This is a genomic window from Alphaproteobacteria bacterium SS10 (assembly GCA_019192455.1).
GTDB lineage: Bacteria > Pseudomonadota > Alphaproteobacteria > TMED2 > TMED2 > TMED2.
Genome location: JAHCML010000003.1, coordinates 519045 through 1441790, shown reverse-complemented (window position 1 = coordinate 1441790; position 922746 = coordinate 519045). Strand labels below are relative to the sequence as shown.

Sequence of the window (922746 nt, the reverse complement as noted above, 5' to 3'; positions counted from 1 at the left end):
GGTGATCCGCATCATCCGGGAAGAGGACGATGCCAAAGCGTCGTTGATCGCAACCTTCGATCTGACTGATGTGCAGGCTGAGGCCATCCTCAATATGCGCCTTCGTGCGTTGCGTAAGCTTGAGGAAATGGAGATCCGGAAAGAGCATGATGCGCTGAGTGAAGAGCAGGCGGACCTATCCGATCTCTTAGAAAAGCCGAATCGCCGCTGGACCGTTATCTCTAAACAAATCAAAGCGTTGCAGAAGGAGTTTGGCACGGATACCGAGCTGGGTGCGCGCCGGACGGTGATTGGTTCTGCCCCAGTATTTGATGAGGTACCTGTTGAAGCCATGGTGGAGCGGGAGCCGGTGACGGTGGTCTGTTCCAACAAGGGCTGGATCCGCGCGGTGAAGGGGCATATCGCAAATGCCAATGACCTCCGCTTTAAGGAGGGGGACCGTGCGCGCTTCGCAATTCATGCGGAGACGACGGACCGGCTTGTCATCTTTGGCACCAATGGCCGGTTCTACACGGTTGGCGTCGATAAGCTGCCACCCGGCCGCGGCTATGGTGAGCCGATCAGGCTGATTGTCGATCTGCCGAATGATGCCGATATCGTCGCCATGCGTCCCCATGATCCTGAGCGTCATTTGATTCTGGCCGCTTCAGACGGTCGTGGCTTCCGGGTTGCTGAGAAGGATGTGCTGGCCCAAACCAAGACCGGTAAGCAGGTCATGAATGTTTCGGGCGCAACCGAGGCTGCCATCTGTCTGCCGATTGATGAGGGCGCGGATCACGTCGCCGTGGTTGGCACCAACCGGAAGTTACTGATCTTCGCATTGGATGAGCTGCCAGAGCTTGCCAAGGGCAGGGGGGTAATCCTCCAGCGGTACAAGGATGGCCAGCTATCGGACATCGCGACAATGAAGGCTGAAGAGGGCCTGCAATGGAAGCGGGGCGATGGTATCCGCACCGAACCTGACTTCCGCACCTGGATTGGTAAGCGGGCACAGGCCGGGCGCATGGTGCCGACGGGCTTCCCGCGTTCTAACAAGTTTTCTTAAACCTGCTTCTGGGCTGCAAAGCCTGTTGCACATGATCGGCCCTGCGGTTACTCCAATGGGCCAACGAACAACTGGCGTTTAACGCCGATAGAAATGAGATTGAGGAATTAGGCCCATGAGCACCCCCATGAGCACGCTGGCCATCGCACCCGCAACCACCACCCTGATGGATCGTCTGATCCCGGTTGGTGATGATGTGAAGGGCCAGACCATCCGCGCTGTGCTGCTGACCATCGTTGGCGCCCAGCTGCTGTGGATCTCCGCTAAGGTGCAGGTGCCGATGTGGCCGGTTCCAATGACGATGCAGACCTATGCAATCCTCGCACTGGCTGGCCTGGCCGGTTGGCGTGTTGGGTTGTCTATGGTTGCCCTTTACCTGGCACAGGGTGCCGTTGGCATGCCGGTCTTCGCTGGCACGCCTGAGAAGGGTATCGGCCTCGCCTATATGATGGGCCCAACCGGTGGTTATCTGCTTGGCTTCCTGATGGCCGCTGCTGTTGCTGGTGCTGCCAGCCAGGTTCGCGGCGGTATGCGCCTTGTGTCCGTCGTGGTCGGCATGACCGTTGCCCATCTCCTGGTCTTTATCCCAGGCATCCTTTGGCTCGGCGGTGCAGGGTTCATGGATGGCGGTATCTCTGCCGCGTTGGCCTACAATGTGAGCAGCTTCTGGCTCGGTACCGTGCTTAAGACTCTGCTAGCAATTGCCACCATCTATGGTGTTTGGCAGCTAACCTCAGACCGTCCAACCAGCCCGCCTAGCGCCAGCTAATTGGCGGAACGCGCGGCATGACCGGGTTCCTCGCCTTACTCGTCAAATTCATCGATGGCATGAACGACCGTATTGGTCGTGGTGTGTCCTGGCTGATGCTGGGCATGGTCTTAATGACCTGCTTCGTCGTCGTCCTCCGCTACGCAATCCTAGCCAATATGGACCCGTGGTTGGAGGCGGAGTGGTTCGCCTTCCTCTTCGGTGGGCCGCTGATTTGGCTGCGTGAGAACTACGTGAAGCTGCAGGAAAGCTATGTTTGGATGCATGGCATTACCTTCATGGTGGGGGCGGGGTATACGCTGCTTCATGATGGCCATGTGCGGGTCGATATCTTCTATCGCGGCGCCTCTCCAAAGTATCAGGCCAAGGTGAACCTGTTTGGTTGCCTGTTCCTCCTGATCCCCGTGCTCTGCGTCATCGGCTACTACTCCTACCCTTACGTGGCTGATAGCTGGGAGAAGCTTGAGGAATCCCGTGAGGCTGGCGGCCTGCCAGGTCTCTTCCTGTTGAAATCCATGTTGCTGGTGTTTGTCGCCCTCACAATGATGCAGGCGATATCCATGATGGCGCGTTCAATTCTGGTGCTCACCAACCACCCGGAATTCGCCCCGCCCGCTGAAGAGCATGAGGGGATTTAGGCGCCATGGATCATATTCTGATTGGTGAAATCCTAGCCGTTGTTATGTTCCTCACCGCTTGCGGTGTGTTGATGGCTGGCTTCCCGGTTGCGTTCTCTCTGGCCGGTACCGCGCTTGCCTTTGCCTTCCTGGGCCATTTCATGCCGGACATCCTCGGTGTGTTTGGTGTTGAGGTGACGGGCACCGTATTCCGCCTCAGTATCTTCGGTGGTTTGCCCTCCCGCTATTACGGCGTGATGGTGAATGAGGTGCTGGTCGCCGTACCGCTGTTCGTCTTTATGGGCGTGATGCTGGAACGCTCGAAGATTGCTGAAAACCTGCTTCAGGTGATGGGGCAGTTGTTTGGTGAGATACGGGGCGGCCTGGGCCTCTCGGTTATCTTTGTCGGCATGCTGCTGGCGGCCTCCACCGGTATTGTGGGCGCCACCGTGGTCACCATGGGCCTGTTGAGCCTGCCTGCCATGCTGAAGGCTGGCTATGACCCAAAGATTGCCACGGGCACAATCTGCGCCTCCGGTACGCTGGGGCAGATCATTCCGCCGTCAATTGTCCTCGTACTCCTGGGCGATATCCTGCAGGGCGCCTGGACCCAGGCGCAGCTGGCGCAGGGTAACTTCGCGCCTGAGCCGATCAGCGTCGTCGACCTGTTCGTTGGGGCCTTCATCCCCGGCATGATGTTGGTCGGGCTTTATATGTGCTGGATAATCTTCCAAGCCGTGGTGAACCCAAAAGCGACACCAGCCCTCGTCATCTCACCGGAAGAGAAGAAGGCGCTGGGCGGTCGTGTGTTTAAGGTTTTGCTGCCGCCGGCACTGCTGATCACCGCCGTTTTGGGGTCAATCCTGGCCGGTGCCGCCACGCCGACAGAGGCTGCTGGCGTTGGCGCTGTTGGCTCCATGATCCTCGCTTATCTCTACAAGCAGTTGGATTTGAAGACCCTGCAGCATGTGATGCGGCAGACCTTGCAGATCTCAACCATGGTGTTCATCATCCTGCTGGGCGCATCGCTGTTCAGCCTGGTGTTCCGTGGCTTGCACGGCGAGGAGCTGGTCGCCGAGGCGCTGAAGAGCATGCCTGGTGGCGCGCTGGGCGCGATGCTCGTCGTGATGGCCATCATGTTTGTGATGGGCTTCTTCCTCGACTTTATTGAGATCGTCTTCGTCGTTGTGCCGATTGTTGGTCCGGTGCTCTTGCAGATGCCAGGGTTCGACCCGGTTTGGCTAGGCATCATGATCGCAATCAATTTGCAGACGTCGTTCCTGACGCCGCCCTTTGGATTTGCGCTGTTCTACCTACGTGGGGTGGCGCCGCCCAGTATCGCGACACTAGATATCTATAAGGGCGTGATCCCGTTCGTGCTGATCCAGTTGTTTATGCTGGTGTTGCTGGCGATCTTCCCAGAACTGGCGACATGGTTGCCGAGCGTATTGCTCTAACCCCATGCTGATACGAACTGACCGTTTGGTGATGCGTGCGCTTCGCCCGGCTGATGCTGGGCGGATGAAGGTGTTGCTGTCTGACCCGGATGTGACCGCGCAGCTAGCCATCTTCTCCCAACCCCCAACTGATGATGAATTGGCCGCCTGGGTTGGCGGTGCGGTGCCAGATGCCGCAGCGGGTGAGGATTATCGGCTGGGTATCTATCAGCCGGATACCGACCTGCTGATTGGCAATATCGGCCTGCATCCCAAATGGCCGGACGGTGATGCGGCGGATTTTGGCTATTGGCTGGGTGCTGAATTTTGGGGCAAGGGCTATGCCAGCGAGGCGGCAACCCGACTGATTGCCGATGCTGACATGTTGGTGCCCAGCTTGAAGAAGCTGACGGCCACCACAGCGCCCGAGAACGCCGCGTCAATCAAGCTTCTGGAACGCCTAGGTTTTGTATCGGCGGGCGAGATTACCCGGCCGCTCGCCAGCGGTGGTGAGCGTGTCTCAGCGTATTTTGAGCGGTCAGTTTAGCCCAAAAGAAAAGGGCGGCCACGGGGCCGCCCTTTCCTATAACTATCAATCTCAGCTTAGAGCGAGACGTATTTGAACGGCAGGGCCCGTGCAGCGGTGAAGGTCTGCTCAGACAGCTTGGTCCAAGCGAGCGCACCACGGCGGAAGTTGACGATGCTCTCGCCGACTTTCCGGGACAGTGGGTCCTGGTTCATGAATTCGGTCATCAGCTCACCCGAGATGCGACCCAGCTCTTCCAGTAGGCCGTTCGGATATGGGCGAACATCCACATTGTGCTCGTTCACCAGCTTCTGCAGGCTGTCGTTGTTACGCGCCATGTACTCGCTCAACACCATCTGGTTCGCAACGGTGTTAGCGGCCGTCACGATTGCCTTCAGGTCATCATCGAGGGCGTTGTAAGCCTCAAGGTTGACGAAGCAGTCGAGGGTGGTCGCTGGCTCGTGCCAACCTGGGTAGTAGTAGAACTTGGCGACCTTATAGATGCCGAAGGCGAGGTCATTATATGGACCGACCCATTCCATGGCATCGATGGCACCGGTCTGCATCGCGGCCAGTAGCTCACCACCAGGCAGGTTCACAACGGTGGCACCAGCGGCCTTGATGACCTCACCGCCGAGGCCAGGCATCCGCATCTTCAGACCTTTGAAGTCTTCAGCGCTGTTGATCTCTTTGTTGAACCAGCCGCCCATCTGAACGCCGGTGTTGCCTGATGGGAAGAACTTACAACCCATCTCAGCATAGATCTCATCACCCAGCTCCTGGCCGCCGCCATATTGGTACCAGGCGTTTTGCTCTTGTGCCGTCATACCGAATGGCATGGCAGCGAGGTATTGAGCCGCTGGAACCTTACCCTTCCAGTAGTAAGGGGCGCCGTGGCCCATCTCGACCGTGCCGGAAGCAACAGCGTCGATGCTCTCAAACGCTGGGACGATTTCACCAGCGCCATAGACCTTAACGGTCAGGCGACCATCGGACATGCGGGTGATGTAGTCGGCAACCAGCTCAGCACCGGTGCCAAGGCCTGGGAAATTCTTTGGCCAGGTGGTGACCATGCTCCACTCTTTCCGGCCCTGGCTGATCGCTGGGGCAGGGAAGCTGGAGGCTGCTGCGGCACCTGCCGCGACACCGGCGACGCCTGCGCCGGTAAGAAACTTACGCCGTTCCATGGATGACTTCTCCCTAATGGCCCGGTTTGAAGAAGGATGCCAAGGACGGCATTGCCGGGCGGTTGTCGGGTCGTGGTGACCCGCATTGACTTGGGCTGATATGCAGCGGTGATCGCCGCAGGTTCTGGCCCGAGATCGTTCGTTTAGACGGGAGGGATTATATCCGGATGGGGGCTTTGATCAATCAAAACCAAGCTGAAACCAGGGCGAAATGTGGTTTCAGATCAAGTGTTTAAGCAAAAAACAGATTGTGCGCCGCAGCATTAGTGATTGCTATTTGGCGGCGTCCTCATCCGTGACCGAAACCGCATCACCCTCGGTGTCGGGCTTGGCGCCATAATCGGGCGGGGTTGGCGGGCCCTTCATCTGGTACCAACCATTTGGGCCGAGGACCTCAAGCGGCTTGAAACGCGCCTTGTACGCCATCTTTGCGGAGTTCTCGATCCAATAGCCGAGATAGATGTAACCAAGGCCATCCTGCTGCGCTAATTCGATAAGGCAGAGTATTAGGAAGTTACCTAGGCTGCGCGGCTCATGATCGGGGTCGAAGAAGCTGTAAACAGCAGAGAAGCCATCGGGCAGCCGATCCAACAGCATCACACCGATTAATTGGCCGTCCGCGGTACGCACTTCCAATAGCTCAGTATTGGCGCGGCCCTCATCGATCATCGCCACATAGTCTGTCAGACCCATTCGCGCCATATCACTCTCGCCATGGCGGGCGTCCTGATAGGCGGTGAACAGCTCAAACTGTTCAACCGTCGCGGTGGCGGGAACAAGGCCCCAGCTCAAATCCTCATTCTTGCGGAGGATGCGCCGCATAGATTTGCCAGGTTGGAAATCGGCTGTGGGAATACGCACCGGCACGCAGGCACTGCATGAGGGGCAGACGGGCCGGTAGATGATGTCATGGGAGCGGCGGAACCCAGCCTCGGTCAGGACAGCATTGATCGCCGTTGCATTGCCCACATTCAGGCGGGCGAACAGCTTGCGCTCAACCCGACCTTCCAGATAGGGGCAGGGCAGGGCGCCGGACCTGAAGAACTGCAGGAGTGGCTGTCTCGGACGGTCAATAACCGACATTTGGTTCCGGGTTCTCCTCTATGACGCCGTTTTCGGCGCCTCCACATCGTTACCACACTATCAAAAAGGGTATGCGAGGGCGTCCAACTTGTCGAGCGCTGGGCTACTGGATTGGGCGCTCTATGAGCATCAATTGTGGGTTAGTGCCGAGGTTTAGCCAGAGGTATTGAGCGTTGGCTCTGCGATACGATCCTCAAGCGGGGTCGCGTTAACCGGCGAAACACCGCGGCTGCTGGGCAGGGGCACAATAGCCTCTGGCACCGGTACGATCCGACGATAGTTCGGGTCATTGGCGCGAAGTCCGCCTGGGCCATCATCGCTGGTCAGCTCTGGCTGATCCTCACGAAGTAGGACCAGGCTTATCCGACGATTCGACGGTGAGAGCGGTTGGTCAGGCAGCAATGGATCGGTATCGGCTTTACCCACGACACGCGATAAGCGCACATTCTCAAGGCCAACGCTGGTCATTACCCGACGGCTTGCATTGGCCCGATCAGCGGATAAATCCCAGTTATCATAGGGCTCACCCTCGCGGGTGGTGATCAGGGACGCATCGGTATGGCCGCTGATATCAACCTTGTTCGGGATATCGGCAATCGCCTCAACAATGCTGGAGAGGATCTCTTGAACGAAGGGCAGGGGCTCGATGTCACCTGGTGCAAACATTGGTCGACGTTCGGTATCGACGATCTGGATGCGGAGGCCTTCGGTAGTCTGTTCGATGATCAGGTTGTCGGCCACCTGATCAAGTAGGTCGCGGGCCGCCAGATTGGCGAAGAACTGCTGAGCGACCTCATTGTTCTGACGTACTTCCTCAACACTCAGCATCTCGCCACCATCGAGGTCGGAGAAGCCGCCATCGCGATTGATGTCACGGTCGATTGAGGCGTCATTGCCCTGGTTGTCACCTTTGTTGTTGGCGACGGGGAGGGCAGTCTCAAGCCCCGGTGCGGTGGTGTCAGATAGCGCAGCACCCGGTGCGACCATCGACTGGCCACCCAAGACACCACCACTACCGCTATTGGAGTTGGAGACGCTGAACGGATCAAAATAAAAGGCGATGGCCTGCTTCTGATCTGAGGTGGTCACATTGAGCAGCCAAAGCAGCAGGAAGAACGCCATCATAGCGGTCACGAAGTCAGCGTAAGCCACCTTCCAGGCGCCGCCATGGTGATCATGACCGCCTTTCTTGACCTTCTTGACGATAATGGGGGCGAGATCGTCGCTCACACTGGGTCCTGTCTGTTTCTAGCTAGCTGGATTGTTGATCAGGGTCTTCAAATTGCCATGCAGAACTTATGCCGGGGCGGCAACAGCTGCGGTTGCTTCCTCAACCTCAGCGAAGGATGGACGCACATCGCTGAACAGCGTCTTGCGGGCAAACTCAACGGAGAGGGCAGGCGCGTAACCTTGCAGGTTGGCGAGCAGGGCAATCTTCATGGCGGTGTAGTACTTGGACTCACCCTCATGACGAACCTTCAGGGAGCTAGCGAGCGGGCCAACAAAACCATAGGCCACCCAAACCCCAAGGAAGGTACCAACCAGCGCACCACCGATGAGCTTACCGAGAACCTCAGGTGGTTCAGTGATCGAGCCCATGGTCTTAATCACGCCAAGGACCGCCGCGACGATACCGAGGGCCGGGAGGCCATCTGCCATGGTTTGAACGGCGCTCGACACCTGATGCTGCTCTGCGTGGTGAACTTCCAACTCCTCATCCATCAACGCCTCAATCTCAAAGGCGTTGTCTGAGCCCATCGAGATGATGCGGAGGTAGTCACAGAGGAAGGTGACGGCATGGTGATCCGCGTAGAAGGTTGGGAACTGTTGGAACAGCTCACTCTCATGCGGGTTTTCAATATGCTGCTCTAGCGCTAGCCAGCCCTTGGTCTTGGCCGTGCGGAACACCGCGTAAAGCATGGACAGCAACTCCAGATAGGCATCCTTGTCGTATTTGTTGCCTTTGAAGTTGACCTTAATCTCGTGAATGGTCGCCTTGAGGATCGTCTTGTTGTTGGCGACGATGTACGCGCCAATGCCGGAACCGACGATGATGACAACCTCAAAGGGCTGCCACAAAACGGCGAGTTTACCGCCCAGCGCCGCATAGCCGCCGAGGGTGCAAACCGTCACCACAATCCATCCAATGATAACCAGCATAGCCCGTGTTCTCACTCTTAGCTGCTCACCGTCGCTGCCGCGCGACGATGCCACCCATCTAGGGGCGGTGGTGCGGTACCCCAATTAGCTCTCGGCCCGATACCTCCAAGCGTGCTGTGTTCGGCAGTTCTCCGCCGGTGGCCTGCCCGCCACGCATCATTCATCACGCCTTGGGTGAAAGATATACCACAAGGACTATCACCCGGTTAAGCGACAGCCTGTCCCGAGGGCAATTGCCGTGATTGTTTCGTTACAAACGCGCCACGCGTCGTGATGACGGTGTCGGCTTGGGGGCGCTACTCGGCGGTCTTCATCGCCTTGGAATATTGCTGTTCCACCGGGAAACCAGCCCCTTGCAGCGCGGCAACGATACTGTTGGCGTGATCCTTGTCCCGGGTCTCCATCACAATATCGATAGTGGTCGATTTGATAGAGGCAACGTTGAACATTCGCTGGTGCTGAACCTCAACGATATTGCCGCCTGCATCCGCAATAACCGTGGCAATGGCGGCCAGGGCGCCGGGCCTATCGGGAAGGGTAATCCGCAGTTGAATGATCTTCTGCTCACTCACCATCCCACGGAGCAAGAGGTTGGCAAACAACCGGTCGTCGATATTGCCACCGCAAATCACCACACCGACCCGCATGCCAGCGAAGCGTTCAGGATCATCCATGATCGCGGCGATGCCAGCGGCACCAGCCCCCTCAGCAACGATTTTTGAGTAGCCGGAGAGGTCGTAAATCGCCTGTTCAATCCGCTCATCGGAGACCAGTACAATGTCATCGACCATCTGACCGATGATTTGTCGGGTTAGCTGCCCTGGCTCTTTAACGGCAATACCCTCTGCCAGGGTGCCATCGGCGGTTTTGATCTCTTCGCCCCTCAGGCTTTGGCGCATGGCGGGGTAGGCCTCGCTCTGCACGCCGATCAACTCTGTCTCCGGGCTGCGGGCCCGCATGGCGGTCGCAATACCGGACATCAGGCCGCCACCGCCGATTGGCACGATTAGGGTGTCTAGCGGCTCATCCAGCGCGGCCAGCATCTCAAGCGCCACGGTGCCCTGTCCGGCGATCACCGAGGGATCATCATAGGGGTGCACGAAGATAAGGCCTTGCTGGGCCGCCAGGTTCTCCGCGAACTCACGGGCCTCTTGCAGGGTCTCGCCATGCAACTCCACCTTGGCGCCGAGGGATTGCGTGCGCTCGACCTTGGTGAAGGGCGTGTGCTTGGGCATGACGATGGTGGCGTTCACACCCAGGCGTCCGGCGTGATAGGCCACGCCTTGTGCGTGGTTGCCGGCCGACATCGCCACGACGCCCGCCCGTTGCTGATCCGGCGTTAGCAGGGATAGGCAGTTGAGCGCGCCACGCTCCTTGAACGAGGCCGTGTGCTGCAGGTTCTCAAGCTTCGCCATGATGGTGCAGCCGAGGGCCTCACCCAGCCGGTGCAGGTCAACGGTCGGTGTCCGTTCGATCTGGCCTTGAATGCGGCTTGCCGCAGCCTCGATGTCATGAACCGTCGGGGCGTTCTGAATGGCCGGGGTAAATGGCACTAGATTGTCATCCATCATTGGCTCCTGCGGCTGTATCCGCAGCTGGTTGGGTTGTTGGCTGTGCAATTGGTCGGAAGGTGATTTCGCCTAAGGCATCGCTCGGCGGATTGCCGCGTCTAAAGCTCTCAATTGTTATGAAGTCGCCGGCCTGCCAGGCATCAACAAAAGTGTCGAAATGGCGAGACAGCGGGCGACCAGATTGGCCGGTCGCGATCATGTAGCGGCTATTATCCAGATCAGCCAGATCATAAACCGCGCGATACCCGGCACCGTGGCTGACCGGGAAGCGGGTCGGGTCATCGCCACGGCCGCCGGCACGCAGCACGGTGTAGTTACTGCCATCCAATGCGGCATCCTGGCGGAACAACCCACCGAGTAAGGGCAATCGGCCAAGGATCTGATGACCCAAGGGCGCCTGATGGGCATCACCCCAACGCCATTGCCGCCAATCATGGCCATACGCATCGATGAGGAGGGAGAGGGCGCGGCTAAGTCCAGCCTGTGCCGCCGCCTGGCAATCCTCGGCTGTGTGATCGGTCTGGGTGTCATCGCACCATCCGAGATCGCCGCCTAGAATGCGGTTGACCAACCGTGGTCCGCCGCCAACCCATTGCTGGCTCTCGCCCAACTCATCCTCCAGCAGGATGGCGGGCATAACCCGTAGCCAGGTTGAGAAGATCAGGGGCGTTGCCAAATCCCGATCCATGCGACCATCCCAATCAGTAAGGGCAGCGATCACATCGCGTTGCAGCGGTGTTTCACCCTCAAGTGCCGTGAGATAGGGCAGTAGTTCATGCGCGGCTTTGGAAACCGGATCGACCATCAGGGCCATGTTGTCGGCAACCGTTAGTCCATTGCGCCCACCTAGTTCTTCGGCAATACGCTGGGCCCGGTAATCTGGCTCCCACTCATGGGTAATGAAGTAAGGATAATCGTTTCCAACCAATCGGTTATTGGCGTTTATGATTTGGCCGGAGCGTGGGTTTAGGATCTTGGGTAATCGATCAACCGGCACCGTGCCAGGCCAATTATCTGAAATCTCTTCACCAGCCATGGGCACGGTGCCATTGCCTAAGGCACGGACTGGTATTAGAGCCGGGGAATAAAGGCCAATATCGCCTTCTTTGTCAGCAAAAACAGAATTTTGCTGGCCGCTTTTGAAGCGTGCCATGGCGTCGGTGAACTGGTCCCAACTCTTCGCCCGGTTTAAGAAGAAGATCGACTCCCAACTGCTATCGCCGGGTGTCATGAGCGTGGTGCGTAGGGTCACCACCTTATCATCACCAGTGATCGGCCCTAGTCGGTCGTCAAGGTCGCTGATCACCAGCCCATGGTTGGTTGTGCGCACGGTTAGCTGCTCGGCCTCATCACCGGCGACACCAATCTCAATTGTCTTGGTTTCAAACTCGGCGAAACCGTCGCTGGTTAGGTACTGGTTGGGATCGTCCGGGTGCAGCCGCTCGATATACAGGTCCTGAACATCGCCACCAGTTGTGGTCAGGCCCCAGGCGGCCTCACCATTTTGGCCCATCAGGTGGAACGGGACACCGGGAACCGTGGCACCGGTGATGGTCAGTTCCGGCGTCACAATACGCACGAGGTACCAGAGGATTGGCGCAGAAAGGCCCAGATGCGGGTCATTGGCCAGGATCGGCCTGCCGGTTGCCGTTCGGTTACCGCTTAGGGCCCAGACGTTTGAAGCACGCTCTGGTCCCAGTTTGGGAATGGCTTGTTCGAGCCGGGCCCAATCGACACCGTTATCATCAAGCCCCCGCAAACTTCCGAGCGTGATCTCGGCATCCTGCTCTTCAAAGATCGTGAGTTCGGCGATTTGCTCTGGTGTCAGGGTGTCGGCCAGCATGGCGCGGCGGATTTCACCAAACATATTGCCCGATAGCTGCAGCCCTATAAGCTTGCCCCAAACCACACTATCCGCCGGTTTCCAGGGTTCTGGCTGATGCGGCGCGATGCTGGTGTTCCAGAGGCCGATCAGATGAAGCTCTGGCGGTGTTGGGTCCGGGTTTTGGGCGAGAAACAGGTTCACGCCATCGGCATAACGCTCAACCGCGTTCTTGGCCGCTGGGTCACCATTCTCAAAATCCTGGGTGGCAAGATCATAGAAACCCAGGCTGCGCATGATCCGATCTGCCGGAAGGGCAAGACGCCCGGCCAGTTCTGAGAGGCGGCCCTGACCGGCGCGGCGCTGGATCTCCATCTGCACCAACCGATCCTGGGCGTGCAGATAACCAAGCGCCACATAGGCATCATCCATATTGGCGGCAAAGATATGCGGGATGGCATAGCCGTCGCGGACCACGGTGACCGGTTCGCTGACTAACGGGCCTGCGAGTACATCGCCGTCATAGTCCGGTTGCGCGGTACTGAACCAGATATAGGCGGCTGGCAGGCCAATCACCACGATGGCCAGGATAAGCCCGATAAAGGCAGCGAGGATGCCGGTGATAATGCGCATAGCGGTTCTGGCCGGTGTGTGGCGGGTTGGCGAAATGCAACTTGAACTGGATAGGGCGTCTAAACGCGGCTGGCCAGCGTATAGTTCTGTGTCTATTGCTGCATTGCTTTGAACTGCCCTGACCGAGCGATCAACCATGGCAACATACCAGCGCGGCTCTGCTGAACTGCTGAGCCCTTCAGAAGCTTTCACCCTCGTTTTTCATGAATGGTTGCCGGATGATGGCGCCGTTCAGGGGGATCCGATTTTCTGTGTCCACGGTCTGACCCGGAACGGCCGTGACTTCGACCCGTTGGCCAAGGCGCTCGCAGATCGTGGGCGACGGGTCATCTGCCCCGATGTTGCCGGACGGGGGGAGAGTGATTGGCTCACCAACCATGATGAGTACAACAACCCAATCTATGGCCAGCATCTGATGGGGCTATTGGCCCATCTGGGGCTGGGGCAAGTGGATTGGATCGGGACCTCTATGGGCGGGCTGATCGGGATGGGCATTGCCTCACTCGGCCCCGTACCGATCAAGCGCTTGATTATCAATGATGTGGGGCCGGTGGTGACCGCCACATCGCTGAACCGAATTGGTGATTATGTGGGCCGGGACCTATCATTTGAAAGCGTCGGGGCGTTGGAGCAGCACCTCCGCGTAATCCACGCGCCATTTGGCGATTTGAGTGATGAGGAATGGGCCCATCTGGCCAAGTACAGCGCTCGCATCGATGGCGATCGATACCGCCTTGCCTATGACCCAGCGATTGCCAAGGCCTTCGAGGTGAAGATCGAGGATGATATGGCGCTTTGGCCGATATGGGATGCGATCCAATCACCAACCATGGTGATCCGTGGTGGTGTTAGCGACCTACTGACCAGCGATGTGGCCGAGCAAATGACTGTTCGGGGGCCAAGGGCAAAACTGTTCGAAGTTCCTGGTGTTGGCCATGCCCCAGCTTTGATGGATCCCGCGCAAATTAGCGCGATCATCGAATGGCTGAATGTTTAGAAAAACGCGCTAACTTATTGCCTATGTTCGATAATCTAGAGCGTCGACGCAGCAGAATTGGGTTTGAGCCGATCCAAGAGGCGTTTCCATGGGTCGGTGGCGATCTGCAAACCATGAAGAATGCCGCCGGTGAGAAACTAGGGCGACTGCCGCAGCCTGGTGCTGCTGAACGGGTCGAGTTTCCCACCGATGACGGCAGCGGCGATATCCTGATCGGGAAGCTGCATCGACCCTCTACGCCGACAGCCACCAAGCCGCTGATGGTCCTGGTTCATGGGCTGACGGGGTGTGAGGGCAGCCCGGACATCCTGCTGGCCACCGATTACTTCCTGGCTCGCGGTTATCCGGTGCTTCGCCTCAACCAGCGTGGGGCGGGCCCAAGTGGTACGCTTTGCAAAGGCTTCTACCATGCCGGGCGGAGTGCGGATCTGCGCCTGGTGATTGAGGCGATGGCCGAGCAGCATGGCTTGGCCGATGATGGTGTCGTGTTGATGGGGTCATCCCTTGGCGGCAATGCCTCACTGAAGCTGGCTGGCGAGTACGGCGATAAACGACCGGATTGGCTGAAGGCGGTGATCAGCGTTTCGGCGCCAATTGACCTGTTTGCTACCTCGTACCAGTTCCTGAAGCTTCGAAACCGTGCCTATCACCAGTGGTTGTTGAGGCGTATGAAGGCGCAATGCGCTGACCCAGACCGACCATTGGCGGATTGGGCGCGCCAGGCGGCGCGGTCAGCCCGTGATACCTATGATTTCGACGATAAGTTCACCGGCCCGATCAATGGGTGGAGTGGGGCGGATCAGTATTACGCGGTGAATTCCGCTAACCGGTATATCGATGATGCCCGGCTACCGGTCCTGCTGATCCATGCCGAAAACGACCCCTGGGTCCCGGTAGAGCCTTACCATGTGTTTGATTGGAGCCGTAACCGCAACCTCATGCCGCTAATCGCTAGCGGTGGTGGGCATTGCGGGTTTCACGGTACCGATGGCCCTTGGCATCTGGCCATGACCGAACGGTTCATCAATGAGCAGTTGGGCTAGCCAGCTTTAAGCAGCTTTGCCGCCTCAACCGCCGCATAGGTCAGCACGCCATCGGCGCCCGCCCGCTTAAAGCAAAGCAGGGATTCCAGCACGGCCTTATCATTGTCGAGCCAGCCATTTTGGATCGCGGCTTTGAGCATCGCGAACTCCCCACTGACTTGATAGGCGAAGGTTGGAACGGCGAACCGCTCTTTCACCCGCTGCACCACATCGAGGTAGGGCATGCCGGGCTTAACCATAACCATGTCAGCCCCTTCCTGCAGGTCGAGGGCAACCTCGCGCATCGCCTCATCTGTATTGGCCGGATCCATCTGATAGGTCTTCTTATCGCCCTTCAGGTAGCCATCAGACTGCAACGCGGCGCGGAATGGGCCGTAGAAGCAGGAGGCATATTTCGCGGCATAGGACATGATCCGCACATCCTCAAAACCGCCAGCATCCAGGGCATCGCGGATGGCACCAACGCGGCCATCCATCATGTCCGATGGGGCGATCACATCGACACCGGCGGCGGCCTGAACCAACGCCTGTTTGCATAAGATCTCAACGGTCTCGTCATTTAGGATGCGGGCCTGTTCATCCATCACGCCGTCATGACCGTGGCTGGTAAAGGGGTCGAGGGCCACGTCGCAGATAACGCCAATCTCTGGCACCTGGCGCTTAATCTCGCTGGCGGCGCGGCAGGCTAGGCTCTCTGGATTGTAGGCTTCCTTCCCATCTTCGCTGCGCAGTTCTGGCGGCGTTACGGGGAATAGGGCGATCGCTGGGATGCCAAGATCAGCGGCATTGGCGACCTGCTCAACCAGGCGGTCGATGCTGTAGCGAGAGATGCCGGGCATGGCGTCGATCGCCTCAACCCGGTCGGTGCCATCCAAGATAAAAACCGGCCAGATCAAATCATTCACTGACAGCGCGTTCTCGGCCACCAGGGAACGCTGCCATGGTACGGTTCGATTGCGGCGCATCCGGGTCCGTGGAAATGCAGGACCGGTGGTGCCGTCGCTGGTGCTGGTAAGGGGGCGGTTAGAAACGCTGTTCATTATCGTGGTCTACCGGCGGCAGTTATCGTTGCCGCAACCTATGACAAGCGACGCCATTCCAGCAATCCCGCATTTGCTGTAGGCTAGAGGCTCTGCAATTCATGGGTTGGGGCCATGATCGAGCATATGGGGCGGCAAACCAAAAGAGATCGGCGCATTTTCGGCGCTCTTATCGCGGCTGCCTGCTTGATGACCGCTACCCCGGCCGCTGCCTTCGATCGCATCACCGTTCAGATTCAAGCCATGGCCCATAGTGAGGGGCCCTCGGTTCTGCGTCCACTTGGCCGGATAACAGTTATGGATGCCGATGGTGGCACCGGCAGTGGGGGCGTAACCCTTGATCCTGTACTGAATGGTCTTCCGCCGGGCGAGATTACGGTGACTGTAAACGCGGCGCGGCATTGTGATCATGTCACCGCAATGGCAGCCCAGGGCACCGTTGCTGGTCACTTCAACCCAGTGACGCGCGGTGTTTATGACGCGCGGGACATCGAGGGGCGGATGCAGGCGATCAGCCGTGAAACGCGCCACCGTTTGGCCGCTGCCCATGCACTTTACCGCCAGCAACAGCAGCCCGCTGGTGAAACGCTCTATCCACCAACCGATCTATCCGGCATCGCCTATGAGGACATGCCTGAAACCCAGCTTGCGCTTGGCCATTTCCCGCCGCTGATGGTGGATGGCTTTGGCCAGGCGACCCAGATCGGCTTTGCGCCCATGATCTCGGTCAATCAACTCTATGGCCGTACCTTGGTTTTGGAGCGTGAGGATCGCGATGGTGTCAGCCTAATCGGTTGCGGCACCGTTGGCTTTCCAAGTCGCCAGTAAAGCTAGGCCAGCGACCTGAACTAATCGACCCGCATCAATTGACCCATGGCGGCTAGCGGTTAATCTGCCTGCCAACAAATCAAAACCATGATGGGTGGAAACAGATGTCGGCCGCACTCGACCTCACGGAAGATCAGCGACAATTCCAAGATATGGCGCGGGCTTTTGCCAATGACGCCATGGCGCCCCATGCCGCTGAATGGGATGAGCAAGAGCATTTCCCTGTCGACACGTTGCGCGCCGCCGCTGAGCTGGGCCTGGCCGGTATCTATTGCCAGGAAGAGTTCGGTGGCACGGGTCTCACCCGCCATGACGCTGCGGTTATCTTTGAGGAGCTATCGACCGGCTGCCCGTCCACGGCGGCCTATATCTCGATCCACAATATGGCGTCCTGGATGATCGATAACTTCGGCAATGGCCAGCAACGCAGTCGCTACCTGCCGAAACTGATGACCATGGAGCATTTCGCCAGCTACTGCCTTACCGAGCCAGGCGCAGGTTCTGATGCCGCGTCGCTTAAAACCAAGGCGGAACGTGATGGCGATTTCTATGTCTTAAATGGGTCGAAGGCCTTCATCTCCGGTGGCTCTACCTCCGATGTTTATGTGGTGATGGTACGCACCGGCGATGACGGGCCGAAGGGTATCTCTTGCCTCATCGTTGAGAAGGATACGCCCGGTCTCAGCTTTGGTCAGAAAGAGAAGAAGCTTGGCTGGAACTCCCAGCCGACCGCCGCCGTGATCTTTGAGGATTGCCGGGTACCCGTCGCCAACCGGTTGGGTGAAGAGGGGGATGGCTTCGCAATCGCCATGAAGGGACTTGATGGTGGCCGGTTGAACATCGCCGCCTGCTCGCTTGGTGGGGCCCAGCATTGCCTGGACCTCGCCATCAACTACGCCCAGGAACGAACGCAATTCGGCAAGAAGATTGCGGAGTTCCAATCGCTACAATTCAAGCTCGCCGATATGGCGACGGAGTTAGAGGCAGCGCGGCTTCTGCTGCATAAGGCGGCCCGGCTGCTCGACCAGAAGCATGCTGATGCGACGAAGTATTGCGCGATGGCCAAGCGGTTCGGCACTGATATCGCCTTCCGGGTGGTCAATGAGGCGCTGCAAATCCATGGCGGCTATGGCTACATCAAGGAATACGGTGTTGAGCGATATCTGCGTGATCTGCGTGTGCACCAAATCCTTGAGGGGACCAATGAGATCATGCGCCTGATCGTTGCCCGAAAAATTCTGGAAGCATCCTCAAGTTAGTGGGCTTGTCGCCTTGATCGCGGATCGATGGCGTGGCACTTCCTTTCAGCGATCACGCTTTGCTTTTGCCGTTGCCCGTTGGTGCTAGTCCATGTCCCCATCAGATGCCGTTGAGCCAGAAATCCTTTTCGATCGTAAGGGGCCGCTCGGCCTGATCACCCTGAACCGGCCACGGGCGCTTAACGCGCTTAACCTGCCGATGATCCGGGAAATGGCACCGCAGCTAGATGCCTGGGCCAAGGATGACAGCGTCGCCGCCGTGGTTATCACCGGTGCTGGTGAAAAAGCCTTCTGCGCTGGCGGTGATGTGAAATCCGTCTATCAGGATGGCCTCGCGGCGAAATCGGGTGAGGGGGATGGTGCCCTGACCCGCGACTTCTTCCGGGAAGAGTATCAGCTGAACCGCGCGATCTATCGATTCCCCAAACCATACATCGCACTGATCGACGGTATTACCATGGGTGGTGGTGTTGGCTTATCGGTTCATGGCTCACACCGGATCGCGACAGAGACCACCATGGTGGCGATGCCAGAGACCGCGATTGGTTTGTTCCCAGATGTTGGTGCGACCTATGTCCTGGCGCGGGCGCCGGGTGAGGCGGGCGCCTATCTGGCCCTTACTGGTGATCGCCTCAGTGCTGCCGATGCGCTCTATGCCAAGATTGCGACCCACCACGTGCCATCGGACAAGCTGGATGCCCTCGTGGATGCCTTGGCCTCCGCTGATTGGGGACAGGCCGAAACGGGTAAAGAGCGCCTGTTTGCCGATGGCATTATTGAGCCCTTTGTCACTGACGCAGGTGAGGCCAAGCTAGCCGCCCTTCAGGATGCCATTGATCAGGCCTTTGGTAGCGACACGGTGGAAGAGATCATCGCCGAGCTGACCTCAATGATCGGCGGTGCCGGTGCCGATGGTGAGTGGGCGAAAGAAACCGTCGAGACGATGGGTAAGCGCTCACCAACCAGTATGAAGATTGCGCGTGAGCAGTTGGATCGCGGCACAGCGCTGGATCTTGAGAGCTGCCTCGTCATGGAATACCGCCTAACCCAGGGCTGTATGGCCGGGCATGACTTCTACGAGGGCATTCGCGCAGTGCTGGTCGATAAGGACCACGATCCCAAATGGGAGCCTGCGCAGTTGACCGATGTTACCGACGCCATCGTTGAGAAGCATTTTGAGGCGCTGGGCGAGAACGATCTGAGCTTCACGGGCTAACCCATCTCACCCGCTGCGGGTTTAAGACGCTAAGTCACCAATCGAGGAAACGCATGACCAAGATCGCCTTTATCGGCCTCGGCAATATGGGCCTTCCTATGGCCAAGAACCTGCTTGCCGCCGGGCATGAACTGATCGGTTTTGACTTGTCCGCTGACAATCTTGCCGCGCTTGAGCAGGCAGGTGGACAGACGGCAAGCGACGCCGCAACGGCAGCCGGTGCCGCGGAGGTGGTGATCACCATGCTGCCTGCCGGTGATCATGTGACCGAGGTGTTTTTAGGCGACGGCAAGGCGATGAAGGCCTGTCAGCCGGGCACTCTCTTGATTGACTGCTCAACCATCGATGTTGCAACCGCCCGTGCCATTGCCGGTGCTGCGGAAACCGCCGGTTTGGCTATGATTGATGCCCCGGTTTCCGGCGGCGTTGGTGGGGCCGAGGCTGGCACCCTGACCTTTATGGTGGGTGGCAGTGATGAGGCGGTCGCCAAGGCCCAGCCACTGCTCGATGTAATGGGCGGGAAAACCGTCCACACTGGCGGTCCTGGTAATGGTCAGGCCGCGAAAATCTGCAACAACATGATGCTGGGTATTCAGATGCTCTCGGTGTGCGAGGCCTTTGCCCTTGCCGATAAGCTTGGACTCGACCCGCAAAAACTATTCGATGTGGCTTCAACCTCGTCGGGGCAATGCTGGTCACTGACCACCTATTGCCCGTTTCCTGGCCTGCTTGAGAACACACCATCCAGCCGTGAATACGCGCCTGGTTTCACCTCTGACATGATGCTTAAGGATTTGCGCCTGGCCCAACAGGCTGCGGCCGGTTCCGGTGCGGCAACCCCGCTGGGGGCGGAGACCACGGCGCTTTACGCCATGCATGTGAACGGTGGTAACGGCGCACTGGATTTCTCATCGATATTGAAGATGTTGCGCGGTGCTTGACCAAACCGGGCAAAACCGGTGATGTAGGGCGGACATTTGAGAATTTCGGTCGCTATTAAGGCCCCCGGTAAGGCGACAGCATTTAAACTGCTGGGCCTTGGCTTTTGGGCAATAATTGAGGCACGATAGCCAGATTAAGCGACAGACCTGGCCGCGATACCCTGATTGGGACGCGCTAGATTGGATAGGTTGGCCCAGCCAGCCTGCTTTAGGAGGATACTTTGCAGCACCCATACTTTGAGGCCATCACATTGGTTGAACGGCTGCACCGGCAATTTCTTGATGTGTTGAAGATTGAGCTGGAGCGCGCAGGCATCCAGGACATCAACAACGTCCAATCCCTGATCCTCTACAACATTGGTGAGGATGAGCTGACGGTGGGGGAGTTGACCGCCCGCGGTTATTATCTCGGCTCAAATGTCTCCTATAACCTGAAGAAGATGGTCGAGAATGGCTATCTGATCCAGGAGCGTTCAGTTCATGACCGTCGCTCGATTCGGGTGAAACTGTCCGACAAAGGCCATGAAATTCGCACGCTGATGAATGAGGTGTTTGAACGCCACATCGGCAATGTGGAGAATTCCGGCCTCGATCTTGAGCAGCTGAAGACCGTTAATGACGCGCTGAAAAACCTTGAGCGTTTCCTTACCGGTCAGGTCGGCTATTCACCCCTGAACCCAATCCCGGCTTAATCCGGCTTGGTAGGGGCGCCGGGCATCGGCCATGGCTGATAACGACCGGCCCCGCAGGCCCACCCCGGCACTTACTGGCAAACAACCAGCACCAAAGGCGTCCGCGGCCTATCAAGAGGCATCGCGGTTAACCGGTTTTGCGCCCGTGGTTAAGGGCGGCAATCCCGCCCAGAACCAGACATCCAGCGCCGGAAGCCGCCCAAGCCGAGGTCGCAAAAGCCGACATCACAGGCCTGAGGGCGACATCATTGGCCCCAATGATGAAATCATCTTTGAGTTCAGTAAGCGCGGTGAGTTTGTGCAGGTCTATGCCATGCACGGCCCGACCCTGACCGAGGTGGCGGTGATGGGGCCGGCCCAAGCAACCTCGAGGGAGCTTGAACAATTAGCGCTCTCTAAACTCCGGTTTGTAATGAAAAAGCAGCTGGAAGAGCGTTGAGCCCATTGCATGGCCGCCCCGCATTCAGGGGCGATGCGACCATGCTGCGGTTGCGCTTTCCTGCCACTTTCGGTACCCCCTGGCATCACAGTTTTGATGATCCCCAGCCGAGAGTTCGTCCATGCGTATTGCCGTTGCTTCCGACCATGCGGGTTTTGAGATGAAGCAGTCGCTCGCCGAGTATTTGGCAGAGTTGGGGCATGAGGTTGTGGACCTGGGCACCAACGGACCAGATTCGGTTGATTATCCTGACTTTGGTAAGGCGCTAGGTGAGGCAATTGCCGATGGCAGTGTTGAGCGTGGTTTGGCCGTTTGCGGCACCGGTATTGGTATCTCGATCGCCGTAAACCGCATTCCGGGCGCCCGGGCCGCCCTGTGCACCGATGGGCTGATGGCCAAGCTTACCCGCCTGCACAACAACGCCAATGTGTTAGCGTTAGGCGCGAGACTGATCGGGATTGAGACAGCCAAAGACTGCATCGATCAGTTCTTGAACACCGAATATGAAGGCGGGCGTCATGACCGCCGGGTTGAGAAACTAGGCTAGCGCTTTACTTAGCGAGCCAGCTGCATGAATGCAGCCAAACGAGATCAGGGGTGAACGGCGGCCCGAAAACGCCGAACAAGCATGCCCGGAAGGGCAACACCTGCTGTTGAGGAGCAAACAAATGTCTGAAGCACCGGTCACCCAAAACACCGTCCAACATGACGGCTTTTTCACCGAAAGTCTGGCCTCTCGTGAGCCAACAATCGCCAAAGCCATCAAGGATGAGCTTACCCGTCAACAAACTGAGATTGAGCTGATCGCCTCTGAAAACATCGTCTCTAAGGCGGTGATGGAGGCCCAAGGCTCGGTCATGACCAACAAATACGCCGAGGGCTACCCGTCCAAGCGCTATTACGCTGGTTGTGAGTTCGTGGACGTCGCCGAAGATTTGGCGATTGAGCGCGCTTGTAAGCTCTACGGTTGTGAGTTTGCCAATGTGCAGCCGCATTCCGGTGCCCAGGCTAACCAGGCCGTGATGATGGCCCTGCTGCAGCCCGGTGATACCATCCTCGGTATGTCACTCGCTTCCGGTGGTCACCTGACCCACGGTGCCGCTCCAAACCAATCTGGTAAGTGGTTCAATGCTGTCCAGTACGGCGTTCGCAAGGAAGACGGTCTCTTGGATTACGACGAGATCCAGGAGCTGGCGAATGAGCATAAGCCAAAGATGGTGATTGCCGGTGCGTCTGCTTACCCACGGGTTATCGATTGGGAGCGGATGCGTAAGATCGCTGACAGCGTCGGCGCTTACCTGCTGGTCGACATGGCGCACTATTCCGGCCTTATCGCCGCGGGTGTTTACCCATCCCCGATCAAGCACGCCCATGTGGTCACCACCACCACTCACAAGACCCTGCGCGGTCCACGCGGCGGCATGATCCTCTGTGATGACGCCGCACTGGGTAAGAAGATCAATTCAGCGGTTTTCCCTGGCCTCCAGGGTGGTCCGCTTATGCATGTCATTGCTGCTAAAGCCGTTGCCTTCGGTGAGGCGCTTGAGCCTGAGTACAAGACCTACGCCAAGCAGGTTTTGGAGAATGCGCGCATGCTGGCCGGCACATTGGAAGCTGGCGGTGTGAACATCGTCTCCAATGGGACAGACAGCCACATGGTGCTCGTCGACCTTCGCCCGAAGGGCCTTACCGGTAATATTGCCGAGGCATCGATGGAGCGGGCAGGGCTGACCTGTAATAAGAACGCCGTCCCATTCGACCCGGAGAAGCCGTTTGTGACCTCTGGTGTTCGCCTGGGCACCCCAGCCGGTACAACCCGTGGCTTTGGTACTGCCGAGTTCAAGCGCGTTGGTGAGCTGATCATCGAAGTGCTCGATGGCCTCAAGGCCAATGGCGCTGAGGGTAACACGGCGGTTGAGCAGAAGGTTGCGAAGGAAGTGGCGGAGCTTTGCGCCCGCTTCCCGATCTACCAATAAGCGCTAAATACCCGCTGTAATTCATAAATCTGGTATTGCAGAACGGGGATCGGCTATATATCTGGTGTGTTATCCCTGTTGATAACCCCTAAAGGTTGTGGCTGATGCGCTGCCCGTTCTGCAGTAACCAAGACACCCAGGTTAAAGACTCCCGCCCGACGGAGGATCATTCCGCGATCCGCCGCCGCCGGTTCTGCCCTGAGTGTGGCGCCCGCTTCACCACCTTTGAGCGGGTGCAGTTGCGTGAGCTGACCGTTGTTAAATCTGACGGTAAGCGTGAGCCCTTCGATCGTGACAAGATCATGCGCTCGATGCAGGTGGCTTTGCGTAAACGCCCCGTTGACCTTGAGCATATCGACCGCGTGGTGAACTCCCTGGTCCGTGAGCTGGAGTCCTCAGGCGATAGCGAAGTGAACGCCAACCAGATCGGTGAGGCGGTGATGGATAAGCTCGCCAATCTCGATCAGATCGCCTTCGTTCGCTATGCATCTGTTTACAAAGACTTCCGTGAAGTTGCTGATTTCGAAGAGCTTTTGGAATCGATTGGCGCTGACGTCGATAGCCTGACCGGTGGCTCAAAAGCCGGTAAGAAGAAAAAGTGACCTCCCATCAGCTTGCGAACCAGGCCGCTGACGCCCACCACATGGCGGCGGCCATCGCGCTTGGCCGTCGTGGTTTGGGGCAGTGCTGGCCCAACCCGGCGGTTGGCTGCGTGATCGTCAGAGATAGCGTCACGGTGGGCCGCGGCTGGACGCAACCGAGCGGCCGGCCCCATGCCGAGGTGGTGGCTTTGACGCAAGCTGGCGACGAGGCTCAGGGGGCGACTGCTTATGTCACCCTGGAGCCGTGCGCCCATTACGGGAAGACGCCGCCTTGCTGTGACGCGTTGATCGCCGCTGGCGTGAAACGGGTTGTGGTCGCCATTGAGGATCCAGACCCGCGCGTCAATGGCCGTGGCATCGCCACCCTTCGAGAAGCGGGTGTAGAGGTTGTTGTTGGCGTTGGTGCTGAGCAGGCCGGGATTGATCTGGCTGGGTTCCTAAACCGCGTCACCGCTAATCGCCCACTGTTTACCTGGAAAACGGCAACGAGCCTGGATGGGCGTATTGCCCTGGCCGACGGCACCAGCAAATGGATAACGGAGCCAGCGGCCCGTGCCGCTGGCCATGCTCTCCGCGCTAGTCATGACGCCATTCTGATCGGCCGCGGTACAGCCATGGCGGATAACCCGAAGCTGGATACGAGGCTGCCGGGCTTGAGCACCCGTTCACCTGTTCGCATCCTGCTGGATAGTCAGTTGACCACGCCGGCGGATAGCAAGCTGGGCCAAACTGCCAAGGAACAGCCGCTGTGGATTTTCCATCGCTCTGGCGCTGATGTTGGCGGCTGGCAAGAAACCGGGGCGGAACTAATCGCCGCGGATGACCTAACCCCGGCCGTGATCGCTGCAGAATTGGCGGCCAAGGGCCTAACCCGTGTGTTGATAGAAGGGGGCGGTGAGGTTGCCGCAAGCTTCCTAGCCGCTGATCTGATCGACCATATTGAGTGGTTTCGCGCGGCGAAGTTGATCGGCGGTGATGGGCGCGCGGGCCTCGGCTCTATCGACCTTGAAGAGCTAGCTGCAGCCCCGCGCTACAAGCGACACAGCGTCCACACCCTTGGCAGGGATTGCTGGGAGCGCTATCTGCGTAGTCGAGACGAGGCCTAACCGGCCCCGATAACCGAATTTGAGTACCCATGTTTACTGGCCTTATCACCGATCTCGGCACCGTGACCGAGGTTACCAATCCCGGCGATACCCATGTCACCATCCAAACTGGCTATGACATGGCGAGCGTTGAGGATGGCGCCTCCATTGCCTGTTCTGGCGTTTGCCTAACCGTGGTTGAGCGCGGCGATGACTGGTTCCGCGTGACGGCCTCTAAAGAGACGCTGGACCGCACTAATCTGGGTGATTGGCAGGTTGGTCGCCGCATCAATTTGGAGCGTTCGCTAACCCTTGGCCAAGAGCTTGGCGGCCATTTTGTGTTTGGCCATGTCGATGGCCTTGCGACCCTTAAGGATGTTCGGCAAGAGGGGGAGAGTTGGCGCCTAAAGATCCAGCCACCAGCCGATCTAATGCCCTATGTTGCCTCGAAGGGGTCCATCTCAATCGATGGCATCTCACTGACAGTAAATGAGGTGAGCGATGATAGCTTCGGCGTAAACATCATCCCCCACACTTGGACCGCAACTACCTTGCAGCATGCTGAGATTGGCCAGCGCTTGAACATTGAGATTGATATGCTGGCCCGCTATGTCGCGCGGCAACTGGAGTGCCGCACATGAATATGAGTGATGATTTGAAAGGCGAGATCGCCACCGCTGAAGAGCTTATCGAGGAAGCGCGCCAGGGCCGTATGGTTGTCCTGGTCGATGATGAGGATCGGGAGAACGAGGGTGACCTCGTCATCCCATCCGAATGCGCCGACGCCGATGCCATTAATTTCATGGCTAAGTATGGCCGTGGCTTGATCTGTTTAGCATTGACCAGTGACCGGGCCGACGAATTGGGTCTGGAGCTGATGGCTGCCCATAACTCCTCCCGGCATGAGACGGCCTTCACCATTTCGATTGAGGCGCGGGAAGGGGTTACCACGGGTATCTCAGCCGCGGATCGCGCCCACACAATTGCTGTTGCGATCAATCAGTCGACGACCCCATCGGATATCGCGACCCCGGGTCATGTCTTCCCCTTGCGGGCCCGCGATGGCGGTGTGCTGGTGCGCGCTGGTCATACCGAGGCCGCCGTTGATTTGGCGCGCCTGGCCGACCGTAAGGCCTCCGGTGTCATCTGCGAGATCATGAATGATGATGGCACCATGGCCCGGCTGCCGGATTTAGTCCAATTCGCTAAACGTCATGGCCTCAAGATTGGCACCATCGCCGATCTGATCGCCTATCGCCGCCGGACCGAGTTGATTATCCGCCGCGAACTGGAAGCGCCGTTTCCCAATAACTTCGACGCTGACTTCCGCATGATCGTCTACGCCAACGAGATTGAGTATGCGGAGCATGTGGCCCTCGTCCTAGGCGATGTCAGCGATGGTGAGCCGGCACTGGTGCGTATGCATGCGCTCGATGTGTTTGATGACTTGCTTGGTTATGGCGGCAGCCAGCGCGGTGCCGAGCTACAGGCTGCTATGAAGGCCGTTGCCGAGGCGGGCAGGGGTGCGATTGTCCTGCTTCGCGAACCGCAGGCAGACACGCTATCCCAACGCTTCCGCGCGCGGATTGATAAGGGTGCCGCCGGTGCGCCAGAATTGCGTGACTACGGCGTGGGGGCACAAATCCTCCACGACCTTGGCATTCGGCAAATGATCCTGCTATCTAACAGCCGCCGGAACGTGGTCGGTCTCGAGGGGTATGAACTTGAGATCACCGATTATCGTCCGATCCCTGTTTAGTGCCGAGATCTTGGCGCTGCCCCAACGATAAAAATGCCGATAGGACAGAGCCGTGATTGAAGCCCCGCATCTCATGATCATCGAGGCGCGTTACTATGAAGACGTGTCCGATAAGCTGCTTGCCGGCGCCACTGAGGCCATTGAACGGTTCGGTGCCAGCTATGAGGTGTACACGGTTCCAGGCGCCTTAGAGATCCCATCAGGCATTCGTTATGCCGTTCGCTCCATGGATTACTTCACCGCCCGTCGTCGCTTTGATGGTTATGTGGCGCTGGGGTGTGTCATCCGGGGTGAGACGAGCCATTACGATGTGGTTTGTAATGAGAGCGCGCGCGGCCTTTATCAGCTGGCGATGCAATACACCCTGGCAATCGGCAACGGCATCTTGACCGTTGAGAATGAAGAGCAAGCGATTGAGCGCGCTGATCCAGCGCGCAAGAACAAGGGCGGTGAGGCGGCTAATGCCTGTATCGACCTGATCAAGCTTAAGCATCAATTCCGTCTCTACCCGCGCTGATATGGCTGACGACAATCAATCCGGTGGCCAGACCGCCAGCAAAGGCAAGGCGAAGAAAGATCGCGGCCTGACCTTCCGCGCGCGCACAACCGCGCGCCTCGGCGCCGTGCAGGTCCTCTATCAATTGATGATGAACCCTGACCGGCAGGTTGAAGCCGCCGTCCGGGATTTCTTGGAGCAGCCACCACCAGTTGACCCGGATGCAGAGCAGGATGCCACCCTGGTACCGCCAGCGACCGAACTTCTGTCGAAGATTGTGCGCGGTGTTCACGCCGGTTCTGAAGACCTGGATTCCATGATCGATGGTCAGGTGACCGGCCCCTGGAACGCTGAACGGATTGAGCCACTGCTGCGCTGCCTTTTACGGGCAGGTGCCTATGAGCTGCTGAACCATAGCCAGTTCGATAGCTCGCTCCTGATCAAGGAGTATATGACCGTCACCGATGGCTTCTTCAGTGAGAAGGAGCCAAAGCTGGTGAATGCGGTGATGGACCGCCTGGCCAAGCAGCTGCGAGGCTAGGCGATGCCTTGGCGGCTTAGTGAGTTTGACCGCATCGACCGCTACTTCCGCCCCCTGGCCGAGGGGTATGACGGCAGCTTATCCCTAACCAATGACGGTGCCATCCTCCCATCTGGGGAAGGTGAGCGTGTCATCACCACCGATACGATGGTGGAGGGTACCCATTTCTTAAACGGTACCGATCCACACCTGCTGGCGCAGAAGCTGCTGCGGGTGAACCTGTCTGATCTTGGAGCCATGGGTGCTAAGCCTGAGGCCTACCTGCTGAACCTCACCTTGCCATCCTACGTTGATGAGGCGTGGTTGCAGGCCTTCAGCGATGGGCTCTACCGCGACCAGAGCACCTTTGGCCTTCATCTAGCCGGTGGCGACACCACCAGTACGGACAGCCAGCAGCTGGTTATGACCATCACCATGTTTGGCCAGGTCCCCGCAGGGCAAGCCATTCGCCGTGATGGGGCTAAGGTGGGGGACGCCGTACTGGTCAGTGGGACCGTGGGTGATGGCCTCCTGGGCCTGATGGCTGCGATGGGCGGGCTCGGGATGCTTCAGCCAGCCGAACGTGATGCCCTGATCAAGCGTTATAATCTACCCAATCCCCGGGTGCGCCTGGGCCAGCAGCTTTGGCAGCACGGCGTACGGGCAGCGGCAGATGTGTCTGATGGCTTGCTTGCCGATCTTGGCCATATCTGTGCCGCCTCTGGTGTCTTCGCCAAGGTTGATCTGGCGCGACTGCCATTCTCTGTTCCCGCCCGGGCAGCGATTGATGGTGGGTATATTGAGGCGAAGGCCCTGGCCGCCGGCGGCGATGATTATGAGCTGGTGTTCACGGCGCCAGAAGGGGCCGCAGAGGCGCTTATCGCTGAAGTTGGACAAGACCCAACGCTTGGCAAAATCTCGATCATTGGCAGAATTGTCGAGGTCGAAGGACAGGGCGGTAAGGCTTCTTTGGTAGGCGAGGATGGTGCGCCGATATCAATGGACGCGACAGGCTGGCAACACGGCCAAGAATAGCGAACCATTCGTCTAAAATTTGACATAAATTTAAAATTGTTTCGGCAAATCAATAGCTTATTAACGTTCGTCAAGACGATTTTTTTCGCATTTTGGGAATTTCTTTACTTGTGCAGGTGCACAATACCCTGCATCCTCCGGTGTGCGTGGGGGGTGATGGGTTCACGCGAAGGGTAGCTGTGCCATCCGGCTGGCTACTTCCTTAAACAAGTGGGGATGTTCCGATGCGCGCTGCGATTTTAGCGGTGGTTTTGGCTGTAATGTTGGCCGGTGGTGGTGTGGCGTTCTACGTCTCGCCTGTTATCGCGGCTTCTTCCGACGATGCGAAAGCAACGGAGGCCGAGGCTGTAGGTGAGGGGCTTCTCGGCCCGACTGGTCCTGCCTTTGTGCAACTGCCTCTAATGCGGGTGCCAGTGGTACATCGCCAGCGGACGGTTCAGTTTCTTGAGATCGATATGATGATCGAAGTTGAGGATACCTCCGTCGCGGCTGAGTACGAAGAGAATATGAAGTACCTCCAGCATGAGGTTATTCAGAGCCTTTATGGCCAGTTCGATCGTACCGTTGGTGCCGATGGTGCCGCCGTTCAAACCCTGCGCCTGAAGCGCAAAGTCGCTTCAGCTGTCGCGTCAGTGATGGGCCGTGAGACGGTGAAGGACGTGCTAATCCAGAATATCCGGCACCGCCGAATCTGATTACGGATTGAGCCTTGCTCGACGATTAATCCGGCTGGGATGACCTAGCCGGATTTTTTGTGCCTAGTTTCGGGCCCGGCGATCCGGAAAAACCCAGCAGAACTGCCCGAAATCCTGATCCCTGGTTGCTTTCTGCTGTCTGGTCGGGCATGTTCCTGCCGCTTTTGCGCGGGGTCACCTGTTGCGGGGTTATTGGGCTTGGGCCCAGGCCTTCAATCGGTGAAGCGGCGTAAATTCAATCATTTCAATGGCCTGGCAAATATTCTTGCCGACCTGGCCATGCTTCCCACGCCGACCGACGATTGCCCCGCACCCCGTGGGGTGAAAGCCAGCCCGGCATGATAAGCCGTGACCCCGCAGTTAAAGACGGGGCCCGGCATTCGCGATTGAGTTTTGAAAACGCGGACAACAGTAGAGAAGGACCCGTGAGACCATGGTACTGACACTCATCTTCGTCATCGCTTGTGGCGCGCTTGCGCTCGGCTATGGCGTCTTTGCCGGACGGCAGGTCTTGGCGGCCAGCGCCGGTAACGAGCGCATGCAAGAGATTGCTGGCGCCGTCCAAGAGGGCGCGCAGGCTTACTTGAACCGCCAATATCGTGCGATTGCTATCGCCGGTGCCGTGTTCACCGTGCCGCTGCTGTTCCTTGGTTTTGCCGTTGCCTTCGGCTTTGTCTTCGGTGCTGTGCTCTCGGGCGTTGCTGGCTATATCGGCATGAACGTCTCGGTCCGCGCCAATGTGCGTACCGCTGAGGCTGCCCGTACTGGTCTTGCCCCAGCGCTGGACATCGCGTTCAAGTCTGGTGCGATCACCGGCTTCCTCGTTGTTGGTCTTGGCCTTCTTGGCGTTGCGCTCTACTACGCGCTGCTGCTGATGATCGGCGTTGACCAGCGCCACATGCTTGAGGCGCTTGTCGCACTCAGCTTTGGTGCTTCTCTGATCTCGATCTTTGCCCGTCTCGGCGGCGGCATCTTCACCAAAGGTGCGGATGTTGGTGCTGACCTCGTCGGTAAGATCGAAGCTGGTATCCCAGAGGATGATCCACGCAACCCGGCTGTGATCGCCGATAACGTTGGTGACAATGTCGGCGATTGCGCCGGTATGGCCGCTGACCTTTTCGAGACCTATGCCGTGACCGTTGTGGCGACCATGCTGCTTGGTGCGATTGCCTTCACCGGTGCCAATCAAGGCATGCTGATGGTCTTCCCACTGGTCATTGGTGCGGTCTGCATCATCGGTTCGATCATCGGTACCTTCTTCGTGAAGCTTGGCGCTTCCAAGAACATCATGGGCGCGCTCTATAAGGGCCTGATCATGAGCGGTGTCGTGTCATTCGTTCTGATCCTGCTGGCTGTTGCCCTGATGTTTGGCTTCAGCACGGATCTGGGTGATGGCGTCACCGGCCGTAGCCTGATCGTTTGTGCGATTGTTGGTCTCGTTGTGACCGGCCTTCTGGTTGTGATCACCGAGTACTACACCTCGACCGAGTATCGCCCAGTTCGTGCGGTTGCTGAGTCCTCCGAGACTGGCCACGCTACCAACATCATTCAGGGTATCGCCGTCTCGCTAGAGTCGACCGCTGTTCCAGTGATCGTGATCTGCATTGGCATTATCGTCGCCTTCACCGCGGCTGGCATCTATGGCATCGCGATTGCCGCGACCACCATGCTGGCGCTTGCCGGTATGATCGTGGCACTCGATGCTTATGGCCCAGTGACTGACAATGCTGGCGGTATCGCTGAGATGTCAGAACTGCCAGAAGATGTGCGTGAGACCACTGACGCTCTCGACGCTGTCGGTAACACCACCAAGGCGGTCACCAAAGGTTATGCGATCGGTTCTGCCGGTCTTGCTGCCCTGGTGCTGTTTGCGGCTTACCTCGAAGATCTCGCCTACTACTTCCCGAACGTGAATGTGGACGGCATCTTCTCACTGCAAAATCCATATGTGGTGGTCGGCCTGTTCTTTGGTGGCATGCTTCCTTACCTCTTCGGTGCCATGGGCATGACGGCCGTTGGCCGTGCTGCTGGTGCGGTTGTGGTTGAGGTTCGCCGCCAGTTCAAAGAGATCCCAGGCATTATGGAAGGCACCGCCAAGCCAGAATATGGCAAGGCTGTCGACCTGCTGACCAAAGCAGCGATCAAAGAGATGGTTGTGCCATCCCTGCTGCCGGTTCTGGCCCCTGTGGTTCTGTATGTCGTGATCTCACTGATCGCTGGCCAGGTTGAGGCGTTTGCCGCAGTCGGTGCTATGCTGCTTGGTGTGATTGTGACTGGCCTGTTCGTCGCAATCTCCATGACCTCTGGTGGTGGTGCTTGGGATAACGCCAAGAAGTACATCGAAGAGGGTAATCACGGCGGTAAGGGCTCTGAGGCCCACCTGGCTGCGATCACCGGCGACACCGTCGGCGACCCCTACAAAGACACTGCTGGACCAGCGGTTAACCCAATGATCAAGATCACCAACATCGTGGCGATCCTGATGTTGGCGATCCTGGCCCAATTTGGTGGCTAATCCATAGCCATCGAGACAAACGAAAAGCCCCGGTCATTTGGCCGGGGCTTTTTCCTATCTGGGGTAGGGCGCCAGACTAAGTAGCTGGGCTTACTGTTCCGGGTTGAACCGGCCTAGGTTACCCAGCAACTGCTCCAGCACACCAAGCTGGCGGCCACGGGTTGGGGTCTCGCGGCTGACGGTGTCGATCTCTTGCGCATCTTCAAGGGAGAGTTCCTGCACATCGCGCAGCACCCCCTCACGGTCAAACTGCAGCTTCAAGATCCGACGATCCGTCACCTCTGGCTCGAAGAAGGCGGTTTGTTCCGTCGTCTGGCCGATATAGTACCAAGTGTCTTGGTCAAAGGTGGCGCGTGAGGTCGGCGTGCCAAACAGGTTTAGCACGTCGATGCGGTTCATCTCATCGACCTCAAGCTGGGCCAGGGTCTTGTCCTCAATCAGGTTGCCACGGGTAGCAACCACGGGGGAGCAACCGGCAACGGTCAGGCTGATGAGGGCTGTGGCTAGCAGGGTGTTTCGCAACATGCCGTGAATGATCCTAAGCTTTGGGCCAGGGTGATAGGTTTCATGCGGGTCTCGTGATAACCCGTAATAAGCTGTGGCGCAAAGGCGCTTGCCAGCGCCCGCATTAAAGACCATTTGCTTGGTCAGATGGGCATGTTTGGACGCGCCCGCCAAAGTTCAAGATTGCAGCGCTATGATATTGAGAAAGCTTCTAAATCTCGGTGTGAATCCACGGCCGCTCTATGCCGCCCTGGTCGAACAATCACGTCAGCCGATCTTCTACACCGATTTTGGGGTGCCAGATACGGTCTGGGGTCGGCTCGATCTGCTTTACCTTCACGCGTTCCTGGCGATCAATGCGCTGCCCGAGTCCGATGGCGAGAGCAAGCGCTTCATCGACACGTTTTTTCATCACATGTTCAAGACGGACCTAGATCGCAACCTGCGTGAAATGGGCGTCAGTGACCTAGCTGTCGGCCGCAAGGTCAAAAAGATGGCCGAGAATTACCACGGTCGTGTCACTGCCTATCAATCAGCACTCCAGGCCGGGGATGATCAGACCTTAGCGCTCGCTTTGGCAAAGAATATTCAGGGCCAACAAGGTGAAGGGGTATCACCCGCTGCGACAGCGCTAGCCGCCTATACCGTGGCTGCGAATAAGGCGCTTGAGGCGGTTGATGCCAAGCGCATTAAGGCCGGTGACATTGGTTGGCCAGACGCGACCGCGTTGGCGCCGACAGAGGATGCGGTGGCCAATGCCGCTGATGATGTGCTACCAGCCGCCGAATAACGGCGCTGAAGGCCGTTGGAACAGGTAACGGTATCTTATGGTTAAGCCTAGCCAAAACTATGAATTTGATCGTTCCATCCCGCTTGATCGGCTGGATGACGAGGATATGGCCATCGCTGAGACGGCCAGTGCCGATGAGTGTGCGGCAATTGCTGCGCGGTTCGATATCCCTGCGGTTCAGGCTCTATCGGTCGACGCCCAGGTGAAGCTTTTGAACAAAGGCCGCTATGTTTCCATGATTGGTACAGCGAAGGCTGATTTGACGCTGACTTGTGTTGTCACGCTAGAGCCGTTCGAGCAGAGTTTTGAAGAGGCAATTGAGTTGCGCCTAGCCGTTCCAGGCCGGTTGAAGAATGACCGGGAGGCAATCCCGCATGAGGAGCTGTCCCTGGAAGAGGCGGAAGAGGCGTTTCCTGAGTATTTGGACGACGGGAAGATCAATCTAGGCGAGATCGCGGTTGAGGCGATCAGCCTTGGTCTGCCAGATCATCCTCGCAAACCGGACGCGGAGTTGCCCGATGGCGTGGCCAAGGAAGGGGCGGAGGCTGCCGATGAGCCGCCACCTGGCACCCATCGTCCGTTTGAGAAATTGGCGGTCTTAAAGGACCACCGGAAAGACTAAGCCGAGCCGGTCGAAGGGCTTGCATAGCCGCTCTTTCAACCAGCGACTTGATGCCGTGGCGGTTTTTGGTTACAACCGCGCGTCCTGATCGGTCTGCGCCGCTATTGGCTTAATGGTTGTTTGCGCAGTGATCGGCCAAGTTATTGAGATTGTTGGCCTCGTTTAGTTGATCGGCCCGGTATGGTCGGCGGCTTGCGTAGTGCACCCGGCAGAAATGTCGGACGGGCGCCAATAAAGTGATCGAACGCCTTGATTTGAGAGAGAAAACCGATGGCTGTTCCTAAGGGTAAAGTCTCGCGCTCCCGTCGCAACATGCGCCGCGCGCACGATGCATTGAAATCACCGACCTATGTCGAAAACCCCGACACGGGCGAACCACACCGTCCACACCACATCGATCTGAAGACCGGTATGTATCGCGGTCGTCAGGTGATCGAAGGTAAAAACGACTTCTAATCAGCGATTTGCTGCTGATTAGTCGGTTTGCCGCTGGCCAAACTTGTGCTGGCATCGATTGGCCTCACCGATTGGATACCCCGTCGGTTGGACGATGAGTGACACCATCAGACAGATGCGTGAAACCACAACCGTGGTTGCTGTATACTGGTGGTGTTGGTGCCAAATGGGCCGGCAAGTGGGTCAGGTGAGTTTGTAATGGCAGACGGTTTTACGATCGCAGTCGATGCGATGGGCGGTGATAACGCCCCCGATGCGATCGTGGCTGGCACCGACCTGGCGCTTGAGCGCTACCCAGACCTCAAAATCATTCTCGTCGGCGATGAGAGCCGCATCAAGCCGCTGTTGGAGACCACCAGCCGGTTGAACGATGCGCTCGTCAGTATCGTTCACACTGAAGAAGCTGTGTCGGCGGATATGAAGCCGTCCCAGGCTATTCGTGGTGCCCGCGGGTCAAGCATGCGGCTCGCCATCGATCTGGTATCAAAGGGTGAGGCCGACGGCATTATCTCCGCCGGGAACACGGGCGCGCTTATGGCGCTGGCTAAGTTTGTCCTGAAGACCCAGCCCGGTATTGCGCGGCCGGCTATTGCCTCCTTCTTCCCGACCCAGCGTGGGGAGAGTGTGATGCTGGACCTTGGCGCCAATCTAGAATGCTCGGTCACCAACCTGGTTCAGTTCGCTGTTATGGGCGCTGTCTTTGCCAACACTGTGCTTGGCCGCATGACACCGAATATCGGCCTGCTGAATGTTGGGGCGGAAGAGCAGAAGGGTAATGACACCATTAAAGAGGCCGCCGCCACGCTTCGCGAGATGTCCCTACCCGGCAGCTTCCACGGGTTTATTGAAGGCAATGATATTGCCACCGGCACCACCGATGTTGTGGTGACCGACGGCTTCACCGGCAATGTGGCGCTTAAAACCGCAGAGGGTACGGCGCAGCTCTACTCCTCATTCCTGCGTAACACCTTCTCGGCGTCTTTGATGGCGCGGCTTGGCTATCTGATGGCGCGCCCTGCGTTCCTCAAGCTCAAGGCCCGCACCGACCCCCGTCGCTATAATGGCGGCGTCCTACTTGGTCTGCGTGCGATCTGCGTGAAAAGCCATGGGGGCACCGATGCGGTCGGCTTCAGCAATGCCATGGGTGTCGCCCATGACCTGCTTAAAGAGCAATGCATCGCAAAAATCGAAGCGGGGATTGGCGCCCTGCCAGCGGATTTGCTAAAGGGCAATGCACCAAGTAATAGCGACGATCAGTCGAGCTCGACCGCAACTGACAAGGTTGCAGCATCGGCCCCGACCGAACCGGCGCCCATCGCAGATCAATAGGTTCGCATCGCTCCTATGTCTTCGCCCCCAAACTGGCGCTCCCGCATCATTGGCTGCGGCTCGTACCTGCCAGAACAAATTCTGACCAATGACGATCTAGCTAAGCGCCTGGATACGTCGGATGAATGGATCCAACAGCGCACGGGCATTAAGGCCCGCCACGTTGCGGCAGATGGTGAGCTGACCTCAGACCTCGCGATCGCCGCAGCGCGCGATGCGCTTAAAGATGCTGGTATTGAGGCTGATGAGCTCGACGGTATCCTTCTAGCTACCAGCACGACCGATCAGACCTTCCCAGCGACAGCGGTTAAGGTGCAGGCCAGCCTCGGCATGACTGGCGGCTTTGCCTTTGACCTTCAGGCTGTTTGCAGTGGCTTCATCTACGGTTTGTCCGTTGCCGACAACTTCATCCGCTCCGGCCAGGCTAAAAAGCTTTTGGTGATTGGTGCGGAGACCTATTCCCGCATTCTGGATTGGGAAGATCGCACGACAGCGGTTCTATTTGGTGACGGGGCAGGGGCAGTTGTCTTGTCAGCTGAGCCCCTGGATCCAGCCGAGGCCGTGACCGCACCCGGTATCCTGTCCACCCACCTGCATTCCCAGGGCGAACATTGGAAACTGCTCTATGTCGACGGTGGTGTCTCCACCACTCAGACCTCTGGTCATCTCCGGATGAATGGGCGTGAGGTGTTCCGCCATGCGGTTCAGCGTTTGGCGGAAGTGGTCGATGAGGCGTTAGATGCCAATGGTCTGACCAAGAGCGATATCGATTGGCTGGTGCCGCACCAGGCCAACCGACGGATCATCGAAGGGACGGGGCGTAAGTTAGGCCTCGCCAATGATCGTGTGGTCCTGACCGTGGACCGTCACGCCAACACAGCATCGGCGTCAGTACCGCTGGCGCTCTGTGAGGCGGTACGCGATGGGCGGATCAAGCCGGGTGACCTTTTGCTGCTTGAGGCAATGGGCGGTGGCTTCACCTGGGGTGCCGCTTTAGTTCGCTGGTAGCTTATCCACAAACAGGGCTGACCGACCGGTCATGGTTGCAGAATTAAGGTTTTGCGCTAAAGCACTAGATTGACTTGCATACTGCCGAGTCGCTACCTTTGCTGGACTCGATTCTAGAGGGCCGCTAAAAGGCCCCGCCAGGACCATATTGGGTGGTCCCATTTGAGATAAGGGATTTCGAATGGCCGATTCTTCAACAACCGTTACCCGCGCTAGCTTGAGCGAGAGCGTCTATCACCAGGTCGGTCTCTCCCGAAATGAATCCTCCTCGCTCGTTGAGAGTGTGTTGGATGAAATCAGCGATGCGCTGGTTCGCGGCGAAACCGTGAAGATTTCATCCTTTGGCACCTTCTCGGTTCGTGAGAAGGGCGAGCGTATCGGCCGTAATCCAAAGACTGGTGAAGAAGTGCCGATCAGCCCACGCAAGGTTTTGGTGTTTCGCGCCAGCCACGTGTTGAAGGACCGCATCAACGGGATCGACGCTGACGATGAGTGAGTCGGAAGCGGCCGCAGAGAAGCCCAAAAAGTCTGCGGCCAAGAAGAACGCTAAGAACAAAACCAAAGATGCCTTCCGCACCATTTCTGAGGTGTCGGAGGAATTGGACGTGCCACAACATGTCCTGCGCTTCTGGGAAACCAAATTCACCCTTGTGAAACCGCTTAAGCGAGCCGGTGGTCGTCGCTACTACCGGCCACAGGATCTGGAGCTGCTGCGTGAGATCCAGCGCCTGCTTCACGATGAGGGTTACACGATTAAGGGCGTTCAGAAGGTTCTGAAATCAGCCCGTGGTGTTGCCAGCGGTATCGAGAAGGCCCGCGAGGTCGGCGTTCAGCAAGCGGCTGACGACGTGACCGAGGCCCTGACCGATGGCGCGCCAGAAGAGGCAGCAGCAGAGGTTAAGCCAGCCACTGAAGCGCCAGCGGAAGACGCTGCTAAGGCGGAGACGCCAGTTGTGCCGATCCGCCCCAAGGCTGTAACGCCACCGCCTGCACCTGCCGCATCACCAGCGCCAGCCACAAATGGTTCAGCAGCCCTGGCAGAGAAGGCCGATGAAAAAGCAGCGGCGTTTGAGGCGGCGGCCAAGCAAGCCCTTGATGAGTTGAAGGCCTTGCGCGGTGATATTGATAAGCTGCTGACCAAGCTGTCCTGATATTGGTTCTAAGCTGATCTTCATTGCCCTGGGCTTGCCCCCATCGCGGCAATGATTTACCAACCAAATCGCAATACGGGTTTCAGGCCATTTATGTCCGTATCTGCGTTGTGTCGGAGCGTAGCGTAGCCTGGTAGCGCGCTCGCCTGGGGGGCGAGAGGTCGTGGGTTCGAATCCCGCCGCTCCGACCATTTTTCCAAAATCATCTTGATGTCTGATTGGTTGCGCCGGTCGCCGCCGCGATCCGGTTTACACAATTAAAAACAGCCCCACTGATCTATCGATCTGTGAAGGCTGTTTGAACGCGTTTGTTTCGCGATCGCACGTTAAAACATGCTTTATGAAATTGGCATTTTCCGGCCCGCAATTAATGGTGCCGGATACCAAACCTGTCCCTAAACTCAGGTGCCGTGATTACGCTATAAGGGGGCAATTGAGTCAAGGGTTCGACTGTGCTGCAGCGCAGCAATTCTGCACCGCTTTGCACCTAAAAATGCTGCACCCAAATTGGTGACTGTTTGAAAAGGAAATGGCGATGGCGACGACTGCCAACATGCGACTGGTTTATGTCACGGCAGGATCTGTTGAGGCGGCGAAGGCTATTGGCGGGGCAATGGTCGAGCAACGTCTGGCCGCCTGTGCAAACATCCTGCCGGGTATGATCTCCGTCTACCGTTGGCAGGGAAAGATCGAGCATAGCGATGAGGTGGTGCTGTTGTTGAAGACGACGGCAGAGCGGGTGGATGCACTGCTCGACGCGATCAATGGCGCGCATGATTACGACACACCATGTGCTATTGCGCTATCGGTTGATCAGGGGCTACCCGACTTCATGAACTGGGTTGCCGAAGAGACTTCGGCGTAACGCTTAAGCTTGGTCAGTATGCTTAGTGTCGGTTGGTGATCCGGTCATGCATCTGACAGATCAGTTGGCTGGCTGTCTTCTCAAATAGGCAGGGGATGATTGCGTGGATCAACGCGGCACCGCCGGCAAGGAAGAGGCGGGAGGCAAACCAGCCTGCAAAGCGCATATGCTCAAAATACGTCTCGTCGACTGAGCCGGGATGCTCAAAGAAGATACGGTGCAGTGCGCTGCTCATGGGGCCTCCAAAATCGTGATTGAGTGGTTAGTATAGGCCGTGTCGCATCAAAATGTGTCCCAAACTGTGTATCATTTGGTCTTTATTTTGGGATATTATCCCAATCATGACTCAGGGAATCGATGATATTGATCGCGCTTTGCTTGGCCTTTTACAAAAGGATGCCTCGCTCAGCGTTGATGATTTGGCCGAGCGGGTGAAGCTCTCGCGTAATGCTTGTTGGCGTCGGGTTAAGCGACTTGAGGCCGATGGGGTGGTGCAAAAACGGGTGGCGATGATTGACCCTGCCGCCGTTGGGCTGGGGCTTCAGGTCTTCGTGCTTCTGCGCACCAATGATCATAGCGCCCGCTGGCTTGAGAAGTTCCGACGCGCGGTTCAGAGCATGCCCGAGATATTAGGCGCCCATCGTATGACCGGTGATCTCGATTACGTGCTGCGGGTACGGGTGGCCGATGTCGCTGCCTATGACAGCTTCTATCAACGGCTGATCGAGAAGGTGGAGATCGCAGACGTGTCCGCCAGCTTCGTCATGGAAGACGTTAAAGAGACGAATGTACTGCCAGTCTAAGGTCGACCTGCAGGACTAACAAAAATGGCGCGCCGGGTAGGGCACGCCATCTTCGTTATTGGTTTCAGTAGTCGCTTACTCAGCGGCAACCGGCGCCGCTTGGGCTGCAATATGCAGGGCGCGATCAAGGTCGGCGATGATGTCATCGGCCGTCTCAATACCGATTGAGAGGCGAACCACATCCGGGCCAGCACCAGCGGCGACCAGGCCTTCTTCTGAGAGCTGGCTGTGGGTCGTGGAGGCGGGGTGGATGACCAGCGAACGGGTATCGCCGATATTCGCCAAATGGCTGAACAGCTCGAGCGTTTCGCAAAGCTTCACACCAGCCTCATAACCACCTTTCAGGCCGAAGGTGAATACGGCACCCGCACCCTTCGGCAGGTACTTCTTGGCGAGGCCGTTGTACTTGCTGGATGGCAGGCCGGCATAGTTCACCCAAGACACGGTCTCGTGCCCTTCGAGGAACTCCGCAACCTTCATCGCATTCTCACAATGACGCTCCATACGCAGTGGCAGCGTCTCGATGCCGCTGATCGTCAGGAATGCGTTCATAGCCTGTTGGTTCGGGCCGAGATCGCGCAGGCCAACCGCATGGCCCCAGATCGTGAAGGCGAGGTTGCCAAAGGTCTCATAGAACTTCAGGCCGTGATAACCAGGCTCTGGCTCGGTGAGGTTTGGATACTTGCCGCCGGTGTTCCAATCGAATTTGCCGCTATCAACAACGACACCGCCCATGGCGTTGCCATGGCCGGACAGGAACTTGGTGGTGGAGTGGATGACCAGGGTCGCACCATGGTCAATCGGGCGGCAGAGATAGGGGCTCGCCATGGTGTTATCGACAACCAGTGGCAGGTTGTTCGCATCAGCGATTTCCGCGATGGCCGCGATGTCGGTGATCACACCGCCTGGGTTGGCCAAGCTCTCACAGAAGATGGCCTTATGCTCTGGCGTCACCGTGGCGCGCACAGCGTCGAGGTCATCGAAATCGACGAAATCACATTCCCAACCAAAGCTACGTGGGAACAGATTTTTGAACTGGTTGAGGGAGCCGCCATACAGCTTGTTGGAGGCAACGAAGCGATCGCCCGGACGCATCAGGGCGGCTAGGGTCATCATCTGTGCCGCGTGACCGGAGGCGGTACAGGTGGCGCCAACACCATTCTCAAGGCTGGCGATCCGCTCTTCCAAAACCGCGACCGTTGGGTTGGTCAGGCGGGAGTAGATGAAGCCAACCTTTTGTAGGCTGAACAGTGAGGCCGCATCTTCGCTGTCTTCAAAGACGAAGGCGGTGGATTGCACAATCGGGGTCACCCGGGCGCCGGTGGCTGGGTCTGGGGCAGAGCCAGCATGGATGGCGCGGGTTTCAAAACCAAAGCTTGGTTGATCGGTCATGGTTGATCCTCGGATCTCTCGTTGCAGGTGGCGATGTTATCGCCCGTGTTTCATCGGGTGGCTCTAAGCGGCCATCGCGATATGCGGCACCATAGGGCTTCACATTAGCTTTTTAAACGCTTTTACGCGGCCCGTGGTGGCGCCGCGTTTGGAGCTTATGATCTGGGAGTTAACACCCGCCTGACCAATCTCTCCAAACAGCCGCTGGTTCTCAATTTTCGGGCAGCGGTTCATGATCACCGTCAGCCCCGCATCCTCGGCAATGGCGCGTGCCTCATCACTGATCACGGTGATCTGCATCCAGAATACATCGGCGCCAATCTCGACCGCCTGACGGGCCAGTTCGGGCGCTTCCTTCGCATGCCGGAAAACATCAACCATATCGATCTTGAGCGGTGCGATGCCTTCTGTTGCTGCGGCAAGGGTGCCGTAACACGTCTCGCCAAGGATCTGGTTGCCCGCCTGGCCCGGATTAATCGGGATGACCCTAAAGCCCTTATTCTGGAGATACTTCATGACGAAGTAGCTGGGCCGGTTCCAATGGGCACTGGCGCCGACCATGGCGATGGTCTTCACCCGTTTCAGGATCTTGGTCAGATGCTCATCGCTATAGGTCTCGTGACCAGCGGGCAGGGGGATTGGTTCAGTGGTTGTCATTCGCCGGACCAGTTTGGTGTGCGTTTATCGAGGAAGGCGCCGATGCCTTCCTCAGCATCGCGGGCCATCATGTTGCGGGTCATCACCTCAGCCGTATGGGCATAGGCTTCGCTGACCCCCATCTCCAACTGCTCATAAAAGGCACGCTTACCAATCTCCAGCACGTAAGGGGATTTGGCAGCAATTTGTTTGGCCAGCGCCAGCGTGTCATCGGCCACCTTTTCGGGTTCGGTGATGCGATTAATCAGGCCGTAGCTTTGGGCAGCTTCGGCATCGATAGGCTCACCGGTCAGCAGCATATCCATCACCTGCTTACGCGGCATGTTGCGGCTGACCGCCACCATCGGGGTTGAGCAGAAGAGGCCGATATTTACGCCAGGGGTCGCAAAATGGGCAGTGCTGGCGGCAACCGCTAGATCGCATGTGGCCACCAGTTGGCAGCCCGCCGCCGTCGCCATGCCCTCAACTTGAGCGATGACCGGTTGGCGCATCCGCATGATGGTCAGCATCAGCTCACTGCACTGTTCAAACAGGCTCGAGAAGAATGCCTGGTCTGGACGGTTATCTGCTGTCCGGGCGGCGCGGAGTTCTTTGAGGTCATGGCCAGCGCAAAAGGCCGGACCGTTTGCGGCAATGATCACCACCGAGATATTGCGGTCCTCACTAACCTTCGTTAGGGCATCCTGCAGCGCCGCCATCATGGTGGTTGAGAGGGCGTTGCGCGCCGATGGCCGGTTTAGGGTGAGGCGCGCGACAGGACCGATATCTTCACGCAAGATTAGCGCGTTATCGGTGCCGGTACTCTCAGAGGGGGCGGTTGCCGTTTCAGCCATCGGTTTGTTCCGCTTGTTTCGATACTCATCGCACTTTATGGCAAGGCGGTAGGTGAGGCGAGTATCGACGCAAGTTTTGAGCAGGGGAGGTAGCAGCCATGCAATTCGGTCCAGATGACGGAACCCGGCAACCAGCCGCGATGTCGGCCGATGAGTTTTTGATGCTGGCCCGCAAAGGCTTGCCCCAGATGGAAGAGATCAGCGCCAGCATCGACGCGCTTGGCTATGGTTATTGTAAGATGCGGTTTCCGTCGAATGAGCGGTTTGTGCGTCCCGGCGGCACGGTTTCTGGTCCAACCATGTTTGCGCTGGCCGATGCCAGCTTATGGGGGGCTGTTCTGTCCGCGATTGGCCCTGTGCAATTGGCGGTTACCACCAATCTCAACCTCAACTTTTTGCGCAAGCCCGACCTTGGTAAAGACCTGATTGGTGAGACGCGGTTGATCAAACTTGGTAAGCGTCTGGCCTATGGTGAGTCATTCATCTTCTCAGATGGTGATGAGGAGCCAGTGGCCCATGCCACGGGAACCTATTCAATCCCGCCAAACAGATAGGCGGTAATTAATTACCACAAGCGAAGAATCCGAATATTTCTGCGGCTTTTCGCTTGACGCTCGCATCCCAAAACCGTAAATCACCGCGCAGTCGGGCGCCCGAGGTGGGCGCCTGTCGTGATTCTGAGATACGGGGTTACCCCAATGAGCACCTATTCCGCAAAACCGTCAGAGGTTGAGCGCAAGTGGTATGTGATCGACGCGGAAGGCGTCGTGCTTGGCCGTCTGGCTAGCATCATTGCCACCCGCCTGCGCGGCAAGCATAAGCCGATGTTCACGCCCAATATCGATTGCGGCGACCACATCGTTGTCATCAACGCTGAGAAGGTCGTGCTGACCGGCAACAAAGCCAAGGACAGCATCTTCTACTGGCACACCGGTTATCCGGGCGGCATCAAAGGCAAGTCCAAAGGCGAAATCCTTGAGGGCAAGCACCCACACCGCGTGGTTGAGAAAGCCGTTGAGCGCATGCTGCCAAAAGGCAATCTGGGCAAGCAGCAGATCAAGAAGCTGCGCGTCTATGCCGGCACCGAGCACCCACATGAAGCGCAACAGCCAGAAGTTCTGGATGTCGCCAATATGAACCCAAAGAACAAGCGAGCTTAATCAACCATGGCTAGCGATGTTGCAAACCCCACCGAAGAAGCCGCTGCTGAAACCGGTGAAACCCTAAACAGCCTGGAAGCGCTGGGCGGTACCGTTGAGGCCGATCAGCCCCTACCAGAGCCAGAGCTTGATGAGCTTGGCCGCGCTTACGCAACCGGTCGTCGCAAAGATGCGATCGCCCGCGTTTGGATTAAGCCAGGTAGCGGTAAGATCGTGGTGAATGGCCGCGAGGACACCGTTTACTTCGCGCGTCCGACCCTGCGTCTGATCATCAACCAACCTTTCGACGTGACTGAGCGTAAGGGCCAGTTCGACTGCTACATCACCGTTAAGGGTGGTGGCCTGTCTGGTCAGGCTGGTGCAGTGCGCCACGGTATTTCCCGTGCCCTGACCAAGTTCGAGCCAGCACTTCGTCCAAACCTTAAGCAAGCGGGCTTCCTTACCCGTGACGCTCGTAAGGTTGAGCGTAAGAAATACGGTCGCGCGAAAGCCCGTCGTAGCTTCCAGTTCTCGAAGCGTTAATCAGCCAAAGATCGATTGGTGGTGTCCGACATGGACGATCACCAAATCATCAGCTAACAAACCAGGGTCGCTTTCGCGGCCCTGGTTTTTGTTTGGGCCAAGGCCACCGTCACTCAAAGCTCTAAACACATGCTAGAACTTACATCTCCGCTCTTGATTTGCGACATCGGCGCTGCGTTGCACGGTGAAAAGGCCACTTGGCACCATATGGTCGAAAGCGGCTGTGCCACGGTTATTGGCTTTGAACCGGAGGAGAAGGCGTTTGCGGAGCTGCAGAAGCTGGGTGACGGTTATGAGATCCTGCCCTATGTGATCGCGGACGGTAAGCCCGGCACGTTTCACCTTAATCATTTTGCCGAGACGAGCTCGCTGCTGCCGACGAACCGCGATTTTGTGAAGCGGTATCAGGCGTTGCCCGACCTAATGACGACAAAGAGCCGGTCGCCATGCGAGACCAAGACGCTCGATGACGCGCTTGGCGACCGAAAGCTGGACCTGCTGAAGGTCGATGTACAGGGCATGACCCTGCCGCTTTTGGAGCACGCGCCAAAGGTCCTCGCCAGCTATCCACTCATCGAATGTGAGGTTGAGTTTCAGCCCCTTTATAAGGATCAGGCGCTGTTTGCTGAGGTTGATCAGTTTATGCGTTCACAGGGCTATATGCTGCTGAAGCTGCAGCCGCCTAAGCCCATCTACTTTGAGCCAAAGACCTTTGCCGACGGCAACAACCCACGGCTTGGGCAGACCGCCTGGAGTGATGCGATTTACGTCGCCGATCACGATAAGATTGACGAGCTGGACCAGCAGCAGCTGGAGCGGTTGGTTGTCCTCAGCCTGCTTTGGTACGGCTGCTACGACTTCGCTTGTTCCTTGATGTATCGAATTGATCGTCGCTTTGGCACTGACAAGCTACTGCGCTTTGGTGAGGCGATGAGGGACGGAACACCATTGTCTATTACGATTGGTGATGTAACCCTTACGCTGCCTAGCTTCTGGGAGAACATGGAAGTCCCAGGGTAATCGGGCCAAGAACGCGCAATTTTGCGCATCTACTTATCGATGATCGTGACGTTGGAATATGAACATCATCTCTAAGCCATCAGACGTGGATACGCTTCGCACAGCCATTTTGGGTGCCAGCGGTTATACCGGTGCTGAACTTCTGCGCCTGGCTAAGAACCATCCAGCGATTGATGTGAAGGCACTCACCGCGGATCGTCAGGCCGGTAAGGCGATGGCCGACATCTACCCGCATCTGGCGACCGAGGGCCTGCCAGACCTGGTGAAGATCGGGGAACTCGATTTCTCCGAACTCGATCTTGTCTTCTGCGCTCTGCCGCATGCCACCACGCAGGAAGTCATTAAGGACCTGCCTGAGCAGTTGAAAGTGATCGACCTTTCTGCCGATTTTCGGATCACCAATCCGACGGTCTATGAGAAATGGTATGGCAAGCCCCATGGGGCGCCGGAACTTCAAGGTCAGGCTGCCTATGGTCTGACCGAATGGCATCGCCCGGCGATTGGGATGAGCCGCCTAATCGCTGTGCCTGGTTGCTATCCAACCGTGTCTCTGCTGGCCCTACTACCACTGGTGCAGAACCGGATCATTGAGATCGATGACATCATCATCGATGCCAAATCTGGCGTGACCGGCGCTGGGCGAGGGGAGAAGCTTGCCAACCTATTCTCAGAGGTCGCGGAGGGCATGCACCCTTATGGTGTTGGTCATCATCGCCACATGCCCGAGATTGAGCAGGAGCTAAGTGGGGCCGCCGGTGCGCCGGTGACAATCTCGTTCACCCCGCATTTGGTACCGATGAATCGGGGCATGCTGGCGACGATCTATGTCCGCTTTGCCGATGGTGAGGATTACGCCAGTGCCCGGCAAAGTTACCTCGACGCCTACGATACTGAGGCATTTGTTCACCTTCTGCCTGAGGGGGCTGTGCCAGCCACGCGACATGTGCGCGGCACCAATCACTGTCTGATCAGTATTACCCCCGACCGCCGTCCCGGCTGTGCCATCATTACGGCCGTGATTGATAACCTGATGAAGGGAGCAAGCGGACAGGCGGTGCAGAACTTTAACGTGATGCAGGGATTGGACGAGACTACCGGTCTCGATATGGCCGCACTGTTCCCTTGATGATTTTGCGATGACTGAGCGCCTTGGCCTTACCCGTCGTCATTTCGCTGCCGGGCTCGCCAGCCTTGGATTTTCCGGCCTTGGCTTAGCCGGCCCAGCCTATGCGAGCGCTTTGGGCCCACGGCTTGGCGCACCTGTCGCACGGGTCGTTACTCGCCGCTCACCAATTAAGGCCGAGCATCCAGCCCTCGACAGGCGCTTACAGAAAGATGCGTCGATCTACCTTCGAGACCGGATCAGCACGGGCAAGGGTGGGTATTGCGAGCTTGAGCTTGTTGCCGGTGGTGTCGTTCGTATCGGGCCGAACACAACTGTCCTCATTGATAAATTCGTTGGCGATATCCGCTTCCCCAAGACGGTCCATCTAAAGGTTGAGGCTGCAGGCGGTGTCCGTTACCTGCCTGACCCAACGCCAAAGCTTCCACCCGGGTTTGAGCCGTTCCGACTTAGCCTTGAGACGCCGCTCGGTACCATTAACGGCCGTGCTTCTGATCTATGGGTTGGCCGCTTGGATGGCAGCTACACAGTCTATGTGAACAAGGGGGCGGCTGAGGTTGTGAACTTCGCGGGCAGCCAGACGATTGATCAGTCTGGCCTCGGCATCAAACTGCGCGACCAGGCGGCGGCACCACCCTTGCCAGTGCCATTCCGTGACCGGCAGTTAGAGCGTATTGCCGCCAGTGTCGCCGTGCCAACCGGGCTGGAGTTCTGATCGGTTATGCCGGCGACAATTCTGCCCTATCAGGGTGTCTGGCCTAAGATCAGCAAGGACGCCTTTATTGCCAGTACGGCGACCATCATCGGTGATGTTGAAATCGGCCCGGGCTCAAGCATTTGGTATGGCTGCGTGCTGCGCGGTGATGTGAATGTCATCCGGGTGGGGGAGAATACCAACATCCAGGACGGCACCGTGGTCCATGTCTCAAGCACGACCCAGGGCACTTATATTGGTGACAACATCACCATTGGGCATATGGCGCTCATCCATGCCTGCACGCTAGAGGATGGCTGCTTTATCGGGATGAAGGCCTGCGTCATGGATGACGCCAAGGTCTCAAGCGGCGCCATGATTGGTGCTGGTGCCCTGGTGACGCCTGGTAAGCAGGTACCAAGTGGCGAGCTATGGCTTGGCTCACCAGCTAAGAAGGCACGCGATCTCACCAAGGATGAGCGGGATTACTTGGTTGAGAGCCCGGCCCATTATGCCCGGCTGGCGGTTACCTATCTCGACCGGGAGTAGGGTGGCCTAAGAGGAGGCGCTGCGGGCTTTCCGCCAGGTATGGTTGAGTGTCGATGCCCCTGATCGATACCCCCACAGACCAATGGCCCGCAATTCTGATCATTCGCCTGGCGGTGAGAGCCGGAATCCCAATCTCGGCAACCCAGGTGATTTCAAAGATGTCGATACGATCATCCTAGATCTGGATGACACCATCGTCGCTGGCACCCCAGCATTGCTTGCCTATGTTGATACGATCTATCGGGGCTTAGCGCGAATGAGCCGATTGCCGCTCTCTGACGTGGCCGAGGGCTTCAAAGATATCCGAGCGGAGGAGATCTACGCCTTCGCCAGCGCGTTTAACGATCACGGCCCACTGAAAGAGAAGTTCCCGCATCGCGATTTGAATGCTGAGTTTGGTGTTATTCGTGAGCAAGCCGAGCAGGCGATGATTGCGGTGCTGGAACCTGATCCAGACTTTGTTCAGGCCATCAAGCAGTGGCGAGAGCAGGGCTACCGTCTCATTATGATGACCGAGGGGCCAGGCTCTGCAACGGCGGTGAAGCTCAATGCCATCGGCCTGGCGGACGATATGGATGAGCTGGCGGTCGTGTCTGAGACCACGCCGACAGGTATCGATGATCTTGAAGCTGAATACCCGAGCACGATTTGGCCGCGGGTCAAAAACCTACCGGCTGGGTTCAAAGCTAAACCAGAGGTTATCGCCGAAACCCTTAAAGATTGGGGCGTTGACCCAAACCGCTCGGTGATGATCGGCAATCGTGTTGATCGCGATCTGGCGCCAATGCAGTCTCTCGGTGCCCGCACCATTCTGGTGACCCAGTTTGATCGCCCGAATGAGGATGCACTAAAACAGCGATTTATGGATCTGATCTTTGCTGGCGGTGAGCGCCCGCCTGGTTCCGGCGGTGCGGTGTCAGAGGATAAGGGCGGCATTACTCCGGATGCTGAGTTACCGCATGCTGGACGGCTTACAGAGCTGTTACCTGGCCCGCCGGGATACCAGCCCGGCAAAGAACCGGGCCAAGCACCAGATGGACCAGATGTTCAATCCCGTCGCCGCCCGTAACCTATTGAAGTTATAGGGTTGGCATCGTTTTTGCTGAAACTTTTTTAAGGTTGGGTTTTCCAAGTGCCCGAATGGCGGAGTGCAGGCCGCTTAAGGGTTTAACCGGGGACCACTTATGGTTGACGCATTACGGATAGATGACGGCTCAGTTCTTGCCGTTCGGACAGTGGATCAAGGGCGGAAGCTCTTTCCCATCACCCCCATTCAGCGGGTAGAGGTCTCGCGCGGACGTGGGCTGGCACCATTGGTCCTGGCGGTGCACAGCACTTTTCCGGTTCGGGTTGGTCAATCACTGACGGTGGTTCGTGATCGGCAATCTGGGCTGCTGCTGGCCCTGTTTAATCAGCAATCCCATCGTCGTCTGATCTGTCATGACAACATCATGCGGGCCTATCGTTTCATCAGCCCGGCAGTGGCTGGCACCACCAGTGTGATGGCCGGGATGCTCGGCTTTATCGGCGGGTTTGTGGCTGCCTGCCTCTTACTACTGGTCGCTGTTTCCATTCTGGGCATCAGCAGCGCGGCATGGAGCCCGATGGCCAACCCGATGCCATTCATTGCCGCCATGGTTGCCGCTGGCTGGCTGACACAGGGTTGCTATCGCTGGCTATCCGGTAACCGGCTTACGCTGATTGAGCGGCTGGAAGATTTGATGGATCAACGCGCCGCAAAACCGCCAGTCTTTTCACAAGACCGGCGGCGTGCCTTTGATCCGAATGTGCTGCCAAGTACGGCCGCGATCTAAAGCTAGAGGCGTGGCTTAGAACGCTTGGACGGTCACGTAGCGACCGGGGGCATTCTCAATCGGCTTCAGCTTGCCCTTGGATGGGTCGCGTGCCGGCACTTTCTCACCAATATGCTGATTGGCCCATTGCTGCCAGTGCGGCCACCATGATCCGTCGTGCTGCTCGGCTGCTTCCAGCCAGTCTTCCGCAGATTTGCTGAGCTTATCATTGGTCCAGTAGCAGTATTTGTTCTTCGCTGGTGGGTTCACCACGCCGGCGATATGGCCGGAGGCAGCCAGAACAAAGGTGGTGTCGCCCTTATAGAACTCAGTCGCCCGATAGGTTGAGTTCCAAGGTGCGATGTGATCATCCCGGGTGGAGAGTAGATAGGTCGGTGTCTTCACCTGGTTCAGGTCAACCGGTGTGCCATCCAGGGTCAGCGCATCGGGTTCGATCAGCAAATTCTTCTGATACATATTGCGCAGGTAGAACAGGTGCATCGCTGCTGGCAGGCGCGTGCTGTCTGAATTCCAGTACAGCAGATCAAATGGGATTGGCTCTTTACCCAGCAGGTAGTTGTTCACGACAAATGACCAGATCAGGTCATTGGCCCGCAGCATATTGAAGATGCGGTGCATGTCGATGGCATCGAAATAGCCAGTATCGGCCATCCGATCTTCCAGATGTTCAAGCTGGGTCTCGTCAACGAAGACGGCGACCTCACCACTTTCCTCAAAGTCGGTGAGGGTGGTGAAGAAGGTGGCCGATGCAATCCGATCATCGGTTCCACGCCGCGCCATCACCGCAAGGGTTGAGGCCAGCAAGGTACCGCCCAGGCAATAGCCTGCCGCATTCACCTGGCGCTCACCGGTCTGTTTCTCAATCTGGTCGAGCATGTCGAACACGCCGAGGCGCATGTAATCCTCAAAGGACTTATCGGCCAGGCTCTCATCCGGGTTCACCCAGGACACAACAAAGACCGTGTGACCCTGATCGACCGCCCATTTGATGAACGAATTCTCAGGCTTCAGGTCGAGGATGTAGAACTTGTTGATCCATGGTGGCAGGACCAGCAGGGGCTTCTTGAAGACCTCTTTGGTGGTAGGCTCATACTGGATCAGCTGGGCTAGGGGGTTCTCATAGATCACTTTGCCCGGCGTCACGGCGATATTCTCACCGACCTTGAACGCTTCTTTATCGGTCATGGTGACGATCAGATCACCCTCACCACGCTCCATATCCCGGAGCAGGTTTTCCAGGCCGTCGATCAGGTTTTCGCCGCCACTCTCTAATGTCGCGCGAATAACCGCCGGGTTGGTGGTCGCGAAGTTTGATGGGGCAAGCGCGTCAACGAACTGACGGGTATAGAAGTCGAGCTTCTTACGCTGCTTGGCATCGATGCCATCGACCTTGTGAACAGTATCCTGCAGCCAGCGCGCAGTCAGCAGATAGGACTGCTTGATGTAATCAAAGACCGCGTTGTCTTCCCATTCCTGATCCTTGAAGCGCTTGTCGCCCTTGCTTGGCTCAACAACTGGCTTCGCCTGACCGCCCAGCATGCGTTGGGTGGTGTACTGCCAGAGGTCGACATAGCTTTGCATCAGCGACATCTGCGCCTTCATAAGATAGGCGGGGTCGGCCATCATGCGCTGGGTCAGCTCAAGGAATGCGCTACCGATATTGAGCGGATCTAGCGCACCATTCTCATCCGGTTGTTGGCCACGCTTTTCCATAAAGTCGAGGATCAGCTTTTGGCTGCGCTCGGCGATGTTAGCGACAGATTTGGACAGCTCTACCGGATCGGGGATTTTGACCTGCGGTGGCTCGGTCTTTGTTGATTTCGTTGAGCTGCTCTTCGCACCTGCCTGGGCTTTAGCCTTCGCGGCGCTCGGCTGTGATGCCTTAGTGGTGGTCGTTTTGGCAGTTGCCTTCTTGGCGGCGGCTGCCTTTGTCTGGGCAGGCTTCTTTGCTGCGGGCTTGCGAGTTGTTGCGTTCGCGGTGGTAGGCTTTTTCACGGCGGCTGGCTTTTTCGCAGCTGGCTTAGCAGCCGTTTTAGCAGCCGGTTTACGGGTGGTCTTCGCCGCCGGTTTTGCAGCCGCTTTTGCTGCAGGCTTCGCCGTGGTCTTGGGCGCTGCCTTAGCGCCAGCCTTAGCAGTCGTCTTCGCGCCAGTTTTGGCGGCCGTGGCCCGGGTTCGTTTTTGCGTCGCCTCGGTCATGCTGTACCCTTTTTGATGCTGAAAGCGCGTGGCTGCTAACAGTGTGCGGTCGGCTTATTGTGTTACTTGGCGCGCCGGTGCTACCACTCAAGTAGATTTAAGCCCTAACCCCCTGGGAATAATAAGCCTGGGGCATGCGGAATGTACACGGCGCACGAATCGCGCCGGTGATCGCATAGCCAATAGGATGCGTCCACCCTTGAGCTATTCGTTGTCATACGACCTGCGTCCCAGAATTCTGGCATCTCTGGTTACCGTCCTGCTGGTGACCGGCTGTTCTGCCGCGTCAACGGATGCCGAGGGCATTGATCAGGTACTGCCATATTGGTCCGCACCGCAGCCCAGTAGTGACAGCGTGTTACGAGCCGCGCGGGAGTTTGACCTATCTGCGCAGCCAGCGCCAAACCTGGCCAGTGTGCCGGCCCGCCCGAATGTATCGGCGGCTGAACGCATTGCGGCCCTGGATGCCGAACTCTCCGCCGACCTAACGCGGGCAGACGAGCTGCGCGAAAGCGGTGATCGCCCAGACCTACCACCACCAAGTGAGATTGATGGGTTGGAAGGGTTCCAGGTTGATCCGGCACCCGCGGCGCCGGATTTGGTGGACGCGCCAGCAATTGACCTCTCAGCACCGGCGGTTCAGTTGACCCGGCCAGAGCCGAAGCCAACGTCAATTGACCCCGACACCGGGTTGCCGCCAAGAACCGGCGCAGTACCGGAACCGCCACCACTGATTGAGGCACCACCAGAACCTGACTTGGCGGAACTTCCAACCCCAGAGCCCGTCCCGGTTCATCCGCCAGAATTCGGTGTTGAGGATATTGAGCCAGCCCCAATTGCGCCGCCACCCGCCGCGCCAGTTGCGATAGCGGCACCACCACCGCTGGACATTGCTGAGCCGCCAAGCCTGGAGCTGCCAAGCACCGGTGGCGTGGATCTGTCCCGTGGGGCCGATGCTGACCTTGCCACCGCCTCCCGCACGCCGGTTGCACCAATCCCGTCGATAAGTGAGCGGGCCGAACCGTTACTAGTCTTATCCCTGGATGGCACCGAAGTGCTGGGAAGCGATGCGCAGGCCTCGCTTGAGGCGTGGGCAGGGGACACCGCGCAATTGCCGAACCGGCTTCGGTTGGTGCCCTTTAGCGGTGCTGATGTCGCCGCCGATGATGCATTGGGCCGCGCCCGGACGGTTAGTCAGGCGCTGCAACAGCAGGGCATTGCCCGTGAGCGCCTGATTTTGGCACCGCCAGTGACGGCGCCTGACCCGGCGGCAGCGGGGCAGGTTGCGATTTTCGCAGCTCCCTAGGCTTTACGCCGATAGCCATATGGCTCGCAGTTTGACACACTGCACAATAATTCTCCCGACCTAGAGCACGAAGACGATGGACCTGACCGACTACCCAACCCCTCAACGCAGGGAATTTCACCGCGAGCGGCGGCTGCCGCCTTATGTCTTCGCGGAAGTAAATGCGATGAAGGCAAAGGCGCGCGCGGCGGGTGAGGACATCATCGATCTCGGCATGGGCAATCCGGATCAACCAACGCCACAGCACATTATCGATAAGCTGGCCGAGGTGGCCCAGGACCCAAAGGCTCACCGCTATTCCATGTCGCGCGGTATTCCTGGCCTCCGCCGGGCCCAGGCAGCGTATTACGAGCGCCGATTTAATGTCAGCCTGGACCCTGAGAAAGAGGTGATCGTCACCCTGGGGTCGAAAGAGGGCCTGGCGAACTTAGCCCAGGCGATCAGCTCACCGGGTGACATCATGCTGGTGCCAAACCCCAGCTATCCAATCCACCCCTTCGGCTTCATTATTGCCGGCGCTGCGCTTCGTCATATCCCGCGCACCTCAGCTAATCAGAGCGCTGAGGATTTTCTGCGCAGCCTGGACACGGCCGTGCGCCACTCCGTGCCGAAGCCAACGGCGCTGATCATCAATTTCCCATCCAACCCGACTGCCGAAGTTGTGGATTTGGATTTCTATAAGGCCGTCGTCGATTTCTGCCGGAAGGAGGAGATCTACATCCTCTCCGATCTCGCTTACGCTGAGATCTATTTCGACGATAACCCACCCCCCTCAATCTTAGAGGTACCGGGTGCCCGTGATCTGGCCGTTGAGTTCACCTCGATGAGCAAGACCTACTCAATGCCCGGTTGGCGCATTGGTTTTGCCGTGGGCAATGAGCGGCTGATCGAGGCACTGGCCCGGGTTAAGTCCTATCTCGATTACGGTGCCTTTACGCCTATTCAAGCGGCGGCTGCTGCCGCCCTGAACGGTCCACAGGATTGCATCGATGAAGTCCGAGAGCTTTATCGTAAGCGCCGTGATGTGCTGATCGAGAGCTTCAGCGCCGCCGGTTGGGATATTCCCAGCCCACCAGCCACCATGTTCGCCTGGGCACCAATCCCAGAAGCCTATGCCGAACTAGGCTCGCTCGAGTTCTCCAAGCTCCTGCTCGATAAGGCCAAGCTCGCTGTCGCGCCTGGTCTTGGCTTTGGTGAGTATGGTGAAGGGTATGTCCGGATCGCCCTGGTTGAGAACGAGCAACGAATTCGGCAAGCAGCGCGCAGTTTGAAGCAGCTCTTAGGTGGTGACGGCACCATTGAGGATGCTACAACCCCCGAACCAGTCGCAGCGCGCGGCTAAGCCCTATCTTCTAGCCCTAATTTCAAGGCTTCCATGAGCAAAACTCTATCAATCGGCGTGGCCGGTCTCGGCACCGTGGGCGCAGGCCTTTTGGAACTTCTCGCCGCTGAACAGTCGGTCATCTCCGCCCGGGCTGGTAGCAGCATCAATGTCGTCGCGGTTTCAGCCCGTGATAAGTCAAAGGATCGCGGTGTGCCGCTCGAGGGCTACACATGGTTTGATGACCCGGTTGAGATGGCCAAGTCTGCCGATATTGATGTGTTGGTTGAGCTAATCGGCGGTGAAGAGGGGGTTGCCAAGCAAGTCGTCGAAACTGCCCTGCAAGCTGGCTGCCATGTGGTGACAGCGAATAAGGCGCTGCTCGCTCACCATGGCACCGCGCTTGCGACCTTGGCCGAACAGAATGGCGTCGTTTTGGCCTATGAGGCCGCGGTTGCCGGCGGTATCCCCGCGATTAAGGGCCTACGTGAAGGCCTCGCGGCCAACGATATCACCGAGGTTTTTGGCATCCTGAACGGCACCTGCAATTACATGCTGACCGAGATGGCGGCCACCGGTGCACCCTTTGATGACATCCTCTCTGATGCGCAAGAGCTTGGCTATGCCGAGGCTGAGCCATCAACCGATGTCGATGGCTTTGATGCGGCCCATAAGCTGGCGCTCTTAGCCTCGCTCGCTTTTGCCCGGCCAGTTGATTTTGATCAGGTCAGCATCACCGGCATTCGGGCGATTGAGCCGATCGATATCGAGTATGCGCAAGAGCTTGGCTATCGGATCAAACTATTGGGTCAGGCGACCCGCAATGGTGATCAGATCACCCAGACGGTGCAGCCGTACCTAGTACCGAAGGAAGCGCCCATTGCCCGTGTCGATGGCGTTCTGAACGCGGTCATGCTGCGCGGCAGTTTCGTCGGTGATGTACTGTTGGTTGGGCGTGGCGCCGGTGGCGGGCCAACCGCGTCGGCTGTGGCTGCTGACTTAATCGATATTGCGCGTGGTATTCGCCCGGCCACCTTTGGTGTTGCGGTTGAGCAGTTGAAACAGGGTGCCACCGAATCGAAGCCTTCGAACGGCGCCAGCGATGGGTCCGAGGCCTATTATCTGCGGCTGTTGGTCACTGATAAACCAGGTGTGTTTGCGGATATCGCGGCGACGCTGCGGGACAACTCAATCTCGCTTGAGACGGTGGTCCAGCGGGCCCATAAGCCCGATGCAGCGGCCCCGGTTGTCATAACGACCCACAAAGCGTCCCCAGCTGCCATGCGTTCGGCCCTTGCCAGCATCGCAGCCATGGATACGGTGTTGGCACCACCACAGCTTTTGCCGATCATGGATGTGGATGCGGCCTAAACACTTCCTGGCTGCTTAACCATCCCATCGGTTTTTCATCCCGCCTTTAAGGGCAGAGGAGGCAGTTATGGCCAGCGCAGATAAAGCCACCCACGGCGCCGCTGATCCAGCCAATCAAGACAGTATGCATCTGGAAGACATTCCGGCTGCCGTTATGGATCGCAACCTGGCGCTTGAAGCCGTTCGGGTTACCGAAGCCGCAGCACTTAGCGCCTCGACCCTGATGGGCCGGGGTGATGAGAAAGCCGCTGACCAGGCTGCCGTTGACGCGATGCGCCGTGCTTTGAACGGGATGGCGATCCAAGGCCGTGTCGTGATCGGTGAGGGGGAGCGCGATGAAGCCCCCATGCTCTATATCGGTGAGGAAGTTGGCTTAGGGCAGGGACCCAAGCTTGATATCGCCCTCGACCCGCTCGAAGGTACCACCATTACCGCCAAGGGTGGTCAGAACGCCCTGGCCGTTGTTGCCATGGCCTATGAGGGCGGGTTCCTGAACGCGCCTGATGTCTACATGGACAAGATTGCTGTTGGTGGTGGTCTACCCGATGGCGTCATCAATATCGATGATACCCCGGTCACCAACCTTAAGCGTCTTGCGAAGGCTAAAGGTGGTGAGCTTGAGGATTTGACCGTCTGTATCCTGGACCGCCCCCGTCATGAGGAGCTTATCGCCCAGGTACGTGAGGCTGGTGCCCGCATCATGCTGATCCCAGATGGTGATGTGTCTGGCGTGATTGCGACGGCTGAAGCTGCCAGCGGTATTGATATCTATATGGGTTCCGGCGGTGCGCCTGAGGGCGTGTTGGCTGCTGCTGCGCTCCGTTGTATCGGCGGGCAAATGCAGGGGCGTCTGCTGTTCCGGAATGATGATGAGCGTGGTCGCGCCAAACGCTGGGGCATCGAAGACCTCAACGCTGTTTATCATCTCCATGATCTGGCTTCTGGAGATGTAATGTTTGCAGCGACCGGCGTTACCACTGGCGCCATGCTGCGCGGTGTCCGTCGCTTCCCTGGTGGGGCCCAGACCCACTCGGTGATCATGCGCTCAAAGTCCGGCACCGTTCGCTACATTGATGCGCACCACAACTGGCAGACCAAAAGCAGCCCAATGACCAGTGACGAGGCTGGTTGATGCTTGAGCTTTCAGAAGTAGAGAGCACCCCAGACGAAGACGCATCGGCAAGTGCTGGCGCCAATATGCCAACCGGCATTGGTGGTAGGCCCTGGCAGCTGCGTCCCTATTGCGAACAGACAGCCGCCAATATCGCCCGGGACCATGGTTTACCGCAGGCGTTAGCTAACGCCTTAGTTGCCCGTGGTGTCGATGATCAAGGTGTTGAGGGGTTCCTCACCCCGCGCCTGCGCACCAGCCTGCCTGACCCGGATACGCTCACCGATATGGATGCGGCGGCCAGCCTTGCCGCCGAGGCTATCAGTGCCGGTGCCAAGGTCGGCGTCTTTGGTGATTTTGACGTGGATGGCGCCAGTTCTTCGGCACTGCTCAACCGCTACTTCGACGCCATTGGATGTGAGCACCAGGTTTACATCCCGGACCGGTTGAATGAGGGCTATGGCCCCAACACCCCGGCGATGCTTGGCCTCGTCGAGGCGGGATGCGAGCTGATCATCACGGTTGATTGTGGGATATCCGCGCATGAGCCAATTGCCGCGGTGGCTGAGGCTGGATCCAGCACGATTGTCCTCGACCACCATCGGCCTGATGAAACCCTGCCCGCTGCCGATGCCATCGTGAACCCGAACCGGGTTGATGATGAAACCGATCTCGGTTACCTGGCCGGGGTTGGCGTGACCTACCTCTTCGTTATCGCCCTGAACCGGAAGCTTCGTGAGGCTGGGTTGTTCGAGGGTGACATTGAAGAGCCAAAGCTATTGCAATGGCTTGATCTGGTTGCCCTCGGCACCGTTTGCGATGTGGTGCCCCTTCGGGGCCTTAACCGGGCCATGGTGGCGCAGGGTATGCGCCTACTATCCGAACCCAGCACGCCAGGCATACAGGCGCTCTACACCGCCGGTAAGATCGATGGTGAGGTTTCAACCGATCACCTTGGTTTCCAGTTTGGCCCAAGGCTGAATGCCGCTGGTCGGATGGGGCAGAGCCGTTTGGCGTTTGAGTTGCTATCCGCGCCGTCAGATGATGAAGCCGCTTCGATCATTACCACCCTCGACATCCTGAACCGCCGCCGCCAGAGCATTGAGCAGGAGGTCACCAAATCAGCCGCTGCCGCTGTTCTGCCCCAGGTGGAGGGGAAGCCACTGCTGCTAGCTTATGAAAAGGGGTGGCATGGCGGTGTGCTCGGCATCGCGGCTGGCCGCCTTCGCGAGCGGTTTGGCCGACCATGTCTCGTCGGTGCGATTGAAGATGGCTTGGTTAAGGGCTCAGGCCGTTCAATACCCGGGGTGAACCTGGGCGAGGCGATGCATCTCGCCTTGGCCGAAGGGCTGGCACAGACCGGCGGTGGTCATGCCATGGCCGCCGGTTTTGGTGTGCCGGTTGAGAAGATCGATGAGTTCCATCGCTTCATGGTCGAGTTCACGGATAAGGCGCTGGCGGGTGAGCCACCAGTTGATCCGTTGATCATTGATGGCTGGGTATCACCAGGTGCGGTTAACACCGACCTTGCAACCCGGTTGGACCGTTTGGCCCCATTTGGCAGCGGCAATCCAGAGTCGGTATTTGGCCTTCGCAATATGGAGCTGACCCAAGCGGATATCGTTGGGCGCAACCATGTGCGCTGCCGCTTCACCTATAACGGTGCGTGGGTCCAGGGCATTGCCTTCAAGATCGCAGAGGAGCCCGCGGGACAGGCCCTGCTTGGCGGTGCGGGCAAGCGCTTCGACCTTGCCGGTACCCTACGCCTCAATGAGTGGAATGGCCGGGTGAAGGTCGATTTCGTCATCTCAGACGTTGCGCACTCTCACTGAGCCGCAGCTGGCTTGCTAGAACAGCCGTTACCTATTATTCGCCGCGAACCACGAACACCGATTGGGTGGCGTGCCGGACGACCCGTGCGGCGTTGGGGCCGAGTAGGAAGTCGGACAGCTCTGGTGTGTGTGAGGCCATGACAATCGCATCGACCCCAAGCCGGTTTGCCGCTTCGATGATCTGCTCATAAACCCGGCCATGTAAGACATGGGGGTGCGCTTCAACGCTGCTTGGCACGTTCTCAGCGACCCAGCTTGAGAGCTTCTCGCCGACCATGTGGAGGGCCTTGTCCTCAAACCCAGCCTCGAAAAAGCTGCCGACAACCGACATGCCAAAGTCAGGCACAACGGTGACCACATGGATACTGGCGCCATCTTCTGGTTCACACAGGCGGAGGGCGGCGGGTAGGGCCTTCTTCCAGCTGTGATCAGTTGAGAGATCAATTGGTAACAGAATGTTTTTAAACATCTTTTTCTCCTGAACCTTTTAGAAGGCAGGTTGGGTTTGGCGCCGACGCTGCAGCAAGATCACCACGCCCAACAGCAACAGGGCGGGGATGTAGAAGATCTGCTCAGGCATCCGCTCTTGTGTGATTTGAACCGAGGCAAGGATCACAGGCTCATCGGCATAGAAGTCGAAATCGACCAGCGCCTCACCACTCTCAGAACCGAAGGCTGGTTCATCAAGTTTGACCAAATCACCCTCTGGCAGAAGCAGTAGGCCCGAGTTGTTCAGCCTGGCTGCTGGGGTATCCCCGGTGGCCTCAACCACTAAGGTGGTCTCTGCCGTCTCGCCAGTGTTGAAGTCTGGCCCTTGGATCAGCAGGCGCAGCTTCTCGCCTTCAGCCACTTCGCCCAGCACTTGTTCGAACTGGGTCGCCTCAACCGTCTTGAACGGGTCCTGCACCATGTTGAGCCAGACATTCGGCACGAACAGGGTAAAGGCGACGAGGAGGAGGGCCAGGCTCTCATAGATGCGTGACTTCGCCAGGAAGTAGCCTTGGGTTGCCGCCGCGAAAAGCAGCATCGCAAAGGTTGCACTGATAAAGACGAAGATCGCCTGGAAGATGCCAGACCAGGTGCCCAAGTCGACACCGTATAGGATCAGCGTTGGGTTGAAGATGAACAGGAATGGCAGGGCCACGGTTCTCAGCGAGTAGAAGAATGCGGTGAAGCCGGTCTTAATCGGATCACCGCCCGATACGGCGGCCGCCGCAAAACTCGCTAGCCCCACGGGGGGCGTTACATCCGCCATAATCCCGAAATAAAACACGAAGAGGTGGGCCGCGATCAGCGGAACGATCAGGCCTTCCTGCGCGCCGAGTGACACGACAACCGACGCCATCAGGGATGACACGACGATGTAGTTCGCCGTGGTCGGCAGACCCATCCCCAGGATCAGGGAGAACAGGCCGATCAGGATCAGCATGATGAACAGAATGCCACCTGACAGTTGCTCAACCAGTGCTGCCAGTTCCGTACCGATTGGGGTACGGGTAACGGTGGCGACGATGATACCGGCTGCCGCAGTGGCAACGCCGATGCCGATCATGTTGCGCGCACCGGCAATAAGCCCCTCACGCAGGTCGACCAGGCCACTCTTAAACTCGGCGACCAGCTGTGCTGCCTGGCCACGGAAGAAGGCTTTGAGCGGGCGCTGGGTCGCGATGATCGCAATCATTAAGGAGGTGGCAAAGAAGGCGGAGCGGGCAGGGGACTGCCGCTCAACCATCAGGAACCAAACCAACACGACAATCGGCAGGATGTAATGCAGACCGGTGGAGTAAATCTCCTTAACCGTCGGTAGCTTGATCTCGGTCGCATTCGGATCATCGACCTCGAGATCGGGTTTACGCGCCGCGATGGAGACGAGCCAGACGTAAACGGCGGCCAAAAGCACCATCATGATCGGACCGGTCAAGCTGGGCGTGATTTCCCGAAGGAAGCCAACGCCATAGATCAGGGCGGTTAGGCCAACACCGGCGACGGCAAAGCCGAGGAAGAACTTAACCATCATGCCCAGGAAGCTTTTCGCCTCGCCGAGGGCCGGCATGTTCTTCTTCAGCGCCTCAAGGTGCACGATATAGACCAGCGCGATGTAGGAGATCACCGCCGGGATAAAGGCGTGTTTGATCACCTCGACATAGGAAATGCCGATGAACTCCACCATCAGGAAGGCGGCGGCGCCCATAACTGGCGGCATGATCTGACCGTTAACGGAGGAGGCAACCTCAACGGAGCCCGCCTGCTCACTGGTGAAGCCAACCCGCTTCATCAGGGGGATCGTAAAGGTACCGGTGGTCACCACATTCGCAATTGATGAGCCGGAGATCAGGCCGGTCATGGCAGAGCCAACAACCGCTGCCTTCGCAGGGCCACCGCGCAGGTGACCAAGGCCGGCGAAGGCCAGTTTGATGAAGTAGTTACCGGCACCCGCCTTATCGAGCAGCGAGCCAAACAGAACGAAGAGGAAGACGAAGGCGGTAGAGACACCGAGCGGGATGCCAAACACACCGCCAGTATCAAGCCACTGCGCATTGATCAGCGCGGTAAAGCTTAGGCCTTCATGCTCAATCAAATCGGGGATCAACCAGCCCGTGCCCATATAGGCGTAGAGCAGGAAGAGGGAGCCAACGATGGTTAGGGCCGGACCCAAGGCACGGCGGCTGGCCTCCAACAGGATTACGATACCAACGGCGCCGATATAGACCTGTGCATCGGTTGGCAGGCCGGACCGTGCGGTCAGCGCCAACGTGTCTGAGAACCAGAAGACATAGAAGGTACAGAAGCCACCCACGGCCATCAGGATCCAATCGGTGATTGGCACCCGGTCACGTGGCGAAGACTTGAGGGCTGGATAGGCCAGGAAGGCGAGAACGATCGCAAAGAACAGATGGATCGGACGGGTCTCGGTCGAGTTCATCACCGGCAGGTAGCTGGCGAACCAGAGCTGCGGTTGCGCGATCCAAAGCTGGAACAGGGACCAAGTAAGGGCGAGCCCGGCAATCAGAAGGGCGATCAGCCGATTGGTTGGGTTACGGGCACCAGAGTCCGTAGAGGCCACCAGATCTTGAAGTTCTTCGTCGGAATATTGACGCTCCTCGCGCCCAGCCTGGTCAGACACGACCCGTCTCCCATTAAATGAATTTTCTTATGATTGGTCCCGGGCGAACGGTGCCGCCCGGGACGATAATTTAAGTCAGCAATTAAGGCTGATTAGTCGATCAGGCCAGCTTCGCGGTAGTAACGCTCAGCACCAGGGTGCAGAGGCGCGGAGAGGCTGTCATTGGCCATTGCTTTTGGATCCAGATTGGCAAAAGCAGGGTGCAGGCCACGGAACTGATCGATGTTCTCAAACACAGCTGAGACAACGGTGTAGACAACTTCATCCGGCACATCAGCAGAGGTGACGAAGGTCGCACCAACACCGAAGGTTTGGACGTCGCCATCATTGCCGCGATACATGCCGCCAGGAATGGTGGCAGTGCGGTAGAAGCTGTTGTCTTCAACCAGTTTAGAAACAGCCGCGTTATCGACAGTCACAAGGGTGGAATCACACGCTGTGGTTGCTTCCTGGATCGAACCGGAAGGGTGACCAACGGTGTAGATCATCGCATCGATGTTGTTGTCGCAAAGCGCCTGGGACTGCTCAGCAGCCTGCAGCTCAGAGGCGACAGCGAAGTCATCCATGGACCAGCCCATGGCATCCATCAGAACTTCCATGGTGCCGCGTTGACCGGAACCTGGGTTACCGACATTCACGCGCTTACCTTTGAGGTCTTCAAAGCTGCTGATACCGGCATCGGCGCGGGCAACAACGGTGAAGGGCTCAGGGTGCACGGAGAAGACAGCGCGCAGCTCTTTAAACGGGCCCTGCTCCTCGAAGCGGGAAGAACCGTTAAAGGCGTGGTACTGCCAGTCAGATTGGGCAACGCCGAACTCGAGTTCGCCGCCACGAATAGCGTTGATGTTGAAGACGGAACCGCCGGTGGATTCAACACCGCAACGGATGCCATGCTCGGAACGCTCCCGGTTAACCAAACGGCAGATTGCGCCACCGGTTGGATAATAAACGCCAGTTACGCCGCCGGTGCCGATGGCAATGAAGGTCTGCTGCGCAGATGCGACGCCGGACCCCAGTGCCGTCGTAGCAGCCACCAAGGCCGCGATGACAAGCTTGTTCATGATTTTCTCCATTAGAGGATTGTTGATCAGGCGGGGACAATGAAGTGATTACGGGCCGATGGCAAGCAACTGAATTGATTGATTTGTGTAGCAACAATTAGCCATCCACAGGCCATGGCCATCCATCGGTAGGCGCAAGCCTTTCCCATCCATAAAAACGGTGTCGGAATAGCGGTTTATTGCGAGAAGAACCCCGCGGCCGAACAACCGCAAAAAGTAGCATCTTATGCCTGCGGCTAGGTCTAACGCGGTCCCATGGGGCGTCAGTAGGAGATGCCCAACTTCTTGTAGAGGAAGCTCATCAACCAGGCAGGGCCGATCATCAGGAACTGCACATCCTTAAAGAAGGATGGCTTCTTACCCTCAACCTTATGGCCCCAAAATTGGCCAATCCAGGCGAGCACGAACACGCCAAGCGCGGTCTGCCAGAGCGGGAAGCTGGTGATTGATTGGTAGGCAACAATGATGCCGATACAGGCAGCGGCGAAGATGGCAAAACCAACCGCCAGCGGTGGTGAGAGCTTCACATAATAGCCGAGCGATAACACCAATAGGATCGTGCCCCAGTTGAGGAGTGGAATACCGCCAAACGGATGGGGTAGGGCCCAAAGCAGGGCAATCACGGTCCAGACGATGACGGGCACGCAAACCCAGTGCACGGCCTTGTTGGTCTCGTTCTGATGGCTCTCACCATACTCATCGAGCAGACGATCAATCGCACGGCCAGCCTTGGGGGCTTGGTCTGGGCTCTCACTTTGGCCGGTATCGGTCATGGCCAGTCTCCCTAATGCTTATAGGCTTGTTCGTTATGAGTTGCTGACATCTTCGGTCAGCGTTAGCGCCATTAACAGCATACTATGCCCCTTAGCCTCCACCCAAACCGGACGCACCGGCTCAAAGCCCAAACGTTTGTATAGGCCGCCATCCATGCGCGCGGTTTGTAGCACCAGCTCAGGCAGACCAATCGCGCGGGCCTGATCGATGGCAAAGCGCACCATCTGGGCCGCAATGCCCTTACCGCGCTCAGCTTCGACGACATAGACCTCGCCAAGCCAGAACTCCCGCTCTGGCACCTCATCCATTTCATGCCGCTTAAGCTCAACAGTGCCGATTGGCTCAGCATCATTCCCCTGATGGAACACAATCCATCCCATGGGGAAGGGGTCGGGGGCCAAAACCCGTGCAACAAACCGCGCCTCACTCTCCTCAGGCATCCGCCCAGGCAGGGCCCAAGCATCATGATGCCAACGGGCAAGCCGAGGCCACAAATCCCGCCGGTCGGAATAGGGTGTCATGGTAAGGGTAGACATAGTTAAGCGTTCCGAGGGGCATGAAGAGTAACTCTTCATAAATGGCCCATTGCCAAACCGAAATAGAGAAGGGGCGCCGTCAAAACGAATGGCGCCCCTCCAGAAGTTCACTACGTCAGTGCCCAGTTCTAGGAGAACATGCTCGTCACCACGGCGGTCTCATCAATACCCAGGAGGGTAATCGTGCCGCCACCATGGGTAATCACCGCATCGCCATTGATGTCGTTTGCCGCGCTGGCCACCAAGTCAGCCGCGGTTTCACCGATGACGGAGATGGTGTCGGTGCCGATCACAAAGTCCTCGATGACATCATCGCCTTGAACTTTGGTGCTATCGAACAGGAATGCATCACCGCCATTGCCGCCCATAAGGATGTCGTCTGCGCCACCGCCATTGATGGTGTCATTGCCGTCACCACCATCGACGGTGTCTGCGCCGTTACCACTCCAGATCGTGTCATCACCCCCATTGCCATAGAGGATGTTGGCGTCGATGCTGCCGGTGATGTTGTCGGCGAACTCGGTGGCTTGGATATGCTCGAACCTGAGCATTGTATCAATGTTGCCAGCCTCATCAGTGGCGTTGCCATAGTGCAGATCAAAGACAAGGCCGATGCTATCGTCGTTTAGATCATTGATATCCTGAGCGAAGATCCAGTCTTCACCGGCACCGCCATCACGATAATCCGTATCGGCGCGGTCCATATAGAAGGTATCTGCACCGGCACCGCCCAATAGGGTGTCCGCGTAACCGCCGACGCCACCGAGCCTATCATCTTGATCGGAGCCAATCGCGACCTCCACGCTAGTGAAGCTGCCCGGTGGGTTTGCATTAGGATTGCTATCCCAAAGGAAGAGAGTGACGCCACCGGTTGCAGCGCTGGCATCAATAGTGTCAATGCCTGCACCGCCATCGATTACGTCATCGGCACCGGACCAGATGATCAGGTCATCGCCGCCGTTTCCATAAATGATGTTTGTATTGGCATTGCCGACAATTCGGTCGTCTGAGTCTGTCGCATCAACATTTTCGATGCCGACTATCGTATCCGCCAGCAGGGTGTCGCTTTCATAGAAACCGAGGCCGGCCTCAAGGTCGATATCGACACCTTGGAAGGTATCATTCGCTTCAATCCAGTCAGAGCCGCCCTGACCATACAAGTAGTCACCAGCGTCCCGGTTCAGGAAGAACGTATCATCGCCATCCCCGCCATAGATGGTTTCATGGAAGCTATTGTGCCCCGCGAGTTTGTCCGCAAAGTCTGAGCCAATGGCGACCTCTACGCCGCTAATGTCCCCGAAGCCAGATGCCCCGATTGCAATACCTTGCCAGAGGTAAATCCGGGCTGCCTCGGTCAAATCACTAGCATCAACGACATCAATACCGTTGCCGCCCTGGATGGTGTCCGGCGCGTCCGTGATGATGAAGACATCATCGCCGGCACCGCCAACAAGCGTGTCATCGCCGGCACCGCCATTGAGAGTGTCATGACCAGTTCCGCCGGTCAGGCTGTCATCTCCATCACCGCCGTCAATGACCCAGTATTCAGGTGGGGTCGCGGTGAACGTATCGGCGCCGCTTGTTCCGTCCCAAGTTGAGATGACCGGGTATTTAAGCGTGATCAGTGCATCGGTGCCATCCGCGGTCACCGTGTCGATCGCAAAGTCACCGGTGATGCTGATATCCGCCAGCAATCCCTGACCATCAATCGACAGCACAGTCTCAGATGTGCCCGGTGTCATGGACAGATCAGCCAGCTGAAGAGCAGAGCCGCCGATTACCCGGATAACATCAGTGATCTGGAAATCCGCGATCAGATCGCCATCAAGCTCGGCCGCCGTGCCGGCAAATTCATCAGACCACGAACCGCCATAAAGGGTATCTGCCCCAGCACCACCGTTGAGAGTGTCAGCAGCATAGCCGCCATAGAGTGCGTCTGCGTCAGCACCGCCCTGGATCAGGTCATTGCCATAGCCACCATAGAGGGTGTCATTGCCGGTAAGACCCTCCAGCGTGTCATCTCCTGACCCGCCGTCATATAGATCATTACCGCTGCCACCAACAAAGCTGTCGGCGCCGGAAGATCCAAGTGGGGTGATCGAGATGTCATTAATTAGGTCCAGCGTAGATCCATCAGCAAACTCCGCCCACTCAACTTTGTCATTGGCATTTGAGTTAAGCTGTCCAAGCAATACGATCGAGCTATTTGGCACCCCCCAGTCGATCAGGAGATCATCTCCTTGCTCGTAAAAACGCACTGAAGTTGATGAGATACCAGGGCCGAATTCAATGGTATCGTTGCCACTGCCTGCAGTCTTTTCATTGACGGTATCGTTACCGGAGCTGGCGATATAGCGGTCATCGCCGCCATTGCCCCGCAACAAATCATCGCCGTTACCGCCATCTAGGGTGTCATTGGAAGCGCCGCTTCGGGCGCCTTGAATAGTATCGTTACCGTCTCCACCTCTGACATCGACTTTGCTGCTTTGGGTCCAGGTTTGGAAGTTGTCATCACCACCCAACAAGTTAACGATGTCGTTGTTCAGGCGGAGAACAAGGGAAGTACCGAAGACGTCATCGCCCTCAGTTGCTGTGAGAACATAGTCGACATCTGCAACAGCCACGGATGATCCGTCATAGAACTTGAGGGTCTCAATCTGACCGCCATTCTGCGTGTCGAACTGTTCTTGCAGTAGAAGAGATGAGTTTTCATCACCCCAGGTGATCAGAAGGCCGCTTTCAGGCCCACCGTGAAGTCTATTGAATTCAAGGTCTTCGAAGCTGATGCCAAAGCCGAATTGGACAACGTCGATGCCACCACCATGATCGTCGAGAATGGTATCGTGCCCCAGTGACACCAGGTAGGTGTCGTCGTCGCCTCGTCCGCGTAAGAAGTCATCGCCATCGCCACCATCTAACGTGTCGGCAGCTTGGCCAGTGCCACTTATATCGGCACTTATGCGGTCGTTTCCAGCGCCTCCCTTAATGTAATCGGCAGTCGAACCACCCTCGATAGTGTCATCGCCTGCCAGTCCATCGATGTCGCCATTGCCAGATAGGTTGTCATCACCGGCGGTGCCAATCTGGCGAATTTCTTCATTAACTAGCCCGTAAACTTCACCATTGCTGAACTCTAGTTCCTCAATGACAAAGCTATTGGTTGGGTGATTGACCTGGTTATCCAAGCTGATCACATCGCCAGTGTTGAGCACCGTGATCTGCACTGACCCGGCAAGGTTCAATATGTCGATATCGGCCAGTGTTAATGTGCCGCCGAATACCAGCGTATCGTGGCCGCCGCCGTTGTCGCTGATGGTGTCGTCGCCGCTTTGGTAGACGTAACGATCATCACCACTAATGCCGCGGAGGAAGTCATTGCCGGCGCCGCCAAAGATGGTGTCGTCGCCCCAATCCCCATCAATCCGATCATTGCCATCACCGCCATAGATGATGTCGTCATCGCCATTGGCATCAATGGTATCGTCGCCAGCATCGCCATCAATGATGTCTTTGTTTGCACTCCCACCCAGGTTCTCAGAGGTCGCATCCCCCGTTCGGGTCACAAAGATATCGCGGAGGTCTAGCGTGGTGCCATCGGCAAACTCCAACTCCTCAACCAGTAGGAAGCCGTATTGGTACTGGTAATCGATATCAATGCTATCGCTACCGGTGCCAATCTGGATGTTCAGCCCGGCCGAAATGCCCGACGTCGTTGATGCGCTGAAGCTGAGGTCCGCAGCGGTGATCGAATCTCCAAAAGTAATCCGGTCGTAGCCCCCGGTGTCATAGATGGTGTCTTGGCCATCACCCAACTGGAAGACATAGCGGTCATCGCCGCCACCGCCATTTAGTTGGTCATTGCCTGCACCACCAAAAAGCACATTGATCGCATCATTATCATTAATCTCATCATCACCAGACGTCCAAGTACCGGCGCTGCCTAAAGCTAGTGCCTCAGTCACAGTCGCATCGGCGCTGCCCGACTGGTAAAGGGCATCGAGTTCGGTCTGATAATGATCGTCTTCAAGGTTCCGCTCAGTGATAATGGCTAATGTGGCCAGTTTAACGACGGCGAACAGACCTCTTTCTTCACCAGCATCGGTAGGGAGGTTCGCCATGATTTCATCAAAGTCGAGCTCCCCCCAGATTTGATCTGCTGAAGGCACGTAGACTAGCCCCGGCAGATGCTCAGCCAAATCTGTCTGTAGGATCAAACGTGTAGCAAAGCCGGGTAGTGCCTCATCCCAGGCATTGTTTAGCACCTTGCCAGCATCGCCAAGAGGGTCCGAGCCGCCAAGACTACGCTCCCAGTCTTCCCCCATGAGTTCTTCGAAGAACTCAAGGGCTGCTGCATCAACGGTTGATCCACGGGATCCAGCGGCTACGGTATCTGTTCCGGCCCAGTCATGCAGAATGTCGGCAGTCTCCTGAAGCACATTGGCGTTGCCCAGATCGGTTAGACTCCAGCTATTGATGGCTTGAAGCTTTGTCTTCAAGCTGGCGTCTGTGATCATCGAGACATGAAGATCAGGTAGATCGCCGTAACCCTCGAGACCAGGGAGCTCAAGTACATCCTGTGGTATGACTGGCTGGCTGCCGTCCTCATTGGGCAAGGTAACTTGCTCAGAGTTCAGTTGATCCGTTCGGAACCATACATCGACGATCTGGTGCTCGTTGCCTGTCGTGGTTGTATAAGTACTGACGTGACTGATCCAGTTCTCTTCGATGTAAGTGTCTGTTTCTTCGATGATATTCGATACGTCGAAGCTGGAGACACCGGCTTCTTGTAGGCTTAGCAGTTCTCCGGAATCCGTGATGCCGTTGCCATTCGCATCAACCCACACTTGAATGCCGTCGAGCTCTGTCCCCGCCACGGTTCCATTGCCATTCGTATCAAGGGCGATAAGCGGGATAAAGCCGTGATCCTTATCCGGGTCATTACTTGATGAATTACCAAAAAGCTCGGATTGGGAGGAGATAAGCCCATCACCATCTAGGTCACGGACAAGAAAGCCATCCCCACCGCCACCACCAGGTTCCAACACCCAGCCAACCCGCTCGGCAATACCATCATTATCAATATCAAACTGTGTTTCACTGTCTTTAAGATCAGTTAGCTCAATACCATCATCATCTAGGTCCAGGACCAATGGAGAGGCAAAGCGGATAGCGGCATTGAAAGCATCAGCGATTGTTGTTGTGGAGTTTCCGTGGGGAAGGACAGCGGCGCTTCCCGCATCAGCAACTGCATCAAGTATGCGATCCGGCGCATGCTCAGGGCAGGGCCAATTATCCGGTGAGTAGTACTCATCCGCAGCATCCACAATCTGTTCGAACTGCTTCTGCTGATATTCATCGTTTGGATCAAAGGGTATTAGTGGGCCACCATCCAGAGTAGAATAGTATATCTCGCCATCCGGACCGAAAACAAAGGCGGCTTCCGAGTTCTTATAAACGGTCCAGCCCCCAGCGTATTGATCAACAACAACGGGGCCAGGTACGCCATCAATAATACTCGTCGTAGAAATAAACGTTCCATCACCAGATTCAAAAACCATAGTACCGTCCGGATAGAACGTGGTTTTGTCATTACTTCCAGGGTTTGTATTGGTAACGGATCCGTCTGGATTTTCAGTGATGGTATTTAAGTATGGTGTACCATTTTGGTCTATTGAGAAAAAATCACTTAAGCCAGCTTGGCTGATCAAGCTATTGAGTTCAGCCGATGCAATTCCCTGAACAACGGAGTCTGTGAAATCTGCTTCACCAGTTCCCGCAGCCGGAACGAAATAGGATCCATCTTCATATTTTATCCGGAGGGTTGAATTACCATTTGAGTCAACTGTGGAAACATAGATATTGCCGTTAATATCGTATGTAATTTCTACGCCATTATTTTCAATGGTGGCTGTTATCCCATCTGTAGTAAAGCTTCCCGGGTCGGGGTTTGGCGTAAACGGATCATTAATCTGAAGGTTAAAAAGTATTGCTCCGAAGGATCCAAGTGCACCACCCAGTGCTGCTCCATATGTACCTGCAACAGCTGTTCCTAAGCCAGGAATTACGGAGCCGAAAGCTCCTCCGGCTGCACCAAAGATAAGCCCCCCCCATTATTGGAAAGATGGTATTGGCTCCGGCACCCAGGCCTGCCTGTGTAGCTGATATATTGCCCGAGGCGACATCTGCTCCGGCGCCCATGGCATAGATAGCAAGAGAACCTTGGGCAGATGCTGCTTCTTCGGCTAAGCCACTAGGCAAGGTAAGCCCTGTACCAGCGTCCCAAATTACGCCCAGGGCCCCTGCGCCTGCTTGAACAATTGGTGGTACATTTGAGATATTGCCTGGAAGGTCCGGGCCGTTGCCTAAGGGCGAACAAGTCATGGTAAGAACTCCTTAGCATTGGTGTGGTCTGTGTATCGGACATAAAGTCCAGGAAGTGCTGCCGACAGAAATAGTGGCACATAGAATCCGCCAAGATTGTTTCTGAAATAATCAGTAAATAACGGCTCAACAGAAATGAATGGGATTAGAAAAATTAGTAAAAAAGTCGAAATTGCCGTATTTATTAATGATAATTTTGTTTGGTTTTTGTCTGTCTTTTTTATTACTTTTTCATTTTCACAGAATTTTTCGAATTCTTTTATTATTGAGTGTTTAAATAAAAACTTATATATTGCGATTAATAATGTTAAGGTTATCGATGAGAATAAAATAATCAAAATATACTCAGTGTAGTAAAAATTATCTTTTTCAGCTTTTATTATGTTTATGGATGGTGAGTAGGTTTTTAAATTTGAAGAGGCTAAGAACCAATCGGATATTGCAAAAAGCCACAGAACAGCAGGAAGGCTATTAATAAGCTGTATGTGCAGGCCTGTTTCTTTTTTTATTATGGGTGTTATTGTTTTTATTATTATGCCAAATAGTAGCGCTATCGAAATTAGTGCACATAACTCTTCTAATTTTAAAGACCAAAAAATTAAAATTATTATTATACTTGTGGGGGCGATGATTGGATTTATTGCCCCTCTTACTTCCTCAGTGATTGCATCCATAAATCGCATGTTTAGGTATGGTGCCTTCTCGTCTCATTTACTGACAGTTGTCTGTCACTATTCCCTGGATTGAAGAAACATAAAACACCCCAAAATTAGGGGGTTTTCATATGCATGGCTATAAAACGGAAGGATTTCAGTTGTTTAGCGGCGGATATGATTTTCTGTACCATCGGGGTCTTGCAATCTGCGTCACTGCATATCACGATCTGCGCCGCTGTGGCGGCCTAGTGGTTTTGTGGGGAGCATGATCATGGTTTGGCGATGGGGAGAGCGGCTGGCGACTGCCGCCGATATTGATAGCCTGCAGGCCGGCTATAGCGACGCCGCTGCGTCGCTCGGTTTTGGTGCATATTCTTATGTTGATCTGCAACGTATTCCGGATGAGACCGGACCCTTGCCATTCTTTATCAGCACAGTGCGTGAAGACTTTATTCGCGACTACAATGCTGCGCGGTTCTTAAGCCACGACCCGGTCCTGCGCCGGGCCATCAACTCCAACACGCCATTCACCTGGTTTGACTGCGGGGAGTATCGGCAGGCGCGACGATACCGCAGTGGGCGCAAGACCAAGGCCCGCCAGATTTTAGAGCTGGCGCAATCTTATGAGTTTGAGGATGGGCTGATCATTCCGGCCCATAGTCTGGATGCGACAGGGCATCGCCGGTCCAGTTTCATTAATCTCTATTGGACTGAGAAGCCTCGCGCCGGGTTTGTGGGCAGCCAGGAGATGTTGGCGCTGCAATTCGGTAGCCTGCTTTATCACAATCGGTTGGTGGCGCTGCGTGATGCCACCGCCAATGATACGCTGGAAGAGCCCGCCAATGATCTTGATACCGGGCTGCTGCTGACCGACCGGGAAGGGGAGTGCCTCCTCTGGGCTGCGCAGGGGAAAACAACAGAGGAGACCGCCGTGATCATTGGTGTCTCGCCCCATTCGGTTCAGTCCTACCTGAACACGGCGATGGTGAAGCTGGGCGTTGAGAAGAAGATACAGGCCGTGGCCAAGGCAATCGCCAGGGGCCTAATCACGCCCTGATGCCAGCTAGATAATCCCAATTGTCAGAGAAAATGGCGTCCCCTACGGGATTCGAACCCGTGTTGCCGCCGTGAAAGGGCGGTGTCCTAGGCCTCTAGACGAAGGGGACCCTAGGCCAGCCGGATGGCGTTGCCATGCGGTGGAGGCAGTTATCTATCCTCACCCAACGCCGAAATCAAGGGGGATAAGAAAAGATGGTGGCCGCGGCCGGACTTGAACCGGCACGAGCAAAGCTCGAGCGATTTTAAGTCGCTTGCGTCTACCAATTTCGCCACGCGGCCACTCGGCCCCGCTGATAGCATCGTCAGCCGGGCCGCGCTAGTGCGTTCCGCTGCGATTAGCATGGTTCTTGGGGGTTAAGAGATGGCGAACTGCTCTTTTAAGATCCGCTCACTCAAATTCTGATCCGGATCGAAGAGGAGGTTCAGCTGGGTTTCGTGATCTTCGGTAATCTCAACCGACACGATATCCCGGATTTCCGTGCTGTCCGCCACGGCACTTACCGGGCGTTTGCTGGGTTCCAGCACCTCAATATTGATCTGCGCCGTATGGGGTAGGAGGGCACCGCGCCACCGCCGCGGCCTGAACGGGCTAAGCGGGGTGAGGGTCAGCAGCTCTGACTCCAAGGGTAGGATCGGGCCCTGGGCGGAGAGGTTATAGGCCGTGCTGCCCGCCGGTGTGGCGACCAGCGCGCCATCACAAACCAACTCATCCATCCGGGTGATGCCATCAACCGCGATACGGAGTTTTGCCGCCTGCCGTGTCTCACGGAGGAGGGAGACCTCGTTAATCGCATAGGCATGCTCAACCGCGCCGGTCTCGGTTTTCGCGACCATCCGTAGCGGGTGGAGGGTGATTTGCTGTGCCGCCTCAATTCGGGCCATCAACCCTTCAGGGTGGTAATCATTGAGGAGGAAGCCAACCGTGCCCCGGTTCATGCCAAAGACGGGAATGCCCTGGCCCATGGTGGCGTGCAGAACCTCCAGCATCGTGCCATCGCCGCCAAGGGCAATAACGATGTCAGCCTCGGCCACCGGCACCTCATGCGGGATTTGTGGCCGGATCAGGGTTGCCGCTTCCTGTGCCGCCTCATCCTGGCTGCAATAGAGCGCAATCGCCGGCGTGCCGGCAGAGCTGCCCGCCTTGGAGGTGGTTTGGCTGGTTGGTTGGCCCATATCGTCCGGCGCCATGGCTTTTCGCCCTAATTCGACCTGTCTTTGGGCAAATCGCCCCGTGACTTTGTCGGTGATATCTATAAGCAATGTAATGCCTTACGGCCTGTGGCGCCAAGTTATGGCGGTTCAAGCCTGCTAACCTTTTTTAACAAGGATACCCCGATGTCGCGTTTTGCCTGCCTGCTTGCTGCGCTCTTCCTGCTGTTGGCCATGCCGGTTATGGCCCAGGCGGATGACGACATTGAGGCCGATGATGCGCGCCATGCGGGCTATTACTACCCGGAGCCTGATGAGGTTGAGGCGTATAAGCCGCGCTCCCGCGTCATGCCCGACAGCTCCCGTGAGCGGCGGATTGGTTTCACCACGGTCTTGGCGACCCAGCTGCTAAAGGAAGGCCAGCCGCGCCTCGCCATCTTTGCCAAGGGCGCAGAGGCAGAGAAGCTGATCATTGTGGGGTTAGAGGATGGGTTCCTTTCCACGATCTACCGGGTTCGGGCCATGCTGGCGATGATGACGGCGGCGGCACGCTCAACGCCCATGCTGCAAGAGATGGCGGTGGCCGACATCTTCACCTTCCTCGATGTGTTGAACCTGCTCGGCTTTGATCAGATCACGATCTCAGATGGTGATGAGTTCGCCCATACGATCGTCTTCCAGCCGGATGATGACAGCTAATCGGGGCTAGTGACTGGCCTAACCGCCGGTCGTGCTCATATGCCGGTCAACGGCCTGATTGCGGCTGCGTCGGTCAATGATGAAATCATGACCCTTGGGCTTGCGCGTGATTGCCTCACGGATGGCATCGGCAACCAATTGATCATTCTCACTGCCGCGTAGGGCATTGCGCAGATCGGCGTGATCATCCTGGCCCAGGCACATATAGAGCTGACCCGTACAGGTCAGGCGGACCCGGTTGCAGCTCTCACAGAAGTTGTGGGTGAGGGGGGTGATAAAGCCCAAGCGCCCGCCGGTTTCCTCAACCCGCATGTAACGCGCCGGCCCCGCCGTTCGATCCGGCAGGTCGGTCAGTGTCCAGCGTTGGCGAAGCTTGGCCCGCACCATGGATAGCGGCATGTATTGATCGAGGCGTTGCCCCTCACCAAGCTCACCCATCGGCATCACCTCGATAAAGGTGAGGCCAAACCCCTCATCCCCGCACCAGGTGACCAAATCATCGAACTCGTCATCATTCTCACCGCGCAGGGCAACGGCGTTGATCTTAATCTTAAGTCCGGCCTTCTGAGCCGCTGCGATGCCAGCCTTAACACGGTCCAGATCGCCCCAGCGGGTGATCCGCTCAAACTTCTCAGCGTTCAGGGTGTCGAGGCTGACATTGACCCGGCGCACCCCGGCATCGGCCAGTTGATCGGCAAAGCGATGCAGCTGGGTGGCGTTGGTGGTCAGGGTTAGTTCATCCAATTGCCCACTCGCCAGATGGCGCGACAGGCTTTGGATCAGCGTCATGATGTTTCGGCGGACCAAAGGCTCGCCGCCGGTTAGGCGCAGCTTACGCACACCAAGGCCAATGAAGATGGAGCAGAGGCGATCCAGCTCTTCCAGGCTCAATACCTCCCGCTTAGGCAGGAAGGTCATATCCTCGGCCATACAGTAGACGCAGCGGAGGTCGCATCGATCAGTGACCGAAACACGCAGATAGCTGATCGCCCGTTGAAACGGGTCGATAAGCGGCGCGGTGGCCGGGTCCATCATGGTGCTAGGCTGATCGAGCATAGTCGCCAGATATTGGGATCAGATGTGGCCAATGCCACTGGGTACTTAGTTTAACGACCTCGCCCGGCAACACCAACCGGACCCGGCTAACCCGGTGATAAATTCTTTTTGGGCTTTCGTGATCGGGTCGTAGCGTAAGGGAATAAGATATCTGATGCGCAATATTAGTCGCTTGAAGGATACGACAAACGACGCGCAACAGATGCACCGGCGCCCTTGGCGCCTAAACGGTAAGGCCTTGGCTAGGAGGGTGTATGATGATTCAGCGCAAAGAACCGAACGCTGCCGATCTCCAGATCGCCCCAAGCGGTGAGCCCATTATCATCGTGCCTGAGGTTCCACCATCCAACGACATCATCGAGATCCACATCGCGGGCGATGATGCCGATATCATTGTTGATGGTGACGTTTTTGGCCGGTTTACCATCATGACCAACACGCTGAAGTCTTGGTTGGTGATGGCTGAAGAGGTTGGCATTCAAGCCGCCAATACGGATGGCCCGTTTGCCGCGCTGATCTATGCCCCGGTGTTTCAATGCCGAAAGCTGGTTCAGCCCGCCAATCTAGCTGAGTAACGCTGTTACGCGGCTTGCCTGCCGGTTACCCCAGCATCAATCTCTGCGGCCTTTTCGACCACGTCTGCCCAGCCAATCTCTGGGCTTTGCGGTATCGCGGAGAGGAAGCGACGCCAAGCCCGCGCGCCCGGGCGGCCATTCATCAGGCCCATAAGGTGGCGGGTAATGCTTTTCAGTGGTGTCCCAGCCGCGATCCGTTCAGCCACATAGCTGTCTAGGCCATTCAGGATTTTGCTGGGTGGCTCGGTGACGCTTGCGCCAAACAGCGCTTGCTCGGCCGCTGCCATGAAGAGTGGGTTCTGATAGGCCTCACGCCCGATCATCACGCCGTCCAGTGCCGGTAGATCACCTTTAGGCACGATGGCAGCCTCAATCTCACCAAGGCTACTCAGCCCGCCATTTAGAACGATTTCGATTTCCGGCAGCCGCGCTTTTAGGGCGCGAACCCGGTCATAGTCCAGTGGCGGAACATCACGATTTTCCTTTGGGCTCAGACCTTTAAGCCAGGCTTTTCGCGCATGAATGTATAGGCGATTAGCCCCCGCCTCGATAACCGCATCAACAAACCGGTCCAGGAATGGGCCGGTATCGCTGTCATCAATCCCAATGCGGCATTTGACGGTGACCGGTGTATCCGTGGCACCAGCCATGGCCTTGACCAGTTTTGCCACATGCTCTGGCTCTTCCATGAGGCAGGCACCAAACCGACCGGATTGAACGCGGTCAGATGGGCAACCACAGTTCAGATTGATCTCATCATAACCATAGCCATTGGCAATCTCGGTCGCCCGGGCCAGATCATCTGGCTCAGACCCGCCAAGTTGCAGGGCGATGGGGTGCTCCTCAGTTGAGTAAGCAAGATGCCGCTCTTGATCACCATGCAGGATCGCACCGCTGGTCACCATCTCGGTAAACAGCAGTGTGCGTGGGGCGATAGCCCGCATGAAACGTCGCTGATGGCGGTCGGTCCAATCCATCATTGGGGCGCAGCTTAAGTGTGCATTTTGGGATATATTGCCCATTACTTTCAGATGGTTATCCGTCGCATGATCTTCATCGGTAAAGATAACCTGTACCGCCGGGGAACTCAAACCGCGGCGCAGGTGGAAGCCATTGGTCTTACGACGCGCAGCGAGAGCCTGCTTCTAGCCCAAATGCACGAATGCTGCGATGCTGATTAGTAATCACGTTGCGGGAAGCAGGCCCGCTTTGCGCGGGCCTGCTATATCCTTCGGTTTCTAGCTCTTCACAAAGTCCAGAAGATCGGCATTCACGAGATCAGGATGGGTGGCAAAGAAGCCGTGCGATAAACCTGGATAGACCTTCAGTTTACCGTTTGGCAGAAGCTTGACCGCTTTTTCAGCTGAGTTCCCGATCGGAACAACCTGGTCGTCAGCGCCATGCATGACGAGCGTCGGTACATTCATTGCTTTCAGGTCGTCGGTTTGATCTGTTTCCGAAAATACGGCGACGCACTGATAGTGTGCTGAGGCGGATCCCATCATGCCCTGACGCCACCAGTTGTTGATCAAACCTTGGCTGACTTCGACACCCTCACGGTTGAAGCCATAGAATGGACCGGATGGCACATCGATGAAGAATTGAGCCCGGTTGGCGGCAAGCGCGGTACGTAAGCCGTCAAAGACCTCTAATGGGACCCCGTCGGGGTTCGTGTCGGTCGCCAGCATCAGTGGCGGAATAGCGCCCAGAAGGGCTGCTTTGGCGACGCGGCCTGGTTCCGCCTTGGCGACATAAGCGGCAACTTCACCGCCCCCTGTCGAGTGACCGACATGGATCGCGTTTTTCAAATTAAGCGCTGCGGCGAGGTCCACCACGTCGTTCGAGTAGGTCGCCATATCATGGCCAAGGTCAGTCTGATCAGATCGGCCATGCCCGCGTCGATCATGGGCGATCACCCGATATCCTTTGGCCAGGAAGAACAGCATCTGGTTATCCCAGTCGTCGCTGCTCAACGGCCAACCATGGTGAAAGACTATGGGCTGCGCGTCACGTGGGCCCCAATCCTTGTAAAAGATCTTTGTTCCGTCGCGGGCTTCGATTGTTGACATGGTTAGGTCTCCTTCTTCCTCCGATGTCGATGGCAGGAGTATTGCGATCGGGACTACATCTTGCGATTGTCAAAAAAGACAATTTGAGGTTCAAAAATGACAAATGAGGATTTTGCCGCGGAAATCGGCCTTCTGATCTATCCCGACTGCCAACTTTCGGCCGTCCACGGTTTGACCGACCTGTTTCGGATTGCGGGCGATTGGGCTGAAGGCGGTAGGCAAGTCGTGCGGGTCACGCATTGGCAAGGTCAGGACGAAGGGCTGCCAAACTGTATCTGGGATAGCCACCCCGGGTCGGCGCACAAACTTGACTATGTCATCACGCCGCCGAGCATCGTGATGCCAGAGCGGATGCAGCCCATGCCACAGGAAGCCGCATGGTTGAACGCTCAACATCAAAGTGGAAGTCGTGTCTGCTCAATCTGCGCTGGTGCCTTTGTATTGGCCGAAAGCGGCTTGCTGCAGGGGCGACGAGTGACAACACACTGGGCTTTTGCCAAAGAGTTGGCGGAACGTCATGGGGATATCGACGTCGCCGATCGTGACCTGGTTCTAGATGATGGCGATATTATCTCTGCAGGTGGCATTCTTGCCTGGACAGATCTGGGTCTAACGCTGGTTGAACGTTTCTTTGGCCGTAGCACGATGCTGTCAACAGCCCGGTTTCTGGTGATCCAGCCGCCGCGCGCAACGCAGTTGCCTTACACCGATTTCATTCCAAATTTCGATCACGGGGACGCGGCCATATTGCGCGTGCAGCACCATATCCACGCCGATCTACAAGTACCGCTGAAGTCGGATGCCCTTTCAGAAATTGCTGGCCTGGGATTGCGGACATTCATGCGTCGATTTGCAAAGGCCACGACGCTGAACCCAAATCTGTACGTTCAACAAGCGCGTATCGCGAAAGCTCGCAGTATTCTCGAGTTAACGGATCATCCGGTGGATCAGATCTCTTGGGAAGTGGGCTACAAGGACCCGTCCGCCTTCAGCAAAACCTTTCAGCGGCTTTCTGGAATGTCAGCTTCAGAGTACCGAAAGAACTTCGGCGCGATGCGTGGCTAACTGACAGATGTAGAGATCGTCGAGGGTGAGGCCGATGGCTGCTTTGTTCGTGTTACGGGCGAACATCGAACTCAATCAAGATTGCCAGCGATATTTCAAAGATCTAAGCGCGGCCCTCTTCAAGTCGATCAGCAATATACTCGGCAATTGGTATGGCCGACGTCGCGGCGGGTGAAGGGGCGTTGCCGACGTGCAGGCACCGCTCACTCTCAACAAACAGGAAGTCATCAATGATCTTGCCATCGGGCGCCACTGCCTGGGCCCGAACCCCGGCCGGGTAGTGGGTAAGGTCGGCCAGTTGGATGCGCGAGCAGTATTTGCGTACTTGTTTGAGGTAGAGCCGCCTAGAGGCCGATGCCGTGAGCTCTGAGATAGCGGAGGAGGCGTTCTGCGCCAACATGCGCCAGAACCCACCATAGCTCAGCGTGGACGCCATATCTCGGGCTGAGATATCGGCCAGACGATATCCCTCACGCTTAAACGCCAGAACTGCGTTAGGGCCGACGGTGAAACCACCATCCAGCTTACGCGTGATGTGTACACCAAGGAACGGACGCTCTGGATCCGGGACCGGGTAAATCAGGTGCCGGACCAAATCCTCTGGCTGGTTCTGGAGCCGGAAGTACTCGCCCCTAAACGGGATCACCCGATAACCGGGCTTATAGCCGAAGGCACGGATTAGCCGATCAGAGTGAAGGCCGGCACAGACAACAACGCGGTCCGCATCAATCAGCGCCTTATCAGTACCAACCAGCACAGCTGATTGGGTTTCCGTGCCGGTACGCACCTGCTCGCCATATCTCACCTCACCGCCACGGGCGGTAAACAGCTTGGCCATGACCTCGGTCATGCGCTTGTAATCAGCGATACCGGTGGAGGGGGAGTAGAGGGCCGCGAGGCCGTTGATATGCGGCTCTATCTGCCTGATGCCCGCCTCATCAACATCCTCAATCACGATACTATTTTGCCGCGCCCGCTCGCCCAGCTTCTTCATCCGGGCGACCTCGGCGTCATTGGTTGCGACGATGAGTTTGCCCAGGCGCTCGTGGGCAACGCCATGTTCGGCGCAGAAAGCTTCGGTTGCGGGAACGCCAGCACGGCAGAATTGCGCCTTCAGACTGCCGGGGGCGTAGTAGACACCGGCATGGATAACGCCAGAGTTGTGGCCGGATTGATGGGCGGCGGGGCCAGCCTCTTTCTCCAGCACGGTGATCTTTGTCTTGGGGTTACGGGCCTGCAGCTCAAGCGCTGTCGCCATCCCGATGATGCCAGCACCAATGATCAGTATGTCTGTCGTTTCATTCATATCCGGGTATCCGGCTCGATGACTGACGCCTAGCGTTGAACCTTAAGTGCCGGAAATGGAAAGGGAAATACCTGATACCCAAGAATGGGCAGGTTTCTGCGCCATTAGGCCAGTTTAGCGTTGTGTGTGCGCGGTTCTGGGCCTAGCGAATTGGGCTAAGGAGTGATGAGCCATGTCTGCACAGCCCAATCCGCCAGCCGGTGACGATGAATACCTCGATCTTGGGGGGGAGCGTGTCCGCCTGTTCTCAACCGATCACCTGACCATTCAGAACGTCTATGCGGCCCTGTCGGATGACAAATTGATTGAGCAGTTTGAGCGTTATGAAGAGCGGGTAGGCGAGAATACGCCAGGGGTTGTTAAGGCCATGCACCGGGCGCTGAAAACGGGTGAGTACCTTGAGGGTAAGCCGGTTGATGATGTCTTCCTCCGTGTCGCGGTGCGTGAGGGGACAGGCTATGGCCTTGGTGCGGCATGGGGTGTCTCGCCAGAGGCCCATCTGCTTTATGCTGGTGCTGCGCGCCTAATGACCCGTATGGGCTACAAGCATGATGAGCCGCTGCGTGGGATGATCGTTGCTAAGCCTGATCAGGCGCCGCCAGATGGACCGGCAAACGACCGTAAGGGCGAGCCGCCGCGCGGTATGAAGCCTTAATCTGATTATTCAGACGTCGCCTCGGCCTTGCCGAGTGCTTGGGTAACCGCATTGATACCTAGATCGACAATACCCTCCGCCTTCACGCCGGGCGGAGTGATAACTTTGAACATCATCGCGTCAATAATCCGGTGCACACTAGTCCGGGTGCCATCCTTCATGGCCGAGCAGCCAGCATTGATGAAGTAGGTGCCGGTTAGCATGCTGCAGACAAAGTCGAAGCGCACTTCGATCAGGTCACCGGGCTTGACCGTCAGTTTCTCTTCATCCGGGCCATGGGATGGGCTGCCGCCCAGATCGATGCCTCGTTTGGTCCGGATATACATGCCGAACTGCACGCCTTCATTCGCCTCATCAAAGTCCACACGGAACCGATAGGTATAGCGTTGACCGTGGATGAGGTGATTAACCCGTTTGCCGCCCGGTGTGGTGATGTGGGGATCGCTAATCCGCCCGCCATTGGGCACATACTCATTCATCGTCGATGAGATGAAGCCAGGATCGTAGTAGGGCTCTGGCGCGTTCGGATCGACCTGTTCAGGCTCTACGGCTGCCTGTTCAGGTTCTGGCTCCGGCTGTGGTGCCGCTGCTTCCCGGGCTGCCTGCGCGCGGATTTCCTCGATCAATGCCGCGTTATCGGTACCGCGATCATAGAGCAGGCGTTGGTAGTACTGAACGACCCGCCTTGGGCTGTCATCGAGCACTAGCTCGCCCTGATGCAGCAGTAGGGCACGGGAGCAAAGCTCAACCACGGACACGGCAGCATGGCTTACAAAAAGTAGGGTTGAGCCCTTTTCCAAGAGGCCGTGGAGGTAGGTGAAGCATTTCCGCTGAAACGCCTCATCACCAACCGATAGCGCCTCATCAACGATCAAAACCTCTGGCTCAACCGCGATCGCAACGGCGAAGGCGAGGCGCATATACATACCGGTTGAGTAGGTCTTTACTGGGCGATCCAGGAAGTCGCCAATCTCAGAAAACTCAACAATTTCAGCGTATTTTGCGTCGATCTCTTCCCGGCTCAAACCCAGCACTGCGGCGTTGAGGTAGATATTCTCCTCACCCGTGAAATCTGGGTTGAAGCCCGCGCCAAGCTCCAACAAGGCGGCGATCCGGCCATGAACCTGGCAAGTGCCGCCGGTCGGGGTGAGGGTGCCAGCCAGCAGCTGCAGCAGCGTGGATTTGCCGGAGCCATTGCGGCCCATAACACCGATGGCTTCACCGCGCTTAATCTCGAAATCAACGCCCTTGAGCGCCTCAAACTGGGTGAAGAGCTGTTTGCGCCGGAAGATGGCCTGCAGCAGCCGGTCCTCGGGGCGTTTGTAAATCCGATAGGCTTTTGCGAGGCCCTTTGCCTCGATCACCACATCGCTTCTGGGCTGAACCTCAGATGACATCGGAGAAGCCCCGCCGTGATTTGAGGAATAACCAATAGCCCGCCTGGGCAAAGGCAAGGGCGGCGATAGAGTAGATGCCGAGTGCCAGCCAATCTGGCTGCTGACCATACAGAACCACCTGGCGGAGGCTCTCAATAATCAGGGTTAATGGGTTGTAATATAATAGAAAACGGAGCTCTTCAGGAAACTGCTCGATGGGAAAAAAGATCGGTGAGACGAAGAGCAGGATTGTGGTCATGATCGCTGTCACCTCACCAATATCGCGCAGGAATACACCCAAGGCGGCGAGGGCCCAGCCCAGGCCTAAGAACAGCGGGATCAATGGTAAGAGAGCAATCGGTGCCAATAACGCTGTAAGCGGCGGCACGCCAATAAAGATCACATAGGCGCCGAGCAGTACCAGGAAGCTAACAGCCGTATGGAACAGGCTGGATATCAGCAGCACATAGCTCAAGCTATCGAGTGGGAAGACAACCTTCCGAACATAGTTGGCATTGGCCAGCACCAGCGTTGGGGCCCGGTTCAGGCAATCAGCCAGTAGGCCATGCACGATCAAACCAGCAAACAGCACGACCGCGAAGGTGAAGCGGTTATCGCCTATGCCCGGTTGGTTCCAGCGCACCTCGAACACCACGCTAAAGACGAAGGTATAGACTGCCAGCATCAAGAGGGGGCGCCCAATCGACCATAGGAGGCCAAGCACAGAGCCACGATAGCGCGCCGTCACGTCCCGCTTGGCAAGCTGCCAAATGAGAAATGGGTGCTGGATCAGCGGTTGAATAAACAGGCGCATCGCGATGGATTTAAAGGGCCAGGGTTGATCGGTGGCGCGCACCATAAGAAAAGCCGGGTGGATAATCCATCCCGGCTGAACGCTGAGGTCATTTGTTTTGCAAAGCTGATGGAAATCAGCATCCAGGCGGTCGTATCCGACTAATGCCCAATGACCCTAGATATGGAAGCTCTCACCGCAGCCGCAGCGACCCTTTTCATTGGGGTTGTTGAAGACAAAGCGGCTTTCAAACCGGTCCTCAACGTAATCCATCTCACTACCGATCAGGAACATGACAGCGGCCGGGTCGATGAAGACGCGGGCGCCCTGATCCTCGATGACCTCTTCAAACTTCTTCTGATCATGGGCGTATTCGATGTCATAGGACATGCCAGAGCAGCCCTTGGTCGAGATCGCAACCCGCAGGCCAAGCACAGGATCGTCCGAGCGATTCATGAGCTCACGAACCCGATTTGCCGCTGCCTCTGTCAGTTTGATCGGGGCGGGCAATGGCTTTCTGGCTGGCTTCTTAGCAGCTGTGGTTGTCTGTTCTGCGGTCATGATCAAAACATTCCCAATTCCATCTGCGCGAATTCACTCATCATATCAGGGGTCCAGGGTGGGTCCCAGATAATCTCGACCTCTGCTTTATCGATACCCTCAACTGAGACGGCGGCATCTTGCACCCAACCCGGCATCTCGCCAGCGACGGGGCAACCCGGGGCCGTGAGCGTCATCTTAATGTCCAAGGTTCGCTCAGTGTCGAACACAACATTGTAGATGAGGCCCAGCTCAAAGATATCAACCGGGATCTCGGGGTCGAAGACCTCCTTAAAAGCCTCAACTAGTTTTGGGTACAGCGGGTGATCAAATGGCGCCTTAAGGAAGGGTGGGGGCGGAAAATCCTCATCCTCTACAGGCGCGCTTGGCGCAGAACTGGCCGGCGCAGTTGCGGGCGCAGGGGCAGGTGATGCCTCTGACTTCAGCGGTGCGTCTGGAATATCATCCGGAATTGTGCGTGATGTGTCGTCCATCTCTGAACCCCTTACATCAGTAACATTTTGGCTTTCTCGATCCCTTCCGCAAGGAGGTCGATCTCAGCCTTCGTATTATACATGCCAAAGGAAGCGCGGGCAGTACCAGCCACACCAAGGCGGTCCATCAGTGGTTCGGCACAGTGCTTTCCGACACGCACGGCAATGCCGAGGCGGTCCAGGATTGTGCCCATATCATGGGAATGCAGGCCATCAACAGCGAATGACATGATGGCGGCCTTATTCTCCGCCTGGCCATAGAGCGTTAGGCCTTCAATGGCGGTCAGCCGCTCCGTCGCGTAGAGCATCAGGCTATGCTCGTGGGCGGAGATGGCATCCATGCCAATCGCAGCGACATAATCCAGCGCTGCCGCCATGCCGATCCCCTCAATAATCGGGGGGGTGCCAGCCTCAAACTTGTAGGGTGCGCCCTTAAACGTTGTCTCGGCGAAGGTGACCTGCTCGATCATATCGCCGCCGCCCTGGAAGGGCTCCATCTTGTCCAGGATCTCGGCCTTGCCATACATGATGCCAATACCGGTGGGGCCATAGAGTTTATGGCCGGTGAAAATAAACAGGTCGCAATCTAGGTCCTGCACATCAACCGGCATATGGACCGCCGACTGGCTACCATCAAACAGGACTGGAATGCCCCTGGCATGGGCACGCTCAACCACCTCTTTAGCCGGCACGATCGTCCCCAGCACGTTTGAGGCATGGCAGATTGAGACAAGCTTGGTCTTTGGTCCCAGTAGCGCCTCAAATTCGTCGATTAGGAAGTTACCCTGGTCATCAATCGGCGCGATTTTGAGCTCAATACCAATCTCTGTCCGCAGCATCTGCCAGGGGACAATATTGGCGTGATGCTCCATTTCCGTGATGATGATCTCGTCACCTGCTTTGAGATGGGCGCGGCCAAAGCCATGCATCACCAGGTTGAACGCCTCGGTGGCGTTGCGGGTGATAACGATGTTCTCCCGGCTTGGCGCGTTGATATGCAACGCTGCCTTGTCGCGGAGGGCTTCATACTGCTCAGTTGAGCGTTGGCTTAGGGTGTGAACACCACGATGGACGTTGGAGTAATCATGCTCCAACAACCGGGTCATGGTGTCGATCACCTGCCGGGGTTTTTGAGCGCTGGCGCCATTATCAAGATAGACGAGTGGTTTGCCATTGATCTGCTGGGCAAGGGCGGGGAAGTCCGCCCTTATCGCCTCAACATCATAGGCATTTGAGATCACTCGATTTTCCGCAATGGCAGATTGGCTCATCGGGCTAGGCTCACAGGTTTTTCAGGCGGTCCCGCATGATGTCGAGGAACAGCTCCTGAACGTCATCATGCTCAATCAACTCAATCGCTTCACCTAAGAAGCTCTCGATTAGCAGGGCGCGGGCCACTGCCTCTTCAATGCCGCGTGAGCGCATGTAGAACAGCGCTTGCTGGTCGAGTTGACCGGCGGTTGCGCCATGGCTGCACTTCACATCGTCAGCATAGATCTCAAGCTCTGGCTTGCTATCGATTTCGGCGGTTTCAGAGAGCAGGATTGCCTGGTTCAGTTGATAACCATCGGTTTTCTGCGCACCTGGATGCACAAAGATTTTGCCCTGGAACACCGCATGGCCCTTATCGGCAATCACACCCTTATAGGTCTGATTGGAATTGCCATGCTCAACCAAATGGTCGGTATGGGTTGTGGTATCGGTATGCTGCTCACCATCAAGCAGATAGACGCCGTTTAGGTTGGACGTAGCGCCGGTGCCGCGCAGGGCAACATGAACTTCATTCCGTGCCAGCTTGGCGCCGGTGGTCAGGGTGAAGTTGTCATATTTGGCGTCACGGCCAACAACCGGGGTGATGGTTGAGATGTGGGTGCCATCGGTGCTCTCCGCGTTAAAGCGGTAGTGGCCCAGATGGGCGTTATCACCCAACACAATCTCGGTCACCGTGTTGTTCAGATAGGTGCCGGTGCCGGACCAGTGTTCCATCACGCTGGCATCGGCGCTGCCCTCAACCACGATCAGGTTGCGTGGCTGGTAGGCCGGACGCTCACCATCAGCGGTGGTAATGACGCTCACCTCAATCACCGGCTCAACCTTGGTATTGCGCGGGACATAGAGGAACAGGCCATCATTCAGGAAGCTGGCGTTCAGGGCAGGGAAGAAGTGCTGATCTGCCGCTGCCAGGCGCCCCAGATGTGGCTCGACCAAGTCCTTATGATCGTTAACCGCGGCCGCCAAGCTGACGGCAATCACACCCTCTGGCAGCTTTGATAGATCAGAAGCTGCGGCATCAAACCGGCCATTCACCATGACGATGCGAACGGAGCCTTCCAACAGGCCGCCAGCAGGGTCATTGGCCGCCGCCTCATCCACCACGGGCAGGTAAGGGGCGTTATCCAGATCGCGAACAGAGGTGAACTTCCACTGTTCATTCTTAGGGCCTGGCAGACCACGCTCAGAGAACGCGCCAAGGGCAGATTCACGGATCGACTGAACCCAGTCTGGTCCGTCGAGATTATCGGCGAGCTTCTCAAAATGCGCTTTGTAAGCGTCCACCGAGTTATGGATATGATGGGCCGGTATCATGATGTCGTCCCTATAATTCCTACAAACAGATCAATGCGTTGTGCGGATGCTTACGCGGCGTCTTCAACGCCGAATTCGGCATAACCTTTGGCTTCCAGCTCCAGGGCGAGGTCTTTGTCGCCGGTCTTCTGGATCTTGCCATGGGCCAACACATGCACCTTGTCTGGCACGATGTAGTCGAGCAGACGCTGATAGTGGGTGATGACGAGGAAGGAGCGGTTTTCGGACCGCAGCGCGTTAACGCCATCGGCAACGATCTTCAGCGCATCAATGTCGAGGCCACTATCGGTCTCATCCAGCACCGCGAATTTCGGGTCTAGAACGGCCATCTGCAGGATTTCGTTCCGCTTCTTCTCACCACCGGAGAAGCCGACATTGACGGCACGCTTGAGCATTTCAGCAGACATGCCCAGCTCCTTAGCCTTCCCGCGAACCAGTTTCTGGAACGCCATGGCCTCAATCTCATCTTCACCCTTCTGCTTGCGGATAGAGTTCACCGCCTGACGCAAGAAGGTGGTGTTTGGCACACCGGGGATTTCAATCGGGTATTGGAAGGCGAGGAATAGGCCAGCGGCGGCACGCTCTTCTGGCTCAAGCTCCAAAATGTCTTCGCCATTGAAGAGGATTTCACCCTCGGTGACCTCATACTCTTCACGGCCGGCGAGGACATAAGAGAGGGTGCTCTTGCCAGAGCCGTTAGGGCCCATAATGGCATGAACTTCACCTTCGCCGATCGTCAGGTCTAGGCCCTTTAGGATTGGCTTGCCTTCGATTTCCGCATGTAGATTCTTGATCTCAATCACGGTTTTTCTCCATTTAATACAGGTGGTTACCTGCAGTCTCTCAGTTATGCGCTGTGCGCTTTGTTAAAGAAGAACCAGGCTAGGCCCAGCTCACTAAATCCCACTAAAACCAGAGCCCCGCCGACCGCCGGATGGTGGCTTGCACCGCCCATTGCACCGGTAAGGAAGATCGCGCCAAGGCCCAATAGGCCAATCCCGCTTGCCCCAAGGACGATTGAAAGAACGCGTAACCGCTTGGCTTGTCCTTCCTGCGTGAACTCTGGTTGGTCCATTGCTGGTTAACCCACAGAACCTTCAAGGCTGATGCCCACGAGCTTCTGTGCCTCAACAGCGAATTCCATCGGCAGGTGCTGCATGACCTCACGGCAGAAGCCGTTGACGATCAGCGTCACCGCTTCTTCCTCAGACAGGCCCCGCTGGCGGGCATAGAACAGTTGGTCTTCACCGATCTTCGCGGTGGTCGCCTCATGCTCTAGGGCAGCCGTTGGGTTTTGGTTTTCGATGTAAGGCACGGTGTGGGCGCCGCACTGATCACCGATCAGTAGGCTGTCACACTGGGTGTAGTTACGAGCACCGTCAGCTTTCCGGCCCATCCGGACCAGGCCGCGATAGGTGTTATCGGACTTACCAGCCGAGATACCCTTAGAGACGATCCGTGAACGGGTGTTCTTACCCAGATGGATCATCTTGGTGCCGGTGTCGGCCTGTTGTGCGTTGTTGGTGATGGCGACGGAGTAGAACTCGCCGACAGACTCATCGCCCTGCAGGATGCAGCTCGGGTACTTCCAAGTAACGGCAGAGCCGGTTTCAACCTGGGTCCAAGAGATCTTGGAGCGGGCACCACGGCAGGCGCCGCGCTTGGTGACGAAGTTGTAGATGCCACCTTCGCCATTCTCGTCGCCCGGGTACCAGTTCTGAACCGTGGAGTATTTGATCTCCGCGTCATCCATGGTGATCAGCTCAACCACCGCGGCGTGCAGCTGGTTCTCATCCCGTTGTGGGGCGGTACAGCCCTCAAGGTAAGAGACGTATGAACCTTCTTCAGCCACGATCAGCGTCCGCTCAAACTGGCCAGTATTCTCGGCGTTGATGCGGAAATAGGTGCTGAGCTCCATCGGGCAGCGAACGCCCTTTGGAATGTAGACAAAGGAACCGTCGGTAAAGACAGCGGAGTTCAGCGTGGCAAAGTAGTTATCCGTATAAGGCACGACGGTGCCGAGATACTTCTTCACCAGCTCAGGATACTCCTGCACCGCCTCAGAGATGGGCATGAAGATCACGCCGGCTTCTTTGAGCTTCTCTTTAAAGGTGGTGGCAACCGATACGCTGTCGAATACGTAATCGACGGCAACGCCAGCGAGCATTTCCTGCTCTTTAATCGGAATACCCAACTTGTCATAGGTCGCGCGGATCTCTGGATCGATATCGTCCAGGCTCTTCGGGCGCTCCTTTTGGACAGGGGAGGCATAGTAATAGGTGTCCTGGTAATCGATCGGTTTGTAATCGATCTTCGCCCAGTGGTGTGGCTCATCCATGGTCAGCCAATGGCGATAGGCCTTCAGGCGCCATTCAAGAAGCCATTCTGGCTCATTCTTTTTCGCCGATATGAAGCGGACGATATCTTCGGACAGGCCCTTTGGGGCGTGTTCCATCTCAATATCCGTCACGAAGCCATATTTGTACTTCTCGCGCCCAAGCGCTTCGACCTGCTTCACTGTTTCTGCTGTCGCTGCCATTTCAACAATCCTCGAAGTTGGCGATCAGTGTTCGTGTTAGTTCCAAAATGTGCCGTTGCCCGGTTTCTGCCAGCCTCATTCCGCCGCACTGACGAGCGGTTCGGTGGTTCTCTCTGACGGGTCTAGGAACATTTCGGGGATACCGGTCGGCATGGTGCCGATCGACATGTCTTTAAGAGTGACGGCGGAGAGGGCGCTACGGATCGCTTGGTTCACCGTGTCCCAGTTGTGCCGCATGGGGCAGAGGGTTTCGACGGCGCATGAATCGGTGCTGCCATCAACACAAGCGGTGAGGGCAATCGGGCCCTCAAACGCTTCAATAACCTCTGCGATAGAAATTTTGGCGGGGTCACGCACAAGGCGGTAGCCGCCGGCGGCACCACGTTGGCCAATAACCAAGCCAGCTTTAGAGGCCAGTTTTAAGGTTTTTGCGACGGTGGGTTCCGGCACGCCGGTCATACCAGCCAAATCGCCAGCACTGCGCAGGCCATCATCCCCATGGGACAGCTTGCCCAGGATTACGACGCCATAATCGGTCAGTTTGCTCAGCTTCAGCATTGGTAAGCGCTTTGCCCAAATCCCCATGCCCCAGATAAAGGGGGCAGTGCCACAAGTCTGATCCTGTTCACGGTTTCGAGAGCTAACCTATTGAGAACCCGAAACAATAAATCGGACCAAATTCGTCCTTAATAGATATAGGGCAGGCGCCAAAAAAGCAAATAAATGCCAGGCGAAATATCTCTAAACTGCTGAAATGCGACAAAAAAAGAGGCCGCAGGGCGAACCCTGACGGCCTGAGTTTAGGGAGGAAACGCCCAAGAGTGGCGTTGCAGCATCGCTGCTGCACTGCACAATATAAGCGATCTTAAAATCATGGCAAGTGCTAATGATCGCCCTCCCGTAAACGGCAGAGTTCTGGCTAACCCTCTGTCGTTAAAAGGTATTAGTGCGTGGGCAACAGGAAATCCGAGCTTTCTTGTATATCAGTATCCACAAAATTGCGGGGCTGGTGGGGCCCAGTTGCCACGGTAAAAGTGATTCGCGGCCCCTGCAGGCACCGCATGTAGATCGCACTTTCCCTGGCTCTTGGGTTTAGTTCCTTACCAGTTCGCGATTCGTTTATACTAGATGTTGTGGATGAGCGAAGTTTGTATCCACAACATATGCTAAAAAACTTTCAAACGAGCCTTGCGATTCTCGCGAGTCTGGCGATACTCAGCCTCGAAGCGAACACAACATCTAGTGGTTCGGGGCGCAGGGGCACCTATAAGAGGTAGGCCGGTCGTTCCCACCACAAATGGTATCAGCGGGAAGACCGGTTATGACCTGGACCGACGAACGTGTCGATGTGCTCCGTCAGCTATGGGACGAGGGCAAAACGGCAAGCCAGATAGCCTCTGTTTTGGGGATCACCCGAAACGCAGTGATTGGTAAGGCCCACCGTATCGGTGTGAGCCGTCGGCCATCGCCGATTAAGCGTCGGAAGCCCGGTGCAACCATCCTCGAGCTTACGGATCGCATGTGCAAATGGCCGATTGGCGATCCACGCGACCCAGATTTCCGGTTCTGCGGCAAGCAAACCTCAAATGGTCTGCCTTACTGCGAAACCCACTGCCAACAAGCTTATCAGCAGCCGTCCTCACGTCGACGCGCGCAGGCCGAGCAAAGCTCGACCGGTGCATCGGCAGGGCCCGCTGGTCGCTGATCCAAACCACGCCTTCCCCAAGACTTGGATCAAGCACAATTGCCGCTGTGTAGACCAGATAAGGTCCGTTGAGGAGCCTTCCCCGTGTCTCTAGCCAGGCTGTTGATAAAGGGGTGTCGCACGCTAGCCCCGTGCGGCACCCCACTTCTTTTTTAAACCTGACGTTTTTCTAAAGAACACCTTTGGCCAAACAAGAATATGCCGGTGGACGGCTATAAGCTGTTGAAACCACCCATCGGCCACCACCGCTTATGATTTCGACCATCGTCTCACTATGGCTTCCGCTGACCCTGTTCCTGGGCTCGATAATCTTTGAACAGTTTATTGATCCGCTTACTGGCTCTTGGTTGGTGAGTGAGGGCGGACCCTACGAACTTCTGCAGTTTGGCCTTATGAGCATCGGGTTTTGGATGGCGATCTACATCCTGATCAGGATGGATCATGCGAACCGCTGGTTGATGGCTTGGATCGGTATTGCTGCCCTAGGTTGTCTCTACGTGGCGGGGGAGGAGGTGAGCTGGGGCCAGCATTTCCTCAAATGGGAATCCTCAGAGTTCTGGTCTGGCGTGAATGACCAAAACGAAACCAACCTTCACAATATTTCATCCTGGCTCGATCAGAAGCCGCGAATTCTGCTGATTATTGGGGTTTATGTTGGTGGTCTGGTGATACCGCTTTTGCTGAAGTTTCGCCCGGGCGTGTTGCCTGACCGGTTTGCCATCATCTATCCGAACCAAAAATTCATTACCACGGCTGTGCTTTGCCTGGCGTTGAAGGTCTACGACTCTCTGGGTGACATCACCGGGGTCAATCTTCTCTACCGAAGTGCCGAGACGGAAGAGATATTCATCTACTATTTCGTGGTGTTGTATCTGCTGCTGATGATGAAGCGGCTCACCATGCAGTCTCGCAAGACAAGTTAGACTCGCCGTTTAGGCATCAGCATCCGCCAGCTTTGGGTTAGCACTGGCTCACCTGTATTGGCATCTATGGTTGTTCCGCGCATCTCTGCAAACCCACGATCTGGGCGATTGCCAGGGTCGAGTTTCAGTATCTCGACCTTCGCTTGCAGCAACATGCCCGGCCGGGCCGGCTGGGCAAACCGGATGTTGGATATCTCTGCCCCAATTAGCGGGGTGCTACCGACAAACTTACTATCCACAATCAGCCGCATCGTTAGGCAACAGATCTGCCAGCCACTGGCGCTCAGGCTGCCGAAGATTGTCCCTTCGGCACCCTCATCGGACAGATGCATTGGTTGCGGGTCGTACTGGGCCGCGAAGGCTTTAATGCTCTCCGCGGTCAGTTCGATTGTGCCCGTCTCGTAGGCTTGCCCAACCTCAAGATCTTCAAGGTAGACGGGTGATAGCGCGTCCATGCCGCCAGCCAGGATTAGCTCATCGCGGCTTTAAGGCGAGCATCAACGGCATCCATATAGTCTTTGGTGTTTAGCCATTTTTGCTCTGGCCCGATGAGGAGGGCGAGGTCTTTGGTCATTTGGCCATTCTCAACGGCCTCAATGGTCACACCCTCAAGCTTGTCTGCGAAATCGATCACATCCTGGGTGCCGTCGAATTTCCCGCGATAGCGCAGGCCCTGGGTCCAAGCAAAGATCGAAGCGATTGGGTTGGTTGAGGTCTCTTTGCCCGCCTGATACTGGCGATAGTGGCGGGTCACTGTGCCGTGCGCGGCTTCAGCTTCAACCGTCTTGCCATCTGGGGTCATCAGAACCGAGGTCATCAGGCCGAGGGAGCCAAAGCCCTGGGCAACGGTGTCTGACTGCACGTCACCATCATAGTTCTTACAGGCCCAGACGAAGCCACCTTCCCATTTCATGGCGCAGGCAACCATGTCATCGATCAACCGGTGCTCATAAGTGATGCCCTTGGCATCGAACTTCATTTTGAATTCGGTGTCGAAGACCTCTTGGAACAGATCCTTAAAGCGGCCGTCATAGGCCTTCATGATCGTGTTTTTGGTCGACAGATAGACCGGGTAGCCGCGCTCTAACCCATAGTTAAAGCAAGCGCGGGCGAAGCCCTTAATGCTGTCGTCCAGGTTGTACATGCCCATGGCAACGCCGCCGCCTGGGAAGTCAAAAATCTCATGGGTGATCGGCTCACCACCGTCAGCCGGGGTGTAGGTCATGGTTAGCGTACCGGCACCTGGGACCACCATGTCGGTTGCCCGGTATTGGTCACCAAAGGCGTGGCGGCCAATGATCATTGGCTCACTCCAGGTTGGCACAATGCGCGGCACATTCTTGATGATGATTGGCTCGCGGAAGACCGTGCCGCCGAGAATGTTGCGGATCGTGCCATTTGGCGACTTCCACATCTTCTTTAGGCCGAACTCTTCAACGCGGGCCTCATCGGGCGTAATGGTGGCGCATTTCACGCCGACGCCATGCTCTTGGATCGCCTTAGCGCAATCAATGGTGATCTGATCATCGGTGCGGTCACGCTCTTCGATGCCCAGGTCGAAATACTTCAGGTCAATATCGAGGTAAGGGAGGATCAGCTGGTCCTTGATCCAGGCCCAGATGATGCGGGTCATCTCATCGCCATCCAGTTCGACGACTGGGTTGGTCACCTTAATCTTGCTCATGGGCATCCTCATTGGATCGCAGGTTTGGCGATCTCTTCATCTTATGACGGGGCCGGGCATCGCAAGGCAGAAGGGTGCCGCGCCGGCCATAACAGGTAGGCGGGCATGCTTATATCACCGCCCGATCTGGTTGTCAGGCGGTCGGGTCGTCACAATGTTCGGAATGTCGCTTACGCGTCGGAGACGTCGGTCTCAAACGCTGGGTCAGCGGCCGCATCTAGGGCGGCCATGGCGGCCGGTACGTTATCAACAATGGTTAGGCCAGCGCGATGCTGTGGGCGGATGAACTTCTCATCAACCGCGTTATCGATGGCGGCGATAAGCTTGTCCCAGTAGCCCTGCCAGTTGATCATGATCACCGGCTTGTCGTGCAGCTCAAGCTGGCGCCAGGTCAGGATCTCGAACATCTCATCCAGCGTGCCAAGGCCACCGGGCAGAACAAAGAAGGCATCGGAGCGCTCGACCATCAGACGCTTACGCGTGTGCATGCTATCGGTGATGATGAGCTCGGTCAGGGTTTCATGCCGCTTCTCATGCCGCTGCAGGTGATCAGGGATAATCCCGACGACCTTGCCGCCTGCCGCCAGGGCCGAATCGGCCGTGATCCCCATCAGGCCAACATGCCCACCGCCATAGACGGTGGTGATCCCACGCTCGGCCAGGGTCTTGCCGGTGATCCGGGCAACTTCCTTCATCTCATCTGAGGCATTGTTGGAAGAGCCGCAATAGACGCAAACGCTGTTGATGTTCTGCATGATCGAAACGTTGGTTTTTCGGGGTTTATTGAATTCTAAGACCGCCCTTGGGCGGGACGGTGAGGCCAGGGAAAGCCCCCAGCGTCAAAATCGGGCGGACCCTAGACCGAAACGCGCAGGGGAACAATCTAGCAATTGCCTAGACGCAATCTTTGACAAACAGGCGCGCTTTCCGGCTCTCGCTTGACTCCCCGCCCGAACCCGCCATCGTGGGGCTATTCGTGAAAGTAGCGCTTGGTAATTAGCGCGCTAGTCACGCCGTCGCTTGTAGAGGGATTGAAGAACAATGGCTGATCCGATGCGATCGTCATCGGGCCTAAGGATGGAGCCGGCAGATACCCGGCGATCCTTCCTGTTGCCAGCGATTGTTCTCGTCGTGCTGGTCCTCGTTGGCGTTGGCATCTTTTTGAGTGTGATGCCCGTACGCGATGACCCGCTGCCGCAGCAACCGCGTGTGAGCGCCCCGATTGATGATGGGCAGACACCAACGCTGGAAACGCCATCGGATGTCGCCAGCCCGGCATCACTAGCGATTGAGCCCCCGGCGGCTGTGGCGCCTAGCTTTGATATTGTTCAGGTGGACCGTGATGGCCAAACGGTGGCCGCTGGTCGGGCAGAGCCTGGCGCGACGGTGATGATTTACCGCAATGGCAGCGTAGTCGCTGAGGTGCTCGCCGATAATCGCGGCGAGTGGGTTTGGACACCCGCCGACCCAATGCCGTCGGGCAATCAGGTGTTGCAGCTGCGCGTGAACCAAGAGAACGGCGATATCTTGGCGAGCCAGCCCATCGTGGTCTTAGGGGCACAAGATGCGGTTGAAGTTGCCGAGCTGAATGCGGGAGAGGAGCCGATCACCGGTGATGCTGAGCGAGCGATCATCGCACTCGGTGATGCTGAGGGGGAGACGCTGCCAAGCATCCTGCAATCCCCGAATGGCGGCGCAGCCGACACCAACACCGACACATCAGAGGTAACACCCCTGTCTCTTGGCACCGTGCGCTATGGCGCTGAACGGCCCGTTGAGATGACAGGGACTGGCCCGGCTGGATCGGCCCTGACAATTCGTCTGGATGATGAGTTGCTGGGCCAGGTTCTGGTCGACGGTGATGGCAGTTGGCAGTTTGAGAGCTCAGTTCTGATCGCGCCTGGTGATCATGAGGTGGTGCTTGAGTTGCCAAACCAGGCGCCGGAGGCATTCCCGTTCAATATCGGGGATGTGCCCGAGGCGCAGGCCGTTGCAGATGAGGCCGGCGGCGAGGTGGGTCGAAGCGGTGATCGCCTGGTCATTATTGAGCGCGGCAACAACCTCTGGCGGATTGCTGAGGCCACCTATGGCAGTGGCTTCCGCTACACGGTGATTTTTGAGGCGAACCGCGAGAAGATCACCAACCCCGACCTAATCTTTCCGGGGCAGGTCTTCATTTTGCCGGTGGTTCAGTAACCCGACACATCATGCTGGATAGGACGATCCCATGGCTCTGAAAACCAAACTGACCGAGCTGCTGGGTATTGAGCATCCGGTTATTGCGGCCCCCATGGCTTTAGTCTCCGGCGGAGCCTTGGCGCGTGCGGTTAGTGAGGCTGGCGGCCTTGGCCTAATCGGGGGTGGCTACTGTGATGGTGAGTGGATTGGCCAGGCCTGGCGCGATGCTGGCAACACAAAGGTTGGTATTGGCTTCATCACCTGGGCCCTGGAAGCCGCGCTTAAAGATCAGCCCTCATTGCTGGAGGATGCGCTGGCCCATGAGCCGGGGGCAATTTGGCTGTCATTTGGTGATGAGGGGCCATTTTCCGCTGAGATCAAAGCTGCCGGTGTGCCGCTGATCTGCCAGATCCAGACGTTAGAGGATGCCAAGCGAGCACTGGATGCGGGCGCCGATGTGCTGGTCGCCCAGGGAACCGAGGCGGGCGGACATGGGGCCAAGCGTGCGACCCTGCCATTGGTTCCAGCCGTAGTTGATATTGCTGGTGATGTGCCCGTTGTTGCGGCCGGTGGCATTGCCGATGGGCGCGGGGTGGCGGCCGCGCTGATGCTGGGTGCCTCGGGTGTTGCTATGGGGGCGGCGTTCTATGCCGCAACAGAGGCGTTGAGCCACCCGGCCGGGCGGGCCCGCCTGGTTGCCGCTGACGGGGATTCTACGGTTCGAACCAGTGTTATTGATGTGGCACGCGATCTGCCTTGGCCAGAGCAGTACAACATCCGCGTTCTGCGCAACGACCTAACGGAGAAGTGGCAGGGCAAAGAGGCCGCGCTGCGCCAGTCGTCCGATGATAAGGCGGCAATCGTCGATGCCTATACCAAAGCGGTGGGCGAGGGTGATTTTGATACTGCCGCCGTGGTGGTGGGCGAGGGGGCCGATCTGATTAAACGGGAAGCCCCAGCCGCAGACATATTGCACCAGCTCATAAAAGAAACCGAGCGGTGCTTATCAGCGCCGCCCGGTCTCAAACTCTAGAACCTGTAGCCTTTTCCGCTATCGCTACTCAGCGGCCACCATCAGCGGTGGGTCTGCACTCCCGGTATGTGAGCTGCCGGTACTGTGACGTGGCATTCTCTCTGGCCGAGATGGGTTCATGCTCTGCCAGCGACCGCAAACCGGGATATCCAGCTGGGTGTTGTCCATGCAGTCACCGAGCAGCGCCATGAAGGGCGACAGCTCGTGCACCATCTCAACCAGCACGGCGAACATGTCGACCAGTTGGAATGGGCGCGGAAACTTCCGCTGACCACGCAGGACAATGTGGCGATTATCAACCAGCTCAAACTTGCTGAATTGCAAGTCGGAGGCGGCCGCCATAACGGCCATAATCGCCCGGCGCTTATCTGAAGACTCAATCGAATATGGCAGGTAGCCAAGATCGCTGCTGATTGTCATGCGGGCGTTCTGACCATCGGTCCGAATGCCAACATGTACCGCCACACCGTGCAGTTCGAATTGGAAGCTGCAGCTGCGGGCCTCATCCAGCAGGATGAGTGAGCCATTGTCATTAACGATAAGCGTCGAGAGGTCGACGGTCTGGCCAACATCAAGTGCGGCCAAGATCGGCGTTAGACACCATTCAGACGTATCGGCCATACCGTCGCCAGGGCAGGCATCGTTGCTGGCCAGAATATCTGTCTCCGGGTCGTAAGCGCGGCCCGGCTTTTCCATGGCGGTATTAGACATAAACCCCCTCATCCCAGTCTCAGGCCCAACCCCTTGGGCCTCATTGAACCGGAAACCCACCGCCATCCCTGCGGTATCGGGTGTATCCCGGTTCGTGGCGACCCCCATCGCCACTTCAATTCGTGAATAATATCCCTAAAACACAATCTATGCACGCCACAAAATGATCTGAGCCCACATCCGGGTCAGATCAATGCGATATGCAATGGTTTGAGGTTTTATCGGCTTATTCAGCCGCAGGAACCGCACCGTCAGGCGTGCCTGAGTCGGCTTCCTTGGTCTTTGATTTGCGCCATAAACCCATGGAAAGTGGCTTGCCCAGCCGTTCCATAACCAAGCCACGGGCCATTAGGGCGGATGGCGTCACCAGCAGAGTTAGGAGGGTTGAGAAGGCTAGGCCAAAGGCGATCGATGTGGATAACTGCACCCACCATTGGGTCGATGGCGCACCGAACGACACATCACGGGCCAGGAAGTCGATATTCATCGACAGAACCATGGGCATAAGGCCGAGGATCGTCGTGACGGTGGTCAGGAGAACCGGACGCAGGCGCTGTCGGCAGGTCTCCATGATTGCGGCCTTCACATCGCCAAGTTCTTCAATCAATCGATCATAGGTGTCGATCAAGACGATGTTGTTGTTCACGACAATACCGGCGAGTGCGATCACACCCACCCCGCACATCACAATGCCAAAGGGCTGGTTGGTGACAAGCAGGCCGATCAAGACGCCAATGGTCGACATCACCACGGCACTCAAAATCATCACGGTGCTAGAGAAGCTGTTGAACTGGGTAACCAAGACAATGCCGATCAGGAAGAGGGCTGTAGTCAGCGCACCACTTAGGAAGCTACTGGCCGCTCGCTGATCTTCATCCTCACCACGGAACTCAATCTCAATCCGTGGGTCGATATTGGCTTCCTCAACCCAGCCACGCATAAGCTGGATCATGTCATTGGCGAGGAGGCCTTCCTCAACATCCGCTTTAAGGGTGATCACCCGCTGACCATCGCGGCGGTTTATGGTGCCGATTTGTGGTTGCGGTATCCGCTCAACGAAGTTGCTGATGGGCACCATCTGGCCATCGATACCGGAAGCGACGCGCACGCGGTCCAGCTGGCTGATGCCACGGTCACTCGCCGGGTAGCGGATTTGGATATCGATCTCATCATCCGCGTCATCGGGCCGGTATTCGCCAACCTTTAGCCCGTTGGTGACCAGGCGAACTGTGTCGCCCACACCCGTCACGTCGAGGCCAAACTTCGCCGCCTGTGACCGGTCGACGGCCAGGCGCCATTCAATGCCAGGGATTGGGCGGCTGTCTTCAATATCGACCAGGCCAGGCAGCTTATCCATCTCGGCGCGCAGCTGGGCAACGACAGGCTCAATCAAGTCGGGGAACAGGCTGCTGACCTCAATCTCAATGGCTTTACCGGCGCCGGGGCCCTGTTCCTGCTTGCGAAGTTCAACCTGAATACCCGCGAGATCGGCGGTTTTCTCCCGCAGCTGTTCAAGGATTTCGCTCGCACTGTCGCGGTAACGCCAATAGCCAAAGTTCAGATAGATCTGACCAATTGTATCTTCGCTAACGTCGCTACGGTTATCGCTACCGGTGACGGCATGGACGGTTTCGATGCCTGGATGGGCCAGCACGCGCTGCTCAACTTCCTGAACCAGGGCGTCCTGCTCCCAGATCGATAGGTTGCCACGGGCATGAACAAGAAGCACCGCGCTATCTGGTTCAACATCGGGGAAGAACTCAATGCCCCGACCATATTGCGCATAGGCCGCAACACTGCCGATCAGCATCGCCGCCGCAATGGTCAGCACCAAGCCAGGGCGCCGCAGCACCCGTTCCAACAAAACAAGATAGGCGCGGGTGAAGGGGCCATCGGCAACCCGGCGCAAGCCATCGGCATCAAGTTCACCATCCGCAGCAGCGCCGCCGCCCTCATTCTTGGCGCGGGTAAAGCGGCTGACCGTTGCCCCAATCGTGGGCAGGAAGATCAGCGCCATCGCCAGGGAAGCCGACAGAACAGCGATCAGCGTAATGGGTAGGAAGCGCATGAACTCCCCAACCATATCTGGCCAGAATAGTAGGGGCAGGAAGGCAGCCAGCGTCGTTAGGGTCGAGGAGAAGATGGGCCAAGCCATCCGTTCCGCAGCCTCACGATAGGCGGTTTTGCCATCGGCTCCTTCTTGCAGGCGCCTGGTCGCGTACTCCGCCACCACAATGGCGCCATCAACCAAGATACCCACCGACAGGATCAGCGCGAACAACACGACCACATTGATGGTCAGCCCCATCAACGAGAGCGCCAAGATGCCGGTCAGGAACGATCCGGGAATGGCAATACCGATCAGGAGGGCAGATCGAACCCCAAGTGCTGCGACACAGACAATCATGACCAATAGGATCGCGGAGATCACATTGTTCTCGAGATCGGTCAGCATCAGCTTGATGTCTTTGGATCGATCCTGCGCGTATTCGATTTGAACGCCCTCGGGCCAGCCCTGGCTTTCACGTTCGACGACCGCCTTAACCCACTCAATCGTGTCGATGATGTTCTCACCGGTACGCTTCACCACTTCGATGGACAGCGCGGGCTGCCCATTGATGCGTGAGAAACTGTCCGGATCCTTAAAGGTTCGGCGGATCTGGGCCACGTCGCGAACACGGATGACGGCATCATCCTGGACCTTGATCGGCATGTTCCAGACATCTTGCGCGGTCTCAAAGATGCTGGGGAGGGTAACGGCAAATCGACCGGAGCCAGTATCGATATTGCCGGCAGCAACCAAGCGGTTAGAGCGGGCAAATTGGGTCAGGATGTCATTACCGTTAAGCTGGTAGCTCTCCAGCAGCAGCGGGTCGATAATGACCTCAACCACCTCTTCACGGTCGCCCTGAATGCGGGCCTCTAGGACTGATGAGATCGACTCAATGGAGTCCTGTAGGTTGCGTGATAAGCGCAGGAGGGTGCGCTCTGGCACATTGCCGGCCAGGTGGATGGTGAGTACCGGAAACAGGCTTAGGTTAACCTCAGATACGTCCGGCTCGTCAGTTTCCTCAGGCAGGTCGACCTTCGCCTCATCAACGCGCTCGCGGACATCGCGCAGGGCGCGGTCAGGATTAAAGCCGGGTTGGAATTCCAGCGTGACATTGCCACCGTGTTGGTAAGCGGTTGAGGTGATCTGCTGAATGCCATCAATACCGGTTAGGTACTGCTCCATCGGGCGGAGCAGTAGCCGCTCTGAATCCTCGGGCGAAATGCCGTCATGGTGCAGCGAGACGTAGATGATCGGGATATTGATATCCGGATCACTCTCCTTAGGGATCGTCTCATACGCCGATAGGCCGGCGACCAAGAGCAATAACAGCGTCAGCAGGACAGTCCGCGAGCGCTGTAGGGCAAGACCTATAAGGTTCATTCAGCGCCCCCGACTGCCTCGGCAGCCTGGTTCGATGGTGCGGTCTGATCCGCTGATCCGTTATTCTGTTGGCCAGGGAAGGGCTGATTGGTCGGCTCAACCTGCTGGCCCTCGCGAACATACTCTTGGCCAACGGTAATCAGGCGCACCTTATCTTGAAGGCCGGCGACCCAGATGCCACTGGGGCTGTCATCGACCAGCTCAACCGGCATGAAGACCACGCGGTTCTGATCGTCTAGACCCTTAACACCCAGGCTGCCATTGCTATCCAGGCTTAAGATTGAGGCGGGAAGGCGATGCGTCTTCTGACCGCTGATTGGCAGAACAATCGCGGCGGTCAAGCCGGCACGAACCTCGCCCTCAGCATTGGGAACTTGGATTTCAATCTCGAAAGTACGGGTTTGCTCTGCTGCCTGGGGTGCGATGTAGCTGACCTCACCTTGAATTGGCTCCAGCCCCACCACTTCAAGAACGGCAGGCTGACCCAGCTTGATCGCGTTTACTTCAGCCTCTGGCACCGAACCCAGTACTTTGATGGGGTCTAGATCAACAATCTCCAGCATGTCATCGCCGCGTTGGGCAAAACTGCCGACCTCTGCCATGCGGCGCAGGACGATGCCGTCGATTGGTGCTTGAACGCTAGTACGGGAAAGCTCGATACCCGCTTGCTCAACTTCTGAGCGTGCGGCTTGCAGCTCGGCTTGCGATTGAGCGAGGCGAACCTGTGATTGGAAGCCGCTTTGGTTCAGCTTGTTTGCTGCATCAAACTCAAGCTGTCGCTGGGCCAACAATGCTTTGGCCTCTGCCAGGCGATCACGGCGATCTTCTTCATCAATACTGATAAGTAGTTGGCCAGCCTCTATCACGTCGCCACGATCAACGGTGATTTCGTTCAGTCGACCATCGGTTTCGGCGCTGATAACCACCATCTTGTCGGCTTGGGTCCGGCCTTGGATGCTTAATTGGCGAACAGCATCGTCAGCCTCGAACGTAGCAACCCGCACGCGAGGCAGCTTTTCCTCAACTTCCGCTGTCGCTTCCTCACCATCGGTAACGGCCGCAGAGCCCATCAGGCCAGATGCCATCCAAAGGCCAGCTAAGATCATGATTGTTAAGGCAATCAGCCAGGAGCGGGACATGGGTCTACAACGTTTGTTCGCGGGTGTTGGGTCGATGCGAGGCTTAATCTGATACCGCGCATTGATCATATCAGTGGATGTGCATTTACGCCCATCTCTTCCTCACTTCTACCCTATACGTAAAGCTGGGGTGAGTCGGATGATATGAATGCCGGTCAGCTTTGCGTGAGTAAGCAGCCTCATGCCCCAGCTTGGACGAGTTGCGTTATCCGCTGTACCGACTGCGTGAGCGGCGGCCAGCCTGGCTTGGGGGCGGGTCACTCTTGTCTGCCTTCGGGTTGTGGTCCCCAACCGGTTGACCGCCCCGTTCCTCAACAACGCGGATTTGGTCTTTCTGACGCAGTAACGGCATCAGGCTGTCTGGCAGCTCCAACAATCTTACTTGGCGTCCGTTGGTTCGAATCAGAACCAGATCGTCATCGACCATCTTGTAGCGCTCAATCGGCGTGACGGCGTTATCTGCTGGGAAAATAAAGAGGAAATCACCCGCTGGATTTCGGCGGATCTGGTAGACCGCTACATTCCGCGATTTTGGTGTTTGAGGTATAGCCATCACTATAAATTCCCGGAAATCCTGCGTATAACCAATATTGAACACGACAATTGATGCAATAATACAGCATCAAATTCGACCTCAAAATAGACTAGTCGGTTGATTAGTCATCAAATTTTCATAATGAAAACCGTTAGAAGTCATACAGCTTTCATAAACGTAATCTATATTGGAAATCAGCAAGAGAGAAGTGATCAGAGATTGATTAGATCGAGGATCTAACCAGGGCACTGACGCGATTTACTATAAGAATAAATGCGTTTGTGTTCGTTATAGTTTTTGCGCAAGGGCGCAAAGAAAGAATTATGGTTTTAAAGGCTGAGTTACACGTTCACATTAATGGCACGATTAGCAGCGACTTGCTGCCGGAATTGGCCGAACGCAACTCCGTACCCCTGACCGGTCCAAACTTTGATGCCGATGGCAACACACAGTGGACCGACTATCACGACTTCCACGAAGCTTACAGCGCCGGCTCTGCCGCGGTTCAGAACCCGCGTGATTTTGCCGATGTCGCCTATGACTACCTGCGCCGCTGCCATGAAGAGGGCGCCATTTACGTTGAGCTGATGGCCTCACCAGAGAAGAGCCATCGCGGTGGCTCAGACTTTGATGAGAACTTGCACGGCATTATTGATGGTATTGAGCGGGCAAAGCAGGATNTCGGCATTGAGAGCCGCATCATCCTGACTGCTAAACGCCACCGTGGGCCAGAGGATGGCTTCCGGATGCTACGCTCAGCAGAGAAATCGATGCAGGACCCGAAGGTTCGCCATTATGTCACCGGTTTCGGTATGGCCGGTGATGAGACTATGCACCGGGCGGCATCCTTCCGTGATCTGTTCCTCCGCGCCAAAGATATGGGCCTTCGCCTGACTGCCCATGCCGGTGAGGCGCTGGGTGCTGATGGTGTACAGGAAGTTATCGACATGCTGCCGGTTGAGCGGATTGGTCACGGTGTACGCGCCATCGAAGATCCAGAGCTGGTTAAAGAGCTGGCCGAGCGGGACATCCTGCTTGAGGTTTGCTTACGTAGTAATATCACCCTTGAGGTCTATCCAGACTTCCAATCGCATCCGTTTAATGCGCTTCGCGAAGCAGGGGTGAAGGTCTCAGTTAACTCTGATGACCCGGCTTTGTTCAGCGGTGGTATCGCTGATGAGTACAAGCTGGCCGAAGATGAGTTCGGCATGTCGCCGATGGATCAGCTTCAGATGACCCGCCAGGCGATTGAGCATGGCTTCATGGATGAGCTGACCCAGCGCCGCCTGCTTAAGCGCGTGGATCTAGCGATGGAAAACCTAGTCAAGGGTGTGCCCGTCGCAGATATCGATCCCGGTCCACAGGTCGCTAATGACAAGCTGCCACCTGAGCAGCCACGCCGTTCTATCGGTGATGGTCTGACCCCTGGCGGCGACCGCAAGCCATAACCAATCCCTTTAGATGATACGCTAACCTTGCCTTAGGCAGGGTGGACGTGGTCTCTGCGGTGCTGAGATTTGGATATCTTCAGCGGCTAGGTCTTCATGACGGCTATCGAACCTGTTCAACCTATTGCGGTGCTCGGCGCCGGTGCTTGGGGTACATCCCTGGCGGTGACCCTTGCTGGCAGTGGGCATGATGTGCGGCTTTGGACCCGTGAGGCCAGTCACGCTGACACCCTCCAGCAGGACGGTGTGAACAGCAAGTACCTACCCGATGTTGGCTTCCCTGCGGCCTTGTCCCTGTCATCTGCCGATCTTTCGGCGGTAACCGACGGTGCCGAGATGATCTTGCTCGCCGTGCCATCATCGGGCCTTGCCGATATCGCTGATCAGCTATCAGCCCTAGGGCATGATGGTGTGCCATTGGTGTTAGCGAGTAAGGGTGTTGATGACGAGACCGGCCAGCTACTCAGCGAACGGATTGGTAGTGCCTTACCAAAGTCGCCACTCGCCATTCTTTCGGGCCCAAGTTTTGCTGGCGAGCTAGCAGGCGGCAAACCCACAGCTATTACTCTGGGGTTGGCACCGGATACCGATGAGAAGCGTCTGTTGGGTCAGCGATTGGCGGCGACCCTGGCAGCCCCGCATTTCCGGATTTATCTGGCTGACGACCCAATCGGTGTTCAGATCGGCGGTGCGGTAAAGAATGTGATCGCCATTGCTTGTGGTGTGGCCGCTGGTTGTGGGTTCGGTGCCAATACCCAGGCCGCGCTGGTCACTCGCGGTCTAGCCGAGATTACGCGCTTAGCGCTAAGCCTAGGTGGGAAGGCGGAGACCATGATGGGTCTAGCCGGGCTGGGTGACTTGACCCTGACCTGCTCCAGCCGCCAATCCCGAAACTTCTCTTACGGCTTTGCCCGTGGGCAAGGTGATGACCATGAAATGGCCATGGCGAAAAGCGCCGGTGTGGTTGAGGGGGTAAGTAACGCTGCCACGGTTCAGAAGCTGGCGGCCAAGGCGGGCATTGAGATGCCAATCGTTGAGGCGATCAACGCAATCTTGAGCGGTAGCAGCATTGATGAGGCGATCCGCCAGCTGCTTGATCGCCCCCTTAAGGGCGAGGGGGGTGCCTGGCGCGATGTCAGTGTCACGCCAGGCTGACCCGGCTTACCAGCTGCCGGTGTTTTCCATTGAGGCCCAAGGCTCTGCCGGTGGCAGGCGGTCGCCCTTCTGAAGCAGCTCAATTGAGATGCCGTCTGGGGAGCGGACGAAGGCCATATGGCCGTCACGTGGTGGGCGATTGATCGTCACGCCACCATCCTGAAGCTTCTGGCAAAGCTCGTAGATGTTCTCGACGCGATAGGCGAGATGGCCAAAGTTACGGCCGCCATCATACTCTTCCGGGTCCCAATTATAGGTCAGCTCAACCTCGACGCCCTCTTGGCCAGGCGCGCTCAGGAAGATCAGGGTGAAGCGACCAGCCTCAACCTCTTTGCGGCGAACCTCTTCAAGGCCAAGGAGGTTGCAGTAAAAGTTCAAGCTCGCATCGATGTCTTTGATGCGAACCATGGTGTGTAGGTATTCCATTGTCTTAGATCCATTGCTGGCGATAAGCGGTATGGCCAGGGCCAGGCCCAGCGCATGTCAACGCACGGCATAGCAGGTGAGGGTGCCTGCCGTTAAGATCAACTATCGATTTAGTGAAACCGTGCGTGAGTTACGCAAACAGGTTCAATACTGCGCCGCGCTGCTGGTTCTGCTGGTTGAGTACCAGGAACTGAAGCTGACGCTGGGTTTGAAGCTGTTCATCCCGGGCATCAGCACGGGCCAAGTCGGTATCCTGTAAGGCGCCAAGACCAATCGTGATGGCATCACTGATCTCGGTGTTGAACTCAGCCTGACGCTCAGCAGCATTTAAGCCAGAGGCGATACGGCCGGTCTCAAGCGCTAAGTTCTGCTCAGCATCGTCAATTGCTGTGGTCACATCGCTGAGCTGGGTGGTCGGATCATTAAGGTCCAACGCATCAAGGCCAACGCCGCCGCCAGCGACTAACTCTTCATTTAGGCCGGTTGTGCTGAAATCTTCTGAATCAATATTCAGCTGCTCGCCATTGATGCCTGACACAACATTCAGGCCACCGGCTGGATCGTCGGCGGCAAGGTTAGCGCCGTTGAAAACAGCACTCTCAGAAATCTGGTTGATCTGGTTCAGCTGATCCTCAAAACCATTCGCCAAAATCTCACGCTGGGTACTGGAGTTGGCGGGGTTAAGCGCGAGGATCGCACTGGTGGTTGCCTGGCTCAGCAGGTTTGACGTGAAGTTGCTAGCGGCGAGGGCAGTTGTCGCGGGCCCATTGGCTGAGCCGATCGCGCCATTAACCGCATCAAACCCACGCAGGTCTGAACGGATGCCCTGGGCAACGCTGAAATTGGATGCCGCTTCAGGTCCAAACCGGTTGCCGGTTGAGATCTGGTTGCGGTTGGCTTGGAAGCGATCATTGGTGCCGTTGATTTGCTGCAGCAGAGTGAACAGCGGTGGCGACGTATTGATCGATGACATGGCTAACTAACCCCCGTGACTTCTTCCCCAGACATGCCGCTAGAAACATGTTCACCGATTTGAAAATCGGCGCCCCGGGGGTGCCCGATGCCGTCCAGTATTTCCCCTCAGAAACGCCGCTAGAATGGCACCACGCTTTTTGCGTACTGGATTATTTAGCACAAGCACACCTATGTGGCGAGCCCTGAGATCAAGAAAACCCGCAGAAATCTGCGGTTTTTCTGCGGGTTTCGATGACGTGTTGGTAACAAAGCCGTGACAACGGCGCTCAAGGCCGCAGTTTTGCTGCGCCCCAAGCATTTAGGCAAAACGCCCGGCAATTTTGCTTAAAATTCAATCTATTGCCGGGCGGTCATAAGGTTTAGTGCGATTTAGGATGTTCGGGCCTGTTCGCGGATGAAATTACCGGTCTGAAGGTCGCGCATCGCTTCCATCAATTCGGCCTGGGTGTTCATCACAATGGGCCCGTGCCATGCAACTGGCTCCCCCAAGGGTTGGCCAGAGACGAGAAGGAACCGCATGCCTTCAGGTCCGCTCTGCACCTCGACCTCATCACCGGTGCCGAAATGCACAATGGTTCGGTCACCGGTTAAGTCGCGCAGGGTCAGCTCTTGGCCGGCAAACTCCTTCTCAACCTTCACGCCGAGTGGGTTGCTCGCATCACGGAACTTACCGGAGCCTGCGAACACATAGGCGAAGGCATGGGCATAGGTATCCACCGGCAACACTTTCCGTGTGTTGGGGGGCAGTGAGACATCGAGATAAAGGGGATCAGCGGCGATACCGTCCACTGGACCCTTCTTGCCCCAGAAAGAGCCGATCACCACGCGCACAACGGTGCCGTCGTCATCGATGATCTCAGGAATATCCTGACCCTCAATATCCTGATAGCGGGGTGCCGTCATTTTGAGCGATGAGGGGAGATTGGCCCAGAGCTGGAACCCATGCATACGGCCAGCCGCATCACCGCGTGGCATTTCCTGGTGCATGATGCCAGACCCAGCGGTCATCCATTGAACCGAGCCGGGACCCAGCAAGCCCTTATTGCCAAGGCTATCCGCGTGCTCAACCTCACCAGCGAGGACGTAGGTGATGGTCTCAATCCCTCGGTGGGGGTGCCAGGGGAAGCCAGCCGCATAGCGCTCGGGATCATCGTTGCGGAAGTCGTCGAATAGCAGGAAGGGGTCAGTTTCCGTGGTCTGGCCGAAGCCGAAGCCACGATGCAGATGAACGCCTGCGCCTTCTAGGGTGGGTTGGGCTGTGACGGTTTTGGTCACTGGTCGGAACGACATGATTACTCTCCAAAAACAGCGTTTGAATGCTTGTTGATGGATATGGGCGACCCCGGGCAATCCCACAATTGCCGGGCCAGGCAACAGCTTGGTGCATGATTTGAAACAGTTATTCGGCGTTTTGACGGGATCAGTACTGGTAAATCACTCTGACAATCGCGATATTGAGGTGACCAGGGCAGCCGATACCTGCTGACCCCAGCGATATGACGAATGACCAGAACGATGAGCCAACCAACCGCAATAGCGGCCGGCGATGATAACTCAGCCGAGATGATCCCAGACGGGCCGTATTTTGCGGCCATTGATGTCGGGACGAACAACCTGCGTTTGCTGGTGGCCTCAATCGATGATCACGGTGAACCGACCGTGATTGACGCCTTCTCCCGTACTGTCCGCCTCGGCGCCCATCTGGATGCTGCCGGTGATATCGACCCTAAGGCGGTGGAGAAGGCCGCCAATGCACTTCGTATCTGTGCTGGTAAGATTAACCGCGCTGGCGTTGCCAGTTACCGCGCCGTGGCGACTGAGATTTGTCGCCGTGCCGGTAACCAGCTGCACTTCATCAACCGGGTACGCCAGCAAGCGCGCCTGAAGGTTGAGGTCATCTCCTGTGAGGAGGAGGCGCGCCTTGCCATGTTGGGCGTGTCACCGCTGATGGATGATCACATCACCGATTGCCTAGTCTTTGATATCGGTGGCGGCAGCTCAGAAATCGTATGGGGGCAAAGACAACCAAATGGCGAGCTAGCCTTGGTTGATCAGATATCGCTGCCCTTTGGTGTGGTGACCCTTATCGATCGCATCGATGAGGGCGAAGAGAAGCGGCGCCAGACCTATCAGATTCTAAAAACCGAATTGCAAGTCGCCTTGATGGAGGCGGAGCAGCGCTGGAAACTGCGCGACCGCGTTGCGGCCGGACAAGTGCAGGTGCTTGGTGCGTCCGGCACCGTTACCACTTTGGCCGGCATTCTACTGGGCCTAAATAAGTATCGCCGTGATCAGGTCGACGGTACCGATCTTGAGACCGGTAAGGCCGGTGCCATTATCGATAAGCTATTGGGGCAGGATCCCGAGACGCGGGCGAAGAATGGCTGTATTGGACGCCAACGATGTGAGTTGGTGCTTCCCGGCTGTGCTGTGTTTGAGGCCATCATCGCCATCTGGCCTGTCGATAAGGTGCGTGTCGCCGATCGCGGTGTGCGCGAGGGCATTTTGATCGACCTTGCTAAGCAACATGCGGATAAGGCGGCAATAGCCTCATGACATCATCAAAATCTGGGTCGGGCTCTGGTAAGAAGAGCTCAGGGCGCGGCAAGGATGCTGACCGCCGCCTTTCAAAACGGGTTAAGACAGCCCGGGGCCGTAAAACCTCTTCAACCCTTTGGCTGCAACGCCAGCTAAACGACCCTTACGTCGCTGAGGCTCGACGCCTTGGTTATCGAAGCCGGGCGGCGTTCAAGTTGATCGAGCTTGATGACAAGTTCCGCCTGTTAAAGCCGAACCAGACACCCAATCAGAAGATTGTTGATTTAGGGGCGGCACCCGGTGGTTGGACGCAGATTTGTGTCGAGCGCCTGCGCCTCGCGCGCGATACCGATCTGCATCCGGTGATCGGCATGGACCTTCAAGCGATTGAGAGCATGGCGGGGGCTGAGTTCCTGCAGCATGACTTTATGGATGATGATGCGCCGGACCTTTTGAAGAGTAAGCTCGGCGGCCCGGCTGACCTTGTATTGAGTGATATGTCACCAGCCACAACCGGGCACAAATCAACGGATCACTTACGCATCATGGCGCTGTCTGAGACGGCGGCCCATTTCGCCAGCGAGGTTCTGGCCCAGGGCGGCGCCTTCGTCGCGAAGGTGTTCCAGGGTGGGGCGGAGAATGATCTGCTCAACGCACTAAAGCGCGACTTCACCCAGGTGCGCCATTTTAAGCCGCCATCGAGCCGTTCAGAGTCCGCTGAGACTTATGTGGTTGCCCAGGGCTTTAGAGGAAAAGTCGGCGATTTGACTTAGGTTCTACCCAAGTAGCCGCTATGGGGGTCATTTTGAATAACGACGAAGAAGACTCGCGGTCCAAATGGGTGCCGATTGATAGAGCCCCAGCCAAGTGTGGTTTCGTTTTAGTTACTTGGGAAAGTAGGTACGACCGCCCACCAGAGGTTGCCGCACGTAAGAATTGGGATCGACCTTGGATGACCTTTGGCGGTGAAATCTTGCATGGTCCAAGCCATTTCTCACCTCTACCTGAAAACCCAAAATCTGAACTTGAATCTCCGTCTTGGATCAATGCAGAGAGGCTTGGCAGGCGAACAAAGCGAATAAATCGAGCTATTATTTGGGGAAGCTCTGTTCTGTGGCTGCTACTTCTCTCTGCGATGGTCTTTGGCGATAGCACCAAGGATCGCTCCCTTTCTGAGTTGCTCGTTCTTCCTACGCCTGCACCCTACGACACCCGTGTACTAGACTAGTTCTCAAGAGTGCTTTTTGGACCGTGGCGGCGGCCATGCGCATTTCGCCGCTTCACAAAGCGCTTCTAATCACTATAGTCCCGGCAACTCTTGCGAAGCCCGTTGCCTGGATTGATACCGACCATGATGCAGATCGAAGACGCCCTAACCTTTGACGATGTGCTGCTGGTGCCTGGCAAGTCAGAGGTGATGCCGAACCAGACCGAGACCTCTTGTCAGTTCTCTCGCGGTATTCGCCTCGGTATCCCGCTCGCATCCGCCGCCATGGACACGGTTACCGAGCACCGCCTAGCGATTGCCATGGCCCAGGCCGGTGGCATTGGTACCCTTCACCGCAACATGTCGATCGCCCAGCAGGCGAGCGAAGTGTCAGCCGTTAAGCGGTTTGAGAGCGGCATGGTGGTTAACCCAATCACCATCACCCCAGAAACCAAGTTAAGCGATGCCCTCAGCACGATGGAGATGCACCGCATCTCTGGCATCCCGGTCGTTGAGGCCTCTGGCAAGCTGGTTGGCATCCTGACCAACCGCGATGTTCGGTTTGCTGAGAATACTGATACGCCGGTCAGCGAATTGATGACCAAAGAAGGCCTCATCACCGTGCGTGAAGGCGTTGAGCGGGAAGAGGCAAAGCGCCTGCTGCACAAGCATCGGATTGAGAAGCTGTTGGTGGTCGACGACACATATTGCTGTATCGGCCTGATCACCGTGAAAGATATTGAGAAGGCGCAGAACCACCCCAACTCCGCCAAGGATGATAAGGGCCGCCTGCGCGTTGCTGCTGCAGTTGGTACCGGTGATGCAGGTGTAGCCCGGGCGCAAGCACTGATCGATGCCGAGGTTGATGCGGTTGTCGTTGATACGGCCCATGGCCACTCACAGGCGGTTTTGAACACCGTTAAGAAGGTCCGCGCCCTATCGAATGAGGTGCAGGTTGTAGCGGGCAACATCGCCACCCGTGACGGTGCGCAGGCACTGATGGATGTCGGTGCTGATGCCGTGAAGGTTGGCATTGGCCCCGGTTCCATTTGCACGACACGGATTGTGGCTGGTGTCGGTGTTCCACAGATGACCGCGATTTCTGAAGCTGTTGAAGCCTGCCATGACCAGAACGTGCCGGTGATCGCAGATGGCGGCATCAAAGTCTCTGGCGATCTGGCCAAGGCGATTGCCGCCGGTGCTAGCTGCGCCATGATGGGCTCACTGCTCGCCGGTACTGAGGAAAGCCCCGGTGAGGTGGTGTTCTATCAGGGCCGTTCTTACAAAACCTATCGCGGTATGGGCTCCATCGGGGCCATGGCTCGCGGTAGTGCCGACCGGTATTTCCAGGGCCAAATTAAAGAGAGCAATAAGCTGGTTCCTGAAGGGGTCGAGGGCCGGGTGCCTTACCGCGGTCTGCTCGATACCGTACTGCACCAGTTGGTTGGTGGTTTGAAGGCCGCCATGGGCTATACCGGCAATCGCACCATCGAAGAGATGCAGCAGAACTGCCGAATGGTTCGCATCACCAATGCAGGCCTGCGTGAGAGCCATGTCCACGATATTGAGATGGTTGCCGAAACGCCGAATTACCGGCTCGACTAGGCACACCCAATCTTATGCGTGATGGCCCCCGTTGGCAGACGATCATCGATCTGCTTGATCAGACTTTTAACGACCGTGTTCCGGCGGATCTGGCGATCCGGCGTTGGTCAAAATCTGCCCGCTTTGCCGGATCAAAAGACCGTCGTTTTATCGGCGATAATCTGTTCGATATCTTCCGTCAGCTCGGTGCGTTGAAGTTTCAGCTGGCTGAGGCTGGTGGTGACATCAACAGCGCCCGGCAGATCGCGCTACTGGCCGCTGGGGCAGGGGCTAAAGAACTGTTCGATGGCTCCCAACACGCACCAGCTGCTGTCAGTGATAATGAGGGAGCGCTGCTGGAAAAGGCACTGGCAGTTGAGGTGCCGGCAGAACAAGCCATGGCGCTGCCTGACTGGGCGCAGGCCCACTTCGCAGCCTCATTCGGTGGTGATGATGCTTGGCGGGCAGAGGCGACAGCACTCCTATCGCCAGCCTCGGTGGATCTGCGCCTACGCAGCGCGAAGGATGACCGGGACGATATGCTGAAGACATTGGGCGCCCGCGGCGTCGATGTTGATGCGACACCAATTTCGCCGCTGGGCCTGCGGATCAGTGGCCGGTTCGCCGCTGGTGATGTACCAGAGCTGAATGACGGCCAACTTGAAATCCAGGATGAGGCCTCCCAACTTTGCGCTCTGCTCGTTGATGCTCAGCCTAAGATGCAGGTGCTGGACCTCTGCGCTGGTGCTGGCGGCAAAACCCTCGCCATGGCCGGACAGATGGCGGGGCAGGGACGCCTGCTGGCCGTAGACGCTGATGATCATAAACTTGAGGAAGGGCGCCGTCGGGTTAAGCGGGCACGCTGGCCGCATATTGAGTTGCTGCATGCCGATGCCCTGACCGCACCAGAAGATGCGCTCGCCGGTGATTGGGACCGTGTGCTGGTTGATGCCCCCTGCAGTGGCAGTGGCACCTGGCGACGCGCACCCGATGCGCGTTGGCGGATGGATGCCGATGACCTGGATGCTCTGGTGGAATTACAGGGCAAACTACTCGACCGTGCTGCCAGCCTGGTAAAGCCGGGTGGTCTTCTTTGCTACGTCACTTGTTCAATGTTGAGTGTAGAGAATAATCAGCAAATACAGTCGTTTATGAATCGATCTTCTGATTTTTCCGTGGTTGATTTTGACGCAAGCTGGGCTGCGATTTTTGAAGATGGTGAAATCCCGGCAGTGCATCGCCAGGAAGCTGGTTGGATGATGACCCCAGCACTTAATGGCACGGACGGCTTCTACATGGCGGTTCTGAAGCGAGAGGCTTAGGCCCGCTGCGGCGAGAAAGGTCGCCGGTATTCCTTGTTCTTTGTTGCGGTTGACCCCAAACTCTTAGGCATGAGTTTGGTCATCCGTGAGGCAACCCGCATTGATTTGCCTGATCTGGTCTCGGTCTACCACCGGGCCTGGGTCGAGGCTTATGCGCGGCTTTTGCCGGTCAAACTCCTAAGTCCGAAGCTGCCGGTCTTCTCGCTGGAACGGTGGGAGAAAACGTTTCACCAACCACGCACCAGTACCTTCGTCTTGGAAGATATGGATGGCGCCATGGTTGGTTTTGGCCGGGCAGGCCCGCGGCGGGACGTGCCATCGCCGATGCAGCGTCCTGTGGGCGAGATACAGGCGATCTATCTCCTGCATCATGCACAGGGGCAGGGTGGTGGCCGCCAGCTGATGGAAGCGATGGGCAAGCGACTGATCGCCGATGGGTTTACCACTGGGATTTGCTGGGTTCTTGCCTCAAATGAAACCGCGCGCGAGTTTTATGAGCATATGGGTGGTGAACGGGCGGAACGCCGTCAAATCACCCTGGGCGGTAAGCGGTTGAATGAGGTTAGTTACCACTGGCCGCAGCTCGCCGAGATAGAGCGTTTTGAGACGCTTTAGCCTAACGCTTCATCGCGTCTTGGCAGGGCCCACCGTCTTGCGCTAAAACCCTAGCTCCGCCGCTCAAATCGAAGGTTTATCCCTATGTCCGAAGCCGTCCAGGACGTGGCCCGATCATCCAATCCAGATTCAGCCGATAATGGTGCGAAAGGCGCCATTGCCGAGGCTCATGATCGTATCCTGATCCTCGATTTCGGTTCCCAGGTTACCCAGCTAATCGCCCGTCGCCTGCGCGAGATTGGTGTCTATTGCGAGATCCATCCCTTCGCGATGAAGCCTGAAGCGATCAAAGCCTATGATCCAAAGGGCATCATCCTGTCGGGCGGCCCTGCCTTTGTGACCGATGAGAATGCACCCATGGCACCCGAAGTGGTGTTTGAGATGGGCGTGCCAATCCTTGGCATCTGCTACGGCCAGTATCTGCTTTGCCATCAGCTTGGCGGTAAGGTTGAGAGCCATGATCACCGTGAGTTCGGCCGCGCCTTCATCGATGTGACCGATGATTGTGATCTGTTTGAGGGCCATTGGTCCAAGGGTCAGACTGAAGAAGTTTGGATGAGCCATGGCGACCGCGTCACTGGCTTGCCCGAGGGCTTCCGCGCTGTTGCCAGCACCGATGGCGCCCCATGCGCCGTGATCGCCAATGATGCGAAGCACTATTACGGCGTGCAGTTCCACCCAGAGGTGGTGCACACGCCCCATGGTAAGGACCTGCTGCGTAACTTCGTGATGAAGGTTGTTGGCTGCACCGGTGATTGGACCATGGCCGCCTATAAGGATGAGGCGATTGCCAAAATCCAGGCGCAGGTTGGTGATCAGAAGGTGATCTGTGGCCTCTCTGGCGGGGTCGATAGTGCCGTTACAGCGGTCCTGCTGCATGAGGCGATTGGCGACCAGTTGACCTGTATCTTCGTCGATCACGGTCTGATGCGCGCCAATGAGGCGGATGAGGTCGTCACCCTGTTCCGTGAGACCTACAACATCCCGCTGGTACATGTGGAAGCGGCTGATCTGTTCCTTGGTGAGTTGGACGGTGTTTCCGACCCTGAGACCAAGCGGAAGATTATCGGCAAGCTGTTCATCGATGTCTTCGAGGCAGAAGCTGAGAAAATCGGCGGCGCTGACTTCCTGGCCCAGGGCACGCTCTATCCTGACGTGATTGAGAGTGTCTCTTTCACTGGCGGACCGAGCGTTACGATCAAGTCCCACCACAATGTGGGTGGCCTACCAGAGCGCATGAATATGAAGCTGGTTGAGCCGCTGCGTGAGCTATTCAAGGATGAGGTTCGGGCCCTCGGCCGTGAGCTGGGCCTGCCCGAGAGTTTTGTTGGCCGCCATCCATTCCCAGGTCCGGGCCTGGCAATCCGCTGCCCGGGTGAGATCACCATCGACAAGCTGGATATCCTCCGCAAGGCCGATGCGATCTATCTGGAAGAAATCCGCAACGCCGGTCTTTATGACGAGATCTGGCAGGCTTTTGCCGCCATTCTGCCGGTTCGTTCGGTCGGTGTGATGGGTGATGGCCGGACCTATGACTATCTCTGCTCACTCCGCGCGGTGACGTCGGTTGATGGCATGACGGCGGATTATTATCCGTTCAGCCACGACTTACTGTCCCGCGTCTCAACCCGTATCACCAATGAGGTGCGGGGCATCAATCGCGTCCTGTATGACGTCACGTCGAAGCCACCAGGCACGATTGAGTATGAGTGACCTGTTTGGGCGCATTGCCGCGCTGAAACAGCGTTGGGCCAATGGTGAGGCGGTTTACAACGCCTGGCTCGGTTTGCCTGATCCCTTAGTCGCCGAGATTATCTCCCGGAACGGTTGGGAAACCGTCACCATCGACATGCAGCATGGGCTGATTGAGCTCGCCAGCTTGCCGAAGATGCTGCAGGCCGTGGGCAATAGTGGTGCTGTGCCACTGGTCCGGGTGCCCTGGAATGAACCTGGTGTGATCATGAAGGCATTGGATGCGGGCGCTGCCGGCATCATCGCGCCGATGATCAATTCAGTAGATGAGGCGAAGGCATTTGCCGATGCTTGTCGCTATCCGCCAGCGGGTAGCCGCAGCTATGGCCCCATTCGGGCCGGTATGCAGGCTGAGGGCTATGCTGCCAAGGCCAATGACCACATTCTAGCCTTTGCCATGATCGAAACCCGGGAGGCTTATGAGGCGAGGGAAGAGATCATTGCTACCGATGGCATTGATGGGGTGCTAATCGGGCCCAGTGATTTGAGCTTATCCCTCGGCTTCCAACCCGGCCGCGACCCTGATGAGGCCGAGGTGGTTTCCGCCATTGCCGATATTCGGGAGGCTGCGGAAGCGGCGGGCAAACTATCGGCCATCTACACAATCACAACGCCAGCCGCGATCCGCGCGGCTAGTGAGGGCTTCTCACTTGTTATTGGGTGCAATGATGGTGCGATGGTGACCGAGGGGGCTAAGGCCCGCCTCAGTAAGCTTAAGCGCTAAGCTTCGTGGCCGGACTTAATTAGTGGCCGGACCAGCCCGGCGCGTAGCGTGAGCGTGGTGGCTTTGGCATCGCGGCGGTTGAGCCACCGCTAACACCTTGCTTGGACAACTCAATTTCTAGCTTCGCAAGATGGCGTCGCATGGCATGAAGCTGGGTGGCCAGGGTCATGGCGACCTGTTCTGGTTGGTCGCTGGCGCCGTCACTCTCGCGCCAATTGGCATAGGCCTTAATCAGCATCTCGGCCTGATCGCTCAAACCCCGAACAACTGGGTCTTTAAGCATTGGGCTCTCAGGTACCGCTTGTGCCTCCACGGGCCGAAGTTGGCTTGGGTTTTCAATTGAGCCAGTGGTGCGTCGAACCGGGGTCGGTAGATGCTCTACACCGGTCAGGTCGCCATAGATCGTCTCAGCTTTTTTGACGATGTATGAGATGGCGCTGGGCGTGCAATCAAAGTCGTCCGCGATCTTAGTAAGGGTCGCACCCCGTTGATATTGTTGCAAAATACCTGGCCAGGCAGTCTGCGGTATCCGGCGTCCCCGACGCTTAGTTGATTTGCGTTGGGCCTTCTTACTTGGCTTGGCGGGCGTTTGGCGCGTGGCATCCATGACGTATTGCAACGAACATCATATGCGGGTTGTGGAACACCACATGGCTATGCGACTGGCCCTGACACACACCAGCCGAAAAGCCTATTAAGACAAATGACTCGGTGATTCAGCGATTCGTCGGGATTTTTGGTGTATGGCGCAGAACGCAACACCGGATTCGTGGGCATGTAATGCTCACAAATAAGAGAGCGATTCCTGACCGTGCCGGCGTTTAGCGGCAGTGGGGCAGGAATTTGAGGATGCTCTCAATCACCAGCTCTGGGTACTCAGCATGGGGCGTGTGATTGCAGCGTTTCAGCCCCATCATCTCCGCATGACCCTGGATGCCATCCCGGATCGTGGTCAGCTGGGCAAAGCTGCCATACTGGTCTTCCTCACCTTGGATGCCGAGTACGGGGCATCGGATCATCGGCAAGCGGTTGATCATGTTCCAGGCTTTAAAGGCCGGGTGGGTCCAGGTCTTGTANCAACGCTGGAAGATCCCCTCAGGGTCAGCGTGATACTTAGATAGGCCATCACGAAGGTCACCGCTGGAGTAAGCCCGGGCGGCACGGCGAATACCTTTAATCGTCTCGTCTTCCACCATCACATGGGGCGCTTCAACGATGCAGCCTTGGACCTTGTCTGGATTGGTCGCGGCCATCATCAGAGCAATGGTGGCGCCATCGCTATGACCCATCAGGATGGCACGTTCGATACCACGCTCGGCCATCACGGCTGGCAATACCTCATCCGCCTCACGCTTCAGGTAGTCGGCATCTGGTGCCACCTCATCCTGATCATCTCGTGGGATCGGGGTCGATTGGCCATGGCCCTGACGGGAATAGGCGAGGCCACTACAACCGGTGGCCTTACAAAGGCGGTCGGGGAAATCACGCCATAGACCAGCGGAGCCCAACCCCTCATGCAGGAAGATGATCGTCGGCGCCCACCGCTCGCTGGCAGGTATCCAGCGATACTCCAGTTCGACCCCATTGAGGGTCAGCCGATCAAGATCGGTTGGTGGGGCCACCTTTTCCATTAAGCAGCTGCCGCGGCGGCCTCTTCAGCGGTCCACAGATTGGCAGCACCACGTACGCCGCTGCTGTCGCCGTGGACAGCCGGGCGGATTGGTACATCCACACCATCTGAGAAGCAGTATTTGTTCAAGAGACCGGGCAGGTTGTCATAGAGCCGGTCAAAGTTCGACATGCCGCCACCCAGAACGATCACATTCGGATCGAGGATATTGATGACATGGGATAGGGAGCGGGCGAGGCGATCCTCATACCGTTCAATAGAGGCAATTGCCTGCGGGTCACCGGTGCGGACCAAATTGTGAATGGCAGGGCCATCCAGTTCTTGGCCGGTGTGCTTGGCGTGATCGCGGGAGAAGCCGGGGCCAGACACCCAGGTCTCAATGCATCCATACTTACCGCAATAGCATTTGGGGCCCGGCAGTTCTTCAGCGCTCGGCCAAGGAAGTGGGTTATGGCCAAACTCACCAGCGATTGCATGGCGGCCGGTTACGGCGCGGCCGTTAATGGCGATGCCAGCACCGGTCCCGGTACCGATGATGACGGCAAAGACAACCTCAGCACCGGCGGCGGCACCGTCGGTAGCCTCGGATACGGCCAGACAGTTGGCGTCGTTTTGCGCGCGTACGGGGCGGCCCAGGGCGGCTGCCACATCCTTGTCGAATGGCTTGCCAATCAACCATGTGGAGTTGGCATTCTTCACCAGGCCACTAGCTGGGGAGATTGCCCCGGGCATACCAATGCCAACCGTCGATGTATCGCCCACCTGGCGCTCCACGGCCTTAATCAGATTGTCGATGGCAGCAATTGTGCCCTCGTAATCATCCTTAGGGGTCGCCACGCGCTGACGAAGCAGCTCGTTCCCGGTGTTATCAAGGGCAACCGCCTCAATCTTGGTGCCGCCCAAATCAATGCCAATACGGATCATCGGTCGTTCTTTTATGTCTTTATATCTAACGGTGATGCGCTGGTTTGCGAGCCGAGGGCCCTCTTGGTGGCCAACGGCAAACCGGCGCTCGTTAAAGCCGATGCGGGGCATGGTTGCAAGCACCGGTGTGCCAGATGCGGTTAAGATTTCCCCCCAGGGCATGCACAGCTGTTTTGAATAACCATGGTCATATTCGGTTGCCAAATTTGACGGCTTTGCGGCACACTCCGGGTCCAATTTAGGCGGGTGGGGGCACCATTCACGCCTAAACCGACGGCGATAGCTGCGGGACATTTTGGTTGTCTCGATCTGCAAGCGCGGTTGTTTCGATTGGCCTCAACAAACAGGAAGCCATCCATGTTTTCTGGACCAAGTTCTGTAAACCTGCCGCGACAGCTTCGTCGCCTTGCCTCTATTGCGATCACAACCATTGCCACCCTGGGCTTTGCCGGGCAGGCGCTTGCCACCTGTTACTCCGCGAAGGAAGCCGCAGCGGAACAGGCAATTCGCCTGCATTCGGAGTTGATGGTGGTTGGCTTAACCTGTGCCGCACAGTTTAACGACCCGGCGCTTTTCGTCCGGTATGCCAAGTTTACGAATCAACACCGTGCCGACATCGTGGCCCATGAAGAGGCGATGATCGGTTACTTCGCAAAGCATGCTGAGGGGAATGCCAAGCGTCGCTTTGACCATTGGCGGACATCCATCGCCAATGCTGTATCGACCCGTGCGGCCTACAGCTCTGCTGAGATCTATTGCAGCAATAAGGGCGAGATGTTGGAGGCCCTTGAGGGCGCCCCGCAATTTAACAGCAAACCGCTTAAAGCGATCCTGACCACCGCACCTGAAGCCGCGGTGACCAGTCGCCCGCTTTGCACCCAAGAGGCAGTGGCATCTAGCACCGCCGAGTAACCGATCGCCCATCGATTAAAGCGAATCGCGCAGCCCAGGTTGCGCGATTTTTTATTGTGCTTTGCTCCCTTCCTAGGCTGCTGCCGAGTCGTTTTCCGATTCGACAGCGGGGGCACAGGCAAAAAACCTGTAATCCCCAGCAAATGTTGCATTCACTTGGTTGCAGATTTGTCGCTCTGGTACCTTTTCCAGGCACAAATTGTGCAGTTGGTGGCGTTAGCTGCTGATCAACAGGAGAGGGACGATGCTGTGCGCTTGGTCTGGTAAGGCCGGGCGCTATCCGGTGTCGACATATATATGACCGAGACGATCAATACGCCGATGCGTGATGAAGCGTTGGCAGCAACCCACCCACGTGCGCGTGGTGGTGTCTCTTACCTTCCACAATCTGCCCCAGCCGTGATTGAGGTGAAGCGCCCGTTGCTGCCGCGTCTGTTTGGTTGGTTATCACTGTTGGTCAGCATTGGTTGGGTTGGTGGCCTCGGCTACCTCCTGGTTCAACAAGGTCTAGACCTTCAGACCACCCCGGTTTTGGAGATCATTAGCCAGTTCAGCGTCGGTATCGCACCGCTTGCCGTTCTATGGCTGATTGCCCTGTTCATTCAGCGCAATGCCGATCAGCGAACAGTTGCTGAAGCACTCCGCAAAACCTCCGCCCAGATCACCATGCCGGTTGATAAGGCTGAGGCCCGCCTGCAAGCGATTACGGAGGCAACGGACCGTCAGGTCAAAATGCTCGCCGATGCCACCAATCTAGCGATCAGCCGGATTGATCAGGCACGCCAATCCCTCCGCCATGAAACCGAAGCACTCACTGCTGTCTCCGCCCGTAGTGCGGGTGAGGTGGACCGGGTTGGCTCATTCCTTCGAGAGCAAAGTGCCGGGATTGATGAGGCGATTGGCCTGCTTCGTGATCAGGCCAATAATACTGAAGAGCAGACCGCCGCCATTCTGAACTCGCTTGAGGGCCGTACCGGTGACCTTAAGGTCCAGGTAAGCGGCATGGTCGATGAGCTTGGCACCGCAGCCGATACCTTCCAAGAGAAGTTGGAGCAGGCGCGGGAGTCCACCGCTGGTCAATTCAGCAAGGTGGAAGAGACGACCCAAACCATCACGGATCGTCTAACCGACGCCGAGGCTGCCCTGGGCCGCCGTGTCGACGACTACAAAATCCTGGCTGAGAACGCTTCAACACTGGCTGAGAGCCTCGCGGTTCCATTGGGCCGGAATGCGGACCTGTTGCGGACTGCCGCTATTCAGTCGGCTAAGGGCATGCGTGCCGCTAATGAAATGATGCGTCGTCAGTTGACCGCATTTGAAGCAGCACATGGCAATGCATCATCTGTCGTTGATGGCCTGGCCGCGAAGATTGAAGACCAGGTGGCCCGGGTTCAGAAGGCCATGGCCGATGCCAAGGTGAACGGCGACCAGGTCAATGAGCAGTCGAGCCAGACTATCGAGGCATTGCGTGAAGCCACGGTGGCCCTGACTGAGAAGTTCATCGCCATGCGTGGTGAGATTGGTGAGACGGCAACCACCCTGGCCAAAGCAGCGGGGGCAACCCAGCAACTTACCGGTGATCTGAACACCGCGACCGACGCCTTGAAGGACGCCAACAGCGATACGGAAAGTCAGACCGCCACGTTGCGTGGCATTGAAGAAGAGCTCAATGCCCGCCTCGGTGATCTGCGTAGTCTGGATGCAACCCTTGTGGCCCAGGCTGAGCGGGTTCGTGCTGCTGGTGAGAATGCTAAAGGGACCAGTGACCTCGTCGTCGATCAGCTGTCTGAGTCTATCGCGAAACTTCAAGAGGCCGGTGAACAGACCAAGGTCGAGGCCGAAAGCTTTGTCGCGACCCTGGATGGTCAGGAAGAGCGTGTCGATCAACTCTCCAAGCATCTGCTCGGCAGCAGCCAAGCCATGAACGACAATCTGGGCGAAGAGGTGAACAAGCTGACCGCCCTGACCAATGGTGCTCTGGAGCAGCTAACCTCCATGCGGGATAGCTTGTCCCGTGAGGCGCTGGCGCTTGGTGAGGCGGCTAACGATGCTGTTTCCCAGGTCAACCAAGCCTCTGCCGGTTTGGATAATCAAGCTGAGCAAATCAATCAGGTGGGTGAGACCGTCGCCGAGAACTTGGGCGTTGCCAGCAAGCGCGTCGCTGATGAGCTTGAGGTTCTGCGCTCCGGTGCCGCGGAGACCGAGGCGCGGGTTAACCGCATCGGTACGAAGATCAGCGAGCAAATTGGCGAGCTGAAATCCGGTATGCAGCGTGTCCAGTCCGATATGGACGACATCATCACTAACTTCTCCAAGCGTGGTGGCGATCTGGGCGAGCTGTCACGCATGACCCTCGACAACCTGAACGCCGTGTCCTCGCGTTTGACCGAGACGGTGACCGAGGCCGATGCCCTGGTTGGCAAATCGCTTAACCGCATTGGTGATATTGAGGGCGATCTGTCCGGCAAGCTCGCTGAACTGCAAGAATCTTCGGATCTCGCCGGTGAGCGTCTGGCATCTATTGCAGCAACCTTCGACCGTGAGATGGCCAACATCACCGGTAAGCCGGATGAGGTTCTTGAGAAGGTTCAGGCGTTGTCTGATCAGTTGGGTGAGAAGCTGGATGACGTTGATGCCCTGGTCGACCGTACGGGTCAGCGGGTTGATAACCTCAGCAAGGGTCTGCAAGGTCGCCTGAACTTCCTGAACGACACCTTGGGCGATGCGCTTGGTGAGTTTGGTTCGGTTGAGGAGCGTCTGCGCACCTATCTGGATCAACTCAGCGAAGGTGCCGAGGGCAATACCGAACGCCTACGTGGCCTAGGCCAAGCCTTGGTCGAGGAAGTCAGCCAGATCAACGATATGGCCGATGAGACGGTGAATAAGCTGAATGGCGCGCTTGGTGAGCTGCGCTCCGACCTCGACGGTGTGCTTAACCAGACAAATGATCAGGTTAGCCAGCTCGACAGTGTTCGCATGTCACTTAGCAACCAGTCGAACCAGTTCGTGACATCAACCGAGACGGTGTTCATCCGGATTGGCCAGATTGAGAACAAGATGATGGAGCAGCGGGCCAACTTCGCTGCTGCCTATGACGCCACGCTGAACCGCCTGGAAGACAGCACGATCAGCCTCGGTATCCGCCTACAAGAACTGGGTGATCGTACCGACCGGGTTGTGAAGTCACTTGAGGGTGCAAGCTCTAGCGTGTCCCGCCATTCTGAGAAGCTTATGGAGGCCGCCGACAGCGCGTCGACCAAGTCGAGCGATGTGTCCGATACCTTCCGTCGCCATGCCGAGGCTCTTGCCGAGGCGGCAGAGAAGGCAATGGAGCAGGCCAAGCTGATCAAGGATACGGACTCTGAGGCCCAGCGTGACGCCTTCCTGGCGGCCGCGAAATTCGTGATTGAGAGCCTACACTCAATCTCTGTCGACTTTGTTCGGATGCTCGATGATGAAGCGCCTGAGGCCCTCTGGAAGTCGTTTGCTTCTGGTGACACCAGCGTCTTTACCCGCCGCCTTGTGTCCAGCAAGGACAAGATTGCGGTTGGTAAGATCAAGATGCTGTTTGAAGAGAACAGCGAATTCCGCCTCTATGTTCAGCGCTATATCCGCCAGTTCGAGGAAGTGTTTGGCCGGGCAATCAGCACCGATCACGGTGATCTGCTGAGCTCAACCTTCATGACCTCAGATATCGGTAAGCTCTATCTAGCGCTTTGCCAGGGCATTGAGCGTCAACCGCTCTCCGATGAAGACATCGAAAAAATGCCAGCCCAGGGCCAGGCCTAACCAACAGGGTTAGACAGCTTGGTAGCGATAGGCGCCATCATCTGCCATCTGGCGGGTGAGGGCGCCACTCGCCATCAGACAGTGCAGATGGGCCAGGGCCTCACCCATGGCAAAGCCCCATTGATGGGGGTCCAACTGCCGGTCGAACAGGCGCAGCATCACCTCTTTACCGGTGGATGGATCCTTACAGGCCTCAAGGGTGAAACGCAGCCGCTCTTCATGGTGAGCTGCTAACCAGTCGATGCGGGCATGGAGCCCCCTAAACGGCCGACCATGGCTTGGCAGAACCAAGCACTCATCGGAAACTTGTGCGCGTACCTTGGCGAGGGAGTCGCGGAACTCATCAAGCGGGTTGGCTTCCTGCTCATCCGCCCAGACGCTAACATTCGGGCTGATCTCAGGCAGGATATGGTCGGCCGCGATGAAGATCTTCCGCTCAGCACTGTGAAAACAGGTCATCTCTGGCGCGTGGCCGGGTGTTGTGATGATTGACCAGTCACCGCCGCCCATCTTGATAACTGCACCATCAATCAGGCGGTTGTAGGTGCGGGGAATTGGACTGACCCGCCGGGCATAGAGATTACCCCGGCTACCGATCTCAAGCAGTGCCTCAGCCTCAACCCCGGCTTTGCGATAGAAGGCCGTGCCATTGGCAGCCAGCCGGTCGCTGTCGTCGAGGGATAGCCACCGCGCCTTCATCCAGTCGGTGCGCGGCATGAAAAGCGGGGCCCTAAACCGACCGCATAACCAACCGGCCAGGCCCACATGATCAGGATGGAAATGTGTGGCAATAATCCGGTTGATCCGAAACCCGGAGAGCGGCCCATCAAGCAGATCGTTCCAGACCTGGCGCAGGTGATCCGTATCAATGCCCGTATCGATCAGGGTCCAGCCATCACCATCATCCAGCAACCATAGATTTACATGGTTGAGGGCAAATGGCAGCGGCAGGCAAAGCCAGAGCAGGCCAGGTGCAATCTCTACCGGCTCTAGAGGATTTGGCCGTTCCGCCCATGGGAACTCTAGGCTGGGCGCTGAAATCGTATCGGGCAAGGCTTTATCCCCTGAAAAATCAGTGTCTTAGCGGGCGAGGCTGATTGTCTCTTTTCGCGCGCCATTACAGGGCTTAATTTCTAACCCAAGCATATGCCCCGATGCCACCATCTGCGGGCCAAGAACAATGAATGCGATCAGCTAAGCGCGGGTGTCCAAACCATGTCAGAAGCCATCAACAGCCAAACTGAAAGCCGGGCCAACCTAGCCGCCGATTTGGAGAAGGCGCGGTTGGCAATGCGTAAGAGCTATCGCCTCGGTGAGGAAGATCAGGTGCGCCGTATTCTGGCTGGCCTTGATCCGGTTCGATCCGCCCAGGCTGGCATCAACGCCCGGGCCCATGGCTTGGTGGAGGGGATGCGCGCCGCTGATGATGGTGGCGATCCGCTTGAAGACTTCATGAACACCTATGATCTCTCAACTCGTGAGGGGGTCGCCCTGATGTGCCTTGCGGAGGCGCTGTTGCGCATTCCGGATGCCGACACGGCGAATAAGCTGATCAAGGACAAGCTGGGCGAGGGGGAATGGCGTAAGGCAGCGGAGGAGGCTGATGGCCTGTTCGCCAATGCCTCAACCTGGGCGCTGATGCTGAGTGGTAAGGTCCTGCGTGCCGATACCGACGATAGTGATGCGGGCAGCATCTTTGATCGGATGGTCGCCCGCATGGGCCAGCCGGTTATTCGCCAGGCCATGCTTCAGGCGATGCGGATCATGGGGCGCCAGTTTGTTATGGGGCGCACACTTGAAGAGGCCCTTGACCGGGCCCAACCGGCGGAACGCATCGGCACCAGACACAGCTATGACATGTTGGGGGAAGCCGCGCGCACGGCCAAGGATGCTGAGCGCTACTTCGATGCCTATGAGCAGGCGCTGAACACCTTGGCACAGCATCGGACAGTGGCTGCAGCTGACGGGCAGTCGGTGTCGGTGGCACCCGGCATCTCGGTAAAGCTATCAGCCTTACATCCGCGATACTCAATTCTACAGGCAGACCGCGCTGTACCGGTCTTGGTTGAGCGGCTTAAGAAGCTGGCTCTTGCAGCGAAGGCAGCGAATATCGGCCTCTGTGTCGATGCGGAGGAGGCACGCCGCCTAGACGTCTCCCTCGATATCATTGAGCAGGTTTACAGCGATCCCGAGCTTGAAGGTTGGGAAGGCTTCGGCCTTGCGATCCAGGCTTACCAGAAGCGTGCGGTGGACCTTGTCGATTGGCTGATCGCGCTCGCCGAACAACATGGCCGGCGCATGATGGTTCGGCTGGTTAAGGGCGCCTATTGGGATAGTGAGATTAAATGGTCCCAAGAGGGCGGGTTTGACGAATACCCGGTCTTTACCCGCAAGCATCACACCGACCTGTCATACCTCGCCTGTGCGGCCAAGATGTTGGACCGGCGCGATGTGCTGTTCCCGCAATTCGCCACCCATAACGCCCATACGGTGGCAGCAATCTTAGAGCTTGCCGATCAGGCACCATTTGATGGGCAAGAGCGCTCCTTTGAGTTCCAGCGCCTCCATGGGATGGGGGAGGAACTGTATGCCGAATTGGCTCGAGCGAACCGCCCAATGCCAGCTTGCCGGGTTTATGCGCCGGTTGGCAGTCACGAGGATCTGCTCCCCTATCTAGTCCGTCGCCTGCTTGAGAATGGTGCTAACACATCGTTTGTGAACCGGCTTCAGGATGCCAAGCTGCCGATCAGTGATGTTATCCGGGATCCATTACCCCTGGCTGAACAGTCAGGCGGGGCACCACATGCAAAGATCCCGCTGCCACCCAATCTTTATGGTGATAACCGACCGAACGCCAAGGGGATGGAGCTTGATGATCCCCTGGTCAGTGCCCGCCTGCAACGCAACGCAAAGGCGGTGTTGGAACGGCAATGGCAGGTGAAACCCGTTGCCTTGGGCGTCAGCGGCGGCGGGGCAGAGGCACCAGTGGCCGAACCATCCGACCTACGCCGTACGATTGGTCAGAAGACATATGCCGATGAGGCGCAGGTTGAGAAAACCATCACGGCAGCGTTGGAGGCATTTCCCGATTGGCGGGATAAGCCGGTTACCGAGCGTGCGGATTGCCTGCGCCGGTTTGCCGATCTGCTTGAAGACAATATGGCGACATTGATCGGCCTTTGCTCTGCTGAGGCGGGCAAGACCTTTGACGATGGCATCGCCGAGGTTCGGGAAGCTGTCGATTTCTGCCGTTACTACGCGCTGCAAGCTGAGGCCCTCCAGGGCGAGCCAAGCACGATGCCGGGCCCAACGGGTGAGCAGAACCGCCTCCATATCGAAGGGCGAGGTGTGTTCGTCTGTATTAGCCCCTGGAACTTCCCATTGGCGATCTTCACGGGGCAGGTGGTTGCCGCCTTGGTGACCGGCAATTGCGTCATCGCCAAACCGGCTGAACAAACCTCGCTGATGGCCGGTGAAACCGTTCGGTTGATGCAAGAGGCAGGGATACCAGAGGGGGTAATCAATCTGTTGCCCGGCACGGGCGGTGAGATTGGGGTGCCCCTGGTTAATGATCCACGGATTGCGGGTGTTGCCTTTACTGGCTCCACTGAAACGGCCCGTGCGATCAATCTTTCCCTGGCCCAGCGTGAGGGGCCCATCGTGCCACTGATTGCCGAGACAGGCGGTCAGAATGCGATGATTGTCGATAGTACCGCGCTGACGGAACAGGTCGTTGACGATGTCATCATGGGGGCTTTCCGCTCCGCCGGGCAGCGCTGCTCGGCGACCCGTGTAATGTTTGTTCAATCCGATGTGGCTGATCACACGATTGAAATGCTGGTCGGCGCGATGCAAGAGCTGCGGGTTGGTGACCCCATGGAGCTGACCACCGATGTGGGCCCCGTGATCGATGCCGATGCCAAGCAGATGCTGGAGGCCCATATCGACCGGATGAAACGGGAGGGCACGTTGCTTGGCACCACGCCAATCAGTGAAGAGCTAACCGAACACGGTACCTATGTTGCCCCAACTGCGTTTGAGATTGACCGGCTTAGCCGCCTTAAGCGCGAGGTCTTCGGCCCCATTCTCCACGTGATCCGGTATGAGCGAGGGTCGCTGGGTAAGGTGGTCGAGGCGATCAACAGCACCGGTTACGGCCTGACCTTCGGGGTCCATAGCCGCATCGACAGTTTCGCTCGGTCGATTTGTCGGCGGATCAATGCCGGCAACGCCTATATCAACCGGAATACTATCGGTGCGATTGTCGGGGTTCAGCCCTTCGGTGGGATGGGGCTATCGGGTACGGGGCCCAAGGCGGGTGGCCCCCATTACCTGCATCGCTTTGTGACCGAACGTCATGTCAGCGTGAACACCACTGCTGCTGGCGGTAACACGAGCCTGGTGACCCTGACCGACGATGTCGAGTGAGGCACCGACGCCAAGCCCGGTTCCTGGCGTAAGGCGTCGCATCGGGCCGTTATCAAAGCTGCTGCTATTCCTCGGCCTGTTCGTGGCGGGCTTCCTGCTGTCCTGGCCTTGGTCTGGTCCGCATCTGATCCGGGCGGTTGCCCCGGGCTTTCTGCCAGATGGCTGGGTGTTGTCCTTGGGCGATATCCAGACCGATCTGGGGGCAACCAGGCTGCATGATGTCAGCTTGGAAACAAGTCTGGGTTGGTCCATCAAAGAGGCACGGATTGATATCCTGCACCCTATGTCCCTTAAGGCGCCGGAGCTTACAGATGTCAGGATACAGATTACCGGTGGGCGCGTTATGCAGGCCCCGGTCGATAGGGTGGAGCCGGCCGATCCGTTCGAGCCGACCGGGATAGATCTTACAAACCCGCTGCAGTTGCTGCCAGAGTTGCCCATCCCAACCCCGGGTATCTTGCCAATCGGCGGTCTTACCCTGCGTGACCTAAGCGTAGGTCTCGCCGATGCATCATCTGGTCGTTTGTCTGGTGAACTTGTTAGGGGGCAGGGCGGGGCGCTCGAGCTTAGCCTCGATAGCGTGTCCGGCACAGATGTCCCTGGCTCTGCCCAGATTGAGTGGCAGGGCAATGCCACCGTCAGTGTCACCGCGCTATTACCACGGTTGGAACATGCCGTTTCCCCCAGCTTCGCAGTCGACGCTGAGGGCGTTGAGATTGACCTCACCATTCCCCAGGGCGTCTGGCTGGACAGTCATGGCCAGGCTAAGGCGACTTCCGTTGCGCTAAAGTTGATCGGTGAAGACCAGCCCATTCTTGAAGATCTAGCAATCGCGCTCGACATGCGGGATGGGTTTGGGGCTGGCGCCCTGATGACGGTGTCACATCCTAATGATGCCGTGGCGCTCGATGCCTCCGCCTTGCTGAATGATGGCTTAACAGTCGAGTTCAACCTTGGGGCGCAGGGCGAGTGGCTATTCACGCTAGATCCCAGGCTGCTGCTAGAGCCCACGGCAAGCATCGGCGTTAGCGGTGCGGTGATCGGTAACGCGACTGACAACCTATCCGGCCGTTTTCAGGTAGAAGGTGACGGGCTTGGTTGGTCCGGAATGGTCCAGTCTGCCAGCATCGAGGCCGCGGGTCAGTTTGGTTATGCCAATCAGAAGTTGACGCTGGTGCTCGAAGATACGCTCAACCTCAGTGGGCGCATTCAGGCCTTAAATGGCGGTGAGTTCAACGGCCGTTTTGAGCACCTGCCAACGATAGAGTTTAGCGAGAACAATCTTAAAACCGGGCCCTTAGAGCAGCCAATTGTTATGGCGGTTAATGCCGCGATGCCCAGCTTCTTTACCAACATGGAAGCGCAGTTGCCCGAACTGGTGTGTTGTTCATCCCAATCCCTGAGCTTTACGGGTGCAGAGCTGAGCTCAAGCCTAAGCCTAACAGATGGTGCTGAACCCATAGTGACATCCGATGGCAATCTGACTGGCACCATCGGCTTTAATGGCGATGTCACCCTGGTGTCTGATCTCAACCATGTGTTGGGCGTTGGACCCATCCAACGGGTGTCCAGCAGCGGTGAGATCGCGGTTAAGTCGGGAGAGGTTGAGAGCGATTTGGCTGGTATCGCCGCCTTATCCCTAGTCCCTGTCACTCCCTTAAACATTGGCTATCAATGGCAGGGTGGGGGACCGCTAGCCGGTCCGTATGAGGCAGAGATTGAAGCGAGAGCCGTCGATTTGTTCGGTGCGCCCGCTTTAAGGGCAGCCGCGAAGATCAAGCCAGCACCGATCCAGATTGATGTGGAGATAGCAGAACAGCTGATCACCGTGGACCAGACGTGGTTCGGCCCTGGTTCTCCAATCATGCCACCTAGTTTAGCTGGCTGGGTCACATCCCTTACCGGGGCGGTAAATGTGACGGGCAATGGAAGCTATAACGCGGAGGAGGTTGCTGCCTCTGGCGCTTTGAGTGTTTCTCTTGGTGAGTTAGGGCTGGCGGGAACATCACTTGAACAGCTGGAGCTTAAGGCTCCTTTGACGCTCTCCGGCACGGTTGAGCGGCCGCTCTATGATCTGCCGATAACGGCGCGATTTGATCAATGGCAGCTGGGTGAAGGGATCGTTGCCTCTGATTTCTCACTGCAGGGAAAACTAGAACCAAGCCGCTTCCGGTTTGATGGCGCCGATTTCGATCTGTTCGGGGGGCGGATACTCATAGAGCCCTTGGACTACCGCTTGGATTTCAATGACCAGATTGAGACCACGCTTCGAGTGGACGGGCTTAACCTGGATAAGGCTGAACAGGTGCTGGGTACTGACTCGACATCGTTGCAAGGGCAATTAACCGGCGATGTGATCATCCAATCGGGTGAGAATGGCATCACCCTTAGAGAGGGCGCGTTCAATTCTTCGAATGGCATTCTCAGCTACAAGAGCGATGTGCCATTAGGCGCAACGGCTGAACAGGCAGCGCTTGCCTTCGATGTGCTGGAGAATTTCCACTATGACAGCCTGGATGTGGCCCTTGAGGGGGCACTTGGTGGCGAACAGATGGCAAATCTTCGGCTTGCCGGTCGTAATCCTGACATTTATGACGGGTATCCGATCAATCTGAACATTAATCTCAGTGGAACGCTCGATGCTATCGCCCGCCGCAGCCTGGATGCGCTTGCCATCCCCGACCGTTTGGTGGAACGTCTTCAACAGCGCTAGCCGATTGGGCCTTGGCCTGGTCTTGGTAGTAGTTGTTGCCGCGTGCCAACCAACCGTGAGGGTTGAGGCGCCAGACGAACCCATCGAAATCAATCTGAATGTGAAGATTGAGCAAGAGGTTCGTGTTAGAATCGAACGTGAAGTCGATGATTTGTTTGAACAAAACCCGGATATCTTCTGATGCTTAACCGTGTTTTTAGCCGCCGTGCTGCTTTCACCGCCATCGCTGCTGGTCTGATGGCCGCCACCGCTGTTTCTGGTCCCGCTTTGGCCCAACAGCTGAGCTTGGATGTGGCCCGGTCACAAGGTTTGGTTGGTGAGCTGCCAAATGGTTTGATTGGCGCGATTGTGAATGATCCGGCCGTTATTCAGCTGGTCCAGAAGATCAATGTTGATCGTCTCGCGGCATACCAAAACATCTCACGGGTTGAGCAGACGCCGCTATCCCAGGTTCAGGCTATCGCCGGTCGTAAGATTTACGAAAACGTGCCACGCGGCACCTTCGTCCAGGCGCAAGACGGCAGCTGGGTAAAGAAGTAAGCCCTCAGCTCTTGCTTCTTACGGAAACTCGCAGGACTGGTGGGTCGCGAGTAGGAAGCTGCGTGGCCCCTCGCTGAAGATGAAGCGATGCTCCCGATCGCCGATGACGATGCGGTCGTTGATTGGCAACGCGCCATCGGTCTCAACAATCCGGCCATCAACTAGCGTGAACTCCACGGTTACTCGCTCCGCTGGGTTGTACCAAGCGACTGGATTGCCCAATTCATCATCTGCTGGTTGACCCGTCGCCGTGATCTGAACCGCCCCCAGGGCAAAGCTAACGCGGTCATCCACGCCCTGCTGTGGGGTTAGGCGGGTTGTTGGGCGGAACCGCTTCACCTCAATCCGCTTACACCGATCGACGGCGGAGAGGTTTTCCAAGACAAAGGCCAGGCGATCAACCGCCATGCCATCATCAATACGGTCCTTCAATTGCCCGACGAGAGGCCGCAAGGCTGGTGGTGGCACGTCTTGGTTATAGAGCTCTTCGACCAAGCCTTTCTCAGCGGTGGTTCGGTCAATCTCCACCTGCATGATCCGCAGGCCTTCATTCAGGCCATCCCGAACGGACTCCAGCTCGGCGATCTGGGCGTAGAGATCGGCATCTTTTGAAATCACGCTTTCCCGGCCAAAATAGAAACCACCCGCTGCCGCACCACCAATTAGGGTCAGGGCGAGGGTGATATAGAACCGGCGCCGTTTCTGGCGGCGGGCCTGTTGGCGGCGAGTTTCAAAGAGGCCGGTCATCGTGGCGAGGCTTCAGTGGTTACGGTTGTCGATTACGGGGCCACTGCCGGGATCAGCATTGGCGTCATCATTGAATAAACCAACCAAAGCAGGACAACCAGCGGCGCCCCACCACGGGCGTAGTCGATGAAGCGATAGTTGCCTGGGCCCATCACTAAGAGGTTGGTCTGATAGCCTATCGGGCTGGCGAATGAGCAGTTGGCGGCCAAGACAACCGTGATGGCAAAGGTGATCGGTGGGATGCCAAGGCTCTGCGCCAGGCTAACGGCAATCGGGGTAAACAGAACCGCACAGGCGTTGTTGCTCAACAGATTGGTGGCAATGGCAACGATCAGGAACAGTAAGCTGGCCGTCATGGCCGGGCCTGGCTCACCCGATAGGATAAAGAACTTCCGGGCCAGAAACTCTGCCGCACCAGTGAACTGCATGGCTGCACCAAGGGCGAGGGAGGCCGCGACCAGCAGCACAATCTTCCGATCAATTGACCGAACGGCCTGACGAACGTTCAGGCAGCCCAGCGCAATCATCGCGGTCACGCCTACAATGGCCGCAACGGCAATAGGCAAGATCTCAAGTGCAGTCAGGGCAACTGTCGCGATAAAGACTGAGATGGCATGGGGTGCCCGGCCTGGGATCGGCATATCGCGAAGGGAGCGCGCCAGTACCAACAGGTCTGGGTTGGGTTCCAGCGACTTCATCAGCTCGCGATTGCCCATAATCAGCAGCACATCACCGGCCTGCAGGCGCGTTTCAGATAGGCGGCCACGGACCATGCGGGCACGTCGCTGAACACCCAGGACAACCCCGCCAAACCGCTCATTGGAGGTCAGCTGATCAATGGTGCGATCCGCCAGGCGCGACGCTGGGGCGATCATAACCTCGGCCAGGATACGCTCCGGCCCCATCCGCTTTAGCTTCTCGCTTGTATCACTGGCGGTTGCTTCATCATCGACGGCGTCTTCGGTGACCTGAACGCTGACTTCATCATGAACGGTAGCTGGGGATTCCGGCATTAGCAGGCCGCCCGCATTACCGGATAACAGCTCGGATAGTGCGGCGCGGGTTGCGGCCACGATAAGGATATCGCCAGCCTTAACCTCATAACTCTCAAACGGTGCACCAATCATCACCATGCCGCGGTGAACCTGGCGGAGGTTGATGTTGGGCAGCTTCTCGAGCTTGCCGCCGCTGACCTTGGTGCCGATTAGTGCGCTCTCTTCAGGCACGGTGAGCTCTGCGATGAATTGCTTACCAGACCCCGCAAACTCAGCGAGTAGGGTGCCACGGTCTGGCAAGAGACGCGGTAGGATCAGCAGAACGTAGACAAAGCCGACAGCCGCGAGGGTGATGCCCGGCCAAAAGAACTCAAAGAAGCCGAGCGGTTCAAAACCCAGATCAGTGAGGGCACTAGAGACAAGTAGGTTGGTGGATGATCCCACCACGGTCGTCATGCCGCCCAGAATGGCCGCATAGCTTAGTGGCATCATGACCTCGCCTAAGGGGCGGCGCGCCTCAACGGCCAGGGTCTGCATAATCGGAATAAAGATAATGACCAGGGGCGTGTTGTTCAGCATGCCACTGATGGTCAGGACAGCTAAAAGGGCGATGATGATCCCAAGGACGGGGGCATTCCTGGCCGTTCCCTCCATCAACCTGACTGCCGGTGTTAGGGCATTGGTCTGGACCAACCCCTGACCGATGATCAGGAGGGCAATCACCGCGACTAGCGACGGGTTGGCAAAGCCCGAGAGTAGGGTGGTGGCATCAAGCTGGTTCTGCCCATCTGGTCCAGGAACCGGAAAAACCTGATAGAGGACAAGCAACAGCGCGATCGTGGTCAGTGCCACAAGCTCAAGCGGATACTTCTCCCAGGCGAAGGCACCCATCACCAGAAGTAAGATCACCACCACCATGGCGATATGTATCGATTGATCGAGGATGATCACCGGCTGGTTTTGAATCCGTGTTGGGGCAAAGGGTGGGGCAAGCTATGCGGCTATCGCAATAGCGCCTGTGTCTGATCTGGCGAAGCCTAAGGATCGTCGCGCAGGAAGTCGAGACCGAAGCTTGGGGTTACGAACTCACCCAGGTTTTTCAGCGCAAAGCGGAAGAAGATCGTGTCGCCTTCCTCGATACCGTCACGTTGGGTGAAATCACGGCTCGCCTGAACAGAGAACAGGAAGCACTCATCCTGATAGGTGAGCTGGAAGCCGGTTTGCAGTGAACCAGACTCATCGCCCAAGTCACGGCGGTGGAACGCACCAGCGGACCAGTTGTCATTCATTCTGGATCGGGCGCTCAAGAACAGTTGCTGGCGATCATCTTCGGTATCCGTGCCCTCAATCCCCTCGGTGAAGAGATAGGAGCCCGCAACCCGCATGATGGGCTGGCCAGCAGCGAAGGTAACCTCATGACGTCCTGCGCCGAAGTCATTGTCATCAAAGCGGAATAGATAGTTCACATCGGCGTAGCCAGGCGCAGCAACACGGAGGCCACCGACGATGTCTGAGGTGCGATCCTCAAGCCCGGAATCCTCCGGCAGGATGCTCTCATTATTAAACCGGTGCGATTGGCCCAGGAATAGCTGGCCCTGGCCATTCTGGTTCTGGGCTGAGAACTTCGCGCCATAGATCACGCGGGTGCCGCTCTCTAACCGGTCATCACCGGGGAAGCGGTTATCCCGGAACAGGTTTGAGAAGTCGAACTCAACCGTCGTGCTGTCTTCATTCGGGATATCGGTTTGATCGTCATCGATATCGGGTGAGGCGATGACCGCTGCCATGGGCTCAATGGTTTGGGTGAAGCCCCAGGCCTCCCGCACCATCGGATAGCCGATCATCAGGCTCGCCTGCGGCAGGATACGGCCGTCAGTCTCGTTATCTTCATTCGCGGACGCGGTTGGGTCGCTCAACAGATCATTGCTGAAGAACATGTCTGAGCGCAGGCTTAAATCCAGATCAGCCACCAAACCGGTGTTTGAGATAAAGCGACGCTGCCAGCCAGCCTCGCCTGAGATGCGGGTGTTATCAGGCCCATCGGCGCGGGTAATTGTGCGAAGGCCAAAATCCATGGCCCAACGGCCACCCATCAAACCGTTTGGATCACCGATCAGGCTCCATTCGGCCTGCGGCGCCACAATTGGCTCATCCTCTGGGATGTTTTGGCGGATATCCTCGAAATAGAACGCCTCAATCGCCGCATAGTTTCGGCGATGGAAGTTCTCGGCATAGAGGCGGTTCTCCAGGATGTCCTCGCTGGAGATATTGAACTCACGCCGATAGCTGTCATCCGAGGTCAGCTGCAGGTCCATACCTGCGCGCCAATTCTCGGTTAGGTCAAAGCGGCTGGTACCGAACAAGTGGCCACGGAAATCATCGTCGATCTCCCGACGTGCCGCGCCGACACCTTCTTCCCGGTCAGAATCTGAGATGCTGCCATCGAGGTATAGGTCGCCAAAGCTCCAGCGCTTGCGGAACTCGGCACCGAGCAGGGCGCCCTGATCTGTTGTAATCGTTGTGTTCAGGGTGACATCGGTGCTGCGATCAATGGCAACGTAGTATTCGCCGCTGGCGAAGGTGCCGAGATCGCTGTCGCTACCACCGGTAATGCTCAACAGGCCAGTGCGCTGAAAAACCGTCGGATCCGCATGGGCGAAGTAGGGGGTGTAGAACACCGGCACGCCGAAGAACTCAACCGTCGCATCGCGGTAGATAACATCCTTCGCCGTCTCATCATGAACAACACGGTCGGCCTTGATCTGCCACAGCGGCGGCGCCTCTGGATCATCCTCACAAAGATGACAGGGTGAATAGACGGCGCGGTTTAGGACCGTGACGTTGCCTTCGACCCGCTCACCCGATACGGCGGCGAGGCGGCTATCATCATCCAGCAGAACCCGAAGACGTTCGGCAAAGCCCTCACGAAGATCCCCAGTCACCTCAAACTGATCCGCAAACAGGACATTCCCGTCCTCTTGGGTCAGGGTGACGTTGCCATTGGCAATCGCGAGGTTCTCATCCCGGTCAAAGCTAACCTCATCGGCCGTCAAAACCCGATCGTCGCGGATGATCTCAACATTGCCGCGGGCAATGACCAGGCGCTCATTGCGCTCAAAGATCAGCTCATCAGCGGTGAAGAAGATCGGCGTTTCCTGATCATCTGCCGACAGGCTGCGTTGTTGCTGCGCCGATGCGATGTTAGGGGCGGCAACAAGGGCAGTAAAAAGCAGTAAGCTGGCAAGCCGATTCCGCCCACCATTCGCGGCGTGGAATGGCGTTAAGGCTCTGAGAGAGCTCGATAAACGGTGCTGATTGGGTGTTTCACCCTGCAGACTAGCCATGTCGGTTTTGTCGCCACCCAGCGCCCAATGGTCAATTACAGCTCAGCCGTATGCGAATCACGGCGTGCTTCTGATGCCGTAAAACCACGTTAAATTCAATGATCTGAGGGCCCTAGCGCAGGATTTGAGTATCAACTTTACCTGAATAGCGGGGACAGAATGCGCCCAAAGCTGGGCTCATCACCGCATAAAGGCTGGCATGTGATCGCCAAAACCGACCTCATCCCGGCCGTCATCATCGCCTCGGTCGTTGTTACGGCGGCGCTTTGGCCGGTCATCACGAGAACGGTCATCACGAGAACGGTCATCACGGGAGCGATTATCATCGCGGGAACGGGAACGACGGCGGCGGTTATCCCGACCATCATTCTCCTGATCGCCATCATCACTGGAAGCGCCTTGCTTCTCATCCAGCATATCGTCAGTGGTCTTCCGGCCTTTTGACTTCTGCTTCGGCGCTGGCTTGTCGTTGGCTTCTTCGTCGGTCGCTTGCTTTGCCGGCTTGCCCGACGCTTTGCCCCCGATCTCCATCACCGGAATGGCGCCGCCAACCAGCTTCTCAATGGCATCGACGAACTTGTCGTCTTCTGAGCCAGCGAGTGTGAAGGCGCGACCTTTCATACCGGCACGGCCAGTGCGGCCGATGCGGTGTACATAGTCTTCTGCGTTAAACGGCACATCGACGTTAAACACATGACTTAAGCCTTTGATATCAAGGCCTCTTGCCGCCACATCTGAGCAGACAAGTAGGTTGATCTCATTATCTTTAAAACGCTGCAGCGTTTCGGTCCGGGCAGTCTGAACCATGTCGCCATGAAGCTGGCCTGCTTTATAGCCAGCCTTATCAAGGGCGCGCTTAACGCCATCGATGTCGCGTTTGCGGTTACAGAAGATGAAGGCGTTTTTGACTTCTTCCTGATCAAGCAAGGCAATCAGGGTCTTGTTCTTTTGCCGTGGCGCGACCTTCACAAGCGATTGGGTCACGGTTTTGGCTGGGCTAGCTGGCGGTGCCACCGAAATCTCTTTCGGGGTCATCATGAAGCTGTTGACCAGGCGGCGAATTTCCGGCGCCAACGTGGCCGAGAACATCAAGGTTTGTCGGCGCTTTGGCAGTAGGCCGACAATCCGCTCAATATCCGGGATGAAGCCCATATCCATCATCCGGTCGCATTCGTCGATCACGAGCAACTTGATGTCGGACAGCAGAATGCGGCCACGCTCGAACAGGTCGAGCAGGCGGCCGGGGGTGGCGATCAGCACATCAACACCGCGATCGAGCTTATCGATCTGCTCATTCATTGAGACGCCACCGACCAAGAGTGCCTTCGTCAGGGGGATGTACTTGCCGTATTTGTCGAAATTCTCTGCGACCTGTGCCGCCAGTTCGCGGGTCGGTGCAAGGATGAGGGAGCGGGGCATCCGGGCCCGCGCACGACCGGTTGATAGGATCTCGATCATCGGCAGTGTGAACGACGCGGTCTTACCGGTACCCGTTTGGGCGCAGCCGACCACATCCTGTCCCATCAAAATGGGCGGGATTGCCTTGGCCTGGATCGGGGTTGGCTCGTTATAGCCAGACTCCGTCACCGCCTGCATAATCTTGTCGTTCAGCCCGAGCTGATCAAAGCCCATAGATCACTATCCTAATCACTGGAGGTTACCCGGTGATGCTGGTTGTCAGACTGCTTTGCTGACACCAAAACGGGCGAGGCCCTTAGAAATCAAATCACCGAATGGGCCGGAAGATGGTTTTTTTGCGCTGCAAAGTCAAATTTCCTGCGCCATTTAGCGTGATCGGTAACAAGCGACGGCCCCAGAAGGGGCCGCCACATAATCGAAATTATTCAGTGTTTAGAACGCTCTGACATTTGCGCCTGCGTAAGGGCTGCATGTGCCAAGCCGCTCGCATGACAGGGTCCCATGGTAGCGAATGGTGTCAAAGCGGCGGTCATAGCGGCTTTGATCCCCGCCAGCATGGACGGACCGTGGGAAGGTGGCAGACAGCACATTGCTGACCGCTTTTGAGAAATCCTGGTCCCGGACATCGCCGACATTGAAACGCTCAGTCGTGGCACCAACCACATACTCGCCATAGCGGCAGAAGGCAGTCCGGATAACCAACCGCTTGTCGAAGGACGGAATGGTCGGCACCTGCGCACCGGCGCAAAGCTCCTGACCCGTCACCGAGGCGGTGGGGTTGAAGACAATAATGAAGTTGTACTGCTCGCGGGCGGCCTCACCAGGCAGGTTGCGGTTCCAAACCTTAGGCTGGAAGAACATCTTTGGGCCCGTCTGCCGTTCGGTCATCACCTGGGCGGCAACGAGGTCGAAGACTTCCTTATCCATATTGAATGGATTGCCGTGGATCTCCGTATTCACATTCCGGCGGGCCATCATGTAGTTGTTCCACTCACCGGCATAACCCTTCTCTTCAGGGTTATAGGTGACGGGATCAATAAAGGTCCGTGTGGAGCCGGTGCCGTAGTTGGCGCCAAGACAGCCGGAGAGTCCGACCGCTGCCAACAACAGCACGCCAAGAGCGCGCAGTCGCATGGTAATGCCTTCCCAATGTATCGCCGAACGCGGAGCCACCGCGACACGGCTGGTGTGTCTGACACCCATGGGACTGGTTGGCTGATCTATCCACAACCAAACTGTGGATAGAAAAATGCTTCCCACGCGCATGGTGGGACGCTGTTGCAACAGGCGGCAAAACCGACCACCCAATGCAAAAGCGCCCGGTCGGTCATCACCACGGGCGCTTAAGCCTTGGCCACAGCCAAGCGAAATTATTCAATGATTAGAATAGGGTATAGTCGCTATCTAGCGGGTCACTGCTGACCGGATTGCGATTTGGCAGCAGAACTGGCGTCATGTTTGAGACGAGCTGAGAGGCTGATTCAACGGTTACACCCGGACCACCGCCTAGATGAGCAAGAACCTCGGTCAGCAGTTTTCGACCATTACAAAAGGCCATTTTTACGGGAATCGAGCCACTCGATTCGGTGGTCACTGGTACCTGACCGACCGCCACTCGCTCGCAAATTCGGAAGCCTGTTTGTGGTGTTTCCTGAGAGAACAGCATAACGACCCGGTAGTTCGGTCGGGCACTGTCATCGGGTTTGGTGGTGAAGTTAATCGCCGGGCCAAAGTGCTTGCCGCGCATGGCCTCGGCCATCATTTCCGCAAACTCCGGATCAGGGATCCCTGGGCTGAACGGATTGCCGAAGACCTTCACCTCCATATCGCGACCAGCGCCAGCATAGGCGAGGTCCCGTGGTGAATAGGCTGGCTGCAGGCTGGCACTGCCAATCTGGGTGTGGTTGGTGCACGCCGCGAGGATCAGTAGCGCGGCACTGAGCAGGGCGGGCTTAAACATCCAGTTCCTCAACAAAGCGGGCATTGTCTTGGATAAAGCGGAACCGGGCATCGGCCTGTTTCCCCATAAGGTCATTAACAAGAGTGTTGGTCGCCGGATCGGCACCGATTGGCTTACCAGCCTCTGGAACACCATCATCGGTCTGCTGCGGGATGTAGACCCGCATCAGGGAACGCTTGTCCGGGTCCATGGTGGTCTCGCGCAGCTGGGCGGCGGGCATTTCGCCCAGGCCCTTAAAGCGGGATATCTCAATCTTACCCCGGCCACTGAACACGCCCGCCATCAACTCATCCTTGTGTTCATCGTCACGGGCGTAGTGAACAAGCCCACCTTTCGCCAGGCGATAGAGTGGTGGCAGCGCGATGAACAGGCGCCCAGTCTCAATCAGTCCAGGCATCTGTTTATAGAAGAAGGTCATGAGCAGGGACGCGATATGCGCACCGTCCACATCAGCATCGGTCATGATGATGATCCGCTCATACCGCAGATCATTGGGGTCAAAATCTTTGCCAAGTTTGGTGCCCAGGGCGAGCGCGAGGTCGCTTAACTCCTGATTGGCTTTAAGCTTGTCAGCCGATGCACTGGCAACATTCAGGATTTTACCACGCAGGGGTAGTACAGCCTGGCTTTCGCGCCGTCGGGCCTGTTTCGCTGAACCGCCCGCACTATCACCCTCAACGATGAAGAGCTCGGTGCCCTCAGATGTGTTGAGGGTGCAGTCCGCGAGCTTGCCGGGAAGGCGCAGCTTCTTCGTCGCGGTTTTACGTGATGTATCGCGAGCGGCGCGGGCGCGGAGGCGCTCTTCAGCACGCTCGATAATCGCCTCAAGCAGTGGCTTGGCCGCATTGGGATCATTTGAGAGCCAGATATCGAACCGGTCTTTGATTGCGTTATCGACCAGGCGGCTAGCCTCGGCACTGGCCAGCTTCTCCTTCGTTTGACCTTGGAAGTGTGGGTCTCGCAGGAAAAGTGACAGCAGAACCTTGGCACCACCCAGGACATCGTCACTGGTAATCTGCGCTGCCTTCTTATTGCCCACCAACTCACCGAAGCCCTTAAGGCTGCGGGTGAGAGCTGTGCGAAGGCCGCTCTCATGGGTGCCGCCTTGCGGTGTTGGGATCGTATTACAATAGGTGCTGGTGAAGCCTTCACCGCGCATTGGCCAGGCAACCGCCCACTCAACACGGCCTTTATCATCGGCGAGATCGGCCTGCCCATGAAACGGCTCGGCGGTTAGGATGGGGGTGTCGCCAAGGCCCGAGACGAGGAAGTCGAGCAGCCCGCCTGGGAAATGCAGCACAGCCTCGGCAGGCACTTCCGAATTGGCGGGCAGCATGTCGGCGTCGCATTGCCAGCGAATTTCAACACCGCGATAGAGATAGGCCTTAGACCTGGCCATCCGATAAATGCGCTCGGCCTTCAGCACTGCATTGGCGCCAAAGATCTCTGCATCTGGGTGGAAGGTCACCGTCGTGCCCCGGCGATTATGGACCGGGCCTACATTCTCAAGCTTGCCCTGGGGCTTGCCGCGGGAGAATTCTTGCCGCCAGAGTTGGCGATCCCGGGCGACCTCAACGCTCATCTTATCAGCGAGGGCGTTCACAACGGAGATACCAACACCGTGCAGGCCGCCAGATGTTGCGTAGGCCTTGCCCTCAAACTTACCGCCTGAGTGCAGGGTGGTCATGATGACCTCAAGTGCGGATTTATCCGGAAACTTCGGGTGCGGGTCGACCGGAATTCCCCGGCCATTATCTGAGACCGTAATTGTCCCGTCTTTAGTCAGTGACACCTCAATCCGATTGGCGTGGCCGGCGACGGCTTCATCCATTGAGTTGTCGAGCACTTCGGCAAAGAGGTGATGCAGCGCGCGCTCATCCGTGCCGCCGATATACATGCCCGGGCGCCGGCGTACCGGCTCCAAGCCTTCCAGGACCTCAATTTCCTGGGCGGTATAGCTATTCTCATCCGGGGTTTTGCTAGCGAAGAGATCGGACATGAAATGCAGAACTTTCGAAACGACTGGTCAATACGAGTAGCGATTTGCTTTATGGCTAAACCCTAGGCCAAAACTTGGCGCCACGGCTCGGGCTTGTCTAGTTGATAGGTGCCAGCCGCCGCCGCAAGCCATAACAGAGACTTTAGCCGATGAGCGACATTCAGCACGATTTTAAGGACGCGCCGGCGCTCCGCACCATTGCCATGCCGGCCGATGCCAACCCGAATGGCGACATCTTTGGCGGTTGGCTGCTGGCCCAAATGGATTTGGCCGGCAGTGTCCTCGCCATTGAAGAGGCCAAGGGCCGTGTCGCCACCGTCGGGGTCCAGGCCATGACCTTTCATAAGCCCGTGATGGTTGGCGATGATGTGCTTTGCTACGCCGACCTGGTCCGGGTTGGTAATACCTCCGTCACGGTGAAGGTCACCACCTATGCCCGCAATCGTATTAACGGCCATGCGGTCAAGGTGACCGAGGGTGACTTTACCTATGTTGCCTTGGGTGAGGACCGACGACCCCGACCGGTTAAACAGACGGACAACTGATCCTGAACGCTCTGCACTACGCACGCGCAACCTCTGACCAACCACCAACTGATGGGCCAAGCGGGGCGACACGCACATCCTGTTTAACCCGCGCCGTGGTGCGGGCACTGGCAGGGCGTCGTTGCTTCCGACGCTTTGGCTTTGCAGCCTTGGTTCGTTGGCGCAAGGATTGATGCAGTGCCTTGGATTCCAGGGATAGTTCATCCAACCGCTTGGCCAGGGCACCAAACACCTCATGCCCACTCTCATGCAGGCGGCCATCAGCGGCCATGGTCGCAAGCTCGCTAACCCGGCGATCATACTCCGCCATCCGGCTGTGCAGCATACGGGCCTGCAGGCCAATGGATCGGCTGATCCGGCCAATGCGGTCCCAGTTATCAGTAATGAGATTAAGTGGATCGACGCGCAGCGTCCTAAGATCACCGGCAGTGCGGCCCGATGGCTTGGCAGCTGCAAGCCGCGCAATGTCGGCACGCTCAGACAGGGCAAAGGATAGGTTTAGTGCCTCCCGGTCTAACTCTTGAGCCAGCACCAGGGCCTGGCGCTGACGCTCAGCCCAAACAGCTGCAGGTTCAGTGGTGACACGCTCCCAAGGCCAAAGGCCGGAATACCAACGATAGGCATAGGCAGCCGCGGCGCCGAAGGCACCGCTAGCACTCAGTAGTAGCAACCAACCAAAGAAGCTAATGCCACCATTGAGTGGTTCAGTTCGTGGCGATTGGCCAGGTGCGGTTGGCAGGTATAGCTGGCCATTATCCTTGGCCGCTTGATGACGGTTAATGACCTGATCCAGATGCCCGATCAGGCTAACGAGGCCATTGCCAACGCCAGCGGCTTGTTGCTCAAGCACCATCGGGGCAGGGCCATCGAGGCTGGCAACCTGTCGTGACATCTCACTGCCCGGCAGTTCTCTCAAGCCAAGGGTGTAAAGATCCAGCTGGGAGGCGGGCGGGGTGCCAGTTGGGCGTGCATTGGGCAGCGGCACATCGGGCGGAACGAAGCTGGCGCTTAGATCAGCCGCCATGGTTTCAGCCGGTGCTGCTGGTGTTGCTTGGGTAGCGGCGGCGACCAGGGTGTTAATTGGAACCTCAGTGCCATCCTGCAGGCGCAGGACAGGGCCAACACCTAGGCTGGCAACTAGGTTCTCCATACCAGGTTTACGGCCCGGAGGAGCCAAATCAGACGGGGTGGAGCGGGGAATGCCCGCCAGGTGGCGCGGCACTGGACCTGCCTCAGGTCCCCAAAGGCCGAGATCGGCACGACGTGCCTGACGCTCAGCATCAAGATAAAGGTCTGCAACCGGGGTGCCGGCGACCTGCTGACGATCCACCAGGGCACGGCCACTATCGATCATGGCCAGGGCAAGATTGGGGAAGGTATCGGTACCGCAAGCACCAAGCGCCAGGCCATCGGTGTCAGTGCCGACGATCGCACATTCAACAATCTGGTTGTTCGTAAGACGGATAAGGTCACCAGCCGCTCTGCTTTGTGCGGCGGTCTCCAATGGCACGATGATGCCAAGTAGCCGGATCGTGTTGCCCTCAACATTCAGAATGCCTGCCCGTTCAACCACGGCGCCGCCAGTAACAACATGGCCAGCCTGCAGCGGGTTAAACGCCGTCGTTGCCACCGGTGTGCGCGGGGCTGCTGGCAAATAGCCTGGTGCCTGGCCTGCAATGGTCTGTGCATTTGCTGGCAGCCCCAGGAGCGCGGTCAGGGCGAGAGCACCGAACGAATGGCGGTTTATGAATAGCGATGGAGCGCGCATGGGCGGGCCTTTGGGCAAACGAATCCAATGCGTCACGCTACAACATGTGGTGGGAAGCGCACCTTTAGGCCGCTAAATCCTGTGGAAAACTGAAGTTTCTGAAATGGTGATGGGGCACGAAAAAGGGGCCCGAACTGGCCGGACCCCTTGTTTCTTGCGCCGCTGACAGGGTTTGAAAAACTGTCAAAATCGGCAGAATTCTGCGCCTTAGGCGCTGTAGTACATTTGGAACTCGATGGGGTGTGGCATGGTCTCGAATGCCTCAACTTCTTCCATCTTCAGGTCAATGTAGCCATCGATCTGATCCTTGTTGAACACGTCCCCTTTGAGCAGGAATTCGTGATCTGCGGCCAGCGATTCGATTGCTTCACGCAGGCTACCGCAGACAGTCGGCACGGCTTCCAGCTCTTCAGCTGGCAGGTCGTACAGGTTTTTGTCCATGGCATCGCCAGGGTGGATCTTGTTCTGAATGCCGTCGAGGCCAGCCATCAGCATAGCTGCGAAGGCCAGATATGGGTTGGCGGTCGCATCTGGGAAGCGAACCTCAACGCGCTTGGCTTTCGGGCTGGTCACATATGGGATCCGGCAAGAAGCAGAACGGTTCCGTGAGGAGTAAGCCAGCAGAACTGGTGCTTCATAACCTGGGACCAGACGCTTGTAGCTGTTGGTCGATGGGTTGGTGAAGGCGTTCAGCGCGCGGGCGTGCTTAATGATACCGCCAATGTAGTAAAGGGCGGTTTCAGACAGATCGGCATAACCAGAGCCAGCAAAAGTTGGCTCATTGCCTTTCCAGATCGACTGGTGGCAGTGCATGCCGGAACCGTTATCGCCGAAGATTGGCTTCGGCATGAAGGTGGCCGACTTGCCGTAAGCATGGGCAACGTTGTGCACCACATACTTATAGAGCTGCATGTTGTCAGCACAGGTCACCAAGGTGTCGAACTTGATACCCAGCTCGTTTTGAGATGGGGCAACTTCGTGGTGGTGCTTCTCAACTGGAACGCCGATTTCGTCGAGGGTGCTAACCATCTCAGCGCGGAGATCGTTCATGCTGTCGACTGGTGCCACTGGGAAGTAACCGCCTTTAACGCCTGGGCGGTGACCCATGTTGCCCATTTCCATTTCGTCGCCGCTGGCGTAGGGGCCTTCTTCAGAGTCCAGCTTGATGCTGATCTCGTTCATGTCGACCTTCATGCGAACGTCGTCAAAGACGAAGAACTCAGCCTCTGGGCCGAAGAACGCGGTGTCACCGATGCCGGTGGACGCGAGGTAGGCTTCAGCAGCTTTAGCGGTTGAGCGTGGGTCACGGGCATACGGCTGGCCAGTGGATGGCTCGTAAACGTCGCAGAACAGGTTCAGCAGTGGCTGGGCTGAGAACGGGTCCATATGGGCGGTGGACAGGTCCGGCTTGAGGATCATGTCGGACTCATTAATCGCCTTCCAACCAGCGATCGAGGAGCCGTCGAACATCACGCCTTCAGTCAGCATCTCTTCGTCGATCGTGTTCACATGCTGGGCGGTGTGCTGCATCTTCCCGCGTGGATCGCTGAAGCGGAAATCCACGAATTTGATGTCGTGCTCTTTGATCATTTCCATGATCGTCTTCACGTCTGCCATGGTGGCGTCATCCTTCATTTAATGGTGAGATATGTGACCGCTAAGCGCGCGGCCTGGGAGGAGTGGGATCGTCTGGCTTTTGTGAGTGGCGTCCCCCGCGTTTCGCCGCTCGGGTGGCCTGGCCCATCTCTATTGGGCGTTCGGCCAGCCAGTCGAATTCTAAAAAGAGGGTGGGTTAGACGGCCTCGCTACCGCGCTCGCCGGTCCGAATGCGGATTACTTCTTCAATCGCTGAGACAAAGATCTTGCCGTCACCGATGCGGCTGGTTTGCGCGGCGGTTTGAATGGCTTCAATCGCACGTTCGACCAACTCATCATCCATAATGACCTCGACCTTCACCTTTGGCAGGAAGTCGACGACATACTCAGCACCCCGATACAGCTCGGTATGACCTTTCTGACGACCAAAGCCTTTTGCCTCCGTCACGGTCAGGCCCTTGATGCCAATCTCATGGAGGGCTTCTTTAACCTCATCGAGTTTGAACGGCTTGATGATCGCTTCGATCTTTTTCATGGGAAGGCTTTCTGTTGGGGAAGGTTCGGTCAGCAATAAAACACCCCGCGCGGATTGCAGGGTCTGTGCCAGCCTTAAGGCATCAGTAAGAAGTCAGGAAAACTGCGGTTCTTCGCCTTTTAGCGTCTAGTCGATGCACAGCTAATCCACGGGCCGCGGCTTGTGATTTAGGCAGTTGCCGCTTTTTTAGGCAGCAACGTGTTTGTTCCGCGTGCGCTTATGCGCTTGCTAGAGGCTTGATTTTATATCGCCGATGTTTCAAACGTACGCACCGCGCTCTGGCGAGGCCAGCTGGCCCAACCCAACGCGCGTGTGGCGACTGTAGCTCAGGGGTAGAGCACTCGGTTGTGATCCGAGCTGTCGCGGGTTCAAATCCCGTCAGTCGCCCCAGTTCCCCCCTTTAAGACATCTCTATATGCTTAAACCGGTTGAGTTTGTTTCGCCGGGACCGCTTCCATGGCCTTCCCAGATACCCAATGGTTGCTGACACCTGACCAGGCTGGTCGGGCCGATGCCCGCTATGTCGACATGGGTGGCGATAGCTGGGACCTTATGTTGGCCGCCAGTGGCGCCGTCGCCCAGCATCTAATGTTCGGCTATCCGAAGGGACCCGTGCTGGTTGTGTGCGGGCCTGGGAATAATGGTGCAGATGGGTTGGTTGCGGCTGCAAAGCTGCGGGAGGCTGGATGGCGGGTTGAGGTCGTGGCCTGGCCTGAAGCGATTGAACCAGGTGATCCATCTACTGATCCCAATAGTGATCGCGGCAAAGCGATCAGCGCCTGGGGGCACGCTGTGCCCTTGGCCACAAATGCACTGCCGGATGTCACCTATATAATAGATGGGTTGTTCGGTGCCGGGCTTAACAAGGATTTGGGCGGCGATGCCGCCAGCCTCGTGCAGTCAATAAACGACGCTAGTTCGACCGTGATCGCGATTGATATTCCGAGTGGCGTTGATGGCCGAACCGGTGCCGTTCGTGGCGCTGCCGTTAAGGCCGATGCGACCGTAACCTTCTTTAGGCCAAAACCCGGGCATTACTTGCAACCAGGTCGCCAGCTAGCGGGCCTATTGGAGGTCGCCGAGATAGGGTTGACCCCAGCCAATGTTGCTGAGCCGGATCAGCTCTATGGCCTCAACCACCCCGATTGCTGGGCTTCTGACATTCCTGACCGCAAGATGGCTGAACACAAGTATCAGCGTGGGCGCCTATGGATTCTGGGTGGCCCCTGGATGACAGGCGCTGCCGCTTTAGCCGGTGGGGCAGGGCTTCGAGCTGGTGCCGGGCTGGTTGGCATTGCAGCGCCATCCAGTGCCACGCCGTCACTTAGACAACGGGAACGCGCGCTATTGGTCGCTGAGATCGAAGGGGTGGAGAGCTGGGATGCCTGCCTCAAACGGTTTAGGCCCGATAGCGTTGTAATGGGCCCCGGTTTGGCCGATCTGCCGTCACCCAAAGAGTATGTAGAGCGTGGTCTTGCCTCTGTTGGCGCCACCGTTCTGGACGCGGATGCCTTAAATGCCTTTGCCGGTGAGGGGGATGCCCTCTTCAAACAGCTGCCCGGGCAAACGGTTCTTACACCCCATGAGGGTGAGTTCGCCCGCTTGTTCCCAGAGCTTCAGGGAACACGAATTGATCGGGTTCTCGCTGCGGCTGAGAAGTCGGGCGCGGTTCTGGTGCTGAAAGGGCCCGATACCGTGATTGCGGGGCCTGATGGGCGGGTTTTGATCAATACGAATGGCACCCCAGCCCTTGCCACTGCAGGCACCGGGGATGTGCTGGCGGGCATAATCGGTGCCTATCTGGCCCGCAGGGTGTCTGCTTTTTCCGCCGCTGCTGCTGGCGTTTACAACCATGCCGAGGCGGCGAGGGCGGCCGACGCTGGAACCGCAGGCGTCATTGCAGACGATTTATTACTCAATATTTCAAAAGCTTAGTTGGAGTTTTCGAACGCCACCGGGTGGCGTTGGCCAACCCATCGATTTCACACAAAAATAGCTACAATTTTTATCCAAACTCGCTTCGAAATTAGCTGAATTTAAAATTGTTGCACGCCTAGGAAAAACGAATAACCCTTTGATTAAGCGAGGTATTACAAGGTTGGGAAAAATGCATTTCCTACAAATTTTACGAAAGTCCAATTCACGGGAAGAAATACGAATTGGCTGCCACTATGAAAGGGCAATTCAAGCGGGCCTGACAGAGACGGCGGAGGTGATGAGCGTGTCTCAAGATGCCTTCGGTATCCCCCATGTACAATTCCGCTACAGCCTGCGCCGCTATGGTCGGATTGAGATGACCGATCGGCGGACCCTGGCCGTTGAAGCCTTCCGCGGTATGTTCCCCGCATTAGAGAGTGCTTGATAAGGGCCGAAAACCGCTCTCAACACCCCTTTGATGAGATTATTGTAGCGCTGCCTTGCGATAGGGCAGCGCAACTTCCTTTTGACCTCCCTGCAAACTGTGCTACCAACCGCACCCACCGGGCATTTTGGAACCTTTTTTGAGGGTCTGATTTGCGCTTGATCGCGGGCGTGGCGGAATTGGTAGACGCGCTGGTTTTAGGTACCAGTGGCCTTGGCCGTGGGGGTTCAAGTCCCTCCGCCCGCACCAAGCATCCCGAAATAAACAGAATTCTTTGACGACCAGCAGGGCCAATAGGGCAGAAATCGCATGCAAGTTACCGAAACCACCACCGAAGGTTTAAGCCGTTCTTACCGGGTGAAGATCCCTGCTGCTGATCTTGAGCAGCGCGTCACCGGTAAACTGGAAGAGCTTGGCAAAGAGGTGAAGATGCCAGGCTTCCGCCCAGGTAAGGTGCCGATTGCCATGCTGCGCCGGAAATACGGCCAAAGCGTCATGGGTGAGGTGGTTGAGCAAGCGGTGAACGACGCTGCTGCCAAAACCATTGAGGACAATGAGCTGCGCCCAGCGGCGAACCCACAGGTTGAGGACGTGAATTTCGAGGAAGGTACCGACCTCGAATACACCCTGAAGATCGACCTGCTGCCAGAGTTTGAGCTGATCGATTTCGGCAAGCTGAAGCTTGAGAAGCCAGTTGCTGAGGTCAGCGATAAAGAAATCAACGACGCGCTAGAGCGTATCGCCAGCAGCAATCAAACCCCGCAGGATTTGAAGCGTAAGCGTAAGTCCAAAATGAAGGACATGCTGACCATCGATTTTGATGGCTCAGTTGACGGCGAACGTCGCCCGGGCATGCAGGCTGAAGACTTCCAAATCGAGTTGGGTAGCGGCCGTTTCATCGATAACTTCGAAGAGCAGCTGGTCGGCAAGAGCATCGGCGACGACGTCACTGTGAACGTTACCTTCCCAGAGAACTACGGCGAAGAGAGCCTATCCGGCAAAGCCGCTGTGTTTGAGGTGAAGATCAAGAACATCCAAGAGCTGGCCACCCCAGAAATTGACGATGAGATGGCCAAGTCTTTCGGCAAAGACACCGTCGATGAGCTGAAAGAAGCCGTCAAAGAGCAGCTCGAGAATGAGTTCGGCCAGATGAGCCGGGGCCACATGAAGCGTGAGCTTCTCGACAAGCTGTCCGGTGAGTTCAGTTTTGATGTGCCACCAGCAATGCTGGAAAACGAGTTTGAGCAAATCTGGAAGCAGATCACCGCTGCTAAAGAAGCCGGTGAGCTGTCAGAGGAAGATGCAGCCAAATCCGACGAGGATCTGGAAAAAGAGTATCGCGACATCGCTGAGCGTCGTGTCCGCCTCGGCCTGGTCCTCTCAGAAGTTGGCCGTAAGAACGAGATTGAAGTCGATCAGCAATCTCTGACCCAAGCGATGTTCAATGAAGCGCGCCGCTTCCCAGGCCAAGAAGGCCAGGTGATCGAGTACTATCAAAAGAATCCTGAGGCTCTTGCCACGCTTCGCGCCCCAATCTTTGAAGAGAAGGTGGTGGATTTCATCGTTGAGATGGCAAAGGTCACCGAGAAGAAGGTTAGCGTTGAAGAGCTCACCGAGAGCCCAGAGGAAGAGTAAGCATCCCTCAACTCGCACTGGATGAAACATAGAGAAACGGCCACCTTGATCGAGTTCAGGTGGCCGTTTTTCGTTTAGGCTAGGGCGCCCGAAAATGGCGTTTGAGGGCTCTCATCCATCGTTGATCCCCAATTTGGGCGATAATTTTTGCTGATATACAAACCGCACGCTTGCACCCGCGTGGATCGACATTATTGTCCTGTTTATCAGTCTCTCCGTAACGTCCTATGGAATGGCTAGCTCTTAGCTACTGGGACACCCGAGGTAAGCAAATGGATACGCAAATGAACGCCCTCATCCCGATGGTGGTCGAACAAACCAACCGGGGCGAGCGCGCCTTCGACATCTACTCACGTCTGTTGAAGGAGCGGATCATCTTCCTGACCGGCCCGGTTCATGACCAGGTGGCCTCAGTGATTTGCGCGCAGCTGCTATTCCTTGAGTCAGAAAACCCGAAGAAGGACATCTCCTTCTACATTAACTCCCCAGGTGGCGTCGTTACTGCCGGCCTGGCGATGTATGACACCATGCAGTACATCAAGTGTGATGTGTCGACGGTTTGCATGGGCTTGGCGGCTTCCATGGGCTCACTGCTGCTAACCGCCGGTGCGCCGGGTAAGCGTTTTGCCCTGCCAAACTCAAAGATCATGATCCACCAGCCATCAGGCGGAGCGCAGGGGCAGGCCACGGATATTGAAATCCAGGCCAAAGAGATCTTGAAAACTCGTGAGCGGCTGAACCAAATTTATGTCGATCACACCGGCCAAGATATCGAGACCATCGAAAATGCGATGGAACGCGATAACTTTATGACGCCACAAGAATCTAAGGCGTTTGGCCTCATCGATGAGGTGGTCGAGAACCGACCCGAAGAAGATGATGAGGATGATAAGGATACCAAGGGCGGCAAATCAGGCGGCGACAAGAAGAATTGATCGTAAAAACGGTTAATGCGCAGGCCAATGGTTGATCGACGGTCCTGCCTTGGTATTGAATGAGAGTAAGGATGCATGGTGGCAGTTGCCACCGCCGCATCCACCCGTAGACAAGGGGGTGGCAACGTCCATCCTCGGAGCGTAAGGCAAATGTCAAAATCTTCCGGCGGCGATAGCAACGGTACCGATAACGGTGATGGCAACGGGAACGGCGACAGCAAGAACACGCTGTACTGTTCGTTCTGCGGCAAATCTCAGCATGAGGTGCGCAAGCTTATTGCTGGTCCAACCGTCTTCATCTGTGATGAATGCGTTGAGCTCTGCATGGATATCATCCGTGAAGAGAACAAGACCCAGCTGGTCAAAGCCAAAGATGGCGTGCCAACGCCGCGCGACATCAAAACCGTTCTTGATGATTATGTGATCGGCCAGGACCTCGCTAAGCGGGTTCTCTCGGTTGCGGTTCACAACCACTACAAGCGGCTGTCACACACCGCGAAGGGTGGTGAGGTCGAGCTGGCTAAGTCGAATATCATGCTTATCGGCCCAACCGGTTCCGGTAAGACCCTGCTCGCCCAGACGCTTGCCCGTATCCTTGATGTGCCGTTCACCATGGCTGATGCAACCACGCTGACGGAAGCTGGTTACGTCGGTGAAGACGTTGAGAACATCATTCTCAAGCTTCTCCAGGCCGCCGACTACAATGTTGAGCGTGCGCAGCGTGGCATCGTCTACATCGATGAGGTTGATAAGATCAGCCGCAAGTCTGACAACCCATCCATCACACGTGATGTCTCAGGTGAGGGTGTGCAGCAGGCACTTCTGAAGATCATGGAAGGCACGGTTGCATCCGTCCCACCACAAGGTGGCCGTAAGCACCCGCAGCAAGAATTCCTCCAGGTTGATACGACCAACATCCTGTTCATCTGTGGTGGCGCCTTCGCTGGCCTCGATAAGATTATTGGCCAGCGCCACAAAGGCAGTGCCATGGGCTTCGGTGCCGATGTGAAGGATGAGGAAGATGTCCGGATTGGTGAGGCACTGCGTGACCTTGAGCCAGAAGATCTGCTGAAGTTCGGTTTGATCCCAGAATTCGTTGGTCGCCTGCCTGTCATCGCGACGCTGGAAGATCTGGATGAGGATGCGCTGATCCAAATCCTGACCGAGCCAAAGAACGCACTGGTTAAGCAGTACCAGCGCCTGTTCGAGATGGAGAAGATCGACCTCGAGTTTAAAGAAGACGCCTTACGGGCAATCGCCGCTAAAGCGATTGAGCGTAAGACCGGTGCTCGTGGCCTTCGCTCGATCATGGAGGGCTTCCTGCTCGACCCAATGTTCGATCTGCCTGGCCTCGATGATGTGGAATCCATCGTCATTAATAAGGACGTGGTCCAAAATACCGGTCAGCCGCTCTACATTTACTCAGATCGGAAGGAAGAAGTTGCCGATAGCGCCTCTTAACCGATCAGCTGGATAATCAGTGTAAAATTGGCCCGATGCCTTGGCATTCCGGGCCTTTTTTACGCCCGGAATATGTGCATGATCAGGTTTAGACGAGTTGCCATGGCGCGCGCGTTGTCACACTTGCACCATATCCCCATGGGCAGTGGGGTGGGGTGCTTGAACTCGGGGCATCGGCCCGCCATTTCTGTGGTATCGCTGAATGGTTGGGTGATTGATCGCCTTCGGTAGCGACATAAGTTTTAGGAATTGGCCGCAACGCAAATCAGCGGCGGCATGTTGGAGTTAAATGAATGAGTGACGACCAAGCGAGCGCAGCCTCCTATCCCGTTCTCCCGCTGCGCGACATCGTGGTCTTTCCGCATATGATCGTTCCGCTATTCGTTGGGCGTGAAAAATCAGTGCGCGCGCTTGAAGATGTGATGGCAGACGATAAGCAGATTCTGCTGCTGACCCAGCGCGATGCCAGCCAGGATGATCCAGAGCCGAAGGATCTTTACGATATCGGCACGCTTGGCACGATTTTGCAGTTGCTGAAACTGCCCGATGGCACGGTGAAGGTGCTGGTTGAGGGCGCGCAACGTACCCGCGTCGCTGATTTCACTGACAATGACGATTTCTTCGAAGCGACCGTCGAGCCGCTCAGCGATGAAGACGATCAGGAACGTGAGCTTGAAGCGCTGTCGCGTGCCGTCGTGTCCCAGTTTGAGCAGTACATCAAACTGAATAAGAAGATCCCGCCGGAAGTTCTCGTCTCGATCAACCAGATCGAAGAGCCCAGCAAGCTGGCCGATACCGTCGCGTCCCACCTCTCGCTGAAGATTGGCGAGAAGCAGGAGCTGCTGGAAATTCAGTCAGTTTCCGAACGGCTCGAGCGGGTTTACGCCCTCATGGAGAATGAGATTGGCGTGCTTCAGGTTGAAAAGCGCATCCGCACCCGCGTGAAGCGGCAGATGGAGAAAACTCAGCGCGAGTACTATCTGAACGAGCAGATGAAGGCGATCCAGAAGGAGCTGGGAGAGGGCGAGGAAGTTCGCGACGACCTGGCTGAGCTGGAAGACAATATCAAAAAGGCGAAGATGCCGAAGGAAGCCCGGGAAAAATCCCTGGCTGAGTTGAAGAAACTCAAATCCATGAGCCCGATGTCGGCTGAGGCCACCGTCGTGCGCAACTACCTAGATTGGATGATCTCAATCCCATGGGCGAAGAAGTCCAAGGTGAAGAAGGACATCAAGCTGGCTCAAGAAGTTCTCGACCGTGACCACCATGGTCTGGAGAAGGTGAAAGAGCGCATCCTCGAATATCTCGCGGTTCAGCAGCGGATTGATAAGGTCAAAGGCCCGATCCTTTGCCTCGTTGGCCCCCCAGGTGTTGGTAAAACCTCCCTCGGTAAATCTATTGCTGAGGCGACCGGCCGTAACTTCGTCCGTATCTCCCTTGGTGGTGTGCGTGATGAAGCAGAAGTGCGTGGTCACCGCCGGACCTATATCGGGTCCATGCCTGGCAAAATTATCCAGGGCATGAAGAAGGCAAAGACCAATAACCCGCTCTTCCTATTTGATGAGATCGACAAGCTCGGCGCCGATTGGCGCGGTGATCCATCCTCCGCTTTGCTTGAGGTTTTGGATCCTGAGCAGAACTCAACCTTCAACGACCATTATCTTGAGGTTGATTACGATCTTTCCAATGTTCTGTTCCTTTGCACGGCGAACACGTTGCGGATGCCGCAACCTTTGCTGGACCGGATGGAGATCATTCGCATCCCTGGCTACACCGAGGATGAGAAGGTCGAGATCGCCAAGGGTCACCTGCTAAACAAGCAGATGCAGGCCAATGGTCTGAAAGAGGGTGAGTTCTCAATTTCAGATGAGGCGCTGCGCGAGTTGATCCGCCGGTATACCCGTGAGGCGGGCGTGCGGAACCTTGAGCGTGAGATCGCCAACCTTTGCCGTAAGTCGGTGAAGGAAATCCTGATGAAGCAGCTCGACAAGATGAGCATCACCAAACGCAATCTTGAGAAGCTGGCCGGTATTCCGCGCTATCGCTTCGGGATGGCGGAAGAGGATGATCTGGTCGGTGTTGTGACCGGTCTGGCTTGGACCGAGGTCGGCGGTGAGTTGCTGTCGATTGAATCCGTGACCCTGCCTGGTAAGGGCAAGGTCACCATGACCGGTAAGCTCGGTGATGTGATGCGTGAGTCTATTCAGGCGGCCGAGATGTTCGGTAAGTCACGTAGCCATGAGTTTGGCATTCCGCCAACCATGTTCCAGAAGCGCGACATCCACGTCCACGTGCCAGAGGGGGCGACTCCAAAAGACGGTCCATCGGCTGGTGTGGGTATGATCACGTCAATCGTGTCGGTTTTGACCCAGATTCCGGTACGCCGGGATATTGCAATGACCGGTGAGATTACGTTGCGTGGTCGCGTGCTGCCGATTGGTGGTTTAAAAGAAAAACTTCTGGCCGCACTCCGTGGTGGGCTCAAAACCGTACTAATTCCGGCTGATAATGAAAAAGACCTTCGGGATATCCCGGAAAACGTGAAGCGTGGTCTTGAGATTATCCCGGTGAGTACTGTGCAAGAGGTTTTGAAGCACGCTCTGATTCGCCCGGTAGAGCCCATTGATTGGGACGATACTGCGATTGAAGAGGACAGTGTGCCCCCATCTGGCGATGGTGATGACGCCTCAGAAGTGGTTCGACACTAAAAATCGCGGAAAACCTAGCGATTCGGTGGATAAAATTGGTCGGTTTGGTTTGACGACAGCCATTCGCCTAACTACACTCCGCGGCGGTTTTCCGGGCTTTTTCAATCAAGCCCAACCTATTAGATCCTGACCTCAAGAAGGGGGCCCCCTGTGAATAAGAATGAGTTGGTCGCAGAAGTTGCGGCACACGGTGATTTCAGCAAGGCTGACGCTACCAAAGCTGTTGAAGCTGTTTTCGAAGTTATTACCAGCGCTCTTAAAAAGGGCGACGAAGTTCGCCTCGTTGGCTTTGGTACCTTCCTGGTGACCAAGCGCGCTGCTTCTGAAGGCCGTAACCCACGGACCGGTGAGACCATCAAGATCCCGGCTTCCAATCAGCCTAAGTTCAAGGCTGGTAAAGGCCTTAAAGAAGCCGTCAACTAAGACGGTACGACACGCCTAGCGTGTTCGAGTTTTAGATCCGGTCGCCCTCGGTTTACGGGGTGCGACCGGATTTATTTTTTGCTATATGCCAAGAGAGACAGGGGCGATTGGCCCATGTTTCACGTACGGGCGGTTAGCTCAGTTGGGAGAGCATTCGGTTTACACCCGAAAGGTCACTGGTTCGAGCCCAGTACCGCCCACCATTTCCGGCATTTTGCAGTCGAGATACGGTCATACTGGCCGTGATATGTTTTTTTGCCTTTTCATCGATCATCGGTCGTTGACACCAACCCGGTGAGGCCGTAGGAAAGGCGCTCTCGATTATCCGCGATCAAACAGGTCGCGCCGATAATACGCGGGTGTAGCTCAGTTGGTTAGAGCGCCGGCCTGTCACGCCGGAGGCCGCGGGTTCAAGTCCCGTCACTCGCGCCATTTATCCTTAAAATCAAGAATCGCTTACCTACGCACGAGCTAGGATCGATTGCTGCTATCCGGCACATGCCGATAGCTTGGTAACCGCTTGTTCGGGTTCATCCATTATCGTGGACGACAAGTGGTTCGGATGGTTGTTGCAAGTGCTTCGCAAGTAGCCGAGCCTGAATGTTTGCCAATCGGGCAGGGATGCCAATTAATCGCGTCATATCGGCCTATCAGGCTTGGAATTCCTGTGATTGAAGCGTAAGTCATTTGGTCTGATTTTCATGTTGATGACCGGTGCAACTAGCCGTCAGCTAGCCGTCGGAAATCTTAGTCGAACTTGGTGCCAGATTATGGACCCAGAGCTAAACGCCCTACTGCGCGAATACTTGCCAATCTTGGTGTTCTTGGTGATCTCAATCATCATCGCCGGCGCGGCCTACGGGCTGTCCTTCCTGGTTGGTGTGAAGAACCCCGATCCTGAAAAGGTCTCGGCCTATGAATGTGGGTTCGATGCGTTTAACGACACCCGAACCCGGTTCGACGTTCGCTACTATCTGGTCGCGATCCTTTTCATCATCTTCGATCTTGAGGTGGCGTTCTTGTTCCCCTGGGCTATCTCCCTTGGGCAGATCGGTATGTTTGGATTCTGGTCGATGGTTGCCTTCCTCGGCATTCTGACCGTCGGCTTTATCTATGAATGGAAGAAGGGCGCGCTTGAGTGGGAGTAGGGGTGAACACCTATGTCCATATCCATGCGCCCGATTGTTGAGGCTACGCTATGAATAATCCGGCACCTTTGACGCCTGGAATTCCGCCTGGTCCGGCCCAGCCAATAAACCCTGACGCCCGCGGCTTGCCGCCAGGTGCCGCGCAGGATGCGTTGATCAGTGCGGCATCGGATGAGCTGCAGAATAAGGGCTTCGTCGTTGCCAATATGGAGAAGCTGGTCGATTGGGCACGGACAGGTTCCCTATGGCCCATGACCTTTGGCTTGGCCTGCTGTGCCGTGGAGATGATCCACGCCTATATGAGCCGGTACGATCTTGACCGGTTTGGTGTGATCCCGCGGCCAAGCCCGCGGCAATCCGATGTGATGATCGTTGCTGGCACCCTGACCAACAAAATGGCCCCGGCCTTGCGCAAGGTTTACGACCAGATGCCAGAGCCACGTTGGGTTATCTCCATGGGTTCTTGCGCCAATGGTGGTGGCTATTACCACTACTCCTACTCTGTGGTGCGTGGCTGTGATCGGATCGTGCCAGTCGATATCTACGTGCCGGGCTGTCCACCGACGGCTGAGGCATTGGTTTACGGCATTCTGCAGCTGCAGAAGAAAATCCGCCGTGACGAGACACCGCTATTCCGTTGAGATGATTGATGAGTGAAGAGACCACAACGGAAGAAGATGAGGTCGCAACCGCTGAGGTTGTTGAGCCATCACCGCTTGAAGAGCTTTCAAGCTACCTGACCGATGTGTTCGGGGAGCGGGTGCGCGAAATCCGCGTCGAAGCCGGTGAGTTGGTGATCTTGGTCGATCCAGCGCAGCTTTTCGGTGTGATCAGCTTCCTTCGTGATGATCAAAACTGCCTGTTTGATCAGCTGATCGATATCTGTGGCGTTGACTACCCTGCTGAAGATCCCCGGTTTGAGATTGTCTATAACCTGTTGGGCATGAAGCATAATCATCGGGTGCGCCTAAAGCTGCGTACCAATGATGATGAGCCGGTGCCAAGCATCGTCGGCATTCACCCCTCCGCCGGTTGGTTCGAGCGTGAGTGCTGGGACCTTTATGGCGTGTTCTTTGATGGCAATCCCGACCTGCGCCGTATCCTGACGGATTACGGTTTTGAGGGGCATCCACTTCGCAAAGACTTCCCGCTAACCGGCTTTGTTGAGCTTCGCTACGATGAAGAGCAGAAGCGGGTGGTGTATGAGCCGGTGAAGCTGACCCAAGATTTCCGCAGCTTTGACTTCCTCAGCCCATGGGAGGGTATGACCGATGTCATGCTGCCGGGTGATGAGAAGGCTGCGCATCCAAAGTTCAATCCAACGGAGAGTGGTTCCGGTTCTCGGCACCATGGCTCTGATGACGGCGCCCAGGGGGGTAAGTCATAATGAACATGCAATCTGGAGCCATCTCGCCGGCCGCATCTGGCATGGCAGATGAAACCCGCATTAAGCCCTATACGTTCAATTTCGGGCCCCAGCACCCGGCGGCACACGGCGTTCTGCGCCTGGTCCTGGAGATGGATGGTGAGATTGTCGAACGGGCCGACCCACATATCGGTCTACTGCACCGTGGTACGGAAAAGCTGATCGAGCATAAGACGTACATTCAGGCGGTGCCGTATTTCGACCGCCTCGATTACGTCTCGCCAATGTGCCAGGAGCATACCTTCGCCTTGGCGGTTGAGAAGCTGTTGGGCATTACCGCACCACGCCGTGCCCAGTACATTCGGGTGATGTTTGCGGAGATTACCCGCATCCTTAATCACCTATTGAATATCACCACGTTTGCCCTGGATATCGGCGCGCTAACCCCAGCACTTTGGGGCTTTGAAGAGCGCGAGAAGCTGATGAGCTTCTATGACCGGGTCTGCGGCGCGCGTCTGCACTCAAACTACTATCGTCCGGGTGGTGTGCACCAGGATCTGCCTGCCGGTCTGTTGGATGACATTGCGGAGTTCATGGAAGGCTATCCGGCCTTTATTGATGACCTCGATAACCTGCTAACCGAGAACCGTATCTTTAAGCAGCGTACGGTTGATATCGGCACCTGTACGCAGGAAGAGGCCATCGCTTGGGGCTTTACCGGCCCGATGATCCGTGGCGCCGGATTGCCTTGGGATCTACGAAAATCCCAGCCTTACGATGTATATGAAGAGCTGGATTTTGATATCCCGGTTGGTACNACCAATGACTGTTACGCCCGCTATTTGGTTCGGATGGCCGAGATGCGTGAATGTGTACGCATCGTAAAGCAGTGCATTGAGAAGATGCCTGATGGCCCGGTCAAAGTTGATGATCGGAAGGTTGCCCCACCACCACGTGGTGAGATGAAGCGGTCAATGGAAGCGCTGATCCACCATTTCAAACTTTACACTGAGGGCTACCACGTCCCAGCCGGAGAGACCTACACCGCCACTGAGGCGCCAAAAGGTGAGTTCGGTGTGTTCTTGGTTTCAGACGGCACCAACAAACCGTATCGCTGCAAAATCCGTGCGCCGGGTTTTGCCCATCTGCAGGCAATGGACCTGCTTTCCAAGGGGCATATGCTGGCCGATGTACCGGCCATTATTGGCTCGCTTGATGTTGTGTTCGGAGAGATCGATCGATGATTATGGCGACCCCACCAAAAGATGTGGAACAGCCGGCCGAGTTCGACTTCACGCCGGAAAATCACGAGCAGATCAAAAAGATCATTGCGCGTTATCCTGAGGGTAAGCAGCAGAGTGCCGTGATGCCCTTGCTGGACCTGGCGCAACGCCAGCATGGTGGCTGGATCCCAACTGCGGCCATGGTCTGCATTGCTAAGATCTTGGATATGCCGGAGATCCGGGTGTTTGAGGTCGCGACCTTCTACACGATGTTCAAGATCAAGCCAGTTGGTGAGAACCTAATCCAAGTCTGCACGACCACGCCCTGCATGTTGCGTGATGGCGATGAGATCCTCGCAACCTGTAAGCGCAAGCTGGGTGTCGGCCTTGATGAAGTGACGCCAGATGGCAAGTTCTCAATCGAAGAGGTTGAGTGCCTCGGCGCATGCGTGAACGCACCAATGGTGCAGATCAACGATGATTACTACGAAGACCTAACGCCTGAGACTATAGAGCGGATCATTGATCAGCTTGCGGCGGGTGAGAAGGTTGATATCGGCTCACAGCAGGGGCGGCAGGGCTCTATGGCTGAAACGGGGCCGACCTCCCTTAAAGAACTTCAACCGGCAGAGTGACGCTAGGAAGACGTGAATCATGCTGCAGGATAAAGATCGTATCTTCACCAATCTCTATGGCTGGCTAGGCGCGGGCTTAGACGACGCCAAGAAGCGTGGTGATTGGGATGACACCAAGGCGATCATCGCTAAAGGCCGTGATTGGATCATCGAAGAGATGAAGACCTCCGGCCTGCGCGGTCGTGGCGGTGCTGGTTTCCCAACGGGGATGAAGTGGTCCTTCATGCCCAAGGAAGTCACTGACCGCCCACATTATCTGGTAATCAATGCCGATGAGTCTGAGCCGGGCACCTGTAAAGACCGGGATATCATGCGCCATGAGCCACATAAGCTTATCGAAGGGGCTCTGATTGCAGGCTTCGCGCTGCAGGCGCATGCGGCTTACATCTATATCCGTGGCGAGTTCTACAATGAGGGCTCTTCCATCGTACGCGCGATTGAAGAGGCGTACGAGGCAGGTCTTCTCGGTAAGAATGCGGCGGGCTCTGGTTGGGACTTCGACCTTTATCTCCACCGCGGGGCGGGTGCCTATATCTGCGGCGAAGAAACAGCGCTTCTTGAAAGCCTTGAAGGTAAGAAGGGCCAGCCCCGGAATAAACCGCCATTTCCCGCGGGTGCTGGCCTTTATGCCTGCCCAACCACAGTAAACAATGTTGAGACCATCGCTGTCGTGCCGACGATTATGCGCCGTGGCGGTGAATGGTTTGGCGGGCTAGGCCGTGAGCGGAATACCGGTACCAAGCTGTTCTGTATTTCTGGCCATGTTGAACAGCCCTGTAATGTCGAGGAAGAGCTCGGCATTCCAATGAAAGAGCTGATTGAGAAGCATGCCGGCGGTGTTCGCGGCGGTTGGGATAACCTGCTTGCGGTTATTCCGGGTGGTTCCTCAACGCCGTGCTTACCGGGTGATATCTGCGACCACGTGCTGATGGATTTCGACAGCCTGCGTGAGCAGAAATCGGGCCTCGGCACCGCGGGTCTGATCGTCATGGATAAGTCGACGGATATCGTGAAGGCGATTGCACGACTCTCCCGCTTTTATATGCATGAGAGTTGTGGCCAGTGTACGCCTTGCCGGGAGGGTACCGGCTGGATGTACCGGGTAATGCAGCGCATGGCGAAGGGTGATGCCTCTGTTGAAGAGATCGACATGCTGCTCGATGTAACGACCGAGGTTGAGGGTCACACGATCTGCGCCCATGGCGATGCGGCGGCTTGGCCGATCCAGGGCTTGATCCGGCATTTCCGGCCGCAAATGGAAGAACGCATTCTCGACTACCGCGCCCGTTCAGTGGCTGCGGAATAGGATACGGATTAGGGGCAGGGCGATATGCCGAAACTTAAGGTCAACGATATCGAGGTTGAGGTCGAGAAGGGCGCCTCCATCCTTCAAGCCTGTGAGCAGGTTGGGGTTGAGGTGCCGCGCTTCTGCTATCACGACCGGCTTTCCGTGCCTGCCAATTGCCGGATGTGCCTGGTTGAGGTAAAGGGCGCGCCTAAGCCTGTGGCCAGCTGTGCCATGGCCGCTGGCGATGACATGGAGGTCTTCACCAGTTCTGAGAAGGTGAAGAAGGCCCGTAACGGCGTCATGGAGATGCTGTTGATTAACCACCCGCTTGATTGCCCGATTTGCGATCAGGGTGGTGAGTGTGACCTTCAGGATCAGGCCATGGGCTATGGCTTTGATCGCAGCCGCTTTGCTGAGAACAAGCGTGCCGTTTCAGACAAGTATCTTGGGCCCTTGGTCAAAACCATCATGACCCGGTGCATTCATTGTACGCGCTGCGTACGGTTTGCCGATGAGATTGCTGGTGTGCCGGAGATGGGTATGACTGGCCGTGGTGAGCACTCTGAAATCGGTCCGTATCTTGAGACGGCGATCTCCTCAGAGCTATCAGGCAATCTGGTTGATGTGTGCCCAGTTGGTGCTTTGACATCAAAGCCTTACGAATTCAACGCACGCCCTTGGGAACTGAAAAAGACCCATACAATCGATGTGATGGATGCGGTTGGCTCCAACATCCGTATGGATGCCCGTGGTTCAGAGGTGCTGCGCGTACAGCCGCGTCTGCATGAAGACGTGAATGAGGAGTGGATCTCCGACAAAACGCGCCATGCATGCCATGGGTTGAAAAAGCGCCGGTTGGATCGGCCCTATGTGCGGACCGATGGCAAGCTTCAGCCGGTTAGTTGGGAGGAGGCTTTTGAAGCTGTTGCAGCCGGCTTGAAAGGCATGTCCGGCGACCAGATTGCAGCCGTCGCCGGTGATCAGGCAGACGCTGAATCAATCTTCATGCTGAAAGAGCTGATGGCCGCATTGGGCAGTGAGCATCTTGAGTGCCGCCAGGATGGTGCGCGTTTCGATGCCCATGAGCCATCCGGTTACGTCTTCAACTCGACCATTGCGGGCATCGAGGATGCCGATTTGGTGCTGATGATCGGCGCCAACCCACGGCATGAGGCCACCATGGTCAATGCCCGCATTCGTAAGCGTTATCTGCAAGGTGGTCTGACCATTGGTGTGGTCGGTGAAAACACGGATCTGACCTACCCCTATGAGTATCTGGGGGCCGGGCCACAGACCGTTGCAGCACTCCTTGATGGCAGCGGTGAGTTTGCCGCCAAGCTAAAGGCCGCCGAGCGTCCCTTGGTTATCCTGGGCATGGGCGCGCTTCAGCGGGCAGATGGCATGGCGATGCAGGCTCAGCTAGCCAAACTTGCTGATACATACAATCTGGTCCGTGATGGCTGGAACGGCGTTAACCTGCTGCACACGGCAGCGGCCCGTGTTGGTGCGCTTCAGCTTGGTTTTGCCCCGAAAGATAAGGCCCGCGCCTTGAGTGAGCTGATGGGGGATGTATCGACCGGTAAGATCAAGGCGGTCTATCTCCTTGATGCCGATGAGTTGCCGCTTGAGCCGCTTGATAACGCCTTCGTTGTTTATCAGGGCCACCACGGCGACAAGGCGGCCGCCAAGGCTGACGTCATTCTGCCAGGCGCCGCATATTCAGAGAAACACGGCATCTATATGAATATGGAAGGCCGGGTGCAGAGCACGCGCCGCGCTGTTTTCCCGCCGGGTGAGGCAAGGGAAGACTGGTCGATCCTGCGGGCCTTATCGGCTGTTCTTGGCCAAACCCTGCCATATGACAGCCAGGGTGCGGTTCGTCAGGCGATGTTTGAGGCCTATCCAGCCTTCGCAAGCTTGGATCAACCGCTTGAGGTTGAGGCAAAGGCGTTCGGTGCTGATGGCAAGGTTGATGAGGCGCCGTTTGTCGGGGCTGTTCAGAACTACTATCAGACCTGTGCGATCTCACGCGCCTCTGAGGTGATGCAGGCCTGTGTCGACGAGATCGTAAACGGCCAATCGCCTGAAGATATGCGCGCCCAGGCCCAAAGGACCGGCACCGATGGATGATCTGCTAACAACCTATGTGATCCCGGGTGCCTGGATGCTGGGGCATATCGCGCTGATTGTCGGCGTGATCTTGCTTTCGGTTGCCTATCTTACCTATGCGGAGCGCAAAGTTCTCGGTGCGGCGCAGCTGCGTCAGGGCCCAAATACGGTTGGCCCCTTTGGTCTGTTGCAGCCGATCGCGGACGGTCTAAAACTGCTCTCAAAAGAGATCGTGATCCCAAGTGGCGCCAACCGCCTAATCTTTGTTTTGGCGCCAATGTTGACCTTTTTCCTCGCACTCGTCGCCTGGGCTGTGATCCCGGTGGATGAGGGGTGGGTGCTGGCCAACATCAATGTTGGCGTCCTGTACCTGTTCGCCATCTCATCGCTTGGTGTTTATGGGGTGATCATGGCTGGCTGGGCCTCGAACTCAGTCTATGCTTTCCTGGGGGCGATGCGTTCAGCGGCACAGATGGTGTCGTACGAGGTCTCTATTGGTTTGGTGATCGTCACGGTCCTGCTGTGTACCGGGTCGTTGAACCTGCAAGAGATTGTGTTGGCTGATCGGCCAGTGTGGATGTGGGGCCTGCTGTTCCCGATGCTGATCGTTTTCTTCATCTCTTGCCTGGCTGAAACCAACCGTGCGCCGTTCGACTTGCCTGAGGGTGAGTCTGAGATTGTCGCCGGTTTCCATGTCGAGTACTCGGCCATGGGTTTCGCCCTGTTCTTCCTCGGTGAATACGCCAACATGATCCTGATGAGCGGCATGACCGTTGTGCTGTTCTTAGGCGGTTGGTTGCCGCCATTTGGTTTTGATTTTGCGCCGTTTAACCTGGTGCCAGGCATTGTCTGGTTCGCGTTGAAGACCGCGCTTTGCTTGTTTGTCTTCCTCTGGGTGCGGGCAACGCTGCCACGCTATCGCTATGACCAGCTGATGCGCCTGGGTTGGAAGGTTTTTCTGCCGTTTTCACTGCTTTGGGTGTTGGTTGTCGCGGGCATTCTCGTCGCCACTGACAGCCTGCCAGCCTAATCGGCTGATCCCGCGTTAAGGAGCGCTTGTCCTCACATGGCTATGGTTGATCGCACAGCCCGAAGCTTCCTGTTGGCGGAGATCGTCAACGGTTTGGCGCTGACGCTTAAATACATGTTCAAGCCCAAGGTGACGCTGAACTACCCGTTCGAGAAGGGGCCGATCAGCCCACGCTTCCGTGGTGAGCATGCCTTGCGCCGTTATCCCAATGGGGAAGAGCGCTGCATCGCCTGTAAACTATGTGAGGCGGTCTGCCCGGCATTGGCGATTACGATTGAGGCTGAGCCACGAGATGATGGCTCGCGGCGCACGACTCGTTACGACATTGATATGACCAAATGCATCTATTGCGGCCTCTGTCAGGAGGCATGCCCGGTGGATGCGATTGTCGAGGGGCCGAACTTCGAATTCGCCACCGAGACCCGAGAAGAGCTCTACTACAATAAGGATAAGCTGCTAGCGAATGGTGATCGATGGGAAGCCCAGATCGCCGCCAATCTTGCGGCTGACGCCCCCTACCGTTAAACACCTGTTGTCTTCAGCCACGGCATAATCCGCCGTGATCAGACATTTTCAATCGGCGAGTACTCGTCGGCCGTAACCCCGCCTGGATCAGCGCGCCCAATGACCTTAAGCGCCCTCGCATTTTATCTGTTTGCCGGGATCACCTGCCTTTCCGGGCTGGCTGTGATCACGTCACGGAATCCCGTGCACTCAGTCTTTTTCCTGATCCTGGCATTCTTCAATGCGGCCGGGCTGTTTGTGCTGATGGGCGCTGAGTTTGTCGCCCTGATCCTGGTGATTGTTTATGTCGGCGCGGTTGCGGTGTTGTTCCTGTTTGTCGTCATGATGCTCGACATCAATTTCGAGGAACTGCGAACCGGTATGCGGCGCTATCTGATGATTGGTGGCGGTGTTGGGGTGATCTTCCTCGCGGAATTGATCTTTGTCTTTGGCGCAGATTTGTCCGGGGCCACGGTCAATCAGGCGACGCCTGATGGCGCGCGCTCAAACACCCATGCCTTGGGTGAGGTGCTGTACACCGATTATTTGATGATCTTCCAGGTGTCTGGCCTGATCCTGCTGGTCGCCATGATTGGCGCTATTGTCCTAACGCTTCGAAGCCGCCCAGGTGTGCGTAAGCAGAAGGTCGATGAGCAGGTGGCGCGGCGGCCTGATGATGTGGTGATGGTGCGTAAAGTGCCGTCCCGAACCGGTATTTGACGGGGAGGGTGAGGCATGGAAATCGGCTTGATGCACTATCTTACGGTTGGCGCGATCCTGTTCACCCTTGGGGTGGTCGGGATTTTTGCCAATCGCCGCAATGTTATTGTGATCCTGATGTCGATTGAGCTGATCTTGCTATCGGTCAACATCAACTTCGTCGCGTTCTCCGCCTATCTCGGTGATTTGAGTGGCCAGGCCTTTGCCATGTTCATTCTCACCGTCGCGGCGGCTGAGGCTGCTATCGGCCTTGCTATCCTTGTCGTCTACTTCCGTAACCGTGGGTCGATCGCGGTGGAAGACATCAACATGATGAAGGGGTAGGGGCCATGGAAGTTCTCGCCGTATTCCTCCCCGGTTTGGCTGCGCTGATTGTTGGCCTGTTTGGCCGTGCCCTGGGCGACCGTGGATCGCAGGCGATTACCTGTGGTGCCATGACAGTCGCGGCAGCACTGTCGATTGCGCTGCTGTTCAAATACTCACATGGCCATGATGCTGAGGTTATTCGCCTGCTTACCTGGATTAAATCCGGTGAGCTTGAGCTGTTTTGGGCGCTTCGCTTCGATACGCTGACCGCTGTCATGGTGTTTGTGGTGAACTTGGTGTCCTGCCTCGTGCACTACTACTCCGTCGGCTATATGAGCCATGACCCGTCTAAGCCACGGTTTATGGCGTATTTGAGCCTGTTCACCTTCGCCATGTTGATGCTGGTGACCGCCGATAACCTGATCCAGCTGTTCTTCGGTTGGGAGGGCGTGGGCCTGGCCTCATACCTGTTGATTGGCTTCTGGCATCACAAGGACAGCGCCAATCAGGCGTCGATCAAAGCCTTCGTCGTGAACCGTGTTGGCGATTTTGGCTTCATGCTCGGTATTCTGGCGATCTTTGTGATCTTCGGGACCGTTCAGTTCTCCGAACTGCTGGATCCGGTTGTGATTGCAGATAAGGCCGACGCGACCTTCACCTTCTTTGGCTATACCGGCCACGCGCTGACGATTGCCTGTTTGCTGCTGTTTGTTGGTGCCATGGGTAAGTCGGCGCAGTTGGGCCTCCATACCTGGCTGCCCGATGCGATGGAGGGGCCGACACCGGTTTCGGCCCTAATCCACGCGGCCACCATGGTCACCGCCGGCGTATTCCTGGTTACCCGCCTGTCACCAATTTTTGAGTTTGCACCCGATGCCCTCGCTGTCGTCACGGTTCTCGGCGCGGTGACGGCCTTTGTCGCGGCGACGATTGGCCTTACCCAGTTCGATATCAAGCGGGTGATCGCGTATTCGACGATGAGCCAGCTGGGCTACATGTTCTTCGCCCTTGGCGTATCGGCCTATCCGGCAGCGATCTTCCACCTAATGACACACGCCTTCTTTAAGGCGCTGCTGTTCCTTGGTGCTGGCTCTGTTATCCACGCCATGTCGGACGAGCAGGACATGCGAAATATGGGCGGCATCTGGAAGAAGATCCCGTTCACCTACGCCATGATGTGGATCGGATCCCTGGCGCTTGCCGGTATCCCACTCTTCGCTGGCTACTATTCCAAGGACATCGTGCTAGAGGCCGCCTGGGCGCAACACACGGGCATTGGTGAGTTTGCCTATTGGATGGGTATCGCCGCGGCCGTGATGACCGCCTTCTATTCCTGGCGCCTGATCATCATGACCTTCCACGGCTCCCCGCGCGCATCTGAGGATGTGATGAGCCATGTGCATGAGTCACCCTTGGTGATGACCGTGCCTTTGGCGATCCTCGCCGTCGGTGCTGTCTTTGCCGGTATCGTTGGCTATGAATGGTTTGTCGGCCATCACCGGTTTGAGTTCTGGGGGGCTGCCATCTTTATCGCCGAGGGCCGCGACACGGTTGAAGCGGCACACCATGTCCCAACCTGGGTGAAGAAGACGCCGCTTGTTGCCGCGATCATCGGCATTCTGGGTGCCTATCTCGCTTATATGTTTGTGCCGGGTCTGCCGCAGAAGGTGACCAGCGCGATTAAGCCGATCTATGTCTTCGTCTTCCGGAAGTGGATGTTTGACGAGCTCTATAACCGCGTCTTCGTTCGTGGCTCTATGGATGTGGGTCGCGGCCTTTGGAAGGGTGGTGATGGCGCGGTTATCGATGCCATGGGCCCTGACGGTATGGCGTCCTTGTCCAAACGTCTCGCGACCCGGTTCAGCCTGATGCAGACCGGGTTTGTCTATCACTACGCTTTTGCCATGCTGATCGGGGTTATCACCCTGGTGGCCTGGTATCTGAGCCAGCAATCAGGATAACCGATATGAGCTGGCCAATTCTTTCCATCGTCACCTTCCTGCCTTTGGTGGGTGTCGCCTTCATCATGATGATCAATGATGAGGATCAGCAGGCGGTTGCCCGCAATGCCCGTTGGGTTGCGCTGTTTACCTCCTTGGCGACCTTCATCATGTCGCTCTTCATCCTGGGCGCCTTCGATCCAGCTGAGGCTGGCTTCCAAATGGTGGAAGAGGTGGCCTGGCTGCCCGGCATGGGTGATAGCGGCATTAGCTACAAAATGGGTGTGGACGGCATCTCGGTTTGGTTCGTCCTGCTCTCAACCCTGCTAGTGCCGATTTGTATACTGGCAAGCTGGGAGGCGATCACCAATCGGGTGAAGGAATACATGATGGCCTTCTTGGTCCTTGAGACCTTGATGGTTGGCATGTTCTGCGCCCTCGACCTGATCCTGTTCTACATCCTGTTTGAGGGTGTGCTGATCCCGATGTTCCTAATCATCGGCATCTGGGGCGGCGCCCGCCGGGTTTATGCGGCGTTTAAATTCTTCCTCTACACCCTGCTTGGCTCGGTTTTGATGCTGATCGCCATGCTGGCGATGTATTTCCAGGCCGGTACCACTGATATCGTGGCGCTGCTGGATCACGGCTTCCCGTCAGAGATGCAGTATTGGCTGTGGCTCGCTTTCTTTGCCTCCTTCGCGGTCAAGGTGCCGATGTGGCCGGTCCACACCTGGCTACCAGACGCTCACGTTGAGGCGCCAACGGCTGGCTCTGTGATCCTGGCTGGTGTGTTGCTGAAGATGGGTGGCTATGGCTTCATCCGCTTCTCAATCCCCATGTTCCCAGAGGCGAGCGACTATTTCGCGCCGCTAGTCTTCACGCTTTCAGTCATCGCAGTGATCTACACCTCACTCGTCGCGCTAGCGCAGAGCGATATGAAGAAGCTGATCGCCTACTCATCGATTGCCCATATGGGTTTCGTGACCATGGGCCTGTTCTCAGTGAACCAGCAGGGGATCGAAGGTGCGGTCTTCCAGATGCTGTCCCACGGTATTGTCTCTGGTGCGCTCTTTCTTTGTGTTGGCGTGGTCTATGACCGCCTGCACACGCGGGAGATTGAGCGTTATGGCGGCCTGGTGAATAACATGCCGCGCTACGCCGTGATCTTCATGACCTTTACCATGGCGTCTATCGGGGTGCCTGGTACCAGCGGCTTCGTTGGCGAATTCCTGAGTCTCCTCGGTGCGTTCCAGGTGAATACAACCGTTGCGACCCTGGCCGCGACTGGCCTCATCCTCGGTGCTGCGTACATGCTGTATCTCTATCGTCGTGTGGTGTTCGGCACCGCGCCTAATGATGAGGTTTCCAGCCTGCCAGACGTCAGCCGCCGTGAGATCGCAATCTTCCTGCCGCTGATCGTGTTGGTCTTCTGGATGGGCATTTACCCATCAACCTTCCTTGATCTGATGTCGGCATCGGTTGAGAGCTTAATTACCGATTACCAGGTGGCGCTTGATGCCAGCCAGGTAACCCAATTTGCCGAGCTAGGGCAGGAGTAACGATTAGCCATGCCTGTACTCGGTCTTCTCACCACCGCCTTACCAGAGCTGATCCTGGCGATTGCCGGGATGGCATTCCTGATGATTGGCGTCTTCTATAAGGGCAACGCCACCACACTGCTCAGCGGTTTGGCGATTGGCACCTTTGTCGTGCTGGCCTTACTGATTGTCTTCGGTAGTGAGGGGACAGCGATTGCACTTGGTGGTCAGTTCATCACGGATGGTTTTGCCGTTTTTATGAAGGTGCTGGTGCTGGCGGGATCCGGCCTCGCGCTGTTGCTGTCGCTGACCTATCTGCAGCGGGAGCAGATGGACCGGTTTGAGTATCCGATCCTGGTGACCTTCGCGACGCTCGGCATGCTGATCATGGTCTCAGCCAATGATCTGATGTCGCTTTATGTCGGTTTAGAGCTGCAGAGCTTATCGCTCTATGTGCTCGCCGCGTTCCGCCGGGATGCGTTGAAGGCATCTGAGGCTGGGTTGAAATACTTCGTTCTGGGCGCCTTATCCTCCGGCATCCTGTTGTATGGCGCCTCACTGGTTTACGGCTTTAGCGGTACCACCAACTTTACTGAGTTGGCCGCATTCTTCGCATCAGAAGAGGCGCCAATCGGTGCCGTTGTCGGCCTGGTTTTTGTGTTGGCAGGCTTGGCGTTCAAGATCTCTGCTGTGCCGTTCCATATGTGGACGCCAGATGTTTATGAGGGGGCACCGACCCCGGTCACTGCCTTCTTTGCCCTGGCGCCTAAGATCGCCGCGTTCGGCCTGTTGACCCGCGTGTTGATCGGTCCGTTTGGCGACCTCACCAATGAATGGCAGCAGGTGGTGATTGTTCTGGCCGTTGCTTCCTTGACCCTTGGGGCCTTTGCCGCGATCGCCCAGACGAATATCAAGCGCCTGATGGCCTATTCCTCTATCGCGAATATGGGCTACGCGTTGGTCGGCTTGGCCGCCGGTTCCGCGGCCGGGGCGAGTGCTGTTGCCGCCTATCTGGCGATCTACCTGTTTATGACGGCCGGGGCATTTGCCGTGATCATCAATCTGCGGGTCAATGACCGCGCAGTTGAGAACTTGAGCGATTTGGCCGGTCTTGCCCAGGCGAAGCCGTTTATGGCTGCCTGCATGGCGATCTTTATGTTTTCCATGGCTGGCATCCCACCGCTGGCTGGCTTCTTCGGGAAGTTGGTCGTGTTCCAGGCGGCCGTTCAAGCTGAGCTTTATGTGCTAGCGATCATTGGGGTTTTAGCCAGTGTGGTTGGCGCCTTCTATTACCTGCGCATCATCAAGATCATGTATTTCGATGAGGCGACCGAGAACTTCGACCGGCCATTGGGTGGTGAGTTGAGCTTCGTCGTTGGCACGATGGCTGTAGTCACCCTGTTCCTGTTCATCCTGCCAGGTGTTGTCTTCGACAATGCCGGCGCTGCCGCAGCGACGCTGTTCGGTGGCTGATAGCAGTGGTCTGTCCAACGCGATGACCGAGCAAGGCACCACCACCAAGCATGGCGCATGGCGTTTGCAGGTGCTGGACTCCGTCGACAGTACGAACAACTGGTTATCCCGCCAGTATGATGCCGGGCTGGTTGGGCCCGGCCATGCCGTTCGGGCGATTAGTCAGAGTGCAGGCAAGGGCCGCCACGGCAACCAATGGCAGTCCAGTGCCGACGGCCTCTACCTTTCAATGCTTGTGAGGGATGAGGAAGAGTTCGGTACCCGCTGGGCCCTGGTTACGGGGTTAGCTGTGCGTGAAGCGATTGTTCGCCTGGCGCCAACCTTGGCCGATCAACTCCATCTCAAATGGCCAAATGACGTCATGTTGGGTGAGGCTAAACTCAGCGGTATTTTAATTGAGCGCGCCGGTGAGGGATCTCCCTGGGACCTGGTGATTGGTGTCGGTGTGAACCTGAACCAGCCAGATGGCTTCAGCGGTGCGGGTTCCGTCTCTGACAAGGTATCTGGCCTGACTGCTGATCGGTTGGCGATTGAAGTCCTAGCGCAGATCGAGAACCTGCGTGGTGTCTTACACCGAGGTGGGGCTATGGGCCTGCGCCAGGCCTGGCTGCAGCATGCCTGGCATCGCGGTGGGCAGGTGAGTTGCCATGTGGATGGCCAGCGTCTGGAAGGGCGGTTTGAAGACCTTGATCTGGACGGGGCCATGATCTTGGCCCTTCCAACCGGTGAAGAGCGACGCATTACGGGCGGTGAGGTCCACTTCCCAACCAATGCGCCCAGTCTGGAGACGGCGTGATGCTGCTCGCGATTGATGCCGGTAACACCAATGTCGGGTTTGCCCTATTTGATGGCGACGACAAGATTGGCGAGTGGCGCTGCGCCACTGATCCACGCCGTACGGCTGATGAATATGCGGTCTGGTTCTTTGAGCTTTTGCGGCTAGCTGAAATCGACCGCACGGCGATTGATAGCGCGGTCCTGGCCAGCGTGGTCCCAGACGCAACCTTCAACATCTCACGGTTCTGCAGCCAGCATTGCGGCACCGATCCGATCCTGGTCGGTGACCCATCGGTTGACCTTGATCTCGTTGTCGCGACAGAGCGGCCGGAAGAGGTTGGGGCGGATCGCCTGGTGAACACTATCGCCGCGCGTGAAAGCTATGACCTTCCTGCCGTGGTTTTGGACTTTGGTACTGCGACCACATTTGATGTCATTAACGCCAATGGCGCCTATATGGGCGGCATCATCGCGCCGGGGCCGAACCTATCGGTTGAGGCGCTGCACCAGGCCGCGGCCAAACTACCCCAGATTGATATCAAGCCGCCACCGGCTGTCATTGGCAAGAACACCATCAACGCCATGCAGTCGGGTGTGTTCTGGGGTTATGTCGGCCTCATTGAAGGGCTATTACGCCGCACTGCTGATGAGCTGAAGACGGATAATCTTACTGTTATTGCGACCGGTGGTTTAGGCAGCTTGTTTGCTGAACATATTCCGGCGATCCAACATCATGATCCTGATCTCACGCTACGTGGGTTGAAGATCATCCATGACCGAAACCGGGCGGCCTAAGCCCGACAGGAACGCATCATGCGAAATTCACAACAGGCGGTGTTTGAGCCCGCCGATGGCGAGCTCTATTTCGCAGCGCTCGGCGGTACCGAAGAGTTCGGTATCAACCTTAACCTCTACGCCTATGGTGATGATTGGTTGATGGTTGATCTCGGCATGGGCTTTGCCGATGAAAACCTGCCAGGCATCGATCTTCTGATGCCTGATCCTAGCTATATTGATGCACGGCGCGAGAAGCTGCGCGGCCTCGTCATCACCCATGGGCATGAGGATCATATTGGCGCCATCCCATACCTTTGGACGCGCCTGCAGTGCCCGATTTATGCGACCCCATTCACTGCAACGTTAATCCGTCGCAAACTGGCCGAGGCTGGCTTGCTGAACGATGTGGAGTTGCACGATATCGGCCCGGCCAAGGGTTTTGATGTTGGGCCATTTGCCTGTGAATTCGTGCCCGTCGCCCACTCAATTCCTGAGGCTTGCGCACTCGCCATTGGTACGCCGGTTGGCAAGGTACTGCACACCGGTGATTGGAAGATCGATCCGGATCCGGTCGCAAGTTACAAGACGGATGAGAAACGCCTGCGTGAACTGGGTGAGGAGGGGATCCTCGCCATGGTGTGTGACAGCACGAATGCAGGCAGTGACGGCTTCGTCGGGTCAGAGGGGGAGTTGGGCCCTAGCTTCACCAAACTATTCGCCGGGATTAAGGGCCGCATCGCCGTCACCTGCTTCTCCTCAAACGCCTCACGGATGATTGCAGTCGCTAAAGCGGCGCGGGCCAATGATCGTGAGGTGGCGCTTGTCGGTCGCTCACTTTGGCGGATTTATGAGGCGGCCCGCGACCTCGGCTACATGGATGAAATTGATCCCTTCATCGGTCCTGAAGAGGCGGCCTATCTACCGCCGGACAAGGTGGCGTTTCTGTGCACCGGGTCTCAGGGTGAGCCGCGCGCTGCTTTGAACCGGATGGCCAATGATGATCACCCGCATATTGTTCTGGAACGGGGTGATACCGTCATCTTTTCTTCCCGCGCTATCCCGGGGAATGAGAAGTCGATTGGCAAAATTAAGAACAAGCTGATCCAGATGGGGGTGCACATCATCACCCCCAACGATGCCATGGTGCATGTGTCGGGCCATGGTTCGCGTGGTGACTTAACCCAGATGTATCAATGGGTGCGCCCACAGATATCTGTGCCCGTGCATGGTGAGCATCGAAATCTGATCGCCCATGCCAGTCTTGCCAGTGAATGTCAGGTCGCCGATGTGGTGGTGCCAGAGAATGGTCAAGTGATCCGTTTAGGTCCGAAGGAGATCGGTCTCGCCGGGCATGTGCCCCATGGTGTGCTGGCGGTGGATGGTAACCGCGTCATTGAGATTGCCGACGGTCCAATCCGTGAACGTCAAAAGTTGATGCATAACGGCGTGGTGAACGTTGTGGTTGTGATTGATGATCGCGGCCATCTGGTTGCCGATCCCCAACTGAACCTAATCGGCCTGGTTGAGCCGATTGAAGAGGACGAGGTTGAGGATGAGTTGATGGCCGGTATCGAGATCGCGATCGCTGATCTCTCACGGGCACGACGTCAGAATGATGATGAGGTGGCTGAGGCTTGCCGCCTATCAATCCGTCGTGGTGTGAAGCGGTTGTTGGATAAGAAGCCGGTGATCACCACCAACGTGATCCGGGTTGAATAGGATAGGGACAGGATGGATTGGTTTTCTGGCCTGGTTGTTTTTCTGCTGATCTGGTGGACAGCTTTGTTCACCGTCCTGCCACTTTGGGTTCGGCGGAATGATGAGTCGGTGGAAGGGGTAGACCCCGGTGCACCGGAGCATCCCTATCTCTTGCGTAAGGCTATTGTGACGACGGCGCTGTCTGGTGTGCTGTGGTTGATCGTCTTTATCCTGGTGGAGGTTGAGATCATCTCATTCCACGAGATTGCCGATCGCATGTTCGCCGCCGATCAGGTGCGATAATCTAAGTTGCTGTTATCATTAGGCAATAAAAAAGGGCTCCGCATCGTTAGATGCTGGAGCCCATTTTTAAAACGAGCCTATTATTGATTGTTATTGGCACGTAAGTGCTGGCTCGCAACCTCCCTGAACCCAGGCCTGTTATTCTTATTGCTGCACACCAGTTACCTAGAGTGCTGGCATATCTGAATCAGGTGCCGGGAACCTAAAGTCGGCAAATTTATCTGTCACCAGCCTAACCCCGGCATTACGCATCATTTTGCAAAAAACATGTCGGCACGCATATGAAACGCTGTGTAAGTAAGTTGTTAAACCCAATAACAGGGCAGTTTGGCGTAAATTATGCAGTGGTTAGAGGCAGCAAAGAACGGCATTGTCGGACAAACTCATGCGCGAAGTTAGCTTTTCTAATGCAACAATAGGTTTTGCCACGCTCTGCTTGGTGGCGATTGGTCTTGGGGGGCTGGATGTGCAGCAAGCCGAGGCGCGTGACATCTTGAAGCCGGATCGAAAGCCGGTCTTTTGCCGCGAGCTGGAGCGCCACCAGCCAGGCGCCGATGTGGCCTTTCAACCTGGTGTTGATGCAACGGGCCGGGCTGTTGCACCAGCTGACCTGCCGAGTAACACACAGTTCCGACTGCCTGATGAATTCAGCTTCCCACTGACCGTCGATGTGATTGAATGGGCTGGTTTGGATGAGAGCTTCTCTGGCCTTGAGGGGGAGCTTGATCTGGGGGATGTGACGGTGTCCGGAAATGACGTGACGCTTAACGGTAAGACCGTTCCCAACCTAAGCCGCGCCGATATTGTCGCGCTCTGTGTTACCAAGCCTGGCATTCGCTAAATCAGCGCTTTCGGTTGGGCGGGCAATTGCCTAAAGTCCGGGCGCTTTACCTATTCCCGCGCAACCCATTCGAGGCCGTTCAGCCATGCGCCGTTCCGAGCTATTCCTGCCGACCCTGAAGGAAAACCCTTCAGAGGCTCAAATCGTTTCACACCGACTGATGCTGCGTGCCGGCATGATGCGCCAGACTTCGGCGGGCATTTATGCCTGGCTGCCGCTTGGCCACCGCGTGTTGAAGAAGATCGAGCAGATTGTCCGTGAAGAGCAGGATGCATCGGGCGCGCAAGAGGTGCTGATGCCGACCATTCAGCCTGCCGATCTGTGGCGGACCAGTGGTCGCTATGATGACTACGGTAAGGAGATGCTGCGGATTAAGGACCGGCATGACCGCGACATGCTCTACGGCCCAACGAATGAGGAGATGATCACCGACATCTTCCAGTTTGGGGTGAAGAGCTACAAAGACCTGCCGAAGAACATGTACCACATCCAATGGAAGTTCCGGGATGAGGTGCGGCCACGTTTTGGCGTCATGCGTGGGCGTGAGTTCCTGATGAAGGATGCCTATTCTTTCGATGTGGATAAGGAGCGGGCGATCCGCGCCTATCACAAGATGTTCCTATCCTACCTCCGCACCTTTGAGCGGATGGGGCTTAAAGCCATTCCAATGCGGGCGGATACTGGACCCATTGGCGGTGATCTGAGCCATGAATTCATCATCCTCGCTGAGACGGGTGAGAGCGAGGTGTTCTGCGATAAGCAGCTGCTTGAAGCGGATATCCTGCATGACAGCGTCTCCTACGATGATGACCTGACCCCCTTCTTTGAGAAGATGACCTCCCTCTACGCGGCAACTGATGAGATCCACGATCCGGCCAACTGTCCGATTACGGAGGATCAGATGGCAACCGCGCGCGGTATTGAGGTCGGCCACATCTTCTATTTCGGCACCAAATACTCCGAGCCCATGGGCGCCTATGTGGTCCTTGAGGATGGCAGCAAGGTGCCGGTCCATATGGGATCATACGGCATTGGCGTGTCACGTCTGGTCGGCGGTATTATTGAGGCCAGCCATGACGACAATGGCATCATCTGGCCGGAAGCCGTCGCACCCTTTGATGTCGGTCTGATCAGCCTGAAGGTTGGTGATGAAGAGACCGATGCGGCTTGCGCTGAACTCTACAAGGGCCTCAAAGCCGCCGGTTATGACGTTCTCTACGATGACCGCGGCGAGCGGCCAGGTGCCAAGTTTGCCGATATGGACCTAATCGGCCTGCCTTGGCAGGTGATCGTCGGTCCACGCGGTCTGGCCAATAACCAGATTGAGATCAAGCAACGGGCAACCGGCGAGCGTTTTGAAGTGCCGCGTGAAGGCGTTGCTGATTTCCTGTCATCAAAGCGCCAAGCTCTCGCGGCATAAGTCGTTTGAGTTAGCCGACAACCGTCAGGAATAGCCCCCGGTTATGTTCAATCGTTTTGAGCGTTTGATGGCGTTTCGCTACCTCCGCGCCCGTCGGCGGGAGGGGTTCATTTCGGTCATCGCTGTCTTCTCACTCTTGGGCATTGCCCTCGGTGTTGCCACGCTGATCGTGGTGATGAGCGTGATGAACGGCTTCCGCGATGAATTGCTGAGCCGGGTTTTGGGCCTTAACGGCCATGCCAATATTCGTGATGTGGCCGGGCAGATGGCCAATTACGACGACCTAATCGGCCTTGTGGGACCGGTTGAAGGTGTTGTGCGCGCCTTTCCGGTTATCGAGGGACAGGGACTGATCACCCAACGCGGCAACGCCACTGGTGTTGTTGTGCGGGGCATGCGGCCAGAAGACCTGATGAACAAGCCTGTGGTTGGTGAAGCGCTCTCCCGTGGCGACTATGCCGGTCTGGCCGATGGCGGCATTGCCATTGGCAGCCGGCTGGCACAACGCTTTGGCCTTGATGTTGGCTCAACCCTGTCGCTAATTAGTCCCAAGGGCAATCCCACACCCTTTGGCACCATGCCCAGAGCCCAGGGCTTTGAGGTGGTCGCCATCTTCGATGTGGGGATGTTCGAATATGATAGCGGCTTTGCCTTCATCTCTCTCGATGCGGCGCAAACCTTCTTAAGGCTCGGCGACACTGTCTCCGCGGTTGAGCTGTTTGTTGAGAACCCCGACCGTGTGAATGCCACGCTTCAAGATGTGTATGAGCAGGTTGGACCCGGCGTGCGTCTAGTCCCCTGGCAACAGATAAATGGCAGTTTTTTCAATGCGCTACAGGTTGAGCGCAATGTGATGTTCTTGATCCTGACCTTGATCATCATTGTGGCCGCGTTCAACATCATCTCTGGCCTAATTATGTTGGTGAAGGATAAGGGCAGGGATATCGCCATCCTCCGCACCATGGGAGCAAGTCGGGGGGCGGTCATGCGCATCTTCCTGCTAACTGGCTCTAGCCTTGGCATCATCGGCACCATTGTTGGTCTGATCCTGGCGATGCTGATCACCGAGAACCTGGCCGCGATCCAGGTCTGGCTCGAGAGCGTTAGTGGCAGCACGGTCTGGGACCCAACCATTCGTTTCCTAACCCGTATCCCCTCCAAAACCGATTGGGGTGAGGTGGTGGCCGTTGTCGCCATGTCATTGGTTCTGAGCTTCCTCGCCACTCTTTACCCATCCTGGCGGGCGGCTCGCCTCGATCCGGTTGAGGCGCTGCGTTATGAGTGAGGCAGCGCTACAGCTGAGCGGGATCACACGCGACTTTAAGGATGCTGGCGGGGTTCTGTCCGTCCTGCGCGGTGTTGATCTAAGCCTGAATGCGGGTGAGGCAGTTGCCCTGGTCGGTCCGTCAGGTGCCGGTAAGTCCACCTTGCTGCATGTCGCTGGCCTGTTAGAGAAGCCGACCGGCGGAACGATCCAGGTTGACGGTGAAGATGCCAGCAAGTTTGACGAGGCAAAGCGGACCGCGCGGCGCCTTCAGGCTATCGGCTTTGTCTATCAGTTCCATCACCTGCTGCCAGAGTTTACCGCGCTCGAAAACGTGGCGATGCCACAGATGATCGCTGGGGCCAGCAAGAGGGATGCGAAGGCCAGGGCCGAAACGCTCTTAACCCAGGTGGGTTTGGCCGAGCGGTTGGAGCATCAACCATCGCAACTATCCGGTGGTGAGCAGCAGCGTGTTGCCATCGCTCGCGCCCTAGCTAACTCGCCCAGTGTGCTGCTGGCCGATGAGCCAACCGGCAATCTGGATCAGGATACCGGCCAGCAGGTTTTTGAGATGCTGATCCGCCTGGTTCGGGAAGAGGGGCTAGCGGCCCTTATCGCCACCCATGATCGAGGCTTGGCGGCAAAGCTAGATCGTGTGGTCACACTTGAAGCTGGACAGCTTAAAGAACTATCCACAGCCGCTAGCTGAATAACCACGGTAAACAAGGGTTTTTTGCTCGATTTCTTGGCTGTTTTGTATGCGCGAGACCCGGTATCTAAAGGGCTCATTTTAGCTTGATGATCCAACCAGCGGGTCACCCAAAGATACGCATATGACCGAGCCAAGCGCCGAGGGCAAAACCCCAGGCTTCATTCATCTTCGGACCCATTCCGCATTCTCCCTGTCGGAAGGCGCAATCCACATTAAGGATTTGCCCAAGCTGGGTGTTGAGAATGAAATGCCAGCGCTGGCGCTGACCGACACCAACAACTTGTTTGGTGCGATGCAATTCTCAAAAGGGGCATCGGCTGCTGGTGTGCAGCCCATCATCGGGTGTCAGCTGGATATCTCTGTCGCGCCCGAAGCGGTTAAGGCGAGCCCTGGTCAGGTGGCCGCTGGTCCGACCCTGGCGCCCATTGTCCTGCTGGTGCAGAACGAGGACGGATATCGCAACCTGTCTTGGTTGCTAAGCCAGGCCTATGACGCCCGGATGGCTGGGCATGACCCGCACATCACGTTGGATCAGCTGACGGATCGCGCGGAAGGCCTTCTATGCTTAAGCGGCGGTGATAAGGGGCCGATTGGTCACCACCTGCTTGGTAAGCAAGGGAAGGCGGCTGAAGCGTTCACCGAACGCTTGGCTAAACTGTTCCCAGGCCGGGTCTATATCGAGGTTATGCGCCACGGCACACCGGAGCAGGCGGCGACGGAAGATGGATTTCTGGCCCTGGCCGACAAGTTTGATCTGCCCCTAGTGGCGACCAATGACTGCCAGTTCTCAACGCCGGAGATGTATGAGGCGCACGATGCTCTGATCTGTATCGCCAATGGTCGTTATGTTGATGAGAATGAGCGACCACGTTTAACCCGTGAGCATTACTTCAAATCTGCCGATCAGATGCGAGAGCTTTTCCGCGATCTGCCTGAGGCGATTGATAACACGGTCTTTATCGCCCAACGCTGCGCCTACTGGCTCGATTTTGTCCCACCGATCCTACCGCCGTTTGAGGGTGATCAGGGCCGGAATGAAGAGGATGAGCTGCGCGCCCAATCCGCTGATGGCTTGGAGGCGCGGCTCGTCAATCAGGTCTTCGCCGAGGGATTAAGCGAGACCGAGAAGGAAGAGGTCGCCAAACCCTACCGTGAGCGGCTGCAGTTTGAGCTCGACGTCATCGCGGGCATGGGTTTCCCCGGTTACTTCCTGATCGTTGCCGACTTCATCAAATGGGCAAAGGACAAGGCTATCCCGGTTGGACCGGGCAGGGGCTCGGGTGCTGGCTCCGTCGTCGCTTGGGCGCTCACCATTACCGATCTCGATCCCTTGGAACACGGGCTGCTGTTCGAGCGGTTCTTGAACCCCGAGCGGGTATCGATGCCGGATTTCGATATCGATTTCTGTCAGCATCGCCGGGATGAGGTGATCAACTATGTGCGTGAAAAATACGGTGAGAACCGGGTCGCGCAGATCATCACCTTCGGTAAGTTCCAGGCACGGATGGTGGTTCGAGATGTAGGCCGGGTGCTGCAGATGCCCTATGGCCAGGTAGACCGCATCTCTAAGCTAATCCCGAACAACCCGGCAAACCCAGTCACGCTACAAGAGGCGATTGATGGTGAGCCCGCATTGCGAGAGATGCGCAACGACGACCCAACGGTTGCACGGCTTCTGGATATCGCGCTGAAACTTGAGGGGCTGTATCGCCACGCCTCAACCCACGCGGCGGGTGTGGTGATTGGTGACCGCCCATTGGAAGAGCTGGTGCCACTCTATCGTGATCCGCGCTCTGATATGTGGGTCACCCAGTTCAACATGAAGGATGTGGAGACCGCCGGGCTGGTGAAGTTCGACTTTCTGGGTCTCACCACGCTTACCATCCTGCAAACCGCTAAGGACCTGATGAGCCAGCGGGCGATCGAGATCGATCTCGATGGCCTTAGCCTGGATGACAAAGCGACCTATGAGCTGATGTCCCGGGGCGATACCGCCGGCGTGTTCCAGCTTGAGAGCTCGGGCATGCGCGATGCCTTGAGGAAACTAAAGCCATCTCGGTTCGAAGACATCGTCGCTATGGTCTCGCTCTATCGGCCAGGCCCGATGGACAACATTCCCAAATACATCAGCGTGAAGAAGGGGGAGGAGCCGCCCGATTACCTCCACCCGAAACTGCAGCCGATCCTCGAAGAGACCTTCGGCATCATGATCTACCAGGAGCAGGTGATGCAGATCGCCCAGGTGCTCTCTGGTTACTCCCTCGGCGGCGCTGACCTACTACGTCGCGCGATGGGTAAGAAGATCCAGGCCGAGATGGATAAGCAGCGGGAGATCTTCGTCGATGGTGCAGTAGAGCGTGAGGTTGATAAGGCCCAGGCCTCCGGCATCTTTGATCAGGTTGCGAAGTTTGCGGGCTATGGCTTTAACAAAAGCCACGCGGCGGCCTATGCGCTGCTGGCCTATCAAACCGGCTATCTGAAGGCGAATTACCCGGTTGAGTTCATGGCGGCGATCATGACGCTGGCCTTTGAGAACACCGATAAGCTGGGCGCGGTTCGGCAAGAGCTCCAGCGCCTCGACATCACGCTACTGCCGCCGGACATCAATAAGTCAGAGGCCCTGTTTGCTGTTGAAGAGATTGAGGACGGCACCTACGGCATTCGTTACGCCCTGGCCGCGTTAAAGGGCGTCGGCCTGGTCGCTATGCAATCCATCGTCGAAGAGCGGGAGGCGAATGGGCCGTACAAAGACCTGTCTGACTTCGCTAACCGCATCGACCCAGGTGCTGTGAACCGGAAGCAGGTTGAGCAGCTGGCCAAGGCCGGTGCCTTTGATGCCCTGGAGCCGAACCGGAAGCGGATCACTGTTGGGGCTGAGAAGATCCTCCGCCATGCCGCCACTCGGCATGAGGAGAAGGCCAGCGATCAAGTGGCGCTCTTCGGTGGCGGTGATGACAGTCAGCTAAACACTCTCCATCTACCCGATAGCGATACCTGGCAAAGCACAGAGGCTTTGGCCGGTGAGTTCGAGGCCATTGGCTTCTACCTCTCTGCGCACCCATTGGATAACTACGCTGACGGCCTAAAGCGGCTAAAGGCTATCGATAGCCGTGCGGTTGTCTCGAAGCTGTCAACCCAGCCATCGACCTTGGTCACCTTGGGCGGTGTTGTACTTGGCCGGCAGGAACGGCGGGGTAAGCGGGGCGATAAGTTCGCCTTCGTTCAACTGTCAGATTCCACGGGTACCTATGAGGTGCAGGTGTTCTCAGACCTGCTTGCTACCTCTCGGCCTATCCTAGAAGTGGGCACGCTGCTGCTGTTAAAGGCGACGGCGTCCACCGATGGCGATCAGGTTCGATATCGTGGCCAAAGCTTTGAATTGCTAGATGATGCCATCGCCCGGGCGGCCAATGGGGTCGATATCTTCTTGAAGCAGGAAGAGGCGATCCAGAACATCAAGAGCCTCTTGAACCGGCAGGGCCCAGGCAAGACCGAGATCAGTCTCGTCGTGCGGGTGGATGATGGGGCCGACTGGAACTTGAAGCTCGACCGGAAGTACAAGGTCGATGCAGCAGGTCGCCAGGCGTTGAAATCATTCCCGGGGGTTGAGGATGTGGTTGGTCGTTAGCGCCAACAAACCTCTCTAAAACCCTTGCATTTCTGCGGCGTGGGCTGTATTCCCCGCCACATCAATCCACACGTCGGTCTTAAGGCTTGGGTGAAATGACCCGGGCCCCTCGACGGTGTCGTGTTCAGATTTTGACGTAAGTCATTGATTTGGAACGATGCTTGACCGGCGGAGGCAGAACCGTACGAGGAGTATAGAAATGGTCATGCCATCGTTTACGATGCGCCAGCTGCTGGAAGCTGGTGTTCACTTCGGTCACCACACCCGTCGCTGGAACCCAAAGATGAAGCCGTTCATCTTCGGTGTCCGCAATGGTGTCCACATTGTCGATCTCGAACAAACCGTCCCAATGCTGCACCGCTCGCTGGAAGCTGTCCGCGACGTGGTTAAAGGCGGCGGCCGTGTCCTGTTTGTTGGTACCAAGCGTCAGGCTCAATCAAAGATTGCCGAAGCTGCTAAGCGTTCCGGCCAGTACTTTGTGAACCACCGTTGGCTCGGCGGTATGCTGACCAACTGGAAGACGATCTCGGTCTCCATTAAGCGCCTGCGCGAGCTGGAAGAGATTGTTGCGCAAGGCCAGCAAGGTCGCACCAAGAAAGAGATGCTGCAGCTCACCCGTGAGCTTGATCGTCTTGATCGCGCCCTTGGCGGTATTAAGGAAATGGGCGGTCGCCCAGACCTGATCTTCGTGATCGACACCAACAAAGAGTCGATTGCCATTCAGGAAGCCAACAAGCTCGGCATTCCGGTTATCGCTGTGATCGATACCAATTCAGATCCAGAAGGCATCGCCTTCCCAATCCCAGGCAATGACGATGCACTGCGTGCCATCGACATGTATTGCGACCTGATCGCTGATGCTGTCCTCGACGGTATTCAAGCTGAGATGGAAGCCGCTGGTGTTGATCTTGGCGCCCTCGAAAAGCAAGCTCCAGAGCCAGCGCTTGAAGAGAAAGCTGAAGAGGCACCTGCCGAAGCCGCTGCTGAGGAAGCCCCAGCAGAAGAAGCTATAGCTGACGCATAACAGCTTTTCATCCGGGCGTGGTTGATCCCGCGCCCGGATCACTATCTATGTGCCATGCCCGCGGTACCGAAAATGGCGGGCCAGAATTTTACGCTGATATCCCAAGACAACCCGTTTCGACGAAAGAGGATCCCGATGGCTGCGATCACTGCCTCCCTGGTGAAAGAACTCCGTGAAAAATCCGGCGCCGGTATGATGGATTGCAAAAAGGCGCTGAGCGAAACCGATGGCGACCTTGAAGCTGCGATCGATTGGCTTCGTAAGAAGGGCCTCGCCGCCGCTGCTAAGAAGGCTGGCCGGACCGCAAGTGAAGGCCTCGTTGGCGCGGCTACCGGTGGCAACACTGGCGCGTTGATCGAGCTGAACTCCGAGACCGACTTCGTTGCCCGCAACGACCAGTTCCAAAAGCTCGTTTCTCAGCTGTCTGAGTTGGCACTTGAGCACACCGGCGATGTCGCTGAGCTGAACAAAGTCGACTTCCCAGGCACCGGCCGTAACGTCGAAGAAGAGCTGACCCAGCAGATCGCCACCATCGGTGAGAACATGCAGCTGCGCCGCGCCGCTCGCGTTTCTGTCGATAACGGTGTCGTTGCCGCTTACATCCACAACGCGCAAGCCGAGGGCATGGGCAAGATCGGCGTTCTGATCGGCCTGGAAAGCACCGGCGACGCTGTTAAGCTGAACGAGCTTGGCCGCCAGATCGCGATGCACGTGGCGGCTATCCGCCCCGAATCGATCAGCAAAGATGACCTTGACCAAGGTCTGATCGACCGTGAGCGTGACGTCCTGGTTGAGCAAGCCCGCGCGTCCGGTAAGCCAGAAGAGATCATCGGTAAGATGGTCGAAGGCCGCCTTCGTAAGTACTACGAGGAAGTGGTCCTGCTTGAGCAAGTCTTTGTCATCGATGGTGAGAACAAGGTCTCTAAGGTCCTTGAGAACGCCGGCAAAGAGCTTGGTGCACCGGTCGCAATCACCTCGATGGTTCGCTTCGCCCTCGGTGAGGGTGTGGAAAAGGAAGAGGCTGATTTCGCTTCTGAAGTCGCCGCGACCCTTAAAGGCTGATACAAGCTAGAACTGTCTTAAGGCTTTGCCCATTTAGTCATCCCGTTAGCCCAATAGAGTAGTCCTATGACTGGCCAATCCAGGTTCCGCCGTGTGCTGTTGAAAATCTCCGGCGAGGCTTTGATGGGCCAACGGGACTACGGGCTAGATCCGGAGATGGTCGACCGTGTCGCCAGCGAAATTGGCACTGTTGTTGAGATGGGCGTTCAAGTCTGCCTCGTCGTCGGCGGTGGCAACATCTTCCGCGGCGTTTCTGCCGCCGCGAAGGGGATGGAACGGGCGACCGCCGACTATATGGGCATGCTGGCCACCGTCATGAATGCGCTAGCGCTGCAAAACGCGCTTGAGCGGGCAGGGGTTGATACCCGGGTCCAATCCGCCATTCCTATGGATACGGTCTGTGAGCCGTATATCCGTCGACGTGCCGAACGGCACATGGAAAAAGGGCGGGCTGTGCTGTTCGCTGCTGGCACCGGCAACCCGTTCTTCACCACCGACACCGCTGCCGCACTCCGCGCTTCTGAAATGAACTGCGATGCCTTGATGAAGGGCACCAAGGTTGATGGTGTTTACACCGCCGATCCGGTCAAGAATCCAGATGCGGAACGGTATGAAGAACTGACCTACATGGATGTGCTAGCCAATGATCTGGGCGTCATGGATGCCTCAGCGATTGCGCTTGCCCGGGAAAACAAAATCCCGATTTTGGTGTTCTCCATTTACGAACCGGGCGAGTTGGCCCGTGTGCTGACCGGGTCGGGGCGCAGCACGATTGTCCGTGAACCTGTACAAGAGGCCGTTTAAGCCATGTCTATTGATAAGAAAGACCTGCAGCGCCGCATGGATGGCGCGATCGATAATTTCGGTAAAGAGCTGGCAGGTCTCCGCACCGGTCGCGCGAGCACTAGCTTGCTGGAGCCAGTTACGGTTGAGGCTTATGGCTCAAAGATGCCGTTGAACCAGGTCGGTACCGTTAGTGTGCCTGAACCACGCCTCCTGACCGTTCAGGTTTGGGATGGCGGGATGACCAAAGCGGTTGAGAAGGCGATCCGTGATGCTGGCCTGGGTCTAAACCCACAGGCTGAGGGCACCATGATCCGCGTGCCGATCCCCGATCTGAACGAAGAGCGTCGGCAGGAGCTTGTGAAGGTTGCTGGCAAATATGCAGAGCAGGCCCGGATTTCCGTCCGTAATGTCCGGCGTGATGGCATGGATGCTTTAAAGCGCCTCGAAAAGGACAGCGAGATTTCTCAGGATGAACGCAAATCTCTGTCAGATGATATCCAGTCACTGACCGACCAATTCATCAAAAAGATTGATGATGCGTTGGCCGAAAAAGAGAGCGAGATCACCACGGTATGACCCACATCCCACCTGAGGATGATGCAGCAGGGCTAGAGCTGGCCCGGCGCCCAGAGCACGTTGCCATTATCATGGATGGCAATGGCCGCTGGGCCCAGTCGCGTGGCCTGCCGCGAACGGTTGGCCACAAGCAGGGGGCCGATGCTGTGCGTCGCTGCCTGACCGCCTGCCGCGATCTAGATATTCGCTACCTAACCCTTTTCGGCTTCTCCTCAGAGAATTGGAGCAGGCCGGATGGTGAGGTGCGTGAGTTGATGCGCCTGATGCGGCATTACCTGCGCTCAGAGCTCGCCGAGCTGCATAAGAACGGCATTCGCCTACGCGTTATTGGTGACCGCACCCGTCTTGCCGACGACATCGTCGCGTTGATTGAGAAGGCGGAAGCGCTAACAGCAGAGAACGATGAGTTCCACCTGACCGTGGCAATCAGCTATGGCGGTCGGCAGGAAATCGTGACGGCGGCTCAACGCGTGGCTGAGGCGGTTAGGCGAGGGGATATGCACCCCAATGCCATTGATGAGACAGTGTTTTCCTCATTTTTGGACACCAGCGGCTTGCCAGATCCAGATCTGCTGATCCGTACCAGTGGCGAACAACGGATTAGTAATTTCCTGTTGTGGCAAATGGCCTATGCGGAATTGGTTTTCTGTCCTACGTTGTGGCCCGACTTTTCCGCCCAGGATTTGATCGATGCCATCCAAGAATTCAACCGACGAGACCGACGTTTCGGCGCGCTGGCAAGCGCTCATCGGTGATCGAAATCTAGGTATCCGTTTACTCTCAGCCCTCGTGCTGGTGCCTATTGTGCTGGTCGATATCTGGTTCGGCCAATGGTGGTTTGCTGGCCTGATCGTTGTGGGTGTTGCGCTTGCGACCCGTGAATGGGTTCGAATGATTGGTGGTGATCAGTCTAAACGCGCAGCACCATTCATTGTCGGCGCCATGGCCCTGGCGACACTGGGTTTCGCTTTTCTTTTAGTTCCCAATGACTTGGTGCCAGCACCTGATCGAGCGAAGGCGCTGCAGATCGATGTCACCTATATGCTGATCATCGTCCTGGCCGTCTGTGCGATGACTTTGGCGCTCGGCATTGTGGCAGAGGTTAAGCAGCGGGTGCCCATGGCACTTGGCGTTCCCTATCTCTTGCTGCCTGCCATTGCCTTAATCTGGATGCGGGAGCAACCAGAGGGCCTACGTCTGATCATCTATTTGATGTTTGTCGTCTGGGCGACAGATACGGGCGCTTATCTGGTTGGTCGGATCATTGGTGGGCCCAAGCTGGCGCCCAACATCAGTCCGAAGAAAACCTGGTCAGGGGCTATCGGCGGAACAATCATCGCGGGCCTGGTTGGCCTGATGATTGGTTCGTACTTTGGGACCGAGTTGCCGGTGGTGGCCTTCAGCCTCGCGCTGTTCCTCGCCATCATCAGCCAATTCGGTGACCTGCTGGAATCAGGTGTGAAACGCAACTTTGCGGTTAAGGATAGCGGCGGCTTCATCCCTGGCCATGGCGGTATCTTGGATCGTGTGGACGGGTTGCTGGCAGCATCAGTTGGATTGGCGCTATTCCACGGTTTGCTGCTGGCGCTAGGCTATGTCTGGTGGTAAGACCCGCAGCAATCATCGAACATTTATTCAGATAAGTGCCGCAACATGCTGCGGCCCCATTCCAATATCCAGCTGACGTGATGCTGCAAACCGCCAATACCAAAACGAAAAGCGTAACGATCCTCGGTGCCACCGGGTCTATCGGCTGCAGCACCCTGGATATCATTGGGCATCATGCGGATCACTTCCGTGTGGTTGCCATGACGGCCAATCGGAATGGCGCGCTGATCATTGAACAGGCACGTAAGTTCAACCCCCAGTTCCTGGCCATCGCTGATCCTGCGACCGGCGACAAGGTTCGCGAGGCACTTGCCGACACAAGGATCGAGGTCGCCACGGGGCCTGAGGCACTGGTGGAAGCGGCCAAGATCCATAGTGACATCGTCGTTGCTGGCATCGTCGGCGCTGCAGGGTTGCCTGCAACCATGGCAGCGGTGGATCGCGGAGCTGCTGTGGCCCTCGCCAATAAGGAAGCGCTCGTTTGTGCCGGTCCGTTGATGATCGATCTTGTCCGGCGGAGCGAGGCTCAGTTACTGCCGCTCGATAGTGAGCACAATGCAATCTTTCAGGTCTTTGACCCAGCCAACCGTGAGGGCATTCGCCGGTTGATCCTGACCGCATCTGGCGGCCCGTTCCGCACGGCCAGCCTGGAAGAAATGCGGGCTGTCACACCTGAGCAGGCGGTGGCCCACCCAAACTGGTCCATGGGCGCCAAGATCTCTGTCGATAGTGCCACCATGATGAATAAGGGCCTTGAGGTTATTGAGGCCCATTTCCTGTTCGATATGCCGCTTGAGCAGATCGACGTCGTGTTCCACCCGCAATCCGTTATTCATTCAATGGTTGAGTATGCCGATGGCTCCGTCTTGGCACAGATGGGAACGCCGGATATGCGCACGCCGATTGCGCATTGCTTGGCCTGGCCAGACCGTCTGGAGAAGCCAGGCGACCGGTTGGATTTCGCCACCATCGGTGCCCTGACATTCGAACAAGCGGATGAGTTGCGTTTTCCAGCCCTTCGTTTGGCGCGTCAGTCACTGGAAACCGGCGGGACTGCACCAACGGTGTTGAACGCCGCCAATGAGGTCGCGGTGGCTGCCTTCTTGGCTGGTGAGATTGGCTTCACCCGGATCGCAGAACATGTCGAGACAGTGCTGAATCTGGCGGATATCAAGCCGGTTAGCACCTTGGATGATGTCTTTGCCGCTGATGCCTGGGCGAGGGGGCAATCGATCTAATCCCCGGATTATCGCAAGCTTGTGAATAAGCTGGGTAAATCCGCGACACGAAACCGCCATGTCTGGACGTTCCAGCGGTTTCGATCTCCAGATTTCTTCTATATTGTCCGCTACGGTTTTGCAGCGCACAGGTTCGTCCCTAGATATAGCTGCAGCTATTGAGTTCTCTGATCTCACTCGCCTGAATTAAGGAAGGCTTCCAGTGGAACAGTTTTTTGGCGGCGCGTTGTCCGTTGTCGAATATGGCGTGGCCTTTGTCCTCGTCCTCAGCGTTCTGGTGTTTATCCATGAATGGGGCCACTACTTCGTGGCGCGCCGCTGTGGTGTGAAGATTGAGAGCTTCTCAATTGGCTTTGGTCCTGAGATCTTCGGCTTTACCGATAAGGCTGGCACCCGCTGGCGGTTCAGCATTATTCCGCTTGGTGGCTATGTGAAGATGTTCGGCGATGCCGACCCTGCCAGCATGCCGACCGAGGCTGCCGCCAAGATGACGGAAGAGGACCGGGAAGGGAGCTTCTTCCACAAAACCGTCGGCCAACGCTCTGCGATTGTATTCGCCGGTCCGGCTGCGAACTTCATCTTCGCCATTATCGTGTTCACCGGCATGTTCATGGTTGCCGGTGAAACCTTCACGCCAGCGCGCATCTCCGGCGTTGTCGATGACACCCCAGCGGCCGCTGCTGGCCTTCAGGCTGGTGATACCGTTGTGTCTGTTGATGGCCGTCGTATCGACCGGTTTGAGACCTTGCAGCAGGTTATCCGCATCAATGCGGGCCATGAGATCCAACTGGTTGTTGAGCGTAATGGTGAAGAGATCTCCATGCCGCTTACCCCGGCTGTTCGGGTCATCGATGATGGCTTTGGCGGTAAAGGGCAGATCGGCGTCATGGGCGTCTATGGCCCAACCGCACCTGCGCGCATTGGGGAGTTAGAACCAGACAGCCGTGCGGAGGCTGCTGGCCTCGAGCCTGGCGACATGATCGTCGAGGTTGATGGTCAGCTGGTTCAAAACGCCCGTGAGGTTATCAACCAGATCGAAGATAAAGCTGAGCAGACGGTCACGCTCACCGTATTGCGCGGCGTTGATTCCGCGATCATCGGGCCAAATGAAGCGCCGGCAGACTCCCTAACCCTGTCGATTGAGATTGCGCCAACCGCCTTTGACCTGAACGCGCCAGCGGAGGGTGAGGGCGAATCGAGTGACGATTCTGCGCCTGAACAGGGTGCCGATGTTGCTGAAAACAGCGAAAATATCGTTGGCAGCTTGCCCGGTATCAGCTGGACCCCACTGCCGAATACTACCCGTGTGTACAGCAACCCATTCCATGCCGTGTATCGGGCATCCGTCTCATCCTATGAGATGGGGGCCAATACCCTGACGGCACTCTGGCAGTTGGTGAGTGGTCAGCGGAGCGTTAAAGAGCTCGGCGGACCCTTGAAAATTGCCCGGATTTCCGGGGATGTTGCGCAGCAAAATGTGATGGCTTTGCTACACTTCATGGTGTTGTTATCGATCAATCTGGGGTTGATTAACCTGCTTCCCGTTCCAGTTTTGGACGGTGGACACCTTGTTTTCTATGCGATAGAGGCACTTCGAGGTAAGCCGGTGGGCCTTAAGGCGCAGGAATACTGCTTTCGTGTCGGTCTTGCCCTCATTCTTTGCCTTATGATATTCGCCACGTGGAACGACGTGATGCAAATGTTTGTAAACAACGCGTAATTTCGTTCCAGGCTACAGCGGTAATTCGGGCTCTCACGTGTTACATAATCACCTGTCGCGGCACCTGTTGCTGGCGATTCCCTTCGCTATAACCCTCCTGGCTGCGCCGCCCGTTGCTGCGCAGGACGGTTCTTTGCGTGGCAGCATTAATGTTGCCCAGGCCGAGGGGCGCACGATCAGTCGTATCGATGTTGAGGGTGTGCAGCGTATTCAGCCAACCACCGTCCTCTCCTATCTGGAGCTTGAGATCGGTGATGAGTTCGATGCGGTTAAGATTGAAGAGAGCCTGAAATCCCTTTTCGGCACCGGCCTGTTCGCCGATGTGGTGCTGCGCCGTGATGGCGATGTCCTGATCGTTCAGGTCGTTGAGAACCCAATCATCAACCGGATCGCTTTCGAGGGTAATAGCTCGATTGAGGATGATGAGCTTGAGATTGAGGTCCAGCTGCGCCCGCGGATCGTGTTCACCCGCACCAAGGTTCAAAACGATGTTTCGCGCCTGTTGGAGCTGTATCGCCGCTCTGGCCGCTTTGCCGCGACCATCGAGCCAAAGGTTATCCAGCTAGAGCAAAACCGTGTCGATCTGGTCTTTGAGATCAGTGAGGGGCCAACCACCCGCGTCACCCAGATCAACTTCATCGGTAATGAGGTCTTCTCAGACAGTGACCTGCGCGGTGAGCTCTCCACGCAAGAGTCTGCCTGGTGGCGTTTCCTGACCTCTGGTGACCAATACGATCCGGACCGGGTGGATTTCGATAAAGAGCTGCTGCGTCGCTTCTATCTGCGGAACGGCTACGTTGATTTCGCGACCATCTCGGCAGTTGCTGAGTTGAGCCCGAACCGGGAGGAATTCTTCATCACTTTCACGGTGGAAGAGGGGCCGCGCTACCGTGTTGGTGACATCATCATCGAGAGTGATGTCGATGAGCTTGATGTTGAGACCCTGCGCAGCAAGCTGACCTTCGAAACCGGTGAGTGGTACAACAGCCAAGAGGTCGATAACTCAATCGATCTGATGCTGGCAGAGCTGCGTGACCAACAATTCGCCTTCGCCGATATCTCACCGCGCACCTCGCGTAATGAGGAAGAGACGGTTGTCGACCTGACCTTCACCGTCGATGAGGGCCAGCGCGTCTTTGTTGAGCGGATTGACATCAGCGGCAACGTACGGACCCTGGATGAGGTTATTCGGCGTGAGATTGACCTCGCTGAGCAGGATCCATTCAACCAGACGCTGCTGCAGCGCTCTGAGCGTTCGATTAACAACCTCAACTACTTTGAGACCGTAAACATCCAGGCATTGCCAGGCAGTGCCCCGGATCAGACCGTCATCGATGTTGAGGTCGTTGAGCAATCCACCGGTGAGATCTCACTGGGTGCTGGTTTCTCGTCCTTTGATGGTCCTTTGGCTGACTTCGCCATTCGTGAGCGGAACTTCCTTGGTAAGGGCCAAGATGTTCGCCTGGCCGCACAGCTGTCCGGCCGCCGGCAGGAATTCGATCTGAGCTTTACCGAGCCATACTTCCTGGGCCGTGATTTGGCAGCGGGCGTCGATCTGTTCCACATCACCACCGACTTCCAGGATGAGTCCTCATTTGATGAGCGGACCACCGGTTTTGGCTTCCGTTTTGGCTACAACCTGGGGATCGATCTACGTCAGGGCCTGCGCTATCGGTTTGAAGATAGTGAGATCACCAATGTTGATGACGACGCCTCCCGCTTCATTCGTGAGCAAGAGGGCACCCGTGTCGTCTCCCTGATCGGTCAGGACCTGACCTATGACAAGCGGAACAGCCGCCTCAACCCAACTGATGGCTATGTCCTACGGTTGAGCACTGATTTGGCTGGTCTGGGCGGTGACACCCGGTTCATTCGTGGCCGCGCGAGTGCGTCCTACTACTACCCAATCGCCAATCAGATCGTATTCAGCGCAACCGGTGAGGTTGGGGCAATCTATGGTCTCGATGATGATGTCGGCATTCAGGATCGCTTCTTCATCGGCGGTGATAACCTGCGTGGCTTTGCAATCTCTGGTATTGGCCCGCGCGATATCGAGACTGATGATGCCCTGGGCGGTAATTTGTTTGCCCGTACGGCGCTCGAAGTCTCCTTGCCACTGGGGCTGCCAGAGGATCTGGGCTTCCTTGGTCACGTATTTACTGACATTGGAACGCTCACCGATATTGATGCGGAAGGCCCAGGTATTGTAGATGAAGCCTCACCCCGGGTTTCCGTGGGTGCCGGTATTTCTTGGCAGTCGCCATTCGGGCCGATCCGGCTTGATGCGGCATTCCCTGTGATGAAAGAAGACTTCGACGATACTGAGACCATTCGTTTCAGTTTCGGCACCAGCTTCTAATCGCCAAATCCACCGACACCAACGTGATGACCCGTCCCGTATTAGCGACGGCAGTCAGCCGCACGCGCCCGTAAAAGGAACGGCCAAACCATGTTAGCCCAACGCTCCCTGCTAACCCGTTTTCTTGCTGCCCTGATCGTCATGGCATTTGCCTTGACCGTTGCCCCTTCCATGGCTACCGCACAGGACGCCGAAGAGGACAACCGTGCGCCTAAAGACATCGTGCCGGTTATCCTGGTCGTTGATGTCCCAGCCATCCTGGCCCGTGCAAAGGCGGCGCAAGACATTAAGCGTCAGCTGGAAGAGCGCCGCGCTGAGTATCAAGAGCAGATTGCCGAGCGCGAGGAAGAGCTTCGCAACGCTCAACAAGAGCTTGAGAAGCAGCGCACGATCCTCTCAAACGAAGCGTTCCAAACCCGCGCCGAAGAATTCCGGACCCAACTCGCTGAGGTTCAGCGTGGTGTTCAGCAGCGTAAGGCCGTCCTAGAGACCGCCTTCGGTAAGTCGATGAACGAGCTGCGGAAGGCTGTCGTCGCTGTTGTCGCTGAGGTGGCAAAGGAAGAGGAAGCAAACCTCGTCCTCTCCAACCAACAGATCGTTCTGGTTGATACCGCCCTCGACGTGACTGAGAAGGTCCTGACACTGCTTGATGAGAAGGTGCCAAGCGCCACCATCAACATGCCGGACATTCCAGAGGAATAGGCGCTAGACCTTGCCTGACCAACGTTTCCATCACCGTGCTGGCCCGTTCACTCTTGGCGATCTCGCTGAGCTAACGGGGGCTGAGCTGAGCGACAGCAATGCCGCCAGCCTTAGTGTTGAGGATGTGGCACCGCTGAGTGATGCCGGTGAGGGTCAGATTACATTCCTCGACAACCGGAAGTATGTAGCGGCATTCCGCGCCACCAAGGCTGCTGCATGCCTAGTGCACCCAGACCTGGCAGATCAGGCACCGGACGGCGTTGTCTGCCTTGTCACCGATAAACCTTACCGTGCCTATGGCAAGGTGGCACAAGCCTTCTATCCAGAGCCGGCAATCAAACCCGGTGTGGGTGCAGGGGCGTTCGTGGACCCAAGCGCGACTGTCGATGCAGGTGCCGAGATTGGACCGAACGCCGTGATCGGGGCAGGCGCTTCGATTGGGGCTGGAACAGTTGTCGGTCCAAATGCCGTCATTGGTGAGAATGTTGAGATTGGTGAGCGGTCGCGGATCGGCGCCAATGCCAGCATCAGCCATGCGATCATCGGTAATGAGGTGAAGGTCTATCCTGGCGTGCGTATCGGTCAGGATGGCTTCGGCTTTGATATGAGCGCTGAGGGGCATTTGCGTATCCCACAGCTGGGCCGTGTCATCGTTGAGGATGATGTGGAGATCGGTGCCAACGCCACGATTGATCGCGGGGCAGGGCCCGACACGGTGATCGGACGCGGCGTGCGGATCGATAACTTGGTCCAGATTGGCCATAACGCCAAGATCGGCCCAGGCGTCGTCCTGGTGGCACAATGTGGGATTTCCGGCAGCAGTGAGATGGGCCCATTCTCAGTCCTGGCAGCGCAAGCCGGTATTGCTGGTCACCTTAAGATTGGTGCCGGTGCCCAAATTGGCGCCCAGGCCGGCGTGATGCGTGATGTTGAGGCGGGTGAAAAGGTAATCGGCAGCCCAGCGGTGCCGATCAAACAATTCTTCCGCCAGGTTTCCACTCTGAAAAAGATGGCCGAAGGCCGCGGTTAAGACGGATTAACGAGGCGAAAAGATGCCCGATTCAACCATGACAAACACTGATGAAGCACTTGATATCAATGCGTTAGAACCGCCATTTGATGTCAATCAGATCATGCAGATGATCCCACATCGCTTCCCGATGCTGATGCTGGACCGGATTACCGAGCTGGTGCCCGGCGAACGTGCGGTTGGCCTAAAGAATGTCTCGATTAACGAGCATTTCTTTGCCGGTCACTTCCCACAGCGGCCGGTTGTGCCCGGCGTCCTGCTGATTGAAGCCATGGCCCAAACTGCTGCCGTCTTCGTTGTTCGCTCATTGAGCAATGAGTCAGCGGGTAAGGTGGTCTATCTGATGTCAGTGGATGGCGCCCGCTTCCGTCGGCCGGTTGTGCCTGGTGATCAGGCCATGATCCATGTCGACCTGATCCAGGGTCGCCGTAACGTCTTTAAGTTCAAAGGGCAGGTGAAGGTGGATGACACCCTCTGCGCTGAGGCTGAATTCGCCGCTATGGTGATGGACAGCTAAGCCAGCCATTACTTGAACCCTTCGACCCTCCCGAAGCTCAGAAAGCCCGCCCATGAGCGCGCAAATCCACCCATCGGCCGTTGTCGATCCTAAAGCTGAACTGGCTGATGATGTGATCATTGGGCCGTTCTGTCATATCGGCCCCGATGTGACCTTGGCGTCCAAGGTGCATTTAAAGAGCCACGTTGTGGTCGATGGCATCACCGAGATTGGTGAAGAGACTGAGATCTATCCCTTCACCAGCATCGGTTCCCCTCCGCAGGATTTGAAATATGGTGGTGAGAAGTCGCGTCTCGTGATTGGTAAGCGGAACCGTATTCGCGAGCATGTGACCATCAATACAGGCACCGAGGGTGGGGGTATGGAAACCCGGCTCGGCGATGATTGCCTACTGATGGTTGGCGCCCATATGGCCCATGATTGCATCGTCGGTAATCAGGTGATCTTTGCCAATAATGCGACCCTGGCTGGCCATGTGGTGGTTGGTGATCACGCCATCCTTGGTGGATTGAGTGCCGTTCACCAGTTTGTGCGTATCGGTCCCCATGCCATGATTGGCGGCATGTCTGGTGTTGAGAATGATGTCATTCCCTACGGCCTCGTCCTTGGTGAGCGTGCGAACCTGGCCGGTCTGAACCTCGTTGGCCTAGACCGTCGTGGTTTTGAGCGTAGTGAGGTCAATCAACTGCGCCAGGCCTTCAAGCAGATCTTCATGGGCGAGGGGACCTTCGCCGACCGCGTGGCGGCTGCGAAAGCCGAATACGCTGATAGCGACCTCGTTCAGGACGTGATCAGCTTTGTCACTGCTGAAAGCTCACGATCCATCTGCCAGCCCAAGGCCGGCAATTGACGGAAGCGCCGCGAAAACTCGGCATCGTTGCAGGTGGCGGTTCGCTGCCGGGCTTGGTGGCCCGTGAGGCCATAGCCCAAGGCCGCAACGTCCATATCGTTGCGCTCGAAGGGTTCGCAGAACCCGATCTTCTTCCCGCTGATGTTCCGCAGACACCGATGCCTCTAGGCGCCGGTGGTCGGATGATTGATCTATTCCGTGCGGAGGCAGTGGCCGACATTGTCTTGGTCGGCCCGGTGAGGCGTCCCGGCCTTCGCGACCTAAAGCCAGATTGGAAGACCGTTAAGGTACTAACTAAGGCCAGCCTCAAGGGCCTCGGCGATGATGGCCTATTAGGAATGGTTCGCGATGGTATCGAGGCTGAGGGCTTTCGGCTACTTGGTATTGCGGACATCCTTCCTGACCTTTTGGCCCGACCCGGTTTGATTGCCGGCAATGCACCGGATGAACAGGCTGTTAGTGACATCGATCGGGGCATTGAGGTCGTAACGGCCTTAGGCGCCGCTGACATTGGACAGGCCGCCATCGTTCAGCAGGGCATTGTGTTGGCGGTAGAGGCGATTGAGGGCACCGATGCCATGTTAGCCCGCGCTGGCGATCTCCGCCGTGAGGGTGAGGGCGGGGTGCTGGTTAAGCTGGTTAAGCCAGGGCAAGATCGCCGCTTGGATTTGCCTACGATTGGACGGCAGACGGTTAAGGGCGCAATCGCCGCCGGTCTGCGCGGGATTGCCGTTAGTGCCGGTGCCTGCCAAATCGTTGAGGCCGAAGCGGTCAAAAGCGATGTTGAAGCAGCTGGCCTATTCCTGATCGGCGTTGAGGCGCCAGCCTAATGATCGATACGCCTGTTCAAAAGAGCCAGGCGGTATCTGATCGCCGCCCCATCATTTTTGTTGTGGCCGCTGAGCCATCCGGTGATGCGCTTGGCGCGCCGATCCTTGATGCCCTAAGTGACCTTGCCCCGGGCCGGTATCGTTATGTCGGCATTGGCGGGGAGCAGATGATTGAGGCGGGGCTTGAGCCTATCTTCCCTATGGCCGACATCACTGCCTTTGGCCTGGCAGAGGTCCTGCCGCGTATCCCCACCATCCTTCGCCGATTGAAGGAGACAGAGCAGGCAATCAGGTTGATGAAGCCGTCACTGCTCCTGACCATTGATGGACCGGATCATAGCTTCCGATTGGCGAAAAAGTTACGCAACCTTTCGATGCCGAAGATGCATCTGGTTGCCCCGACAGTTTGGGCCTGGCGGCCTAAACGAGCGGCTAAAGTCGCCAAACTCTATGACCATCTGCTTTGCCTGTTTCCGTTTGAGCCACCCTATTTTGAGGCTGAAGGGATGGCGGCCAGCTTTATCGGCCATCCATTGGTGACTGGACCCGCCATGTCGGCAGATGGCGACGAGTTTCGCCAACGTCACGGTATTCCAAGCGATCAACGCCTGATCACCGTCCTGCCCGGAAGCCGTAGGGGTGAGGTTGAAAAGCTGTCCGGCGTATTTGGGGAGGCGCTTGGTCTCCTCCGACAACGAATTGGGTCCTTCACCGCTGTTATCCCGACCGTTGGCCCTGTGGCCGATCTGGTGAGAGCCAATACTGAAGATTGGCCGGTTGATCATGTGGTCGTTCAGGGTATCGAGGACAAGTATGGGGCCATGGCCGCGTCTAAGGCCGGGCTCGCTGCATCCGGCACCGTGGCCCTAGAGTTGGCCCTGACTGGTTTGCCAGGCGTCATTGCTTACCGGGCCAATCCAATCTCAGCCGCTATCTTCCGGCGCCTAGCCCTGACGCAATATGTGTCCCTGCCGAACATCATTCTACAGCGGCCACTGATCCCTGAATGTCTGCAAGAAGACTGCACGCCCAATCGGTTAGCCGATGAGCTTGAGGCAATGTGCAAGTTTGAAAAGCGGCGGGATTCGGTCTTGGACGGCTACAAACAGGTCGCTGAGAAACTAGGTGCGGGTCAGTTGGACCCGGCGACCATGGCCGCTAAGACGCTGCTAAAGCTGGCAGCGTCAAAACCCGAGCCGGTTTGACATCCATTGAAGCAGTAAGAAGCGCCAGGGTGAGCGATTGTCGTTGATCGCCTTGCCCCGCATGCGTTGCTCAAAGCTGATCGGCCAAGCGATCAGCCGAGGGGGTTGAACGGCGGGGGCTTTTGTTGGCCCCCGCAGGTCAAGTCGTTCAGTCTTTGGGTTGATAAAGCCAGTCATTGGGTTGATAAAGCCAGTCATTGGCTGCGGGGCCTGCTTAGCCGCGCTTTTCAACCGGAACGTAATCCCGCTCACCATAGCCCGTATAGAGCTGGCGCGGGCGGCCAATGCGTTGGCCTGGATCTTCAATCATCTCTTTCCACTGGGCAACCCAGCCGACGGTGCGTGCAACGGCGAACAGCACAGTAAACATGCTGACCGGTATGCCCATGGCCTTGAGGATGATGCCGGAATAGAAATCGACGTTTGGATAGAGCTTCTTAGCGACGAAATACTCGTCCTCAAGGGCAATCCGCTCCAGCTCCATAGCAAGCTCAAGCAGCGGCTCATCACGGATGCCGAGTTCGTCCAGAACCTCGTGGCAGGACTCACGCATCACCTTGGCGCGTGGGTCGAAGTTCTTATAGACGCGGTGACCGAAGCCCATCAGGCGGAATGGATCATCCTTATCCTTCGCACGCTCGATAAACTCTGGAATGCGGTCTTTGCTGCCGATCTCTTGCAGCATCTTCAACACGGCCTCATTGGCGCCGCCATGGGCAGGCCCCCAGAGGGAAGCGATACCCGCTGCAATCACGGCAAATGGGTTGGCACCTGAGGAACCAGCCAAGCGCACCGTGGAGGTGGAGGCATTCTGCTCGTGATCTGCGTGAAGGATCAGGATCTTGTTCATGGCACGGGCCAGAACAGGGTTTACCTTGTACTCCTCAGCCGGGACCGAGAACATCATGTGGAGGAAGTTCTCCGAGTAATCCATGTCATTACGTGGATACACGAAGGGCTGACCCATGCTGTATTTGTAGGTCATCGCCGCCAGGGTCGGGATCTTTGCGATCAACCGGTGGGCTGAGATCATCCGTTGCTGTTCGTCACGGATATCCAGGCTGTCGTGATAGAAGGCGGAAAGGGCGCCGACGACACCGCACATAATGGCCATTGGGTGCGCATCACGGCGGAAACCACGGAAGAAGTAGCCAATCTGCTCATGCACCATCGTGTGATAGGTGATGTCATTGGTGAACTGCGCCTTCTGCTGCGCATTCGGCAGTTCACCTTCGAGCAATAGGTAGCAAACCTCTAAGAAGTCTGAGTTATCGGCCAGTTGCTCAATCGGGTAACCGGCATGAAGCAGGACGCCCTTATCACCATCGATGAAGGTGATTTTGGACTCACAGGAGGCTGTGGAGGTGAAACCCGGGTCAAAGGTGAACAGGTCCATGTCACCATAGAGCTTACGAATATCGACCACGCTCGGCCCCAGGGTGGGGTGGCGCATCGCGCAGTCGTAGTTTTGCCCGTTGTTACCGTTGATTATGCGGGTTGTGTCTTTGGCTGGTTGGCCGGCATCGGCGCTGCCATTTGCCTCGGGGTTGGCGGCGGCTTGGCTCATCGTTGGATCCTTCCAAAAGTCGGGGCGTCTCTCTCTTAAGGTATGGTTCGCCGTTGGTCTTTCCCAGGACCAGGCGCCCAGAAGGCTTCACGCCTCTTATTCCTTAATCGGTGTTGGTTCACCGAAATGTTGCTCTGCACCATAAAGCTCAAAACATCACAGCGCCAGCCTAAGCGTGTTTAAGTAACCGAGGCGGTAATTTGCTGCCTGGCATCCCCAATCCGAGCCAGACACTCATCCCGGCCTAGAACCCCTGCAATTGCAAAGATTGACGGGGCTTGCATGGTTCCACAGAGCGCCGCACGGAGCAGGGGGGCCACTTTACCCATCTTCAAACCGTGATCCGTTGCGAGCGTTTTGATGGCGCCTGAGACGCCCTCTTCGGTGAAATCTGACAAATCAGCCAGACTCCGCGCCATGGCGGCCACCAGCTCATCTTGCTCTGGCGTTAGCATGCCGCTCGTCTTCTCATCCCGGGTCACACTGCCATTGGCTTCCAAATAGGCAATGTTATCAGCAAGTTCATTGATATTGCTGTGCCGCTCGATCAGCATCGGCAAAAGCGTCTTCAACCAACCGCGTTGGGTGTTGGAGAGCTGAACACCCTCGGTTGCCCGGCGAGCGAGGATCAGATCGGTAATGCGGTCCGGGTCTGCATCACGCAGATAAACACTGTTCACATGGGCCAGCTTATCAGCATCGAGGCGGGAAGGCGCGCGGCCAACACCATTAAGATCAAACCATTCAATGGCTTGCTGGGTGTTAATGATCTCATCATCGCCATGGGACCAACCCAACCGCAGCAGATAGTTCTGCATCGCTTCCGGCAGGAAGCCCATCTCACGATAATCCTGCAGGCCAAGGGCACCATGGCGTTTAGACAGCTTGGCGCCGTCGGGGCCGTGGATCAACGGGATATGGGCGAAGGTTGGCACATCCCAACCCATTGCCTGGTAAAGCTGGTGCTGACGGAATGCGTTAGTCAGGTGGTCATCACCGCGAATAACATGGGTAATTCCCATATCATGGTCATCCACCACGACGGACAGCATGTAGGTCGGGCTACCGTCAGAGCGGAGGAGGACCATATCGTCCAGTTGGGCGTTGGCGATGGTTACTTTACCCTGAACCGCGTCATTGATCACCGTATCGCCATCCAGGGGTGCCTTCAGTCGGATGACAGGATCAACGCCGTCTGGCGCTTCCGAGGCATCACGATCGCGCCAGCGGCCATCATAGCGCATTGGCTTGCCAGCGGCCTTGGCGGCGGCGCGCATCTCATCGAGTTCTTCCTGGCTGGCGTAGCAGCGATAGGCGCCGCCCTTGGCCAACAGCTCTTCAACAACCTCAACATGGCGGTCACGGCGGGCATATTGGAAGATCGGGTCGCCATCAAAATCGAGGCCAAACCATTCTAATCCTTCAATAATCGCGCCAATCGCGGCCTTAGTGGACCGGGCACGGTCGGTGTCCTCAATCCGTAAGAGGCAAGTACCACCGTGATGCTTGGCGAACAGCCAGTTAAACAGCGCGGTACGGGCCCCACCAATATGGAGGAAACCGGTTGGGGAAGGGGCAAAGCGGGTAACGACACTCATAATCGGGGACTTAATAATGCGGCGGGAACGGAAACCGTGCGACAGCAAGAATTAGCATTTCTTAATGCAAGCCTCGCCGGGATTAGACCGGCGATGTAGCATGGCGATCCATTGCTGTCAGTCGCAAACCTCTGCGCGTCTGGACATCAGTCACCGGGGCGGGCTGTGCCACTAGATGAACCGCTATCAAGCGCATCGGAGCGCGGTTTAGGTCGAGTTGTTGATCGGCTGCGAAATCTGCGGCTCATGTATAGCGGGCGAACGTTATTCCGCTATGGCCATAGCCTTTGGAAATGGCTGAAACCTGGGCTTCTCACCAACACCAATGACATTGCAGGTCATTGGTACCTCTCCGTGCCAATCCTGATGATCGTCGGCATTGCCGCCTACTTCGCCCTGCCTATTGAGCTACCAGTCTGGGCAGGGTCCACGCTCGGCATCGCAACTCTCATCTGCATCACTGCCATAGGACAACCAGATGAAGCCTCATGGCTGGTGAAGTTGAGGCTTAGTTTAGTCGGTTTACTGATTGTTATTGCTGGATTTTCGGTGATCCAACTCAGAACCCATTCAGTTGCGGCACCAATGCTGCAGTTGATAGGCCCGGAAGAGGTGGGACCGGTTACAGTTCGGGCCGAACTGATATCGGCAGAGCCCCGTGATGGTCGGCACAGGCTGGTTCTCGAGATCACAGAGTTTCAAGGTTCAGCGCGGGATCTGGCCGAACTAGAGGGCATTAAACGAATACGGATCAGCATGCCGGGTAGCTACACCGTGCCAGAGGTCGGAAGTGGCCTTGAGATACGGGCCATCCTCCGCGCACCTCCCGGGCCCAGCTATCCCGGCGGCTATGCCTTCAGGCGCGATTTGTTCTTCCAGCAGATCGGCGCGGTTGGATTTGCCATCGGCGATCCAACCATCCTGGTTGAGGCGCCGTCAGGTCTCGGCTGGCACGAACAGGTCGCTAGCCTTCGGTTCAGTATCACCACCGAGATCTTCGACGTCCTGCCAGGTGAAACCGGGGCAGTTGCCGCCGCGCTGGTAACGGGGCAACGCGGGGGCATTGGTGAGGAAACGCTGCAGAACATCAGGGATGCCGGCATTTCGCATTTGCTCGCCATCTCTGGGCTTCATCTCGGGGTCGTCGCTGCCTGGTTGTTCTTCTGTATTCGGGCGCCCTTAGCTGCCATCCCGCCGATTGTTCTTCGCCTTCCACTCAAGAAAATCAGTACTTTAGCTGCCCTTCTTGGCGCAGGTGTTTATCTGGTCATTGCGGGTATGCCTACCCCAACGATCCGGGCGTTTCTCATGGTTGCCATGGGCATTGGGGCGATCTGGCTTGATCGTGACCCGTTTAGCCTGCGCCTGGTGGGGTTGGCCGCCATCATCATCATTCTGCTGCGTCCGGAGTTGGTCATGGGGCCCAGCTTTCAGATGTCATTCGCGGCCGTGGTTGGCTTGATCGCAACCTACCAGGCGTTGAAAAGGCGGGGGCTGTTCTCACCCACCGGTGCCGACCGTCGGCTCCGCACCAGAGTTTCCCGATTTCTATTGGGCTTGATGCTAACCACCATCATTGCGAGCGCAGCGACGGCACCCTTTGCTATCTGGCATTTCCAACATGCTGCTACCTTTGGTCTGATCGGGAATTTGGTCGGGGTGCCCTTGGCCTCGATGTGGATCATCCCGCTAGGCCTGGTTTCTCTGATCGCCATGCCATTTGGGGTGGCCGACTGGCCATTGCTGGCTATGGGCAGTGGCATTGACCTGATGTTGGTTATGGCCGCCGACATTGCCGCACTGCCTTACGCGGCATTGGACACCCCCGCGCTGACCCCGTGGTTGTTTGGGGTCATGGCAATTGGGGTAATCATGTGCCTTGCTAGGTTGTTGCCGTGGGTATGGCTGGCCGCTGGGGTGATCACGCTTACCATCGGATTTGGCGCCTGGGAGCCGCATCCGGTGCTATTGGCGCGGTCGGATGGTGATCTTATTGGGGTTCATGTGAACCAGGCTGGGGAGGGGCGTTATCTCCTCTTGTCCCGAACCAGACGGGATCGTTTCACCGCCGACCAGTGGCGTCGGCATTTGGCAGGGCCGGAAGTTCAAGCGTGGCGCGACAGCGAAGACATGGATGGCTTTCAGTGTGATGGGGATGGCTGTCTGGTCGCCCAGGGCTTGAGCGTTGCCCTAACGCCAGGCGGGTTGGCAGAGGATTGCGGTCGTGCTGAGGTCATCCTGTTGCCGTTCCACAGCCATAGATCAAGCTGTGCCGCCTCAACCGTCATAGACCGTTGGGATCTCCGCGACAGCGGCGGATTGGCTATCTTTCTGGATGAAAAGACAGGGCGTTATTCAATTGAAAACATTGCAGAAAAGCTAGGTAGCCGACCCTGGTCTGGCCATGGCCTGCAGCCACAGTAGCCCGCAATCAGTATTGGCGCATTAGGCCGATGAGGCGGCCCTGAACCTGCACCTGATCTGCATTGAACAACTGGATCTCATAGTCGCGATTGGCGGGCTCCAGGGCGACAGCGCTGCCATTTTTACGCAACCGCTTTAGGGTCACTTCTTCGCCATCGACGAGGGCGACAACGATCACGCCGTTGGAAGCCTGGTCGCAACGTTCGATGAGGACGGTATCTCCGTCGAGGATCCCGGCCTCAATCATGCTGTCACCGGCCACTTCCAGCGCGTAGATATCCGCTGCTTTGGCGCCAATAAGCGCCTCTGGCACTTGAACAAAGTTATCTGGCTGGCGGATCGCCTCAATCGGCGTCCCGGCGGCAATGCGGCCCATCATGGGAACATCGAGCGCATCACCCGCACCTTGGGGATGATCATTGGCTGGAGCCGTAGATGCGGCAATCGTGGGGACCGCTGGTGCGGGCTGGGCAGGCGTCGCCATGGTGTCCGGGCGACGTAAAATCTCAAGGGCACGGGCGCGGTGGGGCAGGCGGCGGATAAAGCCGCGCTCTTCCAACGCTGAAATGAGCCGGTGAATGCCAGATTTAGATTTCAGGCCGATGGCGACCTTCATTTCATCAAATGACGGCGCAACGCCATCCGCATCCATGCGTGTGCAGATAAACTTCAGCAATTCAGCTTGCTTGCGGGTCAACATGCTGCCAACTCATTGTCTTAAGAACAAACGACTAACATCATTCGTTCTACATTGGTTCTTATAAGCTGTCTAGCCGGGAGGGTCCCAAAATCTGCCTGGCTATCAACGCCGAAGGACTCGACGTCGCTTTGTTGCAAGATCGCCACTCTATCGTGAAGTACCTGGCTGGCCAAGGCTGTGATCCTGCCAAATTTTCCCGTTGAACGCGGTTGTCCGCGGCTAAAAACCAGGAAAATCTTTCAAGCGCAGGACCTTCACAGAACTACCTGCCTCAAGGGCTGAACTATGGGCGGGCTGGAAAATTAGGCCATCGGCGTTAGCGAGTACCGTCATCAACGAACTATCTTGGCTATCCGCGGCACGCGCATGAAGACCGCCGGCCTCATCAACCTCGATTGAGGCACGTTGATAATGATCTCTCGGCCCATTCTTTGAGAGGGGTGCATTGAGTATGGCGGGCAAGAACGGCATCGGTTCCGGCGTCATGCCGCGAAGTTTTTGAACAGCGGGCCAAACAAAGAGTAGGGCGCAGACGAGGCTGGAAACCGGGTTACCCGGCAAGCCCAGTACCGGTAGCTGACCCACATGGCCGAACATCAGTGGCTTGCCTGGCCGCATGGCGATGCGCCAGAAGGCAAGCTCACCATCGCCAGCACCTTCGAGCACATCGCGCACCAAATCATGGGCGCCAACACTGACACCGCCAGTGGTGAGAAGAAGATCGGCACCCAGGGCAGATTGGAACGCGGCGGTTAAGGCAGCCTGGTCGTCCCGGGCAACGCCGAGGTTGCGGACCTCGCAGCCCCAGCTTTCCAACATGGCCTGAAGGGCTGGGCCGCTTGAGCTCACAATATCACCCGGACCCAGATTGCTGCCCGGCAACTTCACCTCATCCCCGGTTGAGAGCACGGCGACAACCGGCTTCCGGTAGGCCGCTATGGTGGTAACGTTCATTGCGGCGACCAAACCAATGTGTCGGGCTGTCAATAAGCATCCAGGCTTAAGTGGTTGATCGCCTTCACTGAAATCAATGCCAGCCAACCGAATGTTTCGGCCGGCGGCTATGTTGGCGGTTGGCACTACCTCACCGTCTACACCAGGTTCCGTATCTTCCTGGATCAGGATGGCGTCGGCGCCCTTTGGAACCACGGCGCCAGTAAAGATGCGCACGGCGTGCCCGGGTTTAACCTCCCCATCAAATGGGTGTCCGGCACTGGCCTCGCCACCCAGTTTCAGGGGCGTACCGGGGATCACGTCGTCTGACCGTACCGCATAGCCATCCATCGCGGACATGGAGGCAGGTGGCTGGGTCAGTAAGGCCCTGGGACTTTCAGCCAGCACTCGCCCGGAAGCCTGGGCAAGTGAGACCGGCTCAATATCAACGGCGGTGAGTTTTGCGAGGATTTGTTCCCGGGCGGCATCAACGCTCAGCATCTCAGCCATGGTCTGGCTCACCCGGCGCGTTATAGGTGCCAGAGCGGCCACCGGATTTATGAACCAGGCGAATATTCTGGATTGTCATGGCCTTATCTATTGCCTTTGCCATGTCATAGATCGTCAGCGCGGCGACGGAGACGGCGGCTAGCGCTTCCATCTCAACACCCGTTGGCCCGGTTACACTGGCCGTGCCGGTAATTTGCAGGCCTGGAAGAGCGTGGTCGGCCACGATCTCAACATCGGCATGGTGGAGTGGGAGTGGGTGACATAGTGGGATCAGGTCGCCAGTTCGTTTGGCGGCCATAACCCCTGCCAATCGGGCGGTACCGATGACATCGCCCTTATTGAGTGCTGCCTGTTCAATCTTGGCTAAGGTGTCGGCGCTCATCACCACCTCGCCCCTGGCGATTGCTTTACGGGCGGTATGGGGTTTGTCACCGACATTGACCATGCGGGCGGCGCCATCGTGATCGAGATGGGTGAGGTTATCGTTGCCCATGGGTCAGTTGAGCGCTGCTTGCGGTTCGCGAAGCGCTTTTGTCGCCTGCTCAACATCGGCCTGGCGCATCAGTGACTCACCGATCAGGAAACCCTTTGCGCCCACATCAATCATGCGGTCCAAATCGGCGCGATCGCGTAATCCACTCTCACAGATCAGCATCCGGTCATCCGGCACGCGTGGTGCTAACTCTTCAGTGGTGGCAAGGCTAACCTCTAACGTCTTGAGGTTCCTGTTATTTATGCCGATGAGCGGGGTGTCCAAGGCAAGCGCGCGATCAAGCTCATCACCATCGTGAACCTCAACCAGAACATCCATGCCAAGCTCTATAGCTTTGTCATGGAGTGTTGATGCCTCCTCATCCGTCAATGCAGCCATGATCAGCAGGATACAATCTGCCCCAAGCGCTCTGGCCTCCAGTATCTGGTAAGGGTCCAGCATGAAATCCTTCCGGAGGGCCGGCAGGTCAACGGCACCGCGTGCGGCGACAAGGTCTGGATCTTGCCCTTGGAAGTACGGCGTATCGGTCAGGACCGAGAGACAGGATGCACCGCCGGCCTGATAAGCCTTTGCAAGGGTCGCAGGGTCAAAATCAGCGCGGATTAGGCCCTTGCTGGGTGAGGCCTTCTTCACCTCACAGATAAGGCCGAAGCCCTTATCAGCAGCGTCTTTGGCCAGGGCGGCGGCGAACCCCCGTGGCGCGCTAACACGATCCAAATCAGCGATCAGATCGGCCTCTGATCGGTGCGCCTTACAATCGGCGACATGTTCCCGCTTGCGGCGGCAGATTTCAGCGAGAACGCTAGACATTGCTTATAGGTCCAATCAGCTAGCGGCGGCGGCAAGTGGGGCCGCGCCGATCAGTTCTTCCAACTTAGCTTTGGCGAGGCCCTTGTCGATGGCCTCTTTAGCCTGGGCGGCACCGGTTTTAAGATCTGCGGCCTTGCCTGACACGAGCAGTGCGGCAGCCGCGTTCAATACAACAATGTCCCGATAGCCGGATTTCTTGCCATCAAGCAGAGCCAACAATGCGGCGGCGTTCTGCTCGGGTGTGCCGCCACGGATCGACTTCTCATCTGAAACGGAGAGACCAGCATCGCCCGGTTCAATGGTGAAGTGTTGGACAACACCATTGCGTAGCTCGGCGACCTCACTTGGGCCGGTGATGGTCAGTTCATCCAGGCCGTCATGGCCGTGGACGACCCAGGCGACCTCGCTGCCCAGCCTACCAAGCACGGTTGCCATTGGGTCCAGCCAGTCCGGGCTAAAGACGCCCAACAACTGTCGACGCACACCGGCAGGGTTAGCCAAGGGGCCCAGAAGGTTGAAGATGGTGCGAAGCCCCATTTCTTTACGGGCAGGGACCACGTGGCGCATGGCGGCATGATGCTTTGGTGCCATAAGGAAACAGACGCCATGCTGTTTCAGACTGCCTTCAACCTGCTCAATATCGGCCATGACATTGACGCCAAGCGCCTCGAGGACATCAGCCGCACCAGATTTGGAGGAGGCAGCACGGTTGCCATGCTTGGCCACCGGCACACCGCAGGCTGCAACCACAAAGGCGACAGCAGTTGAGACATTCAGGGTGCCCTTGCCGTCACCGCCGGTGCCGCAGGTATCAATGGCATCGGCTGGTGCCTGCACCATGGCGGCATTGCTGCGCAAGACCCTGGCGCCGCCTGTAATCTCATCAACCGTTTCACCACGTACCCGCATGCCCATCAGGAAGGCGCCCAGCTGGGCAGGGGTGGCAGAGCCTGACATGACGATGTCAAAGGCTTCAACGGCTTCGGCCTCGGTCAGGCTCGCGCCAGTGCCGAGTTTTGCCAGGAATGGCTTCATTGCCTGTTCGTCAGTGCTCACGGGATCTCGTCGGTCTGAAGTGTTTGGGCTAAACGGCGCTGAGGTGCTTAGGCTGGAACGGCCTGTTTCTGCTGCGCCTGTAGGGCCATGGTTTTGAAGTTTTGCAGCATCTGTGCACCGTGTTCGGTCGCGATGCTCTCTGGGTGGAACTGCACACCATATAGCGGCAGTTCGGCATGCTGATAACCCATGATTAGGTCATCATCGGTACTGCGGGCCGTAATCTCCAGCTGGTTGGGAGAGGTAGCACTATCAACCACGAGAGAGTGGTAGCGCGTCACGGAAAACGGGTTGGGTAGACCAGCGAAGATACCGTCATTGTTATGGCTGATTGGGCTGGTTTTGCCATGCATGGGGCGTCCGGCACGAACCACCTTGCCGCCAAAGGCCTGGCCGAGTGCCTGATGGCCTAAGCACACACCCAATAATGGCCGTTTGGCATCTGCTGCCGCCGCAATCAGGTCCAAGCAAATACCCGCACGATCGGGGTCGCAAGGGCCCGGTGAAATTACGATGGCTTCAGCCTCGATCGCCATGGCGTCAGCGACCGAAATCTTGTCGTTCCGATGTACGATTGATTCGAGCCCTACGGTCCCCATCACCTGAACCAGGTTGTAGGTGAAGCTGTCATAGTTATCGATGAGCAGGACGCGCATTTGGCTTCTCGGGCTTGGGCTTATTGGGGCGCTGGACCGCAGAAATCCGGCATATCAGAGCTATAACATAAAACCGCCATGGGACGACAAGGGAAGCTGTTGACCAAAAGCTGGGGCAGACATGCGAAATCGCGTTGGTGCCCCTGGATCGAGTCGTGGCGAGTCAGGCTTGACCGGCCTCTGATCCCGTAAGACCCTCACATATCTGTATGTATTTGGCTGAAGAGCCCGCTATGGCCCCCTTGCACCTGCCTGAGGCAACATCCATCAACCTGTCCTGGCGTCGTTTGACGTTGATGCTGATGGTTGGCGTTGCCGTTGTGGCAACCGGTGCATTGGTTATGGGCAACGGCAGTCAGGCACGGGATATCGCCAGCGACCGGGACGCTAAACGTGTCGTTGTACCGATCATCGACCTCCGCCCACTTTCTGTTACCGCAGCACCGGTTGAAACACCTAGCAGCTCACCCGAAGAGGTTGCGTTAGCAGTGGATCCCGAACCTCCGGCTGCTAAGCCAGAGCCATTGTCAGTGGCGACAGTTGAGGCACCATCGGTTCAACCGGTGATCCCGGCGCCGGTTGAGGCCAAGCCAGCAGCCGCTGTCCCTGCTGAGAAGCTAGATGTTGCGGTGATTACGCCGCCGGCGGTTGAGCTGACACCTGCCTGGCAGCGATATGCAGTGCCGGTCGCCCTTGATAGTAATCGCCCCAAAATTGCGATTGTCATCGATGATCTGGGCTTGAGTAGAACCAGGACCGAGCGGACCATGGAGCTGCCAGCGCCGATGACGCTCGCGTTCCTGCCATATGCCGGCAATCTGGAGCAGCAAACCAACCGGGCCCGACGCCTGGGCCATGAGCTGTTAGTCCATGTACCGATGCAGCCCCTGGATGCCAAACAGGATCCTGGCCCACGGGCCCTTACCGTTGATTTGCCTAAGGATGAGGTGCTTCGCCGGTTGCGCCAGGCGCTCGGCAAGTTCGACGGTTATGTCGGGATCAATAACCATATGGGTAGCCGCTTCACGAGTGATACCCAATCGATGATGACGGTGCTTACCGAGCTGAAGCGCCGGGGGCTGATGTTCCTCGATAGCCAAACCTCGCCCAAGAGTGTGGCTGGCGATCTTGCCGAAAGCCTCGGCATGCCAGCAGCGCGCCGCAGTGTATTTCTAGATCATGAGATCGAGCCCGCAGCCATCCGACGTAGCCTTCGCCAGTTAGAAGCGGTTGCCCGCCATGTGGGTACAGCGGTCGGTATTGGTCATCCGCACCGGGAAACCTTGGAAGCCCTGGATGAGTGGCTGCCGACACTGGAAGAGCGTGGTTTCCAATTGGTACCGATCTCAACAATCGCGGCGATGCGTTCAGCTAAGACTGAAGAACAGGTTGCGGCGCGGGCCGAATAGCTGACGCGTTAAGCGTTACGAGCGATGGAGAGCGCTTCATCAGCGGCCCGGAACAGGGCGCGGGCCTTGTTCACCGTCTCATCATACTCTTTCTGCGGATCGCTATCCGCAACCACACCAGCGCCAGCCTGGACGTGCATCATGCCATTCTTCAGCACAGCGGTGCGGAGGGCGATACAATTATCCATGCTGCCATCGGCACCGAAATAGCCAACGCATCCGGCATAGATACCGCGCCGGGCAACCTCAAGTTCGTCGATGATCTCCATCGCTCGAACCTTTGGGGCACCGCTAACCGTACCGGCTGGGAAGCCGGCCATTAGGGCATCGAACGGATCGAGGTCACTACGCAGCGTGCCCTCAACATTCGAGACGATGTGCATGACGTGAGAGTAGTACTCAATCACCATCTGCTCGGTGACCTGAACACTGCCGATTTCGGCAACCCTGCCAACGTCGTTGCGCCCAAGATCAAGCAGCATCAGATGCTCCGATAGCTCCTTCGGATCCGCCAGGAGGTCATCGGCCAGGGCCTTGTCCTCTTTCGGTGTCCCACCCCGTGGGCGTGTGCCTGCTAGTGGGCGGATCGTGACCTTGCCATCACGAACCCGAACCAAGATCTCAGGGCTTGATCCAACAATGCTTAGCTCACCCAACCGTACATAGAATAGAAACGGTGATGGGTTTAACCGGCGGAGTGCGCGGTACAGATCAAAGGGCGGGAGTGGGAAGGGGGCAGAGAACCGTTGAGATGGCACGATCTGGAAGGCATCACCGGCCAGGATGTATTCCTTCGCCTTATCAACGGCGGCCTTGTAAGCGTCCTGCCCGGTATTTGAGACAGGCTCCACTTCGCCGGTTTCGTTACCCATGATTGGGTTGGGCGCCGGTGGTGATCGGCGCAGCAGTTTCAGTGCTGTTTGCAGTCGCTCGGCAGCGGCATCATAGGCGGCGCGGGCGGGCACATCGGTGGATGGCCGCAAGGGTGTCGCGATAGTGATGGTGCGATCGATATTGTCGAACACAGCAATCAGCGTTGGCCGCATCATCACCGCGTCATCCAGGTTCAGCGGGTCGGGATTATCATTCGGAATATCCTCAACCACCCGCACCATGTCATAGCCAAGATAGCCAAACAGACCGCCAGCGGTCATCGGCGGCAGGCCTGGCGGTGGCTCAATCCGGCTTTCGGCCAGGATGACACGCAAGCTCTCAAGCGCGGGCCGTTCATCGGCGTCAAACTTCGTCTCACCGAGATGGGGGCCGCGATTGATCTCTGGCTTTAGATCCCGGGCACGCCAGATCAGATCGGGGCGCAGCGCAATGATTGAGTAGCGGCCAATATTGGCCCCGCCCTCAACAGACTCAAAGAGACAGCAATGGGGCTCGCCATCGGCCAGTTTCAGGAACGCAGATACCGGTGTCTCGAGATCGGCAATCATCCTGGTCCAGAGCAGCGTCGCAGGCCCATCAGGCTGATATTGCGAGGCGACGGTATCAAAGTCTGGTTGGATCGACACGAGATGGGGCTTCCAGCCTAAGGCAGAGAAAAATGACGGGTAGGCAGCATAGCCGCCAACCCAGCGCGCGTTGTTAAACGCCAATTCGGATCAGATTGCGATCAATAACCGCCATGGGCAGGGATCGAGCCACCGGACTCTGGCGTGTGGAAGCTGTTCAGCACATTGTAATTGATCCGTGCCGGATAGCGCTGATCCAAAACCCGCTGATATTGGGATAGCAGGTCAAGTGACAGGGTTTCTGCGAGATCAACCCGCATCTCCTGAATCTGCACTGGATCAACAGCCTCACTGGCCACGCCCTCGATGCGGATAACCACCCAGCGGTCACCAATTCGAAGACGGTCAGTGTCACCCGGTTCAGTCAGGTCAAAGATCCCACGCAAAATGGCCGGGGCAATAGCGGTGTTGCGGTCGGCTCGGCTCAACTGTTGGACCTGTTGCACGGTGACCTGCTCTGGGTCGAGGCCAAGCTCAGTCAGCGCATCATTCCATTCGGCGCCGTCACGCGCTGCTTCATCAAGTTTGGCGGCCAGATCAGCAGCCACACGGCGGCGCTCAATCAGCTCCCAAAGGCCGGTCAGTTGGGTCTGAACCTCTTCCTTTGGCTGTGTATTGGCCGGTGTAACGCTGTCGAGGCGAACGGCGAGGTAGCCACCATTACTGCTCTCAAACAGTGGGCTAACTTCCCCAGGCTCAAGGTAGAATGCTTCCTCAGCAACAATGGACAGGCCAAAGGCTGGGGTTGCGGTGCCCACCGGCAGGGTCGCGTCCTCGGCGAGGCCATCTAAAGTGATCAGATTGATCTTTAGGGTCTCCGCAATCTCTTCAAAGGGCTGCTCGTCAATGAGCGCCTGATCAACCTCAGCGGAGAAGTCGAAGAGGGCGTCTGCTGCATTGCGCCGCTGAACCTGCTCGGTCAACGCCTCACGAACATCATCCAGGGGGCGGGTGCCTGCTTCTTGACTGCCGGTAAGGCGAACAATGTGGAGGCCCAGATCCGTTTCGATCGGTTCTGAGATTTCACCAACCTGCATTTCAAAGATGACATCAGCCATCTCTGGCAGCAGCGTTTCGCGCTCTGCCCAATCGACATCGGAGACAAAGGGCGCATTCTCAGGGAAGGCGGCGGCGACAATATCGCTAAGGCTGCTGCCCTCAGTGGCGGCGGCTAGCAGAAGTTCAGCCTGTTCAGCACTGTCGAGCAGGGCTTGTTCAAACCGGCGCCGTTCATCGACGCGGAAGCTATCGATCTGGCGATTGTATTCGGCCTGCAACTGCTCATCCGTGACGGTCACACGGTCAGCAACATCAGCGGGACCAAAGTTGAGGATGCTGACGGTCCGACGCTCTGGCGTGCGGAACGCATCCAGGTTCTGTTCATACAGAACATTTAACTCTTCTTCGGTTGGCTCACCCTCGACCGGTACATCAGCCTCACCCAGGGTGACGTAGCTTACATCCCGGGTACGGCCCTGAAATTCGGTGAGCACGTCCAGCATCAGGTTGGGTGCTTGAACACCGCTGATGACAGCCTGGCTCATCTGGCCACGGGTCATGTTGGCCTTAACCTGCTGGGCATAGGCTTCGGGCGTTAGGCCCGCCTGGTAGACGATGAAGTTAAAACGCTCACGATCAAAGTTGCCTTCCTCATCCTGGAAACCGTCATTGTTACGGATGATGGTGGCCAAGGCCTCTTCAGTTATCAGCACTTCCGAGTCGGTGGCAGCCTGCTGCATTTGGCGGCGAAGAATGAGGCGGGCGAGGGTCTCTTCCAATCGGCCTTCAGTCAGCGCTTGAACCCGATTTACAAACTGACCGGTGTTCCGCTGCTCTTCCGCCAAATCGAAGTTGAAGGTCTGATCAAGCTCTGCTGCCGTGATCTTGTAATCGCCCACCAACGCCGCATTGCTGTTACCAACCATACTGAAATCGGTGACACCGAAGCTGAGCATGCTGAGACCCATAAGGCTGAACAGCACGATCACAAAGATTCGGCCGATCCGATTTTCCATCAACTTACGCATGGCGTCTTGGTCTCAAACTCTGGCTAAAAGTGGGCTCGATTGGGCTCGAAAAATCCGCCGCTCACTCGGCTCCCCCTGGACCCGATGCGGCTGACCTGATAATAGGGGCGCATATCCACGCTTGCAACGGCTCAGCCTGCCGGAATCAGCGAGTTTTCGACTTTTTTCATCCCGTGCCGATGCACGTTCGTTAGAGGTAGTTCAAATGGCGTCCGCCAACCCCGCTTTTCTTATCGCCGGTAACTGGAAGATGCATGGCACGATGGCCATGGCCGACCAGCTGACCCAGGCTATTCAGCATGGCTTTAATCACGATCAGGTGAAGGTCGTGCTGTGCCCAACCAGCCTGCATCTAACCACGGTCGTGAAGGCAGCCGCTGGCAGCGGTATCGGCGTTGGGTCCCAGACCTGCCATACGGCTGAAACGGGCGCGCACACCGGCGATGTTGCGGCGGCCATGATTGCGGATGCCGGTGCCAGCTACGCAATCGTTGGCCACTCAGAGCGCAGAACCGATCATGGCGAAACTGATGAAATGGTGTGCGCGCAGGCTGAGGCCGCATTGGCTGCTGGTCTAACCCCAATCATCTGCATTGGTGAGACAGAAGCGGAACGGGATGCCGGTGAGGCCGAGGCTGTTGTGAAGAAACAAATCGCGGGTTCGATGCCAACCGACCTGACATCGGCTGATGTGATCCTTGCTTATGAGCCGGTTTGGGCCATCGGCACCGGTCGCACGCCATCAAATGATGACATCGAAGCGATCCACACTGTGATTGCTCAGGCCGCTGCGGGTGCGACCAGCGATAAAGCTGCGCCACGCATTCTTTATGGTGGGTCGGTTAAGCCTGGGAATGCTTCTGAAATCCTGCCGCTAAATGGTGTTGGTGGTGCCTTGGTTGGTGGTGCCAGCCTGAAGGCAGAGGACTTTTTGGGCATCCTCACAGCGGCGGCTGGGGTTGCTTCCAGCTAGCTAATCGCGCGGTGTTTTTGAGCTGATTTGATGCAGGGCAAAAACATCGCTGGCGTCTGTCGACGAAATCACTATTTTGTCGGTTCAGCCTTACAAAGCGTCTCTATGTAAAACGGCCCACGAAGAAGGGCCCGTCAGGTGTTGTTATGGAAACCGTATTGCTTGTCGTTCATTTGCTGCTCGCCGTGGCCCTCATCGGGGTCATCCTGTTGCAGCGCTCAGAAGGTGGCGGCCTTGGTATCGGCGGCGGCGGTGGTAGCTCGGCCGGTGCAGGTTTTGGCGGCATGATGTCCGCACGCGGCACAGCCAACTTCCTGACCCGCACGACCGCAATTCTCGCGGCCTCCTTTATGGCAACCAGCCTACTGCTCGCGATCATCGCCTCTGATGGTCAGGACACCGACTTCCTGGACCAAATTGAAGGTGCGGAGGTGTTCAATGACATTCGCACCGATGACCCAGCAGCCATCGAGCCTCCAGAGGACACTGAACCAGCGGTCGATGCCGGCCCTGAAGTCCCACTCTCAGAGTAAGTACCAGATTTAAGCCCGAACGCCCCGTAGCTAGAGAAAGAGCGATACACCATGGCCAGGTTCATTTTTGTGACGGGTGGGGTGGTCTCTTCACTTGGTAAAGGTCTTGGTGCTGCGGCACTTGCTGCCTTGCTCCAGTCCCGTGGCTTTAAAGTCCGGATCCGCAAGCTGGATCCCTACCTGAACGTCGATCCAGGCACGATGAGCCCTTACCAGCATGGTGAGGTGTTCGTGACCGATGATGGTGCTGAAACCGATCTCGACCTTGGCCACTATGAGCGCTTCACCGGCGTGTCTGCTCGTCAGGGCGATAACATCACCACCGGTCGCATCTATTCAGAGGTGATCGCCAAGGAACGGCGCGGTGACTATCTGGGTGCCACCGTTCAGGTCATTCCACATGTGACCGACGCGATTAAGGCGTTTATCGGCTCCGGCACTTCGGATGAAGACTTCATCATCTGTGAGATTGGCGGCACCGTCGGCGATATTGAGGGCCTGCCGTTCCTGGAAGCCATTCGCCAGTTTGGTAACGAGATCGGGCCAGAGAATGCCTTGTTTATTCACGCGACCCTGGTCCCGTATCTGGCGGCCGCCGGTGAGCTGAAAACCAAACCTACACAGCACTCAGTGAAAGAACTGCTATCAGTTGGTATTCAGCCACAGATCCTGATCTGCCGTTGTGAGCAACCAATCCCTGAGAGCGAGCGCCGCAAGATCGCACTGTTCTGTAACATTCGCCGTGAGCGGGTGATTGAGGCGCGCGATGTCGACACCATCTACGCCGTACCGATGACCTATCACGAGCAGGGCCTCGATGATGAGGTGCTGAAGTATTTTGAGATCGATGCCCCGCCACCGGACCTTAGTCGTTGGGAACAGGTGGTTGAGCGGGTGCGCCAGCCAGAGGGCGAAGTGAAGATCGCCGTCGTCGGCAAATACACGTCACTGCTTGATGCCTATAAGTCCCTGAATGAGGCCCTCGACCATGGCGGCATTGCCAACAATGTGAAGGTCAAAGTTGAGTGGATGGACAGCCAGATCTTCGAGCGGGATGACGCCGTCCAACAGCTTGAAGGTGTGCATGGCATCTTGGCCCCCGGTGGCTTTGGTGAGCGTGGTGCCGAGGGTAAGATCGAGGCGGCGAAGTTCGCCCGGGAACACAATATTCCTTACTTCGGCATCTGCTTCGGTATGCAAATGGCCATCATTGAGGCCGCGCGTAACAAGGCGGGCATCAACAGTGCTGGCTCGTCCGAATTTGGTCCGCTTGAGAACCCGGTTGTCGGCCTGATGACCGAATGGGAACGGGCAGGGGCCGTTGAACGCCGCAACAGTGCCAGCCCAATGGGCGGTACCATGCGCCTTGGTGCCTATCCTTGCGATCTGCTGCCAGGCTCAAAGGTTCAGGAAATCTATGGTGACGAACGGATCGAAGAACGTCACCGCCACCGCTATGAAGTGAACATCCACTTCAAAGAACAGTTGGAAGATGTGGGCGTTCGCTTCTCGGGCCTGTCACCAGATGGTCAGCTGCCAGAAATCATCGAGCTGCCGGATCACCCTTGGTTTATTGGCGTACAGTTCCACCCAGAGCTAAAGTCCCGCCCGTTTGAGCCGCATCCGCTGTTCACCAGCTTCGTCGATGCCGCCATCCAGCAGAGCCGGTTGGTCTAATGCCCGTACAGCAACGCGTTGTTAAAGTCGGCGATATTGAGATCGCCAATGATCGTCCATTTACGCTTATTGCTGGCCCATGCCAGCTTGAGAGCCGGGATCATGCCTTCGACATGGCGGGCGCGCTGAAAGAGCTAACGGCGCGTCTCGGCATTCCGTTCATCTATAAGACGTCCTTCGATAAGGCGAACCGCACCTCGGTGTCGGGTAAGCGTGGTGTTGGCCTTGATAAAGGCCTACCGATCCTCGCAGAGCTTCGTAAAGAGCTTGAGGTGCCGGTGCTGACTGACATTCACGGGCCAGAGCAATGTGAGCCTGTCGCTGCTGTTGTTGATGTGATGCAAATCCCAGCCTTCCTGTGCCGGCAGACCGACCTGTTGCTCGCAGCTGGTGAGACCGGTGCCGTGATCAATGTGAAGAAGGGGCAGTTTCTGGCCCCTTGGGATATGGGCAATGTGGCTGCCAAAATCGCAGCCACCGGCAACCACAACATCCTGCTGACCGAGCGGGGCGCCAGCTTTGGCTACAATACCCTAGTCTCGGATATGCGCTCGCTCCCAACCATGGCTGAAACGGGCTACCCGGTTGTCTTTGACGCAACCCATTCGGTTCAGCAGCCAGGTGGTAAAGGCACGTCCTCTGGCGGCCAACGTGAGTTTGTACCGGTGCTGTCCCGTGCGGCGGTGGCTGTTGGTGTTGGTGCGCTGTTTGTTGAGACGCACCAGGATCCCGATAATGCACCATCCGATGGGCCTAATATGGTGCCATTGGATGAAATGGAGCCGTTGCTCTCAAAGCTTCAAGATTTGGATCGCGTCGTTAAAGCAGCGTAAGCTCAGGCAGCTGGTGCTGGCACCATTGCCGGTTCTGGTGCTTCCGGCTCAGCCTTGCTCCGCCACCGCTTCAGATCGACGCTTGAGTGCCTGACCGGCGCGAACTTTGACAGTAAGTCTGCGGCTTCCGTGCGGCTTTCAACATTCTGAAATCGCTCTAGCGCGTCGGGTGTGACGATCTCTTGAATGCGCATCTGCTCAGTCAGGCCGATGAGATACATAACCTGACCGGCCCGCTGCTCCGTTGTTGGGCCCGCATATTTCTCATCATTCAAAGTGAGTTGGCCTGGCAGGGTCAGGTGATTAACCCCGTCGGGCATATCACCTAGCATCGCCAACTCATCAACCGAATGTTCCCAACGACTTAGGGATCGAACCCGCATCCGATCACCCATATCGTCCTGCGGAATAAACTGTCGCTCAGCGATCCTAATCAGAGCCTCGGCTGTCATCTTGATCAGCTGATCATCGTATTGGCCGATATAGCCAGTAAGGTCGAAGAACGCGTCATGGGCAGCGCGTCGAGCCCGGCCGTCATGGGCCGCAGCGGGGTCGGCCATCACAGCCGCTTCGAAGGCGATCTTCTGATGCTGGTCACCGCCGGACCGTTCCATCGCCGACCACATCCGATCATCACCGGCTTGCTTATTATCAAACGCAATCTGGATCGCGACCGCATTGGCAGCAGCTTCCAAATGGCGATTGGCCAAAATGCGATGGTCCAATTGGATGGTTAGGTCATCAACACTGTCTGGAAGCTGACGCAGCTGTTCGCCCAGTTTGGCTAGCTGCTGGCAATGGGTCAGTTCATGCGCGGTAGAGTTTGCCGCGGCACCAATGAACACATCGGGGTCAGCGGGCAGGGGATCGCTGCTGTTAAATGATTGCCGTCGGATGCCGTGATCATAGCTAGCGATGGCATCGGCCTGCAGGCGGGCAAAGTCAAAGTCTACGCCGCCGCTGCGGGCCGTCTTCAAAAGCGCTCGACCCAGGGGGCGTTTGGCCACCACATCCTGAACCGCCACAATGGCCCGCGCTTGGGCCCGGGGCAGGTCGTGTAAATAGCTATCTTTGGCGCTCAGGGTGATGGGCTCGCCATTTGGATTGGTCCAGCTAGCATGGCTGATAACACCACGAAGCGACAGACCAGCAGGCGCACTCGCGACACTCGCAATCGTGGCGTCATGGGCGCTTTGCCCATAGCCATCACGGCGGAGTTCGCCCAGCAGGGCGGCAGTTTCCGATGTTCGGGGCGGCTGTGTCATAGCGGGTTGGGAGAAAAGCGAGCTGACGTGTAAGCGGTACCCTGCGCCCAACTTTTGAAAGCCCAAATGGGTGATTTCGACTACCTATCCTGTAGGCTGCCGACGGTATCCCGGATGGTCGTTGTGATGATCTCTAGGCCCAGCTGATCAGCGAAGATCACGATGCCACCGAATAGGGCACCAATGGTCAGACCCGCCACGAGAGTTTCTGCGATGCCGAGCGGCTTACGCTCCAGCCTTGGCTTCAGGTCATTCTTCTCAAGATAGTCGGAATACACATCGCAAAGCGCGATCAAATAGAACGGGCGGATGAATACCTGAACGATGCCCGCGGCAATGATCAACGGCACCCCGGCAATCACTAACGCATGCACAAATTCACTGACGTCATCCAATTCACCGGCAATCGGATCAGCGTAAAGAAAGATCACAAGCGCACCCCCATAGGCCAAAATGCCGACGATCCAACACAGAGCAGAGTATCCAGCGCGAAGGGCCATCACCTCATAACCATTGTCCCGGATGAGGCGGAGTGAGTGCTTAAAGCTAGCGAGTAGGGAGTTACCAAGAACCAGGCTCGGCATCATGCCAGCGGAGGCAACCTTCCAGGCATAGTAGGCTATTTCAGCAATCGCCCGCTGAGCAGGGGTGGTGTCATCATCACTTTTCGGCAAACGATCCAGGATCCGACCAGCGGTGATATAGCCATCGGCAAAACTGTAGAACCAGATCGCAAAGGGGCGACGCCAGACAAGGCCAAGGCATTGGGGGATTGTTGACCGCCCGGTATGTCGCCTTAAGAAGTGCACCGCCACCATGCAGCCAGTCAAAATCCCTAGTGGCAGCGTGGCAGCTAAGATGCAGAAGATGCACCAGAGGGTGAACAGGATCTCACCTGGTGAGGTTCCTTCCTTCGTTGCCTCCTCAAACATCTCTTGCGGCATGAAGCCGACGCCCAGAACCCAGATCAGGTAAAAGCCCGCAATCACCAGCCATTGCGCCAGCGCGAAGACGATAAGTTCCTTCTCGGTGAATAGAAGGCTAAAGGCATAGCCAAGACGCTTACCAAGCTCACGCAGACCGGCACCCATACTGGGTCGCTCAACGTCTTTGATGACGGTGGCGGCACGGTCCCTGAACTTTGAGAGATTTCTGAAGCTTGTACGATTGGCCAAAGGTCAAACCAACTGCATAGCAAACCAATAGTTTAGCATCGCCCCGGTGCTGCTTGATTGCCCGTGCGAAACCGCCTATCACCACCTCGCCAAATAGGCACACCAGATAACAACAAATCAACCGCAGCGAGAGCCAAAATGAGCGCCATTGTCGATATCCACGCCCGCGAGATTCTAGATAGCCGTGGTAATCCGACGGTTGAAGTCGATGTCACCTTGGAAACTGGTGCAATGGGCCGGGCCGCCGTGCCGTCCGGTGCCTCCACTGGCACGCATGAGGCGGTTGAGCTGCGAGATGCTGATAAGGGCCGTTATCTCGGTAAGGGCGTGCAAAATGCCGTTGAGGCAGTGAATGGTGAAATCCAAGACACGCTGCTTGGCATGGAAGCGGATGAGCAGATCCTGATCGATGGCATGATGATTGCCCTCGATGGTACGGATAACAAGGCACGCCTCGGCGCCAATGCCATCCTGGGCGTCAGCCTGGCGGTCGCAAAGGCCGCTGCTGAAGACGCAGGCCTGCCACTCTACAAGTATGTTGGCGGTGCGGGTGCACGCACCATGCCTGTGCCGATGATGAACATCATCAATGGCGGCGCTCATGCCGATAACCCTGTCGATGTGCAGGAATTCATGGTGATGCCAGTAAGCGCGCCGAACATCGCGGAAGCGGTGCGTATGGGTGCAGAGATTTTCCACCACCTGAAGAAGCTTCTGTCAGCTGACGGCCTCGCCACCAATGTTGGTGATGAAGGAGGCTTCGCCCCCAACGTTGCCTCCACTGAAGACGCGATTGGCTACGTGCTGAAGGCTGTTGAGCAGGCCGGTTACCGCCCGGAAGAAGATGTAGCGCTGGCGCTTGATGCTGCCTCCACCGAGTTCTTCAAAGACGGCAAGTATGAGTTGGCGGGTGAGGGCAAAACCCTGGACCCGGCCGGTATGGTTGATTACTGGGCCGCACTGGTTGGCAAGTTCCCCATCGTCTCCATTGAGGATGGCATGGCCGAGGATGATTGGGATGGTTGGAAGCTGCTGACCGACAGCATCGGCGATAAGTGCCAGCTGGTTGGTGATGATCTCTTTGTCACCAACCCCGCGCGCCTGTCTGACGGCATTGCCAAAGGTTCGGCCAATTCGATCCTGGTTAAGGTGAATCAAATCGGTAGCCTGACCGAGACGCTTGAGGCAGTTGAGATGGCTCACAAGGCTGGCTTCACCGCAGTGATGTCCCACCGCTCTGGTGAGACGGAGGACAGCACCATCGCCGACCTGGCTGTTGCCACCAATTGTGGTCAGATCAAAACCGGCTCGCTCTCACGCTCAGACCGGACGGCGAAGTACAATCAGCTGCTCCGCATCGAAGAGACGTTGGGTCCAGCGGCGATCTATCCCGGTAAAGCCGTGTTCGGCGGGTAACATTTCGATCCAAATGAAGCCGATTCGCATGCCTGATTCGCGCGCGCGTTGACGCCTGGCCGATGGCATGATTCCATGGGGTCATGAGCACGCATCCACACCATCACGACCCGGCACCGCCAACCCGTTGGCGGGGGCGTCTGCGTGTCATGCTGCAGACGATCATCGGATCCGCCTTGATTGGTTATTTCGGTTATCACGCCATCCAGGGTGACAGTGGTTTCAGCGCTATGGTGGACCTACAAACGGATGTCGCCGCGCTGGATATTGAGCGTGAGGAATTGCGCGCTGAACGCACCGCATTAGCCCATCGTGCTGCCCTGCTTAGGGATGAGAGTTTGGACCCTGACCTATTAGAAGAGCGCATTCGAAGCGTGCTTCATTATGCCGGGCCAAGCGACCGCGTTATCGTTGGCGCAGATTGATTGCATCCTTGCATCAAGCTTTTGCGCGGGCCGACGAAATTTCCTTACGCACTGTCTCAACATCATAGAACCAGTTGATTCACATCAATGTTTCTTACGTTCCAACATGCAATGTTGCAGCGCCTAAGGGGTGAAAACGGTTTGCCCTAAAACGGTATTTCACGTACCTCTACCGCCAATAATCTAAAGCCGAACCTCATCGGCATGTCTTCAAAATAGCCAGTCCGTTTCGGGAGGACTTCATGGCAACGCGTAGCAGCACCGCATCCGCGAAAAAGGCGAGCACGACCAAATCACGCTCGACCAAGACGACAGCGTCAAAATCAACCGCAGCAAAATCGACAGCCCGTAAGGCACCTGCGAAATCGGCAGCGGCGAAGCCTGCGGCCGCAAAGTCAGCAGCAGCGAGAAAGCCAGCAGCTAAGACAACGCGGCGTGCCAGCTCGACGCGCAAGAATGCAGCAGCGACCGCCAAGAAGGCACCATCACGTAGCCGTTCGACGACACGGAAGCGCAGCAATGATGAGCTGCTGAAGCTTTACAAGGACATGCTGCTTATTCGCCGCTTTGAAGAGAAGGCGGGACAGCTTTACGGCATGGGTTTGATTGGCGGTTTCTGCCACCTGTATATCGGTCAAGAAGCCGTCGTGGTTGGCATCCAGTCACAGCTGAATGATACCGACAGCGTGATCACCAGCTACCGTGACCACGGCCATATGCTGGCGTGCGACATGGACCCGAAAGGTGTGATGGCTGAACTGACCGGACGTGAGGGTGGCTACTCTCGCGGTAAGGGTGGCTCGATGCACATGTTCAGCCGTGAGAAGAAGTTCTATGGCGGTCACGGGATCGTTGGCGCTCAGGTGCCAATCGGTGCCGGTCTCGCCTTCGCGCACAAGTATCTCGAGGATGATGGCATCAACGTCTGCTACCTCGGTGATGGTGCGGTGAACCAGGGCCAGGTTTATGAGACCCTGAACATGGCCGCACTTTGGAAGCTGCCAGCACTGATCGTTATTGAGAATAACAAGTACGGCATGGGCACCAGCCAAGAGCGGGCCTCAGCCGGTGAGCTTTACCGTCGTGGTGAGGCTTATGGCATCCCGGGTATGCAGGCCGACGGGATGGATGTTCTCGCCATGCAGGATGCTGCGCGGAAATGTGTCGACCATGTCCGCTCAACCGGGCCGATGATCCTGGAGGCGCAGACCTATCGCTATCGTGGTCACTCGATGTCTGATCCGGCGAAGTACCGAACCAAGGAAGAGGTGAGCGAGTATCGCCAACAGCGCGATCCGATCGAGCGTCTGCGTGACTTGCTGCTGAAGCAAAAGGTCAAAGAGGACGACATCAAGGCGATCGATAAAGAGATCAAAGAGATCGTGAATGAGTCCGCCGACTTCGCACAAACCAGCCCTGAGCCGGACCCAGCTGAGCTGTGGACCGATGTGCTGGTTGAAGTCTAATCGCACGCACCAATCAAATCAGAACAACAACGTTTGTTATTAGGGACGAAGACCCATGCCGATACAGGTTCTAATGCCGGCCCTGTCACCCACCATGACCGAGGGCACACTGGCCAAATGGCTGGTTAAAGAGGGTGATGACGTCAGCGCCGGTGATGTGATCGCAGAGATCGAAACCGATAAGGCGACCATGGAGGTCGAGGCCATCGATGAAGGTAAGATCGGCAAGATCTTGATCGATGAGGGCGCCGAGGAAGTTGCTGTAAACACACCTATCGCTGTCCTGCTTGAGGATGGTGAGAGTGCAGCTGATATCGGTGATGGCGGTGCAAGCCCAGCACCAGCGCCTGCAGCAGCACCAGAGGCCGTAGCGCCAGCACCGGCCGAGGCTAAAGCACCGGCCGCAAATGATCAGCCAGCACTGTCAGCATCACCGCCCTCGGATGAAGATAAGTACTATGCTGAAGCCAAGACCCTGACGGTCCGTGAAGCACTCCGCGATGCCATGGCGGAAGAGATGCGCGCAGACAAAACCGTCTATGTCATGGGTGAGGAGGTTGCTGAGTATCAGGGCGCCTACAAGGTGACCCAAAACCTGCTGCAAGAGTTTGGCGATAAGCGGGTCATCGACACCCCGATTACCGAGCATGGTTTCACCGGTCTTGGTGTTGGTGCTGCCTTTGGTGGTTTGAAGCCAATTGTTGAGTTCATGACCTTCAACTTCGCCATGCAGGCGATTGATCAGATCATTAACTCTGCCGCTAAGACCCTATACATGTCCGGTGGTCAGATGGGTTGCCCGATTGTGTTCCGGGGGCCCAACGGTGCGGCGGCCCGCGTCGCAGCACAACACAGCCAATGCTACGCAAGCTGGTACGGCCACGTACCTGGTTTGAAGGTGGTCTCCCCATACTCAGCGGGTGATTGTAAGGGTCTGCTGAAATCAGCGATCCGTGATCCAAACCCAATCATCTTCCTGGAGAATGAGATCACCTACGGGATGAGTTTTGATGTGCCGGTGGATGAAGACTTCACCGTGCCAATCGGTAAGGCGAAGGTGCTGCGCCAGGGGAGTGATGTGACCATCACCGCGTTCTCCCTGATGGTGAAATATGCGCTTGAGGCTGCTGACCAGCTCGCCGCTGAGGGCATTGAGGCTGAGGTTATCGACCTTCGCACCATTCGCCCGCTGGATACCGCGACCATTGTCGACAGTGTGAAGAAGACCAATCGCATCGTCGCCGTGGAAGAGGGCTGGGCCTATTCCGGCATCAACTCTGAGATTGCGGCCCGGATGTTTGAGCATGCGTTCGATTATCTGGATGCCCCGGTTGCCCGGGTGAACTGTGCCGATGTGCCGTTGCCTTACGCCGCCAATCTGGAAGAGCTGGCGCTACCACGCGCTGCCGACATCGTTAAGGCGGCCAAGTCCGTCTGCTACCGATAACCAAAAGACTATAGAGAGTTGGGGAGCATCCCATGCCGATCAAAATTCTGATGCCGGCCCTGTCACCAACCATGACCGAGGGCACGCTTGCCAGCTGGTTGAAAAGCGAAGGCGACGATGTCAGCGCGGGTGACGTAATTGCTGAGATCGAGACCGACAAAGCCACCATGGAAGTGGAAGCGGTCGATGAAGGTAAGCTTGGCAAGATCCTCGTTGAGGCAGGTACCGAAGGTGTCGCCGTTAATGAGGTGATCGCCATGTTGCTGGAAGAGGGGGAGGATGCCTCCGCCCTTGATGGCGCCGATAGCTCGCCAGCCCCTGCACCCGCCGCGGCACCAGAACCCGCGGCAGCGCCAAAAGCTGAGGCACCTGCCGCCGCGCCGGCACCAGCTGCGCCAGCCCCAGCAGCTCCAAGCCAGGCTGGCAATCGCGTATTTGCAAGCCCGCTAGCACGCCGTATGGCCGCCCAAGCTGGTTTGGATCTCTCAGCGATCAAGGGCACTGGGCCGAATGGCCGTATCGTTAAGGCTGATGTTGAGGCCGCCTCTGCTGGTGGCACTGCAGCGGCACCGGCCCCAGCAGCTGCACCAAAGGCAACGGAGGCACCAGCGGCAGCGGCTTCTATGCCGACCGGCCCAGACGCCAAGGCACTCGCCGATGCTTACGGCATGACCTATACCGAGCAGCCCAATTCCGGCATGCGCAAAGTCATTGCGAAGCGTCTGACAGAGTCCAAGCAGACCGTGCCGCATTTCTACCTAACCGTGGAATGCGAGCTGGACGCCCTATTGGCAATGCGCAAGCAGTTGAATGCCAAATCACCAGAGGGTGAGGGGGCGTTTAAGCTGTCCGTAAACGATCTCATCATCAAAGCATGTGCAATTGCGTTGAAGCGGGTGCCGGCGGCAAACGCCTCTTACACCGACGCCGCCATGCTGATGTATGACCATGCGGATATCTCAGTCGCTGTGGCAACGCCAAGTGGCCTGATCACACCGATCATTAAGCGTGCGGAAGAGAAGGGCCTGTCCACCATTTCACGTGAGATGAAGGACCTGGCTGGTCGCGCCCGCGACGGCAAACTGAAGCCGGAAGAGTATCAGGGCGGCACCTTCTCCGTCTCCAATCTGGGTATGTTCGGCATCAAGGAATTTGCTGCCATCATTAACCCCCCACAGGGCTGCATCCTGGCCGTTGGGGCAGGGGAGCAACGACCAGTTGTTAAGGATGGGGCACTCGCCGTCGCGACGGTGATGAGCTGCACCCTATCCGTTGATCACCGGGTGGTTGATGGCGCGGTTGGTGCGGAATACTTGGCCGAGTTTAAGAAACTAATCGAAGACCCAATGGCGATGATGCTCTGAGCAAACCAAGCTCAAGCAGGAGAGAGACATGGCGGACACCAATTTTGATCTCGTTGTTATGGGCGGTGGCCCTGGCGGCTATGTGGCGGCCATTCGGGCTGCCCAACTGAAGATGAAGGTCGCGCTGGTTGAGCGTGAGCATCTGGGCGGTATCTGCTTGAACTGGGGCTGTATCCCAACAAAGGCCTTGCTGCGCTCAGCTGAGATCCATCATCTGCTGCACAACCTCGATGCCTATGGCTTTGCCGCGGACAATATTCGCTTTGACCTCGATAAGGTGGTGAAGCGTTCACGTGGTGTGGCTGGCCAGCTCTCTGGCGGTGTGAAGCACCTGCTGAAGAAGAACAAAGTCACCGTCTTTGACGGCACCGCGAAGCTTGCCGGTAAGGGTAAGGTCGCTGTTGATCTGCAGAAGGGCGGGAATGAAACCCTTTCCGCTAAGCACATCATCATTGCGACCGGCGCCCGCGCGCGAACCCTACCGACCATGAAGCCAGATGGTAAGTTCATCTGGACCTATAAGGAGGCCATGGTCCCCGACGCGATGCCGAAGAAGCTGCTGGTTATCGGCTCCGGCGCTATCGGGATTGAGTTTGCGAGCTTCTATCTCAACATGGGTGCCGATGTGACCGTGGTTGAAATGGTCGATCGCATCCTGCCTGCCGAGGATGAGGAGATCTCAGCCTTCGCGAAGAAGAGCTTTGAGAAGCAGGGGATGAAGATCCTCACCAATGCCAAGGTTGAGGGCACGAAGGCTAATGCCAGCCAGATCGAAGCGACGATCGATGTTGGCGGTAAAAAGCAGACTGAGAAGTTTGACCGCATCGTCCTCGCCATCGGTATCACCGGGAACATCGAAGATATCGGTCTGGAAGGCACCAAGGTTCAAACCGATCGCGGCCATATCGTGATTAATGAGTGGATGGAAACCGGTGAGCCTGGCGTCTACGCCATTGGCGATGTGGTTGGTCCTCCATGGTTAGCCCATAAGGCTAGCCACGAGGGTGTCATCTGCGTTGAGAAGATTGCCGGCATCAATGATGTCCACCCGCTCGACACCAGTGGCATTCCAGGTTGCACCTACTGCACACCACAGGTCGCCAGTGTTGGCCTGTCTGAGGCGAAAGCAAAAGCTGCTGGTCATGAGATCAAGGTTGGCCGCTTCCCCTATATCGGGAATGGCAAGGCAATCGCCCTGGGTGAGCCCGAGGGGCTGGTTAAAACCATCTTCGATGCCAAGACCGGCGAGCTACTCGGTGCCCATATGATCGGCGCTGAGGTGACAGAGCTGATCCAGGGTTATGGGATCGCCAAGACCCTGGAGACCACGGAAGCAGAGCTGATGCACACCGTATTCCCGCACCCGACCCTGTCAGAAATGATGCATGAGAGTGTGTTGGACGCCTATGACCGGGCGATCCACTACTAAGTCTGATGCTGCGCTGGCTGGCCGATAAGCTGACACGGGGATGGCATGTTCTGATCATCCTCGCCTGTGCCTTCGGCATTGCCATGTTCTTTCGGCTGGGTAAGGGCTTCTATGAACTTGCCAGCAACCCCGATGGGGATCAGAGCCCCTGGCTTTGGTGGTTACTGTTCGGCGGGGCGGTTGTTTTTGCGGTTGGCCTGTTTGTTGAGGCCGCCCGCCGGGTCCGGATTATCATGGCACCGCGGGATGCTGGCTGATGCGTCTCGCTCAATGCGGCAATACGGGACAGGTGCTCGTTCTTTAATCGATCATGCTGCCGCCCTATGTTAGCCATAGGTAAGCTTGGGCTTGCCGGATAAGAAGACAACGTTATGCCAGTAGATCCAAATCGCGTTCGCCACCCTGAGAAGGCGCACAAACCAGATAACCCGATCCAGCGGAAACCATCTTGGATCCGGGTGAAGGCACCTGTCTCGAAAGAGTATCAGGAGACCCGCAAGCTGATGCGGGGGCTAAGCCTTAATACGGTTTGCGAGGAGGCTGCTTGCCCAAACATTGGAGAGTGTTGGGCCAAGAAGCACGCGACCTTCATGATCCTCGGTTCGGTCTGCACCCGTGCCTGCGCGTTTTGTAACGTCGCAACCGGCATGCCGGACAAGCTTGATCCCCATGAGCCTGAGAATGTTGCCGAGGCAACCGCCCAACTAGGCTTAAATCACGTGGTCATCACCTCGGTTGATCGGGATGATCTGGATGATGGCGGTGCCATGCACTTTGCCCGGACCATCCGCGCCATTCGCGAGATGTCACCCGACACCACGATTGAAATCCTGACGCCAGATTTCAAACACAAGACCGATCTGGCCGTTGATATCCTGCTGGCTGATAAGCCGGATGTGTTTAACCACAATCTGGAAACCGTGCCGCGGCTTTATCCGCATATCCGACCCGGTGCGCGGTATTTCACCTCACTCGATCTGCTTCACCGGATTAAGCGTGGTGACCCAACCATCTTTACCAAGTCAGGCATGATGGTGGGCCTAGGTGAGGGGCGTGAGGAAGTCTTCCAAGTGATGGATGATATGCGCGCCGCCGATGTCGACTTCATCACCATTGGTCAGTACCTGCAGCCGACGCCGAAACATGCCGCCGTCGACCGCTTTGTTGAGCCCAAGGAGTTCCACTCCTACGTCAAGATGTCCCGGGCCAAGGGCTTCTTGATGGTTTCGGCATCGCCGTTAACCCGCTCTTCGCACCATGCAGGCGATGATTTTGTAAAGCTGCGTGAAGCGCGTGAGGCCAAACTGGCCAGCGCTAAGACCGGTAAGTCAAAAGCTGATGTGGTAGCCGCGGAGTAGGTTGGTCTAACGCCATGCCCACCCATTGCGAAAAGAAGATCGTCCCATACCGTTCGGACCAGATGTTCGAGCTGGTGGCCGATATCGCGAGCTATCCAAAGTTTCTACCTTGGTGCGTGGCGTCCCGCATACGCTCCCGCAAAGGGGATGTGGTTCTAGCCGATTTGATCATTGGCTTCCGCATGATCCGGGAACGCTTTACCTCTCGCGTTGTGCTCGAACCACCGAAGGGTGTCGGCGCACCAGCGGCGATCAAGGTTGAGTATCTGGACGGCCCCCTCAAGTCGCTCCGCAATGAATGGACGTTCACGCCAACCGGCAATGGTGATGCGTGCGAGGTCGATTTCTTTGTCGACTTTGAGTTCCGGTCAAAGATGCTGCAGAAGGTTGCCGCACTCTTCTTCTCAGAGGTGGTGAGTAGAATGGTCGGTGCGTTTGAGGACCAGGCCCAGGTGCTCTATGGCGATCTTGCCGAGGCGGAAGCCAGAACCGGCCAGAAGGCACGAACCATCGTGATTGAGAGTACGGCCTAGCTGTTCGTTAGCAGCGCCTCAATCAACTCAAATGCCTTAAGCACGGTCTGGTGGCGGACATTCGCCCGGTCACCATCGAACAGGCATTGCTCAACCTGCACCGGTGCGCCACGTCTGCCATAGCCGATATAGACAAGGCCCACAGGCTTCTCAGCTGTGCCGCCACCGGGGCCGGCCACGCCCGTTATAGATACCGCGACCCCTGCCATTTTTGTCTGCCCGAAAACCCCAGCAACCATTTCACTCGCGGTTTGCTGACTTACCGCGCCATGGTGTTCAAGGGTGGATAAGGACACACCCAACTGCTCGTGCTTGGCCTCATTAGTGTAGGTAACAAAGCCACGATCCACGGCGGAGGATGAGCCAGCAATGCTGGTTAGGGACGCCGTGATAAGCCCGCCGGTACAAGACTCAGCGGCAGCAATCATAACGCCGCTATCGGTGGCCAATTCGATAACGTGCTTGGCAGGGGCAATCAGCCCATCGGCGACATCACCAGCCATTAGGCGGCGCCAGATGACGGGCTGCGTGGCACCTCAACTGATGCAACCGCCTGGCAAGCAATACCTTCACCGCGCCCGGTGAAGCCCAGCCGTTCTGTCGTGGTGGCCTTAACCGAGACACGATCGAGGTCGAGGCCCACGATCTCGGCCAACCGCTCACGAAGGGCAGGGCGGTTAGGCCCGATCTTCGGCTTCTCACACATCAGGGTCACATCCACATGGACCAAACGACCACCCCGCTTGAGGAGGAGGCCCAGGGCGTGGTCGAGGAACTGAACACTCTCCGCACCCTTCCATTTCGGATCCGTGGGTGGGAAGTGCTCGCCAATATCACCGGCACTGATCGAGGCCAGAATGGCGTCGGTTAGGGCGTGCAAAGCTACATCTGCATCGGAATGACCATCCAGCTTCATGTCGCTGGGGATGGTGACGTTACAGAGGATGACGCCATCACCGGGCACCAGCCGGTGCACATCAAAACCAAAGCCGGTTCGGGCCTCCATAACAGGGGTTGTTTGGTCAGCTGCGCCAGCCATCAATGCTTGAGCCATGGTCAGATCATTTCGTCGGGTAATTTTGAAATTGGGGGAACTTGCCTCGATCAGTTTCACTGGTAAGCCGAGCGCTTCAGCAAGTGAGGCGTCATCAGTAAAATCGCCTTCTGTCAGGTCACGGTGTGCCTTTAAGATATCCCGGAACCGAAACCCTTGTGGGGTTTGGGCCTGCCACAGCTGATCGCGGGAAACAGTCTCGGTGATGCAATCGCCGTCATCTGCACGTTTAAGCGTGTCCGCAACGGGCACAGCCACGATTGCGCCCACCTGTTCGTCCAGTGCGTCGATAAGGCTGTTCAGGGTTTCCTCACCGATTAGTGGGCGTGCAGCGTCATGGATCAGGACCAGGTCTGGGTCGGCGGCATTTGCAAGGCTCTCAAGCCCACGGGCGACCGATTGCTGACGGGTGGCACCGCCGATGATCGGCTCAGGCAGGCCTAAATCCCCAACCGCTTGATCATACAACTCACGGTGGTCATCACCGATTACCACCTGCACATGACCAATCTGCGGGTGGTTAAGGAAAGCCAGGACGGCATGGCGAAGCACGGGGGCATCGCCCAGGGTCAAATACTGCTTTGGCCGATCGGACATAAAACGGATGCCCTGACCCGCAGCCACAAGCAGGGCTGCTATCGATTTCTGGGCATGGCTGCCGGGCTTGCTATCGGGCATCTTCAGAATTGTTCGTGTAGGAATGGCCAGGTGACATCACATGGCCAGCGGCTCGTTCACCGCAAGGCAGCCATCGCATGCAACAAGGCTATTGTTGCGTCAATGGCTCTCGCTTATCTTGCACAAAATTTAATCAGGTAAATTTTTAGCGAGCCTCATTTGGATACCGCACCGATCCTTAGACATCCTGGCGGCACACAAAAGGATAAACAGCGCGAGCCGAACTCGGCGAAGAGCACGGGCGACGCTATTTTTGAGGCCCTGCCTGATCCCGTGATCGTTGCTAACCAGCACGGCCAGATCACCCGCATTAATTTATCGGCTGAAGACTTCTTCAACCTGCCGAAGGCTGCGTTCCTGAAACAGGATCTAGGTGATGTGCTGCCCACAGCCTCGCCAATCTTTGCCCTGGTCGATTTGGCCTTTAAAACCGGCAACTCAGTTGCGGAATACGGCATCGAATTGGACACACCCCATACCGGCCAGCAAACCGTGATGGTTCAAGTGGCGCCAATTGGTGTGCCGGCTGAAGAGGTGCTGATCCAAATTGGTGAGCGCTCAATCGCTAAAAAGATCGATCAGCGGAACAACCACCGGCATGCGGTCCGTTCCATCTCCGGTATGGCTGCGATGCTGGCGCATGAATTACGCAACCCACTCTTAAGCATCCGTGGCGCGGCACAGCTGCTGGAGCAGCAGGCCAGTGATGAGGACCGCGAACTAACCCAGCTGATCCGCGAAGAGACGAGCCGGATTAAGAGCCTTGTCGATCGGGTGGAAGTCTTCACCGATACCGGTCCCTTGGATGCTGACCCCGTGAATATCCACGAAGTGCTGCAGCAGGTTCGCCGCTCAGCGCAGGCGGGGTTCTGTGAGGGGATCGAGATTGAAGAGGCGTATGATCCATCACTGCCGCCGATCCGGGGCAATCGCGAACAACTTATTCAGCTCTTCCTCAATCTGCTTAAAAATGCGGCAGAGGCGGCGCCAAGCCGTGATGGTGAGATTAAGATCGCAACCTCTTACAACCCGACTGTTCGCCTAACACTGGCAGGACAGGGCAGCCGAATTCACCTGCCTTTACAAGTGACTATCGAGGATAACGGCATTGGCATCCCCGAGGATGTACGTCCCCATTTGTTTGATCCGTTCGTGACAACAAAGAGTGGTGGAACTGGCCTGGGCCTTGCACTGGTCGCGAAGCTCGTCGCCGACCATGGCGGCATCATCACCTTTGAAAGCGAGCCGGGCCGCACCTTGTTCCGCGTATCGCTACCGATTTGGAAACCACGCGCCGCCGGTACCAACCGCGCGGCAGCAGAGCCAGAAGCCAGCTGATCTATGAGCGCTGCCACTATCCTTGTTGCCGATGATGATCGCTCGATCCGCACGGTGCTTACCCAAGCACTGGCCCGCGAAGGCTATGACGTCCGCACCACAAGCAATGCCTCTACGCTTTGGCGTTGGGTGTCTGATGGTGATGGGGATCTGGTCATCACTGATGTTGTCATGCCCGATGAGAACGGGTTGGAGCTGCTGCCACGGTTGAAGCGCCTCCGCCCAGATCTTCGCGTTGTGGTGATGAGTGCCCAGAACACACTGATTACGGCGGTTAAGGCCGCCGAGCGTGGTGCCTTCGAGTATCTGCCGAAGCCATTTGATCTGACTGAGCTGATCCAAGTTGTCGACCGGGCCCTAAAAGCGAGTGCTGAAGCTGAAACGGCCCCCCAGGCAGAGCAGGGGGCTGAACGCTTGCCCCTGATCGGCCGCTCACCGGCGATGCAGAACATCTACCGGATCATGGCGCGCCTAATGAATACGGACCTAACCGTCCTTATCAATGGTGAGTCAGGCACGGGTAAAGAATTGGTCGCCCGCGCCCTGCATGAGCTTGGCCAGCGTAAGAACGGCCCCTTTGTCGCCGTTAATATGGCTGCCATCCCGCGTGAGCTTATTGAAAGTGAGCTGTTCGGCCATGAGAAGGGCGCCTTCACCGGTGCCTTGAACCGGGCAACTGGCCGGTTTGAGCAAGCCCAGGGTGGCACGCTGTTCCTTGATGAAATTGGCGATATGCCGCCCGAGGCGCAGACCCGCCTGCTGCGCGTTCTGCAGGAGGGGGAGTTCACCACCGTTGGTGGCCGTACCGCCATGGCCGCCGATGTCCGGATCATTGCCGCAACGCACCGCGATTTGCGGGCGCTAATCCGCCAAGGTCTGTTCCGCGAGGATCTGTACTACCGCCTCAACGTCGTGCCTATGCGCCTCCCAAGCCTGCGTGAGCGTGTGAGCGATATTCCGGATCTGGTCAGCCACTTCTCAGGCCTCGACCTAATGCCTGATCAGCGGCCTAAACAGCTTACACCGGCAGCGATGAAGCGCCTCCAGGCCCATGAATGGCCTGGTAATGTGCGTGAGCTTGAGAACTTGGTCCGCCGCTTAGCCGCCCTCTATGTTGATGAGCAACTCGATATCGACGTCATTGAAACCGAGCTTAGCGAGGCACCAACACCGCAGGCGGCCAGCAACGGTGTCGCGCCAGCAGATGAGAGCCTGTCAGATGCCGTCGCTCGTCATTTGAGCACCTACTTCCAGGCGCATAGTGATGGCCTTCCAGCCAATGGCCTTTACGACCGCATCCTTCGGGAGGTTGAGCGGCCACTGATCGCCCAATGCCTGGAAGCGACCCGTGGCAACCAGATTAAGGCGGCAGAGTTGCTCGGTCTCAACCGCAATACCTTGCGTAAGAAGATCCGGCATTTAGACATTCCGGTTATCCGCGGGATAAAATAGAACCAAGAGGTTCAACACCGCTTGGAATTGCCTTGGCCGATTTGACCAATCAAGAGCTACCGAAAGAGCCCCCGACCGCTGATAAGCGCTCGGCAGAGGCCAGCATGCTTCGGCTAAGCCTGGGCTGGGTGGCGCGCGCCATTCGCGTCAATCGGATTGCGACCGCATTGATCCTCGCGATTGCCGTCTCGCTTGTGACGACCTTTATGATCGTCACCAACCGGGAGACGGGTGTTGCCGCCGAGGCTCACACGGTTCTTTGGCTGCTGATCCTTAATCTGGCGCTGTTCGGCGCGTTGGCGCTCGCGTTCCTCTATCGCCTTATTGATGTGTGGATCAGGCGACGGCGCGGGGTGGCAGGCTCACGCCTTTATATGCGCCTGATCGTCTTCTTCTCGGTCCTTGTGGCCGTGCCGTCGATCCTGGTTGCCAGCTTTGCCGCCATCTTCTTCTATTTCGGGGTTCAGGATTGGTTCAACGACCGGGTCCGTACTTCGGTTGAGGAGAGCCTGAACGTCGCCGAGGCGTATCTTGAGGAGCACCAGCAGGTGATCCGTGCAGATGCCCTCGCCATGGCCAATGATTTAAACCGTGAGGCGCCCGCCCTGATGGGCAATACCAGGCGGCTCGCCCAGGCACTTCAGACCCAGACACTGGTCCGCAACCTGACTGAAGCTGTCATCTTTGACAGTACTGGCCGGGTGATTGCTAAATCCGGTCTCACCTTTGCCATGGAGTTTGAGACGGTACCGGACGACGCACTGGCCCAAGCCAGGGCCGGTGAGGCACCAGTGGTCACCAGGAACACCGATGATCGTGTTCGGGCATTGGTTCGCCTGAACCAGTTCGTTGATGCCTATTTATATGTGGGCCGCTTCGTCGATCCGGCGGTGCTGGGCCATATGGATGCCGCCCGAGATGCGGTGGAGGGCTATGCCGCCCTTGAAGAGCGCCGGGGTAACCTGATCGCGGTGATGACCTTGATCTTCATTGGTGCCGCGCTGCTGTTATTGCTCGTCGCTATCGGTCTTGCGTTGAAGTTTGCCAGTTGGCTCGCCGTGCCGGTTGGACAGCTTATCCAAGCCTCTGACCGGGTCTCTGGTGGTGACTTTGGGGTTCGGGTGGCAGAACCCGCCCATATGGATGAACTCAGCATCCTCTCCCGTACCTTTAACCGTATGACCTCCCAGTTGGAGGAGCAGCGGGATGAGTTGGTAGAGGCCAACCGCAAAATGGATCGCAGGCGACGGTTTACTGAAACCGTCCTGTCAGGCGTCTCGGCCGGGATCATTTCCATTAATGGGGAAGGGCAGGTCCGCCTGGCTAACCGCCGCGCCACCGAGTTCCTAACCGGTGACGCGCAGCAAGCGGTCAGCGGCAACATCTTTGAGCAGTTGCCTGGCCTCTCAAGCCTTACAGATCGCGTGCGTCAGTTGCCGCAGCGGGATGTGGAGGAAGAGCTTAGTGTCCCACGCCCGCTTGGGCAGCCCGGTGATCGCGCAACGCTTCTGGTGCGTATTACGGCTGAGCTGCAAGAGAGCCAGATCACCGGCTTCATCATCACCTTTGATGACATCACGGATCTGGTGGCGGCCCAGCGGACGGCGGCCTGGGCCGATGTGGCGCGCCGCATTGCTCATGAGATCAAGAACCCGCTTACGCCCATTCAGCTGGCCGCAGAGCGCCTGCGTCGTCGCTATGGCGAATTGGTACCTGCCAATGACGGGACCTTTGATACCTGCATCGACACGATCATCAGGCAGGTGGGGGATATTGGCGGCATGGTCGACGAGTTTTCGTCCTTTGCCCGCATGCCGCAGCCACAAATGGCACAGTCAGACCTGGTTGAGCTGACCAAACAGGTGATGTTTTTGCAGCGTCAGGCATCACCAGAAATACGAATCGAATTGGGTGAGACTCCAACACGACTCGAGACGGTATGCGACCGACGCCAGATTGCCCAAGCACTGACAAATATTTTGAAGAATGCCGTTGAGTCTGTGGAACAAGCGGCCGCTCGAGTCGCCGATTCGGCTGACGACGAAAAGTATGGTGGCGAAATTATTATTTCAATTCATGAGGATAGTGACGATTGCCAGATCACTGTTCGCGATAATGGAATCGGCTTCCCCGATTTGGGGCGCGACAGATTGACGGAGCCATACGTCACAAGGCGCGCTGGCGGCACTGGTCTTGGGCTAGCGATCGTCAAGAAGATTATGGAAGATCACGGCGGATCGATAAGACTTGAAGACAACACCACTTGTGGCGCATATGTAACACTAGTGTTGTCAAAAAGTCTCACCGTATCCGCTGGCGATGCTGCGGATGGTGACGGGCAGGGAGGCCCGCTGCTCTCCGCTGGTTCACGCCGGCTTGGACAGGAAACTTAAAACACCCCTGGCGATCCGCCGGAGTGACTTGGCCATTTATTGCAGTGGCTGAGGGCCGGGTACGCCTTGGGGCAAGCGCAGGAACGTTGAATCGATATGGCCCATGACATTTTGATTGTGGATGATGAGGCGGACATCCGCGGCATGATCGCCGATGTCCTTACCGATTATGGCTATGAAACGCGCCAGGCGGCCGATGCCGACCAAGCGCTCGCAGCGGTTAAGAACCGTCAGCCAAACCTGGTGATATTGGATATCTGGCTTGAGGGTAGCCGCATGGATGGCCTCGGCATCCTCGAGGTTCTTCGCCAAGAGCACCCAACACTGCCGGTGCTGATGATCTCTGGCCACGGCACGGTTGAGACCGCCGTCGCTGCCATTAAGAAGGGTGCCTACGACTTCATCGAGAAGCCGTTTAAGACTGACCGCCTGATCCTCACCGTTGAGCGCGCTGTTGAAGCTGCCCGTCTGCGCCGGGAGAACAAAGAGCTTCGCGTTCGCGCCAATGCGGTTAACGAGTTGATCGGCAAGTCGTCCCAGGTGAACCAACTTCGCCAAGCGATTGAGCGGGTCGCTCCAACCAACAGCCGTGTGCTGATCACCGGTGCCCCAGGTGCCGGTAAAGAGGTCGTCGCCCGTGTCCTGCATGAGCAGTCACGCCGGAAGGACGGCCCCTTTGTCGTTCTGAACTGCGCCATTATGCGGCCAGAGAACTTTGAAGCTGAGCTGTTTGGTGCGGTCCAAACCGCCGATGGTCAGCAGCATAAGATTGGCCTGCTTGAGCAAGCCCATGGTGGCACGCTGCTCCTTGATGAGATTGCAGACCTGCCGCTTGAGACCCAGGGTAAGATTGTCCGCGTCCTTCAGGAGCAGACCTTCCATCGGGTTGGTGGCGCTGAGAAGATCGCCGTCGATGTCCGCGTGATTGCAGCCAGTAACCGCAATCTGCAGGAAGAAATGCAGGAAGGGCGGCTGCGCCAGGATCTCTACTACCGCCTAAACGTGGTGCCGCTGGAAGTTCCAGCCTTGATGGAGCGCCGTGATGACATCCCTGTGCTGCTTCGCCATTTCATGAGCGTTGCCTCCGAAACCACTGGCCTTGCGCCACGGGTGATTGGCGATGACGCAATGGCTGCACTTCAGGCCTATGACTGGCCAGGCAATGTCCGCCAGCTACGCAACGTCATTGACTGGCTGCTGATCATGGCAGCCGATGATCCGATCCGCGCCGATATGCTGCCAAGTGAGATCGGTGCCAAGGCACCAGACGTCGTGAAGTGGGAGCGTGGTGCCGAAATCATGAGCCTACCGCTGCGCGAGGCCCGTGAAGTGTTCGAACGTGAGTACCTCATGGCCCAGGTGAACCGCTTTGGTGGCAACATTTCCCGGACCGCATCCTATGTGGGCATGGAGCGTTCAGCGCTTCACCGGAAGCTCAAATCCCTTGGGGTTCAGAGCTCGGATCGCCTGCGCGCGAAAGCCGGTGCCGCCGGTACCTCGCTTAGCGGTGGCAGTGACGATATGGCGACCTCGCCAACCGTCAATTAAGCGACAAAGCAGCTAAAGACCGATTGCACTTGAGTTTTTTGCTTGAGAGGCATCAGATACGGGCGTCGGCCCCGCCGTTGATCGGTGGGGCGAACCCGCTTGCTGTAGCTTTATCGGCATGAAAGTCATTATCTGCGGGGCCGGCCAGGTCGGCTCCAACATTGCGCGCTATCTGGCTGCTGAAGGCAACGATGTAACGATTGTCGACAGCGACCCCAATATCGTACGCGAGTTAAGCCAAACGCTGGATGTGAAGGCCATTCAAGGGATGGCATCGCAGCCCAGCGTGCTGGAACGCGCCGGCGCACCCGATACTGACATGCTGATCGCCGTGACCTATGCGGACGAGGTGAACATGATCGCCTGCCAGGTCGCGCACTCCCTGTTCAATGTGACGACCAAGATCGCGCGGGTGAGGGCACAGGACTACCTCCGCCCGATTTGGCAGGACCTTTTCTCCCGCGATCATATGCCCATAGATGTGATCATCTCACCAGAGATTGAGGTGGCACGGGCAATCTCGCGACGCCTACAAGTGCCTGGCGCCTTCAATATGATCCCACTGGTCAATGGCAGGGTCCGGTTGATTGGCGTGCTGTGTGAAGAGAACTGCCCGATCGTCAACACCCCGTTGCGGCAGCTGACGTCATTGTTCCCGGATTTAGCGATTAAGATCGTCACGATCTCTCGTGACGACCGCTTTTTCCTGCCAACAGGCGATGATCAGCTGCTGGTTGGCGATCAGGTCTACTTTGTCGTGGATGAGGATCACATCACTCGCGCTATGGCCACCTTTGGCCATGAAGAGCCAGAGGCACGGCGTATTCTGGTGATTGGTGGCGGGAATATCGGTCTCGTCCTGGCTGAAGAGATTGAAGAGAACTACCCCGGTACCAGTGTTCGCATCATCGAACATGGCAAAGAGCGCGCCCGTTACATCGCGCAGAAGCTGCCCGGCACGACGGTTATCAATGGCGACGGCCTCGACCCGAATATTCTGGCGGAGGCAAATGTCGGCCAGACCGAGACTGTGGTCTGCGTGACCAATGATGATGAGGGTAATATCCTCGGCTCACTATTGGCTAAACGCTATGGCAGCCAACGGGCAATTACCCTAATTAACAAAAACACTTACGGACCTTTGCTTGCATCACTTGGCATTGATGCGGTGGTCAGCCCACGGGCTATTACGGCATCAACGATCCTGCAGCATGTGCGCAGAGGTCGCATCCGATCCGCGCACAGTATCTGTGACGGTTTCGCTGAAGTCATAGATGCTGAGGCACTAGAAACGTCGAGCATCGTGAACAAAGCGATCGGCGATCTTAATCTGCCACCGGGCTTGATCATCGGGGCGATTGTGCGCAAAGACACGGTGATTATGCCGACACCGGAAACCGTGATCATGCCACTGGATCGCGTTGTGATCCTATCGGTCGTTGCCCAAATCAAGCAGGTTGAGAAGATGTTCTCGGTCCGCTTGGAGTTCTTCTAAGTCAACCTTTTCAAGGTGTTACGCCATGAGTCGTATTGCTTATGTCAATGGTAGCTATTGCCCGCTGAAAGAGGCTGCGGTCCATGTTGAGGATCGCGGTTATCAGTTCGCCGATGGCGTTTATGAGGTGATTGGCTACCGCCATGGCCGGATGGTCGATGCCCAGGGGCATTACGACCGCCTATGGCGCTCCATGAGCGAACTACAGATTGCCCAGCCGATGTCTGAGACGGCCATGAAGCTGGTGATTGATGAGTTGATCCGCCGGAACCGCATGGCGAATGCCCTGATCTACATTCAGGTTACACGCGGTGTTGCGGCCCGGGACTTCAAGTTCCCAGGCGGTGCACCCAAGCCAGGGACCCATCAGGGCAGCTCAATCGTCATTACCGTCCGGCCAGCCAAGATGGATCATACGGCGCAGTTAGAACACGGCGTACGGGTTGTGACGGTTCCAGATATTCGCTGGAAACGTCGTGATATCAAATCAGTAGCACTGCTTCCTCAGGTTCTTGCCAAGCAAGCGGCGAGCGAAAAGGGCGCGTTTGAGGCCTGGATGGTCGATGATGACGGCTATATCACCGAGGGATCGTCCAGCAATGCATGGATTGTGACCCGCGAGGGTAAGCTCGTTACCCGGCAGGCGGCTGAGAACAAGATCCTTCGCGGTGTGACCCGTACCTCATTACTCCGGTTTGCCGAAGCAGAGGGGCTGGAGTTCGAGGAGCGCGCGTTTAAGCCGGAAGAGGCCTACCAAGCCGTGGAGGCCTTTGTCTCGTCGGCCACGACCTTCCTACTGCCGGTAGTGGAGATCGACGGCCATGCGGTTGGGAATGGCCGCCCTGGCAGCCTGGGCCAACGTCTGCGCTCTGCCTATATGCAATATGCCGATGGTGAGGCAGGCCCAGATAGCCGGTGGGTGGCGTGAGCGAGGCAAGCGCAACCAGTCAAACGGCAATTCGCGACATCACGGGCAAGGCAGGCAGGCCAAGCGCCCTGATCTTTGATTGGGATAATACCCTGGTCGATAGCTGGGGAATCATTCACCGAGCCCTGGTCGATACCTTCAAGGCCTTCGGGAAGGCGCCCTGGACCCTTGAAGAATCCAAGGCCAACGTCCGAAAGTCGGCGCGCGACAGCTTCCCCATCCTGTTTGGTGATGAATGGGAGGCCGCTAAGGACCACTACATCGCTGCGTTTGAAGCTGTTCACCTCGATGAGTTAACTCTGCTCGACGGGGCCCAGAACCTTGTTGAAGCCGCCGCTGCTGCGATGCCGTTGGCGATCGTTAGCAACAAAACCGGGCGGCTCTTGCGGGCTGAAATTGAGCATCTGGGGTGGGGGAGCCACTTTGTCGCAGCGCTTGGTGCCGGTGATGCCGAAGCTGACAAGCCAGACCCCACACCCGTAAGAATCGTTCGCAAAAAGCTCAGTGAAGCGCAGAACACGAACGTATGGTTCCTTGGCGATGCCGATGTGGATATGGCCTGCGCACAAAACAGCAATTGCGCAGGTGTCTTGATTCATGGGACATCCTTGGGGCAATTTTTCAATCGCGCGGTGCCACCTGGAACCGACCTGGCAGTTCTTGACTTGCCAACCCTCCAGGCCCATCTGCGTGATGGCGATGCGATGTAAGCGCTTAAGCGGCTAGCCCCAGACTAAATAAGGGGCGACGTGTTGTCAGGAGAGAGCGATTAAGAGTTGGGGCTAACCCTCCAAAAGCTCAGGAGTATTCCGATGTCAGACCGAAGCCAGAACGTGCAGGATGTATTTCTAAACAGCATCCGTAAGAGCAGAATGCCAGTGACGATCTTCCTCGTGAACGGGGTGAAGTTGCAGGGCATAGTGACCTGGTTCGATAACTTCTCGGTGCTACTCCGCCGCGATGCGCACTCTCAACTGGTCTACAAGCATGCGATATCAACCGTCATGCCATCCCAGCCAGTGCAGTTATTCGAGCCCTCGGATGATGAGGCAGAGGTTGAGCCGGCATAAGCTTGGCTGCTGACCTAAAGCAATAACGAGCCCGGATTGATACCAGGACCCGATACCCCAGATCAGGCAGGCGACGACCAAAAGCGTCGTGATGCCAGCATCGCCATCGTACTCATCCCCCTAATCGGTGGGGACACCAACGACCGCGAACCAGAGGCCAGGCAGGCCGAGGCTGTGGGCCTTGCAGCCGCAATTGGTCTCGACGTCGTCGCGGCTGAATTGGTGCGCGTCCGTGCGCCTAAGCCCGCGACCCTGTTTTCCAATCGTATTCTCGATGACATTGATGAGCTGGCCGATGAGACCGGCGCCGGCCTAGTCATCGTCGACGGGCCGCTTACGCCGGTTCAGCAGCGCAATCTCGAACGCCGCTGGTCCATGAAGGTTATCGACCGAACGGGCCTAATCCTGGAGATCTTTGGCGCCCGAGCGCAGACGGCGGAGGGCAAGCTGCAGGTTGAGCTAGCGGCATTGCAGTATCAACGCTCAAGACTAGTGCGGTCCTGGACCCACCTTGAACGACAGCGCGGGGGCCTTGGGTTTATCGGCGGTCCAGGTGAGAGCCAACTCGAGATCGACCGACGCCTGATCGATACCCGCATTGATCGCATCCGGAAGGATTTGGAGCAGGTGCGCCGAACCCGTGGCCTGCACCGCGATGCACGGGCGAGGGTGCCTTACCCCGTGATTGCTTTGGTTGGCTATACCAATGCCGGTAAATCCACATTGTTCAATCGCTTATCAGGCGCTGATGTGATGGCGGAGGATCTACTCTTCGCCACCCTTGATCCAACCATGCGCGCCATTGATCTGGCTCCAGACCTCAAGGTCATCATGTCTGACACGGTTGGTTTCGTATCCAACCTGCCGACCACGCTGGTCGCCGCCTTCCGTGCGACATTGGAGGAGGTCACCAATGCTGACTGGATCCTCCATGTCCGCGATGTCTCCCATATAGATACCGAGGCACAGCGGGCCGATGTTGAGGCCGTGCTAACCGATCTCGGCATCGATACCGCGAACGACCCGCGGTTGATTGAGGTTTTGAATAAGACTGATCAATTGGCAGCGGGGGATAGCCAAGCGGCGGCCTCAGCCGCTAAGCGGCGTCGTGCGACTGAGTATCGGGACCGTGTCGTTTCTGTTTCCGCCATGACCGGGGAGGGGTGTGATGATCTGATCCGCCTTCTTGCGACCCTGCAACGGCAGAAGCACCGCATCATGTCGTTTACCGTGCCGTTCGAGCGGGGTGAGGTTCAATCCTGGCTCTATGATCGTGGCCAGGTTTTGGAGCGGGATGACACCGATACTGGTTTGCAGATGGTGGTGGCACTGACGGATGCAGATTTCGACCGGTTTGTGGCCCGTTTCCCAGATATTGAGAATGCCCCGGCACCTGCTCTCGAAACGCTTGAAACAGCGGCTGAATAGCGGCCTAATGCCATTCCAGATTTCGCGGCAACCGTTCCCGGTGACGCATCATTAGCTTGAGCAAGCAGGCTCAACCATCAGAAAGTAAGAGGTTTTTCATGGGCGGAAAGAATGTCGCTTTCGTCGGCTTGGGCGTTATGGGCCATCCAATGGCCGGTTACCTGACCAAAGCCGGACACAATGTGGCGGTTTATAACCGCACGACTGCTAAAGCTGAGGCCTGGGCCAAGGAGTATGGTGGCCGTGCTGCCATGACGCCTAAAGAGGCCGCTGAAGGCGCTGAGATCGTGTTCACCTGTGTGGGTAATGACGATGACGTGCGATCCGTCGTTCATGGTGAGAACGGTGTCCTGGCCGGCTTAGCATCGGGCGGCTTGCTGGTTGATCACACCACCGCATCAGCAGGGCTCGCCCGCGAGTTGGACGAAGTCGCCAAGGGGCAGGGGGTTGGCTTCCTTGATGCGCCGGTTTCAGGTGGCCAAGCAGGCGCCGAAAACGGTGTCCTGACAGTCATGGTTGGCGGTACGGATGCTGACTTTGGCCGTGGAGAGCCGGTGATGGATGCCTATTCCCGCAACGTCACCCATATTGGCCCGGCCGGGCACGGCCAAATGGCTAAGATGTGCAACCAGATGTGTATCGCAGGCATCCTCCAAGGCCTGTCAGAGGCTATCAATTTCGGCCAGCGTGCCGGCATTGATATGAACAAGGTCATCGAGACGATCTCGAAAGGCGCAGCGCAGTCCTGGCAAATGGAAAACCGCGCGGAGACCATGATCCAGGGTGAGTTTGATTTCGGCTTCGCCGTTGACTGGATGCGCAAGGACCTTGCCATCTGCCTTGAAGAGGCCGATCGGGTTGGCGCCCGTGTGCCGGTGACGGCACTGGTGGACCAATTCTATGCCCATGTTCAGGCACGGCAGGGTGGTCGCTGGGACACCAGCAGCCTTATCCAGCTGCTCGCCAATGACTAAGCCAGCGGTTTAGCGCTTCTTCTTAGCCATTCTTCTCAGCCTGTTTGGCTACTTCCCAGGCAGCCTGCATGGCATTCATATCAGCCTGACCCAGCGGCTGGCCCTGATCGGCCAGCTGCTGTTCTATCGACCGGAACCGGCGCTCAAACTTCACTGTCGCGTTGCGGAGTGCGGTTTCAGCCTCGATATCCAGACGGCGGGCGAGGTTCACCATAACGAACAACATGTCGCCCAGCTCTTCCTCTAATGCCGCCTGATCCGCACCATCTTCGATTACCTCTTCCAGTTCCTGCTTTTCTTCCAACAGCTTATCGAAGATCTGTGAGACGTTGTCCCAATCAAACCCGGCTCGGGCGGCCCGCTTTGAAATCTTCTGGGCACGTAATAGAGCAGGAAGGTTCAAGGCAACGCCGTCGAGGACACTGGTGTCATTCTTAGCCGCCCGCTCACGTTCCTTCTCGGTCTCCCAGACATCTTTGACCGCAGACGGATTGTCCGCATCGACATTGCCAAAAACATGGGGATGGCGGCGCCGCATCTTTTCTGCAATATGCACTGCTACATCATTGAAATTAAAAGATGATTTCTCATCCGCTATTTGTGCGTGAAAGACTACCTGGAGAAGTAGGTCGCCCAGCTCATCCTGCAGGTCGCCCATATTGTCCCGCGCAATCGCGTCAGCGACCTCATAGGCTTCTTCGATCGTATAAGGGGCGATAGAGGCGAAATCCTGCTCCCGGTCCCATGGGCAACCGCCAGGCGCCCGTAGGCGACGCATAATCTCAAGTAGATCATCGATTGGCCGAAGCTGATCCGTATTTGCGGCCTTCATTTCCGAACCGTTCTGATGCGGCTGGGTCTCAGCAGTCATGGGAAAGCACTCCGAAACAAGGTGGGGATGATCTAGGCCCGAGTTCACATGCTAGCGTCTGAATGGCAAGAGATGATTGCGCCCCGGCAAAGCGGGCAGGGAACAGGCATATGGGGTTCAGGGCACCTTTTCAGGCTGGTTTGGTCGTTATGGCCGGTATCGCCCTTGCTGGATGCGCCCAGAAGCTCGCCATCCAGCAGGTTCATGAAGACCGTGGCCGTGCCATTTTCGCGTTTGATAAGCAGTTCGAAGGCCCAGCCTTTGGCTTTGTGCGGGGCGCTGCCAAACAGTACTGCCAGAGTATCGCGCTAACCCTTGAGCCTTATCTTTTGGGACAGGTCTACACACTGAACGGCATCGGCTATGCAGAGTTCCAGTGCGCCGGGGCCAACATCAACGGGGTTCAGCCGCCCACACTTCCCTTGCTAAGCCGCCCAGAAACCGAGCGCTTATTGGCAGAGCAGGGGGAGGCCTTACCAGAACCTGAACGGCTACCACCACTTCGGTAGGTGCTGAGAATGGCGTCTAATGATCAGATAACCACTCTTGTTGGCGGTGGGCCAGTTGACCCTGCTGTCCTCAAAGAGGCTGTATCCTTGTCTGGACAGATTGTTGGGGTAGATGGTGGCACCGCTCATCTTCATACAGCCGGCATCACGCCAAACACCATTCTTGGTGATATGGATTCCGTTCCCCCAGACCTTATGTGGCCTGGCACACCCCCTAAGGAAATCACCTTAACTGACCAGGACACAACAGATTTTGAGAAGGCGCTGAAACACTTTGGCGCTGGTATCTATCTGGCCGTTGGCTTCACCGGCGGGCGTTCAGATCACTATCTGGCGGTTCTTGATGTGATGCTTAGATATCCAGAACATCACGTCACATTAATGGATGAGTTCAGCATCAGCACGATTGTGCCCGTTGGAGATACCCAGATCGATCTGCCAACCGGTACGCAGATATCATTAATGCCTTTGGTGCCGACAGACTGTTTAACCTCAGCTGGTCTCAGATGGCCGATTAACGGATGGTCAATGGCCATGGGCAAGGCGGTAAGCATCTCAAACGAGGTTTCGCAAAGCCCTATAACCCTTAGTTTCTCAGACCGAGCTGTACTGGCTCAAGCACCGGCTAAGCTGGGGCCGTCCTGGTCGATGACATTGGCTAGAACAAACTAGGTTCAGGGGATTGAGATAACCGCTAGCCAGTAACTATCGATTTTTGAGGGCAGGTGTTATTACTGAGCATCCGACTGATCATAGTCGGGGTCCCTGAACCTCATCGGCAATGCTGATAATATATATTATGGAAAATACGATATATGACTTCAGGGCAATGACTTAGCTACAAGTATTCTCTTAAGATCGTCAAAAATCGATCCCCGAACCGATCCGCCTTGGCTTCCCCTACGCCAGATACTGCCGCTAACGCCTCTAGGCTATCCGGCCGTCGTTGAATGATCCTGGCGATCACGGCTTGGGTACATGTCATCGGCTTTCCAGTTCCGTCATCGCCGTATTGCAGCTCTCGCTGCGCATCCATCAACGCATCAAACAACGCACCCTCGCCAGCCGCTGCAGCCTTAATCCGTCTTGGATGTTCCTGAACCGCAATCTCATCGCCTTTAAGTGCGGCCAGAAACTCAGCGCCGTATCGCTCAAGCTTCTTAGCGCCCACGCCATGGCAGAGCGTCAGATCATCTAGCGTCTGTGGCTTGATACGAACCATGTCCAAGAGCGTTCGATCCGCAAAAATGACATAGGCTGGCACGTTCTGCGCTTCTGCTAACCGTCGGCGGACAACCTTTAAGGCGCTTAACAACGGTTCATCATCTTCATCCAACAGCGCTTTAGCGCTACCGCGGCCTGTGCTGCTGGTTTTGCGCTTCGCCATGGCATCTGCGCGAAACTGAACAGATTGCTCACCGCGCAAGACTGGGCGCGCTGCATCCTCAATCATCCAGCCACCTTGGCGTTCGCGGCTGATCCGTGCAAACCCCAGCGCTAATAACTGCCTGAACACCTGACGCCATTGGTCCTTGGTTAATTCAGTACCTAGGCCAAACACCTGTAATTCATCATGTTTATTGGAACGAATGCGTTCATCGGCATCGCCTAGCAAAATCTTGATCAGGTACTCAACACCGAAGCGTTGATCGGTCCGATACATGGCGGAAAGAGCCTTCTGCGCCACCTCTGTACCGTCAATCATCTGTGGTGGGTTAAGGCAGATATCGCAGTTGCCGCAAGGTTCGGGCAGAACCTCACCAAAGTATCGTAATAGCGCCTGACGGCGGCATGTCGGTGCCTCCGCTAACGCCATCAGGGCGTTAAACCGCTGATGCTCAAAGCGTTTATGCTCAGCACTGCCCGCGCCCTCATCAATTTGCATGCGGCGCAGCTTGATATCGTCGATGCCGTAGAGGGTCAGGGTGTCCGCTGGCGCACCATCACGGCCGGCACGCCCAATCTCTTGATAATAGCCCTCAATGGTCTTGGGCAGGTCGGCATGGACGACAAACCGAATATCAGGCTTATCGATGCCCATCCCAAAGGCAATGGTGCCGCAGGTCACCAACCCATCTTCTCGCTGAAACCGATCCTGCAGCTCCCGCCGCAGATGTGGATCTAGGCCCGCATGATAAGCAATCGCCGGAATTCCCTGATCATTCAGCGCCTTGGCTAGAACCTCTGTCTTGCTTCTAGTACCGGCATACACAATGCCGGATAAGCCCTTGCGTTCCTTAATGAACTTGAGAAGCTGATCACGGGGCTGGTTCTTTGGCTCAAAGGCTAAGGAAAGGTTTGGCCGATCAAAGCCCTGGATAAAGGTCTTCGGCTCACCTTTAAACAGACGATCAATGATCTCTTGTTGGGTTGCCGGGTCGGCGGTGGCGGTAAATGCCGCCATCTGGACTGGTTGATCACCGCCCTCGCCCAAGCTATCGCGAAGTTCACTGATGCGGAGGTAGTCAGGGCGGAAATCATGGCCCCATTGGCTAACACAATGGGCCTCATCAACCGCGATCATGGTGACACCGGCACGCCTTAGGAGACCAGACGCACTGCCCAAACGTTCTGGGGCTAGATAGATCAGCTTAAGCGCACCCTCTTCCAAGGCCTGACGCGCCTGCCAGTTCTCTTCATCCGTATTGCCCGACGACAGGGCTGCCGCCGCTACACCGGCGGACTGCAGGGCCGCCACCTGGTCTCGCATCAACGCAACTAGGGGGGAAATAACAACGGTGAGGCCTGGGCGGGCAATGGAGGGCAGCTGATAACAGAGTGACTTACCACCGCCCGTTGGCATGACAGCGAAAACATCGCCGCCAGACATCAGGGCTGAAACGATATCAGCCTGCCCAGGCCGAAAGCCGTCAAAGCCAAAAACCTCTTTAAGGGCTTGGGTTGCAGCGTCCATCTAAAGCGGCACATCAATGCTAAGGCCATCATAGGCTGGCTGCACATGGGCTGGTGTTTCCGCATCAATATCGGCGAAGTTCATGGTGAAGTTCATATGGGTCAGGATCGCCCGCTTAGGCTTCACCTGCTCAATCCACTCTAGGGTCTGGTCCATATGGGCGTGGGATGGGTGCGGTTCTCGCCGCGTGCAGTCCACAATCCAAGTATCAAGCCCCTCAAGCGCGGCAAAAGCAGCCTCATCTAGCCTGGCAACGTCGGTTGAATACGCAAAGCTACCGATCCGGAAGCCCATAGAGGTGCAGGTGTGGTGATCCTGCTCAAATGCTTGCACCTGAAGGCCACCGATTTGTTGGCTTGGTGCCAGTTCGTTCACGGTAACAAACGGCTTATAGAGCTTTCCAGCAGCGCCAGACTGCTCAGCAAAAATATAGGGAAAGCGCTTACCCATATCCTCAAGCGTCTCAGCCGAGGCATACATGGGCACCGGCCCTCGGTTCCGCCAGGAAACCGGCCTTAGATCGTCAAGACCATTGGTATGATCGGCGTGATGATGGGTAAACAGGATCGCATCAAACCGCCCGATCTCCTCTCTCAGAAGCTGGGTTCGGATGTCTGGCGAGGTATCAATGAGAATGCTAGTCCCGGCCCCCTCAATTAGGAGGGACGCACGGGTACGGGCATTTCGGGGATCATTGGGATCGCAATCACCCCAATCATTGCCAATGACCGGCACACCGGTTGAGCCACCACAGCCCAAAACGGTGACCCTAAGCATGCCGTCAGGCGGGCTGGCTCTCATGCTGCGGCCCCGTCCAGCCGGAACAGCCGTTTGAAGTTCTCAGTCGTCTGCCTTGCTAGATCTTCTGGCTCCATCGCCATGACGGTGGCCAAAACCTTTGCAGTTTCAACAACATAGGCGGGCTCATTACGTTTGCCGCGATAGGGTGTTGGCGCCAGGTAGGGTGCATCGGTTTCAACCAATAACCGATCCTTTGGGATGTCAGCCGCGAGATCGCGAAGCTCTTCAGAGCGTTTGAAGGTCAAGATGCCAGAGAATGAGATGTAAAAGCCGAGATCTAGTCCGGCCTCCGCCAGGCCACGCCCACTCGAGAAGCAATGAAGAATTCCGCGTAACTTGCCGCCCTGGCTCTCTTCTTTCAGGATTGTCGCCACATCCTCATCTGCGTCCCGGGCATGGACGACTAAGGGCAGATCAGCCTCCACGCAGGCTTTGCAATGGGCGCGGAAGCTTTCAGCCTGCTGATCTCTCGGGCTCTTATCGTAGTAATAGTCGAGACCACTCTCGCCGATACCGATGACGTCAGGGCCCTGGGCTAGCTCAACCAGCCGCTCAACCGTTGGTACCCCCTGCTCCGCGACATGATGGGGGTGAATGCCGATTGTCTGTGAGACATCGTCATGGGCGGCGGCTATGGCGGCCAGCTTCTCAACGGTCGTAAGACGGGTTGAGATGGTCAGGAAATGCCCAACCCCGGCCTCACGCGCACGATCTAGTACGGTGCCCAGCCCATCTGTCTCGAAATCGGGGAAGTCGAGATGGCAGTGACTATCGATCAACATCGGTGTTAGGCCCCTGCCGCCCCTTCTTCAGGCTGCTCCAGCCGTGGGAAGATTGGCTGCGGTTTATCGATTGGTGTGCCGGGCTTCAAACGACCCCCCTCACCCAAGGCATCAAACTCTACCGCGCCATCGCTATAACCCAGCTGCATCAATAGCTTCGCGGAAGAATCAGGCATGAAAGGCTGGCACATGATGAAGAGGCTTCGGATCGTCTCTGCCAGGGTGTAAAGCACCGTCTTCATCCGCTCAGGGTCGGTTTTCTTCAAGCCCCATGGGGCTTGATCATCAACATAGCGGTTGGCGTCACCAACCACCTGCCAAATCGCCTCCAGCGCTTTATGGAACGCCTGTGCGTCCAAATGATCCCGTACCGTACCAAGCATCGCATCAGCCGCACCCAGTAGGGTTTGGTCGGCGGCGTCGAAGGTACCAGGCTCAGGCACTTGCCCATCGCAGTTCTTATGGATCATGGACAGAACACGCTGCGCTAAGTTGCCTATGTCATTGGCTAATTCACCGTTAGCTCGGGCAAACATGGCACGACGTGAGAAATCGCCATCATTCCCAAATGGCACCTCACGCAGGAGGAAGTAGCGGGTCTGGTCCAGGCCATAGGTTTCAACCAACTCCGCTGGCGCAACCACATTGCCCAGGGATTTGGACATCTTCTGGCCTTCAATGGTCCACCAGCCATGGGCAAAAACCCGTTGGGGTGGCGCCAACTCGGCCGCCATCAGGAAGGCCGGCCAATAGACCGCGTGGAAGCGCAGAATGTCCTTGCCAACCATATGCAGGTTAGCAGGCCAAAGCTTTGAATAATCGTTGCTTTCCGTGTCCGGATAGCCGATGGCCGTGATGTAATTGGTCAGGGCATCCAGCCATACATACATGATGTGATCATCATCGCCGGGCACCGGCACACCCCAATCAAAGGTGGTGCGAGACACCGACAGGTCTTTGAGCCCCCCCTTAACGAAGCTCAGAACCTCGTTCCTGCGGGCGGTTGGCATGATGAAGTCAGGGTTGTCCTCGTAGAATTTGAGCAGCCGATCCTGCCAAGCGGACAGCTTGAAGAAGTAACTCGCCTCCTCAACCCATTCACAAGCCGCGCCTGAGGGCGCAATCTTGGTGCCGTCGGGCCCATCCGTCAGCTCATCTTCTTGATAGAACGCCTCATCCCGAACCGCGTACCACCCGGCATAGGAGCCAAGGTAGATATCCCCCTGCTCCACCAGCTTTTGCCACAGTGCCTGACACGCCTTGCGATGCCGCTCTTCGGTCGTGCGGATGAAGTCATCATTGGAGAAGTTCAGAAGCCCGGTTAGATCACGGAAGTTCTGGCTGACTTTATCGGTGAAGGCTTGCGGTGCGATACCGGCGGCCTCTGCAGATTTCTGCACCTTCTGACCGTGTTCATCGGTCCCGGTTAGGAACTTCACTTCATAACCATCGAGACGCTTAAACCGCGCCAGCACATCACAGGCCAGGGTCGTGTATGCGTGGCCAATATGCGGGCTATCATTCACATAGTAGATCGGCGTCGTGATGTAGTAATTTGGTTTCATTGCGAAAATGCCAGATAAGGTTGCTCGAGATTAACCGACGGAGGCGGCATGACCAGAGAGGGTCTCGAGCAGTACTAAAGCCGCCAAGCGGCGATCCAAGCTGCGGATCTCAGCGTTGCTCAAGGATTGGCCGGTCTTGTCCCATAAGGCAAAGAGCGGATCAAGCGCGCCATTGGCGCGAGCCTGGGTTTGGGCGGCATTGTGCAGCCAGCCTTTTGCAATCGCCTCGAAATAGGCCCATCGGGATGGGTCTTGGCCCAGATTGGTGGCCAGACGTTGTCGGATATCGCTGGCCTCGGGCGCCAATGCTGCCTCAAAGTCCTCCAGCATCGCCGGCACCTCTGCCTGCCATAGCTTGAGCACTTGGCCTGGGGCGTAACCCGCCAAGGATGCAAGACGCTCTGTCGTGCCGCTGTCGATCTCGCCGTTGCTGAGCTTTGAGACTGCGTCGGTTAGAGCGTCAGCCCCTAAGGGCTCCAGGGGCAGCTGGCGACAGCGGGAACGGATTGTGGCCAACAGCCGCTCTGGATGCGCAGAGATTAGCAATAACAGCGCTTTAGCGGGCGGTTCTTCCAAAACTTTCAGAAGTGCGTTCTGGGAAGAGCGGTTCATTGTGTCCGCATCGTCCAAGATGACAATCCGCCAGCCGCCCTCGGAAGCAGTAGACTGCAGAAACGGTGCGATCTTCCTTACCTGCTCAACCGGAAGCTCTGTCCGTGCCTTACCGGTCTTCTCGTTAAAGCCACGCTCAACCGTCAGCAAATCGCCGTGGCTACCAGCGATAACGCGCTGGACCGCCAGGTCTTCCATCGGAACCGCTAGGGTCTGGTCTTGCTCATCCCGCTGTCCGGCCAAGAGATACCGGGCAAAACGATATGCCAGCGTCGCCTTACCAACACCGGCAGGCCCAGTAATCATCCAGGCATGGTGCAGGCGTCCGGCACTAACCGCGCTGCTCAAGGCTGCAATCGCACTNTCATGACCATACAACTCTGGCTGTGCGGCTGGCGGCGCCCAGGGTAGTTCGTCATCAGCCATGGCTTACCGCTCCCGCACGGCTATCCATGAACTGTTTCACCAGCCCCTCAACCTCCTCCGCGATGGTCGCCTCTTCCCGGTCGGCATCCACCACCCGGCAGCGATTGGGATCACCGGCCGCTAGATCAAGAAAACCATTGCGCACCCGAGTTCTGAAATCATTGTCGGTGGTCTCGAAGACCGTCTTTGCCTCACCCCGGGATCCAACCCGACCGGCGGCGGCGGCGATATCAATATCGAGGATGATGGTCAGATCAGGCCTAGCGCCCTGCTCAGCCATATTGACCAGCTCGTGAAGGGTGGCAAGCGGCACGCCACGGCCATATCCCTGATAGGCCAGTGTGGAATCAGAATAGCGATCACAGATGACAACCTTACCCTCATTGAGGCTCGGTTGGATCAGCTTGCGCACATGTTCGGCGCGGGCCGCTGCGATCAGAAACGCCTCTGTTAGGGATGACCAGGGCTGTGTGGGGTTTGATAGCAACAGCTCACGCACCGCTTCCCCATTCGGCACACCGCCAGGCTCGCGGGTAACCACAACGGTCTTTCCCTGCCCCTCAAGGTAGGCTGCCAAATGTTTGATTTGAGTTGTTTTTCCGGCACCGTCGGCACCTTCAAACGTGATGAAGAGCCCCTCACCCATCATTGGGCGCTGCTCCCAAACAGGATGTGGGTCAATGCGGCCTCAACACGGCCAGAGAAACCCAGTTTTGGCACATCGGACTGCGCAAGCAATGGAATGGAGCGCGTGCCATCCGGAGCATCGATCAGCAAAGCGCCCACCTGCTGCCCGGCACTAACCGGCGCGGTAATTGGGGATTCCAACTCAAAGCGCATATTGAGGTTGCGACGTTCCTCACGGTTCAGCGCGAGGGTTACTGGTTCCGCCAGCTTTAGGCCAACAGTTGGGCTTTCACCCAGCCAGACCGGTAAGTCATGAACCGTTGCATCAGGATTGGCACCAAATAGGTCGTAAACGTCGTAATTGGCAAAAGCCCACTCAATCAGCTTAGCACTCTCATCCGCGCGGTCCTGAACACTCTCCAGGCCGTTGACGACCATGACAAGGCGGCGGTTATCCCGCTCGGCTGATGCGACCAGTCCGTAGCCCGCTTCGCTGGTATGGCCGGTCTTCAGACCATCGGCACCAATGTTTCGATACAGCAGCGGGTTGCGATTACCCTGCTTAATCCCACTGAAGGTGAAATCCCGCTCAGAGTAGATGGGGTAGAACTGGGGAAAGCGTTCGATCAGCTCGATCGCCAGTTTTGATAGATCACGGGCGGTTGAGTAATGCTCGGGGTCCGGCCAACCGCTGGCGTTTTGAAACTGGGTGTTTTCCAAACCAATCTCACGCAACCGTCGGGTCATGGCATCGGCGAAGGCATCCTCGGTACCAGCCAAGCCTTCCGCCAGCACGATGGTGGCGTCATTGCCCGATTGGATGATCACGCCGCGCATGAGGTCTTGGACTGCGACCATGCTGCCGACCTCAACAAACATCTTAGAACCACCCTTGCGCCAGGCCTTCTCACTCACCGGCAGGGTTTGCTCTAGTGACAGCCGCCCCTCATCAACAGCCTCAAAAACCATATACATGGTGCCGAGCTTGCTCATCGACGCCGTCGGCATGCGCTGATCAGCATTTTTGTCGAGCAGCACCCGACCAGAGCCTAAATCAACGATGATGGCTTCACGGGCTTTGGTCTCAATCGCCTGCGCTGACGCAGCGCTCAGTGAAACCAGGCTTAGAAGGACGGCAAGGAACCCATTGAGGACAATGGAAATCGGCATGGAAGTGGCCCTAAGAGCAGCGGATATTGATCGCCTAGTCAGCGATAATGCGTGCTCCGGGATACCCTGCTCTTAGCACCTGGGCAAGCAGTCGATCAGCCTGGTCGCGATCACTTAACGGGCCGAGACGCAGCCGATAGAAGGTGCCGAGTGATAGATCAGCGCGGTAAACCCCTGCAGGACCTAGATGACCGATGGATTGACGCGCAGCATCTGCCCGCACCGGGTCACGGAACGCCGCTAGCTGAATATAGAGCGCACCGCTATTTGCTTGATCCTGACCAGGCCAATTGGCGAGTAAAGCTCGCGCCGATGGCACAGGATTCGGCACCGGCTGGGCAACGGCCAAAACTGGCTCAAGGCTTGGCTTCGCCTTTGGCACCGGTGGGGCGTCCAAACCGGGTGCCGCCTTACTCAAAACCATACCGGTATAGCGTGGCACGGGCTTGCCTTGAGCAGCAGCAGCGAGAATTTTGCTTTCCTCAGCAAGGATTTGCACGCGGACCTTAGTGATGCCCTGTTGGTGGAACCCAAGCAGGCGCGCGCCCCGATCAGACATGTCGATAATGCGTCCGGGCGCAAATGGGCCCCGGTCATTAATTCGCACGACCACAGACCGACCATTCTCAAGATTAATCACCCGCGCCAGGCTGGGCATGGGCAGCGTCTTATGCGCGGCGGTTAGAAGATCCTGGTCGTAAATCTCACCATTGGCGGTGAGCTTGCCGTCGAAACCCGGGCCATACCAGGAGGCAATGCCCACCTCGTCATAGTCATAATCGACCTTGGGGCGATAAGTGATGCCCTTAATCGTATAGGGAAGACCAACCTTGTAATGGCCACCACGATGCGGATGAGCAAGATTGCCCAGCGCTTCTACCTCAGGGCCAAGATCAACCGGCATCTGCTTGGCCATATGGGTGACCAGCGTTGCCTCGGCACAGGCGGACAGCGTCACTAGACCCACCAAACCCAAACTAAGCCGCAACGCTTTGGTTTTTAGCGAAAAAACGTTAGCCAAACACGTCTTCAGATTGGTCATCCTGCCCTGCCATATCCCCTGTGAATAAACTGTGGATAACTAGGGCAGCAAGATAGCCTGTTTTGGGCGTCATTCGGCGCCGATAAGGATGCGATCCGACAGGATACCAACCGCTGTTGCAAAATAGTTGGAGCGGTTCCAACGCAGGATCACATCAAAGTTTCGATAGGCAAGGAACGCCGGACCTCCAGCCCCATCTGGCTGGATCAGACGCGCGGTGAAGTTCTCTAGCGCTGGCGGCAACTCGCTACCGTCGCGGAGGGTCACACCCAGATCGCGCCAAGCATTGATCGACCGCCTGGTATCACTGCCAACCAAGCTACGATCAAAACCTGATGGCAGGCTTACCGCCCTGCCCCAACGCTCACCTTCACGCCAACCAGACTGTTTCAGATAGTTGGCAGCGGAGGCGAAGACATCGCGCTGGGTGCCCCAGATATCTCGCTTACCATCCCCATCCCCATCGACGGCATAGGCAAGGAAGCTGGATGGCATGAACTGGCTCTGCCCCATAGCACCGGCCCAGGAGCCGAGCATCTCGCGGTAATCACGATCCTCTTGCTCAATGATCTTGAGCAGATTGACCAACTCAGCCTCAAAAAAGCTGCGCCGACGCCCCTCGAAGGCCAGCGTGGCCAACGCGTCCCTAACAACGAAACCGCCGGTGATGGCGCCATAACTGGTTTCAATGCCCCAAAGCGCCGTTACGATCTCCGCCGGTACGCCAAACTTCTCTTCCGCCGCCCGCAGGTCTTCGCGGTATCGCTTAAACCGGTCAATGCCCTGGTTGGTTCTCGTTTGGCTAACGACCCGGGTCAAATACTCAGCATGTGTCAGGGTTCGTTCGGGTTGCCGGCGATCAAGTTCAATTGCGCGCTGGATCAGCTTTAGATCGGCAAGCTGCTCATCAAGAAACTCAGCTGAAAACTCGCCCTTTGCCAGTAATCTGGATCGGAAATCCGCAGCCCAACGCTCATAGGGCCCAGATGGTGCCGCCGCTGGCGGAATATCGTCGGGCTTAACCTTTGGTGTTGGGATCGCCGCAAGTTCGCCATCTGGAGCAGCTTCTGCCACCGGCGCTTCAGGTTTGGTTCCTGGTGGCTTCGGCGCGATTGGTGGCTCTGCCACTGCAAGACCAACGGCCATAACTGACGCCATCATCAGGGATAATCCCGTTGTGCGGATAATGGCCGGATAGGTGATCATTCGGTGTCTTCTTCGGCTGGAGACGCTGGTGGCTCCGGTCGCTCACCCGGGGCCATGGGCTGATCATGCATATCGGGTCCGGGAAGCGGACTGTCGATACGATCGAGAAAAAAGTAGGCCAAGAGGGCCAGCCACTCACGACTTGCCGCATCGAGATTGGAGAGACCATCACCGACGCGCTGTATCCGCAACAGCGGTACTGGTGTGCTCCGGTAATCCACCGGGTAGGCCAGAAGGTCCAGCTCCAGCAGGCCCGCAGCAGCGGCGGCACGCCGGAAGCTGCCAATAGCCCGGGGCATGTGGGCCGCTGATGTGATGATCGCTAACCGCATGCGCTGATCGGATGGGATCGACTGCTTAAGGATGTCGATTGAGAAGTTTGCGTTCTCATAGGTGTTACGGGATTTATCATCTAAAATCAGCTGATTACCAGGCACTCCTTGCATGGATAGCCACTCTGCAATTAGCGGCGCTTCTGCGTCGCCGGACCAAAGGCTCCCGGCCCCACCGCTAACAATAATGGCGAGACCGGGCTCGCGCTTTGCCATTGCGGCGGTGGCCAGTAGCCGCTCCGCCGCCCCATTAACCGCAATCTTTTCAGCCCCATTGCTCAGAACTGGTTGGACAGCCCCACCTAGGACAACCGCGATATGCGGGCGCTGCCCAAGACCCCAACCACGATCGCCAGTATCCTCAATTGCAGGGAAGCGGGCTTCCAATGGCCGAATCAGAAAATCCCCAACCGGCAACAAACCCACCAACAGCAATAGCCCGGCTGCACCAAGAGCAAGCCGTTTTCCCCAGATTGGCCAGCGGGTCATAAGCGCCATGCCAAACAGGATTGCGCTTACCAGCCAAAGACTTGGGGCCAAGAGAATGTCTAGGATTTCGCTGACGTAGAACATCGATTGTCAGGATGATTTCGATACCTCACCGGGTGGTGAGAATGAACAACCGCATCATAGCCTCTCGCCAATCCGATTTGGACTTGTTATGAGAGCGCACAGAAACGGATGGGTGGCTGAGCGGTTGAAAGCACTGGTCTTGAAAACCAGCAAGGGTTCACGCCCTTCGTGGGTTCGAATCCCACCCCATCCGCCATACTTCCCGATAATCCATCGATGATCTTGATGACCTCACGAGGACGTTAGTTTCTCGTGATATTCGATCTGTTTGATACTCCCGGCATCATAATAGGACACCCAAGAGGAGCCCCAACCGATGTCGAAACCTACCCTACTTGCCTCATCTCTCGCTGCTGGCGCCCTACTCGCCGCCGCGGCAACCGCTGGCACGGCTGACGCTAAGCCGAATGGCCAACTATCATTGACCGGTGGTGCACCAGCCGCCGTGGCTGAGAAGTTTGAAGCCTGGGTCGATGGCAATTCGCTCTCTGGCCGGAAGGACAAGTGCTACGGCATCTCTCTGGCTGGTGAGAATGATTGTAAAGCTGGTGCTGGCACAAGCTGCCAAGGCACCTCCACCATCGATTTCCAAGGCAACGCCTGGACCTATGCACCGAAAGGGTCTTGCGAGTTTATTGAAACGCCACATGGACCGGCCTCATTGAAGCCGCTGGACCGCAACAACCCAGCCTAATCGGCTTTGCGCTTCTACGAAGGGGCTGGGTGCTATACTCAGCCCCTCTTTGTTTGCCCTGAAGACATAAGAAAAATGACCACGGCAACCCCACCTGACCCAGTCTTTGGCCTGCCAGCCCATGCGGGTATCGGCTTAAAGCCAGATCACTATCGCGATGTTCTAGATCATCAGGATGCATCGCTCTGGGTTGAGGTTCATCCCGAAAACTACATGGTTGATGGCGGTCCACGCCTGGATTGGCTCGATGCCATCCGCCAAAATCGCGCCCTAAGCCTCCATGGTGTTGGGGCATCACTGGGTAGTCTGGATCCCTACGATCAACAGCATATCAATGGCTTACGCAGCCTTATTGATCGTTATGAGCCAGAGCAGGTTTCCGAGCACGCGGCTTGGTGTAGCCATGACGGCAACTACTACGCCGATCTGCTGCCCTTGCCGAGAACGGATGAGGCACGCCAGCACCTCATCAATCGCGTCACCGAGTTTCAAGAGCTCATCGGCAGACAAATTCTTATTGAGAACCCGACGAACTATCTCGATTTCGCCCATGAGATCATTGAGCCGGATTTCCTGTGCGATGTGGCGAGATCCGCCGGGTGCGGCGTCCTGCTAGACGTGAACAATGTCTGGATCAGCGCCAACAATGTCGGCCTCGACCCCCATGGCTATATCAAGGCGCTACCGGCTGATTTGGTTGGCGAAATCCATATCGCTGGACATGAAGAAGACCCCAATTTAGGTGCGGCTATGCTGATCGACAGCCACAACGCACCGGTTGCCGAGGGTGTCTGGGACCTGCTGGAGGTTGCCCTGGAGCACTTGGGCCCCAAGCCTGTCCTTGTCGAACGGGATAGCAACATTCCAGCCTTTACCGAACTCCTCGCCGAGCGTGATCGGGCGGAACAAGCGATCAAAACCATCGATCCCAATAGGCCAGCCCATGCCCTCGCCTCTTAGTGCCCATTTTGAACAGATCAGTGCGTTCATTGATGGCAAAGCTGGATCTGAGAGTCTTAGTGACCTTATGGCTGGTGGTGTCGATCCCGGTCCTAAAGCCCTGATTTACCGGAACTCTAGCGTTATGGCCGGTGTGGACGCGCTGCGCTCCAACTATCCCGCCGTCGCCATGGTGATGGGCGATGCCTTCTTTCAGGCTATGGCCCGGGCCTATGTCGATAAGCATCGGAATGCCAGCCGTAGCCTTGTCGGGTTTGGCGATACGCTGCCGGATTTCATCACCGATGCCGAGGCTGAACACAAACTGCCATGGCTCAGCGATCTCGCTCGGCTAGATCGTGGCTGGCTTCTGGCCCATCTAGCACCAGAGCAGACACCATTAGATCCTCGAAAAGTCGCAGAAATGGGCGGCCGGGGGCTCGATGGCGCCTTGTTGGATCTGGCAGACCACGTTCACCTAATCGATATAGGCTATGGCCTTTACGATCTGTGGCTCCAACTGCGTGCTGGGCAAGCACCTGAGGCAACTCAAGAAGTAGCGACAGAGGCGATAACCGTCCTGGCCTGGCGATTTGATCAGGAAGTGCAGTCGCGACCGCTAACGCCGTCAGAAACGGCCTTTCTGCGTTGCTTAAAGCAAGAGCTGTCGATCAGTGCAGCGCTAGACCTAGCCTTGGCCGACGATCCTGCCCTCGAGCCACAGACACTATTCGCCGCCACGCTGTCAGCCGGCCTGTTCACCGATATCCGACTACCCACCGAACAATCATAAGAAGTCAAAGACCAGGAACCTCCCACATGATCAAAAAGCTAATCGGTTGGCATGCCACCCTCGCCCAATCCCTGAACCACCTTGAGCCATTCGCCCTGCTTGGTGCCAGGTTGGTTGTTGCCCGGGTGTTTCTGCTGTCTGGACTGGCCAAGTGGAACGGCTTGTTCTCATTTGAACCAGTTACCTATGACCTTTTTCTTTATGAGTTTTTCTGCCCTGAAGAGCTGCGTCCAGGTGCCCTGATCCTTTGTGAGGATGTGGTTGAAGGCACCTATAGCGAGAGTATGCTGTGGTGGATTGAGCGGTTCGCCGAGCTGGCAGGCGTGATGGAAATTGCCCTGCCCTTGCTGCTCATCGCCGGGCTGTTCAGCCGCGCCTCCGCCATTGGGCTACTGATCATGACCTTGGTCATTGAGTTCTTTGTCTTCCCCGACGCCGCCAGCTTCTGGGGCAGCCATGTTTGGTGGGGAATTGCCGCCCTTATCGTGATTGCGCGGGGGCCTGGCCTCCTGTCACTTGATGCCCTGTTTGGCCTAGACCGGCCAAAGGGCACCAGAATCGACCAAGAAGTCACTGATAAGACTGATGAAGCGGGCGCCTAATAGCCCTCAGCGGCGCGCTTCTTCTTATAGACATTGGCCAGCGCCATCATGGTCTGTGCCTGCTTGCCAGGATCGTGCTTCTTGGTTGGCAGATCGGCCAGACTTTTGGCGGCCGGGGCATTAGATGTGGCCGCCGGATTGCGTCCAATCTGGCCGATTACCTGATCCAGGATTTCAGGGTCTAACTCTTTAGCCGGCGGTGTTGCTTGCGGCTCTGGTCGTCGCGGCGAATGGGTCGTTGGTAGGCCAATCGACTTTGCGTAGTTGTCCAGGGCGTGGCTCACAATCCCATGCATGAAGGGTGCAGCCAGCTCACGGAAAAGGAGCTCATCGGTCTCAAGCTCCTTCATCAAGCGGCGCCGAGCCTCAGAGGCATTGCCCTTGGTACCAACCAAGGCGGCTTTAAGCCGCTCACGCTTATGATCGCCTATTGCCATGTCAGGCCCTTCCATACAAACCGATAGCCAAAGGATAACTGAGCTGCCAGCCCTCGCCTAGGCGGTTAAAGCGATTGGATCAGATGCCCACCATCGGCGGGGTAAATGCCGCCGGTCATGAAACGCCCACGGTCCCCATCAACCAACAGGAGCAATAGGCCGTCCAGATCACTGGCCTCGCCCAATTGTCGCTGCGGGATCCGATCGATAAGTTTCTGACCAGCCTCACCCTCGAAGAAGGCTTCATTCAACTCGGTCTTAATGTAGCCGGGCGCGATTGCGTTAACGCGAATACCGTGGCGGACCCACTCTAGGGCCAAGCACTTGGTCAGTTGAACAACGCCAGCCTTGGCAACGGCATAGGCCAGAACATGGCTAGCCGGGCGCAAACCAACGATTGAGGCGATGTTAACGATCGATGCTTCAGGCCGCTTACCATCCTTAACCGCCTGGCTGGCAGCGCTGGCGAAATGCTTCGCAACAAAGAACAGGCCCTTCAGATTGGTATCCATGACATGGTCCCAATCACCCTCTTCATGATTGATGGCCCTCTTGGTGACCGCGGTCCCGGCGTTATTGATCAGAATATCCGGGACGCCGAACTGATCGGTATGACGGCCTAGCCGCTCCCCGATGGCGTCAGTGTCCGTAACATCCAACTCGATAAGGTCTGCCTGACCACCAGCATCGATAATATCATCTCGTAAGGCTTCCAGCCGTTCTACACGCCGAGCGGCCAAGGTTACCCCCGCGCCGTGGTTCGCTAGAGTGCTGGCAAAGTGCCGGCCTAAACCCGATGACGCGCCAGTAACAATTGCATGGCGCCCTTCCAGATTCGGATAGTACTTGTCTGAATTCATTGTGCTTTTCCAGCTGACTAGAAAAAGGTGACGCCGATTCCCTTTGGGCGCGGATCATGGCATAGTGGGGCCATGTTGATCGAAATCTTCGCAGATGTGGTGTGCCCGTGGTGCTATATCGGGAAACGCCGATTGGACCGTGCCCTAGATGCACGGGGCAATAGTGCTGCCGATTTGCGTTGGTTGCCGTTTCAACTGAACCCAGACATGCCCGCGGAGGGTATGGACCGCTTTGCCTATCTAAGTCTGAAGTTCGGCAGCCGGGAACGTGCGCTCCAGGTTCTGACCATGCTGGAGCAAACGGCAGAGCGTGACGGCATTGGCCTTAATCTCGACCTTATCCGCCGAACCCCGAACACCGTCGATGCCCATCGCCTGGTCCGCTTCGCTGACCGTAATGGCAAGGCATCGGCCATGGTGGACAAACTATTCGATGGCTACTTTGTTGAGGGCCTGGACACTGGTGATTTAGGCGTCCTGGCTGGCCTGGCCGAGGAGTTGGGCATGGACCGCCCAGAGGTCGAAGCCTTTCTAGACAGCGATGATGAACGGGCTGCGGTGCGCAGCTCAGACATCAATGCCCGGCGTTTAGGCGTTCACGCGGTGCCCTGCTTCATTGTGGATCAGCAATATGCCATTGCCGGCGCGCATGACCCGGAGACCTTCGCACCCCTATTTGATCTCTCCTCATTGGATCAGATGGCGAGCCTCGAAACCGTTGGCGCGTCAATCGGCACCGGCCATAGCTCCGCTTAACCCACAGCCATATCAGCAAGTTCCTGCAGCACACGCTTCGTGCCAGCAAGGCGTTGCCCGCGATCTTCCCATGCCCGGATAAACACTAGACGTTGATCCGGCCGCATCTTCACCAGGCCACGCTGTTTATTTAGGTATTCCATCAGCTTATCGACCTTCTCGAACTTATCCTGATGGAAGGCGACAATGGCACCTTTTGGTCCGGCATCCACCTTGGCCACATTGGCAATCCGGCACAGGGCCTTGATACGAACCACGGCGAGCAGGTTCTCAACCTCGGTCGGTAGCTTGCCAAACCGGTCCACCATTTCAGCAGCAAAATTGTCGATATCCTCATCAGCCACAAGGTCACCAAGCCGCCGGTACAGAGATAGGCGGACATTCAAATCCTGAACGAATGCTTTAGGGATCAAGACCGGCATGCCCAGATTGATCTGCGGCGTCCATTTAGCGGCACCCTCCGCCCCAGCGCCACCATTGCGGGCCTCTTCAACCGCCTCGCGCAGCATCTGCTGGTAGAGTTCGATCCCCACCTCTTTGATGTGGCCTGACTGCGCCTCACCCAGCAGGTTACCGGCCCCACGAATATCCATGTCATAGCTGGCGAGGTTAAAGCCAGCACCCAATGTATCCAGGGTTTCAAGGACTTGCAGGCGTTTCTCAGCAATCGCGGTGAGCTTCCGATCAGCCGGATAGGTCATATAGGCATAGCCTCGGACCTTGGAACGGCCTACCCGTCCCCGGATCTGATACAGCTGCGCCAGGCCAAACATGTCGGCCCGGTGGACGATCAGCGTGTTGGCATTCGGAATGTCGAGCCCAGCCTCAATAATGTTGGTCGCCAAGAGCACGTCATATTCACCGCGATCATAGGCCTCCATCACATCCTCAAGGGCGGCAGGCGCCATCTGACCATGGGCCATAATCAACCGAAGCTCCGGCGCCATTTCCCGAATACGGCGGGCAACCCGGTCCAAATCCTCAATCCTTGGGCAGACATAGAAGGATTGACCTCCCCGGAAATGCTCTCGCATCAAAGCTTCCCGGATAATCACGCTATCAAACGGCAGGACGAAGGTCCGAACCGCCAAGCGATCCACCGGTGGCGTGGTAATCAAGCTGAGATCACGAACACCTGTGAGCGAGAGCTGGAGTGTTCTGGGGATCGGCGTCGCGGTCAGTGTCAGGACGTGAATGTCCTCACGCATCTGCTTAAGGCGTTCCTTCTGCCGGACACCAAAGCGCTGCTCTTCATCCACCACCAACATGCCTAGGCGATCAAAGCTGATTGATTTGGCTAGAAGCGCATGGGTGCCGATGACGATATCGACGGTGCCGTCAGCCAGCCCCTCCTTCACCTCTTTGGCTTCTTTGGCAGAAACCAGACGGGATAGCTGCGCCACCTTCAATGGCAAACCGGCAAAGCGATCTTTAAAGTTCTGATAGTGCTGACGGGCTAGAAGCGTGGTTGGCACCACGATGGCAACCTGTTGCCCGGCCATGGCCACGGTATAGGCGGCCCGCTGCGCAACCTCAGTTTTGCCAAAACCAACATCACCGCAGACCAACCGGTCCATGGGCTTGCCTTTTGAGAGGTCACCAAGCGTGTCCTCAATGGCCATCAACTGGTCATCGGTCTCATCATAGGGGAACCGGGCGGAGAACTCGTCATAAGCGCCAGCTGGTGGACTGATCGGTGGAGCCTGGCGAAGTTCGCGAGCGGCTGCGATGCGCACCAACTCCTCCGCCATATCCATCAGGCGCTTCTTGACCCGCGCCCGGCGTGCCTGCCAACCGGCACCACCAAGCTTATCAAGGGCGGATACCGCCTCATCGGAGCCAAAGCGACTTAGAACATCAATATTTTCAACGGGAACGAACAGTTTGTCGCCACCGTCATAGATCATGCGGAGGCAATCGTGTGGGGCACCACCAACATCCAGGGTCTCAAGCCCTTCAAACCGACCGATGCCATGCTCGGCGTGGACAAGCAGGTCTCCCTCACTAAGCCCACCAACCTCCAGCAGGAACTTGTCAGAACGGCGCCGGCGCTTCCGTCTACGGGTTAGCCGATCACCGAGCAGGTCTTGTTCGGTGACGACGGTGAGGTCTTCACTCTCAAAACCGGTCTCAAGGCCCAGAATGGCGGCCATCCATTGGTCTGGCTTCGCCTTCTCGGCTTCGGCCCAACTGTCCACGTTAAGCGGTTCTGGTAACTCATGATCGATCATGAGCGCGCGGAGGCGATCTAAGGAACCATGGCTATAGGCGGCCAATAGGAACCGTCGACCAGCCTTCAATTGAGCTTCAGCATGCTCAAGTAGGGCACTGAAAACATTACCATCTGGCAGGGCGCGAATGTCGCCAAAGTCACGTCCCTTGCGGCCGCCACTGCCGACGCCGTCAGCGCTGTGTTCAGCCTCGGCACTGGCCCCCGTTTTTGCCAGTTGGAAGGTGTCACGCCCTTCAAGGGCACGCTCAAAACCGCCATCGGTTAGGAATAGGCGCTCGGTCGGCACCGGCCGGTAGAGCACGCCCGGGGAACTATCACCCTTCCCCCTGCTTTCCATCATTGTTTGTCGGGCATCGAAGAAGTCTTCGATCTGCTCTAAGCGCGAGCGGTGCGCAGCCACGGCCTGGGCATCAAAGCTGATCCCAGCGCTAGGCACGTAGTCGAGAACCGTGTCCAGTCGCTCATAAAACAGCGGCAGCCAATGCTCCATGCCCGGATGTTTGCGGCCCTCGCTTATCGCCTCATAGAGCAGGTCATCATCGTTGACAGCACCGAACAGGGCGCGATAGCCGGTCCGGAAGCGCTCAATCGATGGTTCATCAAGAAACAGCTCAGTGATCGGGACCAGGACAGCCTCCTTCAGCTTATCCGTGGTCCGTTGAGTGACGGGATCGAAGAGGCGGATGCTCTCAACATCATCGCCGAACAGATCGATCCGGATCGGCCCATCAGCGGCAGGTGGGTACAGATCTACAATGCCGCCCCGAATGGCATACTCACCCGGCTCACGGACCGTATGGGCGCGGGCATAGCCGTTTCGGGCCAGAAACCGCTGTAAATGGTCGGGGTCAAGGCGGCCACCAACCTCAACGGTCAGGCTCGCCTCCTCAAACGCATCGCGTGGCGGAACCTTTTGGAGAATGGCGTTGACGGTTGTCAGAAGCAGCCGCGATTTGCCCTTTGGCACGTCGCGGTTCAGACGGTTAAGCGCGTCGATCCGTTGACCAACAATCTCCATCTTCGGGGAAACACGGTCATAGGGCAGACAGTCCCAAGCCGGAAAGGTGATGACCTCAACATCCGGTGCGAAGAAGGCCAATAGCTCTTCCAACAGCGCCGTTCGGGTATCATCAAGGGCAATATGGACCAGGCCACCAACCCGATCCCGGGCCAGATCGGCCAGAACACGCGCATCATGACCCGAAGGTGCCCCAAAAATCAGGGTACCAATCAGGTCAGAGCCATCATCATCGGCCAAATCATCTTCTTTGGCGGCATGAAGGGTTTGCGACATTACTTGTCATCCAGGCGCCGGATTGCGCGTCTTCGGTCATCTTGGTGCCGCTGCCAACCGGCGGCGGTTACCGGGGATCGGGCTTATAGTCGAAAGCGAGGAAGCGGGCGAGCATTGGATTCTCATAATCGGCAGGCGGCTGGGATACGCCCACGAACCAATTGTAGAGATCGGGATCATTCTCCCGCAGAAGCCATTCAAATTGATCGAGTTCTTCGTCACTGAACCCGTCTAGATAGGCATCAGCGAAGTTGCCCATGAGCAGGTCCATCTCCTTCGTTCCACGCTTCCAACTGCGATAGCGAAGTTGGCGGCGGCGGATATCACGGGCCTCGTCGGCGGAGACGGTCTCTGGTTGGGCATCGGTCATAATGATCATCAGCATATCTGCGGTGGCGTTGGCAGCGATATGGCATTCATGACGCCAGTCGGCAACCGCTTGTAGCTGCTGCTTGTACCAGGTGCCTCAGAGGTCTAAGCACAAGGGATCAAAATAGACCCGATGGTAAGCCCCCAAACCCATGCGGCCCCGCATCCTCTACCCCTTATTTGAGCAAGTTGAGCGCCTGCGTGGTATTGGCCCACGCCTGGCCAAGCTTGTCGGTAAGGCAGCGGGTGGAGAGCGGATCATCGACCTGCTGTTTCACCTGCCTACTGGCGTTATCGACCGCCGACGCGTCGTAACGATCCCAGAGGCGCCCGATGGTGAGATTGCGACCCTAATTCTGAGTATAGGACGCCATCATCGCAACCCACGAAGGGGCATTCCCTACCGTGTTGAGGCAAGCGATGAGGCAGGATTGATTACCCTGATCTTCTTCAACGCCCGAGGTGACTATCTAGAGCGGGAGCTGCCCGAGGGTGGCGGCAAGCGATTGGTATCCGGAAAGGTTGAGTGGCGCCACGGCAAGGCCCAGATGGTGCACCCTGATATCATCGCCGCACCAGAAGAGCTTGATAAGATTGCCACTCTTGAGCCCGTCTACGGCCTAACCGCCGGGCTAAGCAACAAAGTCATGGGCAAGGCCATGGCTGATGCTCTCTCTCGTGTGCCCAATTTTCCGGACTGGCTTCCTGCTGGCATTCAGGCACGGGAGAGCTGGCCAGAGACCAAGACAGCCCTTCTGCAACTGCATGGTGAGGATAGCGAGGGCCCGGTCACCAGTGACCAAGCACCAGCACGGCAGCGCCTCGCCTATGATGAACTACTGGCCGACCAACTGGCCCTCGCCCTCGTCAGGCATCAACAGAAGCGTGCCAGGGGCCGCTCATTGCCGCCAGCAGGCCCGCTGCGTGAAAAGGTCCTCGGCACCCTTCCCTTTGCCCTGACTGGCGCCCAGAGCCGCGCCATGGCCGAGATCGATAAGGATCTTGGTGAGGATGTTCGCATGCTGCGCCTGATCCAGGGGGATGTGGGCAGCGGCAAAACCATTGTCGGGTTCCTTACTGCCCTCCGCGCGATTGAGGCGGGTTATCAGGCCGCCATGATGGCACCAACCGAACTGCTAGCCCGGCAGCATCTTGAGACCATGGCCCCCTGGGCCGAGGCCGCTGGGATTACCCTTGCGCTGTTAACCGGCAAGATAGATCAGCGGGCCCGCAGAGCACGAGACGGTGCCCTGGCTGACGGCACTATTCAATTGGCCGTCGGCACCCATGCCCTGTTTCAGGATAAGGTTGAGTTCAACCGCTTAGGCCTTGTTATTGTTGATGAACAGCACCGTTTTGGTGTTGGTCAGCGACTGGCTTTGGGCGCCAAGGGACAGCAGGTGGATATGCTGGTCATGACGGCAACGCCGATCCCGCGCACCCTCTCCATGACCCAATATGGCGATATGGACGTCTCGATCCTGGATGAGAAGCCGCCAGGTCGACAGCCAATTACCACTCGGGCCGTTACCGATGATCGGCTGATGGATGTGGTTGGACGGCTGAAACAGGCCACAGCGCAGGGTGAACGGGCCTATTGGGTCTGTCCGCTGGTTGAGGATTCTGAGAAGTCGGACATGGTTGCTGCGGAGGCCCGCGCCGAAACCCTTCGCGACGCCATGCCGGGCCAGGTTGGTCTGGTCCATGGCCGCATGGATACCGAAGAGAAAGACCGGGTTGTTGCCGCCTTCGCCGCCGGCGAGATCAGCGTCTTAGTAGCCACCACGGTGATTGAGGTTGGCATCAATGTGCCGGAAGCGACAATCATGGTGATCGAAGATGCCAACCGCTTTGGCTTGGCCCAGCTACACCAATTGCGCGGTCGCGTTGGCCGCGGGGATAAACCGTCTAGCTGTCTGCTGCTTTATAAGCGTTCAGCGGGCAAAACCGCCCAGGAGCGGCTTAAAATCCTGCGCGATACGGATGATGGTTTTGAGATTGCCGAGGCGGATCTGCTGATCCGCGGGGCTGGTGAAATGCTGGGTACAAGACAGGCCGGCATGCCAGGGTTCCGCATTGCCGATCTGGAGCATCATAAAGAGCTGCTGCAGACGGCCCATCAAGATGCCCGCCTGATAGTCTCCCAAGACCCAGAACTGACCGGTGAGCGCGCAGAAGCCCTGCGCACCCTGCTCTACCTGTTTGAGCGAGATGCGGCGATCCGCTTCATGCGGTCAGGTTAGGCGTCGATATTCTGCCCCTTGGCGGCAATCTCTGGGCGCGCTGGCGGCGGGTTACTGGCGCGCAGATTTTCAGCGATTTCCTGATGCTGCCCGGCATTCTGATCTGGTGGCGTCACGATGCCGCCTGAGATCACCATCTTGATCCCCTCCTCAACAGTCATATCGAGCACGACCAGATCGCGCTTAGGCACGAAGAGCAGGAAGCCGGAGGTCGGGTTTGGTGTGGTGGGCAGGAAGATATTGATGACCGTATCGTCGGTTAGGTTCTGCACTTCACCTTGAGTTACACCCGTCACGAACCCAATCGCAAAGATGCCCCGACGCGGATATTCAAGCAGAACAACCTGGCGGAAGGCATTGGATTGTTGGGCCAAAACAGTTTCGAAAATCTGCTTTAGTGCGCCATAGACGCTGCGGATGATCGGCATCCGGGCGACGATGTTCTCACCGATCCGAACAAAGAAACGGCCAAAAACACCGGCGGCAAACCAACCAATAACGATCAGCGTGACAAGCGATAGGATTAAGCCAGAGCCGGGAATCTGAAACGGCAGATAAAGCACCGGATACTTGTCGACCGGCAACAGCGCCTCAACGCTGGTATCCACCAAATCAACCAATAGCCAGACGAGTGAAATCGTAATGGCAATCGGTGCGGTAACCAGGATACCGGTAATCAGGTAGTTACGCAGCCGGCCCAGGAAGGACGTGCCCCCTTTCCCCTCATCACTGCCGGGGGCTGGGCCGCCACCGCTGGCGTCTAGATCGGGCTTGCTCATCTGTCGCGGTACTTCATTGGGTCGCGGAAACTATGCTGCACTGCTTATATCGCTCTCAAAGGCCTTACCGGCAAGGGTTCTTGCGCTTGCCCCTGCTCCATTAGCCCTCAATATTCAGCTCACGGACAAATTCGATCAGGGCAGCGCGGGCCCGTTCAAGCTGGCGGTCAGCCTGCAAGCGCTCTTCTTGATGCGCCTCCATCATGTCTTCCTGACGGCCAAGATCGGCAAGATAGCGGCGATACAGGTCTGAATCTCGGGGCACGGAGCCCAATAGTCGCCGCACACGTTCCTGATCACGGGAACGGCGATCGATCTTGCCATCAACGCTTTCCAGCACTCGCCGACGATCCTCTACCCGCTGCTGATATTGGGCGAGTTCTGCCATTGCGGCCCGAACCTCTTTCGAGAGAGTGCGCGCGGCGGCAAAGGCAGCAATCTGAGATCCATCGAGATTGCTCATCTCATAACGTTGGACGATTGGGCGTTCTAGGGTGACAGCAAAGGGAATTGTCTCACCCCCATCAACCCGAACAGGCAGACGGTAGAAGCGATCTGTCTCCTCAGTCGCCTCGGCCGTATCCGCATCGACAATCAGATCCCAGCCCCCCTGTTTCGGGTGCTCGACCAGTATACCCCTTGCCGTTTTCGCCGTATTTTCAATGCTGTAGGTCGTGGTGCTCGATTGTTTAACCGTCAGACGGAAGATACCATCAACAATCGTCCCACCAGCTCTCGTCTCACTATATTCATTGGTTGGGACCACTTTGATCTTCTGATCGACGGCGAAGCTGAGCAGTCTACTATCGCCAGCTGGTAGCGGTGCCAGCTGCGCATCACCGGCGAAGCTAATTGGGCTTTGATCATCACCACGGGTATAGAGGGTCACGACACCTGGCGGCAGGCCGGTCTCGCCATCATTGGTTAGGCGCACGCTGGCCAATGGATGGGTACGGTGCGTTGACTGGTTATAAAGGGCCACCTGCTCCGCTGGCACATCCCGCGCCACAATTGGCAGCATGACCGACTGACCACTGGAAACCGTCACCGGCTCCGGATAGCGGAAAACAACCTGCGTGGCAGCTTCCTGGCTTTGCGCTGCTGCGATCTTGGCCTGTGGCGGCGGGGCGGCAGCGGCAACACTCTCATTCATCGCCATCATGCCCATGCTGTCCGCCATCTCCATCTCTGCCCGCGGGGCAAAGGCGGCGAGTGATTGCGGCGCGCTTCGGCCCGCACGCTGCCGAAGCAGGTCTTCCTCAGGTTGTTGGCTGGCCATCTGCTGGGCAAACCCAACCCCACCTTTATCGGTTGGTGGCAGTACGCGGCCCAAGACCTCGACGGGGATCGACGGGCGATCAACGAAATAACTCTCATAGAGGGCCTGACGGAACGTGACGGGATTGCCTGAGGTCACCACCAACTCAACATCATCCCAATCCTGGCCGGATAGGTTCTCAAGCACGGCCCAGCCGGCCATGGCACCCTCACCCTCCTGATCCGTCTCTGTCACGGTGAGGCGGTAAGCAGTCTTCCATAAGGGGGCGGAGACGACATAGCCGAACTCCACAGGGCGTTTACCCTCACCCGCCAGACGAAGATCTAGCTGTCGGCGGTCCTGGCGACGGTTGGTGGCAATGGCGACCAGGGCCTGATTGATCTGTTCCTGCAGTTCTGGATCAGTGAAGGTGACACGGGTGCTGCGCTCTAATACGGCCGTTTGCAGGCCCTGATCCGTCGATAGCGTAACCCGGTGCTGGTTGAACTGGGTGCCGTCGCTGCCCAGGCCGTTCTCAGCAACCACATTCACGATCCGGCCGGTAAGGTCACGATCACCGCCGACGGTCACCTCAGCGCCTGCAAGTGCATTCAGTAGGCTTGCCGTGCTGGTGAGCGCCTGCCGACTGAATGGCAGGTCACGGAAGGCAACCTCTAGCGGGGCCTTACCCGGCATCCGAACCAAGCCAATGGTGCCGGCACCGTCAAAGACCACCAGGCTCTTCAGCACGTCGTCCACTTGGTCTAAGCGGATGTCGATCGGTACCTGGGCCTCACCATCCACCTCCATGCGGTACTCAAAATACCCAACCCCGCCCGAGGACAAGACAACCCGTTTAAGCTCTGGATCGGTTGCGGCAAGGCCATCACCTGCAATGACCAGCATCGGCATGGCCAAGGCAGAGGCTAAGAGCAGAGTGCGGTACGTGGTTGGCTTATTGGTCGGCATTGGTCATCTCCCGCGGAGAACATTTGGCTGTTCTGGCATTGGTAGTTTGGCACACAGAGCGTCAGACGTTTTGATGTCTTATATTCTTGGTGGTGTACCAGCGCGTAACCTATGGCACACTCTGGCCGTGTTCTTAAGGCTGCAATGTTCGCCTTATGCCTAAGATTATTTTGCGTTCGATTTGGATTACAGGTGCCGTGCTGACAATCGGCGGCATCATCTTTGCCGCGGTGATGGCGCGCGGCGAAGAACGGTCCCTTTTGCACCTGCTGCCAGCCTTTGCTGGCGCCATGCTCCTGATGTGCATGGTGTTTGTCGGACTGATCCAGGATCTAGTTAGTGACTTGATTGGCCAGCTTCGCCAACTCGACACGGACAAGACTAAGCAGAACACATCCGACGCCGCTGAAAACGCATCCGCTCAGCCAGAAACCAAATCAGACGGATAAAAAAACCGCCGACCCTTAAAGCCGGCGGTTTTTATCAACCCAGTATCTGGCCTAGGCAAAGCTGGTTGTTAACAGCTCTGACTGTGCGACACCGATCAGGACAACAACCGTGCCCGGCGCCGACACAAAGGTCGCGGTATTTGTTTCCTGAAGGCCAAGCGCCTGAAGATCCGCCAGGAAGTTGTTATCGAACAAAGTCTCAACCGGCACCACGTTGTCGCCGGTAAGTGGCGTCCCTGTGATCGCCGAGAAGTCGAGTTCAATCTGTACCGCTGTGGCGATAATCGAACTTGGCGACTGCGCACCGAATGACAACCGATCACCTTCATCGGCATTGAAGTCAAAGATGACATCAAAGCCCCGGTTGCTGCCAAAGATGAAGAGGTCGGCCCCAGCATCACCGAAGAGAACATCGTTGCCGAGGTTACCGTTTATTCGGTCATCGCCATCACCACCGAAGAGGAGGTCATTATCCTGGCCGCCGAACAGGCTGTCTTCCCCAGCGCCGCCATAGAGGCGATCTTCCTGGAAGTTACCGTAAAGCGCATCGTCCAAGGCGCCGCCATCTAGAATATCGTTATCCTGGCCACCAAACAGCCGGTCAAATTGATCGCCACCATTGACGATGTCATCGCCCTTATTGCCGTAGAGGATGTCGTTTCCGACATCGCCTTCAAGGCTGTCAGCACCGGCGCCACCTAAGAGGGTGTCGTTGTCGCCACCACCAGACAGGGTGTCATTGTCTTTGTTGCCGTAAAGGATGTCGTTACCGAAACCACCAGCAAACAGGTCATTCTCACGACCACCAAAGACAATATCCTCGCCCGAGCCAAGATCACCGCTGTCATTACCGGTGTTGCCGTAGAGGATGTCATCACCATCACCACCATCCATGGCATCCGCACCGACGGACCCGAAGATCGTGTCGGCACCAATGCCACCAATGGCCACATCATCACCGTCACCTGCGATAAGCAGGTCGTCCTGAGTGCCACCATCAAGCGTATCGGCATTCTGGCCGCCATAAAGGACGTCATTGCCGTTGCCACCAGAGAATGAGTCTGCGCCTGTGTTGCCGTAGATGATGTCGTCATTATCACCCGCGTCGACTGTGTCGTCACCCGCGCCTGTCGTGATCGTATCGCTACCGTTGCCGCCACCAACAAAATCAGACGCGTCTTCGCTAAAGATCAGATCATTATCATCGCCGCCAGTGATGTTATCGCTACCGACACCACCATAGATGGTGTCATCGCCATCACCGCCATTGGCAATATCATTACCATCATCAGCCATGATCAAGTCGTTGGAGTCATTGCCGTCTAGCGAGTCATCACCATCGGCCCCAACCAAGATATCGGCACCGTCACCACCAAAGCCAACATCGTTACCAGCACCACCGTAGAGGGTGTCGGCTTCCGTATTACCGTAGAGGGTATCGTCACCCTGTCCGCCGAAGATCAGGTCATCATCAAATCCGCCTAGGACAACGTCATTACCATCATTGCCATACCCGACGTCATTGTCAGTACCGAGGTCGAGCGTATCGGCACCATCCTCGCCAAGGACAATATCAGCCCCCTCAAGACCAAGAATGGAGTCATCACCATCGCCGCCATAAAGGGAATCGTTGCCGGCATTCGAGACGCCACCATCGATCGGGTCGATACCAATAGTGTCGGCCCCTTCACCGCCATAGACGATGTTAGCGATACCGTTGGTAAGGATAATGTTGTTGCCCTGGTTCCCGAATAGAATGCCAACACCAGTGCCCATGATACCGTTCTCAACATTGGCAGAGATGGTTACGCTCGCAATGTTCGAGAAAATCTCAGTATCGGAAAGGCCACCTGCCTCCGCTTCGGTGACCACATCAAGGCCTAAGGCCCCATCGATGATGTAGACATCATCATCGTTGCCACCGAACAGGGTGTCGATCCCAGCCCCACCATTCAAAGTGTCAGCGCCATCAAGGCCAAACAGCTGGTTATTTGCCACACCACCGATGATCAAATTGTCAGCTTCATTACCGGTACCGGTAACGGCTATACCTATCAGCTCCAGCTCTTCAACATCCTCTCCCACACTACCGGTAGGATCAAAATTGAGGCTAAAGTCGATTGAAGACTGCACACGGTCACCGTCACCGGCACCGCCACTAACGATATCGCCAACGTTGTCCACGACCAGGGTATCATTACCATTGCCGCCGAACATACTGTCCGCTTCGGTACCGCCATCGATGCTATCATTGTCATCATCACCATAGATGATGTCACCATCTGCACCGCCGGTAATTATGTCACCGCCAGCACCACCATACAGCTGATCAACACCACCTAGACCGCTGATAACATTACCAAAAGTATTACCGATAATAATGTTAGCGAGATCGTGTCCGGTACCACTAATGGCATTGATATTGTCATCAAGAACAAGCGTCTCTACCGACAGATCAATGGTATAACTGACCGCTGACTGAACTGTATCCGCAGAACCACCATCACCAAAAGCAACGTCGAGCAGATTATCGACCAAGATAAGGTCATTACCGCCACCACCGTAGATCGTGTCGGCGCCAGCCTGACCATCGATAACATTATCAGATGAGTTGCCGACAATGATGTTGTCGAGACTATTACCGGTACCAGAAATAATATTACTGGCACCCAGAACGAGGTTCTCGACGTCATCAACAAGGCTGTTCAGCTGAACAAAAGTATTGATGGTATCGGAACCATCACCGCCAATTACGATATCGCCCTGTGCATCAACGAAGAAAGAGTCATTGCCAGGACCGCCGTCCATACGATCCACACCGATACCCCCATCAAGGGTATCGTTACCGCCGTTGCCAGTTAGATCATCGTTACCAGTCAGACCTTGGATAAGGTCATCAAGCGGGCCACCAACCAGAACGTCATCAGGCAGCAAAACTGGGTTAAGCGGATCCGTGTTATCAAAGTTCGTGTCACCGACAATTGTGCTGAGCGTGTGCGGGTATGATGCCAATGCTTTGGCTGAAATCGCTGGCGCTACTGGCAAAAGCGACGGATCATCATGTGTGCGGAACACATCAAAGACGTCAGGGCGTTGCTCAACACTGCCTAGCGGATGCTCAGACGCGGCAATCGTCAGACCAAGATCGGCCAAACCATCAAGCAACCCTGCGCGACGACCTATTTTACACGCGTAAAGGTGCAGCGTGGCTTGGCTCTCTGGGAGATCTTGCTCTGCCAGCCACTCCGCCGTGACCAAATCTTCGCCAAGTCGGAAACCAAGTTCCTCGCCATGGGCAAAAACACTGATGAGGTCTTCGGCTTTGGCCGTGGCGAAAACGCTCTTCAGCCAGGGCTGTGCTGGGTCCCGAAAATCGACATGGAAAATTTCGGTCCGGGTGCTCTCATCAACCGTAAAATTCTGGGCGAGCTGCTCGAAGTCTTTTACCCGGTCGTCCACTAGGACTAGGTGCCGTTTCGCTTGATAGCCGTTTGCCATGTCAAAAACCTTGAGTTCGCGCGATTGAGTTGCTTCCCGGGACACTTCTTGCCCGGGCCCGCAGGTATCTCAAAGGATGCCAAAACTCTGGCGGCAGTCCCACCGCGACCTCGTTAGTCCACATTTTATGGAGCTCATCATTGGCCTCGTACTCGAGATCACGAGAGAGGGACGAGAGATAGTGGACTAATATAAAACAGCTTTTTCGAATGGATAGAATTGACCAACCAGATCAGGCAGCGGATGTCAGGCGCGTCATAGCGATCGATCGTGCACATTTGGCCACAAGCATTCTTGGGCAAGCCCACTAAACAAGCTTAAGGCGGCTATCCGAGTCGGTTTGGCCCAGCGTCTGCGATGAGGGAAATCAGAGCCTCGGCTTGCCTATCCAATGCATCTGAGAGCTCCAACAATTCCTCAACGCTCTCCCAATCATCAAGCCCATCGATCCAGCCGGTTTCCCCACCTGCCTCATGGGTTTTGATGATGCCATGAACAACCTCATGTCGCTGGGCGACCAGCGGTCGGCAGGACACGAGCAGACGATCGACATCGTCTATCCACGAAGCTTTGTAATTCCCCCTAAGTCCTGGATCATTAAGGCGTCCGGCCATCATGGTGAGCCGCTCATCCAAGCTGCGCCGGCCCATCAAGCGCTCCGTATCGACCGCATCACCCTCGGCCCCCTGCCACAACAAGTCTGCAAGCTCAGCCAGCGCTGCCTCCATTGCATTATGGCTGATCACCACATGCCCGAGCGCATTGGCATAGTCTTCCAGGTAAAGCGGTGGATTGGTCATTGGGGTGGACTAGACTTGAAAATCGTCACTTAGAGGGGCTGTGCGATGGCTGATTTTGTCCCGGTGGACCGGCCACAGCCATATGGCAATCCTGCGCGTGATGGCATGGATCTTCGAGCCAGGTCAGCAGGTCACTATAGGCGCCCTGCATATCTTTTAGTGCCTCGCGACGCTGCTGGAACCCTTCATAGACCGCGGCAAGATAGACCGACGGTGCCAGCCTAATCGCTGGTTCTGGAGGGTTTAGCTGCCCTTCAATCAGATTTGCCTGGGTAACGGCCACGGTGCCATAGGTGGCTAACCGCTGCTCAACTGAGCCTAAGAGCTGGTTTAAGGCCAGGTCCAAACCATCATTCCGGCCACTAATCCGGCCTGCTGCCAACTCCATTTGCGCAAAGTGACCTCGGGCTTCACCGAACAGAGCGTTTGCGTCTTCTAGCTGCCGGTCAATCTCATCGGCTGATAGCTGGGCGAGATTGCTGGGGTGGCAAAGCTGATTATGCCGCCGAATGGCGATCATCATATTACTGGCCTCACGGGCCAAGGACAGTGCGGGTGTTTCCCGCTCGGCTTGCCGCTCTTCTGGCAGTAGCTGGTTTGAAACCCAATATGCCAAACCGAAAGAGGAACCGAACACGAGCGGGAAGATAACCAACCAAGCGATCGCTGCCCGTTTAGCCTTTAATGACTTTGATTTTCGCTTAGAGAGAACCAAGCGCTGCCCACCTACCCAGATTAGGTAAGTATGCTAACAGCTGCCGGGCAATTCAGCACGGGCGAAATACCCAGGCCGATGACGCCCTATCCGGATTGAAATGGATGTTATGAAAAGGAATGGTGAGCGCGCAGGGGTTCGAACCCTGGACCTGCTGATTAAAAGTCAGCTGCTCTACCAGCTGAGCTACACGCTCCCACCACCTTTGCGATCCGATTGCTCGGTCGCAGGACGCGGAAAATAGGGGCGAGTATCGACAGCGTCAACCGTTGAACTGCGTAACAGGGCGTCGCACCCCCATAAATTATGGTTTTAATCGTCCGCGATGCCGGTCGATTTCTCGAGATCACCGGTCTCAACATTGAACTTATGGGTCAGTCGCTCGCGCACATTGGGCGATACAAAACCGGAGATATCACCACCTAAACGCCCGATTTCCTTAACAAATCTGGAAGAGATGAATTGGTATCGCTCCGCCGCCATAAGGAAGATTGTGTCGATCTCTGGCTTAAGCCTGGCGTTCATACCTGTCATTTGAAATTCGTATTCAAAATCCGATATGGCACGAAGGCCACGGATCACCACGCTGGCTTCCAGCTCTTCAGCGAAGTGCATCAGCAGATTATTGAAGGTACGGACCTCGACCGACAGCCCCTGCTCCCGCAGCGGTGCCACCTCTTGCTCTACCAATTCTCGACGCTCGTCGGTTGAGAATAGTGGCCCCTTACCAGCGTTGCGGGCGACGGCCACAACCAGATGGTCAACGACCCTCGCCCCGCGGGTAATGATGTCCAGATGACCCAAGGTGATTGGGTCAAAGGTGCCGGGGTAAAGGCCAATGCGGCGAGACATTAGCTCTCATCCTCAGCCGCTGGCGCATCACCCTCGCCTGCTTCAGCATCGCCGGCCTCTGCATCCGGGGAAGCATCAGCAGTTTCGCCATCTGCCGCCTCTGCCGCCTCTGCCCCTTCCTCGAGTTCGCCCTCTTCCTCGTCATCCTCATCATCGATAACGGCGACGGAGACGACTTTCTCATCATCCGAGACCCGGAAGAGCATGACGCCCTTGGTACTACGACCGGCAATACGGATACCGCTGATCGGCATGCGGATAAGCTGACCGCCATCGGTAACCAGCATGATCTGCTGCTCGTCAACGACCGGGAAGCAGGCGGCAATGGCCTTGACCCGTTCGGTCATGGACATATTCCAAATGCCCTTACCGCCACGGCCGGTCACACGATACTCATAAGCTGAGCTGCGCTTACCAAGGCCAGTCTCACTGACCGTCAGCAAGAATTCCTCAGCCGCTGCCATCTCCTCGAACTTGGCGTCATCGATGTCGCCGGCGGCCTCAACCTCGGCATCACCTTCCTCGTCATCCGCCGCACGGCGCAAGGCATTGGCCCGCTTAAGATACGCGGCCCGCTCATCAGCAGAGGCTTCAACGTGGTCAAGGATGGACATGGAGATAACCTCATCCCCATCACCCAGTCGGATGCCACGGACACCGGTCGAGGTTCGGCCACTGAACACGCGAACATCTTCGACGGCAAACCGGATGCAGTAGCCATGGTTACTGGCCAAGAGCACATTCTGATCGGGGGTACAGGTCTGAACCGAGACCAGGCTTTCCCCCTCATCCAGCTTCATCGCGATCAGGCCATTGGCCCGGATGTTGGCGAAGTCAGAGAGCAGGTTGCGTCGGATGCCACCGCGAGACGTGGCAAACATCACGTGCCAATCGCCCCAGGTTTCCTCATCCTCTGGCAATGGCATCATGGCGGTAATCGTCTCGCCACCATGCAGCGGTAGGAGGTTTACTAGCGCTTTACCCCGCGACTGCGGCGTGCCCTGAGGCAGGCGATAGACCTTGAGCTTGTAGACCATCCCACGGGATGAGAAGAACAGCATCGGCGTGTGGGTAGAGGTGACAAAGAGCTGGGAAACGAAATCCTCATCCTTCGTCGACATGCCTGAGCGGCCCTTACCGCCCCGGCGCTGCGCCCGGTAGGTGGAGAGCGGCACACGTTTGATATAGCCACCATGGGAGACGGTCACGACCATCTCCTCACGCTGGATGAGATCCTCAATATCCGCCTCAAACTCGGCATCAACCAACTCAGTTCGGCGTGGGGTGCCAAACTTCTCACGGATCTCGGATAGCTCCTCGACCATGATCCCCATAACGCGTTCGCGATTGGCAAGGATGTCGAGGAAGTCCTTAATCTTATCGGTAACCTCACCCAGATCCTCGGCGATCTTATCCCGCTCAAGCCCGGTCAGACGGTGCAGGCGAAGGTCCAGGATAGCTTTTGCTTGGGCTTCCGACAGTTTGTAGGTGTCGAACTTGGCATCAACGCTCTCGCCGCCATCCGCCTCTACAAGCTTGATCAATGGCGCCACATCCGCGGTTGGCCAGTCCTTGGCAAGCATCCGCTCCCGCGCAATCTGTGGGTCTGACGCCTCACGGATCAGCTGGATCNTCTCATCCAGATTAGCGATGGCAACGGCCAAACCGATTAAGCTGTGCGCCCGTTCCCGTGCCTTGCCGAGCTCAAAAATCGTCCGGCGGGTGATCACCTGCTCACGGAAGTCAACGAACGCGCCGATGATGTCCCGCAGGGTCATCGTTTGCGGGCGGCCACCATGTAGCGCCAGGACATTACAGCCAAAGCTGGTCTGCAGCGGTGTGTACTTAAACAGCTGGGCGAGCACGACCTCAGCCACAGAATCCCGCTTCAACTCGATAACGATGCGGACACCGTCACGGTCACTCTCATCCCGGAGGTCAGAGATACCCTCGACCACCTTGTCATTAACGACCTCGGCAATCCGCTCGAGCAGACGGGATTTGTTCACCTGATAAGGGATCTCGGTAACGATGATCGCCTGGCGATCCTTGCCGAACTCCTCGATCTCCGTCCGGCTACGTACGGTTAGTGAGCCGTTACCCGTGCTGTAAGCGCGATAGATGCCGGATTTACCGAGGATCTGGCCGCCGGTTGGGAAGTCCGGACCCGGTACCAGTTCCATCAGATCCTCAACGCTAATCGTCGGATCTTCGATATAGGCGATGCAGGCCTCAATCACCTCACCCAGATTGTGGGTCGGGATGTTGGTGGCCATACCAACCGCAATACCCCCGGCACCATTAACCAAAAGGTTTGGATAGCGCGCAGGTAGGACAACCGGCTCTTCAGTCTGCTCGTCATAGTTGGGTTGGAAATCGACGGTATTCTTATCGATGTCGGTTAGCAGGCTCTCACCGGATTGGGCGAGCCGCGCCTCGGTGTAACGCATGGCCGCCGGTGGATCGCCATCCATGGAGCCAAAGTTACCCTGGCCGTCGACCAGTGGCAGGCGCATTGAGAAGTCTTGCGCCATCCGCACCATGGCATCATAGATCGCACCATCACCATGGGGGTGGTACTGACCCATAACATCACCAACGATACGCGCCGACTTACGGAATGGCTTGGTGCTGTCGTAGCCGCCCATCTTCATTGCGTAGAGGATACGACGGTGCACGGGTTTCAGACCGTCGCGCACGTCCGGCAGCGCACGGCTGACGATAACGCTCATCGCGTAATCGAGATAAGAGCGCCTTAGCTCGGTCTCAATTGAGACTGGCGCGATATCCGAGTCGGAACCTGAAGGATCAGACACGCTGGATTAACCCTTGATCTAACGAAGAAAAATACGGGTGAACATCACCCATGGATTTGATGCCGTCATTATAGCATAGGGGCCAAGATGCCCTCGCCTGCAGCGTGGAATGGATGCTTAGAATGGGATGTCATCATCGAGGTCACCAGCACCACCCGCATAAGCAGGCTCTGGTGCTGGTTGATCCATGCCACCACCCGCTGGTGCACCGGCATCATAGCCACCGCCACCATAGCCGCCGCCGGCACCGCCTTCATTGCGGCCGTCCAGCATGGTCAGCTCACCGCGATAAGGGCGCAGCACCACCTCGGTCGTGTACTTCTCTTGGCCGTTTTGGTCCTGCCATTTACGGGTCTCAAGCTGGCCTTCGATATAGACCTTGGAGCCTTTACGCAGGAAACGTTCAGCAACCCCCACCAGGGCATCATTAAACAGAACCACGCGGTGCCATTCCGTTTTCTCCCGACGCTCACCGGAGTTCTTGTCCTTCCAGTTCTCAGACGTCGCGATAGACAGGTTGCAAACCCGGCCGCCACTGGACATTGATCGAACCTCAGGATCACGGCCTAAGTTGCCGACAAGAATAACTTTATTGACGCTACCAGCCATGGTGAAACCTCGTTTCCATCTGAATTGCAGGCCGGGCGTTATGGGCCCGGAAAAATCTAGTGGCGGGATCGTAGACAGGCGGCCAAAGGCATGCAACGACAGCGGTCATCAAAACCCGCGAAATCGTCTCGATATCGCCGATTTTGGGGCATTTCTGGGGACTGGCTGGGGGTAACTCAGACATTCGCCGGTGGTTTATGCCTGGGATGTCCAAAATGGCCATCGACCAGCCACCCTTCGGGCCTATATCAGAACACTAGTTCGTTCATGATTCGGCCCCGTAGCGATCGCCACTGCTATGCTCAAAACAATCTCGGTTCGCGGTGCGCGCGAACACAACCTGAAAAGCGTTGATGTCGACCTGCCTCGCGACAGCCTGGTGGTGATCACTGGCCTGTCTGGATCGGGGAAATCATCCCTGGCCTTCGACACCATCTATGCCGAGGGTCAGCGCCGCTATGTGGAAAGCCTATCTGCCTATGCAAGGCAGTTTCTAGAGCTGATGCAGAAACCGGATATGGACAGCATTGAAGGGCTGTCCCCGGCAATTTCGATTGAGCAGAAAACCACCAGCCGAAACCCGCGCTCAACCGTCGGCACGGTTACCGAGATCTACGACTATATGCGCCTGCTTTGGGCGCGGATTGGGGTTCCCTACTCCCCAGCTACTGGCAAGCCGATTGAAAGCCAGACCGTAAGCCAGATGGTGGATCGAATGATCGCCATGGGTGATGGTCGGCGCCTCTATATCCTGGCGCCTCTGGTGCGCGGCCGTAAAGGCGAATACCGGAAAGAAATCAAAGAGCTACAGCAAAAAGGTTATCAGCGCGTTCGCATTGATGGCGAGATCTATGAGATCGATGAAACCCCTGAGCTGAATAAGAAGATCAAGCACGACATTGAGGTTGTGGTCGATCGCTTAGTGATCCGGGAGGATATGGGCAATCGGCTAGCCGATAGTGTTGAAACGGCGCTGGGTCTTTCTGATGGCCTAGTCTACGCCTTAGATGCTGATGATGGTGAGATCACTATCTTCTCAGCTAAGTTCGCCTGCCCCGTATCTGGCTTCACCATTGATGAGATTGAGCCACGGCTATTCTCGTTCAACAGCCCACATGGCGCCTGCCCAACCTGTGATGGCCTGGGTACCAAGCTCTATTTCGATCCGGAGCTGATTGTGCCTGATGACCGCCTGTCATTGCGTGAGGGTGCGATTGCGCCTTGGTCCGGATCATCATCCCAATACTACCAACAGACCCTGCAAAGCCTGGCCAAGCACTACAAGGTCAGCATGAACAAACCGTTCAGTGAGCTAAAAGACGCCGCTAAACAGGCAATCCTGTATGGCAGTGGCGAGGAAGAGATCACCTTCGAATATGACGACGGGCTACGCAGCTATAAGACGGCGAAGCCTTTTGAAGGCCTAATCCCGCATCTAGCCCGTCGCTACGCAGAAACCGATAGCAGCTGGACCCGGGATGATCTTGGCAAATACCAAAACACCTCGGCCTGTGAGGCCTGTAATGGCTACCGGCTGAAGCCAGAGGCCCTGGCGGTTAAAATTGACGGCGAGCATATCGGCCAGGTTACTGAGCGCTCAATCGCCCAGGCTGGTGAGTGGTTTGAGGCGCTGCCAGGAAAGCTGACGGATAAACAGAACAGCATCGCCGAGCGGATCCTAAAAGAGATCAATGAGCGGCTAGGCTTCCTGAATGCCGTTGGTCTTGGCTATCTGTCGCTGTCCCGTATGGCCGGCACCTTATCAGGTGGAGAGAGCCAACGGATCCGGCTTGCCAGCCAAATCGGCTCTGGCCTAACCGGTGTTCTCTATGTGCTGGATGAGCCGTCAATCGGCCTCCATCAGCGCGATAATGACCGGCTGTTAGCCACGCTCCGCCGCCTTCGCGACCTCGGCAATACGGTTATTGTGGTTGAGCATGATGAGGATGCCATCCGAACCGCCGATTACCTGGTCGATATGGGCCCGGGCGCGGGCGTCCATGGCGGCACAGTCGTCGCCGCCGGCAAGCCGCCTGTGATCATGCAGGCGCCAAACAGCCTCACCGGCCAATACCTAACGGGTAAGAAGGTGATCGAGGTGCCGCCCAAGCGCCGCAAGGCCAAGAAAGGCAAGGAACTTAAGGTTAAGAACGCCACCTCCAACAACCTGAAGGGTGTCGATGCCACAATCCCCTTAGGCACCCTCACCTGCGTCACTGGGGTATCCGGTGGCGGTAAATCCAGCCTCATCATCGACACGCTTTATAAGTCGCTTGCCCGCCGCTTAATGGGGGCCAAGGCACAGCCCGGCAAACATGACGAAATCCAGGGTGTGGAGCTGCTGGATAAGGTCATCGACATTGACCAATCACCCATTGGCCGAACCCCGCGTTCAAACCCGGCAACCTATACCGGGGCCTTCACCCCTATTCGGGACTGGTTCGCTGGCTTGCCAGAGGCCAAGGCCAGGGGCTATGGGCCAGGCCGCTTCTCCTTCAACGTGAAGGGCGGGCGTTGTGAGGCCTGCCAGGGCGACGGCGTCATCAAGATTGAGATGCACTTCCTGCCCGATGTCTATGTCACCTGCGACAGCTGTAACGGGCAACGCTACAACCGCGAAACCCTGGAAATTAAGTTTAAAGACAAGAACATAGCTGAAATCCTCGATATGACTGTCGAGGAAGGCGTTGAGTTCTTCAAGGCGGTTCCGGCGATTCGCGATAAGCTTGAGATGCTGGATCGGGTTGGATTGGGCTATGTGAAGATCGGTCAGCAGGCCATCACCCTCTCCGGTGGCGAGGCACAGCGCGTCAAACTAGCCAAAGAATTGGCCCGGCGGGCAACCGGCCGCACTCTCTATATTCTCGATGAGCCAACCACTGGCCTGCACTTCGAAGACGTGCGTAAGCTGTTGGAAGTTCTTCATACTTTGGTTGACCAAGGCAATACGGTACTGGTTATTGAGCACAATCTTGAGGTGATCAAAACCGCCGATTGGGTGATTGATTTGGGCCCAGAGGGTGGCGATGGCGGTGGCCAGATTGTGGCTAATGGGACCCCAGAAGATGTCGCGAAAACCGCTGGCAGCTACACGGGCGAGTATCTACGACCCTACCTAGAGCCAAAGGGCAAATCTGGCGGTGAGCAGAAGAAAACTGCGTAAGAATTGCCGCTGAACGCCCAGATTGCGTCTTTACCACCATAGTTGGCAGGTTTGGCGTTGCCAGGGCATGGTTTCGCTTCGACCGTAACAAGGCTGATGCAGTATCTTTGATGATACCTATTGGTTTCAGAGAATGCTGACCCATGGCCGAGGCCCAAAGCAACATTGCCGCCCAGCTTCCAGAGCTGTTGCGCGAACTTCGCTATTACAACGAAACCGTTGATTACGTTGTCTTCTTTGATGATGAGACCGCGGCCGCCAGTCTCGCGACTGAGCCTGAATGGATCGATGATCTTGTAGCGCTGCTTGAGCCAGAGGCCGAGGCCGGCGCGCTTGCCGAGACCAAGAAACAGATCAGCAACCTGCAACGCGCTGGCAAAAAGGCAATCAAAACCCGCTCTACCGAAGGCTATATGCCGGAAGAGGCTTACCGAGAGCTGATGGCCAAGCGGGAAGACCTGTTCGAGGCGATCACCGAAGCGAGCCCTGCCCGCGCCGGTGGCCTAGCCAACCAGGTTGTTCACGAGTACCGCGCCTTCTGTGAAGAGGTCATCATCAACTACTTCTTCGCGCCGAGCGATACCAAGCTCAGCACGGACCATGATCTGGCTCGCGATAAGCTAGTCCGTTGGCTGGATGAGTTGCCTATTTCGCTTAAAGAAAAGATCGGCGTCCAACAGATCATGGCGGCAGATGAAGATCTGTACCGCACAGCCCGGATGCGCATCCAAGAACGCACCGCTGGTCGCGTCCCGAATGACGCCACCTATGAGAACCTCGCGACCATTCGCGAACGGCTGCTTGATCGCCTGATCGAACTGCAGATCGTGGTCAGTGAGCACAGCGTGACCGCTGATAATCCGCTGGTCATTGGTGGCCGCCGACGATTGGAAGCTGACCTCCACTCAGAGATGGCTCGCTATGTTCGCCATGAAGATCAAATGTTTACGCTGGTTATCTGTGTCATCGACAAGATTAAAGCGATGCACGCAAAACTTGGCCAAGAGGTCACAGACAGCATTGTGCGGCAAGTGGCTGCTGGGTTGATTGAGACCCTGCGCCCCTATGACAAGGTGTACACGGCCGGTGGTGGTAAGCTCGCTATGCTACTGCCCAACTCTGCCGCTTCTGGCGGGTTTGAGGCAGCACGACGCTGTCAGAAAGCCCTATTAGAACATCGTTTCTCGCTTCCCTCCGGCCGGAACATCCAGGTTACCGCCACCTTTGGGGTTTCCGAAAGTAGACCCGGGGAGAATTGGCAGGGTCTGTATGACGCTGCCTATAAAGCGCTGACCGCCGCTAAGTCTCGCGGCAACAATCAATGCTGCGCTCGCATTGATGAAGATCTGGTCTTTGACGACGAAAAAGCTTGAGGAAGAAACTCATGGCTAACCGTAAGAAGTACGGGTTACTGGCTGATAAAAAATCACTTCTGGCACTCACAGCCTGCCTTGCTATCAGCCCTATAATGGCCAATGCCGCCGATGCACCGCCCCGCTCAAACAGCAATCAGCCGGTGGTGTCCGCCGGATCAGATGCTGGTGAGCCCGAGATGAATGGTGATCGTCCAGTTTTCTATCGGCCACTTCGCACGTCACCTGACTTCCGCCATCCTCCTGGCTATGGAAGCGTCCCACGGAAAGCGGTGGCTCCGACCCCATTGGCCAAACCACTTCCGCCAGAGTTCGGCTATGCGAATATCGTGACATTCGAGGATGTTACGCCGCTTGATGAATTGGATGCGATTGGTCTTCGCCTTGTTTCGGTTGCACTTGATGAACCAGTCTTGGCCGCTGAGTCCCTAAGGCAAATCGATCTCCGTGGTGAGATCGCACTGGTGCCACCACTTATCCATGCCATGCAGTTCTCACGCCTGCCGGAAGCTGAGATCGCGAGGGTTCTGCGCCGGTTGACCAATGAGAACCTTGGCCGGACTTGGTTTCAATGGGCCCAATGGCTTGAAGCCAACCCCGAGTTGATCCTAAGCCCTAGCTTGGCAGCCGCGGTTACCACGATGTGGTCGAGTGTGGACGGAAAGTACCGTGCTGTTTTGCCTGCAGAGCGTGCCGCAACCGTCTCTAAGGCTTCGATTTTTTGGGATGGAAGCCGTGTTGATGCCATCCCCTCCCAGAATACGCCGAGGGCCGTCCCGCCAAATGAGGCGTTTGGTTATGAGCCGAATGATTTGGTCATTGGCGTCACAGTGAATGGTCAACATCGGGCCTATTCCCATGCCCAGCTACTGCTGAATCCAATCATTAATGATGAATTGGGCGGTCACGCTATCACCGTCGCGTTCGAGCCCTATTGCGGCTTCCCCGTTGCATTCGACAGGGGCCTTGCCGGTCAGCCTGCAATCGGGCCTATGGAGTGGTCTGGCCTGGTCTACCGTTCATCACGCCTGCTGTATGATCCAAGCAATGATCATCGCCTTTGGGACACCTGTACAGGACGTGCAATCACCAAATGGGCTGCAACGTTGAGACAGGCACCCGCAACCGTTACCAGCTGGAGCGCGTGGCGCGGTGCGTACAAGACCACAACGGCAATGAGCACAGGCAATGCCCCTAAGGCTAGCCGTGAGAGCCTCGAAGCGCAGGATGAGTACATCGGATCAGGTGGTTTGATCTATCCAGTTCATCTCAACCATCCTGAGCTGCCTGCGAAAGAGCGTATGCTGCTGCTGCAGATGGGTGAGGAAGATCACGCAATCCGCCTCGGTGACTTCAAGAACAGGTCTGTGATAAATCACAGATTTAATGGCCAAGGCGTTGTGATCGTTGTTGAAAACCCGATTAACTGCACCATCCGTGTCTATGAGCGACCAGAGGGCCAACTATTTGGTCCCAGTGAGTTCGTGGATCGGGTCTATGGATCCGGTGGTGGTGTCTGGAGGGCAACTGAGGAGGCCCTGATCGGACCTGATGGTGAGCGCCTTGCCAGGATCCCGGGTCGTGGCCTGTTCTGGTTTACCGTCGATGGCTTTAACCCCATGACAGAAACCAAAGCAGATCAAAGCGCTAGCCTGCCTAACTAATCATCTGCGGCAATTGCGTTGGCCCATGGCTGGTCTCGGGAATAGACCAGCAAATTCGCCCATGCTAACCATCCCCCAACATTGCGGGACGGTTTGAATGGAAGGCGAACCATGAGCAAACAACCAATCCACATAATCGGCGGCGGCCTTGCAGGTTCTGAGGCTGCCTGGCAGCTGGCACAGGCTGGCGTGCCGGTCACCATCCATGAGATGCGCCCGGTTAGGAAAACCGACGCCCACCAGACTGAAGGCTTGGCCGAACTGGTTTGTTCAAACTCCTTCCGTTCTGATGATGCGGAGTTCAACGCGGTTGGCCTGCTGCATGAGGAAATGCGCCAACTGGGCTCGCTGATCATGCGCTGCGGCGATGAGCATAAGGTACCGGCTGGTGGCGCGCTTGCTGTAGACCGGGATGCTTTCTCAGACGCCGTTACCAAGGAACTTGAGGAACATCCCCTTATCTCAATTGAGCGGGAGGTTATTGATGGCCTGCCGCCAGAAGATTGGGAGAGTGTGATTATCGCGACTGGTCCCCTCACCGCCTCTGGTTTGGCCACGGCCATTCGTGAGCTAAGTGGTGAGGATGCCCTAGCATTCTTCGATGCCATTGCACCGATCATTCACACCGACACAATCGACTTCGATAAGGCCTGGTACCAATCCCGATATGACAAGCCAGGCCCTGGTGGCACCGGCAAAGACTACATCAACTGCGCGATGGATGAGGCCGAATATGCCCAATTCCTCAATGCGTTGATGGAGGCCCCTAAGACTGAGTTCAAAGAATGGGAAGCCAATACGCCGTACTTTGAGGCATGCCTGCCGATTGAAGTCATGGCCTCTCGCGGACCAGAAACCCTTCGCTTCGGCCCGATGAAGCCCGTTGGCCTGACCAACCCGCACAAGCCTGAGAAGTCCCACGCGGTTGTGCAGCTGCGCCAGGACAATAAGCTTGGCACGCTCTACAACATGGTCGGGTTCCAGACGAAACTGAAATACGGCGCCCAAAAGGATGTTTTCAGCCTGATCCCAGGGCTAGAGAACGCAGAATTCGCCCGACTTGGCGGCATTCACCGTAATACCTTCATCAATAGCCCCAAACTGCTGGATAGCCGCCTACGCATGAAAGCAATGCCACGGCTTCGCTTTGCCGGACAGATTACCGGCTGTGAAGGGTATGTGGAGAGTGCATCGGTTGGCCTGATGGCCGGCCGCATGGCCGCGGCTGAGTATCTGGAGCGGGATTTTGTCCTGCCGCCACAGACGACAGCCCTTGGCGCCCTGCTCCACCACATCACCGGTGGTGCTGAGGAAGAAACCTTCCAGCCGATGAACATCAATTTTGGCCTGTTCCCACCACCACCAAAGCCGGTGGCAGAGCCGGGCAAAAGGCCGAAGAAGCTGAAAGGCAAAGATCGGAAGAAGGCACTGACAGATCGAGCAAAACAAGATCTAGCTAGCTGGGCGTCCGAGCACTTAAGTGAGCCGTTAATCGCCGCCGAGTGATCACCAGAGACCGAAAGGTGCCCGCCAGGTAAGGCTTAACGCCTGGAGCGGATGGGAGCTCGCCATGCGTTGATCAAACGGATCGTAACCTGCTGCCCGCATTTGCTTGAGCTGAAGCCCAGCCAATGTGCCAATCATAAAGGCTGGCGCCAACTTCCTCGGGATGCTGGATCTATACCGCCTTGCCTTCGTCAGATGGCCCTCTGCGCAGTCCGCTACCTGCTTGATGATCGGCCTAATCCGCTCATCCTTTGGTCGATCAGCTACCCGCGCCGCCGTTAAGTCGGCCGCCTGCAGCAGATCATCGGGCAACATGACGTGGCGATCACCGAGTTGGAATAGGATCGCCCGCAACTGCCCCACCAAGGCGAAGGCAACGCTTACAGACCGGGCCGCGTCTTGGATCTCTGTTTGTTCAGCATCACCACCTAACACACTGATGACCAAAGACGTTAACGGTGTCGTTGTGGCATCGGCATAGTGCTCAAGTGCAGCCAAGTCCGATGGCGGTGCCGCCTCCAGATCCGTCTCTCGGGCATCAATCAACTGACTGAGCTTATCAATTGGCAAGCCATAGGCCTGCACCGCATCTGCTAGTGGTTCAACCACAGCATGACGCCGGGGCGTTCCCGCGGTGGCCTCAACAATCGCATCACGCCACCATTGCAGGCGTATGTGCCCAATGGTGGTTTCACTTACCACCTCCCGGGTTTTCGCAATCTCCTGGTTGAACGCCAGTAAGGCCCAGATCGCCTCACGGCGCTTTACCGGCGCAAAGAGGCTCGTGAGAAAGCGATCAGGGTCGTTTTCTCGCGCTTGGGCACCGCAATAGCTGAGATCAGGAGCGTTGGACATGGGATTGAGGATTTAGGGCGTTACCGGCAATCTGGCCATTAATTTCAAATTCCGGGGATTTTTGCCCGATAACCTCTTCAAATCGACCGCCCATGCTTTATGTCAACACATGACGAATACGGGGGTCCTCCCCGCACAACCAGACATCGGCAATCATATTGGGCAGCAAATGCCTGCTAGCCCACCTCACCTGCGCCGATAGGCTGCTTCAAACGATAAGCGAGGCACATTCTCATGAGCTATCAACTGCCCGACCTACCCTATGATTACGAGGCGCTTGCGCCATACATGTCCCGTGAGACCCTCGAGTTTCACCATGACAAGCACCACAACGCCTATGTCGTGAAGGGCAACGAGCTTGTTCAGGGCACCCCATGGGAAGGCAAGACCCTTGAAGAGGCCGTCGCCGGCTCTTACGGCAAGCCAGAGTTTCAGGGCCTATTCAACAATGTGGGCCAACACTGGAACCACATCCATTTCTGGAACTGGATGAAGCCAAATGGCGGCGGCGCCATTCCTGGCAATCTAGAAGCTAAGATCAACGAAGACTTCGGGTCTGTTGATGCCTTCCGTACTGCCTTTATCAATGGCGGTGTCGGCCAGTTCGGCAGCGGCTGGGTTTGGCTTGTCATGGATGGCGGCAAGCTATCGGTTATGGGCACGCCAAATGGCGAAAACCCACTGGCCCACGGCAAAACGGCCCTGCTCGGCTGTGATGTTTGGGAACACTCCTATTACATCGATTACCGCAACGCGCGGCCAAAATATCTGGAGGCGTTCTTCGACAATCTGGTGAACTGGGAATACGTCACCGAGATGTTTGAGAAAGCGGCGTAAGCCACTGTCTTTAAAATCAGACTTCATGAAGTGAGCCCGGTTTGATACCGGGCTTTCTTTTGCCCTATGCCTCGGCGGGGAAAAGAGCAGCCGCAACCTGACGGCCCTCGGCCAGCAACACGTTGAATGTGCGACACGCGGCACCGCTATCCATAATCTCAGGCACTGGCCCCAATTCTCGGATTGCGGCGCGGAGCTTAGGCGGCACGAAACGCATCTTAGAGCCCGTGCCGATCAACAGCACCTCAAGCCCGGTTTCAGCCCCTAAGAAACTGAAATCCTGCACCTCTAGGGCATCTGGCGATGCAGCAGTCCAAGGCTGAACGGCCGTTGGGGTAACAATCACCGCGCCCTCATGGACAGCATCATTAATCCGGAAGCCGGTCGCGCCATATCCAACGATCACCTTTCGGTCTGATGGGATAAGTGGCGTAACGTCCATGGGCTAGTTGCCAAAGCTCTAAGAGCGAACCGCAGCCTGGTCTGACTTATCTTCGCCGGAAACACGGTCCAGCTGTTCTGGGCGCAAATTCAGGAAGATAAGCAGCGGTGCTGCGATAAAGATCGAGGAGTACGTACCGATCACAATGCCCCAGATTAGGGCTACCGTGAAACCACGGATCACCTCACCCCCAAAGAACCACAGTGCAATCAGGGCCAACAAGGTCGTACCACTGGTTAGCAAGGTACGGGTCAGCGTCTCATTGAGGGAGCGATCGATGATCGTGATCAGGGACTCACGCTTGTACTTGCGCAAATTCTCACGCATCCGGTCGAAGACAACGACGGTATCGTTGATCGAGTAACCCGCGATGGTCAGAACCGCCGCAACCGTGGACAGGTTGAATTCCATCTGGGTCAGCGAGAACAGGGCAATCGTCGCAATCGTGTCGTGCAGAAGTGCGGCGACAGCGCCGACGGCAAACTGCCATTCAAACCGGAACCAGACATAAACGAGGATGCCGAGGAGTGAGAATACGATGGCCAGGATACCGGCTTGGATCAGTTCCTCACCGACCTGGGGGCCGACGAATTCCTGCCGTCGCAGCTCAAACTCACTGCCTAAAACCTCTTTGATCGACTCAATGGCCGCCGCCTGGGCCGTCTCATCGCCCTCCTGGCGCTGAACCCGGATCAGGGCCACATCATCGGCACCAAACTCTTGGAGGGTAACCTCACCTAAATTCAGTGCGTTCAAATCCTGGCGCATGGTGCCGATATCGGCTGGGCCTTCGGTTTGGACCTCAAGCAAGATACCGCCGCGGAAATCGATGCCGAAATTCAGGCCCTGGACGAACAAATCGCCAATCCCGAACACAATCAGAAGCGCGGACAGCACAAAACCGATCACACGTCGTTTCATAAACGGGATGCCGAGATTGCTCGGTGTGTAGCTAACAAAGCCCTTCATTTGGTCACCTAGCTCTTTCGGGTAAGCTTCTGATCTAAATCGCTTCTAAGGTTAAAGCGGCAGTGTTGACGGCTTAGTCTGACGCAGCCAAAGCACCACCATCAATCGGGTCACCATGATTGCGGTGAACATGGAAGTCAGGATGCCAACCGCCAAGGTCACGGCAAAACCACGGATTGGGCCCGCACCAAAGGCAAACAGGCAAGCGGCCGCGATCAAGGTCGTCAAACTCGCATCGATAATCGTGGTCAGGGCGCGGCCATAGCCACTATCAATCGCCGAAATTGGGGTCCGACCGTTGCGTAATTCCTCACGAATACGCTCAAAAATCAGAACGTTAGCGTCGACCGCAATACCGATAGTCAAAACGATACCGGCAATACCTGGCAGGGTTAGCGTCGCCCCCAGCGCCGACAACAGTGCAAAGATGGCCGCGATGTTAATGCTCAACGCAAACATGGCAAAGCCACCGAACAGCCCGTAAGCCGCGATCATGAACAGGGTCACAAAGCCGATGGCGATCAGTGACGCTGTTTGACCCGCAGCGACGGAGTCAGCACCAAGGCTCGGTCCAACCGTGCGTTCCTCAAGTGGCGTTAGCTCGGCTGGCAATGCACCAGAGCGCAGGATCAATGCCAGGTCGCTGGCATCCTGAACCGTGAAGTTGCCTGAAATTTGACCGGCGCCCCCCAGAATTGGCTCGCGAATAACCGGCGCGCTCAGCACCTCACCATCAAGCACAATCGCCATCTGGCGGCCGGTATGCTCGACGGTAGCATCGCCGAACTTACGGGCGCCCTCACCGTCAAAGCGGAAGTTTACAACGGGGTCACCGGCAATACCGACGCCCGTGCTGGCACCAACCAGGTTATCACCACGGACAATCGGATCGCGGCGGATCGAAACGGCACCTAGCGGGCTTTCAGCGTAAGGAACGATCTGTGAGCCCTCTGGCGCGTTGCCTTGGGCGATCTGGGTTTGGCTCGCGTTGATGTCGACCAGATGGATGCTCAACTGACCACGCGGGATTGGCGGGAAGCTGGTGGCACCAGGCAATTGGACCAGGATCCGGTCATCACCCTGCTGCTGAATAAGTGGTTCGGTGGTACCGAGGGCATCAACCCGCCGCCGGATAACCTCAATCGCCTGCTGCATGATACTGGCAGTCAGGTCATCCTGCGCAAACTGGCGGAAGTTGAGGCGAATACGCGTGGGCGGTGAGTTCTCATCCGCCCCTTCCTGGATCAGCTCAAAATCTGGGTTAAGATCGGCCAGCACAACTGCCAACTCATCGATTTGTTCCGCTCTCTGGGGGCGAACAACGACGCTTAGCCCTTCGGTTGCCAGACCGGAGATACGAATGCGGGCGCCACGGGCCGCATTGCGGACCTCGGTCCGAAGATCCCGAACGCGTTGTTGCAGCACATCCTGAAACTCAACGCGAAGCAGGCGATATGAACCGCCCTGCAGATCCAAACCAAGGTTTACGGTTTGCCCGGGAAGCCAGCTCGGCATTGAGCTTTGCCATTCCTCTAGCGCCTCATCACCGACCACATTCGGCACGGCGTAAAGCAGGCTCAGAACACACAGCAGGACAATGCTGAAGATTTTGAATTTCGAGAAATGGACCATTTGCCATCCCTGGCGGGTATGCGAATGCTCTTAGCCATAGGGCCAAGGGCGGATTGGTTATTTGTCAGCCTTATCGTCGGCCTTTTCCTTGGCGTCTTTGCCCTTCTCGCCCTTAGCAGGCTCAGACTTGCTCAACACCAACTGGATGGTCGTTTGAACGACCTTGATGCGGACATTCTCCGCAATCTCGACCTGAACCTCATCATCATCCAGAACCTTGGTCACGGTGCCGATGATGCCGCCCGCGGTGACGATCTTGTCACCACGGCGAATGGCCTCAACCATTGACTTGTGATCGGCCATTTTCTTTTGGCTTGGACGGATCACCAGAAGCCAGAAAATCAGGAACAGAACACCGATCAACAGCATCTGCATAAAGAAGGCGTCACCAGATCCTGGGGCACCGCCGGCACCAGCCGCGTAAGCCGTGGAAATCCACATGGGCGTCAAGCTCTCTTAAAACGTAAGGTGGGTCCGGGACGCGCCCGGCTTGAAAAGCGTCGCGGGACTATACTGACCCGGGCCAATGATGCAAACGTATCTGGCGATGAAGGTGCAGAACCGCAAGCGATTGAGATATGATCGTGCGCTCAATGACTATCTGCACCGCTCTCAACGACGCATACTCGACCAAACATTCTCGACCAAACCATGACCATTATCGATCCATCTGACCTGCAACGCCGCCTGGACCACATTGGATCAGCAATTGACCGCCTCACAGCTGCAATGGAGCGGCTGGCACCTGAGGCCAGGCAAGGCGCGGATGTCCACGACCCAGCAAACGGTGACGCCTTTATCTGGCAGGCAAAGAGTAATTGTTTTCAGAAGGTTGAGCGCGTTTCCCGGATTGATATCACCCTGCTTCAAGGGCTTGATCGCCAGCAACAGACCCTACTCGATAACACGCGGCGCTTTGCCCAGGGCCTACCCGCGAACAATGCCCTTCTTTGGGGGGCCCGCGGCATGGGTAAGAGCTCACTCGTTAAAGCGGCACATGCCAGCGTTAACGCAGAGCTGGGCGATAACACCCTAGTCTTAATAGAAATTCACCGGGAGGATCTCGCCACCCTTCCCGCACTACTTGAGCAAGTGCGGCAAGGCAATCGCCGCTGCTTAGTCTTCTGTGACGATCTCTCCTTTGATGAGTCTGAGAGCAGCTACAAATCCCTAAAGGCCATCCTAGAGGGTGGGATTGAGGGACGCCCGACAAACGCGGTGTTTTACGCAACCTCAAACCGGCGGCATCTGATGCCCCGCTCTATGATTGAGAATGAGGCAGCGACCGCCATCAACCCTGGGGAAGCCGTCGAGGAGAGTGTGTCGCTGTCCGACCGGTTTGGCCTGTGGATTGGTTTCCATAGCTGCGATCAATCCACCTATCTTGAGATGATCAATGGTTATGCCAGTCATTACGGACTGGAGGTTGCGCCAGAGGCCCTGCGCGCCCAGGCCTTGGAATGGTCCGTAACCCGTGGCGCCCGATCCGGTCGGGTTGCCTGGCAGTTCATTCAGGACTTAGCCGGACAGCTTGGCAAAACACTCGATTAATCAGCGCGTTAGTGAGCTGATTTCGCGCGGCAAATAGATCATTGGATCTAGGGCTTGCGAGCCTCTGCGGATCTCGAAATGCAGCTGTGGGCGATCGACTGAACCCGTTGAGCCAACGGTGCCAATCGTGGCGCCTTGTTCCACGCGTTCACCCCTGCCAATCAGCAGCCGGTCCAGATGGGCGTAAGCGGTCATCCAGCCATCCGCATGGCGGATCAGTAGAAGATTGCCGAAACCACGCAGCTCATTGCCCGCATAGGCCACAACTCCACGCTCAGCCGCCCGAACAGCAGTACCGGACGGTGCCGCGATATTGATGCCGTCGTTATGGCGTCCGCCTCCCTTGGGCCCAAAGCCAGAGATCATGCGCCCCGTTAAGGGCCAGGTGAACTTACCCGTTCTTGGCGGTAGTGCCGCAGTCTGGGCTGGTTGCGGTGGTGGCGCGGCCTGCCTTTGTGGTGCTGGCGCCGGTTGGGCAACCACTGGCGGCGGCGCGGGGGCTGGCGCTGGTGTCACCGCTACAACAGCTGGTGCGGCAGATGGCCGTGGGTCTGGCACGGGTATAGCAGGTGCAGCAATCACCGGCGCCGCCGCTGGCGGTGCAGGCGCCGTCACTACTCTTGACGGTGTAGCAGGTGCTGGACGCGTCACCGGAACGGCTGGGGCCGGCTGGGCAACAACGCTCGGCTGTGTTTGTGCCGCCTGATTGGCAATGGGTTTAGGGCCTGGCAATGGCGGCGGCACTTCACCTAAACGCTGAACAGAGCGCGTTGTCGGCGCCAAAACAGGCGCTGTCGGGGCCAAGCTCGGCGCCCCAGCGATTGCGTTGGACTGATTGGCCGCCGGTAATCGCAGCTGCTGACCGGGTCGAAGCTGATAAGGCGGTTGCATGGCGTTCAGCACCACTAGCTGGCTTTCTGAAACAGCAAAGGCGCCAGCCACACTGTAGACGGTATCACCACCCCGAACCGTGTAATCACGCGGCGGTGGAAGCCTTAATCGTGAGCCAACTGGCAACTCAAAGGGAGGCTGTAAGTTGTTGAATGTAATAATATCTGCCATGGGAAGACGATAGCGCTGGGAAATCCGATACACGGTATCCGTGGGACCAATATTGACCACCCCTGCCCCCGGGTTTTCGGTCAAACCAGCGCGTGAAACCGGTGCCGGTGCCTCGGCACGTTCAGTACAGCCAGCAAGTGCTAACAGGGCAACCGTCAGCACCATTGAGTGACGCAGTTTTATGCCCATTGACGATGCACCTGGGCGTCACTGTGATTGGTTGGCAGCGGGAGCAGCGGCACAAAACGTACGGGCCACAGCTGCTCACCCTCATAATCGGTCTCGGTTCGGCGCAGCTTGTATAGGAACTGGCTACCATCCGGGTCGGTAAGTGGCAGAATAAGAATGCCACCAACGGCAAGCTGGTCCAGCAACTCACGCGGTGGGTCAGATGCTGCCGCACAGGTCATGATAATCCGGTCAAACGGCGCCTGCTCTGGCCAGCCCAGGCCGCCATTACCGCATTGCGTGGTGATGTTGTAGAGCCGAAGCTCGTCAAACCGGCTCTCAGCCTCTGCTAAAAGCTCGCGATGCAGCTCAATTGAGTAAATGCGTCGACAAAGCCGGGCCAAAATCGCGGTCTGGTAGCCGGAACCAGTGCCGATCTCCAAAACCTTATGCCGATCATTCAGCTCAAGCTGCTGGGTCATATACCCCACCACACTTGGCTGGCTGATCGTCTGGCCTAGGCCAATTGGTAACGCCACATCGTCATAGGCCTGATCCAAGAACAAGGGCGGTAAGAAGACCTCACGTGGCACGCGCTCCAAGGCTGACAGCACACCGGTATCGGTAACACCAGCCCGGCGCAACCCCATGATCAAGCGTATTTTACGTGCTTCCTCAATCATTTACCGCCGAAACCTGCCTTCCCTACTCAGCCACCTGCGCGTGGGCGATATCCCCATCATCGAACCAACCCTGCATCTCAGACAAGGCCTGATAGTTGGTTAGGTCCAGATGGATTGGTGTGACCGTGACAAAGTTGTCGGCAATGGCTGACACGTCGGTATCCCGGGCAGGCTCTTCTGCATGGCTTCGGGCCGGACCGATCCAGGTATAAGACCGGCCGCGGGGATCCTTATGATGAATGATCTCATCACCAATCTTCCGCGTACCGTGGCGCAGCGCCTTAACGCCCCGAACCTCATGCGGCTCACAGGCTGGGAAATTGACATTAATCAGGGTGTCACGAGGCCAGTCGCGAGATAGCAGCTTGGCAATCACGGCCGGGCCATAGACCTCAGCCGTTTGCCAATTCGGCACCTCACCAGCCTCACGATCATAGACCAGGCTTAGCGCAACCGCCGGTATGCCCAGCAATGTGGCTTCCATCGCCGCCCCAATTGTCCCCGAATACGTCACATCGTCGCCAATGTTGGCGCCGTGATTAACGCCGCTCAACACCAGATCGGGTTTCCGCTCTGGCAGCAGGTCATTGATCGCCAAAAGGACACAATCCGTGGGGGTGCCATCGACGGTATAGACCTTCTCCCCCATCTCACGAATGCGCAGAGGGCGATGGAGGGTCATGGCATGACCAACACCGGAGGCTTCGCTTGCTGGCGCAAAGGTCCAAACATCATTGGCCAGCTGGCCCGCGATACGCGCCAGGCATGCAAGACCGGCCGCCTCGATCCCGTCATCATTGGTAATCAGAATGCGACGGTTGGGATCGGCGTATGACATCAATAAACCCTTTTACTTCAGTGGCTAGTCCGACTTGCCTAATGGCTCAATAACCTCAAGCCCGCCCATGTAAGGACGCAAGGCTTCCGGCACATTGATCGATCCATCGGCCTGCTGATGGTTTTCCATCACGCCGATCAGGGCACGGCCAACCGCGACACCAGACCCGTTCAAGGTATGTACATGACGGGTCCCCTTGCCTTCCTCAGGCCGGAACCGTGCCTTCATCCGCAGGGCTTGAAAGTCACCGCAGTTTGAGCAGCTGGAAATCTCACGATAGGCGTTCTGACCAGGCAGCCAGACCTCTAGATCGTAGGTTTTACGGGCCGCAAAGCCCAGATCACCGGTACAAAGCGTCACAACCCGATAGGGAAGCTCAAGCTTCTGTAACACTGCCTCGGCGCAGCCACGCATCCGCTCATGCTCGGCCTCGCTTTGATCTGGCGTTGTGATACTGACCAGCTCAACCTTGGTGAACTGGTGTTGGCGGATCATACCGCGCGTATCGCGGCCTGCTGCGCCAGCCTCTGAGCGGAAGCATGGGGTCAAAGCCGTGAACCGCAATGGCAGGTCAGCCTCATCAATGATCTTGTCGGCAACCAAATTGGTCAATGGCACTTCCGCTGTCGGGATCAGCCAATGATCGGTGTTGGTCTTAAACAGATCTTCCGCAAATTTCGGGAGCTGCCCCGTACCAAACACGGCCTCAGAGCGGACCAGATATGGCGGTGCGGTTTCCTGATACCCATGCTCCATGCTGTGTAGATCCAGCATGAACTGGCCTAAGGCACGCTCAAGCCGGGCAATCTGACCGCGCAGGAGGACAAAGCGGGAGCCTGAGAGTGCTGCGGCAGCGCCAAAATCAATCTGGCCAAGCCCCTCACCCAAATCCACGTGATCCTTCAATGAGTTTTCACGGCGAGGCTCACCCACACGGGCAATCTCGGCATTCTCACTTTCATCCGCGCCGCTTGGCACGTCATCGGCCGGGAGGTTTGGGAGTTCTTGCAGGATGATGTCGAGACGGGCGCCAGTGGCAGCCTCTTCATCGGTCAGCCGGGCCATATCATCCTTCAGCGCGGCGACAGCGGCCATCTCGTCAGCCGCATCCTCACCACGACGTTTGGCCTCGCCAATCGCCTTAGACGCCTCATTACGCTTCTGCTGGGATTCCTGCAGCTCGGTCTGAAGAGAGCGGCGCTCAGCATCCAGTTCCAAAATCTTAGCGCTAATGGGGTCAAGGCCGCGACGGGCCAAGGCGGCATCAACCGCCGCTGGTTCCTCGCGGATGCGTTTTAGGTCCAACATCGTTCATATACCGTGGTGTTCCGGGTCGGCGGTTCCGACCCTGGGCGGCCAAGGTTATAGGCGCCCGGGCAAGCTTGTGCCAGCGGTTAAGCGGCTGCCTTGGCTTGATTGCGTTCAAACATCGCGGCGATCCAGATCGACACCTCGTACAAGAGGATAATTGGAACGGCCAAGCCGACCTGGCTCAACGGGTCTGGCGGGGTCAGAACGGCCGCCGCAATGAAAGCAAAAACAATGGCATAGCGGCGTTTGCTCTTCAACCAGGCACAGTCAATAATCCCAACCCGGGCGAGCAAAGTCAGCAATACCGGCAGCTGAAACGCGAGGCCGAAAGCGAAGATTAATTGCATCACTAGGGAGAGGTACTCATTCACCTTGGGCTCAAGCTCGATGGCCAACTGACCATCGGTGCCCAGCTGCTCAAACCCGGCAAAGAACTGCCATGCGACCGGCATTACCCCGTAATAGACACTGGCGGCCCCAGCGGTGAACAACACAGGCGTCGCCAGCAGAAACGGCAGAAAAGCGGCCTTCTCGTTCTTGTAGAGACCGGGCGCGATGAACATCCAGATCTGGCTGGCAATCACGGGGAAGGCAACACAAGCAGCGGCGAAGAATGCCACCTTGATCTCGGTGAAGAACTTCTCATGCAGCGCGGTGAAAATCAGGCGACGATTGGGCTGATCGGCCCAGATATCGGCCAAGGGTGCGACCAAGAAATTGAAGATTTCACTGGCGAAAAAGAAGCAGCCGAAGAAGCAAACGACCAAGGCAATCACGGAATAGAGCAAGCGCTGCCGTAACTCGGTCAGGTGATCGAGTAAGGACATCTTATCGCCCAGCTCTGTCTCTCGATCCTCGCCGTCCACACCTGACATGGTGTCAGCATGCAAATCGGCCGGCCCGATGCTGTTCTCATCCTGATCAGTGATGGAGGCTTGGCTGTTCATGGATCAATCAGTGCAATCAAACGGGGCGATCAGCCGGCCTTGGCGGTGTCTGTGGTCGGCTCGACCGAGCTTGCCTCAGCTTGTTGAGGTCCAGTATCGCTGGTTGGTTCTGACGAGGTCTCAGGCGATGTTTCAGGCGCTGGTGGCTGATACTCGCTGGCGGCTTTATTGGCCGCTTCAGCAGCTGCTTTTCGGTCATCGGCGGCCTTTGCAGGATCAGAGTCTTCCAGTGCCCAGTAATCCTTATCTGGATCGGGGCTCATCATCTCATTCATCCGTGCATTAACATCAAGATCATCCTTTACCGTGTTGAATTCCTTCTTAATTTCGGCCAACTCGGTATCGCGAACCATGTCATCAAGGCTGGATTGAAACTCTCGCGCCATGCCCCGCATCTTGGCGAGGGTCTTGCTGATCATGCGGAGGACTTTGGGCAGCTCTTTAGGCCCGACCACGATTAACGTGGCCAGCCCAACGATAAAAAGCTCGGACCATCCGAGATCAAACACGGGCTAGAACCTTGTTCCCAGCGTAGCGCCAAGCGCGCTTAGCTAACGGTCTCGTTCTCGCGCTTCGGCGCGGCCTGCTCGGCAGGCTTCTCAGCGGCCACCGGCTCTGCCGTACCATCAATGGTCTTCGGCTCGGGCTGTTTCTCGTCCTCTTCCTTCAGGCCGGATTTGAACGAACGAATGCCCTTGGCGAGATCACCCATAACCCGTGGAATTTTACCACCACCACCAAACAGCAGCAGAACCACGGCCAGCACGATCACCCAGTGCCAAATGCTAAAGGTACCCATTTAAAATCGCTCTTCTTTGTCTCTGTTGCGCCCAATATCCGCTGGAAAACCTGATCCCAAAAGCCAGGCCCGGGTTATTGGTTAGCGTCTCATGTTCTCTATTTGGGCCAGCACTGCCGTTATGTCGAGATTTTAGGCCGTCGACGTTATCAGTACTCGCGACCGGGACTATGGCAGACAATGGCTTATGGGCACAACGTGCTTTAGCCAAAACGCTTCATTTCTAGATGGTTAGACCGCTTTAGACAGCGGTGCTTCGGGTGTGATTGCTGGCTCAGCATCAACCATGCCCACATCCCCGGCACTTTCCGCCCGAACAACCCAAACAGCTTCCGCTTCAATACCAACACTGATCGGGGCGCCAAGCTCCAATGGGAACTGCGGATTAGCGGCGGCGGTCACCGTAATGGGATCCCTATCTCCGCTACCGGCTTTAGGGCCAATCGCAACGCTAATGACGAAATGGGTGCCCATGGGCTGCACTGATTGAATGTGGCCATCGAAAACGCTCGACCCGACCGGTGCTTGGCCCGGTGATGTCAGATGCACCTGATCTGGCCGAATAAGCGCCGTTGCGGCCCCATTGGGCGCGTCGGCGGTCGTCTTAAGTTCATGCCCCCATGGAAGGCTGGCGCTACCATTGGAGACGGTAACCGGGACGGTGTTCACACTGCCGAACAGCCGGGCAACAAAGGCATTTGCCGGGCGACGATAGATGGTTTGCGGCGGTGCCACCTGAACCAGTTTTCCCTGATCCATCACGGCAACGCGGTCACCGCTGGCTAAAGCTTCCTGCGGATCATGGGTGACGAGGACGGCGGTCGTACCAGTGCGCCGAATGATCGAGAGCACTTCCTGGCGAAGGCTGACCCGGGTTTGCGCATCCAAGCTGGAAAACGGCTCATCCAACAGCAGGTATTGCGGCTCTGGTGCCAGTGCCCGCGCCAAGGCGATCCGCTGCTGCTGTCCACCCGATAACTCATGCGGGTAGCGAGCAGCCATATCACCGAGGCCAACCAGATCGAGATAGATCCGCGCCTTCTCTTTCCGCTGACTGCGCGGGAGGCGGTGCAGGCCGAACATCACATTGCGAAGCACACTCAGATGCGGAAACAGTGCGTAATCCTGGAAAACCAGGCCAACACTGCGCCGTTCCGCCGGCAGGAAGGTTGAGCCATCAACCAACGCCTGCTGTCCGAGTAGCAAAGAGCCCTCAGAGGGGCGCAGAAGACCGGCCAAAAGGCGGAGCAAAGTTGTTTTACCGCAACCCGACGGGCCGACCAGGCTCAACACCTCCCCATCATTGATGGTCAGGTCGATGCCACGCACCACGTTGTGACGGCCATCATAGGCATACGCCAACCCATCAAGATGCAAAGGCTTCGTGCCCTCAACGTCTTGCCGTACAGAATTTGACTGAACGAGTGTGGTCATATGGGTCGGGTAGAACCGCTCTAAAGGCCCGCTGACTTGGTGTTTCCGCTTCCTGCGGGAGCCCACCTGTCAGTATGCAGTCACCCATAGTGGTCTGGTTGCGAATGCTAATCAATAACTGAATAGCCGCACCGCACCATATATGGCTCAAGCGGAGGCCTTGAGATCCTCATCATCGGGATCGATATCGCCCTCTAACTCGGCATCTTCATCCAGCTCTTCGCCGAGGTCTTCATCGAGGTCTCCCGCCTCAAAGTCGTCCTCTAGCGCGTCTTCGAGAGCGGCTAACTCGTCTTCTGAGGTCTCATCGTCCTCATCATCCTCGTCGTCCTCATCATCACCGGACATCGCCGCCAACAGACCGCCCTCGCCCAACTGGTCAGCCAAAGCTGCCACGGCAGGCCTTGCATCGAGGAGGCCAGCTGCCTTCAGCTCATCGAGGCCAGGAAGGTCATTGATATTGGCGAGATCAAAATGATCGAGAAACGCTGGGGTAGACACCCAGGTCACCGGGCGACCCGGCGTTTCACGGCGACGCCCCGGTTTAATCCATCCCTGCTCTAGCAAGGTATCCAAGGCACCACGTGATACGGCCACGCCGCGAATGGTCTCAATCTCGCCGCGCGTTACGGGCTGATGGTAGGCGATGATCGCTAGCGTCTCGATCGCCGCGCGGGTCAGCTTCTTTGGCTGCTCAACATGTTGGGTCAGCGCCGGTGCCAAATCGGCCGCTGTCCGGAAGGTCCAGGCATCACCACGACGTTCAAGCGAGATACCCCGCCCGTTATAAAGCGTCTGCAAATCCTCAAGAATGGCCCCGAGGTCAGCGCCTTCAGGCAGCCGCTCGCGCAAAACAGTCATCGAGAGCGGTTCATCGGCTGCAAACAGCAGCGCCTCAACCAGACGGCGTTGCTCTGCCTGATCTAGCTTGGCGGCAATTTCTTCGGGCCCGCCCATATCACCGGCATCGCTGTTAGCCTCTGGCTCCAGCTCTGCATCGACCGCTTCTTCTTCAACGGGTTCGGCTACATCACTCATCGCTATCGCTCTTATTCTTGAGATGCGGTTTCTGCCGCCTGTTCATTGGTCCAGCGCAAATGGACCGGGGCAAATGGTGCCTCTTGCCGAATTTCGACATTGCCGTGCTTGGCCAACTCCAATGACGCCAGGAATGTCGAGGCAATGGCGGATCGACGGCTTAACCCACCGGTATTGGTTTCCGCCCCCAAGCTCGGCAATAGGCTTTGCAGCGTTACCCAACCAGGCGCTGCCCCCAGGGATTGCTTCAACCGGCTAAGGGCTTCCTCAACCGAGTAAAGCTTGGCCATCTTTGGCTTATAGACCTGATGCTGTTGGCGGCGCTGGATACCGCCATAGGCTGTCAGTAACTCGTGCAAGCTGAGGTCGTAACTCGCCGTGGTGACGATGTTCAGCCCCTCGGGTGCGCCGCGTGCCATACGGCCATAACCAAGGCGTGGCCGCTCATTAAGGGCTTGGGCCGCCTTCTGCATGGCTTCCAAACGCTTCAGCTGGAATGCCAGGGCCGCGGCCAGTTCCTCACCCGTTGGTTCCTCACCACCCTCCTCTTCCTCAGGTGGCAATAACAACCGGGATTTCAGGTAGGTCAGCCAGGCCGCCATGACGAGATAGTCAGCAGCCAGTTCGAGCCGTAGGGCTTGGGCTTCTTGAATAAAGTTTAGGTACTGGTCAGCCAGGGCGACCATCGACATCCGCGCGATATCGAGCTTCCGATCACGCGCCAGGGTCAGCATCAGATCGATGGGACCTTCGAACCCATCGAGGTCGAGCACCAGTTGCTCGCCCCGAGGGGCGGCACCACCAGGACCATCATTGGCCGGTGTTTCGGTTGGAATGTCAGCCTCGAAGGTGGCGCTCATGGGCGGTCAGTCTGGCCTTGCAGTGACTGGCGCCGCCCTTCAGATCATTCCTCAAGCTAAATGGGGTGATCAATAAGATGTCGGATCAGCGCCGGATGGTTGATTAGACAAGGCCAGCGTTGCGGGGGTCAACCAACGGCGATGGTGGGACATGAAGGTCTCGGCGTCCATTGGGGTAATGGCCGCCGCCGCCGTACGGGCCGCGACCTGCCAGCTGTCCCAACCACGCTTAGAAATTTCCCCAACGCGATCAGCAAGTTGCGTCCACATTTCAAGCTTTGGCGCACAAAAGAGAACGCTGTCACACCCTGCCTCAATCGCGGCAGAACCAAGCCCTGGAATGCTGCCGTTAGAAAAGCTGGTAAGCGCACCCATGCTCAAGTCATCGGCCATCAAATGGCCCTTAAACCCGATTTTTTCTCGAATCACTTCATTGATCAGCTTGGTCGAAATCGACACCGGAAGCTCGTCAACCTCTGGCAACAGCAGGTGCCCGGTCATGCCAAGGATCTGCTCGCGATAGAACAGGCTGGCCGAATTGAACGGCTTGAAATCCGTTGCCTCCAGCTCATCCAGGCTCGCCGAGATCACGGGCAACGCATGGTGGCTATCAACCGTTGCGCGTCCATGACCCGGCAAATGCTTGATCACGGGTACAATGCCAGCCTCACGGAACCCGCGGACAGCGTGCAATCCAACACCGCTAACCGCTTCCGGTTCATCGCTATAGCAGCGGTCACCAAGGACGACTGGATCACTATCCGGTGCAGGTACATCCAGAACCGGCGCACAGTTCACCGTTACATTCAGATTGCGTAGCACCTCGCCTGTCAGCCTTGCATGCCAATAGGCGGCCTCCTCAGGTGTTCCAATCCCGGCATCTGCGATCACGCCGAGCGAACCGGGGGCTGGAAACTTTGGCCAGGGCGGAGAGGCAAGGCGATTAACACGCCCACCTTCCTGATCAATCAGGATCGGCGGGTCATGCTTAACTGACGCCTTTAGCGCATTGCACAGGTCACGAACCTGTCTTGGTAACTGGCAATTTCGCTTGAAGAGTATGAAGCCAAACGGTTGTGTTTGCTCAATAATCCCATGTTCTTCATCGGTGAGCTGATGACCAGCCACACCGATAATCATCGCGCATGGGCGCGTCGTCATTTCTGCCTCTTGGCTCGCCATCGACGCCTCGTCAGTCACGCTTGATGAGGCAGTCGGTGCCGCGAGACTTCAACGTCTCACACAGGGCGCTCGCACCACCGCGATCCAAGACCCCGGCTTGCACCCGGTAGAAGACACCACGGTCGCCGAGATCAGCACGCTGAACCTTCAGATCGAGGTTGCCGAGCAGGTCGGTGTGGGCGCGTTGGTAGCGGCGCCATTCCCGAATGGCGGCATCCTGACTGCCGACGGAGGCAAGTTGAACCCGCCATCCCTCACCGGTTGGCGGTGCTGGCGGTGCCGCCGTGGCGGCTGCTGCCGTTGTTGTGGGTGCCGGTTCGGTTACCGGTGGTTGTGCTGGCCCAGGCGCAGAGGCGCGCTGGTTTACCACAGAGCCCCGGGTAATCCCCCGAGACACCGGTGCAGGCGCCCGTGCGGCTGGCGGCAACGTATTGATATTGGCGAGATCAGTGCTTGTCGTCGCGGTCGTTTCACGTGGCAGGCTAGCAACCTGACTTGGCCCAACGGCGCCCTGGGGCGGCCGTGGAATCAGGCCCGGGGTTGGTGGTGCCTCGGCGGCCTGCTCAGCCACATCTGGGGCGGAACGGATGGTGACAATATCGCGGTCGGGTGAGCGTATCTCGATTGTACCGTCGGCCTGCCGATCCACTTGCGCCGGGTTGACGGTAACCGCTGGCGCCTGACCGGCATTGCTCTCGGTCTGCAAGACGATCTCAACCTCGCCCTCGGGCGCGTTCACAACAGTTTGCGGCGCTACGCTGTTTTGGGAAACGCTGTTGCGATAGACCAGATTGCCCTGATCGTCGCTGTCACCCAAGGCGCCACCAAGCTGTAAGCCCTGTTGAACAGTGGCCAAGGGGATCTCTGGCGTGGCGATTGTTCCACGGCGGATCCGACGCGGCTCGCCGGGTGTCGCAACCTGGGGGGCAGCAATAAAGGAGTTTGCGATCTGCTGTGGGCTAGCACTGGCTGATGCCCGCTGTGGATGACGCACGGGTACCGGCACATATCGAGGGTCCCCGGCAGATACGGTAACGGCATCTGGTGTGGGCGCTGGTAAAGTTGCCTGAACAGCGGTCACCTGGGTAGCTTCTGCCAGCACTGCCGGCTGTGGTGCCGGCGCCAATTCAACCGGCTGGGTTTCGGGAGCTGGTGACACGGGTTCTGGGGTTGGTGCTGGCGTTGGCGCCGCGGCAAACAGGCTTTCGCCCTCACCGCCACTGGCAACTGTCGCTGCTGGTGCCTGTGTGGGCTGTGCAGTGGCAATAGGCTCGACAGGCTCAACCGGCTGGGTCAAAGCGGTCTGCGGCGCTTCCGCGGCTGGCATCAAGGTTGGATTAACCGGCTGTGGTTGGCCACTCAACCGGTCATAAAGCGCCATATCCTGAAATGGTATTTCCAAACCACCAGGCGATGCCGGGCGGATCTTAACTGGTGTGGTGTCTGCGGTGATGAGTGGCACGTCGCTGCCACCACCGCGGCCATAGCTGAACCAAACAACCGCACAGACGGCCAGGGTCGCGGCCGCAACACCAAACACCACGCGTGGCGATAGGATTGGCCCCTCACCACCTGACCCATCATCAAACGAGCCGCCATCGCCATCATCCTGCCCGTCAAGTTGGGCAAGCGCGGCCAGATCGCGATCCGAGATGTATTGAGCCATTACATTTCCTCTACCGGATTGACCCCCATCACCGCNAAACCGGAGCGGATGACCGCAGCGACACCGGACACGAGGGCCAAGCGAGCGCGCGACAAATCGGGGTTGTCCTCTACTAGAAAGCGTAGGGTGGCATCGTCTTTGCCCGCCGTCCACAAGCTGTGGAATGCCGCAGCCAAATCATAGAGGTAGAAGGCAACGCGATGCGGCTCCCGCGCCACGGCTGCCTGCTCAACCATACGTGGCCATGCTGCCAAATGCTTCAAAACCGCGATTTCGGCATCACTGTTGAGACCGGACAAATCGATTTTGGCCAACGATTCGGGTGTGATCTCCGCCGCATCGAAGGTTTCTGCCCCCATTCGAAGCACCGAATGACAACGCGCATGGGCGTAGTGAACATAGAAGACCGGGTTGTCCCGTGACTGCTCTTGGACCTTCGCATAGTCGAAGTCGAGCTGCTGATCGTGGCGGCGGGTCAACATGGCGAAGCGGACCACATCGGGGCCTAGAATCTCCAGAAGGTCCGCAAGGGTAACGAACGTTCCTGCCCGCTTCGACATCCGAACCGGTTGGCCGTTATCAAACATATGCACGATCTGGCAGAGGATAACGTCAAAGGTCACCGCATCATCGGTGATAGCCTTAATCGCCGCCTGCATCCGCTTGACGTAGCCACCGTGGTCAGCGCCCCAGACATCAATCTGCTGATCGCAACCACGCCGGTACTTGTCATAGTGATAGGCAATGTCAGCGGCGAAATAGGTCCAGCTGCCGTCAGACTTCTTCAAAGGCCGGTCAACATCGTCGCCAAAGGCCGTGGCCCGGAACAAGGTCTGTGGCCGTGGCTCCCAATCATCGGGCTTCTTGCCCTTCGGCGGCTCGAGCACGCCTTCATAGATATGTCCGGCGTCGGTCAACGCGTCGAACGCTCGTTCTACCGCGCCGTCTTGAACCAGCGCGCGCTCAGAGCTGAAGACTGATTGATCAACGCCTAGAACCTCCAGATCCCGCTTGATCTCAGCCATCAGCATGTCGATGGCGAAATCGCGCATCGCGGGCAGCCACTCGGCCTCGTCAGCCTCAAGCCACTTTTTGCCGTCGCGCTCAACCAGTGCGGCGCCAACTTCCTTCAGATACTCGCCGGGATACATGCCTGACGGGATTTCATCGATCACCTCACCACAGGCCTCGCGGTAGCGGAGGAAGGTTGAGCGACCAAGGATCTCAACCTGCTTGCCAGCATCATTGATGTAGTACTCGCGCGTAACCTCGGCGCCAGCCTTTGCCAGCAGTTTTGCCAGGGCATCACCAACAACCGCACCACGGGCATGGGCTGCATGCAGTGGGCCGGTTGGGTTCGCTGACACATACTCAACATTAATCCGCTGGCCGTTCAGCAGGTCGCTATCGCCAAAACCCTCACCTTGGGTCAGGACGGCGCGCAACTGATCGGCCCAGATAGTTGGGCTTAACCGCAAATTGACGAACCCGGGGCCCGCAAGCTCTGCCCCCTCAACGCTCGCCTGATCACTCATCCGTTCAGCGATGACGCCGGCGATATCGCGTGGGTTGCGTTTGGCCTGTTTGGCCAGAACCATGGCAGCATTGGTGGAAACATCACCATGGGTTGGGTCCCGTGGTGGCTCAACGGTTAGGCGGCCAAGTTCCAACCCCTCGGGCAGCACCCCCTCACTGGATAGGGTTTCCAGAACGCCTTTGAGTTGCGCCTCAATATCGCGAAAAATATTCGTCATAACAGTCAGTTATATGTTGTTTCGAAAGCTAAGATCGAACAGCCGCTCATACTCTCGCATGGCATATCGGTCGGTCATGCCGGCGATGTAGTCACAGATTGTTCGGGCCTTGCCCATATCCTCGTCCCCGCTGCTCTCTGCCGCCGCCCGAACCTTGTTCTGCCAATCGGTTGGCAGGGTTTCTGGCTCCGCAAAGAACAAATCGAAGAGCTGGCGGACAATCCGTCCCGCCTTCGAGGTCACGCGGTTGACCTTGTAATGGTGATACATCCGGCTTGCCAGGAATTCCCTCAAATCACGCTCATCCGCCAGCATCTGGTCACTAAACCGGATAATAGTTTCACCAGCATTGCGGACGTCGTCTGCGCTTTCGGGCTTTAGACGGCTCAGTGTCTCACGTGCTTGGGCCAGAACATCCTCAACCATCAGGGTGATCATCCGGCGCACCACCTCATGCACCAAACGGCTTTGCTCAAGCCCAGGATGCCGATCCAGCGTATCGCGCATGGTCTCCCCGACGATGGGGAGCTCCGCCACCTCATCGACTGAGAAGAAGCCAGCTCGCAGCCCGTCATCCAAATCATGGTTGTTATAGGCAATATCATCGGCCAAGGCGGCCACCTGCGCCTCCAATGAGGCATGGGAGGCCAGATCTAACGGGAAGGCCTTATCGAGTGCGGCGATGGTCGGCGGTACGGGCTTGCTACCCTCAGCGATCAAAGGCCCGTTGTGCTTCGCAACCCCTTCCAGCGTCTCCCAGGCCAGGTTTAGGCCGTCATAGTTGGCATAGCGCGCCTCTAACTGGGTCAGAACCCGGATCGCCTGATCATTGTGGTCAAACCCACCGTAATCAGCCATGGCCGCCGCCATGGCATCCTCACCCGCATGGCCAAATGGGGTGTGCCCCATATCGTGGGCCAGGGCGACAGCCTCGGTCAGATCCTCATCCAGGCTTAGCTGTCGACTAATTGACCGGGCAATCTGTGCCACCTCAAGGCTGTGGGTCAGCCGGGTCCGGTAGTAATCGCCCTCGTGATACACAAAGACTTGGGTTTTGTGCTTCAGCTTGCGGAATGCGCCAGCATGCACAATACGGTCGCGGTCACGCTGAAAGGGTGAGCGGGTTGGGCTTTCCGCCTCAGGCAGTACCCGTCCCCGGCTCGCCGTGGGATCACAGGCGTAATCCGCATGGGGGTAAAAGACCGGAACAAACGGGCTCGATTTTTTAGGGGCCGTATCGGGCATTGCGCAGGGTAGCCTCAAGGCAGCGGAAAAATGCGAAAATCGGCGTGGAGCCTACGCCGCCAGCCCTTTTGCGGCAAGGCTGACGCGGCCAATTGGCCAATCGGAAAAAACCGCGATATTTCGGTGACGAGTTTTTTTGACAGGCGATCCCTAGCAACCGATACTTTCACTAACCATTTCATAGGCTTCAACTGGCCAACCAGTGGACCCCTGTGAAACAGCAAGCAGGATCAGCGTTGAGGATTGAACATGTCTGACGTCGCAACAGAAACCGCCAGCACCAGCCCAGATTTAGCCGGCCGCAGTTTTGCCCTATCCGATAGCGCCGCTAAGCGCATCGCGAAGCTTCGTGACATTGAGGGTAAGCCGAGCCTGATGATGCGGGTCAGTGTCACCGGTGGTGGTTGCTCTGGTTTTCAGTACATCTTCGACTTTGATGAGACCATCAATGATGACGACCATGTCTTTGAAAATGGTGATGTTTCCGTGCTTGTCGATGATGTCTCACTCGACCTCGTAAACGGGGCAGAGTTGAACTTTAAAGAGGATTTGGTCGGCAGCTATTTTGAGGTGAATAACCCAAATGCCGATAGTGCCTGCGGTTGCGGCACCTCGTTCTCAATCAGCTAATCACGCATAAACCGCATTCGGCGGCCTTGCCCGCCCGATAGCTGGGGTCTAAGTCTTGCCGGTGTTTCCCCCGGTCCTTAAAGGCTGCCCCACCCCGTGACCATTATCGCTTCATGGAATGTGAATTCCGTCCGCGCCCGCCTCGATAACATCACCAGCTGGCTCAAAACCACTCAGCCTGACATCGCCCTGTTGCAAGAGATCAAGGTGCAAACCCCTGATTTTCCTAGGGAACCCTTTGAGGAGCTTGGCTACAACCTCGCCGTCCTCGGGCAGAAGTCTTACAACGGCGTGGCGATCCTCTCGAAATCACCAATCCATGATGTGCTCGAGGGCCTGCCCGGTGATGAGAGCGATGAACAGGCGCGCTACTTAGAGGCTGAGATTGATGGCCTCCGCCTGGCGACGATTTATCTGCCCAATGGCAACCCCCCGGGCGATATCGACAGCCCATCTGAGAAGTATCTGTATAAACTAGGTTGGATGGAGCGGCTAAAGCACCGCGCGCAAACACTTTTAGCGGATGAAACGCCATTTGTGCTCGGCGGTGACTATAACGTTATCCCGACGGCAAAAGATGCCGCCGATATCAGCGTCTGGCACAAAGATGCCCTGCATCTGCCCAAAACCCGGCAGGCATTTCATTCATTGCAAAATCTGGGCCTGACTGAGGCTTTCCGCGCCCTCAACAATGAGGCCGGGCAATACACCTTCTGGGATTACCAGGCGGGTGCCTGGCAACAGGATAAAGGCATCCGCATCGATCACTTCCTGCTATCCCCGGAAGCGGCGGATCGCCTATCACGCTGTTGGATTGATCGGGAGCCACGGGGCCAACAAAAAGCGTCAGACCACACGCCAATCCTGGTTGAGTTGAACGACTAACCAGCCACCCGGATACAATTAAGGCCCCAGCATAATACTGGGGCCTCAATCACTTAGCTATACTTACTTAGCTTAGATGTCAGCGTAGCAATGGGTTTCAGCATTGCCACCAGGATGGGTGACTGCGCCCTTCTCCGCACTACCGACTGTCTGGGCGTACTTCCAAATGGCGCCTGACTGATAATCAGTGGTCCGTGGCTTCCAGCTTTCCCGACGCTTGGCGAGTTCTTCATCGCTTAGATCAACCGACAGCTCGCCGGTCTCAGCGTTCAGGGTGATCATATCGCCATCTTTCAAGAGGCCGATAGGACCGCCAATGGCAGCCTCTGGCCCCACATGGCCAACACAGAAACCGCGTGTGGCACCAGAGAAGCGGCCATCGGTGATCAGCGCCACCTTGTCCCCTGCCCCTTGGCCATAAAGCGCGGCCGTGGTTGCCAGCATCTCCCGCATGCCTGGGCCGCCCTTTGGCCCCTCATAGCGGATGACCAGAACTTCGCCTTCCTCGTACTCACCGCGCTCAACGGCAGCGAAAGCATCTTCCTCACAGTCAAAGCAGCGGGCTGGGCCGGTGAACTTCAAGTTCTGCATGCCGGCAATCTTAACGATCGCCCCTTCTGGCGCGAGGTTACCTTTGAGGCCAACAACACCACCGGTGGTGGACAGCGGTGTCGCCACCCGGCGCACCACATCCTGATTATCCGGGAAGGTGATATCGGCCATGTTCTCGGCCAGGGTCTTACCGGTCACGGTCATGCAGTCGCCATGCAGGAAGCCCGCATCAAGCAGCTCGCGAATAACGATGGAAACACCGCCAACCTCATAGAGATCCTTCGCGACATAGCGGCCACCTGGCTTCAGATCCGCAATGTAAGGCGTCTTACGGAAGTGTTCCGCCACCTCATGCAGATCAAAATCAATCCCCGCCTCATGGGCGATTGCCGGCAGGTGGAGTGCCGCGTTGGTCGAACCGCCGGTTGCCGCCACAACCGCAGCCGCATTCTCAAGCGACTTACGGGTGACGATATCCCGTGGGCGGATGCCTGACTTGATGAGGTCCACAACCGCACGACCCGACGCCTCAGCATAGGCATCGCGGCTCTCATACGGTGCCGGGGCGCCCGATGAGTTTGGCAGGGCAAGGCCAATCGCTTCAGCGACGCAGGCCATGGTGTTGGCGGTGAATTGACCACCACAGGAGCCAGCCGATGGGCAGGCGACGCACTCAAGGGCGCGCAGCTCATCATCGCTCATATTGTTGGCGGAGTGCTGGCCAACGGCCTCGAACACGTCCTGAACCGTCACGTCTTTGCCCTTATGGCGGCCTGGAAGGATCGAACCGCCATAAAGGAACACACTCGGCACATTCAGGCGCACCATGGCCATCATCATACCCGGCAGTGACTTATCACAGCCGGCCAGGCCGACCATGGCATCGTAAGAGTGACCACGCATGGTCAGCTCGACGGAGTCCACAATCACATCACGGGAGACCAGTGACGCCTTCATTCCGGCATGGCCCATGGCGATACCGTCGGTCACGGTGATCGTGCAGAACTCGCGCGGCGTTGCGTGGGCTGCCTTAACGCCCAGCTTTACTGCCTGTGCTTGCCGTGACAGGGCAATGTTACAGGGTGCCGCCTCATTCCAACAGGTCGCGACACCGATGAAAGGTTGGCGGATCTCTTCATCCGTCATGCCCATGGCGTAATAGTAAGAGCGATGTGGTGCCCGCTCTGGCCCAACGGAGACATGGCGGCTTGGCAGATTAGACTTGTCCCATGATGGCTTTTCGCCGTGCTTATCGTCTAGCGGCATGGTTCAGAAACCCTTCCCTAAGATCTGAATTTACTAGGTTATTTGGCCTGGTCCTGCTCGGACTCTAGCTCTTCCTCGGTCATCTGCGCGTGATCGATGGCGCGGCGAAACTGCAGCGGTTCCTCCATCACGGGCAGGACAATCTCGCCAATACCGGTGCCGCGCACAACCACAATCCCATAACCGAGGATGCGTCCCCAGAAACTCTGGAAGACATTACAGCCCTCAATACGGTCGATATTCACCTCATCGGTACGACGAGCGACGAGGCCGCGCTTAAAGATCAGGCGGCGGTTGGTCACCACCATCTCTGTCGCGCGCTTCCGCAACATCATGACCAGGAAGTTCAGGAAGCCATAAAGTGTCAGCACGACAAAGAGGCCGCCGGCAACATACTTCGCCTCCATGCTGGCCGGGATGTACTGGCCAATCAGCGGCGGCAGATAAAAGAGACCCGCAAGCCCCGCCAGCGCCGGTAGCAGCAGATAGCTGTAGGCGGTGAAATCATAGATCCAATGGAACTTGCCCATATGGACCAGCTCTTCACCGGAGAACAGGGTCTCCTGCAGATAACTCATGGGGCCTGAATTGCTCATCTGGCTGCCTTATCAATTGGTTATTGGTTGTTACAGCCTTGAAAGGGCCTGTTTGATTTTATCCTGAACCTCAACGGCCGCCGCCCGGCGCCCCCGTTGCTCTTCGATAACGTCTTCCGGTGCTTTAGACAGGAACTGCTCGTTCCCCAGCTTCTTATCGATCTTACCGATCTCGCTGGTCACCTTATCCAATTCCTTGGCGAGGCGTTGGCGTTCGGCGGCCAGATCAATCACATCAGCAAGTGGCAGGGCGATGGTCAGACCACCGATCACCGCCTGGGCCACACCATCTGGGATTGGACCATCAGTGACATCGATATTATCCAATCGGGCCAAACGCTTAATCAATGTTTCTTGCCGCTCAAGCCGAGCCTTTGTTTCAGCATCGGCACCGATAGCCAGCCCCTTCAGCCAGGCACCTGGTGGGACATTCAAGTCCGAACGGGCACTGCGGATCGCGGAGATGACTGAGATGGTCCATTCCAGTTCAGCGATCGCATCTTGGTCGCCTTGCCCGGCTTCGAATTCCGGCCATTCACTAACGATCAAGCGTTGCTTGTCATCCAGGCGCACATGCTCAAACAGTTCCTCGGTCAGGAACGGCATCATTGGGTGTAGAAGATGCAAGCCACGGTCGAGGACATAGGCCGCTGTTGCCCGAACTTCCGCCTTCTCGGCGTCATCACCTTCTTGCAGCACCGGCTTGGTAAACTCGAGATACCAATCGCAGAACGTGCCCCATAGGAACTGGTAGATGGCCGCTGCGGCCTCATCAAATCGGAAGTTATCGAGTGCTTGCGAGACGGTTGCGCCAGTTTCTGCAACCTGACCAACAATCCAGCGATTAACCGGTAGGTTCAGGTTTTCAGGATTAAAATCAGGCACTTGGCGACATTCGTTTATCAAGCAGAAGCGCACTGCATTCCAGAGCTTGGTAGCGAAGTTGCGGTATCCCTGAACCCGCTGCTCAGACAGTTTGATGTCCCGGCCCGGTGCCGCCATCGATGTCAGGGTGAAGCGAAGGCCGTCAGCGCCATAGCTGTCGATCAACTCCAACGGGTCGATGATGTTCCCCTTGGACTTTGACATCTTCTGGCCCTTCTCATCCCGGACCAGGGCATGGATATAGACCGTTTTGAACGGCACCTCCCCCATGAAGTGGAGGCCCATCATCATCATTCGGGCAACCCAGAAGAAGATGATGTCAAACCCGGTGACCAGCACATCGCCGGGATAGTACTTACCCAGCTCTGGGGTCTTCTCCGGCCAACCGATGGTCGAAAACGGCCAAAGCGCCGAGGAAAACCAAGTGTCGAGCACATCCGGATCGCGGGTCAATGCGGTTGCCTCGCCAAAATGCTTCTCAGCGACCGCGAGCGCTAGTTCCTCTGTTTCCTCAACGAAAACAGTGCCATCCTCGGCATACCAGGCGGGGATTTGATGCCCCCACCAAAGCTGACGTGAGATACACCAGGGCTGAATGTTGCGCATCCAGTCGTAATAGGTGTTCTCCCAATTCTTTGGCACAAACTCGGTTTTGCCCTGCTCAACCGCCTTGATCGCCGGCTGGGCCAATGCCTTGGCATCGCAATACCATTGATCAGTTAGCCAAGGCTCAATCACAACGCCGGATCGGTCACCATGGGGCACGGTATGTTGGTGCGGCTCGATCTTGTCTAAAAGGCCGAGTTCTTCAAGATCGGCAACGACCTGCTTACGGGCCTCATACCGATCCATGCCGCGGTACTTCTCAGGCACCTCATCATTCAGCTTGGCGTCTTGATCAAAGATGTTGATCATCTCAAGCGAGTGGCGACGCCCAACCTCGAAATCGTTGAAGTCATGGGCGGGCGTGATCTTTACCGCGCCACTGCCGGTTTCCGGATCGGCGTAATCATCACCGACAATCTCAATCAGCCTGCCAACCAGTGGCAGCTCAACCTTCTTGCCGATCAGGTCTTTGTAGCGCTCATCCTCGGGGTTCACCGCAACGGCGGTATCACCAAGCATGGTTTCTGGCCGGGTGGTCGCAACAATCAGGAAGCGGGATTTGTCCTCAGCAAGTGGATATTTGAAATGCCAGAGATTGCCGTTGATATCCTTCTGCTCAACCTCAAGATCAGAGATCGCGGTGTGCAACTTCGGATCCCAGTTCACCAGGCGCTTATCTTTGTAGATCAGCCCCTCTTTATAGAGCTGGACGAACACTTCCCGCACGGCGACGGACAGGCCTTCATCCATGGTGAAGCGTTCACGCGGCCAATCTGGTGAGGCACCAAGGCGCCGAAGCTGACCGGTAATGGTATTGCCGGACTCTTCCTTCCACTCCCAAACCCGGTCGATGAATGCCTCACGGCCGAGGTCATGGCGGGTTTGGCCCTGCTCACCCAACTGTCGCTCAACAACCATTTGGGTTGCGATACCGGCATGGTCAGTACCTGGCTGCCACAGGGCATCGCGGCCCTGCATCCGGCGGTACCGGGTCAGGACATCCTGAAGCGTCATGTTCAGGGCGTGCCCCATATGCAAACTGCCGGTGACATTCGGCGGTGGCATCATGACCGTATGTGGTACCGCGTTGCTAGTCGGGTCGGCGGCAAACCGACCGGCCGCCTCATCCTGGGCGTAATGCTTCTGCTCAACAGCTGCGGGTTCGAAAGTCTTATCCAACATGGGTCTGATACTTGGTCTGTCTTGGGTTCAAGTGTCTGATTTTTATCGGTTTCAAAAGCTGAAGCGGCGCCTGCTAACGCCTAAAGCCTTTGAGATGCGCGACTTTACCTGATGTCGCTCAATTTGAAAGGGTCCTCTCTCAACCCGCCAAAAGAAAACGGCCCGGGTTACCGGGCCGTCGTCTCAATTCGTCAAATGGATGCGCCGTCCCTACAGATCGTGGGCCTTGCGTACAATCCGCTCGATTTCGTTCTGCACCTGACGCTCCACAATGCGCGGCAGGTTTTCATCCAGCCAAGCCTGCAGCATCGGACGCATCAGCTCGCGAGCCATTTCCTCAACAGTAATGCTACCGCCAAGCTGGCCACGCTCCTGCGCAATGATTGCCAAGCGGGCAAAGTATTCACTGGTCGACATCGCCGGTTGGTCGGAGACGATGGTCTGCGACTGCATGGGCGGGCGATTAAGATCGATATAGGGGTCGCCAGCTGGTTTCGGCGCCTCTTCAACCACATTCGTCAGCTCGAGCACATCCTCCTGCGGCGCCGACGGGGTCGGCGGCGGTGGTGGAGGTGGCGGCGGAGGCGGCGGTGGCGGTTCTGGCGCTGGCTCCGGCTCGGGTTCTACCTCTGGTGCGGAGTCCACTTCCGGCGCCGGCTCTGGATCTGGTTCAGGCGGCGGTGGCGGTGGTGGGGGCGCGGCGGCCTCCATCTCAGCATCGTCTTGTGGCGCTGCCTCAGCATCGCCACCTTCCTCACCGGGTTGATCGTCTTCAGAGATAATCCGGCGGATCGACGCAAGAATCTCCTCCATGGAGGGTTCTTGTTGGGAGTCTGCTTCCTGGTCGCTCATGGCTTCTGCAAAAGTCCCTTAAATAATTCCATTCGTCCAACAACCATAAGCCAGGGACAGTGGTTTGCCTGATGCCAACCCTAGCAGTTTATCCCGTGTCAAAATCACCCGACCAAAGTTAGTCAAGTGACGTGCCGATACCCCAAATCTTATCCTCAACCCGCTCATAATGTTCGGTCGGATCATAGATATTTGCGTCGATTTCTAACGCTTGTGGCGTCAAAGAACCGATCGCAGCCAACAATTGGAAGCTAGCCACAGCCTCGTCTCGAACGGCTGTAACCAAGCTAACCTGCGCGTCTAAGAGCTCTTGCTCGGCATCCAGAACGTCCAAAGTCGTCCGTGAACCGACTAATGCTTCTTGTCGAACACCCTCAAGAGCAATCTCTGCTGAATCGACCTCAGAGTTCCGAGAAACGATTTGTGCACGGCTCGATTCTAGTGCTTCCCACGCCGCAATCGTCGTGTCGGTAACGTTCCGAACCGCCTCATCGACCAAACGACGGGCACGAGCAGCGGTTTGTTTCGCCTCACGAACCTGGGAGCTTGCAACACCAGATTGATAGAGTGGAATGCGAACCGCCGCGGTCAGCGCAACACTATCAGTGCTGTCAGTAAACAGGCTGGGCTCTTCCGTGGTCTGGGCCGTTGCATCCAACGTGATGGTCGGCAGCAGGTCGCCAAACTCAATATCAATACCGTCGCGCGCCGCAGCTTCTGAGAATTCAGCGGCCAAAACGGTTGGGTTCGCATCAAGGGCGAGGTTAACCGCCTCTTCCATAGCTGATGGCAGTGGCAGGTTCAGATCTGGTTGAGACAGGATCTCAGGCATCTGACCAACAACGCGCGCAAACTCAGAGCGGCTGATGTTCAAGTTACCTTCAGCGGCAATCCGGTCCGAAACAGCGCGCGCCAGACGAGATTCTGACTGGCTAACATCGGTGCGGGTCACCTCACCCACGTCAAAACGGTCGCGAGAGGCCTGAAGCTGACGCTCCAGAACGCCTTCGTTGTTCTTGTTCAGCTCAACAACCGCCTGATCGAGCACAACGTCAAAGTAAGCAGTTGCCGCGGCAAGCAGGACATCCTGTTCGGTGTCGAACAAGCTGCCACGTTGGGCAAAAACAGTGTTCTTAGCTTGGCTGATCTCAGCGACAGTACGGCCGCCACGATAAACATTCTGGCTCAAGCTCAGTGATGCAGCCAACGGGTTGATGGTGCCATCAGAGCGGGTACCGGTGTCCTGCTCAATATCCTCAACCCCTGCGGAGAGGTCACCGATCAAGCTTGGCAGATAGCCGCCACGTGCCTGTGGCACCAATTCGTCGACACTACGTAGGTCAGCACGCGCCGCATCGATGGTTGGGTTTGTTTCATAAGCCAGGCGCAGCGCTTCGTCGAAGCTTTGAGCCTGTGCAGGTGCGCCGAGGCCAGCCGCCACAAGGAGGGCAGAACCGGCAGCCGCGCTCAACAGCATATGCCGGAGCTTTGCACCATGATTTTGTGATGTAACGGACATCTTCTCAGAACCTTTCGGGTCGATCGTCAAACTGGTTGTTTGGTTGATTAAGTCGGCCCGTACACAAAACAGCCATGCCGGTTAACGCCTCGAAGGTCAAATCGAACAGCAGGCCAACCTGTGTATGAGCGCAGATTTCTAGTCAGTAACTATCCATCTCTGGGTCGATTTGGGCGGCCCAACCATTGGTGCCACCCGCCAAGTTTATAACATTTTCAAAGCCTTGCTGGCGCAGCGCATTCGTAACTTGTGCGCTTCTGCCACCAACGCGGCATATTACGACAACCGGCTTATCTTTCGGCACTTCATCGACCCTTTGGGCAATTTCGCCCATCGGTATGTGAAAACTGTCGCGAATCATAGCGATATCCCGTTCCCACGCTTCCCGTACGTCGATCAGGTGTAGAGGCTCGCCGCTATCAAGGCGCGCCTTCACCCAATCTGGGCCCACTTCCATTGGCCAATCGGCATCTGTCATGTCGTCAGTTCTCTCAAAGCCCAGTCTAGATATCGCCTAGAACTCGAATGCAGCAGCGGGTTCAAACCCTGGCAACATTGGTGTCCCGGCATCATAAAGCTCAATCTCAGAGGTAACGCCGCGCACGCGCTGCATAAGGGTGATCCGGCCCATTGAGCGCTCATCCCGAACAACACAAACCAAACGGCCGTCCTCCGCCAACTGCGAGACAATGTTCTCAGGGCACTCAGCCACCGACCCGTTGATCAGGATCGCATCATAGGGTGCCTGATCGGCGTAACCTTGGGTGTAGTCCCGGTTCACCATGACCACATTATCGATATCCAACTCAGCGAGGGTTTCTTGTGCCCGGGCTGATAGGGCCTCATCGCTCTCAACCGCCACCACGGTTGCGGCCAGCTTGGAAAGGATCGCTGTTGTGTAGCCGGTCCCAGCTCCGATCTCCAAAACCACATCGCTGGGGGCAATCTTCAATGCCTGAACGAGGCGACCGGTAACCACCGGTTCTGGTAGGTAGCGATTGCTACCTAGGGGCAGATCCTCATCAATGTAAGCAACCGAGCGTCGATTAGCCGGGACGAAAAGTTCCCGTGGCACCTGCTCCATCACCTCGACGAGCTTTCCCTCAATGACACCGTTCGGGCGAACCTGACCATCGATCATGTTTTGCCGTGCGAGCGCAAAATCCATTGTCACTGCCATTTCTCAGCTCCGCCTTGCCGTCACTTAGACCCAATCGAGACGCCCTAAACGGTTGAGCGACCCGGATAATTCGCCGCTACGTATAAAAACTGTAGCGCCCAGACACAATAAGCGAAGCCTGGATCAACATCAGTTTAATGAGCGCAGGCAAATTGCCGCCATGCGAGAATGGATACCAGGATGGATTGACCAGCCGCCACCGACCCCGCTATACCGGCGTCCGGTCTTGAGATGGCTGTCCGTTCAAGACTCTAAGAGGCGCGGTGGCAGAGTGGTTATGCAGAGGCCTGCAAAGCCTTGTACGCCGGTTCGATTCCGGCCCGTGCCTCCAAATTCTCATAGATGCCAATTCTTGGCATTTAAGGGGTGATAAAGTCTGGCATGATCTGTCGGGCTTTGTTATAAGCCCCGCCACATCGCTGGGCGGCACCTTTAGCCGCATAGCACTGGTATTCCCCGGTAGCTCAGTTGGTAGAGCAGGTGGCTGTTAACCACCCTGTCGCTGGTTCGAGTCCGGCCCGGGGAGCCAACTTCCCTAAATTGGCTCATCACACTTGCTATTTGTTGCGCCGCACCAAATAGCGTTACGTGTTTTCTCCACGCCGTGATTGTTTGAATAGGAACAGTCATCCACGGTTTGCCGGAGCGCGCGCTAATGGACGGTGTCGCCTACAGCCACAGCTTGGTCTTTGAACCACGCAATGAGAGAAGCCCAATTACCGGCTTCTCTGTCAGCTATGACGGCGACCTGGATAACCCGCGCACCACCCTCTCCCTCAAAGGCAGCCGCCGCGATGTTCAAGCGGCCATCATGTCCTTACGCGAAGAGGGCCTAACCCGCGGTAAGATCACCGCGGCTGATGGCACCAATATCGACCTCACCTTTGATGAGAAACCGCGCGATGTGATCGCAGCGGCAAGCCAGGGCCTGCTCTTGGATGACACGCCCATGTGGCAGGCAAAGCGTGTGGCGAAGGCTGTTCAGACGGAAGTCGCCGAACGCCGGGCCGCAAAGGAACTGGTTGGCGATATTGATGCTTGGCGCAATGGCGGTGCCAAACCCGATGCGCCGCAGCCACAGGCTAATCGGCCAGCAGCGTAACAATCTCTGGCCGGTCCTCAGTCAGCACCCGGTGCACTGGGCACTTATTGGCAATCTCCATCATCCGTTCACGCTGATCCTGATCAAGGGCCCCATCTACTGTCAGTCGACGTTCGAAGACATGTGACTTCTCACCCGTCTCTTCATCCGTGCGTCGCTCATAGGTTAGGCCAACCCCCAGATTGCCCGCGGGCCACCCCTTATGGTCGGCATACATCCGCATCGTCATCACTGTGCAAGCACCAAGCGAGATCATCAGATAGCTAAACGGATCGGGGCCCAGGTCCTTACCCCCGACACTTGCAGGCTCGTCAGCCACCAAATCATGGCTGCCCGATTTAACCGCCAGCGCAAACTTACTGTCGCCGGTTTCAACCATGCTGACCTGATCTGCTGGATCATGGGCCTGTGTACCATCATCCGACGCGGCTGGGGCATCCAGATAACCATTGACCCATCCCGCGATCAAATCCGCCGCACGGCTAGAACCCACGCGCTTATTCAGCAGGTGATCAGCATCGTCTAGGGACATAATCGATTTTGGATGGCTGGCCGCCCCGAACAGCGCCTCGGCATGGCGATACTCAACGATCTCATCACCTGGTGCGTGCAGAAAGGCTGTGGGGATCGGAAGCGCCGCTACCGCACTCAACAGATCCTGGGATTTGATATCCTCCAGGAACTGCTTCCGGATTGTGAACTTGCGCCCAACCAGATCCACCTCGGCAACCCCATCCCGTTCGATAGTGTCGAGATCGGCTTTGAAGTTGTACTTCACATGATCCACATCCGATGGGGCGCCCATGGTCACCACACCTTTGAGCGAGGGTAGCTTCCCCGCCGCCATCAGGACAGCCGCCCCACCCAGGCTATGACCAATAAGCAGGGTTGGCGCCGATAACTGATCCTCAAGCGCGGCGGCTGCGGCCAACAGATCCTCAACGTTTGAAGAGAAGTTGGTGTTACTGAAATCGCCGGAGCTACTGCCCAGGCCGGTAAAATCGAAGCGGAGGACAGCAACCCCCTGCTCTGCCAATGCCCGGCTAACACGCGCGGCGGCATGGCTGTCTTTCGAGCAGGTGAAGCAATGGGCGAAGATGGCAACCCCACGCCGTTTACCCGAGGGAAGCTCGAGAAGTCCCGCCAAGGTATCGCCCAAGGCACCGGTGAATTCGAATTTTTGAGAGAGCCGCTTCATCTACTTGGTCTTTCCTGCCGCATTCATTCAGTGACGCTGGATCGCCCACCCTGTTTTCGGCAGTCTAGCCCTGACGCCGCCGCCGCGCTTATCAAATTGGGATTGTTTTCCGACGTTTAAGCCTGGCGAAGGCCCCTCCTTTGCTACCCCTTGCTACGTTCCCCACCATGACAATCGATAAAGACCGAAACACCCCTCTACCGGTTGAGGTGGTTGAGAAGGAAACCGCCTATCAGGGCTTCTTCCGCATCGATCGCTATCAGCTAAAGCATGGCAAGTTTGAGGGCGGCATGACCGAGCTCTTAAGCCGTGAGGTGTTTGAGCGCGGCCATGCTGTTGGCGCCCTCGCCTATGATCCCAAACGTGACCAAGTTGTCTTGATCAAACAGTTCCGGGCCGGGGCTTATGCCGCTGGCGCTCAGGACCCATGGCTGATGGAGGTGGTCGCCGGGATCATTGATGAGGGCGAAACACCAGAGGCTGTCGCCAAGCGAGAGATGCGTGAGGAAACCGGTCTCAAATCAACCCGGGTAAAACACATCTGCAGTTACTATGTATCCCCTGGGGGCGCGACGGAATCTGTCGAGCTCTACTGTCTTGAGGTGGATAGCAGCGAAGCCGACGCCATTGCCGGTCATGAGGCTGAGGGCGAAGACATTCAAACCCATGTGATGTCGACCGCTGATGCCTTGCGCCTGATGAATGAGAACAGGATCAATAACGCGGTATCAGTCATCGCCCTGCAATGGCTCGCCCTGCACCATGAAACCCTTCGCCAGGAATGGCAGGAAGGTTGAGGAATGAATACGTCACCTGGGCTGCTGCCCAATTTGCCCAGCACCGTGCGCGATGGCTTTAGCGCCAGCATTGGCAACACACCGCTGATCCGCCTGCACGGTCCGTCAGAGGCAACGGGATGCAACATCCTGGGCAAGGCAGAGTTCCTGAACCCAGGCGGATCGGTAAAGGACCGCGCTGCCCGCGCCATTGTCGAGGATGCGGAGCGGCAAGGCCTCCTGAAGCCCGGCGGTACAATTGTTGAGGGGACAGCCGGTAATACCGGCATTGGCCTGGCCTTGGTCGGCAATGCCAAGGGCTACCACACCGTTATTGTAATGCCGGAAACCCAGAGCCAGGAGAAGAAGGACACCATCAAGCTATGCGGCGCCGAACTACGGTTGGTTCCTGCCCTGCCCTACAAAGATCCCGGCAACTACATCCGCGTGTCTGAGCTGGTCGCGAATGAGTTGGCAAAGACCGAACCAAATGGCGCCGTCTGGGCCAATCAGTTCGACAACACTGCCAATATGCGCGGTCATTATGAAACGACCGGCCCAGAGATCTGGGAGCAGACCGGTGGTGAGATTGATGCCTTCACCTGCGCCATCGGAACCGGCGGCACGATCGCCGGTGTGGGCCGGGCGCTGAAGGAACGCCGGGAGGACATCCAGATCGTGTTGAGCGACCCCGACGGGTCGGCCATTCATAACTGGGTCAAGCATGGCGAGTTGAAGGCTGAAGGCGACAGCATCACCGAAGGGATTGGCCAAGGCCGGATCACCAAGAATATCGAGCAGGCAAAGATCGATGATACTGAAAAGATCCCCGATACTGAGGCCATGCAGGTTGTCTTCGACCTAATCCGCACCGATGGCCTGATCATGGGCGGGTCGAGTGGTATCAATGTTGCCGGTGCAATCCGTATCGCCAAACGCCTCGGCCCCGGGCATACCATTGTCACCATCCTCTGCGATCTGGGCCAACGCTATCAAAGCAAGATTTTCAATCCTGAGTTCCTGCGATCAAAGGGGCTCCCCGTTCCCGATTTCCTGACCGCCGAACCAAAGCGCGGATAAGCCATATGACCGACCTTCTGTTTCATACCGATCCCTACAGCAAAGGGATCGACGCCACAGTGACCGCCATCCACCCAGACGGCAGCATCGAGCTAGACCGCACCATCTTCTTTGCCGCTGGTGGTGGACAACCAGGGGACATGGGCACACTGACCCATGCCGGCGGGGAGATTGCGATTACCGATACCCGCAAGGGTGACAGCCTCGACAACATTTTCCACCAGGCCGCCGAGGGCTCGACGCTCCCGGAGGTCGGGGCAAGCGTTACGCTGGCACTGGATTGGGAGCGGCGGTATCGGCACATGCGGATGCACACCTTACTGCACCTGCTCTGCGCCTCGGTTGTGGGCGACGTTACCGGCGGATCAATCGGCCTTGAGAAATCCCGGCTGGATTTCAACCTGCCCGACGGCCCACCCGATAAGGCTGAGCTTGAGGACAAGCTGAATTCTTTGGTCCAAGCTAACCATCCTGTTGCCCAGAGTTACATCACCGAGGCAGAGCTGGCCGCGAACCCGGATATGGTTCGCACTATGGCCGTTGCCCCACCGAGCCATAACGGCCAGATCCGGCTGGTAACAATTGGCGATCCCGCAAGCCCAGTTGATCAACAGCCCTGTGGCGGCACCCATCTGGCCAGCACCGGTGAGATTGGTGAGGTTATCGTTGGCAAGATTGAGAATAAGGGTCGGCAAAACCGGCGCATCAACCTAAAGCTCGCCGATTGATGGATCACCCCACCCCGTGACCTTAGCCCTGCCCTGGTGGCTTTACGCCATTGGATTCACCTTTGGCTTTGCCGCCTTTGTGCTGATCAATCAGCAGATGAAGATGCGCGCCGATCTCATGATCGCCTGGCGCGGCATTATGCTGGCGATCGCCATGGCACCGGTGATGCTGTTCATCGACTTCCCAACCTCAACGGGCTTTATCATCAGTGTGCTCGCCGTCGGGGTCGTGGCCAGCTTAACTGACATGAAGGTGCTGTCCCTGTCTGCTGAGATTGGTGGCGGCCCCCTCTCCCGCTTATTACCCATCGGGGTTTGGTTAAGTTTTGCGCTCTGGACCACGGTGGATGCCAGCTACCGTGAAGCGCTATTTAGTGATCCTGGCCAGGCCTTGGGGATATTGGCTTGCCTGGTCCTATGCGTGTTGGCGGCTGCCATGCTGCGACGGGACCCGGTTAGCCGTGCCGCCCTGCCCATGGTCATCCCAGTCATCATTGGCGGTGCCCTGATCGACTTCCTCAACAAATCCGCCATGGGCTTTGCCGAGCCCGGCAAAATCCTCGATGCGGGTCTCGCCTATATCTGGCTCCAAAACCTTGTCATCTCGGTTCTGATGATGGGGCGGCTGACCATGCTGAGGGGTGACAATTGGCGGGTGGAGATGTTGGATCGTCGTCTGGTCATCACGGCGGCCGTGTTCTCCCTCCTCGTCGCCTTCGTCACCCTGATCAGGAATTTCGCCATGGCGGGGACACCAAACCCCGGCTACGTCGGCGCGATTGGGCTGGGGGCGACGGTGCTGATCATTCTTTTCAATCGCTGGCGGGACGTGCCGGATAAGAGCAACATCATGGCCGGCCTTGCATTCGTCGCCAGTGCCGCCATGCTGGTCCTTATCACCAGCTGACAACCTCAACAGCGGTCAAAGAACATGAGCGATACGCCCCTACTCGTCGAAACTGATTGGCTAGCAGCGCATCTGGGTGACCCTGATGTCAGGGTTATTGATGCAAGCTTCCACCTGCCCAATGCCGGGCGCAGCGTAACAGCGGAGTTCGTTGCCGGGCATATCCCGGGCGCCGTCCTGTTCGATATTGAGGCTGTGCGCGATGTCACGAGTGACCTGCCCCATATGCTGCCATCAGCAGAGGATTTTGGCGGGATGGTTGGCGCGCTCGGTCTGGGCAATCAACGTCACATCATTGCCTATGACACGGTTGGTATCTTCAGCGCGCCCAGGGCCTGGTGGATGTTCCGCGCCATGGGCCATGAGAACGTCTCGGTTCTAAATGGTGGCCTGCCAGCTTGGACGGCGGCCGGGCACGATCTGGCGACCGGCAATGCTGCAATCACCAAGACCAGTTTCAGCGCTAAGCTTCAACGGGACATGGTGGCTGGCTTTACCGATATGCAGACCAAGCTGGCGGACGGCGAACAGGTGCTTGATGCCCGCGGTGCCGCACGCTTCACCGGCGAGGTTGAAGAGCCACGCGCGGGCCTCCGCTCTGGCCACATGCCGGGGGCAAAGAACCTGCCCTTTGATCAACTTCTGGCCGATGGCCGGTTTAAGGATGGGGCCGCGCTTAAGGCCGCCTTTGATCAGCTTGGCATCAAGCTGGACCAGCCGATTGCAACCACCTGCGGCTCTGGCGTGACGGCGGCGGTTCTGACCTTCGCTCTCGCCTTACTCGGAAAGCATGATGTGCAGCTTTATGACGGGTCGTGGTCCGAATGGGGTCAGACAGGTGCACATGAGGTGGTGACCGGCCCATGACCATTGTTCCCTTTGACCCGAACAAGCCGGGCAGCAACAGGCCACCAGAGCATCCGGCAATCGCTGGCGCCCCGCGCGGCTCCCTAAACGTCACCATCACCTATCTTGAGATGGATGAGCGCCCCTCCGGTGCCCCTATCCCCGCCCCACATAAGAGCCAGGTCGCCCTTATGCGGGCGATTGAGCCGACCATCAGCTTCTACCGCTATCTCTACGATACCGTTGGTGGCCCCTGGCTTTGGTATGAGCGAAGACGCATGGCGACGGCCGTCTTGCGCGAGACCATTACGGATTATCGGGTTGAAATTCTGGTGCTCTATGTCGCCGGGGTACCTGCCGGGTTTGCCGAGTTGGATCGGCGGAAGCCAAATGTCACCGACCTCGCTTATTTCGGCCTGATCCCAGACTTCATCGGCCGACGACTAGGGCCGTTCCTTTTGGATGCCGCCATTCGCCGGGCCTGGGATGGTGATATCGGTAAGCTGACCGTGAACACCTGCACCCTCGACCATGCAAGCGCCCTACCGATGTATCAGCGCTCAGGTTTTGAGCCTGTGCGGCAGGAGCTGAAGGTCATTAAGGACCCACGTGTGATCGGCGATATGCCAACCGATTGCGGCTCACAGATACCGCTCCGCGACTAATAAAGCTCGGGCGGCTAGGCCTGACGCATCGGTGTGCCCTCAACCGGCACGCCCATGCCTGTGGTGATCACATGCTGTCGGCGGCTCTGCGGCTCAAACTCAAAGGCCACGATGCTGTCATGGAACGCGATGGTGCTGATCCGCTTAGTGATTGCAGTTACCGGCACCTGCCCCTTAGTGTAGCCGGCATTAAGCTCATCAATCCGCTCCTTGGCATATTCGATGAAGGTACCGGGTGTACGAACGCCGCCGCCATAGTCGGGCCAGTATGAGCAGTGCATATCCTCAATCAGATAGATGCTCTGCGCCTTCATATGCCCGATCAGCGCTTCAAAAGTTGCGATGACATGGGCGCTTACATGGCTGCCGTCATCAAGCAGGATATCGAAGGGGCCGTACTTCGCGGCCAGTTCATCCAGGAATGCTTTATCTGACTGATCACCGATATGGACATGGACATTATCGCCCGCATGCTGGGCACAGTCCGGATTGATATCGATGCCGACAATCGTGCTTTCAGGGTGGAAGTAATCCTTCCACATCTGCAGCGAGCCACCACCATGAACACCAATCTCAAGCATGGTGATTGGCTGACTACGAAACCGCTCAAAATAGCGCTCATAGATCTCAAAATAGTGCAGCCATTTGTGCAGACGCTTCCCGCCATTGTTCAGGAAATAGCGATGCAAATCACCCTGGGGCATTGTCTTCTTCCGGTTCGGCAAATGAAAACGCGGCTGGAGCGATAGCACTCGACAGCCGCGTTTCAAAGCGTGGTTTTTAGTAAGGCTTAGTGCGCCAGGATCTGGCTGAGGAACTTCTGGGTCCGCTCGCTCTTCGGATTGCTGAAGAACTCGTTCGGCTCATTCATCTCAACGATCTGGCCGGCATCCATGAAGATGACGCGGTCGGCGACCGAACGGGCAAAGCCCATCTCGTGGGTCACACAGATCATGGTCATGCCCTCCTCGGCGAGCACGATCATGGTGTCCAACACCTCCTTCACCATCTCAGGATCAAGGGCAGAGGTTGGCTCATCAAACAGCATGATTTTGGGGTTCATGCAGAGTGAGCGGGCAATCGCCACACGCTGCTGCTGACCGCCGGAGAGCTGGCCTGGATATTTCTGTGCCTGCTCAGGGATCTTCACGCGCTCGAGGTAATACATCGCGCGCTCTTCCGCTTCCTTCTTTGGCACCTTCTTCACCCAGATCGGCGCCAAGGTCAGGTTCTGCATGATGGTTAGATGCGGGAACAGGTTGAAGTGTTGGAACACCATGCCGACTTCCCGGCGCACTTCATCGATGTTCTTCACATTGCTGGTCAGCTCAATGCCATCAACGACGATGTCGCCTTCCTGGTGCTCTTCCAGGCGGTTGATGCATCGGATCATCGTGGACTTACCAGAACCGGAAGGACCACAGACAACGATCCGCTCGCCCCGCATCACATCCAGATTGATGTCACGCAGGACATGGAAGTCCCCGTACCATTTGTTGACGCCCTTAAGCTGGATTGTGACATCACCCAGCTCGCGTGGTGCTGCGGTTTGTGGTTCGTCTTGGGTTTCGGCGGCTTCACTCATTTTCCGCAAACTCCGTTCTTAAAAACTTATTCGTTGATTAGCGCTTGGTCGCGCGTGCGAGACGTTCTTCAAGCCATTGGCTGTATTTCGACATGAAGAAGCAGAAGCCGAAATAGATCAGCGCGGCGAACAGATAGCCTTCCAGATAGAAGGTCCGCCATTCCGCATCCTGGATTGCATTCTTGGTCGCCGTCATCATGTCAAACAGGCCGATGATCAGGACCAGTGAGGTGTCCTTAAACACCGCGATGAAGCTATTCACGATCGGTGGGATCGAAATCTTCAACGCCTGCGGCAGGATGATGAACCGGATCTTCTGCCAATAGCTGAGGCCCAGTGCATCAGCGGCTTCATACTGCCCCTTTGGAATGGCCTGTAGGCCACCCCGGATCACCTCTGCCAGATACACGCCGGTAAACAGCGTCATACCGACCATGGCCCGCAGCACGGCGTCCAGGGTCACGCCTTCCGGTAGGAAGAGCGGGATCATGAACGATGCCATGAACAGGATGGTAATCAGCGGCACACCCCGCACCACCTCAATCAAGGTGACACAGAAGGTTTTAATCGCCGGCAGGTTCGAACGCCGGCCAAGGGCCAACAAGATCGCAATTGGGAAAGAGAAGACGCAAGCCACCCCGGCCAGCATCAAGGTCAGTGACAGACCACCCCACTTGTTAGTTGGCACCGGCTCAAGACCAAAGCCCCCAGCCATCAGCCACCACATGACAACAAGCGCAACGCCCCACATATAGGCGAGGCTCTTACGCCAGGACCCTGGCCAGCAAGAGAAGCCAATCATGGCAATGGCGAGCGCCAGGAATAGTGCCGGACGCCATTGATCATCATAGGGGTAGAGGCCAAACAGAATGAACCGCCACCAGTTATGAACAAAGGACCAGCAGGCCCCGCTGACGGAGGCACGGCACTCATCCGGTGGNACATCACTGAAGCTGGCGGAAACCAACGCCCAGTCGACAATGCCAATGCCCAGATCAATCACCACATAGCCAACGATCAACGTCAGCAGTGAGTTGTACCAAGTGTTGAACAGCTTGATACGCAGCCAGGCAATCGGGCCCGAGGTTGAGAGTGGCGGTGGCCGCTCATCAAGATGGACTTCCTGGACATAGCTTTTGGTGTTCACGGTATCGCTCATGGGTCTCTCCTACCGTTCCACCAGCGCGATGCGCTTGTTGTACCAGTTCATAAACGCCGAGATGCTGAGGCTTACCGTCAGGTAGGCAGCCATGATCAGCGCGATACTCTCAATCGCCTGCCCGGTTTGGTTCATGGTGGTGTTCGCCACCGAGACCAGATCCGGATAGCCGATCGCGACGGCGAGAGAGCTGTTCTTGGTCAGGTTGAGATACTGGTTGGTGGTCGGCGGCACGATAACCCGCAGCGCCTGTGGCAGCACGATGAGGTTCAAGATCCGGCGACGGCTTAACCCGAGCGCCTCCCCTGCTTCCCACTGCCCCTTGCTAACCGCCAGGATACCGGAGCGGACAACCTCTGCGATAAAGCCAGCGGTGTAGAACACAAGGCCGAACAGCAGAGCGACGAGCTCAGGTGTAATGGTCAAACCACCACGAATATTAAAGCGGCCGAGTGCGGGTGCATCCACGTCCCATGGCGCACCACCGGCAGCCCAGGCCAGAACCGGCAAGGCAATCAGTAAGCCAAAGCCAATTAGGTGACTGGCAGGCCGCTTACCAGTGGCTGCCTGCACCTTCTTCGCCCGTTGGACCAGAAAGACCCAGGCAATGATGGCCACAACAACCGCGATAGCGCCCATTGTGAAGGGATCGGCCCATTCAACGACCGGAATATGGAAACCACGGTTCGAGACATACATCGACCCAACCGGGTTCCACGCTTCACGCACAGGCGGGAATGCGGTTGTGAACACGCCGTACCACATGAACAACTGCAGCAAGAGCGGGATGTTTCGCACAACCTCAACATAGGTCGATGCAATCTTCGCAATCAGCCAGTTTGTCGAAAGCCTCGAGACACCAACAATCGTGCCGATGATCGTGGCAAAGAAGATGCCCAGAACGGCAACGATCAGCGTGTTGATCAAACCAACGACGAGCGCCGTGCCATAGGTACTGGCGGGCGAATACTCGATGATGTTCTGGTTAATATCGAAACCGGATTCCTGGTCGACAAATTCAAAACCAGTTTTGATGTTCCGGGTCTCTAGATTGTAGAGCGTATTGTTCACCAGGTAGAAGCCGGCAAAGATCACTGCTGCGATCATGATCACCTGGAAGGCGATATTCCGGAAACCCTCATCGTAAATGAAGCTGGTGGACGGGGCTTTCTTCGCGGAGGTCTGCCGTGGATCAGGCACCGCCTCCGGCTTCTGATTTGTAATATCCGTCATATTGTCCCGAGCGCTGTTTTTGCGGCCGATTTTTCGAAGGCGCCAGTAGGACAGTCTTCTAATCGCATCGCAAGATTTAATTATGCGCAAAAAACATAGGGGGATTGACGGGATGGCATAACGCCAGTCGTCAATCCCCCATTGTTCGATGGTCCCTAACGGGCTGAAACCCGCATGAAACCTAACACCAAGCTTAGCGCATTGGTGGTGCGTACATCAGACCACCTTCGGTCCACAGCGCGTTAACACCGCGCTCCAGGCCGATTGGGGTGTCTGGGCCAACATGGCGATCGAAGATCTCACCGTAGTTGCCAACGGCCATGATGGCGCGCTTAGCGAACTCAGCGTCGAGACCGACTTTCTCACCCATGTCACCGGTCGCACCCAGCATACGCTGAACGGTTGGATCGGTGCTGTTAGCCTTCATATCAGCGGCATTCGCAGCGGTGACGCCTTTTTCTTCAGCTTCAACCAGAGCGAACAGAACCCACTTAGCGATGGCGAAGAACTCGTCATCACCACGACGAACCACTGGGCCGAGAGGCTCTTTCGAGATCAGCTCAGGCAGGATCACGTGATCAGCTGGATTCGGTGCTTCGTTGGCACGGGTAGCCGCCAGGCCAGATGCATCCGTGGTGAAGACGTCGCAACGACCGGAGAAGTAAGCAGCAACAACTTCAGACTGCGCTTCAATCACAACTGGCTCGAAGTCCATGTTGTTGGCGCGGAAGAAGTCAGCGAGGTTCAGCTCAGTGGTGGTACCTGGCTGCACGCAGACAGAAGCACCGTCCAGATCCATAGCGCTGGTCACACCGAGTGACTTAGGCACCATGAAACCTTGGCCGTCATAGAACCAGACACCAGCGAACGCGAGGCCCAGTGACGCATCACGGGTCAGGGTCCAGGTGGTGTTACGGCTGAGGACATCGACCTCACCGGACTGCAGAGCGGTGAAACGCTGCTGAGCGGAAAGTGGGACATACTCAACTTTGTCAGCGTCGCCAAGGATGGCAGCAGCCATACCTTTACAATAGTCGACATCAAGACCGGTCCAGCGGCCTTGCTCATCGGCGATGCCGAAGCCGGCGAGGCCGGTGTTGACGCCACAACGCAGCGTGTCGTTTTGCCGGATGGCGTCAAGGGTTGCACCAGCTTGGGCGACTGGGCCCATGCCAAAGACAGTAACCGCTGCAAACGCGGCAGCAGCGAGTGTCAAACGCTTCATGTTTTAAATCCTTCCCCGATGGTTATCGGTTTGGTGGTGGTTGCTTAAAAACCCACCAGCGATAAGGCCGAGAACCAGCCAAATTGCGGGTGTGTAAGCCTTGCGCCCATCGCATTTCAGGGATGCTCGGAACGCAAATAACGTCGGCTCAATTACACGAAACCCTAACGGGACACAAGGAAGACCGCACTGCGACATGCCTAAAGCGGGGGAAATAAAGGCATTTTGCAATAAAAAGCGGGGGAGCACCCGAAAGCACTCCCCCTCATGGCCGCAGAGCCCCCACACTGCGGAACCAAACTCTATTGTCGCTTAACTCTTGCCGCCGAGACCTGGCATGCTTGGTTTCATGCCACCGGCTAGACCGGCTTGAGGATTGGTGACGGTCGCACCAACATCGGAAACCTGACGAGCACCACGATAGGCCTGCATCTTAGTTTGCGGGTCGCCGCCCATAAGTTTCTCGGCAATCTGAATGCCTGGCTGCTTGCGCGCAACCTCGCCCAGCTTCTCCTTCACGGAGTCTGGAACAACTTTATCAATAACGACAGCTGCGGCCGCAACCGGTTGGCCGCCAGGTACGACGGCAGCCATCTTTGCAACGTTAATCGCGGTCTGCCCGGCTTCTTTATTGATATCTTTTTCGATGTTACCGGCAGCGCGACCCTCATGCTGGGTCATATCAATCATGCTGCCCTGGTGCCCCATCATCGCACGGGATTTGCCACTGTCGAGGCGTGCCTTGGTTTCATCACCAAGGCCGAGGCTATCGCCCATCGACATAATTCGATCACGGAGCCGAGTACCGGTCGACCCCTCTGAGCCCATATTTAATTCCATGAAATCCCCCTCATCTGAAAGAACGTTACCATGGTCTGCAAAATTTACAAAAAATTTTAGCGTTTTGGGTATGGCTGACGCGAAACGCTAGGAAAACCGGCTCAAAATAGGCCACGTCGCAGAAGATTCAGCCCCGCAACACACAAGACCACCAAGACCAATCGCTTAAACGCGACCGGATTCAACCGATCCTGCAGCATCGTGCCCAACACCATGCCAACTGCCGCCGGTGCCAGCATTAGGAATGACAGGGGTAAGGTCGCTTCATTCAAGACACCGCTGGTTAGGTGCCCACCGACCAACATCATCGACCCGATGAAATAGGTTAGGCCTTGGGCCCTAATCATCTGCTGCTTTTCGGTGCCGAGGGCGATTAGGTACATCACCGTTGCTGGTCCCCAGAAGCCCCCTAGCCCGCCCATAGCACCGGCGAAGAAACCCATCACAACCTCAAAAACGGTTCGCTGCCCTTTGCCCTTGGGCGTTGGCAAAACCAACCCCATCAGCTGGATGATGGCGACGGCACTAACGATCACGCCAAGCAGGATGAAGAAGATCTTCGTTGGCATGTAGGGTACGGCCTGGGCCACGATGGCGATTGTGATCGCCAGGACCAGGTTGAGTTTCCAATGCTCTTTTGCGGTCTGTAATGCAGGGCCTAGGCCTTGGCGACCCGCCTGCCAGATATTGGCGAAGAAGGCTGGAATGATAATCGCGGCAATCGCATCCTGGGGCGAGGCAATGCTGCTAATCCCGCTTACCGCCACCATGGGCAGGGCAAAGCCAACGGCCCCCTTCACAAACCCGCCTGCCATCATAAACAGGGCCATCCCCAGGATGGTCAGCGGGGCAAAGGCATCAAGAAAAGCGGCGAAAGACATGCGGGTTCAGATTATCCGCGAGAGGAAATGGCGACCCCGGCAGGACTCGAACCTGCAACCGTCGGATTAGAAGTCCGGTGCTCTATCCAGTTGAGCTACGGGGCCGTAACCGAATTCGTGTGGAGAGTGCCTGAGCGTGTCAGGGCAATCAATCGGGCCTAAGGCGAATGCTCATCTTGCTGGCCGATCCGTGCGGAAATTGTCGCCGTAGTTCTTTGGCGTCACCCGGCGTTGGCGCGGTGCCTCAAGGGTGTAGGTCCAGCCCTTTGCCTCAGCAAAGGCGACCGCCTCTTCTGAGGTGCCGAACTTCAAGCGTACTTGGTTCAGCGTATCACCAGACATGGTCCAGCCCATCAGTGGCTCCGGCCGTCTTGCGGTCTCAACCTCATACTCAAGCAACCATTGCTTTAGCTTGGCGCGACCGGACTGCATGGTCGTCTTGGCTGGCTGATAGATACGAACGGCTGAGATGGCGTCGGTGGGCAGCATCTGGTTTGAACCTTTAAGCGGCGGGCATCCGAATTGGGATGGTTTGGGTCGCAGTCTAACCGCGATACCGCTGATTATAGGTGAAGATTGCCTGGAAGAAAGATCATCATCTCACCACCAGATTAAGTCGCGATGAGAGAGAATGGTCGGGGCGCCCAGATTCGAACTGGGGACCTCATGTACCCAAAACATGCGCGCTACCAGGCTGCGCCACGCCCCGACGGAGGGGATCGATACACCAGCAGATCGCACGGGTAAACCCGCCTATCGCACCTGCGACGAGATTTTCTTACGAATTTCCGGTTCTAGTTCACAAACCGGTGCCGAAAAACGGGTGTTCGACCAGGTCACCAGTGCGAATATCGCGGCGATCTGCCTCGCCACCGGCAAGCTCAAGCACCGCGATCACAGGCACGCCCGATGACATTGGTTCGAGCGATTGGGGTTGGGCCCGGCGATGAATGGTGGCAATCCGCCCGCCTTGCTCGATGAACAAAAGATCGAGGGAGACGAGCGTGTTTTTCATCCAGAAGGAGGCGACCCGCGGCTTCTCAAACGGGAACAGCATGCCGCGATCTCTAGGCGCCTTGCGGCGAAACATCATGCCGATGGCCTGTTGACGCGGGGTTTCTGCCACCTCCACGGTGAACTCATGCCGCTCGCCGGTAAGCGTCCTGATGGAGAGTGGTGCCTCAGCCAACCCGGTCTGCGGCTGCGGATTATAGAGTGACTGAGCTGGCGCTGATAATGGCGCCAACAGCAGCATCGCAAAGCCGAGCGCAACGGCGCGCCGGCTATGCCAGAACCGCATCGGCCACATATTTGATCTCATCTCGGATTGTCTGCTCTTGCTCATCTACCGGATCAGCCAGGGTCGTAAACCATCGCTCCGGTGGGTTATCGGCGAGGCGATGGCGCCAGTGAATTGAGCGAAGGATACTCTCAGCCGGTGCTGGAAGTCGATCCGGCATCGGCAGATCGTTCAACAAGCGCCAGACCCCAGACCAGGCCCGACCAACGGTCCAAGGGTTGTACCCACCACCGCCCAGCATCAACAGCCGTGGCGCCAATCCTCGCAGACAGTCAATCGCGCCCCAGTAGCCACGGTTGCTAAGGCTCAGCCCACTTAAAGGATCTTCGGCAAGGCTGTCACAACCTCCTTGGATCACGATGGCCTCTGGCTCAAATGCCTGAACCAGCGGCACCACGGCCTGGTCTATCAGGTGCAGCATCTCAGCATTGTTTAGGCCCTTGGGCACCGGCAAGTTGCGGGCCATGCCCCCTGCCCGATCGTCAAGCTGACCAGTCTGCGGCCAGCGCCCACCCTCATGAATTGAGATCGTGAACACCCGATCATCATCATGGAAAGCATCCTGAACCCCGTCACCGTGATGGGCATCAATATCGACATAAGCGATGCGGGTCAGGCCCATCCTCAACATCGCCATAAGCCCGAGCACAGGGTCGTTCAGGTAGCAAAAGCCACTAGCCCGTCCTGGCTTACCGTGATGGGTGCCACCGGCCACATTATAGACGACCCCACCGTCACGCAGCAGCTCTGCCGCCATGATTGATGAACCGCTGGCCATGGCCGGACGGTCAAACATCTCGGCAAAGATCGGGTTCTCCATCCGCCCCAGATTGTAGCGCTCTCGTGTTTCGGCATCGGCCTTCTGGCTTTGCTGGGTGCGCTTCAACGCGGCAATGTAGTCAGGTTCATGAAACCAGGCGAGTTGCGCTTCTGTCGCTGGTCGCCCCTCAACATACTGATCCTGGCCAACCCACCCCATCGCATTGATTAGGTCGAGCGCTGTCGACACCCGGGGAATGGACAACGGGTGCTTGGTGCCATAGCGGCTGTTCCTATAGATCTCATGACCGATCAGGATCGGGCGGCCCAAGGCAGACGCGCTCTTTACCTGGGGCCTGGCTAGTGTGTTGGTATCACTCATATCACCAAGATGTCGGTCGCCTGGGCCCAATCGTCAATCTCTCCCATCTGCGCATCGATAAGGCTTGCCAGCCAACCGCCACTGCCCTACCCCTTACCCCCAACTGGGGGGAGCCGCTTACCAATGCCGCTGAGAGGTTGTGATGGACACAACGACCCCTTGAACCTGATCCGGCGACGGCGCCCCTTTAAGGCCACCCGCATTCCGGCGTAGGGACAGTGATCCATGACTGACCGCCCAGCCTCGCCGGGCCCGCAAATTGAGCTCGCAACCAAACCGCCCGGACTGTTGTTCGAGCGGCTGGTCCTGCAATTCGATAATGAACCCTTGGTTCAAATAGACGGCGACAGCTTTCCAGCTGGTGAGATTACCTGCCTACTGGGCACGAGCGGCGTTGGTAAATCCACGCTCCTCCGCGCAATTGCCGGACTGGTGCAGCCAGAGGCTGGCACGATCAAGGCAACAGATAATGCGGCGCTAAGCGGCCGCGTCGGCTTTATGACCCAGCAGGATGGCCTGCTGCCCTGGTTATCGGTATGGCGCAATGTGGCCCTGGGCGACCGCCTCCGCGGCATGGCGCCGAACCGGGACCGGGCGATTGAACTTCTTGATAGCTTGGGTTTAGCGGATGTCGTGGACCACCTGCCCTACACCTTATCCGGTGGCATGCGCCAACGGGTGGCCCTGGCCCGTGTGTTGTATGAGGACCGACCCATCATCCTTATGGATGAGCCGTTCTCCGCGCTTGATGCCGTTACCCGCGACCGCCTGCAATCCATGACGGTTGAACGCCTGGCTGGCCGGACGGTTGTGCTGGTCACTCACGATCCCCTTGAGGCCCTCAGGGTTGGTCACAGTATCCGTGTGTTGGGCGGCAAGCCGGCGACGCTGTCGGACCCAATCACACCGGATACCGCACCACCGCGCAGCCTGACCGATGCGACCCTCACCTCACGCCATGGATCACTCATGGCACAGCTTCAGGGGGCCGCCGTATGATCAAAACTACGGCCTGGCGTCCCCTTATCATCCTCATCGGTCTAATCGCCCTTTGGCAGGGAGTAGTGTGGATCGGTGAGTTACCGCGCTTCATGCTGCCCGGCCCTTCCCTAGTTGGTGAACGCATTATTGAGCGGTGGGATATCCTCGCCCACCATGCTGGCATCACCCTTTTAGAGATCGTGTTAGGCCTGTTGCTTGGTGTGGCAATTGGCACCTGCGCCGCGATCAGCTTGGCCCTGCTGCCCCCAATTCGGCCCTGGTTGTTGCCAATCCTGGTGATCAGCCAGGCGATCCCAATCTTCGCCTTAGCACCCTTGCTCGTGCTGTGGTTCGGCTATGGCTTAGCACCCAAGGTCATCACCGCCGCGCTGATCATCTTCTTTCCGGTGACAACGACACTTTATGACGGGATACGCCGGACGCCGCCCGAATGGCTGGAACAAGCCACGGTGATGGGCGCCAGTAAATGGCGGATGCTGCTCTATATACGGTTGCCAGCCGCCTTACCCGCCTTTGGCTCCGGCCTTCGTGTCGCGGCCGCCGTGGCACCGATTGGTGCGGTGATCGGTGAATGGGTGGGTGCGTCTGCCGGGCTTGGCCATCTGATGCTGCAGGCGAATGGCCGGATGCAGATCGACCTCATGTTTGCCGCCTTGGTCGTGCTCTCGGTGATGGCGGTCACCCTCTACCTCACCATCGATTTCCTGATCCGACGCGCCACCGCCTGGCGGCGTGAGGAAGCCACCTTTTGATCCACTTCACCCCTTCCAGAAAATGAGAGACCAATGATCCGATTTCTAATGCTTGGCCTAGTGGCCATCGCCATCACCGTCCCCGGCATGGCGCGGGCTGAGAAGATGAACGTGCTGCTCGACTGGTTCGTAAATCCAGTTCACGCCCCCTTGGTGATTGCCGATGCTAAAGGCTATTTCGCTGAGGCTGAGCTTGAAATTGAGATCATCCCCCCCGCCGACCCAAGCGATCCACCAAAGCTTGTCGCGGCGAAGCGGGCGGATGTGGCGATCTCCTATCAACCGCAGCTGCATATGCAGATTGATCAAGGCCTGCCGCTGGTCCGGATTGGCACCCTTGTTGGCACCCCGCTCAACATCATGGTGACCCTCGCCGATAGCGGGATTGAAAGCATCGCCGATCTCAAGGGTAAGCGCATTGGCTACTCCGTTGGCGGGGTTGAGGAAGCATTGGTTCAAGCGATGCTTGAGCATGCAGGCCTGACGCTCAGCGATGTGGAGATGATCAATGTGAATTTCTCCCTTAGCCCATCACTGCTCGCCGGGCAGGTTGATGCCGTCACCGGTGCCTTCCGGAACTTTGAGCTGAACCAGATGGACCTTGAGGGACATCCAGGCCGCGCCTTCTTCATCGAGGAGTCTGGCGTTCCGGTTTATGACGAGCTGATCTTTGTCGCTCATCAGGAGCGGCGCGATGACCCACAGCTCGCAACCTTTATCCAAGCCGTGGAGCGGGGCATTCATTACATGATCAACCACCCCGCTGAGAGTTGGGAGATATTCACCGCTGCGTACCCCGCGTTGGATGATGAACTAAACCGCCGCGCATGGCGGGATACCCTGCCACGCTTTGACCTGCGCCCGGCCGCACTTGATGCTGATCGCTATCGTCGCTTTGCACAGTTCATGGCGGACAAAGCGCTGATCGAGGCGGTGGTGCCGGTTGAGCAATACGCCGTGGTACCAGGCGCACCCGCGGCGACTGAGTAGGGCCAAACACCGACAGCGGTTGCCAGAGCTGCGCCCCGCGCCTACCCTGCGACCGCTGATTTCGGTCCTAACCAGATGCCGACGGAAACCGTTCCATGCCGATTAAAAATATCCTCCTGCATATGGCGAATGATGATCGCCACAGTGAACGGCTCGACCTCGCGGTATCCCTGGCACGGCGTCATAACGCGCATCTGCACATCTGCTATTTCACCCTGCCGCAATCCATGCCGGCGGCGGTGACCGGACGTGGAGCGTCATACGCCTACATTGCCGAGGCAACCGCCATCGCGCGGGAAAAGGCAGAGGCCCTGCGCCATGAGGTTGAGACCAAATGTACCAAGCTGGATTGGTCCTTAGAAACACTTGAAGAGGATCATGTGGATGCCATGGCACGGCGAACCTATCTCGCCGACCTCGCCATAGTCAGTCAAAGCAACAATGCCGCCCATTCCGACCGCATCACACTGCACCTGCCGGATGAGCTGTCGCTTGCTACCGCTTGCGGCGTGCTGGTGCTGCCTCATGATCCGTCGGTGCAGTTTGAAGACAAGCACATCATCGTTGCCTGGAAGCCGACGCGGGAGAGTAGCCGCGGCCTACGTGACAGCATCGGCCTCATGCGTGATGCAGAGCGGGTAACCGTTGTCTCCCTGTTCGCGCCAGATGATCGGGTGGTGGCAGAGGATGAGACCGGCCAAGTTGTTAGCTTCCTCAAGAACCATGGCATTGAGGCCCAGCCCCATCTGGTAGAGCCTAAGCGCGGCCAACCCTATGGTGAGATGCTGTTACAGACGGCGGCAGAGCTGAGCGCAGATGGCATCGTCATGGGGGCCTATAGCCACTCCCGCTTCCGTGAGCGGGTGCTGGGCGGTATGACACGCTACATGCTGCAGCACACCACCATCCCTCTGATCATGTCGCACTGATCCGCCCGTTCGGTTCAGGCTGATTCAGAGCAAAAGAAAAGGCCGCCAACGCGGTTCAATGCGCTGGTCGGCCTAATCCGTGAAAGGGCCTGGTCGGTCGGCCCTGTGAGCATTAGCCCTGGCGCAGGCGCCGAGCGGGCTAATCAATCACGCAACATTGGCGCGATAAGGTGATCAGAGGTTGCTCTTACACCCCGCTCCAACATCAAAACCGACCAAACCAAAACACTTAACACTCGACATCGGATCACCTCCTTCCGCTGTTGCAGCAAATAACGGCAAAAGGGTACGTGCGATTGGCTGTTTGGCCAAGCATCAATTGCCCCAAAGCAAAGGTGTCGCAGCCACGGCTAGCGAGCAGGATGTCAGAGGAAGAAGACGAGGGTCACGAGCCCGAATAGCGGCATCAGGAAGATCACTGACCAAACCATGTAGCCAAAGAAGCTAGGCATCTTTACCCCCCGCTCCTCAGCGATGGCACGTACCATGAAGTTCGGCGCATTACCGATATAGGTGACCGCCCCCATGAACACCGCACCGGCGGAGATCGCGAGTAGCGTCGCGGACTGTTCTGTCATCAGGTTTTGGGCATCACCACCGGCGGTGTTGAAAAACACCAAATAGGTCGGCGCATTATCGAGGAAGCTGGACAGAATCCCGGTAAGCCAGAAATAGGCGATGTTATTTGGCTGCCCATCCTGACTGACGGCAGAGACGATCACGCCGAGTGGCCCACTCTCCCCAGCCTTCAACATCGCAATCGCTGGAATAATAGTGATGAAGATACCGGCAAACAGCTTGCCAACCTCAACAATCGGGAACCAAGTGAAGGCGTTGTCTTTCCGGGTTTGCTTTGACGTCAGAACCAGAGACAGCAGCGCGATACCGATCAGCAGAACATCACGGGCCAAGTTCTGTAGCGGGACATCGGTGTAAAAAATCTCAAAGCTGATGCCGGGCTTCCAAATACCGCTCATCAGCACCGCGCCCACGATGGCGCCGATCAACAAGATATTTACCTTACCCTCAAGCCGCAGTTTCGGCAGCTTACCGCCTGGCTCATCCGGCTCTGGCGGGCCATTCGGTTCCCGCTTCACCATGATGGTGTCAAAGATGAAGAAGATCACCAGCAACAGGCTGGAGACCATCAGCATCGGCAAAAACATATGGGTGGTGGGCCAGAAGAATGAGACGCCCTTCAAAAACCCTAGGAACAGCGGTGGATCACCAAGTGGGGTTAGCGAGCCACCGATATTGGCAACCAGGAAGATGAAGAAGACGACCACATGGGCCTTATTCTCTCGCCACTCATTCGCCTTGATCAGCGGCCGGATCAGCAGCATCGCCGCACCGGTGGTTCCCATCCAACTGGCAATCGCGGTGCCGATAAACAGCATGCCGGTATTCACCAGCGGCGTGCCCCGCAAGGTGCCGACAACCCGGACACCACCGGCCACAACGAATAGCGCCCCCAGCAGGCATATAAACGGGATGTATTCCAGGCTCATCGTGTGGATCAGCTCATACAGCGCGAGCTCCCACCCAAACACGACGGCAAAGGGACCAAGGAATGCGATGGCCCAGAAGGCCGAGAGTTTGCCGAAATGGTGATGCCAGAAATTAGGCGCAACCAATGGGCAAATCGCAATCGACAATAGAATGCCAACAAACGGGATCGCCCAAAGCAATCCCAGATCACCACCATCTAGATGCGGGCCATGGCCACCAGCCTCAGCCGCCAGTGCGGGCCCCGTCATCATCAAGACGATCAAGAAACCTGGCACAGCCCATAGCAGCGCCAACAACCGGCCATGATCAAAGATGGATAAAGCAGTCCGCAAAACGGTTAAGCCCTAAAATCGCTTAGCTATGATGTGATCAATAATCTCAACGCCGAATGAATGGCGTTACCTGAAAATGCCCTTAAAGGAATAACCAAGGGGCCAAACCACGTCTAGCGAACAGGCCGGATACGGTTGAATATCCAGCAGATAGGCCGCAAAACAGCACGGCACTGATCGCATACAACCAATCACGGCGGCCATGGACCTCACCGGCCAATACGATATTCCAGCAGATCGCCAGACGGTTTGGCAGGCGCTGAATGATCCAGATATCCTGATGCAATGCATTCCCGGCTGTGAGCGCCTGGAATGGGTTGATGAGACAAGACTGGATGGCACAATCGCCGCCAAAATCGGCCCCCTGACCACCCGGTTTGAAGGACGCCTTACCCTCACCGACCTAAACCCTCCCGGGACTTACACACTAATCGCTGAAGGCCAAGGTGGCCTCGCTGGATTGGCCAAGGGATCGGTTGCCGTGACCCTAAATGAGGCAGGCAGCGGTACCCAGCTGTGCTACGCGGGCGGCGCCACTGTCGATGGAAAATTGGCCCAGCTGGGTGCGCGCCTATTGCAAGGTACGGCGGGCAAATATGCCGATCAGTTCTTCCAAACCTTTTCTGACCTAGTGGTGGCAAAGGCAGCTGAGGCTGAAGCGGCAGCGATGGAACCCGTTAAGCCAGATGCAAGTGATCAGTTGGTCCAACAGATCAAAGACCTAACCGATCGCGTTGATCGCTTAGAGAGCGCACTCGCAACACAGCCAAGGGGCCTCAACCCCTGGATTTGGTCTGGGACCCTGATCATCCTGGTTGCACTTCTAACCATGCTGTTTGGCATATTGTATTGAGCGGGCGGCCAGTTACCGGCAGACTTGTTCATTAGCAAGGGGTGCTAAATGGCCAGCTCAGATATCGACGATGTTCTTCTGACCGCCGACCAATGGGTCGCTAAGGGCCGCCAGGTTGCCTTAGTGACCATCATTGAGGCCTGGGACCAAGCCCCCCACCCCGCCGGCAGCCTGCTTGCCGTTGACGGTGATGGTGATGGTGAAACCATCGGCTCAATCAGTGAGGGGCTGATCGAAGAGCCGGTATTAGCCGAGGCATTGAAAACCATCGGGGATCAAGAGCCACGCCTGCTCAGCTTCCAAATCTCTGATGAGATGGCGGCCGAAAAGGGCTGCGAAACAGGCGGTGATATCCGCCTGTTTGTTGAACCGATTGAGGTGGAGGGATAGGCGAGATGAGACGTTCTCTGCTCAAAAATCTCCTTCAAGCCCGGCAGGCAAGCTTGCCAGTCGCCTTGGTGACCGACCTTAAAACCGGTCAGCAATCACTGGTTTATCCCATGCCCGACAAGCCGCCCCTCGCGGATGGTGAGTTGGGCTTTGAAGAGAATGTCTTGGTAAAGATTGGCGAGCTTATCAGCGGCAACACCGTCGACATTATCGAAGCGGCAGATACCGAGCTTTTTGTTCAGCCACACATCACGGCTGGATAGTTAGGTGACTAACCCTCGAGCCGCTCACAACGCGCAATCGCATCGTTAATGCCGGCAACGACAGAGCTCAAATCCAACCCCTTGGTATCAATCTGCGACCACTGATTTGGATCGTAACTGCTATAGGCGGATAGGCTGTCGCTGTTCTGGGCCTGCTCAGCAAGGCAGGCGACAATACGTTGTTGGGTGATCGGATCACGGGATGCGCCGCTTTCGAAGCTGCGGAACGCATCGAAAAGCATGGATTTGGTATCGGTCTGGTTCATGCCCAAATCACCAGCCAGTGCTGATTGATTAGGCTGACCAACCGCTGCAATGAACCCAGCAGCCACCAAAACCATCACACATGATCTAATCATCAAACTCCCCCTCACATAACGTCAGGTGACTGTACCAGAATTCAGCCCACCAGTTTGATGATGTTTTGATGTCAATCGGTTACCGCTTCCTGAATCTGCGGCGGATTAACGGGGGCATTGGCCTGGTTGAACTGGATCAGGAACTTCCGAAACTCCAGGCCCAATCTACCCCGCCCATCCATAATATGGTTCTCCCCCTCAAGAGAGATGAAGGTCTTGGGCTCAACCGCTGCATCAAACAGCTTACGGCCAAAGCGCTGCGGAATAATGCCATCCCTTGTGCCATGAAGGATCAGAAGCGGTGCACCAATATCGGCGATGAAAACCGTACTCTTGAACGTATCGCGCATCACCAGGCCGACCGGAAATACTGGAAACCGCCACTGTGCGATCTCGAGGGTGCTGGAATACGGCGCCTCCAGAATGACGGCGGCAACTGGCTTGCCATCCTTCGCCCTCTGGGCTGCAACCTGAACGGCCACACCTGAGCCCAAGGAAAGGCCGTGCAGTACAACTCGATCTGGTGAGATGCCCTTTGCTTCTAGAGCCTCAAGGGCGGATAGCCCGTCGACCACCAAATCCCGCTCGGTTGGTGAGCCCGGCGCGCCGCCATAACCCCGATACTCAGCCATGTACAACCCAGCACCATCGGCGGTGTTGGGCCGTACCTTATCGACGAAATAACTGAGATTGCCGGCATTGCCGTGGAAGAACAGAATAACCGGCATCGCATCGTTCTGCGGCGCGCGATACCAGGCCGGAATGGTTAGGCCATCATGGGATTGATAGCTGGTCGCCGTGAAATCAGACGGTGGCGCGGGCAGGTCCTGATCCGGAAAGTACATCAGGCTGCGCTGCGCCAGGGCCAAGAAACCCAGCAGCACCACATAGCTGATGGCGATAAGCCAAAGATATTCCATTAGTGTTTTCTTCTTTACCATTGGCTCAGTCTGCAGCGGCGTGGGATACGACCTTATCAATCAAGCCTGATGATGGCTGATCGGGCCAGACCAATCTGTGAAGCGTCACTCATTCCCAACTTAACGTGATGGGCGCCCCCTCACATCTTTCAATGCGTTTATGACCCCAACACGCCTATTCACCGACCCAAGCTATAAGCCGTGGCATGCCCGGATCTGGCAGCTATCCGCGCCGATCATGCTGTCGAACACTTCGACGCCGCTTTTAGGGATGGTCGATACAGCTGTGGTTGGCCATTTGGACAGCCCACATTACCTGGGTGCGGTTGCCCTTGGGGCGATGATCTTTTCCATGCTGTTTTGGGGCTTTGGCTTCTTACGCATGGGAACAACGGGCCTTGCCGCCCAGTCCCGTGGCGCCGGTGACCATGACGAGGTCCGGGCCCATCTTGCCAGGGCTTTAATGCTGGCAATGGTGATCGGCATCAGCCTGATCCTCCTTCAAACGCCACTCTCTTGGGTTGCCTTCACACTCACCGACAGTAGCGATGCCGTCACGGCAGAGGGCCGCGCGTATTTCGCGGCTCGCATCTGGGGGGCACCGGCCACGTTGGCCAATTACTGCCTTATGGGTTGGTTCCTAGCTGTTAATCGAACCAGCTACATCCTGGCGCTACAGCTAACCCTGAACGGCCTTAACATCATCTTTGACCTAGTATTCGTTGTTGGCCTCGGCATGACAGCAGACGGTGTGGGGTATGCCAGTGTAATTGCGGAATGCTGCGCCCTGGCGATAGGCATCATCCTGGTACTGCGGCTGCTTAAGCAAGAACCCGGCAAGCTAGATCGCTTCGCAATTTTTGATCGCCTTGCCTTACGGCGTCTTTTCGTGGTGAACGCCGACTTGATGATCAGGACGCTGTGCCTGCAAATCGGGTTTCTCTGGTTTATGTCCCAGGGCGGTCGGATTGATGACACCACACTGGCCGGCAATGCCGTGTTGCTGCAGTTTCAAAGCTTCACGGCCTTTGTTTTAGATAGCTTCGCCCACACCGCAGAGAGCTTAGCCGGTCAAGCCAAGGGGGAGCGGGATCGACGGCGATTTGATGCTGCCACGGTTGTCTCGAGCTTCTGGGCTCTCGTGAGCAGCATTGCGTTTGCACTCGCCTACCTTTTCACTGGAGAGGGCATCATTTACCTGCTGACAGATATCGAAGATGTGCGCAGCTTCGCTCACAGCTTCATGATCTATGCCATTGTTTTGCCATTGATTTCCGTGGCCAGCTTCCAATTAGACGGTATCTTCATTGGCGTTACCGAAACGAGGATACTCCGGAACGCCATGATCGTATCTTTGCTAGTCTTTTTAGCGGCTGGATACGCCTTGGTGCCAACGCTAGGCAATCACGGATTGTGGATCGCGTTCACGATCTTCATGTCCATGCGCGGGATAACGCTCGCCATCGCGTTCCCGAAACTACGGCAGAGTATTCCGGAAGCTGTTTAGCCTGGCCAGACTGGCTAGTTCAGCGTTGGGTCTGGCGTCGGTTGCTCTGGCGGTGCGGTCCAGACCACACCCGGCATATTCTCATTCACCGCAACCAGCTCGACATCCGCGCCGAACTCTTCACCGAAAACATCATCGATGTCATTGCCGCGGGTGATCTCAGCGGCACCGAGATAGACGAAGTCTAGAACATCGGGCAGCAAGGCATGGCCCAATGGCTGCAGATGTGGCTCGAGATACTTCACCAAATGCCCGTCACGCATCCAGTCGAGCAGGCGGACAATCTGACGTCCGAACCAGACCTGATCAGGCGTGTCAGTATTGGTATTTCCCAACTGATCCGCGAAATCACCAGGACCAGCATTTACAACGCCGATCCCCTCTTCTGCATTCAATTGGCGAACCCGCACCACAAACTCACCCACCGCAATGGTCAGGCACCGCAGGGCGTCAACCACCTGGGCGTCACCATCAGTGGCGCCAGGTTCAATCAGATCGGGTTGTTCAAGCGGATCAATATCGAGCGGGATGTGGCTCGGCGTGTTCCATGTACGGGCGAAGAAGCCCATCAACTCGTCAAAGGCAGCCTCAGCCCGGGCAGACCAGCATGGGCCGGTTTCAGCCACATGCTCCTCGTTCAGCACGATCTCCTCGCGCCGCCAGACATTCTCAGGGACCGCGATTACCCGCTTATCATCTGGGGTATTCTCATCCATCGCGCATACACCTCCTACCAATCACGGGCAGCAATAACGGTGCTCCATTTAAGTGGAACACATCGCAACCGTGCGGGTCCAATCCTTAACGCTCAAAGAAAATTTGCCAATTAACCGGCTGCTTGGCCGCCCTGTTGCGCCAAACCAAGGTCCGTTTCAGCGGATTCGTTTGCAGAATTCTGCGCTTCACGACCGTAAAGGCGTTGATAGATGCCGGGCAGGGCCAGCAATTCGCCATGGGTGCCCTTCTCGGCAATTTGCCCCTTCTCGACCACGTAAATGACATCCGAGTCGATAATTGTGGAGAGACGATGGGCGATCACAAGCGAGGTTCGTCCCTTCTGCAAACGCTCCAAAGCGGCCTGTACCAGCCGCTCTGAATCTGCGTCGAGGGAGGATGTGGCCTCATCCAAAAGTAGGATGGGTGCATTACGCAGCATGGCGCGTGCGATGGCGATCCGTTGGCGCTGGCCGCCAGAAAGCTTCAGGCCATGTTCGCCGACCCGGGTGTTGTAACCTTCAGGAAGGGCCATGATGAAGTCATGGGCCGCTGCATCTTTGGCTGCCGCCTCAATTTCTTCCTGGCTCGCCGACCATTTGCCATAGGCGNTGTTAGCGCGGATCGTATCGTCGAAGATTGAGATCTCTTGACTGACCAGGGCGATATTGGCGCGCAAGCTCTTAAGAGAGACGTCGCGGATATCCTCGCCATCCACCAGAACCCGCCCAACGGTGACGTCATAAAACCGCGGGATCAGGTTCAGGATGGTCGATTTACCAGCACCAGATGGGCCAACCAGGGCCGCTCGCTGCCCTGCGCCAACGGTTAGTGAGATACCGTTCAGCGCTGGCGCCTCCTCATCCCCATAATGGAAATGCACGCTGTCGAATTCGATGGTTGGCTTCTCAACCGCCAGCTGGCTCACCGTCTGGCCATCAACAACAGCCGGGCGGATGGCCAAGACCTCCAACACACGCTCAGCGGCACCAAGGCCCATTTGCAGCGTACCGTTCAGCTTGGCCAGCTTCTTCATCGGCTCATAAGCCATCAGGAATGCCGTGATGAAGGAGAATACCTCACCGGCCGTGCTGGCCCCATCAATCACCCGCATACCGCCATAGATGATGACGGTGACAATGGCGATGCCGCTCAAAATCTCACTAATCGGCGTGGCGAAGGCCGCCACCCGGAACCCGCGATGGGCGAGATCATAAAGGCGCGCAATCACCTGATTAAGCCGCGTCTCTTCATGCCCCTCCATCCCATAGGCCTTAACCTGGCGGATTGATTGGAAGGTTTGGTTCAACTGGGCAGAGAACTCACCCAACTCACTCTGGGTTTTGATCGAAACACTGCGCAGCCGCTTGCCCAGTTTGGCGACGAGGATGGCGCCCGCAGGCAGCACAACAAAACATACGGATGCCAAGTGCCAATCCTGCCAGAACATGACACCGACCAAGATGCCGAGGGTCAGGCTACCGCGAACAAAGCCGAGCAGACACTCAGCCATCGCGGTGCGCATGACGTTCACATCGGAAATCATGTTTGAGATTAGTTGCCCGGAACTGCGTGTCTGCAGATAGGCAAGATCGGCACGGATCAGGTGGCTCGCCAATTGCCGCTGAATATCGGCAACCACCCCCTGTCCCACACGGTTCATCAGAACGTTGTGGCAGTAGGTTGAGAGACCACGGATTACGAAGGCCGCCAGAACCGCCCCGGCCACCGGGTACAGCATGCTGCGATCACCGGCGGAGAACACATCATCGACGATGGGCTCCATCAGCTTCGCCATGGCGCCGGTCATAATGGCCGCCATGACCATAAACACCGCCGCCAAGCCCAAGGTTGGGAAATACGGCCGCATGTAAAGGTCCACCAGCCGTTTGACCAACGGCCAGCTGCGCCGCGACATCTCTTTGGAGTCGTCGGTTTTTGCGTCGGTCTGCGCTTCCGATGCCGGTTCGGCGTCGGGTTTCAGATCGGTGTTGGCTGGTTGGTCTGCTTGGCTCATGGGCGCTGGTCTAGCACGGGCATCATAGGTTTTCACCAGATCAATCTAACAAGCCTGCCACTCGGCAATCACTGGGCCATCACAGCAAGCTCATCTGCCGTTAAGCCTGTTTGTGATAAGCTTTCTCTTAAGTTCGAGAATAACGAACAGACTATTGGGACCGGAAACACCATAGAGGGAGGCCATCATATGGATGGCAGCAGTCACCAAAGCGGTATGCACCCGACCGAGAACGGCGGATATACCAGACCAAGGATTGGCCTAGCACTCGGCGCCGGTGTGGCCCGTGGTTGGTCGCATATAGGGGTTCTTCGCGCCCTCGCAAGACATGGCATTAAACCAGATGTAATCGCTGGCACCTCAATCGGTGCGGTGGTTGGCGGTGCCTATGCTGGCGGTAAGCTGGACCAGCTAGCCGACTGGGCCACAAGCGTTAACCGCCTGAAGATCCTTTCACATCTTGATCTACGTCTGGCCGGTGGCGGCCTCATCGGTGGCGATAAGCTGGCGACCGCCATGCGTGAAGAGCTGGGTGAGTTCATTATCGAAGAACTACCCATCCCCTTCTCTACCATTGCCGCCGATCTTGTCACAGGTCATGAGGTTTGGCTGCGGCGCGGTGATTTGGTCGAGGCAATTCGCGCCTCCATGTCGCTGCCCGGCATCTTCCATCCTGTTCTGCATCAGGGCCGCTGGTTGGTTGACGGCGCCATCGTGAACCCTGTTCCCGTTTCGGCATGTCGGGCATTGGGGGCGCAACTGGTCATCGCGGTTAATTTGAGTGGCGATCTGATTGGCCAGATCCGTTCAAATAACGGCCCGGTACCCCGGGTTGCCGGTTTTGACATGATCCCAGAACTTGAGCAATCAGCACCTAAGGCAAGCCTTGCAAGGTTACGGGATAAGCTTTGGAGCCCAATTACCCAGGCCCTGTTCAACCGGGCAAACCGCGATACGCCGAGCCTGTTTGGCTCAATGGTTGCTACCTTAAACGTGGTTCAGGATCGGATTACCCGATCTCGCCTGGCCGGTGACCCACCGGATGTCCAGATCTCGCCCAAGGTTGGCCATATTGGAATGATGGAATTCGACCGTGCGGAAGAGCTTATCCGATTAGGCGAGGCAGCGGTGGACACAGCCCTGTCGGACCTTGATGATGTGATGGCAGTTCATGGCATTCCAGGCGGCCTCGGCGGTCGCAGCTGGTTCTAAGAACAACGGACCAATACGTTGATTTTCAATCGCTTTCTGGCGACCACTCTGGGCGCCTTTAGTTTGCTTCTGTCCATACCGGCGCTAGCAGAGCAACCACCGAAACTGATCTTCCCTGTTGATTGCACTCTCAACGAGGATTGCTGGTTCATACAGCATCCCGATGTCGATCCCGGTGATGGTTTCAGGGATTACGGTGGTTTTACCCGCAGCTATAACGGCCATAATGGTGTTGATATCGGCATCAGCGATATCGCCGCCATCGATGAGGGGTTCCTGGTCCTGGCCCCAGCGGATGGTCGGGTACTGCGGGCCCGCGACGGTATGGTCGATGAGGCTGTGCGCACTAAGGAAGCACGAGATGCCATCTATGACCGGGCCTGTGGCAACGCGGTCGTTCTATCCCATGCCGGTGGTTTAGAGACCCAGATATGCCATATGCGCCAGGGCTCAGTGCTCGTGCAACCCGGCCAGATCGTGGAGGCTGGTGATCCAATCGGTGAGATTGGTATGTCCGGTCTCGCCGAGTTCCCGCATATTCAGCTCTCAACGCGGCTGAATGGGGTCCATGTCGATGCTGCGACGGGCAAGCCGCTTAAGCCTGAAGATGCAGATAAGGTTCCAAACCCAACGCCGCTATGGGGTGACGCTGAACTGACGGCATACGATCCCCTAGATATCGTGCAGATTGGTTTTGGTACCGCGGCCCTGACAGCGGATAAGGCATTGGATGGCCGCGCCCATGTGCGGGCTGCAGCCACTGACCCACCAGCGCTGGTTGTTTGGACCGTGATCTATGGCACCCAACCAGGTGACCGGCTGACCATGACCATACTAGACCCCGTGGGTGACAAGTTCTTCGACAATGAAATCGAGCTTGAGGAACAGAAGGTTCGTATCTTCCGCTTCTCCGGTCGACGTGTTCGTCAGCCACTGGACCCAGGCGTTTACACGGGCCGGATCACGATTGAGCGTGGCGAGGGCGAGACCGCGTTTCGTGAGACCAAGCAAACCACGATACGGATTGAGCCTGCTGGCTAAACCACCAGCCTTTGCATTCTGTGGGTTGGAACTGCCCCCACCTTGTTATAGAGCGCCTGCAATGCTGCCCCTGGATCTGGTTCGTTAAGTGCGCTCGCATGAATGCCGCCGGTGATGAAGAGGGTATCGAGCCCTGCCCTGCTGCCACCGGCAATGTCGTGATAGAGGGAGTCGCCAATCATAAGGGCCGGACCATCAACGCCCAGCATCTCTCGTGCTGCGGTGAAAGCATCTGGCTCTGGCTTTCCAAAGCGGATGACCTTGCCGCCAGCCTGCTCATACCAAGCGGCCAAGCGACCTGGCCCGACATTGTTCTTCGTACCTAGCAACGCATCGAAATCTGGGTTGGCGCATAAGACGGTCAGCTGCCGCTCCAAAGCTTGGGCCAGGACAGGCTCATACTCTTCCTGTGTCGCCTCCGCGGTCAGGCCAGCAATCAGTACCGCATCGGCATCGCCGACCGTATCCACCTGCTCCCATTCGGTATCTCGGATCAGCCTATTCTCACCTGGCTGGATGATCAGATAGAGACGTCGGCCAGCGATAGCAGGTAATGCCTCGGCTGGGTTACTGAGCGCCCGCCAGGTCAGTTCACCAGAGGTTAGAAGCTGCTTTCCCACCCAATCGGGAAAACCTAGCCGCGCCATACGTTCCGCGTTCAGCACCGCCCGCTTGCCAGAGTTAGACAGGATAACGAAGGGCTTACCGGCTGCCTGCAGATGCTCGAGCGCCTGTAACGCGCCTGGATATGGCGTCTGACCGTCATGCAGGACGCCCCATTGATCGATAACAAAACCATCGTAGCGATCAATAAGCGACGCTAGGCCATTGATTTTTGACATTTTTATCGTTTTTCAGCTTGGTTCAGCGAGTTTGTCGATCACTCATCAAAGATCGAGGCTTGCTGTACTGAGTCCTCAGGCGGGAATAACCCGACCAACATGCCGGGAAGCAGGATTTGCGGCAAGACCTCAGGCTCACGACTGCCACCCTGATAGGTGATGTAGAGCGGGAGGCCCAAGCGGCCAAACTGCTCAAGCAGTGCCGTTATCTCTGGATCGCGATTGGTCCAATCCGCTTTTAGGAACAGCACATCGGCATCAGCGAATGCCTTGCCAACATCCGGATGGCTTAGGGCGACCTGCTCATTCACCAGGCAGGTAATGCACCAGGCGGCAGTTACATCGATAAACACTGCCCGCCCACGATCCAGCGCTCGCTCTAGCCGCGCTGGGCTATACTTCTCGTAAGGCAGACCAGCATAGCTGCCGGAGGCTTCCGCACTGACATCCGGCAATTGATTGAGGCCAGCCAAACCGCCCAGTGGCAAAGCGATGGCCAGAACAGCCGCCGATGCCAGCCCTGCGAGACGATGCTGACCCGATAACTGTCGGGCCAACCAAACACCAAAGCCAATCGACAGCAGCGCGCCCAGCACCACGGCAACGCCGACAGCGCCACGTTGCTGTGCCACCACAAAGACCAGCCAGATGCTGGTGGCGAACAGCGGAAACGCCATGAACTGCTGTAACGTCCCCATCCAAGGGCCCGGACGAGGCAGCACCCGTAAGTGTGAGGATAGATGGCTCAACAACAGCAGTGGCAACGCCATCCCGAAGCCTAAGGCCGCAAAGATCGCGAGTGATGCCCCCATCGGCAACAGGAGTGCTGCACCAATCGCAGTGGCCATAAATGGTGCCGTGCAGGGTGATGCTGCGATAACGGCCAACACACCCGTCGTGAAGGATCCAACGCCGTCCTGACGGCGGGCAATGCCATCACCCACACCAACCAGAAGCTGCGGCATGTGAAAGACGCCGAGCATGGCGAGCGCTAGCGCGAAGAACACACAAGCCAAGGCGCCGATCAGCAACGGGCTTTGCAGTTGGAAGCCCCAACCAATGGCGGCACCGCTGGCCCGCAGGCCCAACATTGCCCCAGCCAGTAACAACATCGCCGCCATGACACCGGCACTATAGAGCCAAGCCTGCCGCCGCTGCTCTGACTTGATAGCGTCGGCATCATCGCTACCCGCGCCTTCCATCCGGCGGACCATGGCCATCAGCTTCAGCGACAGCACCGGAAACACACAGGGCATTAGGTTTAGAAGCAACCCACCGATAAGAGCCAGGCCGAGCAGTGCTATCAGCGAATGGTCTGGCAATGCGGGGCCACTGCCCTGATCAACCTCACCACCCAAAGCCTGCCAACGATCCAGCAACGCGTTGGCCGCAGTGCCATCGACGGTCACATCGGTTGCAAAGCTAAAGCCAAGGGTGATCGGCTCGCCCCCGGTCTCATCACGGGCGGTGACCAATGCCTCCAACCGGGTCGGCACCTCATCCCGAAGGACCTGGCGCGGCAGCTTGATCAAAAGCTCATTCGCATCCGGATCGAACACCACTGGCTGCGCCATGCTGTGATCAACCAAATCATCAGCCTTGGCGAAGACATACCAATCTTCTAGCCTCTCAAACCCATCAACAAAGGATGGAATGGCGACAATCAGATCGGCCTCAGAGGTGGGCTCAACCAGTGCGGCACTAGCGGTGGTTGGCAGTGCTTGCGGTAGCCGGGCCCGCGCCTCGGCAAAGATTGGCGCTGTGGCTGGGTTGTTACCAACCGCCCCAGCCTTCCCGACGATGGCCAGCGAAAGATCCGCAATAGCTGGAATGCAAATCTCAGCGCAGACGAGATACTCAGCCTGCCCAGCGATGTAGTAGAGCCCACCATCCTCAACGTTTTCCGGCACCGACGTAGGCATCAGGAAGCTGACCTGGTCCTCAAACCCGTAATTGATGATCGGGCCGAACGTTTGGCGGTCGGGGATAGGATAAACCGGCTCCCCAATCTCAAAACCGGGGGGCAGCACCCAATTGAATTTCAATGGCAGGCCGGAATCGCCTGGGTTCTCCCAATAGGTATGCCAGCCTGGGGCAAGTTCGACGGTAAAGGCCAGCCAGGTGGTGCTACCCGGCTCAAGCCCGCTGGTTTCAGCGACCAAATCGGTCACCGCCGGGACTTCATCAATATAGCCGGTGCTTGGTGCCTGAGCCGTGGCCGAGGCTGGCATCAGGACGGCGAGCATCAGCAGCGTGCCGATGGCAAGGCCCACACCACGCATTGATCTAGCTATCTGATTGATACTTCCCGACAATCTCATCAATCCGTTCCAGCAGGGCGGCCACACCGCCAGCTGATAAAATCGCACCGAAATCAGCCCGGCGCCTAGACAGCTCACTATACTGATCATCGATGATCACATCGACGATGCGCCAACCTGTCTCCGCCTGCCTCATGACGTAAGAGAATTTCACGTCATCTTGTTGTTTTAATTCAAGAAAGCTTGATACCAGCTTGGTTCTGCGCGGGCCATCTGCAACCTCGCTCACGGAAAAGTGCAGATCCTGCCCCCCTGGCTCACCGCCAAAGCGGGCGGCATAGGCGGCAATACTCATCCGCTCAAACCCGTCGATCAGCGCCGCCTGATCATCCTCGGAAAGATCTGACCAAGCACCGCTGCCAACAACCAGGCGGGTCATGAGTGGGAGGTTATAAGCCTCAGTTACCACCGGCTCCAACTGGTCGAACCGCTGCTCATAGGTGAGATCGAGGCCAGCAGCCGCGATCTCAGCCAGTGTAGCATTCAACAAATCAACCGGTGCTGCTGGATCCACATCAACGGTCTGCTCCTCCGCCGACCCGGTGAAGGGAACCAGCAGGGCAAAAAACACCCCGATGCAGGCAAGCGCCCGACGAAGGCGGATCATAAGCGGTCCCAGTTGGTCAGAATCAAAAGTTGTCACAGAGTTGCCTCGTCCCACCATATGCGGTGGCGTCCCAACGCTTGCAAGTTGCCAGCCACAGCGCCAGGGCCTATCACCGCCCTACTCTAACGGGTTCGGGCGCGACCTGCCCGCCAATCGCATCGTCAGTCTACCCCCATGTTGACACCATTGGATGACCAATCACCAGACGGAGCGGGCCTCGGCCTGGTTGATCGTTGTGGGGCGTTGATCGGGCGCATCACGGCGATGGCGGTTCACCATGCCTGGCTAACCTTGGCAATTGGCATACTGCTCACCCTCGCCGCTGGATACCTAGCCGCAACAAGGCTTGCGGTTGATACCGACACCAGCGCCATGATCGATGAGCGGGAAACCTTTAGGCAGCACTACAACCGCTATATCGCTGAATTTGAGGACCTACGCGGTGCCATCCTTATCGTGGTCTCCGCAGAAACCGCCGAGGTGGCGGATTTCCAGGCAAAGCGGCTCTCTGAACGCCTGACCAGCAGGCCAACCAGTTTTCGGGATGTGGCCTACCTGCCCGGTCTCAACTATTTCCGAGACAACGCGCTGCTGTTCATCCCGCCGGAACTGCGGGAACAGGTGATCACAGAACTCGCATCCGCCCAGCCCCTGATTGCGAGTTTGGCGCGCCAACCAGTGCCTACAGCCCTTGCCGAACTAACCAAAGATACCTTGGACGCGATCCAGCGTGGCGACGCCACTATGGCTGATCTGGCCAAGCTCGACCCGATCTTTGAGGCCCTAGCCGCAACAATTGAGGGACACACAACCGGCACGCCGCAATATCTGTCCTGGCGGTCAATTCTAAGCGCTGGACACATGACCGCCGCTCGCGAGGAGCACCTCGCTGTCATCAGCCTTTTCCCAGTTTTGGAGCCGGGCGCCTTGCTGCCGGCTGAACGGGCGGTGACTGAAATCCGCCAGATTGTAGAGGAGCTAGAGATTGGGCCAGGTGCCGGTGCCTTAGCGGCGACGGTTAGCCTGACCGGTGAGCCCGTCCTGGCGCTGGAAGAGATGGAAACCGTGGTGATCGGCGCCGGCCGGGCGGGCGTCATCTCCCTTGTCCTCGTCGCCTTGATCCTGGGCTTTGGCCTTCGGTCCCTGACCCTGATCGCATCGGTACTGTTCACGCTGGTGACCGGTCTGGTCATGACGGCAGGTCTGGCGGCAGTTGTGGTCGGTAGCCTCAACCTCATCTCTGTCGCCTTTGCGGTTCTATTTGTTGGGCTGGCCGTCGATTTCGGCATCCATTACAGCCTTCGATATCGTGAGGCTTTGGCCCATGCGGAGTATCAGGAAGACGCGCTGATCCATGCTGGCGGTCGATTGGGTGTCGGCATACCGCTTAGCCTTTGCATGCTTTGCACAATCATTGGTTTCCTCTCATTCCTGCCCACCAGCTATCGCGGCCTTGCTGAGTTAGGACAGATCGCGGCGCTTGGCATGGGTGTCGCGTTCATAGGAACAATCACCCTACTGCCCGCCCTACTCAGCCTCTTCCCAGCCCCATCGGCGATTGAGATTGGGAGTACGAGCAGCAATCAAGGGGAGCCGTGGTTTGAGAAACAGGCCGGCAAGATTGTAGCCGCCTGTCTGGTGCTAACACTGGTGGCCTTACCCGTAGCTGTGCTGATCAGCTTTGATGTAAACCCGCTTAACCTCCGTGACCCCGAGAGCCAGTCGGTTGAGACATTCAACCGCTTGGCGGCCGATCCGCTGCTTACCCCCTACCGTGCACAGCTGATTGCTGAGAGCCCAGAGGCGATTGGCGAGTTTGCCGATGATGCTGCACAATCTGATGAAATCGGTATTGTTATCAGCGCCTTAAGCTTCATTCCTGAACAGCAAGATACCGCCCTAGATGCGCTATTTGATCTGGGCTTCCTGTTGGGGCCCAGCTTGGATGGGATCAGCGAGGCTGGCCCGCTCATCACCACCACTTCGATGCGTGAGGGTCTGCTGGCGTTATCAAGCAACCTCAACGCGATCCCACGGCCAATGCCCGGGATTGATCGCTTAATGGCCGCATTGGAGGCAGCAAGACCAGCATCCATTGGTAGCGATGAGCTGCTGGCCTTACATGACCTAATGGCTCGCTTCCTCTACCCGCAGCTAACGGCGATTGGCGCCTCACTGGATGCAAATCCGATAACCCTAGACGATCTACCAGCTGAGATTTTGAGAGATTGGCGCGGTAAAGAAGGCGGTTACCGGGTGGATGTTCTGCCAGCGACGCCAATCGCCTCAAACACCGATATCCGCGCCTTTGCTGAGGCTGTCGCCGCGATTGAGCCAGAGGCGACCGGCACCCCCGCAATCATTACAGCAGCCTCCGATGCCATTGCTGGCGCCTTTGTTCAGGCAACCCTAATCACCCTTGCGCTCATAACGCTCGTGCTGGTTGTTGTGCTACGCAGCCTGACCTCAGTGACGCTGGCACTGTTGCCCTTGGTGCAGGCGGCGGTTCTGGCCATTGCGGTTGCAGCCCTGGCTGGTCAGGCCCTCAACTTCGCCAACATCATCGCCCTGCCCCTGCTCTTCGCCCTTGGTGTTTGCAGCTGCATCCACATGGTCTGGCGGCAAAAGCAGGCCCAGGATGATCTGAGTTTCACGTCAGTTCAGCAAACCACAACTCCCCGGGCGATTACGCTGAGTGCCATCACAACGGTCGCCTCCTTCGGCACGTTGGCAACATCACCCCATCCGGGCACCGCCAGCATGGGATTGCTACTGACCCTGTCGATTGCGGCGACCCTGTTCACGACGCTGATCTTCTTACCCGCCGCCATGGCCTGGCTGGCCAAGCGTAAGCAACAGCAAAGCATTGATGCGGCCCTGGCCCGGCATATTGGCAAGCAGAGAAAGGGCACTGCAAAGAACGAGGATCCACAGCCATGACAACATTGGTCACCGGTGCCACTGGTTTCGTTGGCGCGGCTGTGCTTCGGGCCCTCATTGCCCGTGGCGACCAGGTTCGGGTCCTGCGGCGCGCTGAGAGCCCATCAGCCAATCTGGCTGGGCTGGAAGTTGAGACGGCGATTGGCGATCTCAATGACCCTGATAGCCTGAAGCAGGCGATCACAGGATGCTCTGACTTATTCCATGTCGCCGCAGACTATCGGTTATGGGCCCGCAACCCCTCGACCTTGTACCGAACCAATGTGGATGGGACCGAGGCCCTAATGCGCGCCGCCATGGCCGTCGGCGTCGGCCGCATCGTCTATACCAGCAGCGTTGCAACCCTTGGCAATCCTGGCGATGGCCGCCCCGGTGATGAAGAGACACCGGTTACTGAGGCGGATATGACCGGCGACTACAAACGCTCAAAGTTTCTGGCGGAACAGGTTGTCCGCGCCATGGTGGCAGAGGATGGCCTGCCAGCCGTCATCGTTAACCCCTCCACCCCCATTGGGCCGCGAGACATCAAACCAACACCAACGGGTAAGATGGTGCTGGATGCGGCTGCTGGACGGATGCCAGCCTATGTCGATACCGGGTTGAACGTCGTTCATGTTGAGGATGTGGCTGCTGGTCACCTTCTCGCCCATGAGAAGGGAGAGATTGGTCGACACTATGTGCTGGGCGGCACCGATATGGGCTTGGGCGATATCTTCGCTGCCATTGCCGAACTGACAGGACGGCCCGCACCGAAGTTCTGCCTGCCCATCGGACCTTTGATGCCGGTTGCGGCGATGATGGAAATGATCGCCAAGCTACCCGGCGGGCCAGAACCGATGATGACCCGCGACAGCCTGAAAATGGCACGAAAGAAGATGTTCTTCTCAAGCGCGCGCGCAGCGCGTGAGCTGGGCTATCAGCCCCGCCCGGCCATTGATGCATTTAAGGATGCGATTGCCTGGTTTCAGGAAACCGGGCGTCTTAGCGCCTGATTAGCTGCGGCGCTCAACGACGAAGCGGGCAATCTCGCGCATCATATCGGCGCTGCCCTCAAACCGGCCCAGGTGCTGGATCGCCTGCTCGCTCAACAGTGTTGCTTGCGACCGGGCACGTTCAGCCCCCAGGATTGAGACGAAGGTTGCCTTACCGGCATCCTCATCACGACCGGTTGGCTTACCAACCGTTTCCGCATCACCCTCAATATCCAGCAGATCATCGGCAATCTGGAACGCCAACCCAAGATCATGGGCATAGGCATGGAGCGCATGACGATCCTGCGCCGAGGCACGACCGAGGATGGCACCAGCCTGACAGGCAAAGGCAATCAGATCGCCGGTTTTCATCCGCTGCAGACGGGTGATTTGGCCCAGATCGAGTTCCTGGGTTTCTGCGATCAGGTCGAGCATTTGGCCGCCGACCATGCCACGGGCACCGGAGGCCTTCGCCAACTCGCTGACCAACGTACAACGCACATTTGGATCGGCATGGGTGGCCGGATCGGACAATACCTCAAAGGCTAGGGTCAGCAGCGCATCACCGGCGAGGATCGCGGTCGCATCGTCAAACGCCTTGTGCACCGCTGGCTTACCACGGCGGGTGTCGGCGTCATCCATGGCCGGTAGGTCATCATGGACCAATGAGTAGCTGTGGATCATCTCAACTGCGCAGGCGACGCGAAGCGCACATTCGCGGTCAACGGCAAACAGCTCGGCGCTGCTCATCACCAAAAACGGGCGTAGGCGCTTACCGCCTTCGAGTGTGCCGTGATTGATGGCGGCCATCAGCCGCTGCTCGGGCGCATCGGTTGCGGGCAGCAAGTCGCCCAGACGCTCTTCCACCTGCTCAGCGGCGACGGTCATCGCCTGATGGAGGTCTTTGAACCCTGAGATGGAGACGAGATTCGGCGCCATGGAAGCCCCATTACCTGTTGATGTTATTGACTAAATGACAGATATCGCCAACCAGAACTGCGGATATCCTCCGCTTGCGGCTGGAATATGTGGCGCCCCCAGGAAACCGAGGGCTCGGCGGTGTATGAGGGGTAGCTGTTTCCCTGTCAACTGAACCGGGCCTTGGACATCACCGATCAACGCCCGGGTCATACTGTGGACACACCCGTTCAAATCGCGGCTGAACCGGCTCGAAACGCTTGAATTTCTTAGCCCTTCGTTTAACTGTACGCACTTGCGAGATAAATGATGCGCGGGCCTTGCAAAGGCTGGGTGAACCGCGCCGGATGGATGAGTTCATGACCGATCAAGCTATTGGATCTGGCCAGAAATCGCCCCAGGCTGGTTTGCCCGTTGAAATCATCCTGGCCCAACCCCGTGGCTTCTGCGCCGGGGTTGAGCGCGCCATTGAGATTGTTGAGCGGGCCCTGATCAAGCATGGACCACCGGTCTATGTGCGCCATGAGATTGTGCACAACAAACGGGTGGTCGACACCCTTCGCGCCAAGGGTGCGGTCTTCGTTGAAGAGGTTGATGAGGTGCCACCGGGCGCCGTCACCATCTTCTCCGCCCACGGTGTGGCTGAGCAGGTTGAGAGTGATGCCGCCGAGCGAGAGCTCGATGTACTGGACGCCACCTGCCCGCTGGTTAGCAAGGTGCATAAGGAAGGCCAGCGCTACGCCGATGATGGGTATGAGGTTGTTCTGGTCGGCCATGCCGGTCACCCTGAGGTTGAGGGCACCATGGGCCGCATTGATGGCACGGTCCATTTGGTTGAGACCGAAGAGGATGTTGCCAAGCTGAGCCCGAGTGACCCAGAGCGCCTCGCCTATGTTACCCAAACGACGTTGAGCGTTGATGACACCCGCGGGATCATTGAGGCGCTCAAGAGCAAGTTTCCAGCCGTGACCGGCCCCGATGTTCGGGACATCTGCTACGCGACCCAAAACCGGCAAACCGCCGTTCGTGAATTGGCGCGGCAGGTTGACCTGATCCTGGTCGTGGGTGCCAGCAACAGCTCCAACTCAAACCGCCTTGTAGAGCTGGGTCGTGACTCCGGCGTCGACAGCTATTTGGTTCAAGATGCCAATGATGTTGAGGCCGGTTGGCTAGATGGGGTCGAGACCATTGGCCTCACCGCTGGCGCATCCGCACCAGAGACCGTGGTACAAGAAGTCGTCACGCGCATCTCTGAACTACGCACCACCAATATCCGCACCCTCGACGGGGTGATTGAGAATATCCGTTTCAAGCTGCCTAAAGCCCTGGCCGATGTGTCAGCGCCGGCCGCCGAATAACTCACCGATAGGTTAGACAGTCCCATGGGCATTCCGTTCCGACAGCAAGCAAGCATCGCGCTCTACCTGATGAAGCAAAAGCTCAAGGGCAATAAGCGCTACCCGCTTGTCCTCATGCTTGAGCCATTGTTCCGCTGCAACCTGGCCTGCGCCGGCTGCGGTAAGATCGACTATCCTGAGCCGATCCTGAACCAACGGTTGAGCGTTGAGGAATGCCTTGAGGCCGTCGATGAGTGTGATGCACCGGTGGTTTCCATCCCTGGTGGCGAGCCACTGATCCATAAGGACATCGTTGAGATCGTCAACGGCATCACCGCGCGGAAGAAGTTCGTCTATCTCTGCACCAATGCGCTGTTGATGGAGAAGAAGCTCAAGCAGTTTAAGCCAAGCCCTTACTTCAGCTGGTCTGTCCACCTGGATGGTCTGAAAGATCACCACGATAAGGCCGTGTCCCAGAAGGGTGTGTTTGATCGTGCCATCTCAGCGATTAAGGCCGCTAAGGAAGCGGGTTTCCGGGTTAGTGTCAACGCGACCATCTTTGATGGGCATGGTGCGGAAGATGTCGCCGACTATCTCGATTACCTGATCGAGCTCGGCGTTGAAGGCGCCACGATCAGCCCCGGCTATGCCTATGAACGGGCACCGGATCAGGAGCACTTCCTGATGCGCAGCCGGACCAAGCAATTGTTCCGCGATATCTTCAAGCGCGGTGAAGGCAAGAAATGGCCGCTCAGCCACTCTTCCCTCTATCTGGATTTCCTGGCTGGCAATCAGCAGTACCAGTGCACCCCATGGGGCAACCCAACCCGGAATATCTTTGGCTGGCAGCGCCCCTGCTATCTGCTGAATGAGGGTTATGCCAAAAGCTTTAAAGAGCTGATGGATGAGACCGAGTGGGAGCAGTACGGCACCGGCAACTACGAAAAATGTGCCGATTGCATGGCCCATTGTGGCTATGAAGCTACCGCGGTTGAAGATGCGTTCAAGAACCCGTTGAAGGCACTCTGGGTCAGCATGCGCGGGCCAAAGGTGACCGGTGAAATGGCGCCCGAGATCGACCTGAGCAATCAGCGCCCCGCCGAATTCGTCTTTGAGAAGGTGGTTGAGGAAGCGTCCGAAACCCTGCCAGAGGCCCCGGTTAAGAAGAAGCGTGAAGCAGCGGCCGCCGCTGGCCGCTAAGCTCTTGCTGCCTAGTCCAAGAAACCGAACATACCGCCGTCTAGCGACCCGATCTTCGCTAGGCTGCTGATCGCTGTCTTGGTGTCACCAGCCAGCTGGATAAGTGCTGGCAGGTTATGCGGGCGTCTCAAAAGGCCGAGCAGAACGGGTCCTACCCGCTCATCACCGTAGGGTGTGAGGGCATTCCAGGCAGCAGGTGGGATCACCCGGTTATGGGGATCGGCAATGGCCCGGACCACGATAAACGGTAGGCCGGCACGCATCGCCTCATAGGCTATGATATGGCTCTCCATATCCGCTGCAATTGCTGCTGTCGCTGCATTTAAGCGCATCTTGCCCTGGGGGTCGTCAACGATATGCTCAACCCCAACGATTGGGCCTTGGATTAGCTTGATCTCAGCCTCTTTGGCTTTGTTCCAAAGACGCTTGCGCCAGGCGCTGTTGGTTTTGATTAGGTCCCCGGTTGGCAGCTGTACCGTGCCCGCCGCGATAAGGTCGCCGGGTTCAAGCCCCCGATCCAACCCAGCCGCGATACCAAAGCTAACGAGGCCGCCACAACCCAAGGCAACCAATTGCTGGATCACGGTTTTGATGCGCTTTGCATCCCCGCCAACCGACGCGACAATCACACCATCCTCGGCCAGATGCTCATCCTCCGCCAGGCGCCCCGGCGATGGATTGCTTAGGCAGTCCGCCTCGCGCAACAGACCAGTGATGACGCCAATCCGTGGCATCCGGCAATATCCTTAAAAGGAGAAACAGATGGGCCTACATGCCCCAATCGGTTCGGTCACGATTGCCGGCCGATAGGTTGCGATACCGGGACAGTGCCCAGAGTGGGAAGTAAGCGGCATAGCCGTGATACTTCAGATAGAAGACCCGCGGGAAACCGCCACCGGTATAGAAGGTCTCCTCCCAACAGGCACCATCACGCTGCGCCTTCTGAAGATAGGCAACACCCTTGGTCACGGCTGGGTCATACACCTCACCGACCGCCATCAGGCCAAGCAAAGCCCAAGCGGTCTGTGATGGCACGCTTTCCTTCACCAAGCCCCGATGTTCAGACCAGTAGGTCGCGCAATCCTCGCCCCAGCCACCATCGGGCTGCTGCATAGACTTCAGCCAATTCACCGCCTGCTGAATGTATGGCGAGCGGGAATCCTCACCCATCACATTGAGAGCGCAAAGCACCGACCAGGTGCCATAGACGTAGTTCACGCCCCAACGGCCAAACCATGAGCCATCGGGCTCTTGCTCACGCTTAAGGTAGTCAAGGCCACGTTGCATAACGGGGTGGCGGCTGGAAAAACCAATCTGCGCCAAGGCTGAAAGACAGCGGGCGGTTACGTCAGCGGTCGGCGGGTCAAGCAAGGCACCGTGATCAGCAAATGGGATGCTGTTCAGATACTCATAGGTGTTGTCGACGTCGAAAGCACCCCAACCGCCGTTCCGGCTTTGCATGCCGATGATCCACTCCACCGCACGGCGGATTGGGTGCGCATAGCGATCCGGATCGTGACGATGCATCGCCATGACAACCACCGCTGTATCATCAACGTCGGGGTAGTAGTCATTGCGGTATTGGAAGGCCCAGCCACCGGGACGCAGATTTGGCGCGCGGTTCGCCCAATCACCACGGCAATCGAGGATCTGCCGCTCTACCAGCCAATCAAGTGAGGCCTGAACCGAGGCACGGCTATCAGGGGTTGCCGCCTCAAGCATCGAATGGGCCGCGAGGCAGGTATCCCAAATCGGCGACAGGCAAGGCTGGCAATAGGCCATGTCCTTTGCCTCATCGATGATCAAAAGCTTCTCAATGCTCTTCAGTGCGATTTGGAAGTCAGGATGGTCACGTTTGTAGCCCAGGGCATCAAAGGCCATCACGGCATTGGCCATGGCTGGGAAGATACCGCCCAGACCGTCCTCACCATTCAGGCGCTCTAGAATAAAGCGCTCAGCCTTGGCGATCGCCTCATCCCGTCGGTTGCCCTTAAATAGCAGCGGCTCGGCTTTCTGCAGGACCTTGTCGAGGGTGATGAACACCTCACCCAAAGAAGAGCCAGTTGGGTTTGAGTTGAAGCGCTTGATCTTCGCCGGGTCGCGTAAGAACAGCTCTTTGATATCGATGCCACGCGGGTTCTTCGCCTGGGGCTTTAGCGCCATGATGATCAGCAGTGGCGCGATCACGGTCCGGGACCAGTAGCTCACCTTCGACATATGGAAGGGGAACCAGTCCGGCAGCAGCATGATTTCAACCGGCATCACCGGCACGGCACGCCAGGGCAGCTGACCAAACAGGCATAGCGCGATACGGGTAAAGACATTGGCGGATTCAGCGCCGCCAGCCTTATGGATCGCTTCCCGGGCCTTCACCATATGCGGGGCATCAGGGTCATCGCCGATAATCTTCAGCGCGAAATAGGCCTTAACCGACGCGCTGATATCCATCTCACCATCATGGAACAGCGGCCAACCACCGCCTTCTAACTGGCGGGAGCGCAGATATCGGCCAATCTTCGGCTCCAGCGCGTCGTCGGGCTGGCCCAGAAAATGGCGTAGGAAGATGTACTCCGACGGGATGGTTGCATCGGCCTCAAGCTCAAAGACCCAGTGACCGTCATCACGTTGCAAGCCTTGAAGCGCGGTGCCCGCCTCTTCGATAAGGGCGTTGAGGGCATCAGCATCAATCGGCGTATCGTCATTGACGGCACGCCCATCGGTCACCTGATTATCTGCTGAGGGATCGAGCGGATTAAGGGCCGGATCAACCGCCGCACTCGATCGCATGCCACCATCCATCACAAGTACCGCAACCCATTACGCTTGGCGCTTTATTACGCCTTAACGTTCACTTGAAAAACCGACTGCCGCCGACCATCCGGCGGTCTTAAAACAACATCACCATTATGCGGCACTGATTAGACAGTGTGCAGCGCAACAGAATGGCCATGTGTGATCTGGCCGGGAGCAAGCCACAACTGTTGCAAAGATGCAATGATACACTGGCTAGGCCGCATATTTCACAACCGCTTCAGCGGCCAAACGTCCCGATCTGGCCGCCCCTTCAATCGTGGCTGGCAGACCGGTATTGGTCCAATCACCGGCGATAAACAGATTGCGCCAGCCCGTGACCGCCCGGGGCCGCTTTGCCACGTTGTCTGGGGTCTGGGTAAAGGTCGCCCGCTTCTCCCTAATCACACGGTAGGCTGGCAGTGCCTGACTAGCCAAATCGAGTACTGGCGCAATCTCCGCCCAAATCGATGCCGCTAAGGTTTCATCATCACCCGGCGGCAGATGGCGTGCAGCGCTGACCGTCACACTGATCAAGCCGTCGCGCAGGAAAACCCATTGCGCAGTCGTACCAACCAAGCCAACAACTGGAACCGTGTCGTCTTTCGGCGCCTGATAATCCGGTAGGCGGAAATGTAAGTTGAAGATCGGCTCCCCCTCCTCCGGCACCGGCAAGTCGGGGACTAGGCGGCTTGCAGCAATGGGCGGGATGGCAAGCACAACGGCGTCCCTATCGCCCAAGGTAATCTCAATGCCATCGCCACGCTCAACGGCGGTAACGCAGTGATGGTTCTTGGTGAGCTGGCGGATATCGCCACGGAAATCGATCTGGGCGCCCTCATACTCTAGCCAGGCGGCCATGGGCTCAACAATGTCCGGGCCCAACCCGTCCTTAGCGATGACCGGCCGGGCGTAGCGACCGCCACGCAGCACCGTCTCCTTCAAAACCTGGCGCATCAGACCGGCATCGGCCTCAGCCACAGGGAGATTGAGAACCGCGAGGATCAAGGGTTCCCAGAACCGGTCCATCATCGATCCATCGGGCAACAAATCGCCAAGCCGTGCGGACTTACCGGCCAACATGATCTTAAGCAGGCCCAGATAGTCCATCGGCCTACTGTCAGGCACACGGCGATCGGGATCGAATAGCCAGCCGGGCCATCTACCGTCATCCATGGCGAGTGCCCAGCTTTTGCCTGTGGCCGGTTCAGCAAATCGATAGGTTGCGTCAGCCCCCACCAACAACCGGTCGCTAGCCCCCGCCAACTCAACCAGGGAGAGAATGTCGGCATTGCCCGACATCATGAGGTGATTGCCGTTATCGATCAGGCAGCCAAGCTGGGCATCCTCAAACGATCGGCACCGACCACCCAGCATGTTGCTGCGTTCATGCAAATGGACGTGATAGCCCGCCTTGGTCAGATGCATACCGGCAGACAGGCCAGCAATCCCGGCACCGATGATGTGCGCGGTTGGCCTGTCTCGCTGTGCTGATTTGGTTGCTTGATCACCCATGGTGATCGCTGCCTAGCGCAGCAGGCCCTGCATGGCCAGCCAAAGCTTACGTGCCTTGGAGTATCGCAAGGTTGCGAGCGGATCGCGCCACCCCCGCCTACCCATATCCTGGAGATAGCGGCCATAGACGCTCCACATCACCAGGGCCGGACGAATGGCGCGCTTATCAAGGGTCGGTAGCATCGCCTCGCAGCCCTCAAACAGCTTGCCAGCCTGCTGGGCCAATTCCTCACAAACCTTACCCAGGTTCGGATGCTCAAGCGTCTCGAGCAGCGCCTCTTCATTGTCAGGCACCGGCACATCATGGGCCGCCAGCATCTCACGCGGCAGGTACAGTCGCCCGCGCGATCCATCCTCTGCAATGTCCCGCAGGATATTAGTCAGCTGGAAGGCATCGGCGAGGTCGAGGGCGAATTGGTCATGCGCCTCATCCGGCGAACCGTCATTCGGGCTGAACACCCGCATCGACAGCAGCCCAACGGTCCCTGCCACCCGACGGGTGTATAGTGATAGGTCTTTGTGACTTGGCGCCATCATTTGATTGGTGGCATCCATTACCATGCCATCAATCATGCCGATGAACTCTGCCTGGGGCAGTTCAAAGCTGTAGATTGGCTCGAGCAATGCGAGGGTGGTCAGCCAATTGGGCCCATCCTCATAAAGCTTATCAATCTCCTCCCGCCAAAGGCGCAGGCGCTCCTGCCGGTCCTCTGCGGTGGCATCAAAATCATCGGCAATATCATCAACTTCCCGGCAGAAGGCATAGATCGCGTGCATCGCATCACGCTGCCCACCGGATAGGATGGCCATGCCTGGCCCAAAGGAAGTGCCGGACTGCGCCACCACGGCGCGGACATGCTCAAGCGCCCGCTCCTGGCAGAACCAATCATCAGTGCAGCTGGCGATAATGGCCTCGGGATCATCCTCGACCAATTGATCGGCAACCTCTGATGTCATTGCACCCATGAATACCCGCCTTACGCTGCCCGGCGGCGACCGAAGAAGGCGCCCTTTAAAGCCGTGGTCAGCATTTGGATTTTATCTAGCTTAACCCGTTCCGCCAATGGGTCACGACGCCTTAGCTCACCGCTAAGCCGTTCTGCCAGCGCCTGAATGGCCGCCGTCTCCATCGCCAAACGCCGGTCAGCCATGGCCCCCGCCAGGCTTGAGGAGGTGGTCAGAAGCTCATCAACACCGTCCAACAACTGATCAACAATCTGTCGCAAAGCCGGTGGCATTGCCTCCCCAGCTAGATCCTCAACCTTTAACCCAGCCTCTTCCAGCATCGGCTCAGGCACATAAACCCGATCGATCTCGAGGAGGTCTTCTTTCAGATCCTGAAGGTGGTTGATGATCTGCAGCGCATTACACAGCGCGTCAGATGCGGGGTAGAGCGATACATCCTCACCATGAAGGTCGAGCAAGAAGCGCCCAACCGGCGCTGCTGACCGCAGGCAGTAATCGATCAACTCATCCCAATCCGCATATCGACCCTTCACCGAATCCTGCCGGAAAGCATCGATCAAATCCTGGCAATGCTTGGGCGTAACGCCGGTTCTCTCAAGCATGATCCGACAGCGATGCCCGGCGGCATAGGCCTGGTCATGCGTGGACTGTCCGGTGACGGCAGCCTCAAAACCATGGAGCCGCTCAATCTTCTCATCCGGCTTCAGATCAGGGCTATCGGCCACATCATCGATGGTTCTAGCAAAGGCATAGAAGGCCATGACATGAGGCCGATGCTTTGCCGCAATTAGGTGGGAGCCTACCGGAAAGTTCTCGGTATTCGACCATTTTCCAGATGGTGTCGCGGCATCGCCAAGGGTGTCCGCCGACGCCATGTTCGACGTCGGTACTGCGTTTGTCATGCCTGATTACGTCCCTTCCATTGGCCGCCGCGGCCCTGCCAATACTGCCGCGCGCTATCCAAGGTCATCGCAGTATAAAAAGAGGCTGCTAATGGAAGCAAGACGGCCTCTAACGGGTTGCGCCCAAACCACCGAAGCATTGGCAGATAGGCAATGGCGATCATCCCCCAAACAACAAGGGATACAGCGATCATCATCGGATTCCCGAGGCTTAGCCCAAACAGCAAACTAATCGGTGCCATCAAGAAGACGAGGATCATCCCAACCACAGTGCCGATGAGGCGTAAGCTGGAATACTCAAGCTGCGTAAAGGCCGTGCGGGAAACCATCTGCCAGATATCAGCGAGGCCGTCATAGGGACGAATTGAGTACTGGCTCTTACTAAGCCCCAGCCAAATCGGCTTATCACCAGAGCCCTTAACCCTGGCTGCCAGGGTGCAGTCATCGATTAGCGCGTTGCGCAGACCCGGGAACCCGCCAATCCGGTCGAGTGCCTCACGCCGCAGCAAGACACAGCCACCAGCCGCACCGGCCATCGACTTCTGCCGGTCATTAATCCAACGGAATGGGTAGAGCATCTGGAAGAACAAGATGAAGGCCGGGATCAACAGCCCTGGCCATCCCCCCTCATCCTTCAGGCGTACCATGGTGGAGACCAAATCATGCCCGCCGCCTATGGCTTGGGTCACAAGACGGGTCAGTGCAGCGGTGTCATGGGCAATATCCGCATCTGTCAGCCACCAATACTCGGGCGCCTCTAGCTCTTGCTGTGCGTGTCCATGGGCCTGATGAAGCGCATACATCTTGCCGGACCAACCCTCGGCTGGGCCGGTGCCATCAACAGCAATCAATCGTCGCTGACCCGACCCACGGGTGCTTGCAAGGGCCTGGATCAATGCGCCGGTGTTATCTTCACTGGCGTCATTGGTGACAACGATATCGAGTGGGCCGGGATAATCCTGCTCCAGGATAGAACCTAAGCTGGCTTCAATAACATCATCCTCATTCCGCGCCGGCACCAAGGTAACCACACGCGGCCATACCGTCGGTGGATTGGCGGATGGTGGGTGTTCAGCATCCAACCTTTGATCACACCGCCAAAATCCACCATGGAACAGCAGTAGATAAAGCCAGATAACAGCTGACAGGCCGAGCAGCAGCCAGATGAAGGTCATTAATGGTTCTCAAACCGCCGCATCTGCTGGGCAATCATCGGCAGGTGGCTTTCGGTATACTGAACGCCGATATCGATTAGCTCATCCGCTTTCTGGAAGTCTAGGGCACCATAGGGTCCGAGCGGCGGCTCAAGCAGGATATCTGGCGGATCAGCGGCAAGCCGTGCCCGCGCCATACGGTCTTGGAAGATATCGAGTGAGCCAACCAGTATCTCAACCGGGTTTGGTCGGGGCGCGCGCTTGCTGGTTAGGCTATCCAGCCAGGCCTTACCGCGATCACCAAACATGTTGGTAAAGCTTCCTTGCAGCCAGTTCTTCGCTTCTGGAGACGGTGCTGGTGCCGTGCCCTCATCCATCCCTTCCGTGCTCTCCAATCGTGGCAGGCTAGAAAGGTCGGCGTTCAGATTAATCGCGATCACGATATCGGCCCCCATTGCGCGGCAAACCGATACCGGCACAGGGTTCACCAGGGCGCCATCAACCAACCAGCGACCATCACGACCAACCGGCGGCATCAGCCCGGGCATGGCAGCCGAGGCCCATATAGCTGACTTTAGTGACCCCTTGTTCAACCAAACCTCCCGACCACTGGCGAGGTTGGTGGCAACACAAGCGAACGGCGTCGACAGATCCTCAATCACCGTATCGGCGATATTGGCCTGCATCTCCTTTGCGATCCGCTCAGGTGCCACGAGGCCACCATTGGAGAGGCTGATGTCCAGCATGGTGACCATGTCGAACAGCTTCATGCTGCGGGCGTAGCTGGTTAGCTCATCAAACTGATCCGTTAGCAAAGCCGCCCCGGTAATCGCACCAATGGAGGTTCCAGCGACCATGTCCGGCTTAAGCCCAGCCTCTCGCAGCACCTTCAGCACCCCGATTAGCGCCCAGCCCCTGGCGGCGCCGCTGCCTAATGCTAGGCCAATCTTGGTCTTGGATGGATCGTGGTTCAAAAGCATGGCGTGACTGCCCCGGGGCGTAATTGTTTCCCGGGCTCTATAGCCCAGGCGTTTACCTCAATTGGGGTTTACGCTAAGCCGCCAAGACGTGCCACCATGGTTGCGTTAGTGGCACTCACCGCCCGTCCAAAATCGATAGCGAACCGTTCATGAGCGACCGCGTCAAAATTGAGCCAAGCACAGCGCCGCACGATCCGTGGCAATGGATGCTGGATACCTGCTTACCATTCTGGGCAGAGCGCGGCGTACACCCAACCCATGGCGGTTTTATTGAGTTTCTGGATGCAAGCCTGACCCCCGCTATCGACGCTGAATCAAGGCTGCGCGTACAGGCAAGACAGGTATATGCATTTTCCCACGCATACGGACTGTCAGCAGACCCTAGATGGCGAGAGGTCGCCGAACGCGGCTTCCAATACCTGACAAAGCACGGCTGGGATCAAAAGCTAGGCGGCTGGATGCATAAGCATGAGGCAGACGGAACGATCACGGATCGCCGCCGTGATGCCTATGACCATGCCTTTGTTCTGTTCGCCCTCGCCCATTACGCCCATTGGGTTGATGCAGATGCCGCAGCCCCATTGATCACCAAGACGCTGACCTTTCTTGATCAAGAGATGGCGGATCCCATCAATGGCGGCTTTGTTGAGGAGCGGCTTGAGGACAATGGCAGCCTGTTGCCGGCAGCAACACTGCCACGGCGCCAAAACCCCCATATGCATCTGTTTGAAGCGTTCTTAGCGCTCTATGAAGCCACAGGAGATGATAGCCACCTGCAACGAGCCGATGCGATCCATGATCTCTTCACCAAGCACTTCAGCAGCAAAACCGATGGATCGCTGATCGAATACTTTAACGAGGATTGGTCTATCGCATCCGGCGATGCAGGTACGTTGCGTGAGCCGGGGCATCAGTTTGAATGGGTTTGGCTGCTGCACCGTTATGCCCAGCATCAACCTAACAGGCGCGAGCAGGCTCTTAAACAAGCCACGGCCCTGTACCAGTTCGCCAAAGCCAAGGGCGTCTTCAACCTGCCCGACGGCTACAAGATTGCGCTGGATGAGGTTGATCCGAATGGAGCTCAATTAAGCGACACCGCCCGGCTCTGGCCCCAGACGGAGGCCATTAAAGCAGGCCTGGTTATGGCCGATTTGGGCGAATCGTCGGATGGTTTAGCCGACGCTGTATTATCCAGTATGTATCAACACTACCTGGACGCCAGGACCGGCCATTGGTGTGATCAGATTACCGACAAGGCTGAGCCCGTTAGCGAAACCGTGCCTACGAGCAGCCTTTACCACCTGATGATGGCGCTAACAGAGTGGCAAGCCCACCGTGGCCAGGGATGATTTTTTGTGACGCATAATGCGAGGGAACCAGCCGTGCTGCATCGGTTCTCGTCTGTTCCTTAGGAACATGGTACCAATCAGTTATGAGTGATTCTGAGACGACGACACCAGATCAAGCCAAAGGCGCGGGCGCAAAGCCCCCCGTTGGCGCTGCTCGCCCCGCACGCGCATCCCGGGTTTTGGCAGGCGATAAGAATGATCGTCGTCGTGGCGCACTGCTGAAGTCTTCGGGTGAAAAGCCTGCTAAAGCAGATAGCAATGGCAGCTCAAAGCGCCCGACGCTCAAGATTAACAAAGACGATAACGGCAAGCCTGAGCAGCGGAATTCAGCTGCCGCCAGCCCGATTGATCTGGGCGCCAATCAGCGCAGCATTAAGTCCTTACCCTTCGTCGATCTTTATCTTCGGTTAGATTCCGAGGGTGAGGCGCGGTTCTGTCCCATGGCACGTAAGGGCATGCGCCAAGGTAATCTGCTGGTCCCTGGTGCCTACAAAACCGACCTAGAGCGCCTACGCCAACAGATCGTCAATATCGAGAAGGATGACTACAGCGTCATACATGACGGTATGCGCCTGCGTGGTGCCCGCCGCCGTATCTCAAATGGCCAGATTTGGACCGCGTTACGCCGCGTGTCAGATGATGTGCCGACCTTGGAAGAGCTGCGCTTTAACCCACAGCTGATCCCACACCTCAAAGGTGTTGGTAAGCGCACGGGTCTCGTCATCATCTCCGGTGCAACCGGCCATGGTAAGACCACGTCTTGCACCGCCCTGCTCAGCTATTTTCTGAAGACATACGGGCACTTAGCTTACACCCTTGAAGATCCTGTTGAGTACCAATTACAGGGTGAGCATGGCGAAGGCGGCTATTGCTTCCAAACCGAAGTAGACAAGGATGCGGATTGGGCCATCGGCCTGAAATCAGCATTGCGTTGGCACCCACGCTACCTATTGGTTGGTGAGATCCGCTCATCGGATGCGGCCAATCAGGTGCTACGTGCGGCAACCTCGGGTCACCTCGTGTTAACTACGATGCACGCTGGGTCGATTGAGGAGACACTCAACGCCATTGTCCAGGTCGCTGAGCTAGCGCTTGGCAACCGAGCGACGCAGCTGCTTGCTGACGGCTTGGTCTGTGTTCTGCACCAAACCTTGCGCTCATGGGGACCGTTTGTCCGGTTCCTGTTCACCGAGCCCGATAACCCAGGCGACCCGGTTCGGGCCTGTATCCGGGACAATAAGATTGAGCAGCTAGGCACCTATATCGCCCAGCAAGAGACCATTGTCTTTGGTCCAGACGCTTACGATCAGCGCCAGCGCGATAAAACCCGCGCCTGACGCATCCCGATATTCATTCTTAGAAGCTGTTATCGCCGTCCAGAAGGCCACCGATATTGCCGAGGACGGAGCCCTCACCCTTATCGCGGTTCCCACCTTGCGGTGCGGCAGCGAACATACGACGCGCTAAGCGGCTGAATGGCAGGCTTTGCAGCCAAACCGTGCCAGGTCCACTAAGCTTGGCGAAGAACAAGCCCTCACCACCAAACAGCATGGTCTTCACGCCGCCTGTCTGCATGATTTCAAAGTTGCAGCTACCGGTGTAGCCGACCACACAGCCGGTATCGATGTGCAGCTCTTCACCCGCCTTAAGGTCCTTACGGATCACCGACCCGCCGGCATGGAGGAAGGCCCAGCCATTACCGGTCAGCTTCTGCATGATGAAGCCTTCACCGCCGAACAGGGCGGTTAGGACTTTCCGCTGGAAGTGAAGATCGACCGAAACACCTTTGGATGCGGCGAGGAAGCTATCCTTCTGTGCGATCAGCTCTTCGCCCAATTCCTCAAGGTTCACCGCCACGATGTTCCCCGGATATGGGGCACCGAAGGCAACATGGGCCTTACCCGCACCGCCCTCATGGGTGAACACGGTCATGAACAGGCTCTCACCGGTCAGCACGCGTTTTGCAGCACCGAAGGCCTTGCTCATAAAGCCCTCATCCTGATTGCTGCCATCACCAAAGATGGTCTGCATCTCAATCGTCGGTGTCTTGAACATCATGCCCCCCGCCTCCGCGATGGCACTCTCACCGGGGTCGAGTTCAATCTCAACAAACTGCATCTCATTCCCGACGATCCGGAAATCAATGCCCTCGGTCACGCCCGCACCACCAAACCCAGCAGATGCCGTCTCAACCTCCAAGTCCCGGTCACCGCGAGAGATGCCAGCATCAAAGCCCGGCGGTAGATCAGCACCAGGTGGCGGCGCATCAGGGCGCGGCGCCATCTTTGATGTGTCCGTAACCGGGATCGCCACACCATTACCGTCAACCGCCTGAACGGCACGGATCTTTTGTGACGGGCGCCAGACGGTCTTACCGTTCAACCAAACCCAAGAGAATGGATCAGCCTGGATCAACTCCTTCACGGTTTGGGTATCATGGGGGCCGGTTACACCAGCGTTGGTCGCAAGCCACCACTCAGCCATGGCCTAGCTCCTTACTCTTAGAAATTGTTTCTGAGCCCACGCGCCTATGGTGACAACGCGGCATTGGAAATGTCGGACGAAGCTTACCAGATCAGAAGAGTTGATACAGGCGGCTGATTAAGGCTTCACAACACAGACATGACAGCGCATCTCTGTGCTCTACGTTGACAATTGATGGCCCGGATAGCAGAAGTCGCGACAGCTTCGCATCTATGATGGCTGCTGGATGCGGGTGGTACGCAAGGCAGCGGGTTAGAACTGGACTAGATTGATGAACAAGATGACGACATCTGCGGATTTACCTGCCGGTGAGGCCCTATCAACCGATGTGGTGATCATTGGTGCGGGCCCCGTCGGCCTATTCGCCGTTTTTGAGCTCGGCCTACTCGACCTCAAATGCCATCTGATCGACATTTTGGACAAGCCTGGCGGCCAGTGTGCTGAGCTTTATCCCGAGAAGCCAATCTACGACATCCCCGCCCTCCCCATCGTGACCGGCCAGGAACTGACCGACCGGCTGATGGAGCAGGCCGCACCGTTTAATCCGCAATTCCACCTTAATGAGATGGTGGTGGAGCTGCAGAAGACCGAAGACGGCGCCAAATGGCGGGTTGCGACCGACCAAGGCACGGTGATCGAGGCCCCGGTCGTTATGATCGCCGCTGGCGGCGGCAGCTTTATGCCGAAGAAGCCACCACTCGCCGATATTGAGGCGTTTGAGGGCACCTCGGTCTTCTATGCCGTTCGTAAGATGGAGCAGTTCCGGGGCAAAAACCTGCTGATCGCCGGCGGTGGCGACAGTGCCCTAGATTGGACCCTGAACCTGGAGCCAATCGCCGAGAGCCTAACCCTTGTCCACCACCGCGATGGCTTCCGTGGCCACCCGGACAGCGTGAACAAGATGCGTGCCCTGGTTGATGAAGGCCGCATCAAGCTCGAAATCGCGAAGATGAAGCAGCTGAATGGCGAGAATGGCCAACTGACCTCAGTCGGTGTCGAGAGCAAGGACAAGGGTGCTTACGACATCCCTTGCGATACACTGCTGCCATTCTTTGGCCTGACCATGAAACTCGGCCCCGTTGCCGATTTCGGCCTGAACCTCCACGAGAACCTGATCCCCGTGGATACCGAGAAGTTTGAGACCAGCCAGCCCGGCATCTTCGCCATCGGCGACATCAACTGGTATCCGGGCAAGCTGAAGCTGATCCTCTCAGGCTTCCATGAGGCCGCCTTGGCAGCACAGCAAGTGTTCCGCTATGTGCGCCCGAATGAGAAGCTGCGCTTCCAGTACACCACCTCAAGCTCTGACCTGCACAAGAAGCTCGGGGTCTAAAAGCTGATGAAAATCAAAGTTGTAGACCGCGACGGCAAAGAGCACGAGCTGGATGCCATTGAAGGCTGGCGGGTGATGGAAATCATCCGTGATCACGGCCTGCCGATTAAGGCTGAGTGTGGCGGCGCCTGTGCTTGCGCCACTTGCCATGTCTATGTGGATGCCGAATGGGAAGATCGCCTGCCCGAGCCGACCGATGAAGAGGTTGATATGCTCGACAGCGCATTAGAGGTCGAGGACAACTCCCGACTCTCCTGTCAGCTGATCTTCAATCCTGACTATGACGGCCTGAAGGTAACGCTAGCGCCCGAAGATATGTAGGCGCAGGCAATCGCCTGTTAGACGAGCATCCGTGACTGGATTAACCGGCGATACTCACCCGGCGTAAGACCCACATGCTTACGGAACACGGTGGTAAAGCGGCTTTGGCTGCTAAAACCGGCCTGCTTGCCCACCTCTGCCAGCTTCATCTCGAAATCCGAAAGCATTCGCTTTGCATGGCGCATCCGACGCTCTGTCACATACTGGTGCGGCGTCATACCGGTGCTGTGCTTGAACGAGCGGGCGAAGTGGAATGGGCTCAAGGTCGCTTGCTGGGCTAACTGATCGACCGAGAGTGCCTCAGTCAGATTGCCCTCAACGAACTCCATAACCCGGCGTAGATTGAACGGCGCTAGGCCACCACGCTGGTTGGCTTGCTGGCCGGGGCCAAATGGCACAACGGTGGCGCCGGTATCGATGTGTTGGGGTGCCCGTGGGTCACGCCCCGGGGTAATCGCTTGCCCCTCCATACCGTCCAGCTTCTCCAACAAGGTCTGGCATCGAACGGTGGCGTTGATCACATGACCACGATGTAACTCCCGCACTAGGCTTAGCCCGATGCGTTCAATATCGCTGTGATGACCACCTTGCAGGCCACGTCGACGCTGTGGTGCCTCGCCAATGCTGGTAAAGCCGTCGGAAGGCTGCCCATCTGTACCGGTCGCGGTAGCGTCATCAGTACCATCGGAATCAAACCAAACGAGTAACAGCGGACCACCGGCATTGGTCTGGACAGAGTCGACAGTGCCTGGCTCAACGAGTGTCCAATCGCCTGGCTGGACGTCAAAGCAACCAACGAATTGCTGATTGCGCCGCATTGAGAAGCGACGCGGCAAACCCCAGTGCAGCATCAGTAGGCGCCGTCCCTCATCCGCCACAGAAAACTCAGTTGAAGGCTGCCAATTTGCATGAACCGCAGTAACCGGGCCATGGCTATCTGCTTCCGGCAGGTCAAAGACCATACCGAGATGGTCGCCATATCCGCGGTGACCGGCCTCAATTGGCGCGGAGGCTGGTCCCGTGTGGCGGTAGCTAGCCATTAAATTACCCGTAAGGTTGAGGGCTCAGAGTTTTTGAGGCTCAGGGCGCGTAAATTATTCGTATTCAACTAGTTTCTAATATTAGCATTTTGGAACATAAGAACTCAAGGCTCCCCCTTGCCGCACCAAATTGAAGCCGCCGACGCCCCTCTAAAGAAAGGACGTCGTCTTTTCATCATCTAGGCGTAACAAAGCGTTCACGTTTCTGGGGTATTCCCTTGAACTATGGAACTCGACGTTCTAAGCCGCTGGTCTTAGAGACCCAGTTATTGGAAGTAGGACGTGGCAACGCCGCGGGGCAAACCATGACAAAACAGCAATCAACAGCAATGCGGAACCAGACCCAACAGGCGGTTCTGCTCGAAATCGACGATGACGCCGTTGGCCTATTGCTCGCAGAGCGATCTGGCTTCGTTTACGACGCATCAGATTCTCGCCTGCAAAGCTGGCACGGGCACAAGTTCAGCAGCGTCGCAGAGGCGCAGACAATCTTGGCAGCCGCACTAAAACGTGCCAATGACCGCTAGATAACCCGCTGGCCATTCTGTCAGCAACGCCTAGCCTGCCAAGGTCGATATGACCGACGTTAAACCAATTGATCTGAATGCCGTTGTGACGGGTGATGGCCCGCCGCTGGTGATCCTGCATGGGCTGTTCGGCCAGGCCAAAAACTGGGGTGGGCTGACCAAAAGACTCGGCCAGCAATTTACCGTCCATGCCTTGGATTTACGCAGCCATGGCGCGTCAGAGGCAGCGAGCCCGATGACCTATCCGGCCATGGCGGTCGATTTACTCGCTTACATCGATGGCAATGACCTCGACCAACCGGCGGTGATTGGCCACTCGATGGGCGGCAAGGTTTCGATGTGTGCTGCCCTCACCCAGCCCAGCAAGATCGGCAAGCTCTTGGTGGCCGACATCGCACCCGTCTCTTACGACCACCGGTTCGATGTGTTTTTTGAGGCGCTAAGAGCCATCGACCTTGAGAACCTGAAAGGCCGACAGGCAGCTGATCAGGTTTTAACCGATTACATCGCGGAAAAGCCGGTTCGTGACTTCCTGTTGTCCAATCTTAGCCGCAACACTGATGGCGGCTGGTTTTGGGATATCGACCTCCCCTCGATTGAGGCTGATATCGATGCCATCACCGGGTGGCCAGAGGGTGTGACGGGTCCATTTGAGGGCCAGACCCTGTTTCTGAATGGCGGGGCATCAGACTACGTTACCGATGACATGCATCCGGCGATCAGTGCCTTATTCCCAAAAGCCAGTTTTGCGACGATGGACGGGGTTGGCCATTGGGTCCATGCCGAAGCACCGGCGGTATTTCTTGAGCATGTGACCGGCTTCCTCGGCTAACAGCTTAGGACAGCTTGAATCACTGGATCACCATGGGCATCTTTAAGCCATGGATCCGATGACCATGCATATCATCCACGCGGTTTTGCTACTGGCGTTGATCGGCCCGGCGGCATGGGCTTACAGCCGGGGTAATCGCCTACAATACGTTGTTGCTTGGCTGGTCATTTTTACGGCGCTGAGTTGGGGCTATCAGATGTTTGCCCCAGCTGAAGGCACCCGTTTCGATCGAATGGTTGAGGCGCGCAAGAACTACTACAATCGGGACAGTAACCGCGGCGGTGAGCGCGAAAGCGACCGCGCCGTCATGGAAGATCGACGGCCCGATAGTGCCGAGGATTATGGCAGCCGCGCATTGCAGCCCAGCAGATCAGGTGAAGATATCTAGGCTGGCTGCTTCTCACCGGCCGCGAGATAGGTGGGCGTACCGCCCTTCCCTTTAATCCCGTCAAAGACCGCCTCGGCGGCGATATCCAGTTTGGCCTGTTCTGTTCCGCGCAGGACAACACTAACGCCCGGCTTACCCATCTTTAGATTGAAGTATGGATAGGATCCAATCTCGACCCCTGGATTGGCAGCCTCAACCTCGCCGAGAAGCTCGGCAACCTCACTCTCTGGCAGGTTGCTCGCCACGGTCTTACTAAGCACGGTGGCGCCGCCAACAAGGCTTGGCAGGATGCCCTCAACCATCGCCTGGAATATCTTCGGCACGCCCGCCAGCACATGGACATTGCCGATCTTGAACCCAGGCGCCGCGCTAACCGGGTTATCGATAAGGCTGGCCCCCACCGGGATATCCGCCATCTTCAGCCGCGCATCGGTTAGGGCCGCAGGGTCGCCATAGTGTTCAGCGAGGCGGTTTCGCGCCTCCGGGTGCCGTTCCAGTTTCGTATCAAACGCAACGGCGATTGAGGCAGCGGTGATGTCATCATGGGTTGGGCCAATGCCGCCGGAGGTAAAGACATAATCGTAGCGTTCGCTGAGTGCGCGCACGGCACTCACAATCTCAGCCTCGATATCGCTGATGATCCGCGCCTCAACCAGAACCACCCCGGCATCATTCAGCTTGGTTGCCAGCCAGGACAGATTGGCGTCCTGGGTTCGGCCACTCAGGATCTCATTACCAATGATCAGAAATGCTGCCTCGACACGCTCGCCCACTTTCGCGTACCCCTCACTCGCCCAGGAGATAACTACGTCCTAACGCCACAAACTAGACCATCGCCATGGCCGAACAAGATCACCGCGTATGTTTTGACCGCCCGCTGGAGCGCGGCCGCTTGATCAAACGATACAAGCGCTTCCTTGCCGATATCGAAATGGATGATGGGCGAGAGATGACGGTGCACTGCCCCAACCCGGGTGCCATGATGGGCCTTAAGGAACCCGGCTTAACCGCCTGGGTCCTGGATAGCGGCAATCCAAAACGGAAGCTGTCCCATACCCTTGAGTTGATTGAGTATGACGGTCAGCCGGTCGGCATTAACACCAATCGCCCGAACAAGATCGCTGAGAAGGCCATCCTGGCTGGTCTGGTGCCAGAACTTACTATTCCAGCCGGACACACGCTTCGTCGGGAAGTGCCCTACGGTAAGAACAGCCGCATCGACCTTTTGATCGAGCCAGAGGACGGTGTTGAGGGTCAGCGCTGCTTTATCGAGATCAAGAATGTCCATCTACGCCGTGAAGATGTGGGCAACCGCCGGATTGCCGAGTTCCCAGATTCGGTCACCAGCCGCGGGGCTAAACACCTGGATGAGTTGATCGAGCAGCACAAAGCCGGTCACAGGGCGGTGATGCTCTATGTCATTCAACGTATGGATTGTGATCAATTCGGTATCGCCGGTGATATTGATGCGGCCTATGCCGAGGCTTTTGACCGTGCCCGAATGGCGGGTGTTGAAATGATTGCCTATGGCTGCCAAATCGATACATCGGGAATTCAGTTGGCAGGGCCAATTCCGGTGCTATAGCTACTGCCATCCAAGCCAGGACATACGATGCTGCGCAAACCATCGTCGCCCCCCTGGATATCTATAGAAGCCTCCCGTAGGATTGCGGGCAGAAGTCACCGAACAGGCGGCAACCATCATGGAACAAGCGACCGAACAACCACGGCTGAATGAGATCACGCTGCATGGCCCTGAGGGTTATGAGGGCATGCGTCGTGCTGGCCGCCTCGCAGCGGAAGCCCTGGATATGATCACGCCCCATGTGAAACCAGGGGTGACGACCGGTGAGCTTGATAAGCTGCTGCACGACTTCACCGTTGATAACGGGGCCGTTCCAGCAACGCTGAACTACAAGGGCTACACCAAGTCGAGCTGTATCTCGGTGAACCACGTGGTCTGCCACGGTATCCCAGGTGATAAACGGATCGCCAATGGCGACATCCTGAATATTGATGTCACTGTGATCCTCGATGGGTGGTTTGGTGACACCAGCCGGATGTACTTCGCCGGCGATAAGGTCAGTGTGAAAGCAAAGCGCCTCGTCGCTGTGACCTATGAATCCATGATGCGCGGTATTCAGGCGGTTAAGCCCGGCGCCACCCTCGGCGATGTTGGCCACGCCATTCAGCAATATGTTGAGGCGGAGCGCTTCTCAGTCGTCCGTGACTTCTGTGGCCACGGCCTGGGCCAAGTGTTCCACGCCCCGCCATCCGTCCTGCACTTCGGGAAGCCTGGTGAGGGTGTGAAGCTGAAGCCAGGTATGTTCTTCACCATTGAGCCGATGGTGAATGCCGGTGACTACCGGGTCAAAATCCTCTCCGATGGCTGGACCGCCGTCACTCGAGATCGTTCCCTCTCCGCCCAGTTTGAGCATTCCATTGCCGTGACTGAGGATGGCTACGAGATCTTCACCCTGTCGCCGGCCGGGCATACCGCCCCGCCCTACGCAAGCGAGAGCAACTAACCAGCGTGACTGACCGCAAGAAGGGCAAGGCGAGCGAGACAGATAACCAGGCCTCGCCGGGCTTCGCCTTTGATATGGGCCAGGATCGGATGTTGCGCCGATCCCCAGCTGATACCGACATAACCGAGACACCCGCACTTCAAGATGCCGCGCTTCCCGGCGATAGCGCGCCTAGTCTTGATGATGCTGACGCAAGCGCGAGCCCCGTCGCGAAAGATAAGCCGCATTATCACGGCCATCGGGAGAGGCTGCGGGAGCGGTTTGTTCAGAACCAAGACGGGCTGCCCGATTACGAGGTGCTTGAGCTGCTGCTGTTCTCGGCGATCCCGCGTAAGGATGTTAAGCCACTGGCCAAAGATCTGATCGCGCAGTTCGGCTCCCTCGGCGCGGTTCTGTCAGCGCCAATTGATCAGCTGACACGGCAGAACGGGGTCAGCCAGAACACGGCTGTCTTCCTGCGCGCGGTTCGGACAGCAGGCCTCCACCTCACCCGTGAAGAAGTCCTGGACCGTCCGGTGATCACCGCGTGGCGCCAATTGCTGGACTATTGCCATGCCCTCATGGCGCGGGAACCGCGGGAGCAGTTCCGCATTCTGTTTCTAGATAAAAAGAACCGGCTGATTGCTGATGAGGTTCAGCAGGAGGGCACAGTAGACCATACGCCCGCCTACCCGCGCGAGATTGTGAAACGGGCACTGGAAATTGGCTCAACAGCCCTGATTCTGGTCCACAACCACCCCTCAGGCGATCCAGAGCCAAGCCAGGCGGACAAGGACATGACCCGCCAAATCGTCGACGCGGCCCGCCCCCTAGGCATTGTTGTCCATGACCACGTGATCATCTCACGCGCCGGTCACTCCAGCTTCCGGTCACTTGGTCTCCTCTGACCAAGCTTCAAAACGCGTTTGGTCGGAGATGGCGCCGGTAATAATGCCAGAGCAGTAGTGAGGCCGCGCTGCGGTCACCGGCGAAGCGTTCACCATAGGCGTCCATCTGCTTGATATTCGGGCGTCGGTCCATGCCCGCCAGATGCTCAACCGCCAAGACTAGAGCCAGATCGCCGGCGGGCCAGATATCCATCCATCCTAGGCAGCTGAGCAGATAAACCTCCGCCGTCCAGCGGCCAATCCCCTTCAAGGCTGTTAGCTGCTTCATTGCCTCAGCCTCGGCGAGGTCAGCGAGCCCGGGCAAATCGAGCTCACCGTTCAAGATGGCTTCTGCCGCTCCACGGGCGTATCTGACCTTCTGCCGACTGAAGCCGCAGGTCTTTAGCGTGTCATCATCGAGCTTAAGGAAGGGTTCAGGCCCAAATTCTGGGCAGATGGCATGCAGCTTGGCCCACATAGCTTGGCCAGCCCGCACTGACACTTGCTGCTCCAAGATAATTTGGATCAGGCCCGCAAAACCTGGCTCCCGGGCCGCGAACATGTCGTCGACGCCCCCCTCACCAGGCTGCAATTGAAGCGCAGGTTCTATGGCGCAGACACGCGACACCGAAGCCGCAAGCGCAGCCGAATCATGCAATGATGTCATTGGGTTAGATCGGCTTCTTATTCAGAAAGCTCGATCTGGTAATCTTCAATAACCGGGTTGGCGAGCAGCTTCTCGCACATCGCCTTCACGCTTGCCTCGGCGGAGGCAGCATCGCTGGCGCTTGGCAAATCCACCTCAATGAATTTGCCCTGACGGACATCACCAACGTCATCAAAGCCAAGGCCGTGCAGCGCTTGGGCAATAGCCTTGCCCTGCGGGTCGAGAACACCGTTTTTCAGGGTAACGTGGACCTTAGCTTTCATTGTTTGTGCCGTCCTTCTTAGGCGTTGGGAATGGAACCATCTTGGCCTCGGCTGGGCCACCGCCCTCACCGGCTGCACCTTCTGGCATAATGCCGAGGCGTTGCGCCACTTCTTGATAGGCCTCAATCACCCCGCCCATATCGCGGCGGAACCGATCCTTATCAAGCTTCTCATCTGTTTTGACATCCCAGAGGCGGCAGTTATCCGGGCTAATCTCATCAGCCAGGACAATCCGCATGTCGTCAGCGCCGTATAGGCGACCAAACTCAATCTTGAAGTCCACGAGCTTCAGGCCAACGCCAAGGAACAGACCACTCAGGTAGTCATTCACCCGCAGGGTCAGCGACAGCATGTCGTCCAGCTCTTGCGGTGACGCCCAACCAAAGGCGGTGATGTGCTCTTCTGAGACCATTGGATCGTTGAGCTGATCACTCTTGTAGAAGTGCTCAATGATCGAGCGCGGCAGTACCGTGCCCTCTGGTACCGAGAATCGCTCAGCAAAGCTGCCGGCCGCCACGTTACGGACCACCACCTCAACCGGAATGATCTCAACTTCCCGGATCAGCTGCTCGCGCATGTTAAGCGGGCGAACGAAGTGGTTTGGCACCCCGATCTCGCTCAACCGGGTCATCAGATAGGCGCTGATGCGGTTGTTCAGCACGCCCTTGCCGTTCAACACCTCAAGCTTCTTGGCGTTAAACGCGGTGGCGTCGTCCTTGAAGTACTGGATCAGCAGCCCTGGCTCTGGCCCTTCGAAAAGAACCTTGGCCTTGCCTTCATAAATAACGCGGCGTCTGCTCATAAAACGTGCCCCATGGCATTCTTTGGACCGGTGAACCTGGATGGATGGGCCATCCATGGCCTTAACAGCCCTTGCCTCAACATAGCGGAATCACCAATTGCCCCCAAAATCGAGCACCGGTCCCCTGATGGTGCATCGGCGGGTGGAAACCCCGGGATAATCCCTCTGGCGCTCCCTATAGCAATGTCCTCGATTTCAAACAATCACTCGCTAGCGATAACCTGCTGCAACGCAGCGTCTTTTGCCGAGCGAAGATCGCCCACAGCGCTGAACTCTACCTCATCCGGGCGCCCAGGGGAAAACCGGAATACCGGCAATACATCAAGCTGATCCATGGCTGGCAGGGCAAGTAGGACGCTAGAGCTCGTACCAAAGCCGATATCGGTGCCGATATTCATTGCCGCCCTAGGATCATCGGCCACGCCACCCACCCGCCGGTCAGCCAGCAGATTGGACCAGGCGGACCAATCATCCGCCGATGGGTCAGGCAGAGGCGCCCCCTCAAACAACGGCAGATAATGGCCAATCCGGCTCGAATCCGTGTCGTTGCGATCGGCATGGGTAATCATGGACAAACCCTCAGGCACGGGCGCGATCCGCACCACGGGCTGATCCAACCCGGTCACGATATACGCATCCCGGTTATCGGCGATTAGCAGGTTAAACGGGCGATAGGCCTCGCCATTCAGCTCTGACAATGCCTCTGCTGCCGCATTGGCATCTGGATGATCCAGCGCCTCCAAGACCAATTCACCACGTGAGCGTTTGCCATCTGCAGGGCCCAGCGTGTGCTTGCGGTTAAGAATCGTTGCGACAACACCGCTGTCATTCAGACCAAGCCAGGTACCGCCGCCCAGTTCATCAAGGCCGCCAATCACCTCTTCCCGATCCGACCAATGCCGGGCCGGTGGCAACCAGGGACGATCAATCATCTCATCCCGATTGGCGGCCAGCATGACGGGCCATTTATCATCCATATTTCGGGCAATGATGACGCTGCACATGGCGTTTGGGTTTTCCCTCTGACGGATGCCGCAAAATCAAACACTGTTACCGGTCGGTTCAGCTTGGCAGCGTTAAACCGATACCGTACAAACAGTGGCGACCACGGTCCATTAATGCCCTTCGGCATCTAGGCTTTACGCCCAAAGCGACCATATAAGGTGCTCACGGCGCCAGCCCTATTCAGCAATATGAGGAACAAATGAGCGGTTTCGATCGTAAAAACCCAAATGACGACGCTAAATACGCCCATGACGAGCAGACGAACTTCAAGATCAATGCACGTCGCGGCAAGCTGTTCGGCCTTTGGGCTGCTGAAGAGCTGGGCCTAAGCGGCGCCGATGCTGAGGCTTATGCGAAAGAGGTCGTGCTGGCCGATATGGATGAGCCTGGTTACGAGGACATCCTCCGTAAGGTTCAGGCTGACTTCGATGCCAAGGGTGTTGAGGTGAGCGATCACCGCCAACGCACCAAGATCGAAGAGCTTTGGGCCGTTGCCCGCGATCAGGTGATGGACGAAGCCAACTAAGCGGCACGCCCAAATCCCTACAGCTGTTCCCGCCTGTGAAACACAGCCAACGCTTGGTGTTTGGCTGCGTTAAACCTATGATCGTGGAAATCGATCAGGGGACTTTATGAGCCAGATTGCCAAATTCGATCGGCAAGCCATGAACCAGCAGCTGAAACGCTGCGGTCAGCTGCTGAAAGAACTGCAGTTCATCGACATGTATATCCGCCTCGACCAAAAGGATGAGGCACGGGTAAACATGACCAATCCGGCTAATGGACGCCTGGAAAACTTGGCTGTGCCAGAGTGTTTTGGCGAGGAGGTTGAGATCCTCCGCGAAATGCTGCGGGAAACGACCAAGGATGATTACAGCCTAACCTTTGAAGAAATGCGCCTAAGGGTCGCCCGTCGGCGTATGGCGAATGGTGAACAATGGGCCGCCATGCGCCGGGTCGCGGATTCCGACCTCAGCATGGAATCGCTGAAGTTTGATCCTAATCTGATCCCCTACTTCTCGAAGATGGGCGCGAGAGATGGGCTGATCCTTATCGCTGGTGCAACCGGCCACGGTAAGACAACAACCGCAAACTGCCTGTTGAGCCACTACCTCAAGCAATACGGCAAGGTCGCCTACACGGTTGAAGACCCGGCTGAATACAACCTCCACGGTAAGCATGGCGATAATGGCTACTGCTTCCAGACTGAGGTTGATGACGAGCATGGCTGGGCCGACGCCCTGAAAAGCGCACTGCGCTGGCACCCCAAATACATTCTGGTGGGTGAGATCCGGTCACCAGATGCCGCCGCACAGGTTTTGCGGGCAGCCACGTCTGGCCACTTGGTCATTACGACCGTCCATGCCGGCTCTGTTGAGAAGACACTGCACGGCATGATCCAGATCTCCTCACAAGCGCTTGGTGATCGGGCTGCCCAACTGCTGGGCGATGGCCTGTCCTGCGTCATTCACCAGACCCTTGGCGCAACCGGCCCCCAGATGAAGACGCTGTTCACCAACCCACGGCGAAGTGGCGATGGCATCCGCTCCCATATCCGGGAGCAGAAGATCCACATGCTGTCGACGGAGATGGACCAGCAGGCCGCTCGATTGGCCCAAGGCGTGCCACTGTTCAGCGCGCCACCGCGCCGCGTCAGCTAACAAAAGCCCAACCCGCCACAACTTATAACAAGTGCGACACGAACCGGGCTTGTGTTGCGACGCGTCACCGCTTAATTTCCCGCGCAAATGAACGGCCTAGCAATGGCTAGAGCCGCCCTCGCCGCCCCATCGGCCATCGCATAGAAGGACCGCACCTTATGCAATCCGCCATCGTGGTATTCCCCGGCTCCAACCGGGAGCGAGATGTGGCTCTCGCGCTCGAGCGCGCCAACGGTAAAAAACCAATCATGCTTTGGCACCGGGACACCGAATTGCCAGCTTGCGACCTGGTGGTTCTGCCAGGTGGCTTCTCCTACGGCGACTATCTCCGCTGCGGCTCCATGGCCTCGCAATCACCGATCATGCAGGCGGTTAAGGCCTTCGCCGCAAAGGGCGGTGCCGTTCTGGGCATTTGTAACGGCTTCCAAATCCTAACCGAAAGCGGCCTGCTACCTGGTGTCATGCTCCAGAATGGCAGCCTGAAATTTATCGCGAAGAAGGTGCGGCTGCGGATCGATCAACCAGACAGCCCCTTCACCAATCACTTCCAGGGCCATCAAGTCATTCAGGTCCCGGTTGCCCATAATGAGGGCGCCTATTTCGCGGATGATAAAACCCTTGATGAGCTTGAGGGCGAAGGGCGCGTTGCCTTCCGCTATGTGGATGCCGATGGCGCCGCGACCGCTGCTGGCAACCCAAATGGTGCGGCCCGGAATATCGCTGGCATCTTGAGCCCCAATCGCCGGGTTCTGGGCATGATGCCCCACCCTGAGAATGCAACCGACCTCCTCCATGGCGGCATTGATGGCCTGCCGATGTTCACCTCAATCGCAGAAAGCCTGGCCGCATGAGTACCGAGATTGTTGGCAACCTTGCTGAAGCAAAAGACGGCGCCCCGGCCCAAGCGAAACCGCGACCCGGCGAACCAGAAATCACGCTGGAGCTGGCCAAGGAACACGGCCTGACCCAGATGGAGTACACCATGATGCTCTCCATCATGGGTCGTCAGCCAACCCTGACCGAGCTGGGCATCTTCTCAGCCATGTGGTCTGAGCACTGCTCTTACAAATCATCCCGCGCGTTCCTCGCCCGCCTCCCAACCGAGGCGCCTTGGGTTATTCAGGGACCAGGTGAGAATGCCGGCGTTATCGATGTGGGTGATAACCAGGCCATCGTCTTCAAGATGGAGAGCCACAACCACCCCTCTTTCATCGAGCCCTATCAGGGTGCGGCAACCGGCGTTGGTGGCATCATGCGTGATGTCTTCACCATGGGCGCCCGGCCAATTGCTAATCTGAACGCACTGCGCTTCGGTGATCCGGACCACCCCAAGACCCGCCACCTTGTTAGTGGTGTCGTTGCGGGCATTGGTGGCTATGGCAACTGTGTGGGCATTCCCACGGTGGCTGGTGAGACCAATTTCCACAGCGCCTATAACGGCAACATCCTGGTCAACGCCATGACCGTTGGCTTGGCGCCTGCTGATCGGATCTTCTATTCCAAGGCTTCAGGCGTCGGTAACCCGGTCGTCTATGTTGGCTCCAAAACCGGGCGCGACGGCATCCACGGTGCCACCATGTCATCGGCAGAGTTCGATGATGAGAGTGAAGCCAAGCGCCCAACCGTTCAGGTCGGCGACCCCTTCACCGAGAAGCTGGTGATGGAAGCCTGCCTCGAGCTGATGGCCACCGACACGATTATCGCGATCCAAGATATGGGCGCGGCCGGTCTTACCTCCTCCTCCGTTGAGATGGCGGATAAGGGCGATCTCGGCATGTTGCTGCACCTGGATAAGGTGCCGCTGCGCGAAGAGGCGATGGTCCCTTATGAGATCATGCTCTCAGAGAGCCAGGAACGGATGCTGATCGTCCTGAAACCCGGCGCTGAGGAGCAAGCCAAGGCTATCTTCGACAAGTGGGAGCTGGACTTCGCTGTTGTCGGTGAGCTTACCGACACCGGACGGCTTGAGTTGTTCATGCATGGCGATTGCTATGCCGACATCCCGGTTAAGCCATTGGTTGAAAAGTCGCCAAAGTATGAGCGGCCACACACACCGACCCCGCCACAACCAGCCCTCGCTGCTGACCTGACCAAGGATGCACCCTCGGTTCCCGATTCCATCCAGCAACTGGTTGCGTCGCCCGATCTCGCCTCACGGCGTTGGATCTGGGAGCAATATGACAGCTTCATCGGTGGTGACACGCTACAGGGCCCCGGCGGTGATGCCGCTGTTGTCCGCCTCCCTGATACGGAAAAGGCCATTGCCGTCACCACGGATTGTACGCCGCGTTACTGCCTTGCCGACCCGGTCGAGGGTGGCAAGCAAGCGGTCGCCGAGGCATACCGGAACCTGTCCGCGGTTGGCGCCAAGCCGCTGGCCATCACCGACAACATGAATTTCGGCAACCCCGAAAAGCCAGAGATCATGGGCCAGTTTGTTGGCTGTGTTGATGGCATGGCTGAGGCCTGTAAGATCCTCGAGTTCCCGGTCGTGTCCGGTAATGTCAGCCTTTATAACGAGACCAATGGCATCGGCATCATGCCGACCCCCGCCATTGGCGGCGTCGGCGTTCTGCCATCGGTTAAGAAGACCGTGGGCCTCGCCCCAATCGCTGGCGACGAACTTTACCTTCTGGGCGATACCCAAGGGCATCTGGGCCAATCCGTGTATCTGCGCGAGATTGCAGGCCATGAGGCAGGACCACCACCACCAGTTGATCTAGCCACCGAGCGCAAGCATGGCGAGATTGTTCGCAAGCTTATCGCCGATAGCGTGGTTGATGCCGCTCACGACCTGTCCGATGGCGGTCTGGGCATTGCTTTGATTGAGATGCTGATGGCCGGTGAGATCGGCTGCCAGGTCGATACCGCGCTTACTGGCAAGGATGTCGGCTTCTGGTTTGGTGAAGATCAGGGGCGCTACCTGCTGGCCACCCGCGATCCAGCAGCCCTCCGAAAGATCGTTGGCGATGCGCCACTGACCCCGGTTGGTAAGATCGGTGGGGATAGCTTTGTCTTTGGTGAGACGGAAATCGCGATTTCTAGTCTGGTAGAGCGCCATCAGGGCTGGATGCCCAACTGGATGTCGCATAAATAAGTCAAAGACGCGCGCTTAGCGCACAACCTAGAAGCGAGACGCCTGCCATGCCAATGGACGCCGCCACCATCGAAGCCATGATCAAAGAGGCTTTCCCAGACGCGACGATCAAGATTGATGATCTGCGTGGTGATGGGGACCACTATGCCGCCCATGTGACGAGCGCGGCCTTTGAGGGTAAGTCCCGGGTTCAGCAGCATCAGATGGTCTACAAGGCCCTTAAAGGCCGTATGGGCAACGAACTACACGCCCTGGCACTGCAGACCAGCGTGCCGGAATAGACCAGCCCGATCAGAATAAAGCCGGTGCTAACCGCTTTATTTTCAAGGCAAAGCTTGATTGCGGACCTAACCGGTCCCAATTCTTCACTAACCCGTTCAACGAGCAATTGGTGAGACCAGATGGAAAACCCTGTCCAAGAGCAGATTAAGCGCGAAGTGACCGACAATGATGTGGTGCTGTTTATGAAGGGCACCCCAACCTTCCCACAATGCGGTTTCTCCGCGACCGTGGTGCAGGTGATGAACCATCTCGGCCTCGATTATCACGCTATCAATGTGTTGGAAGACCCTGGCGTCCGCGAGGGCATTAAAGAGTTCAGCGACTGGCCAACCATCCCACAGCTTTATGTGAAGGGTGAGTTCGTCGGCGGCTGCGATATCGTCCGCGAGATGTTTGAGACCGGCGAGCTGATGGAGATGTTCAACACCCACGGCATCAACGTTCAGGTACCGAGCGCGTAACCAAGCGCCACCTAGCGAAGCCTTTTCAAGGCCGGTGCCATTCGCACCGGCCTTTGTTTTCTGCCCCTACTACACCCAAAGCACACCCCCATGACGACCGGAACCGAAGACCGCAGCCTGCGTGGCTTGATGAATGCCCTGGGTGCGTTCTTGATCTGGGGGCTATCGCCAATCTTCTTCAAACTGCTGACAGCCGTCGACCCGATTGAGGTTGTCGCCTACCGGATTGTTTGGACGGTTGTTCTGCTGGGCATGCTGTTCCACCTATGGCGCCTGTGGCCCAAGGTGCGGGCCGAAATTAGGGGCATCCGTAAGATCATCGCCTACAGCGTCACAACGGTCCTAATCGCCACCAATTGGGGCGTGTTCATCTGGGCTATCAATGCAGAGAGGATCGTTGAGGTCAGCTTAGGCTACTACATCAACCCGCTGGTGGTTGTGGCCCTCGCCATGATTGTCCTCGGCGAACGACTAAGGCGCCTACAAGCGATAGCCGTCGGCTTGGCGGTTATCGGGGTTGGGTACAGCGTTTGGCAGGCTGGCAGCGTGCCAATGGTTACGATTGCCCTGGCCCTAAGCTTCTCAACCTATGCGGTGATCCGGAAGAAGGAGGGCATGGACCCATTCATCGGCCTGTTCGTTGAGACGCTGATGATCCTGCCGGTAGCCCTTATCTATATCGGGTTTATGGAAGCCACCACCGGGGGTGCCCTAACCCAACAGGATTGGACCATCCACTTATTGCTGGCCGCCGCCGGTGTGGTCACGGCCGTCCCCCTCATCTGTTACATGGAGGGGGCCAAGTACCTGCCGCTTAAGACCACGGGGCTGCTGTCCTACCTGGCGCCTAGCCTTCAGCTGGTAATCGGTGTGATGCTTTATGGCGAGCCATTCAGCACCGACACCCAGATCACCTTTGCCCTGATCTGGATGGCGCTTGGCCTTTATAGCTTTGACGCCTTCAGAGCCCGGAAGCAGGCACCAGCGCAAAGTTAACAAGACAACGACAAAGCAAAGAAAAAGGCCGGGGCATTTGCCACCGGCCTTCTTGCGTATCTCAATGAAGAGCCTGGATTAACGTGAGTAGTACTCAATGACCAGGTTTGGTTCCATTTGAACTGGGTATGGAACGTCAGCCATTTGTGGGCCGCGAACGAAGGTGCCTTTGACACCCTTGCTGTCCATTTCCAGATACTCAGGAACGTCACGCTCTTGCAGGGCCTGGGCATCGAGCACCAGCGGCAGCTCACGTGACTTTTCTTTGATCTCAATCACATCGCCGTCTTTAACCATGTAGGACGGGATGTTGACCTTTTGACCGTTCACACGGATGTGGCCGTGGTTCACGAACTGGCGTGCAGCGAAGATGGTCGGCACGAATTTCATGCGATAAACGACCATGTCGAGGCGACGCTCTAGGATCTCAATCAGGTTCTCAGCGGTATCACCGCGGCGGCGGGTCGCGTCCTGATAGTATTTGCGGAATTGCTTCTCACCAACATTGCCGTAGTAGCCCTTCAGCTTCTGCTTGGCCATCAGCTGAATGCCGAAGTCCGAAGGCTTCTTACGACGTTGGCCGTGTTGGCCAGGACCGTATTCGCGGCGGTTTACTGGGCTCTTCGGGCGACCCCAGAGGTTCACGCCAAGGCGGCGGTCAATCTTATGCTTAGGTGTCTGACGACGGTTCATTTCATGTACTCTCGATAACAGGCTAGAGTTTCAAACTATCCAGCCTTTGGTGGTCCCGATTAGTCCGACCCGCTCCGAAACAACTCGGCCCGGCGGCGTGACATGGCGAGCCGGACCGTCAAGCACCGGTGATAACCACATCCACATTCTCAGGAATGCCGCGGAATATAGCCATTGCGGCCATAAAGTCAATTATCAGACGCGCTGGTTTCTTCTGCCGAAATCGGCGGGCGTGACAGCCCGACGATGAAACCGTGCAAACTACTGATATCCTGCTCGGTTGGCTCCATCCGCTGGATCATGTTTCGGATGCTGATAACCAGGGTTTCCCGCATGTCTGGGCTCCGGAAATAGCCACGATCATCGAGCAAGGCGATAAGCTTATCGAACAGCATATCCAGGCTTTCGCGACGCGGCGGATTATCTTGCTCGTCCCGCTTGCGCTGAATGTAACGGGATGGGGTTTCCGCCGTGGCCTGGAACCATTCATAGCACATGATTAAGACGGCCTGAGCCAGGTTCAGTGAGCTAAAATCCGGGTTTAACGGCACATTCACCAGCGCATCTGCCAGTGCCACATCCTCATTATCGAGGCCTGAGTTCTCTGGTCCGAACAGAATGCCCACCAACTCCCCCCGACCGGAGGACGCTGCACTCTCTAGAGCGGCGCGGCGTGGCGTCACCACTGGCTTCGTCATGTGCCGAATACGGGCCGTGGTGGCGTAGACCCGCTGCAAATCAGCAAGCGCCTCTCTCGTCGAGCTGAACACCTTTGCCTTCTTGAGAATATCGTCGGCACCAGCCGAGATGGCATCCGCCGCGGGGTTGGGCCAGCCATCGCGTGGGTTCACCAGCCGAAGCTCACGCACGGCGCAGTTCTTCATCGCGCGGGCGCAGGCGCCGATATTCTCGCCCATCTGTGGGCCAACCAGAATGATAACAGGGGCAATTAGTGGCGGTTGGGAGGGGCCCGCCTGTTCGTCGGTCATATAGCCTCGGTCTTCGCCGGGTTTTGTTGGTTCTTGGATTGTTGGTCCCGGCGGAACATATAGTAGCAGAGGCCATCGTAAAGGGCATTGTAGGAGGCATCGATGATATTGCCTGACACCCCAACGGTCCGCCATTTGTGGCCGTGATTATCCGCACTCTCAATCAACACGCGGGTGACCGCATCGGTACCGCTTTTGGCGCCATGATCGGTTGGGTCGATGATCCGCACGCGGTAATCAATCAGCTCAACACCCTCAAGCACAGGATAATCATGGATCAGCGCCTTGCGCAGTGCCTGATCCAACGCGTTTACCGGACCATTACCCTCGGCCACCACGGCATGGTCTTCATCATTGACCACAACCTTAATGGTCGCCTCTGACATGGTGACCAGCTCACCCTTCGCGTTATAGCGCCGCTCATCAATCACCCGGAAAGAGCTGAGGGCGAAATACTCTGGCACCTCACCCAAGGCACGGCGGGCGAGCAATTCAAAGCTCGCCTCAGCGGTGTCATAAGCGTAGCCGCTGAACTCATTTTCCTTAACTTGATCCACCAGCTTGGCAATGGCGGGGTCTTTGCGATCAACCTCAATGCCTAAACGCGCGAGGCGTTCCAGCACATTGGCGCGGCCAGCCTGGTCGGACATGACCACGGTGCGCGCGTTACCGACCAACGCTGGGTCAATGTGCTCGTAAGATGATGGGTCCTTCGCAATGGCGGAGACGTGCAAGCCACCCTTATGGGCAAAGGCGCTCTCCCCGACATAGGCAGCGTTGCGTTGGGATGCGCGGTTGAGCCGTTCATCCAGCATGCGGCTGACCTTAACCAGTTCGCCCATCTGCTCAGCCTCAACCCCGCAGCGATAGCCCATCTTCATCGTCAGGGTTGGTATCAATGAGATCAGATTGGCATTACCGCAGCGCTCACCCAGGCCATTCAGGGTTCCCTGGATCATCCGGGCGCCGGCACGCACCGCAGCTAGCGAGTTGGCAACTGCATTGTCAGTATCATCATGGGCATGAATCCCGAGCTTGGCATCCGGCAGCGCCTCGCGCACCTCACCAACGATCCGCTCAACCTCATCCGGCAATGTGCCGCCATTGGTGTCACAGAGGACAAGCCATTCGGCCCCGCCATCAGCGGCCGCCTGCAAACACGCCAAGGCATAATCCCGATTGGCCTTATAGCCATCGAAGAAATGCTCGGCGTCGAAGATACCTGCAAGCCCCCTGCCCTTGATCTCTTCAAAGCTCTCACGGATCAGGCGGAGGTTGTCATCCCGTTCAATCCCCAGCGCCACATCGACGTGGAAATCCCAGGTCTTGCCGACCAGACACGCCGCCTTACCCGCCGCATCCAGCACGGCGTTCAGGCCAGGGTCGTTGGAAGCGGAGCGACCATCCCGCCGGGTCATCCCAAACGGTAGGAAGGTTGCGTGCTTTAACGCTGGCGGGTTAGCGAAGAAGGCATCGTCAGTGGGGTTGGCGCCGGGCCAACCGCCTTCAACGTAATCGATGCGCAAGCTGTCCAACGCCTCCGCGATGGCCTGCTTATCGGCCACGCTGAAATCAACGCCCTGCGTCTGCGCACCATCGCGCAGCGTGGTGTCATACAGCGTGATGTAATCGCCGGTACTCATCAAAACCGCTTACCTTTAGCCGGCACGCTTCCAGCGGGTACCTTCAGGGCCATCCTCCAGAACGATGCCTTGATTGGTTAGGCTGTCGCGAATTTCATCAGCCTTGGCAAAATCACGGGCATCGCGTGCCGCCAGACGGTCCGCAATCATCTGCTCAATCGCCTGATCGTCCAGACCACCAGTCCGAGTTCTTGGCTGCCATTTCGCCCAGGCTTCTGCATCGCTCTGCAGGAGGCCCATGACATCCGCTGCTGCCAACAACTCGCCCTTCGCCTTCAGCTTAGCCGCATCATCTTCCGCCTTGTTCAAGGTCGCAGCCAATGCGTGCAAACGACTTATTGCCAAGGGCGTGTTCAGATCATCGGCTAGTGCTTCCATCACATCCGATGGCGGTGCTGGCAGCTCGTCAACGGCCACATCGCTAGCATCGCGCAGAGCGCTGTACAGGCGATCAAGCGCGGCACGAGACTGACGCAAACCATCCTTGGTGAAGTCGAGCGGTGAGCGATAATGGGTTGAGAGCAGCGTGAAGCGGATCTCCTCACCCCGGAAATCATCCAGCAGCTCACGAACGGTGTAGAAGTTGCCAAGCGACTTGGACATCTTCTCGCCATTCACCTGCAGATAGCCATTGTGCATCCAGTAGCGCGCCATAGTGTCGATCTTTGCCGAGCAGGTGGTCTGCGCAATCTCGTTCTCATGGTGCGGGAAGATCAGGTCCTGCCCGCCGGCATGGATATCAAATGGCAGGCCGAGCAAGGCCTCCGACATGGCAGAGCACTCAATATGCCAACCGGGGCGACCACGGCCATAGGGGCTATCCCAGCCGGGCTGCTCGTCGGTTGATGGCTTCCACATCACGAAGTCAGCCGGGTCGCGCTTGTAAGGGGCGACCTCAACCCGTGCACCAGCAATCTGGCCATCGCGATCCAGCTTCGATAGGCGGCCATAATTCGGCATGGACGGCACGTGGAACAGCACGTGACCCTCTGCTTCATAGGCATGCCCATCCTTCATCAGCTGATCGATGATGGTGAGCATCTTATCAACATACTCGGTCGCCCGCGGTTCATGGGATGGCAGTAAGGTGCCGAGTGCCGCCATATCTTCATGGAACTGGTCAGCCGTCCGGGTGGTCAGCTCATCAATGCTCTCACCCGTGGTTTTGGCCGCATCCATGATTTTGTCATCGATGTCGGTAATGTTCCGAACATAGGTAACGCCGGAGAACACCTGCTGAAGCAGGCGGAACACCACGTCAAACACGACCACCGGCCGCGCATTGCCAATATGAGCGAAGTCATAGACCGTCGGCCCACACACATACATCCGCACATTCTTAGGGTCGAACGGCTCAAACCGTTCTTTCTGGCGGGTCATTGTGTTGTGGAACTGAATATCCATCATCTTCACTCGTTTTAGCTCGCTTCACCTTTCAATCGGGCCAACGCACGGTCGCGTCCGATCAAGGGTAACAAGACTTGCAGTTCTGGGCCATGTTCCATGCCCGTCAATGCCTTACGCAGCGGCATAAAGAGCGCCTTGCCCTTTCGGCCGCTTGCCTCTTTGACCTTGCCGATCCATTCCGGCCAGGTTGCCTCAGACCATGGGCCATCGGGTGCTAAATCTGCCGCTTGCTTGGCAAACTCGGCATCTTCAATCACCGGCTCAACCGGGCCATTAGCAACCCGGTGCCATTCGGTGATGTCGTCCAAGCTTTCCAAGTTCGGGCGCACAGCCTCCCAGAACCCTTGGTCAAACTCAGGGAACCCATCACGACCGGCCAACTTCTCCTTCACCGCCTCAAACGGCATATCCTGGATCAGCTTAATGGTTAGCCGTTTGACTTCCTCTGGATCAAAACGTGGGGTCGCTTTTGAGAATTTCGAGATGTCGAACTCCTCAATTAGCTGGTCCATGGTCGCCCGCGCCTCAATTGGGTCAGAGGTGCCAAGCTTGGCCAGCAGGCTTAGGACCGCCATCGGCTCAATACCAGCATCGGCACGCATATCGGCGACACTGAGGGCACCGGTACGTTTCGATAGCTTCTCACCATTGGCTGCAACCAAGAGCGGCAGATGCGCAAACTCCGGCACCGCCCCACCACAATGGGGGATCAGCGCTTCCATCAGTTGCTTCTGCACAGCCGTGTTAGCGATGTGGTCATCGCCACGGATCACATGGGTGACCTCTAGCTCCAGATCATCAACGACCGAGCTGATGGTATAGATTGGGCGGCCATCCTCACGGAAAAGCACGGGATCGGTCAGATCCTCGCCTTTAAAGCGCAGATCGCCATGACCGAGGTCATGCCACTCAATCGGCGCATGCTCTAGCTTGAAGCGCCAATGCGGCTTACGGCCCTCAGCTTCATACGCTGCCTTATCCTCATCGGTTAGGCGTAGCGCAGCACGGTCGTAGATTGGCGGCTTGCCACGGGACAGCAAGCTCTTCCGCTTAAGCGAGAGCTCATCCGGTGTTTCGTAACAGGGATATAGGCGTCCAGCTTCGATCAGATACTGCTTTGCCAGCTCGTACCGATCCATGCGGTCGCTTTGTTTGGCAAAGCTGTCCCAGGTCAGGCCCAGCCATTCCAGGTCGCGGGCGATGTTGTCGGCATATTCCTGCTTGGACCGCTCGTCATCGGTGTCGTCCAAACGGAATAGGAATTCGCCACCGGCTTTCCGGGCGAAGAGCCAATTGATTAGGGCTGGCCGCACATTCCCCACATGGATGTTACCCGTGGGGCTGGGGGCGAAGCGCACACGCACATTGCTGGACATGAACCGCGTCCTTCAAAACAGCAGAAAACTTGAATTATGGATAGGCCGCGCAGACTACGCCGATAGCCAAATTTCGCAAGGGAAAGATGGGGTAAAGGTAGGCATTGCTGCCCCTACTCCGCTGCAGTCTCCTGCCCACGCTTGGCGAGCATGTCGGCACGGTAGCCATTGGTGATCGGATACCGCCGCTCACGACCAAAGGCACGGGGCGATACCTTCACCCCAGGTGCAGATTGTCGGCGCTTGTATTCTGAGCGTTCAAGCAGCTGCCAAACCCGGATAACCGTCTCCCGGTCATGACCGGCGGCAGTGAGTTCCTCGATGGTCTGCTGCCCCTCAATGATGCCCATCAGGATGGCATCCAGGACGTCGTAATCCGGGAGGCTGTCCTGATCAGTTTGATCCGGGCGCAGCTCTGCACTCGGAGGCTTTTCAATGGTGGCGACCGGTATAACGATCCCTTCAGGCCCCATGGCATCGGCGGGTTTAGCCGCATTACGCCAACGCGCCATTTCGTAAACTCGGGTCTTATAGACATCCTTTAAGGCATTGAAACCACCGGACATATCACCGTAGAGCGTGGCATACCCTACCGCCATTTCTGACTTATTCCCGGTGGTCAGCACCATGGCGCCGAACTTGTTTGATATGGCCATCAGGGTCAGGCCACGCAGGCGGGATTGGATGTTCTCTTCCGTTACCCCGGCCTCGGTCCCGGCAAATAACTCACCCAGCATGGTATCAACCGCATCCATGCCTGGGCCGATGGCGACCATGTCATGGCGAATGCCCAGGGCCTCAGCCAATGATTTGGAATCATCGATGCTACCATCGGAGGAATATGGCGATGGCATGAGGATACCGTGCACCCGCTCCGCGCCCAGCGCGTCGACTGCGATGGCCGCACTTAACGCACTGTCGATCCCGCCGGACAGGCCAAGCACCACACCGGGGAAGCCATTTTTAGTGATGTAATCACGTAAGCCTAAGGTCACGGCCTGATAGGTCGCTGCCACCCCTTCTGGCGGTTTCACAATCTCGCCAGGGCTGCATTGCCATTTGCCCGCATCATCGCGACGCCACTCGGTTACCCGGAAGCTCGTCTCAAACGATGGTAATTGGTGAACCGGGCGACAATCAGCGTTCAGGACGAATGAAGCTCCGTCATAGACAACCTCATCCTGACCACCCACTTGGTTCACATAAACCAGTGGCAAGCCGCTTTCGGACACCCGTGGCACGGCAACCCGCTCAATCCGGTGGCCGGTTCGGCCATCCTCATAGGGGCTGCCATTGGTGGCGATTATGATCTCGGCGCCGCTCTCTTCCAGCGTCTCGACGAGATCTTCAAACCAGATATCCTCACAGACGGTGAGACCCAGCGGCACGCCGCGGAAGTTAACTGGTCCCTGCATGTCGCCGGGCACGAAGTTCCGCTGATCATCAAAGACGCCATAATTTGGCAGGTGGTGCTTAAACCGCTTCCCGGCAATTCGTCCCGCATCCAATAGCAGCACGGCATTATAGGTCTGATCCCCCTCATGCCAGGGGCTGCCAACGACAATCGCCGGGCCACCATCGGCGGTTTCACCCGCTAATTCTTCAACCGCGGCCATACAGTCAGCGGTAAAGCCGGGGCGATCGATAAGGTCTTCTGGGAAATAGCCCGCGACGGAGAGCTCAGGCGTGATCACCAGATCAGCATCACGCAGGGCGGATCGAGCCTCCCGCAACAGGGTCAGGTTACCCGGCAGATCCCCAACGGTGGGGTTTATCTGGGCCAAGCCAATGCGAAGCTGATCAACCGCCGCCATTATCCCTCTCAACCCTGGCGTGGGAACAAGAACTCACGGCCCGTCTTAACCCGCCGCTCGCCATCATATTCGATGATATCGGCGGTGGCGTAGGTCTCAGACCATTTCGACGGTAGGAAGGAACCGGTCCCAATCACATCAATCGGCGCGTTGGCTTCCTTCATAATCCGGCATTTCTCCGGGCTGAAGCCTGAGGAGGCAACGATCTTCACCTGATCAAACCCGGCCTCATTCAAGCGCTCACGCATATGCCAGATGGCAGCGGCGCTAACGCCAGTACCAATCAGATGCTTAATCTCACTCTCCGGGTGATAACCACGGAGTGCGGCCGGCGCATTGCGCTCCAACACGGCATAGGATGCCGGCGGGTCAAGCCCCTCAACAAAGCGGCCACCTAAGGTATCGAGGCGAAGGCCCAGCTTGCCCTCAGCAGCCAGCTCTGGGAACCGACGACAAACCTCGAGGCCGTCTGTCACCTCTTGGCCGAAGTAATCGACCAGCACGGTAAGCGGCTGCTCTGGGTGGGTTTCGTGGAACATTTCAGCGGCACGCACGGTGGAACCGGCATAGCCAATCAGGGCGTGCGGCATGGTGCCGAGCCCATGCTCCTGACCGAAGTAATGCGCGGTGGCGTCTGATGCATTGCCGATAAAGCCCTTGGCGCCAGCCTTCCGCTTCGCCCGGGCTGAGCCAACACTGGCGGCATAGGCCATCAACTCAGCCATCTCAGTTCCTGCGCAGTGGCGGGCATCCATGGCCAGGAAGGCAACCTCTGGCAGGTCGGCACACATGGTGAAGGCGTTGGCCGCCGCCACACAAGGTGGGCCAAGCTGCATCAGGAACTGGGTTTCGCAATCGACCAGATGCTTGAATGAACCGGTGAGATAAAGGATCGGGTCACCGGCACCGACCCAACGCCCCTCTTCATAGCGAAGTTGAACGTCCACCTTGGCGCCGCGGGCTTGCATTGCCGCCTCAAGCCAATTGATGGCCAAGCGGGGTGCACACACAACCGGACGGCGCATGAACACGGCATAGGTGACCTGTTGGTCGCCAAACTTCTCAATCACCGCGCGGGTGCGACGGAAATAGGTATCCGCCCATTGGCCGATACCATCCTCGTCATGGTGGCCGAGGCCAGCGCTCAAATTGGCAACTGCCTCGGGCTTTACTGCACCATCATCGGCCATGGGCCTCTCCCAATGGATGCCTACCCCTTTTTACCGGGTGGCTTATTGCGCAGCGACCTCAGGCGTGGCTTGCGGACGACGTACCTGCACCAGCTCTTCAGCCACCTGGAACGCAATCTCCAATGCTTGATTGGCATTCAGGCGCGGATCGCAATGGGTGCGATAGCGGCTGGCCAGTGCGGCATCGGTGATTTCCTCAGCACCGCCGGTGCACTCGGTCACATCTTGGCCAGTCAGCTCAATATGGATACCGCCCGGATGGGTACCAAGCTCACGGTGCACGGCAAAGAAAGCCTTAATCTCAGTCATAATCCGCTCAAACGGGCGGGTTTTGTAACCAGACTCAGCCTTAATCGTGTTGCCATGCATCGGGTCACAGGACCAGACAACCAGGCGGCCATCATCACGCACACGCTCAACCAGTTTCGGCAGCTCATCAGCCAGCTTCTCATGGCCCATACGGGTGATGAGGGTTAGGCGGCCAGGCTCATTGTCCGGGTTCAGCACATGGATCATGCGCATTAGATCATCCGGTGTCATGGTAGGGCCGACCTTCAGGCCGATTGGGTTCTTCACCCCGCGCAGGAACTCAACATGGGCACCGTCGAGCTGACGGGTCCGCTCACCAATCCAGAGGAAGTGTGAGGAGACATCGTACCAATCGCCGGTGGTGCTATCGACACGGGTCAGCGCTTCCTCATAAGGCAGCAGCAGCGCTTCATGGGAGGTGTAGAAGTCAGTCTCACGGATCGACTGGGTTGTCTTTGAGGTAATCCCGCAGGCTTCCATGAAGCGAAGGGTCTCATCCAGACGGTTGGCGAGATCACGATAACGATCACCGGCAGGGCTGTCAGAGACGAATCCCAGGTTCCATTGGTGAACCTTATGTAGGTCGGCGAAACCACCCTGAGCAAAGGCACGCAGCAGGTTCAGCGTGGCGGATGCCTGGTGGTAGGCCTTTACCATCCGGTTTGGATCGGGAACGCGGGATGCCTCATCAAACGGCAGTGCATTGATGATGTCGCCGCGATAGCTGGGCAGCGTCTCATCACCGATGGTCTCATTGTCAGACGAACGCGGCTTTGCAAACTGACCCGCAAGGCGCCCAACCTTCACAACCGGCATGGAACCGGCAAAGGTCAGCACAACCGCCATCTGCAGCAGCACCTTAAAGGTGTCGCGGATGTTGTCGGCGCTGAACTCAGCAAAGCTCTCAGCACAATCACCGCCCTGAAGCAGGAACGCCTCCCCCATCGCCACGCGGGCAAGGTCACGCTTCAGGCTTCGGGCCTCACCGGCAAAGACCAGTGGCGGCTGCTGGGCCAGGGTGTCGGTAGCAGCTTGCAAGGCGGCTGGATCCGGATAGTCCGGCATCTGCATCGCCTTATGGTTGCGCCAGGTTTTTGGGTTCCAGTTTTCAACGGTCATGTTCGGTTCGCTCAACTTGGCTGGCCCGGCCTATCCGGGTCGCGCGTTCTTAGATGTTTTCTCAAAGCTCGGTGCCATGGTTGTTCAGCATTTGGTGATTTGTTCACGCGATAACCACCAACAACCCCGCATACCCCCCATGGCGAAAGGCGCGGCAGTTTAAGCATCGGCGGCCCTGAGTCCACCAGGAAGGTGGCCAAAATCCGGGATACTTCGCCCTTACCCTATCGGCTCTGTTGCTCGAATGCCATGGCGATGTGGATAAGTTTTCCATGTCGATTCGCCAAGGCTATCCCCGATTCGCCGTTTGATTCATAGTCTTACGCAGGTACTTGGAGAGAGGCTTTGAGGCGGGCCGAATAAGCACGCTATTTCAACAGCTTAATTGGTGTTATTCTGACTTCGCCGTAAAACTTGCGGCGAAGTCAGTGATTCCAGGGCTAAGAAATAGCGCTGATTCGACCGGTCTCAATTGGGGATAAGTTTGTTGGAAACAGAACGTTTAGGGAGCGGCTAACCCCATGTACGGCAACCATTTTAGTGAATTAGAGCAAGCCCTCGTCGAGGGTGACCTGACCAAAGCATCACGCGTCCTCGTCGATCTCGACGAACGTAAGGAGCGGATGAACCGAATTGAGCAGCACAGATTGCGTCAGCTCGAGACTGCTTACCTCGGCATTGTCAACGTGCTCCACAATCCGGGCGTGATTCATTAATCACCCCCGCTGCGCTATCGCATCAGTAAATCCAGATCGTTATTCGGCTGCCTGGCGGCGTTCTTTCAAGGTGGACGCCGCGGGCTCACGCATGGTGACGAACTCCTCCGCCACCGTCGGATGCAGGGCCACCGTCGCATCAAACTGCGCCTTGGTGGCGCCTAGGGTAACGGCAACCGCCAGACCCTGAATAATTTCAGCGGCATTCTCGCCCAACATATGAACGCCCAGCACACGATCGCTATCCCGGTCCACGACCAGCTTCATCATGGACCAAGGCTGGTTGCCACCAAGGGTGTAGCGCATGGCACGGAACCGTGTGCGGAACACCTCTACATCAAAGCCAGCATCAACAGCTTCCTGCTCGCTCAAGCCAACCGAGGCTAACTCAGGCGTGGTAAAGACGGCGGTCGTGACCATGGCATAGTCGATTTTGTTTCGACCCTCTGGTCCAAACAGCTGATCGGCAAGCCAGTGCCCTTCCCTAATCGCCACCGGCGTTAGGTTTACACGGTCCGTCACATCCCCAACCGCATAGATTGACGGGATATTGGTTCGGTAATGCTCATCAACCTTAATGGCGCCAGCCTCATTGGTCTCAATTCCAACCTCATCGAGGCCAAGGCCTGCGATACGTGGGCGGCGGCCAATGGCAAACAGCATCTGATCAGCATCTAACACATCACCATCGGTGAGATGGACTTTCAGCGTGTCGCCTTCCTTCTCAATCTTCGGGATGGTGGTGTTGAAGTGGATTTTGATGCCACTGGCGAGGAAGTCCTCAGTCAGCTGCTGGCGCAGGTCATGGTCGAAATTTTTCAGGATCTCAGGACCCCGATAAATCACTGTCACGTCGCTGCCTAATGCATTGAATATGCTGGCGAACTCTAGGGCAATATAACCACCACCAGCAACCACAAGCCGCTTCGGAAACTCCGGTAAGTGGAAGATCTCATCAGAGCTGATGGCATACTCAACACCCGGCATATCCGGCATGGAGGGGACGCCACCAGTAGCAATCAGGATATGCTCAGCCGTGACGGTTTGATTGCCGACTGTCACTTCGTTAGGGCCAGTGACCCGGGCATGGGCATTGAAGGTTGTCGCCTTCACACCGTCCAAGCCGGATTGATACTTACCGCTGATAACATCGGTCGTACCGTTTACGGCATCGCGCAGCTTTGGCCAGTTGAACGCTGGTTTACCGCCCTCATGCTCCCAGCCGTAATCAACGGCGTCTTGGAACGCGCGGGCGTGCTGACCAGCGAAAACCATGTACTTCTTTGGTACGCAGCCGCGATTGACGCAGGTACCGCCCATATCGCGGTCCTCTGCCACCACGACTTTGGCGCCATGCTGGGCAGCGATGCGGGCGGAGCGGACACCGCCAGAGCCACCACCGATGACAAAGTAGTCGAAATCAAACTTGCGGGCGTTATCAGCCATCTCCGGCACTCCCCACCCTTGTTGGGTGCTTTGTTTTGGATCGTCAGCGCAGAGATCAGATCAGAGGCCGGCAATCAGCGTGTACTTAATCTCTAGATATTCATCGATGCCGTGATGTGAACCCTCACGACCGATGCCGGATTGTTTAACACCGCCAAATGGCGCCACCTCGGTGGACAGAATGCCGGTATTCACCGCCACCATGCCATACTCCAAAGCCTCAGAAACCTTGGTGATCCGACCGATATCGCGGGCGTAGAAATACGCGGCCAGCCCAAACTCGGTATCATTTGCATAGCTGATCACCTCATCCTCGGTCTTGAACCGGAACATCGGCGCCAGCGGGCCAAAGGTCTCCTCACGGGCAACCTTCATCTCCTGGGTCACACCGGACAGCAGGGTTGGCTGGAAGAATAACTCTCCATGCTCATCCCGCGCGCCACCGGCCATGATCTCAGCGCCCTTGGAAGTGGCATCAGCTAGGTGATCCTCAACCTTCTCAACCGCCGCCATCTCAATCAGCGGGCCAACATCAACGCCCTCGGTAAAGCCATCACCGACTTTGAGGCCCTTAACCGCCTCGGCAAACTTGGCCGCGAAGGCATCATAGACACCGTCCTGAACATAGATGCGATTGGCACAGACACAGGTCTGACCGGCATTCCGGTACTTACAGACCAGCGCCCCCTCAACCGCCGCATCAAGATCGGCGTCATCAAAGACGATGAAGGGTGCATTGCCGCCCAGCTCAAACGACACCTTCTTCACCGTATCCGAACATTGGCGCATCAGAATGCGACCAACCTCGGTGGAACCGGTGAAGGAAAGCTTGCGGACGATCGGGTTATCGCAGAGCGCCTTACCAATCTCAATCGAGCCGCTCGCGCTGCCGGTAACAATCGATAACAGGCCCTTCGGCAGACCGGCCCGCTCGGCCAGAACCGCCATGGCAAGCGCAGAGTATGGCGTCGCCTCAGCCGGTTTCACCACCATCGGACAACCAGCGGCCAGTGCTGGCGCTGCCTTACGGGTGATCATCGCGGTTGGGAAATTCCAGGGCGTGATGGCGGCGGTGACGCCAATTGGTTCCTTCGTCACCATGATCCGACGATCAGCCATATGGGTCGGGATCACCTCGCCATAGGTACGCTTCGCCTCTTCTGCAAACCACTCAACAAAGCTGGCGGCATAGGCAATCTCACCCTTGGCCTCAGCCAGTGGCTTACCCTGCTCCAGCGTCATGAGGCGGGCCAGGTCCTCCTGATGCTCCATCAGTAGGCCCAGCCAGTTTTTCAGGATGGCACCGCGCTCTTTTGCTGGCTTCGCCTTCCAGGCAGGCCAGGCGGCATTGGCCGCGGCAATGGCACGATCAGTCTCGGCCTTACCCAGATTGGGTACCGTGCCGATGACCTCACCGGTTGAGGGGTTGGTCACCTCAAAGGTTGCGCCGCTATCGGCATCAATCCACGCGCCGTCGACATAGGCTTGGCTGCGGAACAGCTCTGGATCGTTGAGCTTCAAACGCAGGCTAGTGGTGTCGATGGTATCCATGGGGCGGCCCTCCGTAATTCGTTGCCGTACAGATAGGTAGACCGGCGGGCAAAAGCAAAGGGAGAGGTTGCCCCCTACTCCACTGTTACCGCCTTGGCGAGGTTACGTGGTTGGTCAACATCGGTGCCTTTCAGGACGGCTGCATGATAGGCGAGCAGCTGGACCGGCACGGTGTAGAGGATCGGCGCCATATAAGATGCAGCCTCTGACGGTATGCTTGGCATTGGGATTGACCAGGTCGTGACGTCCTCTAACGCCTTCACCGATGTCTCATCGCCAATTAGCAGCAGGCGCGCGCCACGGGCGGTTGCCTCACGAACATTGGATAGCGTCTTCTCAAGCCAACGGTCCGATGGCGCTACCACCACGACGGGCATGGTTTCATCGATTAGGGCGATTGGCCCGTGCTTCATCTCCCCCGCCGCATAACCCTCAGCATGGATGTAAGAGATTTCCTTCAGCTTTAGCGCGCCCTCCATCGCAATTGGATAGGAACGGCCACGACCGAGATAGAGCACCGAATGGGCACTGGTGATATCGGCCGCGATCTCCTTGATCGCCTCATCATGGTTTAGAACCTCAGCAATCCGGGCTGGCACCTCACGAAGGGCGGCAGACAACGCGCGTTCCTTCACCTCATCAACATGGCCACGCTTACGTGCGGCATACATGGCAAGACAGGCTAGGGTTGAGAGCTGGGTGGTAAACGCCTTGGTTGAGGCAACGCCAATCTCAGGGCCGGCAAGGGTGTAGACGGTTTGGTCTGCCTCCCGCGCCATGGTGCTCTCCGGCACATTGACCACGGCCAGGGTCTTCTGTCCCTGGTTCTTGGCAAAGCGCAATGCCTCCAACGTATCCAGCGTCTCACCAGATTGGGAGATCACGAGGGTTGCTGAACCTTCCGAGGCTGGCAGGTTGCGATAGCGATACTCCGACGCGATATCGACCTCAGTTGGCAGTCCGGCAATTTCCTCAAACCAATAGCGCGCGACCAGGCCAGCATAGAATGCCGTACCGCAGGCCGTGATGTGCAGTCGGTTCAGATTGGCGAAGTCGAAATCAAAACTCTCAAACGCGGCCTCGCCCGTTGCCGGATGCAGGTGCGCATTCACAGTGTTACCGATCACCTCTGGCTGCTCGTGGATCTCTTTGAGCATAAAGTGACGGTAGTCACCCTTGCCGGTCATGGCGCCGGTGACTGAGCTTTGACGGATTGGGCGCTCAACTGTGCTGCCATCACGGCGGAAGATCTCTGCCTTACCGCGCCGAATGACGGTCCAATCACCATCCTCAAGATAGCAAACACGGTTGGTGTAAGCGGCCAGCGCCACGGCATCGGAGGCGAGGAACATCTGCCCCTCGCGGTCCCTCTCACCATACCCAATGGTCATCGGTGTCCCCTGGCGGGCACCGACCATCAGGTCATGCTCTCCCGCAAAGATCAGCACCAGGGCGTAGGCCCCTTCCAACCGGGCAAAGCTGGCCTTGGCAGCCTCAACCGGCTCCAAACCCTGCTGCAGGTAATCGGTCACCAGATGGGCGACGATCTCGGTATCCGTCTCGGTCTCAAAGCGGTGCTGCTTCTCCTTCAGCTCCGCCTTCAGCTCCTGGTAGTTTTCGATGATGCCGTTATGGACAATGGCCACCCGCTCTGTGGCATGGGGGTGGGCATTGTTCTCGGTCGGCGCGCCATGGGTCGCCCAGCGGGTATGGCCAATACCAACATCACCCTCCAAAGGCATCTCGTCCAGCTTGCCAGCCAGGTTGACGATCTTGCCCTCGGCCCGGCAGCGCTGAATATGGCCGTTGGAGAGGGTGGCAATACCGGCACTGTCATAACCCCGATACTCTAGGCGCTTCAGCCCCTCAAGCACAGCTGGGGCCACATCACCATCGCCCAGAATCCCGATAATACCGCACATGGTTAGCTATCCTTCTTAGCGGCCTTCTTGGCCTTCTCCGCCGCACGCATCTCGCGGAACGTGGCGGCACGGCCCGGGTTATCAACCTGGATTCCGCGCGCTACCGCAATAGCGTCGGCGTCTACGTCGTTTGTGATGGTGCTGCCCGCACCGATGATGGCGCCGTCACCCACCTTGACCGGGGCGACCAGCGCTGAGTTGGAGCCTATGAAGGCATTGCGGCCAATCTCAGTCCGTGATTTGGAAAATCCGTCATAGTTGCAGGTAATTGTGCCCGCACCAACATTGGCATCTGGCCCAATTGTGGCATCGCCCAGATAGGTTAGGTGATTGGCCTTCGCCCCCTCACCCATCTCAACATTCTTGGTCTCAACAAAGTTGCCGACCCGCGCCTGGGCACCAATGCTACTGCCTGGTCGGATACGCGCATAGGGGCCGATGGTGGCGCCAGCGCCGATCTCACAGCCCTCGAGATGCGAAAAGGCGCGGATGGTGGCAGCACCCGTCACATTAACGCCAGGGCCGAACACCACATGCGGCTCAACGATTGTATCGGGCGCAAGCGATGTATCCGTCGCCAGAAACACCGTCTCTGGCGCTGTTATGGTGACACCATTGACCAAATGCCGGGCCCGCAGGCGGTCCTGCATCACCGCCTCAACCTTGGCGAGGTCAGCACGGTCGTTGACCCCCATGGCATCGGTGGGATGTCCCTCAACCGCCATGGCCCCATGGCCAGCGTCCCGGGCAATCTCCACCAGATCGGTCAGGTAGTACTCGCCCTTGGTGTTCTGATTATCGATCTGCGCAACCAATGCCCGGCCCTTGGCGAGATCGAAAGCGCAGAACCCGCCATTGCAGAGATCAATTGCCAGAGTCTCGGCATCAGCCTCCTTCGCCTCAACAATACGCAGCAGTTCACCGGCACCATTAGTCACCATCCGGCCATATGCACCCGGCTCTGCCACCCGCATGGCGAAGAAGGTAACGGCTGCATTCCCCTCACGAATGGGGGCGACCAGCGCTTCGATTGTTTCTTGCCGGACCAAGGGCGTGTCGGCGTAGACCACCACGGCAATGCCTGTTGCATCGGCGGGAATTGCTGACAATGCGGCCTTAACGGCATCACCCGTTCCCTGAGCCACTTGTTGGACCGCGATGCTATGGCCAGTAAAAGCAGTTTCAAGCGCTGGCATGTTTGGGCTGACCACCCCGGTGACAGAGGCCGCGCCACAATCACTGGCAACAGCCAACACATGGGCCAGCATTGGCTGATGGGCGACGTGGTGCAGCACCTTCGGCGTGGCGGACTTCATCCGCGTACCCTGCCCGGCGGCGAGCACAATGATATGAAGATCGGTCATGGGTTACGGGCGCGCCATCCTGGGCGCAGCTGCGGGGGCATGGACGGGCCTTGGCCTCGTCAATCAACAGGACTGTTTCCTGCCACAGCATTGTGCGGTGCGAAAATCAAAAACTGTTGCAGCGCTTTACAGGGCAAACGACTGCGGCCTGATTACCCTTCAAAGCCAGGGACTTGGCTAGCGCTTAAGAGCCTTTGGCTCCGGGCCTGTTGTTGGGCCTTTGGGGGCTCGATCGGCTCGCCAACTCCCCAGTCGGGAAGCAGCCTCAGTGTTCAGCTGACTGTCATTTGCCGCGACAATGCTGGGCCCAAACCGTTCATGGATGTCAGCAACCATGCTGTCCACCATCTCTTCCGTGGGACCAACCTTACCCGAGCCATCAATCGATCCGATAACAATTGGAGATGGCGCAGGCTTATCCCCCTCAATCACCAATGCGGTGGTCGAAATGTTGTCGGTGTTTCTCCGCGCGGCGGCTTCTGCCCTCTCGATGATGTCATCAACCAGCCGGTCAGCCATGGGCGAAGAGGGATCAGCTAACCCACGGTCAATAGATTCACCGATCAACTCGCGTATCGCTCGATTAGCATCCTCCACTTCCATGCCCTGATCGATAAACTTACAGGCATCGCAATAGCCATCCCAATAGCCATCGCTCGCCGTAATCACCGTCGCGGTATCACCAGGCTGCAAATCAAACTTGACCGTCTGCGACATTGTCTCCGGCAAAACATCGAGACCGATGCCATTTACTAGTTTGCGGAGAGCTGGCGTTTCCCGGCCAAACTCTGCAGGGAAACACTCATCATCGAACAGACGTTGCACGCGGGTTGGTCCACCATCGCCGGGTGTGACAGCAACAAAAACATCGCAATCGCCAATTGATGATGCTTCCAACTTCAGGGACCGACCGTTCGGTCCATCTTCTGTCGAAACCCGAACTAAAGACGCGGCCGCTGATGAATCAGCGTCCGCATGCTTTTCACCCAACTGATCCAGCATGTTGGTGAGTTGGTCGACAGGCTTATCCCCGTCAGGCATCTCAGATGCCGCGAACGCAACATGACGGTCTTGCTGGTGCGATCCGAACTCTGGGTGGCCCAGATAGCGCCGCGTCCCGTTCTTAATTCCGGCATGTGCGCTGGCACTCACAGCACCGGTTAATGCATTCGCTTCTACAGCCAAACCATCCCCATAGACCCCGATCGATGCTGCCATAGGCAAGCACCTTCACCACTACTATAGCGTAAATTGTCATTCGCTGATACACGCGTCCGGACATTGCGTTTGTGGGCGTTTGAGCGGATCGCTGATATGGTGCCTGGCAACGGTTCGTGACTTGCAACTTAGACCCGCCTGTGACCCAAGCATTCTCAACACCGATCAATTCAGAGATCGAGCGGCTGGCCCGCAATTACATCAATCCAGTTCTAAGCCTCTCTGAAAGTGAGTTTGCCCTGCGCCTTCAGGTGGCTGGTGGCGCCGAGGGGATTGCGGCTGGCTTTAAGTTGAAGACCCCAGAGATTGATGAAGGCAGCATTGTTGGCACCAAGAAGAGCACGGCCCAGAAGGTAGAGGAGTACAAGCAATCCTCGACCAAAAGCGTCACCCATCTCTCCATAACGATTAAGGCTTCAGGCGATGTTGGTTTACTGGCTTGCCGACCAACCAGCGGGCGCCGGCCACCAATTGAGATCATTAAGGAAGGGCCCGATCTGTTGTTTGTCATTGGCTATCACGAGCAAACCAATGACCAGGCCTGGGAAGTCGTCAACACGGTGAAGGATATCCTGAGCGATATTGAGGATGATCTTGAGACTCTAATCCCACCGATCCAGGAAGAGATGGTGCGCAAGGTTGAAGCCAAGGTCCGGGATATTGAACGTGATAAAGCGATTGAGGCCTCCATCACCTTCCCGGTAAAAGACGGTTAAGCAACACGCGACCAGGCCCATTAGAGAAGAAGTTCAGCCCAATGATCCATAAGGCCAAAAAGGTGGTGATCATCACCGAAAAGATTATCGCCGAGCAGGTTTCCAAACTGATCGAAGAATGCGGCGGCAGTGGTCATACCGTTGTGGCCGCTGGCGGTAAGGGCAGCCGTGGCATTCGTCGCGCCGACCGCGCCAACGTCATTGGCGACTTTGCCAATGTGAAGTTCGAGGTAATCACCGATAGCCAGGAAGTGGCAGAGGCCATTGCCACCAAGACGGCTGACACATTCTTTGAGAACTATTCAGGCATCACCTACATTGAGAATGTAGAGATCCTGCGCCCACACAAATTTCAGCCAGAAGCTGAAGGCGAAGAATAGGCCCCCATCACCTACTTAAAGATGGCATCAGCCATCGCGATGAAGAGTGGGATGCAAATCGCCACGGCCACCGGCGTACCAACACTAGTAGACGCACCGATATAGGATGACGGGTTGGCCGTCGGGATCGCGCCACGCAGCGTCGGCGGGCCCGAAATATCCGAACTTGAGGCCGCCAATACGGCCAGGATCACCACACCGCCTGGGCTAAACCCAACAGCGACATGGGCGATGTAGCCGAGGCCAAAGGCAATCAGGCCGTGAACAATCGGCGCCAGGGCAGCGTAAACCGCGTACCAATGGGCAACCCGGCGCAGTTCAGCCAGGCGGGTCCAGGCCTCCATGCCCATAATCAGCATCAGGATTGAGAGCAGGCCGCGGAATAGCGGGTCATAGAAGCTGTCGAACACCCGCTCTGGGTTTGTTACCAGCCCCAGGATCAGGCCCAGGATCAACGCCGACAGGGCAGAGCCACGCAGGCTGTCGCGGATGATTGGCCAAACGGCAACCCGCTTGCCCTCACCCTCACCGTCTTCGCCCGCTTCACCCTTGGCGAGATAGATCTTGGCCAGGACAATCGCGAGGATCAGCGCGGGAATATCCATGAACGGATAGAGCGCCGGCGCCCAAGCTTCATAGGTCAGGCTCTCCTGCTCCATCACCACCATTGCGGCAGCGAGGGTTGACGCAGAGACGGCGCCAAACAACCCGGCGGTGGCAATGCCATCCTCAACCTTCACGCCAGGCAGTCTTGCGAGCGTAAAGCGGCCGAGGAAGACGATGATTAAGCCGACCAGCACCGCCATGAAGGCCGGTAGCGCCATGGTGCTTAAATCGGCCTCACGGATTTCCATGCCGCCGTTCAGACCAACCCGCATCAGCAGCATAAAGACAGCAAACTGATAGATTGCGTCAGGCACCTGCAGCTTACTGCCGGAAGCACCCAGCAGAATGCCCCCAATCAGAAAGCCCAATGTCGGGCTCTGCAGTTGGGTCAGGAAGCGCAGGAAAAAATCAGCCAGCAAATCCATTGCGGCGCTCAACCTATGATTGTTCGAGGTGGCCCTGATGTATCGGGACCCGCCGCGATACTCAAGCCAATCCGGCGGTATTCCTGATGCTTTACTGCTAAGAGTTGGGGGATAGGCCACGGCTTGACACCGTGCATCCGGCGACTTACACCCACGCCCAAGTAATCCGCATATGCATGCCGGTTACGGGCGCGTAGCTCAGCGGGAGAGCACTGCCTTCACACGGCAGGGGTCACTGGTTCAATCCCAGTCGCGCCCACCATCGAATAGAAAACACCGTGAATCCTCAAAACGCCATAACGGAAGAAGCCCTGGTCGAGCAGGCCAAAACTTCTTCGCACCCCACCCTTGGCTATTATTTCATGCTGCTGATGGCAGCGGCGATTGCGTCGATTGGGTTAATCCAAGACAGCGCGCCCGCGATTATCGGCGCGATGATCGTTGCCCCACTGATGGCCCCGATCATTGGCCTCGCCATCGGTACCTTAGCGGGCAACAGGCAACTCGCCCTGACCTCACTACTCGCGGTCTGCACTGGCGCCGTTTTTGTCGTCGCGATTGCCTTCGGAATTGCAGAGATTTTCGGCTTGCGGGTCGTCGGGCCTGAGATATCGGCACGAACCCTGCCCTCCACCTTAGATCTCGTTATCGCGATCTGTGCCGGCGGGGCCGCCGCCTTTGCCCATGCGCGGCTGAACATTGTGAACTCAATCGCTGGGGTGGCCATTGCCGTTGCCTTGGTCCCACCCCTGGCGGTCTGTGGCATTGGCCTTGCCGTGGGTGAAGCGGCCGTGACCGATGAGGGGCTTGAGTTCGCCGACCTTAATCTTGGATTTGGCGGTCATGGCAATCTGATGGCAGCGGGTGCGTTCCTGCTCTTCATCACCAATATGATCGCCATTGTGGCGGCCGCACTCGCCGTGTTTGCCGCGCTTGGGTATGGCCATTGGCGGCGTGCGATCGGTGTCTCCCTCGCCCTGCTATTTTCAATCGGCTTTATCACCGGACAGCTGGATAAGCAGCTTGAGCTGATCTATGCCGAGGATCGGGTTAAGCGCCTTTACGCCAAGGCGGTTGAGAACAGTGAGAACTTCGCCACCAAAGAGCTTTATGTCCGCCGAGTTGGGGCGCGGCGGGTCAATGACCAAATTGAAATCTCAATGCTGTTCATCAGCCAAGGTAAACATTTGGACGATATCGAGGTGCTGGCAGAGAAGTTTCGTCAGCTGATTTCAAATGATCTGGGTGAAGAGATTGTGCTGAAGCTGACGGTCATGCCGCTCAACATCGTCAGCCACACCGCCTCCCCCTCGGACTAGGTGTCGCCCAAAAGAAATGGCCCGGCATCTAGGACACCGGGCCACCCAAAGAACAGACGCAACAGGCCTTAGTTCTCATACCGCTTGATGATGTTCTGCTTGGCCGTCTCATACTCTTCGTCGGTCAGCAAACCCTGATCAAACGCAGCCTTAAGGTCGGTCAGCTCCTGGCCCATGGTGGTGCTTGGGCTCACCGTTGCGCTGGCACTAGCGGTTGGTTCGGCCTTGTCTTCACCACCGCCGCAGGCAGCCAGAAACACGGTTAAACAAAGAACGGGAATAAGCTTGATTAGGGATCGCACGGTTCGCCTCCTGAAAAATCACGATGTTTGGCTGCTTACAGCATCCCCAAGGTTGAGAGAAGCTCAATGTTTCAACAGTTTTAATCGCTTAGTGGATATGTATGACCTTGCGTTGGATCACCAATACCGCTTCCATGCGCGCCAACTTCCCGCCGATTTGGAGCGCATTTCCCCATGATCCCACGTTTCCTCCTGGCCACCCTGATGGCCGCTATCCTCGCCACGACTAGCCCTTTATCCGCCTTCGCTGATCCAGCCAAAGAACTGGGTGATAAGGCCCTCGCCGCGCTGGAGGAGCTGTATCAAAGCGAGCCAGACACCAAAGCGCTCGGTGAGAAGTCGGTTGCGATCCTGGTCTTCCCAGAGATCGTTAAGGGCGGCGTCATCATTGGTGGACAGTTTGGCGAAGGCGCGCTGATTGTCGATGGCAAACCAACCGAGTTTTACAACATCGCTTCAGCTTCAATTGGCCTACAGCTTGGCGGTCAGACCTTTAGCTATGCAATGTTCTTCCTAACCGACAACGGGCTGCAATACCTGCGCGACAGCAGCGGTTGGGAACTTGGCGTTGGCCCTACCCTCGTCGGTGGTGATGAGGGTTGGTCCAAGTCACTTGGCACCAACAACCTGCAAGGCGACATCGCACCCGTCTTCTTTGGACAGAGCGGCCTGATGGGTGGCGGCAGCATTCAGGGCTCAAAAATTACCGAGATTGATCCCTGATCCCAGCAATTGACCAGAAGTAGGCAACATCCACTGATTATTCCTGGTTAACGAGCCCCGGTAATTTGCCGGGGCTCTTTTTCTTGCAGTGCAACAATTCCCAGAACGGCATATCTGCCATGCCGTTAAAACACTGATCTCATTCGGATAATTGATGCACATCAACACGCCGAACGGGCAGCCGGTGTTTTATCCGACCGCCACCTTACTGCGATATGACTAGATTTTTGGGAAGCAACCATTATGGCCCCCGCCCGCATTTTGACCCTGCTCGGCATCACCAATGTGATCACCGTGCCCTTGGACGCCACCGTCGAACAGGCGTTGCACATTCTGGATGATAATGGCCTGCGCGCAGCGCCTGTCGTCGATAAAGAGAATGTCTTTCACGGCATGTTCTCAACCCATGAGGTGATCCGCAGCCTGGTGCCGTCTTACATGACCGATGGCATGGCCTCCCTCGATTTCGCCGCTGGCGCCAGCACCGTGTTGGCCAGCCGGTTGCGTCACCAATTCCCGTCCAAGGTTGGCGATCACGTCTCCGCCGAGGACAGCATCAAGATCACGACCCACACCCGAACCTGGGAAGCACTTCGCATGTTGGTGAAGTACGGCTCCCCACTTCCGGTGGTGGACCGCCATGATGGCAAACTTATGGGCCTCATCTCAGAGCAATCGGCGATTGATGCCCTGCTGAAGATGGAAGCCGACGACGCTGAGCTCGACCAAGAGTAAGCGCCCCCTCTCCCGACATTTGAGTAATTCGATATGAGCACGCTCAACACCCACGGCGCTGGCCATCACGGCCATGGCGCACTCGATGCTGCCTCAACCGTTGTTTTCGGTTGGGACCCAATGATCACCGCAACGATCGTTCTTTGCATCGCCTATATCTTCATTATCTCCGAACGCATCCACCGCACGGTGATCTCCCTCATCGGTGCCGGTGTGATGATCATGCTGGGCGTGATGAACCAACACACGGCGGTCGAGGGTATCGACTTCAACACCATCTTCCTGCTGGTTGGGATGATGGCGATTGTCGGTATCACCAAGAGATCCGGTGTTTTTCAGTATGTAGCGATCCTGACCGCCAAGCAGGTGAAAGGTAATCCCGCCTCGTTGCTCGCCGGTCTGGCGATTATCACGGCGGTGTTCTCCGCCCTGCTCGACAACGTCACGACCGTGATGCTGATCGTGCCGGTTACGCTGCTGCTTACCGACCAACTAAAGCTACCCGCCTACCCGTTTCTGTTCTCGCAGATCTTTGCCTCGAACATTGGCGGCATGGCGACCCTAATCGGTGATCCACCAAACATCCTGATCGGCTCTGCCCTCGGCCTGTCCTTCATGGACTTCATCTACAATACCGGCCCAGCCTCGGTGATCATCCTGATCGTCATGATGGTGCTGTTCCACCTGATCTGGGGTCGGAACTTCAATGTGAGCATGCGCCTGCGTGCCCGCCTTATGCACTTTGAACCGAGCGAGGCGCTCACCGACAAGAAGCTATTGGTGCAGTCACTTGGTGTTATGGCCCTGGTCATCTTCGGCTTCGTCTATGGCCACGGCCATGGAATTGAGCCAGGCACGGTCGCCCTAACCGGTGCTGCGCTACTGATGATGATCGACACCTTTGGCCTGAAGCCGGAGGCACAATCTGAGAAGGTTCACGCTGCCCTCAGCACTGTTGAGTGGGACACGATCTTCTTCTTCATCGGCCTATTCATGCTGGTCTATGGCGTCGAGGAAGCGGGCCTGCTGTCACTTCTCGGTCAGAAGCTTCTTGCCGCCACCGGTGGTGACATCGCGATTACCGCGCTGCTGATCCTTTGGGTCTCGGCTGTCTTCTCAGCCATTGTCGACAACATTCCGTTCGTTGCCACCATGATCCCGCTGATCGCGTCGGTTGAGGCTGATATGGGTGGTCGTGAGGCCGTGATGCCAATCTGGTGGGCCCTGTCCCTTGGTGCTTGCCTGGGCGGCAATGGCTCTCTCGTTGGGGCGTCGGCCAATGTGATGGTTGCCAGCTTCGCTGAGCGTGCCAATCAGCGGATTTCGTTCCTGAAATTCCTGAAAACCGGCTTCCCGCTCATGATGCTGACGATCGCCATGGCTCATGTCTACATGGTGCTGTATTACGGCCTCTAAGCGATCAGCTTAGGCCCCAACCAGTACCGGACTACATGACCAACACCACTTGCCCAGCCTGCAACCATTCCGGCCAAAGGCTGGGCTATGCGGTGTCGCAAATTCCGGTCAACTCCGTTCGTCTACACCATGATGAGGCATCGGCGCGTGCGGCCGCCAGAGGCGATCTATCGCTTTATGGCTGCGTGCGCTGTGGCTTCGTCTGGAACGCTGAGTTCGATGCAGGGCTGATCGACTATTCATCAGGGTATGAGAGCACCCAAAGCTACTCTGGCACCTATCGTAAGTTCCTGGACCAGCAAGCAGTCGAGTTGGTTGAGGCTTACAATCTCAAAGGCAAAACAGTGATTGAGATTGGGTGCGGCCATGGCGAGTTCCTGGCCGCCCTCTGTAACGCCGGTGTTGGCCATGGCATCGGCTACGACCCCGCAGCCCTGGTTGAGCGACGGCCACAAATCGCCCAGGGTGAGCTCACCATAATCCAGGAGGCCGTAGGGCCCGAGACCACGCTTCAACAAGCCGCGCTGATCATCTGCCGCAATACGCTAGAGCATGTACCCGATGTCGCCGTGTTCGTCGCCGGCATCCGCCAAGCCCTAGAAAACCAGCCAGAGACGCCGGTGTTCATTCAAATCCCCTCCTGGGACCGCGTTGGGGCCGAGGGTGCGTTCTGGGACATCTATTACGAGCATTGCTCCTATTTCTCACAACAGAGCCTCAGCGGGCTGTTTGAGGGCTGTGGCTTCACGGTAGACCAGTGCAGCATGACCTTCGGCGGCCAGTATCTAGACCTTCGTGCGCGCGCCTCTAGCGCCAAGGCAGTAGACCGGGCCGTCTCTGAGATCGATATGACGGCGATCTTGAGCCAGCGGCAGGCCTGGCAAACCTACTTCCAGACCCTGCGTGACCAAGATCGAAAGGTTGTGCTGTGGGGTGGCGGTTCTAAAGCCGTGGCGCTTCTAACCAGCATCGATAGCCAGGACCGGGTGCTCGCCGCCGTTGATATCAACCCCCACAAACAGGGCTGCTACCTACCCGTCACCGGACATCCCGTTATCGGGCCAGAGCAGCTTAAAGAACTCGAGTTCGACGAGGTCTTATTGATGAACGGCATCTACCGGGATGAGGTGGCAGCGGACCTCAAACGCCTCGGCGTGACGGCTACGCTCAAGACCTTCGACTAAAGGTCAGGCGATCCGAAACTCTGGGATCGGAATGATGAAGCGTCCCCCTGCCCGATGAAACTCGGCTTCTTGCGCCATGATCTCGTCAGCAAAGTTCCAGGCTAACAGCAACAGGTAATCTGGCCGGTCATCAGCTAAGGCCTCGACCGGTTGGATTGGAATACGGGTCCCTGGCATATACCAACCATGCTTCACCGGGTTCTTATCCACGATATAAGCCAGGTCAGAGGAGCCCAGACCAAAATGGGCGAGCAGCGTTACCGCCTTGGCCGCCGCACCATATCCAACCACCCGCTCCTCGCGCTGCTTACAACCCGCCAGGGTTTGCAACAGCTGGTCCTTAAGACCCTCAATCCGCTGATTGAACCCAGCGTAGTAAGCGGGCGTTAGAATTTCAGCAGTGGCCTCTTCCTCAACCAAGGCCAAAACCCGATCACTCTCTGCACCTTGCCTGCTGATGAATAGGCGGAGTGAGCCACCATGAACGTCCAAACGCTCACAATCATTGATGGCCAACCCATGCCGCCCAAACAGATGGCGTAGTGCCGTCATGGAGTAATGGAAGACATGCTGATGATAGATGGTATCGAAGGCGAGGTTCTGAATTAGATCAGCCAAGTACGGCGTCTCAATTACCGCGCGCCCATCCGGCTTTAGACACTTGGCGATACCGCCGGCGAAGCCATTAATGTCGGGCACATGGGCTAGGACGTTATTGGCAAGGAACAGGTCAGCCTCAAGCTGGTGCTGCTCCACGAGCTCGTCGCTAAAGAAGCCATCAATCGTCTCGATACCCACTTGCCTCGCGGCATCGGCTGGCCCTTGGGCTGGATCGACGCCCTGCACGCTCATCCCCGCCGCTTTGAAATGCTTCAGCAGATAGCCATCATTGCTCGCTGCCTCCAAAACCTTAGTCGACGGCCCTTTCGGCAGCTCTGAGATCAAGCGGTCAGCGCTGGCCTTGAAATGTGCTGCCAGTGTCGTGGAAACGGATGAATAGTAAGGGTAATCATGCCGGAACAAGGTGTCCGGCGGGACGGTCACACTGAGTTGCGCCAGCCCGCAATCAGCGCATGCCACCAGGGCAAGCGGTGCGACCGGGTCGGCTTCACCCTGCTGTGCTTCTGGAACCAAACGATCAGCAAGCGGCGTCATGCCGAAGTCGAGAACCGCGAACAGGTTACGGGACTGGCAGGACCGACAGCAGGTGATCGTTGGCAGATCTAGCGGGTAAACTGATGGCGCCATGCGCGTCAGGTGCTTGTCCAATTCAAAGCGGCGTCGAGCTCGCCAGCGGCGATCAGGGCGCGAATTTTAGCCACTCGGCTATAGCGTGGTCCCTCAAACTCATCAACGGAGGCCGCATGGTTGGACAGACGATCAAACAAATCGCCAATACCCCGCTCAACAGTCCATTCGGGTTCGAACCCGGGAAGGCCACTCGCTGCCTTATCAAAGGTGACGCGGTAGGATCGTCGATCGGCACTCGCACGATCTGAGAACACCACATTCGCACCGGGCACGGCCGCCGCAATGCGTTCCGCAATCTCAACCACACGGAAATTCTGGTCCGTTCGGCCGATGTTGAACACCTGTCCGGTCACATCCATGGCAGGTGCGGCAGCGGCGGCAATAATGCTCTGTGCAACATCCGCCACATGAACCAATGGCCGCCAGGACTGCCCATCGCTTTTCAGGAACACCTGCTTATTGGCCACGGTGTAGGCCATCAGATTGTTCACCACTAAATCAAAGCGCAGCATTGGTGATGCGCCGTAGACGGTGGCGAACCTCAAAAACACAGGGCAGAAATCATCATCGGCCAGCGGGGCAATATCTCGCTCTGAGAGTATCTTGGACTGGCCATAGGGGGTGACCGGGTTAAGTGCGCTCCCCTCATCAATCCATTCCTCACCAGCGGCACCATAGACGCTGCAGCTCGAGGCGAAGACGAACCGTGAAACACCAGCCGTCTTGGCCAGTTCAGCTAGGCGAACACTGGCTTTGTGATTGATGTCCAGCGTGGTGTGGGCATCGAGGTCGCCTAATGGATCATTGGATAGGCCAGCCAGATGAATGACAGTATCTATGCCCTCCAGATCGCCGGCCTCAACGGTTCGGATATCTTTCGCAAGGCTGATGTCTGCCGATAGTGGATCACCAAAGCTACAATCTTGGTAGTAGCCCTGATCCAGGCCAACAATGCTGCACCCGTTGCTGCGCAGCATGGGTAGCAGAACCTGGCCGATATAGCCCTTCTCACCGGTAACAAGAACGCGCTTCACGGTATCACCAACCAAGGCGCGGCGCCTGACCTGGCCAGCTGATCTAACCGCTCAGCCTCCGCCGGTGTATCCATGCACTGCCAGAAGCTATTATGGCGATAGGCCCGCAACTGATCATCGGCGATCAAGGCCTGCATTGGCGCATCTTCAAGCATGGTCTGATCATCGGCGATGTAATCGAGAGCTTTCGGATCCATAACAAAGAAGGCGCCATTGATCCGCCCCTCAGATTTGGTGGGTTTCTCGGCAAAGCTGGTAACCCGGTCGCCATCGAGTGACAAATGGCCAAAGCGTGGCGGCGGATAAACGGCAGTCACGGTAACAAGCTTCCCATGATCCTGGTGAAACTGATACAGCGCCCTCAAGTCAATATCGGCCAACCCATCGGTCCAGGTCAGGAAAAATGGCGTGGAGCCGAGCTGATCGCGCAACCGCAGGAGCCGGCCACCGGTCGCCGTCTCTGCCCCGGTATCAACACCCCTCACCCGCCAATCATCTTGGCGCAGGCTGCGCTCAACTGCCCCGTCGGCAAGATACTCATCAATGGCCGCCGCATTGTGCCCCGTGGCGATGGTGAAGTCGGTCACGCCCTGACGCCCAAAGATTGCCATGACGTGCTCAATGATCGGTCGCCCATCGATAGGGGTCAGTGGCTTTGGCACCGGGGCATTACCAAGTCGTGCGCCCTTACCACCGGCGAGAATGACGGCCTTCACCTGCTCAATCATTGATCCGGCCGCTTCGCGTATAGATCAGCATAGGCCGAGCGCAGTTCCATCAGCGCCTCTGGCTGTTCTAGCAGTAGGCACTCATCAATCTTGCGCAGCGTCTGTCCTATGAATAGGCGATGGAAGAAGCTCTCCCCCGATAGCTTTGGCAGGTTCTCACCGGCCACATTAATCACCCGCTGCACATTCTTAGAAACGTCTTCGCCGCGCCGTTTCATGAAGGCGGCACTACCACGTTCAATCAAATCCATGCGTAGCTTGGCCGGTACCTTGGCCAGGCGGAACATGTTGATATGGGCATGGTACATATCGACGATTGGGCACAGCTGCTCTAACGCCGCCAGGGATGAATGCACGTCAAGCCCGCGCTCATGATCCATGGAGAACATACGCATTAAGTGCTGCATGCGTTCGTTCATGGTCGTCAGACCCGGCGACACGCTCTGGTACACCAGCGCATCTTGAACACAGTGAATCTTGCCATAGGTTGCCGCCTCACAAACGAAGACGTTATCGCCGCCAAACCGAAATGGCTGCGGCATCATCTGATCGAGAATGCTGCGCCGGTAAAGGGCAAAGAAATTTGAGGGTTGGCGATACTCGGCAATGACAGCACAGGCACGCTCAACTGGGTCATCATGATCCGCTGAGTAGAACGTCCATTTAACCGGCTGGTCGGCGATTGGTTGGTAGTCCTGATCAACCCGCAAGGCCTTGGCGTAAGCCATGGACGCATCCGGGTCGCCATCAAGGGCATGCGCCAGCTTCTCAAGATAATCAGGCGCCAGCACGTCATTGGCGCTACAGATCGCAACATAGTCGCCGCGCGCGTTCAGGAAGCTGCGGTTGATATTGGCGTTCTGGCCAATATTCAGCGCCTTCTGATGAACGGTGATATCGAGCCGGTCGCGATAGCCATCACAGATAGCCATTGAGCCATCAGTTGAGGCGTTATCGTAGATTGAGACGGTGAAGTCCTGAAAACTTTGCGCCACCAAACCGTCAAGCACACGGCCGATCCGCTTCTCCTCATTCCACATCGGAATGCAGACATCGATTTTGGGGGTGGCGGGCATTGTAAGGACAAAAGACTGACAGGATTACCGGCCTGCAAGAGAGGCCTGGAAACAAGTTAATGGTCACCTGCCATCTAGAGACAGGTGATTGCAAGCCTTGTGCGTGCCAGCAACGTCCTCACCGCCAAAACCGTTACCCGGTTAAGTCGAGCCCATAACAATGAATTTTGATGCCGCAAAAAGAAATAAAAGCCAGCAAGATCAAGAAAATCATTAGCACTTTACTCTGAACAAATATGTATGCTCTTAGCAGGACACATAGAGGCAAATAAAAACACCCCGCAAGGATGAAAAACATCGCAATTTGCATGCTGCAATTTGGGATAACTATGCAAAGCTTCCAAGTCTTCGGGGGTACTGCCAAACACCTAAAAATACCATCACCAGATCCTGGTGCTCGATAACAATTCAGTGTCGGCAAACTCTCCCCCCGACAGCATGACCACCAGCAGAATGCCCGCTGGTGTCCGACCGTTTATCCGGGGAGTGTTGCTGCGTGACACAACTATTCGATCCTAGCGCTGCTGGCCTGAATGAGGCTTTAACCACCTGCGACCGGGAGCCGATACACAAGCTGGGTTTGGCGCAAAGCTTCGGCGCAGTTATCGCCGCCTCAATAGATTGGCGCATTACCCACCACTCAGAAAATCTTCTTGATATCATTGACTTAGAGGACCACCCCAAGCTCGGCTCACCGCTTCAGGAGCTGTTTTCAGCAGAGGTTATGGCCCAGCTAAAATCCGCTGCCAGCCGCCTAACGGAGCCAGATCAAATTGAGCGTCTGTTTGGCATCAAGCTGGCCCAAACCGCCCCCTATCCATTCGCCTTAAGCCTGCATCGCAGCGGCGAGCATATCTTAATCGATATTGAGCCCGATCCATCCCCGGACGCAGAGGCGTTCGACTCTCTACTGATGCTTCAAACCAGTTTGGACGACCTTCGCCGTGAGCCAGATTTGGTGCAGAGAGCCAACAACACAGCAAACCTGGTTCAGAGGCTGACCAGCTTTGATCGGGTGATGATCTATAAGTTCGTAGAGGGTGATGATGGGCAAGTAATTGCCGAGGTTAAGCAACCGGATATGGAGCCATATCTGGGTCTGCGCTACCCGGCCTCTGATATCCCAAAGCAGGCGCGAGAACTCTATAAGCGCAGCCTTATTCGGGTCATTGCAGATGTCCATGACGCTGGGCATCCAATTGTGCCGCAGAGAAGCGTAGAGGGATCGATACTCGACTTAAGTCTATCCAGTGTTCGATCAGTCTCCCCAATTCACCTAATCTATCTGCAGAACATGGGCGTCGCCGCCTCGATGTCGATTTCAATCATCGTCCAGGGACGCCTATGGGGTCTAATCGCCTGTCACCACAACTCACCGCACCTACCCCACCCCAAACTGCGCGCCGCGGCTGAGGTGGTAGGCCATTTCTTCGCCCTTGCCATCGATGAGCTGGAGACCAAGGAAGATCAAGAGGCGCGAGACAAAGCCAAACTGGTGCATGACAGTGTCGCCATCCAGTTCAGCCAAGACTCAGATATCGCCGATCACTTTGAAACGCTAGTCTCAGCCAGCCAGGATGCTATCGAGTTTGATGGGGCCATGATGTGGGCCAATGGCAAGTTCAAAGCCACAGGCTCAGTGCTTACGGAGGCAGAGTTCGATGATCTTCTACCACTCCTCAACCAAGCAGCCAACGGACGGCACTTTGTCACCAATAACCTATCCGGCCTTCACGCCAGTGCGGCTGCCTATGCCGATAGAGTTGCAGGGATTGTCGCCATCCCGGTCTCAAGGCAGCCACGCGACTATCTGGTGTTCTGCCGGCGGGAAGAAGTTACAGACCTCTACTGGGGCGGCAATCCATCGAAGCCAGTTCAATCAAATCCCGGTACCTCTGCCTTAACACCCCGCGCAAGTTTTGCCGCCTGGCAGGAGACCAGACGCCTGTATTCCAAACCTTGGTCACGGGCGGAGGAAGGCTTGGCTGCGGGCCTTAGGGCCACGTGGATAGAGATCGTCTTGCGCATGTCGGATGTAAACCTGGCCGAGCGGCAGAAGGCACAGGCGCAGCAAGAGGTATTAATCGCCGAACTTAACCACCGGGTTCGCAACATCCTAAACTTGATCCGCAATCTGATCTCACAAAGCCAAACCGGGGCAGACAGCATCCATGACTTCACCGAGATTGTCGGCGGCCGGATCCATGCGCTGGCCCATGCCCATGACTTGATCACCAAGCGGAACTGGAATGCGGCAAGCCTACAGGAGCTGATACAGGTTGAAACCCGTGCCTATCTCGGCACCAAAGCCGACCGGGTAAGCATCGAGGGCGTTGATGTGATGATCAGCCCTAAGGCCTTCACCACCATCGCCCTGGTTCTGCATGAGCTAATCACCAATGCCAGTAAGTATGGCGCGCTCTGTGACAAGCGTGGGCATGTCCTAATCAGAAGCGAGGTTGAGCCCAATGGCGCCCTGCGCCTGAATTGGCGGGAAAGCGGCGGACCAAAGGTCAAGGCGCCTGAGCTGCTAAGCTTTGGAACCACCATCATCGAACGCTCGATCCCCTTTGAATTAAAAGGTGAGGCTGAGATTCAGTTCCCGCCATCCGGCGTTAGAGCCAGGTTCCTTATCCCCGCCGACTATATCGAGGTTAACGGCGGCAGCGAGCAGACAGGCAAGGCAGAAGCTAAGACATCACAAAGCAAAAGCACGGACATCAAACAGGAACGCCAGAAGCTGTTTGAGCGTGTTCTACTGGTCGAAGACACGATGTTGATCGCGATGGGAACGGAGAAGCACCTCCAAAAGCTGGGCGCTCAACAAGTCTTCTTGGCCGCGAATTGTAAGGATGCCATTCGCCTCGTGGAGAAGGAGGCGCCCACCCTATGCATCCTGGATATCAACCTGGATGGCGAGATCAGCACCCCGATTTCCGATGCGTTGATAGCGGCGGATATCCCCTTCGTTCTCGCAACCGGATATGGTTCCGCCGATGCGTTTAATGACGAGTTTCCAGACGTACCGGTCATCACCAAGCCCTACGGCATGGAGGAGCTGGTGGATGGGATTAATGAGTTGATACTCGACTTTCGGTCAAAGAACCTGGCCGCACAATAGCGGCGCGGTTAAGCGCCTAAATCTCAACCACCGGGCCACCGGCCGCATCGGCATCAGTGCGATCATGGGTGACCATAAGGGTCGGCAGCCCCTGCTCTCTCGCTTGGGTGAAGACAAAGTCACGGAACAGGCCTCGGGTTTCGCTGTCCAGCTTAGAGAAAGGCTCATCAAGCAGCAGAATTTGAGGCGCCGAGAGCAGCACGCGCATCACGGCCACCCGCGCCCGCTGACCACCGGACAGGGTCGCCGGGTCACGGTTTGCCATACCGGCAAGGCCAGCCGCTTCCAAAGCATCCTCAATACGTTGCCGACGGGCCTGCCGCCCCCGGACCCCAGTGGGTAAAGCAAAGGCCAGATTGCCGCCAACGGACATATGCGGGAACAGCAAATCATCCTGAAACAGGATGCCAACCTGCCGGCGCTGCGGTGGCAATGGGCACAGATGGCGACCGTTCAGATAGACCCGACCATCAAACCGGAATGGCGCCCCCAGCGTGCCGCAAATTAGATGCAGCAAGGTGGATTTACCCGCCCCACTCGGCCCCATCACCGTGGTTACCTCCCCCGCCGGTACGGTCAGGGATAAGTCGACGATTGCCTTGTCCTGCAGCCAGATTTTAACCGCATCCAATACCAGCCCGTCTTCTGTTGTTACCTTAACCATCGACTGCCCCACCTAGATCCGATTGACCGTCATGCCGAGGCGACGGCGGAACAATACAGCCGGGATCAACATGGCCAGGATGAAGCCAATCGTGGGCAAGATCATCTGCAACAATGTGACGGCACCAATGACGCGCCGATCACCACCAGCGGCCAGCGTCACGGCCTCTGTCGTAAGGGTTGCGAAGCGCCCACCACCAACCAGAAATGTCGGCAGGTACTGACCGATACTGACAGCGAAGCCAACCGCCATCGCGATCAGGATGGGTGGCAGCAACATCGGCACCTTTACCCGCAGCCAGATTGCAAAGGCGGATTTGCCCAGGCACAGGCCGGTACGCGCATAGCGTTCGTCCCAGCTGCGGTAGGCATCGCCAAGCGAGAGAAACAGATAGGGCAAGACAAACACCAGATGGGCCCAAACCAGGGCGATCCATAACTGATCCAGCCCAATGGAAATCAGCAGTACCTGTAGCCCGAACAGAAATGCAATCTGTGGCACGAGAAGCGGCAGATAGATCAACCACATCACCTTAGCCTGGGCTCTTGCATCTGTACCCCGTGGCTGCTGTCCCTTGCCTGCCCCTTCCCGCTCCAAGCAACCCATCACCATAACCACCGCAATTAGCGTTGCCGCGATGGCCAGGATTGCCGTGTCGAGGGTGAGTTCAAACAGGCCGTCGCTCTGCCGCATCCAAATTCGAAGGCTCCAGCTATCGGGCAGAAAATCGGGAAAACGCCAGAGCCCAGCAAAGGACCAAACGGCCATGCCAACCAAGCCAAAGATCACGGCCCCCGAGACAACAACCATGGTGCCACCAATGAACAGGCGCATAGGCATATCACCAAGCCCCCTGGCGCCACAGCTAAGCCAATACTGACCAAGCCAAGCGACCAGACGCTCACCCAACACCCAAAGGGCAAGCCCAGCCGCTACCAATGCTAGCTGTAAAATGGCGCCCGCCGAGGCCAGGAACCGCATCTCTAAATCGGCATCATTCATCCAGCGCAGCAACTGGACCGACAGTGTCGGCGGCGTTGTTGGTCCCAGAACCAAGGCGACATCAACCACGGACATTGAAAAGGCCAGAACCGCCAGCACCGGCAGCCTTATCTGGGCATAGATGCGCGGGAAGGTTCCCTTTAGCCAACCGGTCATTCGGCCATAGCCGAAGGTGGCGGTTACTAGTCTGGTTTGATCGGCCTGCACCTGGCCTAAGGCAGCAATGGTCATCAGCAGGAGAAACGGCACCTCCTTCACCACCAGGCCCAGCATCAAGGATAGGCCATAGGGGTCATTGATGATGGTGATATCCGGTGGCCTGGTTAGGCCCGTCAGTTCTGGCGAGATGGCCCGCATCAACCAACCGCTGGGTGCGATCAGAAACGCAATACCAAAGGCGACAGAAACATGTGGCACCGATAGTAACGGTGACAGCAGCCGCTGCATGCGGCTGAACCAATGCGTGCCGTGCCAGGCGGCACAGAACAATGTGACGATGGTCAGCGAGATAACAGTCGCGCCGAACCCGGTGCTGACCGATAACCAGACCGATCGACCGATACCAGGGCTGCCCAACAACTCCCGCCAGGGCGCCAGAGAGACACTGTCACCACCCAAGGCCGGGAGATAGCCAAAGGCTGGCAAAACGGTACCAATTAGACCGGCCACCAGCGGCCCGATCATCAGGATCAGGGTCAGTACGGGAAACAGTCTTAGACACTGCCTAGAAGCGCTGGCGGTGATTGTGGGCACGGGGCGTTACCGCCTACTGGCCAGTTCCATAGCGGCGGACCCATTCATCCTCAATCCGCTCCATCCAGCTTGGATGTGGCTCAAGTAATGGGGTGCCGAGCTCGGCTGGGCCAAGGGTCGCAATGCCAAGCTCAAGCGCATCGAAACCGGCGCGTTGCTCAACGCTGATTGCGTCCATGTTCAGGACCGTGCCATCGCCCCAAACCTCCGGGTCCTGCTTACGCAGTTGGGCCTCTGGCGACATCAGGAAGTTGGCAACAACCATGGCGCCGGCCTTATGGGCAGCGTTGTATGGAATCGCAACAAAGTGGGTGTTACCAATCGTGCCCCGGTCAAAAACGAAAGTCCGCACCGTGTCGGGCAGTTCGAAATTGGCGATGGCCGTGCTGGCTTCAGAGGGGCTGAAGGACACCGCCACATCAATCTCCCCATCGGCCATAAGCTGGCGTTGCGCCGGGCCACCCTGTGGGAAGACCTTACCCTCACGCCACATCACCGGGTGCAGCTTGTTCAGGTATTGCCACATACCCTCAAGATCAGCGTCGAGGCGTGCCTCATCCACCGGTTGAAGCAACCGATCCGTGTCATCAATGGTGGCGTAGAGCACTTGCTTCAAGAAGGTTGAGCCCAGGAAATCCGGTGGCTGTGGATAGGTGAAGCGACCGGGATTCTGAGCTGCAAATGTGAGCAGCGCATCAACCGTGGTTGGCGGCTCTGGCAGGCGCTCGGTATCGTAGTAGAAGACGATCTGGGCCATACCCCAGGGCGCCTCCAACCCATCAACCGGCACGGTGAAATCGGTGCGGGTTGTTGGTTTCCCCTCGGTATCAACCAGGGTGTAGTTTGGCATCTCTTCCGACCATGGGCCGAACAGCAGATCCTGGCGCTTCATCGCAGCAAAGTTCTCGCCATTGATCCAGATAAGGTCGACGGCACCGCCGGTATCGCGACCGGCCTGCTTCTCTGCCAGGACACGGCTTACCGCCTCTGCGGTGTCAGACAGCTTCACATGCTCAAGGGTGACGCCATAACGCGCCTTAACCTGCTCACCAACCCAGGCGATGTAGTCATTGATGCGCCCCTCACCGCCCCATGCATTCCAGTAAACCGTCTGACCTTCCGCAGCCGCCTCTACAGCTGGCCAGTCACTGGGCTGGGGTTCATCAGCCAGGGCTGGAGCAGAAAACGACGTAACAAAGAACAGCGGGAGTGCCGCAAGCAGGTGCGAAAGGCGCATAGGGGCTTCCTTAAGGCAAGCAGTAGCAAACGAGCGTTCCGTGATATGGCCTCATGTCCGCCGGGGCAAGTATGGCCATGGTCACGGCTCATCACATCTTTCCAACTGATCCACAGGTCCACGGGGCAAGCGAGGGGCCAAAACGAAAAAAAGCCGGCCCATAAGGACCGGCTTTCACCGTAAATCTTTAAGTGGCGCTTACGCGGCCTCATCCAAATCATCACCGGACATTTTCGGTGACAGCAGCATCTGCCTCATGGCGGTGCCGAGGTAGCCATCCTCATCGAACAGCTCAATCATCTGCTCAGCCGTGAGGTTGTCACGGTTGAGGACTTCTTCGGCAGCCTTATCAAAATCGCGCTCAGCCATTTGGCGGCGGCGATCGTCGAGGTTGCTGACCCCGGTCAAAGCACTAAAGTTCATCGTCGTCTCGCTTCGTCATCAATGGCGGTGCGTCTCAGCACTGCCTACTTGGTGGTGTTTTTCCACTGAACAGATGAAAGCAACAAATTCAGCGGGTTTTATCGGTCCGGCAGGCCAATCATTATTGGACCGCCCGTCAGCACTCTTTCTTCCACTACGTTGTTGGCGGTGCTTTTGATCCAAAACGCCGCAACAATCAAGTGTGGCAAGGGAAACACAGAATTTAGGCAGCAATAAGATGCCGCCTAGAAGCCAGGAAAACTGCGCTTCTTGAAGAATTTCCAGACTTGGACAAATGGCTGCTTGAGCCGACCGGGCGAATGCGCGAGGGTGCCGCCAATTCAACACCGCCCTAACCCCGGCAAATCACCATGACAACCCAACCCATCGCGCCGATTGGCCTTCCCCCGCTTGATGACATGCTCTCCCCAATCCGGGAGATCGCCAAACAGGCGGGCGAGGTGATCATGGAATATTACCAACCGGACGGCATGGATGAGGTGATCGCTAAGGGTGATGGTAGTCCGGTCACCATTGCGGATCGGGAAGCCGAAGCGCTGATCACCCCCCTGCTTCGCCAACTGACGCCGGATGTGCCAGTGATTGGCGAGGAAGCGAGCGATGGTGGCAGCCTGCCAGACATCAGTGGCGGCCAGTTCTGGCTGGTTGACCCGCTGGATGGCACCAAGGATTTCATCAAAGGGCTGGGTGAGTTCACCGTGAACATCGCCCTTGTGCTTGATGGCCGTCCGGTGATGGGCGTCATTTATGCCCCGGCGATTGATGAAGAATATGGAGCCTGCGGTGTTGGTACGGCGTTTGAGCGTCGGGGCAATGGCGCTGACACACCGATTGAGGTGGTGACGCCAGATCTCGGCAAACTCCGCATCCTGGGCAGTCGAAATCACGGGAATCCAGAAGCGCTGGAGAAGTTCATGAATGGCCGTGAGGTTGGCAGCTTTGTCGCCCGCAGTTCGTCGCTGAAATTCTGTGAAGTGGCCGCCGGGCGCGCCGATATCTATCCACGCTTCGGCAATACCTGCGAATGGGATACCGCTGCTGGTCAAGCGATCCTTGAGGGCGCTGGCGGTGTCGTAACCAGCACCGATGGCGGCCTATTCCCCTATGCCAAGGCGGATCGCAAGTTCCTGAACGATGGCTTCATCGCTTGGGGCGGTGTTGGCCCAGCCGAATGGCTAGGCGGCTGATGGCAGCCTACGAAACACTTTGCGATGCGGCCATGGCGGCGCTTAACGCAGCCGATCCAATGGACAAGATCGCGATTAGCCAGGCAGCCGCCACCGCCTGGCGGGATGGTGAGATTACCCTGATTGGAGAGGCCGCGCCACCGGATCGGCCAGCGCGGCTAGTTAAACCAGAGCTGCGCGCCCCATCAGCGATGCCAAAGCGTAGTAAGGCGAACAGCGTCGCTGGCCGCGCCGCTCTGCTTCACGCCCTCGCCCATATTGAGCTGAACGCCATCGACCTTGCGTGGGATGTAATCGCCCGTTTTTCCCCGCACCGCGATGTACCAGGCCAAGAGCGGGGCGAGGCCGCCGATGAACTCCCCCTCACCCGCGCCTTCTTTAATGATTGGGTGATGGTCGCGGCGGATGAAGCGCGGCACCACCGCCTACTGCAAACCAGGTTAAAGGATCTGGGAACTGCTTACGGTGATTTGCCTGCCCATGACGGCTTGTGGGAAAGCAGCATGGATACGGCCCACGATATCGCCGCACGGCTCGCCATCGTGCCAATGGTGCTGGAGGCACGCGGCCTAGACGTCACGCCAAGCATGATCGATAGCCTGCACCGCCATGATGACGCTGATAGCGCGCGGCTGCTGCAGATCGTCCATGATGATGAGATCAATCATGTGGCGATTGGCTGGCGTTGGTTTGATTACGTCTGCGCACAACGGGGGGACGAGACGATCCCTACCTGGCAAACCCTGGTGCGGAAGTATTTCCGAGGCCAGATCAAGCGGCCATTCAATACGCTCTCGCGGTTAAAGGCTGGCATGGCCCCTGAAATGTACGAGCCCCTGGCCGACGAGCCGAAGAAGACAAATGTCGCCTAACCTCAAGCTTAAGCGGTCAGGCTGCGCGGGCGGTAGCCTTGATCGTTGGATGCGGTGGTAGTCCGGTCCACCCCCTGCGGCTCAACCCGTGCCTCACGCTCAATCACGGCATCCGGGCCTGACTGCCAACGAATTGGCACACCCGCTGGCACGCCCTGAACACGTGGTCCAAACTGTGCTTCCAAATTGGCAAGCTGGGCACGCGCATTGCGGGCCAGGTTCAACTCTGTATCGCCCTGCTGACCGCGCTGCATGATCGCCTGCATCTCTTCTGGCGGAACAATTTCCTGCAAGCGAGACGGATCAACGCCCTCAGCTGCCGCAACGATACGATCAAAGTACTCACGGGTTAGGCGACTAGCCTCTGAGAGATCAGATCCAAAGCCTTCAGCTTCCAAACGCTCAACACCAGCGGCAACGTCGGGCTGCCCAACACCCTCAGCAACCCGTCGGGCTAACGACGCCATGTCGCGGCCAAACTGTTCCGCGCGCGCTTCAACACCAGCTAGGAAATCATCAATGGTTTCACATTCAAGTTCGCCCGCTAGCACGTCACCTTCAGTAACGGGGTGCTGGCCTGGGCTCTCCACATTGCGAAGGCCATGTGCACTCATACCGACATTGGCAACGATGATGCCGCCAACCGGATGAATACTGGATGCATAGGTTGCGCAAACATAGCCGCGCTCACCCGGGGTCTTTGGCGCCGGCTCTGTCACTTGCGCCAAGGTTAGAGGTGCCTGAACACTGGCATCAAACACGGCGTTCTGGGCGGCCCATACACCAGGCTTATCATCAACATCCATGTTGAAATTGATCGGGATGCCCTGCGGTTGTGGTGCTGGCAGGCCTGGGAATGGATTGGCCTCTGGGTCGACAAAATGCGCTTCCAGAACAGGCAGCAGGTTTTCGGTGCTCTCAATAATGAAGGCAGCCTTCTTGCTGGCGATGCCGCGATCCTTGATCGTCTGACCGACTGGATCCTGCCAAATCGCCGGATGGGCCCGTGCTGCGCGCAGGAACATGGATTCCGCCGTATTGGTCAGGGGGAACAAGTTTCTGGCAAAGTCTTGATCCTCAAGGATCTCAACACCTTGGGCGAGTTCTGGCTTGCCAGTCGCCTCGGCAGCTTGCCGAACCAGCTGGGCGATATCGCGGCCTAGCTCGATTGAGCGTTGCTCAGCATCGGCGCGGAAGTTCTGGATCGTGTCGCAATACCGCTCCTGCCCCATGGATGGCAGCAGACCGATCTCGGTCAGCATCATTGGAACGATTTCAGGACGATTGGGACCGCTATTCACGTCGAACATGATCAGCGCGCCACGTGGCACCTCTGGTGAGGCATAGGTCACGCAGGCCTTACCAGCCGAGCCAATGTCCAAATCTGCGCGCGGAATGGTTGCCTGGGCCAGGGTCACAACCGGGGCGACCGGTTGGCGGACTTCATTAAGCACAGCCTCTTGCCCGACCGCAGGCAGCGGCACTGCCATTGCGGAAGCTAACAGTGCACTCTGGCGAAGGCGACTAAAGCGGCTCTGTCCGGTTTGGGCTGGTGCTTGGGTTGCTTTGTTATTGTCAGCCATGGCGACGGTCCTTTTCCGCTCACGCTCCTCAGCAGCCATGCTCAATGACTGTGGAAGATATTCTTGATACGAGCGCTTGCTCGCTCAATCCGGTCTATGAATCTTTTATGAAAGCGCCGATCCGAAACCCCAATGCCCTGGGCATTCGCAAGATCGTTACGCCTTTGCGTTAGATAATTTCAGGGGGACTTTCGGATTAAACCCGTGCCCCTGGCCAGGCTGGTCGGCGCTCATCCAAGGCCGCGGCGGGCTGACGCCGGTCATCGACCGCAGCGTTGGCAGCAGCGGTCTCTGCCACCGGCTGACGTGCATCTGGGCCAGATTCGAAGCGTACCCGATCACCTGGGTTTGGAACCTCAACTCCCGGGCCGGTGAACAGAGGGACCATACTGCCATCATCTAGCCCCTGTTGAACCCGTGGCAGCGCCGCTTCCATTGTGCCGAGGACCTTCAACTCTGCATCGAGGTTCAGATAGCGCTGGATCAGCGCATCGCTCTCTTGATCATCAACGATGAAGGAGAACATGACCTGGCCGGCGCTTCGCTGAACCGCACCCATGACGCGGTTAAACACCTGACCAACGAATTCATGTGCGCCCACAAGGCCCTGCTGCTCCATAAAGGCAGGCGTCTTCATGGGCTCGAGGCTGGAGCTGTCCCAACCAACCTTTTTCGTGACATCGATCAGAAAATCAGTGGTGTCTTGAACAAACTGGTTGGTCCGCTCATCAACCGCCATGCGGAACTCATCCGCGGTCATGCAATTCTCATCGTCATTCCCCTCAGGCAACACACCCGGGGCTGAGGTTTCGACGACGCGGGTAAAGCTCTGACGCAGGGTGACGGTCATGATGCCGCCAACGGCGTTTTCGCTGCTGGGCACGGTAATGCAGACGCCGCGTTGTTCACCCGGTGTTGGTATGCTGGTTACTGCCTCGGCTTCTGCACCGCTGGCATCCACAACTGGCACGACAGCATCAGGACCAGTTGAACCCGTCGCACCATCAGCCTGCGCAATATGGGTTTGTGGGCCCGTGAATACCTGAAACGCAGCCTCTTGCGCGCTGACGGAACCAGCGGCTGGCATTGCCGCGACGGCCGCCATGATTGCGCGGGCGCCTTGGCTCATCCGGCGCTGTTTTGCGTCGTCATGGGCGGCTGGGGAATGGGTAGAAACCATAATGAAATCCTCTTGAGCGTTCAGGCCCATTGAAAGGCTAAGAGTTACGCGGCCATTGTCCGTCGGTGGGTTGCAACCGGGGCTGGGGCAGCTGGCTCTTCCCGCAGTGATGCCTCTCGAACCTGCGTCGCATGCTCACTCTCTGGACCGGATTCAAGGCGGATTGGATCGCCCTCAGGCTGAGGCGCTGGCATGCGGCCTTCCGGGACCAGCATCCCGGCGTCCAGCTGGAACTGAAGTTGGTGAATGCCGCCGCGCAGGACGCCCAGCATCTGTAGCTCAACACCAATCTCTTCCTGCATCTGCTGAATAGCTTGAAGCTGTGAGGCATCCACCGACGCTGCAAACGCCTCCGCTTCCAGGCCGCGCTCGGCATTGATCATGGTCTGTTCAAACCAACGTCGCGCGGTCCCAAAATCAGCGATGGAGTTCTCACCGAACTTATCCCGCTCAAGCAGTGCAGACGGCCCCTCAGTCTGGCCGAGTGCTGCCTCGATCGGGCGCATGAACGCGGCCGTCATTTGCCCCAGCTCAGCGACCCGGGCTTGAACGTGTTGAACGTATCCAAGCGGGGTGAAGCACTGGGCATCATCTGGGCATTCTGGCAGAGCGCCAGGACGCGGCACATCGACGGCAACGGCATGGGCATCATCGGGCAGCAGCACCATAACTGCGCCAACCAGCTCTTCATCATTCGACATGCTGCCCGTGTTGTTGCGGGCGATGGTAATATAGGCCGATCCGGTTGCACCAACGGACGGACGTTCAACCTCTTCAGGCTCCTCGGCCGCGGCCACCGCACCCGGCCCCGTGGTTTGGGCCTGAACCAGGATTGGCTCAAACTGGGCCGCGGTAGCTTGCGGACCAGTGAAAATCTCGAATGCTGCTTCTTCTGCCGATACGGCACCGCCGACTGGTGCTGCCGCCACCGCGGCCATGATTCCCTGTGCGCCTTGGCGCATACGTCGGCTGCGCTGATCGTCAGACCCCCCCGGCAGCGGTTCGATCTTTGCGTGGGCTGGGGTGTTGCTGACCATCATGAAATCCTTGAGGGCTAATCGACTGAATGATTTGACTGACTAAATTTGAAAAACGGCGGTGCGGTCGCGCTCTGGGCGCGGTGCCTCAACCCGAAGCGATGCATCACGGGCGGCTTTCACCCGGGCGCTGTCGGGACCGGACTCGAACCGAATTGGAATAGCGTTGGCATCGGGGATGATGACCGGTCGGCGCCCGTCATTGGCGTCCAGGGTGCCACTATCCAGCTGTTCCTGAAGCTGGGGCATGGCGCCACGAAGCTGCTGTAGCATCAGCAGCTCGTTGCCAGTTTCTACATGGCGAGCAGCAAGGGCCTCATGGGCGCTCCGGCTGACCACAGAATTGAAATTCTGCTCACCAACCCGCTGCATCACATAGCTCAGCACATACCGAAACACGGCCGTTGTTTGGACGTAGGCATTCTCAGGATCGGCAACAAAGTTTGGGTCACGCATCGGCGCGGTCGGCCCACTTGGCAGACCAAGCTGCCGCTCAATCCCTTCAATGAAGTCGGCGGTATCATTAACGAAGGAGGTCAGCCGCCCATGGGCTGCGGTTTCGAATTCTTCAAAGCTTGTGCAGTTAAGTCCCTCTGGCGCCTCTGGTGCTACACCGGGACCAGCGGTGATCATCGGACGAACCGTGATGCTGTCGCGGGTCACACCGACAAAGGCACCAATCGCATGGCTGGGGCTGGTCATGCTGATGCAGGCAATACCCGCCTGCCCTGGTGTTTGTGCTTCGCCCGGTACAGTGGCTGCTGGGGGTGTTGCGCCGTCAGTCGATTGAACCTGAATCACCCGCGCCTGGGGGGCATTTAACGCTTCGACCACATCAGCGGGCGATGCAGCGGCCGGGCTTGCGGCTAGACCTGCCGCTAATGCCTGAACCAATCGGCGGGCACGGCGGCTATTTGAATTGGCGGCACGCGTCCCAGTTGCGTCCTGATGAGCAGGTGCAAGTTTGCTAACCATGGCGATACGTCCTCTCTACTCGTGTGAGAATGGTTCGACGAAGGTCATGCAGCCGGGGGCTTAGACTGCCTGGGCCAACTGGCCCGATCGATTGTTGTTAATGGGTTGGCCCGGTGAGCTTTCCCAAACTCCCCGGGCCAACGATTTGATCAGCCTTAGATCTTCATGCCGCGTTCTGGGCCGTCATTGACGGGCCGGACATTGCGACCGCGCCACTCTTGAATAGAGCCAGGATCGAAGTTGATATCTTGACCCTCAACTGGGGCATCACCCTGCGGCGCTGGGGCGCTAGCAGCATCGAGCTGACGCTGAACACGGTTCACCAGGCCGGAAGCACCAGCCAGGATCTGATTTTCGACCCCAACTTTCTGATACTCACGGATCAAGGCGCCGGTCCGCTCTGGCGAGATGTGGCTATCAACGTCTTCACCATAAACGCCGCGGGCAGCATCCATGGTCAGGTTGAAGGCGGTTGCCGTATTCTGATGCGCGCTTGGAAGACTGGCGGTGAAGCCATCGCTCTCAAGGTGATCTGCGAGCTGCTGCAGCTGAGGCATGTTCAGCTGGTCAGAAGTTTCGCGGATAAATGCAGCAACATCAGCAACAAATGCTTCGGTGTTGGTACGAACTTGCGCTTCGAAAGCCTCGATTGGGCCGCAATCAAGTTGCGCTGGCCCGGTGGGATGGGTACCGGGGGCTTCAGTTGGAACAAGTGCCATCTGCGCGCCCTGAGGGGCTGCGAAGAGAATGGCGCCGCGTGGGGCAGTTTCACTGGCAACGGTGATGCAGGCAAAACCACGATCAGCGGCACGCGCTGGTGCGGTGGCCTGTGGGGCTGCATCATTTGGACCAGCTTGCACTAGGTGAACCGCAGCACGGTTACCGGAGGTGAACTCCTGGAACGCGGCTTCATGGGCACTGGCAGCGCCAGCAACTGCAACAGGGGCTGTTGCAAGGCTAGCCATCAGGGCCCTAGCAGGACCTGAAAGGCGGCGGCGTTGGCGGGGATCGGGACGACGTTCTGCGGTCGGCTCGACACTGCGAGCCGCGGGGGTATTGGCGACCATTGGAAGTTACTCCTTATTTCTCAGAACGGTTTTCCCGTCTGATCTGCCTTCCGGTTGCGGAGCTTTTGGGGAGAGCAACCGGCGAAATATGCATGGCACCCATGCTTAACGTTGGCCGGTTTATGACTCTTCCGTGAAATAGACCAGCCCTAAATGCGCATTTTTTTAGCAATATCGATTTTTCTTAAAATTTGACGGTTTTTTGGGCAGCACTGTTGACCTATTTCTAGTGTTTGCTGTCGCTCTGGCGCAAAAACCCTGCTATTTCTGCTGCATCGCACCATTCGATTTAAGAGAAAGAAGCACCAATGCCGGACGATTTGAGCCGTGCGAACAGCACCAATCTGCCCAAACCCCGCCTTCAAGCCTTGTCACGCGCCATGCGCGATGTTGCCCGGGATGCAGGCCTATTAGTTGAGCAGATGAAGGCCACCGGGATTGAGGTGTTTGAAAAATCCGACGGCTCGGTCGTGACCTCTGCCGATAGGGCATCCGAGGTGCTTATCCGTGAGCGGTTGGAGACCGTGATGGAAGAATTTAAGGACATACTCCCCGCCGATACTGGCTTTGTCGGTGAAGAGAGTGTGGAGGCTGGCAATGTGCCAGACACTAGCTCTGGCAATTTTTTCATCACCGACCCAATCGATGGCACTAAGAACTTCGTCGAGGGCAAGCGCGGTGTGAATTGGTACACCGTGAATATCGCCCTGGTCTTAGATGGGGAGCCTGTTCTGGGTGTGGTTCATGAACCTGTGAATGGCGATGATTTTGCCAATACAGATATGGAGACGCCGGTCCTGTCACTGGCAGGCGGCCCCGATATTATTCTGAGGCCCGGCTTGGAAACGGCACCCGATGGCAGCGACCTGCCCCAGTACAAAACTGGCTGCATGTCCTATGTCGATGTGATCCGGGGCGTTAAAGGCGATTATCGCCACCGCCTCTCATATGAATGGGACACTGCAGCCCAGGATGCGATCCTGCGCACCCTTGGCGGCGGCTTCTATGTTGAGGAAACGGGCGAACGACTGCGCAATAACAAGGCAGCCGATAAGTTCTTCAACCCATCGGTTATCGGCACGATGAAGCCCGAAGGGCCGGGCCCGAAAGCCCAATAAACATCAGGCGCTTGACGCTGATTCTTCGCCTTTGTCGCCGTGAATGCGAGAGGCTAATGCCGCCTGCAGATAATCATCGATGTCGCCATCGAGCACTGCCTGGGCATTCCCCTTCTCCACCCCGGTCCGCAGATCCTTGATCAGCTGATAAGGCTGCAAGACATAAGAGCGGATTTGGTGGCCCCAACCGATATCGCTCTTCTCGGCGTTCTCGGCAGCGGCGGCATCCTCCCGGCGCTGCAGCTCTTGCTCATACATTTTCGCGCGCAGCATCTTCATCGCCTTATCGCGGTTCTTATGCTGGGAGCGTTCCTGCTGGCAGGCCACTACGGTGTTGGTCGGCACGTGGGTGATGCGAACAGCACTATCTGTGGTGTTAACGTGCTGACCACCGGCGCCGGAGGCACGGTAGGTATCGATCTTCAAATCACTCTCGGCGATCTCAATCTCGATCGTGTCGTCAATCACCGGCGATATCTGAACGGCGGCAAAGCTGGTGTGTCGGCGGGCGTTACTGTCGAAGGGCGAGATGCGGACCAGGCGGTGCACGCCGCTCTCGGTCTTCATCCAGCCATAGGCATTATGCCCCTTGATCTGGACGGTGACGGATTTGAGGCCGGCTTCCTCGCCCGCACTCTCATCCAGCACATCGGTCTTGAACCCCCGGCTATCCGCCCAACGCAGATACATGCGCAGCATAATCTGCACCCAATCCTGCGCCTCGGTGCCACCGGCGCCGGAATTGATCTCCAGATAGCAGTCATTGCTGTCAGCCTCACCGGACAGTAGGCTCTCAAGCTCGAGTTTGCGCGCCCGCTCTTCTAGGCCCAGCAGGGCCTTCTCAGCCTCATCGACCACATCTTGATCGCCTTCAGCCTCGGCGAGCTCCAAGATGTCGCGATTGTCGTTGAGATCACTCTCAAGCGAGCGGAAGGTGTTGATGCGGTCCTCTAGGCTGGTCCGCTCACGCATGATTTTCTGCGCGTTGTCGGGATTATTCCAAAGCTCTGGGTCTTCGGCGAGGGCGTTTAGCTCCTCAAGGCGTTTGACGGCGACATCCCAGTCAAAGATGCCTCCTCAGCAGTGCCATGGACGCTTCAACAGCCTCCACCACCGCTTGAATTTCGGCGCGCATAGTCGTTTTCCCTTAACGCGATTATGGATTGCCCAGCAATCGATCTGGCCTTGGGTTTAAGCACCCAACCGACCGTTGCCAAGCCTCAAGATTGATCAGTATAGCCCGCCGGTCCCGCTGCCGATTGTGGCCGGGTCGCCCACCGGTGCTGGTGCGGACGGATCAGTGACAACAGTGCCCGGCACGCCGCCAGTACCGCCACCGCTGCTGGTCAGCGCACGCTTTACCAGCTTGTTGTCATTACCCAGGATGATCGGCACAACATCGGGTTCAGTGCCGGGAATAAACGCCTCCCACAGCGTGCCTGCGCCAGCGCCACTAGCACGGGTGCCCGTGCTCGCATCAATGCGGGTGAGGCGAACACCGTCCGGGGCACGGAATGGAATGGCAGGCAGCTGCCCGGCCTCTTTCATCCGCTCAAAGAAGTCTTTGAAGATCGGGGCGGCAACGCTACTGCCGGTTTCACGGCGGCCCAGTGGCTTAGGCTCATCAAAGCCAACAAACACGCCGACAACCAAGTCAGGGGTAAAGCCCATAAACCAGGTATCCCGCCCCTCATTCGTGGTGCCGGTCTTGCCAGCAATTGGTGCACCTAGGCTGCGAAGGCGCCGGGCTGTCCCGCGCTCAATCGTGCCCTCCATCACATGGACCATTTGATAAACGCGGCGGGTATCGGCGACCTGGCGACGGCCGTCCGGTAGGGTCGGAACACCCAGGCCATCTTCCCAAAGTAACCCATCGCAATCATCGCAAGCGCGCGGGTCATGACGCCAAATCGTTGCGCCCTCGCGGTCCTGTACTTGGTCGATCAGGCTTGGCTCAATCCACTTGCCGCCATTGGCCAGCATGCCATAGGCGGTGGCCAGTTCGATCAAGGTCACCTCACCAGCACCCAGGGATAGGGACAAGGTTGGCTGAATGCCCAGATCGATGCCAAAACGTTTAGCCGTCTCATCGATCTGCTCAGGCCCCACATATTGGGCAATCCGGACCGTCATCACATTGCGTGACTTCTCAATTCCCACCCGCAATGGCGTTGGGCCATAGAACTCACGGCTGTAATTCTGTGGCTTCCACAGTCCCAAGCCCGGGCCCTGGTCAAACACGATCGGGGCATCATTAATCAGCGTGGCCGGGGTTAGCCCCCGCTCTAGCGCTGAGAGATAGACAAAGGGCTTAAACGCGGAGCCTGGCTGCCGATTGGCCTGGGTCACCCGGTTAAACTGGCTATCGTCGAAGTTGAAGCCGCCCTCAAGGGCCAGGACCCGACCGGTATGGGGGTCAAGGGCAACGAGCCCACCTTCAATATCCGGAATCTGTTTCAAGGCAAATTGGCCAGCGATTGGCTTTTCAGCCTCCTCCGGCACAAACGGCGCGACCAGTACAACGTCGCCAACGCTCAGCACCTGATCCACCCGTGTTGGCCGGTCACCAAAGCGTTGATCGGGTAACCAAGGACGCGCCCAGCTCATGCCGTCGAATGGGATAACGGCACGCTGGCCACCGGTCATACCGATCTCGGCCTGCTGCTCACCGCTGGTCAGCACAACGGCATAGCGCCATTCGGGCCGCCCCAGATGCGGCTCCAACTCATCAAGCTGTTTGGCCCAATCGGCCATATCCTCAAACTGGGTTAATGCCCCCCGCCAACCATGGCGACGATCATAAGCTTCCAACCCATCGCGCAAGGCCGCAGTTGCCATGCGCTGCATAGCGGGCTCGAGCGTCGTGCGAACGGACAGGCCACCATCATAGAGGGCATCTTCGCCAAACCGTTCGAACAAGCGACGCCGAACTTCCTCAGTGAAGTGCCCAGCCTCGACATATTCCTCACCCCGGCGTGGCACCACATCCAGTGACTGGTTTTTTGCACCGATGGCATCCGCCACCTTCACGTAACCATCCTCTTCCATCCGCGTGATGACGTAGTTCCGTCGGGCGATTGCCGCCTCAGTCTTCCGGGTTGGGTGATAGTTATTAGGTGCCTTGGGCAGGGCCGCGAGATACGCAATCTCAGCGAGGTTCAACTCATCTAACGCTTTATCGAAATAGTTAAGCGCGGCGGCGGCGACACCATAGGAGCCACGGCCCAGATAGATTTCGTTTAGATACAGCTCAAGGATCTGATCCTTTGAGAACACCCGCTCAATCCGGATTGCGAGGATGGCCTCTTTTGCCTTCCGCTCAATGCTAACCTCATTGGTCAGAAGGAAGTTTTTCGCCACCTGCTGGGTGATCGTCGAGGCACCCTCTGGCCGGCGGCCAGTGCCGATTGATTTTGCGTTGTTCATGGCGGCGCGCAGGATGCCGCGGAAATCGATGCCGATATGATTGAAGAAGTCCTGGTCTTCGGCGGCAACGAAGGCGTTGACCAACTGCGGCGGCATCGCCTCAACAGGCACAAACACACGCTTTTGCCGGGCGAACTCTTCCAACAACTGGCCATCACCGGCGTGGACCCGGGTCACCACTGGCGGCTCATAACTGGCGAGCTGGCTGAAGTCTGGCAGACCGGCGCCAAAGCGGTACAAGGCAAACAGCAAGATGCCACCCGCAACAATGACGCCGAGAACGCCAAGGGCAAAAAAGGTCAGCAGCAGTTTACCAAGAAGTTTCATCGCTCTTTGCGGGCGTTGTTCAATCTACGCGGCATTAAACCGGAAAGCGGATGCCAATACCCCGTCTTAATGCGCATATCGAGCATGAATGTGGCAGTGGGCATTTGGTCCATTATGACGGATCGCCAATGGCCTGACGCTTCAATTCTCCGCCACCTGGGGCAAGGTTTCGAAGTAACGATCGATCCCCGCCACCAATGCATCGGTGATCCGATCGCGATAATCCCGGGTTTGCAGCAACTGCACATCCTTAGAGTTGGACATATAACCAAGTTCAATAAGAACTGACGGCATGTCGGCGGCCTTAAGCACGGCAAAACCGGCAAATCGGTGGGTTCGGCGGAGGACGCGGATATCCCGGTCCCGCATTTCCTTCACCATGATATTGGCGATGCCACGGCTATCATTCACCGTCTCACGCATGGCGAGATCAATCAGGATGCTCGCCACATCATCGCTTTGCTGGTTCAGGTCAACGCCAGAGATTGCATCTGACCGGTTCTCTTCCCGCGCCAATCTGGCGGCCTCTTTATCCGATGCCCGCTCAGACAGGGTGTAGACGGAGGCGCCGCGCACGCTCTGATCCGTGTTTGCATCAGCGTGGAGGGAGACGAAGAAGGTGCCGCCCGCCTGCCGCGCCCTTGAGACACGCTCACGCAGGGCAATGAACTCATCCTGATCACGGGTCAGTTTCACCCGGTACTCACCAGTTGCCCGCAGCTTCTCGGCTAGAAGCTTGGAAACCTCGAGCACCACATTCTTCTCAAGCAGGCCATTGGCGGCCACGGCGCCCGGGTCCACACCGCCATGACCAGGGTCTAATACGACCATCGGCAGCGCCCTTGGCGGCATTGGCACAGGTGGCGCCACAAATGGCTTCACCTGGGGTACCGGTGGCAGACTTGCCTCGACTATCGGAGCGGCAGGTTCCGTTGGCGCAGCGTCGTGAACGGGTGCCAAATCAAGGACAAAGCGTGGCGGATTGTTTGTATCAGCCGGGATCGTGAATACGGTCGCAACGCGCATGGGACGCACCGCCTGCAGTGTCATCTGCCACGTGCCGTCAGGCAGGCGTCGCCAAACATATTGGTCAATCGCCCCCTGCCCTGGACCGGATAACCGGCCGGGCTCGCCAATACCGTCGCTGAATTCGATCAACACAGCACGGCGATCATCCGCCATGTCGACGCTGTATCTGGGCTCACTCGGCAAATCCAAAACCAGGCGAAGTTGGCCATCCCGCTCACCAAATCTGGGGGCACCGATTCCCAAAGCCTCGGTGGCCAGGGCGATGGAGGCGCTGGCCGCCAACCACAGGCCAAGCATCATCGCCAGCAGGGCGTAAAGCACTGCAGAGCTTTGAAAAGCCGGTTGATGAGGGGCCCCAGCGGCCATAACTGATTTCGTTGTCCTGTGTCAGCGCCTGAAAACAGGCTGTTTCGCTGCCGTTATGATGCCGGTTGTGGCTTGTTGATCAAGCTTTCGTGCGGAATATCATCAAGGCGATTGTTAAGCAGTGACCGACCCGCTATTGTGCCGCTGCGACACTTTGATTGCTGTAGGTTGCCAGGTGTGTAGCCGAGGTAAGGTTTGTCGCTATCGAATTTGGCACTGACCCGCCCGATTTGGCGCCCTGAATGGCCGCCTTGGGTGCGATGGTCAGGCAGATGTCTCGGAAACGGCCCTCATTTTTGGGGCTGACCACTCAAGAGAACGTCTGATTGAGTAGAGGTTGTTGATCGCGGTTGAGACTTTTTGGGGTGTTTGAGGCAACACCACCGCCACCGTTAGAGAGCAACCAGATAAGATTGGGCCCATGCCCCAACGGCGCCTGAACCAGGCACCCAGGTAGCAGGCCTGACACGGCTGATAGGTGCGATACTGCGCTGAGAGCCTGACAATTGATCGATAGCGACTGGCCCAATGCCAGCCGGTTATTGAAGCGAAGGTTAGATTGGCCGCGAATAAAGCGACCCCTACCGCATAGCTTCAGACCAACACACCAGAAGACCTGCATAACTTATTCGATGCCACGCGCGTTGTTATGATGGTTTTCAGGCCCATGCTGCCGACACCACATCGCCAAACACATAAACTGAATGCTCGCGCATTCGGCTCTGTGCTGCGCGTGGCCCATCCAGCTTTACTCCCACGCAACCCCTTTATCGGATCCGCCGCCGCCCAACGTCGCGAAGGGCTGGCCGCCGCGCCGCAGGAATACACGCATGACCAAACGCATGCTGATCGACGCCACCCAGGAAGAAGAAACCCGGGTAGCACTGGTCGATGGAAACAAGCTTGTTGAGTACGATTTCGAGGCCCAGTCTCGGCAACAGCTAAAAGGTAATATCTACCTCGCCCGGATTACCCGGGTTGAGCCATCGCTACAGGCCGCCTTCGTTGAATATGGCGGCAACCGCCATGGCTTTCTCGCCTTCTCTGAGATCCATCCGGATTACTACCGCATCCCAATCGCCGACCGCGAGGCTCTGCTCGATGATGAGGAGCTTGATGATGAGCTAGACGGCGAACCAGCCGAAATCATCATTGATGAGAGCGCGGAAGACAGCGATGCCGATGAAGCAGAGGCCGCTGACGACACCGCCGCAGAAGAAGCCGCGCCAGAAGAGGCTGAAGGCGATGATACCGTTGAGGCCAAAGCCCTCGACGTTGATACCGACGCCAATGACGTTGTTAGCGAAGAGGTCGACGCAGCAGAAACAGAGGAAGCTTCGGAAGACGACAGCGCCGGTGACGATGACGACGCTGAGGAAGACACCAGCGACGATGATCCTGAGATTAAAGATCGTGAGCAAAAGCGTCGCCGTACCCAGCGCCTCCTGAAGAAGTACAAGATCCAAGAGGTCGTTAAGCGTCGCCAGATCATGCTGGTTCAGGTTGCGAAGGAAGAGCGCGGCTCAAAGGGTGCCGCCTTGACCACCTACCTCTCCCTGGCTGGTCGCTATTGTGTCCTGATGCCAAACAGCCCGCGCGGCGGTGGCGTCAGCCGCAAGATCACCAACCATAAAGACCGCAAGCGGATGAAGGAGCTGATCAGCTCCCTCGACGTGCCAGAGGGCATGTCTGTCATCCTCCGCACCGCCGGTGTTGAGCGCACCAAGGCCGAGATCAAGCGTGACCTCGATTACCTGCTGCGCCAGTGGGATAACATCCGTGCCCTCACCCTTAAATCACAGGCCCCTGCCCTGATTTATGAGGAAGGCGATCTGATCAAACGCACCATGCGCGACATGTACACCCGCGACGTGGATGAGGTGCTGATCGCTGGCGAAGAAGGCCATAAGAGCGCGAAAGAGTTCATGAAGATGCTGATGCCGAGCCATGCGCGCCGCATCAAGCAATACAAAGAAGACGATCTGCCGATCTTCTCCCGCTATCAGGTGGAGAGCCAGATCAACGACATTCATGAGCCCGTTGTTCAGCTGAAGTCGGGTGGCTATCTGGTCATCAACCCGACCGAGGCACTGGTCTCCATCGATATCAACTCGGGCCGCGCCACCAAGGAACGGCATATCGAGGAAACGGCGCTTCGCACCAATCNGGAAGCGGCCGCCGAGATCGCCCGCCAGGTACGCCTGCGTGACCTCGCCGGGCTGGTCGTCATCGATTTCATCGACATGGAAGAGAACCGCAACAACAACGCGGTCGAGCGACGCCTCAAAGACTCCATGCGCGGTGATAGGGCGCGAATTCAACTGGGTCGGATTTCGAATTTCGGCCTGCTTGAGTTCTCACGCCAGCGTCTGCGCCCAAGCTTGATCGAAACCAGCTTTGAGCCCTGCATCTATAGCCAGGGTACCGGGTATCAACGGACGGTTGAGTCCTCTGCCCTGCAGGCGCTTCGCATGCTTCAGGAAGAGGCCATCCGCAATAAGGGTGAGACGCTTGAGGTAACGGTTGAGACCAAAGTGGCTCTCTACCTCCTCAACAACAAACGCCGTCAGCTGATCGATATTGAAGATCGCTATGGCATCACCGTTGTTGTTCTGGCCGACGACGCGCTGATCCGCCCTGAGTGCAAGATCGAGCGCGCGAAGAACACCGATGAAGGTCGGCGCCGCCATCAACCGGTATCGGCCTCCCGCTCAAACGCTGCCTTTGATGATGAGGCAGAGGATGATGATGGCGAAGACACCGGCCGCCGGGGTCGTGGCCGCCGCCGTGGCCGTGGCCGCGACAGAGATAGAGACCGTGATCGCGATGAAGATCGTCGCGAGACCAGTGATGAGGATGGTGAAGACGGTGGCCGTCGCCGCCGTCGCCGTCGTCGTCGCCGTGGCCGCCGCGATGATGCGGATACGGGTGATGTGGCGAATGAGAACACACGCCCAGATGGCGATGATGACGATGAGGATCGCAGCGACGCTGATGGCAATACCGGCGATAGCGATGCCCGTGACGATGAAACTCGTGATGATGACGACCGAGGCGGTCGACGCCGCCGTCGGGGTCGCCGTGGCGGCCGTCGTCGTGGTGGTCGTGGCCAATCAGATCGCGATGATGACGCCGTAGAGGGCGATGACGCTGCCGATGATGCGGTGGCGGCTGAAGCCGACGCCCCAGCCGAGCCTCAAGAAGCAGCAGAGGCTGTGAATGAGGACGCCGGCGAGGCCGTTGCGGAAGAGAAGCCAAAGCGCAGCCGCTCACGTCGCAAGCCAAAAGCTGAAAAGGCAGAGGCAGCCGCCGACGCACCAGCAGAAGAGGCTGTCAGCGAAGCTGCACCAGAGCCAGCGCCCGCCCCAGAAAAAGCGGAAGAGAAGCCAAAGCCAAAGCGCGCACCTAAAAAGCGTGAGCCAGGCCCAGGTGAGAACCTTGTTCTGGTCGGTGATGGTGGCGGTGAAGAAGCCAGCAAGGACGAAAAGCCACGTCGTGGCGGTTGGTGGCAGCGCATGATGTCGAACGAAGAGACCTAAGACATCACGTCAATGGGATTAGACAAAGGGCCAGGGGTAATCCTCTGGCCCTTTTGTTTTAGCGCTTTAGCCAGCCTTCAAGCCGATCACAGGCAGCGATCATATCGCTCTCCGGCCCCGCAAAGGATAGGCGAACATAGCGGTTGCCACGATCTGGATCGAAATCAACGCCGGGCGTCATGGCGACGCCAATCTCATTCAACATGGCAGAGCAGAAGGCCTGGCTGTCATTGGTGAAGCGGCTGACATCTAGATAGAAATAGAAGGCCCCTTCTGGCACCACAAACTGGTCGAGGCCAAGCTTTGGCAAACGCTCTAGCAGTAGGCGACGATTGGCCGAATAGGCGGCAACCCGGCCATCCAACTCGTCAAAATGCTCAAACACCTCCGTCGCGGCGTATTGCGACATCGCGGGCGCTGAAATGTAGAAAGATTGGGCGAGCTTCTCAATCGCAGGCGCCAAATCCTCCGGCATGATCATCCAACCGAGGCGCCATCCGCTCAACGCGAAGTATTTTGAGAAGCTGTTGATCACCACGGCGTTCTTGGTCGTCTCAAGAGCTGAGCTCGCAACACCGCCAAAGGTGATGCCGTGATAGATCTCGTCGGACACCAGCCGCACATGGTTCTGATCGCACCAGTTGATCAGTGCCTCAAACTCATGGGGCTTCAGCATGCCGCCGGTTGGGTTGGCGGGGCTGGCCAAGATCAGCCCAGCAACTGGGTTCTCGGCATGGGCCTTGGTCAGCATCTCAGGCGTTGGCTGGAACTGTGTTTCAGCTGTGCAAGGCAGCTCAACCGGCACCAACCCCAGGGCCAACAGGATGTTCCGATAGGCCGGGTAACATGGGGTTGCCAACGCCACCCGGTCACCGGCCTCAAAGGCCGCAAGGAATGACAGGATAAAAGCGGTTGAGGACCCAACGGTGATGGCAATACGCTCAACCGGCACATCAACGCCGTAACGCTCAGCATAGAGGCCGGCCACCCGCTCACGCAGGGGGCGAATGCCGAGCGCTTCGGTATAAGCGATGGGTTTCTCGCAGACCTGTTCGGCAAGCTTCTCCAACACTGCAGCAGGCGCGCCATCAAAGGGCTGACCAATCTCCAGGTGCAGCACATCCTTGCCGTCAGCCTCTAATGCTGTCGCTTCACGCAGGGTTTCCAGCGCAAGAAACATTGGCACATCGCCGCGATTAGCCACTTTCAGGGCCATGGGTCGCTCCGTCGGTCGGGTGTTGGAATGGGTGAAGGACTACCCCATCAGGGCGTAATCGCCAAGCCGCGCACCTGCGGGTCAATCGCCGCAGAGCAGCGCCGGTCACCATCATCATTGGCCCGGCCACAGCTGACCAGCGAGCGGCGCACACCGCCGCCCGCAGGCTGAGCAATGATCCGGCGTGCGTCACCAGCGGCGACGGCCTGCCCCTCAAACAGCTGCTGGGCGCCGGTCAGCATTGGCGTAGGCACGTCATCGGAGCCCGAGACCACACCAGCAAGGCGCAGCTCGCCAACATTCTCATTGGCGATCAAAACAGGGCCGATGAAACCATCACTTAGTGGTAGGTCCATTGCGACCGCGCGGGCGGGCCAGAGGGCGAAGGCACCTGTTGGCTCACCAATCCCGAAGGCCATGCCCTGGGTCAGGCCACAAGCCACGACGAAATCGCCACTGCCCTTCACGACCAGGCTGGTTGCCGGCGGTGCATCGCCATCGACAGCTGGCACGGGCTGGTTGCGGCCAATATTGGCCAGTGCCGCCACAACATCACTCTCAGCAATGCCCGGCGGCAAATACAACCGGTCTGTCCCGTTCAGGACGGCTAGATCACCCTGCCCGTCGATCTCAAGGATCTGCGGCGTGGTGCTGGCCCATGCCTCGGCATCCAGGCCAAGCTCACTGGCAACTTCACGCCCGGCGCGACCGCTGTAGAACACGCCGATACCATCCTGACGTAGCAGTGCCAGTGCACCGGCAGTTACGTCCCATGGAATGGCGCTACCAACTGGTAGATCACTCGAAACACCGGACCAAACCGGGTGTAGCGTGCTGTCTAGCCGGTCACTGAATGCTTCAAGATCATTGGCCAAACTACGGCTGATCTGGCCGTCAAAGCGGGCCAGCCGTTCAGCCGGGATAATCAGCTGTTCAAATCGCAGATTGCCGAACCGTGCATGCATGGCGAACAGGCCGCGCAGCATACCGGGGGAACCATACTCACTGCGGCTACCATCGGCGCGGGGCACTGGCAGCGGGCGGAAATCAATGCTGGTGACCTGACTATCATTGCCGTCATCGTCACCCGTGCTCGGGTCATGGACCAGGCATGAACCACCGCCCAGCAATCCAATCCGGCTTGGTAGCGTAACACTTAGGGTAAGCGCCATGGCGACGGCCGCATCAACTGGGTTGCCGCCCTGGGCCAGGATGTCCCGGCCAACCAAGGCTGCTTGTGGTTCGTCGGCGATGACGGCGGCTTGCGCGCTGGTGGTAAACTGGCTGATCTCTTCTTGGCTTGATCCACCACCGCAGGCGGCCAGTGAGATGGTGACCAACACGCTCGTGAAGACACGCCAGGCGACACCCTTGCCCTGGGGTGTTACAGCTTCTGGTGTTTGATCGGGGCGGTGATTAGTGTCGGTCGAAATCATAGAAGGTCGATTGGTCCACATGGCGCAAATGCCGTTTTCAGCTTCCAGAGTGCTGGCGCATGCCCTTGCCGCCCGGATAGCCCGGACCGCATTGGCGGCGTTGTTGATCCTCGCCTTGTCGATAATTGCGCCAATGGGTCAACGTCAAGCCAGCGCCCAGGGTTTGCAACTCCTTCGTGATAGTGAGGCCGAAACAGTTCTGCGCGATATGGCGGCGCCAATCTTCGTTGTTGCAGGCATTGGCCCCAATGCTGTCCGCATCTCCATCGTTGATGATGCGACCCTCAACGCCTTTGTTACCCAGGGCCTCAACATGTTCTTCCATAGTGGCCTGCTGCTTGAGGCAGGCGATGCGGAGGAAGTGGTCGGCGTCATGGCGCACGAAATTGGCCACATTGCGGGCGGGCACCTGATTAGACTTCGCGGCTCTGTTCGGAATGCTTCCCGGCTCGCGATTCTCACCCAAATTCTCGGCATCGCAGCGGCTGTTGGCACCGGGCGCGGCGATGTTGGCGCGGCGGTTATCACCGGGGGCCAACAACTGGCGACCAGATCAATTCTAAGCTTCAGCCGGGCGCAGGAATCATCCGCCGATGCGGCCGCCCTCACCTTCCTCAATCAGGCTGGCATGACGGCCCATGGCTTCCTCCGCTTTATGGAGACATTGGGTGAGCAAGACCTCCTGCCTGCCAACCGGCAGGTCCAGTATGCCCGGACCCACCCGCTGACCCGGGATCGCGTCTCCGCCATTCGCGCCGCGGTTGAGCAGGATGGCCGGGCCGAAATCGGCGTCTCCGGTGAGGTCCAAGAGCGTTTCCGGCGGGTCCAGGGCAAGCTTCTCGGCTATGTGCAGCCACGGGTGGCATTTCAGCGGCACCCGGCCAATGACCCCACAATCGCCGGGCAGTATGCGCGCAGCATCGCCCTCTGGCGCACCGGGGATATCGTTGGTGCCCTCTCAACCATCGAAGCTTTGATCGAGCAAGAGCCAGAGAATCCCTACTTCCACGAGCAGCACGGCCAAATCCTGTTTGAGAGTGGCCGGATCGATGAGGCGGTCGCTGCCTACCGCGTAGCAGCCGAGGCGCTGCCAAGCGCGCCACTAATCCAAACCGCCTACGCCCATAGCCTGATTGAGAGCCGGACAGAGGCCAATTTGATGCTGGCCGTCGATCGCCTACAGCTATCCTTGAGGCAGGAGGGCAATAGCCCGTTTGCACACCGGCTTATGGCCATCGCTTATGGTCGGTTGGGCCAGGACGGCCCTGCTCGCCTTCACCTGGCAGAGGAAGCCATGCTGCGCAGAGAGATACCTACCGCCAAGGGTCATTTGGAACGTGCCAAACAGACGATCCCAGCGGATGATGAACAGAATTTGATTCGTGCTCGTGATCTAGAAAATGCGATCACAGCACTGGAGGCGGAAAATGATGAATAACTACAAACATATATTTGCAGCCATAGCAGTGCTGGCTGTCATGGGCCTAGGCTGGTCGCTATTGCCGAAAACCAACCTGGCATCGGCACAAGACAGTGACGGCGCAGAGGCACTACCCGCCCTGACGGAAGAGCAGGTTGAGGGGATCGTTCGCGACTATCTACTCGAGAACCCAGAGATCATCGAACGGGCCATGGCCAACCTTCAGGCCAAGCGTGAGCGTGAAGCCGCCTTGCGCGCGCAGCAGGCCATCGTCGAACAGAGAGAGCTGTTATTTAACAATGCACTAGACCCCGTCGTTGGTAACCCCGAGGGCGATGTCGAGATGGTGCACTTCTTCGATTACCAATGCGGCTTCTGCAAAGGAATGGCCCAAGACTTGGCCAACACGCTGGAAGAGAGTGGCCGAGTTCGGGCCAAGTTTAAGGAATTCCCAATCCTTGGGCCCGAATCAGTGATCGCCTCTCGTGTTGCCATGGCCGCTGATCGGCAGGGCAAATACTGGGAAGTGCACCAAGCGCTGATGAATAATCGCGGCCGCCTCAGCGAACCATTGATCATGGCACTGGCACAGAACGCCGGTGTGGATATGGAGAAGCTGCGCGTTGATATGAACGACCCGATCATCCTGATCCATCTGCAGGAAAACCGCCGAATGGCAGAGCGTCTGGGCATTACCGGAACGCCAGGTTTCGTGATCGGCCAACAAATCTATCGCGGCTCAATGTCCCCAACCCGCCTGAATGAAGCGATTGATCTAGCGGCACCATCAGATCAAACCGACGATCAGCGCGGTTGATCGCCCCAAAAGCGTGCACAGCTTGCCCCGCTGATGGTTTGCGTGAGGCCTTAGGCTCGTGTATGCATCGCTGGTTGCGCTGTCGCCGTCGGGCGGCGTGCAAAACCAACCGTTCAAAACCGCGCTTCTATTCCCGTGACTTCCAATAAGACCGTTCTGATCCTGAACGGCCCCAACCTCAATTTGCTCGGCACTCGCGAACCAGAGATCTATGGCCGCGAGACACTTGCCGATGTGGAGAAGCGGTGCGAAGCCCAGGCGACCAGCCTTGGCCTAGCGATCGACTTCCGGCAAAGCAATGATGAGGGCGCGTTGGTTGACGCCATTCAGGAAGCGCGCGGTAAGCATGCTGGCATCATTCTTAATGCTGGCGCCTACACCCACACCTCCGTTGCCATTCACGACGCTTTGAAAGCCGTCGAGATCCCGGTCATCGAGGTGCATTTGAGCAATCCGTATACCCGTGAAGCTTTCCGCCACACATCCTATGTGGCACCGGCAGCAACGGGCAGTATTTGTGGCCTTGGTGCCCAAGGCTATGAGCTGGCGCTTACCGCGCTGGTCCAACTGATCTGAACAACACGTCTGATCAAGGGAGACGACGACAGATGAAGGGTTTCGAGCTGGATGAAGCGCTGCTTCGCCAACTGGCCGATGTCATGGAAGACACGGGCCTGACCGAGATCGAGATGGCTGACGGCGATCGCAGCCTACGCGTTGCCAAGCAAGCCGTGGCCGTAGCCGCTGCCCCAGTTGCGGCCGCCGCACCAGCGCCAGCCGCTGCTGCTGCACCTGCCGCACCAACTGGCGGTGATGCAGGCGGTGGTTATGATGGCGATGTCCAAAACTCACCCATGGTCGGCACCGCCTATCTGGCACCAGAGCCAGGCGCCCCGGCCTTTGTGAAGGTTGGCGATCAGGTTACCCCAGATAAGACCATCATGATCATCGAAGCGATGAAGGTGATGAACCCAATCCGCGCTGAAAAGGCCGGCACCGTGACTGAGATCATGGTGACCGACGGCCAGCCGGTTGAGTTCGGTGAGCCCCTATTGGTGATCAAGTAACGGATCGGCGGGCCAAAGCCTCATGTTCGATAAGATTCTCATAGCCAATCGCGGTGATATCGCCCTACGCGTCAATCGGGCGTGTAAAGAGATGGGCATCTCCACCGTTGCCGTGCACTCCACCGCTGACACCGACGCCATGCATGTGCGCCTGGCTGATGAGAGTGTGTGTATCGGCCCCCCTGCCCCTAAAGACAGCTATCTAAACGCCGCCGCGCTGATTTCAGCCGCCACGGTAACCGGTGCGGATGCAATTCACCCGGGCATTGGCTTTCTGTCTGAGAATGCTGACTTCGCCTCCATGGTTGAAGCGCATGGCATGACCTTTATCGGCCCAACGCCAGAGCACATCGCCAAGATGGGCGATAAGGCGGTCGCCAAATCCACCATGCAGGATTTAGGCGTACCGGTTGTCCCTGGGTCTGATGGCCCGGTTAAGGACGGGGCTGAGGCTCTCTCGGTCGCGAAGGAAATCGGCTTCCCGGTTCTAATTAAGGCGAAGGCCGGTGGCGGTGGTCGCGGCATGCAGGTCGCCAATAGCGCCGATGAGGTCGTAAACGCCTATAACCTCGCCAGTAAGGAGGCCGAAATGGCCTTCGGCAATGGTGAGTGTTACCTGGAGCGTTACCTGGGCCAACCTCGTCATATTGAGGTTCAGGTCTTTGGCGATGGCCAAGGCAACGCAGTGCATTTCGGTGAGCGGGATTGCTCTATCCAACGTCGCCACCAAAAGCTGATTGAAGAGACCCCCTCACCAGCCCTGAACGACCAGCAGCGCGCCCATATCGGCAAGGTGTCCACCGAAGCCGTGGCGCAGATGAACTACCGCGGCGCTGGCACGATTGAGTACCTGTTTGAGGATGGTGAGTTCTTCTTCATTGAGATGAACACCCGTCTGCAGGTTGAGCACACGATCAGCGAAATGGTGACCGGGATCGATCTGGTGCGCGAACAGATCCGCATCGCGGCTGGTGGTAAGCTTGGCTACACCCAAGACGAGGTTGTGTTCAACGGCCATTCAATCGAGTGCCGTATCAACGCCGAGAACCCCAAGACGTTCACACCCTCACCGGGCAAGATCGATGGCTTCCATCCACCTGGCGGCCTGGGTGTTCGGGTCGATAGCTCACTCTATGATGGCTATGTGATCCCACCGCATTACGACAGCCTGATCGCAAAGCTGATCGTCCATGGCTCCAGCCGGAACGAGTGCATGATGCGTATGCGCCGTGCCCTGGGTGAGTTTGTGATTGGCGGTGTTGAAACCACCATCCCACTGCATGCCTGGCTGGCTGATCAAACCGACTTCATCAACGGTGCCTATGACATTCGTTGGTTGGAGAAAAATCTCTAACCCTGTAGGCAAGTCAGCATGATTGAGCTGACCCCAGAAATCCTGCTTCGCGCCTATACCATCGGTATCTTCCCGATGGCTGAGAGCGCTGGCAGTGATGAGCTGTTTTGGCTCGACCCGGATATCCGGGGCATCCTGCCGCTTGATACGTTTTACATCCCCAGGCGGCTTCGCCGCACGGCCCGCCGCTCGCCGTTTAAGGTCACCATCGATCAGGCCTTTGGCGAGGTGCTAATCGGCTGCGCCAAACCCACCCCATCGCGCCCTAAGACCTGGATCAATGAGGGGATCCTCGATGCCTATACGGCGTTGTTTAATCGAGGTTTCGCCCATAGTGTTGAGGTCTGGGATGGCGAGAGGCTAGTTGGCGGCCTCTACGGTGTCTCAATCGGCGGGGCATTCTTTGGTGAGAGTATGTTCCAGACCGAAACCGATGCCAGCAAGATCGCCCTAATCCATCTGGTTGGTCGCTTAGTCTCCGCCGGATACCGGCTGCTGGACACCCAGTTTGTAACAGAGCATCTCAGCCAGTTTGGGGCGATTGAGATACCGCGATCCCAGTACAAAGCGCTATTGGCCTCCGCCCTGGATATCGATGCGGATTTCTATTCGCCTTCGGCCGAGGACGCCTTGGGCGCCATCTTACAATCGACGACCCAGACATCGTAGATCGGATGCTCCAAGGCCGACAGGCCTGGGCTTGAGGCGAACATCCAGCCGGAGAACATGGGCCGTGGCTCTCGCTCTGGCGGGGTGTCAATAATCTCGATAAAGGCAGCGGCCTCTGGGCGTTCGGTTGGCGGCGTCTTCTGACAAGTGCGCACCGTCACGGAAAGGGTACCAACCGACAGGATGTCATTAACCGGCACCTCAAGCGTTGAGGTGCGTGCGGTTACCTTATCGAGGGTCCTAAGCACCGCATGCTCATAAGCTTCAAAATTTGGTGCCTTTAGGTTCGGCGCGCTGGGCGCCAAAGGCTGGACAACATCAGCCGCGGATACCGCAGCCAATGGCATGCCTATCAAAGGGATTGCAGCGATAGCGGAATAGAAGCGGCGCACGGCCTTAAAACATCCGATCAGCCGCCATCACCGCCGGAGAACACAACCTGACCCAAAAGATCGGACAGGCTGGGCGATGACTGGGTGAAGGCGATTTTATCGCCATCGGTGAGCAGGTCTTCCTCAGCACCAGGTTCAAGCGCCACATACTGACCACCCAGCAGGCTCTCACTCTCGATCTTGGCGAGGGTGTCACTCGGCAGGGCAACCGACTCATCGATGCTGAGCGTGATGTCGGCCAGATAGGTTTGTTGGTTCAGCTCAAGCGACGCGACAGAGCCAATCTTAACCCCAGCGATCCGAACATCGCTGCCAACGGAAATGCCATCAATGCGGCTGAACTCCGCTGTCACGGCATAGCCTTCAACAGCACCGACGTTGGTGCGGCCAACGGCATAGTAGAGGAAGCCAACGGCGACGATGACGACCGCTAGGCCGACCAGGGTTTCAAAAACTTGGTTACGCATGGGTTCTTCTCAAAACGTCGCGGGTTACTCTGGGGTCCAGGCTTCGTAGTCGCCGGTCGCCTTATCACGCTTGCCGCCACTTAGTACATGGCCCGGTGGGCGATAAGCCTCATCCGACAGAGTTGGGTTTGGCCGGTGCGGTTGCTGCCAGTTTTTGGCAAATGGCTTGATCGACTCTTCCGGCGGGTCCTGCACCTGCCGATGCAGCCACGCATGCCAGCCCGGTGGTACTGAGGAGGCCTCCGGCTCGCCCTTATACATCACCCAGCGTCGCTCCATCCCATGGGCGCCATTGGTTTTTGAGCGGTAATAGCGATTGCCGAACTCATCCTCGCCAACCTTCTGACCACCACGCCAGGTCATCAGCAACATGCTGGCAGTTGAGAGCACACCTGCAAGGGACAGCAATTTCATCGATAGAAGCTCGCCAAAACTGGGGTGTAAATCGGCGATCGCGAACGATCACCATGCATCATTAAGCGGCGCGGAATATGGCATTTTTTCGGATTGCCGGTCTAGCGCCGATCACGGGATTGTCCCAAACTATCAAGAGTTTTCCCTTAACAACCGCGACTTCTGGCGCTGCCAATCACGCTCTTTGATCGTCTCACGCTTATCGTGCTGCTTCTTACCGCGGGCAACGCCGATCTCTAGCTTCGCCATACCGCGTGGATTGAAGTAGAGCGAAATCGGGACGAGGGTTACCCCCCGCTCTCGTGTTCGGCCGATTAGGTTGTTCAGCTGCTTCTTCGATACCAACAGCTTTCGCGGCCGGGTCGACTCATGGTTCTGGGATTTATGCGCGTGAGTATATTCAGGGATATAGCCGTTGATTAGGTACAGCTCCCCCTCCTCCACCGAGGCATAGCTCTCATTAATCGAGGCCCGACCAAAGCGAAGCGACTTCACCTCAGTGCCGGTCAGCATTATGCCGGCCTCTAAGGTCTCATCGATAAAGTAATCAAAGCGGGCACGGCGGTTTTGCGCCACCACCTTGCGCTTCAACGCACTGCTTTCCTTCGCCATAACCCGATCGGCAAGCCGCCCTAGTTAATCAGCTGCGCGTGGCGCATGGCGTCTTCCACCTTGGCCTTGGTTTCATCGCTGATTGGCGCCAATGGCAGACGGCAGAAGTCGCTGCACTTACCCAGAAGCTTCGCAGCGTATTTGACCGGGCCAGGGCTCGTTTCGGTGAACAGCGCCTCATGCAGCGGTGCCAGGCGGTCACGGATGTCCACCATGGTCGAAATATTGCCAGCAGCCCAGGCAGCATGCATCTCAGCACAGGCCCGAGGCGCCACATTGGCGGTCACCGAAATGCAGCCATGGCCACCCTGGGCCAAAAATGCTGTCGCCGTCGCATCTTCACCGGACAACTGGTTGAAAAAGCGATCAATTTTCAGGCGTGTCTCAAGTGGGCGAGCCAGATCATTGGTCGCATCCTTCACCCCCTGAATGCGTGGCAGCTCAGCCAGCCGGGCCATGGTGTCGACGGTCATATCGATCACTGAACGGCCAGGGATATTGTAGATGATGATCGGCAAACCACAGGCGTCGTGGATCGCCTTGAAATGCGCAAAAAGCCCAGCCTGGGTGGGCTTGTTGTAGTATGGTGTCACGATCAGCAGAGCGTCCGCACCGGCCTGCTCAGCATGTTTCGAAAAACGAATGGCTTCAGCCGTGGAATTCGACCCCGCACCGGCAATAACAGGCACCCGACCATTGGCTGCCTCAACGCACAACTCAACGACCCGCTCGTGCTCTTCATGGCCAAGCGTGGGTGATTCACCCGTGGTGCCGCATGGCACAACACCATTTGACCCTTCTTTGATTTGCCAATCGACAAAAGATTGGAAACCATCAGCGTCCAACTCGTTCTCTTCGGTGAACGGGGTAATCAATGCGGGGATGGAACCGGTAAACATGGCGGCGATCCTTAAGGCCTCTTTCGCGAACAACGCCTGGCTATCGATGGCCAAGCGCTGCGTGGCGCGCACCTTAGTGCCGTCCCCCCTATTCAGCAAGCCGATCAGCGCTGCAGTTAGTGCATTTGCCTTAACACTGTTTATCAGCGCCCCAGCATTGGCCAATGTTCCTGTGCCTGGCGAGAAGCCAAGTTTCGGTACCAGTGCGCTCAGCACCCCCTCGGCTAAACCACCCCATGCCCGCTGGGTCGGCCCACCGCTGCCGCTACCAAAGCCAGGGGCCTCATCGGGTCGTGCCACCATCACGGGCCAGGCGGATACCCTGCTTGGCTTGATGCTGCCGAAATTGAGCTCTGAGGATCGACGGGTCTATCGGGCCGCCTTCAAAGCCTTAGACCGGGAACGCTGGGATGAGGCGTATCGTTTGGCGCAGCAGGCCAATAATGGCGATGTGGCCAAGCTGATTAACTGGCTGCGCCTAACCAAGGCCGATAGCCGTTCCAAACGCTTTGCAGATATTGAACGGTTCTTAGATCAGCATCGCGACTGGCCGGGCCAGCGCAGCCTACGCCGCGCCGCTGAAACAACCCTGCCCGATGGCTTCAGCAATGATCAGATCATCGCGTGGTTCCGGGCAAACCCGCCGCAGACTCTAGATGGCACCCGCCGCTATGCCGATGCGCTGCTGGACAAGAACCTCAAAGACGAGGCGCGCACAACCATCCGCCAGCGCTGGATTGATGGGCCCGTGCCAACCAGCCAGCAACGTAGCTACCTCAAAAGCTATGGCGCCCATTTGACCAAGGCTGATCATACGGCCCGTGGTGACCGCCTAATCTGGGCCGGGCATTACGAAGCTGCATCGGCCATGCTTCGCTACCTGCCGCGGGAAGAGCAGCTGTTACAAACGGCCCGCCTGCGTCTGGCAGAACAGAGCCCAGGTGTCGATGCCGCCATAAACCGGGTGCCAAGCCACCTGCGCAATGACCCCGGCCTGATGTTTGAACGGGCACGCTGGCGACGTAAGCGTGATTTGAACGACGGCGCGGCTGAGCTTCTGACCCTTGCTGCTGAAAGCGTTCCTGGTCGGGATGATAAGCCCCAGGTCGTTTGGTGGGCCGAACGGGATATTATGGCGCGCCGCATGCTCGACGCTGGCGTTCCGGGCATGGCTTACAAGATCGCTGCCGATCATGAGTTTGAGCCAGGGTTGGAGTTTGCCAATCTTGAGTGGCTATCCGGTTGGATTGCCCTCCGCCTGCTTGAAAAGCCATCTTTGGCCGCCGCGCATTTCAAGCGCCTCTATGACAATGTTCAAACACCGATCAGCAAAGCCCGTGGCAGCTATTGGGCCGGCCGGGCTGCTGAGGCCTCCCTCGACGCCAATGGTGCGTTTGAGTGGTATGCGATTGCCTCTGGCTTCAACACGACCTTCTACGGCCAACTGGCCGCGAACCGGCTGCAGCGATTGAATGGTCAGACGACGCCAGCGGTCCTAGATCTCCGTGAGGAGCCACAGGTTGATCGTGAGCGGCGTCAGGCTTTTAGCCGGAATGAATTTGTCCGCCTCGTCAGCGCACTCGACCAGATTGGCGATAATGCGTCGAGCCAGGTGCCGATCTTCATGTCGATGCTGCGCAAGACGGCTGCCGATGAATCCGATTACCGGATGATCGGTGAGCTTGCCATGGCGCTGAAGCGGCCAAGCGAGGCCATCAAAACCGCCAAAGAAGCAGCGAAGGATGGCTATCAGCTGGCTGAACTTGGCTATCCAACCCTGGACTTCCGCACCGAGCCAATTGTGGAAACGCCACTAATCCACGCCATCATCCGGCAGGAGAGTGGATTTAACCCCCTCGCCCGCAGCCGCGTTGGCGCCCTGGGGCTGATGCAGTTGATGCCAGCCACCGCACAGCAAGTGGCCCGTGAGTCTGGCCGCCCGCATAACACCACTTGGCTGCTGACCCGCCCCGACCACAACGTGCTGATGGGCATGATCTATCTGAACGGTCTGATCGAGCGGTTTGACGGATCCTACGTCCTCGCCGTTGCCGCCTATAACGCTGGCCCCACTCGGGTTGATGAGTGGATTGAGAGCTATGGCGATCCACGGCTTCGCGCGGTCGATGTCCTCGATTGGATTGAGCGCCTGCCCTATCGCGAGACACGCAACTACGTGCAGCGCGTGTTAGAGGCGACCCAGGTTTACCGGGCCCGGATGGGCGGCGGTAAAGGCTACGTTACCATCGACAACGATCTGTTGCGTTAGTCGGTCGGGGACGTATGGGGAACCAACCAATCATCAGCGGTATCCGTGCCTGCGTGTTCGACGCCTATGGCACGATCTTCGACCTCGTCTCGGCAACCGATCGCTTAAGCGCATCACTAGGTGATAAGGCCGGTCCGCTCGGTGATATCTGGCGCGCTAAGCAGTTGCAGTACACTTGGCTGCGCTCCCTCACCGATGAATACACACCGTTCTGGCAAGTGACGGCCGAGGCGCTGGATTACGCGATGGCGCAGCTGGGCATCGATGATGACGAGCTACGGTCGAGCCTGATGGAGGGCTATCGTGGCCTAGACGCCTATGCGGATGTGGCACCGGTATTGGAACGCCTTCGTGCGGCTGGACACGGCACCGCAATCCTCTCCAATGGTTCCAAAAACATGCTGGCGAGCGGCGTTGAGAATGCCAATCTCCAGCACCTGTTGGATCATGTTCTATCGGTCGATGATGTGGGCATCTTCAAGCCTGACCATCGGACCTATCAGATGGCCTGCGATGCGTTTGGCGTTGGTCCGTCAGAGATTTGTTTCCTCTCCTCCAATGGCTGGGATGCCGCTGGGGCGGCCGGTTTTGGCTTCCAAGTTGCCTGGATTAACCGGGCGGGACTACCGGTTGAGCGGCTACCCGCCCGCCCTAAGGCCATCATAAATTCAATGGATGGGTTGCCCGCAGTTTTGGGTCTGGAGGCAGTATGACCAGCAAGCTGGACCCAACACCGCAAACAGGATTTGAGCAGCGGTACATCACCGTTGGTGATGGCTTGCGCCTTGCCTTCCGTGACTATGGCAGCGCCCAAGCCCCCGGCCCGACCATTCTATGCCTTGGCGGGTTGAGCCGAAATTCTAGGGACTTCCATGATTTGGCCCTCTGGTTGAAACCAAATCACCGGGTGATCTGCCCCGACTATATTGGGCGTGGAGACTCTGATCGGGCTGAGGATGCGGAGCGCTATCAACCACCGCGCATGTTGGGCGATGTTCTGGCCCTAACCACCGCCTTAAACCTGCACAACCTGATCGTGGTTGGCACCTCACTCGGTGGGTTTCTGACGATGGGATTGGCGGTGTTAAGCCCAACCCTGGTTAGGGCTGCCGTGATCAATGATGCCGGCCCAGATTTCGGTAATACCGCGCTAGAACGGATTGTCGATTACCTAGGACAGGATCACCCCAAGCCGGATTGGGAAACGGCGATCCACGACCTTAAGACCCAGTTTGCCCATCTTGGCTTCGAAGAAGACCAGGATTGGCGTGACCTAGCCGAGGGCAGCTTTACCGCCGGTGATGATGGCCTCCTGCATGTGAGCTGGGACACAAGGCTGGTTGAGACAATTACCAACCGGGAAGATGGTTTTGACCTCTGGGCCCTGTTTAAAGCCCTTGGCGATCGTGAGGTTTTGGCCCTGCGCGGCGCCAATTCAGACGCGCTGCTGCCCGAGACCTTCAAAGAAATGGCGGAAAACCTGCCAAACATCACCGCGATCACGGTGGATAACAGGGCGCATACTCCCTCTTTGCGTGAACCCATCGTCCGTGAGAATATTGCGGCTTTCTTGGAACGGGTAGATCACCGATTAATGGATAACGAACAGCAAAATATGGAAACACCCGCGACATCAGCCAGCCAATCGGCACATGGCACGTAAGCGGAGGTCAGCACTATGCTAACCAATCCAGAGACTATCGAAACAATCCCGTTTAAGGCGACGGCAGGCCTGTCGATTGCCGCGATCCGTGCGGCCGCGCACCGTCTTGAAGGCGTGGCAGAGCGTACGCCGCTCTTGAACGTGCCCATGCTGGATAAGATCCTTGGCGGGCGCCTGTTCATTAAAGCCGAATGCCTACAGAAGACCGGCAGCTTTAAGTTCCGTGGTGCCTACAACTCAATCGCGCAGTTGAGCCCAGCCGACCGCCCACGCGGTGTCATCGCCTACTCTTCCGGCAACCATGCCCAGGGTATGGCAGCAGCGGCCAATATGCTGAACACCGAAGCCACCATCATCATGCCGGTTGATGTGCCGCAGCTTAAGCTGCGCAACACCGTTGCCTGGGGTGCTGAGGTCCTGACCTATGACCGCCCGAATGGTGAGCAGCGCGAGGAAGTCGCCCAGCGCATTATTGATAAGACCAACCCGGTTCTAATCCGTCCCTATGATGATTGGCATGTCATGGCAGGCCAAGGGACCATGGGCCTGGAAATTACCGACCAGCTGAACCAACAGGGCCTTGAGGCCGATGCCGTGATCGCCCCAATGGGCGGCGGCGGTATGCTGGCCGGTATTGCGACCGCCATGGCGGCGACCAGCCCGGACACCGAAATATATGGTGCCGAACCGCATGAGTTTAACGATCTTCAGCGCTCACTCGGCTCTGGAGAGCGGCTTACCAATGACAAGCTGATTGGTTCTATCTGCGACAGCATCATGACAGCGGCACCGGGTGAACTGACCTGGACCGTACTCCGCCGCCTCGCCAAGGGCAGCCTTACCGTCTCAGATGCTGAGGTTCTGCACGCCATGGCGACCGCCTTCCACTTCTTCCGGATTGTGGTTGAACCAGGTGGCGCCGCGGCGCTTGCCGCCGTCTTAAGTGGCCGGATCGATATCAAGGATAAGGTTGTCGTCGCCGTCTGTTCCGGCGGCAATGTTGACCCAGGCATCTTTGGTCAGGCGCTCGACATGATGAAGCCAGGCACCGATTTTGGTGGCTGCCCAGCCGCTGGCATCCTGGCACGGTAACACCCTCCAATGACTGAAACCGCGACGAGTAGATGGCGGCCGCCAGCCTGGCTGGTTTTCGGCCTGAAAGTCGTGGTCTCGGTCGGCCTGATCATCCTTTTGTTCAATCAGGCTGATCTTGGCTGGATGGCTAGCATCCTTAGCTTTGACCTAATCCCCGCCCTGCTGCTAGCCGGTACGGTGCTGCTAGTGCAGAGTTTCGGCATGGGCTACCGCTGGCATGCACTGCTTAGTGCCCTGGGCCTGATCAAAGACCTTCGTTGGGCGTTAAAGCAGGCCTTCATCGCCACCTTCTTCAATCAATGCCTACCCTCCTCTATCGGTGGTGATGGCTACCGCGTGGTGGTGGCCAAGCGTGCCGGACTGGATTGGCAACCCGCCGTCTCCAGCGTATTGGTGGAGCGCTACACCGCCGTTGTCTGCTTGATCATTGTGGCGGCGATCGGCCTGATCCCCCTAACCCTTGCCCTGACTGAGAGCAGCTTGATCTGGCTGTTTGTCACCTTCGTTGTCGGTGGGTTTGCCGGTGCCCTGCTGATTGCCTGGCTGGCAGAGATCGCGGCGTTTCAGAAACTGCCCGGCCTGTTATCGCGATTGCTCAATGCATGGATTGTTGGCCGAGTATTTGCCGATATGCGCCGGGTCATCCGCTCGCGACGGCTGGTTGTTATCTTGGGCAGCGCTGGCCTGATCAATAACGCCGCCAATGGCGTCGCGGTTTGGATCGTCGGGCAAGCGCTTGGGGTTGAGCTCGGGCTCCTGCCCTATATGACGATTATGGCCATGGCGACCCTGATTACCATCATACCAATCTCCCTCGCTGGATGGGGGCTGCGGGATGGTGTTGCGGTGCTTTTGCTTACCGCCGTTGGTGTTGCCGAAACCGAGGCGTTGATCATCTCGATCNCCTACGGCTTGGCCCTGCTGCTCTCATCGATCCCTGGCGGCGTGCTGTTATGGCGGGCCGTGAAGGTTGAACCGAAGGCAGGTGAGAACAACACGGTTGAGAAAGCCTAGCCGTGGCGCTGTCCCTTACTCCTGTTGCCGGTGATCAGCTCGACAGCTGGGATGCGATGTATGCCAGCGCCCACCGTCCCGCCGTCTCGCAATCGCGCTACTATGCTGAGGCTCTCGCCAGCGCCCGTGGATGGCTGTCGGATTTCTACCTTGTCCAAGATGGGGACGAAGTTCTGGGCGGCTGTGTCGTCCAGACTAAGCATCAACCAATTGGCAAGGCCATGCGGATTGAGCGCGGACCAATCTGGACCAAGCAACCCACAGACGGCCAGCAACTGGATGTGCTGACCCAGTTAGCAGACATGACCAAACCGCGCTGGTTTGAGCGTCGACGCTTCTATCCGGACTTGCCCAATAACGGTGCTGTTGCTGGCGCCCTGCCCTCACTCGGCTTTAAGCGCGTCGACATTGGCTATCGCACCATCTGGCTTAAGCTTGAGCAACCACAGGCAGTGCGACGCACAGCATTACGGCAGAACTGGCGTCATGCCCTGGCAAAGGCCGAACGGCCCGGCCTAACGATCCAGATAGATGACCGTGGCGAGCATCTATCGTGGCTTACCGCACATCATGAGCATGCCATGCGCCGCCAACATTTCATCGGCCCCACCAGCCTGTTCCTGGGCGCCTTAAAGTCACAAGCTGCCAATACTGGCGACTTCCTGATCTTCCGCGCCCATTACCTGGGCAAGCCGATTGCCGGCGCCCTGATGCTTCGGCACGGGCCAGCGGCAACCTATCTGGTCGGGTGGAGCGGGAAAATCGGTCGGAAATACAATGCACAACACCTATTGCTTTGGCAGGCGATCAGTCACCTGCAAGACAAGGGCGTGCAATATCTCGACCTTGGCGGCGTTAACCCGGAGGGCGCTAAGGGCGTTACCTACTTCAAGCGTGGATTGCTAACCCCGGCTGATGAGGAAGCAACCGGGGCGCCAATCTATCGCTGACGCAGGCCGCCTACTCAGCCGGCGGCTTGTGGTCGAGTGCGACTGAATTCATGCAGTAGCGTTTGCCGGTTGGCGGCGGACCATCGGGGAAGACATGACCTAGATGGGCATCGCAGCGGGCACATAGAACCTCAACCCGCACCATGCCGTGGGAGTTGTCCGTTTTCTCGGTCAGTCGCTCGGGCGTGATGGGTTGATTGAAGCTTGGCCAGCCGGTGCCGCTATCATATTTGGTATTGCTGTCGAACAGCTCCAAACCACAGCAAATACAGGCATAGATTCCCGGCTGTTTTGCCATGCAATACTCGCCTGAGAAGGGCCTTTCGGTACCATGTTGGCGCGTTACGGCAAATTGTTCTGGCGTTAATTGCGCACGCCACTCAGCTTCGGTTTTTTCTATTTTTTCAATAACTTCTGACATCAACCTAACCTTATGAGCTGCCTCGTATTGGGTATGAAGAACTAGTTAGGCCATCACCCGCTCAACGGCAAGTCACGACCCCGTTTCCGCTTTCGTAACAGAACCGTAACCTTTCGCTCGACCGCCCCGATCCGCCGGCGAAAACCCGGCCAATATTGGCCCAGCGGTCCACCATATAGCAACCAACCGACGGACACTCTCCCCCTGTCAGGACGGTTGCGCATCACGCCCTCGTCTCTCCCCCGCGGGTGTTGATCGAACCGCCCATCCGCCAACCCGGATGGTGCTGAGCAATACTTTTAGGGGAGAGCCACATGGCCGCCGAAAACATCCGTATTACCCGTCTCGATAACGGGCTCACCATCGTGACCGATAGCGTGCCCCATGTTGAGACCATGTCCGCTGGCGTCTATGTCGGCGTTGGTGCCAAGCATGAGGTGCCTGAGAATAACGGCATCAGCCACTTCCTTGAGCACCTGATGTTTAAGGGCACGAACAAGCGCACCGCTGATGAGTTGATCGAAGAGATCGAGATGGAAGGTCTGGGTGTGAATGCCTACACGGCCAAGGACCTCACCGCCTATCACCTCACCGGCCTGAAAGAGAGCCTGGGCAAATCCATCGGCGTTCTGGCCGATATGGTTCAGAACAGCCAAATCCCAGAGGATGAGCTGAACAAAGAACGCGGCGTCGTGCAGCAGGAGATCTCCCGCAGCCAGGATAACGCCATGGCCCAGATGTATAACGGGATGATGGCAGAGGCCTACCCAGACCAGCCTTATGGCCGCACGGTTCTAGGCCCAGCTGAGAATATCCAAGACCTGCCGCGTCAGGCGTTCCTCGACTACATCAAAGAGCACTACACCGGTGAGAATATGGTCCTCGCCGTCTCAGGCAATGTGGATCATGACGAGGTCGTCGCCCACGCGAAGGAGCATTTCACCAACCTGCCCAAAGGCATGCCAGAGCCCGCCGATCCAATTGAGTATGTTGGCGGCTATCACAAGCAAGAAGGCCAAATTCAACAGGCCCACTTCGCCATTGGCATGAAGAGCGTTGGCCGCAACCACCCGGACTATTACGCCCATGTACTGGCTTCCCAAATCCTGGGCGGTGGCATGTCCTCCCGCCTATTTGAGGAAGTGCGGAAAAAGCGCAGCCTGGTTTACACAACCTCCGCGGCCCTGACCGGCAATGAAGATACCGGCATCATGTACGCCTATGGTGGCACGACGAAGGATGAGCTGGCCGAGATGGTGCCTGTCATGGCCCGTGAGATTGTACGGCTATCCGAAGATGCCAGCCAGGGAGAGCTGGACAAGGTGCGGCGGCGCCTGATGACCGGCCTTGCTGGTCAGCAAGAGGCCATGGAAGACCGCCGCGACAGCCTGGGCCGTGAGGTCCTGCGTGATGGCAAGGTGACCCCGATGGCTGAGCTAAAAGAGAAGCTTGAAGCGGTCACGATTGAAGACATCCGCCGAGTTGCCGCCGATTGGCGCCGCAGCCCACCAACCGTGTCCGGCTATGGGCAGGTTGAGAAGATGCCATCCTATGAAGAGATCAAAGGCATGCTGCCGCCACCGCTGGCACCAGACCGCATGTACAATCTGCAGAACCTGGCGGGTCTACGCCCAGGTGCCGGGGCTGAGGATCAAGACATCAGTCATCTGATCCGGCCTAAGCGTCAGCCAAGCAACGATCCAAAGCCAGAAGAGCGGCGCAAGCTGGGCATGTAAGCCCGGCAAGCCGCCTAGCCTTTCAGGCGTTCTAAGAAGCCCTGGGCCTCATCCTTCGTTTCAAAGATGTGCGGTGCTACATCGCGCTTAAGGGTGTGGCCCAGCTTCAGCTTCATAAAGGCAGACGTCGTGTAGCGACTAACATGGGTGTAGAAGCGATCTTCCATCGACTTCACCATGGCGCCATAGGCATCTGCGATATCACTATCGATCTGGAAGCCTGAATAGTTGGCCACCACCTCGACGCGGAAGCCAAGCGGCTCACATTTGCGGATCACCTCATTCCCGATCTCATCCACATCGGCGATGTTGCGCACGCGCATGCCCTGGAAGTTGAGGTAAAGTCGCTTCGCCGCAATATCGAGGGCCACCCGGTCATCGAGGCTTAGATCCAAGAGACGATTATCCAGGCCGATTAGTGCCTGGTCAAAGATGGCAGGATCCATCTCTTTGGGCTCCCCCACCAAGGGCGCAAAGCCCATCTGACGGACGATATCCCGCTCAATATCGATGCCTGGTGCCACCTCAGTCAGGGCCAGCCCCTGCTCGGTCAACTCAAACACCGCGCGCTCGGTGACATAGATCACTGGCTTGCCATCAGCGATCGCTTGGCGGCCACTAAAGGTCACCTGCTCAACCTTCTCGATGAACTTTGCCGACCGTCCCTCATTCAGGATTTCGAGGCGGCCATCATCAACCTTCAAGTTCATGCCACCAGCCCGGAAGGTGCCGGCAAACACCACCTTGCGGGCGTTTTGCGAGATATTGATAAAGCCACCAGCCCCAGCCAACCGGCCACCGAAGCGGCTGACATTCACATTGCCCTCAGCATCTACCTGGGCCATGCCAAGGCAGGCCATATCAAGGCCGCCACCATCATAGAAATCGAACTGCGCGTTCTGGGCGATGACCGCATCAGTATTGGTGGCAGCACCAAAATCGAGACCACTGGCCGGGCGACCACCAATTACGCCTGGCTCTGCCGTTAGGGTCACATGTTCGAGCATCCGCTCTTCCGCGGCGATGGCGGCAACCCCCTCCGGCATCCCAATACCTAGATTGACCACACCATTAACTGGCAGCTCCAACGCACAACGCCGCGCGATGACCTTACGGTCGCCAAGCTCCATCGGCTCCTGCCCTCGCGATGGGGCGCGGGCCTCGCCAGAGAAGTAGGGTGAGTAATCAGTGGCAAAGGTCTGGGCATGGTTCTCAGGTTCGGCCACGACAACCGCGTCAACTAACGCCGCCGGTACCACGACATCGCGGGGGTTGAGTGAACCCTTTGCCACGACCCGCTCAACCTGCGCGATCACAACACCGCCAGAGTTCCGGGCCGCCATGGCCATGGCCAGATTGTCGAGGATTAGCGCCTCACGCTCTAGGGTCAGGTTACCCGCCTCATCCGCGGTGGTGCCGCGCAATAGCGCCACCTGGATCGGATGGCAGGGGTAGAACAGCCGCTCTTCCCCATTAATCTCCATCAGCTGAACGAGATCCTCAGTGGAGACAGAATTGATTTTACCGCCCTCAAGACGTGGATCGACAAAGGTACCGAGGCCAACCTTCGTGATCACACCGGGCTTACCAGCAGCGATATCGCGAAACATATGGGAGATGACGCCCTGGGGCAGGTTATAGCCCTCAATCTGTTCATCGAGCGCCAGCTGACCAACCTTGGGGATCAGCCCCCAATGGCCGCCAATAACACGCTTGAGCAGGCCATCATGACCGAGGCGGTTTAACCCCCGCTCTTTCCCATCACCCTGCCCAGCGGCGAAGATCAGGGTTAGGTCGCGCGGTTCCTTGGTCTCAACGAACCGATCCTCAACCGCCTTGAGAAGCTCCTCAGGCACACCGATGCCAACGAAGCCAGAGGTACAAATGGTGTCACCGGAACGGATCAGTGCCGCTGCACCGGCGGGGGATACGATTTTATCGATCATGGCAAACAAGCCTCCCAAGTCGCGCGGCATCGTTTAAAGGCGCCGCATGCCTTGGGCGGTTGTTTACGGTCAGATCATGAAAAAATCGAGAGCTTAAGCGCGTATGGCCGCCATGGATTAAGGCAGGCTAATCCGCCGAAACACGCCATCCCTCTTCACAAAGCGATGCATCAGGGCGGCCCCGACATGCATGGCGATCAGCACGGTGATCAGCAGGCCGCCATACCAATGCAGAGTGAACAGCAGCTCCGACAACTCTTTATCCTTACCGATAAGGCCCGGCAGATTGATGCTGAAGAACTGCACCGGAAAGCCACCAGAGGCCGTGCCCAGCCACCCTAAAACTGGCATCGCAAACAATAGGACGTAGAGGCCGATATGAACCGCACCGGCAATCATATGCTGGGCCTTTGAGAGCTCGGTCAGCGGTGCCGGTTTCGGGCGCGCGGCCTTGATGATTAGACGCAGAACGAACAGCCCCAGAATGATGACGCCAAAGGTCTTATGGTAGGTGTAGATGAAGTTGGTCCACTCACCACCGACCAGATTGCGGATGCCGCTGAAGCCATAGATGCCGAGGGCAATACCGCTCAACACCATCCAGGCCATGATGAAGGCTGTTACCCAATGGACGAGACGCAGGGCCATGGGGTGCCTATCTGTCTTACCGCCCGCAATATCAGCGGCGTTCTCGGTCACTTCCTCAACCGCCATTGCGTCGGGCGCTTCGGTGTTGGTTGGTTCCACACTCATAACTGTTCCTATTCCTGCCGATTGATGCCGTTCTTAACGACGACACTGACCACCAAATGGAGCCACCGGCCAATCCCTCTGTAGGTCGACCAATTCGACCTTATTCTCCCAAACCCCGGTGTCATCAACCGCGAGAACACCGAGATAGCTAAGCTCACCCTCATAGCCGACGACCCAAAAGCCGTTTGAGGTATCGAACTCAAGCAGCTCAATCTCTCGCCAGCCATTGTCATCGGCAATCTGGATTAGGAAGGCCTGAAGCCTGTCCTTATAGCCATCCATAGGCTCAACAATGGCGCGCCCGGGTTCAAGCATGACGTTGAAATCCTCAAATCGCGCCTCTGGGGTGAAACCCGTTAGCCGCGCTGGAATGTCGAGAACACGCTCTAAATCGGCAAGGCGTTTGCCATCGCTATCACTCAAAGATACCACCGCCGTTACAGGGTCGGGGTAATCACCCTCGGGCAGCATATCGTGAGGGTAGAACTGCAAAACGATGTCGCAGATACCGCCGACGCAAAAGGCCCGATGCGTTTCCACATGGATATCACTGCCAAAAATACCTGGCGGATAGATGACCGCCTCTCGCCCGTCTTTGCGTTCGAAGTCTCGGTCAATCCGGAACTGATAGCCGACCGTAGCGCCATCATCCCCCTCGATATCTGGGAAGCTTAGGTCGATCTGGGCCACCTGCGCCTCCAACTCAGCGTCAATGGGGAGGTAAACTTCCAAGGCGCTAAGGAAGTCGACAATCCTGGCACCACAGGTGATCTGTTCATACCGATCAAACTTAGGATCAAAATGCCTGAGCTGCTGCTCCGCACCGGCATTGCCAGCAAAACCAGAAACAACAAGCGCTAACGCAAGCCGCCAAAGGGCGCCGCTCCGATGAAAATTAACCAGTTTTGCGACCATGTCGGGTCCAGAAGGCAATTCATAATCCCACAGTGCTAACCTAACGCAGATAGCCCTTGAATGGGTAATGCTCCTAGGACTTGATACCGGCCTTGAACAAAGGCGTGACCAAAGCCCCTACCCCATGCGCGATATCATTCTGCACAAATGGATCATGACCAGCGGCGTTGTGCTGACTGTTGTGCTGATGCTTTTGGCGTTGTTGGTGTTTGATTTCACCCTTGCTCTCGTCCTGTTCGGCATTGTGCTGGTCTTGCCGCCACTGGGGGTGTTGCTGGTGCCAGGTGAGCGACCACGGGCACCATGGCAGGCTGGCCTGCTGGCCCTCGCCGTGATGGGCATACCCCTTATCGTATTTGTTCAGGACGGGCCAACCAGTGACCGGACGGCGACGCTGCTCAGCGGTTTGGCGAATAAGCCCGCTGCTAGCTGGGCCTGGTTAGAACATGTCTACACATCCATGCCTGGGGACAGCGCACGGCACCCCATTGTGCTGCCGGAGGGGTCGGTTGCCACTGCTGGTCGCAATCTAGACCTCCTCAACATGCTCGAAGAGCCGGAGAAGCAGTAGCCATGGCCCGCTTCAACATCGGCCGAGCCATCATTCGCGTGTTGGTTCTCGAGTTCATCATTGTGATGATCCTCGCCACCCTTTTGGGTATCGGCATCATCCGGTACATGGAGATTTTGGACCATGATGAATGGCCGATTTACCGCAGCAATCCAACGATCATCGGCCCGTTGATTGGCCGTGAGCTGGCGGCAATTGCACCGTTTGAGATCGACACAATCTGCGGTGACGGGATGGCCAAGGAGCTAGTTGTTGCTTGGCGTGAGAGCCGCCTACCCCGCATTGATCGGGTGCGGCGCCACCTGCATCAGCGGCGCTGGCTAGTTCGGGCTATGTTTGAGAACACGAGTTCGGCAGAGCGAGAGCTGTTTAAGCGCCTCGTCTGCCAACCCGATATCTTGATTGAGCACACCCAGCCTTTACGGCCGGATGATGCCTCAATTAACGGCGGTAACTGACATCTCGTCAGCCAGCCACTTTTCCCACTGCTCGCGCTTGCGATAGATGGTCGATGGGCTGATCTCCAGGATACGCGCGGCGCGAGAGATGTTGCCATTGCAGTGCTGAATGACCGCCTCAATGATGTCCTTCTCAGTCTTCCAGAGCGGACGCAGCAGCGCTTCGGCAGATAGGCCGTTCAACACCTGTGCCTGCGCGGCTGGTGAGGCCAGCGGCATGTGAACCACATTTGCCTGTGGGTCGCCCGGCATCTGTATCGCTGCCTGTGCCGGCATGCCCATGCCTGCCGCAGCAGGCGGCGCGCCACGCCCCAGATACTCTGGCAGGTCCTCCGACTTAACCGTGCCGCCTGGGTTCATTACCACAATATGCCGAACGGTGTTCTGCAGCTCGCGGATATTGCCTGGCCATGGGTAGGCCTCAAGCCGTTCAAGCGCATCGGAGGTAAAGCCATCGAACCGCTTACCTTCATCGGCCGCATAGGTGCTAACGAAATGACTTAGCAGCAGAGGGATATCAGAGCGACGATCCCGCAGCGGTGGCAGGTTCAACGGTACAACGTGGAGGCGGTAATAGAGGTCCTCCCGGAACCGGCCGGCGGCAATCTCCGCCATCGGGTCACGGTTGGTGGCACAGATGATCCGCACATCCACCTTCTCATCGGTTTCCGCACCAACCTTCTTCACCTGGCCAGTCTGTAAGAATCGCAGCAGTTTGGACTGCAGGCTGATGTCCATCTCACAGATTTCATCAAGGAACAGCGTGCCACCATCAGCCGCTTGTGCCGCACCTAAGCGATGCGAGGTTGCGCCGGTAAACGCCCCCTTGATATGGCCAAACAACTCGCTTTCCATCAGGTCCTTAGGAATGGCCGCACAGTTGATGGCGATAAACGGCTTATCCTTACGGTCACCGGCCTTATGAATAGCGGTGGCGCAAACTTCTTTACCCGTACCGCTTTCACCGGTGATGAAGACAGGAACCTTGGATTGCGCAACGCTGGCGATGGTTGAGCGCACATGGTTCATCGCGGGGGCGCGACCGATCATGCCTTCAAGGCTTTCCGCCTTAATGGTCTCCGCAGGGGCTTCATTATTCACACCGCGCAGGACTTCCGCTGCATCGAGTGCGTTGTTCACGGCGGTCACGAGGCGATCCTCGTTAAACGGCTTCACGAGGAAGTCGAAGGCGCCAAGTCGCATGGCCTCAACCGCGCGGTTAATCGAGCCATCGGCGGTAATCACGATGGTCGCGGGACCACCATCCTGGCCATCCAAGCCCTCAAGCAGCTCAGTACCGTTACGGTCTGGCAGCCCTAGATCGAGCAACATGACGTCATATTCTTGTTGCGCCAAATGCTGCTCACCTTCGGTTACCGTGTTCACGATATCCGCGCTGAGATTATGTTTCCCGAGGAAGGCCCGATAAGTTTCGGCCAACACCATCGCGTCTTCTACGATCAGTATGTTTGGTTTTCTCGCCAGCATGGGTTTACCCCGCTTCTGTTTGGTTAAGTTGTTCAGTCAGTAGTTCGACGGAGTTATCCGCCAGATGCCGCAACCGCTCGATTACCGGTGGCTGCGTTGGGTTTAAAATCTGTTCGGGCATGTTGTGCAGCACGCGCGCTTCCCGCTCGAGCTGCATGGCACCAAAAGCTGAGGCGATACCGCAGAGCGCATGGCTCAACTGCCCAACATGATGCACATCTTTGTTCTGTATGGCCTGATCCAGCAGCTCCAGACGGTTGGCTAGGTCATCCTTAAACCGGGCGAATAAGCTGGCCACGGTCTCCGGTGGCAGCGAGCCCGATAGCTGCTGTACCAGCGCTTGATCGATCAAGGACACCGCACCGGAGGTAACCTCCACGCCTGTATCCTCATTACTCGTTTCAGCCATCGGCTCCCCTTTGGCGGTGACGCGATTGATCCAACCCATCAGGGCCGGCCAATCGATTGGTTTGTTAAAGACGGCACCGACACGCCCCTGCTCCAGCTCTTCCGCCTTCGCGGCCATGGAGAAGGCAGTGAGGGCCGCAATTGGCGTGTCGACATTAAAGCCATTGTGTTGGCGAATGCGGCGGGCGGCTTCAAAGCCATCCATCACCGGCATTGAGATATCTAGCAGGATGACATCGAAGCTTTGGCGGGCGGCCTCATCAACCGCCTCTTGGCCATTGGTTACGACAACGGCACGGTGCTGTTCTTCACCGAGATAGGCGGCCAAAACTTCGCGGTTGATAGCGTTGTCATCGGCAATCAGGACGCTCAGCGGCCTTGAATGATGGCCCGCTGATGACGGCACAGCGGCTGTGCCAAAGCCTTCTGGCGTCGCGTGACCAGCAGCCTCACCCAGCAAACCAATCGGCAGGCGCATTCTAAAGCGAGCGCCGTCGCTTGAGGCTTCTGATGTTTCTAACAGCTCCAGCTCACCGCTTAGGCTCAGTGACAGGCTGCGCGCGATGGCAAGGCCGAGCCCGGCACCGGCAGCGCCCTCATTGATTTTCCCGATGCGCACAAACGGCTCAAAGATTGCCTCGGCGCGATCCTCCGGAATGCCCGGGCCGCAATCAGCCACAATCAAATCAACGCATCCCTCAGGGGCCAGCGCAACGTCATTGCTGCGCGAGACCTGCAGCATAATCAAGCCATCCATAGATGCCTTAATGGCATTGCTAAGCAGCTTGTCGAGGATCTGATGCAACCGCCCACGATCAGAGCTGATCCGCTGTGGTGCCTCGGGCTCAATCTCCAGATGCAGCTTCAGGCCACGATCCTCTGCCTTATCGCGCCAGCGCTCTAGTGCCGTCACCAGCTCATCACGCAGGTTAAACGGCTGTGCTCTTAGTGGTGTTGCGCTCTCCCCGCCCGCTTGAAGCGTTGAGAAGGCAATCACGTCGTCTAGCATATGCCGCAGATGTGCGGCCGATTGCTGCGCAATATCAACCAGCCGGTCATGGCTCTCAGACACTGGCGCACGGCGGATCAGATCGAGTGCACCCAGTAAGCCATTCATCGGGGTTTTGAACTCATGGCCCATCATCGCGAGGAAGGCGGACTTTACGGCATCGGCTTCCTGCGCTTTCGCCAGCGCGGCCTTCAATTGCTGCTCATGATGAATGCGCTCACTAATATCGCGGATGGTACCACTAAGACCGATGATCATCTGGCCGCTACCGGCGACAACACCGCAATCGATCTGTAGCTGTCGAGGCTCAGCCCCGGCGCGATCAACCAAACGGAGGGATACTGGGGGCACATCGGCCTTACGAGCCTTGCGAAGCTGACCGAGTGCATCGGTCACCCGGCGACGGTCATCATCATCCAACCGCTCAAGCAGATCGCGCAGCTTCGGACGCTCTTCCCCAAAGAAGCCCAGGGCATTGCCCGACCATTCAAGGTCACCGCTATGGTGGCTCCAGAACCAAGACACTTGGTTGGCGAGTGCTTCGGCACGGGTAAGTAATTGGGTGTGGCGCCGTGCCGTTAGTGCCTGATTACGCTGCTCAGATAAGTCCCGGCACCAAACGATGAAGCGCCTTGGGGCACTGTCCAACATGCCGGTTGGAATAACGGCGAGACGCAACTCAACCGGCAGTGCCACACCATCCTTACCGCGCAGCAAACCCTCCGCCCGCAATGGTGCCGCAGAGCCCGCAGCCTGCCGCAAATGATCTTCGAGCGCGCCACTGTCCGTCGTGCCGTCGGCATTGATCAGCTCGGCAAACTCAATCCAGTCACTCAGCCGCTCAAAGATCAGAGATTCAATCGTCTCGCCGAACAAGGCCCCGGCTGCGTGGTTCGCCTGAAGAATTCGGGTCGCACCGTCGATGATGCAGAGGCCATCAGCGGCACTGGCAATGGCTGCCCTATTCGCCTCATCCAGCACACGGGTTGCCGCCTCCATCACCTCGTCAGGGGCAACCTCCTCACCCTGATGGGCGTTACCGATATCGGAGGGGTTGGCGACCGCATTGCGCAGATCTTCCATGATATCTGGCGCCTGGGTCACGGACCGTCGGGTGGAGAATAGATCACCGGGCATCGGGCTACTCCACCACTGGACGAAGACCGTCCACCGTTAAGGTTTCAAAATTGATGCTCGAAAGCGCGGCAATGAGGTCGGCATCCTCCTCAGCTAATGCCCAGTTGTTCATGGTCTCCAGCCGGCGGCGAACCACGTTGATGATCATGTCGCGAAGCTCGACATCAAAACCGCCGCCGAACAGTGCCTTGGCCTCCAGGACGGCAAAGACCTCCCACCACTTGATTAACATGCGCGGCACCATGACCGCCTCATCAGCGTAGATATCGAGACTGATGCCATGGACCATTGGCGCAAAGGCGGGTTGCTGCAGGATCGCATCGCCCAAATGCCTAAAGGCACGGCTGGTGTCATGGAGTGCGCCATAGGCTGACCCAGCCAGCACAAGGGTGTCCGCGCGTGGCTGCGGTTGCTGCAGCAATGGGCGCAGCAAAAGCAGCGCCTCAGACGCTAGCTCCTCATCCGGCTGCCCCTTCAGCAGATCGCGTGCCTTAGCCCGACGCCAAAAGGCCGCCTGGAACGGGCTATTCGCCTCTAACAGCGTAAGGTAATCACGGCGTTTGGGATCGGTAAGCGATAGACGCGTGTCACCGATGGCCGCGCGAACGACGAGCATGCTACCCGGATACTGCGCGATCAGCTGATCCCAACACCCTGCAACAGCGGTGGCCCGCGCCATATCATCCTGTTGATCGTTGAGACCCAGCGCGTCAGTGCTGCACCGAGATAACGCTGCACGGGCAGGATCATCGCGGAAGTTAATCTGCGGCCGCGGAATGCGGTCGAGGTCGTTCAACGGCGCGCCCATAATGAACCGGGCGGTAGCCAGGTTGCTTTGCACCAGCTCCGGCTCCTCCATCTGCTCCCAAATGGCGGCGGATAGAATGCTCAACACGCCAGAACGCGGCAGCAGATCACGAAGCCCCATAACCCTGTCGAGCATGGCCTCAGCAAGCACGGCATCGTTTACCGTAACGGTTTGCTGCAATGCCTCGAGGCGCTGATCCCAGGTGCTGATGTCATCCCCACTCTCACGCAACTGGGTGGTGAAGTGCATGGGCTGCTGCTCAGCCAGCGAGGCCAAGGTGATGATCAGGGCGCCTTCCGGATCCTGCCGTTTAAAGGTCAGATCATCCGCAAAGCGCTCAAGCACAGCTGCGTTATCCTCAAGCAGCCACAGCGTGCGGGCCAGGCGAAGCTTCTCGCCATCGCTCAGCTCATCGCTCCGTACCGCTGACATCCCATCCCGGATTTCAGCGATAAGCCCCAGCTGCTCATAAAGCTTCATCACATCCAGACGGTCACCTGCCGCAGCATCTGCGACTGGCAACTGCTTCAACGCATCCGCCATTCGGTCGCTATCGCCATTCAAGCCGAACTGGAACGCGAGGCTGACCGCCTGGGCGAAACGCACGCTGTCGTCATCGACCAGTTGATTGAACTGCTCAGACAACGGTGTGATGACCGCGACGGCATCTTCGTTAACACCACCCACAATTGTCTCAACTGCCAGGCGGGCCCAAAGCGGGGCGAAAACAGCATCATCATTCGCGAACAGGTCAATCAGCATGTCTGCTGCTGCCAACTCGTCCTCAAGCGACAGGTAGATTGAGACCAGCTGTCGGCCTGCAACCTGATTGCCAGGATCAACACGAAGGGCTGCCGAGGCCGGGCGCAGGGCGTAATTGAACTGCCCTAAATCGATAAACGCTTTGGCCAGACCAGTTAGAACCGCTGGATCGCGCGGGGCTAAAAGCGATGCTTCCTGCCAGGAGCCTAGCGCGCGGCGCCGGTTAAGGTCATCAATCTCCGGCACCCGATGATAGGCCTCGGCAAGGCGCATCCAAACGGCGGCATCCACGTGATGTGCGCAAACCGGCTCAGACACAAGGCCAGCCAAGTTCCGGGCGATGGCCACAGGTTGCTGATCAAGCGACAGGCCCATCCCATCGCCATGCCAGTTGATACAACGATTGACCAAGCGTAAGCCGAGCGCCCCTGCCCCCATGACAATCAGCAGGGCAAGAACCAGGGCAATGCGGCCCCATGGTATCTGTCTGGTCGGTTGATCGGTCATAGCTCGATCTCCGATACCAGGCTGCCAAACTCGCGCAGCAATGATTGATTGCGGGCGGCAGTTAACCCCTCCGGCAGAACCAGCTGAATGCGAGCAACCGTACCTGCCGTGGCGCCATCCTCGACATCAAGCGGGACCAAGGCCTCAAACACCCGCTGCCGGAAATAGAGGCGCTGGAAAACATACTCTTGAACCTGCTGGCTGGCCGCCGATGCGCCTTCACCAAAACTAACCATCGACAGGCTGCGATGCTGCAGCTTGGTCCAGCCAAGCGCCTCAAAGCAGCGATCCGCATTATGGGCGCCAGCCTCCATGGCGTTGTCATAAATGGCAACCAGCAGAACCACCTCTTGCCCAGGGCCGTCCATGTTGACGTAGCGTCGCTTCGCAATCGCCCGTGGCGCCAGGATCTGCAGTTCTTGATCGGTGATGTCGAGTGCCTCACTCACCCACCCACCATGGGCGATCGGCAAGGGCACGGCACGGCGCTCAGCAGCCACAGTGGTTGGTGCGGCCACACCGATGACCAAGGCACAAATGGCTGCAAAACAAACAGGTGCCGCCAATGGCTTTAGTGCTGACGGCTTTGGCTCATCAGAAACCATTTGTTGCGCAGTTAGCACCGGATCTAGCAGGACCAGCGGCAGTACACCAAAGGCCACCATCGTGCCGTAGCCAAGGATGTCATGAACCAGATTGGCATCCGTCTCTGGCAGCAACACATAGGCAAACGAGATGCCGAGTAAGCGCAGCAGATTGGCGATCAATGCCAAGACGGCAATGGCTGCGATCAACCGAACACGGCTGGCAACCGTATAGCTGCTCAACCAAAAGCCGAGGAATGAACTGACTAGAATTGGCCAGAGCAGCATCAACCCATTGCAGCTTTGCTCAATACGGATCACTGCCTCATTGGTGAAAACTTGGTTGCCCTGACGGACCGCATCGAACTCAAGCGCCCGCAGCGTGAATTCGACGATCCGCGCATCTGCACGTTGGAGCATTGGGGTTAGTAAGTCGTTGACGATGCCAGGGATTGGCAGGGTGAACACCATGGCGGCGGTGGCGACCCCGCCCGCAACACGGCCACTCGGCAACAGCCCGGCAATCAGAACTCCACCAGCGGCAGCGAGCGCTGCCAGATGGGTTAGCACCAAGATATCGGCACTAGCCGCCAAGCTTGAGGCCACCAAACTGCCCCCGATAACGGCCAACAGCATCCAAATCGATGGCATACCGAAGCGCAGCACGTCCTGTTTGCGGTAGATGAAGTATCCAACCAACAGCAAGGCGATGATGCAGAAATCAAACCGCTCTGGCCGCAGCGCTTGCTGCAAGATGTATTGCCAGGCCTCCTGATGCAGCAGGACTGCAATTACAAAGGCGACGCTGGTAACAAGCCAGCCTGGCATCTGTTTCAAGACTGTCATGCCGCCACCCCGCAAGGCTTGCCGGACAGGGCATCACGCTTCGCGCGGTAGGCCTGCAACTGACGACGCACCAACAGCAGCAATGGCAACAGCAGAGCCAGCACTGGGGCTGGTAGAGGGACAGAGGCTGCGATCAGCCCCCGAACATTGTTTACGCCCAGATCAACGGCGAAAACGGCATCATCAAACTCGTTATCAGCACCAGTGAACTGCTCCTCAACCCGCAGCACCAGATAGGGGCTGTCCGCCTGGGCAAAGGCGACGAACTGCTGGAAACCGCCAGGGTTAATGTCCGCCTCACTAAACGCAGCGGGCGTTTGACCGTTGGGCAGCAGGAAGAAGTCCAGATTGGTGTCGGCGGAGAACGTGCCGATATCAACGAAATCACCTGGCGCCAGCGGTGTCGCCTGATTGCGCGTGATCTGCCCCGTTCCATCCCAGAAATCGACTGCTGATGACGCGTCGGGGAAGATCAATTGCGGATTGATACCCGCGTAATTGTTGTCTGGTTGTGAAGCCGGGCGGTCAAAGAAACCAAGGGCATTGGCAGAGTCTGACCGCTCATTCACGAAGTAGACACGGACGTCGTACTCCTCAACCAGCACGATATCGCTGGGGTCCAGGGCAACGATATCGTTAACCCCGGTCCAGTTTGTGTCGGTTGGTCCAAGCCCGAGATTGTCGTAGATGACCGGGTAGGCATTCCGATGGAACCGGCGGCTTGGCCGGTCAGAACGGGCACGGTTCACCGGCGCCACGATATCCAGGCCAAGGGGCCGAGCACCGGACTGAACCGGGCTTTCACGTTGCGCCAAGGCTGATAGCGGGACTAGGCCAAGCCCAATGCCAGCCGCCAAACCGACGGCGAGCGCGAAAGGCGCGAACAAGGCGCGGCCCCTCCCCCCGTGATGTCGGTATCCGGCCATGGCTCAATCGTCATCCAATAGGAAGCGAACCTGAACAAAGGGTTGGAGCGTGGCGCCAACCAGTTGAAGCGATGGAAGAATGGTGGCGACCACATCGTTCCAGTCGCCAATGTCGCTCTTTGGAACGAACACAAGGTCATCGGCCTGCAATGGCAGGTCCAACATGTTGCCAGAGAGGATGGCGTCAGCATCGACGACCAGCAACTCACCCTCTAGCGGTGAATGGGCGCGGATAATACGCACCTGCTGCATATCAGCGGCCGGTGTTAGCGGTCCACCCACTTGGGAAATTGCCTGCAGAAGGGTCAGTGGCTTGCGAGCCAGTGAGACAGCACCGGGGTCCTCAACAGCACCGAGCACATAGGCTTGACGCTCAGACGCGTTGGGCATGAACAAGGTATCACCCGGCTGAAGCCAGATATTCTGTTCTTCCCGACCGTCGCGCAGCAACGCCTCGACATCGATCGGGAGAACGCGCCCATCCCTGCGCAGCTGCGCTCCCCTGAGTGACGCGCTCTCCCGGATGCCATTGCCCAGGCTTACTGCCTGAACAATGTTCGTCGGACGTTCAAGATACCGGACGCCCGGCGAGTTAAACTCACCCAACAGATAGATTGGCTGGCTGCGGTATTCGGCGACCTGCACCAGCACCCATGGATCTTTAAACCGATCTGAAAACGCCTCTTTCAGATCATCTCGGATTTCGACCTCGGTCTTGCCCTCAACCTCAAAGTTCTCAAGCACCGGGATCTGCACCTGGCCGCGATCATCAACCCGCAGCAACAGCTGGTTGAGGCCAGGCTCATCAAACACGTTGATGGACAGGATATCGCCAGGACCAACGCGGTAGGCCGGATCAGGCTCACCCGCCGCGAGTGCTTCGACCCGTACGGCCTCACGCTGAATAGCTGCCTTGGTATCGCGCGCTGGCTCACCGCTTAGGGCAACGGGACCGTTATCGGTAACCTGCAGCCGGGTCAGCGGGCCATCGGTCTCAACCTCACCGCCATAACCGAGGCAACCAACCAGCAGTAGGCAAGCAGCGGTTGCGGCCGAAACCTGGAAGGCACGACCAAGACGGCGGATTACGGTTTCACTAAACACACGGCGGATTAGGTACAGAACCGTCATGGCAATGACGATGGCATCATAAGCAAAGGAGCGGTTGGCGATGTAGTGCATCTCCGCCTCAAACCGCATCTGCCAATCGCGCAGCATGCCAGCACCCTCGGCGTTTCGGATAATGCAGATCTGGGCAAGGCTGGTCAGGCCAGGCTGTACCGCCAAACGCAGACGGAAGCCGGGGATTTTCTCTTCCAACTGCTCTTGAAGCGCTGGCGCAATCGGGCGCGGGCCAACCAACGCCATATCGCCACGGACCACATTCCACAGCTGTGGCAGCTCATCGAGTTTCAGGTCGCGCAGCAACCGGCCGATGCGGGTAATTTCCGGGTCGCCGGCCGCGACGTAGATGGCGCGGCTTTGATCTTTATCGGCGCCGACCGTCATGGTCCGGACCTTCAGGGTCTCAAACGGAAGGCCGCCCGCACCGTACCGGGTCTGGCGGTAAAGGAACGGACCGCGGGAGGTTAGCTTCACCGCAATGAACAGCATTAGGAAGACTGGCGACGAGATGATGATCGTCATCAAGGCCAGCCCACGCTGGGTCAGCGACCACAGCTTTGACATCGGCGGAACGGTTGGGATTTGGCCGCGGGTGACCGGCGCCTCAGACGCATCGGCTGGCACCGTGTCGCTCAACAGCGCGGCGCGTTCCTCGATCACATTGTCTGGAAGAATACCCATCGTATCCCTCAGCCCTACCAGCAGCCATCGCGGCCTGCGCGTAGTTATGAGCAAGATGGTTGCCAAACTGGCATGCCAGCCTAAAGCCAACAAAAACAGCGGGTTACAAGATGAGCAATATAGACCAAACCCAGGGTGTCGCATTTTGCAATGATTGCGTTTTGCAAGATGGGTCGAAAGTCAAAAATCATTGCATTATGCAATATTGATTCAACTGAAACGCAACGCTTTTGCTTCGTAGACACACAACAACCGTGCATTTTTCAATTTAAAAACAATTGGTTAATGAAATGCACCATGCTGCCCTTCTGCATGGCACCCAGCTTGCGAACCTTAGTCAAAGACCGCGCGCGTAGGGTGCGGTGCACTATGACCGGAATATCCCGGGATATCGATCGACCTATTTGGGCAGCACCGAAGCCATGTTGCGGTTCCCCTATAACCACCCGGCATCTGTATGAGTGGATGGACAATCCAAGCGTCGGATGTGCTGCCACGGCAGGGTAACCCCGCTGGCGTACCGCCCGTGCGGGCTAAACGATCGGTTCGCAATCCGCTACGGCATCTGGCGTGGCCGGTTACCGGCTTGATGCTGCTGTTACTAATGCCGCCGGAAACCTCGGTTTCGTTTGGCGGACTTCGCCTCTCCCCCTACCGAATACTGATTATCTTCGGCCTGTTTACCGCCCTCATTCGCCTATTCAGCGGCCGCTGCGGCAAGCTGATTATCACTGACTGGCTGGTCGCCGGGCATGCCGTTTGGGTTGGCCTCTCGCTAATGAACTTTGGCGGTGTCGCCGTGATGATTGAGAGTGGCGGCGTTTATGGGCTGGAGGCTGTGGGCGCCTATCTAATTGCCCGCTGTTACATCCGCAATGCCGATGATTACGAGGCAATGCTCAAGCTGCACTTGCTGATCGTTATTGGCCTCGCCATCGTCACCATTCCAGAAGCCATTACCGGTAAGCACTTCATTCGGGAGTTGGCGCGGTCTGTCTTTGGCGGCCCACCCATCCCTGTGATTGACCCAAGGCTGGGATTAGATCGCGCCTTTGGTCCATTTGATCACCCCATTCTTCTGGGCGTGTTCTGCTCAACCGCCCTCGCCGGTCCCTACATGGTTCTTGGCCGATCACGGATTAGCTTCCGCAACGGTATACGGGCCAGTGTGATTGGCATCGCAACCTTTATGTCTCTCTCAGCGGGCCCATTGATCGCCTATGCATCGCAGGCGGGCTTTATTGGCTGGGAGCGTGTGACCCGCGTCTTTAAGGGGCGTTGGTACATCCTGTTGCTGGGCTTCGCCTTTGCCTATATCGCGGTTGATCTTCTCGCGACCAGAAACCCGATTATTGTTTTCGTTCAGCACCTTACCTTTAGTGCGCAGAATGCCTACACCCGGGTTCTGATCTGGAATTATGGGGTTGCCGAGGTTGCGCGCTTCCCATGGTTTGGGATTGGCCTTGGCGATTGGGCACGGGCTGCCTGGATGGGGCCGAGCGTCGACAACTTCTGGCTGCTAACCGCCATGCGTTATGGGCTGCCAGCCGTTGGCATGCTGGTCGGTGCGACCCTGGCGACGATGCTGATGATGTGCCGTCGACCGATCGCTGATGAACGAACCCGCAATTGTCGCCTCGCCTGGTGCATGACGATTATCAGCCTGATCATTGTTGGGCTGACCGTTCACTTCTGGAACGCGCTATTTGCCTGGTTCTTCTTCCTGATCGGTAGTGGCGCCTGGATGGCTGGGCTGCCGACCAAACAGGCAACCTCCCCCAGATCGTTGGGGGGTGAGCGATGAGCGACCAGATCATCGAGACCGACCTCTCAATCGTCATCGTGAATTGGAACACCCAAGCGCTGCTTGATGCATGCCTCGCTTCTGTCTTCAGACATCTGGGTGACCTCTCGATCCAGGTAATCGTGATCGATAATGGCTCAACCGATGGGTCAGTGGCGCTGGTCCAAAGCACCTACCCGCAGGTTGAGCTTATCCAGAACAGTGCAAACCGGGGATTTGCCGCGGCCAACAACCAGGCCTTTGGCCAATGTCGTGGCCGATACTGGCTATTGCTAAACACGGATACTGAGATCCTCGATAACGTGCTGATCAATTGTGTTCGGGCACTCGATAAGGAAGCGAATGTTGGCGCGCTTGGATGCCAGGTTTTGAATACCGATGGCAGCCGACAGATCAGCGACCGCCCCTTCCCTGGCCTCAGGTATTTGAGTGCGAAGCTGCTAGGCCTCCACAAGTTTATGCCCAAGCCCGCTATCGCCGATGTTAGTGCCGATGCCCCAATGCGTGATGTGGAGACGCTGTCGGGATGTTTCTTGATGGTGCGTAGGCAAGCTGTCGAGGCCATTGGCCCGATGGATGCCAGCTACTTCTTCTTTGGTGAGGAAACCGAATGGTGCATGCGTTTCCGTGCAGGCGGTTGGCGTGTTTGCCAGGCCCCCCTTGGCAATATCACCCACCATGGCGGCGGAAGCTCCAAGCCACTTAGCTACAAGCGCGATGTGATGCTAACCGAGGCGATTATCCGACTGCACCACCAATGCCGGGGCGCTATGTCAGCCCGCCTCGCCTGGTTCTTATTGATGAAGTTCAACACATCTAGGGCAGTATTCTGGGGCACGATTGGGTGGCTTTTGAAGCCAGCGATAGCGGCTGATCGGGCACGCCATTTCTGGCAGGTATCGAAAGCTGTTCCGACGCTTTGGCAGGCAACATCAGGCGCCACCATCGGGGCACCAACACCCAACCGACTAGAAGACCCGGAGGCGGCGTAGAGCGCTTATGCGGCTTGTTATTATCACCCCATATTGTGATGGCACCGATGTCGGTGAATCCCGCTCTGCTTGCGATTGGGTTCGCCACCTGGCCATGCGCTATGACGTGACCGTCCTTACCATGCAGCGGGCGGGCCGTACGCCGTTGGAAGAGCAGATCAAAGATCTGAAGGTTGTCTCATGGCCAGAACCCTCATGGCTTCGCGTGCATGAGCGACTGAATGCCATGATGAAACCCGCCTATGCTTTCTTCTATCGCAAGGCCCGGCGCTGGCTAGCAGACAACCTCGATAACTTCGATCTCGTGCATCAGATTGGCCCCCTGGCCATGCGCTATCCATGCCCAGCGACAGGCCTTGGTAAACCTTACATTCTGGGCCCCCTGGCAGGGTCACTGACGACACCGCCAGGCTTCACCCAAGACGGGCCGATTGATGCCTGGTATGCCCGCCTCCGTGCGGTTGACCATCTGCGGCTAAAGCATGACCCATGGCTGCGCCGAAGCTATCGAGAGGCAGCACACATCATGGGTGCCGGCACCTATGTTCAGGAGGCCTTGGACGATATCGGGATCAAATCATTCTCAGTGGAGAGTGAGATTGGCATCCCCAACCTGGCGCCCCTCACCCCACGACGCCGGGAGCCGAAGACACTGCTTCATATCGGCCGGGGTGTTCGCACGAAGGGCCTACGTGATGCCATACGATGTCTTGCCCGACTTCATGAGCGGTTCCCCGACTTAACGCTGATCAGCGCCGGTAAGGGTCCAGAGATTGATCGCTGTAAGGCTGAGGCTGAACGGCTCGGCGTGAGCGCTAAGATCCAATTCCTGGGTCAGGTAGCCAAAGCTGAAACAGAGGCGCTCTATCAGGATGCGGACATCTTTCTGTTCCCGAGCTTTAGGGAGCCAAGCGGCAATGTTGTGTTTGAGGCCATGCGTCATGGCCTGCCCGTTGTGACCACTGATCGTGGGGGCCCCGGCCATGTGGTCGACAACCGGTCTGGCATTAAGGTGAAGGCCATCGATCCGGAGCAACTGGCCGGTGATCTGGCCCGTGAAGTCAGCCAACTACTACTGGACCCGAAGCGTTACGCCGCACTGGTTGACGGTGCGAGGGACCGCGTTGCGACGCTCGGCTACTGGCGAAACAAGCTGGATCGCGTCGATCAGTTTTATCAGGCGGCACTGGCTGATGACCGCGCCAAGCCCGCCGCTAAAACTGAAGATACCGACCGCATTTCCTCATCGGAGCATGCGGCATGACCCAACGCCAAACCATTCTGGCCATCGCGTCAGGTGGCGGACACTGGCACCAGCTGCTGCGCCTATCATCGTCACTACCCGATGATCGAACCATCTACGCCTCCCCCCTTCTCAAGACCGCCGCAGGCGCTCCAGGAAGGCGCTATCACCGAATTGCCGATGGCAATCGCGATACCAAGCTGCGGCTTGCAATTGTGACTGTTCAGCTTGCTTGGCTGCTGCTGCGTCATCGCCCCGGCTATATCATCAGCACAGGGGCAGCACCGGGTTGCCTAGCCCTCATCATGGGCCGTTGGATTGGTGCAAAGGGTCTGTTTATCGACAGCGTCGCCAATGCACGCGAGCTCACCATGTCAGCGCGGCTCGCTAAGAAGCATGGCATCACCGTCTACAGCCAATGGCCAGAGGTCGCAGAGCGCGAGGGTGTAGCCTATGCCGGTTCAGTCTTCGAAGGGTTGGTTGGCCTAACCACCAATACCGATGAAACCGATGGGCAACCAAAGGGCAAACGGGAGGCTGCCGCATGAAGCGTGCGCTCGTCACCGTTGGCCAGCAGCTGCCCTTCGACCGTTTGGTAAAGCTGGCGGATCAATGTGCCGCCGATAGTACCGACTGGGGTTGGTTTGCCCAGATCGGTATAGGTGGCGCCCCACCAAACCTAATGGCCTCTGCTGAAACGCTGGCAGCTAGGGACTTTGAAGCCATGATGGCGCAAGCCGACCTGATCATCGGCCATGCCGGGATCGGCACCATTCTTGGTGCGCTTCAGCTTGGTAAGCCCGTCGCGATCATGGCCCGGGAAGCCCGGTACGGTGAACATCGTAATGATCATCAACTGGCCACCTTAGAGCGCTTTACCAATGTGCCAGGCGTCACCGCAATCTCCAGCGCTGATGATCTAACCGCCTGCATTAAGGCCCTGGAGGATGGCGATGGGCAGGTGGAGACGCCGGCGCGGCTGCCGGAAGGGGCAGACCCAGGCCTACTTCAAATGGTTGCCGAATTCGTCGACGTATCGGGGCAGAAACCATGACGAGCCAGGCGGTCATCAGCCTCATCATCCCCGCCTATAACGAGGCACGGATTATTGAACGAACGCTGTCTAAGCTGTTGACCGGAAACGCCTTAATCGACCTCCGAGATGGCAAATGGCAGGCCATCTTGATCGCCAATGGCTGCACCGATAACACCGCTGATATAGTTCGGACAGGTTGGCCAGATGTCACGTTGATAGAGCTTGATGAGGGGTCAAAGACAGGCGCACTTCGGACCGGTGCGGCCATAGCGACTGGCCAAACCTGGATTGTTATGGATGCCGATATCGAGGTCGGCCCCGCTGAAATCGCTACGCTTCACGACGGGGTGCAAACAGAGGCTGCCGTGGCGGCTGTTGGTGACTTCACCCCTAACCTTACCGATGCCAGCCTTCCTGTTCGTCTGTTCTATGCCGCCTGGGCCCACCATCCCTATTTCGACGGTGGCAAGTTTGGCGGCTGTTACGCCCTAAAATCATCTGAAGCTGGGTACCTGCTGCAAACCATCCCTGATATCACCAATGATGATGAATGGATGTCGCGAGAGATCGCAAAGCTCGGTCAGGTGGTTGAAACCGATGCAATCATTCAGACCAATGCGCCCAAAAGCCTTGGTGATCTTGTCAGGGTTCGACAGCGCGTTTACCGCGGCAACCGAGAGCTAGAACAAGCTAGCCAGCCCCCGCAAAATTCAACAACACCGCCGCCAGTTGGCTTGATGCAAAGACTGGCCGTTAGACCCCATCTTTGGCTTGCTGGGTTATGCTACATCGCGATCAATTTGGTGGCCAAAATCAATAATTTGGCCGCGAGAGATCATCAAAAATGGGAGCAAGCGGAGCGGTATTGAGCGGCCGTTTGTATGCGCCTGTTCTAATAATCAAAGCATTGCAGAACGCAACAGATATCCATTGCAAAATGGGCCACAGGGTATCGTATACCGCATTTTGCAATTTTATAACGCGACAATTACCCATTACACACAACATATTACCGCTCTTTTTGGCACGCAGCTTGCGGGATCAACAGAGAGTTATTCTTTGTTATGAGTTTCTTAACGTGCCACGCGCCGGTCGATTTAGACGCCAAGACACGACAGCGTCAACTCCGCTGACCTTGATTTGGCGGGGACGGAAGATCACTGTCCGTGACTGGAACATGTCCGGCTTCACCGTGCGCCGTCTGCCCTTCCGGAAACTCGCCCTGGGTACGGAAGAGAGCATTCAGATCGAATTCGTCTCGGACGGGCTCGAAGTTCGTTTCCCAGCATTAATCTCGATCACCCGTATCAATCAGCGGCACCAGCAGGTTGCCAGCCGTTTCATCATGATCGACCCACGTGGCGAGCGCCTGATGCTGCAGGCACAGGCAGCTGATGGTCATGTTGAGGAGGCAGCCCCGGCAGCCGAAACGCCAGAGGCGAATGTCCCGCCAATTCTGGACGAGCAACAGCAAGCCGCTGCTCACCCAAGCCAGCCTGCGCAAGAGAAGCCGCAAGCGACGGGCAATCTGAACATCTCGCCAGCGCCAGCGACCGATGGGCATCACGATGCTTGGTCACACGGTCATGCAGCCCCGCCACATGGCTTGCACCATCAGCCACTGTTTCAAGAGCGGCAATCTGATTTCGATGAAGAAGGCGAGTTCATCAACCCGCTGGTCATCGCCTACCGCGCACTGCGCGACCGCTGGGCCCAAGCGGCCGTGGCCTTCATGGTCTTAGGCGCTGTCATGGCAACCGCCGCATGGCTGGTGATTGACCCAATCTTCCAAAGTCGCGGCCTGATCCGTATCGCCGCGAAAGAGCCCAAAATCCTATACGCGGAGCGGGATGACAGCCGCCTGCGCTTATTCGATGCGTTCGTCAGCAGCGAGTTGACCTACCTGACTAGCCGTCCGGTTCTGGACCGTGCGCTTTATCTGCTTAACCGTGAGCCAGAGCCGCCGCGTGACGTGGCCCAAACGGTTGATGAGCTTGAACAGCGCCTCGCCGCCCGCAAGATGCAGAGCATGCTGGAGCTTACGGCAGATTCCATCGACCGTGATTCCGCCAAGGTCATGGTGAACGCGGTTCTGGATGCCTACCAGCAGATGCATGTTGAGCAGCTGGACCAACGCCAAACCATTCGTGAGCGAGAGCTGATTGCCCGTGAGCAAGAGCTACTGACCCGTCTGGATCAGCTTTATGCCGTGCTCCTCAATGTTGGTGGTGAACACGATGCCACCACGGTGCGCGCCACGCACAAGCTCCGCCTTGAACAGATCGAGGAAGCACGAACCACGATTTCGGATATTGAGGCCTCGCTTCGTCAGCTTGCCGACAATGGGAAGATCATTGGCGATGGCTCGCTTGATGCTTCAATCCAGCGGGCTGTTATGCAGGACCGCACCCTCGCAGATTTAAGCTTTGAGCGGACCAAGCGTGCGGCCAATCTTTCAACCCTCCGCGAACGTTATGCTGAGAAGCACCCATCGGTTGCGTTTGCCGCGCAAGAACTTGCCATCATTGATGCTGCCATTGATGAGCGGTATCAGCTGATCAATCGCCTGGGCGAGAGTGGCGGCCTGTCATCTGGGGCTGGCGACACTGAGCAATCATCAGAGCAGCTGAATGAAATGATGGCTGTTCAAGAAGCGCGCTTGGTCGCCCTTCTGGCGGATGCTGAGCGGCTTAATGCCAAGCTGATCGATGTCACTGCGATTGATGATGACATCAACGAAAACCGCACCATGCTGCAAGAGACCCGCCGCGCCCTTGAGAAGGTGCGGGTTGAGAGCCGCAACAGCCTGCCTGGCAGCATTGAAATCCTATCCCGAGGCAGTGTGCCCGCCCAACCAACGATCAACCGCCGTAAGACCGCGGCTGGTCTCGCCGTCGTCATGGCCTTTGGCGCCACCCTAACTGGCTTTGTCGGCTTCTACATGCTGCGCCGCCGGGTTGGTTATAGCGATGAGCTGGCCAGCATTGATGGCGTCGAGCTTATCGGTGTGGTTGGCACGATGGATGAGATGGACAGCATGGCACCACCGGCGGTGAACCATATCCGTGCCGAGCTTGAGATTGGCATCCGTAAACATACCGACCGCGCCCGGGCCATTGTCGTGGCACCGGTTAGTGAAGGCACCAATTGCGCACCACTCACCATGCAACTGGCACAATCCTTTGCCGGCGCTGGTACCAGCACGCTGATGATCGATGGTGACTTCAAACCACGGTTGAGCAGCCTCGCCAATGTTGGGGAGCAGGACAGCAAGCCAGCCCTCATCAGCGACATTCCAGAGCCACTGTTCCTGTCGCCGATCCTGTCGATCATTCCAGGTGGCGGCCACTTCGATTACCACCGCCCTTCCATGTCGGTGGAAACCACCCAAACCATGATCCGCAATAATCGCAAGGCAACCGATTGCCTGATTTATCAAGGCAACCGCCTGACCACTGATGTGTTGTCACGCTTTGTCGTTGGTGAATCCGATGCCGTGGTCCTGGTGGTGAACCGTGACGATAAGCTTTCTGATCTTGAGCGGCAGGTTGAGGCAACAACCCGACTAACCAAGGGGCCAATCTTTGTGGTGCTGGTAAATGCCAGCGCGAACGATCCAGCCTTCCGCAATATGCAGCCAGAGCTGGTTGCAACCCCAGCCAATGACCAAAGCCGGTCAGGGGCTGCCGCATGAAGACGATCAACACTGCAACCGATGGTGAAGTTATGACCGCTGGCGCTGGCAATCCGGTAACCCTAGATGCCTCCCGTCCGATCATTGCATTGGTATCCGAACAGGACGCGCTGATTGAGGCATTGGCGACCGCCCTCCCCGGATTTGAGATCATCTCAAAGCCTGAGATGCCATCAAAGGGGCTGGGCTGGTCTAGTGTCGATGCAATCATCGTCGATCTGGACACCATTGATATGGCGGATCAGCTGAGCCTGCATAACGAAGCGACCGCAACCGGTTTTGCCGGTGACAGCTACGCGGTTGGGAAAGCGGCTGATCCAGCTCTTGATCGCCATCTAAAGCTACTGAGCCAGCCTGGCCTATTCGTTCATAGCGATGAAACCGATATGGCCATCCTCAATGTAACGCTAAAGCGAGGCATTCAGCGCCAACGTCAGGCGGATGAGATTGCACGGCCAAAGCGCGCTGGTATTGCAGGCACGGCACGGGAGATCGCGGGCCTGATTAAGGCCTGGAATACCCGCCTTGCCCATGAACGCGGCACTGAGGAGCAGCAGCGATGAATATGCTCTCCTTCCTATGGCCGCGGTATCGCGATGAGGAGTGGCAGGCGCCGCTATCCCGTCGTGATATCGACCCACATATTATCGAGCCAGAGCTGTTCCCAGCAGAAGAGCTCACCCAATGCGATACGCGCCCGCCACTCAACCTGGCGGTCGACCAGCAAGCCATTGCCTTTGATGATCGCTATCAACATCTCCGCTCCAACTACCAGAGCGATGATCCAGCAGAGCTGCTGCTAGCCCTGGTTAAGGCCCTGCGGGCCAAGCAATTGGATCCGCGTCAGGCTGGCCAGGCCAGCGCCCTGCATGTCGCCTGGCAGCTGGGCAAACTGGACTTGGAGCAGTTGGTTGACGCTGATGAGGATGTGGCGACCATCACCGCAATCCTTGAGCGTTATCGGGATCTGCCACAGCGCTGAGCCGAGCGCCCTAACCCACCGGCACTAAACCCAACTTTCTAGATACGGCTTGCCTAGCAACATGTTGCAACGGCAATATGTAGCAATCTGCAATAGCTTCTATGGTTGCGCACATGGCAACTCGCCCGTCCCCGGGCTTTGAGTAGGCGCCAACGCGGCCAAACTGGTCAGCACCATCCATGGCGTCCACGGACACCCCAACCAACGCTGAGATTGAAGAGATCATCAGCCGGATCCGTGAGAGCGGCGCCCTTGGTGAACGCTCACGCCTATCCAGCTTGCTAGAGTACCTTGTCACTGAAGAGTTGGAAGGCCGTGGCCCTGGCCTGAAAGCCTATACGATAGGCACCGATGTATTAGGCCGTGGCGACGACTTCGACCCCACAAATGACAGTATCGTCCGCGTTGAGGTTAATCGCCTGCGCCGCTCACTTGAGCATTACAGCGCAACCGCAGGACGGCAAGATGCGTACCGGATCGTCGTGCCTAAGGGCAGCTATCGTCCACTCTTCGAAGTACAAGATGCCGCCGATGAGACGGCTGCCCCTGCCCAAGGGAGCCAAGCCTCTGCCCGCCCTCAAAATCTGCAGTGGTCGATTGTAAGTGGCTTTGTCTTAGCGGCATTGATCATTGCGGCAGCTATCTTATGGCGACCTATAAGTGACCCGATTTCTGCTGGGGCAGCGGTGGATAGGCTTGAGGTCGACCTCTCAGAAGGCTTGAGCCGACCAATCATCAATGTTGAGCCGTTTACAGACTTCACAGGCCAACCTGATCTAGGCTTTGTCGCCCAAGGCCTTCGGATGCAGATCGTCTCTGACCTCTCGCACATGCATATCGTGCGGGTGCGACCGGTCGATGGGAATGAGGATGGCATTGCCGCCCTAAACCTTCGGCCTGCGGATTATTACCTGCGTGGCACAATCGGCCAGGCTGGCGATCACCTCCGCATTACCCTTCTCTTAGTCAGCGCCGCATCACTTGAGGTGGTTTGGAGCCGGGTGGCCGAGGTTGGGGTGAAGGACCAATCTCTTGAGGCGCAGACCATCGATAGCGTTCAGGACATTGTCCGCCTAATGGCTGGCCCCAACGGCTTTATCCCGATGCGCCAGTTGGACTGGTTGGAAGAACGCCTTTCAAACGATGGTGAAGAAACAGCGGCAAGGCCCATCGGCGCCCATGAATGCCATCTACGTTGGCACGCCTATGATCAGACTAAGGACCCTGCGCAGGGTGAGATTACACGCCAGTGCCTAAATGACCTGGTGTCCATCGATACAAGCGAAGCCTCTATCTGGGCTGCCCATGGCTTCCTAACCTTCTTGGATTGGAGCCGCGCCGGTGATCAGTCAGATGAGACCCAGCTTGAGCAAGCAACAGCGGACGTAATCAAGGCCATCCAATTGGACCCATTCAATGCTGAGGGGCACGAGTATCTGGCTTCAATCCTGATGGCCAAAGGCGATCATGAGGGTGCACGAGACAGCTATCGCCGTGCTGTGAAACTTAACCCCTCCAAACCTGATTTACGGGTGCTTCAGGGTTGGGCTGAGATCCTCGGTGGGGCTTGGGATGATGGCATCGTAAAAATCCAGCAGGGCATGACCTTAACAACCAACCCGCCCGGCTGGTTCCGGATCCCCCTATCAATGAATGCGTTCAGGCTAGAGGATTACGAGCGCGCTTTATCGCAAGCGGAACTGATCGTCCTAAGTGGTGATCAGCGCGGTGTCCCCCTCGCCCTAGCGCCAGCAATCCGCCTAGGCAGTGATAGCAAGGTCCAGCGGCTTCAAGCAGCCCTTGATGCCGAACAACTAAGCGCAGAGGAAGCGCTGGAGGCTGTACGTACAGTGCTCAACGATCCAGAGCTGATTGATGAGTATCTACGCACGCTAAACCGCATAATCCGTTACAACTAAAGAGCTTATAGGCTGCGACAAATTCGGCAACGCAGCGTAACAACGCAGAACATTCTTTCGTATACGTAAAGGTTAAGCCATTAATCTGGCCTCGTTGGCGGCTTGGCTCCTCATAAGACCATTCAGCCACCCAAACAGTTCGTGGAGGCCGAGTAATGGTGAGCAACCAAGACGATATGGATGTGCTGCGCGACTTGCTTAAGGCAGCAGACAGCCTTCGCCTGCTTATTGAGGTAGCAGAGACCGGAAAACAGTCGGGACCTGGCGGGGATACCTTTACCAGGGCGCTCATGGCGATGATTGAGGGCTGGTGCGCGGATTATGCCGATCAGTTGGCACCGACCTTGGCCGCCGAGCTTAGGCAGCCTAGCGCCTCAGGCGAAAGCAATCGTCTGAACCGCCTACGTGAAGCCCTGTCGGCAGTGCCAGCCTGAACCAGCCCCATACCCCCGCACCGCAGTAGGCGAGCGTTTCTCCCCCAGACCTATCGGAAGCGACAATCATGACCGATATCAACGGCATCTCACTGCTACATATCGCTGAGGCCCCCTCCTCCCGACAATCTCTCGCTGAGTATGCCGAGATGTTGGGGTGGAGCGTGCACAGCACAACTGATCATGCGCATGGGTTGGCGATTGCCGGAAAAACCCGTTTCGATGCCATCATCACTGAGGGTGACGGTGCGAGCAGCTTAGACGGCGCCTTATCGACAGAAGCATTTGCAAAACAGCTTCGAGGCCCTGGCAGCCCCAACCACCGAACGCCCATCATTCTTAGCGATAGAGCCACAAGCCAACAGAGCGTGGGCGAACTGTTTGATGGGGTCCTGAATGCGCCGATAGGCCTAAACAGCCTGCGCGAGGTCATTATGGATGCCCTGGACGAGCGGGTTTTTGTCGGCCCCTAGAATTTGATAGGGGCGATTAGCAAATCCAGTTAAGACAGTGATACCCGCACCCTGGTACTCACCTTGCTTTAGGGACTGGATAATGACGCCAACCCTTCGGGCATTTGCCCTTACCCTAATGATCGCAAGCTTGACCGCCTGCTCGACCATTGATTGGACGAAGGCTTTGGAACGCTGGTGTCAGTCGTCTAATCAATGCGACTGCAAAACCAGTGATTGCCAAGACAGCGCCATCCATCAGTAGGGCGCGTCGATAAACCAAAATGCTTGGGAAAGAATGGCGGTGCGGGAGGGATTCGAACCCTCGATACGGGCATTACCCGTATAACGGATTAGCAATCCGCCGCCTTCAGCCGCTCGGCCACCGCACCATCCGGATCGCCTATCTAAACGGGGTCGAAGGCTAGGTCAATCAGCCATAAGCCGCACAGCGCAGATTTCCCCAATTAACCTCGGTGAATAAATCAGACGAAGGAATGGTCGCCGTTAAGGTGCCGTTAAATCCTATCGCCCATGCTGGTGTTGGCAGATTAGTGGCACGGCAACACGGGAGCAGCAAAATGGGCAGTTTGGCGAAGCAATCAACATCCCCCTCCTTCTCACGTCAGACTTTGGAGACCTTGATCGATCTTATCGATAACAAGCTAACCAGCATGGAAGTTGTCGACCGGGATGATCAGCGAGAACTAACCCGCCTTCAGGCGACCATGGGCGAGCTTGAACGCTATTTGAGCGATGCCCCGGTGGTCAGCGAACCAGGCAGGCGTGGTAGGCGCCCGAAATCAATCGCAGCGGCGACACTCTAAAGGTTAGATTTGGCAGGCGGCCTTGGCAGCCTGATCAGTTGGAACTGCCGATCAAGGCATCGCAAGATTCGATCTGATTGCCTAGGCGTTCCTTACTCTCAGCCCAGCCATCTTTAAAGGCTTGGACCGCGGTCGGCATGTCACTAGGGACAATCTGATCAAGGGCGGCCTTATAGTCATCCTGCCAGGTCGTGTCGCCACAAGCTTGGCGAACATAGGCATCGCCGCCTTCAATATTCATCAGGCGGATGCGCAGCAAACGCCGCATCTCTTCCGGTGTGGGCTGCTGAACCTCAGGGGTTTGCGGCAGGCTACCTTCTTGGACATTGCCGATTGGTGATCCCACGCGAGGCGTGATCAGGGTCGGGCCAGAGTTCGTCTGAGCTTGGGACTGTGCCAAACCAGAAGCCGGGATCGCCATGACCAAGCCGAGGCCTGCCAATGCGAGCCCCATTGCTCTCACATTTTTCCAGATCATTCGGTATCGCCCCATGCAAAACAATTGATGAAGGTGAATGATATATAAAATTTTAACTTATTTCACCAGCTTATGGCGACTTTGGTCAGCCAGACAGCTTGTCCTTGAGTAGCTGATTAACCACACCAGGGTTGGCTTTACCTTGGCTGGCCTTCATCACCTGGCCCACGAAAAAGCCGAACAGCTTGTCCTTACCGCCGCGATACTGCTCAACCTTATCGGTATTAGCGGACAGTACCTCGTCGACCATCGCTTCAATCGCGCCGGTGTCTGAAACCTGCTTCAGCCCCTTCTCTTCAACGATTGCATCGGCAGTTTTGCCGCTCTCAATCATATCGGCGAAGACATCCTTAGCAATCCGGCCAGAGATGGTGTTGTCAGCGATCAAATCGATCAAACCGCCGAGGTTTTCTGCCGTTACAGGGCTATCGGTGATCGTGGCACCGGTTTTGTTCAGCACGCCGAACAACTCCGTGGTGACCCAGTTAACGGCGAGCTTCGCATCCCGGCCTTTAGCAACCGTTTCAAAGTAATCCGCGGACTCTCGGTCAGCGACCAGGACGGCCGCGTCGTATGGGGTCAGGCCATAATCATCAATGAAACGGTGCTTCTTGGCGTCGGGCAGCTCTGGCAGGGTCTGCTTCAGCTCATCAACCCAGCTGCTTTCCAGCGTTAGGGGCAGCAGGTCAGGGTCTGGGAAGTAGCGATAATCATGCGCCTCTTCCTTAGAACGCATGGAACGGGTCTCACCAGCGCGCGGATCCCAAAGGCGGGTTTCCTGATCAATCTTACCGCCGCCCTCGATTACCTCGACCTGACGCTGAGCCTCGAACTCAATGGCCTGTTGGACGTGGCGGATTGAGTTGACGTTCTTGATCTCACAGCGCGTGCCGAACTCATCACCGGGTTTGCGAACAGAGAGGTTCACGTCGCAACGCATTGACCCCTCTTCCATATTCCCGTCACAGGTGCCGAGATAGCGAAGGATCGCGCGCATCTTCTTAAGGTACGCTGCCGCCTCATCCGGGCCACGCAGATCGGGCTCAGAGACGATTTCCATCAACGCAACACCAGACCGGTTTAGGTCGACATATGTCTTAGTCGGATGCTGGTCGTGCAGGCTCTTACCTGCATCCTGCTCAAGGTGCAGACGGGTAACGCCAATTTTGCGGACAACGCCACCATCAAGGTCGATTTCAATCTCACCTTTACCAACGATCGGGTGCTCATACTGGGAAATCTGATAGCCCTGGGGCAGATCTGGGTAGAAGTAGTTCTTCCGCTCAAACACTGAGCGCAGATTGATCTCAGCATTGATGCCAAGGCCGGTCAGCACAGCCTGACGCACGCACTCACCATTTAGGACGGGCAGCATACCGGGCATCGCCGCATCGACGAGGCTAACCTGGGTATTCGGCTCCGCGCCGAAATCCGTTGCCGCACCTGAGAACAGCTTGGTGTTGGAGATCACCTGGGCGTGGACTTCCAGCCCGATAACAATCTCCCAAGTGCCTGTTTCACCTTCGACCGTGTAACCCATGGGTCAGTCCAATCTTACGCGTTAAATCTGTATCAGCTGGTTAGTTCTTATTGGCCGCTGGCGGAACGGAGGCGAGTGCACCTTCCGGGTCCTTGCCATTGACCTCAACGATCAGGATGACGGCGACATCGCCATTCTCCAGCTCGAACTTGTCGATCTGCATGATCTCATGCACGCCAAGATCGGCATCATCCTGGTAGTCCAGGGCAACTGCCACATCGGCATCCGGCTCGAGGCGGTTTAACACCTCTTGTAGCTCTTGAACCTTCATGCCCTACCCTTCCTTAACCTTAGTCGAAATCCCAAAGCTGGCCGCGTTACGCCGCCATCAGTCCGTTTGGCACCGCATCAATCCCGGCGGCACTTTCCAGCACACCAGCAACGCGGAACACGGTTTCTTCATCAAATGGGCGGCCAATCAGCTGCAAGCCGAGCGGTAGGCCATCCTTATTCATCATTGCCGGCACTGAGATACCGGGCAGACCAGCGAGCGAGGCCGGCACGGTGAACACATCATTCAGGTACATCGCCACCGGGTCATCGGCATTCTCGCCCACGGCAAAGGCCGCACTTGGCGCGGTTGGGGTCAGCAGCACATCAACCTTGTTGAACGCTTCCTGGAAGTCCTTCGCGATCAGTGCACGAACCCGTTGTGCCTTGATGTAGTAGGCGTCGTAGTAACCAGCTGACAGCACATAGGTGCCGATCAGGATCCGGCGCTTCACCTCATCACCGAAGCCAGCGGCACGGCTTTTTGCGTACATGTCGTTGAGGTCTTCACCCTCAACCCGCAGGCCGTAACGAACGCCGTCATAACGCGCCAAGTTGGATGAGCATTCAGCCGGTGCCACGATGTAATAGGTCGGCAGCGCATAGGAGGTGTGGGGCAGTTCCACATCCACAACCTCAGCGCCCTCGCCTTTCAGCCAGTCGACGCCCTGCTGCCACATGGCCTCAATCTCGGCATCCATGCCCTCAACACGGTACTGCTTTGGAATACCGACCTTCAGGCCGCGGATGTCTCCGGTCAGTGCAGCTTCGTAGTTTGGCACCGGGCGATTAACGCTGGTGGAGTCCTTAGGATCATAACCAGCCATTGAGCCAAGCATGATCGCTGCATCTTGAACGGTGCGGGTCATTGGCCCGGCCTGATCCAGTGAGGAGGCAAAGGCGACAATGCCCCAGCGCGAGCAACGGCCATAGGTTGGCTTACACCCGACAATGCCGGTGAAGGCTGCGGGCTGGCGGATTGAACCACCGGTATCCGTACCGGTCGCGGCCAGTGCGGCGCGCGCAGCAACGGCGGAGGCTGAACCACCGGAGGAGCCACCAGGCACCAGCGGACGGTTCTCACCCGGGCGCTGCCACGGGCTTTTCACTGGGCCGTAATGGCTCGTGATGTTGGCCGAGCCCATGGCGAACTCGTCCAGGTTAAGCTTACCCAACATAACGGCACCATCGCGCCATAGCTGGCTTGTCACCGTGCTCTCATACTCAGGCTTAAAGCCTTTCAAGATCGCGCTACCGGCGGTGGTTTGCACACCCTTGGTGCAGAACAAATCCTTAATGCCGAGCGGCAGCCCCTCAAGTGGACGCCCCTCACCCTTGGCAAGGCGCTCATCACTAGCCTTGGCGCCTTCCATGGCCATCTCTGGTGTTTCGACCAGATAGGCATTGCTGTCGCGCACGCTCTCAACGGCGGCGACATGGGCCTCGGTAATCTCAGAAGCGGTGAAATCCTTGTTGCGCAGGCCGTCGCGGGCGCCAGCAAGGGTCAGCTTGGTCAGTTCAGATCCAGACATGGTCGCTTACTCCACCACCTTCGGCACAACATAGAAGCCTTCAACAGCCTCAGGCGCATTGGCCAGCACGGCCTCACGAGCATCGCCGTCATTGACCACATCTTCACGCTGCGGCGCTTCCATGGCGACAACCGACGTCATGGGCTCAACCCCATCGGTGTCAACCTCGGCAAGCTGCTCAACAAATTTGAGGATGTTGCCTAACTCATCGGCCATGGGTGCCAGTTTCTCTTCTGGCACGTCGATGCGGGCAAGGCGCGCAATCCGCGCCACGGTGTTTTGATCGATGCTCATGGTTCTTCAACGTGGGCTGTTCAAACGCTTCAAGCTAAGGCTGGGGAACAGGCGCTGACCGCGTTTCCGCGAATTCAACGTCGTCGACGCAACGGCCCTGTGGTAGACAGCGCCCGCCACTATTTCAAGCGCTCACTACACCCAAACCGGCGAATGCCGTTTTTTTAGCCATGCCCGTCCTCGAACTAGGCGATTTCGCCACTATCATCCGCCCCGGTAAATCCATTCTGGCCCTCGATCTGGGCGAAAAGACCATCGGCGTCGCCGCCGCCGACCGTGGATTAAGCCTAAGCTCCCCTGTTGAGACGATTCAGCGGCGCAAGCTGGCGGCAGACCTAAAGCGCCTCAGCGAGATCTGGCATGACCGTCAGGCTCAAGGCTTTGTGGTTGGCCTGCCGCTCAATATGGATGGCAGCAAGGGCCCACGGGTGCAGGCGACCAACAGCTTCATCGGCGAGTTACGCAAAGCAGCGGCGGCCGACACCAAGCTTTTCGGTCAAGAGGACCCGCCAATCACCATGTGGGATGAACGGCTATCAACCAGTGCGGTCGACAAGTTCTTAATCGGCGAGGCGGATTTAAGCCGTGCCAAGCGGGCAGCCGTTGTTGATGCCATGGCGGCGAGCCACATCCTGCAAGGTGCCTTGGACGCAATCCGGAATATCGGCTGACCGGAACCGCTGCATCCTTTCCCTATTCACTTTCACCGGCAAACCTTCTAGGTTGCGCGCTTAGCCGACAATTTGCTGGGCGCGGAGACCCCTCGCCCGATTTTAGGGAACGAGCCGATGCCGAGCGCCCGATCTACGCCTGCGCCGAAAAAGGAAGCGCCAGAACAGCAGAACATGGCGTTTTCAATGCCAGAATTTGGTCACAGGCACATTCTGGGCATCGCGGGCATGCCGCCCTACGACATCACCACCATCCTCGATAAGGCCGATGAATATGTTGAGCTGAACCGGGAGGCATCGGGCAAATCCGACCTGCTAGCCGGCCGCACGGTGATCAACCTGTTCTTTGAGAACTCAACCCGCACGCTCACCAGCTTTGAGCTGGCCGCTAAGCGGCTTGGCGCTGACACCATCAACATGACGGTGGCCACCAGCTCGGTAAAGAAGGGTGAGACGCTGATTGATACAGCGATGACCCTGAACGCCATGCACCCGGACTTCCTGGTCGTGCGACATCAAGAATCAGGTGCGGTCGAACTACTTTCTCAGAAGGTGAACTGCGCCGTCCTAAACGGCGGTGACGGTGCCCATGAGCATCCGACCCAGGCCCTGCTGGACGCCCTCACCATCCGGCGTCGGCTGGGTAAGATTGAGGGTCTAACAGTCGCGATCTGTGGGGACATTGCCCATAGCCGGGTAGCCCGCTCAAACATCCACCTGCTGAGCGCCATGGGTGCCCAGGTTCGGGTGATTGCCCCGCCAACCCTGCTGCCCAGCGGGATCGAGGAGATGGGCTGCACCGCCTATACCGACATGCGCGAAGGCCTCAAGGATGCAGACATCGTCATGATGCTGCGCCTGCAGATGGAGCGGATGCAGGGCCAGTTCGTCCCCTCTATCCGGGAGTATTACCACTTCTATGGCCTGACCTATGAAAAGCTGGGCGTGGCGAAGCCAGAAGCACTGGTCATGCACCCCGGCCCAATGAATAGAGGCGTTGAGATCGGCTCGGAGCTGGCCGATGACATCAACCGGTCGGCCATTCTGGATCAGGTTGAGCTAGGCGTCGCGGTGCGGATGGCCTGCCTCGACCTGCTGCATAATGTTTGGCAGCGCGAAGAGCACTCAAAGGGCAAGCCCGACGGTGACGCAACCGGGACGGAGGGCTGATCAATGAAGACAACCATCGTCAAAAACGTTCGGATCATCGATCCCGCCACCAACACGGATCTTGCGCCGGAGAAGGACAGCGGCCTGATCGCCAAGAACGGCATGATCACAGCTGTTGGTAAAGGTGCCCTCAAGGACATTAAGGAAGACGGCGCCGTCGTGATTGATGGCGCCGGCCTAATTCTCGCCCCCGGCCTCGTCGATATGCGGGTAACCGTTGGCGAACCCGGCATGGCGCATAAGGAAACCCTGGCCACCGGCTCTGCGGCTGCGGCCGCCGGCGGGGTGACCAGCATGGTCTGCCTACCCACCACCGATCCGGTGATTGAGGATGTGGCAGGGCTTGAGTTTATTGCCCGAAAAGCCCGGGAAATCCGGGGCACCAAATTCTATGCCTATGCCGCCGCCACCAAGGGGCTGGGCGGTAAGGACCTGACCGAATACGGCCTGCTGGCAGAGGCTGGCGCCCTAGCCTTCACCGACGGTGCGAAGGCCATTGGTGATGCCGCCGTGATGCGTCGGGCGCTCAGCTATGCCGCGCAGTTCAATCGGTTAATCATCCAGCACCCGGAAGAACCTTCACTGGCTGGCAGTGGCCATATGAATGGCGGTGAAACGGCGACCCGGCTAGGGCTTAAAGGTATACCGCGCCTCGCCGAGGTGATGATGATTGAGCGTGATTTGCGCCTGGTTGAGATGACAGGCGCGCGTTACCACGCTGGCCACATCTCGACCGCCCAGTCAGTTGAGGCGATCCGCCAGGCCAAGGCACGTGGCCTGCCCGTCTCCTGCGATACCGCTCCGCATTACTTTGCCCTGTCCGAGTTTGATGTCGGCGACTACCGCACCTTTGCCAAGGTGTCCCCACCGCTCCGCACGGATGAGGACCGGGAAGCGATCATCGACGGCATCGCCGATGGCACCATTGATGCGATCGCATCCGACCATATGCCTGAGGATCAAGACAGTAAGCGCCAGCCCTTTGCCCAGGCCGCCATCGGGGTGATTGGTGTTGAGACAATGCTGCCGATTGCCCTAGAGCTTGTGCATAAAGAGCGGATCGATCTGATCCCCTTGATTGCCGCGATGACCAGCCGCCCGGCTGATCTGCTTGGCCTGCCCGCTGGTCGCCTCGCCGTCGGCAGTGCCGCCGACTTTATCCTGATTGATCACCAGCGAGCCTGGAAGATTGAAGCACAACAGCTTAAGTCCAAGGCCAAGAACTCAGCCTTCGATAAACGCCCGGTTCAAGGGTGGGTTGAGCGCACGGTGATCGATGGCCGCACGGTTTATGAGCGCGCCACCGACCTCCGCGCCGTTGCTTAATGTCTATGTCACTAGGTTTTTCTGATGTTTGATCCGGTCTCTTGGAGCTTTGCCTGGCCCTATTTCCTGGCCGCCATTGCCGGTGGTTATGTCGTCGGGTCCATCCCGTTTGGGATTATTCTGACCAAGCTGGCGGGTGGCCCCGACCTCCGCAGCATTGGCTCTGGCAATATCGGGGCGACCAATGTTCTGCGCACCGGCAATAAGGGCCTGGCCGCTCTCACCCTTCTGCTGGATGCCGCGAAGGGCGCCGTCATGGTGTTGGCCGTTGGCCACTTCTTTGGCCCCGATCCCATGGGTTGGTTGGCTGGCTTTGGCGCCTTCTTAGGTCACCTCTTCCCAATCTGGCTCAAGTTCCGAGGTGGCAAGGGCGTTGCCACATCCCTTGGCGTCCTGTTTGCGATCAGCCCAGCGGTGGGCGCCATGACCGCCGCAACCTGGCTCGTGACCGCAGCAATCTTCCGCTATTCATCCCTTTCCGCCCTGGTGGCCCTTGCCGCCGCACCGGGTTTTGCCTTCTGGATCTTGGGCATCCAGGGCCTGAAGTTTGTCGGCATCATCGCCATCATCTCTTGGCTAAAGCATGCCGGAAACATCCAGCGGCTGATCAAGGGTGAAGAGAGCAAGATCAAGCTCCGCTCCACTGCATCAGCAGAGGAAGCCGCAACCACAGAAGCTGGCGATAATCCGGCATGAGCGACCAACCATCCGGCCCAATCAGTGACGAGGAACGCCATGCTTGGCTAACCCTGGCACGGACGGATGGTTTGAGTGCTGGCCTTTTAGATGAGTTGCTAGACCACTTTGGATCAGCAGCGGCGGTGGTTGAGGCCCTACCTGACCTACCCAGCCGGGGACGGAAGCGCCCCAAGCTGCCAAACCCGCGCGATCTGGACAAAGAGATACGGGCCGTTGCGGATGCTGGTGGCCGCATCATTGTGCGCGGTGAGCCTGCTTACCCTGAACTATTGCGCCAGATTGGCGATGCGCCGCCGGTCATTACCGTGCTGGGCAATCCTGAACTCCTACTAAAGCCATCGATTGCCATCGTTGGATCGCGCAATGCCTCAGTTCACGGTCAACGCTTTGCCGCCGAGATCGGCGCCGATTTGGGCGCTGCCGGGCTGACCGTGGTCTCTGGCCTAGCGCGTGGCATCGACGGCAAGGCCCATGAGGCAAGCCTGAAAACCGGCACTGTTGCTGTTCTGGCGGGCGGTGCCGATGTCATCTACCCGCAGCAGCATCGCGACCTTTATCACCAAATCGCCGAGACTGGTGCCGTGGTCAGTGAACGGCCCTGGGGTGCTGAGCCATTGGCCAAGATGTTCCCGCGTCGAAACCGGATTATCGCCGGTCTATCGCTTGGCGTTGTGGTGATTGAAGCGGCCAAACGTTCTGGCACCCTAATCACAGCGACCAGGGCGGTTGAACAAAACCGCGAGGTCTTCGCCGTGCCTGGCTTCCCCGCCGACCCACGCAGTGCCGGCACCAATCATTTAATCAAGCAGGGTGCGGTCCTGACTGAGACGGTGGAGGATGTCTTGAACGTCATCCGCCCAATCCTAAATGCCCCACCCGTAGGCTTTGCCGAGGCGAGCACGGCCAAGAGAACCAATATCGATCAGGCACAGATCAGCGCCCTGCGTGATACCGCTGACCGGGCTGAGGACGCCCTGGCCGACCCTGTTAGTTTGGTTGATGAAAATTCCCCCCAGGATACCGCCTCAAAACTGCTTGAGGCGCTCACTGATACACCGACAGCAGTTGACGACTTGATTCGCGTCTGCAATTTGTCTGCACAAGTGGTGACGGTCGCGCTGGTCGAATTAGAGCTCGCCGGTCAAATCACCCGATACCCAGGAAACCGCGTGTCACGGGCCTAAAACAGCCCTAAACAGGCCCACCCAACACCTTACGAAAAGCGTCTCGCCCTATGTCCGCTTCAAATCTCGTCATCGTGGAATCGCCCGCTAAGGCCAAGACGATCGAGAAGTATCTGGGTGGTGACTACAAAGTTTTGGCCTCATACGGCCATGTGCGCGATCTGCCGCCAAAAGACGGCTCGGTCCGTCCCGATGATGACTTTGATATGGATTGGGAGCTGGGCGACCGCGCTGGCAAAACCATCAAGGACATCAGCACCGCGATGAAGGGGGCCAAGCGCCTCTACCTGGCGACTGACCCCGACCGTGAAGGGGAAGCCATCTCTTGGCATGTGGAGGAAGTCCTTCGGCAGAAAAAACTGCTGGACGATAAGGAAGTCCACCGCATCACCTTTAACGAGATCACCAAGAAGGCGGTGCAATACGCCATCGAGCACCCGCGCGAGATTGATGACGCGCTGGTTCAGGCCTATCTCGCCCGCCGGGCCCTCGACTATCTGGTCGGCTTTACCCTCTCACCAGTTCTTTGGCGGAAACTGCCCGGCTCTCGCTCCGCGGGCCGGGTGCAATCTGTTGCCCTGCGCCTGATTTGTGAGCGTGAGGCTGAGATTGAGATCTTCAAGGCCCAGGAATACTGGTCGATCGAGGTCGATTTTGTGACCGATAAGGGAGAGGCGTTCACCGCCCGCCTAACCCATGCCGATGGTAAGAAGCTAGATAAGCTCAGCATTGGTAGCGAGGCCGAGGCGACCGCCCTCGCCCAGCGGATCACCGACAGCCTGTTCAACGTCCGTGACATTGAGAAAAAGCAGACCAAACGGAACCCGTTTGCGCCCTTTACCACCTCGACCCTGCAGCAAGAGGCGTCGCGAAAGCTTGGCCTAGGCGCCAGCCAGACCATGCGGCTTGCCCAGCAGCTCTATGAAGGTGTTGATATCGGCGGCGAAACCGTTGGTTTAATTACATATATGCGGACCGATGGCATCCAGCTGAGCCAGGATGCCATCACGCAATCACGCGCCCTGATCGGCCAGGATTACGGCGATAGATACGTACCCGACAGCCCGCGGATTTATAAGTCCAAGCAGAAGAATGCACAGGAAGCGCACGAAGCAATTCGGCCAACTGATTTGAGCCGTCGCCCAGGCCAGATGTCGGCTTATCTGAACAAAGAGCAGCTGCGCCTCTATGACCTAATCTGGAAGCGCACCATGGCGAGCCAGATGTCATCTGCCGTTCTCGATCAAGCTGCCGTCGACCTCGACAACGCGGATAAGTCGATCACGCTCCGCGCCACCGGTTCTATCGTTGCCTTTGACGGGTTTCTGACCCTGTATCAGGAGAGCAAGGATGATGAGGAAGACGAGCAAAGCCGCCGCCTGCCCGCCCTTGTTAAAGGCGATGAGCCCAAACGCAACGCGGTGAAGCCAGACCAACACTTCACCCAACCGCCGCCCCGTTACACCGAGGCGAGCCTGGTGAAGAAGCTTGAGGAGCTGGGCATTGGCCGCCCCTCAACCTATGCCAGCATTCTGCAAGTATTGCAGGACCGGGATTATGTGAAGCTGGATAAGCGGCGTTTTGAGCCTGAAGATCGGGGCCGAATGGTCACCGCCTTCCTCTCCAACTTCTTCGAACGCTATGTGGAGTACGACTTCACCGCTGGGTTGGAAGAACAGCTGGATGATATCTCCGGCGGCCGTGCGGTCTGGAAAGAGGTACTGCGCCGGTTCTGGGACGACTTCTCCAACGCGGTTGCGAACACCCAGGACCTTAAGATCAGTGACGTCATTGATGTGCTGGACGAAAACCTAGGCCCGCACTTCTTCCCCGAGCGGAAGGATGGCACCGACAGCCGTGTCTGCCCGGCCTGTAACGAGGGACGACTAAGCCTGAAGTTGGGCCGGACCGGCGGCTTTATCGGCTGCAGCCGCTATCCCGATTGTAAGTACACGGCGGCCCTCGCAGTTCAGGATGAGACGTCGAAAGAAGGCGTTGTTGAGGGTGGTGAGAAACTACTGGGCGAAGACCCGGAAACCGGCCTGCCAGTAACCCTGCGCCAGGGCCCATACGGCGTTTACGTGCAGCTTGGCCCAAAGCCGGAAGACGTAGCCGAAGCGGCTGCTGAAGAGGCCGCCAGGGAAGCTGAGGGTAAGAAGAAAAAGAAGAAGGCCGCAGGACCGAAACCGCCGCGCTCCTCCGTGCCGAAACAGATCCCATTGGGCAATGTAGATTTGGACCTGGCACTGAAGCTGCTGGCACTTCCCCGTGAGGTGGGCATTCACCCGGATACGGAGAAGATGATCTCGGCCGGTATTGGGCGCTACGGCCCCTATCTCCGGTTGGGTAGCACCTATCAGTCCCTACCGGATGATGAGACCGTGTTGACCATCGGGGTTAATCACGCGGTTGAGCTGATCTCAGAGAAGCTGAAGAAGAGCGGCGGTAAGCCCGCCGGCCTGATCCGCGAGCTGGGCAATCACCCAGAGGATGAGAAGCCGATAACGCTGAACAACGGTCGCTTTGGCCCCTATGTGAAGCACGGCAAGATCATGGCCTCACTGCTGAAGGCCGATAGCGCCGATGACATCACGCTTGAGCGGGCGGTTGAGCTGATCACGGCAAAGGCTGAGAAGCAGGCGGCAAAGGCTGGTGGCAAGACCACCAAGAAGGCCCCAGCCAAAAAGAAAACTACCGCTAAGAAGACAACGGCGAAAAAGAAGACAACGACCAGCACGAAGAAGAGCGCGTAAGCCGTTGTCCAAAAAACAACTTTCCCGAGTCGCGGTGCTGGAAATATCTGGCATCGACGATGATGGTGAGCCATTGGGCCGCCCGGTTAAATGGGAAGCCGACGAGCCGCCACCCGTTATCTATGTTGGTGAGAAATCACGGGATGGCAGCCGCGCTGCTAGCCTAGGCCGTGGCGACCGTGTTTTGGCTGAGCTAGAGCCCCAAGCCGACGGTTCCTATGAGGCCCGCGTGATGCGTCGCCTGCCTGCCATTACCGCCCGTAAAGTCATCGGGATTTATGAGATTGGCGATGAGGGTGGCCGCCTTCGCCCGACAGACAAGAAAGCCAAGTCGGACTTCACCGTTACCGCCAAGCACGCCAATGGCGCGCAACCCGGTAACCTTGTGCTGGCCGAGCCGGTCACCGGTGACAAACGCGGCAAACGCCGTCGCCTAGGCCTACCGGAAGCGCGAGTGCTTGAGGTTCTGGGCGATATGAATGCGCCCAAGGCCGTCAGCCTTATCGCGATTGCTACCCACGAAATCCCCGTCGACTTCCCTGATGAGGCGCTGGAGATTGCAGAAAACGCGGTGCCGCCTGCCGCCGATGATCCAAAGCGGGTCGATTTGCGCGCCCTGCCTCTGGTGACAATTGATGGCGCCGATGCCCGGGATTTCGATGATGCCGTCCATGCAGAACCCGATGATGACCCAAGCAACCCAGGCGGTTGGCGCCTGACGGTCGCGATTGCCGATGTCGCCCACTATGTGCGCAGCGGCTCTGCCCTGGATGAGGCGGCCAAGGAACGCGGCAACTCGGTCTATTTCCCTGACCGCGTTGTGCCGATGCTGCCAGAGCGGCTGTCGAATGACCTTTGCTCACTGCGCCCGGATGAGGATCGCCCCTGCATGGTCGCCAGAATGGTGATCAGCCGGGATGGTAACCTGCTGAAACATCGGTTTGAGCGTGCTTGGATGCGCTCTCACGCCCGCTTCACCTATGAGGAGATGCAAGCCGCGCGGGATGGTAAGCCGAGCGATCAGGCCACCGCGTTGATGGAGACGGTAATTGAGCCACTTCATGCCGCCTATACCGCGCTAAACCTGGCCCGGCAGGCCCGTGGCACACTGGATCTCGATATTCCCGAGCCCGTTATCCACTTCGATGACGCTGGACACTTAACGGATATCCGCCCGCGCCCCCGCTTAGACAGCCACCGATTGATCGAAGAGTTTATGATCACGGCCAATGTTGCGGCGGCCCAGGCGCTGGATAAGGCCCGACAGCCAGCGCTCTATCGCACCCATGACAATCCAGATCGCGACCGCATCTCAGGCCTTAGCGATATCCTAAAAGGCATGGATGTAACCCTGGCCAAGGGGCAAGTGATCCGTCCCAAACACCTGGCCGCCGTGTTAGACCAGGTCGTTGGTCATGATGATGAGCGGTTGATCCACCAGCTGATCCTGCGTGCCCAGGCACAGGCGCGGTATTCCGCCGGATGTGACGGACATTTTGGCCTGGCCCTTCGCCATTATGCGCATTTCACCAGCCCGATCCGGCGCTATGCCGACCTGATTGTCCACCGGGCGCTGATTGCCCTGAACGATCTGGGCGATGATGGGCTTACCGAGGCGGATGCCGTCGACCTCGACACCACGGCGGACCACATCTCTGGCACAGAGCGGAAGGCGATAGCCGCTGAACGCTCAGCCAATGACCGATATATGGCGCTGTTCCTGACAGAACGCCTGGGCCAACGGGCTACTGGTCGGATTAGTGGGGTTGGCAAATTTGGTGCCTTCGTCACCCTGGATGAGACCGGCGCCGATGGGTTGATCCCGATCCGCTCCCTCCCCGATGACTATTACATCGTGAATGAGCGGCGCCATGCCCTAACCGGTCGCCGTTGGGGTCGGGATTTCCGCATGGGCGCCCAGGTTGTGGTCACGGTACAGCATGCCGATCCCGTTACGGGCCTGATCGACCTTGCCCTGCATGAAGACAGCCCGGAAGAGTTCGCCGAAGCGCCGTCAGAGGGGCGGCGAAATGGGCCGCGCGGACGGAATGGCGGGCGGCCTGGCGGCTTCAAGAAGAGCGGTAAAGCCGGTCGCAGCAAGCCGAAGAAGCGGGGCAAGTCCGGGAAAGGCCCAAAACGGTCCTAACTGGGCAAAGCGGGCACACTTACCACCCGACGCAATGATCAGAGCGAATCGGGCTGACTTTTGAAGCGAATCGAAAGCGAATCGATGGTATAACGATTCGCATGCCAAGTGTTCTGACCTCTTTCGGCACTAGCCGATACCAGCCACCACTGAAAAACCCTACTGAACCAGCTGGTTCAGGGGACCGGTCAGTGAGTGATACGCTTGGCGCCATTCTTCGCCGCAGCTTCTCAATTGGCCGCCCTACTCTGGTGGCTGGACTGATCCTTGCGGCCTGTAGCACCACCGATACCCTGCCCAACTATCAGAGCGCGCAAAGCTATGACGGCGCCACCATGGTTGTGGCGACGCCGGAGGCCGCTGTTCTAAGCGCAGGCATCAGCCGCATTGCAGAGGTTTACTTCCGGCCGCTGAACCTTTCTGAGGTGACTGTTGAGGGTCTGAACGCGCTAAGTGAGTTTGATCCACGGCTCGACTTTTCGATCCAACAGGGTGTGCTCCGCATCGATCATGCCGGTCAGACGGCCAAAATCCTGGCGCTGCCAGAGGATCAACGCGCCGACAACTGGGCGCAGCTCGCCACTCTGGCGCTTGATGCCGCCCGAATTCAGTCAACGCAACTCGCCGCGGTTGAGCGTGAAGCCCTGCTTGAGGCCATGTTTACCGGGATGACCGCCCGGCTTGATCGCTTCTCCCGCTACGCGAGCGCCCGTAAAGGGTCCCGTGAACGCCATATCCGTGAGGGTTTTGGCGGTGTGGGTCTGGCCTTTGAGCATAGCGATGATGCCTTCGTCATTCGCAGCGTTTTCCCTGATGGTCCCGCCTATCATGCGGGTCTACAGGCCGGTGACCTGATCCGCAGCATTGATGGCCATTCAACCGCTTCCATGGACCTAACCCAGGTACGTGACCAACTTCGCGGTCGTGTTGGCAGCTTTGTCATGGTCGATGTTGAGCGTGATGGCGAACTGGTTGAGGATTTCAGCCTGCTGCGCGAGCGGGTGATCACCAATACCGTGATCGGCCGGATGGAAGACGGCATCGGTATCGTGACGATTGAGCGGTTCAATGCCGCCACCGAGGCCCATGTCCGCGCCGCCGTTTCTGTCATCCACCAACGTTTGGGCGACAACTTCCGGGGCCTAGTCCTCGACCTACGCGGCAATCCGGGCGGCCTGCTTGAACAAGCCGTCGCCGTCTCTGATCTGTTCATCAAGCGCGGTCGGATTATTCGTACCGCTGGCCGGCACCCAGAAAGCTTCCAAGACTTTGCCGCCGATACCCTGGACATCCTAGACGGTGCCCCGATGGTGGTGTTGGTCAATGGTGGCTCCGCCTCCGCCGCTGAGGTGGTTGCAGCCGCACTGCAGGAAACCGGCCGGGCCGTGGTCGTCGGCAGCGCCTCCTACGGTAAGGGTAGCGTTCAAACCGTAACCCGACTGCCTAATGATGGTGAGCTCTTCGTCACCTGGTCTGAGATTTTCACCCCTGATGGTCATGGCCTGCATGAGATTGGCATCCTGCCAAACATCTGCACCAGCCTTGGTGATTGGGAACAGGCGAAGCCAGCGCTGGAGACCCAAATCAGCAACCGGGCCAAGCCAACGCCAAGCATCTGGCGCAACCACATTAACCTGCAGGACCACGCCTCAATCGATTGGGGCACCATGGACCATGCGATGGTGGCGGAAATCGCCGCTGACGGTCGCAAGGATTGCCCACCATCCACCAAGGACACGGCGGATGACCAAGAGATTGCAAAGCTTCTGATCGGTAAGCCGGACCTGATCGCGCAGATCAGTGGTGACGCCAGCGTCTTCGCTGCCGCCTCCTCGTCCCCGATCTCGGCGTCTTTGGCCACCAGCCTCAACGATCTGCGCTAAAACGGACTGGGCCGTCCTACACCTGTTTTCTTGACTTCTTCCGGCGCAGCGCATAAATCACGCGCTCACCTGAATTTTGACGCCGCGTCCCAACCGTTGGGGCTGCATTCTGGCGAGAGGATTGAACGATGGCAAAAACCGCCACCATTCTGGTTAAACTGGTTAGCACCGAGGGCACCGGCTACTTCTATGTGGCTAAGAAGAACCCACGGCAAATGACCGAAAAGCTTGAGTTCCGGAAGTACGACCCGGTTGCTCGCAAGCACGTTCTCTTCAAAGAAGAGAAAATGAAGTAACGCTGGTTTCAAAAGCCAACGTGAAAAACCCCGCCGGCTTAGCCTTAGCGGGGTTTTTGTTTGTCTGAATTCTGGGATGCCGCCTATTCGGTCGCGGCCTTATCACTCTGCAGCGGGGTATCCGCGCCTGGGATTGGTGGCGGTGCCGTGGAGGTTGGCGGAGTAGAGCCGATTGCCGCTTCGTCCTCACGGGCCTTCTCAGGGTCTTCAACGGTGCAGACCCGGTTCCGGCCGCTACGCTTAGCAGTATAGAGCCCCTCATCCGCGCGCTTCAGCAGCTCCAGCGGGTTCTCATCCGGTGAGGTTGCGTAGGCGACCCCGATTGAGATCGTGACGTCCAGCGCCCCGACAGGACCCGAAACACGGAATGGCCGGTTCTCACAGCTTTTCCGAAGGCGTTCAGCCACCGCCATGGCAGTATCAAGCCCGCTATCCGGCAGGACCACAGCGAACTCCTCACCACCGATACGGGCGACAAGGTCAAAGCTACGGGCGCCGTTTGCAACCCGCTGTGCCAACTCCCGTAGCACCTCATCACCCACGGCGTGGCCATGGTTATCGTTCACCTGTTTGAAGTGATCGACGTCAAAGATAAGGGTTGAGAGCGGCTTCTTATTCTCAGCGATGCGATCCAGCAGGCGACGCAAGTGTGCCAGCAGATAACGGCGATTGAAGAGACCTGTGAGACTATCCGTCAGAGCGAGCGATAGGCTCTCCTCATAATTGAGGCGCAAACGCTCTTGATAGCGGCGGCGGCGAATCTGTGTCCGGCAACGGGCCAATAGCTCGTTCCGATCCATCGGCTTTAGGATGTAGTCATTAACCCCGATCTCTAGCCCCTTGGCACTACGCTCAAGGTCACTGTCATCGGCAATGGCTAGGATTGGCACATGGCGCGTACGCTCGTTTGAGCGGAGATGGGAGCAGAAGCGCAGCCCATCCTCATTCTCAAGGGCGAGCGAGACGACAACGAGGTCGAAATCTTCTTCCTGCAGGGCGGAGATGGCCTCCTCCCCCCGTTCAACGGCGCGCACATGATGGCGGTCCCGTTGTAGGGTCTCGTTGATCTTATCCCGATCAATGACGCTATCCTCAACCACCAGGACATAGCCCTCTTCGTAGGACTCTTCCTTGAGATTGGCATTGCCCATCAAAACGCCGAGCTGACCGGACGTGTTCTGACGCAGGCGCCATTCATCCATGGTCATCTTAAGGCGGACGAGCGAGCGAACGCGGGCGAACAACGCCACATCATTCACTGGCTTGGTTAGGAAATCATCGGCCCCAGCCTCAAGCCCGCGCACCCGGTCTGACGTATCAGACAGCGCAGTTACCATCACAATGGGGATGTGCATGGTCTGTGGGTCGGCCTTAATCCGCTCACAAACCTCAAAACCGTCCATGCCCGGCATCATGACATCGAGCAGCACGATATCGGGCGCTTCCTCGCGCACCTTATCGAGCGCTTCCTGCCCGTTAAACGCGGTGACCACGTCAAAATACTCACGCTGCAGCTTCGCAGCGAGCAGCTTCACATTGGGTAGAACGTCATCAACAACAAGTACGCGGGCGGTCATTCGAAAGCCAAATTGTCAGCGGGATCAACGGCCATAACCGGATCAAATCGGTTTCGGTCCCGGCAATCAATCCCAAACGGGCATTAATGTGAGGTTGAGTGTACCTTAGCCCAGATATTTGTGAACCGTTTCAATGATGTGAGCGACGGAAATCGGTTTAGCGATGTAGTCATCGCAACCAGCCTCCAGAATGCGTTGGGCATTTGCCCGTCCAGCCATAGCGGTAACGGCGATAACCGGCATGACCTTCCAATTGTCATTTGCCTTCAAACTGCGCACCAGATCACAGCCCGAACGGTCAGGCAGGCGGATATCAACCATCGCCATATCCGGCACTTCCCCCCGCACCTTCAACATGCGGAGTATCTCCTCAGCCATATCGGCATCATCGGCCTCAACACTTCGCCAGCCTTGAACTCTAATGATATCGCGCAGCAGGCGTTGATTGATCTTATTGTCCTCGACCACCATGATCAGCGGGACCTCAGGCAGGTATGGTGGCAGCTGGTGAGAGCTAACCGCCGGCCCAAAACCACTGGGATGCCCATGGCAAAGCGCGCCACGCAGGTGGCGAACCGCATCGGGATGGGCTGTTGGCAGACGCATAAGGTGATAAGAGCTAAGCCAAGATTATGACCAATCACGAATATAACGCGGATAAGCCTGCCATGGCCACGGCCAAGGCCGCATTATGTCGTGACTGCACGAAGGTTTTTGCCATCGCCGAGGGGCAAGTGCCCCCGAAAAGCTGCCCTGCCTGTGGTGGCAGACGGCTAATCCATCATGATGAGATTGCCGAATTGAGCATCGCCCATATCGACTGCGATGCCTTCTACGCTGCGATTGAGAAGCGGGACCGGCCAGAACTACGGGATAAACCGGTCATTATTGGCGGTGGTCAGCGGGGCGTGGTGGCAACCGCCTGTTATGTGGCGCGCATGTATGGGGTAAAGTCCGCCATGCCCATGTTCAAGGCGTTAAGGAACTGCCCTGACGCCGTGGTGATCAAACCGAATATGGAAAAGTACACCAAGGCCGGACGCGCCATCAGGGCCATGATGGAAGGTGTCTCGCCAATTGTGGAGCCACTCTCAATCGATGAGGCCTTCATCGATCTTACCGGCACAGAACGCCTGCACAAACGGACCCCAGCCGCCACCCTCGCCCAACTAGCCCTGGATATTGAAGCCACCCACGGGATCACGGTGTCCATTGGCCTAGCCCCCAACAAGTTCCTCGCCAAGATCGCATCAGAACTCGACAAACCGCGTGGCTTTAGCGTGATCGGGTTAGCGGAGGCTGAAGACTTCCTCGCCGATAAGCCTGTGAGCATCATCTGGGGCGTGGGTAAGAAGATGGCTGAGAAGCTGCATCGCGATGGCTTCAAAACCCTGCGCGACCTCCGCAACGCCCCAATGGGCAAGCTGGAGCAGCGCTATGGCAAGATGGGCAAGCGCCTGCATCAACTATCATGGGGCCGGGATGCCCGTGATGTCAGCCCGGAGCGGGCAACCAAAAGCGTTTCATCTGAAACAACGTTTAATGAGGATATCCGGGATCCGGCCGCCCTCGCCGGCGAGCTATGGCGGCTATGCGAAAGACTGGCGGACCGCCTGCGTGAGAAAGAGCTAGAGGGCCGCACCGTCGTCCTGAAACTCAAGACAGCGAGCTTCAAATTACGAACCCGCAGCCAAACCCTGCCGGTTGATATCAGAACTGCAGAAAGCCTTTATCAGGCAGCGCATCCTATGCTGTATCGCGAGGCTGATGGCACCGCCTTCAGACTGCTCGGCATTGGCCTGGACATCCCGGTTGAGGATGTTGATCAGCAAGCGCCACAGGATCTGCTGTTTGACGATCTGGACGCCGCCAACCCGGCCTTTGCGGCGGAGAGTGACCGGCGCAAGCTGGAAGATTTGATGCAGGGATTGCGGGATCGCATGGGTGCCGATGCGGTAATGAAGGGCCGCTCGCTTAAAGAAGGTGGGCGCGGGAAGAAATAGCGATCAGTTCGAGCAAGGCTCTAGCGTATCGATCGTCACCAACTCACCGGCCAGTGAGAAATCATCGTAGTCGATGGCCAGATCGCGAACGATCCCATTCTCGAGCAGGGTCACGGTCATCTCATAATTCGCTGAGGTGCTATCGCTATTGTCACCCTGCGTGTCGAAGAACGCCATGCGCACCGACCAGCCCGGCTCACGTAAGGCTGGGTTATCCTCTTCCGCCTCATCCAGCGCATCAACCCGCTTACCGATCACGGCATTCACAAGCACTGGCCCCTGATCATCAGAGCCATCGAACATGGTGGCGCCAAAGATTTTCCGGCCATCCTTGGCCGCCTCAAGCAGCTTAAAGGTGTGTTCCGACGGGAAAAGGAAACCGCGTGGAATGGCGATCTGCTTTTCCTCAGGACGGCTAAAATCAGCCTCACCTCGACCGCTGTTGGCTCGCTCTGCACTGCCGCGGTAAACCTTGTTCACCCGGCCATTGCTGAGGTTTTTGGAGGTGAAGGAGAATGTCTCCCCATCCTTCGCTTCCCAGGATGAATAGTCGCTGACGAACTTCTGGCCCGCCCCTTCAACATAAGCGTAGTCGAGTTGGAACTTCTGGGTCGTGGTCCACGCCTCACAGGCATCGCCCCACTCGAAGAACATCTCACCGCTAACCGAGCTGATCCGCTGCAGGTTACGAACCGCCGTCATCTTCAGCTGATAGATAGCCTTATGCGGCTGGAACAGATCGGCAATCCCCTCACCCGCCTGATTGCTAACCGGTGCCGCAATTGCACTGGCGCCAAAACCAAGGGCAAGCACTGCGACCACGGCTGAAAGTGGTTTAGAGGCAGATTTAAGGGTGGAGCGGTCTGTGAGCATGGGCAGTCCGTGGCAATTCCAATATAGGGGCTAACATCCCCATCACATTGGAAGATTGTGCCACTGAGAGGGCAACTCAACAACCAGCCATCAATTAAGTGTCAGGGAATTTGCTATTTCGCCGGCGGAGAACGGCCGTGCCCTTCTCGGTCGACAGCATCTCCACCCGCCAATCGGGGAACTCGGTCAGCCAACGCTGCAGGATCGCTTGTTCGCCAGGGCGATGTGCATCATCGAGCACGACAACGGCTTTCTCACTCAACCGATCATGAAGTAGTGGGAAGGCCGGATAGCGCGCTAGGCGGTTCTCCGAATTCATGATCGGGCCATCAACACAAAGCAGGTCAATCTGATCCGGCCATGGCATGCCCTCGGTTTGGTACCAAGGGATGGTATCCCCACCGACCGCCACCGGTGCCATGCCGGCCGCCGCCAGGTTCATGGTCACACTGCCAGGCAGGCCACGCTCAGCCAGCAGGGCAGCGGTTTGTTGGGCGAACTTCTCATCATGATCGAGGGTCAGTAGAGTTGCCCCCTCCACGCCCTGGAGCAGTCTTGAGAAGACAATTGAGGTAACGCCACTACCGCATTCAACGATCGAGGTTGGCTTAATCTCGGCCACCAAACGGACCAGTACCATCAGGAAGTCTGGTGATGCGGCCCAACCACGGGTCGGTGGTAACCACCCCGGCGCAACACCAAGCTTCGCCGCCAAGTTCTCACGGTTCTCCAGCTGTTGAGTGGCGTGTACCAGCCCCCAAGCAACATCAACCTGCGCAACTTGGTTTAGCCGCTCCTCAAGCTTATCTAGCCGCTCTTCAATGCGGGCCAAGCTTTGGGCGATGGCATCGCCATTATCGTCTTGTCTGTTGAACATTACGGGGGCCCGCCTAACTCGGCTTAGCTGGCTTCCGCCACCTTAACCTTGGGTAGGTTTGGCTTGATATGTAGCTCACGAAGACGCTCTGGCTCGACGGTTGCTGGGGCGCCCATCATCAGATCCTCTGCCCGTTGGTTCATCGGGAAGGTGATGACCTCGCGGATGTTCGGCTCATCAGCCAGCAGCATGACGATCCGGTCGATACCCGGCGCTGAACCACCGTGCGGCGGCGCGCCAAACTTCATCGCCGACAGCATGCCGCCGAAACGTTCTTCCAACACACTCTCAGGGTAGCCGGCGATTTCGAAGGCTTTGACCATGATGTCTGGGCGGTGGTTCCGGATCGCACCGGAGGACAGCTCAATACCGTTACAAACGATATCGTATTGATACGCCTTGATGGTCAGCGGGTCCTGGTTCTCCAACGCCTCGAGACCACCTTGCGGCATCGAGAATGGGTTATGGCTGAACTCGATCTTGCCGGTCTGTTCATCCAGCTCATACATCGGGAAGTCGACGATCCAGCAGAACTTGTATTCGTTCGGGTCGATCAGCTCGAGGTCATGGCCAATCTTGTTGCGGGCAGCACCGATTAACTTGGCCGCGTCCAGTGGCTTGTCGCAGGCAAAGAAGACAGCATCACCATCCTTAAGACCGGCGATCTCTTTCAGCTGCTCTTGTGCGGCGGCGGGCACGAACTTGGCAATTGGCCCCTTCCCTTCACCATCGGCAAAGGTGATGTAGCCGAGGCCGACGGCCCCTTCACCACGCGCCCAATCATTCAGCTTATCGAAGAAGCTGCGCGGCTTGTCGGCGACGCCGGGCACTGGCAGGGCACGAACGACACCACCCTTGGCAATCACCCCCTTGAACGCCTTGAACTCAACATCGTCACGCTCAAACACTTCCGTGACGTCGACGATCTCAAGTGGGTTACGGAGGTCAGGCTTATCCGAACCATATTTCAGCATCGCCTCATCAAATGGGATGCGTGGGAATGGTGGCTTGGTCACCGAACGCTTGGTGCCGCTGAAATCAGAGAACTCTTCAAACACACCGTGTAGGACCGGCTCAATCGCCTCGAACACATCGTCCTGGGTGACAAAGCTCATCTCAAAGTCGAGCTGATAGAACTCACCCGGGCTACGGTCGGCGCGGCTGTCCTCATCACGGAAGCATGGGGCGATTTGGAAATAGCGGTCAAAGCCACTCATCATCAGCAGCTGTTTGAACTGCTGCGGTGCTTGGGGTAGCGCGTAGAACTTGCCAGGGTGCAGACGCGATGGGACGAGGAAGTCCCGAGCACCTTCAGGTGAGGATGCGGTCAGGATCGGGGTTTGGAACTCCATGAAATCCTGCTCAATCATCCGACGACGGATCGAGGAGATGATGTTTGAGCGAAGCTCGATGTTCCGCTGCATCTTCGCCCGGCGTAGGTCGAGATAGCGATAACGCAAGCGCACTTCCTCGCCGTAATCCTCATCTGAGTTCACCTGCAGTGGCAGGGTGTCAGCATGGGACTGGATTTCCAGCTCGCTGACCTGCACCTCGATATGGCCGGTGGGCAGGTTCTCATTGATCGTCTCAGCACTCCGCTGCACGACGGTGCCGGTCACCGTGATCACGGTTTCCAGCCGCGCTTCCTCAAGCTGCTTAAAGACATCGCTGTTCACTGTAGTCACCACCTGGGTGATGCCGTAGCGGTCACGAAGATCGATGAACAGCAGCTGGCCGTGGTCACGCTTCCGATTGATCCAACCAGACAGGCGGACAGTCTGGTCAACGTGGTCAGCGCGCAGCTCGGCGCAGGTGTGAGTGCGATAGGCGTGCATGGGGTAATGTCCCTAGCGTTTCGGTGCATGGAAGAGTTGGCGCGAAACCACACCGTTGCGGCGCCGAAGTCAAGCGGACAAAGCCATCAGGCGCATGAATTAACGGAATGGCAGACGCACACTGCGACAAGCTGTCAAATCCGGCGGCAAATGACCGACAATGCAAGGCTTCAGCGCTTAGTGATGCGCTAACGCCATGTCTTAACCCAGTGGTCACTACTTAACAGGGTGAGTTTCATTGACGCTGTCCTCAGCCTGTGGCTGTTTTGGCGGTCTATGAAGTATGTCATTACCAAATCGGCCGAAGTGGCCGCGCTCGCCGAACGCTTGGCGAATGAGCCCTATATCACTGTTGATACCGAGTTTCTTCGGGACAGCACCTACTACGCGAAGCTCTGCCTGATTCAGGTTGCCGGCGCGAATGAGGCTGTCTGCATCGACCCGCTTGCCGACGGTATCGACCTGCAACCGATCTACGATCTGTTTGCGGATCCGAAGATTGAGAAGGTGTTCCACGCGGCCCGCCAGGATTTGGAAATCTTCTTTCAGGAAACCGGTCAGGTCCCGACCCCACTATTCGATAGCCAGGTGGCCGCCATGGTCTGCGGCTATGGCGACAGCGTTGGGTATGAGCAGCTGGTGCGTGAGATCGCGAAGGCCAAACTTGATAAGAGCAACCGCTTCACCGATTGGTCACGACGCCCGCTAAGCGACAAGCAGATAAAATACGCCCTGGGTGACGTTACCCATCTGCGTACGATCTATGAGCATCTGAAAAAGCAGATTAAGGCACAGAACCGGTGCCACTGGATCGCTGAGGAGATGGCGGTTCTAACCAACCCAGACACCTATGTGGTGAAGCCGGAGGATGCCTGGCAGCGCCTCAAGCTTCGGTCGACCGAACCGCTGTTCGTGCTGACCGCCCAAAAGCTCGCCGAATGGCGTGAGGCGGAAGCACAGCGACGCAATCTGCCCCGCAACCGCGTGATCAAGGATGACGTGTTGTTAGAGCTAGCGGCACAGCGCCCCAGCGACCAGGACGCCATTGAACGCGTGCGTGGCCTTGGCGGCAACGCCTGGGGCAAGACCGGTGAGGCCCTCCTCAAAACCATTCGCCAGGCGCTTAGCACACCAGCTGAGGACCGCCCGAAGATTGAGCGTAAGCAACCGATCAGCAGTGAAGCAGCAGCCGCAATGGAGCTGCTTAAGGTTCTGCTGAAAGGTCGCGCCGCCGCCCACAGCGTGGCGACCAAGATGATCGCCACCACTGCGGATTTGGAAGAACTGGCCACCGCCGCCGTAAACGGTGTTGATGCCGACCTACTGGTCCTCAAAGGTTGGCGCCGTGAAGTATTCGGCGAGCATGCCGAACGCCTTATCGCGGGTGAGTTGGCCCTCGGCCTCAACAATGGTGAGATTGTTGAATTCCCACAGCCCAGCGCCTCACAACAAGCCGCTGAATAAACCAGACCACGAACCGATCACGCTGCGCCCTATGCGGTTGCGTAGAGTGGTGCGTGAATGGTGTGCATGAACTCATCCGCGGCCATTGGCTGACCGTAGTAGCAGCCCTGCTGGGTCGTCGTGCCATCGGCAAAGAACTCTGCCTGTCGCCTGTTCTCGACACCTTCAGCCACCAACCCAATACCCATATTTTCAGCCAGCACCATGACGGCCTTTACTACCGCCATGCTGGATGGATCATCGAACATTGAGTTGATGAAGCCGCGGTCGATCTTGAAGGAATTGACCAGGAAATCACGCGCATGGGCGAGCGAGAAATTGCCCGTGCCAAAGTGATCCAGCGTTAGGCTAACACCCAACTGCCCGAGTGCCTGAAGCTGGTTATGGGCCCGATCAAAATCCGTTGCCATGACCGTGTCGTCGATCTCAAGCTCAAGCAATGATGGCTCAAGCCCAGTTCGATCGAGGGCCGCGGCCACGTTATCAATCAGATCATCGCGGAACAGGTAGCTGGGCGCGATATTGACCGAGACTGGCATTGGATGGGCGAAGTCACGGCTCCACTCACTGGCCTGCTCACAGGCCTTGAACAGGACCCAGTTGGTGATCGGCACAATCGTACCGTTGCTCTCGGCGACCGCCGTAAACTCGGCCCGGGAAACGCGCCCCCGTTCGGGGTGATGCCATCTGAGGAAGGCCTCTGCCCCCGTTAGGTCGACACGACCATTGCTGAACCGCTTAATCTTGGCTTGGTAGTCGATGGTTAGCTGCCCCTTCGCCAAGGCACCACCGAGGTCGGTTTCCACCATCTTGGCAAGCCGCAGCTCCCGATCCAGGGATTCGTTGTAGCAGTACCAAAGGCCCCGCCCCTTATCCTTGGCGCGGTAAAGGGCTGCATCGGCCTGGCCAAACATCTGGCGCGCATCCCAGCGGCGGCCATTGGTAATGGCAATGCCAACACTGGTCGCCGTGGTTACTGTTGGCGGCGCATTCTGCAGGGACTGCCCGTCCAGCTGCATCGGCGCGCCAATCGCCTCAATCACCTTCTCAGCGAGGGAGACGGCACCGTCAGCCCGATCCAGATTGGTCGCGATGATCGCAAACTCATCACCACCAAGGCGAGCCACAACATCGGTCATGCGCACGGTCTCTTCCAACCGTTCTGCGCATATCTTGAGGACCTGATCACCAGCGGTATGACCGTGGGTATCGTTGACCGATTTGAACCGGTCGAGATCCAGCAACAGCAGTGCCGTGTCCTTGCCAGAGCGTTCAGCATGGGCCAGTGCGGCCGCCAGTTGCTGCTCAAACCGAACACGGTTGGCGAGGCCCGTAAGGGGATCACGCTCCGCTAAATCACGGTACTTCTTCTCCCGCTGTTCGGCGGACTCAACAGCCATATAAAGCTGGCGCCTGGTATCCTCAAACTGATCAATAGTCAGCTGATACTGGCTAACTTCTTTAACCAACTCCTCATGGGCGGAGCGGAGGTCATCAGCCTCGCGACGCAAGGCGCATTGCCGGTTAGCCAGTGCTCGGCTGAACCAGATTGATCGGACCAGATGCACTGGGGTCAGTTCCGATAGGACGAGGAAGTCGGCAGCACCCAATTCCCAGGCGGCCTGCTCAATCGCCGTATCTGTTGCTTCGCCCAAGATGATAAAGGGCGATTTCGCGGTTCGGTCCGTAAACTGAACTAAGAGGTCACCCGCTGAATGGGCACCGAAATGCTGCCGGACCAAGATCACGTCATGTGCTTCACGCTCAATCTCGGCGCAGGCCTTGTCCCAATCATGGGCCCAGCTGACATTAATCGGCGCCTTAGCACCGGCATTCAGCATCCGCTCAATCAATTTGAAGTCGGTTGCACTGTCATCGACGACGAGGACAGATACGGCTTCTTCAAACTCGTTCGGTTCATCACAGGTGGGCATAGGTCACCATCCGCTTAGGTTTATGTTTCTTCCCACGCGGATCAGCCTATGGCGAAGTTATGGACAAAACCTTTCTAGCCCCGCATGACGTTAACCGACCGATCTATAATTCTTGGATTTACCCTGGCATTCAGCGCGTTTCGCCTATCGGCAAAAAGTGAGCAGAGATGACGAATATTCTCCAAAAATGGCTGATGACCCTCGCTGTGACACTCATGGTTAACGCGGCCGCCACATTTGATACTGCCGCCGCCGACGGCCCCTTCCCCAGCTCTGCCGGCCCGATAATGGTTGAGGAAGTTGCGGGCCCCTTCTCGTTCCCCTGGGCCGTTGCGTTCCTGCCGGGCGAGAACGCCATGCTGGTCAGCGAGCGTGATGGCAATCTGCGCCTGGTCACCAATGGCGTCATCTCTGAGCCATTGCCGGGGCTACCATCGATTTGGGCCAATGGTCAGGGCGGCCTATTGGACGTGGTGCTGTCAGCTGACTTCACCAGCAACCAACGCATCTTCTTCACCTACGCAGAGCCAGGGCTGCTTGGACGGGCAAGAACTGCCCTGGCATCTGCCACCCTGGACCGCAGCGGTACGCCAAGACTGCGCGATGTTGATGTCCTGTTTCAGCAAGAGCCGTTGAAGAGTGGTGGGCGCCACTTCGGGTCACGGATTGTGTTCGCCCCTGATGGCACCTTGTTCGTCACGACGGGCGATCGTGGCGACGCCCCCCTCGCACAGGCGTTGGATAACCATATTGGTAAGGTTATTCGGCTAAATCCTGACGGTTCCGTACCAGCTGATAATCCGTTTGTGGGGCAGCCGGGTGTCCTGCCAGAGATTTGGTCCTATGGGCATCGCAATGCCCAGGCGGCGGTGCTCAGCCCAGATGGCATCTATTTCACCATCTCTCATGGCGCCCGTGGCGGTGATGAAGTTAACCAGCCAATGGCTGGCAAAAACTACGGCTGGCCCACCATCTCTTACGGCACGCATTATTCTGGTCGGCCCTTTCCCGGTGATGCCCAAGTCGGGATGGAACAACCACTCTTCTACTGAGATCCGTCCATCGCGCCCTCCGGTGCCACGATCTATGATGGCGATCTGTTTCCAGCATGGCGTGGTGACTTCTTCGTCGGTGCACTCGCCGCTGGCCTGATTTCAAGGCTTGAGCGTGATGGTCGCCAGGTCGAGGAGGCAGAGCGGTTGCTGTCCGGTAAGTTTGGGCGGATCCGGGATGTGCGCACCGGTCCCGATGGCGCCATCTGGTTCCTGACCGATAGCCCGAGCGGCGCACTCTATCGGATTTTTCCAGCCAACAACCGCTAAACAAACCAGCCCTCTACTGAGGTAGATGCCCAGTCTTCACATAGATCAGGGCGCCATCCTCCTTGGTGAACGGCGTATGCTTGCTTAGATGCGGTGACCGCAGCCAGCTGCCCTTTGGATAGGCGCCATGCTCATCATAGAAGGTACCTTCGATAACGAAGATTTCCTCACCGCCCCAATGCTGGTGCGGGTTGAACTGGGTATTGGGTGCCCAACGGACGAGGGCCACCCGCTCGGTCCCATGTTCATGCAAAGGCATGACCGATAGGCCTGGCACCATGCCAGGGAACCATTCAGCGTCCCTCGTGCCGATGGCTTTCTGATCGGCATCAGCCTCATCAAACTGATGCAGCTTTACCAAGATGGTTGCCCCCTCAGGCCCGATGCGCGGCGTATGCTCGGTGCCGATTGGGTTCCGGACATAGGTGCCAACGGGATAGTCCCCATGCTCATCAGAGAACACACCATCCAGCACCAGATACTCCTCCCCACCGCCATGGCTGTGGGATGAGAATTCACTGTTGGGCGCATAACGGACCAGGCTGGTTGCCCGGGCCACCTCATCACCAATGCGGTCGAGCATCATGCGTTCGACGCCGGGCATAGGGGATGGCACCCACTCATAATCATCCGGTCGAATGACGACCCGCTGATTGAAGTCTTCATTAATCTTTAGGGCCATTGGGTTTGCTCCCACTATCAATTTACCTACCTATCGATAGATAGAATGCAAATTCTGATAATCAAGAGATCAGCGCTCTTAATCCTCAGCGGACACCTTAACGCCGGTCACCACCCAGCTCATTCTAGAAAAATAGCCGCCGATATCTTCCTGCCGCTGCACAGCCCTGAGCTGTCGGGACCGTGCCAGCATTGCCCGCCACCAAGCTGCCGGCTTCACCTGGGTTCGCCAGATCAGATGGATGTAAAATCCAAATGCAGAACGCTGCGTGATGCACAGCACCATTCGACCGCCGGGCTTCAGCACCCGCATCATCTCAGCAAAACCGATTTCCGGATCGGCCAGATGCTCAAGCACATGCGCGCCGATCACAACATCGAAATGATCATCGGGAAATGGTAACGACCGAACATCCGCCTCTCGCAACGTGACATCACGCTGGCCATCTAGGTTCTCTGAGGCCAGGGCCAGCATCTCTGGCGAGACATCGACACCAGTTATGGATGCGTTACCATCCAGCGCATCAGCCAGCGCAGCGGAGAAGTCACCCGCACCAACACCACAATCTAAAACTCGGACTGGCTCGACTGAGGCTTTCAAACTAGCCAACCCTGGCAAGGCTTGGAACAACGCCCCATAGGCATCGGCAACCTTGAGCTTCTTCAGCGCACGCCCCCATCGGCCAGCGATAGCCCGATAGGCCTGCTTTAAATGCGGGGTCGACAATGCCTCCCGTTCCAGGCACAGGCGCCAAGAGCCTAGGCGCAGCGTGCCAACCGATATCGCCTCCGATTGCTCCGCCACATAGGGATCTATGAGATCAGGTAGAGGCATGGCTGCCCCCGCCCCGCTTGCGGGCGATGATGAAGCCGCCATGGCTAACCGACCAATAGGTCTCAATGCTAAAGCCTGACCGGGTCAACATCTCGAATAGATCAGCACTGGTGAAACGGCTGAGCGGTGGTACGAAACCCAGCGCGCGGCCAACACGCAATAATCCGCGCAGCAGTGGGTTAAACTCGCCCACAAAAACAACGTTGATGACGAATAGGCCATTCGGCTTAAGCCACTGAAACACCTGACCGATTGCTTTCTCTGGATCATCAAGAAGGTGCAGCAAGCTTAATGCCAGCACCGCGTCCACACTCTTTGCCGGAAGTGCCAATTCCTCCACGCTCGCGCGGCGGAAGGTGATGTTTTTGACGCCCGCATCCTCGGCCTTCGCATCGGCAATCGACAGCATCTTGGCGGAGATATCCGTCGCCTCAATATGGGCGACATGGGGTGCGTGGGTGATGGCCGTTGAGCCCGTACCGCAGCCAATCTCAAGCACGCGCATATCCTTGGTCAGGCGCGCACGCGTGGCCTCCAGCTTACGCTCATAGGCTGCTTGATCCTTTACGGGAGAGGCCGCGTAGCGAGTAGCGATACGATCCCAAAAAGCACCACGGTTAGTCATTTCAATCATTCCCATTCATCGGTTGAGATGCTGGTATATCCATGCATGCATAAATGTTGAATTGCGAAATTCTGTGCAATCGATATACGTTTTTGCATGGACGAACGATTGCGAAATTTCGACTGGAACCATGCCCGCGCTTTCCTGGCAACTGCGGAGACGGGGTCCTTCTCCGGTGCTGCCCGACGCCTTGGCAGCACCCAGCCAACCATTGGCCGGCAAGTCGCCGCACTGGAGGAACAGCTGAATGTTCTGCTCTTCGACCGTGTGGGCAAGGCCCTCAACCTGACCGATAGCGGCCTCTCCCTGCTGGAGTTCGTGAAGACCATGAACAATGCGGCGGAAGACTTATCGCTTACCGCCTCAGGTCGACTCCAATCCCTGGCCGGTCAGGTTTCGATCACGGCGAGTGACGGCTTCTGCGCCTATATCATGCCAAGCCTAGTCCGCGATCTAAGCGCCATCGCGCCAGATGTTGAGATTGAGATTGTCTCCTCCGACCAGGTGCAGGACCTAAGGCGGCGGGAGGCGGATATCGCCATCCGTCATGTAAGACCAGACCAGCCCGAACTCATCGCCCGTCACATCAGGCAAAGCATGGCCTACCTCTATGCGGCCAGTGGCTATCTGGATCAGCATGGACGGCCAAGCTCAATTGATCAGGTTCGCCCTGATGCCGCGTTCATTGGGTTCGAGACCTCAGACATCATCCGCACCGTTCTCAATAGTATGGGCATGAAGTTGACGCCGGATCAGTTCAAGATCATCACCAATAACGGCGTTGTCGGCTGGGAGCTTTGTAAGCTTGGCCTCGGCTACGGCGTTATGGCGGAGGAGATCGGCGATGCCACCGACGGTATGGAGGCCGTGCTGAGAGATCAAATCCAGATCGAGATCAATTACTGGCTGGTCACCCACCAAGAGTTGCTAAGAAGCCCACGCATCCGCCTGGTCTACGACTTCCTGGCCGAGCAGCTTAAGAACTGGGGCCGGGATCATCCGTAATCCCCTCACTCCAGACCCGCAGCTGGTCGAGGAAGCCGAGGGCCGTCTCACCAAACGGGGTGATGGAGTACTGAACCGACACCGGTGAGGTCTCGAGCACTTCCCGCTTAACCAGCCCCTGCCCCTCTAACTGGCGGAGGCGCTCGGTAATCATCTTCTTACTGGCACCGCCAACCATCCGGGCAAGGTCGTTGAAGCGCACGGGCCCATCCTTCAAATGCCAGAGGATTGAGCCGGTCCATTTCCCACCAATGATCCGCATGCCACGCTCAATCGCGCAGGGCTCATCGCAGGCGTCATGAACCTGACGCCGCCCCTGATCGTCTGTCTCAACCCGCGCACGCATAGAATGATCCCAACAAGACCTAGGTTACAAAAAGTATACTGGTTGTCTTTCTCAACCTGGCTCCCCACTCTCCCCCCTGTCACACGACACGTCAAGCAGCCCGGCTATGCTGCCAGGGCCAGATAGAGATCATCATGAGCAAGATTTTCATCCTAAACGGGCATCAGCCCTACCCCTTTGCCAAGGGGGAGTTGAACGCCACCTTCATCAACCGGGCCAAAACCTATCTTGAGGCGGCGGGGCATGAGGTGCGCCTAACCCAGGTGGCCGAGGGCTATGAGGTTGAGCAAGAGATCGCCAATCACCAATGGGCCGATGTGGTGATCATGCAGTTCCCGGTGAACTGGATGACCATCCCCTGGTCTTTCAAAGAGTATATGGACCAGGTCTACACCGCCGGGATGGATGGGCGCCTCTGCGCCGGTGATGGCCGTACATCGGATGCGCCGAAGGCCAATTACGGCATGGGCGGCACCCTCACCGGCACCAAATACATGATCTCTACCACCCTGAACGCACCGCGCGAGGCATTCGATAATCCGGCGGAGCCGTTCTTTGAAGGCGCCAGCATCGATGACCTGCTGCTGCCCGTGCACCTAAATGCCAAATTCTTCGCAATGGCCCCACTGCCGACCTTCGCCGCCTATGACGTGATGAAGAACCCGGAAATTGAGGCCGACCTCGCCCGCTTTGACCAGCATCTCGAAACCGTTTTTGGAGGCAATGACCATGTCGCAGCCTGATATCCATCTCTACACCGCCGCCACCATGAATGGGTACAAGCCCGTGATCTTCCTGGAAGAGGCTGGCGTGCCCTATGACCTGACCTTCGTTAATTTCGCGAAGAAAGAGCAGAAAGCACCGGACTATCTGACGCTAAACCCCAATGGCCGCATCCCGACCATTGTGGACCGGTCCAATGGCGATTTCGCCGTGTTCGAATCTGGTGCCATCCTCTGGTACCTGGCGGAGAAGCACGGCCAGTTTCTGCCTGAGGAGCCGAAGGCGAAATCAGAGACGCTGCAATGGCTCATGTTCCAGATGGGCGGCATTGGCCCGATGATGGGTCAGGCCATGTATTTCCAGCGGATCGCCGCCCCCAATGGGCAGGAAGAGCCCTTCTCGATCAAACGCTATGTGGATGAGACACGACGCCTGCTGGAGGTGCTAAACACACGGCTTGAGGGTCGTGAATGGCTTGCCGGTGATCAGTACACCATCGCCGATATGGCGACCTATCCCTGGGCCCGCGCCTATGTCTGGGCCAAGGTTTCAATCGACGGCCTCGACCACCTTAAGACCTGGTTTGACCGCCTAGACGCCCGCCCGCAGATCCAAAAGGCGCTCACCATCCCCAAGGCCCAACCAGCCTTCTGGGGCGACGCCGATGAGAGCGAGTTCCTAAAAGAAAACGCCGCCCGCTTTGCATCAGATGTGAAGACGGGGTGAGAAAGCGCCAGCCATTGGTGTGATGTGTTAGGCTCTCCACTTAATAGGTGGCAACACAACAGATCGGGAGAAACGGCGCAATATGCTCAAACACCTGATCGCTGTCATTCTGGCGAGCACCATTGTAGCCGCGATATCTGGCATCGTTATCGCCTCGTCACTTCCTGTGTGTCATGCCCGCTGGGATGCGTATGACTTGATGCTCTGGCTTTGCGTGATGCCGAGCTTTGGAATTTTTTTGGGGCCTTGGTCTATTGTCCTGGTCCCTCTCCTTTATGGCCTCCACCGTTATCTGTTTTCCAAACCAGGCCTAGGGTACGTAAACTCAGCGCTACTTTTCGGCTGCTTCATCAAAGCCCTGCAGCTCGCGAACCATTTTCTGGATATCGACCGTAGCCACACTTGGGCCGACTCTCTGATTATCTGGCTCCCCCAACCATTCTTGATCGGCGCCCTACTCGGCTTGGTTTACGCGTTCATCATTGAAGGCCTGACAAGGCACCGCGATCAAAGTGACATCAAACCGCCTAAAACCAGGCTGGCCACCCTGGCTGAACACCTGATCGCCGTCGCCCTGGCCGCCATCATCATGGCAGTGGCATCGGGCCTCGTTTTTGGTCTGTCATCTTCTGTCTGTTATGCCGGGTCAGGGAGTCGTGACCTGAAGTTGTGGCTATGTCTGATGCCGGGCTACGGTCTGATCTTCTCGTTTCTGTCGATTGCTGTTGTGCCAGTCTTGTATTGGCTGCACCGCTATATGTTTTTCTCGCCACGCCTAGGTTACCTCACGGCTAGCTTGTTTTTTGGGCTGTTTATCAAAGCCTTACAACTGGCACACGACTATCTGGATCTGAATATAAATGGTGTGAGCACATCGATGATGATGATGCTTCCACATTCATTTCTGGCAGGGATTTTACTGGGCCTGATTTATGCCGCGATGATCAACCAACTAACCAAACGCCCGACACCACCCATCCTTAGCAAAAGCTAAATGCCCGCCCGCTTCGCGTCGGATGTGAAGACGGGGTGAGATGGAGTTAGCAAATAGTGGCGACCTACCCCATTAGCCGATCACTGTAGCGTGTAAGGCGCCCGAGTTGCGAAAGCACGGCATTGGCATCATCTGAGTGAAGCCGGTCTGGTGGGACAAGACGCAAGAAGGCGTCAATGGCGGCCTCCGTTTGACGATGTAACTGCCCCCCCTTTCGATGCATCCTAAGATGAAAAACATATGCAAGGACAACGGCAGGCAATACCAACGCCAAGAACGACAGCCCCATAATCAAATCAAAAAAGGCCGCCCCACAGCAAACCCCAAGAAAATAGACGGCAATGCCACCAAAGAACGAGCTGGTTTTCAGCATCACTAACCCCATAAGACGTAAAATGTGTCAAAGCCTAACCAGTTGGCAGCAAACACGACCAAAGAGCCGCAAAAAACTACGAGAAAAGCAAAGACAAAGCTAAGTATAAAGCAGTGTCAGCATCAGCGCTTCACCGGAGAAGACCATTGGATTATCAAGCGCAATTATCAAAGTTGCTTGTCGATGGGATATTCGATCGCCGCGTCTTTGCCTATGGCGATTATATCTGTCGAGCCGGTGAAACAGCGGACGCGGTGTGGATCATCACCAAAGGCAACGCAGAGCTATCGGGGGGGGCAACTCAAAGAACTGAAGTTCGCCAAGCAAACCGGCTCAGTCTATGGAGATGTCGAGATTATTCTGGGTGATGCGTACCACGGCAATCTAATTGCCAAGACGCATGCCGGGGTTGAGGCTATCAGAATTCCAGCCACTCTCATCCAGGGCGAGTTAAAAGATTGCTCGCCTAGAATGAAAGCCCTACTGAAGATCAACGCGACTAGAACCCTTACAGCTGTCGAGTTACTGACAATCGAAGAGCTACAGATAGATGTAGCCGCCGCACTAGCTCGCGCCTTCGAGGGACCAAACCGCTAAATCAGTGCCCCGCTGACTTTGAACGATGCGAGCTACGTCGATTAACCAATGGCCTGAGAACTCAAACAGAAATGGATAGGGTAGCGATCTACTGGCCGGCAGCCTTGAGCTTTATCTCCCTGGTGATTTACATCTGGTCGATGCAACGATTTTACGGCGGTGACATACCCGGCATGGAGTATATCTTGGCAGTCTATGGCGGGCTGATCGCGATCCCCATCGGTGCGATCTACTTTGTGGTGGCCATCTTGATAAACCTCAAAAGGCCGCTGAATAACCTATACGACCACCTAAGATCGGCGGGGCTGACCCTGGTATTTGGCGGCCTAACGTTGAGCGGTGTACTGCGCGGCTTCATCGTAAGCGTCTAGGGTCAGTGCCCAAGAAAAACCAAAGACGCACAGCCAAGCCATGGGCATCAGGTCGCCTGCCCCAACGAGCATACACGACCAAACAAGACAGAACAGGCGAGAAAAGATTGGTAGCGGAGGAGGGACTTGAACCCCCGACACGCGGATTATGATTCCGCTGCTCTAACCAGCTGAGCTACTCCGCCAAACCAAGGCTGCAAAACCAATCTGGGATTGGTTGGTGGCGTGGTTATAGCGCCTTTGCAGGCCGTGGGAAATAGGCGGCGGGTGGCTTGCTGTCAAGCCTTCCCCGCAATCCTTGATCAAGTTGATACTCGGCTTACGCCATTGCGTTCTTGGCCGGCGGTGCGAGCGGCGGCTCCCCCTCACCCTTTACTTGGGCCATGACGGCCTCCAGTGCCTTTGGTGAGGTGGTGCTGAGCAGGTCGCTATGAACCTTCGGCTGCTGGGCATCCGGGCCAGAGGCCAGGAGCGTGCTCTTCTTGCTGCCCCAACCGAAGAAACGAGCCAGTAGGCCTGGCGACTTCGGATCAGCGGCATTAAGGCGATCGCGCAGCTCTTGCTGGGTTTGTTTAGCCGGGCGGGTTGCTGGCTCACGACCTGGGGACAGGCGGTCGGCCATGCGCTCAACCTGATCCCAGTTGTTGTAGATGAAGTCATCGGCAACCATGCTCAGCTTCTCAAGATTGCCAGCCGAGGCGTCGTCAATCTTGCCTGATGGGCTGAACTTCTTACCCTCGGAATGCTTCAGCGGGATATCCCAGCGGTGATACCGCTCACCCAGCTTTGAGCTCAGCAGTACGTCGGCGCTGCTTTCCTTGCCCTGCTCGGCCACTTCACGGATCGGGCTAAACCGATCAAAGAAGTTAATCGCCCAACCAAGGGCGCCAGTCTTGGTCACCTTCTCTGCACTCATGGTCACGCGCTCAACGCCCGTGCCGATGGAGAGCATTTCAACCGGGCGGCCGCCGCCGATGTCCTGGGCCATACCCTGGGCCACCACATAGGCCTCCAGCGCCGGCATATTGGCGAAGACGCCGCCATCGATCAGGTTACGGGTGCGTGGCTCCTGCCCCTCGCCCATATCCACCTCAACCGGGCGGAACTTGGTCGGCGCGGCGGAGGTCGCCCGCGCGGCCTGCCATAGTAGTGGGTCAGAGTCACAATGTTGGCAATAGGCCGGGCCCAGATCACGCAGCCATACGGCCTCACCACGGTCCGCGTCATAGGCGGAAACCATGACCGGGATCCGCACATCGGACATGCGCATATCGCCAAACTTGCTCTTCAAGAAGTCTTCGAGCGGCTTCTCATCCCAATCAACACCAGATTCCGTGCGATTGCGGGTGCCGAAAATCTTTGGGCCTTCATTCTCGTAGAACTCGACCAGCTCTTGCGCACTCATCAGGGAGCGGTTGGGGTCATCCGGATGAGGGGTCGCCAAGGCAAGCGAGATCAGGCCACCGGTTGAGGTGCCCACCATCAGGTCAAACTGTTCAAAGATTGGCTTGCCGGTCCGGCGCTCAAGCTCAGCGAGTGCCTTAACCTGAGCCAGGCCATGAATGCCACCACCGTCCAGCACCAGGGTGCGGAATGGGTTGTCACTCGCTTGTGCTTTGGAAATCTGTTCAAGGGCAGCCGCTTCATCAGCTGGCTGCGGCACACGCTTTGGGCCATCGCCCTTAGTCGCGGCGGTACCGTTTAGAAGACCTGCGATCAAATCGCTGTTTTCATTGCGGCCATGAATATGACGACCGCCAGCGATCTCTAGTAAATTGGCATCCACACCGTTCCCCTACGTAGTGGCGTTGGGCCCTATTGGCCCGTTTCCTCCAGGTAGGTGATCAAGGGTTCCCGTCCTATCTCCCCACCCATTCTTTATAGATCCTCCAACTCACCTCCCCAGGCTTGTTGGCGATCTTTATGCGCAGCTCGTATCTGTTGCGCGAATTACATGGTGCACAGAGATTTATGAAAGCACCAAATTCTTCAAGCTGTTATGCACTCTCTGCTTAATGATTTTTAAAGACGTGGCGCGCCTGGCTCTGGGCGACGTGGCGTCATCGGCGTTAGGGTTGGCGTGGCCAGACCCAACACATTGCCATTGGTCTGCTGACGCTCCACCGCGAAGCTCACACCGTAATCGGCGCTGGCATCATCGGCGTGCTCCACGGACAGATCACGCAGGAAGGACATGGCCTCTGGCTCACGCTCACTCCAGGCGGCTTGCGCCAGCCGCGTCATGTGGGCATCGATCACGCCCTGGCGATAATCGGCCATCTCTTCAGTAACTGGGTGGCTGATCCCACCCGGACGGGAGGTGCGGATATAACCGCTCTCCGCGTCCGCATGGGTCAACCGAAGCATCCAACCAGCCCCCTGCTGTTCAAGCAGTGGTTGGACACCGGCAGGACGAGCCCCCCTCGCCCCTGGCGTTGGATTACCGTTGGCGGCCAAACCGCTTGGTGCTGCAGATTGCTCTGGTTGCACCGCCTTGATCTGCCCGAGCCCCCGCTTCGTGCTGATCCAGGCTGCGATGTTTGGTTCGCCGGCCCCATACGCCGTATCGATAAGCGCTTCATTCAGCCCCTGAACCGTATCTGCCTCGATCTGACGCAGCCGCTTGGTCACGTCAAATTCATAACGCGGCCCGGCGGACACAATGCTATCGCCGCGCTCGTGATAACGGGTGGTGAACACCGCGCCATCGTCTTGCTGCAAAAGCTTAGGTTGTTGGTTCATGGGGATGTCCCCCTCCAAAACGTTCTCGACGTCTTAAGGGTGGTCTGGACACTTTCTTGTCCGCAAGGCGACCAAACGAAAAAAACACGAGAGTCTCGGTTTTTTCACATTTCTTTTGCCCATCCGATATACGAAACACCAGGGATTGCGATTCAAGTACTTAATAGACAGGCAATCTGGCGCTGTAGCGAAATGCAAAACACACGTTATGGTTGTATAAAATTGAAACCATCAGCCAAAAATGAGCTATGCGCCGATATATAATTACAATTTTAGATAAAATTTGAAAAAATGGCTGGAATTTTGGGTCACTGAGGAGCGACCGATCGAAAGCCGATTAGGCGGCGAGCGCGATGCGTTCTGCAGCCGTGATCCAACCACCGCCAAGGCAGCGATCACCATCATAAAGGACACCCGCCTGCCCGGGTGCGATACCGGCATAGGGCTCGTCCAACTCAATAACGGCACGGCCAGTACCGTCACCGGGACCATCGAGGGTCACACGACCAGGCACCGGCGCCATCGCTGAGCGTAGCTTGACCATCACCTGCCGTTCCCCGCTCAGGTGGTCGTCATCGCCGATCCAGTTCATCTCGTTTAAGAACACCCGGTCTTTAGACAGGGCATCCTTCGGGCCCACCATGACGCGATTGCTGTCAGGGTCCAGGCGCACAACGTAAAGCACCTCACCACCACCGATGCCGAGGCCACGGCGTTGGCCCACTGTATAGTTAATGATGCCATTATGTTGGCCCAGCACCCGCCCATCCAGATGGACGATATCGCCGGGCTCAATCACCCCGGGGCGTAGCTTCTCAACAATCCGGGCATAAGAGCCATTGGGCACAAAGCAAATGTCTTGGCTATCAGGCTTATCGGCGACAACCAGGCCCAGCTCAGTCGCCAGGTCACGCACTGCTGGCTTCAACAGGCCACCCAGCGGGAAGCGCAGGAAGTCGAGCTGTTCTTGCGTGGTGGCGAACAGGAAGTAGCTTTGATCGCGGTTTGGATCGACCGCACGGGCCAGCTGGGCCCGGCCATTTGGGCCAACATGGCGCTGCACATAGTGACCGGTCACCATGACATCGGCGTCCAGGTCCTTTGCAGTATCCAGCAGATCGCGGAATTTCACCTTCTGGTTACAGCGCACGCATGGGATCGGCGTGGCGCCAGCCAGATAGGTATCGGCGAAATCATCCATGACCGCCTGCCGGAACACATCCTCATAATTTAGGACGTAATGGCTGATGCCGAGCTTATCGGCGACCATGCGGGCATCATGGATATCCTTACCGGCGCAGCAGGCACCCTGCTTACCCCGGATCGCCCCATCATCATAAAGCTGCAGCGTGATACCAACGACGTCATAGCCAGCGCGCACGGCAAGCGCCGCGGTGACAGAGCTGTCAACGCCGCCAGACATGGCAACCACAACCCGCGTTTTGGCTGGCGGGCGGTCGATATCGAAGTCCACATTCAAGGTCATGGGCCGCAATATGTTGCTAACACTAGACAGTGACAAGCCCGACAATGCTGTTCGGGCCTGCTTATCAGTTATGCGCTCAACTAAAGAGTGGGCTCCCTGGCCGCTAAATTCTAGCGGACCGCGCCCTGTAGACCGCTCAATTGCGGGGCATCAATCGACAGGTTCAGTGACGTGACCGCCTGCTGATAGAGATTGATATTCTTATTAAAGAAAATCTGCGGCGCGTGGCCCAACACCATGACCATCACATCCTTGGACAGGATGCTCATGAACATAATGGTTTCAGATGTGGTTGTACCCTCGGTCAAATCTGGCGTCACCGCACGGTACTGCCAAACAATCCAAGGACGCCCCTCAATCCGGGCAACCTTACGCTGAACCCAGCTAAAGCCCTCAAGCTGGCTTTCAAGAGAACGAGCCCAGGTGGCGGTATAGGTCAGCAGATCAACATCCGGGTTAGGATTGTTGATGATGCTGATCGCCACCAGATTGGTGCGGATACGATCTGAATAGACGTAATCAGGAAGTGGCAAGCTTGGGAAGGTGCGCTCCATCTCGGTTATGCGCATCTCTTCGTAATCGGTTGGAAGTTCAACCTCCAACAGGCCGCCATAGAGTTCCCTCAAGCCGGCATCTTGGGCCAGACTTGCGGATGAGGATCCCGCGAAAAACAGCACGCCGGCCAGAGCCAGGGTGCAAGCCAGCAACTTGCCGCCATGCGCTAGATGGCCGGAAAGCTTGAGCAGTTCATCGAGACGTGTGTGCGAGCGCCAATTCTGGCGGCTGCCAAACATAACCGATTAAAATCCTCAACCAGGGTCCAATACATAAGAGATGAGGTATCGCCTGACCCGAAACGCCCGTTATGGGGTATGGGCCAGTTATCACACATCCTTCAGCGTGACACAGTACCATAGAATCGGCTGAGATCGATCAGCCGAATCGCCTTGAACCCCACAGCTGTGTGAAACCGATCACAGCAACGCAAAATGACGTAACATAGTAGCGATTTCGGTCAGTTTGGCGGCAAACGGAGGGTCAAGCCATCAAGCTCTTTGGTGACAATGATCTGGCAACCCAATCGGGATGTCTGGGTTAGGCCGAAAGCGAGGTCGAGCATGTCCTCTTCCTCTTCCTCAATCTCTTTAAGCTTCCCAAACCATTCATTTTCAACGATTACGTGGCAGGTCGCGCAGGCCAAACTACCGCCGCAGGCCCCCTCAATATCGATATCGTTAAGGTGCGCAACTTCGAGAATGGAAAGCCCCTCGGCAGCTTCTATCTCGCGCCGGGTGCCATCTCTCTCAATAAACGTAACTTTGGGCATCTTGGGATCACAGCTTCAAAGAATTGGTGCCACAGACTTAGGCCCTTGTTTACAAATTGGCCAGCCTGTCCTAAACGCACCGTCAATGTTCTTGGCAATTTGTTGTATACTCCTTGAGAACGCTAGGTTTGCAGCTTTCTTAGGGATCAACGATACTTAAGGCATGAGTTTAACGCCGCTTAACGGTGGCCACGCTGGATTCCTCTTTGGTAACCCAGCGTGGTAGCGAGAGTTTAAGGAGAAAATCCATGGCTGAATTCGGAATGAGCCTGTTGCGCGCTGAGTCACGTGCCAAAGAAGCTGTCAGCACTAAAGACGGCGTGATGGTTGATGCTGATGGCGAAGACATCCTCGGCAAAGTCAAAAAGCGCCGCGCAGCTAAGCCTGCCCCAGCTACCGCTGGCATGAAAATGTAAGATTGACGCTTCAAGCGTTGAAGAAGCCCGCTACCCAGCGGGCTTTTTTATTGCCCGCGTTCCGGGTTAAGCGGCGGCCAGCTTTTCCAGCTGGCGTTTGGCCATGCGGATATAGGCCTCGGTAAAGCCCGCCATATCATCGGCCGTCGTATTCCAACCCGCGCTGATCCGCAGGGCGCATTTGGCTAGCTCTTGGTCACCGATCATCGCCTCAACCACATGGCTTGGATCCACCCGACCTGAAGAACAGGCCGAGCCAGAGCTGACGGCATAGCCTGCGAGATCTAAGGACATGACCTGGGTTTGGGCCGGAACGCCAGGCAGTACAATATTGCTGGTGTTTGGTAAGCGGTCGGCCGTCTGGCTGAGGATCAACACGCTAGGAACAGCGGCTTTAACCTCAGCTTCCATCTGATCCCGCATGGCGCCGAGCTTTGAGAAGGCATCAAGGTCCTCATCGGCTAGCTCTGCCGCCTTCCCGAAGCCAACAATGCCGGCGAGGTTTTCTGTACCAGGACGCCGCCGTTTCTCCTGCCCGCCACCGAACTGCCATTTCGAGGGCTCCAGCCGCTCGGTCACCACCAGGGCACCGACCCCAGCAGGCGCACCGCATTTATGGCCAGAGAGGCTCATCATATCGACGCCAAGGGCCTGCAAATCGACAGGCATCTTGCTGAGTGCCTGGGCCGCATCGCAATGGGTATAGGCACCGTGGCGCTTCGCTACCTCAACAATCTCAGCCACCGGCTGGATGACGCCGGTTTCGTTATTGGCCAGCATTACCGAGACCAAGGCTGGCGCCGGTGCATTGGCGAGTGCTTTATCCAGCGCAACCAAATCCACAACGCCCGTTTCTGTGACCTGCAGCTGAACCACATCGTCCCGCGCTTGCAGAACGGCATCATGCTCAATCGCACTCACCAGTACCGAAGCAACCGGCGTTGCGCGGAGGGCGGCGTTATCTGCCTCAGTGGCACCGCTGGTGAAGATGATGTCTTCCGGCGTCGCATTGATCGCGGCGGCAACCTGTCCCCGGGCATGGTCAAGCGTGCCACGCGCCGATCGTCCAAAGCTATGGATTGATGAGGGATTGCCCGTGGCGGACAGTACCTCGACCATCGCATCACGTACGGCCGGTTTCACCGGCGTACTGGCATTGTGATCTAGATAGACAGGCTCGCGCATAGCTTGCTCAAACGCAGATCAGAGAGCCGCCAGGGATTAGACCCGACCGCAATCGTCGCTTTGCGTCCATTCTTCCTTAGCTTCTGCCTGCTCTGTCGAGGCCGCATCCGGCACATCAGCACCGCTCTCCAACGCCTTCAGCCGCTCCTCAAGCCCATGGATATGTGCCATCAGGCCAGCGATGGCGCGATCCGCCTCTGGCTTACCTGGGTCTTGTGGGGTGCCGTAAGAGACAAAGGGTGCCTGACCTTCGGCATCAGTAGCGCGCCGCTTCACGGCCTTCGCCGCCTCACCAACCATGGTGACATTCTCCGGCACTTCCTTCACCACAACCGCATTGGCGCCAATCCGCGCACAGCGGCCAACGGTGAACGGGCCAATAACCTGGGCGCCCGCACCAACAATGACATTATCGCCAATGGTTGGGTGCCGCTTCTCCCCCTTAACAAGGGATGTACCGCCCAGCGTGACACCTTGATACAGGGTGACATCATCGCCGATTTCAGCAGTTTCACCGATCACTACGCCCATACCGTGATCAATGAACAGACGACGCCCGATCGTGGCGCCGGGGTGAATCTCGATACCGGTTAGCCAACGGGCAAACTGCGAAACCATGCGACCGAGGAAGAACAGCTTACGCTGCCAAAACCAATTGGCGATCCGATAGGCCAGCACGGCGTGCAGCCCAGGATACAGCAGGATGATCTCCAAGCGGTTCCTGGCTGCGGGATCCCGCGCCAGAATGCCATCCACATCGTCAAACAACCGGTCAAACATGACGTCGCTCTTCGTAAAGCCGGTAAACCGGACAAACACCGTTATCATCAAAGATTGGGTTGAATAATAGCTGAGTCCAGCAGTCAACCATAGGTGGCTAATATTTTCTGTTCTGCAATGACTTGGCAGCGCGGCTTACAGCACGCATATGCCAGTGCTGATCAGTTAACAAAACGGATCGCTGGCTTGCTGGCCCAAATGTGCTATCACCACGGGCCCGCAGCGTGTATGGGCACTCGCCAAACCGGTGCGATGACCGCCCGATCCCATTTAGACCCCACCTGGAGCATAGAGGATAAGGATGCCTGAGGTTCTGATTAATGGCCCTGCTGGCCGTATCGAAGGCCGCTATCACCACTCAAAAGTTGAGAACGCGCCAATCGGTGTCGTGCTGCACCCGCACCCGCAGCATGGCGGCACCATGAACAACAAGGTGGTCTATTCCCTCACCCAGATGCTGCGCCAACGTGGTTTCTCCACGATGCGCTTCAACTTCCGTGGTGTTGGTCGCAGTCAGGGCTCGTTTGATCGTGGTGAAGGTGAATTGAGTGATGCAGCAGCGGTCCTCGACTGGTTGCAGGTGCAAAACCCTAATGCCAGCGGCGTTTGGGTCTGCGGCTTCTCCTTCGGTGCTTGGCTTTCCATGCAGTTGCTGATGCGGCGCCCAGAGATCGACAGCTTCATTGTCGTGGCCCCACCGGCCAACATGTACGACTTCAGCTTCCTCGCCCCCTGCCCGTCTTCCGGCCTGATCATCCAGGGTGAGCGGGACACCATGGTTCCAACCTCCGCGACAGAGAAATTGGTCGCCAAGTTGCGCAGCCAAAAAGGTATCACGATCGATTATGAGGTTGTGCCCGGTGCCGACCACTTCTTCAGCCAGCACTCTGAGCATCTGGTTGCCCTCTCCAGCCTATATCTGGATGACAACATGAAAGATAAGGTTGTTGAGCCGCCATCAGAGGATGAAGAGGAAGACGATCTGCCGATGCTCGAGGACGGTGAGATGGAGGATGCGGAGTAAGCCGCACCACCTCTTATCAGGCCGCTCGATCTGACGGCTGATGCAAATGACCACCGGTGACCGGCGCCTTAACGCCGGTTGTGCCGGGGAAGCTGAGCGGCAGCCCCTTTAGTGAGCGGACGGCCAGATAGGCAAAGGCCCAGGCCTCAACCATATCGCCCGACCAACCAATCGCCTCCACCGGCTCAATCTCAGCCGGTACCAGGCGCTGTTTAAGCCCCGCCATAATCTGTGGGTTATGCTGGCCACCACCGCTGGTCCACCAACGGGTTGGCTTGGTCGGTAGGCTCTCAATCCCCCGGGCAATACTCTCAACCGTGAACTGAACCAATGTCGCGGCACCATCTTCTGGTGACAGCGTGTCCATCGCTGGATCAATGAACTCACCACGATCTGCCGATTTCGGATATGGCCGGTTGAAATATGGATTGGCCAACAACTGGGCCAACACCTCGTCATTCACCTTCCCAGCGGCCGCGAGTGCACCGTCCTTATCAAATGGCTGTCCGGTATGGGTCAGCGCCCAATCATCGATCAACGCGTTGCCGGGCCCGGTGTCGAAGGCAATTGGTTCGGGCAGACCATCGGCAGTTTCCGGCGCCAGATAGGTGATGTTGGCCACCCCACCCATGTTCAAAAAACCACAGGGCAGGTCACGGTGCCCTGACCCCATTGCAGCATGGAATGCCGGGGCTAGCGGTGCGCCCTGCCCGCCCGCTGCCATATCAGCGAGCCGCATCTGATCCACGACTGGCATACCGGTCATCTTGGCCAGCAATGGCCCATCGCCGATCTGAACTGTGATCCCCGCCGGGGCATCATGGTGGATGGTCTGACCGTGAAAACCGACAACGCCAATATCGGCCGCCGTCATGCCGGTGTGACGCAGAACCAGGTCAATCGCCTGGGCGTGATAGAGGGTCAGGTCCTTAACCACATCCGCCGGTGCGGCCGCCTTGCCAAAATGGGCCCGGAGGCGATCTCGAAAGCCCTGCTCATACGGTTGGGTGAAGCCATAACCAGCCTCAACAAACCCCTCACCATCGGTGCGAAGCAATGCGGCATCAACCCCGTCGAGGGACGTGCCACTCATCAGGCCAATAGCCCAGATCGGTTTATCGGTACCGGTCATCAACAGCTGCCCCCTTTATGAGTGCACCTGCAAGCGTGTGATGCTCGTTCGGCGGTTGTCGCCGTCGCTTGCAGCGCCTACAACATTCCGGCGCTAAAAACTGACCCGCTTATCCAACCATATTTGCCCGCAATGTCGACGTATAAATCAGACTTTCTGCAGACCCTTGAGGGTCGTGGCTTTATCCACCAATGCACCGATGCCAAGGCGTTAGACGATCTGGCGCAAAACCAGGTCATTCCCGCCTATATCGGCTTTGATGCGACGGCGGACAGCCTGCATGCGGGCTCCCTCCTACCGATTATGATGCTGCGCCACCTGCAGAAGAGTGGCCATAAGCCCATCGTCCTAATGGGTGGCGGTACGACCAAGATTGGCGACCCCTCCGGCAAGGATGAAGCGCGGCAACTGCTGACCGATGACAAGATTAACGAGAACATCGCCGGTATCCGGCGGGTGTTTGAGAAGTTTCTGACCTTCGGTGATGGCCCAACCGATGCTGTGGTGGTCAACAATGCGGATTGGCTGGATGAACTCGCCTATATCCCCCTGCTACGTGAGGTTGGGCGGCACTTCACCATCAATCGGATGCTGACCTTCGATAGTGTGAAGCTGCGCCTGGAACGGGAGCAGCCCCTCACCTTCCTCGAATTCAACTACATGATCCTGCAGGCCTATGACTTCGTTGAGCTAAATAAGCGTCACGGCGTTGCCCTGCAGATGGGTGGCTCTGACCAATGGGGCAACATCGTAAACGGCGTCGAACTTGGCCGCCGGATGCAGGGTATGTCCCTCTATGGGCTGACCACGCCGCTGCTCACCACCTCATCCGGTGCCAAGATGGGCAAGACCGCCGCGGGTGCCATCTGGCTCAATGAGGACCGGCTGAGCGCTTATGACTACTACCAATACTGGCGCAATACCGAGGATGCGGATGTTGCCCGGTTCATGAAGCTGTTCACCGAACTGCCACTTGATGAAATTGACCGCCTATCACGGCTTGAGGGACAGGAGATCAATGAGGCCAAGAAGGTCCTGGCCTTTGAGGCAACTCGCCTCTGCCACGGCGATGAGGCCGCCAATCAGGCGGCTGAAACGGCACGGCAAACCTTTGAGCAGGGCAATCTGGGCACCGATATCCCAACCCTCGATATCGCCAAGGATCGCCTTGATGGTGGCATCAGCCTCATTGATCTGCTGGTTGAGGCTGGCCTTACCGCCTCTAAGGGTGAAGCACGCCGTTTGATCAAAGGTGGCGGCGCCCGGGTAAACGGCGACCAGGTGAAAGATCAGGATGCAACTGTGACCAGCGCCGAGCTGGATGCCGATGGCCAAGCGCAGCTATCCGCCGGGAAGAAAAAGCATGTGCGCGTGGTGGCTGCCTAACCGCAGAAACCCAAAAGCCCTGGGCCTAATGATCAACAAGGATCATGCGCGTGCCCAGGATATGGTCATGCAGCGTTGCGCGCTCATTATGGAAGAACGCCATGATGAAGCCGATCAGCAATGGAATGCCCGAGACGAGGTAGAGGATCGGCCGCATCCCACCCCGAATATATCCAACTGGCGCCCCGGTGGTACGGATCACCCGCAAGCCCATGGCCCGCTTACCAACTGTCGCTTGCAGGTGGCTGCCAATGGTTGCGCCGTAGTAGAGGCATGAGACCATTAGCGCGAACAGGAAGCTGGTGGTCATCTGCTCGCCGAAATCCCCCTCAGCCCCATCGAAGATGCCAAGGGCATAGGCAGAAACGGTCGCTAAGATATTGATGATAAAAGCATCCAACACATAGGCGACAATCCGGCGCCAGGCGGTGGCCGGGGTGACATACCCTTCCTCATGCCGGTCATCGAGGGTGGCGGACATCAGCTTGGCGTGGTCAACCTCCCACGCCTCCATCCACTTATCACTCGCAGCAGAGCGGATCAGCGTGGTGTCGCCGATCGCGCCACTGTCGAGCATTGAGGCAATCTCTGACCCTTCAACGGGCCCAATAGCCTCACCCCGGTGTTGATAAAACCAATCTGCCACTTCTTTGATCCAACTCAATGGAGTATCCCTGCGTTCGGGCATGGTATCCCCCAGCAATCAGACCGGCAATCGGCGATACGAGTACTGAATGGAATTCAATTTCGATCCGTTGGAGTGGCACTTTGCCGAGGCGCTTAGCCTCATCGTGCTCGCCTGTATCTGGGTCCCACTGGTTAAGAAGCTCGGTTTCGGGCGAATTATTGGATATCTCGCCGCCGGGATTTGCGCCGGCGCGCTGCTAACGCTCAGCTACTCTAAGCACCCTGAGGAATTGCTCCACTTCGCCGAGTTTGGAGTGGTGTTGTTCCTCTTCGTTATCGGTCTTGAGCTTCGGCCCGATCACCTTTGGGGGATGCGCAAAGAGATTTTTGGCCGGGGCTTCATGCAGGTCATGATCTGCGGTGCCCTCTTATTCGTTCCAGCCACACTTTATGGCCTTGAGCCCAAGGTTGCGATCACCGTGGCCTTGGGTCTCGCCCTCTCCTCAACCGCGTTGGTCATGCAGGGTTTGGATGAGAAGGGTCAGCGCGGCACACCAACCGGGCGCTCGGCTCTATCAATCCTCCTATTTGAGGATATGGCCATCGTGCCGTTGCTGTTGATGGTGCAGTTGCTATCGGCAGGCGGCTCAACCGGCGACCCAGTTGAGGCTACCACCTCGGTCATTCTCGGCGTGCTGGCGATTGTCTTGCTGGTCCTAATTGGCCGCTATGGGTTGGACCCGATGTTCCGCCGACTGGCGCAGGCCAGAACACCGGAGATCATGACCGCCAGCGCCCTTGGCGTGGTCATTGGTGCCGCCCTGCTAATGGATATGGTTGGCCTGTCCTATGCCATGGGCGCCTTTATCGCTGGCGTGATGCTGGCAGAATCGTCTTATCGGCATGAGCTAGAGGCAGATATTGAGCCGTTTCGGGGCCTGTTCCTCGGCCTGTTCTTCATGGCCATTGGCCTGTCGCTAAACCTGGATGCGGTAATTGCCAACATCCTGACAATTGCGATCGCCCTGCCGATAACCGTCGGCCTTAAGATCACCGGCGTCTATATCGCTGGCCGCTTGTTTGGCAGCGACCATAAGGCCGCATTGAAGGTGGCGGCCACCCTCTCCCAACATGGTGAGTTCGGGTTTGTCCTGTTCTCCGCCGCCACATTAAGCGGCTTGCTGTCATCCCAGCTCGGCTCTCTGGTGGTCGTGATCATCACCCTATCCATGATGGTCTCCCCGCTGATTGAGCGGTTCTTGATGAAGCTGGCAAACCGCAGCCTGACAGCGGAAGACGACGCGCCAGAGAATGGCGAGCCTGGCCATGCACGCGGGCTGATCATCGGCTTTGGCCGGGTTGGCCAGGTCGCTGCCGAGGCACTGATGGCCCAGGACATCCCGGTTACCATGATCGACAATGATCCACGTCGCGTGGTCCGTGCCCGCGGCTCCGGCGCCATTGTCTATTTCGGTGAAGGCGGTCGGCGCGAGGTTCTGCAGGCGGCCGGGGCGGCCCATGCCTCAATCATCGTCATCTGTTCCAACAATATGGCCGCCGTCGATCACCAGCTGGAGATCGTGCAGCGCCACTTCCCGCAGGCAAAAACCCTGGTGCGGGCCTACAACCGGACCCATGAGGTACGGCTGCGCCGACGTCATGCTGATTTCGTCGTGCTGGAAACCCAAGAGGCTGGCTTTGCCCTCGGTCACGCAGCCTTACGGGGCCTCGGAAGCTCAGAGCTTGAGGCCGATGAAATCATCGAACAGCTGCGGCGTAATGATGCCGAGGACCTCCGCAACCGACTGAACCAAGAAGGGCCGGATGTCAGCGATCCCAAAGAGGCTTAACCCATGAACCGCCTGCATGAACGTGACCTTCGCGGCCATACCAAGACCGGCTGGTTGGACAGCCGCCACACCTTCTCATTCGGTGGGTTCAGTGACCCAAGCCGGATGGGTTTCCGAAGCCTTCGGGTAATCAATGAGGATCATGTGATCCCCGGCGCTGGTTTCGGCTCTCACAAACATGCGGATATGGAGATCATCACCTATGTGATCGATGGCGCCTTGCGGCATGAGGATTCCCTCGGCAATGGCTCTATCATCAAGCCGGGTGAAATCCAGCGCATGTCGGCGGGCAGCGGCATCACCCATTCCGAGATGAATGCCTCCCAAACCGATCCCGTTCACTTCCTCCAGATTTGGGTTTTACCCAAAGAGCGCGGCACGGCACCTGGCTATAAGCAAACGGCCCTCCCCGCGCCAGAGGACGGCTGGCAGTTACTGGCCAGCCCCGATGAGAGCCAGCCAGGTGTGACCATCGGCCAAGACATGACCTTGCACCGTCTGGCTTTAAGCGATGGCCAAACGGCACAACGCCCGATCCCTGCCGGGCATGGCGGGTTTATTCAGGTGGTCGATGGCATCGCTAAAATCGGTGATGAGCGACTGGTCGCCGGTGATGGGCTTGAGTTCGAGGGCCCCGCCGATTGGCCGATTGAGGCCGTCAGCGATATTGAGCTCTTATTCTTCGACCTCAAGTAACCGCGCGCGGCACCCTTCGCTCGCCAAGTGGAGCATCGAGGCTGTCCCGATCCCAGTCACCGAGATCAGCGGCAGCGTTGTAGGTCGACCGCAGGAACGCCATCAGCATGGCAGCGGGATCATCAGCCTCCCGGACAGCAGCATAGGGCAGGACAAATTCGCCCAGGCTCTCATGGAAATAGGCGGCCGCTGGCTCGACCTTCGCGGTATCAAAGCCCGCGGGCACCGGATAGGCGTAGGAATAGAAGCACGCCCCATCCACACCACCACCGCCAGGCCAAAACCCGGCTGAGCTTACCTCATGGGAATAGGCCTCCTGGGTGATCGGATCCGGCAAGGCCGGAAAGCCCCCAGGATGCAGCGGCGCTGATCGACCCGAGAACCGAGTGACCGCCAGATCAAAGCTACCCCAGAAGAAATGCGACGGGCTGACCTTGCCGAGGAAGCTCGTGCGGAAATGGCTGAACACCGCATCAATGCGGATCAATGCCTGCCAGAAATCATGAGCGGCCATGGGGTCGTAGGCACCAGGTGCCGTCTGATCACGGAAGGGTACCGGCTCCGGCACCTCATTCGGCGCGTGGTGAATGTTACTGGGTGCCCCTAGACCCTCTACCGCCCCAATAAACTGTCGATAGAACTCAGCAACTGGCATGGGCTCCAGCCGGAAGCCGATCGATTGACCGGTGGAGGAACGCAGCTCAAATCGGTGATCGATAAAATCGAACTGCCCCACATACTGAACCCCGTCGCCCGGGATCGGCCCGGTACTGAGCCCGCGCTCATTAACGTAGAACACGGCATGCCAGGAATGGTTGATCCATGGGGTTAGCAGCAGTCGGAACTTACCAACGATCTGTAACCACATGTGCAAGCTTTGGCCGGTCGTCTGAAACCGGTCATAGGGGATGGCAGGCCAAGACGCAGCGGTCATCGCATCAACTCTCGTTTCAGTCTCGTTGCAGTGAGGTGTTCGTCGGTGATTAGCGGTCAGCCGCCATGATCGACCATTCCCGGTGGTGGCGCCAGCGCTTCCTGCTGATCGCCTGACGCCCCCTCAATGGTTGGGTCCTCGGGGCTGAACAGCAGCGTTCTGATGATGCCAGGTGCCAGGGCCGAGAGCGGATTAATGCTGAGATCGGTGTTATCAAACGGGCCATCAACGGTATAGCTGGCGGCAAACAACCCCTCACCATCCCCACCGGTCAGCAAGGTGCCGATTAGAGGGATCGCACCAATAAAGCTGTTCAGCGTATAGACCGGTACCAGGGTCCCATTCAGGTCTAGGGTCTGGGCATCAAGGTCGACGAGACCATCAAGGGTAAAGCCAAACTGCCCACCCCGTGCTCGGCCATCACTGACCTGCAGCTTGCCATCCTTGAACAGCAACTCGGCCTCAAACCGGTCAAAGCCAAAGCCTGCATTGGGATCGAGGCTAACCAGCCCCTCTTCGGTCAACACGGTCACCGTCTGTGCCAGCGCTGGGGTGTCGGCCAGACGGAAGTCTTCCAACGCCACAGCACCATCTAACACCAAGGCAGAGCGTGACCATGGTTCACCAGTGCCATCAAAGCGAAGCCGACCACCACGGACAGGCACACCGGAATCATAGGCAGCCAAAACACCACCCAGATCACCAATATCGATGGTGAGTTCTAGGGGCTGCTGACGATCACCGGACATCTCAATCGTGACCGGTGAACCACCCACATCACCCTGGATCAGGACGGATGGCCAACTTTGCGGGGCGAGCTCGGTTTGTCCGCGCAGCTCTTGCCAGACCACGCCCTCTTCCATCAACACACGCTCAACGGCGTAGATAATGGTGCGCCGATGGCCATCATCGGACACCCAATCACCACCACCGCCATCCATCCAACCGGCGCGCGCGCCATCCGGCACCGGGGCTTCCTCTGCAGCTTCTTCGGCATCCCCGAGGAAGGGGCGCAAGTCTAGGGTTGGCCCTTCAACCGTGAGATCCCAATCGCCGCTAGCCGCCTTGTCAAAGGCGACTGCCACGTCGGTGACACCCCAACGGATACGATTGGCACGAATACCTAAGTCGCCCTCTGGCTCAACCCGTCCAACCGCACTGACGGAGAGTGGGCCCGCACCCTCGATATCAATATCAATGGCCAGGCTCGAAAGATCGGTGCCGCCGCTCGGTTCAATCTTTATATTGGCAAGAATACTGCCGGTGGCTGGCGCTGCGTCCAAACCGGCGGTCTCAAGCGTTAGGGTTGTGTCGGTTAACTCAACGGCAGCCTGAACCTCGGTGGCGCCACCATTGTGATCGCCATTGTAATCGACTACCCGACCATTCACCTCAACAGCGCCCCCAAGATAGGATGACACTGGCAGCCCAGCCTCCTCCAACTCATCGGCCGTGATGCGACCGCTGAAGTCGAGGGCGGTGCCAACGGCACGCTGTAGGCTGAAGAACTGATGCCAGCTGATGCTCAAGCGCAAGGCCCCGGCGGTGACATCCCCCCGGGCCCGAAGCCCCTCACCATCAATGGTCATGGCTAGATTGGCATTGCTGATCGGCAAATCCGCGAAGATGGCGTTCGTGGCACCGCCGATAAGATTGCCATCGACATCTACCTCAACCTCCTCCGCTGGCAGACCAGCGCGGAGCGGCAGTTCGAAGCGCATCTTGGTATCGACCGTGCCCGCCAGCTCATCAAGATCGAGACCGAGGAAATCAGCATACCCAAAGCGCGGGTGGTTCAACGCGGTCATCACATCTTTAAACGGACCACGGGCAAAGCCATCGACCACAAGATTGGGGAACTCGGCATCAAACTCATCAATGGTGACAGTGGTATCGCGCGCCTGGACGGTATGGATACGGCCAGATGGCAGGGTCAGCACCACCGCCTCGGTATTGAAGGTGCCAGTCCCCACAACCTCGGTCGCGGGTGGTAAGGCCCATTGGTACTGAACCGTGGCATCGGCAAGGGCGAAGGTGCCCGTCAGATCCTCAACTGAAAATGTCGCCGGGGCATCAACCGGCACGGCGAGCGACAGGTCAGCTTTAAGATCGGTGATCACACCGCTCCGTACGTTGCGGCGGGACCAATCGAGCCCGGCAATGCCAGTCTTCTCTGGCAGTAGCTGAAGAGTTGACGGTACGGGCAAGAGGGGCACGCCAATATCGGCGTCAACCTGCCAAGCCCCATCCTCCAACAACGCAACACTGCTGAGCTCAATCGTTGCCTCGCCAACTGTGACGGCAGTATCGACAACCTCAATACGACCCGCATCCTGATCGTAGGTGACAGCCACCTGCAGATCACTCAACGGAACACGTGTCGCCTCATCAACTGGGATGAATAGGGTCTCGTCCGGCTCCTGATTAACCGTCAACCGAAGGCCAGCAATCCCACTGCCCATTGTGGTGATGGCTGGCCAATCCCAGGACAAGCTCGCCACCAGATGGGTCTCACCAATCGTATATTTTGAGAGATCGACGCCCGCTTGAATGCGCGCCGTCTCGGTCACCATGCTGAGTGGCAGCTGATCGACGGCTATTGTGCCGCTTAGATCCATGCTGTCCGCCGCCAGGTCGAGGCGTCCGGTCACATCAAAGGATGGGCGACCAAAGTCCGGCTGCAGCTCGGCATTCCCAATCAGCGCCAAGCCCTCAAGCGTTCTCAAAACCGAGATATCCAAGCCATGGAGGCGAAGCCGCCGATCCTCCATCTGATCGACCACCAACACGCTACCATCCCGTATCGCGACGGCCTCGAGCACCGATGCCCGGCCACCGGCCCCGGCGTCCAGAATTGCCAAGAAGGCGGTGATCGCCTGCTCAAGCTCATTGGTCGTGGTGGCAGTTAAGGACTGACCATCGTCGCTGGGCGTTGGTGCAGGGATAGGTGTCGGTGGCACCGAGGGGGCTACTTCTGTCGCCGTGCGGCTTAGGTCGACGGTCAGGCGGCCATCGGCCAACCTGGTCATCCGGATCGTTGGATCAATGAGGGTGATTTCCTGAAGCACCCAGCGGCCACGTATCAGCTGCAGAATATCCAGCGCCAATTCAGCCTGGGGGATCTGGGCTGCAAGCCCACCATCACTCCGGCGCGCCAGTATTTGCTGGGCCGTCAGCTTCAGCCGAGCCTCACTGTTATCCCAGACAATGGCGAGGTCACCGATCTCAACCGTTAACGGGTCAGCGGCGGCGTTTAGCGCCTCGGTCACATCCTCGGTCAGGAAATCAAAGTGCAGAGGGCCATTCGACAGGCGCCAGCCAAGGATGACCGCGAGGATCACCAACAGGCCGGTGACCATGGCCGCCCCCTCCATGCAGAGTATGGCGCCACGGCGACAACCACGCCACAAGCGGTTACCGGATTGGCCGGATTGGCCCGTGCTGGGCTGTTCCGGCGCCTCGGCTGGTTCTTCGATTGGCTCTGCCTCGTTACTCATGGGCCCTATCGTAGCCACCTCCGCGCAGGGATCACGACAATTATCCCGCACAGACACTCACATCGCTGCTAGTAGATGGGGATTGAACCAGCCATTGCACCCCTGCTTAAGCGTAAGCGCCTCAACATGTTGGCCGATCTGCCCACCACCACGCCGATAAGCCTCGCCGAACACCCCTCGACTGGGGGGAAATCAGCTTGGCATGAGCGGTTCGAGGCATGGCGCACCAATTTGGCCGAGCTAGAGGGCCGCGATTCCCCGGAACTAGTCGCCCAGAATGCCCTTACCGATGGGCTGAACCGGCTCTGCGCCTTCTCACCCTATCTAAGCCAATCCCTGATGCAGGCGGCGGATGACGGGGGCGACCTGCTCGCCAAACCGCTGCCAGAAAGCCTTGAGGCTGCACTCGCAAGTGCAGAGCAGGCAGTGGCCGCCACCGATGATTTTGATCAGGCGTCAAAACATCTGCGGATCGCAAAAAACCGGGCCCATTTGGTGATTGCCCTCGGTGATTTTCTCGAGCTCTGGGATCTCACCGCGATCACCACGGCGCTGAGCCATAGCGCTGATCGCCTTATCCAGACGGCGATTAGGTTCCTGCTGCGCTACCACCAGGCCAAGCTGGGCATTGAGGCCGAGCATGCAGAGCGCCCCGAATTGGGCAGCGGTCTTATCGTTCTGGGCATGGGTAAGCTGGGCGCTGGTGAGCTCAACTACTCCAGCGATATCGACCTGATCCTCTTCTACGACCCGGCTGCCACCAAGCTTGATCGATTTGATGCCCCGGTTGCGTATAGCCGGTTGGCGAGAGATTTGGTCACGCTGCTCGAGCGGCGAACTGCCGATGGTTATGTATTCAGAACCGATCTGCGGTTGCGGCCAGATCCCGCCTCAACACCACTTGCGGTCGCCCTACCCGCCGCGGTCACCTACTACACGAGCCAGGCGCTGACCTGGGAACGGGCTGCGATGATTAAGGCCCGACCAATTATCGGCGACCCCGGGCCGGTTAACCATCTGATGACCATGTTACGTCGCTGGGTCTGGCGTGCTGGCAGTGACCTCATGGCGCTGGAAGATATCAACGCCATCAAGCGCAAGATCGATGACAACCAAGCCCGCAATAGCAGCGATCTAAACGGCTTCAACGTGAAGCTAGATCCGGGCGGGATCCGACAGATCGAATTCTTCGCCCAGGCCCAACAGCTGTTGTTCGCCGGGCAAGATCCAGGCCTACGCATCTACCGCACCCTCGATGCCCTGGATCGCCTGGTCGAGAGTGGCCGATTGGATGCCGAACGGCGTGACCAACTAACCGATGCTTATCATTGCCTCCGCCAGGTCGAGCACCGGCTTCAAATGCGTGAAGACCAGCAGACCCACAGCCTACCAATCACCGATGATGGCTGGGTGGATTTGGCGGATAGCCTCGCCACAACACCCACCAACCTTAAAGCTGAGCTGAATCAGCATTTAGAAACTGTAACAACGAGTTACGACTCACTCTTCAATGCAAATCGAACACCAAACCCGGGACCAAAAGCCATAGACAATCTGGCCCAAAGGCTAACCGAGCTTGGCTTTGATGATGGTGACCGGGCGGCTTCGATTGTTGGGCGTTGGCAACGGGGTGAGATCAAGGCAACGGAAGCGGAACGGGCACGCGAACTGCTGGATGCCTCGCTTGACGACCTGCTGCAAGCCACCGCCGCAATGCCTGAGCCGGACCGGGTCTTAAACCGGCTGGATGACTTCCTTGGTCAGCTATCTGCAGGTGCCCCACTCTTTGCCCTGCTGCGGAATACGGTTGGGTTGCCGGCGCTACTGGCTAAGGTGCTGGGGCTCGCACCCGCCATTGCCGATACGCTGACCCGCCGTCCTGGCTTACTTGAGAGTATTCTTGAGCCCGGCTTCCTGACCCAACTGCCTAAGCGGCATCAGCTGGAGCTCGAACTCCAGGAGCAACTCAGCGTTTCAGAGGGGTATGAGGACAGCCTGGATATTTGCCGTCGTTGGACAGCGAGACGGCGGTTCCAGGGCGCCTTGCACCTGCTGAACGGCGCCAGCAGCCATGACCGCGTGGCACAGATGCTGGCACAACTCGCCGAGCTATCACTCGAAGCGCTACAACCCCTCGTCGAGGCAGAGTTTTCCAGAAACCATGGCCACTTCCAGGGTGGCGGCCTATCGATTATTGCCATGGGCAACCTGGCCAGCGGGCAGCTCACCCTGACCAGCGACCTAGACCTAGTCCTCGTCTATCGGGTTGATCCGTCGCGGCCAGAATCCGATGGCAGGCGCCCCCTATCCCCTAATGAGTATTGGATCAAGCTGGCCTCCCGACTGGTGACTGCAATTACGGCACCAACGGCTGAGGGGAAGCTCTATGACGCTGATCTTCGCTTACGACCACAGGGTAACGCCGGACCTCTGGCGGTAAGCCTTGAGAGCTTTGCCCAGTATCAGTCGAGCGATGCCTGGACCTGGGAACATATGGCCCTGACGCGCGCCCGGGTGCTGACCGGTGATATCGATCTTCGCGGTAAGATTGATGCGATCTTGCATCGAACCCTGACGGCAGAGCGGGACAGCAGCGCACTCAAGCAGGATGTCGCTGATATGCGGGGGCGGATCGCCAAACAGCATGGCGAACTCTCTATCTGGCAGCTGAAGTATCGGCGCGGTGGGATTATCGATATCCAGTTCATCGCCCAGTATCTGATGCTGCTTTACGCCGCCCAACACCCGCAGATCCTGTCCGGCAGCACAACCGCCGCCCTAACCCGCCTAGGCGAGGTTGGTGTGCTCACGCCAGATGTCGCCGAGGGGCTGATTAATGCCCATCGGTTGTTTCGGCGGGTCCGTGCCCATCTGCGCCTTATCACCGATGATAGCGGCGCCTTTGACCCAAATCAGGCACCGCCAGCAATCCTGGAAGAACTAGCCCGGATTATTCTGATGGAAGAAGTCGCAAATGCTGAACAAGCAGCGTTTGACTTCCAGGCTGCGAAAACACATTTGAGTGCCGTCATTGACCGGTTGCCGCCCAATTCGACGAGATCATCGGCGCCTAATCTCGCAAGCGCCGGGGCGCGGCAGGCCCGTATCCAAATACCATAGCTGGAGTTCACGCCATGAGCGTTGCCGTTGGTTCACCCGCCCCTGATTTTGCCATGCCCACCGATGGAGAGGGTGAGGTCAAACTCGCCGATCTTAAGGGCAAGAAGGTCGTCCTGTATTTCTATCCGAAGGATGACACCTCCGGCTGCACCAAGGAGGCTATTGGCTTCCGTGATCATCTTGCTGAGTTCGAGGCTGCCGGTGCTGTTATCGTTGGTGTGTCCAAAGACAGCGTGAAGAAGCATGACAAGTTCAAAGCCAAGCATGAGTTGAACTTCGCCCTCGGCTCTGATGAGGAGACACAGGTCTCTGAGGCCTATGAGGTCTGGAAAGAGAAGAGCATGTATGGCCGCAAATATATGGGTATTGAGCGCTCAACCTTCCTGATCGATGGTGATGGGGTCTTGCGCGAAGAGTGGCGTAAAGTAAAAGTGCCTGGCCATGTGGAAACCGTGCTAGCCGCCGTTCAGGCGCTTTAAGACCGCCGAACAAGCGGGCTGGCCAGATTACTCTTCAGTTCTATGGGACAATCCAGCCAAAGCGACGGCCAGCTGGGCCGACAGATCACGCAAAGCGCGGTTGAGACCTTTCAAGCGGTCTTCAGCCAGCCGGATCGGTCGGTCCGCTATGCCATCCCCTGGATTGGCATTGTTTTCCTGATGGCGCTGCCGCTGCCGTTCCTGGGGGTACTCGACGCTAGTCAGCGCCCATCACCTAGCGGCCTGGACTTCTCAGTCACCGCTAGCTTCTTGGCCTTGGCGCTCCATGCCGGGTTATGGACCCGGACGGTTGCCCTTGATGATCATCAATCGGGCGTGCCGCTGCCATTCGGCTTCCGCGAACTGGGGATTGCCATTGCGGGTGTCGTGCTTGTCGCGCCGCCGCTTTGGCTATGGTCACAGGCCTTTGGCCTTTGGCACTCCATCGACCACCAGTTTTTCGCCATCCACCGCATGGCGGCTTGGTTCGGACGGGATGCGCTGTTTGAGTTTGGTTTCAGACCCGCGCTGGAAACCGCCTCGATTATCACCGGTGTGTTGGCTGTTATCGCAAGCTATGCCTGCCTGCGCTTTGCCCCGGTATTTGCCATGGTTAGCACTGGCAAAGTGGCAGAACCGAAGGATGCTTGGCAGGCCACACGCGGTATGTCGCTGATCTATCTAATCGGGCCAATGCTGTTAACGGCACTGCCGCTGGCCGCCTTTGCCGCACTGACCAATCAGTTGAGCCTATGCTGCACGGAAAACCCAGCGGCGATTGGGGCCTTGGAAGTTATCGGTACGATCATCCTCTTCCCAATGTCGGCGCTGGTTGCCTCTGCCCTCGGCCTATGGTGCCGGGCGCATCGTATTGTTTAGAAGCTCAGCGCAGTTTCTTCTGCCCGCCGGCGGCCTTGTAAATCTCAGCGGCTAGCTTCTTAACTTCAGCGGCGCCGACGCTGCGGCGCTGGGTCTCGCTGATCGTTCGCCCGTCCATCATCGCGGCGGCAAGGCCGACCCGGTTGCCAAGCTGTGATCGCGCGACCTTCACTTTCAGCGCCTTCAGCTTCCTCTCAATCAAATCGGCCAAATTGGCGCGTGGCGGCACGCGGTTTAACACCAACATGGGTGTCACCTTTTCCCCGGCGGCAAGCTCCAGCGTTGGCTTGGTAGCCCAAAGGTCCATTGGGCTCGGCTGCACCGGCACAACAACCAGGCTGGCGCTGCGAATGGCGTTCTTGGTCTCCATTTCCGCATGGGGCGCGCTGTCGACAATCACCACATCATATTCATTGGCGAGTTCTTCCACCTCGCGCTGGGTGCGCCACCCCGAAATCTGACGATGGGTTAGGCCGGTTGCATCCTCACCCAACGCCTCTTCCCGGGCAGCATACCAATGGGAGAGCGAGGCCTGCGGATCGATATCAACCGTGGCGGCGGTTAGCCCACGCTGGGCCAGGGCAATAGCCAGATGGGCAACCAGTGTCGTCTTACCCGCACCGCCCTTTTGCTGGGCAACTGTGATGATGGGCATGTCGTTCTCTCCGTCACTGCTGAAAACCCGGCGATAACGCCGATATGCTGCAATGCAACCAAGTAGACATGCCGCAAAACGCTACGACAAGTCGCGGCCCCCTTTTCCGGCACCATGTGGGGAAGACTTGCATGCCCGCCCAAACCATGGTGATGAAACATCTATGAGTGCCGCCACCACCGATACCGACCCAAACCGGCCGATGATCCTACCCGCGTCCAGCGACGGAATTGCCCGTGCTGCCAAGGCGTTACGGGATGGTAGTGTCGTGGCGTTTGGCACTGAGACGGTCTACGGGCTGGGTGCCCTGGCGGCCAATGCTACGGCTGTGGATGCAATTTTCACCCTCAAACAGCGCCCACAGCAGAACCCCTTAATTTGCCATGTGGATGGCCGTGATATGGCGGAAACCATCGCACGAGTCGATGCGCGTGCCGCCATGGTGATGGGTGAGTTCTGGCCCGGCCCACTGACCCTTATTCTGCCGCAGCGGGACGATGCGCCGCTGGCGAAGGCAGCCACAGCCGGCCTACCAAGCGTTGCGGTGCGTGCACCCGCCCATGGCACGGCTAGGGAGCTTATCTCCGCAGTTGGTGCACCCTTAGTTGCGCCCAGCGCGAATAAATCGGGACGCCTCAGCCCCACCACGGCCGCCATGGTGGCCGATGGCTTCAGAGGCGAGATCGATTACGTATTGAGCGGCGGCAAGTGCGAGATTGGGCTGGAAAGCACAGTTTTGGACCTTAGCGGCACAACCCCAACAATCTTGCGTCTGGGCGCCGTGACGGCTGATGACCTTGCCCATCTGCTGCCGGACATTGCGTCGGTTGATACGGTAGAGGACACAGCCCCCCGCTCACCAGGACAAATGCTGCGCCATTACGCGCCCAGCCTGCCCTTGCGGATCAATGTTCGCGATGCGGTGGCAGCAGATGAAGCCTATATCGGCTTTGGCCCCAACCCATTCCCAGCCAAGGGCGGCGCGGTGCGCGTTAACCTTAGCAAGGTTGGGGATTTGGACCAGGCGGCGCGAAACCTCTTCGCAACCTTGCGGGAGGTTGAGGAGAGTGGCGCCAAGGCTATCGCTGTTGCCCCAATCCCTGAACACGGTATCGGCGCCGCCATCAATGACCGTCTGCGCCGGGCAGCAGCCGCAACCGCAGAGTTCGCCAATGACTGACGCTGTTGATCAGTTTGTAAGTCTGTTGGGTGAGGCCAGCGTCATTGCCCCGGGTGATGACCGCTTCAACGCTTATATCACCGAATGGCGTGGGAAGTTTGAGAGCTCAGCCATCGCAATCCTACGCCCCAACTCAACCGAACAGGTTGCCGCGGCGGTGAAGTGCTGCGCGGCCAATGGCATTGCCATGGTCCCCCAAGGCGGTAACACCAGCCTGGTTGGCGGCTCGGTGCCGTTTAAGGATGAGCAGGCGGTGGTGATCTCCCTAGACCGCATGGCGGCCATCAGGGGCATTGATGCGATCGACAACACCATCACCGTCGATGCCGGCTGCATCCTGGCCGAAATCCAACAAGCGGCGGAAGAGATCGACCGCTTTTTCCCCTTGAGCCTGGGCGCTGAAGGATCCTGCCGCATTGGCGGGAATATCGCGACCAATGCGGGCGGCATCCTCACCCTCCGCTATGGCAACACTCGGGATCAAGTTCTGGGCCTGGAAGTCGTTACAGCCGATGGCCAGATTTGGGATGGGCTGAACAGCCTGCGCAAGAACAACACCGGCTATGACCTAAAGCAGTTGTTCATCGGTAGTGAGGGCACGCTGGGCATTATCACCGGTGCCTGCCTAAAGCTGCAGCCGCGCCCGGCACATCGGGTAACGGCCATGGTTGCTGTTCCCTCACCCACCGACGCCCTAGCCGTTCTCAATGACCTCAACGCCAAGACCGGCGGGCAGGTTGAGGCGTTTGAACTGATGTCCCGCCCCTGTTTGGAACTGGCCTTCAAACATATGGATGGTTGCCGGGATGCCTTTCAATCCCCCTACCCTTGGTACGGCCTCGCCGAAATCACCGCCGGGGTGAAAGATGACCGCCTGAATGAGTTGGTGGAGGAGAGCCTGGGCAACCTGATTGAAGGCGAAACGGTTCTGGATGCCGTATTGGCCCAGAACGACCGTGAACGGGCAGAGTTCTGGCATCTTCGCGAGGCGATTGTTGAGGCACAGCGTCTTGAGGGCGGCTCAATCAAACATGACATCGCCGTGCCGGTTGCAAGGATCGCGGACTTCATCGATGCCGGTATCGCCAAGGCAAAGGCAATCATGCCAGAGATCAGACCAACCGTGTTTGGGCATATCGGCGATGGCAATCTGCACTTCAACATGATGCAGCCAGAAGCCATGACCCGCGCTGACTATCTAAGCCATTGGGATGAGATCGTTGAGCCTATACATGCGCTGGTGATGGCGCATGGCGGCAGCTTTAGCGCAGAGCATGGCGTGGGCCGCCTGAAGACTAGCGATATGGTCAAATACAAATCACCGACCGAGCTCGCCATGATGCGCGCGGTGAAACAGGCACTCGACCCAAAGAACCTGATGAACCCAGGTAAGGTGATCCCCGCTCAAGACCCGTAGAACCCAGACGCGATCCACAGCGTTGCGGCATAGGCCAACAGACATTCAGCCGCCAACAGGTAACGTAAGACTGGGAACCAACCCCGCCGGGTGAATAGCAGGGTCAGGCCTAAGGCGATCACGCCGTAGGCCGGCGTCAGATAGCGCCCCTGAACGCCGCGAATGATCGTCTCCCCCGGCGCTGTGAAGGCGAGCCAGAAGGCAGCAATGATCCCACCACAGATCAGCGCACCAATGGTGATTAGGGCTGCCCCCCGTCTTGGGCCGGGGCGGACTGGCCCATCGACCAGGGCTACAACCAACAAATTGACCAACACCAACAGCGCCAGCCCAAACGGCACCCAATTCAACACATCCCCACCTGGCACTGGCGGGAATAGGCCCATCGCGCTGTGCCAGTAGATCCAAAAGCGATCCATGATGGTGTCGGCCACCACGGCAAAGAGATGGGTGGGCTGCGCCAGAACTGTCGCGAGCTGGGCGGCGGGATCAGCACCACGATTGAAGTACTCACCCGGTAAGAAGGGGTAGGCCGCACTCCACATCAGCGCGACAGTCAGCCCACCTAGAACCGGCAAGCCAATCATCACCAGAGCCTTAGGCCCGCCACCTAAGGGGCGGTAGAGGCAGATTAGGGCCAGCGCAAAGGCAGGCGTCGTCTGCTTCAACAGGCCAAGCGCCACGGCAAAGCCAGCGAGCATCAGATATCGCTGCATTGAGAGTGCCGGCAGTCCGGTCCAGCGCATTATCAACGCCAGGAAAACCATCGGCATGGCAAGGTTGAGGGCATCGGCACTAACCGTCGCCGCCTGACTGAACGAGAATGGCAGCAACAGCACCAGCGCCAGGGTGACCCGCCCAAACGGCATCAAATAGACCGCCAAAGCCCCCAACAAAGTGAAGACCAGCAGGTTGCCAAACCTCGCCCCCATAACCAGCACCTCTGGTGCCTCACTAAACAGGCTGGCCAGCGCCATGCCTGCGGCCTGGGGCAAATGGGCAAGCGGTGTAAAGGCAGCGGCGTTGGAGAAATCGACCTGCCGCACGGCATCTGGCGGAATTGAACGCCAATCCGGTTCGGGCTGCCCTGTAACCCTGGCATCGGCATAGGCCACGAACCGCTCGCTCAACTCACCGCCATAACGCCCGTCATCAAGGCGATCCGGTAAGAACTGACCAGAGGCTAGCTGCGCTATCCGCAACGCATGGGCCCGGCCATCTGGCGTGTTCAGCGGCGGCAAGACGGCCAGATAAGTCAGGCCAAACATCAATGCCAGCACGACAAACACACTTACCTGCCAGTGCTGGCGGGAAAAGGTCGCAATATTGGTGGATGAATTGGCGGGGGCATCAGTCATGGCCAGGGGCCATACAAAGCAATTGCCCCGGGCGCAAGCAGCGATCAATCAAGCCAACTGGCCGCAGGTTGCGATAGATCATTTCAAGCCCCCCCCTCCCTGCTGTATCTCTAATCAAAACAACCGGTGATAGCTGCCGGACAGAGAGACTGGTTTGAGGGATATGCAAGAGAACGGATTGGTCGCCGAGCTAACCGCGATTGTTGGCAAACGCCATGTGATCACCGATCAGAAGTCGATGAAGCGGTTTTGTAAGGGCTATCGCTCTGGTGAAGGGGAAGCCCTCGCCGTGGTGCGCCCCGGCACGCTGGTTGAGCAATGGCGGGTTCTGCAAGCCTGCGTCGCGGCTGATGTGATCATTATCATGCAGGCGGCCAATACCGGCCTGACCGAAGGGTCCACGCCCAAGGACACCTATGACCGCGATGTGGTGATCCTCAGCACCAATCGGATGAACCAGATCCAGCTGCTCGATAACGGCAAGCAGATCATCAGCTTCCCGGGTGCGACCCTATTTTCACTTGAGAAGATGTTACGACCGTTCGAGCGGCAGCCCCATTCTGTAATTGGCTCCTCAAGCATTGGCGCCTCAATCATTGGTGGTGTCTGTAACAATTCCGGCGGCTCGTTATGCGAGCGCGGCCCCTCCTACACCGAACTCGCCCTTTATGCGCAGATCAAGGCCGACGGGAAGTTAGAGTTGGTCAATGAGCTGGGCATAGAGCTTGGCGATGATCCGGAAACCATGCTCACCCGGCTTGAGAATGGTGATTACACGGAAAAGGACATCGAGAAGACCAATCGGAACGCCTCAGACACCAAGTATCCTGAGGTTATCCGTGACGTGGATGCGGACACACCATCCCGATACAACGCCGACACGTCACGCCTCTACGGCATCTCAGGCTGTGCCGGTAAGCTTGTGGTGTTTGCTGCCCGCCTCGACACCTATGCCAAGAATGAGCGGGAGAAGGTCTTCTATCTCGGCACCCATGACACGGCGTTCCTGACCAAGCTGCGCCAGGATGTCTTGAGGAACTTCAAGACCTTACCGGTGTCTGGCGAGTACATGCACTCAGAGGCGTATGAGTTCACCAAAACCTACGGCAAAGACACGCTGGTGATGATCGACAAGCTGGGTACTGACCGGCTGCCCACCATCTTTGCGCTTAAAGGTTGGCTCGATGCCCGGCTGAACAGAATTCCGCTGCTGCCTAAGAACCTGATCGATCGGATCATGCAAGGGATTAGCTATCTCTGGCCGAACCCGCTGTTTAAGCAGATGGAAGAGTTCCATGAGCGGTTCCCACACCATCTGATCCTTAAGATGCATGATGACGGGATCGAAGAGGCTGAGGCCTACCTCAAAGAGAACATCGATGGTGAAACCACCGACTGGTTCGCCTGTACCCCGCGTGAGGCCAAGGTTGCTGGCCTTCACCGGTTTGCCGCCGCGGGTGCACCAGTCCGCTATGCCGCCGTCAATCCAGAGAAGGTATCGGATATTCTGGCGCTCGACATCGCCCTTCGCCGCAATGAAATCGATTGGTTTGAGCAGCTGCCGCCAGAGATCAATCAGGGCATTAGCCACCGGGTGATCTACGGCCACTTCTTCTGCCATGTCATGCACCAGGATTACGTGATCAAGAAGGGTTACGACCCGAAAGAGATCAAATCTAAGATGTTGGAAATATTGGACAAACGAGGTGCAAAATATCCGTCAGAGCATAATGTCGGACACATCTACCACGCGTCAGATGAGCAGAAGGCCTTCTTCAAGAGCTGTGATCCTACCAACTCCCTCAATCCTGGCATTGGCAAGATGTCGAGGCGAAAGAACTACGCCGAGGCTTAGATTCATTCAGGCTTTACGCTTGGGCCTAGCCCTCAAACGCAAAAGCGGCGGCCCAGAAGCTGGACCGCCGTTCTATTTTCTCAGCGCTAGCCATCAGGCCAGCAGCCGGAATTAACCCTGACGCGCCTTGAAGCGTGGGTTCTTTTTGTTGATGACGTAGACCCGGCCCTTACGGCGGATCACACGGCAGTTTTTGTCACGCTTTTTCAGCGTCTTGAGCGAGTTTGCAACACGCATCGGTCTATCCTCAGAAAACGGTGAGCCCGGTTGATACTGTCTGAGCCGGTTTCTGTCAACGGCTGCGCGGGTTTAAAGTGCGCACACCGATTATTCAACCGCTTCCGGCATGGATGGCGCGAAGCTCTCATCATTACCAGCACTGACGGGCAGGATGGCATGGACCCGCTTCACCTTAAGCCCGGCCTCAATCGCCATCATACGCCGGGTTAGCAAAGCAATCTCATCCGTCAGGACTTGCTTAGCCTCCGCATCCATCTCTTTGGATTTCAGGTAATCGTGCAGGCGAGATAGGCCAACCCTGGTTTCGCGCTGATATGGGGTGGTGATGTCCTCAACCGTCCGCACGTCGAAACCAGCGGCGGTCAGCCCCTTTTCCATATCCTTCGATGTGATCGGGTGTGGCTCCAGCCGTTCGGTTTGCATCCAGGCCTTGTACGCGCCCGAATTCAGATCAGCATCCATGGGCACAAAGAAATCGGTGAAAACAAGCTGCCCACGGTCTTTCAGCACCGTGACCAACTTCTGGTAGAGCGCGTCCTTATTCTCCACCGTGTAGAAGAGGTTAAGGGCGATACAGAACTCATACCGGCGCGCAATCTGAAAGCTGGCATGGTCTAGCTCGTTTAGCTCTAATTTCGCTGCTGCAGCACTCGCCTGAATACGCTTCCGCCCCTCTTCCACCAGCAGCGGGTTAACCTCATACCCATCGGCATGGGACCCAAAACGCTCTGCCGCATGCTCAATAACGCCGCCTAAGCCAGCGGTGAGGTCCAGCAGCGATGAGGTTGGGTTGAGTGGGAGGGTTGAGATCAGCTTGGGGATCCAAGATTCAGCGCCCGGCTCAATGAACTTCTCGCCCCACATGAGTTCGGCGAGTTCAATCCGCGTCATGCTCCATAGCGGGCGTCCGTGACGGTCCAGGCCGGCAGGCTCTTGCTCCTCAACCGCCTCCGGTGGTTTTGAGCGGCCGGCGCCCTTCTCGGACTTCTTTTCGGCGAGACGTGCCTTGGACTTCTTCTTGCGGTTCTCGATCCCGTCTAGGTCGAAGCCTTCCCACCAAGCGATCAGCCGTGTCCGCCAATCAACCTGGATGTCATCAATGGGCATCCCCTCATAGAGCATGGCCGGTCTCTCCACTTACATCACCTTCTTCGCGTTATGAGGAAGGCTAGTGGAAAGCCGGTTAACAGCTGCTGAACCGCCGGATGTTGGTGAGGGTGTTAGAGCAGACTGCCCTGTTCAGGCCCTGCCGAAGGCTTGGCGGCTTTAGGTTTGGCCTTCTTGGGTGCCGGTTTGGGCGGTGCTGGCTTAGGGGCCATTGGCGCATTTGACGTGGTGGTTTCATCACCAACCACAACGCCGACCTCACCATCGGTGAAGTGAAGCGATAGCGGGTTGCCGGTCGCTAGGCCAGCAGCTGCGGTCACAGGCTGTCGCTGCTCATCCGTGACCATGACATAGCCGCGGGCGAGGACTGACTTATGGCTAACCGCTTCCAATCGGCTAGATAGCGCCTCTAGCCGCTCACGGCTGCGTTCCAACTGCCTTAAATGGGCGGTGGCCATACGCTCACCTAACTCAACCACCCGGGCACCCGATTGACTCATCGCCTGCTGCATCGGCTTTAAGCTGAGGCGAGCAGCAGCATGGGTCAGGGCCGTTTGCTTATCCCGGTGCAATTGCTGGATCGCCCGACCAAACCGCTCATCGAGCTGATCCAGCCGCTGCATCTCCGTCTCAAGCCGTTGTCGCGGATGGACCAACCCACGCGCCAGGCCATCAAGCTGTAGGCGCAAGCGCTCAACAAAGCGCAGCGTCCCCTTCTCCAGCCGATCCTCAGCATCGCGCAGGGTGTAGATAAGATCAGCGCGCACCGGCACTGCGATTTCTGCTGCCGCAGTGGGCGTTGGCGCCCGGCGGTCACTGGCGAAATCAATAAGCGTTGTATCGGTTTCGTGGCCAACCGCCGAGATCAGCGGGATGTCGCTTTCAGCTGCGGCACGAACCACGACCTCTTCATTGAACGCCATCAGGTCTTCGAGGCTGCCGCCGCCACGGGCGACGATCAGCAGGTCCGGCCTCGGCACCGGGCCGCCAGTTTCCGGCAGCGCGTTAAAACCGCGAATGGCAGCGGCTACTTGCTCTGGCGCACCCGGCCCCTGAACGATCACCGGCCACAGCATGGCATGGCGTGGGAACCGATCGGCAAGGCGGTGCAGGATGTCGCGAATAACGGCGCCGGTTGGCGAGGTGACGATGCCAATGACCTCTGGCAGGAACGGCAGCGGCTGTTTGCGGTCCTCATCGAACAGCCCTTCAGCGGCTAGCTTGCGCTTACGCTCCTCAAGCATTTTGAGTAGCGCACCCTCGCCCGCCAGCTCCATCGATTCGATGACAATTTGATACTTTGAGCGCCCGGGATAGGTGGTCAGGCGACCAGTGCAGATCACCTCCAGCCCTTCCTCCGGCTTGATTGACAGCTTATTCGCCGACCCGCGCCAGCACACCCCATCGATCACCGCCTGATCGTCTTTTAGGGTTAGGTAGATATGCCCTGATGCGGCGCGCTTAGGTTGGCTAATTTCGCCCCGAACCCGCACGAAACCGTAGGCATCCTCAACCGTCCGCTTCAGCGATTGGCTGATTTCACCGACGCTAAAAACCGGCACATTGGATTTGCCGGCGGTTTGATTTCCCGCCTCACCGGGTGGTGGGCCAGCAAGTGCCGCCAGGGGATTATCAACAGGTGGTGTGGTGGGGTCTTGTGCCATGGTGGCGGCATGATACAAACCGCACAGCACATCACAAGCATCCGTGGTGGCGTTTTTCCTTCACCAGCTAGCAATCAATACGACAATGAAGATCTTGGTAGTCGGCTCGGGCGGCCGTGAACACGCTCTCTGCTCGGCCATTTCTGGCTCACCGCTGGCCTCAGAGCTTTATTGCGCCCCCGGTAACGCCGGGATCGCCGACACAGCACAGCTGGTCGATATCAAGGCTGAAGACATCGACGGCCTGGTCGAGTTCGCACAATCCAAGGCCATCGACTTCGTCGTTGTGGGACCAGAGCAACCGCTCTGCCTCGGCCTGGTCGATAAGATGGAAGCAGCTGGCATCGCCACCTTTGGCCCGACGGCGGCGGCGGCACGGCTTGAAGGGTCCAAGGCCTTTTCAAAGGACCTGATGCAGAAATACGGTATTCCAACCGCCCGCTATGGCCGCTTTACCGATGTTGAGAGCGCCAAGGCATATTTGAGCGGTGAAGAGTTCCCAATCGTCATCAAGGCCGATGGCCTCGCCGCCGGTAAGGGCGTGGTGATCGCTGAGGATTTCGATGCTGCCGATAAGGCCATTGATGAAATGCTCTCCGGCGACGCCTTTGGTGATGCTGGCACCGAGATTGTGATTGAAGAATTCCTAGAGGGTGAGGAAGTCAGCTTCTTCGCCCTTTGCGATGGTGAGAACCTGCTACCGCTCGCCAGTGCCCAGGACCACAAGCGTGTTGGCGATGGTGATGTCGGCCCGAATACCGGTGGTATGGGCGCCTACTCCCCGGCAACAGTTTTCACCGATGCACTTGAACAACGGGTGATCGATGAGATTGCCAAGCCAACCCTGGCCGCCATGATTGAAGAGGGCTGCCCTTATGCTGGCGTTCTTTATGTCGGCCTGATGCTGGTTGAGCGGGATGGTGAGAAACATCCCTATGTGATCGAGTTCAATGCCCGGTTTGGTGACCCTGAATGCCAGGTGATCCTGCCCCGCATGATGTCCGACCTCCTCCCCGCCCTGATCGCTGCCCGCGATGGTGAGTTGGACCAGTTTGACCTGCGCTGGCACGACGAGGCAGCGCTAACCGTTGTGATGGCCAGCCATGGCTATCCCGGCAGCTATCACAAGCTGACCGAGATACGGAATATTGAGCGGGCGCTGGAACATGAGGGCGTTCAGGTATTCCATGCCGGAACAACCCGGGATGATATGGGGCGCCTAATGTCCAATGGTGGGCGGGTGCTAAACCTGGTTGCCTCTGGCGCCACGATTAAGGATGCGCAGCGCCTGGCCTATGTGGCGATTGAAGATATCGATTGGCCCAACGGCTTCTACCGCCGTGATATTGGCTGGCGCGCGGTTGGCGGCACCGTCAACTAACTGCCTGCCAAGCCGAGCACATAACGACGTAATTATCTGATTTGTTTGAATAAAATTCAAACATTAATACCTTCCCATTTCCATAGTTTTGGCCTAGACCCAATCACGCTAGCGTTACCTCGGTGAACCGGGGAACGAGGGAGTTTAGGGGGACAGGAGATAAAATATGTCCATGCTCGTTACGCCAGTCGCATCGACTGACGAGATCAATACCGCCCTGGTTTCAGGGGAGTTAACCTCTGTCGGCAGCGGCATCACCATCACCAATGTGACCTACACCGGTGCGGCATCTGCCTTCGGCACGTTTGACGCCTTGTCATTCGGTTCTGTGCCCGGCGCAAACCTGTCACTCAACAACGGCGTGTTCTTGAGCACGGGCATCGCCGCCAACATCCCAAACACCAACACCAGCCCAGGCTATGGTGAAGATAACGGCGCCGCCGGATCCGACATCATGACCTCAATTGCCCAGGCTGCGTTTTCTGGCGCGGGTGAGAGCCTCAACGCCTCACTGTTAGAGATCCAATTCACGCCGGATGCTGGCGTTGAAACGGCCCAGATCGATTTGATCTTTGCGTCCGATGAATTCCCAGAGTTCAGCAACTCATCCTTCGTGGATATCGGCGCGGTTCTGATCAACGGTAACAATGTCGGCTTCTTCAATGGCAACCCGACCCAGCCGCTCAGCATCATTGATGACAACCTTACGGCCGGTAGCTTTATCGCCAATGGCATCGACTTCTCATTCGTCTTTGACCAGAACGGCAACCCGCTAAACTTCGCGGGTCAGAATGTGGCCCTGGATACTGAGTTTGACGGCGTTAGCCCGGTTCTAACGATCCCGTTTGATGTCATTCCTGGCCAGGTGAATACCCTGACCCTCGCTATCTCTGATACTGGCGACACCATCCTCGACAGTGTGCTGGCCGTCTCTGACTTCCAGTCGAGTAACCTGTCTGGCACCAACCAGGTCTTCGTCGATGTCAGCGGTACAGATACCGATGACGACTTCTCCGGCAGCAACGCGAATGAGCTGTTTGAGCTGGGCCTCGGCGCCGACACCGTGTTCGCCGGCGGTGGTAATGATCTCGCCGTATTTGGTGAGGGTTTTGATGTCGGGTTCGGCGGTAATGGCGCTGATATCTTCTATGGCAACATCGGTAACGATCTGCTCTACGGCAATATCGGCAATGATGTGCTGTTCGGCGGCAAGGACGTGGACACCATCTTTGGTGGTCAGGATGATGACCTGCTGTTCGGCAACCTGGAAGCGGACCAGATCTTTGGCAACTTCGCTGCTGACACCATTTTTGGTGGCCAGGGCGGTGACCAGATCTTTGGTGGTAAGGGCAACGATGTCCTGTTCGGTAACAAGGACAATGACACCATCGCCGGCAACCTGGGTGATGACATCCTAATCGGCGGCAGCGGTGCCGACGTCTTCACGATCGCCCTTGGCGGCGGTGTTGATGTGATCTCCGACTTCAACGCAGCAGAGGATCGGGTCAATCTGGTGAACATCGATGTTGGTGAGTTGCTCTCAACCGCCACGGTCGACCAGTTTGGTAATACCATCGTCACCTTTGCCGGTGGCGGGATCATCTTTGCCGGGGTGCCGTCGAGCGATGTAACGGCGGATATCTTTATCTAGCGGCCTATCTAGGCATCCAAATGCAAAGGGCCCCATCACCGGGGCCCTTTTTGCATGGATCAGATGGCATCATCGAAGATCGCTGAAGAACTCACGCAGCAGCTGTGCTGCGGCCTGTTCCTGGATACCGCCATAGACTTCAGGCCGGTGCATACAGGTGGGCTGCTCAAAAAAGCGCGGACCATGATCGATGCCGCCGCCCTTGGGGTCGGCAGCGCCGTAATAGACCCGACGGATACGGGCATGGCTGATTGCACCAGCGCACATCACACAAGGTTCAAGGGTGACATAGAGATCGCAATTGGTCAGACGCGCCTCACTCAACGTCTCGGCAGCCTGTCGAATAGCGACAATCTCCGCATGGGCCGTTGGGTCGGCATCAGTTTCGGTGGCATTGCAGCCTGCCCCGATCAAAGCGCCGGTTTCACTGTCGATAACCACCGCCCCCACCGGCACCTCACCGAACTCTGCCGCTAGCCGCGCAAGCTCCATCGCCCGGTCCATGGGATGCTCCCCTGGGGCCAGCGGACGCATGGGATCGCTCAAATCCTCATGCGAGACAGCCTGGTTGTCGGTGCTGATATCCTGCATCGGCGCGGTCGATTGGTTTCCATCAAGGTAGATCGGCATTTGCCTTTTACGTGGACGGAAGGTACCACCGCGCCATGAACAGCCCCACCAAAAAATCTGAACAGCAAAGCTCTGATGCCCAGACTGCAAAGGATGCAGACAAGGGTGAGCGCATTGCCAAGCGCATGGCCCGTGCCGGCCTCTGCTCCCGAAGGGAGGCTGAGGCCTGGATTACTGCGGGCCGCGTAAAGCTGAATGGCAAAGTGCTTGAGACGCCCGCCGTTACGGTTGGCCCGCAAGATCGGGTTGAGGTGGATGGCAAACCACTCCCCGATGCCGAACCTGTGCGTCTTTGGCGGTATCACAAGCCTGCTGGCCTGGTGACGACCAATAAGGATCCAGAAGGTCGGGAAACGATCTTTGATCGGCTGCCTAGGGCCCTGCCCCGAGTCATCACCGTGGGCCGCCTTGATCTGAATTCTGAGGGCCTGCTGCTGCTCACCAATGATGGTGAGACCGCACGGCGCCTTGAGCTACCAACCACCGGATGGCTTCGCAAATACCGGGCCCGGGTGCATGGGACGGTCAACCCCGATGTGTTGAAGAAGCTCGCCGATGGTCATGAGGTTTCGGGCATCAAATATGGCCCCATCGACGCGGCGTTAGAGCGTCAGGTTGGCGCCAATGCCTGGGTCACCGTAGGGTTGCGCGAAGGTAAGAACCGCGAGGTTCGGAAGGTTCTGGAGAGTATCGGCCTTACCGTAAACCGCCTGATCCGCATCTCTTACGGCCCGTTCCAACTCGGTAACCTGGGCAAGGGCGGCGTTGAAGAGTTGAGCGCGAAGGTTATTGCCGAGCAACTTGGGATTGGTCGCGCCGCTGGGGACGCCCCAAAGAAGGAAGGCAGGCCAACTGGCCATGCCAAAGCCAAGCCGAAGAACCGGCCACCGCATAAGGCTAAGAAAGCAGCTCGTAAGCAGCTTGATGATGCCACGGACAAGCCAGCCCAAGGGAAAGGGCACCAGGGCAAAAAGCACCAAGGCAAGCCAGGCCCAGCTAAATCCGCCCCAGGCAAATCTGTTCCGGGCAAATCTGTTCCGGGCAAATCTGTCCCGGGCAAACCGGCTGGTGGCAAACCCAGCTCTGGACGATCAAACGGTAAGCCACACAACCAACGCCAAGCGCCTAATAACAAGGGCAACAAAGGTCCACGTCGCGGCCCAAATCAGGGCGCAGGGCCTAAAGGGAAAAACCGGGCATGAGGATCACCGGCGGTGAGATGCGCGGAAGGCGGTTAACCGCCCCTACTGGCCGTGCCATTCGCCCGACCACTGACCGGGTGCGGGAGAGCTTGTTCAATATCCTGGCCCACGCGCCCTGGGCCAAGCTTACCGGCGCGAAACTGACAACGGGTGAGGCACTGGTGCTGGATGCATTTGCCGGTGCTGGCACGCTCGGCTTTGAGGCGCTATCTCGTGGTGCGGAACGGGTTTGGTTCTGGGATCAGGCCGCGGGCGCCACCAGCGTCATTCGAGAAACGGCAAACCAGCTTAAAGTCAGCGATCGGGTTCAGGTCCAACGGCTGGATGCGACCAAGCCGCCAGCAGCGCCTCGCCCGGTTGATCTAATCTTCCTGGACCCACCATATGAACAGGGCTTCCTGCCGCTCAGCATGGCCGGCCTGCTAGCGTCCGGGTGGCTTCATGCCGATACACTCCTGATGGCGGAAACTAAGAAGCGTGAGCATCTGGTTCTGGACGGCCATTGGCAACTGCTCGACCGTCGCGATATTGGCGATACCGGCCTCAACTTCCTTCGCTTGCAGCCCGAGGATGCGGTGTGAGTGAGGATGCCGCCACAAGCCCTATCGGGAAGCTAATCGCCTGGACCCGGGCGGCCCCACACCGGAAGCCGCTGATTTGGCTCTCCTGCCTGATTATGGCCCATGGCTTTGCCATCAACCTCTATCTCGGTCTTTGGCAATATGGCGAGAGTGGCTTCTTCCCTACCCTAAACAGCTACACGATTGGGGCGATGGGGCTGGCACTTTTGATTCTAGGTGCCCGTCGCAAGTTAAAGCAGGTCGATTTGGCCGATGCGTTGTTGGGACTGTTCAGCCTTGGCGTCTTGCTAGCGTTCTTTCCCGCGATCAAATCCGCGATCCCACTCATTGTCCCCTATTACCTTGATCCGTTGCTGATCAAGGTTGATGGATGGCTGCATTTCGGCATGCAGCCCTATGAGTTGGTTTGGTTTGTGTTGAGCATTCCAGCCTTCGTGACGCTGCTGGATATCGCCTACTACTTCTATTTCTTCTTCGTGATTTTCGCGGCTGGCTTTGTGATCTTTAGCGCGCCAGGACAGAAAGAGCGCGAGGCATTCATCCTCGCCTATATCGGCGCCTGGTACATCAATGGCTGCATTATCGCGACGGCAGCCTCGTCCGTCGGCCCGATCTACCTGCCCTATTTCTATGATGGCGCGCTAACGGCCCCGTTCGAGGCTGGCTTGGCCGGATTATGCGAACGCTCATCGGCCACCTGCTTCTTCCGGGACATCCTGTTAGATTGGCATCTCTATGGACCGATCACCGATCTGAATGGCCCATCGGCCTTCCCGTCCATGCATATCAGCACGACGTTCCTGATCAGCCTCTATGTCCATAAGCACTCCCCCAAGTTCGCGATTGTCACCTGGGTATTCTTTGCCGTGATTATGGTGGGTTCGGTGGTCCTACTCTGGCATTACGCGATTGATAGCTACGCCTCACTGATCACCACTTATGTGATCTGGTGGGCGGCTCGCCGCTACCTCAGCGACGGTCAAACAGCTTCTCAACCGACGCCAGATCAAGCGTGATGAAGGTTGGGCGGCCGTGATTGCACTGGCTTGCCGCTGGCGTGCTCTCAATCTGGCGCAGCAAGGCATTCATCTCCGTCATGGTTAGGCGTCGACCAGCCCGAACCGAGCCATGGCAGGCCATGGTTGCGCAAACCTCATGCAATGCACGGGTGAGCAGGTCGGCACTATCAATCTCATCCAGCCGGTCGGCCAAATCACGCACCAACTCCGTGGTCTCCGTCTTGCCCAGCAAGGCTGGCACGGACTGCACAGCGATGGTGCCAGCCCCGAACGGCTCAATCTCCAAGCCAAGCTTGGCGAGATTGTTAGCGCTCTCCAGCATGATGCTGGCTGCTCCCTCACCCAACTCAACCACAACCGGCAGTAAGAGGCGCTGGGCCGGGACGGTTTCGCCCTCTGCCAGCCTCGCCTTCATCGTCTCAAACACAATCCGCTCATGGGCCGCATGCTGATCAACCAGCACTAGCCCCTGGGAAGTCTGGGTGACGATGTAGGTGTTGTGCAGCTGGGCCACGGCAGCACCCAACGGGTATTGCTCAACCGCCGGCTCAGCGGAGACGGCGGCCGCGGCTGGTGCTGCACTGGGAAATGATGGCCCCGCCCCGCTAAAGCGGCTGGCCGGTGGGGCATTGTCCATGAAGCCATTGGCTGGCTCTTGTGCCCAGGCCTCCACCGGGCGTGGTGGATAGATCGGCCTACTGCTTGAGGCCGATGGAAACGGCGTTGGTGTGCGGGCAAGCTCAGCGAGGGTCTGCTCACTCCGTTCGGTTGATACTTGGACGCCAGCCTCAGCCAAGGCGGTACGCAAACCCGTTACGATCAGGGCACGGATACGGGCGGCATCCCGGAACCGAACCTCAGTCTTGGCCGGGTGCACATTCACATCCAGCTCTGCCGAGGGCAGATCAAGGAACAGGGCGACCATGCCGTGGCGGTCGCTTGCCATCACATCCATATAGCCAGCCCGAATTGCACCGAGCAGCAGCTTATCCCGCACCGGGCGACCATTCACGAATAGGTACTGAAACTTAGACGAGGCGCGGCCATGGGTCGGCAGACCTGCCCAACCACTTAGACGGATGGTGCCAACTGATCCATCCGGGGTTGGACGCTCAATTGAGAATGGAATGGCGTTGGCAATGAAATCATGGCCAATCACCGCATCGAGGCGTCGGGCCAGCAGCTCATCCGCATCCGTCGTGGCAAGGTCGGCGGCTGGCAGATTTAAAACCGTCCGCTCCTCACTCTTCACCGTGAAACCAATGGCCGGATGGGCCATGGCGAGCCGATGCACAAGCTCCATCGCCATGGTGGTTTCAGTGCGCGCGGTCTTTAGGAATTTGAGGCGGGCCGGTGTCGCGAAAAACAGGTCGCGGACCTCAACTGTTGTGCCTGGCTGACGACCCGCAGGCTCTAGCTCCCCGATCTGACCGCCCTCAACGGTCAGTTGCCATCCATGCTCATCACCCTCTGCGCGGCTGGTGATTTGTAGACGCGCCACAGCACCAATGGAGGGCAGCGCCTCACCCCGAAAACCGAGGGTGCGGATATCGACAAGCTCTTCATCCTCGAGCTTTGAGGTGGCGTGGCGTTCGATGGAGAGTTTCAGGTCCTCTTGATCCATGCCACGGCCATTATCGGCAATGGTGATCTGTCGCTTGCCACCGTCACGCCAAGCGATGTCAATCTGGGTTGCCCCGGCATCAATGGCGTTCTCAACCAACTCTTTAACCACGGCGGCGGGTCGCTCAATGACCTCACCGGCGGCAATGCGGTTAACTAGGTTCTCGGGCAGGCGACGGATAATCATGCCGCACCATCCCCCGGTGCCTGACGGTGACGCCGCAGCCAAGTAAGAATGCCATTGGTTGAACAATCATGCCCGTCAACGGGCTGATCACCAGATGCCGTCAGGTCGCTCAGCGTCTGCTTGGCCAACTGCTTGCCAAGCTCAACACCCCATTGGTCAAAGCTGTTGATCCGCCAAATCGAGCCCTGGACGAACACCTTATGCTCATAAAGCGCGACCAAGGCCCCTAGTGTGTAGGGGGTCAGTTTCTCCATCAGGATCATGTTCGATGGGCGGTTCCCCTCAAAGACCTTATGGGGGAACAGGGATCGGGCCGCAGACCCGACGATGCCTTCGGCCTTCAACTCCGCACGCACTGCTTCCGCAGGCTTACCGGTCATCAGCGCTTCCGCCTGGGCAACTGCATGGGCGAGCAGGATGTCGTGATGCCCATCCAGCCCGTGATGGGCGGTGGCGGGCACAATGAAATCGCACGGGATCACCGTCGTGCCCTGGTGGATCAACTGGTAGAACGCATGCTGGCCATTGGTACCCGGCTCGCCAAAGATGATTGGACCGGTCTGGGTCGAAACCGCATGACCCTTCAAATCAATGGATTTGCCGTTGCTCTCCATATCCAGCTGCTGCAGATGCGCTGGAAACAGGCTTAAGGATTGGTCATAGGGCAGAAGCGCCTGGGCTGGCAGGTCCCAGAAGCCGCGATACCAAATCCCCAGTACAGCCAAGAGCATTGGCAGGTTGCGGGAGAAGCGCTCGGTAACAAAGTGCCGGTCCATGGCATGGGCGCCGTCGAGGAATGCCTCAAACTGCTCAAACCCAATTGCCAGCGCTACTGACAACCCGACCGCCGACCAAACCGAGTATCGACCACCAACCCAGTCCCAAAAGCCAAACATATTGGCCGGATCAATACCGAAAGCCTGGACCGCCTCACTATTGGTCGACACCGCAACGAAGTGCTTAGCAATAGCTGCCCGGTCGCCCTCGAAATGGCCCAACAACCAATCCCTAGCCGAATTGGCGTTGGCCAGGGTCTCCTGGGTTGTGAAGGTCTTGGACGCAATGATGAACAGCGTTGTTTCTGGATCCACGACGGCCAGCGTGGCGGCCAGATCAGCACCATCAACGTTTGAGACAAAGTGGCTTTGCAGTCGGTCAGCGTAAGGCGCTAGGGCGGCCACCGCCATGCGGGGCCCCAAGTCAGAGCCGCCGATACCGATGTTCACAACGTGCTGGATCTGCTTACCGCTATGCCCCAACCATTGGCCGGCGCGTACGTCCTCAACAAAGACACGCATGCGCTCCAGCACCTGATGGATCGCGGGCATCACATCCTGGTCATCGACGAGCACCACCTGCTGACTGCGGTTGCGTAAGGCCATATGAAGGACCGACCGGCCTTCAGTCTCGTTGATCTGCTCACCTGCGAACAAACGCTCGCGATGGCGCTCCACATCCTCCTGGGTCAGCAAATCACCCAGCAGGCCCATGGTCTCTTCAGTTACCCAATTCTTCGAATAGTCGAGAAACAGGCCAGCGGCCTCAGCGGTGAAGCGAGTGTGCCGATTACCATCGGCGGCAAACGCATCTCGAAGATGGAAGCTATCGAGGGATTTCCGATGTTGGTCTAGAGCCCGCCAAGCGGGAGACTCTGATAAGGGCATGGTGCGGTCGACCACCAGGGTCGCAGGTTGTGATGTGATCCAACCAAGCTAGCAAGCCCGGGCAGTCATCACCAAGACAACCCCGGGGGAGCAATTAGGATATCGGGGAAAACCCGGGCTCTTAGCTGCCGCCGAATGGCTCTTCAGCCAAGGCATCCAAGATATCGCTGCCCAATGGCACAGTTCGGTCCGCCTCGATTCCCTCAGGCATACCAACCACGGAGACAAGCAAACCATCCGGGTTCAACAGCTCAGCAGCAACGCGCCGAACATCATCCGCGCTGACAGCTTCAATCAGGCTGGTACGCTGGTCCAGGTAGTCGATACCCAGATCGCTCTCCCGAATGGCCAACAAAACGCTGGCGATCCCCTCGGTAGACAGCAGCCGCTTGGCAAAGGATCCGATCAGGTAACCCTTAGCCCGCTCAACCTCGTCATCGGTTGGGCCTTCTTCCGCAAGTACCCGCCATTCCTCACGGATCACATCCAGAAACTCACCGGCGTCTTCGTGGTTAGTTGAGCCTGACATCAGCATGACGTCAAAGGCATCAGCAGGCCGGAGCCCGGAATACACACCGTAAGTCAGCCCACGTTCAACACGAGCGGCCTTCATTAAGCGGCTCTGAAATCCGCCACCGCCGAGGATATAGTTCGCAATGCTGGCGGCAAACCAATCTGGATCAGCACGATCAATCCCCTGCTGACCAATACTAACGGTCGTCTGTGGCACCTCCCGCTCAATCACCACGACTTGGCTTCGATCCGGCACGGTGTTCTCGACAGCAACTGGGCCGGTCCGGCTAGCTGGCAGGTCACCGAACACCTGATCTAGGCGATCAGCGAGTTCATCCGCTGTAATGTCACCAACCACCGTCACCAGCAGGGTGTCACGGGTCATCAAACGCTGGGTATAGCCAACCATGTCATCCTTAGTGACGGCGGCAATCCCTTCCGCGGTGCCGAGGCGTTCACCAGCATAACCATGGTCGCCATAGAGCATACGGCTCAAAAACCGCTGGGCCACCCATTGGCCGTTACCTTGGCTTCGCTGCAGTGAGGAAAGGTGTTGTTCTTTCGCGCGCTGAAGCGCCTCGGCTTCAAACCGTGGTTCGCTAAGGGCGAGACGCAAGAACTCAAACGCCTCATCCCGACGTGGGCTCAGGGTCTTAAGGCTGCCATAGAGATTATCGGAATAGACGTCGAAGCTGAGAATGATTGAGCGGTTGTTGAGGCGCTCTTGAAACTTTTGCTCATCAAACTCACCCGCACCTCGGGTAAGCAATGTGGCGCTGAGGCTGGCTAAACCTTCCTTTCCCTTAGGGTCGAAAGAGTAACCAGCGTCGAAGTTGAACCCCATCGCGATGATCGGCAGCGAGTTATCCTCGATCAGCCAGGCCTCAATCCCACCGGGCGACATCACCCGTTGAATATCCGGACCAGCATGAGCGGGGCGAACTAAGCCGATGGCGAGAACCAGGGTAGATAGGACGACCAGGAAACGGCCTGACATGGCTGAGAAAAACGGGCGAACCATCATTGGGAAGCTCCGGCATCATCATCCGGCAGCAAAAAGCCGGTCACTGATTTCTGTTGATTGAACACTTGCGCTGCGACCTCATTCACCAGTTCCGGTGTCACTTCCGAGATCCGCACGGCCCAACTCTCTAAATCCTCAATCGTATAGCCGCTGACCAAGGTGTTGCCGACCGTGCGTGCGGGCCGATTAAGGCCATCACGAGCAAAGATCGCCGAGGCAAGCAGGCGCTCTTGAGCGGCCTCAACTTCTTCCGCGGTTACGCCGTCCTCCAATAGCCGGGCGATTTCAACATCAACGGCTGCTTCCAACTCCTCAAGTGTATGGGCCTCGGTTGGTTCGCCATACAGCGTCACATAGCCCGAGTTAAAGCGTGAGCGCGAAAACATCCCGATGGAGAGCGCCACCTTCTGATCGAACACCAATGGCTTACGGAGGCGGCTCGTCGTGCCGTCACTCATGATACTGCCGAGGACGGTTAGGGCGTAGGCCTCTGGCTCCGTCCGCAGCATATTCTCAGGCATCAGCGTCGACCGGACCCAGCTTGGTCGTTCGACCTGCGGGTCGCGCATGGTGATCAGCGCATCCGCCTGCATCGGCTGTGGCGCGTGGCGGGTCCGCTCTGGCACCTGATCGCTGGCTGGAATTGCGCCATAATAGCGTTCGGCGAGCTTCCTCGCCTCATCAACGGTTACGTCACCGGCCAGGACTAGAATGGCATTATTGGGCGCGTACCACTGCTCATAGAACCGCTCTACATCTTCCTGGCGGAGATTATCGATATCCTCCGTCCAGCCAATCACCGGCACCCAGTATGGAGACCCCGCGAACAGCACCGCATCCATCGCTTCGCCGAGGCGGCGACTAGGTCGGGAATCCACCACCTGGCGGCGTTCCTCTGCGATCACCTTGCGTTCTGAATCAACCTGTTCGGGCGCGAGGGCCAGATTAGTCATCCGGTCCGCCTCAAACTCCATCATCGTCGGCAAGTGTTCCTTAGCGACAATCTGGAAATAGCCCGTGAAATCGTAGCTGGTGAAGGCGTTCTCAGTTCCACCAACGGCAGCAATCATCTCTGAGAACTCACCGGGGCCGAGGCGCTCAGTCCCCTTGAACATTAAGTGTTCAACAAAATGCGCCAGCCCGGAGCGGCCACGTGGATCATCAGCGGAACCAACTTTGTACCAAAGCATCTGGATCGTGACCGGCGCCCGGTCATTGGTCACCACCACAACCTCGAGGCCGTTATCCAGGGTAAACGTCTCTGGCTCAAAAATGCTGTCGGGAACGTTATCGAGCAGGCTACCCGCTAGGTTTGCCCAGTCAGGCGTTGAGACAGCAGCGTTTCCATTGCTTTGACCTATCGGGCCAGGCGGCTGTGCCTTAACCGCGTCCGCCGACAACACGGCGCCGGCGACGAGTACCGCCAATGCTCCACAGACGCGCCAAAAGTGAGGAAAGGCCGAGGTTTTCATCTACGCAACTCCAAGGGGCCGGAACACCATGCCGGCCCGCTAACAATCCCATAAGGAGAGATGGCCAATACCCATGATTTGTCCAGGGGTATATTTCGCGGTATCTGGAACGTGATGAGTGCTACACACATCACCAGCCTTTCTTGGGGCAAGCGTTTGCATGAACAATCGTGCTTGGCCCAACCGCCCACTTAACCTAGCTCAAACTCTATGCGTGTAATTCTACTGCTTCTGTTCTTCGGCCTTGGCGCTGGCTGGTTCTACTACACCAATATGGTGGCATCAGCACCCACCGAGAACTCACAGACCCTTTCGACCTTATCGACATATTCCCTGCATGGGCCGACCGCGGATCACTATAAGACCGCTGGTTATTGGGGTGATTTAGCCATCAATGAGACGCAGCTGGCCTACGTCATTGATACCTATGGTTTCCAAAGCACGTCGGTTGGCATTGGCGATATCACCGTGAAGCTGGCCAATGGACAGGTAGAGCTCGACTTCATTGCAACCGGTGCCTGCCAGCGTCAGATGCAGTTCATGCCGATGCGAAACACGGCGATGTCCTTCATCAAAAATCGCGGGCAAGAATTTTTCGCTAACGCACCGCAGTGTCTGGAGGAGATGCCGCTTCGCGAGATCCGGGTACGCACTGAGTCTCTTCTGACCTCCCGCTTCTTGCAGGCAGCAGTTATCGTGCCCCAGATTAATGCTGAACGCGGGATCGAACCCGAGGACAAGGTCTTTGACGTGGTGCGCAAGCTTGGTCTTCCACCAAATGCAGGCACCGCGGAGATCCCCAACAGCATTGGCGGCTTCTCAACCTTCACATCACTCAATTATCCGGGCGTGTCCGTACTGTTTGATGGCAGCTACGAACTGGTTGAGCAGTGGCATCGCTATGCAGGTGCTGCGACGAGAACCAGTGAGCTGGTCTCAAGCCTTAAAGATGTGCCAGCTGAGAGTGATGGCTCTGATCCAGTTGGCGAGCTTAAGAACGCCGTTCTTGGTCTGTTGCAGGATCCTGATATCCAGGCTGGCGCCGAGGCAGTTAGCGAGATTGAGGATCGCCTGTCACCCGACATCGTGATGTTCCGGGTAAAGGGTAAGCCCACGCCCGCCATGCTCGAAGCCTTTCAAAACTCACCCTACTAAAGGCCTGAACTGATGGAAATCACCGACGCCTTTTTGGGCTTTATGGCCGGGTTCGCCATTTTCGGCACTGGGATCGCTTGGCTTGCCCATCGGCGGTTGCGGGCCATCGGACGGGTAATCGACCTAACCGACCCTCGCCAATCCAAGGCCGTTGAGTATTGGCGCCGTATTCGCGGCGGTGGCTTATTCCTGCTGGTCTTCTGCAGCGCGATCCTGGTTACAGGCATCAATGATCGGATGGGTGATGCCCCCACCGATGACATTCAGGCTGTAGACAGCGCTGAACCAGGATTAGAAGTCGAAGAGACCCTCGAGTAGGGCTCGGCTCTCACGCTCAATGCGCGGGGTTTCGCCAACCGTGGTTGGGCGACCTAGGGCCTCATTCTCTTGCAGACGACGACGCTCTTCATNGGCATCAACAATCGTGCCGGGCGCAAGTGGATCACGCCAGAACAAGATACGGTCGGTAAAGCTCTCATTGGCGCTAGCCAACTCGGTGGATTCCGCATTCACAATCTGGCGAATATTCGGCAGCGCCTGATCGGCACCGGCTGCACGCAGGATCGCACGCTCGCCATAGCTTTGTGAGACGGCTCGCTCAACCGTGCCGCTGGGCGCGATGGCGACCAGACCACCGCGATCAACCACGTCCCCTTCCCGTGGTGGGAATGGGCGGCTACCTGCTGGGTCCTCAACTTGAATTTCTGATGGTGCGGGGCGCCCCTCAAACAGTGATGCGGCCGCCGCATCGGNCATCNTGCCCTCTTGCGGGCGGGCGGCACCTGGTTGTGGTGGGCGCAGATTGACATCCGGCGGCAGTGATAATGGTGCCCGCGAGACGACAGCAAACTCATCAGGCGAGACACGCTCAAGCCCCAGCTGCTTTTGCACACCGCTGCAGGCGCTCAAGCCCACACCGATGGCAAGCACCGATAGGATGGTTGGAATACCGCGATGTCCAGCAAACTTGCCCGTCATCGTATCAACTCCGTTCAGCCCGGTTGTCAGACCCGTTATCGGGTCCATCACTCGTGTTTCCAGCCCCCGCATCCACCGCTGCCGGTTGTGTTCCGGCCTTCTCGGGTTGCGTAAAGCTACGCCACAAAAGAATCATAACGCCCACGACAATACAACTATCGGCGATATTGAAGGCGGGCCAGGCATAGTCACCGATGTAAAAATGAAAGAAGTCAGCAACCGCGCCGTAGAGTGCGCGATCGATGATATTGCCGATGGCACCACCAATCACCGTGCCGATTGCCAGCACCGACCAACGATCATCAGCGCTGCGTAACCAGTTGATTAAAAACCCAATGATAACCACGGCAACCGCACTCAACACATAGGGTTGCCAATCACCATCGGTATTACCGATGCCAAAACTAACACCCCGATTCCACACCATGACGAATTTCAGAAACGGTGTGACGTCGATGGGCGGATGCCAGCTGGCCTGGGTGATAACACCCTCAAAACCGTAGAGCTGGCGCAGAAACCACCATTTGCAAATCTGGTCGGCCACAACCATGACCCCAGCCAAGCCAAAGGCGGCCAGCCATTTATTGCTAGCCGCCTTGGTTGGTTTTGCGGTTTCAGCCTCAGCCATCTGGCCAGACGTCCTTATTCAGCTGCCGTGCGAATGATTGCGACCGCATCAGCGCAGCGATTGCAGAGCTTGCCGCCATCAACCGGTGCAACCTCTGGCAACACCTGCCAGCAACGATCACACTTCTCACCCTCAGCGGCATTGGCCAGCACGCCGACGCCCGCCACCTCTTCTAGGGTGAAGGCGTCGCCAGGTGCCGCACCACTCGTCAACTCGACGCCCGATGTAATGGCGACCTCGGCGAAATCAATGCCCTCAACGGCCTTTGCCAGTTCTGGCGTGACGAAAACCGACGGCTTCGCCTCAAGGGAAGAACCGATCTTCTCCTCCTTCCGGGCCAGTTCAAGCGCGCCAGTGATTACCGAGCGAACCTTGCGGACATCGGCCCAACGGGCCGCCAGAGCCTCATCTCGCCACTCTGCGGGTACATCGACAAAAGTCTGCAGATGCACACTGCCCGCTTCCTTGCCATGGCGGGTAAGCCAGGCTTCCTCAGCGGTGAAGCACAGCACCGGCGCCAGCCAGGTGGTCAGGCAGTCAAAGACCTTATCCAGCACGGTGCGGGCCGAACGACGACGCAAGGAATCTGGGCGGTCGCAATAGATCGCATCCTTCCGGATGTCGAAATAGAACGCCGATAGGTCCTTGGCACAGAAATCATGCAGCTCGCGGAACATGCGTTGATAGTCAAAGTTCTCAAGGCAATCGCACACCAGCTCGTCCAGCTCAGTCAGACGATGCAGCACCCAACGCTCAAGCTCCGGCATATCAGCAGGGGCAACCCGCTCCGAGCCATCGAAGCCGTGCAAGCTACCCAGCGTCCAACGCAGGGTGTTACGGAGGCGACGGTAGAGGTCGGCCTGACCTTTGATGATCGTGTTACCGATCCGGATATCCTCATGATAGTCGGAGGAGATCACCCAGAGGCGCAGGATGTCGGCACCATATTGCTTCATCACATCCTGGGGTGCCGTGGTGTTGCCCAGGGATTTGGACATCTTCCGCCCCTGCTCATCGAGCGCAAAGCCATGGGTCAGGACCGCATTGTAAGGCGCCCGTCCCCGTGTGCCGCAGCTCTCAAGCAGGGAGGAGTGGAACCAACCCCGGTGCTGGTCAGAGCCCTCAAGATAGAGGTCAGCTGGCCAGCGTTGATCGTCCCGCGCTTCTAGGACGAAGGCGTGGGTTGAGCCACTCTCGAACCAGACCTCAACGATGTCGCGCACCTGCTCGAAATCATCGGCGTTGTATTCATTGCCGAGGAAATCTTGGGCATCCCGCGCGAACCAGGCATCGGAACCTTCCTCACGGAAGATATCCTCAATCCGCTTCATGACGGTGGGGTCGTCGAGCACTTTGCCGTCGGATTTGGAGACAAACAGCGCAATCGGCACGCCCCAGGCGCGCTGACGGCTGATGCACCAATCTGGCCGCGCCTCCACCATGGAGTAGATGCGGTTCTCGGCACTCTCAGGCACCCAGCGGGTTTCCTTGATCGCCGATAGCGCCTTCTCACGCAGGTTGTTCGTCTCCATCGAGATGAACCATTGCGGCGTGGTGCGGAAGATCAGCGGCGCCTTGGAGCGCCAGGAATGCGGGTAAGAGTGCTTCAACCGCCCTTGGGTTAGGAGGCCGCCAGCCTCGATCAGCTTAGCCATCACCGCCTTATTGGCGGTGCCGGTCTTACCCTTCTGGTCGAGCACGGTCTCACCTGCGAACAGCGCCACACGCTCGTAATAGCGACCATCCTCGGCCACCGTCTCCGGCACGGCGATACCGTGTTCCTTACCCAGCTTGAAGTCATCCTCACCATGGCCAGGGGCGATATGGACGATGCCCGTGCCCTGTTCGGTCGTGACAAAGTCACCGGGCAGCATTGGCACATCGAAGCCGTAATAGTCATCGAGCGCATGCAGTGGGTGACGGCAAACCGTACCGGCGAGTTCTGAACCCTTGAACCGGGCCAGCTCCTTAACCTCGGCGATGCGCGCCTGTTCCGTTACGGCACCAACCAGCTCGGCAGCGAGAACAAACTTCTCACCCAGCTGCGCGTGGCTGCCCTCACCCAGCTCGGTCACCTCAACAACGACATAGTCGAAGTCTTCGCCATAGGCGGTTGCCCGGTTACCCGGGATGGTCCAGGGGGTGGTTGTCCAGATGACGACGCTGGCGCCCTCGGTCGCTGGCACGCTGGCCTTCGCCACCGGGAAGCGGACCCAGATCATCTGACTTTGGTGTTCGTGATACTCAACCTCAGCATCGGCGAGCGCGGTCTTCTCAACCACGGACCAGAGGACCGGTTTCACGCCTTTATAGAGGCCGCCATTGCCGACGAATTTGAAGATCTCGGCAACGATGGTCGCCTCGGCATCATTGGTCATGGTCAGATATGGGGCATCCCAATCACCGACCACGCCCAGACGCTTAAACTCACCGGCCTGGATCTCAATCCATTTGGCGGCGAAGTCCCGGCATTCCTGACGCAGCTCCAGGATTGGCACGTCATCCTTATTCTTACCCTTGGAGCGATACAGCTCCTCGATCTTCCATTCGATCGGCAGGCCGTGACAGTCCCAGCCCGGCACATAGACGGCATCCTTGCCCAGCATGCCCTGGCTGCGGGTCACCACATCCTTCAGGATCTTATTCACCGCGTGGCCGATATGGATGTTGCCATTGGCATATGGCGGGCCATCGTGCAGGACGAATTTCTCCCGCCCCTTGGCAACCTCACGCTGCTTTTTGTAGAGGTCGATCTCCTCCCACCAGGCGAGGATTTCCGGCTCCTTCTTCGGTAGCCCGGCGCGCATGGGAAAGTCGGTGGTTGGCAGGAAAACAGTGTCTTTAAGTTCGGTATTAGACTCAGAAGTCATCGGACAAATCTCGGATGTGCAGATCTTCGGATTAACAGCAGCAGCGCTCTCATATCCGGCCCAACACGAACCGGGATGGAAAGCGGCGAATTCCTAGGCGCTGGGTGTAGCGCAATTAAGGCAAGCTGTCTTGAAACAAAAACGGGCCACAATCGGCGTTGTGTCGCCCCAGCGCGCGCATGAACGCGCTCCCGGCCGCTAGTCTAAGCGACCGGGCCAATAATTCGCGCAATCAGGCGCGGATATGGGGTGCCGGTGTTCATAAGAGCGAGTGTGCGAAATCAAACCGAAGAGAGCAAGCCCACAACCAACAAGCCAGCCCTGCCCTGGGCGCTTAAGAACACAAAATAATGTGCGGTTGTGATAGGGTGCCAGCATGAAAAGCGAGCTGAAATCCATCGCCATAGCGGCAATTGCAGCGGCGGCCTTGTTACTGGGCGCACCCGCCAAAGCCGAAGACTTCGACTTCTCCCGCATCGGGCCCGAACGCGCACCAACACTTGAAGAGAACAGTGGGCAGCCAGTGCTCAATCCAGGCATGCCCGGACCACGTTATTACGTGCGTGAGATTGAGCAGGCTTTGGCCGGTTTGGAGGCTGCGGCCATAAGCTGGGAAGATAAAGGGGACCACATCAATCCCTCCTTCCAGATCAGGATCAACCATGGCCTGCAGAAGTATTGGGATGCCGCACAACCTCATCTAGTCAGCCTGTCGGATTATGAGTTCCTTGGGTCTCTAGAAATCAGGTTCTTCGAGCCGATTGAATTGAGCGGCGTGAGCCAGCTTGAAAACCTCTCACGGATCAGCCTGCGGTACCCACAAGAGGGCTTCGACAAGTACCTTTGCAGCCTACTGAACCTTGAAAGACTAGCTATTAATGATGCCTCGAACGTAGATCCAAAACAGCTGTATTGCCTCAGATCGCTTCGACACCTGAGAATTCATGCATCGACATTCAAGAGCCCTGTCGATGAGGAGCAGTTCGCCAATTTGGAGCGTCTATCGACGGATTGGCCGGACGCGGAGCCAGAGAACATCCAACAAGTTGATAGCCCTGAGCCCCAAATCAACATGAGAGATGGGCGTAAGATCATAACCATTCAAGAGACGCATTCTCAGAACATCAATGTAGGAGAAGTGCACGCTGACGCCGTTGAACTGCGCCTTTACAAAAGCAGTGTTCAAGATTGGTCAGCGATTTCTGGATACCCCGACTTGGCCAGCATCTGGACCGGCAACACTCTATTCGATGATGATGCATCCGCGTTTTCAAAGCTGCCGCAGTTGCGCCTGTTAGTGCTCCAAAGCTTGAACGTCGATATTGAGCCCATCATCACAGCTCCGGCTATTACCGAACTGTTTATTGCCGAACATAATGATGTGGTTTTTGGCGATGCAAAACCTTCTGAGTCTCTTCAGAAACTGACGCTTGCCAATGTCGACGATGAAGACGTCGATGGCCTTAGTAGGCTGAACTCAGTTACTGAGCTCTTTGTTGGTGGGCGGTTCCTAACTAAGCTTCAGTGGATCAAAGGTTTCGATAATCTGGAAAAGCTGGCGATCGGCGGGACCGGCATTCGTGACTTTTCAGTCTTAAACAGCTTGCCCAGCCTAAAGTCGGTAATGTTGCTGAACCCAGCTATAGACATTGCGCCGGTTATTGAGGGTGTTGAGGTTCACTGCACGACTTGTATAGCCCGCAAACCTCCCCCCTAGAAATCACCCTACAACCGCGTCCCACCAGGCGTTGCGTCGGGTTGGGCGAAGGGGACGTCGCCGAAGCGTTTTGTGCGCCAGCGGATTAGGGCGTCGATTTCGACCAAGGCTGGTTTTGGCAGCTTGTGGCCCAGTTCCATATAGGGGGAGAGACGCTGCTCTTCGGCGGCAAAGCCGTGATCGGCCTGGGCCAATGCGGAAAGTTTCGTCGCCATGTTGGTCGTGCGGCTAGCGGTGCGCAGATGGCTACGGATGGTTTGGCGCACCTCACGATTGGCGAAGGCAGCGGCGGCGTCTTTGCGGGTCGCACCCGGCACATCCATTTGGCCGATATTCTCCACCAGGCAACGCTGCGCAATCGCTTGGTTTTGCCCGCGAAGCGCGAAGTACTCGGTGTTATCGGGTGGGCCAATTGCCGTGTCGACCAAATGGCTCAACGGGCTATCCTTACCAAAGGCAGCCCGGACCGTTTCGATCGGTAGAGTGGTCGCGTCCACGAGATCGGTCAACCGACCGCTTGGCTTGGTAATGGCACCAGCCAACACGATCGTCTGTTCTGGGGTTAGCTTGGCCATCTAGGCGCGTCCCATGCTTATCATTTCAGATCAACAGTGATGCGCCTTGCGTTTGAAAGGGCCAATACGCTTTTGCGCGCCACTGCCAGATGGTCAGAACAATCACCAACAACGCCGCCCCTCACCGACAAAACATGGACAGATTTTGGGCTGTGTGGTACCCGCCTCGCACCACGAGTTGACGGGCAGCGCCGCCCATCTACCCCCACAGCCAACACACCTCGCATGTCTCGATTTCTCGAACAGCTGCCCCGCTATTTGTTCATCGCCAGCCTGGTGATTTTTGGGCTGTTTGGCGCCTTTACGTATGGCGTATTTGCACATCGGGATAATCTGCCGCCGCTGCCGCTGATGCGCACGGTCTACAACACTCTCTTCGTGCAACAGGCCTTCACCGATGATGGTATCCGCCACCATGTGCAGCCGACCCGCAATCAGGGCGATGGGGTTACCAAGAATACCGCCAACGATGACCACCTGGTCTTCATGGCCGGGTTCTTTGATGGTGAGAACCAAGCCCGACTGATTGAACGCGACGGCACCGTCGTCCGCAAATGGTCGCTCAATTACTTTGAGCATTTTCCGACCCGCGCCGACCGGGTCTGCACCAGCGTTACCTCCCCACTTCGCACCGATACCCATGGCGCCCTGCTGACGCCAGAAGGGAATTTGGTCTTCAACTATGAGTATTGCGGCGCGGTTAAGCTGAACCAATGCGGCGACATTCTCTGGACCAACAATACCCGCGCCCACCACTCGGTCATCCGGGCGGAGGCTGGTGGCTATTGGATCCTGGGCCGTGATCGCTGGATCTCTAACGAAGACCCAGACCGCATGCCGCCCTACTCCACCACCTTTAGCGGTGAGTTGGTGCGCGAAGATACGATCCTGAAGCTGGACGAAGAGACGGGCGAAATCCTCGACACAATCTCAATCCCGGCCGCGATGCGGGATGGCGGGGTTGAGTACTGGGCGACGACGGCAAGCCGCATTCAACCAGGCGTGAAAATCCCACATTTGGAAATTGTGCATTCAAACAAGGCAGCTGAACTGACCAGCGATATGGCCGATGCCTTCCCCCTGTTTGAGGCTGGTGATCTGGCGGTATCCGTGCGGGATCTACACACGATCATGGTGATCGACCCTGATACCAAACTTGTTAAATGGCATCAGGCGGGCCCTTGGTTCCGTCAACATGACCCAGAGTTTCGCCCGGATGGCCTGCTGTCGATCTACAACAACAATGTCCCGGCCACTGCCTATATCGATGACCAAACCGATCTAACCACCCCCTACACCACGAACATCATCACCATGGACCCGGTGACCCGAGAGACCGAGGTGGTGTTTGGTGAGCAGCCCGGCGAGGAGATGCTGTCGGTCATTCGCGGGCAGCATGAGATCCTGCCCGATAACGGCATGATCATCGTTGAGTTTGATGCCGGCCGCGTGCTGGAGGTTGATGGCAACCGTCAGATCACCTGGGAGTTCGTTAATCGCTATGATGATGAGTTCGTCGGCGAGATTTCGGATGCAAAGATCTATCCGAGGGACTATTTCACCAATGGCTGGGGCGCCTGCCCTAACTGATCTCGGTAATCCCTGACGATCACGTCGCAAGATCAAGGACCTGACTGTGCCGCGCCTTCGCTTTGCCACCCCGCTAATGCTTATGTTGGCCGCCATGGTTATGGCGATGCCTGGCACCGCCCACGCCTATATTGGGCCGGGCGCCAGCCTGGGCGCGATCATTGTCACCATCACCGTGCTGCTCGGCGTGCTGTTCCTGGTCATCGGGCTGGTCTGGTACCCGCTAAAGCGCCTGATGAAGGGTAAGAAGTCAGCCGGCAAGACCAGCGATCAGGCTGACACGGACCCACAGGCCTAGCCCCCCCGTGTTCAGCCCTGAGTTTAGCCCCGAGTTCAGCCTCCTGGCGCTCATCATCTCTCTACTAGCCGTGATCGGCTTTGGCGCCGGGTTGTGGCTTTGCCGGATCGCCGATATTGCGCGCTCGGCGGTGAACGACATCACCACCGGCCTCTGCGCGATCACCAATAGCGAGCTTGATGACGACGCCAAGGAAGTGGCGGTTCGGCGTGCTGGCTTTGCCCTGATCCGGGCCAGCTTTGGCATCCTTTGGCGCTTCGCCCTCGCCATCGTGCTGGCAGCCGCACCGATTTACCTCGCAGCCTTTATCGGCCTCACAGCGGTTGATGACGTGTTCAGCCTCATGCTGCGCTGGGACTACATCATCATCGTGTCAGTTGTGGCGATTGTCATCGGGGAAACTGCCCGCCGACTGCGGCCCAAATCGGCCAATCAGGCCAACACACCCTACCAATACTCGGCGACCGATCGCGCCGTGCATGTACTGGCCTTTGCCAGTCCAATCGTTCTTAAGACCGCCGGTGGTTTGGAGCACCGGCTGGCTGGATCGAAGGCTGTTACTGAAAGCCCGATTTTCATCACCTCCCTCGCACGAGGCGGTACAACGGCATTGCTCAACGCGCTTAGCAGCCTGCCGCAGATCGCTAGCCATACCTATCGGGACATGCCATTCGTGACGGCCCCCACGCTGTGGCGGCGGCTTTCGGGTGGGGATAAGCGCCAGGTCACCAAGCAGCAGCGCGCCCATGGTGACGGGCTTGAGATTGATTTGGACAGCCCAGAGGCCTTTGAAGAGGTGATTTGGAAGCTGTTCTGGCCCAACCGGTTTAAGACCGACACCATCCCTATTTGGTTGGCCGAGACGCAGGATGCCAAGGCCAATACCTTCCTGACCAAGCATATGGCGCAGGTGGCCAAAGCGCGCGGCGGCAGCCGCTACTGCTCAAAGAACAATGGCAACATCGCCCGCCTCGCCTATCTACGCGCGGCATTTCCAAATGCCAAAATTGTCGTGCCGGTAAGGCGCCCGGATGCCCATGCGGCTTCCCTTTGGCGGCAACATCAGCGGTTCAGCGAGTTGCAGGCTGGCGATGATTTCATCCGCCGCTATATGGCGGATATCGGGCATTACGACTTTGGCCTTCTGCATAAACCCATCGCGTTTGAGGGTTTTGCGACAGGCCGCTTTGACCCCGCCTCACCCGACTATTGGCTCGACTACTGGATCCATGCCTTCACCCATGTGACGGGCCAGGCGGATCAATGCCTATTTGTCGATCAGGACAAGCTTCGCGCCGATCCGAAACCGGTGATTGATGGGTTGCTCCACAAGCTAGACTTACAGCCGGGCGATAACGATTTGGGTGGGTACTTCTTAAGCAAGCCCGACCCCACTGCCGATGATTTGTTCGATGGCGAGAAGCTCAGCGAAGCAATGGCGATCTATCGGGGATTGGCGGGCCGGTCAGAATAGCGACAGCATCAGATCGTGGATGTTGCGCAGGTGACGAAGATGGGTCAGCAGCCCATTGCCAACCTTTGGATGCCCGTTGAACAGACTGTCCCCCACCGGCACGACCGGCACACCATGGATTTGGGCTAGTGGCAGGGTCTGACGACAGAGATAGGGCGTATATAGAAATGGCGGTTCAATCTGCATAGGCACCCCGCCATTCTGGGTTTGTTCCAAGGCCACCAAGCGATCAATTAGGGCGGTTACCCGACTATCGAGACCAGAGACAGCGCCCGCCGCCGCAAATTCAGCCAGCGGCATCTTACCCGTGACCCGGGCCGCCAACCCCTCATAACCAGCCTGATCAAGATTGATGAGGACGAGCAGCTTGTTCAGCTCAGCCGTCAAATGGCCCGGCCAGATGTAGAAGGTTGAGTCCTCGTTCTCAGCACTGACGAACCGAACCAGCTCATCATGCAAATCAAACGGCACATCGATGATCTTAAACAGAGCACTTCGGACCGGTTCACCGTTTAGATGAGGCACCATCCGCTGGCCATCGGGCTTGAGCGCAAACTCAACCGGCGGGAAGTCCGTACGATCCGTGACCCCGAAATCCGCGAACTGGCCACCATAGGCTGGGCGCGCATCAACCGTGACCGGTGGCAAGGGGGGCGGTGCATGGGCGGGTTCAGCGTCAGGGGGCAGCTGAAAACGACCGCCGGTTGCATCGAACACAAGATCAACGCCCGCGCCGTTTAGGAACCCATAATCCGGTTCTCCATCGAACAGGAACTTCACCCCGCGCTGGCGGCAGGACAGCAATAACAGCGTCTCATAGATGTCCAGCGAAGCGCCCATGAAGCCATCAGCGCCACTATGGGCCAGCGCCTGCACCACCTCTTCAGCCAGAATACTCTCAAGCTCTGGCATGTTGATATGGGTCAGCCAAACGCGGCTATAGGGCAGCTTGCGGTGGCGTCGTTCAACGCGGTTCTCAACCACCAGAATACGCGCATGAGGGCCAAGGCCAGTTTGCAGGGTATTGGCGAGCGCCAACCCGACACAACCAGCGCCGACAATCACGATGTTTAGCTTTTCCTGATCAAAGCTGCCCTTCAGCGCCTCACCCAACTGTTCATCAGCAATATCGGCATAGTCGTCCATGCGCAGCAGCGGATCGTCAGCGAGGGCCAACGCTTCCAAGAAGGCATAGCGATCAACGTGGCTAGCGAACTGCTTTAGGCGTTCGAAGACATTGTCCAGCGGCCCCACATCCTTCGGATCAGTAGGTGGCTCAGCCCGCCTCAACTGAACCGATGCCTTGGTAAGACCGGGGATCAGATAACGACGATCGATGGTTGCGACGTAGTGCCAGCCAAGGGCGGCCCGCTCCACCATCAACGGCTCATCCGTCGCTAAGGTCTCAAGCAGCTCTTCAATATAGCCATCGCGGTCGAATTCCTCGGTCGACTGCACAATCTGGCGCATGACAGCGCGGATTGCGGGATCATGGGGCGCCTTACGTTGAAGCTCAGCGCAAAAGCTTCGGGCGGCATCATTGGAACCGGTTGCGTATAGACGCTCAACCTCGGCCAAGGCTGCCACATGGGTATTGGCCGGGATATCGGTAGGCGATGACATCAGGCCGCCGCGTCGCGGTTCGGTGAGACCACTGGCGATAGGTCCAAAACCTTGGCAACGGCACTCAGGCGCCGCTCAATCAAATCATTGATCAGCGGGAGGTGGCCCGGATCCACATGCAGGGTCAACTCCTTAGACCCAACCTCAAGCTTAGTGTGCTCAAGCAACGCCTCCGCGCCACCAGCCAAAGTTTGCGCCAGCCTTAAGGCGTTGCCCAACACCTCGGCCAGGTGCATTTCCTTATCATCCAACACATGGCTCGCAACCGCATGGGCCCCAAACTTGCCGCCATAGCGACGGTGCAAGACGGTGGCGAGGAACACCCGTTCCGCATGGGTGATACCAACCATGGTTGAGCGCAGGACACGCAGAAACGCATGCTCAGCCCGGTAATCCGGATGCTCCGCCCAACAGAAATCACTCAACAAACAACACGCCCGTCGCAGGCGCTCATGGGGTGGGTCTTCCTTGGGGAACAGGGGCGCCGTCCAACGGAACAGCGGGCCCGCACCATCAAAGTTGCTGTTGCGCGCCTCAATAGCCCGGCACGAGTAAAGCAACGGATCCTCAGCCCGCATCTTCGCATCCAGGCGATCAAACAGCAGCCCCTCACGCAGACCGTATGAGGAGAACATCACGGCCTCTGGCTCCATCACCTCGATCAGGACATTCATCAGCAAGGCAGCATGGGGAATGACATCAATCCTGCGGCTGGAGATTGACCCCATCTTCTCCAAAGAGCTGCGGGATTGGCGAGAAATCAGATCAGTGAAATCCAACGCCTCTTCCCGGCGTATTTCGTAGGCGTGAATGATGTGTAGGCGATGCTCGCTCTGCCCCATATGGAGCTTTGCAATCGCCCGCCAGGCGCCACCCACGGGGTAGATCCTCTGCCCCTTATGCTTTGATAGCCAGCCAAGGCTCTCATACTGATCGCGGATATAGGCGACCGCATCATCCCGGTCTTTAAGCTTCTCCGGAAACTTGAATGGGCCGAGCGGCAGGCTCTCCTGATCACCATGCTGTTGCTTATCAATGGCGACAAGCTCCAACGAGCCACCGCCCAAATCGCCCATAACCCCCTTTGCCTGGGGCAAACCAGCAATCACGCCCGAGGCCGATAGCCGCGCTTCCTCAGCGCCAGAGATAACCTCGATATCGAGATTGGTTTCACGCTCAAGCTGGGCGACGAAATCCGGCCCATCCTCCGCCTCTCGCAAGGCAGCCGTGCCGGCCGCGATCACGCGCTTGATGCCAAGGCGCTCAATCAACAAAGCGAAGCGGTTGAGAGCAACGCGTGAGGCCTCTTTACCGTCCTTGTTTAGACGCCCCGTGGCGGCGAGCCCCCGGCCCAGGCCACACATCTGTTTTTCGTTGAAGATAGGCAGCGGCGTTCGGTCGAGCCGGTCATAGATCACCATCCGGACTGAATTCGACCCGATATCGATTACGGCGATACGGTCATCCTGGCCGCTTTTTAACGGGCGGCGGGCTCCAGAATTAGGCATAGAGCGGCGGTGTGATCACGAGCAGTCAGTTAAACGCAGAACACTCGTGATACGCGTCAACCTTACTGATGGCAAGCTGGGGCCTGTGATTGCGGGCTATTGGCTGGGCTGTGCGGCCCGAATGTTATCGGCGGGGATCTAGGCTCAACACCGGCGGCACAAGCTCAGCCTGCAGCGCGCTACCCCGGCCAGACAGGCTAGGATTGGTCATGAAATACTCATGGGTTGAGAACTGCTCACCATCACTATCCGGCGGCATCTCATAGCGCTTATAACGACCATCGGGTTGCATCATCCAGCACTGCTCAGTGTCTTTCAGATTGCCGACCATGATTTGGTACAGGATCTGCCGATGCACGGTTTTGTTCTCAATCGGCACCAGCGTCTCAATCCGACGATCCAGATTGCGCGGCATCAAATCGGCGGAGGAGATCATCACCTTCGCCTTCTCTGAGGGCAGCCCCTCGCCATTGCCAAAGCAGTAGATACGGCTGTGCTCAAGGTGCCGTCCGACGATTGAGTAGACCTCAATATTCTCAGACAGACCCGGCACCCCTGCCCGCAGACAGCAGATACCCCGGATGATCAGGGCGACCTTCACCCCAGCGGCGGACGCCTCATACAGCTTATCGATAATGGCTGGATCAACCAGCGAGTTCATCTTGAACCAGACAGCCGCGGGGCGTCCCGCCTTTGCATGCTCAATCTCTTGCTCGATCCCATGCTCAAGCGTCTGGCGGAGGTTCATGGGCGCCACGGCCAACTTGTTCATCCGGCTCGGTCGGGCATAGCCGGTCATGAAGTTGAACAGCTGGGCAGAGTCGTAGCAAATCACCGGATCGCAGGTGAAGAAGGACAGATCCGTGTAAATCTTCGCCGTGATTGGGTGGTAGTTACCGGTGCCTAGATGCACATAGGTGCGTAGACCCTTGCTCTCCCGCCGAACCACCATGGAAACCTTGGCATGGGTTTTCAGATCGTTGAAGCCGAGGACAACCTGTGCGCCAGCACGCTCCAAATCGCGGGCCCAGCGCAGATTGGCTTCCTCATCAAACCGGGCCCGGATCTCAACCATCGCGGTGACGGATTTACCCGCCTCTGCGGCCTCGACCAGGGCCTTGATGATCGGTGAGTCGGCACTGGTCCGATACAGGGTCTGCTTGATGGCGATGACATCGGGGTCCTGGGCCGCCTGGCGCAGGAACTGAACGACAACGTCAAAGCTCTCATACGGATGGTGGACCAGGATGTCCTTGTGCCGGATCGCAGCAAAGCAGTCTCCGCCAAAATCCCGAATACGCTCTGGGAACCGGGCCTGGTAAGGCGGGAACAACAGGTCCGGATAATCGTCGATGATCAGTTCTTTGGTATCGACCAGGCCAAGCAACCCATCGAATTCAAAGCAGTCATCGGCAGAGACATCGAGTTCTTCATGCAGGAACTCGCGAAGGTCCTCTGGCATCCGCTGTTCAAAGGTCAAGCGGATCACCTCACCACGCTTACGGCGCTTCAGCGCATTCTCAAATGTGATGACCAGGTCTTCCGCCTCATCATCCAGCTCCACCTCGCTATCCCGCAACACGCGGAAGCAACCGCTGCCGATCAGGCGGAAAGGCGGTGGGAACAAGTAAGCGAGGAAGGCAATGACAACCCGCTCAAGGACGACAAAGCGCACAGGGTCGTCAGGCAGGCGAATAAACCGGTCCAACCCTGTCGGCAGCGGCACCAGCGCATCCATCTCCTCCCCCGTTTCATCATTGAGGAGCTTGGCGGCAAGCGCGAAACCCTCATTAGGGATGAATGGGAAAGGGTGCGCCGGGTCGATTGCGATCGGCGTCAGAATTGGGAAGATGTCGGTCAGAAACTTCTGCTCAAGCCAGGCATGGTCAGCCTGTGAGACCTCATTAGTCTTGATCACATGGATGCCAGCCTCAGCGAGCTCTGAACGCAGCGCGCGGTAGCAGGTCTGTTGGTCCCGCATCAGCTCCGCGGCACGGGTATTAATCGCGTTAAGCTGTTCTGTGGGTGTCATCCCCTCAGGTGTGGTCTTGGTGAACCCTTCAGCCACCTGCCCTTTCAGCCCAGCCACACGCACGGTGTAAAACTCATCGAGATTACTGGCGGAGATTGAGAGGAAGCGCACCCGCTCAAGCAGTGGTTGCTTGGCGTTATAGCTCTCTTCCAACACGCGCTGGTTGAAGGCCAACCAGGACAGCTCACGATTGATGAAACGCTTGGGGTCGTCGGGCTCAATCCGCGGCTGCTTGGCGATGCTTACAACTGGTGCTGGGCGTTCTGCAGCGGGCGGCAACCCGGTGTCAGTTTCCCGATTGATCAACTCAGTTGTGGCGGCTGCGTCTTCCATTACCCGTGACTGGATCAGTAGGTGGTTGAAGCCACCCGGAACGGGCGGCGACGGTACTGTCGTTACAAAATATGTGACGGTGGGCAGGGACCCCGATCCCGCAGCAAGTTGTGCCGCAGACTGCAATACTACCCAACACCTTACTTATATATGATCATCAGTGTGCCCGCCGCCAGCCAAATCGGTGTTAAGTCGTTGGAAATCTTTAGAAAAGGTTCACCCCGTTGACGAAAAAACCGTGCTTGACCGAAGGCTTGCACCTCTGGAACATGCGAAAAAACATAAGTTCAAAATAAGGGAGCGGCGCGCATCATGGGCAGCAAATCGGGTGGTATGGGACAAACGAAGGTCCCGAAACCGAAGGCGGGAACACGCCGGTTGATGCTGCTGCGCCATGCTAAATCCAGCTGGGATGATGCCTCCCTGGCGGATCATGACCGCCCCCTCGCCCCGCGCGGTAATCGTGCGGCCAAACAGATGGGTAAGTTCATCGCCGAACGCGGACTAATCCCCGACCACATCATCTGCTCCTCTGCCAAGCGCACCTTGGAGACCATGTCCAGGATCGAGCGTGATTGGCCGAACCCGGTCGCGGCTGAGATTGACCGCAATATATACCTCGCCGGAACGGACGAGCTTCGCCAACGCATTGCCATGACCAAAGGCGATATCACCAGCCTCATGGTGATTGGCCACAACCCAGATTTTCAGCAGCTGGTTCTGGAGCTGCTGGATGCATCAGCAGAGCCTGAACACGCCGCCGATATCCGGCGGAAATTTCCCACAGCAGCCCTCGCCATCTTTGATCTCGAAATCGAAGACTGGGATCAGCTTGGGAACCAGGAGCTGAAAGGCTCGCTCGTCCTATATCAGATCCCCCGCGCCCTAACCGGGGAGCTGGCCGCATGACCGGCACAGCAGCAAAACAAGAGATTAGCGACACCAAGGCACCGCTAGTAATGCAGGAGGTGGAGCTTAAATTCACCCTGCCGCGAAGTAACTTGACCGAACTCAGTGATGGCGAATGGTTCAACGGGATAGCGACTGCGATTAATCAGGAAGATCAAAAGCTTATCAGTCGTTACTACGACACGCCCAACTGCGACTTTCAGCGATTGGGCGCTGCCCTACGCATCCGCAACAAGGGCGGCAAATGGCTCCAGCACCTTAAGTGGAAGGATCGCACGGGCAGTGTTGCCGGTGGCACCAGCCGGACGGAGCTTGAGTGGCAGTTGGGCGAAGGCAGCACGACGCCAACACCCGACACGGACATGATCATCGCAGGGGTTGATGCGGATAAACTTAAGTTGCCTGAGGGTTGGGAAGACACCCTCGCGCCAGTGTTTGAGAGTGACGTCAACCGACTTGCCCAGACAGTTCAAATTGGGAACAGCAAGGTCGAGCTGGCGCTAGATCGCGGTAGCCTCAAAACCGATGCCACCGAACGCCCGTTGAGTGAGGTTGAGCTGGAGCTGGTTGAGGGTGCTGTCGCCGATATCTACCGCCTTGCCGAACGCCTAGTTCAGGTAAGCGGGGCCAGACTTGCGGCGGGCAGCAAAGCGGCCCAGGGCTATCACCTGGCCCAGGGCACCCGCCCCTCAGCCACGAAATCGGAGGCCGCACCGCTTAAGCGTGGCGAGACCGCGCGAGATGCCCTTGCGCAGCAGGCCGGACAAACGCTGGCCGACCTTATGGCCAATCAAACAGTCGTGCTGGAGGATGCAGGGCCTGAGGGCGTGCACCAGATGCGCGTCGCCCTGCGGCGGATGGATGCCATTGTCCGCCCACTCCGCCCCTGGCTGACCAGCAAAGCAGCCATTGAGTTGATGGAAGACCTACGCTGGCTAAGGCAGAGCCTCGGCCCTCTGCGTAACTGGGATGTCTTCCTGACCGAAACACTGGTTGAGCTTAGCCCAGATCACGGCAACACCGACGACATCCCAAGTTCGACCAAGCGCAAAGCCAAATCGACTGATTTGCCAGCAATGATCCGGCCGGCCGTCAATGCCCTTCGACAGGCAGCCAAGACGCAAGTCTTCAAGACCCTGAATGATCACCGCTATGCGGATCTCCTGCTGCGCCTCGCCCTCATCGCCTCCGGTGGCGCCAAGGGACTTGGTAGAACGGCAGGGGATGAGAAGCACCTGGCCCAGCCCTTCCAGGGCATTGCCGCGCGATGGTTGATTGAACAGCAGCTGACGATGAGTGCCAGGGGGCAGCGCCTCGACGCCATTGCACCGGCGAGACAGCATCGGTTCCGCCTAAAGATCAAAAAGACCCGCTATGTCGCGGAGCTGCTGCGCAGTATCGACCTTAAAAAGCCACTTAAGCGCCTATCGAAGCAGATGGCGCGACTGCAAGATCGACTGGGCCATCAAAACGATGTCTTCACAGCGTTGGAGCTGATGGAGGAAGTACGCCTCCACCCCATGCTCGAACATGATGTGGATGCCCGGGCTGGAATTGATAAGCAGCTAAAATCCTGGCGCAAAGAGCTTAAGGACAAAGACCCGGGCATTACCCAGCTATGGCTGGAGATTGAGGCCGCCGGCGATGATTGGATCATCGCGCGGCGATAATCGGGGCGATCACAGCGTGCCCCGGAACGCCCCACCATCCAGAACAATGTTCTGCCCAGTGATGAAGCCGGCCTTATCACTCGCAAGGAACGCGCACGCGGCGCCAAACTCATCAGGGTGACCGAAGCGACCCGATGGGTTTTCGGACATCCGGTTGTTGCGCACCTCTTCAAGCGGTTTACCAAGCCGATCGGCAACGGCCTGCAGGTTCGATTTCAATCGGTCCGTCTCAAACGGCCCTGGCAGTAGGTTGTTGATCGTTACGCCCTGCCCGGCCACCTGACGGGCCAGGCCAGCCATAAAGCCGGTCAGGCCAGCCCGCGCGCCATTGGAGAGGCCAAGCATCTCAATCGGTGCCTTCACCGCAGCGGAGGTGATGTTGATCACCCGGCCAAACTGGCGCTCCCCCATACCGTCCACAACGGCCTTGGTCAGCAGGATGCCGGCCAGCATGTTGGCATCCAGCGCTTTGATCCAATCATCCCGATCCCAGTCACGGAAATGCCCAGGTGGTGGCCCACCGGCGTTGTTCACGAGAATATCCGGTGATGGACAGGCGGCCAGCGCAGCCTCCCGCCCCTCATCCGTGCTGATATCACCCGCGACGAAGCTAACCTTCTGACCGGTTTCTGATTCAATCTCCGCGGCGGTGGCAGCGAGGGTCGCCTCGGTTCGTGCAGTGATGGTAACGCCAACGCCTTCAGCGGCCAGCGACATGGCACAGGCGCGGCCCAACCCCTTACTTGCGGCACAGACCAGTGCCGTCTTGCCCGATAAACCAAGATCCATTGTTTAGATATCCTCTTCCGATCTATCGCTTGCCGCGTCGAGCTGATCCATCACCTCGCGCACCATGGGAATTGTTATCGCCCGCTGCTTTGCGAGCGCCTGCTGATCAAGGGCAGCAACCAAGGCCTGAACCGCAGCATAGCTACGCTCCATCCGCTTCAGCATATAATCGATCACCGCACCCGGTAGGTCGAGCTGCCGATCGCTGAACTGCTTTACCAGCAAGGCCGCCATCATAATGTCGTCCGGCGGCGCCAGCTGGATGAGTGGTACCGTTTTCAATCTTGAGGCCAAATCTGGCAACTGGATATCCCAACGGGCAGGCCCTTGGGATGAGGTGAGCAGCAGATGCCCGCCATCGGCGCGCAGGCGATTGAAAAGGTGGAACAGCCCCTCTTCCGCTGCTGCTGATCCGATCAGCCGCTCTGCGTCATCCAGGGTGAAACTGGTGGCCGCCTCGGCCAACTCCCCGATCTGGGTTGGCTCAAGCACGTCGATATCGAGGGCGAGCGCCTGACTCTGCCGCTGCCAGATGGTCATTAAGTGGGTTTTACCAGCCCCGGATGGGCCAACGAGGCAGGTAACCGGCCCCGGCCAGTCCGGCCAACGGTCAATCCATTCCATGGCGACCTGATTGGCCTCACCAACCAGATAGTCCTCACGCCCATAGCGCGGCGGATGGGAGAGTGGCAGGGGAAACTGCCCCGGCTTAGTCATCACGCTTTGCCAGGTTCCGGCGCGGTTGGATCCACATCAATGCCGGCCATTTCTTCAAGCTCATCGGCTACGTCATCTGCTTCGAATTCCGAGAATGGCTCGCTCAAGGCCTCGGAAACACCGCCAACCTGATCGTTGTTTTCGCCGCCCCATTCGGTGCCACGGTACAGACCAGACTGACGATACTGGCTGATCGCAAAGCGGATCAGCACGCCAATGATGGCCGCAACAGGCACGGCGAGCAGAAGACCGGTAAAGCCGAAAAGGCTGCCGCCAACCATCAGGGCAAAGATCACCCAAACGTCGTGCAGGCCGACACTGCCCCCCACCAGACGTGGCGTCAGGAAATTACCCTCAACCAGCTGCCCCCCCAGGAAGATTGCGGCAATGATCCCAACCATGGTCGGGTCTTGGAACTGGAATGCCGCGACACCAACACTGGCGATCAAGCCAAAGCCAGAACCGATATACGGGATGAAGGATAGCAGCCCCGAGGTCAGCCCAATGACAAAGCCAAAGTTCAAACCAGCCAGGCTCAAGGTGATCGCGTAGAAGGTGCCGAGGATGAAGCAGACGCTTAACTGCCCACGGATAAAGCCAGCCATGGTGCCATCAATCTCACCGAACAGGCGACGGATGACGGGGGCATGTTCCTTCGGCAGCAGGTTATCGATAGCACCGGTAATACGCGGCCAATCCCGCATCATGTAGAAGGCGACGATTGGCGTGATCACAAACAGCCCGAGGATATTGGCCAATGCCGCACCGCTGGTCACAATCCCCTGGATCAGTCCACCCAACCAGGACAGAACCGCACCGGCGTATTGAGAAGCCAGCTCTCGCAAGCGCCCCACATCCTCATTTGAGAATTGGGCAGCAATCTCAGCGATCCGCGGGCCCAAATGCTCCTGCATCTTGCGGGCGAATTCTGGGATTGCTGATAGCAACGCCCCAACCTGCTGGGTGATCAGCGGTGCTGCCACCATGATCAACGAGACAAAGACAACGAGGAAGGTCGCAAGTACGCATAAAACAGCGGCCCATCGTGGCATCCGTCCCTTGGCCAGCTTGTTCACAACCGGGTCGAGCAGATAGGCAATCGCGAAGCCGGCGACAAACGGCACCAGCACATCCTGCAGCAACCAAACCAGGGCGATAAACACCACGGCCACCATCGCCCAGAAGCGAATTTGCGTTTTGATCGGAATCGCCATGATCACCGCTCTTTTTCTGTTTCTATGGGTAATCCCGGGGGGCGTTAACCGCCGGTAAGGGTCAGAAGATAGGTGGGTTCAGATACCAAGACACTGCCCTGCCCCGGCGCATCAATGGCGCCCTGCGGGCCGGTTGGGCCATCAACCAAACGCGGCTGGCTGTTTAGCAGCCCGGTATCGATGGAGGGGCTCAAAGCAGGATCTAGGGATAGTGGCTCTGGTGACAGGCGGAGGCCCCGCTGTGCCAGAACGCGGCGCAGCTCACCAACACTGCCCAAATGATCTAAGGCGAGACGCACCCGGTCTTTGGCCATGGATAAAACCGTCACCCGGCTGATGGCGCCCTCTTGAGCAAGGCGGCGCTGGGCCTGCTGCCATTCGCCTAACGAACCGACGGGCAGTGCCACGGTGATACGACCAAACTCATTGGACAGGGCGACGACCGTCTCCTGCTTCCAAGCGGTGGTCAGCTGTTGAATGACGGCATCGCGGCCCCGGGTCAGCAGTGCCGTCGGGTTTTCATCAGCGCCAGCTGCCAGGGTTAGCTGGGTCGCGTCAATGAACCCAAAGATACGTTCGCCCTCGCGCGGGCCATCAGGCCGAATGGCGCGGCCATACTCACGAAACTCAATGGCGAGGCGGAGTGGGTTTGTATCGGTGGCGGGCACCAAGCGGGCGACAGCGACCAATACAGCCTCAGTGCGATAGCGCTCCCGCATTGCCTTCAGCGCTTGCAGATCACCGTTTAGGGCTTGGTCCACGTTACTGGTGACCAAATCCTCCAGACCGCCACGTGGCGCGATAAGGGTCAGCTGGCCAACCTGACCATTGCGATCCTGCCAGGTGCCAAGCCAGGGGTTTGGCGCATCCCAGAGGCGAATCCCACGCTCATCCTGAATGATGGGCAGCACCAACATCGGTGGACGGAACGCCTCACTAAAGCCGATGCCTGTCTCGCGCAGGTAACGGCGAACCTGGTCAGGGATAAAGCGAACGGTGAAGGTGCCGAGATACTGAACCGACGAACTACGCTCACCAGATATCTCAAAATCCTTGATCAGTTGGTCGAGACGCTCGCGCTCAATCACCGGCAGATCGCCCGCATTAAGCAGGGTCAGGCGTTGCATTAGCACCCGGAAAGCTAGGTTCTGGGCGGTCGCGATGGCCTGATCACGCGCGGCGACAGCGGTATCGGCGGTCACATCGACATCAATGCCCGCAACCGTGTGCAGCGCCACCAGCGATGGTTTCTGCGCATGGGCAATTCGGCCAGCATCGGCAATAGCCAGGAACAGACCTGCTGTGAGGGCAATCAAGATCAGCGGAAAACGCAAGCTGGGCACCATTGCAATGACCGGTGGGTCGGTTATGTTCCACTCGCCGCTGCACCTGATCGTTTAGGCCCGCGACGACGTCGTTGGTTCTTAGACGTTGGGTATCAGCAAAACACCCAATCATCTCGCCACAGAGCTATAGCCCACCGTGCCCCAGGAAACCAAGAGCCCGCAGACCTATCGTGATGCTGGCGTTGATATCGATGCCGGAAACGCACTAGTCGACGCGATCAAACCATTGGCCCGTTCCACCGCGAGAAAGGGCGCCGATGGCGGTCTTGGTGGCTTTGGCGGGGCGTTTGACCTCAAAGCAGCCGGGTATAACGATCCCATCCTCGTATCGGGCACAGACGGTGTGGGCACCAAGCTCAAGCTGGCGATTGAGAGCGATACCCACCACACAATCGGCATCGATTTGGTCGCCATGTGCGTCAATGACCTGATCGTTCAGGGTGCCGAGCCTCTGTTCTTCCTCGACTACTACGCAACTGGGAAACTCAGCGTCGAAACCGGCCGCGCGATTTTAAGCGGTATTGCCGAGGGCTGTCGCCGCGCAGGTTGCGCCCTGATCGGCGGAGAAACGGCCGAGATGCCGGGCCTTTATGCCGAGGGTGATTATGACCTCGCAGGCTTTGCCGTCGGCGCTGTTGAGCGTGAGCGGATGCTGACCGGGGAGCATATTCAAGCTGGCGATGCGATTTTAGGAATCACCTCTAACGGCCTGCATTCAAACGGATTTTCTCTAGTTCGGCGGATTGTTGAACAACAGGGCGCTGGCCTCGATGACCCAGCACCGTTCGATGCTGAGCAGACGCTAGGCGCCGCTCTCCTTGCACCAACGAAGCTGTATATCCGCAGCTGTCTTGCCGCGTTGGCCACCGATCAGGTTCGCGGCCTCGCCCATATCACCGGCGGCGGATTAACAGAGAACATGCCACGGGTGCTGCCCGACGGGCTGGGCATCCGGATCGATTTGAATTGCTGGACCCCGCCCCCAGTCTTTGGCTGGCTATCCACGGCAGGCCGCGTTGCGCCGCTTGAGATGCTGCGCACCTTCAACTGCGGCATCGGCATGGTTGTCATTGTGCCGGGCGACGCGGTTGAGCAGGTATCCAACATCCTAGCCCAGCAAGGTGAGACCGTTCTGCCAATCGGCACGGTGGAGGCAAGTGAAGGCCAAACGCCAGACGAACGCGTCTCCTACATCAATCTGCGTGAGGATTGGCTGTCGTGAGCCCGGCCGCCGCAAACAGCAACATTGCCCGTAAACGCACGGCGGTGCTGATCTCTGGCCGTGGGTCCAACATGGCCTCTCTTATCAAGGCGGCCCATGACCCGTCATATCCAGCGGAAATACAGCTGGTGATCGCGGACCGGGCCGATGCTAAGGGCCTAGAGACCGCCGCTGCGGAAGGCATCGAGGCCATCGCGATTGAGCGTAAAGGTTTCGACAGCAAGCAGAGCTTTGAGGAAGCCATTCACCAGGCCATGGTGGAGCGAGATATAGAGGTCGTTTGCCTTGCCGGGTTTATGCGCCTTCTATCGGCTGATTTTGTCGGTAAATGGTATGGAAGCCTACTGAACATTCACCCAAGCTTACTTCCTGATTTCAAAGGCTTAGACGCACAAGCTCAAGCCCTAGAGGCTGGTGCCAAAGAGGCTGGATGCACGGTTCATCTGGTTAGCGCGGACATGGATGCAGGCCCCATCCTGATGCAGGCGCGGGTTCCAGTTGAGGCGGATGACAGCGTTGATAGCTTGAGCGCCAGGATCCTTGTTGAAGAGCACCGGATCTACCCAGAGGCCCTCGCCCTTTTGGCCAGTGGTCGTGTCCAAGTGGACGGCGACAAGATTTCCGTATCCTGAGACACCGGAACCTATTGTATCTCGCTGCCCCATTGCCCATAACATCCGGGTAATGGTTGGCCGCAAGCCACCTAACGACACAGACCATTAAGACGGGTGATCAGACCATGGCGTCGAACGAACCACGCACCGCAAGCCCAGAGCAAGTTGAGCGCGCACAAGAGCTTTGGGGTGGCTTCACCAAGGCCGCCACCATCTGCACGGCAGTAATCATTGCAATTCTCGTGCTGATGGCCGCCTTCCTGCTCTAATCGCAGCGACAGACTAGCCAATAAAAAACGGCCGGTGCGGATGCCCGGCCGTTTCTGATTCTTCGGATCAACTGGTGTTGGCCAGTAAACCCTTAGCCCGTAATCTCGGTGCCTGCGAAGAAGTATGCAATTTCTTCAGCAGCGGTCTCTGGTGCATCGGAACCGTGCACAGAGTTGGCTTCAATGCTCTCAGCGAAATCCTTACGGATGGTGCCGTCAGCAGCTTCAGCCGGGTTGGTGGCGCCCATGATCTCTCGGTTTTTGGCGATTGCGCCTTCACCTTCGAGAACCTGAACCACAACCGGACCGGAAACCATAAAGCTGACCAGGTCGTTGAAGAACGGACGCTCGCTGTGAACGGCGTAGAAACCTTCAGCGACGGCCTTGCTCAATTGAATACGCTTTTGGGCGACGATGCGGAGGCCAGCAGCTTCGAACCGGCTGTTGATTTGGCCGGTCAGGTTACGCTTGGTGGCATCGGGTTTGATGATCGACAATGTGCGTTCAACCGCCATTGGGATGCTCTCTCTTCATTCGTTGGATGGGGATGGCGGGATCGCCAATCTCTGGATATGCGCGGGCTTATAACGGTCCCGGCGGGTAAGGACAAGCGCTGGCATAGCTGCCAGAAACAGTTGGCCTAGCCTGCGGCATCCTTTGGTGGGTGCGATGCCTTCTCGGCCCAGCCGCCCTGCTCGGTCTCCTGCCAATAGGTCAGGCGGTATCCACCGTCGCGGTATCGCTTCCACCGATCACGGGCGGCTGCGACGGCCGCATCATCGTTGCCATCAAACAGATCACAGCAAATCTCAATCCCCGAAACGGTGCCTAGGTCAGACTCAGCGCCATCAATCTGCAGCAAGACTTGTGGCTTGTTTGGGGTTGAGGGCTGCTCATCCAGCCAGACGGCCTGATGCTCCTCAAAACCTGCCATCGCCGGATCACCGGCCCGGCCATGGGCAATGAATGCCTCTGGTGGTGAGGTCCAGAGATGGGTGTCCAGCATCTCAAGCTTGGCCACATCACTGCCGACCACCACCGCCCGCTGATCACGCTCCACCACCCGGCGAAGGATCATGGTCAGCGCCTTCTCCAACGGCATGCGTTGCAGATGGTAAAAGCGGATTTCGGCAGATTCAGAACCGACCATAAGATGCTGACCTTAAATTACTTTTCGTAATTATCGCGAACCAGCTGATCAAGCAGCCGAACCCCAAAGGCGGTACCGCCCTTCGGGGTGCGGGGGGTCGTTTTACCGGACCAAGCCATGCCAGCGATATCCAGGTGGGCCCATGGCACATCGCGAACAAACCGCTTCAGGAACTGGGCCGCCGTGGCACTGCCGGCGTCACGGCCACCGATGTTCTTCATGTCAGCCGCATCGGTGTTCAGCATTCTGTCGAAAGCAGGGTCGAGGGGCATCCGCCAAACCTTTTCGCCCACTGTCTTACCAGCCGCGGTCAGGCCGTCGGCCAGCTCATCACTATCGGTGAACATGCCGCCGAATTCCTTGCCCAGGGCGATGATGATCGCACCGGTCAGGGTGGCAAGATCGATCATGGCGACCGGCTTAAACCGATCTTCGGTGTACCAAAGCGCATCGGCCAACACCAAACGGCCCTCGGCATCGGTGTTCAGCACCTCAATGCTCTGCCCGGATAAGGAGCCAATAATGTCGCCTGGGCGGATGGCGCGGCCTGACGGCATGTTCTCAGCGAGGGCAATGACGCCAACCGCATTCACCTTGGCCTTCCGGCCTGCCAGCGCAGCCATGGCGCCAACAACAGCGGCGGAGCCCGCCATATCCCACTTCATATCGCCCATACCGGCTGGCGGCTTGAGGGAGATGCCGCCGGTATCGAAGGTGATGCCCTTACCGATGAAGGCGATTGGGGCGCTATCGAAATCCGTCTTCTTCTTGGATTTGCCTTTGCCTTTAGCCTTGCCCTTGGCTGGTTTGCCAGCATCGGCACCGGCCCAGCGCATGACCACCAGGGCGCTATCCCGCTCACTACCGTGACCGACGGAGAGCAGGGATTTGAAGCCCTTCTTCTCAAGCGTCTTCTGGTCCAGGATTTCAACCTCAAGGCCAAGCTTCTCAAGCTCTTTGCAGCGCTTCGCATAGCTCTCTGGATACAGCTCGTTTGCTGGTTCGCTAACCAGGTCGCGGGCCTTGTGCACGGCCTCGGCGACCGCCTCAAAATCCGTGAAGTGCGTGCGGGCCTTGGCAACGCCGCGGGTCACGATCTTGAGCTTGGTCAGCCGCTTCTCAGCCTTGTCGTCCTTGGCATCATCACCAGATTTGCCAGCCTTGGTCTTGTACTTCTCAAAACGGTAGTCGCGCAGCACGGCGCCAAACCCGATGCGAGCCGCAAGTTCTGGCGCTTCCAGGGGAAGTTCCCCCTCTGGCAGGTCGAGCGCCAGATCAGCCGACTCAATGCCTGCATCAGACAGTGCAGCAAACAGCTTGCCGCCATGCTCTTCAAAATCCGTGGCGCTGAACTTATCAGCGGCCCCGAGGCCCAGAAGAATCACCTCGTGATAATTAACGCCAGCGGGCTTGGTGATCATCTGCAGCTTACCGGCGCTGCCATCGAAGTTGCGGCGCGCCATCACCTTGGTCAGCAGGCCATCGGTGGCCTCATCCACGGATTTCGCGATCGCGCCCATCTCCCCATCGGCAAAAACCGTGGCCACCAGCGTGCCTGTTTTGGCCGGCGCGCGATCAGAGAAACTCACTTTAATCATTTGATTTCCTTAAATACTTCTAGGAAGCCACCTGAGGACACAGGGGCTGCGGGCGGGATAGCATACGCGCTAACAGTTAAACAGATAGGTCGGTTGCCAGAACGGCAAGGTGGGGAGCGGGCCTCGCGATACATAAGATCACGAAGCAGCCATCTTCGACCGGTTCCTATTTAACAAGCGTGGCCACGGCCTTACGTTAGTCATGTTTTTGCGCGAGGCAATGTTTGACATGCGTGGCCAGAGGGCTTTTCCATCCCCGCAGCCATTGTCACGCCAGGAATTGGCAGCAATTCGACACCAGCGATTGAAACGCGACATACCGCATCGGACATGCCGAAGCTTTATTTGTACATATTGGGCCAACTCTTGGTCGCAACGGGGCTGATTCTCACGACCCTGGCGGTGGCCCTATGGCTGACCCAATCGCTGCGTTTCCTAGAACTCGCGGTGAATGGCGGTGCTGGCCTGACCGAGTTCCTGGCCCTAGTCCTATTCACCCTGCCCCGGTTCCTGACCGTCCTGCTGCCCATCGCGGCAGGGATCGGCATCGTCTTCGTCTACAATAAGCTGTTGAATGATTCTGAGTTGGTGGTGATGCGCGCCGTTGGTGTCAGCCAGTGGAACCTTGCCCAACCAGGCCTGTTTTTGGCGTTGCTGGTCACCCTGTTACTGGCCGCCCTGCACACCTACGCCCAACCTTCCGCTAAATGGCAGTTTGAACAGCAGCAGGAACAGCTCACGGCTGAGTTCTCCGACGTGCTGATCCGCCCCGGTGTCTTCAATACCTTGGGCCGGGAAATGACACTCTATGTCCGGCAACGGGAAGAGCGTGGTGAGCTGCAAGGCATCGTCTTTGAGGACAGCCGGAACGAGGAAGCGCCGATCATTATCATGGCCGAACGCGGCGTTCTGCGTGAGGGGCCACAAGGTCCGCAGGTCGTGGTCTATAACGGCGTCCGCCAGGAAGAAACGGCGCAACCAGGCCGCCTTCAACAGCTTAGCTTTGATCGCTACACAATTGATTTATCACTGTTTTCCCGAAATGCGGAACAACCCATCCCGGCAGTGGGGGAACGGACCATCTGGCAGCTGCTGTTCCCGTCCGAACCTACGGATGCGGAGACGATGCGGCGCTATATTGCCGAGGCGCATGCCCAGCTATCACAACCGTTATACGGCTTGGCCATCCCACTGACCCTGCTGGCAATCCTGCTGACTGGGGAGTTCAACCGCCGCGGACAAACCCGCCGCATCTCGGCCGCCATTGTCGCCCTCGCCCTGCTTGAAGCGGCCGCCCTCGGGCTCAGCGATGCGGGCAATCGCGGCTGGTCTGGTGTGATCGCGATGTATGGCATTCCAGCATTCGCCACCACCATGGCGCTGTTAACCCTAGCCGGTGCGCATCGTTATATCGCAGCGAAACGACCACCACCGTTAAGCATGCCCGCCGATATTGGTGGGGAGGCTGCGTAGAACCATGATGCGCCTACCCCTTACCCTGTACCGCTATATCGGGGCGACCTTCGCCAACTATGTCGCGATGATGCTTGGCCTGTTGCTGGGTATCGTCCTGCTGTTCGACACGCTTGAGTTGTTCCGCCGGGCGTCGAAGAAGGCGAATATGGACGTCACCGCCGTCCTGCAGATGAGCTTCCTAAAACTGCCAGAGGTTGGGCAGCAGATTGTGCCCCTGGCCATCCTGTTCGGCGCTATGTACGCGTTCTGGCGCCTAACCCGCACCCATGAGCTGATCGTGACCCGGGCTGCCGGTGTTTCCGCCTGGCAGTTCTTGCTGCCCGCCCTGGTGCTAGCGGGTGCCTTTGGCATGGTGAAGGTTGGGGTCCTGAACCCAATCTCCTCTGTCCTGATCACCAAGTTTGTTGAGCAGGAAAACCAGTATTTCCGGGGCCAAAACAGCGGTATCGACCTCGCCGGTTCTGGCCTTTGGCTGCGGGAGGCCGATGGCCTAACCGAGACGATCATCCATGCCCGGGAAATTGATCCTGAAACCATGCGGATTGAGGATGCCACCGCCCTATTCTTTGAGGGCAATGAGTTTATGGGACGCCTGGACGCCCAAACCGGCCAGCTGATCGATGGTCGTTGGATCTTTAGTGATGCCTGGTTGAATGAGGCTGGGCGCCCACCAGGGCAGGTTGATGGCTATCAAATCCCGACGGTGCTGACCGCCAATTCAATTGAAGAGAGCTTCGCCCAGCCGGATCAGATCTCGTTCTGGGCCCTAACCGGCTATATCGAAACGCTCGAACGCACGGGCTTCTCCGCGATCAGAACCCGGCTCCACTATTACGGCCTATTGGCGGAACCGTTGCTGTTTATCGGCATGGTGTTGATCGCCGCCGCCTTCTCCCTCCGCCCGCCACGCAAGGGCGGGACGCTGCTTCTGGTCTCCGGTGGCCTGGTGACCGGCTTTGCTTTCTTTTTCCTACGTGATCTGGCCCAGGCTCTCGGCACCTCTGGCACCATTCCACCATTGGTTGCCGCCTGGATTCCAGCTATCTGCAGCGTACTGACCGGCATCGCCGGTCTGCTGCAATCCGAAGACGGATAATGTGACGAACGATGTTAACGCTAAATCGCCTCTCCCTGATCGCCCTTCTCTTCTCGCTCGCCCTGCTGACCACGCCGGTTAAAGCATCGGCGCAGGTTGAGGGTATTGCCGCGGTCGTGAATGACGACATCATCTCGCTATCAGACCTAAGGGACCGGCTGACCATCGCTATTGTTTCCGCCGGCCTGGAAGACAATGAAGAGATCCGCCGCCGCCTGCAGGAGCAAGTGCTGCAAACCCTGATTGATGAGCAGTTGAAACGGCAAGAAGCCATCCGCCTGGAGCTGCCAATCAGTGATGAGGAAATTGAGGAAGAGCTCGGCCTAATGGCCCAGCGCAATAACATGGAAACCGAGCAGTTCCAGTCCATGCTGGCGGGACGCGGGGTGCCGCTGACCTCATTGCGTGAGCAGGTCGGCTCTGACGTCGCATGGCGGAAGGTGATCAATGCACGCCTGCGGCGGCAGGTGACCATCTCCGAAGATGATGTCTCGATGCGCAAGCAGCAGCTTCGCCAACAGCAGGGGCAGATCGCCTATGGTGTTCAGGAAATCTTCCTGCCCGTTGAGAACCCGGCACAAGATGAGGCGGTGCGCAGCCTGGCCATCCGACTAGTTGAGCAGATCCGGCGTGGTGCCCCTTTTGCTGCCGTTGCGGCCCAGTTCTCACAAGGCCTCGGCGCACAACAGGGCGGTAACCTGGGCTGGATCCAGCCAGGTCAGTTAGCTCCTGAGATCGATGTTGTTTTACCGCGCATCGGGGTTAACCGGATTAGCCCACCAATCCGCACTGAGGAAGGCTATCACCTGATTGCCGTGCGACGGGTGCGGGAAGCCGCCAATGCCGCGGCGGCTAAGCTAAGCCTGAAGCAGCTGATCGTTGAGCCGAGCGAGGAACTCTCTGGTGAGAGCTTGGTTGCCGAGGCTGCCAATATCGCCGCTGGGATTGATAGCTGTGATGCCATGCAGGCGGTGATTGATGCCTCCCCCTCCAGCCTATCAGGCGATATGGGGCAAGTTGCGGTGGGCGATCTGAACCCCGTATTCCAGAATGTGGTGAATGGCTTGGAAACCGGCCAAATATCGGCCCCTCTGCCCCTGGGTGACTTTGTTGCCCTGATCATGGTCTGTGACCGTGAAGAGGGTGAAATCAGCCTGCCAGATGATGAGACCATTCGCGGCGATATCGGACTTGAACGCCTGGACCTACTGCAGCAGCGTTATCTACGCGACCTAAGGACCGCAGCGTTTATTGATGAGCGGCTCTAATCTGCTGATCAAGCCTCGCCTGCCCTGGCCGGTTGGGATTAAGGTGCGGGCATTCTTGTTCTGACAGCCTACCAACTTATCATCATGACCAAGCCTATTCTCGTCACCATGGGCGACCCCGCCGGTATTGGCGGTGAAATCCTGCTGCAAGCCGTGTTGAGCGGCAACTTAGACCTAGCGGGCCACCCGCTGGTTGTGGTGGATGACCCGGACCGCCTGCAGCGTGTCACTGACGCCCTCAGCCTTCAGATCAATATTGAGGCCATTAAGAGCCTAGGCGAGCTGCCAGCGGCCAGCGATGCGTCAACAATCCATGTTTGGCCCTTGCCAATGAAGGTGCCAGCCGAGCTTGGCAAGCCAAGCATCGCCCATGCCGATGCGATCATTGAGAGCATTAACATCGCCACCGCCGCGGTGATTGAAGGGCATGCGGCTGCACTGGTTACGAACCCAATTGCCAAGGATGTGCTGCTGCAATCGGGGTTCCGCTATCCCGGCCACACCGAATATCTGGGGCATCTAGCACAGGTTGCGGGCTTTGAGACCGAACGCGCTGTCATGATGCTGGCTGGCCCCTCGTTGAAGACCGTGCCCATCACTGTTCATATCCCGCTGGCCAATGTGCCGTTGATCCTTCGCAGTGGGCTGATCGAGACCACGGCCCGCATCGTCCATAACGATCTGCGCGATATGTTTGGCATCCAATCGCCACGGCTTGCCATCTCAGGCCTCAACCCACATGCCGGTGAAAACGGGCTGATGGGGCAGGAGGAAGAGCGCGAGATTGAGCCCGCAATCGAGGCGCTGAAGAAGGATGGGGTCAATGTCACAGGCCCGCACCCGGCCGATACCCTGTTCGAGGCATCAAAGCGGGAGAGCTACGATGTGGCGCTCTGCATGTATCACGATCAGGCGCTGATCCCGGTTAAGACCCTGGATATGGACAACACCGTCAATGTGACCCTGGGCCTACCATTCATTCGCACCTCACCGGACCACGGCACCGCCTTTGATATTGCCGGTAAGGGTATTGCCCGACCACAAAGCCTGATCGCAGCCATCAATATGGCCGCCGATATCGCCGTGAAACGCACCGCACATGCCGCTTGATCTAGCAGGCCGCCAGGCGCTCATCGAGGATCTGCCAGCGCTTCGAGAGGCGTTACAGGCTGAAGATCTATGGGCCCGCAAATCCTTGGGCCAACACTTCCTGCTCGACCTCAACCTAACCCGGCGCATCGTCCGGGAAGCTGGCCTGAGCCAAGCTTGCCATGTGGTTGAGGTGGGGCCAGGCCCAGGTGGCCTGACCCGCGCCCTAGTCGAGGCAGATGTGGCTAGCGTCACCGCGATTGAACGGGACGACCGCTTTGCCGCCCTGAACCGGAGCCTGGCCGATGCCAGCGAGGGGTTCTTGCAGGTGATTGAGGGCGATGCCCTAAACGTCGATCCAGTTGAGGCGGTGCCACCCCCACGCGCCGTCGTCGCCAACCTGCCCTACAATGTCGGCACGCCGTTGCTGGTTGGTTGGCTGAAACAAGCATCGGCCTATGAGAGCCTGACCCTCATGTTCCAAAAAGAGGTGGCGGACAGGATCGCCGCCGCTCCGGGTAGTAAGGCCTATGGCCGTTTATCGGTGCTGGCGCAGCTTTGCTGTGATGTGCGCCTGGTGATGACAATTCCGGCGCGTGCCTTCACCCCACCGCCAAAGATCGACAGTGCCGTGGTTCGCCTAGCCCCGTTAGAGGTAGGGATTAGTGGCGCGTTATTTGACATGGTTGAGAAGGTGACCGCCGCCGCCTTTGGCCAACGTCGCAAGATGCTGCGCGCCAGCCTTAAGCCAATCGCTGATCAACCGGTTGAGCTACTGGAGGGGCTGGGCATCACCCCAACCATGCGGGCCGATGCCCTCGCACCCGGCGAGTACCGACGACTAGCCGAGGCCTTACTGCAAACGGCTTAACAGCCCTGCTGCAGTTTACGGACAAAGTCGATCAGCTTGCCCTGCCGCACGCGCTTCAACCGCTCTGCTTCAAGGATGGTCTGAACGCGGCCCACGCTCTCATCCAGGTCACGGTTGATGATTACATAGTCATATTCTGAATGGTGGCTCATCTCACCAGCGGCCTTGCCCATGCGCTTGGCAATGACCTCGGCGCTATCCTGGGCCCGGGCTTTAAGGCGCCGCTCAAGCTCCTCCGCCGATGGCGGCAGGATGAAGACAGTCACCAGATCTGGGCGTGCGCTCTCAGCCAGCTGCTGGGTGCCTTGCCAATCAATATCGAACAGAACGTCACGACCAGCACTCAGTGCCGCTTCAACCGGTGCCTTTGGGGTGCCGTAGTAGTTACCGAACACGGCGGCATGTTCGAGCAGCTCATCATGCTCCACCAGCATCTGAAACTGCTCTTCGGTGATGAAGTAATAGTCGCGGCCGTCAATCTCACCTGGGCGCATGGGCCGCGTCGTGACGGAGATTGAGATGGTCATCCCATCATTCTCATCCAATAACCGTCGGGAGATGGTGGTCTTACCGGCACCAGACGGGGATGAGAGAACCAGCATCAAGCCACGGCGGACAATGCCGTCATCGGCGGCCACCGGCTCCGTATCATCGCCGAGGGCCATTTTGCGGAACCGCTCAGTCAGCGCGATGAGGGCCTCTGGTCGGTCATCTTGGCCACTGCTGGCCGGCACCGGATCCTGGCTAATCTGTCCCACGCTGTCGCTCCCTCACCCGTATTGGCCGTTAATGGCCCGTACGGTTACTCGATGTTCTGAATTTGCTCGCGAAGTTGGTCGATCACCGTCTTCAACTCAAGCCCAATCTTCGTCAGCTCAATGCTGCTGGACTTGGAACAGAGGGTATTTGCCTCGCGGTTGAACTCTTGCGCCAGGAAGTCCAGGCGGCGGCCAATGCCCCGCCCCTCAGCCATAAGGTTGCGCAGTGCGTCCAGATGGGCGGCGAGCCGATCCAGCTCTTCGCGAATATCGGCCTTGGCGGCGAGTATCGTGACCTCTTGGGCGATCCGTTCTTCCGGCACGGGCATATCGGTTTCGGCTGTTAGCTCGCCAATGGTGGCCAGCAGCCGCTCGCGTAGTGCTTTTGGCACGTCACCGGCGGTTGCCTCGGCTTTGCTAACCAGTGTTTCAATGCTATCGGCCTGACCTGCCAGAATGCTGGCGAGGGCATTGCCCTCCTCACGCCGCGCTGTGACCAGCTTTTCGGCCAAAGCGACCACATCAGGTTTCAGCACTTCAAGCGCGGCCGCAACCTCTCCGGATAGGTCTTTGCTGCTATCCGCCTCTTCAATCACACCGCGGATGCTGAGGATATTGTTGAGTGACACCGCATGACCGGTCAGACGAACAATCTGCTCAGCCATATGGTTTAGGTCACCCACGAGTGCCTCATTCAGGCGATAGCTGCTGCCTTGCTGCTCACGTTCCACCTGCAGCGTCACGCTAACATTGCCGCGGACAAGCTTGTCGCGAAGCGTTTGCTTGATCAGCGCATCGGCTGCTTCCCAACCTGAGGGCGTGCGGACCTTCAGATCCAGCCCTCGGCCATTGACGCTGCGCACTTCCATCATCCAGCGGAGCCCCTCCGCGCCGCCTGAGACACTGGCATAGCCGGTCATGCTTGCGATTGGTGCTTTGTCCTGGCCCATGGCTTAGTTCCGTGCTGCCCGGCGTGCTGCCCGCGCGCGCTCAATATTCCGTTTATGCTCGTCATAGGTGACGGAGAAGGCATGGCCACCCGACCCATCGGCCACGAAGAAGATGTAGTTATGGATCTGTGGGTTCAGCACGGCGGCGATGGCATTACGTCCCGGATTGGCGATCGGGCCCGGTGGCAACCCCTTGTTCTGATAGGTGTTATAAGGGTGGTCGACCTTCCAGTCCGCGCGGGTTAGTGCGCGGCCTAGCGGGGCTTTCCCCTCTGTCAGGGCAAAGATAACTGTTGGGTCCGACTGTAGTCGCATGCCCTTACGCAAGCGGTTGATGAACACCCCGGCAACCTTTGGTTGTTCGGCCCGCAGGCTGGTTTCCTTCTCAACGATTGAGGCAAGGATGATCGCCTCATCCATCGTCTTGACCGGCAGATCCTCGGCACGGCCTTCCCACAGATCCGCAACGGTGTTGTCCATCGCCACCTTCATGCGATCAAGCATGGCGGCACGGCTGGTTCCGCGTTCGAAGTTGTACGTCTCAGGCAGGAGGGAGCCCTCAGGCGGCGTGATCCACACACCGCCAGAAAGGCGATCATTCTCATCCAACCGGGCAATCACTTCAGCGACGGTAAACCCCTCAGGCACGGAGACCTGGTGAATAACCACCTCGCCCTTCCGCATGAGGTTGAGCGCGCCCTCCGGGCTCATGCCCGGGCGGAATTCATACTCACCCGCTTTAAGGTTCCGGCCGGTATCTTGCAGCTTTGCCCAGAGGATTAGCGGCCAGTCCTTATCGATGACGCCATTTTCAACGAGCAAACCAGCGATCTGCTTCAACCCAGCGCCAGATGGCACCTGAACATAGGTGTGACGACCCAGGGGCCCGGCCTGATTTGCCCAGCCATTGAGCCACAGCAGACCACCACCAACGGCACAGCCAGCCAGTGTGACAAGCATAAGGGTTACGCCCGCGAGGTAACGTACCCATCGCGGCACGGGGCCCTTAACCGGTTTCGGATCCGGGGATTGTTGATCAGGCTCTGGCGTATCAGCGGCCGACATGGGGGCCCCGATTACGCTGCTGCCTTGAAGATCAGGCTGGCATTGGTGCCGCCAAAGCCGAAGCTGTTGGACAGGGCAACCTCAACCTTGCGCTCTTTGGCGGTCAGCGGGGTTAGATCGATGCCACCAACCTCATCAGAGGGGTCTTCCAGGTTGAGGGTCGGCGGGATCACCTGATCGCGGATCGACATAACAGAGAAGATCGCCTCAACAGCGCCAGCAGCACCCAGCAGGTGACCAATGGCTGATTTGGTCGAGGAGACATTCACATCCGCCACGTGATTGCCCAGCAGGCGCTTAACCGCACCGATTTCGATCTCATCACCAAGCGGTGTTGAGGTGCCATGGGCGTTCACATAATCGATATCACCGGCATCGATGCCCGCACGTTTCAGCGCTGCCTTCATCGCGCGGAAACCGCCATTGCCGTCATCGGCCGGGGCGGTCACATGGTGCGCGTCGCCAGACATGCCGTAGCCGACAACCTCAGCATAGATGGTCGCACCGCGTGCCTTTGCGTGCTCATACTCCTCAAGCACGACAATACCTGCGCCCTCGCCCATGACGAAGCCATCGCGGCCCTTATCAAACGGGCGGGAAGCTTTGGTTGGGGTGTCATTGAAACCGGTAGACATCGCGCGGCAAGCGCAGAAGCCACCAAGGCCAAGGCGGTTAACAGCAGCCTCAGCGCCGCCAGCAACCATCACATCGGCATCATCCAGCGCAATCATCCGTGCCGCATCACCAATCGCATGGGCGCCGGTTGCACAGGCGGTCACCACAGAGTGGTTTGGCCCACGGAAGCCGTGGCGGATAGAAACCTGGCCAGAGGCGAGGTTAATCAAGCAGGCCGGAATAAAGAATGGCGACAGACGTCGGGCGCCCTTCTCTTCCAAGGTTTTGGAGCACTCATCAATGGTGCCGAGGCCACCGATACCAGAGCCGATCATGACACCGGTACGGTCTTTTTCCTCGTCGTCATCGGGGGCCCAACCGGCATCTTTGATCGCCTCATCAGCGGCGGCCATGGCCAGCAGGATGAAACGGTCGTTTTTCCGGCGATCTTTTGCCGCCATGGTGAGGTCAGGGTCGAAGCCGTGGCTGCCCTCGGCAATGTCTGGAACCTGGCCAGCAATGCGGCATGGCAGATCACTGACATCAAACTCGGTAACGGCAGAAATGCCGGACTCACCCTTGATCAAGCGGCTCCAGCTATCAGCCAGATTACCCGCCAGCGGCGACACCATACCCATTCCGGTAACGACAACACGGCGCATCGAAGCACCTCCTAAAACCATGAACGCTTAAATCGTAAGGCAGCAACCAGGGCTGCTCGGGATCGCAGGGGTTACCATGCGAAGCGGGGCCGCGCAGCCAAAATCGATGACCACGCAGCCTCACATACCCGTCATTTTCTAAGACAATGGGGCCAGCAAATGGCGCTGGCCCGAGCCCTGATGCCGAATAACATCAGTGCCAGGGCTGCCTGGCCGCCAAAAATCGCGGCCGAGACGGCATCTCCGATTAGGAGTCGCCGTTCTCTTTGATGAAGTTGATGGCGTCGCCGACGGTCAGGATCTTCTCAGCGGCGTCGTCTGGGATCTCGACCCCGAACTCTTCTTCAAACGCCATGACCAACTCGACGGTATCCAGGCTGTCTGCGCCCAGATCATCGATGAAGCTAGCATTCTCGCTAACTTTGTCTTCTTCAACGCCGAGGTGCTCAACGACGATTTTCTTAACGCGATCGGCAATATCGGACATCGCCAAATCCTTCCTTCTAACTGAGTGTTTGCTGTTGGGTTACAACTGGGAAACCAGCGCGGAACTGCGCCAGCCTTTGTGCAAAGTCGCGGTCCCTTACCATGGTTTTTGGCGGGGCGCCAAGAGGGATCGCACGACTATACGGCAAGCAATGCTCACCGTTGTTCACAGGCTTACGCCCCGAGCCTGCTTTAAATCATGGCCATCCCGCCATTCACATGAATGGTCTGACCGGTCACATAACCCGCTTCCGGGCTTGCCAAATAAGCGACAGCGGCGGCCACATCACCAGGCTCACCAAAGGCTGCAGCTGGGATACGGGCCAGCATGGTGTCACGCTGTTTGTCGTCTAGAGCGTCCGTCATCGCGGTGGAGATGAAGCCAGGTGCCACGCAGTTTACGGTGATGCCGCGGCTCGCCACTTCTTGGGCCAGCGATTTCGACATACCAATCATGCCTGCCTTGGCGGCGGCATAGTTTGCCTGGCCGGGGTTACCGGTGACACCGACAACTGAAGTGATACCAACAATGCGGCCGAAACGACGCTTCATCATGCCCCGCAGCAGCGCCTTAGCGAGGGCAAAGGGCGCCGTTAGGTTCACATCGAGAACCTGCTGCCAGTCTTCTGCCTTCATACGCATGGCCAGCTGATCGCGGGTGATACCGGCATTGTTAACCAGGATATCAACCTGACCGGCGGCTTCCTCTGCGGCTTTAGCGAGGGTCTCCGGGCCGTTTTCAGCACTCAGGTTGCCAGGCACCACATGCACACGGTCATTGCCGAGGCCGCTAGCCACCTCTGCCAACACCGCTTCACGGGTACCGGTCAGGATAACGGTCGCACCTGCGCCATGCAGGCCCTTGGCAATTGATTGGCCCAGGCCACCGGTCGCACCGGTTACCAGTGCCGTTTTACCGCTCAGATCAAACATCGGGGGTATCCTCAAACTATCTTGTCGTTGGGTTAGGCGAGCGCTTTGGCTAGCGCTTCAACCTCTTCAGGGGTACCGGCATTACCGGTTTCGATATCGCGGTTGATCCGCTTGATAAGGCCACACAGCACATTGCCTGTGCCCAGCTCATAAACCTTGCCAACACCCTCATCGCCCATGCGGCCGACGCAGTCACGCCAACGGACGGTATTGGTCACCTGCTCAACCAACACGCGGCGGAAATCCGCTGGGGCTGACACTGGCTCCGCGCTCACATTGCTAACCATCGGTAGGGCTGGCGGTTGCAGATCAATCTGTGCCAGCGCCTCAGCCATGGCGTCGGCGGCAGGGGCCATCAGGCGGCAGTGGAACGGTGCACTCACTGGCAGGGGAAGCGCGCGTTTGGCCCCCTTCTCTTTCGCCAGCGCCATGGCACGATCAACCGCGGCGGCATGGCCACTGATAACCACCTGGCCCGGCGCGTTGTCATTGGCGACGGCGAGCACGTCACCTTCTGCGGCCTCTTCAACCAGGGCAGCCACATCGTCAATCTCAAGCCCCAGGATCGCGGCCATCGTGCCCTCACCCGGCGGTATGGCGGCCTGCATGGCTTCTCCGCGTTTGCGCAGCAGCTTCGCCGTGGTGGCAATATCGAAAACGCCGACAGCAGCGGAGGCCGTGTACTCACCGAGGGAGTGACCAGCGACCAGCTTGGCCTTGGTGGTGATATCGACACCCATCTCACGCTTTAGCACCTCAACCACCGCGAGGCTGGACGCCATCAAAGCGGGCTGGGCATTCGCTGTCAGGGTTAGGGTTTCCGCTGGCCCCTCAAACATAAGGCGGGATAGATGCTCACCGAGCGCGTCATCCACCATCTCAAAGACTTCGCGGGCGGCGCCGAAAGCGTTGGCCAACTCTTGGCCCATGCCTGGCTTTTGGCTGCCTTGGCCTGGAAAAACGAATGCGATATCGGTCATAAGTTGATGGTCATCATTTTATGGGCACGGGAAGCGTGCGTTGCGGCGGGGTCGCCTTGATACCCGGCTCACAACTCCTGTCAAGGAATGGCGCCCATACCCATACTGGGCTCAAGAAAGGCGCAGCGCTTGATTTCCCACGCTTTCTGGGTATAGTGCGCGCGCTTCCGGCCACTTAAATGGCCAATGGAAGCAACTCCTTGCCGGTTATCAAAGGGTACCCGGCTAGGTCTGGGCGGCCGAGTTTAGGTCCCGATTTGGTGGTCAGAACCACGGCGCCAGACCCATAGAACAGCCATAAGGAGAAACAAATTGGCTTTATATGAAACCGTGCTTATTGCACGGCAGGACGTCTCTGCAGCGCAAGTTGATGCGATCGCAGAAAGCCTGACCAGCATTGTTAAAGAAAACGGTGGCACCGTTCAGAAGACCGAAAACTGGGGTCTTCGTTCACTCGCCTATCGCATCCAGAAAAACCGTAAAGGGCACTATGTCCTGCTCGGCATCGACGGCCCTGCGCAAGCTATTGCTGAGATGGAGCGCTCCCTGCGTTTCAACGAAGATGTGCTGCGTTACATGACCGTTCGCGTTGATGAGATCGACGAAGAGCCATCCGCAATCCTTCAGCAAAAAGACCGTGGTGAGCGTCCAGGTGGCCGTGGTGAGCGTGGCGATCGTGGCCCACGCGGTGATCGCGGTGGTGACCGTGGCTATCGCCCACGTCGTGATGACGCTGAGCAATCAGCTAAAGAAAGCGAAGGAGAAGAGGCATGAGCAACATGCGTGGAGCCCGTCGGCCGTTCTTCCGCCGTCGTAAAACCTGCCCATTCTCTGGCGATGCGGCACCAAAGATCGATTACAAAGACGTGAAACTGCTGTCCCGGTACATTTCCGAGCGCGGCAAGATCGTCCCAAGCCGGATCACGGCCGTTTCGGCCAAGAAACAACGCGAGCTGGCTAAAGCCATCAAACGCGCCCGTTTCCTGGCCCTGCTGCCTTACGTGGTGAAGTAAGCAAGTTCAAACGTCAGGCCGGTTGGTTGATTTTGACATCAACACCGGCCTGGTCGTCTGCGCTTGATGGTTAAGATCGCATCACAGGGACCGCTTGGATATGTCTTGGAAGACAGGACCGATGGCCCCGGTGATATCGGGTGTTTTGGCTGGTTTGCTAACCAGCGCGGCTTTGTATTTCACAGTGCTGTACCCGGTGTCCGGTACGCCTCTGATCTTGATACTACCTGTGCCAATTCTTTGGTGTGGGTTTGTAGCTGGGATCAATGGCGTGCTGATCGCACTGATTGTGCTTATCGGATCGATGGCGACCTTCTTTACCGTTGAAGAGGTGATCTACTTCTTCGTCGGCATGTCGCTTCCCATCGCAATATTGGTGGGTAGCCACGATACAAATCTGTGGGGTGAGCGGGCCGCAAATGACCCGATGGCCCTGCGCCAGATATCAGGAAAGAAGCTCGGCTACTGCCTTTGCTTCCTCATGATCTTGATGGCCAGCATGTTGGTCATCTTAGACCTGACACTGGCGGCAATGGGGTTAGATACCTTGTCAGCCACCCTCAGTAGAGAGGTGGATGCGACCGGCCTAACCCCCTTGGAGGTACAGCAGACCCAGCAAGGGCTGAGCCTGCTGAAAGTTATGCCAGCGGTGATCGTGATCACTGTGCTGTCTTGGGTTTTGGTGAATGCCAGGCTGGTGGCCTGGTTCGCCCGGCGGCGCAAGGTCACGGATGTGGGCTTTAAGTTTGGCGCTGTCGCAGTCCCAGTTTGGTACAGCGGCCTTGTCGCCTTAGCGGTGGTTGTCGCCTCTCAGACGACAGGCACCATCGGGTTCATGTCGCTCAACGCGGCAATCATTCTTGCCTTGCCGGGCCTCTTGGCCGGGCTGGGTTTAGTGCACGAGATCACTAGCCAGCTGAGATACACCTGGCTGTTTCGGATTTTGTTTTACGCGCTAATCGGTGTGACCGTTCAGGTCGGGTCATTAGCGGTAGTCATTTTGGTTGGTTTGTTAGATACGCCCCTGGGTTTACGCGCCTGGATCAATGCGAAGTTGGGGGCAAAGTTGGAGGTTAAAAATGCTTGATGTCATCCTGCTGGAACGCATCGAAAATCTGGGTCAGATGGGCGATGTTGTGAAAGTTAAGCCGGGCTACGCCCGCAATTTCCTGCTGCCACAAGGCAAAGCCCTGCGCGCCAATGACGAGAACCGTTCGTTCTTCGACAGCCAGCGCAAAGAGCTGGAAGCCCGCAACCTGAAGCGTCGCCAAGAGGCGGAAGCTGTCGGTGAGAAGCTGAACGGCCAAGAAGTCATCCTGGTCCGCCAGGCTGGTGAAGCTGGTCAGCTTTACGGTTCTGTCACCGCCCGTGACGTTGCAGACGCCCTGAACGAAGCTGGCTTTAAAGTTGGCCGCAGTCAGGTTGTTCTGAACGACGCCATTAAGATGATCGGCCTGTTCGACATCCGCGTGACCCTGCACCCAGAGGTTGCTGTGACCGTCAGCGCCAACGTTGCCCGTTCTAGCGATGAGGCCACCCTCCAGCGTGAAGCTGGCGGCGCCCTGATCCGCAACGATGAAGGCGAGTTGGTCACTGAAGAGCAGCTGAAAAATTCTGACATCGCTGAAGTCGACGAAGACGTCATCGAAGCCATCTCCGGCACTTCTGAAGAAGCTTCCGAGGAAGCCGCTGAAGAAGAGACCGCTGAAGCTGCTACCGAAGAAGCTGCCAGTGACGCTGAAGAAGAAAACAAGGCCTAATTTTCTAGGCTGAAAATGTTGTTCACAGGTTTAACAGCCTGTGCATGAAACGGTCGGCATTCGTGCCGGCCGTTTGCTGTTTTGGGGGTGCGCGATCGGCCGGGCTGCGGGTAGCTTACCCCCACTATGAATACGCCCTCCCCCCTACCCGCAAACGACCCAGAGCAGTTCGGCCACGATGATGGTGGCTCTGGCAGTGCGCCACTCCCGCCCCAGAACACCGAGGCTGAACAAGCCCTTCTCGGTGCCCTTCTGTATGAAAACCGGTTGCTGGACCGACTAGAAGATCGGCTGCGGCCTGAGCACTTCTATGTCCCCGCCCATGGCAGGATTTTCGAAGCCATTCTGCGTTTGATCCAGCGCGGACAGGTAGCCAATCCGAAGACCCTTCGCACCTTCTTTGATCAGGATGATGACCTGGCAGAAGTTGGCGGTGGTGAGTATCTGGGTGAGCTTGCGGCACAGGGGGCCGGCGGTGTCAGTGCCGCCGTCGTCGACTATGCCGAGGCCATCATCGACCTGCACCTGCGGCGTCGACTGATTGAGCTGGGCCATGACATCAGCGCGAATGCCCGTCATTTTAATCTGGATGAAACCGCCGCCCAACAGCTGGCAGAGGCAGAGAGCCAGCTCTTCACCCTTGCCACGTCAGGCGATACTGAGCGAGGCAGCGTCTCCCTCGTCCAGGCGATGCAGGTGGCCATCGATGCCGCTGAGAAGGCCTATCGCACCGGTGGTGGCATCACCGGTGTTACCAGCGGCTTTAAAACCCTGGATGCCAAGCTTGGTGGCCTACACCCCTCTGACTTGATCATCCTGGCTGGTCGTCCCTCGATGGGTAAGACCGCGCTTGCCACCAATATCGCGTTCCGCGCCGCCCACGCTTATCAGCAAACCCAGGGGGAAGAAGGCGCGCCGGTTCTAATGTTCTCACTTGAGATGTCGTCCGATCAGCTCGCCGGTCGTATCTTGGCCGATGTCACCCGCATCCCGTCCGATAAGATCCGGCGTGGTGATTTGAGTGAGCGGGACCTGCCAAGCTTCATCGAGGCAAGCCGCGACCTGCAAGAGGTTGGGTTGTTCATCGATGACACCCCGGCCCTCTCAATCGGTCAGGTACGCCAGCGCGCCCGTCGCCTACACCGGACCAACAAGATTGGCCTGGTGGTCATCGACTACCTGCAGCTGCTGCGTGGCTCTAGCTCTAGCTCTGACAACCGGGTTCAAGAGATTTCCGAGATCACCAGGGGCCTTAAGGCGCTGGCTAAGGAGTTACATGTGCCGGTGATCGCCCTGTCCCAGCTCTCCCGTGCGGTTGAGCAGCGGGAAGATAAGCGACCACAGCTGGCCGACCTCAGGGAATCAGGCTCCATTGAGCAGGATGCGGATGTGGTCATGTTCGTGTTCCGGGAGAGTTACTACCTCCGCCGTGCGGAACCAATGCAACGGCCAGAGGAGAGCCAGGATCGCTATAACGAGCGGTTCATGAACTGGCAGGAACGCGCGGAATTGATGGATGGTAAGGCGGAAGTCATCATCGCCAAGCAGCGTCACGGCCCGATTGGCAGCCCGATGCTGAGCTTTGAAGAACAGCTCACCCGCTTCGACGACCTCGACATTGAGCACACTGAATACTAGCGTTGTGCCGCTCGGGTGCGGACCAAACCCTGGATACCCGCACCGCCCCCATAGTCACGCCCGGAAAGGGCCCGGACCGGCTTGATGGATTCCGCCACATTCCAGACCTCTGGCAGCAACTCCTTGCTGCGCATCGACCTCGACGCCATTGCGCGCAACTATCAGGCCCTACAACAGCGCAGTGGCTCTGCCATGTGCGCCGGTGTGGTTAAGGCCAATGCCTATGGCCTTGGCATTGAAGAGGTGGCGAACCGCCTCTGGGCCGCTGGGTGCCGCTTCTTCTTCGTGGCCACGCTGGATGAAGCGATAGAGCTACGTAGCCATTTGGACGATGCACAGATCGCGGTCTTAAGCTGCTACACGCAAGGCTCAGAGGTTGAGATGATCACCCACCGGATTATCCCGGTGCTCAATGATCCTGGTGACCTCCACCGCTGGCGCTCCGCATCCCGTGCGGCGGCCCGCAAACTGCCCGCCATTCTCCATGTCGATACGGGTATGAGCCGCCTCGGCCTGACCCCTGATCAGTTTGATGAAGTCGCCGAAGATCCCGAGGCGCTAAAAGGCTTCGATCTGCGTTTTGTGATGAGCCACCTCGCCTCCGCCGATGTGGAGGAGACAGAGCAGAACCAGCAACAGCTCTCCGCCTTCCGCTCGGTCATGGAAAAGCTACCCGAGACGCGGGCCAGCTTTGCCAACTCCGCCGGTATCTTCCGGGGGGCAGAATACATTTTTGACCTAACCCGCCCTGGCATGGCGCTCTATGGCCTTAACCCGACGCCATGGACCGACAACCCAATGACGCCGGTGGTTCGGTTAAGCGCGCGGATCCTTCAGGTGCGCGACATTCCTGCTGGCACGCCGGTTGGTTATGGCGCCAGCTGGGTGGCAGAGCGGGACAGTAAGATTGCCACCCTTGGCCTTGGCTACGCCGATGGCTTTATCCGCCAGGGCGGCAATAGTGGCCATGTGCCCTTCGGGGATTTGAAGGCACCGATTGTTGGCCGCATTTCAATGGACCTAACCGGCGTTGATGTGACGGATATTCCGTTTGATGCCTGCCGAACCGGCGACTATGTCGAGATCATTGGCCCCCACCGTTCGGTGGATGATGTGGCGACCGATCACGGCACAATTGGCTATGAAATCCTCACCAGCCTTGGCAACCGCTACAAGCGTGTTTATGAGGGCGCTACCACTTCGTAACGGGCACCTCCCCGACCGCAAATCCTGATCACAGACCAAAGACCTATGACCACCCGCTCAATCAACCCGCTCGCCGTTATCGGCCAAAGCGCCTTGGCCGCCATGGCCGAGATTGGGCGGCTGGCACAGTTCACCGGGATGGCGCTTCGCCACATGATCACGCCGCCATTTTTCCCACGCATGGTTTGGCGGCAGTTGATTCAGATGGGTTTCTACTCACTACCGGTTGTTGGCCTGACCGCCCTGTTCACCGGGATGGTGCTGGCGCTGCAGAGCTACACCGGCTTTTCCCGCTTCCAAGCTGAGGGCGCGGTGGCCACGGTGGTTGTCCTTTCCATGACGCGGGAGCTGGGGCCCGTTCTGGCTGGCTTGATGGTAGCGGGCCGCGTAGGCGCTGCCATCGCCGCTGAAATCGGCACCATGCGGGTGACAGAGCAGATTGATGCGCTCTGGACCCTATCCACCAATCCATTCAAGTACTTGATCGCACCACGGCTGCTAGCGGGTACGCTGACCCTGCCCTTACTGGTCCTGATTGCCGATATCATCGGGGTCTTGGGTGGCTATTTGATTGGCGTCTATGTGCTGGACTTCAACAGCGCCACCTACCTCTCCAATACCGTTGAGTTCTTGAAACCCATCGATGTGATCTCTGGCCTCGCCAAGGCCGCCGTCTTCGGCTTCATCGTCGCTCTAATGGGTTGTTATCAGGGCTATAACTCGGGCCGTGGCGCCCAGGGTGTGGGTAAAGCCACCACCAATGCCGTGGTTGCCGCCTCAATCATGATCCTGACCTTCAACTACGTCATCACTGAGCTGTTCGTCGTCAAATGACCCAAGCAGACCAGACAGCACCAATCATTGAAGTCAGCGGGCTGGAGAAGTCCTTCGGGCCCAAGCATGTCCTACGCGGCATCGACCTGAATGTGGCCAAGGGAGAGTCGATCGTTGTGATTGGTGGCTCCGGCTCCGGTAAATCTGTGCTGTTGAAGAATATTCTGGGCCTAATGCATCCCGATAAGGGCAGCATCAAGATCAATGGCGTCGAAACCGCCCGGCTGCGAGGTCGTGAGCGGGAAGCGCAATATCGACATTTCGGCATGCTGTTCCAGGGTGCTGCCCTCTTCGATAGCCTCAGCGTTTGGGAAAACGTTGCCTTTGGTCTGATGCAGGGTAAGGGCATGGCCCGTCCCGCCGCCCGCGATCTCGCGGTTTCAAAACTGGCGGCCGTTGGCCTCGGCTCTGAAGTCGCGGACCTATTCCCGGCAGAACTGTCGGGCGGCATGCAGAAGCGGGTTGGTTTGGCCCGCGCCATTGCTGGCGATCCGGAAATCATCTTCTTCGATGAGCCAACCACCGGCCTCGACCCGATCATGAGTGATGTAATCAATGATCTGATCATTGAGCAGGTGAAGGCGCTGGGTGCCACCGCCGTTTCGATCACCCATGACATGGCAAGCGCGCGCAAGATCGCCGACCGCATCGTTATGCTCTACCAGGGTGAGCTTATCTGGGACGGCCCGGTCAGCAGCATCGATAATCCAGGCAATGCCCATGTGACCCAATTTGTTACCGGCAGTGCCCAAGGCCCCATCGCCATGCAGGTGGAGGCCCCGTAACGCCTATGGCCAAGCGGCGCAGCAGCTTTGTTTGCCAGGAATGCGGCACGGTCCATGCCCAATGGGTTGGCAAATGCGATGGCTGCGGTGCCTGGAACAGCCTCGTTGAGGAAAGCACCGAGGCTCTTAACCCCGGCGGCCTTAAAGACCGCAGCACCAAGGGCAAATCGATCCAGTTCACCGACCTGCAACCCGCCGAGAGCGTGGTCCGCCGGCATTTGACCGGGATCGGTGAGTTTGACCGGGTCTGTGGCGGCGGTGTTGTTCCCGGTGGCGCCATGCTGGTCGGCGGTGACCCAGGCATCNGTAAATCTACCCTAATGCTGCAGGTTGCTGGCGCCCTCTCCCAGAACCTCGAGGTTGCCTACATCTCGGGTGAGGAAGGGCTAGAGCAGATCCGCATGCGGGCCGAACGCCTCGGTCTTGCCAAGGCACCGGTCAGGCTCGCCACTGCCACCTCGGTCCGCGATATCGTCGCGACCATGGAGGCGAAGGATCACCCAGACATTCTGGTGATCGACAGTATCCAAACCATGTTTGTCGATACGCTCGACAGCGCGCCAGGCAGTGTCGGCCAGGTTCGCGCCTCGGCGCAGGAGATGATCCGCGCCGCTAAGAAGCACAACATCGCAATCATCCTCATCGGGCATGTGACCAAGGAAGGCACCCTCGCTGGCCCTCGCGTGCTGGAACACATGGTTGATACCGTCCTCTATTTTGAAGGGGAGCGCGGCCACCCCTTCCGTATCCTTCGCACGGTAAAGAACCGCTTCGGACCCACGGATGAGATTGGTGTGTTTGAGATGGTTGAGGCTGGCCTGGCGCCGGTTGATAACCCCTCCGCCCTGTTCCTCGCTGATCGTCAGGCCCAGGTGCCGGGCACCTGTGTTTTCGCTGGGATTGAGGGCACACGCCCGCTGTTGGTTGAGATCCAGGCCCTGGTGGCGCCCAGCGCGTTTGGCACGCCGCGCCGTGCCGTAGTCGGCTGGGACAGCAACCGGCTGGCGATGATCTTGGCCGTGCTTGAGACCCGTTGTGGCCTCACCTTCCATACGGAAGACATCTATCTCAACGTCGCTGGTGGCCTTCGAATCACCGAGCCTGCAGCGGATATGGCAGTGGCTGTGGCCCTTATCAGCGCGTTGAAGGAGAAGCCCGCACCAGCTGGCACAGTGGTGTTTGGCGAAATTGGGCTGACCGGTGAGGTACGCGCCGTGGCACGTGCCGCCGCACGGGCAAAAGAGGCTGAAAAACTTGGCTTTTCCAAGGCCTGGGCACCCGCGGTAAAGCCGCGCGGCAAGGCGAAAAACGCCAGTGGTACTGGCGATGGCCGGGCGAACAATGCAGATCAGATATTGCTCGAACACTTCAAATCAGTGGCGGACCTGCCAACGGCCATTGATGATGCCGCCTACGATCAAATGAGCCCGGAACCTGTGGCGTCATAAAACTGGAGCCTCTGGCCTAATGGAAGCCGAAGCAGCCAATGCGGGCGGTGCAACCGCCGACCTACTCGCCAATATCCACTGGGTGGACATTGCAGCGATTGCCACCCTGCTGCTGTCCGGCTTGCTGGCGCTGTTCCGTGGCTTCACTAAAGAGTTCTTCCAGGTTGTGAATGTTGTGGTGGCCCTGACCGCCGCCGCCGCTGGCCTGCCACTTGCCCTTCCCTTTGCCGAACAGGTTCTGCCCGCCGGTTGGATCGCCAATGCGGTGACCGGCATCGTGATCTTTATCGTCGTGGCTGCCGTGATGGCGCTAATCTCTGGTCAAATCTCCAAAGCCATTCGGAAATCTAGCCTCAGTACCCTGGACCGATCTCTTGGTTTTGCCTTCGGTCTCGTGCGCGGCATGTTGATTGTCTGCCTTGCCTATATCGTGCTGCTGCTGATTTCGAACCCAAAGAGTGTGGAAGCCACATTGGGTGAGGCCCGGTCAGGTAACTTGATTTTATTGGGTGCCAACACAATCATTCAGTTGCTACCTGAGGAAACTGTTGCTGCCATTGGCCTGGACGAGGCCCTGGAGCCCGCAAAGGAGAGTGCTGGACCTAAACCTGCCTTGGACGAGGTTCGCCCCGTGGCCGAACCAAACCAAGCAGATGGTGCCGGATCAGCAAATGACAGCGATGCACGAAGCGCCAGTGACGACATCCTCGAAGAAGGCTATAAGGCTCTGGAGCGCCAGGCGATTGAGGCGCTCTTGGATGCAGCCCAGGATGCTGGGTCAGGTTCAAACAATTCAGGCCCATCAAATGACTAGCATCGTCAATCATGACCGTGCTTGAGGCCCATAACGCTGGTGATTGAGAACGCTTATGACCGCTGACCCGACCACCACGCCCAATTTGGGCCGGATGATTGCGAACCCGTTCGACGACGATAAGCTGCGCGAGGAATGCGCCATCTTTGGCATTTATGGCCATGATGACGCCGCCGCACTGACCGCCCTTGGCCTCCATGCCCTACAGCATCGCGGGCAAGAGGGAACCGGTATCGTCTCCGCCGATGGTGAGGCGTTTTACAACCACCGCGGCCTTGGCCATGTCGGCGATCACTTCTCTAAGGAAGAGGTCATTGACAACCTCAAGGGCCATATCGCGATTGGTCATAACCGCTACGCAACCACCGGCGGATCATCACAGGCGAACAACGTACAGCCACTCTTCGCAGAGATGGAGTTTGGCGGTTTTGCTTTGGGGCAAAATGGCAATCTGACCAATGCGATAACCGTACGCCAGGAACTCGTACGCAACGGCTCAATCTTCCAGGCAACGACTGATACTGAGGTGATTATCCACCTCATGGCTCGCGCCCGTGGCGGCAGCGTGGTTGAGCGCCTAGTCGGAGCCATGCGACAGCTGGAGGGGGCGTACTCCCTAGTCTGCATGACCAAGGACGCCATGTATTGCATGCGTGACCCCATGGGCATTCGCCCGATGGTGCTTGGTCGCCTTGGCGATGCCTATGTTGTGGCCTCGGAAACCTGCGCCTTTGACATCATTGGCGCCACGTTTGAGCGCGATATTGAGCCAGGCGAGATGGTGGTCATTGATGGTGAGGGCCTCACCTCCTCAAAGCCGTTCAATCAACGCCCATCAAAGTTCTGCATCTTTGAGTACGTGTACTTCTCTCGCCCAGATAGCTTCTTTGGCGACCGCTCTGTTTATGAGGCGCGTAAGCATATTGGCCATGAGCTGGCGAAGGAATCACCGGTTGAGGCCGATCTGGTCGTCCCGGTACCGGATAGCGGGGTGCCATCCGCCATCGGTTATGCGGAAGAAGCCAATATCCCGTTTGAGCTGGGTATCATCCGGAACCACTATGTTGGCCGGACCTTTATCGAGCCCACCGACGAAATCCGCCATTTGGGCGTGAAGCTGAAACACAACGCCAACCGCCGCCTGCTTGAGGGTAAGCGCGTGGTTCTGGTCGATGACAGCATCGTACGTGGCACCACCTCTAAGAAGATTGTTGAGATGGTACGCGCCGCCGGCGCCGCTGAGGTTCATATGCGGATCTCAAGTCCGCCAACCACCCATAGCTGTTTCTACGGCGTTGATACGCCGAGCCAGGACAAACTGCTGGCCGCCAATTACAGCGTTGAAGAAATGGCCCGCATGATCAATGCGGATAGCCTGAGTTTCGTTACCATCGATGGCCTATACCGCGCCGTTGGTGAGGCAAAGCGGATGAGCGATCAGCCACAGTTCTGCGATGCATGTTTCACCGGTGAGTATCCGGTGGCCTGCACGGACAAGGATTCAAACGCCGCAATCGGTACCGAACCAACGCCAATGCGTCGGCAAGCCTGATCTTGCTATAAGCTAGTTTTGGTAACAAATCCGTGGCCCACATCCGGGTGGGCTTGCGGGTTAGTTTATGCAAATATAAGCAGCCGCTTTTGGAAATGGTGCAGCCCTGCTGCCCTAGAGAAACCGGGCCTACCGGCCTTTATCGGGGACAAGATGTTTAGTCTCGGTCGTTCACTTGTTGCTGGTGCCATCTTTGGTGCCATCGCCGCCGTCGCCTCCGCACCAATTGCCCACGCCTCGCCTGAGGGTGGGTTAGAAGATCTGCAGGAGCGGATTGTACGCTTGTGCAATGAGGCATGGGGCGGTGACCCGGCGCGTGAACAGCAATGCCGAAACGACAACATGAAAGAGCTGCAAGACTACGTCTCGCTGATCAATCAGTACCCACCGAATAGCCGCCAGTATCAGGTGCTAATCGGATGCTCTCAGCAATATCCGGAGGCCGTCGTCATGTGGATGATGTGCGCCAACCTGGAAATGCCTGAGGAGCCAAATTTCCGCCCATTTGATACCGGCCCAACCCCCGTTGAGGCGCTACGCCAGTACCGCGCCGCGCAGCCAGGCCCATTGAGCCCAGCCAATCCTGACGCCCTGCCAGAAACGATCCGCAACCTGCCGAATTATGAGTTGTTCCCATCTGCGGGCCAGACGCCATCTTTCGCGGCACCGGGTTCCGCACAACCGGTTGGCCAGCCAACCCAGGTTCGCGGTGGCGGCCAACGACCACAGACCTTTACGCCGCCTAGCGCCCTGCCCGCACCAACCACCGGTGGCGGCGCGGTTCAACAGGCACCATCGCAAGGTGGCTCTGTCTATATCCCTGGTGTTAGAGGCGGCAACTAGCCACGCGCCCACACCGCGCTTTCCCCTTGTGCCACGACACTTAAGCTGCCACCACAGGCGGCCAATACACGCTTGCGTTGATTTCCCATGCCCTCAGACACAACCGCACCAACAGACCAGCCCATCTGCCTGATTACCGGCGCCTCTCGCGGCCTGGGCAATGCCCTCGCCCATGGCTTTGCCAAGGCTGGTTATCACATCATCGCGGTTGCCCGCACCGTCGGTGCCTTGGAAGCGTTGGACGATGAGTTAAAGGCAGCAGCGGCAGAGCAAGGGGGCGCTGAGGCAGCCAAAAAGGCGGGCGCCACCCTGGTGCCATTGGATATCCGCGATGGTGATGCCATCGACCGCCTCGGCGGCGCGCTACACCAGCGCTTTGGCAAACTGGATGTGGTGATCAGTAACGCCGCCACGATGGAAGTGTTGAGCCCGGTCGCACAGAGTGCCCCCAAACCGTTTGAGGATGCCTGGCGGACCAATTGCCAAGGCCCCTATCGCCTAATTCGCAGCCTGGACCCTTTGCTTCGTCAGTCGGCGCGTGGTGGCTGCTTTATCGGCGTTACCTGCGCCTCTGCGATTGAGCGCAAGCCCTTCTGGGGCACCTATGGCGCCAGTAAAGCCGCGTTTGAGGCGATGGTGTTGTCCTATGCCGCGGAATTGGCCGATGACCCGCTTCGGGTAAACCTGGTCGATCCTGGCCCTATGGCAACCCGCCTTCGCACCCTCGCCTTCCCTGGCGAGAAGGAGGGCGCACAGCCAGACCCAGCAACCAAGGTCGATGCGTTTATCGAGTTGGCATCAGCCGACGATAAGCGGCACGGCGAGCGGATCGTGCTCTAACGCTTTTTCTTGAGGTGTTCATAGGGGTTATCCGTCTTGCGCAGGGAAATGCGCATTGGAATGCCCCCCAGATCGAATGTCTCCCGCAGCCCATTCATCAGATAGCGGCGGTAGCTTTCAGGCAGTTCCTTCGGCCGCGAACACCAGACCGCAAAATGCGGTGGCCGGGCCTTAATCTGGGTCATGTAGCGCAGGCGGATACTACGCGCCTGAACGGCTGGCGGTGGGTGTGCACTGACCATACCGTCGAGCCAACGGTTCAGCTTGCCGGTTGAGATACGGGTATTCCAGCGGCGATAGACGTCCAGCACGGCATCCATCAGCTTTGGCAAGCCACGACCACGCAAGCCTGAGATGGTGACCAGAGGCACACCGGTTACCTGTGTCAGCGAGGTTTGCAGCCGATCCTCAAAACCACGAAGGGTCATCGCGCGGTCATCCACCGCGTCCCATTTGTTCACGCCGATCACCAGGGCGCGCCCCTCATCCACTACGCGGCGAGCAATGGTTAGGTCCTGCTTGTCGAACCCTTCATTGGCGTCGATTAGCAGCAGCACCACCTGCGCCATCTCAAGGCTATCGATGGTGTTGGCATTGGCAATCTGCTCAAGCCGGTTTTTGACCTTGGCACGCCGCCGAAGGCCAGCCGTGTCGACAAGCTTAAAGCGCCAGCCCTCATGCTCCCAATCACTCGCAATAGCGTCACGCGTAATGCCGGGCTCTGGGCCGGTCAGCATCCGCTCTTGGCCAAGCAAGGTGTTCACCAGGGTGGATTTACCGGCATTCGGACGGCCGACGATGGCGAGTTGGATAGGCCGCTCCTTCAGCGCCTCATCATCGATATCATCCTCGGCCTCATCATCTTCATCGAAGATGAAGTTACCCTCATCCATGCCTTCTGGCAGTTCGTCATCATCACTGTCTGGCGCGTCGAGCTCATCTTCAACATCAGCCCAGCCATCGATCTCGGCCTCAGCCTCGGCAGCCTGTTCGGCCTCTTCCTCAGCCGCATAAGGCTCAAGCGCATCATAGAGGACGTTCAGTCCCTGCCCGTGTTCGGCCGATAGGCGGATTGGGTCACCAAGCCCCAACTGATAGGCGCCGTAATAGCCATCATCCCCTGCCCGGCCCTCGGCCTTATTGGCCACCAGGATCACCGGCAGCTTCTGACGCCGTAGCTTGTTGGCAAAGAAGCTGTCCAACGGCGTGATGCCAGCGCGGGCATCGACCAGGAACAGGACCACATCCGCCTCGCCCAAAGCCTCTTCGGTCTTCTGTCGCATCCGACCTTCGAGCGCCTCATCAGGCTCATCCTCAAGGCCGGCAGTGTCTAGGACATCGAACTCCAGCGGCCCAATACGGCCATGGCCACGGCGCCAGTCACGGGTCAGGCCTGGTGTGTCATGGACCAGCGCAATGCGCTTGCCCACCAGACGGTTGAACAGGGTCGACTTGCCGACATTCGGCCGGCCCACAAGGGCGACGGTGAAGCTCATCGCTTAAATGCCGCTCCTAAAGGCGATCAACGGAAGGCTGAGAGCGTGCCGCCCTCATCCAGAACTAAGAGGGTGTTGTCGACGACCAGCGGATCGATCAGTACATCGCCAGGCAGATCGATCGTGTCGACCAGGGCGCCATCCGAGGGCTCCAGAACCAGCATCTCGCCATCGCTACCGGCGATCAGCACCTTGCCACCGGCAAGGAGTGGGCTGGTCCAGATTATCGGATCCTCGCGATCCTCTTCATCCTCAAAACGTGGCAGCTGAGTTACCCAGCGAATACGGCCATCACTACGGCGGAGGGCCATCAGCTCGTTATCATTACTAATCAGCAGGACGAAATCGCCCGCAATCACCGGTGTCGTCGTGCCACCAATCGTGCGCTGCCAAACCCGGATGCCGCTACGGACATTCAGGGCCAGCAGGCGGTTTGCATGACTGAGCGCGATGACGGTGCCGTCACTGATCACTGGCAAGGCGCGGATATCGGCCATACTGGCCATCATGCCCAAACGCCGGATTGCCGCCAGGCTGTCCTGCCAAACTGAGGCCCCATTCTCTGGCCGCAGCCCATGCAACTCCCCGGAAGAGTATCCAACGACAAGCACTTCGCCATCGGTTGCCGGGCTCGCAGTGCCAAGCAGGCCTGCCGCCTCAACCAGACCGCTATGGTCCCACACCACCGTGCCGGTGGCGGCATCGAGGGCAATCAGCTTGTTGTCGACGGTGACCACATAGACAAAGCCGCGGGAGACCGTTGGGGCGGCCCTAGAAGGCGCACTCATTCGTTGGCGCCAAAGTTCGGTGCCGCTATCGGCATCAAAGGCCGCCAGGGTGGCATAGCCAGTGGTGACAAAAACCTTGCCCTCAGCCACGGCAACGCCGCCGCTGAGCACATCCTCATCCTCATCATCAAGCCGGGTTTCAATCGACCAGATGCGGTCACCATCATCGATAGAGATTGCGGTTAGCGTTGCCTCGGCATCGAGGGCGTAAATCCGGCCATTGGCAGCGACAGGCTGTGCCACAAGGCGGCGACCGCCGCTTGAGCCAGAGCCAATATCCAGGCTCCAATCCCGCTCTAGCCCCTCCAGATCAAGGGCCAGATGCCCCATATTATGATCCGGGTAACCACCAGCTTGCGGCCAATCGGAATTACGAAACGGCGTGCCAACGGTGATGTCCGCTGAGGCTAGCTCCGGATCAGGCTCAAGCTGCTGTTCGAGCTGTAGAACCGATAGGCGCTCACCGGGCAGTGGCGGCGGCGGATCATCTTCAAAGAAGTCGCCAACCGTGTCGCACCCAGCAGCCAATAGCGGCAGGCAGATAACGAGACTGCGGCAGAGGATGCCAAGCTTGTCGGGGATCGGGCGGGAGGTCATAGAGATACAGCGTTCGGTGAATTAGCTAGCGCTTGGGTCTTCGTCAGGCGTGCCGAAAATTTCCTGCCAGCGGAAAACCCGTGCACGCAGGCCGACCGGCAGACCATCGGTAATCGCCAACTCAGCGAAGATGCGGCGGGCCTGGTCGATATCCCCCTGACGAACATGGAGGAGTGCGGTCAGCTCCTGCGCCGACCAGCGCCAGGTCACATCGGGCATGGTCAGCGGCTGCAGCTCACGGATCAGCTCCCCTGCCGGGTCAGTATCAAGGCGAAGCAGAATATCGAATAACAGCGCCAAATCCTGAAGCTCTGGGGCCAGGTCACCATTGGTTGCCAGGCCCTGGTAATGGCCACGGGCGGCCTCAACATCGCCTTGGCGTGCCAGCTCAGCAGCGAGGTGGAACTCACCAATCGCGCCAATGGCACCGTGTTGTTCCTCAACATAACCGGTCAGCGCATCGATATTCAGATCGATTGGCCGCTGTTCATCGCCAAGGATCGAAATCAGCTCAGCCGTCGCTACGGCCCGTCGCTCCATCTCCTGCTTATTCAGGAATACACCAATGGCGACCAGAGCCACGATAGCCACGGCGGCCACCAGCAGTTTTGGTCCATAGCGAACCATCCATTCACGCGCGCGATCCTGGCGAAGTTCCTGGTCGATTTCTCTTAAGAGGTCACTCATCTAACGGGCCATCTATCGGTCATGTCAGTGGTTGCGCCGTCGGCGTCATTAACCGGCGGTCAGGCAATCACCGAGATCATCAAGGGTGATCATTAAACTTGGCGGTTGATATAGCGTCCTTCGGCCCCGATCACAAAGGGCAGTTGCCCGTTAGGCCGCAATTGCGCACCATAATGTTGGTGCTTGGGTTACCCAGCTGGCCAATTACCCCAATCGGGCATGGCCAAGACCTGGTTAATCCATGCCGGCGTAAGGAGCGAGAATGACCCATCTGATCCGGCTCTCAGACTACCGAAACCGCACAAGGCGCGGTAATTCCAAGGTTTTTTTCAACCGAGCCGAACTCTCCCAGCTGCTTGGCCTATACAGTGAATTCGTCGCCCGTGGTGATTGGCGAGACTATGCCATCGACCATCTGCCGGATGCGGCCATGTTCTCAATTTTCCGCCATGCGCACGAATCACCCCTGCTGACCGTGGTGAAAACCCCAGATCAGAAGCGTAAGCGAACCGGTTATTTGCTGTTCCAGGGTGAAAAACGGCTGCTGAAGGCACAAAGCCTAGGCGAGATCTTGGAGAAACTGCGCTCCAGACCCCGCCTCGTTAAAGAGCTTTGATGCCAGCAATACAGCTCAAGGCTTACGTGCCCTGCGCTGCTGAGTAGCCCGGCTTCCCGTCGAAATCGTACAGATGCTCGGTCTTGATGAAGTCGAGCCCTGCCTCATTCAACCGGCCAAGCAGGCTGATCACGTCGGTATGCTTCACCGCTGAGCTCTCCTTGGCGATGAAACGGCAGCGCCAGTGATCAGCACAGAACGTCTCAGGCAGCCCATCGGGCCAAACCTTGGTGCCGCGGTTTGAAATCACCTGCAGGTTCAGGGCATTACCCACAACCGGCATGAGTTTCGCGGCCAAATCATCTGGCGAGATATCCGGATGATCAAGGAAGACATCAACACCGACTAGCGTCTTCACCGAACGCTGTGGCACCGTCATCCGAACACCAGATTGGTTCCGATCAGTATTCTTCGGTGAATAGCTAACCGGCGGCAGCTGATCCGGGCGTGAACCGAGAAGCTCAATCACGGCCTCGGTGAACTCTTTCGTCGTACAGCGCTGCTTTGAGTGCTTACGGTCAAAGATATCGCCAGTATGGAAGCCCTGCTCAATCGCGGAGAGCCAGCCGTTGTGGATGGTCTCAGCCACCTTTGGCTGGCCCACATGGGTCAACATCATGACCGAGGCCAGAAGCAGCCCAGACGGGTTGGCGATCCCCTTGCCCGCGATTGGTGGGGCAGAGCCGTGGATTGCCTCAAACATCGCGGATTGGTCACCAATATTGGCGGAACCAGCTAGGCCAACAGACCCGGTGATCTGCGCAGCAATATCTGAGATGATATCGCCGTAGAGGTTGAGGGTGACGATCACGTCGAACATCTCTGGCGTATCGGCAATTCGCGCCGCGCCGATATCAACGATTAGGTGGTCCGCCTCAATATCCGGATAATCCGCTGCGACCTCATCAAACACCTTATGGAAGATGCCGTCGGTCAGCTTCATGATGTTGTCTTTAACGAAGGCAGTCACCTTCTTGCGATGGTTTGTGCGTGCATATTCAAAGGCATAGCGCACGATCCTCTCACACCCTGGACGTGAGATAAGCTTCAGACACTGATACACATCATCGGTCTGGCGGTGCTCAATCCCGGCATAGAGGTCTTCCTCATTCTCCCGGATAATCACCACATCCATATCCGGATGTCGGGTGGTCACAAAGGGATGGTAGGCAACGCAGGGGCGGACATTTGAGTATAGGCCCAAGCCCTTACGGATCGTCACATTCAGGGACTTAAAACCACCGCCTTGGGGCGTGGTGATCGGTGCCTTCAAGAACACCTTATTCTCGCGCAGGATGTCCCAGCTCTCCGGTGCGATGCCGGCGCTATGTCCCTTATGGAACATGCTCTCGCCGATCTCGATTTCGGTGATGTCTAGGTTAGCGCCAGCGGCATCCAATACCGCGAGGGTCGACTCCATAATCTCGGGGCCGATGCCATCACCGCGGGCAACAGTAATGGCGGCTGGCTTATTGCCAGCGTCAGTGGAGTTCCCGTTCATTTCAGGTCCTCATGTCAGTGTTGATCGGCCCGTCCGATAAACCTCAAGCGTGTTCATCAGCACAAAGCCACGTAACCCGCTTCCTGTAGCACAGACAGCGAGGGGCATTCTAGTTGACGGAAGTATCAAAAGGGTTGAGGCGCGACCTAATCACCACGTTAGTACAGCCCGAACCCGCCACTTGGATCGAAACCGGACAGCCCAGGATCGCTACCTGGGTCGCTAACACTTACATCCGGCGCGCTGAAATCGGGTGCTGAGATGCCGGAGATGTGGCTACCGATATTGAGATCACCGATGTCGACACCCTGGCCCGAGAAATCATCCTTGGAAACGCCCAGCAGGCCCGCGCCGCGCCCCTGCTCATAAGCCGACATGCCGACCAGCACAGCGGTGGCCATGGTGAGGTACATCATCGGCGTGATGGGATTAGACGAGCGATCCGCCCCTGCCCCGCGATCTGGCACAACCTCAAACTTGTAATCCCGAACCGCGACATGAAGGTCAGAGGCCTGGCGGGCTGCGGCGCGAAGCCTGGACGCCATATTCTCAAAGCCACGCGACAGGTCGTGACTGCTGTAACTTCGAACGGTTCCACGCTTGCCCGATAGCTGCCGCCTCTGGTCATCAACACGGCGCTTGCCTGTCTCAACAGCAGTGATGCCGCTCGTGAGTTGATCAATCATTTGATCCATCGCCTCGGCACGGACGGCGTTCTCCAGCAGATCATCAAGACGCCCGTCGCTAATCGGATCGGCAGCTAGCTTTTCGATGAAGCCGGCACTCTTGGCTTCCCGCTGTATCCAATGGCGAAGATTGCCCCGGATATCATCATCTGTTGTCAGCTCGTTGCGCCCCTGACTGGCCTGAAACTCAAGCCGAAGGTTATCACCGGCGGTTTCTAGCTGGGCCTTCTCCAAGACCGCATCATTGTATGCCTCAACGTGTTTCATCGGGGTGTAGTAAAGCCCCGCACGCTTAGCCGCACGACGATACTCAGCCAGTCCCTGCCGAGCGGTGGCGTAGTTCGGGTCGTTCATCCAACGCCCAAGGCTGAACCGCTCATACTCTTTAATCGTTTCAGCGCAGATCGTTTTGCCACCAGCTGAGATCAAACGGCGATTAGCGACCTCAATAGGTTCGACCACCTTTGCCAGTGCCTCAACACGCCGCTCGGCCGCCGCCTGTGCGCGGCGGTTATCTCGCATGTCAGACTCTACCCGGTAATACTCCCGCCCCTTATCGTGGGTTGAGACGGCATCATAGGCCGTCTGGGCGCGGGCTTGGCCTCGCCGCTGATTACTAAGACGTTTGACCGGGTCAAAGGCATTGCCGCGCTTATCCGGCAGCCCAGCGAAGGGCTTTAAGCTGCCCGGCTCAAGCGCGCTCAGGTGACGATCCAGAAGGTCATTCAGTACGGCCATGATCGGCGCACGTTGGGCCTCTGCCTCCCGGGTTATTGTGAGGCGGTGATGACCGAGATCATTTTTGAGCGCCCCATAGTCCCGGGACAATCGATCAAGGTCACTGCGGACCATGGAGACGGTAGCCATAGCTACGAACCCTGCCGTATCGGGGCCTAGAAGCCCATCCCGCCACCGCCAGCATCAAAGGTCGAGGTTGGAATGCTGACATCAATTGACGGCACGCTGACATCGACACTGGGTGTGCTGACATCAACACTGCCAACACCACTGCCGATATCGACATGGAAGTCGCCAGCATCAACACCGGTGAGGTTGAAGTCGGCAATATCGACACCGGCTTCAGCGATGGTGCCCTCAAGACCGCTTAAATCAGGCTTGAGGTCGGTAAGATCGATACCCGCCTGGCTGGCCACATCCTCGCCAATGCTCAACTGCTGCGCAGCGAGGGCTGGGTCACTGTCATTCGAGGACAGGATGACCACCATCAGGGCCGCATACATCATCGTGGTGTCGGGGCCATTATCGATGCGGTGATTGCCGATCCCTTCGCGAATGCGGCTGGCATTCTTAGCCCGGACGCCCTGATAGCCGAGTTGGCCAGTGACCTTGTAGGCAATATCTTCAACGTCCACCCGGACGTTACGGCTTCGGGCGCGACCGAGCTTGCGCAGTGGATCAGACAGCTTCTTCCGGGTCGCCTGAATGCCATCCATCTGGCTACCGATATCGACAGCGATGGTTTCAAGCGCATCGGCCTTCACCGAACCAGCCAGGGTTTCGGTAACACCTGACTTGGGGAAGGTGCCGGCAATCTGCTCGGCATACTTCGTGTCATGGGCGCGTTGGCCGATGGCTTCGCGCAGCTTCTCTGCGATCTGATCTTCACCCAGCATGCGCCCTCGCAAGGTCGCCGCATCAAGCTCTAGCTGCAACTTCTCAACCGCGCTATTAGCGCGGGTGGCACCGGCGCTTAACTCACCATGCAGCTCCACATCCCGGAACGGGTTGCCGCTGGCGGTTGGCGTATCGCTCTTCGGCGCTTGGTCGAACAACTCTTTATGCTCAGCAATCGCCTTGCGGACCGCTCGATAAGATGGATCCGAGACATAGCGCCAACGCTGTTTGCCAGCGTAGTCATCCTCGGTATCGGGACCGATCAATGGTTTGCCATCGGCTTCCAGCTTCTTGTTCATGTCGAGCAATGGCTGGGTAATCTTCTCGTTACGCGTCAGCAGGCCGTTGGCGGCCTTGGCATGGGCCTGTGCCTCATCGCGCTCGGCTGTAATGGTCGCTAGATCGCGACCACGGTCATGGGCCTTTAGCTCCTCATAACCGGCAGTTGCCTCAGCAATATCGGTACGGATCGACGTGACCAGGCCAGGCAGATCAAGTGCTGGCTGATCATCAGAGGCCGGTGCATTGAAGCTGGTCAGATCCGGGCTGTTCGGTGCGGTGATGCGGGCGGCGGCCAATTTGCGAATGGCGGCAACGGTTGGTGCGCGCTGTTCTTTGGCGGCCTCAAGGGTGGCCGTCTGTTCCGCGCCCATATCTTCCAGCACCTTGTCCTGGGCGGCGATAAGGGCTTCGAATTTGGCTTTTACTTCGCTTCCACGGGGCATGGTCGAGGGTTCCTCAAATAACAACAGGCGGGGGGCTGCGCCGGAACGACCTCAAGGGGCTGATCAGCGATGGGGAGAGCCGCGTTGGGGCGAAGCAACCTTGATGTCAGTTAGTCACCACGGCGCGATGAAAACACCAATGGCCGGGATGGCTAAACCTTAGGGATATCTGCGCGTTTTTGGCCGCAGCTGATCCGGCGCCAAATGGGTTGGGCGTTCCGGCAGCGCATCGGTGGTTTGATCCTCAAGCACCGCGCGCATCTGCGCCTCATCGAGGTCATAGCCCATATTGCCCATAACACCGGCGATTAGGGGCGCCGGAATAGGCGTTTCTGCACTGGCGCCCGGGATATCAAACTGGTCGAGTTGTCTGGCCGTTAACACAGGATCAACACGCGGGTCGGCAGCCAGTTTCTCAGCGATCATCACCTTGTTCTCGGCAATGGTTGGGCCCGCAGGCCCATCGATGTCTGAGAGGATTCTTAAGATACCAGCCGCGTTGGCCATCAAGGCGGTGTCATGCACCTGATAGCCAATCATGGTGCGGTTGCGTTCATTCATATCCCGGAATGGGCGAACCTCACCGCGCACCCGGCCAAGCCCACTTTCAGCAAAGGCCAGATCCTGCGCATTCACCGAATGATCGAACATCGTCCGTGACAGGTTATCCAAGGCGGCGGCCTTCACCTGGCTTAGCACCGCATCGGCGAGTGCGGGGTCACCAGTTCGAACAGCCAGCGCCTCAAGCGCTAGCGGATCACGGAACCGCTCAACACCCTGGGCGATCACCTTCTCATCCACCTGACCCATGGACTGGGACAGGGTGCGCAGCTCAGCAATACGAAGTGGTTGGGCAAAGGTTGCCAGCTTGGCCTCGGCCTTCCCAATCAGCCGATCTGCTGCCTCAAGCCCGGCTAGGTTATCGCCAATCCCTTTACGAATGCGCGGCACGGAATTGGGGCGATCAGGGTGTACTCCCAATTGGATGTCCCGAAACGGTGGCAGCCGCCGTTCAGCCAGGATGATGTTTTTATGGACCTCAGTCATCGCCGCGCGCACAGCGCGATAGGTCTTGTCGGTGGCTAGCCGGAATGGATTAGCGATGCCGCCATAGCGGCTTTTGAATGAAGCTGCCGTGAGCGGTGTCTCACCTTGTTCCACCAACTGCTCATTAAGCTTGATCAGCGGCTTAAACAGCCTCGCGATATCAGCCTTGAAAGCCTCCGCCCCGTCACGGGTCCGCTGCCACAGGCGGACAGGCCGCTCAGCGCGCTCAAGCGGTATGCCGGTATCGACCTCGCGGAGGCGTTCAAACTGTTCCTGAGCAGAGGTGACCTCCGCCGCGAACTGTGCTCGCGCCGTCTCGATATCGAAGGCAGGTGCGGTTGGGGAGCCAGCTACGGAGAAGCTGTCCAGCGATGCCCCCTCACCCGCCATGGATCGACGGATTACCTTAGCAACCGTGTCATCAACAGCGTCATGAAGCGCCCGTTCAGCGCGGTTGCGCTCAGCACCTTGGACCATAAGTGACATGGCCAAACTGTGCTGCGTCTCACCAACAAAATGGTTGAGGCCCGGGCTGTTGAAGGGGGGCATGGGGAGAAGCCCTTTCAGGTGGCGGTAAACCGGATTGACGGCACCCTCGCACCTCTAAAAGAAAGAGCTGATGGAAAACTAACGACCCAGTACCCGCATTGCCTGATCAAGCCCATCAAGGGTCATGGGGTACATCCGATCCTCAAATATCTGGCGCACCAATGTGGTTGAGGTGGTGGTGCCCCAATACCGCTCTGGCGTTGGGTTTAACCAGATGGAATGGGGGAAAACCTCCCGCATTTGCTGAAGCCAGAAGCCGCCGGCAATCTCATTCCAATGCTCGACCGAGCCGCCGGGATGGGTAATTTCGTAGGGGCTCATCGCGGCATCGCCAACAAAGATCGCGCGGTAATCACTGCCATAGGTGTGCAGCACATCCATGGTGGGTATTACCTCGCTACGCCGCCTGGCATTGTCCTGCCATAACCGTTCATAGGGACAGTTATGGAAGTAGTAGTATTCCAGATGCTTGAACTCTGTTCGTGCGGCTGAAAACAGCTCCTCACAAATACGGATGAACGGGTCCATGGACCCACCAACATCAAAGAACAGCAGAACCTTGGCCGCGTTATGCCGCTCGGGCCGCATCTTGATGTCGAGCCATCCAGCATTCTCCGCCGTCGATTGCACGGTACCATCCAGGTCCAGCTCGGTTGGCGCACCAGTGCGAGCAAACTGGCGAAGGCGGCGCAAAGCCACTTTGATGTTACGGGTACCGAGTTCGATGCTGTCATCCAGGTTCTTAAACTCGCGTTTGTCCCAGACCTTCACCGCCCGCTTATGTCGGCTCTTATCTTGGCCGATGCGCACGCCCTCAGGATTGTAGCCATAGGCGCCAAAGGGGGATGTGCCGGCGGTGCCGATCCACTTGCTGCCCCCCTGGTGACGCTTCTCCTGCTCGGCCAGGCGCTCTTTCAGTGTTTCCATGAGCTTCTCAAAGCCACCCATGGCTTCGATCTCGGCCATTTCTTCCGGCGAAAGATGTTTCTCAGCCAGTTTGCGCAGCCACTCTTCCGGTAGGCTGGCAATGATCTCCTGCATCTCCTCAGCACTGGTCTCAATGCCCTTAAACTGCTCACCAAAGACTTGATCAAAGCGGTCGAGGAACCGCTCATCCTTCACTAGCGCTGAGCGGGACAGATAATAGAACTCATCCACTGAGAAGCGTGCCTCACCAGCGGCCAACGCCTCCATCAGCATGAGGTACTCTTTCAGGCTGACAGGCACCTTAGCGTCGCGCAGAGCTGAGAAGAATGACGGGAACATAAACGCGTTCGAACTCGCCTAAAGGGGTCGATAAGCCCCTGTTGCAATGAGATGCCGCCCCCAAGGGCGCGACTTAAAAATTGATCTAGATCAATGTTTTAGACCCCAGATCGGACTAGACAACCGCTGTTTGTTTCTTGCGCACCCTGAAATCAGGGCGGGCGCAGGACGTTGTCAAATATAGGGGAAGACAATGCGGTTCGTTAAGACAATCCCTGGCCTTGCCATCACTTTGGGTTTGGCCCTATCGGCTGTTGCCTATACCGGCGACGCTCGGGCCTCCGAGCCGTTTGTCGGTAAGCAGGCTGGCGACTTCATGATCCGTGCTCGCGGTATCCTGGTTGAGCCGGATGAAGATGCGAGCATCGATACAATCGGTGGCACCGTGGATATCGATGAGCAATTCGTGCCTGAAGTCGATTTCTCATACTTCATCACCGACCACATCGCGCTTGAGCTAATTGCGGCGGTGACCCCACATGATGTGACGGCCACCAATACCAGCCTCGGCAATGTGGATTTGGGTGACGTTCTGCTGCTGCCGCCGACCCTCACGCTGCAGTATCACATGCTGCCAGAAAAGCGGTTCAGCCCGTATGTGGGGGCAGGTGTTAACGCGACCTTCTTCATCGATGATGATGTGCCCTCAGGCGGTCCGGTGAACAGCATCGACTATGACCCAAGTGTTGGGTTCGCCCTGCAGGCCGGTGTCGATTACTTCATCACCGACAACATCCTGCTGAACTTTGATGTGAAGAAGGTCTTCATCAACACCGATGTGGATGTGAATACCGCCCTCGGCACCATCGGCGCCGATGTGGATATCGATCCATGGATCATCGGTGTGGGTGTTGGTTGGAAGTTCTGATCAACCACATCAGACAAAGACAGACGGGCCGAGGCGTCATCGCACCGGCCCGTTTTTCGTTTAAGCGTCTAGGGGCCGGAGGAACTGTCTATCATACCGACGGATACAGTCGGTCTCTTCTGCATATTTGAAAGCCGCCTGGCAGTCGGCATCCTGCATGCTTGCCTTCCGATATTCCTCATAGGCCGCGAGCGACGGGAACGAGAACAGGGCGACGGCTAGATCATTTGCACTCTGATGGGGCAGGAAATAGCCGTGGTGCTGGCCACCAAACTTTTCCACCAACGGAATCCAAAGCCGCGCGTAATGCTCAAACTCAGGGATTTTATTGGGGTTCAGCTCATATTGAATATAGCAGGTAATCATCGGGTCTAGCCCTGCTCACGCCGGTGTAGGAAGGCGAGACGCTCTAGCTGATGCACATCCTGCTCAGTCTTCAGCAACGCGCCGTAGAGCGGGGGCAGGACAGATTTAGCATCCGAAGACCGCAGCACCTCTGGATCGATTTCCTCAACCATCAGAAGCTTAATCCAATCCAACAATTCGGAGGTGGATGGCGGCTTCTTCAGGCCAGGCACCTCGCGCAGCTCATAGAAGGCGGTGAGCGCCTCTTTAAGCAGGCGGTCGCGCAGGTCCGGGAAATGCACCTCGACGATCTCGGCCATCGTCTCCGCATCCGGAAACTTGATGTAGTGGAAGAAGCAGCGGCGCAAGAATGCGTCGGGCAGCTCTTTCTCATTATTGGAGGTGATGAAGACGATTGGCCGATGCTTCGCCGTCACCGTCTGCTGCGTCTCATGGACATAGAATTCCATGCGATCCAGCTCTTGCAGCAGATCGTTGGGGAACTCGATATCCGCCTTATCAATCTCATCGATCAGTAGGACCGGGCGAACATCACTCTCAAGCGCTTCCCATAGCTTGCCACGCACGATGTAGTTGGCGATATCCTGAACCCGTTCATCACCCAGCTGGCCATCGCGGAGGCGGCGCACCGCGTCATACTCATAAAGGCCATGCTGGGCCTTGGTGGTGGATTTGATGTGCCACTCAATCATCGGCGCGCCGAGCGCCTTCGCCACCTCATGGGCCAGGACAGTTTTGCCTGTCCCCGGCTCCCCCTTGATCAATAGGGGCCGCTCCAGCGTGATCGCGGCATTGACTGCCACCTGCAGATCGTCGGTGGTGACGTAATCCTTCGTACCCTCAAAACGCATGGGGCCTACCTATTGGCTGCCGTTTGATTGCTCAAGCCGGTTCAGTTGATCGCGCAGGGCGCGGATTTCACGCAGGATTTCCTCTCGGTCATCATGAACGATGGCCTCGATCTCATGCTGCGCCTCATCCTGTTCAATCTGGATCGCACTGACCATCACGGCAATGAACAAGTTCAACATCGTGAAGGTGGCGAGCAGGATGAAGGGCACGAAGAACGCCCAGGCATAGGGGTGATTATCCATCACCGGGCGCACAATCTCATCCGACCACCCCTCAAGGGTCATGACCTGAAACAGGGTAAAGGCAGAGGTGGCGAGATTGCCGAAGAGCGGCGGGTTACTCTCACCAAACAGGTTGGTTGCCATAACCGCCGCGACATAGAAGAAGATCAGCATCAGGCCGAAAATCGAGGTCATGCCTGGGATTGCCGCCAACAGGCCCGCCACGACCCGACGCATGGACGGGATCGCGGAAATCAGGCGCAAAACCCGCAAAACCCGGAGCGCACGAAGCACAGAGAATGCGCCGCCATCGGGAATAAAGGCGATGCCGACGACAAAGGTGTCAAACAAGCTCCACGGATCACGGAAGAACCGGGAGCGATGGACATAAAGGCGGACGGTTAACTCAACCACAAACATCCAGAGAATGATGTGATCAATGAAGAGCAAGGTCGCGCCGATATCGGCCATGACACTCGGCACCGTCTCCATGCCAAGGATAATGGCGTTGATGATGATCAATGCGATCACCCCACGCTCCCAGAGCGGATGGCTGATCACCGCGCGCGCCTTAGCACGCAGCGGCGTGTCCATCCGATCCGCCTCAGACGCGTAGTACTTGTCCTCAAATAGGGGCATAGGAAGTAATAACCGGTGTGAACTTTAGGCTGCGGCTTCGCTGATCGCTTGCTCAACCGCGCTTAATGCAGCGTCCGCGGCGGCACCATCTGGGCCACCGGCCTGGGCCATGTCGGGACGACCACCGCCGCCCTTACCACCAACCGCGGCAGAGGCCGCACGGACCAGATCAACGGCGCTCACCTTGCCGGTCAGATCATCGGTAACACCGACAACGACCGAGGCCTTACCCTCACTGACCGCGACCAGCGCCACAACACCAGAGCCAAGCTTCTGCTTCATCTGATCCGCCAGCGGCTTGAGTTCCTTGGCTGGCAGATCGCTTAAGACCCGGCCCATATAGGCAATGCCCGCCACTTCCTTCGCCGCATCATCATTGGACGCGGCACCGGCACCACCTGCGGCGGCCAGCTGACGGCGAAGTTCGCTCACTTCCCGTTCTAGCTTCTTACGCTCATCCAAGAGTGACTTAACCCGCTCAGCGAGGTCGGCCGGTTGGGCCTTCACCGCCTCAGCGGCAGCGAGCAGATGCTTCTCTTGATCAATGGCAAGGTCGGTCGCCTCAGCGGCTGTTACGGCCTCAATCCGGCGCACACCAGCAGAGACGGCACTTTCCGCCACCACCCGCAGCGCACCGATATCGCCGGTCTGGGACACATGGGTGCCGCCGCAAAGCTCGATTGAGTATGGGCGGTTTGAGCCCTCCTCGCCCGCCCCCATGGAGACGACGCGAACCTCATCGCCGTATTTCTCACCGAATAGCGCCATGGCGCCAGTGTCCATCGCCTCATCAATCGACATAAGCCGGGTGCTAACCGCCGCATTCTCACGAATACGGGCATTCACCTCACGCTCAATGGCGACGAGCTCGTCAGCACTCACTGGCTTTGGATGCGAGATATCGAAGCGCAGCCGCTCAGGCGCTACGAGGGAACCCTTCTGGGCCACATGCTCACCCAGATGGCGGCGTAATGCCTCATGCAGCAGATGGGTAGCAGAGTGGTTGGCACGAATGCGGCTACGGCGCGTGGCATCGACATTCAGCTCAACGGCATCACCCTTGGACAGGGTGCCCGACTTAACAGTGACCGCATGGCAGAACAGATCGCCCAGCTTCTTCTGGGTATCGGTGACGTCCGCTTCACTTCCTTCACCGCTCATCACACCGGTGTCGCCGGTTTGACCGCCGCTCTCGCCATAGAATGGGGTTTGGTTGGTAACGACCCAGCCAGTATCACCGGTGGTAAGTTGCTCAACCTCTGCGCCATCCTTAATCAGGGCGCGGATCTCACCTTCAGCAGCTTCGGTGTCATAGCCGAGGAACTCGGTCGCTCCCTGCTGCTCACGCAGGCCAAACCAGATGGTCTCGGTCGCGGCATCGCCGGAACCGGCCCAGGCCTTACGGGCCTCAGCGCGCTGTGCTTCCATCGAGGCATTAAAGCCATCGGTGTCCACGGTCTTACCAACACCGCGCAGCACGTCCTGGGTCAGATCAAGCGGGAAGCCATAGGTGTCGTAAAGCTTGAACGCCACATCACCGGCGAGGACACCGCCATCACCCAGCTTGCCGCTCTCTTGATCCAGAAGGTGCAGGCCACGGGCTAGGGTCTTCTTGAACCGGCTTTCCTCAAGCTTCAGCGTCTCGGTGATCAGTGCCTCGGCGCGGCGTAGCTCTGGGAAGGCATCGCCCATCTGATTGGTCAGCGCCGTCACCAGCTTATAGATCACCGGCTCCTCAGCCCCCAGCAAATGGGCGTGGCGCATAGCGCGGCGCATGATCCGCCGCAGAACATAACCGCGCCCTTCATTGGAAGGCAGGACACCATCTGCAATCAGGAAGCTGGTCGCGCGTAGGTGGTCTGCGATCACCCGGTGCGACACGCTGCGATTCCCATCGGGATCCGTGTTGGTCGCATCGGCGGAGGCCTCAATCAGCGCCCGCATCAGGTCAATGTCGTAATTGTCGTGCTTGCCTTGGAGGACGGCGGCAATCCGCTCGAGCCCCATGCCAGTATCGATCGATGGCTTGGGCAGGTTGACCCGCTCTTCCTTGGTCACCTGCTCAAACTGCATGAAGACCAGGTTCCAAATCTCAATGAACCGATCACCATCCTCATCCGGGCTACCCGGAGGGCCACCGGGGATATGATCACCGTGATCAAAGAAGATTTCGGAACACGGACCGCAAGGGCCGGTATCGCCCATGGCCCAGAAATTATCTGAGGTTGGAATGCCGATAATCTTATCGGTGCTTAAGCCCGCGACCTTCTGCCAAAGGTCATAGGCCTCATCATCCTCCGAATAGACCGTGACCAGAAGCTTATCCTTTGGCAGGCCATAGTCCCGGGTGACGAGGTTCCAGGCGAACTCAATCGCGTTCTCCTTGAAGTAGTCACCGAAGGAGAAGTTACCCAGCATCTCAAAGAAGGTATGGTGACGGGCCGTGTAGCCGACATTCTCAAGATCGTTGTGCTTACCACCAGCGCGCACGCATTTCTGACTGGTGACCGCACGGCTGTAATCCCGGTGCTCAGCGCCCGTGAAGACATTCTTAAACTGCACCATGCCGGCATTGGTGAACATCAGCGTCGGATCATTGCGTGGCACCAGCGGACTAGAGTCCACGGGCTGGTGGCCTTCCGCTGCAAAGAAGTCCAGAAATTGCTGGCGGATGGCATTGGTGCTGCTGGCGGTTTTCTGGCTCATGGCGCGGGTCCGATTAGGGCGAATGATTTAGCAGTTTAGGCTCGTCGCAAGCGGGATTGGCGCGGCTGGCGCTAAAACGCATTGCGGCGCCGGTTTTACGCGGCGCCGCATATACTGTCTAGGCTTAGCCCGGCTTCAAGTTAGTCTTTTGGCCGGTCTTATTCGCTCTTACTCGGCGGCAACGCCACCATCGCTATCCTTACCATCAGCCTTATCATCATCATCTGGCTGCTCAAGGCCCATCATGGCATCGGCGACAAGGCCAGCATTCTGGCGGATCAGCGCCTCAATCTGATTGGCGATATCGACATTCTCTTTCAGGAAGCGACGGGCATTCTCACGCCCCTGTCCGATCCGCTGGTCCTTATAGGAGAACCAGGAGCCTGCCTTTTCGACCACACCGGCCTTAACACCGAGATCAAGAAGTTCACCGGTCTTGGAGATACCCTCGCCATACATGATGTCGAATTCGACCTGGCGGAATGGTGGGGCAAGCTTGTTCTTCACTACCTTAACCCGGGTCTGGTTACCCACGGTCTCATCACGATCCTTGATCGCACCGATACGGCGGATGTCCATCCGGACGGAGGAGTAGAACTTCAGCGCGTTACCGCCGGTGGTGGTCTCAGGAGAACCGAACATCACGCCGATCTTCAGGCGGATCTGGTTGATGAAGATCACCATGCATTTTGAGCGGGAGATTGAGCCAGTCAGTTTGCGCATCGCCTGGCTCATCAGGCGGGCCTGGAGACCTGGCTGGCTATCGCCCATCTCGCCTTCCAACTCGGCCCGTGGCACGAGGGCGGCGACACTATCGATAACCAGCATGTCGACTGCACCAGAACGAACCAGCGTGTCAGCAATCTCAAGCGCCTGCTCACCAGCATCAGGCTGGGAAATCAGCAGCTCATCAACATCACAACCCAGCTTACGGGCGTAAATGGGGTCCAGCGCGTGTTCCGCGTCGATGAAGGCAGCGGTGCCGCCACGCTTCTGACACTCGGCAACCGCGTGCAGCGATAGCGTGGTCTTACCAGAGCTTTCAGGCCCATAAATCTCAACCACCCTGCCCTTTGGCAGACCGCCAATGCCGAGAGCGATATCAAGGCCGAGTGACCCGGTGGGGATGGCCTCGATCTCAACCGCCTCGCGCTGCCCCAGCTTCATCAACGCGCCCTTACCATGGGCCCGTTCAATCTGAGACATCGCTGCTTCCAGCGCCTTTTGCTTATCCATATTATCCTGCTCAACAACGCGTAATGCTGATGACATATCCGTCCCTCCGGTTCTGGCACAGGTGGCGTGAAGGCTGCAATCGCCCTGAAACTGTGAGGAGGTTTGTACCATATTTGTTCTCATTGTCAATTTAGAATGAGAACATTTTAGAACATTGGATAGGAACGCTAGCCGACAGTGGCGGTTGCCCGATCAACAAGTTCGCTGCCTTCTGGCGGTCTGGCTGGGCCACCAGCACCGGCCGCAACCGCTTGCCCACCAACGGTTTTCCGCTTCAGCTGGAAGACATAAGAGATGATCTCTGCCACGGCCTGATAATGCTCTGGCTGGATCAGATCATCGATCTCATAGGCAGCATGGAGGGTCCGGGCGAGTGTTGGGTTTTCGACCACCGGTACCTCATGTTCAAAAGCGAGGTCACGGATTCGTAACGCCACCGCATCTTGCCCCTTGGCGACCACCTGCGGGGCTTCCATATCGGTACCGTCATAGGCGAGTGCGATCGCATAGTGGGTCGGGTTCGTAATAACCACATCGGCCTGAGGCACCGCGGTCATCATGCGTTGGCGGGAGCGCTCAACCCGCAGCTTACGAAGCCTGGCCTTAATCTGGGGATCACCCTCGGCCTGCTTCATCTCATCCTTCACCTCATTCTTGGTCATCCGCATCTTTTTGGTGAATTCATAGCGCTGATAAAGCGTATCGATCAGGGCGATAATGGCCATGACAAACAGGGCCCCGCCAGCAACCTTAAGCGCGAAGATATAGACGGCGGCCAGCGCCTCACCGATCGTGATGCCGGTATAGGCCGAGAACGTCTCCATCACCGGCCACATGATGATGACGGCAACCAGGCCGATCACCGCAATCTTGACGATCCCCTTCAACAGTTCAACGAACTGCGAGAGGGAGAACATGCGCTTAACCCCTTTGATCAGACTGATCTTTGAGAGCTTTGGCGCCATGGGCTCGACGGTAAACAAAAGACCAAACTGCATCGGCCCAGAGATCAGGGCGAAGATGACAAACATGGCAAGCGGCAGCGAGAGCGCGATCAGCACATCGGTGACCAGTTCCGAGAGGATGTCCCCCACTGACGCATCATCAATCGTCAGCGTATGGGCCTGCTGGAAGACTGAGCCGATGAGCTCATAGATCGAGTTGATCGAGAACGGCGCAAAGGTCAGCAGAAACAGCGCACCGCCCAGCAAGATCATGAAGTGGTTAACCTCTTGAGAGCGCGCGACCTCACCTTTCCGGCGGCTATCGCGCAACCGTTTCTCGGTCGGTTCTTCAGTCTTGGTTTCCGGATCCTGTTCGTCCGACATACCATCTCACTCTTGGCGCCTTCCCCTTCGCCTCGCGATCAGTCGCCAGGCAAATCATCGGTCAGGGGCCGTTTAGGAACATAGCCACTTCATTGTCAGCATAGGTCAGCCAGACCATCATGATGGCGCTGACACCCAGTAACAGCATGATGATACCACCCAATTGCTGAATCGGCAGGGCGACAAAGAAAATCTGCATCTGCGGCATGACCCGGGCCACTACGCCCAGGGAAAGGAAGAATAGCAGGGTGATGATAATGAATGGCGCCGCCAACTGGGCACCGAGTGCAAAACTATCCATGGTCTTACGCCGGACCAGATCAGCCATATCGCCAACCGGCAGCGGCGCACCTGGCTCAAACACATTGTAGGTGTCGGCCAGGGCCATAAACATCAGATGGTGCAAATCACTGGTGAATAGAAGCGTCAGGCCCGTGGTCGCCAGCATCGCGGCCGGCAGGGATGACTGCGAGTTAAACATCGGGTTGAAGAGGAACGCATTCGCCAAGCCAATGTTAAGGGCAATAATCTGCCCGGTGACCTCAAGTGAAGTCAGGACCAACCGCATGACGGTCCCGAACAGCGCGCCAATGATGATCTCTGAGAAGATCAGAATGGCCAGCATGTCCACGGTTTGTGGTTGTGGCGGCAGGCGATCCTGCAAAACTGGGGTCAGGATCAAGGCAATCGCGAGGGCGAGCAGCAAGCGCACCCGTGCCGGAACGGTGGTATCGCCAAGCCCCGGGATTAGAAAGATCGCGGCACCAAAGCGGACAAAGATCAGCATGAAGGCAAACAAGCTGCCCGAAATAATCTGATCGAGTATCTCCAGCATGGGCGGCCCCTTGCCCTACCCGCCCAATGAAATGATGCGATCAGCGATGACCTGCATAAAGGTCTGCATCACCGCAACGATAAAGGGGCCGAGGAACAGCAGGCTAATAAACACCGCGAAAATCTTCGGCACGAAGGTCAGGGTAACTTCCTGGATCTGCGTCAATGCCTGGAACAAGGCAATGGTGAGGCCGACCACCAGTGATACGAGCATGATTGGGCCCGAGACCTGAAGCAGCACGGTCAGCGCCTCGGTAAGCGCATCAATGACGTCGGATGATTCCATGGATGTGCCTCGTAATGGTCAATCGGACGGTACGGTGATGATCGCATCACCTCGCCACAAGGGGTATCACGTGGCACCAAGCCGGGCCAAATATCAGCCCCAGATATGATGAGGCCCAAACAGCCTACATCGGCATCCGCAGAATTTCTTGATAGGCGCTAATCATCCGGTCACGGATGGAAACCACGGCTTGCAGGGTAACCTCGGCATTATTGACCGCCATCACCACATCGGTGACATCAGCCTGCCCGATGACGGCCGCGGCACTCATCCGCTCGCCCTGACGCATAGTTTCGACGGCCTGAGTCGCACCGCTGCGAACTAAGTCACCAAAGGTTGGGGGCGCCACATCACCCTGGATGCCTGGCGCCTGCGGGCCATTGTTTTGGTTTTCATCTGGCCCTTGAACAAAGCGTCTGGACGCTGCGTTATAGGCGTTTAGGGCTGATTCAAAACTTATCGCCATTCTAGCTCATCCCGTCTTGGGCCGTATTGGCCAATCTGGCCTGTTTGGTGCCCTTCATATATGGGCAAGTTCTACCCGGTCGCTTTTTGCTTAACCGTTAATTCAAGTGAGCCACAAATCCCTTAGCGGCGCAACAGATCGACCGTGGAGTTGATCATACCGCGGCTCATTTCGATCATGCTGAGATTAGCCTCATAGGAGCGCTGGGCTTCCCGCATATCGGCCATCTCAACCAGCGTATTCACATTTGGCCGCAGCACATAACCTTGCTGGTCAGCGGCCGGATGCTGAGGGTCATAAACCCGCGGCAATGGGGAGAAGTCCTTGCGAATACGGTCAATTTCGACCCGGTCGGTCATGCTGGCACGATCCAACTCGTTCCGGAAGGTGATGGTCTTCCGGCGGTATGGCAGCTCATCCGGGGTGGAGCCGGTGGTGTTCGCATTGGCCACGTTCTCAGTGATCACCCGCATGCGCGTGCCTTGTGCTCGAAGGCCGCTTGCTGCGATGTCCATTGCGTTCTTGAGTTCCATCTTAACTCTCCCACTTTCCGGCCCTTAATCCAGACCGGCAATAAAATCCCAGTTAGCGATTAGGCGCCGGAGGTCCGGAGGGCCATGCGCATCATGCTGACTTGCTTCTCGTAGATACGGCTCATCAGCGTATGGTCCATTTGGGTTTGGTTACCCTTGATGATCTGCTCTTCCATCACGACGCCGTTGCCATCAGGTGCACTCTCATAATGCAGGCGCTGCTCTGGGTCGCGGAATGGCCGCGGAGAGCCCAGTGTGCCTTCCATATGCTTGGCGCTAGTGGCGGTTAGGGTCATCTGATGGCGACCAACGGTTTCTTCGAAAGTGAAGGGACGCAGGTCGCGCGGCACGTAATGCGGGGTGTTGGCGTTCGCGATATTCTCAGAGATCACGCGCTGCCGTTGAGAGAGATAGTGCATCTTCTCATTGAGCGCCCGGTGCAGTGTCAGTGATGACATGTCCATGGTGTTAATCCCTTGAAAACGGCTATTCCAGCCAATCCAAACTTATCTTGGCCCTGTACATGCATGGACCGTGCCAAACCCAATATCTGATTGCCTGGGACAGCCACTGGGCACAGAATGGGTAAGCAACCGGCAGAACCACCGGCGGGACCATGACGGATCAAAAGCAGATAGCGGGCCAAAAGCAGCAGAAGGACGTAACCCTCGCTGGCGGCACCAAGCCAGAGGACGGCGACGGTAAAACCGCTGTCGCGCTCAGCTATGAGATTGGCGGCGAGAATCTGCCTAAGGTTGTGGCCACGGGTCGTGGGCAGTTGGCAGAGGACATTGTGCGCCTCGCCTTTGATGCCGGCGTTAAGGTGCGTGAGGACGCGGACCTTGCCCAGCTGCTGGTGACCCTGGATCTGGATACTGAGATCCCAACTGAAGCTATGGAAGCCGTCGCTGAGATCCTCGCCTATGTCTATAAGGCCAACGGCAAGATGGCAGAGATGAAGGAAGCGGCCGACGCGCTCAACGCGGCCGAAGCAGCACGAGAGGCTGCCGGCGAATCCGAGGCCGATCCGGTCGATCAGGGGCGCCGAAACCTAGCACAGAAGGTTGATAGAGCTGCCCGCCCGGATAAACCGGGCGAGACAAGCGCCTGATCTTTAACATTCATCCCCAAAGATGTGATCGGCCTGCCTTGCCCCGCTGGCCTGGATCATGCTTGATCGATGCAATGCGGCGCGGATTGCGCCCCCATTAGATCAGGCCTGTAGCAGTCCATGGATATCGTTGATTACACCCGATACATCGCCGCCTTGGTGTTTGTGATCGCGGCTATTTTGAGCCTGTCCTACCTGCTGCGCCGACTGGGTGGTGGCCGCTTTGGCATGGTGTCTGTCGCCAAGTCTGAACGACGCCTGAAACTGCTTGAGATCATGCCTTTGGATGCCCGGCGCCGGCTGGTGCTGATTGGCCATGACGACCGGGAACATCTGATCCTACTTGGTCATGAACGGGATCTCGTAGTTGAGGTTGGGCACGCCCCCAACCCCATGGGCAGTGGACCGGCCAAGGCCGCCTCAAAGGGCAGCAAAGCAACCAAGTCACGCTACATCCCAGCGTCCCAAAGCGCTGATGACAATCGAGATGAGGGTTAATGATGGCCAATCGCCAAGCTAGTAACGTGAAATCTCGCCCCGATACGACGCGTTGGTATCAAAACCCAGCCCTGCGCACTGCATTTCGGCAGCTGGCAATATCACTGGTTGCCACAATCGTTGCCGGCGGCCTTCTTACCTGGACCGCGGGGATTGCAGAGGCGCAGCAGCTCAATCTCGACTTTGGCGAGGGTGGCAGCAGCACCTCACGTATCATTCAGTTGCTGGCGCTGCTGACCGTTATCTCATTGGCGCCCTCTATCTTGGTGATGATGACATCCTTCACTAGGATTGTTGTAGTTCTCTCATTCTTACGGAACGCCATGGGTGCGCAGCAAACGCCGCCCAACAACGTCCTAATTAGCCTGGCGCTGTTCCTGACCCTATTCATCATGGCCCCAACCTTCGAGGCCGCCTATCAGGCAGGCATCGTGCCGCTGATCAACCAAGAGATCTCAGAGGCTGAAGCGTTTCAGCGGACCATGGTGCCGATGAAGCAGTTCATGCTGGCCAACACCCGCGATCAGGATATCAGCCTGTTCCTCGATATCGGCCAGGTTGAACCACCAGAGAACAGCGTCGACACCCCGCTTCAGGTCGTGATCCCTGCCTTTATGATCTCTGAGCTACGCAGGGCCTTTGAGATTGGGTTCCTGCTGTTCTTGCCATTCCTAGTGATTGATATGGCTGTAGCATCCGTCCTGATGTCGATGGGCATGATGATGCTGCCACCGATCATGGTGTCGCTGCCGTTTAAGATCATCTTTTTTGTGCTTGTGGATGGCTGGTATTTGGTTGCTGGCTCGCTGGTTCAGAGCTTCAACCAACCGGTCTTAGGCGGCGGATAACCGCCGCCCCTCTTCCCGCATCAATCGGCTTAGTTGGTCGGCACTTCCGCCGTCTGATCAACCTGCCCTGCCCGCGCATCCAGGTTATCGTCCATAACCGCTGCTTCGTCTTGAATGCGGCTATAGCTGCCTAGGAATTCGCTGAACAGATCAACCTCGCTGACCTGACTTTGCAGCGTGTCTAGGTCGGCCAATAGCACGCCACTGCCTTGGCGGGTCACGACCCGGAACGCATCGGCAAGCGGGCTAAGGGCCATCGCGTCACCATAGGTCTCACGCAGGCGGTTCAGGCCGGGTTGTTGATTGGCCAGGGCCAAGGCAACAGCCGAGTTCATGACCAGCTGTGCGTCACCAGGGGCCAGCGGTAGCCCAGTTTCAGGCGCTGGAGGCAGCAAGCCGTTTAATGCGCTGGCCGCAACTGACCAGCGATTGAAACGCCAGCCAATATCAGCACGCAGACGATCAGCCGCTGCGGTAGACAAGCCGCTAATACTGGCCAAGGCTTGATCAGGTTCACCCATCTGCTGATAAGCGCGACCTGCAAGCAGGGTCCGCTCCTCGATCAGATTAACCGGTAGGCTTTCGCTAACATCACTGATCTCTAACGCCTCAAGCGCCAGTTCAGGCAGATCATCAAGTAGGCGGACACCGGCAAGGCGGGCACCAAGCCGGGCGCGCTCAAGGCCAGTTACCCGGAACTCAACTTGCTGCTGCAGGATCTCGCCCGCCTCTCCCAGCAAATCGACCTCAATCAGTCGCTCCGCTAGGCGTTGAATGACCTTGTCACCGGTTTCACCAATTGGGTTCAGTTCCCGGAACTCGTCAAACAGGCCATAAGCCTGAACTGGCGATAACTCATCACTATCACCATCAACAAATAGACGGCGGAAAGCTTGGGCCATATCACCGGTCAAAACCTGTGACTGTTGGCTGCCTGGGAAGTAACCGGCAGACCGGCGCAGCAGTTCAAAGCCGGCAAAATAGCTGCCGGTATCGAGATAAAGGGTGCCAAGACGGCGCAAGATGGCTAGCTCGAGCGTATCGCCACGCCAAGCAAAGCGAAGCTGCTCGAGGATCTCGATAGCCTCTTCAGGCGCCATGGCACCAGTGGCAAGGCCTGCCTCGATCAGGCCGTACTGGGCCTTCACACGGTACAGCTGGTCGGTGCCACTGTCGGCAACCTGCTGCCAGAGCGCTTGTCCAGCCTCCACCTCACCTTGCCGCTGAAGGATATCACCACGTAGGAAGTTGATAGCGCTGCGGTTAACCCGAACCAGCTGCCCGCGTCGGTCCAGATCATCAACAATAGCCTGGGCTGCATCAATCTCACCGATGAACAGCAGCGATTCTGCCATCAGCCCCGCAACCTCGCGGTACAAGCCACTCGGGTACTCGAGCACCAGATCACCGGAACGGGCGAACTCTTGGCCAGCCTCAGTCCAGCGCCCCAATCGAGCCAGGGCTAGACCACGCCAAAGCGCGGCTTCCGGATGGATCTCAAGCGCTTGAATATTGAGGTCGTTTAAGGCACGGCGACCACCGCCTTCCAGCGCCGTCGCAGCACCGCGCAAGGCTAAGACTTCAGGTTGCTCAGACAGGTTTGGCGACGCCTCGATTGCGAGCCTAATTAAGCCGCGCGCCTCAGCGCCAAAACCATGGGCAAAATACAGCCGGGCTAGATCGATGTAACCGGCGGCCCGATCTTCAGGGTTCTGTGCTGCGGTCTGTTCTTGAAGCCGAGAGCGGCTGATATCGAATGCCGCAATCGGACCGCGTTGCCAGGTCGTGATATCAAAGAGGCGCAGGCCATCCACAGTTTCTGGCGCATTGGGCGCTGCGGCCAGCAGGGCCTGACGATCAGCAGAAAGCAGTAGGCCGTCTGGTGCCTGAACCTTAACCGTTTCAGTACCAGCATCAACCACCAGCTCATTAATCAGCGGGCGGATCACGACACCCTGTACAGCTGGTAGGAACTCAAGCTGTGGCAGCCGGCGCGCCTCACGAACGGCACGACCGGGCTCCAACGCTGGGACCAAAACCAGGCGATCCCCGATGGTTGGGTCGATCATCTCAATGGTTTGGCCAGTTACCTCAATGCCCACACTCAGACGCTTACCGGCGGAAACATCTGTTCCTTCGATCTCAATCCGTGCGGTGGGGGACGGTGTAACCGTTGGTGACAGCGCGATCTCCCAGACCTGCCCCTCACGCTTAACCCGCGGGTGCAGTCCTGGTGGCAGAGGAAAGCGATAGGCGGTACCGCCCTCAACAGCGTAGACATCAGCGCGGCGAAGCTGCCCCGCCGCAGGTCCTTGAACCAACGGGGCCACACTCATCCCCGTTGCGGGGAACACGGCCCAAAGCGCGTCTGCCCTGGTGAAGACAACCGCCCCAACAGGTACATTCGGGTCAATTCGGATCACCGTGACAGCGCTATCGGCAGCATCCTCGCCGTCAGCAGCCTCAATTGTGCCATCCGTCACCTCAATGAGGTCGATGGTGGCATCGGCAGCGATAATGGCGGCGCCGATATCATCGCCATCATTAACGGCTGTCGCGGTAACAGTCTCGATATCGGTCTCAGGCGATGCAACGACGGCGCTATCCGCATCTAGGACCGGTTCGGCGCCAGCAACCGCGGTCGCCGTCTCTGCTGGCGGTTGTGGCGTCACTACGACCGGCTGTTGAGTTGCAGGCGGCGCCTCTGGAACTGGTGGTGGTGCAACTGGCTCAACGGCGGCCTCCACCTGGGCGGAGGTTTGCTCTGCGACCCGTTCGCTGCTCGCGACAATGTCGAGAACAACCTTCTGCTCAAGACGGAAATCACGAAGCTCGCTGCCCTCGGGCACCGTCATTGTTAAGGCAAGGCCATTGGCCCCGCCCACATCCCGGATGGTTTCACCAAAGCTGAGGCGCATAAACCGAACCGCCGCCAAATCGGCACGGCCGGGGGCATCAAAGCTGATGGTGACCTGATCACCTTGCCGGTCGATTGAGTAATCAACTGCCTGTTCCCAATCGAAGACAAAGCGATCGAACTCGGCATGCTTACCAGCACGCACGGTGATTGTTGGAACGGCGGTCGTTCCAGACTCTGTAGCCTGGGCCACCTGCCCAACATTTATTTCTATAGGGTTGAGTGCCTGGCTAATATCAGCATCAGAAAGCAGCGGGGCTCCATCAAACACGCCCTGATTCGCATTGGCACCAGACGCTGCATCGAGCAGATTAAAGGGCGCATCACTGGCCGGAACACCATCAACACTCTGGGCGAAAACAGAGGGGCCGACCACGATCGCACCGACGGCCAAGGCAACCGCAATACTGGTCCCCTTAAGCCAGGAAAACGGCGCAGAAGCCCGCGGCGCGCAAGGCGGCGGGCTGGATTGAACACTGTCTGTCTTAGTGGTCATCGGGTCAGCCATGGGGCTAGTTCTACGCATCCATGCGGCATAATACGAGCCGCGATTGCACTCAATAAGGCGAACCCTAAAGATCGGAACGATCTAAGGGTACCTATTGAGTAGCCTCTGGATCGATGACGATATCAACCCGCCTAGCCAATCGATAGCGCTCTGTCTGTGGCAGGGTGGCCGGTAGGTCACCATATCGACCGTCGCCCATGCCTGCGATGACCATATCCTCCCGATATCCGCCAGATCGCAAGAACCTGCCCACAGTGACAGCCCTCGCCAGGGACAGCTCCCAATTCGATGGATAGGCACCAGAACGGAGTGGAGTCGGGTCGGCATGTCCAAACAAACGCACCTGATTCTCAATCCCAGACAGCATCTGTGCGATTGGCTGAACCGCCGAACGCCCCTCTTGGGTTAACTCGGCGCTGGACGCTTCAAACAGGGTGTCGCCAGGCAATGACAGGACCAGCTGATCCTCCGTCCGGTTCAAAATGATGTCCGGCGCATCTGCTGCTTCATCCAACTTCTGCCGAAGCAGTGAGACCAGGTAATCAAGATTGGCCGCTTGCGGAATATCGAGCACGGTGACGTTGCGTTCGGCATCAGGACGCGGTGAGAGCTCCTCTTCCTCAACCACCGGCTGATCGGTTTGCGTTAGGGCAGAGACAACCTCTTGCCAGGTGTCTTCATCCGGGACGGACATCGCAAACAGCATCACAAAGAAGGTCAGCATCAAGCAGACCAAATCAGTGAAGGTAACCATCCAGGCGGGGGCATCCCCCGCTGGGGTTGCCGTCAATTGGGCGCTATTGGCATCCGCACGCATGAATCTCACTTCCGGTCACAGGCCTCTATTCTATCGGGCGGCAGCCTTTGAGGCTACTCTGACGCTGCCTGTTCAGCAGAAGTTGATGTCGAGTTGACCACCGGCACAACAACTGGTGCGTCATCCGGACGGAACTCAAAGAAGAAATGCACCTCATTCCGAAGCCGTTGGCGCACACCGACCGAAATCGAGGAAGCTGGCGCATTAAGGGCGGTTAGACCGCGGGCGAAACGCCCGGCGCGGCGCACGGCAAGGTCACGGTCACCTGCACTGCGTCCTAGTGGGATCACCATATCAAGATAATAGCCGCCATTGTCAGCTGGACGGGTTAGAGCTTCAGAGACCCGACCTAAGAGGCCAGCTGCTTCGATACGGATATCACTGCTGCCAGGGTCAAACAGACCGTCTTCGGGCACAGCAATGACCATGCTGTCCCCCTGCTTCACCACCCGGACGCGGGTAAACTGCAGCTCGTCCCGGAACACCTTGTCGACCACTTCAAAGAAGTCTTCGCGGGCAATCTGGCTACCATCGCGGTTCGTTACTGCCTCATCAGCCAAGAGTAGCTCAGGTTCAACCTCGAAAACCTCATCAAGGCTAAACAGCACCTGATCAATCTTCTCAGATTCAAATTTTGAGATGGCGACCAACAGAATGAAGAAGGCCAACAACAGCAGGAACAGCGCCAGCGCCATAACAGTGGCGGTGCCACCGCTACCACCGGCTTCTTCACCGCCAGACGGGTCGTCGGCAAGGGACATGACGTTAGTTGTCTAGATCTGCGAGAAGCTTATCGATCGCGTCTTGATCGATTGCTGAGCCAGGCAAGGCAGGACCATTGAGGAGTTTCATCCGCTCATGATCATCAAGCTCAGCCTCTTCACTGACTGGCTCACTTTGCGGGGTCGGCAGCGGCGCGTTCCCAAACACATCCAGAAGCTCGTCAATGCGGGTCTCTAGATGCTTCAGCGTGCGAACCACTTTTGAGATGCGCTGCCCAGTGATGTCCTGGAAGTTGCAGCTCTCATAGATTTTGGTGACGCCCTCAACGACACCCTCTCGGGCCTCGCCTTCTGGGATTTTCGGCACCACCTGCTCAATGCCCTCACAAGCATCAAGAATGGAACCGGTCGCATTCTCAGTTGCTTGAACAACAGCATCCAATTCATCAGATGCGTTAGCAATGTCAGTCATCTGCCGTTCAACCGGCTGAATGGCTGCAATCTCAAGCTTGGCGGCTTTGATGTATTGGGCAATCGCGTCGAGCTCGGAATAGAGCTTCACGTTACTGGCGCGAAGATCACCATCCATGGAGCCGATCACATTGGAAACAATCGCCGCGACATCGTCACGGGTAAGTGGCTGACTGGCCTGACGGTGTGCTTCGATGATTTTCTCGGGCAGTGGGCGGCCATCAGCTGAGCGACGAGTGCCGTCACCACCTAGCCCACCTGTTGCGTCGTGATCTGTCATCTATCGAATTACTCCAGGCTGATAAGGGTCAGGCCTGCCTCTCTCAAAGACCAGCCAAACACCACAGCCACTACCAGCGTATTGAGCGCCCCCGCGTTTAGCGCCTATCAAACCAACTTATAAAACCAGACGCTCGCGCATCCGTTATCAAATACACTGCCACTTTTTCGCCACAAAGACAATTCGCGGCAATGGCGGGCAAAAAAGAACCAGCGTTTGAGGCCAATGGCGACTTTTAGAAGCCGCCAAAAACCGCACTGATTTTTTGTTTCAACGTCTCTGCGTTGAACGGCTTAACGATATAGTTGGTCACGCCGGCTGCTTTAGCCGCGACCACGTTTTCAGTCTTACTCTCAGCCGTAATCATAATGAACGGCGTCTTCGAGAGACGATTATCAGCACGCACCTCTTTCAACAGCTGCAGACCGGTCATGGGCTCCATATTCCAATCGGAAATGATCAACCCATAGTCCTTATCGCGCAGCTTAGTCAGTGCGGTCGCCCCATCAGAGGCCTCATCAATCTGCTGAAAGCCGATTTGTTTCAACAAGTTACTAATGATGCGAAGCATCGTTTTGTAGTCGTCGACAACCAGAATTGGCATATTCAAGTCAATAGCCATTCATAAACTCCATCACGCCGGTCCCCTCATTACCCCTGCATTCCATAATGCAGACATTGGTTTAGCAGCTTGTTTAAAAGCGCGTAACCACGTCAGTTCATCATAGTTTGTCGGCGATTTGAAAGCGGTACCCAGTTTGGATCACCCAAGACACAGCTATGAAGCCTACCGCCGACGCATTCAAAGTCCAGAAAAAGTCCCTACTGGACGTTAATTCGAGTCGGAAAATCGATACCCGGTGTCCTCAATCCAACACTATTGGACCTCGATCGCGTCGGGAAGACGACGCCGATCAGCAAGCTGCAGGGTCACGTCTTTCGCCCGGTTAGGCTGCATTTCCGCCAAAATTGCGGCAGAGCGCACCTGCTTCATCCGCACGACCACATCTAGCAACACGTCCATGTCGAGGCTATCGAAGATTCGTGCCGCGTCTTTTGGTTTCATGCTCTCATAAATCGCAACCAGATTGGCCAGCTGGGCTTCCTGTTGCTCTGAGTGCTGATCAAGCAGCTGTGAAATCTGATCACGGAGCGCGGTCAGCTCGGTCAGCTTTTCCTCAAAACGGGCCTCGGCTGCATCTAGCAGGGCAGCCCGCTGGTCGAGCCCACGTTCGCGATCGTTCAACGCCTGGCGACGCTCGGACAGTTCTTGCAGCAGACGCAGCTCAGAGCGGGTTAGCTCACGTTGCTCTGGATCGAACCAGAGGTCTTCCTCAGCTGCGTCAGCGCCATCAGCCGTGGCCGCAACCTGATCAGACATTGTGTCAGCATCAGCCTGGGCAACTTGTTCGAAACCCGCCTCACCGCCAGCGGCAGTCTCTTCATCACCATCCGCAGCACGGGCCTGGGACAGGGTCACCACAGCGTTGAAATCTAGCGGGTCACGGGACAGGCTCTCGCCAGTCACCACATCAGCCACACGCGCGCCCATCACGACAAAACACATGATGACCAGTATGGGCAGCAATCTGATTGAGGGAACCATCGTCCTACTGTGCCTTTTGCTTTTTAAAACCGTGGCGGTTGTTAGCTTCTCTAATCCACCAGATGCGGTGGCCTCTTGAGAGACCAGCACAAATCATACCAATTCTATCGCATGTTCTGCAGGGCCTTAAGCAGCTCCTGCTCGGCGCGGCTTCGTCCCTCGCCACGGCCAGCCTTGCCATCACCACCGGTGCTGTCCCCGCCTTCATCGGCGGCTGCCGCTTCAATTGATCCAGGTGCTGGGGCATCAGGATCAAGGGGTTGTGGTTTTGCCGGGGCCTGGTTCGCAGCAAGCGGCGGTGGTGAGCTTGGTGCGACCGACTGGGTCGCAGGCACGTCACCATAGTTCGGCAGCTCTCGCCCACCCTCGACCACGGCTTCGAGCCGCTCGGCGAGGCCGTTGCCGCTCTCAATCATGAGCTTCAACTCATCCGTCAGAAGCTGCGCACGCTTTGTGTCACCATCGAGCTTCTGGGAGGTCTCCCCCGCCGCCTTATGGAAGTTGCGGATGGCGAGCTCGGCTTTCGCAGATGCTTCAAAGAATTGCTTGATGGACGCATCCATCTCTTTCCGGGCTTCGCGCAGCACCGTCAGCTTGCGTGACAGGCGCGCAGCTTGAACGATCACGGCGATCAAAAGGCCGATAATGGTGACGTCCAGAATGAGGCTAAGGATATTGCCCATGCGTTTTGCTTCCCCTGGCCCCTGCCACCACAAACAAATGGCGTTTAAAGCAGTTGCCCGATGCCGACGTTACCGTCGCTTGGCCGTCGCGCCCACACGCTGACGACATGTTGTTATTTGGCTCAAAGCCGGTGCAACGCAAGATTAGAGGCACCGGCCTGTAAAGTCACGGTTACAGCCCGCCCCATATCATGGCAGAGGCAAGCTGCTAAGCCGTTAATCAATCAGATCATCATCTGTATCATGCTCGATACGAACCGCGATCTTGCCATTCTTCTGGCCCATGCGAGCGAGGAACATTGTCCGTTCACCACATCGCAGGTCAATTAGATGCTCTGGCCCATTTGGCAGCACGATCTGCGTACCAGGGGTCCAGTTCAGCAAACTGTTCAACCGGACGGTCATCTCACCAAGGACCGCCTGTAGATCGATATCGGTCTGGTAAAGCTGTCCCGCCAAGTGCTCCTCCCAGATGGAGTCACGACCGAACTTCTCACCCATGAACATCTGCAGCAGCAGCTCACGAATTGGCTCTAGGGTCGCGTAAGGCAGCATCAGCTCCATACGGCCGCCGCGGTCTTCCATATCAATACGGAACTTCGCCAGGACGCCGGCATTCGCGGGTCGGGCAATCGCGGCAAATCGTGGGTTAGTCTCAAGACGGTCAAACCGGAAGGTGACCGGAGACAGTGGATCGAACGCAGCGGAGATATCCGCCAGCACCACATGGACCATGCGCTCAACAAGATTGCGCTCAATCGTGGTGTAAGGGCGACCCTCAATCCGCATTGCGGCGGTGCCACGGCGACCGCCAAGCAAGACGTCAACGATCGAATAGATCAGCGCACTGTCGATAACCAACAGGCCGTAATTGTCCCACTCCTCCGCTTGGAACACGGCAAGCATTGCCGGGAGCGGGATGGAATTCAGATAATCACCAAAGCGAACCGAGGTGATCTGGTCAAAGCTGACCTCAACGTTGTCGGAGGTAAAATTCCGCAAGCTAGTGGAGAGCAACCGGACAACCCGGTCGAACACCACCTCAAGCATGGGTAGACGTTCGTAGTTAACGAGCGCGGAGTTAACGAGCGCCTTAACGCCTGACGTCTCAGAGTCGTCGTCCTGATCCTGGTCAAAGCCAAGAAGACTGTCGATTTCGTCCTGGTTGAGGACCCGCGTGGGCGCCTCGCCATCACCGAACTCGTCGTCACCCTCCGCCAGCGCGGCCCATTCTGCCGCGAGGCGCTCCTCTTCGCTCATGCCATCGACGTCACTCATGGCCTTCTTACCCCTCAATACCTTCAACCGCGCCAATCAACGGCGCAGCGCTTCTAGGCATAGCTATGCAGTTTTCGTACCGTTTTGCCCAAACCCCTCAAAAAAGCGGGATTACTGGATCAAAATTTCCCGGAACAGCACGTTACGCACCCGCGCTGGGAAAGCAGCCTGACTCACCCGGCTGAGCAGCTCAGTCCGCAGGCGATAGACACCGGCTGACCCCTGCAGATCCTCAACGCGCAACTCACGCAGATAGGTTTGGAACTCATCGCGCACCCGCGGCATCAACTGCTGCACACGGTTCAGGTCAGACTGCCGCTCGAGCTCAAGGCTGATGCTCATCTTCAGAAAACGCGGCTGCCGCCCCTCGGTGTTGAGGTTGACCAACATGTCTTCCAGATCGAGGAAAAACGCACCGGCACTGGCAGCGCCCTCACCCTCGCCCTCACCTTCCGCCTCAGCGGTCTGGGCTGGCGGTGGAGCCGTGCCAAGTAGGCCATCAAGCATGCCGGTGAAGTAAAGCCCACCACCGGCACCAAGCAGCAGAATGATCGGCACTAATATAAGGAGTAGGATCCGCTTACCGCCGAGGCGCGTCCGGCTGAGCTCTTCAACCTCATCCGCGCCGCCATCTTCCTCCATCGTCAAATCAGACATCGATTATTCCTGTGCTTCATCGTTAGGGGCGCCAGCAACGACACCTATTCGCGTTACCGGCAATCCGCCTCCGGATGGATAACGATAACCAATGCATGGCCATCATAGCCGACCGAGGACTGCCACGGCGTTAACCTACCGCAAGTTAACTTATGCGACAAAAGTCCCGGCCCATTAAAACAGCGTCAAGTGATCGCGAATTGAGGATGAGTTGCCAGGATCGGAAGCGTGACACTGGCGCGACATGCAAAACAGCTAGGCCCATACCAACAAACGGCATCATGAGGCATCGATCCAACCAGGCCGCAACCTGCCCACCAGGACCAATCGGGCTAGGAAAAACTGTCGACACCCTTGGCGGCAAAATCTTCACGCCCCGATAAATTCATTCCAAAACAAAAGCTTAGCGCCGCCCAAGAGTTTGGCACGCATCCTGCTTTGTACCCAGCGACCAGTCCCGTCTGGCGTCGGTGAGAACATCGATAGCGCAGTCAGATTGGTCTGGGACNAAACTCTTACCGGCCAGCGAGCGCCGCAACTTTAGGAACAGCGGCACCGATTGCCCGGCAGGATGGGAAGCGATGGAAAACACAATTTATATCGCCTTATCGAATCAAGTGGCCACGCAGCGGCGTATGAATATCTTGGCCAACAATCTGGCGAATCTGAACACCCCCGGCTTTAAGGCTGACCGCCCCCTCTTCCTCGAATTTGTCGAGAAGCTGGACGGTCAGGAGTTCCGAGACATTAACCAGCGGCGCATGTCCCTGGTTTCTGACTACGGCACCTTTACCGATTTCGAACAGGGCACCATGAACCAAACCGGCGGCCCGCTCGACATGGCCGTTAAGGGGCCCGGCTTCTTTGCCGTAGATATTGGTGGTGGCGCCCTTGCCTACACCCGCAACGGCAGCTTCCAGCTAGATCTGGATGGTCGCATTGTAACCGGCGCCGGCAACCCGGTGATGGATGTGAACAACAACGAGCTAGTTGTTCCAGATGGCGATGTCGAAGTCGTTGTCGCGAATGACGGCACCATTTCGACGGAGAACGGTGTCATCGGCCAGGTCAAAATTGCCCAATTCGAAAATGAGCAATTCATGGACCCGTTAGGCAATGGCCTGCGGACCACCGACCAGCCCGAACTTGAGAATGATGGCAGTGAAGTCCTTCAAGGCATGATTGAAGGCTCAAACGTTAATGCCATCACAGGCATCACCAGCCTAATCGAAGTTAGCCAAGCCTATAGCCGGTCCAACCGGATGGGGCAGCAGGAGCATGAACGGATTGGCCGCGCCATCCGTAAGCTCAGCGGCACGCAATAGGCTTTCAACCGATGAAGAATTTTAAGGCTCTAGCGCCTAGCAAAGAGGAGTAACCCAGATGCAAGCGCTTAATACGGCAGCCACCGGCATGTCAGCCCAACAGCTGAATGTTGAGGTGATTGCGAACAACATTGCCAACATCACCACCTCTGGCTTTAAGCGCCAGCGTGCAGAGTTTGGCGACCTTCTCTATCTTAACGTCCGCCGCCCTGGTGCGACCTCCTCTGATATTGGCACGGTGGTTCCATCCGGCGTCCAGATCGGTGTTGGTACCCGGGCCCAGGCGGTCTATCGGATCCAGACCCAAGGTCAGCTGCAGTTCACCGAGAACCCACTCGACATCGCAATCGATGGTGAGGGCTTCTTCAACGTCGAACTGCCGAATGGTGAGACGGCCTACACCCGGGCTGGTGCCTTCGCCCTCAATGATGAAGGTGAGATCGTCACCCCTGACGGCTTCGTTGTTGAGCCTGGTGTGACGGTTCCCGACGACGCCATCGCCATCGACATCAACCGGAACGGTTCCGTCTTTGTGAAGTTGGATAACCAGGAAGATCTGGTTGAGGTCGGTCAGCTTCAGCTGTCGATCTTCGTCAACCCGAACGGCCTTGAGGCCATCGGTGACAACTTCTTCCTCGTCACGGAAGCATCCGGCGACGCCATTGACGGCTTTGCTGGTGATATCGGCTTCGGCACCATCGAACAGGGCGCGCTTGAGAGCTCAAACGTCGATGTGGTGAACGAAATTACCGACATGATCACCGCCCAGCGGGCCTATGAGATGAACTCAAAAGTCATCCAGACCGTGGACGAGATGTTCAACGTTCTGAACCAGGTCGGCTAAGCGAAAACACGGCTCTAGGGGTTAAATCATGATCATCCGACGCTGCACAAAATTGCTGGTTAAGGCGACGATCGTCCTCACCGTTATTGGCGGGGTGCTGTTTACCAGCATCGCCAGTGACGCGGCCGATTTGCGCCGGCAGTCGGTGGTTGAGGCTGATTATGTAACCCTTGGTGACCTGTTCGATGGCCTTACCGCCGATCAGGCTGAGAAGAATGTTGCCCCCGCCCCTGCCCCCGGTCGCCGTGCGGTGTTCGACTACCGCACCCTGGGCCGCCTTGCCCGCGCCTACCGGGTGCAGTGGCAGGCGAGCTCAACCCTCGACCGGGTGGTGATCGAGCGTGTGGCCAATGTGATTGAGCATGCGGTGGTTGAGCGTCACCTGGTGAATGCCATCGCCGCCGATAGCCTGGTTGAAGCTGAGACGATCAGCGTCAATCTGGATAACCGCGCGGTCAGCATTTCACTGCCGGTTGATGTGCCACCAACCATGGCCGTTACCCGCCTGAACCATGACCCAATCTCGGGCCGGTTTACCGCGACCATCGTCGCGCCTGCCACCGGCTCACCTGAGTATGAGGGCACGGTGACGGGCCGCAGCATCGACATCGTTGCCGTGCCGGTTCTGACCGAACCAATGCGCCGTGGTGATGTTATCGCCGAGCATCAAGTTGAGATGATCAAGATCCCGTCTGAGCGGATCAACAGCGACATCCTGGTCGGCATGGCGGATCTGGTTGGCATGACGCCACGCCGGTCGATCAGCGCCAACACGCCAATCCGCGCCAGCGACCTACGGGAGCCGGTCCTGATTGAACGCGGCACGCCGGTGACCATCCGCCTGAATAAGGGGGGCATCGCCCTCACCGCCAAGGGCCGTGCCATGGATGATGCGGCACAAGGCCAGGGCCTGCGGGTGATGAATGTGACTAGCAACCGCATGGTCGATGCGGTGGCGATCACCGCCAACCTGGTTGAGGTCAACCTGCACTAATGAACTACCGGTCGCCTGAACCATGGCACCGGCGCGATTTGGGGACCGCGACTTAAGAAGACTGAGTTTTGTGAGGGGAAGTGGAGAGTAAGATGTTTGAGCGCATGAAGAGATATCAAAGCGTCGGCCGGATGGGCGCCATCATGGGCCTCGCGCTGATGACGGCAGCCTGTAACACGGTTGACCGCCTGCAGGATGTTGGCAAGGCACCCGAATTGGCGCCGATTACCGACCCGCAGCAAGTGGCTGGCTATCAGCCCGTCTCCCTGCCCATGCCGAACCCGGATGTGGTTGAGTATGAGCCAAACTCCCTATGGCGCAGCGGCGCCCGGGCCTTCTTCCGTGATCAACGGGCGAAGCGGGTTGGCGATATCCTGACCGTGGTGATCGAGATCGAGGATGAAGCCACCCTCGACAACAACACCAGCCGGAACCGTCAGAACAGCGAAGATGCCAACCTCTCAAACCTGTTGGGTTATGAGGCGGCGCTCGACGAAATCCTGCCTGAGGCCGTGGCCCCTGGCAGCCTGATCAACCTTGGCAGTAACTCAAGCAGCAGCGGTGGTGGCTCCATCGAGCGTGAGGAAGATATCCAACTGCAAGTTGCAGCCCTAATCACCCAGGTTCTGCCCAATGGCAATCTGGTGATCGAAGGCCGCCAACAGGTGCGGGTGAATTTCGAACTGCGTGAGCTGCAAGTCGCCGGCGTGATCCGGCCTGAGGACATCACCTCAGCCAACGAGATCACTTATGAGAAGATTGCGGAGGCTCGCCTCTCCTACGGTGGCCGCGGTCATATCTCCGACGTGCAACAACCGCGGTATGGCCAGCAGGTCTACGACATCCTGTTCCCGTTCTAAGAGCGGGTTAACAGACCAAGCCTGAAGAGGATTAAACGAACAGCATTCTATTCCCGTCTTTGAGACCCTTGCCCCAACCCCACATTGTGTTCGGGTCTCGTCCCCCTCACACCCCCACGGGAATAGCCGACGGCGGCGCGCATCAAAAGATGCCGCCGCCGTCCTGCTTTGGGTATCTCGGGTCTTAAACGGGAGCGAGTTTAGTCGTCGCGTTGGGTACGTTCTTTGCGCTCGTGCTGCTCTTGCGCTTCCAGGGTCATGGTCGCGATTGGGCGGGCCTCTAGGCGCTTGATCGAGATCGGCTCACCGGTCACTTCGCAGTAGCCGAATTCGTCTTCATCAATCCGCATCAGGGCCGCATCGATCTTGGAGATCAGCTTACGCTCACGGTCGCGGGTACGAAGCTCGAGAGCCCGGTCTGTTTCAGCCGAGGCGCGGTCTGCGATGTCGGGCTCTTGCAGGCCACCATCTTGCAGGCTGATCAGGGTCTCGCTTGAGTCCTTCACCAGCTCCGCTTTCCAGTCCAGCAGCCTCTGACGGAAATACTCGAGCATCACCGGGTTCATGAACTCCTCATCCTTGCTGGGCTGATAGCCCTCGGGGAGTGTCACCTTCTTATCGGCTTTTTTCGCTGCTGCATCGGCCATGGGGGATTTCCAATTCTCGCATCGTGTCCGGTTGGACCGGCTCAAAATTCGCCCGGAATATAGGCAGGAGTGTCGCAGACCGCAAGCCTGCACAATTCACAGAGAATTGTTAGCAAGCCCATGAATTTATTAAGGAAATGCGAATATGTCCGAGAGGACCATTGAAACCGGTGGATTAACCGCGGCCTTTCCGGGCCATCTCAAGCTTCGCCAGCTCAACCTGGGCACGCAGATCAATCTCATCCAACACGGCGGTGAGTTCGGGATCATCCGTCTCCTCCCGCGCGTCTTCAACGAAGTTGGTTAGCTGCTGCATCGTGCCCGCCGATACCCGGCCCAGCAGGATGTCATCGCGCAGTCCTTCTAAGGCGCCGAGGATCTTCTCCCCCCGCACTACGGCCTGATGCCTAGGCTTGCGGGCACCGTCTGGGTCGACCTGTTGAAGCGCCAGGATCGCATCAATACCGCCAACACCGGACACGCAGGATTGGGTCGCCGCACCGGCAACCGCCTCATCCTCCCCACCATCGATTAGGCGTGAGAAGCCAGCGCCGTCCGCGCTCTTCTTCGCCTTTCTGGTGGCGCCGGTGGTTACCGACCCGGTTTTGCCAATACGATCAACACTCATGGGCCTAACTATGGGCCTTCCTGGTCGGGGCTTAAAGGGGCAAAAACTGCCGGGGCTCAAGGGCTTATCCCCAATTCACACGAAACCAAGCCAACAAAGCCTGCAAATTCCAGCACTTGGCCCATCTGTGGATGACCGACGGGGCCTACGATACTTGGCACAAAATTCGCATTCCCGACCGCAGGGTGTGAGAAGGAGTGACGTGATGATCACGTTTTCGAAGATGAATAAGACGATGAAGCTTAGTTTTTACCGTGCCTTTTGCGTGGCCATCTCCCTTGGTTTGGCGATGACGAGCCTGCCCCTACAGGGTGCCAGCGCCCAGTCGCTGCAGTCTCGGGTGAAGGATATTGTCCGCTTTGAAGGCGTTCGGGAAAACTTACTCGTCGGTTATGGCCTTGTGGTTGGCCTGAACGGTACCGGTGACAGCCTGAACAGCGCGCCCTTCACCCAGGAGAGCCTGGTCAGCATGCTTGAGCGCCTAGGCGTGAACACCCGGGGCCTGACCGTTGATACGGATAACGTGGCCGCCGTAATGGTAACCGCCAGCCTTCCCCCCTTCGCCCGCCAGGGTGATCAGATTGACGTCCAAGTCTCTGCCCTCGCTGATGCGGAAGACCTGCTCGGCGGTACGCTTGTTGTGACCCCGCTGCTTGGTGCCGATGGCGAAGTCTACGCCGTTGCCCAGGGCCCTGTCGCCACCGCTGCAATTGTTGCCCAGGGTGATGCCGCCAGCGTGGTGCGCGGTGTCCCAACCTCTGGCCGTGTGCCAGGCGGCGCGATTGTAGAGCGTGAGATCGATTTTGAGCTGAACAGCCTGACCGAGATGACGCTGTCGCTTCGCAACCCAGATTTCACCACCTCACTGCGCATTGCTCAGACCATCAATGCCCGCCTTGGTAGTGCGTCAGCCTTCGCCAAGGACCCATCCTCGGTGGTGCTGCAGATCCCAGAGCAGTATAGCGGCGATGTGGTCTCCCTTATCGCGGATATTGAGAGCCTGCTGGTCTCCCCAGATCAGATTGCCCGGGTCGTGGTTGATGAAACATCTGGTGTCATCGTGATGGGTGCCAATGTGCGGATCAGCGAGGTGGCGATTGCCCAGGGTAATCTGACCATCCGGGTGACCGAGACACCCCAAGTATCGCAGCCAAACCCCTTCTCTGAAACCGGTGACACCGTTGTGGTGCCACGGACAGAGCTTGAGATTGATACGGAAGCTGAGAACCAGCTGACGGTCTTGGATGCTGGCGTCACCCTGCAGCAATTGGTTGAGGGTCTGAATGCCCTCGGTGTTGGCCCACGGGACATCATCACCATCCTGCAATCGATTAAAGCCGCCGGCGCCCTGCAAGCTGAGCTGGAGATCATCTAATGGATCCGCAGCAGCTTAACGTTAACCCGCTAGCGACCATTGGCCGGACGCAATCGCAGCAGGCGATGCATCAGCTGAATGCCGCCCGGGCCGCGATCAGTGAGGGTGGCAAAGGCGCTGCCGGTGCTGAAGGCAGCCAGGTTATAAATGGCCGCACCTACACTGCGGAAGAACTGGCCGGCATCGATAAGGTTGCCACCCAGTTTGAAGCGATGGTGCTGGGCCAAATGCTACAGCCGATGTTCGCTGGCATTAAAACTGATGAGAATTTCGGTGGTGGCTTTGCGGAAGATATGTATCGCGGCCTGATGGTGAGCGAGTACGGCAAAATGATCGCCGAAACCGGCGGCCTAGGCATTGCCGATGCGGTCAAACGCGAACTACTATCGGCCCAAGAAGTTCCCACCTTGCCGACCCGCTAGGGTCCCCGGAAACGGCCAAGTGAGCCAACCAGTTATGCCGGCCAGTTGAGCCGACCACGTGAGGCGATAAAAATCATGACCGATCAAAGCGATAAGCCGGCACAGACATCCCCTGCCGGTCGCCAATCTGTTCCGATTGAAACCCGGGTCGAAGATGCGATTGTCTTGATGGAAGATCTGACCGATCTCCTCGATGAGGAAACCGAAGCGGTCCAGAACCACGACTTCCAAAAATTCGCAGAGCTACAGGCCGATAAGGTCGACCTCGCGACTGAGTACCAATCCCTGATTAGCCGCCTGCAGAAGCGCCAGCTTGAGTTGAAAGACGTGGATGGCGAACTTCGAGAGACCCTGGTTGAAGTGGCTGAGCGTTTGAACGCGGCCATGGATGAGAATGAGCAGGCAATCGATGTTGCCCGCCGGGGCACCCGGTCGGTTATCGACACCATCGTTCAGTCAGTGCGCAAGGCCGTGTCGCCCAATGACGCCTACACCGAAGATGCCTCGATGAGTGAGCCATCCAAGAAGGTCAGCGGCGCCGTCAGCCTGGACGAAGAGCTCTAATTTTTGAGAGCTTTGTGGCGACCATTTTTCGCCTACAACCCCTTCTATTTTCAGCAAATTGTGACCTAGCCTGAAACTTGGCCCGTGACTTGCAACATAGGCATCAACGCCAGTGCTTTGCGAGGAAACCGGCAATGCAAGTTTTGGACAATCTACTCGACCTAATCGGGCCATCGCAGCAGTCAGCCATCCAAGCGACAGCTGCCAATGTTGGTGAGGAAGGCGAGCAACAGCTTGAAACTGAAGAGTTTCTCGCCCTGCTCTCGCAGCACCTATTGGCGCTGGGTACGATCAATGGAAAGCCCGCAACGACCGGTGACGGTGAACTTGGCGAGGCAGGCAAGATTGACGGTCTGGCGGAAATGTTTGCCGGATCCCAAGATCTGTCGGCGGAAATTTCCGCCCTTAATCAAAGCCTCAGCCACCGTGGCCTGCTTCAGGTTTCAACCGATGGCGAAGCTGGTGACCTGGGCCAACAGGTCAGCACGCTCCTCAATCAAATATTCCAGGATGCTCTAGAGCAGCCGATTGAGCAGCCCTTCGGTTTTACCCAGGAAGATTTAGACATCCTCCGCGCCATGGACCCGGCACAGCTGGCCCAGGACCTTGATGGCCTAAAGCAGCTGGCAACGGCGGTTACGCTTGAGAACGGCACGCCCCTCACGGAAGAAGAATTCCTATCAATCCTGCAGAGCGAACTAAGCCCTGCGCTTGGTGGCATTACCCTGGACGCTGATGTTGACGGGCTTGAGGATGATGAGGGCGAAGGTGAAGATCCATTACTGTCCCTTGGCGAAGATGAGGCCGAGGATGCAACAGAAGATAACGCTCTGGCTGCAACAGCTGCCAGCGCATCACAGCCGCAAGCAGATGATGCCGTGGATGTGGAAACCGTCGCCCGGCAACGGCTGGTGGCAGAAGATAACTTGCAAGACCGCAAGGCCGCTCGCGATGCCCGCCTAACGGCAACCCTGGGCAATGATAGCGATGGTGATGCAGAAGCATTTGCCGCCCCGAACGCAGCCACCCTGCCCGCCAATACGAATGGCGGCACAGGCAGTGGCCCCATTAATCTGGCAGCAACGGCACAGCTGGCCTCACTGAATGGCCCGGGCGGCCCAGCTGGACAGGGTGCTAATGGTCAATCTGGATCCGGCCGTGGCGGTGATAACCCCGGTGGCGGCCTGTTTGCTGCTGCTAATGCTGAGGAAGCGGCACAAGCTGCCACCACAACAACCCAGCAATCCACCAACCAGGCCAACTTCCAAAGCTTGGTTGCCAACACAACCCCATCACGCGCACCGATGAGCCCGGCAACCATGCAGGTAAGCCTGCAGGTCAGCCAAGCCGCCAAAGCCGGTCAGAGCCAGCTGCGCATTCAGCTGTCACCAGCTGAACTGGGCACCATCGATGTTGAGCTGAACTTTGATGGCGACGGCAACGTCACCGGCAAGCTGATTGCTGAGAAGGCGGAAACCCTCGACATGCTGCGCAATGACAGCCGCACGCTTGAGAAGGCGCTCCAAGATGCTGGCCTGACCTTGGGTAGTGACGGCCTGGAATTCTCTCTCCGCGATGGTGGAGAGGGCGATGCCAACCCTGAATTCGCTGGCAATGGCAGCGGTGGCGCAGGTGAAGGCGACGAAGACAACAGCGACGCTGCTGATTGGCAGCATGTCGACATCATCACAGAAGACCAAGTGGACGTGCAGGTCTAACGGCTAAAGCCGGACCTGGAAAAACGGAGTGACGCGTTATGTCTGATCCAATTACCCTCGTGCCAAACCAATCGGCACAAACCAGCCAAAGCGGCCAGATCTTCAGCCAGGCTGATTCTGACTCAGCGCAGCTGGCTCAAGATTTCGATGACTTCCTGCAGTTGCTGACCACGCAGCTACAGAACCAGGATCCGCTGGACCCAACGGATACTGAGACGTTCACGGATCAGATCACCCAGTTCAACCAGGTTGAGCAGCAGATCGGCACCAATGCCAAGTTGGACGATTTGATCGCCGCCACCCAAGGTAACGCCTTGCAGCAGGCGCTTGGATATGTCGGCCTCGACGTTAGCTTCGAAGGTCAGGAGTTCTATAACGCTGGCGCTGGCACCTCTAACCGCTTTGTCTATGACCTGAGTGGTGAGGTGGAAGATTTGACCCTGCGGGTTGTTAATGCCGATGGCGATACCGTCTACACACAGCAAGGCAGCGGCATTCCCGGCCTTCAGGTGATCGAATGGGACGGCATCGGTGATGATGGCCAATCGGTCGAACCCGGCAACTACACCCTTCAACTGGACATTGTTCCGAAGGAAGGCGCTGAGAACGTGAGTGTTGAGCTTGGCGTCAGCAGCCGGGTCACCGGGGTTGAAACCCGATCCGGCGAAATTTTCCTAGCGATGGGCGAATTGGTGGTCCCGCTGTCCCAGGTCTTCTCAGCTGAGTTGCCTGTCGGCACGACGAACACCGGCACAACCAGCGTAGATGGCCAGGTCCAAGATGACGCCGGTGACGATGTTTCCGGCGATAGCGGTGAGGAAACAGCCTCAGATTCTGACGGTAGCGATACCGCAGATGATGACACCACCACCGGCTAATCTGGCATCAGAAGCAGCATATCAACGAATTGGCACAAAAATTGAATATCGGTGGATAACCGATTCTTAGGAGGTAGCGATGAGCGTCTTCGGTTCTTTATTTACGGGTGTTTCCGCGCTGAATGCGCAGAGCCAATCCCTCACGGTGATTTCGAACAATATCGCCAACAACCAGACCCCTGGCTTTAAACGCTCGGTGACGACATTCGCCAACCTGGTGACTGGTTCCAACACGAACTCAATCCTGCAACCAGGCGGCGTTCGCGCCGGTACCCTGGGCACGGTAAACCAACAAGGTTTGCTGCAGCAGTCAGGCCGTGAAGAGGATCTTGGTATCCTCGGCGACGGCTTCTTCGTTGTTGGCCAGAACGAAAACAACCAGATCCAGTTCCCATTCTATACCAGGGCCGGTCGGTTCGAGGAGAATGAGGATGGCTTCCTGCAGACCCCTCAAGAGGTTGGTGGGCAAGTTCTGTACGGCTGGCGCCTGGATGATGACGGCAACATTCCGACGAACTTCGATAACCTCGATAGTTTGGAGCCGATCAACCTGAACTTCTTGCCTGGCTTCAACCAGACCACGACGGTGATTGACCCGGCCATCAACTTTGATGCCTCTACCGGTCTCAGCACCAATAACGGTCCGACGGCTGCTGGCTTCGATTCTGATTTCTCACGGGTGATCACGGTCTTTGATAGCCTCGGTACGCCGCAGACCTTGAACCTTGAGATCTCCAAGGCACCAGCGCCTAACCTGACTAATGCGGTTCTGGATGGCACTGACCTGACCCTGGATACAGAGCTTAACCAAAGTGGCATCCCACTGGCTGTTGCTGAGACCCTGACCATTGATGTTGGCGGTGCACCGGTTGTGGTTACTATCCCGCTGGGCACAACCTCCCTAACGGTTGGTGAGCTTATCGCACAGATCAATGCGGCCCTGCCAAACGCCGGTGTCGGTGCCGGTGGCGCCTCACTAAGTGACGATGGCTCGCTTGTGATTACGGCCTTCACGGAAGGTGAAGCAGTCACGGTTGGTGGCATTGTTTCTTCTGCTGGCTCCTCGATCTTTGATCAGCTGGACTCAGAACTGGCAGGTGGCGGTAACATTGCCACGGCCGGCAAGTACAACGCCGCGCTGGTAGTCCCTTATGACCCAGCTAGCCCGGCATTGGTTCCAGCAACCAACCCTGGTTCAGCGGTGTTCCCACCCTTGGGTACCCCGGCCTCTCAAGACGCTAACCCATTCGGTTGGTGGGAGGTTCGGATCTCCGGTGGTGACCAGACAAACGACAACGCCAATATCGGTTACATCAACTTCAACCCTGATGGCTCGATCAACCACGACGCTAATGCCAACGGCAACGTCGCGATTACTCTAGCAAATATCGATTTTGGTAACGGTTCGGACCCGCAGACGATCGACTTTACCCTCGACCGTTTGACCCAGCTGAACTCACAGTTCCTGACCACTGATATTGATCAGAACGGTGCCTCCTTCGGTATCCGCCGGAGCTTCAACATCGATACTGAGGGTGTTGTGAATGTGGTGTTCTCGAATGATGAGATCGTCCCGCTTTACAAGATCGCCCTTGCTGACTTCCCAGCCGTGAACGGCCTGCAGTCAGAGAGCCTGAATGTCTTCAGCTCCAGTAACGAGAGTGGTGAGGTTAGCCTGACCGAGGCGAACTTGAATGGCTCTGGCCAGATCTTCTCTGGGTCGTTTGAGCAATCAAACGTCGACCTGGCGAATGAGTTCTCTCAGCTGATCATTACCCAGCGGGCATATTCTGCCGGTACCAAGGTGATTACCACCGCCGACCAGATGCTGGCTGAACTTCTAAACATCCGATAAGGGCGTGAGGCCGGCCTTTAACTCTTAGGCCGGCCCTTCCCAAACAATTCGATCTTGGTTTGACGGTATTCTGAAGGTTTGGTCGCAGCTGGACAGACTCAGCTTCTACTGCTTCGGAAGTGGGTGAAACTACCGCTTCCCCCTTCCCACACCTCGTGGTTACACCCGCCGTCAAAAGAAAAGTGCCGTAAGTCGCATCAGAAGGATGGGCTTACGGCACTTGCTTTTGGGATATCCCAATCTTGATTACGCCAGCACCAGGCCCTTAGGCGTCAGCTGGTTGCTCCGCATGGCATTGCGGGTGTCCACGATCACTGATGCTTGATCCGCGATCAGTCCATAATCAACCGCGTCATGATCAGTGGAGATCACCACCGCATCAACGGTTGGTAGCGCGGTCGCTAGGTCCACACTCTCCATCCCCTCAAGATCGGGGAAATGCCGGAAGGTGCTGAGCACCGGCACATGCGGGTCGTGATACCGAACCTTCGCACCGCGGCTGATTAGCAGGTCCAGCAGCTTCAACGACGGGCTTTCCCGCGTGTCGCCAACATTCTTCTTATAAGCGGCACCAATCACCAGGATCTCTGCATGCCGGATGGTCTTGCCCAGCTTCTCCTCTAACCCGGTGGCTAGCTGATCGATCACGTAATAGGGCATGCCCATATTCACCTGGCCGGCCAGCTCGATAAACCGGGGTACCAGGTCATACTCCCGCGCCTTATAGGTCAGGTAGAACGGATCGATCGGAATGCAGTGCCCACCAAGGCCAGGCCCTGGGTAGAAAGGCATAAAGCCAAATGGCTTGCTCTTCGCGCCTTCAATCACCTCCCAGATATCGATCCCCATACGGGCATAGATCACCTTCAACTCGTTCACGAGGGCGATGTTGATGCTGCGGAAGATATTCTCGGTCAGTTTGACCGCCTCTGCTGTCGCGGCGGTGGAAACCTTCACGACGGACGGCACAAGAGGTTCAAACAGGGTTGCGACGGCATCTAGGGAGGCCTGATCATCGGCGCCCACAACCTTGGGCGTATTGCCCAGATGGTGGGTTGGGTTGCCGGGATCTTCCCGCTCTGGTGAGAATGCGAGCAGAAAGTCCTCGCCCCGCTTCAGCCCGGTTTCGGTCAGCAGGGGTTCCAGCACCTCGGCCGTGGTACCAGGAAAACTGGTGGATTGCAGAACGATGAGCTGGCCCGGCCGCAATTGTTTGGCAATGGCTCGCCCTGTTGCCTCGACATAGCTCAGGTCGGGTTGTTGGTGCCTGTCTAAAGGGGTCGGCACACAGATATTGATCGCATCAACTTCCGCCAGCCGATCAAAGTTGTCTGTCGCCTCAAACCGTTCGTCGGCGCGGTAACTGGCAAGAGCTTCATTTGGCACCCGATCAATATCTGAGGTGCCGGCATTCAGCATCGCCACACGCTCAGCATCGATATCAAAGCCAATGACCTTCCGGCCTAGGCTGGCGAAAGCATGGACCAATGGTAGCCCAACATAGCCGAGGCCAATCACGCCAATGGTGGCGGTGCCGGCATCAAGCCGCTCCTGCAATGTCTGGATAGCACTCATAGGGAAACTGCTGGTTATCAACTGCTGCGGGAAACCACGGCAGCTATCTACCATGGTGCAGCGCCAGCTAACATGGGTGAGTGCGGTTACTCAAGCAACGGGTCGGAATACCCGCCCTACCAAGTCATTAGTGGACAGCTTCAGCAGCCGTATCTTGGTTAGCATTGAGCTTGTCCAACCCCTCTTGCGCCATCTGTAGCGCAGGGTCGAGACGCAGGGCCTCTTCATAGAAGGTCTTGGCATTCTCGTTATCTGATTTAGCCGCCATGACATCGCCAACGCTGCGCCATAGCTCAGCTTCATCGGGCGCATCCTCAATGGCTACCTGCAGCAGCTCAATCGCCTCATCAAACTTTTCTTCGACGTGCAGCAGATGGGCCAACATGCAGATTGCGTTGACGTTCTTATCGTCAATGGCCAAGGCGTCGCAAACAACCCCTTGGGCTGCTTCATTGTCCCCCATGAGGGCCAGCATTTCGGCGATGTGCAGAAGCAATATGACATTGGTGGGCTGCATCTGGTGGGCATTCTGCAAATACCCGATTGCCTCGCCCGGTAGGCCCTGTTGATAGAGGATCTTCCCCATCATCATCTGCGGGTGAAACATATTCGGCCGAAGCAGGGCTGCCGCCTGATACTCAGCGATTGCCGTCGCAAAATCCTGTTCATCACGAGCTTTATCACCGCGCTCAACATGCGCCAGATAGTCCGACAGCTTACCGCGATTGGCGGCGGTGCTCGGCGCTGGAGCGGCTTCCTGTTCTTCAGATTTTACTGCTTCTTCATTCATGGCTTTATCAAAGCTCCGTCGTAAGCTCCGCCCGACATAAGCGAGGTGGATTTCGACCTAACACCTAAACGTTTGATCTCTGTATCCATCTAGCAATTCGCGCGCCAAAAATCGGTTAGGCAATCGACAAATTGCTCGGTGAATAGCTCTGCATCACAGAGCGGTGACGATAGCATCTGGTCCCGCAGGGCTGCACGACCATTTCGTACAGCCGTGATATCACCTGCCAATTCAACTGCCCGCGCGACATATGCATCGGCAGTATCAGCCACCAAATCATCACGCCCGATAGCTGATAGCAATGTGGAGCTAACCCGGGTGACGTGATGTTGCCCACGCAAGGTGACCACCGGGGTGCCCATAAACAGGGCCTCGCAAGTTGTGGTGGTGCCGTTATAGGGGAACGTATCGAGGGCAATATCTACCTCCCGGTACATCGACATATGCGCCTTGTGACTATCTGTGCCACTGCGCCAGTCAATATGCTGTTCTGGATCAAGCCCCTCTGCCTTGAACACTTCACCCATACGTTCACGAACACTCGGGTCGCTTACCTGCTTGGATTTAAAGATGAAAACACTGTCGGGTACGGATTTCAGGATCCGTGCCCATAGGGCGACCTGCTGGGCTGTCACCTTGCTCAGGTTATTAAAGCAGCCGAAGCGAATGCGCCGCCCATCAACACTGTCGGGTGGCGGTAGCTCTTCACCATCGGGGCCATCAGGCCCGGGGCTGTAGCACAGGAAGCAAGTTGGCATGCGAAGCAACGTTTCGCTGTGCCACTTCTCTGTTTGCCCCACCGGGTCGGCCACCGCATCCGTAATGCGTCCATCCATGGTCGGTATGCCCGTGGTATTGGCATACCCCAGATAATTGATCTGAACAGGTGCAAGGCGCTGGGCAAAGGCATCTAGCCGATCGCCAATCGTGTGCCCTGAGAGATCAAACAGAACGTCGATATTGGCAGCCCGAACCGTCTCAACCGTTTGGGCTGTATCCGCATCAGCGATGTTGTGCCATTCGCCGCTCTTAGATTTGAGCAGCTTGTTAACGTCATCGCCGGTGTCGTCCTTGGTCATAAAGGACACCACCTCCAACCGATCAGCATGGTCAGCGAAATGCCGATAAAGCGGCATCAGGAAGTACCCGACAGAGTGGCGTCGCAAATCCCCCGACACAAAGCCCACGCGAAGCGGACCAGTTTTCGGTTTGGCAGGCATGATAGCCGCGGCCTCATTCCGCTTAGCCAGATGCTCCCCGAATGCTTTGTGGCCAGCGGCGATATCGGCTGGCTCAGCCTCATGGGCGTAGTTCATAGAGAACAAAAATGCGCGCCACGTGGTTGGATTATCTGGATCAAGTTCTGTTGCCAAACGCAGGTGGGATAGCCCCTCATCCTGACGCAGCAAGTCACGCATGCAGAGGCCGAGCTGCTGCTGCGCAATCGCGTTGTTCGGGTCTAACTCGACCGCCTTACGGGCGGCCTCTTCAGCCTCACCAATCTCAGACAGCCCCATCAGCATGCCGGCCAAATGGCTCCAAGGCATGGCGAATTCTGGGTCAACCGCGATGGCTTCACGCATCTTGTCGAGCGCCGCCTGCTCTTCCCCCATCACGCCCAAGGCAAGACCGCGATAGGTCAAGGAGGTGGCACTCTCTGGCTCCAGCATCATCAGCTTTGATGATGCCTCATCGGCCAGCTCTTCATCCTTTGTCTGAACGGCGGCAAAGGTGCGCAACTCGTGGAGATAGGCCTTATCGGCAAACTGCTCTTCATAGGGGCGAACAAAGTCTAGCAATGGCTGCCACTCACGCTGGCGCAACATGATGGTGGCGCGGGCGAAGACAATCCCGCTATCGCTATCATCACGTTTCAGCGCGATATCCAGCCAATGCGCCGCTAGATCCAACTCATCGGCCCGGAAAGCCATGGCGCCCAAGACACCTTCCAGCCCGGCTGCGTCTGGCAAGCGCTCAACAACCTGAAGCAGCATCTTCAAGGCAATTTCAGGGTGGTCCTGTTTATCGAGCCGTTGGGCAATGGCCGCCACCGCTCCCCGATAAGGAAGCCCCGCCAGTATCTCGGCAGGCACGGTTTCGATCAGACCTGGAATTGCCTCCATCTGATCACGGGCAACATGAACGGCACCAAGGCCAATAAGGGCGCGGTGATCACTGGCAACGGCAAGCCCTAAGGCAGGCTCCAACTTAGCCAGTAAATCCTCGGACAACGTGACATCATCCATCAGGCCAACCAGGCCAATCGATGCGTTCAGATTATTGGGGTCGAGGGTTAAGACAGCTTCAAGTGCGGTTGCCATCGCCGCCTTGTCATTCTGAGCCTGGGCCAGCATGGCACGGAGCAGATGCGGCTGGGTTGCTTCAGGGTGCTCTTGAACCAATTGGTCGAGCACCTCCCCTGCCTGGTCAAACATACCGGCCTTGATCAGCACCGTCGCGTTACCGAGCGCGCCCGCTGCTACATCAGACACTGGAGACTAGGCCCTCATTCTTAGCCAAATGCTGTTCCCAGATTTGCTCGATAGCCGCACCGAACCGCTCAGCGTAAAGCGCATCATTTCGCAGAACCGAATTCTCCATCCGGCCACGAAGGCCGTTCTGCAGGGCACGAAGCCGCGGCACGTCGGTCGCTAAGGCGACGGCTTTCTCAACGTACTCTTCAGGGTCTTTGGCGATAAGCTCCTCAAGGCCAAGGGCCGTATTCAAGCTGGCCCCGACACGAGCTGAGTGAACTTCACCGATCGTGGTAATCACCGGCACGCCCATCCAGGCGGCCTCACAGGTTGTAGTGGTGCCGTTATAGGGGAAGGTATCAAGACCGATATCGGCTTCATTGTAGGTATTCAGGTGATCGAAGGTGGATGGCATTGGGCCCAAGACTTCAAGGCGATCCCGATCAACGCCTTGCTCAGTCAATGAGTCAAAAATCTGTTTGACCAAGTCATCATCATCAAGCTGCAGCGCCTTCATCAGGATCCGTGAACCCGGCACCCGTTTCAGGATCTCAATCCAAGCAGCAACAACTACCTTGTTAACCTTGGCGACCGAGTTAAACGACACGAACACGATATGATCATTCGGCGATTTATCGAGAATGATCGGCGTTGCCTGGGGTGGTGAATAATTCAGGAAGCACTCTGGTAGTCGCACCAACTTCTCGGAGTAGTACTGACGATCTGCATCCTCAGGATCTGTGATATCGTCGATAAAACGGTAATCCATGGCCTTAACGCCAGTTGTGTTGGGATATCCCAACCAATTGACCTGCACAGGCGCGAAGCGTTGAGCAAACGCGATTAGAAGGTTGTCCGATGTATGGCCCGCCAAATCAAAGGCGATATCGATCTTACGATCACGCAGGATCTCAAGCTGCTGGCCAAGCTCTAAGTGATAAATGGGCAGCCAATCATCAGTAATCTGCTTGAGGATCATCGTGCGGCTATCTGAAGTGGCTTTCAGTGGAACCCCAACAACTTCAAAACGCTCACGATCCAGGTTACGGAACAGCCCTTCCACAAAGTACGAACAGGAATGCTCTCGGTAATCTGGTGATAGGAAAGCAAGTCTTAGCTTCTCGCTCTTTGGCTTTGCTGGCGGCTCCTCATACCTTGGTATCTTGTTGAAGTCTTGCGCCGCCTGCTCGTCAAATTTTTTAGTTAGCTCAAAAATGCGCTCCGGGCTGGGCGGCACCCAGTAGTTCAGTGAGAAGATCGGGTTCAGATAGAAGGAGAAATTGTTGGGCTGCAGTTCAACAGCCTTCAGCCCGTATTCAAGCCCAGTCTCCAGCTCGCCAATTGAGTTGTAGTTAACACCAAGCAGTTGGCTAATTTGGGCTTCAAATTCGGGGTCTTCATCAAGCGCCTCTAGCAGCTCGATTGACTTCTTGTATTGGCGCCATGCCATCAACACCATGGCAAGCTGAAGTGTGGTTGCCGTATCAGATGGATCAATCTTGAGGGCGCGTTCAAGCACCTCCGCGGCAAACTTGTAGTCGCCTGTACGTCGTAAGGCAGCGCCGAGATCAACAAGCAGCTCAGCATCGTCATGAACCTTGTCAGCAAGTCGCTTAAGCAAGCCAATTGCTGGTTTTGGTCGATCCAACATACTCCACAGCTTCGCCATGTTGAGTGTTGCATCGACGTTGTCCGGATCACGATCCAAAATATCTTGGAGCAGGTCCAATGCTGGCTGAATCTCAAGCGTCTCAAGCAAGCAAAGAGCCAGATTGTTGCTGGCTGCCAAATCATCTGGCGTGTAGCGCAGGGCCTTCTCGTATGCCTCCCTCGCCTCAGACACCCGGCGTAGCTTGTATAGCGCCAGGCCCATATTGTAATGGCCCAGTGACCAGTTCGGCTTAAGCGCCACCGCCCGCTTAAAACAAGCCAGCGCCTCCTCATTCTCATCCAAGGCCAGATGGGCAAATCCCAAATTTGCAGCGATGTTTTGAGAGGTAGGCGCGATCAGCGCGGCCTCTTTCAATAGCGGCAGAGCATCCTCTGCTTTGTCCTCCTGCAGAAGCTTCAAAGCATCCTCATGCAGGGACAAGGCTTTCGCCTGTTTAGGGGTCAATTGTTTAGCCATGGATCTAAAGCCGATCGAAGTGCCGACAGACGCGCTTGCATAGCATGTCGGTCATGAGGGGGCCAGAGATGGGGCCTCCCCCACTCGCGTTGATTGGAACGCACTATCAATAATCTGATTGCCGTTAACCGCATCTTTAATGCGGCCGATGGATAACCGAGGCGCAGACACGGCGCCCCGGCGTCCTTGGACATATGGTTTCACCGACCAAAATGTGCCGACCGCCTAACCGTCATGGCTGCTGAACAAGGCTAACCGCAAAACGCGAATAGCCACGGTTTGAGTTCGACCTAACCAGAAAGGAAACGGTCAAATGTCGGTACAAAACTCTATCAACACCAATGTTGGTGCATTGGTGGCGCTGCGTAACCTAAACAGCGTTGCCAGCGATCTAAACTCCACCCAGAACCGGATTTCCACGGGTTTGCGGGTCTCCAGCGCGCAAGAGGATGCCTCCGTATTCTCCGTTGCGCAGGGAATTCGCGCAAACATTCGGGGCTTTGAGGCAGTCGGCAGTGCGCTGGCTGGTTCACGGGGCCTGGTCACCGTCGGTATTTCTGCAACCACCTCGGTGTCCAACCTACTGTCCGATGTTCGTGAGCGACTAACCCAGCTCGCTGACGAGAGCATCTCCACCGAGCAGCGTGAAATCTATACCGATGATCTTCGCGCCCAGGTCGATCAGCTGCGCAGCTTCATTGAGAATGCTGAATATAACGGTCGGAATATCCTGGCCGGTGATCAGGGTACTTTTGGTGATGCTTTTACCGGTTATTCGGCTGCCGAGTCGGTAAATGCAATCCGAAACATTGATGGCCAGAGCCTCCAAATTCGAGCCAACGACCTAGTCCTCGGCACCGGTGGTTCCTCCGGTGTTACTGGCTTCGTTGGTTTGGCGCGGATTGTCTACTCAACCGACACCACCGACGGTGGCTCGGACGGGCTAACAGGTAATGACACCACCGCGAGTAACGCGGTTGCGGCGAACTCTGACGGTAACTTTGTTGCGCGGTCTTTGGTCAATGCCCGTGTCGCTCAGGCGGCTTTGGCTGGCCTAAATGATGACGGCACCCGGGCGGCTGATGCCTTCCGTAGCGCTGATACCGAAACTCAGGGCACCCAATCGGTGTTCAACAGCGCCTTCTCGTTCTTCGAGCAGGAGATCAGCAATGCGCTGGGTCAGCTAGGTGCCGACAACCGCTCAATCGAGCTACAGCTTGAGTTCAATACATCGTTGAATGACGCAACCACCGAAGGCCTCGGCAATCTAGTAGATGCTGATCTGGCCCGTGAGTCGGCCCGTTTGCAGGCCTTGCAGACCAGGCAGCAGCTCTCGATCCAGGCACTGTCGATTGCGAACCAGCAGCCAACAAACGTTCTGGCACTGTTCAACTAACGCAGCCAAAAAACAAAATAACTTCAAAATCTTGCGACAGCCGGCGTCACCATGCGCCGGCTGTTTGCCTTGTCAGATTGGGGGGTTAAGGCCGTTAAACTTCTGGTGATGAACATTGATAAAAGATTGCAAAAACGCTGTCGCTCAGGTTTACTGCGAAGCATCGGTGAAACCGTGTTCAATTTGTCATCCAGAAGGGAGACAGTCATGACTATCCAAAACTCTATTAATACCAACGTTGGTGCACTCGTTGCCCTCCGTAACCTTAACTCGGTCAACCGCGATTTGGACGCGGTGCAAAACCGAGTTTCTACCGGCCTTCGGGTTTCCTCCGCACAAGAAGATGCTTCGGTTTTCTCCGTTGCACAGGGCATTCGTGGTGACCTCCGCGGCTACGAAGCTGTTGGTGGTGCACTCGGTGGTGCTCGCGGTATCCTGAGTGTTGCGATTTCTGGTGCTACCCAGGCTTCCAACATTCTTGCCGATATCCGGGAAAAACTGACGCAGCTTTCCGATGAAGGTATCAGCCAGGATCAACGCGAAATTTACTCCAGTGACCTCGCCGAGCAATTCCGCCAACTGCGGAACTTCCTCGACGGTGCTGAGTACAATGAGCGTAACCTGATCGCTGGTAACCGCGGTACCGCAGTCGGTGAACTGAACGGTAACTTTGCCAACTACTCAACCGCTGCCGATGCAAAGGTTATTCGCTCCATCGATGGTTCTTCCATCACCCTGCGAGCTAATGACCTAATCATTGGTACGGGTGCGGCAGTTGCTGCTGGTACCTCCGGTGGTGCGATTGACGGCTTCCAGGCTTTTGCCCGGATCGTCTATGCATCCGACACTACGGCGGCTGGCGCATCAGATGGTCAGGCGACCGCCGACTTCGCTGCGATCTCCTCGATCACCAACCAGACCTCTGGTCTGGACGCCAACAACCTGGTGGAACGTCAGTTCATTGGTGCTCGTATTGCTCAGGCAGCCCTGGCTGATCTGACGACCGCATCGGCTCGTGCTACCGACGCCTTCTTCTCTGCTGACAGTGCGACAGCGGGTACGGCTTCGGTCTTTAACAGCGCGTTTGCGTTCTTCGAGCGTGAAGTTGCTCTGGCTCTTGGTAGCCTGGGTGCTGATAACCGTAGCGTTGACTTCCAAATCGACTTCAACACCGCCATCCAAGATGCGGTTGAAGAAGGTCTTGGTTCACTTGTCGATGCTGATCTGGCCCGTGAATCGGCCCGGTTGCAGGCTCTGCAGACCAAGCAGCAGCTGTCTATTCAGACGCTGTCGATTGCCAACCAGAACCCAACTATTCTGCTTAGCCTCTTCCAGTAAGGCTCAGCTGAAAAAACGGGACTTAGAAGGCAGGCGGGGATTTCCCCGCCTGTTTTTTTTGCTGTACCATAGGCTTATCAAATTCGGGCTAGCGACACTGCCTAGCCGACAGCAACGCTATCGAGGCAACCATGCCGCTTAAGGTTAGACTGAAGCCAAGCGAGAAGATTGTAATCAACGGTGCCGTGGTGACGGCAGGTGATAGTGGCGCCACGCTTGTCCTCCACAACAAGGCCGCCCTTCTCCGGGCGAAAGACATCATGCAAGAGAGCGACGCCAACACACCGGCGAAGCGCATCTACTTCATGATCATGCTGATGTATCTCGATCCGGAGAGTAAGCAGGACTACATGGACCGCTATATGGAGTTCATGATGGACATGATGTCCGCGGTTCAGCTGCCGCCAATTAAGAAGTCCCTGTCTTTAATCCACCTTGATGTCGCCAATGGTGATTTGTACCGCGCGTTAAAAACCTGCCGGGCTGTCATGAAACTGGAATCAGAATTGCTAGAATACGAGCAAACTGATGTTGAAACTAAGGAAACGGCCTCATGAACAACTACGCCGCATACCAGCAGAACCAGAATGCGACGCAGAGCCCACGGGAAGTTGAGTACCGTTTGTTGGGTCAGGTAACTGCCGCCCTCGTCAAAGCTGAGGAGGTTTATGCTGATTCCAAAGCGGATGTTGAGAAGAAGAAGATCGTCGTCGACGCCGTTCTGTGGAACCGCAATGTCTGGTCAGCCTTTCGGGTCGACCTCCTCGATGCGGAAAACAACCTGCCAACAGAGCTGAAAGCGCAGCTGATCAGCATCTCCTTATTTATTGAGCGCGAGACCACAGCCGTTCTCGATCATGAGGCCGATCTGGAAGCGCTGATCGATATCAACAAGCAGATCATGGACGGTCTCAAGAGCCAGGTTGATCAAACAGCGGCAGCCCAGGCACCTGCCCAACCACCTACCCAACAGCCATCCTCTGGCATCTCATCTGTAGATAGCCACGCCTAAAAGGAACCTCCCCTAGCGGGGATAGGGCAGATTTTGCCGGAGCGCGCGACGGGGCATTTATTGCCGATCGCGCGCTTATTTTTTGTCATCAAAATCAAGCGGTTACAAGGCGCCTGATTGGTCCGCTTATTGCATCTACCTTCGCGGGAAGATGCATTTATGGAGGGTCAGACATGACCTCGCTTACATCGGCACTTAACGCTGCGACCAGCAGCCTGTTCGTTAACTCACGCGATATCGATGTTGTTTCGCAGAACATCGCCAATACGGACACGCCGGGATACACACGGAAAACCCTTAACCGGTCCAACCTTGCGTTTGGCGGTCAGGCTGCCGGTGTGGCCGCTGGCGGGCTGAACCGCTTTGTCCCGCAAGAGTTGCTTCGGCAGTTCCGGGCGCAGACCTCGGTTTCGGAAAGCCTGTCGGTTGAGGCCTCAGCGTTAAGCGCGCTTGAGGTGAGATTTGGCAATCCTTCCGATGAGAATTCCATCGGCGCCTTAATGACCGAACTGCAGAATGCGTTTTTGGAGGCCGCAAACGAGCCCGAAGACAATCTGCTGCACCAGCAGGTCATTCAGTCTGCCGATCGCTTTGCCCAAGAGCTGAACCAATCCAGTGATGCCATTCAAGAGCAGCGTCGGCAGGCTGAGCTGTCCATTGAGGAGTCAGTTCAAACGATTAACGAACTCACGGCCGATATCGACCAGCTGAACCAAGAGATCATTTTGGTAAAGGCTGAAGGTGGCAGTGCCGCAGACCTCAAAGACCGACGGGATGCCTTGGTCAATGAGCTCTCTGAAGAGATCAATATCAGCTACTACGAAGAGACCGATGGTCGGTTGGTTGTCTCCCTCGGCAACGGACAGGCCCTAATTGAAGAGCGTGCGTTCGAACTTCGTTTTGAACGCAGCAACGTTACGCCCCAGGCGTTCTACGATCCAACTGCCGGTAACTTTAGCCTGCTCAACGGGATCATCTTGGATATCCCAAATGGCGGTCCCGACCAGGATGTCACTGCGGCGTTCACTGACGGTAAGCTTGGCGGCAATCTTCGTTTGCGGGATGAGACCCTGCCCCAGGCGCAAGCCCAGCTTGATGAACTGGCGGCTAATCTACTGGTCCGCTTTGGCTCGATCCGCGATGCCGGCGCGACCCCACCAACCCAATCACACTATGAGCTGTTCCGGGATGCCGGTGACGGTACAGGTGCGGTTCCAGCGGCAACTGCCTCCGATTATGCGGATGCAGCCTCTGCTGGCGCAAATGGTGAGTTTGACTTCGTCGCCGTGCCATTGGCCGGGATGATCGAGAACCAAGAGGTCGGTCTAGCCGGTCGCTTGGTCATCAATGAAACCTTCGTCAATGAGCCATTCCGTATTCGTGAGGGTACCTTCTTTGGTCCTGCACCGGAGGGCGCCCCTGATCCGGGTACAGGTGATCCGCGCTTGCTCGATACCGATGACACGATCTTGGATAATGTCCTTCAGACAGTCTTCGGTGACGAAACCACAGATCTGTCCAACGGCGCGTTGTTCCTACTGGGCCCAGGTCCAGCGGATTTCGGCTTCCGGATTACCGGCGTTGGCCCAAATGATCAGATTTCAACCCGGTTAGAAAACGCCGCGACGATTGATGATTACACAAACTCGATTATCGCCTTCCAAGCCAACCAGTTGAATGACTTGGAGAACCAGCTAGAGGCTGAGCAGTTCATTACCACCCAGGTTGAGAACGAAGTTCTGGGCCTCTCTGGCGTTAATCTGGATCAGGAGCTAGCGAGGCTTATTGAGCTTGAGTCCTCTTACTCCGCATCCACCCAGGTGATCTCCACCGTTCGTAGTCTGTTTGATGAATTGCTAGCTGTTGTCCGCTAAGGCCAGCCGTTATAGGAGCATAGAATTATGTCCATTTTATCCACTGTCGTTCAGGCAAGAAATGTCCAGGACAATATCGGCCGGTTGCAGAACCAAATTGATCTGCTTCGCGGTCAGATTGGTACTGGTAAAAAGACCGATCGGTTCTCGGGCCTGGGGGTCGACTCTCGCCGCTCTCTAGAGCTACGCGCGACGATCCAAACTTATGAGCGCTACCAGATCGGTATCTCTCGTGCCGATACCCAGCTGCAGGTACAGGTTAATGCCCTGAACCAGATGGATGAGATCATCAATCAGGCGGTCACAGACCTGACGACGGCACTTGATGGCAGTATTCCGGACGTTACGGAGACCAATCAAACAGCCCAAAGCCAATTGGTTGAGCTTGTCAGCTTGATGAACACCCAGTTTGACGACCGCTTTATCTTCTCGGGTCGGGGGGTTACCGATGCCAACGTGGTTGCTGGCGAAACCCGCCCGCCTGTTATCGGTTTTGAGAATGATGCGGCGGTCCCAGATGGCGTCATCCCAGGGGTTGATAACTATTTCAACCTGCTCACCGCCTCAGCCTTGAGCGTCGACAATATCGGGCCTGAGGCAGTCGGTGAGAACGGTCCAGATCGTATCTTTGCCCGCCTCGATTACATCTTCAGCAACAATGCAGCGAATACCGCTGCCCTGGGTGCGCTAGTCCCGGCTGATGCTGCTGTTGCCAACAGTGCCACCCCGAACGATTACGCCACTTGGTACAATGGTGATCTCGGCCTTAACCCGCCAGGCGATATCTTCGTCGATAGTGAGATCTCACAAGGGGTGAACATCACGACGAATAGCGTGATCGTTAATCCAGGTATTGCCGGTAACCCTGTTCCCGGTAACACGACAGGTTATGAGGACGTTATTAAGGCGATGAGCCTGTTCTCAACCTTGCAGCCGAGCAACGGCGTTGTCGACTCCTCGAACGAAGCTGAGTTCTTCGAAGTCTTCAACCGTGGCCTTGCCCTGCTGAAGCAAGGTCAAGAAAAGCTGCAGGCAGAGGTCCAAGTTCTAGGTGAGCGCCAAGCCTTTGTTGGCCGAACGAATGAGCGGAACATCGAGGTCCTGACCTTTACCGAAATCGCCCTCTCAAATGTTGAGGATGTGGATGTCGCAAAGGCGAGCACCGACCTGTTCCAACTAGAAGCCCAGCTTGAAGCCTCCTACTCCATTATCGGGACGCTTCGAAACCTAAGGCTGAGTAACTTCCTGTAATCACAGGCTGTGATCGCACAGATAAAAAGGGGAGCCGATGGCTCCCCTTTTTCTTATCTCTGTATGACTGGCTATATAAGCGCCGCTAGCTCTCTGTCGCTAAGCTACGGATCTCGCCCTCGCCCACCGCATTGGCATCAGTGCCACCATTGGTGACATCACTAACACCGTTACTAGGGGCACCGCTGGTGACCTGAACAACCTCAGGGGCCGCTGGAGGTGCTGTCGTTTCTTCTGCAGGCGCCGGTGCTGCCGTAGCTGCAGCTGCCACCGTGGTTGGGGCCTCAGCATCTGGTGCCTCAACCGCTGGCGGTGGATCATTACCCTCTTGAAGCTCTTCGATCGCCTCCGCATTCTGTTCCTGCGCAGGCGAAACAGAGGCTACCGCAGCGTCAGCTGCCAGGTTGGCAATATCCTGCGGTGATAGGCCGATACCGGCGTCACGCTGGGCCAGTGTCTGTTCCGATGGGAACTGACGGGTCACCTCACCGGTCGCTGTATCCCGGAATTGGAACAGCACCAGGCTGGTATCCACATCAAGCTCAGCAACCGGGCTGATGAAGAAAACTTCGGCCAGATCATTAATGGCATTGTCTTGAATGTCGGCCGCCGGCGGACGCTCGATCTCGTTCGGCGGGTCAAAAGCGCGGACGGTACTCGCCGCGATGCTCAGACCATCACTCATCATGACCTCCTTTGATCACTAACCAGAATATAGGGTTTGTGACGAATAAGGTCAATGAAACCGGGGATTTCAGTCGTTTAACAAACGTTAATTTGATCAACGACTCGTTACGAAAAATCCACCTGCGCTACTGTTCCATCGAAACTAATGCTCAATTTGTGGCTCAGATTTTGCGTTTTGCTGAACCCGAAGAGCGAGCGAATCCGGTTAGAATCGGGAAAACGCAGCAGCTTTGACACGGTTTGGCAGACAGTCGCTTAGCCAGATAAAAACACTTGACCTTGCTAGGCAAAAACTGCCGCCTGTGGTATATGCAACCGTTAACGGGGACCGTAGTGACAAGCCTCTGCAATCAAAGACTTTGCGCTGAAAATGCCGGAACAGCCAGGCCGCTGACGGCATTGTTTGATCGTGATCTCGGCATGATGTTTGCAGAGCATCAGTGGGGCTTGGCAGAGGGCGGAATGGCACGTGAATAATTTCCTCGAAACACTGCGCAATCTTGGATTGCCGCGAATTGCTGTGCTGGTGGGTATCTCCGTCGGCCTGCTTATCTTCTTCCTTTATATCTCTACGCGCCTCGCGACGCCTGAGATGTCGCTGCTGTTCGATGATTTGCAGGCTGCTGACGCAGGCGCAATCACGCAGGAGCTGGATGCTGCCGGTGTCCCCTATCAAGTTAGCATCGACGGCCGCCGGATCATGGTGCCGAACGACCAGGTTGGCCGCCTGCGTATGCAGATGGCGCAAAATGGCCTGCCGACTGGCGGATCCGTTGGCTTCAGCCAACTCTTCGACGACCCACCTGGTTTGGGCGTTACGACAAAAGTTCTGAATATTAATGAGGTTCGTGCTCTCCAAGGTGAGTTGGAGATGACGATCAACTCAATGGAAGATATCCGCCGGGCCCGGGTTCACCTGGTTCTGCCCCAGCGCCGAATTTTTGAGCGTGACCGTCAGGACCCGCGCGCCAGTGTCTTTCTTGAGCTTGAGCAGGGCCGCAGCCTTGATCGCGAAGGCATTGCCGCCGTCCAACAAATCGTCGCGTTCTCTATACCTGATCTGGACCCAGCCAAGGTTGCGGTTAGCGATAGCCGTGGCCGCACCCTCGCTAGCCCCACCGACGCTAGCAGTATTGCCGGTGTACTGAATGAGGCTGATGAGCGGCGCCGCGCCCGTGAGCAGGAAATGATCCGCAAGATTGAAGATCAGATCTATCCGATGGTCGGCATTGGTAACGCGCAGGTTCAGCTGACCGCCGATCTCAACTTTGATCGGGTCAACCAGACCGAGGTTCTGATTGACCCCGAAACCCTGGTCGACCTTAGCTCCCAGACCGTTGAGGAAGAACGCCAGTCCAACGAGTTTGAAGGCCCAGAGCCGGTCACCGTTGAAGAGAACATCCCGAATGTTGACCCGGTAAGCGGTCCAAACGCCTCCGCCTTCACCAGCGAGACCCGGGCGGAAGAGACTATTAACCGTGAAGTGTCACGGACCGAGCGGATCACCGTCCGCGAGGTTGGCGAGATTCGTCGTCTCAACATCTCAATCCTGGTCGATGGCCGCTACGTTACCGATGCCGACGGTAATGAGGTTTATCAGCCTCGAACCGAACAAGATCTGCAGCTGATCGCTAATCTGGCCCGGGGCGCAGTCGGCTTCGATCAGTCACGTGGCGATACGATCGTTGTTGAAAACTTCCAGTTCGAGCGTGACCCACTACTGTTCCCCGAAGAAGCCTCTGGCATGATCTTCGGTATCCCAGTGGTTGAGCTTCGCCGCCTGGCGGAAATCCTAATCCTGGCGATGGTTGCGATCCTGGTGCTGCTGCTGATCGTCCGCCCGATGATCAACCGTCTGCTGACCCCAGCGCCAGCGGCAGCGGAAGGCCCATCGGATATCGGCCTCCTCACCGACCAAACCGGCGATATGCAGGCATTGCCTGGGCCTGATGGCGGAGGTGATCTGGGCGATGTGGAGAGCCAGCTAGAGCAGATGATTAATATCTCGCAGGTCGAGGGCCGGGTTCGCGCCTCCTCCCTTAAGAAGATCGGTGAGATTGTTGAGAAACATCCTGAGGAAGCCGTCTCGATTATTCGTAACTGGCTTTACGAAGGCAAAGAGGCATGATGGCAGGGTTCGCGCACCATATTGCCCCCCGTTGGGGTATCACGCGGCCTGACCTGACAAGCATTGGAGTGGGTTGATGTCGGAAGTTGCCACCGCCGAGGAAGGCCAACAAGAAGAGCAGATGAAGGAATTGACCGGCCCCGAGAAGGCCGCAATCCTCGTTTTGTCTCTGAGCGATGAGCACACAGCCTCCCTGCTGTCCTTTATGGATGATGAGGAGATCAAAGAGCTCTCCCAATACATGGCCAACCTAGGCTCCGTTCATTCGAGCCAGGTCGAAAAACTCTATATGGAGTTTGCCGAGAAGATCTCGGATACGGGCTCCCTCACCGGTTCTATCGAAAGCACTGAGCGGCTCCTCACCAAGGTCCTCGGCCCCGACAAGGTTTCCTCGATTATGGAGGAAATCCGCGGTCCGGCTGGCCGAACCATGTGGGACAAGCTGGGCAATGTGAACGAGCAGGTCCTGGCCAACTACTTGAAGAACGAGTACCCGCAGACCGTTGCGGTTGTCCTCTCCAAGATCCGCCCAGACCATGCCGCGCGGGTTATCGCCCTGCTGCCTGAGAGCTTCGCGATGGAAGTCATCATGCGGATGCTGCGGATGGAGAACGTTCAGAAAGAGGTTCTGGACGATGTCGAGCGTACGCTGCGTAACGAGTTCATGTCGAACCTGGCACGCGCAACCCGCCGCGACAGCCACGAGATGATGGCAGAGATCTTCAACTTCCTAGACCGTGCTTCCGAGGCTCGGTTCCTGGGTGCGTTGGAGGAGCGGAACCGCGACAGTGCCGAACGCATTAAAGCCCTCATGTTCACTTTCGAGGATCTCGGCAATCTGGACCCATCTGGCGTACAGACACTTATCCGTACGGTGGACAAGACAAAGCTTGCCCTCGCGATGAAGGGTGCCAGCGAGACCTTACGCGACCTCTTCTTCTCGAATATGTCTGAACGGGCGGCCAAAATCCTGCGTGAGGATATGCAGGCCATGGGCCCCGTACGCGTACGTGACGTGGATGATGCCCAGCAGGTGCTGGTGAACGCAGCGAAAGATCTGGCCGATAAGGGTGAGATCGTGATCGCTGACGGCAAAGGTGATGATCAGCTTGTCTACTGACGACACCACCGCGATGCTCGAAGCAGAGCCGGATGTAAAAGCATCCGCAGGCGATCAGGCACGCCCCACCCCTGGGGCGGCCAGCCTTGGTGTGCCGATCCAGAAGTTCATGTTCGACAACGCGATCTTCGATCCGCCGATCCCACCAACGGCAGAAGAACTCGCCGCGGCCGAGGCCAAGAGCGACGAACCGCCACCGCCACCGCCACCACCAGGTATCACCCGGGAAGAACTGCAGCGCGCACGCCAGGAAGCGTTCGCCGAAGGCATGGCAGCTGGATTGGCCCATGCCGAGACCGACGGCCAGGACCGCGCCGCACTCGCCTTGCAGCACATCGCCAAGATCGCCGACCACCTACTCGCCACGGACCAGCTAGCGCAAGCCAGTGCTGAACGGCAGATTATCGATGGCGTTATGGCCGTGGCTGAGAAGCTGGCCCCCATGCTTCATGAGGATGGCCGAATTAAGGAGATTGGCCGTTTTGCACGGGAGACCTTGCAGGCCCATGCCGATGAACGCGAGCTGCTGATTGCTGTGCCTACAGGCACCGCGCCACGGATTAAGAGTGAGCTGCGGTCAGTGATGGAATCCCGCGGCCTCACCGACCGGGTTAAAATCGTTGAGGATGAGAGCTTAGGCCCGGCTGACTGCCGCATGAATTGGGCTGATGGCGGTGCCAACCGTATGTTGGATCGTATCTGGAGTGCCGTTGAAAATGCCGCTGGCCAAGCGCTTGCCGCACAGGGAATTGGCACACCAAAGGTTGGGGCTGACCATGAGGGCGATGCGGAAGGCCAGCTAGCTGATCCCGGCCCCGCACCTGCTGGATTTATTGATCCCGAACCAACACCGACGCCGGCACCACCAGCGTTTGAGGCCCTGCCCGACTGGCTGGAACAGGCAATCGCGGCCGAGCCATCCCATATCGTGCGGGAGTTAGGCTTCGACCCAACTGCCCCTACAGTCGATGAAGACGCGAGTGCGCCCCCAGCTGAGCACGAGGCGGCCGTGACTGAACCAGATGCGGCACAGCCAGCCGATCCCATCGCTGATCAAGCGATTGAGGAGGCTACCGTCGTAGAACAAACCATTGATGAAACTAACCAAACTGATGCTGTTGTAACGGATGCCGATCCTCAGCCTGAGGATGAAGGCACCAAGGAGTAGAAGACGATGTCTGATGAAAATGATTTGGCACTCCAGGATTTGGAGACCGTAACCCAGGCACTCGACGAGCATATGGGTAGCGGCAGCAGCATGGATGAGCAGCAAGCCAAAGAGCTTGATGCAATCTATGACATCCCGGTGCAGATCTCTGCCGTGCTGGGTAAGTCATCCATGCAGGTTAGCCAGCTGTTGAAACTAGGCCGTGGCGCGGTTGTGGAACTGGACCGGAAGGTCGGTGAACCAATCGACATCTATGTGAACAACCGCCTGGTTGCCCGTGGTGAAGTTGTGGTGGTGGAAGACCGCCTCGGCGTAACCATGACAGAGATCATCAAATCGGATCGCGCCTCCTCCTGAGCTGGGGAGTGCGTGACCACCTCTCTCGCCAGCGCCCGAGAAGCGGCCGCCGGTTACTAGCGCGACAATACTGATCGTGTGGGACGATCATCGAAGCATCTATCGCCCTGCCATAAGCCCGAATTCAGCTGGCTTTCCGTGGCAGGGATTTAAGGACAATCTGGGGGCATTGGTCTTCTATGACCGAACGTAGAACAATCGACCTAACAACGGTCTTAGGCTTGGTGATTGCCTTTGGCTTGATCCTGGCTGCAATCATGGTTGGCGGCTCTCTTGGCTCGTTCTTCAACCTGCCATCGGTGCTGATCGTGGTGCTGGGCACCATGGCCGTGACCGCCGTTTCCTTTGCGGGTAGCGAACTCAAGGTCACGCCGACACTGGTCAACAACGCGGTGTTCCGCACGATCAGCGACCCGGTTGTGATCGGCACCCAGATGATTGAACTGTCAGAGTTGGCGCGCCGTAACGGCCCCCTTGCGTTGGAACAGCGTCTACCCGAACTTCAGGGCAATCGTTTCCTGTTCAAGGCAATCGGCCTCATCGTCGATGGCATCCCCGGTGACGATATTGAGCAAGTCCTCAGCAGTGAGATCAGCGCTGATTTCGCCCGTAACCAACGGGCTATTTCGATCATCAAACGCTCAGCCGAGGTGGCGCCCGCCATGGGCCTAATCGGTACGCTGGTTGGTCTGGTGCAGATGCTTGCGAACCTGGAAGATCCCTCAACCATTGGCCCGGCGATGGCGGTTGCGTTGTTGACCACCTTCTATGGCGCGGTCCTCGGCACCATGATGCTGACCCCACTCGCCGGGAAGCTTGAGCGCAATGCCAATGAAGAGAACTTAACCAAGCGGATTTACGCTGTTGGTGCCGCCTCCATCGCCCGGCAGGAAAACCCACGCCGGTTGGAGATGCTGCTCAACACCATCCTGCCACCTGAAAAACGCATCAACTACTTCGAGTAATCGGAACCAGACCTGGCTGGTGAGCCGGGGAAGCTAGCGGAATACCCATGCGCCTATTGATCGTCGCCAAATTGGAAGGTCCCATCAGCGAAGCCGCGCAGATGGCGATGAAGCGTGGGGCAAAGGTGGCGCAAACCGACACGGTTGATCAGGCCCTGGCCGCTCTTCGCGGTAAGCAAAGCGCAGATCTAGTCATGGTCGATGTGGACCTGGAAGTGGCACGGCTGGTCAAAAGCTTGGAGACTGAGCGGATCAGCACCACCGTGGTTGCGTGCGGTGTTGGCACTGATGCCCAGGCCGCCGTACGGGCAATCCGCGCCGGTGCGCAGGAATACGTTCCGCTGCCCCCGAATGCCGACCTAATCGCCGCTATACTTGAAGCTGCAGTGGCTGAGGATCATCAGATTGTCAGCCGTGACCCAGCCATGGCCGCAGTTCTGAAACTTGCCGATCAGGTTGCCCCCTCAGATGCGAGCGTCCTGATCACCGGTGAGAGTGGAACGGGTAAAGAGCTGATGGCCCGCTATGTCCACCGCAAGTCAAAGCGGAAGGACAAAACCTTCGTATCTCTGAACTGTGCAGCGATCCCTGATAACCTCTTGGAATCTGAGCTATTTGGCCATGAGAAGGGTGCCTTTACCGGTGCTGTGGCCCGGCGGATTGGTAAGTTTGAAGAGGCCGATGGCGGCACACTGTTCCTGGATGAGATTTCCGAGATGGATCTGCGCCTCCAGGCCAAGCTGCTGCGCGCTATTCAGGAACGGGTAATTGACCGGGTTGGTGGCAATAAACCAATCCCAGTTGATATCCGGATCGTTGCCACCAGTAACCGGAATATGGAGCAATCCGTCCGTGACGGTGATTTCCGGGAAGATCTCTACTTCCGTCTGAATGTCTTAAACCTCGCCCTGCCCTCACTTCGTGAACGGCCACAGGACATTATGCTCATCGCGGAGCATTTCGTTGCGAAGTACAGCGAAGCAAATGGCCTTCCGGTAAAACCGATCAGCGCTGCCGCCAAGGCGCAGCTTGAGGCCCATCACTGGCGCGGCAATGTACGCGAGCTGGAAAACACCATGCACCGTGCGGTGTTGCTGACCACCGGTGACGAGATTGGTCCAGAGGCTGTCATGCTAAGCAGCAGCATCTTGGCCCCGGCCGATACCCAAGCAACCGCCCTCGGCCAAAGTGCCGCGAGCGTTGCCGCAAAGTCAGCTGCGGATACACCTAGCACTGCCCCCGCCACCACCGATGAGGGGGGCGACGCGGCCAGCGGCACCGGTGGTTTGGTCGGCCGTACCGTTGCCGAGGTTGAACGTGACCTAATCTTAGACACGCTCAGTCACACACTTGGGAACAGAACTCATGCCGCTAACATCTTGGGCATCTCAATCCGGACGCTACGTAACAAGCTGAAGCAATATGCCGATGATGGGGTCAACATCCCGGCACCCGGCGATGCAGATCAGGTGGCAGGCTAAGATGAGCGCGAGCTGGAGTAAGAGAACAGCATGACGGACCAAAGTAACCAGGCGCCTCCGGGCGGTGGTGGCTTGCCCGCCAATCTGCCAAGCCTGGCCGACATCAATAAGTCCGTTCGCGGCTATATGCGGGGCGATATCGCCCTGGCACTCGGTGTTGTCTGCATCCTCGTGGTGCTGATCTTGCCGATGCCGAAATGGTTGATGGATGCAAGCCTGGCGCTTTCCATCACCTTTTCAGTGCTGATCTTGATGACCGTTCTGTTCATTGAGAAGCCGCTGGAATTCAGCTCATTCCCGTCGATCTTGCTGATCGCAACTATGTTGCGATTATCGCTAAACCTAGCCTCTACAAGGCTTATTTTGGCTAATGGTCACGAGGGAACTGACGCCGCGGGACAGGTGATTGAAGCCTTCGGCCAGTTTGTGATGGGCGGTAATTTCGTCATCGGGATTATCGTTTTTGGCATCCTGGTACTGGTGAACTTTATCGTTATCACCAAGGGTTCAGGCCGTATCGCAGAGGTCGCGGCCCGCTTCACCCTTGATGCAATGCCTGGCAAGCAGATGGCCATCGACGCCGATCTGTCTGCTGGCCTTATCGATGAAGACACCGCCCGCACCCGCCGGAAAGAACTGGAAGATGAGAGCACCTTCTTCGGCGCCATGGACGGTGCTGCGAAGTTCGTTCGCGGTGATGCGATTGCCGGCCTGCTGATTGTCTTCATCAACATCATCGGCGGTATCATTATTGGTGTTGCCCAGCAGGACATGACCTTTGGTGAGGCTGGCAACAACTACACCCTGCTCACCGTTGGTGATGGCCTGGTTAGCCAGATCCCATCGCTGATCGTCTCTGTTGCTGCTGGTATGCTGGTCTCTAAAGCTGGTGTCAGTGGTTCAGCTGACAAGGCAGTCTTTGGCCAGCTTAGCGCCTATCCAAATGCCCTTGGGCTAAGCTCCATTCTCATGGTCTCCATGGCACTGCTGCCTGGCATTCCAATGGCGCCATTCCTGGGCCTGGCTGCTGCAACCGGCGGTGCGGCCTATATGATAAGTAGGCGACAGGTAACCGTCGAAACCGAACAAGAGATAGAGGCACAAGAAGCGGCCGCAGCCGCACCTATTGCTGAAGAGCCCATCTCGGCAACCCTGGCAATTGATAGCATCCGCCTGGAGCTTGGCTATGGCCTGCTAACCCTGATGAACCAGGCCGAAGGCAGCCGCCTAACCGACCAAATCCGGGGTCTGCGCCGCCAGTTGGCGAGTGAAATGGGTTTCGTCCTACCCCCGGTGCGTATTCAGGATAACCTGCAGCTGCCAGCAACAGGCTACGTTATCCGGGTGAAGGAGATCGATGGCGGCAGCGGTGAAATCATGCCGAACATGCTGCTTTGTATGGATCCAAAGGGCGATAAGATTGCCCTGCCTGGTCAAGAAACGACCGAGCCTACCTTCGGCTTGCCGGCCATGTGGATTGACCAGCAGCACCGCGAAGAAGCGATGTTCAAGGGCTATACCGTCGTTGATCCATCCACCGTGATCACCACCCACCTGACCGAGGTGGTGAAGGACAACATGTCCGAGCTTCTGTCCTACGCTGAGACGCAGAAGCTGCTGGATGAGATGCCACGCGAACACCAGAAGCTGGTCGCAGATGTTGTGCCAACTCAGATCACCATTGGTGGACTGCAACGGGTTCTGCAGAACCTGATTGGAGAGCGTATCTCGGTCCGCGATATGCCGGGCATCCTAGAGGGTGTGGCCGAGGCGAGCGCCTTTACCCGCAACCTGACGATGATTACCGAGCATGTGCGTACCCGCCTCTCCCGTCAGCTGTCTGAAGTGAACAGCAACATGCAGGGCGTTCTGCCGCTGGTCACCCTGTCCCCTGAATGGGAACAGGCGTTCCAAGAGAGCTTAATCGGTCAGGATGATGAGAAGCAGCTGTCCATGGCGCCAACCAAGCTGCAAGAGTTCATCTCTGCGGTGCGTGAAGCCTATGAGCGGCATGCCATGATGGGCGAAACCCCGGTGCTGCTTACCAGCCCACAGGTTCGCCCCTATGTCCGATCGATTGTTGAGCGGTTCCGCCCGGCAACCGTCGTGATGTCCCAAAACGAAGTGCACCCGAAAGCCAAGATCAAAACCCTTGGCCAAATCTAACGGCACCAAAACTCAGCACCGCTAACCTATGCGCATTAAGTCCTTCACCGCGCCCTCGATGGCCGAAGCCATGGTCCTTGTGAAAGAGGCGCTGGGTGAGGATGCGATCATTGTCTCCACCCGTGAGCAGGAGGGGGCGTTCCGGGTTACGGCCGCCCTCGATGATGGCGGCGATGACGGTTATGAGGTTGGGCCTGATCTGTCTGACCCTGGCGCCCTGCGTGATGCCGAAGAACTGGCAGATTACGAAGACGAGGAAGATGACGAGGAAACCGTCGACCTCGACAATATGCTGCTGACACCAGATAGCCTGCCGGATACCGATGATGAGGCAGCCTATGGCGATGATGACGACGAGGAAGCAGAGCCACGCCGCGATGTAGCGGAGAGCCGCCCGGTCCCCGATTGGGCCAAACCGCAGGGTGAGCCTGAGTTTGTCCACCAGCTGGCCGATAGCAGCTACTCACTCCTAATCGACCATGGCACGCCGCGTCGCCTGGCCCATGCGATTGGCGATCATATCGATGAAGAGCTTGGCCTGGTCCGCGACCGGCAGGAGATGGAGCCTGGCATCCTTGAGGCGCTAGCCCATGGTATTCGCCGCCAATTCTCGTTCCAGACCCCAGCTGAGCTTTGGACTGAACGCCCCCTACTAATGGTCGGGCCCCATGGCAGTGGCAAAACCCTAGCACTCGCCAAGATGGCCGCACGGGCTGTGCTACGCGGCGTGAAGCCAGTGGTGATCACCACCGATGTTGTGCGAGCTGGGGCCATTGAGCAGTTAGCCGCCTTTACCCGGATTATGGATATCGAGCTTAAAACCGCCGATGAACCCCATAGCCTGCATCAACTGATCGATGAGTTACCCGAGGGGCGTCACCAGGTCTTGATTGATACCGCCGCTGTTAACCCGTTTGACCAGGAAGCCGTCGACCTGCTGGGCGAGATGGTAAGCCAGGCAAAGGCTGAACCACTTATTGTGCTGGCGGCCGGTACCGATGCGGTTGAAGCGGGAACGATTGCCACCTCATTACGGGCGATTGGGGCCCGCCATTTGATTGCGACGCGGCTTGATGCTGCGACAAGATTCGGCAGTTTGCTTGCCGCTGCGGACCTTGGCAGGTTACACTTTTCGTATCTGGGGCGCTCAACGAGCGTCACGGCCGGCTTGCAGGAAGCACAGCCGGAAACGCTGGCGGAATTGCTAGCGGCCAAGGGCGGCCTGTCCCGATAGTGATGAAACGGGCCGTGGGTGGCAGAAAACCACCGCCTAGGCCACATGTACGGCAACGATTGCTCGCGTTAATTGGCCCTTTAATCAGGGTTTTAAGGAGTGTTGGGTTGCCATGTCCGATGCGTTACCAATTTCAGGCTTAGTACCGACCGGTGCCCGGGGCACTGGCACGGGCGCACAGCCTGGTCAGCCCATCGTGTTGGGCACGGTGACGATTGAACAGCTACCAAGCAATCTGCAGTCTCTGAACCGGCAAGTCCTACTCTCAGGTCAGCTTCAGCCAACGAACACACCAAGTGGCCAGGGACAGGGCACGAACGCCGCCACTGGAGCAACAACAGGTGCCGCAGGTGGGGTACCCGTTGATGGCGATGGTGATGCGGGCACGCTATTCCGCCTTGCGACCTCCTCTGGTGATGTACTGATCCGCAGTAGCCTAGGCCTTCGCCCCGGACAGAATTTCCTTCTACAAGTGCCGGCAGGTAATCCACCGCGTGGCGCGGTGCTGCTGACCGCTGGCAACCAACCAGGCGCCACAGGTGCTTCTGGCGGTGCCACTGCCGCACCACCTGCGGCGACCGCGCCCGTGGCACCGGCGGCACCAACATTGCCGTCGGTTACGCCACTGCCGCCGCTGCAAGCTGGTTTGACCACCACGGCCCAGGTTTTACCGGGTGCCAATGTCGGCACCCCAAGCACCACGGCCCAGGCCCTGCCACCGGGACAAGGCACAGCCCCAGCGCCACAGCCAACTACGGCCCCAACGGCACAACCGTCAGCTTCGGCATCAGCCGCGCCGCCAGCACCGGCGCCCAGTGCCGCGCTGCCGAACAATATTGCCACCACCTTGCTGGCGAGCCTGTTGAGTGACGCCAACCCCAACAGCCCAACAGCCCGGGCCCTTGGCGGTGCACCGACGACGCCGACGGCCCAACCAACAACCAATGTGCCGAGCAATGCGCCCCAGACTGGCTCGGCAAGCAACACCGCCCCGTCGCCATCGGCTAATGCGTCGGCATCATCGACCGCGGCGCCAGCGAGTGCCACGACGGCAAGCGCTCAAGCAGCACCGGCGCCTTCGACGGCGCCACCCGCCTTCCCGCAGGCAAATAATCTGGGCGATATCCGAATTCTATCGATCACCCGCCCTGGTGAGGTCGCACCACCAGCACCGACCGGCAGCAGCAGCGGCAGTATCTTTAGTGCAAGTGTTCTGCAGAGCAGTGCGGACGGCCCAACCCTGCTACGGCTTGGCCAGCAAGTTCTGCTGCTGCAGGCACGCGGAGAGTTACCAGTGGGTAGTCGGGTTACCCTGGCCCTGCCGGGCGGGCCGCCACAGCTGGATATTGGGGTGCCACGGGACCCATTTGTCGCCGGTGGTCGTTGGCAATCATTGGAGCAGGCCAGCACCTTCCTGCAAACCGTAAACCCAACAGCGGCCCAGGCGCTTAACACAGTGGTTCCGCAGATTGGTGCAGCCAATCTGGGTACTACCTTAGTGTTCTTTATGGCCGCCCTCCGCCTTGGTGATGTTCGTGCCTGGCTTGGCGAAGGCACGATGCGCAGCCTGGAACGGTTCGGCAATAAGGAGCTGATGGGCAAAATCAGTGATGAATTTGGCCGCCTCGCTGGCAGGTCGGAAGAAGTCCTACCAGGCAACTGGCGGCCGATGACCGTTCCCCTCGCCCATCAGGGCCAGGTTGGGCTGATCGATTTCTATTTCCGGCCAATTGATCCGGATGGCGGCCGGGATCAGGAGGACACCGGTGACGATGCCCCCGGTGATGGCCAGAACACCGGTGGCACCCGCTTCCTGATCGATATGGATATGTCGCAGCTAGGCCGGATGCAGATTGATGGCCTGGCACAATCGGGGCGTATCGATGTCATCCTCCGCTCCCAAACCACCTTCCCCACCGATATGCGGCAGGAGTTGCAGGGTTTGTTCCGGGATGTGCTCGATGCGCGCAGCCTCGAGGGTGGCGTTACCTTCCGCCACAATGGTGAGGGCTGGATCAAACTGGCCCAACATGGCAAACCATCAAGCATCCCAAACCTTGATGCGCTGGGAATTGCCGGTTTTCGTGGGGCTGGCGGTGATGGCGGGAAGCCCGTCGTCGCCTAACCCCAACCAACACTTGGTTGGCCGTCCAGCGCACCCCACATAGTGACCATGATGAACAGCGATACGCCCCAACCCGCCTATCTCAATTCTGAGACCGTCCGCAGTCGTCGAGCCCTAATCAACTGCCGCACATCACCAGCGACAGGCCATGATTACCTTGTCGATCTAAAGGTAAAGCTGCAGGCCCATGATCGGTCCAGCCCGTATCACCTGACGATCCGCTATGTCCCAGATCGTGACCTGCTAGATGATCAAGAGATGCGTGAGTATTGGCGCTTTATTGAGGCGGCGGAATGGCCCTCGCTGCCGGCCCTCGCCATTAGTGTGCTTGAGGATCTGAATAACGAGATGATCCCACGTTGGCTTCAGGTGCAGCTGCGCGACCCACTGACCAGCGACTATCAGGAAGGTTCGATGGTCACGATTGAGGATAAGCAGCCCGGTTGGCACAACCAGCAGATGCTAGCCCGCATCTCACCAGTGACCTTCTAAAGCCTTAACCATCGCCCTTACGGCGGGCAAACCCCTCAATTGCGATATCATCGAGCTCAATTGTCTCAAGCCGCTGCTGTTCTGCTTCTTCGGCGGCTTCCAGCTCTTCCTGGGCTAACTCGAATTTCTTTAACTCTTGGAAGGCGAGGCGAACCTCTTCGGTCTTAGCTTCTATCTGCTGTTCGACCGAGGCACGGGCTGCGCTGTATTCCTGGCGCTTAATAATCATGCCCTCGGTGTAATTGCCGAAACCGGCAGCGGCGATGAAGTCGGTTTCTTCGATCGCCTCCTGTTCACGCTCATACTCCGCTGCAAGGCGTGCGAGTTCCTCATCAATTCGGTTGAGGGCGGCGTTTAGCTGGCCGAGCTGCCGCCGCTGTTCATCCAGCGCCCATTTGCGAATGCGGATCAGGGCTTTGTAATCGGCCATGATGAACGCCTAGGGATCAGTTGCTAGCGGGATCTTGCTGGGCCATCGCGGCCACCTGGCGGCGCTGCATCCGCGTGGCGCGGATATCGGCCACTGGATCGGCGGGTATAGCCTCACCCTGCCCAGGCTGTGGCGGCTCTAAGCCCTCAGGCGTGAGTTCTGTGGCTGGGGCTTCGCCATCCAAAACGGCCCTGCCAGCCCCCTCGCCATAGGTGGTGCCAAGCACGCCGGCGAGCAGCTCATACCCACGCTCAAGATCGGTTGGGTCACCCTTATTCTGGCGGATGAAATCCTCAATACCGGGGTAGAGGTCAATCGCCAGATCTACCTCGGGGTCACTGCCCTTACGATAGGCACCAAGGCGGATCAGCTCAGCCATATTCTCATAGGATGAGACAAGGCGCTTAGCATTGGAGACCAGGTCATTCTGCGCCGGGGTATTACAATCCGGCATGGTCCGTGAGACCGAGCGAAGGACGTTAATCGCTGGATAACGACCACGTTCAGCAATCTCACGGTCGAGCATGATGTGACCATCGATAATGCCGCGCACGGCGTCGGCAATCGGTTCGTTATGGTCGTCCCCCTCAACCAGGACGGAGAATAGGCCGGTGATACTACCGTCACTCTCGCCTGGCCCTGCCCGCTCTAGCAGCTTGGCCAGCTCTGAGAAGGTGGTGGGTGGATAGCCTTTGGAGGTTGGTGGCTCGCCAGCCGACAAACCAATCTCACGCTGGGCCATGGCAAAGCGGGTAACACTATCCATCAGGCACAAAACGTCGAGGCCCTGATCGCGAAAATACTCACACACCGAAAGGGTGGTATAGGCCGCCTGACGGCGCATTACCGCTGGTTCATCGGAGGTGGCGACCACAACAACCGCACGCTTCAAGCCCTCTGGGCCCAAATCATCCTCAATAAACTCCTGCACCTCGCGGCCACGCTCACCGACCAGGCCGATAACGATGACATCGGCATTGGTCTCCCGGGCCATCATGGATAGCAGGGTCGACTTACCAACACCGGAACCGGAGAAGATGCCCATCCGCTGCCCACGGCAGCAGGTCAGGAAGGTGTTGATCCCACGCACACCCACATCGATCTTATCGCCAATGCGTTGACGGGCATGGGCTGGTGGTGGGTTGTTTCGGAATGGGATGCCGACCACGCCCTCAGGCAGTGCACCAGCACCATCGACCGGCTGCCCCATGGCGTTAATGATCCGGCCTAGCCATTGATCAGACGGATAGATCAGCGGCACATCGTGGCTAACCTCAACCTGACAGCCGAGGCCAATCCCCTCCAACGCACCATAGGCCAGCATCAGGGCCTTGCGCTCGCGGAAGCCGACCACCTCAGCGGGGACGATACGGCCATCTCTCGCCTCAATATCGCAACGGCTACCGATGGCGAGGGCATGCTGGATGCCCGCCACCTCAACCACCATGCCCAAAATCGCCGTGACGCGACCGTACTCACGGACTGCATCGGCGTTCTCAAGAGCGTGTTTGAAGCTATCGATTAAGGGATCTGACATTTTTTTCCGCATGCATATGCGTGGTCTTTGAAGCCCCACATAGACATCCCATCGAGCCAGAAATCAGGGATAAATTTGCGGGTAATGTTTGTTAACTTTTAGGTCCTATATTGGTCGCACTGGCACGGAACAACCCGATTTGGGAGGCGCGGCACATGCGAGCATTACTGGTTGAGGACGACACTAATACTTCGAGAAGCATATCACTCATGCTTCGCTCAGAGGGATATATCGTTGATCAAACCGATCTTGGGGAAGATGGGTTGGAGATTGCGAAGCTCTACGATTACGACATCATCGTCCTTGATTTGATGCTACCCGACATTGATGGGTACGAGGTGCTACGCCGGTTGCGAGCTGCACGGGTCGACACACCGATCCTTATTCTCTCTGGCCTCAGTGAACCTGATAATAAAATCAAAGGCTTCGGCATTGGTGCCGATGATTACATCACCAAGCCATTTGATAAGCGTGAGCTGATCGCCCGGATCCAAGCCATCATTCGCCGCAGCCAAGGCCACGCGCAAAGCATCATCACCACTGGCGTGATGGATGTGAACCTGGACAACCGAACCGCGATGGTCGACGGCAAACAGGTGCATTTGACCGGAAAAGAGTACGCGATTCTCGAACTGCTCGCCCTCCGCAAGGGCTCCACCCTTACCAAAGAGATGTTTCTAAATCACCTCTATGGCGGCATCGATGAGCCTGAGCTGAAGATCATCGACGTCTTTATCTGTAAGCTGCGCAAGAAGCTGAACAAGGCAACCGGCGGCGACAACTATATCGAGACCGTCTGGGGCCGTGGCTATGTCTTAAGAGACCCGGAGCCAGAGCCACAGCTTGAAGAGCTACAAGAGGCGGTATGAGGCAAAAGAGGCGGTTATGACCGCCTCTTTTTTTTGTCTAAATGTCAGAGAGTTAAAGGCTTAGGCCATCACTTCTGCATGCTGCTTCAGCAGAACGTTTGAACCTGGCGGGCCATTGGCCACCACATCAAAGACGCCACGCTGATCGGGGATCGCCTTAAACCGGTCGGAGACCCCAATGATCGTTTCAGCACCACCGAGGAATAAGAGGCCATCTTCTGGAAGGCGACGGCTCAACTTCTCGAGCACCGTCGTCTTGGTCGGTGCATCAAAATAGATCAGAACGTTGCGGCAGAAGATGACATCAAAGATGCCCAGCTGTCCCATCTCTTCCATCAGGTTGAACGGCTTAAAGGTCACTGCCTTGCGGAGGTCCTCTTTAACCACCCATTTGTCACCAACCTGATCGAAATACTTCACCAGCATCTGGATCGGTAGGCCGCGCTGTACCTCAAACTGGGTGTATTCGCCGTGCTTGGCCTTCTCGATCATCTCGTCAGAGATGTCGGTGGCCACGATATCCACGCGCCAACCAGCCAGCTTCGCCTGCTCTTCCTTCAAGATCATGGCGAGTGAATAGGGCTCTTGCCCACTTGAGCAGGCGGCCGACCAAATGCGGATCAAGCGCTTATCCCGACGTGCCGTTAGCAGTCGTGGCAGTACAAAGTTGCGGAACTGATCAAACGGCCGCTGATCCCGGAAGAAGGATGACTCATTCGTCGTCATCGCCTCTGTGATGTCTTTACCCAGCTCACGATTATCATTGCGCCGCAAGCTATCGGCCAGGTCCTCGAGGTTCTCGAGGTTGTGCTTACGGGCCACCGTCATCAAACGGGATTCAAGCAAATAGGCCTTATCCTCAGTCAGGTGGATGCCCGACTGTTTCTTCACCAAATCTGCAAAAAGGGAAAAATCACCTGCGCGCATGGTCCACCTAACTCACCAAACGCGTGGCTAATTTATAGATCTTGGGGCCAATCTCTGGCAGCGGCAGTACCTGGTTACAGATACCCGCATTGGCAACCGCCCCCGGCATGCCCCAAACAACACTGGTTTCCTCATCCTGGGCAATGATGCCACCGCCAGCCTCGGCCGCCATCTCACAGCCTTTGAGGCCATCTTGACCCATGCCGGTCAGGATCACGGTCAGCAACCGGCGCCCATAGACACGGATCAGGCTGCGCATCATTGGATCAACCGCTGGGCGACAGAAATTCTCTGGCGGGTCCTCGTTCAATACGATGACCTGCTCACCATCCCGGCTTTCCACCGTCATATGGAAACCACCGGGCGCGATATAGACATGACCGTTCAGAACCGGCTGGCCATCACTCGCCTCAAGGCAATCAACACCGCATTGGCGCGCAATATGGGCGGCCAGAATGCTGGTGAAGGTTCCTGGCATATGCTGGGTGATGAAGATTGGCTGGCGAGCCCCTTCCTTGAACGGCTTCAACACCTCAAACAAGGCCTGTGGTCCGCCGGTAGAGCTGCCAATAGCAATGGCATCCGGCACCGGAATTGTGCCCGCGCGCAGCAAAATCTTCTTCTTGGAATGCCTGGCGCCAGCATCCGCGACTGCTGCTGCATCGGCATCACGACCCGATTTATCGGCGGTAGCCGGTCTTGGTCGACGGCGGGTCGGATCTGAGGGGCGAACCCCCTTAGTTCTGGCACTAATGGCCAATGCTTTTACCTTGCGGATCAGCTCAGCTTTGAAGTTGTTCGCACTGGTCAGCTCTCGGCTTGAGGATGGCTTTTGCATGCAATCAGCTGCACCAATCTCAAGCGCCCGGATGGTCGTAACCGCATTGGCACCGGTCAGCGTAGACAGGACGATAATCTTAACCGCCGGGTCCACCTCCATCAGGAGAGGCAGTGCCGTAAGACCGTCCATCACCGGCATCTCAACATCAAGCACCACCACATCAACCGGTGTGCGTTTGAGCGAGTTAATCGCCATCTGGCCATCATTAACCGAGGCGATAACCTCAATCTGCGGGTCAGATTCCAAGAAACGAGAGATCAGACCACGGGTTACCGCGCTGTCATCGACAAGCATGACACGGCACGGATCCAGGCTCAGCGAACCGCTCGGGTAATCGCTGGCATCCTTACCGGTCTGTGGGCTTGTCTTCTCGCTGGTCATGGCCATGCCGCATCATCTCCGGTCTGCGAACCGGCCAAGCGTCCCTGGGCTTGAGCACGGAAACCAGCAGCCATGACGAGTTGGATCACCACCCCGATGCCCCCTCAGATCATGCCAATTTGGCGAAACTTGCTCTGCAAGATCTCGCTATCAAATGGTTTGAAGATGTATTCGCTCGCCCCCGCTTCCAATGCCTCTCGAATGTTGTCGAGGTCATTCTCGGTCGTGCAGAACACAACCTTTGGCATTGAGGCGCCAGCCAGCTCCCCCAATTCACGTAGGAAGTCGATCCCGGTCATGACTGGCATATTCCAGTCGAGCAGGATCACCTCCGGCAATTCCTCACGGCAAAGCTTTAAGGCTTCTTGCCCATCGGCAGCCTCTACACACTTAAACGAGAGTTCTTCTAGGATTTTACGCGCGACACGCCGGACAATGCGGCTGTCGTCGACCACCAAACAGGTCTTCATAGCGCCGAGTATACTTCAGACAAAACATGCACCCCGCTGGCAGTGTAGCGCTAAGCTGCAGTTAAGTCTGCAAAACTCAACAATCTACCAATATCCAAAATTACGAGCAGCTCTCCATCAAGCCGATGAATGCCCGATGAAACGTCCCGCCAGCGCCGATCCATGGTCGCTGGGTTCTTCTCAAAGGTGCTCTCTTCCAAGTTCAACACCTCGCCAACTTCATCAACGATGAGGCTGTAAAGCTCATGCTCATGTTCGACGACGATGCTCATTTCCTTAAGGTTTTGCGACCGGCTTTCCAAGTCTAGACGCAGCCGGACATCGATAGCGGTCACAATCCGACCACGAAGATTAAGCGATCCCGCAACCTCAGACGGCGCCAGTGGGATCTTGGTAATCCGTTGGGGACCGAGCACATCTTGCACCTGGAGCACAGGGATGCCGAATAACTGACCGGCAATCCGCATGGTCACATAGTCCCAAAGCTCAGCCTCACCCTGGGCGTTGCCAGATGAGCCATTTCGGTCTGTCACTGCCATTATCTTACGCGGCCCCTTTATTCTCTGCGAAGGTCTCGGCCAGGGTCTGTAGCAGCCCTTCGCGGTCGAACTTCGCCACATAGTCGGTGAAGCCAGCCTGGCGGCCGCGGTCTAGATCCCGCTCACTTGCGTGGGCAGATAAGGCAACCAGCGGTGTATCACTCCAGCGGCTATCTTGCTTCAGCTTATGGGCAAGCTCAAAGCCGCTCATACCCGGCATCTCGATATCGCTGACAATCGCATCGAAGGCCTCACCGCTGTTACAGACATGCAGGGCCTCACCGGCGCTATCAACCGTGGTGACAGAATATCCAGCCGCCACCAGCAATGGACGCATCAGATTGCGGAAGAATGGGCTGTCATCGACCAGCAGGATGCGCTTCTCAGACTCAACCTCTGTCATCACTCGTGGTTGCGCTGAGAACCAATCCGCGAAGGCCTGGCTCAGGAAGTAGCCAACATCGATAACCTCGGTTGCCTGACCGGCGATAATGGCACTACCCACCATGCCATCCTGATCTGGGGCCAGTTGGACGCGGATATCGTCTTCAACAATGTCGACGATCTCATCAACGACGAGGCCCATGGACTTATCACCATCGGTGAAGACCAGCACCGGATGCCGCTCTTTACCTGAGAAATCATGATCCTTGGCATATGGGATAAGCGGCATCAGCTGGCCACGGTACTGAATGACCGGTGCGTCGCTTGAGTACTCAATGCGGGTTGTCTCCACATCCTCAAGCCGCGCGACGAGCGCCAGTGGGACGGCCTTTGGCGTTTCATTGCCCGCCTTAAACATAAGCAGCGAGACAACATCATTGGCCTGACGCGATTGCTGAGCCTCGGCTGCCTGCATGTCGCTGCGAGAAACGGAAATCTCACCCGTGGTGCTGGCAATGCCGTTTGGATCGAGGATCATGATCACATTACCGTCGCCGAGAATGGTGTTGCCCGAGAAGATCTCAATGTGGCGCAGGATCGGCGCCACCGGCTTCACCACGATCTCTTCGGTGTCGAACACTTGGTCGACGATGATGCCGAACACGTAATTGCCGACCTGGGTAACCACGATATAGCGATCCGTCTCCATATCGCGGAGTGGGTCGTCCCGCTCTTCCAATGGAATGGCGCTGCTATCCAGCTCCAAAAGCTCGTTGAGTGAGACCAGCGGCAGCAAACGGTTGCGCAGTCGTAAGACCGGCGTGCCCTTAATCTTCTCAATCTTGTGGTCGCTCTTCGTTGAGGTACGAACCAGCTCAAGCACACTAATCTGCGGAATGGCGAAGCGCTCTTTGGCACACTCAACAATCAGTGCGGAGACAATCGCCAGGGTCAGTGGGATCTTAATCGTGAAGACGGAGCCCTGCCCCGCTTCCGACCGCATCTCAATCGTGCCGCCAATGCGCTCAATATTGTTGCGCACAACATCCATGCCCACACCACGGCCGGAGACTGAGGTCACCTTCTCAGCGGTGGAGAAGCCAGGGCGGAAGATCAGTTGCTGGATCTGCTGGGAGGTCATCGCCTCCAGCTCAGTTTCCGAGACCAGACGGTTGGCAACCGCCTTCGACTTAATCTTATCGAGCGCAAGGCCACGGCCATCATCAGAGATCTCAATGATGATATGCCCGCCTTCATGATAGGCGTTCAGGTTAATCGTGCCGGTCTCAACCTTACCGGTCGCGGCGCGATCGCTCGGCGTCTCAATGCCATGATCGGCACTGTTGCGAACCATATGGGTTAACGGATCGCGGATTAGCTCAAGCACTTGGCGGTCAAGCTCAGTCTCCGCGCCGTTCATGACCAGTTCGATCTTCTTGCCTAGTTCATGGCTAAGATCGCGAACGATCCGGGGCAGCTTGGCCCAGGCAGAGCCAATCGGCTGCATCCGGGTCTTCATCACCCCTTCCTGCAGCTCAGACACCACATGGTTTAGGCGCTGGAGTGGGGAGTTAAACTCACTATCCTTCTGCTGGCGCAGGATCTGCAGCAGCTGGTTCCGGGTCAGGACAAGTTCACTGACCATGGTCATTAGGTTTTCCAGCACTTCCACATTCACGCGGATTGACTGGTTCACGATGGCGTTGTCGCGACCACCGCCACCGCCGGCCGGGGCAGGTGCCGCTTCAGCTGCAGGTGGTGCGGCCGCTGGCGGCTCGGCTGGCGCTTCGGCTTGCGGCTCGGGCGCCGGCTCTGCCGCCGGTGCAGCATCTTCGGCTAGGCGTTGGGCCACCTCTTCCACCAGACCACGGGCACCAAGCGGCGTGTCCGCGCCCTCAGCACTCAAATCTGGGAAGAGTTGATGGATTTCGTCTTCGGTCAGCTCATCTGGCAGATCAGCTGGAATCTCTGGCTCAGCCGGCGCTTCTGGCGCGGCCGGTGGCGCAGCACTGCCAGCCTCTGGCACCGGCTCACCATCAGCCATGGCATCAAGGCGGGCGATCAGGTCGGCATCATCGCCGGCAGGCTCAGCTTCCGTCTCAGCCAAGGTTTGAAGGATGACCTTAATCTGATCCAGGCTTTCTAGGATCAGGGACACTGCCACCGGCGTGACCGACATTTCACCACTACGGAACTTGCCGAGCACGTTCTCAGCAGAGTGGGCAACCGCCTCTAGCCGTGGCAGACCAAGGAAGCCGCAGGTGCCCTTAATGGTGTGAACCAACCGGAAAATGTTTGAGAGCAACTCGGGGTCGTTGGGATTCTTTTCAAGATTCACCAACTCCACGTCGAGCGTGTCCATGCTCTCATTGGTTTCGGTCAGAAATTCGCTAAGTAGATCATCCATCACTTTACCGCCCCGTATCGGCCGTCATCTATATCCATCCCGCATTCAACAAATTAGACGGGCTGGATAGTCGTTGCCGCCAGCGCCCTTTGTTGGTGTTGATCACGGGGGCCACCCGCGCACCATCAAGAGCACCGTAATTTTCCTATTAAACGCTAAATAACCCGGCGATGCGCTCCGTTTTTGTGAACTTACCCGAGGGCCCGACCCAGCGGATGCATGCCCGCAACAGCCCCTTTTTCCTACTTCTGCCCAATACCAGCGGCCGTTGAAGCGATATCAACCCACCTCAACGGCGCCCCATATGAAGATCGAGCCGGTCCGTGCCGACCGGATCAAAGGTTAAAAAGAACCCGTGCTCACGCAGGACCAAGCCGGTCAAACAGACCTGGATGGTGCGTGGCGTAAGGTCAGCCGCCGCAACATTCCCGTCAAAAGCAGCACGGCTCTCATCAGACAAACCCGGCTCACTGCCCATCAATCTAAAAGTTAGGCGCCCACGCCCCTCTTGGCTGGCGAGCTCAATTTTGCCGCGCTGTAGGGCCTCCTCAGCTAAGAGCAGGACATTCAACACCGCCTTAGGCAGGGCGCCACCCTCGAAAGGAATGATCAGATATCGTGGCCAATCCAATTCGATCCGGCTGTTCTCAAACAGCGACGTTGCAACCTGCCGTGCATCGGCGACCGATACCTTTGACCGCTGAGAGGTCATCCCGAAGGCGAGGCGGTAATAGGTCAGGCGTCGCGCTGCGGCCAAGGCGGAGCCCGCGATCAGCTCCATCGCCTCATCGCGCACGTCATCACCCATCTCTTGGATAAGTTCGATGCCGTTATTCACGGCGCCCACCGGGCTCACCAGATCATGGCAAAGCTTTGTCGTCAGCACCTCGCTCAACAGCTGGGGACTGATCTCTGCCAATGGTTCGGTCGCCTGTTCCGCTAAGGGCTGCGACATAAGCCATCTACCTCCGACCTGGTCGCTCAGCTGGACGAACCGCGAGCCGATCAGGAATACAGTTGAATGTTATTGTTGTTGTTCAAACTTTGCGGGGACGGAACGGTACCATCCCGACGCCCAAATTGACCATGACCGGATTGCGTTGACGCAGTCTTAATGAGCCCAAGACATTCATCGATAATCACGCTAAAACCGCCGCCGACTGAGAAAGCAACCGCGTCAGAGCCGTAACCTGGCGCGAAACGATATGAAGTTGGACCATGATGGCCGGTGATGATGAGGTTGGATTTTTGGTGCCCGGTGGCTGGGTTAAGCACCCCGGCCAGCCTGATTGGGGCAATGGCCAGATCCAAAGCGTCATCGATAACCGCATCACCATCAACTTCGAGCACCGCGGCAAGGTGGTGATCGACCGCTTTCAAATCGACCTCGAAGCCATTGAACCCGAATAGTTTTTCGGCGCGACGGCACTTCTAAGACCCGTAACTAGGCACAACGTCACAATGATCCCTCGCTATACCCGCCCTGAGATGGCCGCCATCTGGGAACCTGAGAACAAGTTTCAAATCTGGCTCGAGATTGAGGCCCATGCCTGCGATGCCCAGGCTGAGCTTGGCGTTATTCCAAAAGACGCCGCCCAGGCGGTTTGGGAGCATGGGAAGTTCGAAGTCTCACGCATTGATGAGATTGAGGCGGAGACCAAGCATGACGTCATCGCCTTTCTGACCAACCTCGCTGAGTATGTCGGCCCGCAGGCACGCTTTGTTCACCAGGGCATGACCTCCTCCGACGTGCTCGACACCACCCTATCGGTGCAGCTGAAGCAGGCGAGCGACCTACTGCTCGTGGGCATGGACCGCCTGCTCGCTGCCCTTAAAGACCGGGCGTATGAGCACAAAGACACGATCTGCATCGGCCGTAGCCACGGCATTCATGCCGAGCCAAATACCTTTGGGCTGAAGCTCGCCGGGCATTACGCCGCCTTCGACCGGCAGCGTACCCGCCTACTCCGCGCCCGTGAGGAGATTGCCACCTGCGCGATCTCAGGTGCGGTTGGCACCTTCGCCAATATCGACCCAGCAGTTGAGGCCCATGTGGCTGAGAAAATGGGCCTTACCATTGAGCCCGTCTCAACCCAGGTGATCCCGCGCGATCGCCATGCCTATTTCTTCTCCGTACTGGGTGGCATTGCCGGCTCGGTTGAGAACCTGGCCACCGAAATTCGCCACCTGCAGCGCACGGAAGTGCGTGAAGCTGAGGAGTATTTTGCCAAAGGCCAAAAGGGTTCCTCCGCGATGCCGCATAAGCGGAACCCAATCCTGACCGAGAACCTGACCGGCCTCGCACGTCTGGTGCGCGGGATGGTTGTCCCCGCCCTGGAGAATGTCGCCCTCTGGCATGAGCGGGATATCTCCCACTCATCGGTTGAGCGGATGATCGGCCCCGATGCGACCGTGACCCTGGATTTTGCCCTCCACCGGATGGCCATGGTGATTGAGAAGCTGCTCGTCTACCCAGAGCAGATGCGCAAAACCATGGACAGCCTTGGCGGTCTGGTCTTCTCACAACGCGTTTTGCTGGCCCTAACCCAGGCTGGTGTAAGCCGGGAAGATGCCTACCGCCTGGTCCAGCGCAATGCGATGGCCGTTTGGGCGATTGAGGGCGACCGCACCGGTGCCTTCCTCAATGCCCTCAAAGGCGATGATGAGGTGCTGGCGGCACTGGAAATGGACGCCCTCACCGCACTGTTTGATCTCGGCTATCACACCAAGCATGTGGATACGATCTTCGCCCGGGTGTTTGGCGAGGCTGCCTAACCATGGCCGGTGGGGTCGATAACAAACGGGCCTGGCAGCGGATGCTAAGCGGCCGTCGCCTGGACCTAATCGACCCCTCACCGGTTGATATTGAGATTGAGGATATTGCCCATGGTCTGGCGCGGGTTGCCCGCTGGAATGGGCAAACCTCAGGCGACCACGCCTTCACGGTGGCGCAACACAGCCTGCTGGTCGTTGATATCCTGCCGCATATCCACCCCAAAGCGAGCGATGCGGACCGCCTGGCCGCCCTGCTGCACGATGCGCCGGAATACGTGGTGGGCGATTTGATCAGCCCGTTTAAGCGGGCCGTTGGCATCGACTACAAACAGTTTGAAGAGCGACTTTTACAGGCGATCCATCTGCGCTTTGGCCTGCCCGCCCTCCTGCCGGAACGGGTGACAAAGGCGATCAAGCGCGCCGACCAAATCGCCGCCTATCTTGAAGCGACGGAGCTGGCCGGATTCAGCGCCGAAGAAGCTGAGAAGTTCTTTGGCAAGCCGCAAGACGGGTTTTTCGCCGACCTAGAGCCAGCGCCAGCCGAATCTATAAAATCTAGTTTTATCAAAGCGTTTAATCGCTTCTTTGTAAGTTAATAATCCCACTCAATGCTGACGCCAACGCTGTTGTTATTGCGGTTGCCGGTCTTACCCTCGAACTTGATTGTGTCGGTGATATCGACCTCAACCTCCACCTCACTGGTGGCATCGCCTACGCCCTGATTAACGCCGACGAAGACCCCGTCGCTGATATAGCGACCGGCCCGAACGCTGGCGCCATTCTCGGTCTGATCCACGCTTAGCTCATCAATGCCGAGAAGGTCGCGTGTGGTGCCCAGCACCCCTTGCCCGCTATTGCCGCGCAAGCTGGCGATCAGCTCGGTCGCCTGTACCGCCTGAACCGCACTCAGATTGGCACTGTCGGTGCCAAACAAGATGCGTGACGCAATCTCCCCCTGGGGCAGCACCGGCTCTGATGTTAGCTCAATCGATGGTTGGGCCACCGAGCCAGAGACGGTGATCTTGGCCGTAATCTCCCCGGCTGGGCGGGATGCAACCACATCCAACTCCGGCGGTGAACCATCGGCGTTGAGGCTTAACCCGCCCTCATCAAAGCTCCAGTTCTGACCGGCCACATCGAGCCGCCCTTGCAAGAGGTCAAACCGCCCCTCAACCACCGGTTCGGCAGCCGTGCCGCCAATATCGACGCCACCGCCAACCTCTAAGTCCAGGCCAAGCCCACGGATATAGACCCGGCCCGGCGCGCGGATAGCCAGATCAAGCTCGGTATTGATTGGGCTTACCTCTTCCTCCGGTACCGGCGTTTGCTCGGTGACCTCTTCCTCAACCTCAATGGTTGCAACGCTGCTTGGCAGGCGCTTCGGGATACGTATCTCTGCCTCGGTGATGTTGAGGGTGCCCGCCAACCTATGGTCGGTCAGCGTGCCATTGAGGTTGAGCTCACCATCCAGGGTGGCGTCAGCCAAATCACTCTCGAGCAGCTTGGCCTGGTTAAAGTCCAGGCTGAACTCAAGCGCGCTCTCCTCATCAAAGCCGAGGCGCCCCTCACCCGCCAAATCACCACCACCGCCGGCCTGTGCCGTCAGGTTGTCGATAATCAGCCCGCGCTCTGATCCGCTGATTGAGCCGTTGATCTGATCCAAGCGAACACCGTGGATCAGGTTCAGATAGGAGGCCTGATCCAACTGGATACCGCCACCGAAAACAGGGGAAGCCAAATCGCCACCAACGGTCAGATCAATGCCCAGCTGACCATCCAGGCGATGCCCATCAGCCTCGGCAATCTGGTTCAGCAGATTGAGCGCGAACTGCCCCGTCACCGATGCATCAAGTGGTAACGGGTCCGGCAGCTCAATCCCCGCCATTACCGCCTGGGCGCTGCGCTTAAGCTGGGCGGGCAGGTTCGCCGATACCATTAACGGCAGGGCGCCATTGGTATCCTGGCCACTCGCCGCGATGGTGATATCAGATCCGTCCCAGCCCATATCGGCACTAAAGCTGTAGGGCGCCAGCACATCACCAACCTCCCCAGTTAGCGAAACCCCGTCCAAACGAAGCGAGCTGCTGGCCGAGGCGTTGCTTCTGGTGACCTCCAGAGCAGTCTCAAACCCGATTGTGCCAAGCACATCCGGCAGGCCTAGATGCTCTGCCAACAACTCGATGTCGGTATCGGGCATTGTCAGCGAAGCCCTAACCGCCTCGGGGCCGTACTGACCATCCAGATTGATCGGCACCTGAGCGACGGAAATGGTTGTCGGTGCCAGCGTGATATTGGCCCCGGCAAGGGTGATCGAGGTTGCAGCCGCCAGCCCCAATGGCAGGTCACCAAGCTGGGCATCGAGCGAGGTAATCTCGATCAAACTATCCGCGCCCGCCTGACGTTGATTAGCCACCATGGCGAGGGCTAGTTGATCAAAGCGCGGACCGATGCCGACACCGCCAGCTTCGATATTCAGCTGCAGGGAATTCCCGCCCCCATCCGCGCTGGCTGAGACCTGGCCACGCAAGCGTTCCAGGCCCTGCCCGTTGAGCAAGACATCGTTATCCCGCAACTCAATCTGAACCGATGGCGCCTGCGCGTTACCGCCAACCGACGCCACCAGGTCGAGGCGCCCATCTAACCCCTCAACCCCGGCCAAACGCCCGAGCGGTTTCAGCGTATCGCCCCGGACATTCACATCAACAGCAAGCGGACCAGAAAACTCAATCAAACCAGAAGCTTGCGCGACGAGACTCTCAACAGAGAGAGAAACATCAGGGAGTGTCAAAGCACCATTAGCAAGGGTGATATCCTCAGCGGCCAGCACAACCGGCACCTCGGAAACCATGGCTGAGAACGAGGCGTTTTCAATAGCTTGCGAGTCGAGATTCGCAGAAATCGAGAGCACTTGATCGGTGATCCTACGCCCGGCTGCGGTGATCGCCTCCCCAACAGGCTGGCCCATCTCAATGCTTAGATCGCCATTTTGATGGCCGATCTCCCCGGCCATGGTCAGGGCGCCATTTAGGCTTTCGGAGAGGATGGCGAGGTCGTCAATTGTCAGGCTGACATCCACCCGTTGCCCATCGCCACCCAACGCCCTTGGCAAGATCGTTGCGGCTAGTTTTTCCGCCTCAAAATGGGCGCGCAACTTGCTGATATTATTTAAATTTTTAACCTGTACCGCATCTGGCCAATCAACTGTCAAAATCGGATGGGAACCCAATAGCGCGGCCAGCTGTTCGCTCTCATAAACGGCATCTGACACCGAGATATCGGCGAGCAATCCAGGGGCGGTGTCGGTTAGCCCCAAGGCAACCGATAAACCGATCTGCCCAGTAAGTGGTAAGCCGCCAGGAACCACCGCGCCGACATCCGCAAGATCAACGCCGTCAGCCTGGATGTTAGCTTGGGTTGGAACACCATTCTCCACCGCTGCTGAGGCAACCAAGGCACCACCAAATAGATCGATGGGATCGATAGACAGGCGGACCGTATCGATGCTGGGGCCCAGCTGAAGATCACCTTCCACGATCACCTGGTCGGGCACCTCAACGGCGTCATTGATTAGGTCGATCTCAGCCAGTGACAGGACCCAGTCAGCAGGCACAATACCCGCGGTCAAATCCGCCTGCTCCAAATCGGCGGTGATGGCGAATGAGGCGTTACCCTGCCCTACCTCATCAGCCCGAAGTTGAACGGCGTTCAAAGCGATGTTTAGGGCCTTTTCCTGCAGCAAAAGTTCAGCGCCGAGAGAGGCCCAGGAAACTCCAGGGGCAAAGCCATAACCGTTACCGCTCGGCTGACCGGTCAGGGTCACGGATAGCTCACTCGCCTCCAATGCATCGGTGTTGAGCTGCCCACGCCCCTCAAGCTTGAATGCAGAGGTCGAGGCCGAAAGCTCATCAAGGATCAGGGCATCATCGGCAAAAGCCATGGATAGAACCGCTGAGGGTTCTGGGCCCAAGAGGGCAGCCACACGATCATCGGCCACGGCGAGGCCGCTCACCTTAGGCTCAAGCCGCAAACCGACCTGCCCATCCTGACGCGTCACGGCAATTGGGCTGGATACTGTCACCAGTCCGGGCGCGTCGGCGCGAAGCTGTCCGGCCCAGCTATTCAGATCGCCCGTACCTTCCAGAGACAGGTCGAGCGGCTGCGGTGAACCTAAGAAGGCCCCGAGCAACCGACCATTGGGGAAACTTGCCTGTATGGCGGCATGAAACTCTGCTGCCGATGGATCAAGGGCGACATCGATTGAAGCCGTCGCCGGGCCATCTACCTCCACCGCCTCAAGGCGGATGGTCGATGGCTGGGATAGGTCACCTGCGATTGAGGCGCTACCAGATGCCGATATGGCAACCACCCGTTCACCCGCGGCCAGGAGATCAACCTGCTTCAGGCCCAACCGCTCCAGCCGGATATCGATCGGCAGCAAGTCGCCACCGGCTAGCTTATCCAGAGCCCCTAGCTGTTCAGCTAAGCTTTTGGGCTCTTTGGGTGCGCCGTCCCTGTCAGGCAGGGCCAAGGACAGACTAGCTGCTGCTAACTCCTGAACGGAGAGGCTACCGAGCAGCAGAGCTGACGGGCGCCAATCAAGGATGAGGGCTTGCCCTTGAAACAACGGCTCAACACCGTTTTCAACGGTTACCGACCCGATCTCCAGCCGGTCGAACAGGCCGCCTTCAACACCCGCCAGCTCGATCGTCAGGCCCGCTTCTGCGGCTGTGGTCACGCCCCAACCAATTGCTGTGTCCCGGCCATGATCGGTCGCCAGCCAGGCCAGTATCAGCACCGGCAAGGCAATCGCGAGCATCAGCAAGGCGATCAGCGCGCGTAGCCAGCGCCGCTTTGGTTTGGCGGATTGAGAGGTCGTGTCTGTCATTGGTTTGGTCACATAAGGCCGGTCATTCGCGGTCACGGCGAATGGATCGGCCTATCAACTGCCTGCCCTAGAATGCCTGACCCAGACTGAAATAGACCTGGAAGGCGTCATCGTCATCATCTGGATTAACCGGGACACCGACATCAACCCGCAAGGGCCCAAAACCGGTGAAGTAACGAAGGCCAAGGCCCGTACCAACCCGCATATCCTCACTGAAATCAACGAAGCTCTCCTCCGTTACGATCCCAGCATCAATGAACGGTACCACACCGATTGTGTCGGTAATGCGGATGCGTGCCTCGGTTCCAATCTCAAAGACCGAGCGGCCGCCGCTTGGGTCATTGTCATCATCCCGGGGACCAACCGCCTGAAATGCATAGCCCCGAACCGATCCATCACCACCTGAGAAAAAGCGGCGGTTGGCGGGGATATCATCCACATCAGCGCCAGCTATGGCGCCCAGCCCGGCACGACCGGCAAGGATCAGGCGATTGCTCTCAAATGGGCTCCAGAAGGTTCGGCCTGTCGTCCCCATGATGAAGTAGGACGACCCCACATCATTGACGGTCAGCACCGGCTCAAGCGTGAAATCGACGGCATAACCCTCGGTTGGGTCCAAAAGGTCATCGGTCCGGTCGAAGCTAAGCGTGTTGGGAAAAGCGAGCGTGACGAACTGCTCACCATCCTCATCATCATTATCCTTCACATCCTCAAACGCCAGGGTCACGCCGGTGCTGAAATCAGCGACCTCAAACAGCGGCCGCTCAATCGAAGCCCGTAGTTCGATGGCTTGGCGCTCAAACGCATCCGGCGCCTCAACTTCGGCCGTGGCCCCCACGATTAGATCCTGATCAACCATCAGAAAATCTGGTTTCCGCAGATCGGTGGCGATGCCGTAATCGATGCCCCGGGCATCCGGCGCCCCAATGCGACCAACATTGGTGATAACCTCCAACCGCTCGGCCTCACCCAGGATATTGCGATGCGACCATCGCGCCTCGGCGCCAAAACCCTCATCGGTCGATAGGGTGACCGCACCACCAATGGTGCGGAAGGCCCGCTCCTCAACCACTACCTCAACCGGCAGGGTCACTTCATCGGCCTCTGGATCAACGGCGTCCATTCCAACCAGGCGCGCAGTCACACTATCGAAGGTGCCAAGACCGCTCACGCCAGAACGAGTTTTGCCGAGCACCGTCGGGTTGAACAGAGCGCCCGTTTCAACGGTGATTCGCTTACGAACCGCGGCTTCCCCAACCTCTTCCAAACCTTTGACGGTGACCTCACCAAAGCGAACCAGCGGGCCAGGGCGATAGCGATAACGCACCGTTAGCGCCTGGGTTTCACGATTTACCGTTACCCGGCGTTTGGTGCTGGTGGCGAGCGCATGGCCCTGCGCCCGCAACTGCTGCACACCGAGAGGCTCCGCCGCCAAGACCGATGCCGATAACGCGGGCTGGCCAGGTTTTAACGGCAGGCTATCGGCCTCAACCAAGTTGAGCAGGGTCCCGTCTGGGTTCTCAATCAGAACGGCGGCGATGCTGTATTGTGGCCCGGGCGTTACCTCAATCTCCGCTACCGGCAAGGGCGCTTCTTCGCCATCGGTGGGCTCGCCGCTCAACACCTCAATGGCGACACGGGCGCTGTAGAAGCCCTGGGAACGCATTACCGCCTGCACGCGGTCGACATCATTCTCAGCGCGCCGGTTTAGGGCGAAGAGGCTGGGCGCCCCCTCACCGCGCAATTGTTCGAGCAGAACAGCATCAAGGATTAGCTGTGAGATGCTGTCGGCGAGCGCCCCTGGATCTTGTGCCGCACCATCTTGAAGTGCGTGGAGATCATCAGCGGCGAGCTGGTCGAGGCCGGTTACCCGCAACTCATAATCCAGCGCCCAGGCTGCCATGGGTGAGAACAGCAGCAACAGCCCAATCAGGCCGATACAGGCATGGCGCAAGGCGAGCATGGCTTGATCAGGCCTGCTGCGGGGTTGGACGGAAGAAATCGTCATAGAGGCTATCGGTGATGTCGATCAGCCGGGACTGCACCCAGTCCAGATACTCATGCAGGCCATCGGCGACGATCACATCGATCCCGCGGGACGCAATGGCAGCGCGCATCTCATCAATGACCTCAAGCGCCTTACCACCACCACGCAGGCCGTACTGCATGCGAAGATCGTTCAACAGGTTATCAAGCCGCGTCGTGCAGAAGCTAAGCGAGCGCGGGAAGCTGTTGTTAACCAACAAGAAACCAGCGACGGTCAGCGGATCAATGCCACGTGGATGGGCCCGACGGAAGGCGTGGTATCCAGCGGCCGCGCGCAGCAATGCCTGCCATTGTGAGACATCGACAGCGGTGCCCACATCCTCAACCCGGGGCAGCAGGATGTGATACTTGATGTCCACGAGGCGGGTAATCTGATCCGCCCGCTCCAAAAACTTGCCGAGCCGATAGAACGACCAGCCCTGATCGCGCGGGAAGGTGCCATCGGCGATGCCGGTATGGCTTTGGCAGCTCTCCCGAACAAAGTTGCAGATGCTGACGACATTGTTGTCAGCGATATCGAGGGGGCGCAGCACCGCCATCCGGTTGTAGAAGACGTTCAGCTGAGTCCAAACCTCACTAGACAAGACCGGGCGCAGGGTCCGTGCATTCTCCCGCGCGTTACGCACCGTGGAGAGGATGGAGGATGGGTTCTCACTATCCAGCAGGTAGAAGTGCTTCACCGCCTCCTGGGTTAGGACCGGGTGGGTAGCCTTAAACCGCTCATCATCCGCGTTCAGGCTGACCACCGATTGCCAGCTGGTATTGCTGGAATTGTGCTGGCTGAAGGTATGGGTAACCGACAGCAGGCGTGCCGTGCTCTCGGCCCGCTCAACATACCGGCCGAGCCACAGCAGGGCCTCAGCATAGCGGGCAAGCAGGAAGCGGTTGCGGTTTCCGGCCTCAATCGGTGAGGCGTTCGCCTCGGTTATGTACGCCTGATGCTGGTTCATTGGTTCAGCACCCACGTGTCTTTTGACCCGCCGCCCTGGCTGGAATTCACCACCAGTGAGCCCTCTTTCAACGCAACGCGGGTTAGGCCGCCAGGCAGCACCCAGGTGCTCTCCCCCGTAATCGCGAAGGGCCGCAGATCCACATGGCGCGGACGCAGGCCATCCTGGGTCACGGTTGGTGACACCGATAGGTCAATGGTTGGCTGGCTGATGTAATTGGCGGGGTCCGCCTGCAGCTTAGCGCGGAATTCCTCAACCTCTTCGGCGGTTGATTTAGGCCCGATCAACATGCCGTAGCCGCCGCTCTCGCCCACCGGCTTAACAACCAAATCCGCGAGATTATCGAGGGTGTATTGCAGCCCCTCAACCTCACGACAAAGGTGGGTTTCTACATTCGGCAGGATCGCGTCTTGGTCCAGGTAGTACTTAATGATCCGGGGCATATAGGCGTAGATCGCCTTATCATCCGCGACGCCGGTCCCGATTGCATTGGCAATGGCAACCTTGCCCGCCCGCCAGGCGCGAACCAAGCCGGGCACGCCCAGTAGGCTGTCTTCCCGGAAGACCTCTGGGTCGAGGAAGTCATCATCAACCCGTCGATAGATAGCGTGTACGCGCTCGGCACCGCCGATGGTGTTCATGTAGACACAATCATCTTCCGCAACGAACAGATCGCGCCCTTCAACCAGGGCGACACCCATTTCGCGGGCCAGGAACACATGCTCGAAAAACGCGGAGTTATAGATGCCTGGGGATAGAAGTACGACGGAGGGGTCGACAGTCTCGGCTGGCACCATCTCAGTCATCGCCCGGTGCAGCTGCATGCCGTAGTCATCAACCGCACGTACACCGGTATCGCCAAACAGGTCGGCGAAGACCCGCAACATCATGTGCCGGTTCTCAATAACGTATGAGACACCGGACGGCGTGCGGGCATTGTCCTCAAGCACGCGGAAGATACCGTCAGCATCGCGGATCAAATCAATACCGCAGATGTTCACATAGGCGTTGTGGGGTACCTTCACGCCTTCCGCCGCGGGGCGGTAATTCTTGTTTTGCAGGACCAGGTCCGACGGCACCACACCATCAGCTAAGATCTTGCGATCACTATAAATATCGGTGAGGAAGGCATTGATAGCGGCGACCCGCTGGACCACGCCAGCCTCCAGCACATCCCATTCCTTCGCCGTCAGAACCCGTGGCACCACATCGAAGGGCAGCACCCGGTCAATGGCGTCCGCTTCGGAGTAAACCGTGAAGGTAATGCCCAGATTGTAGAACTCCCGATCCACACGGCCAGCGCGGGTCTGAAGCTCTTCAATTGAGAGGTTCTGCAGGCGAGCCATTAGCGCCGCCATGCCGGCATCGCCGGCGCGGTTCTGCGCGGTCATCTCGCAATAGCTGGTGCCCGGCTGATAGCCACCCATCAGCGCGTCATTCGTTGGGGACATGTTTGTGGATAAAGGTGCCTAAAAGGTTGAAACCCAAGACGTAGTCATGCCGCGTCGTCGGGCACCAAGTCAACGGCTACGGACAATTCTTGTTTCCCGCCGCCCAAAATCACCCCCTTAACCGGGCTGATATCCAGGTAATCGCGCCCCCAACCAATCACCACATGGTCGGTACCCACGATCAAATCATTGGTTGGGTCTAGATCAACCCAGTCAATTTCGGGCCCACACCAGATCGCAAACCACGCATGGCTAGCATCGGCGCCGCGAAGCTCAGTCTCGTTAATCGGCAAGGTGGTGGTGAGTTCGGTTTTAGCCTTGGCCTTGCCCTCATCATCACTGCTCTCAGGATCAGCGACAGATTGGGTGGCATTGGTGGTGCGGATGTAGCCGGATACATAGCGTGCCGCGAGGCCTAGCCCCCTTAGCCCGGCAATCGCGATCTGCGCGAAGTCTTGGCAGACCCCTGCCCTTGCTTTGAACGCAGTATCCACCGGCGTGGTTACCGCCGTGGCTCCTGGCTCATACTTAAAATCAGTGAAGATGCGATGATTGAAATCCTGCACCGCCTCCAAGATAGGGCGCCCAGGCGCGAAGGATTTACGTGCGTAATCAGTAACTTCCGACACGATTGAAACACCGGGGGAAGCCAAGCTGCATTCCAGCGGCTCCAACGTATCTGGGAAGCCATCACCGCTAACCAGGGCCCGCACCTGCTCCCAGGCCGGGGTGTTGAGCGGCATCGGCACCTCACGGTCCCGCACATCAATGGTTGCCTCCGCCACCACATTAAGGGCGTCGTGATTGCTCTCAATCGCTACGAAATGATGGATATTGCCAAAGCCATCCTGACGCTCAGCGGTCATATCCGGCGTTGGCTCAACCCGCACACTGGCATTCTTCACATCCTGATACGGCAGATCACGCAGCTGCAGGCACAGATCGTGGTGGGCCAAGGCCACTGCATCCGCATAGTCATAGGTTGTGACATGGCGCAGGTGATAGCGGCGGCTAACCGGCGGGTTATTGCTGGTGGGATGATCGGTCATGACTGGTCCCCCTCACCCCGAACGGGGCTATCGGGGCGCCAGTCGGCGTCAAGCAGGCGTTCGCCCTCCCGGTGCAGGAAGAAGGCACTGCTTAACTCACCGGCGACCGCATGCAACTCCCGCTCAGCCTCAAACAGGAAGCGATCCAGATGCAGGCTTAGGTCACCACCGGCCGGGTCAGGCGAAAGGGCATTGCCAGGTTCCAGCCCGGCAAACAGCGTCACGGCCTGATCTAAGTCATCGCGGATCTGCTTTAGCTTGGCTGCGGGATTGATACTGCGCCGATATGGGAAGGCGCCCGCATGCTCAATCATTCTCTCAATCTGGAACAGCACAGCCTTCGGGTTGGTCTCATCAGTCAGGATTAGGTCCAGAACCGGGCGCGGCTGAACCAAGCTTAGATACCGGCTGCGATAGGTGATCAAGGCATCACCTAGCTCTAAGGCTAGGCGTAGATGCATCCGCTCTGGCTCAAGCCCGGTGCCACAACAGGCCGCGGCAACCCGCAAACCGAACAATGCCGTCTCCAACCGGCGACCAAAATCGAGGAAACGCCAGGCGGTACCGCGCACCATCCCCTCAGCGGCAAGCCCGGCAAAGGCAGTAGTGTTGTGTAGAAGCTCGTCGAAGACAGACAGGCTGAGATCAATGTCACCGGCGGCATGCTGCAGCCGGTCATGAAGTGGCCCGGTCAGATGGCTCAAGATGTCCCACATATCGTTTGAGCAACGATCGCGGAGGCCGAGCATCAGGCGGTTTGCCTGCTTGAAGTCATTACTGATTGGGCCATCGGCAGAGGTGGCGGTAAGCAACGTTTTTGGCAGTACACCGCGCTGCTCTGGCGTGATCTTCTTCTCCCATTTAACCAGCCCATGGCGCCAAAACGCGGTTTCAAGCTGGTTGATCTCCGCCATCTCCCGAGAGCCATCGGTGGCGTTAAGCAGGCGGCTATAAACCGTACGGCAGAGGCGTAGGCTCCCCTCAATCCGGGCCATGTGGCGGCCCAGCCAGAACAGGTTGTCAGCGACCCGGCTTTGTAGGCCACCGGTGGAGCGAACAATCTCAACGCTCTTAATGGTTATCGGCAGCGGGTAGCTGACGGTTTCGGTCTCAGCGTCGCTTAGAACCCAAACATCTTTGGTGATCGAGCCATCGGCCAGGATACCGCTAAACGGGCTGCCACCCACTGGCATGCGGGCAAACCCACCTGGCATGACCTGGAAGTTCCCCTCATCATCCGCGACAGCGAAAATCCGCAGAACGACCGGGTGGGACTGTAGGCTGGCACCACTCAACATCGGTGCGTTGGAGGGGATCAACCGCTCCTGCGCCACGTAGTTTTCTGGCGAGTGGCGCATTTTATCGATTAACGCCGCACGGTTCAGTGGGCTCAATTCCAGCGGATCAACCGGATACCCCTGGCCATAGAAGGCAGGGAGGATGATGTAGTCATCAAGCCGCTCGATCACCTGACGCAGGATTTCTGGCTGACCACACCACCAGGTCTCGGCACTGGCGGCCTTCTGGGTTTCATCCAGCAGCTCTTGCGTTAGGCGCGGCAGGAATGGGAACAGCGCGGGCGTCTGCACCGCACCGCTACCAATTGGGTTGGCCATCATGACCCGGCCCGCCCGCTGCAGCTGTGCCAAGCCAGACACGCCCAACAAACTCTCTGGCCGTAGCTCAAGTGGATCACAGTAATCGCCATCAAGACGACGCAGCAGCAGGTCAATAGGCTGCAGACCGCCTAGCTCTTTCAAAAGCAAGCGGTCACCGCGAATGGTGAGGTCAGCCCCCTCAACCAAGGTCAGGTCCATCTCACGCGCCAGATAGACATGCTCAAAATAACCCGGGGCGAATGGACCCGGGGTTAGGAGCGCCATACGTGGTGAATTTGCCCCATTGGCCTTGGCCGCACCCCGTAAGCTCGCCGCCCAGCCATCAAAGAACTGACGGCAGCTGCGCACCGCCTGGTTGGTGAAGACCTCTGGCAGGGTCCTGGCCAAAATTCGGCGGTTAGCGAGGGCAAAGCCCGCGCCCGTCGGAACCTGGGTGCGGTCGGCAACGATGGTCCAGGTGCCATCGGGGCGACGCACCAGATCGGCGGCATAGACCTGCAGGTGACTGCCCGGCTTCTTATCGCCAGCAACCCGAACAGGGCGCAGATAATCCGGGTTACCGAAGACCAAATAAGGGGGAAAAATCCCCTGATTCAGGGTTTCTTGCGGCCCGTAGAGGTCGTCGAGCAGATGGCTCAACACACGGGCGCGTTGGCCCACCGCGGCTTCAATGTACTGCCACTCATCAGCTGGGATGATTAGCGGCAATAGGTCGAACAGCCATTCTTGCCCGGCCGGATCACCGCTGTGATAGCCGAGTGAGATACCGGCATCAGCAGCAAGCTGGCGCGCGCGCTCAACCCGCTCTTGCAGGCCGGAGGCAGACAACATTTGATATTGGGCCATCAGGGCGGCCCAGTGCCCACGCGGGCGGCCATCAGGCAGGAACGCTTCATCATAGCCGGTGGCTTTCGCCGCACCGGTCGACAAGATGAATGGTAACTGCGCCTGATTGCTCATTCAGGTGATCTCAAACTCAGCAGGTCGCCATCACGTTGCGGCCAACATCCGCAACATACACCTGCAAACTACCTAGAACCCTATCATTGGGCGTCGAGGGGGCCTCGGCAGGCCCTTCCTTGTCAAGCCAGAGCCAAGCAAGCCTGTGATATTCGGGCATAATTCCGGAAAGAATGAATGAATGGCGACGCATAAAGCGAGAGTTTAGGGCTTCACATACAGGCAGGTACGCCCAAAAACAGGCATCTGACGACGGATTCTTAAGGCTGATTACTCAGCTCTTTGGCGTTCCGTCCTAGCCGGACGGCGCTTGCCACGCTGCTGCCCGCCGGCGCCCCCCTGGCCACCCTTGGGTTCTGCCCGCACCATCTTAAGCGGCAAACGCTTCACCGCCAGGCGCGCAACCCGTTCAACCTTGCCATCATCACTGACCACAATGCGACGGAGATCAAGAAACTCACGTTTGTTGAGACGGAACTGCTTGATCGACTGCACTTTGGCCGGAATGATGATCCGCACAGGCAATTGTTCGGGCGGTGGCCGGTCTTGGTCGCTCAACCCCTCTGATGACAGGGTCAATGTTGCTGGAGTGACATTGGGGCAGAGTTCGATATGGGTCCACTCCACCTCGTTAAAGGCAACCAGCTCTGGTTGCTGTAAACCGAGGAATGGGGACGCATCGATGTCACCAATGGCAAATCGGCGGGCCACAACCATGGAGACTTTGAGCGCGAGCGTATCCCCGGCCCGGCCAATTTTGACCAGACCGTTACCAGAATGGTTCGCCAGCCAACGCAAGAACATTGACTCTTCAACCACCGACTGATTGGTCGCTCCGCGGGACATCCGCTCTTTTACCTTAATACGCTTATCATGCAGGACTTCGGCCCAAATACAGATCAGGCGGACAAGCTCTCCCGCGTTTTTGCCAATGTCTTATCATCCTTGGCAACGCCTATCTTGCTCGCAGGGGAGAACTTAACCCCAGATGAGGCGGCTGCCTTAGATGGATTGTTACCAGCCTTCATGCTTGATGCCTGCTCCGTCTGGGAGACGATATCAGGAAATCCAGTAGAAGCGCCGATCGGCTACGATCCGGACGCCTTGATGGGGGTCCGCGTTGCCGATATGCCCGACTTACCAGCCACCGTCATCCTCGCATGCATGACCGAGTCTGCCTTTTCGGTCCTCAGAAACGATGCGATTGTAACCGATGCGCTGCTTTCACGCTGGTCGCGGCAGATTACCCAGATTCGCTCCGCTGGCACGGCCGGTGCCGGGGGCTAACAAGGTGACCTAACCACCTGCAAAGCGTAGGCAGCAAAGACCGAAAAAGCTATAGTGTTCAGAAATTTGTCGGTTCCCGGTCAAAATTGGGGAACCTTGGTGATGTTAGAGGCGGGCGGCCATGGCACAGGGCGGCGGTAACAACAATCAATCAGATCCGCTGATGGGCATTGTCATGCTGATGGGCTTTGGCCTCGGCATGCTCTACCTGCTGTATCTCTACAACAAGGACATTATTCACTCGGCTGTCCTACATCTCCGCAGCATTGAAATGTGGTTGATCAGCACGTTTTTTTGGCTCGTCGGCTTTGTCTGGCCGGGGCTTCAGGACGAAGCGGCGAGCATGGAGGCCTATCGGCGGGCCATGATGGCAGTACCACCAGGACAGTACCAATGGTCTGATATTGCCAACATCTCCGGCTATGTCGGCCCCTATATCGCCTGGCCTTCCATCTTCATCATCATGTTTTTCACATGGTTTCTGATGTTCAAGCACCCGAACTCGGTGCTGCGGAAGTTCTACGATCTGGGCCGGTTAATTAAGTACCAAAGCCAGAAATGGTTCGCGATTAGCCCGATCGTGAAAAACAACCCGCTCGACGACAAGGAAGGCGCCTGGCTTGAGGCGCTAGACCCGAAGGAATGGGCTGATCGCCACGGCGTCCAGATCGAAGATGGCGCACCGGATCGTGAGGCGGCACGGGCTGCGTTATCCAGGCAGCTGCGACGCCCATGGACAGCAGTTTCTGAGCTCCCACCCTATCTCCAGGCCTTGGTTGCGGCCCTTGTCTTACGCGGCAACAAGAAGGGCGATGATTGCGAAGAGATCCTGCGCCGCCTTTCCCGGGGCGCAGCCAATTTCGGCTCTGCTGAGAAGGCGCTGTCCAAGGATGCCAAGCTGACCAAGATGGTGAACAAGGTCCTTCGCGATATGAAGATGATGGCCGAACCAACCAAAGTTGCGCGTCAGCATGCTTGGGTTGAGACCTCCATGGCGGCCATTCTCGACTGGTCACGGATCAATGGCGGTGTGATGGCATCATCTGACTTCCTGTGGTTGAAGCTTGAAGATCGGGCCATGTGGTACGTTTTGAACGCCGTTGGCCGCCCAACCGCGCTGATTGAGTCCGCCGGCGCGATTGCCCATTGGCGTGCGGAGATCGTCACCCGACGCCCCATGCCGGAACCCGATGTGGATGAGGCAGTCTTCGGTCTCGAAGAGTTTATCGCCACAAATCACGCTTAACGCCCGGAATTTAGGGGATTTTGTCGCCACTGTAGCGCCGATTTCATAGGCGCCCGCCTCATGATGAGGTATAGTTTGATGGTGAAATACGGGGGCGGGTAAAACAACGGGCCGCGCGGATAATCTAACCAAGGCCAGAACGATCCAACCGGATCGGGCTTAGGCCGCCCTCCATAATGCTTTTGAGAATAGGATCGATAACCCGTGTCGAAGACCGAAAGAGCTGAAATCTACGCTCGTGGCGAGCGTGTCTCTGTCTATTTCCCTGACGCCCGGCAGCCTGCTTTACGCAGCTTCTCCGGTGAGAGTGATGTGGAAATGACCCTCAGCAAGCTTGATGATGGCTGGGGCATCTTCATGGCGACCGATGGCGGCAAGGCTGAAGATCCTGTCGCGATCTATGATGATGAAGCGGCGGCGAATGACGCCATGACCCGCACCGCTATGATCCTCGCTGGCCATAAGCCCAAGGACTCTTGGTGGTATGCCCGGTGGAGCGCAGTTCTCCTGCTGCTCGGCGTTATCGCAGCGATGGAAATCTACTTCGCGACCGTCAGCCCAGAGGATCTGATGGCTGATGGTGCTGCCGTCAGCTCAAGCGGTAGCAGTTTTGCCGCCGTTCCCGGTGGTGTTGGTGGCGTTGGCGCCTCCTCACTCCCAGGCACCAGCTTTGGCGGGACCGCGGGTCCTGCCCCTAGTAACCAAGCAGCGGCCGCGCCGTTTACCGGTGGCTATGGCTCACTGCCATCCGGCCCAGCGCCAGGTGCCTCACTTGGCGGCGGGGATGCCCAAGTTCAGCGTCCGCAACAACCGGGTGGTCTCAGCGCATTTGGCCTAGACGATCGCAGCCCACCAGGTGGCGCTAATCAAGAGAACCCGTTGTTCAATCTGGATAACGGTAATTAACTGCCTTTTGGCCCGGTCAGCGGTTGGGCAAACGGCGGATTCATGGCATGATACCCAATCAGTGGGATGGGCTTGATGGGCGATATGTCGACCTGCCAACCACATCCAACTGATCTGGGGATTTGCCGGGGTTAACAAGGGACAGAACTGGGTATGGCTAAGGCTAATAATCCGTATGTCGATACAAAGCGGTTTCAGTACTCACCGCTTGCCTTCCTTCGTGATACCCGAACCCTTGGCCAACAGTTCTTCGAAGGGGCCAAAGACCCAAGCCTAGCCGCGATCGGCATGACCAGCCTGATCGCCGTCTGTGTGATCTTCCCGGCCCTGTCTGACATCGCGATGATGATCGGCGCTGGCTATTTCTACTACCTGATCAAACTGCCAGCGAAGCTGCCCTATAAGCTGCCTGCGCAAACAATGCTGCCCGATCCCAATGATCGGCATCCCGGTACGGGTAAGGCCCAGACCGCCGATGGCATTCTGTTCTATGGCAATGATTTGGATAATGGCGGGGATGAGCTGTGGTTTTCCAACAGTGACGCCCGTACCCACTTCCTAATCCTTGGCACCACCGGTTCCGGTAAGACCGAGACGCTGGTCTCCATGTCCTCCAACGCACTCAGCTGGGGCTCCGGCTTCCTGTACTGCGATGGTAAGGGTGATACCAGCCTGTGGGGTAAGGTTTACTCCCTCGCCCGCCGCTTTGGCCGCGATGATGACGTTCTAATTCTGAACTTCATGACCGGTAACAGCGATGGCGGCGGTGAGAGTAATACGTTCAACCCGTTCTCTCGCGGCTCTGCAGGGTCACTTACCGAGATGCTGGTCTCCTTGATGGATGACCCCGGTAAAGAAGGTGACATGTGGAAAGGCCGTGCGATCTCGCTCCTCACCGCAATCATGATGGCGGTTTGTGAGCTACGTGACCGTGGCAAGCTGCTTTTGAACATTGAAGCGCTGGGCGACTTCCTCAACCTGCCTAAAATTGTCGACCTCTACCTCGACAAGCACGGCACCTATGAGCTGCCCGCCAAGACCCGCTCACAGCTTAAGAACTATCTGGATAGCTTGCCTGGCTTCGATTGGAACGAGGCCCGCGCCGGGCGCCCACAGGCCGCCACCGCCAACGATCAGCATGGTTACCTGCAGATGCAGTTCACCAGGATCCTGACCTCGCTATCCGGTACCTATGGCCACATCTTCGACCACGAATTGGGCGATATCGATGTGTACGATGTGGTTGTGAACCGCCGGATCCTGCTGGTCCTGCTGCCCGCCTTGGAGAAGTCCGAGGATGAATTGGCAAACATCGGTAAGATCGTTGTTGCCTCCCTAAAGGGCATGATGTCCGCCACCCTGGGGGCCAAGCTTGAGGGTGACTGGTCAAACGTCATCTCAACCAAGCCAACCAACGCCTCCTCACCCTTCCTATCGATCCTGGATGAGGTTGGTTACTACACCGTGCCGGGCATGGCCGTGATGGCAGCGCAGGCGCGCTCACTCGGTTTCTCGATGGTCTTCGCCGCTCAGGACGTTAGCGCGATGAAGAAGCGCTCTGAAAAAGAGGCTGAGTCCATCATCGCTAACTGCAACATCAAGACCTTCATGAAGCTAGAGGATCCGGAGCACACCAACAAGCTGTTCGATGCCACCGCTGGCACGTTCTACGCCGCTGAGGTGTCTGGCTTCACCATGGATCCGAACGCCACCTTCAACAACTATAACGACATCCGTAACGCCTCGGTTCGTGAGCGTCGTCGCTCAGAGTTCATCGATCTGCGCCTGCAAGAGAGTGGTGAATCCCACACCTTCTTCGGCGGTAAGATGACCCGGGTGAAGATGTATTACGCCAATCCGAAGAGCGCGAACCGCCTACGGTTCAACCGCTTTATCGCGGTTCGCTTCCCAGACCCAGCCATGACTGGCGCCGGTAATGTGGAACCCGTGCTTGAGCGCCTGCGCGATGAGCAATGGACGGCCATGAATGCCGCCCAGGAAGCGCCGAAGCTCGAGGAAGAGCTGGCCATGGCGGTTCAGGCGATGGAAGCGTCAAAGAACCGTGGTGTTAGCCTGTTTGATGCCTCAACAACCGCCATTGGTGCGACCGCCTTCTCCATGGAAGTGCCGGACCAAGAGATTGCGCCAATCGAAGATGGCAGCAAGAAGGATGCGGGCGAGCGTTCGGACCAACCAGTTGCCTTCATGCCTGCACCGAAGCAGGCCAGCGCACCGGTGGCACAGATGCCGGTTATGCCGAGCACTGGCACCGCTGGCGCCGACGATTTCGAAGATCTCTGCGCCAAGATTTGGGGCAGCGAGGCAGCAGGTGTCATCGACGGTATTCGGGCGGTTCAGGAAGCCTGGCTCGACGACGATATCGCAACCCAGGAAGCCCTGGACGCCATCGAGGATGCCGCGACCGCAGCTCTCGATTATCCAAGCGACGATATGCCAGTGCTGCCGAAGCGTGATGACGTGCCCGAGACGATTGAGGCCCTCATCAAAGCCCTGCGTGAAGAGCAGTCAGCAGAACTGGCAACAGCATAAGCTAGCGGCCGCTTAGCCCCTTCCTCGACACCCATCATTCATGACGTGGGGCCCATTATTGGCGCCAATCAATGGCCGTCGCTACTTAACCCGTTGCCCAGGCCTCTGGGCAAGCATATCCCTTTACAGGCAGACATGGTCCATGTGCCTGCCGACGCTTTAATGCTTAGAGATAGAAGAGTGCTGTTCACCTAGAGCCAGATGGCTACGACAAGCAGCCCGATGATTGGTAAAGCGACAGCCCTGCCAACCAGGCGCCCATCCAAGGCTTATTTCGGCTTTGGCTTACGTGAGGGGCGGGACTTCACCTTATGGGCATCCTTGCGCCCTGCAGAGCGGTTCTGAATGTGGTCCGTCTTCCAATCACTAAAGACCCGGTTGCTCTGATTGACCAAGCCCACCTTACCAGCAGGCCGTGACCGTGCTGGACGGTCTGGGCCTTTACCAATCTCAGAATAGCCCTTGCCGCTACTGCCACTGCTCTCGCTCTTCATCCAGCGCAGGCGCTTGGACTTTGGGGCCACCAGGCGGAAGGCGTCCCATTGGTCATCGGGCTCTGTGGCAACGGGTTTATCGTCTGGCGTGGTTTTCTGACGTCGACCGATAAGGGCCCAGTACAAGAGCCCTCCAGCTGCTAACAGCGCTGCTAAAATCAGTATCGTCTCGTTCATCACACCTAACCGTTCAACGGCATCATTATTTGGACAGGGCAGGGCCAGATTCTGAACCTGTGCCCATCACTCAAATCTAACCTCAAGATTGGGCCATGCCACGGCCAAAGCCAGCGATTTTGTGTAGCCCTTTAGTGGACAGGGGTTAGCAGGATGCGCCGAAAAGAAAAAGCGGCGGGAAACCCCGCCGCTTCTCAATCTCTGTTTTGGCGATCCGGGGGCTGGGGCTAACCAGCTCTCCCGATGATCCCCTGCCTTGGCTGTTACGGCCTTGGCAGGTTCTCATTGGCCCGGCTTGCCCGTGAGGACATCCGCTGACCGGAGCCGCCTCGGCCACCATCGGCGCCGGCTTGTTCACCGGACCCAGCACCGTTGTTGCCTTGCTCTTCACCGACACCGGCTGCGGCACTGACACCAGCGGTCAGGGAGGCCGCGTTGACCAGAGCGAAGGCACCGGAGCGGAACTCATCCTCGCGGCCATCACTGCTGCCACCGGAGCCGATCCAACGAAGCACCCGATCAGGCACCTGGTTGATCATCCCGAAGGCCTTGTAGCAGGTCGTGACCATCACGAAGGCAAGGAGACCGATCGACATCAGCACTGACATCAGATCCAGGGCCGAACCAGCACCGCGGTTCAACTCACTGACCGCCATCAGGCTAACCCCGAGGAATGGTGCGAAGATATAGATCAACACCATGCCACTGATCAGACCAATCAGCATCAACGCAGGCCGTAGGAGCAACGCCAGAGCCAGCATGTAACCTTGGTTACCAGCTGGGCCCATGATGCCCTCACCGTCCATCCGCATGTGAGCCAGAGCCCACAATGGTGCGGCGATCACAGCCTCCATCACCAGGATGAACCAACCGACCAGGCCACCAACCCATAGCAGCCAAGGCAGATATGGGAACAGGTAACCAAGCAGGAAGCCCGGCAGAAGCATGATCCGACCGATCCACGCCATGATACCGGCGAGGCGATCACTCATACCGCTCAGTAGCTCAGAACCGACACCGGCAACGATGCCAGAACCCTGCTGCATGGAGGTTAGAGCCATCACAGTCGCGGCGTCTGCCGGCGTGAACTGACGGTCATCAACCGCGAACAGGATACCAAGGCCGGTCGCCCAGAGCGCACGGCCCAGGGTGATCACAGCAGCGATTGGGTTACTGTTACCGGTATCCATCCGCAGATTGGTCAGGCTAACAAAACCCTCACCAGCAGCGGCAGTCGCAGAACCGACAGCGGCACCAGCGGAGCCGTCAGCGGTTAGGGCAACCAAGCCACCCATGAACAGGCCTTCAACACCCTCACCGAGGACATCGGAGAAGCCCATGTCACCAGCCAGGACACCAGCACCAATGTCAGTGGCGTAGACCGCGGCGATTGCCATGATCTGATTGCTCACCACCTGGATTGCCCGCTCTTCAGCGCTGCCACCCATGATTTGGTTGCTGCCGATGGAACCAACACTCCGGTACATCGACCGCAGGCGAGCCTGAAGTTGTGGATCCGGGTCTGGCGTACTCGCCATCGCCCGCATGTGGCTTGCCACTGAGTCATCATGGAAGTTCCGCATGATGTCGATGCCACGATTCACAATCGCCTCAACGTTGTCGTCGGAGCAATTGATCTTGTCGCAAAGCGTATCATGCTCAGGTTGAGCCGTCGTTACCGGCGTTGCACTCACCATGCGATGAACCATGGCGTTCATCTTCATGATCTGCAGGAACCATTCACCCGCAACTGCCCAACCACCATCCTTAGCGGCGCGGATATATTGCTGCGCCAATGGCTCACTGGTGAAGAAGGTGCGCAGCTCATTATTGACCTGACTGGTCACAGCTGTGCGGTAGTCAATTGCCGCTTGGGCAATCTCTGCACCATGCACCTCTGGTGGTCGCTCAAGCGTCCGCAGATACGCAGCATCAGGGTTGTCTAAATGCTGGATCAGTTCGGTTTGAACCAACTGCCATGCGTTTCTATCCAACCGCTTAGCCAGGGTTTCCATCTGCTCGGTATGAACCAGAGCAACACGGTAGGCCAGGCCAGACAGCGCTGCTGCAGCTGACGCTTCTGCGGTCACTTCTTCTTCATCGCGGAAGAAATTGGTGACCGACGTCCAGATGCTGCCAGTGCTGGCATCAACTTCTGGAACCCGAACATCAACCCGACCACAGCTGTCTGGACGCTTAGAGGCACCGAAGAAGGATTTCACCTCTTCCCACCAGCCAACATCGACAACCGTCCAACCCATGTAGGTTGCACTTGGATCGAACCAGCCATCACCATCACCACGCCAGTCAGCGCGACGGTAGAACAGCGAACCATTGGCAAACTGAACGCCACCAAAGTCACGGCCACCACCAGGGAAGCCAGCATAGATGTTGCCCGCACCGGTCCAGTTCCAGCCAGCCCAGCTTGGGTGCACTGACCAACCACCGGCACTAGCGGCGTCGTCTTCAATCGCAGAACGGGGATTATCACCTTTGTGATACAGCCATAGGCCGTTCATCAGGTGCAGACAGACGTTATTCGCAAAGATCTGCTTGGTGATTCGCTCGTGCGGTGGGTGCACTTGAGAGCCAATCATGCCATCGGCAGTCATCATCTGCTCAACCGTGACCTCCCAGATCCGGTTGGCCAAGCCAACACCAGACAGGGCAATCGCGACCACGAGCGCCTGCGCCAGGCAATAGCCTGATGCTGTCGGCACGATGAGTGACGCAGAAATGGCGACACGCACTGGACCCCACAGGGTCGACCAGCGCTTACCAAGCACTTCACCGTCATTCGCTGTCTGCACGATACCGGCCAACAGCTTATAGGTGAGGATCAAGGAACCAACCGCCAGGGCTGCAGAGTTCAGAACCTGCAAGGCAGCCGCGAGAGTGGTGGACGGGCTCGTGATCTCAACCGGCGTTCCGGTTGGCGCCTCATCGGTCGCCAATTGGACCAAATCAGGGAACGCCGCGGCAATCCAGCCTGCCGACACGTCATGGGCCGTCACACAGAACAGCCCGCCTTGGCAGATTGCCTCAACGGAACCAGCCTCTGGTGGCGTCGCACCACTGGCCCAAGCAACTCCTGGCACAACCACGGCGACCAAAGCCACCGCAACCATCCAGACAAACATCCAAAGGTTAGAATTCATAACCCCCACTCCCAAACTGGCTAACCAGATCTGCTGAGGTAATCCCCCACCTCATAAGAACAGAACGGCCACTGCCAAAAAAACTCAGTTCAAAAAGTCTAAAGCCAGCATGCTGGCCATATCACCATCATTAAACTCAGTGACGCCGCCCAATCATTGAGCGGCGCTAAAAACTATTACCTTCTCATTCCCATCGGCCCAGACATCTTGGCCTTCAGGGCATTGTCGCGAGCAGTTCTGCCCATATCGATCACCTCATCGTTGTTCACGGTGAGGGTGCCGTCAGCCTTGCGCCCCATATGAGAGTGCGCACCGTCTGACTTCATTTCTTTCTCGTAGAATTCCTGAGCGTGCATCACCTTGGCGCCGATAGCGGCTGCACCTGGCAGCATCGTGGTGAGAATCATACCGGCAACGTGGCCAGCTTCTGAATCTTGCTCTGGCCCGTGGTGAGGACCTTGGTTAGCAGCGGGCGCTTGGCCTGGCGCTTCGTTCTGGCCATCGATGCCAGCGAGGCGAAGCTGTGGTTTACCACCAGCAAAGATAGCACCTAGGTCAGTCGGCTTACCGAAAGCATCATCGACCCCCGATTGCATGGCGGCCACATCACCCGGACGTGGCGTCCTATCTGTTGATTGTGCCATCCCCCCAGATAGCGGTGCAGCAGTTGCGCTCACAATAGATCCCCTAAGCTCGCACTAAGTCAGAAACAAAACCCTTCTGACATAAATTCGTAACATAATTTCACGGCCGAGCCATTTCCCGACATGAATATGTTAACCCCTTTAACACCCCAATTGACAACTTAAAAACGCATTGACGGTTTCAAGTTATCTAAAATTTGTGCTAAAGATAAATCATACACGATCTAATGGCAAGCCCACATGAGGCCTATTAGAGAAGTGTGGGGGTAAAAACTGGGGGTATTTGATACGACGATCCAACCTGCGATTGACGCCGATTAGGCCGTGATTTGTGCACATACTCACGAGGGTGTGAGCGCGTGATGGCCGCAAAATACATTAACCTTGGTTAATATAGGTGGGCGCATAATCGTTGAGGTGTTAGGGTCTTCGGATCAGTACTGACGCACAGCGCGGGCGCAGATATCTGGGCACGGGTTGCGAATTGAGGGGGCACCATGCCGAAATTGGACGCGGAAGCGATCCAGGCATATTGGGAAGATAAGGGTGAGAATATGACGCTCACCCTCGCCCATATTGAAGAGTCAGAGCCCTGGCCGCCGAAGAGCGACGGCCAAATCAATGATGCTGTCGAAAAACTCGGTGAAACACTGGAATCCATCCCAGAGGGTGACTTAGCCCAGCTGGCGGCGACACAGTCGCTGGTGGATGCCGCACGCGTTTCTTTTGCTTACATGCGCGCGTCTACTCGATTACGCTTATTATCTTGGTTGGCAGAAGAGCGGGCCGATGGCGCCGCGCTTGCCGCCAATCTGCTATCGCCCAATGGGGGCGACGATGCGGCCGTTGAGGCCGGTAGGGTTGTTCGTGATTCACTGCGCCACCTGGCGCGGCTTGATTTGATGTATAAGGTTTTTGCACCTGAGCGGTTAGCGCTGATCCAGGATGCGATTAAGAGGGGGTAAGATCATGTTACGCGGCCTGTTCATTGCGATGGTAATGGCCCTGGGACTGACGGTAATGGCGCCTTCCGATGCGAAGGCGGATTTTAGCGCCAGCCTCGAGGGTTCGTTCGTTATGGGCTTTGGTGATAACTACGCCAATGACCCCTGCCCGCCCGACCGTCGGCGCTCACTCGATGAGCGGATTGCCAACGCGGTGGCAAAATATATTGAGATGATTCCGCTCTCCTTCATTGAGCCGGGTCACGTGAAGCAGGTGGTGGATTGCTTGGCTGACCTGATGAATATCGGGATCACGGTGAGTGCGATCTTCAATCTGAATTGGCAGGCACTGCTGTCGAACATCCTATCCGACCTGATTAACCGGGCCTGCCAGGCAGCGACCCGCGCGGTGGATGAGGTTGTGAGCCAGATTCAGGCGAATATTCAGTTCCCAGATATTACAGTAGATATCCTCGGCGAGAATGTGACGCTGTTTGGCGGCTCACTATCCGGCGGCTTAACCCGCGGGGCACCGATGGGTCAGATCGATATCCAACTGAATTCACCAATTGGTCGGGACCGGGTGATCCTGAACCCGCTGCAATAAGTGATTTAGCAAGCCGCCGGCAGCTTCGTCGGCGGCTTGTCACAGTAATACTGAGCCCTCCATGGGCATGGTTTTGGGTTTAACCCGATAAAGCGCCCGATTTGCGGGCATAAGTTGAGGGGATTAACATGGCCGATATGATGCGATCGAGCTGGCGGCTGATGATTGGGGGGCTGTTTGCAGTCTTCCTACTCGCCATGACGCCAACGCAGCAGGCCGAGGCTGCGGATTTTGACCCCTGTATTCCGGATATCTGTGACTATGTGGAACGGTTGGTTGAGCACACGAAGGATGAGTTTGTTCAATCCGCGATTGATGCCCTGCCGAACCCAGGTCACGTGAAGCAAATCGTTGATTGCCTGGATCAGCTTATGAGCCTGGCGATGAATATTGGACTGATTCTGACCTGGCCTGACTTCAGCGCCCTACTGACCCGGATCATTGACCGGCTGTGCCAACAGATCACGTCGAAATGGGACGCGATCATCAGCCAGCTGAGCGCGCAATTCCAGCTACCAGAAATTCCGATCACCATCTTTGGTAACACCTATACCGATTGGATTGGTGGCAGCTTTGAGATCGGTGTGACCCGCGGCAATGGTGTGCCGGGTGGTAACATCAATCTGGACTTGGTTTCGCCTATTGGGCCGGAGTCGATAATCCTTCGATAGCGGTTTGAAGCGATAGGCAATGGATGCCGAACCAGCTTGTTCGGTTTGGCTTTGACTTAGTTGGTCCGTTTAGGGGCTCGCCCCTACCGCTCGAACGATAGAGCGCGGATCAAAGGATGTAATCGATCAATGCGGCATTGGGCCGTGTGACGAGGGGGTAGATGTGATGATGGGTAAGAAGTTTAAGTCAGCACTGTTGGCTACTTCGCTGTTTGCCGGGGTGGCAATCAGCTACATGCCCGCCGATGCCGAGGCTTGCGGTTGCTTGCCACCGGCTTATGCGAGCACGGTTGCCACATCCACCGGCGCAATTAGTGCCGGCTTTGGCATGCTAACCCTGATGATCAGCCAGTCATTTGGTGCGATCAATGCCAGCCTGTCTGCACAACAATCAACCATGGCTGAAGTGACCAGCTATCAGAATAGTGAGTATACCCAACTCGCCCGGATGGAAGCACGCCACCAGGTGGTGACTGACTTCACTTCCGGTGTTGATGCTTGTGTCTCCGGTTACGATGCCTCGACCCGCACAGGTCCAAAATCTTTGGGTTCCTTGCAGGTTCGTCGTCAGCTCAGTGAAGCCAACGACATGCATCTGCGTAACCTGACCACCACCACTTCAGGCACGGCCGCGGCAAATGCCACGGCGACGCTTGAGGAGATGGAGAGCCGGTATTGCGGCCTCCGTTCTGAGATGCTGGGCCGCTGTACCTTTGCTGAATCAGAGGTGTCTGACCGCCCAGAGCTGCGGGACGCACATATCAAGCCGCTGCTGATGCAGTATGATACGCTGGATGACCAGCTTGCCCGGGCGGCGAATGATTTCGCCCAGATCGTTGCCGGCCCTACCCCACCACCACCGGTTGGGCAGGATTATGCAACCCCGTTGGGTCAAGTGAAGCTGCGTGACCGGGTAACCCGTGACGCACGGGTCGACACCATGATGGAGACCTTTGAGTACCTCACCGGCCTTAAGAAAGAGGTGGGCGAAGAGGATGCCGTCTGGGCCGACAACCTGCGTGAGCACGTCACCGGCTCAAGCGACCCAAATATCAACGGCGGTAACCCGCACGCTGATAGCCAAAGCCTGTACGAGGTGATGGCGCTGCAGAATGAGTTCCGCTTCAAGTCACCCGACTGGGTTAACGGCATCATGGCCGGCACCCCATCGGAACTGCCAATTCTCAAAGAACTCGCCGTGATGGAAGCCACCAACCTCTATACCGAGTGGAAGCGGTTTGAGCTGGATCAGCGGATTGCCAGCAACCTGGCCGTAATCCTGGCGACCAAGGCTGAAGAATCCTACGTCCGGACAGAGTAAGGGCTAAGCCACGGTAAGACGGACGAGTATAGGGACAGAACAGGGCGCTTAAGCCCAAGTTTGTGGGGTAACGGATCATGCAGATACAAACCAGACGATCCAGAGTTTGGCAGTCAATGCTGGTCATTGTTGTGTGCATCGGCATTGCTGCCGGCGCCACCCTCGCTATGCGGGAAGCACGAAGCGCCAAATGCCCATGTTTTGCCAGTGCTGCTATGGTCCGTCTGACCGGCACCACGATCACCGTTTACACCCAGGCCTGGATTGCCTGGACCTACATTCTCCTGGCGTTCAACTTCTCTGCCCTAAACGCGCAGATTAGCGGTAACACCCAGGCCGATACTGAGATGGGCAGCCACCACCTCAGCGCCTATGCCAATAACCGGCGTCAGGCCCTCGCCTATCGTCAGAATATCCGCCAGCAAGAAAACCCTGACCACAGCTTCCAAGCCACCGTGGCCTCGGTGTCTGGTGTGATTGATGCCGATCAGATGACCCACCAGGCGGCAATTCTGGAAGAGAATGTCGAATGGCTTCGTGGTCTAACGCGTGACACGTCCAACAGTACTCGCTCCGCCAATGCGCAATGGCAGAACCAGCGCACGGAGGATGAGTATTGCGGCGACCGCCTCGCTGAAATCACTGGCTGTACCGTGGCAGAGGAAGGCCTCAAGGATGCAGATTCCCGCGCCGAAACCCTTGTGGGTTACTCGGTTGTCACCGAACGCTTCCGCGATGCCTCCATCGACTTCTGTCGCTCTGTTGTTGGCAGCGCACCACCACAGGTGCTGAGCACGGTTATGACGCCAGAGCGTTATCAGCGGGCCCATCACCGTGAAACCTATACCGCGCGGATGGCCCTCGTGTTCCAGACCTGCCAATACATGGCCGGCATCCGGGCAGAGACCGATAGCGCTGAAACCAATGCCTGGGCGGAGCGGATGCGCGCCCTTACCAGCGGCCTCGCCGATGGTGTGCCGGATTACTTGAGCGAGCGCTCACCTGGCGCGGAAGGCAGCAGCTTCTTTGAAATGCTTCGTTTTGCGGCCAGCTACCGGGCGACGAACCCGCGCTGGTTCACCCTGACCCAAGCGCTTGGTGATTCCGCCTCTGTCTGGCAACAGATTGCCGCGATCCGCGCAACGACCATGTTCCTGCGTTGGCAGCGTTTCGAGGTTCAACAGATGCAAGCTGGCCTGATCGCCGGCATCCAAGCGGCAGAAACCAATACCTTCTTCGTTGATAAGACCAACGATAGCGCCATCGCGCCGGTGGACTTCTAATCCATCAACCCATCGGCTGATGATGAGATATGGGCCGTTCGCCAATGTTTAGGCGACGGCCCTTTTTCGTCCATTGCAACACGCAGGAACAGGCACGAGGCCATTTGATTGGCTTTTCAGTTCCCGGCCATCACCCGGCAGTGATACGTTCTTAAACGAGTTTCTTTGTCGCCTGATACCAAACACCCATGACAGACCAGAGCAATAAAACTGAGAGCGAAGAGCCAAAGGCCGGACGCTGGAAGAAGCGGAAGAAGGATAAAGGCGGTCTTGGCGGCTGGGTCCAACGTACCTTCCTGCCGGTAAAGGAGATCAGCGACACCGCGGGCATGACGAAGAACATGTTCGAGGCCCTGGTCGAGGGTAATCAGAAGGCCCGAACCGAAACCTTTGAAGAGGCAATCAACCGCCAAAACTTGGGGCCCGACGATTTGTATAGCGCCTATCAGCGGCAACGTGGTGGCGCCATTCTGTTTCTGGTTATCGCTGCCCTGGCTGCTCTCTACCTGATTTACCTACTGATAACCGCAGCAAGCACCGTCGATGTTGCCATTGCTGTGCTTGGCCTTGGGCCACTCTCTGTCCTTTTGACGGCCTCGTTCCGCTCTAGCTTCAGGGCGTGGCAAATCCGGAACCGACGCCTTGGTGGCCTCAAGGAGTTCCAGAATTCACGGGATCAATGGTGGCCGGTTGAGATCCCGAAGGATCACTTCGCCTCAGGCGCCAAAACCGGGCGCAAAGTTGCCACCCGCAGCAAGAAACCAGCGGGTAAGCCAGCGAAAAAAGGCGCCAGCACCTAACCGGCCCGCGCCCTTGATTGCTTAACTGGTAATCCGCAGTTGGGTTAGACGCTGCCCCACCGCCTCAAACACTTGCTCAAGCTGATCACCATTCGGCGCGTGGAAGTAGTAATCCGTCTGGGTTGCGCAGTTCTCATAGATCTCACGGGTTGAGGTTCCCACCCCACCACCAAAGGTGATGGTGAAAATGGTGATGCCGGTCTGTTTGATATTGGCACAAACATCCTCCAACCGATCATCGAGGCGGCTTTCAGCGGTGCTCTTAGACGTGGTGCCGAGGTTCCCCTCCTCTACCCGGTCATAACTGCCGTAATCACTAGTGTAGAAGGTGTTGGAGACGTTGTCCGTCGTGCTGCCATCCTCATCTAGATCTTGGTGATCCTTAATGTTGGGCCATTTGTAGGGAAGGTTGTCGCCATCGGTCATCATCACGATGGCCTTCTGCCAAAGCGGCTCATCATAGGGCAGAACGTTGTCATCAAACGGTGCCTCGGGCGATAGCACCCGCCAGCCCCAGACCATGCCCATATTCCCCATGGTGCCACCACGGGACCAGGCGTCGAGATCATCAATTGCGGCATCGACATCGGAGCGGCTGTCGGTCAGGGGCAGGATCGGCGTTGGACAGCCAATATTGGGGCCACGCATGTTGTTGCCCTGGCTATTGTTGGTGTTCACACCGGCCGTCGCCCAATCATTGTCGAAAGAGCTAGGCCAGTAATAGGCCTGCCAATCGCCACCATCATCGGCGCTGCTATCCAGCACATCATTGCCATCACCACGGGCCATAACGCAGCCCTTCCACATCAGCGGATCATCGGGGTCATAGGTAATCTCGGTGATGTTGTGCTCAGGATCATCGGGGTCGAGGCCGATATCCTCCGGATTAACGCTTTCCATCCAATCCATATCGACGACATTCTCAGCCTCATCACCGAGGTTCACCGCGGCCGAGTAAGGCACCACAGCAACGCGAAGGAACTCAGGGTTCGGGTCATCATCGAAAACGATATCGACCAATGCCCGAGAGGCCGCGCGCAGATCGGCAATCTTACTGCCGGCCATGGACCCGGTAACATCCAGCACCATGGCAATCTCAAGCCCGGAAATCTCGCGCAGCACCTCAGTCCGGGCGGCGATATCGAAGAAATCCTGACCAACCACAGCCATAAAGGTGGTGTTGAGCCTGACCGAGGCGGAGGCGGTGACCGTCTCACCACTGACGTCCAAATCCATATCAATGGTGTCGCCCAGCCCACCAACAGCGAAATTGGCCTGAACGAAGGACGCCATGCGGGCCTCAAGCTCCGTCTGGGTCCCCGTTGAGGACCCCACCGCCAGGGCAGCAGCGTCGAGGGCATAGGCGAGCTGGTTACGCACCATCAAGGCGCGGCCAAAATCAACCGCAAGACCACCAAAGGCCAGCAACGGCACCAGGGTGACCGCAAACATGACGCCCACACCACCGCGCTCTGGCCGACGTAGCGGGCCCGTCAGGCCGACAGCCTGGCGTTGTCTGGATTGGCGACGCTTAACGTTTCGGATTTGTGGCTTGATGCACATAACCGGCACTCCATCAAAGTCTCACGCCCGCACCCGCTCAATGTTCCATACGGTTCAAGGCCCCGGCCTGCACCCGGCGCCCCGTCGCCTTTAGCTACTGTTCTCTGAATTGAAATCGACAAAGGCGTTCTGGCGGCCTCGCAACACCGCCATCCGCTCAAACTCTAAGGGCCCAGTGAAGACCGTCACAAAGATGGGGTCGTAGGTGGCCCGCATGGTGACCAGCACTACCCCCTCACCCGCAGCACCCAAACCGGTCGCGAGCTGCGCCATCCCAGGCACCGGGGTCATATTATCGGTCTCACGCCAGACAACTTCTGGATCGCCATCATCGGGATCAAAGATGATGCCGCCAACATCATAGCCTAGGCTGTCGGCGTTAAACGGCTCGATGATCATCTCAGCGGCATCAATCAGGTCGAGAAACGCATCCTGTTCAATCACCGTTTCACGCGCGAGGATATCGGCCACGGATTGGGTCGCGGTGTTTAACTTCCGCGCCATCCAGAGTGCCCGCCCGGCATCCACAGAGCCCAAGAACAGGGCCACCATGATCGGGAACACCCCGGCAAACTCCACGGCCGAGGATCCAGAGTGATCACGCCTAAAACGGTCTAGGGCCGACTTCAGGCCAGACCACCAACCGGTTCGCGATGCGGGCGGGGGTCTAGAACGGCTCATTACGCACCACCGCGGTTGCCTGAATGGCGATTTGATTGCTGCTATCCGCGCCTACCAACATGCCAATCATTGGCGTCAGGAAGGTGTAGTCATAGGCCGCACGCGCAATGACGAAGGAGCTGGTGGCACCAAGGTCCACATCACCATCGCCGGTATTTTCTTCATCCGCCCAGAACGGCTCAATCGCGCTGACCTCGGCAACCGTGTCGCCGGCCACCATCTCAAAGCGGATATCATCACAAGGCACGGTGATCGTGTGATCGCATAGCGCGTTGCGGAAGGCTTGGGCCGGATCGGCGGCATCTTGCAGCTGACCCGTTCGCACCATGCGGGTTGCCTGGTCCATCGCCCCCTCAATCGCATTGGCGGTGAAGAACATGAGGGTGATTTCAATCGTGCCCAGGGTGACCATCAGAAACGGGATTACGACCACGGCGAATTCGATGGTGGTGGACCCGTCCTCTGCCCGCCCGAACCGACGGATGCGGCGGAACGGATCACCCGGCTGGCGATCATTGCCCGTGGCAAGTGATGGCAACGAGCGCGGCGCATCTACGCCCGCCGAGCCCTCTACCAAAGGCATCAGGGGCTGTGGGGGACGCAACCAACGGAAATCAAATACTGGACGCATAGAAATCGGGCACCGCTCAAGGCCAAATAGACCTCAAAACTACGCCCGAACAAAGTAATCGTCAAAATATATCAATTCTATATTTTTACGTTATTTCGAATATTTTTGAATATATTTGGATAAAAATTGAAACGAATTATTCGGCATCAGTAAGGATTAAGCAAAAGAAAAGGCCCGGGACAATGCCCGGGCCTGATCTCAAAACGCTCAATGAAGGCGATTAGTTAGCAACCTCAGCATAGGTGCCGTCTTTCCACTCATAGAAGACGTATGCTGGCTGCTCGATGTCGCCTTTATCGTCGAAGGTCAGCTCACCGATAACGGTTTCGAACTCACCATCGCGCAGGGCGCCGATGACAGCAGCGGTGTCGGTTGAACCGGCAGCCTCTGCAGCGTCAGCGAAAGCTTGGATCGCAGCATAGGTGTAAAGGGTGTAACCCTCTGGCTCAGCGCCAGCGGCACGCATCTCTTTAACGACCTTAGCGGCTTCATCGAAGTTACGTGGGTCTGGACCGAAGGTCATAAGGGTACCTTCACCAGCGTCACCGGTAATGGACCAGTACTCATCGGTCACCAGCGCATCGCCAGAGATCAGCTGCGTGTCCATGCCTTGGCCGCGCATCTGACGAACCATCAGGCCAGCTTCGGTGTGGTAACCACCGACATAGAGAACATCGATATCAGCAGCGTTAAGCTTGGTCACCAGGGCAGAGTAGTCACTCTCACCCGGGGTGTAGCTCTCGAACATTGCTTCGGTCATGCCAAGGGCGTTCAGTGCCTTCTTGGTTTCCTCAGCCAGGCCCTGACCGTAAGCGGTGCGGTCGTGGACGATCGCAACGTTCTTACCGGCATAGGTGGCGTTGATGAAGGAACCAGCGATGGCGCCTTGTTGGTCATCGCGACCGCAAACGCGGAACACGTTGTCGCCGCCCTCATCGGTCAGCTTCGGGTTGGTGGAAGCTGGTGAGATCTGCAGAATGTCTTCCTCGGTGTAGACCTTGGAAGCTGGGATCGAAGAGCCAGAGCAGAAGTGACCAGCAACGAAGACAACGCCGTCATTCACGAACTGGTTCGCGACGGACACAGCCTGACGTGGGTCACAGGCATCATCGCCAACTTTCAACACCACCTGTTGGCCGAGGATACCGCCAGCAGCGTTGATGTCAGCGACGGCTTTCTCAGCGCCTTGGCGCATTTGCTCGCCGAATGAAGCGTATTGGCCGGTCATTGGACCAGCGGTGGCAATGACGATTTCAGCCTTTGCAACGGCGGCGCTAAAACCAATGGCGAGCGCGGATGCCGCAACGGCAAAACGGGTTAAAGTCATGCTTGGTAGACTCCTTTGGAGTTGTTCGGGGAGCCGGGATCGATGCGAGATTGCATGGCCCGCCTCCTTCTCTCACGGCCGCAAACACTGGTTAAATCGGGTGAAACCCGGTTTGGAGAGAGGTATCCAGCGATCACGGTTGTTCGGTCTCACAACCCCTGTCGTTCGGACATTGCAGGCTTGCGAAAACCGCTTGGCACGCGACATTACCATGACCGTGGCCAGCCGCAAGATGTGTTTAAACAAACCGACCGAATGGCGCACTTTACAAGGCAGTTTAGGCCTTTGAACGCCAGCCAAACGGGCCCGCAGGCTCATAAAGCCATGGGTATTGGGACACCATCTTGCGGGCCTGGGTAAAGCGGAATGCCGCGAGGCTGATCCCGGTCAAGACAAGCCAGGAGATGACGAACCCGCTGATCGAATTCAGATCACCACCAGCCAGGGCGAAGCCGAGGAACCGGTCACCGCAAGCCAACAACGCGCCATAGGGCACAAGCTTCCAAGCGCGGTTCCAACCATTGGCGAGCGCCTGCCCGGTCATGAAGGCACAAAAGCCAAACAGGAACAGCGTGACGATAACGAAACCGAGCAGCGGTATGCCGAGAAGTTCTGTCATATCCCCTACTCCTTAATGCCCACCTTCGAGATAGGCCGCGCGCACTTCCTCATTAGCGAGGAGCTCGGCACCGCTGCCACTCATGGTGATATCGCCCGTTACCATCACATAGCCACGATGGGCCAGCTTAAGCGCGTGATAGGCGTTTTGTTCGACCAGGAAGACGGTCATGCCGTCCTGCTCGTTGATCTCTTTCAGCACCTCAAAAATCTGCTTCACGATCATTGGGGCCAGGCCGAGTGATGGCTCATCCAACAGTAGCAAACGCGGGCGGCTCATCAGGGCGCGGCCAATGGCCAGCATCTGCTGCTCACCACCAGACAGGGTGCCGCCGCGCTGGTTCTTCCGCTCTTTCAGGCGTGGGAACAGCTCAAACACGCGGCTTAGGTCGCGGTCAAAATGGCTCCCATCGGTGACGAGGGTGCCCATCTGCAAGTTTTCCATCACCGTCATGCGCGGGAACACCCGGCGCCCCTCAGGTGATTGGGCGATGCCGAGGCGCACAATTTCATGGGTTGGCATGGAGGCGATGTCGCGCCCTTCAAAGATGATCTCCCCTTCACGGGCCCGTGGGCTACCGCAGAGGGTCATCAGAAGGGTTGATTTACCGGCACCATTGGCACCGATCAGGGTTGCGATCTCGCCCTTATTCACCTCAAGCGAGACGCCCTTTAGGGCTTCAATCGCGCCGTAGAAGGTGTGGACATTGCGAACTTCAAGCATGGGGGCCTCAGACATTTGGCTGCTCCCCATTGCTATCGCTGCCCTTGCTTACATCGGCCGCGATTTCCGGCGGCAACTCCTCATCCTCTTCCTCACCCAGATAGGCGCGGATAACGGCTGGGTCGTTGCGCACCGCCTCAGGCAGGCCATCAGAGATTTTGCGGCCGTAATCCAGCACGATGATGTGGTCAGAGATCTTCATCACCACGCTCATATCGTGTTCGATCAAGAGGACGCCGATCTTGTGCTCATCACGGATGAAGGTCAGCAGCTCGTTCAAATCCGCACTCTCGCGCGGGTTGAGGCCAGCCGCCGGTTCATCAAGGCAAAGCAGGCATGGATCAGTGCACATGGCCCGGGCAATCTCAAGGCGGCGCTGATCACCATAGGGAAGGTTCCCCGCCTCCCAATCCGCGCGGTCGGTGAGGCCGGTTTTATCTAGCCAGTATTTGGCCTGCTCAATCGCCTGCTTCTCCGCTGCCTTATAGCCTGGCAGGCCAAACAGGCCAGCAAAGCTGAAGCCAGAGGCCCTCATCAGCTTGTTGTGCTGGGCCACCAATAGGTTCTCAAGCACGCTCATCCGGTCAAATAGGCGGATATTCTGGAAGGTACGGGCAACCCGTGCCTTGGCCGCGATGTCGTGGCCTTCCATCCGCTCCAGAAGGTATTCCGGGCTATCGGGCGCGGTTAGCTGCAGCATGCCTGTGCTGGGCTTGTAGAAACCGGTTAGGCAGTTGAACAGCGTCGTCTTGCCCGCACCGTTTGGTCCGATCACGGCGGTGATCTCCCGGTCATGGGCGTCGAAGGACACATCATCAACCGCGATCAAACCACCAAAGCGCATGGTTAGGTGTTGAACGCTCAAAAGGCGGGGATGCTGGCTCGAATACTGGGTCATGCCGCACCTGCCGGGGCTGGCGCGCCCGTTGCCGGTGGTGGGCTGTCCGTGCTTGGGCTGGCACCTGGCGGTGGCTTACGGCCATGCAGGCGAACAGTCGGCTCGCGATTTGAGAGCAGGCCGCGCGGCTTCCAGACCATGATGACAACCATCGCGGCACCGAACATCAGCATCCGATATTCATCCAGCTCCCGGAAATACTCGGGCAGGAAGATGACGAAGAAGGTCGCCACAACAACACCGGTCTGGGAGCCCATGCCGCCCAGGACAACGATGGCGAGGACAATCGCACTCTCGATAAAGGTGAAGCTTTCAGGACTGATGAAGGCCTGGTTGGTGGCAAAGAACGCCCCGGCCAAACCACCAAAACCAGCGGAGATAGTGAAGGCCGCCAGCTTAATGTTCCGGCGGTTAATGCCCAGCGCCTGGCAGGCGATGTCATCCTCACGCAGCGCTTCCCAGGATCGGCCAATTGGCAGCTTACGGATGCGCAGCGAGACAAAGTTCACCAGCAAAGCGAGCAAGAGGATCAGGTAGTAGAGGAAGATCACCCGGTGCAAAGTGCTGAACTCTAACCCAAACATCTCATGGAAGGCGGGCAAGCCATCCTCCTTAGGACGGCGGGTGAACTCAGCAAGACCAAAGAAGCTGGGGCGCGGAATGCTCAGCAAGCCATCGGGGCCGCCGGTGAATTCCTTCCAGTTGATCAAAATGATCCGGATGATCTCACCAAAGCCAAGGGTCACGATGGCAAAGTAATCCCCCCGCAATCGCAAGACCGGGAAGCCCATGATCAAGCCACCCAGGGCAGCGAGCACGCCAGCCAATGGCAGGCAAACCCAGAAGCTCAAATCAAAATAGAGAGCCAATAGGGCGTATGAGTAAGCCCCCACGGCGTAGAAGGCGACATAGCCAAGGTCGAGCAACCCGGCGAGGCCAACCACAATGTTCAGCCCCCAACCCAGCATGATGTAGGTCAGGATCAGGATACCGATATTGAGCGCCCAACGATTATCGCCAAAGAAGAATGGGAAGACAAAAGCGGCCAGAATGCCGATGGCCCCAACAACCTTCAGCCCGCGACCGGCAAACATGCCCTGCAAGTTGTGACCACCAACGCCAGGGGCGGAAAAGCCAAGCTGTTGTTTCGGATCCACCGGTTTAGCGGCGCGTCGCTTTTTATAGAGATCGATGACCGCGCCAACGGCCAGGGCACCACCGCCCATAATCAGGATGGCCTGCACCACCCCACTGCCCAAAACAGCCGGCAAGCGGCTGGCGATAAAGCCAAGGGAAGGGTCGGTTACCCGCTCAGCTTGCAGCTCAGCGAAATTGGTGCGCAAAACAACGCCGATGATCACGGCGGTAACACCGGCAATCAGCCCAGGCATGGACCGCCCCGCCCGAACCAGGCCGAAACCAAAGCGGGCAAAGCCGACCAGTAGGACAGCAACCAGCACCTCAGCCCAGCGGTATTCAATCACCAGCTTGCTTTGCACACTGGCGGTTTCCATACCAATCAGGGTGACAGTTAGAGCCAGGGCGACGAGGCCGGCAATGGCGCTCTCTTTAATCAGTTCGCCGATATCAAACTCGGCTTCTGCTTTCGCATCCGCCATGTGATCAGACTTTCTCGACTTCTGGTTTGCCGAGCAGGCCACTCGGGCGGAAGATCAGTACCAGGATCAGGATCGAGAACGCGGCCACATCCTTGTATTCCACATCGAAATAGCCAGACCAAAACGCCTCAATCAGCCCGATCAACAGACCACCAAGCATGGCACCAGGTAGCGAACCAATGCCGCCAAGCACAGCGGCGGTAAACGCCTTAATCCCGACTAGGAAGCCGATGAAGAAGTGGATCACGCCGTAATACATCACGGCCATGGTGCCCGCGACGGCGGCCAGTGCGGCGCCCATCAGGAAGGTCATGGAGATCGTGCGGTTCACATTCACGCCGAGCAGAGCGGCCATCTTCTGATCCTGCTCACAAGAGCGCTGCTGACGACCGAGCGATGTCTTCTGGATCAGGAAGGTAAAGGCCGCCATCAGAACGATGGTCAGGACGATGATTAAGATCTGCTGGTAGCTGATCGTCACATCGAAGGTGTCGCCCTTAACCAGGGTGATACCGCCCTCAAGCACCGGCGGCAGTGGCTTAACCCGGGCCCCTTGTGAGATCTGGACGTAGTTCTGCAGGAAGATCGACATGCCCAGCGCAGAGATCAGCGGTGCCAGGCGGAACGATCCGCGCAGGGGCTTGTACGCCACCCTCTCAACGGCCCATCCATAGATCGATGTGAAGGCCATGGCGACCGCCAACACCAACACAATCGCAACAGGGATAGAGACAACCGGCACATCACCGAAGCCAAGAAGCAGGAAGGTCATCAACGCGATGAAGGCACCGACCATGTAGATATCGCCATGGGCGAAGTTGATCATGCCAATGATGCCGTAGACCATCGTGTAGCCAATGGCGATCAGCCCAAAGATGGCGCCGAGCGTTAGCCCGTTCACCAGCTGCTGCAGAAAATACTCCATGGGGCTCCAATCACACCGGTTGGTAAAGCAAGGCAAGTTGCTTACCCGATCAACCCCGGTGCGGCAAGCAGGCGAAACGCTTGTCCACAAGGAAAGCCAAGGATTGGCGCAAGACGCGACAGGTCAGGCTTACGCCCTATGCTTCGGAAGTCATGATTGAACCGCCGGATAGTCGTCAGGATCACCACCAATATTTGCCGATTTACGCCGCTTCAGTGTGACCAAAACTTAGGAATTACCGATCCAAGTAACAATAAAATGCGCATCGTATTCATCATGCGCCACATGACTATTTATTCCCTTGAAGGAAAGCGCTCTCCGCTGCTTAATTTTCCCTCAGTTTAAATGGGAGAGAGCTTTGAGCAACTTGGACACCCCGTCCAAGGTAGGAGGAAAACCGGCAGTAGACGCAGCAGATTTATGGACACCACTGGCGCCCGATGCGGTTGCCGAGATCTGGCCCAGACTTTCACAGGCTTTGGGCAAACGGATCGGCAAGCAAAGCAGCACCAGGATTGCCGAACGACCACTCAGCTTTCTCCCCCAGACTGGTCACGGCAATGGACGTCTACTCCGCCTTCGTCAGGGTCAGGGCATCAGCCGCCGCACCCGCTACGCCGTTCTTCTATCTGATGACACGACACTACTAATCCGCTTCAGCCCGGGCCTAATCGCCGACCTCAATCGGCTGGACGCCCTATCGCTGACGCCTGAGACCCTGGCCGACTACCTGCAGTTCTATTGGCAATTCACCGCCCATGGGCGCGAGCCGCGCAGCGTCGAAGAGCTGACAGCCAAACAGATTGATAACGGCGCCTGGCGCGTGACTGGCAGTTGGTCGGAGGCCGGCAGGTCAAAACCATTTGCCGCCCTGATACAGGGGGATGGGTCTATTGAGTTTGGCACGATCCAACCCAATGACCCGCAAGGGGGCATCTCATGAGCCCCCAACCACGCGGACCAAAACCATCGCGCGGACCAAAACCATCGCGCGGCCCAAAACCATCGCGCGGCCCAAAACGCACGCACAGCGGCGGCAAAAAGGGTCAACGCATCGACCTTAACAAGCGGTTCGTCGTCGAATATGCGGATGAGGATGACGGCGAATACGAACTGGAAGAGCTGCAAGGCATTCTCAGCCATGCACTAGACGCGTTGAGCCAAAGCCCAACCTTCACTGCCATGATGCGCGATACCGGTCGCAAGCCATTCACCGTCGTTTTTGATGACAGCCTGGAAGAGTATGGCTCTATCGATCCTGAGGATCGGATTATCTACCTCTCAAGCCATGCACCGCCGGAACAGTTGGTCTCTACCCTCGCCCATGAAATCCGCCATGCCCTGCAATATGAGACGGTGATGAAGCCGGATCAGGTCGATAGGCTGAAACGTAAGGACTTCATCATCTGGAACATGCTGCTTGAGGCTGATGCCGCCTCAACCGAGGCGCAGGTCCTCTCCGAAATTGGGCATATGGAGCTGGGCAAACAGGCCAAAGAGCATTCCAGTGAGATGCGATACTACCGAACCGTCCATGCCGCGTTTGAGCGAGCGGTCGCGGATGACCCTGGGTCGGCAATTGACGGCCGGGCCCAGCTAGCCGCGTTTAAACGCTATTTCCGAACCAAGCTGGTGTCGATCTACAAGGACGGTTTCGCGGAGTACTATAAAGAGCTGCGCCAGGACGGCATGAAGGCGGATAAGCACATTCCGGACGACGCCGCGAAGAAGCTGGGCTGGCACATTGCCGGTGGCAACTACCTGGATAAGGATCGGCGCCTTGCGAACCGGACAGGTGCATCACTTCGGAAGAACCCACAATTCTTCGGGGAAGAGAAGAGAAGCCCTGGCCGCAATAGCCGCCTGATGGATCCACGTCGGGTCAGTCTGATCCAACGCTGCGAGGCGTTAGGCCTGCCGCTCTTTGCCCGCCCGATGAAACCAAAGGGCGTGACCGGACGACCGCTCCGGCCGTTCTAAGGCACTGGGCCATCACAATCCGGCTAATCGCTCCAAAACGCCTAGCCGTTCGATGATCAGCAGGGTAAAGCGGGGCCATCCAATTAATCTGGCAACAATGCTGAGCCCTGGCCCATGCCCTCACTTTTGACCACCAGCGATGCCATGCGGTCGGCCTTGTCCAACCGTCCAGCTGTCGAGGCCGCGCTTGGTGATCCTGGACAATGGCAGCTGACAGAGGTCAGCGACGGCAACATGAACTCCGTCTTTCGGGTGGCGGGGCCATCAGGCTCTGTCATCGCCAAGCATGCGCCGCCTTACATCCGGGTCATTGGCGAGGGCTGGCCCTTCCCGCAAAGCCGCCTCGACTTTGAACATGCCGCACTTATCGAGCATGGACGCATCTGCCCTAACTTTGTGCCCGCGGTCCTGGACTATGATGACCAGCTGCCGCTACTGGTTCTGGAGGACCTACGCGAGCATAGGGTCGCGCGACAGGCGCTGATTGATGCAACGCCCCTACCCCTGCTTGGCCAGCATATGGGTCAGTTCCTGGCGCTTAGCCTGTTCCACACAAGCGATCTGGCCCTCGACACAACGGATAAGAAGGCGTTGGTCAGCCGATTTGCTGGCAATGCTGAACTATGCGCCACGACGGAAGAAGTGATCTTCAACGGCCCGTATTGGTCGGCACCGCTCAACCGCTGGAATGACCAACTAAAGTCATTAGTCGAGACCTGGCACGGCGATCGTGACCTGCATTTTGAGGCGTCAAAGCTAAACTATGCCTTCCGCACCAAGACCCAGGCGTTGATCCATGGTGACCTGCATACAGGCTCAGTAATGGTCACGGCAGACGACACACGGGTTATCGACCATGAATGGGCCTTTCACGGCCCCATGGGTTTCGATATCGGTGCGATCATTGGCAACCTGCTGATCGCCCATTTCGCGCAAGCCGGACATGGAGCAACGAACCGTAAGGGGCAAGCGGTGAACCGCAATGCCTATACCCAAGATATTCTGACGATGATCAGTGATCTCTGGCTGACCTTTACTGCAGAGTTCCGGCGCCTAGCCCATGCAGCGCGCGATATGAGCGACCGTGCCCTTCTTACGCCGCGTTTATTCGACGAGCAGCTAACCGACAGGTTCTTGGATGAGTATCTGGCAGCTGTACTCCTGGATACCGCCGGGTTTGCTGGCGCAAAGATGACGCGCCGGGTCATCGGTATCTCACATGTTGAAGACCTTGAGCTAATTGAAGACCCAGCCACCCGCGCCATTCATGAGCGGCAGGTGCTAAAAGCTGCACGTGGCTTGATCCTTAACCGTGGCTGGTTGCGCAGCATTGATGATCTGATCGATCTCGCCACAGGATCGGCAACCACATCTACGTGATCAACTTGCGGTGCTAGCGCTTCAGGCGCATCATCCCGTACCGCCGAGCCAAATGCTCTAGCCTTGGCCACAATCTTCGAAGCGAGAAGGACCAGTCATGTCCGCCACTGACCCCAAGATCACCCGCCGTGTGGCCATTGCCGGAACCGCTGCCATGGGCGCCATGCTAACCGCACCAGTGCAAGCGGCGGCCCCACTGCTTGGGGCGCATAGCGCTATCTTCAATCGCTTCACCCTGGGCGATTTCGAGATCACAACGATTGCCGATGGCTTTGTGTCGGTGCCAACGGTGCACCCATTCTTCGGCAGCAATGTTGCAAAGGAAGAGGTTGATGCCCTCGCCGGTGAAAACTTACTGCCATCCGATGGGATCAAGCTGGGCTTTACCCCCACCCTGGTGAATACGGGCAAAGAGCTGGTGCTGTTCGATGCTGGCAATGGTGATGTACGACGCCCAAATGCGGGCCTGCTGCGCGATCGCCTTGCAGTTGCCGGCTACACGCCGGAGCAGGTCGACGTGATCGCTATCACCCATATGCATCCGGACCATATCGGCGGCCTGATGGAGGATGGTGAACCAGCATTCCCCAATGCCCGATATGTCGCGTCAACCACAGAGTACAACTTCTGGACCAACACAGACCTCGCCAGCAATGAGCAGGTCTCGGGCATCCATGCCCTCGTCATGGAGCGGGTCGCCCCGCTAGCGGAGAAGATGACGTTTATCGATGATGAACAGGATGTGGTCAGCGGCATCACCGCCGTTGCTGCCAATGGCCATACGCCTGGGCACACACTGTTCCGGATTGATAATGGCGGGAAGAGCGTGCTGCTAACCGCTGATACCGCCAATCACTTCGTTTTCTCACTGCAGCGCCCAGATTGGCACTTCCAGTTTGACTTCGATCCAGGCAAGGCCGCCGCGACCCGCCGTCGTGTGTTCGACATGCTAGCCACGGACGAGATGGCCTTTATCGGCTATCACATGCCGTTCCCATCGCTGGGCTATGTGCAGGCAAGTGGCAATGGCTTCCGCTACACACCGCATAGCTATCAGCTTGAGCTGTAGAGCGGCCTACGAAAGCGATTAGATGGCTTTACGGGCCGCTGGCACGAAATGGGCCGGGTGACTGGGTAAAGAGCNCATAGCCTCGGCATGGCGGATATCATCGGCGGTAGCATTAGCCGGGAGCGCATCGGGGCCAGAGGTATAGCGGATCGTGGCTGGCTGGTCAGCGGCACCACCGGGCACCTTATCAAGGCCAAAACCGGCCATCACCTCATCAAACATCGCGGCGTCATGGGTGGCTTTCGCGTCATCGCCACCAGTCGTTGGTACATTGCGCATGGTCGTCCCTCACTGCGATTATTTGGTCGGCAAACCGGTTAAATCCGGTGCTATTCGCGCTTATACGCCTGCAACTTGAAGGCAACAACAGCAAAAGATGGCGATGCGAAAACCACCTGCGCCATGTCCTTAAGCCCCTGTTCGACCTATATTCGTATGCAATCAGGACGCGGATACGCCGCGCCCAATGCAAGCTAACAGCCTTTCGCTTATGCACCGCGAATACGACCTATCCGCCGTCAATGTCCTCGTCGTTGAGGATAGTGACTTTATGCGGTCATTGATGGCCGACATTCTGGATGCGCTATCGGTTGGCACGGTTGTCACCGCCACCAATGGCGAGGAAGCAAAAGGCCATATCGAAGCCTCCGGTGATGGCACCGGCGTTGTGTTCGATATCGTCTTCTCAGATTGGGCGATGGAGCCGGTTAGCGGCATTGAACTCTTGAACTGGGTTCGGGAGCACCCAAATCCCGACGTGCAGTTCATTCCATTCATCATGGTATCGGCCTATTCGACCCTGGAATGGGTGATTGATGCCCGTGATGATGGCGTTACGGAGTTTTTGACCAAACCGGTTTCGGTAAAAACAATTGTCGCAAGGTTGACCTCAGTGATTGAGAAACCCCGCGCATTTGTTAAGGCAGCCGGTTATTTTGGCCCCGATAGGCGACGCCGCGACATTCCATTTGATGGACAAGACCGCCGCAAGCGCTAATCTCTTGGGCTTCGCCTCATTAGGCAGCTTTTCAGGACATAGGACCCTAAGCGTATGATCAGTGATGACGATGGCAAGGATGCCGGGTCAGACGACCTTGTGCAGTTCCTACCCGCCTCACGCGCGTTGCAGAAGAAGTCGGGTGGTCCATCCGGCAAGTTTGGCGACCAGAAGATTGAAGCGGCGCAAGATCAGATTAATGCCCGCGCAGATGCCTTCATGACTGAAATGGCGAATGAGTTGGACGCGTTGAAGGCTGCCTATGACAAGGTCAAGGATGCCAAAAACCCGGATGCGAAGTCGCTTGAACGGATTGCTATGACCGCACGCGAGATCAAGGGCGTCGCGGGAACATTCGGCTTCGACCTACTGACCAGCGTCAGTGATAGCCTGTACGAGTTTGCAAGCGATTTACCCGGTCTGACCCAAAGGCGCGCAGACCTTATCGGCGCCCATATCGACGCCATTGAGGTGGTGATAACAAATCGGATTACCGGCGATGGCGGCGCAATCGCAGAGGGGCTGCTAGAGACCCTGGGCATTGCCACCGATAAACTCGGCGCGCCGAAGGATTAATTAGTCAAAACCTGGCAAACGACGCGGATGACGCTCTATCTGCGTGTCACGATTGATTGAAACCGCCATCATCAGCCCAAACCCCGCCATCACGGCCAGCATTGCCGTGCCACCATAAGAGATGAGTGGCAGCGGCGCCCCCACAACCGGGATCAGGCCTGTCACCATTGAGATATTCACGGCCAGATACAGGAACAGGTTGATCGCGAGGCCCAGTGCCAACAACCGGCCAAAGTGGTTCCGGCAGCGATGGCCAAGCCAGATCCCATAGACCAGCACGATACCGTAAAGCAGCAGGATCACCAGGGCACCGATCAGGCCCCACTCCTCCGCCCATAGGGTGAAGATAAAGTCGGTCTGTTTCTCGGGCAGGAAGTTCAGGTGACTTTGGGTCCCTTGTAGAAAGCCCTTGCCAGATACCCCGCCAGAACCCAGCGCGATTTTAGACTGGGCAATGTGATAACCGGCGCCGAGCGGGTCACTCTCCGGATTGATGAAGGTCAGCACCCGCTGCTTTTGATAATCATGCAGCTGGGTCCAGATAACTGGGATCGCCACCCCCGCGAGGGCAACGCCGAGGCCAAACTTCCAAAGCTGAACACCGGCCAGGAAGATGATCGCCCCACCGCCGGCGGCAATCATGATTGAGGTGCCAAGGTCCGGCTGCTTCAAGACCAGTGCCACTGGCATGGCGATCAGAATGCCCGGGACAATCAGGCTTCGCCACCGTGCCACGGATTCCAGCGTTTGCGTGTGGTAGTAGCGGGCCAAAACCAAGATCACCGCGATCTTCATAAACTCAGATGGTTGGATCTGTAGCGGCCCAATCTGCAGCCAACGCTGCGCGCCGCCGCCCATCTCACCGATTACGGCCACGGCGACCAGGCCAAGCAACCCAGCGCCATAGATGACAAAGGCAAATCGGAACCAGTAGCGCAGGTCAATCAGTGCAATCACCAGCATGCCCAGCACGCCCATGCCCAAACGGACGGCATGACGGCTGGCCCATGGATCCATTGAACCGCCGGCGGCTGAATAAAGCGCCACAACGCCAATCCCGCCGATGGCGACTACCAACAGCAACAAGACGGGTGAAATGCCCAAGATCCGGCGAAGCGGATGCCAATCACTATCCCGGCCACCAATCTCAGCGAGGCTCATAACTTACTCCCTCGGCTAAATCGGTTGATCGATGGGGGTAATAGCCCCCGGATTGGTATCGGCGGGTCGTCGCTCTTGCACCGCGCGCAGCAGGTCACGGGCAATCGGTGCCGCCGCCGTTGAACCACCGCCGCCATGGTCGACGACCACAGCGCAGGCATAACGTGGTTGATCCAACGGCGCATACCCAACGAACAGCGCATGGTGCCGGTACTTCCACGGCAGATCTTCGTTCTTAATCCCGGCACGGCGATCGGCCAGTGAGATGCGACGCACCTGGGATGTGCCGGTCTTACCCGCCATCTCAAAACCCTCTTGGTCGATGCGCGAGCGGTAAGCTGTACCCCGAGGATGGGTCGTAACCTTGGCCATGGCCTCTTGCACGATACGAAGGTGCTGATGGTTGATATCGATCTTTGGCGCTTCGCGAACCGGGATCGTCTCCTCCCCCTCGCTGCGCATGATCCGCGGCGTTACCGCCAACCCGCCATTGGCAAGGCGTGCCGTCATCACGGCCAGCTGTAACGGTGTTGAGAGCACATAGCCCTGACCAATGGAGGCAATGAGGCTCTCTCCCTTATGCCAGGGCTCGCCACGTTGCGTACGCTTCCACTCCCGATCCGGGATCAGGCCAGGGCGTTCGCCGGTCAGATCAATGCCAGTCCGATCACCCAAACCAAAGCGTCGAGCCATGGCGGCAATCCGGTCAATGCCGAGGCGCAGCGCCAGCTCGTAGTAATAGACGTCACAGCTCTGCGCGACGCTATCGGCAAGGTTCATATGGCCGTGGCCGCCACGCTTCCAGCAATGGAACCGGTGGGACCCAAGCTGCATATGACCACCGCAGAAGATGCGCTCATCCTCGGTAATCACCCCGGCCTCAAGTCCGGCCAGGGCGGTGAGCATCTTGAAGGTTGAGCCCGGCGGGTACTGACCACCAATCGCCTTATGGGTCAGTGGTGCGGCGGGATCATTCAGCAGGCCCTGCCATTTCTTGGCCGAGATGCCATGGACAAAATCATTTGGATCGAAGCCAGGATGGGAGGCCAGCGCGTAAATCTCACCGCTATAGATATCCATGATTACGGCGGAGGCACTGCGCTCCGTCGACAGGCGCTGATAGGTGAAGGCCTGAAGCCCCATATCCAGGGTAAGGCCAACCTCACTACCTGCGGCACCCTCTTCCCGGTCCAGCTCTCGGATCACGCGGCCGACGGCGTTAACCTCGACCTGGCTGGTACCTGCGCTGCCACGCAGCTCATGCTCAAGCCGCCGCTCCAAACCGTTCTTGCCGATCTTAAAAGATGGCAAATCGAGCAATGGCTCGCCGCTACGGTCATCCGGTGACACGGCCCCCACATGGCCAATCACATGGGCAAGGGCCGGGCCATAAGGGTAGTAGCGAACCGGCGCTGCCTCGGTCTGCAGGCCCGGCAGGTCCGGCAGGTTCACCTCAACGGTGGAGACCTGTTGCCAGTTCAAATTCTCCATAACGGTGACGGGGATGAAGGATCGCTTGTGACGAACCTCCTCCAACACATCGACAACGTCATCATCCTCTAACGGCAGTAAGCCCTGCAGCTTGGCCAGGGTCGCAGCGGCGTTTGGCGCCTGTTCGGAGACCATGACAATGCGGAAGGCCTGGCGGTTGGTGGCGAGATCCACACCGTGGCGATCCTGAATGACGCCCCGCAGCGGCGCGATCAGGCGCAGGCTGATCCGGTTATCCTCAGCCAGCATCGCATAGCGATCACGCTCAAGCACCTGCAGATGGTACAGCCGTGCGCCCAGGCCGGTGAACAGCAACGCCTGCCCAGCGCCGAGCATCAGGGCCCGGCGGCCAACAACACGTTCGCGATCTAAATCACGGGGCATAGCCAGCCATCTAGTTTGCGTAGTCCAAGCTGCCGATCCAGTGGTTCAACCGGATTAGTAACCAGCCAATAATCGGGAAAATACCACAGCCAAAAACGATATTGGCCAAGACGAGACCAATTGGCGGTAGCTCCAGCGTGAGTGCCGCAACCAGGACCCAACGCAGCAACTCAACCACGCTCAAGATCACGGCAAAGGCGAGCCAAAGGAATGGAAACGGTTCGCGCAGGAATATCCGGCGCTGCAGGGTCACGGGCCAATAAATGGCAACCAACAGAACGGCGCTAATGCCAAGGGGTAGCCCAAGCAAGGCGTCAAAGATAACGCCAAAACCAAACACCACTGGCAGCGGCAGAAACTCGGGCCGGTAAACCGCCCAAACAAAAACTGCCATTAACAGTAATGGCGGCATGCTTTGCCCGGTCCATGGATTGGCTGGCAACATCAAGCCAAGCACGACCATGAAGGCCAAAGTCAGGCTAGGCAGCAATCGGCCAAGCAGTCGAAGCGGATGAAAATCAACAAAGGTTTCAGCCATGGCCTGGGCGCTTACTGCCCCTCACTGCCAGCTGAAGATTCTGCCGCAGCACCTTCTGCTTCCTCAACCGCGGGGGCTGCCTCAGGCGTGGATGGACGGGCGATTGGCATCAGGCTAACAGCAGCCAGCCGGGGCAGATCCACACTGGTATCCAGGCGGGCGGTAAAGCCGCCAACGACGCCCTCTTCCAGGCTAGAAACGGTGCCGATGGGCAGTCCGGCCGGGAAGATGCCGCCAATACCGCTGGTCACCACCAGGTCACCGACGGCTAAGGGAGTTTCACCGACTAGGTAATCCAGCCGAGGTTGGCTCTGGTTATCACCGGCGACCACCACACGATCACCATTCTTCTGGATCATCGCGGGGATACGGCTGTTGATATCGGTTAGCAGCAGAATGCGCGCCGATTGCTGACCGATGTCCTGAACCCGGCCAACAATGCCGCGCGCCGTAACAGCGGGTTGCCCCTTGGTCAGCCCATGTTGCGCACCACGATCGATCAACACGCTCCGGGCAAAAGCACCGCCGGTATCGGCGACCACGCGGGCGGACAGAACCGGGTCGAGCCAGTTGGCGTCGTAATCCACCAGGGTTTTCAGGCTGCGGTTCTCAGCGCTCAATCGCTGGGCGGCGATATACCAGGCCCGTAACCGCTCATTCTCAAGTCGCAGCCGCTCATTCTCTGAATGAAGTGCGATCAGGCCCTGCCCCCAGTTCATGGTGGCATCGATAGCGGTAACGGGGTCGGTGATCGCGGCCATGACGGGCGCGGTAAAGTCGGCAACACCGGTGCGGATGCCGGCGGTCATCTCTGGGCGGACACGATCTACGACGATAAGCCCCAGACCCAGCAGAAGCATCATCGGCGCGACCCAACGCAGGCTGGCCGAGGGCTTCGGCAGAGCCATAACGCTAGTAGCGGGTCGCGGTGCTTTGACCATATCTGTCGCTTAATGACGTGACGTTAAAACGAGTATCCGGACATCATTGGGCTGCAAACCATTTCTGATTTAACAGCAATGTCCCAACAGCTTCACAAGACCTGCGGATTTGGTCAACTACGGGGCGGCTAAAACGCCGGAACTGGGCCAAAAACCAAGCTCTCAGCCCATTTTCGTGACCGATAAGACTCAATATCGACGGGTTTAGCCGTCAGAGACGAGGACGTTGCGCAGAACCTTCATCTCTTCCAACGCCTTACCGGTGCCGAGTGCAACACAGGTTAGCGGATCGTCGGCAACCGTTACGGACAGGCCCGTCGCCTGCCGCAGCACGTAATCGAGATTACCCAGCAAGGCACCGCCACCGGTCAGCACAATGCCCTTATCAACGATGTCGGCAGCCAGTTCGGGGGCCGTGTGCTCAAGGGCTACTTTCACTGCCTCGACAATCGCGGCAACAGGCTCGGCCAGGCTTTCGGCAATCTGCCTTTCGCTGATCATGATTTCTTTCGGCACGCCGTTCATTAGGTCGCGGCCTTTGATCTCCATCATCCGGCCCTCACCATCATCCGGTGGGCAAGCAGAGCCGATTTCCTTTTTGATCCGCTCGGCAGACGCCTCACCGACCAGCAGGTTATGGTTGCGGCGGATATAGGCGATAATCGCCTCATCAAGCTTGTCGCCACCAACGCGGACAGAGCGGGCATAGACAATGCCACCGAGGGAGATGACCGCGACCTCGGTCGTGCCACCGCCGATATCGACGACCATGGAACCGGTCGGCTCAGTCACCGGCAGGCCAGCACCGATAGAGGCTGCCATTGGCTCTTCAATCAAATGAACCATCCGAGCGCCGCCTGCCTCCGCACTCTCACGGATCGCGCGCTGTTCCACCTTCGTGGAACCAGATGGCACACAAATGATGATCTCAGGGCTCGCGAAGCTGGCCCGGTTGTGCACCTTTTTGATGAAGTGCTTGATCATCTCTTCCGCGATATCGAAATCGGCGATCACACCATCGCGTAGCGGGCGAATGGCCTGGATGTTACCGGGCGTCCGGCCCAGCATCTGCTTGGCCTCATTACCGACGGCCAGAACCTGGCTCTTACCGCGCTGGTTGGCGATTGCCACCACCGAGGGTTCGTTCAGAACAATACCGCGGCCTTTGACGTAGACCAGCGTGTTGGCGGTACCGAGATCGATGGCCATATCGGCCGAGAGAAAACCGAGCAGCTTTGCAAACATGGGAGGCTTGGCAACGCCTAGCTTGGCGCCAGTGCGCTGTTTCAACGGAGGAATTGATAAGACGCCCCAAACATACACCCGGAGGGGGTGCCAAGAGCCAGAAAAATCGCCAAGACTTTTCGCTAAATGCCTGATTTCAAGCGGTTCTCATCCACAACCATTGCTGAGAATTTGGATGAAGCAGGACAGTTAAGCCCGGCAACAAACAAAACCCCGCGGAATCGACGGTCAGTCGAGGCCGCGGGGCGCGATGTTTTCAGTCTCTGGTTGGCTACGCGGTAAGGGCGTCAGGTGCCTTACGCTCGCGCTTCACCAGCAACTTGTTCAGCGCGTGAACATAGGCGCGGCAGCTGGCGACCAGCGTATCGATATCGGCACCGGAGCCGAGGACGGATTTCCCGTTCTCTTCAAGCTTCACCACCACCTCGGCTTGCGCGTCGGTGCCGCCGGTCACGGCCTTCACCTCATACCGCTCAAGCTTGGCCTCATGGGGGAAGAGTTCGCGGATTGCCTTAAAGCAGGCATCGACCGGCCCATTGCCCTCAACCTCTTGCGCCTGCTCCTCACCATCGATGATCAGGGTCATGCGGGCGGTTTGTGGGCCCTCGCTACCCGCCTGAATGCGGACCGACTTGAACTTGATCCGGTCATTGTCATGGCCGATCTCATCATCAACGAGAGCGATCAGATCCTCATCGAAGACGTCCTTCTTCCGGTCAGCTAGATCCTTAAAGCGTTGGAAGGCATCGTTCAGCGCATTATCGCCCAAATCATAGCCGAGCTCGCTCAACTTCTCTCGGAACGCATGGCGACCGGAATGCTTACCCAGAACCAGATTGCTCTCGGTCAAGCCAACGGATTCCGGGGTCATGATCTCATAGGTGCCAGCGTGCTTCAGCATGCCGTCTTGGTGAATACCACTCTCATGGGCGAAGGCGTTGTCGCCAACGATGGCCTTGTTCGGTTGCACCGAGAAGCCAGTGATCGTGGAGATCAGGCGCGATGCCCGCATGATCTGGGTTGAGTCCACACCGGTGTGCAGATCGAACAGCTCAGACCGGGTGCGGATCGCCATAACGATCTCTTCCAAAGCAGCATTACCGGCACGCTCACCAATGCCATTGATCGTACACTCAACTTGACGCGCACCGGCCTGCAGACCAGCGAGAGAATTCGCGACAGCCAAGCCCAGATCGTTGTGGCAATGAACCGACAGGATCGCCTTATCGATGTTCGGGACGCGGTCGAACAGCATCTTGATCATCGCCGAGAATTCTTCCGGCACTGTGTAGCCAACGGTGTCGGGAATATTGATCGTGGTGGCACCGCAGCGGATCGCCGTCTCAACGCAACGGCACAGGAAGTCATGCTCTGTCCGGGTGCCGTCCTCTGCCGACCACTCCACATCATCAACCAGATTGCGGGCCAGAGTCACACTCTCCTGCACGCGCTCGAGCACCTGATCCGGCGTCATACGAAGCTTATGCTCCATATGCAGGGGCGAGGTTGAGATGAAGGTGTGAATACGGCTTAGCGGGGCGGGTTTTACCGCCTCGCCTGCACGCTCAATATCCCGGCGGCTTGCCCGGGACAGACCGGCAATTCGTGAGGTCTTTGCCTGACGCGCAATCGCTTGCACCGCTTCAAAATCACCGTTTGAAGCGGCTGGGAACCCAGCCTCAATAATATCAACGCCCATGCCCTCAAGCTGTGACGCAACGCGGAGCTTTTCCTCCAGGTTCATGGAGCAGCCAGGTGATTGCTCACCATCGCGAAGCGTGGTGTCGAAGACCACAACGCGGTTGTCTTCAGAGGCGGCTTTGATTGTAGAAGCGGTATCGGTCATCGGTTTTCTCCAACGGCTGCTGGCCCATTTGGCCTTACACGCAACCAGATCACTGAAATCTATATCGTGGCGGAAGCTGACTTGCGGCGGTCAGGCGAATGCTCATGCCATGTCGTGCCGCTATCAAGTTGTTGGAAGTTCCCTCGATGGGGCTGATGAGCGGTTGCCTCACCGCAGATCAAAAGCGCTCACCCCAAACGAGGGATGGTAAGTCGGCCACCGAGTAGGCCGAGGGCGATCAGAAGACCGCTATCGCGCTTAATCAAATTCATGCATTGAAGCTTAATCGCATTCACCAACCGACAGCAACTATCGATTTCGCATGGCGGATCGGATGTAGGCGATCAATCTCGTGCCCCCGCCGACACAAACAGGCCCCGAAATCGGCCATGAGCGGCGGATAACACTGCATGCGGTTGCGTGATCGTCTAAAACTGATGGTGTTACGTCCTATGGCTGTGTGCTAGAGAGCCAGTATCACCAATGGCATTCGCCGCATCGATTGCTGTTACCGGGCACAAATTCGAACACCAATCGCTGTTTTACCGCTGATTTCTGATCATGAGCCAATCTTTAAGCCTTTCCGCAAAGCTAACCATTGTCGCCCTGCTTGGCGTACTGACACTTGGTCTTGTTTTGATCCTTCCGTCGGCATTTCAGATCCGCGTCATTCAGAATGATTCCGGTGAAGAGATTGTGCAACGCCAGATGGCTGCAGTCTTCAACATGCTGCAGGAAAACGTCACGGAACAGCCAAGCCTACAGAATGGTGAGATCGTTTGGGGCGACCGACGGATAAGCAGCCGGTCAGAAGTGCAAGCGCGGCTCAATCGCCTGTTAGATACGCCCGTTGTTTTTTACATCCGTGAACAGGCCATCGTTCAGGCCGCGGAAGCAGCCTTACCACAGCACCCGACCTTCTATCCGCAGCTCACCGGCTCGGTGTTTGAAACGGTTATCCAAGACGGCAGAAGCTGGACGGGCACCGCCAAGCTATTTGGCGCCTTCCACCACATAGTGATTGAGCCAATTCGAGGTGATAAGAACGAGATCCTCGGCGCCATCTTGGTGGCGTACAACCCAGGTAGCGTGTCGGAGAATGGCAGCGAGGCCATCATCAACGTCGTACTTATCGGCGTTATCTTCTCGGTTATTGTCGCCTTCCTCTTCTACTCCGCTATTCAGCGCATTCTGTCTCCGTTGAATGATCTGCGCGATGTCATGGACCGTCTGTCATTGGGCGAAGTGACGGCCACCGTTCCCCATCTAGAGCGGCTTGATGAGCTGGGTGCCATGGCCCGAACGGTTCAGGGCTTCCAGCAGGCGCAATCAGATCGGGAGATGCTGCAACGACAGCGTGAGCAGGATCAAGAAGACGTCCGCAGCCGTTCTGAACAGATTGTAACACTGGCCGATGATTATGACGGCCGTGCACGGCACGTCCTCCTCGGTGTCTCTGATGCCAGTACTGAGCTGCGCGCCACCGCTGAGACTATGTCCCTTTCAGCGGACCGAAGCCGAGGCCAAATCGGCGCTGTCGCAGACTCTGCGAACGCCGCCTCATCAAACGTACAGACTGTCGCGGCAGCCGCTGAAGAGCTCTCCAGCTCAATCGGTGAGATTACCCGTCAGGTTAGCCAGGCAACCCAGATCACCAAGAAGGCCGTAGCTGAATCTGAACGCAATAGCGGCACGATTGAGAGCCTGCGCACGGCGGTCACCAAGATTGGTGAAGTTGCCGCCCTGATTAGCGCCATTGCCGAGCAGACGAACCTGCTAGCCTTGAACGCAACCATTGAGGCCGCCCGCGCCGGTGAAGCCGGTAAGGGCTTCGCCGTTGTTGCATCTGAGGTGAAGTCACTCGCCGGTCAAACTGCCCAAGCGACCGAAGAGATCACGACCCAGATCCAAGCCATTCAGGACGCCACCCTCAACGCCGTGAAGGCGAATGAGAAAATCACCGATATCATTACCGAGATCGATGATATCGCGACCGGCATTGCTGCAGCGGTTGAGGAGCAAGGTGCTTCAACGGTTGAGATTGCCCGCTCTGCCCATGAGGCCGCGACGAGTACGGCAGATGTAAACAGTAACGTCAAAGGCGTGATTGAGGGGATTGATGAGACCTCAACCTCCGCCAATGATTTGAACGGTGCTGCTAGCCGACTCGCAATCGATGCTGAGGGCCTAAAGGCTGAAACCGAAGCCTTCTTGCACGAGCTTCGCAATCGCTAACCATCGCTAATTTGCGAGTCGTTTCGAGTCGTCCACATGGTTTGGCGGCTGATGCGGTGCTACGGCGTCGACTGCCTGTGCGTCTTGCCTCGCGGTTTGGCATTCTCTGACACTATGAGCAGACGAATAGCCAAGCAGCCCGCCATGCGCACCACATCCTCCCTGACCTCCGCCGCAGCAATCGCCTTGTCGATTGCCGCCGGTGCCTTCACCGCCGCTCTGCCAAGCCAGGACGCAGCGGCACAGAGCCGAGCCACCGAAGCACGCCAGCTGCTTCTGCTCTGCCAGGGCCGTGCGGAACAGCCGGAGATGGATCTGGCGCAATGCTCTGCTTATCTGCGGGGCTTCCTTGACCGTGTACTTCAAGAGCAGGTGGCCGGGCGAAAGCCAGAGTTCTGCCCACCGCAAGCCCGTGTATCCGCGCAAACCGCGGCAACCGCCCTAACCCGCCTCGCCTTCCGTGAGCCAGCCGCGTTGGATGAGCCCGCACCAGTGTTCCTGACCCTGGCGCTACAGCGTGCTTTCCCATGCGAGTTTCCAAACTTCACCGGCGCACCGGTTGAGGAGATCCAGCCGGTAAACCCGGTTTCTGTCGCACCACAGCCAGTGACACCGCCGCGCGGCGATGTGATGGCAACGCCGGTCATGACGGACCCAGCCAACCCGGCCTACGTTCAACAGACCGCCTCGGTGCCACAAATCACGGCCGAGCTTGAGGGGCAGACCCTAGCCAACACGCCTAGCGATCTGGTGCAGCCGCTGGCTGGCAACCTGCCACCGGCACGCCCAACAGTGGGCGCCCCGGGCACCGTTGGCCCGGTGACCGATGCACCTGGCTCTAGCCTGCAGCAGAACCGCAATGTTGCCGCCGGCGACATGCGCGTTGCATTGCCACCGCGTACCGGCGACGTACAGGCGGTGCCACTGACCACACCATCGCAACCAATCTCAAAGCCGACCCTGACCACCCTTGGTGAGCTTAATCAGGCGCCGGCCAGTGTTGCCGAACGCACGCCAGAGAAGCTGTTTGGTCGTGTCGGTGAGCGCGAGCAGAGCCTGCAGCAATAGCCCTAACTGTTTGAGATGCCCTCAAAGGGGCCATTGATGCCGGCCAGCACGAGCATGATGGCGCCAATCCATGTGGTCAGCTCAATCAGCGCGACGAAAAACACCGCGATATAGCCAAGCAGTGATGATTTGCGGCGCTCCGTAAGGGCGGTAACCAATGCCGTTTCAAGCATCCCGCCAGGCCGCTCAATCCCAGCTTGGGATGAGACCTGCCGTATCAACCAGGCACGGCCGTAGATGCAAACCCCGCCACAGATACTGATCTTCAGGATATCGGTGGTGAGCAGGATTGGGGCCTCACCCTCAAACATCTGGATGCCGAAGGGAATGCCAAACAACTCACCGGATGGGGCAAACCAATAGCCCAGATAATAGACAGCGAATAGGCCTAGCCAGGCCAGCAACGCTGGCTGGTAGAGCCGCCAATACACCATCCATGAGAGCGGGAAGAAGAAGCCGTAAAGGCTGCGTGACTTGAGCCAGCCATCTTCCTGCTCGACCAACTCAGCATTGATCTTGGTGTAGACCTCTAACGGCTCACCAATAAGGCGGGCGAAGCCATCGCCCCGCCCGCCTTTGGTATTTGTATCAGTTGGTTCAGTCATGGGGTTAAACACATTACCCCAGCTTAGTTCTTGGCTTTGTCGACCAGCTTGTTCTTAGCGATCCAAGGCATCATGCCGCGCAGCTTCTCACCAACCTCTTCGATCTGGTGGGCAGCATGGTTACGACGCGTCGTCTTGAAGCTGGTTTGGCCGACCCGGTTCTCAAGCATCCAATCGCGGGTGAATTTACCCGACTGAATGTCGTCCAGAACCCGCTTCATCTCGGCTTTGGTCTCTTCCGTCACGATCCGTGGGCCGGTGACGTAGTCGCCATATTCAGCGGTGTTGGAGATCGAGTAACGCATGTTGGCGAGGCCGCCTTCATACATCAGATCAACGATCAGCTTCACCTCATGCAAGCACTCGAAATACGCCATCTCTGGTGCGTAGCCGGCTTCAACCAGGGTCTCGAAGCCAGCGGTGATCAGGGCGGACAGGCCACCGCAAAGCACGACCTGCTCACCGAACAGGTCGGTTTCGCACTCTTCCTTGAAGGTGGTCTCAATGATACCGGCACGGCCGCCGCCGATGGCGCTGGCATAAGACAGGCCGAGGTCATGGGCATTACCGGTCGCATCCTGGTGGATGGCGATCAGGGATGGAACGCCACCGCCCTTTTGGTACTCAGAGCGGACCGTGTGGCCTGGGCCCTTAGGGGCAACCATCAGCACATCAATGTCTTTACGTGGCTCAATCAGGCTGAAATGAACGTTGAGACCGTGCGCGAACATTATCGCCGCGCCCTCTTTCATGTTCGGGCCCAGATCGGCGGCATAGATGTCAGCCTGCAGCTCATCCGGCGTCAGCATCATCAGAACATCAGCCCAACCGGCAGCTTCCGCTGGGGTCATGCAGGTGAAGCCTTCAGCCTCAGCCTTCTTGCGGGTTGATGACCCTTCACGCAGAGCAACGCGAACGTCGCCGCAGCCGCTATCGCGCAGGTTCAGTGCGTGTGCGTGGCCCTGGCTACCATAGCCAACGACGCAGATTTTCTTGCCTTTGATCAGGTTCAGATCGGCATCGCGATCGTAGTAAACGCGCATGGTGGATGTCCTCTAACTTACTTGTTTGGTTTTGTTTGATGGCGCCAACGAGCGTCGGCGTTTGGAAGGAATGGTGAGCGTTAGACCCCGGTGGCCCCGCGCGACATGGCGACAGCGCCCGTACGCGATACATCGACAATGCCAAGCGGCGTCATCAGCTGAATGAAGGCCTCAATCTTGTCGGCCTTACCGGTGATTTCGAAGGAGAAGCTCTCAAGCGTGCTGTCGACCACATTGGCCCGGAAGATGTCCGCAACGCGCAAGGCCTCAATCCGCTTATCGCCCTTACCCTTCACCTTGATCAGGCAAAGCTCACGCTCAACGAAGTTGCCCTCTTCCGTGAGGTCATTAACCTTGTGAACGGGGACCAAGCGGCCAAGCTGCGCCTTAATCTGCTCAATCGTGATCGGCGTGCCAATGGTCACGATGGTAATGCGGCTGAGGCCCTTCTTATGGTCAATCTCAGCCACCGTCAGGCTCTCAATATTGTAGCCGCGGCCAGAGAATAGGCCGATGACCCGGCCAAGCACACCAGGCTCGTTATCGACGATGATTGAGAGCGTGTGGCGCTCAATCGCCTCTTCTTCTTGATCGTTCAGGTTGTACGCCATGGCGGAACTATCTGTGAGATGCGGCAGGAGGCGCCGCAAAGGTGGGATGCGTATCGGTTGCAGGGGGTTTACGCGAGAAGCGTAAGCCACCGCAACCGTTTCTAAATCAGGGCTGTTTTGAACCAGCGATGAGCCGCTGGATTAAACGAGCTGTGCACCCTCCGCGTGCTTCTTCTCATCCTGCTTATCGTCAGGGCCGAGCAGAATTTCGTTATGCGCGGCACCGCCCGGGATCATCGGGAAGCAGTTCTCTTCCTTATCGACGCAGATATCAGCGACCACCGGACCGTCATGGGCCAGCATCTCATCAATCACATCGTCCAGCTGATCCACATCCAGGGCGCGAACACCCTTGGCGTGGAAGCTTTCCGCCAGCTTCACAAAGTCTGGCAGCGCCTCGGAATAGCTGTGTGAGTAGCGGGACCCATGCAGCAGCTCCTGCCACTGGCGGACCATGCCCATATACTCGTTATTCAGGATGAATACCTTCACCGGCAGGCGATATTGGGCCAGGGTGCCAAGCTCCTGAATGTTCATCAGGATCGATGCCTCACCCGCCACATCAATGCAAAGCGCATCCGGGAACGCCACCTGTGCACCCATGGCAGCTGGTAGGCCGTAACCCATGGTGCCGAGACCACCAGAGGTCAGCCACTCATTCGGCTTATCAAACGGGATGAACTGGGCCGCCCACATCTGGTGCTGCCCCACCTCGGTGGAGACGATGCGATGTGGGTGATCTTGGGTCTTCTCAACCAGGCGCTGCAGGGCGTATTGCGGCTTAATGATTTTACCGCTCTGCTTGTATTTCAAGCAGTCAATGCCGCGCCATTCCTGGATCTGTTTCCACCAGCCAGCAACCTTGGCCGGGTCTTTCTCATACCCCTTCTTGCGCCAGACGCGGATCATCGCCTCCAGCACATGCTCACAATCACCGATGATCGGCAGGTCAACCTGGATCGCCTTGTTGATTGAGCTTGGGTCGATATCGACATGGATCTTGGTGGAACCGGGTGAGAACTCCGATGTCTTACCCGTGACCCGGTCATCAAACCGCGCGCCGATATTGATCATGACATCGCAGTTATACATGGCAAGGTTTGCCTCGTAGGTGCCATGCATGCCCAGCATCCCAAGATGCTGCGGATCGGTCATCGGATAGGCGCCCAGCCCCATCAGGGTCGAGGTGCACGGATAACCGGTCATCTTGACGAACTCGGTCAGCAACTCAGCCGCGCGTGGGCCGGAATTGATGACGCCGCCACCGGTGTAGAAGATTGGGCGCTTTGCTTTGGCGATCAGATCGACCGCGCGTTCCACCCGCTTATCCTCCGGCGTGTAACGCGGCTGATAGGTGCGGTGCACGATCTCTTCCGGGGCAACGTAAGTGCCCTCAGCAAACTGCACATCCTTTGGCAGGTCGACGACAACTGGGCCAGGGCGGCCAGTGCGCGCGACATAGAATGCCTCATGCATGACACGGGCGAGCTTATCTGCGTCTTTGACCAGATAGTTATGCTTGGTACATGGGCGGGTAATGCCGGTGGTGTCACATTCCTGGAAGGCATCGCTGCCGATCAGATGGGTTGGCACCTGGCCGGTCAGGCAGACCAGCGGAATGCTGTCCATCATGGCATCGGTCAGGCCGGTCACCGCATTGGTAGCACCGGGACCGGAGGTGACGAGGACACAGCCAACCTTACCAGTTGACCGGGCATAACCCTCGGCTGCGTGCACCGCCGCCTGCTCATGACGTACCAGGACGTGCTTAATGTGGTTCTGTTTGAAGAGCGCATCATAAATCGGCAGCACCGCCCCGCCAGGGTAGCCGAAAATAGTATCGACCCCTTGGTCGACGAGGGCCCGTAGAACGATCTCCGCACCGGTCATGGTCTCGGATTGCGTGACAGCCGAGGCAGCACCAGCTTTAGCTTTGCTGTCGGTATTCGCGGCGGTCTGTGAGGCTGGAGGGGCCGTGGTCACTTGGCCCGCCTCATTGATCGTCTGTTGGGACATTGTCTTCAGTTCGCTCCAAATAATGCGTTGTTTCTGTTGGTACCGCCTTGCTCATCAACACAGCCTCTTGCGATCCAATGGTGCGGTTTGCCTGGCGGGGAAACCGGCAACATGGACCACAACAGGTTGGGCCTTGAGACGACACCGCTCTGTTGGAAACCACGATTGACCGAAAAGGGCAGGAATACTGACATTTATGGCCGAATCGCGACTAATCGCAACTATAGTGCAGCGCAAAATAGGGTCAACAGATTATTGAATAAAATTTTCAATCTGCGCCCATAAACTTTCCGAAAGTTGCGCGCCCTCGACATGGCTGACCTGCATTTGCTGAGCATGTCGCCCAGTATTCCGCTTGCCTGTGCTGATATCTGTTGGACCTAACTGATTGCGAAACCAGGTAAATTGGCGTTTTGCGTAGTGCCGCGTCGCCTGCTGACCTGAGGTGATCGCGGTTTCCAAATCGGTCTCGCCCTCGATATAGGCGCGCAACTCCGGCACCCCGACCGCACGCAGTAGCATCGTATGTTCTGGTGGATCCATGGCGAGGAAGGCCCGAACCTCATCCACGCCACCCTTTGCCGCCATCATGGCAAAGCGGGCATCAATCTCCCGATACAGACCCGCCCGGGCCGGCATGATCACCATGGCAAAGAAGCGAAGATGGGCGGGTGGCGGTTCGGGTGCAAGCGCCTGCCAATCAGCTAGCGACTGGCCCGTTGCCTGCAACACGGCCCAAGCCCGGGCCACACGCTGCGCATCGGTTGAGCGCAGCTTCGACGCCATTACCGGATCACGGGCCTTAAGGGCCGCATGGACGGCCTCTACCCCCTCTTCCTCAACCCGCTGCCTGGTTTCCGCTGCAACGGTTGGGGGCACAGGTGGGATTGGCGATAGCCCCTCCAGCAGCGCCTTCAGATAGAAGCCAGTACCACCGGTTAGGATCGGGATCTTGCCCCGGTCATGGGCAGCGGAGATTTCCTCAAGTGCCATGCGCCGCCAATCAGCGGCCGAATTGCTGTCGGTTGCCGCCAACACCCCATAGAGGCGATGGGGAACCCAGGACATATCAGCCTCACTAGGCCGCGCTGTAATCAGCCGAAGCTCACGGTAGAGCTGCATACTGTCGGCATTGATCACAACACCGCCGACCTGCTCAGCGATCTTCATCGCCAAGCCAGACTTACCACTGGCGGTGGGCCCCGCCACGATGAGCACGGGTTTGGTGTCGACCTTAGTCGTATTTTGACGCTTGGTTGGCATAGGCCCTGTTGATTAAAGCGGCTTCGCAGCAACGACAAGCCGTACGCGTGCAAGGGCGGAACAAGAGCGATGCCGATCGGGCCTCGACGCGCCCCGGCAACTGCGTTATGGCCACCTACTCCAGATCCCGTCACACAAAGAAGCCAATGAGCACGCACGTCCTAACCCTGGTCGCCCACCAATCCCTATATAAGGGAGAGGTAGAGCGCGTCACTGATAGCCTTAAGGGGCTCGATATCTCCATTGGTGAGATCGAGTGGCTAGCTGCGGATAAAGCGTGCGACATCTATTTTGAGCGTGGGCAAGAAGGCGAGGTCGAGCGTGCTGCCGAACAGGCCCTTCAAGGCGCAAAGGTTGATTGCTTTGCCCAGGTGGCAGAGGGCCGTCGCAAGTCCCTCCTGCTAGCCGATATGGACAGCACCATCATAGCCGAGGAAAGCCTGGACGAGCTGGCCGGGTTCCTAGGGCTGAAAGAGAAGATCGCTGCAATTACTGCCCGTGCCATGGCCGGCGAACTGGATTTTGAGGCCGCGGTCACCGAGCGCGTTGGCCTGCTTGAAGGGCTAGCCGAGAGTGCCATCCTCGAAGCGGTTGATGAGATGACCATTAACCCCGGCGCCAAAGAGTTGGTCGCGACGATGAAGGCGAATGGCGCCGAGTGTTATCTGGTTTCTGGCGGGTTTGAGCATTTCACCGGCGCGGTTGCGGCCCAGCTTGGCTTTGATGGCCACCAAGGGAACCGCCTGGAAATCGCAGACGGCAAGATGACCGGTCGGATTTCAGGCGAAATCCGCAATCAAGAGGCAAAGCTGGTTACCCTAAAGGAGAAGGCATTAGCCCTTGGCATCGATCTCGCCGCCACCATGACCGTCGGTGATGGTGCTAACGATGTAGCGATGCTTCAGGCCGCCGGTGCCGGTGTCGCTTACCACGCGAAGCCAGTGGCCGCCGCCGCCGCCCGCTTCCGGGTGCAACACACAGACCTAAGCAGCCTGCTGTTCATTCAGGGGTACAAGGCCGTGGACTTCGCCTCTTAGTCGCGCTTGATGTAAAGCCGCCGGACGAGTCCCAAACTAATGGATGAAATAAGGTACGCGCCGGTTGGGATCAGCGCGTGCATCCAGGCTGGCTGGACATCGAGATAGGTGAGATAGGTGAGATAGGTTACAGCGCCAGCAAAGGTAAGACCGGCGATTAAAACACGCCGCAGAAGGCTGGTTTCCCAGTTTTTATCTGCCTCAACCCGTTGGTTACGGGCTTCAAGCGCATCGAGCCTGGTTTCTATGGCTCGCAGTTGATCGGCCTGGTCAGTCGCGATTGGCCGATCAACATCATCGATTTCAGGTGTCAAAAGTGGATGCCGAAATTACGGGGTCGAAGTCCGCAGGCAATTGACCACGCTTTTAACTTTTTGACCAGCACGCCACATGCTCACGCGGGCGGCTTCAAACTCCAGATTTGGGTCGCTGCCATTCAACATTTGGGACAGGCCAGCATAAACAGCGGCGACACCATCAGTGACTTTAGCGCCCCAGCTTTTCTTGCCTTCGGGACCACTTGGGAGAACTGTTGGAGAGAGATTTGGCAAATTAAGGCTCCTTTAGAAAGAGCGCCCTGACGATTGCTCATTAGTGAACAATCAGCGCTGTATCTTTAGGATTGAAGCGCTATTAGAAAGAACAAATCCAAATCGATCAAAGACTAACGAAAATCGACATGGATCGCGGAAGCGATATTTAATGCACAAGAAAAGGGCCCAGCAGCGAACCACTGAGCCCTTAAACTTTCGGCAATTGGCAAGAAACCGACGGCCCTATCCCTGGTCGATATCAACCGCGATGAAGCGCAGCTGACCTTCACGATCAACCAGCATCAACACCTTGCCACGACCTTTGTTGCGGGCCTCGCGGACCATATCGGCCACGTCTTCTGGCGTGCTGACGCTTTGCTGGTTCACCTCAACGATGACATCGCCGGTTTGCAGGTCTTTCTCAGCCGCCGGGCCATTGTCATCGATTGCAGTGATCACAACGCCGTCCAACTCTTCGGACAACTCGAACCGGTCCCGAAGACGGGGCGAGATTGCGCTCAAAGAAAGGCCAAGGCCTTCCAGGGCATCCGCATCGTCCGGCACTGCAGGATCACCATTGCCGGCATCGCCAGTACTGACATCAAGCAGGCCAGCCTCTTCAGCCGCTTCCAACTCACCTAATTCAACATTCAGGCGCTGACGCTCACCATTCCGCCAAACGACAACGGGAACCGTCTCACCGATGCGGGTCTCCGCCACGATACGCGGCAGGCGGCGCATATCCTCAACCTCTTTACCGTCGAAGGTTAAGATAATGTCGCCTTGCTCAATCTTCGCGTCCTCTGCCGGGCCATCGGGGGTCACTTGGGCCACCAGGGCGCCACGTGCCTCATCAAGCCCCAGGCTCTCAGCGATATCGTCGGTTACCTGCTGGATGCGAACACCCAACCAGCCGCGCTTTGTGCGGCCAAACTCAATCAGCTGATCAATAACTGGCCGCGCAAGGTTAGCGGGAATGGCGAAGCCGATACCAACTGAGCCACCGGAGGGTGAGAAGATCGCCGTGTTAATGCCGATCACACCGCCATCGATGTTAAACATCGGGCCACCGGAGTTACCCCGGTTGATCGAGGCATCGGTCTGCAAGAAGTCATCGTAAGGCCCCGCGTTAATGTCACGGGCGCGGGCAGAGATAATGCCAGCGGTCACTGTGCCACCTAGGCCAAATGGGTTACCGATGGCCAAGACCCAGTCGCCAACGCGCATTACATCACTATCACCGAAGGGCACCTCAACCAGCTCATGCTCATCTGGGTCAACGCGTAAGACAGCCAGATCGGTCTTCGGATCACGGCCAACCAACTCAGCCTCAAGCCGCGTATCATCGGCGAAAATCACGCTGATCTCTTCAGCATCGGCGATCACGTGGTTATTGGTCACCACATAGCCATTCTTGGCATCAATCACGAAGCCGGAGCCCAGGGACGTGGCCTGGCGGTTCCGGTTGCCTCGATTGCCCTGCTGGCGCTCAAAGAAGTCACGGAAGAACTCCTCAAACGGGGTGCCCGGCGGAAGGTTTGGGATGTCCGGCATGGACGGACCATCGCCACCACCAACACTCTGGGTTGTTGAGATATTCACCACCGACGGCAGCAACCGTTCGGCCAAATCGGCAAAGCTATCTGGCGTACCCCGAGCTTCTGCCATGGGGGCCAAGCTTGGTGGCGCCTGAATAGCCAGGGCCAATACCAAGGCAACGGCCACGGCGAATGGGCGAATATGCAGTGGAGAACGCATGGGCGAAAGACGCATGAAAAGTCCTTATTTGCTCTCTTAAACTTGCCGCTTTGGGGATCCGCAAAGCGGCCTTACCAAATACGACAGTCTTGTTTCCTAACCCTGTCTGACCGGTATTACGGCCAGCGACATGCAGTAGATGACATGGGCCGTCGGGTGGCAACCAACAATAGCATGAGCAGCAATTGATCGGTCACATTCAGGAGATGGGAAAAACCCGGCGAGATTAGGGCGGATTGGCGCGACAAACAGCCCCGAACAAGGCAAACGCGGGCTAACTTCCGCCCAGATAATTCCCCATTAGCCACAGAACACAGACCGCCAGGGTGACTGCAATCATGCCCATTAGGCGCAACGCCTCATTCGGCAGGCTTAGCATCTGGCGCATCGCGTTGCGCATGGCATCAGGAAAGAGGGCGTAGGCCACCCCTTCCAACAACATCACCAGCGCAATCGCCTTCAGAACATCTGCGAAGTCTAACACCAGCCAAATCCACCATGCCTGTGCCTGAAAACAAAACGGGGCGCCAATGACGCCCCGTTTGCCTAATCTGATGAGATCAGTTCGATTGGCGACTGAGGTTAGGCAGGCCCTCAAGACCGCCATCAATGTCACCAAAGAACTTAAAGAAGTCGCTGTCCGGTGAGAGCAGCAGCGTGGTGCTGCTATCGCTCAATGCCTTCCGATACGCCTCAAGGCTGCGATAGAACGCGTAGAACTCTGGATCCTTATCGAATGCGTCAGCGTAGATCCGAATGGCGGTTTGGTCGCCCTCACCGCGGGTGATCTCGGCATCACGTTGGGCTTCAGCCTCAATTACCGTCACTTCACGATCAGCACGGGAGCGGATCTGTTGGGACAGTTCCTCACCTTGTGCACGGAACTCAGCGGCTTCCCGCTCACGCTCTGAGCGCATTCGCTGATAGATCGCTTCACTGGTCTCTTCCGGCAGATCAGCGCGGCGGATCCGAACATCCACAATCTCGATACCAAGATCACGGGCTTCATCCTGCACCCGGTCTTTAATCTGGGTCATCATCTCGACCCGCTCTTCAGAGAGCAGATCAACCAAGGTTGCATTACCCAGCGTGCTCCGCAGCGCACCGTTAACGAAGTTGTTCAGACGCTGTTGGGCGTTCTGTTCAAACGTCACGGCCTGGAAGAAGGTCAGGGGATCTTCGATGCGATAGCGAGCGAAGGTATCAATCAGCAAACGCTTCTGATCAGCCAGCAGCACCGGCTCAACCGGTGGGTCGAGATCGAGGATTCGATCTTCATAGTAGACCACGTTCTGAATGAACGGGATTTTGAAGTGGAGACCAGGATCCTGGATGGTGCGCTTATGCTCACCAAACTGCAGAACCAGTGCTTGCTCACGTTCTGTGACCGTGAATGCGGCGGTGTAGATAACCGAGGCAGCAATAGCTGCGATCACACCAACGGTAACCAATAGCTTGTTATTCATTGTCCGTGCCCTCAGTTACCAGCGCGCTGTTGCGCATTACGATTGAGCTGATCAAGCGGCAGGTATGGGACGACACCGCCGCCACCACCGCCGCCACCGGCACCATTCTCAACAATCACCTTATTGGAATTGGCCAGGACCTCTTCCAGCGTCTCAAGGTAGAGACGACGCAGGGTGACGTCCTTTGACTCAGTATAGGCTTGCAGGATCTGGTTGAAACGCTCGGCATCACCACGTGCCTTCGCCTCGATCTGTTGGCGATAGGCTTGTGCCTCTTGCGTTAGGCGCTCAGCCGTACCACGGGCCCGTGGGATAATATCGTTGCGATAGGCCTCCGCCTCGTTCCGTGCCCGCTCCCGGTCAGCCCGGGCCCGTTGCACGTCATCGAAGGCGTCAATCACAGCGCCAGGTGCTTTCACATCCTGCAGCTGGACCGTGGTGATCTCCACGCCCGCCTCGTAGCTATCGAGCAGCTCTTGAGTTATCTCGCGGGTTTGAACCTCAATCTCACTACGCGCCTCAGTCAGGGCGAGTTGCAGATCGGTCCGGCCGATCACCTCACGCATCGCACTCTCAGCCGCGCGTTGCACGGTCTGGTCGGGACGACGAATGTTGAACAGGAAGTCGCGGGCATCGCTGATCCGCCACTGAACGGCGAAGTCGATATCGATGATGTTCTCATCACCGGTGAGCATAAGGCTCTCTTCCGGCACATCGGTGTACTGGCCAGCACGCTGGGTATTCCGGGTGCTGGTGAAGGTACGCGGCGCACCACCGGTTGAGCGGAACCCAATCTCAAGCGTGTTGACCCGGGTTACCCTTGGCTTCTCAACTGTCTCAATCGGGAATGGAAAAGCATAGTGCAGGCCCGGTGGTGTGGTTCGGTTCCACTCACCAAAGCGCAGGACGACGCCATTCTCATCAGGCTGGACCCGGTAGAAACCGGTTGCGGCCCAAAGCGCCACCAAAATGATGCCGATCACGGCAATGCCGCGACCACCGCCAAAACCGCCGGGAACCGCTTGTTTGAAGCGATCTTGGCCCTTGCGGAAGATATCTTCTAGATCAGGTGGTGTGCCGGGACCGCCACTTGGGCGATTACCGCCGCCGGGGCCGCCATTGCCGCCACCGCCAGTTGGGCGCCCCCATGGGCTGCCACCGTTGCCACTACCTTTATTACCGCCACCGCCGCTGGGTGGGTTACCCCAGGGGCCACCGGATCCGCCGGAGCCACCTTGATTGTTCCATGGCATCGCCATTCAATCCTTTTTGTTAAAACCGACCAGATGATCTGGCTGGCCAGCTTCTTCACCTCACCGGTTGCGGCCTCAACAAAACCGTTAAGACGCTATGGTGATCGTGGGAAAACCTGTGTAGGTCACACCGGACCTATATGGAACGGTCGTGGCAATATCAATTGCTTGGCCCGCATTTTTCCGCAATCGAGAGGCATGATGACCCAGCCAACCGCCGATAATCTGCGCAGCCTGATTGAGGGTTTGAGCGTTGGTGAGCCATCTCGTCCCATCACAGAAGTTGCGGCAATTGACGGCCTGCAAATCGAAGACGAAGGCCAGAATGGCGCAATCGTGCGGGTCTCACTCGCGATCAATCCAGAAGACGGTCCAATCTTAGAAACGGCGCGGCAGGCGGTTGAAGCGGCCCTAAACAGCGCCGATGGCATTGCCCAGGCCCAGGTCATGCTGACCCGCCAAAAGGCTGGTAAGAAACCTGCCCCGCAAGCGGCGCAACCAGCATCAACGCAAGCGCCAGCCGGTGATGGCACCCTCGCCTTCCCCAATGTCCGCCATATCATCGCGGTTGGCAGTGGTAAGGGCGGCGTTGGCAAATCAACCGTGGCCATGAACCTAGCGGCGGCCTGGCAGCGGCTCGGCTGGACCGTCGGCCTGATGGATGCGGATATCTATGGCCCGTCAGTACCAACCCTAACCGGGATGGATGGCCGCCCAGACCTAACGGAAGACAAGCGTATCGCGCCGATGGATGCCGACGGCATTCGAACCATGTCCATCGGCAATATGACCAAGCCAGGCCAGGCGTTGGTTTGGCGCGGCCCAATGGTTCAGGGTGCCCTGATGCAAATGCTGCGCGATGTGGAATGGGGCAGCCTGGACGCGTTGATCATCGACCTGCCCCCCGGCACTGGCGATGTTCAGCTGACCCTGTCCCAACGCCTGAAACTCACCGGTGCGGTGATCGTCTCAACGCCTCAGGATCTAGCGCTTATCGACGCCAGGCGGGCCATGGCCATGTTTGAGCGGGTCGCCGTCCCAGTCCTGGGGCTGATTGAGAATATGAGCGTGTTCTGCTGCCCCAGCTGTGGTCATGAGAGCCATATCTTCGGCCATGGCGGTGCCGCCAGTGAGGCAGAGGCGCAGGGCCTGCCATTCCTCGGCGAGGTGCCATTGACCATGCCGCTTCGGGAACTGGCCGATCAGGGCAAGAGCATCGTTCGCGAACTGCCTGAGGACCCGGCGACCGAGAGCATGATGGCGGTCGCCAGCACCCTTCAAGCAGCACTGGATGATCCAGCCCGGACCACTCGAAAGCCGCCAAACATTGTGTGGCGCTGACGACGGGGCAATTAGCCCCCACAAGGGATGAGATGTGTACGCGGCTACAGAATTTTTGGGAAAACTGGGCCTACGCGTTGTGTTTCTGGGCGTTTGGCGCTAACTAGCGCTGTCGATTTCGAGCTTTATTCAATCCGATTACGCCCGTGACACGTTTCATTTCACGCCCAGCGCGCCAGGCATTTTCGTTGGCGACCGCCCTGCTATCCCTGACCTTCCTCGCCGCCCCAGAACAGGCGCAGGCTGAGGAGTTCGCCTGGTCACAGGACCGTTTCTACATCGCTGGCCGTGCGATGCTCGGCTTCCACGATAATGACACCCCACGCATCACCGGCATCACAGATCCCGGCATTGTTGATGAGACGTCAGATTCGGTCATCGTGGGCGGCCAGATTGCAATTGGCTACACATTGAGCGAAACCCTGCCGATCCGGTTGGAGGCCGATTACACCTACCGTTTCCGCCATGATGTGGACACCCGCGCCTTTGGCCCGGAACAGATTTACAACGCCGATGTGGAGAGCCACACCGGCTCAATCGCCGCCTATTACGACTTCACGCTGCATGAGTTTGAAACCGCCTCACCATTGAAGCTTAGCGTTGGTGGTGGCTTCGGCTTTGCCCAGCATGAGATCGATGGCCTGTTCATCTTCCCCACCGGCGGTATTCTGGAAGAGAACTCCCGGGATGAGACCAGCTTCATCTGGCACCTAAGCGCCGGGATTAACTTCCCGATCTATAAGGGCCTGACCGGTGATCTGATCTATCGCTACAGCGATCTAGGTGAGATTGAGACCGCAGCCTTTGCCAGCGGCGCGGTGCTTGAGGCAGATGACTTCATCTCCCACGATATCTTCATCGGGCTCCGCTACAACTTCTAGGTTCCACCGCCCTACCAGGCCGTGAAATCGATGTTGAACAAGGCATAGCGCCGGATTGCCGCGCCGACCGGATACATGTGCCGTTCCACCTGAATCGTATAGTGAATTGGCACCTCGACGGCGGCGCCAAACTGCGCGCCCGTGGCATCGGCAAGCGCTTGATAGGCCTGACTATCGATGATTGGATTGGGCTCCTGATACACCCAGATGCTGGCCAGGATCACCGCCAGGGTTGGCAGGCCGACGGCCCAGCGGCGTGGCATCACCAGGACAAGAAAAAAGCCAGCAACTTTAATGACATGGGCCAGTGCGCCGATAACCGAGAAGGCCAAGGCCATGGGCGGAATAACGGTCCATTTCCGGGCATTCTCTGACCGCTTACCCCAGGCTTTGTTATCAATCCGCAGCGTATAATCACGAAGTGCATCCCGCTCAAGCTCGAGTATGTAGCTAAGCAGCGGGGCATGCACCAAACTGGCCAAATCCCGTACTGATATTTTTGGGGTCAAGATGGGCGGTGGGCGCTTCTCAAGTCGCTCATGATCAATCCCCCAATCAGCCCAAATCGTCTCTAAGGTTGCTGGATGACGGAAGAAACCGGCTCTGCCCAAATCGGGTGAAATTCTGCGCCATTCGGGCTTGAACCGATGCTGATCCTCCCAGCGTTCCCGGGCTTGCTCCATATACCGGTCGCGAACCGCGCGCCGGAAACCAGCTTGATCATCGAGGGCCCAGCTGTCCGGCACATCGAGCCCCTGGCGGCGCAAGGTGGTCCGGACCCGTCTATGATGGCGGGTCGACGCATCCAAGCGATTACGGCGCATATCCCGTTGATAGCGCCCCCAGGCCGTCTCAAAAGCGGCATCGATATCGGCGGCATCGGGGTCGACAACTGGGCGTCTCGCCTCATCATAGCGTTGATAAAGCTCTTCCAGCCCCTCAGCGATTTCTGGCCAATGCTCCTCGGCAAACTGGGCTGGAGTGCCCAGGCATGGGATGGGCATCATGCCCTCAACATCCTCCTCACAATCGAGGATCAGTGAGCGTCGAATGGCATTATCCAGGATCGGCTCAATCTCCGCTTCAATCGACTGGCTGCCCAGCGCCAACATCGGAAACATTGCCATGAAAGAGAGGCCGGTCGGTGTGCGTAACACCTCCGCTGATAGGTCGAGGGACTTGATCTCAATATGTCCCTCACGAACCAAGTCGGTTGCCCGCACCAGAACCATGGCCCGGTTGGTCTGCTCCAGATCCATCGTGGTGACAGCAGTCGCAACAATGACCTCCTGGATCACCCACACAACGACGATGCTTAAGATCAGCGTGACCGGTATCAAGACACCTTTAAGCGCGCGGGACCAATCGCGTTTTACCAACCAGCCAATAATGAACAAGGCGACGGCAATGCCGCTCAGGCTACGGCCCACCGCTTCGACACGGTTTAGCTGATCCTCACTAATCCGGCTGCCGGCCAGCTCAAGCAGCTGTGCGGCGAAGGCAAGCTCTGTCACCAGGTAGAGCAGGCTGCACCAGAACAGGATCGGCAGCCCCTTGGCAATCTTTGGGCGGGTTGCCCCGTGGCGCCTCAACCTATTCAATCTCGAGACGACCAATGGGCGGAACCTCGAATGGTTGGGCTGGAGATGCTGGCCGGGCCGTGGCAGACGCACCAGGGTCAATATTAGGGTCCGGCTTAGCCCCCGGCAATGGCGCGGGCGCCAGCCCTTGATCCAGCAGCGCCACCCGATCTGGATAGATGGCATAAACCGGCCGATCGGTTGCTGTTTCTAACAAACCAACGGGGTCGCCAGAGTTATCACGGCGCAGGATGCTTAACTGGGTTTTGCAGTCGCCGAGCTTGTAAAACTGTGGGGTTGGCTGGGTGGCTAAAACGCCAATGTAACCCCGCTCACAACCACCGCTTCGATACTCGATGACAGTGAAATCAACAGGCCCGGCGGTGCTTGGCACATCATCACTGAAGCTGGCGGTTAGCTCTTCACCGGGCATGTTGAACTCACCCACACTCGGTAGACGCACCACAAAGCCGCCGCCCTCGCGGGCATAGGCCCAACCAGGGCCGATGCTGGTCATGAACTCAACATCGGCGTCCTGTGGCACAGCGCTGACGCCTCCATACTCTGCCCCCGTCCCGCCTGAGCGCACGACGGTACAGGCGCCAAGCAGTAGGAGAGCCGGAACAGATAACAGCTTGATGGTAGGGGCGTTGCGTGACATGGGCGGAGCATATCGCGATGCCTCCAGAACAACAGCATCTGCGATACAGCCAAAAACAAACAGGGCCACCACCGGTCCCGACCGGCAACAGCCCTGTTAACCTGATTAGCCCAAGTGGCTTAGCCCTTCGGCAGGATCACCTTATCGATGACGTGGATCACACCATTGGTGGTGGTGATATCGGTCTGAATCACCTTCGCGCCATCAACGGTCACCTTGCCGTTCTTGACCTCGATATCAACAGACTGGCCCTGAACCGTCTCCGCCTCATCAAGCTTCACCACATCAGATGCGGTCACCGCGCCAGGGACCACATGGTAGGTCAGAACCGCAATCAGCTGATCCTTGTTCTCTGGCTTCAACAGCATTTCAACGGTTCCATCAGGCAGGGCGGCGAACGCCTCATCCGTTGGGGCAAAGACCGTGAATGGGCCCGGGCTCTTAAGCGTCTCAACCAGGTCGGCGGCCTTAACCGCGGCAACCAGGGTCGTGAAGGAGGCATTGCTGGCGGCGACATCAACGATGTCGGCGGCCTTTGCCGGTAGGGCCGAAAGCGCGGTCGTCGCAGCAAGGGCGGCGGCAATGGCTAGTGATTTGATGGTCATGGTCATCATCTCCATTGAGGGATTTTTAGAAGTTGGAGTGATGCCCCGCGATGTTGTTTTGATCGTTTACGCGGGTAGGTCACCAACGGTTCTCTAATATAAAAATTTTTTGTCCACTAGGCGCCCTCGCGCCCCCAAATCCCGGCGAATCTCAGCCTCATCGGTTTTAGGGCCATCGGGCTTATCCATCGGATGGGGTTGCCCACGGCCATTGGGATAGACCGCAATCTCAGCAAGGCGTGTCACCGCACTCACCCGGTTATCTAGGCGCGCAATGCTGCTTAACCAATTTGGGTTTAAGCCAACCCCCTCAACCTGGCCGGGCAAGGCATCGTTGGCGGCGGACCGTTGTGCCGGGTGATCATAGAGCATGATCGAGATTTCTGGCCGTTCGGGATGATTGTCAAACATATCGGCCTTGGCCCGCCCGGCCTCTTCGGCAGTGAACATGCTGTGTTCAATCTCGGCCCCATCAGCATCAAGGGAGGTGACGGTAGCGTAATCCACACTTCGCCCCAATTGGCTCACCGTGTAGGCCATGGCATCCAGCGCCTTGGCCCCGGATGAAAACTCAAACAAAACGCCGTCGCCCTTGCCGCGCTTTAACTCCATGACCCAGCCGGACTCTTCATTCGGGTAGATGGAGACAACTGGCACTGCCTTTGGATCAATGGCGATAAAGCCATCCATGCTGCCGGAATTTCGCTCAAACAGCTCTGGCTGCAAGATTATCATCCCACCGCGTTTGGCGATCTCTGCCACTTCCTTGGCAATGGCACCGCGACGCCCCTCGGCCATCCTTAGGTCTAGCGCCCAGACCCGGTCCTGCTCATCAATCGCCTGAACTGACAGGTTCTTCATGCCTGGCTTCGGATCAATTGGCTCATCATCATTGAGGACCAACGTATCGATACGGGCGATGCCATTGCGATCAACCTCAATCTCTCCCGTCTCCTCATTCACATAGAGACGGTTATGGGATTGGGTTTTGGGATCGGTGGCAGGGTAGTTGCGGCCGCGCCAAATCTCTTCATGGCTGGCTAGGGGGGAAATCATCTCCGCCCCGCGCAGCTGCGGCCCTAGACCATGGGGCAGAACCAGAACCGCCGGCATCACCACCTGGCCGTGATCAGGAATGCTCGCGCCATCATCCAGGAACTGGCTGCGCCGGTTGCGTGGAATTTCAGTCAGAACACCATAGCTGCCTGGCGCATCATCCTCTGGCGGGCCATCACCAAATGGGTCCGAATTGTCGGGGTTGTTGGACATGCTGTAGGGCGGGCGTGATCAGTGTTGAACGCTTGTATTCTGAAGCTTGCGCCTAAGGAGCGAAAGAAAAAACGCGAATCCTATTTACGATACGCCCGACCAACCCGGCCCGTAAGATCATCGTTTCCGCAATATGAACAGTTAGGCATTCAATTCCGTATTTTTTCCGATTTTTGTTTAAGTTTCGAAAACAATTGGACCTCCAAAAAACCATATCTTTCTATTTAAAAACAATACCCTAGAAAGATTTTTGGCCGCACCACGCGATCACAGCCCGCTTTGCCACTTTCATCAACATCGCTCATACCCGGATCAAGCGAGGCGCGCGGCGTATTAACTAATAAGAACACAACGCGTCGCAACCGCCCTCGCGCTCTTGAATAAGACTTCGATAACAAGACCAAAGAGCCCCCATGCGCCTGACCGCCAGAAACCGAAACGACGTTGAAGCAGCGCTTCAGAACTCTGCCCAATATCGTGATGTTGCCATCTCTGTTGAAGCCATCCGCCCCGACACGCCTGAGGCATACCTGACCGAGGCACGGCACGCGCTGCAATCGGCGATCATGCCTAGAGTTGGTGAGCGCCCGAACGAAACCCCGGTTCGCCGTCAGCGGGAAATGATCCGCGCCCTCGACCTACTCGGCCGGGCTGCGGTTGGGATGGGTGAACAGAACCCAATCGTTCAACAGAAAGCACTCGCGGTTGGCGGCCATTTGGTTGACCCAAGCCAAACCCCTGAAGCCGCTGTCACGGCCAAAAGCCAAAGCATCGCCGCCGCCATGACCAAGCCGGTTAAGGCCAATGACGCCTTCTTTGATAAGCGGTTCGTGGACCATGTGCGGGCCACGCTGAGCGACATCAACGACATCGAAGCGTCACTCAATGTGAACGGCCCATCGATGACGAGCCAGGCTCTAGCAATTCAAGCCACCGGCGCCCTTCGTGCTGCTGCTTATGCCCATGAGGCCGCGAATGAGGGCGCAAGCTTAAGCGCGCGGATGACGGAGATTGAATTCGTTGCCCTTCGTGAAGGCGCCCCAGAGCCGCCACACCACACCGCGGCACCAGACCCTAGCCGCCCGAAGATGTAATCGGGCGGCATCTGGCTTCAATTCAAACTGTCTGATTTACGCTTTGGGTGCGACCGGCGGCTCCGCCGGTGCTGCCACGCCCATGTCCAGCGGGTGCGGATCGGACCGGCCAACCGGATAGATCATCTGATCAACCACGGCGCGCGTGCCTTCAATTGAGGCTGATGGCTGTGGCCTGTTGAACTTAATCCAATCCGGCTCCAGGACCACATCGCCAACAACCTTTGGCAGGTCCGGGGCGTTCCCCAAAATGGCTGAGAAGTGCACCGTCTCCACCGCGGGCAATTCTGGTGCTTCGGCAGTGCCGTCCAGATCTGGCTCATCCAGATCGAACTGACGTGACCGGCCATCTTCCAAGTCATGATAGAACGCATTCAGCCTGGTGACTGGCCGCCCTAAGCCTTGCAGGACATCATTCATCGCATCGATGGCGTCGGCTGCACGATCAAACTGGTAGCCGTGGCTGGCATCCTCATGATGCTCCAACACCATGGCCCACCCCTCACCACTCGGATGCGGCAGTACGTCGACACGGCTTACGGTTTCGGGGCGTACGGCCAGCAATTCCGGTGTCTCGGCAGCATTCTCTTGCCAGATGGTTGGCTGCAGAACTTCCATCTCACCCTGCTGGGCGAGGGTGCGCATAAAGCCGGTCAAGCTGCCCAACTGCCGTTCTGGCGTGATGACATGCATCAGCCAGGTGGTCTGTTCGGCATCCACCATGCGCATCAGGAACTGCTGTTGCCCTGGCTGAAGCTCATCACCCGGGCTCTCATGACGATCTAGGGCAAAGGATTGCAGCTCGACCACATCATCATCGATGGCGAGCACCAGGCGGCCATTATCTGCGGTGAAGCCAAGACGCGCGACGGCTTCATAACCGGCCGCCTCATTGCTATCGGCGATGATCGCGGTCATCACCTCTTGGCCGGTGCTATCTGCGGAAACAGCCGTGCCGTTAAGGAACTGGGCGGGCAGGTCGCCATCGTTTAGTACCAAGGCGACGGTCTCTAAACCCTGGCCGCCTATACCAAACTCCGAACCATCATTGGTTTTCAGGTCCTCGGCGTCATCCCACTCATCAGGATCGTCGTAAGGATCGGCAACCACGGGTGCCTCATCCTCATCATCCCAACCGTTATCATCATCCGACGCAGCCATGACGCCCTCGCGACTATCGGGTGACCGAATACTCGGTCAGCTCAAGCGTCTGGTTTGGCAGGGTTTGTTGAAAGCAACACACCCGAAAGCCAAGAAGCTGTCGAAAACTTGCTAGTTGGTAGCGGGTATCAGGCGCTGATTGGCTTGATCACCAGCACGTCGCAAGGGGGCGCGTTAAGGATGTCCTCGGCCACACTGCCCCAAATCGCACGGGAGAAGGTGCCGCGGCCATGGGTGGCGATGACCAACAAATCGGCCTGTTGTTGATGGCAAACCTGGCGCAGGGCATCAGCAGGATCGCCGGCCACGATATGGCTGCTGACCTCGTCGCCAACCGTTTCAGTTAGATCGGCCAGCTGACCCTTAATGAACGCGTCGATTTCCAGCTGCCGTTGATAGGCCACGTCCTCGGCCAAATCTGCGCCCGCAAGGCCGGTAAATGGCGGGTGGAACGCATGGACCAGATGCAGCATGGCATCCGGGGCGATGACCCGGGCCTGGTCCAGTGCAAGTTGTGAGAAGACGGAGAAGTCGATGCCAACAACGACCCGGCGATAGGCGGCATCAGCAGCCCCCGTAACCAACAGGGTTGGCGTCATGGTCCCGGCGATTGAACGGCCCGCAGTGGTCCAACGAAAGGCGCGCGCCTTGTTGCGATCGGCATCATCCGCGCCATGAACGCCATAGACCAGCAGGTCGCAATCATCACCGTTTGCCGCGCCCATAATCACATCGGCCGGGACACCCTGCTTTACACTCAGCGGCAGCTTGCTGCCGGTTGATGACCACGTGCTCTCCGCCCACTCAACGGCATGATCGCGGTAGCTACCCGGCAGGTTGCCATCAATGGCGTGCAGGGCCACGGCACTTGTCTTCATCTGGTCGGCCAGCATGGTTGCCCGGGCAACGGCGTAGTCGGATCGTGCACTCAAATCAGTTGCAACAGTGATGGCCATGGATCATCCCTCATCAAGCTGAAGTTTTGTTTGATTACCGACACTTGGAACCCAGCGCCGACAGATACTCAGATGTAAGAAGCGGCAAGCCTAATGCAATATGCACCGGCTTCGATTATCGATGTAATTCACTAAGCCCAGCGAAACTAAGAGACACCCAACCATGATCATCCCCAATCTTAAGGTCGCCGACATGGCCCGTTCCCTGGCGTTCTACTGCAATACGCTTGGGCTGACGCTCAACATGGCGGTCACACCTGACCGTGAGCTGAAAACCGATGGCGGATATGAGGGCGTGGTGTTTGCCGATCTGGGTTGGGATGGCGCACGGCTCATGCTGCAAGAAGCTGAGAGCCTGGCGTCTGAGCTGCCCGGCTGTGATGCAGCGGCGGCACCGAACCGGACCAACGTCATTTACTTCGCTGGCTTTGACCATAAGGCCGTGCTGGACCGCCTTGATCCGGCGCACATCGTCAAAGACCCAGCGCTGCAATGGTATGGGATGATGGAGCTGTATCTACAGGACCCTGACGGCCACATCATCTGCCTCGCGCACCCTGAGGGTGAGCCACCAGCCTAAGCGGCGAGCCGCTCGTTCAATGCGGCCAGAACGGCAACCGACAAGGTCTGCTGATCAGCAGGTAAACCCTGCGCCGTCGCGGCGTCTTCCAGAACCTTGGTGGCGATCCCATAGAACCCAACCAGCGTTGGTTGTTGGTCAATCTCGGCATTGGTCTGCCCACCAAACGCCATGGCATCGCATTGCGGGCGAGAGCTTGAGGTAAAGGACCGGCAAGACAGGGGGCGCACCGGATAAATTCGGCAGGAACGGTCCTCCCCTAACATTGGACATGGGTTGCGATAGCCAAAGCCGCTTGGGTCGGCAACACGCTCTTTCTCGGCAGCTACGGCGAGGTCTTCTTTAAGCGAGGCCAGCTGATCCTCACTGAAATGATTGATCACATAATCGGCGATTAGCTCAGCAAAGCCAGGCGGCATCTTCACATATAGATGGCAACAGGCATGGCATGAACGCGCACAATCCAAGGTTGGTTGGTTGGGCATGTTGGCGCGGAATGCAGTGGCGGCGGCATCCACACTATCCGCGACTTTGGATGCGGCATCTGCAAGCGTCCCCGCGTTATGGGCCACGCTTCGCAGCGTTTGCTCAAGCGCCGGGAAAAGCCGCTCGAAGTCTTTGCTGACGGTCTGCATTTGTTGGCCAAGCTGGGCAATACCATCCCGCAGCTGCGCGGCCTCTATTGGCAGGCCATTGGCACCATTATCTGCAGTTGGTTGCTCGCCCATAAACGTCCGTTATTGCTTGATCGAAGAGTGGATTTGGCAAGCAAGGCGGATGCCAGTCACCAGAAACACTGGCGTTAGCCACTGCGATTGATATCGCGCCGAACATCGCGCGGCAGGTGATCGGTGATATCCCGCCAATCGATGCCAAACTCCCCCATCACACCGGGGATGAAGTGTTTGACCTCGGGATGCTTGGCGATGAAACCGGGCAAAGCACCTGCGATGCCCTCATAGATCGCGTCGCGCTGAGACAGGGAAAAACGTTTCAGACCGTCCTCTACCCCGCGTCTGGTTTTGGCAAGTTGCTGGCGCTGCTGGGCGGTTAGCTGGCCCTTCAGCATATCCAGCATCTCATTGGCCTCATCGACACTGCGCACTTGGCCCAGCAGTTGTTTGACCGTCTCAATATCTGTCGCGCCTAGCGCGCTCAGGGCATCAGGCGGGATCTCAACCGTCTCTAACGTCCGGAACACCCAGCCCATGGCCCATTGAACCAGGACGGAAGCCGCCGCCGCCTCGGCGGTGCCCGATGCTTCCTGCGCATGGGAAGGTTTCACCGCACCAATCACCGGGGCCGCTGTAAGCATTGGAACCAACAAAAAGACGGCAAGCCGAGCCGATAGGGACATCAGATAGCTCTCAAAAAGATGGTCCGGTCAGGATAGCGACGAAGCACGGCCAACACACCCATTTCAGATCTCTGACCCCATCACGTCTAGGTGGGGCCGCGCACAGAAAAGCGGATGAAAATTAAGAAACACCGTTCATCCACCAAGAAAGCCATATTTGCCACTTTTTCGCCTTATTTTGGATTGACTGCACCAACCAACCCATTAGGTCTACAGCCACCCAAACCCCACCACTGATGATGGAGATGGCAATGAAGAGGTTCTCAAGCGGACCTGAAGGTGCTCGTGACGATAAACCGAAGGCAACCACCGACGAGACTGTCGGCCTGGACGCACTAGGCGCTGAACGCCCTAAGGCAAAGACCGAACAACGACGCGTCCCTGGCGCGGTTATGTAAGGTACTGAACAACGACTTTGTTGCGCCTATCTCCCCAGGCGGAAACCAAAACAACGGCCCTGCCATTCGGTGGGGCCGTTGTTGGTTTTAAGGCTCAACGATTTCTATCTGACGACTTCGCTATACATCCCGCGCAGTCTCAAGGTGACGGTCACAGGGCTCTTATCGCGGTTACGCCAGAACCAGCCATGCTCACCAGGGAATGGTGCCTCAATCCAACCGTTGCCGGCCGTCTCCCCTCGCCCCTTCTCATAGGTGATTGATTGTCCATCACCATGGGCGTGCAGATCAAAATTGATCCGCCCACCACTCGCGACCCAGTCGTACTCAGCCAGGTCTTCGTGCGCCATGACCATCTTGACCTCGGTTGAGGCGCCCGGCTCTAACGTGAAGGTTATCGTATCCTGCCAAGCATCCTGGGCATAAGCCGTGCTGACAAACAGCCCCAGCACACCATCCCATAAGCTCGACCGTTGATCTGATTGTTGGTGCAGCAGGCGATCTTGCGCTGCCTCCTCCTCCAGCTCTTGCTTAATCTCCCCCATCTCGGTCAGGCCGAGAACGCCACCAATTCCAGTGGGGTCAACGCCGTATTCGGCCGGTAGCACGACAGCCACCAGAATTGCGACAGCGCCAATAAAGGCAATAATCGTTGAGCGAAGCAGCTGTGCCGAGCTTGGCAACTCCTCCAGGCTGGGTTTCTCCGTGTTGAACATCGTCATCAACCTCAAGAACTAAAGACGTAACCGGCGAGCTGGTAGCCGGTCAGCACAAAACCAAGGAACATCATCACCACATTGGCCGTATAGGCCTGGCGGAAGAACGCCGCTGATCGACGCCAATACCCCATGACAATCAAGATCACCGCCAGGGCCAGGATCTGACCGATCTCAACGCCAACATTGAAGGCAAGCAGGTTGGGCAACAACCCTTCCTCAGCGATCTGATAATCCAGGATCTTGGTGGCAAGGCCAGTTCCATGGAACAGACCAAAGATCAGTGTCGCGGCCTTCGTATTGGGCTGAAAGCCGAACCAACGCTGATAGGCGCCAAGATTGTCGAGCGCCTTGTAGACGACCGACAGACCAATAATGGCATCGATGATGAAGGCATTCACGCCCCAGCCAAACCAGACACCGGCCAGCATGGTGATCGAGTGGCCAATGGCGAAAAGGCTGACATAGATCGCCACATCTTTCATCCGATAGAGGAAGAAAACGACGCCCAGCAGAAACAGAATGTGGTCGTAGCCGGTAACCATATGCTTCGCCCCCAGATAGGCGAAGGGGATTAGGTGCACACCCCAGATCTCTTGGATGTATCCGGCATCACCAGGCGTCACATTGTGCGCCAAGGCGGTGCCCATGCTTAACAGCCCAACAAGAAGAACCGCGAATGCGCCAAGCCCTGAAAAACAGAGAGCTTTGGGTTTCATAATCGTGATTGCTGATTTCTCAGTGATTACCGGCACCCAGTAGATGCACCATCAATCCAGATGAACACAAGCTGAATGGATGGCTCAGCCAGCGTTCAGCGACCCTGTCCGATACTCCCGCTCGCGAGGCAATCGACGACCACCAAAGACTGGTCGATCGAGATATTGAGAGAGTTAAGAGGAGTTGGGCTTATGTCCCGTCCAGGCGTTCCAGTAGACGGCACCGGTACCGTGGAAGATGAACCAGATTGGGGGGCGGTGCATCAAACCCTGCTGCGCTATGCCCCGGCTGATTTCGCCGATGGCATTAGCGAGATGGTCGATGATCGACCCAATGCGCGGCTGATCTCAAATGTGGTGTCAGAACAGACTGAAGAGGCGATCCCCAATGTTGCAGGTGCCAGTGACTTCCTCTGGGCCTGGGGCCAGTTCATCGACCATGATCTGGACCTCACTGAAGCTGGGGAAACCGAATTCTCCCCCATCATCGTGTTCCCGGGCGATCCCGTCTTCAATAGCACCGAGGATGATCCCGCCATCATTACCTTCACCCGCGTTGATCCGGTGGATGGCACGGGCGAGACAACACCGCGCGAATACGCGAATGAGATTACCGCCTTCATCGATGCGGGCATGGTCTACAGCTCTGATCCTGAAGTGGCCGCGTCTTTACTGGGTGATGGGCCGTATCTGGCGTTGGATGAGGATGAGCTGCTGCTAGAGACAGAGGGCGGCGTATTGGCCGGTGATGTTCGGGCAGCAGAGAATGTGGCCCTCACCTCCCTCCATACGCTCTTTGTCCGCGAACACAATCGCTGGGTTGATGAATTGAAGGCTGAGAACCCAGATTGGACGGATGAGGAGCTGTTTGCCGGCGCCCGCGCCCGGGTTGAGGCTGAAATCCAGGCCATCACCTTTAACGAGTTCCTACCGATCCTCGTCGGCGAGGGCACTATTGAGGCCTATGAGGGCTATGATGCGTCGGTGAACCCAGGCATCGCGGTTGAATTCTCCACCGCTGCGTTCAGGTTCGGCCATTCCCTCCTCTCCTCCACGGTACAGCGGCTGAATGAGGATGGATCGGTGATCGATGCCGGTAACCTGACCTTGCAGCAGGCCTTCTTTAACCCGACTGAGATTTATGAGAATGGCGGCATTGATCCGATCCTAACCGGCCTAGCCGATGGTACCGCCAATGAGGTCGACACCATGGTGGTTGAGGATGTGCGCTCCTTCCTCTTCGCCGCTGAGGGGGATATCGGCCTCGACCTTGCTGCTATCAACATTCAGCGTGGCCGTGACCTCGGCGTTGCGAGCTATAACGACCTTCGAGAGTCCCTGGGCCTCGCAAGGGCTGAGAGCTTCTCCGACATCACCTCTGATGCCGCATTGGCGGCACAGCTTGAGGCACTCTATGGCGATGTTGACCTGGTCGATGCCTGGGTTGGCGGCCTGGCCGAAGATGCGGTTGAGGGTGGCCTGCTAGGCGAGTTGTTCGCCTTTATCATCGTCGACCAATTCACCCGCATCCGCGATGGCGACCCGTTCTGGAGTGAGGGCGGCAGCCAGCTGACGGATGAGGAGATTGAGGCGTTATGGGACACCACCCTGGCCGACGTGATTGAGGCCAACACCGATATCGATACCATCCAGGATGAGGTGTTCTTCGCCTATGACCGCCTAGGCGGTAGTGAGGCTGGCGATAACCTCTTTGGTGGTGAGGGCCGCAACCTCCTGCTCGGCGAGGGCGGGAATGATTGGCTAGTCGGTGCCGGAGGCCAGGACCAGCTTGAGGGCGATAACGGCAGCGATACACTCGACGGTGGGGATGATGCCGATATCCTCAACGGCGGTGCCGGGCGCGATATCATCTATGGCAATCAGGGTGCCGATAATGTCGATGGTGGCGCCGATGGTGATCGCCTGTTCGGTGGCCAGGGCAATGATCAGGGCAATGGCGGCACCGGACAGGACACCCTGTCGGGCAATCGCGGCCATGACATCCTCTATGGCAATGCCGGGGATGACGACATCTACGGCAATCTAGGCCAGGACCTGATGTTCGGTGGGCAGGGTAGTGATGCCCTCTATGGTGGTCAGGATGACGACACCCTGCTTGGCAATTTGGGCGATGATACGATCTGCGGGAATATCGGCGACGATGTCATCATCGCCGGTGCTGGCAATGACCTGATCCTTGGCAATCGGGGCAATGACACCCTGTTCGGCAATGCCGGTAATGATGTCTTCAGCTTTGGCACCGATTTCGGCCGCGACGTCATCGCCGACTATCACGCCGGTGATGTGATCGATTTAGGGCCCGCCATTGTGATCGATATCAACACCAACAATCGCGGCCTGGTGCTTGAGACCTCGGAGGGCACAATCCTACTCACCGGGGTTGCCGATCCCGGTGAGCTCACAATTCTGACCTTCTAGGGCTTAAGCGGCGGCGGCCAGGGCGGCATCTGCCTTGGCCAAGGCCGCGTCCTGATCGACCATTAGCTGGTCAGCCGCGATCAGGGTCACATCAGTGATCCCGATAAAGCCCAACACATGGCGCATATAGCCGGTGGCGAAGTCGATCTCGCTACCGGCGGCCGTGCCACCGGAGGCAACAACCAGATAGGCCTTCTTACCGGTCAGCAGCCCCTCGGGCCCATTCTCAGTATAGCGGAAGGTGCGGCGCGCACGGGCCACCATATCAACCCAAGCTTTGAGCGCAGCGGGTACACCAAAGTTATAGATTGGCACGCCAATCACCAAGGTATCGGCAGCCTCGAGCTCCTGCACCAGCGCTTCAGACTCTACGAGCAGCTGTACCTGTTCTTCCGTACGCTCAGCCGCGTCGGTGAAATTCGCACCAACCCAGGCTTCATTGACGAAGGAGGGCGCGTTAACCGAGAGGTCACGGGTCACCACCGCACCGCCATCTTCGGTCAGCTGGGCCACCAGGCGGTCAGCCAGATCACGGGTCACGGACCCTTCATAACGGGCTGAACTGTCAATTCGCAGAACGCTTTTAGTCATCATCAAATCTCCATCCGATTGGGGTGCTGCCATCATGCAAGGCGCGCCCGTGTTTCGCTTGGGATAGACAATGGCTCTAGCAGGCCAAAACGACCAGCCACGCAATTGGGAAGAGATTGTTTCCCGCCGGTGAATGGACGGGCTAGCGACTAGTTACCCGGCTTTATCCCGCCGGGCGCCGCATCTGGCCCGTCCTTGGCTGGATCTTCGGCCGGCGTCACAACTGCCTTGGTCGCATCCAGCAGGGCGCGGAAGCTATCGACGGATTCCCGCACCACACCGCGTTGGGTGGTGACGCTGGGTAGGGCGTCATGGGCCGGGTCGCCGGAAGCTAGATCCAGGCGCCGCAGATCGAGATCTAGCAACTGCATCTTGTGCACCAGTACGGCAATTGGGGATTGGCCATCAGCGTCCGGCGTTTCATCGATGGGCATATCGTCTGGCGCCGCATCCAGGCTGGCATGCAGCTCATCCGACAGCGCCTCAATCTCATCAAGCGCTGCCACGGTCTTAGCCGCCTCGGCACGCTGTTGCCCACCACCGATGAGAAGCGGCTGGGCGCGGCGACCAAGTGGAGTACCGGCAAGCTCAGCCTCAANCTTCGCTAGCGACGCCTGGGTCTGGCGGGCGTCGAAGACGCCGGTATCCACAACCTCACCCTCGGCTGATGCGCCAACGGTAAACTTCACCCCGGCGATCTGCGCCTGCTCGCGCGGACGCTCGGCGATTTCAGTGATCATGCGCTGGGTTTCGGCTGGCATCCCCTCAGCCGCCTGACGGTAGAGCTCACTCTCTTGGCGCAGGGAGGTAACGACCAACTGACGGTCCGGCCCAATGCCGAGCCCAATGATCACCCGGCCCTTGGCGGTGTCAGCCTTGGGATCGCGATCTGGGGTCAGGGTTGCGTAGGATTTCCGGTCCTGATCAACGCCGAGGACAAGTTGACCTTGTTCAGGAACAGAACCAGGGGGCACAGGGGACGTGTCTTGGGGCATGTCGCGTCACAAACCTTACAGGCCATTACTGACCGGGGGAGAGGAGGTTCGGATCGGACTAGACCCCAAGCCGCCGAAAGCGGGAAACACTTAACCGGCGATGCAGGTCACAGACTGTGGGAACGCGGCCTAAGCACGCTTTTAGCAGGCATCAGAGTACGCCCCGGTCAGCCCGCCTTACATCGTGGCGCGGCGCTCGGCGGTTTTGGTGGCGACGGCGGCCACGGTTGCTTCGGTCACGATGCCGGCACGCTTTAGCTCACGGCGGAAACCGGACCATTCCAACGCCTTCGCGTTCACCGCCTCACGGTGCGGGGTGTTGAGCGGGTCGGCAGCCTTGCTTGGGTTGGCCTCATGCATGCCAACACCAACGGAGCTTTGCTTTAGGCGCGTCCAGCGGGTTTTGATCTCTTCAATATCGGCGGGGCGATCGGCCTCAGGTAGCTCGGCGGCCGCCTTAATCCCCGCATGGGTAATCGCCATATCATCGGTCATGGAGGTGAAGGTGCCACTGCCCAGGCGGCCGGCCATGCGTTGTTCATCACCACCGATGGTTGGCTTTGCCCTGCCCGTCTTGGCGGCAATGGCGGCCTCAACCCCGTCCAAGGCGGCCATTACATCACCATTGTCATAACCAAAGGTGCTGACCACTTTGCCTTGCAGGGGACCACCGGCGGTAAACTCAACACCGAACATCTCCCCCTTTTCAAGCTGACCGCCTGGCCCCTGCATCTTGGCCGGGTCCATGCTCAAACTCTGGCAGTAAACGACAGCGGTGATCAGCCCGTCTTGCAGGCTCATCCCCTGCTTCTCAACCGAGGTGACAGAGAGGGAACCGTCGCGCGCCTGGCCCACGCCGAGCAGCAGCCGCTCATAATGGCCGGTATAGGCTGGCGCCTCACCATCATGGAGGGTTGCGCGAACCGGGCCTTCATGTGGCTTCACCAGTTCTAAGGTGCCGAGGTCTTTGGTGTTGCTGGCGCGTGGATCTGTCATGGCGTTGTTCCCTGCCCTTATTCCCTGCACTGGATCTACCCGCCCGCCGGTCATTTCCTGCCGGGGTGCTCAAGGGCGGCCCGTTTAAAAAAGTTGCGTATGCAGCATCTCAAACGCGGGGTCTACGCCTGTCTTTAGAAAGCAGGAAGAGCGGTATTCATTCGTGTGGATATCAACGCCCTGTCGCGGCGCCGCCCGCCTGGGCCGCAGCAGGCTTCGTCTGACTAAAGAACAACGACCCGATGCCGGAGGTCAGGATGAGGATGAGGCCAGCCAAGGCGATCAGATCCGGCCAATCGCCGAAGACGATGATGCCGAGCACGGTGGCCGAGATCAGCTTGGTGTAGATCAGGGGCGCGATCAGGCTGGCCTCGGCCTGTTTATTGGCGATCACCAGCATGTAATTGCCGAGGGCGGAGCCCAGCGCGCTCAACACAATCAGCCAGGCCAAATACCAATCCGGTTCTAGCACCGGAAACGGCATGGGCAGGCTGACACCAATCGGCGTCAACACTACCGCCCCAATGGCGAGCTGGGAGAACAGCAGGAAGCGCGGGCGGATGCTGGTCGCCGTCACCCGGGTCATGACCAGATAGGTGCCGTGCAAACACCCGGCGGCAAGCGCGAAGACCATGCCGATGGAGGCACCAAAGCCGGGCTTGACCACCAGCATGACGCCGAGGAACCCAACGGCCAGCATCACACTGCGTCGCCCAGATGGCCGCTCACCCAGAAACAGGATCGCCAGGATGTAGGAGATAACCGGTCCGATAAAGAAGGCGCCAAATACATTGGCAATCGGCTCGGTCGTCAGCGCGGTGAGGATACAGCAGATGGCGGCGGTGATCAGCGCGCCCCGAAACACCACCCGCCAATCCTTAAAGCTGGGCAGATCGGCCCGGGTCAGCCCACAAAACGGCAGGACCAACAAAACGCCAATGGCAAAGCGCGACCAGGCCACCACAAAAGGCTCAACCCCAGCCTGCCCCAACAACTTCCCTGCTGTATCGCCAATAACGATCAGCGTGACAGCGGTGAAGACGATGGTGATTAGGCGGAGGAGATTCAAACTCAATAAACCAGTCGAGCCTGCTAGAGTCTGAAAAACTCTTGCTCAATTGAGAGGTCTTATCTTTGGGTACATGTCACAAAGTAATAAGAGTAGCCACACTTATTGCCGCCATGTTGATGCGTCTTAGAAATCGTAAAGGCACGCCGCCCGCATTTGCGTCTAGACCAATCTTCAATTGTCGTACCGCAACCAACATGCAGAAAGTTCCGGCGATCTAATGCTCTTTCACCAGTCTGTACGGGATAAACCTGAGCACGAATACTGCTTCGCAGTATAGCTACGCTGTCTACTCGACTTTTTTGCTCGCCAGCAATTGATTTCGCCTGATTATTAAGCTCACTTTCCATTGATTTCATAGAGTTTCTGATGCTCTCAAGCTGAGCTTCAAGGTCAGACGCATACTCCAAAGACATACGAGACTCTCTGGGATACTTCATTGTGTAAGTTCCTCGGTTAAACTCAAAACTCACACCCGTAGATGGAAAGTATTCACTACCGTTACTAACTACGGACTCGCGTCCACAAAAAGCTGAAAAGCTTTCCGAATAAGTGAACTCAAGATTGGTATGGGCTGGAACCTGATTGCCCGAAGGATCTTTGACCGTACAGGTCATCCCGTCATCGACAAGAACCCCCTGAAGACGCAAATCTGCTTAAGCAGTAAAGTTGACATTAAATGAAGATCTTGTCTGGAGCGCAGCATGATTAACAAATATATTTTTACTCTCAAGAGCTATACATTTATTTAGGCTTTCAAGTGCAGTAGTTACGACTGAATTTGAAAAACTTGAGCTCTCGTTGTTGGAATAACGCTCGGATTGATAACTTCGACAGAAACTTTCCAGTCGTGTCTTAGTCTCAGTGGCTCCACCAGAGAAGGAAAGCGGTAGACTCTTAACCACAACATCAAGGCCAGCATAACTGTCTCGTGTTTTCAGCTGCCCCGATGACTTGCAGTTATCGTCAAAAATTGAGTTCCAGATTGAAGAAGAGTTCGCCTCAATCTGAACATCTCTGACAGCATTCCGGTAGACATCACCGCAAACGGACTGCTGAGCGTTGGCAACAGCTGGCAGTGAAAACAGAACAACGGCTAATATGCTTCTTTTCATAACAAAGCCCCCCAAACCTGGATTAGAAACCTCTAATTTAATCCAGACCGGAGGGGTTTTGCCATAATATTTTATGCTAAGTAAAAACTTGGGCTTAACTGGCTACACAAACAAATTACTGGGCGGAGTAATGCCGCCCTCCCAGCTCTCGCCTCTGCCAGACAGGTGTTTAATCAACCCAACGTCTCCATAAGCTCTCGCCACTCGCGAGCACTCAGGCCACTATTCTCCTGCGTGACCTCTTCACCGGCTAGCTTGCGCTTGACCACATCGAGGCCGGATTTGGAGAGGTGGACGGCGCCCTCGCGATACTCTTCATAGGCAGCATGCGTCAACGGTACCCAGTTACGCAAGACCTCGGTCATGGCCTCGGCATAGACGCGGATCTCGTATTGGGCGTGGGCGTCGGCGCGTAGGCGCAGGAAGTGCATCAGATTGTGTAGGTCGGTCTTCCAATACCATTGGGTATAGGTGTTGAGGGTTAGGTTCATCCGGGCCAGCTCACGCGCCAGGCCGGTGCGTTCCTCATCCAGCACATTGCCATCCGCATCCTCGTTCAACAGCTCCTCATAATTGGAGTAGGTGCGATAGGCATCATCGCGGAGGATGTTGAGCACACGCTCGGCCTCCTCACCCTGGAGGACGGCCTCACCATCCCGGCCCTGACGGTTGGTGAGCGACTGGGCGGCCAGCTGATCCTGCGCCGGGATATAGAATTCACGGTCGAGGACGGAGTAGCGGGCCGAATACTCATTCACATTGGCGGTGCGGTGGCGGATCCACTGCCGGGCGATAAAGATCGGCAGCTTGATGTGGAATTTGATCTCGCACATCTCAAACGGGGTCGAGTGCCAGTGCCGCATCAGATATTTGATCAGGCCAGCATCGGTGGAGACCTTCTTGGTGCCCTTACCGTAGGAGACGCGGGCCGCCTGCACGATGGCGCTGTCATCACCCATATAGTCGATGACCCGGACGAAGCCGTGATCCAGAACCGGGATCGGCTCATACAGGGTTTCCTCCAGCGCCGGCACGGTGGCACGGCGGGTGTCAAAGCGCTGGGCCTTTTGCTCATCGATCTCCGCGCGCTGCTCGGCGGTGAAACGGTCTTTCGTCATTGGTTGCTGGTCCGCTGGCTGCTTATCCATGGTTTCAGACATGATGAGGCTGCCCCTTCTTCGGCTGGGTCGGTTATCTGATGATCGCGTGTGTGCGTGTTGGGGCGGAGCATAGGGGGTGCGGCGCCATCATCCTACCGCCCGATCTGTGGATAACGCGGGATAGCGGGGACGGCCTAAACAGAATCAGCCCCTTACGGGCATAGCCGGATTTGAGCGTGGAGACACGGCCCGGCGGAAAGACTGGGCTGGCGGGCGAAAATGTGGCGGAGTCGGCCGATCGATTCGGGAATCAGCCGCTTTCCCGCTCTACCCTTTGAACCGGGATCGCAATCGCTTATATTCATGGGTGCCGGCTTGTCCGGCTATGGCGCTAAACGCGGCATGGAATAGGCGTAGTGGACCCGGGGGCAGTACCCGGCGCCTCCACCAACCTTAGGCCCAGGTGGCTCATTCTTGAGTGCATGGTCCTTAGGTTCCGCCAAGTGGCAGAGGGAAGCTCGTAAAAAAGCATGCCCGCCGTCGCTTGACGGCATGGGGGCGAAACAGGATCGACACGCGCAGTAAAGATGACGTTTGTTCCCGGCATGGTACCGCCGTTATCGGGCCCTATTATAGTTGCAAACGATAATTATGCAGCTCCAACCGCACTCGCAGCCTAAGGCAGCGCGTAACGTTGAAATTAAATTCCCTAGTCGTTGCTGATTAGGGTGGGGACCGGGGGCCGCCTAGCAACAGAAGGCCCCCACTTACCCCTGCACAATCCGATCATGGCGCATATCCGATGCTGCACCGCACGCTGGGCCAGCCCTGCGATTGTAGGCCGTGGCCGAACGCCCACCGCATCCACAAACCGACAGTTCAGCGGCGCGAAACGTTGTTGTGTTCGCTGATCCATCCGTTAATGTGGATGGTAACTCAGACGTTTGGGGCTGCGTTGTGCCGCTTTGAACGCCAGAACCGGTGAATGATTGGGCCGATCTATGTCGGAAAGCGACGTCCGCTACGATGTTTTAGTTGAATCCGCGCTGCGCGGTGTCGTGCGCCAGATTCTTGAGAATGTCGGCGAGGATGGGTTAGCAGGCGAACAGCATTTCTATGTCACCTTCCGCACCGGCGATGCCGAGGTTGAGGTGCCGGAATATCTGCGCAAACGCTACCCGGCCGAAATGACCATCGTCCTGCAATACCAGTTCTATGGGCTTGAAGTGACGGACAGCCAATTTGCCGTCACCCTCACCTTTAACAATGTGCCAGAGCGTCTGGTGATCCCGTTTGAGGCGATCACCGTCTTCGCCGACCCATCCGTGAACTTCGCCCTGCAATTCCAGGGGCTGGATCAGGATGACGAGGATGATGCCGATGGCGATGCCCTACCCACTGGCCCTGTCGCCGTGGACGATATGGGCGAGCCGGTTGAGATTGATCCCGACGCCCCCGCCGCTGAGGGCGAAGGTGATGAGGATGATGAAGAGAAGACCGGTGAGGTCGTCTCACTCGATCAGTTCCGTAAGAACCGGTAGCACAGCTACCTTTTACTTCTGGCCGTGTTTGGCCGTTATGCCGATCCCTACCAAACGAGCCATTTGATCATGAGTGATCCGCAAACGGTCCTGAACCAAGTGTTTCAGGCCGCGCTTGATGCCTGCCTGCCAGAGAAGATTACCGCCCCCGCACTGGACCGGCTGAACCTGGATCAGGTAACGGGGCGTATTGTCGTGACCGGTGCCGGTAAGGCATCGGCCGCCATGGCCGCCGCGGTGGAAAGCTGGGCCAAGGATAATGGCCTGCTGGAGCGGCTGTCCGGCCTCGTTGTCACCCGCTACGGCCACGCCGTCCCCTGTCAGCAGATTGAGATTGTTGAGGCCTCGCACCCGGTCCCGGATCAGGCGGGCCTGAAAGCCGCGACGCGTATTAAGGCGCTGGCGGATGAGCTTAGCGAGAATGACGTCATGCTCTGCCTTATCTCGGGCGGCGGCTCGGCATTGTTAAGCCTACCCGCCCCCGGGCTGAAGCTTGAGCATAAGCAGGCGGTGACGGCGGACCTCCTCCGTTCCGGTGCCACGATCGGACAGATGAATGCGGTGCGTAAGCATCTCTCAGCGATTAAGGGCGGGCAGCTAGCCGCCGCCGCCCATCCGGCGCGGGTGGTTACCCTGCTGATCTCTGATGTGCCGGGCGATGATCCTGAAACCATTGCCTCCGGCCCCACGGTGACGGACCCCACCAGCTTTGCCGAGGCGCGGGCGATCCTTGAAGAGTATGACATCGCCCTGCCGCCCGCTGTCGACGAGTGGCTAAACCAGGCCGCCCCCGAAACACCAAAACCGGGCGATCCAGCCTTTGCCAAGGATCAGGTGATCATGATCGCCACCCCGCAGATGGCCCTAGAAGCGGCGGCCGAGAAGGCCACGGCGCTCGGCTACACACCGATTATTCTCGGCGATGCGATTGAGGGGGAATCCCGTGAGGTCGCCAAGGTGCACAGCGCCATCGCCAAGCAAATCCAACGCCATGGCCAACCGGGCAAGGCGCCGGCCATCCTGCTCAGCGGTGGTGAGACCACGGTGACCGTCCAAGGTAATGGCCGTGGCGGTCGGAATGCCGAGTTCTGCCTGGCCCTCGCCATCGACCTGGCCGGCCAGGCGAACATCCACGGCATTGCCTGCGATACCGACGGGATTGATGGGTCAGAGGATAATGCCGGCGCCCGCGTTACCCCGGATAGTCTGGAACGGTCAAAGGCGGCTGGTTTTGATGCTGTCGCCGTGCTTCGCGGCAATGATAGCCATGGCCTGTTTAAAGAGATCGGTGATCTGGTGATGACCGGCCCGACCCTGACCAATGTGAACGACTTTCGCGCCATTCTTGTGGAGCCCTTAGAGCCATGAAGATCAGAACCCTAAAGAAGGATGATTTCGACGACTGGCACGTGCTCTGGCGCGGCTATAACGATTTCTACCGTGCGGATGTCCCGCACCATGTCAGCCGCCTGAACTTCAACAATATGGTTGAGCAGAAGGAAGGGTTCTTCGGCCTCGTCGCGGTGGATGAAGAGGATAAGCCAATCGGCTTCGCCCATGTCATCTTCCACCCCTCCACCTGGACCGATGGCGTCTATTGCTATCTTGAAGACCTCTTCGTCGCCAATGAGGCGCGGGGCACCGGCACGGCCAAGGCGCTGATCGAGGGCGTCTATAAGATCGCCGATGCCCGTGGAGATGTCGCACGGGTTTATTGGACCACCCAGGAATTCAACGCCCCGGCCCGCTCGCTATACGACCAGGTGGCCAAGCGCACCTCCTTCATCCGCTACCAGCGCGCCTAGATAGGGGCCTGTAAGCGGGTATAGAAAACGGCGGTAGGGAAACCCCACCGCCGGGTAAATTAATTCATTGATCGGCTTAGATCTGTGGCCGTGGCGTGGTGTCAGGACCGCGCAGGTCTGCCGTGGCAGCGCGGCTGCGTGCCAGGTGCTCACGCACACTCTCACGGGTCAGGCCAAGCTCAGCCATCTGGGCGCTGTAGTCAGGCTCAAAACCACCGCCATCTGCGGTCGGCTGCTCAGGGCTCAAATCAACATCGCCCATCCGCTTCTCACCCTTGGATTTTGAGTAGCTGCCAATCTTTGGAATGCCCTGGCTCTCAGGCGTGCCGGTCAGTTGCGCACCGTCCATCTGGGGGCGGCCAGTGGCTGTGGTGGTCAGGGCCAGCCCTAAGGTGGCTGCCTTACCAGCGATTGAGCCAACATTCTGGATCGTCTTCAGCAGCTGGCCCCCAGCCTCGCGCCGCTCATAGCTGAACCATTTACCGTTCTGATTACCTTCCGGGCCACTTGGCAGCACGGTGCCACCCTTATTCTCTGTCCCCTGTGGACCAGTTTGACCGTCTTCGTTCCCCAACATTCGATTTAGAAACTGCAAAGGCTTCATCGAAATCCCCATCCGTTCGCTTTGTATAATTTTAATATAAATTGTGTATGCGAAAGCAAAAACACTATTTTTTAAAATTTGTGAAATTTAAATTTTTCAAAAGCTAGTCATAAATTTCAATGATGCTTGATCGTCAACCAACTATACTGAATAGATAAAACTTTATACAATGAGGCTGGACGCCTAGATGAAGGCACCCGGGACAATGCTTGAACTATAGTAGGCAGCCGCAAAACAGCATTACGCGCCGGAAACCCAGCGCGATTCTATTCTGAATTATTACTCGAAAGTCTTGGTAAGTCGCTGATTTTAGGCGTTAAATAGCCTGCTGAACCAAGAGCATTAGATCATTCGCCAACAGGCCCTGACCAATCGTTTGGTTGCTTCCAACCACATCGGCAACCGAACTGAAATCTGCATTGCTATTTCGCAGGGTCTCAATCAGGCGGCGGATGATCGGGTCACCGGCATCCAGGTTCGTGCTGCGATGGGGCGACCACTCGGACACTGGGCGGTTGGATGACCAAGAATGCCCGGTGCCAACATCGCGGCTGGCGACTGAGATGGCCTCCGCCCCCTCAAACTTGGCAGCGAAGAAATCATAGACCTCAGCCAGACTGCGCGCCTCGCCGGTGCCGCGATCATAGAATACATTGCGATTGGCCGCTGCCGCCTTTGGCATCAGGGCGGCCGCCTCAGCATTTGGGTTCTGCTCCATCGCCGTCAGGAACTTTCCAGCACCACCGGCGCCAAGGAAATGGGCGAAGTAAAGTTCGGTTGCACCAACCTCATGACCCAGCTTGCCAACCAGATAGTCCCGGTTTTCCCCCGCAAACTCAGCCGCCATATTCGCCGCCGCGGTTGGGTCAAAGCGCAGATCCATAATCGCATCGCGTTGTGCAGGATCGGTAATGCGGAAGCGGCCATCGCTACCCTGCTCAATCGCCGCTGCCTCTTTACCAAGGCCGTAATCGGCGCCATGGCGCTTCACCATCGAGAGCCAGGTTTGATCGATGAACTGATAGAGCCCCTTCGCTGACGAGGTCTTCGCCGCCGCATCGGGGTTAAAGCTGCTCTCAGCTTTTGCCTTGTGCATTAGGTAGGAAAAATCGACCCCGGTACGGGCACTGGCCTGCTGAACCGCTTGACGCACTTCAGTTGGCGCCTGGCTAAACACCTGATTTGGATCGATAACTTGTGGCACGGCTAAATCGCTGATGCTTTTCGACTGATTCATTCATCGATAACTCAGCAAGCATCGTGCCAGTTTCCACTTGCGGCGGATCGCCCCTTGGCAACCCAAAGGTGACGTATACGTCATGACACAGCGGCGGCTTACCGCTATATCAATAGCCAAGGAATAAGCGGGCTAAACCAGATAGCCCATTGGAAACGTCACATCAGATCGCAAGAGGGCCAAATCCCATGATCCCTTACCACGCACCCGTCGATGATATGAGCCACGTCCTGAAGGACATTATCGGGCTCGAGCGCCTGTCGAGCTTACCCGGCTTTGACATGGTGGATGAAGATCTGGTCGACGCGGTTTTGGATCAGGCCGGTAAGCTGGCGACCGATGTTTTGGCGCCGCTGAACACGGTCGGTGATCACAATGGCTCCGTCCTTGAGAATGGCGTGGTGCGAACGCCTGAGGGCTTCAAGGCCGCTTACGATCACTATGTTGAGGGTGGTTGGAACTCCCTGCCCTTCACACCTGACTATGGCGGCCAGGGCATGCCATGGGCGATTGCCTTCGCCGTTCAGGAGATGTGGCAATCAGCCAATATGGCGTTCGGCCTGTGCCCCCTACTGAACCAGGGTGCGGTTGACCTGATTACCGAGCATGGGTCGGATGAGCAAAAATCGATCTATCTTGAGAAGATGATCTCTGGTGAGTGGACTGGCACCATGAACCTTACCGAGCCGCAGGCCGGTTCAGATGTTGGTGCGGTTCGCACCAAGGCAACGCCCAATGATGATCACTACCTGATCAAGGGCAACAAGATCTGGATCACCTATGGTGAGCATGATTTCACCGACAACATCATTCACCTGGTTCTAGCCCGCCTACCCGATGCGCCGGAGGGGTCACGCGGCATCTCACTCTTCATCGTGCCAAAGTTCCTGGTGAACGAGGATGGCACGCCGGGTAAACGCAACGATCTGCGCTGCACCGCGCTTGAGCATAAGCTGGGCATCCACGCCTCGCCGACCTGCTACATGACCTTTGGTGATGATGATGGTGCGATTGGTTATCTGGTTGGGGAACCAAATAAGGGCCTCAGCTACATGTTCACGATGATGAACAACGCCCGCATGTCCGTTGGCCTACAGGGCGTTGCGATCGCTGAACGTGCCTATCAGCAGGCCCGCGATTATGCGCGGGAGCGGGTGCAATCCCGCGCCCTCACCGGTGGCAGCGGCCCCGTCGCCATCATCCAACACGCCGATGTGCGCCGGATGCTGCTCGACGCCCGTGCGAAAATTGAGGCCGGACGTGGCCTCGCCTATCTCGCCGCCGCCTATCTGGACGAGGCCAATATGGCCGACGACCCAGAGCTGAAGGGCAAATCCAACGCCATGGTCGAACTACTGACGCCAGTGGTTAAGGCCTGGTGCACGGATATGGCGCTCGATGTGACCAGCACCGCCGTCCAGATCCATGGCGGCATGGGCTTCTGTGAAGAGACGGGCATAGCCCAGCACTTCCGTGATGCCCGCATCCTGCCGATCTATGAGGGCACCAACGGTATTCAGGCCAATGACCTGCTGTTCCGTAAACTGCTGCGCGATCAAGGCCAGACGATGAATAAGTTCATCAGCGATGCCGAGACGGTGGCAAAGGCACTGGCCGATCAACCGGGCGATGATGCGAAGACCATCGCGGCCAATCTGACGACCAGCATCGAGCATCTGAAGCAGGCAACAACCTGGCTGCTTGAGAATGGGAAAGAGCTGGATACCGTGGCCGCTGGCGCCGTTGCCTATACCAAACTGTTCGGCCTGGTTGCTGGCGGGTATGTGCTGGCCCAATCGGCCGTTATTGGCCTCGCCATGATGGGCCAACCTGGCGGCGCCAATGGGAAGGGTGAGTTCTTCGATACCAAGCTGATCACCGCGCTCTACTTCGCCCAGAACGTGATGCCACAGACGGCAGGCCTGCTGCCAAGCATCACCACGGGACACCGGGCGGTCACCAGCTTTGACCAAGCCGCGTTCTAAGTCCGCGCCTGATCGACCCGAAATCAGTTAGAGACAAGCAACTAAGTCACTGGCTGCGTTCATCAGATCGCGCTGGTGGCTTGGCGGCATTAACCACTCAACCAGCGATTGGGCGTGGGCGGTATCGCCTCGGCGCAGTGCTGCGAACAGCATGGAGAGCGACCGCTCATCTGCGCTCATCGTGCCAGCACCGAGCAGGCTAAACCGAAATGGTCGGCGGCTGAACTGTCCCAGAAGGTCAACCAGCTGGAGTGCAGAAGAGACGGCAAGCTCAACCCGCCCCATGCCACAATGGTTAAGCATGAGGGCAACAACCGGGCCGGTTGCCTCCCCTTCCCAGCGGATAATTCGCAGCGGACACAACAGGACGAGCGACCGGTCCGGCTGTGGTGTTGGGATCGTTGTTTCGGGTTTCCAGTCGGTCGGCAGCGGGGTCACCACATTTCGTGCAACCGGCACCTCAATATCAATATTTTGTGTTAACATGGCTTCATTGCCCCCAACAGGTTGTGATGAAGAGACCTTAATTGCAATTCACTCGCAATTGCAAACACAAAATTTCGACTTATTAGAGATCGCTTCTGGATCATGCGGGAAAGCGGGAATTAATCGCCAACCGCAGCGGTCGATCCGCCAGCAGGCGCAGTATCGGCTTTTCATTTCCCGGCCCAGAGTCCATGAAACCAACAGCGCTTTTGAACCGAGGACCGAAACCGGATGGCAGGGTTTATGAAGATGACGAGTTGGGCAGCCACTTGGCGATATGGGATCAGCCTGGGTGTGGCGGCCATGCTCTCTGTATTCCTGATGAACGGATCAGCCTCAGCGCGTGAGCAGCTGACCATCGGGGTCAGCCAGTTCCCATCCAACTTCCATCCGATGATCGATAGCACCCTGGCCCGCACCTACATCAACGGCATGGGGCAGCGGCCGGTAACCGCCTATGACCCCGATTGGAACCTCACCTGTCTGCTGTGCACCGAGATCCCAACCATGGATAACGGTCGCGCCACCCTGGAGGAGCGCGACGGTGGTGAGATGGGTATCGCGGTTACCTATACCCTGCACCCTGAGGCACGCTGGGGTGATGGCACCCCCATGACCACCGACGACATTCTGTTCACCTGGGAAGTGGGCAAGCACCCGGAAAGCGGCGTCGCGAACTTTGAATTCTTCCAGAACGATATCCTCGACATATCCGTTCAGGATGAAAAGACCTTCACCCTGCATATGGACAAGGTGACCTGTGAGTTTGCCTCGATCAGTGGCTTCTTCCCCCTGCCTGCCCATTTGGAACGGGCGGTGTTCGAGGAAGACCCGCGCCGCTATCAGGAACGCACCACCTACGATATCGACACCACCAATCCCGGCCTCTATTTCGGCCCTTACCGTGTTGCGCGGGTTGATCAGGGCAGCGCCGTCGTGCTTGAGCGGAATGAGCATTGGTGGGGTGAGACGCCCGAATTTGATCGGATCATTGTGCGCACCATCGGCAATACGGCGGCCCTATCCGCCAACCTCCTCTCCGGTGGGCTGGATATGATCTCTGGTGAGCTCGGCATGTCCCTGGATGAGGCGCTAGCCTTTGAGCCACGGGCCAGCAACCGCTTCACCTTTGTCTACAAGCCCGGCCTGATCTACGAGCATATTGATCTTAACCTGGATGACCCTGCCCTCGCTGACCGGCGGGTGCGGCAAGCCCTGCTGCATGCGATCGATCGGCAGCAGGTTAATGACCGCCTATTTGATGGGCGTCAGCCGGTTGCCAAGACCAATGTAAACCCACTCGACGCTGTCTATAACGCCGAGGTGCAGAACTACTGGTTCGACCCTAAGCGGGCGGGCCAGCTGCTGGATGAGGCGGGGTGGCAACCCGGTGCTGATGGCATACGCCGCAACAGTAACGGCGACGCGTTGCGCCTGAAGTTCCAAACCACCGCTGGCAACGCAACCCGTGAGCTGGTGCAACAGGTGCTGCAACAACAGTGGCGCTCCGTCGGCATCGAGACAGTGATTGAGAACCAACCGGCACGCGTCTTCTTTGGTGAGACGGTTCGTAAGCGCCAGTTCGATCACATGGCTTTATTTGCCTGGATCTCCTCCCCCCGCTCCGTCCCACGAACGACCCTGCACTCTGAGATGATCCCAACCGAGGCAAATAACTGGGCCGGGCAGAACAACACAGGCTTCCGTAATGATGAGGTCGATCAGATCCTGGAGGATTTGGAAGACACCTGTGAGCCAGAGGCCAACCAGGCGTTATGGGACCGGCTTCAGGAAATCTATGCGGAGGAGCTACCCGCCCTTCCCCTCTATTTCCGGGCAGCCCCACATATCATCCCAAACTGGCTGACCGGCTTCCGTCCAACTGGCCATCAATTCCCGACCACCTTCTGGATCGAGGAATGGGGCGCCGAGAACTAAGCTGACGACCATGCCGACCATTACCATCGCCTATCACACCGGAAACGGTCACACGCTTAGGGTGGCCGAACATGTCTTGGCTGGCCTGACGGCGGTTGGTTGCCAGGCATCGTTGATCGATGTTGATGGCATTGATGATGCGGGCTGGGCCCAGCTGCGGAACAGTGACGGCATCATCTTTGGCAGCCCTACCTATATGGGCAGCGTATCAGGGCCGTTTAAAAGCTTCATGGATGCCTCCAGCAATTTTTGGATTGAGCAGCATTGGGCCGACAAGATCGGTGCCGCCTTCACCGTCGGCGCCAGCGCCAGTGGCGACAAGCTGAATAGCCTGGTCCAGATGTCCATCTTTGCCGCGCAGCACGGCATGATTTGGGTTGGCCAGAACCATGTGGGCAGCAAGCATACCGGCGATGGCGAGGCCCTAAACCAGGCAGGCTCCTGGCTCGGCCTGATGGCCCAATCATCCGATGACAAGGCAAGCCTGATCGTACCGGAAGACGTAAAAACAGCTGAAAGATTTGGCCGGCGCGTTGGGCATGCGACCATCCGCTGGGCCACCAGTGAGGCTGCCGCCGAATGATAAGTTTCTTCATCAGGCGCCTGACCGGTGCCTTGGCCGTTCTGCTGCTGATGTCGGTGATCGTGTTCGGCCTGATCGGCCTGATGCCCGGTGACCCGGTCGATCTACTGGTTAGTGCCGATCCCAATATTTCATCGGCAGAGGCTGAACGTTTACGTGCCCGCTATGGCCTCGACCAGCCTCTGTACCAACGCTATTTCGCCTGGCTTGGCAGTGCGTTACAGGGCGATTTTGGGTTTAGTCGCCTATATGGCCGCCCGGTACTGACCATCATTCAGGGCGCCATCGCGAATTCATTCTACCTACTCGTTCCCGCTTTTGTTTTAGCCCTGATCATCGCCTTGCCACTTGGGGTGCTGGCGGCCCGTAAAGCCAATAAGCCACTGGACCACGGCATCAGCCTGGTCAGTTTCGCTGGTATCTCAGTACCGCCATTCTGGCTGGCGCTGATGCTGATCCTAGTGTTCTCGGTGAACCAACAATGGTTACCCGCCGGGGGCGTTGAAACGATTGGCGCCAGCGACCTGCCGCGCTGGCTAGATCGCGCCTATCACCTAATCCTGCCGACGATATGCCTGACCTTGCTGAGCGTGGGCGGCTATATCCGGTTTATCCGTGGCGCGATGTTGGAAGTGCTGAGCGAGGATCATTTGCGGGTTGCCCGGGCCAAGGGGCTCGCCGAACGCCGGGTCATCTGGCGCCATGCCCTGCCCAATGCGGCGCCCACCATTATCACCATTGTGGCGCTCAACTTCGGCGCGCTCTTCTCTGGCGCCTTGATCACCGAGACCATGTTTGCCTATCCGGGCCTGGGGCAGACGATCTATGGCGCGATTGAGGGCAATGACTACAACCTCGCCCTGATCGGCCTGTTGCTAGCGACAGCAATGGTGCTGATCGCGAACCTGCTCGCTGATGTGCTGTATGCGGCGGTGGACCCACGCATTTCGTTCGAGGCCGCATGATGGGTGATTTCAGCCTCGCCGCCGAACAAACCCATGCGCTGGCTGCCAAGCGGCACACGCCCGGCCGTGCCGCCTTGGCTCGCTTCATCCGCCAATTGCCCGCGATGGTTAGCTTGGTTCTGCTGATCGCCATTGCCGGTATCTGCTTTGCTGCCCCTTGGTTCGAGGCTGCACTGGGCAGAACTGCCGAGGCGCAGGACCTCTTTGCCCGGTTTGAACCGCCATCGGCCACCTATTGGTTGGGCACGGATAGCCTGGGCCGTGACGTGTTTCTTCGCCTGCTCTATGGCGGGCAGGTCTCACTGATCGTTGGCGTGGCAACCGCAGCGATTGCGGCGGTCATTGGCACCTTTATCGGCCTCATCGCCGGGTTCTATCGCGGCTTTATCGACAGCCTGCTAATGCGCCTGACCGACATTGTGATCGCGCTGCCGCTGTTGCCATTGCTAATCGTTTTAGCGGCGGTCGACTTAACCAAGCTTGGGTTCAGTACAGATGCCGCCTTCTCAGAAAATGCGGCCCTATACCGGATCGTGGCGATCATTGCGCTGGTCGGGTGGACCACGGTTGCCAGGCTGGTGCGCGCCAGCACCCTTACGGTCCGCACCCGGCCCTATGTAACGGCAGCCACAGCCTTAGGTGTGGGCGATGCCGCTATCCTGCGCCGTCATATCCTGCCGAATGTGATGTCACCCGTGATCATCGCCACCACCCTATCAATCGGCAATGTGATCCTGCTTGAGAGTGTGTTGAGCTTCCTGGGCCTCGGCATCCAGCCGCCGGTGCCAAGCTGGGGCAACATGCTGACCAATGCGCAAAGCCTGATTTGGAACGCTCCTTGGCTCGCGATTTATCCGGGGCTCGCGATCTTTGTGACGGTGATTGCGTTCAACCTGCTGGGCGATGGGTTACAGCAGGCCCTGAACCCCAAATCCAACGAGCAAGGCTGAACAGCCGAGCTATGCATTTCAGGTAATGCGCTATGCAATAGTGGGCGTCGTTGTTTTCAAACCGTGACTATAGGTTCCGCGCCATCGACAAAAACCTTGGCACCAACGGCGCCAAATCAGGCAGGAAACTCGCCCCATGTTTGCGAAACTGACCTCACGCACACCAACTGCTGATGCTACCGCGGTTAAACTGATCGGCTTCATTAAAGGCATAGACGTAGATGGCCAGGCCCCTGGCCTTGACCGCGACAATGCACAGCTCGCCGTGATGCGCCTGGCGACTGAGATCACTGATCAGCTGCGCTTTACTGGCAAGGTCATGGACCCCCAGCAAAAGCAATTCCTCACCGAGGCGCTGCCCGGCCTCCGTGAGTTGAGCACCATGCGTAGTGGTGCCGCCCAACCAATGGTTGGCGCAGAAACCTCCCCACGTTGGGAGCCCGACCCATTCTGGATGGAGAAGGCAGCAGAGTTCAAAGGCGGCTTCACCAAACGGGCAGAGGCACTTATGGAAGCGCGCTTCCTGCCATCCGTTGAGGCTGACCGCGCCGCTGGTGTGATGCCACAAACACCAGAGAACAAGACAGCGCGCACCGTCGCCCACATGATGGGCCGTTAAGCCCAACAATCATCGATCTATTGCTCAACTGGACGCCCACCAATCGGTGGGCGTTCGTGTTTGTGGCCATAGGGTCTGGCCGCTAGGATACTGACTAAGTGCCAAAGCGAAAGCGGAGCAAGGGCCGACAGATGCGAACACTCTTTGCCGCGATTGGGCTACTCTTAGCCATGACCACAACAGCCCTGGCCAACCCACTCGCGCCGTTCAAGGGGGATTATCGCCCCTTGCTGATCTTTACCGGATCGCCTGAGGCCCCAAACTTCCGTCAGCAATTCATCGCGACCAGCCAGAGCATTAATGAGCTTTATGAGCGTGACATCCTCCGCATTCACGTTCTCAGCGACGCGGGCCAGGTGGGACTACACGCAAAACCAACACCACAGCTAGCCGCCGATCAGCTGCCAACGGCAGAAGCGTTAAGGCAGCGGTTTGACCTTGGGCCAGATGACTTCGCTGTTATCTTGGTCGGCAAAGATGGCGGGGAGAAAGCGCGCTGGAGCGCCCCGGTGGCCATGGCAGAGGTTTACGCCCTGATCGACACAATGCCGATGCGCCAACGTGAGATGCGGGAAAACTAGATTGGCCCTCAGGCGCGTCCCATTGCACCACGATCGATTAGGCGTTCAATCGCCTCATCAACATGGGCATTCACCTGTTCGCTGATATCGCCGCGCATGGACAAAATCTGATCCATGGCACGGTTAACAATCAACGGATCACGATTGGTCCGGGCCAACTGCTCCAACCCATTTGCAACGAAGCCGCGGGCGACCTGGTTCTTAGTCCGCCGCATCCGCTCTAACGCATCCAGCCCCCGGCCATCGGCATAGCGTTGGCCCACCATCTCCGCGATGTAATGCGAGGTCTCCCAATCGCTGAAGCTGGCGTAAACCTCTTCAAAGGTTTTCAGCAACCGCTCTTCCTGATCCCGGGTCAGGGTTTCAAACTCGAAATTGAACACCGCCACCAGATGCCGTGACCCGGTCAAACCGTGCAGGCGATGATCCCGTAAAATGGCGAGCAGCGCATCGAACTCGGCCGTCGGAAACTCCAGCTGGTTCATGATCTCAACGCCGAAATCGAAGACGATATCGGTAAACACCTCACCACTTTTGGCGGCGATGGCCTCCTGCAGCGCGCCGTTCCAGCGGGCCGTGGCGTCTTCTAGATCCTCTTCACTCATCGGTCGTATCGGTGTTTAAGCAGCTTTAGGGAGGGAGGCTTCCACCAGCTGGGCCCAGTAGGAGGCACCAAGTGGCAGGATGCGATCGTTAAAGTCGTAGAGCGGGTGATGGACCATATGTTTGTGGTCATCATCCGCCTGCCCCAGCCAGATATACGCGCCGGGCCGTTGTTCAAGCATGAAGGAGAAATCCTCCGCCCCCATGCATGGGTTTAGGTTGGTATGGACCTTATCACTGCCCAAAAGCTTGGACGCCACATCGGCGGCGAAACCAGCCTCTTCTGCTGAATTGATCGTGGGCGGATAGCCACGGACATAGCTGAACTCCACAGAGCCCCCCATAGACGTCGCAACACTCTCGGCGATTGTCTGCATTTCCTTCTCGATCATGTCCCGCACCTCAGGCGTGAAGGTACGAACCGTACCGCCCAGCTCCGCCTCTTCAGGGATAACGTTGAAGGCAGAACCAGCATGGAAGGTGGTCGTAGAGATCACTGCCTTATCCAACGGATCGGTCCGGCGGCTGACCAGGCTTTGCCACATGGTGACAATGTGAGAGCCGATAAGAACCGGATCGATACCGTAATGCGGCATGGCAGCGTGGGCACCGTAGCCTTTCACGGTCACCTTAAACCGGTCGGCGGCGGCCATCATAGGGCCAGGCATCACCGCAACCTCGCCGATTGGCACTTCGGGCCAGTTATGCATGCCCCAGACACTCTTGGCCGGGAACCGATCAAACAGTCCCTCTTTGACCATTAGGTCGCCACCGGCGCCACCCTCTTCCGCAGGTTGGAAAACAAAATAGACAGTACCGTCAAAATTGCGGGTCTCGGCCAGGTATTTGGCCGCGCCCAATAGCATGGTCACATGACCATCATGACCACAGGCATGCATCTTACCGGGGTTGGTGGAGGCGTGGGGCAGGCCCGTAGCCTCCTCAATTGGCAGGGCGTCCATATCGGCGCGCAGCGCAATCGACTTATCCGGATCACCACCGGTGCCATCGCGACCGTGCAGCACCCCAACCACGCCGGTCTTGGCGATACCGTCATGGACCTCAATGCCCCATTCGGTCAGCTTCTCAACGATCAGCTTAGATGTGCGCTGCTCCTCATAACCCAGCTCAGGGTGGGCATGGATATCGCGGCGCCACTCGGTCATGGCCTCGTGGAATTCCGCAATCCGGTTATTGACGGGCATCGCTATCGCGTCCTTCTGATATCGCTTGTTTTTCTGTGATCAATCGCGCGGCAGCTGCCGCTCAACCATCCGTGCCATATAGCTGGTGGCGATTGGCAGGATCGCATCATTAAAATCGTAATAGGGATTATGCACGGACGCCGTGTGGTCGTCATCCGCTTGCCCAATCCAAACATAGGAGCCCGGCAGATCTTCAAGCATATAGGCGAAATCCTCGCCGCCCATGATCGGCTCAATCTCCTTCAACACATGCTCTTCACCCACCACATCGGCGGCAACCTGCCCCGCGATTCCCGTCTCAACCGCATGGTTCACAAGTGGCGGGTATCCCCGCTCATACTCAATGGTGATCTCGGCCCCGAATTGAAGCGCTGCACCCTTAGCGATCTGGCGCATCCGGGCCTCAATATCATCCCGCAGCTTGGCGTCGAAGGTACGCACGGTGCCGTTCAGAACCGCATCATCGGGAATAACGTTAAACGCTGAACCGGCATGGAACTGGGTAACGCTAAGCACAGCCTGCTGGATCGGGTTGGTCTTCCGACTGACGATCCCCTGCAGCGCTTGATAGAGGTGGGTGCCGATAAAGATGGGGTCGACGCTGTCCTGCGGTCGCGCGGCGTGCCCGCCCTTACCCTTAATGTGGATGGTGAAATCATCCACCGCCGCCATGGAAGGGCCTGTTCGGGTGGCAATCTTGCCCACGGGCAGCGCTGGGGAGTTATGCAGCCCCCAGACAGAGCGGACGGGAAACTGCTCAAATAGCCCCTCTCGCATCATCACCTCGGCGCCACCGCCATTCTCTTCTGCCGGTTGGAAGATCAGGACGGCCGTACCGCTGAAGTTGCGCGTCTCAGCCAGATACTTGGCGGTGCCTAACAGAATGGTCGTATGGCCATCATGACCACAGGCATGCATGGCACCTGGCTTTGTTGAGGCATGGTCCAGGCCGGTCTTCTCATCCATCGGCAGGGCATCCATATCGGCGCGCAGCGCAATACGGTCCTCAGCCACCTCTGCTGGCCCATTCTGGCCATGGATCAGCGCAACAACGCCCGTACCGGCCAACCCTTCATAGATTTCATCAACGCCGATATCGCGCAGACGCTCAATGACGAACTTTGCCGTCTCATGCTCTTCAAAGGCGATCTCAGGATTGGCATGCAGATGCCGACGCCAACCGGTCAGCTCATCGGTTAGATCGGCGATACGGTTCACCACGGGCATGATGCTCAATCCCTCTCAGCGTGACGTCTGGGGCAATCTAAGCCAACAAGGTCGCCAGCCTTCACCCATCGGTCAAGGCGGCCAAATGTCAAAATGGTGGGTGCCTCAACTATAGCGCCCTAATTGCGGCGCGCCGCGACCGTGCCACCGCTAACGACGAGGCGGTGATTACCGCGCTCAGCCACCGCATCAATATTGTCAGCAGGATTGCCATCAACGACGAGAAGGTCGGCAACGCCACCCTCAGCAACCCGGCCACGACCAACAAGGCCCAGCATATCGGCGGCATAGCCAGTGGCAGCGATCAGCGCATCAATCGGCGTCATGCCGCTCGCTACCAGATGGCGAAGCTCAAGCGCGTTCTCACCATGGGCGAGAAGCGGCATCCCGCTATCACTACCAAATGCGACCTTACCGCCCGCATCATAGAAACGCTTCAAGGCACCGGCATGGGCGTCAACCAACTGCTTGGCGGTATCGACAATCGCTGGATCGAGACCGGCATCATCGGCCGCATCCGCCAAGGCGCGGGAAGCACCAAGCGCTGGCACCAGATAGACCTGCCCCGCAACCATCGCGCCAATGGTGTCGTCATCTAGGCCGGCACCATAAAGAACCGCACCGGCCTGGGCCTGGGTCGCGAGCTTTGCGGCATCGGTATTATGGGCCATGACAGCGGTTGGACGGCCAAGACGGTGGGCCTCAACCACACCGGCCTCAAGCTCTTCAGCCGTCATATAAGTCATGGATGGGTTGGTATCGGCAGAGGTAACACCACCAGATGCTGAGAAGACGATACCGTGGGCACCGCTGGCGGCCAGCGCACGGATTGATTGCATAACCTCTAAAGAGCCGTCAGCTACGACGCCCATCTCTTCACCATGGCCACCGGTTGGCACAATAGTGCAGCCAGCGGTCAGCAGAGAGGCGCCCATAAAGCGACCGGCCTGCATAGCATCGGCGAGTGAGCGCGCAACATCGGGCGCACCACCCAAATCACGGACAACACCAAAACCACCAACCAGGCTTGCTTGAAGATGCTCAAGCGCCATGAGCGTGGTTTCAGACTCATCGCGGCCACCAAGGGCGCCAACCGGGTCCGCCTCAGCGCCCAGCGCGATATGGCAGGCACCATCAATCAGGGCTGGCATCAGCGTGCCACCGGAGGTGTCGACCACATAGCCAGCAAAGCCGGTAAACTCTGGCCGCGGGGCGATCTTGATCACCCGATCATTTTCGACCAGGACACCGTAATTTTCGAGCAATCGGCCATCGCCATCGAAGAGCAGGCCACCACTATAGAGCGTTTGCATCACGCCTCTGATTTGGTTCGCGAGGTTGGTCCGGGCGCCAAGATTGGTTGCACCGATTGGTGCCCGTAACGGAATTGGACGCTTGGTGTTACAAGCAGGATCGCCCGCGATCAAGAAATGCAGCCCAATTCTGGGGTGTGGGGGCAAGTTTTCGGTGATTAAATGCCGAGATGGGTTGCCATTCGATGGCCAGACATCGATCTATGGACAATCACAGTCACCAGCCGACCCGGTTTGAGCCATGAGCGACAACTACGATCCACCCGATGACCCGTTCGAGGATCCCTTCGAAAATCCCTATGGTGACAACCCATATGGCGCGGATCCAAATGGCGATGATCCAATGGCCGCCGACAACATGCTGGGCGTGGTACGGGCACCTGAGATCAATCGTGAGGGCCAAACCTGGTTCAACGTGCCAGAGCCACTGAACCTCCAAGACTTGGAAGGCCGGGTGGTCATTCTCGACTTCTGGACGCTCTGCTGCATCAACTGCATCCATGTGGCTGAAACCCTTCGACTGGTTGAGAAGGCGTTTCCCGAAGAAGTCGTGGTGGTCGGCGTACATTCGCCGAAATTCGAAGCCGAGAAGGATCCTGCTCGCCTGCGCCAGGCAATCTTACGCTATGGCATCAAGCACCCGGTGATCCATGACCCCGACCGCGAGCTTTGGCAGCATTATGCCGTACGCGCTTGGCCCACCCTCGTCTTCCTATCCCCGCAGGGGACCGTTATCGGCATGCATTCCGGCGAGCCTGAGCTGAATGAGATGCTGCGCGCTATCAATGACGTGCTGGATAAGTTCAAGATGGAGGGGCTGATTGAGCCAATGGCGCTTGATATTGAGCGTGAACGGCCAGGCTATAGCCGCCTTCAGCACCCCTCCAAGATCAAGCCACTACAACTGGATGGTGAGCGTTATTGGGCCTTGGCCGATAGTGGGCACAGCCAGATCGTCCTGCTGAATGATAAGGGCGAAGAGGTTGAGCGCTATGGCAATGGCCGTCGGGGTTTTGAAGATGGCCCAGCCGAGCGGGCGCGGTTTCGGCGCCCACAGGGCCTGATCTGTGGCGATGGCATGATCTATGTTGCCGATACTGGCAACCATGCCATTCGGGTTATCGATCTGAATACCGACACGGTACGGACCATCGCCGGTACCGGCCAGCGCGGCGCCCCACTCGAAGGGCCAGAGACACCGGGCCCGCAAACCCCACTAGCCTCACCCTGGGATCTAACGATTGCCGACGACCAACTCTATTTCGCCAATGCAGGCACCCACCAGATCGGTGTGGTCGATCTATCAGATGGGATGGTGAAGAAGCTGGTTGGCAGTGGTGGCGAGAACCTGCGCGATGGTGATGGTGCCGATGCGCTGCTTGCCCAACCCAGCGGCCTCGCGATCACCGAAGATGAAGACATGCTGCTCTTCGTCGATGCGGAGACTTCGGCCCTCCGCTCAGTAGAGCTCGCCCATGACGAGCAGGTCGGCACGCTAATCGGCAAAGGGCTGTTCACCTTTGGCCATGAGAATGGGCGTTTTGGCGATGCTTTGCTGCAGCACCCGCTGGCCGTTGCCGATGGGGGCGACCGGAACCTCTATGTGGCCGATAGTTACAATGATGCGATCCGCGTCGTCGATGTGATTGCGGGCGAGGTCTACGACCTCGACGATCCCGATCACCCAGATGGCCCCTTTGAGTGTGAGGATGCCAGCTGTGTGCCACTCTCAGAGCCTGCGGGCCTGTGGTTCGATGGCGAGAACCGGCTGTTGGTCGTGGATACCAACAACCACCGGGTACTCGAATACGACCTGATGAAGCGCCTGTACCGGGTCTGGGCGGACTAACCTTAACCACCTGGAAACCAAGGCCTTTCACAGCGATTGGTTTCCCTGATGGCGCAATCAGGAAAAAAATTGATCCGCGTCAATCCGTCGGCTGCGCTTTACGCATATCCTAACTATGTTGCGTTTACCTGATATGCCTTGGCATAACAGTGCCCACTTCGTTCCTCGGATGATGCGTGTCTATGAATTACGAGCGCTTTTTTAAGGATGGCATTGGCGACCTCAAGCAAGAGGGCCGCTATCGCGTCTTCGCTGATCTTCGCCGCCATGCGGGCGATTTCCCACGGGCAACCTTCCGTGAGGATGATGGCAGCGAGCGTGATGTCACCATCTGGTGCTCAAACGATTATCTAGGCATGGGCCAGAACCCAAAGGTTGTGGCTGCGATGAAGCAGGCCATCGACGAGTCTGGCGCCGGTGCCGGCGGCACCCGCAACATCAGTGGGACCACCCGCTACCATAACGTACTGGAGGCTGAGCTTGCCGACCTGCATGGCAAGGAAGCGGCCCTGATCTTCACCTCTGGCTACATCTCGAATGAGGCAACGCTGACCACCCTTGGTCGCCACCTGCCGAATTGCGTGATCTTCTCAGACGCCAACAACCACGCCTCCATGATCCAAGGCATTCGTGGTTCCGGCGCCGAACGCCATATCTTCCGCCACAATGACATCGCGCATCTTGAGCAACTGCTGCGCAGTGTTGATATCGACCGACCAAAGATCATCGCGTTTGAGAGTGTCTACTCAATGGACGGCGATATTGGCCGGATCGAAGAGATTTGTGACCTCGCCGATAAGTACAACGCCATTACCTATCTTGATGAGGTTCACGCGGTTGGCATGTACGGCCCGCGCGGCGGCGGCATTGCCGAGCGTGAAGGCCTGATGGACCGGGTCACCATTATTGAGGGTACGCTGGGCAAGGCTTACGGCGTGATGGGCGGGTACATTACCTCCACCACCGCGCTGTGCGATTTCGTACGCAGCCATGCCTCCAGCTTTATCTTTACGACCGCCCTGCCGCCGGCCATCGCCGCCGGGGCCACCGCCTCAATCCAGCACCTGAAGCAATCGCAGTTTGAGCGTGCCCGCCATCAAGAGCGTGCGGCGAAGCTGAAGAAGATGCTGATCGATGCCGACCTTCCGGTCATGACCTGCACCGAGACGCATATCATCCCACTCATGGTGGGTGAGCCCGCGCTGTGTAAGCGCGTCACCGATATGCTGCTTGAGAAGTTCGATATCTATGTGCAGCCGATCAACTATCCGACCGTGCCGCGTGGCACTGAGCGTATTCGCATCACGCCGACGCCAATGCACACCGACGCCATGATGGAACACCTGCGCGATAGCCTGGTCGCCCTATGGGATAAGTGCCCGGTCTATCATGAGATGACCCACGCGCTGGCCGCGCAGTAACGTGCGGATGGCAGCCGATTAACCCGGCTGCCTCACCCAGCTTAGTCGTCGTCGATAAATCGCTGATGATCATTGATGAAGCGTAGGGCTGCGAGCATGCCTTGCGGGTCGATGCCGTGCGCCAAGCCTGGACGTCGGATCGCCTCCACCTTCACCTCGGCGGTTAGCAGCGCATCAGCGGCCATTTGCATGGCCTGGAACGGCACAACCTCATCCGCATCACCATGGACGAGCAGAACAGGCGGGCGGGTCACAATCTCATCGGGGAGGCGATCACCGCCAACCAACGCACCTGAGAAGCCAACAATGCCACCCAGCGGACGCTCACGGCGCATACCGACATGTAGGGCCATCATGGTGCCCTGTGAGAAGCCGACCAGGAAGACATCCTCTTCCGTCAGGTCCAGATAGTCGAGCACCTCATCCAAGAACCCGTCCAGCTTAGGCGCCACGCCCTCAACACCGGCGAGCATGGCGTCATGGCTGCGATCTTGGAGGCTGAACCACTGATACCCCATCGGGGCCATATCGCAGGGCTCTGGCGCGTTTGGTGCGATGAATGCCGCATCGGGCAGAACCTTGGCAATCTGCGGGACCAGGCTGATCAGATCATTGCCATCAGCACCCAAGCCATGGAGCAGGACAACCAGCTGCTTTGCCCGACCACCGGAGGCTGGCGGCACGGCCGGACCGTTCAGATGGGTAAGGGCAACGCCCTCTTCCCCGCCAAAATCGTCATCATCCTCACCATAGATGTCATCATCATCGAGGAACTCGGGATCATCTGATTCCAGCTCGTAATCGCTCATGCTAGGGAACTTTCCGTTTCAAAATCGGTATCGGACGGCGTGATGCCGAAGCCGACCACGTGTATAGGTGATGCCACCGGCGCCCACAAGCAAGCGGGATGCCGATGTGGTTAATGATTTAGGCCTAAATGACAAAACTTCGCTTTGCCCCCTCACCCAGCGGTCGCTTGCATCTGGGCCATGCCTATTCAGCGCTCTTCACCTGGCGTGAGGCTGAACGGCTGGGCGGCGAAGTTTTACTGCGGATTGAGGATATCGATCACACCCGTTGCCGGGCTGAACATATTGCCGGGATCGAGGAGGATTTGGCCTGGCTCAGCCTTAGCTGGCCAACACCAGTACGACGACAATCAGATTATCTTCCTGACTATGCCCAGCGGTTAGAACAGTTGAAGTCCATGGGCGTGGTCTATCCCTGCTTCTGCACCCGGGCAGAGATTCGCGCGGAGATTGAGCGCAGTGCCGGTGCCCCCCATGGCAGCGAGGGCCCGCTTTATCCAGGCACCTGCCGGGACTTGCCAAAAGCGGAGGCGGATAAACGCATCGCCAATGGCGATAGCCATGCCTGGCGCATCAACCTTGCTAAAGCTCTCTCCGCACTGCCGGACGGCGCCGAGTTATCCTGGCATGACCTAACAGCAGGTAAGGTTGAGGCACTGCCAGAGCTTCTCGGTGACGCGGTCCTCGCCCGCAAAGATATTGGCACCAGCTACCATATGGCCGTTGTTCATGATGACGCCCTGCAAGGCATCACCCATGTGACACGGGGTAAGGATTTATGGGACGCCACCCATCTTCATGTGCTGCTGCAGAAGCTTCTGGACCTGCCCACTCCGCTCTATCACCACCACGATCTCGTGACGGATGAGGATGGCCAACGCCTGGCAACACGGGATCAGGCCCGAACACTCTTATCCATGCGAGAAAACGGCGTGTCATTGAGTGACCTGCAACAAATGCTGGCCGGATTCTAAGCTCAAGATTGGGTCGCTAACTCCGGGGTTAGCCGACGAACAAAGTCGATGATGACCAGATTGCAGTTTGGTTTGAAGCGATCCGTGTCGTGAACTAGCTGGGCAACCTCTTCGACCGGCAGCCGCTCAAAGCTATGAACCTCACCATCGGTATTCACCGGCACGAAGTCTTCGGGCAGCCAAAGGTCATAGGCAAAGATGGTGTCGTTCTTCACCCGCTCAGCCCCCTCACCATGCCGGTAGGTTAGGGTCGCCACCTGCTGCGCCTGGTTGGCCAGGTTTGCTGCAACACCGGCCTCCTCCTCCGCTTCCTTAATCAGGTTCTCCATAAGGCTAAGGTCACCAGGTTGGCCGCCAGCAATCATGTTGTCGAGCTTGCCTGGCTCAACCTCACGATCTAGGGCGCGGGTGGCAATCCACATCTCGATGCCGCGCTCTGTCCGGACCACGCCGTTCACATGCACGCCATAGCTGGGCAGACCCAGATGCGGGATCGCACGACGATCGATACTGGCCAGGGACAATGCATCCCACGCCTGGCAGACCTTATAAATCTCACCACGCAAATCGCCCATGAGGCCTTCACCGACCAGGTGTTCAGCAATTGCAGCCAGTGCCACCGTTCGCGCCTCAGGGTCACCGTCTTGCTGGTTTGGTAGGGCATAGCCCTCACCCTCAACGATCAAACCAGCAGATAGCAAAGCAGCTGCGGTCTGGGGCCCAAGCCAACCAATCGCCTCACCACCGATACGGAGTGGCTGGCGGTCAGCCGCGCTGAAATCGTTTAGGCGATCGATATGCCGCTGAAACCCAGAGGCCAGTTCTGTGGTCATTGATGTTGCTGCCGATCTTGGCTGTTCATGAAGAACCATCGCATCGCCGGTTCTATCCCAGATTGGACACAGCGTCGCAATCCATCACAGCGGCATGGCTAACCCCATCCACAACACCCGTCCACCCCACGCTCGAGCAAGAAAACAACCCCTTGAAACAACATAGCTTTTTGAAGAGCACCCAAAACCCATCATGATGCCGTCAACGATCTGGCCTCTCCCCACATCGACAACCATGGGCGGGATTGAACGGGCAAAACGGTTGGTTGTTTGCCGATCAGCCATATCTTGGTGCATAACGACGTCGACGTCAGACCGCTAAGCGGCTACACGCCGATAACGGCGAGCCCAATACTGACGTCAAACACGGAAGTCATGTGATGAAGACAGTCTTTTTTGTCCTGATGTTGATCGCCATGATGGGGGCCTTGGTCTCCCTGGCTATTGGCCTGTTCGGCATGGCCCAGGGTGGCGATTTCGCCCGCAAGCACGGCAACAACCTGATGCGCCTTCGCATCCTATTCCAAGGCGCAGCGCTGCTGTTTTTTGCGTTGGCGGTTATGTTTCCGTAAGCTGCAAAATCTTACGTATACGTAAACTTCTTGATTGACAGGGTTGGGCGGCCAAAATACGGTATCGCCGTTGCCTGCTACCGGTGTTAGTTTGCTGCCGTCATTGCGCAGCTGGGCTGGCCCGACCGCGCTCCAAATAAGCAATAAGCGGCCCCAAATGCCGCCTGGGATTGAGGAGACCACCTGCCAGGAACCGCCACCACGGCGGATTGGCAAGTTCTTACGATCACGTATTACACCCAAGAATTGAGAGGTCACCGATGAAGGTGCTGGTTCCCGTCAAACGGGTCGTCGATTACAACGTCAAAATTCGGGTTAAGGCTGATGGCAGCGGTGTTGAAACCGCCAATGTCAAAATGTCGATAAACCCATTCGATGAGATTGCGGTTGAAGAGGCCGTGCGCTTGAAGGAAGCGGGCAAGGTCGAAGAGATCGTCGCCGTTAGCCTGGGCGTTCAGCAATGCCAGGAAACACTCCGCACCGCGATGGCGATGGGCGCCGATCGTGGGATCCTGGTACAGACCGACGATACGCTTGAGCCGCTGGCCGTTGCCAAGGCGCTCAAGGCCCTCGTGGATAAGGAACAGCCACAGCTGGTCATCCTGGGTAAACAAGCCATCGATGATGACAGCAACCAGACGGGGCAGATGCTCGCCGCGCTGCTTGGTTGGGGTCAGGCGACCTTCGCCTCCAAGGTTGAACTCGACAGCGATAAAGCGACCGTCACCCGTGAGATTGATGGCGGCCTGCAAACCGTTGAGGTCAAGCTGCCGGCGATCATCAGCACCGATCTGCGCCTGAATGAGCCGCGCTATGCGTCCCTGCCAAACATCATGAAGGCGAAGAAGAAGCCGCTGGACACCATGACCCCGGCTGATCTGGGCATTGATACCGCCCCTCGCCTCACCCTGGTGAAGGTGGAAGAACCGCCAAAGCGTGAAGGTGGCGGTAAAGTCAGCTCAATCGAAGAGCTGGTCGACAAACTCAAGAACGAAGCAAAGGTGATCGGATAATGGCTGTTCTCATCATCGCTGAACATATGGACGGGGAACTGAAACCCGCCACCCTGAACGCCGTCACCGCCGGTAAGGCCCTCGACAGCGACATCCATGTTCTGGTTGCCGGTTCTGGCACCCAGACCGTGGCCGATGCCGCCGCCAAGGTTGATGGTGTTGCTAAGGTTCTCCATGCCGATAGCGCTGAGCTTGAAAATGCTCTGGCGGAAAACATGGCGCCTGTGATTGCCGATTTGGCCTCTGGTTACAGCCACGTGCTGATGACCGCGACCACGACCGGCAAGAACATCATGCCTCGCGTTGCCGCCCTGCTCGACACACAGCAGATCAGCGACATTTCCGGCATTGAGAGTGCGGACACCTTTAAGCGTCCAATCTATGCCGGTAACGCCATTGCAACCGTGCAATCGAGCGATGCGATTAAAGTCATCACGGTCCGTGGCACCGCCTTTGACGCTGCAGCGGCTGAGGGTGGCAGTGCTGCCATTGAGGCCGTTGCCTCTAAAGGTGATGCGGGTCTTTCGAGCTACGTCGGTTCCGAGCTTTCTGAGAGTGACCGCCCAGAACTCACCGCCGCCGATATTGTCATCTCAGGCGGTCGTGGCCTGGGATCGAGCGAGAGCTTTGACCTGCTGGAGCCGATTGCAGACAAGCTGGGTGCCGCCATTGGCGCATCCCGTGCGGCGGTTGATGCCGGCTATGTGCCGAATGACTATCAGGTTGGTCAGACCGGTAAAGTCGTGGCGCCAAACCTCTACATCGCCGTTGGCATCTCTGGCGCTATTCAGCACCTTGCCGGGATGAAGGACAGCAAGGTCATTGTCGCCATCAATAAGGACGAGGAAGCGCCAATCTTCCAGGTCGCCGATTATGGCCTGGTTGCGGATCTGTTTGAGGCACTCCCAGCCCTTGATAGCGAGCTCGCCAAGGCCCTGTAAGCCATAGAGCAACCGTGACGCTGAATACGACGAATACTTCTACCAATCCCCGGCCCGATGGTTGGCATCCGCTAGCCCAGGCCGGGGATTGGCATTTAGAGCGCAGTATCATTGATCGCCGCGCCGGCATCGATGGTGTCTTGAAAGGCATCTGCCGCATCACCCAAGAGGATGGGCAGCAGCTACTTCTGCGTGAAGAAGGCGAGCTGGTCTTTGGAACCCATTCCGGCTCCGCTTGGCGTGAGTACAAGATCCGTCTGGGTCCAGATGGCCTGATACAGGTCTTCTTTACCGATGGCCGCGCCTTTTTCGCCTTGGATAGCAGAACCCAGGGCACGGACCCGCTGAGCATCAACCACATCTGTGGTGATGACCTCTATATCGGTCAGCTGACCATCATATCCGCGCAGCAATGGACGCTCGCTTGGCGGATCGAGGGTCCGCGCAAGCAATTGCAGATTAGCTCAGTTTATCGAGCGATAGAGCAGGCTAAGGACTAAGTCCTAGCGCCGACTTATTGTTGAGCTTCACCACCAGACAGCGTGGTAAGCGCATCAAAAATGCGCTGCTCGTTCCACAGGCCCTCACCGGTATGAATACGAACCACCTGGTTGTTGGCGGTTGTAATATAGCTGTGCGGCAGGGTCAGTGGGTTGAACACCCCGAACGCTTCCTGCTCGGACAGGGTGTAGGCGCGGAGGTTGGTGATCCCGTATTCCTTATAGGTCTTCTGAATAAGTTCAGTCAGCGGACCAGGGCGAGTGGAGAAGGCGAGCGGAATAAAATCGACGCGGCCAGCAAACTCACCAGCAACCACATCAAGCGACTTCAAGCTGAGCATGCATTCCTCACACTCCAGCTTATAGCCAACCACAACTTTCGGGCGGCCATAGAAGTCAGAGATACGGGCTTGATTACCATTCTGGGTCAAGAAGCTGATGTTCCGTAATGGGCCTTCACGGTCCGGTGCCTGCCAGGTTGAGGCAACGGAAACCTCAGGCATGGCAATCTCTTCTGGCTGCAGGAGGAAAAACGCTCCGCCTGCGCCAAGTAACAAGATCACGATCAGCAGCCAATTCCGGCGTATCTCAGCCCACGCGCCACGCTCTTCTGGAAGCTCTGGCGGGGTTCCTGGGTTTGTACGCATTCTCATTATTGGGCTTTCCCACATAGCAAAAGGAGCCAGCTGGCGCTCATCGCCAGCTATTGCCGGTTGGGTAGCACAAATCTAATTCGCGACGCAGCCCCCTTTTCGGGAACTTTTGGGGAAATACTGCCTTTCGCCCTAAAGCGATCCCTCAATCGCGCGTTCAATCAGGTGAATAGCCCGATTACTATCCCAGATTGCAACGCCAGGCTGGCGACCAATCTCAACGCCATTCTCATCAAGCAGAATCGTCGTGGGCAGGCTGAAATACTCCAGCTCACTCAAGACCGGACCAGACATGTCGAGATAAACGGGCAGGTTCAAACCATGGGTTTCATGGAACCGATTGATGGCGGGCCAGCCCTCCGCATCGACAGAAACAGCAACAACCTCGAACTGTTCACGCGGAAAATGGGTCTGCAGCCGCTCTAAGCTTGGCAGTTCAACGATACAAGGCGGGCACCATGTCGCCCAGATGTTCACTAGATGGATTTTCCCGGTAAAACTGGTCAGCTGACCGGTACTGCCATCGGTTGCCTGAATAATCGCATTCGGTGGTGGCAGACCTTTGTAATCAAGGGTGAACTGATCCAACCCATCGGGCATCGGCAGCTCAATGTTCTCAGCCGCCACCGGTAGCAAAGCGATCGCAATCGCCCCAATGCCGATCAAGCCAAGCGTGAAGAAGATCGCGTGCGAGAAATGGAAGCGATAACCGCGACGAGGCCGACGTCGACCGAAGCTGCGTGTCATGCCAATCATGACTAGCTCCCCTGGTCCTGTCTGGCAGCACGGACATAGGTACCGACCAGCTTAATCACCTCATCGGCATTCCAGTCAGCATCACCGGTTAACCGGCCGACCGCGCGGCCTCGGTGGTCGATCAAAATGCTGGTTGGCAGGCCTGAGACGTCCAAATCACCAATGGCAGAACCGTTGGCGTCCAGGAAAATCAGCAGATGATGGAGGTTCAACTCTTCATAGAACTGCTGAACCACGGCCGGGCCCTTATCGAGTGAGAGAGGCAGCACATCAAATTCGGCACCGCCTGCCCGCTCTTGCAGGGCGTTAAGGGAAGGCATCTCGGCAATACAAGGCTTGCACCAGGTGGCCCAGACATTCAGCAAAACCACACGGCCCTTAAACTGGCTCAACTTAACGGGATTGCCCGCCTCATCCGCGATTGCCACATCGGGCATCGGGATCGGCTCGTCATAGACCAGGAAGGCTTCCATCTCGCCAACAGCGGCGGCGCGGGCCTGCTCAATCAAATCTGTCGCGGCGGCAAGCTGAGTTGGCGCTTGCCCCGTTTCCGCAACCGCACTACCCATGGCGGCCCCGAATGCGATAAAGCTAGCGGCCACGCCCATTGTCAGGCCGCAAGTAGCGCGGCCAAAGATTGATCGATTTTGAGTACCAGCCATGTCTGACCCTTCCTCCAACGACACAAAACCGGCCCAAACCGATGGTAACACCATGTGGGGCGGCCGATTTGCCGGTGGTCCTAGCGCTATAATGGAGGCGATTAACGCATCGATCAATTTCGATAAGCAGTTGGCGCGACAGGATATCGCCGGTTCTCGCGCACATGTGAACATGTTAGCGGCGACTGATATCGTCAGCACTGAGGATCGGGACGCCATTTTGGGCGGCTTGGACCAGATCGCAGCAGAGATCGCCGCCGGTGATTTTGAGTTCCGGGCGGATCTCGAAGATATTCATATGAATATTGAGGCACGGCTTAGCGCCATTATCGGCCCGGCGGCGGGTCGCCTTCATACCGCACGCTCCCGCAATGATCAGGTGGCCACCGATTTCCGGCTTTGGGTGCGCGATGCCTTTGACCGCCTTGATGAGCAGCTAACTGGCCTGATCGCCATCCTCCTCGACCGTGCGGAGGCCGAGGCCGCCACGACAATGCCGGGTTTCACCCATTTACAAGTGGCGCAACCGGTTACCCTGGGCCATCACCTGATGGCCTATGTTGAGATGTTCCACCGGGATCGGGATCGCGCCCGCGCCGCACGGAAGCGTCACAATGAATGCCCCCTGGGTGCTGCCGCACTTGCCGGTACGGCATTCCCAATTGATCGGCATATGACCGCCCAAACCCTGGGCTTTGCTGGTCCCACAGCAAATTCTCTAGATTCCGTATCCTCCCGGGATTTCGCCGCTGACTATCTAGCCACGGTGGCGATTGCGATGACCCATCTGTCACGCCTGGCTGAGGAGATTGTACTTTGGTGTACGCCCCAGTTCGGCTTCATTACCCTATCGGATGCGTTCACCACCGGCTCCTCCATCATGCCGCAGAAGCGGAACCCCGATGCCGCTGAGCTTATCCGCGGTAAAACCGGGCGTACGTTCGGTACGTTGGTTGGTTTGCTGACCGTGATGAAGGGCCTGCCACTCGCCTATTCAAAGGATATGCAGGAAGACAAAGAGCCGGTCTTTGATGCCGAGGCCACCATCACCCTGGCCTTGGCCGCCATGACTGGCATGATTGGCGATCTAACCGTCAACCGGGATGCCATGGCCGCCGCCGCCGGGCATGGCTTTGCGACCGCCACTGACCTCGCTGATTGGCTGGTCCGCAGCCTGAACATGCCGTTTCGGAACGCCCACCACGTGACCGGGCAGCTAGTTGCCATGGCAGAGCAGCGCGGTTGCGACTTGGCAGAGCTGTCGCTGGCCGATATGCAAAGCGTAGAGTCTGGGATCACAGACGAGATTTTTGGCGTCTTAACCGTGACCGCCAGTGTTGAAAGCCGCACCAGCCATGGCGGCACCTCACCCATTAAGGTAGGTGAGGCCATCACGGCGGCCCGTGCGCGTGAAGCGTCACTAAACAGCTAAGACAGTTACACTAGGGATTTTGAAGACCATGAAACGTTTTGCCAGCATGTTGCTGCTGTTCGCAGCCCTCGGCGTCGCGGTATCCGCCTGCGGCAAACGGCCCGGTACACTCGAGATCCCGGCTGGTGAGGATGGCGAGGTATCGCGCAACAGCTATCCGCCACCGGAAGACGATTTATGACCGCGCCTAACGCCACTGCCGCCGTGACCGACGGCGCCTTTCAGCCCTTAGCGCCCGGTTTTGATGCCGCTGGCACGCTCGGCTACCAAAACGGCGTGCTGACCATTGATGGTGTGTCAGCAGCCGAGCTTGCCGATCAACATGGCACCCCCGCCTACATCCTGTCCCAGCGGGCGGTTGAGCGTGCCTATGGCGAACTATCTGATGCGCTAAACGCAGCCATGGATCGCGGGCAAGATGGCCCGCCGCGCAAGCGCCGCATCTGTTATGCGGTGAAGGCGAATGCCAATCACGCCCTGCTCACGGCCTTGGCCCGTAAAGGGGCTGGTGCTGATGTGGTCTCAATTGGTGAGGCCAAACTGGCTCTCAAGGCCGGGTTTAAAGCGGCAGACATCGTCTTCTCCGGTGTCGGCAAGCACCCGAATGAGATTACCGAGGCGATCCAGCTCGGCATTGGTCAGATCAATGCCGAGTCCGTTGAAGAGATCGCGGTGATTGAGCGATGTGCCGCGGCTATCGACGGCCAGGCCACCGTTGCCCTCCGTGTTAATCCCGAGGTGGATGCCCGCACCCACGCCAAGATTTCGACCGGCAAGAAGGGTGATAAGTTTGGCATCCCGATCGATGAGATCATTAGTGCCTACCACCATCTGGCCGCCCAGTCTCATTTGAAGGCTGGCGGGTTGGCCGTCCATATCGGCTCCCAGATCACTGATCCGGAGCCCTTCCGCCAGGCGTTCAAGAAAATCGCCGATCTGGTTACCGAGATCCGTAGCGCTGGCGTTGAGCTCGACCACCTAGATTTGGGCGGCGGCCTTGGCATTCGATACAAGGACGAAACCCCGATTGAACCGGCTGGCTGGGCCGCCGCAATTGCGGATATTGCCCTGCCCCTCGGTTGTGATGTCACGGTGGAACCCGGCCGCTATATCGCAGGCCCTGCGGGATTGCTGCTAGCAGAGGTGCTGTACGTAAAAACGGCGGCCGACCGGACGATCATCATTCTCGATGCCTCAATGTCTGAATTGATCCGGCCCAGTCTTTATGAGGCTTGGCATGAGATTATTCCGGTTAAGGAACCGGCGCCTGGCGTCGCGTTAGAGCCGGTCGATCTCGTCGGCCCGGTTTGTGAGAGTGGCGATACCTTTGCCCAGGCACGCAAGATGCCGCCCCTAGCTGTTGGTGATCGGGTCGCGTTCTTAACCGCCGGCGCCTATGCCAGTGTGATGGCATCCACCTACAACGCCCGCCCATTGCCGCCGGAGATTGTGGTCGCAGAGGGTAAACACCACGCTGTTAGGCCGCGCCTGGACTTCAGCGAGCTGGCCAAGGCCCAAACCCTGCCAGATTGGCTCTGATCCTCTCTCACTGGAATGTGACGGTATCAGCGTCGCATTCTAGCCATCAGCATGGTCCACCCTATCCTCTTAATGGTACCTTCTAAGCAGTTGGCCCAAATCCGCTGCTTTGGGCCTATGATTGAGATTGGCGCAGGACCAGGCTTCCGTTGAACAACCCGTTCCGAACAGATCGCGAGACGAGCTTTCGCTATGATGAGCAGCCACGGGTGGTGAAACCAGCGGTGACGCCGGAATTGGACCCACAGCTGGTGCGTCAGCAGCAGGTTCTAAGCCTGCTGCCAATCCACCGACGTATCCTGACCACCATCGCCCTATGGTTTGAGGCGGTTTGGCCCATGCTGCAGCTGCCGGTTGCCCTGTTGCTGACCTGGCTGGGCTTGGCAACGCTCGGCGTTTTCGAGGGTTATCCCGGTTCTGGCCTGCTGGCCCTGGCCCTAACCATCGGCGCGGCCGTCTATACCTTCCTGCGCCGCACCTCCCTTTGGCATAAGCCGGATGGCCATGATCTGTTACGCCGAGTTGAGCAGGATAACGCCCTCGCCAACCGACCTCTGACTACATTAACCGATGCACCTGCGACCAGCGGTGATCCGGTTGCCAAAGCCCTATGGCTGAAGCACCTGGCCAGCATCCGCAAAGGCCTAACCGCCAGGCTGACAACAACGGTGCCCAAAACCGATATTGCACGCCGCGACCCGGTCGCCCTCCGGTTTATTGCCATACTGTTGGCGGCAATTGGCTTGATGATCGCCGGTAGCGATGCTGAACGGCGGATTACCAACGCCCTTACCTTTACGCCGGTTGATTTCAGCCTTGCCTCCGCACCAACAAACCTGGACGCCTGGATTGCGCCGCCGGACTACACCGGCCTCCCCCCGATCTTCCTGACCCGCGCGGGTGCAGAGGACGAGGAGGGCGTAAACACAGATGACCTGATCGCTGTGCCGAGCGGCAGCATCGTCTACGCCAGGGCGAGTGGTGAGCGCCTCAGTGTCGAGCGACCACCGACAGTCCTGCTTAATGGCGAAGAGATTGCCTTTGAGATGGCTGATCCTGGTCAGTTCCAGCTGACCCTGCCGATTGAGTTAAGTGACCTCCAGCTCGCAGTGGCACCTAGCGAGGATGAGAGCGGATCGAGTGAGGACACAAACCGGGTTACCGCGTCGATCCAGTTTGAGGCGCGCGGCAAAGAGTTGGGTGAGTGGGAGTTACTGGTTCTCGAGGACCAGCCGCCATCGATTGTCATGAGCGATGTGCCCACGGCAAATGAGAACCAGGTTGTTGAGATACCCTATGCGGCCCTTGATGATTACGGGCTGGTCCGTACCGATGCGATCTTAATGTTGATCCCAGAGGTGGAAGGCAAAGATATCCCGCCGACGATTGATCGCTCTCTTGGCCAGGCAATTGACGGCCAATCCTTGGGCGCTCGCATCACCACAACAGCCCGCGAGGATCTGATCGCACACCCCTGGGCCGGCCTTGAGGTTGATATCCAGGTTCGGGCTGAGGATGCCTTGGGGCAAACCGCTGTTAGCGAGGTCGAACGCATGACCCTGCCCATGCGCCAATTTACCAATGAGGTGGCGCGCGAGATCATTGCACACCGCCAAACCTTGACCCTCAAGCCAATCACCGGGCGCGACCCTGTGATTGAGGCGATGCGTGAGCTTGGTGCGGATACCGATCGCTTTGGCGAAGACCCGGTCATGATTGTGGGCCTGGCCGCCCTCGCGACCCGGCTTCGGATCGATATGACGGATGAGGGCGTAAGCTCTTCCCAGGAACTGATGTGGGAGTTGGCCCTACGGCTTGAGGATGGCGAGCTTGGCATTGCCCGCCGAGCGCTAGAACGGGCAGCCGACGCCCTTGCCGATGCGCTGGAAAACGATAGTGACCTCGCTGAGCAAGAGCTTGCTGAGCTGATGGAAGAGTATGAGGCCGCGCTTGAGGAGTTCTTACAAACCCTGCAGCACGAGATGCTGGAGCGGTTTGCCAATGGTGAGGAACTGCCTGAGTTCTCGCCCGATGCTGATTTCACCGATCTAGGTCAACTGCGCGAGATGCTTGAGCAGATGCGTGACATGGCCGAGACCGGCTCACTAGATGCCGCGCGTGAGATGCTGGCGCAGATGGAAGAGATGCTCGACCAAATGCGCAATGCGCAGCCACCGCCAGAAGAAACCGAAGAACAGCGGGAGCTGCGCGAACTGGCTGAGCGCATTCAGGAACTGACCCAGGACCAAGAAGAGTTAATGGATGATACCTTCCGCGGCCGCCCGGCGGATCCCATCGATGCCCTTCGCGACCAGCTTCCAACCGGTGCCCTTCCACCTGCCTTGCTAGAACAGCTGCAGCGGATGCCAAACTCCCTGCTTGGCGATAACCAAAGCCCAGGTGAGCGGTCAGAACAGGCCCAACGCCGTGCTGAACAGAACCTATCCCGCTCTTTTGAGCAGGAAGCACTGCGTCGACAGCTGGGCGATATCATGCTCGACCTGTCCGACCTGACTGATGATCTGCCTGAGAACCTTGGCGATGCCGAGCGGGCCATGTCAGACAGCGCGGGCAACCTGCGCAGCAACCAAACGGCCCGGGCCCTACAATCAATGGGCGAGGCCATCGAAGAGCTGCAGGAACTGCAAAACGATGTGGAAGATCAGGCCAATCAAGGCATGGCTGGCGGCCCCGGTGGCCAACCGTCCCTCCGCTTCGGTCGTGTGCCTTCACAGCGCCGGGCACCTGGCACTGAGCAAGGCCTCGACCCGCTAGGCCGGGAGCCTGAGCAAGACGGGTTTGGCACCGGTAGTGATGTGGAAATCCCAAGCGAGAGCGATGTTCAACGGGCCCGCTCAATCCTGGAAGAGCTACGCCGCCGCGCTGGCGAATTTGAACGCCCAGAAGAAGAACTCGACTATATCGAGCGCTTACTAGATCGGTTCTAAACCTGATTGGGTTTTATTGGCTGCTCTCTTCGGCACCGACGAAGGAGACGGCGACGTTCTCAGCCCGTGGATCGGGATCAACCACGGTCTCTTGGAACGGGATTTCACCATTGGCCGCCACCACACTAACATCGGTGGTGAACTTCCAAGTTGAGATCGTGACACCCGAGGCATCCAACAACTCAGCCTGAAGCTCAGGCACGCGCTTATTCTCAGCGCTGGTGTTGGAAACCTTACCTTCAACAATCAACACGCTTGAGCCGTTTTGCAGCTCACGCGTTGACTTCACCTCAGGCAGGTCGAGACCATCTAGCGGGCCAGAAAAGCTGTAGCCCAGCATCTCGTAGTAGGGCTGCGCCTGCGGAAGACTGTCTAGGATGTCGTCCTTACCGTAATGGGCGCCAGCGATGGTGCCACCAACCAGCGCGGCAAAGACTAACCAGACCGCAGCGGCACGCCCACGGCCACTGCCGGTGGTCGCGGCATCGGGCATGGTCGGCGCACGATTAATGGTCGGCGGGAGTTCCCCTTCAACCGCGCGGCGGCTTCTGCGCTCCCAGGGATCTTCCTCTTCCTCACCATCCGCTGCTGGTGCCTCGTCCTCTGCAGCGTCATCCGCGGCGGAATCCTCTACGGCTTCTTCAGTAGCTTCGGCAGCAGGCTCAGCGGCCGCTTCTTCAACCTCGGGCTGTTCGGCGCTGACAACCGCCTCTTCACCTGCATCCTCTTCCGGGGCAGCGGGTGGGGCCGCAATATTGGCTGCGTCCAGATACCATTGGTGGCCACAGCGGGCACAACGAACGGTGCGCCCTTCGCCAGAGACACTGTTGTCAGGCAGGGCGTATTTGGTTGAACAGGCTGGGCAAGTGACAATCATAAATTCGATATCCGCCGGAGCGTCGTCACGCACTCTTAAACTTGTGGCCCCGTAATTGGGCCGGGTCGCTGGGTGGGCACCGTAAACAGCATTACGCCGGGTTGCCACTGCCCTTACATTGTCACACAAAGTGATATCATGAAATTCAGGGTTGATGGTCGAGAACCGGCCTAGCGACCCAGGGCGCTTTTCAATGCTATACGGTGCGCCCTACCGGCGGTCGGCTAGAACAAGCCCAACAGCCCAGAACCACGAAACGCGAAGCTTAACAGAGCGCAACACAGCCAATGACGGCCGAGTTTCACCAACTCCACCACCATGCCAATGCCCCACCAAGCGGGCAGATTTCCGGCATCGAATCGCTTGTGCGATTTGATGGTGTTGGTTTGCGCTATGGCCGCAACCCGGAAGTGCTGAGCGATCTAACTTTTGATCTGCCCGGCGGTTCCTTCCACTACATCATGGGCCCAACCGGGGCCGGAAAGTCATCCCTGCTGAAGCTCATCTATATGGGCATTCGGCCAAGCCGCGGCGTTATTCGCCTGTTTGGTGAGGACATAACCCGGTTTTCGCGCAAAAACCTGCCGCTGATTCGGCGCCGGATCGGGATCGTGTTCCAGGATTTCCGACTGGTTGATCACCTAACCGTCTTCGACAACGCGGCCCTGCCACTCCGCCTTGAGGGGCGACCCCGGAATGAGCTGCGCGACCATGTAAACGAGCTGCTGTCTTGGGTTGGCCTCGGCGATGTGATTGATCGCTATCCCGCCTCTCTATCTGGTGGCGAGCAACAGCGCTTGGCCATCGCCCGCGCGGTAATCAACCGACCAGCGCTGCTGATTGCGGATGAGCCAACCGGCAATGTTGATGACCGAATTGCCGAACGCCTGATGCGCCTATTTGAAGAGCTTAATCGCCTCGGCACCACCATCGTGTTGGCGACCCATAATGATGGCCTACGTGAAGCGTTCCCCCATCCCTGCCTTGTCCTGCGCCATGGTCAGCTTCGGGCGGCTGACCCGATGCATGGGGAAGATGCGGCCAGTATGACCATCGCCTGGGATCAGGTTGAACGGACGGTGACCGAGGCCATGACCCTGGGCAAACGGGCCGCCAGTGATGAGACCCTGCCGACCAAAAGCCCCGAGGGACCAAGCGGCGGCGAGACCCTGCTGAATGATCGCGATGCGCTAGCGCGCCGGGGTAAAGGCTAGACGGCATGGCGACCAATGCACAACCAGCACCAGGGCTAGGGACGGCAGCGGAAGGCGGTCGGCGCAATCGTGAGCGGTTGATCCCACCGGGCCATACCCCCGGCTCCCGCTTCCTGCCCTGGATTATTGGATTGATGGGCTATCTGGGTTGCCTCGCCCTGGCTGCCGTTGTTGCCCTGGCCGGACTCTCCGCCCGTTGGCAAAGCGACTTCGATGCTGGGCTACTTGTCGAGCTAGACCCCATCGCGGGTATTGAGGCCGATGATGATGGCCGCCTGCAGGCGACGCTAAACGCCCTGAACCAAGTTGCAGGCATCGAGACAGTCACGGCCCTACCACCGGACCGCCAGCTGGAGAGCTTGCGCCCCTGGATTGACGATCCAAGCCTGTTGTCTGAGTTACCGCTGCCCACCTTGATTGAGGTGACTTTGAGCGATGGTGGTCAGGCCTTTGACCCAGCCGCCCTTGAGGCTGTCTTAGGCGCCGATATCGCTGGGCTGCGGGTGATTGATCAGGCGCCATTGGCGACCGATCTTCTGCGACCAGCGCGAATTGCTGAGGCGTTTGCCTATGCCATTTTACTCGCGGTTTTTGCCGCTAGCTTGCTGCTGTCCGCGTTCAGCGCCAGGGCAGCACTGGCGAGCCATATGCGTCTGGTCAGCCTGCTACATTTGATTGGCGCCACCGATCGTGACATCGCCAAGGAGATAGAGTGGCACATCCTCCGCCGGGGTGGTGTTGGGGCGGTCGCTGGTTTGATTGCGGCGTTGATCAGCCTGGTTTTGGCTGTTACCTCAACCGGTGGTGCCGGTTGGCCAAGCTTCCTACCGCGTATGACGCTGGACCCGTTTGTCGTGCTCGCCATGGTCCTATTCCCGGCCCTGCTCGTGGTGCTCGCGGTACTGACTGCAAGGTTCACCGTGATCCGAGAGTTGGCTCGCCATGCTTGACCGACCCGGGACGGAGATACGGCAGGGGAGCGGCTTCAGGCTTACCAATCGACTGCGTGTCTCTATCATTGCGCTGCTGACGGTCCTGCTATTGGCGGGCTGGTCGATTGGGCTCGTGATCTTTGTCCGCGACCTACCCACCGCCGATGCGGTGCCCGCCGTTCCACTGCCAGCCACCCGAACCGATGCCATCGTGGTTCTAACTGGCGGATCAAACCGCTTACAGACCGGCATGGACCTGCTGAACCAGGCCTATGGCCAGAAGCTGTTTGTCACCGGCGTCTATCGGGGTGTGGAGGTGCAGGAATTACTCCGCCTTGCCCGCAATGCCCCCAGCGATCTGGAATGCTGTATCGAGCTTGACTATGAAGCGGATGATACGGTGGAGAACGCCGCAGAGACTGCACGCTGGATGCAGGAACAGGGCTTTACCTCCCTCCGCCTAGTCACCTCCAACTATCATATGCCGCGCAGCTTACTTGAGTTTCGGATGGCCGACCCAAACCTAACCATCATGCCCCATGCCATTGCACCAGCGACGGTCAGCCAAGATGGATGGTGGCGACAGCCACGCAGCTTTGGCCTCTACGCGACTGAGTACACAAAATATCTACTGACACGGGCCAGGTTTGCGCTGTATCAGCCTGGCTAAACCTGACACTACAGACGACCTGACACGCCGTGCTCACGTATCTGCGCATCCTACTCCATGGCATCGTTTACATCGGCTGGACCGCATTCTGCTGTCTTGCCTACCTGCCACTGCTTCTATTGCCGGGCAAGAAGCTGCGCGGTTGGCTAACTGAGGCTTACTTCAAGGTCCACGACTATATCGAACCACCCTTTGGCCTGACCTACACCGTTGAGGGGCGAGAGAACCTGCCTGACGGCCCCTGCCTGGTCGCACTTCAGCACCAATCAGGTTGGGAAACGATGCGGTTGATCCATTTGTTCCGCGATCCCGCCATCATCATGAAGATTGAGCTGTTCCGCATGCCGCTCTGGGGTTGGTATGCGAGCCGGGCAGATATGATCCCGATCGACCGCAGCCTGGGCAAAGACGCTATTCCAACCATGCTGGCTGACTCTGAGAAGAAGATCGCCGATGGGCGTGACATCGTCATCTTCCCGCAAGGCACACGGGTCCCGCCGGGCGTTAAGCGAGATTACCGCACCGGCATCGCCAAGCTTTATGAACACCTTCAGGTGCCCGTGGTGCCGGTCGCCCTGAACAGCGGTCTGTTCGCCACCAAGATGGGGTTGGTGAAGCGGAGCGGTTCGGTTTCAGTAAAAATTCTACCGCCCATCGAACCGGGTAAAAGTCAGGATGAGCTGATGTCCATCCTGACCGATGTCATTGAGACCGAGGGCGACAAACTACTCGCCGCCGAAGGGTTCATCCCAACCGCCCCCGCCGCACCGGCGCCGGAAAAAGCATCAGCTTGATTGCTGTACCAGCTTCCAAAGCCGCTCCATCCGTGGATCGCGAATGTTGATCGCGTGAAGGTGGTCGAGTGTTTGGGTCAGGTATTCGAGGTTTGGCCCCCTTGGCCCCACCGCGCTACCTATAACCCGCGCCGCCTCTTCTAGCTCTCGGTTTTCGCGATACTGGCTGTGGTCTCGCTGAACACAGAAGGTAACGGCATCAACCGCCCCATCTTTAAGTGGCAATGGCACCAGCTTGGGCTGATAAATCGCGCTAATCATCTCCCGATACCAAAGGTACTCAGCGCATTCGACCACTTGGGTTTTCGGGATGCGGAAGGCGACACCCCAGCAGGCGCCACCATGGTCCAAGCCTAAGACCAGGCCCGGCTGCTCTGGTGTGCCGCGATAACGGTAAGACCAGACACAAAACCGGCGATGATAGCCGCGCAGCAGCACCGGTTCGCTGGCATCAAAGGTGAAGCCGGGGTTCCACATAAGCGACCCATAACCAAAGACCCAAAGGGGCCGGTTTGCCTCAACCGAGCCATCAGACTGCCGGTCAAGCCAGCCCCGGTCCGTTAACCAGCTGGTGGCCATGCCAGGCTGAAACTGGCTGTCATAGGGATCATCTGCGCAGCGATACTTTGCCATGGCTGAAATATGGTCTGAAACCACCCTATAGCCAATGAGTTTCGAGCCGGTTACGGTGCGGTTTGGAATAACTGGGTCACTTGCCACAGGCCATGCTGCGGCCCACCTCAATAGCCATTCGCCAACCGGCAATGCCAGGACCTTCGCTTGACTGACCAATCACTTCCAGAAACTGCCCCCGATACCGCCATTAAGCCCAAGCCAAGCCGAGTAAAACGGTGGCTTCGCCGTGGTGGTATTTCACTGATCGCGGTGATTGGCGTCTGGTCCGCCATTTGGTTTGGCTACGCGAAGTTTATCGAGCAACAGGCGATCCAGATCATCTCTGGTGGTCAGCAGGCCGCCGCTGGTCAAGGTCTTGGTGACCCGCTGGCCCCGACAGCAACGCCGCAACGACAGTTCCGGTATGCCGCCATCTCAATGGGTGGTTATCCGTTTGGCTGGCACATCCACCTATCCGCCCCAGAAGTGGAGGATGTTCAAAGTGGCACCAGGATCAGTGCCGATCACGCCGTTATTGGCTTCAACCTTGCCAATTTTCGACAGTTTGAATGGCAGGCGATCGGCGGCATCAGTGCGCGCCTGCCAGTACCATCAAACCGACCTGGTATCGCCGTGTCGCACATCACGGCAACGGCTGACCAAGCCACAGGGCATTTTGAGCTAAGCGATACGGGCGCCCGCAACCCGCATTTCGATGTTCGCCAAATCCTGATTACCCCTGGTGACCGCGAGGTTGAAGAACCGACCGGTAGTGTTGACGTTGAGCCCAATGGCAGCATCACCCTTGATGCACCACCCGGGCAGGAACCCACACAACGTCCAGCCGCTCCGAGGCACCCGCTGTTCAACCAGATCGAAGGGGTGGCGCTGGACCGCTTAACCCTGGATTTCATCCAGCCCGTTTGGCCACCGGCACAGGCCGGTGACCCGGCACTGACCATTGATACTGCCATGCTGGGGCTTAGGCCGCTGATCACAGAACGTGCGGATCAACCCATCGTGCCGAACGCGCGCCTAGGCCAACAGGTTGATGAATTTGGCCTCCGCCTCACCTTCACCGGGCCATTACCTGTTGGTGTCTATGGCTATGCACTTGGCCAATGGCGTGATGGCGGTGGGGCACTAGATCTTGAAAAGCTGTCCGTTCTGGTCGGCGAACTTCACTTAGAAGCCAATGGCGCTGCGACGCTAGACCGGGCCTTACAACCCGAGGGACGGATAGACGTCTCACTGCGCGGCTATGACATCGTGGTGGACGAGATGATCGCCAGCAATCAGCTGCCGCAGAACTTCGCCCAGATGACCCAACTGCTGATCCAGCCCTTCGTTCAGACCACCGAAGATGGCGAGCGGATCTTACGCACCCAATTGGGCGTGTCGGATCGCTGGCTGATGCTGGGCCCGGTTCAGTTGGTCCGCCTGCCGCCCATCACCTGGGCCGGTGCGCGTTAAGCCTGATTGGCGTCGATCACGCCGCGGCGGATTTCGCGGGTTTGTTCGAACCGACGCTCAAGCGTGTCGCCCTCTCCCCAACGAATGGCGCGTTGCAGGGCCGTGAGATCTTCTGAAAAGCGCTGAAGGATCTCAAGCACCGCCTCACGATTATTCAGGAAGACATCGCGCCACATGACGGGGTCAGAGGCGGCGATACGCGTGAAATCCCGGAAACCACTGGCTGAGTAACGGATCACCTCATCCTTGGTTTCGTCCTCTAAGTCCGTGGCCGTGCCAACGATGGTGTAGGCAATCAAATGAGGCAGGTGTGAGGTGATCGCCAATACCCGGTCGTGATGGGCTGGTGCCATGGTTTCAACCAGCGCACCACATTGGGTAAGCGCTGCGTTCAGCCGCTCAACCGCTGCGGGATCGGCATCCCTCTCCGGTGTTAGGATCCAATAGCGACCATCAAACAGACCGGCAAAACCAGCGGCGGGACCGGAATGCTCGGTACCCGCGACTGGGTGGCCGGGAATGAAGTGCACGCCCTCTGGCAGATGCGGTTTCACCGCTTCAATCACCGCCTGTTTTACAGACCCGACATCGGTGACGATTGCACCTTGTGACAGGGCTGGACCAATGATCTTGGCCACATCGCCATTGGCGCCAACGGGCACACTGAGGACGACTAGATCAGCGTCGGCAACAGCCTTGGCAAGATCGGTCGATGCCTCACCTACTACACCAAGGGACACAGCCTCATCGCAAACAGCCTGATCGGCATCGCCACCAACAATGCTGTCGGCCAGCTTTTGCTCAGTAAGCGCACGGGCGAGAGATGAGCCGATCAGGCCAAGGCCAATGATGGCCACCCGGCGAAAAGGTTCGATAGTCATGATCAGAAACTTGAATAAGGGTTGGTCAGCGCTGGCGCGCAGACTATTCCGCTGCCTCGGCCGCGTCGAGCGTTGGCAGCAAGCGTTCGATAGTTGCCACGACCTCGCGCATTTCCTCATCGGTGCCGATGGTGATCCGTTGGCAGTTTGGCAGGCCATAGCCGCCCATTTGCCGAACCAGAATACCTTCAGCCTTCAAGGCGAGGCGTAACGGTTCCGGGTCACGGTCGCCATAATCCGCGAGGATAAAGTTGCCGTAGCTATCCGCCACCTGAATGCCTAGGCCACGAAGCGCCTCAGTGACCCAAGCACGGCAAGCCGTGTTGTGGGCTACTGACCGCTCTAAGAACTCGGCATCACGCATGGCCGCGGCACCGGCAGCCTGTGCGGCGTGGCTGGTATTGAACGGACCACGAACCCGGTTCAGCACATCGGCAATCGCATCAGACGCATAGCACCAACCCAAACGCAGGCCACCAAGGCCATGGATCTTCGAGAAGGTGCGCAGCATGACCACATTCTCAGATGCGTTCACCAGCTCAACGCCCGCCTCATAATCCTTAGCGGTCATGTATTCGGCATAGGCGCCATCAAGAACCAGGATCACATTGCTCGGCAGGCCTGCCTGTAGGCGATGAACCTCGGCAGCCGGCAGATAGGTACCGGTCGGATTGTTCGGGTTCGCGATGAACACCATCTTGGTCTTTGGTGTCACTGCCGCCAAAAGGGCATCAACATCTGTTGTCCGGTTGGTCTCTGGCACGGATACCGGCTCAGCCCCTACTGAAAGGGCTGAGATGGAGTACATCAGGAACCCATGCTCGGTGTGCAGAACCTCATCACCTGGCCCGGCATAGGCCATCAGCAAAAGGGCTATTAACTCATCTGACCCAGCACCGCAGACAATACGGTTGGCCTCTAGCCCCTTTACCTCGGCAATGGTGTCGCGCAACAGCGTGGCGCCACCATCCGGGTAGCGATGCAGGTCTGATGATTTTGCCTCAAACGCTGCCTGGGCAGATGGGCTGGCCCCAAAGGCCCCCTCATTGGCAGCAAGGCGGATCAACCGCTCAGCGCCTGCAGCCTTACTCTCACCCGCCACATAGGGGGCAATGCGCATCACGCTAAGCTTCGGCTCTGGCCCCGTTGTTTGGGTCTTGCTCGGCATGATGGTGTCGGGCGACATGGCGCGGTTTCCCTCAAAGCTCTCGCTTGTAACTTCTTAACTCGAGACCGCACCTTTGAGGCGGTCAGCTCAACCCGTCGCAGCGACGGGATTTTCACCATGCTCTGGCATCACCATGGGCGTGGCGTAAGCCCCAATGATATCAACGCCGTCGCAAAGGTCATCAAATTTGCCAACAAGGCTGCTCAACCGTTCATCGCCATCGGTAAGGAATCCAGCAACTTCAACGAGTTGCCATCGAATATCCTGATCTTTGACGACCAGCTTATTGCCCAGGAATGACGTTGCCTCGAGGCCAACCTCGGCAAGTACGCTGGTCAACCGGTCCCGGCTGACACCGCCATTGAACCGCAAAGCCAATAGGGTTCGGTCATCGCCGGTGGCTTCTGGCGCCATATCGGCGATCACCATGCCGCTGCGGCTTGCACTACGGGCGTTCCCCGCGCCGTGGAAGGGCAGCACCCCGACCACATTGAATGTTTGGTTATCCTCGGCCATCAGGCTTGGCCACCATGGCTTTGGTTCTTCCAACTCTGGCCAGGGCAGGACGCCAACTTGAACCGACCCATCGGTTAGGGCCCGCAGAACCGCCATCGCGCTATCGACCGGTTGGAGTGGCACCTCAACCCCGTAATGGTCGCGCGCAACGTCCCAAAGACCGGTTTGGTTGCCGGGTGCATAGACAGCCACGGAAAGCGGTCCTTGCATCAGGGTCAGGGCAGAAATCATCTCCCGCCAGATACGGGTCAGGGCGTTTAGGGGGAAGCGACCGTCATGGCGCTCTGCCAGGCGGCGAATGATGTCGGCCTCACGCGCCGGACGCATATAGCGGGCATCGGCATCCACCTCGAGTTTAGCCTCGCGCACCTGCTCAACGATCCGGGTACGGGACCGGATCAAATCATGCAGCTGATCGTCAATCTCATCGATCTGTTGGCGGAGCGCGTCTAGGTCTGGCATGGCGGGCGTGGATCAGGGGGGTTCGACAATTTGGAATGGCTGGGCAGTCTAGCGGAAACCGCTGGCAACACACCTAAAATCGGCATCCATTCCCAGGGTGGCTGCGTTGTTTAGGAGTAGCCAGCCAAGAACGCAAAGACTGTCTGCCCTGCGCGGCAATTTGTGGAAGTTTTGTTGACAGCGGCGCACTGCCAGCAACATGTATCAGCAGATGCCGTTTTAACCAGATTTTGTCGCTAGAAACCGTGGTCGCTCAGTCACCTAACCCGATCGCCGCCCCAACCAAGCCGGAAGAGCTTGCCAACCTGCCTGGCCACCATGTGGAGCTGGCGGGTGATGAGCCCATGCCATTGGATAATGGCGGCAGCCTGAGCCCGCTTCGGATTTCATATACGACCGCCGGTGCGCTGAACCAGGATCGCACCAATGCCATCCTGATCTGCCATGCCCTAACCGGTGACCAATACTTCGGCGAGACGCACCCTGTCACGGGCAAGCCGGGTTGGTGGGAGAGCCTGATTGGGCCCGGCAAGCCCATCGATACTGACCGCTTCTTTGTTATTTGCAGCAATGTGTTAGGCGGTTGCATGGGCTCATTCGGTCCGCTGGATATCAATCCGGAAACCGGTGAAGCCTTTGGCACCAAATTCCCGGTAATCACCATTGGCGATATGGTTCGGGCCCAGGCGCTGCTGATCGACCATCTGGGCATTGATAGCCTGTTCGCCGTGATTGGCGGGTCCATGGGCGGCATGCAGGTACTGGAATGGGCTGTCCGCTACCCGGAACGGGTGTTTGCCGCGATCCCGATTGCCACGGCCGTCTATCACACCGCCCAAAACATCGCCTTCGATGAGGTGGGACGGCAGGCCGTGATGGCTGATCCGGATTGGCTGGGCGGCAATTACCTCGCCCATGGCAAGCGCCCACGCAACGGCCTCGCCGTGGCGCGGATGGCGGCCCACATCACCTATCTGTCTGAGGCGGCATTGCAGCGGAAGTTTGGTCGCAACCTTCAGGACCGCCCCGATCTCACCTTTGGCTTTGAGGCTGATTTCCAGGTTGAGAGCTATCTGCGCCACCAAGGTTCCACATTCGTTGAGCGGTTTGACGCCAACAGCTATCTCTACATCACCAGGGCCATGGACTACTTCGATCTGTGCCGCAGCCATGGTGGCCAACTATCCAAGCTGTTCCAAGGCACGCCGGTTCGGTTCTGTGTCGTGTCGTTTACGAGTGACTGGCTATTCCCAACCTCTGAGAGCCTACGCCTAGTTCACGCGCTGAATGGTGCCGGTGCCAATGTAACGTTCTCGGAGATTGAGACCGATAAAGGCCACGACGCCTTCCTGCTTGATGAGCCGCAATTTGAAGCCGTCATACAAGGCTTTGTTGACGGTGCCGCGCGGGCACGTGGCCTGTTACCGGCGCTAGCAGAAACAACACCAGCAGAACCGGCCAAGACCGTTCAAGACCCAACCGTGCGGGCGGATATCGGCCTGATCGGCAGCCTGATCAAACCACGCAGTACTGTGCTCGATATTGGTTGTGGTGATGGTGCGCTGCTCGTCCATCTGCGGGATAAGTGCGAAGTTTCAGGCCGTGGCATTGAGATTGACCAAGGCCTGGTTCAAACCGCCGTTGGTCATGGCCTGACTGTCATCCAAGGCGATGCCGAGCAGGATCTGGAGCACTACCCCGCCGACAGCGTGGATTACGCCGTCTTGGGCCAAACCCTCCAGGCGATGAGCCAACCACGCGTCATGCTGGAGGAGATGCTGCGGGTCGCCCATTACGCCATCATCTCATTCCAGAATTTCGGCCATTGGCGGGTCCGCGCATCATTGGGCCTCAGTGGCCGCATGCCCGTGACAAGCGCCCTACCCCATAGTTGGTACAACACGCCAAACATCCACTTCTTCACCATCAATGACTTCATCGATTTGGCCGATGATATGGGTCTGAAAATCGATGCGGCGAAGGTGATTATGGACCGGCATCTGGCGGGCAGCCGGGTCGTGGATTACAAGCGCCTATCCCGCTGGCACAACCTGCTTGGTGAGCAAGCGGTCTTTAAGGTTAGCCAGGGCTAGACCGAGCGATCCCGACGTAATGCGTAGCCCGGCTGCGGCCGTCCATTCGCAGGTACAGGCACAAGCACCGGTCGTTTGATCCGCTGGGCCTCGCGCTGTGGCTTAAGCCCGGCAAATACCTGCTTAGAGCATTCAACGAAGTTCACACCGGCCAGCGGCTCAAACCATCGCTCACCAAATTCCTCCCAAGCTGGGGCGGCAGAGAGCAGGAACCGACGCCGCACCGGCGGGATAAAGACCGCCTTGGCCGTCCTTTCCGGGGCAAAGTTATGGTCACGCAGCAAATGCACCAGCTGGCCGGTTGAAAACGGCACCCCATATCCAAAGGGCGTTGTCTCAGACCGCGCCCAGACGCCAGCCCGGTTTGGCGCGATTACCATCAAACGTCCCTGCCCGGCCAGCACCCGCCAAACCTCGCGCATAAGGGCATCCGGCTTGGTGGAACACTCCACCGCGTGGCACAGGACAATCCGGTCAATTGAGGCGTCCTCAAACGGCAGCTCGCCCTCATGAACCAGGGCGACACCACCCGGGGTTCCCTCACCAGGCCAGGCCATAACGCCTTGCGGTGCCGGCATGGCCAAAAACTTGGCTGCGGCGTCTTCCTCAAAGGCCTGCAAAAGCGGTCCGGCATAGCCGAAGCCCAGCAGGTTCATCCCCGACAAGTCCGGCCACATCTGCCGCAACCGGCGACGCAACAGCCGTTGCACGACCTGGCCAAGCCGATCCTGGTAGAAATTGTTGAGGTCGATGACGTCGCGATACATGGGCGAAAGGTTAACACGGAACGGCGATTGCCAGAACGCGCTCTAGCCCCGCCGTGAATCCCGCCACGATCACATCAACTGATCTTGGATGGCACTAATCAGCGGGGCGTCCGCTGGTGGCATTGGATAATCGCGCAACTGGCCAGGCTTCACCCAGGCGAGCTCTTGCCCCTCTTTAGGCACCGCAGGACCACCCCATTTACGGCAGATGAAAAGCGGCATCATCAGATGGAACTCTTCATAAGGATGCGAGGCAAAGGTCAGGGGGTGCAGGCATTTTGCCTGGGTATGAACGCCCAGCTCTTCCTGAAGCTCCCGGATCACCGCATCTTCTGGCGTTTCACCCGCCTGCAGCTTACCACCGGGAAACTCCCATAACCCACCGAGGTGCTTGCCCTGCGGGCGTCGGGCCAATAGCACCCGGTTATCGCCATCAACCAAAACGGCGGCGGAGACCAGCAGGATCGGCTTCTCACGGCTACCGGCGAGGGCGACGGTTTCGGTCTGTGTCTCGGTCATTTTGTGGCTTTTCTCTCAGCTCTAGCCTTGGCGACTTGAATGGCCTGCCAGTTATCGTCGGTTAGCATGTAGTGCGGACCGATGGCACGGTGATCATGGGGCGGCAATATATACATCCGCTCACCAATTGGCACATAGCCTAGGGCCTCTAGCAGCTTAATCGACCTTGCATTATCCGGATGGACACCAGCCACGAAGCGCTTGAAATACCTTTGCTCAAAGTTCCAATCAGTTAGTGCGGAGACCATCTCAAGGCCCAGCCCCTGCCCCCAGAAGGCACGGTTAAGCCAGAAGCCCAAAATCGCTTCATCACCATTAACCTTGGTCAGTGTCACCGAGCCTGCGAGGTCATCGCCCATAAAGGCGAACAGGGGATAGGCAGCATCGAGGCCCCAACTACGCTGGCATCGCTGAACCCAATCCCGGGCATGATACGCCTCAAACGGCCAGGGAATATCTGTCAGCCAGCGGGTGACCTCGCCCTCAGACATGATGGCCTTCAGCTGGTCGGCATCGCTGTCAATTGGTGGGCGGAAGCTTAAGCGGGCTGTCGATAGTCCCTCTTCGGGCAACGCAAATCCGGATGGGGTCAGGCCGGACATCAGCTCCGGTAATCGGCGTTAATCGTGATGTATTGGTGGGTCAGATCACAGGTCCAAACCCGTCCCTTACCGCGGCCACCGCCGAGGCTAACCTCTATCTCGATGCGATCACCAGCCATATGGGCGGCAACCGGTGCCTCATCATAATCCGCGACACGTTCACCGTTGGCGGCAATGGCAATGCCACCGACAGCGACGGTCAGGCTGTTCTGATCAAACGGCACGCCGGCCTTACCGGCCGCCATCACGATCCGCCCCCAATTCGCATCCTCACCTGCAATCGCGGTCTTCACGAGCGGTGAGTTCGCAATGCTCATCGCCACCTGGCGGGCCGATTTGGTTGAGCGCGCACCAGTGACAGTGACCTCAATAAACTTGGATGCCCCTTCGCCATCGCGGACGATTTGCTGGGCCAAGTCCTCCATGACCCGGTACAGGGCGGCGCGGAGGGTGCTGACACCTCGATCATTAAGCTTGGTGAGCTTCTGATTGCCGGCCCTACCTGTGGCGGTCAGCAGAACCGTGTCACTGGTTGAGGTATCACCATCCACCGTGATGCAGTTAAAGCTGCGGTCATTCGCGGTGGTCAGCAGGCGCTGCAGCACGGCCTGATCAATGTCAGCATCGGTGAATAAGAAGCCAAGCATCGTCGCCATATTCGGCGCGATCATGCCAGATCCCTTGGCGATGCCGCTAACCGTTACGGTCTTGCCGCCAATTGTGCAGGTCGTGCTAGCGCCCTTGGCGAAGGTATCCGTGGTCATGATCGCCTTGGCGGCGGCTTCCCAACCACCGGGCTGATCACTATCGGCGAGTTTTGGTGCGATATGTTCAAGCGCGTTGGCAATCATATCAGCGGGTAGCGGCTCACCAATCACACCGGTGGAGGCGATAAACACCTGCTCCGGCGGCGTGGGATCCGGTGCCATCTGTGTGGCGGCGAACACCGTTGCCTCAACCAGCCGATCGCCCGCACTGCCTGTAAAGGCATTTGCATTGCCGGCGTTCACGACGATGGAGCGGGCCAACCCCTTCTCCAAAGCACGGCGACACCACAGCACTGGCGCCGCGGCCGTCTGCGATTGGGTAAAGACACCCGCAACGGCGCTTGGTTCATCCATCTGAATGAACAGCACATCATCACGGCCGCGATAGCGACCGCCGGAATTGCCGGTGGCAATCTTAACCCCGGGCACGCCCAGCATTTCTGGGAACCCAGTCGGGGCAAGTGGAGAGACAGCAAGTGACATGAGCGGGAAGCTCCAGCCGGGGGGGCTGACGCTAGCTTACTGGCTAGCGCCTTCTTCTTCTGAAGACAGAGCAACCGGCTCACCAGACAAGTCAAACATCTCAACGTCTGAGGCCGCCTGCAGCTCACGGAAGTACGCTTGGACAGCGTTGGAGGCCAGACGATCAAACAGCTGGTCGCGCACTTGCTCTTTGGTTGGCGGGTCGCTGTCGCGGCGCTCCTCAACCAGGATCACGTGGAAACCAAACTGGGTCTCAACCGGGGTTTTGGTGTAATCGCCAACCGCCAACTCAAACGCGGCATCTGAGAATGGCTTCACCATCCGGTCGCGAGAAAAGAAACCAAGGTCGCCACCGGCTTCACTGCTTGGACCGGTTGAGGCCTCACGGGCCAACTCGGCAAAGTCCGCGCCGCCATCAAGACGGGCGATCAGTGCAGTGGCCTCTTCGGCGGTATCAACCAGGATGTGACGGGCCCGCACTTCAGTTTCAGTCGGGTTGGCGAACAGGAACTCATTATAGGCGTCGTCAATCGACTCCTCAGTCACCTGCGTTTCCACATAACGATCGAGGAAGATTTCGCGGACAATGCGGTCCTGCTCAACCTTCAGCGCCTCGACCACCTCTGGGTCGCTCTCAAGCCCCTGCTTATAGGCTTCATTGACCACCAGCTCGAGGCTGACGAACTGCTCGATCAGCGATGGGTAAATCACCGACAGTGGAAGCTGTTGAAGCTGTGGTGGCAGGGTCTGAACGAACACTTCCAGATCAGCGGTGGTGTATTCACGGTCGCCAATGCGGGCAATCACCAGATCTTCGTCCGGGCCAGCCTCAGTAACGGCCTGTTCTTGGGCCTGGGTGGCATTGATCGCCATATAGCCGATGGTGGACACGGCCATCACGGCAACGACTCCCATCAAAATAAAGCTTACGAGGCGGGATTGACCGGATGCGGTCGCCGCTTCTTTCTCATTATTGCCTTCGGCTTGTTCGGTCGTTTGATTTTCGGCCATCGGATGGCAACCTTTCGGTTCTAAAGTCCTGGATTTCCAGGGCATTCGGGGTTATCGGCGCGCCCATTGGGCGGCGGCGCGATACGCTGCGGCGCATTAGAAGCACGGGTGTAGGGTGGCAAGCAAGGATTCAAAAGTCGTAATCCTGGGTGCCAACACCACGTGGTTATTTGACACGAGTAATGGCACCTCGGTAAGTCACACACTACATTAGCGCCCAGGGTAACCAAACCCGACCGCAGACCACCGGTTTGGTGGCGATTTAGAGACGACCCTTAGGATATCACCATGATCGGTGCGCTCGCCCGCAAGATGTTCGGCACGCCCAATGACCGCGTGCTCAATTCAATGAAATCAACGGTGGCTCAGATCAATGAGCTTGAGCCGCAGTTTGAGGCGTTGAGCGATGAGGATCTGAAAGGCCTAACCGCCAAGTTCCGTGAGCGGCACGAGGGTGGCGAAACCCTCGACAAATTGCTGCCGGAAGCCTTCGCCGCCGTGCGTGAGGCCGCAAAGCGCACGCTGGGCCAACGCCACTTTGACGTTCAGCTGATGGGCGGCATGGTCCTGCACCAGGGCCGGATCGCAGAGATGCGAACCGGTGAGGGTAAGACCCTCGTCGCGACCCTGGCGGCCTATCTAAATGCCATCCCGGCCAAAGGTGTGCATGTGGTGACGGTTAATGATTACCTCGCCGCCCGTGACGCTGAATGGATGGGTCAGGTGTATAACGCCCTCGGCCTGACCGTTGGCTGCATTACGGAGAATGAGTTCGGCAAGGACCAGCGACAGGCTGCGTACAATGCCGATATTACCTATGGCACGAACGCCCAGTTCGGCTTCGACTATCTGCGCGACAACATGCAGTTCAGCCTGGAAGATATGGTCCAGCGCGAATTTGCCTTGGCCATCGTTGATGAGGTGGACTCCATCCTGATCGATGAGGCGCGGACCCCGCTGATCATCTCCGGCCCATCAGTTGATAGCTCTGAGCTGTATATGAGCTTCAACGAAGCGGTGAAGAAGCTCAATGAAGGCGATTACGAGATTGAGCAGAAAACCCGCTCAGCAGCCCTGACCGATAAGGGCGCCGAGCATATCGATGAAATCTGCCGTGAGATGGGCCTGATGCCCTCTGGCAGCATGTATGACATCGAGAATTTGAACCTGCTGCACTATGTGACCCGGGCCTTGCGGGCACAGCATGTGTATCGGCGTGATGTCGATTACATCGTTAAATCCGACCGCGTCATCATCATTGATGAGCATACCGGCCGGATGATGGAAGGCCGCCGCTATGGCGAGGGCCAGCACCAGGCGATTGAAGCCAAGGAAGGCGTGACGATCCAGCGGGAGAACCAAACCCTCGCCTCGATCACCCTACAGAACTATTTCCGCCTGTATCCGAAGCTGGCCGGTATGACCGGTACCGCCATGACTGAGGCGGCCGAGTTTGAAGAGATATACAACCTGCCTGTGGTCGATATCCCGACCAATAAGCCGGTTGCCCGTGCCGATGAACACGATGTCATCTATCGCACAGAGAAAGAGAAGACCGACGCGGTGATCGAAGTCGTCACCGAGGCACAAGAGAAGGGCCAGCCTGTCCTGGTCGGCACCATCTCTATTGAGAAGTCGGAAGAACTCTCAGCGCTGCTGAAGAAAAAGAAGATCAAGCACAACGTCCTCAACGCCCGGTATCACGAGCAAGAGGCCCAGATCATCTCGCAAGCCGGACGCCCGGGTGCCGTGACCATCGCCACCAACATGGCCGGTCGGGGTACCGATATTCAGCTTGGCGGCAATCTAGAAATGCAGCTCTCCGAGATCGAGGAAGGCAAGCTGACCGACGCCAAACAGGCTGAGATCGAGAAACAGATCATGGATGCCCGTGGTGAGGTTAAAGAGGCTGGCGGCCTGCTTATCGTTGGTACCGAGCGCCACGAGAGCCGCCGCATTGACAACCAGCTGCGTGGCCGTTCCGGCCGTCAGGGTGATCCTGGCGCCTCAATCTTCTTCCTGTCGCTTGAAGATCACCTGATGAAGGTGTTTGGCGGTGACAAGATTGATGGCCTGCTCGGCAAGTTGGGCGTGAAGGATGGGGAAGCCATCTTCCACCCTTGGATCAACAAGGCGATTGAGAAGGCCCAGAAGCGGGTTGAGGGTCACTATTTTGAGGCCCGGAAGAACATCCTGAAATACGACAACGTCATGAATGACCAACGTAAGGTCATCTATGAACAACGTCGCGAGATCATGGCTGCTGATGATCTATCCGAGACCATCCGCGATATGCGCCATGAGGTGATCGAAGACCTGGTCGCTGAATGCATTCCGCCAAATGCTTATGCTGAGCAATGGGATGTGGACCGCCTTCAAAGTGAAGTGCAGCGTATCTTCGGCATGCCGGTCCCGGTTAAAGACTGGGCGGATGAGGAAGGCATCGCCGATCAAGAGATCATCGAGCGCCTGACCCAGATGGCGGACGAACAGATCGCCCGTAAGGCCGTTACCTACACAGCACCAGTGATGCGCACGGTTGAGAAAAGCATCCTGCTGCAGCATCTCGACCAGCTCTGGAAAGAACACCTGCTGACCCTTGATCACATCCGGGACGGCATCAACCTCCGCGCCTATGCCCAGCGTGATCCGCTGAATGAGTATAAGGCCGAGGCGTTCCAGTTGTTTGAGGGGCTGCTAGCCCGCCTACGGGAACAGGTGACCAACTCTCTTGCCATCATCACCATTCAAATTGGTGAGCCGGGTGAGAACGGCCTGACCCAGGCTGTTGCCACACTCAACCGTGGCAACCCGATGGCGGGAGTGATTGACCCTGCAGCCAATCCAGAAGATCTGGCCCCGGCTGATGAGGCGTTAAACTACACAGCCCCGCAAGGCCCCGGTATTGCCGGACCAGAGGTGATGGAAGCGGATCCTGAAACCAAAACGATTGATCCCAATGATCCGTCGACTTGGGGTAAGGTGCCACGTAACGCACCATGCCCATGTGGTTCAGGCAAAAAGTACAAGCACTGCCACGGGAAGCTGGATTAATCAGCCCTGACGAAGGGCTCGCTTAAAGGGTTCGATCGATGAAACTCGACACGACTGAGGTCGAACTTCGATCAACGGCAGCGACCTACATCGCGTCCTTAAGCCATACGCTGAATGACCTGGTTGCCGAACACCCTTGGTTGGCTAGCTTCACCAAGCAGCTAACATCCATTGATGCCGGCGCCCCGATCCGCGGCCCCTTTAACGCCATTGCAGATAAGGCGCATCAGCATCTCGAACAGATTGCTGGCTCCCTCCCCCATACCGGCACCACGCTGGCCGATGCCGTGAACTCAGCAATCCATAATCTGGATTGGAGCCCTGTCTATGGCGGTGGCGGGGTCGACCAGCGGCTGGCGGATGGGCTTTTCACCGCGCAGGCGGCCGGTAACTATGGTGGCTTCAACAGTGACCACATCTCAGCTGGGTTGTTCCTGCTGGCCCCACATCTGCGCTACCCGCTTCACACCCATGAGGCGGAGGAGGTCTATTACTGCATCTCAGGCGAGGTCGATATCCAGCATGGCTATGACGGGGCGCCCGTCACGCTAACACCTGGGCATCACTCCTACACCCCGGCGCATCGCCTGCACGGGCTGACCACGCGGGAGCAGCCCGCCCTGCTCGCCTATAGCTGGCATGGCGACCTTCGCTGCAAGACCTGGTGGTGGGCACGCCAGGCAGATGGATCATTGCATCGGACCGCCTGGCACCGACCAGAGGGCGGCTCATGGGAGCCACAACATGAGGAGCCGGTCGACCGTGAGATGTTTGCCCAGGCACATGAAGGCCAGGAAGAGATCGACTAGCAGCCGGATGTGAACATTTGTTTCAAGCTACCGTTCACGAGCTCAAGATTCCGAAAAATTTGCGTGTACTGAGTAGCCCTTGCCCATGGCGAAAGCATGATTCAATGGGCCAACAACTACAAGAAACACTTTATTGCGCCGCAAAACATATGGAAAGTGTGGTTGAAATATCTGATACACCAGCTTTCATGACATTATAATTTTGTTGCGAATTTAGGGCTTGCACAGTGTGAAAAATATGCGCTTTCATCCTTATCAGAAAGACTAAGGTCGGAGTTGAAGAGACCGTTTCGACCGCAACCAGGATAGACCGATGAAAAATACGCCTGCTGGTTCCGATATGATGGATAGTGGCTTTACTTATGAAAGCATGGGCGGCACGCCCGGTGCTTCGCTGCTTCAAAGCCGTAGCAACATGAGTGCTGGTGAGATTTTGAAGTCCATGGGCCAAACCGTCGGTAACGTCCTGGAATCTGGCCGTGACACCGTTCGCAACCTGGTTGAGCAAATCATGGAAGCGCGTCAGCCAGCAATGCAACCAGCACTGGCCACTGTGCAGGCAGACACGCCTACCCTGCAGCGTCAGCGTGACATGCGACCGTTCTAAACGAACGACGTTCAAGAGTTACGAAAACAGCGCCTCGGCATCGCCAGGCGCTGTTTTTCTTTGTGCCTTATGCACCCTCGCGGGCGGCGGCCCTAGTTATCAGCGGCCTCACCACCCTCTGGCACCGTATCCACCTCTAGAGGGCGAATTCGTAGCAGGGTGATCTGATTGCGCTGCCGGCGCAGGATCTCAAAGCTCAACCCGTAGAAGGCATATTGCTGCCCCACCTCAGGGATACGCCGGGCCTCATGCAGGACAAGGCCAGCAGCGGTTGAGTAATCCTCGGTCGGCAGCTTCCACTCAAACTCCCGGTTCAGATCGCGGATAGTGACCGATCCCTGGACCAGGTAGCTGCCATCCCCCTGACGGCGGACGCCTGAGACGGGCGCATCATGCTCGTCATCAATCTCGCCGACGATCTCTTCCAAGATATCCTCAAGCGTCACAACCCCCTGCAAGGCACCATACTCGTCAATAACGAGGGAGAAGTGCTCACGCCGCTCACGGAATTCATGGAGTTGGTCAAACAGGCTAGTCGTGTCTGGGATGAACCAAGGCTTGGCCGCCGTCTCCCGAATATCCAGGGCATCCATATCATCGCCAACGGCCCGTACGGCCCGAAGCAGGTCCTTGGCGTGCAAGACGCCAATGACGTTATCCGGCTCATTCTCATAAACCGGGATACGCGTGTGACGGCCTGAGAGGACCTGATCGACAATCTCAGCATTCGGAAGGCCAATATCGATGGTCACCATCTCGCGTCGGTGGGTCATGATCTCACCCACCTCAATCTCCTGTAGCTCCAGCACGGAACGCAGCATCGCCCGCTCATGCCGGATCTCTTCCTTTTCCACCTCATCCTCAGCCCGGTGAAGCTCAATGGCGCCCTTCAGCTCCTCAAGGTTGCCAGCCAAGCCAACCTGATCGCCGGTATCGCCCAGCGCCTTTAGAATGACCCGCACAACGCCGGTGATGGCGCCGGTGATTGGGGCCAGGATAAAAACCACCGCACGGATGATTGGAGAAACCAACAAGGCCGCATTGTCTGCATGCCGGATGGCATAAGTCTTAGGCAGCACCTCAGCAAAGATCAGGACCAGCACGGTCATCCCAAGGGTGGCATAGGCAACCCCCGCCTCACCAAACAGTTGGATCAGCAGACTAGACGCCAAGGCCGTGGCCAGGATGTTGACCAGGTTATTGCCCAAGAGAATGGCACCGATCAGCCGTTCCTTATTCTCACGCAGGCGGTTCACAATATCCGCGCGCTTGTTACCGGCTTCGGCAAGCTGGTGGATCTTCGCCCGGGAGGCCGCGGTCAATGCAGTCTCAGAGCCGGAGAAGAAGCCAGAAAGGATCAGCAGTACGGTGACAGCACCTGCGGTCAACCAGATATCCATGATGTCTCAATCCCATAAGGTTGCGCCCGCGAAGCCGTTCGCGGGTGACGTGGTTGGATCTTAATGTAGGTGGGTTCAGGCAGCGGCGGCAATCCGGGCCAGAAATTCGTCGAGGATTGGCGTCACGGCTGCCTCATCAACGTCGCGGCTGACAAAGGCATCACCAATCCCACGGGCGAGGATAAAGGTCAGGCGACCACCCTCAGCCTTCTTATCAAGGCGCATATGGTTCAGCAGGCGATCAGCAGATAAGGCACGACGCCAATTCCCGGTAAACGGCAAAACCGGCATGTCGTGGCCAGATAGATGGGCCTCAACTCGATCAATATGCGCGGCCTCGGAGTATCCAAGCGCGGTTGATAGGCGGTAGGCGAGCGCCATGCCGATCGATACCGCCTCGCCATGCAGCAGGCTGCCGTCATAACCGGCCTCAGCCTCCAGGGCATGGGCAAAGGTATGCCCAAGGTTCAGCAGCGCGCGCTGCCCGGCCTCACGCTCATCGGCGGCGACAATCGCAGCCTTAGCAGCACAGCTTCGCGCGATGGCTTCCGTTAAGGGTTCGGCATCACGATCCAGAACCGCCTGGCCGTTGGCTTCTAGCCAATCAAAGAACTCGGCATCGCCCAACAGACCGTATTTCAGCACCTCGGCATAACCGGCGCGCATCTCACGATGCGGCAGGGTTGCAAGGGTGTCGGTGTCGATCAAAACGTGGCGGGGCTGGTGGAACGCGCCAACTAGGTTCTTGCCATGGCGAGTATTGATCCCGGTCTTGCCACCAACCGCACTATCCACCTGGGCCAAGAGTGTGGTCGGTATCTGTACGAAATCGAGGCCGCGCATGGTGCTCGCGGCCGCATAGCCAGCCAAGTCACCGATGACACCGCCACCAAGGGCCAAAACCACCGATTGCCGATCAACACCGCGATCCAGTAACGCCTCAACGGTTTTGGAGAAGCCATCCCAGCCCTTGCTGGCCTCACCAGAGGGCACGACCACCGGTTCAGCATAATTGGCACCGGCCTCATCAAGGCTGGTGATCAATGTTGCAAGGTGCGTGTCAGTAAGGGCGGCATCGACCACCGGTATCAAGATCCGGTTGCCAAACATCTCTGTCAGCTTGGCACCAGCCTGGGCCAAAAGGCCCTGGCCTATATCGATGTCATAGGAACGGCCCGCCAAATCCACATGGACTGTGCGTAGCGGTGCGTCGCTCATCATCTTATCGCTTGGCAGGTTAGCTACCGGCGTGCTCGGGTTCACGAACCCGGCGCGGGTTTTTTTCGAGATATAACTCGAGATAGTCGATCACACGATCGACGGTGTCTTCATGATCGCGGTCCCCAGCATCAATGGTGATGTCAGCCTCACCATAGACTGGATAGCGCTCTTCAATCAGGTTGCTGAGGATCTCGCGCGGGTCACCCTTCTCAAGCAGAGGGCGGGTGTTGCGGCGAGAGCAGCGCTGAACCAGCAGGTCCAAATCAGCGCGCAACCAGATCGAAACGCCATTATCGCCGATCAGCGCGCGGGTCTCATCATCCATAAAGGCGCCGCCGCCGGTGGAGAGAACCTTCACATCGCCATCCATCAGGCGCTTGATGACCTTACGCTCACCATCGCGGAACGCATCTTCACCGAACCGGTCAAAGATCTCGGTAATGGTGCAGCCAGCGGCTTTCTCGATCTCATTATCGGCATCGACAAAGGGCAGGCCCAAGCGATTTGCCAGGCGGCGGCCAATGCTGCTTTTGCCAGCACCCATCAGGCCAACCATCACGATAGAACGATCCAGTTTATCCAGCGTCATGCCGTCATTATCCTCATAAATCAAAGCCGTGCCCAGTTCCGACCCGGCACGGATCGCCCTTCTAAGGGGTTCATGCCCTCTCGGCAAGGGAGCAAAACGTGAAAAAGCGCCGTTTTGTGCCGATTGTGGGGAAATTCCACATTACAGGCCGAAAGAAACCCCATGGAAACCAATATCTACCCCTTAAAATCGTCGGAATTTGGCGCTATCTCTGCCCCCGACGCCGAATTCATTCGGCAAAACGCTTAATTCACAGCCTAGGCCCCCAACCATGGCATCCGATTCCGCCCGCTTACGGTCCAAACAGGCCGGGAGCTTCCTCGTCAAATTCGCCCTTGCGATCCTGATCCTAGCTGCCGCCCTGGTTGCCGGTGGCGTTGCCTATCTTGGCAGTGCCCAACTTCCAGCCCCAAGCGCCCAGGTCTCAATTCCGGTTCCCGATGATGCCCTTCAGCAGCGATAACCGATTTAGCCGCCTTATCGGGGCTGCTGTCCTGACCCTGACCCTGACCCTGACCCTGACCATGGTGATGCCCGGTGCCGCCTGGGCCCAGCGTGGCGACGGCGTCCAACAGGTGCCGCTAACCCGCAACCAACCCGGTGCCGGCCTGGGTATCCTAGACCCAGGCCGTGATGGTGGCATGTCGCTGAACCTTTGGCAAAGCACGGACGCTGCGCTGGCATCAGCACTGGTTCAAAGCACGCCGGCAGATATCCATGTTCCAGCGTTAAGAAGCCTGGCCCGTCGCGCCCTGGCCAGCACGGCCATCGCACCGCGGGGCAGTGATGCCAGTTTTGCCCTCGACCGGGCTGAAGCGCTGCTAAAGCTCGGCTATCTGGATGAGGCCGCAAGCCTTGCACGATCCGCCCGTAATAATGGTGCGGCCCGGGCTGACCGTCTGCGAGCGACGGCTCTCCTGCTTGAGGGGGATGAAGATGGCGCCTGTGTAGTTTTGCGGGAAACCGACCGCGACAATGACCCTGATGGGATTAACGCTGACGGGTTTTGGGACCGTCTCGATCTGCTCTGCCAGCTCGCCGACAATAATACCGGCGCCGCTAACTTCCTGATCAACCTGCTTCGGGAAGCCGGGGATACCGACGACGCGGTCTTGGCCGCCGCTAGTGCCCTCGCCGCCGATAGCCGGATCGAGAACCCGCTGGACGCCGTTGATCCCATTAACCAAGCCGTTGCACTGACCATCTTGATTAAGGCCGGTGCCAGCTTGCCGGATAGCCCGACACTGCTAACCCGCCTCGCACATTTGAACCAACAAGATGGCGAGCTAAAGGATGTACCGGGTGCACTAGACAGCCTGGTCCTGTTGGCCCGCCATGGCTGGCTTGAGGCTGATGAGTTCCAGGGTGGCCTCGCCTCCGCTGGGTTCCGCACGGCCGACTTTGAGGACCCGCTGGGTACCGCTGATCAGGGAACCCCTGGGGAAGCAGCTCTATTACTTAGTGCGCTGGCTAGTGAAACCCTCGATGCCGCGAAGGCCCAGCTGCTAGCCGCTGCGTGGGAGCGTGCCAAACCAATCGATGGTGCACTGGTTCCGGCCTTTATTGGTGGCCTAGCTACAATCCAACCAGGACCGGGGACCGAGGTTATTGCACCGGCGGCGTTCTTCCTGCTCGCCGCCCATGGTGAGGCTGATCGTGCCGCACTTTGGCTGCGTCAGGCCGGACAGGATCCATCAGCGGTGATCGCGAGCTTTGCCCAACGTCTAGCGCAACCCGCCGGCACACCGCCCAGCCTGCCACAAAGCGACGAATTCGCCCCGGTTCAAGCGGTGGCAGCGGCGGCCCTAGCCGGTACAGGTCAGGCGCCAACCACTCAGGCCCTAGCTGCTGCCCTCGCAACACCAGCAGGTGATGCCAATGACGGTGACCTTGCCGCCCTCACGGCCTTGCTTTCGGCGCCAGAAGGTGATGCCAGCCTTGGCCAACGCAGCATGGCGGCGCTGTTGCTGGCTGGTAACCGCAGCTCAACCGAGTTATCGCCGCTAACCCTCGCCCTGTTGACCGATGCCCTCCATCGTGGCGGGCTAGTGGAAGAAGCGCGTGACATGGCGAGGCAAGCCGTGCTGAACGCAGCAATGGCGGCAAATCTCGATGGCACAGGGCAGAACGACGAGTAAGGCGGGCAAACAAGCCAAGGCGGATAACATCCGCCAACTCGAGCCGTTTCTGGACATGCTGACCGCCGAGCGCGGTGCCAGTGCAAACACCCGGGATGCTTACCGGCGTGACCTGGCCGATTTGGCTGGCTTCCTTGATGGCAAGGGCGTCGGACCAGCGGACGCGGCCGAAAACCACCTGCGCGACTATTTCAGCCACTTGGCCGCCGATGATGTAAACCCGCGTACAGCCGCACGGCGCCTATCCGCCTTTCGCCAATTCTTTAAGTTTCTGGTCTCTGAGGGGCAGCGGGTCGACGACCCAACACGCCATATCGATCCGCCAAAATCCGGACGACGCCTGCCTAAGACATTGAGCGAGCAAGAGGTTCTCGACCTGCTCGATGCTGCCAATAACTGGGACGAGCATGATGCGGCCCGTTTGCTGTGCCTGGTTGAGCTACTCTATGCCACCGGGCTGCGGGTATCGGAATTGGTTGGCCTACCGATCAACTCCATCGACCGGGAGCAGCGCTTTGCCACGATTAAGGGCAAGGGCGGGAAAGAGCGGCTGGTGCCGCTGGGCGATGCGGCCCGCGCTGCGCTAAATGCCTATCTCCCCATGCGTGGGGTTTTCTGTCCGAACGGCCAGAAGGCAGAGGATAATCGCTGGCTTTTCCCGTCGTCACGGGCGGCCGCTGGGCACCTCACCCGCCAACGTTTCGGCCAGTTGGTGAAGGCATTAGCCATTGAGGCTGGGATCGACCCTGCAAGGGTCAGCCCACACGTCTTGCGTCATGCTTTTGCCACCCACCTACTGGATCATGGCGCCGACCTACGCGTGGTGCAGCAACTGCTTGGTCATGCCGATATCACGACCACCCAGATTTACACCCATGTCTCGAGCAAAAGGCTGCGCGAGGCAGTTTTGAACCACCATCCACTAGCAAAATCGAATTCTGAGACGTCTATATAAGCAATGGGCAGTATAAGCTGCTTTGCTTTATGATGAATTGGTCGATGGTGCTGATGCCACCAGCGCAAAGAATGGAACCACAATGATCCTTACAACACTCGAATACGTCCCCGGCGCCCGGGTCGTGAAGCATATGGGCGTGGTGCAGGGCTCCACCGTCCGGGCTAAGCATGTAGGCCGTGATTTTATGGCCGGCTTGAAGAACCTCGTCGGTGGTGAGCTTAAGGGCTACACCGAGCTGCTTCGCGATAGCCGTGAGGAAGCTGTGAAACGCATGGAAGAACAGGCCGAGGCTATTGGCGCCAACGCTGTTCTCAACATCCGTTTCGCTACGTCATCGGTGACCCAGGGTGCGTCCGAATTGATGGCCTATGGCACTGCCGTTGTCCTCAAGCGTGCCGCCGCCGGTGAAGGCGGCAGCAGCGTCCCGACCAGCCAACGGGCCGAGTAACCAGCCATGGAATTCGGTCTATTTATCTTGCTGATGATCCTGGGATATGGCGTCGGCACGATCACCGAGAAGCGGCATTACGCCAGTATCCGAAAACGGGAAGCTGAGCTGCAGCCCGTCCTCGTGATCTCATCCAAATACCTGCCTGAGAGTGAGACCGTGCCGAAGGTTACATTGGTACGCGGCTCGGCGGTGATCTCAGTCGACTATTTTAAGCGCTTTATCGCTGGCCTTCGGCAAATCTTCGGTGGCCGATTGGGCACTTATGAAAGCCTAATTGACCGTAGTCGCCGTGAGGCAATCCTGCGCATGAAGGCTGAGGCCAAATCAATGGGCGCCACATCAATATTCAACGTCCGCCTGGAAACATCATCGGTGTTCAAAGGTGGCCGACGGAATGTTGGCTCCATCGAGGTGCTGGCCTACGGTACCGCCGTCATTCCAACCAGCCGACGCAGCTGAACCCAGCGTTATGGTCGAGTACAGCAACCCCATTCCCCCGGACCATATGAACCGAGGTAAGGATAGCGGGCTTCGCGACCTTATGCTTTTGGGCATTGGTGGCCTTGGCCTGCTTGTCGCTGTGATGTTCGGCCTGATGCTGCTGGGTGGCGCCGTTGGTCGGATGATCCCATTCTCCTATGAGCTCGCGGTGGTTGAGCATTTTGCACCCCAGGCCGTCACCCGGCCAGACTCGGGCAGAGCATTAGAGCTCCAGGAATTAGCAGATCGGTTAGCCCGACATATGCGCCTGCCCGAGGATATGCGGATCACCGTTCATTACGATAATGACCCGCAGGTGAACGCCTTTGCCACCGTTGGTGGCCAGGTAATCATCCTTGGTGGCCTGCTCTCAAACGTAAAGAGCGAGAACGAACTGGCCATGGTGATGGCCCATGAGATTGCCCACATCAAAAACCGAGATGTGGCGGCCAATCTCTTTGGCGCTGCAATTATGGCCCTGTTCTACACCGCCTTTTTCGGTGGCGAGGGTGTCAGCACAGACATCTTCCAGGGCGCTGGTGGCTTGCTACGGCTCGGTTTTAGCCGAGAGGCAGAGCGCCAAGCCGATGCCGATGCCCTCCGCGCCCTGGTACGCGAGTATGGGCATGCAAATGGTGCCGTCGATCTGTTTGAAACCCTCGATGCAGCCAATATTGAGGCCGGTGGCGGGCTGCTAAATGACTTTGAGATGCTGCGCACCCACCCCTCAATCGACAAGCGAATTGCGGCGGTAAAGGAGCTTGCCAATGAGCTGGAAGCGCCGCTTGAAGGGCCCCTCGCCCCCCTATCCAATACCCTTGGCAGCGCCCCCAGCCTGGGCAAGTCAGCCAAGTAGCTTCACCGGATCGACGTTTTCGGCTTTTCACGCTGGCGTAAATTCCTATGATGCGCGCCCAGCCCGGGTGTAACCCGGCCCATTCGTTCAACCACGCATTGCGCTATGAGCTATCTGGATTTCGAAAAACCAATCGCCGAATTGGAAAGCAAGATTGTCGAGCTCCGCTCGATCGGTACCGAGGAAGAAGGCTTCGATATCGATGAGGAGATTGAGCGTCTTCAAGGCAAGATCGAGCGCATGCTGCGCCAGACCTATACTAAGCTGACACCAGCACAGAAGGTTCAGGTCGCACGCCACCCCACCCGGCCCCACTTCAAAGACTATCTGGATGAGCTCTTCACCGAGTTCACTGAGCTGGCCGGTGACCGCCTATTTGCCGAGGATCAGGCAATCATTGGCGGCCTCGCCCGTTTCCAAGGCCAAAGCTGCGTGGTGATTGGTCAGGAGAAGGGCTCAGACACTGAAAGCCGGGTGAAGCATAATTTCGGTATGCCGAAGCCTGAGGGCTATCGGAAGGCCCAGCGCCTGATGCGCCTCGCTGACCGTTTCCAACTGCCCGTCATCACCTTTGTTGATACGGCGGGTGCTTATCCCGGCATTGAGGCTGAGGAACGCGGCCAGGCTGAGGCGATTGCCTCTTCTATCGATGTTTGCTTGGACATCCGCGTGCCGATCATCTCCGTCGTGATTGGTGAGGGTGGTTCCGGTGGTGCGATTGCAATCGCGACCGGCGACAGCGTCATGATGCTCGAACACTCAATCTACTCGGTGATCTCACCGGAGGGTTGCGCGTCGATCCTGTGGCGCAGCGCAACCGCCGCTGGCGATGCCGCCGCCGCCCTGCGCCTGACCGCGCAGGATCTGCTGCAGCTAAACGTCATCGACCGGATCATTGAGGAGCCACTGGGCGGTGCCCACCGTGCCCGTGACACCATGATTAAGCGCGTCGGCAATCAAATTACCGAAGTGCTCGGCCAGTTTGACGATATGGATGGCGAGGCGATCAAGCTGCGCCGCCGTGAGCGCTTCTTAGAGATGGGACATCACCTCAGCTCTTAAGCGCAACCGATTGATGGGAGCATAACGCCGTGCCTTTAACGCCGACGGTTAAACGTGAGCCAATCCATCATCGGGAAATCCACTGCCGTGGTTATCTGCGCGAAGATGGTCTCTGGGATATTGAGGGGCATCTGCGCGATACCAAAGCCTATGCCTTCCACAATCATGAGCGGGGCGACATCACCCCTGGTGATCCCATCCACGATATGTGGCTGCGCATTACCGTAGATGATGGCCTGACCGTGGTCGATGCTGAGGCCTCCACCGATGGCAGCCCGTTTGGCATCTGCGGCAACATCACACCGGTCTATAAAGAGCTGATCGGCCTGCGCATTGGTCCCGGCTGGACCAAACAGACCAAATCCCGCTTTGGCGGCATTCAGGGCTGTACCCACATCACTGAATTGCTGGGCCCCGTGGCCACCACGGCGTTCCAAACGGTCTATCCCTACCTAGCGCGGAAAAATAAGAAGCCCGTTGAGGGGGAGGTCAGCGACCCGGCAAAACCGCCGCCGCTGCTCAACACCTGCCATGCTTTTGCAGCCCACAGCCCCATCGTTCAGAAACGCTGGCCTGATTTCTACAAAGAGCGGCCGCCTGAAAAAGCGAAAGGCGGCTGATCGCCGCCTTCCCAAAACTTATCTAAATCCGCTGACGCGCTTAGTCGTCATCATCCTCATCAGCGATTGGCACGCCAGGCTCGTTCTTGGTGGCCCGAATGGCCATGGCTGACTTCACATGGCTGACGTTTTCAGCAGCTGTCAGCTCGGTGGTCAGGAACCGCTGATAGTCATCCCAATCCTTGGCGACAATCTTCAGTAGGAAGTCGGTTTCACCGGCCAGCATGTAGCACTCGCGAACCATTGGCCAATCGCGCACCTGCTCTTCAAACCGGCTCAAATCCGCCTCTGCCTGGCTGGTTAGGCCAACCTGGGCAAAGATGGTGAGGTCATAGCCAAGCGCCTTACCATTCACATGGGCGTGGTAACCGCTGATAAAGCCATTATCTTCCAAGGCCCGCACACGGCGAAGACAGGGCGGCGCAGAGATGCCAGCCCGTTTGGCCAGATCCACATTGGTCATCCGGCCATCGGTTTGGAGATCGTTCAGAATATGCCGGTCTATGCGATCCAACTTGACCTGTTTCATGTAACTTTCGCTCTCTTTTTCGGGGAGGATTGGAGCTTTATTGCGCGATAAGGATATAACGAGCTTATTCCGACGGCGCTACCGATCTTTTTGTTTCAGAGAAATAAAATTTCCTTGCCAGCCATGGCCCCAATCACCTAGCCGAAACCCATGATCGCCTCCGCCGCCAAATCCACGCCAAAAACCTGCTGGGTGCTTAGCGCTGATGCCGCTGGAATGCGCAATCAGGGCCTTGGCCTGGCAGAAGCCTTAGGGCGCCGACTACCGGGTTTCGCGGTAGAGGCTAAGAGCGTCGGTTTAAAGCAGCCCTGGCGGACATTGGCCCCCTGGCTATCACCGCGCAGCCTGTCCGTCCTTGCAGGCGGTACTGATGCGCTAGAGGCGCCCTGGTCCGATCTGGTCATTGGGATCGGTCGGCAAAGCATTGTACCAGCCCAGGCCATCAAGCGGGCAAACCCCGCAACTACCCTCATCCAGCTACAACGCCCCACCGGCTGGGCCATGCCATTTGGATTGGGGCAAAGCGATTACGACCTAGTAATCCCGCCCAACCATGACCAGGTGGCCCCTGGCCCCAAGGTTGTCGAAAGCCTTGGCGCCCTCAATCGAATTACACCGGAAACCCTGAGAGCAGCCGTTGACCAGTTCGGTAAGCAGCTCAAGCCGCTTACCACGCCCCGCTACGCCGTATTGATTGGCGGAACCAGCAAGACCCACCAGATGACAACGGCTGCCGCAAGCGACCTATGCAACCGCCTCACCGCGCTGGCATCGGCAAGTGACTGCAGCTTCATGATCACCACCTCCCGCCGGACGGGTGCGGAGGCTGAAGGTATCTTACGAGCGGGTTTGGATCAGTCACCGCATTGGTTCTGGGATGGCCAGGGTGACAACCCATACTTTGCGTTTTTAGGCGCCGCTGATGCGGTCATCCTAACCAATGACAGCGTTTCGATGGCATCTGAGGCGGCGGCAACCGGCAAACCGCTCTTCCTCTACAACCTGCCTGGTGATTCGCAGAAGTTTAAGCGGTTCCACGATAGCCTTTCGGCCTATGGCGCGAGCCACCAACTGCCCCAAACTTTCACCGGATCGCTCGAAGCCAGCAGCTATTCACCACTCCTTGAGGCAGACCGATTGGCCGACCTGGTGATGAAACGGTTTAACTGGGGATAGTTTCTGGATGAACTGTCCAGATGCAGGTCAGGCATGCTGGCGCTCGCCGTTCGATTTCCCTATCTAAATGGGTAAGCGAACAAACACGTTCGATCCGACCACAACCGCCAGCTTGGCGACCTGTAAGAGGCATGACATGCGCGAACACACCAAAGTTCTGATCATCGGTTCCGGCCCGGCCGGCTACACCGCCGCAATCTACGCTGCCCGTGCCAATCTTGAACCGATGCTGATTGCTGGCCTGCAGCCCGGTGGACAGCTGACCATCACCACGGATGTTGAGAACTACCCAGGTTTCGCCGATGTGGTTCAGGGCCCTTGGCTGATGGAGCAGATGCAGGCGCAAGCGGCCCATGTCGGAACTGAGATTGTGAATGATATCGTCATCGATATCGATCTTGAGCAACGGCCCTTCACCGCCAAAACTGACCAGGGCAAGACCGTCACCGCCGACACTGTGGTTATCTGCACTGGTGCCTCCGCCCGCTGGCTCGGCCTCCCATCTGAGAAGAAGTTCCAGAGCTTTGGCGTCTCAGCCTGTGCCACCTGCGATGGTTTCTTCTATCGGGGCAAGAAGGTCTCTGTTGTTGGGGGCGGTAACACCGCGGTTGAGGAAGCACTGTTCCTAACCAACTTCGCCGAGAGCGTGACCCTGATCCACCGCCGCGATGAGCTGCGCGCCGAGAAGATCATGCAGGACCGTCTGTTCAAGAACCCGAAGGTCAATGTGATCTGGGATCACGTGGTTGATGAGGTTCTGGGCGATGAGAATACCGAGACCGGTGCGAAGAGTGTGACCGGCCTCCGCCTCAAGAGCACTAAGGACGGCACGACCCAGGAGATTGAGACCGACGGCATGTTCGTCGCCATCGGTCATGACCCAGCGACCAAGCTGTTTAAGGGTAAGCTGAAGATGGATGATGAGGGCTATATCATCACCGATGCTGACAGCACCCTGACCAGCGTGCCCGGTGTCTACGCCGCTGGTGATGTGCGGGATAAGGTTTATCGCCAGGCTGTCACGGCGGCTGGCATGGGCTGCATGGCCGCCCTGGAAGCTGAGCGTTTCCTCGCCGAGCGTGAGGATGAGGCCGCCGCAACCGAAGCGGCGTAAACGGCACTCCAACCACATCGAATCCCGTTTCGAGTCGACAGTTTGTTGACATCCGATACGCGCGCATGACAGCAATGCTTGGCTAACAAGTGTTCTGCCTGGGACCGATCAGCGCTGATGAGGCGTTAAGCATCGGCTGAATCAAGTGGATTGGGATAAGCTGCGGATCTTTCACGCGGTAGCCGATGCCGGGAGTTTTACCCATGCCGGCGACCGGCTGAAGCTGAGCCAGTCGGCCGTAAGCCGACAAATTAGTGCGCTTGAGGAAAGCCTCAACGTCACCCTGTTTCACCGTCACGCTCGTGGCCTCATCCTGACTGAACAGGGTGAGCTGCTGCTTGAGACCGCGCGTGATGTATTCCACAAGCTTTCACTCGCTGAGAGCCGCCTCTCCGAGACCAAGGATACGCCGCAAGGCCCGCTGACCGTTACGACCACGGTCGCGTTTGGCTGTACCTGGCTGGTGCCACGCATTGGCAAGTTCATGGAGCAGTATCCAGAGATTAAGGTCAGCCTGGTGGTTGAGGACCGGGAACTAGACCTCGGTATGCGTGAGGCCGATGTCGCCATCCGTCTGAACGCACCACGGCAACCCGATCTGATTGCCCGCAACCTGTTCACCATGGATTTCCACATCTATGCGAGCGTCGACTATCTGAAAGAGAACGGCGTACCAAAGGATATTGGCGATCTGATCAATCACCGGATGATTGGCTTTGCCTCCGATGCACCGGCGCCAATTCCGCACATCAACTGGCTGTATGAGCAGATGGGCGATATGGAGCGCCGACTCACCCGCCGCTTCGATGTGAACAGCGTCTACGGCATGCTGACGGGCGTGCGCAGCAATCTCGGCATCGCCGCCCTGCCCGACTATATGGCTGAAGGTGACGACAATATCGCCCGGGTTCTGCCGGACATCTCCGGCCCAACGGTTCAGGCTTATTTCTGTTATCCGGAAGAGCTTCGGAACTCTAAGCGCATTTCAGTCTTCCGAGACTTCCTGATCTCAGAGCTGCAGGGCACCACCTTCGGCACCTGATCGATCAGCATTGAACAAGAAAAAGCCGGGCAATCGAGCCCGGCTTTTTTTGTTTTAACCAATCCGCTTAGTACGGTGCGATCTGAACCCAGTTGTCATCGCCCTGGGCGATATGGGTTGGGATGTCAGCCTGCCATTTCTTGCGGGCACCCTCATGAACCATCAGGTAGAGCTTACCGTCACGGATCTGCCAGACATTTGGATCGCCTGGACGCTTGTAGTTCTGTGACGCGGCCCATGCGCAGTAGCCATCATATTGTGGCGCAAAGGCGGTTGGGTTGGCCGCGAACTTGTCCCGGTTTTCAGCCGAGGCGAAGTACCAGACAGCACCATTCCAGAAATGGTGGAACTTGGCCGCACCTTGGGTCGGCTCACCCCGGTCGAAATAGGCAACCGCATCGTGACCACCGATGGCGACCGCTAGCTGATTACTGGCATCGGCTTGACCTGGTGCCATGGTGGCGGCGGCAAAAACCATTGCGGCCGCAATAAATAAACGTCGGAGCATGAACCCTCACTTACTCTAATCAAAACGGTTCCCAAGGATGTTTTGACAGAGTGAGGAGAGCTTTTTTACTCACAACTTCTCACAGTATATTTATTGATCACGCCCCATAAAAACGGCGTGATTTAAGAAAGCTTGGAGCAGCAAAATCCAGACAAGAAAAAAGCCGGGTTGCCCCGGCTTTTTGCTGTTGATCCAATTGGGATCAGAACTTGTAGGTCATCCGACCAGTGATGCCGAAGCCGTCTGGGTTACTGGTCTGGTAATCGCCGAGGATACCGACAGTCCATGGACCACTTAGGAAATCCACACCGAGGGCAATGTGGCCGGTGGTGGTGTCACGGCCATCAATGTCGGTCGTGGTGATCGCCCCTGGTGCACTGACCAGTGATGAGGTGACCGAGCGCTCGCTATCGTCAAAGTCCTGATGCAGGAAGAGGGACAGATGTGGGCGGAAGAAGCCGCCATCATCGCCAACTTCAAAATCAGCAGAGACGGTGGCACCGATCTCACCAAAGAAATTATCGACGTCCTGTTCGCCAACCGCCCGGTTTAGGCCGGTTGCGCCGCTCTCATTATACTCATCAACGGTTGCGTTGGCGTAGCCGAGGCGAATAGCCGGGGTAATGCTGACCATGTCCACATTGACGTGGTAGCGACCCTCAGCAGCGACATAGACCGAGCGACCATCAGCATCAGCACCGGCGGACAGGCCAGTGACGGCCGTGTTGCGGTTGATGTCTTGGTAGTCATCGCTACCGAAGGCAGCGACAGCGCCGATGCCCCAGGTGCCGTTGTCATAATCAGCAAAGGCCGAGGCGCGCAGTGATTCAAAGTCGAAATCACCGGCATTGTTGTTGATGTCGCTTGAGCCCTGCTCATACGCGATACCAACACCAATCAAGGTGCTGTCGGTCACGCCGAACGCGATACCGAAATCGGCACGTACCAGGTCAAAGTCACTACCCAGAACGCCGCCATCATCATCGTAAGAGACGTCGAGATAGTTCACATCGCCAAAGACGGTGGTCTCATCATCGTTAAGGTCGAGCAGACCCAAGCGGGACAGCAGGCCATTACCGTAATCAAGCACCGCGGCCTGACCGGCATCACCGGTCGCAGCCAAAGCGAGAGGACCAGTGAAGGTCTCTTCAAATGCCTGGGCGATAAAACCGTGGGCGGAACTGGTTGGGTGCACAGTGTCGAAGAACAAGAACTCATTCTGCGCTTCAACAGAGGCGGTCACGCAAGCCGCATCGTTGATGCAGGCATCGGTGATGTTTGAGAAACCAAAGGCGGCTGGGTTGGCCTGAACCTCGGTGAAGAGGCCATCAACATCAACGACCTGGGCATTGATGCCAGCGGCCTGAAGATCGGCAGCCAAGCCAGCAATTGCACCGTTGTGAATAGCCGTTAGCTGACCAGCGGCTGCGGCAACCTCTGGGCCCAAGGCCGTGAACTGTGGCAAGCCAGAGAAGGATGGGAGGTTGAACAGAACAACTGTATCAGCACCACCAGCAGCGAGGGTTTGAGCAGCCTCGGCAATATCGGTGACGGCTTCGTTCACACTGGCCGAGAAGGAGTTAAAGATATCGAGGCTAGAAGCGGTCGGGTCGAGGGAGTTCAACTCGAGGAAGTAGTTGTTGGCACCACCCCAAACGGTCGCAACGGAATTACCCTGGGTCAGCACACCGCTGGCGGCAACTTCCTGCGCCTGGGCGAGGATGTCACGGCTGCTAAGTGGGTTGGTTGGATCGCCAACAATGTTACCAGCGGTAATGCCGGGGGCGACCTCAATCTGGCCCGTGAACGCACCACCAACGGCCGTGTTCACAACCGCACTGTCATCAACACCAAAGGTGCCAGGGACAACTTGTGAGAAGACATCACCGTTTGAGAAGCGGTTCTCAGAATATGGTGGGGATGGTGGTTGGTTTGCACCACCGAGAAGCGCGGGCTGATTACCCGGATCGCTCAAGCTATCGCCGACGAAAACCATCGTGTCGATGGCGCCATTAACGGTGGTCGATTGCGCCTTCGCAGCCGCGCCAAAACCAAGACCAACAACAAGAGCTGACGCGAGCGCGGTGCCGCGTAAGAGATCACGCTTCATGAATTCCTCCCCATGGTGCCAACCGGCGTTGCTCAATTGAGTGATTGGCCACTCACACCGGCTTATTGAAGGTGTTGGTTAAAGGCACCAGTGGAAGGCGTCAAGCATCGGTGGGATATCGCTGAAACCCGCTGATACAGTGTCTTTCCGCCACCAACAAAGCGTGACGCAAAGGCCACATTTTGTCGGCATACATATGATGCAAAATGGCAAATAGATCGATGGCGCTAGCCCGGCTTACATAAACAGCCGCTCGCCCTGAATATTGGCATAGATATCGGCGACATACTCGCCATAGCCATTGAAGAGTTGGGTCGGCAAACGCTCATCCGTGCCCAACATACGCTCCGATGCCTGGCTCCACCTCGGGTGCCTCACTTCCGGGTTCACATTGGCCCAGAAGCCATACTCGTTTGGCCCTACTTCAGACCAGAACGTGGTGGGCCGCTCGTCGGTAAAGGTAAAGCGGACAATCGACTTCAACCATTTGAAGCCATACTTCCATGGCACCGAAAGCCGGAGTGGCGCGCCATTCTGTTTTGGGATCACCTTGCCGTACATGCCGGTGGCAATGAAGGCGAGTTCGTTGGTCGCCTCGGCCATGGTCAGGCCCTCAGTATAGGGCCAGGGGTACCAGAACTGCCGCTGTGACGGCGCCATTGACGCATCGTTAAACGTCTCCATCCGCAGATACTTGGCACTTGAGAGTGGGCGGGCGAAATCAACCAGGGCCTTCAGTGGAAAACCGCTATAGGGAACCACAGCCGCCCATGCCTCAACACAGCGGAGGCGGTACACACGCTCCTCCAAGGGCATCTGCTTGATCAGATCACTGAAGTCGATGGTGCGCTCCTGCTCAACCATCCCATCAAAGGTGACGGCCCAGGGCTCGGTGCGCAGCTGCTGGGCGGCCGCTGCAATCTGCTTATGCGTCCCGAACTCATAGAAGTTGTTGTAGGTCATCACCTGCCGGGCATCGGTAATCGGGCGATCAACCTTGGCAAATTTCGGGTTGGTCGGAACTGGATACAAATCAGCCGAAGCCCGCGCCTGCGCCTTGGGCATCATGGCGGCCAAGCCAAGCCCCGCACCGGCACCCAGCAAGGCCCGACGGTTCATAAAGGTGCTCTCTGGCGTTACTTGGGATTCCGGGATTTCCCAACCACGGCGGCGATGCACAAACATTGACGAGGTTCCTTAGCGATGGCGCTGATCAGCGATGGCCTGAGAATACGGGCGACAGCCGTTGCCCAACACCAACTTTGGATCACGTATCTGTCATTGGCGAGGGCAAATCGCTTTCACAGAAATTTTGATGCATACAAATAATATTGCACCGCACAATTATTTGACGGTGATTAAATACTTCTTACACAAACAATGTAACCCGATTGATGCATACCGGGTCATATTGCAGCGCAACAATAGAGTTTATTGTCAGATAGTTACGGACTTTCGCCGGTTGACCGTATTACTAGAGATCTATGGAAGATAAAGAGCTCTACACTGTTCTCTCAATTGATGGCGGCGGCATCCGGGGAATACTCCCCCTGCTGGTCCTTGCCGAGATCGAAAAGCGGCTAGGACGGCCGATTTCTGATGCAATTGATCTGGCTGCTGGCACGTCGACCGGCGGGATTATTGCGGCTGGCCTCACGGCCCCCCACCCAGTCAGACAAGACCAGCCACGGTTCAAAGCGATGGACCTTGTTGGCTTCTACTTGAACGATGGCCCTGAGATTTTTGAGAAGGGCGTGTTTAGCCGCCTGCGCTCTCTGTTCCGTCCAAAGTATAGCAGTGCACCGCTTGAAGCCTCACTACGCCGCTTCTTTGGTGATACACGGCTTGAGGATTCCCTGACCAGCATCATGCTGACCGCGTATGACATCGAGACCCGCGAAAGCGTGTTCATGCGCCACTTCAAAGACCATCCTGATGGAAATGCGGAACGCCGCTGGAAGGTTCGGGATGCAACCCTGGCCACATCTTCCGCCCCCACTTATTTCAAGCCTGCCCGGGTGCGTTCATACGCGCCGAAGGGCGCTGGCTCTAATGATGAGCCTGCCATCATGGAACATACGCTGGTTGATGGCGGCATTTTCGTCCAGAACCCAGCGGCCGCGGCGTATTTTGCCGGCAGTAAAGAGGCCGAGCAAAGGGACGCCGAGATGTTTGTTATCTCGCTTGGCACCGGCAGCCTGACCCGGGCGTTCAAGTATGAAGACGCCAAGCGATGGGGCGGCCTCGGTTGGATTAATCCAAATAATGATGTGCCCGTTCTAAACGCTTCCTTTGATGCCCAGTCCTCTGCCGCCAATCAGCACATGGAATTTATGCTCGGCGATCAGTTTATCCGCCTTGAGGAGCCGCTGAGAGACGACGAGGATCCAAAACTATCGCCCAATGATGCGTTTGATGATGCGTCACCGGAAAACATGGCCAAGCTTCAACGCTTTGCCGACCGGATGATCAAGCAGAACACCGATAAGATCGATGTGATCGTTGATGTATTAAAAAGCCGCATGCATCAAAAGGATTTGGGTCGTGGCCCAAGACCTCGTCCAGATGCCGAGTTGGCCGCTGCTGTCCGGGACAATGAACCCGATGATATCCGCTCCCGCATGAAGGGATGGTTGCGTGGCGCTGGCCTTTGGCCCGAGGAGCAACAAACGCCAAAGGATCTTGGCTGGGACTCCAACGAGTTGGACACCCGCAGACGCCACGATAAAGATTCAGATAAGCAAGAGCCGACCACTGGACGTCGAAGACGGACAATGCCAGCAGAAGAGTCCGAACTGGAGGCGCTAAGAGCTCTTGCCCATCGGTTCGGCCAAATGGCGGGCAAGAAGGGCAAAGACATCGACACCGAGATTGATGAGGCGTTGGAAGCTGCCCGGACAGCCGCCGAACGTGATCGTCAGGCAGCGGCTGAGAGCGCCGAAGCGCTTGCCGAAATTGAGGGCAACCGTAGCGATGGCGGCCCACCAGAGATAACCCGAGTTGTTCACTCTGATGATCTGGACGCCCCACCGCCGGCGAATGAAAACGGAGAAATCGTCGACCAGGGGGTTATCGATGCCCTGGTGGAAGGTGACGGCGAAGACACGCCAGATGAGGAGCGGCCCGTTTCATGGCGACAGCCCTTACCACCGGAAGGTCGCGGCACATCAGGCCCAGGACGCGGGCCGTAGGTCGCCCCCAGGACGCGGGCCGTAGGTCGCCCCACAGCCCGCCCCCCCATTTCATTTCCAATGCTTAAGCAGCAGCTTTCGTTAGCCTAGCGCAGGCCGCTTGAATGCGTTCGCATGCGGTTTTAAGCGCCTCGGTTGAGGTCGCATAAGAGATGCGGAAGTAAGGTGACAGGCCAAAGGCAACGCCAGGCACCACGGCAACCTCGGCACTCTCCAAGAGATAGGTGGCGAAGTCGCCATCACTCTCGATCACCTTGCCCTCTGGCGTGGTGCGGCCAAGCACGCCATCACAGCTTGGGAAGACGTAGAAGGCACCATCTGGCACCTGGCAGGTGATGCCATCGGCCTCGTTTAGCATGGCGACAACCATGTCCCGACGCTCTTGGAACGCGGCATTGCGCTCGCCCAAGAAATCGAGCGGACCGTTGAGTGCCGCAAGGGCTGCCGCCTGGCTGATAGAGGTTGGGTTCGCCGTGCTTTGGCTTTGGATCTTGGCCATCGCCTTGATCAGGTCTTTAGGGCCACCGGCATAACCAATACGCCAGCCAGTCATGGCGAAGGCTTTGGACACACCGTTACAGGTTAGGGTGCGATCAAACAGCTGTGGTTCGACGGCGGCGATGGTGGTCGCCTCATAATCCCCATAGCCAATATGCTCGTACATATCGTCGGTCATGATCATGACCTGTGGGTGCTTCAACAGCACGTCAGCCAGGCCGCGCAGCTCGTCCTTAGTATAAGCCGCACCGGTTGGGTTGCTGGGTGAGTTCAGGACCAGCCACTTGGTCTTTGGCGTGATCGCAGCATCCAGCGCCTCAGGCGTCAGCTTGAAACGATGATTGGCGCCGCATTCAACAAACTTTGGCGTACCACCGGCGAGCAGGGCCATGTCTGGATATGACACCCAGTACGGAGCTGGGATCAGCACCTCATCACCTGGGTTCAGGGTGACCATGAACGCGTTATAGAGGATCTGCTTACCGCCAGTGCCAACAGAGACTTGGTCGGTGGTGTAGGTCAGGCCGTTCTCACGCTGGAACTTATCGACCACCGCTTGCTTCAGTGCTGGTGTGCCATCGACCGCGGTGTATTTGGTCTCGCCATTTCGGATCGCCTCGATCGCCGCCTCTTTAATATGGTCTGGCGTATCGAAATCTGGCTCACCAGCACCGAGGCCAATCACATCACGACCAGCGGCGCGAAGCTCGCGGGCCTTGGTGGTGATGGCAATGGTTGGTGATGGCTTGATAGCGCTCAAACGGTCGGCGATCTGGGTCATGGTGGCGCCCCTCTCAGGCATGGGTGACAAAGGTTAAGATCGAGGGCGCAAACTATGCCCGCTCACCCCCTCCTTGCAAGTGGAACCGGATGGATTTTGGCCCCACCCCAACCACATTTGCCCAGATGCGGTACGGCAATGACCTTAAGCGTGAACCATTGCAGACAGATCGGCTGGCTACCAAGGGCGGCATTGAATGCCAGCCCATTGACTGTAAGCCCAGGGAACCGCCGCCATGCCGACGCACATCGTAAACAACAAACTAAGCCGTCACCGCCTACCCCGTTTCGGCCTCATCCTCTGCCTCGCCCTCCTACCGGTTGAGGGGCGCGGACAGCCCGCCAAAACCGCGTTGCAGGAGGTGCCCGCCAATATTGAAACGATGGGTAAGGGTGGCCTGTTCTTCCCCGGTGCAACCGCCGATACGGTCCTGCCTGGCCAACAGGTGGCGGCAGAGGTTGAGATCAGCGTCAGCGGCATGGTTGCTCGCACCATGGTGACCCAGCATTTCGCCAACCCTCGGGAGGATTGGGTTGAGGCGCTCTATGTCTTTCCCCTGCCCGAAACAGCGGCGGTTGATCGCCTCCGCCTTACCATCGGTGACCGCGTGATCGAAGGCGCTATCGCCGAACGTGAGGAAGCGCAGCGGCAGTTTGAGGAAGCGCGAGATGCTGGCAAGACAGCCAGCCTGTTAAGTCAGGAACGGCCCAACATCTTCACCAATGCCGTGACCAACATAGCGCCGGGCGAAACGGTCACGGTGCAAATCGGGTTCGAGCAGCCCGTCGACTATCACTATGACGAGCAGGCGGGTCCACGCTTCTCAATCCGTTTTCCAATGGCGATCATGCCCCGCTATATGCCGGGCCAACCCCTCGCTGCCCTGCAGGTCAATTACACAGATACCGGCAATGGCTGGGCCTTTGATACGGATCAGGTAGCGGATGCCAGCCGCATCTCGCCACCAGTGAATGCCCATGATGAGGTGAAGGTTAATCCGCTTAGCCTAACCGTCGATCTCGCCGCGGGGTTTCCGCTGGATGTGATCGACAGCTCCTACCATTCAATCACGACCAAGGCCGCGGAGGATCATTACAAGCTGGAACTTGCCGAGGGGGTCGTGCCAGCGGATCGTGACTTTGAACTGGTCTGGCGTCCCCTGCCCGGCGCCGCACCGGCCACGGGTCTGTTCTCAGAGAACCATGACGGGTTTGACCACCACCTGGTGATGATCTCACCACCCAAACCCGATGGCAGCGCGGTTGAGATTGTAGAACCCCAACCCCGCGATATCACCTTCATCCTCGACCGCTCCGGCTCCATGTCTGGCCAGCCAATCCGGCAAGCTAAGGCCGCACTCGAGAATGCGCTGAAGCGCCTATCCAACCGCGACCGATTTGACATCATCGCCTTCAGCTCCGGCTACACTACGCTGTTCGGCGAACCCCGCCCGGCGATGGGCGGCAACATCGATGATGCGATGGATTGGCTAGGCCGGATCGAAGCGGGTGGCGGGACAGAGATGGCCGCCGCCCTACGGCATGCCCTTACCGGTGATGAGGAGAGCCAAGGCCGCCTGCGCCAGATTGTGTTCATCACGGATGGCGCCGTCGGTAATGAGAATGCGTTGTTCGGCATGATCAATCGCAAGCTTGGTGATCGCCGCCTATTCACCGTTGGCATTGGTTCAGCGCCCAATGGCTTCTTCATGCGGGAAGCCGCTACCGCCGGGCGTGGCACCTTTACCTTTATCGGGCAGAGCGATGAGGTCACAGCCAAGATGACTGAGCTGTTCCGACAGCTGGCCGAACCAGTGCTAACCGATATCGATCTGGATCTACCACGGGGCGCCGAGATCTACCCACCGCTAATCCCCGACCTCTATGCCGGTGAGCCGGTAAGCTTTGTCCTAAGACTACCCGAAGGCACCAATGGCCAGGTTGGCGTTAGCGCCATGCATCAGGGCACGGCCTTTGCTGAGAGCATCCAGATAGCGGGACTAGAAACGGATGAAGGACGCGATGGCGTTGCGGCCCTCTGGGCCCGACACAAAATCCGCGAGATTGAGCGGGTTGGCAGACGCCAATCAGGCGGTGCCAGTGAGAGCATCCGCGATGACATTGTTCAGGTGGCGTTGAGCTATGACCTACTCAGCCAGCAAACCAGCTTGGTTGCAATCGACAGTGTCGCCCGTCGCCCGGCGGAGGCCCAGCTGGCCAGCGGCAGTGTCGCCACCAACATGCCCCACGGCGCCACCATGCAACCACCGGCACAAGCGGCCGCGGCTTCGGCTTCCACCTCCACAACTGTGACGCCAATTGCTGCGCCGACAAATCCATTTGCCGCCAACGCACTTCCACAGACCGCAACACCGGCGGCCCTACTCTGGCTCTTTGGATTACTGCTGAGCATCGGCGGAATGGTCAGTTTGTGGTGGCGTCGGCTCACAAAAATGCTGCACCCAAAAGGTGCAGCATGAACCGACTGAAATGGGGTCGCCCGACCCTCGCCCTTTTGTGTGTCGCGATCGGCTTCGTGTTCATGGCAGAGGCCGCCTTGATCCAAACCAAGGCTTGGTTAGGTCCAATTTTGCTGCGCGATGCTTGGGCCAAAACCCTGCAGCATGGATTGCCAGAAAAGCCTTGGTCATGGGCGGACATTCACCCCGCTGCCCATCTTGAGATTCCAAGCCAAGGCATTGACCTGATCGTACTGAACAACAGCAGTGGGGAGGCCCTTACCTGGGGGCCTGGGCTGTGGTCCACACCACCTGGCAATGGCGAGTTTGCGCCAGCTGGCCACACTATCATCACTGGCCATCGCGATACGCATCTGGCGTTTTTGTCGGACATTGCAGCGGGCGAGACGGTGCTGCTGACGAATGCAGATGGTAATACGCAGCATTTTGCGACCACCAAGACACAGGTGGTCGATATCCGGCATGATCAGGTGGTGCCGCCGCCCGGTGACGGTTGGCTGCTGCTCGTCACCTGCTATCCATTCGCCGGGATAGATCCGGGAACACCCGAACGGTTTTTGGTTTGGGCCCAACAGGTGAGAAAACCAGTTGAGCTTGCCAGTGCCGGGAAGGGGTGAAAGTCGTCAATGTAATAAGTGTAGTTTGACGCTTTCACACGAATATCGGACTATCCTAATAGGACCGCAAAAGACGGTCCGGAGGAAACCCAAATAGAACCAAATCTGCCGGCAGGCGGTCGTGCGATGAGGCACGCGCATGAAGTTGCACCGGCCATAACGAATAAGGGTACGGCGTCATGGATTTTGCCACCGATCATCTAGAAGAAGTCATCATCAGCCGCGACAAAACTGCGTCTAAGGCACGCAACCGTTTGGGCGATCACTCGCTCACCATGCTTCCTTCACTGCTTGTGAAGCGTAAAGAAGCTGCGGATGCCGGCAATGATACTCTGGTGGTTCAGCTTGATGGCCGCATCGACGCACTGCGCGCCACCTATCGCCGCCGCTAAGCCTGGCGCGAAGCTTAAAAATTTTTAAAGAACGGTTTTCGGCAAATAGCTGCCGTAAAATCGACGCAAACCCCCGTTGCTCTAGCGGGGGTTTTTTCGTGGGTGATGGCCACTATACTACCGCCCAATATGGCTGACCCCGACCACGCTTTTCCGACGGTAATCACATGACCAAACTGACAACGCCTGGCGAGATCAAATTGGACACCACGAACCAGGTGTCGATGAACCGTCGGCAATTACTGTCGGGCCTCGCGGCCGGGACCGTGGTTGCCTTCACCATTACGGGCTGCTCAACCAATCCAGTGACCGGCCGTGATCAGTTTATCCTGGTCAGTGATCAACAGTTGGCGCAGCTGGGCCGCCAAACTTGGCAGGCACTCCTCGCTGACTCAACCGTGCAGGATGTGGATGCGAAGCAAACGACTGAGCTGCGGGAAATTGGTGACCGTATCGTAGCCGCTGCCGGCCCGAATGTGCCGCGCTCGGATTGGGACTACCGCGTCTTTGATGACGAGCAGATCAATGCCTTCGTGATGCCTGGCGGTAAGGTTGGGTTCTATGACGGCATTCTGGACATCATGGATAATGACAGCCAGGTCGCCGCCGTTATGGGGCATGAGGTTGGGCACGTCGCGGGCCGCCACGCCGCCGAGCGCTACTCCCAACAACTAGCCGCCGGTGTTGCCCTCACCGCAACCTCAATCGCCCTAAGCCAGGCCGATGTTCAGTATGCCGGACAGATCGGTGCCGTCCTGGGTGTCGGCCTGCAGTTTGGTGTCCTGCTGCCCTATAGCCGCCGTCATGAGATTGAGGCCGACCGCCTCGGCATGCGCTACATGGCGGCCGCCGGATACGATCCGCGTGAGAATCTAAAGTTCTGGGAGAAGATGATGGAGCAAGGCGAGAAACGTCAGAAGCCACCAGAGTTCCTCTCGACCCACCCCTCGGACGAAACCCGCATCCGCGTGTTGACCGAAGAGCTAAAGCGCATTGAGGCTGCTTAAGTTTCCGCCTGCTTCATCTTAACCGCGAGCAACATCGCCACCACTAGGCTAGCCAGGATCACGGCGACCACACCTTCCCAGGCAAGGCCGTCATAAATCTGGCCCAGGGCAAACGCGCCAACCAACCCACCGATATAGTAGCTGGTGAGATAGAGGCCGTTAGCGGCGGCGTGGTTGCTGGTGGCCGCACGCCCGACGAAGGCTGTTGCGGCGGCCTGGGCAAAGAATAAGCCCATGCCGATCAGTGCCAGCCCGGCTAGCACGGCTGCCAAGTTCGGCACCAGTGTCAGGGCCAGGCCGATTATTGAGACAAGGCAGGACAGCCAGAAGACCTTGCGCGGCCCAAAGGCCTTGGCGATGGGTGAGGCAAGCGGTGTCGTGAACAAGGCAGGCAGGAAGACGAAATAGACCACGCCCAGATAGTCGGGGTGTAAGTCCAGCGTCGGGCCAACCAACTCAAAATTCACATAAGTAAACACGCCGACAAAGGCGAACAGGATGATAAAGCCGAGGCCAAAGCTTGCCCGCAGGCTAGGCACGGCCATATGCCCTTTCCAAGCATCTAGTGGTGAGCCGCCCCGGCTTGGCGGCTCCTTTGACTTAACGCCGATGACCAGCATGGCGATGATCGCGCCCAAAAGGTTCAGAGCGGCAAAGGCAAAGAAGCTGCCAGCGATGCCAAATCCATCGGCGAAGCTGACCGCCATCAAACGCCCGAATAAGTTGCTGCCCACATTACCGGTGATATAGGCGGCCATGGCCATGCTGGCGGCGGTGATATCGCACTGCTCAGACAGGTAAGTGAGCGTCAGGGTAAACGCCGTCGCCATGCACATCCCCTGCAGCACGCGCAAAATGCCGAACATGGTCACATCCTGGGTAATGCCCAGCAGGAAGGTGGGGATTGAGAGCAGCGCCAGGCTGACCCAAATCCCGCGCCGTCGATCAATCCGGTCAGCAAACCAAGCAACGAACAAGCCCGCAATCGCCATCCCAAAGGTGGAGGCGTTCACCGCGAACCCCATCGTACCCGGATCAACGCCATAGGCATCAACCAATCTCGGCAACAGCGCCTGCGAGCCAAACAGGTCGATCAGGGTCAAAAAACTGATCAGGGCAATAATGCTGCCCCGGCGTAGCACTGCTGGTTTGGTTTCACCGCGCAAGGCGGCTGCGAACACACCCATGAAACTGCTGTCCCATTAACGACTGTCATGCAGATGGATTAGGGCGCGCACTTTAATCAGTAACCACTGATTTGCCAGTCAAACCCAATCCCCGGCGCGTGAAGGCGCGTGATGCATGCCTGATCAATGCTGTGGCCCCTAGCCGTGACGGGTTTGGAGGCCTATGTTTCAGCCATGCCTGACGACATTCGACCCGCTGAAAACGATAACCTGCCCGCCGATATGGCCGCTGATGCGACCGAGGGTGCACTCGCCGGTGCGCCAAGCGGTGATGGCGGCGTGCCGTTTAAGGTCGCCTCAGAGTTTGAGCCGGCGGGTGATCAGCCCACCGCGATTGAAGAGCTGACCGGCGGTGTCTTCGATGGAGAGCGGGACCAGGTTCTGCTGGGTGTTACCGGCTCGGGCAAGACCTTCACCATGGCCCATGTGATTGAGCGCGCCCAACGGCCGACGCTGATCCTGGCGCCGAACAAAACCCTCGCCGCACAACTCTATGGGGAGATGAAGAGCTTCTTCCCCGACAACGCGGTCGAGTATTTCGTGAGCTATTACGACTACTACCAGCCGGAAGCCTACGTCCCCCGCTCAGACACTTACATTGAGAAAGAGAGCTCGATTAACGAGCAGATTGATCGCCTCCGCCACTCCGCCACCCGGGCGCTGCTGGAGCGGAATGATGTGATCATCGTCGCCTCGGTCTCCTGCATCTATGGTATCGGCTCGGTTGAGACCTATTCCAACATGGTCCTGGCCCTCTCACCCGGGCAGCGGTTGGAACGGAATGATCTGCTGAACCGTCTGGTCGACCTGCAATACACGCGGAACAATATCGCCTTTGGCCGTGGCACCTTCCGTGCCCAGGGCGATACGGTGGAGATCTTCCCCGCCCACTTGGATGACCGTGCCTGGCGCATCTCAATGTTCGGCGATGAGATTGAGAAGATCACCGAGTTTGACCCGCTGACCGGTCAGAAGACCAGTGAGTTGAGCGGCGTTAAGGTCTACGCCAACAGCCACTATGTGACGCCGAAGCCAACGGTGAACCAAGCGCTTGAGCAGATCAAAACCGATCTGAAGACGCGGATTGAAGAGTTCACGGCCGAGGGCAAGCTGCTTGAGGCACAACGGATCGAGCAGCGCACCCAGTTCGATATTGAGATGCTGCAAGCCACCGGCTCCTGCCAAGGCATTGAGAACTACTCACGCTATCTAAGCGGTCGGGCGCCTGGCGAACCACCGCCGACGCTGTTTGAGTATCTACCCAACAACTCCCTGCTCATCGTTGATGAGAGCCATGTGACCGTGCCGCAAATCGGTGGCATGTATAAGGGCGACTTTGCGCGTAAGAGTACGCTTTCTGATTTCGGCTTCCGCCTACCGGCCTGTAAGGACAACCGCCCGCTGAAGTTTGAGGAATGGGAGACCATGCGCCCGCAGACGGTTTTCGTTTCGGCAACCCCTGGCCCTTGGGAGCTAGAGCGGACCGGCGGTGTGTTCACCGAGCAAGTTGTCCGCCCAACTGGCCTGGTCGACCCGCCGGTTATCGTCCGCCCGACCGAGAACCAGGTTGATGACCTGCTCGCCGAATGCCGCGCTTGCGTTGAGAAGGAACAGCGCGTCCTGGTCACCACCCTGACCAAAAAGATGGCCGAGGCACTGACCGAATACATGACCGAGGCCGGGGTTAAGGTCCGCTACATCCACTCCGACGTTGATACGCTGGAGCGGATTGAGATTATCCGCGATCTGCGCCTTGGTGCCTTTGACGTATTGGTCGGGATCAACCTGCTACGCGAGGGCTTGGATATTCCGGAATGCGGAATGGTCGCCATCCTCGATGCGGATAAGGAAGGCTATCTGCGTTCCAAAACCTCGCTGGTTCAGACAATCGGCCGGGCGGCGCGGAATGTTGATGGCCGCGCCCTACTCTATGCTGACAATGTGACCGACAGCATGCAGTACGCAATCGATGAAACCGAGCGTCGCCGGCAAAAGCAGCTCGCCTACAATGAAGAGATGGGCATCACACCGGAAAGTGTGCGCAAGCAAATCTCTGACGTTATGGCCAGCGTCTATGCCAAGGACGGTGTAACGGTTACGGCAGAGGCCGCCGATGGCGATGGCCAGACCGCCTTTGAGCCGCAGGATGTGAAGTCACAAATTGCTGCCCTGGAAGAGCGCATGAAGGCGGCCGCCGCCGATCTGGAGTTTGAGGAAGCGGCCCGCATCCGCGATGAAATTCGCCGCCTGGAGGCTGCCGATCTCGGCTTTGCCGATAGCGATATGACGGCGCCCCGTCTGGCACCCGGCTGGTCCAAGCGCTCTTCAGCGCCCACCCGATCCTCACGCAAAGGCAAGCGACGCCGTCGCTCTTAACCACTAACCCTAAGGACAACCACCATGGCAGAGCAGCCCACCGTCCTGGTGACCGGCGCCGCACGTCGCATCGGGCGCTTTATCGCCCTCGCCTATGCCAGGCGTGGATGGCATGTGGCCATGCATTACCGGACCGATGGCGATGAGGTTGGGAAAACCGCCCAGGAGATCGAGCAGGCTGGCGGCAGCGCCACCCCCATTCAAGCGGATTTGGAAGAGCGGTATGGCGTCCAATCACTGATCGAAGCCATGGAGGGGGTGGCGAGCTGGCAATCCCTGGTGAATTCAGCCGCTATCTTTGAGCGTGATCGCACCGAAAGCCTCACCGATGAGAGCTGGGATCGCCATCAGGCCATTAACCTGTTTGCCCCGACCAAGCTAAGCCAAGCCTTCGCCGCCCAGGTCAGCAACCAAGCGAATGAGCAGGCCAACAATCTGATCGTCAACATCATCGATTCAAAGATGCATCGGCCCAATCAGCACTTCATCAGCTACTCCGCATCCAAAGCCAGCCTTTGGTATTTAACCCAAGCCATGGCCCTCGACCTCGCGCCGAGCATTCGGGTCAATGCCATTGGCCCTGGCCCTACCCTGGTGGCACCCGGTCATACCCAAGAGGCGTTTGAGCGGTCGGTTGAGACCTTGCCGCTGGCCCGGGCACCATCTGAGGCCGAGTTCGACTCGGCCATTGGCTTCATGCTTGAGGCTCGTTCATTCACCGGTCAGATGCTGTCATTGGACGGGGGTGCGCATCTTGGTTGGGTGCCCCATGGCCGCGCGATGAAACTGCCCAGCTAAGGCATTTGAATGATCAATACCGCCCACCAAATTTGGTTTCCCCTTACAAGCCAGACACTTGGCAGATTTCACCTCGCGCCTGCGAAACGCGCCTGCAATATCGCGTCTGAACCGTCAAGTTGTGCACACGGGCGATTTTCGGAAGAAATGCTTTGGTTTGGGGGTCTGTCTTTCATGACCATGCCGAAATATGACAATTCTGACATATCTTTATTTCGAAATATCAATAACTTAGCTAAAGTGACTAAAAAATGGGCAATAATGGCAATTGTCAGGGTTTGCGCGGGTTCGGGGCCTCTCCCCCAGCGTATTCAACAGACTTATCCACAAAATCCGTGGATTAGTAACTAAACCGTTAATTTCCGTGATCCAGGCCGAAAATAGCTTCCCAATAGGTCAAGAGCACTGCCGAACACATACATGAAGGAGCCAGCCGCGAGGCTGCCGATCAGATGACCTCAACCCCCAACGATCAAGAGACCGAAACCAGGGCTGACAAAGCGACACGCCCGGTGGTGAGTCTTACCCATGGTCAGGAGGTTATTCGTGACACGGCCAAGCGGTTACCCGACAGCCCCGGCGTCTATCGGATGATCGATGCCCATGAGGAGGTGCTCTATGTCGGTAAGGCGCGCAGCCTGAAAAAACGGGTCATCACCTACACCCATGTAAACAAGCTGCCGAACCGGTTGCGACGCATGGTGGCTGAGACCCACCGGATGGAGATCGTCACCACCCATACCGAGGTTGAGGCGCTGCTGCTTGAGAGCAACCTGATCAAGCGGTTCCGCCCACGCTTCAACATCCTGCTGCGCGACGATAAGAGCTTCCCGTTCATCCTACTGACCGGTGACCACGACTTCCCACAGATCCGTAAGCATCGGGGCAGCCGCGCTAAGGAAGGCGACTATTACGGCCCCTTTGCCTCTGCTGGCACGGTGGACCGGACCATCGCCGCCATGCAGCGGGCGTTCCTGCTGCGCAACTGCACGGACCATGTCTTCTCAACCCGCACCCGGCCTTGCCTGCAGTACCACATCAAACGCTGCTCCGGCCCCTGCGTTGATTACGTGACCAAGGATGAGTATGCGGAGCAGGTAAAGCTGGCGAAATCGTTCTTGAGTGGTGAGAGCCGCGCTGCCCAAGAATTCTTTGCCGCTGAAATGCAGAAGGCATCGGAGAACCTAGAGTTCGAGGTGGCCGCCCGCTTCCGCGACCGTATTCGCGCGCTGACAGCCATCCAATCGCATCAGGAGGTCAATGTGCCTGGCCTGGGCGATGCAGACATCCACGCCCTTGCCCAGCAGGGTGGTGAGACCTGCATCCAGGTCTTCTTCTTCCGCTCAGGCCAGAACTACGGCAACCGGGCCTACTTCCCAGCGCATGATAAGGATGAGAGCACAGCCGACGTCCTGGCGGCCTTTATCGCCCAGTTCTACGACAACAAACCGGCGCCAAAGCGCCTGCTGCTGTCGGAGGAGCCAAGCGAGACAGAACTGCTGACCGAGGCCCTATCCATGCGTGCCGGGTATAAGGTTGAGGTCACGGCCCCCCAACGGGGCGACAAGCGTAAGCTGGTCGACCGGGCGCTGACCAATGCCAAGGATGCCCTCGCCCGCCGATTGGCAGAAAGCGCCTCCCAACGCCGCCTGCTTGAAGGCTTGGCCGAGTTGCTGGACCTGGAACAGCCGCCAGAGCGGATCGAGGTTTACGATAACTCCCACATCAGCGGGACCGATGCGGTGGGCGGTATGATCGTGGCTGGGCCCGAGGGCTTTACCAAGAACAGCTACCGCAAGTTCAACATAAAAGACCAAGAGCTAGAGCCGGGCGATGATTACGGCATGATGCGTGAGGTCATGCAGCGCCGCTTCAGCCGCGCACAAAAGGAAGACCCTGACCGTACTCAAGGCCAGTGGCCAAATCTGGTCATCATCGATGGGGGTCTCGGCCAGCTGAACGCTGTGATGGGCGTGTTGGAGGAGTTGGGCATCACTGACCTACCCTTAGTCAGCGTTGCTAAAGGCCCTGATCGCAATGCGGGGCGAGAGAAGTTCTTCCTGCCGAATAAGGCCCCATTCCAACTACCGATTAATGATCCGGTGCTGTTCTTCGTTCAGCGCCTGCGGGATGAAGCCCACCGCTTCGCCATCGGCAGCCACCGCGCCCGGCGGCAGAACAAGATTAGCCAGTCGCCCCTGGATGACATCCCCGGCATTGGGCCATCGCGCAAACGCGCCCTACTGCTCCATTTCGGCTCTGCCCGCTCAGTCAAACGTGCGGGTTTGAGCGATCTTGAGAGTGTTGAGGGGATCAGCAAGACGGTGGCGAAGAAGATCTACGACCACTTCCACGGTCATCCGGAATAGCAAAAGGGCCAGCGCAACGGCACCGGCCCTTCAACCTGATTATATGCTTTGGCTTAGCGCTTAATCGCGAACTCGTAGCGATAGACAGCGGCGGCAACGACAGCGAACAAGATGTGCCCGACCAGCGCCACATAGGTGATCCCGGTGAAGTTCAGGAATGGTGGGTTACCGGCAACCAGATGCGCCATGAAGTACAGGGCAAAGACCCAAAGGGCGACGCCATAGACGATCGATGACAGCAGCCATGGAACGAACGGTGCCACACGCTTCACAATCGGCTCCCAGATAAACAGCCAGCCAACTGGGTAGGCAATCAGACCAGCAATGTAGTGCAGCAGGTGACCGCCTGGGCGATAGGTTTCACCAAACACAACACCCCAAGTCTGGGTCGCCAGCGGCACCGGCGCCAGCTTGGCAAACCCGGCCATGGGCGAGAGCGCCTGACCAAACAGGTCAAAGAAGATCGTGGCCACAGAGCCGGCGATAATCGTGACAATAAAAGTGCGTAAGGTTAGTGCAGGCAGATCAAAGCCCGCGAACTTAAAGCCGTCAGCGGCGGGGGCCGCATCAACGGCGTTATCAATCTGATCAACAGTAGTCGTATTCATCTCTCGGGTTCCTCTTCATAAAAGCGCGCAGCATCGGCTGCGGGATGACGCTGATATGGACGACCCAGCTAAAGATGGCCAAACACATGGTCTGACGGGTTTGTTAGCAAGTGGTGATGAACGCGTGAGGTTTTCGTGATCAGACTGTGTTGGGGTACCTAACGCCGCTCATCCCGAAGCAGGGGCAGCACCTCACCATCGACAGCCACCCGGACGTCATCCTTCACGGAAATCGGGAATTCGAAGCTGTATTCGAAGGCACAATGGCCATCGCCCTTGCCGTTGCGCGCCAGATCGGCCCGGTAACTATCCGCTGTCAAACGCGTGATCGTGCGACCGTTGACGAACACATCCACCTCAAGCTTCCGCTCAGGGTCGAACGCCCACCCGTTGATGCGATTGCCCTTAATCGCATCAAGATAGCCGTCAATCTGTCGTGGGCGCGATGACATGACATATTCGGCGTTGCCATTCTCAATCGTGGCGGCCGCCGCCTGCCGTGTTTCATGATCAACCGGACATCGCAGGTAACCGAGCAAGCGATCAATGAACCCCTCTGGGTCCAGTAAGGCTTTCTCGTAGGACACAAGCGCTGTCGGGCCCGGATACTTCAAAACCGCATCGGTAAAGGCTACGGTTTCCTCTGCCGCCCAGCGCAGGGTCTTCTCAGTCTCCATATCCATGGAGATGCGATTGCGTTCCGTGATCGCGAGAGGGTCGCGATACATGGCAATCAGCTTCATCTGCGGGATCGCCTCAGCCAGTAAATCGAGGCGCTGATAGCCCATGGGTAGTTTCCAGCCCCAGACTAGATGCGTCTCACTCTGCGCGTTGGCGAACTCGGTGATTGCCGCCATATCGCCCTTCTCAATCAGGGCGGAGACCGCGAAATCCTCATAAACCGCGCGGTCGAGCTTATCCCCCATGGGAATGCCAAGCGTGGCAAGACAACCAGCGGTCATGGAGGTGCCAGATCGGGGAATGCCAACAATGCCAACCACGAACCGGTCGAAATCCTGATCCTGGCGAATGACAAAACCATCATTCTGGAGGGCCGAGGTTTTAGTGGCTGGGGGCTTAGATTTGCCGAAAAGTTTGTCGCGCAGGAATGCGACCATAATTGCAATCAATCATCTACGAAGCGGTAGAGCCGCGGTAACACCCGTCACCGCCGCTGGGCAAGCATTATCAGGGTCTGAGAAGATGTGAAAAGCCCCCTGAAAATGCCGCGTAACTTTAAGCCGGTTTACCCAAAAAAATTTAGTTCTTTCTTGCGCATATGAGTAACTCATGATGTCGTTTGGGCTTAACCAAGCGGTTCAGGGTTATGACAAAATCTGTTTCGATCTTACTGCCAGCGGAAACTGTTGAGAGAGCAAAAACAGCGGCAAGGGCCCATGGTCAGTCGCTTACCGCTTACCTTCAAGTTCTGATCGGCAAGGATTTGGCAGAGCTTCAAGCAGACGGAAAACTACCGGCTGAAGAGGCACCAGAGATTGTCGTCATCGATGCCGTGGCCGGGCAACCATTTGTCCCCGACCGCGATCGCGGTGAAAGCCTTGAGGATTATGAAGAGCGGAAAGCGTTGTTTAACGAGCTGCTCAATGGACCGCAGGGTGAGGACACCGCTTTATGAGAGTGCCGTACGCCGAAGGGCAATTCGTACGCACCAACTTCCCTTACAAGGAAGCACCGACCCGTCCGGGCGAACGCCGGATTGGGTATGTGGCTGGTATTGACCGCACCACCGATCCCGACAATCCAACCGCCCTCGTGCTCTACACCACCAGTTCTGAAAACTGGATGCGCCAGAATGAGGGCACGCTCGGCTTCAAGCAGTTTACGGAATAAGAGGCGCGCAAGATGGGTCAGGATCGTGCCTTTATGATCCAGGCTAATCGGGTGGCGCGCCTACCACTGACAGCCAGCTTTTTCCCTGAGATCAACAACCGCAACGACCGCAATGGCATCGTTGGCGTGGCACCAAAGGCGGTTCAGACCGAGCTTCGTGAGACCTTGGTCAACATGATCAAAAACTTCCGCCACAAGATGATTCACAGCGGCCCACCAACCAAAAAGCCAGCGGTTGAAACTGCCCAGCCCAAGGCTGCCGCCGCCGAGCCGGTCAGGCCGCAACAACACGCGGAAGGCACCACGCGGCGCAAGACTCTGACCCTGCGATAACGCCAGGGCTTACAGCCCCGCCGTGCCCATGCTATGGCACCGGCTTATGTGGACCTTACCGAACATACTGACCATTGGCCGGATGGTGGCGATGATCCCGCTGGGCCTCGCGCTTGCCTATGGCGGTGAGAATGGCGCCTGGATTGCCTTTGCCCTGTTCTGCCTAATGAGTGTCAGTGATTTTCTCGATGGCTGGATCGCCCGCCGGTTCAACATGGCATCCGCCTTTGGCCGGGTTATGGACCCGATTGCGGATAAGGTCGTGGTTGGGGTCATGCTGCCACTACTCATCGGCATGGGATTGATCGAGGGCTGGCACACCCTCGCCGTCTATCTGATCCTGACCCGGGAGTTTGTGATCTCCGGCCTGCGAGAGTTCCTGGCTGGAAGCCTCGTCATCCATGTGACAACGCTCGCCAAGTGGAAGACGACCATGCAACTGGTTGCAACGGGTGCGATCCTGCTGTCAGCCGCCTGGACGCCAGCTACCCTGTCCGCAATTGGGTTGCTTTGGGTTGCCGCACTGATGACCGTCGTGACTGGCATCGACTATCTGCGCCAGGCTTGGCCCAGCTTAAGCGGGGATGAGGCCGCATCGTGAGTGCCCAGACTGCCATTACCATCAAGTACTTTGCCTGGGTGCGCAGTCGTCTAGACCTGGCTGGTGAAACGGTCGAGCTAAGCAATAGCGCCACCACCATCGCAGATTTGATGACGCAATTGGCTGGACGCTCAGAAAGCCATGCTGCGGTCTTCAACAAGCCCGAGGGCTTGAAGGCTGCCGTGAACCAAGAATTCGCCGAAGCAACCACCCCGGTCAAACCGGGTGATGAGGTGGCCTTCTTCCCACCAGTGACCGGGGGCTAGCACCATGTCCGTGCGTGTTGGCGAAGCTGATTTTGACGCGGGCGTTGAGATTAAGGTCCTGACCGACGGGCGACGGGATGTAGGCGGGGTCGCCACCTTCATCGGTCTAGTCCGTGACCGTAATGAAGGAACCGGCGTCAGCGACCTTACCCTCGAGCATTATCCCGGGATGACAGAGAAGGCGCTCAACGCCATTGAACAGCAAGCGCGGGAGCGCTGGCCACTCATCGACGTTACAATCATTCACCGGGTTGGGCGCCTATCGCCCGGCGATCAAATTGTCTTTGTTGGCACCACCTCAGCCCACCGCGCTGCCGCCTTTGAAGCTTGCGACTTCATCATGGATTACCTGAAGACAGAGGCGCCGTTTTGGAAGGCTGAAACCACCGCGGAAGGTGAGACCCGCTGGGTTGAGGCACGCGCCAGTGATGATGAGGCAAAGCGGCGCTGGGCGACCGACTAGAGCCCATTTCGAGCAATTCTACAGAACCAAAATCAACCTACACACGTAGAGCAACGCAAGATCACCACATAATCTTGTAGGGCTCTCAATGAAGGAACTTCGTCGGAAACCGCAGAACCAACGATCGCAAGCGATCGTCGATGCGATTTTGGGCGCTGCTGGCCAAATCTTGGTCGAGCAAGGCTATAACCGCTTTAATACCAATGAGTTGGCCCGGCGAGCCGGCGTCTCAATCGGCACGCTCTACCACTACTTCGACAATAAGGAAGCGATTGTCATGGCGCTTCGGCGCCTGCACCAACGTGATGTGCGGGTGGCGCTGGTCAGCGTGCTGGATGAGGCCAAGGATCTGCCACCGCTGGAGCTAATCCGCCAGCTGGTTCGGGCTGATATTAAGACCCACCGCAAGGATCCGGCGTTGCATCGCGTGCTATCGCAAGAGATCCCCCATGTGGGCCCGCTTGAGCAGCGAACCGAGAACGATCCGGAAAACGACATGACGCGCCTCTATCAGGCGTTGCACGAGGCGGTGGATAGCTTAAGCGATCCAGCCCAGCGTGACGCGGACACTGAGGACGAGGCGATCAATCAGATCAACACCAGCGCCTTCATCATCGAAGCCCTAGTCCATGCCTTTGTTGTCTATAGCGACCGTGAGATCCCGTCTCAGCAGATTGAAGATCACATCATGCAGGTGGTCACCGCCTACCTGTCATCGCAAGGACCGGCCAACGCCACCGTTCAGTGATCCCCCACTCGGCAATCGCAAACCCTCGAGAATTGCCGAGCAAGCCATCCAACCCAACCGGTAAACCCCTATGATAAAACACCTTTTTTCCACGCCCGCGCGAGTAGGGTCAGCCAGCAGAGGCCTGTATAACTTAGTATGTACAGATCAACGTTGCTTCCCCACCCAATCCATGTCCAATCGCCCCCTTTTCCTCGCCGCTGCGATCAGCGCGACGGTCGCCCTTTCCCCTGCCCTTGCCCTCGCTAACGATGATGAGAGCACCCGCGGTGATGCCTTGTTCGGCTTTGTCACCGAAGATGCCTCTGGCTTTGTCGGTGCCGGTGTTGGCATCGCACCGGAATATGAGGGGTCCGAAGATTATGACGTGATCCCGCTTGTGGTTGGTCAGGCCAATTGGCGTGGCTTTGGCTTAGAGCTGCGCGGCCTGGGTGCGGCCATCGATGTGTTACCCTCCCGTCGCTTTGATGCCGGTCCGGTGATCAACTTCCGGGGCGGGCGCGATGATGATGTCGATAATGATGTGGTTGCCCGCTTGCGGGAGATTGATGATGCAATCGAGGTTGGTGGCTTCTTCCGCTACAACCTCTCCCCCGACCTCTTGGACGGCGACCGCCTGTCGTTTGAGGTCGACATCCTTCAAGACGTCAGTGACGCCCATGAGGGTTTGGTCGGCGGCTTTGGCGCGGCCTATAGCTGGCGACCAACTGCCAAGCTCGGCGTGATCCTGGATGTTAGCACCAGCTTCGCCAGCAGCGATTATATGGATACCTACTTCACCGTCGATACCGGTAACTCCGCGCTTAGCGGCCTGCCAGTGTTTGAGGCGGATAGCGGGTTCAAGGATATCGGTATCGGTACCACCCTCACCTATGACTTCAACGATAGCTGGGGCGCGCTGGCCCGCATTGGCTATACCGAGTTACTCGGCGATGCTGCGGACAGCCCAATTGTCGATGATGAAGGCTCAAGCAGCCAGTTCCTGGCGGCGGTGGGCATTACCTACCGGTTCTAAACGGTTAACTGCGACAAGACACCCATGGGTATACGTCCGGGTCCCGTCTCTATATTGATGACGGAAACCTGGACGGATAGCCCATCATCATGCCTGACACTCAACCAGATCTCCTTGTCGCTGGCGGCGGTGCTGCTGGCCTTGTGACCGCCCTCGCGGCCTGCCAGGCCGGTTGGTCTGTAACCTTGGTTGACCCGGGCCCGCTGACCGCCAAGCGCACAAATGTGAAGAGTGATGCCCGCACCACGGCCATCATGGCGAGCGGCATCCGGATGCTTGAGCAACTGGGCGTCTGGCAGGAGCTTGAGCCGATAAGCGCGCCACTTCGCTACCTCCAGCTGATTGATGACAGCACCGGCAACACGCTGGATCAGCGTTTTGATGCCGCCGAAATTGACCAAGAATGGTTTGCGCAAAACGTGCCGAATGAGGCGTTGAAATCAACGCTGATGGCCGTGCTGAAAAAGCAGAACGGCATCACCCTCTTACCCGGCACCACGGTGCATGGCATCAGCCATCGGGACCAGCATCTTCAGGTTCGCATTGGCCCAGACGAGGGACCACAGGACACGATTGAGCCAAAGCTACTGGTCGCAGCCGACGGCCGACGATCCGCTTGCCGGGACATGTTGCGCATCGGGGTTGTGAAGGGAGCCGCCACGGAAATGGCCCTCGTCTTCAACACCGAACATGCGGTTAGCCATGACGGCATCTCTTACGAGTTTCACGGCCCCCTGGCCGATGGTTTCGGGCAGGTAACAACCATCCCGCTGCCCGGCAACCGATCCGCGATCAATCTGGTCGGTGATGAGGCCAGCATGAATTGGATCGGTGCCATGGAGGAGCCAGCGCTTCGCACCTTGGTTGAGGATGCGACACGCGGGCGGTTGGGTAAGATTATGCAGGCGGGTAAGCCATCGGGGTTTCCGGTTCGCCCCTTCCGCGCCCAACGGCTATCAGCCTCGAGGGCCGTGCTGGTCGGGGAAGCGGCCCATGCGCTGGCACCCATTGGGGCCCAGGGTCTGAACACGACCTTGGCCGATATTGCCGTCTTGATTGATCTATTGGGGCCATCGGGCCGAGCCGATCCCGGCCGACCGGATGTCACCGACGGCTATCGCCGGGCCCGGCGCTTCGACGTCATCGGCCGCAGCGGCGCAATCAGTCTACTATCGGATATGGTGCACCGGCGTAATCCGGTCGTGGATCAGCTTCGCCGCTTAGGGCTGCGCGGCATTGGGGCCGTTGGCCCATTACGCCGCCAGCTCATGTCGCAGGGGATGAAGCCGCTAGGCCAGCTGCCGCGCCTCATGCGGCCGATCAGCCAGCCTTAGCTTGCGGCTCTTGCGGTTCGCTACCGTCAATTGAGACCACATCACTGGCCTTATCGGACACCAGGGCCAATTGGTCAGCTGGCACCCAGCCCGCCAATTCCTGCTTAGCGAGATGAACCATTAGATCAATCGATGGCTCACTCTGATTGAGGCAAGGCACCACCGTGTAATGGGTGCCGCCATGCTCCTCAAAAATCTCATGCCCCTCGATGGCAATCTCTTCCAGGGTCTCAACACAATCGGATGAGAAGCCCGGCGTAATCACCGCCATCTTCTTCACACCTTCCTGGGCCAGCTTCTCGATCGTCTTATCGGTATAGGGCTGCAGCCATTCCTGCGGGCCAAAGCGAGACTGGAAGGTCAGTTTGAACTTCTCACTATCCATGCCCAGATGCTCGCGGATCAGCCGGGCCGACTTCGCGCATTGGCAGTGATAGGGATCGCCCTTCATCAGATAGCTCTTCGGCACACCGTGGAAGGAGGACAGGATTACCTCCGGCTCCCAATCCAGGGTTGCCAGATGATCGTTCAATGATTTGGCAATCGCCTCAACATAGACCGGGTCATCATGATAGGGCGCCATGGTGCGCACAGCTGGCTGCCAACGCATCTTCTTTAGCGCATCGAAGGCCTTGTCATAAGCCGTCGCCATGGTGGAGGCGGAGTACTGGGGATAGAGCGCCATCATCACGATGCGGTCACAGCCCTTCTCTTTGAGTGCCTCTAACCGGCTCTTAATCGATGGGTTGCCATAGCGCATGCCCCATTCGACCTCGATATTGTCACCCAGCGGCGCCAAACGCGCGGCTAGCGCCTCGGTTTGCTCGCGCGTAATCCGACGCAGCGGGCTCTCATTGGTTTCCTTATCCCAGATGCTGGCATAGGCCTCACCGCTCTTGCCCGGGCGGGTGGTTAGAATGATGAGATTGAGGATCGGCTGCCAAAGCCAGGGGCTAAGCTCAATAACCCGTGGGTCGCTCAAAAACTCTTTCAGGTACCGGCGCATCGGCCAGTAGCTGGTCGCATCCGGGGTTCCGAGATTAATCAGCAACACGCCGGTTTTCGGGCCGGGCACGGCCGGGTGATCGGATGGGATCTTAAATGGGCGATTTGGATTGGCGCTATCGGTCATGGTCTTACGGTTCGTTCCTCGGCAAATTACCGATGGTCTGAGGTCTATAACTGATGACAGATATGGCGCCGCCGGTGAAATCAACCAGTAGCAGCAGCGAATATTCCCAGCAGGATATGGGTTTATCGGGCGTTAAGGCGCTGATTTGGGGCTACATCAGCCCCAGCTCACGCAATTCCACGACCATCTGATCCGGCAGATCATCACCTTTACCGGTATCGATCTGGGCCAGGTCTTTCGGGGTGTCTTTGGTTTCCAGATAGCGCCATCCCTGGATGTGCTTGCGGGTTACCGGCTCCACCAGCACCAGGTTGGGATCTAGGACAATCCGGCAATAGGTCTTGCCCTCAACATCCTCCTCCACCGGCAGGTCGATAACCGGTTGCCGGATGCAGAGTGAACGCTGCACGATCCAATAGATTGAACCTTGGCGATCAATAATCTCATCCGCCCGGGTTGGACGCCGACGGGTCATGGCCCAGGTGGCCGGTTCACCGTCATAGCTAAAGCCGCGATGCTTTTGGATCTGCTTCAAATGCTCCACAGAACGGGAGCCAACAGCGGTGCGCAGGAGATTGACGGGCATAGGGTGATGTTCGGTCTAGCGATATCAACGGGCGGCGAGCTTTGCCGCCGCAACCTTAGACCCATTAGATCGGCCGATTACACCGCAAATCCAGTCGCCGATATCCACAATCTGATCGAGGTCAGCGCCCGTCTCCATCCCCATGCCCTCCAGCATGTAGATGACATCCTCTGTCGCCACATTGCCGCTAGCACCAGGCGCGTAGGGGCAACCGCCGAGGCCAGCCACCGAGGTATCGAAGGTACGAATGCCCAGATTCATCGCGGTCAAGATATTGGCCAGAGACTGACCATAGGTATCGTGGAAATGCCCGGCCAGTTTGGTGCTGCTGGGCACCGCATCCTGAACCGCCTTCAGCATCGTGCCAACGCTACCAGGGGTACCGACCCCAATCGTGTCGCCCAACGAAATCTCTGCCACCTCCAAGCGGGCCAGCCGGGCGGCCACTTTGGCAACGGCGATGGGTTCAATAGCCCCCTCATAAGGGCAGCCGACCACACAAGAGATATAGGCCCGAACCTGCAACCCGCTCTCCCTCGCCCCGGCAATAACCTCGGCGGCGCGGCCAAAACTTTCATCGATTGAGCAGTTGATATTCTTTTGGGAGAAGCTCTCAGAGGCCGCGAGGAAGATCGCGATGGTCTCAGCGTCTGCGGTCTTAGCCGCCTCCAAGCCTTTGAGATTGGGGACCAGCACCGGGTAATCTGTAGCCTCATGCCGTTGAATACCGCGCATCACCTCATCACTGGCGGCCATCTGCGGCACCCATTTCGGCGACACGAAGGCGCCAGCCTCAACACTGGGCAGCCCAGCGGCAGCCAGTCGATCAACCAAGGTGATCTTAGTCGCCGCATCAATCGGCTTTGGTTCGTTCTGTAGGCCGTCGCGCGGGCCCACCTCAACCAGGGTAACGCGGTCCGTCATCTCTGCACTCTAGATCCGGTTAATCTCATAAGGTGAGAGGTAAAGGCAGATAGCTGAAAAGGAAAGAAGGCGGCCACCATTGGCGCCGCCTTCCCTACTATCTGTTTATTCTGACTGGGCTTACATGCCCATGCCGCCAGCCCGCAGAAGGCGTGGTGGCTTTGGCTCACCATCCTTGCCAAGTTCAGCCGCGATTGGCAGGCCGCCATCGCCAGGCAGACGATCGTCGTTGGCCGCACCACGTGGTGGCATCTTAAGCGGTGCCTCATCGCCATTGCGGCGGTTCGGTCCACGCTTAACACCGTCCAGACGACGCTCAATGTGCTCAAGACGATCTTCAACCGGGCTGGCGATACCTTCACGGTAGAAGTCATCATCCAGATCCATGGAGCCGTCTTTCGGGTCCAGATAGTTGCTGCCATCCGGTTGGGCACCCATGCCGCGCAGCCACTCAACCGTAACTTCATCGAAGCCTTTGGTCTTCTTGTTGTGCTCAAGCGCGAAGGAGAAGTGCTCAAGATAGTCAACGGAGTGCTTATCGTAAGCATCCCGGCGCCAGGTCTTAGAGAACCACTGATCAAACACCGCACGCTGTGCACGACCATCGGTAAGTGAGGTTGGGTCTTCTTGAACCTGGTGGATGAAGGCCATGGCCTCGTCACCATACTCACTGTTCAGGTGGGACTGCAGTGCAGCTGGATAGCCCGCTTCGGCCAGTTCTGCCGCCAACTTAATGGCGTTGGCTTCGGCATCAGCTTCCATCGCACGCATCATCCAAATGTTGTCGCGTGGCTTGAACTCAAGCTTGGTATTGAAGCCATTCTTGAACTGCCAAGCGTGGCGAAGCTCGTGCGCCAAAGTGGCAACCGCACGTCCCTCATCAACGGTTGGGTTGATGCCAACCAGATTCTCGCCTGGTGAGTAGTAGCCATAGACACCAGCCTGCATATCGATGGCGAACTTGATGTTCATCTCTTTCGCCATCTCAACCAGGGCGCGACCTGACTCACTCTTATTGAGGATTTCCATGTAGCGATTGATCGTTGCCACAGCACCTTCCTGGGTCATCTTGGGCATCTCTTCGCCCTCATCACCCGGAGCATCTGGGCCCTCATCCTTGCTGTCTGATGGGCCGCTGCCAGGGAAGCTGCCGTCGCGGTTGTTGGTTGGCAGGCGCTTATTGGCACCGAACTCATCCCAAACGATCAGCTTCTGGCTGTCCTTGGCCGCTGCACCATTACCGGTGCCCTCAACGCTGGCGGTTGACGCGGTTGGAATTGGTTGATCATCGGCAAAGGCACCCCAAGCCTCTGGTGACCCGTAATCAATCTCTGGTTGGTGGCGTCGTGGATGCAAGAAGTTCATCAACTGTGCATGCATGTCCTCGTCAGCCGCCGCGATGGCGCCTGCACTGTTCGATCCAGCGTATGGATCGCTTGGAGCCTCTGCCGCGAGGTCCAGAAGTGGACGAAAATCAGCCATGTTATCCCCTAATCATAAGCTTGGTCGGCGTGGTGCCTGACCGTGGATTTACAAAATTCGTTGGCGACGAAGACAACAGCGGGGGAGACGCTGGAACTTGTTTTGAGATGGCGCGTTACCGCATCTGCATCTCCATGGTCACCGGCTTACCATCGAACAGAACGCGATCTGGCGCGGACCGGACATTGCCATCTGCTGGCACCAGCAGGCGGCGAGAAACCAAGGTAGTGCCGCTAACAAAGCAGGCATCGATCACAAACCCATCCGGGAAGGCATCGCCTGCCGAGCGAATGCGGATCGGGTGCAGTGCCGCCTGAATGCGGCGCTGGTCGCTGGCGGCCATGGTGCTTAATGCCGGCAGGTCGGCCGGGCTCTCAATCAGCCATTGTGGCTCACCCATCCGCCAAACAAAGCGGGTGAAGAAACGCAGATACTCAACCGCATTATCACTCGTCAGCGTCAGTGGCGCACTCTGGTTGGCGGCCATGATTGGCGTCGGTGTGTAATCGATTGGGAAAACTTCCGTCCCACGGCGCAACACATATTTGGTGAGTGCCGGGATCACCGAATAATCGGTGGCCGCATAAAGCAGCATGTCGTCATAGAAAGGCAGGGACATCCAGGACAGTTCTGTCGACTTCACCGCCATCGGGCGGGCAGTGAAATGCCGGTTGATCTGTTGCAGCACAGCCTTACCGGTTTCCGGCGCAAGGGGCTGCATCTTGCGATCAAGACGGGGTATGAATGTCATGTGCTCTCCTTAGGGGCGGCGCGCCCGGATTTTCCCAATCCAGTAGCACCAGCATTTGCGGGGGCTCGGATCACAAACCGTCGGCGCATGTCCTAGGGTCTGGAACCGGAAATATCGGGCCGATCGGAGGAGAGATCATCAACTGGCCTGATTAAATGCTGGTTGCAGCTTACGAAAGCGTCAAAGCACACAGAATGAAGAAAACTGCTCTTTCGACTAAAAAATATGAAAGCTCTGCGTGTCGTATATCTGTTGCAGGCAAATTCGCGTTTGGACTAGCTTTCGCGCTTTTCTATTTCGGCAGCGCAGCATCGATTTCTGCCCAAGATCAGACAGTTACGGCACGTGGCGAGACAGAAGGAGCCGTCTTAAACAAGGCAATGGACACCTTCGCCATCGAGGTTGAGGGCTCAAGTTCCCTGGTTCGATTTGAGGCGCCACCGGCCCCAAACTCAACCCGGCTTGAACCCGTATCGGATCAACGAACGATCAATCTGATTGGCCGATTAAAGGATGGCGACAACGTCATTATCGGATGGGAATCCCGACAGGGCAGAAGGGTTCCCATCTGGGTCGATAAACTGATGCCCGCTGCCATTGCAGATGCAGCAGCCAAGCCGATAATGGCAGATGCGGGGCTAATCCCCAGACAAAGACTGACCGATCGTGGTGGCCGTTTTGACATAAGCACGCCTGTCGACCCACGACTGCCTGGAACTGAAACCATCGTGTATGACCGGGTCTTCAACGGCATTACTGGTCACCGCGATATCTACCGCATGTATATCGATGGTCGCTTGCCGCTTTGCCTTACCTGCTTCATCGAGCCGCGTATTCGGGCAGTTATGGGCAACCCCACCGTTGACCCGACCAATACGACGGTGGTGGTTCAGCGATTGAATGAGAATGCGGCTGCCGACGGCCGATTGAGCGAACGCTTAGATTGGGGAGTGAATCACGATCTTTGGGCCCTCAACATTGAAACGCGAGAGTTCAAGCCAGTCTGGATCAGCCCGCCGGGACATGGCGCCGTCTCCCCTCAGTTCTTGAACGCTCTACAAATTCGATTTGCAGAACGGGCTCTACCCGCCGCGGACGACCAAGCAGTGGCGCAAGTTGGCGCCTTTGCCCGCGGGCGACAACGCCAGGACCCCTGGTTCAACTGGAAGATCTCAAGAACAAATATCAAGTCGACACAACCAAGAACCGGTGGCAGTCAGGATCTGGAGGGACAGCCACGGCTTGTCACCTCAGGCATTACAAGCTTGGTCACACGGATTGCGAATGGCGACAAGTTCCAACGGCTCTATGACAGCACCAGCACATTCCGCCTACGGGTTATCGACCACGGGCTGATTGAGCGACCACGGCGGTCTGAGTTTTCACCGCCTGATCGGGTCGGCCCGGCGCTGCGGGATCGCGGACGTAAGGTGATGGTCTATAGCTCGTCTCGATCAATCCCAGCGCGACAGCTGGGTGCGGAAGAATGGCAAACGCCAACGGATTTGTTCATCAGGGTTGCCGATGGCCCGCTTTACCAACTTACCAACCATGGCGAACTGTCTAGGCGTACAGGTGACGCCTATCAGATCATTGATCTGGATTGGACCAATGATCGTCGGGTTCTGATCGCCGCCATTCAGGCGCGCAACCCAATCACTCGCCGCGAACGTGAGGCCGAGATCTGGCGGTTTGATCTAGACGAGCTGCTGAAACCAGCAACCGCTGCCGGTCAGCCTGCCAATTGACGACCGATGATCAGCTTTTGGATATCACTTGTGCCTTCATAGATCTGGCAAACACGCACATCGCGATAGATCCGCTCAACCGGGAAGTCCTCGAGATAGCCATAGCCACCATGAACCTGGATGGCATCTGAGCAGACCTTCTCCGCAATCTCTGAGGCGAACAGCTTGGCCATCGCGGCCTCTTTCAGGCAGGGACGACCTGCATCCTTCATCGCGGCGGCATGCAGGGTAAGCTGGCGCGCGGCTTCCACTTGCGTCGCCATATCGGCAAGGCGGAAATTCACTGCCTGATGATCAAAGATCGGTTTGCCGAAGCTTTCCCGGTCCTTGGCATAAGCGATCGCTAGGTCCAGTGCGGCCCGCGCCATTCCCACTGACTGGGCGGCAATACCGATCCGGCCACTTTCAAGATTGGCGAGCGCGATCTTATAACCCTCACCTTCCTCACCCAGCATCATGTCGGGCGTAATCCGACAATCCTCAAAGACGATCTGTGCGGTGTCAGAGGCATGTTGGCCCAGCTTCCGCTCAACCCGCGCCACGTTGTAACCCTCGGTATCGGTTGGGACGAGGAAGGCACTAATGCCCTTCTTCCCGGCTTCCGGATCGGTCACAGCGAAGACGAGAGCGATATCGCCGTTTTTACCGGTTGAGATGAATTGCTTCGCGCCGTTCAGGACCCAATGATTGCCGTCACGCTGAGCCTTAGTTTTAAGCGCGGCGGCGTCTGAACCCGCCTGCGGCTCAGTCAGACAGAAGCAGCCAACCATCTCACCCCGCGCCATGGGCTTCAGGAAGTGCTCCTTCTGCTCGGTCGTCCCACTTTTGACCAGCGCGGCACAGCATGGGGAGTTGTGGACACTCATCACGGTTGAGGTGGCACCGTCACCAGCGGCTACTTCTTCCAAAGCCAGCGCATAGGAAACCGCATCAGCGCCAACGCCATCCCATTCCTCTGGCACCACCATGCCCAGGAAACCCAACTCGGCCATCTCAGCCAGCGCTTCACGGGGATAGCTATGCTCCCGGTCCCATTCGGCGGCGAAGGGCGCTAGGCGGTCCGTGGCAAACTGCCGGGCCGTCTCCCGGATAAGTTCCTGGTCTTCAGTCAGTATCATGGGCGCAGCCCCACTCCCTTGCAGTCGCTACCAGGCGACTTCCTCACCGGCATAATTGATGAATCGGCCATTATCCGCCGCCGTTAACCCGTTCAGCACTTTGAACAGACCGCCGGTGCTCTCCTCAACGCTAAGCGCTGCCGATGGTCCGCCCATATCCGTGCGAACCCAACCAGGGCACAGGACAACGCAGGTGAAATCATCATCAGCCAAATCAAGGGATAGGCTGACCCAAGCGGCATTCACCCCGGCCTTGGTACTGCGATAGCTGTAATGGAAGCCCATGGCATTCTTGCCCATGGAGGCCATGGTGCTAGAGATCACCGCAAGCTGCTTCCGGCCACCGGCTCGAAGGTTGGGCAGAAACGCACGGGCGACCAGAACTGGCCCCATGGTGTTAACGGCAAAGTCACGCTGCCATTGCTCAACCGAGACATCGGCAAGGTTGCTGTAATCGGCATCAAAGACACCGGCATTATTAATCAGCAGATCAATCGGCACCCCGATTAGTGAAGCGGCAGCGGTCTTGATCGAAGCCTCATCGGTTACATCAAAATCGACCGTTCGAACCCGGTCTAATTCAGCTAGTGGGCTTGAGCTGGCATCACGACCAGCGGCCAGGACATCCCATCCCTGCTCAAGAAAACGATCAACCAAGCCACGCCCGATACCACGCTTGGCACCGGTGATCAGTACTGTCGGCATCGGTCTAGTTCACCCGTTCGATGGCGATGGCCGTGGCTTCGCCCCCGCCGATGCAGAGGGAGGCGACCCCCTTGGTCAGGTCGTATTTCTCAAGTGCGTTCATCAGGGTGACGATGATCCGGGCGCCGGAGGCACCAACCGGGTGGCCAAGGGCACAGGCACCGCCATGCACATTCACCTTGTCATGGGGCAGATCCAGGTCGCGCATCGCCGCCATGGTAACGACGGCAAAGGCTTCGTTGACCTCATAAAGGTCAACCTCACCAGCGGACCAACCCACCTTCTCAAATAGCGTCTCCATGGCACCGATGGGCGCGGTGGTGAACCAGGCTGGCGCCTGGGCATGGGTTGCGTGGCCATGGATCTTGGCGAGGATTTTAGCACCCCGCTTCTCAGCCACTGACTGACGCATCAGGACCAGTGCTGCAGCACCATCGGAGATTGAGCTGGAGTTGGCCGCCGTCACCGTGCCGTCCTTATCAAAGGCGGGGCGGAGCTGTGGGATCTTCTCCAGATTGGCCTTAAACGGCTGCTCATCACGGCTGATGGTCACCTCACCCTTTCGGGTCTTTAGCGTGACCGGGATGATTTCCTTATCCGCGGTGCCATCCTCACCCGCCTGCTTGGCACGGTTGAGGGAGGTGATCGCAAACTCATCCTGCGCTTCACGGGTGAATTGATAATGCTGGGCTGTCGCCTCGGCATAGGTACCCATGAGGCGGCCCGGCTCATACGCATCCTCAAGCCCGTCCAGGAACATGTGGTCATAAACCTTGCCATGCCCCATGCGATAGCCGCCGCGTGCCTTCTCAAGCAGGTAAGGGGCATTGGTCATGCTCTCAAACCCACCGGCAACTGCGATATCATTGCTGCCAGCCAGAATGCCGTCATGGGCCAGCATGGTCGCCTTCATGCCAGAGCCGCACATCTTATTGATCGTGGTGCAACCCACAGCCTCTGGGATACCGGCCCCCAGTGAGGCCTGACGCGCGGGCGCCTGGCCGAGGCCAGCGGGCAGGACGCAGCCCATCACCACCTCATCAACCTCATCACCCTTTACCCCGGCACGGGCGAGCGCTTCCCGCATCGCATCGGTACCAAGCGCCGGTGCCTTCACATCGGCGAGATCGCCCTGGAAGCTACCCATGGGCGTGCGGGCGCCGCCAACAATGACAACGGGATCATGATTGGTTTTCGACATTGGTCTCCTCCCCAGCAGACGCGATTGCGGATCGACCATTCAAGCGATGGCCGGTTTATCAGTTAGGTGTTGGCAGCGACGATATGAAGAGCGTGCAGCACTGGCAAGGTGTCACGCATATAGGCCTCGGCATTGCCCTCAATCATTTTGTGCAGCTGATCGCTAGCCAATGGATTGCCCTTGGCATCGCTGATCTGGATGTTCCGGGCCGTCATCTCACCCAAGGCCGCCTCCACTAGCTTGCCCAGATCGGCAGTTTCACCGGTATGGAAGAACAGCTGATCGAACATGGTGACCTTCAAGGTCGACCGGGTTCGCGGCGAGAGCAGATAGTTGATCGAGCGCTGGCCATCCAATGCCATGGCGCAAAGCCGCTTATTAATGTTGGTCATATGATCAGCGGGCGCGGGCTCATCAGCGGCATGGCGCAGGTAACCGACGCCCACCAGGATGCCGACAATCTCCCTAAAGCCATCATCGACCAGGCCGAGCGTCTCGCAATGCTGGCGCAGCTCAGCGCCCGTACAGCCATCGACACCGGCAAAGCCCAGAATGCTGCGGCATGCCTTCTCATCCAGACCGATCTGACCGGTTGGCACCTTAACCGCCATGTCATAGCGCTCAGCTGGATAGGCGGCGAAGAACTTGGCCTTATCAAGCTCCGCCCGATGGGCGCCCGGCGTTTGGTTGATCGCCCCCTTCACGTAAACATCGCTTCGGAAGATGCGGGCCATAGCAAAGTCGACCAGCATCTCGCGCTGAAGCTTCGGCCGCCCCTCTAGAACCGGATGCAGCTTGGCGGGCACGCCGGTAACCGGGATGTTGTCCAGCACATTGGACTGGCCGATGTAATCGAGCTTCTTACCCGCCATATGCTCAATCGGCGTGTGGGAATAGACCGGCTCCCACGTGTCATTGCCGAACTCATGCATCACGTAGCGCGGGTCATGCTCACCGCCGCCGAGGCGGTTCATGAACTGCACCGTTGGGCTGTTCGATTGGAGAAGCCCCTCATCCAGGCTGAATAGCTGGCTTATCTCGCCGAAGATTTGGTTGGGCAGATTTGGCTCGCTGAGGTCTTTGCCCTTCAGCATCGATTTGAACATGACGTTGAGGATGTCATGCTGCGACCAGCCACCCGCGCAGTTGTAAGAGACGAGTGAGTAGCCGCCGACCTTGAGGTTCTTGCCGATGAACTGGGTGACGTATTCCCGGTTCTCATGGGACACCCAAGTATATATGCCGTGGGCGATGATATAGTCGTAGGGCTCATGGGTATCGGCCAGCACCTCAGCAAAGCTGCGATCCGTGATGGTGATATTGGTCAGGCCCAACGCCTCAATAATCTCATGCGCGATCGCGACGTGGCCGGGGTTGAAGTCGTTGGCGACAAACTCAGCCTCAGGGTGGGTTGCTGCCAGCAAGATGCAGGTTAGGCCGGTGCCGCAGCCCAACTCAAAGTAACGGAATGCCTTACCCTTCCTGGCCGGGCGCTTACCCATAAACAGGGCCACCTGATCAATCGATTCCGGCGCCAGGGGGGAATAGAAGTTCGTCGTATAATCGGTGGCGGTAACGTAGCCCTCACCCCAATCACTCATGCTTCGCACTCAACTGCAAACAACGGCCTGCCCACCCATATTGGGGCCGACAGCCAAAGAAACCTTGCGGCAAGGCTTATAGCAGAATCCAGGCGGCGAGACCCAAAAAGGTAAAGAAGCCGACGATATCGGTGATGGTGGTGAGGAAGACCGATGACGCTACCGCTGGGTCAGCGCCAAGGCGATCGAGGGTCAACGGGATCAAAACACCAGAGAGGCCCGCAATGGCCAAGGTGGCAATCATGGCGAGCGCAATTACCCCGCCTAACACCGGATCACCAAACCAGAACGAGGCGACAAGCCCACTAACCACGGCAAAGATAAAGCCGTTGATACTGGCGACGAGGGTTTCCTTACCGATGACCCGCCAGGCTGTATTGGCCGACAATTCCTTCATCGCAAGCGCACGGACCGCGACGGTTAGGGTTTGGGTCCCCGCATTGCCGCCCATGCTGGCCACAATCGGCATTAGGACGGCCAGGGCCACAACCTGATCAATGGTTGCCTCAAACACACCGATTACAACCGAGGCCAAGACGGCGGTTAGCAAGTTAACTGACAACCAGGCAAAGCGGCTCTTCAACGTCTGCCAGGTGGCGGAGTAGATATCGCTCTCGGCAACACCACCGAGCTTCAACAGATCTTCCTCGGCCTCTTCATCGATGACGTCGACGATGTCATCAACGGTAATCACACCCAACAAGCGCCCCGTCTCATCCACCACCGGTGCGGAGACGAGGGAATAACGACGGAAAACGTCGGCGACTTCCTCCTGATCCATCTCTGCTGGTATCGGCTGGATCTCAGAATCTTGAATCTGTTCGAGCTTCACCGAACGGCGGGTGCGGACCAGGCTGTTCAACGGCACCGATCCAACAACCCGGTGCAACGGGTCAACCACATAGATGCTGTAGAAGTCTTCCGGCAGGCTGTCCGGGGCCGCACGCATGTAGTCGATGGTCTTACCAACGGTCCAAAACTGGGGCAGCGCCACGACTTCCCGCTGGATCAAACGGCCGGCACTATCATCGGGGAAGGTCAGGCCCTGCTCAACCAGCGCCCGCATCTGGTCTGAAAGTTTGGCCAGAATTTCCTTCTGCCGCTCTTCTTCCAGGTCCTCAACCAGCTCAATCGCGTCATCGCTATCAAGCTCAGCGATGGTCTTGGCGATCTCATCAGGCTCAAGATAGTTCAGCAGCTCTTCACGGATTGAGCCGCGAAGATGGACGAAAACCTCCGGGTCGATACCAGGGCGCAGGCAATCAATCAGCTGACGACGGTGTTCCGGGTCGATCTGCTCAATAAGGTCAGCCTCATCGGCTTCATGCAGGTCATCAATAAACCCACGAACCTTGTCGAGCTTACCCTTATCAAGCCATTTGATGACCTTGCGGACCGCCTCCGCATCCAAGCCATACTCATCGGCCTCGCCTGCTTCCTCGATCTCCTCGCGCATGTCGGGTTCCTTGATGCGCGGTTCTTTCTGCAGGTCGAGTTCGGCCATATGCCGGGTTCCTAGAGTTTGGGCGCAGGCGCCCCCTGACTTGGTAGACTTAATTTCAGTCTTAAGCTTGGTGTTTGGGCAGCGACGACGCCGCCCCGATCATGGCGATCAAACCCCGAATAGTTGTGTCTGCTTGGCCGGCCCACCTGAATGCTGTTGGGCATCGACGGTGGCCAACGCGGTAACATTTAAGATTGTCCGCGCCGTGGCTGAGCTGGTGAGGATATGCGCTGGTTTATCGACGCCAAGCAAGAGCGGACCGATCGGTTGCGCATCTCCGAGGCATTTTACCAGGTTATAGCCAATATTAGCGGCATCCAGATTTGGCATCACCAGCAGGTTTGCCGCACCGGTTAGGTGAGAGTTCGGGAAGATCTGTGCCCGTAAGTCTTCCTGCAGCGCCAGATCGGCATGCATCTCGCCCTCAACCTCAAGATCCGGCGCAATTTCATGCAGCAGGCGCCGCGCCTCTTGCATCTTCTCAACCGACGGCCCGGATCGGGAGCCGAAGTTTGAGAACGACAGCAAGGCAACCTTTGGCGTGATGCCGAACTGCCGGACCGCTTCCGCTGCCTCAATCGTCATCTCGGCGACCTGGGCGGCATTTGGGTCCTCGTTAATCTGCGTATCACAGATAAAGAAGGTGCCGGAGCCGGTGACAAGAACACTAAGCGCCGCCGGGATCGTCTGCCCCTTACGCAGGCCGATGACGCTCTGCACATCATGGAGTTGCTTACGATAGCCCCCCTTGGCACCACAGATCATGGCGTCCGTTTCGCCCTTGCGCAGCATGAGGGAGCCAATGATCGTCGTGTTGGTACGCACCGCTTCCCGGGCACGGGCTGGCGTAATGCCCTGCCGCTCCAGAATCTTGTGATAGGAGGCCCAATATTCCGGAAACCGTGGATCACTCTCTGGATCGACCAGCTCGAAATGCTCGCCTTCACGAATTCTCAGGTTAAGCCGCTCAATCCGGTCGGTCACGACACTGCGCCGCCCAATGAGGATCGGCTCGGCAAGACCATCATCAACGGCCAGCTGCACCGCCCTTAGGACGCGCATATCCTCGCCCTCGGCATAGGCGACACGTTGCGGGGCTTGCTTGGCCTTACTGAACACAGGCGTCATGACCAAGCCAGATTTGAACATGAAGCGGTTCAGCTCATTGGCGTATTGGTCGAAATCTTCAATCGGACGCGTGGCAACGCCGCTATCCATCGCCGCCTTGGCAACCGCCATGGCAATCCGCCCGACAAGGCGCGGGTCAAACGGCTTCGGGATCAGGTATTGCGGACCGAAGCCCATGGCCTCATCACCGTAAGCCGCAGCAACAGCCTCGCTGGCCTCAACCATCGCGAGATCGGCAATCGCCTCCACACAGGCCAGCTTCATCGCCTCATTGATCTCAGTCGCGCCAACATCGAGGGCGCCTCGGAAGATGAACGGGAAGCAGAGGACGTTATTCACCTGGTTGGGGAAGTCGGTGCGGCCGGTTGCGATGTAAGCGTCATCGCGCACCTCTTTTACCTCTTCCGGCATAATCTCCGGTGTTGGGTTGGCGAGCGCCATGATCAGCGGCTCTTTTGCCATCGCCTTCACATGCTCTTGCTTCAGCACCTTTGGCGCAGAAACGCCGAGGAAGACATCGGCATCACCAATCGCATCGGATAGGGTTCGATGATCGGTTTCGCGGGCAAAACGGGCTTGCTTTTCATGCAGGCTGTCGCGGCGCTCGGCATGCAGCACACCATCGATATCGGTCGCCGTGATGTTCTCAAGCTTCACGCCCATATCGACCAGCAGGTTGAGACAGGCAATGGCGGCAGCACCAGCGCCAGAGGTCACAACCTTAACCTCTTCAAGCTTACGCTTGGTCAGTCGAGACCAGTTGAGAACGGCGGCACCAACAATGATTGCGGTCCCATGCTGATCATCGTGGAACACCGGAATGCCCATGCGCTTGCGCAAGTGCTCTTCCACGACAAAGCACTCTGGTGCCTTAATGTCTTCCAGGTTGATCGCGCCAAAGCTGGGTTCCAGCGCCGCAACGATATCGCAGAACTTATCCGGCTCGGCGGCGTCCACCTCGATATCAATCGCATCGATGCCGGCAAACTTTTTGAACAGTACGGCCTTACCTTCCATCACGGGTTTGGAGGCAAGCGGCCCAATATTGCCCAGGCCGAGCACGGCCGTGCCGTTGGTGACGACCGCCACCAGATTGCCGCGGCTGGTATAGGTGCTGGCCGCACTGGGGTCTTCAACGATGGCTTCACAAGCAAAGGCAACGCCGGGGGAGTAGGCGAGCGCAAGATCACTTTGGTTGCCAAGTGGCTTTGTGGGCTGCAGTGCCAGCTTACCGGCTGGCTGGGCACGGTGATATTCGAGCGCCCTATCTTTGAGCTTATCGCCCATATTTCCTCCCCGGCATGACCCATGTTCCGGGCCAAAACCATCATTCATGCAATTCTGCTAAGCCGGCCGAGATGGGATGTCCGATAAAGGCGGCCTGATGGGGAGCTTGTGCCTGTTTTCCAAGCAAAAAGAAAGGCCTGGACTACCGCTATTCCGGCAAAACTGCCGTGCAGAAAGGCTTAAACCAGCAAGGAAAGAAGAGAGATGGTGCGGTCGAGAAGACTTGAACTTCCACGGGCGCAATGCCCACAGCGACCTCAACGCTGCGCGTCTACCAATTCCGCCACGACCGCACAATCGCTACGCTTGACGAGGCGATGCGGGCATCGGCTCGTTGGTAGGAGCCGAGTAGCTAACAAATGCCGTTAGAGGGGTCAAGCAAACGCCTACCTGCCTTGCACACCAAACAACCTTGGCAGGACCAGGTAACAAGCTTATGTCAGGCGTAGGACAAGGATTAACGCCATGGCGACCCCTGATATGCTGGCCGCAGCTGATACGACAATCGATTGGAAAATTTCCAAAGAACCGGTCGATTACGCCGACGCGCTCCAACAAATGGAGGAGCGCGCGGCCCAAATTGCCAATGGCGAGGCCAATGATCTGATCTGGCTGCTTGAGCACCCGCCGCTCTACACCGCTGGCACCAGCGCAAAAGAAGAGGACATGCTGACCGCCCAGTTTCCGGTTCATAAAGCCGGTCGAGGTGGTCAATTCACCTATCACGGCCCAGGGCAACGTGTTGCCTATCTAATGCTGGACCTAAAACTGCGCCGCCAGGACATCCGTTGGTACATCCATGAGCTAGAGCAGTGGATCATCGACGCCCTCGCCACCTTCCAAGTTGTCGGCGAGCGGCGTGAAGGCCGGGTGGGTATCTGGGTTGATCGCAGCCGATATGGCGGGCGCCAGGGCCAGGAAGACAAGATCGCTGCGATTGGCGTAAGGGTCCGCCGTTGGGTCACCATGCATGGCATCTCAATCAATGTGGATCCCGACCTGTCCCACTTTGACGGCATTGTCCCCTGCGGTATTCGCGAGCACGGTGTGACCTCCCTTGTTGATCTGGGGCTGCCGGTTACCCTGGCAGATATGGATGTGGCGCTGCGTGACACCCTGCCCGAAGGGCTAGCAAACCGACATGATGCTGCCTGACCTTACCCGCTACGCCGCCGCAACTCATGGCGTTGATTACGCGGTCACTCTGGATAGCGGGCGCGCCGGTCCCCATGCGGTGATTATGGCCCTGATCCATGGGAACGAGGTGGCGGGCGCCATTGGCCTAGACCGCGTACTCAGCACTATTAGTACGCCAGTGGCCGGCAAGCTGACGGCCTGCTTTGCCAATCACCGCGCCTATGAATTGTACGACCCGGCGCAGCCATTGGCGGGTCGGTTCTTACAAGAAGATATGAATCGGCTTTGGACCGATGACCTGGCCCAGCGCCCCGCCAACAGTTGGGAAACATCGCGGGCACAGGCCCTATTGCCCGTGATCGAGGACTGCGACTTCCTGCTCGACCTACACACCATGCCGCGACAGGCGCCGCCCCTAGCCCTGATCGGTGCGGAACCACGACACCGCGACTTGGCGCGCGCCATGGGCTGGCCGCACTGGCTGCTGAAAGACCCAGGGCATGAGGGCGGACCACGGCTCACCGACTACAGGCATTTCAGTGGCGGCGATCACTATGCCAGCGCTGTTCTGGTAGAATGTGGAGGGCACCAATCGCCAGACAGCGCGAACAATGCAGAGCAGGCCTGTCTGCGGTTTCTATCAGCGCTTCATATGCTGGATGCGCCAAGGCCGGATGCAACTGCGGCCCCGGTTGAGATTGAGGTGACCCATACCGTGCGACCGGAGAGTGAGGCTTTCCGATTTGCGGCTGAGTTCGAAGGCCTGATGGAAGTGGCCGAGGCCGGCACCCTAATCGCCCATGACGGCGAGCGGGAAATCCGCACACCCTATGATCATTGTGTGCTGTTGATGCCCAGCCTTCTGCCAACGGTGGACAGCACCGCTCTCAGATTTGGCCGTGCTGAAACTGTTGTTGTAGCCGCCTGAGTTTAACAGGTCGGCAGGATGCGGAAGCCGGTAACCTGCTCTGGTTCCGCCTGCTCAATCAAGCGATCAACCTGGGCCACGCGTGGGCCATTGGCGCAGTCATCCATCATCCGCTGGACCTTGCTGGGTTCGGCGGAAAACACCGCCTCGACTGACCCATCGAGGCGATTACGGACCCATCCATCAATGCCCAGCTGACGCGCCCGCTGCTCCGTCCAGGCGCGGTAGCCCACACCTTGCACACGGCCATAGATCGAGACCCGGACGGTCTTAATCTCAAAATTCCCGGTGGATTGCTGATCAGGGTTAGCCTTACCCATCATGTGTCTCGCCATTTCTAATCCCGCTTGTTGGTGCTTTATTCTTGATTAGGCTAGTCGAACGGATGGCCACGATTGTGGCTTCAAGACCGCCAGACGCCGGATTTGCACAGGCAGTTTGCCGAACACGCTTGGCGCCCTGCCCTCAACACCTGCATAATTGCGAAATGAGAGGGTTGCGACAAGGCCTTGACCGGCCAAATCCGACAAGCCATCCACAAGCAGTTATGTAAGCCCATGAGATCGTGGACAAAATTCGCCATTGGCTTTGCCGCTATGCTGCTGGCCTTCGTCCTGCAGTTACAACAGGCCAATGCATCCGGTGACCGCCCGACCTGGCGCCCACCACCAACCATGGGCATGCAGGACAATGTGGTTTCACTAAAGCGGGTCGGTGACTGGCAAGTCACCTGCTACCGCCGCACCTTTGTGCAGCCGGTCCGCGACGCTTGCGAACTTCGACTGCATGAACGCGAGCAGGCAACTGGCCATACCAAACCAACCTTCATCTTTGATTTGGTGATTGAGGCTGTGCCAGCCGCCCCCAATCCGGGTCGCGGCCAGAACTTGGTCAGCGAGATCTACGATTTTAACCTGTTGCTAGACTCCACGCCGACGCCAAGCTGGTCCGATGCCGTACTGCGCATTGGGGAGTTTGAATTGCGCGTGTCCGATGTCTGCGTTATCGGCCCATGCCTGCTTCGCCGCGGCGCTGCTGAGCATTTGGTTGAGCAGATGCTGTCCGCCGAACGCCCCGCCGGCGTTCTAACCTTCCGCGACGCGCCTCTCAGCAAATCCTTCATGAAACGGCGGATTGGTATTCCGCTCGCCGATTTCGGTGAGGCGATGAGCCTTCTGATTGAGCAGACCCAGCTGCATAGCGGGTACTGAGACGATGAAGGACGCCCTTGAAGATGCCCTCCACGCCCATCTGATTGCGGATTTCCGTGATGAGTCAGATGACCGTTTGGAGCTTCTTGGCCGCCTTATTGATCAACTAGCCACCGAACAACGTTCCGCCGATACGGGACGCATGGATGATCCCCAAACCCTCTGGGCGATCCGGCGTGAGGTGCATTGCCTAAAAGGCATCGCGTCGTCATTTGGCTTCCCAGCGGTCAGCATGCTGGCCCACCGGTTTGAGAACTTTATCGACGCGTTAGATGGCAGCGTTGGCGAAGAAACGCTGCACGCGTTTAGCCAATACATGAACGTGATGGGCCAGATTACCGATGGCAGCCACGCCACCGCGGAGCAGATCAACGCCTTGCTGCAGATCCTTCCCGCACCAGGCAGCCGCGAGGTTGATGAGAGTGGCCAGCGAAAGAAGTCGATCATCGTCGTGACGCCCTCACGGATTATGAGCCGATTGGTCAGCAGCCACTTAGCGGATTTTGGTGTCAGCCCAACCTTCTGCCATGACCCGGTTGAGGCGATTGGCATCGTTCTGCGCAGTAAGCCCGATCTGCTGATCGCATCGGCGGTAATGGAACCACTATCGGGCCGTGATCTGCTTAAGGGCCTACATGCCATGTCGGCCACCTGCCGCTTGCCGGTTGCGCTCCTCACCTCCTCTGATGAGGAAGAGGAGAGAATTGCGACAGAGACGCCGCATGTGGCGGTGATCCGATCCGGCCAACGGTTTGAGCCTGACTTCAAGGCCTTGGCAAAACGCTACGCCATCGAATAACCAATGCTCCAAAGAACCATCTAGCGCCATGCTCGCCCTCCTACTCACCATTGTTATCTTCGTCGGCCTTATTGGCCTCGCCCGCACAAAGCTCGGTGGGTCGCCATTCCGCGACTACCTGTATCTGCCTTGGGGTCAGATGATTGACCTGCCGCCACAGGCTGAAAAAGTTTGGGCCGACCCCGTGCGTAAGCCGAGCGAGCTGGCCCCAGAGGCACGGCAAGCACCAAGTCATCTTTTAGCCCTGCTCGTGAACCGTGACCGGTTGGCGCGACCACTGCTCAGCATGTTGATCGATATGTCCATGCGCGGCCTGCTGAAGATCACCTGGAACCCGCGCAGCGAAGACTTCATCCTTCAACGCCAGCCGATTGAGGATGCTAGCAAGCTCAGCAAACTTGACCGCGCCCTAATGTCAAAACTGTTCCCGAATGAGGCGACAGAGCTGACGATTGAATGGCGGAACTCTGACCTGCTGGGCGAGGCGCGCCGACTGATTGAGCGCGCCAACAAGAAGCGCCTGGGCAATACCCGCATTTCTGTTCCACACCCGCTAATGGGCGGACTGCTGGGTGCGATAGCCCTGATGATCATATTTGTGATCGGCAGGACGGAGGCAGGCTCCAGTGGTTATATCGTCAGCTTCATGACGATGATCTGGCCCCTGCTGCTGCTCTGGACGGCGGGCCTTGCCATGAAATCAAAGCGTGCCAGCAAGGCGACCGGGGTTAGCCGCTATCAAGACCGCTTCTACCTGATGGCCACATTATCGCTCGGCATTTGCATCATGATGCTTTCCAGCGTCGTCGTCTTATCCATCGCCGTTGGCGTTATTGGCGCGCTGGCGATCGTTCTATCTGGTTTTTCAATCCCATTGCTGCGGGCCTGGATCCGCGTGTCGGAGAAGCCGGGCAGGGGCCACAAGATCGCCGCCTCTTGGCTGCAGCATTTTAAGGCGGGCGAACGACAAGAGAGCGACTTGGAAGCAGCGAAAGCAAAGCTGGCCTGGCGTGACCTAGGCGCGGCCGTTGCAGTTGGTGCTGAACACTCATGGATGGCGGCCGCCCAGCTTCATGTTGATATCAGCGATCCAGATGAAGAAGGCGAAGAAGAGCCATCGGCACCAATCGATCAATCAATCGATCCCGATAATCCGAGCGTGAAGATTCCGAAGGCCCTTTCTTTCGAACAGAACCCGATGCCGCTGCTTGCCTTCCATCACCATATTACCGATGGGCTGTGGGTCGATCTGTGGCAGGCACTGCTGCTCGATTATACCATTCGACTGCGCGATGAATTGCCGATTGGCAAGAAGCCCAAAGCGGTAGAATCCAAATCGGCGTAACGGCTGTTTTCAGCTAGGAAACCTGATCTATCCGCAGCAGGCCATCGCCGCCAATATACAAACCGAAGTACTTGTAATCACTATACAAGTAACCCCGACAACCAATGCTAATCACAGGCAATTGCGTCAAGCGGTTTGTATACAATCGATAAGTCATATACTCTGCCTTCCGTCGCCCAATTGCTGCACTTATTGTGCAGCGCAACAAGAGGCGGTTTTTACCGGGAGGAATTAATGAGTAACACGAGAGATTTTACCAGACGTCGTGCGCTCCAGACTGGAGCAGGTGCGGCGGCTGTCGCCGCAGTCGGCGCCCCCTACATCATTCCAAGCACGGCCCATGCGCAGAGCGGTTACCGCAACGCGCCAACGGGCAGCACCGTGACCCTTGGCTTTAACGTTCCACAATCCGGCCCTTACGCTGATGAGGGTGCGGATGAGCTTCGCGCTTACGAGCTTGCCGTTGAGCACCTGAATGGTGAAGGCGATGGCGGCATGATGAACACCTTCTCGTCTAAGGCGCTGAAGGGTAACGGCATCCTGGGTAAGAAGGTCGAGTACGTCACCGGTGACACGCAGACCAAGTCTGATGCCGCTCGTGCGTCCGCTCGTTCCATGATTGAGAAAGACGGCGCGATCATGATTACCGGTGGTTCATCCTCCGGTGTTGCGGTTGCTGTGCAGGCTCTCTGTCAGGAAGCCGGCGTGATCTTCATGGCGGGCCTGACCCACTCGAATGACACGACCGGTAAAGACAAGAAGGCGAACGGTTTCCGTCACTTCTTCAACAGCTACATGTCCGGTGCGGCACTGGCTCCTGTGTTGGAAGCCAACTACGGCAAAGGCCGTAACGCCTATCACCTGACCGCTGATTACAACTGGGGCTACACGACTGAGGAAGCGGTTCGCACCTCGACCGAAGCCATGGGTTGGAACACGGTTGAAACGGTTAAGACGCCACTGGCACAGACCGACTTTTCATCCTACATCGCGCCTGTTCTGCAGTCCGATGCTGACGTTCTGGTCCTCAACCACTATGGCGGCAACATGGTGAACTCACTCACCAACGCCGTACAGTTCGGTCTTCGTGACCGTGTGGTGAATGGTAAGAACTTTGAGATCATCGTTCCGCTCTACTCCCGCCTGATGGCGAAGGGTGCTGGCGCGAACGTGAAGGGCATCTTCGGTTCTACCAACTGGCACTGGTCACTGCAGGATGAGGGCTCCAAGGCCTTCACCAAGTCCTTCGGTACCAAATATGGCTTCCCACCGAGCCAGGCGGCACACACCTGCTACGTGCAGGCGATGCTGTATGCTGACGCGGTTGAGCGTGCTGGCACCTTCAACCCATGCGGCGTTGTTGAAGCCCTTGAAGGCTTTGAGTTTGACGGCATGGGTAACGGCCCAACCCTATACCGGGCTGAAGATCACCAGTGCTTCAAGGATGTCCTGGTCGTGCGCGGTAAGGAGAACCCCTCCTCCGAGTTTGACCTTCTGGAGATCGTCGAGGTCACCCCGGTGTCGCAAGTCACCTATGACCCGAACCACCCACAATTCGCTGGTGGTCAGCTGGGTACCTGTAACCCAGGTGCATAAACACTGAAACTGGAAGCCCTAAAAACCGGGCTTCCATTGGGATTTGGCTATCGGCCGCGGTTCTAGAATCGCGGCCGATACCGCCCCCAAAAAGCTAGTTAAGGCCAACGATAATGGCCGGAAAAGAAGGGTAGAGCCGGCAAACCGGTCACCTGGATCAAAGGGAGAGCGCCGCGGCATGGACGCGATAGTACTTCAGGTATTAAACGGCCTGGATAGGGGTAGCGCCTACGCGCTAATCGCCCTCGGACTTACACTGGTATTCGGCACGTTAGGCGTTGTTAACTTCGCCCATGGTGCGCTGTTCATGCTTGGCGCGTTCTGCGCGGTTACGCTGAATGTGATGCTTAAGACGTCGTACCAGACGATCGATGAGACCCGCACCGACTTCCTCGGCAACCCGCTCAAAGTCGACACCCCCTATATCTATGACTGGTTTGGCCCTGAAATGGGCGCCGGGATCATTGAATGGTCGGTACCGATCTCGATCCTATTCGCCATACCGGTTATGGCGTTTATCGGCCTCGCGATGGAGCGCGGGCTGATCAAGCACTTCTATCACCGCCCCCATGCGGATCAGATCCTTGTCACCTTTGGCCTGGCCATCGTGCTGCAAGAGATCATTAAGTATTTCTATGGCGCCAACCCGATCCCAACCCCCGCCCCTGGCAACATGCAGGGCAGCTTGGATGTGGGTGCGTTCCTTGGCTTCGACCCGGGCAGTATCATCTATCCTTATTGGCGATTGATATACTTTGCCTTCGCGGCTGTGATCCTGGGCAGCGTCTTTGCCTTCCTGCAATACACAACCTTCGGCATGGTGGTGCGCGCCGGTATGGCAGACCGTGAGACGGTAGGCCTGTTAGGCATCAATATCGATAAGCGCTTTACCATCATGTTTGCGCTGGCCGCCTGCGTGGCTGGCCTGGCGGGCGTGATGTACACGCCGATTAACCCACCAAACTATCATATGGGGATGGACTTCCTGGTCCTGTCCTTCGTCGTGGTGGTTGTGGGCGGCATGGGGTCGCTTAGCGGTGCCGTCGCCGCCGGGTTCCTTCTCGGTATTCTGGAGTCCTTCGCTTCGATGCCGGAGGTGATTGCCCTGCTTCCCGGTATCAATCAGATCATCATCTACCTCGTAGCCATCATCATTCTACTGACGCTGCCCCGCGGCCTTATGGGTCGTAAGGGCGTGATGGAGGAATAAGACCATGTTGGGCCTTAACCGGCAGGACACGATCCTGTTTCTCTTTGTCATTGGGTTGGTGGTGTTCGCCCCCTTCCTGTTGAACCCGTTCCCCGAGAATTCCGAACTTGCGCAGTTCAATGCCGGTTATCCGGATTTGATGCAGCGCTTCATGATCTTCGGGATCTTTGCGATTGGCTTTAACATCCTGTTTGGCCTGACCGGCTATCTCAGCTTTGGTCACGCAGCGTTCCTGGGTGTCGGCTCCTATGCCGGTGTTTGGACGCTTAAGCTGCTGACCATGAATGTGATCCCGGCGATCTTCGTCTCGATCCTGTTCGCTGGTGCGTTCGCCGCAATTGTGGGCTTCGTCTCACTACGCCGGTCGGGGATCTACTTCTCGATCCTGACGCTTGCCTTTGCGCAGATGTCGTTTGCCCTCGCCTACTCGGTCCTGACGCCAATCACGAATGGTGAGACGGGTCTGCAGCTAGCACTGGATGACCCACGTATCCTGGGCGTCAGCCAGGTGAATGGCTCGATCCCACCAACCAATCTGTTCGGCATTGATATGCGGGCCGGGTTTGAACTCATGATGGGACCATGGGTGTTCAACTTTAACTTCGGCTACTACCTCTGCGCCGTTGTGATGTTGGTCGCCTTCTACATCTCAATCCGCATCTTCCGCTCCCCCTTTGGCATCATGCTGAAGGCGGTGAAGACCAACCAACAGCGACTTCGCTACACGGGCATTAACCCAAAGCCATACACCCTGGCGGCCTTCATCATCTCTGGCATGTATGCCGGGCTGGCAGGCGGCCTGATGGTGGCGATGGACCCACTTGCCGGTGCTGAGCGGATGCAATGGACCGCCAGTGGTGAGGTTGTCCTGATGACCATCCTCGGCGGTGCGGGCACCTTGCTGGGCCCGGTCTTTGGCGCGGGCATGATCAAGTACTTCGAGAACATCTTCTCTAAGATCAACGACAACATGCTCTATGACTGGTTCTCGTTCATGCCGCAGGCGGCGCAAGACTTCTTTGTCTTCGTCATCCACCCCTTCATCGGTAAGGGCTGGCACCTGACCCTGGGCCTCATGTTCATGATGGTGGTGATCTTCCTGCCAGGTGGCCTAGTTGAAG

Annotated in this window: 824 protein-coding genes, 17 tRNA genes, 1 other RNA gene, 2 pseudogenes and 1 riboswitch (2 of these 845 running past the window's edge); of the genes and pseudogenes, 438 read left to right on the top strand and 406 right to left on the bottom strand. The window is 57.5% G+C overall.

From position 1 onward, the window contains the following. The 5 genes from parC to KI792_07000 all read left to right on the top strand — a co-directional run. On the top strand, positions 1–1045 hold the final stretch of the coding sequence (parC, locus tag KI792_07020; protein MBV6632767.1) for a DNA topoisomerase IV subunit A. Its footprint begins 1166 nt before the window's first position; only the last 1045 of its 2211 coding nucleotides appear in the window; its start codon lies beyond the left edge, outside the window; it ends in the stop codon at positions 1043–1045. Positions 1046–1160: 115 nt separating this feature from the next. Beyond that, positions 1161–1814: a biotin transporter BioY gene (locus tag KI792_07015; GenBank protein ID MBV6632766.1), complete on the top strand. Its 654-nt coding sequence runs from the start codon at positions 1161–1163 to the stop codon at positions 1812–1814. A 17-nt stretch (positions 1815–1831) separates the two neighbouring features. Continuing rightward, complete coding sequence (locus KI792_07010) at positions 1832–2452, top strand: TRAP transporter small permease subunit (protein ID MBV6632765.1); 621 nt, start codon at positions 1832–1834, stop codon at positions 2450–2452. A gap of 5 nt (positions 2453–2457) precedes the next feature. After that, the gene (locus KI792_07005) at positions 2458–3888 is read left to right on the top strand and encodes a TRAP transporter large permease subunit (GenBank protein MBV6632764.1); all 1431 of its coding nucleotides are present in this window, start codon (positions 2458–2460) and stop codon (positions 3886–3888) included. A gap of 4 nt (positions 3889–3892) precedes the next feature. Beyond that, positions 3893–4414 carry a GNAT family N-acetyltransferase gene (locus tag KI792_07000; GenBank protein MBV6632763.1) on the top strand — a complete coding sequence of 174 codons (522 nt, stop codon included), beginning with the start codon at positions 3893–3895 and terminating at the stop codon, positions 4412–4414. Positions 4415–4470: 56 nt separating this feature from the next. On the opposite strand, the gene KI792_06995 is transcribed toward KI792_07000, so the two are convergent. The 6 genes and pseudogenes from KI792_06995 to KI792_06970 form a co-directional block, all read right to left on the bottom strand. Beyond that, on the bottom strand, positions 4471–5580 hold the full coding sequence (locus tag KI792_06995; GenBank protein ID MBV6632762.1) for a TRAP transporter substrate-binding protein: 1110 nt from the start codon (positions 5578–5580) through the stop codon (positions 4471–4473). A gap of 273 nt (positions 5581–5853) precedes the next feature. Continuing rightward, entirely contained in the window at positions 5854–6663 is an 810-nt protein-coding gene (locus tag KI792_06990) for an arginyltransferase (GenBank protein MBV6632761.1), read from the bottom strand. Positions 6664–6816: 153 nt separating this feature from the next. After that, positions 6817–7875, bottom strand: a pseudogene (locus tag KI792_06985) (OmpA family protein). Between the two features lie 84 nt (positions 7876–7959). Then, positions 7960–8823, bottom strand: a complete 864-nt coding sequence (motA, locus tag KI792_06980) for a flagellar motor stator protein MotA (GenBank protein MBV6632760.1) — start codon at positions 8821–8823, stop codon at positions 7960–7962. 296 nt (positions 8824–9119) lie between these two features. Then, positions 9120–10391, bottom strand: coding sequence for a threonine ammonia-lyase (locus KI792_06975; protein MBV6632759.1), 1272 nt, complete (start codon positions 10389–10391; stop codon positions 9120–9122). After that, the gene (locus KI792_06970; GenBank protein ID MBV6632758.1) at positions 10384–12849 is read right to left on the bottom strand and encodes a penicillin acylase family protein; all 2466 of its coding nucleotides are present in this window, start codon (positions 12847–12849) and stop codon (positions 10384–10386) included. Before KI792_06970 ends, KI792_06975 begins: the two co-directional genes overlap by 8 nt. Positions 12850–12985: 136 nt before the next feature. Between KI792_06970 and KI792_06965 the strand changes: the two genes are divergently transcribed. Beyond that, positions 12986–13846: an alpha/beta hydrolase gene (locus KI792_06965; GenBank protein ID MBV6632757.1), complete on the top strand. Its 861-nt coding sequence runs from the start codon at positions 12986–12988 to the stop codon at positions 13844–13846. 23 nt (positions 13847–13869) lie between these two features. Further along, the gene (locus KI792_06960) at positions 13870–14889 is read left to right on the top strand and encodes an alpha/beta fold hydrolase (protein MBV6632756.1); all 1020 of its coding nucleotides are present in this window, start codon (positions 13870–13872) and stop codon (positions 14887–14889) included. On the opposite strand, the gene hemB is transcribed toward KI792_06960, so the two are convergent. Beyond that, on the bottom strand, positions 14886–15854 hold the full coding sequence (gene hemB / locus KI792_06955; protein ID MBV6632755.1) for a porphobilinogen synthase: 969 nt from the start codon (positions 15852–15854) through the stop codon (positions 14886–14888). The genes KI792_06960 and hemB overlap by 4 nt on opposite strands. A 264-nt stretch (positions 15855–16118) precedes the next feature. Between hemB and KI792_06950 the strand changes: the two genes are divergently transcribed. The 17 genes from KI792_06950 to KI792_06870 all read left to right on the top strand — a co-directional run bounded on the left by KI792_06950 (position 16119) and on the right by KI792_06870 (position 31987). Continuing rightward, positions 16119–16757 (top strand): hypothetical protein, encoded by a 639-nt coding sequence (locus tag KI792_06950; GenBank protein ID MBV6632754.1) that lies wholly within the window; start codon positions 16119–16121, stop codon positions 16755–16757. Positions 16758–16861: 104 nt separating this feature from the next. After that, entirely contained in the window at positions 16862–18016 is a 1155-nt protein-coding gene (locus KI792_06945; GenBank protein MBV6632753.1) for an isobutyryl-CoA dehydrogenase, read from the top strand. 91 nt (positions 18017–18107) lie between these two features. Continuing rightward, positions 18108–19232: an enoyl-CoA hydratase/isomerase family protein gene (locus KI792_06940; protein MBV6632752.1), complete on the top strand. Its 1125-nt coding sequence runs from the start codon at positions 18108–18110 to the stop codon at positions 19230–19232. Between the two features lie 53 nt (positions 19233–19285). After that, a complete protein-coding gene (mmsB, locus tag KI792_06935) occupies positions 19286–20173 on the top strand; it encodes a 3-hydroxyisobutyrate dehydrogenase (GenBank protein MBV6632751.1) in 888 nt (295 codons plus the stop codon). Between the two features lie 221 nt (positions 20174–20394). Continuing rightward, a complete protein-coding gene (locus KI792_06930) occupies positions 20395–20865 on the top strand; it encodes a winged helix-turn-helix transcriptional regulator (protein ID MBV6632750.1) in 471 nt (156 codons plus the stop codon). Between the two features lie 31 nt (positions 20866–20896). Further along, on the top strand, positions 20897–21304 hold the full coding sequence (locus KI792_06925; protein MBV6632749.1) for a hypothetical protein: 408 nt from the start codon (positions 20897–20899) through the stop codon (positions 21302–21304). Positions 21305–21425: 121 nt separating this feature from the next. Next, on the top strand, positions 21426–21851 hold the full coding sequence (gene rpiB, locus KI792_06920; GenBank protein MBV6632748.1) for a ribose 5-phosphate isomerase B: 426 nt from the start codon (positions 21426–21428) through the stop codon (positions 21849–21851). A 121-nt stretch (positions 21852–21972) separates the two neighbouring features. Next, on the top strand, positions 21973–23280 hold the full coding sequence (locus KI792_06915; protein MBV6632747.1) for a serine hydroxymethyltransferase: 1308 nt from the start codon (positions 21973–21975) through the stop codon (positions 23278–23280). 104 nt (positions 23281–23384) lie between these two features. Continuing rightward, positions 23385–23882: a transcriptional regulator NrdR gene (nrdR, locus tag KI792_06910; protein MBV6632746.1), complete on the top strand. Its 498-nt coding sequence runs from the start codon at positions 23385–23387 to the stop codon at positions 23880–23882. A 41-nt stretch (positions 23883–23923) separates the two neighbouring features. Beyond that, positions 23924–24988 (top strand): bifunctional diaminohydroxyphosphoribosylaminopyrimidine deaminase/5-amino-6-(5-phosphoribosylamino)uracil reductase RibD, encoded by a 1065-nt coding sequence (gene ribD / locus KI792_06905; GenBank protein ID MBV6632745.1) that lies wholly within the window; start codon positions 23924–23926, stop codon positions 24986–24988. Between the two features lie 29 nt (positions 24989–25017). Continuing rightward, positions 25018–25608, top strand: coding sequence for a riboflavin synthase (locus KI792_06900; GenBank protein MBV6632744.1), 591 nt, complete (start codon positions 25018–25020; stop codon positions 25606–25608). Positions 25609–25610: 2 nt separating this feature from the next. Beyond that, a complete protein-coding gene (gene ribB / locus KI792_06895; GenBank protein MBV6632743.1) occupies positions 25611–26726 on the top strand; it encodes a 3,4-dihydroxy-2-butanone-4-phosphate synthase in 1116 nt (371 codons plus the stop codon). A 52-nt stretch (positions 26727–26778) separates the two neighbouring features. Then, entirely contained in the window at positions 26779–27243 is a 465-nt protein-coding gene (locus tag KI792_06890) for a 6,7-dimethyl-8-ribityllumazine synthase (GenBank protein MBV6632742.1), read from the top strand. A gap of 1 nt (position 27244) precedes the next feature. After that, positions 27245–27763 (top strand): transcription antitermination factor NusB, encoded by a 519-nt coding sequence (gene nusB, locus KI792_06885; protein MBV6632741.1) that lies wholly within the window; start codon positions 27245–27247, stop codon positions 27761–27763. Between the two features lie 3 nt (positions 27764–27766). Then, positions 27767–28777 carry a thiamine-phosphate kinase gene (gene thiL, locus KI792_06880; protein ID MBV6632740.1) on the top strand — a complete coding sequence of 337 codons (1011 nt, stop codon included), beginning with the start codon at positions 27767–27769 and terminating at the stop codon, positions 28775–28777. Positions 28778–29001: 224 nt separating this feature from the next. After that, positions 29002–29472, top strand: coding sequence for a hypothetical protein (locus tag KI792_06875; protein ID MBV6632739.1), 471 nt, complete (start codon positions 29002–29004; stop codon positions 29470–29472). A 433-nt stretch (positions 29473–29905) separates the two neighbouring features. Beyond that, positions 29906–31987, top strand: coding sequence for a sodium-translocating pyrophosphatase (locus KI792_06870; protein ID MBV6632738.1), 2082 nt, complete (start codon positions 29906–29908; stop codon positions 31985–31987). A 90-nt stretch (positions 31988–32077) separates the two neighbouring features. Here KI792_06870 and KI792_06865 read toward each other — a convergent pair whose 3' ends face one another. Continuing rightward, positions 32078–32512 carry an outer membrane protein assembly factor BamE gene (locus tag KI792_06865; GenBank protein MBV6632737.1) on the bottom strand — a complete coding sequence of 145 codons (435 nt, stop codon included), beginning with the start codon at positions 32510–32512 and terminating at the stop codon, positions 32078–32080. 178 nt (positions 32513–32690) lie between these two features. On the opposite strand from KI792_06865, the gene KI792_06860 reads away from it, so the two are divergent. The 9 genes from KI792_06860 (at position 32691) to KI792_06820 (ending at position 38712) form a co-directional block, all read left to right on the top strand. Beyond that, a complete protein-coding gene (locus KI792_06860) occupies positions 32691–33281 on the top strand; it encodes a ubiquinol-cytochrome C chaperone (protein ID MBV6632736.1) in 591 nt (196 codons plus the stop codon). Positions 33282–33318: 37 nt separating this feature from the next. Beyond that, on the top strand, positions 33319–33903 hold the full coding sequence (locus KI792_06855) for a DUF177 domain-containing protein (protein MBV6632735.1): 585 nt from the start codon (positions 33319–33321) through the stop codon (positions 33901–33903). 270 nt (positions 33904–34173) lie between these two features. Next, positions 34174–34359 (top strand): 50S ribosomal protein L32, encoded by a 186-nt coding sequence (locus KI792_06850; GenBank protein MBV6632734.1) that lies wholly within the window; start codon positions 34174–34176, stop codon positions 34357–34359. Between the two features lie 198 nt (positions 34360–34557). After that, entirely contained in the window at positions 34558–35688 is a 1131-nt protein-coding gene (gene plsX / locus KI792_06845) for a phosphate acyltransferase PlsX (protein ID MBV6632733.1), read from the top strand. A gap of 15 nt (positions 35689–35703) precedes the next feature. After that, a complete protein-coding gene (locus tag KI792_06840; GenBank protein ID MBV6632732.1) occupies positions 35704–36696 on the top strand; it encodes a ketoacyl-ACP synthase III in 993 nt (330 codons plus the stop codon). Between the two features lie 181 nt (positions 36697–36877). Beyond that, complete coding sequence (locus KI792_06835; GenBank protein MBV6632731.1) at positions 36878–37192, top strand: integration host factor subunit alpha; 315 nt, start codon at positions 36878–36880, stop codon at positions 37190–37192. Then, a complete protein-coding gene (locus KI792_06830) occupies positions 37185–37847 on the top strand; it encodes a MerR family transcriptional regulator (GenBank protein MBV6632730.1) in 663 nt (220 codons plus the stop codon). The genes KI792_06835 and KI792_06830 overlap by 8 nt, the downstream gene beginning before the upstream one ends. A 114-nt stretch (positions 37848–37961) precedes the next feature. After that, positions 37962–38038 (top strand) — tRNA-Pro (locus tag KI792_06825). A gap of 338 nt (positions 38039–38376) precedes the next feature. After that, positions 38377–38712: a divalent-cation tolerance protein CutA gene (locus tag KI792_06820; protein ID MBV6632729.1), complete on the top strand. Its 336-nt coding sequence runs from the start codon at positions 38377–38379 to the stop codon at positions 38710–38712. A 22-nt stretch (positions 38713–38734) separates the two neighbouring features. Here the strand turns inward: KI792_06820 and KI792_06815 are convergent, their stop codons facing one another. Continuing rightward, positions 38735–38947 carry a hypothetical protein gene (locus KI792_06815; GenBank protein ID MBV6632728.1) on the bottom strand — a complete coding sequence of 71 codons (213 nt, stop codon included), beginning with the start codon at positions 38945–38947 and terminating at the stop codon, positions 38735–38737. A 106-nt stretch (positions 38948–39053) separates the two neighbouring features. On the opposite strand from KI792_06815, the gene KI792_06810 reads away from it, so the two are divergent. Continuing rightward, positions 39054–39515: an Lrp/AsnC family transcriptional regulator gene (locus KI792_06810; protein MBV6632727.1), complete on the top strand. Its 462-nt coding sequence runs from the start codon at positions 39054–39056 to the stop codon at positions 39513–39515. A 75-nt stretch (positions 39516–39590) separates the two neighbouring features. Here KI792_06810 and KI792_06805 read toward each other — a convergent pair whose 3' ends face one another. The 3 genes from KI792_06805 to KI792_06795 form a co-directional block, all read right to left on the bottom strand. Continuing rightward, positions 39591–40907, bottom strand: a complete 1317-nt coding sequence (locus KI792_06805; protein MBV6632726.1) for an O-acetylhomoserine aminocarboxypropyltransferase — start codon at positions 40905–40907, stop codon at positions 39591–39593. Between the two features lie 99 nt (positions 40908–41006). Further along, positions 41007–41564: a CoA-binding protein gene (locus KI792_06800; protein MBV6632725.1), complete on the bottom strand. Its 558-nt coding sequence runs from the start codon at positions 41562–41564 to the stop codon at positions 41007–41009. Further along, positions 41561–42397: an enoyl-CoA hydratase gene (locus tag KI792_06795; protein ID MBV6632724.1), complete on the bottom strand. Its 837-nt coding sequence runs from the start codon at positions 42395–42397 to the stop codon at positions 41561–41563. The genes KI792_06800 and KI792_06795 overlap by 4 nt, the downstream gene beginning before the upstream one ends. A gap of 140 nt (positions 42398–42537) precedes the next feature. Between KI792_06795 and KI792_06790 the strand changes: the two genes are divergently transcribed. The 9 genes from KI792_06790 to KI792_06750 all read left to right on the top strand — a co-directional run bounded on the left by KI792_06790 (position 42538) and on the right by KI792_06750 (position 49279). Beyond that, positions 42538–42951: a PaaI family thioesterase gene (locus KI792_06790; GenBank protein ID MBV6632723.1), complete on the top strand. Its 414-nt coding sequence runs from the start codon at positions 42538–42540 to the stop codon at positions 42949–42951. 144 nt (positions 42952–43095) lie between these two features. Beyond that, positions 43096–43557 carry a 50S ribosomal protein L13 gene (gene rplM / locus KI792_06785; GenBank protein MBV6632722.1) on the top strand — a complete coding sequence of 154 codons (462 nt, stop codon included), beginning with the start codon at positions 43096–43098 and terminating at the stop codon, positions 43555–43557. A gap of 6 nt (positions 43558–43563) precedes the next feature. Beyond that, positions 43564–44079, top strand: coding sequence for a 30S ribosomal protein S9 (rpsI, locus tag KI792_06780; GenBank protein MBV6632721.1), 516 nt, complete (start codon positions 43564–43566; stop codon positions 44077–44079). Between the two features lie 129 nt (positions 44080–44208). Beyond that, the gene (locus KI792_06775) at positions 44209–45099 is read left to right on the top strand and encodes an FkbM family methyltransferase (protein ID MBV6632720.1); all 891 of its coding nucleotides are present in this window, start codon (positions 44209–44211) and stop codon (positions 45097–45099) included. Positions 45100–45157: 58 nt separating this feature from the next. Continuing rightward, complete coding sequence (gene argC, locus KI792_06770; GenBank protein MBV6632719.1) at positions 45158–46225, top strand: N-acetyl-gamma-glutamyl-phosphate reductase; 1068 nt, start codon at positions 45158–45160, stop codon at positions 46223–46225. 10 nt (positions 46226–46235) lie between these two features. Then, positions 46236–46937, top strand: a complete 702-nt coding sequence (locus KI792_06765) for a FecR domain-containing protein (GenBank protein MBV6632718.1) — start codon at positions 46236–46238, stop codon at positions 46935–46937. 6 nt (positions 46938–46943) lie between these two features. After that, positions 46944–47465: a gamma carbonic anhydrase family protein gene (locus KI792_06760; protein MBV6632717.1), complete on the top strand. Its 522-nt coding sequence runs from the start codon at positions 46944–46946 to the stop codon at positions 47463–47465. Positions 47466–47547: 82 nt separating this feature from the next. Beyond that, entirely contained in the window at positions 47548–48534 is a 987-nt protein-coding gene (locus tag KI792_06755) for an HAD family hydrolase (protein ID MBV6632716.1), read from the top strand. 115 nt (positions 48535–48649) lie between these two features. Beyond that, positions 48650–49279: a hypothetical protein gene (locus tag KI792_06750; GenBank protein MBV6632715.1), complete on the top strand. Its 630-nt coding sequence runs from the start codon at positions 48650–48652 to the stop codon at positions 49277–49279. A 15-nt stretch (positions 49280–49294) separates the two neighbouring features. Here KI792_06750 and phaC read toward each other — a convergent pair whose 3' ends face one another. Further along, complete coding sequence (gene phaC / locus KI792_06745; protein MBV6632714.1) at positions 49295–51475, bottom strand: class I poly(R)-hydroxyalkanoic acid synthase; 2181 nt, start codon at positions 51473–51475, stop codon at positions 49295–49297. A gap of 199 nt (positions 51476–51674) precedes the next feature. Here phaC and KI792_06740 point away from each other — a divergent pair, with 199 nt between their 5' ends. From KI792_06740 to recJ, 5 genes are all read left to right on the top strand, one after another. Further along, a complete protein-coding gene (locus KI792_06740; GenBank protein ID MBV6632713.1) occupies positions 51675–52781 on the top strand; it encodes a hypothetical protein in 1107 nt (368 codons plus the stop codon). Between the two features lie 76 nt (positions 52782–52857). Beyond that, a complete protein-coding gene (locus tag KI792_06735) occupies positions 52858–54123 on the top strand; it encodes an LL-diaminopimelate aminotransferase (GenBank protein MBV6632712.1) in 1266 nt (421 codons plus the stop codon). Positions 54124–54156: 33 nt separating this feature from the next. Beyond that, the gene (locus KI792_06730) at positions 54157–55473 is read left to right on the top strand and encodes a homoserine dehydrogenase (GenBank protein ID MBV6632711.1); all 1317 of its coding nucleotides are present in this window, start codon (positions 54157–54159) and stop codon (positions 55471–55473) included. Between the two features lie 154 nt (positions 55474–55627). Then, a complete protein-coding gene (glpX, locus tag KI792_06725) occupies positions 55628–56605 on the top strand; it encodes a class II fructose-bisphosphatase (GenBank protein MBV6632710.1) in 978 nt (325 codons plus the stop codon). Continuing rightward, positions 56605–58416, top strand: a complete 1812-nt coding sequence (gene recJ, locus KI792_06720) for a single-stranded-DNA-specific exonuclease RecJ (GenBank protein MBV6632709.1) — start codon at positions 56605–56607, stop codon at positions 58414–58416. The genes glpX and recJ overlap by 1 nt, the downstream gene beginning before the upstream one ends. A gap of 34 nt (positions 58417–58450) precedes the next feature. On the opposite strand, the gene KI792_06715 is transcribed toward recJ, so the two are convergent. The 7 genes from KI792_06715 to KI792_06685 all read right to left on the bottom strand — a co-directional run bounded on the left by KI792_06715 (position 58451) and on the right by KI792_06685 (position 70966). Then, positions 58451–58885 (bottom strand): universal stress protein, encoded by a 435-nt coding sequence (locus KI792_06715; GenBank protein MBV6632708.1) that lies wholly within the window; start codon positions 58883–58885, stop codon positions 58451–58453. 18 nt (positions 58886–58903) lie between these two features. Beyond that, positions 58904–61540: a TRAP transporter permease gene (locus tag KI792_06710; GenBank protein MBV6632707.1), complete on the bottom strand. Its 2637-nt coding sequence runs from the start codon at positions 61538–61540 to the stop codon at positions 58904–58906. Positions 61541–61632: 92 nt separating this feature from the next. Beyond that, on the bottom strand, positions 61633–62601 hold the full coding sequence (locus tag KI792_06705; GenBank protein MBV6632706.1) for a TAXI family TRAP transporter solute-binding subunit: 969 nt from the start codon (positions 62599–62601) through the stop codon (positions 61633–61635). Between the two features lie 263 nt (positions 62602–62864). Then, on the bottom strand, positions 62865–63374 hold the full coding sequence (locus tag KI792_06700) for a DUF962 domain-containing protein (protein MBV6632705.1): 510 nt from the start codon (positions 63372–63374) through the stop codon (positions 62865–62867). A gap of 33 nt (positions 63375–63407) precedes the next feature. Next, positions 63408–63911 (bottom strand): GNAT family N-acetyltransferase, encoded by a 504-nt coding sequence (locus KI792_06695; GenBank protein MBV6632704.1) that lies wholly within the window; start codon positions 63909–63911, stop codon positions 63408–63410. Between the two features lie 128 nt (positions 63912–64039). Next, complete coding sequence (locus KI792_06690; GenBank protein ID MBV6632703.1) at positions 64040–69469, bottom strand: hypothetical protein; 5430 nt, start codon at positions 69467–69469, stop codon at positions 64040–64042. A gap of 819 nt (positions 69470–70288) precedes the next feature. Continuing rightward, positions 70289–70966, bottom strand: a complete 678-nt coding sequence (locus KI792_06685) for a hypothetical protein (protein ID MBV6632702.1) — start codon at positions 70964–70966, stop codon at positions 70289–70291. 253 nt (positions 70967–71219) lie between these two features. Here KI792_06685 and KI792_06680 point away from each other — a divergent pair, with 253 nt between their 5' ends. Beyond that, positions 71220–72005 (top strand): LuxR family transcriptional regulator, encoded by a 786-nt coding sequence (locus KI792_06680; protein MBV6632701.1) that lies wholly within the window; start codon positions 71220–71222, stop codon positions 72003–72005. 33 nt (positions 72006–72038) lie between these two features. Here KI792_06680 and KI792_06675 read toward each other — a convergent pair. The 3 genes from KI792_06675 to KI792_06665 all read right to left on the bottom strand — a co-directional run bounded on the left by KI792_06675 (position 72039) and on the right by KI792_06665 (position 73180). Further along, positions 72039–72114 (bottom strand) — tRNA-Glu (locus tag KI792_06675). Positions 72115–72200: 86 nt separating this feature from the next. Next, positions 72201–72286, bottom strand: a tRNA-Leu gene (locus KI792_06670). A gap of 75 nt (positions 72287–72361) precedes the next feature. After that, positions 72362–73180 (bottom strand): NAD kinase, encoded by an 819-nt coding sequence (locus KI792_06665; GenBank protein MBV6632700.1) that lies wholly within the window; start codon positions 73178–73180, stop codon positions 72362–72364. Between the two features lie 162 nt (positions 73181–73342). Between KI792_06665 and KI792_06660 the strand changes: the two genes are divergently transcribed. After that, on the top strand, positions 73343–73855 hold the full coding sequence (locus KI792_06660) for a molybdopterin-guanine dinucleotide biosynthesis protein A (protein MBV6632699.1): 513 nt from the start codon (positions 73343–73345) through the stop codon (positions 73853–73855). Between the two features lie 18 nt (positions 73856–73873). Here the strand turns inward: KI792_06660 and moaA are convergent, their stop codons facing one another. Beyond that, on the bottom strand, positions 73874–74911 hold the full coding sequence (gene moaA / locus KI792_06655; GenBank protein MBV6632698.1) for a GTP 3',8-cyclase MoaA: 1038 nt from the start codon (positions 74909–74911) through the stop codon (positions 73874–73876). 257 nt (positions 74912–75168) lie between these two features. On the opposite strand from moaA, the gene KI792_06650 reads away from it, so the two are divergent. Then, a complete protein-coding gene (locus KI792_06650) occupies positions 75169–75486 on the top strand; it encodes a hypothetical protein (GenBank protein MBV6632697.1) in 318 nt (105 codons plus the stop codon). A gap of 5 nt (positions 75487–75491) precedes the next feature. Here the strand turns inward: KI792_06650 and dusA are convergent, their stop codons facing one another. Together dusA and KI792_06640 are read right to left on the bottom strand one after the other, a co-directional pair. Next, on the bottom strand, positions 75492–76508 hold the full coding sequence (gene dusA / locus KI792_06645) for a tRNA dihydrouridine(20/20a) synthase DusA (GenBank protein MBV6632696.1): 1017 nt from the start codon (positions 76506–76508) through the stop codon (positions 75492–75494). 216 nt (positions 76509–76724) lie between these two features. Beyond that, entirely contained in the window at positions 76725–77555 is an 831-nt protein-coding gene (locus KI792_06640) for an alpha/beta hydrolase (GenBank protein ID MBV6632695.1), read from the bottom strand. A 96-nt stretch (positions 77556–77651) separates the two neighbouring features. Between KI792_06640 and KI792_06635 the strand changes: the two genes are divergently transcribed. Further along, positions 77652–78620: a GlxA family transcriptional regulator gene (locus tag KI792_06635; protein MBV6632694.1), complete on the top strand. Its 969-nt coding sequence runs from the start codon at positions 77652–77654 to the stop codon at positions 78618–78620. A 103-nt stretch (positions 78621–78723) separates the two neighbouring features. Here KI792_06635 and lhgO read toward each other — a convergent pair whose 3' ends face one another. After that, positions 78724–79926: an L-2-hydroxyglutarate oxidase gene (lhgO, locus tag KI792_06630; GenBank protein MBV6632693.1), complete on the bottom strand. Its 1203-nt coding sequence runs from the start codon at positions 79924–79926 to the stop codon at positions 78724–78726. 172 nt (positions 79927–80098) lie between these two features. On the opposite strand from lhgO, the gene KI792_06625 reads away from it, so the two are divergent. Next, positions 80099–80581 carry a hypothetical protein gene (locus tag KI792_06625; GenBank protein MBV6632692.1) on the top strand — a complete coding sequence of 161 codons (483 nt, stop codon included), beginning with the start codon at positions 80099–80101 and terminating at the stop codon, positions 80579–80581. A gap of 5 nt (positions 80582–80586) precedes the next feature. On the opposite strand, the gene KI792_06620 is transcribed toward KI792_06625, so the two are convergent. From KI792_06620 to KI792_06580, 9 genes are all read right to left on the bottom strand, one after another. Next, the gene (locus KI792_06620; protein ID MBV6632691.1) at positions 80587–81978 is read right to left on the bottom strand and encodes an ABC transporter ATP-binding protein; all 1392 of its coding nucleotides are present in this window, start codon (positions 81976–81978) and stop codon (positions 80587–80589) included. After that, a complete protein-coding gene (locus tag KI792_06615) occupies positions 81968–82771 on the bottom strand; it encodes an ABC transporter permease (GenBank protein MBV6632690.1) in 804 nt (267 codons plus the stop codon). Before KI792_06615 ends, KI792_06620 begins: the two co-directional genes overlap by 11 nt. A gap of 156 nt (positions 82772–82927) precedes the next feature. Further along, a complete protein-coding gene (locus KI792_06610) occupies positions 82928–83311 on the bottom strand; it encodes an iron-sulfur cluster assembly accessory protein (GenBank protein ID MBV6632689.1) in 384 nt (127 codons plus the stop codon). A 2-nt stretch (positions 83312–83313) separates the two neighbouring features. Continuing rightward, complete coding sequence (locus tag KI792_06605) at positions 83314–83784, bottom strand: DUF59 domain-containing protein (protein ID MBV6632688.1); 471 nt, start codon at positions 83782–83784, stop codon at positions 83314–83316. Positions 83785–83795: 11 nt separating this feature from the next. Further along, positions 83796–85055, bottom strand: coding sequence for a cysteine desulfurase (locus KI792_06600; protein MBV6632687.1), 1260 nt, complete (start codon positions 85053–85055; stop codon positions 83796–83798). 10 nt (positions 85056–85065) lie between these two features. Then, positions 85066–86370 (bottom strand): Fe-S cluster assembly protein SufD, encoded by a 1305-nt coding sequence (gene sufD, locus KI792_06595; protein MBV6632686.1) that lies wholly within the window; start codon positions 86368–86370, stop codon positions 85066–85068. Between the two features lie 50 nt (positions 86371–86420). After that, positions 86421–87173, bottom strand: coding sequence for a Fe-S cluster assembly ATPase SufC (gene sufC, locus KI792_06590; protein MBV6632685.1), 753 nt, complete (start codon positions 87171–87173; stop codon positions 86421–86423). A 278-nt stretch (positions 87174–87451) separates the two neighbouring features. Further along, positions 87452–88909, bottom strand: coding sequence for a Fe-S cluster assembly protein SufB (gene sufB, locus KI792_06585; GenBank protein ID MBV6632684.1), 1458 nt, complete (start codon positions 88907–88909; stop codon positions 87452–87454). 75 nt (positions 88910–88984) lie between these two features. Beyond that, positions 88985–89467 carry an SUF system Fe-S cluster assembly regulator gene (locus KI792_06580; GenBank protein ID MBV6632683.1) on the bottom strand — a complete coding sequence of 161 codons (483 nt, stop codon included), beginning with the start codon at positions 89465–89467 and terminating at the stop codon, positions 88985–88987. Between the two features lie 763 nt (positions 89468–90230). On the opposite strand from KI792_06580, the gene KI792_06575 reads away from it, so the two are divergent. Then, on the top strand, positions 90231–90614 hold the full coding sequence (locus KI792_06575; protein MBV6632682.1) for a global cell cycle regulator GcrA-like protein: 384 nt from the start codon (positions 90231–90233) through the stop codon (positions 90612–90614). Positions 90615–91024: 410 nt separating this feature from the next. Further along, the gene (locus tag KI792_06570) at positions 91025–91537 is read left to right on the top strand and encodes a hypothetical protein (protein ID MBV6632681.1); all 513 of its coding nucleotides are present in this window, start codon (positions 91025–91027) and stop codon (positions 91535–91537) included. On the opposite strand, the gene KI792_06565 is transcribed toward KI792_06570, so the two are convergent. The 3 genes from KI792_06565 to KI792_06555 all read right to left on the bottom strand — a co-directional run bounded on the left by KI792_06565 (position 91534) and on the right by KI792_06555 (position 93976). Next, complete coding sequence (locus KI792_06565; GenBank protein ID MBV6632680.1) at positions 91534–91992, bottom strand: hypothetical protein; 459 nt, start codon at positions 91990–91992, stop codon at positions 91534–91536. The genes KI792_06570 and KI792_06565 overlap by 4 nt on opposite strands. A 14-nt stretch (positions 91993–92006) precedes the next feature. Then, complete coding sequence (locus KI792_06560; GenBank protein MBV6632679.1) at positions 92007–93221, bottom strand: NADP-dependent isocitrate dehydrogenase; 1215 nt, start codon at positions 93219–93221, stop codon at positions 92007–92009. A 170-nt stretch (positions 93222–93391) separates the two neighbouring features. Then, entirely contained in the window at positions 93392–93976 is a 585-nt protein-coding gene (locus KI792_06555; GenBank protein MBV6632678.1) for a TIGR00730 family Rossman fold protein, read from the bottom strand. A gap of 286 nt (positions 93977–94262) precedes the next feature. Here KI792_06555 and KI792_06550 point away from each other — a divergent pair, with 286 nt between their 5' ends. Beyond that, positions 94263–95417: a LysM peptidoglycan-binding domain-containing protein gene (locus KI792_06550; GenBank protein MBV6632677.1), complete on the top strand. Its 1155-nt coding sequence runs from the start codon at positions 94263–94265 to the stop codon at positions 95415–95417. A 31-nt stretch (positions 95418–95448) separates the two neighbouring features. After that, positions 95449–96432: a nitronate monooxygenase gene (locus tag KI792_06545; protein MBV6632676.1), complete on the top strand. Its 984-nt coding sequence runs from the start codon at positions 95449–95451 to the stop codon at positions 96430–96432. 24 nt (positions 96433–96456) lie between these two features. On the opposite strand, the gene KI792_06540 is transcribed toward KI792_06545, so the two are convergent. The 4 genes from KI792_06540 to KI792_06525 all read right to left on the bottom strand — a co-directional run bounded on the left by KI792_06540 (position 96457) and on the right by KI792_06525 (position 102268). Next, positions 96457–97143 (bottom strand): hypothetical protein, encoded by a 687-nt coding sequence (locus KI792_06540; protein ID MBV6632675.1) that lies wholly within the window; start codon positions 97141–97143, stop codon positions 96457–96459. Between the two features lie 226 nt (positions 97144–97369). Next, a complete protein-coding gene (locus tag KI792_06535) occupies positions 97370–100576 on the bottom strand; it encodes an efflux RND transporter permease subunit (GenBank protein ID MBV6632674.1) in 3207 nt (1068 codons plus the stop codon). Next, positions 100573–101715, bottom strand: coding sequence for an efflux RND transporter periplasmic adaptor subunit (locus tag KI792_06530; protein MBV6632673.1), 1143 nt, complete (start codon positions 101713–101715; stop codon positions 100573–100575). Before KI792_06530 ends, KI792_06535 begins: the two co-directional genes overlap by 4 nt. Before the next feature lie 205 nt (positions 101716–101920). Beyond that, on the bottom strand, positions 101921–102268 hold the full coding sequence (locus KI792_06525) for a hypothetical protein (protein MBV6632672.1): 348 nt from the start codon (positions 102266–102268) through the stop codon (positions 101921–101923). A gap of 305 nt (positions 102269–102573) precedes the next feature. Between KI792_06525 and add the strand changes: the two genes are divergently transcribed. Both add and KI792_06515 read left to right on the top strand, forming a co-directional pair. Further along, positions 102574–103698 (top strand): adenosine deaminase, encoded by a 1125-nt coding sequence (add, locus tag KI792_06520; GenBank protein MBV6632671.1) that lies wholly within the window; start codon positions 102574–102576, stop codon positions 103696–103698. A gap of 96 nt (positions 103699–103794) precedes the next feature. Continuing rightward, positions 103795–104853, top strand: a complete 1059-nt coding sequence (locus KI792_06515) for an NAD(P)-dependent glycerol-3-phosphate dehydrogenase (protein MBV6632670.1) — start codon at positions 103795–103797, stop codon at positions 104851–104853. Positions 104854–104859: 6 nt separating this feature from the next. On the opposite strand, the gene KI792_06510 is transcribed toward KI792_06515, so the two are convergent. From KI792_06510 to KI792_06500, 3 genes are all read right to left on the bottom strand, one after another. Then, positions 104860–105279, bottom strand: coding sequence for a VOC family protein (locus tag KI792_06510; protein MBV6632669.1), 420 nt, complete (start codon positions 105277–105279; stop codon positions 104860–104862). A gap of 130 nt (positions 105280–105409) precedes the next feature. Further along, positions 105410–106252, bottom strand: coding sequence for a hypothetical protein (locus KI792_06505; GenBank protein ID MBV6632668.1), 843 nt, complete (start codon positions 106250–106252; stop codon positions 105410–105412). 371 nt (positions 106253–106623) lie between these two features. Beyond that, positions 106624–107544: a pirin family protein gene (locus tag KI792_06500; protein ID MBV6632667.1), complete on the bottom strand. Its 921-nt coding sequence runs from the start codon at positions 107542–107544 to the stop codon at positions 106624–106626. A 273-nt stretch (positions 107545–107817) separates the two neighbouring features. Here KI792_06500 and KI792_06495 point away from each other — a divergent pair, with 273 nt between their 5' ends. The 7 genes from KI792_06495 (at position 107818) to KI792_06465 (ending at position 115996) form a co-directional block, all read left to right on the top strand. Then, a complete protein-coding gene (locus KI792_06495; protein MBV6632666.1) occupies positions 107818–108810 on the top strand; it encodes a Ppx/GppA family phosphatase in 993 nt (330 codons plus the stop codon). Next, complete coding sequence (locus tag KI792_06490; GenBank protein ID MBV6632665.1) at positions 108807–109565, top strand: RlmE family RNA methyltransferase; 759 nt, start codon at positions 108807–108809, stop codon at positions 109563–109565. Before KI792_06495 ends, KI792_06490 begins: the two co-directional genes overlap by 4 nt. A 581-nt stretch (positions 109566–110146) precedes the next feature. Continuing rightward, entirely contained in the window at positions 110147–111604 is a 1458-nt protein-coding gene (guaB, locus tag KI792_06485; GenBank protein ID MBV6632664.1) for an IMP dehydrogenase, read from the top strand. A gap of 14 nt (positions 111605–111618) precedes the next feature. Next, positions 111619–112905, top strand: a complete 1287-nt coding sequence (locus KI792_06480) for an RsmB/NOP family class I SAM-dependent RNA methyltransferase (protein MBV6632663.1) — start codon at positions 111619–111621, stop codon at positions 112903–112905. A gap of 69 nt (positions 112906–112974) precedes the next feature. Further along, the gene (locus KI792_06475) at positions 112975–113520 is read left to right on the top strand and encodes a GNAT family N-acetyltransferase (GenBank protein ID MBV6632662.1); all 546 of its coding nucleotides are present in this window, start codon (positions 112975–112977) and stop codon (positions 113518–113520) included. A 156-nt stretch (positions 113521–113676) separates the two neighbouring features. After that, positions 113677–115233: a glutamine-hydrolyzing GMP synthase gene (gene guaA / locus KI792_06470; protein MBV6632661.1), complete on the top strand. Its 1557-nt coding sequence runs from the start codon at positions 113677–113679 to the stop codon at positions 115231–115233. Continuing rightward, positions 115226–115996, top strand: a complete 771-nt coding sequence (locus KI792_06465; protein ID MBV6632660.1) for a 2,4-dihydroxyhept-2-ene-1,7-dioic acid aldolase — start codon at positions 115226–115228, stop codon at positions 115994–115996. The genes guaA and KI792_06465 overlap by 8 nt, the downstream gene beginning before the upstream one ends. 19 nt (positions 115997–116015) lie before the next feature. On the opposite strand, the gene KI792_06460 is transcribed toward KI792_06465, so the two are convergent. From KI792_06460 to KI792_06450, 3 genes are all read right to left on the bottom strand, one after another. Continuing rightward, positions 116016–116603 carry a hypothetical protein gene (locus tag KI792_06460; GenBank protein ID MBV6632659.1) on the bottom strand — a complete coding sequence of 196 codons (588 nt, stop codon included), beginning with the start codon at positions 116601–116603 and terminating at the stop codon, positions 116016–116018. Between the two features lie 214 nt (positions 116604–116817). Next, complete coding sequence (locus KI792_06455; GenBank protein ID MBV6632658.1) at positions 116818–117627, bottom strand: alpha/beta hydrolase; 810 nt, start codon at positions 117625–117627, stop codon at positions 116818–116820. After that, positions 117627–118550, bottom strand: a complete 924-nt coding sequence (locus KI792_06450) for an ROK family protein (protein MBV6632657.1) — start codon at positions 118548–118550, stop codon at positions 117627–117629. Before KI792_06450 ends, KI792_06455 begins: the two co-directional genes overlap by 1 nt. 357 nt (positions 118551–118907) lie before the next feature. Here KI792_06450 and KI792_06445 point away from each other — a divergent pair, with 357 nt between their 5' ends. Both KI792_06445 and KI792_06440 read left to right on the top strand, forming a co-directional pair. Further along, entirely contained in the window at positions 118908–119462 is a 555-nt protein-coding gene (locus KI792_06445) for a hypothetical protein (protein ID MBV6632656.1), read from the top strand. Positions 119463–119759: 297 nt separating this feature from the next. Further along, positions 119760–123251 carry a hypothetical protein gene (locus tag KI792_06440; protein MBV6632655.1) on the top strand — a complete coding sequence of 1164 codons (3492 nt, stop codon included), beginning with the start codon at positions 119760–119762 and terminating at the stop codon, positions 123249–123251. Between the two features lie 9 nt (positions 123252–123260). On the opposite strand, the gene KI792_06435 is transcribed toward KI792_06440, so the two are convergent. After that, a complete protein-coding gene (locus tag KI792_06435; protein MBV6632654.1) occupies positions 123261–124304 on the bottom strand; it encodes an MBL fold metallo-hydrolase in 1044 nt (347 codons plus the stop codon). A 162-nt stretch (positions 124305–124466) separates the two neighbouring features. Between KI792_06435 and putA the strand changes: the two genes are divergently transcribed. From putA to KI792_06415, 4 genes are read left to right on the top strand one after another with little or no spacing between them, the layout of a single operon-like run. After that, positions 124467–127679 (top strand): bifunctional proline dehydrogenase/L-glutamate gamma-semialdehyde dehydrogenase PutA, encoded by a 3213-nt coding sequence (gene putA, locus KI792_06430; protein MBV6632653.1) that lies wholly within the window; start codon positions 124467–124469, stop codon positions 127677–127679. Then, entirely contained in the window at positions 127669–130392 is a 2724-nt protein-coding gene (locus KI792_06425; GenBank protein ID MBV6632652.1) for a YdbH domain-containing protein, read from the top strand. The genes putA and KI792_06425 overlap by 11 nt, the downstream gene beginning before the upstream one ends. Continuing rightward, on the top strand, positions 130343–130573 hold the full coding sequence (locus KI792_06420) for a YnbE family lipoprotein (protein ID MBV6632651.1): 231 nt from the start codon (positions 130343–130345) through the stop codon (positions 130571–130573). The genes KI792_06425 and KI792_06420 overlap by 50 nt, the downstream gene beginning before the upstream one ends. Next, entirely contained in the window at positions 130573–130932 is a 360-nt protein-coding gene (locus KI792_06415) for a YdbL family protein (GenBank protein ID MBV6632650.1), read from the top strand. The genes KI792_06420 and KI792_06415 overlap by 1 nt, the downstream gene beginning before the upstream one ends. Before the next feature lie 18 nt (positions 130933–130950). Here the strand turns inward: KI792_06415 and KI792_06410 are convergent, their stop codons facing one another. From KI792_06410 to parE, 7 genes are all read right to left on the bottom strand, one after another. Continuing rightward, a complete protein-coding gene (locus tag KI792_06410) occupies positions 130951–131679 on the bottom strand; it encodes a hypothetical protein (protein ID MBV6632649.1) in 729 nt (242 codons plus the stop codon). Between the two features lie 32 nt (positions 131680–131711). Then, positions 131712–133592 carry an SLC13 family permease gene (locus KI792_06405; GenBank protein ID MBV6632648.1) on the bottom strand — a complete coding sequence of 627 codons (1881 nt, stop codon included), beginning with the start codon at positions 133590–133592 and terminating at the stop codon, positions 131712–131714. A 119-nt stretch (positions 133593–133711) separates the two neighbouring features. Then, positions 133712–136018, bottom strand: coding sequence for an LPS-assembly protein LptD (locus KI792_06400; GenBank protein MBV6632647.1), 2307 nt, complete (start codon positions 136016–136018; stop codon positions 133712–133714). Between the two features lie 180 nt (positions 136019–136198). After that, a complete protein-coding gene (locus KI792_06395) occupies positions 136199–137650 on the bottom strand; it encodes a DEAD/DEAH box helicase (GenBank protein ID MBV6632646.1) in 1452 nt (483 codons plus the stop codon). 219 nt (positions 137651–137869) lie between these two features. Beyond that, on the bottom strand, positions 137870–138571 hold the full coding sequence (locus KI792_06390; protein ID MBV6632645.1) for a hypothetical protein: 702 nt from the start codon (positions 138569–138571) through the stop codon (positions 137870–137872). Positions 138572–138818: 247 nt separating this feature from the next. Continuing rightward, the gene (locus KI792_06385; protein ID MBV6632644.1) at positions 138819–139397 is read right to left on the bottom strand and encodes a hypothetical protein; all 579 of its coding nucleotides are present in this window, start codon (positions 139395–139397) and stop codon (positions 138819–138821) included. Continuing rightward, on the bottom strand, positions 139390–141396 hold the full coding sequence (parE, locus tag KI792_06380; protein MBV6632643.1) for a DNA topoisomerase IV subunit B: 2007 nt from the start codon (positions 141394–141396) through the stop codon (positions 139390–139392). Before parE ends, KI792_06385 begins: the two co-directional genes overlap by 8 nt. A 149-nt stretch (positions 141397–141545) precedes the next feature. Between parE and KI792_06375 the strand changes: the two genes are divergently transcribed. Then, positions 141546–141941, top strand: a complete 396-nt coding sequence (locus KI792_06375) for an acyl-CoA thioesterase (GenBank protein ID MBV6632642.1) — start codon at positions 141546–141548, stop codon at positions 141939–141941. 16 nt (positions 141942–141957) lie between these two features. Here KI792_06375 and KI792_06370 read toward each other — a convergent pair whose 3' ends face one another. The 3 genes from KI792_06370 to KI792_06360 form a co-directional block, all read right to left on the bottom strand. Beyond that, positions 141958–143709: a hypothetical protein gene (locus tag KI792_06370; GenBank protein MBV6632641.1), complete on the bottom strand. Its 1752-nt coding sequence runs from the start codon at positions 143707–143709 to the stop codon at positions 141958–141960. Positions 143710–143916: 207 nt separating this feature from the next. Then, positions 143917–145326: a type I glutamate--ammonia ligase gene (gene glnA / locus KI792_06365; protein MBV6632640.1), complete on the bottom strand. Its 1410-nt coding sequence runs from the start codon at positions 145324–145326 to the stop codon at positions 143917–143919. 175 nt (positions 145327–145501) lie between these two features. Beyond that, complete coding sequence (locus KI792_06360; GenBank protein ID MBV6632639.1) at positions 145502–145840, bottom strand: P-II family nitrogen regulator; 339 nt, start codon at positions 145838–145840, stop codon at positions 145502–145504. 315 nt (positions 145841–146155) lie between these two features. Here KI792_06360 and KI792_06355 point away from each other — a divergent pair. The 49 genes from KI792_06355 to lpxB all read left to right on the top strand — a co-directional run bounded on the left by KI792_06355 (position 146156) and on the right by lpxB (position 197571). After that, positions 146156–146230: transfer RNA gene (locus KI792_06355), tRNA-His, on the top strand. 66 nt (positions 146231–146296) lie between these two features. Then, positions 146297–147775: an NAD(P)H-hydrate dehydratase gene (locus KI792_06350; GenBank protein ID MBV6632638.1), complete on the top strand. Its 1479-nt coding sequence runs from the start codon at positions 146297–146299 to the stop codon at positions 147773–147775. Between the two features lie 280 nt (positions 147776–148055). After that, positions 148056–148202, top strand: a complete 147-nt coding sequence (locus KI792_06345) for a hypothetical protein (protein MBV6632637.1) — start codon at positions 148056–148058, stop codon at positions 148200–148202. A gap of 164 nt (positions 148203–148366) precedes the next feature. Continuing rightward, positions 148367–148451 (top strand) — tRNA-Leu (locus tag KI792_06340). A 60-nt stretch (positions 148452–148511) separates the two neighbouring features. Then, a complete protein-coding gene (tig, locus tag KI792_06335; protein ID MBV6632636.1) occupies positions 148512–149837 on the top strand; it encodes a trigger factor in 1326 nt (441 codons plus the stop codon). A 272-nt stretch (positions 149838–150109) separates the two neighbouring features. After that, complete coding sequence (gene clpP / locus KI792_06330) at positions 150110–150772, top strand: ATP-dependent Clp endopeptidase proteolytic subunit ClpP (protein MBV6632635.1); 663 nt, start codon at positions 150110–150112, stop codon at positions 150770–150772. A 150-nt stretch (positions 150773–150922) separates the two neighbouring features. After that, a complete protein-coding gene (gene clpX / locus KI792_06325; protein MBV6632634.1) occupies positions 150923–152233 on the top strand; it encodes an ATP-dependent Clp protease ATP-binding subunit ClpX in 1311 nt (436 codons plus the stop codon). A gap of 293 nt (positions 152234–152526) precedes the next feature. Beyond that, positions 152527–154941, top strand: coding sequence for an endopeptidase La (gene lon / locus KI792_06320; protein MBV6632633.1), 2415 nt, complete (start codon positions 152527–152529; stop codon positions 154939–154941). Positions 154942–155091: 150 nt separating this feature from the next. Continuing rightward, on the top strand, positions 155092–155364 hold the full coding sequence (locus KI792_06315) for an HU family DNA-binding protein (protein MBV6632632.1): 273 nt from the start codon (positions 155092–155094) through the stop codon (positions 155362–155364). A gap of 127 nt (positions 155365–155491) precedes the next feature. Then, positions 155492–155567: transfer RNA gene (locus KI792_06310), tRNA-Val, on the top strand. Positions 155568–155719: 152 nt separating this feature from the next. Continuing rightward, positions 155720–155796: transfer RNA gene (locus KI792_06305), tRNA-Asp, on the top strand. 338 nt (positions 155797–156134) lie between these two features. Beyond that, entirely contained in the window at positions 156135–156512 is a 378-nt protein-coding gene (locus KI792_06300) for an NADH-quinone oxidoreductase subunit A (GenBank protein MBV6632631.1), read from the top strand. Positions 156513–156562: 50 nt separating this feature from the next. Then, positions 156563–157153: an NADH-quinone oxidoreductase subunit B gene (locus KI792_06295; protein MBV6632630.1), complete on the top strand. Its 591-nt coding sequence runs from the start codon at positions 156563–156565 to the stop codon at positions 157151–157153. 8 nt (positions 157154–157161) lie between these two features. Next, positions 157162–157899: an NADH-quinone oxidoreductase subunit C gene (locus KI792_06290; protein MBV6632629.1), complete on the top strand. Its 738-nt coding sequence runs from the start codon at positions 157162–157164 to the stop codon at positions 157897–157899. A 41-nt stretch (positions 157900–157940) separates the two neighbouring features. Continuing rightward, complete coding sequence (locus tag KI792_06285) at positions 157941–159122, top strand: NADH-quinone oxidoreductase subunit D (protein ID MBV6632628.1); 1182 nt, start codon at positions 157941–157943, stop codon at positions 159120–159122. Between the two features lie 2 nt (positions 159123–159124). Beyond that, positions 159125–159736 carry an NADH-quinone oxidoreductase subunit NuoE gene (gene nuoE, locus KI792_06280; protein ID MBV6632627.1) on the top strand — a complete coding sequence of 204 codons (612 nt, stop codon included), beginning with the start codon at positions 159125–159127 and terminating at the stop codon, positions 159734–159736. A 19-nt stretch (positions 159737–159755) separates the two neighbouring features. Then, a complete protein-coding gene (gene nuoF / locus KI792_06275; protein ID MBV6632626.1) occupies positions 159756–161042 on the top strand; it encodes an NADH-quinone oxidoreductase subunit NuoF in 1287 nt (428 codons plus the stop codon). Between the two features lie 24 nt (positions 161043–161066). Next, complete coding sequence (nuoG, locus tag KI792_06270) at positions 161067–163154, top strand: NADH-quinone oxidoreductase subunit NuoG (GenBank protein ID MBV6632625.1); 2088 nt, start codon at positions 161067–161069, stop codon at positions 163152–163154. Continuing rightward, entirely contained in the window at positions 163147–164163 is a 1017-nt protein-coding gene (gene nuoH / locus KI792_06265) for an NADH-quinone oxidoreductase subunit NuoH (protein MBV6632624.1), read from the top strand. The genes nuoG and nuoH overlap by 8 nt, the downstream gene beginning before the upstream one ends. 36 nt (positions 164164–164199) lie before the next feature. Then, positions 164200–164688, top strand: coding sequence for an NADH-quinone oxidoreductase subunit NuoI (nuoI, locus tag KI792_06260; protein MBV6632623.1), 489 nt, complete (start codon positions 164200–164202; stop codon positions 164686–164688). Positions 164689–164787: 99 nt separating this feature from the next. Then, entirely contained in the window at positions 164788–165387 is a 600-nt protein-coding gene (locus KI792_06255; protein MBV6632622.1) for an NADH-quinone oxidoreductase subunit J, read from the top strand. 15 nt (positions 165388–165402) lie between these two features. Beyond that, positions 165403–165711 carry an NADH-quinone oxidoreductase subunit NuoK gene (nuoK, locus tag KI792_06250; GenBank protein ID MBV6632621.1) on the top strand — a complete coding sequence of 103 codons (309 nt, stop codon included), beginning with the start codon at positions 165403–165405 and terminating at the stop codon, positions 165709–165711. A gap of 5 nt (positions 165712–165716) precedes the next feature. Beyond that, the gene (gene nuoL, locus KI792_06245; protein MBV6632620.1) at positions 165717–167654 is read left to right on the top strand and encodes an NADH-quinone oxidoreductase subunit L; all 1938 of its coding nucleotides are present in this window, start codon (positions 165717–165719) and stop codon (positions 167652–167654) included. 5 nt (positions 167655–167659) lie between these two features. After that, positions 167660–169192, top strand: a complete 1533-nt coding sequence (locus KI792_06240; protein MBV6632619.1) for an NADH-quinone oxidoreductase subunit M — start codon at positions 167660–167662, stop codon at positions 169190–169192. Between the two features lie 9 nt (positions 169193–169201). Continuing rightward, entirely contained in the window at positions 169202–170644 is a 1443-nt protein-coding gene (gene nuoN, locus KI792_06235) for an NADH-quinone oxidoreductase subunit NuoN (protein MBV6632618.1), read from the top strand. Next, positions 170637–171440, top strand: coding sequence for a biotin--[acetyl-CoA-carboxylase] ligase (locus KI792_06230; protein MBV6632617.1), 804 nt, complete (start codon positions 170637–170639; stop codon positions 171438–171440). Before nuoN ends, KI792_06230 begins: the two co-directional genes overlap by 8 nt. Continuing rightward, positions 171440–172216: a type III pantothenate kinase gene (locus tag KI792_06225; protein MBV6632616.1), complete on the top strand. Its 777-nt coding sequence runs from the start codon at positions 171440–171442 to the stop codon at positions 172214–172216. The genes KI792_06230 and KI792_06225 overlap by 1 nt, the downstream gene beginning before the upstream one ends. Positions 172217–172234: 18 nt before the next feature. Continuing rightward, positions 172235–173917 carry a ribonuclease J gene (locus KI792_06220; protein MBV6632615.1) on the top strand — a complete coding sequence of 561 codons (1683 nt, stop codon included), beginning with the start codon at positions 172235–172237 and terminating at the stop codon, positions 173915–173917. A gap of 12 nt (positions 173918–173929) precedes the next feature. Then, positions 173930–174199, top strand: coding sequence for a DUF1467 family protein (locus tag KI792_06215; protein MBV6632614.1), 270 nt, complete (start codon positions 173930–173932; stop codon positions 174197–174199). A gap of 385 nt (positions 174200–174584) precedes the next feature. Beyond that, positions 174585–175040, top strand: a complete 456-nt coding sequence (locus tag KI792_06210; GenBank protein ID MBV6632613.1) for a hypothetical protein — start codon at positions 174585–174587, stop codon at positions 175038–175040. A gap of 85 nt (positions 175041–175125) precedes the next feature. Further along, positions 175126–176460 (top strand): proline--tRNA ligase, encoded by a 1335-nt coding sequence (locus KI792_06205; protein ID MBV6632612.1) that lies wholly within the window; start codon positions 175126–175128, stop codon positions 176458–176460. Positions 176461–176503: 43 nt separating this feature from the next. Next, positions 176504–177745, top strand: a complete 1242-nt coding sequence (locus tag KI792_06200) for a lipoprotein-releasing ABC transporter permease subunit (protein ID MBV6632611.1) — start codon at positions 176504–176506, stop codon at positions 177743–177745. Beyond that, positions 177738–178433, top strand: a complete 696-nt coding sequence (locus KI792_06195) for an ABC transporter ATP-binding protein (protein ID MBV6632610.1) — start codon at positions 177738–177740, stop codon at positions 178431–178433. Before KI792_06200 ends, KI792_06195 begins: the two co-directional genes overlap by 8 nt. 124 nt (positions 178434–178557) lie before the next feature. Then, positions 178558–182064 (top strand): DNA polymerase III subunit alpha, encoded by a 3507-nt coding sequence (gene dnaE, locus KI792_06190; GenBank protein MBV6632609.1) that lies wholly within the window; start codon positions 178558–178560, stop codon positions 182062–182064. Between the two features lie 199 nt (positions 182065–182263). Beyond that, positions 182264–183088 carry a 30S ribosomal protein S2 gene (gene rpsB, locus KI792_06185; GenBank protein MBV6632608.1) on the top strand — a complete coding sequence of 275 codons (825 nt, stop codon included), beginning with the start codon at positions 182264–182266 and terminating at the stop codon, positions 183086–183088. A gap of 135 nt (positions 183089–183223) precedes the next feature. Further along, complete coding sequence (locus KI792_06180) at positions 183224–184150, top strand: elongation factor Ts (protein MBV6632607.1); 927 nt, start codon at positions 183224–183226, stop codon at positions 184148–184150. 66 nt (positions 184151–184216) lie between these two features. Next, a complete protein-coding gene (pyrH, locus tag KI792_06175; GenBank protein MBV6632606.1) occupies positions 184217–184954 on the top strand; it encodes a UMP kinase in 738 nt (245 codons plus the stop codon). A 36-nt stretch (positions 184955–184990) separates the two neighbouring features. Next, positions 184991–185512 carry a ribosome recycling factor gene (gene frr / locus KI792_06170; protein ID MBV6632605.1) on the top strand — a complete coding sequence of 174 codons (522 nt, stop codon included), beginning with the start codon at positions 184991–184993 and terminating at the stop codon, positions 185510–185512. Beyond that, complete coding sequence (locus tag KI792_06165; GenBank protein ID MBV6632604.1) at positions 185509–186267, top strand: isoprenyl transferase; 759 nt, start codon at positions 185509–185511, stop codon at positions 186265–186267. Before frr ends, KI792_06165 begins: the two co-directional genes overlap by 4 nt. Continuing rightward, positions 186203–187120, top strand: coding sequence for a phosphatidate cytidylyltransferase (locus KI792_06160; GenBank protein ID MBV6632603.1), 918 nt, complete (start codon positions 186203–186205; stop codon positions 187118–187120). Before KI792_06165 ends, KI792_06160 begins: the two co-directional genes overlap by 65 nt. 80 nt (positions 187121–187200) lie before the next feature. Continuing rightward, positions 187201–188358: a 1-deoxy-D-xylulose-5-phosphate reductoisomerase gene (dxr, locus tag KI792_06155; GenBank protein ID MBV6632602.1), complete on the top strand. Its 1158-nt coding sequence runs from the start codon at positions 187201–187203 to the stop codon at positions 188356–188358. A 202-nt stretch (positions 188359–188560) separates the two neighbouring features. After that, on the top strand, positions 188561–190078 hold the full coding sequence (rseP, locus tag KI792_06150; GenBank protein MBV6632601.1) for an RIP metalloprotease RseP: 1518 nt from the start codon (positions 188561–188563) through the stop codon (positions 190076–190078). Positions 190079–190115: 37 nt separating this feature from the next. After that, a complete protein-coding gene (bamA, locus tag KI792_06145; GenBank protein MBV6632600.1) occupies positions 190116–192437 on the top strand; it encodes an outer membrane protein assembly factor BamA in 2322 nt (773 codons plus the stop codon). A 90-nt stretch (positions 192438–192527) separates the two neighbouring features. Beyond that, positions 192528–193139 carry an OmpH family outer membrane protein gene (locus KI792_06140; protein MBV6632599.1) on the top strand — a complete coding sequence of 204 codons (612 nt, stop codon included), beginning with the start codon at positions 192528–192530 and terminating at the stop codon, positions 193137–193139. 10 nt (positions 193140–193149) lie between these two features. Further along, entirely contained in the window at positions 193150–194169 is a 1020-nt protein-coding gene (lpxD, locus tag KI792_06135) for a UDP-3-O-(3-hydroxymyristoyl)glucosamine N-acyltransferase (protein ID MBV6632598.1), read from the top strand. Positions 194170–194206: 37 nt separating this feature from the next. Next, complete coding sequence (gene fabZ / locus KI792_06130) at positions 194207–194686, top strand: 3-hydroxyacyl-ACP dehydratase FabZ (GenBank protein MBV6632597.1); 480 nt, start codon at positions 194207–194209, stop codon at positions 194684–194686. Positions 194687–194738: 52 nt separating this feature from the next. Next, positions 194739–195536, top strand: coding sequence for an acyl-ACP--UDP-N-acetylglucosamine O-acyltransferase (gene lpxA, locus KI792_06125; protein ID MBV6632596.1), 798 nt, complete (start codon positions 194739–194741; stop codon positions 195534–195536). Next, positions 195533–196366, top strand: a complete 834-nt coding sequence (lpxI, locus tag KI792_06120) for a UDP-2,3-diacylglucosamine diphosphatase LpxI (GenBank protein ID MBV6632595.1) — start codon at positions 195533–195535, stop codon at positions 196364–196366. The genes lpxA and lpxI overlap by 4 nt, the downstream gene beginning before the upstream one ends. Continuing rightward, entirely contained in the window at positions 196366–197571 is a 1206-nt protein-coding gene (gene lpxB / locus KI792_06115) for a lipid-A-disaccharide synthase (protein MBV6632594.1), read from the top strand. Before lpxI ends, lpxB begins: the two co-directional genes overlap by 1 nt. A gap of 214 nt (positions 197572–197785) precedes the next feature. Here lpxB and gltA read toward each other — a convergent pair whose 3' ends face one another. Continuing rightward, on the bottom strand, positions 197786–199138 hold the full coding sequence (gltA, locus tag KI792_06110) for a citrate (Si)-synthase (protein ID MBV6632593.1): 1353 nt from the start codon (positions 199136–199138) through the stop codon (positions 197786–197788). A gap of 179 nt (positions 199139–199317) precedes the next feature. Then, complete coding sequence (locus KI792_06105) at positions 199318–200736, bottom strand: glutamate--tRNA ligase (GenBank protein ID MBV6632592.1); 1419 nt, start codon at positions 200734–200736, stop codon at positions 199318–199320. A gap of 246 nt (positions 200737–200982) precedes the next feature. Between KI792_06105 and KI792_06100 the strand changes: the two genes are divergently transcribed. Further along, on the top strand, positions 200983–203160 hold the full coding sequence (locus KI792_06100; GenBank protein MBV6632591.1) for a ComEC/Rec2 family competence protein: 2178 nt from the start codon (positions 200983–200985) through the stop codon (positions 203158–203160). 7 nt (positions 203161–203167) lie between these two features. Here KI792_06100 and lexA read toward each other — a convergent pair whose 3' ends face one another. The 6 genes from lexA to KI792_06070 all read right to left on the bottom strand — a co-directional run bounded on the left by lexA (position 203168) and on the right by KI792_06070 (position 208318). Then, positions 203168–203860, bottom strand: coding sequence for a transcriptional repressor LexA (gene lexA / locus KI792_06095; GenBank protein ID MBV6632590.1), 693 nt, complete (start codon positions 203858–203860; stop codon positions 203168–203170). 219 nt (positions 203861–204079) lie between these two features. Beyond that, a complete protein-coding gene (locus KI792_06090; protein MBV6632589.1) occupies positions 204080–205294 on the bottom strand; it encodes a molybdopterin molybdotransferase MoeA in 1215 nt (404 codons plus the stop codon). Between the two features lies 1 nt (position 205295). Further along, on the bottom strand, positions 205296–205796 hold the full coding sequence (gene moaC, locus KI792_06085) for a cyclic pyranopterin monophosphate synthase MoaC (protein MBV6632588.1): 501 nt from the start codon (positions 205794–205796) through the stop codon (positions 205296–205298). 3 nt (positions 205797–205799) lie between these two features. After that, positions 205800–206606 (bottom strand): indole-3-glycerol phosphate synthase TrpC, encoded by an 807-nt coding sequence (trpC, locus tag KI792_06080; protein MBV6632587.1) that lies wholly within the window; start codon positions 206604–206606, stop codon positions 205800–205802. A gap of 15 nt (positions 206607–206621) precedes the next feature. Then, on the bottom strand, positions 206622–207641 hold the full coding sequence (gene trpD, locus KI792_06075) for an anthranilate phosphoribosyltransferase (GenBank protein ID MBV6632586.1): 1020 nt from the start codon (positions 207639–207641) through the stop codon (positions 206622–206624). Positions 207642–207709: 68 nt separating this feature from the next. Further along, positions 207710–208318 carry an aminodeoxychorismate/anthranilate synthase component II gene (locus KI792_06070; GenBank protein ID MBV6632585.1) on the bottom strand — a complete coding sequence of 203 codons (609 nt, stop codon included), beginning with the start codon at positions 208316–208318 and terminating at the stop codon, positions 207710–207712. 233 nt (positions 208319–208551) lie between these two features. Between KI792_06070 and KI792_06065 the strand changes: the two genes are divergently transcribed. Further along, positions 208552–209727 carry a divergent polysaccharide deacetylase family protein gene (locus KI792_06065; GenBank protein ID MBV6632584.1) on the top strand — a complete coding sequence of 392 codons (1176 nt, stop codon included), beginning with the start codon at positions 208552–208554 and terminating at the stop codon, positions 209725–209727. Positions 209728–209735: 8 nt separating this feature from the next. Here KI792_06065 and trpE read toward each other — a convergent pair whose 3' ends face one another. Then, the gene (gene trpE / locus KI792_06060; GenBank protein MBV6632583.1) at positions 209736–211169 is read right to left on the bottom strand and encodes an anthranilate synthase component I; all 1434 of its coding nucleotides are present in this window, start codon (positions 211167–211169) and stop codon (positions 209736–209738) included. 179 nt (positions 211170–211348) lie between these two features. Continuing rightward, positions 211349–213274 carry a peptidyl-prolyl cis-trans isomerase gene (locus KI792_06055; GenBank protein MBV6632582.1) on the bottom strand — a complete coding sequence of 642 codons (1926 nt, stop codon included), beginning with the start codon at positions 213272–213274 and terminating at the stop codon, positions 211349–211351. Positions 213275–213479: 205 nt separating this feature from the next. Here KI792_06055 and tpiA point away from each other — a divergent pair, with 205 nt between their 5' ends. The 4 genes from tpiA (at position 213480) to kdsA (ending at position 217290) form a co-directional block, all read left to right on the top strand. After that, positions 213480–214247: a triose-phosphate isomerase gene (gene tpiA, locus KI792_06050; GenBank protein ID MBV6632581.1), complete on the top strand. Its 768-nt coding sequence runs from the start codon at positions 213480–213482 to the stop codon at positions 214245–214247. 146 nt (positions 214248–214393) lie between these two features. Continuing rightward, the gene (gene secG / locus KI792_06045; GenBank protein MBV6632580.1) at positions 214394–214780 is read left to right on the top strand and encodes a preprotein translocase subunit SecG; all 387 of its coding nucleotides are present in this window, start codon (positions 214394–214396) and stop codon (positions 214778–214780) included. Between the two features lie 51 nt (positions 214781–214831). Next, the gene (locus KI792_06040; GenBank protein ID MBV6632579.1) at positions 214832–216457 is read left to right on the top strand and encodes a CTP synthase; all 1626 of its coding nucleotides are present in this window, start codon (positions 214832–214834) and stop codon (positions 216455–216457) included. Continuing rightward, on the top strand, positions 216457–217290 hold the full coding sequence (kdsA, locus tag KI792_06035) for a 3-deoxy-8-phosphooctulonate synthase (GenBank protein MBV6632578.1): 834 nt from the start codon (positions 216457–216459) through the stop codon (positions 217288–217290). Before KI792_06040 ends, kdsA begins: the two co-directional genes overlap by 1 nt. Positions 217291–217292: 2 nt before the next feature. Here kdsA and KI792_06030 read toward each other — a convergent pair whose 3' ends face one another. Together KI792_06030 and KI792_06025 are read right to left on the bottom strand one after the other, a co-directional pair. Then, complete coding sequence (locus tag KI792_06030; GenBank protein MBV6632577.1) at positions 217293–218555, bottom strand: hypothetical protein; 1263 nt, start codon at positions 218553–218555, stop codon at positions 217293–217295. Positions 218556–218635: 80 nt separating this feature from the next. After that, positions 218636–219730 carry a hypothetical protein gene (locus KI792_06025; protein ID MBV6632576.1) on the bottom strand — a complete coding sequence of 365 codons (1095 nt, stop codon included), beginning with the start codon at positions 219728–219730 and terminating at the stop codon, positions 218636–218638. A gap of 138 nt (positions 219731–219868) precedes the next feature. Between KI792_06025 and eno the strand changes: the two genes are divergently transcribed. The 9 genes from eno (at position 219869) to KI792_05980 (ending at position 229168) form a co-directional block, all read left to right on the top strand. Beyond that, a complete protein-coding gene (gene eno / locus KI792_06020) occupies positions 219869–221146 on the top strand; it encodes a phosphopyruvate hydratase (protein MBV6632575.1) in 1278 nt (425 codons plus the stop codon). Positions 221147–221295: 149 nt separating this feature from the next. Next, positions 221296–221571 carry a septum formation initiator family protein gene (locus KI792_06015; GenBank protein MBV6632574.1) on the top strand — a complete coding sequence of 92 codons (276 nt, stop codon included), beginning with the start codon at positions 221296–221298 and terminating at the stop codon, positions 221569–221571. Between the two features lie 242 nt (positions 221572–221813). Further along, complete coding sequence (pdhA, locus tag KI792_06010) at positions 221814–223037, top strand: pyruvate dehydrogenase (acetyl-transferring) E1 component subunit alpha (protein MBV6632573.1); 1224 nt, start codon at positions 221814–221816, stop codon at positions 223035–223037. Positions 223038–223092: 55 nt separating this feature from the next. Then, complete coding sequence (locus tag KI792_06005; GenBank protein ID MBV6632572.1) at positions 223093–224484, top strand: pyruvate dehydrogenase complex E1 component subunit beta; 1392 nt, start codon at positions 223093–223095, stop codon at positions 224482–224484. 32 nt (positions 224485–224516) lie between these two features. Further along, on the top strand, positions 224517–225848 hold the full coding sequence (locus KI792_06000) for a pyruvate dehydrogenase complex dihydrolipoamide acetyltransferase (protein ID MBV6632571.1): 1332 nt from the start codon (positions 224517–224519) through the stop codon (positions 225846–225848). A gap of 28 nt (positions 225849–225876) precedes the next feature. Then, positions 225877–227277, top strand: a complete 1401-nt coding sequence (lpdA, locus tag KI792_05995) for a dihydrolipoyl dehydrogenase (protein ID MBV6632570.1) — start codon at positions 225877–225879, stop codon at positions 227275–227277. 5 nt (positions 227278–227282) lie between these two features. Next, positions 227283–227534 carry a hypothetical protein gene (locus KI792_05990; protein MBV6632569.1) on the top strand — a complete coding sequence of 84 codons (252 nt, stop codon included), beginning with the start codon at positions 227283–227285 and terminating at the stop codon, positions 227532–227534. 114 nt (positions 227535–227648) lie between these two features. Continuing rightward, positions 227649–228635, top strand: a complete 987-nt coding sequence (gene lipA / locus KI792_05985; protein ID MBV6632568.1) for a lipoyl synthase — start codon at positions 227649–227651, stop codon at positions 228633–228635. Positions 228636–228649: 14 nt separating this feature from the next. Further along, positions 228650–229168 (top strand): type II toxin-antitoxin system RatA family toxin, encoded by a 519-nt coding sequence (locus tag KI792_05980; GenBank protein MBV6632567.1) that lies wholly within the window; start codon positions 228650–228652, stop codon positions 229166–229168. On the opposite strand, the gene KI792_05975 is transcribed toward KI792_05980, so the two are convergent. Together KI792_05975 and KI792_05970 are read right to left on the bottom strand one after the other, a co-directional pair. Then, positions 229165–229671, bottom strand: a complete 507-nt coding sequence (locus KI792_05975; GenBank protein MBV6632566.1) for a CinA family protein — start codon at positions 229669–229671, stop codon at positions 229165–229167. The two genes, KI792_05980 and KI792_05975, sit on opposite strands and share 4 nt — an antisense overlap. Further along, complete coding sequence (locus KI792_05970; GenBank protein MBV6632565.1) at positions 229671–230900, bottom strand: bifunctional 2-C-methyl-D-erythritol 4-phosphate cytidylyltransferase/2-C-methyl-D-erythritol 2,4-cyclodiphosphate synthase; 1230 nt, start codon at positions 230898–230900, stop codon at positions 229671–229673. The genes KI792_05975 and KI792_05970 overlap by 1 nt, the downstream gene beginning before the upstream one ends. A 174-nt stretch (positions 230901–231074) precedes the next feature. Between KI792_05970 and KI792_05965 the strand changes: the two genes are divergently transcribed. The 10 genes from KI792_05965 (at position 231075) to KI792_05920 (ending at position 243526) form a co-directional block, all read left to right on the top strand. After that, entirely contained in the window at positions 231075–232238 is a 1164-nt protein-coding gene (locus tag KI792_05965; GenBank protein ID MBV6632564.1) for a PAS domain-containing protein, read from the top strand. Positions 232239–232241: 3 nt separating this feature from the next. Continuing rightward, the gene (gene ntrC, locus KI792_05960) at positions 232242–233690 is read left to right on the top strand and encodes a nitrogen regulation protein NR(I) (GenBank protein ID MBV6632563.1); all 1449 of its coding nucleotides are present in this window, start codon (positions 232242–232244) and stop codon (positions 233688–233690) included. Positions 233691–233722: 32 nt separating this feature from the next. Then, on the top strand, positions 233723–236083 hold the full coding sequence (locus KI792_05955) for a PAS domain-containing sensor histidine kinase (GenBank protein MBV6632562.1): 2361 nt from the start codon (positions 233723–233725) through the stop codon (positions 236081–236083). A 96-nt stretch (positions 236084–236179) separates the two neighbouring features. Next, positions 236180–237631, top strand: coding sequence for a sigma-54-dependent Fis family transcriptional regulator (locus KI792_05950; protein ID MBV6632561.1), 1452 nt, complete (start codon positions 236180–236182; stop codon positions 237629–237631). Positions 237632–237749: 118 nt separating this feature from the next. Further along, positions 237750–239126 carry a Trk system potassium transporter TrkA gene (trkA, locus tag KI792_05945; GenBank protein ID MBV6632560.1) on the top strand — a complete coding sequence of 459 codons (1377 nt, stop codon included), beginning with the start codon at positions 237750–237752 and terminating at the stop codon, positions 239124–239126. Between the two features lie 25 nt (positions 239127–239151). Next, positions 239152–240054: a D-amino-acid transaminase gene (locus KI792_05940; GenBank protein ID MBV6632559.1), complete on the top strand. Its 903-nt coding sequence runs from the start codon at positions 239152–239154 to the stop codon at positions 240052–240054. Beyond that, positions 240051–240764: an HAD hydrolase-like protein gene (locus KI792_05935; protein MBV6632558.1), complete on the top strand. Its 714-nt coding sequence runs from the start codon at positions 240051–240053 to the stop codon at positions 240762–240764. Before KI792_05940 ends, KI792_05935 begins: the two co-directional genes overlap by 4 nt. 96 nt (positions 240765–240860) lie before the next feature. Beyond that, positions 240861–241124 (top strand): RNA chaperone Hfq, encoded by a 264-nt coding sequence (gene hfq / locus KI792_05930; GenBank protein MBV6632557.1) that lies wholly within the window; start codon positions 240861–240863, stop codon positions 241122–241124. A 99-nt stretch (positions 241125–241223) separates the two neighbouring features. After that, positions 241224–242552 (top strand): GTPase HflX, encoded by a 1329-nt coding sequence (gene hflX, locus KI792_05925; protein MBV6632556.1) that lies wholly within the window; start codon positions 241224–241226, stop codon positions 242550–242552. A gap of 98 nt (positions 242553–242650) precedes the next feature. After that, a complete protein-coding gene (locus KI792_05920; GenBank protein MBV6632555.1) occupies positions 242651–243526 on the top strand; it encodes an NAD(P)-dependent oxidoreductase in 876 nt (291 codons plus the stop codon). Between the two features lie 22 nt (positions 243527–243548). Here the strand turns inward: KI792_05920 and mazG are convergent, their stop codons facing one another. Then, positions 243549–244358, bottom strand: coding sequence for a nucleoside triphosphate pyrophosphohydrolase (gene mazG, locus KI792_05915; GenBank protein MBV6632554.1), 810 nt, complete (start codon positions 244356–244358; stop codon positions 243549–243551). A gap of 149 nt (positions 244359–244507) precedes the next feature. On the opposite strand from mazG, the gene KI792_05910 reads away from it, so the two are divergent. Both KI792_05910 and KI792_05905 read left to right on the top strand, forming a co-directional pair. Then, a complete protein-coding gene (locus tag KI792_05910) occupies positions 244508–244906 on the top strand; it encodes a hypothetical protein (GenBank protein MBV6632553.1) in 399 nt (132 codons plus the stop codon). A 9-nt stretch (positions 244907–244915) separates the two neighbouring features. After that, entirely contained in the window at positions 244916–245578 is a 663-nt protein-coding gene (locus KI792_05905; protein ID MBV6632552.1) for a thiamine diphosphokinase, read from the top strand. A 166-nt stretch (positions 245579–245744) separates the two neighbouring features. Here KI792_05905 and recQ read toward each other — a convergent pair whose 3' ends face one another. From recQ to KI792_05855, 10 genes are all read right to left on the bottom strand, one after another. Then, positions 245745–247820, bottom strand: a complete 2076-nt coding sequence (recQ, locus tag KI792_05900) for a DNA helicase RecQ (GenBank protein MBV6632551.1) — start codon at positions 247818–247820, stop codon at positions 245745–245747. After that, positions 247821–248597 (bottom strand): MBL fold metallo-hydrolase, encoded by a 777-nt coding sequence (locus tag KI792_05895; protein MBV6632550.1) that lies wholly within the window; start codon positions 248595–248597, stop codon positions 247821–247823. Positions 248598–248617: 20 nt separating this feature from the next. Continuing rightward, on the bottom strand, positions 248618–249403 hold the full coding sequence (locus tag KI792_05890) for a TatD family hydrolase (GenBank protein ID MBV6632549.1): 786 nt from the start codon (positions 249401–249403) through the stop codon (positions 248618–248620). 5 nt (positions 249404–249408) lie between these two features. Then, positions 249409–250968, bottom strand: a complete 1560-nt coding sequence (gene metG, locus KI792_05885; protein MBV6632548.1) for a methionine--tRNA ligase — start codon at positions 250966–250968, stop codon at positions 249409–249411. A 30-nt stretch (positions 250969–250998) separates the two neighbouring features. Then, positions 250999–252006, bottom strand: coding sequence for a DNA polymerase III subunit delta' (locus KI792_05880; GenBank protein ID MBV6632547.1), 1008 nt, complete (start codon positions 252004–252006; stop codon positions 250999–251001). Continuing rightward, positions 251999–252652, bottom strand: coding sequence for a dTMP kinase (tmk, locus tag KI792_05875; GenBank protein MBV6632546.1), 654 nt, complete (start codon positions 252650–252652; stop codon positions 251999–252001). The genes KI792_05880 and tmk overlap by 8 nt, the downstream gene beginning before the upstream one ends. Continuing rightward, the gene (locus tag KI792_05870; protein ID MBV6632545.1) at positions 252652–253803 is read right to left on the bottom strand and encodes a D-alanyl-D-alanine carboxypeptidase; all 1152 of its coding nucleotides are present in this window, start codon (positions 253801–253803) and stop codon (positions 252652–252654) included. Before KI792_05870 ends, tmk begins: the two co-directional genes overlap by 1 nt. Before the next feature lie 34 nt (positions 253804–253837). After that, positions 253838–254761 carry a septal ring lytic transglycosylase RlpA family protein gene (locus KI792_05865; protein MBV6632544.1) on the bottom strand — a complete coding sequence of 308 codons (924 nt, stop codon included), beginning with the start codon at positions 254759–254761 and terminating at the stop codon, positions 253838–253840. 153 nt (positions 254762–254914) lie between these two features. Next, entirely contained in the window at positions 254915–256051 is a 1137-nt protein-coding gene (locus KI792_05860; GenBank protein ID MBV6632543.1) for a lytic murein transglycosylase, read from the bottom strand. Continuing rightward, positions 256048–256872, bottom strand: coding sequence for a YdcF family protein (locus tag KI792_05855; GenBank protein MBV6632542.1), 825 nt, complete (start codon positions 256870–256872; stop codon positions 256048–256050). Before KI792_05855 ends, KI792_05860 begins: the two co-directional genes overlap by 4 nt. A 190-nt stretch (positions 256873–257062) precedes the next feature. On the opposite strand from KI792_05855, the gene KI792_05850 reads away from it, so the two are divergent. The 5 genes from KI792_05850 to KI792_05830 all read left to right on the top strand — a co-directional run bounded on the left by KI792_05850 (position 257063) and on the right by KI792_05830 (position 259984). Continuing rightward, positions 257063–257152, top strand: a tRNA-Ser gene (locus KI792_05850). A gap of 120 nt (positions 257153–257272) precedes the next feature. After that, positions 257273–257650: a DUF2282 domain-containing protein gene (locus KI792_05845; protein MBV6632541.1), complete on the top strand. Its 378-nt coding sequence runs from the start codon at positions 257273–257275 to the stop codon at positions 257648–257650. Between the two features lie 75 nt (positions 257651–257725). Next, entirely contained in the window at positions 257726–258610 is an 885-nt protein-coding gene (locus KI792_05840; GenBank protein ID MBV6632540.1) for a DUF692 domain-containing protein, read from the top strand. After that, complete coding sequence (locus KI792_05835) at positions 258594–259382, top strand: putative DNA-binding domain-containing protein (protein MBV6632539.1); 789 nt, start codon at positions 258594–258596, stop codon at positions 259380–259382. Before KI792_05840 ends, KI792_05835 begins: the two co-directional genes overlap by 17 nt. 26 nt (positions 259383–259408) lie before the next feature. Next, the gene (locus tag KI792_05830) at positions 259409–259984 is read left to right on the top strand and encodes a DoxX family protein (GenBank protein MBV6632538.1); all 576 of its coding nucleotides are present in this window, start codon (positions 259409–259411) and stop codon (positions 259982–259984) included. Here the strand turns inward: KI792_05830 and KI792_05825 are convergent. Together KI792_05825 and KI792_05820 are read right to left on the bottom strand one after the other, a co-directional pair. After that, positions 259981–260421 (bottom strand): hypothetical protein, encoded by a 441-nt coding sequence (locus tag KI792_05825; GenBank protein ID MBV6632537.1) that lies wholly within the window; start codon positions 260419–260421, stop codon positions 259981–259983. The genes KI792_05830 and KI792_05825 overlap by 4 nt on opposite strands. Before the next feature lie 65 nt (positions 260422–260486). Then, the gene (locus tag KI792_05820) at positions 260487–261281 is read right to left on the bottom strand and encodes an SDR family oxidoreductase (GenBank protein MBV6632536.1); all 795 of its coding nucleotides are present in this window, start codon (positions 261279–261281) and stop codon (positions 260487–260489) included. A gap of 72 nt (positions 261282–261353) precedes the next feature. On the opposite strand from KI792_05820, the gene KI792_05815 reads away from it, so the two are divergent. After that, a complete protein-coding gene (locus tag KI792_05815; GenBank protein ID MBV6632535.1) occupies positions 261354–262037 on the top strand; it encodes a DsbA family oxidoreductase in 684 nt (227 codons plus the stop codon). Here the strand turns inward: KI792_05815 and mfd are convergent. Next, the gene (gene mfd, locus KI792_05810; GenBank protein ID MBV6632534.1) at positions 262034–265564 is read right to left on the bottom strand and encodes a transcription-repair coupling factor; all 3531 of its coding nucleotides are present in this window, start codon (positions 265562–265564) and stop codon (positions 262034–262036) included. The genes KI792_05815 and mfd overlap by 4 nt on opposite strands. 67 nt (positions 265565–265631) lie before the next feature. Further along, positions 265632–265934: a succinate dehydrogenase assembly factor 2 gene (locus KI792_05805; protein MBV6632533.1), complete on the bottom strand. Its 303-nt coding sequence runs from the start codon at positions 265932–265934 to the stop codon at positions 265632–265634. A 151-nt stretch (positions 265935–266085) separates the two neighbouring features. Here KI792_05805 and recG point away from each other — a divergent pair, with 151 nt between their 5' ends. Beyond that, positions 266086–268176, top strand: a complete 2091-nt coding sequence (recG, locus tag KI792_05800) for an ATP-dependent DNA helicase RecG (protein MBV6632532.1) — start codon at positions 266086–266088, stop codon at positions 268174–268176. On the opposite strand, the gene KI792_05795 is transcribed toward recG, so the two are convergent. Further along, positions 268173–268955 carry a DUF502 domain-containing protein gene (locus KI792_05795; GenBank protein MBV6632531.1) on the bottom strand — a complete coding sequence of 261 codons (783 nt, stop codon included), beginning with the start codon at positions 268953–268955 and terminating at the stop codon, positions 268173–268175. The two genes, recG and KI792_05795, sit on opposite strands and share 4 nt — an antisense overlap. A gap of 100 nt (positions 268956–269055) precedes the next feature. Next, entirely contained in the window at positions 269056–271182 is a 2127-nt protein-coding gene (locus KI792_05790) for a DUF4139 domain-containing protein (protein MBV6632530.1), read from the bottom strand. Between the two features lie 155 nt (positions 271183–271337). Between KI792_05790 and KI792_05785 the strand changes: the two genes are divergently transcribed. After that, on the top strand, positions 271338–271631 hold the full coding sequence (locus tag KI792_05785) for a hypothetical protein (protein ID MBV6632529.1): 294 nt from the start codon (positions 271338–271340) through the stop codon (positions 271629–271631). A gap of 51 nt (positions 271632–271682) precedes the next feature. Here the strand turns inward: KI792_05785 and KI792_05780 are convergent, their stop codons facing one another. The 7 genes from KI792_05780 to ssb all read right to left on the bottom strand — a co-directional run bounded on the left by KI792_05780 (position 271683) and on the right by ssb (position 280921). Further along, positions 271683–275129: a DUF4347 domain-containing protein gene (locus KI792_05780; protein MBV6632528.1), complete on the bottom strand. Its 3447-nt coding sequence runs from the start codon at positions 275127–275129 to the stop codon at positions 271683–271685. 326 nt (positions 275130–275455) lie between these two features. Continuing rightward, a complete protein-coding gene (locus tag KI792_05775) occupies positions 275456–275929 on the bottom strand; it encodes a hypothetical protein (protein ID MBV6632527.1) in 474 nt (157 codons plus the stop codon). A 25-nt stretch (positions 275930–275954) separates the two neighbouring features. Then, positions 275955–276545 carry a hypothetical protein gene (locus tag KI792_05770; GenBank protein ID MBV6632526.1) on the bottom strand — a complete coding sequence of 197 codons (591 nt, stop codon included), beginning with the start codon at positions 276543–276545 and terminating at the stop codon, positions 275955–275957. Positions 276546–276764: 219 nt separating this feature from the next. Then, positions 276765–276840: transfer RNA gene (locus KI792_05765), tRNA-Lys, on the bottom strand. A gap of 116 nt (positions 276841–276956) precedes the next feature. Continuing rightward, entirely contained in the window at positions 276957–277496 is a 540-nt protein-coding gene (gene coaD / locus KI792_05760; GenBank protein ID MBV6632525.1) for a pantetheine-phosphate adenylyltransferase, read from the bottom strand. Further along, positions 277496–280312, bottom strand: coding sequence for a DNA gyrase subunit A (gene gyrA / locus KI792_05755; protein MBV6632524.1), 2817 nt, complete (start codon positions 280310–280312; stop codon positions 277496–277498). Before gyrA ends, coaD begins: the two co-directional genes overlap by 1 nt. A gap of 117 nt (positions 280313–280429) precedes the next feature. After that, positions 280430–280921 carry a single-stranded DNA-binding protein gene (gene ssb / locus KI792_05750; GenBank protein ID MBV6632523.1) on the bottom strand — a complete coding sequence of 164 codons (492 nt, stop codon included), beginning with the start codon at positions 280919–280921 and terminating at the stop codon, positions 280430–280432. Positions 280922–281219: 298 nt separating this feature from the next. On the opposite strand from ssb, the gene uvrA reads away from it, so the two are divergent. The 4 genes from uvrA to trmFO all read left to right on the top strand — a co-directional run bounded on the left by uvrA (position 281220) and on the right by trmFO (position 288627). After that, the gene (gene uvrA, locus KI792_05745) at positions 281220–284084 is read left to right on the top strand and encodes an excinuclease ABC subunit UvrA (GenBank protein MBV6632522.1); all 2865 of its coding nucleotides are present in this window, start codon (positions 281220–281222) and stop codon (positions 284082–284084) included. Positions 284085–284227: 143 nt separating this feature from the next. Continuing rightward, positions 284228–285457 carry a diguanylate cyclase gene (locus KI792_05740; protein MBV6632521.1) on the top strand — a complete coding sequence of 410 codons (1230 nt, stop codon included), beginning with the start codon at positions 284228–284230 and terminating at the stop codon, positions 285455–285457. A gap of 11 nt (positions 285458–285468) precedes the next feature. Next, positions 285469–287121, top strand: coding sequence for a DUF3179 domain-containing protein (locus tag KI792_05735; protein ID MBV6632520.1), 1653 nt, complete (start codon positions 285469–285471; stop codon positions 287119–287121). Positions 287122–287232: 111 nt separating this feature from the next. After that, positions 287233–288627, top strand: coding sequence for a methylenetetrahydrofolate--tRNA-(uracil(54)-C(5))-methyltransferase (FADH(2)-oxidizing) TrmFO (gene trmFO / locus KI792_05730; protein MBV6632519.1), 1395 nt, complete (start codon positions 287233–287235; stop codon positions 288625–288627). Here the strand turns inward: trmFO and KI792_05725 are convergent, their stop codons facing one another. Continuing rightward, entirely contained in the window at positions 288628–289482 is an 855-nt protein-coding gene (locus tag KI792_05725; GenBank protein MBV6632518.1) for a squalene/phytoene synthase family protein, read from the bottom strand. A gap of 234 nt (positions 289483–289716) precedes the next feature. On the opposite strand from KI792_05725, the gene KI792_05720 reads away from it, so the two are divergent. Further along, complete coding sequence (locus tag KI792_05720) at positions 289717–290319, top strand: superoxide dismutase (protein ID MBV6632517.1); 603 nt, start codon at positions 289717–289719, stop codon at positions 290317–290319. A gap of 64 nt (positions 290320–290383) precedes the next feature. Here the strand turns inward: KI792_05720 and KI792_05715 are convergent, their stop codons facing one another. From KI792_05715 to yajC, 4 genes are read right to left on the bottom strand one after another with little or no spacing between them, the layout of a single operon-like run. Further along, the gene (locus tag KI792_05715) at positions 290384–290761 is read right to left on the bottom strand and encodes an Mth938-like domain-containing protein (protein MBV6632516.1); all 378 of its coding nucleotides are present in this window, start codon (positions 290759–290761) and stop codon (positions 290384–290386) included. A gap of 18 nt (positions 290762–290779) precedes the next feature. Continuing rightward, the gene (gene secF, locus KI792_05710; protein MBV6632515.1) at positions 290780–291730 is read right to left on the bottom strand and encodes a protein translocase subunit SecF; all 951 of its coding nucleotides are present in this window, start codon (positions 291728–291730) and stop codon (positions 290780–290782) included. A 51-nt stretch (positions 291731–291781) separates the two neighbouring features. Beyond that, on the bottom strand, positions 291782–293362 hold the full coding sequence (gene secD / locus KI792_05705) for a protein translocase subunit SecD (GenBank protein MBV6632514.1): 1581 nt from the start codon (positions 293360–293362) through the stop codon (positions 291782–291784). Positions 293363–293419: 57 nt separating this feature from the next. Further along, positions 293420–293803 carry a preprotein translocase subunit YajC gene (yajC, locus tag KI792_05700; GenBank protein MBV6632513.1) on the bottom strand — a complete coding sequence of 128 codons (384 nt, stop codon included), beginning with the start codon at positions 293801–293803 and terminating at the stop codon, positions 293420–293422. Positions 293804–294013: 210 nt separating this feature from the next. On the opposite strand from yajC, the gene KI792_05695 reads away from it, so the two are divergent. After that, entirely contained in the window at positions 294014–294913 is a 900-nt protein-coding gene (locus tag KI792_05695; protein ID MBV6632512.1) for an ATP-binding protein, read from the top strand. On the opposite strand, the gene KI792_05690 is transcribed toward KI792_05695, so the two are convergent. The 14 genes from KI792_05690 to KI792_05625 all read right to left on the bottom strand — a co-directional run bounded on the left by KI792_05690 (position 294914) and on the right by KI792_05625 (position 309900). Next, complete coding sequence (locus tag KI792_05690; GenBank protein ID MBV6632511.1) at positions 294914–296164, bottom strand: LysM peptidoglycan-binding domain-containing M23 family metallopeptidase; 1251 nt, start codon at positions 296162–296164, stop codon at positions 294914–294916. Continuing rightward, positions 296155–296826, bottom strand: a complete 672-nt coding sequence (locus KI792_05685; GenBank protein MBV6632510.1) for a protein-L-isoaspartate(D-aspartate) O-methyltransferase — start codon at positions 296824–296826, stop codon at positions 296155–296157. Before KI792_05685 ends, KI792_05690 begins: the two co-directional genes overlap by 10 nt. Before the next feature lie 22 nt (positions 296827–296848). After that, positions 296849–297664, bottom strand: coding sequence for a 5'/3'-nucleotidase SurE (gene surE, locus KI792_05680; protein ID MBV6632509.1), 816 nt, complete (start codon positions 297662–297664; stop codon positions 296849–296851). Between the two features lie 24 nt (positions 297665–297688). Next, positions 297689–298972 (bottom strand): serine--tRNA ligase, encoded by a 1284-nt coding sequence (gene serS, locus KI792_05675; protein ID MBV6632508.1) that lies wholly within the window; start codon positions 298970–298972, stop codon positions 297689–297691. A gap of 86 nt (positions 298973–299058) precedes the next feature. After that, positions 299059–299850 (bottom strand): twin-arginine translocase subunit TatC, encoded by a 792-nt coding sequence (gene tatC / locus KI792_05670; GenBank protein MBV6632507.1) that lies wholly within the window; start codon positions 299848–299850, stop codon positions 299059–299061. Between the two features lie 101 nt (positions 299851–299951). After that, positions 299952–300431: a Sec-independent protein translocase protein TatB gene (gene tatB, locus KI792_05665; GenBank protein MBV6632506.1), complete on the bottom strand. Its 480-nt coding sequence runs from the start codon at positions 300429–300431 to the stop codon at positions 299952–299954. A 38-nt stretch (positions 300432–300469) separates the two neighbouring features. Then, positions 300470–300721: a twin-arginine translocase TatA/TatE family subunit gene (locus KI792_05660; GenBank protein MBV6632505.1), complete on the bottom strand. Its 252-nt coding sequence runs from the start codon at positions 300719–300721 to the stop codon at positions 300470–300472. Between the two features lie 231 nt (positions 300722–300952). After that, positions 300953–302155 carry an ABC transporter ATP-binding protein gene (locus KI792_05655; protein MBV6632504.1) on the bottom strand — a complete coding sequence of 401 codons (1203 nt, stop codon included), beginning with the start codon at positions 302153–302155 and terminating at the stop codon, positions 300953–300955. 147 nt (positions 302156–302302) lie between these two features. Then, positions 302303–303112: an SMC-Scp complex subunit ScpB gene (locus tag KI792_05650; GenBank protein ID MBV6632503.1), complete on the bottom strand. Its 810-nt coding sequence runs from the start codon at positions 303110–303112 to the stop codon at positions 302303–302305. A gap of 92 nt (positions 303113–303204) precedes the next feature. Next, a complete protein-coding gene (locus KI792_05645) occupies positions 303205–304053 on the bottom strand; it encodes a segregation/condensation protein A (protein MBV6632502.1) in 849 nt (282 codons plus the stop codon). A gap of 69 nt (positions 304054–304122) precedes the next feature. Next, a complete protein-coding gene (locus KI792_05640; protein MBV6632501.1) occupies positions 304123–305214 on the bottom strand; it encodes a glycoside hydrolase family 3 protein in 1092 nt (363 codons plus the stop codon). A 31-nt stretch (positions 305215–305245) separates the two neighbouring features. After that, on the bottom strand, positions 305246–306901 hold the full coding sequence (locus KI792_05635; protein MBV6632500.1) for an SPOR domain-containing protein: 1656 nt from the start codon (positions 306899–306901) through the stop codon (positions 305246–305248). Next, positions 306901–308655 (bottom strand): arginine--tRNA ligase, encoded by a 1755-nt coding sequence (locus KI792_05630; GenBank protein MBV6632499.1) that lies wholly within the window; start codon positions 308653–308655, stop codon positions 306901–306903. The genes KI792_05635 and KI792_05630 overlap by 1 nt, the downstream gene beginning before the upstream one ends. Before the next feature lie 9 nt (positions 308656–308664). Further along, positions 308665–309900 (bottom strand): deoxyguanosinetriphosphate triphosphohydrolase, encoded by a 1236-nt coding sequence (locus KI792_05625; GenBank protein MBV6632498.1) that lies wholly within the window; start codon positions 309898–309900, stop codon positions 308665–308667. Positions 309901–310149: 249 nt separating this feature from the next. Here KI792_05625 and erpA point away from each other — a divergent pair, with 249 nt between their 5' ends. Together erpA and xth are read left to right on the top strand one after the other, a co-directional pair. After that, a complete protein-coding gene (erpA, locus tag KI792_05620; GenBank protein MBV6632497.1) occupies positions 310150–310530 on the top strand; it encodes an iron-sulfur cluster insertion protein ErpA in 381 nt (126 codons plus the stop codon). 96 nt (positions 310531–310626) lie between these two features. After that, a complete protein-coding gene (gene xth, locus KI792_05615; protein ID MBV6632496.1) occupies positions 310627–311415 on the top strand; it encodes an exodeoxyribonuclease III in 789 nt (262 codons plus the stop codon). Between the two features lie 72 nt (positions 311416–311487). On the opposite strand, the gene ilvD is transcribed toward xth, so the two are convergent. The 7 genes from ilvD to KI792_05580 all read right to left on the bottom strand — a co-directional run bounded on the left by ilvD (position 311488) and on the right by KI792_05580 (position 320041). Then, complete coding sequence (gene ilvD / locus KI792_05610) at positions 311488–313233, bottom strand: dihydroxy-acid dehydratase (GenBank protein MBV6632495.1); 1746 nt, start codon at positions 313231–313233, stop codon at positions 311488–311490. Positions 313234–313271: 38 nt separating this feature from the next. Continuing rightward, complete coding sequence (locus KI792_05605; protein MBV6632494.1) at positions 313272–313811, bottom strand: PH domain-containing protein; 540 nt, start codon at positions 313809–313811, stop codon at positions 313272–313274. A gap of 48 nt (positions 313812–313859) precedes the next feature. Beyond that, entirely contained in the window at positions 313860–316502 is a 2643-nt protein-coding gene (locus KI792_05600; GenBank protein ID MBV6632493.1) for a valine--tRNA ligase, read from the bottom strand. A gap of 210 nt (positions 316503–316712) precedes the next feature. Next, positions 316713–317354: a DUF2497 domain-containing protein gene (locus tag KI792_05595; GenBank protein ID MBV6632492.1), complete on the bottom strand. Its 642-nt coding sequence runs from the start codon at positions 317352–317354 to the stop codon at positions 316713–316715. Positions 317355–317472: 118 nt separating this feature from the next. Beyond that, a complete protein-coding gene (locus KI792_05590; GenBank protein MBV6632491.1) occupies positions 317473–318873 on the bottom strand; it encodes a TolC family outer membrane protein in 1401 nt (466 codons plus the stop codon). 142 nt (positions 318874–319015) lie between these two features. After that, positions 319016–319330: a sulfurtransferase gene (locus KI792_05585; GenBank protein ID MBV6632490.1), complete on the bottom strand. Its 315-nt coding sequence runs from the start codon at positions 319328–319330 to the stop codon at positions 319016–319018. Positions 319331–319387: 57 nt separating this feature from the next. After that, complete coding sequence (locus KI792_05580; GenBank protein MBV6632489.1) at positions 319388–320041, bottom strand: protein-L-isoaspartate O-methyltransferase; 654 nt, start codon at positions 320039–320041, stop codon at positions 319388–319390. A 269-nt stretch (positions 320042–320310) separates the two neighbouring features. On the opposite strand from KI792_05580, the gene KI792_05575 reads away from it, so the two are divergent. From KI792_05575 to KI792_05565, 3 genes are all read left to right on the top strand, one after another. Beyond that, positions 320311–320384, top strand: a tRNA-Cys gene (locus tag KI792_05575). A 122-nt stretch (positions 320385–320506) separates the two neighbouring features. Then, positions 320507–320582, top strand: a tRNA-Asn gene (locus tag KI792_05570). A gap of 126 nt (positions 320583–320708) precedes the next feature. Further along, on the top strand, positions 320709–321155 hold the full coding sequence (locus tag KI792_05565) for a hypothetical protein (GenBank protein MBV6632488.1): 447 nt from the start codon (positions 320709–320711) through the stop codon (positions 321153–321155). Here KI792_05565 and KI792_05560 read toward each other — a convergent pair. Beyond that, complete coding sequence (locus KI792_05560; GenBank protein ID MBV6632487.1) at positions 321136–322353, bottom strand: OsmC family protein; 1218 nt, start codon at positions 322351–322353, stop codon at positions 321136–321138. The genes KI792_05565 and KI792_05560 overlap by 20 nt on opposite strands. Before the next feature lie 167 nt (positions 322354–322520). On the opposite strand from KI792_05560, the gene KI792_05555 reads away from it, so the two are divergent. Genes KI792_05555 through KI792_05530 form a run of 6 tightly spaced genes read left to right on the top strand, consistent with a single transcriptional unit; the run spans position 322521 to position 327355 of the window. Further along, positions 322521–323150 carry an NUDIX domain-containing protein gene (locus KI792_05555; GenBank protein ID MBV6632486.1) on the top strand — a complete coding sequence of 210 codons (630 nt, stop codon included), beginning with the start codon at positions 322521–322523 and terminating at the stop codon, positions 323148–323150. A 3-nt stretch (positions 323151–323153) separates the two neighbouring features. Continuing rightward, entirely contained in the window at positions 323154–324209 is a 1056-nt protein-coding gene (locus KI792_05550; GenBank protein ID MBV6632485.1) for a cysteine synthase A, read from the top strand. Positions 324210–324214: 5 nt separating this feature from the next. Continuing rightward, a complete protein-coding gene (locus KI792_05545; protein ID MBV6632484.1) occupies positions 324215–324937 on the top strand; it encodes an alanyl-tRNA editing protein in 723 nt (240 codons plus the stop codon). A 16-nt stretch (positions 324938–324953) separates the two neighbouring features. Beyond that, positions 324954–325844, top strand: coding sequence for a hypothetical protein (locus tag KI792_05540; protein ID MBV6632483.1), 891 nt, complete (start codon positions 324954–324956; stop codon positions 325842–325844). 24 nt (positions 325845–325868) lie between these two features. Continuing rightward, positions 325869–326711: a 3-mercaptopyruvate sulfurtransferase gene (sseA, locus tag KI792_05535; protein ID MBV6632482.1), complete on the top strand. Its 843-nt coding sequence runs from the start codon at positions 325869–325871 to the stop codon at positions 326709–326711. Continuing rightward, positions 326708–327355 (top strand): GNAT family N-acetyltransferase, encoded by a 648-nt coding sequence (locus KI792_05530; protein MBV6632481.1) that lies wholly within the window; start codon positions 326708–326710, stop codon positions 327353–327355. Before sseA ends, KI792_05530 begins: the two co-directional genes overlap by 4 nt. A 14-nt stretch (positions 327356–327369) precedes the next feature. Here the strand turns inward: KI792_05530 and KI792_05525 are convergent, their stop codons facing one another. The 12 genes from KI792_05525 to KI792_05470 form a co-directional block, all read right to left on the bottom strand. Beyond that, on the bottom strand, positions 327370–328059 hold the full coding sequence (locus tag KI792_05525) for a class I SAM-dependent methyltransferase (GenBank protein ID MBV6632480.1): 690 nt from the start codon (positions 328057–328059) through the stop codon (positions 327370–327372). Positions 328060–328145: 86 nt separating this feature from the next. Beyond that, a complete protein-coding gene (locus KI792_05520; protein MBV6632479.1) occupies positions 328146–328940 on the bottom strand; it encodes an amino acid ABC transporter ATP-binding protein in 795 nt (264 codons plus the stop codon). 37 nt (positions 328941–328977) lie between these two features. Further along, complete coding sequence (locus KI792_05515) at positions 328978–330099, bottom strand: amino acid ABC transporter permease (protein MBV6632478.1); 1122 nt, start codon at positions 330097–330099, stop codon at positions 328978–328980. 9 nt (positions 330100–330108) lie between these two features. Continuing rightward, entirely contained in the window at positions 330109–331332 is a 1224-nt protein-coding gene (locus KI792_05510; protein MBV6632477.1) for an amino acid ABC transporter permease, read from the bottom strand. Positions 331333–331525: 193 nt separating this feature from the next. Continuing rightward, positions 331526–332557, bottom strand: a complete 1032-nt coding sequence (locus tag KI792_05505; protein ID MBV6632476.1) for an amino acid ABC transporter substrate-binding protein — start codon at positions 332555–332557, stop codon at positions 331526–331528. Between the two features lie 312 nt (positions 332558–332869). Next, complete coding sequence (locus KI792_05500) at positions 332870–333397, bottom strand: hypothetical protein (GenBank protein ID MBV6632475.1); 528 nt, start codon at positions 333395–333397, stop codon at positions 332870–332872. Between the two features lie 101 nt (positions 333398–333498). Continuing rightward, positions 333499–334278, bottom strand: coding sequence for a sulfite exporter TauE/SafE family protein (locus KI792_05495; GenBank protein MBV6632474.1), 780 nt, complete (start codon positions 334276–334278; stop codon positions 333499–333501). Between the two features lie 28 nt (positions 334279–334306). Continuing rightward, a tRNA-Arg gene (locus tag KI792_05490) sits at positions 334307–334383 on the bottom strand. Positions 334384–334449: 66 nt separating this feature from the next. After that, positions 334450–334767: an ETC complex I subunit gene (locus tag KI792_05485; GenBank protein ID MBV6632473.1), complete on the bottom strand. Its 318-nt coding sequence runs from the start codon at positions 334765–334767 to the stop codon at positions 334450–334452. Between the two features lie 143 nt (positions 334768–334910). Continuing rightward, a tRNA-Pro gene (locus KI792_05480) sits at positions 334911–334987 on the bottom strand. A gap of 90 nt (positions 334988–335077) precedes the next feature. Then, positions 335078–335578, bottom strand: a complete 501-nt coding sequence (locus KI792_05475; protein MBV6632472.1) for a DUF192 domain-containing protein — start codon at positions 335576–335578, stop codon at positions 335078–335080. Beyond that, entirely contained in the window at positions 335562–336719 is a 1158-nt protein-coding gene (locus KI792_05470) for an acetoin utilization protein AcuC (GenBank protein MBV6632471.1), read from the bottom strand. The genes KI792_05475 and KI792_05470 overlap by 17 nt, the downstream gene beginning before the upstream one ends. 96 nt (positions 336720–336815) lie before the next feature. Beyond that, a riboswitch (TPP riboswitch) is annotated at positions 336816–336952 on the top strand. Here KI792_05470 and KI792_05465 point away from each other — a divergent pair. The 4 genes from KI792_05465 (at position 336945) to KI792_05450 (ending at position 340392) form a co-directional block, all read left to right on the top strand. Further along, entirely contained in the window at positions 336945–337718 is a 774-nt protein-coding gene (locus KI792_05465; GenBank protein ID MBV6632470.1) for an ABC transporter ATP-binding protein, read from the top strand. (Overlaps the previous riboswitch by 8 nt.) Continuing rightward, on the top strand, positions 337715–338473 hold the full coding sequence (locus KI792_05460) for an ABC transporter permease (GenBank protein ID MBV6632469.1): 759 nt from the start codon (positions 337715–337717) through the stop codon (positions 338471–338473). The genes KI792_05465 and KI792_05460 overlap by 4 nt, the downstream gene beginning before the upstream one ends. Before the next feature lie 33 nt (positions 338474–338506). Then, a complete protein-coding gene (locus KI792_05455; GenBank protein MBV6632468.1) occupies positions 338507–339463 on the top strand; it encodes an ABC transporter substrate-binding protein in 957 nt (318 codons plus the stop codon). Positions 339464–339558: 95 nt separating this feature from the next. Continuing rightward, positions 339559–340392: a universal stress protein gene (locus tag KI792_05450; protein MBV6632467.1), complete on the top strand. Its 834-nt coding sequence runs from the start codon at positions 339559–339561 to the stop codon at positions 340390–340392. A 365-nt stretch (positions 340393–340757) separates the two neighbouring features. Here the strand turns inward: KI792_05450 and KI792_05445 are convergent, their stop codons facing one another. Further along, on the bottom strand, positions 340758–342152 hold the full coding sequence (locus tag KI792_05445; protein MBV6632466.1) for a sodium:proton antiporter: 1395 nt from the start codon (positions 342150–342152) through the stop codon (positions 340758–340760). Positions 342153–342435: 283 nt separating this feature from the next. On the opposite strand from KI792_05445, the gene KI792_05440 reads away from it, so the two are divergent. From KI792_05440 to KI792_05430, 3 genes are read left to right on the top strand one after another with little or no spacing between them, the layout of a single operon-like run. After that, positions 342436–343086 (top strand): carbon monoxide dehydrogenase subunit G, encoded by a 651-nt coding sequence (locus tag KI792_05440; protein ID MBV6632465.1) that lies wholly within the window; start codon positions 342436–342438, stop codon positions 343084–343086. Positions 343087–343134: 48 nt separating this feature from the next. After that, the gene (locus KI792_05435; protein MBV6632464.1) at positions 343135–343476 is read left to right on the top strand and encodes an XdhC family protein; all 342 of its coding nucleotides are present in this window, start codon (positions 343135–343137) and stop codon (positions 343474–343476) included. A gap of 5 nt (positions 343477–343481) precedes the next feature. Next, positions 343482–343739: a hypothetical protein gene (locus KI792_05430; protein ID MBV6632463.1), complete on the top strand. Its 258-nt coding sequence runs from the start codon at positions 343482–343484 to the stop codon at positions 343737–343739. An 8-nt stretch (positions 343740–343747) separates the two neighbouring features. Here the strand turns inward: KI792_05430 and KI792_05425 are convergent, their stop codons facing one another. Together KI792_05425 and KI792_05420 are read right to left on the bottom strand one after the other, a co-directional pair. Beyond that, on the bottom strand, positions 343748–344098 hold the full coding sequence (locus KI792_05425) for a hypothetical protein (GenBank protein ID MBV6632462.1): 351 nt from the start codon (positions 344096–344098) through the stop codon (positions 343748–343750). 71 nt (positions 344099–344169) lie between these two features. Beyond that, positions 344170–345018 carry an alpha/beta hydrolase gene (locus KI792_05420; protein ID MBV6632461.1) on the bottom strand — a complete coding sequence of 283 codons (849 nt, stop codon included), beginning with the start codon at positions 345016–345018 and terminating at the stop codon, positions 344170–344172. A gap of 160 nt (positions 345019–345178) precedes the next feature. On the opposite strand from KI792_05420, the gene KI792_05415 reads away from it, so the two are divergent. Beyond that, positions 345179–346525, top strand: coding sequence for an MATE family efflux transporter (locus KI792_05415; protein MBV6632460.1), 1347 nt, complete (start codon positions 345179–345181; stop codon positions 346523–346525). Positions 346526–346539: 14 nt separating this feature from the next. Here KI792_05415 and KI792_05410 read toward each other — a convergent pair whose 3' ends face one another. Together KI792_05410 and KI792_05405 are read right to left on the bottom strand one after the other, a co-directional pair. Beyond that, on the bottom strand, positions 346540–347241 hold the full coding sequence (locus tag KI792_05410) for a hypothetical protein (GenBank protein MBV6632459.1): 702 nt from the start codon (positions 347239–347241) through the stop codon (positions 346540–346542). Between the two features lie 110 nt (positions 347242–347351). Next, positions 347352–349157: an ABC transporter ATP-binding protein gene (locus tag KI792_05405; protein MBV6632458.1), complete on the bottom strand. Its 1806-nt coding sequence runs from the start codon at positions 349155–349157 to the stop codon at positions 347352–347354. 315 nt (positions 349158–349472) lie between these two features. Between KI792_05405 and KI792_05400 the strand changes: the two genes are divergently transcribed. Together KI792_05400 and KI792_05395 are read left to right on the top strand one after the other, a co-directional pair. Beyond that, entirely contained in the window at positions 349473–350468 is a 996-nt protein-coding gene (locus KI792_05400) for a patatin-like phospholipase family protein (protein ID MBV6632457.1), read from the top strand. Positions 350469–350486: 18 nt separating this feature from the next. Next, entirely contained in the window at positions 350487–351509 is a 1023-nt protein-coding gene (locus KI792_05395; protein ID MBV6632456.1) for a M23 family metallopeptidase, read from the top strand. Here the strand turns inward: KI792_05395 and KI792_05390 are convergent. The 3 genes from KI792_05390 to KI792_05380 are packed head-to-tail and all read right to left on the bottom strand — an operon-like array spanning position 351506 to position 355279. Further along, complete coding sequence (locus tag KI792_05390; GenBank protein MBV6632455.1) at positions 351506–352351, bottom strand: TIGR01459 family HAD-type hydrolase; 846 nt, start codon at positions 352349–352351, stop codon at positions 351506–351508. The two genes, KI792_05395 and KI792_05390, sit on opposite strands and share 4 nt — an antisense overlap. A 38-nt stretch (positions 352352–352389) precedes the next feature. Further along, entirely contained in the window at positions 352390–354633 is a 2244-nt protein-coding gene (locus tag KI792_05385) for a thioredoxin family protein (GenBank protein ID MBV6632454.1), read from the bottom strand. Positions 354634–354637: 4 nt separating this feature from the next. Beyond that, a complete protein-coding gene (locus KI792_05380) occupies positions 354638–355279 on the bottom strand; it encodes an ABC transporter substrate-binding protein (protein ID MBV6632453.1) in 642 nt (213 codons plus the stop codon). Positions 355280–355453: 174 nt separating this feature from the next. Between KI792_05380 and KI792_05375 the strand changes: the two genes are divergently transcribed. Next, the gene (locus tag KI792_05375) at positions 355454–358219 is read left to right on the top strand and encodes an MMPL family transporter (GenBank protein MBV6632452.1); all 2766 of its coding nucleotides are present in this window, start codon (positions 355454–355456) and stop codon (positions 358217–358219) included. Beyond that, positions 358216–359211 carry an NAD-dependent epimerase/dehydratase family protein gene (locus KI792_05370; protein MBV6632451.1) on the top strand — a complete coding sequence of 332 codons (996 nt, stop codon included), beginning with the start codon at positions 358216–358218 and terminating at the stop codon, positions 359209–359211. Before KI792_05375 ends, KI792_05370 begins: the two co-directional genes overlap by 4 nt. Here the strand turns inward: KI792_05370 and KI792_05365 are convergent, their stop codons facing one another. Further along, the gene (locus KI792_05365) at positions 359212–360078 is read right to left on the bottom strand and encodes a polyprenyl synthetase family protein (protein MBV6632450.1); all 867 of its coding nucleotides are present in this window, start codon (positions 360076–360078) and stop codon (positions 359212–359214) included. It lies immediately after the preceding gene. Positions 360079–360467: 389 nt separating this feature from the next. Between KI792_05365 and ispH the strand changes: the two genes are divergently transcribed. Continuing rightward, a complete protein-coding gene (gene ispH / locus KI792_05360) occupies positions 360468–361466 on the top strand; it encodes a 4-hydroxy-3-methylbut-2-enyl diphosphate reductase (GenBank protein MBV6632449.1) in 999 nt (332 codons plus the stop codon). A gap of 24 nt (positions 361467–361490) precedes the next feature. Next, the gene (hpnH, locus tag KI792_05355; GenBank protein ID MBV6632448.1) at positions 361491–362645 is read left to right on the top strand and encodes an adenosyl-hopene transferase HpnH; all 1155 of its coding nucleotides are present in this window, start codon (positions 361491–361493) and stop codon (positions 362643–362645) included. 11 nt (positions 362646–362656) lie between these two features. On the opposite strand, the gene KI792_05350 is transcribed toward hpnH, so the two are convergent. The 7 genes from KI792_05350 to KI792_05320 all read right to left on the bottom strand — a co-directional run bounded on the left by KI792_05350 (position 362657) and on the right by KI792_05320 (position 370952). Beyond that, the gene (locus KI792_05350) at positions 362657–363379 is read right to left on the bottom strand and encodes a hypothetical protein (protein MBV6632447.1); all 723 of its coding nucleotides are present in this window, start codon (positions 363377–363379) and stop codon (positions 362657–362659) included. A gap of 34 nt (positions 363380–363413) precedes the next feature. Further along, positions 363414–365444 (bottom strand): squalene--hopene cyclase, encoded by a 2031-nt coding sequence (gene shc / locus KI792_05345; protein ID MBV6632446.1) that lies wholly within the window; start codon positions 365442–365444, stop codon positions 363414–363416. A gap of 207 nt (positions 365445–365651) precedes the next feature. After that, positions 365652–366950, bottom strand: coding sequence for a hydroxysqualene dehydroxylase HpnE (hpnE, locus tag KI792_05340; GenBank protein MBV6632445.1), 1299 nt, complete (start codon positions 366948–366950; stop codon positions 365652–365654). Positions 366951–366962: 12 nt separating this feature from the next. Further along, complete coding sequence (locus KI792_05335; protein MBV6632444.1) at positions 366963–367916, bottom strand: squalene/phytoene synthase family protein; 954 nt, start codon at positions 367914–367916, stop codon at positions 366963–366965. Between the two features lie 11 nt (positions 367917–367927). Further along, on the bottom strand, positions 367928–368791 hold the full coding sequence (gene hpnC / locus KI792_05330; protein ID MBV6632443.1) for a squalene synthase HpnC: 864 nt from the start codon (positions 368789–368791) through the stop codon (positions 367928–367930). Between the two features lie 23 nt (positions 368792–368814). After that, entirely contained in the window at positions 368815–369993 is a 1179-nt protein-coding gene (locus KI792_05325; protein ID MBV6632442.1) for a glycosyltransferase, read from the bottom strand. Next, entirely contained in the window at positions 369993–370952 is a 960-nt protein-coding gene (locus KI792_05320) for a patatin-like phospholipase family protein (GenBank protein ID MBV6632441.1), read from the bottom strand. Before KI792_05320 ends, KI792_05325 begins: the two co-directional genes overlap by 1 nt. A gap of 149 nt (positions 370953–371101) precedes the next feature. Here KI792_05320 and KI792_05315 point away from each other — a divergent pair, with 149 nt between their 5' ends. Together KI792_05315 and tadA (KI792_05310) are read left to right on the top strand one after the other, a co-directional pair. Beyond that, positions 371102–372301 carry an AGE family epimerase/isomerase gene (locus tag KI792_05315; protein MBV6632440.1) on the top strand — a complete coding sequence of 400 codons (1200 nt, stop codon included), beginning with the start codon at positions 371102–371104 and terminating at the stop codon, positions 372299–372301. 83 nt (positions 372302–372384) lie between these two features. Continuing rightward, the gene (tadA, locus tag KI792_05310) at positions 372385–373638 is read left to right on the top strand and encodes a Flp pilus assembly complex ATPase component TadA (GenBank protein ID MBV6632439.1); all 1254 of its coding nucleotides are present in this window, start codon (positions 372385–372387) and stop codon (positions 373636–373638) included. Positions 373639–373657: 19 nt separating this feature from the next. On the opposite strand, the gene KI792_05305 is transcribed toward tadA (KI792_05310), so the two are convergent. Beyond that, a complete protein-coding gene (locus KI792_05305; GenBank protein MBV6632438.1) occupies positions 373658–374785 on the bottom strand; it encodes an AIM24 family protein in 1128 nt (375 codons plus the stop codon). Positions 374786–375065: 280 nt separating this feature from the next. Between KI792_05305 and KI792_05300 the strand changes: the two genes are divergently transcribed. Both KI792_05300 and KI792_05295 read left to right on the top strand, forming a co-directional pair. After that, positions 375066–376118 (top strand): NAD(P)/FAD-dependent oxidoreductase, encoded by a 1053-nt coding sequence (locus KI792_05300; protein ID MBV6632437.1) that lies wholly within the window; start codon positions 375066–375068, stop codon positions 376116–376118. 3 nt (positions 376119–376121) lie between these two features. Then, positions 376122–376439, top strand: coding sequence for a 2Fe-2S iron-sulfur cluster binding domain-containing protein (locus KI792_05295; protein MBV6632436.1), 318 nt, complete (start codon positions 376122–376124; stop codon positions 376437–376439). Between the two features lie 17 nt (positions 376440–376456). On the opposite strand, the gene KI792_05290 is transcribed toward KI792_05295, so the two are convergent. Then, positions 376457–377479 carry a helix-turn-helix transcriptional regulator gene (locus KI792_05290; GenBank protein ID MBV6632435.1) on the bottom strand — a complete coding sequence of 341 codons (1023 nt, stop codon included), beginning with the start codon at positions 377477–377479 and terminating at the stop codon, positions 376457–376459. 305 nt (positions 377480–377784) lie between these two features. Here KI792_05290 and KI792_05285 point away from each other — a divergent pair, with 305 nt between their 5' ends. The 3 genes from KI792_05285 to KI792_05275 all read left to right on the top strand — a co-directional run bounded on the left by KI792_05285 (position 377785) and on the right by KI792_05275 (position 379226). Next, complete coding sequence (locus KI792_05285; protein ID MBV6632434.1) at positions 377785–378006, top strand: hypothetical protein; 222 nt, start codon at positions 377785–377787, stop codon at positions 378004–378006. A 49-nt stretch (positions 378007–378055) separates the two neighbouring features. After that, on the top strand, positions 378056–378838 hold the full coding sequence (locus KI792_05280; GenBank protein ID MBV6632433.1) for an alpha/beta fold hydrolase: 783 nt from the start codon (positions 378056–378058) through the stop codon (positions 378836–378838). Between the two features lie 64 nt (positions 378839–378902). Then, positions 378903–379226, top strand: a complete 324-nt coding sequence (locus tag KI792_05275) for a hypothetical protein (GenBank protein MBV6632432.1) — start codon at positions 378903–378905, stop codon at positions 379224–379226. On the opposite strand, the gene KI792_05270 is transcribed toward KI792_05275, so the two are convergent. Further along, on the bottom strand, positions 379223–379999 hold the full coding sequence (locus tag KI792_05270) for a competence/damage-inducible protein A (protein MBV6632431.1): 777 nt from the start codon (positions 379997–379999) through the stop codon (positions 379223–379225). The genes KI792_05275 and KI792_05270 overlap by 4 nt on opposite strands. Positions 380000–380064: 65 nt before the next feature. Between KI792_05270 and sfsA the strand changes: the two genes are divergently transcribed. The 3 genes from sfsA (at position 380065) to radC (ending at position 382641) form a co-directional block, all read left to right on the top strand. Then, positions 380065–380811 (top strand): DNA/RNA nuclease SfsA, encoded by a 747-nt coding sequence (sfsA, locus tag KI792_05265; protein ID MBV6632430.1) that lies wholly within the window; start codon positions 380065–380067, stop codon positions 380809–380811. Positions 380812–380929: 118 nt separating this feature from the next. Continuing rightward, positions 380930–381754: a type I methionyl aminopeptidase gene (gene map, locus KI792_05260; GenBank protein ID MBV6632429.1), complete on the top strand. Its 825-nt coding sequence runs from the start codon at positions 380930–380932 to the stop codon at positions 381752–381754. An 89-nt stretch (positions 381755–381843) separates the two neighbouring features. After that, positions 381844–382641, top strand: a complete 798-nt coding sequence (gene radC / locus KI792_05255; GenBank protein MBV6632428.1) for a DNA repair protein RadC — start codon at positions 381844–381846, stop codon at positions 382639–382641. Positions 382642–382648: 7 nt separating this feature from the next. Here radC and KI792_05250 read toward each other — a convergent pair whose 3' ends face one another. From KI792_05250 to KI792_05235, 4 genes are all read right to left on the bottom strand, one after another. After that, entirely contained in the window at positions 382649–383248 is a 600-nt protein-coding gene (locus tag KI792_05250; protein ID MBV6632427.1) for a DNA-3-methyladenine glycosylase 2 family protein, read from the bottom strand. A 56-nt stretch (positions 383249–383304) separates the two neighbouring features. Next, on the bottom strand, positions 383305–383550 hold the full coding sequence (gene purS, locus KI792_05245) for a phosphoribosylformylglycinamidine synthase subunit PurS (protein MBV6632426.1): 246 nt from the start codon (positions 383548–383550) through the stop codon (positions 383305–383307). Continuing rightward, complete coding sequence (locus KI792_05240; protein ID MBV6632425.1) at positions 383540–384352, bottom strand: phosphoribosylaminoimidazolesuccinocarboxamide synthase; 813 nt, start codon at positions 384350–384352, stop codon at positions 383540–383542. Before KI792_05240 ends, purS begins: the two co-directional genes overlap by 11 nt. A 203-nt stretch (positions 384353–384555) precedes the next feature. Further along, positions 384556–385356, bottom strand: a complete 801-nt coding sequence (locus KI792_05235) for an NRDE family protein (protein MBV6632424.1) — start codon at positions 385354–385356, stop codon at positions 384556–384558. A 200-nt stretch (positions 385357–385556) separates the two neighbouring features. On the opposite strand from KI792_05235, the gene KI792_05230 reads away from it, so the two are divergent. The 7 genes from KI792_05230 (at position 385557) to rarD (ending at position 391854) form a co-directional block, all read left to right on the top strand. After that, the gene (locus KI792_05230) at positions 385557–385883 is read left to right on the top strand and encodes a DUF1476 domain-containing protein (GenBank protein MBV6632423.1); all 327 of its coding nucleotides are present in this window, start codon (positions 385557–385559) and stop codon (positions 385881–385883) included. Positions 385884–385989: 106 nt separating this feature from the next. Further along, the gene (tadA, locus tag KI792_05225; GenBank protein MBV6632422.1) at positions 385990–387018 is read left to right on the top strand and encodes a Flp pilus assembly complex ATPase component TadA; all 1029 of its coding nucleotides are present in this window, start codon (positions 385990–385992) and stop codon (positions 387016–387018) included. Positions 387019–387176: 158 nt separating this feature from the next. Then, positions 387177–387869, top strand: a complete 693-nt coding sequence (gene purQ / locus KI792_05220) for a phosphoribosylformylglycinamidine synthase subunit PurQ (protein MBV6632421.1) — start codon at positions 387177–387179, stop codon at positions 387867–387869. Further along, positions 387866–390115, top strand: coding sequence for a phosphoribosylformylglycinamidine synthase subunit PurL (gene purL / locus KI792_05215; GenBank protein ID MBV6632420.1), 2250 nt, complete (start codon positions 387866–387868; stop codon positions 390113–390115). The genes purQ and purL overlap by 4 nt, the downstream gene beginning before the upstream one ends. Positions 390116–390162: 47 nt before the next feature. After that, the gene (locus tag KI792_05210; protein MBV6632419.1) at positions 390163–390396 is read left to right on the top strand and encodes a BolA family transcriptional regulator; all 234 of its coding nucleotides are present in this window, start codon (positions 390163–390165) and stop codon (positions 390394–390396) included. Between the two features lie 120 nt (positions 390397–390516). Beyond that, positions 390517–390858 carry a Grx4 family monothiol glutaredoxin gene (gene grxD / locus KI792_05205; GenBank protein ID MBV6632418.1) on the top strand — a complete coding sequence of 114 codons (342 nt, stop codon included), beginning with the start codon at positions 390517–390519 and terminating at the stop codon, positions 390856–390858. A 90-nt stretch (positions 390859–390948) separates the two neighbouring features. Continuing rightward, positions 390949–391854, top strand: coding sequence for an EamA family transporter RarD (rarD, locus tag KI792_05200; protein MBV6632417.1), 906 nt, complete (start codon positions 390949–390951; stop codon positions 391852–391854). Between the two features lie 78 nt (positions 391855–391932). Here rarD and rpsD read toward each other — a convergent pair whose 3' ends face one another. From rpsD to KI792_05160, 8 genes are all read right to left on the bottom strand, one after another. Beyond that, complete coding sequence (gene rpsD, locus KI792_05195) at positions 391933–392547, bottom strand: 30S ribosomal protein S4 (protein MBV6632416.1); 615 nt, start codon at positions 392545–392547, stop codon at positions 391933–391935. A 188-nt stretch (positions 392548–392735) separates the two neighbouring features. After that, positions 392736–393536 (bottom strand): RNA methyltransferase, encoded by an 801-nt coding sequence (locus KI792_05190; protein MBV6632415.1) that lies wholly within the window; start codon positions 393534–393536, stop codon positions 392736–392738. Next, positions 393533–395179: a citramalate synthase gene (gene cimA, locus KI792_05185; protein ID MBV6632414.1), complete on the bottom strand. Its 1647-nt coding sequence runs from the start codon at positions 395177–395179 to the stop codon at positions 393533–393535. Before cimA ends, KI792_05190 begins: the two co-directional genes overlap by 4 nt. A 15-nt stretch (positions 395180–395194) precedes the next feature. Next, the gene (gene cysS / locus KI792_05180; protein MBV6632413.1) at positions 395195–396583 is read right to left on the bottom strand and encodes a cysteine--tRNA ligase; all 1389 of its coding nucleotides are present in this window, start codon (positions 396581–396583) and stop codon (positions 395195–395197) included. A gap of 14 nt (positions 396584–396597) precedes the next feature. After that, positions 396598–397962 (bottom strand): glutamate--tRNA ligase, encoded by a 1365-nt coding sequence (locus tag KI792_05175; GenBank protein ID MBV6632412.1) that lies wholly within the window; start codon positions 397960–397962, stop codon positions 396598–396600. 113 nt (positions 397963–398075) lie between these two features. Continuing rightward, entirely contained in the window at positions 398076–399776 is a 1701-nt protein-coding gene (locus KI792_05170) for an NAD+ synthase (protein ID MBV6632411.1), read from the bottom strand. An 8-nt stretch (positions 399777–399784) separates the two neighbouring features. Further along, positions 399785–400966, bottom strand: coding sequence for a nicotinate phosphoribosyltransferase (locus KI792_05165; GenBank protein ID MBV6632410.1), 1182 nt, complete (start codon positions 400964–400966; stop codon positions 399785–399787). A gap of 42 nt (positions 400967–401008) precedes the next feature. Beyond that, positions 401009–402394, bottom strand: coding sequence for a 3-deoxy-7-phosphoheptulonate synthase class II (locus KI792_05160; GenBank protein MBV6632409.1), 1386 nt, complete (start codon positions 402392–402394; stop codon positions 401009–401011). 521 nt (positions 402395–402915) lie between these two features. Here KI792_05160 and KI792_05155 point away from each other — a divergent pair. Beyond that, a complete protein-coding gene (locus tag KI792_05155) occupies positions 402916–403110 on the top strand; it encodes a hypothetical protein (protein ID MBV6632408.1) in 195 nt (64 codons plus the stop codon). 39 nt (positions 403111–403149) lie between these two features. Here the strand turns inward: KI792_05155 and gorA are convergent, their stop codons facing one another. The 5 genes from gorA to KI792_05130 all read right to left on the bottom strand — a co-directional run bounded on the left by gorA (position 403150) and on the right by KI792_05130 (position 410611). After that, on the bottom strand, positions 403150–404556 hold the full coding sequence (gorA, locus tag KI792_05150) for a glutathione-disulfide reductase (GenBank protein ID MBV6632407.1): 1407 nt from the start codon (positions 404554–404556) through the stop codon (positions 403150–403152). A 60-nt stretch (positions 404557–404616) separates the two neighbouring features. After that, entirely contained in the window at positions 404617–406107 is a 1491-nt protein-coding gene (locus KI792_05145; protein MBV6632406.1) for an NAD-dependent succinate-semialdehyde dehydrogenase, read from the bottom strand. Between the two features lie 74 nt (positions 406108–406181). Then, positions 406182–408029 carry a glutamine--fructose-6-phosphate transaminase (isomerizing) gene (glmS, locus tag KI792_05140; GenBank protein MBV6632405.1) on the bottom strand — a complete coding sequence of 616 codons (1848 nt, stop codon included), beginning with the start codon at positions 408027–408029 and terminating at the stop codon, positions 406182–406184. Positions 408030–408031: 2 nt separating this feature from the next. Then, on the bottom strand, positions 408032–409393 hold the full coding sequence (gene glmU / locus KI792_05135) for a bifunctional UDP-N-acetylglucosamine diphosphorylase/glucosamine-1-phosphate N-acetyltransferase GlmU (GenBank protein MBV6632404.1): 1362 nt from the start codon (positions 409391–409393) through the stop codon (positions 408032–408034). Positions 409394–409570: 177 nt separating this feature from the next. Further along, positions 409571–410611: a hypothetical protein gene (locus KI792_05130; protein ID MBV6632403.1), complete on the bottom strand. Its 1041-nt coding sequence runs from the start codon at positions 410609–410611 to the stop codon at positions 409571–409573. 140 nt (positions 410612–410751) lie between these two features. Here KI792_05130 and KI792_05125 point away from each other — a divergent pair, with 140 nt between their 5' ends. Together KI792_05125 and KI792_05120 are read left to right on the top strand one after the other, a co-directional pair. After that, a complete protein-coding gene (locus KI792_05125; GenBank protein ID MBV6632402.1) occupies positions 410752–411327 on the top strand; it encodes a hypothetical protein in 576 nt (191 codons plus the stop codon). A gap of 41 nt (positions 411328–411368) precedes the next feature. Then, positions 411369–411707, top strand: a complete 339-nt coding sequence (locus KI792_05120; protein MBV6632401.1) for a hypothetical protein — start codon at positions 411369–411371, stop codon at positions 411705–411707. Between the two features lie 11 nt (positions 411708–411718). On the opposite strand, the gene KI792_05115 is transcribed toward KI792_05120, so the two are convergent. Next, positions 411719–412738, bottom strand: coding sequence for a sodium-dependent bicarbonate transport family permease (locus KI792_05115; GenBank protein MBV6632400.1), 1020 nt, complete (start codon positions 412736–412738; stop codon positions 411719–411721). A 187-nt stretch (positions 412739–412925) separates the two neighbouring features. Between KI792_05115 and KI792_05110 the strand changes: the two genes are divergently transcribed. Then, positions 412926–413000, top strand: a tRNA-Val gene (locus tag KI792_05110). Between the two features lie 16 nt (positions 413001–413016). Next, a complete protein-coding gene (locus tag KI792_05105; protein ID MBV6632399.1) occupies positions 413017–414057 on the top strand; it encodes a TIGR00341 family protein in 1041 nt (346 codons plus the stop codon). A gap of 68 nt (positions 414058–414125) precedes the next feature. On the opposite strand, the gene KI792_05100 is transcribed toward KI792_05105, so the two are convergent. Beyond that, on the bottom strand, positions 414126–414359 hold the full coding sequence (locus KI792_05100) for an SHOCT domain-containing protein (GenBank protein ID MBV6632398.1): 234 nt from the start codon (positions 414357–414359) through the stop codon (positions 414126–414128). Between the two features lie 174 nt (positions 414360–414533). On the opposite strand from KI792_05100, the gene KI792_05095 reads away from it, so the two are divergent. From KI792_05095 to KI792_05080, 4 genes are all read left to right on the top strand, one after another. Continuing rightward, a complete protein-coding gene (locus KI792_05095; GenBank protein MBV6632397.1) occupies positions 414534–415082 on the top strand; it encodes a lipid-binding SYLF domain-containing protein in 549 nt (182 codons plus the stop codon). Positions 415083–415325: 243 nt separating this feature from the next. Then, positions 415326–415817, top strand: coding sequence for a CBS domain-containing protein (locus KI792_05090; GenBank protein MBV6632396.1), 492 nt, complete (start codon positions 415326–415328; stop codon positions 415815–415817). A 33-nt stretch (positions 415818–415850) separates the two neighbouring features. Further along, positions 415851–417233, top strand: a complete 1383-nt coding sequence (locus KI792_05085; GenBank protein MBV6632395.1) for an ArsB/NhaD family transporter — start codon at positions 415851–415853, stop codon at positions 417231–417233. A 35-nt stretch (positions 417234–417268) separates the two neighbouring features. Beyond that, on the top strand, positions 417269–418417 hold the full coding sequence (locus KI792_05080; GenBank protein MBV6632394.1) for a methyltransferase domain-containing protein: 1149 nt from the start codon (positions 417269–417271) through the stop codon (positions 418415–418417). Between the two features lie 3 nt (positions 418418–418420). Here the strand turns inward: KI792_05080 and KI792_05075 are convergent, their stop codons facing one another. The 4 genes from KI792_05075 to KI792_05060 are packed head-to-tail and all read right to left on the bottom strand — an operon-like array spanning position 418421 to position 422506. Then, on the bottom strand, positions 418421–419638 hold the full coding sequence (locus KI792_05075; protein ID MBV6632393.1) for a class I SAM-dependent methyltransferase: 1218 nt from the start codon (positions 419636–419638) through the stop codon (positions 418421–418423). 32 nt (positions 419639–419670) lie between these two features. After that, entirely contained in the window at positions 419671–420702 is a 1032-nt protein-coding gene (locus KI792_05070; GenBank protein ID MBV6632392.1) for an NAD-dependent epimerase/dehydratase family protein, read from the bottom strand. Further along, positions 420699–421418 (bottom strand): NTP transferase domain-containing protein, encoded by a 720-nt coding sequence (locus tag KI792_05065; GenBank protein MBV6632391.1) that lies wholly within the window; start codon positions 421416–421418, stop codon positions 420699–420701. The genes KI792_05070 and KI792_05065 overlap by 4 nt, the downstream gene beginning before the upstream one ends. Before the next feature lie 8 nt (positions 421419–421426). Continuing rightward, complete coding sequence (locus tag KI792_05060; protein ID MBV6632390.1) at positions 421427–422506, bottom strand: glycosyltransferase family 2 protein; 1080 nt, start codon at positions 422504–422506, stop codon at positions 421427–421429. Positions 422507–423002: 496 nt separating this feature from the next. Here KI792_05060 and KI792_05055 point away from each other — a divergent pair, with 496 nt between their 5' ends. After that, positions 423003–425627, top strand: coding sequence for a GAF domain-containing protein (locus tag KI792_05055; GenBank protein MBV6632389.1), 2625 nt, complete (start codon positions 423003–423005; stop codon positions 425625–425627). A 16-nt stretch (positions 425628–425643) separates the two neighbouring features. Here the strand turns inward: KI792_05055 and KI792_05050 are convergent, their stop codons facing one another. From KI792_05050 to KI792_05035, 4 genes are all read right to left on the bottom strand, one after another. After that, positions 425644–426291 carry an ATP-binding cassette domain-containing protein gene (locus tag KI792_05050; protein ID MBV6632388.1) on the bottom strand — a complete coding sequence of 216 codons (648 nt, stop codon included), beginning with the start codon at positions 426289–426291 and terminating at the stop codon, positions 425644–425646. A 12-nt stretch (positions 426292–426303) separates the two neighbouring features. After that, positions 426304–427977 carry an ABC transporter permease gene (locus KI792_05045; GenBank protein MBV6632387.1) on the bottom strand — a complete coding sequence of 558 codons (1674 nt, stop codon included), beginning with the start codon at positions 427975–427977 and terminating at the stop codon, positions 426304–426306. Positions 427978–428059: 82 nt separating this feature from the next. Beyond that, positions 428060–429283, bottom strand: coding sequence for an ABC transporter substrate-binding protein (locus tag KI792_05040; GenBank protein ID MBV6632386.1), 1224 nt, complete (start codon positions 429281–429283; stop codon positions 428060–428062). A gap of 198 nt (positions 429284–429481) precedes the next feature. Further along, positions 429482–429706, bottom strand: a complete 225-nt coding sequence (locus tag KI792_05035) for a hypothetical protein (protein MBV6632385.1) — start codon at positions 429704–429706, stop codon at positions 429482–429484. A gap of 419 nt (positions 429707–430125) precedes the next feature. Here KI792_05035 and cysQ point away from each other — a divergent pair, with 419 nt between their 5' ends. Together cysQ and KI792_05025 are read left to right on the top strand one after the other, a co-directional pair. Beyond that, positions 430126–430914: a 3'(2'),5'-bisphosphate nucleotidase CysQ gene (cysQ, locus tag KI792_05030; protein ID MBV6632384.1), complete on the top strand. Its 789-nt coding sequence runs from the start codon at positions 430126–430128 to the stop codon at positions 430912–430914. Further along, entirely contained in the window at positions 430914–431786 is an 873-nt protein-coding gene (locus KI792_05025; protein MBV6632383.1) for a ferritin-like domain-containing protein, read from the top strand. The genes cysQ and KI792_05025 overlap by 1 nt, the downstream gene beginning before the upstream one ends. A gap of 8 nt (positions 431787–431794) precedes the next feature. On the opposite strand, the gene KI792_05020 is transcribed toward KI792_05025, so the two are convergent. The 5 genes from KI792_05020 to KI792_05000 all read right to left on the bottom strand — a co-directional run bounded on the left by KI792_05020 (position 431795) and on the right by KI792_05000 (position 437628). Next, entirely contained in the window at positions 431795–433369 is a 1575-nt protein-coding gene (locus tag KI792_05020; protein ID MBV6632382.1) for a hypothetical protein, read from the bottom strand. Between the two features lie 196 nt (positions 433370–433565). Then, a complete protein-coding gene (locus KI792_05015; GenBank protein ID MBV6632381.1) occupies positions 433566–434549 on the bottom strand; it encodes a hypothetical protein in 984 nt (327 codons plus the stop codon). A gap of 44 nt (positions 434550–434593) precedes the next feature. Beyond that, the gene (locus KI792_05010; GenBank protein ID MBV6632380.1) at positions 434594–435586 is read right to left on the bottom strand and encodes a hypothetical protein; all 993 of its coding nucleotides are present in this window, start codon (positions 435584–435586) and stop codon (positions 434594–434596) included. A gap of 42 nt (positions 435587–435628) precedes the next feature. Further along, entirely contained in the window at positions 435629–436561 is a 933-nt protein-coding gene (locus KI792_05005) for a hypothetical protein (GenBank protein MBV6632379.1), read from the bottom strand. A gap of 155 nt (positions 436562–436716) precedes the next feature. Continuing rightward, positions 436717–437628 carry a hypothetical protein gene (locus KI792_05000; GenBank protein ID MBV6632378.1) on the bottom strand — a complete coding sequence of 304 codons (912 nt, stop codon included), beginning with the start codon at positions 437626–437628 and terminating at the stop codon, positions 436717–436719. A 308-nt stretch (positions 437629–437936) separates the two neighbouring features. Between KI792_05000 and KI792_04995 the strand changes: the two genes are divergently transcribed. Next, positions 437937–438746, top strand: a complete 810-nt coding sequence (locus KI792_04995) for a hypothetical protein (GenBank protein ID MBV6632377.1) — start codon at positions 437937–437939, stop codon at positions 438744–438746. A 3-nt stretch (positions 438747–438749) separates the two neighbouring features. On the opposite strand, the gene prfB is transcribed toward KI792_04995, so the two are convergent. The 3 genes from prfB to KI792_04980 form a co-directional block, all read right to left on the bottom strand. After that, a protein-coding gene (gene prfB / locus KI792_04990; GenBank protein MBV6632376.1) for a peptide chain release factor 2 occupies positions 438750–439881 on the bottom strand; the annotation gives its coding sequence in 2 pieces (ribosomal slippage) (positions 438750–439811 and positions 439813–439881; 1131 coding nt in all). A 95-nt stretch (positions 439882–439976) separates the two neighbouring features. Next, complete coding sequence (locus tag KI792_04985; GenBank protein MBV6632375.1) at positions 439977–442499, bottom strand: penicillin-binding protein 1A; 2523 nt, start codon at positions 442497–442499, stop codon at positions 439977–439979. A 141-nt stretch (positions 442500–442640) separates the two neighbouring features. Further along, a complete protein-coding gene (locus KI792_04980) occupies positions 442641–443894 on the bottom strand; it encodes an N-acetylmuramoyl-L-alanine amidase (protein MBV6632374.1) in 1254 nt (417 codons plus the stop codon). An 830-nt stretch (positions 443895–444724) separates the two neighbouring features. Here KI792_04980 and KI792_04975 point away from each other — a divergent pair. Then, positions 444725–447433 (top strand): ribonuclease E/G, encoded by a 2709-nt coding sequence (locus KI792_04975; protein MBV6632373.1) that lies wholly within the window; start codon positions 444725–444727, stop codon positions 447431–447433. Between the two features lie 58 nt (positions 447434–447491). On the opposite strand, the gene KI792_04970 is transcribed toward KI792_04975, so the two are convergent. Together KI792_04970 and KI792_04965 are read right to left on the bottom strand one after the other, a co-directional pair. Then, complete coding sequence (locus KI792_04970) at positions 447492–448649, bottom strand: aminotransferase class I/II-fold pyridoxal phosphate-dependent enzyme (GenBank protein MBV6632372.1); 1158 nt, start codon at positions 448647–448649, stop codon at positions 447492–447494. Positions 448650–448696: 47 nt separating this feature from the next. Beyond that, entirely contained in the window at positions 448697–450085 is a 1389-nt protein-coding gene (locus tag KI792_04965) for a gamma-glutamyltransferase (GenBank protein ID MBV6632371.1), read from the bottom strand. Between the two features lie 133 nt (positions 450086–450218). Between KI792_04965 and KI792_04960 the strand changes: the two genes are divergently transcribed. The 6 genes from KI792_04960 (at position 450219) to aat (ending at position 455412) form a co-directional block, all read left to right on the top strand. Further along, positions 450219–451523 carry a M48 family metalloprotease gene (locus tag KI792_04960; GenBank protein MBV6632370.1) on the top strand — a complete coding sequence of 435 codons (1305 nt, stop codon included), beginning with the start codon at positions 450219–450221 and terminating at the stop codon, positions 451521–451523. A gap of 28 nt (positions 451524–451551) precedes the next feature. Further along, positions 451552–452322: a thioredoxin domain-containing protein gene (locus tag KI792_04955; GenBank protein ID MBV6632369.1), complete on the top strand. Its 771-nt coding sequence runs from the start codon at positions 451552–451554 to the stop codon at positions 452320–452322. Positions 452323–452457: 135 nt separating this feature from the next. Continuing rightward, positions 452458–452898: a type II 3-dehydroquinate dehydratase gene (gene aroQ, locus KI792_04950; GenBank protein ID MBV6632368.1), complete on the top strand. Its 441-nt coding sequence runs from the start codon at positions 452458–452460 to the stop codon at positions 452896–452898. A gap of 32 nt (positions 452899–452930) precedes the next feature. Beyond that, entirely contained in the window at positions 452931–453389 is a 459-nt protein-coding gene (gene accB, locus KI792_04945; GenBank protein ID MBV6632367.1) for an acetyl-CoA carboxylase biotin carboxyl carrier protein, read from the top strand. A gap of 22 nt (positions 453390–453411) precedes the next feature. After that, on the top strand, positions 453412–454743 hold the full coding sequence (accC, locus tag KI792_04940) for an acetyl-CoA carboxylase biotin carboxylase subunit (protein ID MBV6632366.1): 1332 nt from the start codon (positions 453412–453414) through the stop codon (positions 454741–454743). Between the two features lie 18 nt (positions 454744–454761). After that, a complete protein-coding gene (gene aat / locus KI792_04935) occupies positions 454762–455412 on the top strand; it encodes a leucyl/phenylalanyl-tRNA--protein transferase (protein MBV6632365.1) in 651 nt (216 codons plus the stop codon). Here the strand turns inward: aat and KI792_04930 are convergent. The 5 genes from KI792_04930 to dapA all read right to left on the bottom strand — a co-directional run bounded on the left by KI792_04930 (position 455349) and on the right by dapA (position 458196). Then, positions 455349–455759 (bottom strand): DUF2155 domain-containing protein, encoded by a 411-nt coding sequence (locus KI792_04930; protein MBV6632364.1) that lies wholly within the window; start codon positions 455757–455759, stop codon positions 455349–455351. The two genes, aat and KI792_04930, sit on opposite strands and share 64 nt — an antisense overlap. Before the next feature lie 62 nt (positions 455760–455821). Beyond that, on the bottom strand, positions 455822–456271 hold the full coding sequence (gene mlaD / locus KI792_04925) for an outer membrane lipid asymmetry maintenance protein MlaD (protein MBV6632363.1): 450 nt from the start codon (positions 456269–456271) through the stop codon (positions 455822–455824). 24 nt (positions 456272–456295) lie between these two features. Further along, on the bottom strand, positions 456296–456685 hold the full coding sequence (locus tag KI792_04920) for an NADH:ubiquinone oxidoreductase subunit NDUFA12 (protein ID MBV6632362.1): 390 nt from the start codon (positions 456683–456685) through the stop codon (positions 456296–456298). Positions 456686–456817: 132 nt separating this feature from the next. Next, positions 456818–457297 carry an SsrA-binding protein SmpB gene (smpB, locus tag KI792_04915; GenBank protein ID MBV6632361.1) on the bottom strand — a complete coding sequence of 160 codons (480 nt, stop codon included), beginning with the start codon at positions 457295–457297 and terminating at the stop codon, positions 456818–456820. A 20-nt stretch (positions 457298–457317) separates the two neighbouring features. Further along, complete coding sequence (dapA, locus tag KI792_04910) at positions 457318–458196, bottom strand: 4-hydroxy-tetrahydrodipicolinate synthase (protein MBV6632360.1); 879 nt, start codon at positions 458194–458196, stop codon at positions 457318–457320. On the opposite strand from dapA, the gene KI792_04905 reads away from it, so the two are divergent. The 6 genes from KI792_04905 to KI792_04880 all read left to right on the top strand — a co-directional run bounded on the left by KI792_04905 (position 458180) and on the right by KI792_04880 (position 465187). Next, positions 458180–460465 (top strand): lytic transglycosylase domain-containing protein, encoded by a 2286-nt coding sequence (locus tag KI792_04905; GenBank protein ID MBV6632359.1) that lies wholly within the window; start codon positions 458180–458182, stop codon positions 460463–460465. The genes dapA and KI792_04905 overlap by 17 nt on opposite strands. A 14-nt stretch (positions 460466–460479) precedes the next feature. After that, a complete protein-coding gene (locus KI792_04900) occupies positions 460480–461178 on the top strand; it encodes a haloacid dehalogenase type II (protein MBV6632358.1) in 699 nt (232 codons plus the stop codon). Next, positions 461175–462128, top strand: a complete 954-nt coding sequence (locus tag KI792_04895) for an alpha/beta hydrolase (protein ID MBV6632357.1) — start codon at positions 461175–461177, stop codon at positions 462126–462128. The genes KI792_04900 and KI792_04895 overlap by 4 nt, the downstream gene beginning before the upstream one ends. Before the next feature lie 15 nt (positions 462129–462143). Then, positions 462144–463220: a threonine/serine dehydratase gene (locus tag KI792_04890; GenBank protein ID MBV6632356.1), complete on the top strand. Its 1077-nt coding sequence runs from the start codon at positions 462144–462146 to the stop codon at positions 463218–463220. A 9-nt stretch (positions 463221–463229) separates the two neighbouring features. Further along, a complete protein-coding gene (locus KI792_04885) occupies positions 463230–464237 on the top strand; it encodes a flippase-like domain-containing protein (GenBank protein ID MBV6632355.1) in 1008 nt (335 codons plus the stop codon). Between the two features lie 2 nt (positions 464238–464239). Then, positions 464240–465187 carry a GNAT family N-acetyltransferase gene (locus KI792_04880; protein MBV6632354.1) on the top strand — a complete coding sequence of 316 codons (948 nt, stop codon included), beginning with the start codon at positions 464240–464242 and terminating at the stop codon, positions 465185–465187. Positions 465188–465197: 10 nt separating this feature from the next. On the opposite strand, the gene msrB is transcribed toward KI792_04880, so the two are convergent. Next, positions 465198–465608, bottom strand: coding sequence for a peptide-methionine (R)-S-oxide reductase MsrB (gene msrB / locus KI792_04875; protein MBV6632353.1), 411 nt, complete (start codon positions 465606–465608; stop codon positions 465198–465200). Between the two features lie 314 nt (positions 465609–465922). On the opposite strand from msrB, the gene KI792_04870 reads away from it, so the two are divergent. Then, complete coding sequence (locus KI792_04870; GenBank protein ID MBV6632352.1) at positions 465923–467344, top strand: insulinase family protein; 1422 nt, start codon at positions 465923–465925, stop codon at positions 467342–467344. A 14-nt stretch (positions 467345–467358) separates the two neighbouring features. Here KI792_04870 and KI792_04865 read toward each other — a convergent pair whose 3' ends face one another. The 3 genes from KI792_04865 to KI792_04855 form a co-directional block, all read right to left on the bottom strand. Beyond that, positions 467359–469290 (bottom strand): acyl CoA:acetate/3-ketoacid CoA transferase, encoded by a 1932-nt coding sequence (locus KI792_04865; protein MBV6632351.1) that lies wholly within the window; start codon positions 469288–469290, stop codon positions 467359–467361. Between the two features lie 117 nt (positions 469291–469407). Next, positions 469408–470004 carry a cytochrome b gene (locus KI792_04860; protein MBV6632350.1) on the bottom strand — a complete coding sequence of 199 codons (597 nt, stop codon included), beginning with the start codon at positions 470002–470004 and terminating at the stop codon, positions 469408–469410. Between the two features lie 72 nt (positions 470005–470076). Further along, positions 470077–470976, bottom strand: coding sequence for a hypothetical protein (locus tag KI792_04855; protein MBV6632349.1), 900 nt, complete (start codon positions 470974–470976; stop codon positions 470077–470079). A 106-nt stretch (positions 470977–471082) separates the two neighbouring features. Here KI792_04855 and KI792_04850 point away from each other — a divergent pair, with 106 nt between their 5' ends. Then, complete coding sequence (locus KI792_04850) at positions 471083–471529, top strand: hypothetical protein (protein MBV6632348.1); 447 nt, start codon at positions 471083–471085, stop codon at positions 471527–471529. A 2-nt stretch (positions 471530–471531) separates the two neighbouring features. Next, a complete protein-coding gene (locus KI792_04845; protein MBV6632347.1) occupies positions 471532–471987 on the top strand; it encodes a hypothetical protein in 456 nt (151 codons plus the stop codon). On the opposite strand, the gene KI792_04840 is transcribed toward KI792_04845, so the two are convergent. From KI792_04840 to KI792_04815, 6 genes are read right to left on the bottom strand one after another with little or no spacing between them, the layout of a single operon-like run. Continuing rightward, entirely contained in the window at positions 471967–473475 is a 1509-nt protein-coding gene (locus tag KI792_04840) for a sigma-54-dependent Fis family transcriptional regulator (protein MBV6632346.1), read from the bottom strand. The two genes, KI792_04845 and KI792_04840, sit on opposite strands and share 21 nt — an antisense overlap. Before the next feature lie 4 nt (positions 473476–473479). Beyond that, positions 473480–476029, bottom strand: coding sequence for a response regulator (locus KI792_04835; GenBank protein MBV6632345.1), 2550 nt, complete (start codon positions 476027–476029; stop codon positions 473480–473482). A 4-nt stretch (positions 476030–476033) separates the two neighbouring features. Continuing rightward, positions 476034–478106 (bottom strand): hypothetical protein, encoded by a 2073-nt coding sequence (locus KI792_04830; protein MBV6632344.1) that lies wholly within the window; start codon positions 478104–478106, stop codon positions 476034–476036. Next, complete coding sequence (locus KI792_04825) at positions 478103–479536, bottom strand: exosortase/archaeosortase family protein (protein MBV6632343.1); 1434 nt, start codon at positions 479534–479536, stop codon at positions 478103–478105. Before KI792_04825 ends, KI792_04830 begins: the two co-directional genes overlap by 4 nt. Next, on the bottom strand, positions 479533–480423 hold the full coding sequence (locus KI792_04820; GenBank protein MBV6632342.1) for a DUF4114 domain-containing protein: 891 nt from the start codon (positions 480421–480423) through the stop codon (positions 479533–479535). The genes KI792_04825 and KI792_04820 overlap by 4 nt, the downstream gene beginning before the upstream one ends. Before the next feature lie 42 nt (positions 480424–480465). Continuing rightward, entirely contained in the window at positions 480466–482268 is a 1803-nt protein-coding gene (locus KI792_04815) for a sugar transferase (protein ID MBV6632341.1), read from the bottom strand. Between the two features lie 457 nt (positions 482269–482725). Here KI792_04815 and KI792_04810 point away from each other — a divergent pair, with 457 nt between their 5' ends. The 12 genes from KI792_04810 (at position 482726) to KI792_04755 (ending at position 494845) form a co-directional block, all read left to right on the top strand. Next, on the top strand, positions 482726–484072 hold the full coding sequence (locus tag KI792_04810; GenBank protein MBV6632340.1) for a hypothetical protein: 1347 nt from the start codon (positions 482726–482728) through the stop codon (positions 484070–484072). Continuing rightward, the gene (locus KI792_04805; protein ID MBV6632339.1) at positions 484069–485064 is read left to right on the top strand and encodes a glycosyltransferase family 2 protein; all 996 of its coding nucleotides are present in this window, start codon (positions 484069–484071) and stop codon (positions 485062–485064) included. The genes KI792_04810 and KI792_04805 overlap by 4 nt, the downstream gene beginning before the upstream one ends. 7 nt (positions 485065–485071) lie before the next feature. After that, complete coding sequence (locus KI792_04800; GenBank protein ID MBV6632338.1) at positions 485072–486328, top strand: glycosyltransferase family 4 protein; 1257 nt, start codon at positions 485072–485074, stop codon at positions 486326–486328. Further along, a complete protein-coding gene (locus KI792_04795; protein ID MBV6632337.1) occupies positions 486325–486855 on the top strand; it encodes a UDP-N-acetylglucosamine--LPS N-acetylglucosamine transferase in 531 nt (176 codons plus the stop codon). Before KI792_04800 ends, KI792_04795 begins: the two co-directional genes overlap by 4 nt. Before the next feature lie 134 nt (positions 486856–486989). Then, positions 486990–487361: a hypothetical protein gene (locus tag KI792_04790; protein MBV6632336.1), complete on the top strand. Its 372-nt coding sequence runs from the start codon at positions 486990–486992 to the stop codon at positions 487359–487361. Further along, positions 487358–488212: a glycosyltransferase gene (locus KI792_04785; GenBank protein MBV6632335.1), complete on the top strand. Its 855-nt coding sequence runs from the start codon at positions 487358–487360 to the stop codon at positions 488210–488212. Before KI792_04790 ends, KI792_04785 begins: the two co-directional genes overlap by 4 nt. Positions 488213–488520: 308 nt before the next feature. Next, positions 488521–491037, top strand: coding sequence for a hypothetical protein (locus KI792_04780; protein MBV6632334.1), 2517 nt, complete (start codon positions 488521–488523; stop codon positions 491035–491037). Beyond that, the gene (locus tag KI792_04775) at positions 491034–491600 is read left to right on the top strand and encodes a hypothetical protein (GenBank protein MBV6632333.1); all 567 of its coding nucleotides are present in this window, start codon (positions 491034–491036) and stop codon (positions 491598–491600) included. The genes KI792_04780 and KI792_04775 overlap by 4 nt, the downstream gene beginning before the upstream one ends. Continuing rightward, positions 491597–492019 (top strand): hypothetical protein, encoded by a 423-nt coding sequence (locus KI792_04770; GenBank protein MBV6632332.1) that lies wholly within the window; start codon positions 491597–491599, stop codon positions 492017–492019. Before KI792_04775 ends, KI792_04770 begins: the two co-directional genes overlap by 4 nt. A 179-nt stretch (positions 492020–492198) precedes the next feature. Beyond that, positions 492199–493938 (top strand): tetratricopeptide repeat protein, encoded by a 1740-nt coding sequence (locus KI792_04765; protein ID MBV6632331.1) that lies wholly within the window; start codon positions 492199–492201, stop codon positions 493936–493938. A gap of 155 nt (positions 493939–494093) precedes the next feature. Next, on the top strand, positions 494094–494372 hold the full coding sequence (locus KI792_04760) for a hypothetical protein (protein ID MBV6632330.1): 279 nt from the start codon (positions 494094–494096) through the stop codon (positions 494370–494372). Between the two features lie 68 nt (positions 494373–494440). Continuing rightward, positions 494441–494845, top strand: coding sequence for a hypothetical protein (locus tag KI792_04755; protein MBV6632329.1), 405 nt, complete (start codon positions 494441–494443; stop codon positions 494843–494845). A 278-nt stretch (positions 494846–495123) separates the two neighbouring features. Here KI792_04755 and KI792_04750 read toward each other — a convergent pair. Further along, a tRNA-Ser gene (locus KI792_04750) sits at positions 495124–495216 on the bottom strand. A 189-nt stretch (positions 495217–495405) separates the two neighbouring features. Here KI792_04750 and KI792_04745 point away from each other — a divergent pair. Then, entirely contained in the window at positions 495406–495651 is a 246-nt protein-coding gene (locus tag KI792_04745; GenBank protein ID MBV6632328.1) for a hypothetical protein, read from the top strand. Between the two features lie 34 nt (positions 495652–495685). Here KI792_04745 and KI792_04740 read toward each other — a convergent pair whose 3' ends face one another. The 5 genes from KI792_04740 to gatC all read right to left on the bottom strand — a co-directional run bounded on the left by KI792_04740 (position 495686) and on the right by gatC (position 499765). Beyond that, entirely contained in the window at positions 495686–496129 is a 444-nt protein-coding gene (locus KI792_04740) for a hypothetical protein (protein ID MBV6632327.1), read from the bottom strand. Between the two features lie 85 nt (positions 496130–496214). After that, the gene (gatB, locus tag KI792_04735) at positions 496215–497669 is read right to left on the bottom strand and encodes an Asp-tRNA(Asn)/Glu-tRNA(Gln) amidotransferase subunit GatB (protein MBV6632326.1); all 1455 of its coding nucleotides are present in this window, start codon (positions 497667–497669) and stop codon (positions 496215–496217) included. Between the two features lie 40 nt (positions 497670–497709). Then, on the bottom strand, positions 497710–497940 hold the full coding sequence (locus KI792_04730; protein ID MBV6632325.1) for a hypothetical protein: 231 nt from the start codon (positions 497938–497940) through the stop codon (positions 497710–497712). Positions 497941–497986: 46 nt separating this feature from the next. Beyond that, positions 497987–499471: an Asp-tRNA(Asn)/Glu-tRNA(Gln) amidotransferase subunit GatA gene (gatA, locus tag KI792_04725; protein ID MBV6632324.1), complete on the bottom strand. Its 1485-nt coding sequence runs from the start codon at positions 499469–499471 to the stop codon at positions 497987–497989. A 6-nt stretch (positions 499472–499477) separates the two neighbouring features. Beyond that, positions 499478–499765, bottom strand: coding sequence for an Asp-tRNA(Asn)/Glu-tRNA(Gln) amidotransferase subunit GatC (gene gatC, locus KI792_04720; GenBank protein ID MBV6632323.1), 288 nt, complete (start codon positions 499763–499765; stop codon positions 499478–499480). A 170-nt stretch (positions 499766–499935) separates the two neighbouring features. Between gatC and ruvX the strand changes: the two genes are divergently transcribed. The 9 genes from ruvX (at position 499936) to rpmG (ending at position 511893) form a co-directional block, all read left to right on the top strand. Beyond that, on the top strand, positions 499936–500436 hold the full coding sequence (ruvX, locus tag KI792_04715) for a Holliday junction resolvase RuvX (GenBank protein MBV6632322.1): 501 nt from the start codon (positions 499936–499938) through the stop codon (positions 500434–500436). Positions 500437–500610: 174 nt separating this feature from the next. Further along, positions 500611–501606: an aspartate carbamoyltransferase catalytic subunit gene (locus KI792_04710; protein ID MBV6632321.1), complete on the top strand. Its 996-nt coding sequence runs from the start codon at positions 500611–500613 to the stop codon at positions 501604–501606. Positions 501607–501609: 3 nt separating this feature from the next. Next, a complete protein-coding gene (gene pyrC / locus KI792_04705; GenBank protein MBV6632320.1) occupies positions 501610–502932 on the top strand; it encodes a dihydroorotase in 1323 nt (440 codons plus the stop codon). A gap of 24 nt (positions 502933–502956) precedes the next feature. Further along, positions 502957–503628, top strand: coding sequence for a glycerol-3-phosphate 1-O-acyltransferase PlsY (plsY, locus tag KI792_04700; protein MBV6632319.1), 672 nt, complete (start codon positions 502957–502959; stop codon positions 503626–503628). Continuing rightward, positions 503625–504815 carry a DNA-processing protein DprA gene (gene dprA / locus KI792_04695; protein ID MBV6632318.1) on the top strand — a complete coding sequence of 397 codons (1191 nt, stop codon included), beginning with the start codon at positions 503625–503627 and terminating at the stop codon, positions 504813–504815. The genes plsY and dprA overlap by 4 nt, the downstream gene beginning before the upstream one ends. Positions 504816–504865: 50 nt before the next feature. Beyond that, positions 504866–507568, top strand: coding sequence for a type I DNA topoisomerase (gene topA / locus KI792_04690; protein MBV6632317.1), 2703 nt, complete (start codon positions 504866–504868; stop codon positions 507566–507568). Between the two features lie 4 nt (positions 507569–507572). Continuing rightward, positions 507573–509714 (top strand): ribonuclease R, encoded by a 2142-nt coding sequence (gene rnr / locus KI792_04685; protein MBV6632316.1) that lies wholly within the window; start codon positions 507573–507575, stop codon positions 509712–509714. Between the two features lie 191 nt (positions 509715–509905). Further along, on the top strand, positions 509906–511597 hold the full coding sequence (locus KI792_04680; protein ID MBV6632315.1) for a PDZ domain-containing protein: 1692 nt from the start codon (positions 509906–509908) through the stop codon (positions 511595–511597). Positions 511598–511725: 128 nt separating this feature from the next. Next, positions 511726–511893 carry a 50S ribosomal protein L33 gene (rpmG, locus tag KI792_04675; GenBank protein MBV6632314.1) on the top strand — a complete coding sequence of 56 codons (168 nt, stop codon included), beginning with the start codon at positions 511726–511728 and terminating at the stop codon, positions 511891–511893. 83 nt (positions 511894–511976) lie between these two features. Here rpmG and KI792_04670 read toward each other — a convergent pair whose 3' ends face one another. Both KI792_04670 and KI792_04665 read right to left on the bottom strand, forming a co-directional pair. After that, positions 511977–513470 (bottom strand): PleD family two-component system response regulator, encoded by a 1494-nt coding sequence (locus KI792_04670; protein MBV6632313.1) that lies wholly within the window; start codon positions 513468–513470, stop codon positions 511977–511979. Positions 513471–513575: 105 nt separating this feature from the next. Then, positions 513576–513941 carry a response regulator gene (locus KI792_04665; protein ID MBV6632312.1) on the bottom strand — a complete coding sequence of 122 codons (366 nt, stop codon included), beginning with the start codon at positions 513939–513941 and terminating at the stop codon, positions 513576–513578. A gap of 197 nt (positions 513942–514138) precedes the next feature. Here KI792_04665 and KI792_04660 point away from each other — a divergent pair, with 197 nt between their 5' ends. Then, entirely contained in the window at positions 514139–515473 is a 1335-nt protein-coding gene (locus KI792_04660) for a DNA polymerase IV (GenBank protein MBV6632311.1), read from the top strand. A 3-nt stretch (positions 515474–515476) separates the two neighbouring features. Here the strand turns inward: KI792_04660 and KI792_04655 are convergent, their stop codons facing one another. From KI792_04655 to aspS, 3 genes are all read right to left on the bottom strand, one after another. Next, positions 515477–516346 carry a cell envelope integrity EipB family protein gene (locus KI792_04655; protein ID MBV6632310.1) on the bottom strand — a complete coding sequence of 290 codons (870 nt, stop codon included), beginning with the start codon at positions 516344–516346 and terminating at the stop codon, positions 515477–515479. 94 nt (positions 516347–516440) lie between these two features. Beyond that, positions 516441–517223 (bottom strand): class I SAM-dependent methyltransferase, encoded by a 783-nt coding sequence (locus KI792_04650; GenBank protein ID MBV6632309.1) that lies wholly within the window; start codon positions 517221–517223, stop codon positions 516441–516443. Between the two features lie 23 nt (positions 517224–517246). Continuing rightward, positions 517247–519058 (bottom strand): aspartate--tRNA ligase, encoded by a 1812-nt coding sequence (gene aspS, locus KI792_04645; protein MBV6632308.1) that lies wholly within the window; start codon positions 519056–519058, stop codon positions 517247–517249. A 276-nt stretch (positions 519059–519334) separates the two neighbouring features. Between aspS and rnd the strand changes: the two genes are divergently transcribed. Next, complete coding sequence (gene rnd, locus KI792_04640) at positions 519335–520522, top strand: ribonuclease D (GenBank protein MBV6632307.1); 1188 nt, start codon at positions 519335–519337, stop codon at positions 520520–520522. Positions 520523–520551: 29 nt separating this feature from the next. On the opposite strand, the gene KI792_04635 is transcribed toward rnd, so the two are convergent. Further along, the gene (locus KI792_04635; GenBank protein ID MBV6632306.1) at positions 520552–522456 is read right to left on the bottom strand and encodes an EAL domain-containing protein; all 1905 of its coding nucleotides are present in this window, start codon (positions 522454–522456) and stop codon (positions 520552–520554) included. Positions 522457–522650: 194 nt separating this feature from the next. Here KI792_04635 and KI792_04630 point away from each other — a divergent pair. Continuing rightward, positions 522651–523778, top strand: a pseudogene (locus tag KI792_04630) (PQQ-dependent sugar dehydrogenase). 13 nt (positions 523779–523791) lie between these two features. Here the strand turns inward: KI792_04630 and KI792_04625 are convergent. From KI792_04625 to KI792_04615, 3 genes are all read right to left on the bottom strand, one after another. After that, the gene (locus tag KI792_04625; protein ID MBV6632305.1) at positions 523792–524460 is read right to left on the bottom strand and encodes a cupin domain-containing protein; all 669 of its coding nucleotides are present in this window, start codon (positions 524458–524460) and stop codon (positions 523792–523794) included. Between the two features lie 78 nt (positions 524461–524538). Then, entirely contained in the window at positions 524539–525294 is a 756-nt protein-coding gene (locus tag KI792_04620; protein MBV6632304.1) for a methyltransferase domain-containing protein, read from the bottom strand. Further along, on the bottom strand, positions 525281–525919 hold the full coding sequence (locus tag KI792_04615; GenBank protein ID MBV6632303.1) for a class I SAM-dependent methyltransferase: 639 nt from the start codon (positions 525917–525919) through the stop codon (positions 525281–525283). The genes KI792_04620 and KI792_04615 overlap by 14 nt, the downstream gene beginning before the upstream one ends. Positions 525920–526015: 96 nt before the next feature. On the opposite strand from KI792_04615, the gene KI792_04610 reads away from it, so the two are divergent. Next, positions 526016–526924, top strand: coding sequence for a LysR family transcriptional regulator (locus tag KI792_04610; protein MBV6632302.1), 909 nt, complete (start codon positions 526016–526018; stop codon positions 526922–526924). Here KI792_04610 and KI792_04605 read toward each other — a convergent pair. Beyond that, on the bottom strand, positions 526896–527270 hold the full coding sequence (locus tag KI792_04605) for a helix-turn-helix transcriptional regulator (protein ID MBV6632301.1): 375 nt from the start codon (positions 527268–527270) through the stop codon (positions 526896–526898). The genes KI792_04610 and KI792_04605 overlap by 29 nt on opposite strands. 134 nt (positions 527271–527404) lie before the next feature. Between KI792_04605 and KI792_04600 the strand changes: the two genes are divergently transcribed. The 3 genes from KI792_04600 (at position 527405) to KI792_04590 (ending at position 529713) form a co-directional block, all read left to right on the top strand. Further along, positions 527405–528013: an NAD(P)H-dependent oxidoreductase gene (locus KI792_04600; protein ID MBV6632300.1), complete on the top strand. Its 609-nt coding sequence runs from the start codon at positions 527405–527407 to the stop codon at positions 528011–528013. Next, on the top strand, positions 528000–528719 hold the full coding sequence (locus tag KI792_04595) for a glutathione S-transferase N-terminal domain-containing protein (GenBank protein MBV6632299.1): 720 nt from the start codon (positions 528000–528002) through the stop codon (positions 528717–528719). Before KI792_04600 ends, KI792_04595 begins: the two co-directional genes overlap by 14 nt. 82 nt (positions 528720–528801) lie before the next feature. After that, entirely contained in the window at positions 528802–529713 is a 912-nt protein-coding gene (locus tag KI792_04590; GenBank protein ID MBV6632298.1) for a hypothetical protein, read from the top strand. A gap of 64 nt (positions 529714–529777) precedes the next feature. Here KI792_04590 and KI792_04585 read toward each other — a convergent pair whose 3' ends face one another. Continuing rightward, positions 529778–530086 carry a hypothetical protein gene (locus KI792_04585; protein ID MBV6632297.1) on the bottom strand — a complete coding sequence of 103 codons (309 nt, stop codon included), beginning with the start codon at positions 530084–530086 and terminating at the stop codon, positions 529778–529780. Between the two features lie 24 nt (positions 530087–530110). Between KI792_04585 and KI792_04580 the strand changes: the two genes are divergently transcribed. Together KI792_04580 and KI792_04575 are read left to right on the top strand one after the other, a co-directional pair. After that, positions 530111–530683 (top strand): hypothetical protein, encoded by a 573-nt coding sequence (locus KI792_04580; protein MBV6632296.1) that lies wholly within the window; start codon positions 530111–530113, stop codon positions 530681–530683. Positions 530684–530754: 71 nt separating this feature from the next. Next, the gene (locus tag KI792_04575; GenBank protein ID MBV6632295.1) at positions 530755–531054 is read left to right on the top strand and encodes a hypothetical protein; all 300 of its coding nucleotides are present in this window, start codon (positions 530755–530757) and stop codon (positions 531052–531054) included. 108 nt (positions 531055–531162) lie between these two features. Here the strand turns inward: KI792_04575 and KI792_04570 are convergent. From KI792_04570 to KI792_04545, 6 genes are all read right to left on the bottom strand, one after another. Beyond that, a tRNA-Met gene (locus tag KI792_04570) sits at positions 531163–531239 on the bottom strand. A 134-nt stretch (positions 531240–531373) separates the two neighbouring features. Then, entirely contained in the window at positions 531374–532840 is a 1467-nt protein-coding gene (locus tag KI792_04565) for a patatin-like phospholipase family protein (protein ID MBV6632294.1), read from the bottom strand. Between the two features lie 236 nt (positions 532841–533076). Then, positions 533077–533796, bottom strand: coding sequence for a hypothetical protein (locus KI792_04560; GenBank protein MBV6632293.1), 720 nt, complete (start codon positions 533794–533796; stop codon positions 533077–533079). 337 nt (positions 533797–534133) lie between these two features. Continuing rightward, on the bottom strand, positions 534134–535282 hold the full coding sequence (gene mnmA, locus KI792_04555) for a tRNA 2-thiouridine(34) synthase MnmA (protein MBV6632292.1): 1149 nt from the start codon (positions 535280–535282) through the stop codon (positions 534134–534136). Positions 535283–535392: 110 nt separating this feature from the next. After that, positions 535393–536076, bottom strand: coding sequence for a hypothetical protein (locus KI792_04550; protein MBV6632291.1), 684 nt, complete (start codon positions 536074–536076; stop codon positions 535393–535395). A 221-nt stretch (positions 536077–536297) separates the two neighbouring features. Continuing rightward, positions 536298–536609 carry a ferredoxin family 2Fe-2S iron-sulfur cluster binding protein gene (locus KI792_04545; GenBank protein ID MBV6632290.1) on the bottom strand — a complete coding sequence of 104 codons (312 nt, stop codon included), beginning with the start codon at positions 536607–536609 and terminating at the stop codon, positions 536298–536300. 248 nt (positions 536610–536857) lie between these two features. On the opposite strand from KI792_04545, the gene KI792_04540 reads away from it, so the two are divergent. Beyond that, positions 536858–537025, top strand: coding sequence for a hypothetical protein (locus KI792_04540; protein ID MBV6632289.1), 168 nt, complete (start codon positions 536858–536860; stop codon positions 537023–537025). Positions 537026–537091: 66 nt separating this feature from the next. Here the strand turns inward: KI792_04540 and KI792_04535 are convergent, their stop codons facing one another. Both KI792_04535 and cysE read right to left on the bottom strand, forming a co-directional pair. Further along, the gene (locus tag KI792_04535; GenBank protein ID MBV6632288.1) at positions 537092–538210 is read right to left on the bottom strand and encodes a cysteine desulfurase; all 1119 of its coding nucleotides are present in this window, start codon (positions 538208–538210) and stop codon (positions 537092–537094) included. 36 nt (positions 538211–538246) lie between these two features. Next, positions 538247–538990, bottom strand: a complete 744-nt coding sequence (gene cysE / locus KI792_04530; protein ID MBV6632287.1) for a serine O-acetyltransferase — start codon at positions 538988–538990, stop codon at positions 538247–538249. 301 nt (positions 538991–539291) lie between these two features. Here cysE and KI792_04525 point away from each other — a divergent pair, with 301 nt between their 5' ends. Continuing rightward, a complete protein-coding gene (locus KI792_04525) occupies positions 539292–540014 on the top strand; it encodes an alpha/beta hydrolase (protein MBV6632286.1) in 723 nt (240 codons plus the stop codon). Between the two features lie 16 nt (positions 540015–540030). On the opposite strand, the gene KI792_04520 is transcribed toward KI792_04525, so the two are convergent. After that, positions 540031–541152, bottom strand: coding sequence for an anhydro-N-acetylmuramic acid kinase (locus tag KI792_04520; GenBank protein ID MBV6632285.1), 1122 nt, complete (start codon positions 541150–541152; stop codon positions 540031–540033). 126 nt (positions 541153–541278) lie between these two features. Here KI792_04520 and KI792_04515 point away from each other — a divergent pair, with 126 nt between their 5' ends. Continuing rightward, positions 541279–542532 carry a tyrosine--tRNA ligase gene (locus KI792_04515; GenBank protein ID MBV6632284.1) on the top strand — a complete coding sequence of 418 codons (1254 nt, stop codon included), beginning with the start codon at positions 541279–541281 and terminating at the stop codon, positions 542530–542532. A gap of 25 nt (positions 542533–542557) precedes the next feature. Here KI792_04515 and KI792_04510 read toward each other — a convergent pair whose 3' ends face one another. After that, positions 542558–543178, bottom strand: coding sequence for an RDD family protein (locus KI792_04510; GenBank protein ID MBV6632283.1), 621 nt, complete (start codon positions 543176–543178; stop codon positions 542558–542560). 88 nt (positions 543179–543266) lie between these two features. Here KI792_04510 and KI792_04505 point away from each other — a divergent pair, with 88 nt between their 5' ends. Together KI792_04505 and KI792_04500 are read left to right on the top strand one after the other, a co-directional pair. After that, complete coding sequence (locus tag KI792_04505; GenBank protein ID MBV6632282.1) at positions 543267–545009, top strand: monovalent cation:proton antiporter-2 (CPA2) family protein; 1743 nt, start codon at positions 543267–543269, stop codon at positions 545007–545009. Positions 545010–545012: 3 nt separating this feature from the next. Then, on the top strand, positions 545013–545705 hold the full coding sequence (locus KI792_04500; protein MBV6632281.1) for a pirin family protein: 693 nt from the start codon (positions 545013–545015) through the stop codon (positions 545703–545705). Here the strand turns inward: KI792_04500 and KI792_04495 are convergent. Then, entirely contained in the window at positions 545698–546639 is a 942-nt protein-coding gene (locus KI792_04495; GenBank protein ID MBV6632280.1) for a hypothetical protein, read from the bottom strand. The genes KI792_04500 and KI792_04495 overlap by 8 nt on opposite strands. 56 nt (positions 546640–546695) lie before the next feature. After that, positions 546696–550136 carry a hypothetical protein gene (locus KI792_04490; protein ID MBV6632279.1) on the bottom strand — a complete coding sequence of 1147 codons (3441 nt, stop codon included), beginning with the start codon at positions 550134–550136 and terminating at the stop codon, positions 546696–546698. Between the two features lie 75 nt (positions 550137–550211). On the opposite strand from KI792_04490, the gene KI792_04485 reads away from it, so the two are divergent. Genes KI792_04485 through KI792_04475 form a run of 3 tightly spaced genes read left to right on the top strand, consistent with a single transcriptional unit; the run spans position 550212 to position 554614 of the window. Then, positions 550212–553256 carry a bifunctional [glutamine synthetase] adenylyltransferase/[glutamine synthetase]-adenylyl-L-tyrosine phosphorylase gene (locus KI792_04485; GenBank protein MBV6632278.1) on the top strand — a complete coding sequence of 1015 codons (3045 nt, stop codon included), beginning with the start codon at positions 550212–550214 and terminating at the stop codon, positions 553254–553256. A gap of 14 nt (positions 553257–553270) precedes the next feature. After that, positions 553271–553735, top strand: a complete 465-nt coding sequence (bcp, locus tag KI792_04480; GenBank protein ID MBV6632277.1) for a thioredoxin-dependent thiol peroxidase — start codon at positions 553271–553273, stop codon at positions 553733–553735. 42 nt (positions 553736–553777) lie between these two features. Further along, positions 553778–554614: a hypothetical protein gene (locus KI792_04475; GenBank protein MBV6632276.1), complete on the top strand. Its 837-nt coding sequence runs from the start codon at positions 553778–553780 to the stop codon at positions 554612–554614. Between the two features lie 4 nt (positions 554615–554618). On the opposite strand, the gene KI792_04470 is transcribed toward KI792_04475, so the two are convergent. Further along, positions 554619–555269: a ParA family protein gene (locus tag KI792_04470; GenBank protein MBV6632275.1), complete on the bottom strand. Its 651-nt coding sequence runs from the start codon at positions 555267–555269 to the stop codon at positions 554619–554621. A gap of 202 nt (positions 555270–555471) precedes the next feature. Between KI792_04470 and KI792_04465 the strand changes: the two genes are divergently transcribed. Next, on the top strand, positions 555472–556449 hold the full coding sequence (locus tag KI792_04465; protein ID MBV6632274.1) for a threonylcarbamoyl-AMP synthase: 978 nt from the start codon (positions 555472–555474) through the stop codon (positions 556447–556449). After that, entirely contained in the window at positions 556442–557866 is a 1425-nt protein-coding gene (locus KI792_04460) for an FAD-binding oxidoreductase (protein ID MBV6632273.1), read from the top strand. Before KI792_04465 ends, KI792_04460 begins: the two co-directional genes overlap by 8 nt. Here the strand turns inward: KI792_04460 and KI792_04455 are convergent. Continuing rightward, on the bottom strand, positions 557854–559224 hold the full coding sequence (locus tag KI792_04455) for a DUF2142 domain-containing protein (GenBank protein ID MBV6632272.1): 1371 nt from the start codon (positions 559222–559224) through the stop codon (positions 557854–557856). The two genes, KI792_04460 and KI792_04455, sit on opposite strands and share 13 nt — an antisense overlap. A gap of 163 nt (positions 559225–559387) precedes the next feature. On the opposite strand from KI792_04455, the gene dld reads away from it, so the two are divergent. Continuing rightward, positions 559388–561079 carry a D-lactate dehydrogenase gene (dld, locus tag KI792_04450; protein MBV6632271.1) on the top strand — a complete coding sequence of 564 codons (1692 nt, stop codon included), beginning with the start codon at positions 559388–559390 and terminating at the stop codon, positions 561077–561079. A gap of 111 nt (positions 561080–561190) precedes the next feature. Here the strand turns inward: dld and ykgO are convergent, their stop codons facing one another. The 3 genes from ykgO to KI792_04435 form a co-directional block, all read right to left on the bottom strand. Next, positions 561191–561316: a type B 50S ribosomal protein L36 gene (gene ykgO, locus KI792_04445; GenBank protein ID MBV6632270.1), complete on the bottom strand. Its 126-nt coding sequence runs from the start codon at positions 561314–561316 to the stop codon at positions 561191–561193. A gap of 90 nt (positions 561317–561406) precedes the next feature. After that, the gene (locus KI792_04440) at positions 561407–562456 is read right to left on the bottom strand and encodes a methyltransferase domain-containing protein (GenBank protein ID MBV6632269.1); all 1050 of its coding nucleotides are present in this window, start codon (positions 562454–562456) and stop codon (positions 561407–561409) included. 83 nt (positions 562457–562539) lie between these two features. Next, entirely contained in the window at positions 562540–564090 is a 1551-nt protein-coding gene (locus KI792_04435) for an exodeoxyribonuclease VII large subunit (GenBank protein ID MBV6632268.1), read from the bottom strand. Positions 564091–564175: 85 nt separating this feature from the next. On the opposite strand from KI792_04435, the gene purD reads away from it, so the two are divergent. After that, complete coding sequence (gene purD / locus KI792_04430) at positions 564176–565471, top strand: phosphoribosylamine--glycine ligase (GenBank protein ID MBV6632267.1); 1296 nt, start codon at positions 564176–564178, stop codon at positions 565469–565471. Positions 565472–565637: 166 nt separating this feature from the next. Beyond that, positions 565638–567122: a choice-of-anchor L domain-containing protein gene (locus KI792_04425; protein ID MBV6632266.1), complete on the top strand. Its 1485-nt coding sequence runs from the start codon at positions 565638–565640 to the stop codon at positions 567120–567122. A gap of 69 nt (positions 567123–567191) precedes the next feature. On the opposite strand, the gene KI792_04420 is transcribed toward KI792_04425, so the two are convergent. Then, positions 567192–567626: a nucleoside deaminase gene (locus KI792_04420; protein MBV6632265.1), complete on the bottom strand. Its 435-nt coding sequence runs from the start codon at positions 567624–567626 to the stop codon at positions 567192–567194. Between the two features lie 161 nt (positions 567627–567787). On the opposite strand from KI792_04420, the gene KI792_04415 reads away from it, so the two are divergent. The 3 genes from KI792_04415 to KI792_04405 are packed head-to-tail and all read left to right on the top strand — an operon-like array spanning position 567788 to position 570551. Further along, complete coding sequence (locus KI792_04415; protein ID MBV6632264.1) at positions 567788–568954, top strand: pseudouridine synthase; 1167 nt, start codon at positions 567788–567790, stop codon at positions 568952–568954. Further along, positions 568951–569535: a 16S rRNA (guanine(966)-N(2))-methyltransferase RsmD gene (gene rsmD, locus KI792_04410; protein MBV6632263.1), complete on the top strand. Its 585-nt coding sequence runs from the start codon at positions 568951–568953 to the stop codon at positions 569533–569535. The genes KI792_04415 and rsmD overlap by 4 nt, the downstream gene beginning before the upstream one ends. After that, entirely contained in the window at positions 569532–570551 is a 1020-nt protein-coding gene (locus KI792_04405; GenBank protein MBV6632262.1) for a phosphatase PAP2 family protein, read from the top strand. Before rsmD ends, KI792_04405 begins: the two co-directional genes overlap by 4 nt. Here the strand turns inward: KI792_04405 and mutL are convergent. The 4 genes from mutL to KI792_04385 form a co-directional block, all read right to left on the bottom strand. Next, positions 570505–572364 (bottom strand): DNA mismatch repair endonuclease MutL, encoded by a 1860-nt coding sequence (gene mutL / locus KI792_04400; GenBank protein ID MBV6632261.1) that lies wholly within the window; start codon positions 572362–572364, stop codon positions 570505–570507. The two genes, KI792_04405 and mutL, sit on opposite strands and share 47 nt — an antisense overlap. Then, positions 572361–574028, bottom strand: a complete 1668-nt coding sequence (pgi, locus tag KI792_04395; protein ID MBV6632260.1) for a glucose-6-phosphate isomerase — start codon at positions 574026–574028, stop codon at positions 572361–572363. The genes mutL and pgi overlap by 4 nt, the downstream gene beginning before the upstream one ends. Before the next feature lie 121 nt (positions 574029–574149). Continuing rightward, positions 574150–575562, bottom strand: coding sequence for an insulinase family protein (locus KI792_04390; GenBank protein ID MBV6632259.1), 1413 nt, complete (start codon positions 575560–575562; stop codon positions 574150–574152). Next, entirely contained in the window at positions 575562–576992 is a 1431-nt protein-coding gene (locus KI792_04385; protein ID MBV6632258.1) for an insulinase family protein, read from the bottom strand. The genes KI792_04390 and KI792_04385 overlap by 1 nt, the downstream gene beginning before the upstream one ends. A 255-nt stretch (positions 576993–577247) precedes the next feature. Between KI792_04385 and KI792_04380 the strand changes: the two genes are divergently transcribed. Continuing rightward, positions 577248–578192: a hypothetical protein gene (locus KI792_04380; GenBank protein ID MBV6632257.1), complete on the top strand. Its 945-nt coding sequence runs from the start codon at positions 577248–577250 to the stop codon at positions 578190–578192. A gap of 12 nt (positions 578193–578204) precedes the next feature. After that, positions 578205–578510, top strand: coding sequence for a hypothetical protein (locus tag KI792_04375; protein MBV6632256.1), 306 nt, complete (start codon positions 578205–578207; stop codon positions 578508–578510). On the opposite strand, the gene KI792_04370 is transcribed toward KI792_04375, so the two are convergent. Genes KI792_04370 through ileS form a run of 3 tightly spaced genes read right to left on the bottom strand, consistent with a single transcriptional unit; the run spans position 578484 to position 582668 of the window. Then, the gene (locus KI792_04370) at positions 578484–579170 is read right to left on the bottom strand and encodes a DUF3035 domain-containing protein (GenBank protein MBV6632255.1); all 687 of its coding nucleotides are present in this window, start codon (positions 579168–579170) and stop codon (positions 578484–578486) included. The two genes, KI792_04375 and KI792_04370, sit on opposite strands and share 27 nt — an antisense overlap. A gap of 4 nt (positions 579171–579174) precedes the next feature. After that, the gene (gene lspA / locus KI792_04365) at positions 579175–579798 is read right to left on the bottom strand and encodes a signal peptidase II (GenBank protein MBV6632254.1); all 624 of its coding nucleotides are present in this window, start codon (positions 579796–579798) and stop codon (positions 579175–579177) included. Positions 579799–579812: 14 nt separating this feature from the next. Then, entirely contained in the window at positions 579813–582668 is a 2856-nt protein-coding gene (gene ileS, locus KI792_04360; GenBank protein ID MBV6632253.1) for an isoleucine--tRNA ligase, read from the bottom strand. A gap of 376 nt (positions 582669–583044) precedes the next feature. Here ileS and KI792_04355 point away from each other — a divergent pair, with 376 nt between their 5' ends. Then, positions 583045–584385, top strand: coding sequence for a hypothetical protein (locus tag KI792_04355; GenBank protein ID MBV6632252.1), 1341 nt, complete (start codon positions 583045–583047; stop codon positions 584383–584385). Between the two features lie 8 nt (positions 584386–584393). Here the strand turns inward: KI792_04355 and KI792_04350 are convergent, their stop codons facing one another. Next, positions 584394–584960 (bottom strand): hypothetical protein, encoded by a 567-nt coding sequence (locus KI792_04350; protein ID MBV6632251.1) that lies wholly within the window; start codon positions 584958–584960, stop codon positions 584394–584396. Between the two features lie 225 nt (positions 584961–585185). On the opposite strand from KI792_04350, the gene KI792_04345 reads away from it, so the two are divergent. The 3 genes from KI792_04345 to KI792_04335 all read left to right on the top strand — a co-directional run bounded on the left by KI792_04345 (position 585186) and on the right by KI792_04335 (position 588322). Further along, positions 585186–586550 carry a hypothetical protein gene (locus KI792_04345; protein ID MBV6632250.1) on the top strand — a complete coding sequence of 455 codons (1365 nt, stop codon included), beginning with the start codon at positions 585186–585188 and terminating at the stop codon, positions 586548–586550. A gap of 76 nt (positions 586551–586626) precedes the next feature. Continuing rightward, complete coding sequence (locus KI792_04340) at positions 586627–586848, top strand: hypothetical protein (protein ID MBV6632249.1); 222 nt, start codon at positions 586627–586629, stop codon at positions 586846–586848. 7 nt (positions 586849–586855) lie between these two features. After that, positions 586856–588322, top strand: coding sequence for a sulfotransferase (locus KI792_04335; GenBank protein MBV6632248.1), 1467 nt, complete (start codon positions 586856–586858; stop codon positions 588320–588322). Here KI792_04335 and KI792_04330 read toward each other — a convergent pair. From KI792_04330 to KI792_04320, 3 genes are all read right to left on the bottom strand, one after another. Next, positions 588314–589945, bottom strand: a complete 1632-nt coding sequence (locus KI792_04330) for a hypothetical protein (protein MBV6632247.1) — start codon at positions 589943–589945, stop codon at positions 588314–588316. The two genes, KI792_04335 and KI792_04330, sit on opposite strands and share 9 nt — an antisense overlap. Continuing rightward, the gene (locus tag KI792_04325) at positions 589945–591453 is read right to left on the bottom strand and encodes a Ppx/GppA family phosphatase (GenBank protein MBV6632246.1); all 1509 of its coding nucleotides are present in this window, start codon (positions 591451–591453) and stop codon (positions 589945–589947) included. The genes KI792_04330 and KI792_04325 overlap by 1 nt, the downstream gene beginning before the upstream one ends. 124 nt (positions 591454–591577) lie before the next feature. Beyond that, a complete protein-coding gene (locus KI792_04320; GenBank protein MBV6632245.1) occupies positions 591578–593818 on the bottom strand; it encodes an RNA degradosome polyphosphate kinase in 2241 nt (746 codons plus the stop codon). 312 nt (positions 593819–594130) lie between these two features. On the opposite strand from KI792_04320, the gene KI792_04315 reads away from it, so the two are divergent. Further along, on the top strand, positions 594131–594727 hold the full coding sequence (locus KI792_04315; protein MBV6632244.1) for a histidine phosphatase family protein: 597 nt from the start codon (positions 594131–594133) through the stop codon (positions 594725–594727). Then, positions 594724–596397: a CYTH and CHAD domain-containing protein gene (locus KI792_04310; GenBank protein MBV6632243.1), complete on the top strand. Its 1674-nt coding sequence runs from the start codon at positions 594724–594726 to the stop codon at positions 596395–596397. The genes KI792_04315 and KI792_04310 overlap by 4 nt, the downstream gene beginning before the upstream one ends. Before the next feature lie 9 nt (positions 596398–596406). On the opposite strand, the gene KI792_04305 is transcribed toward KI792_04310, so the two are convergent. The 4 genes from KI792_04305 to KI792_04290 are packed head-to-tail and all read right to left on the bottom strand — an operon-like array spanning position 596407 to position 600451. Further along, the gene (locus KI792_04305; protein ID MBV6632242.1) at positions 596407–597186 is read right to left on the bottom strand and encodes an SDR family oxidoreductase; all 780 of its coding nucleotides are present in this window, start codon (positions 597184–597186) and stop codon (positions 596407–596409) included. A 3-nt stretch (positions 597187–597189) separates the two neighbouring features. Further along, positions 597190–597903 (bottom strand): DNA replication protein, encoded by a 714-nt coding sequence (locus KI792_04300; protein MBV6632241.1) that lies wholly within the window; start codon positions 597901–597903, stop codon positions 597190–597192. Continuing rightward, entirely contained in the window at positions 597903–599117 is a 1215-nt protein-coding gene (locus KI792_04295; GenBank protein MBV6632240.1) for an AI-2E family transporter, read from the bottom strand. Before KI792_04295 ends, KI792_04300 begins: the two co-directional genes overlap by 1 nt. A 44-nt stretch (positions 599118–599161) precedes the next feature. After that, positions 599162–600451 carry a DUF2066 domain-containing protein gene (locus tag KI792_04290; protein ID MBV6632239.1) on the bottom strand — a complete coding sequence of 430 codons (1290 nt, stop codon included), beginning with the start codon at positions 600449–600451 and terminating at the stop codon, positions 599162–599164. Between the two features lie 148 nt (positions 600452–600599). On the opposite strand from KI792_04290, the gene purM reads away from it, so the two are divergent. The 3 genes from purM to KI792_04275 all read left to right on the top strand — a co-directional run bounded on the left by purM (position 600600) and on the right by KI792_04275 (position 602568). Beyond that, a complete protein-coding gene (gene purM, locus KI792_04285) occupies positions 600600–601685 on the top strand; it encodes a phosphoribosylformylglycinamidine cyclo-ligase (protein MBV6632238.1) in 1086 nt (361 codons plus the stop codon). A 23-nt stretch (positions 601686–601708) separates the two neighbouring features. Further along, positions 601709–602317, top strand: coding sequence for a phosphoribosylglycinamide formyltransferase (locus KI792_04280; GenBank protein ID MBV6632237.1), 609 nt, complete (start codon positions 601709–601711; stop codon positions 602315–602317). 107 nt (positions 602318–602424) lie between these two features. Then, positions 602425–602568 (top strand): aa3-type cytochrome c oxidase subunit IV, encoded by a 144-nt coding sequence (locus KI792_04275; GenBank protein ID MBV6632236.1) that lies wholly within the window; start codon positions 602425–602427, stop codon positions 602566–602568. 92 nt (positions 602569–602660) lie between these two features. Here KI792_04275 and ndk read toward each other — a convergent pair whose 3' ends face one another. From ndk to KI792_04260, 3 genes are all read right to left on the bottom strand, one after another. Beyond that, positions 602661–603083: a nucleoside-diphosphate kinase gene (gene ndk, locus KI792_04270; protein MBV6632235.1), complete on the bottom strand. Its 423-nt coding sequence runs from the start codon at positions 603081–603083 to the stop codon at positions 602661–602663. A gap of 125 nt (positions 603084–603208) precedes the next feature. After that, positions 603209–603718 carry a DNA polymerase III subunit chi gene (locus tag KI792_04265; GenBank protein MBV6632234.1) on the bottom strand — a complete coding sequence of 170 codons (510 nt, stop codon included), beginning with the start codon at positions 603716–603718 and terminating at the stop codon, positions 603209–603211. 17 nt (positions 603719–603735) lie between these two features. Then, the gene (locus KI792_04260; GenBank protein MBV6632233.1) at positions 603736–605313 is read right to left on the bottom strand and encodes a leucyl aminopeptidase; all 1578 of its coding nucleotides are present in this window, start codon (positions 605311–605313) and stop codon (positions 603736–603738) included. 333 nt (positions 605314–605646) lie between these two features. Here KI792_04260 and KI792_04255 point away from each other — a divergent pair, with 333 nt between their 5' ends. From KI792_04255 to rsmA, 5 genes are all read left to right on the top strand, one after another. After that, positions 605647–606789 carry an LptF/LptG family permease gene (locus KI792_04255; GenBank protein ID MBV6632232.1) on the top strand — a complete coding sequence of 381 codons (1143 nt, stop codon included), beginning with the start codon at positions 605647–605649 and terminating at the stop codon, positions 606787–606789. A 4-nt stretch (positions 606790–606793) separates the two neighbouring features. Continuing rightward, positions 606794–607888 (top strand): LPS export ABC transporter permease LptG, encoded by a 1095-nt coding sequence (lptG, locus tag KI792_04250; GenBank protein MBV6632231.1) that lies wholly within the window; start codon positions 606794–606796, stop codon positions 607886–607888. A gap of 11 nt (positions 607889–607899) precedes the next feature. Next, entirely contained in the window at positions 607900–609156 is a 1257-nt protein-coding gene (locus KI792_04245; GenBank protein ID MBV6632230.1) for a peptidylprolyl isomerase, read from the top strand. A gap of 84 nt (positions 609157–609240) precedes the next feature. Next, positions 609241–610266 (top strand): 4-hydroxythreonine-4-phosphate dehydrogenase PdxA, encoded by a 1026-nt coding sequence (gene pdxA, locus KI792_04240; GenBank protein ID MBV6632229.1) that lies wholly within the window; start codon positions 609241–609243, stop codon positions 610264–610266. After that, positions 610256–611116, top strand: coding sequence for a 16S rRNA (adenine(1518)-N(6)/adenine(1519)-N(6))-dimethyltransferase RsmA (gene rsmA, locus KI792_04235; GenBank protein MBV6632228.1), 861 nt, complete (start codon positions 610256–610258; stop codon positions 611114–611116). The genes pdxA and rsmA overlap by 11 nt, the downstream gene beginning before the upstream one ends. Here the strand turns inward: rsmA and gmk are convergent. The 7 genes from gmk to fabD form a co-directional block, all read right to left on the bottom strand. Continuing rightward, on the bottom strand, positions 611113–611781 hold the full coding sequence (gmk, locus tag KI792_04230; GenBank protein MBV6632227.1) for a guanylate kinase: 669 nt from the start codon (positions 611779–611781) through the stop codon (positions 611113–611115). The two genes, rsmA and gmk, sit on opposite strands and share 4 nt — an antisense overlap. A 137-nt stretch (positions 611782–611918) precedes the next feature. Further along, a complete protein-coding gene (locus tag KI792_04225) occupies positions 611919–612794 on the bottom strand; it encodes a YicC family protein (protein MBV6632226.1) in 876 nt (291 codons plus the stop codon). Positions 612795–612827: 33 nt separating this feature from the next. Beyond that, positions 612828–613784: an endolytic transglycosylase MltG gene (gene mltG / locus KI792_04220; protein MBV6632225.1), complete on the bottom strand. Its 957-nt coding sequence runs from the start codon at positions 613782–613784 to the stop codon at positions 612828–612830. Positions 613785–613900: 116 nt separating this feature from the next. Further along, entirely contained in the window at positions 613901–615166 is a 1266-nt protein-coding gene (gene fabF, locus KI792_04215; GenBank protein ID MBV6632224.1) for a beta-ketoacyl-ACP synthase II, read from the bottom strand. A gap of 247 nt (positions 615167–615413) precedes the next feature. Next, positions 615414–615653: an acyl carrier protein gene (locus KI792_04210; GenBank protein MBV6632223.1), complete on the bottom strand. Its 240-nt coding sequence runs from the start codon at positions 615651–615653 to the stop codon at positions 615414–615416. Positions 615654–615844: 191 nt separating this feature from the next. After that, positions 615845–616585 carry a 3-oxoacyl-[acyl-carrier-protein] reductase gene (fabG, locus tag KI792_04205; GenBank protein ID MBV6632222.1) on the bottom strand — a complete coding sequence of 247 codons (741 nt, stop codon included), beginning with the start codon at positions 616583–616585 and terminating at the stop codon, positions 615845–615847. A gap of 32 nt (positions 616586–616617) precedes the next feature. Continuing rightward, positions 616618–617565: an ACP S-malonyltransferase gene (gene fabD, locus KI792_04200; protein ID MBV6632221.1), complete on the bottom strand. Its 948-nt coding sequence runs from the start codon at positions 617563–617565 to the stop codon at positions 616618–616620. A 312-nt stretch (positions 617566–617877) separates the two neighbouring features. Here fabD and rpsF point away from each other — a divergent pair, with 312 nt between their 5' ends. The 13 genes from rpsF (at position 617878) to KI792_04135 (ending at position 630298) form a co-directional block, all read left to right on the top strand. After that, positions 617878–618339, top strand: coding sequence for a 30S ribosomal protein S6 (gene rpsF / locus KI792_04195; GenBank protein MBV6632220.1), 462 nt, complete (start codon positions 617878–617880; stop codon positions 618337–618339). Continuing rightward, on the top strand, positions 618336–618578 hold the full coding sequence (rpsR, locus tag KI792_04190; protein ID MBV6632219.1) for a 30S ribosomal protein S18: 243 nt from the start codon (positions 618336–618338) through the stop codon (positions 618576–618578). The genes rpsF and rpsR overlap by 4 nt, the downstream gene beginning before the upstream one ends. Before the next feature lie 100 nt (positions 618579–618678). After that, positions 618679–619665 (top strand): hypothetical protein, encoded by a 987-nt coding sequence (locus KI792_04185; GenBank protein MBV6632218.1) that lies wholly within the window; start codon positions 618679–618681, stop codon positions 619663–619665. Continuing rightward, positions 619625–620338: a 50S ribosomal protein L9 gene (gene rplI, locus KI792_04180; GenBank protein ID MBV6632217.1), complete on the top strand. Its 714-nt coding sequence runs from the start codon at positions 619625–619627 to the stop codon at positions 620336–620338. Before KI792_04185 ends, rplI begins: the two co-directional genes overlap by 41 nt. A gap of 126 nt (positions 620339–620464) precedes the next feature. Continuing rightward, on the top strand, positions 620465–621976 hold the full coding sequence (locus KI792_04175; GenBank protein ID MBV6632216.1) for a replicative DNA helicase: 1512 nt from the start codon (positions 620465–620467) through the stop codon (positions 621974–621976). A gap of 84 nt (positions 621977–622060) precedes the next feature. Continuing rightward, positions 622061–623182 carry an alanine racemase gene (alr, locus tag KI792_04170; protein ID MBV6632215.1) on the top strand — a complete coding sequence of 374 codons (1122 nt, stop codon included), beginning with the start codon at positions 622061–622063 and terminating at the stop codon, positions 623180–623182. 45 nt (positions 623183–623227) lie between these two features. Continuing rightward, complete coding sequence (locus tag KI792_04165; protein MBV6632214.1) at positions 623228–624016, top strand: ABC transporter permease; 789 nt, start codon at positions 623228–623230, stop codon at positions 624014–624016. Beyond that, complete coding sequence (locus tag KI792_04160; protein MBV6632213.1) at positions 624013–624801, top strand: ATP-binding cassette domain-containing protein; 789 nt, start codon at positions 624013–624015, stop codon at positions 624799–624801. The genes KI792_04165 and KI792_04160 overlap by 4 nt, the downstream gene beginning before the upstream one ends. Positions 624802–624806: 5 nt before the next feature. After that, complete coding sequence (radA, locus tag KI792_04155) at positions 624807–626249, top strand: DNA repair protein RadA (protein ID MBV6632212.1); 1443 nt, start codon at positions 624807–624809, stop codon at positions 626247–626249. Between the two features lie 19 nt (positions 626250–626268). Continuing rightward, positions 626269–627063, top strand: a complete 795-nt coding sequence (locus tag KI792_04150; GenBank protein ID MBV6632211.1) for a CvpA family protein — start codon at positions 626269–626271, stop codon at positions 627061–627063. Positions 627064–627157: 94 nt separating this feature from the next. Beyond that, on the top strand, positions 627158–628615 hold the full coding sequence (locus tag KI792_04145; protein ID MBV6632210.1) for an amidophosphoribosyltransferase: 1458 nt from the start codon (positions 627158–627160) through the stop codon (positions 628613–628615). Between the two features lie 153 nt (positions 628616–628768). Then, positions 628769–629458, top strand: coding sequence for a hypothetical protein (locus tag KI792_04140; protein MBV6632209.1), 690 nt, complete (start codon positions 628769–628771; stop codon positions 629456–629458). 87 nt (positions 629459–629545) lie between these two features. After that, positions 629546–630298 carry an SDR family oxidoreductase gene (locus tag KI792_04135; GenBank protein ID MBV6632208.1) on the top strand — a complete coding sequence of 251 codons (753 nt, stop codon included), beginning with the start codon at positions 629546–629548 and terminating at the stop codon, positions 630296–630298. On the opposite strand, the gene der is transcribed toward KI792_04135, so the two are convergent. From der to KI792_04120, 3 genes are read right to left on the bottom strand one after another with little or no spacing between them, the layout of a single operon-like run. Continuing rightward, positions 630295–631794 (bottom strand): ribosome biogenesis GTPase Der, encoded by a 1500-nt coding sequence (gene der, locus KI792_04130; GenBank protein ID MBV6632207.1) that lies wholly within the window; start codon positions 631792–631794, stop codon positions 630295–630297. The genes KI792_04135 and der overlap by 4 nt on opposite strands. A 26-nt stretch (positions 631795–631820) precedes the next feature. Then, positions 631821–633179: a PQQ-binding-like beta-propeller repeat protein gene (locus KI792_04125; GenBank protein MBV6632206.1), complete on the bottom strand. Its 1359-nt coding sequence runs from the start codon at positions 633177–633179 to the stop codon at positions 631821–631823. Positions 633180–633200: 21 nt separating this feature from the next. Beyond that, the gene (locus tag KI792_04120) at positions 633201–633866 is read right to left on the bottom strand and encodes a hypothetical protein (protein MBV6632205.1); all 666 of its coding nucleotides are present in this window, start codon (positions 633864–633866) and stop codon (positions 633201–633203) included. Between the two features lie 262 nt (positions 633867–634128). On the opposite strand from KI792_04120, the gene KI792_04115 reads away from it, so the two are divergent. Next, a complete protein-coding gene (locus KI792_04115) occupies positions 634129–634482 on the top strand; it encodes a DUF2794 domain-containing protein (protein ID MBV6632204.1) in 354 nt (117 codons plus the stop codon). A 22-nt stretch (positions 634483–634504) separates the two neighbouring features. Here KI792_04115 and KI792_04110 read toward each other — a convergent pair whose 3' ends face one another. The 5 genes from KI792_04110 to KI792_04090 form a co-directional block, all read right to left on the bottom strand. Beyond that, positions 634505–635983, bottom strand: coding sequence for an NADP-dependent isocitrate dehydrogenase (locus tag KI792_04110; GenBank protein ID MBV6632203.1), 1479 nt, complete (start codon positions 635981–635983; stop codon positions 634505–634507). 158 nt (positions 635984–636141) lie between these two features. Then, positions 636142–637536: a hypothetical protein gene (locus KI792_04105; GenBank protein ID MBV6632202.1), complete on the bottom strand. Its 1395-nt coding sequence runs from the start codon at positions 637534–637536 to the stop codon at positions 636142–636144. A gap of 26 nt (positions 637537–637562) precedes the next feature. Further along, positions 637563–639029, bottom strand: a complete 1467-nt coding sequence (locus KI792_04100) for a hypothetical protein (GenBank protein MBV6632201.1) — start codon at positions 639027–639029, stop codon at positions 637563–637565. A 159-nt stretch (positions 639030–639188) separates the two neighbouring features. After that, positions 639189–640625: a hypothetical protein gene (locus KI792_04095; GenBank protein ID MBV6632200.1), complete on the bottom strand. Its 1437-nt coding sequence runs from the start codon at positions 640623–640625 to the stop codon at positions 639189–639191. 78 nt (positions 640626–640703) lie between these two features. Beyond that, positions 640704–641891, bottom strand: coding sequence for a VWA domain-containing protein (locus KI792_04090; protein MBV6632199.1), 1188 nt, complete (start codon positions 641889–641891; stop codon positions 640704–640706). A gap of 193 nt (positions 641892–642084) precedes the next feature. On the opposite strand from KI792_04090, the gene KI792_04085 reads away from it, so the two are divergent. After that, complete coding sequence (locus KI792_04085; GenBank protein ID MBV6632198.1) at positions 642085–642759, top strand: OmpW family protein; 675 nt, start codon at positions 642085–642087, stop codon at positions 642757–642759. Between the two features lie 60 nt (positions 642760–642819). Here KI792_04085 and KI792_04080 read toward each other — a convergent pair whose 3' ends face one another. From KI792_04080 to KI792_04030, 11 genes are all read right to left on the bottom strand, one after another. Next, positions 642820–643125 (bottom strand): NIPSNAP family protein, encoded by a 306-nt coding sequence (locus tag KI792_04080; GenBank protein ID MBV6632197.1) that lies wholly within the window; start codon positions 643123–643125, stop codon positions 642820–642822. 5 nt (positions 643126–643130) lie between these two features. Beyond that, the gene (locus KI792_04075) at positions 643131–643976 is read right to left on the bottom strand and encodes a MoxR family ATPase (protein ID MBV6632196.1); all 846 of its coding nucleotides are present in this window, start codon (positions 643974–643976) and stop codon (positions 643131–643133) included. Positions 643977–643985: 9 nt separating this feature from the next. Continuing rightward, entirely contained in the window at positions 643986–644780 is a 795-nt protein-coding gene (locus KI792_04070; GenBank protein MBV6632195.1) for an ion transporter, read from the bottom strand. Between the two features lie 81 nt (positions 644781–644861). After that, on the bottom strand, positions 644862–647543 hold the full coding sequence (gene alaS, locus KI792_04065) for an alanine--tRNA ligase (protein MBV6632194.1): 2682 nt from the start codon (positions 647541–647543) through the stop codon (positions 644862–644864). A gap of 168 nt (positions 647544–647711) precedes the next feature. Next, the gene (gene recA, locus KI792_04060; protein ID MBV6632193.1) at positions 647712–648815 is read right to left on the bottom strand and encodes a recombinase RecA; all 1104 of its coding nucleotides are present in this window, start codon (positions 648813–648815) and stop codon (positions 647712–647714) included. Positions 648816–648946: 131 nt separating this feature from the next. Further along, positions 648947–650107 (bottom strand): flagellar biosynthesis protein FlhB, encoded by a 1161-nt coding sequence (flhB, locus tag KI792_04055; protein MBV6632192.1) that lies wholly within the window; start codon positions 650105–650107, stop codon positions 648947–648949. 61 nt (positions 650108–650168) lie between these two features. Continuing rightward, positions 650169–650942, bottom strand: a complete 774-nt coding sequence (gene fliR, locus KI792_04050; protein ID MBV6632191.1) for a flagellar type III secretion system protein FliR — start codon at positions 650940–650942, stop codon at positions 650169–650171. Between the two features lie 15 nt (positions 650943–650957). Continuing rightward, positions 650958–651227: a flagellar biosynthesis protein FliQ gene (fliQ, locus tag KI792_04045; GenBank protein ID MBV6632190.1), complete on the bottom strand. Its 270-nt coding sequence runs from the start codon at positions 651225–651227 to the stop codon at positions 650958–650960. Between the two features lie 124 nt (positions 651228–651351). Next, positions 651352–651693 carry a flagellar hook-basal body complex protein FliE gene (locus KI792_04040; GenBank protein ID MBV6632189.1) on the bottom strand — a complete coding sequence of 114 codons (342 nt, stop codon included), beginning with the start codon at positions 651691–651693 and terminating at the stop codon, positions 651352–651354. A 122-nt stretch (positions 651694–651815) separates the two neighbouring features. After that, positions 651816–652226: a flagellar basal body rod protein FlgC gene (flgC, locus tag KI792_04035; protein ID MBV6632188.1), complete on the bottom strand. Its 411-nt coding sequence runs from the start codon at positions 652224–652226 to the stop codon at positions 651816–651818. Between the two features lie 59 nt (positions 652227–652285). Next, entirely contained in the window at positions 652286–652684 is a 399-nt protein-coding gene (locus tag KI792_04030) for a flagellar basal body rod protein FlgB (protein MBV6632187.1), read from the bottom strand. A 158-nt stretch (positions 652685–652842) separates the two neighbouring features. Between KI792_04030 and KI792_04025 the strand changes: the two genes are divergently transcribed. The 3 genes from KI792_04025 to fliP all read left to right on the top strand — a co-directional run bounded on the left by KI792_04025 (position 652843) and on the right by fliP (position 654683). After that, positions 652843–653337, top strand: coding sequence for an EscU/YscU/HrcU family type III secretion system export apparatus switch protein (locus KI792_04025; GenBank protein ID MBV6632186.1), 495 nt, complete (start codon positions 652843–652845; stop codon positions 653335–653337). Positions 653338–653457: 120 nt separating this feature from the next. Further along, the gene (locus KI792_04020; GenBank protein ID MBV6632185.1) at positions 653458–653835 is read left to right on the top strand and encodes a flagellar biosynthetic protein FliO; all 378 of its coding nucleotides are present in this window, start codon (positions 653458–653460) and stop codon (positions 653833–653835) included. Between the two features lie 2 nt (positions 653836–653837). After that, positions 653838–654683: a flagellar type III secretion system pore protein FliP gene (gene fliP / locus KI792_04015; GenBank protein MBV6632184.1), complete on the top strand. Its 846-nt coding sequence runs from the start codon at positions 653838–653840 to the stop codon at positions 654681–654683. A 29-nt stretch (positions 654684–654712) separates the two neighbouring features. Here fliP and KI792_04010 read toward each other — a convergent pair whose 3' ends face one another. The 9 genes from KI792_04010 to KI792_03970 form a co-directional block, all read right to left on the bottom strand. Next, the gene (locus KI792_04010) at positions 654713–658108 is read right to left on the bottom strand and encodes a tetratricopeptide repeat protein (GenBank protein ID MBV6632183.1); all 3396 of its coding nucleotides are present in this window, start codon (positions 658106–658108) and stop codon (positions 654713–654715) included. Between the two features lie 91 nt (positions 658109–658199). Then, positions 658200–658925 (bottom strand): flagellar motor protein MotB, encoded by a 726-nt coding sequence (locus tag KI792_04005; protein ID MBV6632182.1) that lies wholly within the window; start codon positions 658923–658925, stop codon positions 658200–658202. Between the two features lie 53 nt (positions 658926–658978). Then, positions 658979–659686 carry a hypothetical protein gene (locus tag KI792_04000; GenBank protein MBV6632181.1) on the bottom strand — a complete coding sequence of 236 codons (708 nt, stop codon included), beginning with the start codon at positions 659684–659686 and terminating at the stop codon, positions 658979–658981. 4 nt (positions 659687–659690) lie between these two features. Then, positions 659691–660398 carry a protein phosphatase CheZ gene (locus tag KI792_03995; protein ID MBV6632180.1) on the bottom strand — a complete coding sequence of 236 codons (708 nt, stop codon included), beginning with the start codon at positions 660396–660398 and terminating at the stop codon, positions 659691–659693. Positions 660399–660633: 235 nt separating this feature from the next. After that, a complete protein-coding gene (locus KI792_03990) occupies positions 660634–661020 on the bottom strand; it encodes a response regulator (protein MBV6632179.1) in 387 nt (128 codons plus the stop codon). 255 nt (positions 661021–661275) lie between these two features. Further along, positions 661276–661950 (bottom strand): hypothetical protein, encoded by a 675-nt coding sequence (locus KI792_03985; GenBank protein ID MBV6632178.1) that lies wholly within the window; start codon positions 661948–661950, stop codon positions 661276–661278. A gap of 158 nt (positions 661951–662108) precedes the next feature. Continuing rightward, positions 662109–662687 (bottom strand): hypothetical protein, encoded by a 579-nt coding sequence (locus KI792_03980; GenBank protein ID MBV6632177.1) that lies wholly within the window; start codon positions 662685–662687, stop codon positions 662109–662111. A gap of 216 nt (positions 662688–662903) precedes the next feature. Next, positions 662904–663965 carry a flagellar motor switch protein FliM gene (gene fliM / locus KI792_03975; GenBank protein ID MBV6632176.1) on the bottom strand — a complete coding sequence of 354 codons (1062 nt, stop codon included), beginning with the start codon at positions 663963–663965 and terminating at the stop codon, positions 662904–662906. A gap of 111 nt (positions 663966–664076) precedes the next feature. Further along, positions 664077–664607: a flagellar basal body-associated FliL family protein gene (locus tag KI792_03970; protein ID MBV6632175.1), complete on the bottom strand. Its 531-nt coding sequence runs from the start codon at positions 664605–664607 to the stop codon at positions 664077–664079. A gap of 596 nt (positions 664608–665203) precedes the next feature. Here KI792_03970 and KI792_03965 point away from each other — a divergent pair. From KI792_03965 to KI792_03950, 4 genes are all read left to right on the top strand, one after another. After that, positions 665204–665947, top strand: a complete 744-nt coding sequence (locus KI792_03965) for a flagellar hook basal-body protein (protein MBV6632174.1) — start codon at positions 665204–665206, stop codon at positions 665945–665947. A gap of 58 nt (positions 665948–666005) precedes the next feature. Beyond that, positions 666006–666791 (top strand): flagellar basal-body rod protein FlgG, encoded by a 786-nt coding sequence (gene flgG / locus KI792_03960; GenBank protein ID MBV6632173.1) that lies wholly within the window; start codon positions 666006–666008, stop codon positions 666789–666791. A 28-nt stretch (positions 666792–666819) separates the two neighbouring features. Then, entirely contained in the window at positions 666820–667785 is a 966-nt protein-coding gene (flgA, locus tag KI792_03955) for a flagellar basal body P-ring formation protein FlgA (protein ID MBV6632172.1), read from the top strand. 92 nt (positions 667786–667877) lie between these two features. Continuing rightward, positions 667878–668645: a flagellar basal body L-ring protein FlgH gene (locus KI792_03950; GenBank protein ID MBV6632171.1), complete on the top strand. Its 768-nt coding sequence runs from the start codon at positions 667878–667880 to the stop codon at positions 668643–668645. Between the two features lie 200 nt (positions 668646–668845). Here KI792_03950 and dksA read toward each other — a convergent pair whose 3' ends face one another. Then, positions 668846–669292, bottom strand: a complete 447-nt coding sequence (gene dksA, locus KI792_03945) for an RNA polymerase-binding protein DksA (GenBank protein ID MBV6632170.1) — start codon at positions 669290–669292, stop codon at positions 668846–668848. Positions 669293–669467: 175 nt separating this feature from the next. Continuing rightward, positions 669468–669920: a flagellar assembly protein FliX gene (locus KI792_03940; protein MBV6632169.1), complete on the bottom strand. Its 453-nt coding sequence runs from the start codon at positions 669918–669920 to the stop codon at positions 669468–669470. A 235-nt stretch (positions 669921–670155) separates the two neighbouring features. Here KI792_03940 and KI792_03935 point away from each other — a divergent pair, with 235 nt between their 5' ends. The 6 genes from KI792_03935 to KI792_03910 all read left to right on the top strand — a co-directional run bounded on the left by KI792_03935 (position 670156) and on the right by KI792_03910 (position 676732). Continuing rightward, the gene (locus tag KI792_03935; GenBank protein ID MBV6632168.1) at positions 670156–671295 is read left to right on the top strand and encodes a flagellar basal body P-ring protein FlgI; all 1140 of its coding nucleotides are present in this window, start codon (positions 670156–670158) and stop codon (positions 671293–671295) included. Positions 671296–671360: 65 nt separating this feature from the next. After that, positions 671361–671717: a rod-binding protein gene (locus KI792_03930; GenBank protein ID MBV6632167.1), complete on the top strand. Its 357-nt coding sequence runs from the start codon at positions 671361–671363 to the stop codon at positions 671715–671717. Positions 671718–671792: 75 nt separating this feature from the next. Continuing rightward, positions 671793–672281, top strand: a complete 489-nt coding sequence (locus tag KI792_03925) for a hypothetical protein (GenBank protein ID MBV6632166.1) — start codon at positions 671793–671795, stop codon at positions 672279–672281. Positions 672282–672415: 134 nt separating this feature from the next. Then, positions 672416–673999 carry a flagellar hook-length control protein FliK gene (locus KI792_03920; GenBank protein MBV6632165.1) on the top strand — a complete coding sequence of 528 codons (1584 nt, stop codon included), beginning with the start codon at positions 672416–672418 and terminating at the stop codon, positions 673997–673999. Between the two features lie 38 nt (positions 674000–674037). Continuing rightward, the gene (locus KI792_03915; GenBank protein ID MBV6632164.1) at positions 674038–674877 is read left to right on the top strand and encodes a hypothetical protein; all 840 of its coding nucleotides are present in this window, start codon (positions 674038–674040) and stop codon (positions 674875–674877) included. 79 nt (positions 674878–674956) lie between these two features. Continuing rightward, on the top strand, positions 674957–676732 hold the full coding sequence (locus tag KI792_03910; protein ID MBV6632163.1) for a flagellar hook-basal body complex protein: 1776 nt from the start codon (positions 674957–674959) through the stop codon (positions 676730–676732). Positions 676733–676978: 246 nt separating this feature from the next. Here the strand turns inward: KI792_03910 and KI792_03905 are convergent, their stop codons facing one another. The 4 genes from KI792_03905 to KI792_03890 form a co-directional block, all read right to left on the bottom strand. Further along, positions 676979–678307, bottom strand: coding sequence for a nucleotide sugar dehydrogenase (locus KI792_03905; protein MBV6632162.1), 1329 nt, complete (start codon positions 678305–678307; stop codon positions 676979–676981). A gap of 127 nt (positions 678308–678434) precedes the next feature. After that, positions 678435–679097: a tetratricopeptide repeat protein gene (locus KI792_03900; protein ID MBV6632161.1), complete on the bottom strand. Its 663-nt coding sequence runs from the start codon at positions 679095–679097 to the stop codon at positions 678435–678437. Between the two features lie 89 nt (positions 679098–679186). Continuing rightward, positions 679187–681589, bottom strand: a complete 2403-nt coding sequence (locus KI792_03895) for a hypothetical protein (protein ID MBV6632160.1) — start codon at positions 681587–681589, stop codon at positions 679187–679189. After that, positions 681582–683699, bottom strand: a complete 2118-nt coding sequence (locus KI792_03890; protein ID MBV6632159.1) for a tetratricopeptide repeat protein — start codon at positions 683697–683699, stop codon at positions 681582–681584. The genes KI792_03895 and KI792_03890 overlap by 8 nt, the downstream gene beginning before the upstream one ends. 628 nt (positions 683700–684327) lie before the next feature. Here KI792_03890 and KI792_03885 point away from each other — a divergent pair. From KI792_03885 to KI792_03860, 6 genes are all read left to right on the top strand, one after another. After that, positions 684328–685095: a flagellin gene (locus tag KI792_03885; protein ID MBV6632158.1), complete on the top strand. Its 768-nt coding sequence runs from the start codon at positions 684328–684330 to the stop codon at positions 685093–685095. A 522-nt stretch (positions 685096–685617) separates the two neighbouring features. Further along, positions 685618–686433 carry a flagellin gene (locus KI792_03880; GenBank protein ID MBV6632157.1) on the top strand — a complete coding sequence of 272 codons (816 nt, stop codon included), beginning with the start codon at positions 685618–685620 and terminating at the stop codon, positions 686431–686433. Positions 686434–686564: 131 nt separating this feature from the next. After that, entirely contained in the window at positions 686565–686990 is a 426-nt protein-coding gene (flbT, locus tag KI792_03875) for a flagellar biosynthesis repressor FlbT (protein ID MBV6632156.1), read from the top strand. Continuing rightward, a complete protein-coding gene (gene flaF, locus KI792_03870; protein ID MBV6632155.1) occupies positions 686987–687445 on the top strand; it encodes a flagellar biosynthesis regulator FlaF in 459 nt (152 codons plus the stop codon). The genes flbT and flaF overlap by 4 nt, the downstream gene beginning before the upstream one ends. A 173-nt stretch (positions 687446–687618) precedes the next feature. Next, on the top strand, positions 687619–689319 hold the full coding sequence (flgK, locus tag KI792_03865; protein MBV6632154.1) for a flagellar hook-associated protein FlgK: 1701 nt from the start codon (positions 687619–687621) through the stop codon (positions 689317–689319). Positions 689320–689346: 27 nt separating this feature from the next. Next, positions 689347–690570 carry a hypothetical protein gene (locus KI792_03860; protein MBV6632153.1) on the top strand — a complete coding sequence of 408 codons (1224 nt, stop codon included), beginning with the start codon at positions 689347–689349 and terminating at the stop codon, positions 690568–690570. An 85-nt stretch (positions 690571–690655) separates the two neighbouring features. On the opposite strand, the gene KI792_03855 is transcribed toward KI792_03860, so the two are convergent. Beyond that, a complete protein-coding gene (locus KI792_03855) occupies positions 690656–691255 on the bottom strand; it encodes a hypothetical protein (protein ID MBV6632152.1) in 600 nt (199 codons plus the stop codon). A gap of 471 nt (positions 691256–691726) precedes the next feature. Here KI792_03855 and fliF point away from each other — a divergent pair, with 471 nt between their 5' ends. From fliF to KI792_03805, 10 genes are all read left to right on the top strand, one after another. Continuing rightward, positions 691727–693385: a flagellar M-ring protein FliF gene (gene fliF / locus KI792_03850; GenBank protein ID MBV6632151.1), complete on the top strand. Its 1659-nt coding sequence runs from the start codon at positions 691727–691729 to the stop codon at positions 693383–693385. Between the two features lie 76 nt (positions 693386–693461). After that, entirely contained in the window at positions 693462–694505 is a 1044-nt protein-coding gene (gene fliG / locus KI792_03845) for a flagellar motor switch protein FliG (GenBank protein MBV6632150.1), read from the top strand. Further along, the gene (locus KI792_03840) at positions 694486–695673 is read left to right on the top strand and encodes a hypothetical protein (protein MBV6632149.1); all 1188 of its coding nucleotides are present in this window, start codon (positions 694486–694488) and stop codon (positions 695671–695673) included. The genes fliG and KI792_03840 overlap by 20 nt, the downstream gene beginning before the upstream one ends. A gap of 6 nt (positions 695674–695679) precedes the next feature. Beyond that, positions 695680–696030 carry a flagellar motor switch protein FliN gene (gene fliN, locus KI792_03835; GenBank protein ID MBV6632148.1) on the top strand — a complete coding sequence of 117 codons (351 nt, stop codon included), beginning with the start codon at positions 695680–695682 and terminating at the stop codon, positions 696028–696030. Positions 696031–696209: 179 nt separating this feature from the next. Continuing rightward, complete coding sequence (locus tag KI792_03830; protein ID MBV6632147.1) at positions 696210–696995, top strand: MotA/TolQ/ExbB proton channel family protein; 786 nt, start codon at positions 696210–696212, stop codon at positions 696993–696995. Between the two features lie 47 nt (positions 696996–697042). Then, on the top strand, positions 697043–698476 hold the full coding sequence (locus KI792_03825; GenBank protein MBV6632146.1) for a sigma-54-dependent Fis family transcriptional regulator: 1434 nt from the start codon (positions 697043–697045) through the stop codon (positions 698474–698476). A 30-nt stretch (positions 698477–698506) separates the two neighbouring features. Continuing rightward, complete coding sequence (flhA, locus tag KI792_03820) at positions 698507–700642, top strand: flagellar biosynthesis protein FlhA (GenBank protein ID MBV6632145.1); 2136 nt, start codon at positions 698507–698509, stop codon at positions 700640–700642. A 28-nt stretch (positions 700643–700670) separates the two neighbouring features. Continuing rightward, a complete protein-coding gene (locus KI792_03815) occupies positions 700671–701876 on the top strand; it encodes a hypothetical protein (protein MBV6632144.1) in 1206 nt (401 codons plus the stop codon). Between the two features lie 112 nt (positions 701877–701988). Further along, the gene (locus KI792_03810; protein MBV6632143.1) at positions 701989–704001 is read left to right on the top strand and encodes a hypothetical protein; all 2013 of its coding nucleotides are present in this window, start codon (positions 701989–701991) and stop codon (positions 703999–704001) included. A 51-nt stretch (positions 704002–704052) separates the two neighbouring features. After that, positions 704053–704493: a hypothetical protein gene (locus KI792_03805; GenBank protein MBV6632142.1), complete on the top strand. Its 441-nt coding sequence runs from the start codon at positions 704053–704055 to the stop codon at positions 704491–704493. A gap of 4 nt (positions 704494–704497) precedes the next feature. On the opposite strand, the gene KI792_03800 is transcribed toward KI792_03805, so the two are convergent. After that, complete coding sequence (locus tag KI792_03800; GenBank protein ID MBV6632141.1) at positions 704498–704923, bottom strand: flagellar FliJ family protein; 426 nt, start codon at positions 704921–704923, stop codon at positions 704498–704500. Positions 704924–704939: 16 nt separating this feature from the next. Then, entirely contained in the window at positions 704940–706460 is a 1521-nt protein-coding gene (gene fliI / locus KI792_03795; protein MBV6632140.1) for a flagellar protein export ATPase FliI, read from the bottom strand. A gap of 155 nt (positions 706461–706615) precedes the next feature. Between fliI and KI792_03790 the strand changes: the two genes are divergently transcribed. Then, positions 706616–707329: a response regulator transcription factor gene (locus KI792_03790; GenBank protein MBV6632139.1), complete on the top strand. Its 714-nt coding sequence runs from the start codon at positions 706616–706618 to the stop codon at positions 707327–707329. Between the two features lie 60 nt (positions 707330–707389). On the opposite strand, the gene KI792_03785 is transcribed toward KI792_03790, so the two are convergent. The 6 genes from KI792_03785 to KI792_03760 form a co-directional block, all read right to left on the bottom strand. Further along, positions 707390–708256, bottom strand: coding sequence for a protein-glutamate O-methyltransferase (locus KI792_03785; protein MBV6632138.1), 867 nt, complete (start codon positions 708254–708256; stop codon positions 707390–707392). Between the two features lie 7 nt (positions 708257–708263). After that, positions 708264–709391 (bottom strand): chemotaxis response regulator protein-glutamate methylesterase, encoded by a 1128-nt coding sequence (locus tag KI792_03780; protein ID MBV6632137.1) that lies wholly within the window; start codon positions 709389–709391, stop codon positions 708264–708266. 191 nt (positions 709392–709582) lie between these two features. Then, the gene (locus tag KI792_03775) at positions 709583–709948 is read right to left on the bottom strand and encodes a response regulator (GenBank protein ID MBV6632136.1); all 366 of its coding nucleotides are present in this window, start codon (positions 709946–709948) and stop codon (positions 709583–709585) included. A gap of 50 nt (positions 709949–709998) precedes the next feature. After that, on the bottom strand, positions 709999–710487 hold the full coding sequence (locus tag KI792_03770; protein ID MBV6632135.1) for a chemotaxis protein CheW: 489 nt from the start codon (positions 710485–710487) through the stop codon (positions 709999–710001). A gap of 4 nt (positions 710488–710491) precedes the next feature. Beyond that, positions 710492–713278 carry a chemotaxis protein CheW gene (locus KI792_03765; protein MBV6632134.1) on the bottom strand — a complete coding sequence of 929 codons (2787 nt, stop codon included), beginning with the start codon at positions 713276–713278 and terminating at the stop codon, positions 710492–710494. Positions 713279–713567: 289 nt separating this feature from the next. Continuing rightward, entirely contained in the window at positions 713568–714233 is a 666-nt protein-coding gene (locus KI792_03760) for a hypothetical protein (protein MBV6632133.1), read from the bottom strand. Between the two features lie 266 nt (positions 714234–714499). Here KI792_03760 and KI792_03755 point away from each other — a divergent pair, with 266 nt between their 5' ends. The 3 genes from KI792_03755 to KI792_03745 are packed head-to-tail and all read left to right on the top strand — an operon-like array spanning position 714500 to position 716649. Beyond that, complete coding sequence (locus tag KI792_03755) at positions 714500–714688, top strand: DUF3553 domain-containing protein (GenBank protein ID MBV6632132.1); 189 nt, start codon at positions 714500–714502, stop codon at positions 714686–714688. A gap of 51 nt (positions 714689–714739) precedes the next feature. Continuing rightward, the gene (locus KI792_03750; protein ID MBV6632131.1) at positions 714740–716053 is read left to right on the top strand and encodes an adenylosuccinate lyase; all 1314 of its coding nucleotides are present in this window, start codon (positions 714740–714742) and stop codon (positions 716051–716053) included. Positions 716054–716094: 41 nt separating this feature from the next. Beyond that, entirely contained in the window at positions 716095–716649 is a 555-nt protein-coding gene (locus KI792_03745) for an HD family hydrolase (protein ID MBV6632130.1), read from the top strand. Here the strand turns inward: KI792_03745 and KI792_03740 are convergent. The 7 genes from KI792_03740 to KI792_03710 form a co-directional block, all read right to left on the bottom strand. Continuing rightward, positions 716646–720938 carry a translocation/assembly module TamB domain-containing protein gene (locus KI792_03740; GenBank protein MBV6632129.1) on the bottom strand — a complete coding sequence of 1431 codons (4293 nt, stop codon included), beginning with the start codon at positions 720936–720938 and terminating at the stop codon, positions 716646–716648. The genes KI792_03745 and KI792_03740 overlap by 4 nt on opposite strands. 67 nt (positions 720939–721005) lie before the next feature. Further along, a complete protein-coding gene (locus tag KI792_03735; protein MBV6632128.1) occupies positions 721006–722946 on the bottom strand; it encodes an outer membrane protein assembly factor in 1941 nt (646 codons plus the stop codon). After that, positions 722909–723934, bottom strand: coding sequence for an alpha-E domain-containing protein (locus tag KI792_03730; GenBank protein MBV6632127.1), 1026 nt, complete (start codon positions 723932–723934; stop codon positions 722909–722911). Before KI792_03730 ends, KI792_03735 begins: the two co-directional genes overlap by 38 nt. Then, positions 723931–725385, bottom strand: a complete 1455-nt coding sequence (locus tag KI792_03725; GenBank protein MBV6632126.1) for a circularly permuted type 2 ATP-grasp protein — start codon at positions 725383–725385, stop codon at positions 723931–723933. The genes KI792_03730 and KI792_03725 overlap by 4 nt, the downstream gene beginning before the upstream one ends. Positions 725386–725429: 44 nt before the next feature. Then, positions 725430–726434, bottom strand: a complete 1005-nt coding sequence (locus KI792_03720; GenBank protein ID MBV6632125.1) for a transglutaminase family protein — start codon at positions 726432–726434, stop codon at positions 725430–725432. After that, complete coding sequence (locus KI792_03715; protein ID MBV6632124.1) at positions 726431–729013, bottom strand: circularly permuted type 2 ATP-grasp protein; 2583 nt, start codon at positions 729011–729013, stop codon at positions 726431–726433. Before KI792_03715 ends, KI792_03720 begins: the two co-directional genes overlap by 4 nt. A 270-nt stretch (positions 729014–729283) precedes the next feature. Beyond that, complete coding sequence (locus KI792_03710; GenBank protein ID MBV6632123.1) at positions 729284–729859, bottom strand: hypothetical protein; 576 nt, start codon at positions 729857–729859, stop codon at positions 729284–729286. Positions 729860–729886: 27 nt separating this feature from the next. On the opposite strand from KI792_03710, the gene KI792_03705 reads away from it, so the two are divergent. The 4 genes from KI792_03705 (at position 729887) to KI792_03690 (ending at position 735002) form a co-directional block, all read left to right on the top strand. Beyond that, entirely contained in the window at positions 729887–730300 is a 414-nt protein-coding gene (locus KI792_03705) for a hypothetical protein (GenBank protein ID MBV6632122.1), read from the top strand. Between the two features lie 121 nt (positions 730301–730421). Beyond that, positions 730422–731546: a hypothetical protein gene (locus KI792_03700; GenBank protein MBV6632121.1), complete on the top strand. Its 1125-nt coding sequence runs from the start codon at positions 730422–730424 to the stop codon at positions 731544–731546. Positions 731547–731750: 204 nt separating this feature from the next. Further along, the gene (locus KI792_03695) at positions 731751–732452 is read left to right on the top strand and encodes a hypothetical protein (GenBank protein MBV6632120.1); all 702 of its coding nucleotides are present in this window, start codon (positions 731751–731753) and stop codon (positions 732450–732452) included. 153 nt (positions 732453–732605) lie between these two features. After that, entirely contained in the window at positions 732606–735002 is a 2397-nt protein-coding gene (locus tag KI792_03690) for a type IV secretory system conjugative DNA transfer family protein (GenBank protein MBV6632119.1), read from the top strand. Between the two features lie 269 nt (positions 735003–735271). On the opposite strand, the gene KI792_03685 is transcribed toward KI792_03690, so the two are convergent. From KI792_03685 to KI792_03675, 3 genes are all read right to left on the bottom strand, one after another. Further along, positions 735272–735673, bottom strand: a complete 402-nt coding sequence (locus KI792_03685) for a hypothetical protein (GenBank protein ID MBV6632118.1) — start codon at positions 735671–735673, stop codon at positions 735272–735274. Between the two features lie 263 nt (positions 735674–735936). Beyond that, positions 735937–738831: a DotA/TraY family protein gene (locus tag KI792_03680; protein MBV6632117.1), complete on the bottom strand. Its 2895-nt coding sequence runs from the start codon at positions 738829–738831 to the stop codon at positions 735937–735939. Between the two features lie 176 nt (positions 738832–739007). Further along, positions 739008–739475 (bottom strand): hypothetical protein, encoded by a 468-nt coding sequence (locus KI792_03675; protein ID MBV6632116.1) that lies wholly within the window; start codon positions 739473–739475, stop codon positions 739008–739010. 497 nt (positions 739476–739972) lie between these two features. On the opposite strand from KI792_03675, the gene KI792_03670 reads away from it, so the two are divergent. The 6 genes from KI792_03670 to KI792_03645 all read left to right on the top strand — a co-directional run bounded on the left by KI792_03670 (position 739973) and on the right by KI792_03645 (position 745101). Next, positions 739973–740440 (top strand): hypothetical protein, encoded by a 468-nt coding sequence (locus KI792_03670; protein MBV6632115.1) that lies wholly within the window; start codon positions 739973–739975, stop codon positions 740438–740440. Positions 740441–740444: 4 nt separating this feature from the next. Continuing rightward, on the top strand, positions 740445–741026 hold the full coding sequence (locus KI792_03665; GenBank protein MBV6632114.1) for a hypothetical protein: 582 nt from the start codon (positions 740445–740447) through the stop codon (positions 741024–741026). A gap of 128 nt (positions 741027–741154) precedes the next feature. Then, the gene (locus KI792_03660; GenBank protein ID MBV6632113.1) at positions 741155–741697 is read left to right on the top strand and encodes a hypothetical protein; all 543 of its coding nucleotides are present in this window, start codon (positions 741155–741157) and stop codon (positions 741695–741697) included. A gap of 166 nt (positions 741698–741863) precedes the next feature. After that, complete coding sequence (locus tag KI792_03655; GenBank protein ID MBV6632112.1) at positions 741864–743018, top strand: hypothetical protein; 1155 nt, start codon at positions 741864–741866, stop codon at positions 743016–743018. Between the two features lie 116 nt (positions 743019–743134). Further along, positions 743135–744301 carry a hypothetical protein gene (locus KI792_03650; protein ID MBV6632111.1) on the top strand — a complete coding sequence of 389 codons (1167 nt, stop codon included), beginning with the start codon at positions 743135–743137 and terminating at the stop codon, positions 744299–744301. Positions 744302–744489: 188 nt separating this feature from the next. Further along, positions 744490–745101, top strand: coding sequence for a hypothetical protein (locus KI792_03645; GenBank protein MBV6632110.1), 612 nt, complete (start codon positions 744490–744492; stop codon positions 745099–745101). A gap of 21 nt (positions 745102–745122) precedes the next feature. On the opposite strand, the gene KI792_03640 is transcribed toward KI792_03645, so the two are convergent. From KI792_03640 to KI792_03600, 9 genes are all read right to left on the bottom strand, one after another. After that, positions 745123–746664 (bottom strand): pilus assembly protein, encoded by a 1542-nt coding sequence (locus KI792_03640; protein ID MBV6632109.1) that lies wholly within the window; start codon positions 746662–746664, stop codon positions 745123–745125. 90 nt (positions 746665–746754) lie between these two features. Then, positions 746755–747243 (bottom strand): pilus assembly protein, encoded by a 489-nt coding sequence (locus tag KI792_03635; protein MBV6632108.1) that lies wholly within the window; start codon positions 747241–747243, stop codon positions 746755–746757. Positions 747244–747331: 88 nt separating this feature from the next. Further along, positions 747332–747883, bottom strand: coding sequence for a pilus assembly protein (locus tag KI792_03630; protein ID MBV6632107.1), 552 nt, complete (start codon positions 747881–747883; stop codon positions 747332–747334). Positions 747884–748196: 313 nt separating this feature from the next. After that, positions 748197–749303 carry a branched-chain amino acid ABC transporter substrate-binding protein gene (locus KI792_03625; protein MBV6632106.1) on the bottom strand — a complete coding sequence of 369 codons (1107 nt, stop codon included), beginning with the start codon at positions 749301–749303 and terminating at the stop codon, positions 748197–748199. A 277-nt stretch (positions 749304–749580) separates the two neighbouring features. Beyond that, positions 749581–749922 carry a hypothetical protein gene (locus KI792_03620; GenBank protein MBV6632105.1) on the bottom strand — a complete coding sequence of 114 codons (342 nt, stop codon included), beginning with the start codon at positions 749920–749922 and terminating at the stop codon, positions 749581–749583. Positions 749923–749934: 12 nt separating this feature from the next. Further along, positions 749935–750645 carry an ABC transporter ATP-binding protein gene (locus KI792_03615; protein MBV6632104.1) on the bottom strand — a complete coding sequence of 237 codons (711 nt, stop codon included), beginning with the start codon at positions 750643–750645 and terminating at the stop codon, positions 749935–749937. Positions 750646–750652: 7 nt separating this feature from the next. Further along, complete coding sequence (locus KI792_03610) at positions 750653–751543, bottom strand: ATP-binding cassette domain-containing protein (protein MBV6632103.1); 891 nt, start codon at positions 751541–751543, stop codon at positions 750653–750655. Further along, the gene (gene livM, locus KI792_03605) at positions 751540–753162 is read right to left on the bottom strand and encodes a high-affinity branched-chain amino acid ABC transporter permease LivM (protein MBV6632102.1); all 1623 of its coding nucleotides are present in this window, start codon (positions 753160–753162) and stop codon (positions 751540–751542) included. The genes KI792_03610 and livM overlap by 4 nt, the downstream gene beginning before the upstream one ends. 4 nt (positions 753163–753166) lie before the next feature. Continuing rightward, on the bottom strand, positions 753167–754087 hold the full coding sequence (locus KI792_03600; protein ID MBV6632101.1) for a branched-chain amino acid ABC transporter permease LivH: 921 nt from the start codon (positions 754085–754087) through the stop codon (positions 753167–753169). Positions 754088–754445: 358 nt separating this feature from the next. Between KI792_03600 and KI792_03595 the strand changes: the two genes are divergently transcribed. The 6 genes from KI792_03595 to KI792_03570 all read left to right on the top strand — a co-directional run bounded on the left by KI792_03595 (position 754446) and on the right by KI792_03570 (position 760089). Next, positions 754446–755030, top strand: coding sequence for a hypothetical protein (locus KI792_03595; protein ID MBV6632100.1), 585 nt, complete (start codon positions 754446–754448; stop codon positions 755028–755030). Next, entirely contained in the window at positions 755027–756067 is a 1041-nt protein-coding gene (locus KI792_03590; protein MBV6632099.1) for a hypothetical protein, read from the top strand. Before KI792_03595 ends, KI792_03590 begins: the two co-directional genes overlap by 4 nt. Before the next feature lie 114 nt (positions 756068–756181). After that, positions 756182–757447 carry an S-methyl-5-thioribose kinase gene (gene mtnK / locus KI792_03585; GenBank protein MBV6632098.1) on the top strand — a complete coding sequence of 422 codons (1266 nt, stop codon included), beginning with the start codon at positions 756182–756184 and terminating at the stop codon, positions 757445–757447. Positions 757448–757544: 97 nt separating this feature from the next. Then, positions 757545–758516: an MBL fold metallo-hydrolase gene (locus KI792_03580; GenBank protein ID MBV6632097.1), complete on the top strand. Its 972-nt coding sequence runs from the start codon at positions 757545–757547 to the stop codon at positions 758514–758516. Between the two features lie 490 nt (positions 758517–759006). Further along, positions 759007–759513, top strand: a complete 507-nt coding sequence (locus KI792_03575; protein MBV6632096.1) for a response regulator — start codon at positions 759007–759009, stop codon at positions 759511–759513. A gap of 54 nt (positions 759514–759567) precedes the next feature. After that, a complete protein-coding gene (locus KI792_03570; protein MBV6632095.1) occupies positions 759568–760089 on the top strand; it encodes a hypothetical protein in 522 nt (173 codons plus the stop codon). On the opposite strand, the gene rodA is transcribed toward KI792_03570, so the two are convergent. The 6 genes from rodA to KI792_03540 form a co-directional block, all read right to left on the bottom strand. Next, positions 760090–761250 carry a rod shape-determining protein RodA gene (gene rodA, locus KI792_03565; protein MBV6632094.1) on the bottom strand — a complete coding sequence of 387 codons (1161 nt, stop codon included), beginning with the start codon at positions 761248–761250 and terminating at the stop codon, positions 760090–760092. Between the two features lie 15 nt (positions 761251–761265). Then, positions 761266–763125 (bottom strand): penicillin-binding protein 2, encoded by a 1860-nt coding sequence (mrdA, locus tag KI792_03560; GenBank protein MBV6632093.1) that lies wholly within the window; start codon positions 763123–763125, stop codon positions 761266–761268. A gap of 10 nt (positions 763126–763135) precedes the next feature. Further along, the gene (mreD, locus tag KI792_03555) at positions 763136–763663 is read right to left on the bottom strand and encodes a rod shape-determining protein MreD (GenBank protein ID MBV6632092.1); all 528 of its coding nucleotides are present in this window, start codon (positions 763661–763663) and stop codon (positions 763136–763138) included. A gap of 11 nt (positions 763664–763674) precedes the next feature. After that, positions 763675–764526, bottom strand: a complete 852-nt coding sequence (gene mreC / locus KI792_03550) for a rod shape-determining protein MreC (protein MBV6632091.1) — start codon at positions 764524–764526, stop codon at positions 763675–763677. Between the two features lie 282 nt (positions 764527–764808). Beyond that, on the bottom strand, positions 764809–765849 hold the full coding sequence (locus KI792_03545) for a rod shape-determining protein (GenBank protein ID MBV6632090.1): 1041 nt from the start codon (positions 765847–765849) through the stop codon (positions 764809–764811). Between the two features lie 271 nt (positions 765850–766120). Continuing rightward, the gene (locus KI792_03540) at positions 766121–767695 is read right to left on the bottom strand and encodes a 2-isopropylmalate synthase (protein MBV6632089.1); all 1575 of its coding nucleotides are present in this window, start codon (positions 767693–767695) and stop codon (positions 766121–766123) included. Positions 767696–768916: 1221 nt separating this feature from the next. Here KI792_03540 and KI792_03535 point away from each other — a divergent pair. Both KI792_03535 and KI792_03530 read left to right on the top strand, forming a co-directional pair. Beyond that, positions 768917–769930: a hypothetical protein gene (locus tag KI792_03535; GenBank protein MBV6632088.1), complete on the top strand. Its 1014-nt coding sequence runs from the start codon at positions 768917–768919 to the stop codon at positions 769928–769930. 144 nt (positions 769931–770074) lie between these two features. Beyond that, positions 770075–770998: a hypothetical protein gene (locus KI792_03530; protein ID MBV6632087.1), complete on the top strand. Its 924-nt coding sequence runs from the start codon at positions 770075–770077 to the stop codon at positions 770996–770998. Between the two features lie 2 nt (positions 770999–771000). Here the strand turns inward: KI792_03530 and KI792_03525 are convergent, their stop codons facing one another. From KI792_03525 to miaA, 5 genes are all read right to left on the bottom strand, one after another. Continuing rightward, the gene (locus tag KI792_03525) at positions 771001–771603 is read right to left on the bottom strand and encodes a hypothetical protein (protein ID MBV6632086.1); all 603 of its coding nucleotides are present in this window, start codon (positions 771601–771603) and stop codon (positions 771001–771003) included. A 23-nt stretch (positions 771604–771626) separates the two neighbouring features. Then, complete coding sequence (ilvC, locus tag KI792_03520; protein MBV6632085.1) at positions 771627–772646, bottom strand: ketol-acid reductoisomerase; 1020 nt, start codon at positions 772644–772646, stop codon at positions 771627–771629. Positions 772647–772726: 80 nt separating this feature from the next. Next, positions 772727–773257: an acetolactate synthase small subunit gene (ilvN, locus tag KI792_03515; GenBank protein ID MBV6632084.1), complete on the bottom strand. Its 531-nt coding sequence runs from the start codon at positions 773255–773257 to the stop codon at positions 772727–772729. A gap of 141 nt (positions 773258–773398) precedes the next feature. Continuing rightward, on the bottom strand, positions 773399–775273 hold the full coding sequence (locus KI792_03510) for an acetolactate synthase 3 large subunit (GenBank protein MBV6632083.1): 1875 nt from the start codon (positions 775271–775273) through the stop codon (positions 773399–773401). A gap of 252 nt (positions 775274–775525) precedes the next feature. Continuing rightward, complete coding sequence (gene miaA, locus KI792_03505; protein MBV6632082.1) at positions 775526–776536, bottom strand: tRNA (adenosine(37)-N6)-dimethylallyltransferase MiaA; 1011 nt, start codon at positions 776534–776536, stop codon at positions 775526–775528. A 146-nt stretch (positions 776537–776682) separates the two neighbouring features. Between miaA and serB the strand changes: the two genes are divergently transcribed. Continuing rightward, positions 776683–777573, top strand: a complete 891-nt coding sequence (gene serB, locus KI792_03500) for a phosphoserine phosphatase SerB (protein MBV6632081.1) — start codon at positions 776683–776685, stop codon at positions 777571–777573. Here serB and KI792_03495 read toward each other — a convergent pair. The 5 genes from KI792_03495 to hflK all read right to left on the bottom strand — a co-directional run bounded on the left by KI792_03495 (position 777570) and on the right by hflK (position 782583). Then, complete coding sequence (locus KI792_03495) at positions 777570–777887, bottom strand: hypothetical protein (GenBank protein MBV6632080.1); 318 nt, start codon at positions 777885–777887, stop codon at positions 777570–777572. The two genes, serB and KI792_03495, sit on opposite strands and share 4 nt — an antisense overlap. Positions 777888–778349: 462 nt before the next feature. Further along, positions 778350–779864 (bottom strand): Do family serine endopeptidase, encoded by a 1515-nt coding sequence (locus KI792_03490; protein ID MBV6632079.1) that lies wholly within the window; start codon positions 779862–779864, stop codon positions 778350–778352. Between the two features lie 274 nt (positions 779865–780138). Further along, on the bottom strand, positions 780139–780348 hold the full coding sequence (locus KI792_03485) for a DUF2065 domain-containing protein (protein MBV6632078.1): 210 nt from the start codon (positions 780346–780348) through the stop codon (positions 780139–780141). A 76-nt stretch (positions 780349–780424) separates the two neighbouring features. Continuing rightward, positions 780425–781330: a protease modulator HflC gene (gene hflC / locus KI792_03480; protein ID MBV6632077.1), complete on the bottom strand. Its 906-nt coding sequence runs from the start codon at positions 781328–781330 to the stop codon at positions 780425–780427. 11 nt (positions 781331–781341) lie between these two features. After that, on the bottom strand, positions 781342–782583 hold the full coding sequence (gene hflK, locus KI792_03475; GenBank protein MBV6632076.1) for an FtsH protease activity modulator HflK: 1242 nt from the start codon (positions 782581–782583) through the stop codon (positions 781342–781344). 447 nt (positions 782584–783030) lie between these two features. On the opposite strand from hflK, the gene KI792_03470 reads away from it, so the two are divergent. Then, a complete protein-coding gene (locus KI792_03470; GenBank protein ID MBV6632075.1) occupies positions 783031–783924 on the top strand; it encodes an Mrp/NBP35 family ATP-binding protein in 894 nt (297 codons plus the stop codon). A gap of 146 nt (positions 783925–784070) precedes the next feature. Next, the gene (locus KI792_03465) at positions 784071–784805 is read left to right on the top strand and encodes a porin family protein (GenBank protein MBV6632074.1); all 735 of its coding nucleotides are present in this window, start codon (positions 784071–784073) and stop codon (positions 784803–784805) included. Between the two features lie 11 nt (positions 784806–784816). On the opposite strand, the gene KI792_03460 is transcribed toward KI792_03465, so the two are convergent. The 4 genes from KI792_03460 to KI792_03445 form a co-directional block, all read right to left on the bottom strand. Further along, entirely contained in the window at positions 784817–786397 is a 1581-nt protein-coding gene (locus tag KI792_03460; GenBank protein MBV6632073.1) for a hypothetical protein, read from the bottom strand. Between the two features lies 1 nt (position 786398). Next, positions 786399–787046, bottom strand: a complete 648-nt coding sequence (locus KI792_03455; GenBank protein ID MBV6632072.1) for a hypothetical protein — start codon at positions 787044–787046, stop codon at positions 786399–786401. A 119-nt stretch (positions 787047–787165) separates the two neighbouring features. Then, positions 787166–787666 carry a fasciclin domain-containing protein gene (locus KI792_03450; GenBank protein MBV6632071.1) on the bottom strand — a complete coding sequence of 167 codons (501 nt, stop codon included), beginning with the start codon at positions 787664–787666 and terminating at the stop codon, positions 787166–787168. A 78-nt stretch (positions 787667–787744) separates the two neighbouring features. After that, positions 787745–788920: a hypothetical protein gene (locus KI792_03445; protein MBV6632070.1), complete on the bottom strand. Its 1176-nt coding sequence runs from the start codon at positions 788918–788920 to the stop codon at positions 787745–787747. A 413-nt stretch (positions 788921–789333) separates the two neighbouring features. On the opposite strand from KI792_03445, the gene KI792_03440 reads away from it, so the two are divergent. After that, a complete protein-coding gene (locus KI792_03440) occupies positions 789334–790014 on the top strand; it encodes a hypothetical protein (GenBank protein MBV6632069.1) in 681 nt (226 codons plus the stop codon). Between the two features lie 36 nt (positions 790015–790050). Here KI792_03440 and KI792_03435 read toward each other — a convergent pair whose 3' ends face one another. Together KI792_03435 and KI792_03430 are read right to left on the bottom strand one after the other, a co-directional pair. Then, on the bottom strand, positions 790051–791175 hold the full coding sequence (locus tag KI792_03435; GenBank protein ID MBV6632068.1) for a hypothetical protein: 1125 nt from the start codon (positions 791173–791175) through the stop codon (positions 790051–790053). Positions 791176–791303: 128 nt separating this feature from the next. After that, complete coding sequence (locus tag KI792_03430; protein ID MBV6632067.1) at positions 791304–792131, bottom strand: universal stress protein; 828 nt, start codon at positions 792129–792131, stop codon at positions 791304–791306. Between the two features lie 163 nt (positions 792132–792294). Here KI792_03430 and KI792_03425 point away from each other — a divergent pair, with 163 nt between their 5' ends. After that, positions 792295–792711 (top strand): VOC family protein, encoded by a 417-nt coding sequence (locus KI792_03425; GenBank protein MBV6632066.1) that lies wholly within the window; start codon positions 792295–792297, stop codon positions 792709–792711. Here KI792_03425 and KI792_03420 read toward each other — a convergent pair. Together KI792_03420 and KI792_03415 are read right to left on the bottom strand one after the other, a co-directional pair. Further along, on the bottom strand, positions 792708–793439 hold the full coding sequence (locus tag KI792_03420) for a YkgJ family cysteine cluster protein (GenBank protein ID MBV6632065.1): 732 nt from the start codon (positions 793437–793439) through the stop codon (positions 792708–792710). The two genes, KI792_03425 and KI792_03420, sit on opposite strands and share 4 nt — an antisense overlap. Before the next feature lie 74 nt (positions 793440–793513). Further along, a complete protein-coding gene (locus KI792_03415; protein ID MBV6632064.1) occupies positions 793514–794068 on the bottom strand; it encodes a hypothetical protein in 555 nt (184 codons plus the stop codon). 251 nt (positions 794069–794319) lie between these two features. Here KI792_03415 and KI792_03410 point away from each other — a divergent pair, with 251 nt between their 5' ends. Then, complete coding sequence (locus KI792_03410) at positions 794320–794466, top strand: hypothetical protein (GenBank protein ID MBV6632063.1); 147 nt, start codon at positions 794320–794322, stop codon at positions 794464–794466. Positions 794467–794570: 104 nt separating this feature from the next. Here KI792_03410 and KI792_03405 read toward each other — a convergent pair whose 3' ends face one another. Together KI792_03405 and KI792_03400 are read right to left on the bottom strand one after the other, a co-directional pair. Continuing rightward, positions 794571–795182 (bottom strand): transmembrane anchor protein, encoded by a 612-nt coding sequence (locus KI792_03405; GenBank protein ID MBV6632062.1) that lies wholly within the window; start codon positions 795180–795182, stop codon positions 794571–794573. An 11-nt stretch (positions 795183–795193) separates the two neighbouring features. Beyond that, entirely contained in the window at positions 795194–795901 is a 708-nt protein-coding gene (locus KI792_03400) for a HupE/UreJ family protein (GenBank protein MBV6632061.1), read from the bottom strand. A 192-nt stretch (positions 795902–796093) separates the two neighbouring features. Between KI792_03400 and KI792_03395 the strand changes: the two genes are divergently transcribed. Further along, a complete protein-coding gene (locus KI792_03395) occupies positions 796094–798340 on the top strand; it encodes a peroxidase (GenBank protein ID MBV6632060.1) in 2247 nt (748 codons plus the stop codon). 3 nt (positions 798341–798343) lie between these two features. On the opposite strand, the gene KI792_03390 is transcribed toward KI792_03395, so the two are convergent. The 4 genes from KI792_03390 to KI792_03375 form a co-directional block, all read right to left on the bottom strand. Next, positions 798344–798931, bottom strand: coding sequence for an NAD(P)H-dependent oxidoreductase (locus KI792_03390; protein ID MBV6632059.1), 588 nt, complete (start codon positions 798929–798931; stop codon positions 798344–798346). 1172 nt (positions 798932–800103) lie between these two features. Further along, positions 800104–800922 (bottom strand): hypothetical protein, encoded by an 819-nt coding sequence (locus KI792_03385; protein ID MBV6632058.1) that lies wholly within the window; start codon positions 800920–800922, stop codon positions 800104–800106. Positions 800923–801094: 172 nt separating this feature from the next. After that, a complete protein-coding gene (locus tag KI792_03380) occupies positions 801095–801997 on the bottom strand; it encodes a DMT family transporter (protein ID MBV6632057.1) in 903 nt (300 codons plus the stop codon). 1282 nt (positions 801998–803279) lie between these two features. Beyond that, a complete protein-coding gene (locus KI792_03375) occupies positions 803280–804224 on the bottom strand; it encodes an FAD-dependent thymidylate synthase (GenBank protein MBV6632056.1) in 945 nt (314 codons plus the stop codon). A 311-nt stretch (positions 804225–804535) separates the two neighbouring features. On the opposite strand from KI792_03375, the gene ssrA reads away from it, so the two are divergent. The 4 genes from ssrA (at position 804536) to KI792_03355 (ending at position 807552) form a co-directional block, all read left to right on the top strand. Continuing rightward, positions 804536–804974: a transfer-messenger RNA gene (gene ssrA, locus KI792_03370) on the top strand. A 233-nt stretch (positions 804975–805207) separates the two neighbouring features. Further along, positions 805208–805747 carry a hypothetical protein gene (locus KI792_03365; GenBank protein MBV6632055.1) on the top strand — a complete coding sequence of 180 codons (540 nt, stop codon included), beginning with the start codon at positions 805208–805210 and terminating at the stop codon, positions 805745–805747. 69 nt (positions 805748–805816) lie between these two features. After that, entirely contained in the window at positions 805817–807115 is a 1299-nt protein-coding gene (locus tag KI792_03360; GenBank protein MBV6632054.1) for a glycerate kinase, read from the top strand. Next, positions 807112–807552 carry a GNAT family N-acetyltransferase gene (locus KI792_03355; GenBank protein MBV6632053.1) on the top strand — a complete coding sequence of 147 codons (441 nt, stop codon included), beginning with the start codon at positions 807112–807114 and terminating at the stop codon, positions 807550–807552. Before KI792_03360 ends, KI792_03355 begins: the two co-directional genes overlap by 4 nt. Positions 807553–807628: 76 nt before the next feature. Here KI792_03355 and KI792_03350 read toward each other — a convergent pair whose 3' ends face one another. Continuing rightward, the gene (locus KI792_03350; protein ID MBV6632052.1) at positions 807629–808129 is read right to left on the bottom strand and encodes a hypothetical protein; all 501 of its coding nucleotides are present in this window, start codon (positions 808127–808129) and stop codon (positions 807629–807631) included. 343 nt (positions 808130–808472) lie between these two features. Further along, on the bottom strand, positions 808473–809393 hold the full coding sequence (locus tag KI792_03345; GenBank protein MBV6632051.1) for a transglycosylase SLT domain-containing protein: 921 nt from the start codon (positions 809391–809393) through the stop codon (positions 808473–808475). A gap of 188 nt (positions 809394–809581) precedes the next feature. Here KI792_03345 and KI792_03340 point away from each other — a divergent pair, with 188 nt between their 5' ends. Further along, positions 809582–811378 (top strand): acyl-CoA dehydrogenase, encoded by a 1797-nt coding sequence (locus tag KI792_03340; GenBank protein ID MBV6632050.1) that lies wholly within the window; start codon positions 809582–809584, stop codon positions 811376–811378. A 27-nt stretch (positions 811379–811405) separates the two neighbouring features. On the opposite strand, the gene KI792_03335 is transcribed toward KI792_03340, so the two are convergent. Next, positions 811406–811864, bottom strand: a complete 459-nt coding sequence (locus KI792_03335) for a hypothetical protein (protein ID MBV6632049.1) — start codon at positions 811862–811864, stop codon at positions 811406–811408. Positions 811865–812113: 249 nt separating this feature from the next. Here KI792_03335 and KI792_03330 point away from each other — a divergent pair, with 249 nt between their 5' ends. From KI792_03330 to KI792_03305, 6 genes are all read left to right on the top strand, one after another. Beyond that, positions 812114–813802 (top strand): peptide ABC transporter substrate-binding protein, encoded by a 1689-nt coding sequence (locus KI792_03330; GenBank protein ID MBV6632048.1) that lies wholly within the window; start codon positions 812114–812116, stop codon positions 813800–813802. A gap of 10 nt (positions 813803–813812) precedes the next feature. Continuing rightward, entirely contained in the window at positions 813813–814385 is a 573-nt protein-coding gene (locus tag KI792_03325) for a flavodoxin family protein (GenBank protein MBV6632047.1), read from the top strand. Next, positions 814382–815350, top strand: coding sequence for an ABC transporter permease (locus KI792_03320; GenBank protein MBV6632046.1), 969 nt, complete (start codon positions 814382–814384; stop codon positions 815348–815350). Before KI792_03325 ends, KI792_03320 begins: the two co-directional genes overlap by 4 nt. Then, positions 815350–816300 carry an ABC transporter permease gene (locus tag KI792_03315; GenBank protein MBV6632045.1) on the top strand — a complete coding sequence of 317 codons (951 nt, stop codon included), beginning with the start codon at positions 815350–815352 and terminating at the stop codon, positions 816298–816300. The genes KI792_03320 and KI792_03315 overlap by 1 nt, the downstream gene beginning before the upstream one ends. Before the next feature lie 136 nt (positions 816301–816436). After that, positions 816437–816919, top strand: coding sequence for a hypothetical protein (locus tag KI792_03310; GenBank protein MBV6632044.1), 483 nt, complete (start codon positions 816437–816439; stop codon positions 816917–816919). A 131-nt stretch (positions 816920–817050) separates the two neighbouring features. Further along, a complete protein-coding gene (locus tag KI792_03305; GenBank protein ID MBV6632043.1) occupies positions 817051–817500 on the top strand; it encodes a DUF4174 domain-containing protein in 450 nt (149 codons plus the stop codon). Positions 817501–817508: 8 nt separating this feature from the next. Here the strand turns inward: KI792_03305 and KI792_03300 are convergent, their stop codons facing one another. From KI792_03300 to KI792_03285, 4 genes are all read right to left on the bottom strand, one after another. Then, entirely contained in the window at positions 817509–818105 is a 597-nt protein-coding gene (locus KI792_03300; protein ID MBV6632042.1) for a hypothetical protein, read from the bottom strand. Between the two features lie 15 nt (positions 818106–818120). Then, entirely contained in the window at positions 818121–819308 is a 1188-nt protein-coding gene (locus tag KI792_03295) for an amidohydrolase (GenBank protein ID MBV6632041.1), read from the bottom strand. A gap of 39 nt (positions 819309–819347) precedes the next feature. Further along, the gene (locus tag KI792_03290; GenBank protein ID MBV6632040.1) at positions 819348–820535 is read right to left on the bottom strand and encodes an amidohydrolase; all 1188 of its coding nucleotides are present in this window, start codon (positions 820533–820535) and stop codon (positions 819348–819350) included. Between the two features lie 119 nt (positions 820536–820654). Beyond that, positions 820655–821848, bottom strand: coding sequence for an amidohydrolase family protein (locus tag KI792_03285; protein MBV6632039.1), 1194 nt, complete (start codon positions 821846–821848; stop codon positions 820655–820657). 358 nt (positions 821849–822206) lie between these two features. Here KI792_03285 and KI792_03280 point away from each other — a divergent pair, with 358 nt between their 5' ends. Next, on the top strand, positions 822207–823697 hold the full coding sequence (locus KI792_03280) for a redoxin domain-containing protein (GenBank protein ID MBV6632038.1): 1491 nt from the start codon (positions 822207–822209) through the stop codon (positions 823695–823697). Between the two features lie 182 nt (positions 823698–823879). Further along, positions 823880–825118, top strand: coding sequence for a 5-aminolevulinate synthase (hemA, locus tag KI792_03275; GenBank protein ID MBV6632037.1), 1239 nt, complete (start codon positions 823880–823882; stop codon positions 825116–825118). A 41-nt stretch (positions 825119–825159) separates the two neighbouring features. Here hemA and KI792_03270 read toward each other — a convergent pair whose 3' ends face one another. Then, entirely contained in the window at positions 825160–825927 is a 768-nt protein-coding gene (locus tag KI792_03270; protein MBV6632036.1) for a dienelactone hydrolase family protein, read from the bottom strand. 128 nt (positions 825928–826055) lie between these two features. Here KI792_03270 and gluQRS point away from each other — a divergent pair, with 128 nt between their 5' ends. Next, the gene (gluQRS, locus tag KI792_03265; GenBank protein ID MBV6632035.1) at positions 826056–826901 is read left to right on the top strand and encodes a tRNA glutamyl-Q(34) synthetase GluQRS; all 846 of its coding nucleotides are present in this window, start codon (positions 826056–826058) and stop codon (positions 826899–826901) included. Positions 826902–826903: 2 nt separating this feature from the next. Here gluQRS and KI792_03260 read toward each other — a convergent pair whose 3' ends face one another. Further along, a complete protein-coding gene (locus KI792_03260; protein MBV6632034.1) occupies positions 826904–827734 on the bottom strand; it encodes a DUF4743 domain-containing protein in 831 nt (276 codons plus the stop codon). 380 nt (positions 827735–828114) lie between these two features. On the opposite strand from KI792_03260, the gene KI792_03255 reads away from it, so the two are divergent. From KI792_03255 to KI792_03240, 4 genes are all read left to right on the top strand, one after another. Then, positions 828115–828306 (top strand): twin transmembrane helix small protein, encoded by a 192-nt coding sequence (locus KI792_03255; protein MBV6632033.1) that lies wholly within the window; start codon positions 828115–828117, stop codon positions 828304–828306. A gap of 260 nt (positions 828307–828566) precedes the next feature. Next, the gene (locus KI792_03250) at positions 828567–829319 is read left to right on the top strand and encodes an electron transfer flavoprotein subunit beta/FixA family protein (protein ID MBV6632032.1); all 753 of its coding nucleotides are present in this window, start codon (positions 828567–828569) and stop codon (positions 829317–829319) included. Further along, a complete protein-coding gene (locus KI792_03245; protein MBV6632031.1) occupies positions 829319–830260 on the top strand; it encodes an FAD-binding protein in 942 nt (313 codons plus the stop codon). Before KI792_03250 ends, KI792_03245 begins: the two co-directional genes overlap by 1 nt. Positions 830261–830274: 14 nt before the next feature. Next, complete coding sequence (locus KI792_03240; GenBank protein ID MBV6632030.1) at positions 830275–830760, top strand: hypothetical protein; 486 nt, start codon at positions 830275–830277, stop codon at positions 830758–830760. Positions 830761–830774: 14 nt separating this feature from the next. On the opposite strand, the gene KI792_03235 is transcribed toward KI792_03240, so the two are convergent. The 3 genes from KI792_03235 to KI792_03225 all read right to left on the bottom strand — a co-directional run bounded on the left by KI792_03235 (position 830775) and on the right by KI792_03225 (position 832831). Further along, positions 830775–831413, bottom strand: coding sequence for a hypothetical protein (locus KI792_03235; protein ID MBV6632029.1), 639 nt, complete (start codon positions 831411–831413; stop codon positions 830775–830777). A gap of 132 nt (positions 831414–831545) precedes the next feature. Further along, positions 831546–832169, bottom strand: a complete 624-nt coding sequence (locus KI792_03230) for a TlpA family protein disulfide reductase (GenBank protein ID MBV6632028.1) — start codon at positions 832167–832169, stop codon at positions 831546–831548. Between the two features lie 2 nt (positions 832170–832171). After that, positions 832172–832831 carry a TlpA family protein disulfide reductase gene (locus tag KI792_03225; protein ID MBV6632027.1) on the bottom strand — a complete coding sequence of 220 codons (660 nt, stop codon included), beginning with the start codon at positions 832829–832831 and terminating at the stop codon, positions 832172–832174. Here KI792_03225 and argH point away from each other — a divergent pair. The 4 genes from argH to KI792_03205 all read left to right on the top strand — a co-directional run bounded on the left by argH (position 832830) and on the right by KI792_03205 (position 838750). Further along, entirely contained in the window at positions 832830–834263 is a 1434-nt protein-coding gene (gene argH / locus KI792_03220) for an argininosuccinate lyase (GenBank protein ID MBV6632026.1), read from the top strand. The genes KI792_03225 and argH overlap by 2 nt on opposite strands. Before the next feature lie 28 nt (positions 834264–834291). Next, entirely contained in the window at positions 834292–834444 is a 153-nt protein-coding gene (locus tag KI792_03215; protein MBV6632025.1) for a hypothetical protein, read from the top strand. Further along, the gene (gene lysA / locus KI792_03210) at positions 834441–835802 is read left to right on the top strand and encodes a diaminopimelate decarboxylase (protein MBV6632024.1); all 1362 of its coding nucleotides are present in this window, start codon (positions 834441–834443) and stop codon (positions 835800–835802) included. Before KI792_03215 ends, lysA begins: the two co-directional genes overlap by 4 nt. Positions 835803–835951: 149 nt before the next feature. Continuing rightward, a complete protein-coding gene (locus KI792_03205) occupies positions 835952–838750 on the top strand; it encodes a TIGR02302 family protein (GenBank protein MBV6632023.1) in 2799 nt (932 codons plus the stop codon). A 13-nt stretch (positions 838751–838763) separates the two neighbouring features. Here the strand turns inward: KI792_03205 and KI792_03200 are convergent, their stop codons facing one another. Further along, positions 838764–839660, bottom strand: a complete 897-nt coding sequence (locus KI792_03200; GenBank protein ID MBV6632022.1) for a zinc-ribbon domain-containing protein — start codon at positions 839658–839660, stop codon at positions 838764–838766. A 254-nt stretch (positions 839661–839914) separates the two neighbouring features. On the opposite strand from KI792_03200, the gene KI792_03195 reads away from it, so the two are divergent. Genes KI792_03195 through KI792_03180 form a run of 4 tightly spaced genes read left to right on the top strand, consistent with a single transcriptional unit; the run spans position 839915 to position 843237 of the window. Beyond that, entirely contained in the window at positions 839915–840841 is a 927-nt protein-coding gene (locus tag KI792_03195) for an ATP-binding cassette domain-containing protein (protein ID MBV6632021.1), read from the top strand. Positions 840842–840846: 5 nt separating this feature from the next. Continuing rightward, on the top strand, positions 840847–841791 hold the full coding sequence (locus KI792_03190; protein MBV6632020.1) for a hypothetical protein: 945 nt from the start codon (positions 840847–840849) through the stop codon (positions 841789–841791). Then, complete coding sequence (locus KI792_03185) at positions 841784–842443, top strand: YdcF family protein (GenBank protein MBV6632019.1); 660 nt, start codon at positions 841784–841786, stop codon at positions 842441–842443. Before KI792_03190 ends, KI792_03185 begins: the two co-directional genes overlap by 8 nt. A 29-nt stretch (positions 842444–842472) precedes the next feature. Beyond that, on the top strand, positions 842473–843237 hold the full coding sequence (locus KI792_03180; protein ID MBV6632018.1) for a 1-acyl-sn-glycerol-3-phosphate acyltransferase: 765 nt from the start codon (positions 842473–842475) through the stop codon (positions 843235–843237). Here the strand turns inward: KI792_03180 and KI792_03175 are convergent. Next, entirely contained in the window at positions 843229–843816 is a 588-nt protein-coding gene (locus KI792_03175; GenBank protein MBV6632017.1) for a gamma-glutamylcyclotransferase, read from the bottom strand. The genes KI792_03180 and KI792_03175 overlap by 9 nt on opposite strands. A gap of 201 nt (positions 843817–844017) precedes the next feature. Here KI792_03175 and KI792_03170 point away from each other — a divergent pair, with 201 nt between their 5' ends. After that, the gene (locus tag KI792_03170; protein MBV6632016.1) at positions 844018–845325 is read left to right on the top strand and encodes a DUF2125 domain-containing protein; all 1308 of its coding nucleotides are present in this window, start codon (positions 844018–844020) and stop codon (positions 845323–845325) included. Here KI792_03170 and KI792_03165 read toward each other — a convergent pair. From KI792_03165 to KI792_03155, 3 genes are all read right to left on the bottom strand, one after another. Next, entirely contained in the window at positions 845322–846206 is an 885-nt protein-coding gene (locus KI792_03165; protein ID MBV6632015.1) for a prephenate/arogenate dehydrogenase family protein, read from the bottom strand. The two genes, KI792_03170 and KI792_03165, sit on opposite strands and share 4 nt — an antisense overlap. A 43-nt stretch (positions 846207–846249) precedes the next feature. Next, positions 846250–847374: a histidinol-phosphate transaminase gene (locus tag KI792_03160; protein ID MBV6632014.1), complete on the bottom strand. Its 1125-nt coding sequence runs from the start codon at positions 847372–847374 to the stop codon at positions 846250–846252. An 87-nt stretch (positions 847375–847461) separates the two neighbouring features. Next, positions 847462–848352: a chorismate mutase gene (locus KI792_03155; GenBank protein MBV6632013.1), complete on the bottom strand. Its 891-nt coding sequence runs from the start codon at positions 848350–848352 to the stop codon at positions 847462–847464. Positions 848353–848597: 245 nt separating this feature from the next. On the opposite strand from KI792_03155, the gene KI792_03150 reads away from it, so the two are divergent. Beyond that, positions 848598–850445 (top strand): homoserine O-acetyltransferase, encoded by a 1848-nt coding sequence (locus KI792_03150; protein ID MBV6632012.1) that lies wholly within the window; start codon positions 848598–848600, stop codon positions 850443–850445. Here KI792_03150 and KI792_03145 read toward each other — a convergent pair. From KI792_03145 to KI792_03125, 5 genes are all read right to left on the bottom strand, one after another. Continuing rightward, positions 850442–851212: a methyltransferase domain-containing protein gene (locus tag KI792_03145; protein MBV6632011.1), complete on the bottom strand. Its 771-nt coding sequence runs from the start codon at positions 851210–851212 to the stop codon at positions 850442–850444. The two genes, KI792_03150 and KI792_03145, sit on opposite strands and share 4 nt — an antisense overlap. A 69-nt stretch (positions 851213–851281) precedes the next feature. Then, on the bottom strand, positions 851282–851731 hold the full coding sequence (gene mutT, locus KI792_03140) for an 8-oxo-dGTP diphosphatase MutT (GenBank protein MBV6632010.1): 450 nt from the start codon (positions 851729–851731) through the stop codon (positions 851282–851284). Beyond that, on the bottom strand, positions 851728–852333 hold the full coding sequence (locus tag KI792_03135) for a GNAT family N-acetyltransferase (protein MBV6632009.1): 606 nt from the start codon (positions 852331–852333) through the stop codon (positions 851728–851730). Before KI792_03135 ends, mutT begins: the two co-directional genes overlap by 4 nt. Continuing rightward, the gene (gene argJ / locus KI792_03130; protein MBV6632008.1) at positions 852333–853583 is read right to left on the bottom strand and encodes a bifunctional glutamate N-acetyltransferase/amino-acid acetyltransferase ArgJ; all 1251 of its coding nucleotides are present in this window, start codon (positions 853581–853583) and stop codon (positions 852333–852335) included. The genes KI792_03135 and argJ overlap by 1 nt, the downstream gene beginning before the upstream one ends. 36 nt (positions 853584–853619) lie before the next feature. Further along, complete coding sequence (locus KI792_03125; protein MBV6632007.1) at positions 853620–854594, bottom strand: peptidylprolyl isomerase; 975 nt, start codon at positions 854592–854594, stop codon at positions 853620–853622. A gap of 288 nt (positions 854595–854882) precedes the next feature. On the opposite strand from KI792_03125, the gene secA reads away from it, so the two are divergent. From secA to KI792_03110, 3 genes are all read left to right on the top strand, one after another. Beyond that, a complete protein-coding gene (gene secA, locus KI792_03120) occupies positions 854883–857648 on the top strand; it encodes a preprotein translocase subunit SecA (GenBank protein MBV6632006.1) in 2766 nt (921 codons plus the stop codon). 38 nt (positions 857649–857686) lie between these two features. Then, entirely contained in the window at positions 857687–858457 is a 771-nt protein-coding gene (locus KI792_03115; protein MBV6632005.1) for a cupin domain-containing protein, read from the top strand. A 313-nt stretch (positions 858458–858770) separates the two neighbouring features. Continuing rightward, positions 858771–859064: a hypothetical protein gene (locus KI792_03110; GenBank protein MBV6632004.1), complete on the top strand. Its 294-nt coding sequence runs from the start codon at positions 858771–858773 to the stop codon at positions 859062–859064. A 92-nt stretch (positions 859065–859156) separates the two neighbouring features. On the opposite strand, the gene KI792_03105 is transcribed toward KI792_03110, so the two are convergent. The 3 genes from KI792_03105 to KI792_03095 form a co-directional block, all read right to left on the bottom strand. Then, positions 859157–860464 (bottom strand): HlyC/CorC family transporter, encoded by a 1308-nt coding sequence (locus KI792_03105; GenBank protein ID MBV6632003.1) that lies wholly within the window; start codon positions 860462–860464, stop codon positions 859157–859159. A 75-nt stretch (positions 860465–860539) separates the two neighbouring features. Next, positions 860540–861682, bottom strand: a complete 1143-nt coding sequence (gene aroB / locus KI792_03100; protein MBV6632002.1) for a 3-dehydroquinate synthase — start codon at positions 861680–861682, stop codon at positions 860540–860542. A gap of 19 nt (positions 861683–861701) precedes the next feature. Further along, complete coding sequence (locus KI792_03095) at positions 861702–862274, bottom strand: shikimate kinase (protein MBV6632001.1); 573 nt, start codon at positions 862272–862274, stop codon at positions 861702–861704. A gap of 271 nt (positions 862275–862545) precedes the next feature. Between KI792_03095 and KI792_03090 the strand changes: the two genes are divergently transcribed. The 8 genes from KI792_03090 to KI792_03055 all read left to right on the top strand — a co-directional run bounded on the left by KI792_03090 (position 862546) and on the right by KI792_03055 (position 868839). After that, positions 862546–862737 carry a hypothetical protein gene (locus KI792_03090; protein MBV6632000.1) on the top strand — a complete coding sequence of 64 codons (192 nt, stop codon included), beginning with the start codon at positions 862546–862548 and terminating at the stop codon, positions 862735–862737. Beyond that, positions 862718–864412 carry a hypothetical protein gene (locus tag KI792_03085; protein ID MBV6631999.1) on the top strand — a complete coding sequence of 565 codons (1695 nt, stop codon included), beginning with the start codon at positions 862718–862720 and terminating at the stop codon, positions 864410–864412. The genes KI792_03090 and KI792_03085 overlap by 20 nt, the downstream gene beginning before the upstream one ends. Next, the gene (gene xerD, locus KI792_03080) at positions 864387–865367 is read left to right on the top strand and encodes a site-specific tyrosine recombinase XerD (GenBank protein ID MBV6631998.1); all 981 of its coding nucleotides are present in this window, start codon (positions 864387–864389) and stop codon (positions 865365–865367) included. The genes KI792_03085 and xerD overlap by 26 nt, the downstream gene beginning before the upstream one ends. An 82-nt stretch (positions 865368–865449) precedes the next feature. Then, positions 865450–865818, top strand: coding sequence for a YbjQ family protein (locus tag KI792_03075; GenBank protein MBV6631997.1), 369 nt, complete (start codon positions 865450–865452; stop codon positions 865816–865818). 6 nt (positions 865819–865824) lie between these two features. Then, positions 865825–866280, top strand: coding sequence for a YbjQ family protein (locus KI792_03070; protein ID MBV6631996.1), 456 nt, complete (start codon positions 865825–865827; stop codon positions 866278–866280). A gap of 10 nt (positions 866281–866290) precedes the next feature. Continuing rightward, positions 866291–867157: a M48 family metallopeptidase gene (locus KI792_03065; GenBank protein MBV6631995.1), complete on the top strand. Its 867-nt coding sequence runs from the start codon at positions 866291–866293 to the stop codon at positions 867155–867157. Between the two features lie 105 nt (positions 867158–867262). Then, positions 867263–868219 (top strand): acetyl-CoA carboxylase carboxyltransferase subunit alpha, encoded by a 957-nt coding sequence (locus tag KI792_03060; GenBank protein MBV6631994.1) that lies wholly within the window; start codon positions 867263–867265, stop codon positions 868217–868219. A gap of 29 nt (positions 868220–868248) precedes the next feature. Next, positions 868249–868839: a DUF2889 domain-containing protein gene (locus tag KI792_03055; protein ID MBV6631993.1), complete on the top strand. Its 591-nt coding sequence runs from the start codon at positions 868249–868251 to the stop codon at positions 868837–868839. 40 nt (positions 868840–868879) lie between these two features. Here KI792_03055 and KI792_03050 read toward each other — a convergent pair whose 3' ends face one another. Further along, complete coding sequence (locus KI792_03050; GenBank protein MBV6631992.1) at positions 868880–869368, bottom strand: Lrp/AsnC family transcriptional regulator; 489 nt, start codon at positions 869366–869368, stop codon at positions 868880–868882. A gap of 150 nt (positions 869369–869518) precedes the next feature. Here KI792_03050 and KI792_03045 point away from each other — a divergent pair, with 150 nt between their 5' ends. The 3 genes from KI792_03045 to KI792_03035 all read left to right on the top strand — a co-directional run bounded on the left by KI792_03045 (position 869519) and on the right by KI792_03035 (position 872700). Continuing rightward, complete coding sequence (locus tag KI792_03045) at positions 869519–870544, top strand: mitochondrial fission ELM1 family protein (GenBank protein MBV6631991.1); 1026 nt, start codon at positions 869519–869521, stop codon at positions 870542–870544. A 136-nt stretch (positions 870545–870680) separates the two neighbouring features. Then, complete coding sequence (trxB, locus tag KI792_03040; GenBank protein ID MBV6631990.1) at positions 870681–871658, top strand: thioredoxin-disulfide reductase; 978 nt, start codon at positions 870681–870683, stop codon at positions 871656–871658. Between the two features lie 145 nt (positions 871659–871803). Further along, a complete protein-coding gene (locus KI792_03035; protein MBV6631989.1) occupies positions 871804–872700 on the top strand; it encodes a LysR family transcriptional regulator in 897 nt (298 codons plus the stop codon). Between the two features lie 67 nt (positions 872701–872767). On the opposite strand, the gene KI792_03030 is transcribed toward KI792_03035, so the two are convergent. From KI792_03030 to msrP, 3 genes are all read right to left on the bottom strand, one after another. Further along, the gene (locus tag KI792_03030; GenBank protein ID MBV6631988.1) at positions 872768–873208 is read right to left on the bottom strand and encodes a YHS domain protein; all 441 of its coding nucleotides are present in this window, start codon (positions 873206–873208) and stop codon (positions 872768–872770) included. 202 nt (positions 873209–873410) lie between these two features. Then, positions 873411–875318 carry an autotransporter domain-containing protein gene (locus KI792_03025; protein ID MBV6631987.1) on the bottom strand — a complete coding sequence of 636 codons (1908 nt, stop codon included), beginning with the start codon at positions 875316–875318 and terminating at the stop codon, positions 873411–873413. A 237-nt stretch (positions 875319–875555) separates the two neighbouring features. Next, a complete protein-coding gene (msrP, locus tag KI792_03020) occupies positions 875556–876503 on the bottom strand; it encodes a protein-methionine-sulfoxide reductase catalytic subunit MsrP (GenBank protein MBV6631986.1) in 948 nt (315 codons plus the stop codon). A 299-nt stretch (positions 876504–876802) separates the two neighbouring features. Here msrP and KI792_03015 point away from each other — a divergent pair, with 299 nt between their 5' ends. After that, the gene (locus KI792_03015; protein ID MBV6631985.1) at positions 876803–878509 is read left to right on the top strand and encodes a patatin-like phospholipase family protein; all 1707 of its coding nucleotides are present in this window, start codon (positions 876803–876805) and stop codon (positions 878507–878509) included. 64 nt (positions 878510–878573) lie between these two features. Here the strand turns inward: KI792_03015 and KI792_03010 are convergent, their stop codons facing one another. Next, complete coding sequence (locus KI792_03010) at positions 878574–879788, bottom strand: pyridoxal phosphate-dependent aminotransferase (protein ID MBV6631984.1); 1215 nt, start codon at positions 879786–879788, stop codon at positions 878574–878576. 235 nt (positions 879789–880023) lie between these two features. Between KI792_03010 and KI792_03005 the strand changes: the two genes are divergently transcribed. The 4 genes from KI792_03005 to KI792_02990 all read left to right on the top strand — a co-directional run bounded on the left by KI792_03005 (position 880024) and on the right by KI792_02990 (position 884283). Continuing rightward, positions 880024–882267, top strand: a complete 2244-nt coding sequence (locus KI792_03005; GenBank protein ID MBV6631983.1) for a marine proteobacterial sortase target protein — start codon at positions 880024–880026, stop codon at positions 882265–882267. Then, positions 882264–882884, top strand: a complete 621-nt coding sequence (locus tag KI792_03000) for a class GN sortase (GenBank protein MBV6631982.1) — start codon at positions 882264–882266, stop codon at positions 882882–882884. Before KI792_03005 ends, KI792_03000 begins: the two co-directional genes overlap by 4 nt. A 179-nt stretch (positions 882885–883063) precedes the next feature. Continuing rightward, entirely contained in the window at positions 883064–883276 is a 213-nt protein-coding gene (locus KI792_02995; protein ID MBV6631981.1) for a hypothetical protein, read from the top strand. A 167-nt stretch (positions 883277–883443) separates the two neighbouring features. After that, the gene (locus KI792_02990; protein MBV6631980.1) at positions 883444–884283 is read left to right on the top strand and encodes a M48 family metallopeptidase; all 840 of its coding nucleotides are present in this window, start codon (positions 883444–883446) and stop codon (positions 884281–884283) included. Here the strand turns inward: KI792_02990 and KI792_02985 are convergent. Beyond that, a complete protein-coding gene (locus tag KI792_02985; GenBank protein MBV6631979.1) occupies positions 884280–885470 on the bottom strand; it encodes an MFS transporter in 1191 nt (396 codons plus the stop codon). The two genes, KI792_02990 and KI792_02985, sit on opposite strands and share 4 nt — an antisense overlap. A gap of 222 nt (positions 885471–885692) precedes the next feature. On the opposite strand from KI792_02985, the gene uvrB reads away from it, so the two are divergent. From uvrB to uvrC, 3 genes are all read left to right on the top strand, one after another. Beyond that, the gene (gene uvrB, locus KI792_02980) at positions 885693–887846 is read left to right on the top strand and encodes an excinuclease ABC subunit UvrB (GenBank protein ID MBV6631978.1); all 2154 of its coding nucleotides are present in this window, start codon (positions 885693–885695) and stop codon (positions 887844–887846) included. Positions 887847–887870: 24 nt separating this feature from the next. Beyond that, the gene (locus tag KI792_02975; GenBank protein MBV6631977.1) at positions 887871–888644 is read left to right on the top strand and encodes an SDR family NAD(P)-dependent oxidoreductase; all 774 of its coding nucleotides are present in this window, start codon (positions 887871–887873) and stop codon (positions 888642–888644) included. Between the two features lie 452 nt (positions 888645–889096). Next, the gene (gene uvrC, locus KI792_02970) at positions 889097–891013 is read left to right on the top strand and encodes an excinuclease ABC subunit UvrC (GenBank protein ID MBV6631976.1); all 1917 of its coding nucleotides are present in this window, start codon (positions 889097–889099) and stop codon (positions 891011–891013) included. 53 nt (positions 891014–891066) lie between these two features. Here the strand turns inward: uvrC and KI792_02965 are convergent, their stop codons facing one another. Together KI792_02965 and KI792_02960 are read right to left on the bottom strand one after the other, a co-directional pair. Then, a complete protein-coding gene (locus KI792_02965) occupies positions 891067–891537 on the bottom strand; it encodes a hypothetical protein (protein MBV6631975.1) in 471 nt (156 codons plus the stop codon). 242 nt (positions 891538–891779) lie between these two features. Then, entirely contained in the window at positions 891780–892739 is a 960-nt protein-coding gene (locus tag KI792_02960; GenBank protein ID MBV6631974.1) for a sulfotransferase, read from the bottom strand. A 209-nt stretch (positions 892740–892948) separates the two neighbouring features. Between KI792_02960 and KI792_02955 the strand changes: the two genes are divergently transcribed. The 9 genes from KI792_02955 to KI792_02915 all read left to right on the top strand — a co-directional run bounded on the left by KI792_02955 (position 892949) and on the right by KI792_02915 (position 898232). Then, a complete protein-coding gene (locus KI792_02955) occupies positions 892949–893257 on the top strand; it encodes a hypothetical protein (GenBank protein ID MBV6631973.1) in 309 nt (102 codons plus the stop codon). Beyond that, positions 893254–893472 (top strand): hypothetical protein, encoded by a 219-nt coding sequence (locus KI792_02950; GenBank protein ID MBV6631972.1) that lies wholly within the window; start codon positions 893254–893256, stop codon positions 893470–893472. Before KI792_02955 ends, KI792_02950 begins: the two co-directional genes overlap by 4 nt. 12 nt (positions 893473–893484) lie before the next feature. Next, positions 893485–893805: a hypothetical protein gene (locus KI792_02945; protein MBV6631971.1), complete on the top strand. Its 321-nt coding sequence runs from the start codon at positions 893485–893487 to the stop codon at positions 893803–893805. Between the two features lie 46 nt (positions 893806–893851). Beyond that, on the top strand, positions 893852–894406 hold the full coding sequence (gene pgsA, locus KI792_02940; protein MBV6631970.1) for a CDP-diacylglycerol--glycerol-3-phosphate 3-phosphatidyltransferase: 555 nt from the start codon (positions 893852–893854) through the stop codon (positions 894404–894406). Further along, the gene (gene moaD / locus KI792_02935; GenBank protein MBV6631969.1) at positions 894403–894672 is read left to right on the top strand and encodes a molybdopterin converting factor subunit 1; all 270 of its coding nucleotides are present in this window, start codon (positions 894403–894405) and stop codon (positions 894670–894672) included. The genes pgsA and moaD overlap by 4 nt, the downstream gene beginning before the upstream one ends. A 4-nt stretch (positions 894673–894676) precedes the next feature. Then, positions 894677–895135: a molybdopterin synthase catalytic subunit MoaE gene (gene moaE, locus KI792_02930; GenBank protein MBV6631968.1), complete on the top strand. Its 459-nt coding sequence runs from the start codon at positions 894677–894679 to the stop codon at positions 895133–895135. An 88-nt stretch (positions 895136–895223) separates the two neighbouring features. Beyond that, a complete protein-coding gene (locus KI792_02925) occupies positions 895224–895883 on the top strand; it encodes a TetR/AcrR family transcriptional regulator (protein ID MBV6631967.1) in 660 nt (219 codons plus the stop codon). A gap of 172 nt (positions 895884–896055) precedes the next feature. Next, positions 896056–896898, top strand: coding sequence for a MipA/OmpV family protein (locus tag KI792_02920; protein MBV6631966.1), 843 nt, complete (start codon positions 896056–896058; stop codon positions 896896–896898). A gap of 89 nt (positions 896899–896987) precedes the next feature. Continuing rightward, positions 896988–898232 carry an FAD-dependent monooxygenase gene (locus KI792_02915; GenBank protein MBV6631965.1) on the top strand — a complete coding sequence of 415 codons (1245 nt, stop codon included), beginning with the start codon at positions 896988–896990 and terminating at the stop codon, positions 898230–898232. Here KI792_02915 and hemH read toward each other — a convergent pair. The 5 genes from hemH to KI792_02890 all read right to left on the bottom strand — a co-directional run bounded on the left by hemH (position 898219) and on the right by KI792_02890 (position 903107). Further along, the gene (gene hemH / locus KI792_02910) at positions 898219–899364 is read right to left on the bottom strand and encodes a ferrochelatase (GenBank protein ID MBV6631964.1); all 1146 of its coding nucleotides are present in this window, start codon (positions 899362–899364) and stop codon (positions 898219–898221) included. The two genes, KI792_02915 and hemH, sit on opposite strands and share 14 nt — an antisense overlap. Before the next feature lie 151 nt (positions 899365–899515). Continuing rightward, positions 899516–899950, bottom strand: coding sequence for a DUF1489 domain-containing protein (locus tag KI792_02905; protein ID MBV6631963.1), 435 nt, complete (start codon positions 899948–899950; stop codon positions 899516–899518). 24 nt (positions 899951–899974) lie between these two features. Then, complete coding sequence (locus KI792_02900) at positions 899975–900874, bottom strand: hydroxymethylglutaryl-CoA lyase (protein MBV6631962.1); 900 nt, start codon at positions 900872–900874, stop codon at positions 899975–899977. A 120-nt stretch (positions 900875–900994) separates the two neighbouring features. Beyond that, positions 900995–902356, bottom strand: coding sequence for a hypothetical protein (locus KI792_02895; GenBank protein ID MBV6631961.1), 1362 nt, complete (start codon positions 902354–902356; stop codon positions 900995–900997). Between the two features lie 115 nt (positions 902357–902471). Further along, positions 902472–903107: a hypothetical protein gene (locus tag KI792_02890; protein MBV6631960.1), complete on the bottom strand. Its 636-nt coding sequence runs from the start codon at positions 903105–903107 to the stop codon at positions 902472–902474. 380 nt (positions 903108–903487) lie between these two features. On the opposite strand from KI792_02890, the gene KI792_02885 reads away from it, so the two are divergent. After that, positions 903488–904855, top strand: a complete 1368-nt coding sequence (locus KI792_02885; GenBank protein ID MBV6631959.1) for a hypothetical protein — start codon at positions 903488–903490, stop codon at positions 904853–904855. Here KI792_02885 and KI792_02880 read toward each other — a convergent pair. The 7 genes from KI792_02880 to KI792_02850 all read right to left on the bottom strand — a co-directional run bounded on the left by KI792_02880 (position 904840) and on the right by KI792_02850 (position 913692). Further along, positions 904840–905973, bottom strand: a complete 1134-nt coding sequence (locus KI792_02880; GenBank protein MBV6631958.1) for an acyl-CoA dehydrogenase family protein — start codon at positions 905971–905973, stop codon at positions 904840–904842. The genes KI792_02885 and KI792_02880 overlap by 16 nt on opposite strands. Positions 905974–906000: 27 nt before the next feature. Then, positions 906001–906678, bottom strand: coding sequence for an SDR family oxidoreductase (locus KI792_02875; GenBank protein MBV6631957.1), 678 nt, complete (start codon positions 906676–906678; stop codon positions 906001–906003). Between the two features lie 4 nt (positions 906679–906682). Continuing rightward, the gene (locus KI792_02870) at positions 906683–907879 is read right to left on the bottom strand and encodes an acetyl-CoA C-acyltransferase (protein MBV6631956.1); all 1197 of its coding nucleotides are present in this window, start codon (positions 907877–907879) and stop codon (positions 906683–906685) included. A 62-nt stretch (positions 907880–907941) separates the two neighbouring features. Then, entirely contained in the window at positions 907942–909480 is a 1539-nt protein-coding gene (locus KI792_02865; GenBank protein ID MBV6631955.1) for a class I SAM-dependent methyltransferase, read from the bottom strand. Positions 909481–909556: 76 nt separating this feature from the next. Continuing rightward, positions 909557–910936: a magnesium transporter gene (mgtE, locus tag KI792_02860; protein ID MBV6631954.1), complete on the bottom strand. Its 1380-nt coding sequence runs from the start codon at positions 910934–910936 to the stop codon at positions 909557–909559. 156 nt (positions 910937–911092) lie between these two features. Continuing rightward, a complete protein-coding gene (locus KI792_02855; protein MBV6631953.1) occupies positions 911093–913399 on the bottom strand; it encodes an NADP-dependent malic enzyme in 2307 nt (768 codons plus the stop codon). Between the two features lie 205 nt (positions 913400–913604). Then, positions 913605–913692 (bottom strand) — tRNA-Leu (locus KI792_02850). A 172-nt stretch (positions 913693–913864) separates the two neighbouring features. On the opposite strand from KI792_02850, the gene lipB reads away from it, so the two are divergent. Both lipB and KI792_02840 read left to right on the top strand, forming a co-directional pair. Further along, the gene (gene lipB, locus KI792_02845; protein MBV6631952.1) at positions 913865–914554 is read left to right on the top strand and encodes a lipoyl(octanoyl) transferase LipB; all 690 of its coding nucleotides are present in this window, start codon (positions 913865–913867) and stop codon (positions 914552–914554) included. Further along, positions 914541–915464, top strand: coding sequence for a succinylglutamate desuccinylase/aspartoacylase family protein (locus tag KI792_02840; GenBank protein MBV6631951.1), 924 nt, complete (start codon positions 914541–914543; stop codon positions 915462–915464). The genes lipB and KI792_02840 overlap by 14 nt, the downstream gene beginning before the upstream one ends. Before the next feature lie 2 nt (positions 915465–915466). Here the strand turns inward: KI792_02840 and KI792_02835 are convergent, their stop codons facing one another. Then, positions 915467–915784 carry an acylphosphatase gene (locus KI792_02835; protein MBV6631950.1) on the bottom strand — a complete coding sequence of 106 codons (318 nt, stop codon included), beginning with the start codon at positions 915782–915784 and terminating at the stop codon, positions 915467–915469. A 237-nt stretch (positions 915785–916021) separates the two neighbouring features. Here KI792_02835 and KI792_02830 point away from each other — a divergent pair, with 237 nt between their 5' ends. The 6 genes from KI792_02830 to KI792_02805 all read left to right on the top strand — a co-directional run. Next, the gene (locus KI792_02830) at positions 916022–916675 is read left to right on the top strand and encodes a hypothetical protein (protein ID MBV6631949.1); all 654 of its coding nucleotides are present in this window, start codon (positions 916022–916024) and stop codon (positions 916673–916675) included. Positions 916676–916679: 4 nt separating this feature from the next. Then, on the top strand, positions 916680–917474 hold the full coding sequence (locus KI792_02825; GenBank protein ID MBV6631948.1) for an Hpt domain-containing protein: 795 nt from the start codon (positions 916680–916682) through the stop codon (positions 917472–917474). 28 nt (positions 917475–917502) lie between these two features. Next, a complete protein-coding gene (locus KI792_02820) occupies positions 917503–918819 on the top strand; it encodes a hypothetical protein (GenBank protein MBV6631947.1) in 1317 nt (438 codons plus the stop codon). A 234-nt stretch (positions 918820–919053) separates the two neighbouring features. Beyond that, positions 919054–920415 carry a substrate-binding protein gene (locus KI792_02815; GenBank protein MBV6631946.1) on the top strand — a complete coding sequence of 454 codons (1362 nt, stop codon included), beginning with the start codon at positions 919054–919056 and terminating at the stop codon, positions 920413–920415. Positions 920416–920593: 178 nt separating this feature from the next. Further along, positions 920594–921625, top strand: a complete 1032-nt coding sequence (locus tag KI792_02810) for a branched-chain amino acid ABC transporter permease (protein ID MBV6631945.1) — start codon at positions 920594–920596, stop codon at positions 921623–921625. 4 nt (positions 921626–921629) lie between these two features. Beyond that, a protein-coding gene (locus KI792_02805; GenBank protein MBV6631944.1) for a branched-chain amino acid ABC transporter permease crosses the window boundary here: on the top strand, positions 921630–922746 show its 5' portion. The gene runs 95 nt beyond the window's last position; 1117 of the gene's 1212 nt are visible here — the first part of the coding sequence; it begins with the start codon at positions 921630–921632; its stop codon lies off the right edge, out of view.

What these genes read in the sequence shown, in the direction of transcription:
- lptG (MBV6632231.1), top strand. Translation starts at nt 606,794, where the DNA reads ATGATGCGCCTACCCCTTACCCTGTACCGCTATATCGGGGCGACCTTC.
- KI792_03270 (MBV6632036.1), bottom strand. Translation starts at nt 825,927, where the DNA reads ATGAGCGATTACGAGCTGGAATCAGATGATCCCGAGTTCCTCGATGAT.
- KI792_05000 (MBV6632378.1), bottom strand. Translation starts at nt 437,628, where the DNA reads ATGGTCGCCAATACCCCCGCGGCTCGCAGTGTCGAGCCGACCGCAGAA.
- KI792_06660 (MBV6632699.1), top strand. Translation starts at nt 73,343, where the DNA reads ATGTCGCGTTTTGCCTGCCTGCTTGCTGCGCTCTTCCTGCTGTTGGCC.
- KI792_03690 (MBV6632119.1), top strand. Translation starts at nt 732,606, where the DNA reads ATGGCTAAGGCTAATAATCCGTATGTCGATACAAAGCGGTTTCAGTAC.
- lon (MBV6632633.1), top strand. Translation starts at nt 152,527, where the DNA reads ATGAGTGACGACCAAGCGAGCGCAGCCTCCTATCCCGTTCTCCCGCTG.
- KI792_03195 (MBV6632021.1), top strand. Translation starts at nt 839,915, where the DNA reads ATGACGGCCGAGTTTCACCAACTCCACCACCATGCCAATGCCCCACCA.
- KI792_04010 (MBV6632183.1), bottom strand. Translation starts at nt 658,108, where the DNA reads ATGGCTGACCCGATGACCACTAAGACAGACAGTGTTCAATCCAGCCCG.
- KI792_05855 (MBV6632542.1), bottom strand. Translation starts at nt 256,872, where the DNA reads ATGACCCGCTGGCCAATCTGGGGAAAACGGCTTGCTCTTGGTGCAGCC.
- KI792_06800 (MBV6632725.1), bottom strand. Translation starts at nt 41,564, where the DNA reads ATGACAACCACTGAACCAATCCCCCTGCCCGCTGGTCACGAGACCTAT.
- KI792_04210 (MBV6632223.1), bottom strand. Translation starts at nt 615,653, where the DNA reads ATGTCCGATATTGCCGATCGCGTTAAGAAAATCGTCGTTGAGCACCTC.
- KI792_06195 (MBV6632610.1), top strand. Translation starts at nt 177,738, where the DNA reads ATGAGTGAGGCAGCGCTACAGCTGAGCGGGATCACACGCGACTTTAAG.
- KI792_02875 (MBV6631957.1), bottom strand. Translation starts at nt 906,678, where the DNA reads ATGCCGACAGTACTGATCACCGGTGCCAAGCGTGGTATCGGGCGTGGC.
- mutT (MBV6632010.1), bottom strand. Translation starts at nt 851,731, where the DNA reads ATGACCGAGACACAGACCGAAACCGTCGCCCTCGCCGGTAGCCGTGAG.
- KI792_03490 (MBV6632079.1), bottom strand. Translation starts at nt 779,864, where the DNA reads ATGCGTTCTCCACTGCATATTCGCCCATTCGCCGTGGCCGTTGCCTTG.
- KI792_06395 (MBV6632646.1), bottom strand. Translation starts at nt 137,650, where the DNA reads ATGGGCTTTGATCAGCTCGGGCTGAACGACAAGATTATGCAGGCGGTG.
- KI792_06735 (MBV6632712.1), top strand. Translation starts at nt 52,858, where the DNA reads ATGGACCTGACCGACTACCCAACCCCTCAACGCAGGGAATTTCACCGC.
- KI792_04710 (MBV6632321.1), top strand. Translation starts at nt 500,611, where the DNA reads ATGGCGTTTTCAATGCCAGAATTTGGTCACAGGCACATTCTGGGCATC.
- purQ (MBV6632421.1), top strand. Translation starts at nt 387,177, where the DNA reads ATGCAATCCGCCATCGTGGTATTCCCCGGCTCCAACCGGGAGCGAGAT.
- KI792_03420 (MBV6632065.1), bottom strand. Translation starts at nt 793,439, where the DNA reads ATGGGCGAGCAACCAACTGCAGATAATGGTGCCAATGGCCTGCCAATA.
- KI792_05160 (MBV6632409.1), bottom strand. Translation starts at nt 402,394, where the DNA reads ATGACCGTTGAAAACTGGAACCCAAAAACCTGGCGCAACCATAAGGCG.
- KI792_05410 (MBV6632459.1), bottom strand. Translation starts at nt 347,241, where the DNA reads ATGGATGAGAATACCCCAGATGATAAGCGGGTAATCGCGGTCCCTGAG.
- KI792_05190 (MBV6632415.1), bottom strand. Translation starts at nt 393,536, where the DNA reads ATGACCGACGAACAGGCGGGCCCCTCCCAACCGCCACTAATTGCCCCT.
- KI792_03980 (MBV6632177.1), bottom strand. Translation starts at nt 662,687, where the DNA reads ATGGGCAATATCCTTAGCCTCATTCTGGACGTCACCATTATCGGCCTT.
- KI792_03225 (MBV6632027.1), bottom strand. Translation starts at nt 832,831, where the DNA reads ATGGCTGGTACTCAAAATCGATCAATCTTTGGCCGCGCTACTTGCGGC.
- ribB (MBV6632743.1), top strand. Translation starts at nt 25,611, where the DNA reads ATGAGTGATGATTTGAAAGGCGAGATCGCCACCGCTGAAGAGCTTATC.
- pdxA (MBV6632229.1), top strand. Translation starts at nt 609,241, where the DNA reads ATGACCAAGCCTATTCTCGTCACCATGGGCGACCCCGCCGGTATTGGC.
- KI792_06615 (MBV6632690.1), bottom strand. Translation starts at nt 82,771, where the DNA reads ATGCGCCTGTTTATTCAACCGCTGATCCAGCACCCATTTCTCATTTGG.
- KI792_04515 (MBV6632284.1), top strand. Translation starts at nt 541,279, where the DNA reads ATGTCGACGTATAAATCAGACTTTCTGCAGACCCTTGAGGGTCGTGGC.
- KI792_03260 (MBV6632034.1), bottom strand. Translation starts at nt 827,734, where the DNA reads ATGACCACAGAACTGGCCTCTGGGTTTCAGCGGCATATCGATCGCCTA.
- KI792_03390 (MBV6632059.1), bottom strand. Translation starts at nt 798,931, where the DNA reads ATGACTAAAAGCGTTCTGCGAATTGACAGTTCAGCCCGTTATGAAGGG.
- KI792_06850 (MBV6632734.1), top strand. Translation starts at nt 34,174, where the DNA reads ATGGCTGTTCCTAAGGGTAAAGTCTCGCGCTCCCGTCGCAACATGCGC.
- KI792_06210 (MBV6632613.1), top strand. Translation starts at nt 174,585, where the DNA reads ATGCGCGAAGTTAGCTTTTCTAATGCAACAATAGGTTTTGCCACGCTC.
- putA (MBV6632653.1), top strand. Translation starts at nt 124,467, where the DNA reads ATGTCAGAAGCCATCAACAGCCAAACTGAAAGCCGGGCCAACCTAGCC.
- dksA (MBV6632170.1), bottom strand. Translation starts at nt 669,292, where the DNA reads ATGGCCGATGCAGCAGCGAAAAAAGCCGATAAGAAGGTGACACTCCCC.
- KI792_04350 (MBV6632251.1), bottom strand. Translation starts at nt 584,960, where the DNA reads ATGGCCAAGCTAACCCCAGAACAGACGATCGTGTTGGCTGGTGCCATT.
- KI792_02895 (MBV6631961.1), bottom strand. Translation starts at nt 902,356, where the DNA reads ATGGCTGATTTTCGTCCACTTCTGGACCTCGCGGCAGAGGCTCCAAGC.
- KI792_05450 (MBV6632467.1), top strand. Translation starts at nt 339,559, where the DNA reads ATGCCGATTAAAAATATCCTCCTGCATATGGCGAATGATGATCGCCAC.
- KI792_03675 (MBV6632116.1), bottom strand. Translation starts at nt 739,475, where the DNA reads ATGGCACAATCAACAGATAGGACGCCACGTCCGGGTGATGTGGCCGCC.
- cysE (MBV6632287.1), bottom strand. Translation starts at nt 538,990, where the DNA reads ATGTTTGACCGGTTGTTTGACGATGTGGATGGCATTCTGGCGCGGGAT.
- KI792_04375 (MBV6632256.1), top strand. Translation starts at nt 578,205, where the DNA reads ATGGAAATCACCGACGCCTTTTTGGGCTTTATGGCCGGGTTCGCCATT.
- hflK (MBV6632076.1), bottom strand. Translation starts at nt 782,583, where the DNA reads ATGCCATGGAACAATCAAGGTGGCTCCGGCGGATCCGGTGGCCCCTGG.
- KI792_03620 (MBV6632105.1), bottom strand. Translation starts at nt 749,922, where the DNA reads ATGACAGAACTTCTCGGCATACCGCTGCTCGGTTTCGTTATCGTCACG.
- KI792_04325 (MBV6632246.1), bottom strand. Translation starts at nt 591,453, where the DNA reads ATGCCTAATTCTGGAGCCCGCCGCCCGTTAAAAAGCGGCCAGGATGAC.
- KI792_06970 (MBV6632758.1), bottom strand. Translation starts at nt 12,849, where the DNA reads ATGCGCATTATCACCGGCATCCTCGCTGCCTTTATCGGGCTTATCCTG.
- hflC (MBV6632077.1), bottom strand. Translation starts at nt 781,330, where the DNA reads ATGAATAACAAGCTATTGGTTACCGTTGGTGTGATCGCAGCTATTGCT.
- KI792_03755 (MBV6632132.1), top strand. Translation starts at nt 714,500, where the DNA reads ATGGCCGGTGATGATGAGGTTGGATTTTTGGTGCCCGGTGGCTGGGTT.
- KI792_06870 (MBV6632738.1), top strand. Translation starts at nt 29,906, where the DNA reads ATGGTACTGACACTCATCTTCGTCATCGCTTGTGGCGCGCTTGCGCTC.
- KI792_03645 (MBV6632110.1), top strand. Translation starts at nt 744,490, where the DNA reads ATGACAGACCAGAGCAATAAAACTGAGAGCGAAGAGCCAAAGGCCGGA.
- mltG (MBV6632225.1), bottom strand. Translation starts at nt 613,784, where the DNA reads ATGCTTGTCACACTGGCTGGCTGTGCCGTTGGTGGTGGTCTGCTGTGG.
- KI792_03190 (MBV6632020.1), top strand. Translation starts at nt 840,847, where the DNA reads ATGGCGACCAATGCACAACCAGCACCAGGGCTAGGGACGGCAGCGGAA.
- KI792_06755 (MBV6632716.1), top strand. Translation starts at nt 47,548, where the DNA reads ATGGCCCGCAATTCTGATCATTCGCCTGGCGGTGAGAGCCGGAATCCC.
- KI792_04425 (MBV6632266.1), top strand. Translation starts at nt 565,638, where the DNA reads ATGTCCATGCTCGTTACGCCAGTCGCATCGACTGACGAGATCAATACC.
- KI792_04100 (MBV6632201.1), bottom strand. Translation starts at nt 639,029, where the DNA reads ATGCCCCGTGGAAGCGAAGTAAAAGCCAAATTCGAAGCCCTTATCGCC.
- KI792_06295 (MBV6632630.1), top strand. Translation starts at nt 156,563, where the DNA reads ATGAATAATCCGGCACCTTTGACGCCTGGAATTCCGCCTGGTCCGGCC.
- KI792_03105 (MBV6632003.1), bottom strand. Translation starts at nt 860,464, where the DNA reads ATGGATATCTGGTTGACCGCAGGTGCTGTCACCGTACTGCTGATCCTT.
- KI792_06065 (MBV6632584.1), top strand. Translation starts at nt 208,552, where the DNA reads ATGGCCCCCTTGCACCTGCCTGAGGCAACATCCATCAACCTGTCCTGG.
- KI792_04380 (MBV6632257.1), top strand. Translation starts at nt 577,248, where the DNA reads ATGCGTGTAATTCTACTGCTTCTGTTCTTCGGCCTTGGCGCTGGCTGG.
- KI792_03765 (MBV6632134.1), bottom strand. Translation starts at nt 713,278, where the DNA reads ATGGATGATCTACTTAGCGAATTTCTGACCGAAACCAATGAGAGCATG.
- fabZ (MBV6632597.1), top strand. Translation starts at nt 194,207, where the DNA reads ATGACAAACACTGATGAAGCACTTGATATCAATGCGTTAGAACCGCCA.
- KI792_03230 (MBV6632028.1), bottom strand. Translation starts at nt 832,169, where the DNA reads ATGATTGGCATGACACGCAGCTTCGGTCGACGTCGGCCTCGTCGCGGT.
- KI792_06965 (MBV6632757.1), top strand. Translation starts at nt 12,986, where the DNA reads ATGGCAACATACCAGCGCGGCTCTGCTGAACTGCTGAGCCCTTCAGAA.
- KI792_03155 (MBV6632013.1), bottom strand. Translation starts at nt 848,352, where the DNA reads ATGCCAGACCTAGACGCGCTCCGCCAACAGATCGATGAGATTGACGAT.
- rsmD (MBV6632263.1), top strand. Translation starts at nt 568,951, where the DNA reads ATGAGGATCACCGGCGGTGAGATGCGCGGAAGGCGGTTAACCGCCCCT.
- rpsI (MBV6632721.1), top strand. Translation starts at nt 43,564, where the DNA reads ATGGCTAGCGATGTTGCAAACCCCACCGAAGAAGCCGCTGCTGAAACC.
- KI792_06420 (MBV6632651.1), top strand. Translation starts at nt 130,343, where the DNA reads ATGCGCTTGCCATCCCCGACCGTTTGGTGGAACGTCTTCAACAGCGCT.
- KI792_05545 (MBV6632484.1), top strand. Translation starts at nt 324,215, where the DNA reads ATGACCGACCTTCTGTTTCATACCGATCCCTACAGCAAAGGGATCGAC.
- KI792_04525 (MBV6632286.1), top strand. Translation starts at nt 539,292, where the DNA reads ATGCCTGAGGTTCTGATTAATGGCCCTGCTGGCCGTATCGAAGGCCGC.
- KI792_06680 (MBV6632701.1), top strand. Translation starts at nt 71,220, where the DNA reads ATGGTTTGGCGATGGGGAGAGCGGCTGGCGACTGCCGCCGATATTGAT.
- KI792_05315 (MBV6632440.1), top strand. Translation starts at nt 371,102, where the DNA reads ATGAGCGACCGCGTCAAAATTGAGCCAAGCACAGCGCCGCACGATCCG.
- KI792_03295 (MBV6632041.1), bottom strand. Translation starts at nt 819,308, where the DNA reads ATGCCCGTCAATAACCGGATTGCGGAATTCCACGAGGCCATGACCGAG.
- KI792_05655 (MBV6632504.1), bottom strand. Translation starts at nt 302,155, where the DNA reads ATGACCACACTCGTTCAGTCAAATTCTGTACGGCAAGACGTTGAGGGC.
- KI792_02990 (MBV6631980.1), top strand. Translation starts at nt 883,444, where the DNA reads ATGACCAAACTGACAACGCCTGGCGAGATCAAATTGGACACCACGAAC.
- KI792_03280 (MBV6632038.1), top strand. Translation starts at nt 822,207, where the DNA reads ATGCTGGGCGTGGTACGGGCACCTGAGATCAATCGTGAGGGCCAAACC.
- KI792_06030 (MBV6632577.1), bottom strand. Translation starts at nt 218,555, where the DNA reads ATGACACAGCCGCCCCGAACATCGGAAACTGCCGCCCTGCTGGGCGAA.
- KI792_05305 (MBV6632438.1), bottom strand. Translation starts at nt 374,785, where the DNA reads ATGGCTGAGTGGTGGCTTGCGACCAACGCTGGTGTAACCGGCCCCCAT.
- pgsA (MBV6631970.1), top strand. Translation starts at nt 893,852, where the DNA reads ATGTGGACCTTACCGAACATACTGACCATTGGCCGGATGGTGGCGATG.
- purD (MBV6632267.1), top strand. Translation starts at nt 564,176, where the DNA reads ATGAAGATCTTGGTAGTCGGCTCGGGCGGCCGTGAACACGCTCTCTGC.
- KI792_05420 (MBV6632461.1), bottom strand. Translation starts at nt 345,018, where the DNA reads ATGGAATATCTTTGGCTTATCGCCATCAGCTATGTGGTGCTGCTGGGT.
- KI792_04345 (MBV6632250.1), top strand. Translation starts at nt 585,186, where the DNA reads ATGTCTCGATTTCTCGAACAGCTGCCCCGCTATTTGTTCATCGCCAGC.
- KI792_04825 (MBV6632343.1), bottom strand. Translation starts at nt 479,536, where the DNA reads ATGACAGTCTTGAAACAGATGCCAGGCTGGCTTGTTACCAGCGTCGCC.
- KI792_04315 (MBV6632244.1), top strand. Translation starts at nt 594,131, where the DNA reads ATGGGCAGCAAATCGGGTGGTATGGGACAAACGAAGGTCCCGAAACCG.
- secA (MBV6632006.1), top strand. Translation starts at nt 854,883, where the DNA reads ATGATCGGTGCGCTCGCCCGCAAGATGTTCGGCACGCCCAATGACCGC.
- KI792_05735 (MBV6632520.1), top strand. Translation starts at nt 285,469, where the DNA reads ATGGCTAACCGTAAGAAGTACGGGTTACTGGCTGATAAAAAATCACTT.
- KI792_04490 (MBV6632279.1), bottom strand. Translation starts at nt 550,136, where the DNA reads ATGAGTAACGAGGCAGAGCCAATCGAAGAACCAGCCGAGGCGCCGGAA.
- topA (MBV6632317.1), top strand. Translation starts at nt 504,866, where the DNA reads ATGTCCGCTTCAAATCTCGTCATCGTGGAATCGCCCGCTAAGGCCAAG.
- KI792_03730 (MBV6632127.1), bottom strand. Translation starts at nt 723,934, where the DNA reads ATGAACCAGCATCAGGCGTACATAACCGAGGCGAACGCCTCACCGATT.
- gatC (MBV6632323.1), bottom strand. Translation starts at nt 499,765, where the DNA reads ATGAGCATCGATCAAAACACCGTGGCGCGGATTGCGCGCCTTGCCCGC.
- KI792_03375 (MBV6632056.1), bottom strand. Translation starts at nt 804,224, where the DNA reads ATGACGAAAGACCGTTTCACCGCCGAGCAGCGCGCGGAGATCGATGAG.
- plsY (MBV6632319.1), top strand. Translation starts at nt 502,957, where the DNA reads ATGTTTGATCCGGTCTCTTGGAGCTTTGCCTGGCCCTATTTCCTGGCC.
- KI792_04455 (MBV6632272.1), bottom strand. Translation starts at nt 559,224, where the DNA reads ATGACTGATGCCCCCGCCAATTCATCCACCAATATTGCGACCTTTTCC.
- KI792_04780 (MBV6632334.1), top strand. Translation starts at nt 488,521, where the DNA reads ATGTCCGGCTTCACCGTGCGCCGTCTGCCCTTCCGGAAACTCGCCCTG.
- KI792_02815 (MBV6631946.1), top strand. Translation starts at nt 919,054, where the DNA reads ATGAGTAACACGAGAGATTTTACCAGACGTCGTGCGCTCCAGACTGGA.
- clpX (MBV6632634.1), top strand. Translation starts at nt 150,923, where the DNA reads ATGTCAAAATCTTCCGGCGGCGATAGCAACGGTACCGATAACGGTGAT.
- KI792_03810 (MBV6632143.1), top strand. Translation starts at nt 701,989, where the DNA reads ATGTCCGATGCGTTACCAATTTCAGGCTTAGTACCGACCGGTGCCCGG.
- KI792_03970 (MBV6632175.1), bottom strand. Translation starts at nt 664,607, where the DNA reads ATGGAGGAAGATGGCGGCGCGGATGAGGTTGAAGAGCTCAGCCGGACG.
- KI792_05235 (MBV6632424.1), bottom strand. Translation starts at nt 385,356, where the DNA reads ATGTGCAGCGTCATCATTGCCCGAAATATGGATGATAAATGGCCCGTC.
- KI792_03900 (MBV6632161.1), bottom strand. Translation starts at nt 679,097, where the DNA reads ATGAATGAAGAAGCAGTAAAATCTGAAGAACAGGAAGCCGCTCCAGCG.
- KI792_05025 (MBV6632383.1), top strand. Translation starts at nt 430,914, where the DNA reads ATGGCAGCCTACGAAACACTTTGCGATGCGGCCATGGCGGCGCTTAAC.
- KI792_06560 (MBV6632679.1), bottom strand. Translation starts at nt 93,221, where the DNA reads ATGAGCAAGATTAAGGTGACCAACCCAGTCGTCGAACTGGATGGCGAT.
- recG (MBV6632532.1), top strand. Translation starts at nt 266,086, where the DNA reads ATGCGGCCCCGCATCCTCTACCCCTTATTTGAGCAAGTTGAGCGCCTG.
- fliP (MBV6632184.1), top strand. Translation starts at nt 653,838, where the DNA reads ATGGCCAATCGCCAAGCTAGTAACGTGAAATCTCGCCCCGATACGACG.
- KI792_05640 (MBV6632501.1), bottom strand. Translation starts at nt 305,214, where the DNA reads ATGACGACGCGCCCATGCGCGATGATTATCGGTGTGGCTGGTCATCAG.
- shc (MBV6632446.1), bottom strand. Translation starts at nt 365,444, where the DNA reads ATGGATGGTGGCATGCGATCGAGTGCGGCGGTTGATCCGGCCCTTAAT.
- KI792_05280 (MBV6632433.1), top strand. Translation starts at nt 378,056, where the DNA reads ATGACCGACGTTAAACCAATTGATCTGAATGCCGTTGTGACGGGTGAT.
- metG (MBV6632548.1), bottom strand. Translation starts at nt 250,968, where the DNA reads ATGAAACCAAATTACTACATCACGACGCCGATCTACTATGTGAATGAT.
- fabF (MBV6632224.1), bottom strand. Translation starts at nt 615,166, where the DNA reads ATGCGCCGTGTTGTCGTTACCGGAATGGGTATGGTGTCGCCGCTGGCG.
- KI792_04275 (MBV6632236.1), top strand. Translation starts at nt 602,425, where the DNA reads ATGGCGTCGAACGAACCACGCACCGCAAGCCCAGAGCAAGTTGAGCGC.
- KI792_05370 (MBV6632451.1), top strand. Translation starts at nt 358,216, where the DNA reads ATGACAACATTGGTCACCGGTGCCACTGGTTTCGTTGGCGCGGCTGTG.
- KI792_03110 (MBV6632004.1), top strand. Translation starts at nt 858,771, where the DNA reads ATGAAAAATACGCCTGCTGGTTCCGATATGATGGATAGTGGCTTTACT.
- KI792_03705 (MBV6632122.1), top strand. Translation starts at nt 729,887, where the DNA reads ATGCAGGACTTCGGCCCAAATACAGATCAGGCGGACAAGCTCTCCCGC.
- nuoE (MBV6632627.1), top strand. Translation starts at nt 159,125, where the DNA reads ATGGCGACCCCACCAAAAGATGTGGAACAGCCGGCCGAGTTCGACTTC.
- KI792_05845 (MBV6632541.1), top strand. Translation starts at nt 257,273, where the DNA reads ATGTCGAAACCTACCCTACTTGCCTCATCTCTCGCTGCTGGCGCCCTA.
- KI792_03305 (MBV6632043.1), top strand. Translation starts at nt 817,051, where the DNA reads ATGCGAACACTCTTTGCCGCGATTGGGCTACTCTTAGCCATGACCACA.
- KI792_06500 (MBV6632667.1), bottom strand. Translation starts at nt 107,544, where the DNA reads ATGTCGTTCCGACCAGTGACCAAAACCGTCACAGCCCAACCCACCCTA.
- KI792_06220 (MBV6632615.1), top strand. Translation starts at nt 172,235, where the DNA reads ATGCGAAATTCACAACAGGCGGTGTTTGAGCCCGCCGATGGCGAGCTC.
- rarD (MBV6632417.1), top strand. Translation starts at nt 390,949, where the DNA reads ATGACGACCGGAACCGAAGACCGCAGCCTGCGTGGCTTGATGAATGCC.
- KI792_02835 (MBV6631950.1), bottom strand. Translation starts at nt 915,784, where the DNA reads ATGGGTAAGGCTAACCCTGATCAGCAATCCACCGGGAATTTTGAGATT.
- mazG (MBV6632554.1), bottom strand. Translation starts at nt 244,358, where the DNA reads ATGAAGGCCGCAAATACGGATCAGCTTCGGCCAATCGATGATCTACTT.
- KI792_06600 (MBV6632687.1), bottom strand. Translation starts at nt 85,055, where the DNA reads ATGAGCCAATCTGCCATTGCGGAAAATCGAGTGATCTCAAATGCCTAT.
- KI792_05500 (MBV6632475.1), bottom strand. Translation starts at nt 333,397, where the DNA reads ATGGAATTAAATATGGGCTCAGAGGGGTCGACCGGTACTCGGCTCCGT.
- KI792_06715 (MBV6632708.1), bottom strand. Translation starts at nt 58,885, where the DNA reads ATGTTTAAAAACATTCTGTTACCAATTGATCTCTCAACTGATCACAGC.
- nuoF (MBV6632626.1), top strand. Translation starts at nt 159,756, where the DNA reads ATGCTGCAGGATAAAGATCGTATCTTCACCAATCTCTATGGCTGGCTA.
- tmk (MBV6632546.1), bottom strand. Translation starts at nt 252,652, where the DNA reads ATGGGTGAGGGGCTCTTCATCACGTTTGAAGGTGCCGACGGTGCCGGA.
- KI792_04810 (MBV6632340.1), top strand. Translation starts at nt 482,726, where the DNA reads ATGAGTGGATGGACAATCCAAGCGTCGGATGTGCTGCCACGGCAGGGT.
- KI792_04770 (MBV6632332.1), top strand. Translation starts at nt 491,597, where the DNA reads ATGAATATGCTCTCCTTCCTATGGCCGCGGTATCGCGATGAGGAGTGG.
- KI792_05015 (MBV6632381.1), bottom strand. Translation starts at nt 434,549, where the DNA reads ATGGTTTCTACCCATTCCCCAGCCGCCCATGACGACGCAAAACAGCGC.
- KI792_07010 (MBV6632765.1), top strand. Translation starts at nt 1,832, where the DNA reads ATGACCGGGTTCCTCGCCTTACTCGTCAAATTCATCGATGGCATGAAC.
- KI792_04765 (MBV6632331.1), top strand. Translation starts at nt 492,199, where the DNA reads ATGGCGTCCACGGACACCCCAACCAACGCTGAGATTGAAGAGATCATC.
- KI792_02820 (MBV6631947.1), top strand. Translation starts at nt 917,503, where the DNA reads ATGCTCGCCCTCCTACTCACCATTGTTATCTTCGTCGGCCTTATTGGC.
- mtnK (MBV6632098.1), top strand. Translation starts at nt 756,182, where the DNA reads ATGCCCTCACTTTTGACCACCAGCGATGCCATGCGGTCGGCCTTGTCC.
- KI792_06765 (MBV6632718.1), top strand. Translation starts at nt 46,236, where the DNA reads ATGACTGAGCGCCTTGGCCTTACCCGTCGTCATTTCGCTGCCGGGCTC.
- KI792_06830 (MBV6632730.1), top strand. Translation starts at nt 37,185, where the DNA reads ATGAGTGAGTCGGAAGCGGCCGCAGAGAAGCCCAAAAAGTCTGCGGCC.
- KI792_03825 (MBV6632146.1), top strand. Translation starts at nt 697,043, where the DNA reads ATGCGCCTATTGATCGTCGCCAAATTGGAAGGTCCCATCAGCGAAGCC.
- KI792_04545 (MBV6632290.1), bottom strand. Translation starts at nt 536,609, where the DNA reads ATGCCCAAAGTTACGTTTATTGAGAGAGATGGCACCCGGCGCGAGATA.
- moaE (MBV6631968.1), top strand. Translation starts at nt 894,677, where the DNA reads ATGTCCGTGCGTGTTGGCGAAGCTGATTTTGACGCGGGCGTTGAGATT.
- KI792_04110 (MBV6632203.1), bottom strand. Translation starts at nt 635,983, where the DNA reads ATGAACGGGAACTCCACTGACGCTGGCAATAAGCCAGCCGCCATTACT.
- KI792_03965 (MBV6632174.1), top strand. Translation starts at nt 665,204, where the DNA reads ATGGAAAACACAATTTATATCGCCTTATCGAATCAAGTGGCCACGCAG.
- map (MBV6632429.1), top strand. Translation starts at nt 380,930, where the DNA reads ATGGAACAAGCGACCGAACAACCACGGCTGAATGAGATCACGCTGCAT.
- KI792_03830 (MBV6632147.1), top strand. Translation starts at nt 696,210, where the DNA reads ATGACCGAACGTAGAACAATCGACCTAACAACGGTCTTAGGCTTGGTG.
- ilvN (MBV6632084.1), bottom strand. Translation starts at nt 773,257, where the DNA reads ATGGCGTACAACCTGAACGATCAAGAAGAAGAGGCGATTGAGCGCCAC.
- KI792_06565 (MBV6632680.1), bottom strand. Translation starts at nt 91,992, where the DNA reads ATGGACGCGCTATCACCCGTCTACCTTGAAGATCTTGAGGTTGGGCAA.
- KI792_06690 (MBV6632703.1), bottom strand. Translation starts at nt 69,469, where the DNA reads ATGGTTTTTGAATCTGGTGATGGAACGTTTATTTCTACGACGAGTATT.
- KI792_04575 (MBV6632295.1), top strand. Translation starts at nt 530,755, where the DNA reads ATGGATAGGGTAGCGATCTACTGGCCGGCAGCCTTGAGCTTTATCTCC.
- hpnC (MBV6632443.1), bottom strand. Translation starts at nt 368,791, where the DNA reads ATGGCGTCGGCGGACACCCTTGGCGATGCCGCGACACCATCTGGAAAA.
- KI792_03330 (MBV6632048.1), top strand. Translation starts at nt 812,114, where the DNA reads ATGACGAGTTGGGCAGCCACTTGGCGATATGGGATCAGCCTGGGTGTG.
- KI792_03360 (MBV6632054.1), top strand. Translation starts at nt 805,817, where the DNA reads ATGAGTGATCCGCAAACGGTCCTGAACCAAGTGTTTCAGGCCGCGCTT.
- uvrC (MBV6631976.1), top strand. Translation starts at nt 889,097, where the DNA reads ATGACCTCAACCCCCAACGATCAAGAGACCGAAACCAGGGCTGACAAA.
- KI792_06215 (MBV6632614.1), top strand. Translation starts at nt 173,930, where the DNA reads ATGGATTGGTTTTCTGGCCTGGTTGTTTTTCTGCTGATCTGGTGGACA.
- KI792_06375 (MBV6632642.1), top strand. Translation starts at nt 141,546, where the DNA reads ATGAGCGACATTCAGCACGATTTTAAGGACGCGCCGGCGCTCCGCACC.
- KI792_03860 (MBV6632153.1), top strand. Translation starts at nt 689,347, where the DNA reads ATGTCCATTTTATCCACTGTCGTTCAGGCAAGAAATGTCCAGGACAAT.
- KI792_06240 (MBV6632619.1), top strand. Translation starts at nt 167,660, where the DNA reads ATGAGCTGGCCAATTCTTTCCATCGTCACCTTCCTGCCTTTGGTGGGT.
- KI792_06575 (MBV6632682.1), top strand. Translation starts at nt 90,231, where the DNA reads ATGACCTGGACCGACGAACGTGTCGATGTGCTCCGTCAGCTATGGGAC.
- KI792_05445 (MBV6632466.1), bottom strand. Translation starts at nt 342,152, where the DNA reads ATGATGACGGGGCCCGCACTGGCGGCTGAGGCTGGTGGCCATGGCCCG.
- KI792_03545 (MBV6632090.1), bottom strand. Translation starts at nt 765,849, where the DNA reads ATGTTTGCAAAGCTGCTCGGTTTTCTCTCGGCCGATATGGCCATCGAT.
- KI792_04800 (MBV6632338.1), top strand. Translation starts at nt 485,072, where the DNA reads ATGCGGCTTGTTATTATCACCCCATATTGTGATGGCACCGATGTCGGT.
- serB (MBV6632081.1), top strand. Translation starts at nt 776,683, where the DNA reads ATGAGCACGCACGTCCTAACCCTGGTCGCCCACCAATCCCTATATAAG.
- KI792_03780 (MBV6632137.1), bottom strand. Translation starts at nt 709,391, where the DNA reads ATGCTTGTCGATGACAGCGCGGTAACCCGTGGTCTGATCTCTCGTTTC.
- miaA (MBV6632082.1), bottom strand. Translation starts at nt 776,536, where the DNA reads ATGCCAACCAAGCGTCAAAATACGACTAAGGTCGACACCAAACCCGTG.
- sufB (MBV6632684.1), bottom strand. Translation starts at nt 88,909, where the DNA reads ATGGCAGCGACAGCAGAAACAGTGAAGCAGGTCGAAGCGCTTGGGCGC.
- KI792_06475 (MBV6632662.1), top strand. Translation starts at nt 112,975, where the DNA reads ATGAGTTTGGTCATCCGTGAGGCAACCCGCATTGATTTGCCTGATCTG.
- KI792_04995 (MBV6632377.1), top strand. Translation starts at nt 437,937, where the DNA reads ATGCCGGACGATTTGAGCCGTGCGAACAGCACCAATCTGCCCAAACCC.
- KI792_06810 (MBV6632727.1), top strand. Translation starts at nt 39,054, where the DNA reads ATGACTCAGGGAATCGATGATATTGATCGCGCTTTGCTTGGCCTTTTA.
- KI792_03395 (MBV6632060.1), top strand. Translation starts at nt 796,094, where the DNA reads ATGTCCCGTCCAGGCGTTCCAGTAGACGGCACCGGTACCGTGGAAGAT.
- KI792_03365 (MBV6632055.1), top strand. Translation starts at nt 805,208, where the DNA reads ATGTCGGAAAGCGACGTCCGCTACGATGTTTTAGTTGAATCCGCGCTG.
- KI792_03415 (MBV6632064.1), bottom strand. Translation starts at nt 794,068, where the DNA reads ATGTCCCTATCGGCTCGGCTTGCCGTCTTTTTGTTGGTTCCAATGCTT.
- tatC (MBV6632507.1), bottom strand. Translation starts at nt 299,850, where the DNA reads ATGTCAGGTGTGGACGGCGAGGATCGAGAGACAGAGCTGGGCGATAAG.
- kdsA (MBV6632578.1), top strand. Translation starts at nt 216,457, where the DNA reads ATGCCCGTACAGCAACGCGTTGTTAAAGTCGGCGATATTGAGATCGCC.
- KI792_03165 (MBV6632015.1), bottom strand. Translation starts at nt 846,206, where the DNA reads ATGACTATCGAACCTTTTCGCCGGGTGGCCATCATTGGCCTTGGCCTG.
- KI792_05275 (MBV6632432.1), top strand. Translation starts at nt 378,903, where the DNA reads ATGCATATCATCCACGCGGTTTTGCTACTGGCGTTGATCGGCCCGGCG.
- KI792_05520 (MBV6632479.1), bottom strand. Translation starts at nt 328,940, where the DNA reads ATGAGTGAAGCCGCCGAAACCCAAGACGAACCACAAACCGCAGCACCA.
- KI792_05035 (MBV6632385.1), bottom strand. Translation starts at nt 429,706, where the DNA reads ATGAACTTTAGTGCTTTGACCGGGGTCAGCAACCTCGACGATCGCCGC.
- flgA (MBV6632172.1), top strand. Translation starts at nt 666,820, where the DNA reads ATGATCATCCGACGCTGCACAAAATTGCTGGTTAAGGCGACGATCGTC.
- KI792_03815 (MBV6632144.1), top strand. Translation starts at nt 700,671, where the DNA reads ATGCGCATTAAGTCCTTCACCGCGCCCTCGATGGCCGAAGCCATGGTC.
- flhA (MBV6632145.1), top strand. Translation starts at nt 698,507, where the DNA reads ATGACGGACCAAAGTAACCAGGCGCCTCCGGGCGGTGGTGGCTTGCCC.
- KI792_04095 (MBV6632200.1), bottom strand. Translation starts at nt 640,625, where the DNA reads ATGCCCCCCTTCAACAGCCCGGGCCTCAACCATTTTGTTGGTGAGACG.
- KI792_04625 (MBV6632305.1), bottom strand. Translation starts at nt 524,460, where the DNA reads ATGGCCCTAAAGATTAATGAAGACTTCAATCAGCGGGTCGTCATTCGA.
- KI792_04295 (MBV6632240.1), bottom strand. Translation starts at nt 599,117, where the DNA reads ATGGCGATTCCGATCAAAACGCAAATTCGCTTCTGGGCGATGGTGGCC.
- rsmA (MBV6632228.1), top strand. Translation starts at nt 610,256, where the DNA reads ATGCCGCTTGATCTAGCAGGCCGCCAGGCGCTCATCGAGGATCTGCCA.
- KI792_04020 (MBV6632185.1), top strand. Translation starts at nt 653,458, where the DNA reads ATGGATATCGTTGATTACACCCGATACATCGCCGCCTTGGTGTTTGTG.
- KI792_06480 (MBV6632663.1), top strand. Translation starts at nt 111,619, where the DNA reads ATGCGTGATGGCCCCCGTTGGCAGACGATCATCGATCTGCTTGATCAG.
- KI792_04615 (MBV6632303.1), bottom strand. Translation starts at nt 525,919, where the DNA reads ATGACTAACCGTGGTGCTTTTTGGGATCGTATCGCTACTCGCTACGCG.
- KI792_05495 (MBV6632474.1), bottom strand. Translation starts at nt 334,278, where the DNA reads ATGTCTTTCGCCGCTTTTCTTGATGCCTTTGCCCCGCTGACCATCCTG.
- KI792_02810 (MBV6631945.1), top strand. Translation starts at nt 920,594, where the DNA reads ATGGACGCGATAGTACTTCAGGTATTAAACGGCCTGGATAGGGGTAGC.
- KI792_03540 (MBV6632089.1), bottom strand. Translation starts at nt 767,695, where the DNA reads ATGACCGATACCGCTTCTACAATCAAAGCCGCCTCTGAAGACAACCGC.
- KI792_04135 (MBV6632208.1), top strand. Translation starts at nt 629,546, where the DNA reads ATGCCCTCAGACACAACCGCACCAACAGACCAGCCCATCTGCCTGATT.
- KI792_05430 (MBV6632463.1), top strand. Translation starts at nt 343,482, where the DNA reads ATGAGACGTTCTCTGCTCAAAAATCTCCTTCAAGCCCGGCAGGCAAGC.
- KI792_06495 (MBV6632666.1), top strand. Translation starts at nt 107,818, where the DNA reads ATGATCCCAGACGGGCCGTATTTTGCGGCCATTGATGTCGGGACGAAC.
- KI792_03610 (MBV6632103.1), bottom strand. Translation starts at nt 751,543, where the DNA reads ATGACCCAGTATTCGAGCCAGCATCCCCGCCTTTTGAGCGTTCAACAC.
- KI792_05815 (MBV6632535.1), top strand. Translation starts at nt 261,354, where the DNA reads ATGTTGATCGAAATCTTCGCAGATGTGGTGTGCCCGTGGTGCTATATC.
- KI792_06515 (MBV6632670.1), top strand. Translation starts at nt 103,795, where the DNA reads ATGACGGCTATCGAACCTGTTCAACCTATTGCGGTGCTCGGCGCCGGT.
- eno (MBV6632575.1), top strand. Translation starts at nt 219,869, where the DNA reads ATGAGCGCCATTGTCGATATCCACGCCCGCGAGATTCTAGATAGCCGT.
- KI792_05860 (MBV6632543.1), bottom strand. Translation starts at nt 256,051, where the DNA reads ATGATCACCTATCCGGCCATTATCCGCACAACGGGATTATCCCTGATG.
- KI792_04340 (MBV6632249.1), top strand. Translation starts at nt 586,627, where the DNA reads ATGCTTATGTTGGCCGCCATGGTTATGGCGATGCCTGGCACCGCCCAC.
- KI792_06440 (MBV6632655.1), top strand. Translation starts at nt 119,760, where the DNA reads ATGACCGAGACGATCAATACGCCGATGCGTGATGAAGCGTTGGCAGCA.
- gatB (MBV6632326.1), bottom strand. Translation starts at nt 497,669, where the DNA reads ATGGGTTACACGGTCGAAGGTGAAACAGGCACTTGGGAGATTGTTATC.
- KI792_04175 (MBV6632216.1), top strand. Translation starts at nt 620,465, where the DNA reads ATGAATACGCCCTCCCCCCTACCCGCAAACGACCCAGAGCAGTTCGGC.
- KI792_05040 (MBV6632386.1), bottom strand. Translation starts at nt 429,283, where the DNA reads ATGCGCCTTTCGCACCTGCTTGCGGCACTCCCGCTGTTCTTTGTTACG.
- KI792_03910 (MBV6632163.1), top strand. Translation starts at nt 674,957, where the DNA reads ATGAGCGTCTTCGGTTCTTTATTTACGGGTGTTTCCGCGCTGAATGCG.
- tadA (MBV6632422.1), top strand. Translation starts at nt 385,990, where the DNA reads ATGAGCCAGATTGCCAAATTCGATCGGCAAGCCATGAACCAGCAGCTG.
- fliR (MBV6632191.1), bottom strand. Translation starts at nt 650,942, where the DNA reads ATGCTGGAGATACTCGATCAGATTATTTCGGGCAGCTTGTTTGCCTTC.
- KI792_03400 (MBV6632061.1), bottom strand. Translation starts at nt 795,901, where the DNA reads ATGAAACCCAAAGCTCTCTGTTTTTCAGGGCTTGGCGCATTCGCGGTT.
- KI792_06875 (MBV6632739.1), top strand. Translation starts at nt 29,002, where the DNA reads ATGCGCGCTGCGATTTTAGCGGTGGTTTTGGCTGTAATGTTGGCCGGT.
- KI792_04255 (MBV6632232.1), top strand. Translation starts at nt 605,647, where the DNA reads ATGCCGAAGCTTTATTTGTACATATTGGGCCAACTCTTGGTCGCAACG.
- KI792_03715 (MBV6632124.1), bottom strand. Translation starts at nt 729,013, where the DNA reads ATGAGCAATCAGGCGCAGTTACCATTCATCTTGTCGACCGGTGCGGCG.
- KI792_06525 (MBV6632672.1), bottom strand. Translation starts at nt 102,268, where the DNA reads ATGGCTATACCTCAAACACCAAAATCGCGGAATGTAGCGGTCTACCAG.
- KI792_05525 (MBV6632480.1), bottom strand. Translation starts at nt 328,059, where the DNA reads ATGCCCCAGGGTGATTTGCATCGCTATTTCCTGAACAATGGCGGGAAG.
- smpB (MBV6632361.1), bottom strand. Translation starts at nt 457,297, where the DNA reads ATGGCGAAGGAAAGCAGTGCGTTGAAGCGCAAGGTGGTGGCGCAAAAC.
- KI792_05170 (MBV6632411.1), bottom strand. Translation starts at nt 399,776, where the DNA reads ATGGCGGCGGTTGATCAGCTTCGCATTGGCTTGGCCCAGATAAACCCC.
- KI792_04660 (MBV6632311.1), top strand. Translation starts at nt 514,139, where the DNA reads ATGGCCACGGCCAAGGCCGCATTATGTCGTGACTGCACGAAGGTTTTT.
- KI792_03890 (MBV6632159.1), bottom strand. Translation starts at nt 683,699, where the DNA reads ATGGCTAAACAATTGACCCCTAAACAGGCGAAAGCCTTGTCCCTGCAT.
- KI792_06000 (MBV6632571.1), top strand. Translation starts at nt 224,517, where the DNA reads ATGCCGATCAAAATTCTGATGCCGGCCCTGTCACCAACCATGACCGAG.
- KI792_02865 (MBV6631955.1), bottom strand. Translation starts at nt 909,480, where the DNA reads ATGAGTGATTGGGGTGAGGGCTACGTTACCGCCACCGATTATACGACG.
- KI792_03445 (MBV6632070.1), bottom strand. Translation starts at nt 788,920, where the DNA reads ATGTCCAACAACCCCGACAATTCGGACCCATTTGGTGATGGCCCGCCA.
- KI792_06405 (MBV6632648.1), bottom strand. Translation starts at nt 133,592, where the DNA reads ATGGTGGTGGTGATCTTACTTCTGGTGATGGGTGCCTTCGCCTGGGAG.
- KI792_03760 (MBV6632133.1), bottom strand. Translation starts at nt 714,233, where the DNA reads ATGTCGCAGCCCTTAGCGGAACAGGCGACCGAACCATTGGCAGAGATC.
- KI792_05890 (MBV6632549.1), bottom strand. Translation starts at nt 249,403, where the DNA reads ATGTTGATCGATAGTCACTGCCATCTCGACTTCCCCGATTTCGAGACA.
- KI792_03430 (MBV6632067.1), bottom strand. Translation starts at nt 792,131, where the DNA reads ATGGCCATCACTGTTGCAACTGATTTGAGTGCACGATCCGACTACGCC.
- KI792_04590 (MBV6632298.1), top strand. Translation starts at nt 528,802, where the DNA reads ATGCTCAAACACCTGATCGCTGTCATTCTGGCGAGCACCATTGTAGCC.
- KI792_06840 (MBV6632732.1), top strand. Translation starts at nt 35,704, where the DNA reads ATGTCTTCGCCCCCAAACTGGCGCTCCCGCATCATTGGCTGCGGCTCG.
- ilvD (MBV6632495.1), bottom strand. Translation starts at nt 313,233, where the DNA reads ATGCCGCTAGACGATAAGCACGGCGAAAAGCCATCATGGGACAAGTCT.
- KI792_03775 (MBV6632136.1), bottom strand. Translation starts at nt 709,948, where the DNA reads ATGAAGACCTGTTTGGTGGTCGACGACAGCCGCATTGTCCGGCGTGTC.
- KI792_03250 (MBV6632032.1), top strand. Translation starts at nt 828,567, where the DNA reads ATGAAGGTGCTGGTTCCCGTCAAACGGGTCGTCGATTACAACGTCAAA.
- KI792_06160 (MBV6632603.1), top strand. Translation starts at nt 186,203, where the DNA reads ATGCCATCCAAGAATTCAACCGACGAGACCGACGTTTCGGCGCGCTGG.
- KI792_04265 (MBV6632234.1), bottom strand. Translation starts at nt 603,718, where the DNA reads ATGGTCGGTTCTGAATCTGCCGAAATCCGCTTTTACCATCTGCAACGC.
- KI792_03750 (MBV6632131.1), top strand. Translation starts at nt 714,740, where the DNA reads ATGATCCCTCGCTATACCCGCCCTGAGATGGCCGCCATCTGGGAACCT.
- KI792_02880 (MBV6631958.1), bottom strand. Translation starts at nt 905,973, where the DNA reads ATGATACTGACTGAAGACCAGGAACTTATCCGGGAGACGGCCCGGCAG.
- KI792_06200 (MBV6632611.1), top strand. Translation starts at nt 176,504, where the DNA reads ATGTTCAATCGTTTTGAGCGTTTGATGGCGTTTCGCTACCTCCGCGCC.
- KI792_04030 (MBV6632187.1), bottom strand. Translation starts at nt 652,684, where the DNA reads ATGTCATCACTGACACTGCACCGGGCGCTCAATGAGAAGATGCACTAT.
- KI792_05685 (MBV6632510.1), bottom strand. Translation starts at nt 296,826, where the DNA reads ATGATTGAGGAAGCACGTAAAATACGCTTGATCATGGGGTTGCGCCGG.
- KI792_03010 (MBV6631984.1), bottom strand. Translation starts at nt 879,788, where the DNA reads ATGACCCAGATCGCCGACCGTTTGAGCGCTATCAAGCCATCACCAACC.
- KI792_05780 (MBV6632528.1), bottom strand. Translation starts at nt 275,129, where the DNA reads ATGGCAAACGGCTATCAAGCGAAACGGCACCTAGTCCTAGTGGACGAC.
- mreD (MBV6632092.1), bottom strand. Translation starts at nt 763,663, where the DNA reads ATGGCTGAAACCTTTGTTGATTTTCATCCGCTTCGACTGCTTGGCCGA.
- erpA (MBV6632497.1), top strand. Translation starts at nt 310,150, where the DNA reads ATGTCTGACGTCGCAACAGAAACCGCCAGCACCAGCCCAGATTTAGCC.
- KI792_03720 (MBV6632125.1), bottom strand. Translation starts at nt 726,434, where the DNA reads ATGACCGATCATCCCACCAGCAATAACCCGCCGGTTAGCCGCCGCTAT.
- KI792_03000 (MBV6631982.1), top strand. Translation starts at nt 882,264, where the DNA reads ATGAACCGACTGAAATGGGGTCGCCCGACCCTCGCCCTTTTGTGTGTC.
- KI792_06915 (MBV6632747.1), top strand. Translation starts at nt 21,973, where the DNA reads ATGTCTGAAGCACCGGTCACCCAAAACACCGTCCAACATGACGGCTTT.
- KI792_04845 (MBV6632347.1), top strand. Translation starts at nt 471,532, where the DNA reads ATGGCCCGCTTCAACATCGGCCGAGCCATCATTCGCGTGTTGGTTCTC.
- KI792_03615 (MBV6632104.1), bottom strand. Translation starts at nt 750,645, where the DNA reads ATGCTTGAAGTTCGCAATGTCCACACCTTCTACGGCGCGATTGAAGCC.
- accC (MBV6632366.1), top strand. Translation starts at nt 453,412, where the DNA reads ATGTTCGATAAGATTCTCATAGCCAATCGCGGTGATATCGCCCTACGC.
- xerD (MBV6631998.1), top strand. Translation starts at nt 864,387, where the DNA reads ATGGCACAGGGCAGAACGACGAGTAAGGCGGGCAAACAAGCCAAGGCG.
- KI792_06090 (MBV6632589.1), bottom strand. Translation starts at nt 205,294, where the DNA reads ATGCTGAGCGTTGATGCCGCCCGGGAACAAATCCTCGCAAAACTCACC.
- mmsB (MBV6632751.1), top strand. Translation starts at nt 19,286, where the DNA reads ATGACCAAGATCGCCTTTATCGGCCTCGGCAATATGGGCCTTCCTATG.
- KI792_06545 (MBV6632676.1), top strand. Translation starts at nt 95,449, where the DNA reads ATGGCTCTGAAAACCAAACTGACCGAGCTGCTGGGTATTGAGCATCCG.
- KI792_03185 (MBV6632019.1), top strand. Translation starts at nt 841,784, where the DNA reads ATGCTTGACCGACCCGGGACGGAGATACGGCAGGGGAGCGGCTTCAGG.
- KI792_03145 (MBV6632011.1), bottom strand. Translation starts at nt 851,212, where the DNA reads ATGTATCGCGACGTCATCGACCTCAACAATTTCTACCAGGATCGGCTT.
- KI792_02905 (MBV6631963.1), bottom strand. Translation starts at nt 899,950, where the DNA reads ATGCCCGTCAATCTCCTGCGCACCGCTGTTGGCTCCCGTTCTGTGGAG.
- KI792_02955 (MBV6631973.1), top strand. Translation starts at nt 892,949, where the DNA reads ATGACAAAATCTGTTTCGATCTTACTGCCAGCGGAAACTGTTGAGAGA.
- flhB (MBV6632192.1), bottom strand. Translation starts at nt 650,107, where the DNA reads ATGTCGGACGAACAGGATCCGGAAACCAAGACTGAAGAACCGACCGAG.
- thiL (MBV6632740.1), top strand. Translation starts at nt 27,767, where the DNA reads ATGCCTTGGCGGCTTAGTGAGTTTGACCGCATCGACCGCTACTTCCGC.
- KI792_03345 (MBV6632051.1), bottom strand. Translation starts at nt 809,393, where the DNA reads ATGAATCAGTCGAAAAGCATCAGCGATTTAGCCGTGCCACAAGTTATC.
- KI792_03160 (MBV6632014.1), bottom strand. Translation starts at nt 847,374, where the DNA reads ATGCCGAGCAAGACCCAAACAACGGGGCCAGAGCCGAAGCTTAGCGTG.
- KI792_05380 (MBV6632453.1), bottom strand. Translation starts at nt 355,279, where the DNA reads ATGATCCGCCTTCGTCGGGCGCTTGCCTGCATCGGGGTGTTTTTTGCC.
- KI792_04140 (MBV6632209.1), top strand. Translation starts at nt 628,769, where the DNA reads ATGTTTAGTCTCGGTCGTTCACTTGTTGCTGGTGCCATCTTTGGTGCC.
- KI792_05390 (MBV6632455.1), bottom strand. Translation starts at nt 352,351, where the DNA reads ATGTCAAAAATCAATGGCCTAGCGTCGCTTATTGATCGCTACGATGGT.
- KI792_03385 (MBV6632058.1), bottom strand. Translation starts at nt 800,922, where the DNA reads ATGACAGATCCACGCGCCAGCAACACCAAAGACCTCGGCACCTTAGAA.
- lspA (MBV6632254.1), bottom strand. Translation starts at nt 579,798, where the DNA reads ATGGCTGAGGCTGAAACCGCAAAACCAACCAAGGCGGCTAGCAATAAA.
- glmU (MBV6632404.1), bottom strand. Translation starts at nt 409,393, where the DNA reads ATGACCGATCTTCATATCATTGTGCTCGCCGCCGGGCAGGGTACGCGG.
- KI792_06685 (MBV6632702.1), bottom strand. Translation starts at nt 70,966, where the DNA reads ATGGATGCAATCACTGAGGAAGTAAGAGGGGCAATAAATCCAATCATC.
- KI792_06360 (MBV6632639.1), bottom strand. Translation starts at nt 145,840, where the DNA reads ATGAAAAAGATCGAAGCGATCATCAAGCCGTTCAAACTCGATGAGGTT.
- KI792_04550 (MBV6632291.1), bottom strand. Translation starts at nt 536,076, where the DNA reads ATGTTTGGCAGCCGCCAGAATTGGCGCTCGCACACACGTCTCGATGAA.
- KI792_03470 (MBV6632075.1), top strand. Translation starts at nt 783,031, where the DNA reads ATGCTGACCCGCCAAAAGGCTGGTAAGAAACCTGCCCCGCAAGCGGCG.
- secF (MBV6632515.1), bottom strand. Translation starts at nt 291,730, where the DNA reads ATGAAGGGCTTTGTTAGCTACACACCGAGCAATCTCGGCATCCCGTTT.
- radC (MBV6632428.1), top strand. Translation starts at nt 381,844, where the DNA reads ATGTTGCGCCGATCCCCAGCTGATACCGACATAACCGAGACACCCGCA.
- KI792_04465 (MBV6632274.1), top strand. Translation starts at nt 555,472, where the DNA reads ATGATCCTACCCGCGTCCAGCGACGGAATTGCCCGTGCTGCCAAGGCG.
- KI792_03940 (MBV6632169.1), bottom strand. Translation starts at nt 669,920, where the DNA reads ATGAGTGTTGATCGTATTGGCAAAACCGGGTCGGTAACCACCGGCGCC.
- uvrA (MBV6632522.1), top strand. Translation starts at nt 281,220, where the DNA reads ATGCTCAAAACAATCTCGGTTCGCGGTGCGCGCGAACACAACCTGAAA.
- alaS (MBV6632194.1), bottom strand. Translation starts at nt 647,543, where the DNA reads ATGAGCCAGAAAACCGCCAGCAGCACCAATGCCATCCGCCAGCAATTT.
- trkA (MBV6632560.1), top strand. Translation starts at nt 237,750, where the DNA reads ATGAAAGTCATTATCTGCGGGGCCGGCCAGGTCGGCTCCAACATTGCG.
- KI792_04485 (MBV6632278.1), top strand. Translation starts at nt 550,212, where the DNA reads ATGGGGATTGAACCAGCCATTGCACCCCTGCTTAAGCGTAAGCGCCTC.
- KI792_05835 (MBV6632539.1), top strand. Translation starts at nt 258,594, where the DNA reads ATGCCCTCGCCTCTTAGTGCCCATTTTGAACAGATCAGTGCGTTCATT.
- KI792_03625 (MBV6632106.1), bottom strand. Translation starts at nt 749,303, where the DNA reads ATGACTTTAACCCGTTTTGCCGTTGCGGCATCCGCGCTCGCCATTGGT.
- KI792_04850 (MBV6632348.1), top strand. Translation starts at nt 471,083, where the DNA reads ATGCGCGATATCATTCTGCACAAATGGATCATGACCAGCGGCGTTGTG.
- glpX (MBV6632710.1), top strand. Translation starts at nt 55,628, where the DNA reads ATGGATCGCAACCTGGCGCTTGAAGCCGTTCGGGTTACCGAAGCCGCA.
- recA (MBV6632193.1), bottom strand. Translation starts at nt 648,815, where the DNA reads ATGTCATCAGCATTACGCGTTGTTGAGCAGGATAATATGGATAAGCAA.
- KI792_04245 (MBV6632230.1), top strand. Translation starts at nt 607,900, where the DNA reads ATGTTAACGCTAAATCGCCTCTCCCTGATCGCCCTTCTCTTCTCGCTC.
- KI792_05385 (MBV6632454.1), bottom strand. Translation starts at nt 354,633, where the DNA reads ATGCGTGGTGTGGGCCTTGCCATCGGCACGCTGCTGATGCTCGCCGTC.
- KI792_06490 (MBV6632665.1), top strand. Translation starts at nt 108,807, where the DNA reads ATGACATCATCAAAATCTGGGTCGGGCTCTGGTAAGAAGAGCTCAGGG.
- KI792_03300 (MBV6632042.1), bottom strand. Translation starts at nt 818,105, where the DNA reads ATGAGTGAAGAGGATCTAGAAGACGCCACGGCCCGCTGGAACGGCGCG.
- guaB (MBV6632664.1), top strand. Translation starts at nt 110,147, where the DNA reads ATGCAGATCGAAGACGCCCTAACCTTTGACGATGTGCTGCTGGTGCCT.
- KI792_03235 (MBV6632029.1), bottom strand. Translation starts at nt 831,413, where the DNA reads ATGAGAATGCGTACAAACCCAGGAACCCCGCCAGAGCTTCCAGAAGAG.
- KI792_05695 (MBV6632512.1), top strand. Translation starts at nt 294,014, where the DNA reads ATGACCATTATCGATCCATCTGACCTGCAACGCCGCCTGGACCACATT.
- lpxB (MBV6632594.1), top strand. Translation starts at nt 196,366, where the DNA reads ATGATCGATACGCCTGTTCAAAAGAGCCAGGCGGTATCTGATCGCCGC.
- KI792_03315 (MBV6632045.1), top strand. Translation starts at nt 815,350, where the DNA reads ATGGGTGATTTCAGCCTCGCCGCCGAACAAACCCATGCGCTGGCTGCC.
- der (MBV6632207.1), bottom strand. Translation starts at nt 631,794, where the DNA reads ATGAGCTTCACCGTCGCCCTTGTGGGCCGGCCGAATGTCGGCAAGTCG.
- pyrH (MBV6632606.1), top strand. Translation starts at nt 184,217, where the DNA reads ATGACTGGCCAATCCAGGTTCCGCCGTGTGCTGTTGAAAATCTCCGGC.
- KI792_03670 (MBV6632115.1), top strand. Translation starts at nt 739,973, where the DNA reads ATGCCGAAATTGGACGCGGAAGCGATCCAGGCATATTGGGAAGATAAG.
- KI792_05980 (MBV6632567.1), top strand. Translation starts at nt 228,650, where the DNA reads ATGCCCACCCATTGCGAAAAGAAGATCGTCCCATACCGTTCGGACCAG.
- cimA (MBV6632414.1), bottom strand. Translation starts at nt 395,179, where the DNA reads ATGAGTACCGGCGATTACATCACGCTGTATGACACCACGCTGCGCGAT.
- KI792_06960 (MBV6632756.1), top strand. Translation starts at nt 13,870, where the DNA reads ATGTTCGATAATCTAGAGCGTCGACGCAGCAGAATTGGGTTTGAGCCG.
- KI792_03925 (MBV6632166.1), top strand. Translation starts at nt 671,793, where the DNA reads ATGACCGATCAAAGCGATAAGCCGGCACAGACATCCCCTGCCGGTCGC.
- KI792_03660 (MBV6632113.1), top strand. Translation starts at nt 741,155, where the DNA reads ATGGCCGATATGATGCGATCGAGCTGGCGGCTGATGATTGGGGGGCTG.
- KI792_03325 (MBV6632047.1), top strand. Translation starts at nt 813,813, where the DNA reads ATGCCGACCATTACCATCGCCTATCACACCGGAAACGGTCACACGCTT.
- KI792_04320 (MBV6632245.1), bottom strand. Translation starts at nt 593,818, where the DNA reads ATGGAAGACGCAGCCGCCACAACTGAGTTGATCAATCGGGAAACTGAC.
- KI792_04090 (MBV6632199.1), bottom strand. Translation starts at nt 641,891, where the DNA reads ATGTTCCCGTCATTCTTCTCAGCTCTGCGCGACGCTAAGGTGCCTGTC.
- KI792_05505 (MBV6632476.1), bottom strand. Translation starts at nt 332,557, where the DNA reads ATGAAGCGTTTGACACTCGCTGCTGCCGCGTTTGCAGCGGTTACTGTC.
- KI792_05650 (MBV6632503.1), bottom strand. Translation starts at nt 303,112, where the DNA reads ATGGGCGGGCCCGAAGAAATTGCCGCCAAGCTAGATCAGGCAGAGCAA.
- KI792_04305 (MBV6632242.1), bottom strand. Translation starts at nt 597,186, where the DNA reads ATGGATCTTGGTTTATCGGGCAAGACGGCACTGGTCTGTGCCGCAAGT.
- KI792_04740 (MBV6632327.1), bottom strand. Translation starts at nt 496,129, where the DNA reads ATGATCTGGAAAAATGTGAGAGCAATGGGGCTCGCATTGGCAGGCCTC.
- argH (MBV6632026.1), top strand. Translation starts at nt 832,830, where the DNA reads ATGTCTGACCCTTCCTCCAACGACACAAAACCGGCCCAAACCGATGGT.
- KI792_05175 (MBV6632412.1), bottom strand. Translation starts at nt 397,962, where the DNA reads ATGTCCAGCAATGTGCGTGTGCGCTTCGCCCCCAGCCCCACGGGTAAC.
- KI792_06005 (MBV6632572.1), top strand. Translation starts at nt 223,093, where the DNA reads ATGCCGATACAGGTTCTAATGCCGGCCCTGTCACCCACCATGACCGAG.
- KI792_04805 (MBV6632339.1), top strand. Translation starts at nt 484,069, where the DNA reads ATGAGCGACCAGATCATCGAGACCGACCTCTCAATCGTCATCGTGAAT.
- KI792_05690 (MBV6632511.1), bottom strand. Translation starts at nt 296,164, where the DNA reads ATGGGCATAAAACTGCGTCACTCAATGGTGCTGACGGTTGCCCTGTTA.
- KI792_05455 (MBV6632468.1), top strand. Translation starts at nt 338,507, where the DNA reads ATGATCCGATTTCTAATGCTTGGCCTAGTGGCCATCGCCATCACCGTC.
- KI792_05045 (MBV6632387.1), bottom strand. Translation starts at nt 427,977, where the DNA reads ATGATCGGGCCGCTGGTGGCCGGTCTAATTGGTACCGTTTTGCCAGCC.
- dapA (MBV6632360.1), bottom strand. Translation starts at nt 458,196, where the DNA reads ATGTTTACCGGTTCCATCCCCGCATTGATTACCCCGTTCACCGAAGAG.
- flaF (MBV6632155.1), top strand. Translation starts at nt 686,987, where the DNA reads ATGAACAACTACGCCGCATACCAGCAGAACCAGAATGCGACGCAGAGC.
- msrB (MBV6632353.1), bottom strand. Translation starts at nt 465,608, where the DNA reads ATGTCAGAAGTTATTGAAAAAATAGAAAAAACCGAAGCTGAGTGGCGT.
- KI792_05485 (MBV6632473.1), bottom strand. Translation starts at nt 334,767, where the DNA reads ATGCTGCCCACCGACGCCATCTCAGCCGTTCGTATCTATCAGCCAGCC.
- KI792_05530 (MBV6632481.1), top strand. Translation starts at nt 326,708, where the DNA reads ATGACCATTGTTCCCTTTGACCCGAACAAGCCGGGCAGCAACAGGCCA.
- KI792_03710 (MBV6632123.1), bottom strand. Translation starts at nt 729,859, where the DNA reads ATGTCCCGCGGAGCGACCAATCAGTCGGTGGTTGAAGAGTCAATGTTC.
- KI792_04670 (MBV6632313.1), bottom strand. Translation starts at nt 513,470, where the DNA reads ATGACCGCCCGCGTACTTGTTGTTGATGACGTTCTACCCAATGTGAAG.
- KI792_06460 (MBV6632659.1), bottom strand. Translation starts at nt 116,603, where the DNA reads ATGGATGCCACGCGCCAAACGCCCGCCAAGCCAAGTAAGAAGGCCCAA.
- aspS (MBV6632308.1), bottom strand. Translation starts at nt 519,058, where the DNA reads ATGCACGCCTATCGCACTCACACCTGCGCCGAGCTGCGCGCTGACCAC.
- hpnH (MBV6632448.1), top strand. Translation starts at nt 361,491, where the DNA reads ATGGGCATTCCGTTCCGACAGCAAGCAAGCATCGCGCTCTACCTGATG.
- KI792_04595 (MBV6632299.1), top strand. Translation starts at nt 528,000, where the DNA reads ATGTCGCAGCCTGATATCCATCTCTACACCGCCGCCACCATGAATGGG.
- KI792_05120 (MBV6632401.1), top strand. Translation starts at nt 411,369, where the DNA reads ATGATCCATAAGGCCAAAAAGGTGGTGATCATCACCGAAAAGATTATC.
- KI792_04120 (MBV6632205.1), bottom strand. Translation starts at nt 633,866, where the DNA reads ATGAGTGACCTCTTAAGAGAAATCGACCAGGAACTTCGCCAGGATCGC.
- KI792_06640 (MBV6632695.1), bottom strand. Translation starts at nt 77,555, where the DNA reads ATGTCAACAATCGAAGCCCGCGACGGAACAAAGATCTTTTACAAGGAT.
- KI792_03640 (MBV6632109.1), bottom strand. Translation starts at nt 746,664, where the DNA reads ATGTGCATCAAGCCACAAATCCGAAACGTTAAGCGTCGCCAATCCAGA.
- dnaE (MBV6632609.1), top strand. Translation starts at nt 178,558, where the DNA reads ATGACCGAGCCAAGCGCCGAGGGCAAAACCCCAGGCTTCATTCATCTT.
- purS (MBV6632426.1), bottom strand. Translation starts at nt 383,550, where the DNA reads ATGAAAGCTAAGGTCCACGTTACCCTGAAAAACGGTGTTCTCGACCCG.
- KI792_03745 (MBV6632130.1), top strand. Translation starts at nt 716,095, where the DNA reads ATGCTAAGCGGCCGTCGCCTGGACCTAATCGACCCCTCACCGGTTGAT.
- gorA (MBV6632407.1), bottom strand. Translation starts at nt 404,556, where the DNA reads ATGGCTGATAACGCCCGCAAGTTTGATTTCGACTACTTTGTCATCGGT.
- KI792_03350 (MBV6632052.1), bottom strand. Translation starts at nt 808,129, where the DNA reads ATGTTGGGGAACGAAGACGGTCAAACTGGTCCACAGGGGACAGAGAAT.
- recQ (MBV6632551.1), bottom strand. Translation starts at nt 247,820, where the DNA reads ATGGACGCTGCAACCCAAGCCCTTAAAGAGGTTTTTGGCTTTGACGGC.
- trpC (MBV6632587.1), bottom strand. Translation starts at nt 206,606, where the DNA reads ATGTCTAGCGTTCTCGCTGAAATCTGCCGCCGCAAGCGGGAACATGTC.
- KI792_05660 (MBV6632505.1), bottom strand. Translation starts at nt 300,721, where the DNA reads ATGGGTACCTTTAGCATTTGGCACTGGGTGATCGTGCTGGCCGTGGTT.
- KI792_04040 (MBV6632189.1), bottom strand. Translation starts at nt 651,693, where the DNA reads ATGGCGATAAGTTTTGAATCAGCCCTAAACGCCTATAACGCAGCGTCC.
- KI792_03410 (MBV6632063.1), top strand. Translation starts at nt 794,320, where the DNA reads ATGAAGAGGTTCTCAAGCGGACCTGAAGGTGCTCGTGACGATAAACCG.
- serS (MBV6632508.1), bottom strand. Translation starts at nt 298,972, where the DNA reads ATGTTGGACCTAAAACGCATCCGCGAGGAACCAGCGGCGGTTGATGCC.
- ntrC (MBV6632563.1), top strand. Translation starts at nt 232,242, where the DNA reads ATGAGCGCTGCCACTATCCTTGTTGCCGATGATGATCGCTCGATCCGC.
- aat (MBV6632365.1), top strand. Translation starts at nt 454,762, where the DNA reads ATGATTGAGCTGACCCCAGAAATCCTGCTTCGCGCCTATACCATCGGT.
- alr (MBV6632215.1), top strand. Translation starts at nt 622,061, where the DNA reads ATGGATTCCGCCACATTCCAGACCTCTGGCAGCAACTCCTTGCTGCGC.
- KI792_05580 (MBV6632489.1), bottom strand. Translation starts at nt 320,041, where the DNA reads ATGGATTTTGCGCTCGCACGGCAAAACATGATCGATGGTCAGGTTCGC.
- KI792_06070 (MBV6632585.1), bottom strand. Translation starts at nt 208,318, where the DNA reads ATGCGCGTCCTGCTCATCGATAACTATGACAGCTTCACCTACAACCTG.
- nuoL (MBV6632620.1), top strand. Translation starts at nt 165,717, where the DNA reads ATGGAAGTTCTCGCCGTATTCCTCCCCGGTTTGGCTGCGCTGATTGTT.
- KI792_04965 (MBV6632371.1), bottom strand. Translation starts at nt 450,085, where the DNA reads ATGATTTCGACCGACACTAATCACCGCCCCGATCAAACACCAGAAGCT.
- KI792_04435 (MBV6632268.1), bottom strand. Translation starts at nt 564,090, where the DNA reads ATGGCACAAGACCCCACCACACCACCTGTTGATAATCCCCTGGCGGCA.
- rpmG (MBV6632314.1), top strand. Translation starts at nt 511,726, where the DNA reads ATGGCAAAAACCGCCACCATTCTGGTTAAACTGGTTAGCACCGAGGGC.
- plsX (MBV6632733.1), top strand. Translation starts at nt 34,558, where the DNA reads ATGGCAGACGGTTTTACGATCGCAGTCGATGCGATGGGCGGTGATAAC.
- KI792_03800 (MBV6632141.1), bottom strand. Translation starts at nt 704,923, where the DNA reads ATGGCCGATTACAAAGCCCTGATCCGCATTCGCAAATGGGCGCTGGAT.
- KI792_06950 (MBV6632754.1), top strand. Translation starts at nt 16,119, where the DNA reads ATGACCGCTACCCCGGCCGCTGCCTTCGATCGCATCACCGTTCAGATT.
- KI792_04815 (MBV6632341.1), bottom strand. Translation starts at nt 482,268, where the DNA reads ATGGGTATTCTTCCAGACAATGTGATCGAGGAACGCGCCGCGCTGTTG.
- KI792_05560 (MBV6632487.1), bottom strand. Translation starts at nt 322,353, where the DNA reads ATGAAGCGGCTCTCTCAAAAATTCGAATTCACCGGTGCCTTGGGCGAT.
- KI792_06540 (MBV6632675.1), bottom strand. Translation starts at nt 97,143, where the DNA reads ATGTCTAATACCGCCATGGAAAAGCCGGGCCGCGCTTACGACCCGGAG.
- trmFO (MBV6632519.1), top strand. Translation starts at nt 287,233, where the DNA reads ATGAGCAAACAACCAATCCACATAATCGGCGGCGGCCTTGCAGGTTCT.
- KI792_05325 (MBV6632442.1), bottom strand. Translation starts at nt 369,993, where the DNA reads ATGACCTTCATCTGGCTGCTGCTCGGCCTGTCAGCTGTTATCTGGCTT.
- livM (MBV6632102.1), bottom strand. Translation starts at nt 753,162, where the DNA reads ATGGCGGATGCGAAAGCAGAAGCCGAGTTTGATATCGGCGAACTGATT.
- mreC (MBV6632091.1), bottom strand. Translation starts at nt 764,526, where the DNA reads ATGATGCTTCTGCTGGGTCTGGGGCTTATCGTCGTAGATCGTGTCCGC.
- fliG (MBV6632150.1), top strand. Translation starts at nt 693,462, where the DNA reads ATGTCGGAAGTTGCCACCGCCGAGGAAGGCCAACAAGAAGAGCAGATG.
- KI792_04330 (MBV6632247.1), bottom strand. Translation starts at nt 589,945, where the DNA reads ATGTCATCGCCTACCGATATCCCGGCCAATACCCATGTGGCAGCCTTG.
- KI792_06605 (MBV6632688.1), bottom strand. Translation starts at nt 83,784, where the DNA reads ATGGACGACACATCACGCACAATTCCGGATGATATTCCAGACGCACCG.
- fliI (MBV6632140.1), bottom strand. Translation starts at nt 706,460, where the DNA reads ATGTCAGATCCCTTAATCGATAGCTTCAAACACGCTCTTGAGAACGCC.
- KI792_06570 (MBV6632681.1), top strand. Translation starts at nt 91,025, where the DNA reads ATGGCGATCTACATCCTGATCAGGATGGATCATGCGAACCGCTGGTTG.
- KI792_05585 (MBV6632490.1), bottom strand. Translation starts at nt 319,330, where the DNA reads ATGGAAGTGGGCCCAGATTGGGTGAAGGCGCGCCTTGATAGCGGCGAG.
- KI792_03905 (MBV6632162.1), bottom strand. Translation starts at nt 678,307, where the DNA reads ATGAGTGCTATCCAGACATTGCAGGAGCGGCTTGATGCCGGCACCGCC.
- KI792_03685 (MBV6632118.1), bottom strand. Translation starts at nt 735,673, where the DNA reads ATGAACGAGACGATACTGATTTTAGCAGCGCTGTTAGCAGCTGGAGGG.
- dprA (MBV6632318.1), top strand. Translation starts at nt 503,625, where the DNA reads ATGAGCGACCAACCATCCGGCCCAATCAGTGACGAGGAACGCCATGCT.
- lipB (MBV6631952.1), top strand. Translation starts at nt 913,865, where the DNA reads ATGGCGACCCCTGATATGCTGGCCGCAGCTGATACGACAATCGATTGG.
- secD (MBV6632514.1), bottom strand. Translation starts at nt 293,362, where the DNA reads ATGGTCCATTTCTCGAAATTCAAAATCTTCAGCATTGTCCTGCTGTGT.
- KI792_06940 (MBV6632752.1), top strand. Translation starts at nt 18,108, where the DNA reads ATGTCCCCATCAGATGCCGTTGAGCCAGAAATCCTTTTCGATCGTAAG.
- trxB (MBV6631990.1), top strand. Translation starts at nt 870,681, where the DNA reads ATGCGCGAACACACCAAAGTTCTGATCATCGGTTCCGGCCCGGCCGGC.
- KI792_04150 (MBV6632211.1), top strand. Translation starts at nt 626,269, where the DNA reads ATGGAAGCCGAAGCAGCCAATGCGGGCGGTGCAACCGCCGACCTACTC.
- KI792_06665 (MBV6632700.1), bottom strand. Translation starts at nt 73,180, where the DNA reads ATGGGCCAACCAACCAGCCAAACCACCTCCAAGGCGGGCAGCTCTGCC.
- glnA (MBV6632640.1), bottom strand. Translation starts at nt 145,326, where the DNA reads ATGGCAGACGTGAAGACGATCATGGAAATGATCAAAGAGCACGACATC.
- KI792_06410 (MBV6632649.1), bottom strand. Translation starts at nt 131,679, where the DNA reads ATGACCGGCCTCTTTGAAACTCGCCGCCAACAGGCCCGCCGCCAGAAA.
- KI792_05020 (MBV6632382.1), bottom strand. Translation starts at nt 433,369, where the DNA reads ATGGCTGACAATAACAAAGCAACCCAAGCACCAGCCCAAACCGGACAG.
- sufD (MBV6632686.1), bottom strand. Translation starts at nt 86,370, where the DNA reads ATGATACCGGCCCATCATATCCATAACTCGGTGGACGCTTACAAAGCG.
- KI792_04620 (MBV6632304.1), bottom strand. Translation starts at nt 525,294, where the DNA reads ATGCCTCTACCTGATCTCATAGATCCCTATGTGGCGGAGCAATCGGAG.
- KI792_03600 (MBV6632101.1), bottom strand. Translation starts at nt 754,087, where the DNA reads ATGGAGTATTTTCTGCAGCAGCTGGTGAACGGGCTAACGCTCGGCGCC.
- nuoN (MBV6632618.1), top strand. Translation starts at nt 169,202, where the DNA reads ATGCCTGTACTCGGTCTTCTCACCACCGCCTTACCAGAGCTGATCCTG.
- yajC (MBV6632513.1), bottom strand. Translation starts at nt 293,803, where the DNA reads ATGTGGATTTCCACGGCTTACGCGGCTGGTGCCGGCGGTGCCCCAGGA.
- KI792_05625 (MBV6632498.1), bottom strand. Translation starts at nt 309,900, where the DNA reads ATGCCCGATACGGCCCCTAAAAAATCGAGCCCGTTTGTTCCGGTCTTT.
- mfd (MBV6632534.1), bottom strand. Translation starts at nt 265,564, where the DNA reads ATGTCGCAAACCCTTCATGCCGCCAAAGAAGATGATTTGGCCGATGAT.
- KI792_07015 (MBV6632766.1), top strand. Translation starts at nt 1,161, where the DNA reads ATGAGCACCCCCATGAGCACGCTGGCCATCGCACCCGCAACCACCACC.
- KI792_03920 (MBV6632165.1), top strand. Translation starts at nt 672,416, where the DNA reads ATGCAAGTTTTGGACAATCTACTCGACCTAATCGGGCCATCGCAGCAG.
- frr (MBV6632605.1), top strand. Translation starts at nt 184,991, where the DNA reads ATGGATGGCGCGATCGATAATTTCGGTAAAGAGCTGGCAGGTCTCCGC.
- KI792_02840 (MBV6631951.1), top strand. Translation starts at nt 914,541, where the DNA reads ATGATGCTGCCTGACCTTACCCGCTACGCCGCCGCAACTCATGGCGTT.
- KI792_06705 (MBV6632706.1), bottom strand. Translation starts at nt 62,601, where the DNA reads ATGAACAAGCTTGTCATCGCGGCCTTGGTGGCTGCTACGACGGCACTG.
- msrP (MBV6631986.1), bottom strand. Translation starts at nt 876,503, where the DNA reads ATGTTTGTGCATCGCCGCCGTGGTTGGGAAATCCCGGAATCCCAAGTA.
- KI792_04415 (MBV6632264.1), top strand. Translation starts at nt 567,788, where the DNA reads ATGAACAGCCCCACCAAAAAATCTGAACAGCAAAGCTCTGATGCCCAG.
- KI792_06995 (MBV6632762.1), bottom strand. Translation starts at nt 5,580, where the DNA reads ATGGAACGGCGTAAGTTTCTTACCGGCGCAGGCGTCGCCGGTGTCGCG.
- KI792_06695 (MBV6632704.1), bottom strand. Translation starts at nt 63,911, where the DNA reads ATGTCTACCCTTACCATGACACCCTATTCCGACCGGCGGGATTTGTGG.
- KI792_06140 (MBV6632599.1), top strand. Translation starts at nt 192,528, where the DNA reads ATGTTAGCCCAACGCTCCCTGCTAACCCGTTTTCTTGCTGCCCTGATC.
- KI792_05050 (MBV6632388.1), bottom strand. Translation starts at nt 426,291, where the DNA reads ATGGTTAAGGTAACAACAGAAGACGGGCTGGTATTGGATGCGGTTAAA.
- purL (MBV6632420.1), top strand. Translation starts at nt 387,866, where the DNA reads ATGAGTACCGAGATTGTTGGCAACCTTGCTGAAGCAAAAGACGGCGCC.
- motA (MBV6632760.1), bottom strand. Translation starts at nt 8,823, where the DNA reads ATGCTGGTTATCATTGGATGGATTGTGGTGACGGTTTGCACCCTCGGC.
- hemA (MBV6632037.1), top strand. Translation starts at nt 823,880, where the DNA reads ATGAATTACGAGCGCTTTTTTAAGGATGGCATTGGCGACCTCAAGCAA.
- KI792_03790 (MBV6632139.1), top strand. Translation starts at nt 706,616, where the DNA reads ATGCGAGCATTACTGGTTGAGGACGACACTAATACTTCGAGAAGCATA.
- KI792_02870 (MBV6631956.1), bottom strand. Translation starts at nt 907,879, where the DNA reads ATGTCGAAAACCAATCATGATCCCGTTGTCATTGTTGGCGGCGCCCGC.
- KI792_03950 (MBV6632171.1), top strand. Translation starts at nt 667,878, where the DNA reads ATGTTTGAGCGCATGAAGAGATATCAAAGCGTCGGCCGGATGGGCGCC.
- KI792_04775 (MBV6632333.1), top strand. Translation starts at nt 491,034, where the DNA reads ATGAAGACGATCAACACTGCAACCGATGGTGAAGTTATGACCGCTGGC.
- KI792_04835 (MBV6632345.1), bottom strand. Translation starts at nt 476,029, where the DNA reads ATGCCCGGTGATCTATTCTCCACCCGACGGTCCGTGACCCAGGCGCCA.
- KI792_06625 (MBV6632692.1), top strand. Translation starts at nt 80,099, where the DNA reads ATGTCTGCACAGCCCAATCCGCCAGCCGGTGACGATGAATACCTCGAT.
- pyrC (MBV6632320.1), top strand. Translation starts at nt 501,610, where the DNA reads ATGAAGACAACCATCGTCAAAAACGTTCGGATCATCGATCCCGCCACC.
- KI792_04895 (MBV6632357.1), top strand. Translation starts at nt 461,175, where the DNA reads ATGACCAGCAAGCTGGACCCAACACCGCAAACAGGATTTGAGCAGCGG.
- KI792_05320 (MBV6632441.1), bottom strand. Translation starts at nt 370,952, where the DNA reads ATGCTTTTGAACCACGATCCATCCAAGACCAAGATTGGCCTAGCATTA.
- KI792_05605 (MBV6632494.1), bottom strand. Translation starts at nt 313,811, where the DNA reads ATGAGTTATCTGCAGGAGACCCTGTTCTCCGGTGAAGAGCTGGTCCAT.
- KI792_05115 (MBV6632400.1), bottom strand. Translation starts at nt 412,738, where the DNA reads ATGGATTTGCTGGCTGATTTTTTCCTGCGCTTCCTGACCCAACTGCAG.
- KI792_03135 (MBV6632009.1), bottom strand. Translation starts at nt 852,333, where the DNA reads ATGTCCGGCCTGACCCCATCCGGATTTGCGTTGCCCGAAGAGGGACTA.
- KI792_02855 (MBV6631953.1), bottom strand. Translation starts at nt 913,399, where the DNA reads ATGGGCGATAAGCTCAAAGATAGGGCGCTCGAATATCACCGTGCCCAG.
- KI792_06990 (MBV6632761.1), bottom strand. Translation starts at nt 6,663, where the DNA reads ATGTCGGTTATTGACCGTCCGAGACAGCCACTCCTGCAGTTCTTCAGG.
- KI792_03680 (MBV6632117.1), bottom strand. Translation starts at nt 738,831, where the DNA reads ATGAATTCTAACCTTTGGATGTTTGTCTGGATGGTTGCGGTGGCTTTG.
- KI792_04890 (MBV6632356.1), top strand. Translation starts at nt 462,144, where the DNA reads ATGCTAACCAATCCAGAGACTATCGAAACAATCCCGTTTAAGGCGACG.
- KI792_04460 (MBV6632273.1), top strand. Translation starts at nt 556,442, where the DNA reads ATGACTGACGCTGTTGATCAGTTTGTAAGTCTGTTGGGTGAGGCCAGC.
- KI792_04970 (MBV6632372.1), bottom strand. Translation starts at nt 448,649, where the DNA reads ATGGCCCTGAAAGTGGCTAATCGCGGCGATGTGCCAATGTTTCTTGCG.
- KI792_04655 (MBV6632310.1), bottom strand. Translation starts at nt 516,346, where the DNA reads ATGCTCACAGACCGCTCCACCCTTAAATCTGCCTCTAAACCACTTTCA.
- KI792_03805 (MBV6632142.1), top strand. Translation starts at nt 704,053, where the DNA reads ATGAACAGCGATACGCCCCAACCCGCCTATCTCAATTCTGAGACCGTC.
- KI792_05920 (MBV6632555.1), top strand. Translation starts at nt 242,651, where the DNA reads ATGGGCGGAAAGAATGTCGCTTTCGTCGGCTTGGGCGTTATGGGCCAT.
- KI792_06465 (MBV6632660.1), top strand. Translation starts at nt 115,226, where the DNA reads ATGAGTGACCTGTTTGGGCGCATTGCCGCGCTGAAACAGCGTTGGGCC.
- KI792_04600 (MBV6632300.1), top strand. Translation starts at nt 527,405, where the DNA reads ATGAGCAAGATTTTCATCCTAAACGGGCATCAGCCCTACCCCTTTGCC.
- KI792_03740 (MBV6632129.1), bottom strand. Translation starts at nt 720,938, where the DNA reads ATGACAGACACGACCTCTCAATCCGCCAAACCAAAGCGGCGCTGGCTA.
- KI792_05080 (MBV6632394.1), top strand. Translation starts at nt 417,269, where the DNA reads ATGACCAACACCACTTGCCCAGCCTGCAACCATTCCGGCCAAAGGCTG.
- KI792_06415 (MBV6632650.1), top strand. Translation starts at nt 130,573, where the DNA reads ATGCTTAACCGTGTTTTTAGCCGCCGTGCTGCTTTCACCGCCATCGCT.
- tadA (MBV6632439.1), top strand. Translation starts at nt 372,385, where the DNA reads ATGAGTGATTCTGAGACGACGACACCAGATCAAGCCAAAGGCGCGGGC.
- KI792_04610 (MBV6632302.1), top strand. Translation starts at nt 526,016, where the DNA reads ATGGACGAACGATTGCGAAATTTCGACTGGAACCATGCCCGCGCTTTC.
- KI792_04665 (MBV6632312.1), bottom strand. Translation starts at nt 513,941, where the DNA reads ATGGTGGTCGAGGACAATAAGATCAATCAACGCCTGCTGCGCGATATC.
- rplI (MBV6632217.1), top strand. Translation starts at nt 619,625, where the DNA reads ATGCGAAGTTGGGGGCAAAGTTGGAGGTTAAAAATGCTTGATGTCATC.
- KI792_03665 (MBV6632114.1), top strand. Translation starts at nt 740,445, where the DNA reads ATGTTACGCGGCCTGTTCATTGCGATGGTAATGGCCCTGGGACTGACG.
- rodA (MBV6632094.1), bottom strand. Translation starts at nt 761,250, where the DNA reads ATGAGCCTCGCTGAGATTGGTGGCCGGGATAGTGATTGGCATCCGCTT.
- KI792_06445 (MBV6632656.1), top strand. Translation starts at nt 118,908, where the DNA reads ATGTTTTCTGGACCAAGTTCTGTAAACCTGCCGCGACAGCTTCGTCGC.
- KI792_04535 (MBV6632288.1), bottom strand. Translation starts at nt 538,210, where the DNA reads ATGCGCGAGCCTGTCTATCTAGATCACAATGCCAGTACGCCGGTGAAA.
- KI792_06510 (MBV6632669.1), bottom strand. Translation starts at nt 105,279, where the DNA reads ATGGAATACCTACACACCATGGTTCGCATCAAAGACATCGATGCGAGC.
- KI792_04075 (MBV6632196.1), bottom strand. Translation starts at nt 643,976, where the DNA reads ATGCGTTTTGAGGGTACGAAGGATTACGTCACCACCGACGATCTGCAG.
- KI792_04000 (MBV6632181.1), bottom strand. Translation starts at nt 659,686, where the DNA reads ATGTCCCTTGCCGACGACCCGTCTGGCGGTGAAGAAGCCGGTGGTAGC.
- KI792_05290 (MBV6632435.1), bottom strand. Translation starts at nt 377,479, where the DNA reads ATGGCTAGCTACCGCCACACGGGACCAGCCTCCGCGCCAATTGAGGCC.
- rpiB (MBV6632748.1), top strand. Translation starts at nt 21,426, where the DNA reads ATGCGTATTGCCGTTGCTTCCGACCATGCGGGTTTTGAGATGAAGCAG.
- KI792_05145 (MBV6632406.1), bottom strand. Translation starts at nt 406,107, where the DNA reads ATGGATACCATCGACACCACTAGCCTGCGTTTGAAGCTCAACGATCCA.
- KI792_04420 (MBV6632265.1), bottom strand. Translation starts at nt 567,626, where the DNA reads ATGGACCGGGCGATGGAGCTTGCGCGGCTAGCGGCAGAGTTCGGTGAG.
- KI792_05555 (MBV6632486.1), top strand. Translation starts at nt 322,521, where the DNA reads ATGACAATCGATAAAGACCGAAACACCCCTCTACCGGTTGAGGTGGTT.
- KI792_04790 (MBV6632336.1), top strand. Translation starts at nt 486,990, where the DNA reads ATGGCCTCTGCTGAAACGCTGGCAGCTAGGGACTTTGAAGCCATGATG.
- KI792_06535 (MBV6632674.1), bottom strand. Translation starts at nt 100,576, where the DNA reads ATGAACCTTATAGGTCTTGCCCTACAGCGCTCGCGGACTGTCCTGCTG.
- KI792_03005 (MBV6631983.1), top strand. Translation starts at nt 880,024, where the DNA reads ATGCCGACGCACATCGTAAACAACAAACTAAGCCGTCACCGCCTACCC.
- lipA (MBV6632568.1), top strand. Translation starts at nt 227,649, where the DNA reads ATGCCAGTAGATCCAAATCGCGTTCGCCACCCTGAGAAGGCGCACAAA.
- KI792_03510 (MBV6632083.1), bottom strand. Translation starts at nt 775,273, where the DNA reads ATGTCCCAACAGACGATCAATGAGGCGGGCCAAGTGACCACGGCCCCT.
- hemH (MBV6631964.1), bottom strand. Translation starts at nt 899,364, where the DNA reads ATGACCGATAGCGCCAATCCAAATCGCCCATTTAAGATCCCATCCGAT.
- KI792_03125 (MBV6632007.1), bottom strand. Translation starts at nt 854,594, where the DNA reads ATGGCCGAAAATCAAACGACCGAACAAGCCGAAGGCAATAATGAGAAA.
- KI792_06450 (MBV6632657.1), bottom strand. Translation starts at nt 118,550, where the DNA reads ATGATCCGTATTGGCATTGATTTGGGCGGCACCAAGATTGAGGCGGTT.
- nuoH (MBV6632624.1), top strand. Translation starts at nt 163,147, where the DNA reads ATGGATGATCTGCTAACAACCTATGTGATCCCGGGTGCCTGGATGCTG.
- KI792_06055 (MBV6632582.1), bottom strand. Translation starts at nt 213,274, where the DNA reads ATGCGTAAGTTGATGGAAAATCGGATCGGCCGAATCTTTGTGATCGTG.
- KI792_05285 (MBV6632434.1), top strand. Translation starts at nt 377,785, where the DNA reads ATGACAAAACAGCAATCAACAGCAATGCGGAACCAGACCCAACAGGCG.
- ribD (MBV6632745.1), top strand. Translation starts at nt 23,924, where the DNA reads ATGGCGGCGGCCATCGCGCTTGGCCGTCGTGGTTTGGGGCAGTGCTGG.
- KI792_06805 (MBV6632726.1), bottom strand. Translation starts at nt 40,907, where the DNA reads ATGACCGATCAACCAAGCTTTGGTTTTGAAACCCGCGCCATCCATGCT.
- KI792_03320 (MBV6632046.1), top strand. Translation starts at nt 814,382, where the DNA reads ATGATAAGTTTCTTCATCAGGCGCCTGACCGGTGCCTTGGCCGTTCTG.
- KI792_05425 (MBV6632462.1), bottom strand. Translation starts at nt 344,098, where the DNA reads ATGATTAGATCATGTGTGATGGTTTTGGTGGCTGCTGGGTTCATTGCA.
- fliN (MBV6632148.1), top strand. Translation starts at nt 695,680, where the DNA reads ATGTCTGATGAAAATGATTTGGCACTCCAGGATTTGGAGACCGTAACC.
- KI792_05590 (MBV6632491.1), bottom strand. Translation starts at nt 318,873, where the DNA reads ATGTCCGTTACATCACAAAATCATGGTGCAAAGCTCCGGCATATGCTG.
- KI792_05600 (MBV6632493.1), bottom strand. Translation starts at nt 316,502, where the DNA reads ATGTTGGATAAGACTTTCGAACCCGCAGCTGTTGAGCAGAAGCATTAC.
- KI792_06610 (MBV6632689.1), bottom strand. Translation starts at nt 83,311, where the DNA reads ATGACCGCAGAACAGACAACCACAGCTGCTAAGAAGCCAGCCAGAAAG.
- rpsR (MBV6632219.1), top strand. Translation starts at nt 618,336, where the DNA reads ATGAGCAACATGCGTGGAGCCCGTCGGCCGTTCTTCCGCCGTCGTAAA.
- KI792_06505 (MBV6632668.1), bottom strand. Translation starts at nt 106,252, where the DNA reads ATGTCATCGATCAATACGTCGCCACCGCTGTTCACTCTGCTGCAGCAA.
- lpdA (MBV6632570.1), top strand. Translation starts at nt 225,877, where the DNA reads ATGGCGGACACCAATTTTGATCTCGTTGTTATGGGCGGTGGCCCTGGC.
- KI792_05940 (MBV6632559.1), top strand. Translation starts at nt 239,152, where the DNA reads ATGAGTCGTATTGCTTATGTCAATGGTAGCTATTGCCCGCTGAAAGAG.
- KI792_05740 (MBV6632521.1), top strand. Translation starts at nt 284,228, where the DNA reads ATGGCCGAGGCCCAAAGCAACATTGCCGCCCAGCTTCCAGAGCTGTTG.
- KI792_06700 (MBV6632705.1), bottom strand. Translation starts at nt 63,374, where the DNA reads ATGACCGATACCGGCCAAAGTGAGAGCCCAGACCAAGCCCCCAAGGCT.
- KI792_06835 (MBV6632731.1), top strand. Translation starts at nt 36,878, where the DNA reads ATGGCCGATTCTTCAACAACCGTTACCCGCGCTAGCTTGAGCGAGAGC.
- KI792_06225 (MBV6632616.1), top strand. Translation starts at nt 171,440, where the DNA reads ATGCTGCTCGCGATTGATGCCGGTAACACCAATGTCGGGTTTGCCCTA.
- KI792_02985 (MBV6631979.1), bottom strand. Translation starts at nt 885,470, where the DNA reads ATGGGTGTGTTCGCAGCCGCCTTGCGCGGTGAAACCAAACCAGCAGTG.
- KI792_05565 (MBV6632488.1), top strand. Translation starts at nt 320,709, where the DNA reads ATGGACGGTGTCGCCTACAGCCACAGCTTGGTCTTTGAACCACGCAAT.
- KI792_06815 (MBV6632728.1), bottom strand. Translation starts at nt 38,947, where the DNA reads ATGAGCAGCGCACTGCACCGTATCTTCTTTGAGCATCCCGGCTCAGTC.
- KI792_04870 (MBV6632352.1), top strand. Translation starts at nt 465,923, where the DNA reads ATGGCCGCCGAAAACATCCGTATTACCCGTCTCGATAACGGGCTCACC.
- KI792_06795 (MBV6632724.1), bottom strand. Translation starts at nt 42,397, where the DNA reads ATGGCTGAAACGGCAACCGCCCCCTCTGAGAGTACCGGCACCGATAAC.
- KI792_05720 (MBV6632517.1), top strand. Translation starts at nt 289,717, where the DNA reads ATGAGCTATCAACTGCCCGACCTACCCTATGATTACGAGGCGCTTGCG.
- KI792_04475 (MBV6632276.1), top strand. Translation starts at nt 553,778, where the DNA reads ATGGGACAATCCAGCCAAAGCGACGGCCAGCTGGGCCGACAGATCACG.
- dld (MBV6632271.1), top strand. Translation starts at nt 559,388, where the DNA reads ATGCAAGAGAACGGATTGGTCGCCGAGCTAACCGCGATTGTTGGCAAA.
- flgG (MBV6632173.1), top strand. Translation starts at nt 666,006, where the DNA reads ATGCAAGCGCTTAATACGGCAGCCACCGGCATGTCAGCCCAACAGCTG.
- KI792_03255 (MBV6632033.1), top strand. Translation starts at nt 828,115, where the DNA reads ATGAAGACAGTCTTTTTTGTCCTGATGTTGATCGCCATGATGGGGGCC.
- KI792_04540 (MBV6632289.1), top strand. Translation starts at nt 536,858, where the DNA reads ATGGCTGAATTCGGAATGAGCCTGTTGCGCGCTGAGTCACGTGCCAAA.
- flgK (MBV6632154.1), top strand. Translation starts at nt 687,619, where the DNA reads ATGACCTCGCTTACATCGGCACTTAACGCTGCGACCAGCAGCCTGTTC.
- nuoG (MBV6632625.1), top strand. Translation starts at nt 161,067, where the DNA reads ATGCCGAAACTTAAGGTCAACGATATCGAGGTTGAGGTCGAGAAGGGC.
- pdhA (MBV6632573.1), top strand. Translation starts at nt 221,814, where the DNA reads ATGGCAACGCGTAGCAGCACCGCATCCGCGAAAAAGGCGAGCACGACC.
- KI792_04985 (MBV6632375.1), bottom strand. Translation starts at nt 442,499, where the DNA reads ATGAAACTTCTTGGTAAACTGCTGCTGACCTTTTTTGCCCTTGGCGTT.
- sfsA (MBV6632430.1), top strand. Translation starts at nt 380,065, where the DNA reads ATGGCCGAACAAGATCACCGCGTATGTTTTGACCGCCCGCTGGAGCGC.
- KI792_03990 (MBV6632179.1), bottom strand. Translation starts at nt 661,020, where the DNA reads ATGGCTATTGACTTGAATATGCCAATTCTGGTTGTCGACGACTACAAA.
- moaA (MBV6632698.1), bottom strand. Translation starts at nt 74,911, where the DNA reads ATGCTCGATCAGCCTAGCACCATGATGGACCCGGCCACCGCGCCGCTT.
- KI792_04505 (MBV6632282.1), top strand. Translation starts at nt 543,267, where the DNA reads ATGGAATTCAATTTCGATCCGTTGGAGTGGCACTTTGCCGAGGCGCTT.
- gluQRS (MBV6632035.1), top strand. Translation starts at nt 826,056, where the DNA reads ATGACAAAACTTCGCTTTGCCCCCTCACCCAGCGGTCGCTTGCATCTG.
- KI792_04300 (MBV6632241.1), bottom strand. Translation starts at nt 597,903, where the DNA reads ATGACTAAGCCGGGGCAGTTTCCCCTGCCACTCTCCCATCCGCCGCGC.
- rplM (MBV6632722.1), top strand. Translation starts at nt 43,096, where the DNA reads ATGAGCACCTATTCCGCAAAACCGTCAGAGGTTGAGCGCAAGTGGTAT.
- ispH (MBV6632449.1), top strand. Translation starts at nt 360,468, where the DNA reads ATGACCGATCAAGCTATTGGATCTGGCCAGAAATCGCCCCAGGCTGGT.
- dxr (MBV6632602.1), top strand. Translation starts at nt 187,201, where the DNA reads ATGCTGCAAACCGCCAATACCAAAACGAAAAGCGTAACGATCCTCGGT.
- ileS (MBV6632253.1), bottom strand. Translation starts at nt 582,668, where the DNA reads ATGACTTCTGAGTCTAATACCGAACTTAAAGACACTGTTTTCCTGCCA.
- KI792_06790 (MBV6632723.1), top strand. Translation starts at nt 42,538, where the DNA reads ATGTCGGCCGATGAGTTTTTGATGCTGGCCCGCAAAGGCTTGCCCCAG.
- KI792_04390 (MBV6632259.1), bottom strand. Translation starts at nt 575,562, where the DNA reads ATGGTTCGCCCGTTTTTCTCAGCCATGTCAGGCCGTTTCCTGGTCGTC.
- KI792_04355 (MBV6632252.1), top strand. Translation starts at nt 583,045, where the DNA reads ATGAAAAGCGAGCTGAAATCCATCGCCATAGCGGCAATTGCAGCGGCG.
- argJ (MBV6632008.1), bottom strand. Translation starts at nt 853,583, where the DNA reads ATGTCACTTGCTGTCTCTCCACTTGCCCCGACTGGGTTCCCAGAAATG.
- KI792_06775 (MBV6632720.1), top strand. Translation starts at nt 44,209, where the DNA reads ATGCTAGAACTTACATCTCCGCTCTTGATTTGCGACATCGGCGCTGCG.
- KI792_04005 (MBV6632182.1), bottom strand. Translation starts at nt 658,925, where the DNA reads ATGCGTGCGGATGCCAATAGCGCCCAATTGACGGCAACCCCAGCGGGG.
- KI792_02925 (MBV6631967.1), top strand. Translation starts at nt 895,224, where the DNA reads ATGAAGGAACTTCGTCGGAAACCGCAGAACCAACGATCGCAAGCGATC.
- KI792_04830 (MBV6632344.1), bottom strand. Translation starts at nt 478,106, where the DNA reads ATGACCGATCAACCGACCAGACAGATACCATGGGGCCGCATTGCCCTG.
- clpP (MBV6632635.1), top strand. Translation starts at nt 150,110, where the DNA reads ATGGATACGCAAATGAACGCCCTCATCCCGATGGTGGTCGAACAAACC.
- KI792_03355 (MBV6632053.1), top strand. Translation starts at nt 807,112, where the DNA reads ATGAAGATCAGAACCCTAAAGAAGGATGATTTCGACGACTGGCACGTG.
- KI792_03535 (MBV6632088.1), top strand. Translation starts at nt 768,917, where the DNA reads ATGGACCGTCTGTCATTGGGCGAAGTGACGGCCACCGTTCCCCATCTA.
- KI792_06370 (MBV6632641.1), bottom strand. Translation starts at nt 143,709, where the DNA reads ATGCGCGCTCCATCGCTATTCATAAACCGCCATTCGTTCGGTGCTCTC.
- KI792_03245 (MBV6632031.1), top strand. Translation starts at nt 829,319, where the DNA reads ATGGCTGTTCTCATCATCGCTGAACATATGGACGGGGAACTGAAACCC.
- KI792_03425 (MBV6632066.1), top strand. Translation starts at nt 792,295, where the DNA reads ATGATCATCCCCAATCTTAAGGTCGCCGACATGGCCCGTTCCCTGGCG.
- KI792_04585 (MBV6632297.1), bottom strand. Translation starts at nt 530,086, where the DNA reads ATGCTGAAAACCAGCTCGTTCTTTGGTGGCATTGCCGTCTATTTTCTT.
- KI792_04840 (MBV6632346.1), bottom strand. Translation starts at nt 473,475, where the DNA reads ATGCTGGCGAGAAAACCAAACATACTGATCGTAGAAGACGCGATGGTG.
- KI792_04745 (MBV6632328.1), top strand. Translation starts at nt 495,406, where the DNA reads ATGGGCAGTTTGGCGAAGCAATCAACATCCCCCTCCTTCTCACGTCAG.
- KI792_06620 (MBV6632691.1), bottom strand. Translation starts at nt 81,978, where the DNA reads ATGTCATCTGAGGTTCAGCCCAGAAGCGATGTGGTGATCGAGGCAAAG.
- KI792_06750 (MBV6632715.1), top strand. Translation starts at nt 48,650, where the DNA reads ATGGTTGACGCATTACGGATAGATGACGGCTCAGTTCTTGCCGTTCGG.
- KI792_03060 (MBV6631994.1), top strand. Translation starts at nt 867,263, where the DNA reads ATGAGCTATCTGGATTTCGAAAAACCAATCGCCGAATTGGAAAGCAAG.
- KI792_05005 (MBV6632379.1), bottom strand. Translation starts at nt 436,561, where the DNA reads ATGGTTAGCAAACTTGCACCTGCTCATCAGGACGCAACTGGGACGCGT.
- KI792_03085 (MBV6631999.1), top strand. Translation starts at nt 862,718, where the DNA reads ATGCCCTTCAGCAGCGATAACCGATTTAGCCGCCTTATCGGGGCTGCT.
- KI792_03525 (MBV6632086.1), bottom strand. Translation starts at nt 771,603, where the DNA reads ATGACTGAACCAACTGATACAAATACCAAAGGCGGGCGGGGCGATGGC.
- KI792_03530 (MBV6632087.1), top strand. Translation starts at nt 770,075, where the DNA reads ATGCGCACCACATCCTCCCTGACCTCCGCCGCAGCAATCGCCTTGTCG.
- KI792_02920 (MBV6631966.1), top strand. Translation starts at nt 896,056, where the DNA reads ATGTCCAATCGCCCCCTTTTCCTCGCCGCTGCGATCAGCGCGACGGTC.
- KI792_06015 (MBV6632574.1), top strand. Translation starts at nt 221,296, where the DNA reads ATGCTGCAGACGATCATCGGATCCGCCTTGATTGGTTATTTCGGTTAT.
- KI792_05470 (MBV6632471.1), bottom strand. Translation starts at nt 336,719, where the DNA reads ATGAGTGATACCAACACACTAGCCAGGCCCCAGGTAAAGAGCGCGTCT.
- KI792_05085 (MBV6632395.1), top strand. Translation starts at nt 415,851, where the DNA reads ATGAGCACGCTCAACACCCACGGCGCTGGCCATCACGGCCATGGCGCA.
- KI792_06105 (MBV6632592.1), bottom strand. Translation starts at nt 200,736, where the DNA reads ATGAGTGTCGTTACCCGCTTTGCCCCTTCCCCAACCGGTTTCCTCCAT.
- KI792_04980 (MBV6632374.1), bottom strand. Translation starts at nt 443,894, where the DNA reads ATGGCCGCTGGGGCCCCTCATCAACCGGCTTTTCAAAGCTCTGCAGTG.
- KI792_05010 (MBV6632380.1), bottom strand. Translation starts at nt 435,586, where the DNA reads ATGGTCAGCAACACCCCAGCCCACGCAAAGATCGAACCGCTGCCGGGG.
- KI792_04755 (MBV6632329.1), top strand. Translation starts at nt 494,441, where the DNA reads ATGACCGATATCAACGGCATCTCACTGCTACATATCGCTGAGGCCCCC.
- KI792_06205 (MBV6632612.1), top strand. Translation starts at nt 175,126, where the DNA reads ATGCGCCGTTCCGAGCTATTCCTGCCGACCCTGAAGGAAAACCCTTCA.
- KI792_05350 (MBV6632447.1), bottom strand. Translation starts at nt 363,379, where the DNA reads ATGCCACGGATTGGCGTCATCACTGGTCTGTTGCGCGAGGCGGACTGC.
- KI792_04960 (MBV6632370.1), top strand. Translation starts at nt 450,219, where the DNA reads ATGGGTCAACGTCAAGCCAGCGCCCAGGGTTTGCAACTCCTTCGTGAT.
- KI792_03290 (MBV6632040.1), bottom strand. Translation starts at nt 820,535, where the DNA reads ATGCCCGTGGTGAACCGTATCGCCGATCTAACCGATGAGCTGACCGGT.
- parE (MBV6632643.1), bottom strand. Translation starts at nt 141,396, where the DNA reads ATGTCCGATCTCTTCGCTAGCAAAACCCCGGATGAGAATAGCTATACC.
- KI792_06255 (MBV6632622.1), top strand. Translation starts at nt 164,788, where the DNA reads ATGACCTTAAGCGCCCTCGCATTTTATCTGTTTGCCGGGATCACCTGC.
- lysA (MBV6632024.1), top strand. Translation starts at nt 834,441, where the DNA reads ATGACCGCGCCTAACGCCACTGCCGCCGTGACCGACGGCGCCTTTCAG.
- KI792_04860 (MBV6632350.1), bottom strand. Translation starts at nt 470,004, where the DNA reads ATGGCGGTTGAGGAAGTGACCGAGAACGCCGCTGATATTGCGGGCGGT.
- KI792_05375 (MBV6632452.1), top strand. Translation starts at nt 355,454, where the DNA reads ATGTTGACACCATTGGATGACCAATCACCAGACGGAGCGGGCCTCGGC.
- KI792_04900 (MBV6632358.1), top strand. Translation starts at nt 460,480, where the DNA reads ATGGGGAACCAACCAATCATCAGCGGTATCCGTGCCTGCGTGTTCGAC.
- KI792_03455 (MBV6632072.1), bottom strand. Translation starts at nt 787,046, where the DNA reads ATGTCACGCAACGCCCCTACCATCAAGCTGTTATCTGTTCCGGCTCTC.
- KI792_06385 (MBV6632644.1), bottom strand. Translation starts at nt 139,397, where the DNA reads ATGTTTAAGCCCGCCCTGCTCAGTGCCGCGCTACTGATCCTCGCGGCG.
- gatA (MBV6632324.1), bottom strand. Translation starts at nt 499,471, where the DNA reads ATGTCTGGATCTGAACTGACCAAGCTGACCCTTGCTGGCGCCCGCGAC.
- KI792_04165 (MBV6632214.1), top strand. Translation starts at nt 623,228, where the DNA reads ATGACCACCCGCTCAATCAACCCGCTCGCCGTTATCGGCCAAAGCGCC.
- KI792_03015 (MBV6631985.1), top strand. Translation starts at nt 876,803, where the DNA reads ATGGAAGATAAAGAGCTCTACACTGTTCTCTCAATTGATGGCGGCGGC.
- lhgO (MBV6632693.1), bottom strand. Translation starts at nt 79,926, where the DNA reads ATGAATGAAACGACAGACATACTGATCATTGGTGCTGGCATCATCGGG.
- phaC (MBV6632714.1), bottom strand. Translation starts at nt 51,475, where the DNA reads ATGACCGAGGCGACGCAAAAACGAACCCGGGCCACGGCCGCCAAAACT.
- KI792_05790 (MBV6632530.1), bottom strand. Translation starts at nt 271,182, where the DNA reads ATGCCGACCAATAAGCCAACCACGTACCGCACTCTGCTCTTAGCCTCT.
- KI792_02900 (MBV6631962.1), bottom strand. Translation starts at nt 900,874, where the DNA reads ATGACGGACCGCGTTACCCTGGTTGAGGTGGGCCCGCGCGACGGCCTA.
- KI792_06555 (MBV6632678.1), bottom strand. Translation starts at nt 93,976, where the DNA reads ATGCAGAACATCAACAGCGTTTGCGTCTATTGCGGCTCTTCCAACAAT.
- nuoK (MBV6632621.1), top strand. Translation starts at nt 165,403, where the DNA reads ATGGAAATCGGCTTGATGCACTATCTTACGGTTGGCGCGATCCTGTTC.
- nuoI (MBV6632623.1), top strand. Translation starts at nt 164,200, where the DNA reads ATGGCTATGGTTGATCGCACAGCCCGAAGCTTCCTGTTGGCGGAGATC.
- KI792_03215 (MBV6632025.1), top strand. Translation starts at nt 834,292, where the DNA reads ATGAAACGTTTTGCCAGCATGTTGCTGCTGTTCGCAGCCCTCGGCGTC.
- KI792_05840 (MBV6632540.1), top strand. Translation starts at nt 257,726, where the DNA reads ATGACCACGGCAACCCCACCTGACCCAGTCTTTGGCCTGCCAGCCCAT.
- KI792_05475 (MBV6632472.1), bottom strand. Translation starts at nt 335,578, where the DNA reads ATGCGGTTCTGGCATAGCCGGCGCGCCGTTGCGCTCGGCTTTGCGATG.
- KI792_05440 (MBV6632465.1), top strand. Translation starts at nt 342,436, where the DNA reads ATGGACCTCACCGGCCAATACGATATTCCAGCAGATCGCCAGACGGTT.
- KI792_05830 (MBV6632538.1), top strand. Translation starts at nt 259,409, where the DNA reads ATGATCAAAAAGCTAATCGGTTGGCATGCCACCCTCGCCCAATCCCTG.
- cysQ (MBV6632384.1), top strand. Translation starts at nt 430,126, where the DNA reads ATGCTCTCCCCAATCCGGGAGATCGCCAAACAGGCGGGCGAGGTGATC.
- nusB (MBV6632741.1), top strand. Translation starts at nt 27,245, where the DNA reads ATGGCTGACGACAATCAATCCGGTGGCCAGACCGCCAGCAAAGGCAAG.
- fliM (MBV6632176.1), bottom strand. Translation starts at nt 663,965, where the DNA reads ATGAGTGACGTCGATGGCATGAGCGAAGAGGAGCGCCTCGCGGCAGAA.
- trpE (MBV6632583.1), bottom strand. Translation starts at nt 211,169, where the DNA reads ATGATTGCCGATCTCGAGACACCGGTATCTGCGTTCCTGAAACTGGCC.
- KI792_03985 (MBV6632178.1), bottom strand. Translation starts at nt 661,950, where the DNA reads ATGGGCGCGCGTGTGGCTGATGTGGTGACTGGCGAGAGCCTGTCCCGT.
- KI792_04760 (MBV6632330.1), top strand. Translation starts at nt 494,094, where the DNA reads ATGGTGAGCAACCAAGACGATATGGATGTGCTGCGCGACTTGCTTAAG.
- KI792_02975 (MBV6631977.1), top strand. Translation starts at nt 887,871, where the DNA reads ATGGCAGAGCAGCCCACCGTCCTGGTGACCGGCGCCGCACGTCGCATC.
- KI792_03090 (MBV6632000.1), top strand. Translation starts at nt 862,546, where the DNA reads ATGGCATCCGATTCCGCCCGCTTACGGTCCAAACAGGCCGGGAGCTTC.
- fabD (MBV6632221.1), bottom strand. Translation starts at nt 617,565, where the DNA reads ATGACCGATATCGCATTCGTTTTTCCAGGCCAAGGCAGCCAAAAGCCA.
- KI792_06180 (MBV6632607.1), top strand. Translation starts at nt 183,224, where the DNA reads ATGGCTGCGATCACTGCCTCCCTGGTGAAAGAACTCCGTGAAAAATCC.
- KI792_05165 (MBV6632410.1), bottom strand. Translation starts at nt 400,966, where the DNA reads ATGGCCGATGATGGTGCAGTAAAGCCCGAGGCAGTTGCCAATTTGAGC.
- KI792_03175 (MBV6632017.1), bottom strand. Translation starts at nt 843,816, where the DNA reads ATGGCCACCAGCTGGTTAACGGACCGGGGCTGGCTTGACCGGCAGTCT.
- KI792_04185 (MBV6632218.1), top strand. Translation starts at nt 618,679, where the DNA reads ATGTCTTGGAAGACAGGACCGATGGCCCCGGTGATATCGGGTGTTTTG.
- KI792_03335 (MBV6632049.1), bottom strand. Translation starts at nt 811,864, where the DNA reads ATGTTAACACAAAATATTGATATTGAGGTGCCGGTTGCACGAAATGTG.
- ilvC (MBV6632085.1), bottom strand. Translation starts at nt 772,646, where the DNA reads ATGCGCGTTTACTACGATCGCGATGCCGATCTGAACCTGATCAAAGGC.
- bcp (MBV6632277.1), top strand. Translation starts at nt 553,271, where the DNA reads ATGAGCGTTGCCGTTGGTTCACCCGCCCCTGATTTTGCCATGCCCACC.
- mutL (MBV6632261.1), bottom strand. Translation starts at nt 572,364, where the DNA reads ATGATTATCCGTCGCCTGCCCGAGAACCTAGTTAACCGCATTGCCGCC.
- KI792_04085 (MBV6632198.1), top strand. Translation starts at nt 642,085, where the DNA reads ATGCGGTTCGTTAAGACAATCCCTGGCCTTGCCATCACTTTGGGTTTG.
- tig (MBV6632636.1), top strand. Translation starts at nt 148,512, where the DNA reads ATGCAAGTTACCGAAACCACCACCGAAGGTTTAAGCCGTTCTTACCGG.
- trpD (MBV6632586.1), bottom strand. Translation starts at nt 207,641, where the DNA reads ATGAAGCCATTCCTGGCAAAACTCGGCACTGGCGCGAGCCTGACCGAG.
- KI792_05775 (MBV6632527.1), bottom strand. Translation starts at nt 275,929, where the DNA reads ATGACCAATCCACCGCTTTACCTGGAAGACTATGCCAATGCGCTCGGG.
- KI792_02995 (MBV6631981.1), top strand. Translation starts at nt 883,064, where the DNA reads ATGGATTTTGCCACCGATCATCTAGAAGAAGTCATCATCAGCCGCGAC.
- lpxA (MBV6632596.1), top strand. Translation starts at nt 194,739, where the DNA reads ATGAGCGCGCAAATCCACCCATCGGCCGTTGTCGATCCTAAAGCTGAA.
- KI792_06390 (MBV6632645.1), bottom strand. Translation starts at nt 138,571, where the DNA reads ATGCGACTGCGCGCTCTTGGCGTGCTGTTGTTGGCAGCGGTCGGACTC.
- KI792_04500 (MBV6632281.1), top strand. Translation starts at nt 545,013, where the DNA reads ATGAACCGCCTGCATGAACGTGACCTTCGCGGCCATACCAAGACCGGC.
- ruvX (MBV6632322.1), top strand. Translation starts at nt 499,936, where the DNA reads ATGCCCGTCCTCGAACTAGGCGATTTCGCCACTATCATCCGCCCCGGT.
- KI792_06975 (MBV6632759.1), bottom strand. Translation starts at nt 10,391, where the DNA reads ATGGATGACAATCTAGTGCCATTTACCCCGGCCATTCAGAACGCCCCG.
- mrdA (MBV6632093.1), bottom strand. Translation starts at nt 763,125, where the DNA reads ATGCCCCGTGATTTAGATCGCGAACGTGTTGTTGGCCGCCGGGCCCTG.
- uvrB (MBV6631978.1), top strand. Translation starts at nt 885,693, where the DNA reads ATGGCCGCTGATGCGACCGAGGGTGCACTCGCCGGTGCGCCAAGCGGT.
- KI792_05820 (MBV6632536.1), bottom strand. Translation starts at nt 261,281, where the DNA reads ATGAATTCAGACAAGTACTATCCGAATCTGGAAGGGCGCCATGCAATT.
- KI792_03025 (MBV6631987.1), bottom strand. Translation starts at nt 875,318, where the DNA reads ATGAAGCGTGATCTCTTACGCGGCACCGCGCTCGCGTCAGCTCTTGTT.
- hemB (MBV6632755.1), bottom strand. Translation starts at nt 15,854, where the DNA reads ATGCGCCGCAATCGAACCGTACCATGGCAGCGTTCCCTGGTGGCCGAG.
- KI792_03575 (MBV6632096.1), top strand. Translation starts at nt 759,007, where the DNA reads ATGCACCGCGAATACGACCTATCCGCCGTCAATGTCCTCGTCGTTGAG.
- KI792_03770 (MBV6632135.1), bottom strand. Translation starts at nt 710,487, where the DNA reads ATGGCAGTGACAGACCGAAATGGCTCATCTGGCAACGCCCAGGGTGAG.
- KI792_06550 (MBV6632677.1), top strand. Translation starts at nt 94,263, where the DNA reads ATGGCTGATCCGATGCGATCGTCATCGGGCCTAAGGATGGAGCCGGCA.
- argC (MBV6632719.1), top strand. Translation starts at nt 45,158, where the DNA reads ATGAACATCATCTCTAAGCCATCAGACGTGGATACGCTTCGCACAGCC.
- flbT (MBV6632156.1), top strand. Translation starts at nt 686,565, where the DNA reads ATGCCGCTTAAGGTTAGACTGAAGCCAAGCGAGAAGATTGTAATCAAC.
- KI792_06635 (MBV6632694.1), top strand. Translation starts at nt 77,652, where the DNA reads ATGACAAATGAGGATTTTGCCGCGGAAATCGGCCTTCTGATCTATCCC.
- KI792_02830 (MBV6631949.1), top strand. Translation starts at nt 916,022, where the DNA reads ATGAGATCGTGGACAAAATTCGCCATTGGCTTTGCCGCTATGCTGCTG.
- mgtE (MBV6631954.1), bottom strand. Translation starts at nt 910,936, where the DNA reads ATGCGCGAGGAGATCGAGGAAGCAGGCGAGGCCGATGAGTATGGCTTG.
- KI792_03570 (MBV6632095.1), top strand. Translation starts at nt 759,568, where the DNA reads ATGATCAGTGATGACGATGGCAAGGATGCCGGGTCAGACGACCTTGTG.
- KI792_05060 (MBV6632390.1), bottom strand. Translation starts at nt 422,506, where the DNA reads ATGCCCGCCACCCCCAAAATCGATGTCTGCATTCCGATGTGGAATGAG.
- KI792_06345 (MBV6632637.1), top strand. Translation starts at nt 148,056, where the DNA reads ATGAGCGTGTCTCAAGATGCCTTCGGTATCCCCCATGTACAATTCCGC.
- KI792_02825 (MBV6631948.1), top strand. Translation starts at nt 916,680, where the DNA reads ATGAAGGACGCCCTTGAAGATGCCCTCCACGCCCATCTGATTGCGGAT.
- KI792_05365 (MBV6632450.1), bottom strand. Translation starts at nt 360,078, where the DNA reads ATGACCGTCGCCGCTGAGCAGGTGGAAGAGCGTCTGGGCGACTTGCTG.
- KI792_03070 (MBV6631996.1), top strand. Translation starts at nt 865,825, where the DNA reads ATGGAATTCGGTCTATTTATCTTGCTGATGATCCTGGGATATGGCGTC.
- KI792_03310 (MBV6632044.1), top strand. Translation starts at nt 816,437, where the DNA reads ATGTTTGCGAAACTGACCTCACGCACACCAACTGCTGATGCTACCGCG.
- KI792_03340 (MBV6632050.1), top strand. Translation starts at nt 809,582, where the DNA reads ATGATCCCTTACCACGCACCCGTCGATGATATGAGCCACGTCCTGAAG.
- KI792_06400 (MBV6632647.1), bottom strand. Translation starts at nt 136,018, where the DNA reads ATGGCTAGTCTGCAGGGTGAAACACCCAATCAGCACCGTTTATCGAGC.
- ykgO (MBV6632270.1), bottom strand. Translation starts at nt 561,316, where the DNA reads ATGCGTGTTGCAAACTCGCTCAAGACGCTGAAAAAGCGTGACAAAAAC.
- KI792_04865 (MBV6632351.1), bottom strand. Translation starts at nt 469,290, where the DNA reads ATGATCGATAAAATCGTATCCCCCGCCGGTGCAGCGGCACTGATCCGT.
- KI792_04105 (MBV6632202.1), bottom strand. Translation starts at nt 637,536, where the DNA reads ATGGCTACCGTCTCCATGGTCCGCAGTGACCTTGATCGATTGTCCCGG.
- KI792_05990 (MBV6632569.1), top strand. Translation starts at nt 227,283, where the DNA reads ATGCTGCGCTGGCTGGCCGATAAGCTGACACGGGGATGGCATGTTCTG.
- KI792_05400 (MBV6632457.1), top strand. Translation starts at nt 349,473, where the DNA reads ATGCACCCGACCGAGAACGGCGGATATACCAGACCAAGGATTGGCCTA.
- KI792_03045 (MBV6631991.1), top strand. Translation starts at nt 869,519, where the DNA reads ATGATCGCCTCCGCCGCCAAATCCACGCCAAAAACCTGCTGGGTGCTT.
- ssb (MBV6632523.1), bottom strand. Translation starts at nt 280,921, where the DNA reads ATGGCTGGTAGCGTCAATAAAGTTATTCTTGTCGGCAACTTAGGCCGT.
- KI792_06900 (MBV6632744.1), top strand. Translation starts at nt 25,018, where the DNA reads ATGTTTACTGGCCTTATCACCGATCTCGGCACCGTGACCGAGGTTACC.
- KI792_02960 (MBV6631974.1), bottom strand. Translation starts at nt 892,739, where the DNA reads ATGGTCGCATTCCTGCGCGACAAACTTTTCGGCAAATCTAAGCCCCCA.
- KI792_05300 (MBV6632437.1), top strand. Translation starts at nt 375,066, where the DNA reads ATGACGACATCTGCGGATTTACCTGCCGGTGAGGCCCTATCAACCGAT.
- glmS (MBV6632405.1), bottom strand. Translation starts at nt 408,029, where the DNA reads ATGTGCGGTATTATCGGGATTCTGGGCGATGGTGATGTGGCCCCAGCT.
- KI792_05825 (MBV6632537.1), bottom strand. Translation starts at nt 260,421, where the DNA reads ATGGCAATAGGCGATCATAAGCGTGAGCGGCTTAAAGCCGCCTTGGTT.
- KI792_06925 (MBV6632749.1), top strand. Translation starts at nt 20,897, where the DNA reads ATGGCTGATAACGACCGGCCCCGCAGGCCCACCCCGGCACTTACTGGC.
- KI792_05785 (MBV6632529.1), top strand. Translation starts at nt 271,338, where the DNA reads ATGCCTAAGATTATTTTGCGTTCGATTTGGATTACAGGTGCCGTGCTG.
- KI792_06820 (MBV6632729.1), top strand. Translation starts at nt 38,377, where the DNA reads ATGGCGATGGCGACGACTGCCAACATGCGACTGGTTTATGTCACGGCA.
- flgC (MBV6632188.1), bottom strand. Translation starts at nt 652,226, where the DNA reads ATGGAACTCAAGAACGCAATGGACATCGCAGCAAGCGGCCTTCGAGCA.
- KI792_03285 (MBV6632039.1), bottom strand. Translation starts at nt 821,848, where the DNA reads ATGCAAACGCTCTATAGTGGTGGCCTGCTCTTCGATGGCGATGGCCGA.
- KI792_06350 (MBV6632638.1), top strand. Translation starts at nt 146,297, where the DNA reads ATGGCCTTCCCAGATACCCAATGGTTGCTGACACCTGACCAGGCTGGT.
- cysS (MBV6632413.1), bottom strand. Translation starts at nt 396,583, where the DNA reads ATGGATATTCAGTTCCACAACACAATGACCCGCCAGAAAGAACGGTTT.
- KI792_03785 (MBV6632138.1), bottom strand. Translation starts at nt 708,256, where the DNA reads ATGCGCGCAGGTGATTTTTCCCTTTTTGCAGATTTGGTGAAGAAACAG.
- KI792_03050 (MBV6631992.1), bottom strand. Translation starts at nt 869,368, where the DNA reads ATGAAACAGGTCAAGTTGGATCGCATAGACCGGCATATTCTGAACGAT.
- KI792_06530 (MBV6632673.1), bottom strand. Translation starts at nt 101,715, where the DNA reads ATGTCCCGCTCCTGGCTGATTGCCTTAACAATCATGATCTTAGCTGGC.
- KI792_04470 (MBV6632275.1), bottom strand. Translation starts at nt 555,269, where the DNA reads ATGCCCATCATCACAGTTGCCCAGCAAAAGGGCGGTGCGGGTAAGACG.
- KI792_05595 (MBV6632492.1), bottom strand. Translation starts at nt 317,354, where the DNA reads ATGAGCGACCAGGAAGCAGACTCCCAACAAGAACCCTCCATGGAGGAG.
- dusA (MBV6632696.1), bottom strand. Translation starts at nt 76,508, where the DNA reads ATGGGCAATATATCCCAAAATGCACACTTAAGCTGCGCCCCAATGATG.
- KI792_03995 (MBV6632180.1), bottom strand. Translation starts at nt 660,398, where the DNA reads ATGACAGATCACGACGCAACAGGTGGGCTAGGTGGTGACGGCACTCGT.
- KI792_05905 (MBV6632552.1), top strand. Translation starts at nt 244,916, where the DNA reads ATGGCGTCTAATGATCAGATAACCACTCTTGTTGGCGGTGGGCCAGTT.
- KI792_03735 (MBV6632128.1), bottom strand. Translation starts at nt 722,946, where the DNA reads ATGACGATTTCTTCCGTCCAACCCCGCAGCAGGCCTGATCAAGCCATG.
- pgi (MBV6632260.1), bottom strand. Translation starts at nt 574,028, where the DNA reads ATGCCCTTATCAGAGTCTCCCGCTTGGCGGGCTCTAGACCAACATCGG.
- KI792_03065 (MBV6631995.1), top strand. Translation starts at nt 866,291, where the DNA reads ATGGTCGAGTACAGCAACCCCATTCCCCCGGACCATATGAACCGAGGT.
- KI792_05550 (MBV6632485.1), top strand. Translation starts at nt 323,154, where the DNA reads ATGAATACGTCACCTGGGCTGCTGCCCAATTTGCCCAGCACCGTGCGC.
- nrdR (MBV6632746.1), top strand. Translation starts at nt 23,385, where the DNA reads ATGCGCTGCCCGTTCTGCAGTAACCAAGACACCCAGGTTAAAGACTCC.
- KI792_03075 (MBV6631997.1), top strand. Translation starts at nt 865,450, where the DNA reads ATGATCCTTACAACACTCGAATACGTCCCCGGCGCCCGGGTCGTGAAG.
- KI792_03855 (MBV6632152.1), bottom strand. Translation starts at nt 691,255, where the DNA reads ATGAGTGATGGTCTGAGCATCGCGGCGAGTACCGTCCGCGCTTTTGAC.
- KI792_03405 (MBV6632062.1), bottom strand. Translation starts at nt 795,182, where the DNA reads ATGTTCAACACGGAGAAACCCAGCCTGGAGGAGTTGCCAAGCTCGGCA.
- KI792_03725 (MBV6632126.1), bottom strand. Translation starts at nt 725,385, where the DNA reads ATGTCCCCAACGAATGACGCGCTGATGGGTGGCTATCAGCCGGGCACC.
- KI792_07000 (MBV6632763.1), top strand. Translation starts at nt 3,893, where the DNA reads ATGCTGATACGAACTGACCGTTTGGTGATGCGTGCGCTTCGCCCGGCT.
- KI792_03450 (MBV6632071.1), bottom strand. Translation starts at nt 787,666, where the DNA reads ATGGAGATGATGACCATGACCATCAAATCACTAGCCATTGCCGCCGCC.
- KI792_05795 (MBV6632531.1), bottom strand. Translation starts at nt 268,955, where the DNA reads ATGAGCAAGCCCGATCTAGACGCCAGCGGTGGCGGCCCAGCCCCCGGC.
- KI792_06300 (MBV6632631.1), top strand. Translation starts at nt 156,135, where the DNA reads ATGGACCCAGAGCTAAACGCCCTACTGCGCGAATACTTGCCAATCTTG.
- KI792_04785 (MBV6632335.1), top strand. Translation starts at nt 487,358, where the DNA reads ATGACGAGCCAGGCGGTCATCAGCCTCATCATCCCCGCCTATAACGAG.
- KI792_03700 (MBV6632121.1), top strand. Translation starts at nt 730,422, where the DNA reads ATGGCACAGGGCGGCGGTAACAACAATCAATCAGATCCGCTGATGGGC.
- aroB (MBV6632002.1), bottom strand. Translation starts at nt 861,682, where the DNA reads ATGAGCGACGCACCGCTACGCACAGTCCATGTGGATTTGGCGGGCCGT.
- KI792_05230 (MBV6632423.1), top strand. Translation starts at nt 385,557, where the DNA reads ATGAGCGGTTTCGATCGTAAAAACCCAAATGACGACGCTAAATACGCC.
- KI792_06425 (MBV6632652.1), top strand. Translation starts at nt 127,669, where the DNA reads ATGTCGAGTGAGGCACCGACGCCAAGCCCGGTTCCTGGCGTAAGGCGT.
- KI792_05435 (MBV6632464.1), top strand. Translation starts at nt 343,135, where the DNA reads ATGGCCAGCTCAGATATCGACGATGTTCTTCTGACCGCCGACCAATGG.
- KI792_06040 (MBV6632579.1), top strand. Translation starts at nt 214,832, where the DNA reads ATGGCCAGGTTCATTTTTGTGACGGGTGGGGTGGTCTCTTCACTTGGT.
- KI792_03440 (MBV6632069.1), top strand. Translation starts at nt 789,334, where the DNA reads ATGCGCCTGACCGCCAGAAACCGAAACGACGTTGAAGCAGCGCTTCAG.
- KI792_04080 (MBV6632197.1), bottom strand. Translation starts at nt 643,125, where the DNA reads ATGATTACCTGCTATATTCAATATGAGCTGAACCCCAATAAAATCCCT.
- KI792_04145 (MBV6632210.1), top strand. Translation starts at nt 627,158, where the DNA reads ATGATTGCGAACCCGTTCGACGACGATAAGCTGCGCGAGGAATGCGCC.
- gmk (MBV6632227.1), bottom strand. Translation starts at nt 611,781, where the DNA reads ATGGCCCTCGGCGATGATACGGAGCCGGTGGCCGCCGATGACGGCATT.
- KI792_03655 (MBV6632112.1), top strand. Translation starts at nt 741,864, where the DNA reads ATGATGGGTAAGAAGTTTAAGTCAGCACTGTTGGCTACTTCGCTGTTT.
- KI792_04920 (MBV6632362.1), bottom strand. Translation starts at nt 456,685, where the DNA reads ATGAAATTGCTGTCCCTTGCAGGTGTGCTCTCAACTGCCAGCATGTTG.
- KI792_04795 (MBV6632337.1), top strand. Translation starts at nt 486,325, where the DNA reads ATGACCCAACGCCAAACCATTCTGGCCATCGCGTCAGGTGGCGGACAC.
- KI792_04930 (MBV6632364.1), bottom strand. Translation starts at nt 455,759, where the DNA reads ATGCCATTGGCTGCGGTATCCGCGGCTGATGTTGTCCAGCCTTTGGCG.
- fliQ (MBV6632190.1), bottom strand. Translation starts at nt 651,227, where the DNA reads ATGGAATCATCCGACGTCATTGATGCGCTTACCGAGGCGCTGACCGTG.
- KI792_02950 (MBV6631972.1), top strand. Translation starts at nt 893,254, where the DNA reads ATGAGAGTGCCGTACGCCGAAGGGCAATTCGTACGCACCAACTTCCCT.
- KI792_04160 (MBV6632213.1), top strand. Translation starts at nt 624,013, where the DNA reads ATGACCCAAGCAGACCAGACAGCACCAATCATTGAAGTCAGCGGGCTG.
- KI792_05805 (MBV6632533.1), bottom strand. Translation starts at nt 265,934, where the DNA reads ATGACCGATGCCCAACCAGAGACCGTCTCCGCCGACGAGGCCCGTGAT.
- KI792_03580 (MBV6632097.1), top strand. Translation starts at nt 757,545, where the DNA reads ATGTCCGCCACTGACCCCAAGATCACCCGCCGTGTGGCCATTGCCGGA.
- KI792_04025 (MBV6632186.1), top strand. Translation starts at nt 652,843, where the DNA reads ATGACGGATCAAAAGCAGATAGCGGGCCAAAAGCAGCAGAAGGACGTA.
- KI792_05725 (MBV6632518.1), bottom strand. Translation starts at nt 289,482, where the DNA reads ATGTCCAACGCTCCTGATCTCAGCTATTGCGGTGCCCAAGCGCGAGAA.
- KI792_04560 (MBV6632293.1), bottom strand. Translation starts at nt 533,796, where the DNA reads ATGAACCAACAACCTAAGCTTTTGCAGCAAGACGATGGCGCGGTGTTC.
- KI792_06580 (MBV6632683.1), bottom strand. Translation starts at nt 89,467, where the DNA reads ATGCTGAAGCTGAGCAAACTGACCGATTATGGCGTCGTAATCCTGGGC.
- sseA (MBV6632482.1), top strand. Translation starts at nt 325,869, where the DNA reads ATGAGCGATACGCCCCTACTCGTCGAAACTGATTGGCTAGCAGCGCAT.
- KI792_04225 (MBV6632226.1), bottom strand. Translation starts at nt 612,794, where the DNA reads ATGACCGGCTATGCCAGTGTCTCAGGCGGCGCGGAGGGGCTCCGCTGG.
- KI792_03590 (MBV6632099.1), top strand. Translation starts at nt 755,027, where the DNA reads ATGAGCCCCCAACCACGCGGACCAAAACCATCGCGCGGACCAAAACCA.
- KI792_06730 (MBV6632711.1), top strand. Translation starts at nt 54,157, where the DNA reads ATGAGCAAAACTCTATCAATCGGCGTGGCCGGTCTCGGCACCGTGGGC.
- KI792_06165 (MBV6632604.1), top strand. Translation starts at nt 185,509, where the DNA reads ATGACCCACATCCCACCTGAGGATGATGCAGCAGGGCTAGAGCTGGCC.
- KI792_07005 (MBV6632764.1), top strand. Translation starts at nt 2,458, where the DNA reads ATGGATCATATTCTGATTGGTGAAATCCTAGCCGTTGTTATGTTCCTC.
- KI792_02885 (MBV6631959.1), top strand. Translation starts at nt 903,488, where the DNA reads ATGGACACCTTCGCCATCGAGGTTGAGGGCTCAAGTTCCCTGGTTCGA.
- KI792_06290 (MBV6632629.1), top strand. Translation starts at nt 157,162, where the DNA reads ATGAGTGAAGAGACCACAACGGAAGAAGATGAGGTCGCAACCGCTGAG.
- KI792_04605 (MBV6632301.1), bottom strand. Translation starts at nt 527,270, where the DNA reads ATGCGTGCGCGGGTTGAGACAGACGATCAGGGGCGGCGTCAGGTTCAT.
- KI792_02945 (MBV6631971.1), top strand. Translation starts at nt 893,485, where the DNA reads ATGGGTCAGGATCGTGCCTTTATGATCCAGGCTAATCGGGTGGCGCGC.
- KI792_03435 (MBV6632068.1), bottom strand. Translation starts at nt 791,175, where the DNA reads ATGGCTGCGTCGGATGATGATAACGGTTGGGATGATGAGGATGAGGCA.
- KI792_05465 (MBV6632470.1), top strand. Translation starts at nt 336,945, where the DNA reads ATGACTGACCGCCCAGCCTCGCCGGGCCCGCAAATTGAGCTCGCAACC.
- lexA (MBV6632590.1), bottom strand. Translation starts at nt 203,860, where the DNA reads ATGTTGACCCGCAAGCAAGCTGAATTGCTGAAGTTTATCTGCACACGC.
- accB (MBV6632367.1), top strand. Translation starts at nt 452,931, where the DNA reads ATGAAGGGTTTCGAGCTGGATGAAGCGCTGCTTCGCCAACTGGCCGAT.
- KI792_04905 (MBV6632359.1), top strand. Translation starts at nt 458,180, where the DNA reads ATGGAACCGGTAAACATGGCGGCGATCCTTAAGGCCTCTTTCGCGAAC.
- KI792_06945 (MBV6632753.1), top strand. Translation starts at nt 16,862, where the DNA reads ATGTCGGCCGCACTCGACCTCACGGAAGATCAGCGACAATTCCAAGAT.
- surE (MBV6632509.1), bottom strand. Translation starts at nt 297,664, where the DNA reads ATGTCATACGCCGATCCCAACCGTCGCATTCTGATTACCAATGATGAC.
- KI792_03095 (MBV6632001.1), bottom strand. Translation starts at nt 862,274, where the DNA reads ATGACGCTGGATAAACTGGATCGTTCTATCGTGATGGTTGGCCTGATG.
- rpsD (MBV6632416.1), bottom strand. Translation starts at nt 392,547, where the DNA reads ATGAACCGTCGTCAGACACCTAAGCATAAGATTGACCGCCGCCTTGGC.
- KI792_05210 (MBV6632419.1), top strand. Translation starts at nt 390,163, where the DNA reads ATGCCAATGGACGCCGCCACCATCGAAGCCATGATCAAAGAGGCTTTC.
- KI792_05415 (MBV6632460.1), top strand. Translation starts at nt 345,179, where the DNA reads ATGACCCCAACACGCCTATTCACCGACCCAAGCTATAAGCCGTGGCAT.
- KI792_04125 (MBV6632206.1), bottom strand. Translation starts at nt 633,179, where the DNA reads ATGACCTCCCGCCCGATCCCCGACAAGCTTGGCATCCTCTGCCGCAGT.
- mnmA (MBV6632292.1), bottom strand. Translation starts at nt 535,282, where the DNA reads ATGACCTTGAATGTGGACTTCGATATCGACCGCCCGCCAGCCAAAACG.
- KI792_04495 (MBV6632280.1), bottom strand. Translation starts at nt 546,639, where the DNA reads ATGACCGCTGCGTCTTGGCCTGCCATCCCCTATGACCGGTTTCAGACG.
- KI792_05155 (MBV6632408.1), top strand. Translation starts at nt 402,916, where the DNA reads ATGTACGGCAACCATTTTAGTGAATTAGAGCAAGCCCTCGTCGAGGGT.
- rnd (MBV6632307.1), top strand. Translation starts at nt 519,335, where the DNA reads ATGAAGTATGTCATTACCAAATCGGCCGAAGTGGCCGCGCTCGCCGAA.
- KI792_04730 (MBV6632325.1), bottom strand. Translation starts at nt 497,940, where the DNA reads ATGAAGGTTCAAGAGCTACAAGAGGTGTTAAACCGCCTCGAGCCGGAT.
- KI792_06760 (MBV6632717.1), top strand. Translation starts at nt 46,944, where the DNA reads ATGCCGGCGACAATTCTGCCCTATCAGGGTGTCTGGCCTAAGATCAGC.
- ndk (MBV6632235.1), bottom strand. Translation starts at nt 603,083, where the DNA reads ATGGCGGTTGAACGCACATTGTCGATCATCAAACCCGATGCCACCAAG.
- KI792_06650 (MBV6632697.1), top strand. Translation starts at nt 75,169, where the DNA reads ATGATTCAGCGCAAAGAACCGAACGCTGCCGATCTCCAGATCGCCCCA.
- grxD (MBV6632418.1), top strand. Translation starts at nt 390,517, where the DNA reads ATGGAAAACCCTGTCCAAGAGCAGATTAAGCGCGAAGTGACCGACAAT.
- KI792_05910 (MBV6632553.1), top strand. Translation starts at nt 244,508, where the DNA reads ATGGGGTTCAGGGCACCTTTTCAGGCTGGTTTGGTCGTTATGGCCGGT.
- KI792_06855 (MBV6632735.1), top strand. Translation starts at nt 33,319, where the DNA reads ATGGTTAAGCCTAGCCAAAACTATGAATTTGATCGTTCCATCCCGCTT.
- KI792_05130 (MBV6632403.1), bottom strand. Translation starts at nt 410,611, where the DNA reads ATGGCAGCATCGATCGGGGTCTATGGGGATGGTTTGGCTGTAGAAGCG.
- KI792_02915 (MBV6631965.1), top strand. Translation starts at nt 896,988, where the DNA reads ATGCCTGACACTCAACCAGATCTCCTTGTCGCTGGCGGCGGTGCTGCT.
- hpnE (MBV6632445.1), bottom strand. Translation starts at nt 366,950, where the DNA reads ATGGGTGATCAAGCAACCAAATCAGCACAGCGAGACAGGCCAACCGCG.
- KI792_05645 (MBV6632502.1), bottom strand. Translation starts at nt 304,053, where the DNA reads ATGAGCGCCACCTTCGAGGCTGACATTCCAACCGAAACACCGGCCAAT.
- KI792_04310 (MBV6632243.1), top strand. Translation starts at nt 594,724, where the DNA reads ATGACCGGCACAGCAGCAAAACAAGAGATTAGCGACACCAAGGCACCG.
- KI792_05460 (MBV6632469.1), top strand. Translation starts at nt 337,715, where the DNA reads ATGATCAAAACTACGGCCTGGCGTCCCCTTATCATCCTCATCGGTCTA.
- tpiA (MBV6632581.1), top strand. Translation starts at nt 213,480, where the DNA reads ATGGCGTCCGCCAACCCCGCTTTTCTTATCGCCGGTAACTGGAAGATG.
- KI792_05090 (MBV6632396.1), top strand. Translation starts at nt 415,326, where the DNA reads ATGGCCCCCGCCCGCATTTTGACCCTGCTCGGCATCACCAATGTGATC.
- gltA (MBV6632593.1), bottom strand. Translation starts at nt 199,138, where the DNA reads ATGAGCCAAGCCGCCGCCAACCCCGAGGCAAATGGCAGCGCCGATGCC.
- KI792_05870 (MBV6632545.1), bottom strand. Translation starts at nt 253,803, where the DNA reads ATGCCGATTTCCATTGTCCTCAATGGGTTCCTTGCCGTCCTTCTAAGC.
- KI792_04115 (MBV6632204.1), top strand. Translation starts at nt 634,129, where the DNA reads ATGACCCATCTGATCCGGCTCTCAGACTACCGAAACCGCACAAGGCGC.
- KI792_03030 (MBV6631988.1), bottom strand. Translation starts at nt 873,208, where the DNA reads ATGCTCCGACGTTTATTTATTGCGGCCGCAATGGTTTTTGCCGCCGCC.
- KI792_05335 (MBV6632444.1), bottom strand. Translation starts at nt 367,916, where the DNA reads ATGGGTGCAATGACATCAGAGGTTGCCGATCAATTGGTCGAGGATGAT.
- mlaD (MBV6632363.1), bottom strand. Translation starts at nt 456,271, where the DNA reads ATGCGTAACCAAGTTTTTGAAACCCTGGTCGGCCTAGCGGTCGTCATC.
- secG (MBV6632580.1), top strand. Translation starts at nt 214,394, where the DNA reads ATGGAAACCGTATTGCTTGTCGTTCATTTGCTGCTCGCCGTGGCCCTC.
- fabG (MBV6632222.1), bottom strand. Translation starts at nt 616,585, where the DNA reads ATGTTTGATCTGAGCGGTAAAACGGCACTGGTAACCGGTGCGACCGGT.
- coaD (MBV6632525.1), bottom strand. Translation starts at nt 277,496, where the DNA reads ATGTCTCGCCGCATTGGCCTTTACCCCGGCACCTTTGACCCAATCACC.
- KI792_04635 (MBV6632306.1), bottom strand. Translation starts at nt 522,456, where the DNA reads ATGCCCACCTGTGATGAACCGAACGAGTTTGAAGAAGCCGTATCTGTC.
- KI792_03930 (MBV6632167.1), top strand. Translation starts at nt 671,361, where the DNA reads ATGCATCAGCTGAATGCCGCCCGGGCCGCGATCAGTGAGGGTGGCAAA.
- recJ (MBV6632709.1), top strand. Translation starts at nt 56,605, where the DNA reads ATGCTTGAGCTTTCAGAAGTAGAGAGCACCCCAGACGAAGACGCATCG.
- KI792_04650 (MBV6632309.1), bottom strand. Translation starts at nt 517,223, where the DNA reads ATGTTCAACAGACAAGACGATAATGGCGATGCCATCGCCCAAAGCTTG.
- KI792_05950 (MBV6632561.1), top strand. Translation starts at nt 236,180, where the DNA reads ATGGCCCATGACATTTTGATTGTGGATGATGAGGCGGACATCCGCGGC.
- KI792_05970 (MBV6632565.1), bottom strand. Translation starts at nt 230,900, where the DNA reads ATGCCCGATAGCAAGCCCGGCAGCCATGCCCAGAAATCGATAGCAGCC.
- KI792_05095 (MBV6632397.1), top strand. Translation starts at nt 414,534, where the DNA reads ATGATCCCACGTTTCCTCCTGGCCACCCTGATGGCCGCTATCCTCGCC.
- KI792_03935 (MBV6632168.1), top strand. Translation starts at nt 670,156, where the DNA reads ATGAAGCTTAGTTTTTACCGTGCCTTTTGCGTGGCCATCTCCCTTGGT.
- KI792_05635 (MBV6632500.1), bottom strand. Translation starts at nt 306,901, where the DNA reads ATGGCTCAATACATCTCGGATCGCGATCTGGCCGCGCTTGCCCAACTT.
- KI792_03115 (MBV6632005.1), top strand. Translation starts at nt 857,687, where the DNA reads ATGAAACTCGACACGACTGAGGTCGAACTTCGATCAACGGCAGCGACC.
- KI792_05895 (MBV6632550.1), bottom strand. Translation starts at nt 248,597, where the DNA reads ATGCTTAGGGTCACCGTTTTGGGCTGTGGTGGCTCAACCGGTGTGCCG.
- moaC (MBV6632588.1), bottom strand. Translation starts at nt 205,796, where the DNA reads ATGGGCAACGATAACCTCACCCATCTCGATCACGATGGCGCCGCCCGC.
- KI792_05510 (MBV6632477.1), bottom strand. Translation starts at nt 331,332, where the DNA reads ATGACGGATATTACAAATCAGAAGCCGGAGGCGGTGCCTGATCCACGG.
- KI792_05975 (MBV6632566.1), bottom strand. Translation starts at nt 229,671, where the DNA reads ATGGCTGGTGATGTCGCCGATGGGCTGATTGCCCCTGCCAAGCACGTT.
- KI792_03840 (MBV6632149.1), top strand. Translation starts at nt 694,486, where the DNA reads ATGATCAGCTTGTCTACTGACGACACCACCGCGATGCTCGAAGCAGAG.
- KI792_06100 (MBV6632591.1), top strand. Translation starts at nt 200,983, where the DNA reads ATGTATAGCGGGCGAACGTTATTCCGCTATGGCCATAGCCTTTGGAAA.
- rpsB (MBV6632608.1), top strand. Translation starts at nt 182,264, where the DNA reads ATGGTCATGCCATCGTTTACGATGCGCCAGCTGCTGGAAGCTGGTGTT.
- KI792_02890 (MBV6631960.1), bottom strand. Translation starts at nt 903,107, where the DNA reads ATGACATTCATACCCCGTCTTGATCGCAAGATGCAGCCCCTTGCGCCG.
- KI792_03915 (MBV6632164.1), top strand. Translation starts at nt 674,038, where the DNA reads ATGTCTGATCCAATTACCCTCGTGCCAAACCAATCGGCACAAACCAGC.
- KI792_03650 (MBV6632111.1), top strand. Translation starts at nt 743,135, where the DNA reads ATGCTGGTCATTGTTGTGTGCATCGGCATTGCTGCCGGCGCCACCCTC.
- KI792_05715 (MBV6632516.1), bottom strand. Translation starts at nt 290,761, where the DNA reads ATGGACGTTACGCCACTTATCCCATCAGACCGAAAGGTGATCGTTGGA.
- KI792_05240 (MBV6632425.1), bottom strand. Translation starts at nt 384,352, where the DNA reads ATGAGCAGACGCCGCGTTATTTATGAAGGCAAGGCCAAGGTTCTTTTC.
- KI792_06865 (MBV6632737.1), bottom strand. Translation starts at nt 32,512, where the DNA reads ATGTTGCGAAACACCCTGCTAGCCACAGCCCTCATCAGCCTGACCGTT.